The sequence below is a fragment of the Nitratiruptor sp. YY09-18 genome (assembly GCF_016593235.1).
Lineage (GTDB): Bacteria > Campylobacterota > Campylobacteria > Campylobacterales > Nitratiruptoraceae > Nitratiruptor.
Genome location: NZ_AP023065.1, coordinates 56,097 through 978,842 on the forward strand (window position 1 = coordinate 56,097; position 922,746 = coordinate 978,842).

Below are 922,746 nucleotides of genomic sequence, written 5' to 3' on the forward strand. Positions count from 1 at the left end.
ATAATGATACAACCCTCAAAGATGCAATAGTGACTATGAGTGAAGGAAAATTAGGGAATGTGCTCATAACCGATAGAGACGGTATGCTCAAAGGAGTGCTTAGTGATGGGGATTTGCGCCGAGCGCTCATGAGTGAGCATTTTGATCTTGGTGCAAAAGCGATAGATTTTGCAAGTAAAAATCCTAAGACTATAGAAGATGAAAATATGCTTGCAAGCGAAGCACTCAAAAAAATCGAAGAGCACAAAATACAGATGCTCGTCATCACAAAAAACGGCAAGGTTTGGGGAGTGCTCCATATTCACGATCTTGTAGAAGCAGGGATTAAATGAGACTCAATAAATATATATCGCATAATACTACTTATTCGCGTAGAGAAGCTGACAAACTTATCCAGGATGGACATGTCAAGGTAAACAGGCAAATTGTCAAAGAGCCCTTTTATGACGTAAAAGAGGGTGATAAGGTCTTTGTAAAGGGCAAGCTTATTAAACCTAAAGCTGGGTATACTGTGATAGTTTACAATAAGCCTAAGGGTGAACTTGTTACTAAAAAAGATGATAGGGGCCGAAAAACCATATATGACTCGTTGCCAGGAAAATTTCGCCACTTTATACCTGTAGGAAGACTCGATTTTGCTAGCGAGGGGTTGTTGCTCCTCACAGACTCTCCTAAAGTAGCCCAGGCTCTCATGGAGGGTGATATTCCTCGTGTATATAATGTAAAAATCCGTGGAAGCGTAACTCCACAGATGGAGCAAGCTATGCGCGAGGGGCTTGAACTTGAAGATGCGAGTGCGGGAGGACATGAAAAGAGTGAAATCAAAAATATGAGGTTTGCTCCCTTTTTTGCTTATCGTATAGATAAAAACTCACCTACCTATTCTAAGCTTAAAGTAGCATTGACTGAAGGAAAAAATAGAGAAATACGCAGATTTTTTGCTCATTATGGCAAAGATGTGGTAGACTTAAAAAGAGTTGAGTATGGTTGGATTAAACTCAATGCCTTGCCAACAGGTAAGACAAGATATCTTACTAAAGATGAGTATAAAAAACTCCATGAATATTTAAAGGAAGTCAATGATAAAAATAAAGATCAAAACACACCACAAAAGTGAAATGATTGAAATTACTGAGATTGTCCAAGAAGAGGTGATCAAAAGTGGTGTGAGCAATGGTACATGTGTAGTCTATTCGCCACATACGACTACAGGGATTTTACTCTTTGAAAATGTCGATCCGAGTTTGCAGCGTGATTTTTTAGGTCATATGAGTCGTTTGGTACCAAAGAGCGATCGCTATGCTCATGGTGAAAATGCAGATGCACACCTAAAATCTGCCCTTACTGGAAATAGTGTAACTATTCCTGTAGTTGATGCAAAACTCATGCTAGGCAAGTGGCAAGGGATATATTTTTGTGAATATGACGGTCCAAGAGAAGAGCGTGAATACTACATTAAAGTGATCAATGGTTGATTTTCGTCCACAAAATATTGAGGAGTTTGTAGGACAGTCGCACCTTGTAGCTCCCGGTGCCCTTTTTCGTAAGCTTCTTGAAAATTCCTCTCTCCCCAACTCCTTTTTCTATGGACCACCCGGAACAGGGAAAACAACGCTGGCTCGTATAGTTGCGAAAATATTAGAAAAAGAGTTTTATGAGCTCAATGCTACAAGTCTTAAAATCGATGATATGCGAAAAATTATAAAGCAGCACGCCTCTACCCTCTTTCGGCCCCTTATTTTTATCGATGAAGTACATAGACTCTCTAAAACTCAGCAAGAAGTACTACTGCCTATTATGGAAAATAACGAAGCACTTATTTTAGGAGCAAGCACAGAAAACCCTTTCTTTTCCCTTACAGCTGCTGTGCGTTCACGCTCGCTTCTTTTTGCTTTTAAACCTTTAAATGATGAAGAGATAAGAACTATAGCTAGGAGAGTATTAGACAAGCTTGAGCTTAAGATTGAAGAGGAAGCTTTAGAGTATCTTGTACGCATAAGTCAAGGTGATGCTCGCAATATTATAAAATTTTTGCAAACACTTTCCGTTGTTTCAAAAAATATCACTTTAAATCTTGTCAAAGAGTTGGCGCCAAGTAGCTATCACGATGGGGTTAGAAGTGCTGATACGCACTACGATTTGGCAAGTGCGTTGATAAAAAGTATGCGGGGAAGTGATGTAGATGCGACTCTTTACTATCTTGCTAGACTTATTGTAGCGGGTGAGCCACCAGAGTTTTTAGCAAGACGTATGGTAATCTTTGCAAGTGAAGATATTGGTAATGCCAATCCTCAAGCATTACTCCTTGCAACAGCTACTATAGAGGCAGTCAAAAATATCGGCTATCCAGAGGCTAGAATTATCCTTGCGCAATGCGCAGTCTATCTTGCAAGTTCCCCCAAATCAAATAGCTCCTACCTTGCAATAAACAAAGCTATCGCAGCAGTTGAAGCTGGAGAGATCCTCCCAGTGCCTGCTCATCTCAAGCCTCCACATTTTAAAGGCTATAAGTATCCTCACGATTTTGGAGGATATGTAGAGCAAGAGTATATGACTAAAAAAATGAAGTTGTATGAGAGCAAAGGTATAGGGTATGAGAAGAGACTGGATGAGTGGATAGCAAAGATTAGAGGCAAAGAGAGCTCTTAGAGCGCCTCTTCATCCTCTTCTGCTGTCCTAATACGCACCGCTTTCTCGATACTACTTATAAATATTTTTCCATCACCGATTTTACCGGTTCTGGCCGATTCGACTATTTTTTGCGTAACAAGAGCTACATCTTCATCTTTGACAACTATCTCGATCTTTACTTTTGGCAAAAAATCCACCACATACTCTGCCCCACGATAGAGCTCACTATGTCCTTGCTGGCGTCCATAACCTTTCACTTCAGTGACTGTCATACCGGTGATTCCTATTTCACTCAGAGCCTCTTTGACATCTTCGAGTTTGAACGGTTTGATCACTGCTTCAATTTTTTTCATATTCTACCCCCTTTATTTTTGGCAAGGTCCAACCTCATTTGAGGTTGAAGCCTCTCTCACCATGTATAGCTTCATCAAGACCCATGATTTCAGTCTCTTCATCTACTCTTGCTCCACCAGTAAGGAGTGATGAGACAAAATAGACAACTACTGTCACAATACCTGTAAAAAGCATTGTCACAGCTACAGACTCAAGCTGCACGAGCATCTGCCCCATTCTATCGCCATGATCTTTAAGTGGACTCCCGTCCCAAGCAAGGTTTTGGAGTGCAAAAAGACCTGTAGCCAGCGCACCCCAAAGACCAGAGAGGAAGTGCACGCCAAAAGCATCAAGACTATCATCATATTTGAATACTTTTTTGAGCCATGCTACACCCCAAAATCCAACGACGCTACCACCAATTCCTATAACTAAAGCCCCCATTACATCCACAAATCCAGCTGCTGGAGTTATCGCAACAAGTCCGGCCACTGCACCGGTTGCTGCTCCAAGGAGTGTAGGTTTTTTATACACAAACCACTCTATTATTAACCATGTCAAAGCTCCTATTGCAGCTGCAAAGTTTGTCATAAGAAGTGCGCTCCCTGCTACTCCATCAGCCGCAAATTCACTCCCTGCATTGAACCCGAACCATCCAAACCAAAGAAGTGCTGCACCAAGAGCTGTGAGAATGATTGATGAAGGGTGCATTGCTTCTTTTGGATACCCTTTTCTTTTACCAAGCATGAGTGCAAGCACAAGGCCAGCAAGACCACCATTCATATGTACAACAGTACCACCTGCAAAATCGAGTGTTCCATCATTGTACAAAAATCCACCACCCCATACCATGTGTGTAATTGGTACATAGACAAAAGTTACCCAAAGGATGCTAAAAATCACCCATGTAGAAAACTTCATTCTCTCAATTGCCGAGCCACTTGCAATTGCCACTGTAATTGCAGCAAATGTTCCCTGGAAGGCTATGAAGACAAATTCGGGATATGTACCACTAAGACTCTCGGCTGTTACACCTTTTAAGAAGATTTTGCCAAGATCTCCTATAATTGCACCATCACCGTTAAATGCGAGCGAATAGCCCCACAAAACCCACACAATTGAGCCAATAACATATGCAATAAAGACCATCATATAGGTATTGAGCACATTCTTTGCACGTGTCATACCACCATAGAAGAGCGCGAGACCCGCTGGTGTCATGAGCATAACAAAAGCGGTTGCAACGATCATCCATGCCGTATTCCCACTATCGAGTTTGTCTTCTGCCATCACCAGCGTTGGCAATAGAGCAAGAAGAGACATTTTCCATCTATTCATAGAGACTCCTTTTAGAATTGATCAAGAAAATTGTAGCTATAAAGAAGGAAAAATATTGTATAATTTTTATACAATTATATGGAGGTTCTATGCAATATTTTATAGCCAAATCGCCCCAAAGCATCAAAGCGCTCAATGTTTTAAGAGCAGCAGCAAATCTACCTGTCAATATTGCTATTATTGGTGAGCGAGGAACGGGTAAAGAGGCATTGGTAAATGAGATCTTCCCTAAAATTACTCACTACAGCATAGCCTCCCTCCCTGAGAATATAGAGGCTAAAGAGCTTTTCATCCGTGATTTTGAGAATGTTGAAAATATGCATCTTTTTATGCAAAAAATGCGAGGAAAACGCCTTGTTGTAGCATCAACTCTCCACAATGATGCAATTGATGAGTTTTTCCCAGTTCAAGTAACACTTCCACCTCTCAAAGAGCGTCCAGAAGACCTTGAAGAGCTCAAAAAAACCTATATGCAAAAGGTCAAAGAGGAGTTTAAATTAGAAAAATTTCCCGAAGATTTCATTCCAGATCTACAAAGCAATGCAATCTCTTTGAAAAAATCTATTTATGAAAAAGCACTTCTTGCATCTTTTGATGAGAAAAAAGTGATGGAGCTTTTAGAGGATTATCTGCAAACGAGAGTAGATGAAGGCTACAAGGAGCTTCTCTATATTTTTGAGGTGCCACTCCTGCGAGCAGCAAAAAAGCGATTTAAGAGTGCACTGGCGATGTCAAAAGCACTAGGACTCAATCGTGCGACTTTAACAAAAAAGTTGCAAAAATATTCCTCTAAGTTATAAATGGCAGCTCTATGCGCAATAGGTTATTCTCAAAAGTGATAATAAGCTGCTCATCTTCTAGATTGCGTAGATTCTTTACCTCTTCACTCTCTATTAAAATCTCCACTACTCTGTAGCGTTTCTGATTTATTTTGATACTCCTCCCTGTAGCGATATGCACTTTGACAGTGAGCTCTTTTGTATTTTTTAATGCTTTGAAGATTTTATTGAGAGTTTTGAGAAAATGGTTGATATCGAGTTTGAACTCAGGGATAGAGACATCATATTCTGCCGCAACTTTTGTCTGCTCAAGATTTGTATTGATTGCTATATCAATGAGAGTAAAAATGTTTGCAGATTGCAGCTCTTTGCTGTTTTTTTGGATTTTAGTGCTGCACATATTCTTGTAGAGCATGAGGCCTAGGGTTTCACTGTCGATGTAGCCAACCAAAATTGCACAAAACTTCGAGTGTCCAATCTGCAGCTCCAAAAAAGTATGCTTGAAACCTGCATGCATAGATGCATGATTGATAGCAAGCTCAAACAGCTCCTCCTTTGCAGCTATGGAGAGGAGGTACTCTCCCTCTTTATTATATTCGAGGATATTACCCTCTGGGCTAAAGAGTATGAAGGGATTGATGCTATTTTCAATAAACTCTTTATAAATATCCATGTTACACCTTTTGCCATCCATGCATCTTTTTTGCACTAAGTACCACGCTATTGCGATTATGTATAGGATTGATAGCTACATAGTTTATATCTTCTAAAAGTTTTGCATATCTTTCCATATCTGCTTCATCAAGAAAAAGGAGGAGATCTCCTGCATTTTTCATCATGCGATAGATTTTGCGTAAAAACTGTTCAGGATCATGTAATTTGGTAATATCATAGTTGACAAAAACTGTATCAAACTGCATGGAGCGAAGATTGTAACGCTCTTTATCTTCATCGAGACGCCGTACCTTTGCTGGTAGATCTTTGATCTTCTCATATAGATCATCACGCAGTGCCACAATCTCAAGGTAATGCCCCTGCTCCTGGCAAAATTCACATAGACTCTTTGAGCTTTCAAGCGAATCGCTAAATTGGTATACCCTCACCCCAGGTAGTTTTGGAATAATGACAAACAGCTCCTCCATCTACTCCTCCATCCATATAATTGAAGCAAATCTCCCTGTTCTTCCCTCTCTACGGTAAGAGTAGTAGCGCGTATCGCAACAGGTGCAGATTTGCTGATCGTGAATATATGATACACCTTTTTGGTGGAGTTGCTCATAAATCATAGCTTTAATATCGAGGAATCTGCCTCTTTTAATAAAACGTGCAGGGGTTTTTTGGAGTATCTCCTCCCCTACTTCGTAGCAGCAGCTATGGATCCCTGGGCTTATTACTGCTCTTATCTCTTTTGCTCCAAGATGCTGCATGCTCTCAATCGCATTGCTTACAATCTCTAGCTGCGCTCCTGCACGTCCTGCGTGGACTGCTCCAATAATATAGCTCTTTGGATCATACAGAAGCACGCCAAAGCAATCAGCACTCATAATAGCCAAGGCGATGTTTGGCTTTGTGGTGATAAAGCCATCACATTCAGGCGGATCGATATACTCATCAAGAACTATCACACTATTGCCATGCACCTGATTGGCAAATTGGGCATTGTTAATACCTGCTTTTTGAAATAGAATTTGACGGTTTTGCATTACATCTTCTGGCTTGTCGCCTGTATGGAAAGCTATATTGAGCTCATTGTAGGGAGGCTTACTTACCCCACCAAAGCGATCACTTATGAAGTACTTTATCTGCATACAAAAATACCTTTGCCTGTGGAAGATAGCGATTCTCAAAATTATAATATATTGGCTCGAGTACAAATGTTGTCCATCCATCTTGCTCTGATAAGTATTGACCATCTTTAATATCGATAAGTCCAGGAGTCTTTATACGCAGGTAGAGAGCTCTTGTAATGTGAGGAGCTACAATGACAAAGCCATTATAAAAAAATCGCCAGTAGACCCCATCTTTGTGCTGTATCGCACCTTGTGGATTTCCAAGATCCACACAGTAGATATGATCGTATTCAAGAGTATGATCAAACGGGACTTCAGTATAGCTATAAAAGCCTCCTAGTTTAGCAAGCACATAGTTGTAGTAGATGATATCACGAGGCTTTTTTGTCTTGAGGATGTCTCCATGCGGCTCCAAAATTGGAGCTGCATAGTTCATATAGATCATCTCTTGGAAGGGATACTTTGCTTTGAGTGCAGCAAACTTTTTAAAATATGCAAACACCTCATCAAGGGGAACAAAATTGGTAGTGGGGATGAAGGTGATTGCACCTTCGATATTTGCCATCGCTGTGCTCTTTTTTACTTGTGTCATATAGCTTTCACACATATCATAATGAACTGCTTCTAAAAGCTCTTCGTTGCGATATGCCTGGTTTGAAATAACAAGAGCTCCAGCATCTTTGAGAATTTTGAAAAATTTTTCGAGGCACTTTGCATAGGAGGTATATGGATGCTTTGAATGGAAGCTCTCTTTTAATGCTGCCAATTCTTTTTCGTACAAAAACTCCTCATTTGCCCAGTCAAAAAAGTATCCGGCAATATGGAGCCTCTTCTTTTGCTCAAGAAGATAGGAGATGCGTTTATGCGCAAGTTCTTCATTACACATATCATAAAAGTAGACTCCCTCTTTGTTTGGTTTTTCATTCAGGAGTGTTTGGGGATGCTTTTTGACCCAATCTATGAAATAGTTATTTTCATCTTTGTAAAATCCGGCACTCCATTCATAAGCTACAACCTTGTTAAAGCCAAAAAGATCGATTCTTTGAATATCTTCTATTCCTCCTAGCTCCACAATTGCAAACTTTTTTGCAAAACTAAGATCTTTATCCCAAACTCTTGCAGTAGCGTAGAGTGGAGTGGTAGTTGGAAGAGAATAGGATTGGAGCTTTTGTGGTTTGTAGTGTGTTTGGTCTGAGAGTTGAATAGTTGCTCCTTGAAGTAAAAGTGTTATGAAGAGAATGAGATACTTCATAGCTTCTTCGAATCGGCAATGATCGTCACAGGTCCATCATTGATAATACCTACCTCCATCATTGCGCCAAACGCTCCCTTTTGCACAGGCACATGGCGTGCAAGCTCTTCGCAAAAGAGAGCATAGAGCTCTTTGGCTCTTACTGGCTCCATTGCATTGCTAAAATCGGGACGGTTACCACGTCTGATATTGCCAGCGAGAGTAAATTGGCTCACTACTAAAATCTCTCCACCAACTTGTAAAATATTTTTGTCAAAGCGTCCTTTTTCATTGGGAAAAATTCGCAAATTGAGGATTTTTTTGACAAGTTTTTCTATATCTTCATCTGTATCATTGGCCATAACTCCTAATAAAATGTTGAGTCCTTTTTGGATATGAGCAATTTCCTTATTTTCTACTTTTACCCAAGACTCTGTGACTCTTTGAATAAGTGCAATCATAGCCCTCCTTTTGTGTTATTATATAGAAAAAGGAGGTGAGATGGTCTTTAGCGATAGATTTGAAGCTGGTGAGCTCTTGGCACAAAAACTGAGTAAATATGCCAATGATCCAGATACTATTGTCATCGCTTTGCCGCGCGGTGGTGTACCTGTAGCATATGTGATAGCTAAGCAGCTAGGACTGCCCCTCGATATCTTCTTTGTCAAAAAGATTCCATCTCCATACAATCCAGAAGCTGCCATTGGTGCAATCAGTGAGAACGGATTGGAATTTATCAACGAGCGAGTAGTTATGATGCTCAATGTCTCACGCCACTATATCGATGAGCAGGCGCAAAAGATCATGGAGGGAATTAAGCAAAAAAGAGCCCTCTATCAGCGACCTCGCAAAAGTATAGTAGGAAAGCGTGTCATATTGGTAGATGATGGTGTGGCAACTGGAGCGAGTATGTATTTGGCTGCAAAAGCTTTAAAAGAAGAGGGTGCAAAAGAGGTGATCATTGCAGTACCAGTTGCTCCTCCAGATAGTATAGCTATGCTCAAAGAGGTTGCAGATGAGGTGATAGTCCTCGATATTCCAGCAGATTTCATGGCAGTGGGGCAATACTATCGCGATTTTCATCAGCTTGATGACAAAGAGGTGGTGGAGCTTTTAGAGAATACCCCGTAACACAAGACTTAACAGTCCCAGATATTCATGGAGGGCATAGTAACTCGCATGGTAATTGTCCATGCGAGGAAGATAGTCCCAGATATCTGGATCTCTATCTAATTTATAGTCAGTTTTTGCAGTTTCTATCCCAAAGCCAAAGTAACGAAAGAGATAGTAGCTGCGTGGCATATGAAATGCTGAGGTTACCAAAATTATTTGGGGCTTTTTGATACCCCATTTTGTAAAAAGCTCCCTTGTAAAGCGGGCATTTTCGTATGTATCCTTGCTATTACCCTCAATCACGTAGCATCCTGGAGCCAAATGGTCGCACTCTTTGTAAGGGAGTGAAAAATTTGTAACTACCTCTTGGATAGTCTCTTTGGCGTAACTGTTTTCATACCCAGTATAGATAAAGGGGAGGTTGCGCCTTTTTGCTTCCATTATCCCCCACATGATTCTCTCTGTACCCATGGCAGTTGTAGGAAGATTTGGCGCTCCATTTGTTTTGCCAGCACCAAGAATTACTACTGCTTGAGGGTGTGGGGCCGAATTTTTAAAAGAGTAGTTTTGCAAGGGAGAAAGGAGGAGATTGGCTCCTAAGTGGCTAGCAAGAAGCCAGAGCACAAGAGCCGCTCCAAAAAGAAGCTTCTTGAAGCGCTTTACCAAAAGAGCTGCAATGGTAAATGTGAGTATAAATATGCCAGGAGGCAGGATAAAGGCATTGACAAGTTTAGAGATGAGGTAGATCAATGAAGCTCTACCTCTTTGTAGCCTGCAGCTAATTTACCAACTATATACCCGTTACTTCGCGCCAAAACCTTCTCAACATCCTCAGGAGCAACTACCAAAATCATACCAATCCCCATATTGAAGGTTTTAAACATCTCATCTTCATCTACATACTGAGCAATAAAGTCAAAAATTGGCAAGGTCTTAATAGAGCTTTTCTCAATGACTGCTTTGAGATTTTCTGGCAAGATACGCGGAAGGTTTTCTACTATTCCACCACCTGTTATGTGTGCAAGAGCTTTGATGGAGTCTTTGAGTGCTTTGTATGTTTTGACATAGATGCGAGTAGGGCGCAAAAGTACATCTTTGAGCTTCTGGCCTCCAAACTCATCTTCCAAACCCATACCAAGCTTTTCAAAGAAGAGCTTACGCACAAGACTATAACCATTGGAGTGGATGCCAGAAGAGGGGAGAGCGATAAGTATATCACCTTCTTTGAGAGCAGGTCTGTTTTCGAGTTCTCTACGCTCTGCAATACCTACTGCAAAGCCAGCAAGATCAAAATCCCCCTCTTTGTACATTCCAGGCATCTCTGCTGTCTCACCACCAATGAGTGCGCACTCAGCCTCTTTGCACCCTTGTGCAATACCTTTGATCACCTCTTTTGCTTCATTGACATCGAGCTTTGCGGTAGCATAGTAGTCAAGGAAGAAGAGAGGCTCAGCAAAACTGCAGATAAGGTCATTGACACACATTGCCACAAGGTCTATACCAACAGTATCAAACTTTTTGGCTTCAATTGCGAGCTTGAGCTTTGTGCCTACACCATCTGTTGCTCCAAAGAGTACAGGTTCGCTGTATCCTTTTGGAATAGCGAATCCCCCAGCAAAGCCGCCTATGTTTCCAAGGACATTTTCATTGAATGTCTCTTTGACAAAAGGCTTGATCTCTTCAACCAGCTTCGCTCCAGCGTCGATATCGACTCCACTATCTTTATAGCTGAGGCTCATTTTTTGTCCCATTCACATTTACCAAATATTTTGTCAAAGAACCAAAGGCTTGGGCAAAAGTTGGTAAAAGCGAAGATAAGTAGCATAATGATCATGAAAGTTTGCAAAATCACTGCTATTTTGAATTTAAGCGGGTCTCCATGGCATCCTGTTGCAAAAAGATACATGATAAAACCGAGCATTATCGCCATAAGTATACGCTGTGCTTTTGCTCCACACATAAATACCTCCTTCTTTTTGTTTGATTGTATCATATTTGTAAGATTTTCATTTACTTGGGATTTACTTGTTTTCTTTTAAATAATTTTGCTATTATCAGACAAATTTTATCCAAATTGGAGTGAAAATGTGGTTTGAAGAGATACATAACGGTTTTTTTAAACAGGGTATAAAGATTGAGAAGAAGCTGTTTGGAACCAAAAGTAAATATCAGCAGATCGAGGTATATGAGAGCAAGGAGTTTGGGCGCATTCTTGTCATAGATGGGCATGGGATGTTGTGTGAGAAGGATGAGTTTATCTACCATGAGATGATGGCACATGTACCTGCGTGTACCCACAAAGAGCCAAAAAAGGTTCTCGTCATTGGTGGTGGTGATGGTGGAGTTGCCAAGGAGCTCTTAAGACATTCACATATAGAAGTGGATATGGTGGAGATCGATGAGGAGGTTGTGAATGTAAGCAAAGAGTATTTTCCTCAAATTGGTGACTGGAACAATCCCCGACTCAATCTCATCATCGGCGATGGTATAGAATATGTCAAAAACGTAGAAGCTGGAATGTACGATATGGTGCTGGTAGATTCAACAGATCCAGAAGGTCCAGCCGAAGGGCTTTTCGATCGTAATTTCTATGCACATGTTTTTAAAATTCTCAAAGATGATGGTCTTGTTGTAGCGCAAGGGGAGAGTTGGTGGATCGATATGCCACTACACAAGCAGATCATGCAAGTCATTGGTGAGTTTTTCAAAATCGTTATGCCTTATCGCTTTGAGATGTATATGTATCCTGGATGTAATTGGAACTTTGTTTTAGGAAGTAAACTCTACCACCCGACAGCAGATATGATCGTGCAAAGAGCTGATATGCTTGATGGCCTACGCTACTACAATGCAGATATTCATAAAGCAAGCTTCATTTTGCCAAACTATGTCAAAAAAGAGCTAGGGGATCTGTATAAGTGGTAAAACCTTTTCGCTACGCAATTGCCCTCACTGGCGGTATTGCTACTGGCAAAAGCACTGTATGCAACATTCTCAAGCTCTATGGCTTTACTATCATAGATGCTGATCAGATTGCCCACGAAGTGCTCGATAGTGAAGCTGATGCTGTTGCAAGGCTCTTTGGCCAGCAGTATGTAAAAGATGGCAAAGTACAACGCAAAGAGCTTGGTAAACTTATATTTGGCGATAGTGCTAAGCGCAAGCAGCTTGAGCATCTATTACATCCAAAGATAAAGCAGCGTATTGAGGAGCTAGCCAAGAGACAAGATCGCTATAAGGTACCTTATATCATCGATATTCCGCTTCTTTATGAGACGCGTAACTACGATATCGACAAAGTTGTCGTGGTCTATGCTCCCAAAGAGCTCCAGATTGAGCGACTCTGCAAGAGGGAGCGCTTGAGCCTTGAAGAGGCCAAAAAGAGAGTGGCTTTGCAGATAGATATCGAAAAGAAGCGCCAGATGGCTGATTATGTGATCGACAACTCCGGTGATCTAAAACATCTGCAAAAAGAGATCGATAAGTTTGTAGAGCAGATAAAGGAAGAGTATGCAGTTAGCTAAATATAGTGCAAGCGGTAATGACTTTGTTATCTTTCATACATTTAAAAAGAAGGATCGTAGTGAACTTGCGCAAAAACTTTGCCATCGTCACAACGGCATAGGTGCAGATGGGCTCATTGTACTACTTCCTCATGCAGAGTATGATTTTGTATGGCAGTTTTACAATGCTGATGGAAGCGAAGCTGAAATGTGTGGCAATGGAAGCAGAGCTGCAGCCCACTATGCATATCATAACGGTTTAGCTGGCAAGCAGATGGAGTTTTTGACACTTGCTGGGGTGATCAGCGCTTCAGTGGATGGCGATGTAGTAGAAAGCCTACTCACTGTACCCAAAATTTTACAAAACGATATAGATGAAGCTGGCACAAACTGGTGGCTCATCGATACAGGCGTGCCCCATTTGGTCAATATCGTAGATGATATTGAGAGCTTTGATAAAGAGCTCGCACGTAAACTTCGCAACAAATACAATGCCAATGTTAATTATGCAAAAATCGATGACAATACTATCTATGTGCGCACATATGAGCGAGGCGTGGAGGATGAGACGCTAGCATGTGGTACAGGTATGGCAGCTTCATTCTTGCGTGCAATGGAGGAAAGAAGAGTAGGGGAGCGTGCAAAGCTTTTGCCAAAAAGTGGCGAAGAGCTTGCTATACGCTATAGCAACGGCAGACTCTACTTTAAAGGGAGAGTCAAAAAAGTATTTGAAACAGCTATCGAAGGGGTCTATTAAAGACCCGCTTCTTGAATTTTTTGTGCTTGGTAGTGAGCAATGAGTGGATCGATGATCTGATCAAGATCACCGCTTTGCATTATCTCTTCCAATTTGTAAAGAGTGAGACCTATGCGGTGATCTGTAATGCGGTTTTGCGGATAGTTGTATGTGCGGATTCTCTCGCTTCTATCACCACTTCCTACCTGCTCTTTTCTATCTTTTGCCAAAGCCTCTTGCTGCTCACGCATCATCTTTTCATAAATACGTGCTTTGAGGATTTTTAGAGCCTTCTCTTTGTTTTTGTGCTGGCTCTTCTCATCTTGCATAGCTACGACGATACCTGTAGGAATGTGGGTGATGCGCACAGCACTGTCAGTAGTATTGACCGATTGTCCACCGTGGCCACTTGAGCGGTAAACATCGATTTTGAGATCATTTGGATTAATATCTACATCCACATCATCTACTTCAGGCATAATAGCTACAGTTACTGCAGATGTATGAATACGTCCTTGGGACTCAGTCTCTGGAACTCTTTGGACGCGATGAGTGCCAGCTTCATATTTCAAGCGGCTGTAAACTCCCTGTCCTTTGATTTTAGCGATGATCTCTTTGTATCCACCTGTATCACTCTCACTTGAGCTCACTATCTCAACCTTCCACCCCTTTTTCTCTGCATAGCGCACATAGGTTCTAAAGAGATCTGCCGCAAAGAGTGCTGCCTCTTCGCCGCCTGTTCCCGCACGGATTTCGAGGTAGATGTCCTTCTCATCATTTGGATCTTTTGGAATGAGTAGGAGCTTGATCTCCTCTTCGAGTTCAATTCTTTTGGACTCTAACTCTTTGAGCTCCTCTTTGGCTAGCTCACCAAGCTCGGCATCTTCTATGAGAGATCTGTTCTCTTCGATAGCTTCAAGAACATCAAAATACTCTTTGGCTTTTTGAACAATCGGTTCAATTTCTGACTGCTCTTTGGACAGTTCAGTCATCTTCTTGATATCGTTGGTGATTTCAGGGGAGCTAAGAAGTGTGTTAATCTCTTCGTAGCGTTTTATAAAAGGTTGAAGTTTTTCCTTGAGCATAGTTGCCTTGCGCGGGGCTGCTTATGCAGCCTCGTTGAGAGAGTTGACAAGTTTGTGGAGTTTAGATACTTTGCGAGCGGCATTGTTTTTCTTGATAATTCCCTTACTTACATACTCATGGATACGCTTGTTTGCTACTTTCAGCGCTTCAAGAGCCTTCTCTTTATCGCCAGCCTCTACTGCTTCGCGTACAGCTTTGATCATATTTTTCATACGTGTACGATAGAATCTGTTTCTCTCAGTTCTCTTCTTTGTCTGGCGCACTCTTTTTAAAGCGGATTTATGATTTGCCATACTCTTTAATCCTTTTTTATCAAATTTAGGCTAAAATACTATCCAAACAATCTTTAAATTTTCTTTAAATTAATCATTTTTTAAGGAACTTGCATGAAGCTTTTTGGAACAGATGGAGTGAGAGGAAAAGCAGGACAGAAGATTACTGCGCTTCTGAGTATGCGTCTTGCTATGGCAGCTGGAATCTACTTTCGCAAAAACAGCAAAACCAACAAGATATTGGTAGGAAAAGATACACGACGCAGTGGCTATATGATAGAAAATGCACTTGTAAGTGGCCTCACCGCAGTGGGGTATAATGTGATCCAGGTAGGCCCTATGCCAACACCAGCAATCGCCTTCTTGACTGAAGATATGCGCTGTGATGCAGGGATCATGATAAGTGCTTCTCATAATCCTTACTACGATAATGGCATCAAGTTCTTTGACAATAACGGCAATAAGCTGCAAGAGAGTGATGAAGAGGAGATTGAGAAGATCTACTTTGATGATGAAGTAATCGAAGAGAATCAAAAAACTGAAAAACTTATAGGTGCTTCAAAAAGAATAGATGATGTGATCGGGCGCTATATAGTCCATCTCAAGAACTCTTTTCCAAAAGATCTCACCCTCAATAATCTTCGCATTGTCATTGACACAGCCAATGGAGCTGGGTACAAAGTCGCTCCCACAGTTTTTAGTGAGCTTGGTGCAGAGGTGATAGTGATCAATAATGAACCAAACGGGTTTAATATCAATAAAAATTGTGGAGCAATGCATCCAGAGCAGCTTGCCAAAGAGGTGGTGAAGTATCGTGCAGATGTAGGTTTTGCTCTTGATGGTGATGCTGATAGACTCGTAGTGGTAGATGAGAAGGGTGAGATTATAGATGGAGATAATCTTCTTGGAGCTCTTGCGCTCTATTTGCAAAAGCATGGCACTCTCAAAAACAGCAAAATTGTAGCAACTGTAATGAGCAATCAAGCTCTGGAAGATTTTCTTGCACAAAACGGTATAGAGCTTTTGCGCTGCAGTGTGGGTGATAAGTATGTGCTTGATGAGATGGCGCGCCATGGACTCAATTTTGGTGGTGAGGCAAGCGGTCATGTTGTCTTTGGGGATTATGCCAAGACAGGAGATGGTATCGCTACTGCACTGCAGGTAACTGCACTGATGCTTCGAGAAGGCAAAAGTGCTAGCGAAGTGCTTCGCCCATTTAAGCTCTATCCAAGTATGCTCAAAAATATCAACGTCAGTAAAAAGATTCCGCTGGAGGAGCTTGAAGGGTATGCAGAGCTTGTGAGTGAACTTAAAGAGGCTGGACTTCGTCCACTCATTCGCTACTCAGGGACTGAAAACAAACTGCGCATTTTGCTTGAGGGTCAAGATATGAAAAAGTTAGAAAAGATGATGACACAGACTGAGGAGTTTTTTAGAAAAAGTCTTGCTTGATGCGAAGGTTTGTTGTATTTTTTTTGATGGCAGCAGGAGTCTTTTTCATAGATCGTGCTATCAAAGAGCTCTTTTTGCAAGGGTTTGTATGGCAGAGTGAATGTATTACTCTTGCCTTTACGCTCAATAAGGGCGTCGCTTTTAGTATGTTTGCCTTTTTGCATGGGGCTTTGCGCTGGATTCTTCTTGCTCTCATTGGTGGACTCTTTATCTATCTGTATGTGCAAAAATTTCTCCAAAAGCACCCACTCCTCTTTGGGATACTCTTTGGAGCTGCCATTGGCAATCTTTACGATAGATTTATCTATGGAGGAGTGATTGATTATGTCTACTGGCACTGTGGGTTCGATTTTGCAGTCTTTAATTTTGCAGATGTGATGATCGATGTTGCGATTGCTGGTTTGGCATATTTACATTTTTTCAAAAACAGTGTAAAATAACGCTTGCGGTCGCGTAGCTCAGGGGTAGAGCACTACGTTGACATCGTAGTGGTCAGAGGTTCGAATCCTCTCGCGACCACCATTGATATATCGATGTTTTGGCTGCAATATATCGATATATCAATCATCAAAGGAGCTTTTTGGAGCCTATCGCGATAAAACAAGATGAGCAAATCATCGATTTGCAAACTGCTCAAGCTAAAAATATAGATATCGAGTCTGCTAAAAAAATCTACCCTGAAAACTCTCCCGAAGCACTTGAAGTTATACGTCACTCTACCGCACACCTCATGGCACAAGCAATTAAAGAGCTCTATCCTGATGCACAGTTCTTTGTAGGTCCTGTTGTAGAGAACGGTTTTTACTACGATTTTCGAACATCTGCCAAAATTAGCGAAGAGGACCTTCCAAAAATTGAGAAAAAGATGAAGGAGCTTGCGAAGAAGAAGCTCCCAATTGAACGTTATGAGGTCAGCAAAGAAGATGCGATGAAAAAATTTGCTGCAGATGATCTCAAGCAAGAGGTACTCAAAAATATTCCATCTGACATAGTCTCCATCTATCGCCAAGGTGATTGGGAAGATCTATGCCGTGGTCCTCATGTGCCTAATACTAGGTATCTGCAAAACTTCAAACTCTTGCGTGTAGCTGGTGCATATCTTGGCGGTGATGAGTCCAAAGAGATGCTTACGCGCATTTATGGGACGGCATTTGCAGACAAAAAGGCTCTCAAAGAGTATCTGACGATGCTAGAAGAGGCCAAAAAGCGTGATCACCGCAAACTTGGCGCTGAGCTTGAACTCTTTATGTTTAGTGATGAGGTGGGTGCGGGACTTCCCATCTGGCTACCAAAGGGTGCACGACTTCGCTCAAAGCTTGAGCAGCTTCTCTTTGTAGCTCACCGCAAGCGCGGCTATGAGCCTGTAAGAGGTCCAGAGATCTTAAAATCGGATCTATGGAAAAAGAGTGGTCACTACCAAAACTACAAAGAAAATATGTATTTCACTGAAATATGTGATGATGAGAGTAAGAAAGAGAGCTGCGTAGAGTATGGTATCAAGCCTATGAACTGTGTGGGTCATATCATGATCTACAAAGCCAAAAAGCGCAGCTACCGTGAGCTTCCGATTAAATATTTTGAATATGGAGTGGTACACAGACACGAAAAGAGCGGTGTACTCCATGGTTTGTTTCGTGTGAGAGAGTTTACGCAAGATGATGCCCATATCTTCTGTACTCCTGAGCAGATCAAGCCTATTGTGCTAGAGGTACTTGGATTTGTTGATGAGATTATGCGAAGTTTTGATTTTAGCTATGAGATGGAGATCTCTACAAAGCCCCAGAAGGCAATAGGTGATGATAGGATTTGGGATATAGCTACAAATGCCCTCAAAGAGGCTCTTGATGAGAGTAGCAAGGAGTATGGCATAGACGAGGGTGGTGGAGCTTTCTACGGACCAAAGATCGATATTAAGATCACTGATGCTATTGGGCGAAAGTGGCAGTGCGGCACAATCCAGGTAGATTTCAATCTTCCTGAGCGCTTTGAGCTTGAGTATACTACGAGTGAGAATGAAGCAGCGCGTCCTGTGATGATTCACAGAGCTATACTTGGCTCATTTGAGAGATTTATCGGGATACTCACCGAACACTATGCGGGAGAGTTTCCATTCTTCATAGCTCCTACACAAATAATCTTCGTGCCAATTGCCGATAATCATATAGCATATGCCAAAGAGCTTGCAAGTAGACTCATGGATATTGGCGTAGATAGTGAGATATATGCGAGCAAAGATAGTCTCAATAAACGCATCCGCAACGCTGAAAAGCAAAAGGTACCAATGGTTGTGATCATTGGTGACAAAGAGGTAGAAGAAAAAAGTGTAGCGGTGCGAGATAGACGAGAAAAAATTCAGTATAACCTCAGTGAAGAGGAGTTTTTAAACAAAATCAAGGAGAAATTAAGTGAGGTACGCTTTTGAGTAGGAAAAAAGAAGATAGAGTGCTCATGAATGAGGATATTAGAGCACGTGAGGTTCGCTGTATTGGAGATGACGGTACGCAGTATGGGATCGTAAGTCGCGATGAGGCGCTACGTCTTGCAGAAGAGAAGGGATTAGACCTTGTGCTGATAGCTCCTGATGCCAATCCACCTGTATGTAAAATCATGGATTATGGGAAATTCAAGTATCAGCAAGAGAAGAAGAAAAAAGAAGCCAAAAAGAAGCAGACAAAGATAGAGGTCAAAGAGATCAAGCTCTCAGTAAAAATTGCCCAAAATGATATTGATTATAAAGTAAAGCACGCAAGAGAATTTCTGGAAAAAGGCAAGCACGTGAAATTTCGCGTCTTCCTAAGAGGGCGCGAAATGGCTAATCCAGAGGCTGGCGTAGAAGTGCTCAACAAAATTATTCCTCTCATCGAAGATATTGGAGTTGTAGAGAAGAAGCCTCACCAAGAGGGACGCTATATCAATATGCTCATAGTTCCGAAAAAAGAGGAGAAGAAAAAGTAATCTCTTGCGGCTTTTTTGCCGCAGTGCTACCAAAAAATCTTTAAACTCCACTTAAACTACAATCTGCTATAATACACCCCTCAAAATTTGCAAAGGGAGTAGCCATGCCAAAGATGAAGACCCATAGAGGGGCTGCAAAGAGATTCAAAAAGACAAAAAACAAGATCAAAAGAGGAAGCGCTTTTAGAAGCCACATCCTTACTAAAAAGAGTCCTAAGACCAAAAGACATCTTCGTGCACCACACTATGTAGCGCAAGTTGATGTCAAAAGAGTAATTGAGTTAATTTCTACATACTAAGAGTTAACTCCACCCGTAAGGGTCAAGTCCGTGTGATGCGGCACCTCAATAAAAAACAAAGGTAAAGGGAGAAAAGATGAGAGTAAAAACTGGATTTGTAAGACGCAGACGCCACAAAAAAATCCTCAAGATGGCAAAAGGCTTCTACAGCGGTAGAAGAAAACACTTTAGAAAAGCAAAAGAGCAACTTGAGAGAAGTTTAGTATATGCATATCGCGACAGAAAACAGAAAAAGAGAGATTTTCGCAAACTCTGGATAACAAGAATCAATGCAGCTTGCAGACTCAACGATATTAGCTATTCACGCTTTATCCATGGACTCAAGCAAGCAGGAATCGAACTTGATAGAAAAATCTTGGCAGATATGGCTATGAATGATCCTGCAGCATTCGCAAAGGTAGTAGAGCAAGCAAAAGCTGCTCTATAATCTTAATTGCGCCTGCGGGCGCCCTCTTTAGAGCACCCACATCAAAAATAGAATCCCTACAATAATTCGATAGATACCAAACGGTATAAAAGTGTGCTTTTTGATAAAGTGCAAGAACCACTTAATCACAATGAGTGCAACTACAAAAGCTGTAATAAACCCAACCAGCAGAGCCAAAGTATTGGAAGCATCAAACTCTTTGTAGTGTTTGAGAAGATCATAGGCAGTAGCCGCTAGCATAGTTGGAACTGCAAGTAAGAAGCTAAACTCTGCAGCAGTTTTGCGCTTTAAGCCTAAAAGGAGGCCTCCGATTATGGTCGCACCACTACGAGAAGTTCCCGGTACCATTGCTAACGATTGAAAAAGACCTATCAAAAAGGCTTGCTTGTAACTGACTTGATCTACATCTTCGATATGGTGTTCCTTCTCTTTGTAAAAGAGCTCTACAAGAATAAAAATAATACCGCCAATGATAAGCATGTATGCTACAGTGCTTGGTGCAAAGAGGCTCTTGATGATTTTATAGAGGGTAAAGCCCAAGATCCCTGTGGGAATAAATCCTACAATAAGTCTCTTCCATAATTCTAAATCTTTAAAGATACGATCTTTAAAAGCAAATATGACTGCGAGGATTGAACCAAGCTGGATAACTACTTCGTAAGTTTTTTGGAAGCTATCTTGGGAGAGTCCCAGAAGTTTTGCAGTAAGTATCATATGTCCTGTAGAGGAGACTGGTAAAAATTCTGTTACTCCTTCCACTATCCCAAATATTATAGATTCTACCAGCGTCATAGCCAACCTTTTTTGCTAAGTGTAGCAAAGGTTGGCTAAAGGTTTATTGATTCTCTTTACACTTTTTGGCAAAAGAGTAGATACGATTTAAAAAGGCTTCCATACCTTGCAATCGTGTAGGACTGAGGATCTTGTCAAAGCCTAATTCATAGAGTTTTTGGGGATCAAAAGCCAAAATCTCATCAGGTGTGCGATCATTGAAGATTTTGAGCATCAAAGGGATCATCCCTTTTGCCATAGATGAGGTACCCTCAACTGTGAAATGGACTTTGCCATCTTTGCACTCTTCAATCATCCACGCATCACTTGCACATCCATGGATTTTTGTCTGATCATTTTTGAGTTCATCTGGTACTTTCATATCATTTTCATTACCAAGCTCGATGATATACTCTACTATTGCATTTGGATCGCCTAGAAGATCAAAATCTTCTTTGATCTGCTGGAGTGTCTCTTCCATACTGCTCATTCTCTTTCCTTTGCTATAATTTTTTACAATATAACTTAAATCAGATAAAATTACTCTTAATTAAATTATTGGCTATAATTGCAAGAAAGGAGCAACAATGCCACATCACAAACATCATGAAAAGCTTGAGCGTCTTAAAGAAGCTATCAAAAACCACCCAGATTTGAGTGAAGAGGAAAAGAGCAACGCTTTAGCGCATATCGAGGAGTGGTACATAGAAGACCAGGCTGACAAAGTTGTCTGGAGTGAGCTCAAAGAAAAACTCCTCGAGATTAGCGCTAAACTTGAACCAATCTTGGCTGAGCTAGGCTTTTTGTAAGAGCTGATGCAGATCTATCTCCTCAGCGGAGCGGGGCTGAGTGCTCCAAGTGGGATCGCTATCTACAGAGATGGTGGGCTGTGGAATGAGGTTGATATCAATGAGGTTGCTACGCATGATGCGTGGTTGCACGATCCAGAGCATGTCATAGCATTCTTTGATACAAAACGTCAAGAGCTTGCTAGATTTTCACCCAATGCAGCCCACTACTATTTTGCAAACTTGCCACACTGCGTACATCTGACGCAAAATGTTGATGATTTGAGTGAAAAGGCAGGTGATAAGCCAATCCATTTGCATGGCAAGCTTACAGAGGTACGCTGTGATGAGTGTAAGAGCGTGTGGGATATCGGGTATATTGTACAACCAAAGGTATGCCACTTTTGTGGCAGCAGGAGCGTACGACCAAATGTTATACTTTTTGGTGAAGTTGCGCCAAATTATAAGCATCTCTACACCACCAAAGCCGACGTTTTCATAGCTGTTGGCACAAGTGGGATGGTGATAGACATCGCAGATATTGCGCAAAATTATCCCACCTCCATATTGATTGATCCAGTGCGGCGCAAGCGCTGTACAATGTTTGGAGAGTTTGACGAGTATATCGATGAGTATTTTGACTATTTTTTGCAAAAAGATATCTGTGAAGCGATTGATGAACTAGATAATTTATTAAGGAAAATAGATGGATGCACTTAAACAGCAGCAAAATGAGATCAATGAGTTTTTTATCTATATGGAACTCAGTAAACTCCAAAAAGATCCCCACAACAAAAAGATCTTGCAAGAGATCGCGATGCAAGAAAAAGAGCACTATGAGTTTTGGAAAAAGATCACCGGCCAGGAACTCAAACCACAAAAACTTGTTGTTATGTGGTATATCTTTTTAGCAAGACTCTTTGGGCTCAGCTTTGCTTTGAAACTGATGGAGCGGGGAGAAGAGAGGGCACAGGAGTTTTACAAGCGCCTTATTATGAAATATCCTGAGGCTAAAAAGATTTTTGATGAAGAGAGAATTCATGAAGCAAAGCTTCTCTCACTCCTCAATGATGGGAAATTGCGCTATGCTGGAGCAATAGTGTTGGGGATGAATGATGCTTTAGTAGAGCTTACAGGAACTCTCACAGGTATTGCTTTGGCTTTCAATAACGCGCAGTATGTAGGAATTACAGGTGTGATTATGGGAGTTGCAGCCTCGCTCTCCATGGCGGGGAGTGCTTATTTGGAAGCAAGAGAAAACCAAGATAGTGGAATTGAGCCTACAAAGTATGCTCTTTATACAGGATTTGCGTATATTCTTACAACAATATTTCTAGTTACACCATTTTTCTTTGTTACGAGTGCTAAAACAGGACTTATTTTTATGTTTGTAGCTGCTGCCCTTGCCATTATAATTTACAATTTTTATATTGCAGTAGCAAAAGATGAGGATTTTGGCAAACGTGTCAAAGAGATGTTCGTCATTACATTCGGTGTAGCACTTATATCTTTTGCGATTGGCTACGTGGTCAACAAATACTTTGGCATTGAGATATGATTGAACATTTGGTATCTCTTCTTGTCCATTTTGCAGATATACTGGGTTATATCGGAATATACTTTTATATGCTTCTTGTTGGTACTTTCATCCCAGTACCAAGTGAAATAGTCCTCATTCCTGCAGGCTATCTTTCTTCTATTGGCAAAAAGAGTTTCTTTTTGCTGCTTCTTAGTGGAGCGCTAGGATCCCTCTCAGGGGCTCTCATCAACTACTTCTTGGCGAAATGGCTTGTGCAAAAATATCGCCACAAGGAACTGTTTCAAAAAGTGATCAGATTTTTCAACCATCATGGCAAAATTGCAGTCTTTCTCGCTCCTTTGACTCCAGGGCTTGGCCAGTATATCTCTATTCCGGCCGGAATATCTCATATGCCGCTTCGTTACTTCGTCCCGCTCACGTTCAGTGCAAATCTCATTTGGGTAGGTTTCATGCTTCTTATTGGTTACATTTTTGGCGAAGGTACAGCTGCAAAAAGTGCTGCTACACTAGGTTCTTTAGTACTTTTGGGGTTTGTGATCCTCTCTGCTACGATATATGTATATAGAGAAGTCAAAAAGAGTTCTTATGAAGAGATAACGGAGAGTTCATAAAAAAATTTTTTAGTTTTGTTAATTTAGTGGCCGAAGGCCAGGGAAAGAGTATTAAGAAGAAGTTTTTAGGAGATTTTCGAAAATCTTAGTAAGTTCCTCTGCACTTACCAGGCCTTCAGCCAAGATCTTGCCTTGCCACTCCAGCGTTGGATCTTTGGCGACACCTCTTTCAATCGATTTTATTGCATCTTTTTCATATCGTATTTGCAAGCGCAAAGGCAGGTGCTTTACAGCACAGACAAGCCTTTTGGCCAACTTCACCCGCTCCGTATCGCTTCCGTGGATCGTTACATCAAGCAAAGGCCACTCTTCGTGCTCTGCATGAAGCATTTCCCCTTCCTTAAGGGGATAGCAATATTCTAAACTCATTTCATTCCTTGTTTTTGATGTAGAGTGTCAATTTCATAGTTTCTGCCAAGAGGTCAATTCCCTCAACTATGTAGAGTTTATTTACAACATCTCTTGCTTTGATACAAAGAAAAAAGACGCTCTCTTTAAAACTTATATATTTAACAATATCATAGCCTTCTTCCGGTTCACTCTCTAAAAACTCCAATGCTTCTATCGCCCATCCATAATTTTGGCTTAATAGCTTATACATATTGTGCTGGATAGTCTCTATCGTCAATGCTTTATCATTTGTAATAGCTCTTGTATAAATAATATCGGTCATGGCCCGCATTGTAGCAAGAGAACTTGTTAAAGAAAGATATGCAGTGACATTGATGTTATTGAGTGGTTTGATGATAGCATTTTTCAGTGCCCCTAAATTCTTCTCATTTGGTTCATTGGAAAACTGCGTACAAAATCTTTTGATAGTTGCTAGATGAAAACCCGCCTCTTCCAAAACATCTTTATACTCTTTGAGCTCCTCCAAACTCTTTTCAAAAAGCTCTTTTGCTTCTTTGTCTACTTTCAACGCTTCAAAAGAGCTTTTGCATCGAATATATGCCATATGAAGGCTATTGACTGCAATAAAAAGATCATTTGCCCTGTAAGGAGACTCTGCCAGCGTTTTTTGCGAAAAATACTCCTCTTTCATGATCTCTTCTGATACTTTTAAATACTTGATAATGAGCTTGAGATAGGGCAAGATAGCAGGTTCTTTTTGAGAAAGCTCCAAGATGAGTTCACTGAGCAGATGATAGCCGTATGAAAGCAGAATCGGATCGAGTCTGATGTGATAGTGCGCAATGGCCACTTTTGCGATTTTGTTATACAGCTCCTCATCAAAAGGTTTAGAGAGTAACTGGGCAACAAACTTGATCTGTTTTCTTTTGAGTTCAGGGATTCTTTCAACCGGAATGAATTTCGTAAATTCCTCTTTTTGCAAGAGCTTTTCGTAAAACTTGTCCATTATCTCATTCACATAAGGCTCTATCTTTTGTAATGCCTCTTTTCGCTTCTTTAGATCGTCATCTTGCAGTTGGTATATCTCTTTAATAAGTTCAATTTTTGCATTCATCATAGCACCTCTTCTAATGTTTTATACATCTGAACAATTTTCTCATCGCTATTTCTTAAAAATTTAGCAAGAAGCAACGTAGCATTTTTCAAAACCTTTACACCAATTTCTGGATTTTTTTGACAAAAGGCAAAAAAATCCTTTTGAGAAACTTCCAAAATCACTGAATCTTTTTTAGCCTCTACAGTCGTCAAACTGTTACCTCCATCAACAAGGCAGGTCAGCGAAAAAAAGACACTGCTGTCACTGATTGTTGCAACCTCCATCTCTCCATCACTGGAGTGTTTTTTTACCAAAAGCAGACCACTTTCTAACAAAAACCCTTTTTTTAAATGGTCCCCTTCTTTTTTGATCGCCTGTCCTTTTGGAATCTCTTTTTTTGCAAAAATGGACAAAAAGCTTTGTTCCTCTTCTTCATTCAAACCTTCAAACAGCGGATTTTTCATGTTTTCTCTCCATTACGATTAGTGCTGCGAACTCAGGAATAACAAGATTATCGTCAGGATTGATAACCACTTCCATCTCGACCTGATTTTTTTTGATTTTTGTGAGAAGCTTTTTATATTTTTCCACATCCCCTCCAAACTGCAGCTTTTTTAAGACAATTTTTTTCAGTTCACTCTCTGTTATATAGTTTTTTACGATGCCTATGAGTATCTCCCCTTTTTGCAAGCTATCCTCAAAAGCCTCTTTATAAGAGACTCCCTCATAGGAGTGTTTCGTTTGGATATGGATATTTTGCGTTCTAAGCAGCTTTCTGATAACCTTGGACATTCCAGGTTCAGTCACTGATTTTGAGAGTAAAAAGCGGTTATACTCTTCGCTCATAATAATTTCGTTGCATTTGCTTTTTATGAGATAGTTTTCATACTTTGGATCGATGATTTCTGCTGTGATATAGACATGTGGATTTAAGGAACGAATCAAAATGACCGTTTCCAGCACCCTTGCATCGGCAAACTCATCATGCATATTGAGTATCATCACTTTATCGGCTCTTTCGATATGCGCCTCTTTCAAAACCGCTTCATCGTTGTATTCCCCTTGTGCCCATTTGAGATGATGCTCTTCAAGAAGATTTTTCAGTTCTGGTACAAGTTCAGGATAAACGATTACGATATTCTCCCCATAATGGGCTTTAAAACTTTGTAAAACCTCTATACGAGGCGTTTTAAAACCGCAGATCACAAGGTGCTTGTTCAGTGAATCTAACATCTCATATTCCTTTTTTGAAGAGATTGTCAGGGCTACAAGTTTGCTCGTCATTGTCGCTGTAAATGCAGCAACTGCAATGACACCACCTACAATAATGATAATCGCTACTATTTTTCCAGCTGCACTATGGGGCACCACATCACCATATCCCACGGTGGTAGCCGTAACAATAGACCACCATAAACCATCAAAAAAATTTTTATAGGTTTTAGGCTCAAGCAACTCCATCAAATAAGATGCAATAAATAAAAAGATGGTATAAAGAAGGATATAAAGCGTCGATAAATTAAGTTCTATTTTTAATCTTCTCAAAACCATCCTTTCCATAACTTCTAATACACTATAACAAAGAAGATCTTTTGAATAGATAATTTTTAAGGTGATACTACAAGCTCCTTTGTATCATTTCTACGGTATTCTGGCTGCAGTGTCACATGAGAAATATGATATTTTTCTTTTAAAACTTTTTCTATTTTTTCCATCTTTTTCATCACCTCTTTTAGTTTAAGATCACTGCTAAAATCCACATGTGCCTCAAAAAAGAGATCATGGTCATTGAGTCTCCAGATGTGAATATGATGGACATTTTCGATTCCAGCTATTTGTGAAACGTCTTCGGCAATCTTTTGCAAATCTATCTCTTTGGGGGCAAACTGCATTAAGATAAAGACAGACTCTTTGATAATATCAAAAGAGGCCCAAATGAGATAAAAAGCTATGAAAATAGAGATAACTGGATCGATCCAGTAGATGTGCCACCACTGCATGAGTAACCCGCCCACAACAACAGCCACTGAAGTAGCCACATCTGTTAAAAGATGCAAATAGGCTGCTTTTATGTTCATATTCTCATGCGCATCCTCTTTGACAAGAAAGACACTGAGAGAGTTGAGTATAACGCTCAAAAGTCCAAGCCAGATAACCCATACCGAATCAATAGGTAGGGGATGGAAAAATTTTTGCACTGCTTCAATAATCAAAAAGATCGCTATGCCCATAAGAAGAGAGGCATTAAAAAGAGCTGCTATGATTTCAGCCCGTTTATAGCCAAAAGTTTTTGAAGTATCACCAGGTCTTGCTGCCAGACGATTTGCTATCCATGCAACTACAAGGGAGAGCACATCGCTGAAGTTGTGCATCGCATCGCTTAAAAGTGCTAAAGAGCCAGATATAAATCCTCCAATGATTTGCGCTAATGTAATAATAACATTTAAAATAATTGTAATAAAAAGGTTTTTGCCACTTACTTCATGATGGTGATGATGCCCCATTGCTATCCTTTATTATGATGGCTTAATATGACACTTTTTTGCCCGAATTGCTTTAATCTCTTTGACCTTTTTCTCAAGATCGCTGAGCATCTCATATTGAGCTGAATCGGTATGCCCATGCTCCTCCATTCGTCTTTTTTTCTCTTCAATCGTCTCGAGCCACTCGTCTATGATCTCATCTGGAACGGTACAATCGAGGGCCTCATCCTTTTCATGCTCGACGATCCAGTCGGCGATCTTTTTCAATATATGCAACATGGCTTATCCTTAAAAAGTGATATGCAGCAGTTTTGCGATCATCTTGGCGGAGAGGATCAAAAGCAAAACGCCAATGAGCTTCTTGACCTGCCCCGCTGTCAGATTATAGTGCAAAATCCTATCTCCCAGATATCCCCCGATGATTGCGGCAACCGTCACATCGGCTAAAAGTAGCCAATCCATCTTGACAAAACTAAGATAGGTCGCAAACGCTCCAAGGGTGGAAAACGGAATCACGAAACTAATAGCATAGGCCGCCTTTTTCGCATCAAATCCCAATAAAATCAGTAGCGGCATAATCAGCGATCCTCCCCCAACACCGATCATCCCTGAAACGATTCCCACACTTCCACCAATGACATAGAGCACCCACGCCTTATCATAAACCACCTTTGTCTCTCGGTGGCTAAAGAGCAGTAAAAAGGCGCTTACAATCAAAAAGGCTACCAGCATCCACTCCACGATCTCTTTTGGAACATATTGGGACATCCACGCTCCAATGGGAGTGGCGATCATAATGGAGATCACCAAAGGCAGAGCGAATTTGATATCCAAAACCCCTCGAAAAAAGTTCATAATCGATGCTGTGATCGTTGAAGCTGAGTTGATAAAGAGTCCTATGGCTTTGGCGAGATTGAAAGGCATTCCCATCATCGTAAAGGTTGGAACCAGTGCAATAGCCGAGCCCACTCCACCCATCGCAAAGAGGGTGGAAAGAGCGAGCGTGAGTAGAAAGTAAAGCCCGTAATGGATAAGTTCTGGACTCATCATCTATCCATTGAGCAGTATGGTGGTTTTATAGAAAGGCTCGATGGGACCTTCAACGATATAGGGCAAAATTGCCAAGACATGATGGCGAAATCTTGGATCGATATGGGAGTTTTCATGATCGAACACACTCTCCCATGTCCCATGAAACAGATAGTGGTACTTTCCATCCGGAGCAAAAGCGCTTTGCAAGATCTCCGTCGTTACCGCTCTTCTGTAGTGTCTGTTTTGATAGGATCCTGGCATCCCGTAGGGGAATTTTGGATTGTAATCATAATCTCCTTTTGCCGGTCGGAAGGTCTCTTGAGCGACTTTGAGTAGTGCTGTGCTCTTTTTGTTGAAGATCTCTCTATCTTTTTTCAAAATCGCCACATGGTTGTTGACGGTGACAAGATCGCTTATAGGATCGTCTACTTGATGGCTCAAAAACTCTTCAATCTCTCTTGGTCGCAGATAGATTCTCTCTCTATCTCCAGCCGAGACGGTGACATAGACCCCTTCGGAGTAGTTTTCACTTAAGTCCCCAAACTCTCTCATCAGCCTCTCAAAGTCTTTGATAACGCCAGATCGCATCAAATCGTGATAATTTTTAAATCGCACGAACAAAGAGTAGTACAGTGGAAGACTATTTTCCTTGGCGGCGTCAAGATAGGCGGTGCGCAAAACCGCTTTGAGATTGGTGGGGTAGTTGTGTACCATTGTCGAATCGCCTACCATGTTTTTAAGCGAAAGAGACAAAAAGCCTCTTTTTTTGCGAAGTTTTTTGCCAAGTTCTTCCATGTGGGCTACCATCTTTTCACGCTCGGGTATCCAGATCTTAAACTCCGTATAGTAGGTTACCGCACCTTTTGGAGCCTTTTCACCCTTGCCCGGCTCGATGTTTCTGGAGCCAAGAGTACAAGCCGCTCCCATCCCGCTTGCATCCGCCATAGTAGAAGCGAGCGTCAATCCTCCCATAGCCAAAGCCGCATTTTTCATAAAGTCACGTCGTTTCATCATCTACCTCCTAATGTTTGGTGTTTATAGATCTCATACAAGAAATCGTGCATATCAAAATAGCCGATCATCGCCTCAAAAACCATCCGCCAGCAAAGCTCGGCACACAAAAAGAACCCCACAGCTATCAAAATTGTCATAAACTTGCCTCCTTTGGAAAGCGAGGCGTAGAGTGTGTGAAGTGTATCATTTAATGTTTTAGCAATTGAGATATTTTGGACAATCCAATCCCTTGCTATCCAAAGTACAAATGGCATAACAATTGCACCTATGTAGTAAAAAATGATCAATACATATTGAGTAATAAAATGATTAAAAGATAAAACATCATACATCTTGTATACTTTCTATTATCTCTTTTGCTTTGTCACCTCTTAAAAATTCGACCACTTTGAGTAGTCCGTCCGTAAGATATCGTGCGTTAAAGCCTTTGAGTGTAAGATATAGTCTTGCAATTTCGGCTCTGTCATAGTGTGGACACATAGTCACAATTGTTTTGCTACTATCTAGCTCATTGAGTCTGTCTGGCAGCTCATTGAGTGGAATATGCAATCCAAATCCTACATGCCATGCCTCATACTCCTCCCTAAATCTGATATCAACAACTTGTGCTTCGTCTTTTTGCAAAAGCTCAAACATCTCTTCAAGTCCAATTTTCATAGCCTTTCGTTCCTCATAATCAAAACTTTTCAAATATTCATCAAAATCCACTGCTTTCTCCTACTGATAAATTTTGTAACGAAGTCAAACAGACATATCTTGAGACACTGTTTGTTGGTATGATGCATTGCGTCCATAAACTCTTGCCACTCTCTCATCACTTAAAATACAGTATAAGCTTAGCCACAACACCGATTAAAAAGATCCATAGTATATTTATCCGCCAGTATCGTACTGCCAAAAAAGCTCCAACCGCCCATATATAGGTTGCAGGATTTATGAGAGCAACTTTGCCCAGGCTTAACAGAACAAAAACAAGCATGCCTGTAAACGCAGCCAATATCCCTTTTAAAGCATTGCGAATCAGAGCCAAGTTTTTGATCTTCCCATACACTTCACTCATAACAAGAGTATAAAAAAAGGAGGGATAAAACATTCCAACGGTAGCCAAAGCACTTCCCAAAACTCCACTGACTTTATAACCGATAAAAGTAGCGGTAATGAGGAAGGGTCCTGGTGTAATCTGACCAAAAGCTATTGCATCTGCAAACTCTTTCAATGTCAGCCAGTGATGCGAAACTACCGCTTCTTGCTGCAGCAGCGGCATTATGGTCATTCCGTTGCCAAAAGCTACTGCTCCCACTTTGAACATAGAAAAAAGCAGCTCCCCAGACTCGGTATGCCATATATATCCTGCTACAAAAAGCAGTACAAAAATGGAACCTGCAAGAAAAATAGCTACCATACGCCACTGCCATTTGCCAGGAAACACTACTTCATACTCTTTTATGTTTCCATTATTCTTTTGAGAAGTTTTTAAAGAAAAAAGTCCAAGCACTGCGGCAACTATGATAATCCAAAAGGCATTCATACCATACAGCATCAATATAAGCGCAATACCGGCTATCAGTGCAGTTTTGCCTCCATTAATATATCGGCTGGAAAAATCGATCGTTACTTGTAAAACAATCCCTACTACCATCGCCTCTATGGCAATTAAGATGGGATGAATCCATCCGATATGACCATATCGAAAATAGAGCCACGATAAGAGCAGCATCAATAGATAAGATGGCAAAATAAAAAGAAAAGTAGCCAAAACAGCGCCAAAAAATCCTTTAATTCGATAGGCTGAATAGGTAGCCAGATTGACAAAAATGGGTCCAGGATAGAGCTGCACCATAGCCAGCCCCTCATCTATCTCTTCTTGACTTAGCCATCCTTTTCTTGCGATAAGGTCTTTTAACTGCTGCAGCAACGCCATACTGTATGCAGTCAAACCTAAAAGAAAATATGTCCAACAAAGCTGCCAAAGGGTCGGAGTCTCTTTTTGGTTTACTGTTTTATCACTCATTTTCTATTCTTTCGACAATCATCCCTTGCAATAGGGCTCCTATGATTATGTATATATTCAACACTATTGTAAATGTTAATCCAAAATAGTGCACCATCAATGGAAGCAGCGGCAGTTTCACAGCTCTTGCATAAAAAAAGAGGGCTATTAAAGAATCCCTTAGCCCCTTTTTCTTTAAATCTTCTATCAGCGGATACCATGCATACATAGGACCGTGGCTTAAAATTCCGGCAAACAGTGCTATGATCCATGCTTTTATCCCGCCCTCACGGCTTAGATGTTTTGCCAATGTTTTCGGGTCGATAAAAAAGTTGATAAGGGCATTGATTAAAACGACAACGGCTAAAATAGGAGTGATTTTCATCAAAAGATAAAAAGACTCCTGCAAAGCCAAAGAAGCTTTTTGAGGGAAAAAGAGAAAAAGCAACATATAGCTTGCAGTGACGATGAGCAAAAACCATTTTCCCTTCATCCCAAAAGCTCCAGCGTCCAAACGGTAGCGATGGTAACCAAAAAAGTAAAAACAAAAGCCAAAATATTTCTAAGAATGGTAAATCGAATACCAAGCACACTTGCTTCCAGCGGCAGCTGCACGATTCCAAGAGTAACCCAAGCCAAAATAAACGCCGTCACTCCATACATCGACACACCGCTTTCTAAAAGTTCCCCACCTAATATATAACTTATAATTGCCTGCCCAACGGCAATAGCTCCGGCAAAAAGGCCTATGAAGGTATCATAAAACGGTTTTTCGGTAAACAAAGATGCAAGCAGATCGGGAGTGATGAAAACTTTGAAAATGCCGACAACTCCGATAATACCTATTAACATCGGTAATATCTTGAAAAAACTTTTCAAAGATTGAGAGAGTGCTCTTTTCATCTATATCTCTGTATGTATTTTACTCTCGTCCACTCCGTTTTTCATAAGCACTTTTTTAAACGTATCCAATGCTCCAAAAGGTCCAGCTATATAGTAATCCCTATCGGTATCAAAAATCTCTTCTAAAAAAGCCTCCAGTGCTCTTTTTTTGAAAAATTGTCCATGTTTTGGCAGTTTAAATGCAACATCATACTCTTTCGCCACCAAAATGGGTTTGAAATTTTTATATGTTTGGGCAAGCTCGTTAATCTCATCCAAATAGTAGAAATCTTTTGATCGGCTTACTCCCCAAAACAGTTTGATATCTCTATCTTGATCTTTTAAGAGTACCTCCCGTATCATTCCGATAAGTGGTGCAAGCCCTACACCAAGAGCCACGAAATAGAGTCTGTTTTGCGAATCACACACAAACTTTCCGTACGGCCCTTTTGCAATGAGGGATTCCTCTCTTTTCAAGTCATTATAGGCATATTCGCTAAATCTTCCTCCTGGAACCTTTTTGACATGAAACTCGACATATCCGTCAGAGAAAGGAACATTTGCAACAGAATAGCTCCTTCCAAGCCAATTCTTACCCGGAATTTCAAGCTCCATATAACGCCCGGCTCGTATATTTTGCACATTTCCAAGATCACATCTTAAAATTGTCACATCACCTCTGATCTCTTTATCAACAATTTTTGCTTGCTCTTTTGGCGCAGGTTTAGCATCTTTGTATTCCAAAATATCTTTTCGAGTAAATAGATCATCTTCAACTGCGTGATGCTCATCGACTCTTTTTTCAAGATCTAAAACGACATCAAATGGCGGAAAAGATATGGCATCTACCGGGCAAGTATTATGGCAAGTGGTACATCCTACAAGACAGTTCAACGGATCATAGACAATCGATTTTTCGTTTTCAAAATCATATCTATACACAAGCCTGTTGCATCCTGTCACACATGTTGCACACCCTATACATCTGTCATGATCGACAGTGGGATGCCAATCTATCTCTTCTCTTGGTATTCCATGCCATGGTTTTAAAAATCTTGGATCTGGCATCTTTGACTCCTTTGTTTGTTTTCATATCTTCTCTTTTCAAAAAAGATCCTCAAATTTGTAATTTAAAAACAAAATGATTCCAATACCGCCTACAATACTTACAAGAGCACTCAACAGATCGTTATTTGGAAAAAGATACTTATCCATAAGCATCCAACTTCCTCTCCAAAATGCCACTACACCAAAAGCTGCAGCTAATGCTGCTATACCTCTGGAGTGGAGATTAGTGTTTTTTCCTTTTTCATCATTTTGTTGACATATTCTTTTTTTCGATCGCATGCATAACCTTCTAAGCTATTATTTCAAAAGTTCTATAACCTCTTTTTTGGAAAGCACTCCGATATGTCGATAGACCTCTTTTTTCTTTTCATACAAAATCTGTGTTGGAATAAGCATAATTTGTAACTTTTTTGCTGCATCTTTATTTTGTTCGATATTTAAAAAAAATATTTGAAAATTTGGATGCTCTTGCTTAATGGTATAAAACAGCTTTCCCATTTTTTGACAACTCAAGCAGTGGTCTGATCCAACTTCAACCAAAACCCGTTTTCCGGAAGCGATCGCTTTTTGAATTTCACTAAAAGGCGTAGATGGAAGCATTTTTGCATCTGCAAAAAGAGACATGCTAAAAATAGCAGCAAATAGTAACTTTTTCATCTTTTTCCTTTCATATCTGTTCTATCGCTCTATAGAAAAAATAGCATCCAAACCCAATCAAAACAAGAGCAAAACTTTTATTCAAAAGAGTAGAGAGCTTTGCTACTGTTTTGTTTGAGACAACTCTTTGTGCAATGCCAACAGAGGCTCCTGCTATGAGCAGCAGTAGCGAGTGTCCAAGGGCGAAGCTCAAAACCAGCATATAGGCATAGATATAGTGAGCATTGGCTGCAGCTGTGATGATAGCCACAAGAGGAGCAGAGGCACAAGGCGTGCTCACAAGTCCAAAAACAATCCCTATCAAAAAGCCTCCAAAGAGGCGAAATCGAATAAGTTTGTCTATAACTTTTGATTTATCAATCTCACTAAAAATACCCCAAGCATAGAGTCCAATGAAGATACTGACAACTCCAGCAATCAGATATGCCCACATTGGAGCTATAGAGAAAAAGAGGCCAAATTTTGCCACTAAAAAGGCCAAAAAAGAGAAACTGACCACTACACCTAAAGCAAAAAGTGCTGAAAATGCATAAGTAAAAAATATCTTCTTTCTGCCTTGGAGATCTTTGTTGAGAGCAAGAACGCTTCCAACTAATAGAGGAACTGAGATAAGAGAGCAAGGAGCTGCGGCAGTGAGACTTCCTGCAACAAAGGCTCCTACAATTGCTACTAATGAGTGTGATGCCAAAAGGGCATCAAGCCATTGGGGCATTGCTACTCTTCTAGATTTTTCAGTGCCGCCTCAGCCACTCCTACCACACTGCTTGCGGCTGCATGGCGCACTATGCGAATGACTGAGAGAATCTCTTCTTTAGTTGCACCCATTTTCTTAGCGGCTTTTGTATTGAGCTCAACACACTCTTCGTTACCCAGTGCAAGAGCTGCTGCCAAAAAAACAAGCGTGCTTGTTTTTGGATCGAGCGCATTCTTTTCGCTTTGCATGCTCAGTTTGGAACTTATTGCTTGCTCAACTATTAAAGATGGATCCAATTTTGCTGCTGCTTCGATTGATGCAGGAATCTTTCCGAAGCGCTCTTTCATCATATTCATCACTTGTTCTGGTGTTGGTGTTTGCATATCTCCTCCTTATTCTTCGATATATTCTTCAACTTTTTCTATCGGATTGGTTTTTCTATTCCTTGGATCGGTCGCATAGGCATAGAGCGGAACATAAATGAGTGTGAGAAGTGTTCCTACCAAAAGCCCTCCAATCGCAACATCAGCCAAAGGACTGAGGCGTTCTAGACCCACCGCTTGCTCAAGTGCAATTGGGATCATCCCAGCAATTGTCCCAAAGGCTGTCATCATAACAGGGCGAAAACGTACTCTCACGCTCTCAAGTGCTGCTTCAAATGGTGATTTTCCTTCTTTTTCATACTCTTTATAAAAGTCGATAAGCAAAACGGCATTTTTGATGATAATCCCAAAGAGGAGCAAGAGTCCCACCATACTTGGCATACAGCTAGGTTTGTGAAATATAAGCATACCCCATGCGGCTCCTATCATTGAGAGTGGGAGAACCAAAATCATGATGATTGCCAAACGGACTGACTCATAGATAGCAGTAAGTGTCATGAGCAAAATTATGACACCTATTGCAATCGCTTTGATCATACGCTTGAAGCTATCATGAAGCTGTGCGATATCTCCCTCTTGGCTTACGATAAATCCTGTTGTATCTACCTTTTTCAGTGCATTATCTGCATCATCTGTGATATGTGTGACAGGGCGTTTTGCACGGTATCCGTTGATATCGATGCTATAGAGCAATTTATCTCGCTCGATTTTTGCAGGGGTGAGCTGATAGTGCATTTTTGCAATCTCACGTAATGGGATCTCACCAAATTTTGTGTGGATTGGCAAGAGTTTGAGAGATTGGATAGTCTCATTGAATTTACCTTTGAGGTAGAGACGCACAAACTGTGTATTCATCGATGCAAGGTTCGCTGCAAGGGAGACTACTTGTCCTTTGATAGGAAGCTGCATTGCTACTTGCAGTGGTGTAATACCGTAGCTTAGAGCCTTGTTCTTGTCGATATCGATGAAAATCTCTGTAAAGTCATTATCCCAGCTTTGACTAATAGATGTAAGCCCTTTGATGTTTTTGATTGTATGTATAATCTCTTGCGCTTTTGTTGGCAAGCTCTCATAATCGCCCGCTTTGAGACGGATATCAAGAGGTGCTTTGATCGTGGAGAGGGCAGTTGCTCCAAAATCGAATACATCGTTTTTCTTCACACCTGGAAGCTGGGCAATTTTGTCGCGTATCTCATCTTCAAGCTCCCAGATACTTTTTTTGCGGTGGAATCTATCTACTGCATTGATAGTGATTGTCGCTTCACTTGGCAAGTTTCCACTTCCTAGGCTTAGCACCGATGGCTCGCTCCCAAATGCTACAGAGCTGCTTACAACCCATGGCTGTTTGTGTAGCCAGACAAGGAATTTGTGCAGTTTCTTCTCTGCACTATCTACTGTCTCATTGGCACTAAAAGCTACTTGTGCTTTGATGATCCCCGTATCCATTGGCGGCATAACATCTTTTCCAATGAGCGGCATAACATTTTTGAGGCTGAGTACCAGCGTCAAAACCACCGCCATTGTAAGGAGCATACGGCGAAGTGGCCAAAATTTGCCATTGGAAAATTTAAGAACACTCAAGTATGGGCCAATAAGGCGACCTATTGTGTTTTGATAGAACTCCTCAAACCACTTTTCAATGCGAGTCTTTTCTGTTCCATTTTTATATAGCCAGATCGAAAGACGTGGTATAAAGGTGATAGAGAGAAAATAGCTCACTAAAAGTGCGATGATGAGTGTAGAGATGAGTGGCCTAAAGATATGCTCTGGAAAGTCTCCCACAAACATGAGTGGAAAGATAATAGCGATAGTCGCTACAGTCCCTGCAAAGACCGGTCCTAGCACCTCTTTGGTCCCGTTGATGATGGCTTGTTCCATCGATTCATTCATCTCAAGATGGCGCTCGATATTTTCAAGTACCACAACCGCATCATCCACTAGCATTCCAAGAGCGAGGATAATAGCAGTGTAGATGACGATATTGAGCTCCCCGCCACTTAGCCAAATGATTGCGATCGTACCAAAAAAGACAAGCGGGATAGAGATACCTGCTGCAACAATTGCACGGAAATTTCCCAAGAAAAGCAAAAGTACCAGAAGTGTATAGACTATTGCATCTCTGAGAGCTTCAAGCATGTTTTTGTTTGCAGTCTCAATGAGTGTGCGTTGGGTATCAGCAATTTCAAAATTGATATTTGGATAGAGTTTGGCAAGTTTTTTGATCTCAGCGCGCGCTGCATCACTCACATCAAGGACGCTTCCGCCAGGTGCGCGCTGAATAGAAAGTGCAATCGCATTTTTGCCGTTTCCTATATAGCCACTTGTGCGCTTTTTGTGGCTCCAAGAGATTGTTGCAATATCTTTGAGTTTCACATTTGGCAAAATATTGAGGTTTTTAAGCTCCTCCATATTATCTTTTTCGCCATAATATGTCACAGTGTAAAAGTCGTTCGCACTCTTTGTGAAGCCTATAGGAATATCTTTGTTGAGTGCAAAGAGAGCCTTTGCAAGTTGATCGAAGCTAATATTGTATTTTTTGGCTTTGAAGGGGTCTATTTCGATATTGATAGCGCTTTGATACCCCCCAAAGACCTCTACATTTCCTATATGTGGATTTGCCAAAAGGTAGGGCTTGATATGAGAGTCTGCGATTTTGCGAATCTCATCAAGAGAGATATTTTTATTTTTTGGGCTAAGAGCCACCACTTCTACAGGCAGTGTAAAATCCCCTACTGTATAGATAGAGGGATTTGCGTTTTGTGGGAGTTTTCCTTTTGCGATAGAGAGGGCATTTGCTACATCCACTGCAGCCGCTTCTAGCCCCTTTTCATATTCAAATTCGGCTTTGACAATGGAGAAGTTTGCTACATTCACACTACTTACATCTCGTACGAGACTAATACGACTGATCTCCTCTTCAATTGGCTTACTTACTGTATTTGCAGCAACCTCAGCTGTTGCTCCTGGCACTGAGGTAATAACTACAACTTGAGGTCTATTGGCATCGGGAAAAAGATTTTTAGGAAGGGCTTTTAGCCCAATAATCCCCATTACAAAAAAGCCAACAATTAAACTAAAGAGCAGATAGGGTCGTTTATAAAAATATTCAAACATACGCTATCCTTTTATCTCTTTAAGCTTAATGCCACTTAAGAGTTTGAGCAAAATATCTGGTTTTGCAACTACAAGCTCTTTGCCACTGAGATCTTCTGCTACAACCACGCCTTCTGCTCCAGATGCTTTCACATGTACTTCGAGCGGTTTTGCATACTCTCCATTTACTACAAGCACATATGTTTTGCCGTTACGATTGAGGACCGCATCAAATGGAAGCAAAAGAGCTTCGTTATCATATGTAATCACTTTCGTCTCGACTCGTTGACCTTCAATGAGTTTTGGATCATCTACATCAGCGCGATATTCGCTCAAAGAGTTGAAGCTGCCTTTGAGGGGTTTGAGTGCGTAACGTTTGCCATTATAGAGTAGACCATAAGCTGCTATATTGCTTGGAAGTCTTACAAGAAGATAGTTGTCTTGTGATCCATTGATGCTAAGAAGCGGACGTCCCGGCATAGCAATATCGCCGAGGTTTGCAAATTTTTTGGCTACTACTCCATCGATTGGTGAAGTGAGCACCGCATAGCTGAGCTCATTATTTACTTCAGCTAGATTTGCTTGGAATGAAGCGAGTTTGCCACGCAGACTTGCGAGATTTGCTTTTGCATTTGCGATCTGAGTCGCTTCTCTCTCTAGCTGCTCTTTGGAAGCTCCTTTGACAGCGTAGAGCTTTTTGGTGCGCTCATGAATTTTGCGCAAATTCACGAGAGCTTCCTTGGCTGCTGCAATCTGGAGTCTTGTAGCTTCTATTTGTGCTTTGAGACTATCGCGTTTGCTTTTGAGTACAGTTGTATCTATTTTGGCGACTACATCACCCTTTTTGACCTTTTGGCCAGCCTCTTTTATCTGTAAAATTCGTCCCGGAAATTTTGCAACAAGTGCGACATTCTTATCATTTTTAACAATTGCAAGATAGTCGCTGCTTAGCACTACATGGCTCTTTTGTGGTTTGAGTGTCTTGACAATGACAGCATACTCTTTTGCTATTGGAGTGCTTGCTTCTTGAGCCTTACGCTTTTTTACTAGCCTTACAGCACCTACAACGAGTAAAATCACAATAAGCAAGAATATTGCAATTTTTATCCATTTTTTCATTTGACTATCCTTTCAAGATCATTTCCATAGATTACAGCAAGTTGTGCGAGTGTTTGCCACTTCTGTGCTTTGAGTTGTGCGAGATTTGCCTGAGCAAAGAAGAGCCCCTCTTCATAGCGAAGATACTCCTCTTCACTGAGACGTCCCACTTTGTATGCAGTTTTTGCATATTTAACGAGTTCTTTTTGTGAAGCAACTTTTTTCTGGGATGCTTCTATCGCAATTTTAAGTGAAGAGAGTTGAGTGTGCAGACTCTTTGCCTGAGCTTCAAGCTCCTGGCGGGTCTGGAGGAAGCGGTTGTGCTCTTTGAAATATTTAGCTTTTGCAAGATCGATATCGGTAAATTGCGCTTTTGAGAGAGGGATGACGAGTTTGAGTGTAACATCACCATATCCCACATCTACATCTTCTCCATAGAGCACGTCTTTTTGGGCATAGTTTTTGCTCCATTTTCCCTCAAGCAAGAGTTTTGGGAAAAAGGACTCTTTGGCTATAGAGATATCTTTTTGGGCAGCTTTGAGATTTTTTGCAAGTGGCTTGATAGCAAAGAGTTCACCCTCTTTCAATGATCCAATCTGCTCAATTGGCTCAATATTTTTTACTTCAATACCAGTGAGTGCACTGATACGCTCTTTGGCAAGAGACTCTTTAATATTGAGATCTTGGAGACTTATTGCAAGATTTGCCAATGATGTATCGATCTTATCTAGAGCAATTGGTGCAGCACGACCACTATCTACTGCTATTTTGATATCTTGTCGCATCTTCAAAAGAGATCGTTTACGAGCAAAAAGGGCATTTTTGGTCTCATGTAGAGCCAAAAGATTTGCATAAGCTCCCACGATGATCGCTTCATTTTTATAAAAATTGAGCTTTTTTTTGAGCTTTGCTGCTTCATATATATATGCAAGTTTCTTTTTGAGGGTAAAGAGTGATTTGACAAAAAGCGGCATACTCCCGCTTATACCTACTCTTTGTATATTTTGTGCAAATGGGAGAGGCTGATGCTCACTTATACGCCTATTTGCCTCAGGTGGTGGTACTGGGCGCAAATTGGTATCATTGGTGTAGTGCTCATACGTACCAAAGAGCGCAAAGGATGGATAGAACTGATCAGTTACTTTTTGTTTGCTTAGTTTCGCAATTTTTTGCGCTGCAATATCGATTTGCGTAACGGGCTTGTTCTTGAGGGCATGCAAAAGTGTATGCAGTTGACTTGCTTGCAGCGATGCAACAAAAATAGCTGCTGTGAGTGCTACTCTTTTCATTGTTCTTTCCTTATGGCTTTGATAATCTTTTTGGCAAGAGTTTTTGAAAAATCCTTGATAGTAGGTTCAGGAAGTACCGGGAATCCTTCTACATTGGATGTGACTTTTTCACGAAGTCCTTGTGTTGTTTGGTGCATAATGAGAGGACTAACTATCATCATTTGTACTACCATAGGGTTTTGCACTTCTATCTCCTCTTTTTCGATACCTTCGTTAAGTATTGATGTCAAAATACTCAAAATTTCGGAGAGACTCTTGATAGCATTGTGGCTCATATGTTTGCCGTTATCTGCAAACTCATGGGCCAAAATGGCTGCAAAGCAGGGATACTCTTGTAAAAATTCGCCGAAGCTCTCTATAAATTGCTTGATTTTTTGCACGGGAGAGCTTGCGTTGATACTTGATTGAATATGCTCTTTGAGGCCATCGAGGCGAAAGAGCAAAACAGCCTCATACAGATCGTCTTTATCTTTAAAATGGTAATAGATTGCAGCTTTTGAGATGCCTACCTCTTTGGCTATAGCATCCAAAGATACACCATTGTAGCCAAACTTTGAGAAGTGGTTTGCTGCCACTTGTAGAAGCTTTTCTCTCTTACTCATGATGCTCCTTACCAACTGATAAGTAAATTATAGCATAAATTTACTCGTTTTGGATATAATAAATTATATTTTAATGAAGGAGGGGAATATGAAAAAGCTATCAATATTAGCACTTACTACATCGTTGCTTCTAGCGGTCCAAAGTGCTCCTAAACCACAAAATAATGATTTAGCAGAGGTAATAGCTACAGGACAAAAAGCGAGCCAACTCCTTCTTAAAACTCTTGGTGGCAATCTTAAAAAACACCTCAAAAAAGGTGGTCCTGCTGATGCATTGGAGTTTTGTGCGATGCGCGCAGCCGAACTAACTGCAAAAGTGGATAATGAGCTAGGCAAAAATGTAAGCATTAAGCGTGTAACGCTTAAATCGCGCAATCCTGCTAATGAGGCGCAAGGAGACGAGAGGGCAGTCTTGGAGGCTTTGGAGAAACTCAAACAAAACAGCGTCTTACTACCAAAAGAGCTTGTAGAAAAGACTAAAGATGGTTATAAATATTACAAGCCACTCGTTATCAATAAGCCGGTTTGCCTCAAATGCCATGGACAAAATATCGATCCAAAACTTCAAGCAAAAATCAAGAGTATCTACCCAACTGACAAAGCTATAGGCTACAAAATGGGAGATCTTCGCGGAGCAATCGTCGTAGAGATTAAAAAATAGTCTCTCACTTCCTGGGCTCTTGCCCAAAATCAATGCAAGAAAGCAAAAATTTTTCTATTCTTTTGAAAAACTCTCAAAGGATCATCTATGCAGTTTTCAGCAGCCAAACCATCTAAATTAGGATACTTTTTCTCTCAACCTCACCAACCCTTTTTCCTCTTAGGCATGATCGATGCAGTGATTTTCATGCTACTCTTTTTACTCTCCTATCGTGGAGTCATAGCAGTTGATGCAAAATTTTTGCATAGCTACTCGATGATTTTTTTGGTCTTTACAAATTTCTTCTATGGATTTTTATACACTACTTTTCCACGCTTTTCTGGGACTGCACCAATTGAGCAGCGATTTTATATAGTCGTTTTTTTCATGCAGGTTTTAGCAACTTTGAGCTTTTTGATTTCACTTCTTTTCCTTCCGGCCTTTTATGCTGCAGTACTCTTTGTAGCTATCGGGTTTGCTTTGACTCTGCGTAAATTTTATGGAATATATAGAGTTTGCCAGCTACCAAAGAGAGATCAATACTGGATTATTGTGGCTCTGGGAGTTGGAGCAATGAGCAATATTCTCTTTTTGCTGTCGCAAATACCCTGTAGATGCAATAGCACAGCTTTTTACACTACAGCTATTAACTTTGGAGTCTATCTCTATATGATTTTTCTTGCTTTTGTTGTAGCTTTGCGAATGGTGCCCTTTTTTAGTCATGTAATGCAATGGAAGAGAAATCCCTATCTTCATCTTGAGATTTTTGTGCTTTTTTTGCTCCACTCTTTTTTGCAGGGGCTTTTTCCAGCGGGAGTATTTATAGTAGATTTCATAGCTGGAGTTTTAATAGCATGGGAACTTAAAAAAATTGCTTTACCATTTCCAAATAGTGAACCATTGCTTTGGATTTTGCATATTGCTCTATTTTGGCTTGCTGGTGGACTGATTGTAGGAAGTATAGTGGAAGCTTTTGAGTATATATATGGTTTTTATAGTTTTGCATTGCCGCTGCATTTTTTGGTCCTTGGATTTTTGATGACAATTCTCATAGGATTTGGAACGAGAGTAACTTTAGGGCATAGTGGAAATCTGCTTCGGGTCGATAAAGGAACAGTTTGGATATTTTACTTTACTCAGATAGTGGTTTTGGGACGAATTCTTTTTAGTCTCTTTGCTTCTGGGGGCAAAATATATCCATTTTTTGATATCAGTGCAACGCTTTTTATTGCTCTTTTTGTCTGGTGGAGTGCCAAATATTTCAAGATTTTAGCTTTTGGAGAAAAACTAGGTAGAGTTGAGTAGAGGAGTTTTCATGGGAGCACGGGGCATTTTAGAACATTATACATATGAAGATTATAAACTATGGGAAGGCGATTGGGAACTCATTGGTGGAGTAGCCTATGCGATGGCACCATCTCCAGTGAAACGCTATCAGAATTTGAATGTAAAAATCGTTACACAATTGGAAGAAGCGTTTGAAAATTGTCCAGAATGCGAAGTATTGGTAGAAGAAGATTACAAGATTGCAGAAGATACAGTTGTGTGCCAAAATATTGCAGTGGTATGTGATGATGAGAATGAAAACTACATAGCAAAAGCTCCACTTATAGTCGTAGAGATAATCTCTCCTAAAACTGCACGACGTGATGAGGTAATAAAATTTTCTCTCTACGAAAAAGAGGGAGACTCTTCTCACGAAACTTATGAGTTTACCAAGAGCAAGTGCCCTGCAAAAATAGATTTTGCAAGGGTGTTTAAAAAATATAGAAAATAGCATGCAAACTCTCACTTTTCAAAACCAAAAAATAACTCCTTGTAAAATTGTTTGTGTCGGCAGAAACTATGTAGAGCATATCCATGAGCTTGGTAATGAGATCCCCGATGAGCCGGTCTACTTTATCAAGCCAAATTCATCAATTGGCTCACATCTCATTGCCCAGGAGGGACTGCACTATGAAGGAGAGATGAGCTTTTTAATCCAAAATAGAAAAATTGCTGGTGTTGGTTTTGGGCTTGATCTGACCCGCCGTGACATTCAAAGCAGGCTCAAGGCAAAGGGGCTTCCTTGGGAGAGGGCAAAAGCTTTCAAAGGCGCTGCACTTTTTAGTGAGTTTGTATATATTGATGATTGGAGTGATTTGGAACTTCGCCTTTATAAAAATGGAGAACTTGTACAGCAAGGTTCAGTAAAGCAGATGATTTACAAACCAGATTTTTTAGTAGAAGATATAGAGCGTATTTTTGGACTTGATGATGGAGATATCATAATGAGTGGTACACCAAAAGGGGTTGGAGAGGTGAGCGCAGGAGATAGATTCAAAGGTAAAATTTATCAAGATGGCAAGCAGCTTGTGAGTGTCGAATTTATAGCAAATGCTGCAGATAGAAATCTACTTCTTTGACATTTTTGGCAATATCAGTGCTATATTTGTGTGCAGTCTTGATAGAAGGTGAGAGTTCTTCGAGGGTTTTTGTGGTACTTTCTACAAGATTTTGTACTTGCTGAAAAATGATATTAAATTTAATATCCTCTAACTTTGAAGCCTCTATGAGGCCATTGATCTGGATATAGTGGAGCTCTTTTATGAGGCGTTGAATCTTGTTGACGATGTGGAGGGTCTCTTCTATATGCTCTTTGAGGATATTTGATTGTGTGGAGACCTCTTGGGTAGATGCTTTTAAAACTTTTACAAAGTCTTCAAGTTTGTCGATGCACTCTCCTTCACTGCAGCTTTGATAATCTATCGTCTCTTTGAGGTAGTAAAGAATGGCAAATATCTCGATATTGAGTGAGAGGAGGTGCAAAATCGTACTCTTGATATGGTGATAGAGCTTTTTGGTGATTTTGCGTAGTGTCAGCGTATATGTACCAATCTCCTCTGCATCTTTTTTTATCTGACTTGAAACAACTGCAAAAGATGCACCAATAGAGCCAAGCTTGTGACTTTCAACTGAGGAGTTGAGAGCAATGAGTGAGAGGCTATCGGTGATTTCAAATATCTTTTGGAATTTCTCTTCAAGTTCGCTCTCTAGATCAATAAAAAAGTAGAGACGGTTTTTGAGAGCACCATAAATATACTCCACAACTTTTGCCATGTCATAGATGTGATTGAGGCGGGGAATATTTGCAAGATGTTTCGGATCAATGGTGATCTGAAAATGTTTCTCTTTTGAGCGAAACTCTTCAAGCAAAGCTTCAATCATAAAATCTTCATAATTTACAAAGCCTTGCTCTTGGATCATTTGTGCTAGCACCTTTTTTGAGTCCTCAAGTCCTTCTTGCTCCTCGATTTTTTTGAGATTTTTGTAGAGTTTTTGTGCGATTGCAAAGAGTTTAGTAGTTGGTTTGATACGTACAGAGAGATAACCTCTCTTTTTGCCTTCATCAAAGATTGGAAATACTATAGCAAATACCCAGTAGTAGCTCCCATCTTTTGCCAGATTCTTCACGTAACCTGCAAAGGGCTTATTATGCTTTATAAAATCCCACAGATAGTAAAAGACAGCTTTAGGCATATCAGGATGGCGGATGATGTTGTGGGGTTTGCCTTTGAGTTCTTTATGGGAGTATTTAGCAATATCATAAAAGACTCTGTTTCCGTATATAATCTTGCTGGATAAATCTGTTTTGGAAAAGAAAACATCTTCTATGTTAAAGTGCGATTCGAGATCTATTGGATTTGGGCGCATCTTATTCCCTTGACTCTTTACATACAGTATCGAGCTTTTCCCAAAAAAATTGCATGATTTTGAGATAGTTTTTGAATCGAGAGCAGCTGATCTCTCCTCTCATGACTGCTTCTTGCACAGCACAGCCTGGCTCATTTGTATGGGTACAGTCAGAATATTTACACCTATAGCGCAAAAACTCTCGAAAGTAGCGGTGCACTTCTCGTTTATCCATAAAGTATGTGGCTTCTACTTTACTAAAACCGGGCGTATCGGCAATGAAAGAGTTTTTATCTGCAGGATAGAGTGTGACTGCAGTCGTAGTGTGGCGTCCCCGCCCAAGTTTTTCACTGACTTCTCCAATTTTGAGCTCGATACCCAAAAGCTTTGAGAGAAGTGTTGATTTTCCCGCACCACTGGGACCCGCTACTATCGTTATATTTCCTTGGATATAATGCTTGATCTTTTGGAGGTTTTCCTCTTGGAGAGCACTGAGTGTTACAACCTCATAGCCAATACTTTCATAAAGCTTTTTCCATCTATTTACCTCTTGCGGGTCTGCCAGGTCTACTTTATTGAAGATTATTACAGGTGTGATACCTATATATTCATAGACTGCCAAGAAATTATCTAAGAGGTAGCTATCAAAGTTGGGACTCTTCATAGCCATAACTACAAGGACACTATCTACATTGGCTACAGGAGGGCGCACCAAGAGGTTTTTGCGTGGAGCAATCTTTTCGATGACAAACTGCTCACCTACAATTTCTCCTTGTACATAGTCTCCGGCGTAGAGTTTGTGCTTTTTGATCTTTTTACGCAGGATAGAAGGGTAGGTAGCAAGAGAATCTAGGAGTGTAACCCTGCTCGCAGCAGCACTGCGATAGGTTACAAGACCTTTAACACTCATCTTTTAAGACTGCTCCGTGAGCAGCATTTGTCACAAGTGCTCTATATTGGCGCAGCCATCTTCCTTTGATATCTTTGACTTTTGGCTTGAAATTTTTGCGGCGCTCTTCAAGCTCTTCGTCGCTTAGCTTCACTTCCAGAGTATAAGTATCTACATTGATATAGATCTCATCGCCATCTTGCAAGAGTCCTATGACTCCACCTTCTGCTGCTTCTGGGCTCACGTGTCCAATACTTGCTCCTCTTGTAGCACCACTAAAGCGGCCATCGGTAATGAGAGCTACTTTGTCACCAAGATTCATACCGGCTATGAGGCTTGTGGGAGCGAGCATCTCCTGCATTCCAGGACCACCTTTTGGTCCTTCATAACGAATGACTACTACATGTCCAGGTTTTACTTTGCCTGCCAAAATACCGTCAATCGCCTCTTGTTGGCTATCGAAGCAGATAGCATGTCCTGTAAATTCTCGCATGTTTGGATCAATTCCGGCAGTTTTGACTACAGCACCTTCACGTGCAAGATTTCCAAAAAGAATCGCTAATCCCCCAACTTCACTATAAGGATTTTCTATTGGATGTATGACGGAAGTATCAATTACTTTGGCATCTTTGATACGATCGCCTATAGTACCACCCTCTATAACTGGATTATCGAGATAAAGGACTGTATCGCTGCGTTTGCTTGCTTCTTTCATAACTGCACTCACTCCGCCAGCTTTGTGAATATCTTCCATATGGACAGTTTGCAAACTTGGAGAGATTTTTGCGATATGTGCAACATGCTTGCTGATCTCGTTAAGTTTTGCTAGATCAAATTTTACACCTGCTTCATAAGCTATTGCCATCATATGGAGAATGGTATTGGTACTTCCACCCATTGCCATATCCACTACAAAGGCGTTATGGATAGCTTTTTCGTTGAGGATGTTGCGGATGCGATACTTATCGGTAAGTCGCTCGTCTTTGGCTATTTCGCAGATACGTCTCGCTGCTTGACGCAAAAGCTCCTCACGTTCTGGTGTGAGAGCAAGAATTGTACCGTTGCCTTTGAGAGCGATGCCCATAGCTTCCATAAGTGTATTCATGGAGTTTGCTGTAAACATACCTGAGCAGCTTCCTCCACTCGGACACGCTTCACACTCTATCTCATAGAGCTGCTCTTCACTCATCTCTCCTTGCGCTACTTGTCCAACTGCCTCAAATGCAGTTGCTAGATCTATTGGAGTACCATCTTTGAGATGTCCAGCTTTCATTGGTCCACCGCTGACAAATACAGTCGGGACATTGACTCTCAAGGCACCCATAATCATACCCGGAGTGATTTTGTCACAGTTGGGAATACAGATGAGTGCGTCAAGCTTGTGGGCATTCATGACAGTTTCTATAGAGTTTGCAATGATTTCACGGCTAGGCAGAGAGTAGAGCATCCCATCGTGCCCCATAGCTATCCCATCATCGACGCCGATTGTGTTAAATTCAAAAGGAACACATCCATTTTTGCGTATTTCATCTTTAATAATTTCGGCATATTTATTGAGAAAGAAGTGACCAGGAATAATTTCGATAAAAGAGTTTGCAACACCAATAAAGGGTTTGTCAAAATCTTCATCTTTGAGACCTACTGCACGAAGCAAGCTTCTGTGAGGAGCACGTTGGAACCCCTTTTTTATTTCATCGCTACGCATATTTTCTCCTGCATTGGTTTTTGTAATTATACCCTAGATATTTACAAAGCTTACTTTTTTGGTTATAATTTCATTCCAAGTTGCGCGGGAGTAGCTCAGAGGCTAGAGCACCTCCTTGCCAAGGAGGGGGTCGCGGGTTCGAATCCCGTCTCCCGCTCCATAAAAGAGAGATTTTTTCCCTACGATATTTTCGTAATGAAAATCAAAGCATAAATTTCTGTTAGCTAGGTTGATAATATAAAAACTTAGCCATTTCTAGCCCGGGTGGCGGAATTGGTAGACGCAAGGGACTTAAAATCCCTCGGAGGTTTTCTCCGTGCCGGTTCAAGTCCGGCCTCGGGCACCACTGCTCATTTATGGCGCCATAGCCAAGTGGCTAAGGCAGGAGCCTGCAAAGCTCTGATCCCCGGTTCGAATCCGGGTGGCGCCTCCACATGATAGCTACCTCTGGGGAGGTGGCGGAGCTGGTTGAACGCACCGGTCTTGAAAACCGGCGTAGGTGATGAGCCTACCGTGGGTTCGAATCCCACCCTCCCCGCCATATAATCAAAATATACCGATCAATCTGGAGAGATGGCCGAGTGGTTGAAGGCGCACGCCTGGAACGCGTGTAAGGGTTCACGCCCTTCGTGGGTTCGAATCCCACTCTCTCCGCCAGATTTTTATGGTATAATTGCTCCACCAAAGCGGAGCGTTGAGAGTAGATTGCTACTTTGAGCGCTCCGCTCAGACCCGTGCGACGGGCAGTTGCGGCAACGCTTCAGGGCGGGAACGCAGCAGAGCACCGCAGCTGTCCGGGCGCCGCGGGTATCTGGGCGGAGTCTATTTAGCTAAAAACTCTTCAATATTTTTGATAATCCCTTCAATAAGCTTCTTTCTAGCCTCTATACTTGTCCAAGCGATATGCGGTGTGATGAGAAGTCTCTCTTTGTTCTTTACTTGCAAAAGAGGAGAGTCTTGTGGAATGGGTTCTGTTGCGGTTACATCGAGACCAGCATAGATATTTTTGCTATCAATTGCATAAGCCAATGCATTTTCATCTATGATACCACCTCTTCCCAGATTGAGAAGTACTGCATTCTCTTGCAAAAGATCAAGCTCGTACTCTCCTATGAGATTTTTTGTCTTTGCATTGAGCGGGGCGTGAATGGAGATAATTTGAGAAGTGCGCACAAGCTCTTCAAGAGAGAGATGAGGATAGGGTGCGTGAAGATTCCGCCCACTTGTTGAGTAGTAGACCGCTTCTGCTCCAAAACTTGTTGCAACCTCTGCGACACGTCTACCTATAGTTCCAAGTCCAATAATTCCCCATCTTTTATCTTTGATCTCAAAAAATGGCCTGTCGATACAGGTAAAGAGCCCACTTTTACTCCATTTTCCACTTTTGACATACTCATCATAATAGCGTAGTTGCTCAATGAGGTAGAAAGCCATTGCAAAAGTATGCTGCACTACACTTTCAGTCGAATAGCCGGCTACGTTTTTGACTGCTATACCTTTTTTGGTGGCATAGTCGATATCGATATTGTTTATCCCCGTAGCTGCTACACAGATGAGTTTCAGATTTGGTGCTGCATCAATCGCATCTTTGTCGATAATGACTTTGTTTGTTATGATGATGTTTGCATCTTTTATTCTCTCAAATCGATCATTTGCTGCAGTGGTTTCATAGATTTTCAATTCACCAAAGCGTCCAAGTGCACTCAAATCCACATCACCCAGTGTTTTTGCATCAAGAACTACTATCTTCATTGCAGCTATACTCCCATGAGTGTGATATAGACTTTGCGGTTACCTGCAAAATCGCGATGCTCACATAGATAGATTCCCTGCCACGTGCCAAAAACAAATTGTCCATTATTGATAGGAATGACCAAAAAGTTACCGTAGAGGCTACTTTTGATATGGGCTGGCATATCTTCACTGCCTTCGAGTGTATGAGTATAGTATGGTTCATTTTCAGGTACCAAGCGATCGGTAAAGGCCAAAAAATCGTGGCGTACGCTAGGGTCTGCATTTTCATTGATTGTGAGACTTGCACTCGTATGCATCAAAAAAAGATGTGCAGTCCCCGCCTCAAATTCACGCAGTTCAGGAAGATGCTCTAATATCTCATGAGTAATGAGATGAAAACCTCTTGGTTTTGCTTTGAGCGTGACCAATTTTTGGACTATTTTCATGTGAAAAACCTTTTAAGTTTTGCAAAAAAGCCACACTGTTGCTGCTCTTGTTCATTGAGTTTTTCTGGGCTGCTTTCTATTGCTTCATTATAATCAAGATCACGTATTTTTTGCACAAGTTCTTTAGCCTTTTCAAGTGCCACTTTTGGCTCTCCCCCTACCAGTATCACTGCCATACGACGGCCTGGATGGGACTCAGGCTTGCCAAAGAGGCGCAAGAAACTATCTTTTCCAAAGAGTGTCGGATCGATCTCAAAGACCGGATTGAAACTTTCACTTTTTGCTTTATATGCTGCGCTTGCACCTCCTATGAGCTGTTTGAATCCAAGAGGAAGACCAAGGACTGCCCGGACATGCAAAGCAAATTCGCTCTGTGTCTGTGTGATGAGAGTCACTAAGCCTGTATCATGGGGTCTTGGAGAGACTTCGCTGAAATAGACTTCGTTTCCTTTGATAAAGAGTTCAACTCCAAATATCCCTCTGCCTCCAAGACCATCAGTAATGGTTTTGGCTATCTCTTGGGCCTTTTGTTTGACCTCTTTACTCATCTCCATAGGTTGCCAGCTAAAAATGTAGTCTCCATCTTGTTGAATATGTCCTATTGGTTCGCAAAAGACAGTTTCAGTTTCTGTACGTGCAGTAAGGAGTGTGATTTCGTAGTCGAAGTGAATGAACTCTTCTACAATCAATTCGCTTGCATCACCTCTTGCCTCTTTTGCAATCTCCCAAGACTTAGCAAGATCTGCTTCACTTTTTGCAATGCTTTGTCCATGCCCGGAAGAGCTCATGACTGGTTTGATTACACAGGGAAAACCGAGTTCTTTAGCGGCAGCTTCAAGCTCTTCGAGACTCTTGACAAATCGGTATGCACTGGTTTTAAGACCCAACTTTTCAGCTGCAAATTTACGGATATTTTTACGGTTCATTGTTTTGTTGACAGCTTCTGCGTTAGGGATGACTTTGAATCCTAGATTCTCCGCTGCAAAGAGAGCATCGATATTGATTGCTTCAATTTCTGGAAGGATGTATGTAGGTTTTTCACGAAGAATTACTTCTAAAACTTGTGCTTTATCTTTCATATCTATAACGTAGCTGCGATGTGCTACTTGATGTGCTGGTGCATTTGGATAGCGATCAACTGCCACCACTTCTATACCAAGGCGTTGTGCCTCGATAGCCACCTCTTTTCCTAACTCACCGCTTCCTAAAAGCAAGAACTTGATAGAGTTGTGTTTGAGGGGAGTTGTAAGTTGCATGGGACTCCTTTTTTTCATAAATTATAACCTTTTTTGTTTTGTGTTGGTAAAGGTAGAGGTATTGGGATGAAGTTTTTGTTCTTTTTATCACGCAAAATATCTTGTACCGATTTTTTAAGTGGAAAGGAGGTAATAATTTTCCCATCATCGCATGCAATTACCACCCAACTACCTTGTATATAGATAATTTTATCCTTTGTAGAAGGAGTTGTACTTTTGAGATAGTAGATAGTCTGGGGATGTGAGAGTGTTGTGATAGTTTTTGCGAAATAGTCGAAACGGTTTTTGATATCTTTGTGCTTGAGCCGTTTTTTGAGGTGTTTGAGATAGTCTTTAGGTGTTATCCAAAGACGTACGAAGCTGTTTTGATTGACTTTTTTGACCTTTTGTAAGATATCTTTATGCACACTGTTGAAGCGACGAAATATCTGTAGATAGTTTTTTAGTTGCATTTTTTGGCTTTGAGGAGTCTTACATATCTACCAAAATAGAAATGCTCTTCAAAATCTCCAAACCCAAAAGAGCTTAGCATCTTTTTTGTATCACGCTCGATAAAGTCTTGGGCTAGGGGACACTCTACTTTTTGGATAGGAAAACGGACATACCAAGGGGCTTTGTCTACTTCAAAGTTAGCATAATCAAGGATAGCAAAAGTGCCATGGGGCTTGAGAGCGTTGTAGGCATTTTGGATGATGATATCTCTTTTTTTTTGGATAAATCCATGGAGTACAAAAGAGGTGAAGACGATATCAAACTCCTCTTTGAATGGAAGAGGTGAGTCTATGCGAAGATTTTCTAGCTTGATATTGGGATAAGTTGCGCAGTTGCGCCTAAACTGCTCTTGCATCTCTTTGCCAATTTCAAGTCCTACTATCTCTCCCTCATCCCCTATATATCGGTGCATAAGCAGAGCATTTCTCCCCGTTCCAGCTCCAAAATCAAGCACTTTATAGCCCTTTTTGAGACGGAGATCTCTTATGGCTTTGCGAATGAAAAAAGGATAATAGCCAAGAGTAATAATATCCATAAGCCTATCATAAAACTTTGCCTCAAATCCTTTGACCTCTACTTTACTCATATCTTGTGTGAGATTCATAGCTTCTTCCTTGCTAGGAGACTCAAAAAAGCTCCTCCCTTTTTACACCCATCATATATCGCAAAACTTAAATGCTCAAGATCTGGTCCAAAAAGCGTTTCAGTGCACTTTTTTACAACAAATCCATGCTTTTTGAGAAGCTGCAATATCTCTTTTTTGCTAAAAAATGTTGCTTCTTTATAAAAGCGGCTCTTATCTTTGTTTTTTTCGTACATTTTCCCCAGCTTTGAATCGCGATCTACAAAAGCGATGAGCAGGTATCCATCATCAGTGAGGATGCGCTTAGCTTCTTGGAGAGTTTTGTCGATATCATCTACAAAGCAGATAGTTGTCACCATCAAAACAAAGTCAAAGTTCTTATCATCAAAGGGGAGATTTTCAGCCTCTGCTTCGATAACTTTAATACCTCTTTGCTTCGCGATTTGTGCCATATTGTGTGATGGTTCTACACCCAGTCTAATACCTAGTGGAGCTGCAAAGCGTCCTGTCCCTACGCCAATCTCGACTCCTTTTGTAAAGGGAGGGAGAATTCTTTTTATAGCTTGGAGTTCTGTTTGATAAATATTATCATGTTCATCAAACCATTTGTCATAATATGCAAAGTGCTCTTCAAAAAGCCTCTCTTTTGGCATAGCTACTCCTTTAACTTCTATTATTATACGCTTTTAAGCTTCAAAGGGCGATAATAGAGAAAAAGCTATAAGGAATTTTTATGAAAAAGCTTTTAGCTATAGCACTTGTGAGTCTAGTTGGATGGGCTAATAACTGTATTGAATGTCACAAGGGAATAGAAGATATTCGAGATCCTCATAGCGGTATGGCAAAGGCTATTGCCAAGAAGGCAAAAGAGGCTGGCTTTGGTGATAACAGCTGTATCGTCTGCCATGGGGGAAATCCTGAGGCAAGTACAAAGGAGGAAGCGCATAAGGGGACTATCGCTTACTTTCTCAAGCATGAAGGCCCCAAAGAGTTTTATCCCGATCCAGGAAGCGCATGGATCAATAAAAACACCTGTGGAATGTGTCACAAAGAGCAAGTAAGTACACAGATGAATAATCTCATGAATACTGAACAAGGAAAGATTCAGGGGGCTTTGTGGGGATTTGGATGGAATATACGAGAGCATAAATTTGCCAACTATAATCTTACAAATCTGCACAAAAGACTTGGCACGAAAACCTATCAAAACTATATGAAGCGCATAGCATCCAAAGAGCCGCAAGTCTATGTGAAAAAGACAATAGAGCTTCCACCAGCACCTACTGCTGATGAGGTAGCAAAGAATCCAAAACTCGCTGCCATTACATATCTGCGCCAAGAGTGTCTGCGCTGCCATACTGCGAGCAAAGGCCGCAGTCGCAGGGGTGATTTTCGTGGGATGGGGTGTAGCAGCTGCCATATACCATACTCCAATGATGGGTACTATGAAGGAGGAGACCCTACAATTCCCAAAAATGAGCCAGGACATATGCTTGTGCACCAGATCCAGGGCACAAGGGATGCAAAAGTGCATGTCCATGGGCTTACATATAGTGGAATTCCAGTTGAGACCTGTACTACCTGCCACAATCGTGGGAAGCGTATAGGTGTAAGCTACCAAGGGCTCATGGAGACAGCTTACAATCCAACCTTTGATAAACATGGCAAAGGACAGCCAAAGCTCCATACCAAACACTATCTACATATGAGTGAGGATGTACACTACAAAAAGGGAATGCTCTGCCAAGACTGCCACACCTCCATCGATGTCCATGGCGATGGCAAGATTGCGGGGAGTACTTTGGCACCAGTGGAGATAGAGTGTCAAGACTGCCACGGTACACCATCGAAGTATCCTTGGGAGCTTCCTTTGGGATACGGGGATGAGTTTGGCCAGAAGCTCTCTCATAAACCTCGCGGAGTCACAAAGACTCTCGCCGCATACCTCAAAAAAGGGACATACTATGAGCCAGAGGATGGATATCTGCTCAGTGCCAGGGGTAATCCAATCCCAAATGTTGTCAAAGTTGGCAATGAAGTGGTAGTCCATCTAGCAAGTGGCAAAGATCTCAAGCTTCAGCCACTCAAAAAGCTGGCCAAAGAGCATAAGCTCTCGCAAGCTGGTGAAGTGGCAATGGTGCAGATTGGCAAGCATTTGGATGAGATGGAGTGCTATGCCTGCCACGATACCTGGGCGCCGCAATGCTATGGATGCCATGTAAAAGTCGATTACAGTGGCAGTAAGAAAAATGTGGACTGGCTTGCAATCGCACATGCGCATGATATCCATGGAACAGATGCAGCTAAACGTAAAAACCTCAAAGATTATCTCATCGATGGTGAGGTGAGAGAGACGAGAAGCTATTTGCGATGGGAAGATCCAATATTGGTGCGCAATGGTGAAGGGCGCATTGCTCCTGCAATCCCTGGATGTCAAACGACAGTGACTGTCATAGGAAAAGATGGAAACGCATTAGTGCAAAACCACATCTACACAGGAAAGGATAACGGCAAAGATGTGCTTACTATTGATATGGCTCCAGTGCACTCGCATACAGTACAAAAAGAAGCAAGAAGCTGTGAGAGCTGCCATAATAATCCAAAATCCATGGGATTTGGGATAGATGAGGGCAAAGTCTTTGGAGATCCGAGCAAAACACTCATTGTCGATCTCATGACTGCAGATGGCAAAGTAATTCCCAAAAAGATTACTATCCAAAAGCCAGGTATTGAAAATCTTTCTTTTGACTGGAGCCGTATTATTGACGAAAATGCTTCGCAGCTTGTTACAGTTGGGCACCACTGGAGTCTTTCACGAGCTTTGCATCAAGATGAACTAAGCAAGCTTGATCGTCGAGGTGTGTGTATGAGCTGTCACCAGACAATTCCTGATAAAGATTTGGCAGTGAGTTTGATGGTGCATGTAGCACATGCGGCAGATATTGAGATAGATAACGAAATGCATAAAAATATCTTGCACAAAAATCTGCTGCTGAGTGCGTGGATGCAAATATTAGGAGGAGTATTAGTGCTTGGAGGGTTACTCTATTGGCTTATACGTAGAAAGAGGAGGTAAACTCCTCTAAACTCCAAACTTTTTCTCTCTTTTCCTTCATTCCACACATCTTGCACATTTTATCTCTATAATAGATGTAATGATAAAGATAAAAAAGGATCGTGACAATGAATCATCTATCTAGAAGAGATTTTTTGAAAGGTGTCGCTGCTTCAGGATTGGTGTTGTCGAGTATCAATGTACATGCAAAGAGTTATGGTGTCATTGAGAGAAAAGAGACTACTGAGCTAAGCGGTAATGTTTTTCATCTTACAATCAATAAAACTCTTGTCAATGTGACAGGCTCTCCTTCAATAGCGACTACAGTCAATGGAATGCTACAAGGTCCAACTTTGCGGTGGAGAGAGGGTGATATGGTGACAATACATGTGACAAACTACCTCGATGAGCCCTCTTCGATTCACTGGCACGGCATAATCCTTCCTTACCAGATGGATGGAGTTCCAGGGATTAGTTTTGATGGGATTGCACCGGGCGAGACCTTTACATATACTTTCAAAGTACAGCAAAGTGGGACATTTTGGTATCACTCCCACTCAGGATTCCAAGAGCAGACCGGGGTATATGGAGCCATAGTTATTGAGCCAAAAGAGAAAGAGCCTTTTACCTATGATAGGGAGTATGTTGTTTTGCTTTCAGACTATTCAGACGAAAAACCTGCCACAATCTATAGAAAACTCAAAATTGCATCAGATTACTACAACTTCAATCAAAGAACGGTGGGTGATTTTTTTGCAGAGGTGAAGGAGAAAGGATTTTGGGAAGCATGGCAAGCAAGAAAGATGTGGAATCAGATGCGCATGTCAGATAGAGATCTATCAGACGTTACGGGATATACCTACACTTTTTTGATGAATGGGCATAGTCCATCCAAGCCTTTTCAGGCATTGTATCGCGCTGGCGAGAGAGTGAGACTCCGCTTTATCAATGCTGCTGCAATGACATTTTTTGATGTGCGCATTCCTGGATTGAAAATGCGTGTAGTTGCGGCAGATGGAAACAATGTCCAGCCAGTTGAGGTAGATGAGATACGCCTGGGCGTTGCTGAGACATACGATGTGATTGTTGAGCCAAAAAATTCACAGGCGTATGCAATCTTTGCTCAGGCGATGGATAGAAGTGGTTATGCTTTGGGTAATCTCACAACAAATCCAAACATCTACGCAAAAGTACCAAAACTCGATCAACCCCAGCCATTAACTATGGCAGATATGGGAATGGGTATGCATATGGCAGATATGAAAAAGATGCCAATGAAGCACAATAAGTATGCTCTCAAAAAACCTGTTCCTATTACACAACTGCCAATGAGATGGGGTGTGGGGACAACAATGCGTGCAAAGAATCCCCAATATAGGCTCGATGATCCAGGAGTTGGACTGCGCAATAACGGTAGAAGAGTACTTACCTATGCGGATTTGCGCTCACTGCGCTCTACAAAAGATGACAAATATCCAGATAGAGAGATCATTTTGCATTTGACCGGAAATATGGAGCGCTACATGTGGTCTATAAACGGTATTCCATACCATGAGGCAGATCCTATTAGGTTTCGCTATGGAGAGAGAGTGCGTATCACCTACATCAATGATACGATGATGAATCATCCTATGCATCTGCACGGTTTGTGGAGTGATTTGGAAACAGGAGATGAGAATCATCTGGTAAGGAAACATACCATCATTTCACAGCCTGGATCAAAGATAAGCTTTCGTGTTACTGTAGATGCCAAAGGTGCATGGGCATATCACTGCCATCTTCTCTATCACATGAAGGATATGTTTAGAAAAGTAGTAGTCACATAAGGAGAAGAGATGAAAAATCTATTTTTACAATTGCTGCTTTTTGCTACACTCATGAGCTCTACATTTGCTGGTAGTGGAGGAGATATATTGCGAGCAACTTTTACAGCAGATAGTCTTGAGTACCAGGCAAATTTTGATGAGAGAGCAATATATTGGGATACTTACGGATATATCGGATATGATATCAATAAACTCTATTTTTACAGTGAAGGTGAAAAGCCTCATAGAGAAAGCGCCAATAGCGAAAACCAGCTTCTCTATTCTCGTGCAATCGCACCTTTTTGGGATGTGCAAATAGGAGTGGGTTTAGATAGAGCAAACGAAAAATATAAATCATGGGCTGTTATCGCCCTTGCAGGATTGGCACCTTACTTTTTTGAAACAAGAGCTGCACTTTTGGTTGGTGGGAATGGAAATATTGGACTTAGAATCGATCTTGAATATGAAGCGCTTTTGACACAAAAATTGATACTAACTCCAAAAGTGAGCAGTGAGGCATATACAAAAAATGAACCACGCATGGGGTATGGTGCAGGGCTTTCCAACCTCACTATAGGAGCAAGACTCAGATATGAGATCAAAAGAGAGTTTGCACCTTATGTAGGAATAGAGTGGAGTAAAAATTTTGGAAATACAAGAAAATATTCACCTTTCAATGAGCTCTATTTAGTAGGTGGAGTGAGGTTTTGGTTTTAGTCATTGAACACTTTACAAAGATGTTTTATAAAAAATAAGAGATAGATGTATAAAAAAATAAATTGACGAAAATAAGAATTAATTAAAATTTAAACTAGACTGCTATATTATTGATTATATACAGATCAAAGGAGATGCCATGAGGATCTTGAAAATAGCAGCGATGGCAACAGTGTGTTTAGTGATGTTTAGTGGATGTGCACAGATGCAGATGGGTTCACCAAAAGCCAAAACTACAGCTACCGGATCAGCAGCGGGGAGTACCTCTCAAGGAGCCAATAGGGGATTGGAACACTGTAGTAGACCTTTAGGAACCCTTGCGATTCATGAAGATACAAGTGCAAATTGGTATCAGGTACTCACAAATAATTGGCATTTAGGATCAACGGTGCCGGTACTCAAACTTCTTGCTCAGCAAAGCAACTGTTTTGTAGTAGTGGAGCGAGGACGTGGCATGAGTGATATCATGCGCGAAAGAGAGCTAGCAAAATCTGGCGAACTACGTAGGAGATCACATTTTGGAAAAGGGCAGATGGTTGCTGCCGATTATACACTCATACCTTCTATAACCTTCAGTGCAAAAAATACAAGCGGTATAGGTGGAGCTATCGGAGGACTGTTTGGCCGTGTAGCTGGAGCAATTGCAGGTGGCATCAAAACCAGTGATGCAAGCACAATTTTGACACTCGTTGACAACCGCAGTGGTGTGCAGATTGCTGCAGCTGAAGGGAGTGCGAGAAATATTGATTTCAATTTGATGGGTGGAATCTTTAGCGGTGTAGGTGCTGGTGTGGGAGGATATAGCAACACGCCAGAAGGGAAAGTAATAGTTGCAGCTTTTACAGATTCATTTAATAAACTTGTACGAGCTCTGCGAAACTATAAAGCTCAAAGAGTTGAAGGAGGCCTTGGAACTGGTGGAAAACTCAAAGTCCAAGGAAGCGAAAACACCGGTCTTGTACAGCGCTATGAAGGGGTGATTGTGAGCAGAAAATGGAATCCATCTACGAAAAGATATGATTATGTAATCATTACAAAAGATAGAAGCGAAAAATTTACCTTCAGCTCACGCAAAAAAATCCCCTACAAAGACGATCTCGTACGCTTCAATGTAATCGATGGTAAAGTCGATCCATCATCAATCCGCCTGATTGAACGCCGCTACTATCAAAAGTATTGGCAGTAAACTTTTCCGGCTCCTGCCGGGAATAGTATAAGCTGCAAAACTTCTCTCTTCCAATAGTGTTATAATTGCAAAAAGTAAAGGAACTACATTGGGACGTGCATTTGAATACCGCAAAGTAGCAAAACTAAAGCGATGGGGTGCTATGTCGAGAATCTTTCCAAAATTAGGACGTCTCATCACAATTGCAGCCAAAGAGGGTGGACCAGATCCAGAAATGAATCCAAAGCTGCGCACAGCAATCCTCAATGCCAAAGCACAGAATATGCCAAAAGACAATATAGAGGCAGCTATCAAGAGAGCAAGTGGTAAAGATGCAGCCGATATCAAAGAGATTATCTACGAAGCCAAAGGTCCCCATGGAACGCTTATGTACATCGAGACTGCTACAGATAATGGAACAAGAACAGTGGCAAATATCCGTGCGATACTGGTACGTAATGGTGGAGAACTGCTTAAAAGTGGATCTTTGGATTTTATGTTTGAGAGAAAGTCGGTTTTTAAGTTTGATAAAACTAATGATATAGATCTTGAAGAGCTTGAACTTGATCTTATAGATTATGGGCTTGAGGAGCTAGAAGAGGACAAATTACCCCAAGAAAATGGCAAAGATAGAGAAATTATTCGTGTGTATGGAGATTTCGCCTCTTTTGGAGAACTTGGCAAAGCTTTGGAAAAACGTGGAATCCAAATCACAAAAGCATCTTTGCAACGTATTCCCACATCACCCTTGGATCTAACGGAAGAGCAAATGGATGAAGTAAGTGAGCTTATTGAAAAGCTTGAAGAAGATGATGATGTGCAAGTAGTCTATACCAACTTGGCGTAAAATGACTCTCTTTATCGATGGGGATGCACTGCCTAATCTTCTCAAATCTATTCTCCTTCGTACTATCGAGCGATTGCAAATCCCCACAAAAATAGTTGCTAATAAAAAGATATATATCGGAGATTCACAATATATTCAAATGATCGTTGTTGGGCAGGGAGCTGACAAAGCGGATGATTTGATAGTAGAACTTTTGTCTCCTAGTGATCTTGTCATTACTGCTGATATACCTTTGGCTGATAGAGTTATTTCAGTCGGTGCTCATGCCATAGATCATAGAGGTATTCGCTACACTCCAGACAATATCAAACAACATTTAGTTATGCGTAATCTTATGGAGTCTATTCGAGAAAGTGGCGAGATGACAAAGGGTCCAAAACCATTTACCAAAAAAGATGCCCATGCGTTTGCCAATCAGTTGAGTGCGTTTTTACAAAAAGTCAAAAAGTAGAATAAAGTTGAGAAGTTTCGGCCAAGAGGCCGAAATATTTACAGACGAGATTCGTATCGTCTGAGCATATAGAGTCGTTTGAGCATTTTCTTGCGTGCCGCAATTTTCTCTTTTTTACGTCTTTCAGTTGGCTTTTCGTAATATCTACGAGCTCTTGCCTCTGTGACAATCAAGTTACGATCAACTTGCTTTTTGAAGAGGCGGTACGCTTCCTCAAACGACTGATCAGGTCTTACGAGGATGCCAGGCATACTGACATCACCCCCTTTCGGATTTAAATTGGCCGATATTATAGCACAATTCTAGAGCCATTTTACAAGATCAATATTGTTAAGATAGGAGATGTAGAGTTTTTTGATTCTCTCAAATATCTCTTCGCTTCTCTTTTGATCATAAATATGAGAGCTAAGATTTCTATCTTCTAGCATATCGAGAATGATCTCATCATCATCGATGATATGTGCTTTATAAGCTTCCTTGATACAGTTTCTGGGGGAAAAACACTCAATGCCTTGATATACAAGCACTGCTTTGATAGTTTTCCAGAGCATCTCTATGGTAAACTCAAAACGCTGCAATACTCCATCTTTATCCAGTTCATCTTGTGCTATCTCGATAGCTTCTTGGAGCCTCTCTCTAGCCATCTCAAAATTTTTGATCTTTACAAGTACATCACTCTTTTTCATAGAGAATTTTTCCCTCTTTTAAAATTTGTTGTTGCATACGATCATCAATTTCATGCATAAATAGTATATCCACACTCAGTAGTCCACTCAATTTCTCTATCTCCTCTTTGAGTTTTCTTTGTGAACGAAAATCTAAGGGCAAATCGATTGCAATATCAATATCGGAGTGTTTTGTGGCGTATCCCTTCGCACGAGAGCCAAAGAGTATGATTTTTTGGGGATGAAACTGTTTGAGATATGTGGTAATCTGCTCTATTTTTTCTTGTGGATTTATATGTTTTTTCATCTAATCACCTTTATACAATAAATTATAACACAGCAAAAAGGAAAAAAATTATTAATAAAAATTTAATATTATTATGCTAAAATTTTAAAAAATTAAAAAAGGAGGATCTATGAAAATAGCAAAGAGCATAGTATTAGCAACTGCATTGATAGGTGTCAGTGCTTTTGCAAAAGATGCGCTTATCGAAAAAGCAAAACAGGCTGGGTTGCAGCCAATTCCTCAAGAGGTGAGTAAACTTTTCAAGCTTATTGATAATCCAAAAAACCCTATCACAAAAGCAAAAGTTGAGCTTGGTAAGAAGCTCTATTTTGATCCAAGACTTTCACGCAGCGGTCTTATCAGTTGTAATACCTGTCATAACCTTGCAACTGGTGGAGATGATAATGTGCCAGTAGCCACAGGACATAAATGGAGACACAATCCGCATCATCTCAATTCTCCAACAGTATATAATGCTGTCTTTAATAAAAAACAGTTCTGGGATGGAAGAAGTCCAGATCTTGAAGATCAAGCTACTGGTCCAATTCAAGCAGATGTAGAGATGAATATGCCAAAAGATTTGGCTGTAAAGGTTGTCAAAAGCATTCCAGAATATAAAAAAGCATTTGAAAAAGTCTATCCTGGAGAAGAGATAACTATTAAAACCATTGGAAAAGCGATTGGAGCATTTGAGCGAACACTTGTGACACCGAGCCGATACGATGACTACCTTAATGGTAATGAAAAAGCTTTGAGCAAGGCTGAGAAAGAGGGTCTTAAAACATTTATCGAAGTGGGATGTGCAAGTTGTCACAATGGTGTTGGACTTGGTGGTAGTATGCAGCCATTCCCAGTAGTTGGCAAGTATAAATATGCAAATATAGGTGATTTCCATGGTGATAAAAACGGTATGGTGAAAGTTCCAACGCTTAGAAACATACTCGAGACTGCTCCATATTTCCATAATGGTGCGACATATGATATCAAAGAGGCGATTGAGATTATGGCTGAGACACAGCTTGGCAAAAAACTTACCAAAAAACAAGTCGAGTCAATCGCAACATTTTTCAACGCCCTTACAGGCAAAAAGCCATATATCCGCATACCAATACTTCCAAACAGTACACCTGCTACTCCAAAACCACAACTTGACTAATTCTTGGGGCTCTTGCCCCAAATATTGACCTTTTTGCTACAATTAAAGCAAAAAGGCTTCAGATGGAATATCGCTATATTGGCAGATCTGGTCTACGCGTCACTCCGATTTGTCTTGGTACTATGACTTTTGGCTCTACTACGCCAAAAAAGGAAGCTTTCAAAATTTTAGACAAAGCATACGATTTTGGTATCAACTTCTATGATACGGCTGAACTTTATCCTGTACCGCCAGATAGTAAATGGGCCGGTCAGACAGAAAAAATTGTAGGCGAGTGGCTTAAAACCAAGCCAAGGGACTCTGTCATATTGGCTACTAAGGTTGCCGGAGCTGCAAGTGGATGGTTCGTACCACCTATTCGCCATGGGCTAACTGCCATGGATCGTTTCCATATAAAAAAAGCTATTGAAGGATCTCTCAAAAGGCTAGATACCGACTATATAGATCTTTATCAGCAGCATTGGCCTGACACTGTTGTACCGATTGAAGAGACAATGCGTGCTTTTGATGAATTGGTTCAAGAGGGGAAGGTACGCTATATTGGCACTTCTAACGATACTGCTTATGGCCTTACAAAAGCAAATATGGTGGCCAAATATGAAGGGTTGGCTCGTTTTGAATCGATCCAAAACAACTTCAGTCTGCTAAATCCCAGGTTTTTCGATGAACTGGAAAATGTCTGTAGGCGTGAGCAGGTGAGCCTGCTTCCATATTCACCAATAGGCGGTGGGATTTTAAGTGGCAAATACAACCAGAAGTTTATACCAGAAGATGCGAGGTTTGCACTCTATCTCAAACATCCTATAAAGCGGGTGCGAGAGCATGCGAAGAAGTTCTTTAATGACAAGACATTGCAGTTTACTGCTGAGTATCTTGAAATTGCCAAAAAGTATGAGATCCACCCAGTTACGTTGGCGGTTGCTTATAGCAAACATTTTGATTTTGTAGCTTCTACTATTATTGGAGCAAGAAAGCTTGAACAGCTTGATGCGAGTCTGGCTGCAATGGATGTGAAGCTTTCTCGTGCTATACTAAAAGAGTTGACTGCATTGCAGCAAAAATATTGCTATCCGATGGGATAAGTTGTGAAAAAGCTACTTTTTTTTCTTATAGGTCTCTATCTTGGAGCTTCCGAGCTTGTTATCTATAATGATCTTGCTTTTGTCAAAGAGAAGTTAAAAGTTGATCGAGGCATCATAGCACCTCTTCCGCGTAGTATCATTGCTGACTCTCTCTATGTGCCGGGAGTGAAATATTATAGTTTCCACACTGGCGGTCTCGATCAAAAAGTCCTTTTGCGCTCACTTCTTGGAAAAAAGGTACGATTTGTTCACAGGAAGAAGGAGCTTGTCGGCACTTTGAAGAGTTACGATCCAATCATCATACAAGGCGAAAAGAGGGTATATTTCGACGTCTATTTTAATGATCTTATCTTTACAAATCTCTCCATTTCTCCATTTCCTTATATCCAAACAAACTTGCAAAATGGCAAAGCAGATATTGCATATCTCATGCGCCAGATCTCTTGGAGAGCTTCTTATGTAGCAAAGATTAACAAAAAGCTCGCTTTGCAAGGCTTCATGCATATTACCAATAATAGCGGTAAAGAGTTCAAAGATAGTGCTATTACACTTATAGCTGGCGATATTGCAAGAGCGAGGAGAGTCATGCCTTTGAAGATGACGAAGGCTTTGATGGATAGCAATGCTATAGCTCCCCAAAGTATCCAGGGATACTATCGCTACGATTTGCCAGGAAAATGGGATCTTAAAAAATCGCAATATATTGCGTTTATGCAAGAAAGACTTGATTATTCCAACCTCTATGAAGTAAGTTTTTACAATGTTTTATACACCAATACCACTCTCAAGCAAAAATGTAACCGCTATATCCTTTTTCGCAGTTCCAAACCTCTTCCAAGAGGAACTATTAGATTCTATACGCAAGATATCTTCTTGGGTGAAGGAGTATTAAAAAATATTGCGCCAAAAGAGCAGGTGAAAATGCTGCTAGGTAAAGATTTCGACCTTGTGGCCAAGCGCTACACTCTGCACCTGCAAAGAGACAAAAAGCGTATAGCAGCAAAGGTGCGCTATGAGGTGCGCAACCCAAAACCAAAAGCTGTGGATGTTGTGGTCAAAGAGCGTATTGCGGGTGATAATCTGCAAATTCATAGCGAGAAAAACTACTCCAAAGAGAATGGAAATATAGCCTTTCATCTTCACATACCTTCTCAAAGTTCGATAATTTGGGAAGCGGAATATATCCTTCTAAAATAGTGGCGAAAAAAATATAAAAAACATTGACAATTTTCGCCAAAAGTCGTATAATTTTTCCAATCCTTTGAAAGGTGTGGCATGAATTATATCTACATGCGCAGTAAAAGTGATCGCTACTCTCTTGCTACACAAGAGAAGAGCATCAAAGATTACATGGCGCTCAATGGATACGAAAATGGAGAGGTGGAGATTGAGGTCTCCCCTATGAGTAAACCTCTCGATGAGCGTGAGGAGTTTCGTCACTTCATGCACTCATTGAAAAAGGGTGATAGGGTCTTTGTTTATGACCTACGCGCTCTTTCACATCGCATAGGTGAATTGGTGCAGATATTCAACTGCATCTTCAACCACAATATTGAGCTGATTGTGACGAAATATGGCACAAAAATCGATGCAAATACGCCATCTTATGTCACAATATCACTGCTCTATGCACAAAGAGAGGAGAACAAACAGCAGCAAGTTCACACCGGACGACCAAAAGGGAGTATTTCACGCTCCAAATATGATATCTATCGTGACGAAATCATCAAGATGATCAAGGAGGGCAAAAGTGTAACACAGATTGCTAAGAGTTTAGGAGTGAGCCGCAGCTCTATTAGGGATTATATCGCTTCTCGAGAGCTTAAAAAAATAGCTCGGGGCGAGGGAGAGAAGGTAAGAATTTTGGAACTTCCTACACAAGAGTGTCAAATCAAAAAAAAGGATGAGAATAATGGCTACAGCAACAGTCAAACAGTCTAAAGTCAATAAAGCCAAAGAGTATCTTAAAAACTGGATACCATATCGTTACAAGAGATATGTATTCTTTACAATTGTTACTATCATAGCATTGGTGCTGCCATGGATCCGTATCAATGGTAACCACTTCTTTTTGCTCAACTTTGACCATATGCAAGTGCATCTCTTTTTCATACGCTTTGATATGCAAGAGCTCTACTTGATGCCGTTTTTGCTGTGGATTTTGTTTTTTGGAATCTTTTTTATCACCACGCTTGGTGGTCGGGTCTGGTGCGGATGGAGCTGTCCGCAGACTATCTTTAGGGTAATTTACCGCGACTTGATTGAAACAAAGCTTTTGCATCTTCGCAAACGCATCTCCAACAAGCAGATAGAACCAGATATGAGCAAGCCTGAAAATAAAGTAAAAAAGATTATTGCAATCTTGCTTTGGTCAGTGCTTGCATTTATAGCAGCAGCAGACTTTTTGTGGTATTTTGTGCCGCCTGAAGATTTCATCCGCTACATTCAAGACCCAGCTAACCACCCTATACTTATGGGATTTTGGGTTGGTACTGCACTCTTTTTGATTGCTGATGTAGTATTTATCAAAGAGAACTTCTGTATCTATATATGCCCCTATGCAAGGGTACAATCAGTGCTCTATGACGAAGATACTTTCCAAACAGTCTATGACTATAAACGGGGTGGACGCATCTATGATGAGCATGGAAATCTTATCGTCCATAACAAAAAAGAGCTCAAGTCACAAAAAGAGGAGGCGGAGTGTACACTGTGTGAGTCGTGTGTGAAGGTCTGTCCGACACATATCGATATCCGTAAAGGGATGCAGCTAGAGTGTATTAACTGTCTTGAGTGTGCAGATGCGTGTACGAAAGTAATGGGCGCTTTAGGTAAAGAGAGCTTGGTACGCTGGACAAGTTACCATGCACTAGAGACCGGAGAGAAGACACGCGTTTTCCGTTTTCGTATTGTTGCGTATATTGTGATGCTTACTATTGCATTCATAGCGCTCTTTTGGATGGGAAGCAAAAAAGAGCATATGCTCCTCAACATCAACCGTACAAGTCAGCTCTATAAAATTGAACCGGATGGAAGAGTCAAAAATACATATGTTTTCTTGTTCCAAAATACAGAGCGAGAAAAACATAAATACTATTTTGAAATTTTGAACAACAAAGATATCAAGATTGAGAGACCAAGAAAACCATTTACGGTCATTCCTGGCAAGAAGGTCAAAAAAGTAGTCGTACTCTATACAGACAAAATCTTGGCAAAAAATACGCAAAAAGATGTACCAATTCCAATCAAGATCAAAGCATATGCAGTAGATGATCCGAAGAAGATTGCTGTTTTCAGAGATACTATCTTTGTATTCCCACGATGGGATGTTTATCAAAAACATGTACAAAAAAATCAGTAAGGCTTCCAGCCTTGCTGCTTCATAGGAGGAGGGGAAATGGTAGCAATGCCGGTGAAGACTAATAAAGAGGATACAGCAATCTCACCACTTTTTGGTCATGCAAAATATTTTGCTTTTATTGACGAAAACGGCAACGTAACAATTGAGAAAAATCCTGCCAATGGGGGAGGGCAGGTTGTTGCATGGCTAGCGCAAAAGGGAGTAGACAGAGTCATCACGCAGCATATTGGACGCAAGCCATACCTGTTACTCGAAAAGGCAGGTATCGCTTGCTTCTATCCTGGAGATGGTCGTATAAGTATCAAAGAGGCTCTAGCAGCAAATCTTGAGCCTATCAACCAAGCAAATATAGATAAATTTGTACGGCATAAAGGACGCAAACATGGCTAAAGAGGGTTTCAACGAGTATGGTGAACCAACTCTTCGTGAAATTGATGATTACAAAGGCAAGGCTTCACCTGAAAAGCGAAGAGCCGTTATGTGGGTAATTATTACAGGACTTACACTTGGAGTCTTCTATGCGCTAGCCAAGAACTACTTCAAAGATGTAGGTGAAAAAGAGTATAAGATACCGCAAGAGCAAAAGATTCGCAATTTCTAAGGAGAAAAGATGAAGAAGGTAGTGGTTTTAGGCGGCGGTTTTGCAGGAGTAGAAGCTGCAATATTTTTGCGCAAAAACGGCTTCGAAGTAGATCTCATCACTCCTCGTCCATACATGTACATCTACCCTACATCCATTTGGGTGCCGGTCTATGAAGCTGAGTTTGCAGATGTCTGTTTGCCGTTAGAAGATCTTGAAAAGGTACATGGATTTAAGTGGATAGAGGATGAGGTAGTTGCAATCGATGCGAGCAAAAAAAGCGCAAAAGGCAAAAAGGGAGAGTATAGAGGCGAATATCTCGTCATTGCTATGGGTGCAGGGAAAGTGAAGCATGAGGGAAGCGAGAACTATCTCTCTATCTGTGGCGATCCAGAAGATGCCATCAAGATGCGTGATCGTATTGATGAGCTTGTGACAAAAAAGCGCGGCGGTAAGATTGCAATGGGTTTTGGCGGCAATCCAAAAGATAGCTCAGCCGTGCGAGGGGGACCGGCGTTTGAGATGATTTTCAATGTGCATAATTATCTCAAGAAAAAGGGTCTGCGTGATCGTTTTGAGCTCACATTCTTTGCCACAATGGCTGAGCCTGGGAAGAGACTTGGACCGCAGGCGCTCAAGATGATGGATCTCTTTTTCAATAAACTAGGTATCAAGAAACATTTTGGCAAAAAGATCAAGCGCTTTGAGCCAAATGGCATTGTCTTTGAAGATGATAGCTTTTTAGAGAGCGATTTTACGATGTTTATCCCTGCAAATGCAGGGCATCCTGTCTTTCAAAATGCAGACTTGCCACTGAGTGAAGCTGGATTTATCCTCATAGATGAGTATTGTGAAGTCAAAGATAAGCCAGGAGTCTATGCAATAGGTGATAGTGCCTATATTGAAGGTCCGCAGTGGAGGGCAAAGCAGGGGCATATTGCCGAAGTTATGGCTCGCAACACAGCCAACAACATAGCAATTGATGCTGGTGTAAAAGTAGGTAAAAAAGAGAGCTATATTCACCACCTCAATATTATCTGCGTGATGGATAGCGGTGATGGAGCGGCTTTTGTTTATCGCGATGACAAGCGTGGAGTAATGCTTCCTATGCCAATTGTAGGACACTGGCTCAAAAAGAGTTGGGGCTGGTACTGCCGCAATTCTAAGCTAGAAAAAATTCCTCGCCTACCAGGGCTTTAATCCCTGGTTTTAAAAGGGTCAAAAATGAGAATGAAAGCTATTATCGATTTTTATATCGATGGTTTTCGCAATATGAGCAAGCTTGGCAAAAAACTTTGGCTCATAATTGCTATCAAATTTTTTATCTTTTTCATGATTATCAAAATGCTCTTTTTCCCAGATATCTTGCACGAGAAGTTCCATAGTGATAAAGAGCGAGCGAACTATGTGATGAAAACCTTATTAGGAGGGGAGAAATGACAGTGGATACATCTTTGGTAGATTGGAGCAGAGCGCAGTTTGCACTCACTGCAATCTATCACTTTTTGTTTGTTCCTTTGACATTGGGGCTATCGTTTATTGTAGCGATTATGGAGACAATATATGTAACAACAGGTGACGAGAAGTGGAAAGAGGTGACTCTTTTTTGGATGAAGCTCTTTGGTATTAACTTTGCCATTGGGCTTGCAACGGGTATCATTATGGAGTTTGAATTTGGTACAAACTGGGCAAATTACAGCTGGTTTGTAGGTGATATTTTTGGAGCGCCTCTTGCAATTGAAGGGATCATGGCATTCTTCCTCGAATCTACCTTCTTTGCAGTGATGTTTTTTGGGTGGAACAGAGTAAGCAAGAAGTTTCATCTTCTTGCTACCTGGCTTGTGGCGATCGGATCAAATCTCTCAGCCCTTTGGATCTTGGTAGCAAACGGTTGGATGCAGCATCCAGTTGGTATGCAGTTTAACCCAGAGACTGCAAGAAGCGAGATGGTGAATTTTTGGGATGTGATATTCAATCCAAATGCTTTTAATAAATTCTTACACACAATCAGTGCAGGCTATATCACTGCAGCTATTTTTGTAGTGGCAATTAGTGCATGGTTCTTGCTTAAAAATGAGAAGATGCGAGATTTTGCCAGAAGATCGATTCTTGTAGCTGCGAGTTTTGGACTCATTACCTCTTCATACAATATCCTCACAGGTGACAACTCAGCCTTTACAGTTGTGCACAACCAGCCAGTAAAACTTGCTGCCATGGAAGGGCTCTATAACGGGAAACAAGGTGCTGATATAGTTGCTTTTGGTATTTTAAATCCTCGTAAAAGAGTAGGCGACAAAGAGGAGGATTTTATTTTTGCTATCTCTATTCCAAAAGCGCTCTCCATTTTGGGTTATCATAAACTCGATGCCTATATACCAGGGCTTAACGATTTGGTCTTTGGTAATGAAAACAGAGGCATTGAGTCAGCTGCGAGTAAAATAGCAAAAGGCAAAAAAGCTCTTGCTGCACTCAAAGCCTACAAAGAAGCCAAAAAGAGTGGCAATGAGCAAAAAGCAAAAGCTGCTTTGGCTGAATTTAGACAATATGAGAAGTATATGGGTTATGGATTTTTGGATAAGCCTGAAGAGATTGTACCAAATGTACCTATAGTCTTTTATAGTTTTCACTTGATGGTAGGGCTTGGTATATGGTTTTTTATTCTCATGGCTGTAATGCTTTACAAAACTATGACTGGCTCTTTGGCTCAAAGCAGAGCATGGCTCAAGCTTGCTTTTTATTCTCTTCCTCTTGGGTTTTTGGCAAATGAGCTGGGATGGATTGTGGCTGAAGTTGGTCGTCAGCCCTGGGCAGTGCAAGATCTCTTGCCAGTAAAAATGGCTACGACACATATTTCTACAATATCGGTCATGATTACATTTTGGATGTTTGCATTTATCTTCACGCTCTTGCTCATAGCAGAAGTGAGAATCATGGCTACACAGGTCAAACTCAAAGCTGGGGGAGGCAAAAATGTTTGAAAAACTTGATACATATACACTCCAAGAGTATTGGTGGCTCATCGTAGCACTCCTTGGCGGGCTTTTGCTCTTTCTTACATTTGTGCAAGGTGGTCAGTCAAAACTTGGCATGGCCAAAAATGAGGAGCAAAAAGATCTTCTCATCAACGCTTTGGGGCGCAAGTGGGAGCTCACTTTTACCACTCTTGTACTCTTTGGTGGAGCGCTCTTTGCAGCATTTCCGCTCTTTTATGCTGTAAGTTTTGGTGGTGCGTATGCTTTGTGGATGGCAATACTCTTTAGTTTTATTATTCAAGCAGTAGCCTTTGAATATCGCAAGAAGCCAAACAATTTCCTTGGCCAAAAAACATATGAGCTCTTCTTGCTTATCAATGGAACGATTGGAATCTTTTTGATCGGAGTTGCGATTGGGACACTCTTTAGCGGGGCAGCATTTAGGATTGACGATATGAAGCAGATGGAATGGCTAGGAAGTATGCGAGGCCTTGAAGCTTTGGCAAATCCTTTCAATCTCCTTTTTGGATTGATGCTTGTATTCCTTGCGCGTCTCAATGCAGATTTTTATTTCATCTATATTTTAGGTGACGCAGATCTTGTGCAAAAAGCGCGCAAATCTCTCAAAGTAGATTTTGCTATTTTTCTCGTGCTCTTTTTGGCAGTTGCTGGATGGATTTTGAACATGCAAGGTGTCGGGTATAATGCCAAAGGATTTTACTGGGTAGAGCATAAATATCTTAAAAACTTCCTTGCTATGCCTACTCTCTTGGCCCTTTTTATAGCCGGTGTTGTGATGGTGCTTGCAGCTGTGTATGGAGCACTATTTAAAAATGCTCGTCGCGTATTTTGGCTTAACTCTTTGGGAGTAGTGTTGGTGGGCCTCTCACTCTTGCTTATTTTAGGACTTAATCATACTGCCTTCTATCCAAGTACAGCAGATGTTGCAAGCTCTTTGACTATTGAGAATAGCTCAGGTAGCCGCATTACACTTATTACTATGAGTTATGTATCGCTCATGGTGCCATTTGTTATCGCATATATTGCGTATGTATGGCGACTCATGGATAGCAAGCCTTTGAGCGAAGATGAGGTCGAGCACGACCCGATGAGTTACTAAGGAGGGGAAGATGGATTATTCTGAAGCACTCTTTTGGTATGCAACATGGCCAGTAGTGATCTGGCTGGCATACAAGTTCGTCAGACTCAATCTCAAACATGCACCAAAAGATAAAGTGTAGCAAGCTCTTTTGAAGCTTGCTATAACATATCACTCTTCTACGATCTGCGTTAGATTCTCACTTCATAGTACGTATGTATTTGTGGTAAATCTTTCGAGAGAAAGCAGGAGTGAAAAGTTTGAAATACTTTCTCTCAAAGTTTTTTTATAAATGTTAGGAGTCCTGCAATGATATCCTCTGGCGAGGGAGGGCATCCTGGAATGTGATGGGTTACAGGCAAGATCTTGTGAACAGGTCCTTTGATAGCAAAACCTTGTGCAAATATCTCACCTGCTGCGCATCCGCCTAGGGTTACAACCCATTTAGGATCAGGCAGCTGTTCGTAAGCATCGAGGAGGTGATGATACATATTGAATGTCACAACACCACTCACAAGCAATACATCAGCATGCCGTGGAGAAGCGACAAAGTATATGCCAAGTCGTTCAAGATCGTAGTAAGGGTTTGATAGAGCATTACACTCTGCTTCACATGCGTTGCAGCTACCGCTATCAACCATGCGTATAGCCAAACTTCCTGCAAACTTTTTCGCAACTTCATTACGTAAATCTTTGCGTATTTGTGCAATCTCTTTATCAAATTTAAGATTTTGTGTTTTTATACCCTCACGAAAGCGTCTTTGCCAATAGCGTATCATAGATCACTCCCTGCGTAGCTAAGATCGCAGCTTTTGTTAATGAGAGGAAAATCGGCGATGATATTACCAGGCATCATGAGATGGAGTGCTTGCCAATTGACAAAGCTTGGATCACGTGCGAAGAAGCGATCGATCTTGCCATGCGCGATACGCATATAGAGCATAAGTTCACCCAGTGAACTCTCTGTAAAGCTACAATACTCTCCATCAGCAAAAGAGTCAATTTGCATAGCAGTGGGTGTAAAATCGAGAAGTGAGCGCATGATAGTGATACTATTGAGAGCTTCTTCAAGCCGTACCATAAAACGTGCTGCAACATCCCCTTTGGAGCATGTCACAACTTTCCAGCCATGAGCGGTATAAAACGGAGTGTCTCTGCGATCAAGTGCTATCCCACTTGCTCTTGCAACTATACCGACACAGGAATATTTATACGCTTTTTTGGTAAGCAGAATACCGGTATTGTCAAGCCTATCCCATAAAGAAGGAATCTCTATAATCCACTCTTTGAAAAAGCGCAAACGCTCTTCAATATCGTCTAAAAATGCTCTAAGTTCTGCTTTATCTATCTTTGTAGCTTTACCGCGCACGGCACCAAAACCAAAGCGAGATCCTGTGATTTGAGCAAGTATACGTCTTGTATCTTCTGCCATCATCGATGCATAAGCAAGAGCAGCGCCAAATCCTGCATCATTGGGGATGAAGCCAAGATCTGTGAAGTGATGCGCAAGGCGTTCTAGTTCCAAAAGAAGGGCATTGTATTTGCGGACGTTTTCATCTATTTCCTGGCCGCTTGCTTGTGCAAGGAGTTCAAAATATCCTATCTGGTATGCAATGCTCTCGTTGCCACTGATACGCTCTACTAACTCCCACCCATCATATGGCTCAAGATTTTCGAGCATCTTTTCGATACCACGGTACTTATAGAAATGACGCACTTCAAGGTGAAGTATAGCTTCACCTTCTTGGGAGAAGTGAAAGTGGCCCGGTTCGATGATTCCTGCATGTATAGGACCTACCCCTACTTCAAAAATCCCTTCGCCACCAATTGTTTCATATTTGTATGGCTTAAATGGTGCAAAATCAAGTGAATCAGATTGAAAATATTTACGCATTGGATGGATATTGGGGAAGCGTTCGTGATGCAAGAGGGGCCTTGAGTCAAAACTCCCTTCAAATTCGATGCCAAAATCGTCACGGATTTTACGCTCAAACCAGATAGCAGCTGGATATTTGGTTGTGAGTGTAGGTAGCATGGGATTCTCTTTGTCAAGTGAATGTTTTTGGATTTTATCATCATAGATATCGACTATTTCAAAATGGTCCTCTAACTCCTGGGCAAAACGTGCTATGAAGCGCATAGACTATCCTTGTATAATTGATTCTATTGCAGAAAAATTCGCTAGAAGTACCAAAAGTGCAGCGCTAAAGAGCACTAGAGCGCTCACTTCACTAGCATAAACCTCTTTAGACTCCTCTTTGCCTTCATATTTCATACTCTGATAGATTTCAACAAACTTATAAAAGATTAGTGCAAGCAAAAGGAGTACAAGTAAAATACCGCTAAACATCAAGAGGAGATGATGGCTAGCTTTGGCCATATCCACCATAGCACCGAATCCAAAAAGTTCACTAAAAAATATAGGACTTGGAGGCAATCCAACAATTGCTAACATCAAGAGTCCCACAATCAGCCAAAAGAGCTTGCCCTTAACTCCGCTATATCCGCGCAAAGCTCCTGCTATATGGTATTTGCCTTTGGATTCAAGCACACCGGTAGCGATAAAGAGAGCCGGTTTGATAAAAGCGTGTGCAGCAAAATGCAAGAGTGCTGCAAAGTATCCGCCACTTACCCAAAAAATAGCTATGAGGAGCATGTGTTCAATACCACTGAGACTAAAAAGACGCATAAAATCTTTGACGCGGTAGATGAGAAAGGCTACTATAAAAAGTGTCAAGAGTGCATAGATATATGTAAATCCAATGAGATGTGACTCATTGACTTGCTTCGCAAGAAGGGAAAAACGGAAAAATCCACTCATAATGGCACTTTCTAAAATACCGCTAAAGAGAGCTGCCACAGGATAGTGTGCCGCCCGCTCGATATTGGCTAGCCAAAGATTCATAGGGAAAAACCCCATCTTTATAAAACTCCCAATCGCTACAAATGCAAAACCGATCTCAAAGAGATATTTTGCTCCGATTTGTGAGATATGTTGCTGGAGAGTTAAAAATTCAATAGCTTTTTCACCAAGCATTGGTTTTGCAGCAGCATAGATGAGTATAATGCCAAAGAGTATGAGGGAGATGGCAATAGTGCCTACAATCATATAATTCCAGGCCTCTTTGTGTGCAAATGAGGTGTTGTTGGTCTTGATCATATAGACGGTGCTAAGTGTCGCAAATTCGAGCCCCACCCAAAAAATTCCAAGATTATTGGCTACGACACTGAGTATCATGCCGATCCAAAAAAGGCCAAAAAATCGATAGAATCGACGATATTGGCGCTCTGCGATTGTAACATGATGCTGCAGGCTCTCCAGGGCAAAAGTCACTCCAATACCTACAATAGCTGAGACGATGAGGATAAACTTGGCGAGATTATCGATGAGGAAAAGATTGCTATGGTAGTTTGGTGTAAAAAGGAGTAAGAGCGTAGGTAGGAGAATCAATGAGCTAATAACTGGGAGCAGTTTTTTGATATTGTTGGTTTTAAAAAAGCTCAAGATGAAGATGGCAAGTGGTGGAAGGAAGAGAAGCTCAAGCATTATTTGCCTCCCTTTGGAGCAAGAGATTGATAATGATAACAGCCATGAGGAGGTCGAAGAATATACCAAGCTCTATGAGCATTGGCATCCCTTCAGTTGCTGTCATAGCCAAGAGAAAAAGGCTATTTTCCATCATCAAAAATCCTACCACTTTTGCAAAGATGTTGCGATGTTCTACTATGAGCAAGAGCGAAAGGAGCAATGAAGCGATAGATATTGAGATGAAATTTTTTGCGCTTTGGTGCAAGAGCGGATCGATAAGATAGAAGGTAAAAACCAGGATTGCAGGGATGAGGATGATAGAGTATTGGATACGAATCGATGGAGTAATATTACGTTCTATAGCAAAGCGTTTTGCATAAATTTTTAGAATATAAGGAATGGCAAAAGCTTTGAGCAAGATTGTGATGGAGCCGGATATCATCATCTCCCTATCTCCTAAGTAGCTTGCTTCTGCAATAGCTGCCAAGCCCAAAAAGAGGGAGTTGAGTCCATACCAAAAGAGGAGGCGATAGAGTCTTGTCGTAAGCAGTGTGACAATGAGTGCTGAGAGAAACATACCGATGAAAAAATTTGTCATACTAGGCTCCTAAAATATAAAAACTTATCAATGATAAAAATGCAAAAACAATTGCGATACCAAGGAGATTTGGCACTTTGAACAGGCGCAGTTTTGCTGTATTGACCTCTATAAGTCCTACAACAAGACAAATGAGTGCAATCTTGGCAAAGTAGAGCAAAAAGGCTAAAGGCAAAGGTGCATCCATGCCAAAAGGGAGAAAAAAACTTGCAAAAAGGGATGCAAAAATCATGAATTTTATGGCACTTGCACTCTCTAAAAGTGCAAGATAAAATCCACTAATATCGAGGATCATCGCTTCATGCACCATAGTGAGTTCTAGATGAGTCTCTGGATTGTCCACAGGGATACGTCCATTTTCGGCAAGCAAGAGGATAAAAAAGGCGATTCCTGCAAAGGTGAAACTCGCGAGGTGTTGTGATGGAAAATGGGTCTGCAAAGTCATAGCGGCCTTAGATACACCAAGATTACCCGCCATGAGAGAAAGAGCAAAAATTACCAATATCATAGCCGGTTCTACCAAAGCAGATATAAAAGCTTCACGGCTACTTCCTATCCCACCAAAACTGCTGGCACTATCAAGACCTATAAGCATGAGGAAAAAGGTAGAGAGCGCTATGAGTCCCGTGATAGTAAAAGCATCTACAAATCCGACATAATAGCTCTTGATGCTTGGAGGTGGCAAGAAAAAGAGTACAACTACAAGAGGTGTGAGTACCATATAAGGAGCTATATGGGTAATTTGACTTGCCTCTTTACTTACTACCACCTCTTTGCGTAGCAGTTTTGTGAAGTTGCGATAACCTTGCAGGAGAGAAAGAGGCTTTTTGTATAAAAGCCACATTTTTATAGCTTTGATAAGTGTAAGAAAAAGCGGTGCTGTCAGTAGCATCAAAAGTATCCAAATAGCATAACTTATCATTTTCTCTCTCCAAGCACCAAGATCTTGAATGTAGCAATAACTATAACGGCTTCAAGAACAAAAGTAGCCCAGCTAAATTGATGTGCTACTACCCGATATCCAAAAAGTACCGTAAGTATGAGATTGAAAATAATGGCTGCATAGCGAATTTGTTCAAAATGTCCTAGGCGATAGACATAGTAGCTGATAATATTGACAAGTTTTTTGCTTCCATCATACAAGCTGGCTTCAAAGAGAGGTTTTATATGCACATCATATAAAGCTGTAGTAAATTTCGTACTGTGTCCAGCTATTGTAGTTTTATGCAGGTACTCTTGCGGACGATAGAGCCATGCGAAAAACCTGCGTATTGGTCCCGCAAAACCTGTAGCCGAATATTGTGTGCGAGAATTGGTATTGTATCCACACGCCCATGTATGGAATGTGCGATAGCGCACTCCAATAAAACGCGCACTCCAAGTAAGCAGAGCTGCTATGACAGTGAGTGCGCCAAGCAATATCACCGGTGAAACGACACCTCCATTATGCGTTACAGAGTGGATATTCCAAAAGTTTGGTGTGATGATGTGTGTAATATCTGGTAGTGCAAAAGGAGTGAGAGCACTATTAAAAAAGCGTAAAAATAGTGGTGCAAAGAGCATAAGCGAAGCAGTTACTCCTGCCATGGCAATCATACCGATACGCATGAGTCTGTTAACTTCGTGAGCATGCTTTGCATTTGTACTGCGATGCAACCCCAAAAAGGTGATCCCAAAAGCCTTGACAAAGCATGCGATAGCTAGACCACCTGTAAGAGCTAGAGCAAAGATACTAAAAGGAATAGAGATTTTGAGAGCAATATTTGTAATATTGCTTGATGAAAGTAGTGACTGAAATATCATCCACTCACTCAAAAAGCCATTTGTCGGTGGCAAAGCAGAGATAGAGACTGCAGCAAAGAGAAAGCTAAGAGCAGTGAGTGGCATGCTCTTTATTAAACCGCCATACTTCTCGATATTTTTTGTATGCGTTTGGTGAAGCACCGATCCAGCCGCCATAAAGAGCAGGGATTTGAAGCTCATATGGTTAAAGGTGTGAAAAAGTGCTGCAATGAAAGCAAATGTGGCTAGAAGCGGTAAATTGAGTGAAGCAAAGATCATACCCATGCCAATACCAATGAGAATAATACCTATATTTTCGATGGAGTGGTTGGCAAGCAAAGCTTTGATATCGTGTTCGGCAAGGGCATAGAGTACACCTACTAGACTTGAGAGTGCACCGAGGATGAGGATAAGGATGCCCCACTCAAGCTGCCAAGAACCGAGTACCACAAAAAGCATGCGCAAAAAACCGTAGAGGGCGATTTTGAGCATGACCCCACTCATCATTGCACTCACTGCACTTGGAGCTGCTGGATGGGCGTAAGGAAGCCATACATGCATAGGTACTACGCCTGCTTTGCTCAAAAAGCCTAAGATAAGCAAGAAAAAGAGAAGTGTGGGATAGGGAAAAGCAGCCGCTATTGCATGCATTTTTGTAAAAGGCATCTGTAGATTGCCATTGGAAGTGATGAGGAAAAAGAGCAATATAAAAACAAAACCAAAGTGCGTCATGAAAAAGTAAAATCTTGCAGCTTTGATGGTAGAAGCCTCTTTGGAATCAGTCAAGATGAGTTGCCAGCTTGCTAGACTCATAAGTTCCCAGAAAAAGAGAAAAACCAGTGGATTGCCAGCGATCACGACTCCTGCCATGGAAGCTATGAAAGTAAAATAGTGCAGAAGATAATGCACTTTGCGCACTATGTGATCCATATAGCCAAAAGAGTAGAAGAGATTTGGCACTACACCTAGTGCAAGAAAAAAGAGGAAGAGCAAAGAGAGTGTATCGAAACTAAACATAGAAGAAGCTCCCAAATGAGATATTATTAACAAATGTTATTAAAATAAGAGGAAATATTCTAAGTTATAAGAAATATTAATCGTTTTCGCAATTATATTTAATCTATCTTAAAAAGCAATAAATTTGGTGTTTTTGTAAAAAAGTTGAGAGCAACTAAAGTTGCAAATTATTTACCTATTTTGCACTATAATTAAATAAACCAAAAAAGGAGGCTCGCATGGCAAAACTCACAGAGTTTGAACAAAATGTAGCACAAAGAATTAAAGAACAAATCGACCTTAACAAAGAGAAACCGGAGCTTGGAAATGTGGATCTTGAAAAAGCTATCGAACTGCTCAAAGAGGCCGGAGCGATACTTCTTGATGTAAGACCACCAGCAAAAGTGAGTGGTGAAAATGCAGAAGAGGCAGATATTCCAGATAGTTACTATACACCATATCCAGAATTTACAAACTATCTCGATATTTTGCCAGATGATAAAACTACTCCAATTATTACAGCATGTCTCAAAGGTCTCTTCGCAAGCCGTGTAAAAGCCTATCTTGAAGTTCTTGGTTATGAAAATGTCTATGTCTTTACAGGCAATATCGAAGATTGGATCGCAGCACACAAGGCACACTCTGGTAAACTCTAAGATTTTCATAGGGCTTCTTGCCCTATTGTTTTTTATTGGATGTGGTCAAAAGATATATGAAAAAAAATACAGTGCCCCTTCCAAACATATAACATGTCTCAAACTCCAAACTAGCAATCCTTTGACAAAATATTACATAGAAAAACTTTATAATTTTTCTCAAAACTGTCCCTTTATCTTGCGTACCACTTCACACTTTGTTTCAAGCTGTTCTTCAGCAAAAGCCAAAGCATTGGGAAGTGATTTTGATGGGTTTTTACGTCTTGAGCTCTTTGAAAACGGTAGACTTCTTTATCGTAATCAGGCTGATTTCAAGGGATGCTTACGCCAAGATTTGGTAAAGAGGCTTTTTATGAGAATGCGAAAAGTTCAAAAATTTTAGTGTTTATATATCAATTACGAAAATGGAGTGGAAGTTGCTTTGAGATTTTTTTGTAATTGAGGGGTTGGTGTTCTGGTAGTTGCATCAAGTTTTTGGATGAGTCACGAAAATTTTGCAAAAAGTATGTCTTTTGGTAATCTAAGTTTTGGAGTGTTCGTATCATACTGTTGATATCTGTTTCATTGAGCAAAATACTGTGTACTGTAGTGCGAACTTCATAGTCTATTTGAAACTTTTGTACGATTTTTAATGTTTTACAAAAATTCTCATATCCATCGATTCCGGTTATTTGCTGATACTTTTCTTTTGGGGCTTTAAAATCGATAGCTACAAAATCCAAAAGTTTTTGTTCCAGCAGCTTTTGTACTATATTCGGTCGGCTTGCGTTTGTATCGAGCTTGTTTTTGTAGCCTAGCTCTTTGGTAAGACGGAGCATTGTTGTAAGGTAGGGATGTAGTGTCGGTTCGCCTCCACTAAAAACCACTCCTTCTAATACTCTTCTTCTTTTTTTCAAGAAGAGAAGAACCTCTTCAAAAGAGAGTCTATTTTTGCCAAGAACAATATCGGCATTGTGACAATAGGGACAGCGCATATTGCATCCAGCAAGCCATATAATGGCTGCTGGTGTATCGGGGTAATCAAGTAAGGTAAAAGAGGTAAAGTCATAAACTTTTATGCTACTTGGCATCGCTCTTCACGAAACTGTCTGCGCTCTTTGTGCTCCCCTTTTTTACCTATATTGAAGCTCTCAACGGGACGATGGTATCCCATAACTCTGGTATAGACCATGCATTTAGTGCGTTTATGGGCAATTTTTTGTAATATTTCTTCGCGTTTCATGCTTCCTCCTTGTGATAGGTTTGTATGTACTCTTGAATAAGCTCTTCGTCGCATTTTGGACAAAACTCGTGCTCTCCTTCCAAATAGCCGTGTTTTGGACAGACACTAAAGAGTGGTGTTACAGTAATATAGGGGAGTTTATAATTTTCAATAACAGCGCGTACCAGTTTTCTGGCAGCTTCTGCACTACTGAGTTTCTCGCTCATATAGAGATGCAAAACAGTACCGCCGGTATATTTGCATTGGAGTTCATCTTGTAAATCGAGTGCTTCAAAGGGGTCATCTGTATAGCCGACTGGAATTTGTGAAGAGTTGGTATAGTAGATATGTTCACCAAAGCCAGCTTGGATAATATCTGGAAAACGTTTTTTGTCTTCTTTGGCAAACCTGTATGTTGTCCCTTCAGCAGGTGTTGCTTCAAGATTGTAGAGATTACCGGTCTCTTCTTGATAGGAGCGCAGTTTTTCGCGCATGAATTCTAAAATCTCCAAAGCAAAATCGATGCCTCTTTGGTCGGTGATATCATACGCATCATTGGTAAAATTACGAATCATTTCATTCATTCCATTGACACCGATTGTAGAAAAGTGGTTATTGAAATTTGGTAAATAGCGTTTGGTATAGGGGTAGAGGCCTCTTTGAAACATTTCATCAACAAATTTGCGCTTTTTTTCCAGTGTAGATTTTGCTATATCCATGAGGCGCTCAAGCTCTTTGAAAAGTCCCTCTCTATCCCCTTTGAAGCGATAACCAAGACGAGCCATATTGATAGTAACCACACCGATACTTCCTGTCATTTCAGCACTACCAAATAGCCCATTGCCTCTTTTTAAAAGCTCTCTCAAATCAAGTTGCAGTCTACAACACATACTCCTTACCGCATTTGGTTTGTAACTATCGGGGTTTTCTTTTTTCTCGCCCGTTTCGGGGTCGATAATATATTGACTGCCGATGAAGTTTTGAAAATAGCTGCTACCAATCTTGGCTGTATTCTCAAACAAAATATCTGTATTTTCTCCATACCAGTCAAAATCTTCGGTAATATTGACTGTGGGTATAGGAAAGGTAAATGGCTGACCCGATTTATCCCCTTCTGTCATAACCTCGTAAAAGGCTCTATTGATGATATTCATCTCTTTTTGGAAATGTTTATAAGTCAATGAAGTGAGCTTCTCAACACCACGCTCTTTGGCTTTTTGAAGAAGTTTGGGGTCGTCCTGGACATCTTCAAAGAGATGGCGATCATTCTTGGTGGGAATTTGGTCTTGCAAATCTTTCGGGACGGTCCAGTCAATCGTAATATTGGTAAAAGGGCTTTGTCCCCATCTCGCTGGCACATTGAGATTGTATACAAAACTTCTAATCGCCTCTTTCACCTCTTCATAGCTCAAATCATCTTTGAATACATAAGGAGCCAGATAGGTATCAAACGAGCTAAAAGCCTGGGCTCCTGCCCACTCGCTTTGTAATATACCTAAAAAATTGGCCATTTGACCAAGGGCGGTGCGGAAGTGGTTGGGTGGTTTACTTTCCACTCTCCCCCGCACACCGTTAAAGCCTTCATTGAGCAAAACCCGCAAACTCCATCCTGCACAATATCCTGTTAGACAATCAAGATCATGAATATGGATATCACCATTGCGGTGTGCAGCACCCTCTTCTTTGCTATATACTTTATCAAGCCAAAAATTAGCAATAATTTTACCAGCAAGATTATTCACCAAGCCAGCATGCGAGTATCCGGTGTTGGCATTGGCATTGATACGCCAATCGCTCTTGTTGATATACTCCTCTACACTTTGTGTAGAGTTTACAAAAGTGGTATCATCATTTAATCCCAAAATATGCTCACGTTGCATTTTATGTAAAAATCGATAGGTTATAAACGATTTCATTACTTCAAAATATCCAGCCCGATAGAGTTCATACTCGATGATGTCTTGTATCTCTTCCACACCTTTGACAAAAGCGAAACTAATACGCATTAATACCGATTCAAAAACGCGTTTGTCATAAGGGACCAGAACACTATCAAAAGCGGCTTTGATTGCATCTTCAATTTTATAAGCCATAAATGGTTGCGTTGAACCATCTCGCTTGATGATAATTTTTGGAAGAGAGATTTCCATCGAGATGCTCCTTGAGGGTAGAAGTCCAAAAAATATTTTACCTATTTAAAGACAAAAAAAATTGATATGTATCAAATAGGAATCGTTATCTGATAGTTTTTGTGCCTCTAGCTTTATGAAAATGGCAGATTCCTCTATCGCAATCAGACTGATTTCAAGGAATATTTGTGCCAAATTTTATAGAGAAACTTTTTGTTACAATGCGAAGAATATAGTTTTTAAAGGTAGTGTGAAATTGAAAGTTGCTATAGTGCATGATTGGTTGGTTACAAATGCTGGTGCAGAGAAGGTTTTGCAAGCTCTTTTAGAGATATATCCACAAGCAGATGTTTTTTCTCTTGTGGATTTTTTAAACTATTTTGAGAGAGAGCAGGTTTTACAAGGGAAACATGCTCACACCTCTTTTATTCAAAAACTCCCTTTTGCACAAAAGTACTTTAGAAATTATCTTCCCTTTTTTCCAAAAGCCATTGAGAGTTTTGATCTGAACGGATATGATGTAATTATCAGTTCATCTTGGGCTTTTGCAAAAGGTATCAAAAGAGATAACAAGCAGTTACATATCTCATACTGCCATACTCCTATTCGCTATGCATGGGATCTGTATGAGGAGTATACAGCAGAGTTGCACGGACTCAAAAAGCTTCTCGTAGCACAAACTCTCAAAAATATTCGCACATGGGATGTAGCAACATTGGATAGAGTTGATTATTTTGTAGCAAATTCAAGATATGTGCAAGAGAGAATCCATAGAATTTACAAAAAGGATGCAGTTGTAATCTATCCTCCAGTAGATATAGAGAAGTTTACATGTGTTGAAAACAAAGAGGATTTTTACCTTACAGCATCTAGACTCGTGCCCTACAAAAAAATTGATCTCATTGTAGAAGCATTTGCGAAAATAGATAGAAAACTTGTTGTAGTAGGTGATGGTCCCCAGATGCAAAAAATCAAAGAGAAAGCTGGAAAAAATGTGGAGGTTTTGGGATATCAACCTGATGAGATTCTTCTCTCTCTCATGCAAAAAGCCAAGGCTTTTGTTTTTGCAGCAGTTGAGGATTTTGGAATTACTCCTGTTGAGGCCCAGGCCTGCGGGACACCGGTAATATGCTTGGGGGAGGGTGGTACCAAAGAGACAGTTATAGATATGCAAACGGGTGTGCATTTTCATACCCAAAGCAGTGAAGCTATTATTGAAGCTATTGAGAAGTTTGAGAAAAATATCGATATCTTTAAGCTGCATAAAATAAGAGAGAATGCATTAAAATTTTCCAAGAAAAGATTTCAAAAAGAGATTGAAGAGTTTATCATAGAAAAATTAGAGAAGATATAAAATTACTAATAAGCACCTTCTCTTTTGAAAATAACTTTAATTGTTTTAAAAAGTATCACAATATCGAGCCAAAGACTCCAGTTGCGTACATACCAGATATCTAAATCTATCCGCTCTTCAAATGGTATCTCACTTCTCCCGCTTACCTGCCAAAGTCCGGTAATACCAGGATATACAGCTGTAATATACTCCCTTTCATACTCTTGCATCTCTTGAACTTCACCTACCATATAGGGTCTTGGTCCTACAAGACTCATCTCTCCTTTGAGGACATTAAAAATTTGAGGAAGTTCATCAAGCGAGGTTTTCCTCAAAAATTTTCCAATAATCGTCACTCTTGGATCATTTTTGAGTTTTCTACGTTTAATCCATTCATCTTGAAGAGTTGGGTTTTTTTCAAGTATTTCATGCAGCCTCTCTTCCGCATCCTCATACATTGTCCGAAATTTGTAGCATGAAAAAACCTCTCCATCTTTACCAACCCTTTGTTGTACAAAAATGACAGGACCTTTGGAGGTAGTTTTGATAAGAAAAGCAATAATTGCCATGAAAGGAGCTAGAAGCGGAAAAATAGCAAGAGAGAAAGAATAGTCAAAAGCTCTTTTCATGAAAAAATTGGTTCGACTTGCAAGATTGTTTTTGATCTCCAACGCCAAGAGGTCCTCTTTGAAAAAGTACCTTGTCTCCAATCCTACAATGGGGATTTCTTTGATATCGGGTATGAAGAAGACATTTTCTACTTTATATAAAACTCTATTGACAATGTCAGAGATCTCTTCAGACTTTTTATTAGGTAGGGCTATGGCAACTACATCAATTTTAGTAGCTTGAATGATCTTCTCAAACTGTTTTAATGGTGCAAGGATTTGTATACCTTCGATTTCTTCTATTTGCGATTTGTCATCAACAAAGCCTACTATATCATACCCTAGGTTATCTTCTTGCAGTACAGCTTTGTAAAAATCTTTAGCACTTTTATTTGATCCAAGTATTAAAACACTCTCTTTGCCAAGATGTAATTTGTAGAGAATTTTTTTAAATAGTGGTCTTAAAATTGGTAAAATAAAACTACTTACCAAAAGCCATGATGCAATTATGAGACGTGAGTATTCATGCGATTTTTTCAAAAAGAAGAGCAAAAAGATGATGAATATTGCACTTATTAAAAGTGATTTCCAGATATATTTTACCTCATCCCAAAATGTAAATCTTTTTGTGTAGAGCCCTTCATATAAAAATATAAGTAAGGGAAAAATGAGTACCCAAGAGTAACTTTTCATATCAATATAGCTGTTTTCTATGTTTGGCAAAAAGGATGGAAAGAGATGAACTCTTGCAAAAATAGTTATATAAAGAAGTAATGCGAGAATAAAAAGATCGAATATAAACAGAGAGAGCGAAAAAGCAAACTTACTCTTTTTTATCATAAAAAATTGCTCCATGAATTATTTTTCATCTCAATTATATCGAAAGCCCCTTATTCTTTTTCAACCATATCTTAGCAAATTTTGTGTAGCATTGTATAAATAAAAACATAACGGTGGGCGATGCGGATTAGGACAAAACTCTCTATCGAACAAGATGGTGTGAAGCTTGGGGCTGGAAGAGTGAGACTTCTAAGGCTCATAGACGAGCACGGTTCCATCTCTGCAGCTGCAAGGGCTCTTGGTATGAGTTACAAAAAAGCGTGGGATAGTATTGAGCAGATGAATAGCTTTGCAGTGAAGCCTTTGGTGGTGCGCCAAAGTGGAGGAAGTGGTGGTGGTGGTACAAAGCTGACAGATTTTGCAAAGGAGCTTTTGCAGCTTTATGAAGAAACAGAGCAAAGACTGCAAAAGTTTATAAGTGGGACTAGTGAAACTTCATCCCTTAACCTCTCATCTCGCAACAAAATAAAAGTACATATCAAAAAAATAAAAGTTAAAGTTGAGGAAGTGGTAGTTCACGGTATGCTTGGCGAGCAAAAACTCAAAGCCATTATCACTCATCAAGCTTTGCAAGAGCTAAATCTCAAAGAAAAAGATGAAGTGTTGTTTATCTTCAAAGCTGGTGCAGTGAGTCCAAAAGGAGGTAACACTCTAGAGGGAAGGCTTGTAGAAAAGATGGGTGAGCAAGAGATCAAAGTAGAGGTCGAAGGAGAAGTGCTCCATATTCGAGGTAAATTTAAGCTCAAAGGGTTTATGATTCATTTTAGTATCGATCCAAGACAAATAATTATTGCAAAGGAAACAAAATGAGAGTAGCTTTTATTGTTTTACTCTTTACGCTTTTTTTGCAAGCGCAGACTTTGCGTATTGCTGCTGCGGCAAATTTGAGTTTTGTGATGCAAGATATCGTGAAGAGTTTTGAACAGAGTTATCCAGATATAGATGTACAGGTCATTACAGGTAGTAGCGGCAAGCTGACAGCGCAGATTAAGCGAGGAGCCCCTTTTGATATTTTTTGCTCAGCAGATATGCGCTATCCAGATGAGCTCTACAAAAGTGGCTTGACATATACGAGGCCTCTGGTTTATGCCAAAGGTGCTCTTGTGCTTGTGGGCAAAAATATTCATACGCTCAAAGACCTACAAAAGTGCCAAAAAATTGCAATTGCAAATCCAAAAACTGCACCCTATGGTCTTGCTGCAAAGGAGGCTTTGGAGCATATGGGAGTTTATGAGAAATTAAAGAGAAGATTTATCTATGGTGAGTCGATTGCCCAAACTACAGCATATACTATCAAAGTTGCAGATTGTGGTTTTATAGCAAAATCAGCTTTGCAAGCTAAACCTTTACAGCAATTACATGCTATTGATATTGATCCCAAGCTCTATACTCCTATCGAGCAAGGCATCGTTATATTGCGTAACAATAGCGCTGCGAGGGCGTTTTTTGCCTACATTTTTTCAAAAGATGCAGCAAAAATTTTCCAAAAATATGGGTACATAATAGATGATTGATTGGACGCCATTTATCCTCTCGTTCAAGCTAGCATCTACAACTGTAGTGATTTTACTCACTATAGGAATACCATTGGCATGGTATCTTGTGCGTTCACAAAATTTTATCAAGCCAATCCTTGAGACTGTTGTCTCGATGCCGCTTGTATTGCCGCCTACAGTGCTAGGATTCTACATTATCTGGATGTTTGCACCAGACTCTCTTGTGGGAAAGCTATTAAACTCTGTTGGTATCGAGCCACTCTTTAGCTTTACGGGATTGGTGTTTGGAAGTGTGCTCTATAGCCTCCCCTTTATGGTGCAGCCTTTGCAAAGTGGTTTTAGTACCATACCAAAGAGCGTGATAGAGGCGAGTTTTGTAGCTGGGAAATCGAGCTGGCAAACACTTTGGAAAGTTGTGCTTCCAAGCTCTAAGCAAGCGCTTTTGACTGCAATTGTCCTCACTTTTGCACATACGATAGGAGAGTTTGGTGTGGTGCTCATGGTAGGTGGTTCGATTCCTGGAAAGACAAAAGTAGCAAGTATTGCGATATATGAGTATGTGGAGATGCTCGACTACCACGCAGCCCATATATATAGCGTGATTATGGTAGCAATCAGTTTCGCAGTGCTCCTTGTGGTCTACAGTTACAATAAAAAGAGGATATTTTAATGTTGCGAGCTGGGGTGTACAAAGAGCTTGCAAGCTTCTCCCTTGAAGCCTCGTTGCACTTAGAAAGAGGAGAGTTTTTGGCCCTGCAGGGCAAAAGTGGAAGTGGAAAAACGACACTTTTGCGCATTATTGCTGGACTAGAGTCTGCAAAAGGGGCTATTGAGGTAGATGGAGAGCTCTGGCTTGATGGATCCAAGACCCTTCCACCTCAAAAACGATCCATTGGTTTTGTTTTTCAAGATTATGCACTCTTTCCTAATATGTGTGTAATCGAGAATCTATTGTATGTACACAATGACAAAGCTTTGGCATACCATCTCTTGGATCTATGTGATATGAAAGATTTGGCTATGCGCTATCCCCATGAGCTCAGTGGTGGGCAAAAGCAGCGTGTAGCACTTGCAAGAGCCTATATGCGCAAACCAAAAATTATGCTCCTTGATGAGCCTTTGGCAGCACTGGACCCTGTGATGCGCTCATTTTTGCAGACAAAAATCAAAGAGCTTCATGAGGAGTTTGAAGCGACGACGATCATGGTAAGCCATGATATTGGCGAGATATATCGCCTTGCAGATCGTATTGCCATCATGGAGGCAGGGAAGATCAAAGCGTTTAAAGAAAAGCGCGACTTTGTAGGACCTGGCAAACATCTAGCAGAAGTGGTGGGAGTAGGAGAAAAATTTATAGAAGTAGCGTTTATAGGAGGAATCTATCGCCTCCCAAAAATGAAAGAGTATCAAATAGGAGAGCTTGTGGAAGTAAATATAGAAGGATTGAGAGTTTGCACTACATCCTCATAAGAGAGCTTCGCAAAAGCATCCGTGGATTTGTCAAAAATGGCGAAGTAGTTATAAAGGCTCCCTATTTTGTGCCTCAAAGGGTCATAGATAATTTTTTTGCCAAGCATAGAGACTACTTTGCTGCAAAGCTCTATCCAACTTATATCTACTATCTTGGCAAAGCTTATAAGATTGCAAGCATAGAGGAGGGGTATAGGCTAGTGGATGAGCACTTTTTAAGTGATAGATATTTAGAAGATAATCTTGCACTGTTTTATAAAACGCAGGCCAAAGAGTATTTGCCAGGGCGCGTTGAAATGCTAGCATCAAAGTTTGGAGATAGGTATGCGAAGGTGCATATTACAGCAGCTAAAACAAGGTGGGGGAGTTGTTCGAGCAAAGGAAATATAAATCTTTCTTATCGTCTGATGATGCTTCCACCTGGGACGATTGATTATGTGATCATTCACGAACTATGCCATTTGCACCATTTCAACCACTCAAAAGCCTTCTGGAAGCTGGTGCAGCAGCGTTGCAAAGATTACAAGCAGCATGAAAATGAACTCAAAAAATTTGCAAAATTTTTATAAATTAATCTTAAATTAAGTATTTTTACATCATACTTGAGTAAATAATAAACATATTTAATGGAATTTTTATGCAAAACTTTTTGACACCACAACTTCGCGATAAACTCATTCTTACAACTCCTAAAGGTGCTCTGGGTAATGTTGCAGCATTTCTCCTTGTACTTGCTCTTGTATGGCCGAAGATTGATTCAAATTTAATTATTTGGAGTATCTTTTTTATTCTTGTGGTCACTGCGCGACTTTATCTCTATTTTTTATATAAAAACAGAAGAGTTGTACTTCAGCAAATTATTCGTTTCTATATTACGTTAGCAATTTTGACTGCTGTGGTATGGGCTGGTGTTTTATGGCTTGTATTTAACGATGCTGATACTATTCACAGACTTTTTTTGGGATTTATTTTTAGTGGATTGGCTGCAGGTGGAGTGGTTCTCTTTTCTGTGATAGTGCAACTTAGTATTGCATATGCTTCTATACTTCTTCTCTCCTATGCATTTTGGTCTTTTATGCATGGTGTCAAAATAGATTGGCTCATTGGGCTTGGTGCAATATTTTTGTGGCTCTATCTTGTAAAAATTTCAAAAGATCTGCATCAGATGTTTGCTGATGTCATAAGTCTTACGCATCAAAAGGAGAAATACGCCCTAGATCTTCAAAAATCTCTCAAACGTTTGAAGATGCTCTTTGATAATATTCCTGTGGGAATATTTTTTTATGATAAAGAGCTACGGATTTTGGATGCTAACGAAGAGGTCTTTACGATTTTAGGTCTTAATTATGAGAAATTTTTAGGATATGAGCTTACAAAACTCACAGATGAGCGCTTGATCAATGCATTGAAGGAGAGCATAGCGCAGGGAAGAGGTATTAAACTCGAAGGTGAATTTATCATAGAAAATCCTTACAAACGTATCTGTATGCGCCTTCATGTGACACCTGTTTATAATGAACGCGGTGAGATAGTGGGAGGTCTTGGTATTATACAAGATATTACTCATGAGTATGAGGCCAAAAAGAAACTCGAGCACTATGCACAGTTTTATCTTACAAATCCAAATCCTGTCCTGCAGCTTGATTGCAAGACCCATAAAATAGTAGTAGAAAATGATGCAGCCAAAGAGCTGCGCATATTAATGAGTGATTGGGAAGCTTTTCAAGATCAACTCTGTGAAACTTCTAAGCAAAAAGTAGAGAAGCAGATAGGTAAAAAGTATTACAGTTTTTTTGTCGTTGATGTCAATCGCCATCTGCGCAATGTGTATGCAGAGGATATCACTGCACAAAAATTAGCAGCCAAAGAGGCTGAATTTTATGCTTATTATGATGAGCTTACAAAACTCCCACGCAAAAAGATTTTTGTAGAGTTTGTTAAAAAGGCGATGAAGCACGCAAAGCGATACAAGCGTCTTAATGCTCTGCTTTTTTTGGATCTTGATGATTTTAAAAAAATCAACGATACATTTGGTCACAGCGTGGGTGACATGTTTTTGATCACAGTGGCTGGACGATTGCAAAAGATTTTGCGAGGAGAGGATGTGATTACGCGCTTTGGGGGAGATGAGTTTGCGATTTTGCTTACAAACTTACCAGGTAATACTACTCTAGCCAAAGAGAAAGTGGAACATGTCATAGAGAAGATTTTTGAAGAGTTCAATATACCTCTTTTTATCGATGGAGTGAAAATTTATCCTTCTATAAGTATAGGTGTAGCCCTTTTTGATTATGGTGATGTGGATGAGTTTATGAAAAATGCGGATATTGCTATGTATGCAGCCAAAAAATCAGGCAAAAATAGAGCTCTCTTTTTTGATGAGTATATGCACATAAACCTCTTGCAAAAAAACAGGATATTTAACGACTTAGAGCAAGTACAGCTCTCTAAAGATTTTTTGTTGTATCTGCAGCCAATTTATAATCTGCAAAAGAGGGATTTCGATAGTGCTGAAGCATTGATACGTTGGAATTTTAAACAAAAAAGCATCATGTCACCGGCTCTTTTTATCGATCTTTTAAAGGAGAGTAAGCAGCTTTATAGAGTCACATTGTGGATATTGCAAGAGGCTACGAAGCTAGCCAGCGAGTTTGACAATTTTGAGTATATTAGTGTCAACATAGGCCTTCAAGATCTCCTCCATCCAGATTTTCAAAAAGATATTGGATATTTGATTGAGCAGCAGAATATAGCTCCAGAGCGCTTAGTATTGGAGATTACTGAGAGTGAGGCTGTGGAGGATTTTGCAGCTATGCAGCAGCAAATTGAATACTTGAAATCTTTAGGATTTCGCATAGCAATAGATGATTTTGGTGCCGGATATCCATCGCTCTATTATCTCAAGCATTTTTCGGTAGATATGATAAAGATTGATAAAAGTTTTATAGACAATCTTGAAGAGAGTCAGAAAGATTTTGTACTCATCAGAGCTGTTTTGGAGCTAGCAAGGGTTCTTGATCTTGGGAGTGTTGTCGAAGGGGTTGAGAGAGAATCACAGATTAAAATTTTAGAAAATTTGGATGCTAAGAGAGTCCAGGGCTACTATTTTGCCGAACCTATGCCAAAAGATAAGCTAGTGCAGTTTTTACAAAAGACTACTTCCTCGCATAGTCACTAATCTGATCTAAAACCTTGTCCATTTGCAAAAGTAACCTTTTTTGCAGATGGTAGTAGCGTAGCAGTTCTATTGGTTTATGGTAGGAAATATATGTTTTGCCTTTGAGACGAAAGACGAGTATACGCATAGGCAGATCGAGTCCTGCACGCACATCAAGTTTCATGAGTTTTGCACCAACTTTTGGGTTACCAAAGATGATGAGGTATGCCGGATCTATCCTCACTTTTACACTTTTGGCCATTTTTGTATGATCTATGGCAGCAATGATCTTAAAGCCCTTTTTTTTGATGATGTATTTGAGTTTTTTGATGGTTGTATAGTAGCTATTTTTGCTCCTCTTTTGGACAATATGTGGTGATTGCAAGAGTGGATTGAGGCTTTTTGCGCTAAGTAAGAAGGAGATGAGCAGCAACAGAATAATCTTTTTCATGATAATCCTTTGTGAGCATTGTAGCTAATAAAGTTTAATAGGCTATCTTAAGCAAGAGTGAGATAAAATAAAACTTAAAAACGGGGTGAGTGATGACGAAATATATCTTCGTAACTGGTGGGGTGCTAAGCTCTCTTGGCAAGGGAATATCTAGTGCAAGTATTGGTGCACTGCTCAAAAACAGCGGTCTTGATGTCTCTATACTCAAAATAGATCCCTATATCAATGTAGACCCAGGCACCATGAGTCCGCTTGAGCACGGAGAGGTATTTGTGACTGCGGATGGTGCCGAAACTGATCTTGATCTTGGCCACTATGAACGCTTTTTGGATGTGAAGCTCTCCCGCCTCAATAACTTCACTACCGGACAGGTCTATCTCTCTGTGATTCAAAGAGAGCGCAAAGGTGACTATCTTGGTAAAACGATCCAGGTTGTTCCGCATATAGTTGAAGAGATCAAAAACCGCATCAAAAAGGCCGGAAAAGGCAAAGATGTTCTCATAGTGGAACTTGGAGGGACAGTAGGAGATATTGAAGGGCTACCGTTTTTGGAAGCTATCCGAGAGCTTACCCATGAACTTGGAGAGCACAAAGCCTACAATATCCATGTCACACTTGTGCCATATATCGCTGCAGCCGGAGAGCTCAAAACCAAACCTACACAACACAGTGTCCAAGAACTTCGCCGTATAGGGATAAGCCCCGATATGATCATCGCTCGCTGCGAAAGACCTCTACCAAAAGATGTAAAAAGCAAAATTGCAAGAAGCTGTGGGATCCCTGAAGAGAGTGTGATAGAGGCAAAAGATGCCGAGACTATCTATAAAGTACCACTCAATTTCTTGCGGCAAAACATCCTCAAACCAATCTCTAAACAGCTGCGCCTCGGTGAGCTTGAGCCCAAAATGGATGAGTGGGATATGATCGTCAAAAAGATTATAGCTCCAAAAGATGAGGTAACGATCGCATTTGTTGGGAAGTATCTGGGACTCAAAGAGTCCTATAAGTCTCTCACAGAAGCTCTTGTGCACTCTGGGGCGGCTCTTGATACCCGTGTCAATATCAAATGGGTTGATAGTGAACTTGTTGAGGCTGAGGGTATTGAAGAGTTCATGAAAGATGTCAATGGTGTGCTTGTCGCAGGTGGTTTTGGAGAGCGGGGTGTGCTTGGGAAAATTGAAGCGATACGCTATGCAAGAGAAAACAAAATCCCTTATCTTGGTATTTGTTTGGGGATGCAGCTAAGCATCATTGAGTATGCACGCAATGTCTTGGGTATTACAGATGCAAACTCTATGGAGTTTGACCCTGATACAAAGCATCCAGTAATCTACCTTATAGATGAGTTTATCGATACGTCTGGTCAAAAGCAGATACGTACTCATACCTCTCCTATGGGTGGTACTATGCGTCTTGGTGAGTATCCGTGCAAGATTAAAGAGGGTACAAAACTTTGGGAGGCGTATAATCATCAAGATGTGATTTATGAGCGTCACCGCCACCGTTACGAGGCAAATCCGGCATATAGGAAAATGCTTGAAGAAAATGGAATGATTGTAAGCGGGGAGAGTGAAGAGGGTCTTATTGAGGCTGTAGAGATACAAGAGCACCCTTGGTTCATCGGTGTACAGTTTCATCCAGAATTTACATCACATTTGCAAAAACCAAATCCACTCATTACAGCATTTATAAAAAGTTCGCTTGATTATAAATGAAAAGACTGACAAAAAATGATGTCTATATTATTCTTCAAAAAAGATTTGAAGAGGGATTTATCAAACTGAGGCAGATCCCCTCTCCCGATACTCTCAAAGACCTTCCTCGTGCAGCCAAGCGCATCAAGAGTGCAATTGAGAACAAAGAGCGCATCACAATTGTGGGTGATTATGATGTGGATGGTGTTGTCTCGACTGCACTGATGCTGGAGTTTTTTGAACTACTAGATTATCCTGTCAAACATATTATCCCTAATCGTTTCAAGCACGGATATGGACTAAGCAAGAGTGTGATCGATGAGGTGCGAGAGAGTGATCTCATTATCACAGTCGATAATGGTATCAGTGCGATTGAGGCAGCAAACTACTGTAAAGAGTTAGGAATTGATCTCATTATTACTGATCACCACACCCCAGGAACTGAGCTACCAGATGCTTATGCCATCATCAATCCCAAGCAAGAGTCGTGCGATTTTGCCTATACAGAGATTTGTGGAGCGCAGGTTGCATGGTTTTTGATAGGTGGGCTTAAACAGGCTATGAGGCTTGAAGTGGATATGAAGCGGTTTTTGGATCTTTTGGCTATAGCAATAGTAGCCGATGTTATGCCATTGCGCCATATCAATAGAGCTTTGGTACAGGCTGGTTTGCAGATGTTTGAGGTGAGTGAGCGGCCTGCAGTGAAGTTCTTGCGCAGCGTAATGAAGAAGCATCAGTTTAGCAGTGAAGATCTAGCATTTAGTATCGCTCCAGTGATAAATAGTGCTGGACGCATGGAGGATGCATCCATTGCTCTCGATTTTTTACGCGCAAAAGATTTCTTTAGTGCTAGTGTCTACCATGCAAGACTCATTGCGCTCAATTCCATGCGCAAAGCTGAAGAGAGAAGAGTGTTCAAAGAGTCGCAGCAGTTTGTGGATAATGAGCCTGTAATTGTAAGTACTGGTGAGGATTGGAATGAGGGAGTAGTGGGAATAGTGGCTGCAAGGCTTTGTGAGCGATATAAAAAGCCAGCAATTGTATTGACAAAATCAGGCGAATACTATAAAGGTAGCGGTCGGAGTCTGGCGCAAGTGGATCTTTATAAATTACTAGAGGGATCGAGTGAGTATCTTGAGCGTTTTGGTGGACATAAGAAGGCTGCAGGGCTTGCCTTGAAACCATCAAACCTTCATGCATTCAAAAAGAGTATCAATGCTCTTACTGCCAAGCTTCCCACAGAGGCTTTTGTAGAAGAGTCAGATGTATTGGGTGAGCTGCCCTTTGATCAGATTGACTGGGAGCTTATCGATATTCTCGAATCATTTGCACCCTATGGCGAGAGCAATCCTATGCCAAAGTTTGTGACAAAAGATGTGGAGGTTTTAGAGCACAGAAGTGTGGGAGAGGATGGCAAGCATCTCTTGATGACTCTACGCAGTGAAAATCGCACCTTCAAAGCTATTAAATTCAAGAATGAGTATGAGATCCAAAGCTCATATATCGATATCGTTTTCTACCCAGCTCGCAACATATTTAATAATAATCAATATATCCAACTCTTTGTCTCCACAATAGTTTAGATAAATAATTATTAACAATATTATAATTACTTCTTAAGCTAAAAAGTTCTATTATTAACATTAAATTATGTGAGGAGTGCTTATGGATAAAAAAGATATCAAAAATTTCAAAAACGTCCAAGAGGTCATCGAAGAGACTCTCAAAAGTGAAGGTCTCAGTCGTCGTGATGCCCTCAAAATCATGGGGCTCTCAACTGCTGGTGTAATGGTAGGAAGCGGCAGTGCGAGAGCCGAAGAGCCAAAGAACACTTCTAAAGCAAAAGCGCACATTGTTATCGTAGGTGGTGGTGCTGGTGGTATCATGGCAGCAGCAAGACTTCGCCGCGCTGCAAGCAATGCAAAGATAACTCTCATTGCACCAAACGAGATTCATCTCTATCAGCCAGGGCAAGTGTTCATGGCTGCTGGTCTCTATACAGCTGATGAGATCAAAAGACCAAATAAAGATTTTGTTCCTGATGGTGTTAATTGGGTCAAAGATAAAGTAGTAGAGTTTGATCCAGATAACAACCAGGTAGTTACTGCTAAAAATGGCAAAATCAAATATGATTTTTTGGTGGTAGGTGTAGGTATCTCGTATCAGTATGAGCAGATTGAAGGGCTCACTACAGATATGCTCGGTAAAAACGGTATAGCAAGTGTTTACTACAATAATCCTGAAACTGGAAGTGTCAAGGGTGGTGAGATTACATGGGAGTGGTTTAAGCAGATGCGTGCTGCTGCTGAGAAAGCTTCGCCCAACAATCCTCTCAATGTAATCTGTACACAGCCTGCAACTCCTATCAAGTGTGGTGGTGCTCCACAAAAAATTCTCTACCTCAGTGATGACTTCTTGCGCGGCAATGGCCCAATGGGTGGTGCGGATGTGCACAAAAATGCGAAGTTCTACTTCACAAAAGGAAAAGGGAGCAAACTTTTTGGTATCAAATCATACAATGATACCCTTGAAAAGCACGTGCAGCCAATGTATGGCAATATTGAAAACAAATGGAATCACAATCTCATCAAGATTGATCCAGTAAAAAAGGTAGCAACTTTTCATCATACATACCAAGTAAAAGGTGAGTGGGATCCAGATCTTGAGGATTATGACTATATAACAAAAGAAGAAAATGTAGAGATGCCATATGATTTTATTCATATTGTGCCTCCAATGACTGCAGCAAATGAGTTTAAAAACTCTCCTCTTGCATGGCAAAAAGGGAGCGGTAAAGGATGGTTGGCAGCTGATCGTTATACACTCCAGCACATTAAATATAAAAACGTCTTTGGTATCGGTGATGTTCTGGGTATTCCTCTTGGAAAGACAGGTGGGAGTGCAAGGCACCATGGTCCAATCATACAAGAAAACCTTGTAGCAGTTATGGAAGGCAAAGAGCCAAAGGCAAAATTTGATGGTTACACTGTATGTCCGCTCAAAACACAGTATGGCAAAATAATGCTTGCAGAATTCAACTATGATGGCCCAGCTCCTACATTTAGCTTCCTTGATCCTGCTGAGCCGCGATGGATCTGGTGGGCATTTGACCTCTATATGCTTAAGCCGATGTATTGGAATTTGATGCTTCGCGGTTTGATGTAGGAAGTATATGAAGCAAAGAGTTGTAAGAGAAGTAGGGATTTACCTTTTCTTGCTTCTCTTTTTGTGTTTTTGGATGCACTCCAAAGAGCTATTCTCACACCCTATAGAGCATTTTAAAGCTCTGCCTCACAGCCCTTTTGGGGTGCTGCATCCGCTACTCTTTACTTTTGTTGTCTACATTTTGATTGCAGTTGTGCGGGTTTTGATCGCATTTGCTAGAAAAATACAGCGTCGATAGATCGATCTCTTGCCGCTGCGGCTCTTCTTCAAGAGGCGGAAAACCCTCTAATATCTGATAGGGCTTGAAGTTTGTTTTGTATGCAAAAGATTTGCATCCATCTACCCAGTATCCAAGATATATCCACTCTAATCCTAAGTTTTTGGCAAGTTGAATCTGTACCAGCAGAGAATAGACGCCAAGAGAAAGCTTTTCATATTCTGGGTCATAAAAAAAATAGATAGAACTAATTCCATCATCCAAAATATCGATAAGATCCACTGCGATGAGTTTGTCATCTGCAAAGTAGAGCACCTCTTTGCCAAAGTTGTGCGCTCCTACTACAAACTCTTCATAGTAGGTCTGCACATCCATCTCATTGTAGTTCCATCCACTTTTGGTTTCTTTGAATTTATGAAACTTGTTATAGAGCTCTACATGCTCATAGGTAAGAGTTGGTTTTTGGATATAGATCTGGGTATTGCGGTTTTTCTTGATTGCTCGCTTTTGAGAGCGAGTCGGCTTGAAATTTTGTACATCTATGCGGATGTTTTTGCACTCACTACACCCTTTGCATATAGGATGAAAGTAGGAGTGTCCAAAGCGGCGCCACCCTCTTTTGATAAGTTCACTTGCTAGCGTTCTCGTAGCATTGGGGATGTAGCGATAGTACATCCTCGTCTTTTTCTTTGGCAAATATGCACACTCATAATCGAGTGTGCAAAAATCGATTGAATGAATAGCGTCGAATTTGTTCATCTAAATCGGTAGAACACGGATATTTTCGTAGCCTAATTTTTGTCTAAGAGTATGTTCGATTCCAAAGAGTGTGCCGGTCGTAGCACTCGCACATCCCACACACGCTCCCATGTAGCGTATATAGACATCGATGAAGTCACCATTCTCTTTCATATCAATTATCTCCATGTTCCCACCATCCATGACAAGGAACTGGCGTATACTTTCATCGATAACTTTTTCTATCGCTTTCCACTTTTCTTCAAAAGGTAGATCTTTAAAGTTTTGTTCTGTTTGTGTGTTTTCACTCATAGCTTCTCCTAAATGAGATATATTTTCTCTTATTTTAATTTGATTATAGCATATTGTTGCAAAAGTAGCATAAATGATGTTACAAGTTATGTATAATAAGCTAACTTAAAAGAAGGAGGGGAAAGATGAAGTTTGATCAACTCGGTTCTATTGATGATGTATATGTAGTCTGCGAGTGTATGGAGGTGACATTCAAAGAGATTATGGATGCTATTAAAGCTGGAAACTGTGATCTTGACTCGCTTATGGAAGCCACAGATGCTGGAACAGCTTGTGGAAAATGCAAAAGTCGTGAGGATGACCCGGCAGATGAAAGAGCGATCCATCTTGATGAAATCCTTGCCATGGCCAAAGCAGAAGGGATCTGTAAAGATTAAAAACGTCTCGTTTGCAGTGCATTGATGAGGCTAAAGAACTCTTCGCGGGTCTTGATGTTTTCTTTGAAGACTCCGCGAAGAGCAGAGCTTACAGTTGTTGAACAAATCTTCTCTACACCGCGCATCTCCATACACATGTGACGCGCTTGGACTACAACGCCTACACCTTTTGGCTTGACTGTCTCCATAATCGCATCAGCAATCTGCTCAGTCATCTGCTCTTGAATCTGGAGTCTCCTAGCATAGACATTTACCATGCGAGGGATTTTTGAAAGACCCACAACTTTACCATCAGGAATATAGGCTACATGAGCACGTCCAATTATAGGAAGCAGATGGTGCTCACAGAGTGAATAGAACTCAATATCACGTACCACAACCATCTCATCATTTGTTGAGCTAAAGAGTGCTTCGCCAAGCACCTCTTTGGGATCTTGATTGTAGCCTTGGGTTAAATGCATAAATGCTTTGTAGACACGCTGAGGAGTTTTTATGAGCCCTTCGCGGCTTGGATCTTCACCTATAATTTTGAGGATTTTTCTTATGGCCTCTTCAAACTCTTGCTCTCTTTGCATGAATGCTCCAAAAGTTTTTTTTAGATTTTATCACAATATTTTGATAAAATAAGACCTAAATTTTAAATAAAAAGGAATTTGATGGAAGTGCAAGCTACCAAAGTTGACAATGCAAATGCGAAACTCGATGTAAAAATCGCGCAAGCAGATCTTGAGAAAAAGAGCGAAAAGATAGCAAAAAACCTCGCTAAAACTATGGATCTACCAGGTTTTAGAAAAGGAAAGGTTCCAGTAGCTATCATTAAGCAGCGCTATGGAGATAAAATCACGCAAGATGCAGAATCTGAAGTATTAAAAGAAGCTCTTGATAAAGCAATCGAAGAGCTAGGAATTGAAAGAAGTGCAATATTGGGAGAGCCAAGATTTAGCAAATATGAGAAGAAAGAGGAGTATATCGAAGCGGAAATCGAGCTTGGATTGCAACCACAGATAGACCTTGAAGGATATGAAGAGCTTATCCCTACATATGAAGAGCCACAAGTGAGTGATGAAGAGGTAGAAAAGCGCCTCGAAGAGCTTGCTGAAGCTATGGCACAGTTTGTAGAAAATCCCCGCAGAAAAGTAGCAAAAGAGGGGGATCTTGTCACAATCGATTTCAAAGGGACTCTTGAAGATGGCACAGAGATTCCTGGAGGAAGCGCTGAAGGATTTGAGCTTCGCCTCGGAAGTGGTCAGTTTATCCCAGGTTTTGAAGAGCAGGTCATTGGTATGAAAAAGGGTGAGACAAAGACTATTGAGGTGACTTTTCCCGAAGACTATCCAAACAAAGATCTCGCTGGTAAACCTGCAAAATTTGAAGTAACGCTTCACAATATCAAAGAGAAAGAGCAAGTAGAAATTAATGATGAGCTTGCAAAGAAGATGCTTCAAAAAGAGGATGGAACGTTGGATGAGCTCAAAGAGGAGATCAAAAAGCAGCTCAAAAGCGAAAAACTCTCAAAACTCTATAATGAAGAGCTAAAACCGCAGCTTGTAGAAGCTCTTGTGGAGAAATTTGAGTTTGATTTGCCAAAAAATATCGTAGAGCAAGAGATCGATGTGCAGCTCAATCAAAAAGCACGCGAAATGAGTCCAGAAGAGATTAAAGAGTTGCAAGAAAACCCTGAAAAACTCCAAGAGCTTCGCAAAGAGATCGAACCAGAAGCTACAAAGAGTGTTAAAGCGACTTTTATTGTTGATGCACTTGCGAAAAAAGAGGGTGTAAATGTAAGCGACGAAGAGGTTGTGCAGACAATCTACTATGAAGCATTGCAAATGGGACGCAATCCGCAAGAGATTTTGGAAGCGTATCAGAAACAAGGACTCTTGCCAGCGATTAAGATGGCAATGATTGAGGATAAGCTCTTGACACATCTTCTCAACAAAAAAAATGAAAAAACAGAGGAAAATGCATGAGCTACTATATCCCTTATGTAATTGAGCGCACAGGGAGAGGTGAGAGAAGTTACGATATCTACTCAAGACTTCTCAAAGACCGCATCATTATGCTCAGTGGTGAGATTAATGATGCAGTAGCCTCTTCTATTGTGGCGCAGCTGCTTTTTTTGGAAGCAGAGGACCCTGATAAAGATATCTATCTGTATATCAACTCACCTGGCGGTGTGATTACGAGTGGGATGAGTATCTACGATACGATGAACTATATCAAGCCAGATGTCTCGACTATCTGTATCGGACAGGCTGCAAGCATGGGAGCATTTTTGCTCAGCTCCGGTGCAAAAGGAAAACGCTATGCACTCCCGCATGCGCGTATCATGATCCACCAACCTCTTGGTGGAGCGCAGGGACAAGCGACAGATATCGAGATTCAGGCAAAAGAGATTTTGCGCCTCAAAAAGATTCTCAATGATATCTTGGCACAAAACACTGGACAGAGTGTCAAAAAGATTGCAAAAGATACTGAGCGAGACTTCTTCATGAGTGCCGAAGAGGCAAAAGAGTATGGACTTATCGATCAAGTATTGGAGAAGAGTGCTCGATGATGCGAGAAGTGATTACATATCCTGATAAGAGGCTCTTTCTTCGCAGCAAAGAGGTGGAGAGCTTCGATGAAGAGCTCCACCAGCTTCTTGATGATATGTATGAGACGATGATAGCCAAAAACGGTATAGGGCTTGCTGCGATACAAGTAGCTGTGCCACTGCGCGCTTTGGTTATCAATCTTCCTGATGAAGAGGGAAAGCAGCACAAAGAGGATCTCCTTGAGCTCATCAATCCCATCATTGTTGAAAAAAAGGGAACGCAAGTCTATACCGAAGGATGCCTGAGTGTTCCAGAGTATTATGATGATGTTGAGCGTGCAGAGTGGGTGAAGGTGGAGTATCAAGATCGCCATGGCAATAAAAAAACACTAGAGACTGATGGTCTTTTGGCAGTAGCAGTGCAGCATGAGATAGATCATCTTGATGGACACCTCTTTATCGAGAAGCTCCCTTACCTCAAACGTAAAAAGTTTGAAAAAGAGTGGAAGAAGAAACGTAAAAAGAGTGGCGCCAAGGTATGAAACGGATTTTTTGCGCTACGCTTGATGGCGTAGACGCAAGAGAGGTACAGGTAGAGTCGAGTTTTATCAATGCTCTTCCAGGAATCAGCATCGTAGGACTTGCAAGTAACTCCATCCAAGAGGCAAAAGATAGAGTCAAAGCGGCTCTTGGTGCTAGTGGATTTCGCTTTCCCCCACAAAAGATAACAATCAATCTCTCTCCCAGTGACCTGCGTAAAAGTGGCAGTCATTTTGATCTTGCAATTGCTCTTGGGATAGCTTTGCAAAAAGAGGATGTGGATTTTAACAATATCTTTGTTTTTGGAGAGCTAGGACTCGATGGGAGAGTCAAAGAGAGTGCCAAACTTTTCCCGCTTCTTCTGTCTTTGTCAAAAAAGGGCATCAGTGCTGTTGTGCCAAAGGAGAGTCTACTGCGCCTTGCAAAAATCCCAGGAATTACACTCTATGGTGTAGCAACTCTTGCTGAAGCGATAGAGCTTTTCAAGGTAAAAAACTTCCAAGCCACACCTACACAAGAGCTTCCTTGGCCATCGGTTGAGATAAAAAATCAAAAATACTACTACACCAAAGAGTACCCAATAGATTTCGAAGATGTAATAGGCCAGCAAAGAGCCAAAAGAGCAGCTCTCATAGCAGCAGCTGGAATGCATAACCTTTTGATGGAAGGAAGTCCAGGATGCGGTAAGAGCATGATAGCAAAGAGGATGCGCTATATTTTGCCACCTATGAGTCTTGCAGAGATTTTGGAAGTTGCAAAGCTCAAATCTTTGAGTGATGAAGAGATAGATTTTTCACCTGTACGCCCACTACGTAGCCCCCATCATTCAGCTACAAAAGCGAGTATTTTTGGTGGGGGGAGTAGTGATGCAAAACCTGGTGAAGTGGCTCTTGCTCACAATGGGATGCTCTTTTTTGATGAGTTTCCACATTTTAGCAAGAGTGCACTAGAGGCTTTGCGCGAGCCGCTGCAAGATAGGCGCGTGCTCATCTCTCGCGTCAATACTAAGGTAGAGTATAAGACGAAGTTTTTATTTGTTGCAGCACAAAATCCTTGTCCATGTGGCAATCTGCTCAGCAGTGTGCATGAGTGTCGCTGTAGTGAGCTTGAAATCCGCCGCTACAAAAATCGCATCTCCTCTCCACTCCTTGATCGCATCGATATGTATGTGCAGATGAGTGAGCCGCACGAGGAGGGTGAGCGTATCAGTTCGTCCCAGATGCATGTGAGCGTTTTGCAAGCATTCCGCAAGCAAAAAGAGCGTGGACAAAAGGATTTTAATGGTAAACTCGATGAAGCTGGGATAGAGCAGTATTGCACAATGAGCGATGAAGCAAAGAGCATTTTTGATCAGGCTACTATGAAGCTAGGTCTCTCACATAGAAGTGCAGGAAATCTGCGCAAAGTTTCTCGCACCATAGCAGATATTGAAGGCTCCGATCTTATAGAAAAGAGGCATCTTTTGGAGGCGATGGGATTTAGACGACGATGAAAAATAGATATCTCATTACCATTACCACTGTCCATGGAACCAAACACTATAGTTTCAAGCAGATTGTTAAGTATATCATTGGAATTGTAGCTCTTTTTATAGTTTTAGTTCTACTTTTTGGGTATGGCTATATAACATACCTAAAAAGCAAAATAGGTGTAATCGAAAAAGAGAAGCAGGAGCTTCACCAGCAGGTGGCAAGTCTCACTGACCAACTCCAAAAACTCAATGTCAGCCTCGTGCAAAAGCAGGAGCGACTCAGTGATCTCAGTGACAAAATCGAAGATCTTGAGCAGATTTTAGGACTCAAAGGGGATGAGTATAAGCAGCAGTTGCAAAATCTCAAAATCAGCACACTAGACGCTTCTGCAATAGTTCATCTTATACCTTCAGGTAAGCCTGTTGTGCAAGAGTTTCGCATATCAGCAGGATTTGGTTGGCGTAAGCATCCAATTTTGCACAAAAAAGAGTTCCATCCGGGTATCGATCTTGCTGCAAAAGGGAAGGTGCCAATTTTTGCTACAGCCAACGGTATCATCATCGATGCAAAGCATGGGCGGTATGGCTATGGGAATGTGATCAAGATCGCTCATGTATATGGATTTTCCACACTCTATGGGCATCTACGCAAGATCTTGGTCAAGAAGGGCGACTTTGTCAAAAAAGGCCAAATTATAGGCTATATGGGAAGCACGGGTTTAAGCACAGGACAGCATCTCCACTACGAGGTAAGATTTGACAAAAAACCCCTCAATCCATTAAACTTTATACGATGGAGCAATAGCAACTTTTATACTATAACAGAAAAAGAGAGGCACGTACCATGGGAATCTTTAATAAAGGCACTCAAAGCAGTGGACTCGCAAAAGAGACTTCAGTCATCTCCAAAAGTACAAAAATCAAAGGAGAGCTCACCCTCGACTCAAACCTCCATATCGACGGAGAAATAGAGGGGATTATCAACTCTTCTAGTGTGGTATCAGTTGGTAAAAGTGGTGTGGTAGATGGTGAGATCTATGCCCAAAAGGTACTTGTCAGTGGTCTTGTCAAAGGCAAAATCGATGCAGAGCATATCGAGATCATGACTGGTGGGAGAGTTGTAGGCGAAATTATTGTAGATAATCTGCTGATTCAAAATATGGGAATCTTTAGCGGGGTATGTAAGCAAAAAGAGATGAAAATAGAACAGCCCGAAGAGGAGCCCAAAAATTAGGCTCCAAAGACTCCAACTGCCCATTTTGTTACAAAATAGCCTCCAACCATAAGCCAGATAGCCATGAGAAGGGCAAGAAGTACAGGTTTGATACCAGCTTGCTTGAACTTCTCTACGCTTGTCTCCATACCAAGAGCTGTCATTGCCATTGTGAGTAAGAAAGTATCAAGTTGATTAATACTTGCGATTATTGGCTGTAAGCCCTCAATATCGATCAGCATAGAGTTTATACCAGCAACGACAATGAACCATACAGCAAACCAGGGAATTGTTATTTTAAATTTTTGTTGTGAGCCGTTTGTAGCAGCTTGTGCTCCGCGAGAGACCAAAATACCCAAAATGATAAGAAGTGGCGCGATCATCATAACCCGCGTCATCTTCACTATCACTGCGTTGTTCATAGCTGTTTCATTTACAGCTCCACCAGCTGCAACGACTTGTGCTACTTCATGGACAGTTCCGCCTACATAGATTCCATATGTTTGTGGGTCCATATGTAAAATACCAGATTTATAGAGGGCTGGGTAGGTAAACATAGCGATTGTACCAAAGAGTACCACAGTTCCCACTGCAACTGCGCTTTTATACGGTTCAGCATTGAGAACCGGCTCAGTTGCCAAAACTGCTGCAGCACCACATACGCTACTTCCCGATGCAGTAAGCACTGCAGTATCGCGATCTAGCCCGAAGATCTTCACACCTGCCCACCATCCAAGGATAAAAGTGGTTGTAAGCATAATAGTTGAGACCGTGAGTCCTGCAAGTCCTACTTCTGCAATCTGTTGGAAAGTGATGCGAAAACCGTAGAGAATAATTGCAAAGCGCAGAAGCTGCTTTGAGCTAAAGACAATTCCTGGAACCCACTCTTTTGGTATGTGGCTCCGCAAGGTATTTGCATAAAACATACCTATGACAATACCGATGATGAGGGGACTGATTGCAAGAGCTTTGATAAAGCTTACTTGTGATATCTGAATTGCAGCGATGGTAAAGAGTGCTACGAACAAGATTCCATTGAGGGTGTATTTGATATTCTCTTTGCTAAATGCCAATGTGCTCTCCTTGAGAGAATTTTTGCTTATTATTATAAAACCATATTTTTAATAAGTAAAATAAATAAAATATTATATAATAATAAAAATAACTGAAAAGGTTGCAAATGCGTATCACACTACGCCAGTTAGAGCTTTTCATAGAAGTAGCAAAGATTGGACATCTTACCCAAGTAGCCAAAAACTTTGGACTCAGTCAGTCTGCTGTGAGTATGTCACTCAAGGAGCTCGAATCAATTTTGGGATGTAAACTTTTTGAGAGAGTACAAAAGAGGCTTGTGCTCAATGAAAAGGGACGGGCATTTTTCAATGAGGTAGAGCCTCTTGTTTTTAAACTTAAAGATATCGAATCAGAGTTTATGTCACAAGAAAACAGAGGAAAGCTCGTCATTGGCTGTAGTACTACAATTGCAGACTACATCATGCCAAATATCGTGTGCGAATATATGAACCAGTATCCAGAAGTGCAGATCCAGCTCAAAATCGGAAACACTGCTGAAATTTCACAAATGATTGAGCAGGGTCTTGCAGATATTGGTTATATAGAGGGTGATGCGGAGTGTAATAGTTGCATAACAACGCCTATTGGTAAAGATGAATTGGTTGTAGTCACTGGTGATAAGAGTTTAGCAAAGAAAAAAGAGCACTTTATCGATAATTTAATGGATATGAAGTGGATTTTGCGAGAAGAGGGGAGTGGTACGCGCAGTGAATTTGTCAAGCAGCTGGGACAATTTGGTAGTGATCTCAATATCTATCTCGAACTGCGCCATACTGAGGCAATAATAAGCGTACTCAAAGAGGTAGATCAAAGTATAAGTTGCGTGAGCAAGATAGCAGTCAAAAAGTATCTTGATGCAGGTGAGCTCTATGAGATGAAGATAAAAGGGTTTGAATTTAGCCGTGATTTTTCACAAATTTACTATAAAAACAAATACCAAAGTGAACTGTTTAAAAAATTTAGTCTCTATGCAAGAAGTAGATTTGCCCAGATTTTAGGAGATAAATATGCGTAATCTGTATGAGAGTGTTACACTTCTTGATCAGCGTTGCTACGAGCAGTATCTTTTGCCAGAAGATATTTTGATGGAGCATGCAGCCTATGCAATAACTCAGCAGATACATGTGCGTTTTAAGCCAGGAGCGAAGGTGCTCATCGTTGCAGGTCCTGGTAACAATGGCGGAGATGGAGTAGCCTGTGCGAGGCAGCTCCTCGGTGAATATGAGGTGCATCTTTTTATGCCTTTTGGTGCAAAAAGCAGTATGTGCAAACTACAGCTAGAGCGCTACTATGCATGTGGAGGGGAGCTAAGTGAGAGTATGAGTGAAGCGGATGTAGTAGTAGATGCTCTCTTTGGAAGTGGTCTCTCAAAACCGCTTAATGAAGAGAGCCAGCATACTATTCAAAAGCTCAACCAATTAGATAGCTTCAAAATTGCATGCGATATCCCAAGTGGCATAGATAGTAAGGGCAATCCTATGCCATTAGCTTTTGCAGCAGACCTTACCATCACAATGGGAGCTATGAAACTAGCGCTTTTTATGGATAATGCGAAAGATTTTGTAGGCGAAGTAATCGTTGCAGATCTGGGAGTGAGTAGGAGTCTTTATGAGAGCAAGAGCAGTTATAAACTCTTAGAGATAGATGATCTCAAACCTCCCTATCGCACTCGTTCCAATTCCAACAAAGGTACTTATGGTCATTTAGCACTTGTAGCTGGTGAGAAAGAGGGGGCTGCGATAATGGCAGCACTGGCAGCATTGCGCTATGGTGCTGGCCTTGTGACGCTGCTCACTTTTGAAAAGATTCAAGTGCCATACGAACTCATGCACTCATCCCATTTGCCGCCAAAAGCTACTGCATTAGCAGCTGGTATGGGGCTTGGGATGGAGTATAGCGATGAGGATTTAGAGGAGTTTATGGATAATGATCTTCCTTTGGTAGTTGATGCCGATCTTTTTTATAGTCCTAAAATCAAAGAGATAGTAAAGCGCAAAAGAGTTGTCTTCACTCCCCATCCCAAAGAGTTTAGTGCATTGCTTCACAATCTCAATCTAGCAGATTTGAGCGTTGAAGAGATTCAGCGTGATCGCATAACCGCAGCCAAGATTTTTGCACAAGCCTATCCTGAAGTGGTGCTTTTACTCAAAGGAGCAAATCCTATCATTGCCAAAGGTGAGCAGTTTTTTATCAATCCACTAGGCACCAATGCATTGGCAAAAGGTGGTAGCGGAGATATACTCACCGGTCTCATTGGCGCGCTTCTTGCTCAAGGATACGATCCACTCGAGGCTGCAATCCAGGGAAGCCTTGCTCATGCAGTTGCAAGTAGAAGGGTAGAGAGAGCAAATTATGCGCTCACTCCATCAGATCTTATCGATGTTATAGGGAATTTATGAAAAAAATTGTGATACTTTTTAGTGGTAACGGAAGTAATCTTGAAAATATTGCAAAGAAGCTCCATGGAAAAGTAGAAGTTGCTGCTGCGATTACCAACAATCCACAAGCCTATGGTATACAAAGAGCCAAGAGGCTAGGAATTCCTATCGAGATCATTGATCATCGAGAATTTCCTAGTCGTGAATCTTTCGATGAGGTATTAGTGCAAACTATCAAACAATATAACCCGGATCTGGTGGTCATGGCAGGATTTATGCGCATTTTAAGTCCGATCTTTACCAAAAATATCAAAAACGCTATTAACATTCACCCCTCTCTTTTGCCACTCTTTAAAGGAGCAAAGGCGATAGAAAAAAGCTATGCTTCAGATATGAAGGTGGCTGGAGTAACGGTGCACTGGGTGAATGATGAACTTGATGGTGGCAAAATTATCGATCAGGCATGTTTTCACAGAGAAGATGAGAGCTTAGAGGAGTTTGCAGCAAAGATCCATGAGCTAGAATACAATCTCTACCCTAGAGTAATAGCAAATCTGCTAGATATATCCCTCCAAAAAGCGTCACTGTCACAAGAAGTGTGAATTTTGTCACACTCCAGCCAAGCTCTTTGCCACCTAGCCAGTAGGCAATAGCGAGTTTGACGAGTGTATTTGTGTAGCTTGCAAGCACAATCCCTATGAGAGAAGCTTCGAGACTGAGACGTTGCTCTTTTGCCATTTCACTTAAAGAGAGTGTAATTGCATCTACATCGGTTATTCCAGAAATAACAGAGACCACATATACACCTATATTGCCGTAGCGTGTCTCCACAAATGCGATAGCTCCATAGATGATGCCAAAGAGCAGACCAAATTTGATAGCTTCAGAGAGTTGGAGTGGGTTTTTTTCCAAAGAAGGATTGTGAAACTCGATATTTGTTACGGGAGCTTTACGATAGAGCATATAGACATAGACTCCTCCAGCAATAGCAGTAGCCAAATAGGGAATGGCTATAACAGTTGCTAGTTTTGGGTGTATTATGAGTGTTTCGATGAAGACTCGCACAAACATAAATGTCCAAGAGATGCCTATCCCTGCAGTATAGATATCAAGAAGGGTTCTATTTCTTGGATAGATATCACTAAGAGTAATCGTGACCGCAGTGGAAGATATAAGTCCTCCTGCAGCTCCTGTAATAAGTACTCCATGTCTGTGTCCCAATGTTTTGATAGCCACATATCCTACAAAACTCAATCCTGCAATAATTACTGCCATAAACCATGTTTTATAGGGGTTAAAGAGGTGGTAGGGACCGATCATCTTATCAGGCAGCAGAGGCAGAATAACAAATGTCATTACAAGTAAAAGCACTACTGCGTTTATATCTGTAGCAGAGACTTTTTGTTCGATTTGGCGCAATTTGGGTTTGATTTCAAGGAGAACTATTATGATTACTGTCAAAAAGAGAGCATAATTTTCCAATCTATACCAGACCATAAGGCCCAATATAAAAGTGATGAGAGCAGCTATTTGTGTGGTAATTCCTACTTTTTTGAGAATTTGAACTTTATAGTAGTAAGTAAGAGCGATGAAAAGAGTTATAGCTGTAAATAGAGCGAAAATAAATCCATGTATCTTTGTTTCCAACCAGCCACCCAAAAAGCCAGCCATAGCAATGAGGGCAAAGGTTCTAGTACCCATGAACACCTGTTCATTTTTGAGAATATAGGTGAGAGATCTTTGCAAACCTATCATAATGCCAATAGCTAGTGCATAGAAGAGGAGTTTTAGCAGTTGATAATCCATCTACCTCCTTTTAAGTATCCACCATTCAAACCATTTATACAATTCTACAACAATATAGAGAGGAACTGCTATTTCAAAAATAAGCAGCCAAGCTTTGAGTTGCAGTGGTACTGTGTGGAGGGCATTTTGCAAAAATGGAACATAGACTGCTGCTACTTGTGCGCCAACTGTGAGAGTCCATGCTAGAAGTAACCAAGGATTGGAAAATAAGCCAATAACTGGCATAGGCGCATGAAGGCTTCGGTAGTTGAAGACATTCATCTTTTCTAAAATAATGATACCTGTAAAGGCGACTGTTTGCGCTAACGGAATAGCTTCATTTTGTGGTAATCCCAAAGAGAGATAGTGGTGGAAGAGCCAAAGTGTGCCAAAACCAATATAGGATCCTAGCAAAATAATCATTATAATACCACGCAGCTGCAAAAATGGTGCATTCACAGTCTGGGGTGGTCTTTTCATAATGCTGGCTTCTGCAGGTTCTACACCCAAAGCCACCGCAGTCATTCCGTCAGTCACAAGATTCATCCAAAGTATCTGTACAGGAAGCAAGATGAGAGGGCCTCCCAGTAAAATATTGACAAAAATGGCAATCACTTCACCGGTATTGGAAGAGAGCAGATATGTGACAAATTTTTTGATATTGTCATATTGGCGTCTTCCCTCTTTGACCGCTTTGATGATAGATGCAAAATTGTCATCGAGCAAAATAATATCTGCTACTCCTTTTGCCACATCTGTTCCTCTAAGCCCCATGGCTATGCCTACGTCTGCTTTTTTGAGTGCTGGAGCATCATTGACGCCATCTCCTGTCATTGCGACAATGAGTCCCTCTTTTTGCAAGATATCGACGATGCGAAGTTTGTCTTGTGGTGCTACGCGAGCAAAAATCACATCCTCTTTGATGGCTTTTTGTAAAGCATCATCATCCATTCCAGCTAATTCATTGCCGGTGATGGCTCTTGTTGCCTTAAGACCGATCTCTTTTGCAATAGCCAGAGCTGTCAAAGGGGCATCTCCGGTGATCATAATCACTTTGATGCCAGCTTCTTGTGCTGTTTTAATAGCTTCTGGAACTTCAGGACGAGGAGGATCGATAATGCCAACAATTCCAAGAAGCACAATATCTTTTTCTACATCATCTGGATCAAGCTTTATAGAGTCTGGAACAATTCTATATCCGAGCGCAAGGGTCCGGAGCCCACTTTTTGCGTATTGGATATAAGCCTCTTCAAACTGTTTTTTCATCTTTTCATCAAGCGGCTTGATGCCAGAGCCATCATCATAATATGCAGCTCATTGTAATAGTACTTCTGAGGCACCTTTGATTTAGGCAACTCTTTTGCCGTTCTCATCGACAATTACCGTCATGCGTTTTCGCTCACTATTAAATGAAAACTCACTGATGATTTTTTCATCTTTTGGTGCTAGCCAAGCTTTATATGCTGCAACAATCAATGAAACCTCTGTAGGATCTCCTATGGCATGCCATCCGTTTTGATCTTTTTTTAGCGATGCGTGGTTGCAAACAAGTCCAGTATGTAGCAGTTTCAAAAGAGTTTTATCATGTTTATAGTCTACTTTTTTGCCATTTTTCTCAAAATGTCCAGCCGGATCGTAGCCACTGCCAGTAATTTCGAGCTCTTCACTAAAAAGCCATATTTTTTTGACTGTCATCTGATTTTGGGTGAGGGTACCGGTTTTATCGGTACAGATCACATTTGCACTTCCAAGATTTTCTGCTGCCTGGAGTCTTCTTAGCAGTGCATGGCGTTTGACCATCGCTTTGACTCCAAGAGCCAGTGTAATGGTGACAACTGCAGGCAAACCCTCGGGCACTATGGCTACAGCCAAGGAGATGCCTGTCATGAACATCTCAAAAATATCTTTTCCAAAAAGATATCCAATTATGGCAACAAGAACGGAAATTGCTATGGAGATGATGCCAAGTTTTTTACCTAGAACTGCTAGTTTTCGTTGCAGTAGCGTGGGAGCTTGCTCTACTTCGCTTGTGAGTTTGGCGATTTTGCCAAATTCTGTAGCCATACCCGTTGCTACAACGATCCCTTTACCATATCCATTGGTTACATTTGTTCCCATATAAGCCATATCTTTTCGCACTGCTAAAGGGGCATCTTCGGGTTCAGGATCTATCCATTTATTGACAGGAACCGATTCTCCTGTCAAAGCCGATTCGTTGATTTTGAGATTGACCGATTCAGTAAGACGCAGATCAGCTGGGACTCTATCACCAATTTGGAGTACAACGATATCTCCTGGAACCAAAAATTTCGCTTCTATTGTAATCTTTTGCCCGTTTCTTATTACTTTGCAGTGTGGTGAGAGCATGCGCTGCAATGCTTCGATCACTTTTTCAGCTTTAAACTCTTGGATAAATCCCAAAATGCCATTGAGAATGACAATGGCCATAATAGTCCAACCATCGTCCACTTCACCTATAGCGAAACTGATCCCCGCAGCTACAAGCAGAATAAGAATGAGTATATCAGTAAATTGTCGAAAAAGTATCACGTACCAAGGAGTCTTTTTGGTAGCTGCTATCCTATTGAGTCCATATATCTGCAGCCGTTTTTGCGCCTCTTCATCATCGAGGCCTCCTTGGGGATCTGTATGCAACAGATTGATAATTTTTTCTACTTTTTTTGCATGCCAAGGAATATTGGCTTCTTTTACAGCAGGATACTCTTTTGGAGCTGCTAAAGCACTTGCATAAAACTCACTTTTCCATTTTGAAGCCAAGATAGAGAAAGTTAAAGGAACGATGATGGTAGAAAGACTTGATGCAGCGACCAGTGCTGTGAAAAGTTCGGTATCGATAAGTTGAGCATCCAAGAGAAGTTTGGCCACAATGATCTCTGTTGTTAGCCTTGCATTGAGCCCTATACCAATAGTAAAAGCCTCTTTGAAGTTGAGTTTTTTCATAGGTACCATAAGGAGTACTCCATTAAGTTTACCTACAAATGCTGCTAAAAAGAGTAAGATTGCAAGTTCTGGAGCTTTGATGAGGCCATTGAGATCGACACTCATACCGATCCAGAGGAAAAAAAGAATACCAAAAAAGCCGTAACTTACAGCTCTTACTGCTTTTGTAGTATTTTTGCCAATCTCTCCTGCTTTGTCAAAGACAGGGCGGATGATGATACCAGCTACAATTGCACCTATTACAAGACCAAGATCGGTATACTCAGCAAATCCCCAAAAAATGAAGAGCGTAAGAATCATCAAGACGATGAGGTTGACAACTGTTGTTTTTGTCCATTTCGCCAAAGGAATAAGGATAAATTTTCTAGCAAAAAAAGCAGCTGCAATAAAAATAGCAGCATTGATCAAAACATCTAGTATCTCTTTTTTCATTTGTAGCTATACCGGTCTTCATACCGATCCAGACTGAAACAAAAGCTACGAGAAACACCTCGATGACATCGTCAAGTACACCGGCTCCAACAATGTAGTTACCAACTTTTGTCCTAATGATATTAAATTCATCCAAAATTGGTACGATGACAGCTTCAGCCGTTGGCATATGTGTAAGCCCTATAACAAAGGCGATAAGCCAGCCATATCTCAAATAGAGCATAACAGCCACGCCCAGCAAAAAGGGAAAGAGGGTGTTGAGCACTGTAGCTAGGACAATATCGCTACTTTGGCTTTTCATCTCTTTGAGTTCGATGTAGTCCTATGAAAAAGAGCAAAAAGAGCACACCCAAGTCAGCTAAAGTAGTAAAAATGTTTCCGACAATTCCTGCTTGAAGTATCGAGCCTATGGAAGTATAGTGGATGCCCATACCTACGAAAAGAGCAGCTAAAATTCCAGGGATTTTTAATCTCTCAAAAAAGCCAGCCAAAAAGTAGGTGAACCCAAAAAGGAGTGCCAAAAGAAGGAGAAATTCACCTAGAAGTTGCTCATTTATACAACCATTTTAACTCTTTTTATTTAAAACTTCTCTTTTTGACATCGAAGAGAGATTGAAGTAAAATAAGACAAAATATATCCGAATAGGAGAAGCGATGGCGGACATTTTAAAAATAGGAAAATATGAGTTTACGAGCAGACTTATCGTTGGAAGTGGAAAGTATCCGGATTTTAAAACAACATACGATGCAACAATTGCAAGCGGTGCGCAGATGATTACTGTAGCAGTACGACGCGTCAACATCACCGATCCAAACAAAGAAAACCTCATGGACTACTTCAAAGATAGTGATGTGCAGCTCTTGCCAAATAGTGCTGGATGTACTACTGCTGAAGAGGCTATCACTCTTTTTAGAATGGTACGCGAAGCAACAGGTATCGATATTATCAAGCTCGAAATTATTGGTGATACCGAAAAGACACTCTATCCGGATGTGATTGAGACGATAAAGGCGTGTGAAGTATTGGCAAAAGATGGCTTTACCGTCATGGCATATACCAATGATGATCCAATCACTGCCAAAAAACTTGAAAATGCTGGAGCTGCAGCTGTTATGCCGCTTGCTGCACCAATTGGAAGCGGGCTAGGAATCCAAAACCGCTATAACGTCGTTTTTGTCAAAGAGGTGGTAAATGTACCGGTTATTGTCGATGCTGGAGTTGGATGTGCAAGTGACGCTGCGATTGCAATGGAGCTTGGCGCTGATGGGGTACTTACTAATACAGCGATTGCTCAGGCTAAAAACCCAATCCTTATGGCGGAAGCGATGAAACATGCTGTCCGAGCAGGACGTATGAGTTACTTGGCCGGTCGCATTCCAAAAAAACCGTACGCAACTGCTTCAAGTCCTACTGAGGGTATGATACAGTTTTAAGTGTATTGTTGTAAGCATCGATAAATTGAAGGGGATCGACAGTGATCCCCTTGATTTTGATGGTTAGATGCAGATGCGGTCCTGTGACACGTCCACTTTTGCCACTGAGACCTATGATTTGGCCTCTTTTGACAAACTCTCCTGGTTTTACGAGAAACTTGCTCAAATGATAGTAGCAGCTATAGATCCCTTTACCATGATCGAGTATGATTGAGCCTCCAGCGTAATAGCGCTTCTTGGCTAACACCACTTTTCCATCATTGATTGCCTTTATAGGAGTGCCCATAGCTGCGCGAAAATCTGTACCAGAGTGGTAGCTTTTGAGCTTGCCATTAAAGAGGCGCGCCACTCCGAAAGGATCAGTAATAGCTGCGTTTATAGGAAGAACAAAGGAGTTTTGTACGTAACTTTTTGGCGTTACTGTAGAGTAAATCCTCTTAGCTTCTGCAAATTCTTTGCGGATACGTTTTAATACACTTTGTGGTGGAGATACTTTACTTTTAGCTACATGAAGGCGCTCTTTTGGATAGTTTTTCGGTGTGATATTGAGGATAAATTTCTTACCGTCAATGGCTATTTTGCAACGAGATCGTTTGGTGTAATATGAAAGAGGAATAACGAGAAGATGATTCATTGTTGTATAGGTCTTACAATCAGTTGCATAATATTTATCATAATGGTGCACAAAAGTCTGCCCATTATGCAAAGTGATAGTCGATGCATAGAGCGTAAAAGCTGTAAATAAAAAGAGAATAAACCGCATAAAATATTGTAGCACATAAAAAAATTATTATATAATTGTATTTCACACTTCTTCAAAGGAAAACTATGGCTTTAGAGACACTAACAGCACAAAACTTCAACGACAAAGTTGCATCACACGATATTGTGATACTCGATTTTTGGGCACCTTGGTGCGGACCTTGTAAAGAGTTTGGTCCAATTTTTGAAAAAGTTGCACAAAAACATCCAGATATTCTCTTTGGAAAGATCAATACTGAAGAAGAGAGAGATTTGGCAGCATATTTCAATATCACCTCTATTCCAACTGTTGCAATTTTACGTGAGGGGATAGTGCTTTTCATGCAGCCAGGACTCTTGCCAGAAGAGGCTTTGGAAGACCTTATCCGTCAAGTTAAAGAGCTTGATATGGATAAAGTACGCGAAGAGATCGCTAAGCAAGAGCAAAATCCACAATAAAGAGGCTTTGCCTCTTTACTCGTAATATTATTTACAAGAATCTATGTAGATTGCTGTTGCTTGATTATTTTTACTGCTTCCTTCATAAATATATAAAACACCAATTCCTTGATCGATAACAATAGATCTTAATTTTTTATTAGAACAGATACTCTTTTTGAGAATATTCTCTATCTTTTTAAGTTTAATTTTATCATCATCGACATTTGCAATCATGTCAAACTTTTTTCCCTTATAAATAAACACAGCTGAATTGCCAACTACTCCCCTCAATGTACCATTATGTAAATTGAGTTTAGTGCTATCATTTGCTAAAGCAGTAGAAAAGGATGCTGCGAAAAATATGAGACTTGTAAGAAGGTTTTTCATATATTTCCTTTATAGTTTTATTGATTATATCTTTTTTGTTGAATTTATATTTTCAAAACTCCCATAAGATTGAGCATCATAAAAATAAGCGCAATTGGCGCTATATAGCGGATGCTAAACATCCAGATTGCATAGAGTTTACCAGAGAGCTCGCCACTTTTGTGCAAGTGAGCTTGCACTTGTGTCTTTGGAAGTACATATCCCACGAAAATAACTATCGCAAATCCACCAAGTGGCAGCAAAATAGAGTCTGTTGTAAATTCTAATATATCAAAAAGAGGCTTACCGCCCATGCTAAAGAGTTTTCCCCAGCTATTTGTAAATGAGAGCAGCGCTGCAATTCCAACAAGCCAGTAGATAAAGCTAATAACCACAACAGCCTTTGCACGGGTAAAATTGAATCTATCGATGAGATACTGTACTACAGGCTCTACCAAGCTAATCGCTGAAGTGATACCTGCAAATGCGAGAGCAAGGAAGAATAATAGAGCAAAAAAGACACCAAGAGATCCAAAATTATGCAAGATTGTAGGTAAAGATATAAATACTAATCCAGGACCTTGACCAGGCTGCGCCCCAAACTGGAACAGAAAGCTAAATATCACTAGACCTGCTACAAGGGCTATGAGCGTATCCATAAAAGTTACTATAAAAGCAGTCTTTGTAATACTAGTATCTTTTGGCAGTGATGCTGCATAGGTCATGATAGCTCCCATTCCAAGAGAGAGAGTGAAGAATGAGTGCCCCACAGCACGGATGAAAGCTTCAGAGTTGAGTTTTTCCCATTTTGGCTCGAACATAAAAGCAAATGCCTTACTAAAACCATCGAGACTAAAAGCGTATACAAGCAGTCCAAAAAGAATAAGCATAAGTGACGGCATCAAGATGAGGTTGATCTTTTCGATACCACCTTTGATACCCCTATAGACGATGAATCCTACGATAATGACACTCAATGTATGGAAAAAGATTTGAGCTAGAACCTGATCGCCAATGAGGGAATTAAAAGCATTTTTTGCTTCTTGTGTTGTAGCTGGTAGACCACCGAATATAGCAAAGAGATAGTAGAAAATCCAGCCAATTACTACTGAGTAAAAGGTCATAATAATGATGCCGTTAAATCCCATAAATCCTGCATACTTCCACCACTTTTTATCAGGAGGAGCAAGTCGTTCAAAGCTTGTGACAGTATCAGCTCTTCCAAGAGCACCTATAAGCATCTCTGCAATCATTACAGAAAAACCAATAAAAGCAATTGTAATGAGATATATGAGGACAAACGCTCCTCCTCCGTACTCTCCGGTCATATAGGGAAACTTCCAGATATTTCCTAAACCAACTGCACTCCCTGCAGCTGCGAGAATAAACCCTATTCGACTAAACCTTTGGACTTTCAAGATCGCTCCTGTGTTTTTGCGTTATTATAGCAACAATTCTTGACAAAAAAAATCTTTTTGAATATAATTTCAATCCATTTGGCGGGGCGTAGCGCAGTCTGGTTAGCGCACCTGGTTTGGGACCAGGGGGTCGGGGGTTCGAATCCCTCCGCCCCGACCATGTTCATGATCTCACGTATGGTGGGTGTAGCTCAGGTGGTTAGAGCACCAGATTGTGGCTCTGGGGGTCGCCGGTTCGAGTCCGGTCATCCACCCCATCACTATTCGAGCCCAACCAGTTAATAAGCATAAAATTTAGATGCTCTAATCTATGGGCCGAAATGTGCGCCCGTAGCTCAATTGGATAGAGCAACGGACTTCGGATCCGTAGGTTAGAGGTTCGACTCCTCTCGGGCGTGCCATCTAAACAACTTTTTATGCGCTCGTAGCTCAACCGGATAGAGCAACGGCCTTCTAAGCCGTAGGTTCCAGGTTCGAGTCCTGGCGGGCGTACCACTCAGCGGGAGTGGCGGAACTGGCAGACGCGCCAGACTTAGGATCTGGTGCCGCAAGGCGTGGAGGTTCGAGTCCTCTCTCCCGCACCATCAAGGTAAAACTTGCAAAAGCTTCCTCTAGATCAAATTATGATATTTATTGTATTTCTTCTCATTCTCTTTTTAATCATATTTTATCTCAGGCGCAAACCTCCACTCAAGTACAAAGCTGTGCAAAAGATTTTTACTCCCAGTGAGCAAAAGTTCTATCACCATCTGCAGCAAGCTGTGGGAGATGAGTTTTATATCTTTGCAAAAGTGCGTGCAGCTGATGTATTGCTTCCAGTAAATGCAAAAGATAGAAGTAGATGGCAAAGCGCTTTTAACAAAATTGCCTGTAAACATTTTGACTATGTACTCTGTGATGCGGAGCTTTCGATTGTGGGAGCTATTGAGCTCGATGATGCAAGTCACAGGAGAGCAGATAGAGTCCAAAGAGATGCATTTATCGAGTGGGCTTGCAAGAGCGCAGGCGTCCCACTCATTCGCATCAAAACTGCCAAGAAATATGATATCAAAGAGCTGCGTGCAACGATTCTTTGCCAATGTAAGGTATCAAAAGCTTAGCCATTTGGTGTGGATAGCCTCTTTTTTGGGCAATCTCTTGCGCAAGACTATCTATCGATTTTTCATCCAGTAACTCCCCTTCAATACGTATACCTTGAGCAGTAGAGGGGAGTGCTTGGAGTTTGATGAGTTTGCCTATAATCGCATCTGCCATTGTAAAGATAGAAGAGACTTTGACAATTTCACAGCGCACGTATCTATCACCTTCGAAGGATACTTCAGCTGTACGTAGGCTCAAATCACTTCCTGGGACTTGCTGTGCTCCAAAGAGTGGAGTAGTTGTGGGCTTAGCCTGTGCAAATGGTGGAATATAGCGGCCTACATACCAAATAGCCTTTTTCGTGCGTTTTAGCGCGAGTTTTGGATCGAAGCCTTTTTCGATAAATTCGATATATTTTTGTGAGAGTTTTGGCTGGCTTGATGGTGGCTCACTCTTTGCTACTCCGTCTTCAAAGAGAGTGATATCTTTACGCATACCGTGGAGTTGATAGTATCCAGCTGGATAGGGGGTAAATTGTGCCATGCCATTCTCAGTACCTCGAATACCATGGAAGATCATCTCCGGATAGGGATAATTACTATGATATTTTGCAATGTATGCAGCTTTGAATTCGACTAGACGCTCTCTAAAATACCCCAAAAAGTCATCAATTATTCCACTCTCAAAGCCTGCAGCATTGATAAGAAAATCAAACTGCTCCTCTTTTGTTTCATTATTATTTTTGGATATAACGATAAAGCCATCACCACTTTTCTTTACATTTACTACAGAAGTTTCATATCTTACGTCAGCTTCTTGTAAAAGAAGCTCGGCAATAGCACTGAGACGAAATATATTGATACCATACTCTTGCACTAAAATGATAGGGAATTTGAGTCTATCGATATCTACTTCATTGGCAAAAGGGATGAGCCACTCTTGTGGCGTCAATGGCGCTTTTTTGGGAGTTTTACCTCGCAAAGAGAGGATTTCATCTTTTGAAAAAGTCATAAAATACTCTTGCGGATCTCCTAGCACCCTGTTTGCAGGATCTTTATCGATAAGCTCTTTGTAGTAAATAGCTAATTTTTTGGTTCGTTGTATAAGCTCATATATATCGATAGGAATATGCTTTGGGACTGTGAGGAGTGTAGGGCGCTTCTCTATTGCTTGGGGATAGAAGCGCAAAAACTCAATTGATTCTTTCAAGAGCTGTTTGCGTTGGGCATCGTTAATATCGGGATAGAGATTCCCTCCTGCATGGAGATGGCAGGCCGGAGGTCCAGCTATGAGCGCAGATTTTTTTTCAAAGAGTGTTGGCTCTAGACCAAGTTTATGCAAGTTTATCGCAACACTTGCTCCAGCGACTCCACCACCAATGATCGCTATTTTCATAGAAACTCCATGAGAATTTGTAATGATGTGATTTTTGGCGTATCAAATTTATCGATATCTTGGTCATATCCATATGAAACAAGTACTACAGGCACATTTGCTTCTTTGGCTGCGAAATAGTCACTTGCTGAATCACCTACCATGAGAGCTTCGTTACTCTTGATGTCAAATCTTTCTAAAGCATGCAATAAGGGCATAGCAGATGGCTTTTTTTGGGGGAGACTATCTCCTCCAAGAACCAATGAGAAGTGATCAAGCCCAAAATGATTGAGGATCGGCTCAACAAATACAGATGGTTTGTTGGTAATAAGGGCTAGCTTGTAGTTTTTTCGCAGAGAATCTAACACCTCTTTTGCATGTGGGTAGAGGGAGGTTTTGTTAGTGAGATTTTGGCTGTAGTACTCCATGAAAATATCAAGAGCTTTGTGAAAAAAATTCTCATCTAAATCTATGATCTCTTTAGACCCACTGAGCCCTCGCTTGACAAGCATTGAAGCCCCACCTCCGATCCAGTTGCGAATCGTATCAAGCGAGTAAGTGGGGAGTCCGAGACTATCAAGCGTAAAATTGAGCGCATCTGCAAGATCAGGTGCACTATCTATAAGTGTTCCATCAAGATCAAAAAATATAGCTCTTTTCATTCCCATCCTTTTGGCGCAATTGTATGTATTTGTTCTGATTTTTAGCTAAAAAAACTATTTAGTATTTTGATAATAGATATGCACACCACTCTTTGAAGGTCCAAAGATCGCTTCAGATTCAAAGTGGTTGTTGATGCGGTAGCGGATGATAAGTGTAGAGATCTCATCGTTTTTATAAAGAATCGTGATCTTATCACTGATACGTTTGCCAATCTCAAACCCAACTCTACCATTTTGTGTTACAAGGGAGAGTTTATCAAGCTTTATACCAAAATTTTCCAAAAGATCTTTGACAAAGAAATTAGAAAGTAGCGATCCAAGTCTACTGCCTCCTAGGAGCTTGCTTATTGCACCTTGGCTTCCAGATCCAAAGGCTATCATAGAGAGGATCTGATTTTGCGGCAGATATGGATCACTATCAAACTGCACAATTGGATTTTCCACATCTCCCATGATATCGATGAAGATTGTATAACGATCTCTTCTTGTCTTGCCATGAATTTCGAGCAGCGGATTTGTAGGAGGGCCATAGAAGCTCACTGTTGAAGGCATAAAGGAGATATCTCCGCCACTAAGTTTATAGTTTCCACGAATTATTTGGACAACTCCAAGCAGCTGGAGAGGTTTTTGATACTCTTTGTAGATTGTTACATCAGGCTTGAAGAGCACATAGAGGTCTGGAATTTTGTAGATGATTGGATTTTTTGCTGTGATGTGAATATCGAGAGCAACTTTATCTTTAATAAAAGTATTTTGCTTTACCTCTTTATCGACAATGATGATATCTTTGTCTTCTACAGTATGAAATTTTTTAGGCTGATAGGTGATGTAGCCGTTTTTGAGTTTTAGATCCCCTTCAATATCTACAAGACCTTTTTGCATCAAAGCTCGTAGTGAAAGTTGAACTCTTGCTTTCCCCTCAGATGATGAATAGGTGTAGTCTGGGCTAGAAATTGCTAGCTTGGCATCGAGCCTGCTTGGATCTATCCATCCAGTAATTTTGATGCTATCTTCAAACCATAGCGGTGCTAAGCGGATCTTGTCATCTATGTAGATATACGAAGGTTTTGTAGCATAGAATCCGTGATGATTGTAGACAAAAGAGTAGTAGTCTATGATTACTTTTTGCATTGATCCATGCATATCTATTTGCAAAAATTCAAATGGATTGAGTTTTTTACTTTTGATACTTTGCACTTGGATATGGAGGGTAAAATGTTTAGCTTTTGTATCATAACTTCCATGAGCTACACACTCTGCATCAAGATTATTGAGTGAGATGGGATAGAGATTTTTCATTGCATCGATAAAGTGTTTGAGAGATTTGATGGATGCATCGAGCGTGAGAGTCTGTCGCTCTTTTTTGATAGTAATAGTTGCATTTGCTATCTTGATACTTCCGGTAAGATTTTTATAGAGATCTATCGAGCCAAGATTCGTGACTATGTGAGTCTTTTGGGATGTCGTTATGAAGCGAATAGGATTGAGAGCTGGGAGGTTGAAATCTTTGTATTTGCGAAGGAATTTGAGATCTCCTTCGACTTTATTCTTTTCTAATTTTGCAGCAAGTTTGAAATAGTTTGACTGAGTATGGAGAGCAACTCTATGTATATTTCCTTGTGCTTGCAGCATCAGCCATCCATCTTGTGGGAGAGTTTCATTGAGTTCATGCATAGCGATTTTGGAGGTTTGAAGAGTGAAATCTCTAAAATCTTTGAGCACCAGTTTTGCATCAAAGAGTGGTGAAGAGATATTTGACTCTACTCTATGAAGATCTCCTCTACCTGTCAAAGAGAGCTTTTGATATACTTTTTGCGTAAGAGGAATTGGCAAAGCAGGATTGGTGACATTGGCTTCAAAGGTGTAGGAGAGTTCTTTATTATAGAACACTTTTGCCACAACGTTAGCTTTTGTTTTTTGCCATAATAGCGGAGCTTTGATAGTTGCATGGAGTTTTTTGTAATCATAAAATCCTTCTATGATACCTCTTGATATTAACAGTTGTTCATATTTGATAGTACGTGGTTTGAGAGTAAAATTAATACCTTTTTGTGTAAGAGATAGAGAGAAGGGGATAGGTTGCAATTGCAAATGAGGGTTAAACTTTTTAAGTTGCAGTTTTCCTGCGAGCCTCAAACGATTGTTGCTATATTTTCCTTTTGCGACTACTTTGCCAAGCTTAGGACTTTGCGCAATGAGCTTATCTATAAAGCCACTCTCTTGTGTAATTTTTGAAGCTTGCAGTTTGAAGCGATACTCTTTAAATGTTGCATCTGCAATGAGTTTATTGATCTGCCATGAAAAGTCCAAACCTTTTTTGCTCTTTTTTTGTTTGGGTGGCTTAATTTTTGTAATGCTCTCTATATCAAGCCCTTCGATGATGGCTTTTTTGATGATGAGCTTTTTATGCAGCAGTGGCAAGATGCGGTAGTTGATCACTACTCTTTTGGCAACGGGGAGGTTTTGGTAGCGGATATTGTCTAGCTCTATTGTAAAAGGAGAGCGAAGATGCCACGAGAGGGTGACTCCTTGCTGCTGTAAAAATTCATCTAAAAGATGAGAAAAGGTATGCCAGCGGCTCTCGGCAAAAAAAAGTACAAGAGTTATGACGAGCAAAAATTCGACAATTCTGGCTAGCCACCTCAAAAGTTTGCTCCAATAGAGAGTAATAGTTGACTTTGAGAGAAGTTGTTAGGATCGATACCAAAATAAGCACTTATAGTACCTACTGGACTTGGATAGAGTATACCAACTCCTACACCATCTACATAGTTTGTAAGGTTATAGTTTTTGGCTAAATAAGTGCGATCCCAAAAAAGAGCCCCGTAGAGATTTTTGAATGGGAATCTATATTCTAGTGTAGTAGCTAGAAGCGATTTGCCACCGATCTGGCACCTACTATCAAGAGCATAAAGAGAGCGATAGGCATTAGCACGGTTGGTATCTGCTCCGCCTGCTATGAAAAATTTGCTTGGTGGTAGACCACTACTCGTGCTTATAAATCCAACATGCGCTTTGGCAAAAAGAATATTTTCTCCAATTGGATAAAAGAGGCCAAGCTCTGATTCGCTTTTGATGTAGCTTGCATCAGAGAGAGGATTTTTTGAAGCTTCAGCTTTGAGCAAGAGATAGTACCCGTGCCGTGGGAAGATTTTGGAGTCGCGCTTGTCGTAAAGCAACTCGATATAGGGATAGATAAGTCTGTAGTGGCCACTTTCTATACAGTTTTGGGTATCGCTGATTTTATAGCGGTATGCTGCGAAACCAACTTTGAAAGATCTCTTGTAGCTCTCAAACAAAAATGCATGATCTATGTAGTAGCTTCGGGAAGTAAAACTATCATATTTATCATAGTTATAGCCAACTTTATCTCTCATATCTGCATAGATATCTAAGATTTTAAAACTTGGTGTAAAGAGTTTGACTTCAGCTATGCGCTCAATCTTTGAGTAGCGAAGCGTAAGGCCAATTTGATGCGCATGGAAATTGAGGTTGCGATATGAAAGCGAAGCGATAGCTCCCTGGTCTGTCTCATACCCAAGACCTGCGCGGTATACATGGTGCTTGCGCCGCTCTTTGAGAAAGGTTTCTATAAAGACACGGTTGTTGAGCTTTTTTGAGTAATCAAATCGCACTGCATCAAAAAATTCAAGAGAGTAGAGCCTCTTGTAGCTCTCATCAATCTTGGTGAGGTTAAACTCTTCGTGCGGTTTTATGTAGAGGTGAGAGAAGATGACCTTTTTGGGAATTGTCTGCAATCCTTTGATTGTAATATCTCCAATATAGCATTTTTTCCCTTTATCAAGATAGATAGCGATATATGCTACATGGCTCTTTTGGTAGACATAGGCTTTGGGGTTGAAATCATAGCTGCAGTAACCTGCTCGAAGGAGTTTATCATGCACCTGCTTTTTTAAATCTATAAATTTTGTAGCCACAAAGCGCTCACCCTTTTTGAAAGGAATTTGTAATGGAAAATTGGAAGTGAGTGTAATATCAGCAATTTTTACAGGCTTGTTTTCTGTAATTTTAAAAATAGCCATATCTTTTTGCAAATAGACCTCAATTTTTGCATCGAGGAATCCTTGCTCTTGGTAAAAGAGCAGGAGCTCATCTTGGAGTGAGGGCAGGAGTTTCTCATCTACTTTGGGTTTGAATTTTTTATGCAAAACTTTTTGCCAAAGAGATGGCTCAAATCCTAGCTCTTCGTAGAGCCTCTCTTTACTAAAGCTCTTGTTTCCCAAAAAATCTATATAGTAGCTTGCTCCAAAAGCATAGAGACAAAAAAGAAGTAAAATCATTAATCGTCGCATTGTGCTATTATATACAAATGCAAGAAAAAATTGTGCAATTTTTGCAAAGCAACCATATTCTCGCTTTGGCTACATGTGACGATGAGGTTTATGCTGCAAGCTGTTTTTATGTATTTGACAAAGATGCGTTAGCTCTCATTTTTGCAAGCGACCCTCAAACACACCATATGCAACAAATTGCAAAAAATCAAAAAGTGGCAGGAGCTATACATCTTTGTGAAAATAAGGTTCACAAGATCCAAGGAGTGCAGTTTAAAGGTGTTGTTTGCAAAGCTTCCAAGGAGCAAGAGAGTCTCTATCTTGATACTTTTCCTCTATCTAGAGTGATGCAACCAACCCTTTGGGCTATTGAGCTTACATGGGTGAAGATGACAGATAATACTTTGGGATTTAAGACCAAAATCACTTGGTCTCGATGAGTTTGTCGATAATGAACTGCTCTATCTTATTTTTTGGGATATCTCTATCGATTGCCTCTTTGTAGTATTGGGCTACAATTTCATGGTATTTATCGTAGCTAAAGTGGCGCAGATACTTCTCCCAGGCCTGGCGGATTAGTTTTTTCGCAGCATGCTCTTTGATTCTATTTTCGAAGATTTTATATGTTCCAAAGAAAAGCAGAGTAAATATTATTGCAAGAATAATTGCAAAATGGCAATCGAGTTTTGCCAAAAATCCGTGGAAAATTAAGGTGAGCGGAATTATGAGAATATTCCAAAAGATAAAGTAGATGAGATAGAGCTTGAGCCTACAAAATTTCAAGCCAGGGATTGAAGCAATATCCAGATGGTCTACAACGACGCGGTTAGCTTCCATGAGTTCACGAAAGCGCAGAGGATATTTTGGCTTTTCAAAGACATAATCTGTGATCTTGTCTAGGAGTTTTTCATAAAAATTTTTTCCCATTCTTCCAAATCCTTGTAGGCTTGTGCTTTTCCTGCGTCATAGATCGTCTCGAGCTTTTTCCTCTCAAGTATACCAAAATTTTGGCACTCCAAAATTTCTATATATTTATCTGCTAGAGGGATGGAAGAGCGGATGTTGGAGTTGAGCAGCAAGAAGCCAGCACGTTTGAAATTGCCAAAAAAAGAAAATGGAAATTTGATATTTTGTGTTGGATTGACGTTTATTGCGATTGTAAAGAGTCTATGTTTTTTCAAAGGAGTGATTGGGAGATTATCACAAAACCCTCCATCAATATACTTTTGTCCATCTATTGTAATTGGAGCAAAGAGTGGCAATAGGGCGGATGAAGCAAGTACTGATCTGGCAAGATTACCACTGGTTTTGTAGGCAGGTTTGCAATTATCATAGGGAGTGAGTGTGATATAGAGAGTTTTTTGCAGCTCATCAAAGCTTCTAAGCCCTAAGTTTTCAAGCTCCTCTAGCACAGGCTCTAAAGTCCACAAAGTGCCTCGAAAAAAATTGAACTTGATTTTGTGGTAGGGGAACGAGAGGAGAGTATCCATAATTGCAGCTGGCTGGAGGCCTTTTGCCAAAAAGGCTGCTACGATTGCACCTGCACTACTTCCACTGAGAGATTCAATGTGAAGGGAAAATTTTGACTGCAGTACTTCTATGTATCCAAGCTGAGCGGCGCAACGTGCACCTCCTCCACTCAGAGCTACTGCGACTTTCATAGAGGTTTGACTACAGCCATGATGACTATGATTATCATCAAGAGAGTGGGGACTTCGTTATAAAATCTAAAAAATTTCCCACTTTTGGTGCACTGGTCGTTTGCAAACTGTTTGAGAAAATAGCGTAAGCTAAAATGGTAGATGATGAGCAAAAGGGCTGCAGTGAGTTTGATATGGAGCCATATGCCGCTTTGAAAGAGCGATGGATTGAGTGCAATCATCGCTCCACCACTCAAAATACTTGCCCAAAAAGCCGGTACTCCGATGAAGTAGTAGAGTTTATGCTCTTGGATTTTGACAATTTCTACAAACCCAGCATTGTTTTGGTGTTCAGCATGGTAGACGAAGAGTCTTGGAAGATAAAAAAGCATTGCCATCCAGCTGATAATACTTATAACATGAAAAGCTTTGATCCAAAGATAATACTCCATTGGTGTGCCTTTTTTGCAAAATTATAGCAAAGATTACTCCCAGGAAGCTGGATCGAGATTGTAGTATTCTTTTAGGATCTCATAGAGCTGGGGCTCCTCTTTTTGGAGCTTTTTTGGTTTTTCGAAAAAGTATTCAGTAGCTACTGCGAAAAACTCTGCTGCATTTGTGGCTGCATAAGGGTCGAGAAAGCTTTTGTGGTGGTGTTTGAGTTCATTGTGAAGTTTTTTATACTCTTTTGTCATAATCTGTGCCCATTTTTTATAAAGCTTCAGAGGGAGTGGAGGTGTACCATCTGCAACTCCATCTGCCATATCGAGCTGATGGGCAAACTCATGGAGTGCTACATTTTTGCCATTATGTGGATTGAGATCGCCTGCGAGCACATCCTTCCAGCTAAGAATCACTTCTCCACCTTGCCACGCCTCTCCCAAAAGTACTTGATCTTGTTCTGTGACTATCCATCCCTGCTCTATTTTCTCTTTTTTAAAAACTGCTTCAGGATAGATAAAAATCGATTTGACATGCTTATATTCGCATCTATCGTGTCCAATCGTAAGCAAGCATGCATTGGCTGCAATGATCACTCTCTTCTCTTCATCTATGTTTACACCTCTACCGATGAACTCTTTTTCTTTGATGAAAGTAAGGATGCAGGCTTTGAGCCTCCTTTGTAGCTGGGGAGGGATCTTTAGGTAGAAAGGAAACTCTTTGAGAAGAATCGCTTCATATCTTTTAGGGAAATAGCTAAGAGTTTTGAGTAGATGGTATCTTGCATCAGTTACTAGATAGAGATAGAGCTGATAGAGAACATATGCAAAAAGAATAAACCCAAAAAGGGACAAAAGTAGCAGATAATAGTCCATATGGAAGTGTACAATAAAGAAAAAAAGGAGTCAAAATGGCAGTCTATGGAAGAGTAGAAGGGCCAGAGGACATCCGCCGTATAAACTGCCTCATAAGAGATCAGATGATGGAAGTGCAAGAGGAGGGGCAGCTGAGTGAACTTAAAAAGAGAAGCGATTATCTTTGTACACTTACCTATTCGCCATTTTGGCAAAAAAAATTTGGTGACAAAATTGAAGAGTTAAGAAGTGTGGCTATAGAAGAGAATAGAGTAACCGTCAAAGAGGCAAATATTATCGCAAAATTTAAAGGATGGGACAAAGAGTATTCACCATGGCGTAGTGATATTGATATTGAAGAGCAACTAAAACTTCTGCCGGAAGAGATTGTCGAAGAGATTACACATGCGACTATGAGTCTTGAAATGGATACCAAAATATTAGAACAGCTTAGACGGGAATTCTGTGATATTAGAAAAGCCATGGTTTTGTGTGAGGATGAGGAGTGTCTCAAGAAACTCAAACGAGCTGTCGATATTCTCTCTGTATTACCTTATCTTGAAGAGTTTAAAAGCCATTTTGATGAGGGAGTTTTGGGTGCGATTGATGCCTTTATTACGCAGGAGAAAAATCGTTCAGTAGAGCTTGCTAATATTATTTGTGAAGTAAATGGTTGGTCAAGTTATTTTGAGTCTATAACAGATGAAGATTTTGGTCAAATGAGTGCCAAAGAGTATCTTGATAGTCTCCTTGAAGAGGAAGAAAAAGCACAAACTTATATACCTACCCAGAGCCGATACAAAGGTGGCGGTAAGATTCTTTGGCTTGTATATTACCATCCAAGAAGGAAAAGAGAGTATGCCAAAAGAGTCTATCTGCCAGCTGAATATCGTAACCTCAAACTTGAAGGTCCTGATTGGTTCAAAAACAGATTTGGCAATAAAGTGTGGGGTGTGAAGATAAGTTATGAGACAAGGATCAAAGAGACTACCATCAAAGTGCGTGGCAAAGAGATTCATCTGCCAGAGCGCTGGGTGAAAAAAGAGAAAGTTGTGACACTTCCAGAGATTGCACAAAATGTGAGGCTATTTGAAGAGCGACCAAAGAGTGCGATGAATATAGCATAAATCTATAAAAGGAGGCTCCTATGCATTTTGAAAAAGATATGCAAAAAACAAGGGAGTTTCTTAAAGAGTTTGCGCAATATGCACAGTTGGAAAATATACAACAAGCAGATAGAGTTGTGCGTGCTATTTTGAGAGTATTACGAAGGAGAATTGCTCCGCAGGAATTTCTTGATTTGCTGGCACAATTGCCATTGTGTATCAAAGCTGTTGGAGTAGAAGGTTGGAGACTTAGTGAGTTTCCGGACAAATCTATAAGAAAAGTTGATAGTTTTATAGATGCAGTTATGCGAGAAGACCCGGGTGCACAAAAGGATTTTGGAGATAATCCAAAGAGAGCCAAAGAGATTGTAAGAGCATTTTTCGCCTTTTTAAAGCAACATATAAGTGAAGGTGAAATCAAAGACGTCGCTGCAGAGCTTCCTGAAGATTTGCAAAAATTCGTTGAGGCAGCGTAAGCTGCCATTCGCTATAGCCTTTGGGGGCTCATTCCTTTTTGGGCGAATGATATACTATTGGCAATCGCATAATCAATGCAAGAACAGAAAATATCGATACCAAGTCAGCATTTCGCAAACCCTTCATGCGCCAGCGCTGCATTGTTCCAGCCAATGGCTTCTATGAATGGTAAAAACTGCCAAATTCAACTAAAAAGATTCCCTACTATTTCAAGCTAAAAGAATAATGAAAATGTATTGGGAAGACTAGAGAATTAAAATGATACAATTATATAAATTTATTAATATTTAATGGGAGATAACATGGAAGCTCTAAAAAAATTGCTCTCTTTTATAGTATATTTTATAATATTATTTTTAATAATGACTTTTCTGCTTATGCTTGCATATTCATCATTGTCAGAAAAATTCACAAATAATGGCTTTATGCAGTTTGTGTTTTTTGGTATTGAATTAATTTTAGTCTATGTTTCTTATAAACTGGCATATTTACGCATTTATGGGAGCAAACAATCTTATGAGAGCAAGAAAACCGCTAAAAAACACAAAGCAATAAAGATAGACGAAGGAGATATTGAAAAGTATCAGTGTGCAAAAGATGTTGTAAGCCAATTTTCTAAAGAGTGTAAAGAAGATAATGAAAATGAATTTATTGCAAAAATAGATAAATGTCTTGATGGGGCAAAGCAGCCAGATGGGGTTATAGAAAAAGTTCTCAATGATTATATTCAAGAAGCACTCAATGATGGTTTGCTAGATGAAAAGGAAGAATGTACTATTATGACTCTTTCACAAAACTATAATATTGATTTAGAAAATATTGAAGATCTTCAAAAGGCCAAAATCTTATACAGTATAATTGTAAAAAATGAAATACCTGATGTTGAAGTTAGAGGTAATATTCCTGTATTACTTGAAAATAATGAAACAATCCTTTATGCAGAAAATGGAGTGGCATTGATAAAAGAAGTAACCAAAACCAAATATGTCGGTGGGTCAGATGGGTTTAGTATCAGAATAGCAAAAGGATTATATTATAGAAAAAGTGCTTTTAAAGGTGAGCGCGTAAAGGTATCTTCTCAAGAGGTCGTTGATGCAGGGACTTTGATAATAAGTTCTAAAAATATCTTTTTTGTAGGGGAAAATCAAAAGATTAAAATTCCAATCAAAAGAATAATCACATCTGAGCCATTTGAAAATGGGCTAACTATCCAAAAAAGTGGGAGAGCTAAACCATTGACTTTCTATGGGCTTGATAGCTGGTTTGCACACAATTTGATTATCAATTTGGCAAAAATTGAATAAAAATTTATATAAACTATGAGATAGGTGTTTTGCAATAAATAGGGAATATGAAGGGGGATAGAATTAGTTACAAATAATTTTTGAATTTAAGCATAGGTTTTTTATTTAGTTTTTAAAAGCCTCATCAATGAAAAAGAAAAAAACTATAAAATAATAAATAATTGGTAGAAATTTCATAAAACTTTTAGCTGCAAAAAGCAAGGGTATATCTCTTTTGGTGAAATTGATTGACACGCTCAATCCTGATACATCGAATTTAACACAATTAGAAGCGTCAGCTTGGGATAAGATGAAGCAATTGGTACAAGCTAGGTATAGTGACAGTGAGCTTCTCGATCAATTTTTTGATAGTGTATTGGGAAATATAGGCACATATAATGACAAAATAGTTCAAGCACAAAATGCTACTACTATCGAGGAACTGATACAAATACTTGAGAGCATTTAGATGATATATTTCCTTCTCTTCACTATTGCCTATATCCTTCTTTTTGCTCTCACACCTATTGTATTTTTAGCAAATCTAGCGAGAAAACTACTGTAAAAAGATGGAGTCTTGCGCTATATCTTCACAGCTGCAGTAGGTTTTGACCAGGCAGGAGGATCAATCCTTTACGGCCAGGAGAATTTCACGATCTCTAGCTATACATACTACCTTTGTACAAAAAAGAGAAATCAAGTAGCTTGTCATTTTATGAGGCTGATAGATTTGATTTTTGGCCAAAATCACTGCAAAAGAGCATATCACTGGGAGATCGGAAAAAATAGCTCCGATCTCCTGCAGATCAAGGAGTTGTGAAAGTTATTTTGTCCCCATTTTTTATGGCTTTTACACTATCGATGAGGAGCCATCGTAAATTATAATTTTCATCTACACCTTTTTCAAGTTTATATATTGATTTCAAGCTTGATGGAATATATATCCATTCATAGCCCCCTTCACCATAATGGATGTAATGTCCATTGATGGAGAACTCTTTATTTTTGATTTGATTTATAACTTTATTTGGATCGCTTTTTGTAGTAATAATTGGAATAGCATTGATACCGCATGATTTTGGATCTTGACGACATTTTGAGAGTTTGTTTTCTATTATCTGGTCTACTACTTCTTTTGTATATACTATTTTTGGTGTTCCAGGGAGATTTGCTGTTCCATTTTCATAATCCTCTTCCGAGCCGTATTTGATTTGTGATTCACAATTTTGAGATATGCTAGATGAAGAGCTTGTACTTGATTCATCACATGGAAGCCCTGGTATACAAACACTACTACTGCTATCTGTATTACTTGCATAATTAGATGACGAAGAGTTGCTGCTTGAAAAATTATAATTATTCTTAGGGTAAAATGTTCCATAAAGTGGCTTAAGAGAATATTTTGCATTAACCATAACATAAGCTGCCTCATCAGGCGTTCCAAAATAATAATCACCAGATATATTAGTACCATTGAAATTTAAATAATACCAATCAGCATTTTCAGAATATTGTGAAAATTGAGCAGCGCAAAACAATTGATATTCATTAGTCATATATTTTGCACATGCCATTGGGTTTAAAATTCCTTCGGTTGTTTTTCGCATTCCTAAAATTTTTTTACTCTGATTATCATAACGAATAAAATATAGTGTGTCTGTATAGTTTTTATTTCCATACTGATAATATACAATAGCATACCCTCCAATATATTTTGATGCCTCATAGGGAGAAATATCGATATTATTACGAATATATGAATGAGCATGCACACTTTTTGAGTAAATATCAATTGCCTTTGTAGGATTAATAGTATCCGAGAACAATAAAGAGTAGAGTAGTCCTATAATTGCAATTAGTCTCATATTTATTCCTTAAAATTAAATTATATAAGATATTAATCTATCAAACTTTAAATCCATCTTAATTATAATTCATTTAAAAACTCCTCCCACCATTGCAGCAGATGCATTCTCTCTCCAAAAAATCACTGCGCATATAAGCTCTTGTGACACTGCTTCCTATTTGATGGTGCAGTTGCGCTTCAATGACTTCTGCACTCATGCCATGCTCTTTTTGATGCTCATAGCAAATGGTACTGAAGCTTGAGCGCCATCCATGAGCGTTGTAATTGGTGATGCCAAGCCTTTTGTGCGCCACATTGAGAGTGTTTTCTGACATCTTCTTCCCATATCACCTGATTGAGTATGGTTAGCCTCATGAAAGAGGCTCAAATAGATTATACTCATTCCCATACACAAATTGCACAAAGATTAACAGATGGTTTAGTAAATAAATCGAGAAATAAAATATCATAAGAAGCGCTATCTCATGGGGATTTTATAAAAAAGGGTGATGAATATGGAGAAGCTATTGGTGGAGCATACCGGGATCGAACCGGTGACCTCCACGCTGCCAGCGTGGCGCTCTCCCAGCTGAGCTAATGCCCCTTGGATGTGCTATTATAGCAAAAGGGACAAACTGTAAGCAAATGAACAAGTATTCATATTTGTTTGAGCGCGACATAGAGCCAGAGACAGAGTGTAGCAAATAGTGAGAGCATGACTGCCGCAGCTCCCATATCTTTAGCCTCTTTAGCAAGAGGATGGATATCAGGCATTGCAAGATCTACCACACGTTCAATTGCGCTATTGAGTAGCTCTACTATAAGAGGCAAAAAGAGTGAAAATTGTAAAATAGCTCTTTGAGATAGTGGTAGAGGGAGCATCCAAAAAGCAATACTTAAAATAATAAATAGAAACACTTCTATACGAAAACTCATCTCTTGCTTAAGTGCTGCAATGAGGCCGCTTAAGGCGTAGCGAGCATTTTTAAAAAGATGATATTTGGGTTGATTTCTCATTTGATAAGATACCTTTGTGCTTCAGCTTTGCTTGGGAATGGAGAAGCTGTGACTCTCTTATCTCCTATCACTACTTCATAGCTCTCTTCAGGCCTTGCTTTAGAGTATGTCAGTGCAATCTTAACAGCCAACTCTTTGTCTTTTTTTGATGCATTTTTGTGTAGGAGGCTTACTGGCCCTGGAAGAGGAAGAGTAAAGAGTATATATTTGGTTTGATGTATGTTTTTGATTTTTTCATTCTCCTCTTGATTGCGACTCACTACAAGCTTAGCACCATCTGGCAAGCGAAAGTGGCGTCCCCACTTGAGCACATCGATATCCTCTACATCAAAAGTATCATAAGTGATATGATCTTTTATCTTTTTGCTAAAGTGTTCATCAGTAAGCAAGCATCCTCCACTTGGACTCTCATAATTTTCTATTCCCCACTTTTTGGCTAGCTCCATCTGCACTTCGCGACTGCGCCCACTAATACCTAGGAGTTTCTTTCTATTTACCCACCCTTTTTGCTCTGGAATTGTTGGAGGGAGGAGTTTTGCACTGAGGGGTCTAAGGATAAAACCATCTGCACTAGAGAGATTCTCTACCTTTTTGAGTGCATCAAAGCGCTGACTCATTGGTCGCTGTCCAACCACTTCACCACTTATGATAAAATGTGCATCATATTTAGGCAGCAGCGCTTTTGCTATACGAATCATATTGGCATGGCAGTCGATACATGGATTAAAGTTTTTGCCATAGCCATACTTTGGATCAAACAAAATCTCTTGGATGAATTGGTCGCGTATATTGACTATCTCTAGTTTTGCTCCTATTTTTTTAGCAATATCTTGAAGATACTTTTGCTTCTCCTCTTCAGCTTTCCCTCCAAAACCTGTATCAAAATGCAGACCTATTACCTCTATACCTTGCTCTATAAGTAGTTTCATAGCCAAAAGACTATCCAGCCCTCCACTAAAGAGGGCTAATGCACGAATTTTACTCAATGATCATCTCTCCTCTTTTAAGTTTTATAATATTCTCTTTGTATTTGCGAATCAGATAGCTTTTTTGCTCAAATGGTATGTTTGAATGGGTTAACTGCTTGATCTTATTTTCATAGTATTTTATCAAAAAAACTAATAGTTCTTTATGGAGATTTTCCTCATCAAATGTAATAATTCCATCATCAAGCAAGATTTCACGAATTTTTGGATGTTCAAGGTTTTGCTCTAAAGCTAGGCGAAACTCCTCTTTATGGTAGATGATATGTTTGATATCTATAATATCAAGTACTGTATCGATGAGATACGGGTGTACAAGCATCGTTTTGATAATGCTAAGCTCCTTGGCATCACGAGTCTCGAGAGAAGCTGGTTGGGTAGTTTGCTGCTTTTTAGGCTGTAGCTGTACTTTTGAGGGCAAAATATTTAAAAGTGCAGCGAGATAGTCACGATACTCTTCAGCGACCAATGGAGGGAGAGTTTTGAGATACTCTATACCTTCAAAGAGTGCCTTTTGCTTCTCTTTTGGATTTTGCAAATCGTATGTTTTTGTAATAGTTTCCAAGACAAATTGTATAAATGGTTGTGGATGAGAAAAAAGCTCATGCAGTTCGCTCTGTTTTCCTTGTACCACCATGTCAGCAGGATCGAGTCCTTGCGGAAAGATCACAACTCCCCCGTCAATATCGTGGGAGCTAAGTAGCTTAGAGGCTTTGAGAGCAGCGTTGATCCCAGCTTTGTCCCCGTCATACGCGAGAATTACTCTAGGCTCACCCCGCGTAAGAAGCGGAAGGTGCCCGGCAGTAAGAGCAGTGCCAAGCGTTGCTACAGCTGTATCAAAGCCTCCTTGATGGAGCATTACCACATCCATATACCCTTCACATACGATTATCAGCTTCTTTTTAAATATCTGCTCTTTTGCTATATGGTAGCCGTAGAGGATTTTTGATTTGTGGAAGAGTTTGGTCTCAGGTGAGTTGAGGTATTTAGCAGGATGGTTGGTGATGGTGCGTCCACCAAAACCAACAAGAGCACCTTTTGGCGAAAATATAGGAAAAGTGATGCGCTCTATCATACGGGCATAGACTCTCTCCCCTTCTTGTGCCAATATACCAGCCTGCAAGGCATCTTGAAAAGGGATGAGGTGAGATTTGAGATATGCTAGCTGACTGGCTGAATCTGGCGCGTAGCCGAGGGAGAATTTTTCGATACTCACACTGCTGACCCCTCTCTCCTTGAGGTAGCCAAGAGCTTGTTGATTGTGCAAAAGATTTGATTTGTAAAACTTATTTATCTCTTCCAAAGCTTTAAAAAGCGGTGCAAGAGAGCTTTGGCCCTGGGTATGTACCAAAGAGAAGTTGTACATAGAGGCAAGTTTTTCAATGGCTTCAGGGTAGGAGAGCTTCTCATAATCCATCACAAACTTTATTGCATCGCCCCCGGCACCACATCCAAAGCAGTGGTATATCTGCTTAGCAGGGGAAACTACGAAACTAGGTGTATCTTCATTGTGAAAGGGGCACAAAGCCTTGTAGTTGGTGCCAGCCTTTTTGAGTTCTATATAATTGCCTATTACATCGACAATATCAACGATGTTTTTAAGTTGTTCGATTGAGGCTTTATCTATCATTGCGCTATTATAGTATAATTTCGCAAAAGGAGCTTCGTTGGACTTTTTGCTAGCATACAGAGATCCTCTTTTTGGCCTTTTAGTATTTTTTGGTCTCATCTTTATCATCTCCTTTTTTAGCTACTCTTGGTCGATTTTGAAATTCAAAAAGCAGTCATCTTCACTAGAAGAGTTTTTCAATCGCTATACCCACAAAGGAGCAATTAATGAGCTCTTTGATGAGTATGACCAAAGAAAACTTCTTATGCTTTTGGCAAACTCGTTGAAAAAAGAGGGTGATTTTGAAGGAGCAATTGCTATCTATTCCAAACTCAAAGAGCAAAGCAATATGCAAGAGAGGCTCTTCATCCTCCAAGAACTTGCTGATCTGTATAAAGAGGCTGGATTTTTGCAGCGGAGCAAAGAGATATATGAAGAGATTTTGCGCTATTCACCCAAAAACAAAGAGGTTCTTGAAAAGCTTATGATTTTGTATGAGAAGCTGGGCCTATATAACGATGCTTTGGAAGTCTCCAACATTTTAGACCTCATTGGAATCAAGAGTCCCCATGCTCTCTACCTCCAAGCTGTGATTGCAACACAAAATAGTGACATACCGGCTCTCATGCATCTTTATCACAAGGAGCCTAGACTTGTTAGAGTCATTTTCGAGTGGTTCTTTCGCTATGCTCCCAAGGATGCTTGGAAAAACTTGCGCCAAGATGATTATCTTGAGGTGATAGATATTTTATGGTTTTTGCCCAAAGAGCATAGCAAAACCGATTACCCCCTCCTTGAGCAGCTCTATAGCGCCAAAGGGTATATTAACAAAGCAAAGAATAGTGATATTTTTGAGTTAGATATTCTCCTGCACTATCCAAAAGCGCAGCTTGATTTTGAATATATGTGTCAAAGTTGCAAAAATATCTTTCCCTTTTCTTTTACGCGCTGTCCCAAATGCGGATCGGTCTATGCTCCAAAGGTTGAGTTAGTAATATCAAAAAGAGGTAGTGATGAAGAGAGTTTTGCTTTTTAGTGACGGATCGAGCCTGGGCAATCCTGGCCCTGGCGGATACTGCGCAATTTTGCGCTATAAAGATACCGAAAAGGTTATAAGTGGAGGTGAGCCCCACACTACCAATAACCGCATGGAACTTAGAGCCGTCATAGAAGGGCTCAAAGCTCTCAAAGAGCCTTGCGTAGTAGATATCTACAGTGATTCAAACTATGTAGTGCAAGCAATCAATCAGTGGCTAGCGGGCTGGATCAAGAAAGATTTCAAAAATGTCAAAAATCCTGATCTGTGGAAAGAATTTCTAGAGGTTGCAAAACCGCATAAAATTAGAGCCTTCTGGGTCAAAGGTCATGCAGGGCATGAAGAGAATGAAAGATGTGATAAAATAGCAAGACAAATGGCACAAAATCAAAAAGCATAATACTCCCCATCTGCTTCGAAGCAGCTGAGGAGTGTTTTGCAGATCTGGGAGCGATGAATGCAAAAACTGCAAGAGTTTGAGAAAAGCCTTAGATATACCTTCAAAAACAAAGAACTACTCAAAGAGGCACTTACCCACAAAAGTTACAAAAGTCCTGTCAATAATGAGAGATTGGAATTTTTAGGCGATGCCGTACTTGATCTCATTGTGGGGGAGTATCTTTATAAAAAACTTCCAAAAGCAAATGAGGGGGAACTTTCAAAGCTCCGTGCATCTCTCGTAAACGAAGAGGGGTTTGCAAAGCTAGCAAACAGGCTCAATATTGGTGATTATATCTTCATATCCCAAGCTGAGGAGAACAATCACGGCCGCAGCAAGCCAAGCCTCCTTTCTAATGCTTTTGAGGCGGTAATGGGAGCGATATATCTTGAAGTTGGGCTTGAAAAGGTCAGAGAGATAGTGCTGGATCTTTTAGAAAAAGAGTATCCAAAGATAGATCTTGGCACTCTCTTTAAAGATTTCAAAACTGCTTTGCAAGAGTTTACCCAAGCGCGCTTTGGTGTTACACCACAATATAAACTGCTTGGAGCCACAGGTCCAGATCACAAAAAAGAGTTTGAGGTAGCTGTGATGCTTCATGATGAGGAGATAGCTACTGCAAAAGGACGCAGTAAAAAATCTGCCCAGCAAGAAGCTGCAAAGATCGCTTTGCAAAAACTAAAGGCTGAAGATGAATAGTTTTGGAATAAAATTTCGCTTTACTACTTTTGGTGAGTCTCACGGCAAAGCGATAGGGTGTGTGGTAGATGGTGTTCCTGCAGGACTTAAAATCGATGAAGAGTTTATCCAAAGTGAGCTAGATCGCAGGCGTCCTGGCAAAAGTAAATTTGCAACTGCAAGAAAAGAGAGTGACAAAGTAGAGATCCTTAGCGGCGTCTTTGAAGGTAAAGCTACAGGGACTCCAATAAGTATGGTGATATTTAATAAAGATCAAAAAAGCCGCGACTACTCCAATATAAGAGATATTTTTCGCCCAGGGCATGCAGATTTTACATACTTTCATAAATATGGGATCAGAGACTATAGAGGTGGTGGACGCAGTAGCGCAAGAGAGACTGCTGCGCGTGTGGCTGCAGGAGCAGTAGCGAAGCTGCTATTAAGAGAATTTGGTATCGAAGTAGAGGCTGGCGTAGTTGAGGTAGCAGGCATTAAAGCCAAGCAGTTTGATTTTGCGTATGCAAGAGGGAGCGAGATATTTGCCCTTGATCCAGCAGTAGAAGAGCAGCAAAAAGAGGCGATATTGAAAGCAAAAGAGGCTCACGATAGTGTAGGTGGAGTTGTCTTAGTCACAGCTCGTGGAGTACCTACAGGACTAGGTGAGCCTATCTATTACAAACTCGATGCAGTACTTGCTGAAGCTCTCATGAGTATCAACGCAGCAAAAGCCGTTGAGATTGGTAATGGGTGTGAAGCTAGCCGCCTTATGGGCAGTCAAAACAATGATGAGATTATCGCTGAGGGTTTTGCGAGTAACAATTCTGGCGGTATTTTAGGCGGAATTAGCAACGGAGAAGAGATAGTAGCGCGCATCTACTTCAAACCAACCCCTTCAATTTTCCAAAAGCAGCGCTCCATTGATACAGCAGGTAATGAGGTAGAAGTAGAGCTCAAAGGACGCCACGATCCTTTTGTGGCTGCTCGTGGAAGTGTGGTAGCTGAAGCGATGATGGCTTTGGTGCTTGCAGATATGCTTTTGTTGGGTGCTACAAGCAAACTTGAAAATCTTCAAAAAATCTACAATGCATGATATTGTTACTTGGATAGTCAATCTTGTAGGAGATCTTGGCTACATTGGCATCTTTGTGATGATGTTTTTGGAGAGTTCCTTTTTTCCTTTTCCTAGTGAAGTTGCGATGGTACCGGCTGGTTATCTTGCGAGTAAGGGGGAGATGAGTCTTTTGGTCGCATGGCTTTCAGGCGTTGCTGGAAGTTTAGCAGGAGCACTTTTTAACTACTACCTTGGTCATAAGCTTGGACGCCCCTTTTTAGAAAAGTATGGAAAATATCTCTTTTTGAAAGAGAAGTCTTTGAAAAAAGTGGAAGATTTTTTTGCAAAATATGGGCATCCAAGCACTTTTTGGGGTAGACTCATTCCTGGAATTCGCCAATATATCTCACTGCCTGCTGGTATTGGTCGTATGAAACTTACCGCTTTTGCTTTTTATACATTTTTAGGTGCTGGATTGTGGTGTGGCATTTTGCTCGTTCTTGGCTATTTTATTGGTGAGAATGAAGAGCGTATTAGATCTGCAACGCATCTTATTATTGCAATTGTTATGCTTTTGGTGGTAGGAGTATTTTATTACTACTATCGCAAAAACAAAAAGAGCCAATAATAGGTGCAAAGGAGCTAAAATGAAAATAGCAGATGTGGCACAATATGCTACTGTAAAAGCTACGCACCAGACAAAAGAGCAGATTGCGGTGAGTCTTCTTAAAAAGAGTATGGAGCAGACAAAGCAGATGATGGAAGAGCTTGTAAAAAGAGTCTCCAGCCTCCAAAAAATGAGAAAGGCACACTTAGTCTCTATGCTTGATCATCCTCCTCGTATGGGAGGCTAAGCAGCTCGATATGTCCTATGGCATTGCCAGCAATGCCTTTAATGGAGCCGTAGAGAGAGATAGTACTATCGAGCACCTTTTGCAGCTGTTTCTCGCGCTGCTTCCAAAGTCGCTGCATCGCTCTTTTTTCCTTATCAAGATCCTCTTGCATCTGTGTAAAACCCTCTACAATCGCTTCGATTTGCATCTTAAACTCATTTGATGTGAGGTAGCGATAGAGCAAACTCATCTTGTCACTGCGATTTTGCATGGAACGTGTTGTAAGAGCTAGCTGGATGATATGCTGGCGCAAAATGAAGCTCAAAGCCTTAAACTCCTCAAAGCTACATATCCAAATCCCATCGATAAGCCCCATACGCTCCATATCTTTTGGCATTGCTTCAGTGACGATTACTCCAATATCGGCACCAATTTGGCGCATATCGGTTTTGAGTTTTTCGATCCAGCCCTTTTGAAACTCCTTGGTACGTTTGCTCTCATAGTAGATTTTGCCACAGTTTGCTAACTCTCGTGTATTGACAATTTGCAGGCAATCTGCCCCACGCTGCCCTTTTTTGATCTCTTCAATGGTATCGAATGGGAACTGGTTTTGGAGGTACTCTTCTATTGCTAGCTCTTGCACCTCACCTTGATGCTGTTGGGAGGTGAGTTCTGCTTTTCTCTGCGCCTCAGCAAGCTTGGCTTTGAGATCTTTAAGCTGCTTCTCTTTCTCTTTGAGTTTGAGCTCACTCTCTTGTGCTATCTGCTTTGCAAGACGCTCTTTCTCTTTGGCAAGCTCTTCATTGAGCTCTTTTTGTGCCTGAAGTCGTGCTTGCTGTATGGCTTCCTCTTTTTGGCGCTTGAGCTTTTCTATCTCTATTTTTGCTTCATTGAGCTCTTTGACCTGGTTGCTCTTTTCTTGGAGCTCTTTTTTGAGATTTTCTATGATACTTGCTTGCTCGTTTGCAATTTTTTCTTTGAGCTCTTGCTCAAGTTTTATACGTTCTTTTGCCAAAGCCTCTTGCGCTTTTTGTGCTACTTTTGCTTCTATTGCAGCCTCTTTGGCTTTGATCTCTTCTTGCTGGGCTTTGAGTTTGGCCAGCTCGGCTCTATAGGCTTGTCTGTGTTCTTCTATCTCTTTTTGTAGTTTTGCCTTGGCAGCTTTTTCTATCTCTTCATAGAGTGTTTGGTTGATATCTATTTCGTAGCCGCAGTTTGGACATTTAATAGTGTGCATTGGCTCTCCTCGAGGCATTTTAATACAATTATAGTAGATTTAGTGCAACAAATTGCATAAATTAAAAAAGTGTTGGTTGCAAGGCTTTGGGACGAAAGCTTTTACGATGAATAGGAGAGAGGCCATACTTTTTCATAGCTTCTATATGCTCTTTTGTACCATACCCTTTGTGTTTACAAAAGCCATACTCTGGATAGAGCCTATCCATTTCGCACATGATACGATCTCGCGTGACTTTTGCTAAGATTGAAGCTGCCATTACTTCTTTTACTGTTTGATCTGCTTTGATAACTGGCTCAACCTTTTCAACGCCGAATTTGGAGTTGCCATCAAAAATATATTTTTGTGCTTTAAGTGCATTGAGAATCTCTTTGAGTCCTTGGGTGATACAAGCTGAAATTCCTTTTTGATCAATTATTTCATTATTAATGATTACAATTTTGTATTGTGTGGCATTGATGATTTTTTCATAGAGCTTCTCTCTCATTTGTGCTGAGAGTTTTTTTGAATCATCAAGTTTATAAACTCTTTTGATAAAAACCACGCCAGCCATCACCAAAGGTCCTGCCAACGGCCCCCGCCCCGCTTCATCAATACCGCAGATAGTCATACATACCCTTATAGATTAAGATAAAATTAATAAATAAAGTTCTATTATTAAGTATATATATTCAAAAAGAAGTCATAATGTTGCGTTTATCTATTTTTCTTTTCCTTATTATATCTACTCTTTTTGCTTGCATTTTTCCTCCAGATAGAGTGGTTATTTGTTTCAATAAAGCAAGCATACAAATAGCACCAGGAATAAATCAATACAAAAAGGAACTTGAAAAGGATTTAAAAGGGGGAACAGTAACAATTGTGCGGAATGGTTCTGTTACTTGTATACATATCAAAAAAAGACCGCAGAGATACATTACTGAGATAGTAACAACTCTTGATCTATCTGCATGGTTTGAAAAGAAAGAGTGTATTCGATCTTGGGAAGCGTTTTATGAGTGTATGAATAAAAAACGGAATAGCAAAGATGAGAAGCTCTATCAAAAACTCGATCGCAACTTTGTAGCAAAGATTATCTGCCAAGAGGGACAAGAGTGTGATCTTAGTTTTTTGCGATGGGAGTTGCATTGGAATACACCAGGTTATATGCAACTAAAAACAGTCATAGGTCCAGGCGGGTTTGCATCTAAAGAAAAAGCCAGGAAAAGTCTTGCAAAGATTAATAATCTCTTAAAAAAAGTTCTCTATGGTGCACGATTTCCTCAAAATGCAGATGAAAATTATGATGGTTCTACCTATTATGAAAATCATAAAGTGGCGCAATACGATTTTAAAAAAACAGTAGCAAATCTATTACAAAAGATGCAGCACTATAAGATAATCTCAGGTATAGATCAAAACGACATAAAGCAGTTAATCTCTTTATCGATTCCAGGTGCAAATATTCTTTATCTGCCTAGAGGGTGTAAAAATCCTTATGGTGACATAAGCAAGGGAGAGTGGATAGATGTAAGATCTGCTCATGTAGTTTTTGGGAAGTGTCCTGCTGTAGAGATTCTGCGATGAAGGAGAAAATATGAAAAAGTTCTTTCTTAGTTGCATACTTGTAGTCACATCACTCTTTGCAGATGAGTGTGGGGATATAATAAAAAAATTAGTCTCTATCCAAAATAGTATTGTGCAATATAGCTACCAAAACCTCCAAGTTGGTGCATGGGCAAAATTTACGTATGGATTAGCTATATATGCAGGCAAAAGAGAAGTTGATGGGAAGAAACTCTATGGAGTGGAGCTACAGCCAAAGCCATCGTTGGCATTGCAGACTTGGTATAGCATCATACCTAAAAAATTAGCTCCAGGAGTTACTCTCCTTACTCTTGATCCAACAATATTGTATGTTTTAGATAGAGGAGGACATGTTATAAAACTCAATAAAAATATGATAGAGCTTTACTATACATTTGCGATGGGTGGGAGAGAGAATCTAAGCACCATTTTAACACCAGCAATACTCAATAATCCACCAAGATGTGATAATCGTATAACTATTAAAAAGATTCAATTTACAGTTCAAAACCGAAATATCCCAAGCTTTTTAATTGTTTCTCAAAACAGTGGTGGAAGATTGGTAGTAAGCGATAAAGTTCCGTTTGGTATCGTTGCATCTGGCGATGGAAGTGTAGAAGCTAGTCTCAAGCTTTTGGATTTTGGGTTTCATGGTAAAAAGCCTTTGATTGATGAGAAAAAACACCGCATGGCTCAAGAGTTTAGCATACATTTTGGTATGTAAAAGGATTGTGATGAGATTGTTACTACTGATGATTTTATTTTGCCCGCTCTTTGCAAAAGATCAGGTCTTTTATCTGGTAAGTTCAGTACAAGTGCCTAATGCTTACTACTTTACTCCTTTAGCTATACATAATGGTAAAGCTGCATTTGGTTATATAAGCAAGATTAAACCGACGCGTGATGAAGTAGAAAAGCAAAGAGAGCGTATACGCCAAATCATACAGGCAAATATAGAAAAAGAGTATGGGAGTATGCAAAGGTGGGAAGAGGAGAACAAAAAAATAGCTAAAGAGAGTGCTAAACAGCTCCAAAAAAATGCTCCAACATGGTTGCAACATCTCTTTCCGCCAAGTCTTGTAAAAGAGGCAGTACCTTTTTTGCTCAAAGGTGCTCTCTTTTTTGCAATGCATACAAAAACAGCAAGTGAGCCCTATGGTAATTTAGGAGAGTGCGGCGTAATTATATTTGATGGAAAACTTAAAAAGATTAAGATTGGTATAGATGAGCCAGTCATTGCTCTTGATTTTTCCCCAGATGGCAAGTATCTTGGAGTAATGAGTGATCTCAGTTACGAAGATAGCAAAGGCAGATATCACGCAGTAGCTCGTATTACACTCATTGATGCACATTCTTATAAGATTATACATCAGTGGATCTTTGCCAATGCGGTCGATCAGCTTGCCTTTGATGCTTTTGGAAGAGTTCTTTTTATCGTGCACAATCCTGCAAAATGGAATGAAAAGGCTTTACGCTTTATCGATATTGTCACAAAACGGCTGCTACCACAATATATTCCATTTTATTGCGGTTCTGGCTCAATGTGGTATGGAAGTGTAAAAAAGATTAAACCATGCTTTTGCCTTAGTCCAAAAAGAGACCTTTTGTTGCTGCGCAATGGAGATCAAGTGGTCTTTTATAATCTCAAAGATCTTAAAAAATATGGGGAGTTAAATAATGAGGCTTATAGCTCACTCTATGTAAAATTTGCCCATGTACATCCGTGGTTAGCAAAAAATAATGGGGAGATTATTGATTATCAGCAAGTAAAAGTAATGCAAAAATTTCACGACCCTCTCAAAGCCGGATTTGTAGATGCAGCATTTATGCCAGATGATAAAAGAGTAATTTTTACTAACCATTTTGGTAAATTCTATATTTTTGTTCTGCAATCAGGCAAATTAGTTGGACAGACGAAAAATATTATTCGTGATGGAGGGAAGCTCTTTGTATTAACTCATGATGGACGATGGATAGTAACAGAGCATATCACAAACAAATTTGCCACTTATGCTGGATATCTTCGCCGCAAAAAGACAGATCTCAAAATCATAGATCCTCAAACTCTTCGTACAGTGCAACGTATCGCATTCCCAAGTGATCAAACACTCATAACATATGCGCTCTTTGGTGATCGGCTCATTGCTAGTGACTTTGATACACTCTATATCTTTGAGAGGGTAAAGTAGCTAGTAGAGTGTTTCACTGCTCTCCTTGGCAATAGCCCAGGAGTAAAAAGGGGTTATCTCTATGGGAATATCTTTAATCTCATAGAGAAAATCTGTAGCAATTGTAACAACTTCTATTTTTTTTAATGGAATACTATTTTTAGCAAGAACTTGCTCGATGCGCTGCTGGATGCGGGTTTCGTTGCCAAATGGAATAGCAAGAATGAGGAGCTCTTGTTTGGGATTGTAAAAGCCAAGTGGTTCGAGATAGCAGATCTCTTGATCTGCAATTTCTAGATAGACCATATTCTCAAAGCTTTTAGGAAACTCTTTTTGGGTAAAAAGTCTCGATTTGATTGTAAAATCGTGAAAAAAGAGCTTGGATGCAGCGCGTTTTGCTCCAAATTTTGGCACAAGATAGATATACCTATCCCTTTGCCACTGTTCAAAAAGAGCATAGAACCTATCTTTAGAGATTTTAAAGCGCTCTTTGAGGCGCGTAAAGAGAAAATATGCTGAGATATTGTAGCCTTGATAAAACGCAATCTCTTTGAAGATGGCAAAATCCTCCTTGAATGTGAGCATGAGCATCTCTTGGTAGACTTTATCCTTTTTGAACTCTTCTATAAATGGTATAGCTGGATAGTTGCCGTTTTTGAGAAAGTTGTTGAAAGCTATTTTGATATCACTCCTCTTTTCAAAAAGCAGATACTCTTCAAAGTCAAGATTGGTCAGTCTATAGTGCTTTGCGTCTACAAGTTCTCGCTTTTGGTGCGAGACGACGACAAAGCTCTCAACTGCAGGGATATCGATAGAAAGGGGTGGGTTGTAGTAGACTACTATTTTGATTTTATTTTGAGAGATAAATGTTTGGATATCTTTTTGAATTGCCGTTATATCAGCTCTTGCATCATCAAAATCAATCAGCAGTACCTCTTTTGGTCTGTAGTATGTATGGAGGAACTCTTGTGTAAGTGAGTACTTCCCACAATATTTTGGACCAGTGATGAGGATCTTTTCTGCAGGCTCGATTGCACATTTTCGCGGCAAAAACTCATATTTTGCTATACTTTTGTCATAGAAAAACTCTAAAGCTTCCATTTTCCTTCCTAAAAGGAAATAAATTTCATTTATTATAACCAAAAAACTTGCAAATTGACTTCCTCTTCGTTTATAATAACGCTCCCAAATATGTTGCACTTGCAACAAGTTCTTTGTGAAAGGTTCAAATGGAGAAGATCAGACTCAAGCTTCGTGCTTATGATCATAGGGTGTTAGATAGAAGTGTCTCTGCAATCGTAGAGGCTGTGAAGAGAACGGGAGCGGAGATTAAAGGTCCGATTCCATTACCAACAAAAATCAGAAAATATACAGTTCTTAGATCACCACACGTTAATAAAGACTCTAGAGAACAGTTTGAAATCAGAATTCATTCTAGGCTAATCGATATCGTATCAGCAACACCTGATACAGTTGATTCACTAATGAAGCTTGACTTGGCACCAGAAGTGGATGTCGAAGTTAGGTCAATGGGCGAGTAAGGGGAAGTAGATGGAATTTATCGTAGAAAAAATCGGAATGAGTAGAACAATCGGTATCCCTAGTGTACCAGTAACACTACTCAAAGTGAAAGAAGCAAAAGTTTGTGAAATTGTCGGTGACAATAAAGCTATCGTGGCTTATGGATCAGGCAAGAAGAGAAATAAAGCGATCGAAGGCCAGCAAAAGAAATATGGCCTAACACCTGAATTTAATAGATTTGTAACCCTTAAAGTAGCAAACAGTGAGCCAGGTAACCTTGACCTCTCGCCACTTGGTGAAGCAAAAAGAGTGAAAATTAGCTTCAACTCAAAAGGTCGTGGATTTAGTGGTGTTGTAAAAAGATGGAACTTTGCTGGTGGTCCTGATAGCCATGGTTCAAGATTTCACAGAGCACCAGGTTCGGTAGGTATGTGTGAATGGCCAGGACGCATTATGCCTGGACAAAAAATGCCTGGACAGTATGGAAACAAAAAAGTAACCGTACAAAACGAAGTAGTAAGCTTTGATCCAGAAAATGGAATTTTGGTTGTAAAGGGTTCAGTACCTGGACCAAACGGAGCACTTGGTAAAGTAAGGATTGTCAAATGAGTAAAGCAATAGTTTTGAATAACAATTTCGAAAAAGAGCAAGAGGTAGCGGTTCCTGAGAGTTTCCAAGGGATTAACCCGCATAACCTCTATCTCTATGTAAAAGCATATCTTGCGAACTTGCGTGCAAACAACGCACATACTAAAAACAGAAGTGCTGTTAGCGGTGGTGGACGTAAGCCTTGGCAACAAAAGGGACGTGGTGGTGCACGTGCTGGATCAATTAGAAGTCCTTTGTTTGTTGGTGGTGGTGTAGCATTCGGTCCTACAAACCAAAAGAACTACACACAAAAAGTAAATAAAAAGCAAAAGAGAAAAGCTCTTGAATTTGCTTTGAATGAAAAAGCAGAAAATGGAGCGCTCTTTATCGTTGATGAGATCAAAGTTGAATCAGGCAAAACAAAAGATGCAGCAGCTATCGTCAAGAAGATAGGTGCAAGAGATGTTCTTTTTGTGAAAGATGCAATTGATGAGAAGACTTTCTTGGCATTTAGAAACTTGCCAAATGCATACTTAATCGAACCAAACGAACTCAATGCATATCTAGCGTCAGCATTCTACGCTGTTGTCATTGAAAAACCAGTTTGGGAAAAAATAGTAAAAGAGGGCTAAGATGGCAGATATTACAGATATCAAATCAATCGTTTATACTGAAAAGAGTTTGGGCCTTCAAGAAGAGGGATATATCGTTATCCAAACAAGTGACAAAGTGACAAAGAATCAACTCAAATCAATTCTCAAAGAGTATTTTGGAGTTACTCCAGTCAAAATCAACTCTCTTCGCATGAAGGGCAAAACGAAACGTTTCAGAGGAATAGAAGGGAAGCGTGATAACTATAAAAAGTTTTACGTGAAGTTGCCTGAAGGGGCAAAAATCGAAAGTCTAGCGGTGTAAGGATAGAAGATGGCAATAAAAAAATATAAACCGTATACGCCTAGTCGTAGATTTATGAGTGTTGTTGACAGTAGCGACATCACTGCAAAGCCTAGTGTGAGAAAACTCCTTGTCAAACTTCCTGCACGTGCTGGGAGAAACAACCAAGGACGTATCACTTCACGCCATAAAGAGGCTGGAGCGAAAAAACTCTATCGTATTATCGATTTCAAACGTAACAAATTTGGCGTACCTGGCCGTGTAGCAACTATCGAGTATGATCCATACAGAAACTGTAGAATCGCACTTGTTGTTTACAGAGACGGTGACAAAAGATACATTATTCAGCCAAGCGGCTTGAAAGTAGGTGATACAGTTGAAGCTGCTGAAGGTGGTCTTGATGTATTGCCAGGCAATGCTATGAAACTCAAAAACATCCCTGTGGGTACACTCGTGCATAATATCGAACTCAAGCCTGGCAAAGGTGGCCAGATGGCAAGAAGCGCTGGTGCATATGCACAGATCATGGGTAGAGAAGATAAGTATGTGATCTTGCGCCTGCCAAGCGGTGAGATGAGAAAAGTCCTTGGTGAGTGCATGGCAACTGTGGGTGTTGTTGGTAATGAAGAGTATATCAATATTGTTATTGGCAAAGCCGGTCGCAATCGCCATAGAGGTATAAGACCTCAAACAAGAGGTTCAGCAATGAACCCAGTTGATCACCCGCATGGTGGTGGTGAAGGTAAAACCGGTCCTAGCGGACACCCTGTAACACCTTGGGGTATGCCAACGAAAGGGTACAAAACACGTCGTAAAAAAGCTAGTGATAAACTCATAATCTCTAGAAGAAAGAAAAAGTAAGAGGGTAAAAAATGGCTAGAAGTATCAAAAAGGGTCCATTCGTAGATGACCATCTTATGAAGAAAGTGCTCAAAGCGAAAGAGACCGGAGATAAAAAACCTATCAAAACTTGGTCTAGAAGAAGCACAATTGTGCCAGAGATGATAGGTCTTACAATTAACGTACACAATGGAAGACAATTTGTTCCTGTATATATTACTGAAAACCATGTTGGCTTTAAACTTGGCGAATTTGCTCCAACAAGAACCTTTAAGGGACACAAAGGTTCTGTGCAGAAGAAAATTGGTAAATAAGGATAGGTGATGAGTAAGGCAGTATTGAGATTTATCAGACTCTCACCGACAAAAGCGAGACTCGTCGCGAGAGAGGTACAGGGTATGAATGCCGAAGAGGCATTGGCAGCTTTGGAGTTCACACCAAATAAAGCAGCAAAAGTAATCTCAAAAGTGATTGCAAGTGCTGTTGCAAATGGTGGATATGAACCAAATGAGGTAGTTGTTACTTCTTGCAGAGTAGATAGAGGACCATATCTTAAGAGATTTAGACCAAGAGCAAGAGGTCGTGCAAGCAGAATCATGAAGCCAACTTCTCATATTTATGTAGAAGTAGCGCAAAAGAAGGATAGCTAATGGGTCAAAAAGTCAATCCTATAGGTTTAAGACTTGGAATCAATAGAAACTGGGAATCACGCTGGTTTCCGGATCATAACAAGATGCCGGATAGAGTGGAAGAAGATCATAAAATCAGAAAATTTTTGAAAAAAGAGCTCTACTACGCAGGAATCAGCAATATTATTATTGAAAGAACTGCAAAGAAGCTCAGAGTTACTATTGTAGCTGCACGTCCGGGGGTTATCATCGGTAAAAAAGGTGCAGATATCGAAAAGCTCAAAGAGAAGTTGCAAAGACTTGTGGGCAAAGAGGTTTTCATCAATATCAAAGAAGAGAAGCGTCCACAAGCATCTGCGCAGCTTGCAGCTGAAAACGTTGCAACGCAGCTTGAGAGACGTGTGGCATTTCGCCGTGCGATGAAAAAAGTAATTCAAGCTGCCAAAAAGGCTGGTGTAAAAGGTATCAAAGTTCAGGTTGCTGGACGTCTTGGTGGTGCTGAAATGGCACGTACTGAGTGGTATCTAGAAGGACGTGTTCCTTTGCATACACTCAGAGCAAAAATCGATTATGGATTTGCTGAAGCCCATACTACATATGGAGTAATCGGCGTGAAGGTCTGGATCTTTAAAGGTGAGGTACTCCAAAAGGGTATCCAACCTGAAAGAACTGAAAGACCTAAAAGACGTGCTCCAAGAAGGAGAAGTTAATCATGTTGATGCCTAAGAAGACAAAATATAGAAAACAGCAAAAGGGACGCAACAGAGGTAAAGCTTATAGAGGCAATAGTCTTGCGTTCGGAAATATAGGAATCAAAGCACTTGAGCATGGTCGTATCGACTCTCGCCAGATTGAGGCAGCAAGGGTTGCAATGACTCGAAAAGTAAAAAGAACTGGAAAGATCTGGATCCGTGTGTTTCCAGATAAACCTCTTACCAAAAAGCCATTGGAGACAAGGATGGGTAAAGGTAAAGGTGCAGTGGAGAAATGGGTTATGAATATCAAACCTGGCCGCATCATTTATGAGATGGCAGGTGTTGAGGAGAGCTTGGCAAGAGAAGCTCTCGATCTTGCACGATACAAACTCCCTTTTAAAACAAAAATCGTGACACAAGAGAGTGAAAATGAACTATACTGAGTTGAAAGAGAAGAGCCTACAAGAGCTCGAAGGGTTGTTGAAGGATAAGAAGTTGGAGCTGTTTGAGCTTCGTATGAAGCTAAAAACAATGCAGCTTCAAGATACGAGTCAAATTAGAAAAACAAGAAAAGATATTGCGAGAATCAAAACCGCTATTGCGGAGAAAAGAAGGGCTGGATAATGGCTTACAAAAGAGTTATTCAAGGAACAGTCGTTAAAAAGAGCGGTGACAAAACTATTTCACTCCTCGTTGAGCGAAAAGTTATGCACCCAAAATATCATAAGATCGTTAAACGATTCAAAAAATATTTGGTGCATGACGAAAAAAATCAAGCCAACGTTGGAGACGTTGTCACTGCCGTAGAATGTAGACCAATTTCTAAAAGAAAATCTTTTAGACTCAAAGAGATTGTACAGGCAGGAGTTAAGTAATGATTCAAAGTTTTACAAGACTCAACGTCGCTGATAATAGCGGCGCAAAAGAGATTATGTGTATTAAGGTCCTTGGTGGATCGAAAAGACGTTACGCTTCCGTTGGCGATGTGATAGTTGCTTCAGTCAAAAAAGCAGCACCAAACGGAAAGGTGAAAAAAGGTCAAGTTGTCAAGGCAGTTGTAGTAAGAACCAAAAAAGAGGTTCAAAGAGAAAACGGCTCTTTGATACGATTTGATGACAATGCAGCTGTTATTCTTGATAACAAAAATGAACCTATTGGTACACGTATTTTCGGTCCTGTTAGCAGAGAAGTTCGCTATAAAAACTTCATGAAAATTGTTTCACTTGCACCGGAGGTGCTCTAATGGCTAAGAAATTTAAAATCAAAAAGGGCGATATTGTAGAGATCATCGCCGGAGATGACAAAGGTAAAACTGGAGAGGTTCTCCAGGTTCTTACAAAAAAAGATGCAGTAATCGTAGCAGGCTGTAAGCTTGCAAAGAAAGCTGTAAAACCGAGTGAACAAAATCCAGAGGGCGGATTTGTCAATAAAGAGATGCCTATTCACATCTCTAACGTTCGTAAAGTAGAAGGTGGCGCATCATGACATTAGAGCTAAAAGAGATCTATAACGAGAAAGTCAAACCAGCTCTTGCTGAAGAGCTTGATCTTAAAAACCCTATGCTCATTCCAAATCTTGAGAAAATTGTAGTGAGTGTAGGTGCTGGTGAAGCAAGCCGTGATAGTAAATTGATGCAAAATATTCAAGATACTATCAGCCTCATCACTGGGCAGCATGCTGTTGTTACGAAAGCTAAAAAGAGTGAGGCTGGGTTTAAGATCCGTGAAGGTATGCCTGTAGGAGTAAAAGTAACACTACGCCAAGATCGTATGTGGAACTTTTTGCAAAAGCTCATCTATATAGCACTGCCAAGAGTGAAAGACTTCCGCGGACTTCCAAAAAGTGGTTTTGATGGGAGAGGAAACTACAACTTTGGTCTTGATGAGCAGTTGATGTTCCCAGAAGTTGATTATGACAACATCATCAAAACTCACGGTATGAACATAACAATTGTAACAACAACTGATAGTGACAAAGAGGCGTATAAGCTTCTTGAACTACTCGGATTTCCATTCGCAAAAGGTGGTAGATAATGGCGAAGAAAAGTATGATCGCGAAAGCGAAGAGAAAGCCAAAATTCAAGGTTAGAGCATATACTCGTTGTAGAATCTGCGGCCGTCCAAGATCTGTATATAGAGATTTTGGAATCTGCAGAATCTGCTTGCGTAAAATGGCAAGTGAAGGCTTGCTTCCTGGTGTTAAAAAGTCAAGTTGGTAATTCACTAATAGGTAGCGTGCACAGCACGAACCCTATTAGATATTCATGAAGGAGAAAAGATAATGGTTAATGATATCATCGCTGATTCAATCACAAGAATTAGAAACGCATCTATGCGCGGACAAGAGGTTACACAACTTCTTTATTCGAAAATTGTAGAAGCTATTGTAAAGATTCTTCAAGATAAAGGCTATATAGAGAGCTATAAAGTAGTTGAAGATGGTAACAAGAAATTTATCAATGTAGTTTTGAAATATGAAGAAGCAGGAAAGAAAAAGAGACCTGTAATTAATGAAATTAAACGTATTTCTAAACCTGGTCGTCGTGTCTATAAAGGCAAAGATGAGATCAAGAGATTCAAAAACGGTTACGGAACTATTATAGTAAGTACTAGTAAAGGTGTGTTACCTAACGATGAAGCTTACCGTCAGGGAGTTGGCGGCGAAGTTTTGTGTAGTGTTTGGTAATACGATATCCATTCGAGAAATCGTAGAAATATCGTATAAAGGAATAAAATGAGTAGAATTGGAAAGCAACCAGTTGCAATACCAAGTGGTGTTGAAGTAAAGATGGAAGAGGGTAAACTCATTGTCAAAAAAGGCAACCTCACACAAGAGGTTGATTTTGGCAATAGAGTAAAAGTAAAAATAGATAATAATCAAATAATTTTTGAGCCTGCTGGAGAAGATAAGCAAAGCAGAGCATTTTGGGGAACATACAGAGCCCTTACCAATAACGCAATCAAAGGATTGGTAGAGGGGTTTGAAAAGAAACTTGAGATCAATGGAGTTGGTTATAGAGCACAAGTCAAAGGCAAAGAACTTGAACTGCAGCTCGGTTTTTCACATCCGATCAACTATCCAATTCCTGAAGGAATTCAGATAACTGTCGAGAAAAATATTATCACTGTCAAAGGCCATGACAAGCAAAAAGTTGGCCAAGTAGCAGCAGAGATTAGAAGCTTTAGACCGCCTGAGCCGTACAAGGGTAAAGGTGTGAAATATGTCGATGAAGTTATCATTAGAAAAGCTGGTAAGACAGCGAAGAAGTAAAGGGTAGGCTATGAGAGAGAGCGTTCAAAAAAGAAAGAATAAATTAAGAATAAAAAGAAAAAGAAGAGTTCGCGGTAAAATTACTGGTAGCGCAGAGCGTCCAAGAGTATCGATTTTCAAATCAAACAGACACTTTTACGCGCAAGCTATCGATGATACCAAAGGACATACTCTTGCATACAGTGATGGCGCGAAGCTTGGCGTAAAAGTCAATAAAGAGGATGTGAAAAAAGTAGCAGCCGATATGGCACAAAAGCTCAAAGCTGTAGGTGTTGAGACAATCGTTTTCGATAGAAACGGTTATCTTTACCATGGAGTAGTTGCATCATTTGCTGATGCACTCAGAGAAAACGGAATCAAGTTCTAGGGGTAGCAGATGGAAAAATGGAATAGAGAAGAATTCGAAGAAGTTGTTGTAAATATCAGCCGCGTGACAAAGGTTGTCAAAGGCGGGAGAAGATTTAGATTTAGTGCACTAGTGGTAGTAGGGGACAAAAATGGTCATGTTGGCTATGGTATTGGAAAAGCCAAAGAGGTTCCAGATGCGATTAGAAAAGCAATTGATAACGCTTTTAAAAACATTACAACTGTGAATCTTAAAGGTACTACAATTGCTCACGATATTGAGCACAAATACAATGCAAGCAAAATCTTGCTCAAACCAGCAAGCCCTGGTACTGGTGTGATTGCCGGTGGTGCTGCTCGTCCTGTGCTTGAACTTGCTGGTGTAAAAGATATTTTGACAAAGTCTCTAGGATCAAATAACCCTGCTACACTCGTTCGTGCTACAATTGAAGCATTAGAAAGAATTAAAGCATAAGGATAGAAAATGGCATTACACAATCTCCAACCAGCTCCTGGTAGTACTCACAAGACAAAAAGAGTTGGCCGTGGGCAAGGTAGCGGAATGGGTAAAACTGCTACTCGTGGTCAAAAAGGTCAAAAGAGTAGAACAGGATACTCACAAAAAAGAGGATTTGAAGGTGGTCAACAACCACTGCAAAGAAGACTGCCAAAAGTTGGATTCAACTCAAATGTAGTCAAGCCTGTAGCAATCAATGTTGATAAAGTCAAAAAGGTTGCTGAACTTGAAGAGATCACTATGGAGACAATCCGCAGTGTCTATAAACTTCCAAAGTATGTAACACGTGTAAAACTCATCGGTAGAGGTGTAAAAGAGATAATCGCAAAAATAAAAGACGAAAATATCTCTCATAGTGGACAACAATAATGAGTAAATCATTAGTCAACAAAATCCTCATAACGCTTGGATTTCTGTTTCTCTACAGAGTCCTTGCGTATGTCCCCGTGCCAGGTGTCAATATCGATGTAGTCAAAGACTTTTTTGATTCCCAAGCAGGCAATGCCCTTGGCATGTTCAATATGTTTAGTGGAAATGCCGTTAAAAGACTCTCAATCATCTCATTAGGTATTATGCCTTATATCACCGCTTCAATCATTATGGAACTCCTTGCTGCTACTTTCCCGGCTCTTGGGCAGCTCAAAAAAGAGCGTGATGGTATGACAAAGTATATGCAGATTATCCGCTATGCAACTATTGTCATTACACTCATACAAGCAGTTGGTGTCTCAATTGGCCTGCAGCACCTGACAGGAAAAGCTGGTGAGCCTGCTATTATGATAGATATGCCTTCATTCATCACTATAGCAGCTATAAGTATGCTTGCTGGGACTATGATCTTGATGTGGATTGGTGAGCAGATTACGCAAAGAGGTGTTGGTAACGGTATATCTCTTATCATTTTTGCTGGTATCGTATCTGGAATCCCATCTGCAATTGCTGGAACTATCAATCTTGTCAATACAGGCGAGTTGAACTTCTTGATACTTATTGCTATCGTTACCATTATATTGGTAACTGTAGGATTTATCATCTACGTAGAGCTAGCAGAAAGACGTATACCAGTCTCATATTCTCGTAAAGTTTTGATGCAAAATCAAAAAAAGAGAATAATGAACTATATCCCTATCAAGCTCAACCTCAGTGGAGTTATTCCGCCAATTTTTGCATCTGCGATTTTGATGTTTCCATCAACTATCTTGCAATCTAGCACAAACCCAATAGTACAAAAAATAGCAGATTTTCTCAATCCAAATGGATTTATCTTTAATGCACTCATGTTTGTGCTAGTAATTTTCTTTGCATATTTTTACGCTTCTATTGTCTTTAATGCAAAAGATATTGCAGATAACCTCAAGAGACAGGGAGGATTTATTCCGGGAGTGAGACCTGGTGAGCCAACAGCAGCCTATCTCAATGAAGTAGCAAGCAGACTAACTTTTTGGGGTGCGCTCTACCTCGCTATCATTGCAACGCTGCCGTGGGTACTTGTTAAGGCAATGGGTGTACCTTTCTATTTTGGTGGAACTGCGGTACTTATCGTTGTGCAAGTTGCGCTTGATACTATGAGAAAAATTGAAGCGCAAATATATATGAGCAAATATCAAACACTCAGTACGGTTGGACTTTAATGGCGATAGCTATTAGAAAACCAGCCGAGATTGAGAAATTGCGAAAAGCCAATATCATCGTAGCCAAAACCCTCAACTATCTTGCCAAAGAGTGTAAGCCCGGCGTCTCGCTCAAAGAGCTTGACGCTATGGGTGAAGAGTTTATTAGAAGTCATGGTGCAAAACCTTCGTTTAAAGGGCTCTATGGATTTCCTGCTTCAGTTTGTACCTCTGTCAATGAGGTAATCATTCATGGAATTCCAACAGATTATAAACTAAAAGAGGGTGATATCATTGGACTTGATATTGGTACAGAATATGATGGTTGGTATGGTGATGCCGCAATAACTGTGAGTGTTGGCAATATTAGCGACAAAGATAAAGAGCTTATCGCAGTAGCTAAAGATACGCTCTACTATGCAATAGATATTATCCGCGCTGGTATGCGATTCAAAGAGTTAAGCTATGAGATCGAAAAATATATCAAATCGCGTGGTTATCAGCCTCTCCATGGATTTTGCGGTCACGGTATTGGTCGCAAACCACACGAAGAGCCGGAGATTCCAAACTATCTGGAGCATGGGAGTCCAAAAAGCGGACCAAAAATCAAAGAGGGTATGGTATTTTGCCTTGAGCCAATGATATGTCAAAAGCTTGGTACACCCAAAATATTGGAAGATAAGTGGTCGGTTGTGAGTGAAGATGGCCTCAGAGGCAGTCACTATGAGCATACAGTTGCTATAATTGGTGGAAAAGCAGAGATTTTAAGCAAGGAGGATTGAGATGGCAAAAGATGATGTGATTGAGGTAGATGGTATAGTCAAAGAGGCATTGCCGAATGCAATGTTTCGTGTAGAGCTTGAGAATGGGCATGTGGTGCTTTGCCATATCGCTGGGAAGATGCGCATGCACTATATCAAGATACTTCCAGGTGACAAGGTCAAAGTTGAGCTTACTCCATACAGCCTTGATAAAGGGCGCATTACATTTAGATATAAATAAGCTTAAATTAAGAACACCTTAAGTATAATTACATCCCTTTTTGGGAAACTGTATGAAGAATCTTTGTAAGAGGTGGCACTTTTCTTACAAGGATTGGCTTGATTGGCTCATCAAGCCTAGCGTGCCGTAAAGTAAGTGCTTAATCTTTTATAGGAGACAATAATGAAAGTTCGACCTTCAGTAAAGAAGATGTGCGATAAGTGCAAAATTATCAAGAGAAAAGGCGTAGTGAGAGTTATCTGCGTCAATCCAAAACATAAACAGAGACAAGGATAAAAGATGGCTAGGATTGCTGGTGTAGATCTTCCAAAAAACAAGCGCATCGAGTATGCATTGCCGTATGTATATGGTATCGGTCTTACAACTTCTAGAAAAATTCTCGATGCTGTAGGAATCAGCTACGATAAGCGTGTCTATGAACTTACAGAAGAGGAAGTAGCAACTATCAATAAACATATCCGCGAAAATTATATGGTCGAAGGTGATTTACGTAGAAAAGTTGCTATGGATATCAAAGCATTGATGGATATCGGATGCTATAGAGGTCTCAGACATAGACGTGGTCTCCCTGTTCGCGGTCAAAAGACAAAAACAAATGCGCGAACACGTAAGGGTAAGAAAAAAACTGTAGGTTCAGCGAAGTAAAGGACGGTAGATGGCAAAGAGAAAAACAAGAAAAAAAGTAGTTAAGAAAAATATAGCACGCGGAGTTGTCTATATCAATGCAACTTTTAACAATACTGTCGTGACTGTAACTGATGAGATGGGCAATGTGATTGCTTGGAGTAGTGCTGGTAGCCTTGGCTTTAAAGGGAGCAAAAAATCTACTCCATTTGCAGCGCAGCAAGCTGTAGAAGATGCAATGACAAAAGCAAAAGAGCATGGCATTAAAGAGGTGGGTATTAAAGTACAAGGACCAGGAAGTGGTCGCGACACTGCAGTCAAGAGTATCGGTGCGATTGAGGGAATTCGTGTACTTTTCTTTAAAGATATTACTCCATTACCACACAATGGATGTAGACCTCCAAAACGCAGAAGAGTGTAATTTAAGTTTTTATTTTATACGGCACGCCACGCAATAGCCAAAATATATGCAAAAGTAGGAGAAAAGCAATGGCAAGATATAGAGGTCCAGTTGAAAAGATCGAAAGAAGATTAGGCGTAAGCCTAGCACTCAAAGGCGAAAGACGTCTTGCTGGGAAGAGTGCTCTTGATAAAAGACCATATCCTCCAGGGCAGCATGGTCAAAGAAGAAGTAAAATCAGTGAATATGGATTGCAGCTTCGTGAGAAGCAAAAAGCAAAGTTTATGTATGGTGTTGCTGAGAAGCAGTTTAGAAACCTCTTCAAAGAGGCGAACCGCATGGAAGGCAATACCGGGGAAAATCTCATTAGACTTCTTGAGCAAAGACTTGATAATGTTGTATATCGCATGGGATTTGCAACAACAAGAAGATTTGCACGCCAGCTAGTCAATCATGGCCATGTACTTGTTGATGGTAAACGTGTAGATATACCATCTTACCGCGTAAAACCTGGTCAAAAAATCGAAATTCGCGAAAAGAGCAAAAACAATCCACAGATCCAAAGAGCACTTGAGCTAACAAATCAAACTGGTATAGCTCCTTGGGTAGATGTGGATAAAGACAAAGTCTTTGGAATCTTTACGAGAATTCCAGAGAGAGACGAAATCGAGATTCCAGTAGAAGAGCGTCTCATCGTCGAGCTATACTCTAAATAATAGTGTAAGCTAAAATAAATTTATAAAGAGAGTTGGCTATGAGTAAAATCAAAGTAAAACCGTCGGTTCCAACAAATATAGAGATTGAATCCATCAAAAACAATCATGCACGCCTCAATGTTTTCCCTTACGAAAAAGGGTATGCGATCTCTGTCGCACACCCACTTCGTAGACTCCTCCTTAGTGCTACAGTAGGGTATGCACCAATTGCTGTGCAGATTGAGGGAGTAAAACATGAGTTTGATAGTGTGCGTGGTATGTTGCAAGATGTTGCTGAGTTTATTATCAATCTCAAAAATATCCGCTTCAAAATAAAAGATAGCGAAAAAGATCAAGTAACAGTTTCTTACTCTTTTGAGGGACCAAAAGAACTCACAGGTGCTGACCTTGTGAGTGATGAGATCGATGTAGTTACTCCAGAAAACTTCCTTGCAACACTCAATGAAGATGCGAAACTCAACTTCTCTCTTATTGTGCATAAAGGAATCGGTTACGTTCCGAGTGAAGAGATTCGGCAAGAGGTTCCAGAGGGCTATATTGCACTCGATGCATTTTTTACACCGGTAAAAAAGGCTCTCTACAATATCGAGAATGTTTTGGTTGATGATAACCCAAACTATGAAAAAATTGTCTTTGATATCGAAACAGATGGTCAGATTGCCCCAGTGGATGCATTGAAAATGGCTCTTGAGGTGTTACAAGGGCAGCTCGCAATTTTCAATGCGGAGATGACTGTTGTTGAGAGTGCACCAACTGCCAATGCACTCCTTGGTGACAATAGCCCACTGTTTCAAAAAATTGATGTACTCAATCTTGGAGCAAGAAGCTACAATAGCCTCGAAAAAGCAGGTATCGAGTATGTTGGTGAACTAGCCATTTTGGATCAAAATGAGCTTAAAAATATCAAAAATCTTGGGAAAAAATCTATTGATGAGATTGTTGCGAGAATTGAAGAGTTTGGTATAGATACCTCTTCACTTACTCCTGAAGACAAAGAGGCTATACGAGCCAAAATTAACAAGCTAAAAGGATAAGGAATGAGACATAGACACGGATATAGAAAGCTTGGTCGTACTAGTTCTCATAGAAAAGCACTGCACAAAAACCTTGCTATTGCTTTGATTATCAATGAGAAGATCGAGACCACTGAAGCAAAAGCAAAAAGTCTTCGCAGCTTCATAGAAAAACTGATCACAAAAGCCAGAAAAGGTGACTTTAACGCACACAGAGCAGTATTTGCATATTTGCAGGATAAAGAAGCAACAAAAAAACTTGTAAATGAGATAGCTCCGCGATATAAAGAGCGCAACGGTGGATATACAAGAATCACAAAAACTCGTGTAAGAAGAGGTGACGCAGCACCTCTAGCTTTCATCGAATTTGTTTAATTCTCAGGGGGCTCCCCCTGAAAATCCAATTAATTACTAAAATTTATCTCCTTTTAACCGAAAATAATCTATATTCCCTCACATCTCCCAAAAAAGGATTAGAATGGATTTCCCATTTACTGATGAGGATCTTTTGCCAGCTGTGCAAAACATAATCGATACAGAAATTAAACCTATGGTTGCACTTGATGGTGGTGATATAAAATTATTAGGCGTTCGCAACGGCAAAGTCTTTGTCCAGTTAGGAGGAGCATGTGTTGGATGTAGTGCATCAGGTAACACGCTCAAATATGGAGTGGAGCGACAGCTCAAGATGAAAATACATCCAGATATTGAAGTAATCAATATCCCACAAGGATATGAAGATAAGTGGGAAGATATTGCAATGCAGTATGAAGGAGAGAATAGCTAATGCATATTGATGCATTGATGGAAAAAGCAACGAAACAGTTTTTACAAAAAAATTACCAAGAGGCTCTCGATGTTTTCTTAACAATTTTGCGCCAAGAGCCGCTGCACAAGCCAGCACAACTTGGCGTCATGCTCTGCGATCTTTTAGAGGAGGATGAAGAGGAGGCAGTAGCCCTTTTTGATTTTTATCTTGTGCTCAAGCAAGAGGCCGAAGAGGATGCAGAAGAGCGTGTTATTGAGATGATTCACTCACTTGATAAGGCACAAGAGGATCTTGCATCAATGCTTGAGCAAGAGAGCGTTTCAGCAATTGAGGGAATTGCATACAAGGATTTTAAGCGAATCGTACAAGAGCGTGGAAGTTTTAAAAGAGCTTTTGAAGATATCATGTTTAGCACGAAGGTGATAATCACGCAAAAGAGCGACTTTTTTGACTTTTTGAATAACTTGTTAGAGTATGGTTTCAAAGATATTGCATATAGCTATTTAGAAGATGCATCGAAACTCTATCCTGCTGATAGACGTTTACAAGAGTTTATGCAAAAGCTTAAGCAATGATTTATAAATTTGAGAACTTTAGTGTGACAGATAACACACAAGAGATAGATAGAGCCGACCTCTTTTTAAAAACAGCGCAAAATAACCGCTATATCAAAGAGCAGCCCCAAAATATCCTCATTCCAAAAGAGTTGATAGCAAAGCTTGATTTAAGCGATATACAAATTATTGGTGTCACTGGCACAAACGGTAAGACAACTACAAGTGCAGCTATCTACTCTTTGCTCAATGATTTAGGATTGAAGAGTGCTTTGCAAGGTACGCGCGGCTTTTTCGTCGATGATGAACTCGTTGCTCCCAAAGGCCATACGACTCCATCAATTCTTGAGACTATTGTACATATGTATGAAGCAAAAAAGCGAGGTGCTAGCTATTTTGTCATGGAGGTAAGTTCCCATGCAATAGCGCAGCAACGCATCGAAAATTTAGCGTTTGCGCTCAAAGTTTTTACCAATATTTCGCAAGATCATCTTGACTATCATAAAAGCATGCAAAGTTACATCGCCACAAAAAGCTCTTTTTTTGCAGATGAGACTTTGAAACTCATAAACAAAGATGATAAAAATATCGAGTTTAATGTAAAAAATGCTCGCACATATGCACTTGAGACTACAGCTACCTATCAAATAGTTGCATACTCCCTTGAAGGCGGTATCAGTGCAGTATTGCAACATGGCAGCGAAATGGTAGATTTTTACTCTCCATTGCTCGGTCTTTTTAATCTCTACAACATCACTGCCGCAATTGGGGCGGTCCATATGCTCACAAATCTTCCTCTTGAAGATATTGTGCAGGAGGTGAAGCATTTTGGAGGGGTTCGCGGTCGCATGGAGATTGCAAGTACCAAGCCCTTAGTAATAGTAGATTTTGCACACACTCCTGATGGGATGCAAAAGGTATTTGAATCATTTCCTGGCAAAAAGATTGTAGCTCTCTTTGGTGCCGGCGGTGATAGGGATAGATCCAAAAGAGCTCTTATGGGCAATGTTGCAAGCAGGTTTTGCACCAAAATCTATCTCACAGCTGACAATCCTCGCAGTGAAGATGTAATGCAAATAATAGACGATATCAAAAAAGGTATCACTACAAATATTCCTATTATTATCAATCCCAATAGAGCAGAAGCGATTAAAGAGGCTTTAGATAACTTAGAAGAGGATGAGATACTTCTTATTCTTGGCAAAGGAGATGAGGAGTATATTGAGATAGATGGAGAGAAAATTCCATACAGTGATCGTGAAACTGTTGAAGCGTTAATGAGAAGTAATTGAAAATTATCAATTTAATCTAAATTTCGCATGATAAAATTCAGACAAATTTTGTATGATTTAAAAGGAGAGCAATATGGGTATTCCACAACCAACATTCTATATTTTCAAGTGTGAGCAGTCAGCTCCTCCAGGATTTCCAAAGCCAAGCTGTGTAAGCCAAAACAATCCAGAAAGTCAGCAGCTCTTTCAATATCTTGCGCAAAAACTTATGGAAAAAGGGATTATTGCTGCAGTACAGCCAGTGCGTACAGGGTGTCTCAATAGATGTCAGCTAGGTCCTGTTATGCTCGTAGAGCCAGGACACCACATGTATGTTGGACTAGATAAGCAAAAAATTGATAGAATTATAGAGGAGCATATAATTGGTGGCACACCAGTTGAAGAGTATCTGATTCCACAAGAGTACTGGGATGAGCCTATGAGTATCGCAGATGTTATTAAAATGGCAGGCGGAGCGTAAAGATGATGATCGAGATGCTCTATAGCAAGATTCATAGAGCTACTGTGACGGATGCCAACCTTAACTACGTTGGCTCCATCACTATTGATGAAGAGCTAATGGAAGCCGCAAAGCTTAGAGTTGGCCAAAAGGTAGATGTGCTCAATATTAACAATGGCGAGCGCTTCCAGACATACGTGATCAAAGGTGAGCGAGGAAAAAAAGAGATTTGCCTCAATGGTGCAGCAGCACGCAAAGCGCATCCAGGAGATAAGGTTATCATAGTAGCATATGCGCAATATAACCACGAAGAGCTTCAAAACTATGAGCCCACTATCGTTTTGGTTGATGATGAAAATAATATCGAAGAGATTCTCAATGATATGTAGGATATGCTATGTTTGATAAGTTTGATTTAGGTGAGCTTGGAAAAGTCTTTGAAGAGATTCAAGAAAAAGCAAAAAAACTCCAAGAAGAGAGCGAAAAGAAGACTTTTACTGCCAAAAGTGGCGGCGGCTTGGTGCAAGTAAGCGCAAATGGAAAAGGGGAAATTATCGATATAGAGATTGATGATTCGCTGCTTGAAGATAAAGAGTCTCTTCAAATACTTTTGATAAGTGCGATAAACGATGTTTTGAAAATGGTAGAAGAGGATAAGCAAAAGAGCGCAATGAATCTTATGAATCCCTCAATATTCGGAAGCAATTGATGGATCTTCTTGAGAGTTTTGAAGAGTATCTTCACCAAAACCCGATCCAGATAAAAACTTTTCATCCCTTTTACCAAGAGGCTCTCAACTACATGCTTCAAGGTGGTGGGAAGCGGTTTCGTCCTTTGCTGCTCTTGCACGTAGTACAAGCGTATGAGCCACTTCTTGTTCCTTCTGCTATGCCTGTAGCTTTAGCGTTAGAGATTTTCCATACCTATTCACTTATTCATGATGATCTCCCTGTGATGGATGATGCTGCGCTTCGTAGAGGCAAAGAGACGCTCCATAAAAAATATGATGAGCTCACAGCTGTACTTGTCGGCGATGCTCTCAATACACATGCTTTTTATCTCATTTCCTCTGCACCTTTGCATCCTCAAACAAAGAGCGAGCTTACAAAAATTCTTGCAATCAATGGCGGTGCGGATGGTATGGTGCATGGACAGATTCTAGATTGCTACTTTGAGGATAAAAGGCTAACTATCGAAGAGCTCAAGACGCTTCACTGCAACAAAACAGCAAAACTTATCGCTGCAAGTTTGCAAATGGGAGGAGTTATTGCAGATCTTGATCCAAAGAAAGCTAATGAGCTTTACGATTTTGGAATCGAGCTTGGAATACTCTTCCAGATTCAAGACGATATCATCGATGCAATCTGTTCTAGCGAAGAGGCTGGCAAGACCACGCAAAATGATACGCACAAAAACTCATTTATCAATCTCTTAGGTTTGGAAAAATCTCTCCAGGAGGCAGATAGATATGCAGTTGCGTTAGAGAAAAAACTTGCTTCATTTGATGAAAAATTGCAACAAAATCTTGCTACACTTCTCCAAAAATATCTCTATAGACACAAAAAGGAATGTTGATGGATACAAAAATGCTCAAAAAAATGGCTGATACAGTACGCTTTTTGGGACTTGATATGATTCAAAAGGCCAATAGCGGCCACCCAGGTGTAGTACTAGGGCTTGCAGATGTTGCAGTTGTGCTCTCACGGCACCTTCGCCACAATCCCAAAAATCCCAAATGGCTCAATCGCGATCGCCTAGTTTTTAGTGGAGGGCACGCTACAGGACTCATCTATTCACTGCTTTATCTTTGGGGATACGATCTAACGCTAGAGGATCTCAAAGAGTTTCGCCAGTTTGGAAGCAAAACGCCAGGTCACCCAGAGTATGGACACACCCCTGGAGTCGAAATTACCACTGGACCGCTGGGACAAGGTGTTGCCAATGCTGTTGGTATGGCAATGGCAAGCAAATATCTCGCAAGACTTCTCAACACTGAAACTACCAAAATAATAGATCATTATGTCTACTGCTTGTGTGGTGATGGAGATTTAGAAGAGGGGATCAGCTATGAAGCATGTGCACTAGCTGGAAGATTTGAGCTTGATAACTTAATAATGATCTATGATAGCAACCATATCACGATTGAAGGTGATACATCTTTGGCTTGGAATGAGGATGTCAAGAGAAGATTTGAAGCCCAAAACTGGGAAGTGACAGAAGTAGATGGTCACGACTATGAAGATATCGATGCGGCTATTCGCTGGGCTAAAAAGCGTAAAAAACCAGTGCTCATCATCGCACATACTACAATTGCCAAGGGAAGCTGCAAATATGAGGGTGATCCGCACTCACACGGTGCACCACTTGGTGAAGATGATATACGTTGCGCTAAAGAAAAAGCAGGATTTCCTCCAGATGAGAAGTTCTATGTACCAGAAGATGTACTTGCGCGATTTCGCTGTGCAGTAGAGAAGGGTGAACTTGCCGAGAGAGAGTGGAAAAAACTCCTCATCGAGTCTCCATATAAAGAGCAAAATGAGATTTTGGAAAAACTCCAAAATCCAGATTTCAATGCAATCGAGTGGCCAGAGTTTGAATCTGGAAGCATGATAGCTACTCGTGATAGTAATGGAAAGATTCTCAACGCAATTGCCAAAGCACTCCCTGGCTTTGTAGGGGGAAGTGCAGACCTTGCCCCATCAAACAAGACATATTTACAGGATATGGGGGATTTTCCGAACGGCAAAAACTTCCATTTTGGTGTGCGTGAGCACGCAATGGGAGCGATCACCAATGGTATGGCTGCTTATGGGCTGCTCATACCCTTTAATGCAACATTTTTCGTCTTTAGCGATTACCAAAAAGCGGCTGTACGTATAGCAGCTCTCTCAAAACTCAAAAACTACTTCATTTGGACACATGATAGTATCGGTGTTGGAGAAGATGGTCCAACACATCAGCCAATCGAGCAGCTTACAACCTTTAGAGCGTTACCACACTTTTATACTTTCAGACCAGCAGATGCTACTGAAAATATTGAGTGTTGGAAAGTGGCATTAAAACTTGATAAACCATGCGGATTTGTGCTCAGTCGCCAAAAGCTCAAAACTCTCAAGCCGAAGAGAGATTATGGTGACCCAAGTCGCGGGGGATACATTATCAAAAAAAGAGACAATGCGGTTATTACTCTTGCAGCATCTGGTAGTGAAGTGATGCTTGCACTCCAAGCTGGCTGTCATCTTGAAGAGCAAGGCATCAATGCAAATATAGTGAGTATGCCATGTATGGAGCTCTTTTTGGAACAAGACAAAGAGTATCAAAAAACTGTTTTTGATCCATCTACAAAAGTGCTAGCAATCGAAGCAGCGAGCGCAATTGAGTGGTATCGCTTTGCAGATGCAACTATAAGCATGGAAAATCGCTTCGGAGCAAGTGGACCTGGAGATGTTCTTTTCAAAGAGTTTGGCTTTACAATAAGCAATGTAGTGGAAAAAGCTAAAGAGATTTTGGGATAGACTCCTCTATCCCTTGACATTTAAAAAAAATATTTGTAAAATTTCACCCACATTCATTGATGCCGGTGTAGCTCAGTTGGCTAGAGCAGCTGATTTGTAATCAGCAGGTCGGGGGTTCGAGTCCCTTCACCGGCTCCATGTTTTTTCAGCGTTTGACCAGTAACAAGGTGGGATACCCAAGTGGCCAACGGGGGCAGACTGTAAATCTGCTGGCTTTCGCCTTCGGAGGTTCGAATCCTCCTCCCACCACCATGACGCGGGAGTAGCTCAGTTGGCTAGAGCATCAGCCTTCCAAGCTGAGGGTCGCGGGTTCGAGTCCCGTCTCCCGCTCCAAACTGGGAGCTGAACTAATGTAGCTTCTTGTTTCCTACATAGTTTATGCTTCCGAAAAATATTGTGCTAGTCAAAGACGTGAATATGCCCAGATAGCTCAGTGGTAGAGCACTTCCTTGGTAAGGAAGAGGTCGGCGGTTCAATCCCGCTTCTGGGCTCCATTCACTGATGCTATTTGTAACTATTTGGGTGTTTATTATTTTTTGATATAATACGCCCGTTATTTTAATACCATATGGAGGAAGATTATGGCAAAAGAAAAGTTCGTCAAAACTAAGCCGCACGTCAACATCGGTACTATCGGACACGTTGACCACGGTAAAACTACACTTACTGCTGCGATTACTGCAGTTCTAGCAGAAAAAGGTTACGCAGAAAAAAGAGATTATGATCAAATCGACAATGCACCAGAAGAGAGAGAAAGAGGTATCACTATCGCTACTTCTCACGTTGAGTATGAAACAGACAAGAGACACTATGCACACGTAGACTGTCCAGGTCACGCTGACTACGTTAAAAACATGATTACTGGTGCAGCGCAAATGGATGGTGCTATTCTTGTTGTTTCTGCAGCAGATGGTCCTATGCCACAAACTCGTGAGCACATCCTTCTTGCACGCCAAGTTGGTGTTCCTTACATCGTAGTATTCTTGAACAAAGAAGATATGGTTGATGATCCAGAGCTTCTTGAACTTGTTGAAATGGAAGTTCGTGAACTTCTTAACGAATATGATTTTCCAGGAGATGATGTTCCTGTAATTGCAGGTTCTGCTCTTAAAGCTTTGGAAGAAGCAAAAGCTGGACAACTCGGTGAATGGAGCGAAAAAATCCTCAAGCTTATGGATGCTGTTGATGAGTACATCCCAACTCCTGAGCGCGATATCGATAAGCCATTCTTGATGCCAATCGAAGACGTTTTCTCAATCTCTGGACGTGGTACGGTTGTTACTGGTAGAATTGAAAGAGGTGTCGTAAAAGTTGGTGATGAAATCGAGATCGTAGGCCTTCGCCCAACACAAAAAACAACAGTAACTGGCGTTGAGATGTTTAGAAAAGAGCTTGACCAAGGTGAAGCTGGTGACAATGTTGGTGTACTTCTAAGAGGTACTAAAAAAGAAGAGGTAGAAAGAGGTCAAGTTCTTGCGCAACCAGGAACAATTACACCACATACTAAATTTGAAGCTGAAATTTACGTACTTACAAAAGAGGAAGGTGGACGCCATACTCCATTCTTCAGCGGTTATAGACCACAATTCTACGTACGTACAACTGACGTAACTGGTACAATTACATTGCCAGAGGGCGTTGAAATGGTTATGCCTGGTGACAACGTAAAAATCAACGCTGAGCTTATCGCACCAATCGCACTTGAAGAGGGTACGAGATTTGCTATCCGTGAGGGTGGTAGAACTGTTGGTGCAGGTGTTGTAAGTAAAATCATCGAATAATTCATGGGGCTTTGCCCCATCACTATGTAAGGGTAAAAGATGAGAGATATCATTCACTTGGCATGCGAAAAGTGTGGAAGGAGAAACTACCACACGACAAAAAACAAAAAAACGCATCCTGAAAAGTTTGAAATAAAAAAATATTGCAAGTTTTGTAAACAACACACAGTGCATAAAGAGGCAAAACTTTAAGGTAAAAGCATCTGGCTTTTACCTTCATATAGGGCAGTAGCTCAGTTGGTAGAGCAACGGTCTCCAAAACCGTTGGCCGGGGGTTCGAGTCCCTCCTGCCCTGCCATATAAGGATAAACATGGAAAAACTTATTCAATATATTCATGATGCAAGAGTAGAGTTACAAAAAGTTATTTTTCCAACAAAAGAGCAAGTCAAAAATGCATATATTGCAGTTTTTGTTGTGGTAACAATAGTTGCCCTCTTTTTAGCACTTGTTGATGGAACTATGTCGTTTATTCTCTCACATATAATGTAATTAAGGAATTTTATGGCACATAAATGGTATGCAATTCAAGTCTATGCTGGAAGTGAAAAAGCTGTAAAAACTGCAATCGAAAACTTGGTAAAAGAGCAGCATCTCGAAGACAAAATCAAAGAAGTCGTTGTGCCAACTGAAGATGTGATTGAAGTGAAAAACGGCAAAAAAAAGATTACTGAAAGAAGTGTCTATCCTGGATATGTCTTTGCAAATATAGATCTCGATACTGATCTATGGCAAAAGATCCAAAGTCTTCCAAAGGTATCGCGATTTATAGGTGAATCAAAAAAACCGACACCAATTAGTGAAGATGATGTAAAGAAGATTTTGGAAAAAGCACAGAAAAAAGGTGCTCCAAAACCAAAAATATCTTATGAGCCTGGAGAGATGGTGCGCATCACTGAAGGCCCATTTGCAAACTTTACGGGTGTTGTAGAAGAGTATGACATGGAGCATGGAAAACTCAAACTCAATGTCTCTATCTTTGGTCGAAGCACACCAGTAGAGATTCTCTATACACAAGTAGAGAAAATAATCTAAGTTAATGAAAGGAAAGAAATGGCTAAAAAGATCGTAGACCAGTTCAAATTACAAATACCTGCAGGAAAAGCTAACCCATCGCCTCCTGTTGGTCCAGCTCTTGGTCAGCGTGGTGTAAATATTATGGAATTTTGTAAAGCTTTCAATGAAAAAACAAAAGATATGATGGGATTTAACATCCCTGTTGTTATCACTGTCTATAGTGACAGAAGCTTTACATTTATTACAAAGCAGCCACCAGCAACTGACCTTATCAAAAAAGCTGCTGGTATCCAAAAAGGTAGTGACAACCCACTTAAAAACAAAGTAGGGAAGATCACACAAGCACAGCTTGAAGAAATAGCTAAAACAAAAATGCCAGACCTCAACACTGAAGATATAGAAGCAGCAAAACGAATTATTGCTGGAAGCTGTAGAAGTATGGGTGTAGAGATTGTAGATTGATCCAACCACAGGATCTAAAAACGTGGTAGCAAAAAACTATATGCGGAGTGAATAATGGCAAAAAAACATTCAAAAAGATATCAAGAACTTTTAAACAAAATTGAAAAAGGTAAACTCTACTCAGTTCAAGAGGCAGTAGAGAAAGTAAAAGATTTAAAATCAGCAAAATTTGATGAAACAGTTGAACTTGCTTTGAGACTTGGAGTAGATCCAAGACATGCTGATCAGATGGTAAGAGGATCAGTTGTGTTGCCACACGGGACAGGTAAAACTGTGCGCGTTGCAGTTTTTGCAAAAGGTGCAAAAGCAGATGAAGCAAAAGAGTGTGGCGCAGATATCGTTGGAGCAGAAGATTTAGTAGAAGAGATTCAAAACGGAAACATCAACTTCGATATTGCTATTGCAACACCAGATATGATGGGTCTTGTTGGTAAAATTGGTAGAATTTTGGGACCAAAAGGCCTTATGCCAAACCCTAAAACTGGCACAGTAACTATGGATGTTTGTAAAGCTGTAAAAAATGCGAAAGCAGGACAGGTAAACTTCAGAGTTGATAAAAAAGGGAATATCCACGCAGGAATTGGCAAAGCAAGCTTCTCACCAGAAGCATTGAAAGAGAACCTTGAAGCATTTGTCGCACAGATTAATAAACTCAAACCTGCTGCTGCAAAAGGAAGATATATCCGCCATGCAGCATTGTCACTCACTATGAGTCCAGCAGTTGAGCTCAATACACAAGAGCTTATGGATATCAAAGCGTAAGCTTTATCTTAGACTGAAGATAGCGGGCACACAAGTAAGACCTGCTTGAAGTCTTCTGTCGGAAAGGAGGTAAAAAGATTTGACACGCAGCCAAAAGGAAGAGGTCGTTGCCTACCTCACAGAAGAGTTTAAAAATGCAGCTGCGATTGTAGACTGTGACTACAAAGGTATGACTGTCCCTCAGCTCGAAGCGTTGCGTAAGCAAGCTAGACATAAGGGACTCAAAGTACGTGTAGTCAAGAATACACTCGCAATGATCGCACTAAAAAATAACGGTATCGAAGATTTCGAACTCCGCGATACCAATGTACTAGTGTGGGGGAGTGACCTTGTTGATCTTGCAAAGACAGTTACTGACTTTGCAAAAGAGAACAAAGATACTTTCAAGATCAAACAGGGTTACTTTGAAGGTGAAGTTGCTGATGCTGCCAAAATTGAAGCATACAGTAAGCTCCCAAGCAAAGAAGAGCTTCTTGGAATGCTTCTATCTGTTTGGACAGCTCCGTTGCGCAATCTCCTCTATGTGTGGAATGCGCCTAAACAAAACTTTGTTACAGTTTTAGAAAATATCCGACAACAAAAAGAAAGCTAAAAAATAAAAGGAGAAACAATGGCTTGTACAAGAGAAGATGTAATCGAATATATCTCAAATCTTAGCGTATTGGAACTTAGTGAACTTGTAAAAGAATTCGAAGAGAAATTTGGTGTAAGTGCTCAACCAACTGTAGTTGCTGGTGCAGTTGCTGGTGGTGGCGCTGAAGGTGGTGCTGCAGCAGAAGAAAAAAGTGAATTTGATGTAGTACTTACTGATGCTGGTCCTAAGAAAATCAACACAATTAAAGTAATTAGACAAGTAACTGGTCTTGGACTCAAAGAGGCTAAAGAAGCTGCAGAAAACACACCAACTACAATCAAAGAAGGTGTGAGCAAAGAAGAAGCTGAAGAGCTCAAAAAACAATTCGAAGAAGCTGGCGCTAAAGTAGAAATAAAATAAACCTTTCCAAACCAATTAGAAGAGGATTTTATCCTCTTCTTAATCTAACATATATTACAATACACCCCCTCCTACAATACCATATGGTAAAAACTACAGAAAATGAGGTTAGCCTATGCTAAATAGTTTAAAATCCGGTAGCAGACTCAGGGTAGATTTTTCCAAAATTCCCCAAGATTTAGAAGTTCCAAACCTTCTACAACTCCAAAAAAGCAGTTATGAAAACTTCTTGATGGCAAATCAGGAAAACCGCGAAAATAGCGGAATAGAGAGAGTTTTTAGATCAATTTTTCCAATTCACGATCCTCAAAACCGCATCACGTTAGAGTATGCGGGTAGCGAAATTGTAAAACCAAAATATACAGTGCGTGAATGTATGGAGCGTGGCATTACATATAGCGTCGCTCTTAAAATGAAGATTCGTCTCGTTCTATGGGAAAGAGATGAGAAGAGTGGAGAGAAGATCGGCGTCAAGGATGTCAAAGAGCAGTTTATCTACGTGCGTGACATTCCATATATGACAGATCGTACTTCATTTATTATAAATGGTGTTGAAAGAGTCGTTGTCAATCAGCTTCATAGAAGTCCTGGTGTAATCTTCAAAGAGGAAGAGGCAACCACTTCAAGCGGTACGATGGTTGATACCGCACAGATCATTCCAGATCGCGGAGCATGGCTCTATTTTGAGTATGATCCCAAAGATATATTATATGTAAGAATTAATAAAAGAAGAAAAATACCGTCTACAATACTTTTTAGAGCTCTTGGATATAGCAAACAAGATATTTTGAAACTCTTTTATCCAATCACTACAATCATTGCAAAAGATGGAAAATTTTTAATCGAATTTGATCCGCAAGACTTCGTAGGGCGGGTAGAGTTTGATGTAAGAGATGAAAATGGCAATCTCATCATTGAAGCTGGTAAGCGTCTTACAAAGAAAAAAGCACAAAAACTTATCGAAGATGGCCTCAAATATATAGAGTTTCCTCTTGAAGTGTTGATTGATCGCTATCTTGCAGCTCCTATTGTTGATCAATCAAGTGGCGAGGTGCTTTTTGATACACTCACAAGTCTTGATGAGAACAAGCTCAAAAAGATTATCGAAGCTGGGATTGAAGAGTTCCAGATAGTTAATGACCTTGCAGCTGGTAGAGATAAGTCAATCATTAACTCATTTATTGCTGACCAAGAGAGTCTCAAGCTTTTACGCCAAACTGAAGGTATAGAGGATGAGAATGACCTCGCAGCAATTCGTATCTACAAAGTGATGCGCCCTGGAGAGCCTGTAACAAAAGAGAATGCAAAGGCTTTCGTACAAGATCTTTTCTTCAACCCTGAAAAATATGATATTACCCGCGTGGGTAGAATGAAGATGAACCACAAGCTTGGCCTTGATGTGCCAGAGTATGTGACAGTTTTGACCAATGAGGACATTATAAAGACTGTGCAGTATCTCATCAAAGTCAAAAATGGCCAGGGACGTATCGATGATAGAGATCACCTAGGAAATAGACGTATCCGTGCAATCGGTGAGCTTCTTGCAAATGAGCTCCATACTGGTCTTGTGAAGATGCAAAAGGCTATCCGCGATAAGATGGCAACAATCAGTGGGAATATCGATGAGTTAATGCCGCATGATCTGATCAACTCCAAAATGATCACAAATACGATTTTAGAGTTTTTTGCAACTGGGCAGCTTTCACAGTTTATGGATCAGACCAACCCACTTAGTGAAATTACTCACAAAAGACGCCTCTCAGCACTTGGCGAAGGGGGACTTGTCAAAGAGCGAGCCGGATTTGAGGTGCGTGATGTTCACCCAACCCACTATGGAAGAATCTGTCCTATTGAGACTCCAGAGGGACAAAACATCGGTCTTATCAACACCCTCTCAACATATGCAAAAGTAAATGAGCTAGGCTTTATAGAAGCAGCATACAAAGTGGTCAAAGACGGCGTGATTACCGATGAAGTAGTCTACCTTACTGCTGCGCAAGAAGAAGGCAAAATTATTGCTCCTGCAAATACTGAGATCATTGAGGGTAACAAGATCAAAGGCGATATTGTTGAAGCACGCAAAGATGGGGAGATAATTTTAGTTGAAAAGAATAAGATCGAACTTATCGACCTCACACCACGTATGGTTGTGGGTGTGGCTGCAAGTCTCATTCCATTTTTGGAGCATGATGACGCGAACCGTGCACTCATGGGTTCAAACATGCAGCGTCAAGCAGTTCCACTCCTTCGTACAGAAGCTCCAATGGTTGGAACAGGGATGGAAAAGGTTGTGGCGCGCGATGCGTGGGAATCAATTAGAGCAAAGCGCAGTGGTGTTGTAGAGAAGATCGATAGTGAAAATATCTACATTCTTGGTGAAGATGAGAATGGAGCATATATCGATCACTACAAGCTTCAAAAGAATCTGCGTACCAATCAAAACACCTGTTTTACGCAAAAGCCGATTGTGAAAAAAGGTGACTATGTAGAAGCTGGTCAGGTCATTACTGACGGACCAAATATGGATAATGCCGAACTTGCACTTGGTAAAAATATGCTCGTAGCTTTCATGCCATGGAATGGGTATAACTTCGAGGATGCGATTGTTGTGAGTGAGCGTATCATTCGCGATGATGAGTTTACATCAGTCCATATCTATGAAAAAGAAGTAGAGGCTCGTGAGCTTAAGCATGGTGTAGAAGAGATCACGCGCGATATTCCAAACGTTAAAGAAGAAGAGATCGCGCACCTCGATGAGAGTGGAATCGTAAAGATCGGTACATATGTCAAGCCTGGTATGATCTTGGTAGGAAAAGTGTCTCCAAAAGGTGAGGTACGACCAAGCCCAGAAGAACGACTTCTTCGCGCAATTTTTGGTGAAAAAGCTGGCCATGTGGTTAATAAATCTCTCTACTGTCCACAATCTATGGAGGGTGTGGTAGTAGATGTGAAAATCTTTACCAAAAAAGGGTATGAAAAAGATCCTCGCAGCATCCAGGCGTATGAAGAGGAGAAAGAGCGCCTTTCAAAAGAGCATCATGATAAGCTCTTGATGATCGATAGAGAAGAGATGCTCAAAATTGTCTCGCTCCTTGCGAATGAACCTTTGGAAAAAGATGCAAAAATTAAAGATAAAGAGTACAAAGCAGGTGAAAAGATTAGCAAAGAAGAGCTGAGCTCAATCAACAGATTTGCTCTCAATGCACTTGTTAAATCATACTCTGCAGAGGTGCAGAAAAAATATAATGCTATCAAAACACATTTTCAAAATGAAAAGCGTAAACTTACCGAGGAGCACGAAGAAAAACTTGCAATCTTGGAAAAAGAGGATATCCTCCCAAGCGGGACAGTTAAACTTGTCAAAGTCTATATTGCTACAAAACGTAAGCTCAAAGTGGGTGACAAGATGGCTGGACGTCACGGTAACAAGGGTATCGTCTCAGTCATTGTACCAGAGATCGATATGCCATACACAAAAGATGGCCGTATTGTAGATATTGTGCTCAACCCACTTGGAGTTCCTTCACGTATGAATATTGGACAGATTCTCGAAGTCCATCTGGGCCTCATTGGCAAAAAGCTTGGTGAGCAGATCCAAGAGATTTTTGAGCAAAAAAGAGCAGATTTTATCGATCAGCTTCGCAAAAAGATGATCGAGATCGCAGATGTTGCAAAACTCATGAATGCAAAAGAGGCGATCGAGAAGATGAGCGATGAAGAGCTCATCAAGTATGCAAGAGACTGGAGTAAGGGAGTCAAATTTGCTACACCAGTCTTTGAAGGTGTCAATGAAGAGGAGTTTAAAAAGCTCTATGAGATGGCAAAAATGGATATGGATGGAAAGATGGAGCTCTATGACGGCCGCACTGGCGAGAAGTTCAAAGAACGCGTCAATGTTGGGTACATGTATATGCTCAAACTCCATCACCTTGTGGATGAAAAAGTCCATGCCCGCTCAACAGGACCATACTCACTTGTTACACAGCAACCTGTGGGTGGTAAAGCACTCTTTGGTGGTCAAAGATTTGGTGAGATGGAAGTGTGGGCACTTGAAGCACACGGTGCAGCGCATACACTCAAAGAGATGCTCACAATCAAATCTGACGATGTTGAAGGCCGTGTAGCGGCATACAAAGCTATCACAAAATCTGAGCCGATTCCAGAACCTGGAATCCCTGAAACACTTTTCGTTCTTACAAAAGAGTTACAAGCACTAGGAATTGACGTAGAAATTTTAGATGAGGAAAAAGACGATGAAGAAACTGGTACCAATTGAAATCGGTGAAGAGAAAAGACCAAAAGATATCAAGGCTATCCAGTTCAAACTGGCGAGCCCTGAGAAAATTCTTAGCTGGTCTCATGGCGAAGTAAAAAAGCCTGAGACTATCAACTACCGCACGCTCAAACCTGAGCGCGATGGACTCTTTTGTGCAAAGATTTTTGGTCCTATTAAAGATTATGAGTGTCTTTGTGGTAAATACAAAAAGATGCGCTACAAAGGTGTAGTGTGTGAAAAATGTGGTGTTGAGGTAACTGTAAGTAAAGTACGCCGCAGCCGCATGGGGCATATTGAGCTTGTTACACCTGTAGCGCATATTTGGTATGTAAACTCTTTGCCAAGTCGTATCGGTACGCTTCTTGGTGTCAAAATGAAAGATTTGGAGCGTGTGCTCTACTATGAAGCATATATAGTCAAAGAACCAGGTGAGGCGTATTACGATTTTGAAAAGAAAAATCCAGTTAAAAAGTATGATGTTTTAAATGAGGAGCAATACCAGCAACTCATGCAGTATTTCGGTGATACGGGTTTTGATGCTCGTATGGGTGGCGAAGTAGTCAAAGAGCTTCTTGAAGAGTTTGATTTAGTTGGAACCTTTGAGCAGCTCAAGGAGGAGATGCGCCAGACCAATTCTGAAGCTAAACGCAAAACGATCGTCAAGCGTCTCAAAGTTATTGAGAGTTTTCTCAATAGCGGCAATAGACCTGAGTGGATGATGCTTACAGTCATTCCCGTTCTTCCACCAGATCTTCGCCCGCTTGTAGCACTTGATGGCGGAAAGTTTGCTGTGAGTGATGTCAATGATCTCTATCGCCGCGTAATTAACCGTAACCAGCGTCTCAAAAGACTGCTAGATCTGGATGCACCTGAGATTATTGTGCGCAACGAAAAGAGAATGCTCCAAGAAGCAGTGGACGCTCTTATAGATAATGGTCGCCGTGGCAATGCAGTTAAGGGAGCAAATAAGCGTCCTCTCAAATCCCTCAGTGAAATTATAAAAGGAAAGCAGGGACGCTTCCGCCAAAACCTCCTTGGTAAGCGTGTCGATTTCTCTGGACGTTCTGTAATCGTAGTAGGCCCTAATCTTCGTATGGATCAGTGCGGATTGCCAAAACTTATGGCTTTAGAATTATTTAAACCGCATCTCTTGGCAAAACTTGAGGAAAAGGGCTATGCTACTACACTCAAGCAAGCTAAGAAGATGATCGAAGATAGAGAAAATGTTGTATGGGAGTGTTTGCAAGAGATAGTTGATGAGTATCCAGTGCTTCTCAACCGTGCACCGACACTCCACAAACTCTCTATCCAGGCTTTCCACCCAGTACTCATCGATGGAAAAGCGATTCAGCTCCATCCACTTGTCTGTTCGGCATTCAACGCTGACTTTGACGGTGACCAGATGGCTGTGCATGTACCGCTTACTGAAGAGGCGATTGCAGAGTGTAAGGTATTGATGCTTAGCTCCATGAACATTTTGCTCCCTGCATCTGGCCGCGCTATTGCAGTGCCGACACAGGATATGGTCCTAGGTATCTACTATCTTTCAAAAGAGCGTGAGGGTGCAAAGGGTACAAATAAGCTCTTTGCAGATGTTGATGAGGTGATGATTGCATTAGAGTCTGGCTATCTTGATATCAATGCAAAAATACGTACAAAAATCGATGGACAGGTTGTCTATACAACTGCTGGCCGCATGATCATCAAATCGATCTTGCCAGATTTTGTGCCACTCAATATCTGGAACAGAGTGCTCAAGAAAAAAGATATAGCAAATCTTGTTGACTATGTCTTCAAAGAGGGTGGACCAAAAATTACAGCAGAGTTTTTGGATAATCTCAAAGAGCTTGGTTTCAAATACTCAACAATGGCGGGTATTAGTATCAGTGCATATGATATCAAAGTACCTGAGTCGAAACAAAAACTCATCGAAGAGGCAAAAAACAAAGTCAAAGAGATTCAAAAGCAGTTCCAAGCAGGTCTCTTGACCGAGCAAGAGCGCTACAACAAAATCATCGATATCTGGACTGATACTACAAATGCAGTTGCAAAAGAGATGATGGAGCTCATGAAAAATGACAAAGAGGGCTTCAACTCAGTATACATGATGGCTGACTCTGGAGCTCGCGGTAGCTCAGCACAGATTCGCCAGCTCGCTGGTATGCGTGGTCTTATGGCAAAACCAGATGGAACAATTATTGAGACGCCAATTATCTCTAACTTCAAAGAGGGTCTCAATGTTCTTGAGTACTTCATCTCTACCCACGGTGCAAGAAAGGGTCTTGCAGATACTGCACTCAAAACTGCAAACGCAGGGTATTTGACAAGAAAACTCGTTGATGTGGCGCAAAATGTCAAGGTCACAATTGAAGATTGTGGAACGCACGAAGGTGTAGAGATTACTGAAATTAGTGTAGGGAATGAACTCATTGAATCACTTGAAGATAGAATCTTGGGACGTGTCCTTGCACAAGATGTGATAGATCCAATTACAAAAGAGATTCTCTTTACCGAAGGTACACTTCTTGATGAAGAAAAAACGAAAAAAATCGTCGAAGTTGGTATCAAGTCTGTAGTTATACGTACACCAATAACATGTAAAGCAGAAAAAGGTGTCTGTGCAAAATGCTATGGTCTGAATATGGCGGAAGGTAAACTTGTCAAACCTGGTGAGGCAGTAGGAATCATCGCAGCCCAATCTATCGGTGAGCCAGGAACGCAGTTGACACTAAGAACTTTCCACGTTGGTGGTACAGCAAGTAGGGCAGCGGAAGAGCGACAAGTTGTTGCAACAAAAGAGGGCTTCATTCGCTACTACAACCTGAAAACATATGAGACAGAAAATGGCAAGATTATAGTTGCAAACAGACGTAATGCTGGAGTATTGTTGGTTGAGCCTAAAATCAAAGCTCTCTTTGATGGTGAGCTCGATATTAAAACAATCCACGATGAGGTTCTTATCACGTTGAGTGATGGCAAAGAGAAAGTACGCTACTCACTCAAGAAAAACGACTTTGCAAAACCAAACGAGCTTGCAGGTGTAAGTGGTAAGATTGAAGGTAAACTCTTCTTGCCGTATGAAAGCGGCACAAAAGTCAAAGCTGGTGAGAGTATTGTAGAGATTATCAAAGAGGGATGGAATATTCCAAACCGTATACCTTACGCAGCAGAGCTCAAGGTAAAAGATGGAGCTCCTGTTACACAAAAAATCATCAGTGGTGCTGAGGGTGAAGTGAAGTTTTACAAGCTCAAAGGTGATTATCTTGAGCGCTTTGAAAATGTCAAAAAAGATGAAAAAATCGACGAGAAAGGTCTCTTTGCTGTCATTGCAGATGACCAAGGAAGAGAGGCAGCACGCCACTATATTGCAAGAGGTTCAATCGTGCAGGTAGATGATAATCAAAAAGTATCAAAAGATACGATCATTGCGGTTCCTGCAAAATCTGATAAGACTATTATTGCTGAGTGGGATCCATATTCTATCCCAATCATTGCAGAAAAAGAGGGTGTTGTCACATTTGAAGATGTAATCCCTGGCATCACCGCAGTTGAGCAGGTTGATGAGTTTACAGGTGAGACAAGACTCACAATCAATGAGTATATTCCACCTGAATATAAACCTGCTATTGTGCTAGCACCAAAAGATGGGAGTGATGTGATCCGCTATGTGCTTGAGCCAAAAACTGCACTCTATGTACAAAACGGCCAAGAGGTGAAACTAGCCCAAATTTTGGCAAAAACACCAAAAGCTGCAGCAAAATCGAGAGACATCACCGGGGGTCTTCCGAGGGTAAGTGAACTCTTTGAAGCAAGACGACCAAAAGATCCAGCGGTTGTAGCTGAGATCGACGGAGTTGTAAGCTTTGGTAAACCAAGCCGTGGCAAACAGCGTATCATCATCACAGCTGATACTGGTCAGACTGTAGAGTATTTAATCGATAAAAATCGCCAGATCCTGGTTCATAATGGCGAGTTTGTCCATGCTGGTGAGCGACTCACAGATGGTACTATCAGTGGTCACGATATTCTCCGCACCCTTGGTGAAAAAGCGCTTATGTACTATATGGTAAGCGAGATTCAGCAAGTGTATCGCCGCCAGGGTGTTAATATTGCTGATAAGCATATCGAAATCATCGTTTCACAAATGCTTCGCCAGGTTAAAATCATTGAGAGTGGTGATACCAAGTTTATCCCAGGTGATTTGGTGAGCAAAAAAGAGTTTAGAAAAGAGAACGAGAGAATTCTCAAACTAGGCGGTCAACCTGCAATTGCCGAGCCAGTACTCGTAGGTATTACTCGTGCGGCAGTGAGCTCAGACTCTGTTATTAGTGCTGCTTCATTCCAAGACACTACTAAAGTCTTGACTGAAGCGAGCATCAGTGCAAAAATAGACTATCTCGAAGATCTCAAAGAGAACGTCATCATCGGTAGACTCATTCCAGTTGGAACAGGACTCTATAACAAAAAAGATATAGCGTTGCAAGTTGCAAGCGAGGAGTAATCCTCGCTTAGAAAAAGTTTAAATTAAGCAATATATAATGTTTGTTTGCATATAATTAGCCACTAATTTTGCGAGAAAGGAAGAGAAAGTGCCTACAATCAACCAGTTGGTAAGAAAAGAGAGAAAAAAGGTGATCAAAAAATCAAAATCACCTGCTCTTGTAAAGTGTCCACAAAGACGAGGCGTGTGCACGAGAGTCTATACGACTACGCCTAAAAAACCAAACTCTGCACTGAGAAAAGTTGCAAAAGTGCGACTTACTTCAGGATTCGAAGTGATCAGTTATATCCCTGGAGAGGGTCACAACCTCCAAGAGCACTCTATTGTATTGGTGCGCGGTGGTAGGGTAAAAGATTTACCAGGTGTGAAGTATCACATTGTTCGTGGTGCACTCGATACTGCGGGTGTAGCGAATAGAAAGAAATCTCGTTCTAAATACGGAACAAAAAAACCTAAATCTTAATAGATTACTTGTGAGAGATTAAATAGTTTTATTTAGTGTCTCACCCATAGCCACAGGCAAGGCTTATTTGTCTGAGTAAAATTTTTTGAAGGAGCTAGACGTGAGAAGAAGAAGAGCCCCAGTAAGGGAAGTGTTACCAGATCCGATTTATGGAAGCAAAGTTGTTACAAAGTTTATTAATAAATTGATGTGGGATGGCAAAAAGAGTACAGCGCAAAAGATTTTCTATAATGCGCTTAAGCTCATTGAAGAGAAAGACAAAGAAGCAAAAGGTATCGATGTATTCAATGAAGCGATCGAAAATGTGAAACCTTTGCTTGAAGTAAAAAGTAGACGTGTAGGTGGAGCTACTTACCAAGTTCCGGTTGAAGTTAGGCCTGTGAGACAACAATCACTTGCAATTCGCTGGATCGTAGATGCAGCACGTAATAGAAACGAGCGCACTATGGCTGAGCGTTTGGCAAATGAACTTCTTGATGCTGCAAACAAAAGAGGTGCAGCATATAAGAAAAAAGAAGATACTTATAAAATGGCAGAAGCTAACAAAGCATTTGCTCACTATAGATGGTAAAATCAAACAAATTTTTGGACTCCTCATATTGGCAAGAGCGTGGCTCTTGTCTTCTTCATTTTTCAAATTTCAGATGCAAAAGGATAGATAATGGCCAGAAAGACACCTATAGAAAAGGTTCGTAATATTGGTATTGCAGCGCACATCGATGCTGGTAAAACAACTACTACAGAGAGAATTTTGTACTACACAGGTATATCTCATAAAATTGGTGAGGTGCACGAGGGTGCTGCGACAATGGACTGGATGGAGCAAGAGAAAGAGAGAGGTATTACAATTACTTCTGCAGCAACCACATGCTTTTGGAAAGACCACCAAATCAACATCATCGACACTCCAGGGCACGTTGACTTTACAATCGAAGTTGAGCGTAGTATGCGTGTTCTTGATGGTGCTGTAGCAGTATTTTGTGCAGTTGGTGGTGTGCAGCCACAATCTGAGACTGTTTGGCGCCAGGCAAACAAATACCATGTTCCAAGAATTGTTTTTGTAAACAAAATGGACAGAATTGGTGCAGATTTTTTCAATGTTGAAAATCAGATTCGTGAAAGACTCAAAGCAAACCCAGTTCCTATTCAGATTCCAATCGGTGCAGAAGATAACTTCAGGGGTGTCGTAGATCTTGTCGAAATGAAAGGAATTGTCTGGGATGATGAGACAATGGGTGCAAAATATGAAGTGATTGATATCCCTGAAGAACTTCGCGAAAAAGCTGAGGAGTATAGAGAAAAACTTATCGAAGCTGTAGCAGAGACTGATGAAGAACTTTTAGAAAAGTATCTTGGCGGTGAAGAACTTACTACTGAAGAGATCAAAAAGGGTATCAAAAAAGGTACACTTGATATGTCAATCACTCCAATGCTTTGTGGTAGTGCATTCAAAAACAAAGGGGTGCAAACACTTCTTGATGCAGTCGTTGATTATCTTCCTGCTCCAACAGAAGTGAGCTGGATCAAAGGAATCGATCCTAAAACTGGTGAAGAGGTAAGTGTTGAGTCAACTGATGATGGTCCATTTGCAGCACTTGCATTCAAAATCATGACAGACCCATTTGTTGGACAGCTCTCATTTATCCGTGTATATAGAGGACAGATTACGAGTGGAAGCTATGTGCTCAACTCAACAAAAGAGAAGAAAGAGCGTGTAGGTCGACTTCTTAAGATGCATGCGAATAAGCGTGAGGAGATCAAAGAGCTGCCTGCTGGTGAGATTGGCGCAGTTGTTGGTCTCAAATACACACTTACTGGAGATACACTCTGCGATGAGAACCATCCAGTAATTCTAGAAAAAATGGAATTCCCAGAGCCAGTTATCTCTGTTGCAGTTGAGCCTAAAACAAAAGCTGACCAAGAGAAGATGGCTACTGCTTTGGCAAAACTTGCTGAAGAGGATCCAAGCTTTAGAGTCCATACTGATGAAGAGACAGGTCAGACAATTATCTCTGGTATGGGTGAGTTGCACCTTGAAATCATTGTTGATCGTATGAAACGCGAATTTAAAGTGGATGCAGAAGTTGGTCAGCCACAAGTTGCATATAGAGAAACTATCAAAACTCCTGTTGAGCAAGAGTACAAATATGCAAAACAGTCTGGTGGTCGTGGTCAGTACGGACATGTATTCATTAAACTTGAGCCACAAGAGCCTGGTAAAGGGTATGAGTTTGTTAACAATATCACTGGTGGTGTCATTCCAAAAGAGTATATCCCAGCAGTTGACAAAGGTATCCAAGAGGCTATGCAAAATGGTGTAGTTGCTGGATATCCTGTGGTAGATGTCAAAGCGACACTCTATGATGGTAGCTACCACGAAGTTGACTCTAGCGAAATGGCATTCAAAATAGCTGGTTCTATGGCATTCAAAGAGGCAGCGAAGAAGGCAAACCCTGTGCTTCTTGAGCCAATTATGAAAGTAGAAGTTGAAGTTCCTGAAGAGTATATGGGTGATGTTATCGGTGATATCAATCGTCGTCGTGGACAAGTAGCAAGTATGGAGGATCGTGCAGGAAACAAAATTGTCACTGCAATGGTACCACTTGCAGAGATGTTTGGATACTCAACAGATCTAAGATCTTTCACACAAGGTCGTGGTACTTACTCTATGGAATTTGATCACTACGAAGAGGTGCCGAAAAACGTTGCAGACGAAATCGTCAAAAAACGCAATGGCTAAGGTCATTAAGACCCACATTACTGACGAAAAAACTATCAAAGAGACTCTCCATAAGGAGGGTTTCTTTAACATCTTCACTTGGCATGATGAGCCAAATACGCATTATCCAGTCCATACCCATCCCAACTATGAAGTACGTTGGGTGATTGATGGTATATTAGAAATTACCCAAGATGGAAAAACTATAAAACTTGAGCCAGGTGATCGTTTAGAGAGTGAGCCTCATACTCCACATAGCGCTTACACACCCACAGGGGTTACTTACGTATGTGGGTCCCGGTAGCTCAGCAGGATAGAGCACAGGATTCCTAATCCTGAGGCCGTGGGTTCGAATCCCGCCCGGGACACCATCAAAAAGCCCATGAAATCGGGATTTTTGAGAAACTTGCAAAATTTAAGGAAGCGGTGGTGTCATCTTGGGTGTCGTCCTTTTAATAGTGGAGTAAGTGTACGAAATGCAAAAGATAATAAGCAAAACGATAATTTTAATTGTGTTGTCTTTGGTTATAGTGGATTTATATTTTATAAATTCATATAAGATCCGATGCCATGGTGTTTTAGGTTGTTGATACCAAAAGTTGACTATGTTTAACCCCTTCTATAACCATATAGCTAAAAAATATCGGAGCTCGCACTACCCGCACTCCTAATCCTCCAGAGAGAACCTAAGTGCTTTAGACTACCATTAGGAGTGATTCCACATGTACCCTGAATTTATTTCCTTTGGCTTTGATATGTTGTAAGAATCTCTTGCATATCATCAAGTGAGATATGTTGATCTTACGGCGCAGTATCAAAGAATAAAAAGAGCCAAGCCTATGATTGCGGCTACAATGGCAGGCAATGCGAGGATCACTCCCACTACTACTCCCTCAATAATTCCCTCTATTACTGCTCTTAATGTATTTATGACGCTCATACTTTCATTATAGCATGGTATTTTGGACATTCATTTATCACTATATTAATTCTTGAGTATTGTTACATTATAATATAATGATTTTATGAGAGATTTTTTTGATGGCTTCAAAATCGGATTATTTGCCCAAATAGCGGGAGTAATAGTTTATGGTATCGGTTTTGTCATTGGTGTTGTCATATCTTTAATTCTTCTTGCACTATAATGCCTTAGTTTGAAAATGTTAAAAGATCTGTCTAATCTTGTAAAAAGTGGCATTGCTAGATGTTTTTGCTCACCTGTATGGCTAAAGTTTTGGCGTGGTTCATGCTACTTTCAAGTATCCTATGACATAATTTTAGTATGTGGCAAGTAATTATCTTTCTCATGGTTATTGGCTTCATTATTTTTTTTGTTTGGAATAAGAAAGTAAGGATATATTCGCTTATTGCGTTTCTCTTCACTCTTTTTGGATTTGTAAGTGATGATTAATCCTTTGTCATTTTATGAAGATTTGTGCTGCAGCTTGTGCAAACCCTGTTTTTTCTCTAGTCATAGGAAAAATATAGTCTTTGACTTTTTCATACTCCTCTAAAGTCAAAACAGCAAACTTTGATTTTCCTCTGAAGTAACGATAGATTCTTGCCCTTTTTGAGCCCAGCCTCTATTACTTTAATGCCTTTTACCTTGAAATCATTTGTGCTTATCATCCTATATCCTTCACAATCGGACTATTTATACGGTTAATTTGTGTCGATATTAATTGATATCTTTTAAGCTTCAATGCTTGATGAAGCATGGCTTGCAGCAGAAGAGAAAATGTGCTTATAGGATTAAGAAAGGTAGATATTATCTCATTTTATAGGGAGTAAATTTAGTGATTTAGTGTTTAAGTTTTGCAACGGGTGTCCTCTTTTGGTCTAAAAAAGAGGAATCTCCATAAATACGCTGCTATCAACCAAAATCAATCTTAATTATATCTTAATTTTCCTCATCCGGAGGCCGTGGGTTCGAATCCCGCCCGGGACATATTCTCTATCCCTCTAGCGCAATGGTATCGAGATAGTTTGCATTTGCGAATATATTTGAAGCGCTTTCCCAATTGATGTAAGTATAAAAGTTTTCTAGATACTTTCCGCGTTCATTTTTATAATCAAGATAATATGCATGCTCCCAAACATCAATTGTTAGCAGAGGAGTTTTGTTATAGCGCAAGGGTGTATCTGCACCGGTCGTGTTTTCTATGTGCAAATTGCCCTTTTCATCCATAGTAAGCCATGTCCAACCGCAGCCAAAATTGTTCAAAGCTGCCTGGATAAACTGCTCTTTAAATAATTCCATCCCGCCAAAGGTATATATAATCTTTTCTTCAAACTCTTTGGAAGGAGAGCATGTTTGTGGTGAGAGGCAGTGCCAATAGAGGTTGTGATTGAATGTTTGTGCTGCATTATTGAAAATTGCACCATCAGCTTTTTGAATTATCTCTTTGAGCGGTAAATCTTCAAATTGTGTGCCTTGAATGAGAGCATTGAGCTTCTTAACATATCCAGCATGATGTTTATCATGATGGTAGTGGAGTGTCTCTTGTGAGAGAAAGGGCTCAAGTGCTGTGTAGGCAAAAGGAAGATCTGGTAATAGGTGTTGCATAGCATCTCCTTTTGGGCGAATATATTTCATTATAGCTAAAAAAGACTATCTTTTTTTTATAAAAACAGCTATAATGATTTTACCCAAAGAGATTTGGGCGCATTATTTTCAAAGGAACAATCGATGAAGCAAATCTATGTTGGGAATCTCCCATACAGATCAGGCGAAGAAGAAGTGCGTAACCTATTCGCACAATATGGTGAGGTAAACTCTGTAAAACTTATAACTGACAGAGAGACAGGACGTCCAAGAGGTTTTGGATTTGTTGAGATGGATGATAGTGAAGCCCTTGCTGCTATCGAAGCTCTTGATGGACAAGAGTTTGAAGGCAGAGTACTAAAAGTCAATGAAGCGAGACCTAGACAGCCTCGTCAACCAAGAGAATTTAACTAATATTCTCCCACGGCGGCTTGGCCGCCATCTTCAATAACATCCCCACAAAATTGCATCTGTCCCAAATCGCAGGCGAATGGCCTTCGTAGCTTCTAAGAGCGCGTGGAGTTTCATATCTTTTGCATATGTAAAGATATTATATATTTTTTTCTCTTCAAATCTTGCGCAGCTAATACCTATGCGTATTATTGATGCTGTAGGGTAGTGATCGCACTTGCGAAAGAGGGCTATAGCGATTTTTTTGAGCAGTGCCTCACTAAAAGGACGGTTTGTGGTGTAGTGGGCTTTGCTCTTGTGGCCAGTATCATACTTGATGCTAATAGCGTAGTAGGAGGGATTGAGGCGAAGTTTTGCAATGCTAAAGGCTAGATGGCGCGCTAAAATTGCGATGCGACGCTCTATCTCAGCACGGCTGCTTACCGGATCGATAGTGCGTGAAATGCCTATGGATTTGCGAGGACTCGTAGGAATAATTGGCTCATTATCGACGCCCCATATGCGATTATAGAGCATGATACCAGGCTTTTTCCACGAGTAAAAAATATCTTTGATATCTTTTGTCTCACCTAGTGTTTTGATACCGTAGTTGCGAAGTCTTCGCAAGTACCTTCTGCCAATTCCTGGAAACTCCTCTATGGGGATATTGTGGATGAACTCCTCTACATTTTCAACGATCTTGATCCCTTGCGGTTTTGCATAGGATGTGGCAAGTTTAGCTGTCCATTTGCTTCTTGCAGCACCGATAGAGATAGGAAGAGAAAATTTTTCTAATATTTTTGCTTGGAGATCTTGCAAGAAGTTTGGAAGCTCTTCGTATGACACCCACCCGTGCACATCAGCAAAAAATTCATCGATGCTATACTGCTCCACAAGAGGAATCTGCTCTTGCAAAAAGTGTTTGAGCTCATGGGAGAGCTGATGATAGTAAAGATGATTGGGAGGAACAACTTTGAGGTTTGGATAGAGCAAGAGAGCTTCTTTGATAGTCATACCTGTTTTGATGCCGTGTTTTCTTGCTTCATAGCTTGCTGTGATGATAATACCTCGAATTTTGCCATTTTCTACAAAATAGTCAAGAAAATTGCTCTGTGCATTATAAAAAATTGAAGGGACAAATGCTCCGCTACTCTCATCAAGGGTATCGAGTTTGTACTGGCTATGGGTATCAAAGATAAAAGGATCTCCCCTTCCACCAACTGCAGCTGGGATACCTCGTAGCTCTGGATGTTTGATGCGTTCAGCCGAGATAAAGAATGCATCAAGATCGAGATGAATTTTCATTTCATCCTCCTTTTGTGCTAAAATAATAACAATATGTTTTGTAAAATTATAAAAAATTAACAAATAGTTAAGGAATAGCATGCTGAGTTTTCACGAAGTGGTAGAGCGGATCAAAGATATCCTCTCCCAAGAGATTGGAGAGCGCAAAGTCTATGATAAGGATGTGGCAAAGGCGTTGGGACTTACACCAGAGAACTTCTCCATGCTCAAGCGCAGAAATAGACTTCCCCTTGAAGAGCTTCTTGATTTTTGTGCTAAGCGAGGTATTAGTATCAACTGGCTTTTGTATGATCAAGATCCCGCTTCTTTGTGTGATCAGACAGAAAAGTTTGCTTATGTGAAGTATTTCAAAGAGGTTAATGCAAGTGCTGGAGGGGGAGCAATAAACTATGCACTTGTAAGCCAGAAGCTCTTTTTGGATCCGCATATTGTAGAGCTTTTGGGAGGAAGAGGCAGTATCAAAGATATTGAGGCAATTAATGTACTTGGTGACTCTATGGAGCCACTCTTGCAAGATGGAAGCATCGCCTTTATCGATACTTCACAAAAAGAGCTTAAAAAAAGTGGAATATTTTTGGTTAGGACAAACGCGGGACTGTTCATTAAAAGATTGCGTCTTCGTGCCGATAAAAGAGTCGAGCTCATTTCGCAAAATCCAAGTTATCCTGTAGAGATATTAGAACCACAGGAAGTTGAAGTGGTTGGGCGTGTTGTAGGTACTATAGAAAAGATTTAGAGAGGATTGTATGCTGCGTTATTATATAAAATATTTTGTGCTCTATGCTTTTATTGTCTGGCTGAGTCTCTTTATCGAAGTCTATGTATTTATGGATCCCTTTTTTCTCCATCCAAAACTCTATATTATGCCCGTGGTAATGGTAGCTCTCTTAGCGATTTTCCCAGCATACCTTGAGTATAAACTCTACAATAAAAACCAAGAAAAAATCGATATTCCTTTACCTAAAAAGACAAACTTTCAACCCAAAAAAGATCGCAATGATGTACTTACCGGAGCCTTGCGTAAAGATGCTTTCAATGAGATATTTGGTATGAAGATACTAGAAGCTAAGCATCTACAGTCCCCTCTCTCGCTCATTATCTTTGATATCGATCACTTTAAACAGATCAATGATACCTATGGACACTTAGTAGGTGATACTGTGTTGCAAGAGTTATCACACATTATCAAAGACAATATCCGCTCTTCGGAGTATTTTGTGCGTTGGGGAGGAGAGGAATTTATACTTCTCATGCCAGGAACCTCACTGCAAAATGCTGCCATGGTGGCTGAGAAACTGCGTAGAGCAATTGAGGCCCACGATTTTGATAAAGTTGGCAAAGTGACCTGCAGTTTTGGTGTCACTGCCCTCAATGAAAAAGATACAATCAAAAGCTTTTTAGAGCGTGCCGATGCAGCTTTGTATGAAGCAAAAAATAGTGGACGCAATGTTGTAAGGGTGAGAAGATAGGACGCATAATAGTTTATGGTGATATTCATGGATGTTTTGAGGAGTTTTTGCAACTGCGCCAAAAGATTGGCATACAAAAGGGTGATATTGAGATAAGTGTCGGTGATTTTCTCAATAAAGGCCCTTACTCAATAAAGGTGCTTCAATTTTTGCGAAAAAACAGTATTTTAGCAGTGCGCGGTAATCATGAGGATAAGTTTATACGCTATCATTTTCACCAAATCCTCCATCCTAAGAAAAATCCTATGCGTCTTGACACTCTCGAAGAGCAGATATATGCGCAGCTAAGTGATGAAGATATTCGCTACTTACAAACTCTTCCGCTCTTTATACAAAAAAAGAAGTTAACAGTCGTTCATGCTGGTGTTTTGCCGCAAACAAAGCTAGAAAATTTGGATAAAAAGATGGCTGCGAAGATCATGCGTGTACGTTATGTAGATGATGAGGGGCATTTTGTGCCACTTGATAAAGTAGATATACAGCGCCATTTTTGGTGGAGTGATCTTTATGATGGGAGATATGGGTTTATTGTTTATGGACATCAGCCATTCTACGCGCCAAGACTCGATCGCTTTAGCATCGGTATCGACACCGGAGGAGTCTATGGCAACAAACTCACTGCAGCTATTTTTGGTGAGTGTATCGCTCAAATGGAAATAGTACAGGTGGCAAGCAAGGCTTACGCACAAAGAAGAAGGCCATGGATTGTAGCAGATTTGTAGCAGATGTGCATCTAGCAAAGCTGGCAAAATATTTGCGACTTTTGGGATTTGATACGCTCTACTTCCACTCCATCAGTGATAATGCACTCAAAAAAATTGCGCAAGAGCAAAACCGCATCATCCTTACAAAAGATAAAGAGCTCTCTCTCCATCCAAAAGCCTATCTTGTCAAATCACAAGATGTTGCTAAGCAGATCAAAGAGATTTTGCACTATTGCAACACAAGAGAGTGTCACCCATGGAGTAGATGTTTAGTAGATAATACGCCTCTTATAGCAGTGCAAAAGAGTAAAGTCGAGCATCTTCTTCCACCCAAGGTAAAGAAGAGTTTTGAGAATTTTTGGCAATGCCCAAAGTGTGGGAGAGTCTACTGGCATGGAAGCCACTATGAGCGGATGCAAAAATTTATCGATGAGGTGTGTGACAAAATTCAGGTACAATCTGGGCAAGAAGATTGATGATCTCTTTGGGATCTTTTGTTTGTAATAGTTTTTCGATCTGCTGCTGCAGTGTTGCAAAATTAGCTGGATTTGCCCTTGCTATATAGATCGATTCATAGCGTGTTGGCTCTTCGCTGCCTTTGAGCATAAGCTCTTCGTAGAGCTTCTCACCGGGCCTTAGACCAATAAATTTGATAGGAAGATCTTTATTGTAGATCTCAAGCATCTTTTTGGCTAGATCTACAATCTTGACTGGCTCGCCCATATCGAGGATGAAGATCTCTTTGCCTTTGGCGATTGTAGCTGCTTGTAAGACGAGCTGGCACGCTTCGCTTGTAAGCATGAAGTAGCGAGTGATTTTGGGATGGGTAACAGTAAGGGGAAGGTTTTTTTCTATCTGCTCTTTAAATTTTGGAATGACACTGCCGCTGCTTCCCAGCACATTACCAAAACGTACCGCACAAATTGTAGTGTTATGTGATGGGACACTCTGGGCATAGAGTTCGCAGACACGTTTGGTAGCCCCCATCACATTAGTTGGATTGACTGCTTTATCTGTTGAGATGAGGACAAAGTGAGGGACTTGGTTTGCTATTGCGGCATCGATGCAGTTTTTGGTGCCTAAGATATTGTTCTTGACAGTAGCGTGAGGATTGAGCTCTGCAAGAGGCACATGTTTGTAAGCTGCAGTATGGAGAATGATATGAGGTTTATGCTTTTTTATAATTCTATCAATCTCATGAAAATCTGTCACATCACAAAGATGGGGGATGAGTGAAGGATACTCTTCACTGATTTTATAGAGATTATATTCACTCATCTCGGCTGCAACCACTTCACTCGCACCATACTCAAAACACTGGCGTACTAGCTCGCTTCCAATACTTCCGCCAGCACCAGTGATGAGTACGCGCTTATCTTTTATAAATTTACCAATTGCTCTTGTATCAAGGTCTTGGGGATTGCGTGCAAGGAGATCTTCAATGGTGAGGTTGCGCAGAGGCTCTTTTGTAAGAGTTGCGATCTTTATCTCTTTGATACCGTGCTCTTTGGCCTCTTTCTCTATAACGCGCAGCTCTTGGGGGTCAAGTTCTTTGGCGATAATCAATGCATCTGCGTCTAATTTAGCCCAGAAATCTTGTAATGACAGAACCGGTACGGTACCAATATAGCTCCCCCTTCTATCCTCATCAATGATTGCAACTGGCTTGTACTCAAACTCACCACTACTAAATCCATCTATGAGATTTTTTGTATTTGGCGAAATGCCATAAATAGCGCATGTTTTGATACTTTTATGTGTAGTTGACTCTATCCAAAGCCTTTTGGCAATACGCATGGCTGATAGGAAGATAAATGAGAGAAAAAAATCGATGAAAATTGCGCTGCGCGGAAAGAGAAAGAGGGTATTGTGGAAAGGAAATAAAAAGAGAATTATAATTGTATAAGCTACCATATGGGCGAGAAAGAGCCTGCGGGCTTCGGCAAGACCATAGTAGCGCCAGGTGAAGTGGTACTGCTTGAAAAAGTAGAGTGTTGTGATTTTAATAAGAGTAATAATCGCATAAATTGCTCCAAAATCTCTCCAAGCAAATGGTGGGATAGAGAAGTTAAAGCGAAGGCTGTATGCGAGGAGGAGCGAAAAGAGTGAGAATAGTGCATCTGCTAGCATAAAGAAGATGATTCTTTTGGCCATTGTTGGCTTTAAAAAATTTCGCAAATCTTCTCGCATATCTTTGCTACCTGCTTTTTTGTAAGTTGTGTGCCGCTTGGAAGACAGAGCCCTTTTGAGAATAACTGTTCACTTATTCTATTTCCATAGAATGGGAAATCTTTGCAAAGGGGCTGCATATGCATCGGCTTCCATAGCGGGCGCGATTCTATCTCTTCATCTAAAAGATGTTCGTGGATACGGAGGGGTTCTGTTTCAAAAAGGGCAGTTGTAAGCCATCTATTGCCATAACTTCCAGGAATTTCTGGCATGAACGTGGCTCTATTATCTAAAAACTCTCGGTACCAAGAAAAGATTTCTCTCTTTTTAGCAATCCTCTCATCCAATATTTCCATCTGGGCTACACCGATTGCTGCAAGGATGTTGCTCAGGCGATAGTTGTATCCATAGGTTATATGTTCATACCACGGAAATCCTGGTTCTTTTGCTTGTGTAGCCAAAAACCTTGCCTTTTGCATGAGCTTCTCATCTGCCCCCACAAGCACTCCTCCGCCACTAGTAGTGAGGATCTTGTTGCCATTAAAGGAGTAGACACCAAAAATTCCAAAAGTTCCTGTATGTTTATTTTTGTAGGTAGCACCAAGTGATTCGGCTGCATCTTCGATAAGGTGAGCGCTATATTTTTGGCAAAGCTTTGCAATCTCTTCTATGTTTGCGCTTTGGCCATAGAGATGTGTAACGATCACAGCTTTTGGACGCTCTTGCTTGAGTGCTTTTTCTAGTGCTTCTGGATCCATTTGCCAGCTTGCATCACAATCTATGAGGATTGGTGTAGCTTTTTGATATAAAATCGGTGAGAGGGATGCTATGAAGGTAAAGTTGCTTACTGCTACTTTGTCACCTTCATCAATTCCAAGAGTGCGAAGGGCAAGATGTATTCCAGCAGTAGCATTGCAAAGAGCTAATGCATGGTGAGCTTTTGTGTACTTTTTAACCGCTTCTTCAAAACGATCTATAAATTCACCGACCGGAGCGATATAGTTGCTTGCAATAGCTTCTTGAATGTATGCGAGCTCTTTGCCGCTCATATGTGGTGGTGAGAGATAGATCTTCATCAAAGCCTTTTATCCACTAAATCTTTAGGCAGCATACCCTTAATATCAAACACCACGCTTGATTTCGGTATCTTTTGATAATCAAGCTTTCTAAACTGCTCATGGGCTACGGCTAAAACAATAGAGTCATACTCTGTAAAATCTGGCTCATTTGCTAAAAGCTCAAGACTGTATTCTCTTTTTACTTCCTCTTTGTCTGCCCAAGGATCATATACATCTACTGCTATGCCAAAGTCTTGCAGCTCTTTTATGACATCAATCACTCTACTATTTCTAATATCTGGGCAGTTCTCTTTAAAAGTTATTCCCAGTACTAATGCTTTGCTCCCTTTTACTGTGTGCCCTTTATGGATGAGAAGTTTTACAACCTTATTGGCTACAAAGATACCCATCTCATCATTGGTCCTTCTACCAGCCAAGATGATTTGTGGATGGTATCCCACCTCTTTTGCTTTGTAGGCCAAGTAGTAAGGATCTACTCCAATGCAGTGTCCTCCAACAAGTCCTGGGCGAAATGGGAGAAAATTCCATTTGGTTCCAGCTGCTTCAAGCACATCAAGTGTATCGATATTTAGTTTGTCAAAGATGAGAGCCAGTTCATTGACAAATGCTATATTGATATCTCTTTGTGCGTTTTCTATCACTTTTGCAGCTTCAGCTACTTTGATACTTGGTGCCAGATGTGTGCCAGCGGTGATGATACTTTTATAGAGCTCATCGATCTTTTTTGCAACTTCTGGTGTACTTCCGCTTGTTACTTTTTTAATTGTTGGAAGGCGATGCTCTTTATCTCCTGGATTGATTCTCTCTGGAGAGTAGCCACAGAAGAAATCTTCATTAAATTGTAATCCACTCTCACGCTCTAGCTCTGGTACACATACCTCTTCGGTACATCCTGGATAAACGGTAGATTCGTAGATAACAATATCACCTTTTTTCAATACTCTTCCAACAGTTCTACTAGCCATTATTAAAGGGGTAAGATCTGGATTTTTATGCTCATCAATTGGAGTTGGAACAGTAACGATATAGATATTTGCTTCTTTTATATCTTCAATAGATGAAGTAAAGGAGAGGTTCTTTGCTTTTTGTAGTTCATCTTCACTTACTTCCAAAGTTCTATCGATTCCGTTTTTTAACTCTTCAATACGTTTGGCATTGATATCAAATCCAATAGTTTTATACTTTTTACCAAACTCTACTGCCAATGGCAGGCCTACGTAGCCAAGGCCGATGATGGCAAGCTTCAAAAACTCTCCTTGGGAAAAACTGTATGAAAGATGCGGTCTAGATCAAAGGGGCGGATATTTTTATTAAATCCAGCAATGTAGGGCAAAAACTCTAAGAAGAAATAAGCAAGGTGGAGCATCGGTAAAAAAATGATAAGCATTGTTTTGAATGTGGAAGGCTTATGCCATTCGCGTATCCACTCAACTGCGCTCTTAACACCATAGAGAGCTAGCATCGCTTCAAAACTGATAATAAAACCTAAAACCAAATATGTTAGAATGAAACTATATATAAAGAGATAGAGAAAAAACTCAAGGTTGCTCATGTACTCTCTTTTTTCTTACCATTATAGCAAAAGGTTACTGATACTCTTTATGGTAGCAGGACTTTTATTGAGTGGCTGTGTCTCAAAGCAGATACAAAGAAGTGAACCTGTGAGTTTCGTATTCAAAACACCTGTACTCAAAATTGCAGCTAGTGGCTTTTTGCAAAAGGGGCGCATCATCAAACTCCAAGGATACGATGCAGGCCAGCCGATACTTGAACTCATTCTTGCTAAACGTGTCTGTATCAATAGCAAGTGTATGAGCTATGCAATGTTTAATAAGAGGGTGCTTTACCCTGCATATCCCCCCTTTATTATTCGCAATATTGTAACTGGCAAGCCAATATTCAATGGTCAAAACTTAGAAAAAAGAGGTGATGGGTTTGTGCAAGAGATAACCTCAAAGCAGTTTGCTATAATCTACCGCGTCAAAAAAGATGTAATATATTTTAAAGATAGGAAAAACCGTATTCTTATAAAGATAAAGGAGCTATATTGAGTAAATTTGTCGGGGCACATGTGAGTGCAAGCGGGGGTGTGGAGAATGCTCCAAAAAACGCGCAAAAAATTGGAGCAAAAGCATTTGCTCTCTTTACAAAAAATCAGCGCCAATGGAAGGCAAAACCACTCTCGCAAGAGAGTATTGAAAAGTTCAATGAGTATCTTTATGAAGCAGGTATTCAAAAAAAGCATATTTTGCCTCACGATAGCTATCTCATCAATCTTGGACATCCAGAGGATGAGAAGTGGAAAAAGAGTTTAGATGCATTTATCGATGAAGTGCAGCGTTGCGAGCAGCTAGGACTTGACAAACTCAATTTCCATCCTGGCAGCCATCTTAAAAAAATCAGCGAAGATGAGTGCTTGGATCGCATCAGCGAAGCTATGAATGAGGCGCTCAAACAAAGCAGCTCTGTTACGCTTGTTATCGAAAATACAGCAGGACAGGGGAGTAACCTTGGGTATAAATTTGAACATCTGCGCTATCTCATTGACAAATCGATCGATAAATCTCGCGTAGGAGTCTGTCTCGATACTGCACATATGTTTGCTGCAGGTTACGATATCAGGACAAAAGAGGCTTATGAAAAGAGTATGCAAGAGTTTGATGAGATTGTAGGGTTTGCATATCTCAAAGGGATGCATATCAATGATTCAAAGGCGAAGTTTGCAAGCCGCGTGGATCGCCACCACTCCCTTGGCAAGGGTGAAATTGGCCTGGAAGCCTTTCGCTATATAATGCAAGATGAGCGCATCAAAGATATCCCCTTGATTTTAGAAACGATTGATGATACTATCTGGGATAAAGAGATAGAACTTTTATATTCATTTATGGAGAGTTAATGGAGTTTTTGAAAGATTTTGTAAAAGTCAAAAATGTCAAAGAGGCCAAAATTTTTCCTCACCTCAAAACCACAGAAGAAGAAGCAAAGATTTTGCAGTATATGACCCAAAAATATGTCAATGGTATCGATGAAATCAATGTCTATGATATGCTTACCACTCTCTATGGTGAAGAGAATCTGGTTCATCTCGATAAACTTGATTTAATCAAAAAACTGCTTGATCTTGGATGGGTAGTGCAGGCTGGATTTGGAGCTCTTAAATCGAGTGAATTTACAAAACTAGAGCTCCTCCATAGCGATATTGCTCTAAGTGTGCCATTTTTACGCCTGCTAGAAGAGGGAAATGTAGAGCTAGCACTCCCTGAGATCGCTCCATATAAAGACCATTTGGAATATCTTGAAGACCAGTTTTTCCGTATCGAAATTTATCAAAAGATCGCGCAAGCAAGGCAAAATTATGGAGGAGACGCACCCACTATTAATAGATTGCAAAACAAACTCAAACTCCTTGAAAACCGTATCGAAGAGCGCCTAGTAGTGACTAAAAACCCGATCGAAATTGAAAAGCTCTTTGAAGAGTATGATTTAAGTGTAAAGGAGCGCATAATATTTTTAGCTCTTTTGAAAGAGGAGTATGCTGGTACCGAAGGGAATCTGCGGGAGATGAATACACTCATCGATCTCATTAGTTTTAATGAGTATGAGCGTATAGAAAATAGAACTCTTTTAGAAGAGCACAGCAAGCTTATTGCAAGTGGTCTTATCGATTACGATGAGATGCTCACTCCTTTTGGAGGTCTCTCTCGCAGCTTCTTCATTGTTGAAGATGTGATGCAACGCATTATCCATCCAGATAGAAAACGCAGCAAAAAACTCAAACTCCAAAATCTCATCAAAGATCAAGATATTTTTGAGCTCATCGAGCCAAAGACAACGCTTGAGGATGTAGTGCTCCACCCTCAAACACGCAAAACTCTCGATGCACTTTTGCGTCAGATGGATAGACGTGTGGCTGAGAGGCTTAAGAAGTGGGGTATAAAAGCCAAAAAAAGAGGAATTGATGCCCGTATAATCTTCTATGGACCTCCGGGCACGGGAAAGACTCTCACGGCCCTCTCGCTTGCGCGTTCACTTAAAAAGCCGGTGCTCAGCTTTGACTGTTCTAAGATTCTTTCTATGTATGTGGGAGAGAGTGAGAAGAATGTGCGCAAAGTCTTTGATACATATAAAGAGCTGAGCCAAAAGGCCAAAACAGAGCCTGTATTACTCCTCAATGAAGCAGACCAGTTTTTGAGTGCTAGGAGTCAAGCCCCTGGAAGTAGTGCAGATAAAATGCATAACCAGATGCAAAATATCTTTTTGGAGCAGATTGAGAACTTTGAAGGGGTGCTCATTGCTACTACGAATCTTCTTGAGACCATTGATAGTGCATTTTCACGCCGTTTTAACTATAAAATAGAGTTCAAAAAGCCCTCTTTCCAAGAGAGAATCAAACTTTGGGAGAAGATGCTTCCACAAAAAGCGGAGTACGAGAAGGGGTTTGATATCAAAACCCTTGCGCAGTATGAGCTTACCGGAGGACAGATAAATCTTGTTATCAAAAACACCGCCTACAAGGTAGCAGTCAAAGATGAACCACTCTTTACAATGCAAGATTTCATAGAAGAGATTGAAAAAGAGAAGATTTCAGCCTTTGGTGATGAGAAATCTCTAGGCTTTTTGCACTAGTCTTGTAACATTGTGAAACATAGATTCTTAACTTTTTATACTCCTTGAGAGTGGTAAAACTTATTTAAAATTCTTTTTGTTACACTAGCCAAAGATTATGCTGGGTAATTGCCCAAATGTAAAAGGAGCATTGATGATGACCCATATGAATGTGGCGCATCCCTATTTTGGTGCGTTTTTACTCTTCGTGATTACGGCGGTAGCTTTCATTGCTACGACCGCAGCAGCCCGCTTTGTCAGCCGCAATCTAGCAAAACTTGATACTGAAAAGCTCAAAGTTGCGATTTATGAGTGTGGTCCAGAGCCAGATAAACAGCCTAATCGCATCTCAGCGCAGTTTTATCTCATTGCGCTTCTCTTTATCCTCTTCGATGTTGAGATTATCTTTATGTTCCCTTGGGCAGTCGATTTCAAAATTTTGGGATGGTTCGGTTTTGCAGAGATGATTTTGTTTATCCTCCTCTTGGCAATCGGTTTTGTATATGCATGGAAGAAAGGAGCACTTGAATGGCACAGCATCAAATGAATTTAGGATCCAATGCAGGATTACCTGTAGCATTAACGACAGTAGACAAGCTCGTCAACTGGGGTCGTACAAACTCTTTGTGGGTTTTGACATATGGACTTGCATGTTGTGCGATTGAGATGATGGCAAGTGGTGCAAGTAGATACGATTTCGACCGTTTTGGTGTAATTTTTCGCGCGAGTCCTCGCCAATCTGATGTGATGATCGTTGCTGGAACCCTGACTAAAAAGCATGCTGAGTTTATTCGCAGACTTTATGACCAAATGGCAGAGCCTAAATGGGTCATCTCTATGGGAAGCTGTGCCAATACTGGTGGAATGTTTAATACATATGCGACAGTACAAGGTGTAGATAGGGTCATTCCGGTAGATATCTATCTTCCTGGATGTGCGCCAAGACCTGAGACGTTGCAGTATGCAGTTTTGCTTTTGCAAAAACAGTTGCGTAAAAGATCGATATTCCAAAAACAAAAACCAAAAAGGTTGGTGTGATGAGACCATACAGACCAAAAGATAATGTGCAGAAAAAATCTTACTACACTGACAGGTTCTGGGTTGCTCCAAAGGTGGCTGAAGAGCCTGTAGAAGATGAGGTGTTTAGAGCCGACCTTGAGAGTGTGAAAAAAGTAGTTGATGTCAAAAACGCATATATCCAAAGAGGGCAGCTTGTCATTATTGTGGATGCAAAAGATAACGTAAAAACGCTCAAACATCTCAAAGAGGAGTGTGGATACGATGTGCTCAGCGAAATGAGTGCGATTGACTATCTAGTACGAGATGGTGAGTTTGAGATCTTTTATCAGCTTTTGGCTTTGAGCAAGCGTCGTCGCATTCGTGTGAAGTGTCGCATCAAAGAGAATGAGGCAATTGAGAGTGTTGAGCCGCTTTTTCGTAGTGCTGACTGGAGCGAAAGAGAGATGTATGATATGTTTGGAATTAAAGTGAACAACCATCCAAACCTCAAGCGTATCCTCATGCCAGATGACTGGGTAGGTCATCCGCTTCGCAAAACCTATCCACTCCATGGTGATGAAGCTGCCCAATGGTATGAAGTTGATAAGATTTTTGGAAAAGAGTATCGCGATATAATCGGACCAGAGCAGCGCGATGCAGCATATATTAGCACGACTGATACATGTAACTTTGCGCGCATCCATCATGAAGTGCCACGATGCGCTGATCCAAACAGCGAGCCGATCGATATGGATGTCTACAATGACGATGCACCGCTCGTTGAGACGTTTGACCTGAAAAAATCAAAAATCGTAGATAGAACGAGATAGGGGCTACCATGCAGCAAAGACATAGATTAAAGCCATATTTTGAAAACCTCGTTTTTGAACGAGATGATAACAAGATGGTGGTCAACTTCGGGCCACAACACCCATCAGCTCACGGTCAGCTTCGACTTATTTTGGAGATGGACGGAGAGCAGATTACAAAAGCCTATCCAGATATCGGATATCTGCACCGTGGAATGGAGAAGATGGGTGAGAACATGATCTACAATGAGTTCTTGCCTACAACAGACCGTATGGATTATATTGCAGCGACATCCAATAACTATGCTTTTGCGCTTGCAGTCGAGCGGCTTTTGGGTATTGAAGATAAAGTGCCTCGCAGAGCGAAAGTGATCCGTATGATGTTGCTTGAGCTCAACCGTATTATCTCTCATCTCTTTTGGCTTGCAACACATGCACTCGATGTTGGTGCAATGAGTGTGTTTTTGTACTGCTTTAGAGAGCGTGAGTATGCAATGGATTTGATGGAAGAGTATTGTGGTGCACGCCTTACACACAGTGCTGTGCGCATCGGAGGTGTTCCTCTTGATCTACCAGAAGGGTGGCTTGAACATCTTAACTGGTTTTTAAATAAACTCCCAGAGCAGATCGAACTCTATGAAGGGCTCTTGACAGAAAACCGCATCTGGCGTATGCGTCTTGAAGAGGTTGGTGTTGTTCCACCAGAGATGGCTAAACAGTGGGCATGTAGCGGTATCATGCTCAGAGGGAGCGGCATTGAGTATGATATACGCAAAGAGGAGCCGTATGAACTCTATGATGAAGTAGATTTTGATATTCCAGTGAGCGATAGATGTGATAGCTATGGACGCTATCTTCTCTACATGGAAGAGATGCGCCAAAGTACTAGAATACTGCGCCAGCTCATTCCTATGTATAAAGAGACTGAGCCGTTTCTCATGGCACATGCTCCACAATATATTAGTGCATCAAAAGAGGATATCATGACGCAAAACTACTCTTTGATGCAGCATTTTGTCCTCGTAACTCAGGGTATGAGACCACCTGTTGGGGAAGTCTATGCACCGACTGAGTCACCAAAAGGGGAGCTTGGATTTTTTATTCGCAGTGAAGGTGAGCCGTACGCATATCGTATGAAAATTAGAGCACCAAGTTTTTGGCATACAGGAATTTTGCAAGATCTTCTACCAGGGCACTATTTGGCCGACGTAGTGACAATTATTGGTTCGACAAACATAGTTTTTGGTGAGATTGATAGATAAAAGAAGGATATGCGATGGTCAGATACGATTTAAGACATCTCCATGAAGATTTTTATGATCGAATGTTAGAGCTTTTGGATAAGAATGTCAAAAGTGGCGAAGTGGCAATATTCTTATTTGAAGTAGTTGTCAATGGCAAAAGCAATTTTGAAGCAGTACAAAAGAGTGCCGATGTGATTAAAGAGGCAGGATACGAACTGCTCAATTCGCTCAAATTCAATGAAGTCGATTGGACAATAGTTGTGAGAAAAAAATAAGAGGGTAGTCCTGTGAGTAAAGTATACTTTTCAAGCTGGAAAGATGAATTGATTGATAATCGCGGCAAACCCAAAGAGGAGTGGGCCGAGTCAAAATACAACTTTCCGGTCAATTACAATATCGATGTAGCATCGAAAGCTTTCGTCGGGTGGGCTGGTTTGGCTCTCTTTGACGAAGATGTAGATGTGGCAAAACTGGCTACCGAATATGCTAAACAGTATCAAGTCTACTCTGAAGCTTGTGGGCGATGTGCTCCAGGGAGATGGGGTGGACGCATTCTTTATGATCTTTTTGACAAGATTGCTCGCGGTGAAGGTGAAAAGAGCGATGTAGAGCATCTCAAAGAGGTCTCTCGTACTATGATGGAGACGAGCAAGTGTGAGATCGGGCGTACAGTTCCAAAGCCTCTTCTCGATATTTTGGAACATTTCGAAGATGAGATCAATGATCTCATTGAAAACAAAAAGCCTTCAAAGTATTATCACAATCCAGAAATTAGCTACATAGCAAAAGTAACAGCTCCATGTATGGATGCATGTCCTGCCCATGTAGATATCCCTGCATATATCGAAGGAGTACGTGATCTTCGCTATGATGATAGCCTTAAAGCTACGAGAAAAACTATGCCACTTGCCCATACATGTGGGCGTGTGTGTCCACACCCTTGTGAAGATGAGTGTCGCAGGGCAAATCTTGATGAGCCAATCTCCATAATGGAGCTCAAACGTATTGGAGCAGATTTTGAGGATGAACATGGAATGTTTTGGCTCCATCCTCAAAAACAAAAACCCCTCACAGGTAAAAAAGTTGCAGTCATCGGTGCTGGACCTGCAGGACTCGCTGGAGCTTACTACCTTGGTCTTGAAGGTGTAGCATGTGATGTATATGAAGAGCTTCCTGTTCTTGGTGGAGAAGTGGCTGTTGGGGTACCAGAGTATCGCATGCCTGTCAAAAAATACAATAAAGATATAGAAGCAGTAAATTCTCTTGAGGGAGTACGTTTCATTACAGGAAAGCGTGTCACAGCAGATGATATGCGCAAATTTGAAAAAGAGTACGATGCGATTTTGGTTGCGACAGGTACGCGTATCAGTAAGAAGGTACGTGCAAAAAATGAGCGCCCCGAGATCAAAGGCTACTGGCCAGCTATAAATTTCCTTGATTGTGTGAATCTCTATGTAAAATATGGCATTCCAGTCCCAGAAGAGATCAGAAAACAGCAACATCTTGATAAAGAGTATGTAGATCTTACTGGTAAAACCCTTGTATGTGTTGGTGGTGGTTTTACTTCTATGGACGTTGTGCGCTGTGCAGTACGTGCTAATGCAAAGAAGGTCATCATGCTCTATCGCCGCGATGAAGCTACAATTATTCGCAATACAACATATGAAGAGTATCATGAGGCAGTAGAAGAGGGAGTGGAGTTTATCTTCTACTCTGCAGTTGAAGAGATCATAACTGATGAGAATGATAACCTCAAGGCTCTCAAAGTCAATCGCTTTGAACTTGTTCCTGACCCAGACGGTGGAAGACCGCAGCTCAAAAAGATCGAAGGTGCAGACTTCATGATAGAATGCGACTACCTTGTGCCAGCAGTAAGTCAGAGTGCAGATCTTTCACATCTTCCAGAAGAGTGGGAGATAGAGCTCACAAGCTGGGGAACCATCAAAACTGATGGAAAAACCTATATGAGTTCGCGCGAAGGTGTCTTTGCTGCAGGTGATTGCGAGTATGGTCCTATGACAATTGTCAATGCAGTTGGTCAGGCTAAAAGAGCAGCAAGCGTTATTACTCGCTATGTCCATACTGGTGAAGTGACGCTCACAGATGAAGAGATCATGGAAGATCATCTTAGAGCCTTAAAAGTTTATGACAAAAATGAAAAAGTTAAGGGTTGGCTACCAGGACTTCCAAGACAGGTGAGCGAGAAGCTCACAGTTGAAGAGCGTAAGCATACCAATCTTGAAGTGAACCTTGGATTTACGCAAGAGCAGGCGATTGCAGAGGCGGAGCGCTGTATGCGTTGTTATTACATTGCAATGGTAGCGGTATAAAGGTAGGTAATGGTTAAAATCTATATAGATGGCAAAGAGATACATGCAGATAAAAATGAGACAATTTTACAAGTAGCACGTAGAGAAGGAATATATATCCCAACCATGTGTTATCTCTCAAAAGTCAAACCGATCGAATCGTGCCGTCTGTGCGTTGTGGAAGTAGAAGGGGTAGAAGGTTTTGTACTTAGCTGCCAGGCGCCAGTAGTACCTGGTATAAAAGTGACAACCAACTCCCAAGCCCTCTATGAGCATCGCCAAAATATTATGAAACTCTATGATGTAAACCACCCATTAGAGTGCGGTGTATGTGATAAGAGCGGTGAGTGTGATTTGCAAAACAAAACACTTGAATTCGATGTGGATTCGCAAGAGTTTACAGCAAAAGATCAGTATCGACCGATTGCAAACTGGAAGTATATCCAGTATGATCCGAGCCTCTGTATTTTGTGTGAAAAGTGTGTGCATGTTTGTAATGAAGTAATAGGCGATGATGCGATTGATATCTTCTTTGGTGGATACAAATCCCACATAATACCAAAAAACGCTCCCACGCTAGATTGTACATTCTGTGGTGAATGTATAGCAGTTTGTCCAGTAGGAGCGCTGATTAGTAGCGATTTCAAATACACTTCCAACGCTTGGGAACTTCGTCAAATTCCAGCTTCTTGCGCACACTGTAGTGCGGCATGCCATCTCTACTACAACGTCAAGCATAGCTCTATAGAAAACCCAGAACCAAAAATCTATAGAGTCAAAAATGAGTATGAATTTGAGACACTCTGTGGAGCTGGCAGATTTGGATTTGATTTTGAAAACCGCGAAGCAAAAAAAGATCAAGAGCAGTTTAACAGGGCGGTAGAGGCTTTCAAAAAGGCTGATGCTATTCGCTTTAGTTCATTTATTACTAATGAAGAGGCTTTGATTCTCCAAAAAATGAAGGAGAAGTTTGGCTATAAGCTTATTAATGAAGAGGCTAGAAACTACCAAAAATTTCTCGAAAATTTTGCCAAGACCAGTGGGAAAACTCTCTATGATGCAAATTTGGAAACAATCGAAAAGAGCGATTTTATAATTCTTCTTGGAAGTTTTGCTTCTTCAGATAATCCCGCAGTGCGCTATGCATTTACAGTAGCACATAAAAGACGCAAAGCTGAAATTATTAATATGCATCCAGTCGAGGATGATCTGCTCAAACCAATTGTGACAAAGTTTATTAAATATGAAGTAGGAAGCGAAGAGGCAGCTCTGGGTATGCTTCTTGAAGCATTGAGTGATGAGAAGGCAAAAGAGGAGATTGGCAAAGAGTGGTTTGATGAGCTTGATATTGGGTATTTGAGTGCTGAATCAAATATTGGCGAAGAAGAGATTGAAGATATCATGCAGCGTTTAGCACGCAAGAAAAGACTCAGAGAAGATCGCTGCACACTCATTCTCGGTGAGGATCTCTACGCACATCCAAGGGCGCAGAATATAGCAAAACTTGCTGGACTCATCGATAGATTTACAGATTTTGATGTGATGATTATTCCACCAAAAACAAATAGTTTGGGAGTAGCACTTATCTGCGATCTTGATGATGAGCCAGGAGAGTACACAATCGGCTATAACGCACCTGGAGACTTTGTACTGAGCGCATTGGGTGATGGGGATCTCGATATGCCAGCACTCAACCAACAAGAGGGAACATTTACAAATATAGATAAACGTGTTGTACCTACAAATGTTGCCTTACCATATAAAGGGTATGTACTCAATGATATAGCAAGAGCACTAGGAGTGAGTGATAAAGAGTATACCATCGAGTTTACCGAGGAGCTTCCACAAGAAAAAGGGTATAAGCCTCTAGCATTCGATGATCTACCAAATGAGTTTTTAAATGATGGGACAGAGCAAAGAGGCTACGTACTTGAGCCACAAAAAGTGAACTTGTCACGCAAAAATATAGAGCCAATAGCAGAGCTACCAGAGTTTAATGGCACAGTCGTCTATCGCTGTGAGCCTGTACTGCAGTTTAGCCCTTTTACCAACAAAGCACATCAGCTTGCATGGAGTTGTGATCTCATTGGTTCTGAGCAGTTTGCACTGGCTGCAAAACTAAAAGATGGAGAGGAGGTAGTAGTGCACTCTTCATATGGAAAAATCAAAAAAACTTTCAAAATCGATCCAAAACTCAAAGGAACTGTAGCATTAATGGGGGTGAGTGATCTTGGTATGGACTATTTTGCAATGCAAGGAACGTATCGCTATGAAAGAGTAAAAATCACAAAGAGAGATGAGCAATGAGTGAAAAAATCAAAATTACAATCGATGGCAAAGAGTGTGAAACGGTAGCTGGTGAATATGTGCTCAATGTAGCTCGTGCGAATGGCATTTTTATCCCAGCTATATGCTATTTGACAAATTGTTCACCTACACTAGCATGTAGGCTTTGTCTTGTAGAAGCTGATGGGAAGCAGGTATATGCTTGTAATGCCAAGGCAAAAGATGGTATGAGCATTGTGACAGTCACAGAAAATATTATCAAAGAGCGCCGCGCTATTATGGAAGTCTATGATGTGAATCATCCGCTCGAGTGTGGCGTGTGTGACCAAAGTGGTGAATGTGAATTGCAAAACTATACGTTAGAGATGGGTGTCGATGAGCAGCATTATGCTATACGTGATACGTACCGTCCTGTAAAAGAGTGGAATTTTATCCACTATGATTCATCTTTATGTATCGTTTGTGAGCGGTGTGTGACTGTCTGTAAGGATATGATTGGAGATGCAGCACTCAAAACAGTTCCAAGAGGTGGTGATCCGCTAGATAAATCTTGGAAAGAGCAGATGCCTAAAGATGCATATGCAATGTGGAATAAGCTGCAAAAATCGATTATCGGTGCAGTCGCTGGAGAGGAGCTTGATTGTACATGGTGTGGTGAGTGTATTAGCGTCTGTCCAGTTGGTGCGCTTGTGAGCGAAGACTACCACTACACCACAAATTCTTGGGAACTCCATAAAATCCCAGCTTCTTGTGCACACTGTAGTGCAACATGCCATCTCTACTATGAAATGAAGCATACATCTATCGAAAATCCAGAGCCTAAGATCTATCGCGTGACAAATGAATTTCACTATCAGCCTCTTTGTGGAGCTGGCAGATTTGGATTTGATTTTGAAAACCGCGAAGCAAAAAAAGATCAAGAGCAGTTTAATAGAGCGGTAGAAGCTTTCAAAAAGGCTGATACTATCCGCTTTAATTCATTCATTACCAATGAGGAAGCTCTCATTTTACAAAAACTCAAAGAAAAATATGGCTACAAGCTTATCAATGAGGATGCGAAGGTTTATAAGAAATTCCTCGATAATTACGCCCAATATAGCGGAGCGAGCCTACCAAGCGCAGATATTAAAGATGTGCATAAAAGTGAATTTGTCATCAGTGTAGGTACAGCACTCAAGAGTGATAACCCACGCGCGCGCTTTGCATTTAATAATGCTGTGAAGATGAATAAGGGTGGCGGAATCTACTTCCATCCAATCAAAGATCCTGTGATAGAGGCTCTTGGAAAAACTGTAGTACCGGTCTATCATAAACCCCTCCAGGAAGAGGCGGTGCTCTACTTTATCTTGCAAGAGTTTGGCTATGTAGAGAAGCTTCCTAAATATATGCAAGAGTATCTCAATAGTTTCGTAGTGACAAAAACAAAAGAGGTCGAAGAGACAATAAAAGAAAAAGTCAAAGAGACTGTCGAAGAGAAAGTTGTCGACGAAGAGACAGGTGAAGAAAAAGTTGTCACAAAAGAGGTAGAAAAACTCGTACCGAAAAAAGTAAAAAAAACAGTAGAGTATCAAACAAACAGACTCTATGAAGTGATTGGTGCTCCAGAAGATCTCAAAGAAAAACTTGCTAAAGTGCTCACAAAAGCACAGAAGAAATCTCTCATTCTCGGTGAGGATCTCTACGCACATCCAAGGGCGCAGAATATAGCAAAACTTGCTGGACTCATCGATAGATTTACAGATTTTGATGTGATGATTATTCCACCAAAAACAAATAGTTTGGGAGTAGCACTTATCTGCGATCTTGATGATGAGCCAGGAGAGTACACAATCGGCTATAACGCACCTGGAGACTTTGTACTGAGCGCATTGGGTGATGGGGATCTCGATATGCCAGCACTCAACCAACAAGAGGGAACATTTACAAATATAGATAAACGTGTTGTACCTACAAATGTTGCCTTACCATATAAAGGGTATGTACTCAATGATATAGCAAGAGCACTAGGAGTGAGTGATAAAGAGTATACCATCGAGTTTACCGAGGAGCTTCCACAAGAAAAAGGGTATAAGCCTCTAGCATTCGATGATCTACCAAATGAGTTTTTAAATGATGGGACAGAGCAAAGAGGCTACGTACTTGAGTCACAAAAAGTGAACTTGTCACGCAAAAATATAGAGCCAATAGCAGAGCTACCAGAGTTTAATGGCACAGTCGTCTATCGCTGTGAGCCTGTACTGCAGTTTAGCCCTTTTACCAACAAAGCACATCAGCTAACAGAACATGCAAAACTGTATGCAAGTGAAACATTTATGCAAGAAAATGGCTTGCAAGAGGGTGATAAAGTAAATATTAAAAGAGATGATATTAATATAACGCTAGAAGTAGCGCTTGATGATAAAATTGGTTCAGGTGCATATATAGGGACATTTGATAAGAGTATCGATGTTGAGCCTTTCCAAAAAGGCTATAGATTTAAAGAAGTAACAATCCAAAAGGTGTGATATGGATGCAGCATTTGTAATATCAACCATTATAAAGATCCTCATAGTTCTTGGACTCTTTTCAGCATTGGCTGGATTTGGGACATATGTAGAGCGTAAAGTCCTTGCATTCATGCAAAGACGTCTTGGACCTATGCATGTAGGGCCTTACGGACTTTTGCAGGTACTTGCTGATGGTATCAAACTCTTTACCAAAGAGGACTTTATACCACAAGGTGCTGTGCGTCCTATATTTATGATAGCACCTGTTATTACAGCTGCTACAGCCTTCATCGCTATGGCAGCTATCCCTATGTTTCCAGAATTTACAATTGGTGGTTATACAGTTAGACCGATCATTTCAGATATCAATGTTGGCCTGCTCTTTGTTCTTGGTGTGATGGCTACAGGACTTTATGGTCCGCTCCTTGCAGGTATGGCTTCAGGCAACAAATGGAGTTTGCTTGGTGCTGCAAGGACTGCTATCCAGTATCTAAGCTACGAAGTTGTAACAGGTCTTTCAGTTCTAGCTCCTGTAATGATTGTTGGATCACTCTCACTTATCGATTTTAATAACTACCAAAGCGGTGGGGTAGCAGAGTGGATTGTATGGAAGCAGCCAATTGCATTTATTCTTTTCATGATTGCTGGATTTGCAGAAACAAACAGAACACCATTTGACCTTTTGGAACACGAAGCTGAAGTGATTTCTGGCTACGCAACAGAGTATAGTGGTATGCGTTGGGGTATGTTTTTTATAGGTGAATATGCGAATATGTTTACTATTGGATTTTTGGCAAGTCTCATATTCTTAGGCGGATTTAACGATCTATGGTTTATCCCTGGAGCGGTCGCAATACTTCTCAAAGTGTTTTTCTTATTCTTTTTCTTCTTGTGGACTAGAGCATCTTGGCCACATGTAAGACCGGATCAGTTGATGTGGCTCTGTTGGAAAGTCTTGATGCCATTGGCAGTAATCAATGTGGTCATCACTGGTATAGTGATGATGTTTTAAGGGGGAAGAGATGAGTGGATTAGAGCAGTTTAAAGATAGAAACGTATCACAAAACTACTACAAAGTGAAAATAGAACCATATCCAAAAACTGGATGGGAAAAGTTCAAAAGAGTTCTCAAAAGAAGTGTGAAGCTTGAACTTTTTGTGGGACTGAAGATTACACTCATGGAGATGCTACGTTTCAATATTCACACAGTTCAATATCCAAAAGAGAAGCTTCCAATTGGACCAAGATACCGTGCTGTGCATAAGCTCTTGCGTTTGCTAGAGAGCGGAACAGAAAGATGCATCGGATGTGGTCTTTGCGAAAAGATCTGCATCTCGAACTGCATACGTATCGATACAAAGGTAGATGAGCATGGCCGTAAAATTCCAACAGAATATACGATCAACTTCGGTCGCTGCATCTTCTGTGGATATTGTGCAGAAGTGTGTCCTGAGCTTGCGATTGTCCATGGTCAAGATTATGAAAATGCGAGTGAACAGCGAGCACACTTTGCACTCAAAGAGGATATGCTTACACCTCTTGATAAACTCAAAGAGCAAAAAGAGTATCCAGGATTTGGTGCGCCAACGCCAGCAGCTGATAAACTAATCAAAAAAACGCCACTAGCGTATTAAAAGGTGATATGATGGTAGAGGCTATAGCGTTTTATCTCTTTGCGATACTTACTATTGCAATGTTTACTATTACGGTCATGAGCAAGAATGCGCTCTATGCAATGAGCTCACTCGCAGCAGGTATGATCTTTATCTCTGCGTTTTTCTTCTTACTCGATGCAGACTTTTTGGGCGTTGTACAGATTATTGTATACAGTGGTGCTGTTATGGCACTCTATGCTTTTGCAATGATGTTTATGGATACGACGAAGGATGTCAAAGAGAAAAATCCATCCAATAAGATTATCTTTTTCCTCAGCGGTATGGTGGCATTGTTGCTCGTTATTATCCTCTTGACACCTATGATTTCAGATAAAGTTCAAGCACTCTATCCAGTAAGTGATGAGATAGGAAACACAGAAGCTGTTGGTATTGTGCTCTTTACAAAATATCTCGTGCCTTTTGAGGTTGCTGCAATTATGCTTTTGGTAGCAATGATAGCTGGAATAATTCTTGCAAGTAAACGCATGGATGAGAGTATTACACTCAAACTTGACCAAGAGATTGAACAAGAAGAAAAGGGTAAAGCATGATCACGCTCACACACTATCTCGTTCTTGCTGCACTTATTTTTAGTATAGCTCTTGTGGGAATTCTTAGACGCAAAAACTTGCTTATGCTCTTTTTTGCGACAGAGATTGCACTCAACGCAGTCAATATTGCCCTCGCAGCATTTTCAAAATATAACGGTGATCTCACTGGTCAGCTCTTTGCCTTTTTTATCGTAGCTATAGCTGCAAGTGAAGTGGCAGTGGGACTTGGATTATTGATCGTTTGGTATAAACGTCGTGGCAATATCGATCTTGATACACTACAATCTATGAATGGGTAAGGGATAGGCATGGAAAAATATGTATTGACGACACTCTTCGCTCCCCTTGTTGGCTCACTCTTTGCAGCCATGTTTGGAATGCAGCCGAAGAGATTAATCACAGGGATTGTAACATCGCTGCTACTCTTTATCTCTTTTGTGAGTGCAGTAATTTTGCTCGTTCATATTGCAGGTACTGATGAGATTGTACGTGTTGAGCTTTTTGATTGGATAACTGTAGGATCGCTCAATATTCCTTTTGGTTTTGTGGCTGATTATGTTTCAGTCATTATGATGGTGACAGTGACACTTGTCTCTACCCTCGTGCACGTCTACTCCATCGGCTATATGGAACATGATGAAGGGTTCAATAGATTTTTTAGCTATTTGAGTGCTTTCGTCTTCTCAATGCTCGTTCTTGTCATGAGTGATAATTTTGCAGGACTCTTCATCGGATGGGAGGGTGTTGGTCTTTGTTCATGGTTGCTTATTGGATTTTGGTACTACAAAAAAGATGAGCCAAGAGAAATCAACCCATCCATCAGTCCATCATGGGCAGCAAATGAAGCGTTTATTATGAACCGTATTGCCGATCTTGGTATGTTACTGGGTCTCTTCCTCATCTACTGGAGTGTAGGATCTTTGCAGTATGATGTAGTCTTTTCTCATGTAAATCTCTTTAATATTAGTGTTATTACACTTATGGGAATCTTCCTTTTCATAGGTGCAATGGGAAAATCTGCCCAGTTTCCACTCCATACCTGGCTTGCAGATGCTATGGAGGGTCCAACTCCTGTGTCAGCACTTATCCACGCTGCTACAATGGTAACAGCTGGTGTATATTTGGTTATTAGAGCCTATCCTATCTATTCACAAATTCCTGATGTGGGATTATTTATAGCTTCTTTGGGTGCATTTGTTGCAGTATTTGCTGCATCTATGGCTCTTGTCAATACTGACCTTAAAAGAATTATCGCCTACTCAACACTTTCACAGCTCGGATATATGTTCGTTGCTGCTGGCCTTGGTGCGTACTGGGTAGGTCTCTTTCACCTTATGACGCATGCATTCTTTAAAGCGCTCCTCTTCTTGGGTGCAGGAAATGTTATGCATGCTATGCATGATGAGCTCAATATTTTCAAAATGGGTGGTCTTGGTAAAGTGATGAAGTGGACAGCAATAATGATGATCATTGCCTCACTTGCACTTGCAGGTATCTATCCATTCGCTGGATTTTTCTCAAAAGATAAGATTTTGGAAGTTGCATTTGATTCACATCATTATATCCTCTGGTTTATGCTATGGGTTGGTGCTGGTATGACAGCATTTTATAGCTTCCGCCTCATAATGCTCGTATTCTTTGGAGAAGAGCGCTATAAAAAGTATGGTTTCCATCCACACGAAGCTCACTGGTATATGCTGGCAGCCATGGCGCCACTTGCAATTTTGGCAATAGTTGCTGGTTTCTTTGAACATCCATTTGAGGAGTTTGTGACAAGATTGCTGCCTGAGTATCATTTCCATACACATGGCATTGCTATCGTTGCACTTATAGGACTTACCACACTTATAGCACTCAGTGGTATTGCATTGGCAGTATATAAATACTCCCATGGTGGGTTCAGTGAGAAATGGAAAGAGACATTTATCTATAAACTGCTTTACAATCAATACTATATTCCGATTATTTATGAAAAACTCTTCACAAAACCGTATGCAGAGCTCAGCCGCATTGCATGGAAAGAGCTTGATATGCGTATTGTCGATGCTACTGTCGATTTTGTTGCAGGTATTATTTACAAAACAGGTTTTGCTGGTAGAGTAGTACAAAGTGGTAACCTTTCCAAAATGCTACGTTGGATGGTTATAGGTCTATTGATCTTGTTAGTACTTGTAGTGCTTTATAGCCCGGTAAGGTAAGGAGAGAGTTTATGAATCACATTCTGTCACTATTAGTATTCTTCCCATTATTAGCGGGACTGTTGGGTTTTATTGTCAAAAGAGACAATATACGTGTCTACGGTATCACTGTAGCAGCTGTAGAGTTCGCACTCTCACTCTTTTTATGGATGATGTATGATAAGGGTGATGGTGCATTCCAATTTGTAGAGTTTATACCTCTTATCCCTAGCTATGGTATTAATTATCAGCTTGGAGTTGATGGTATATCGCTCTTTTTAGTAATTCTCTCTACATTTATTACCCTTATTGGATTTATCTCTCTTACTATTGAAAAGAATCTTAAAAATATGATCATCTCGTTGCTCTTTCTTGAGATGACAATGGTTGGGGTCTTTGTAGCTCTTGATGCAATAATCTTTTATATTTTTTGGGAACTCTCTCTTGTACCTATGCTCTATATTATTGGTTATTGGGGTAGCGAACTGCGTGTATATGCAGCGATTAAATTCTTCCTCTATACTTTCTTTGGTTCACTCATCATGCTTGTTGGTATGCTTTTCTTAGCATATCTTTATTACCTTGCAACTGGAACGATAAGCTTTTCTATTCCTGATTGGCATCGACTCATTCTTCCATACGATTATCAAATCTGGCTTTTTTTGGCATTCTTCCTTGGTATGGCTATCAAGGTGCCAATGTTCCCATTCCATACATGGTTACCGTATGCCCATGGTCAAGCACCTACAATCGGTTCAGTGATATTGGCTGCAGTGCTTTTGAAAATGGGTACTTATGGATTTGTGAGATTTTCTTTGCCCATCTTCCCAGATGCTTCAATTGCACTCATCGGCCCAATTGCCGTTCTGGCCATCATCATGGTCATCTATACAGCAATGGTAGCCTATGCGCAAGAAGATATGAAGCAAGTAATCGCATATAGCTCAATTTCACATATGGGTGTGATTATTCTGGGAACATTTGCTATGAACCTTGAAGGAATTGCAGGATCTATCTTTTTGATGATAAGCCACGGAATTGTCAGCGGGGCTCTATTTATGCTTGTAGGAAACATCTATGATAGACGTCATACGAAGCTATTGAGTGAGTTTGGCGGTTTGGCAAAGGTGATGCCAAAATATGCGACAATCTATGGAATCGTACTCATGGCTTCAGTAGGATTGCCGCTTACTATTGGATTCGTTGGTGAGTTTTTGAGCCTCATGGGGGTTTATAAAATTTCAGCTACTTATGCGTTTTTAGGTGGTATGGGTATTATTCTCGGTGCAGCATATATGTTAAGAGTCTATAAGTTGACCTTTTTTGGTCCAATTACAAAAGAGGAGAACAAAAAGCTTTTAGATCTTAATTGGAAAGAACTTACCTCTTTACTCTCTTTAGTCTTTGTAATTATTTGGCTTGGTGTTAATCCAAACCCGGTTCTTAAACCTATTAATAATAGTGTCCATGATATGCTGGTATTGATGGAGAAAAAGGCAATTACACCAGAAGCAAAAGAGATCCTTAGCAGCAATACAGTTGAATTGGAGGCAAAATAATGGAGCCTATTAAAGTAAGTCTCGAATCTCTCAATCTTGCTACCCTCTACCCAATGCTCATAGCAGTGGCAGGTGGTATAACTATATTACTTGTTGATCTTATCAAAGAGAATTTGCACAAATCACTCTATGTGATGCTATCGATTCTCTTCTTAGCTTTAGATCTTGGAGCAATTTTTGGTGTACAGATCAACACACGCGGATTTTTTGATGTAATGCTTGTTGATGGTATAGCAGTTGTTGCTCAAGTTATTGTTGTTGCAGCATCTATGCTCTTTATTCCGCTAGCTCTTACGTCAAAGAGATTTCATGAGTTCTCTTTGCCAGAATTTTTTGCTCTCTTTTTGTTTATGGTAGCAGGTTTCCAATTCATGGTCGCAAGTGACAACCTCATTTTGATTTTTGTTGGTTTGGAAACTGCAAGCCTTGCGCTCTATACACTCATTGCACTTCATAATAGAGAGAAATCATTTGAAGCAGCAATCAAATACTTTACAATGGGTGCACTCGCTGCAGGATTTTACGCATTTGGTGCAGCACTCTTCTATGGACTTACTGGTAGTGTAGAGATCTATAAAATTGCTGAAGTATTGGCAGCTAAAGGATTTGAACCAATCTGGGTAGTACTTGCTGCAACTGCATTCATGATAGCTGCACTAGGTTTTAAACTCTCCATGGTTCCATTTCATACATGGACGCCTGATGTGTACGAAGGCGCAAGTGCCGCACTCGCAGGATACATGTCTGTAGTTCCAAAAATAGCTGGTTTTGTTGTGGCAATGAGACTTTTTGAATTTCTCATTCATGCTGATATTACTTGGGTAAGAGATATACTCTATTTAGCTGTAGTCGTAACTATGACATTTGCAAACATCGTAGCATTGGTGCAAAAAGATGTAAAACGCATGCTCGCATACAGCTCCATCTCTCACGCTGGATTTGTAATGGCTGCTATTATGATAGGTACAACACAAGCAAATAGTGGTCTTTTCTTGTATTGGATTCTCTTCTTGTTTACAAACCTTGGGGCATTTACAATGCTTTGGATCTCTCGTCATAAAATCAACCCTTGGAGCACGAGATATGATCATCCATATGAGAAGTTCTCAGGTCTTGTACAGGTAATGCCTGTAGCAGCTACTATTATGGCTATTTTTATGCTCAGCCTCGCTGGTGTACCGCCATTTAGTCTCTTTTGGGGTAAACTCTATATAATGGGTGCTGCGATCAATGCAGGATATATTATCCTTGCAATAATTATGGCAATCAATAGTGCGATTAGCGCTTACTACTATCTCAAACTTATTGTCTATATGTTCTTGCGCGATCCAGAATCTGATCATCAAGTGATCTACTTTAAAAATGCATCTTTGTCATTACGTACTATTGTGGGACTCTCCGCGCTCCTTACGATCTTTTCAATATTTTTCGTTTCACCAATTTTAGAGTATATCACTACAGCAGTGAGAGTTAGCGGCTATTAATCTGCTAGCTCTTTTGCTACTTCTTCTTTAAGCTCACTAGGGAGCAGAGAGGTTTTTTGCTTAAATTGCGTTTTGTTAAATGTTATTTGCCTTTTTGCAAGCTGGGCAGTATGGATTGATATTTTTTCTATGAGCTCTTGGATTGATCGAATTTTGCCATCTAGATAATCGAGTGTCTCTTTGATCCCTATCGCTTTCATTGGATGTGGTTGTCTTGTATAGCGCTTCTCTAAATATGCAATCTCATTTATGAGTCCTGCTTCTACCATTTTCTTTGTGCGTTCAAATATTCGTTGGCGCAGCAAGTCTCTTTGTATTACTATCTCAAAAATAGGTATTGATGCGATGCGTTTTGGTGGATGAAGTTGGAAGTAGCGAGATGGCGGAGTATTTGTTGCAAAATAAATCTCAAGTGCTTTTTGCACTCTATAAGTATCTGTTGAGTTGAGTTTTTGTGCAGTAATCGGGTCAATATTTTGTAAAAATGTGTAGCCTTGCCTTTTTTTAATGAGATTTTGCACTTTATAAATAATTTCTTGTGATATATGTGGCATCGGTGAGATGCCATCGAGGAGGGATTTTAGATAGAAACTGCTACCTCCAACAAGTATTAAATTTTTCTTTTCTTTTAACGACTCCTCTTTTGCTTCTTTGTAAATATCAATAAATCTCGCAACACTAAAATGTTCATTGGGATAGAGTATATCTATCCCAAAATGTTTTACTCTCTTAAGTTCTTCTTTATTTGGTTTGGCTGAAACAATATCGATCTCTTTATAGATTGAGAGACTATCAATGGAGAGAATATTGGCATGAAAATTTTCAGCCAACTGAAGCGCTAATGCACTCTTGCCACTTGCGGTAGGACCTATGATTGCTATCTCTTTCATAGGCAAATTATACTCATTTTTGTATAATGTGAAAACTTCTTTGAAGGTGGGTAGATGGGAAATTTTAGCAAACTGTTGCGAGATTTTAATGAATTTGTAATGTTTAAGCATACAATTTTTAGCCTTCCCTTTATCTTCATTGCGATGATAGTAGCAGCTCATGGATGGTTTGGTTGGAGACTCTTCTTTTTAGGGCTGTTGGCTACAATATTTGCTCGCAATTTCGCTATGGCAGTCAATCGCTACCTCGATCGTGATATTGACGCTCTCAATCCCCGCACTGCTTCGAGACCTAGTGTAGATGGACGCATATCATTAAAGCAGCAAAAACTCTTCATCATCATTAATGCAATAGGCTTTATCGTGATAGCATATCTCATTAACGATTTGGCTTTTTGTCTCTCATTTCCTTTTTTAGTTGTCCTTGGTGGCTATAGCTACTTTAAGAGGTTTAGTGAGACTGCTCATCTTATCCTTGGTCTTGCTCTTGGTCTTGCACCGATTGCAGGTGTGGTGGCAGTACAAGGGCAGATTACTCTATGGAGTATATTTTTAGCTATTGGAGTGATGTTTTGGGTGGCTGGATTTGATCTGCTCTACTCACTTCAAGATATTGAATTTGATAAAAAGATGGGTCTTTACTCCATTCCTTCTCGCTTTGGAAGCGAATGTACACTCTTTCTCTCTACGCTCTTTCATGCACTTGCAGTACTTTTTTGGCTCTTTTTTGCTCTTACTGCAAAACTCGGGTTTTTTGGATACATTGCAGTAGTTGTGGCGGCTATAATGCTTTATTATGAGCATAGGATTGTGAGAAAAGATTTTAGCAAAATTGATAGAGCATTCTTCACTGTAAATGGCTATCTAGGAATAATCTTTCTTATTTTAATCATTCTTGATACTATAGCGCGTTAAAAGCTCCAATACCTCCTCATCGCTTACATCATACCATCTCTCATATGCATCTGCTACTGCAAAAAAGGGATGAGGGGTATAGAGTGTAACCACTTCATCAGCGAGTTGCTTTAGCACTGCAACAGCTTGAGGCGAAGCGGTAGGAACTGCTACGACTATCTTTTTTACTGGAAGTTTGTGCAGCATCTTTACTGCTGCAATCATTGTTGATCCCATTGCGACACCATCGTCAGTAAGTATGACTATTTTATTAGTCAAATCTTTGAGAGGCTTTCCAGATCGCAGTACTTTTATGCGGTGGGCGATTTCAGCTTCTTGGCGCTCTATTTCTCTATAGATATCATCTTGCGTCACGCCTTGTAATGCCTGCTCATTGATAAATATTGTTCCATCTTCACAAATAGCACCATATCCACTCTCAGTTGTCCAAGGGTATTGCAGTTTTCTACAAAAGAGCATATCAAAATCACTATGGAGATATTTTGCTACTTCCAATCCTACTTCTACGCCACCTCTTGGAATCGCCAATACAATGACATCGGGATTATTACGATACTTCTCCAAAGCTTTTGCTAGTTTTTGGCCTGCATCTGCACGGTCTTTGAACATTCTTGCTCCTAGTGTTGCATTTTCTATCAATTATGGTATAATTCCAATCAAATCTTGCGCCCGTAGCTCAGCTGGATAGAGCATCAGATTGCGGTTCTGAAGGCCCCAGGTTCGAATCCTGGCGGGCGCGCCACTTTTAACCTGCAACTACCAAACACCAAAACTCCATTGAGCAAAGCAAAGGATACTGAAGACTCCCAAGACTATTATAGCAATACTAAACAGGATTAGCTAAGGGCTGATGATTGTGTGTAAAATTTTGCTAGATCTCTATAGGAAAACGGAGGTATGAAGTGGTGGCCAGGGGCGGAATCGAACCGCCGACACAGGGATTTTCAGTCCCTTGCTCTACCGACTGAGCTACCTGGCCGCTGATGTTGAATGAAATTATACCTCAAAATTTTAAAAATTAGCTTAAAACATACTGTTTGAATAACTCTCCACGCTCTTTGTAGCTGCTGAATTGATCGAGGCTGGCGCATGCTGGCGAGAGGAGGGCAACACTCTCTTTTGTATGCACTTTTTTTATCTCATTGACAGCAATATCTAGAGATCCAGCATATGTGCATGCAATGCCATAGTACTGTGCAAGCTCTACAATCTCTTTTGCAGCCTTACCAATGGCATAGATATGGACATTGTGGAGATGCTCAAAAAGAGGTGAGAGATCTACCCCTTTGCTATCACCGCCAAGTATAAGGTGGATTTTTTTATCACGGTAGCGCTTGAGTGCCTGCATGGTAGCATCGATATTGGTAGCTTTACTATCATCCACCCAAAGTCTCCCCTCACTATCATAAAACTCTTCCAATTTATGTGCATCTTGTCTAAAACTGTTGATAGCTTCATAATCACAGATATCAAAAACAATCTTTTGTACACTCAAAGCTAAAAGTGCATCGAGTAAAAATGGTTCATCAAGGGCTATCTTTGTCCTATCAATCTCCATCTTTGCGGCCAAGTCTTTACTATTTTCATATCCAATAACAAGGGCTTTTGATGGAGTGGAAGCATACTTTTGTGGAACTATTGCCACATCACCCTCACGCATATTGCTCAAAGGCTTTAGTTTCGCCTGCTCATACGCCTCCATGGATCCATGCCAGCTCAGATGATCAGGAGTGATTGGAAGGAGGAGGTAGATATTTGGCTTTGCGATTTTGGTGTAGTGGAGCGTGAAAGAACTTGTCTCAAGTATCCAAAATTTTGCATTGCTATCAAGCTTTGCAAGAGGTGTGCCTACATTTCCACCCATTTGCGCCTTTTTTTGTTGTAAGAGGTGATAAGTCATCTTCGTTGTGGTAGTTTTGCCATTTGTTCCACTAATCCATATGCTTGCGGGCATAACATTTGCAAAGTAGTCATACTCGCTTATGAGATTGCGAGATTTTTGGATGAGTGGATGGGATGGTGGGATACCGGGACTTGGAATTTGCAAAGTCGATTTGCTAGGATCAAATTGATTGGCCGGATAGTGCCAAAATCCTTGCTCATCTAAATATGCAGTGGAAATATCTTCAAAGAAAGCTGCTTTGCTCATGATCTGTGCAAGAGCTTGTGTAGTTTTGCCGCTTCCAAATAGAGCTATCATCAGCGTATCTTTAAGGTTATAAGAGCAATGAGATTAGAAATGAGCGCTATAATCCAAAAGCGCACAATGATTTTACTCTCATTCCAGTTTTTCTGTTCAAAATGATGATGGATCGGTGCCATCAAAAAGACCCGCTTTCCTCGCAACTTGAAGCTTGATACCTGGATAATGACACTGAGAGCTTCCATGACAAAAACAAGTCCAATGAGGATAAGGAGTATTTCACTCTTTGTAATGACTGCCATGTAACCGATAAAAGCTCCAAGAGGTAGACTCCCGCTATCTCCCATGAATACTTGCGCTGGATGGCAGTTGTACCACAAAAACCCGATGAGGGCTCCTGCATATGCAGCCGCAATGACTACAACTTCACCAACCCCTATGATCTTAGGAAGTAGAAGGTAGTGGCTAAGCACTGCGTTACCTGTCATATACGTAATGATTCCAAGTGTTGCAAGAGCAAAGATGGATGGAACAGTTGCAAGTCCATCAAGACCATCAGTGAGATTGACAGCATTGGATGTTGCTACGATAACCAATGTCCAAAAAATCACCGCGCCAATATCCATATCAAAAAGAGGATATTTGTAAAATGGTATATAGAATGAACTAGGCAATTGAGCAATGTAGTATAAAATGAGTGATACTACAAGAGCTGCTAGAATTTGCAGAGCAAATTTACCTTTTGCAGAGAGACCGCTTGTATTAGACTTTTTGATTACTTTGCCAAAATCATCTATGAGTCCTATACCTAGATAGAGAATAATTACCACAAAAGCACCAAAAACATAAGGGTTGTGCAAATCTACAGTAAAAATAGAGGCTATAAGAGCGCATGTAGTAAAGACAAGACCTCCCATTGTAGGAGTTTGCGCCTTTTTTTGATGATGTTCTGGAGCAAGTGAGTAGATTGGCTGGTAGGAGTTTTTGGCGATTGCCCATTTGATGAATTTTGGCATAAGCCAAATTGTCAGAATAAAGGCTATAAAGAAGGCAAATCCTGCTCTGACAGTAATATATTGAAAAAGATTTATATGGAAAAATTGATAGAGCAGATAGAGCATTAAAACTTTCCTTAATATTTATATTATTTGAAGACAAATATTACTAAAATTTTGTTAAATAATGGATAAAGGAGAGTTATGCGATTTAGTGGAAAAAATGTGTTGGTAACGGGGGCAAGTAGAGGAATTGGTGCTGCAATTGCAAAAAGACTTGCTGCATATGGGCTCAAGGTATGGATCAACTACAGAAGCAATGCTGAGCTAGCAGATAAACTCAAAGCTGAAATCGAGCAAAATGGTGGCGAGGCAGCAGTTATTGGATTTGATGTGAGTAATGAGAAGGCTTTTGTTGAGGGAATCAAGACTATAGTAGATAGTGATGGAGAACTTAGCTACTTAGTTAACAATGCTGGGATTACCAAAGATAAGCTTGCAATGCGTATGAGTGTAGAGGATTTTGAAGAGGTACTTCGAGCAAACCTTACTAGCGCTTTTATAGGGTGTCGAGAAGCAATCAAAGTGATGGGTAAGAAGCGATTTGGAAGTGTAGTCAATATCGCTTCAATAGTGGGTGAGACAGGCAATGCCGGACAAGTCAATTATAGTGCGAGCAAAGGTGGTATGATCGCTATGACAAAATCTTTTGCACAAGAGGGAGCTGCGCGCAATATCCGCTTCAATGCCATAACTCCTGGATTTATAGCTACTGACATGACAGAGACACTCAAAGATGAGATAAAAGATGCATATATTGCCAAGATTCCACTCAAGCGCTTTGGTAATCCTGATGAGGTAGCCAAGACTGTAGCTTTTTTGCTCAGTGATGGTGCAGGATATATCACAGGCGAGACTATTAAAGTCAACGGCGGAATGTATATGTGAGCAATGACAAAAGTCGAAGACTTTTAGGATGGCAACTGCTTGCCATCCGTGTCATTGCGAAAGCTAGCGACTATATGCGAGTACGAAACAACTCTCTAATATGCAATTAAATCTTTTTTTGTTAAAATTGGCTGACCAAATTATATAAGGAGTCATGATGGCAGACATTTTCGAACAGGTAAAAGAGGTTGTAGTAGAGCAACTCAATGCTAACCCTGATGAGGTTAAACCAGAGTCAAGATTTGTAGAAGATCTTGGTGCAGATAGCCTCGATGTTGTCGAACTTGTAATGGCATTGGAAGAGAAATTCGGTATCGAGATTCCTGATGAGGATGCTGAAAAGATTCAAACAGTAGCAGACGCTGTAAAATATATCGAAGATCACAAGTCTTAAGAGCGGGCGTGATGCCTGGCTCGATATTTTTCAGAGTTGTTGCGGCAATTTTGAGGAATATCTAGCCGAAGGAGAAGTTTTGAGAAGAGTTGTAGTCACCGGTCTTGGCATGATAAATTCTTTAGGACACGATCGCAAAAGCGCTTTTGACGCAATTGTTGCAGGAGAAACAGGCGTCGATACAATTACCCTCTTTGATCCCTCAAACCAATCAGTCAAAATTGCAGCTGAGGTAAAAAATTTTGATCCTACCACTGTCATGGATCCAAAAGATGTGAAAAAAGCTGATAGATTTATCCAGCTTGGTATCAAAGCTGCCCGTGAAGCGATTGAAGATGCTGGGATCGATGAGAGTGTTGAGCGTGAGCGTTTTGGTGTTAGCTCGGCTTCAGGGATCGGTGGACTTACAACAATCGAAAAAAATGCAGTTATTTGCAATACAAGAGGCCCAAGACGTATCAGCCCATTCTTTATTCCTTCGGCATTAGCGAATATGTTGGGCGGATTTGTCTCAATTGAACACAAGCTCAAAGGTCCAAACCTCTCAAGTGTTACTGCATGTGCCGCTGGAACTCATGCTATTACTGAAGCTGCAAAAACTATTATGCTTGGTGGTGCAGACCGTATGCTTGTTGTCGGGGCAGAGGCTGCAATCTGTCCTATTGGTATAGGTGGGTTTGCAGCTATGAAAGCACTCTCAACATACAATGATGACCCAAAACATGCTTCACGTCCATTTGATGCAAAGAGAAACGGTTTTGTAATGGGTGAAGGAAGTGGTGCACTTGTGCTTGAAGAGTATGAGGCTGCAAAAGCTAGAGGTGCAAAAATTTACGGCGAACTTATAGGCTTTGGTGAGAGTGGTGATGCAAACCATATCACAACACCAGCCCCAGAAGGCGAGGGTGCATATAGAGCCATGAGAGCAGCCTTGCAGATGGCAAATATTGATCGAGTCGATTATATCAATGCTCATGGAACAAGTACAAAATATAACGACTGGTATGAGACAATGGCTATCAAAAAGGCTTTTGGCGGCAAAGAAAACTGCCCGCCGGTGAGCTCTACAAAAGGGCAGACGGCCCATTGTCTCGGTGCTGCAGGTTCGATTGAAGCAGTAATTACACTTATGGCAATGGAGCAAGGAGTTATCCCTCCTACAATCAACTATGAAGAGCCAGATCCAGATTGTGATCTAGACTATGTACCAAATGAGGCGCGCAAGGCCAAGATCGATGTGGCTATGAGCAACTCTTTTGGATTTGGCGGAACAAACGGCGTAGTAATCTTCAAGAAGGTATAAGTTGGCTACATATCTTGATTTTGAGAAAAAACTCCAAGAGATTGAGAAGCAACTCGATGCAGCTAAAGCCAGAGGTGATAATGCTGCAATCGAAATATTGCAAAAGGACCTCGAAAAAGAGGTAGCCAAAACATATAAAAATCTTAGCGAGTACCAAAAACTCCAACTTGCTCGCCACCCAGACCGTCCTTACGCACTTGATTATGTTCGCCTTATTATGGATGATTACTATGAGATTCATGGGGATAGATGTTTTCGTGATGATCCTGCAATTCTTTGCTTTCTTGGATACATCGATGGTAAGCGCACTATGCTCATAGGTGAGCAAAAAGGGAGAGGCACCAAAAACAAACTCAAAAGAAATTTCGGTATGCCCCATCCTGAAGGATATCGCAAAGCTTTAAGAGCTGCAAAGCTGGCTGAGAAGTTTGGTATTCCTGTATTGATGCTCATCGACACTCCAGGTGCCTATCCTGGGATCGGTGCAGAAGAGCGGGGGCAGAGTGAGGCGATAGCAAGAAATCTCTTTGAATTTAGCAGGCTCAATATTCCAACTATCTCGATAGTCATTGGAGAAGGTGGAAGTGGTGGCGCACTAGCTATTGGTGTGGCTGATAAACTTGCAATGATGCGTTACTCAGTCTTTAGTGTTATCTCTCCAGAAGGGTGTGCAGCAATTCTTTGGAATGATCCCAGCAAAGTAGAGCAGGCAACAAAGGCTCTCAAAATCACAGCCGAAGATCTTGAAAAACTTGGACTCATCGATGATATTATTGATGAACCTATTATGGGAGCTCACAGAGACAAAGAGGGTGCTGCGCAGGTTCTCAAAGAGTACTACCTCAAAACTCTTGCCGAGCTAGAAGCTATGGATCCAAGCGAGAGGCTAGAGAAGCGTTATGAAAAATTGATGAGTATGGGGAGATTCAAAGAGTAAGACCTCTTTGGAGGTCTTAGAGGTTGTGCTCTTTTTTGTACTGCATAACTATCGCGTATGCTTCATCTTTGAGCCGAAGTTTTTCAAGTTTGAGTTTTTCAAGCTCTTCTTGCTCCATGTGTTCACGACCCTCTTCTACTTCATGCACGATTCTTTTTAGTTCATCATGCTTCTCAATGATTTTATCGAAATGAGGATTTTCCTGTCTAATTTTTTTGATCAATTCCTGTGGAAACTCTTCTAGCATTACTAGCTCCTTTTTTCTTTTGATTGTAACATTTAGGTTCTGTATTCTGCATTAATTTTGACATACTCATAGCCCAAATCGCATCCATAAGCAGTAAAACTGCCATCTCCTATGCCAAGGTCACAAGTAATTTTGAACTCATCTTTTTGCATAACTGCATGCGCTTTTGCCTCTTGCTCTTTATCGAAAAGAATCGTGCCTCTATCATAGACTAAAATATCTTCAAAGGATATTTGTAAGAGCTTCTCATCGCACATTACGCCACTTGCACCGATTGTGGAAGCAATGCGTCCCCAGTTTGGATCTTCTCCAAAGAGAGCAGTTTTAACTAGTAGCGAATTTGTCAAAGCCTTTGCTGCCTTTTTAGCCTCTTCTTTGCTTTTTGCACCCTTAACTTCAAAAGCTACAAGCTTTGATGCACCTTCGCCATCTTTGACTATTTGGAGAGCAAGGTGGTGCATAATTGTGCGCAGTGCAAAATCAAAAGCCTCTTTATCGTATACGCTGCTAAGTCCATTTGCAAGCAAAAAGACTGAGTCGTTTGTAGATGTATCTCCATCCACACTAATTGCATTGAAAGAGTAATCAAGGTTTTTATATAAAAGCTCATGCATCTCACTCTGCGGCACATTTGCATCAGTGACGATGAAGCAAAGCATCGTTGCTAGCTGCGGGTTTATCATACCTGCACCCTTTGCTGCAGCTGCTATATGAAAACTCTTGCTATTTTCAAGCTTTACTTCATAGCCGATATATTTTGGGAATGAGTCAGTTGTCATGATCGCTTTGGCAAAATTTTCGCTATTTTTAGAGCTCAAGTCAAACTTGCTCAAAGCAGCGATGATTTTTTCTTTTGGGAGTCTCACTCCTATGACACCAGTTGAGCTCATGAGAGGGTTTTGCGCACAAGTAGGGAGGTGTGAAAGAATCTCTTCGATATCTTCAACCCCAGCCTCTCCAGTGAGAGCATTTGCATTTTTGGAATTTGCGAGGATAAAGTTGGTTTGTGTGATATTGTGTTTTTGAAAATGTTTGATAGGGGCTGCTTGGAATCGGTTGGATGTAAAGACAGCTGCAATATCACATGGAGCAGTTGAGTAGATAAACCCTATATCAAGACCATCAGGTTTGAGTCCAGCATAAACACCATCGCAAAATATACCCTCTACATGAGCGAAGGGGTTTTTGAGAGGTATGAGTTGGAATTGCATTTTTTCTCCCTATGTGGAGAAGAGAGGATCGAGCTTATGAAAGCTCGAAATTTTTCTTCTTAAGGATACGAAGGCCTTTTGCAGATACTTTGATCTTCTTGCGTGTACCATCTGGAAGTGTTACGCGCACAGTTCGCATATTTGGAAGAAATCTTCTTTTTGTTTTGTTGTTTGCGTGGCTGACATTGTGTCCACTCATAGGCTTTTTACCGGTAATCTGACACTTCTTGGACATTGTGACACCTTTTATCAAATTTGATTGCAATTATAGCGATTTATACTGAAGAATAACTTAATTTAAAGTTTGTTTTAGCTTTTGCTTTTGCTATAATTATACCAATTTTATCTAAAGGGTATCTATGCTCGTAGCACCAAGTATTCTTAGCGCAGATTTTGGTATTTTGGCTAAAGAGGTTGTAAGTATATGCGAGGCTGGTGCAGATTTGGTGCATGTAGATGTGATGGATGGTCACTTTGTACCAAATATGACAATAGGTCCCGTTGTTGCTAAAGCTGTTGCCCAGAGTGCTACAAAGCCGCTGGATGTTCATCTCATGGTTACAAATAATACCTTTTTCGTCGATCTCTTTGCACCTCTTAAGCCCAAGTATATCTCTTTTCATTATGAGAGCGAAAACCACCACCACCGCTTAGCACAAAAGATTAGAGACTATGGTATCTCTCCTTCAATCGTGATCAATCCAGCAACTCCTGTAAATGTTTTGGAAGAGATCGTAAAATATGTGGATATGGTGCTTTTGATGAGTGTCAATCCTGGATTTGGTGGTCAAAAATTTATACCAATCTATGACAAAATCAAACAGACTAAAGAGCTTATAGAAAAGTACAACCCCTCTTGTCTCATAGAAGTTGATGGAGGAGTGAGCGATCAAAATATCGAGCAGCTTAAAGATGCTGGTGTGGATATAGTGGTTGCAGGAAGCTACGTCTTTGGCCATAAAGATTATGCAGCAGCTATCAAGAGTCTAAAGGTCTAGTTTGCGCGTCAAAATCTGTGGAATTACAAATATCGAAGATGCTTTAGTGGCCATAGAAGCTGGCGCTGATGCTTTGGGTTTTGTCTTTTATGAAAAGTCTCCTCGCTTCATTACTCCACAAAAGGCCAAGGAGATAGTCTCACAACTTCCACCTTTTGTAGAACGTGTAGGGCTTTTTGTCAATGAGGAGCCGTCACAAATTGATGAGATATGCATAAAGTGCAATATGAGTCTAGCGCAGATTCATTTTGATGTAGATGAGGAGTTTTTAGCACGCCTTCACACAAAAGCACTTCCAGTAGTGCGTGCACAAGAGCCACAAGATATTTTAAAATTTACAAATAGATATCGTTTAGTAGATGCCTATGTACCTGAATTCGGCGGAGCAGGAAAGAGGGTGGCATTGGAGTGGTTTGCGGGAGTTGATTGCTCCAAAATCATTCTTGCTGGAGGTTTGACGCCAGAAAATGTAGCTGATGTGAAACCTTATGGATTTTATGGGGTAGATGTAAGTAGCGGTGTCGAAGTGCAAAAAGGCAAGAAAGACCCTGTAAAAGTGCGGCAATTTATTCAGAAGGCAAAATTTGAATAAATTAGAAAAACTTGCCCAAAAACTTATCAGGCGCTCCTATCCAAAAGAGCAGTTTCTAGGAATTTTGCAAAATCTCTTTGGAATGTTTGAAGATCCAGAGATAATCTATCAAACTCTTATCGCACGAGGATTTCCTCTTGCTGAAAAAAATGGCAAAGTCTATCTCAAAACCGCAAAGACTCCATACAAAAATCAAGAGTTCACTGTTGTGGACATTGAGACGAGTGGCAGTAAGCCAGAGTATGCTCAAGTTATAGAGATAGGCGCCATAAAATTCAGAGGTGACAAGGTTATTGATCGCTTTGAGAGTTTTATCTATGCTGATGAGATACCAGAATATATCTCTAAGCTTACAGGCATTATACAAACAGATCTTGAAAATGCTCCTTTGCAAAAAGAGGTGCTCAAGCAGTTCAAGGAGTTTTTAGGCGATAGTGTCTTTGTGGCTCATAATGTGCATTTTGATTATAACTTCATATCAAGCAAGCTTGAGCAGCTAGGATTTGGAAAACTTGCAAACAGGAGACTCTGCTCGATCGATCTAGCAAAAAAGACTATAGAGAGTGAGCGCTATGGACTTGAGTATCTCAATGAGAGCCTTGGAATTAATACAGCAGTGAGTCACAGAGCCTATGCAGATGCACTGACAGCTTGGAAAGTGATGCAAAAGGCACTCCAGCATATTCCAAATGATATAAGAACTACTGAAGATCTTATCCATTTTAGTAAAAAGGCAAAATCCAAAAGACTACCTTCGCAGCAAAATGTCAATAAGCTTTGCTCCAAGAAGGTCACCCCAGTTGTTGACAGCTGTTCTGAACATATCGAGGAATCTGTCAACAGTGATAATAAGAGCAATTGATTCTACAGGTAGTCCAACGCTATCTAACACCATCGTCATCATAATAAGTCCAGCTCCTGGGATCCCAGCAGCTCCGATAGAAGCAAATGTAACAGTGATAAATATAGTAATCTGCTGTGCCAATGAGAGATCAACACCGCTGATATTTGCAATAAATAAAACTGCAATCGATTCATAGAGTGCTGTCCCATCCATATTGATTGTAGCTCCAAGAGGGAGGACAAATCCGGCCACCTTTTTGCTTACACCCCCTTTTTCTTCGGCTACTTCAAGACTTACAGGGAGAGTAGCAGAGCTAGAAGCGGTGGAAAATGCGATGAGAGGAGCCTCCTTAATCTGCAAAAAGTAGCGATAGGGATTGAATCTACCAACAAAATATCCGATTGCTGGCAGTGTGATAAGAGCATGGAGGAGGAGTGCGAGGAGGACTGTGAGCACATAGCTATAGAGCTCGAATATTGGCTCAAGCCCATTTTTGGCAACTGTGGCAGCTATGAGAAAAAAGACACCAATAGGAGTGAGGCTAATGACCCATTTAGCAAGAATCATCATAGTATCGTTGATGCTATCAAAGAGCATATAGAGACTCTGGCGCTTTGATGGATCAATGAAGAGGGCGGCCACGGCAAAAAGGATTGTAAAAAATATGATTGGCAAAATTGCTCCGCGGCTGAGTACTTCAAAAATATTTGCTGGGATGAATGAGAGGAGAAAATCTTCTATTGAGAGATCTTTTTTCTCTATCGAGATATTTTGAGGGAGCTGGAGGAGATGTTCACCTGCACCAGGATTGAGGATGTGAAAAATTACAATTCCTAAAATCACAGCCAATGCAGTGGTAGTAAGGTAGTATAAAAATGCCTTAATTCCGATAGATTTGAGCTCCTCTTTGCCACTGAGAGAAGCAATTGCTACAAATATAGAAGCAAACACCAAAGGAATGATGAGCATCTTGAGGAGTTTGAGGTAAATATCACCAATAACTTTGAGATCGAGCGATGGTGTAGGAAAAAAGTAGCCAAATGCAATACCTGCAAAAATGGCTAAGAGAGTGAGATTTTCTATGCTAAGAAGCTTCTTAATAGCCATGAACCTCCATAGAGTAAGAGAATTACTGCTACATAGAGTGCACTTGTTCCAAAAACATTAGCACCCTGGCAAGATGTACAATTTTTGTATTTTGTAGTCTCATATTTTGCATATAATGCAAAAACTATAATCCATACAATCTCAATAACAAAGAGCAGCGTATTATATGTGAGCACAAACTTTGCAAAATTTGCAAAAATGGCCAAAATTAAGAAAATAGAATGTCCAACCAAAAAGAGTCGAAGTGCTGTTAAGATTTTATCTTTAATAAAGTAGGTAGGACAGGTATCTCCGTAGCTGCCATACTCTTTGAAAAATTTCTTTTGCTCTTTTTTTGAGAGCTTATCAAATAGGTAACCACCAAATACCATATCGATTTTTCGCTGTAAAAGTACTGCTTCATCATCTTTAGCAATGTAAAATTTTTGCTTTCCCTGGGTATCTTCATACATTATTTTTATAACAGGGTAGCGGTTGACGGTTACTTCAATATTTGGTAAACTCTCATCACTCTCCGTTGAAGCAAAATATTTCCCCTCTTTGCCATAAATGGTAGGGTTTATCATGACTTCATAATCATTGTCTTTTTTTAGTACGATGATTCGTAATGGCACTCCAATTTGAATAGCTGCAAGGGCTTTTAAATTGTTTTCTTCTATTGTTTTTTTCATCTCTTCAATAATTTCTTGTAGTTTTGGATCTTTAAAGTCTCTTACAAGTCCAGAAATTTGCAAAAGAGTATGATCAGGGTATGTAAGAATTTTAGCCATTATGATCCTTTGGTTGGAAGGGGCAGAGCCCCTTATGTTTAGTGGTGAGATTTAGAAACGACTGCCAACATTTTGAGGTTGATGATGATAAATCGGATAAACTGCCAGATTTTGCATGTTCTTAGGAATCGTTGAAAAGGCCCTGGAATCATAGTTCCGTATGTTTTATCATCATATGGTGTAATGTTCTTTTGTATATCTTTGTAATCTGCCATTGTTTCTCCTTTTTCTTATTCAGGGATGAGTGTCCATCCTGGTTTGAGTTGTGCTTTCCACATAAACATGTAGTGCAAGATATGCTTGATCCAGTGACCTGCAAGACCGATCTCACCAAAAGTGTATTCTGGATCTCGTCCGGTTCCTGGGAATCTGTCATAATCTGGTACAACTGGATAAACAGTCAATGCTACTGCTGAACCATTCCAGATACTTTTACCAGTTGAAGCCACACACGCTGCACCCATTTCTGCCATAGATGCGTGGTGACCTTTTTCTTTAACCTCCTCAAGGCTATATTTTCCTTCGATCACATCACACACTGTTCGTGCGACAGTTTTACCGATGATTCCTGAAGGCATACCGGTTCTTGGAGGTGCCGGAGTTATTGGTGTACCGTTGACAGATTTTGCAGGTTTAGAAATTGGGTGAGGAGGTGCAAATGCGATACCCACTGCAAACATATTTGCGTAATCTGGGTTTTGATAATATTTTGGCCAGTCGCTTGCTTTCCATTCTTCAAAAGGTTTTGGAGTATAGTCTGCATCAACTTTCATAAAGCCATTTGGCATAAAGACTTTATCAGTAATGTCATTGCCAGCTTTGTCGTATGCTTTAAGACCTACCCCGCTAAATGGAGGGATGAGCATTGCAAAATCAAATGTCTCTTCGCCTTCTGTTCCATCAAGAAGTTCGTACTGGAGTTTTCCTTTTTGTACCTCTTTGACGTGTGCTCCTGTGATCCAGTCAACACCTCGTTCCGCAAAGAGTGATTCAGCGAGTACTTTAGAGCTTACAATATGTCCACCCCATTTGATATGAAGACCTGCAACTCCGAAGTCGCCAAGGAACTGCTCATTTGAGATCCATTTGATTTCCGCTTTATCTCGAACACCTGCTTCTCTGAGTTCATGCTCGATGTTGAAGATATACTCAAACGCAGCACCTTGGCATGTACACATACCATGTCCGGTTCCAATGAGGAATTTAACTTTCTCCCCTTTTTTCATACGCTCAATTGCATTTTGAAAATGGGTATTTGCTTCTGCAGCGTGGAGGTAAGTACATACCGAAAGCGAGTTGCCTTCATCTGGTCCTAGTCCCGGAGTTGCAGCGAAGTTGAGTTTCGGACCGGTTGCATTGATGAGGTAGTCATACTCTACCTCTTCAGTCTCTCCTTTTTTGTTTGGATCAGTATATTCAACAGTCACAAATGGTCTGTCACTCCCCTCTTTGCCTTCTGGGTGGATAGAGACCGCTTTTGCCTGTTTGAAATCGATTCCAGCTTTTTTGTATACAGGAGCCAATTCAAACACTACATCTTCTGGGCTCATTTCGCCAACGCCTACCCAGATGTTAGATGGGATCCAGTTCCATTTACTGTTTGGAGATACTACTACTACTTCATGTTTATCGCCAAGCCAATGCTTTGCAAAAGTAGCAGCAGTATGTCCAGATACACCTGCACCAAGTACAACAATTCTTGCCATATTTGCCCCTTTAAAAATTTTGTAACCGATATATTATATTCCGATTGAGTTTAAAAAATTATTATAAAAAAAATAATCTATCCAAATCACATAAGGATAAATTAACGTTATTATAATTATTAGTCTACCTTATACTATTAATATATTCGTTTTTAAAAGCTACATATCTTGTAGCACTTGCGTAGAGTTCTTCTACCTCTTGGTCTGTAAGTTGGCGTACAACTTTTGCAGGTGAGCCGAGAATGAGAGATCGAGGAGGGAAGTTTTTGCCACCAGTAACAAGAGCTCCAGCACCTACAATAGACTCTTTGCCAATTACCGCACCATCAAGAATGGTGGCATTCATACCAATGAGACAGGCATCTTCTATAGTACACCCATGGAGCATTACTCTATGGCCAATTGTCACATCATTTCCTATGATTGTAGGATATCCATCACTCATATCAGGTTTTTTGTAGTGTGTTACATGTATCATCGTAAGATCTTGGATGTTGGTACGATCACCTATTTTGATAGAGTGGACATCACCACGGATAACGCAACCAAACCATATAGAGACATCCTCACCACAGGTCACATTACCTATAACGGTAGCGCCAGGTGCTACCCATGAATCTTTTCCAAATTTTGGAAACCATTTTTTATAATGCAATAGCATCAGCTCTCCTTGAGTAATCTACGGGCTAACCGTTTTGCTTTGTTTGTTGTATTTTTGTGGTGGGAGTTATACAAAAGCTTCACATACTCTTCCATAATTAGTTGTGAATTGATTTTTGGTCTGTTTGGTTCTGGTTTTACTTTTTGATATTCTCCATTTGGCAGAAGTTCTCTGGCCTTGACATTGTCTTTGAGTTGAATTTGGAGTATTTCGTAGAGTTTATCGGCTATCTCCTCATCATATATTGGTGACATAAGCTCTATGCGTCGTTCGAGATTTCTTGGCATCCAGTCTGCACTAGAGATGAAGATATTTGGAGAAGAGTGCTTGAAGTAAAAGATTCGTGCATGTTCAAGATATTTGCCAACAATCGATATGACGTGGATATTTTCACTTACCCCTTTTATACCTGGACGCAAGCAGCAAATACCTCTCACAATCAGTTCGATCTTTACTTCTGCCATACTAGCTTTATACAAGGCTACTATCACATCAGGGTCTACAAGTGAGTTCATCTTAGCAATTATGTGTCCCTGTGATCCCTTTTTGCGCTCTTCATCAATCAATTGTAAGAGTTTTGATTTTATTTGGAATGGCGACATATAGAGGGTGTTAAGTTTAGTTTTTTTACTAAATCCTGTGAGGAAATGGAAAAATCTTGTAGCATCTTCTGTAAACTCTTTTTGAGATGTAAAATAAGATACATCTGTATAGATGCGTGCTGTCGTAGGGTTGTAATTTCCCGTAGCGAGATGGACAAATTGTTTGAGTCTGTCGCCATCCTTTTTGATCACTTGCGCAATCTTTGCATGGACTTTAAATCCAGGGATTCCAAATATTACATGGGCCCCTGCTTTTTCGAGCTCCTTTGCCCAAATGAGGTTATTCTCTTCATCAAAGCGAGCCTTGAGTTCAACCATTGCAGTAACCTGTTTACCACTCTCAGCTGCATTGATGAGAGCACGTACAATGGGGGAGTTCTTACCAACACGGTAGAGTGTCATACGAATCGCAAGCACTTCTGGATCTTTGCTAGCCTCTTTGATGAATCTCACTACCGGATCAAAACTCTCATATGGATGATAGAGCATCACATTTTCATGCTCTATAACTGACATAATGGAATCTGCAGTATCAAGTGGCGGTAAGATTTTTGGAGTAAAAGGCTCAAAGAGTAGATGAGCAAAGTTTTTGTTGTTCACAATCTCCCATAAAGCACCAAGATTGATAGGGATTTTGTAACTGTATATATCTTCTGGGTCTACATTGAGGTGTTCAATGAGGAAATTTATGAGATCTTCATCTGCACCCTCGCCAATTTCAAGACGTACAATTTCACCTTTGCGTCTTAGTTTCAGTCCCTCTTCTAAAAGTTCCATAAAATCATCTGCTTCTTCCTCTTCGATTTCTATATCAGCATTACGTGTGACACGAAAAGGTGTACTTGCGACGATTTTATAGCCGGGGAAGAGGGCGGTAAGATGTGCCTGAACAATTGTTTCAATCGGAATATATGTATTTTCGATCTGTACAAATCGCGGAAGTACACGAGGGATTCTCACTAAACCAAACTTTACTTCATGCGGATCGGCACTATCAATAAGTTTTAGAGCAAGTGCAAAGCTGAGGTTGTTAAGGTGTGGAAAAGGATGTGTAGCATCCACTGCAATAGGAACTATAACAGGGTAGAGATTATTATAAAAGTAGTCGTTGATCTGTTTTTTGGTATTGCTATCAAGTTCATCATAAGAGGTAATTTTGAGTCCCTCTTTTTCAAGGGCAGCAACAATTTCAAAATATGTCTCATGGAGAGTGACTTTTTCTTTGTGAAGATACTCACGTATGGCTTTGAGTTGCTGTAGAGGTGTCATTTTGTCAGGACCGGTTACACGAATGCGGTATTTGAAGAGTTTTTTGAGCCCTGCAACGCGAATCATATAAAATTCATCAAGATTTGTTCCATAAATTGCAATGAATTTGAGGCGTTCAAGCAAAGGATTGGTTTTATCTTGTGCTTCTTCTAAAACGCGTGTATTGAATTTGAGCCAAGAGAGCTCTCTGTTGATATAGAGTTTTGGGTCTTTGAGATTCATAAGCCACCTTTGAGAGTAGTAAGAAAAATTTTAACAAATATTGACTAAAATCAATCAAAAGGTGTGACATGCATATCAAAAAGTTTATTCAAAATTATCAGGAATTCAAAAAGATACACTTCAAAAAATATGAAAAGCTTTTTGAGGAGTTAGCTGCAAAAGGGCAAAGCCCAAAAACCCTCTTTATTGGATGTAGTGATTCACGTGTCGTTCCAGATCTCATTACAGGTGCAAAGCCTGGAGATCTTTTCGTTTTTCGTAATATTGGCAATTTTGTTCCGCCTTTCAAGCCAGATAATGACTTCCATGCTACAGCAAGTGCTATTGAGTATGCAGTAAGTGTTTTAAACGTAAGTGATATTATTATATGTGGGCATAGCCATTGTGGCGCTTGTGAAAGTCTCTATAAAGATATCCCTCAAACAGTAGAGCTAATACATATAAAAAAGTGGCTTGAAATTGGTGAGCCTGCTAAACGTATTGCTATAGATACGGTAGGGATAGATGATAAAGAGCTCTTATTGCGAACGACAGAGAAGGCATCGATCCTTGTGCAACTCCAAAATCTCCTAACATACCCGGCAGTGAAGAAGAGAGTAGAAGCTCATGAGCTTTTTTTGCATGGATGGTATTATAAGATTGAATCAAGTGAGATAGAGTATTTTGATGAAGAGGTGGGAGATTTCAAGCCTATAGAGCCTTGATCTTTTCGATCTCGTCTCTAAGCCGCGCAGCCTCTTCAAACTCAAGCTTTTGTGCCGCTTCATGCATAGCTTTGCGTAGCTCCTTGATGATTTTCTCTTTCTCTTTTGGAGGGAGTTTATCGGTTTTTCTCTTCCGCTCATAGAGTTTGTCAAGATCTTCGCTCTTGAGGTTTTCATCAAGGCGTCGCTTGACAGTTTTTGGAATAATACCATGAACTTCATTGTACTCTTTTTGCTTTTGGCGTCTCTTGATTGTAGTTTTGATAGCACGATACATGGAGCCGGTGATCTGATCTTTGATTTTTTCAAGCTCTTCAAGCGAGTCGACTTTTTGATGCTGTTTGATTTTGTCTGCAAACATTATCACGCGACCGTGAGCATTTCTAGCAGCTCTTCCCATAGTCTGTATGAGACTTGTTTCACTGCGCAAAAAACCCTCTTTGTCAGCATCCATAATGGCTACGAGACTTACTTCTGGCAGATCCAGCCCTTCTCGCAAGAGGTTGATACCTATAAGTACGTCAAAATCTCCTCTACGTAAACCGCGGATAATCTGATTGCGTTCAATCGCGTCTATTTCTGAGTGCATATATTTGACCTTGATACCAAGGTCAGCATAAAATTTGGTCAAATCTTCTGCCATTTTTTTTGTAAGTGTTGTTACAAGTACCCTGTTGCCTTGAGCTACCTCTTTCTTGATTTCATCATGGAGGATTTCTACTTGATTGGAGCTTGGTGCAACTTCTACGAGTGGATCAAGAAGTCCGGTAGGACGGATGATTTGGTGTGCTACAGTAGCGCTGAGTTGAAGCTCGAGTTCTCCTGGAGTGGCAGAGACAAAGAGGTAGTGGGGAGCTTTGTTGATAAATTCATCAAATTTTAAAGGTCTGTTATCCAGTGCACTTGGGAGTCTAAAACCATATTCTACCAATACTTCTTTACGGCTTCTATCTCCGGCATACATTCCACGAAACTGCGGGAGACTAACATGTGACTCATCAACTATGACAAGATAGGGCTTACCCATTGCTTCAAAGTAGTCTAAAAGTGAGTAGGGAGTCTCTCCCGGTTTTTTGCCTGTGAGGTGACGTGAGTAGTTTTCTATTCCCTTGCAAGTCCCTGTAGTCTCTAGCATCTCTAGGTCAAACTCCGTGCGCTGTTTCAGACGTTGATACTCTAAGAGTTTCTCCTCTTTTTTGAAAAACTTTAGTCTCTCTTCGAGCTCTTTTTCTATCGATTTAATAGCTTCTGCAAGACGATTTTGTCCTACAATAAATTGACTTGCAGAGTAGAGAGTAAATGAATCAATGTCATCAATACGCTCATTTGTGAGTGGATCAAATGTATAAATTGACTCTATCTCATCACCAAAGAATTCAACCCGTACAGCTTTATCTTCAAAGTATGCTGGATAGATGTCCACCACATCACCGCGGACACGGAAATCTCCTCTATCAAAAAATTTATCATTACGCTTATATCCCATCTCCAAAAGGCGAAAGAGGAGTTCTCTTTGGCCAATCTCGTTGCCTACTTCAAATCTGAATACCATCTTGCGATATTCATGCGGGTTACCAAGACCGTAGTTTGCACTCACTGAGGCTACAACTATGACATCATCGTACTCAAGCAAGCTTGCTGTGGCACTGAGACGTAGGCGCTCTAACTCATCATTGATGGAGCTATCTTTTTCAATAAAGAGATCTTGACGCGGGAGATAAGCTTCTGGCTGATAATAGTCATAATAGCTGATGAAATACTCCACATGGTTTTTTGGAAAAAAGTGCTTAAATTCGCTATAGAGTTGAGCTGCAAGAGTCTTGTTGTGTGTCATAATGAGTGTAGGCATCTGCAGGTTTTCAATAATTTTTGCCATTGTATATGTTTTGCCACTCCCGGTAACTCCAAGGAGTGTTTGGTAGCGATTGCCATCTTTGATAGAGAGAGTAAGTTTTTCTATTGCCTGGGGTTGATCTCCTGCAGGCTGCATATCTGTTACCATTTGAAACTTTGCCAATTTAAAACCTCTTTTATAAAATTTTGCTAAAATTATACTAAATTTAAATTAAACTTAAAAGAGGTGTAATGGAGCACATTGATTTGATGGAGAAACTGAGTGAAAAGATAGAAGAGCTTCTATTAAAATATGAAACACTCAAAAATGAGAATGAAACTTTGCGCAAAGATTATGTAACATGCAAAGCTCAAAGTGAAGAGAAAGACAAAGAGATCGAACGCTTGCGTGAAGAGTTGGCGCAAAAAAATCGTGAAATTGATGAAATTATCAAAAAAATAGAGACACTGGTAGGATAGTGTGAAACGTGTAACTATCAAGATAGAGGGCAAAGAGTATGATATCAATCTCAAAAATGACTTTGCCCAAGCTTTGGAGACGGAGCTAGAAAAGGAGCTCCCTCCTTATGAGAATAATTCGATTAAAGAACTCCTCCAAGCTTACCTCAAAAAGTGCTACGACTGCTATGTGTTAGAGCAAAAACTGCAAAAACTTCTCAAAAAATTTCCAAATTAACTAAAAAATAATTTTGGTTGTACGATAATGTGAATTGCAGGATGACCTGCGAGAAAATTTCATTCAAAGGAGACGTCATGAGACGTGGTGGTTTTACTATGATCGAGTTGATCTTCGTGATCGTAATCTTGGGTATTTTGGCAGCAGTTGCATTGCCAAAGTTCATCGGTGTGACAAGCCAGGCAAAAGCTGGTAAAGCACAAGCATTTGTTGGAACAATGAACAGAACAGTCTTTCCAACACTATGGAGTAAAGCAATGGCTACTGGTACAGATGGTGATATCACTCAGCTCAAGAATGCATCTGGTTCTGCAATGACATTGGCTGATCTTAAAGATTACATAGATTTACCAGACAAGCTTCAAGATACTTCAGGTACACCATTGAAAAATAGTTCAACTGCATTGTCAAATGCATGTGGTAATGGTAGTGGTGGTAGTTTACCTCAATTTGGTCAATATGACATTGGTAACGCGCAAGTTCCTATTTACTGCTTTGAAGGGAATGCTACAAATGCACCATTCTTGACATTTGATGCAAGTAATGTAGCAGAACCAAATACAACTATTCCTTCTAACTATCTCATGTAATCATGTTATGAAGGCTTCTTTGGCCTTCATAACTATAATATAAAAAAAATGAAAAAAGCTTTTTCACTTCTAGAAATTATTTTTGTCTTACTTATATTAGGAATATTGGCTGCTATATCTATACCAGTCTATTTTCAGATGCAAGCACAATCTGCACAAACAGTAGCAAAAGCTTTTGCAGCAACTCTCACACGCACAACCGGCCATACGCTATGGGCAAAATCTATCTTTGCAGGTGGTGAGGGAAGTCTTAAAAGTGATAATGACAATAATCCATCGACCTTTTATGGAAATAATTTAAATCTCTACATTACAATACCGCAATATTTCGATAAAAGTTCGGTAAATTTTGACAATTGTGCTAAAGTAGGTGAAGTTGCACAGCCTTTTATAGCAAAAAATGTGGAAAAAGGCGGTGAATATAATATTTTCTGTCGTGATGGTAACAAAACAGATGCGCCTAAATTTGTCTCTTCAAAACAAAGCAGCTATAATTTCTAGTATGAAACGAGCATTTACATTAATAGAACTACTCTTTGTAATCTTAGCAATTGGTATTTTGGCCTCAATTGCAATTCCAAAATTTACTGGTGCTCTCAATGAAGCGAAGCTTGCCGAAGTCAAATCTACCGTCACTGCTGTTCGCAGTGGATTGCAGGTGTATAAAAACAAGCATATTCTTCTTGGTCAATCTCCTTATCCAAATGATCTGAGCGGAAGTAGTGGGCTTTTTGAAAAAGTGCTACCACATCCTGTTGCTCAAGATACGCAAAAGGGATGGGAAAAGGTCTCAAATACTTTATATAAATACCATTTAGATGGCAATATTATAGCTTTTACATATAACCCAACCAACGGAAGCTTTGATTGTGACCAAAACCAATCAACTATTTCAGGAATTTGCAACAACTTTTGATGTACTATGAAGTAGCTATTCGCAACCGTCCTCTCACACTTACTTACACATCAACCAAATCCTTATCTCCTGGGCAAATATGTCTCGTGCCTCTTGCTAAGCGAAGAGTGGAAGCGGTGGTTTTATATGAAGTGGATAAACCAGAGTTTGATTGTTATGAGATAGAAGAGATATCAGAGCACTACTTCTCGCCTATGCAGTTCGATTTTGCCAAATTTATTTCACAATACTACGTAGCACACATCTCTGAAGCACTCTCGCTTTTTGTACCGTTTAAAAAAAATGTATCGCTTGCAAATAATAGCGAACTAAACCTTCCACCATGCAAGCTCTCACCCAAGCAGCTAGAAGCCCTTGCATTTATCCAAAAACATCCTGTATCTTTGCTTTTTGGACAAACGGGAAGTGGAAAGACAGAGATCTATATAGAGTATTTTAAAAAAATCATCCAAGAGGGAAAAGAGGCGATATTTTTGATGCCAGAGATCGCTCTGACTCCTCAGATGCAAAAGAGACTTGAAGAGGTTTTTGGCAAGAGTGTGGTTGTTTGGCATAGCAAACTCACAAAAAAGAAACGCCAAGAAAATTTAGAGAAGATCTATAGAAAAGAAGCCAAAATCATAGCGGGCCCTCGCAGCGCACTCTTTTTACCACTGCAAAATCTTGGCCTCATAGTTGTGGATGAAGAGCATGATGAGAGCTACAAAGCCCAAAGTCGTCCGCATATCAATGCAAAAGATATTGCAGTCTATATGGGAAAAAAGCTTAAAATCCCTGTGGTTTTAGGAAGCGCGACCCCAAGTGTTACGAGCTATTATCGTTATCCCTCTTTTGAGTTATCAAGATTTAAGGAAGCAAAAAAGGAGTTTATTTTTGATAATGGAAGAGGGATTAGTGAGACGATTCTTCAAAATCTCAAAACTGTTTTAGAGAACAACAAGCAAGCACTCATTTTTCTTCCGACTAGAGCACATTTTAAATATCTTGTATGCCAAGAGTGTGGAGAAGCTGTAAAGTGCCCCTACTGTGATGTAGGGATGAGCTTGCACTTTGATAAGAATGCGCTAGTGTGCCACTACTGTGAGTTTAGTGAGCCAATATTGCAGCAGTGTCCGAAGTGCAGAAGCGAAAACCTCAGTGCAAAGAGACTGGGGACAGCTGAAGTAGTAAATGAACTCAAACTTCTGCTCCCTGATGCCAAGATTGCACAATTTGATCGTGATACGATTACCACCCAGCGAAAACTCGAATCTACCCTCAAAGCTTTTGCCAAAAAAGAGATAGATATTCTCGTTGGAACGCAAATGCTCTCAAAAGGGCATGACTATCCCGATGTAGCTCTAAGTGTCATCATGGATATAGACTATGTGCTTGCACAAGCTGATTACAAAGCAAGAGAGAGAGCGATAGCACTATTGCTTCAAATTGCAGGACGTGCCGGGCGTCAAAGTGATGCAAGAGTCATAGTGCAGACTAAAAATCGTGATTTTTTTGCTAGCTATTTAGACTATAAGAAATTTTTGGTTGATGAGATAAAACTTCGTAAAGATCGCTATCCACCTTTTGTAAGACTTGCACAGCTCAATTTCGCTCACAAATCGAAAAAAAAAGCAGCTGAAGCAATGCAGGAGGTGCTTGTGCGTTTGCAAAAGTTTGAAGAAGTTGAGATAGTAGGATCTGGACCTAATATAATAGAGAAAATTGCCAATAAATACCGCTACCACATACTGCTGCGTAGCAAATCTACTAAAAAACTCCTTGAAGCAATCTACGCTAGCCGCAATGAGCTATGTGATGTGGATATGGATCCGGTACAGATTGGTTAGGTATAATAAAGAAAAAATTTGAGGGAATGATGGAGCGCTATCCAACAAAGAAGATCTATGTAGGTGATGTGGCTATTGGAGGGGATGCGCCAATCTCAGTGCAATCGATGACATATAGCCGCACTGCAAATATTGAAGCTACAGTTGAACAGATCAATAGGCTCCATTTTGCAGGTGCTGATATTGTGAGAGTTGCAGTGCCAGAGATGGAAGATGCTCTCGCTCTGGCTGAGATTAAAGAGAGAACTTCTTTGCCACTCGTTGCAGATATCCACTTCAACTACAAGCTTGCACTCGTAGCTGCTGAAGTAGTAGACTGTATACGTATCAATCCAGGAAATATTGGCAGCAAAGAGCGTATCAAAGAGGTGGTAAAAGCTTGTAAAGAGCGGGGAATCTCTATCCGCATAGGTGTCAATGCAGGAAGTTTAGAAAAAGATATAGAAGCAAAATATGGTGCAACAGCCGAAGCGATGGTGCAAAGTGCGCTTTATCATATCAAGCTTTTAGAGGACCTCGATTTTACAGATATCAAAGTAAGTATGAAAGCAAGTGATGTGGGACGTACTGTAGAGGCTTATCGTAAACTTCGTCCCCTTGTACCGTATCCATTTCATTTGGGTGTTACAGAAGCTGGAACAATTTTTCATGCAACTATTAAAAGTGCAATAGGTATCGGCTCACTACTTCTTGATGGTATAGGCGATACCATCCGCGTCTCTATCACAGGAGAGCTTGAAAAAGAGATAGAGGTAGGACGAGCTATTATAAAAGATGCCGGAAGGGCAAAAGAGGGGCTTAATATCATAAGCTGCCCTACATGTGGCAGGATTGAAGCAGATCTTGTCAAGGCTGTTGCAGAGGTTGAAGAGAAAACGAAGCATATTAAAAAACCTCTCAATGTCTCAGTTATGGGATGTGTTGTTAATGCTATTGGTGAAGCCAAGCATGCTGATGTTGCTATTGCATATGGCAAAGGGAGCGGGTTGGTTATGGTAAAAGGTGAAGTAGTAGCAAAGCTACCAGAAGAGCAACTTGTAGAGAAATTTTTACAAGAAGTAGAAAAATTAGCAAGAGAGTAAGATGGAGAGTTTATACAATCTGGATATAGAACGAGCAGTTTTAAGTTCGATTCTCTTTGATCCTTCAATTTATGAAGATGTAGCAGCAGTACTCGAGCCAGAGGATTTTTATCATCCCTTTCACCAAAAAGTCTTTGCGGTAATGCAAGAGCTTGAGCGTGAAGATCAGCCTATAGATGAAGTATTTGTCAAAGAGAAGTTAGAACATAAAAATGCTTTCGATGAGGCAGCTTTTTTAGAGATTCTTGCGGCTAATCCTCTTTCAAATACTGCTGCTTATGTCAAAGAGATAAAAGAGAAGGCTCTTAAGCGAGAACTCCTTCATCTTGCAACAGAGATAAAGAAAGTAACTGTAGAGCAAGATCTGCCAGTTGTGGATGTTATCGATGAGGTGCAGTCAAAACTCTATGCAATCACTACAGAGACCAGCTCCCAAGATTTTAAGACCAGCTCACAGGTGATGAAAGATACCCTCCAGCATCTACTCAAGATGAAAGAGAAGGGCAACTCTATCCTCATTGGCCTCGACACTGGTTTTCATGAGCTCAATCTCAAGACTGCAGGATTTAGCCCGGGAGACCTCATCATCATAGCTGCAAGACCATCAATGGGAAAAACAGCCTTTAGTCTCAATATCGCTCAATCGGTGCTTGATCAAAACAAAGGTGTCGTCTTTTTCTCTTTAGAGATGCCTGCAGAGCAGTTGATGCTCAGAATGCTCAGCGCAAAATCTGCCATACCTTTGCAAAGATTGAGGGTGGGAAATCTCAACGATATTGAGTGGGCAGAAATTAGCAGGCTAAGTGACTATTATGAAAAGAAAAAGCTCTTCATCGATGATGAGGGGAATCTCAATGTTCATCAGCTTCGTGCCAAATTACGGAAGCTTAAATCCCAACATCCCGAGATTGAACTTGCAATTGTCGACTACTTGCAGCTTATGAGTGGAAGTGGTACAAGAGATAGACATCTAGAAATTAGTGAAATTAGTCGTAGTTTGAAACTTTTAGCCAGAGAGTTACAAATTCCTATCATAGCTCTTTCACAGCTCAACCGCTCTCTTGAGAGCCGCCCAGACAAACGACCAATGCTCAGTGACCTGCGTGAATCTGGAGCGATTGAGCAAGATGCCGATGTAATTTTGTTTGTCTATCGTGATGATGTCTATAAGCTCAAAGAAGCGAAACAGAAAATCAAAGAGGCACAGGCAAAAGGTGAGAAGATCGATATGCAGCTTGAAGAGAAAAAGGTAGAAGAAGCTGAGATAATCATAGGAAAACAGCGTAACGGTCCAACAGGGGTGGTCAAGCTCTGGTTCCACAAAGATTATGTGAAGTTTGCCGAAGAAGCTGCTGAGACAGTGAGAGAGTTTGAGATGAGAGAGACAAATATCGAGATCCCACCTATTTAATGGATCCAAAGCCTCTCTTTCTTAGTTTCAAAGAGCGACTCATAGCTCTTTTGCTACTAATTTCTGTAGCTTTAGCTTCCCTCTATTTTACTTTCCAAAACTATCAACACTTTTTACATACACGCTACATTAAAGCTCTCGTCATCAACCAATACCCAAAGGGTAAGAAGCAGATTTTCAAGCTCAAAGCCAAAGATGGAGCCATTTTTTATAGTTCTACCCATGAGAATTTAAAAGATCTGCGCGATAGATGGATTCTCTTTCGCAAATTTAGTAAAAAGATTACCTTTTTAGATTACCTGCGAGGTTTCTACTATCCTGGCTACATTCTCAAGGTCTTGCCAAAAGATACTAAGTATAGTTTCAAAGAGAAGATTTTTGCTCAACACGAACGCGCTGCGCTCCAAGAGATGTTTGGAGCCCTTTTCTTGGCTACGAGTATGAACAAAGAGACGCGCCAAAAAATTGCTCGCTTTGGGATTTCACACCTCTTTGCAATTAGCGGTTTTCATCTAGGTCTTTTGGCCTTATTGATTTTTGTAGTTTTGGGATCTATTCTTAAGCCTCTTTGGCAAAGAGTTGTGCCATATTGGCAGATGCATACATTTTTGATGAGTGTTGTTTTGGTTTTGGCTGGGGCTTATATGAGTTTTTTGGGATTTTTGCCCTCTGTTGTGCGCTCTTTTGTGATGCTGCTCTTTGGATACTTTATCATACACCGTTACTTGCGGCTTTTGAGTTTTGAGACACTTTTGTGGGCAGTACTACTTATACTTGCTCTCTTTCCCCATTTTCTCTTCTCGATCGGTTTTTGGCTCTCTGTAGCAGGAGTTTTCTACATCTACCTCTTTTTGCACCACTTTTCACATATAAATAGATTAGCTATTGTTATTTTGCTCAATTTGTATCTTTTTACAGCAATTTTGCCTCTATCTGCAGCAATTTTTGGGCAGTGGAGTGTTGTAATGCTTTTAGCACCTCTCTTGACGTTTCTTTTTACTCTCTTTTATCCTCTTGCTTTGTTCTTACATATCATTGGATTGGGTCACTCTCTAGATTTTGTAGGATATCTTTTTACTCTCAAGAGTGAAGTGATGCATATTGCACTGCCTCTTTGGCAGCTTGCAATCTATCTACTGTTGAGTATTTTTGCAGTTTTGCACAGATTTATTTTCTTTGGTGCTTTGCTCTTTGGATTGATAGTAGTTGTGCAGCATGTAGCATAAACGAAGTCCATACAAAAATATAATCCACGAAATATAAATCCATAAAAAGAAAAACAAAATAGCACTAAAAGAGCCATAAATCGTAGTGTAAGTTTTTGAATAGAACACATAGTATATAAAAAGAGCTTTGCCAATATTCCAAATAAGAGAAGAGATAAAAGAGGAGATGAGAGCAGCTTTGATATTGACATATTCGCTAGAGCTGATTTTATACATGATAAAAAAGAGAAACCAGATAATGAGATAGGGAAAAAGAGCCAAAAAGTTAATACCACTTGTGTAACTGCTGCTATTAAGCAGAGTTTGGATTTTAGCTGAGAGATAAAATGAGAGAGCTAAAGCCAATGGAGCCAATGTTACGAGCGTCCAATAGATTGTGATTGACTCCCAGAATCCTCGCGGTTTAGTTTTGAAGATTTTGTTAATGATATATTCGTAGTTTTGGAAAAACATAAGTGAAGCAAAAAGTACAAATGCAAAACCGATGAGTCCCAGTTTGTTGCTATTTTGCAAAAAAGTATCTATGTAGTTTGAGAATGTCTCGTGCTGCGTTGGCATGAGATTTGAAAAGATAAACTCTTTGATTTTGAGATAGTGTTTTTGAAAAGATGGCAGCTTTATAAAGAGAGAAAATGAGACGAGCAGAAGAGGAATGATCGAAAATATTGTATGAAAGCTCAAAGAAGAAGCATACATTGATATATCTGGGTCATAAAACTCTTTTATTCTCTGCCAAATAGTGTACATATTTTTCCATTAACTCCATATTAACAGCTGCTATATATAATAGCACAAAAGGAGGAAGTATGCTGATAAATGAGTTACACATTGATCAAAACAATATCGCTTTTGTCCCATCACTTGGCATTACATTTGAGCTTAATGAGACTGGCAAAGAGATTATTGATTTATTGAAAGAGATCAAGACAAAAGATGAAATTGTGCATGAACTTGCACAAAAATATGAAAAGGATTGGAGAGAGGTCTATATCGATGTGGAGGATTTTCTCCTCAAGCTCAAACTTTTTGGATTGTATCAATGAAAATAGCAATTAGTGGACTCAATAACACAGACAATCCTGCTCCAGGGATGGGAGTTGCCAAAGGCTTACAAAAAGAAAATAATCTCATTGGTCTAGCTTATGATCCAAATGAGCCAGGGATTTACCAGGATATTTTTGAACATGTCTACCTCATGCCCTATCCATCTTTTGGTATAGAGACATTTTTGGAACGTATAGAGTATATCAAGCAAAAAAGCGGCATAGAGGTCTATATTCCTAATCTTGATGCAGAGTTGCCACTATGCATAAAACATCAACAAAAGTTTGAAGATTTAGGTATTGCTACGCTTTTACCAACCATCAAGCAGTTTGATCTACGCCAAAAATCTTCCTTGGCAGATTTGGCAAAAGAGCTCAATGTCAAATATCCAGATACTTTCATTATCAATAGTATTGATGATCTTGTTGCGGTTACAAAAGAGTTGGGCTTTCCTTGTATGATCAAGGGCAACTACTACAAAGCTTATAAAGTTCACAACCTAGATGAAGCTATTGAAAAATTTTACACAATATCGAATGAATGGGGATTTCCGCTACTGTTGCAGCAAATTGTAGCAGGTGAAGAGATAAATTTTGTAGGAGTAAGCAGCAGCGAGCTTTATGGAGGATTTGCCATAAAAAAACTCCAAATGACAGATCTTGGAAAAGTCTGGAGTGCGGTAACAATCAAAAATAAAAAATTGATAGATTTGGCTTACAACTTTGTGGAGTATAGTGGATGGAGAGGAGCTTTTGAGTTAGAAGTTTTGGCAGGAGGAGATGAGATCTATCTCATCGAAATCAATCCGCGTTTTCCAGCCTGGGTCGGGTTTGGTGTAGACATTGGACTCAACCTTCCAAAGCTTTATATAGATATTATGTTAGGAAAAAAACCGCAAAAACTGCTGGATTATCCTGAAGGAAAACTGTACATGCGCTATGTGAGTGAGGCGGTAAGTGATTTTTCCACACTTGCATCACTAATTAAAAACAAGGAGCTTTGATGTACCAAAAACCAACGATTAATCGAATAGATTTTAGTGCAACAAAACATGGAAATTATGGTAATCCATACAGATCTCAAAAAATAAAAAGTGAAATTGATGGATTTAATGTCAATGAACTTGTAGCAAATTTTGGCTCTCCTCTTTTTGTTTTTAGCAAAAAAGAGATAGAGAAAAAGTATGATGCATTCAAAGACGCATTTGTTTCCCGCTATCCAGAAGTAGAGTTTTATTGGAGTTACAAAACGAACTATCTTGGAGCTATCTGTAAAACATTTCACGATCTTGGAAGTAAGGCAGAAGTTGTCAGTGCTTTTGAATATGATAAAGCTAGAAGCTTAGGGGTAGAGGGAAGAGATATTATTTTTAATGGTCCATATAAACCAAAAGAAGCTCTCAAAAAGGCAGTGCTTGAAGGAGCAAAAATCCACATAGATCACTGGCATGAGATCAATGATTTAGAAGATATTGCCACAGAGCTTGGCAAAGAGATTCCAGTAGCAATTCGCTGCAATATGGATACAGGTATCTATCCTGCATGGAGTCGCTTTGGATTTAATATCGATAACGGCGAAGCATATGATGCAATTGAGAGAATCTATAAAGGTCAAAAACTTATTCTTACTGGTTTGCATACACATATTGGAACTTTTATGCTTGCAGCTAATGCATACCAAGTAGCTGTAACAAAACTTATGCAACTTAGAAAAAGGGTACAAGAGGATTTTGGATACAGTATAGAATATATCGATATTGGTGGAGGATTTGCTAGTAAAAACCGCCTCAAAGGTATATATCAGCCACCTGAAGTTGTTGTTCCGACACCTGATGAATATGCTGAAGCAATTGTTGATGCGATTTATGAAAATGCTGATGATAGATTGCCAAAACTCTATCTTGAAACGGGACGTGCTCTTATAGATGAGGCTGGATATCTTCTTACATCTGTTTTTGCTTCAAAAAGACTTCCAGATGGAAAAGTCTCTTATATTTTAGATGCTGGAGTTAATCTCCTCTATACATCATTTTGGTACAATTTTGACATTTTTCTTGACAAAAAACATGAAGGTTTGAATGAACCAAGCCAACTTAATGGTCCACTTTGTATGAATATTGACGTTATCGCAGATAATATTATGTTGCCTCCTCTCCAAAGAGGTGATGTGCTTACTATCTGGCCTGTGGGGGCTTATACCATTACGCAATCGATGCAATTTATTCAATACAGACCGCGTGTTATTATGATAGACAAAGAACCAATTTTGATACGTGAAAGTGATGATTTAGCATATGTCAGTGAAAAAGAAATTAGCGATATTTTTTAAACCTTATAGCGCAATACTTTTCCTCAATGATCCAAAAGCTGGTATGCTTTTGGCTCTTTTGAGTTTTTTGCTTCCGAGTGTAGGGGCATTGGGGCTTGTAGCACTAGTTGCCACTATACTTTTTGCTGAGTTTGTTAATATGCGCGAAGAATATTTGCGCTATGGTTTTTATCTTTATAATTCCCTTTTGGTTGGTTTTGGTATTGGCTTTTTTTACCAAATATCAATTTTGAGCATTATTCTGACTATATTGCTCGCTATTTTTACATTTTTGCTTTCATTTAGTCTCAATCGTATATTTATAAAATATGGAATCCCTATCCTCTCGCTTCCCTTTAGTTTAGTAAGTATTCTATTTTTCCTCGCAAGTCTCAAATATACAACCCTCTTAACAAATCTTTTAGACAGGCAGCCACTATTTGATATTGCTTTACCTTTTGAATATTTTTTTAAAACGGTAGGGGAGATCTTTTTCCTTCCATATAATATTGTGGGTTTTGTTGTCTCCCTTCTTATCCTTTGGTTTTCTCGTATACTCTTTTTCTTGATGTTTGCTGGATTTGGAGTTGGAGTGGCTGTCCACTCACTTTTTGTCCAAACATCTGAGGCGCTTTGGTCTTTATATAATTTCAATTTTTTATTGATAGCAATGGCTTTAGGCGGTATCTTCTTAATACCACATATAAAAAACTATGTTTTAGCTCTTATAGCTGTGGCTTTGAGTGTCTTTATCAGCGATGCAATGCAGGTCTTTTTTAATCTTTTTAATATCCCTGTCTATACTATTCCATTCAATATTATTGTCATTCTCTTTGTTTTCTTGCTCTATACGATGGGATATCGACTGTTTGCATATATTATTAAAAGAACACCAGAAGAGACTTTGGAATACTATTTGGCTAACACATTGCGTTTTGGTGCAAATAGTCGAAAGATATCTTTGCCATTTTTGGGAGAGTGGAGTGTCTACCAAGCTTTTGATGGTGAGTGGACCCATAGAGGAGACTGGAAATATGCCTATGATTTTATAAAAATTCAAGATGGCAAAAGTTATGCAGGAAGTGGTGTCTCTTTACAAGAGTATTATGCATATGGTCAAGATGTTGTAGCTCCTGTCAACGGGTATATTGTCGATATACGAGATGATTTACCAGATAATCCTATAGGTGTAGTTGATCGTATACATAATTGGGGAAATTTCATTATAATCAAAAGCGATGAGGGATTTTTTGTGGAGATCTCTCATCTCATGCAACACTCGATCAAAGTGCGTATAGGTGAATATGTTAAATCTGGTCAAATGATAGCAAAGTGTGGCAACTCGGGATACTCTCCAGAGCCCCACATACACATACAAGTCCAAGAATATCAATTTCTTGGAGCACGGACGCTCCCTTTTGTATTTGATCAATATATACAAAAGAGTAAGCTTATATTTCATGGTTTACCTCGCGAAAAAGAGCTTATAGAAAACGTTTCAAAAGATAGAGCACTTTTTGATAAACTCAGTTTTGTACTTGATGAAAAATATACTTATGAAGTGATGGGAGAAGGAGATAAAAAAGAGAGCTACTCTTTTACAGTCAAAATGAATGATTTGGGAGAATTTTATTTTTATGACGGAGAGAATAGAGCCTATTTTGCGATGAATGAAAAAATGTTTTATTTTTATGATTATAAAGGAAAAGAGAGCTATCTTAAACACCTTTATCTCATTGCTCCTCGAATACCTTTTATTGCCAAAAGGGTAGAATTTATCGACTTTATTCCTCTATCATTATATGCGAAGGGATTTAAAAAAATATGTTTGGAATTTGTCGTTTCGTTTTGTCATAGATTGGGACGCTTTGCACAGGTATACTACAAAGATCGTCTAGAGCAAAAAAGTGATTATGGAATGGTAAAATTCTCATTCTATAATAAAGGTTTTGAGGAGATCTCTTATGGCCAAACAGTTTTGAGGAGAAAGATCGATGAGAATAGTTCTATTTAGTTTATTATGTGTAGTAATTCTTACTGCTGCAAATTTTGAAAAATCTTTGCAAGAGTCTTATCGGTATGAGGCATTACAAGATTATAAAAAAGCTATTGAGGTTTTGATTCCAAATTACAAAAGGAGCTCAAGAGACTACTTTCTCAATCTTCGTTTGGGTTGGCTTACATATAAACTCAAACAATATGCTAATGCAAAAGAGTACTACTCCAAAGCAGCGATGATCAAGCCGCAATCATTTGAGCCAAAACTTGGTCTAATGAGAGTATTGTTAGCCCAAGGGGACAACGAAGGCGTCATTGAATATGGAAATGCAATATTGAAAGAAGATACATATAACTACTATGCAAATCTCTATATTGCCTATGCGATGTTAGGGAAAAATGATCTACTTACTGTTCAAAAAATTGCTCGAAAGATACTACGACACTATCCAACAGATCAAAACTTTTTGTTGATTTTGGCCAAGACATATCAAACGAGTAATCCTCAACAAGCAAAGACTCTTTATAGAATAATATTGCGATACTACCCCACGAATATTGCTGCAAGAGAATATCTCTATGAAACTGCTCCTTCTAGCACAAAGTAATTTAGCACAACTCGATATCAAATATGATCATGTTGTAGATATTGAGGGATTGGAACAAAAAAGTTTCATACAAAAATATGATCTCTTATTGGCCGATTTTGCCTTTTTTGGCACGATTTCTCAGTATAAAAATCTATTTTCTTATATTATACTCCTCACAAATATGTGTGATGAGCAATCGTATGCAAGAGCTTTGCAAATTGCTGATGATTGTATACTTTGGCAAGAGAGCAAAAAAATAGAAGCAAGAATATCTTACTATCAAAAAAAATTATATAACCTTCAAAATGCGATCTTTTCATATAGAGACTTGCGATTTGATGTAAAAAGGGGCGAACTGTTTAAAGGAAGAGATCATATAGCTCTAAGCAATGCACAAAAAGAGCTTCTGCTTTTGCTTTTGAAAAATATGGGAAGTTATGTACAAAAGCATACTATATTGCAAGAGTGTGACTCTATCAATAGTGAAAATTCCATAAAAGTCTTAATTGCAAAGCTAAGGGGTCTTGGTTTTACAATTGAGAGTCAACCATCTCAAGGCTATAAAATTGTAAAGGAGAAGAGGTGAAAAAGTTATCAATAGTATCATTTATGGCAGCTTCTTTGCTAGCAGGTGATATTGTTCTTCCATATGGAGGATATATTGCATACACTGGGAATACAAAAAGAGATAGTGCGTATTTAGCAGGGGTGTTTTTGAGTCATAGCACAAAAAAATATGCGTTAGATGTGGATTTAGAGTATATGAGAATTTCATATGATGGAGGTATACCTACATATAAGCAAAAGAGTGCAGCACTTCTTTATCACTATTATCAAGGAGAACATATAGTATATGAAATTGGAATGAATAATATTTTCACTGACCAAGGTAACAATGATGATTATCAAAAAGTTTTCACAGCTGGCATACTTTACTATGATTATTTGCATTACAATTATGGTGTAAACCTCCATTATAGCAGCTATGATGGTTTTCATGTTTGGCAAGTATCTCCAAAAGTCGGTATAAATTTTGGTGATTATAAATCTCAAATTGGCTCTTTCTACGCCCAAGTACAATATAACTACATAAATATCAGTGAAGATTGGGCAGCTCTAAAAGATAACTACTCCAATGCAGATATTAAGCTTACCAATTTTAATGGGAGTTTTACAACAACAGCCCAAGCGAGTTTTGGTAAAAATGCCTACAAAGTAGCAAAAGAGGGATTTGTTGTATTTAATTTAGGTGAAGAGTATCATACTAGTTATGGGTTATCTGTTGCAAAAGCATTAAGTAAAAACAGTTCTCTAAAAATCCAAGGCACACGAGCGAGATTTTATGAGCAAAACAAAAAGGCCCATAGCAATATATTTGTAGTGAGCTATACAAGAGCTTTTTAAGCTCTTTTTATAGCCCCATTTTTCCAGGATTGAGTATATTATTGGGATCGAAGGCCTTTTTGATAGCACGGAAGAGACCCAGCTCAGCTTCACTAAATGCCATTTTCATGAATGGAGCCTTGCTCAGACCTATACCATGTTCGCCACTGAGTGTTCCACCTATTTCTATTGTCATTTTAAAAATTTCTTCAATCGCTTTATACCCTATCTCTACCTGCTTTGGATCACTCCCGTCAACCATCACATTAGTATGAACATTGCCATCACCTGTATGTCCAAAACAGGGAATTTTGACATCGTATTTTTTGCTAATTTTTTCTACCTCTTCAAGGTAACGCGGCAACTCACTTCTTGGAACTGTAACATCCTCGTTAATTTTTTTTGAACCATAAATAGTAATAGATTGGCTTGCGTTGCGTCTAGCAAACCAAATATCAGCTGCCTCTTGTTCATCTTTTGCTATGCGAAATGCAGTTGCGCCGTTCTCTTTGAAAAATTTTTCTAAAAGCCCTATTTGATAATCGATCTCCTCTTCCACATTACCGTCAATATCACTGATCAAAATTGCACCGGCATCTACTGGCAGGCCTTTGTGAAATTTTTCTTCTACCGCACGGATTGTGAGGTTGTCCAAAAACTCCATAGCTACAGGATTTGCACCCCCAGCTAGTGATTTATAGACTGCATTCATGGCATCAGTGACTGTTGGAAATACTCCCATGACAGTTTTAGTAAGTTTTGGTTTGGAGAGAAGCTTGAGGGTAATTTCAGTAATAACTGCAAGTGTTCCCTCACTTGCTATCAAAATACCAGCAATATTGTAACCTGCCACATCTTTGATAGTCTTTTTCCCAGCTCTAATAATATCTCCATTTGGCAACACTGCACGCAATGCCATTACATAATCTTTGGTGATACCATATTTGGCTGCTCGCATACCACCGGCATTTTCTGCTACATTCCCTCCAATAGTAGAGTAGTCTTGACTAGCTGGGTCCGGTGGATAAAACAGACCGTGTTTTTCTGCTTCACGCTGCAGCTCTTTGTTAATTACCCCAGGTTGCACAACTGCTACCATATTTTTGGTATCAATCTCTAAGATTTTATTCATATGTTTTTCAACTGCCAAAACTATGCCACCACTTACAGGAAGGGCACCTCCAGTAAAACCGCTGCCAGCTCCTCTAGGAACAACTGGGATTTTGTGTTCGTTACAGTAGCGCAGAACCTGGCTTACATCATCTTCATTACGTGGGAAGACTACTGCATCTGGCATAAAATGCTCTCTTGTGGCATCATAGGAGTAGGCAAGCTGATGGGCTCTATCAGCTTTGACATTCTCTTTACCGAGGATTTTTTGCAATGCTTTGATATGTTCTTGCATCATCGCTCCAACTTTTTGTAGTAATCAAAATAGTTTTGGATTTCGCTGCCACCAAAAAAATCAAACAAAGATGTTTGGATTTTTTTCAGTCTATTGTAAAAAGGAAGTTTTACATTTTTCCCCTCTGCTCTCATTGGGAGGGTTCCTATTTTTTTGAAACTGTAACAGTCGACTATATCGGTTTGGTTCTTTTGGACAATATAGAGTTTTGCAAGAGCGAACTTATTGCAAAAGTTTTTGAAATCATTATAGTCAGGTGCTGGATCTTTTGCTTTTGAGAGTTCGGTAGCAAAGAGATCTGGATGGATAATCTTTTCATCCACTTGGTTTGCAACTTCTTGATAGCTTTTGAGATTTGGGGCTATAATAGTTGCTCTGTCGTAGAGATATCCAAGAATTACTCTATCTCCTGTTTGGGGCTTTGTCAGAGGCGTAGGGAGTGCTTCTTGCGCCAGAGCATCAAAGACTTCAAATTTGATAGTATCAGGAGCCACTAAAATAGCACGAGCTACGATGGATGAATGCATGGAATCATAATCATGAATTACAATACCACTAGTTCCTAGAGGTAGGTTAACTCTTTGTATAGTTGCTTTAGATTTATACGCATTTGTGATAGTTGTAGAAGTGGCAGCAAATGCTGTAAAAACTATCAAAAGAAGAGTTACAAGCTTTTTCAATAGAGCTCCTTCGAAATTTTTTTTAATGATACCAAAGTTTCGATAAATTAGCTCCATAAAATGCTAGAAAAGTAGCAATGATTTAAGTAATTTTTAGGTAAAATTTATCCCTTTTAAAAACAAAAATTCATCAAGGTAGTAAGGGCAATGCGAAAGATACTTTTACTTTCTCTTTTTGTAGTGCTTCTCTTTGCTGGCAAAATCCGCTATGAACACTGGAAGCAGGGGCAGACTCTTTTAGGATTTTTAGATGCTCATGGGATCAACGCAAAGCTGTATTACAATCTAGATGGAGAAGACAAAGAGCTTGCCAGCGAAATCCGTGCCGGTGTCAAGTTTATTGCTGATTATAATGGGACGCAACTCTTACAAGCGCTCATTCCTATCAATGAAGAACTGCAGATCCATATCTTTCGTAAAAATGGAGGGTACGCCCTAGATCTCATACCTATACACTACCAAAAAATTCATGATAAGTTTGGGTTAGCAATTCATTCTAGTCCCTATAATGCAATAGTGCATAACACAAAAAATTTGCGCTTAGCACATGAGTTTGTAGCAGCATTTAAACATACTGTTGATTTTACGAGGCTGCACAAAGGCGACAAAATTGCTGCAATATATGATCAAAAAGTGCGCTTAGGCGACTTTTTTGGGATGCCAACACTCTATGCAGCAATGGTGCAACGTGACAAGAGGCGCTATTTTGTATTCAATTTTGAAGAGAGATTTTATGACGAGAAGGGACAAGAACTTGAGAGATTCCTTCTTGTGCGGCCAATTCCTGGAGCGCGAATAACTTCTAGATTTACTCTCAAGCGATGGCATCCAGTCTTGCATCGCTATAGAGCGCATTTAGGGGTCGATTTTGGAGCAAGACGAGGGACTCCCATACGTGCATCAGGAAATGGGCGTGTGGTGTTTTGTGGGCGTAAAGGGGGATATGGAAACTGTATCATCATCGATCATGGGCAAGGCTATAAAACTCTCTATGCACACATGTCGCGATTTCGCCATGGAATGCGAAGAGGCAAACATGTCAAACAGGGACAAATTATAGGCTATGTAGGTAGCACAGGTCTTAGTACTGGGCCGCATCTGCATTTTGGTCTATATAAAAACAATCGTGCAATCAATCCTTTGCGCGTAGTGAGGATTGCCAAGAGCCGTTTGAGTGGAAAGAAGCTGAGAAAATTTAAAAAAATCGTAGCAAAGTATAAAAAAGAGCTCATTGAGTGCGCCAAGAGAGAATGCAAACCTATCGTAATAGAAAAAGTTGAGCAAAGCAGCTGCCAATTGCAAGGAGGGGAAAATGCAAAAGGATGAGGTCTTAAAAATACGCCATGTATTAGAGAGTGAAATAAAGAGTGGGGATATATCGCTTCATCCAACAGAGATCGCAACGTATTTGAAATATCTCTATAACAATGACAAGTTTGAGTTTTACGAGACACTCAAAAAGCTGCCAGAAGATGTTTTGGGTGAAGTGCTTTTGGAACTCCCAGAAAACATCAAAGATGATGCTATTGAGCATCTCTCAGCCCAAAAGCTTGCAAAGGCGATAGAAGAGCTCGATAGTGATGATGCAGTGGATCTTGTCAAGGATATCGAGGATGTTGATGAAGAGCTTGAGCAAGAGGTCCTTGATAACCTTGACAAAGAGTACAAAGAGGAGATCGAAGAGCTTAGTAGTTATGATGAGGCGCATGCTGGTGCATACATGCAAACAGAGGTCTTCAAAGCTTATGAAGATGAGACTATCAAAGATGCACTAGAGCGCTTACGTCAACTCAAATCTCAAGGCGAGCTCTCAAATGTCCATCAGGTCTATGTTGTAGATAGCGATGAAAAACTCAAAGCCATTATTCCTCTTGATGATTTGATTCTATACGATTTTGATACGAAACTCGCTGATATTATCAAAGATAAAAAGTATGAGCCAATTGCAGTGAGAGTTGATGAACCAATATCTGATCTTATTAAAAAATTTGAAGACTATGATCTTTCTGTAGTAGCTGTCGTCGATGATCAAGGAAGACTTCTTGGTCGTATTACATCAGATGATGTTATCGACCTCGTAGAAGACCAGGCAACTGAACAGATCTATAACTTGGCTGGTGTTGAAGATGAGGTTGAAGAAGAGGGCGATATCAAAGAGGTTACAAAAAAGCGTGCATGGTGGTTGCTTATAAACCTTGGTACCGCGATTTTAGCCTCTTTTGTTATTGGTCTTTTTGATGAGACGATTCAAAAGTACGTAGCTCTCGCAGTGCTCATGCCAATAGTTGCATCTATGGGTGGCAATGCAGGTACACAGACACTTACTGTTGTGGTACGTAAACTTGCTCTTGGAGAGATCGATTGGCAAAATGCAAAAAAAGCTCTCTTTCAAGAGACTTTCATATCATTGGCGAATGGCCTCATCTTTGCAGTGATAATGGGTGCGATAGCTTGGATATGGTTTGATGATAAGATGTTGGGAGTTGTCATTGCACTTGCTATGATTATTAACTTATTGGCAGCGGGATTTTTTGGGGCTATAATTCCACTCTTTTTGAAAAAAATCGGTCAAGACCCGGCAGTAGGAAGTAGTGTGCTTTTGACCACAGTAACTGATGTGGTAGGCTTTTTTGCATTTTTGGGTCTTGCAAAACTCATGTTGGTGCATTAAGATGATCAAAACAATACAGCCTTTAAAACATCCACATTTTATCAAACCTGTTGAGATCATCTACGAGCAAAACGGGAAAGAGAAACGCTGGGAAGCAGTGCAGGCACACGATAGCGTAGCTGTGCTGCTTTTTCATCCACAAAAAGATGCTTTTGTGCTTGTCAAGCAGTTTCGCCCAGCTCTCGCTATGCAGCACGGTTTTGCGTTTAGTTATGAGTTGTGTGCTGGTATTGTGGATAAAGATAAAAGCTTGGAGCAAATAGCTATCGAAGAGGTAGAAGAAGAGACTGGCTACAGGGTAGAAAAAATTGAAAAGATTACTTCATTTTTTACTTCCGTTGGCTTTGCTGGATCGAAGCAGACTCTTTTTTATGCCGAAGTATCAAAACAGGTAGCTCCAGGTGGTGGTATAGATGATGAGGTGATCGAGGTAGTACATCTCCCAGTTGCAAAAGCAAAAGAGTTTATGTATGATGAGAGTAAGCCCAAGACTCCCGGGCTTTTGTTTGCTCTATGTTGGTGGTTTGAGCAAAACTCTCAATAAGTTTTAGATGTATTGAGACGATTTACCATCAATTTCGAAAAATTATCCACATAATCCCAAAATGCTTGCTTGAGCTCTTGTGGAATATCTAACTCTTCTAACGTCTCCATCATGGTCCCAAGCCACTCAATCCGTGCTCTCTCGTCGATAGAAAACTTTTCGTGAAACTCAATCATATATTCGTTTAGATCTTGGCTTCCTATGTCATAGAGTTTCGGTCCTCCGCAAATAGCTATGAAAAAGAGTGTGTTTTTCTCCTTGACTTTTGCAAATTCTTCTTCATCCTGTGGGAAAAAATGGGCAATTTCACTCTCATAAATCTTATCATAGAAACTATACATAAATTCTCTCATACCATCTACTCCACCTACAGCTTCAAAAAATTCAATAGGTGGGTTTGTAAATGTTATTTTCTCATTCTTCTTTATTGGACTTATTTTCAATTCTACTCCTTTGACAAAATCTTTGCATGAGACATCCATAGGCATCGATCCTGCGATCACGTAAAAATGGCCAGATGTCTCTTACTTCTTTTGTGCGTTTCATATCTATTTCACAGGTTATTACTTGTTCACTTTTACTATCAGCTTGTATGAGAATCTCTCCTTGTGGTCCACATGCAAAGCTATTGCCCCAAAACCTAATGCCTTTGAGACATTCACTATCGTCTTTTTCAAATCCTACCCTATTGACACTGATAAGTGGCAAGCCATTTGCAATGGCATGGGAGCGTTGGATTGTGATCCATGCATCCAGTTGACGAGATTTTTCATCTTCACTATCTTCATCAAACCATCCGATTGCTGTAGGATAGACGAGAATTTCTGCACCTTTGAGCGCCATAATGCGTGCGGCTTCAGGAAACCACTGATCCCAGCACACAAGCACACCAAGTCTTCCTATCGATGTATCGACTGGTTCAAAACCAAGATCACCTGGAGTAAAATAGAATTTCTCATAAAATCCTGGGTCATCTGGAATATGCATCTTCCGATACATCCCTGCTATTTTACCTTTGTCAAAAACAACTGCCGTATTATGATAAAGTCCCGGTGCCCTCTGTTCAAAGAGACTCGCAACAAGCACAATGTCTTTTGTCTTACTGAGTTTTTGCCAAAAGGCGACATCTTCTTCAAAAGTAGCAGCAAGCTTGAAATATGAAGTATCTTCACTTTGGCAAAAATAGGGTCCTTGATGAAGCTCTTGAAGTACGACCAGATCAATCCCTTTGGCTTTATCGATTAGTTCGAGAGTTTTTGTTATTGTGGCCTCTTTGGAACCATGATATTTTTGTTGTATCAAAGCTACTTTCATTTTCTATCCTTTATAATGCTCAATCCAAAAAAGAGTGCAGCTACAAGAATGATCGAGGCAGTGGCTGAAATATCAAAAGTATTGGCGATAAAAAGACCAACAATTTGAACGATGAGACCTAATATGCCACTTACTATTATCATGGAAGCGAAATTTTTGGTGAATTTTTGTGCGATAAATGGCGGGATACTAAGAAGGGCTATAACAAGTATGAGTCCTATTGAACGTATACTCATAACAACTGTAAAAGCGATGAGAATGAGTGTAAGAGTATGCAAAAATCCAACAGGCAAACCTCTTGTCTTTGCAAACTCCTTATCATAAGCGATAGCAAGAATATGATGATAGAACATCAGTATATAAATGATAAGAATCACATCTACAAAAAACATATAGTATAAGTCGCTTTGAGGTACAAGCAAAATATCACCAAAAAGGTAAGCCAAAAGGTCTGGATGGTAGCCGGGAGTCAGGTCATTAAAAATAATACCTATACTCATACCTACCGCCCACAAAATACTTATATAGACATCCACATGGCGATGGGACTTATATGTGAGATAGGCAAAAATGAGAGCAAGGATGAGGGCAAAAATCGTAGCACCAAAAAGTATGGAGATTCCAAAGTAGAGTGCCATCCCTACGCCCCCATAACTTCCATGGGCGATACTAGCTGCAAGGTAGTTGTAGCGGTTAATAAGCATCACAGAGCCAATAATGGCAATAGCGATACTTAAAAGCAGGGAAGCAGTAATGGAGTTGGAAAAGAGATGGATAAACTTAAACATTGCATCCCTTTTGTAGCTCTTCAAAGAGATCCATTTCACAAAAATGCTCATCTGCAGAATGAATATGGATATTAGGTTTGTCGTGAATAAAGAGTTTTCTATTTATATAGAAAACTCTGTCTACACCTTTGAGAATGATATTGATATCGTGACTTACAACAAGACGTGTGATAGAGAGCTCTTGCAATATGTGATAGATCTGCCTTTGTGCTTGTAGGTCTACTGATGCAGTTGGCTCATCGAGGATAAGAATTTTTGGATCAGTGACAAGAGCCCGGGCAAGGAGCACTCTTTGTCGTTGTCCTCCTGAGAGATCGCTGATCTTTCTTTCTAAAATCTCTTCTATTGCAAGTTTTGCTGCAATCTCTTCAAGTTTTTTATAGTCTTTTTGATTGAAGCGAAATTTTTTGGGATTGAGCCTTCCTTGGAGTATTATATCTTTTGCCTGCAAGGGCATATCGAGATTGAAATTGACATTTTGAGGAAGATATCCTATGAATTTTTGTGCTTCTTGCGGAGATTTTCCATAGATAGTGATGCTCCCTTTAGTAGGTTGGAGTAGTCCTGCTAAAAGACGCAAGAATGTAGTCTTGCCTCCACCATTGGGACCAATGATTGCAATATACTCTTTGTCAAAGATCTGTGCAGTGATATCTTCAAGCACATACTCTTTATCGTAGCGAAACCAGAGATTGCGAATATCAATCGCCAAAGATCGCACGGGCAACCTTCACAATATTTTCATCCCACTCATATGCCAAAGGGTCAATGACGACTACTTTTGCACCGATGCGCTGAGCTAGAAACTTAGCACTCTTGCGTGGAAATTGTGGCTCTATAAAGATTGTTTTGATACCCTCTTTTTTTGCTATTTTTATAATTTTTAGAAGGTCTTGGGATTTTGGCTCTTTGCCTTCATGTTCGATTGCTATTTGTCGAAGATGGTAGACTTTTGCAAAATAGCCAAAAGATGGGTGGTACACAAGGAAGCTATGGATTGAAGAGTGCAGGCGCATCTGGAAGATCTTTTGGTCTATCGTGCCAATTTTTGCTATCAATTTTTGCATATTAGATATATAAATATCAGCATTTTTAGGGTCTCGAAAGCTAAGCTCCTCAGCGATTTTGCGCACTATCTGCACAGCATAATTTGGAGCAAGCCAGATATGTGGATCTGGGTGGGTGGCTCCATCGTGAGTAAGAGGGAAGCGTTTTGTATACTCTCCGCAGTCGATGATTTTGAGTTTGGGATTTGCACTTTGGATGCGATCAAGCCACATCCTCTCAAACGGCACTCCGATAGTGAAATAGACTGAAGCTTTTTTAATCGCTTTCAAATCTGAGGGTTTGAGCGAATAGGTGGCAGGTGAAGCACCTTTAGGGACAAGCGCTTTGACTTCGACTTTGTCATTGGCAATCTGTTCGACGAAATATTTTTGTGGCAGGATCGCGACAAGTATCAGCTCTTTGGCAAAAAGAGGTAGTGTAAAAAGTAGCAAAAAGAGTAAACGCATCACTATCCTTTAAAAAGATTCATACAGCTACAGTGAATCGAGCCATGCTGGCGAATGAGTACTGAGGCATCAAGCCCAATGATATCACGAGTTGGAAAAAGTTTTTTAAATATTTTTAGAGCCTCTTCATCATTTGGATCTTTGTATGTTGGCATTATTACCGCACCGTTTATTATAACAAAGTTGGCGTAGCTTGCTGGGAGTCGCTCTCCATCAAAAATTTTTGGAGATATAAAAGGCAATGGCACTAAGTCATATCCAAAGCTTTGCAGCTCTTTCTCCATTTTTTTAAGTGCATTATAATGCATATCCTCTCTATCATCACATGTTATATAAGTGATTGTGTGGGGGTTGACAAAACGTGCTAACATATCGATATGACTATCAGTATCATCTCCTTCCAAAAAGCCGTGATTTAGCCACAAAACCTTTTTGAGTCCAAAGAAGGTTTTGAGTTGCTTTTCAATTTCATCTTTTGATAGATAGGGATTTCTATTAGCTTCCAAAAGGCATTTTGAGGTAGTAAGTAAAACTCCATCTCCATTGCTATCGATACTGCCCCCTTCTAATACAAAACCAATCTTTTTTGTATAAAAAAGCTTTCTATTAACAAGGTTGTCATAGTTTGCTGGAAATTTCAGACCCCAGCCATTGAATGTAAAATCAAGAAGTTTTGGTGTGTTGTTGTTAAAAACAGTAATGGGTCCGTAGTCTCGTACCCATGTATCGTTTGTTTGGGCTTTGAGGATTTTTATATTATGTTTAGTTGGGGGAAAGGTGAGATTTTCCTGTGTGATTAAATAGACATCTTGATAGTGAGCTACAATGGAGATAAACTCTTTGTAAAACTCTCTTACTTCATCCAAATATGGCAGCCAATCGCTCTTTTTGTGAGGATATGCAAGCAAAAGCGCCTTTTGCTCTTCCCACTCTGCAGGGAGTCTCATTTGAATAGACACATATTTAACTTATGAAAAATTGTTGTTATTTATTTTTTTCTTCCAGTTCTTTTTTTAATGAATCGTCTGCATACTGTAAAGCATCTTTACTATCTTTCACAGCAGCCAGAACTACATCTTTATCTTTTTTCAATGAATCATCCGCAAATTGTAAAGCATAGCCATTGCTTTTTACAGCAGCCAACATAAAATCTTTATCTTTTTTCAATGACTCATCTGCATATTTCAGAGAGGCGCCAAAGTTTTTCACAGCAGCCAGAACTACATCTTTATCTTTTTTCAGTGAATTATCTGCATATTGCAAAGCATTGCCATTGCTTTTCACAATAGCCAGGACTACATCTTTATCTTTTTTCAATGAATTATCCGCATATTGCAAAGCTTCGCCATTACATTCCACAGCAGCCAGGACTACATCTTTATCCTTTTTCAGTGAATCATCTGCATATTGCAATACATAGCCATTATGTTTCACAGCAATCAGAACTACGACTTTATCCTTTTTCAGTGAGTCATCCGCATATTCCAATGCAGAGCCAGCATTTATATGAGAATTAAGTGCAATTAAGACTACATCTTTATCTTTTTTCAGTGAATTATCTGCATATTGCAAAGCATCGCCATTATTTTTCACAGCAGCCAGGACTACATCTTTATCTTTTTTCAGTGAATTATCTGCATATTGCAAAGCATCGCCATTATTTTTCACAGCAGCCAGGACTATATCTTTATCTTTTTTCAGTGAATTATCTGCATATTGCAAAGCATCGCCATTATTTTTCACAGCAGCCAGGACTACATCTTTATCTTTTTTCAGTGAATTATCTGCATATTGCAAAGCATCGCCATTATTTTTCACAGCAGCCAGGACTACATCTTTATCTTTTTTCAGTGAATTATCCGCATATATCAAAGAAAATGCATCACTTTTCACGGCGTTAAGCATAAAATTTTTATCTTTTTTCAATGAATTATCTGCATATTCTAAAAAAATAGAATTATGTTTCACAGCAGCCAGGACTACATCTTTATCTTTTTTCAGTGAGTCATCCGCATATTTCAAAGCATCGCCATAGTTTTTCACAGCAGCCAGGACTACATCTTTATCTTTTTTTAGTGAATCATCTGCATATTGCAAAGCATAGCTATAATTTTTTACAATATTTAAAAAAATATTTTTGTTGGTTTGTAGATCTTTACATATTTTTATTTTATAATCAACAAAACCATTTTGATTTTGTTTCTTTTTTTCTAGTGCTTCTATAAAGCTTTCCTTATCACAAACATCTATGTTTTTATCGAATTTTATTGAAAGTATTCCTACAATTATAATTATTACTGCTAATAAGCCTATGAAGGTTTTAAAAATGATTTTTAAAAATTTCAAAATTAAATTCATTTCATACTCCTTGATATTTATAGTAATCTCATAATTTGTTATAATTTGAAACTAAATTATACAGGATATTCTATGCAATATCAAATATAATAAGTATGTCATGTTAAATAATGTTTATTATAAAATGAAAATTGCTAAAAAAATTGATTTTTTAAAATTAATATATTTTCTGCTTCTTTTCACTTCAATTGATGCTTATTCACAAAAGGAATATTCCATATTCACAGCATCGTCTAATGGCGATTATTATTCACTTGTCATCAAGGCAAATAAAAAGTGTAATTTACATTTAAAGCCAGTTGAAACAAGAGGTAGTTTGGATAATATTAAAAAATTAATACATTCTAAGTATCCTACTTATGCAATTGTACAAGGAGATGTATTAGATTTTGTTAAAAAAATATCAAATTCTGATATTAAAAATAAAATAAAATATGTAAAAAAATTACAAAATTATACAGAAGCAATTTATGTAATTAGAAATAAAACTGATAAATCATATCATAAATTAACAAAATTAAATAACAATATTAAAAAAATAAAGAATATAAAACCAATTTCTATAGGTCGTTTTGGTTCTGGTAGCAGTATAACAGGGTATAATTTACTTACGCCATTAGAATTAAACCCCAATATAGTTTATATGGAAAAAGATGAAGCTTTGAATTCATTATTAAATAAAAAAATATTAATGATTGTATATGTAGCAAAATATAATAAAAAAAATAACAAAATCGCAAAATGGGTAAGTAATATAATTGCACAATTTCCCCAATATCTTGAATTAATGGAGATTGATCCTTTGTCATATGGAAAAAACTTTTATCAACAGACAGTCTCTTATAAAAATACAAAATTAATACTTATACCTACATATTTTATATCTACAGATTCTGACTCTAAAAAAAATATGGAAATATATCAATGTTTAAATTATTAATTTTGTTATTAATAACAATATCTGTTTATGCTGATGAATATAAAAAGGTTTTAGTTATAACCAATTACAACCCTTTTAGAGCAGACACAGAAGCATTTAAAAAAGGACTTGATGATGTAAAAAAAGAAATTGAACGTAAATATCCAAAAATAAAAGTAGTTTATACAAATATTTTTATAGATAGAAAAAATAAAAAATTAATAGAAAAAGATATTAATAAACTTGAAAAAATATTAAATGATAAATTTCTTTTTATTGTTGCTCCTGGTATATCGAAAGCTTTTGGAACAGTTGCACCTTGCTTACCTAAAGACACACCGATTATAACTGCATCTTCTGCTATTGATGAATTACAAAAATTTAAAGGTAATATTTTTTCAACTAGCGACCTTCCAAGGTATTCTAAAGCCAAAGATATTTATAAATTAAAAAAAATAATTAAATATAAAAGAATTATTAATGTTTATGATAAACAACCAGGAAGCTATCCTATTTATATTTTGAAAGCCTTTGCTAAAGATAATCCCGATATAAAAATAATAAATATAAATCTTACCAGTATTAACAAAGGGTTTTTGGACAAATATGGTAATGATGCATTATTTTATATATCTGCAAACGGAACAAAATCTTGTAAGATTATTTTTGATAGATTAAATTTTATTATAAAGAATTTAGAATTTTTATATAACAAAAAATATAATATTAGCTACTATTTGTCCTATTTTTCTACTATTTATTCTTATAAAAATGATAAAAAAGTTTTTTCTAGTTCATCAATTACAAGTAATAAAAAAAATATATTTGAATATGAATATTTAAGACCATTAAAATATAAAAATGAAAAGCTTATAAAAAGATATGATCAAGCATTTAGATGGTATTATCCAAAAATACTATTAGGATTAAGAGGGTTAGAAAACTTTGATTTAGATATTAACGTTTTACATAGAATTATAATTGACAATCTTAAGAAGACAAATATTTATAATCCATTTGTAGATAAAAGAACTAGATATATTTATGCTTTTGAAAAAAAAGATTACAATGGAAGAGAAATATATTTTAATGCCATAAGAAAATATAATATTTTAAAAAACTATCTTTATATATTGAGTTCTGGGCAAAAATTATTAAATCCAATCCAAATTTTTAATGATTTTAAGTATCATACCATCTATGTCACTCCTCAAATTAAAAAACTAAAAATTCTAACTTTAGATGCTACAAAAGCAAAAGTTGATTTAGTAATTAGAGCAGCAAGTATCAATAAAAATTTTGAATTTGGCAAAAGTATATTAATGAAATCGGCAAAAAAAGATGATTTCGATATTAAACTTTTAAGTTCTAGTAAAATAACATTTTTAAATACGCCATTATATTATAAAGTTTATAATATACATTTAATGATCAATATCAATAGTGATTTATTTAAATTTCCATATGATAAACAGATAATTAATATTCCTTTCTATCCGAATAATTTTTCTAAAGATCACTATGTAATTCAAATGATAAATGATAAAAACCAATATGACGCAACAATCTCAGATAACTGGTTTATAGATAAACATTTTCCAACTTATTCAAGACAAATATATAAAGTTGAAAATGGATTAGATAAAAAGCTAAAAGTTTTACTTACGGATATAAATTATTTTACACTTCAAATTAAACGTAAAGATCCTTTGCAAATTATATTGAAATATTTTTTACCAGCAATAATATTACTTTTTATGGCTATATTTATAGGATACTTCATCTTTAAAAAATATAGTCAAAATCATATTGCCATAATAAGTGATGTTCTTTTGGGAATAATTTCTATCTATTTCATATATAGTTTATTGATACAAATTGAAACTTTAATAATTATGGATTTAGTTTTTTATGTAATTATATTTATGGTAATATTATTAATAATTTCAATTTTTATACTAGAAAAATTAGGATATATCAATAAATAATAAAGAAAATCATGTGTAAAAAAATTTTCTATATTTTAATTTCAATGATTATTATTTGCATAGCTGGTTTTTTCTCATTTAGTGATGAAATATTAACAGAATATGCGAAATTTTTTACCGTCAATAACGCAACTAAAAAAGCAGATTTGATTTTTATACTTGGTGGAAATCCAAAAACTAGACCAGCAAAAGCTGTTGAGCTCGTTAAACAAGGCTTTTCTAATAAGGTTGTTATGACTCATATCAAAGATAAAGCTTTAAAATATCAAAACTTTTTTATTAAAGAAGAAAAACTGACAGAAGCAATATTAAAAAGTGAATCTATTCCATTTAAAATAATACCTTGCATAAAAAAAGATGGAGCCACAAGTACTTTTGATGAAGCATATTCATTAGCTGAGTATGTAAAAAATAACAATTTAAAACATGTTATTATTGTTACTGATGCCTTCCATACAAAAAGAGCCTTGTATGCATTCAAAAAAATTTTTAGGCTTGAAAAACTCAATACCAAAGTTGAAGTAGCAGCCGCTTATAATGGTGTTTATAGGGAAAACAATTGGTGGAAAACTGAAAAAGGTTTAAGATCTTACATCATAGAACCTATAAAGTTTTTATTTTATATATTTAATTCCAAAAACTTAAACACTATAAATAATTAATTAAATTTATAATTTAGTTATTAATAAAATTAATATAAAATGGAATTGTATCACTAATGCATGAACTTATTAGTCATGTAGAAATATTAAACATCTCCTAGGTCATAGAATAAATGTTAATGTTAAAAAAGGTTGAAATATAGTATTTTTTTGCTAAAAAGATCTCCTCAAGTCGCTAAATTACTTAGTAAATATAAAATTAGGTATATTAGAATTATCTCATTAAAAATGAGCAAACAAGAATTAGAGTAATTATTGTTAGGATAAATATGAAGAGGCATATTACAAAGATTAAAATCATTGATATATATTGAGAAATCGCCAGAATATATATAATAAGTATTTATATAATTAAATTTTATATTTTTGGGACTAGTAAACCTTTTAATATATAAATGGCACAAGTGATATAAACAATAACTCTAAATATTTTTGAGATTTTATCTACTATTTTCAAACCTAAATATATTTAATATACCTCGCTGTTTTAGAGATATAAACTTATCAGCCTTTAAGGTATTTATACCAGGTCCTTTTATTGGAAAAATATCTATATTGTTATAAGCTTTTGAGCGAACATAATGTGTTACATACGGTATACCATCTTTTTCAATATAAGATACTACACCAATATGCCCAAAAATTTTTCCATTTGGTAAATTTTTAGCATCCTTGATTCCGCTAGGCCAAATTACTATATCCCCAATTTTTAAGTTTTTAATATCAAAGCTATTTAAAGAATTATTTTTCGATACATAAATTAAATGGAAATTTTTATCATATAGTAATTTTTTATAAAGTGAAAATGTATTAAAACGTTTTAAATAAGAGTTGAAACCTAAATAATACATAATTCCATGAATAAATCCTGTACAGTCAAATCCCTTTTTAAAATTTTTGATGTCGCCACCCCAATTGTATGGCAACCTGTAATTTTTTTCTAATTTATTCATCTCATAAGCAACTGTACCAATATTAATAATATCTTTATTATTTGTTAGATTTGAAATTGCTTCTTTTATATATAAATTTTTTTTTGCAATTGAAGTGTGGTTTATTAAAGATATTCTTCTTTGCGAAGAAAAAATTTTTCGAGTATTTTTATAATCTAAATTGTCATCTTCTAAAAAGATTATTATTGCAAATGGAAATATCACTATGATTAAAAAAAATAGTTTGTAATTCATAGTTATGGTCGAATTATTGAACTCACCACCCAAGCACATGCGATAATAAGGGATGCAAGAACTATGGCAACCGAAATATTATTTTCTTTTATTTCTTTCCACTCACTTACTTCACCAGTAAATTTATCAAACATCCATAACGTAATAATTATACCCAAGCCAATACTAATTGAACCAACAATAGCCCATCCAAATGTAACAACATAATCGAGCAAAATTTGTTTTATCAAGATCAATCCTTTTCTTATATATCAAAAAGGTCTCTTCTGATTTTATCAAAAAGCTCATACTCTTTATTTTGTATGCCATCACTAATAATTATTTCATTAATATACATCATCAACCTTGTTTTTTGCATAGGTAATTTTGCCAAAAATTCTTTAATGATTAATATATCGTCACTAATATCATCTTGTCGAAGTGCTTGTTCAAATAGATCATTTATTCTACTTTGATTTAATTGAAATTCTCTTTCAAAAAAATTAAAAAATTTCTTTTTTTCTCGTTCAGATACAGTACCATCCATATTAATCATCTTACCCAAAATATTTGCATAAGCTTTAGAAAGTCTAGTTGTATCTATCATATTTTCCATTGTAGTCCTTTCTTTAATTTTTTTATCATTGAATCATGAGAACATCCAATTGGGCAAACGCTTATAATCCTTTGCAGTTTCTAATTGTGTAAGCAAAACCTTCACCATAATAAGGTGAAAATAAAATATATGAAGGGTGAAGTGCTTTTACATTGACCTTACCGTTTTTGTATTTACATAAACCCTTTTGTAAGCTTTTCAAAACTTTTTTATTGTCACTTGTATTTTTAGGTTTTAGTTCTTCAAAACGTTTAATATTTACCTGGTACAAAAACACAGCCTTGGGATGACTTGTAAAAATGCCGAACAACCTATTTATGTCTTTATTTTGACCGATAGTGCTGTTTTTTACATTTTTTATAGTTGTCTCAGTTGCTTCAAATTTCGTTTTACAACCAAACGGAAAAGGCAAAACGGCAATTTTGTCTATATCTCTTCCTTTTTTCAGATTATAGTGATAAAATATATAAATGGGCTTTGATGCATTGAAGCTTTTTCGCTTTTTTGGCGATGAACAGTTTTCTTCAAGAATTTTCTCGTAATTTGTCTTTAGTTTATTTTTATCTGTTGGCACTCTGAAGGACATAAGTACATATACCTTTTTTCCGTTTGCCGTTGTCATCATAATGCTTCCTGCTCTTACTTGTTTTACTTTCTCTACTGTATTTTCTTGAGTATTTGCCAAAAGAATAGTACTTGATAATGCAATGGCGAATCCCGATGAAATTATTTTTTTTATCATAATGCACTCCTTTATTTTTACAGGAATCTATACCATAATCGACAGTTAGTTTAAGTTCTAGAGAATAATGCATATTTATTATAACTAATAAAAGCTGGCTTCACTATATCAATAACGATAAATTTCTTGCCGAAGAATTCTCATTACAGTTTCATCCAATTTTTTTATTTTAGGATTGGTATCTTTCATAATCCATACTATCATTTTTACCTTTGATTAACCATCAGCAGATATAAAAGTACCAAGTAGTGTAAAAGTTGTTGCAATTTTGATAGACAGAAGCTTTTTTATTCATGTTGTTTCCTCTTTAATGCATTTATCCCAACACATCACCCAAAGGTTGCATAAGTTCATTCACATATGGCACTCAGCAAAGGAGAGTAAGAAGTGTAGATTAGAGATAAGTGGTATGGAATTAAAAGAGTAAAAAGATTAGAGCAAAATTACTACAATAGCCTTATGATACATAATGAGACAAAAAGAAGAAAAAAGATATTGAAGTTTTTTGGGAAATATGGATTAGATGCTTGTATCGGTGCATTTGGAGTAAGCAGAAGAACACTCTTTCGATGGAAAAAAAGCATACAATGATGCAAATAGCGGTATTAAAGCCTTAAATCCAAAATCACATAGACCAAAAAGAGTAAGAGAATCAAAAGTACCAAGAGAGATTGTTAATGAGATAAAACGATGAAGAGAAGAGTATCCCTATATCGGCAAAGCAAAACTCTACCATCTACTGAAACCCTTTTGTGAAGAAAAAGGTTTTAAAACTCCATCAGAGTCCACTATAGGAAGAATTATCGCAAAAGCTCCAGATAAAATGAGACTCTTTCCTTACAGAGTAGACTCCAAAGGAAGAGTCAAACCTAAAAAAGAGAGTGGTAAAAATCCTAAACCAAAAAACCTTAAATCCAAACCCTTTGAACTTTGGGCAGTCAATACTATCCAAATAGTCTCCAATGGTATAAAACGCTATATCCTTACTATGATTAACCCACTCACACGTATTGCATTTACAGTAGCAATACCTTCTAAAAGGCAAAACATACAGCATACGCCCTTGAAACTCTCATCGATGGAATAATCTCCATCAAACATAAACGTAAACTTGAAATTCTCTTAGATAATGGAAGTGAATTAAAAAAAAGAGTTTGATGCTTTGCTTGAACAAAAAGGTTTTATCCACTAATGGACATACTCAAGAAGCCCTAAAATGAATGCTCATAATGAGAGATTTAATAGAACATCCAAGAACAATTCATCGATTACTATGAAGAGCTGCTTTTTTACAGACTTACAAGAATTCAATAAAAAATTAGCAAAATGGCTCATCGATTACAATACTTTAATCCCCCACTATTCACTTAATCTCAAATCTCCAGTACAATACTTCTTGAAAATCATAATGAGTGCTATATATATTGGACTTATACAAGAGATCCCAATATTGTCATTACTATGTTAAAATCTAGATAGCTTTGAGTGGCGCTAATAAATTTTTGATACAAGGCAATGGCTATGGCGTTGTCACTGCCTTGAAACTATCAGGTCTCAATTTTAAAGGAACAGATATAGTTGTGTTGTTAGCTTGTGAAACTGGAGTAGTCGATACAAAATCATCCGAAAATGTCAGTAGGCTTGCGAAAGCTTTTATTCAAGCAGGTGCCGAAGATGTCGTTATGAGTTTAAGGAAAGTGAGTGACAGTGCTACACAAGATTTAATGAGTGCTTTTTATAAGGAGCTTCACAAAAGACAATATTACTCCAAAACCTCAAAAGATGCCAAACTTAAAATGATCTCTCAAAACAAAAACTACTCCTACTGGACTCCTTTCAAAGTCTTAGGTAACTAGAATGAATGAAAAATATTCTGTATGTTGTATAAATAAGCTATTGTTGGGATTATTAATCTATGGATTTTTCATTATTGCTTTTTATTTATACAAGGAGTATAGAAATCCTATTGTTTCGCTTTCTATTACTGATTCGCCAGAATCGATTGTTAAATTTGATATGAGTAATAAATCGTTATTTCAAAAACTGCAAGATGTGATAGAGGAAGATTTGAAAAAGATAGAACTTAAAAATAAAAATTATCAAATGGTTATTGAAAAAAATAGGAACAATTTACATTTTATAAGCGATAGTGATTTATATTTTGTAAGTAATGATAGAAAAATACTTTTTAGTAATTTTAATGGCTTCAAAGAAAGGACTTTAATAAATACTATCTATATTAGTAAGAAATGGCTTGTGGATGTAGCTATCGATAATAGATATTTTACAAAACAGATACTTTTATTCAAATTGAAAAAATATGATTTATGGTATGGAACACTCTTTCATAGAGACTATTTATTAAATATTGAAGCGGATGATTTTAAATTGGAAGGAGATAAGTTTTTTATTCATTCAAAAGATAAATGGATTAAAATAGACCTTAATGCAAAAGAGGTGATAGATTGATATTAAAGCTATTTTTAATAATTCTCGTTAGCTTAAATATATTTGCAGATTTTTTGATTTACGATAAAGCACACTCCTCTTATATAACAGATATGATCTATCACAACGGCCAGATTATTACAGTATCAAGAGATGGAACACTTAGAATTTGGGATAAAGACTCTTTTGATGAAACTATTTACTATGCCAATAAAGAGTTAGGATATGGGAATTTTTATGCAGTTGCAGCAACTGATAATTATGTTTTGGCTTCAGGGAGTTTGTATCAGCCTATTCCTATTTATATTTTTAAAAGTAATATTTTTACACTTGAACATATAAAAACCATTCCTCAACATTCAGACACCATCAATGCAATAGATATAAGTAAAGATAATACAAAATTTATAACAGCTACAGTTGATTCTTTATATATTTACTCTTTAAAAGATTTTACATTAGTTAAACGTATACCAATTTATAAAATATTGCCTGATAATGATATTTACGATGTAAAATTTTTAGACAACAGCCGCATTGTATTTGTAACAAGAAATTTAATAGGGGGGAAAGTTGTCATCTTTGATATAGATAAAGGAAAAATCATTGCTCAAAAAGAGCTCGGATATCATTTGTGGAGTATAGATGTAATAGGTGATAAAATTTTTACTGCAGGATATAATAAAGATTGGAATTTAGAAGAGTTTGATTTTAAACTAAACAAAATAACCAAATTTAACACACATGATGATGGCATTTTTAAACTTAATCACAACGGTAATTATCTCCTTGCTAGTGGTAATAGAGCTGTTTATCTTTACCATATTGTAAGTGGATATCTTTTGAACCTTGTAAAGAAAATAGAAGTTAAAGATAGATCGATGGCAAATACATTTTTAGATAAGAGTATCGATGGCAAGGTAAAATTTGCTTATGCAGATGGAAATGTTTTAAAGATAAATAATAAACCGTATCTATATGTCGAATCAAATATATTTAAACCTTATTATATTGGCATTGAAAAAGATGGTATTGATATAGGCTATTTTTTACAATTTAATATAAAAAAGTTTACGATTGAACAATCGATCAATAAAGTAAAGCATAACTCTTACCAAAATAAAGATTTTCTTTTTAAAATTGATACATCTTATAATAGTCGTGATACAATTGTTATATATAAAAACAGTAAAGTTTACTCCAAAATTATCAGAAATTTTCTTCAAGGTTACTACCATATAGATGCAAAATGGTATAAAGATTATATAGCAAGCATTGGTGAATATGGTCGCTTTTATATCTATAAAAAATCGGGAGAGATTGCGGTTGAGCTTCTTGGAAGTTCCACAAAGTTAGTTGATTTTGATATAAAAGATGATTTGGCAGTAGCAGTTGATATAACTGGAGTTATCTATTTCTGGGATTTATCTGGAATAGATATTCAAAATTGTAACAAAAAAGAGATTTTATATTTTACAAAAATGGTAATAGATAAAAATAGAAATTTTGCTATTTTTGATGATAAACATTTTTACGCTACTTCTAATAAACTTCTCTTGACTGGAACTCTAAAAGATGGTTTGTATCACAATATTAAACCAGTAAATTTAAAAAAGAGTGATTTACAATATTTTAAAAAGCTTTTTCATAAGAAAAATAATTATGAGATTTTTCATGTTAAAGAAGAATATCCTTTAAATATTAAAGATGAACTCTTTTCCGTGTTTATATTAAAAGATAAAAAACATCTTTTAATATCTGATGATTCAAATTTGATAAAAATATTTGATGTAGAAAATGAAAAAGTTACAGATTTTATAAAAATACCAAAATATGAAAGAATTTATAGTTTTTACCAAGAAGATAAAGATTCCCCAATTTTTTTGGGAACAGACCATAGTAGAATATTAAAAATAGATAATAAAGAGTTTAAAGTTCTTCAAATAGATCTTTTACCTGACAAAATGAAAGTTAAACATATCAATATTGTTGGAGATCTCATTTTTGCAACATTAGAGCGTATATATCCTCAAAAATATTTTATACAAATTTATGACAAAGTTAATTTTTCAAAAATAACAAAGTTTCCAATAGAGTTTGATCAAAAAATCTATTCTAAGATCGAGATGTATCATAGCAAACTCTATTTTAGCTCACTTGAAAATATTTATGAAGTGGATCTAAAAAATAAAAGAGTTAAAAAATTTGCAAAAGGTTATTTAGTTGGAAGATATAAAAACTATCTATTAAGTAATACTTTTGGAGAAATAGTCAGAATTAATTTAGAAAACAGTAAACAAAAGCATTTAAAAATAGATGGAGATATTAAGCTTTTTAAAGATAAAATTTATGTAAAAAGTGACGATAAGGTTCAAATATTTGATATAAAAACTCTAAAACTTTTAGCTACTATTCCTCTTAAATATGATGATTACTATTTTACTGCTTTAGATAATTTGATAGTAACTTATAAAAACGAAAGAATTGATATCTATCAAAATAAAAAGCTAAAACAGATACCCGTTGGAAAAGCTGGTGTTGAAAATATTGTCAAATATAAAAACCGCTTTTTAGTTGTCAAAACTTCTGAAATTGACATTTATAATAAAAACCTAAAACTTCTCTATTCATTTGAAAAGAGTAAATTTAACGATTTTATAGATTTTTATAATAATAAAATTTTGATGCTTGAGGGAAAAAATATTGTTTTTAGAGATTTGAAAGGCAAAATAGTAAAAAAAATAACGTTAAATAATAGCATTTTTAATACTTTATCCACAAGTCTAATACAAAACAATCTCTTATATCTTGCAACGTTTAATAATCTTTATATTGTAGATTTAAAAAAAGAGAAGGTTTTGCAAAGTTTTAATAAGAAAATAAAACTTATATTTTTAACAAAAAAGCTTCATCATATATACCTCATTTCAAGAGATAATGTTTTGTATAAATTGGAAAAATTACAAAACAATTATAAACTAAAAAAAGTTCTGAATAACATAAAAGTTTCATTAGTCAATACATATAAAAATTACACTATTTGGATAAATAGTAATATAATTAAAATAGTTAAAAATTCAAAGGTTGTATACAAAGAAAAATTTAATGATGATATTATAAAAGTTATTGCAAATGATGCTTATATAGTAGCAACATCAAAAGATAAACTCTATATTTTTAAAAATGACAAATTACAAAAAATTGTAAAAATAGTTCCTTCGATAAATTCTATAAAGAGTATATCGTTTTATGATAAAAACTCTGTTTTAGTTGCTATGGAAACGGGTAATATTGAAATAATAAAAATGAAACAATTTTAATAGTAAAGAATAAATTGTGTATTATGAAAGCTTTAACAACATAATATGATGCTATCAAACATAAAAAAAATAGATTCAGATTCAATATTATTAAGCTTAATTGTTCTATCTACTCTTTTTTGGTTATTTGGTATATTCATAGGTCTTGATGAGAATTTGTTGTCAAAATTTCTTTTATCATCAATATCTTTTTCAGTTATATTATTAAATATTGAAGTTATTCAATATAAGCATAAATTAAATAGTGATATTGATGAAAAATTCCTCATCCAAGGCAGTATAAAAATATTTAAAAACTATTTTATATATTTAAATAAAAAAATTGGATATAACGAGATTGTTGATATTCAAATAAAAGATATAAAATATTATCGAAGTAAATTTAAAAATTTTGAAATATTACTAAAACTTAAAAATGGAGAACGAGTATTTGATAATGGTAGATACTTAAGTGGAAATATAACTAATGAAAAAAGATTAAAGTGGGAATTTTTAATATTTTATCTTAAAAACAAAAATCATAGATGTAACAAAATTTCAAATTTTAAAAAAAATATCGTAAAGTATTTATTAATAATCCATATAATAATTTATTTTGCCTTTTTGATTAATAGTGTATTGTTTCCAGTATTGTTAATTGAGATTGCCATAAACATACTTATTAGTTATTACATACTAGAAAGTTTTCACAAAATAAAAAGATGTTTTTATTTACAAAAAATGTTAAATTTATTGAATAAAAAATAAAAATTGAAAACTTAATATAAATTTTCTCATTATCTCTTATTATTTTATTCGTTGATACCATATATTTGCTGATATTATATTAATTTATTTGAAACTATATAAAATTTGTAAGAATATAGCGATTCCCCGCCTAACTGCATAGGTGATAATACGTTCATACAAGGCAGAAAAGAGTTAGTGATGGATAAGCAGTATAGTTTATTAAATAATGTAAATGTTTTCGTCTGTATATTTGCTACAATTCCCTCATGGGTTATATAAAACTATCAAAAAGTGCATTTTTTCATAATTTAGGGCTTATCATCAAAAGAGCGGGCTGTAAAGATAAAGTAGCTATCGTTTTAAAAGACAATGCCTATGGCCATGGGCTTTTGGAGATTGCTAAATTAGCAAATGAATATGGCATTAAAAGAGCAGTAGTGAGGAATACCGCTGAAGCTAAAGAAATAGAAAATCTTTTTGATTACATTCTCATTTTAGCTGATGCTCCACAGCAAAAAGTGAAGTTCCACTATACAATCAATAGCTTAGAAGATCTCAAAAAATTTCCCACTGGCTCCAATATTGAGCTTAAAGTTGATACAGGAATGCATAGAAATGGCATTGTGCCAGATGAATTGGAAGAGGCTTTTACACTTATCAAAAAAAGAGGTCTTAATCTCAAAGGTATTTTTACTCACTTTCGCAGTGCAGATGAGTTAAGTAGCGAGCTTTTTTGGCAAGAAAGAATCTTTGATGAAGTAAAAAGGAGAAGTTTAGAGCTTGTTAAAAGGTATGGACTACTTCAGCCTCTTTTTCACTCTTGCAACTCAGCAGCGCTTTTTCGCAAGCAAAAGTTAGATGATGATTTTGCAAGAGTTGGCATCGCAGCCTATGGGTATTTAGAGAGTGATGAGATTTTTGATCTGCCTCCTTTGCAGTCAGTTCTCTCCCTTTGGGCAAAGAAGCTCTCCACAAGATCATTACAAAAAGGGCAGCGAGTAGGATATGGAGGCGTGTTTGAGGCTGATCGGGATATGGTAGTCTCTGCCTATGATATTGGCTATGGAGATGGGATTTTCCGTGCGCAAAAAAGCATAGTTAATGGAAAGATACTTGGTCGCGTGAGCATGGATAGTATCATTGTAGAGGGCGAGCAGGATGAGATCTGTATTTTTGATGATGCGAAAAAGGTAGCTAAAGAGATAGGTACAATTAGCTATGAAGTGCTTGTAAAACTCAGTCAGAGTCTACCTCGTATAGTTTGTGAGTAGTACTCCATCGATCCCTGCTTCAATTACCTTTTCAATGAGTCTCTCATCGATTTTGGCTATCACTTTCGCATCGAAAAGATAATTTTCAGCTACTTTTTGTACCTCTTTTGCCAAAGAGAGGTTACAGAGTAAGAATTTTGCTTCCAGAGCATTTGCATAGACTGCCTCAGTGATGGAAGATATCCATGCTGCACAAGTGATGTTGTTTTCTTGGCAGTAGCGCAAAAGCTCAAAGTCAAAATCAAATGCCACAATCGCACTGGCTGGTGTTTGTGCGATTTCTTCTTTGCTTTTTACAAACATAATTGATGGATTTGGAATATGTGGATGGCCAAAAATTATCATGTTTTGACTCCTGCACATTTTTTTGAGCAGTAGTATTTGCCATTTTTGATAATTGCTTCTTTGCTACTTACAAATGTACCACATTGATCACATTCGACCATAATGTCTGTCTCTTTATCTTCCAGAGGTTTTTTCTTAATAAAGAAATAGTATATCCCGCCAATGACTACAGCAAGGAGGAGTATTTTAAAAAGCATCTTTTCCCTTTATAAATACGTAGTTGCGTTTGCCATGTTGTATCATTTTAAAATTTTCAATACCTTCAAGTTCATTTGGTGCTTCTTGCCCTTTATAAAAGACTATAATTGTATCATCTTTGATAAATGGATGAGCGAGAGCCAAGAGATCTTTTGTTTTGGTAACTGCTCGAGAGGTGATGAGGTCGGCTTTGAAAGGCTCAATCTTTTCTACTCTCTTATCTGCTACTGTGACATTTTCAAGATCTAAAAGTGTCTTGATATAGTGCAAGAAGCTTGCGCGTTTTTTACGAGGTTCAGCCAGAGTCCAATGGGTCTGGGGCATGGCGATGGCAAGAATGAGACCCGGAAAGCCAGCACCAGTACCAATATCCAGTGCCTTTTCTACATTTTGAGGGATATGTGGCAAAATGGCTACAGAATCTTCAATATTTTTTTGAATTTCTTGCTCACTCTTTGCTCCGGTGAGATTATGAATTTTGTTCCATTCAAGCAGTTTTTGTGTAAAGGTGCGAAGTTTCTCTTCCAAATGATTCCTTTAGAGAAGATGTCCCATTTTCTCTTTTTTTATTTTGAGATAGTTTTCATTGTGAGGATTTGGTTCCACTTTAATAGGGATACGCTCCACAATTGCTACATCTTTGATACTCTCTATTTTTTTGGGGTTGTTGGTGAGAAGTTTAATTTTTTTGATACCGTAAAAATCGAGAATAAATTCAACTATTTCGTAAGTGCGCTCATCTGCACTAAATCCTAGCTGATGATTTGCTTCAATTGTATCATAGCCTTTATCTTGTAGAGCATAGGCGTTAACTTTGTTAAGCAGTCCTATATTACGGCCTTCTTGACGCAGATATATTACCATGCCGCCGTGGTTTGCGATATAATTGAGAGCAAACTCTAGCTGTTCTCCACAATCGCACTTCTTACTGCCTAGAGTGTCTCCTGTGAGGCATTCAGAATGTACGCGGACAGCTGGAATTTTTGGAAGCTCTTTTGACATAATGACAAGATGCTCTTTGCAGCCCTCGGCAAAACATTGAATGAGAAAATCCCCATATTTTGTAGGTAGATTGGCTACTTCACTAACCTTTATCTCCATTTTTCTCTTTCTTTTGGTAAAATGTAAATAGATTATATCAAACAATTATATATAAAGGATTATGATGTTCAAACGCTTTCGTAGACTCAGACTCAATCCCGTCCTTCGAAATCTTGTCCAAGAAACTAGACTTGATATCCATGATTTTATTTATCCGTTATTTGTCAGAAGTGGTGAAGGGATCAAGAACGAAGTAGCTTCAATGCCAGGTGTCTATCAGATGAGTATTGATAATATTCTCAAAGAGTGTGAAGAGCTTAAAGCTTTGGGTCTCAAAGCAATTATTCTTTTTGGGATTCCAGATACCAAAGATAGTGTTGGGAGTGAAGCTCTCTGTGAGCATGGGATTATAGCCAGAGCTGTGCGAGCTATCAAGCAAGCTCATCCTGACATGTTTGTCGTTACCGATCTTTGCTTTTGTGAGTATACCGACCATGGTCATTGTGGAGTACTCGATCCAAAACTCCAAACAGTTGATAATGATGCAACACTGACTCTCCTTGCAGAGCAAGCAATTATTCACGCAAAAGCGGGAGCCGATATGATCGCTCCAAGTGGTATGATGGATGGTATGATTAGTGCGATTCGTGCTGGACTTGATGAGGCTGGATTTAGTCATATTCCTATTATGAGCTATTCGACAAAATTTGCAAGTGCTTACTATGGACCATTCCGTGATGTGGCTGAATCTGCTCCAAGTTTTGGAGATAGACGTAGTTACCAGATGAATCCGGCGAATAGACGAGAGGCAATTTTGGAGAGTATCGAGGATGAGACTGAAGGTGCAGATATCCTCATGGTCAAGCCTGCGCTGGCCTATCTTGATATTGTACGTGATATTCGCGAGGCAAGCATGCTTCCCCTCGCAGTTTATAATGTTAGCGGTGAATACTCTATGCTCAAAATGGCTGCAAAAGCTGGTGTGATTGATTATGAGCGTGTGATGATGGAAACTCTCATCGGATTTAAGCGAGCAGGTGCGGATATAATTATCACTTATCATGCCAAAGAGGCTGCAAAGCTGCTATAATAAGCTTTTAATTCGCAAAAAGGAACTATAAATTGAGGCACTTTTTGACACTCAAAGATTATACAAAAGATGAAATTTTAGAGATTATTGATCTAGCTATTCAAATCAAAGAAGAGACTAAACGCAAAGAGTTTGTGCCGTATCTTGAGCACCAGACTCTAGCAATGATATTTGAAAAGAGCTCCACAAGGACACGAGTAAGCTTTGAAGTTGGAATCTACCAGTTGGGTGGTATAGGACTTTTTTTGAGTAAAAATGATATCCAGCTGGGACGTGGAGAGCCTATGAAAGATACAGCACGTGTGGTGAGCCGCATGTGTGATATGGTGATGATTCGCACCTTTGAACAAGCTAAACTTGAAGAGTTTGCACGCTATAGCAAAGTACCTGTTATTAATGGACTTACTAATGAGTATCATCCTGTGCAACTTATGGCTGATTATCTAACGATGATAGAGTTTGGCAAAGCCGACAATCCGATAGTTGCCTATATAGGTGATGGTAACAATATGGCACATTCATGGCTCATGCTTGCTAGCAAACTAGGATTTACACTGCGAATTGCAACGCCAAAAGGATATGAACCAAATGAGCATATTTTTGTAGAAGCTTTGAAATTTGCTAAGGAGAGTGGAGCGACAATAGAGCTGACTCACGATCCCAAAGAAGCTGTCAAAGATGCTGATGTTGTGACGACTGATACATGGATAAGTATGGGACAAGAGGAAGAAAAAGAGAAGCGAATTCAAGATTTTAAGGGATTTGAAGTTACAAAAGAGCTAATGAAGTTAGCAAAGGATGATGCAATCTTTTTGCATTGTCTGCCTGCATACCGTGGTTATGAGGTAAGTGAAGATGTTTTTGAAGAGCATGCAGAAGAGATATTTACAGAAGCTGAAAACAGACTCCATGCACAAAAAGGTATTATGGTTTGGCTCGATAGAAAAAGGAGTAGCTAAGTGGAACCTATCAAAATAACTGGACAGAACTTGCTTTCTCACATTAACAAAATGGCTACAGAACTTGGCATTGAAAATCCAGCTAATGTGACTGTAGTACGTTTAGGAGATACTGAAGACCCTAATAAAAAGACTTTGGAGCTTGTACAAGGCAGTTGGGAAAACAGTGCTCCATGGTTTGTGATAGGTAAAGATGACAAAGTCTATGTACTCTCAAGTCTCGAATCAATTTTGCAACTGATAAAATCGCTCAATGATACTCGTTATGAGAATTTTAATCTCAAACTTGAAAAAGCGATACTAGAAAATCTTCCGGTTGATTTTAATGATGTTTGGGTAGTGGCAATGAATGAGATTCAAAAACGTTTAGCTGAGAGCAAAAACAAAAATCTTCTCGATATTGATATTAAAAAGCTTGTTAAAGATATCAAAAAAAATCACCCAAATCTTTTTATGCGACTCAAAGATTTCCAATTCCCACCTATGCAGGGGGAGTAGATGATAGATTTTGAAAAATTTGTAAAATATTCTCGACCAGGCCCTCGTTATACGAGTTATCCAACAGCGGTAGAATTTAATGAGGATTTTACATATGGTGAATATATAGAGAAACTGCAAAATCAAGATAGCTCCAAACCTCTCTCACTCTATTTTCACCTTCCGTTTTGCCGCAGTGCGTGCTACTTTTGTGGATGTAACGTAGTCTTTACATCAAAAGAGGATAAAAAAGAGCGCTACATAAACTATCTCAAACGTGAGCTTGACATTCTTTCAAGCTATCTCGATACTTCTCGCAGTGTAATTCAGCTCCACTTTGGTGGAGGTACTCCTACATTTTTCTCACCTGAACAGCTTGATGTTATTATAAAAGAGATTAAGAAGGTTTTCCCAAACTGGAGCAATGAAGCAGAGGTAAGCTGTGAGATAGATCCAAGATTTTTGAGCGAAGAACATATGCAGGTGTTAGCCAAGGGAGGTTTTAACAGGGTAAGTTTTGGTGTGCAAGATTTCAATGAACAGGTACAAAAAGCCGTCCATCGAATTCAAAGTTTTGAAATCACCAAAAATGCCGTAGATCTTGCACGAAAATATAGAATGCAAAGTGTCAATATCGATCTTATCTATGGCTTGCCTTATCAGACGTTGCAAAGTTTTCAAGAGACTCTTGACCTTACACTCAAACTCGATCCTGATCGTCTTGCAGTCTTCAACTATGCCCATGTACCATGGCTTAAAAAGACAATGCGCAAAATTGATGAGACTACTCTCCCAACACCTGATGTAAAATTGGCCATTTTAAAATATACTATTGACTTTTTTACAACACATGGCTATAAAATGATAGGGATGGATCATTTTGCAAAACCTGAAGATGAGCTTTTTCGTGCCATTGAGAAAGGAGAACTTCACCGAAATTTCCAAGGATATACTACCAAAGGTGGTGCAGACTTAATAGGTATAGGACTCACGAGTATTGGTGAGGGAGAAGATTACTATGCCCAAAACTATAAAGAGATGCACCTTTATGAAGAGGCAATAGATTGCGGAAAGCTCCCCTTTCACAGAGGTGTGAAACTTTCATTTGATGATAGAGTACGAAAAGCTGTCATTATGGAGCTTATGGCTAACTTCAAGCTCGATATTCCAAGGATAGAAAAGGAGTTTGGCATCAACTTCAAAGAGTACTTTGCAGATGCTTTGCAAGCACTTAAAGAGTTTGAAGAGCAGGACCTTGTAAAGCTGAGTGATCATGCAATTGAGGTAAGTCCTACGGGAACTCTTCTCATTCGCAATATCGTCATGCCTTTTGATGCGTATATGAAAAAGCATGGTGAAGGTAAAAAGGTATTTAGCAAAACGGTATGAAACTTCTTGTCTTTACTACCCAAAGAGAGCTGCGCCAATTTGCAGCCTCCCATCCCCAAAAACTCCTCCCCAAACTCCTTACAATTGGTGATTTTTTAGATAGAGCAATTCTTAGCGACTATGCATTTGTGGATGAGGAGCTGCGCAACTACTATTTTTATCAAGCCTGCAAAAGTGTTGATTTGGCAAAACTCGGAATTGATGAGAACTTTGAAAAGTTTTTGCAAGCGAGCGAAACACTCTACAGTTTTTTAAAAGAGATGTTTTTGGAGCGAGTCGATTTTGCAACGCTCATGATGAGTGATACCTATGCAGAGTATAGCGAGCATATTGCAATTCTTCAAGAGATTCGTCAAAACTACAAAAAGCTACTTCATGCTAAAGGATTTACTGATATTATCGTATTGGATGAGTATCAAATTAATCATAAATATTTTGACCAGTTTGAGGATATTACTATTAAACTTGCAGGATATTTGACCAAATTTGATAGGGAGATTATTGAACAGATAAAGGTGCCTTTAGCAATAGATTTTTGGGCGAGTAGATTCAATCTTCCTCTTGCAAGGAAAATGTTTGGTATAGAAGAGCCTGGGCACTACATCATTAAAAATGGCAAGGTTGAAAAAGTCCAGGATGATAACCCTATATTACAAACTCTTGCATACAAATCCTTTCCCAAACGTATAGAACAGTGTAACTATATTTTTGCCAAGATTGAAGAGTTTGTCCAAAATGGAATCGATCCACAAAACATAGTAGTGATTGTACCTCAAGCTGATTTCAAGGAGTATCTAGAGAGTTTTGATAGACTTAATAATCTTAATTTCAGTATGGGAGAGAGTTTTATCTATTCGCCTTTATATCGCAAATTGGAGGCTCTTTATAAATATCTCTATCTCCAAGAAGAGGAGTTTGCAAAAAAACTTCGCCAAGAAGAGGTAGAGGAGTTTCGCAATATTACAAATTGGCATGATCTCAAAGAGTTTATATTTGCCCATGCAAATGACAAGGAAAAGCGCCTTATTGAAGAAGATCTCTTTCGTTTTGAGAGGATGCTTGATCATATTGATCTCTCTTTTGAAGCGATTTTGCATCTGCTGCTAAGAAGACTACAAAATTTACGTTTTGATGATATTCGTGGCGGTAAAGTAACAGTAATGGAGGTGCTGGAAAGTAGGGGAACACAATTTGATGGGGTGATCATTGCTGATTTTAATGAAGGGGTAGTGCCAAAACTTTCGCAAGAGGATACCTTTTTGAATAGTACCACAAGAAGGCATGCAAAATTACCAACGACCGCAGAGAAAAAGTCGCTTCAAAAGCATTACTACTATACACTTCTTGCTACAGCTAAAAGAGCAGTAGTGAGTTTTGTAAAAAATGAAGAGAGCGATGCAAGCCGCTTTTTGTGGGAGTTGCCATTTGAAAAAAGGGAAGAGAAGCTAAGTTACAGCAGTGTGCTTTATAGATTTTCTAAAGCTCCGCATGTTTATGAAAAAATAGAGACATTTCCAAAGCCAGTAAAGCTTTCACCAACAATGCTTGAGATTTTACTTAAATGCCCTCTGCGTTATTATCTGAGCTATCATCAAGGAATTCGGGATAACGAGAAAGGTTATCAAGGTATAGCAATCCATAGAGCTATTGAGGAAGCTATCAAGAGAACTCCCAGATCTGAAGAGGAGTATTTTACTTTTATTTGGGAAGCATTATTAAAAGGTACTTCACGCCAGGAGCGCTATAATCTCAGTGTAGATTGGTATCAAAGGCTCAAAAAATTTGCTACTGCAGATTTTCGCAATTTACGCGGGAAAATCCGTACTGAAGTAAAAGCAAGTCGCGAGCTGGATGGTATTGTACTTGAAGCGCGTGTAGACCGCTTGATAGAACATAATGGCAAGATATTTATATACGATTATAAAACAAATAATACTAGGAACTATCTTAATCACTACCTCAAAGACACTGCAAAACTTCAAGCTGAATTTTATAGCTATATTTGGCAGAGTGATGAGGTCTATTTTTGGGATCTGCGCAATACAAAACTGCAAAAAGTGGATACTAAAGAAAGTCGAAGTCTCTTGAAAGAGGCTTTGGAAAGAGTAGAGTGTATTACAAGAAAGAGTGATGATATAGCATATTGTCGTTATTGTCAATTTAAATTCGGCTGTAGAGGTGAAGTGTGAGAGAGATGTTAGCACTCAAAGCAAGTGCAGGTACAGGTAAAACCTATGCATTGGCTTTGCGTTATCTTGCCAAACTCTTCATGGAAGCAACACCTTATGATGTACTCGCTATTACCTTTACCAACAAAGCAGCCAATGAGATGCGAGAGCGTATAGGAGAGTTTTTGCAAAAACTTGAAAGAGACAAAGAATTAGCACAAAACCTCTCACATATCACAGGACTTACTCTTGATGAGATTAATCAGCGCAAAGAGAAAGTTTTTGCAAAATTTTTACGTGATGATTTACTTATTATGACAATAGATTCTTTTGTACAAAGAATTTTACGGAAGTTTTCTTATTATGGTGGAGTTGCAAGCGATTTTGAAATCGGTGAATGTGAAATTTTTGAGCAATTTTTAGAAGAGTTGAATGAGAGAGAATATCACGAATTTATCTCATTTGCATTATGGTATGGTGCAAAAGTGGAGGAGTTTTTTACTACTCTTTATGAAAAAGATAAAGAACTTCCTCCGCCTCCAGATCCTTTGCAAGATAATACGCAAAAAATCATCGATCTTTATAATAAAATAGTAGCCCATGTGCAGATATATGGCAGTGATGCAAAGAAAAAAGAGTATCATGAAACTGATGATATAGATAAAATTCTCTATACATCAAATGGGATTAGAGCATATCTCAAAAAAGAAAATTGTAAAATACCAGGTGTAAAAAGATGTGAAGTGATAGAGCAGGAATTCCAAGAACTCAAACGGGAAATAACATACTATTTTGCATATCGTGAATCGGTATTTCTCTCACTGTTATACAAGTTTTATTCTCGCTACAAAGAACTTAAACTCGCTTTCATTACAAAGCAAAATCTTCTTTCTTTTACAGATATCAAGCATATCACATATGATCTTTTACAGCACTCAATTGCTAAAGATTTTCTCTATTTTCGTCTCGATAGTAAACTGGCTCACATAATGATCGATGAGTTTCAGGATACTTCGGTGGAAGATTGGAAAATATTTGAACCTTTAGTTGATGAGATAGCAGCTGGAAGTGGAAGCAGAGATTTTCGCAGTTTCTTCTATGTAGGAGATATTAAGCAGTCGATTTATGGCTTTCGTGGAGGAAAGCCTGAACTCTTTGATTATGTAGCAAACCGTTATAACATGCAAATTGAGGAGCTTGATATCAATTATCGCTCCAGAGAAAACATTGTGGCATATGTAAATGAGGAGTTTGATTTAGAGCAAAAAAGTGTAAAAGAGGGAGGATATGTAGAAGTAGTAGAAAGTGATGAAACTCTGCTAGCTCTAGAAGAGAAACTGCATATGCTGCTTGAAGCTGGTGTAGCAAGTAAAGATATCGCAATTCTTGTACCTCGCAATGATGATGTATTAAAAGTTGCAGAATTTTTGGAAGAGAAGTTTAGTCTCAAAGCCTCTACGAGCATTTCAAAGCTTGTGATCCATCAGCCCTTTGCAAGAGCAGTAATAGAAGCTATTAAATATCTCAAAGATAATACCAATACATTGGCACTTTTTCACTTTTGCTCAATTACAGGCGAAGAGAATATTGAAGATTTTGAACTTGAAAAACCTGTACAGTTGATCCGCAAAATCTGTGACAGATATGAGCTGTGGGATGAGTCTACACTCACACTCATGCAAGAAGCGGTAGCATATAAAGATATCGAGGAGTTTTTGCTTTATATCGAAGAGCTTCCTACTCAAATGCCAAGTAGTATGCAACATATTGAAGTGCTTACAATTCATAAATCAAAAGGTCTCGCTTTCAAGCATACTATAGTCCTTGATGTTTTAGGACTAGATAAGCCAAAATATCCAAAAGTAATTTTTGACTATGATGATATTACTTTGCAAAAACTAATATTGCGCCAAAAGGGTAGAGAAGAATTTGATGTACGATATAAAGAAATTTTACAAAAGGCTGAACAAAAAGAGCAAAAAGAGTTGCACAATGTAGCTTATGTAGCTCTTACAAGAGCGATCGATTCCCTTATAGTTATCAAAAAGCCAAAAAGCAGGAGATTTGGTTTTTTGCACACTACCAAAAGAGGAGTAATTTCTCCCCAGAATGACTCCTCTTCTTATGAAGAGTTGCAAGATTTCTCTTTGCCTCTTCGCTACTATGGTAAACAGGAGTTTATAGAAGAGCAGGAGTATAAACCTAATGAGTATGCTGCAATTTACAAAGGTGAGGCTATCCATAAAGGTTTTGAAATTGGAGTTGACTATGTCAAATCTCGTTATAAAGTCTTTGTGGATGTTGATGATATCGACCAGATTATACAAAGTGTACAAGATGATATTGAAAAGCACTTTAAAGGAGAGTTTTACAAAGAGATTCCCTTTGTGCACAAACAGCGCCTCGGTATAATTGACTTGCTTATTCGTACCGACAGTGGTTATGTGGTGATTGACTACAAGAGTGTACGGCCTGCAGATGAGAGTGGATATATAAGGCAGGTAAGTTTTTATAAAGAGGCAATAAAGATGATTACAGGACAGCCATGCCAGGGGTATCTTTATTATATAGATCAAAAACTAATGAAAAAGGTCTAAAGTGTTTGAATATACCAAAGTAAGCGATGCATGTATCAAATGTGGTAAATGTATCCCTACATGTACAATTCATCAAATAAATCCAGATGAAACAACAAGTCCTAGAGGGTTTATAGAGCTTTTGGGAGATTATCAAAAGGGTGAACTCGATCTCGATAAAACAGCAAAAGATATTTTTGAGAGCTGTTTTTTGTGTACCAATTGTGTAGATGTATGTCCTAACTCTCTCCCTACTGATATGATAATTGAAGAAGTACGTGCAGATATTGCTCAAAAATATGGAATCGCTTGGTATAAGAGGGCATTTTTTTGGTTACTGCGTCATCGCAAGATGATGGATATTTTTAGTAAACTTGGTTTTGTCTTTAAAAGCTGTGCTCTATCTCCTGATCCAAAAGGGCGGGGGCTACTAGCTAAATTTAATCTTCCGATGCTCAAAAAAGGGCGATTGCTCCCATCTATGAAGAGTGTGAGCTTTCTCAATAAATATCCAGAGCATCTCAATGAAGGAAAACAGAAAAAGGTCGCTATATTTATCGGATGTTTGGCAAACTACAACTACACCGAAATTGGTGATAGCCTCGTAGATATTCTCAAAGCTCTCGAATATGAAATCTATATTCCTAAAAAGCAGCTATGTTGTGGGGCTCCAGCCTATTTCACAGGAGATTTTGATACTGTTGCATATCTTACAAAAAGAAACATAGAGTATTTTGAGAGTTTTATCGATGAGGTTGAGGCGATTATAGTACCAGAGGCTACATGTAGTGCGATGATCAAGCATGATTGGGAGGTCTTTTTCCGCAATCGAGGTGAAGAAGAGTGGGCAAAAAGAGCTGCTAAGTTAAATGAGAAGATTTTCATAGCTACACAATGGCTCTACGAAAAGACACCGCTTTTGAAAATTTTGCAAGAGCAAGGTAAGAAGTTGCCAACAAGTGTGACATACCATGATCCATGCCACGCGCGTAAAGTGCAAGGGGTTTGGAGAGAGCCAAGAGCGCTCCTGGCGCAAAATTTTACAATCAAAGAGATGGAAGATCCCAACCGCTGCTGTGGGTTTGGAGGAGTGACTATACAGACTGAAAAGTATCATCTCGCTGAAGCTGCAGGTAAGCCAAAGGCCGCCATGATTGAGCAAAGTGGTGCAGAGGTGGTGGCAGCAGAGTGTAGCGCCTGTAGGGTGCAGATTAGCAATGCTTTGGTGCAAGCAAAGAGCAATGTGGTGTTTAAAAACCCGTTGGAACTAATAGCCGATGCATTAAAAGACGATTAATCATTTAGTTTATATAATTAAAACAAAAAAGGTAGACTATGAGAAAAATTATCATAATGGCAGGATTGGCTTCTGGACTCCTCTTTGCAGGAGTGACTGGTGCAGGACACCATGCAGAGCATAAGCACTGGAGCTATAAAGGCAGTGAAGGGCCTATACATTGGGGTGAGATAGATCCAAAGTTTCGTATGTGTAAACTTGGTGTCAATCAGTCTCCTATTAATATGAACAGATTTATCGACGCAAAACTTCCAGATTTACAAATCACCTATGCTGGTATTAGCAAAGAGGTGGTCAATAATGGTCATACTATTAAAGTAACAGCAAGTGGTAAAAATGAAGTAGTGGTAGATGGCATACCATTTGAGCTCATGCAATACCACTTCCACACTCCTAGCGAGAATACTCTCAATGGCAAACACTTCCCAATGGAAGGGCACTTTGTTCACAAAAGTAAAGATGGAGAGTATCTTGTTATTGCTTTGATGTTTAAAGAGGGAAAGAAAAATAGTGCCCTCGAAAAGGTTTTGACATATTTGGACCCAAAAGTAGGAAACAAGAAAAATCTCAAAGAGATGTTTAATCCCGGAGACTTTTTTCCAAAAAAACTAGACTACTACCGCTATGATGGATCTTTTACTACTCCTCCATGTACTGAAGGTGTTCGTTGGATAGTGCTCAAAAATCCTGTTGAGGCTTCCAAAGAGCAGATTGCAAAGATGCATGCAATGATGGGTAATAATAATCGCCCAACACAACCTCTCCATGCAAGGGTAATTTTAAAATAAAAATACTCTTTGCATCTAAATAATTGTCCCAGCCTTTCGATAATAGATAAAAACAAAAGAGGCTGGGCAATGGCAAAAATATCATCTTTGCAAAAGATACAATATGCAAACATTCTCTCCATTGTATTGTTTTCAATTTCGTTAGGCTATGAAGTATATAAAAATGGTTTCAACGGTATTTTTGTCATCAATATATTCAACTTTATTTGTGCTATTGTGATCTTCTTGAGTGTAATGGATATTCGGAAATCTCTCAATGCAATCTCCTATGTCTTGCAAAAAGCAAAAGGTGGAGTTTTTAAATATGATGTGAAGATAAATGATACAGGAACTCTCAAGGAGATGTTTGACAACCTCATGGGGTTTATGGAGCAGGTAGAGGGATTTTTGACTGATGTCAATATCGTGCTCAAAAGCCTCGAAGAGAAGAACTTCACAAAACTCAACGAAAAAAAATACAAAGGAATTTTTAAAAATATTGCTGAATCAATCAATGCCTCTGTCGATAATATGATGGTCAAAGAGAAGTTTGTAGAAAGAGAAAAGCTTAACTCAAAAGTGGGACAACTTGGAGGAGGTGTTGCAGGTGGTCTTGCTATTATTAAGCGAGATCTTATGGAGTCGATCAACAAAGTCAAAGATATTGTAGACAATAGCAACAAAATCTCATCAAATTCCAAAGAAGTCTCCCAAACTCTCGATGAGATCGTAAGTAAACTCAATAGTCTCATAGACATTGTCAAAGAGTCACATCTTGTGATAGAAAAGCTCAACAGAAAGACTGAAAATGTTAACAACATCATCAAACTTATCGATGATATAGCAGACCAGACGAATCTTTTGGCACTCAATGCTGCCATAGAGGCTGCGAGAGCGGGTGAGATGGGTAAAGGTTTTACAGTGGTGGCTGAAGAGGTAAGAAAACTAGCAGAAAAGACACAGCAATCTACTGATGATGTAAGAGAGGTTCTCAAAGAGCTCCAGGTGGAGAGCGAAAACAGCATAAATAACTCTACAAAAATGGAGCAGATTGCTAATGAATCAGCAGTGGTATTGAGTAAGTTCCGTGCATCTATTGATGCATTTACAGACAATGCGCAAAAGACTACCACTCTAGCAAATCTTATCCAAAATATAATCATCATTACCAAATTCAAACTCGACCATATTATCTATAAAAATCGTGTAGTGTATAGAAACTTCTTCAGTGGTAAAATAGAGACGCAGTATACAGATGAGAAGCATTGTGATTTTGGCAAATGGTACTATGGAGAGGGTAAGAAACTCTATGGCATGCTTGAAGCGTATAACCAAATAGAAAAGCCGCACAAGATGATCCATGACTATTCTAAACGTATTATAGAGCTTGTGCAAAGACCAGATTTCCAACAATTCATAATGACCCATCAAGATGATATCTATAAAGAGTTTCAACGCCTCGAAGCCACATCCGAAAATCTTTTCAATCTTCTTGATCAACTCCTCGAAGCATATGAGAAAAGCCTCACGAGTACTCCACAAGTCGCCAAAAAAGCTGCCTAAACTCTTTTCGCTATAATTCCTTGAATTTAATTCAAGGTTGGCGATGGAGTATTGGCAGCATATCTATGAACATTTTAATCCTGTAGCATTCAATCTTTTTGGTATACCCGTCCACTGGTACGGGATTATGTATCTTCTTGCACTCATTACTGCACTACTCTTTGCTGAGTGGCTCGTACGCCATGACAAGCTGCCATTTACAAAAAAAGAGCTCGATACCTATTTCATCTACGCAGAGATTGGAGTAATACTTGGAGCAAGATTAGGTTATATTCTTTTTTATGATCCACACACATCATATTATATTACACATCCATGGCAAATATTTAACCCTTTCCTCAATGGTCATTTTGTAGGAATACGTGGATTTAGCTATCACGGTGCAGTTATTGGCTTTTTGCTTGCTACATATCTCTATGCCAAGAGGTACCACAAAAACTTCTGGCTGCTCCTTGATATCGTGGCTGTTTCTGTACCTCTTGGATATATTTTTGGGCGTATTGGAAATTTTCTCAATCAAGAGCTTGTCGGAAGAGCTACCGATGTGCCATGGGGTATTTATGTGGGAGGAGTTTTGCGCCATCCTTCACAACTCTATGAAGCATTTTTGGAGGGTTTAGTAATTTTTGCTATCCTTTTTTGGTATCGTAAGAGAAAGAGGTTTGATGGGGAGCTTATAATCCTCTATGGATTTTTATATGGACTTTTTCGCTTTCTAGCTGAATTTTTCAGAGCTCCAGATATTCAACTGGGATTTATCTGCTGCGGTTGGATGACGATGGGGCAGCTACTTTCACTTGTAATGATGGGAGCAAGCACAATCTTATGGATATATCTATCAAAAAGGAGGGTGTATGAGTGATACGCATATGATAGGGCTCTATGCAACATTTGTATTTATGATAATATTGGCTGTATTTCCCTATTTTGTGATCAAGTATGTCAAAAAGAGAGGACGTGATCGCATAACAAAGGAGTAGCTACTCCTTGAATTGTGCCAGTTTTGGATAGAGGTTGAGGAGACTAATTGTCAGAGCTACTACAGCAGGGCCTATGATCATACCCCAAAAGCCGTAGCTAGAGAGTCCTGCGACAATTGAGAAAAATATGAGGAGTTCATTGATCTTCACATGGGACTCCTCAATCATCACATCATCGATATATTTGATAATAATTGGTTTGATAAAAGTATCTGCAATAATAGAGATGACAATAATAGAGTAGAGTGCGATGACTATCGCTCCTGATGTATCATCATGAAAGTAGCGATCGATTGAGAGAGGCAGCCACATAATAATTCCACCAATGACAGGAATAAGTGAAGCAAACCCGTAGAGTATACCAAATACAAGTCCATTATAGCCATAAATTTGCGCAATGATACCAAACAAAAATCCTTCAAAGATTGCAGTAGCAATAATAGAGTTAAACACTACACCTAGCACACCTGCAAGATTTTCAAAGATTGTTTTGCTATCTTCTTTTTTGAGAGGAATTATTTTTTGGAAGTAAAGAAGCAGATCTTTGCCATAAAAGTTGGCAAAGAAGTAGAAAATAAGGATCAATACTGTATCTTTGAGAAAGATTGCACTCTTTTTTCCTAAAAATGTAGCAGTTTGTACAATTGAGTTGATGATGGAGTTTGCGTCTATTTTAGCAGTGAAGCTCTGCATATCCACCCCACCAAAAAATGTTTTATGCTCAGCCAAAAATTCTGCAAGCCACTGCTTGAGGTGCTCAAAAGACTCCACCATCAAAGAGAAATCTATCTTTGTCACAAACGTTGCAGCGTTTGTGATGATATAGATAATAGGTGCAAAGAAGATAATGGCCAAGAGGAGGGTGCTAAGGAGGGAGGGAATGAAACGAGAACTGAATTTATGGGCAAAAAAGAGGTGGATTTTAAATGTTGCAAGAGCCAAAAGGATCGCTATAGTAATAGGAGAAATGTAGGGATAGAAGACTTGATAGAGAAAATATCCTACAACTAAGAGCAAAAGGCCTAAAAAGTGTATCGGTTTCATAATGCTCCTACAGTAGACTCTTCTGGATTTTTGGTGTGAGTTTTAAAAGTTCATATGTCTTTGGCGTGGCTACCCTTCCTCTGGCTGTGCGCTCAATATAGCCATTTGCAAGCAAAAAGGGCTCTATTACATCTTCAATAGTCCCCTCATCTTCACTTAAGGCTGCTGCAATGGTTCCGAGTCCTAGTGGACGCCCTTTTGCTTCGGCTAAGAGTCGTAGCAGTTTTAAGTCCAGCTCATCAAACCCCTGCTCATCTACTCCGAGGGCTTCAAGAGCTTCAAGGGCTTTTGCATGAGAGATCGTATCTTCATTTGCCACATCGCTAAAATCTCTCACTCTTTTCAAAAGACGCAAAGCAATACGTGGTGTTCCACGACTTCTCCTAGCAATCTCCAAGGCTGCACTCTTTTCGATTCCCTTACCAAGTTTTGCTGCAGCATTGGTAATAATGGCACCAAGTTCATTTGGTGTATAAAATTCAAGCCTAAAATGCATGCCAAATCTATCACGCAGAGGACTCGAGAGCATTCCGGCTCTGGTAGTTGCACCTATGAGAGTGAAGCGTGGCAGATCTATCTGGATAGTTTGTGCAGCTGGTCCACTTCCTATGATAATATCGAGTCGGAAATCTTCCATAGCAGGATAGAGAATCTCCTCGATTGCAGGGGAGAGACGGTGGATCTCATCAATAAAGAGGATATCTCCCTCTTCGAGATTTGTCAAAATAGCCGCTAAATCTCCACTCTTTTCTATCATAGGAGCAGCAGTGACTTTGATGCTGGCTTGCATCTGGTGAGCGATGATATTTGCTAATGTTGTTTTACCAAGTCCCGGAGGTCCAAAGAAGAGGATATGATCGAGGCTCTCACCTCTTTTCTTAGCAGCTTCTATGAAGGTTTTGAGAAGTTTTTTGACCTTCTCTTGGCCAATATACTCATCCCAGCTACTTGGACGCAATGAGCTTTCGAAACAGCTCTCTTCACTAAATTTTTCAACTTCTACAATGCGTTCCATCAGTAGCTATAATCCTTTGTCGGAAATTTTCCTTCTTTTACCTCTTTGGCGTATTGACTCACTGCCTTTTTGACAAGTGTTGCTCCATCAAGATACTTTTTGACAAATTTTGGCTTGAAATCTTCGAAAAAACCCAACATATCACTCCACACAAGCACCTGTCCATCCACATCCACGCCAGCTCCTATGCCTATGACAGGAATATCGACACTTTTTGCCACCTCTTTGGCTATATGAGCCTCTGTACCTTCCAAGACTATTGCGAATACTCCAGCCTTTTCCAAAGCCTTTGCATCTTGGAGGAGTTTCTTGGCATCTCTGACGACTTTGTAGCCTCCCTCGCTTCTAACAGATTGTGGCTGCAAGCCGATATGACCCATTACTGCTATACCATTTTCTACAAGATGTTCTATGATAGAGGCTTTCTCAGTACCACCTTCAAGCTTAATAGCATCTGCTGTAGTCTCTTTGTAGACACGTATTGCGTTTTTAAGAGCACTCTTTTTATTTGTATAGCTGCCATAAGGCATATCAAAGACTATAAAACTCTCAGGTGCACCTGCGCAGACAGCTTGTGTATGATAGATCATCTGCTCCATAGTAGCACTGAGAGTATCGGGGCTGCCAGCAAAAATCATATTGAGACTATCACCTACCAAAATCATATCTACATAGGGTGCAAAGAGTTTGGCAAAGAGAGCATCATAGGCAGTGACCATCACGAGTTTCTCTTTATTTTTTGCTGCCTTGATGGTGGTGATAGTGTGCTTTTTGGCCATTTCTCCCCCTTTAGAAACTAAATTCATTTTATCAAAAAAAGTGTATAATTACAATCAAAAAGGCAAAGGATAGTAGTGAAAAAACTCGTTGGCTACATTACTAGTGCATACCCAGACAAAGAGTTTACAATCGATCTCATTTTGGCTATGAAAGAGAAGGGATTAGATAGTGTTGAATTGGGAATTCCTTTTAGCGATCCGGTAGCAGATGGTCCCGTGATTGAGGAAGCGAATGTAAAAGCACTACAAAATGGGTTTAAGTTTGCTGATGTATTAGATATTACTAAGGCTGTAGCCAACGAAATTGATACGCTATGGATGGGCTACTTCAATCCTTTTTATCATAGAGGTGTAGAAAGAAGTATCAAAGAGGCCAAAGAGCTTGGTGTGAGTGGATTTATCATTCCAGATTTACCTTACGAAGAAGCGCTCGCTTATAGGCCACTCTTTGATGAGCATGAGTTAGCTCTCATCGATTTTGTTGCACCTACTGATACAAAAGAGCGAGTCGATCTTATCTGTGAAAATGCAAAGAAGTTTATCTATCTTGTAGCCTATGCCGGAATTACAGGTGCACAAAAAAGAGAAGATCTTAGCCAAATTATCGTTTGGATTCGCCAGAGTACAGATACGCCGGTGTATCTAGGATTTGGTGTCAATGAGAAGACAGCCAAAGAGAAGGCCAAAGATGTAGATGGAGTTATAGTGGGAAGTGCATTTGTGAAAATTTTGCTGGATGATGGCTTGACAAATAGCCAAAAAATTGCTAAAATTGCCGAGCTTTCAGGAAAGATTAAGGAATTAATCAACTCCTAGCTGGTTGCCCCAAAATATGGGGGTGACATGGCTTCGACGGGAGCAGTCGGTCATAGGCTGCGTGCCGGCTTGAGGAACGCCGTAAAAACTCCTCAAAAAAATAGACGCAAACAATACAGATTACAGACCGGCTTACGCAGTAGCAGCGTAAGTTAAGAACTTACGGTCCCTCGCACCTATCCCTGCCCTCTGGGATAGGATTTTGCGGGGTCATCCTCTAGAGGGCTAGGATATCTGGTTGCCTAGCCAGATATCGACACCTTGAGGCTGGACTACTGTAGGTTTCGGGCGCTGAGCCTACAGTAGTCGAGATCAATCAGCGCTACTACGCACGTAGAGGCCTATGGTCGGTTGTTTCCGGACTCGGGTTCGATTCCCGACACCTCCACCAAAAATTAATCTTCAATACGCTACAATATCTGACAAAAATCAATCTTTCTATAATAACTTTACTACTACTACTGGAGAATCTATTTGGAAAAAAAAGTGGTCTTGGCCTTAGGCGATTGCAATATGCGAGGGGCAAATAGTTTCAAAGGTCAAACTTATATTGATTTGATAGCCCAGGAATTGCAAGCCGAAGCGATTAATTGTGGAATCACCATGAGTACTACTAGAGAAGGATTGATCCTTTTTAATAAGTATAAATCTATTAAACCAGATTTTGTCATCATAGCTTATGGTCTTGTAGATAGCTGGAAGACATTTAAGTATGCACCATATGTTCTTTATTATCCGGATAATATATTGAGAAAAATCGCGAGAAAATTTGTGAAAAAATATAAAAAGATTGCGCGCAAACTTGGACTCAATGAAATTTTAGGGCAAAAGTATGTCGTCCCTCCCAAAGAATATAAAAAGAATTTACAAAAAATTATAGAACAAGCAAAAGAGGTGATTCTCATCGAAACTCCGCCTCATCTTTCGCAGCTATTTAGAAACAGAGATATACAGCTTTATAACACAATATTAGATGAGCTATCGCAAGAAAATGATAACTGTAAAGTGGTCAAAATCTATGATGATTTTGAAAAAAATAAGGCGTTCTATCTTGACAATACCCATTTCAACCAAGATGGGTATAACTATATAGCAAAAAAAATTTTGGAAGTTTTATGAAGTTTGGAATCTATCGCTTTAGCGCATTGGGGGATATTGCTGCTTCTATTCCGGTATTCAAAGCTTTCGAACAAAAACCTACAATACTCACTTCACCAATGGGATATGAACTCTTAAAAGATGAGTTTGAGGATATTATTATTCTCAAAAGTAAAAATATCATAGATGTTTTGCAGTTTATCTATAGGCTTAAAAAGGAGCATTTAGGGCTTTTTATAGATCTACAAAACAACGATAGAAGCCGTTTTATTCGCTCATTTTTCAAAAACATCGACAATAAAGGTGTAGATTTTGATCAAAGTGTTACTTATATCTTTTACGATATTGCAAAAAAGAGTAGATTGGTTGGTGAACTTGATGTAAATTTTACAAAAAAAGAGCGAAGCTATATTGTGCTCAATGTAGGCTCAAGTCCCAAATGGATATCAAAGCGCTTGCCTTTTCACAAGTGGCATGAATTTAGTGAAATTTTGTATGAAAGATTTGGTCTGGAATTTGTTCTCACAGGTGATAAAAACGAGCAAGAGTATGTAGAAGAACTTTCTCGGCACATTGTAGGCAAAAAAGAGGTAGTAGCTGGAAAGACCAATCTCCAAGAGCTAAAAAATATTCTTAAAAATGCCTATCTTACTGTCTCAACGGATTCGGCCCCAATGCATATCTCAGCAGTCTATAAAACTCCAACCATTGGTCTTTTTGGTGCGACAAATTGGATACGCTCAGCTCCTTTTGGTCCTTGGAGTGTAGCACTTTATGACAAAAAGCAATTTAGCAAGCCTCCCAAAGTCAACAGAGTTGCAGTGGGAGACTACTATGAAAATATAGATATCAGTGACGGTCTCAAGCAGTTAGAGCAGTTTTTATAAATCTATCTGCTTCCATACGAGGCTCAGCCTTGTTTTGATTTCGCTTTTGCGTGGTTTAATGATGATCTCTTGGATAGGAAAGTTTTCAAATGTATATCTATTTTCTAGTTTCTCTAGCTCCTCTTCAAGCTCTTCTTGAATTGTTTCGATTTCGTGCTCTAACTCTTCAATGCGCTCTTTTGCGCTCTCAATATCATCATACTCGTTATAGGCTCTTTTGGCTTTAGAAATTGTAGAGCCAGCTTTTGCAATGGTGGAGCTCTTTATCTTTTTGCGGCCAAAGAGTGAGTCAAGGAGTGTCATACCAATAGATATGATTGTATCGGTAGTCTTGCTTTTTGCTTCCTCTTTCTCTTTTTCGAGTTTTTCATAAGCGCGTCTGAGTTTAATTTGCAGCTGCTTGAGCTTTTTTTCATAGCGTTTTTGAATCTTTTCTCGCTCTTGCTCCTTTTTATCCCGCAAAAGTGCCAAAGCGCGTGCTTTAAAATCTTCAAGCGACTCTTCAGGAGTTGATTCAATACGTAGTTTTGCAATTTTATAGAGAGTAAGATGCTTATTTATATAGAGCATATTGCGTAGATCTTTTGCTAGCGTTACCCACCCTTTTTTACTTAGCAGCTGGGATGGTAACGCAGCAAATACGGAATTTTCTGGTGGCTTTGTAGCTAAACTTCGCTCATCACACTCTTCCATTGCTTCAAGATCCATATCTTGCGCTGCAAATTCATAGCAAACTTCTTGGAGAGTATCTATACCACGTGTTTGGTTGTAGTAGTGGAGTGTAGCTTTTGCCTGAATAAATGGAGCAAAGCGAAAAGTTTGTGTGCTTGGATTGTAGATTTCAAAATATTCATCAATTCCAGCTGGAACGAGAGGCTTTTGTGCTAGAGAGCTTTTTGGCTTTAGAGTGTTCTGAGCAGTTTGTGCAGAATTTTTTTCCTCTTTTTTGGCTGCCATGAGTCTTGCGATTTCCTCTTTGTTTAGAGGCCCTTTGAGATAGCTAAGTACCCATCTAGTTTTGAAAATTTCTAGATTTTCTTTGTGGATGCTGCGCAGCAAAAAGGTGCGTTTAGGAAGATTTGAGAGTATTTGGGTTATTCTCTTTTTATCAAGAGCATCTGGACTGTTTTTGAGCAGTCCATCGATAACTCTTTCGATATCTTGCTTTGTTTGCAATCTGCCCAAAAACCATGTGCCGATATTTGCAAGCCCTTTGTAGTCTATGTCCACTGGGTTTTGGGTAGAGAGCACTGCACCTATTCCAAATGCGCGAGCCTGCTTGAGGAGTAAAAGCATAGGCTCTTTTGACGGAGGATTTGCATTTGGCGGAAAGTAGCCAAATATCTCATCCATGTAAAGTAACGCTCGCAGAGCCGATGTTCCACTCTGTGTTCGCATCCACGAAATGAGTTTGTTGAGGAGATATGTGACAAAAAACATCCTCTCATTGTCACTGAGGTGTGCGATATACATGATACTCATTCGTGGCTTGCCATTTTGGGTGTAGAGGAGTTTTGCAATATCGAGAGGTTCTCCTTTGATCCAGTTGCTAAAGGATGGATGAGAGATGAGGTTGTTGAGTTTGAGCGCTAGTTTGGTACGCCCATTTGCTGGGTAGAATCCCTCAAGTGGCAAAATTCCTATCTTTTTAAATGGTGGGTTGATGATATTTGCAATGAGCTGCTCAAGAGTGAGACTCTCTCCCTTTTTCCAATAAAAATCCAAAATATTTGAGAGGAGTATAAATTCATTTGTTGCCTCTTCTTGCGATTGACCCAACAGAGCGAGTAGGGAGTTTGCACTTGCTGCAAGCATATAGCTATAGCTATCAGTATCTTCAATAATCTCTTTGCTTGGAGCATCAAAACTTGCTAACAGTGAAATCTGCACACCAGCACTGCTTCCTGGTGTATAGATAGTGAAATCTGCTGATTCTTTGAGCTTTTTGATACGAGATCTATCTTGGTAGAAACTCTCTATCCCCTCTTGCCACATTGCAGCGATTTTATCTGCATATTCTTCGACACTCAGTCCCTTTTTTTGTGCTTCAAGAGGATCTATCCAGGGTACGAACTCTTGAGGAGATAGATTTTCAAATGCTAGAAGCAGATCGCCCATATCACCTTTTGGATCTATGATAAGAGCAGGGATTTTATCGATTGCCGCTTCTTCCAGGATACCGATCCCAAGTCCGGTCTTGCCGCTACCGGTCATCCCGATAATTGCGGCATGAGTAGTAAGGTGTTTGTTTTTGATAAGCTCTAAAAGACCGGTCTCTTCACCTTTTTGATCTACCTGCTTACCAAGATAGAAGAGACCTAATTTCTCATAGATCTGTGTCATTAAGAGTAAAGATTCTCTTTTTTAAACTTTTTAACCAAGAGATAGTAAAAGATTGCTCTATATTTATTGCGGTTGGATGAGCCCATTTTTTCGCACACCTCTTTGAGAGCTTTATCGAGCTCATCATCACTTGCATCGATCCCAAGCTTTTTGATGATAAAGTTTTTCTTGACTCTCTCTAGCTCATCGGGGCTTGAGCATGATACAGTCTCTGCATCTTTTTTGTAGATTGATGGGCCAAGACTCTTTGTGATCTTTTCTAGCAGCGTTTCATCAAACTTTGGTTCAATCTCTTTGATCTTCTCTTTGTAAAGAGCAATTTTTTCTTGCAATTTGTTCATAATAAACTCCTTAACTTTATGATGTACTTTCATTATACTTTTATAAATCTAATGCTTGGCTTAAATTTATGCTACTATTTTACGATGAATAGTGAACTTAAAAATATTATAATCTGCCACCATTGCCAAACACCCAATAAGAAGAAACATTTGCAAGAGAACGAAGCAGCCTATTGTGCAACATGTGAGAGCTTTTTATATAGCAATGATCCACTGCTTTTGCAAAAACTCTTTGCATTTTCACTAAGTGCTTTGATATTTTTTACAATAGCAAATATCTATCCGATTGTTGCGATAAATATAAGCGGTTTACAGGGGGAATTGACTCTGCTAGAAGCTATATTGCGCCTTTTTGATGAGGAGTTTGTATTTGTCTCATTCTTTTCGCTGCTAGTGCTCTTTATCTTTCCACTGCTATTGATGGTTCTTCTATTTTGCTATGCTTTTTTGATGCTATTTTTTCCTCTGTGTACTCTTAGCAAAAATATTCTCATTGCTATCTCAGTTGTGAGGCGATGGAGTATGCTCGATATCTTTTTTATAGCTATTTTGGTTGCACTGATCAAAATATATGAATACTCTTCTATTTACTTTGGTCCTGCATTTTGGTCACTGGCAATTTTTATAATTATTGAAATATATTTGGTGCGTATGCAACCTATAGATATGCTATGGAGTATCTGGGAGGAAAGATGTGAAGTATCTTAGATGTCTCTATTGTGATGCTACAAACCCAAAAAATCATGAAGTGTGCTGGCGATGTGCGCTTCCTTTGGATTATGATCGCAAAAAGAGTATTCACAAAAGTCTTGCTTTTTTGTTTGCTGCCATAATTTTCTACATTCCTGCAAACCTCTATCCTGTATTGCAAACTGCGAAGTTTTCCGAGTCTCATGGAAGTACAATTCTTGAGGGTGTCTTATCAATGTGGCAAAGTGGTGACTATCCTGTTGCCATCATTATTTTCATAGCATCCATTTTTATTCCAATGCTCAAATTTATCATCCTTTTTTACCTTATTATAAGTATAATGCGTTGCAGCGCCAAAAGAGTAAGAGAAAAGATCAAGCTCTACTTCCTCATTGAGCTTACAGGACCCTGGTCACTCATAGATGTGTTTGTAGTCTTAATTTTGGTAGCTTTGATACACTTTAAAAATATAGCTATAATTCCTGGAATTGGAGTGACATCTTTTGCCCTCATGGTAGTATTGACACTTTTGAGCGCAAATGCCCTAGATCCAAGAGCTTTAGGAGAAAATTGTGAAGAATGATGAGATTGTTGAAGTAAAAATCAAAAAGAGAGAAATCCATTTTCTTATTTGGCTTGTCCCAATTGTAGCTTTTATTATTGGTGGTTGGATGGTGTACAAATACTATACAAAACTTGGACCACTTATCACTATAACCTTTAAAAATAGTGGAGGACTAGAGCCAAAGCAGTCGTATGTAAAGTTTCGGGATGTCAAAGTTGGTATAGTCGAAAAGATAGAGATTCTCAAGCAAAAAGATGGCGTAGTAGTCTATGTGAGAATGAACAGGGATGTAGAGCCATTTCTCAATGAATATACAAAATTTTGGATAGTCAAGCCTGAAATTACGGCAGGGAAAGTAAGAGGTCTCGATGCTCTTATGAGCGGAAGTTACATCCAAATGGAGAGTAAGCTTGGAGGCAATAGTCGCTATACATTTAAGGGTCTTGAGTCTCCGCCACTTGAGTTCGATGCAAGCCAGGGAAGCACATTTGTATTGGAGAGCAGCTCTTCATATACATTGAGTGTAGGTCTGCCTATCTACTACAAAGATCTCGAAGCTGGATCGGTAAAAAAGGTGGAACTCGCTAAAAATGGTGAAGAGGTATTGATATATGTTTTCATCCGCCATCCATTTGATAGATACATTAATGATACGACGCAGTTTTGGAATCTCAAAAGCTTTGACGTGCAGATTGATCAAAGTGGCCTCAAAGTTAAAACTCCTTCCATCTCACAGCTTCTCTTGGGAGGTATCGCATTTGGTACCACAGATCTCCATCGAAAGAGATCAAAAAATCTTACGCACTTTTGGCTCTACAGCTCCAAAGATGAAGCAGCGCGTGCAAGGCTTGGAGCTAAGAGAGCCAAATTTATTCCAATGTTGATACATTTTGGAGAGGGGAGCGGGTATCTGCATAAAGGTGATGAGATACTCTTTAAAGGGTATAAAGTAGGTTACATTAAAGATATCAGATCAAAAATTTTTGACAAAGATATTACAGCTACAATTATAGGAATGCTTGATATCAATGCCTTTAGCGATCAAAACCGCAGTGGTCAAGAGGGGTTACGAGAAGCTTTTTCAAAAGGGATTGTTGCGACTTTACAAAAAAACAATCTCCTTACAAATAGCTATCACATAGAGCTGAGCTTTGATGGGAAGAGTCGTAAGATGAAAAAAATTGATGGTCTCTTGGTGCTCCCATCAAAGAGGAGTGTGGAGGATAGATTCTTTGAGCAGATTCAAAAAATCCTCGATAAGATCCAAAAACTCCCTCTTAAAGAGAGTTTAGAGTCATTTAGCAATATGATGAAACAAAACAGCAAGCCGTTGCAAAAACTCCTTGTAGATACCGACGCGAGCATCAAAGAGTTGCATAAGATTTTGGAGCAAAATGCTACAAAGAGCTTACCTCAAGAATTTGCACAAACTATGCAAGAGCTGCAAAAAACTCTCAAAGAGTATAAGAAGTTAGCACAAAGCTATGCAAAGGATTCGATGTTCCAGGCAAAACTCGAACAGACACTCAAGGATATTGATACAGCATCCCAATCACTCAATAAGCTTTTGATAAAGATCTATAAAAAACCAAATGCTGTGGTATTTGGAGATTAGATGCGAGGATTAATTTTTCTGCTACTCATCTTTTTTGCAGGGTGTAGTTCAAAGCAGGTCTATATCCCTGCTGCCCCGCAACCGCAACAACAAAGTATAAAAAGGTGCACTATAGGAGTGATGCAGCTAGATCTACCCTGGTATATGCTCGAGGGTAAAATCTATGATAAGAATGAAAAAAAGTATATAGATATTGGATTGAGCGAAGATATAGCTGATTGGTTGATGCAAAGAGGTGTATACTATTTGCAAAACTCTTTTCCAAATGCTACAGTAGGCCGCTATCCATGGGATTTTGACAAAAAGCCGCAATTGTTGGTCCATATTGTCATTGATGAGCTTTTTGTAAAAAATAATACTATGATAGTAGAGGGAAAAGTTTTTATTAACGAGCAGGCAAAAATATTGCGATTTGAGGAGTCCCTGAATACCAATTTGTACAAATCAATAGACAAAATTTTTGCTAAGCTTCTAGCTTTTGTAGTTACAGAGGTAGATAGATCTTGTCAAGAAGCTCTTGATACTCACTTTTGACATCGCTATCAGAGGTGATTCCGCCTCCGCTTTTGTAGATAAGACCTTGTGGTGTCTTTTCAATGAAGCGAATCATAACTCCACTATCTAAATTCTTTCCATCAAAGTAACCGAAAATACCTGTATAAAAGTCTCTTTCGTACTTTTCAGCTCTTTTAATGATTTGGCAGGTGCTCTTTTTGGGAGTTCCTGTGATGCTTCCAGCTGGCAGCAAAGCATTAAAAATCTCTCCGAGTTTCGCTGTCCAATCCTTTGGGAGTTTTCCAGCTATTTCGCTCGATACTTGCAGCAGCTCTTTCTCTCCTGCAAGAATCTTATCAACATAGCGAAATCTCTTGACTCTTACCCCTCTTGCTACCTGGTTGAGGTCGTTGCGCAGCAGATCTACCACCATCGTGTGTTCAGCCATCTCTTTGATATCTTGCAGGATTTTATTTTTGGCATCTGGAATAGATGCATCGATTGTTCCCTTCATAGGGTAGGTGCTGATAGTATCATCTTCTATTTTTATAAATCTTTCAGGTGAAAAGCATATAAACTCATCTTGGAAATAGAGCTTGAATTTGGCTTTGGTAGCAAAAAATATCTCTTGGAGCGAATGTGAAGTTTTGATGGGGGTAGGGAATGTAAGATTGAGCAGATATGTGTTGCCTTTGCGGATCTGCTCTTGCACATATGTAAAAGCTTTGGCATAGTGGGCAAAATCTATCGGCTCTTTTTGAATGATTGTAGGATAGATCTTTGGTGGGAGGGTGTAATTTTTAAAACTTGGGACTTTGAAATAGATATTATGAAGCTCTTCTATAGGTTTAGCAAAAACCTTGCACTTATCATAGCTTATAACAAAGAGAAAAGGGATTCCTCTTTTTGCGTAGTATGAGAGTCTATCCATTGATGAGAAGATCAAGAACCGCCATACGTACTGCTACCCCATTCTTAACCTGCTCTAAAACCTTACAGCGAGGATCAGCAAGCACTTCATCGCTTATATCGATATTGCGATGGACTGGTCCTGGATGGAGTATCATGATATTGCGATTTGCTATGAGATCTTTTGTGATGCAATATTCACTTCCATAATCTTTCAAAGAGGCATAGATGGGATATTTGTGGCGCTCAGTCTGGGTGCGAAGACTCATTATTACATCCACTTCATCGATCACATCTTGCAAAGAGTAAGTACTTCGCAGTGAGGTTTTTGGCAAAAAGTGGGGTGGAGCGACGAGGATGACCTCCATACCAAAGCGCTGCAAGAGCTCAATATTGGAGTTTGCTACGCGAGAGTTTTTGATATCTCCTACGATTGCTATTTTTTTGCCTTCAACGTCTGGAATATACTGTTTGATTGTAAAAAGATCTAAGAGTGCTTGAGTAGGATGCGCGTGTGCACCATCGCCTCCATTGATGAGCGATGCACAGACGTAGCGGGCCAAGATGTTTGGTACGCCTGCACTTTTGTGACGCACAACTATCGCATGTGGTCCCATAGCATCAAGATTGGCTGCAGTATCAAAGAGGGTTTCCCCTTTTTTGGTTGAGCTTTTGGAGACATCGAGGCTAACAACTTCAGCACCGAGTCTTTTAGCGGCCACTTCAAAACTGCTGCGTGTTCTTGTGGAGTTTTCAAAAAATATAGTTATAATGAGCTTGTTTGCTAGGAGTTTTTCTGGTTCATTTTGCAAAAATCTCTTCGCACGTGTAAAAATCTCTTCGATTTGCTGCTTTGTTAAATCTTTGGTTGAGATAAGATGTTTTGCCATTTCACAATTGCCTCACAAAAATTTCATATATTATACAAAAATATGAGGAGGCGAAGATGAAAAAGTTGATAGTTCTGAGTATGATTGCAGCTTTGGCAATGGCAGAAACTATAACTTTTAAAAAGTATATCCCTGTATATAAGAGTGTTGAAGTACATAAAGAGGTGATTCGCAAAAGACCATACGAAGAGTGCTGGAATGAAGAGGTTCCTGTAGATGAAGGGGTAGATGAGGGGACAGTAGGCGCAGTGATTGGCGGAGCTGCAGGAGGAATCTTGGGACATCAAATTGGAAAAGGCAGCGGTAAAACAGCAGCAACTATTGGTGGGGCTGTTATAGGTACTTTGGTGGGCAAAAATCTCGCACAAAGCAGAGCAAAACCAGGATATCGTGTCGTGAGACGCTGTCGCACAAAATACTCTCGCGAAAGAGATGTAGTTATTGAGTATAAAAACTACGCAAAAGTAGAAGGGCGTACTATCATTAAATATAGCGACAGACCACTTAGCTCAATCCCTGTGAAGATAATTATCAAATACTGATGTAAGCTCAAGAGGCACTTGACCAAAGTGCTTCTTATAAAATGGATAGGTAATTGTAAAAAATTCTTCTTTATCTTTGAAAAGATTGACATACCAATAATGTGTGATCGATCTATTTCGCAGAGCCTCAAGACTCAAAAGTGTTTGGTTTATGCAGCCAAGCTGCGAGGGGGTGACGAGGAGAGCTTGAGCTTTGCTCTCTTTGATAAGATCAATCATATAGTAATCCTCTTCAATTGGTACCATCAAACCTCCAGCACCTTCGATGAAAAGGATATCGCAACTCTTTTCAAGCTCTTCTATCTTTTCTGAAATTAATCCAATATCGATTTTTTCCTCTCCCTTGGCTACATAGGGAGCTGCTGGAAGCTTGAAACTATAAAAGACAATATCATTAACTTCTATATCTTTATAAAATTGATTGAAGCGCTGACAAGTCTGCAGCAGCTCTTTTCCATCAAGAGGTATAGTTGCTACACCTGTCTCAATTGGTTTGCACACTCCTGGTCGTAACCCTTGCTTGGCCGCGAGCTCTATAAGCTTTTTGGTTGTATAGGTTTTGCCTACATTTGTATCTGTTGCAGTGATAAAGAGTCTCATGAGAATAATTGTAGTCTATTTAAGGTTAAATTTGCAAAATATGAAAATTTTGGCTCCTATATTGGCCATAATATGGTAAGTAGTGCAAGTTTGACAAAACCTTAAAAGTTTGTTAATATGAATTTGCTCTCCCAAGCTCCTTGATATTTCCTATAAAAGTGTATAATTATTAATGAATATACAAAGAGGGAATAGATGGAGATAAAAACAGAGTCACAAGAGATAACAGAGCTCAAAGAGCCTAAAAAATATAAAGTTTTTTTACTGAATGACGACTACACTACAATGGATTTTGTAGTGGATGTGTTGTGTGAGATTTTTCACAAAACCTATGAAGAGGCAGTAAATATTATGTTAAAAATTCATAAAGAGGGCAAAGGCTTATGCGGTGTATACACATATGAGATCGCTGAGACAAAGGTAGATCAGGTTCATCGTCTTGCCAGAGCCCATGAGTTTCCGCTCAAAGCGACAATGGAGGAAGAATAATGATTAGTAACCAACTCAACTCAATTTTTAAAGAAGCGGTGCGTTACGCTAAAAGCCACCGTCATGAATATTTAACCTTAGAGCATGTCTTTTTGGCAGTACTCAACTCGCCAGAGGGTGAAGCGATACTCAAAGAGGCAGGAGCTGATGTGCTCACACTCAAAAAAAAGCTTATCGCTCATCTAGAAAATACGCTCAAACCGCTTCCAACAAATGTAGTGCGTGAGCCTTTTGAGACCGTGGCACTTTCACGCGTCATTGAGAATATGATCCGCCATATCCAGAGTGCCGATAAAAAAGAGGCGACTGTAGGTGATCTCTTGGCGGCAATTTTTGATGAAGAGCACTCATACAGTGTCTATCTACTCAAAGAGCAAGGAATTAGTAAGCTTGATATTTTGGAAGTGATATCCCATCGTCCTGAACCAAAAGAGGAGCAGCGAACGAGTAAAAAGAGCGAAGATGAGAGTTATCTTGCTAAATTTACAGTAGATCTCTTGGCTGAGGCAAAAGAGGGGCGCATTGATCCAGTAATTGGACGCGATAAAGAGATAGAGCGCGTTATGCAGATTCTTTGTCGTCGCAAGAAAAACAACCCATTGCTTGTGGGTGAACCAGGTGTTGGAAAAACTGCGATAGCAGAAGGATTAGCGCTTAAAATTGCAAACCAAGACGTACCAGAAATCCTTAAAAATGCAACACTCTATTCATTGGATATGGGTGCACTCTTGGCTGGCACAAAGTATAGAGGTGATTTTGAAAAGCGTCTCAAAGGAGTCATTGAAGAGCTCAAATCGATTCCAGAAGCAATTTTGTTCATCGATGAGATTCACACAATTGTAGGTGCAGGAGCGACGCAGGGTGGAAGCATGGATGCTTCAAATATGCTCAAGCCTGCTCTTGCTAGTGGTGCAATTAAGTGTATAGGAGCTACGACATATAGCGAGTTTCGTAACTTTTTAGAAAAAGATAGAGCTCTTAGCAGACGTTTTGCAAAAGTTGACGTAAAAGAGCCAGATTTAGAGACTACATTTAAGATCCTTAGAGGGCTCAAAGACAAATATGAAAAGCACCACGATGTGAAGTATCACTTGAGTGCTTTGCGCAGTGCTGTGGAGCTTAGTGACAAATATATCAATGATAGACAGCTTCCAGATAAGGCGATTGATCTCATAGATGAGGTGGGTGCTAGTTTTCACTTGCGCAAAAAGCGTCGTAGAGTTGTCACAGTCAATGATATCGAAGATACAATTGCAAAGATGGTAGGTCTTCCACCGCAGCGTGTGACACACGATGATGTGGCAATTCTCAAAAACCTTGATGAGCGCCTCAAATCTCGCGTTCTTGGACAAGCAGAAGCGTGCGAGGCACTTGCTACTGCTATTAAGCGCAGTCGTGCTGGACTCAATCCGCCAAATAAACCGATCGGATCGTTCTTGTTTGTAGGTCCTACTGGTGTAGGTAAAACTGAATTAGCCAGGGAGCTTGCACGCACGATGGGAGTACATTTTGAGCGCTTTGATATGAGTGAATATATGGAGAAACACGCCATATCGCGTCTTATTGGAGCACCTCCTGGATATGTAGGCTATGAAGAGGGAGGTTTACTCACTGAGACAATCCGTAAGCATCCATATACGGTGCTTTTGTTGGATGAGATAGAGAAAGCCCATCCAGACCTTATCAATATTTTGTTGCAAGTGATGGATAACGCAACGTTAACAGACAATAATGGAAATGTAGCAGATTTTAAACATGTCATTATCATAATGACATCAAATGTTGGTGCTACTGAAGCCAATATTATGGGCTTTAAGAAGGAGTCAGTGAGCAAATTTGATGAGGCGCTCAAGCAGTATTTCACGCCAGAGTTTCGCAACCGCCTCGATGCGATTATACGCTTTAGACCATTAAGTCTTGAGATCGTTGAGGGAATTGTGGATAAATTCATTGAAGAGCTCAATATGCAGCTCGATAACAAAGGCATTACACTTGTTCTCACCAAAAGAGCCAAAGAGTATCTTGCAAAAAAAGGCTACAGTGAAGAGCTTGGTGCAAGACCGCTTGCACGGGTCATTGCCGAAGAGATCAAGACGCCACTTACTGATCATATCCTCTTTGGCAAACTCCGTAATGGAGGTAAAGTAGAGGTAGACTATAAAAATGAGTATCTGGTGTTCGATTTCAAATGATCGTAGTGCCACAGCTAAGTAGATTTAGTTACGTATTTCCAGATCCTCGCCGCGCATCCCCTGAAGGTATTGTAGCTTTTGGCGGGGATCTGAGTCCCCATCGCATCCTCACAGCCTATCGCAACGGTATTTTCCCTTGGTACAACGAAGGTGATCCAATTCTTTGGTGGTCTCCAGATCCAAGATGTATACTCTATCCAGACAATATCAAAATATCTCGCTCACTCAAAAAGAGTCTCAAAAAATATGAAGTTCGCGTCGATACTAATTTTGAAGCAGTTATAAAAAACTGCAAAGATATTCGCGATGAGACGTGGATACTGCCTGAAATCATTGAGGCCTTTTGTGAGCTCCATGAGATGGGATTTGCTCACTCCATTGAGACATACTATGAAGGGAAGCTTGTGGGTGGGCTCTATGGTCTGAGTCTTGGTGGAGTATTTTTTGGTGAGAGTATGTTTAGTAAACGCAGTGATGCGAGTAAAGTTGCTCTTGTAAGGCTATGTGATATAGCAAAAAGATTCGATTTTGATTTTATTGATTGTCAGATTCCAAGTGCACATCTAAGGCGCATGGGAGCTGAAGAGATTGCACGAGAGCAGTTTTTGAATGAACTAGAGAATGCTTTGCAAAAAAGTGGAAAATATGGAAAATGGGAGGATATATGTTTTTAGAAGATATCGAGTTTTCATTGTGGGTTGATTTTATAGAAAGAGAGTTCATTCACACAACACTCAAAAATCTCATTGAGCAAAATATTGTCAATGGCGCTACGAGTAATCCGGCAATTTTTAAAAATGCAATCTTGAATTCACCAGCATACAAGGAGCAGCTAGCAAAACTAAGTGGTGATGCAAAAGCAAAGTATGAAGCATTAGCAATAGAAGATATCAAGATGGCTGCTGATGTACTTAAGCCACTATATGATAAAGGAGATGATGGCTTTGTTAGTATAGAGGTTGATCCAAGACTTGCATACGATGCTTTTGGGACTGTAGAAGAGGCAAAAAGACTTTTAGCAAAAATTGGTAGAGACAATGTGATGATAAAAGTACCTGTGACTCCAGCGGGATGTGAAGCTATTGAGGAGCTTATAAGAGATGGTGTCAATGTCAATGCGACGCTCATTTTTTCGCCAAAGCAAGCAGATGAGTGTCTTGATGCGATGGAGAGAGGCTTCAAAAGTGGTTCACAAAGCCATGCAGTTTTGAGCATTTTTGTAAGCCGCTTTGATAGAAAGCTTGATCCCTATTTAGCGCAAAAGGGACTTCCAGTTGGCCGTGTAGGGATAATGAATGCGGCAAAAATCTACAATATGATCAAAAAACGCAACCTCCCGCATACCAAAGCGCTCTTTGCAAGCACAGGAGTCAAAGGTGGCAACTATCCGTCTCATTACTATATTTCTGAACTTGTAGCTCCAAGAGCGATAAACACAGCTCCAGTTGAGACGATTGAAGCTTTTGTCAAAGAGGGAGACAAAAGGGCTAGGCTGCCTATATCAAATGAAGAGATTGAGAAGTTTTTTATACAGCTCAAAGCTAACGGAATCGATATGAAAAAAGTCTATGATGAACTTTTGCACGAGGGGCTTGATGCGTTCGTGCAAGCTTTTGAAGAGATTTTGAAGGAGCTCTCATGAATCAAAGCTTTAACCCAAGTTCCCACGATTTTCGGATGACCAAAAAGCTTAATCGCTATTTGCAAGAGCTTGTAGATTTGGGTGGAAGCGATTTACATATCAAGGCCAATTCTCCAATATATGCACGTATTAATGGCGATATTGTACCTCTCTCTACAGATACTATTTCTAAAGAGGATGCGCTTCTTTTGGCTAAAGAGCTTTTGCGCAGCCGTTTTAATGAGCTTGCAGAACAAAAAGATGTAGATCTCATCTACTCCTATGATACTAAAAATCGCTTCCGTAGCAACATATTTTTCCAGATAGACGGTGTTTCGGCTGTTTTTCGTGTCATTCCAACTGAGATTAAAACAATAGATGAGCTTGGGTTACCAGAGGCTGTGAAAAAGATAGCAGATCTGCATAGAGGCCTTGTGCTCGTTACTGGTATCACTGGGAGCGGTAAATCAACAACAATGGCAGCAATTTTAGATGAGATCAACCGTAAGCGCAATGCGCACATTATTACTATCGAAGATCCGGTGGAGTTTGTTCATCAAAACAAAAACTCTATCGTCAATCAGCGAAGTCTTGGTCAGGACACTCCCTCATATGCAAGGGCTCTACGGGCAGCTTTGCGTGAAGACCCTGATATTATAGTCATTGGTGAGATGCGTGACCTTGAGACTATCGAAATGGCGCTTCATGCTGCTGAGACTGGACACTTGGTGTTCTCTACACTCCACACACTCGATGCCAAAGAGACTATTAATAGGATAATATCAGTCTTTCCTAGCCAGGAGCAAAACCGTATCCGCATAGTCTTAGCTTCTGTGCTTGAGAGTATCCTTTCACAAAGACTTGTCAAAACAAAAGATGGTGGAAGGGCTGCGGCTTTGGAGATTCTATTTAAAACAGAGCGTATTGCTTCTCTCATTATAGATAAAAGTGATAGTGAAATTAGTGAAGCTATTGAAGGTGGCAAGATCTACGGTATGCAAACCTTTGACCAATCACTTCTCGATCTTTATGATAAAGGAATTATAGATGAAGAAGAGGCATTGGCAAATGCAACATCCAAAGGTGACTTGAAGCTCAAGCTCAAACAGGTGGAAGCTACGAAAAAGAGTGCAGATCTTGTGGGAGAGGATGGCATAATTGATCTTAAGCTTTAAGTGAAAATAAAATTAATTTCGCTATAATAAGCTCCCATTTTTAAAAAAAGGAAGAGAAATGTTAGAAGGCATTGTAAGAGAGAGTACCGGCAAAAAAGCTACAAAAGCTTTGCGACGGGATGGTTATCTTATTGCCAACATTTATGGAAAAGAGTTTCCAAACATAAATGCGGCATTCAAGAAGGGCGATTTCATCAGAGCCGTTCGCCACAAGGAAAAACTCGCTTTTCCAGTGAAAGTAGGTGATAAAGAGTTAGAAGTTGTTGTGCAGGAGTACCAAAAAGATCCTGTAACATACGATCTATTGCATGTAGACTTGATGGTGGCACAACCTGGTGTAGTAACTTACTACATGGTACCTATCAAAACTATTGGAACACCAATTGGTCTCAAAAACAAAGGTGTTTTGATCACTTCAAAAAGAAGAATCAAAGTTAAAGGCGCAATAGAGAATATCCCTGATAGCATTACGCTTGATGTAAGCAATCTCGATGTAGGTGATGCAATTCTCATCAGAGATATCGAACTTCCAGAGGGTGTTGAGCATATGACACCAGAACATGTTGCAGTTGTGGGTGTTGTAAAAGCGAAATAATGTTTCTCATTGTAGGATTGGGTAATCCTGGCAAAAAATATGAGAAAAATAGGCACAATGTAGGATTCATGGTGGTCGATATCCTTATCGACCGCCTCTCTCCTCAGTCCATCTCCAAGCAGACTTTCAAAGGTGAACTTTTTAAAGCTGGAGAAATACTCCTTCTCAAACCAGCTACATATATGAATCTTAGCGGCGAGAGTGTCCAAGCGGTCAAAAACTTCTATAAAATTGATCTAGATCATACTATTGTTATCCATGATGATCTTGATCTCGGTCTTGGTGCAATCCGCATCAAAAAAGGTGGCGGTCACGGTGGTCACAATGGCCTCAAATCAATCGATGCAGCCATAGGAAAAGAGTATATACGTATCCGGTTTGGAATAGGGCGCCCTGAAAGAAAAGAAGAAGTTATTCATTATGTATTGAGTGATTTTTCATCACAAGAATTATCTTGCATTCAAGAACCACTCCAAAAAGCAGCCGATGCAGCTATAGAACTTACACGTAAACCTCTTGAAGTTGTAAGAAGTCAATACTCCCAAAAACCTCCAAGCTGTGACTAAAGAGTTTTTTGCTACAATCTGAAAAATTTTAAAGAGGCGCGATGGCAAAACGCTACTTAGCCAAACTCTATAGCAAATACTTTTTAATTATTCTCAGTGCTTTGGTTTTATTTTTTGTAGGTTTAGACTTTTTACAAGCATTCAAAAAGCTTCCAGATTCAGCAAACCTCCAACTTCTCTACATTTTCTATAGATTTTTGCACGGTATTGATATCCTCTATCCCATATCACTTGTCTTTGCCATGATAGGGCTCAAAGTCATGCTTATTCGCTCCAATGAACTTGTGGCACTCTATGCACTAGGGTACAGTAAGCGTGCGATTTTGGCACCAATGTTTTTGACCTCATTAGTGCTTACTTTCATCTACTTTTTCTTACATCTCACATCTTTTACTTATGCCAATGAGTATGCAGATAATATTCGCAAATACAACTCACTCCAAAGTGCAACCAAAGAGCTCTATTTTAAATACAATAGTAGCTATGTCTATTTTGATAAGCTCTTGCCTTTGGCGCAAGAGGCTTTTGATATTCGTATATTCGAAACCAAAGGGAGGAATCTTCAAAAGATCGTCACTGCCAAAAGAGCAAAATTTACCCAAGATCACTGGCATCTGTTCGGAGCAAAAATTGTGCAAAATTTTGGAGACCACATAGAGGTGCGAAGAAGTGATCTTAATACACTCTATGGCTACAAACCAAAAATCCTCGATAGCGTATATGAAGGCAAAAGCAACATATCCCTTCTTGATGCAATCTATGCGCTTGAACTCTTCTATAAGCAAAAAATCGATACCCAAAAACTCAAAGCTGTGGTCTACTACAATCTCTTTTATCCATTTTTTGCACCACTTCTTATGATCATCATCTTCTATTTTGTTCCTATTACTGCTCGTATAGCTTCACTCAATCTCTTCAGTTTTGGTGCTATTGTATTTACGCTTTTTAGTTGGGGGGTTCTCTATACCCTAGCGAAGATGGCTTTCAATGGTGCACTTAAGCCTGAGGCGGCAATATTGATACCTATTGGAATCCTCTTTATTGTGTCTTTTTATTTTTATAAGAAATTCTAAAAACTTTTGCTAATATTGGGCAAATTTTTCAAGGATGCAGAGTGGATTATAAAGCATTAGTACAAAAATATGATACACCTTTGTATGTGTATAATTTTGACATAGTTGCACAAAATTTTATGCAGATTAAAAATGCTTTCAAGGCGAGAAAATCTCTTATAGCATATGCAGTCAAAGCAAATTCTAATATGAGTCTTTTAAAGCATCTCGCAAATCTTGGAAGTGGAGCAGACTGTGTAAGTATTGGTGAGGTTAAGCGTGCACTTTTGGCTGGTATTCCTCCTTATAAAATCATTTTTAGTGGTGTAGGGAAGCGTGATGATGAGATAGCCGAGGCTTTGGAAAAAGATATTCTTTTTATCAACGTAGAGAGTGAAGCTGAGCTTGGACGCATAGAAGATATAGCAAAATCAATGGGTAAAGTAGCCCGTATAAGTATACGCGTCAATCCCAATATCGATCCAAAGACTCACCCCTATATCTCTACAGGTTTAAGTGAGAATAAGTTTGGTGTAGAAATTGATGTGGCTAAGAAACTCTATCTCCAGGCTAAAAATTCTCCATATCTTCAGCCAGTTGGTATCCATTTTCACATAGGAAGCCAATTGACTGAACTTGAACCTATCAAAGAGGCAAGTGAAAAAGTGGCTGATCTTGTGAGAGCTTTGCAAAAGATAGACATAGATATCAAGTTTTTTGATGTTGGTGGGGGTTTAGGGATTCGCTATCAAGATGAAAAGACGATCGAGCCATACGATTATGCGCAAGCGATTCTTTCGACTTTAAGTGGTACAAATATGACGATTGTATGTGAACCGGGAAGATTTATCGTAGGCAATGCTGGAGTCTTTTTGACAAAAGTACTTTACGAAAAACGGACAAAATCGAAGCGCTTTATAATTGTAGATGGAGCGATGAATGATCTCTTGCGCCCAAGTCTTTACAACGCTTACCATGAAGTGGTGGTAGTTGGCAAAGAGAATGAGAGGGGGAGTAAAGCTGATGTTGTGGGACCGGTATGTGAGAGTGGGGATTTCTTAGCCAAAGAGAGGGAACTTCCTCCAACTGAACACGGTGATATTGTTTTGGTCAAAAGTGCTGGAGCATATGGATTTGTTATGAGCAGCAACTACAATACAAGACCACGGCCAGCTGAAGTCGCTCTTGAAGGTGGCAAAGATAGACTCATACGTGAACGTGAAACATTTGAATATATTATAGAAAAAGAGATAAGGTTCATGGTGTGAAATTTTTTATTGATGTGCAGGGTACTCTCATTGATGATACACACAGACTGCCACTTCCGGGAGCAATTGAGTTTGTTGATGCTCTCAATAAAAAAGCCATTCCTTATGTTATTATTACAAATAATACAAAGCAGTTAGATTTTTTAGAATATCTACGTACTCTAGGATTTGAAATCGATGATCAAAACTATATCGATCCTTTGCAGATTCTCCCTGAGGCTATGCCATACAAAAGAGTTGCCGCATATGGGCTAGATCAATTTTTGCAAACCCTGCAAAAGCTTGGATTTATACTCGAATATAAAGATCCTGAGGCAGTACTTTTAAGTGTGAAGAGAGACTATACTTTTGAAGAGTTTGCTGATATTGATGAATTTTTACTTTTAGGTAAGCCACTCTTTGGTATGCATCAGACTTCCCTCTATGCCAAAGGCGATAGGCGCTATCCAGGAGTTGGAGCATTGGCAGCTATGTTTTCTTTTGCTACAGGAGTACAGCCACAATTTATTGGGAAGCCAAGTGAATATTTTTTCAAAAAGGCTTTGGAAAAGATTGGTGCGAAAAATTTCAAAGAGATTACAATTATCAGTGATGATGTGCAGGGCGACCTCATGGGAGCCGCAAAACTTGGAATGAGGAGTGTTTTTGTTTTAAGTGGCAAATATAAAAGGGCTGAAGAGATACTACCAAAACTTGGATTTACTCCAGACCTTGTGTGTCGCGATATTGCTGAAGCTGGTAAAAAATTAGGAGTGCTGTAATGGAAGATAAATTGCAAGAGTTGCGTAAGCAGATAGATGCTATCGATGATCAACTGCTTGAACTCCTCAACAAGCGGATGGAAGTTGTCAAGGCTGTCGGTGAGCTTAAAAACAGATCAAAAGCACCGATATACCGACCAGAGCGTGAGATTGAAATTCTCAATCGTCTCAAAAAACAAAATAGAGGTCCTCTCAACGATAAAGCGATAGAGGCTATATTTTTGGAGATTTTTGCAGTCTCACGTAATTTGGAAAGACCAGAGCGCGTAGCATACCTTGGACCAGAGGGGAGTTTTACACACCAAGCTGCTGAATCGCGCTTTGGGGCGATGAGCGAGTATCTTCCAGCGCACTCTATAGCAGCAGTTTTTAAGTCAATTGAAGCAGAGAGAGCAAAGTATGGAGTGGTGCCTATCGAAAACTCCATTGATGGGGTTGTAGGAGAGACACTCGATCTTCTTGGCAAAAGTGAGCTTAAAATCGTAGCAGAAGTTTATATGCCGATCCACCACTCTTTTGCATCGCTTGAAGAGGATATTAAAAATATCAAAAAGATCTATTCCAAAGATATTGCATTTGGACAGTGTAGAAAATTTTTGCAAGAGCACTTTTTGGAAGATGTAGAGCTCATACCTGTTGAATCAACTGCAAAGGCTGCAATGCTTGCAAGTAAAGAGCCAAAAAGTGCGGCAATCTGCTCCAATATTGCGGCAAAACTTTACAATATTCCGGTTCTTTTTGAAAATATCGAAGATGTGCATACCAATATGACACGCTTTATAGTGCTGAGCAATTTCAAAAACCAGCCAAGCGGATTTGACAAAACTTCAATCCTTGCCAAGTTAGAGGATAAACCTGGAGCACTTGTAAGATTTTTGCAAGATTTTGACAAAGCCAATATAAACCTTACCAAGATTGAATCAAGGCCAGCTGAAGATAAAGATTTTAATTACTGGTTCTATATAGATTTTGATGGGCATGTAGATGATGCAAATGTCCAGGAAGTTTTCAAAAAGCATCCAAAAGAGATCAAATGGCTTGGAAGTTACGCCAAAGGAGATAATCAGTGAAATTCAATCCAACACTTTCGCGCCTCAAAACCTATGAAGCTGGCAAACCTATCGAGCTTGTTGTGAGAGAATTTGGTATAGAAGAGAAGGATATTATTAAGCTCGCATCTAATGAAAACCCCTATGGAGCAAGTCCAAAAGTAATAGAGGGTGTGCATGAGAATGCTCACAAAGTCTCCATCTATCCTGATGATAGTATGTATGAGCTCAAATCTGCTCTTTCTCAAAAATTTAATATATTTCCTGAAAACCTCATCATAGGAGCAGGAAGCGACCAGGTACTAGAGTTTTGTGCTAGAGCTGTGCTTGGTGAAGGTGATAATGTATTGATGAGTAAAATCACTTTTGCAATGTATGAGATCTATGCATTGCAGCAGGGTGCAAATATTGTGCGCAGCTCTTGCTATCGTCACGATCTGGATGAGTTTTATGATCTATACAAAAAGTACAACCCAGCTATCATCCATATCTGTACACCAAACAATCCAACAGGTGATGCACTTGATCGCGATTATCTCTATCAATTTTTAGAAGATGTAACAGATCCTCTTATCATTGTAGATTGTGCTTACATGGAGTATGCAGCCTATAAAGATCCAAAAAAGTCGATCGATCCAAAAGATCTGATTGGAAAATTCCCAAATGTGATCTATCTTGGTACATTTTCAAAAGCCTACGGCCTAGGGGGTATGCGCATAGGATATGGAATAGCGCAACCTCGTATTATCCAAGAGCTCTACAAACTGCGTCCACCATTTAATGTGACTACTCTCTCTTTAGTAGCTGCACAAGCGGCTCTTGAGGATGAGAAGTTTGTGCAAGAGACAATTCGCAAAAATTTTGAGCAGATGGAAAGATACGTGCAGTTTGCTTTGCGCGAAGGGCTTGAATTCATCGATAGCTATACCAATTTCATCACATATCTTTTTCCTTCACATCTCTCATCCAGGTATATTGCTGAATCTTTGCTGAAAAAAGGTGTTATTGTCAGAGATTTAACAAGTTACGGCATGAATGCCATTAGAATAACGATAGGAACAAAAGAGCAAAACGATAGAGTATTTACGCTCTTTAAAGAGGTACTAGATGGATATAAAAAATAAGAGTATCGATGAGTTAGAGGATATTGCTCAAAGTATTCGCCATAGAATATTAGAAGTTGTAAGCAAAAATGGCGGACACCTCAGCTCTACTTTGGGTGCAGTAGAACTTATTATAGCGATGCACTACGTCTTTGATGCTTCAAAAGATCCATTTATTTTTGATGTGAGTCATCAAGCCTATGCCCATAAGCTTTTGACTGATCGTTGGGACAAGTTTGATACTTTGCGGCAGTTTGGTGGTATCAGTGGTTATACGAAACCGAGTGAGAGTCCTTATGATTACTGGGTAGCAGGGCACAGCTCTACCTCTATCTCTTTAGCTGTTGGTGCAGCCAAAGCGATTGCTCTTAAAAGGGAAAATCGTATTCCTGTTGTACTCATCGGTGATGGTGCCATGAGTGCTGGAATGGTATATGAAGCGCTCAATGAGTTAGGTGATAGAAAATACCCTGTCGTCATTATTTTAAATGACAATGAGATGAGTATTGCCAAGCCGATCGGGGCGATTAGCAAGTATCTAAGCAAAAAAATGGCAAGCCCTTTTTATCAAAACATGAAAAAACGTACTGAGCAGCTTCTGCAGCATCTACCAGAATCTGCTACCTATATTGCCAAACGATTTGAAGAGTCCCTCAAGCTTATTACTCCTGGTGTGCTTTTTGAGGAATTGGGTCTAGACTATATAGGACCGGTTGATGGACATGATCTCAAAATTCTTATCGAAACCCTCACTATCGCCAAAGAGCTAGGTAAACCTGTTATTATTCATGCCCAAACTCTCAAAGGCAAGGGGTATAAAATTGCCGAAGGTTACTATGAGCACTGGCATGGTGTAGGACCATTTGATATAGCAACAGGTGAACCACTCAAAAAGAGTTCCAAACCCAATGCTACTTCAGTCTTTAGCAAAAAACTCTTAGAATTAGCGCGCCAAGATGAAAAAATTGTAGGTGTAACTGCTGCTATGCCAAGTGGAACAGGTCTAAAACCTCTTATCGAAGAGTTTCCCGATCGCTTTTGGGATGTTGGAATTGCTGAGCAGCATGCTGTAACATCTATGGGACCTTTGGCAAAAGAGGGTTTTAAACCATTTGTAGCAATCTACTCAACCTTTTTACAAAGAGGCTACGACCAGGTTATTCATGATATTGCGCTTATGGATGTAGGAGTTGCTTTTGCTATTGATAGGGCAGGAATCGTTGGAGAGGATGGAGAGACGCACCAGGGAGCATTTGATATAAGTTATTTGCGTCCAATTCCAAACCTTCACCTCTTTGCCCCTCGTGATGGAGCTACATTGCAAGAGGCAGTTGCATTTGCAGCCAATTTTAGAAGACCTTGCGCTTTTCGCTATCCTCGAGGAGCTTTTATTCTTGATGATGAGGTATTTGCAGCTACTCCATTTGAATTAGGCAAAGCAGAACTTTTAAAGGAAGGAAAAAGTGAAATTCTGCTTGTTGGATATGGTAATGGAGTGGGTCGTGCTTACAAAACACTCCAAGAGCTTTCAGTTGATGTAGGTCTTTTAGATTTACGTTTTGTCAAACCTCTTGATGAAGAGCTTTTGCGAGAGCTAAGCACTCGTTATAAAAAATGGTTTGTCTTTAGTGACGGTGCAAAACTTGGTGGTGTAGCAAGCGCAATTGCTGAGCTTGGTATGGATATTGAGATTGTAAGTTTTGAATTTGAGGATAGATTCATACCTCATGGAAAAATAGCAGATGTTGAGGAAGCTTTGGGTCTAACTCCCAAGCAGTTAGCACAAAAGATAGAGAGTTTACTTGCAAAGAGTTAAAAGGCGCAAGTGCGCCTTTTTGTTAGAGTTCGTCTGCGTGTTTTGCAAGATATTCAGCAACACCTTCAGGGGTTGGCTTCATAGCCTCTTTACCTTTTTCCCACTCTGCAGGACATACTTCGCCATGCTCGTTAGCAAATTCCATGGCATCTACCATACGAATCATCTCATCGATGTTACGTCCAAGTGGAAGGTCATTGATAACACAGTGGCGAATAGTTCCATCTTTGTCTATTAAGAAACTTCCTCTAAGAGCTACGCCTGCTTCTTCTAGAAGCACATCATAGTCTCTTGCAATCTTTTTAGTAAGATCAGCTACAAGCGGATAGCGGATATTGCCGATTCCCCCTTTTTCTACTGGAGTATTTTTCCAAGCAAGGTGAGTGTAATGACTGTCTACCGAGCATCCTATTACATTGATACCTCTTTTTTGAAACTCTTCAAGTCTATGATCAAATGCTATGATTTCACTTGGACATACAAATGTGAAATCGAGAGGATAGAAGAAAAGAACTGCTCCTTTTTCTCCGATATTTTCATAGAGATTGAAGTTTTCATTGATTGTATTGTCTGGCATTACCGCCGGTGTAGTAAAATCTGGCGCTTTTTTAGTGACTAACATTGTCTCTCCTTTTGGATAATTATTTTCTATTGCAAAACATTTGTATGATAACAGCTTTTTACTAAAATAGCATTTAAAGAGGAGAGTTGAACTCATTTTGTTCAATTTAGTTAAGTGGAAAGTTTCCCTATTTCGCTATAATTGAGAAAAAAATTAAAGGAAAACTATATGGCAAGAGACTATCTCTTTACATCTGAGTCTGTAACTGAAGGGCATCCAGACAAAATGGCAGACCAGATCAGTGATGCTATATTAGATTATATTATTGATAAAGATCCAAATGCACGAGTAGCGTGTGAGACGTTGCTGAGCAACGGTTTTGCGGTCATTGCTGGTGAGCTCAAAACCACAGCCTATGCACCAATGCAAGATATAGTTAGAGAAGTGATTCGCGAAATTGGCTATACAGATGCACTCTATGGATTCGACTATCGTAGTGCTGGAGTGCTTAATGCTGTTGGAGAGCAGTCACCTGATATCAATCAAGGTGTCGATAAAGCAAGTGGTGAGATTGGTGCAGGTGACCAGGGGCTTATGTTTGGGTACGCTTGCAGGGAGACTGATGTTTTGATGCCGCTTCCTATTACGATGGCGCATCGACTCACCCAAGAGCTTGCTCATGCGAGAAAAGAAGGAGTATTGCCATTTTTGCGACCTGATGGTAAAGCACAAGTGACTGTGAGATATGTAGATGGTAAACCAAAAGAGATTAAAACGATTGTCATTTCTACGCAACACGATCCAGATGTGAGCTACAATCGTCTCAAAGATGCTGTCATAGAGGAGGTTGTGTATAAAGTAATTCCAAAAGAGCTTATTGCAGATGATATTGTCTATCATATTAACCCAACAGGACGCTTTGTCATCGGTGGTCCGCAAGGGGATGCGGGACTTACAGGACGTAAAATCATAGTTGATACCTATGGCGGTAGCTGTCCACATGGAGGAGGAGCATTTAGTGGCAAAGATCCAACTAAAGTGGATAGAAGTGGTGCATATGCTGCGCGCTATGTGGCCAAAAACCTCGTTGCAAGCGGAGTATGTGATAGAGTTACTATCCAGATAGCCTATGCTATTGGTGTAGTTGAGCCTGTATCAATTATGGTGGATACCCATGGAACTGGCAAAGTAGAAGATGAAAAAATCGAGCAGTGTGTACGAGCAATTTTTGATCTTACGCCAAAAGGGATTATCGAGTCACTCGATCTCTTGCGACCTATTTATAGACAGACTGCGGCATATGGCCATTTTGGGCGAGAACTCCCAGATTTTACGTGGGAGAAGACCGATAAAGCTGAAGAAATTGCAGACTACCTAAATGTAAGCAGACTTTAAAAAAAATTTGTTATAGTTTGATTGACAAACCAAAAAAGGAGTAGAAATGGCAGTAAAAATTACAGACATCTGTATTAACTGTGGAGCATGTATCGATGAGTGTCCGGTTGAAGCAATCGTAGATGATGATGATAATCCAACTGGAGAAGAGATTTACTACGTTTATCCAGATAAATGTGTAGAGTGTGTTGGTTATCATGACACTCCAGCATGTGCAGAAGCGTGCCCTACTGAGGGATGTATTGTTTGGGATGTGTGCCTCGAAGGTGCAACTTGCCGTGACGATGTTCCTCAAGAAGCTCGCGAAAACCACGCTCCAGTTATCGAATAATCTCCTTCGGGGCTTTTGCCCTGATTAACCCTTCATTTTAAACTTTACTTATGTTTTCTTTGCTATAATCTGCGTCTAAATTTATTATTGGGAGATACGATGGAGAGAACCCTTTCTATCATCAAGCCAGATGCAGTTGCAAAAAATGTTATCGGCAAAATCATCGATAGATTCGAAACTAATGGTCTGCGTATAGCTGCAATGAAAAAGATCAAACTCACACGAGAAGATGCAGCAAAATTTTATGAAGTGCATAAAGAAAGACCATTCTTCAATGATTTGGTAGAATATATGACAAGCGGTCCTGTAGTTGTTATGGTACTAGAGGGTGAAAACGCTGTGTCAAAAAATAGAGAACTGATGGGTGCAACTGATCCAAAAGAGGCTGCTCCTGGAACAATTAGAGCAGATTTTGCTGAGAGTATCGAAGCAAATGCAGTGCATGGAAGTGATAGTCTCGAAAATGCTCAAAAAGAGATCGCATTTTTCTTTGCACAAAGGGAAATTCTCTAATTGAAAATAGCATTCAAAAAGATTGGATTGCACAAAAAAGATGTGTTAATCCAAAAAGATGACCTTACCCTACATGGTTCAGTAGTGAGGGGGAAAGACTCTCTGGTCGATCTTGAGGGAACCTTACGAGGGAGTGTTGAAGTAGAATGTGCTAGGTGCGGGAAGAGCTTTTCAGTACCCATAGATGAACCACTTATATTGAAACTCAGTGATGGAGTATATAAAGGCTTTGATAACGAAGCAGATATCATTGAGTTTTATAATGGCAGTGTAGATATGCAAGAGCTAATCGATTCAGAGTATGAGTCGATACGGCTCGATTATCACATTTGTAATGAATGTAAACAGAAAGAAGGAGAATAATTATGGCAGTACCTAAGAGACGTGTAAGTAAAACAAGAGCAGCTAAAAGACGAACACACTACAAAATCAAACTTGCTCGCCCAGTAAAAGATAAAGATGGCACTTGGAAAATGCCGCACCATGTGAACCCAACTACAGGTGAATATAAAAGCTAAGCGATGTATAAGATCGCAATAGATGCTATGGGAGGGGACTTTGGTCCCTATCCAATTATCGAAGGAACTATTCTCGCACTTAAAGAGTACAATAATTTTGAAGCTATTCTTGTAGGTGATCCCCAAAAAATAAAACCTCTCATAAAAGATAAAAAGATCTATTCACGTGTCCATATTGTTGAAGCCACCGATGTCATTGGAATGGAAGAGCAAGCTACAGAAGCACTTAAGCGCAAAGAGAGTTCTATTTATAAAGCAGTCGATTTGGTGCGTAAAAAAGAGGCTGATGCAGTAGTCTCAGCTGGTCACAGTGGTGCAACTATGAGTTTAGCGACGCTACGTATTGGTAGACTCAAAAATGTATCACGTCCCGCAATTGCAACTCTCATGCCAACATACAAAAGGAAGAAGACACTTGTTTTAGATGTAGGTGCAAATGTAGATTGTAAGCCAGAGCACCTTTTCGAATTTGGAGTTATGGGAGAAGCGTATGCCAGCTCTATCATGCATATCGATAATCCAAGAGTAGGACTCCTCTCTAATGGAGAAGAGGAGACAAAAGGTAACGAGCTTACAAAGGCAACATTTAAGCTATTGCAAAAACTTCCCACATTCATTGGAAATGTTGAGGGCAATAATATCTTTGACGGTTCGGTAGATGTCGTAGTGACTGATGGCTTTACTGGCAATATTTTGCTTAAAACCAGTGAAGGTGTGGCTGGAGCTATTAGTAAACTGATGAAGCAAAATATAAAAAAGAGTCCTCTGAGTATGGCGGGGGCTTTGATGATGAAAAAAGTATTTCGATCTTTAAAAAAAGAGATAGATTATAGTGAATATGGTGGTGCACCTCTGATTGGGATCAAAGGATGTGCTATCATTAGTCATGGCAAAAGTACACCAAAAGCTATAAAAAATGCTATCAATCAAGCAATAAACTATGTCTCTTCAGATATAAATGATACAATTGAAAAACGATTAGAAGAGGTAATAATCAAAGGATAAGAATTGTACGCAGCTTTTCGATCTGTTGGAGCCTATGTTCCGCAAAAAGTCCTTACCAATCAAGATCTAGAGAAAATGGTTGATACAAGTGATGAGTGGATCACCAAACGAACAGGTATAAAAACACGCCATATCGCTGCGCATGATGAATCTACAAGTGATTTGGGATTCAAAGCAGCACTTGTAGCTATTGAGCGATCAGGGATTGCAAAAGAACAGATCGATATGATCGTGTGTGCGACAATTTCACCAGATTACCTCTGTATGCCTTCAACCGCTTGCATGATTGCCAAAAGACTTGATATTGCCAATATACCAGCTTTTGATATAAGTGCAGCTTGTAGCGGTTTTATTTATGCATTGGCTACTGCCAAATCTTTTATAGAATCTGGCATGGCTAAAAATATATTGATTATTGGTGCAGAAAAGCTGAGTGCTATTGTCGATTGGCAAGATCGCACTACATGTATCCTCTTTGGTGATGGTGCTGGGGCAGCTGTTATTAGTGCAACTGAGAATAGAGAAGAGGCAATCACTGATGTCCATATTGCTGCAGATGGAAAATACTATGACTATCTCATTACTCCTGGTTGCGGTACCAATAAACCCTGTTCACAGATTGCTCTTGAAGAGCGAGCATGCTTTATCAAGATGAAGGGGAATGAGACCTTTAAAGTAGCAGTAAAAACTCTTACAAATGATGTGCGAGATATTTTAGAAAAAAATAGTATTGATGCTAGTAGTATCACACACTTCATTCCTCACCAAGCCAACTATCGTATTCTCACTGCTGTAGCTTCTGCTCTTGGACTTTCATCTGAGCAGGTTGTCATGACTGTTGCAAAATATGGTAACACATCCTCAGCTTCCATTCCAATGGCAATGAATGATATCTATGAAGAGGGGAAACTCAAAAGAGGCGATATGATGCTTCTTGATGCCTTTGGTGGCGGCTTTACTTGGGGAAGTGCCCTTGTTCCATTTGCTGGCAATTAATCTCCTCCCTTGACAACGCATCCAAACTTTGGCATAATCACGATCCTCATTTGGGAGAGAGGCTGTTTGGGCTTTGCGATCTTTTTAGGGAATGAGAGTTAAAAAGAGATCTACTAAAAGACCTCTTGACAAGTAAAGAGAAATGAGATAGAATTCTCGCCTTTAAAAAAAGAAGAGGGCAAGAGGAGCTCTTGACAAAGAGTGATGAATTTGGCATAATTTCAGTCCTCGAAAAAAGAGTTCAAATCACTTATCTTGAGTGAAGATGAGTGAGAGAGTTCTTTATAAGAAATTGATCTTTGACAACTAGACAGAGTCGAGCTCCTTTGAGTAAAAGTGAAATAGGATTTGACTCCTTAATACAGTAAAAAGTATTTATGGAGAGTTTGATCCTGGCTCAGAGTGAACGCTGGCGGCGTGCCTAACACATGCAAGTCGAGCGAGAACGGCTCAATGATCCCTTCGGGGTGAATTGAGTGTCAGCTAAGCGGCGCACGGGTGAGTAACACGTAGCTAACCTGCCCCATAGCGGGGGATAACAGCCCGAAAGGGCTGCTAATACCCTATACACCTTCTGCACATAAGTGCAGTTGTGGAAAGCGATTGAGCGCTATGGGATGGGGCTGCGGCCTATCAGCTAGTTGGTGGGGTAACGGCCTACCAAGGCAATGACGGGTAGCTGGTCTGAGAGGATGATCAGCCACACTGGAACTGAGACACGGTCCAGACTCCTACGGGAGGCAGCAGTGGGGAATATTGCGCAATGGGGGAAACCCTGACGCAGCAACGCCGCGTGGAGGATGACGCCCTTCGGGGTGTAAACTCCTTTTGCAGGGGAAGAAGATGACGGTACCCTGCGAATAAGCACCGGCTAACTCCGTGCCAGCAGCCGCGGTAATACGGAGGGTGCAAGCGTTACTCGGAATCACTGGGCGTAAAGGGCGCGTAGGCGGCTTAGTAAGTTGGATGTGAAAGCCCACAGCTCAACTGTGGAACTGCGTCCAAAACTGCTAGGCTAGAGTCCGGGAGAGGCAGATGGAATTGGTGGTGTAGGGGTAAAATCCGTAGAGATCACCAGGAATACCTATTGCGAAGGCGATCTGCTGGAACGGTACTGACGCTGAGGCGCGAAAGCGTGGGGAGCAAACAGGATTAGATACCCTGGTAGTCCACGCCCTAAACGATGGATGCTAGTCGTTGGGGTGCTAGTCACCCCAGTGATGCAGCTAACGCAATAAGCATCCCGCCTGGGGAGTACGGCCGCAAGGCTAAAACTCAAAGGAATAGACGGGGACCCGCACAAGCGGTGGAGCATGTGGTTTAATTCGAAGATACGCGAAGAACCTTACCTGGGCTTGACATCCCCGGAACCCTCCAGAGATGGAGGGGTGCCCCCTTATGGGGGAGCCGGGTGACAGGTGCTGCACGGCTGTCGTCAGCTCGTGTCGTGAGATGTTGGGTTAAGTCCCGCAACGAGCGCAACCCTCGTCCTTAGTTGCCAGCACTTCGGGTGGGCACTCTAAGGAGACTGCCCGGGTAACCGGGAGGAAGGTGAGGATGACGTCAAGTCATCATGGCCCTTATGCCCAGGGCGACACACGTGCTACAATGGCGCGTACAGAGAGAGGCGATACCGCGAGGTGGAGCAAATCTCTAAAGCGCGTCCCAGTTCGGATTGCAGTCTGCAACTCGACTGCATGAAGTCGGAATCGCTAGTAATCGCGGATCAGCCATGCCGCGGTGAATACGTTCCCGGGTCTTGTACTCACCGCCCGTCACACCATGGGAGTTGAGCTCACCCGAAGCCGGGGGACCGACCCGTTAAGGGAGGACCCCCGTCGACGGTGGGCTCAGCGACTGGGGTGAAGTCGTAACAAGGTAACCGTAGGAGAACCTGCGGTTGGATCACCTCCTTTCTAGAGTGATGATCCAAAGATTAGGTTCTTTGGATAAAAGGGGTTTAGGGAGTATCACGACTCTCTAAGCCTGGGGAGCTCGCTCTGTCTAGTTGTGAGAGATCAAAGAGGTTCTTTGAAAAGATAAAGTGGAGTTAAGAAGAGCTAAGAGGAGCCCTTATCAGGGGCGAGCTTTAAATGGGCCTGTAGCTCAGGTGGTTAGAGCGCACCCCTGATAAGGGTGAGGTCAGAGGTTCAAGTCCTCTCAGGCCCACCATATTGAGAGAGTCTTGCACAAACTCTTTCGCTCACGTACTACAAGGTACGCTACGCAAAAGAGTTTGCACAATTCACTACTCAACCAGGAAATGGGGTCTTAGCTCAGCTGGGAGAGCGCCTGCCTTGCACGCAGGAGGTCACCGGTTCGATCCCGGTAGACTCCACCAGGATAAAAGCACGTAGTTGGGAGTGTAAGAGAGATTACATTGCCGACTGCGTGCCTTGCACGGGAGGAGCGTAAAGCAAACGACAACTGCTTGTCGTTTGTAGCTCCGCACGGCGATGCGTATATGCGCGAGCGAAGCGAGTGCATAGTATACGCCAGTGGGAGGTCACCGGAAGGGTCCTCGGTAGACTCCACCAGGACGAAGTTTAAAATAAGCTCTAAAGGGATTTAGGGTTTATTTTAGACTTTAGGTCTAAGGGATATTTGACAACTCATTGTTCATAGATAAAGCACAAGTAAGGCTGTCTTACTCAAGAGTAGTTGAGTAAGGCGGCGGTGCGTCTTAGAGTAGGTGTAAGCTACAAAGGGCGTACGGTGGATGCCTAGGGTGATGGAGGCGATGAAGGACGTGCTAGGCTGCGAAAAGCCTCGGGGAGCTGCCAAGAAGCGTTGATCCGGGGATTTCCGAATGGGGCAACCCGGCTGGCAGAGATGCCAGTCACCGGCGTAAGCCGGGGCGAACCCGGGGAAGTGAAACATCTCAGTACCCGGAGGAGAAGAAATCAACCGAGATTCCCCTAGTAGCGGCGAGCGAACGGGGAGTAGCCCGCCTCTGTGTAGCCTATACTATAGCCGAAGTGTCTGGAAAGGCACACCATAGAGGGTGATAGTCCTGTAGGCGAAATGGTATAGGTGGGACTAGGCAGAGGCCTAGCGAGTAGGTCGGGACACGTGTTATCCTGACTGAAGATGGGGGGACCACCCTCCAAGGCTAAATACTACCATCACACCGATAGTGCACAAGTACCGTGAGGGAAAGGTGAAAAGAACCCCAGTGAGGGGAGTGAAATAGAACCTGAAACCGTATGCCTACAATCATTCGGAGCCCTATGTTCTTCGGAACAGGGTGACGGACTGCCTTTTGCATAATGAGCCTGCGAGTTGTGGTCAGTGGCGAGGTTAAGCGCACGCGAAGCCGTAGCGAAAGCGAGTCTGAAGAGGGCGAATAAGTCACTGGCTGCAGACCCGAAGCCGGGTGATCTATCCATGGCCAGGCTGAAGTGGGGGTAAGACCCCATGGAGGGCCGAACCAGTGGAGGTTGAAAACTCCTTGGATGAGCTGTGGATAGGGGTGAAAGGCCAAACAAACTCGGTGATAGCTGGTTCTCTGCGAAATATATTTAGGTATAGCCTCAGGAAGTAGCACGAGGGGGTAGAGCACTGATAGGGCTAGGGCCCCACACAGGGGTACCAAACCCTGTCAAACTCCGAATACCTCGTGTGGTATCCTGGGAGTCAGGCGTAGGGTGATAAAATCCTATGTCGAGAGGGGAACAACCCAGACTGCCGACTAAGGTCCCCAAGTTGTGACTAAGTGGAAAACGATGTGGGGCTGCATAGACAACCAGGAGGTTGGCTTAGAAGCAGCCATCCTTTAAAGAAAGCGTAACAGCTCACTGGTCTAGCGGCCCTGCGCGGAAAATATAACGGGGCTAAGTCACACACCGAAGTCGCAGGTGCATACTGGAGTATGCGCGGTAGCAGAGCGTTCCAGTCGGCGTTGAAGCTGTACCGGTAAGGAGCAGTGGAGCGGCTGGAAGTGAGCATGCAGGCATGAGTAGCGATAAAAGTGGTGAGAATCCACTTCGCCGAAAACCCAAGGTTTCCTACGCGATGCTCGTCAACGTAGGGTTAGTCGGGTCCTAAGCCGAGTCCGAGAGGGGTAGGCGATGGGAAATCGGTTAATATTCCGATACCTACTTACTACAAGGCGATGGAGGGACGCTTAGGGCTAGCCGGGGTCCGTGATGGAATACGGGCTCGAAGGGTGTAGGCTGCTGGGTAGGCAAATCCGCCCAGCGCGAGGCCGAGACCCGACAGGCCCCCAAAGCCCTTCGGGGCGGCGGGGGAACCGGTGATGCCGTCGAGCCGAGAAAAGCTTCTAAGCCGTTTGAGTAGTAAGTAGCCCGTACCGTAAACCGACACAGGTGGGTGAGATGAGTATTCTAAGGCGCGCGGAAGAACCCTGGTCAAGGAACTCTGCAAACTGGCACCGTATCTTCGGTATAAGGTGTGCCCGTAGTAGGTGAAGGCCCTCGCGGCCGGAGCCGAGGCGGGTCGCAGCGAAGCGCTCCATCCGACTGTTTACCAAAAACACAGCACTATGCTAACTCGTAAGAGGATGTATATGGTGTGACGCCTGCCCGGTGCCGGAAGGTTAAGGGGATCGCTTAGCCCGTAAGGGCGAAGGCGTGAACCGAAGCCCCGGTAAACGGCGGCCGTAACTATAACGGTCCTAAGGTAGCGAAATTCCTTGTCGGTTAAATACCGACCTGCATGAATGGCGTAACGAGATGGGGGCTGTCTCGACCAGGGATCCGGTGAAATTGTAGTGGAGGTGAAAATTCCTCCTACCCGCGGAAAGACGGAAAGACCCCGTGGACCTTTACTACAGCTTGGTACTGCCATCGGGATGAGGATGTGCAGGATAGGTGGGAGGCTGCGAAGCCCGGGCGCCAGCTCGGGTGGAGCCGTCCTTGAGATACCACCCTTCCTCATTCTGATGGCTAACTCGCTGGTGTTAACCACCAGGAGGACAATGCCTGGCGGGTAGTTTGACTGGGGCGGTCGCCTCCTAAAGAGTAACGGAGGCTTACAAAGGTTGGCTCAAAGCGGTTGGAAATCGCTTGGAGAGTATAAAGGCATAAGCCAGCCTGACTGTGAGAGAGACAACTCGAGCAGAGACGAAAGTCGGTCTTAGTGATCCGGTGGTTCTGAGTGGAAGGGCCATCGCTCAAAGGATAAAAGGTACCCCGGGGATAACAGGCTGATCTCCCCCAAGAGCTCACATCGACGGGGAGGTTTGGCACCTCGATGTCGGCTCATCGCATCCTGGGGCTGGAGCAGGTCCCAAGGGTATGGCTGTTCGCCATTTAAAGCGGTACGCGAGCTGGGTTCAGAACGTCGTGAGACAGTTCGGTCCCTATCTTCCGTGGGCGTAGGAAGGCTGAGGAGAGCTGACCCTAGTACGAGAGGACCGGGTTGGACGTGCCACTGGTGTACCGGTTGTCCCGCCAGGGGCATCGCCGGGTAGCTATGCACGGAACGGATAACCGCTGAAGGCATCTAAGCGGGAAGCCGACTCCAAGATGAGCCTTCCCTGAAGGACGGTGGAAGACTACCACCTTGATAGGCTGGGTGTGTAAGCGCAGCAATGCGTTTAGCTGACCAGTACTAATAGTCCGATTGGCTTACAAGATTAATTAATCAAAAAAAAGACGCACCGCCGCCTTACTGAGCTACTCGCTTTATCTATGAGCAGTGAGTTGGAGATCTTTTGCACTACTCTTGCAAAGACAAGAGAAGTAAGTCTTTAAAAAAAGATTTACTTCTCTTGTCCTGGTGCCTATAGAGCGGAGGAAACGCCTAGCTCCATTTCGAACCTAGAAGCTAAGCTCCGCATCGCTGATGATACTGCACCCCTCGGGTGTGGAAAAGTAGGTCGGCGCCAGGCCAAGGGTTATACTTCTATGAACTCTTCTTCATTAATCTCAAAAAATTACTATTGTGGCATTTTTCTGATTAAAGTCTGTTCACCTCTAAGAGATTGTGGAATCATAAAATTTACCAAAGCAACAATTATTCCTGTAGAGATTATTACATTGTAATCATACGTAATTTCTAATACTGCAATGACTGCTGTAAGAGGCAACTCCATAATAGTTCCCATGAATACCGATGCTCCAATTGCTGCATAGTAGAATGGCTCAATAAAAAATCCTAAAGAGACCATCACTTCACCAAATCCATAGCCTATAAGTGCTCCAATGCTCATGAGTGTAATAAAGAGTACTCCTATGGCATTTGCATATATAGATATTGTAGTTGCAATAATTCTGTGTAAAATAGTTACTATTAACAGAGTTATCGAGATATGCACTTTGTCATTAATAAGATAGTTGACAAGCTCGTGGCCTGAAAAGGTAGCATATGGAGCTATGAAAAATAGTGTACCAATTGTCCCACTACCTATGAGAGCAAAAATGATGTTCCTATGTTTTTCAAATCTATTTGTGATAAATATATTGATAGTGTAGAATTTTGTATTTGAGTATAAAGTAGAGATAGACAAAAAATAGAATTACAAAAATAAAGAGAATGTCTCTAAATATATATTTGATATAGAGGTTTTTCCCGCGAGTATTCAAAAATTGTGGGCTCTTAAAAGTTGATTGCAATAGCAAAAGCAAGTACACTTGCTACTATCATATAGCCTATATAGTTTTTGACAAAAATATATGCAATATTTTCAAGTGCAGAAGCAATCCCTGTGAGTGGTTAGACAAAAATTGCTGCTATACCGCTACTTGCACCGACACTTAGCATAATTCGGATAAGTTTTTTAGGAAGTTGGAAGAGAGAGTGAAGTTTTTGCCCTATTATAGCATCTATAATCGCAGATGGTCCTTCGTCGCCTATTGCAAATCCACTTAGCTATAGATAATGATGAAGCTAAGACTTTTAAAAAGATGCTTTTTATACTCATTGTAAATCTGTTCTGTTCGACTGCTGTTGCAATCTCTTCCACACCATACTCTTTGTTAGATGGATCCTTAGATATAAGGTTATTGACAAAGAGAATTGTAAGTGTTGGCACTAGATAGAGATACCATATTGGCAGATGAGGAATGGGTTTCATATGGATTGCCAAAATAGAAAAGAAATGCAAGTATTTGACTAAGTAGTCCATAAAGAGTAATCAGTATACCACTAATAAGGCCGGTAAGTATGGAAGCGGTAAGAAATTTTATAAGCATCGCAAGTTTCTCCTAAGTTTTTCTTTTTTGTTCAAACAATTGTTATACTATAACAAAAATATTTTAAAGGTTTGGGATGCGCTAACTAATAGAAAAAATCAATAATGAAGTTATGTAGGTTGGTGTCAGGTAAGAGATTTTCCTCATTTAAAACCTCCTAAATAATTAATCGAAACAATCGAACAACAAATGATATATAATTGCATATAATCTTAATTGGAGTTTTTATGCTACAAATTAAGTCTTATACACCCAGAAAGTCTTTTTCACCTCTTTATGCAAAGAAGAGTATTACAGAAGATGAGCTATCGCAATTTGATCAAATATTGGAACGTTATATAGATAGTCTTCACACACAATTACAGATGAAACAGACAGAGCCTGTGATGGTTTCTACTGTATTGCAACCATTTTTTGAATCGTTAGGTTATAAAGCACAAAGTTATTCTCAAAAAGGACATAGTGGCATTGATCTTGCATTGATGAAAGAGGATAAACCAGCAGTTATTATCGAAGCCAAAAAGCCTCATTCTATGAATATGATTTCACAAACTAATTCAAACAAAAAAGCTTTGCACGAAGCTATTCTCTACTATATGCGAGAGCGTGATCAAGGAAATTTTACTCTTTTTCACATTATTATAACCGATTTTTTCTCATGGTTCATTTTTGATGCTAAAGAGTTTGACAAATATTTTTGGCAAAACAAGGCGATACGAAAAATATATGATAATGTAAAAAGTCCAATAATGCTTGTTGATAAAACAGAAGAGTTTTATACTTTGCTACAAAAAGAGTTAAATAATCAAGATATTATTTTGGAAGCTACTTATGTAGATTTGAAGAAACCTCTCAATAAAAATCAAAAAGTAGCTCTTTGTAAGCTTTTTTCTCAAGAGAAACTTCTAAAAGAGTTTAATCCTAATGATGCTAATAGACTCGATAGAGGATTTTATAATGAGTTGCTTTACTTATTAGGACTAGAAGAACAAAATATAGGCGGCAAGAAGATTATAGCCCGTGCCAAAAAGCCACACATGGCATCTTTATATGAAAATACTGCCAGAAACCTTGAATTTGCTGGATATAATCCAGATTTTGAGACAGTATTGCAACTCATGATAATTTGGATGAACCGCGTTTTGTTTTTGAAACTTCTTGAAGCGCAACTGCTTAAGTGGAATAATGGAAATAAGCGATACAAGTTTCTCAATATTCAAACTATCAAAGATTTTGATGTTTTAAAAATCTTCTTTTTTGATATTCTTGCTAGAGCACAGGACCAAAGAGTTCACAAAGAGTATGATCATATTCCATATCTCAATTCATCACTTTTCGAAATATCATCAGTCGAGAAGCAATTTATTGATATTTCCAATCTTGAAGATAATTGTGAACTGCCTTATTACTCTAAAACAGTTTTGCGTGATGAGAGTGGAAAAAGGCGTAAGGGAAAGTGCAATTTTCTTCAGTATCTTTTCGAGTTTCTCGATGCATACGACTTTTCTAGTGAAGGCAAGGAAGAGGTTACGCATAATAATAAAACGCTCATCAATGCTGCGGTTTTGGGGCTTATTTTTGAAAAACTTAACGGATATAAAGAGGGAAGCTACTATACACCAAGCTTTGTGACAATGTATATGGCACGAGAGGCGATCGAGAGAGCTATTGTAGAAAAATTTAATCAGCTCAAAGGTTGGAAATGTAAAACACTTGCAGATATCGATGAAAAAGTTGAAGACAAAAAAGAGGCAAATCGGATAATTGATTCTCTTACTATATGTGACCCGGCTGTTGGAAGTGGTCACTTTTTGGTTTCTGCTTTGAATACGATTTTAGCTATCAAGAGTGAATTGCGTCTTTTGTATGATACCGAGGGTAAGCGCATCAAAGACTATACTCTAGAAGTAGAGAATGATGAGTTGATAATTAGAGATGATGAGGGGGAGATATTTGAGTATCGACGAAATTCTCAAGAGGGATTTCGCATACAGCGAGCAATATTTGAAGAGAAAAAGAGAATTATCGAAAACTCTCTTTTTGGTGTAGATATCAATCCTAATGCAGTACATATTGCAAGACTTCGCCTTTGGATCGAGCTACTAAAGCATAGTTACTATGATGAAAATGGGCATCTTGTCACAATGCCAAATATCGATATTAATATAAAAGTTGGTAATTCTTTGGTAAGCAGGTATGGCCTCCATGAAGAGATAACAATTCCTAATATCCGTCATAAAGTAGAAGAATACAAAAAGCTTGTTCGCCAATACAAAGAAGGTGCTTTTGATATCACAAAAGAGCAGATGCAGCAAGTCATTGAAGAGATCAAAGCGATGTTTGGTTTAATACTACAAAAGCAGCATAAAGTGATGCAAAACTATAAAAATCTTCTCTATGAGTATGTCAAGGAGTTTGGGTTAGAGGGCTTGAGTCGCGATATGCAGCTTGATGCTTTGGAGTTTAACTATGGGCAGCATGCGCGGCTTTTTGATGATGAAATGGATGAAAAAAAGCTTCAAGATCGCGAGAAGATGTGCAGGAAAATCGAGGAAGCCTATAAAAAGATTGAAGAGATCCGATTTGGCAGAATTTATGAAAATGCATTTGAGTGGCGTTTTGAGTTTCCAGAAATATTGGATGATGAGGGAAATTTTGTAGGATTTGATGTGATACTTGGGAATCCACCATATATTTTAGAAGATGAGAATAAAAAAGCCTTTGATGGTTTGCATTTTACAGAGTGCTATCAAGGCAAAACAGATATTTGGCATCTTTTTACATGTCGTGCTATTGATATAACAAAAGATAATGGCTATATCAGTTTTATTGCAAAAAACCAGTGGCTTGAGAGTAGTGCAGCATCGAAAATGCGTAGAAAAATATATGATAAAACCGAAATAGTATCTCTCATAGATTTTGGTCCCAATATGATTTTTGATGAAGCTAGTCAGCAAACAATGATCTTTTTACTCCAAAAACATACTGTACCAAAACACTCTATTCACTTTATAAAATTTACAAAAAAATTGCCTTTAGAAAAACTTTCCGCCTTACTATTAGCAGGCTTGCAAAAGAGTGAGGAAGAGGGTGTAATAGAAGGAGAAAAAGAGATACCAAGCTCTATGAGTGAGCGGGAGAATTTGAAATTTTCTTCACAAAAGGTTGAAGAGATTCTTAAAAAAATAGAAGCGCGTACAAATTTTCGTTTTAATCCTAAAAAGGAGATAATTCAAGGAATCATAGGAGGGCCTGATGAGGCATTTATCGTAGATGCAAATATGTTGGATAGATTTACTGATGATGAGAAAAAATATTTGCGCAATTTTCATACAAATACACAAAAGTATTATGCACCACCGAGTAAAAAATATATTATTTATCTTAGTGCCAAAAATTTTCAAGGGACAATCGATAACTATCCTAACATAAAAACTTTTTTTGAAAAGAACAAAGAACTATTAAGGGAAAAGAAGCAAAAATACAAAACCCCTCACAAACCATATTTTTTCTTGCATAGAGAGAGGGATGAATCATTTTTTATGAAAGGTCCTAAAATTGTATGGGAGAAGAGAACGAAAGGAAGATCGTTTACTTACACTGAAGAACCTTTTTATGGCTCAGCCAATCTCTTTTTTATAAAATCAAACCGAGTTGATCTTAAATTTCTCACTGCTTTGCTCAATTCTAAACTTTTCTATTTTTATATGCATGAGAGGCTGAAGCATAATGGAGATCTCCTTCAGATAGATAAAAACCAATTTATGAAGATACCTCTTTATGTGCCAAAAAACATGAGTGAATTTGATGAAATTGTAGATGCTATTATCCAAAAGAAAAAAGCGGGAGAGGATACAAAAGAGCTTGAAGATAAAATCGATGCAATGATTTATGATCTTTATAATCTTACGCAAGAGGAAAAAGAGCTTATAGAAAAAAGTGTAGCACAGTGATAGCAATTAATCTCTGTCGCTAACTTTTTTATACTACAATTGCAAAAAATTTCTGGGGACGGGTATGCGAACTATTATAGAAAACATCAAAAACGAAGTAAAGAAGGTTGTAGTTGGGCAAGAGGGGATGATCGATGGGCTGCTTATAGGCCTCATGTGTGATGGGCATATCCTGCTTGAGGGTGTGCCAGGACTTGCAAAGACAACTACCGTCAATGCCCTTGCAAAGACACTTGGACTCCAATTTAAGCGGGTGCAGTTTACTCCAGATCTTTTGCCAAGTGATATTATAGGAACTGAGATTTATGATCCAGCAAAGAACGAGTTCAAGATAAAAAGAGGTCCGGTATTTACAAATCTCTTGCTAGCTGATGAGATAAACAGAGCTCCAGCAAAGGTACAGTCAGCACTGCTGGAAGTAATGCAAGAGCGTCAAGTAACAATTGGGGATGAGACATTTATGATAGATAGACCATTTTTGGTTATGGCTACGCAAAACCCTGTAGAGCAAGAGGGTGCTTATAATCTGCCTGAAGCGCAGCTCGATCGCTTTATGATGAAGCTTGTAGTTGGATATAACACTAAAGAAGAAGAGCTTGAAATTGCAAGACGTGTTGCCAATAATGCATTTGGTAAAATTGAGATGGTAGCTACAAAAGAGGATCTTGAAAAACTCAAGAATGAGGTAGTGCAAGTACATATTGATCCAGAGGTAGAAGAGTATATCATTGATTTAGTTTTTGCTACAAGAGAGCCGCAAAACTATGGGCTTGGTGAGCTCAAAAAATATATCGATTTTGGTGCGAGTCCAAGAGCAAGTATCGATATGTTTAAAGCGAGCAAAGCCTTAGCCTATATGCGGGGTAAGGAGTATGTCACACCCCTAGAGATTGCCTATGTTGTCAAAGATGTTTTGCGTCATAGAATAATTCTCAGTTATGAAGCAGAAGCAGAGGATATCAAGGCAGATTTCATCATAGATAAGATCTTAGAGGCAGTGCCTATTCCATGACAGAAAAGCGTATCAAAAAGCTTCTTATCAAAACTAAAAGGCAGGTCTTTAGTGAGATTCCTGGCAACAACCCTTCTCTTTTTAAAGGTGAAGGGTTCGATTTTGTAGAGCTCAGGGAGTATCAGCCAGGAGATGATGTCAAGAAGATCGATTGGCTCATTACTGCAAAGCTGCAAAAGCCATTTGTGAAACTCTACCGCGAAGAGCGTGAGCTCAATGTGGTAGTAGCAGTGATGCTCAACGGGAGTATGTTTTTTGGTACAAAGCGTTTCAAGCAAGAGGTTGCTGCCGAGGTGGCATCACTGCTTGGGTTTGCGGCAATTAAAAATCAGGATAATTTTAGCTATCTGCTCTTTGCAGACAAAGAGTATGGTTCAATCAGGCCTACTAAAAATATGCAAGCAGTCTGGCAGATGGCTAAGCAGATAGTAAGATTTCAGCCTCTTGGAAAAGTTGCCAATTTTGCAGCTTTGAGTGCGAGACTTTTCAAGATTCGTCGCAAATCTATCATCTTTATTATTAGTGATTTTTTGGAGCCTTTTGATCTCAAAGTGCTGGCAAAAAAACATGAGGTTGTGGCAATTGTCGTGCGTGATCGTTTTGAAGAAAAACCAGAGTCTATCGGCTTTATGCACCTCATTGATCCTGAGACAAAAAAGAGTATGATGGTTGATTTTGAAGGGTTGACCATCAAAAACTATGTCAAAGAGATTAAAAAACTCGATCACAAGATGTATACACACTTCAAAAAGAGTGGTATTCGCTTTACAAAAATCTATACAGACGAAGAGCCATTTATAAAACTTTTGAAACTTTTTGGACAGCGGTAATGGAAAAGTTGCGTGATATCAAAGGGCTTGTGGAGATACCTGATTACAGTTTTTTTCTCTATATTTTTTTCATTGTGGTGGTCACAACTCTTGCAGCTGTTTTGGTCTATCTTGTTATCAAAGCTATAGGATCGAGAAAAAAGAGTAAGCGTGAAGAGGTTTTGCAAAAGCTGCGCAGTCTCAACCTTGATAACCCTAAAGAGGTTGCCTATGCGATCACGCGTTATGGGAGATACATCGTCAATGATAGTGCAAGGGCAAAAATGTATGAAGAGCTCGTGCGACGTCTTACTCCATATAAATACAAAAAAGAGGTGCCAAAACTTGATAGCGAGACGAAGAAGATGATCAATCTCTTTTTGCGAGTGCATGATGAGTGATTTTGCATTTGAGAGACCATTGATTCTGTGGCTTTTGGTCGTAGCTGTATATTGTCTTGTAAAATGCAGGGCAAGAGAGAGCGCACTCATTTTCCCACATCTTTCTATTGTCAAAAAGGCTGCAAACAAGAAGAGTTTTTTGCCGGAATTTCTTAAGGCTGTTGCTATTTTTGGGACTATTCTTGCACTTGCAGGACCTGTAGCTATAGATAGAACCCATGAGTATCACAAGAAGGGGTATGCTATCGTTTTGGCTCTTGATGCGAGCGGCTCGATGAAAGAGCAAGGATTCGATCCCAAAAATCCATTTTTAAGCAAATTTGATGTAGTCAAAGATCTTGTCAAAGAGTTTATTCAACAGAGGAAAAACGATAATATCGGGCTTGTTGTTTTTGGCTCGGTAGCTACTATTGCTTCACCGCTCACCTATAATAAAGAGGTGTTAGCAAAACTTATAGACTATCTTGATATCGGTATAGCTGGACAAAAGACAGCTATCAACGATGCAGTGGTGCAAAGTATAAATATGCTTGCAAAAGCCAAAGCAAAATCGAAGATTTTGATCCTTCTCACTGATGGGATTGATACAGCAAGTCATATTCCGCCAGATGTGATTACAAGAATGGCAAAGAAATATCATGTGAAGATCTACACTATTGGAATCGGGAGAAAAAGAGATATCGATGAGCCCTATTTAAAGTGGATCGCACAGCAAAGTGGAGGAAGATACTTCTTTGCAAAAGATGCTAGGGTTTTGAAAAAGGTGTATGAATATATCAATAGACTTGAAAAGAGCGAGATACGTGGCAAAGAGTTTGTTAAAAAAGATGAGCTCTATCCTTACGTGCTCTTTGTAGCAATTTTGGCACTTCTTGGTTATATCTATATTTATGGCAAAAGAGGTTTTTGATGCATTTTGTCAATTTTGAATTTTTTCCATTGATGCTGTTGCCTTCACTCATACTACTCTATTTGGTACTGACAAATAAAAGCCTCATAGAGCGGGTTTTCAATGATGAAATATTGGCAAAACTGCGTATCGATCAGGGACTATCGAAGAAAGTACGCCTCTCACTCCTCTTTAGTGCGCTGTTTATGATGATTGTTGCTATGGCAAGGCCGGTATACCAAAAAGGAGTAGTAGAGGTAGAGAGTCTTCAGGGTAATCTTGTAGTCGCCTTGGATATCTCTCGCTCAATGCGGGCAAAGGATATCTATCCAGATCGCATACACTTTGCAAAAAAAAAGATAGAGGATCTGCTGGGGCGATTAGAAAACATTGCTGTTGGAGTTGAGACTTTTGGGAATGGTGCTTATATCCTTACGCCTCCAACAGCTGATAAAGAGGCGCTGCTTTATCTACTTGATAAATTAAATATCGATAATCTCATAGCGCAGGGGACTGACTTTTTGGCTGCACTTTCAAGTGCAAATATGTTACTAAAAGATTATAAAGAAAAGAATGTACTTTTAGTAACTGATGGAGGGGATAAGAGCGAATTTAGCAAAGAGATTGCATATGCAAAAGCGCATCATCTGCGCGTATACGTACTAGGGGTTGGTACTGCAAAGGGTGCGCCGATTCCAGATGGTGCAGGAGGTTATGTACAGTATGCTGGCAAAATAGTAATAACCAAGCGAAATGATGCTATAGCAGCTCTTGCACATGCTACAGGTGGGAAGTATGTAGTTGCTCGCCTAGATAACAAAGATATCGATGAGCTGCTACAGCTTTTAAAAGAGGTGCAAAAGACAAAAAAGAGCCAGAAAATAGTTGATCAAGTGGAGTTTTATCCTTACTTTGTTGCCTTGGCACTGCTTTTTTTGGCTCTGAGTTTTTTCGATATTCCTGGCAAAGGTGTGGTCTTTGTATTGCCTCTTGTGTTGAATGTGCATCTGCATGCGGGTTTGAGTGACTTTAAGGTGATCAAAGAGGCAAAAGATGCCTATAAGCGTGGTAATTACAAAGAGGCTGCAAGGCTATTAGGGCAGATTGCCAAAGAAAAAGGCTCACCCCAGAGCTATTATGACTATGCAAATGCTCTTTACAAAAACAAAGAATACAAAAGAGCGATAGAGAATTATAACAGGGTGCAAACAGAAAACAAGGAGCTAGAATTCAAAAAACTCTACAATCTTGGCAATAGCTACTTTATGCTCCAAAATTATCAAAAAGCGATCGAGATGTACCAAAAGGCTCTTGCAATCAAGGATGATGAGGATGCAAGATATAATCTCGAATTAGCAAAAAAAATGCTCAAAAAGAAGCAGCAACAAAGTAATAAGCAAAAGCAAAATCAACAAAAACAGCAAAAGCAGCAACACAATCAAAATAATCAGCAAAAAAATCAACAGCAAAAGCAAAAGGAAGAGGAACAAAAGCAGCAAAAGCAAGAAACGCAACAACTAAAAAGTGGCCAAAAGAATCAACCAATTACAAACAGAGAAGAGAAAAAGTGGCTTAGACAACTTAAACGTGAGCAAAACAGTGCTCTACTTTATAAAATCCCTGACAATCTCATAAAAAAAGAGGAAAAGAATGAGAATCCTTGGTAGTTTGATACTTTTAAGTCTTTGGCTTTTCGCAGGGCTCAAAGTCTACTTGCAGCAAAACCCTATTTATCTTGGAGAGCCTGCAAAGCTTGTGATTGAGGCGACAGGAGATGAGATAGAGCTTCCACAACTTGACAAAATCGGTCCCTATCCAGTCACTGCAACTGCAAAGTCGGAGAGTGTGGTTAATATAGATGGAAATTTGAGTGTGAAAAAGAGTGAGATTCTCACATTCTATCCCAATAAGAACATGACAATACCTCCAATTACTGTAAAAATTGACGGCGAGGAGGTACAATCTGAGCCCATCGAGCTTATTGTTAAAAAAGGTTCAAGTGATCAAAATGTAGTCTTTACATTGCAAGTAGACAAAAAAAATGTATATGTAGGCGAGCCCCTCATCGCTGATCTTATGCTTAAAATCAAGCGCAATATCAATATCGTCGACTACTCTTTTGTGATGCCAAAATTGGAAAATTTCTGGGTTAAACAGCTTAAAAGTTCACATAACTATCTTGAAGAGCATGGAGCATATCTCATCAAACATCTCAAGCTCCTCCTCATTCCACAAAAGAGCGGTGATCTCGTAATTTCTCCAGCCATTTTCAAATATGCTGTACCAAACCATACAGTGGATACCTTTGGTTTTTCGATTACAGCACCTGTGTGGAAGAGTGTCTTTTCAAATGAGGTGAGACTCCACGTAAAACCTCTTCCACAAGATGTAGATCTTGTGGGTGATTTTACGATGAAAGTTACAGTTGACAAAAATAGAGTCAAAGCCAATGAGCCAGTCAATCTCAAGATTGTTATTGATGGGGAAGGAAACATCGAGAATTTTGATGGAGTAGATCTTGATATTCCTGGTGTCACCGTCTATAAAAATAAGCCAATTGTTAAAGAAAAATATACAAATGGCCATCTGCAAGCGCACTTTGAGCAGACATTCTCCCTCATTGCAAACCACAGCTTCATAATTGATGCAATCAATATTCCCTACTTTAGTCTCAAAGAGAAAAAAATCAAAATGCTTCAAAGCAAGCCAATAAAAATCGAAGTAGAGGGTGGTACAATTGAGCATACGAAGCCATCAGAGCCTCCATCACTAGAAAGCTCTCACAATATAAAGAAAAATGTGCAACAGGGGTGGAGATTTGATTGGATAAGTTTTGCAATTGGTTTGGGAGCAGGAGTATTATTAATAGTTCTTGGCTTCTTTGCAAGAGTGCTCTTATCCAAAAGAGGTCCTAAAAAGCTCTTTGGAGATAGAAAAGAATTGCTTAAAAAACTCTTACCATATGTGAGCAAAGATAAACGTGCGGCAGCTATGGCGCAGGCTCTATGGGAAGAGATAGAGAGTGGCAAAAAAAGCAGTATCAAACGCAAGGATGTAGAGAAGCTCCTAGAGGATCTCGTGTAATTTGCGGGCTTTTTCCATCCACTTTTTGAGTTCCTCCCATCGCTCCTCTTCTATAAGCGTTGAAGCGTGGCGAAGCTCCTTTTTGAAATCCTCAATAGAGGTGAGGAGATTCTCTTTGTTCTGCTTGAAAATATCGCTCCACATTGCTGGACTACTCTTTGCAAGCCTACTCATATCTCGAAATCCGCCAGCTGCAAGAATGAGAATAGATTTGGGATCTTCTTGTCCTAGCACTGCATTGGCAAGGGCGTAGCTAATCGCATGGGGGAGGTGGCTGATGTATGCTGCGTGTCTATCATGCTCCTTGGCATCCATATAGACAATATGCATACCAATAGTTACAAAGATCTTCTCAGCTCGTTTCTTGTGTAGCTCGTCATTCTCCTCGGTATTACACAACACTACAATTTTGTCTTGGTAGAGTCCTTCGATGGCAGCTTGTGGCCCAGAATATTCTGTACCCGTCATAGGATGGGCTGCGATAAAGTTTTTGCGAATCTGGCTAGGGCAGCTTTTGACGATCTTTTCTTTGGTGCTTCCAAGATCGATGACTGTTGTTTTGTGTGCAATATCCTTGAGCTCTTGGAGGGTTTTGATGATACCTTCGACGGGGATTGCAAGAAAGATCACATCGCTCTTTTTGAGCTCATCAAAATCTACAAGTTTATCGACAAGTCCAAGTTCGATAGCTTTTGCAGCATGGATCTCATTGCGATCATATCCTACAATAATATCACCTAGATTATGTCTTTTAAGATCAAGCGCAAGTGAGCCTCCCATCAAGCCTAGTCCAACAATCCCTATTTGCATCGCATCCCTTTTTTCCTTTGATTATAGCAATCAAGGCTTTTAAAGAATATTAATTTATTTAGTGGTAAACTATTGCAAATTATTATTGCATAAGGCTTGGTTAATGAAAAAGAGATATCTCCTTCTTGCTGCTTTGACGCTTGGACTTCACGCACAAACAATTCAAAAGATTCGTTTTGAAGGACTCATGCACCTCTCTCCTACAATTGCCAAGGAGATGCTGGGTATTCACGAGGGGCAAGAGCTTGATATGCAAAAAATTGATGACGCTCTAAAAAAGTTTTATCAACAAGGCTACTTTAAAGATATCTGGGTAGAAGAGCATAATGGAGAGTTAGTCTTTCACTTTGTGGAAAAGCCTCTTATATCACAGATTGAGGTGGTGGGATATTTAGAGAATAAACAAGAGGAGCTTAGTGATATTCTTGGTATCAAAAAGGGTGATCTCTTTGATGAAGCAGCTATCCAAAAAGCAAAAGCACGCATTATTGCCTATGCTACAAAAGAGGGATATTTCGATACAGTTGTAGAGGTTGATGAGGAGAAACTCAGCAATGGGAGCGTGAAGCTTACATTTTTGGTCAATAAAGGTGAGAAGGTTATCATTGATGATTTGACCCTTTGCGGGACAAAAGCATTTGACAAAGATGATATTGAAGACGTGATCGCAAACAGAGAGCGCAATCCCTATCTAGGCTGGATGTGGGGCTTTAATGATGGCAAACTCAAGCTCGATCAACTCCCCTACGATGCTGCACGTATCAAAAACCTCTACATGACTAAAGGGTATCTTGATGCAGAAGTGACAGATCCATTTTTGCGCGTAGATTTTGATATCTACAAAGCAAAACTCCTCTATCACGTAAAAGAGGGAGAGCAGTATAAAGTAGCAAAAGTTGATGTAGAGCTTCTTAAGCCTGTGGCGCAAAAACAAAATCTCCTTGAGGATATGCGACTTGAGCCAGGCGAGATATTCAATATTGAAAAGATGCGCAAAGACATGGAGAAGCTTCGCATCAAGTTCCAGGATATGGGATATGCGTATGTGCGTATTGTCCCAGATTTCAAAAAAGATCCAAAAACCCACACTGTATCGATTCGCTATATTGTCAACCCTGGTCAAAAAGTCTATATCCATGATGTGATAATCTCTGGCAATCAAAGAACGCTTGATCGTGTTATTCGCCGTGAAATTTACCTAGCCCCTGGAGATGTATATAGCTATACAGACCTCAAAGAGTCCAAAAATGCGCTAAGACGTACAGGTTTTTTCTCTGATGTAAAAATTGAAGAGCGAAGAGTTTCTCAAGATCAGATTGACCTTTTGGTCAATGTCAAAGAGATGCCAACAGGAAGCATCATGGTGGGTGGGGGCTACAGCTCCTATGAGGGATTTTTGATCAATGCTGCAATTACTGATAAAAATATTTTTGGTAGCGGAATAGATGGGAATTTCCAGGTAGACTTATCGGGTAAATCCCTTCGCTTCAATGTGGGAGTAACAAACCCGCACCTCTTTGATAGTGACTATAGCTTGGGTGTGAATCTCTATAGCACCAAATTTGAATATTACGATTATACGGAAGAGCGCAAAGGTGGATCTGTAACGCTTGGCAAAAAACTCACACGCCATTTCTATGTTTCTGGTACATATGCATATGAACGCAACGAGCTTACAGATGTGACAGGAAATTATGATAACTTCTACTTTCCAGAGGGAACGTATACAAAAAGCTCCTTTATTCCTGCTGTAAGGTTTGATAATACTGATGATTACTATGTTCCTCGCCATGGGCTTGCAGCTTCAGCCTCCTTGGAATATGCAGGAATTGGTGGTGATGAGAAGTTTGTCAAAACTTACCTTAAAGGCGCATACTACTATGGTTTTGAAGATCTTATCGATTATGATCTGATTTTGCGCATCAAAGCTAGAGTAGGGTATGTCTATGATAAGGGATATCTGCCTGTTTTTGAAAAATTCTATCTGGGGGGTATGTCAACATTGCGGGGCTACCAAACAGCCTCACTCTCACCAAAAGACTCTCAAGACCGTCTCGTTGGTGGAAAGAAGATGTTCTCCTCTTCATTAGAAGCAAGCATTCCTTTTATAAAAAATTCTAATATGCGTCTGACATTTTTCCTTGATTACGGTGGAATAGGAGAGGATAAATTCACAGAAATCACACGTATGGGCACAGGTATAGCACTAGAGTGGATATCACCAATGGGGCCATTGCAACTCGTCTTTGCAAGGCCTATCAATGATGAAAAAGGCGATAGGACTTCTAGCTTTGAGTTTAGTGTAGGGCAGCGATTCTAATCAAAAAGAATCGCAAATGCAGCAGGTTTTTGGAGATTTTTGATCTCCTCTTTGGCAAGATAAAGAGGCTCAGTGGTATGAATGTGGAGCTTTTTATCTGCAAAGCTCACTGCAATATTAGGACATGTGAGATCTTTGTTAAGGGTCTCAGCGAGAGAGAGGATAAAGCTTAACCAATTGAGGATGTTTTCGTGAGGCAGTAACTCTCTAAACGTTTTCACAAATCCCTCATTGGGAAGCTTTCTTTTATGAAAGCGCACAAGGGCTGCGATTGTGACGATCTCTTTGTGCGTAAGATTGTATTGTAGGTCATTGAGAACAATGTAGCTGCTGTGTTTATGGTGCTCATAAAACTCGACTTTGATCCCGATATTGAGAAGTTTTGCAGCTATTAAGAGTACCTTTTCATACTCTTTTCTCTCATCAAAGATTGAATATAATGCTTCATAGAGCTTTTTGCTGAGGCGATAGTGGCACTTTTGCGTCTTTTCATCGATGCAAAACCTATCAAGAAGTGACTTGACGCTTGGCTCAAAATTGTGAGGAAAGAGGTAGTTACTGTTGCGCAACAGATCTTTCAAAAAGACTCCCTCGCGTACCCCAGCACCACTTGTTATGACATCTTTAGCACCTACTGTTTTGAGAACTTCTCGAAAGATGAGAGTGCCCTCTTTGATTGTATCGTAGCGGTCTTTCTTGATATGAAACTTTTTGAGCTTTAAGACTGGTGCGCTAATGAGCTTATCGATAAATTTCTTCTCATCACTTATACTGAACGCAAAGCCATGCACTTTGTCAAGAGGATATTTGTTCTTTGCCATGATAGCTTTGGAGAGGGCGCGAATAGTTCCACCAATCCCTACGGCAGTCTTGGATGTAAAATGTGGAGGAATTTTTGCAAGTTCATTGTGGATGAAAGCTAGTGCCTGTTTAATTGGTGCATCGTTATCAAAAAAGAGCTCTTTGAGTCTTACTGTCCCCAAATCCAAAGATACAGTATCTATTACTCTTCGTTTTTGGATGAGGGCTAGTTCAGTTGAACCTCCGCCTATATCGATAGTCACGCCATCTTCTATAGGCAAGAGATTGGATGCGGCAATTGCGCCAAGGAGTGCTTCAGTTTTGCCATCAATCACTTTGATATTAAGGCCAAGCTCTTTTTTGATACGGTGCAAGAATTCATGTTTATTAGGAGCATCTCTTACAGCTGAGGTAGCTACGCAGAGGATTTTTCTTGTATTATAGTGGTGGGCAATATGTAAAAACTCTCGTAAGGCATTGAAGGCGCGCTCCATTGCATGACTTTGGAGATTGCCTCCATTTTCATATGCCCCTTCGCTTATGCGCACGCGACTTTTAGTCTCATTGAGCAGGTAGAAACCATATCGACTGGTTCTTTCTAAAATTATCATTCTTGCTGAGTTAGAACCGATGTCGATTATGGCTGTGCGTTTTGCCATTAATCTTCTTCGTTGGCTATTTGTTCATATTTGAATTTAAGCTCTGCAATTGTCTCTACATTGTCAGGATCTGGCACTATGCAGTCAACTGGACATACTGCGATACAAGCAGGCTCATCGTAAAATCCGATACATTCAGTGCATCTATCTGGATCGATGATATAGATAGGATCCCCCTCTTCAATTGCTTGTGTTGGACACTCTTCTCTACAAGCGTCACAAGCGATACAATCTTCAGTTATCATCAAAGACATCGAATCCCCCTCAAATTTGTTTTAGCAAGATTTATATCTCAATAAAGCTTAAAAAAACTTTAACTAGCAAAGAGGGCAGACAAGTTGATTAGGGATAAACAGAGTCGCAATAGCACCCTTTTTATCTTTGCGATTTTTTATTGAAATCGTCACTCCCATTGCATCTGCTGCACTTTTGGCTAAGAATAGTCCAAGTCCTACGCCTCCTTGTTTTCCTTCACGTTTAAATGGAGCAAAGAGGTCGCTCTTTTCATTGATACCTGGACCCTCATCCAAAACCTCTATCTTGATCCCGTTGGTTATGGGGTAGCTGCGCAGTAAGATTTTGCCTTGTGGTGGGGTAAATTTGATAGCATTTTGCACAAAGTTTTGGATGATATGATTAAGAAGTGTGGGCTGGATAACAGTAATGTAGTGAGATGGATGAAAATCGGTAATGATATCTTTGTTTTCATGTCTCGCAAGAAGCTTATAGTTTTTACTCTTTTCTTTGAGATACTCAATGAGGTCAATCTTCACGGGTGGCTCAAACTGATCTCCCTCTTGGCGACCAATTTTGAGAATATTTTCTATCATCTTGTTCATCTCATTAATCGTTTTGATATTGAGCTTGATCGTTTCTATGTATTCCTCAGGAGAGCGCTTTTTAATAAGTGTTACTTCATTTTTGAGTTTCATAACCGCGAGGGGAGTTTTGAGCTCATGTGCAATACCGATGAAAAGCTCTTTTTGGTATTTGACAAATGTCTGGATACGGTTTATGAGCATATTGAGCGATTTTCCAAGAGGCTGGAACTCTTCAGGAAGATCTTTAACTTTAATGGGTTTAAGCATATTCTCATTCATGGATGAGAGCTTTTTGGTGATTTTGCTTATATATTTCGTAATATATGAGGAGATAAAAACTGCATAGATAATGATAAATCCAAAAGCGATAATGTTTGTGATAATGATGGTTTTATAGAGTTTGCTCAAAATTTTATAGATAGGAGTGATATCCTTTTTGACCTCAAGATAGGTCTGCTCTTTGAAATCGTAGGGATAAAAGAGAACAAGGTAGTGGTGCTTATCTTTTGCATACTCTGTAAACGTAGCCTCTTGAATGAAGAGGGGTTTTTTGATAACTTGCACACTTATATTGAGGGTTTTTTGCAAATAAAAGCTATCGATCCTTTCACCAACATGGTGATTGGTAGCGGTGGTTGCTATGAATGCAGCTTGTTTTAGGAGCTGATTTTGTATCTCTTCATAGAGTGATTGTTTGATAAGTCCATAGAGGAGTGTAGAAAAGAGTACGATCAAGATAGCCGAAGCTATCGTGAGTCGTACAAGGAGTTTAGATTTTAGGCTTTGGAAGAGTAGCAAAATCTATAGCCTTTACGGCGTACTGTCTCAATAGTTTGGATACCGAGAGGCTTATCGAGTTTTTGTCTGATTTGGTTGATTGCAACTTCGATAACGTTTGGAGTCACAAGCTCAGGCTCTTCCCAAATGGCATCAAGAAGTTGCTCTTTTGAAACGATTTGATCTTTGTGGCGTGCTAGATGTGTGAGTACTTCAAAAGGTTTACCTTTGAGTTCTATCTCTTTGCCTTTGTATGTGATTTTTTCCTCTTCTGGATTGATAACAAGATCATCAATTTCGATCACACTGCTTGTACCTACTCTAAAGCGTGCGCCAATACGTGCTATGAGAACATCAAAATCGAAAGGTTTTTTAATATAGTCATCTGCTCCTGCATTGAGTGCTTTAATCTCACTCTCTTTATCATCACGAGCACTAAGAACAATTATGACAGTTTTTGGACTACGATCTTTTGCTTGCGGGATGAGTTCGAGGCCACTGTTGTCAGGAAGCATCCAGTCAAGTAAAATAAGATCGTAATTTCTAATTCCCAGATAGTATTGCGCGTCGTTGAAATTTTCAGCTATATCGCTTTGGTAACCGTGTTCTTTGAGTCCTTCAGCAAGCGTACTGCTAAGAGTGACTTCATCTTCGACTATGAGAACTCTCATATGACTGCCCTTTATTTAAATTTAAGAATCGCCAAAATTATAGCACAATTTTAGCTTCATTTAAACAAATTTTTAGATTTTTTTAAACAAATATTTATGAAAAGTTAAGGTTACATGTGATGGAAGGGCGTACATTAGGGAGTATTTGCGGTTTTACAAATGTGAGCGAAAGGGATAATATTTGTGGAAATTTTTTATGTAAAAGTGTGGCAGTTGAAGTAAGAGCTTCCTCAACAAGCTCAAATTTTTGCATTTTTATATGATCTTGGACAATTTTTGCAACATTTGCATAGTCGATGAAACTATTTTGATTGTATTCATACTCTATTTCAATATCGATGACCACCTTTTGAGGTACTTCTCTCTCGTGAGGCAAAATTCCAATAATTGCGTAAAAAGTGAGCTCTTGAAGCCTTAGAGTACATCTCATAGAGCTACGCTCTTCTCCTCTCCACGGATGAGGCGGTAGATATTTGGTAGATGTTTATAAAAAATTATAAAAGCCAGTAGCAACAGTGGAGCGTGAGACTTGACATAGGGGAGTTCAGGATGGATGATAAAGCTAGCGATAATTACTGCCATAAGCCCACTCAAAGATGCTAACGAGGAGATCTTGGTAGTTTTTCCAACTATAAACCACACAACAAAGCCTATCAATGTTTCAATAGGTAGCAGTACCAAAAGCACTCCCATACCGGTAGCTACCCCTTTGCCTCCTTCAAAGCGCAAGAAAATACTATAGCAGTGTCCCAAAACTGTCATAATACCTACCATCCACCATACAGCTGGCGGAAATCCAGCAAATTTGGCGATGAGCACGAGTATCGCACCTTTGAGCGCATCAAATACAACTGTCACGATTGCAAGTCTTTTGGCGAGTTTCGGATCTTTTTCTTTCACTACACGTAAAACATTTGTAGCACCTATACTTTTTGAGCCGTACTCTTTGATATTGACTTTAGCAAAAATCTTTGCAAGGATATAGCCGAAGGGGATACCACCAACAAGATAGGCAAAAATATAAAAGAGTACGTTTGGGTTTGTGAAAAAATCCATTATCATCCTTGAAAAAGTTGTGCTATATTTTAGCTAAAATAACATAATCATTGGCTGAGAAGGAGAGATGTTGAATATAGAGCAGTTACAGCAAAAAATTAAAGAGCTCAAAGAGCAACTCAATGTCACTATAGTTGCACACTATTACCAAAAAGATGAGGTATTTGATATAGCAGATCTCACTGGAGATAGCTTAGAGCTTGCCAAAAAAGCCAAAGAGAGTGAGAGTGAATGGATACTCTTTTGTGGTGTAGGGTTTATGGGACAGAGTGTGAAAGTACTTGCACCCCATAAGCGTGTGGCTATGCCTAAAATTGCATGCTGCGCTATGGCACGCATGATTGATAGTAGTTACTTTGATGCTTCAGTCAAAGCTATGGAAGATGCTGGGATCCCAAGAGAGGATATTTTGCCTATAACATATATAAATAGCGGCGCTGATGTCAAAGCTAAGGTTGGCAAAATGGGTGGAGCAGTCTGTACAAGTAGCAGTGCGGTTAAAATTATCGAAAAGGCGATGCAAAGTGGCAAAAAAATACTCTTTGTGCCAGATAGATGCCTGGGGCAAAATGTAGCACGTATGATGGGGCTCAAAAGTGTAGTGATTGGAATAGATGAACCTAAGAAAATCAAAGAGGCTGATATTATCTGCTACAACGGTTTTTGTTCAGTTCATCAGCTCTTTACTCTCAAAGATGTGGAGTTTTTCCGTAAGCGCTATCCAGGTATCAAGATTGCTGTACATCCAGAGTGTGATCCAAGTGTTTGTGAAGCAGCCGATTTTGTAGGATCAACGAGCCAAATCATAAAATACGTACAATCACTTGATCCAGAGCAAAAAGTAGCTGTAGGTACGGAATACAATCTTGTGCATAGGCTTCGCGATAAAAATACATATGTCCTCTCTTCTACAAAGCCAGAGTGCCCAACAATGAATGAGACAACATTGGAAGATGTGTACAATACTCTACAAGAAATACAAAAGGGAAATCCTATCAATGAAATCCATGTAGATAGGGATACAGTCAAGTGGGCAAAAATCGCTCTTGATAGAATGTTTGAATATGTGGAGGCGAAATAGTGGATGCACTCGCTTTTGCCAAAGAGGTATTGGCAGAAGATTTAGGGAGAGGAGATCTCTTTGCTCTTGTTGCCAAGCCGATGCAAGCCGCTGCAAAAATAGTAGCCAAATCCCATGGAGTATTGGCTGGAGTTGTCTATGCTGATGCAATTGCCGCAGTGCAAAAGCTTGATATTGTGTGGCAAAAGAGTGATGGAGAGGAGTTTAGTGTAGGTGAAGAGATTGCTCGCATCTATGGTGATGCAGTTGCAATGCTGCAGGCTGAAAGAGCCCTGCTCAATACTATCTTGCACGCCTCTTCTATTGCGACAAACGCAAGAGAGTTTGTCAAAGCCGCAGGTGATCGCATCAAGGTTTTGGATACGAGAAAGACGCGTCCACTCTTGCGTGTATTTGAGAAGTATGCAGCACGCGTTGGAGGAGTGGTCAATCATAGAATGGGGCTAGATGACTGTTTGATGCTCAAAGACACCCACCTAGCGACAATTGAAGATCTCAAAGCTTTCATCCAAGAAGCGCGTAAAAAGATTCCATTTACTGCAAAGATCGAAATTGAGTGCGAAACTTTAGAGATGGCGCAAAAAGCCATGGAAGCCGGGGCCGATATTGTGATGTGTGACAATATGGATATGCAGACTATTCAAGAAGTAGTGAAGCTACGCAATGAGAAGTTTTCGCATGTACTTTTGGAAGCGAGTGGGAATATTACAAATGAGACAATTGCCAAATATGCTGCAATTGGTGTCGATGCAGTGAGTAGTGGAAGCATTGTCCACCAAGCTACATGGCCGGATCTTTCGATGAAGATGGAAATTGCATGAAGCAGGCTTGGGAAGTAATAAAGCAAGCAAAAAAGATAGCTCTCCTAACCCATCTTAACCCAGATGCTGATACTCTTGGCAGTGCACTTGGATTTTGGCATTATCTCAAAAAAGATAAAAAGTGTGATGTTTTCAATCTCTCACAACTTCCCTATAACCTTGACTTTCTTCCTGGAATCAAAAAAGTAAAGTGTTATGAACCAAAGGGATATGATCTTTGGATCAGTTTTGATTGTGGGAGTTTTGATAGATTGGGTCTTTCATCAAAAGATGCACTGCTTATCAATATCGATCATCACAAAAGCAATACTATGTATGGAGATTTTAATATTATAGACCCTCATGCAGCTGCCACTTCTCAGGTTGCATACAACTTTTTGCGCTCACAGGGTGCATCAATAGATAACAACACAGCACTTTGCTTCTATACAGCACTTGTAGATGATACAGGATTTTTCAAATATGACAGTGTAGATGCTGAGGTTTTTGCATTTGCCAAAGAGTTGGTCGAGGCAGGAGCTAGTCCTGAGTATGTGGCAAATATGCTGACTATGCGTGAGCCTCTTGCGAAATTAAGACTTATACCTTTAGTGCTTAATACCCTTGAACTCGTTCTTAATGCACAGGTGGCAATTATCTATCTAACCCAGCAGATGCTAGCACAAACTGGAGCAACCAAAGAGATGGCAGACGATGCGCTTACTATGGCAAGGAGCCTGGCCACTGTTGAGGTTGCAATGCTTTTGCGCGAAGAAGAGGATGGGCGTATTAAAGTGTCGCTACGATCCAAAAACTATGTGGATGTGAGCCTCATAGCTGCTGCTTTTGGAGGAGGTGGACACAAGAGAGCTGCCGGATTTACTTCTCATTTACATGAGTTTGATACAGTAAAAGCCATGCTTTTAGAAAAGATCAAAGGAGAGTTGCTTGCGAAGAAAGAGTAAAAAGGGGATATATCTTTTTGTAATAATTTTATTAGCTATTGGTGCAGGAGTATACGCTCTTTATACATCACAAAGTTTTGAAAGAGAGAGCCCCAAGATTGCTGCACCTGGGAAAATCTACTGGAATTTGAAAAAACCTCTTACAATTACTATCACAGATAATAGCGGTATCAAAGAGTATCAAGCAGTTTTACACAGTGGCAGCCAGAGTGTGACTCTTGAGAAGCAGATGCTCAGCAATCCACAAAAAAAGGTGATGCTGCAGCTCAAGCCTCCTTCAACATTTGAGCCGCAAAGTAGGAGTGCTTCAATCGAGATAAGTGCAGTAGATAAGAGCTTATGGAAATTTAGTGGAAATAGAGCAAAGAAAACTATCCAAATAGTCATCGATACCAAAAAACCAAATCTCTCACTCGTAGACAACTCCTACTCTATTACTAAAGGCGGAAGTGCTTTAGTAGTTTTTTATTGCAAAGATCCAAATCTCGATCAAGTCTATATCGCAACAAATTTTGGCAAAAAGTTTTATGCAGAGCCTTTCTATAAAGATGGATACTACATAGCTCTCATTGCCTGGCCAGTTATGCAAGAGAGTTTTCGAGCCGATATCATCGCTTTTGACAAAGCTGGCAACAAAGCTCGCTCACATGTGCCTCTCTATCTCAAAAATCGCAGATATAAAACGAGCAAGATTAATCTTAAAAAGAGTTTTTTGGAAGGAAAAGTAGAAGACTTAGCAGTAGACTTTCCAAAAACACGGAATATGTCGCCGATAGAGAAGTTTAAATATGTCAATGAAACAGTGCGCCAGATGAATGAAAAACTGATCCATACTCTCACAGCAGCGGTTCCAAAAGAGAGAATCAATGGCTTTACTCTTAGGCCATTTTATCCACTCAAAAATGCCGCTCCTGTTGCAAGCTTCGGGACTCATCGCTACTATTACTATAATGGTAAATTAGTAAGCGAATCCTATCATCTAGGACTTGACCTTGCAAGTGTACGTCGCGCTCCTATTAAAGCAAGCAACAGAGGCGATGTGGTGTTTGCAGACTATAACGGAATTTATGGAAATATGCCTATAATATCACATGGTCTAGGTCTTTATACTCTCTATGGACATTGTTCGACTGTTTTAGTCAAAAAAGGCGAAAGTGTAGCAAGAGGTGAGACTATCGCAAAAACAGGCAATACAGGTCTAGCCCTTGGTGACCACCTCCATTTTGGTATTTTGGTACAAGGAGTTGAGGTACGCCCTGAAGAGTGGATGGATGCTCGCTGGATCAAAGCCAATATCACAGATGTGATCAAAGAGGCAAAAAAGATTATAGACCAAGAGTAAAATGTGCTACAATTAAGCAAAGGAATGTGATGAAGCAACGAACTATAAAAAAGCCTGTAGAGATTGTAGGTATCGGCTTGCATAAGGGTGTGCCAGTACGTATGCGTCTTGAACCTGCACAAGAAAACAGTGGCATTACCTTCTATAGAAAAGATAAAAAGAGATATATTAAGCTCTCCCCTGCAAATGTTGTAGATACCAAAATGGCTACCGTTATTGGCAACAAAGATGCTCTCATCTCCACAATTGAGCACCTTATGAGCGCGGTGTATAGCTATGGAATTGATAATTTGTTGATTATTTTAGATAATGATGAAGTGCCTATCATGGATGGCAGTGCAATAAGTTACTGCATGCTTTTGGATGAAGCTGGCATTGCTGAGCAGAAAGCCTTGAAAAAAGTGATGAAGATCACAGCTCCTGTAGAGATTCGGGAGGGAAACAAATATGTCAAGTTAGAGCCTAGCGAAAGCTTTACTCTGGACTTTACCATAGACTTTTCACATCCAGTAATTGGCAAGGAGCATATGGTTTTTGATTTTAGTACTAAAGAGTACATTAAAGAGATTGCCAAAGCAAGAACCTTTGGATTTTTGCACGAGGTACAGTATTTGCGCAGTATTGGTTTAGCTCTTGGTGGAAGTTTGGAAAATGCGATAGTTTTAGATGACAAAAAGGTGCTCAACAGTGAAGGACTGCGCTATAGCGATGAGTTCGTCCGTCATAAAATTTTAGATGCTATCGGGGATCTTTCACTTCTTGGTATGCCTCTCATGGGGCGCTATGAAGCATTCGCAGGAAGCCACAAACTCAACCACCAGCTCACTCTGGCACTTCTTGAGAGTAAAAGCTATAAAATAATTGAAGCCAAAGAGAATACTCCACAAGGAATAGCTATTGGTGCAGCCTACGCCACTGCCTGAAGTTGATGTAGCGGTAGTGGCACTTTCCTCACCTTTGCAGGTAGGAGTTTACCACAATGACAAGCTTGTAGAGGTCATCGAATCAGACCAAAAGAGTAGTGAAGCTCTTGCTCCAATTTTTAAAAAAATCATGCAAAATTACAAAATAAAGCGTATCTTTTTTCCTCGAGGTCCAGGTAGCTTCATGGCTATCAAACTTGTCTACATCTTTTTAAAGACTCTCCAGATTACGACAGGAGTCGAACTTTATGGGTGTAATGCTTTCGCATTTAATAACAACAGACCTATCAAAGCCGTAGGAAATCTCTATTTTGTCAAAGAAAATGGTAAAATTGTCACCAAAAAAATGGATAAAGCACAAGAGGGTAGTTTTGAGCTTCCAAAAAATTTATCAGATTTAGAGTGCTCTAAGCATGAAATTGAACCCCTCTATGTTTTACCAGCTTTAAAGGTGTGATTTGGAGATTAGGGTTCCAGCTACAAGTGCAAATATGGGTCCAGGTTTTGATACACTTGGTGTCGCCTTGGCCCTCTATAACAAAGTCCATATTAAACGAAGCAAATTTTTTAGTATCTCAATTAAAGGTGAAGGAGCTAATAATGCTAGGCTCAAAGGTAATAACCTCTTCGTCTCTATTTTTAATGAAAACTATAGAAAGCTTGTAGATATTAAAAAGCGTGAGAAGTTTCGCTTCACATTCTACAATGAAATACCTCTTTCACGAGGACTTGGAAGCAGCTCGGCGGTAATTGTCAGTGCAATTGCAGCTGCATATGCAATGGCTGGTGTAGTGATAAGCAAAGAGAAGCTTCTCAATCTAGCCCTCACATATGAGCACCATCCAGATAATATTACACCGGCAGTCTTTGGTGGTTTCAATGTTGCAGTTATAGAAAATAAGAAGGTAATTTCACTCAAAAAAGAGATTCCAGCGACTCTTAAAGCAGTTGTTGTTATACCAAACAAGCCAATATCAACTTCTCACTCACGCACAAAGCTCCCAAGAAAGCTCTCCATACCAGATGCAGTCTTTAATATTTCACATAGTTCACTCCTCACTGCAGCAATATTTAGTGAGCAGTGGGATGTGCTGCGCGTAGCAGCAAAAGATCGCATCCACCAAGATATGCGAATGCGTGCCATGCCTGAGCTCTTTGAAGTACAAAAGACTGCTTTACAAAATGGTGCATTGATGAGTACACTCTCTGGGAGCGGGTCAACTTTTTTCAATATGACATATGCAGAGGATGCCAATCGTCTTGCTAAAATCTTGCAAGTAAAATTTCCAAAATTTAGTATAAAAATTTTGGATTTTGACAATAATGGTATAGATATTCAAGATTAATCTATTTTCTTGCTTTTTTTGCTATAATTAGACCCAATGTCAAAGCCAGTGAGAATGTGTATACATTGTAAGAATAGATTTTATCAAAACGAGCTCTACAGGCTGCAGTGCAAAGAGAAGCGAATCTATGCATTTAGCGGTTTTGGTAGAAGCTTTTATCTGTGTAAATCGTGCATAGATGATACAAAACTTCCAAAAAGCCTCGCTCGCATCTGTAAAGTAGATCCCACTACGGCTTTGAAAATGTTAAAGGAGATAGTTGAGAATGGATAAAGTGCGCATCCATGAAATAGCAAGTGAGCTAGGGCTCAAAAGTAAAGATGTTTTAGAAAAGGCCAAAGAGTTAGGGCTCAAAGTCAAAGCTCCTTCTAGTGGTGTTAGTTTTGAAGAGGCTGAGAAATTGGCTGAGTATATTATGAGTGGAGCTTCAGTACAAGCGCAAGAACAGCCAGCAAAAAATGAGGTCAAAAAGACTCAACCAGAAGAGCAGCCAGAAGAAAAGATGGAAGAGAAGCCTCAAGAAGTAGCCAAAGAAGCACCACAAGAACACAAAAGTGAGCAAAAGGAAAAAGAAGCAAAAGAGATAAAAGAGTCTTTGGCCCCAGCTTCATTGAAGAAGCGTCGCGGTCTTGTGATAGTCAAGAAGAAAAAGCCAAAACCAGAGCCAACTCAAGAGCCTCAAGCTCCAAAAGAACAATCGCAAGAGAGCCAGCAAGAGGGCGGTTTGGAGCTTAAGAGAAAAGTGAAGAAAAACAAAAAAGCTCCTGCTCCAGCTAAGAAGCAAGAGGGTAAAAAGATCGAGATTTTAGAAGATAGAAACCTCAGTGATGTGAGCTTGGAGATAGAAGAGGATGTAGTAGTTTTACCAGATTTTAGTGAAGAGTTGCAAAAGGTTGAAGAGGAAGAGAAAAAGCCGCAACCGCAAAAGCAGCAAAAACAGGTAAAAGTAGCAAGAAAGAGCTTCAATATTGAGCAAACTGGTATAAGTAGAAGCAAGAAGAAGAAAAAGCGTAAAAAAGAGAGCAAAGCGAGTGAAGAGGTAAAAGTTGTTGAGATTCCTGAAGAGGTAAGAGTCTATGAATTTGCTGAAAAAGCTGGCAAAAGCGTAGCAGAAGTAATCAAGGTGCTCTTTAACCTTGGCATGATGGCTACAAAAAATGACTTTTTGGATAAAGAGACAATCGAAATCCTAGCTGAAGAGTTTGGCCTTGAAGTAAAAGTCAAAGATGTACTTGAAGAGCTTGATTATGTAAGTGCGTATGATGCAGTAGAGGATGACTACCTCGAAGAGCGCCCACCTGTTATTACCATCATGGGGCATGTTGACCACGGAAAAACATCACTCCTTGATCATATACGCAACTCTCGCGTAGCAGAAAAAGAGGCTGGCGGTATTACGCAGCACATCGGTGCGTATATGGTAGATAATAATGGTAAAAAGATCACATTCATCGATACTCCTGGTCACGAAGCTTTTACAGAAATGCGTGCACGTGGTGCACAAGTTACTGATATAGCGATTGTTGTTGTGGCTGCAGATGATGGAGTCAAACCACAAACTGTCGAAGCAGTCAACCACGCAAAAACAGCAGATGTACCTATCATCGTTGCAGTCAATAAAATAGACAAACCTGATGCGAATCCAGATCTTGTCAAATCACAAATGGCAGAGCTTGGCATCACGCCAAGCGAGTGGGGTGGTGAGTATGAGTTTGTTAATGTGAGTGCCAAGACGGGAGAGGGGGTTGATGATCTTCTTGATACCATATTGCTTCAGGCTGAACTTATGGAGCTCAAAGCAAATCCAAAACGTGAAGCTAAAGCAGTCGTTATAGAGAGCTCGCTTGAAAAAGGGCGTGGACCTGTAGCGACAGTGATTGTGCGCAATGGTACACTCAAAGTGGGTGATCATGTGGTCTGCGGTGTTGCGTATGGACGTGTTAGAGCAATTATCGATGATCTTGGTAAGATGATTAAAGAGCGCAAACCGAGTGAGCCTGGTGTAGTTGTAGGACTTGATAAAGTTCCACCAGCCGGCGAAATCATGATCGCTGTGCAAGATGCAGAGACAGCGAGAAAATATGCTGAGAGGCGAGCAGAATATGAGCGACAAAAAGAGCTCAGCAAATCGACGAAAGTTACGTTGGAAGAGCTCAGCCAGCTTGTCAAAGAGGGGCAACTCAAAAAACTCCCAGTCATTATCAAAGCCGATACACAAGGAAGCCTTGAAGCAATCAAGGGAAGCCTTGAAAAACTCAAAAATGAAGAGGTCAAGGTCGATATCATCCATGCTGGAGTTGGAGCAATCAGTGAGAGTGATGTCACACTTGCAGATGCGAGTGATAACGCCGTGATTTTGGGCTTTAACGTGCGTCCAACTGGAAGCGTAAAAGAAAAAGCAAAGCAGCTGGGTGTCAATATCAAGACCTACTCCATCATCTATGACTTGATTGATGATGTCAAAGCGCTCCTTAGCGGAATGCTTAGTCCTATCATCAAAGAAGAGACAATCGGTCAAGCAGAAGTGCGTGAGACCTTCAATGTACCAAAAATTGGTACAGTTGCTGGATGTATTGTTACTGATGGTGTGATCGAGCGCAATGCAAAAGCTCGCGTTATTCGTGATGGAGTAGTGATCTATGATAGTACTATTAGCTCACTCAAGCGTTTCAAAGAGGATGTGAGAGAGGTGAGCAAAGGGTATGAGTGTGGTCTCATGATAGAAAACTTCAACGATATCAAAGTGGGAGATGTAATAGAGGCTTACAAAGAGATTGAAGAGGCAGCTACGCTGTAAGGATGCTCTATGAAACCAAGTGAGATCAAAAGAAAACGCCAGGCTTCGCTTCTTAGAGAACTTATCAGTGAGGCTCTTGGGCAGCTTGATGATGAGAGACTGCATGGTATCACGATAACTGATGTGGATGTGAAACGGGGTGGATATGATGCAGACGTATTTATAGATAAGAGTTTCTATACTCCCCAAGAGCAGCAAGAGATCCTCAAAGCACTCAAACGTGCAGCTCCTCTTTTGCAAACATTTTGCCTGGAAGCGAGTGGTTGGTATAAGTGCCCAAAATTTCATTTCAAATTTGATGAGCTTCTAGATCAACAGAAAAAAATAGAAGAGCTTTTTAATAAGATAAAGGATGAGAAGTGAGTCTAGAACAAGATATCAAAAAAATAGTAGAGTCGTGTGGAGCCAAACTCTATGATATCGAGACAGTAAGTGAGCATGGCAAGACGATCTATCGCGTCACAATAACTGATAGAGATGGTGTAGATCTTGATAAGTGCGCTAAAGTTTCTAATCTCATCTCTCCTTTGCTCGATGTCAATCCGCCAGTAAGTGGTGATTATAACCTTGAAGTGAGCTCTCCAGGAATTGAGAGAAAGCTCAAAAAGCTTGCACATTTTGAAAACTCCATAGGTGAGAAGGTACGCATCACAACGATCGAAGGTGATGTTATTGATGGAGTTCTTGAAAAAGTTGAAGGAAATACAATTTTTATCAAGACAGCAGATGGCCTTGTGAGCGTAGATTTTGATGATATCCAAAGTGCTAAGACATATTTTGAATGGTAGCATTTGATTCACTTGTTATGGAGCTTTGTCTCCATGAGGCTTGGAAATATCAAGGACTTACATATCCAAATCCTGCAGTCGGTGCTGCAGTAGTCAAAAATGGAAAGATTTTAAGCATTGCAGCCCACCAAAAAGCTGGAAGTCCCCATGCTGAAGTATTAGCTGCAAGAGATGCATACTATGCCCTCACCCAAGATGAAAATATCTTCTCAATCGAAGGCTCTTTGCATCTGCATAACTATTTGCAAAAGCATGCAGGCTCACTCTTTTGCGATGCAGAACTCTATGTGACACTTGAGCCCTGCTATCACTATGGTAAAACTCCACCTTGCACATTTTTGATAAAAGATCTAGGCTTTAAAAGAGTAGTCATCTCAGTCATGGATCCCAATCCTAAAGCAACAGGTGGTGCTGCATATTTAAAAAGTAAAGGTGTAGAGGTAGTTGTAGGTATCAAAGAAAAAGAGGGGAGAGATCTTCTAGAGCCATTTATCTTATGGAGCAAGAAGCGCTTTATCTTTTTCAAACTTGCACAGACTTTCAATGGAAATATCACTGATGGCCTCATTTCCAATATCAAAGCGCGTGAATATGTGCATGCTTTGCGTGATAAAATCGATCTGCTTGTTATTGGTGGCAACACTGTGCGCATAGATAAGCCAATACTTGATAGTAGACTCGTAGGAGGAAAAGCCCCAGATATATTAATCTATTCAAAAAAGCAAAAATTTAATAAAAAGATTCCTCTCTTTGACGTACCAGAGCGCAAAGTCTATATAGAATCGGACTTAGAGAGAGTGAATGATTATAAATTTATTATGATTGAGGGCGGGGAGGGTATGCTCAAAGCCACAAGGAGACTTGCTGATTGGTATCTTTTTTTTGTTGCTCCAAGGCTCAGCGATCTTTCTAGTTATAAAATCAACAAAAAACTCACCTTCCTCCATCAGCGCACTATCGATGGAGACTTGATGATCTGGAGTAGGAATGGATAAGCAAAAGAAAATTGTACATATGTTTGATGATATAGCCAAAAGCTATGACGTCGCAAATAGGGTGCTTAGCTTTGGAAGCGATATTGCCTGGCGTAAAAGAGCGTGTGATCTTGCTTTTGGCTTCTATGACAAAGATGAAGTGACTCAAATTACAGATGTTGCCTGTGGCACCGGAGATATGCTCGGGTTTTGGGAGAAGATTGCTCAAAAAAGAGGCATAAAAGTCAATACCTATCTTGGCATCGATCCATCACAAGGAATGCTAGAAGTTGCCAAAGAGAAGTTTCCCCACTTTTCCTATCTGCAAGCTTTTGCACAAAATCTTCCCCTAGAAGATGAGGTGAGCGATTTTGTCAGTATCACTTATGGTATTCGCAATGTCGTAGAACGCCAAAAGGCACTTGATGAGTTTGCCCGCATACTCAAACCTGGCGGCATATTAGTTATCTTAGAGTTTACAAAAAGAGAAAAACAGACTTTCATGGATAACGTGGTAGAGTTTTATATGAAAAAGGTGCTTCCTGCTGTTGGAGGATTTGTCTCTGGAAATAGGGCTGCTTATGAGTATCTGCCAAACTCAATCGATAACTTTTTAACTACAGAGCAGCTTATTCGAGAACTCCAAGAGGCTGGTTTTGCTATGGAGTATACAAAAGCTTTCTCTTTTGGAATATCTACACTCTTTATTGCCAAAAAACGCTCATGAACATCATCACAGTCTCAGCGCTCAATGAGCAGATCAAAAATCTTTTGGAGTCCCATTTCCAGATCGTTTATGTAGAAGGGGAGGTAAGTCGTCCTACATATCATACGAGTGGCCATCTCTACTTTAGTCTCAAAGACAAAGAGAGCGTTATTCGGTGTGTCATGTTTCGCAGCTCCCTAGCAAAGGTACCGTTTCGCGTAGAAGATGGACAAAAGCTCATTGTTGCTGGCAAGATTGGAGTCTATAAGCCAAGAGGCGAGTATCAGCTCTATGCACTTGAGCTCCATCCTGCAGGAGAGGGAGCTTTGCAGCTTGCATTTGAGCAGCTCAAAAAAAAGCTCGCGGCAAAGGGGTATTTTGAAAATAAAAAGCCGATTCCTCCATTTATCCGCTCAGTAGCGCTTGTCACATCCCAAACGGGAGCAGCACTGCAAGATATGCTGCGCATCATTAATAAACGCTGGCCACTTTTGGAAGTTAAGATTGTTGATACTTTGGTGCAGGGCAAAGATGCAGCCCCAAGTATCGCCCAGGCTATCAAGGTAGCAGATAGTCTGGGAGTCGATGTGATTGTAGTTGGGAGAGGTGGAGGGAGTTTGGAGGATCTTTGGTGTTTCAATGAAGAGATTGTTGCCGATGCAATCTATGCAGCCAAAACACCGATAGTCTCTGCAGTTGGGCATGAGATTGATTATGTTATCAGCGATTTTGTAGCAGATCTTCGCGCTCCAACTCCAAGTGCTGCTATGGAGATGATACTCCCAGATCGCCAGGAGATGCTTTTGGCAATTGACAATCTTTTAGAGAGTCTTGAGCATCGCATGCAAGTAATTCTCAGCGCAAAAGAGCAAGAACTAGTACACCTTGCGCGTTCATTCGAGCAGCTCTCACCGCAAAAGAGACTCCAATTTTTGCAAAACGATATTGAAGCTTTACAAAAGAATCTCACTCAAGCGCTTTTTGTACATTTGCAGCAAAAGGAGTCTTTACTACCGCAGCTGCGATTATCTTTTGAGAGGGCAATTGATGCACAACTCCACGCATATACCAGTACCCTTGCAACGTTAGGACAAAAGTTGGAGATGGCTATGAAGGCAAAAGAGCTGCCTCCAAAGAGTGCGCAAATTGTTAAAAATGGCAAGCCTGTAACTTTGGAAGAGGTAGCAAGTGGTGATGAAGTGGAGCTGCAGGATCTTCACTACAAAGCGCTAGCAAAAATTTTGCAAAAAGATGTGCTCTAAACTCTTTGTCTATGGAACTCTCAAGAGAGGTCTGTGCAATCACCACTATCTACAAGGCGCCAAATTTTTTGGTGAGGCTACAACAACCAAAGCTTATCCTCTCATTGCTCCTCGTATCTGGTATCCTTACTTGATAGATGCTCCAGGATATGGCAAAAAAGTCAAAGGTGAGCTCTATAAGATAACACCAAGAATTTTGCAGCAGATCGATCTTTTGGAAGAGTATCCCTATTACTACAACCGTAAAATCATAGATATTGTTGATACACAAGGCAGGCTCCATAGAGCCTGGTGCTATTTTTATAATGAAGATATTGTTTTTACACAGTGGGAGTATTTAGAGGAGTTTCGGGGCTAAAAGCATTGAAAGCTTCGAGCTTGTCTCATTCGCAAGCTTTTCTATAATTTGATCGATTTTATCTTTTTTGTACCAGCGAGGATTTTTGACTTTTGCGAGTTTTGCTGTGAGTTTTTTGGCTTCTTCAATTGTGCCAACCTCATCCACAAGTCCCACCTTTTTAGCTTGTCTAGCAGTAAAGATATGCGCTTGCGCCCAATCATCACTTCTATTGAGGTCAAGACCTCTTGCCTTTGCTACGTCAGAAGTAAACATATTGTAGGTATCAAAGATTATCTTTTCGATCTCTTGCTTTTCGTACTCTTTCCACTCTCTAAATGGAGTTCCCACCTCTTTATATTTTCCGGCTTTGACTACTTGGGGCTTGATACCGATTTTATCAAGCAGTCCTTTAATTTGCGGCGATTCAAAAATCACACCAATTGAGCCAATGATAGCTCCTGGGTTTGCTACGATTTTTTTGCTCCAAATACTTGCATAGTAGCTGCCACTTGCCATAGTTCCAGCTGCATAGGCAACGACTGGCTTTTTTTGAGCTAAGCGCTTGATTGCTTCACTGATCTCAATCGAAGGTGCTACAGCGCCACCAGGAGAGTCTACAACGAAAAGAACCCCTTTGATAGAGGGCTTTTGTGCTAGTTTTATCTCATCAAGTACTGGCTTGCTATCTATTATTGTTCCGTACAGTGTTATGCGCATGAGATTTGGTTTTTGGAGGCTCTCTTTTTGCGAGGCTCCAATAATGGCTAGGATAATAAGCAAAAGAATAATCGCTTTGAAATATTTTTGTAAAAAATCAAGCGTTGCGGTTAGAGGCAAAAAGAGAGTGCGAAAAAACTCTGTAATGCCTCCCCTTTTGTTTTGCTGATCATTTTCCATAGAGCTCTCCTTTTATGTAAACTTTTTGAGGCAATTGTGTATGGAGTATTATATGCAAAAAGAGTTCATCCTCTCTTACTAAATCTTTTGGGACAGACACCAGCTGCATTGTTGCTGGAGCCCCTTTAGCAATCACTCCTCCTCTAAAGCCCAAAACTTCATGAGAGAAAGCTGTTGCTTTGGTGATAAGCTCTTTTGCAAACTCTTTTGCGTGATAGTGCGCATGGACAAAAAGAGCTGCGCGCATCTCTTCAAACATATTGAGAGAGTAGTTAGAGCTGAGTCCATCAGTTGCAAGAGTATAGGGCAAAGGCTTGATCTTTTCTAGATCAAGCACACCATTGCCAAGCAGGCGATTGGATATTGGACAGTGTATAATTGTCGTATCACTATTGTGTAAAAGCTCAATCTCTTTTTCGTTAGCCCAGACCATATGGACAAAGAGATTTTTTGTCTCTTGGAATAGTTGCAAAAATCTCTCACTCTCATTGACTGGACGTGATTGATTGAGAAGCTTGGCAAAAAACTCTTTAAATGGACCATTTGCATTATCTATCCACTCTCTCTCAGCTTTGCTTTCCATATAGTGGACACTTACTATGCTCTCATGCTTTTTGGCAATCTCAAGAGCTTTTTTTGCCAAGATATAGTGCACAGAATAGGGTGAATGGATAGCCACTCCTGCCTTGAAACTTTCACTCTCTAGTTTTTTGCTTTGGAAAAATCTATCAAGAAAAGATGCATACATCACATCTGCAGCTGCAGGATTGGAGCCTATTATTTCGTTAAAGTAGTAGATATTGAGTTTTGATGCTGCACATATCTCCATCTCCTCACCATAGCTACTAATCTGCCCAATAGTGGTAGTGCCTGAGGTAATGAGTGCATTGATGGCATTTTGGAGACACTGCTTATCACAGCGCGGAAGGAGCTCTTCGCGATGCTCAATGACACTGTAGAGCCATGGCAAAAACTCTCCATAACTCAGAGTCGCTTGGTTGGCACTAAACTCAAGATGGACATGGGGGTTGGCAAATGTTGGCAAAAGTGCTTGCTCTTTTGCTTCGATCACCTTGGCATTAGGATAGCTTTTGGTAAGATTTGCAAGCGTATCAATTGCTACTATCTTCTCTTCAAAGGCTACTGCCGTGTGTGAAAGTACCTCATGGGGTGTTACAACAAAGCGTGGATTGATGATTTGCAATCAATTCTCCTTTAGCAAAAAGTTGCTATAATCATACCTTAAATAAAACCACAGTAAGGAATTGTCAATGAAAATAATGGTCATTCAAGGTCCAAATCTCAATATGCTAGGTGTTCGTGAACAGCAAATCTATGGTCCTATGAAGCTAGAAGATATCCATAAGCAGATGAAAGCATTTGCAGATGCAAATGGCCTTGAAATTGAATTTTTCCAAAGTAATCTTGAGGGTGAACTTGTGGATAAGATCCAGGAGTGTCTTGGTGATGCTGATGGTATTATTATCAATGCTGGAGCATATACACACACTTCAATTGCAATTAGAGATGCTATTGCTGCAGTGCAGCTTCCAACTATTGAGGTGCACATCTCAAATGTGTATAGACGTGAAGAGTTTCGCCAAAAGAGCATGATTGCGCCAGTATGTGCAGGTGTGATTACAGGTTTTGGCCCATTTAGCTATCACTTGGCGATGGTTGCGATGAATCAGATTTTCCAAGAGATTCAAGCTCTCAAACAAGCGCAACAGCAGCAACAGCAACAGCAATAAAATGAACTATATTCTCCAAGACGAAAATGCAGTCTACTATGAAGTAGGATTTAGCTGCGATAACGAGCTACTTCTCGTTTTGGGGAGTGAGAAGTTTTTTATAACAGATGCCAGGTATACCACAGAAGCAAAAGAGGCTATTACAAATGCGCAAGTAGTTGAGGCGCGTGACCTCTTCGCTGCTGCGCGAAAGATTTTGCGCAAAACAAAAATCAAAAAGATCTTTTATGACCCAAATGACTTAAGCGCTGCGCAGCTGCAGGTATTGCAGAAACTCTCAATCACCTTCACTCCCAAAAAAGCTTTCTCTTGGCAAAAGCGCATCATTAAAACTGAAGAGGAGATTGCAAAGATCAAAGAGTCGGTGCGACGCAATGCCGAGGCTTTCAATCGTTTTGCAAAGTTTTTGGAAAGTGCAGAGGGTTTAAGCGAGAAGAGAATCCACTTTGAAGCTGAAGCGATCTTGCGTAACTTTGGTGAGTATATGCTCAGTTTTGATCCAATATTTGCGATCAATGAAAATGCTGCCAAACCGCACGCAATGCCGACTGAAAAAAGACTGCAGCGTGGAGATTTGGTGCTCTTTGATGCTGGGATCAAGTATGAGCGTTACTGCTCTGATAGAACCCGCACAAGCTACTATGGCCAAAGCATCAATTTTGACAAAGAGCAAAAGTTTCCAGATAGTAAAATCCAAAAAGCTTATGATATTGTCAAGAAGGCACAAGAAGCAGCGATCAAAGCTGCACGTAGCGGTATGAAGGCAAAAGAGCTTGATAAGATTGCTAGAGATATTATTGATAAATCTGCATTTAGTGGGTACTTTGTCCACTCTTTGGGGCATGGTGTAGGTCTTGATATTCATGAGATGCCATTTATCAATAGCAAAAATGACCAGATTCTCGAAGATGGCATGGTCTTTACTATTGAGCCTGGTATCTATATCCCAGGTGAGTTTGGAATTCGCATCGAGGATATGGTAGTATTGCGCAACTCAAAGGCCGAGGTGCTATGATTTGCGTTTAGGAAATCTATACTTTTTCGATGAGTTTCCAAGAGTTTTTCTATCGCACAAACAGCGTAACTTTGCAATCTGGGGGATTGGGGGAAATATCGGAAATGTTCCAAGAAGATTCAAAAAACTTTTGCAAATTCTCAAAAACAATCCAAGAATATCTCTCAAAGCAACATCCCCAATCTTAAAAAATCCCCCTTTTGGATTTTTAGATCAGCCAGATTTTTACAATGGTGTTATCGCATTTGAGACGAATATGTCACCACGAGAGCTTTTACGCTATGGACTCTATCTAGAAAAACGTATGAAAAGAGAGCGAACATTTAAAAACGCTCCACGCACTCTTGATATAGATATAATCTTTTTTAATGATTTAAAAATTGAGGAGAAGGATTTAGTAATACCGCACCCTTTTTGGAGTGAGAGAGAATCTGTAGTGAAACCAATGAGATATATTTTGGAGGTTTGATGAGGTTTATTACGATAACCAGTGGTAAAGGTGGTGTTGGCAAGAGTACAATTGCAGCCAATATTGCATATCTCCTCTCCATTTATGGATATAAAACAGCAATTTTTGATGCAGATATTGGGCTTGCCAATCAAGATATTATTTTGGGTGTCAAGCCAGAATTTACCATATTGGACGTAATGAAAGGAAAAGTCTCTTTTGAAAGGTGTGTGATACAGATCAATAACAATCTCTACCTCATTCCTGGTGAGAGTGGTGAAGAGATTTTGGAGTTTGACAATCAGGAATTACTTGATAAGTTTTATAAAGGGATAGAAAAATTTGCAGATCTTGACTTTCTCATTATTGATACCGGAGCAGGTATTGGTGAGAGTGTACAAAGCTTCATAAGAGCCTCTACAGATACTATAATTGTGACAGTTCCAGACCCTTCAGCTATAATGGATGCTTATTCTATGATAAAATATAGCGCAAAGATAAAAGATCATCTTTATATGATTATCAATAGAGCCAAAAATAAAAAAGAGGCTCTTGAGATTTTTCAAAAGATTCAAAGTGTTGCCGAGCGTCATATTCCTCAAAAGTTCAATCTAGAACTTTTGGGATTTGTGCAAAAGAGTGATGTTGTCGAAGAGTGCAGCAAAGCACGCCAGCTTGTTGCAAAGGAGCAACCTTCATCGATTGTAGCAATGGAGCTGAGTGACATTGTAAAAAAACTTACAAATTCACTCACAAAAGATGGAGAACATATCAAAGAGACCCCAAATATAGCGGTATTTTTCAAAAGGCTGCTACAAAAAATATGAGGAGAAGGAGTGAAAAAAAGAGTACTACTTGCGATGAGTGGAGGAGTGGATAGCTCCTTTACCGCCACACTACTGCAAAAAGAGGGCTACGAAGTTGTTGGTGTCTACTTCATGTTTCATCCCCGTGCTGAATACCATAAAAAAAATATCGAAAATATCAAAAAGGTTGCCAAGCTCTTAGATATCGAATACCACATAGAAGATAGAACCGAAGAGTTTAGCGAACGAGTCTATAAACCATTTGTAGAAGGGTACATTGCCGGGCTCACACCCAATCCGTGTGCACTTTGCAACAGAGTGATGAAGTTTACTGAACTTGTGGAGATGGCAGATAGGCTTGACATTGAGAGGGTAGCTACTGGCCACTATGCCAAGACTGATGGCAAATTTATCTATGAAGCAACTGATAAGAGCAAAGATCAAAGCTACTTCCTCTTTAATCTCAAAAGAGAGTTTTTGCCCCGTATCATCTTTCCTCTTGGAAACTGGTATAAAGAGGATGTAAAAAAAGAGGCGCTGAAAATTCCTTTGCTTCAATCAATTGCAGAGCAAAAAGAGAGTAGCGAGATATGTTTTGTAGAGCAAAGCTATATCGATGTGCTCAAAGAACACACTGAGGTGGATATGCCAGGGAAGGTACTCAATACAAAAGGGAAAGTGGTAGGAGAGCACAAAGGCTATATGCACTATACTATCGGCAAGCGCAAAGGTTTTCGGGTTCATGGAGCAACTGAGCCTCACTATGTACTTGATGTGATACCTGAGAAAAATATCATTGTTGTGGGTAATAAAGAGCAGTTAGCAAAGCAGCGAGTGGTGCTAAGTGGTCTCAACATGTTCATCGATGACAAAGAGTTTGATGCCTTTATCAAAGTACGCTATCGCACACATAAAGTTCCTTGCAAAGTCAAACGTGATGGAAATGTAGCAGTTGCCGAGCTCCAAGAACCTGTCTATGGGCTTGCGAAGGGACAGGCTGGAGTCTTTTATGATGAAGAGAAGGTGCTAGGTGGAGGCTGGATAGTTTAGCTATAATTACGACAAAAATTTATAGGAGTGATAATGCGTGGTTATAAGGTGTTTTCTGGAACTGCTCATCCAGAATTTGCAGCGCAAATGGTGCAGTATCTTGGTGTGCCTCTTTCACAAGCGACTGTGAGTCGCTTCAGTGATGGTGAGATCAATGTGCAGATTCAAGAGTCTGTGCGTGGTCGCGATGTGTTTATTGTGCAACCAACAGGTGCTCCAGCAAACGATAACTTGATGGAATTGCTCATTATGACTGATGCACTGCGTAGATCAAGTGCTGCTTCAATCACAGCAGTCGTTCCATACTTTGGCTATGCAAGACAGGATAGAAAAGCCGCTCCAAGAGTACCGATCACTGCAAAACTTGTAGCCAATATGATGGAAAAAGCTGGCATTACGCGTGTTATTACTATGGATTTGCATGCTGGACAGATTCAGGGTTTTTTCGATATTCCTGTAGATAACCTCTATGGATCAATCATTTTTAAAGAGTATGTCAAGAGCAAAAATCTCCCAAATCCCGTCGTAGCTAGCCCAGATATTGGGGGTGTAGCAAGAGCGAGATATTTTGCTCAAAAGCTTGGATATGATATGGTGATAGTGGATAAACGAAGAGAAAAAGCGAATGAATCAGAAGTGATGAATATCATTGGTGATGTTGATGGGAAAGATGTGATCATTGTAGATGATATGATAGATACTGCTGGAACTATCGTCAAAGCTGCAAAAGCCCTCAAAGAAAAGGGTGCAAATTCAGTTATGGCCTGCTGTACGCATCCAGTGCTCAGTGGTCCAGCATATGAGAGAATAGAAGAGGGTGAGCTTGATGAGCTTGTGGTGACAAATACGCTGCCACTTAAAAAAGAGAGCAGTAAAATCAAAGTCCTCTCTGTTGCAAATCTCTTTGGCGAAGTTATTAGAAGAGTTTACTATAACGAGAGTGTCAATAGCCTCTTTCACTAATTAAAGGTACCTATGGAAAATATTAGAAATTTCTCGATTATTGCTCATATCGACCATGGCAAAAGTACGCTTGCTGATAGGCTCATCCAAACCTGCGGTGCTATAGATGAGCGTAAAATGAGTGAGCAGGTCATGGACACTATGGATATAGAAAAAGAGCGCGGTATCACGATCAAGGCACAAAGTGTTCGCCTGCGTTACAAAGCAAAAGATGGTAAAGAGTACATCCTCAATCTCATTGATACTCCAGGCCATGTGGACTTTAGCTATGAGGTGAGCAGATCCTTGGCTTCGAGTGAAGGAGCATTGCTTGTAGTTGATGCCAGTCAGGGAGTAGAAGCGCAAACGATTGCAAATGTCTATATCGCACTTGAAAACAACCTTGAGCTCATCCCCGTAATAAACAAAATCGATCTTCCTGCAGCAGATCCAGAGCGGGTCAAAGAGGATATCGAAAACACGATTGGACTAGATTGCAGTGATGCAATTGAGGTGAGTGCAAAGACAGGAATAGGAATAGAAGAGCTATTAGAGGCGATAGTAGAGCGCATACCAGCTCCACAAGGTAACCCAGATGCACCTACAAAAGCTCTCATATATGATAGCTGGTTTGATAGCTATCTTGGAGCATTGGCACTTGTAAGAGTCTTTGATGGTGAGATTAAAAAAGGGCAAGAAGTGTTCGTTATGGGCACTGGCAAGAAACATGAGGTGCTAGATCTCATGTATCCCCACCCAATCAAACCGCAAAAGACCGATGCAATTAAAACAGGCGAGATTGGTATCGTCGTCATGGGGCTCAAAAACATTGGCGATGTACAAGTGGGTGATACGATTACTGATGCAGCCAATCCAACAGCTGAGCCAATTGAAGGTTTTGAAGAAGCGAAACCTTTCGTTTTTGCTGGACTCTATCCTATTGATACCGACAAATTTGAAGATCTACGTGAAGCACTTGAAAAACTCAAGCTCAACGATGCAGCTATAACCTATGAGCCAGAGACATCTGCAGCTCTTGGTTTTGGATTTCGTGTGGGTTTTTTGGGACTTTTACATATGGAGGTTGTAAAAGAGAGACTTGAGAGGGAATTTGGGCTTGATCTTATAGCTACTGCTCCAACGGTTACATATAAAGTCAAAAAGACTGATGGAACAGAGCTGCAGATTCAAAACCCTAGTGAACTGCCACCTCCGCAAGAGATTGACACTATTTATGAGCCATATGTCAAAGCTACAATAATAACACCGACAGAGTTTTTGGGAAATGTTCTTAATCTATTAAGTGAAAAGCGCGGAATCCAGCTGAAAATGGACTACATCACACAAGATAGAGTGATGCTAGAGTATGAAATCCCTATGAATGAGATCGTGATGGATTTTTATGATAAGCTCAAAACAGTAACTAAAGGGTATGCAAGTTTTGATTATGAGCCGAGCGGTTATAAAGAGGGTGATCTTGTCAAGCTTGATATCCGCGTAGCGGGAGAGGTGGTGGATGCACTCTCTATCATTGTGCCTCGCGACAAAGCGCAATATAAAGGAAGAGAATTAGTCAAAAAGATGAAAGAGCTCGTTCCAAAGCAGCTCTTTGAAGTGGCTATTCAAGCAAGTATCGGCAATAAAATCATAGCTCGTGAGACAGTAAGTGCGATGCGCAAAAATGTTACTGCTAAGTGTTATGGTGGCGATATTACACGAAAGAGAAAGCTTTTGGAAAAGCAAAAAGCTGGTAAAAAACGCATGAAAGCGATAGGAAAAGTACAGCTTCCTCAAGAAGCATTTTTGAGTGTTTTGAAGATCGACTGATGCGATGCTTGGTATGTGGGGCATTCTCTTTGCCTCACATTTGTAAAAAATGCCAAAAAACTCTCCTTGCACCCAATCTTCATAAACGCCAAATATTTAAAGGTTTTTATGTTTATAGCTTTTATAGTTTTGAAGAGATTGAGGATCTTTTGCATCTTAAATACCACCATGTTGGCAAATATATCTACAAAATCTTGGCGCAAAATAGTTTACAAAAATTCTCTCAGGAGTTTTGCTATCCTGCTGCTTTGGTACCAGTTGATGCGAAAATTACACAATATGGATACTCCCATACTGCAATTTTAGCAAAAGCTTTAGGATCAAAGTATCTCAAGCCCCACTTTAATGCTCTCTATGCTTCAAATAGTGTCAGCTATGCTGGTAAGAGTTTAGAGTATCGTCTTGCTCATCCTCGTCAGTTCAGGTATAAAGGAGGGCTGGGAGAAGTAATAGTAGTCGATGATGTTATTACAACAGGTACAACACTCAAAGAGGCAAAGAGTGCTATTGAGGCTACTGGTGACAAGGTGCTCTTTGCAATCACTCTCGCAGATGCTGCGAGGAGTGATAGTTAATCTTTTTGAATGCCGGTGATATAGTAGGTCTCTTTTCCTTCTACTTTTTGAAGGTTGACGTTGTATTTATGTGCCCATTTGAAAAGTTCATCAAGAGCTGCTTGTAAGATATTTGGATCATCTGTTTCTATTTTGATTTTAAAGTATGGTTTAGAATTAGAGAGTGCCACAAACCCTTCAAAGTTTTTGAGATGATCATGAAGAGCGAGAATGTGGCGTTTGATCTGTTCATAGCCGCTTGTAGACTTGGCTATGTTTTCTAGTTGAATAAGATTTGCGCTATTGGCATGATAGCCAAGCTGTGTGAGAAGACCTTCGTTAGATATATGCATCAAAACTCCTTCTATCTTTTTTCTTATGATAGAGAAGTCTTGATTAAATTTTGATTATTTTTTGCTCTTTTTATGCTTTTTGCTTTTGCTACGCTTCACAAGAGGATAGCGTTTTTCACATACCTTGATATCTTTGCTGTTTTTTGATTTTTTGATGCAGCTGATGCGTTTTTGGATAGTTTCAAGTTTGACTTGAAGTTTTGCAATTTTTGCTTTTTTCACTTTTTCAAATGATTGCGGTTTCTTGCTAGAAGCAGCAAAAATCGAAGTAGCCAATACACACGAAAGTACAATCGCAACAAATTTTTTCATAATTATCCTTTATATTGTTTGGAAAAAATTATAGCAGCAGAGTGTTGCAAAAGTGTTGTAAAACGCATTCAAGCTAGGAGATTTCATTTAAACCGAGAGGATTTATGAAAAAGTGGCTCCGGATGCAGGATTTGCAAAAAACTTTTCTAAAACACCGTAGATAAGGGCTTCCAGTTCTTTGGCTCCGAATTTTTGTATCATAATTTCCTCTTTTTGTAGCATAGTTTTGATTATTAATCTTATTTATACAAAATCCAAATCTTCTATACTATTAACAACTTTATATATAAGCTTACTATTGTCATCTGTTTGATGATCGGAAAGATAAGAAAAATGTTTTCTCGCATACTCTATTTTTGCTTTTTCTTTGCCTTTAAGCTCCATTGATTTTAAACTCCCTTTGGTTTCAGCTATGAAATAGATAGTCTTTTCTTTTTTAAAAAGAATGGCAAAATCTGGATTGTAGTATCCTGCTGGTGTCGGGATTTTAAATTTACCTGGCAGTTTTGCATAAACGATAATATCACCAGTTTCTAAATTTTTGGCAAACTCTTTTTCTATTTTAGAATCAAATTTTAAATAATCATAGATATGCTTTTTAACTTTTATAATATCTTCATCAATTTTTCCTTTGAAATTATTTATTGTAAAAATCTCACTCTCAAATTCACCACTTACATCGTAATTGATAGCACTGATGAAGATGGTGGCTTTTTCTTCTTCGATAATGTCGCGCACTTTGATGATGAAATCTTCTGGATTGATTTTAAATAGATCAAATTTACTAGGATTGATACCTTGCAAAATTTTCGCAATTGTTTCTCTTTTGAGATAAGTAGAGCGGCTAAGTTCTCCTAAAAGGTCATATCTGATATTGTTGAGAGCAATATCACTTTGCAAAACTACTCTTTTTTTAGCTTCAAACATATTTTCATCAAGCCGTATTTTTTCTTTTTGCTCACTTTCAACTATCTCAATTTTTACTCTTTTAACTTCTAACTCTTTGTTAATTCGCTCAATCACTTTTTCTATCAACTCATTGCTATCAAAATCGATTCTATAGGTTGTTTTGAATTTAATTTTGTTCCAAAACTCTTCAAACTTTGCAAAATTTTCATTTGGTGTAAGTTTTTCTAACTTCACATTTTTTGCTTTTTCATCTTCAATTGCGTTTCTCAGCACACTTGAAGCATCTATTTTTTGGACAAATTTTATAATATCATCTTCATACTCTTGCAAATCTTTAGGAAGTATAAGCTTATCCTTTTCGATATCCTCCCTTACTTTATCACTTAAGTGAAAATTCTCATCAATATATCCATTCATTGCAAAAGTAACAACCAATCTGTTTGCTAAAACTTCGTCAATTTCTCTATTCTTTAATTTCAAGCCTTTAAGGTTTTCAACAGTAAATGTAAGTGGTCTATCAATATCTTCAAAAAATTCATTTTGTAATGCTTTAGCAAAGCTTTCATAACTCTCGTTTGCTATGACAGTTAAATTATTGATATCAAAAAACTCATCTCCTAGAACTTGCTTATCCATTCTATAGCCGTTTCTATCCACACAAATTCTAAGACCCCGCCCAATCTCTTGTCTTTTAGAGATTGTCGATCTTGAGTAGCGTAGAGTGCAGATTTGGAAAATATTTGGATTGTCCCACCCTTCTTTAAGTGCTGAATGTGAAAAGATAAATCTCACAGGCGTATCAAACGAAAGAAGCCTTTCTTTGTTTTTCATAATCAGCTCATACGCATCTTCGTCATTTTCTTTAGCGTCCTTGAGCCTACCTTTTTTATCAATGCTAAAGTAACCCTCATGGATATCATCAGTGCTAAAGCTATCTAAATGTGCAAAATAATCTTGATTGAAGAGATCTTTCATCTCATTCTTTAACTTTTCATACTCCTCTTCAAAAATCTTTGCATACTCTCCTTTTGCTTGGGGTGCATCATAATCACGATACTTTTTTACTTCATCAATAAAAAAGAGGCTTAATACTTTGATACCTCTTTTAAAAAGGATTTGCTCTTTTTCAAAATGGCTTTTGATAGTTTCACGTATTTGGATGCGTTTTAGCAGCTCTTCATTTACTTCACCTTGAGCAACACCTGGTTTTAAAACAGTGCCGTTTATAAGTTTTACTTCATTGGTTAGACCATTTATCTCTTTAATGACAAATCCATTTTTATATTCAGTGAGGTTATTTGAGAGTTCATAGAGATTGTCTCCCTCTTTGAGTGTTTTAAATACTCTTTTAACACCATTTTGTTGCTTTACTTCAAACTCTATTCTTGCTTTTGGATAGTGCTTGTCGCTTAAAATTATCTCATCAAGATAGAGATATCCTGTAGTTGCTGTAGTGTTTTTAACCTCTATTCCTTTGACACTTATCTTTTTTACCAGTTTTTTTTCAAATGCATCGATAGCATCAAGTTTATAGACTTGATTGAAAATGTTTTTGTGTGTAGCGGAATAACGCAATATAAAAAGTGGATCAAACTCTTTGATTTTCTCTTCAGATGTTTTTCCAAACTTTTGTGGCTCATCGATAATAACAATAGGGCGTGTTGATCTAATCACATCAATTGGCCTGTTTGAATTCATCAAATCAAGCTCTTCATAGATTTTTCTTGCCTCTTTTGCTCTTGTAGCAAATGCTTGATAGTTCATTATCATCACCCAAATATCATTGCTTTCGGCAAAACTCTTGATATTAGTGAGATTGCTTGGTCTTTTAGTATCATAGATAAAAAATCGAAGTTTTTTATTATAGATCTCTTTAAAATGATCCTGCGTTATTTCCAAACTCTTATGCACTCCTTCACGAATCGCGACACTTGGCACCATAATGATAAATTTTGAAAATCCATAACGCTTATTGAGTTCAAATATTGTCCTGGTGTAGACATAGGTTTTCCCTGTCCCTGTCTCCATTTCAACAGTGAAGTTGAGTCCTTGAAATCTTTTAGAAGGTTTGAGAGAATTTCTTTTCTGAACAATTTTTAGATTATGTAAAATCTCTTCGTCCCTTACTAAAAGTTTTGGGTTTGCAAATGTATTATAGATAATCTCTTTTTCAATAAGTCCATCTTTTTTTATCTCTTTATAAAAAATATATTTTATCAGCTCTTTTTTTGGTTGACCATCAAAAAGATCGCAGACGCTATTTACTGCATCGACTTGATATTGTTGCTCTTTGAAGTGGAATTTCATTTAAATCCTTATAGGTAAAATCTTTTTTATACACATAAATGATATATATGGGTAATTTTTGCAATTTTTTACCCATATTTTTACACCTTTATTTATCTGTTTTTTAAAATATAATAACTACCTTTCGTTTTTCCTATCTTTTCCAAAATCTCTTTTTTAACCATATTGCTTAAAATCTCTCTTGCTCTTGCTGATTTTATTTTTAATAAATCCTGTGTTTTTTGCACATCTATTTTTTTGTTATCTATTAAATAATTGTAGATAATCTCTTCTTGATTTGTTAAATTCGCTGGTTTTTCGCTGGTTTTTCGCTGATTATTCGCTGGTTTTTTGCTGGTTTTTCGATAAAAAACTACATTTACAAAGCTTGGTTCTTCTTTTATTTCAAATTTTACGCCTTTTTCTTTGCAAACTTTTGTAATCTTTTCTATGCCGCTTCCCCAGCTTTCTATATATTTTAATTCTTTAAACAAATTTGCTAAACTTTTATTTCTCAATTCACTTCTGCCACTTATTACATCTTCTAAACTCAGTCCATTTGGAAAAGTTCCAGGTGAGACAATTTCGACTATATCATCATATATTGCGACCTTTATATCACTATTTCTTGTATAATCTCTATGAATAATAGCGTTTAAAAGTGCTTCTCTTAAAGCAATAAGTGGTATTTCAAGCTCTTCTTTTAGCTGTAATCCTTCTACTTTGGCATGTAAATTGAGATGGTTTTGCAAAAATTTTATAGTATTTTCAAGATTTAAAAAGAGATTGTCTGTAAACTCTTTTTTATCTATGAAAATCTCTTTTGTAGTTCCTTTAAATCTTGCACATTTAATTGAGCTATTATCAAATTTTCCAAGAGTGATGAGAAGGGAATTTGTTGGTAAATCTTGACTACCCAATGTTTTTATTAATTTAAGATTTTTTAATTTCTCATAATTGCAACTTTTACCAATCTTTTTAAATTCATCATAAATAACTTTTAAATCTAAACTATCTAAACTGTACTCTAAATTCTCCTCTTCATCAAAACTTCTGTTTTGTCGCTGACGTGTAAGCTCTGCTATAATATTTTCATCAGCCAATCTATTAGTCGATCCAACTCTAACAAAAGTGCCTTTTAGTTTTCCTCTATTTTTTAGATAGTATGGCAGCATTGAGCCACGAAAAACCTCTATAACTAAAACAACTTTTCCATTGATATTTTGGGTATAAATTTCTGGTAAAATAAGTGGATAGCATAAATCGCTAATGATTGAAGCTATTTTTTCTTCATACTCAAATACTTTATCTTCATCAATTCCTACTATCTTTTTATCATCACTAACACCAATTATTAGCTTCCCACCGGCAGTATTGCTAAAAGCTACTACGGTTTTTGCTATTGCTTCATTTGAAGGCAGTTTCTCTTTAAACTCAAGACGTTTATTTTCGCCTTTTAATATTTCTTCGATTAACATTGATTGCCTTTAAATAATGGTTTCTAGCTTAAAATAATTTATCAACATTATACATCTATAGAAACTGGCATGTATTCTTAATGTTATTATTAAGAATATAAATAGATACTTTAATGGTATAATTTTTACTAATTTTAATTTTATTATATTTTCAATTTATTGGAAAATTTTTATTGTTTTTTTGAATGGTATTTTAATTATTATTTGCCTTTTTAGTAATTTGTTTTATTTTTTAATAAACTTAACTTCTAGCCACATACTTTTTGTTAAATCTTTTCCATTGCCTACTATTAAAAAAACAACAAAATTAGTTTGTATTATTATATTTTGTAAAGTTTTTTTATATGATATTTTATCTATCCATGAAGGTTTTGGATATTTTTCTGGATGTGTATGCCAATCTCCTATATAATAATATCTATAATTAGTTTTTTCCCTGATTTTTTCTAATTCTTCTTGCATTTCTTTTTTGTCAATATTAATTCCTCTAAAACTTCTCTTGGCCTTTTTAGAGACAACAATATCCTTTATAATAACTTTGTTTTGTTTAGGATAGATTTCTCCTACAAGGATACCACCTGATTCAGGTTCTCCATTTTTTTGTTGATATTTTTTTAGTTTTTTTATACAATAATTATCAAATTCTACTTTTAAATTTTTGCTCATTTTGATCATAATATTTCTTTTAATTTGTATTTTTGTATTGTGTAGGGTGAAATATTTTTATACTCAGTTTTTAAATAATCATTATATAAATTTGTATTATTAAAAATTGTAATTACTGTTTCTTCTATTTCTCCAAGAGATTTTATATAATCAGTAATTAATAATGATGTATGTAATACTACATTTTCTGCATCTATAAAAGCATAAGGAGAATATAAACTATTACATCCTATATCTAATAAAGTTAATAATTTTTTTTTAGAATTTTCAATAACAGAAATTTTTTTAAAAAAAATAGATAATTCATTAATATCTGTTTCCTTAATTAATACTGCATGACCAGCTACAGGACCTTCAAACCATGTTAAAACAACTGGGGGAATATAAATTTTTGAATTTTTACTATGTTTTAATTGAAAAAGTAATTGTTCAAAAATTTCTCCTTCACTTCCTACTGCTGAAACTATTAAATTCGTTTGAGTTAATCTATCTAAACATTCTATAGCATTACTCGGAAATATTTCTATTTCCATATCTGGAAATTGTTCTAATAAAAAATCTTTTAATGCTTTTACTTTTGGCTCATTAATATATCTCATACCACAAATATGTCGTGCTATATTTGATTCTGTTAAAATGTCATAATCAATTAACAATAATTTTTTTACACCACTTTTTGCTAATTTAAATGCCAAAGATCCTCCAAGAGAACCACATCCAATAATTGCAACTTCTATTGAAGTTTCAGCAATTTTTTGAGTTATAAAATTTCCACCACGTGAAAATATTCTATTTCTATCTATTCTTCGAATTCCTATTGGGATTATTTCGGGATCAATCAAATATTGTTTATACGGTTTTTGAAATTGGAATGCTCCATAGTGTAAATGGTCGTCTATTTTAAATGAAAAGATTACTTTTAATTCTGAGTGTTCAATATATTTTTCTAAAAAATATTTATATCCTAAGGTATTTATAATATCTAGAATTGCACTCTTAGTTTTAGGAAAAGGATAAGTAAACTTATCAAAAAAAGGAAGAAAAATAATTTTCTTTTGGTTTAATATTTTTAGTTTCATGTTTTTTAAAGCTTTTTTTGTTTTTTCTATGTCAGTTGTCGCAATTTCTTTTAATTTTTGAACTTCTAATAAATTAATTATTTTTGGTTCATTTAAAATTCTTTGTGCATCTAAATAAATAAACTTTTCACCCCAATAAGAATCAAACTCATTTAAAAAATCTTTTTTGTCAAAGGTATTATTTTCATAATTTTGAATTATTTTATAAATTTTTTCTAAAGCTATTTTAATAAGTAGCATGCCATCAAATAATGCTGTTTTTTCATTATTTTCTATATAGCATATATTTAATCCAAATTTTTTATTTTTCTCAATATGGGGATATTTTAAATACCACTCTTCTTGGTCAATATAAAATTTGGGATACTCTAAAGGGAATTTTTCAGGTAAAATAATCCGTAAAAAAATTGTTTTATATTTAAACTTAAGCTTTTTCCAAAAAAAATTTTTTATTTTATTAAATTTAAAATTGTTTTTTTGTAAAAACTCTTTAGCTTTTTCTTTTTCTTGCAATAACCAATTTTCTATATATTGCATTAAGCTTGTCTTTCTGATGTGTATGTAATATCAGTTGTGCCTGTGATTCTTGCTGCTTCCTCTTCTTTATTGTTTTCTTCACATTCTTCCTTTTTCAATATGGGAAATCTATCTCCAAATATTTTTTGCCATTTTTTAGATTTTTCTACACAATCTATCTCTTCATAAGCGTTTTTAGCATTTTCAAACATTTTTTCAAATTCTTCTGCAAATTTTTTTCTTCTTGTTTCACTATAATGTTCAATAATATTTTTGTTATCATTTATGGGATGAGGTATTTTATGTTCATATCTCCATAAATTTGATTTTATACCTTTAATAGTATTATAAAAAGATTCTTCATCACTATCAGATGAAACATAATTGTAAGAAGTCATTACAGTTAATTGAAAACCTCCATAAAGTTTTATTTGATTATTTTCATCTTCTCTAAAATCTTTCCATCCTTTCATATACCTTACTATTCTTCTAAATTGTTCCCCTTTTTTACTAACTTCTTTTAAAAACCAATCCTTAATCTCTTTAGGATCACTTTCAATCCAACCTTTACCTTTCACAGCTAAATAATAAATATTTTCTTTTTGTGTATATATTGGTAAATCAATATGTTTTTTCTCATCTGCATAATGAACTCTTACGCATAAATTTTTATCAGTAGGTTTTTTGCTTGTATGCCCGTCTACCGCCTCAACTATCCATTTATGAACTGTTTCAGGTGTTTCCCACTCTTCAATTGATTTTGATGTGTCAATATTTTGTAAATAAACTCCATCATCTAAATCGTATTCTGCACTCAAAGGATTAATAGTTGTATTCATGGAAAATGAACCTTGCATAAAAAATTTTGGTTGTCTTCGTCCTTTCTCTTCGAAATCTTTTTTTATCCTATCTCTTAATGCATCTCTACTACCTTTTTCTCTACTATCTCCAATTAATTCTTTCTTTTTTGCTGATGATAATTTTATTTTGTTATGATATTCTTTAAATTGTTTATCAAAATCCATCTTTAACCTCCTAATAATGTTTTTATTTTTTCTAATTGCTGTTTATTTATATCTGCAATATTTTTCAAACTTTTCAATTTTGATACATCATCTAATTCAATTGATAATTTCATTAAAGGATTAATTCTTATATAATTATCTCCCAATAAAAATTGGATTTGAAAATGTGCTAACTTTGACTGAGTTTCCATTAACAATTCAATTAATGGAGAACTATGAGGAACAATAATATTTTTTCTTTCTAACATCCAATCAAGTTTTCCAGCATTTTTTAATTTTTCTATATCATAAGGCATACAAGGCTGTTCTCCAGTACCAATTGAAATTAAAACAACATTTTCTAAATTTTTACTATTAATTATTTGCATAGCATCCACTAATCCAACTAAAGATGGATTATTTGCAACTATTCCTCCATCAGTCAAATTCGTTGAATGCTTAGTATTAACTAGAGGAAAATATGTTGGTGCTGCAGAAGTTGCTAAAGCAATATCAACTAACTTATCATCAAGCCTTGGATTATTTCTATCAAAATATCCACTTTTATGAAATCGTGGTGAAGCATTTTCAATATCTACACTAGTTATACACAAATCAGTTATTACATCCCTTAAGGTTTTATCTTCTAATACTTTTTCCAATTCTTTTTTTAAAATATCACTAGAATATTTTGGAGACAAAATACCTTTACTTACAGGTTTAAATACTTTAGGAATTAAATTTTCATACAAATTTACAACATATTCCGCAGACTTACCTATTGCCAAAGCACAAGCAATAATACCTCCAGTAGATGTTCCTACAATCAAATCAAATCTTTGTCCTATATTTATATTTTCATTATTTATCTCATTTAATAGTTTTTCTATATTTGCTAAAATTTTTGCACTTAAATAACCTCTTATTCCACCACCATCTAAACTTAAAATTCTAAATTTTTCCATCTCACACTACCCAAATATCAGTTTCTGGGCTTTGTTCTTTGAAAATTTGCTCAAAGTTGATTTTATCGCTGTCGCTTTTGAAACTGCTGTCTTTTAGTACTACTTTTAGTGGCTGATAACTTACCAACTCTTTTGCTAAGTTTTCATCAATATTTTCATCAAAGCAGGCAATGAGGGAGTTGGATTCTATAAAATAAACTTTTTTGCCTAAAATCTCTTTTTGCTCAATCTCTAAAGTAAGTTCAAGTCTAAGATTTAAAATAACTTCAAAAAGTAGATCAAGCTCAGTTCTATCTAGTTTAATATTCTCAATATCTTCAAAAATATTTTCTTGAGAAATTTCGCTTATATCTTTGTTTTCCTTGAAGTTTGAAGTATCTACTTTGAAGTAGCGAAAGCCAAAATCTGGTATATTAGTGTATTGGTTATTGGTATATTGGTTTTTTATTTTGTTGGTTGCTCTTATTATTCTTTCTCTTCCAATTTCAGCAATAGTTCTGAAACCAGCTTTATAAGCTTCGCTTTTTTCATCGATAAGTTCAGGGATTTGTATCATAATAAATTGTCTATTTCCGCCATCTTCTGCATTTAGTTCCATCACCGCGTGGGCTGTTGTAGCTGAGCCACTAAAGAAGTCGAGGACAATGTCGTTTTGAGAAGCTGATAATTCGAGAATTTTTTTTATAAAGTACAATGATTTAGGATGATCCATTACACTTTTTTCAAATAATTCTCGAATTAATCGTGTTCCTTCTTCTGTTCTTATTTCTGTATTATCCCAAATCGATTTAACTTTTGAGGTAGTTTTCCTGTATTTTTCATAAATATTCCATCCTCCATCTTTTTTTTGTTTAGCAACAATTTCACTTGAAAAAGGATTATTATGATTTATATTTTTTTCCACTTTTTCTTTTCCCCATCTCCATACACTTACTTGATTCTTTTTTAGAATTTAAAGGATAAATTTCTATATAATAATCATCAGATTTATTAAGTGATATTGGACTACATCCATAATTGTCTATTATATTTGGATTGATATAAATAGGATAAAATAAATTAGGACGATTTAATTTAGTAAATTTAGGATTCCTATTTCTTAATTCTCTTAAATTATATTTTCCTTTCAAATCTTCATATTTAAAATCAATATTTTTCGAGATTTCATTTAAAGAGGCTTTTTCACTTTTTCTATAAACTAAAACATATTCATGCATAATGGCAATTTGTTTATAATCTCTACCTCCAGGATTAACAATAGGAATAATTTCTCCTATAAAATTCCCCTCCCCAAACACCTCATCACACAAGTGCCTAAGATTATGTACCTCATTATCATCTATTGAGATAAAAATAACTCCATCCTCTCTTAATAGATCTCTTGCTATAAGTAATCTTTCATACATCATACTCAGCCAATCGCTATGAAATCGTCCATTGCTGTCTGTATTTTTAAAAAGTTTTATTCCTTCTTCATCTACCGCTTCTATTTCTTCTTCATATTCATCTTTGCTTTGTTTAAAATTATCTTTGTAGATAAAATCTTTTCCGGTGTTATAGGGAGGATCGATATAGATCATTTTGATTTTATTTAAATAGCTTTCTTGTATAATTTTTAATGCTTCAAAATTATCCCCTTCAATATAAATATTTTTTGTTTTCTCAAAATCAACCGATTTTTCTATAACTGGGCGCAAAGTTTTATTTATAGACGTGTTGGCTTTTACAATCGATTCTTTTTTACCAACCCAGTTGAGCCCATATCGCTCTTTGCATCCATCAATGAGATAATCACTTATCTCCTGATTTAATAGCTCAAAATTTACTTTGCCTTCTTTAATAACATTTGGAAAAATCTGCGCTAATTTTTGTATATTTTCCTGTACTAAATCTTTCGTAGATAGATGGAGTTTTTGCATTGTAAATCCTCTTTATATGAATATCACCTCTATTTTTTCCAAAACGATTGTCGAATGTTTATGGGTATTGTTTAGCTTTTGAATATTTTTTAACATAATAAAACAATATTAGCCTTTTTTTCTTGATTTTGTAATTAATATTATGACCTTAATTTTGTTATTTTTCTAGTCAATACTTTTGAAAAACCGAAGATTTTTTAGAATTTTTGGAATTTCTTGTTATTACATTTTATAAAATCGAACAGATTTATAAAATTATTTAATATTATAATATATAAATTACCGATTTTTTTAAAATTTCTTGTTATTACATCTCTGACAAACTATTTTACACGGTGAACATTGAACTACTGCAACTTCCTAAATAGCAATCTATTATAAATCAATAATTTTGGACGAAAAATCACAAATATTTTTTCTTTCCTTTTAGGAACCCTTCTTTTTAAAAAAATTAGGAGGAAATATGGGGTTCCTGGATTTTGATTTGGTACCTATGACAAAGAAATTTGCGAAAACGCAATCAGCAAAGGAGATATTAAAAATGTATGAAGAGTGTTATGACGAGAGCTATGAAAAAGAAGATAATCAGCACAAATTTCGTAAGGGAAAAAGTATTCAGAATATGGATACAGGAGAAGTCTTTGATTTTATATATGATTTTGAAAAAGAACAAAAAAAGTATTATCAAAGCATACAGCAAAAAATATTTGCATTGGAACAATTAGCACAAGATTATGGACTTGTGCCAATTTTTATAACATTTACTCTGCCATCTCGTTTTCATCCAGTTATAAGTAGAAAGTATAAAGGTATACGAAAATTAGCAAAACCGAATGAGAACTTTGCATTTCAATCTATTGAGGATGCAATAAGAGAGGGGTATGCCTTTTTGCAAAAAGAAATATTTAGAAATTTTTATAAAAGAATTAAAAATTATGATAGCAATATACTGTATATAAAAGCTATTGAACCACATAAAACATTGATTCCTCATATGCATTTACTTCTTTTTGTCACACCTATAAATATAGAAAATATTGAAAAAGTATTTAGAAAAATAATTCAAGAATTTAATTTACATCAGACTAAACTTGATTCTCATGAATTTGTGAAGGATATAAAGAAAGCCACAAAATATATTATGAAATATTTGCAAAAAAATCAACAAGGAAATATTAGTTATGAAAATAATCTTTTTTTTCGGGTACTTGATGGCTGGGAAAGAAAATTTAGGATACGTTTAATAACATCAACTAATTTACCACTTAGTATCGGTGCATATAGAAGGATTTACCAATTTTTAGATGAGGAAGTGATTGAGACTATCCGAAAAATTTGCATTGATAGAAACATAAGTATTTTTTATGAGTTTTATACGAATTTATATATAAGAAAAGTAGTAAAGGTAAGAGATTCTCCTCCTAAAATAAGAGAATATTTTGCAAAAGATGCAAAATATCGGCTGTACATTGAACAAATAAAGTTAAAAGATGAAGAGAGAAAAAAACGAGATACAGATTAATTGATTTTCGTTTTTTTATTGGTGGGGACCTTGTGGTCTCTTTGAAAAAATACAAATTAATATACTAAAGGAGGAACAAGATGAAATTTTATGTGCAAGGAAAAATCTTTTCTGTGAGAAAAAGAGTGAGTGATGAAAAAGAGGTGGTATATGCGCAGTTTCTTCAAAAAAATGAAAATGGTGCAAGTATTACGGATGTAAAAATTGTTGAAGATCCACAAGGTTTGATAAAAGAGGAACAGAGCGTACGTATACCCATAAAGATTAGTACATACAACAATAAGGTTTTTTACACCCAAAATGGTCAGATAGAGGCAGTTAAATAAAAGGAGGAAATCATGTTTTATACACTTAAACAACTTTTTTGGAGCTTGCTTTTAGCAAGCTCCATTGTTATAGGAATTTTCGTTTTTATAGATGGAAGCGAATTTTACAAAAATGTAAATATGTATATGATGATATTCTTGTTAGATATAGCAATTTTTATAAGATTTGTGCGAAACTGGAAGTATATATCAATGCCATATGCTCAAAATTTATATGGAAGATTTTTGCATAATACATTTTTAGGATTGAGAGATAGAAGAACTGTTTTTTTGGATCTTTTTCTATTTAAAAAAAGCGTGAAAACTAGTTCAAATTTACTAGAGGTAGTCTATAAAAAAATAGGTATGCAAAGATTTGCTCTCTACTACTACAATTTTATAGCTATTAATAAAGAGCAATATGAGAAAAATGCTGAAAAAATAATTCATTATCTTGGTTATCATCAATTTACTATTAGTGTAGAGCCAATATTTAGAAAAATGGTAAGATTGGTTTTTTATAGGCTTCCTCACTTCTATAGATATTTTGATGTAATAAATTTTATACAAAATCCATATGGAATTTTTTTAGGTCTAGGAAAAGATGGTTTAATATACCGAGATTTTGCTAAATTGGATCACCATTTAATAGTTGGGGAAACCGGAGCAGGGAAGAGTAATTTTATGCATGTATTGCTATTTTCTATCTTAAACAGAAAATGCTTTAAAAGTGTTGACAGGATCTATCTTATCGACTTAAAAGGGGGAATAGAATTAAAACGTTACGAAAATATTAATAAAATGAAATTTGTTTACGATATAAAAAAATTAGATGAACTCTTAAATGATATTGTAGATCAGATGAATATAATATTAAAAAGTTTAAGAGAAAAAAACATACGTAAGGCTCAAAAATATACATTTATCTTTTTTGACGAGATTGGAGCTATAAGCTCTTATCCAGATAAAAAGTTACGTGAATCAATATTTCGCAAACTGGCATTAATTGCCATGCAGGGACGGGCTGCCGGGATTTTAATCTTTGCATTTGCACAAAAAATTGATAATACTATTTTACCTTCTATCATAGTAAACAATTTACAATCTCGAGTTCTCTTTAAAACATCAAGTGATCATAATATCAATCTTATAGATTTAAAAGAGAATCTTAGAGAGAAATTTACAATGGAAATACAAGATTTTCAAAAGGGGCGATGTATTTATAAAGATGGAGATACATCAGAAAAAATAATGGTTCAAACACCATATATTGATGATGTAACTTTAAATACTTTAATAAATTTATACGAAAAAAATTATCCAAAGTTGTGCGCGCTAGAATCTACGTAGCAGATGATGGGCGCGCACCCTTGACATATTTTATATAAAGTGTCAGAAATAATCTATACTGTCTATAATTTCTTTTTTAGTATCAAGTCCATAACCCTTAGCATAAATATCTATAGTTACATGTTCGTTATGATTTTTTGCATGACCAAGGATTTCTTGAATTATGTGTAATTTATCGGGGTGTAATGATGTAGCTTTTTGTGCGAATGTACCTCGTATCGTATGCACATTTTTAGATTCTGCTATTGCTTGAGGTATTGCTTTATATAGTCTATTTATTATTCTTTTTTTAAATGCATTTTCAGATATATTGAATTTTGGATAGGATCTATGAATATTTAATTCTAAAAGTTTTTTATGAAGAGGTATTTTACGCATTCCTGAAAGTGTTTTTGAGTTTTTAATATGAAAATAGTAGATATTTTTTTCCTTATCATATTCAATATCTTTTTGTGTCAAGTTATAAACTTCCGAAATACGCATTCCAGTATAGGCTAAAATATAAAATATTTTTTGATATTCAGTTTTATCAAATTTATATGTAAGTAAAGCTTGAATTTCTTTGTCACTATAATTTTGTATTAATTCTTTTCTTTTCTTTTTTTGTTCACTTTCATCAAGCATTTCTAAATTTTTTGCTCGATTTTCACTTATGAACCTTCTTGATTTTGCAAAATCAAGAAAGTTTTTCAAATAAGCAATATGTTTATTTATTGTTCTATTGCTTAATTTTTTTTCAATAAGAAAATTTTGAAAAGCTTCAAAATTTTCTAAATCTAAATTTTCAATATCCGTATCTTTGAAAAATTCTATTAAATATTTGAATGTTGTTATATATGCCTCAATACTTTTTTCACTCACTTTTTTAAATCTCTTTTTATGTTTAATAAAATCAATTTCCAATTTTTGGAAATTTAATATTGATACCTGGTTCATAGCTTTTATTGTTTGTTTTGCTCTTTGATATTTGGTCAAATGCTGTTTGATTTTTCGTAGTTTTTCTATTTCGTAAAATTTTCTAATGCAATTCTCAGTTCTTCTTCAGTTTCGTACTCGAAATATAATTTTATATCGTCATACTCAAGCTTAAACATTTCTTCCTCGTTTAAAAGGTCTAAAATTTTTTTTCTTGCTAAAGCAATCCTAAATTCTTTTGTTCTTAATGATATTCGAAACAGTTTATATTTTATCCTTCTTCTATAATAATAAATTTTACCGACTTTGTATAGTCTTTTGGTAGATTTTTGAAAAAATGTATCATAGTTTTGTGATTTTGTATCATAGTTCTGCAGAAGATTGTATTGCATTGAAGTAAGAGTACCGTTAGGAGTGTTATTATCTAAAATTGTGGCTCCGGATGCAGGATTCGAACCTGCGACCAACCGGTTAACAGCCGGTTGCTCTACCACTGAGCTAATCCGGAATATCGAAGTTTAGAAGCTTCGCGTTTGATTTGTGAGTAGAATTATAAGCAAAAAATTTTGAGATGTCAAGAGTTTTGCGTGTGTGCAAAAAAGATTTTTACAAAGCAGATTTTCTCAACCATTTTGCATAAATGATAAAAAGAGCAGCATTGGATAAATGATGACATTGAGATAGCTCATCCATGTCTCAATCTTTATATCAAGAGGCATCGGGAGAACCTCTTGCAAGCGATTTTCTTGCAGTTTTTGCACAATGATGAGTTTGAATGAGATATCTATAAATTTAAAAAAGAGAATAGTTAAAAACCAGAAGTTGTGAAGGCCATATTTCATGCCAAGATAGAGGGTGTAGATGAAACTTGGATGAGAAAAAAAGAAATAAAATATGCCTTGTTTGTATTTAGCATAGATGTTTTGGATCACACCCCCAAGAGTTGAAGACTTTTGCCATGAAGATTCATAGATTTCAAACAATGCTAATACAAAAACATATATAATAATCTCTTGCATATTTATCCTTGAGAGGTTTGGCGTGATTATACTCAATACTGGTGGAACATTTAATAAAATTTATGACAAAATCAAAGGTGAGCTTATAGTTCCTCCATCAAACCAAGCAATTGAAGAGATTCTCCAAAAGTGTGCTCTCAAGATCCCTATCAAAGGTCTTATTTACAAAGATAGTTTAGAATTTACCCAAAATGATAGAGAAGAATTGGCACAGACTGTTAAAGAGCTTCCTCAAAAAAGCGTAATAGTTGTGCATGGGACTGATACAATGGATAAAAGCGCTGCATTTATAGCTAAACAAGACATTGATAAATGCATTGTTTTAACAGGTGCAATGGTGCCTTATGCAATTGATCAGAGTGAAGCGAGTGCAAATTTGATGCTAGCAATTGCAAAAGCAAAATTAGCTTGGGAGAGTGGAGTATTTATAGCGATGCATGGGAATGTGGCAGAGTTTGATACGATATATAAAGACCGACAAAGGGGAGTCTTTTGTCTAAAGTAAGATGTGATCATTGCCATTTGGAGTTTGATGAAGATGTAATGATCAAAGATGGTGATAAATATTTTTGCTGCAAAGGGTGCCAAGGGGTCTATCATCTCTTGCGCTCTGAAGGGCTTGAAAGCTTCTACGATAAACTTGGTGATACAAAACTCCAGCCTGCACAGCAGCCAAAAGAGGATCTTGAAAAATTTGATCTTGAAGGGTTTGTCAATCGCTATGTCAAAAAGCGCGATGATGGTCTTTATGAAATCAATTTAATCATAGAGGGGATCCACTGTGCCGCATGTGTCTGGCTCAATGAGAAGGTGCTCCATAAGCTTCCAGGTATTATAGAAGCGAGTATCAACTATACAAACAATAAAGCCAAAATCATCTGGGATCCTGAAGTCATTAAACTTTCTAAAATCATAGAGACTATTCGTTCTATCGGCTACAACGCCTATCCATACGATCCATCTTTGCAAGAAGAACGGGCTCTTAAGCAGCGTAGGGACTACTATGCAAGGATATTGCTCGCAGTCTTTGCTACCATGAATATTATGTGGATTGCAATTGCGCAGTATGTGGGGTTTTTTACCGGTATGCGCAGTGATATCAAAAACATTCTCAATATAGCAGAATTTGCACTAGCAACTCCTACACTTTTTTATAGTGGATGGGTTTTTTTCAAAGGGGCGTATTACGGTATAAAAAATCGTTTCATCAATATGGATTTCCTCGTTGCTACTGGTGCGTTGCTTACTTACCTCTATTCAATTTATGCCATGGTAACCCATACGGGTGAGGTCTATTTTGATTCGGTGACGATGATTATCACTTTTGTACTTGTAGGTAAATATCTTGAAGTTTTGAGTAAGAAGCAGGCTGTCGATACTGTTGATGCACTTCTTGGATCTTTGCCTACTGAAGTGACTGTCATCAAAGATGGCTCCAAAGCATTGGTAAGCGTAGAGAATGTGATTGTCGGAGATATCATCGAGCTCAAACCTGGTGAGAAAGTGGTCATCGATGGTGTGATTGTGAATGGGGAAGCAAGCTTTGATGAGAGTAGTTTAACTGGAGAGAGTGTGCCTGTTTTCAAAAAGGAGGGGGATGAGGTATTAAGTGGCTCTATCTGTCTTGATGGTGTTGTGCGCTATGAAGCAACGAAGGAGTTTAGTACTTCACTCATATCAAATATTGCTACACTTTTAGAAGATGCGGTGACGAAAAAGCCACGCGTCGAGCAGCTTGCCAATCAGATAAGCGGCTACTTTAGCCTCACTATCCTCTCTATTGCCATGTTTACATTTTTTGGCTGGTATTTTCATACAGGATTTGAGCATGCTCTTATTGTGGCAGTGAGTGTCATCGTTATAGCGTGTCCTTGTGCCCTTGGACTAGCAACTCCTATGGCAACACTAGTAGGGCTTGGAGAGGCTTTGAAAAGAGGCATTTTGTTTAAAGAGGCAAGATTTTTAGAAACTATTGCCAAAAGCGATACAGTTGTGCTAGATAAGACAGGAACTATCACAAAAGGAAAGCCTGAGGTAGTAGCAGAGGAGAAGTTTAAAGAGTTTGATGAAAATATCGTCTACACTCTTTGCGAACACTCCAACCATCCTATTAGCCGAGGAGTATTAGAATATCTCGCTAAAAAGAGCAAACACAAAATCTTGCAATCACAGAAGATAGAGGAGATTAAAGCACGAGGTATCAAAGCTATCATTGATGGAAAAGAGGTGCTAGGGGGCAACGCACAATTTTTGCACGAAAATGGTATAACTATGAGTTATGAGGGAGAAAACTCTCTCTTTGCAGTTGCGATTGACAAGGAGCTTGTAGTGCTCTATGAATTAGCCGATGAGCTAAGAGAAAATGCAGCATATGCTATCGGCAAGATAAAAGAGCTGGGATTAGAAGTATGGATGCTTACAGGCGACAATGAAAGAAGTGCAGCAAAAGTGGCAAAGATGGCAGGGATAGATAAATATCGTGCCAAACTCTTGCCACAAGAAAAAAGTGCTTTTATCGATAAGCTCCACCATGCAGGTAAAGTTGTTATAATGGCAGGAGATGGTATCAATGATGCGATTGCTCTAGCTTGTAGTGATATCGCCATCGCTATGGGAAGTGGTGCTGATATTGCTCTGAGTGTGAGCGATGTGGTGCTCCTTGATGAAAAACCTATGAAGATTTACGAAGCGATCGTGATAGGACGCAGAGTGTTCCGTGCAGTCAAAGAGAATCTTGCTCTCTCACTTCTTTATAATGTCATAGCAGTACCGTTAGCGGTAATGGGATATGTCAATCCACTCTTTGCAGCTCTTGCTATGTCACTCAGCTCATTAACGGTTGTTGGAAACAGTTTTAGAATAAAGGGGATCCGATGGACGCGTGGGTAATAGCGATGATGATTTTTATTTCTACCTTGCTTGGGGCTTTTGGGCTCTTTGCTCTTATATGGGGTCTAAAAACCGGTCAGTTTGATGATACGACCAAATTTTTGGATGGTGCTCGCTTTGATGGTGAAGAGGAGCTCAAAGATGCTGTCATGATGGAAGAGAAGAAAAAAGAGTTAGAAAGACGCAGAAAAGATAGACGAATAATGCCTCATTAGAGGTCTTTTTTGTTCTGTTTATCGAGAAGATACCAAAGTACTCCTATAAGGATCGGAAGAGCTACCCATACCGCTACTTGAGGTAAAATTGGGTTTTTAAGAAGTTCGCTCATTGTTGTTTCGGGCCAAAGCCCGAAATATTACTTGAGTTTAGCAATATAATCAGCCAAAGCTTCGATGTCAGCATCGCTAAGATTTGCCACTTGACCTTTCATCAAAGCACCCATACCGTGTACGTTTCTCGTACCAGCTTTGTAGCCTTTGAGAGCTTCAACAGTCTTTTCTTTTGGCCAGCCTTTGATAACTTCAGATTTGCCAAGAGCTTTTTTCTCACCATTTGCACCATGACATCCAGCACATTTTTTATAAAGGGCTGCACCGTCAGCCGCCATAAGAGTAGTTGCAACTGCTGCTGCAAGAGTAAGTACTGCCAATTTTTTCATTATTGACTCCTTTTTGATAAAATTCACAAAATTATAAGTTAATTTTTCTTTATTAAAAATAAAAGGATGCTATTGCATAAAGCAGTTTTTCTCGATCGAGACGGTGTCATCAATGTAGATAAGGGTTATGTAGGTAATATTGAAAATTTTGAGTTTATCGATGGAGTTTTGGAGAGTTTGCGAAGACTCCAGCAAAGAGGTTTCAAGCTCATCATCATAACAAACCAATCAGGAATTGGAAGAGGCTATTATACGCTCAAAGATTTTCAAAAACTTACAAAATTTATGCTTCAAAATTTACGCGATGAAGGGATTACAATAGATGGAGTCTATTTTTGCCCCCACCATCCAGATGAGAAATGTAGCTGTCGCAAACCAGCTCCAGGTATGATAATGCAAGCAGCCAAAGAGCATGAGATCGATTTATCTTCTTCTTGGCTCATTGGTGATAAAATGAGTGATATAGAAGCAGCAAAAAATGCTGGTATACCAAATACGATATTATTGCAAAATAAAAGACTTATAGATGTAGTGCAGGAGATCGTGTGATAGATTTTAATAATAAGACAATTCTCATAACAGGTGGTGCAGGGTTTATTGGAAGTAATCTGGCTTTCTATTTTCAAGAGCATTTTCCTAAAGCCAAAGTAGTTGTATTTGATAAATTTAGGGATGAGAGTCGTTTTAGTAATGGGAATCTTACTAGTTTTGGACACTTTAAGAATCTTGTGGGATTTCGTGGTGAGATCATTAGCGGCGATATTACAAATCCACAAGATTTACAAAGACTGAGAGATTTTAAATTTGATTATATTTTCCATGAAGCAGCTATCAGTGATACTACGGTACAAAATCAAAAGCTCATGCTTCAAACAAATCTCAATGCTTTCAAGGATCTTCTCGATCTTGCCCTCGCCCACAAGGCAGCAATGATCTATGCAAGTAGTGGTGCAGTCTATGGAAAACTTCCAGCCCCCCACCGTGTAGGTACAGAGGCTCCAGCAAATATCTATGGATTTAGCAAATTAGCGATGGATCATTTGGCATATGATTATATGAAGAGAGTAGATATTCCCATAGTTGGTCTTCGTTACTTCAATGTTTATGGCCCAAGAGAGTATTACAAGGAAAAGACTGCATCGATGGTGTTGCAGTTTGGTTTGCAGCTTCTCAGCGGACAAAAGCCGCGACTTTTTGAAGGGAGTGATAAGATCAAACGCGATTTTATCTACATAGATGATGTAATCCAAGCGAATATAAAAGCTTGCAATCCAAAAAGAAGCGGTGTATACAATGTAGGCACAGGAATTGCTCGCAGTTTCAAAGATATTGTCGATATTTTGAGTCAAGAGCTAGAAATAGATGCAGAGTATGAATATATCCCAAATCCATTTAAAAAACAGTATCAGTTCTTTACACTTGCAGATATTGAACCCACAAGGGAGTATCTAGGCTATGAACCACAATTTAGCCTCGAAAAAGGCATAGAAGCAGATATTCCTTATATCAAGAAGATCTTTGAAGAGGAGATCGCTTGCTAAAAAGACTCCGCCAAGCAAATCCCAAAATTTTAGTCATTGGCGATCTCATGGTTGATCACTACCTCTTTGGAAGGTGTGAAAGAATCAGTCCAGAAGCTCCTGTGCAGGTAGTTGATGTGAAGGAGGAGAAGGATCTTTTAGGCGGTGCTGGAAATGTGGTCAACAACCTCTTGGCTCTTGGAGCAGAAGTGAGTGTAGCAGGGGTAGTAGGTGATGATGAAGCGGGAGAGTGGATAGCTAAGAGATTACAGAGCAAGGGAGTAGAGCATCTTTTACTACAAGAGGAGCGCCCAACTACCAAAAAGAGTAGAGTCTTAGCCGGTAACCAGCAGATACTGCGCATAGACCAAGAAGAGACAAAGCCAATTTCAAAGGATGCTCAGGAGAAAATTGTAGAGTTTGTAAAAGCTAGCAATGCAGACATAATTTTGCTCAGTGACTATGGCAAGGGAGTTTTGACCCCTTGGCTTATAGGTGAGCTTGTAAAGATAGGAAAGCCACTCTTTGCTGATCCAAAAGGAAAAGACTACTCCAAATACAAAGGTGTCACACTCCTCACTCCTAACAAAAAAGAGGCATCACTTGCTAGTGGTATCGACATTGAAGATGAAAAAACTCTCATGGAAGCTGGCAAGCGTATCAAAGAGATGGCTAATCTTCAAAGTCTCATCATCACTCTTTCTGAAGAGGGTATGGCAATTTTTGATAGAGGATTTAAAAAGATCCCAACATATGCCAAAGAGGTTTATGATGTGACGGGGGCTGGTGATACGGTGCTTGCGACTTTAGGCTATGGTGTGGCTGCTGGACTTGGTCTAGAAGAGGCAGCACATTTTGCCAATTTGGCAGCTGGAGTAGTTGTGGGCAAAGTGGGAGCCGCAACTGCTACACTTGAAGAGATTGAACGGTATGAGAAGAGTCTTAGAAGTGCAGACAGCGAAGAGTTTATTAAAAGCTTCGATGAGATTGCTTCGATCGCCAAAAGAGCAAAAGAGCAGGGCAAAAGAATAGTCTTTACAAATGGGTGCTTCGATATTCTCCATATAGGACATGTGAAATATTTGCAAAGAGCCAAAGAGCTCGGGGATATACTCATTGTAGGAGTTAATGCAGATGAGAGTGTTAAAAGACTTAAAGGTGCTGATAGACCTATCAATCCAGAGTTTGATCGTGCTTATATTCTTGCTACTTTGCAACCTGTCGATTATGTTGTGATCTTTCATGAAGATACACCCTACAATCTTATCAAGCTCATTGAGCCAGATATTTTAGTCAAAGGTGGTGACTATCACGGTAAAGAGGTAGTGGGGAGTGATATTGCCAAAGAGACTGTATTGATGGAGTTTGTAGATGGCAAGAGTACCACAAAAATCATAGAGAGGATCAAAGATGCTGCAAAAAATTGAAAAAGAGCTTCTTGAACACCAAAAGGCATTTGAGAGAGTATGGGAGGAGTTGCGATTTCATATATATACTGCAAGTGTGATCTGCATTGAAGCACTTAAAAACCAAAAAAAGATCATGCTTTGTGGCAATGGCGGGAGTGCAGCTGATGCACAGCACATTGCAGCCGAGCTTGTAGGAAGATTTAAAAATGAGCGAAGAGCATTGCCTGCAATTGCCCTCACTACCGATACTTCAGCGCTTACTGCCATTGCAAACGATTACGATTTTAGTGAAGTATTTAGCCGTCAAGTTGAAGCTTTGGCATATGCTGGTGATGTGCTTATAGCAATTTCAACTAGTGGCGAGAGCGAAAATGTGATCAAAGCAGTAGAAGCTGCGAAAATAAAGGGGTGTAAAATTATAGGACTCTTGGGCAAAGATGGAGGCATGCTCAAGGATATGTGTGATGCAGTGATGGTAGTACCAGTGTATGATACGGCTAGAATTCAGGAGATGCATATTCTCATAGGACATATTCTGTGTAGTTTGATTGATGAAAGTTTTTGATGCGAGAGAAGTTTGAGTATTGGCTAGCAAAATCGTTAATAGGCCTATCAAAAGTTCTGCCCAAAAAAGCGCTCTATGCTCTTTTCATTGGGCTTGCTGATATTCTCTATCTTGTCGACAAAAATCGCAGACAACTCACACAAGATAATCTCTTAAAAGCTGGGTATTCTAAAAATCTTGCACGCAAAAGTTATCATGAGATTGCAAAAACGCTGGCGGAAATTTTGCTCCTCTACACTGGCAGATTTGATTTTTCAACTATTGAAGGAGAGTTTACTCCAAAAATTGACAAACCAAAGATATTCATCACTGCGCACTTTGGGAATTGGGAGGCTTTGGCACACTATCTTGCACGCAATGGCTATCCGATGGTAGTAGTGGGCAGAGAAGGGAACAACAAACTTATAGAAAAAAACATCACCACCCATTTTCGCACAAAATATGGCAACAGACTTGTCTACAAAATTGGAGCTATGCGTAAACTCATCGTAGCTTTGAAAAACAGAGAAAATATTGGCCTCTTGATCGACCAAAAGGCTGGTAGAGATGGGATAGAGACAACATTTTTCAATCGAGTTTGTAAAACTGTGCCAACAGTTGCAATGCTAGCAAAAAAGTTCGATGTAGAGATAGTGCCGATATTTTTAGTGCGCACTTCCAAAGGATTTAAAATTATCCAAAAAGATTTTGCATGTAAAGAGTGTGATACGAAAGAGTTTACCCAAAAGCTTAATGATATTTTTGAAGAAGTAGTACGTATGTACCCAGAACAGTGGTTTTGGATGCACAATAGGTGGAGAGTGTGAAAATTCTCATTCTCAGTGATGGTAAAAAAGGACATGAAAACCAAGCAATTGCCTATGCAAAGCTCAAAAATGCTACTTATGTAATTAAGCAGATACGATTCAAAAGTAGATTTGCTAAAGCACTCTCATATCTGTTGGATTGGTTAAGAATCTATACTGATAAGCTTTTTGATGGTTTTGCGATAGAGTGTGATTTTGATGAGGTGGTAGGGGCCGGAAGCGGGGTATATTATGCTTTGAAAGTGGCAGCAAAAAAGTGTAAAAAAGATGCAATAGCACTCATGCAGCCAAAAGGATATCGAAAAAACTTTACCAAAATCTACGCTCCTTGGCACGATGGAGGAGATGTTCCTATAAACTTTTCTTTTAGTCAGTCTCAGGAGGTTTTTGCATGTAAAAAACCATGTGTAGCTTTGGTGGTAGGTGGACCAAATAGAATATTTTCGATGGATACCGATACAATCAAAAATATTGTCAACTTTATACAAAAGAGATTCCCGCATCATACAAAGGCATTGACCACATCGCCACGAACACCGCAAGAGATTGAAGAGTATCTGTCGCAAATTGATTTTGATTATAAGCTTATCTATTCGCAAAATCTGCTCAATCCTATAGGTGATTTTCTGGCTTGTTGTGAATATGTTTTTATCACAATCGATTCTACTTCTATGATTAGTGAAGCGGTGAGCAGTGGAAAAGCTTGTATAGAGGTGGTGCCATTGCCAGCTAAAAAAGCAAATAAATATGCGAAAATGGTAAAAATACTAGCACTAGAGGGATATGTACACATCTTTGATGGAAAGTTGGGAAAAGCTTGTAAAAAGATTGATCTGAGGAAATATCTATGAGGATTGTGCAGCTTCTACCAGAGCTCAATCAAGGTGGAGTTGAAAGAGGTGTGGTTGAATTGAGTCGTGAGCTTGTCAGGCGAGGGCACGAAAGTATTGTGATAAGCGCAGGTGGAAAACTGGTCAAACAGATTGAGGCTGATGGAGGAAGACATATACAGTTTGATGTAGCTAGCAAAAATATCTTCACCGTACCTTCTCGCATTGCAAAACTAAGAAAGATTTTTGCAAAAATCCAGCCAGATATCATTCATGTACGAAGTCGTGTTCCAGCATGGCTTAGTTTTTTTGCCAAAAATGCTCCATTTGTCACTACTGTGCATGGATTTAATAGCATCAATTTCTATAGCAAAATCATGACAAGAGGTGACCGCGTCATTTGCGTTAGCAATCCAGTCAAAGAGTATGTTGTAGAGCACTACAAAGTAGATGAGCAAAAGATTCGAGTCATTCATAGGGGTATCGATCTGGAACTTTTTAATCCTGCAAGTCTTGATAGAGAATTCATGGAAAAATTTAGCGCTAAATTTGATCTCGCTGGAAAATTTGTCATAACAACTGTTGGACGTATTACACAACTTAAAGATTATGAGACATTCATCGAAGCAGTAACAATTTTGCGTAAAAAAAGAAAAGATTTAAAAGCTCTCATTGTAGGAGGCGTGCATAAAGATAAGCAAGACTACTTTGCTTCTTTGCAGCAGTTGGTTGCACAAAAGGGCTTGGAAAAAATGATAGAGTTTTGCGGGTCGCAGAGTAAAATAGCAGAAATTTATGCGCTCAGTGATGTAGTAGTGAGTAGTTCCAAAAAACCTGAGAGTTTTGGTAGAAGCATTGCTGAAGCGATGGCTATGAATACTCCTGTGGTAGCACCTGCACATGGAGGTGCACTCGATATTTGCAAAGATGGCTATGGTGCGCTTTTTCTTCCAAGTGATGCACAAGACTTGGCACAAAAAATTGAGCAGGTAGAGCCAAAAGAGGGTATGCGCGACTATATCGCTCGCAATTTTTCTCTGCATCAGATGGTAGAGAAGACATTGGAAGTCTATAAGGAGCTTTGTTGAAGATTTTGCAGTTTATTGCAAGTTCTAAGTATGTAGGGGCTGAGAGGAGTTTTGTGGAGCTATGTAATGAGCTTGCAAAGCAAGAAGAGATAGTAGCTTTAGTGGTGAGAGGGTGCGAGTACAAAGAGAGGTTTTTTCCAAAAGTCGAAGTAATTGAACTGCATTCCAATCCCTCCAGATACAATCCATTTCTCTATCTAGAGATTGCAAAAATTATCAAAAAATTGCAGCCAGATATTGTCCATGCTCATTCTGCAAAAGCAACGCAGATTCTCTATCGATTGTGGAGATTTATGAAGTTTGCATTTGTAGCGACAAAAAGGAATACGAGAAAAGATAAGATCTTTCATAAAGTTCCATATCCTGTGACTGTCTCTAAGCAGGCCGCAAAGATTGTAGATAATCCCAATACTACAGTTATTTATGATGGCATAATACCTCATGAAGTTGCATGCAACAAAGAAGATATTTTTACTATACTCGCTATTGGAGCACTGCGACCAGTAAAGTGCTTTGACGATCTTATTGAGAGTGTAAGAGATCTTGATTTTCCATTCAAGCTTTGGATTGTTGGAGAGGGAGAAGAGAGAGAAAAATTAGAAAATCTCATCCAAAAATATGATCTTCAAGGAAAAGTAGAGCTTTTGGGATATAGAGAAGATACACCATGTTTGCAAAAACGTGCACATCTGCAAATCATTAACTCTGAGCGAGAGGGATTTGCAAGAGTATTGAAAGAGGGGCTATTTTATAGTGATGTAGTTATATCAACACCAGTGAGTGGATCGGTGGAGATATTGAGCAAAAAACTACTCTTTGCACATGGAGAAGCTGCTCAAAAGATTCAAGATATATATAACAATTATGAAGAGTATAAAAAAGAGTTTGCAAAAATTAAAGAGATGTATGCAAAAGATTTTTTGCTGCAAAAGAGTGCACAAAAATATCTCAATCTCTATAAGAGAGTACTGAGCAAGAAAGGCTAGTGCACATTTGCAAAAGGTGAAGGTTTAGAGCGGTATGAGAAGTAGATTTTTATAGATTTATAGAGATTAAAACTCATAATGAGAAGTTGCGTTGCAAAAAGTATAGCTGCACCATGCAGATCAATAAAGAGAAAGAGTAAAAAGTTTATATGCAAAAAGAGCTGCACAAATGCAGCTCTTTCATCTACCATCTCCTTCATTGTTGGCATATCAAAAAAACCGCGGCTACTGATATGAAACCAGCTCAGAAACGGAATAATTTTATAAAGCATGGCAAAGATTATTGAGCTAGCAAATCCAAAAAGATAGAATATTACCCCTTTTTCACTATCAAAAAGAGTGATCAATGGCAAAAGGAGAAGTGATACAAACCCGATATACCAATACGCGATACTTGGCTCTTGGATAGCGCGTTTGCGGTTTTTGATATTTTTGATCATCAGAAGTGCATAGAAAGCATAAGGAAGAGTAGTAATGAAAAGCATAGGTATGAAGAGTTTTGGTAAAAAGAGTACTACGATAGTAGTTAACAGTAATAAAAAAGCAGTTGCATAAACCAAAAAATAGCGTATTTTTTCATTGAGTTCATCTGTAACATAAAACATTGGTATGACCTGAAAACTCACTCCAATAATCAAAAGACCGATCCATCCAAACAGAGCAAAGAGAGCATGTATTTGTGGCAAAACTGCATCAAATCCATTATTGCTAGTAAGCTTTGCAAGCATTGTGATACCAAAGACAATCACTATGATAAAACTCAGAAGACTTAGTTGCATTGCTCTAACTGTTGGAGTAATGCGAGGTGATTGAAGGAGTTTCAAAAGTGTTGTACTACTAAAAAGACCGAGTGAAAAAGCTAGCGCTACAAGAGCGAATAAAAAAAGATTATATCCGTTGAATGAGAGAGAAAAAAACAGTACTCCCATCATAAAAGGAAGAAGAGTAATGAGTGCAAACTGTAGAGGTTTTTTAAAATAGACCCCAACTACGACAGGAAGCATCTGTTGCAACGCACCCATCATGATACTTGCAAAAAATCCAAGAGTAAAAAGATGGAGTGTTGCGATCGGGGAGGTATGAAAAAAGAGTGAAACCACTGCGATAAACCCGAACAAAACTCCTACTGTAAAAAACGCCAAAGGTCCCTCAAAGGGAGGAGCCTGATCAAGAGAGAGTCCTTTAAACACCTACTATCTCCATAACCCTCTTTTCATCTTGTGGATAGAAGTAGTAGATGTGATAGATATCACCCTCTTTTTTTACATGATAGGCTATGCCCATCGGTTTGAGACGATTAAAAAGATTGATCGGTTCTATGCGATGGATTTGATGGATAAAACTCTCTCCCTCAAGCATACTTTGTAGTTCACTCAAAACCATCTGCATAGGGGCAGGTGGTTCGAAATCGCGTGTATCTACGACGATCTCTCTCATCCTTGCACCTTTTGCATCTCCTCTAAAGTCTTCTCTTTATCAATTGGTAGCTGTTCAGCCATATTGTAAAGGATCTGCTCCTCTTTCATATTGTGCTGCTGTGTCATTATCATGAATGTCTCGCCAAATCCAAGTGCTTTATCACGATTCTTTGCCTCAATCGCTTCTCCAAGTTGATCTATGATGGAGCGAATTTGTGCATGCTCCATCTTCATGACATGAATAGGTCCTTCACCTCCGCCCATAAACTCTTCCATTTTTGGGAAAAGCACTTTCTCTTCCATTGCAAAATGTTTGAGCATCGCTTTTTTGAAAGGGACAAAGAGCTCGAGAGCTTTTTCAAAATCACCTTTGCTCAAGGCCTCTTCAAGAGGAGCATAAAGCGTATCGCAATCTCTATGGTCTTGTGTCATGAAATCTTTTATCATTTTTTATCCTTTAGTTGTATGAGTGCTACTCCATTTTTTTGAAAAAGTATAGCAAAATTGTCTAAATTTTTGAGTTGACTGCGTTTTGTAAAGACTATATCGCCAGGTTGCGGTTTTGTTTTTGGTGTGATTTGATGAAGATAGAAGCTAAAAGATGGAGTATTGATGCCATACATTTTGATAATTTTAAGTTTGTGTTTTTTGGCATAGAGTGCAGCCTCTTTGATTGGTGCTTCTGCTGCATCTGCATAGACTTTTGCGATAAATAGATTAAGAGAAATGAGTGTAATTATGCTAGCGATTATGATACCTTTTTCTTTTGTCATTTTAATAAGCCAAAAAAACAGAAGAAGAGCTAGTGCAAAGTAGACTTTATATATCCAGCCAAAATGGAGTCCTTGGACTATGAAGTATTCATAGCTTTGCGGCTTTATTGAGGCTAGTATCATGCCTTGGAAAAAAGGGAGTATAAAAAAGAGAAGATGAAAAAGAAAATATGGCAGATGGAGTAAAATTTTTGAGCGAATCGTGTGAAAATAGAGAGCCATGAGAATAAAGAGCGGAGTATAACCATAGACTACATAGTGTGGCAGTTTTGTGTGAGAGAATGAAAAAAATATAAATACAAAACAAAACCACAAGGCTAGATAGCGCTTGAGAGGTGTATCAAACCATTCTTTGATAAAAGTGAGGGTTTTGAGAAAGATTGATGTAAATGGAATGAGTCCAATGAGCAAAACAATTATGTAATAGTAGATAGGACCAGAGTGCCCCTCCATTCCTTTGCTTGCGAAGCGGCTGATGTTGTGCTTGAGCAAAAAGCCTTGGATAAACTTCTCTCCCTGATCAATGTACTCAACTACATACCAAGGCATTGCAATAAGTAAAAAAATAGCAATGCCTACCGGATTAAAAACTGATATGAACCAAAAACGCAAATTTTTGATGAGGAAGAGAAAAGTTACGACTAATGGTATGAGAATAGCTACCGGACCTTTTGTGAGCGTCCCTAGTCCAATAGCTGCGAAGGTAATATAGAGATATTTTTTCTTTTTCCTTTGGTAGTAGGTGTAAAAACTGAGCATCGAAAGGGCTATAAACATATTTAACAACGCATCTGCTATTGCAGCTTTTGCTATGATTGATATTTGTAATGATCCAGCCATAAAGAGTGTTGCTAAAAAAGCTATTTTTTCATCAAAATTTTTCTTGGTAAAGATATACATAAGCCATGCCCAAAGAGTCGCTGCTACAGCACTTGGTAGGCGCATAGCAAATTCATTGAGACCAAAAAGAGAAGCGCTCATGGCTTGGAGCCAGTAGATGAGGATCGGTTTATCAAAGCGAAGTTCACCGTTGAGATATGTGGTGATGAAATTATGAGAACTTAGCATCTCGCGCGTTGCTTCACTAAAAGCTCCCTCATCGAGATTGAAGAGTGGATAATAGCCAAGTGTTGCATAAAAACTCAAAAAGATAATAGCTATTAAAATAGCTCTATGCTGCTGTGCCATAGAGTCTCCTATACAGAACAATCGTGCTTAATACTCCAATAATAGCTCCAACAATAACATCACTAAGATAATGTTTGTCCAAAGCAATACGACTAAGACCTACCAAAAATGCCATAAAGAAAAAAAAGTAGCGATACTTTGGAAAGAGTAGTGCAAATGCAGTTGCGACTGCAAAGGCTGTTGTGGTATGTCCAGAAGGCATAGACCAAAAAGAGGCTTTGAATTTGAAAAACTCTGGTGTAGTAAGATTATGAGCAAGATAGAGTTTGGGACGAGGACGTCCTATAATTATCTTTATAATATCCGTGATTATCCCAGAGATTGCAACGCTTAAAAATATAAATAATGCTCCTTTTGCCAAGAGAGGTTTGCTTTTTTTATAAAGAATAAAGAGCAAAAGTGAGATGATGAGGTAGGGGGCAGAGTCGCCAAAGGCGGTAATAGCTTTGAAAATTTTGTGGTGATATGTATGAAAAAAGTCTGCTATCGTATAGTCAAAAAAGAATATACTCAGTATCGCAACAACAAGAGCAATAAGAGAGAGTCTATACTCCATAAAACTCTCTATACCATTTGATAAATTGTTCTATGCCATACTCTATGGGAGTAGATGGTTTGTAGCCAATATCTCGCTCAAGAGCTGTAGTATCTGCCCATGTAGCCGGTACGTCTCCTGGTTGGAGTGGAAGCATATTTTTCTTTGCCTCTTTTCCAAGTGTTTTTTCGATTGCTTTGATAAAATCCATGAGTTCAACCGGTGAGCCATTGCCAATATTGTAGACACGATAGGGAGCTTTTGAGCTTGCAGGATTTGGTCTGCGACCACTCCAGCAGTGATCTGCAGCAGGCGGAGTATCAATAACTCTTACTACTCCTTCTACAATATCATTTACATATGTAAAGTCTCTCTTCATCTTGCCATAGTTAAATACATCGATAGGCCTATCTTCTATAATCGCTTTGGTAAAGAGAAAGAGTGCCATATCGGGCCTTCCCCACGGTCCATAGACTGTAAAGAAGCGCAGGCCTGTGGTAGGGATATTGTAGAGGTGGCTATAGGTATGTGCCATGAGTTCATTGCTCTTTTTACTTGCAGCATAGAGACTGATAGGATGATCGACATTGTCTTCAACACTAAACGGCATGCGTTCATTAAGACCATAGACGCTTGAGCTTGAAGCATAGGCGAGATGTTCTACATCATTGTGGCGACAAGCTTCAAGAATATTGAGAAAACCGACGATATTGCTCTGTATATAGGCATCAGGATTGGTAAGAGAGTAGCGTACACCGGCTTGTGCAGCAAGGTTGCAGACATGTGAAGGTTTGTGCTCTTTGAATATTGCTTCTATGGCAGATTTGTCTTCCAAATCGACTCGATAAAAGATATGATTGGGATATTTTTTGCTTGTATAGCGCTTGGTAAAAGCAAAATCCTCTTCCTCAAAGCCAAGCTCTTTGAGACGTCCATATTTAATACGGGTGTCATAATAGTCATTGATATTGTCTATACCAATAACCTCATCACCGCGCTCTAAAAGCCTTTTTGCTAAGTGAAATCCGATAAATCCTGCAGTCCCTGTTACTAATACTTTTTTCATTTATTACCTTTCCATGCCTCATATTTACTTTTGTAGCGCAAAAATCCTTTATTTCCTGCAATATCTACACCGTTGACATAATACTCGCCGTTTTCGTTGGGGTTGATTATCTTGTATCCCATAACTTTTGCTACCATTTTACCAAATGTGTAGTGATTGATGATGTGAGAGAGATTGAGCTCTTTTGTCACTGAGACTGGGCAGGCTTTATTGTAATAGACAAGAAGAGGAACGATTGTATCTTCAAAACCCAGATATACGTGCCCATATTTTCCTCCTTCATCCTTCTCTCCCGTCATCTCTCCATGATCAGATGTGGCAAAAACCACTGTGCACTCTTTGAGGTTATCAGCTTTTTTGAAAATCTCATTATAAATATAGTCTGTATAGAGAATAGAGTCGAGATAAGAGTTGAGGATATATTCATGATACGGTTTTCCTCTGAAAGAATATTTATAAAATTGGGGCGGCGTATATTTCTCATAGGGACTATGGGAGTTTCTTTGGTGGAGCACTATAAAGTTGCTCTTATTAAAATCTACTTGATCAAGATACTCTACTAAAAGTTGATCATAACCTTTGTATACTTTTTTGTGATCAGTAAAATCGCCTAAAAGTCCTCCAATGATAAAGAGAGTTTGTGTAGTAATGTAATGTGTAATATACCCTTTTTGATGTGCAAGACGAATAAGGTTTGTGCTGTTGGTTATAAGAGGATCTGTATTTTGTGGCTCACGTTTGAGCGTGAAAAAAGTTGGGACAGATACATCTGTAGTCACCCCTGCACTTACTCCCCATGTATAGAGGAGCCTTCCACTTTTTGCCCACTCTTCTAAGTGGGGTGTGGTCTCTTTGGGATAGCCAAAAAGGCTCATCTTCTTTGCAGTTAGACTCTCGCCCATTATGAATATGATGTTTTTTGGAATGGTGACATTGTGTTCGACAATCTTATAAGGTTTGAAGTGGTGTTTCTTGTGATGGGCAAAAAGCTCTTTGCCAAGATACCACGAAAGAGCTACATAGGTGTTTTTGAATGAGAAGGATGTGGATTTTGGTAAGTAGACGTATGCTCGGGTTCTTTTATGTGCAGATATTGGTCCCATGAGTAGCAAAAGAGATAAAATGGCCCAACCATATGGAATACGCACAGTTTGAGTCTTTTTAAGGAAAAAGTAGAGGATAACTAGCTGTACTATAAAAACTATTAAAGGAATATAAGTATAACCTATAACATCACTGAGAGTATCAAGAATCTCTGCAACTTGGTCTATAAGTCCAACTTCATAAGGCATAATGTATGAGTGAAAGTAACTAAAATGAAAGAGTTGGGCAAAACTAAGAGTTGTTATAAAAATAGCAAAAGCGTAGCGGAGCCAAAATTTTTCTATGCCAAGAATCAAGAAAGAGATGAGAAGTAAAGCTGCAAGCTCTTTTATTACAGAGAGATGCCAATAAAAGTAGTTGTGATTGATAACCATAAAAATAAAATCTGGAAGCAAAAAAATAAAACTCAGTAGCATAGAGTTGAAGAGATGGAAGCCGAGTTTTTTTAACATTGAACTAATCCTTGATAGAGTATAATCTTTCTTAAAAGGAGATGTATGATCTGTATTTTTGATTGTGAAACTATACCAGATGTTACTTTAATACGCAAAACCTTCGATATGGAAGGTGATGACCTGCAGATTAGTCAGCAAGCTCTAGAGAAACATAATGCTCTTCATGGCACCTCTTTTCTACCCCATCCCTATCATCAAGTAGTAGCAATTAGTGCAGTTTTCGCAGACGATTATGGCAAATTTATAAAAGTTGGCACATTTCCAGGTGGGAGTGAAAAGGAGATTATTGAAGGATTTCTTGCCTACCTTGACAGCAAAAATCCCAAACTTGTCTCTTTTAACGGACGCAATTTCGATATACCTATGCTTTTGCTACGAGCTATGAAGTATAATCTTTCCTGTCCAGCATATTTCGAGCAAGATAATCAAATGCTTAATAAAACAAAATGGGAAAACTATCGCTCGCGCTATTCTGAGCAGTTTCATCTCGATCTTTTAGATGTTTTGAGTAACTATGGAGCTGCAAGAGGTCTCAAGCTCGATACACTCTGTCAAATGATGGGAATACCTGGCAAATTTGATGTAAGTGGTGATCAAGTAATGTCTTTATACCATGCGGGAGAAATTGAAAAGATCAATGAGTATTGCGAAAGCGATGTGCTCAATACCTATCTGCTCTATCTTAAATATGAGCTTCTCAAAGGTAATTTGACTCTCGATGACTACTACAATATATTATTGCATATATTACAAAATCTTCCGCAAGAGCGCGGTTACTATGAGACATTTAAACAATTTCTTGTAAAGGAAACAGATGGTCGTAACAGAGATTGAACAGTTTGCCGAGATACGGACGCGTGCGAGAGCATATCTGTGTTTTTTGCTCCAGCGTTATATTCCCAACTATGTACCAGATCCGAATTTGGACAATATTGTCAATGCTTTGAAGATCTTAAAAAAAGAGCTTCCTCAAGCAGAAGCATTTTATGTATTGGACAAGACCGGTACCCAGATTATCGATGCAATTTCTAATAATCCAGAATATAGAAAAGGTAAGGGTATCAATCGTAGTATGCGTGCTTACTATTACCGTGCTGTAAGGGAGAAACGTTGTGTGTTAACTGATCCTTATCCATCACTTCTTTCGCATGAGCTCACTGTAACAGCTTCTTATCCTGTTTATAATGAAAAGAAACAACTCGTTTTTATAATTTGTGTAGATGTTTCTCTTCGATCAATTCTGAAAATGTTTCACCCAAGCTCCATAGATTCAATATTTGGTCATTTTACAAAATACACCTATGCGCTTTTTACTTTTGCTTTACTCTTAGTAGCTATTTTACTTTTTGTCAAAGGGCTCATGAGTGTGATGGTTAAAGGATTTGAACTTTACAATTTAGATATAAAAGAGATCTTTGAGTCAACAATTTTGATTACTCTTTCACTTGCGATTTTTGATCTTGTAAAGACACTTTTTGAAGAGGAAGTATTAGGCTATCATAAAAAAAGAGAGGCTCATGATATTCATAAAACGATGATTAGATTTTTGGGTTCAATCGTTATAGCACTCTCAATTGAAGCATTGATGCTCGTTTTCAAGTTTGCTATAATCGGTCCCGAAAAAATTGTATATGCAGTCTATTTGGTTGGAGCTGTAACGCTACTGCTTTTTGGACTCTCATTCTATCTCAAGTCGATAGGGCAAAGAGAAGAGGAAGAATGAAAATAGCTATAATTGATTATAATATGGGGAATCTACGCAGTGTGCGCAATGCTTGTGAAAAGATCGGCGCAGATGCCACAATAGAGCGTGATGCTGCAAAAATCAAACAGTATGACAAGCTCATACTTCCAGGTGTTGGAGCATTTGGTGATGCGATGGAGCACTTGCGAAGCAGTGGATTATTGGAGGCAATCAAAGAGTTTGCCAACAGTGGTAAGCCGGTGCTTGGAATATGCCTCGGGATGCAGCTTCTTTTTCAAAAGAGCTACGAGTTTGGTGAGCATGAGGGGATAGGGCTTATTGAAGGAGAGGTAGTACCATTTGATACGTCACGTTTCCCGTACAGACTCAAAGTCCCTCATATGGGATGGAATGAGCTTTTTGTCCAAAAAGAGACGCCTCTTTTTCAGAGTCTCCCAAAAGCCTTCTATCTCTATTTTGTCCATAGCTATCATGTAGTATGCAATGATGAGTATGCCATAGGAAAGACGCTTTATGGATATGAGTTTGTGAGTGCTGTGCAAAAAGAGAACATCTTTGGTCTTCAACCACATCCAGAGAAGAGTCACAATAGTGGCCTAAAAATTTTACAAAATTTCATGGAGTTGTAGATGGATATTATTCCAGCGATTGATCTTAAAGATGGCAAAGCTGTAAGACTTACAAAAGGACTCATGGAGAGCGCGAAGATCTACAGTGATGAGCCATGGCAATTAGCGAAGCGTTTTGAAGAGCTTGGTGCCAAATGGCTCCATGTGGTAGATCTCAATGGCGCTTTTGCAGGTGAGCCGAAAAATCTCGAGCAGATTGAAAAGATTCGCAAAAACACAAATCTCTTCATTGAACTTGGAGGAGGGATCAGAGATGAAGAGACAATAAAGCGCTATATGGATCTTGGTATAAATAGACTTATTTTGGGATCTATTGCAGTCAAAGATCCAGACTTTGTCAAGGAGATGGCTGCAAAATATCCCATTGCTGTCGGGATCGATGCAATTGATGGATATGTTGCGGTAGAGGGGTGGGCACAGACAAGCAGTATGAAAGCGACAGACTTGGCAAAAGAGTTTGCAAAAAGTGGCGTAGAGGCAATCATATGCACTGATGTTGGCAAAGATGGGACTTTGAGTGGTGTGAATGTGAACTTTACCCTCTCAATTGCAAAAGCGAGCGGAGTACCTACAATAGCAAGTGGAGGGCTCAAAGATATAGAAGATATCAAAGCTCTCCTTAAAGCCAAGCATATAGCTGGAGTCATTGTGGGCAAAGCCTTCTATGAGGGTACGCTTGGTCTGTCAGAGGCTTTTGAAATAGCAAGGATGCTTTGATGCAAGAGTTCTACTACGAAGTGCACATAACTCCATCGAGCCACAAAGAGGAGATAGAGAGCTTTTTGATGGATTATTTCTATAACGGTATCGAGGAGCAAGGTGATACGCTCATTTTGCGCAGCGAAGAGCCTCTTGATAGTGTTATAGCAAAATTGCAAGAGTATGTCGATGCATTACAAGAGATATTTGATGAAAAAATCGATGTAAAAATTGAGCAAGAGAGAAAGCGTAATGAAGATTGGATCGAAAAGTACAAACGATCGATTTTGCCTGTAGAAGTAGAGGATTTTTATATCTATCCTAGTTGGTTTGAAGCCAAAGAGGGAAAAATCAATATCCAAATAGACCCGGCTCTCGCATTTGGAAGCGGGCATCATGAGACTACCAGGGGATGCCTCAAAGCGATCAAAAAATATTGCAAACCCGGCATGGAAGTTTTAGATGTTGGAACAGGTAGTGGGATTTTGGCAATTGCAGCTAACAAATTAGGAGCAACTGTAGAGATATGTGATACAGATGAACTAGCTATTGCAGAGGCACGCAAAAACTTTTCCTTAAATAAAGCTAAATTCCAAGATGCATGGGTTGGGTCAGCCTCTTTGGCTCAAAAAAAGTATGATATAGTAATAGCCAACATTGTAGCTGATGTTTTGCGCTTTATTGCAAATGATCTTAAAAATACTTGTAAAGAGGGAGGAGTTTTTATACTCTCTGGAATTATTAACAAATTTCGCTACGATGTCATACGCAGATTCAATCTCCCAATTATTGAAGAGATAGCAGATGGAGATTGGATAACATTAATTTTAGAAAATAGGGGAGAGAATGGCAGATAAGAATAAAAAGCCTCAAAACGATAACTTTTTCAATCGCAACCCACTTTTGACATTTGCGATTTTTTCAGTTGTTTTGATTTTGCTTTTTAAAACATTGCTAGAGCCTGCAAACAATATGGGGCAAGGGGCAAAACAGCATATGCTTGGTGCTCCTATTCAAAAGACAAAAGAGGTGAGTTATAGTGAACTCAAAAAGCTTATTGAACAAGGTAAAGTCAAGTATGTTGCAATTGGACAAAAGGTTATCAAAGCAATAGCTAATGAGGGTGGTTACAAAGTTATCTACTTTGCCAATCGCGTACCTGGAGACAATACACTCATCCCGCTTTTGGAAAAATATCATGTAGATTACGGTGGTTTCCATGAAAACACTTGGCTCAGTGAGATGCTTTTTGGTTGGATCATCCCTATTCTCATATTTTTTGCGATCTGGATGTTTTTGGCAAGTCGTATGCAAAAGAGCATGGGTAGTGGCATTCTTGGCATGGGGAGTGCCAAAAAACTCATCAACTCTGAGCGTCCAAAGGTAAAATTTAGCGATGTGGCAGGTGTGGAAGAGGCAAAAGAGGAAGTTAAAGAGATCGTAGACTTTCTCAAACATCCACAGCGCTATATTCGCTTGGGAGCTAAAATTCCAAAGGGTGTGCTCCTTGTAGGGCCTCCAGGAACAGGGAAGACACTTTTGGCAAAAGCTGTTGCAGGTGAAGCGGATGTACCATTTTTCGCGGTGAGTGGAAGTAGTTTCATCGAGATGTTTGTGGGTGTGGGCGCTGCACGTGTGCGCGATCTTTTTGAACAAGCAAAAAAAGAGGCTCCAAGTATTATCTTTATCGATGAGATCGATGCAATCGGAAAGAGTCGTGCTGCAAGTGGTCCAATCGGTGGCAATGATGAACGAGAGCAGACCCTCAATCAGCTTCTAGCAGAGATGGATGGATTTGATAGTTCTGAATCTCCTGTCATAGTACTTGCTGCAACCAACCGTCCGGAGGTTTTAGACCCAGCACTCTTGCGACCAGGACGATTTGATAGAACTGTTGTTGTGGATAAACCAGATTTTGAAGGTCGTCTTGCAATTCTCAAAGTCCATGTGAAGCATATCAAACTAGCACCAAATGTAGACCTACGTGAAATTGCAAAACTTACCGCTGGACTTGCTGGTGCAGATTTAGCAAATATTGTCAACGAAGCAGCACTTTTGGCTGGACGTAAGAATAAAGAGCAGGTAGAACAAGAGGATCTTCTCGAAGCAGTAGAGAGAGCAATTGCAGGACTAGAGAAGAAGAGTCGCCGCATCAGTCCAGAAGAGAAAAGAATAGTAGCATACCATGAAAGTGGGCACGCTCTCATAGCTGAGACCACTCCGGGAGCGAAAAAAGTAACGAAGGTCTCCATTATTCCTCGTGGACTTGCGGCTCTTGGTTATACACTTAATGCTCCAGAAGAGAATAAGTATCTTATGAAAAAGAGTGAGCTTGTGGCTGAGATAGATACACTCTTGGGAGGCCGTGCAGCTGAAGAGGTATTTATCGGTGAGATTACCACTGGTGCAGCAAATGACCTCGAGCGCGCTACTGATATCGTCAAAGCGATGATTAGTATGTATGGAATGAGTGATGTAGCAGGTCTCATGGTATTGGAGAAGCAAAGGAATGTCTTTCTTGGCGGAGGCATGCAGCCAGTGAAAGAGTATAGTGAGAAACTTGCTGAAGAGATCGATGAGTTTATCAAAAAGTTTTTAGAGAGTCGCTACGAAATTGTCAAAAATCGCCTCAAAGAGTATGCTCCTGCAATTGAGCAGATGGTAAAGGTCCTCTTTGAAAAAGAGGTAATTGAGGGTAAAGAGGTAAGAGAAATTATCAAAAAGTTTGAAGAAGAAACAGGCAAAAAATCGCTTCTTGTCGAAGAAAATGGCGATGATATTCATAAAGCTATGGAAGAGGCAAAGAAGAAGAGTGAAGAGGAAGAAAAAGGGGAGTAGTGGAGAAGCCATCTTTTGATATTCGCTATGTTTTTCCAAACTTTTTTACTGCTTTGAGTGCCTTTCTTGGCGTAATAAGTATTATCGCTTCAATCAAAGGCGAATTTGAAAAGGCAGCATGGCTCATCTTCATCTCTCTTATCCTTGATGGACTTGATGGAAGGGTTGCACGACTTACAAATGCTACGAGTAAGTTTGGTGTAGAGTTTGACTCACTCGCTGATATCGTAGCGTTTGGTGTGGCTCCTGCGATTTTGCTCTACCAAACTATAGGTCACAATTATGGAAAATTTGGCTCTATTGTTGCAGCACTCTTTGTAGTTTTTGGAGCTATTCGTTTAGCGCGCTTCAATGTAATGGCTCCATCGAGTGAGCCTAGCATATTTGTGGGAATCCCTATTCCGACTGCAGCGGTTTTTGTCTCAAGCTGGATACTTCTTTATGATAAATATCAGTTGCGTGGATATGGTATGTTGATTTTGCTTGCTAGTCTAACTGTTGCATTTTTGATGGTAAGCAATATCCGCTACCCAAGTTTTAAAAAAATAGATATTAAAAGACATCAAGTATTCAAAATTCTCATTCTCATGGTAGCGATCGTTGCGATACTCTATCTCTTTCCTATCGAATCTCTTACGCTTCTTATTACACTCTATATCCTCTCAGGCATTGTACGTGCTCTATACTATATTTACAAATTTCGCTATAATAGAGGAAAAAAATTATCCAAGGAAAATAATGAGTGAAATTGGAGTAATGAAAGCGATCAAATATCTTCCAAAAATCGAGATAAAAAACCTCCTCCTGCACTAATTGCAAACTCTTCCAAAAACTCGTTACAATTTCACAAACTAAAGGATAGAAGATGGCAGATATTGTAAAGATATTTGATACAACTTTGCGTGATGGCGAGCAAAGTCCTGGTGCTTCGATGAATACAGAAGAAAAAATACAGATAGCAAAACAGCTTGAAAAGCTTGGTGTCGATATCATAGAAGCTGGTTTTGCAGCGGCAAGTCCAGGAGACTTCGAAGCGATTAGAAAGATTAGTGAAGCGGTACAAAAGAGCACTATCTGCTCACTTGCACGAGCTCTTGAAAAAGATATCAAGGCAGCAGGTGAAGCGGTTGCTCCTGCACAGCATAAACGTATCCATACATTCATAGCTACAAGTCCTATTCATATGAAGTATAAGCTCCGCATGGAACCAAATGAAGTATTAAAAAGAGCCGTTGCAGCGGTAGAGTATGCGAGAACATTTGTAGATGATGTAGAGTTTAGTTGTGAGGATGCAGGGCGCAGTGAGATGAGCTTTTTGAAAGAGATTATTGATGCAGTCATAAAAGCTGGAGCTAAAACTATCAATATTCCAGATACTGTAGGATATCGCTTTCCTCATGAGATGGGTGAGATGATCAAAGAGCTCAAAGAGTTTATAGGTGAGAGAGCAGTAATATCAGTCCACTGCCACAATGATCTTGGCCTTGCTGTTGCAAATTCACTCTATAGTGTACTCAATGGTGCTAGACAAGTAGAGTGTACTATCAATGGTCTTGGTGAGCGAGCAGGAAATGCAGCATTGGAAGAGATCGTGATGGCAATCAAGGTGCGCAAAGATATCTTTGGCGATATCGATACGAATATCAATACCAAAGAGATCTATCCTACAAGTCGTCTTGTAGCGGCAATTACAGGGATTGAACCACAGCCAAACAAAGCGATCGTTGGTAAAAATGCTTTTGCACATGAGAGCGGTATCCACCAAGATGGAGTACTCAAGCATCAAGAGACTTATGAGATTATGAGAGCTGAGGATATAGGTCTTGATCGCAATGCTATTGTGCTTGGCAAACACTCAGGCCGCCACGCTTTTAAAAAGCGCATTCAAGAGCTTGGATTTACCTTGAGTGAAGAGGAGATCAATAAAGCTTTTGAGCGCTTCAAGGTGCTTGCAGATAAGAAGAAAGAGATTACAGATGATGATATTCGCGTGCTTATTACCAATGAGATAGCAAGCGCTCCTGAGGTCTATAAACTTAAGAAACTACAAATTAATGACTGTAGCGAGGGTGTACCAAGTGCGGCAGTGACGATCGAGCATGAAGGCAAAGAGATTACCGATGCTGGTATTGGCGATGGGACAATCGATGCAATCTTTAAGACAATCGATCGCATCAGTGGCTTCAAAGGTACACTCAATGATTATCAAGTAACTGCAGTAAGCAAAGGCAAAGATGCTCTTGCCAAAGTTGTGGTTAAAGTGGTCTTTGAGGAGAATAAACCTGCAGTGATTGGACATGGTTTGAGTATCGATACGATGATAGCAAGCGCAAAAGCCTATGTGAGTGCACTCAATAGTTATCTCTCGATGAGAGAGTTTTTGCATGATAAAAGAGGGGAGGAGATCTAATCTTCCTCTCTTTGGCTAATAATCCAGTGGAAATAGAGATCCATTATAAAAAATGGTGTGAAAATACTGATAATTGGTATGAAATTAAGAAGGGCGGCTACAAGGGAGGCTGAGATGAAGTATATTTTGTGCTCTTTGAGTCTATGGAAATCTTCTTTGCTACAAAGCATAGAGCATACACCTACAAAGGCTGATTCTTTATAGAGCCATGCCCACAAAAACCATACGGCCAAAAAGTTTGCAATCGGAATGAAGAGAACAGGTAAAATAAGGAATGAAGCGACAAAAAACCACAAAACTCCCTGGTAGAGCTTGCTATATGTAAAAACTGCTGAAATGTGAGAAGAGCGTTTTAGTTCCATATCCCCTAAATGTTTCTCCATTAATGCCTTAATGAAAGGCTCTCTGAAAGTAAAAATAACTAAATATTCACTAATCAAAAAAAGATTGTAAAAGATATAAAAAGCCAAAAGCCATGCAATACCTTTTGCCACAGTATCAAAAGGCAAAAGTGTTAAGAGGTGTGCTATCTCTTTGCTCAACCACGGCCAGTTATAGAGGATAACTCCTGACCAAAAGATTGAGAGTATAAAAATAATAAAAAAGTTTATAGCCTCAAAACTGCTCTCCTTTTTGCCTCCCAGTAAAAATCCGCTAAAGAGTCCTACAAAAAGTGCATAGCTAATGAGTACTGCACTAAACCATATAAAAAATGAGATAATAAAAGCTCCATTTGCTCTCACAATAGAAAAGGGTATCCAGCTAATTATCCAGCTAGTGAACTCTACCATAGGTTCCCATAGTAGATAGCCTATACCGAGCCAGATGAGAAAGAGGGGGACTCCAGTGAGAAGTGCAAGTTTGATGATGTCGAGACTGAGCATGTCTCGGACAGATTTTATGATGAATTTATTAATATGCAAGGCAGACTCCTATAAGTAAGATTCTAGAGCTTTTGGTATTTCTATATTTCCATCTTTTGTCTGGTAGTTTTCCATAATCGCAATAAGTGTGCGACCAACTGCGAGGCCTGAGCCATTGAGGGTATGAACAAGCTGATTTTTTTTACCATCTTTATAGCGAATTTTTGCACGTCTGGCTTGAAAATCGCGTGTGTTGGAGATGGAGCTTATCTCTCTATATTTGCCTTGCCCTGGAAGCCATACTTCAAGGTCAATAGTTTTTGCCGCACTAAATCCAAGATCTCCCGTACAAAGCATCACATGGCGATGGGGTAGACCAAGTTTTGTGAGCAGCTCACTGGCACACGCTACCATCTCTTCAAGCATTGCATCGCTTTGATCTGGCCTCGTGATTGCTACAAGTTCTACTTTGTCAAACTGATGCTGGCGTATCATACCTCGTACATCACGTCCACCACTTCCTGCTTCTTTACGAAAGCATGGTGTATAGGCAGTGAGTTTGATAGGCTTGGAGAGATCTTTTATAATTTCATCACGATAAAGATTTGTCAGTGGTACTTCAGCAGTAGGAATCATATAGAGATCTTCATCGCATATCTTAAAGAGATCATCTTCAAATTTTGGCAACTGCCCAGTTCCTAGGAGTGTAGCACTATTTGCCATAAACGGCACACACACCTCTTCAAAACCATAGCTTGCATTGTGATCAAGCATGAAATTAATAAGAGCTCTCTCGAGTTTTGCAGCTTCATTTTTAAGAACACTGAAGCGGCTTTTAGCGAGTTTAACACCTCTTTCAAAATCGATCCACCCGAGCTTTTCTCCAAGTTCCCAGTGTTCTTTTGGTTCAAAATCAAACTCTTTTGGTTCTAAAACTGTTTTAATAACAACATTATCATCTTCACTCTCACCAACTGGTACATCAGGGTCTGGAGGATTGGGAATTTGTAAAGCTAGGTTTGCGAGTTTTTCATCGATTTGGCGGACTATATCTTGCAGTGCAGCTATTTTTGCTTTATTCTCTTCTAGTTCACTTTTGAGCTCATTAATATCTTTGCCTTCTCTTTTATACTCTCCAAAAAGTTTTGAGAGGCTATTTTGTTTGGCTTGGAGATCTTCGAGGGAGCGTTTATGTTTTTTATACTCTTCAAAAAGGATGCGCAGCTCCTCTAAAATCTTCTCATCCACTCCCTTGGTCTGGAGTCTCTTTGTTATTACATCAAAATTTTTTTCCAGTGCACGTAGATCTATCAAAAGTGCCTCCGTTTTTTCTTGATTATATTCTTATTTTGATAAAAATGCCTTGAAAATACGTAGATGCAGTGGATGGTAAGGAAGATACTCTGGATGCCACTGCAGTCCTAAAATGAGGCGATGAGTATGTTCGATTCCTTGGATTATGCTATTTTTGTCATATGCATTGATACGCAGCTCCTTACCAAGATCTTTGATAGCTTGATGGTGTAGGGCGTTTGCTTTGATATAGTGTGTTTGCAAAATTGTATGGAGTAGAGTATGGGGCTTTATTGTAATTGGATTGACAAGGAATGGCGAGTTGGGATGAGACTCTATGAAGTCGTGAATATGAGGATAGAGTGTACCACCAAAGTAGATATTGATCATTTGCATACCACGGCATATACCTAAAACTGGCATATTTTTTGCTATTGCGGTATCAAGGAGCGAGAGTTCAAGTTCATCGCGCCCTTTATTGCACTGTTCATCTTTTGCTCCATAACTGCTTGGGCAGATATCTTCTCCACCTGCAAGCAAAAGAGCATCGAAATGGCTAGGAGGGGATTTTTTCTCATGAACAAAGAGCGGTTTTGCTCCAAGCAAGCGTAAAATTGAGCCGATAAAAAACCATGATATACGATTTTTGCCAGCTGAACCAGTAACTACAACTCTTCTTTGAGCCATTGTTCAACCCGCTCTATCCACAGCTCTTTTATAAACCAAAATGGTGTCTCTTGAAAATCGAAATACTCTTGTACAAGATCGTGAAGCTTCTCTTTGTTGGTTGCCACTTTTTCAACCATTGTCCAGTGGTTAAACTCAAAAGCTATATTCCAATTATCCTCATCGATACGTGAATTTGGCAATCTATAGTGGAAGGCTGGGCGAGGAGAGAGCTTTTGGGGAGGGAGATGCTTTTGCAAACTTTGATCGATAAAGAGTAGTAGCGGTAAAAGATCAAGAGCGCGATTGCGCGTAGGATTGTAGAAGATATAGTCGTGTGCAAACTCTTCAAAATTAGCGTATTGAGTTTTGAGAAGATGCTCAATGTATTCCTTGCTAAACGGTTCAATAAACCATGTGAACTTGCGAGTAAGATCAACTTTGATATGATCGATGATATAGTCTTGCAAGAGTACAAAAGCGCGCAATATGTCTGCTATTTCGCTATATTCAAAGCTATATGTTTCGATGTTTATATGCATTCCAAAGGCATAGAGTATCGAAGCACTAGTGCCAAGAGCTCCAGCGTTCTTGAGTCCTAGGCGAAAATTTTCGATCTCTTGGAGGTGTGTAAAAGGGATCGGGGGAGTTACTATCTCATAGGGAACTACGAGTTCAGAAAGCGAGTAGACAAGATCTTTGAAAATCTCTTGGTCTTTGAAAATATACTCTTTTGCATCTCTTCGCAAATAGACTGAGTCTAGATAGATGCTAAATTTTCCATATTTTGTATTTTCTACTACAGTCTCGTACTCATCTATCTCTTTGGCATCACCGCCAAAGTGCTGCACAACGATCGAGGCAGCTTGCAGAGGTCGCAAGCCTGTATATTCTATTTCAAAGCCGGCCTTGCGAATTTTGCCTTCAGCGTTGTGAAGCTTTGGCGAGAGTTCAAACATTACGCCTCTTTTGGACAGCTCATCTCTACCGCTATACGAATAATGCTATCATCCTCTTCATACGCGTAAAAGCGGTGCTTTTTGCACCAAGTAGCGTTTGCATGGTTTGCAAGACGTAGTGCAGCAATTTCAGCTTCCTCTTTTGTAGCGTACTCTTTATCAAGCCACTCAGGATGGAGTTTGCTATCTTTTTTTGCACATCCGCACAGTTTGTCCATCTCTATTTTATACATCAGACACCTCCATACAATTTTTTGAATAGCATTATAGCTATAAATGTTGAAGAGATTGTGAGTATCACATTCAAGGCGATATTTAAAAAAGCCTTTAAGTAAAGCCCTTGCTCAATAAGCAGATAACTCTCTAAACTAAAAGTGCTAAATGTTGTCAAAGCCCCTAAAAACCCAGTAATGAGCATTGCTTTTGCCAATGGGTGGATGCTCTGCTCAAAATATACATAGAGCAGTCCTATCAAAAAACTTCCCAAAACATTGACCGTAAGCGTGCCAACAGGAAAGAAGAGGCCACTCAGTTTTTGTACAAAGGATGCAATTAAAAAACGACTAATAGCCCCAAAAAATCCCCCCACTCCAATTACTATGAGAAGTTGCAGATTCATTGGCCAAATCCTGGATGCTTGTATAGCAGTACTTCAATATCTTCAAGTGTTACAAGAGCCTCACTGAGCATCGGGTCAATTTGGTTGAGAAATCCTCTGATTTTCGCCTCTTGATCTATAATTTCGATAATGAGTGGAAGTTTTTGGCTCAGACTCCAGACACTAAAAGTATGCAGTTCGCTATGAGCGCCCATACCAGCAACAGCTTTGTAGACAGTCCCACCAGCAAGTCCATACTCTTTGGCAGCCTTTAAGATCTCTTGCCACAGCGCTTTACCATCATAGCGATCATCATTATCTATATAGATTTTGAGTTTTTTGCGACTTCCTAGATAGCGTTTCATGTGTGATCCTTGCATTGGAGTTCAAAGATGGCCTTGTTGACTCTCTCCATTTTTTTGCCGGCTATCTCTTTGGCTTTTTCTTCGCCTTTTTGCAAAATAATAGCAATGTCTTCATCACTCACACTTTGGCGTCTTTCGCGCATAGGCTCAAGTACCTTTTCTATCGATGCAGCACACCACTTTTTGCACTCCACGCATCCAATAGCTGCGCTGCGGCATCCCTCTTCGACCTTTTTGATTATCTCTTCATCACTGAAAGCTTTATGATAATCATAGATAAGACACACTTCTGGATTGCCAGGATCAGAGCGTTTGACGCGCTGTGGATCAGTTTTGGCAGTGCGGATCTTTTGCCACACCTCCTCAGATGTATCGCTTAAGTAGATCGCATTGTTGTAGCTCTTGCTCATTTTACGTCCATCAAGACCTAAAAGCCTTGGCACTGGGCTAAGCAGCTCTTTTGGCTCAGTGAAGACTTCGCATAAGAAGAGATGGTGGAAGCGGCGTACAATCTCTCTGGCAATTTCAAGGTGCGGTCTTTGATCTTCACCGATTGGTACGGCCTCGGCATCATAGAGGATAATATCAGCGGTTTGCAAAACCGGATAGGTCAAAAAACCTGCTGTATGGATATCTTTATTTTTGATCTGCGCTAACTGATCTTTGTAGGTTGGATTGCGCTCAAGCCATCCAAGGGGTGTGATCATATTTAAAAGCACATAGAGCTCTGCGTGTTCTTTGATAGCACTTTGGATAAAGAGAGTAGCCTTTGTTGGGTCGATTCCGGCAGCTATCCAGTCTCTCACAAGCTCGATACTAAGATGTTTGAGATTGAGTTTGTCTTCGTAGCTTGTGGAGAGTGCATGCCAGTCTGCAACAAAGAAGAAGCACTCATGCTCATTTTGCAGTTTTACCCAATTTTGTAAAACACCCAAGTAGTGACCTAGATGCAGTTTTCCCGTTGGCCGCATTCCGCTTACGATTCGCAAAATTTCTCCTTTAGTAACTTTCTTCTTGGATATCCTCTTCCCTCTCGCCTCGTTTGCGTGGAGAGAGGATGATGGGTGTACCTTCAAGATCAAAATTTTCTCGCAAAGTATTGGCCAAATAGCGCTTATAACTAAAGTGTAGACCCTCTGGCCTATTCATAATAAGCGCAATTTTTGGAGGCTTCGTATCATACTGCGTTGCATATAAAATTTTGACAGGTTTTCCTTTGTATGAAGGGATCTGATGGCGAATTTGTGCCTCTTTGATGACTTTGTTGAGTTGTGCGGTAGGGATCCAAGTAGTGTAGTTTTTGTATACTTTGATGATAAGATCATAGAGCTTATCGACCCGTTTTCTTGTCTTTGCACTCAAAGTAATAATTGGTGCATAGCTTAAAAACTTGAAGCGATCTCTTACCTCTTTGACAGCCTCTTTATAATCTTTATTGGCTATATCCCATTTATTCAAAACTATGATGCAAGCAAGTTTATACTTATCAATATACCCAGCGATTCTCTCATCCTGTTCTGTGATACCTTCGCTCGCATCAAGTACAAGAAGCGCCACATCCGCACGCTCTAGCATCTTTTGTGTACGATTGAGCGCATATTTTTCGATTCCTACAATTTTACTGCGGCGTCTAATTCCTGCAGTATCGATGAAGGTGATGACTTTGCCATCATAGAGGGTGCTCTCATCAACTGTATCGATGGTAGTTCCTGCCACATCACTCACAATTGAGCGCTCCTCTTTGAGCAGGGCATTGAGCAGTGAACTTTTGCCAACATTGACGCGTCCAAGTATTGCTACGCGTATTTCGTTATCTTCCTCTTCTTGTGGTTTCTTCTCCCCCTCATTGATAGCAAGCAACTCATCAAAATCCGGCTCTTCATCAATTTCTAGAGCTATTTTTTCATCTTTTGGAAGTCTCTTTTCTATCCAACTCAGCAAAGCTCTTGTTTTGCGGTTGTGGCTTACGGAGATGGGGAAAATCTCTTGGGTACCAAACTCATAGAAGTTCCAAGCATTCTCCTCCTCCTTGTCATTATCTATTTTATTGACAACAAGGGTGATATCTTTGCCAAGTTTTTGCAAAGAGCGAAAGATCTTTTTATCCTCTTCATCGGGAAGTTTCTTTCCATCTACCATATAGAGGATAATATCTGCATCCTTTGCAGCCTCGAGGCTTTTGTTTTTGACCTGCTCAAAGAGCTCATCTCTATCCTCTAATCCTCCGGTATCAATGAGCTCTGCCTCTTTCTCGCCAATTTGGACGATACGCCTTTTTATATCACGAGTAGTGCCTGCTTGTTCACTGACAATTGCATCTCTTTGCTTGAGCAGGCGATTAAACAGTGAACTTTTTCCAACGTTTGGTTTTCCAATTATTGCTATTTTTTTCATTTTTCGGCTATTTTCTCTATATAGATTGATTCACTTGGAAATGCAAAATCTGAACCGTTGCGATGGACAATTTCGATGATTTTGAGATTGACATCTTCACGAATTTCAAGATATTTTGCCCACTCGGCGGTATTTGTAAAGCAGTAGATAAAAATACTTAAACTACTATCTTCAAACTCATCAAAATTGACCAGCAGTGTTGCCTTTTTGGCTATTCCAGGATGGGATTGTAGCATATTTCTCATCTCTGTGAGAATATTTTGCATCTGCTCTTGCGTCGTACCATAGATGAGGCCTATGCGCATCTTGATACGGCGAACATTGCGACGAGAGAAGTTTTCGATAGGGTTGTTTGCAATTATCTGGTTTGGAACTGTCACAAGAGACTTTTCAAAGGTGCGCACCTTTGTGGTGCGTAGGCCAATCTCTTCTACAGTTCCCTCTACATCGCCCACTTTTATCCAGTCATCAAGTTTGAGTGCACGATCGGCTAAGATACTGAGTCCTCCAAAGAGGTTTGCTGCAGTATCTTTGGCTGCAAGAGCAAATGCCAAACCACCAAGTCCTAGTGAAGCGACGAATGCACTCACATTGATATCCCACTCTTGCAAGATTGACACAAGACCTATAGCAAAGATGAAGATTTTGAGAGTTTTAATAAAAAATGAGCCAATTTCACGGTAAAGTTCACGTCCAAACTTTTTCGCAAAATTGTAAATTGTCTCATCTAAAATATTGACTGCATTGTAAAAAAGCCAGAAGATATCAAAAATTACGAGACTTTTGAGAATTTTGTCAAAGATATCGTTATGGATTCCTGCTATGAGGAGTGCAAAATAGAGACCAAGTATAATAAACGAAAATTTCAAAGGTCCTTCAAGAATATCTACCAAGCGATCATCAAAATTTGATTTGGTCATCTGTGTGAATTTACGGAGAGAATGGACAATAAAAAAGGCAAAAATACGCCGAAAAACCAAAAAGATAAGAAAAATCCCCAAAGCTTCGGCAAATTTATAAAGAGGAATTCCAATGACGCTGTTGTTGTTTAAAAATGCAATGAGTGCATTTTTGGTTTCGATAAGTTTAGCCTGCCAGTTGCCAATTTTTTTGTTGATCGCGTAGTAGAGTGTTGCCTCATATGCTTTGGCGAGATTTTGTCTAAATTTATGCAAAAACTCTACAATATCTTTGGCTTTATTAATGCTTTCTTGCGATCTTTTTTGGAGTGCAGCAAAAAAATCGTAGAGCTTGATAGATAAAATTTTATCAACATATCTCTCGGCTCTATTTTGGTAGTAAGCAATAGATTTCTCGATTTGTCTTATTTTGCTCTCTTGCCCCAAAATGACATAGCGCTCCTTTTCTATCTGGAGTTTTTTGATCTTGCGCTCTACATTTTGCAGCTGTGAGAGGGTTTTGCTTATAGATTCAGCGGATTTAGTAAACGAGATTTTGTTAAGCTTTATCAAAAGAGTATCAAGCCATTTGGTATAGTTTTTTTGAATCTGCTCTACAAACTTTTGATCAAACTCCTTCAAGCGATAGTAAAAAGCGTATTCAAGCGTTGCAGTGATACTATCTTCATCTTGATTCTCTTGAATGTCACTGAGTTGCTCGTTGAGATCTTCTATCTCTTGCTGCTTTTCATAACTTTGTGCCAGGAAGTTGTTGATTTTTTTAAAGGTCTGTATCAAATCTTGCGCATTTTTTATCTGCAATTCATCATTGGTGATAGTTGGAGGCTGCTGTTTTGCAATAGAGACAATTTTTTGGATAAGTGATTTTTGCAAAGAGTAGTTGGGGGATGAACTATTGAGTTCATTTGCGAAATTTTGTAAAAGGGTAAGGTTGCTCTCTTTAACAAGAGTCATGTTAATATCAGCTAAAAGCATAGAGGTAAGAAGGAGAAAAAGAGCAAAGATTTGCATTTATGGCCTTTAGCTATTTTTGCTACAATTTTATCAAAAAAGAGAAAGAATGTTACGAACTATTTTTATATTATCACTTTTTATCGGATTTACATTTGCCCAGACCATTAAAGCCAAATATGCTGTTACTTTTGGGCTTTTTGGCAAAGTAGCTACTGCTGATGCGCTGTTAGTCAAAAAAGATGGAAACTACTCTATTATTATTGATGTGCAGTCTCACGGCCTAGCCAAAATGCTTAGCCACAACAGACGAGAGCACTATGAGAGCAGAGGGCAGATAAAAAATGGCCTCTTTGTGCCCCATGAGTTTGTAAAAGTAAAGCAAACGACCAAACGAAGAGATGAGAAACGCTACATTTTTGACCATATGCACAAAAATATCATGGCAATTGAAGATAAAAATAAGTATGGACACTTTCATTCACACACAAAGCATCTACTCAATTACTATGCAAAAGATGATCTTTTGACTCTCTATTTTAATCTCAAAAAATACCTCAAGCCAAATAGATACCGCTATAAATTCTATGCAGTCGGTGGAAATGAAAAGAATGGTGAGGTTGACATAGAAGTTTTGAAAAATCCGGGACGTATTAAAAAGATTCTCAAGGTTGATGGCCTCTATCTTCGTGTCCTTCTAAACCAGAAAATCTTTGCAAGTAAAAAAGGTGAGCTCTATGTGGTAGAAGGAGAAGATGGTATTGCTACAAAGGGGCTTTTGAAAGATGTAATAATGTTTGGAGATATCATTGGTTCACTCGTTAGCAAATCGATTGAGCCTTGATAAGGGTGTAGCCTATATGCTTCTCGCATCCTTGCTTTTTGCGGGGATGGGAGTCTTTGCAAAGCTTTTGAGTGCCTCTATGCCAAGCTTGGAGGTTGTTTTTTTTCGCAATATTTTTGGGGTCTTTTTGGTTGGAGCTTCATTGCTGCACAAACCTTTACAAGGTGATGGAGGTAAGCCGCTTCTGCTCTTTTTTCGAGGGTTTGTAGGATTTTTGGCTCTTTTGATGTTTTTCTATGATATAGCACATATTCCTCTAGGCGAAGCGATGACATACTCCAAAACTTCACCTATCTGGACAGCTATTTTTGCAGCGGTTTTTTTGCACGAGGTTTTGAGTAAGAGGCAGTGGTCAGCTATCATTTTGGGCTTTATAGGAATTGTTTTGATAACTGATCCCTTTGGGACTCCTTTTGATAAATATGATATTTTGGGAATTTTGAGCGGTATGGGAGCAGCTTTAGCATATACGAGTGTGCGTGAACTCAAGCGCTACTACGATACGCGTGCAATTGTACTTTCATTCATGGGTGTAGGGACTTTAGGCCCCCTTCTTTTGATGCTTTTAGCTCCTTATGTGAAAATTGAAGAGCTTGATTTTATGTTTGCCAAATTTGTAATGCCTCATGGCTTTATGTGGGCACAAATCGTTGCTATGGGACTCTTAGCAACATTAGCACAGATTTATATGACCAAAGCCTATGGCGTGACAAAAGCTGGCATTGTAGGGGCAGTAAGTTATAGCAATATTGCCTTTTCCTTACTCTTTGGACTTCTCTTTTTAGGTGATCCTTTTCCAGATATCATCAAATTTTTGGGTATAATCTTGATAGTTATTAGCGGAATAATGGTTGCAAAAAGGTAAAAGATGCAGATGATTTTAATAGCAGGACCGTGTGTCATCGAGAGTCAAGAGCAGTTGGAGATAATCGCAACTGATCTAATAAAATATCACAAATCGCCCCAAATTGATTTCTATTTTAAAGCAAGTTTTGACAAGGCAAATAGAACTAGCCTCGAGAGTTATAGAGGACCAGGCCTACAAGAGGGTCTGCAAATGCTAGCAAAAATCAAAGAGGATTTTGGGTATAAAATTTTGACTGATGTGCATGAGAGCTATCAGGTGCCTGCAGTGGCAGAAGTAGCTGATGTGATTCAAATCCCTGCATTTTTATGCCGCCAGACCGATCTATTGGTCGCTGCAGCCAAGACAGAGAGAATTGTTAATATCAAAAAGGGCCAATTTATGGCTCCAGCAGATATGCGTTACAGTGTGCTCAAAGTCCTCAAAACCAGAGGATATGTGGATGTGGATTATACTACTAGTAAAGAGGCTGGTGTTTGGCTCACTGAGCGTGGCACAACTTTTGGTTACAACAATTTAGTAGTTGATATGCGTAGCCTTGTGATCATGCGAGAGTTTGCTCCGGTAATCTTCGATGCAACACATGCTGTGCAGATGCCAGGAGGTGCAGGAGGCAAGAGTAGTGGCAACAAAGAGTTTGTCGCTCCACTTGCGCGTGCGGCTGCAGCTGTTGGAGTGGATGGGTTTTTCTTTGAGACTCACTATGATCCAACATGTGCTCTCAGTGATGGTCCAAATATGGTAACGCCGCAGGAGTTGGAAGAGATTGTGGATGATATTTTTAAAATTCGAGATGTATTACAAGGAGAGTAGATGAATATTATTGAGGGAAAGCTAAGACTTGATGGAAGCGAGAAGGTAGCAATAATTGCAAGCAGATTCAATCACATAATTACCGATCGTTTGGTAGAGGGTGCAAAAGATGCCTTTTTACGTCATGGAGGAAAAGAGGAGAATCTCGACCTCATTCTCGTCCCTGGTGCTTTTGAGCTCCCTTTTGCTCTTGATAAGGTATTGGCTGCAGGTGATTATGCGGGTGTTTGCTGTCTTGGTGCTATTATTCGCGGCTCAACTCCCCATTTTGACTATGTGGCGGCTGAAGCTACAAAAGGTATAGCAAACACAACACTCAAATACCAAAAACCGGTAACTTTTGGGGTGCTTACAACTGATACTATCGAGCAAGCGATTGAGAGAGCAGGCAGCAAAGCTGGTAATAAAGGCTTTGAATCGATGACAGGTCTTATAGAGCTTATTGATCTCTACAAAGGTCTTTGATGGCTACAAGACACCAGGCACGTGAAGCGGTCATAGGGCTTTTGTATGCATATGATCTAGGCAATCCAGAGATCAAGAATTTTGCCGAAGATATTTTAGAAGAAAAAAAGATTCGCAATAAGCAGCGAGAGTTTGCCCTTTCGCTCTTTAAAGGCACAGTGGAAAATCTTGAAAAAATTGATGAGATGATCAAAAAGCACCTAGAGTCTTGGGATTTAGATCGCCTCGGTCACATCGAAAAAGCGATATTACGACTAGGTGTGTATGAGCTGCTTTTCAGTGATCTTGATAGTGCGATAGTGATTAATGAAGCAGTGGAGTTAGCCAAAAAACTTGGCACAGAGCAGAGTCCAAAATTTATCAATGGGGTTTTGGATGCAATAGCCAAAGAGGTTAAAAATGGAAGCGCAAAAACTTGAACACTATAGTTATCGAGACTATAAAGAGATAGAAAAAAATACAAAAGAGCGAGTAGAGCTTATTTTTGGTCGCATCTATATGATGGCAGGAGCCAGCGCAAAGCATCAAGATGTTGTTTTGAATATCGCTATAACTTTGCGCAGTGAAAGCAAATGTAAACCGCGCGTTGCTCCTTATGACTTGAAACTTGTATGCAATTTTGATCCAAATATCGAGCCCATTAATATTGTGCAACCCGATGTGATGCTCTTTTGTGATGAGAATGAGCTTCCATGTGCAATTTTTGAAGTATTGAGTCCTTCAACGGCATCAAAGGATAAGACTGATAAATTGGCCTTGTATGAGTGTGCAGGTATAAAAGAGTATTTCATCGTTGAGCCTGAATATAAGATAGTTGAAAGATTTGTGTTAGAAGATAAGAAATACCGTTTTTCAGGAAACTTTACGCAAAATATGAAAATGCCAATAGATTGTATAGGCAAAGAGGTAGAAGTCAATGCTTTTTTTGAAGGAGTTGAATGAGGCTAGGTAAAAAAGATGCTTTGGATCTCATCCGCAATGCCAGCTTGCAAGAGCTAGGAGAGATGGCGCTTGCAAAAAAACGCGAGCTCCATCCAGACAAAATCACAACATTTATCGTCGATCGCAATATCAACTACACAAATATTTGCTGGGTAGATTGTGACTTTTGTGCTTTCTATCGCAAACCAAAAGATGATGATGCATATATCTTAAGCTACGAAGAGATCGATCAAAAGATAGAGGAACTTTTGGCAATTGGTGGTACGCAGATACTCTTCCAAGGTGGCGTGCATCCAAAGCTCAAAATCGATTACTACGAAGACCTAGTAGAGCATATCCACAAAAAATATCCCGAGATTACTATCCATGGATTTAGTGCTGTAGAGATTAGCTACATCGCCAAAGTGAGTCGTCTAAGCTACAAAGAGGTGTTGGAGCGCCTCAAAGCCAAGGGGCTCAGCTCTATTCCTGGAGCTGGTGCTGAGATTCTTAGCGATAGAGTGCGTGATATTATCAGTCCCAAGAAGCTTAGCTCTCAAGAGTGGCTCGATATCCACAGAGCCGCCCATGAAGTGGGGATGAAAACAACTGCAACGATGATGTATGGAACAGTAGAGACTGACGAAGAGATAGTAGATCACTGGGAGAAGATTCGCTCCTTACAAGATGAGACAGGCGGATTTCGAGCATTTATTATGTGGAGTTTTCAGCCATACAATACAGCATTGCAAAAGAAAGGGATCGTCACGCACAAAACAAGCTCCAATCGCTACCTGCGCCTCTTAGCTGTTAGTAGGCTCTTTTTGGATAACTTTAAAAATATCCAGAGCTCTTGGGTGACGCAAGGAAGCTATATAGGACAACTTGCATTACTCTATGGAGCAAATGATTTGGGCTCAACTATGATGGAAGAGAATGTAGTCAAAGCTGCTGGAGCGCAAAATAGGATGAACCAAGAGGAGATGGTCCGTCTTATCAAAGATGTGGGAGAGATCCCAGCTAAGCGCAACACTGCATATGAGATATTGGAGATCTATTCATGAGAGCACTGCTCATTTGCATTATATTTTTACAAGGGGTATTGATGAGTGCGGTTTTGAAGCACGTAGAAGTTAATGGAGTAGAGATTCCAGTCATTTATGAACAAGATGATGCACTTCCAATAGTTGCTATGCAAATAGTTTTTCAAAAGAGCGGAAGCATCGAAGATGGCAAATTGCCAGGGCTAGCTAAGATGAGTGCAAAGATGCTCATGCAAGGCACGAAGAAACTAGGTAATGTGGGCTTTGCAAATGCACTTGAGCAAAGAGCTATTCGCTACAGTGCTCACGTGGGGACTGAGACTATGGTGATGGAGCTTAGTGCTTTGCAAGAGGAGTTTGGCACAGGTGTAGATCTTGTGCGTGATCTCTTCCTTGATCCCAATCTCACACCATCTGCGCTTGATCAGGTCAAAACCACGACTTTGGGATATCTCTCTCGCAAGCACAACGACTATGACTACATTGCAAGTGTGAATCTCAAAAAGATCCTCTTTGCCGATACGCCTTTGCAAAATCCAAGTGATGGGACCCCTGAATCTATTCAAAAGATCTCGCTTGATGATATCAAAGCATATTTTACCAAGCATCTTGTCTTAAAGCGTGCGATTATCGTCATTGGTGGTAAAGTTGATTGGGAGACAGCAAAAGACTATATCGAGAAAGTTCTCTCACCTTTGAAAAAAGGAGAGCTGGAACCACTTCCATACTACAACGCAAGTGATAAGCAAAAAGAACTTATAACACACGAAAAAGAGACAAAACAGGCATATATCTACTTTGGGTCACCATACTATGAGAAGCTCGATAGTCCAGATCTCTACATCTCGCGTGTAGCTATGTTTATATTGGGAACTGGTGGGTTTGGCAGCCGCTTGATGGAAGAGATCCGTGTGAAGAGAGGTCTAGCCTACTCGGCCTATTCTCTTGGGAGAATCAATAAGAGCCATAGTTATTTTACAGGGTATTTGCAGACAAAGATTGAGTCACAAGAGGAGGCCAAAAAGCTTGTCAAAGAAGTGATAGCTGAGTATGTCAAAAATGGTGCTACGAAAAAAGAGCTAGAGAGTGCGAAGAAGTTTATCCTCGGAAGTGAACCGCTGCGCAATGAGACATTGCCGCAAAGACTCTCACGAGCTTTCAATGAATTCTATGCAGGCAAACCTCTTGGCTCATCAAAAGAAGATCTCAAAAAAATCGAATCTCTCACACTTGATCAACTCAACAACTACATCAAAAAACATCCTGAAATTACAAAACTAAGCTTCTCTATCGTTACACAATGAACGAAAAACTCTTTCGAGTGGGAATACGATCTCCCCTCGATCTTGCATTGCTTGCTCCACACAAATACTACGATTTTCGCATCAAAAGATCAATCGAGCCGCAAATGGTACTGGATGTCCAGATCAAAGAGATTCAAACTCTTGCAAAGCTGCAAAAGCGTATAGCATATGCTCACAATATCGGACGCGAAGTGGAGCTACTCTTTTTCCATACGAAAAAATTTCATGAGTACGCTTTTGGAGTTGGGGAGCGTCTTTTTATCTATGGCAAACTGCAGTTTCAGTATGGAAAGATCCAGATCGTACAACCGCAAAAAGTCGCAAACTACAAAATAGACCAAATCTTTCCCTCATATAAAATCCCGATTCGTGGAGATATCTTTGCAAGCCTCAAAAAGGAGTATCTCACAGCCAAAGCTCTTGCCCATGAGGGATTGCCACAAGATATAGTGGAGAGTTTGCTTAAAATCCACTATCCAGATGAGGAGTTTTACAAAGAGTATCAAAAAGAGGGAGGGATCTTTGGAAGATATTTTGAAGCTTTGAAATTTGCTGAAGCCTATCGCTATATACGAGCTTTGCGTCACAAGCGTATAAATAGGCCTGCACAGTGTGTGATCGATGCAAAGTATCAAGATTTTGTCGCTTCACTCCCTTTTACTCTCACAAATGATCAGCAAAAGGTTATCGATGAAATTCGCAGAGATTTAGGTAAAGATGTGGCAGCAAGGAGAGTTGTAGTAGGTGATGTTGGCAGTGGCAAATCTGTTGTCATGTTTGCTACTGCATATATGGCAAAGCGCTCTATCCTCATGGCACCTACAAGTGTCCTAGCACGTCAGCTCTATGAAGAAGCCAAAAGACTCATGCCAAAAAATTTCAAGATAGCTTTGGTGAGTGCGCAAGAGAATGTAGAAAATCTAGAAGAGTATGATTTCATTATTGGTACACACGCGCTGCTCTATCGCAAATTGCCAAAAGTTTGTGTGGTGATGGTAGATGAGCAGCATAGATTTGGAACCAACCAGCGTCAAAAGCTCAAAAAGCTTGTAGAAAGTGGCGATCAAAGCCCTCACTATTTTCAGTTTAGTGCTACACCAATTCCGCGCACACAGGCTATGATGGAGAGTGCGCTTGTGGATTATAGCTTCATTCAAGAGGTACCATTCAAAAAAGATATTACTACTAAGGTTGTAGGCAAAGAGGATTTTCGCTTGCTTCTAGCTCATATCAAAAGGGAAATCTCCCAAGACCATCAAGTCCTTATCGTCTATCCATTAGTTGAAGAGAGTGCAACCTATGGGTATAAATCACTTGAAGAGGCCAAGAATTTTTGGATGCGATATTTTGATGGAGTCTATGTGACACATGGTAAGGACAAAGCAAAAGAGGAGGCATTGGCTGCGTTTGCGAAAAATGGTAATATCTTGCTTGCAACAACTGTCATAGAAGTGGGCATAAGTTTGCCAAAACTCTCAACTATTGTGATAGTAGGAGCCGAAAATCTCGGCCTTGCTACACTCCACCAGCTACGAGGAAGAGTCTCACGCACAGGGCTCAAAGGCTACTGCTTTTTATATACAAACAACAAAGAAAATGAGAGGCTCCAAAAATTTAGCAAAATTACAAGTGGTTTTGCAATAGCAGAGCTCGATTTAGCATTTCGCAAAAGTGGCGATATTGTCAGTGGCAAAGAGCAGAGTGGCAAAACTTTTAAGTATCTGAGTTTAGCTGAAGATAAAAAGATCATTGAGAGGGTCAAAGCCCTCCTTGATCAATAAAGGCCAAATTTTCCATCTGTTCTTTTGTAAAGAACACGTGTTTTGCCGCTTTTATCTTCAAAAACGATGAAGTATTTATTGGAGTTTTTGAGGATTTCTACCGCCTCTTCTACGCTAATAGGTTTATCTACATCAAAAGGAGTAGGTACCACTTCTTCAGAGTAATTAAGAGCCTCTTGGATCTCCTCTTCAAGCAAAGGTGCTGCCATGATCTCTTCAAGAGAAATATTTTTATGATTTTTTATCTTGTCAGCGTAGCGGCGAAGGACTTTTTTGGCGCGTGCAAGAGCAAGATCGATCGCAGCATAGACATCTTTATCTTTTTGCGTTATGACAACATTACCTTTTTTGGCTACATGGATATCAAATTCAAAAGTAAAGCCTTTTTTGCCATTACGCTCATCTGCTGAAACTGTTGCGTTGATACCAGTGATATCAAGGCCTAGTTTCATAAGAGAATGCGCTGCATCTTGAATATACTCTTTGATCGGTTCAGTAAGATCAAAATTCTTGCCATAAATATGCAAGTAATCCATGGTCATCCTTTATATAGTTTTTTGTAATTGTAGCAAGAGTTGGCTTAAACTAGAGTTTTTGGATGGTGCGACGAAAATAGGAGATGGGTGTAGAGTCTTGGATGATATTTGGTTTGAGAGAGACGCGGGTATCAATGATTGCTGTGCCGTTGCTCTCATTTGTTACTATGTTGTTGGCAAAAATATTGCAGTTCGCTGGTAATCCATTACCGATATAATAGATTGTTATATTGATATCATATGTGTTTTGGAAGCTGATATTGATATTGTTCAGGCAACTTGTAGCAAAGTTATGGCCTTGAGCTGCAAGGATGGCATACTCTGTAGCACTTTTGGCTAAAGCCTCTTCTTGCTCTATGAAATAGGTATCAGTTGTGTTTTTTGTTGCAGATGTCAAAGAGCTTATTGTCAAAGCTAAAATAACACCTACCAACATTATAAAAATAATTGCAGTTAGCATTGATATAGCTCTTCTCAAAATACCACCTTCTTTCCGCATATTTCAGCTGAAAAACTATCTGATATCTTCTTTTTGGTACATAGTTGCAGTTCTATTGATTTGTCGACTTTTCTAAAGCGAAAACTAGAGATATGAGGAACAAGTAATGCATGATCACCATTGAGATAGTTTTCACCCTTCCATGGACGGTAGTTGTAGTAAAGAGTCAAGTTGTAATCATTGCTGCTATTTTGCACAGGAACTAACGCGTATGCGCTATAGGCAAGATAGTAGTGCTCTGCTATTGTCTTGGCATTTGTATTTTCAAACTGTAACGTAGTGTTGTTTAATCTATGCACTGGATGAACTGCTGGATATGGAGAAGTATAAAAGGCTGATATAGGATCATCAATGTAGACCCCCTTGAAAATTACAGCCGCTCCATTATTGCTATTATCAATATTGACGGGACGATTACCAGAAAATGCAAGTATGATATTTTTGGCAAAGTCGAGTCTGCTACCTGGTGTGACAAGTTTACTCTTATCACTTGCTTGGATGTCGCAAAAGCCGCTATATCCTGGAATAGAGTATCCCCCAGCGACATCACCGCGCAAAGCTTCGTGTGCATATCCAATCCATTCCAAAACGTCATAATTTGGAGGAAGAGTTTCTAGTGTTATAGTATTTGATGGGTTTGAAGATTGTCTAGCTATTGCAGAGTCTAAGACGCGGTAGCTTAATCTTCTTGCAATTTGTTCAAGCGCTAATTGGATCCTTTGTGATGTGTCTTTTGCAGCATCAGAAATTATCTTGTTTTCATAAACCTTTACTAGGATATCTGATCCAATAAGTGCTAATATGCCCATAACGACTATGACAAAAACTAGCTCAATTAATGTAAAAGCTCTTCTCATCTCACATCTCTAGTTAAAATTTTGGGATAGCCAATATTGCATGTAAATGCTCTCATTGCCAAAAACTGCTTATTGTTGGCATCTGTGGTATTAAGATCGATCATTTTGATATTTGTAGATGCAGTAGTGGGAGTTGGATTGATAGATATTGTCAAAGATGTGCCACTATAGCTTGCAGTATCACTTACATAGTAGATTTTTTGAAAGATTTTCATATCGATTTTATAGCCACTACTGCTTTTAGAAAATGAATCTATGTTGCCATTAAAATCATCTATATCATCTTTTTTGGCCTCACCACTCTCAAGCCCCATTGTATTTGAAGCATATGTAGTATTGGGGAAAAATATTCGCCTATCTGTTACATTAAAATTACCTTTGCGCACAACTGCTCCGGGATTCATTCGATTTAGTTCACTATCACCATTAGTTACATCGAGAATATGTGGGATATCATCTGATGATTTGAGTGAATTATCATCCCATTGATACGTCTCAATTGTTCCTAATGTACGATAGGATTGGAATATTCCTTCGCTTTTTAGAATCTCTTGCAGATTTGATGAAGTCTGCTCCATAATTCCTGGAATTGCAAGCATAACGATACTTATGATAACTATCGCAAAAATAAGCTCTATCATCCCAAAAGCGTTTCTCACCAGTTAATCCTATAGCGGTTAATTTTACTCTGATTGCTTTCATTTCCTTGGATGATGGCTTTTCCAGTCCCTTTCCAGTTACCTGGATTGATAAATTTGAAATGTAGTGGCACTGTTGCAGCATTTGGATCATATTTGTTATAGACTAGCCAAGAGCTGACATTGACATCAGTTGTTACTATAAATGGAAAGCTTGCTCTATAATAGCGAGCTTGGAGTGTATGGCTTCCGTTATTAAGACTATTATTGATAATAGCAATATTTCCTACTCTGCTATGAAAGATGTCTCCACCCTTATATTTCATTTTTTGAATTGTACCTAGATTTTGATTAGTATGGAGATTGTTGATGATCCAATTAGGATCTTGTGGATCTTGTGACATGCCTGCAAAGAGTGGGAAATTTGCTGCTAAGGATGTACCAGTTGCTGTTGCTTGCAAAGGATTGTATATCTCATAATATGTAGTGATATTACCATCATTTCCTTGGATGATATTTTCTTCTATATCTCCCGTGCGAAGGCGAGCATATACAAAGGTGACATTCTTATCATTAACTCTATTGAAATCAAATCCATGAACAACTGTAGTATTCTCTTCAGTAGAGATATTAAAATCGTTTTTCGCTACTACAAAAGGAATATCTGCAATGTTGACTTTTCTTTTAATATTAAATTGCAAAGGAATTGTTGCTACACTTCCGGTAGTGAAATTGGATTCATTGATATCTATTATGATATTTGGACTTTGCAAGACTCCAGTTGAAGTACCGCGTATAGTATAGTAATTTTGGTCTTCAAAAAACTGTATCCTATTTGAAAGGTTAGACCATCCAAGATTTTTATTGTTGTTGAGCGTTATGGTTGTGTTAATATCTTTTGCATAGCAAGATTTTACGTAGTTTTGTGCTGGTGTATTATCATCTAAAAGTGCTGTAATAGATATATTCATAGTAGCATGCATTCTAGGATCATCAGAGAGATATGTAAATTTGTCATTTGTATCTGCATTTTTCACTGTGATCGTATGAGAATACTCTTTTGGATGAAATTCCAATGTTTTTGATGCATGAGCCATACATCCTATGCGACCAAGGCTATCTGGAGTATTTGTCCAACTGTATGGGATACAGTCATAGACTATATTTCCACTATGATCACGCTTCGCTTGATCGACTCGCGTCCAGTCATTGTCTGTGATATTGAGTTCAATTTTACCTACATCATTAAAAGTATAGTTATTATCTATCGCTATAGAACCACTAAAAACAACAGGAGATACCTGCAAATTATCAGTTTTTTTGGTTGCTGGATTTGTACAGCCTGGTCGATCAAGGAGAGTAGAGGTGATATTTGTATCGCTATTGGATGCAGTAAAAGTCGTGTTATAGTCAGCAATAAGATTATCATGGATATCTGAGGCGTTGATATCGAGACGATAACTTCTTTTTCCAATCAAGAGGCTCTCATTAACGTCAAGTGTATAAGTCGCAGGACGAATAGCAAAGCTATCGATTGAACACGAATATATTACTTTATCAGAAGGAGCATTTGCCACAAGGCATTCGATACAACCATATCCGTTATTGGAATTTGTATTAGCACTACATGGATTACCAGCAGCATTGCTAAAACATATATCGATGCTTTGTCCAAAAATTTTTCTCAATTTTCCTTCTGGATCGTCAGCTATACATTGTGGTATACCTTTAAGGGTATTGCTCATTGCATCTGGATTATTACAATGTACACTCGCATCTGCCATAAGATCGACCCAGTGGAAAAATCTAGCACGAAATCGCGCACTGCGAATAGCTTTTGAAGCGTTAATATCTAAGCTCTGCTGTTTATGGTTGTTAAAATCTACTATGTAATGTGGTTTTTTTAGGATATTAACATAAGGATGCGTACGGCAGCTGTTTCCTATACCAGCATTGACTGCATCAAGAATAGCTACCTTTTGTGAATTTTTAAGCTGAACATATTGTGATGTATTATTGAGAGCATTTTGGAGTGATAGGGCTTTAATTGAAAAAGCTCTATTTGGGATTTGGGTGTAGAGTGCATTTTGCGAGCTATTGGCATCAAAAATGATACTATTTGCATTGAAGTTTTTATTAGCAAACGTTATTGTATCGGTATCTGGATTGTAAGCAATGATAGTGTTGTTAAACTCTCTACATTTTGGCAATATGGTATCTATAGTAAAGTTTTCGCCTGCAATTTCAAACCTATATTTAGTATTGTATAGCATGCTAATCTCTGCATTTTTTAGCACCGTAAATTTGTAATCTATTTCTGCTTGATGATTTGGGTTGATTGTGTAAGGTTCAAAAATTGGTGGTTCACCCTCACCAAGCGGTCCAATAGTTAAATTTGATTCTACAATCGTATTATTCTCTTCTCGAGCATCAAAGATAACAGACACACCATTGTGAGAACTATTATCATCGATATGTACTATTTGATTAAAATCTACATCTTTTACACTAGTAGAGTTTGGAATATATTCAGTGAGATTAACATCAAAAATTTTTATGATTCTTACAGATTGTGCATCGTGATTATCATCATTGCGAAGAGTGATCTTTGATGTGATAGGGTCACCTACCCTCACAATTGAGGATTCGTTAATCTCTTCATTGTTTTTGTCATAGAAAGTTTCAAGAAAACAGATTTTTGGTATATACATTTGCACGGAAAATGCTACCATACTTGGAAAGTATGCATCAGCGTTTGTTCCTAATGTTATAGTAGATTCATGTTCATTCACTCCAATAACTCGTGGATGTGATGTGTTATTATCTTTTCCAACTTCAATCGAGTGTATATCTATACCATTATTATTATTGAGTCTAGGATAGCGGTCTATACTCTCACTTATAGAAGAGTTGAAAAAGTTGTCTTCTTCATTAAGGTGATTCCCATTAGATGTTTGTTCGAAAAGCTCTTGATTATTGAGCTTGAAGTAGTCACCCGTTAGTCCCTTGTCACCCTCACCAGCAAAAACAAAGAGATTTGCATTGATAGGTTCATATTCTGGTGTATAAAAGCCTGATACATTAATGGTGACTGTGTTCCAATTATAGACACGAGTATAGCCACGATATACTGAGAGGTTTTTCAATGTTTCTGAATCATCTTTGTAAATGACGACAATTGTCCAAGCGCCGTAGTTACCAAGTCCATCGTAAAAATCATATGTTCTACCCTCTCTACATGGTATATTACCAACTATGTAGTTACCTGTTCCACCATTTTTAATAATATCTGTTATGTCTGTAAAAGCTGCATAAGTGTAACCAATGCGAGTACCATACCAATTCCACCAATCTAAATAATTTACATAGTTTGCGTAGATTGTATGTTCTATTCCATTGGGATCTCGCAAAATGATAGGCTGGGATAATTCATTAACAAAACTTTGTTCTGGATAGCCTCTACCATAATTATGCATATATCCTTGCCAATAGATGGCAGCCCATAATATCTGAGCGTTATTTGAAAGACGTAAAGTTGCTTGTGATGAATTAAAAGTATTCGAGTCATTGTCTATATCTATATAAGACATATACATTTCGGCATTTGTTCGTCTTCCGCTTGTGTCTACACACTGATTACGACGATTTTTTGTACAAAGGACAGTATTACCAAAAATTTTTATATTACCTTTGACGAGTTTTGTTTCATCAGGATTTATTTTTTCAAAATCATGAATATTATGTTCAAAAGTGATAGCAAAACTTATAGATAATATTGTCAAAAATAAAAAAACTATCCTCACTTCTTCGTCCTTTCATATGCTTTCATTACCGCTTCCATAAAAGTATTTCTTGCTCCATTTTCTTCAAGGGCTTTGATACCGGCAGCTGTAGTGCCTGCTGGACTCATGACTCTATCTTTGATAATGGCAGGATGCTCATCTGTAAGATGCGAAAAGCTAAAAAAGAGCCCTTTGACAAACTCTTGTGCAATATCTCTCTTCATCCCTGCAGCTACTGCTCCATCAGTCATAGCTTCAGCCACAAGAGCTAAAAATGCTGGTCCACTTCCGGCAACTGCTGTGGCGATATCGAGATCCTTTTCGCTCTCTACCCAGATGACTCTTCCTATCGCTTGTAAAAGGTTTACAGCTTCCTCTTTCATAGCTATATCACCTGTAACTGCAGTGGTAGAAGCACCTTTGAATGCAGCGATATTTGGCATAGCTCTTATGTAGTGCTCTGCATTGATAGTATGGAGTTTCTCTATCGATACTCCAGCCAAGATAGAGATGAGTAGCTCTGCCTGCCCCTTTAAACATTTGCTCACTTCATCTAGTGCATGGGGCTTTATGGCCAAAATCACTCTTTTATTTTCTATATCGAACCCATCAATATGAGCAGTTTTGACTGGATAGAGATAGCGTATCTCTTCAAGTTTTTTCTCATCTCTTCCAACAACTTCTATCTTTATATCTTTCTCAATGAGTCTTGTGATAATTGCTTTTGCCATCTCTCCATATCCTATTATCGTCACCATTGTAACCCTTTTTAGTTCATTTTACATATTGTAACAAAGGGGTTGTAAAATTTGCTATAATTGTCCCAAATTTGCATAAAGAGAGAAGATGAGAAAGATTTTGGCATTTTTGGTAGCAGCACTAATTTTTGTAGGGTGTTCTAATAAGAGTGCTCCAGAATATAACAAGAGCGATATCTACTGGTATCAAAAGATGATCTATTATGTCAGCAATGAAAATCTTGACAAAGCAGATGAGTATTTTACATCTTTGCAAAGCGAACACTTTGCCTCACCACTGCTCAAAGAGGCTACGCTTATCATGGCACAAGCCCATATGGACAATGAAGAGTATCTCATGGCAAAATACTATCTCGATCTTTTTATCAAGCGCTATGCAGATGAGCAAGATATCGAATTCGCAAAATATCTCAAGATCAAAGCCTCATTTTTGGGGTTTAAGAGTATCAACCGTGACCAAAAACTGCTCCAAGATACTATAAAAGAGTCACGAGAATTTAAGCAGACATATCCAAATAGTGAATTTGTACCTCTTGTAGATACAATTTTGACAAAGCTTTATTTGGCACAATATGTGCTTTATGAAAATATTGCCGATCTTTACGAAAAGAGAGGCAAAATCAAAGCTGCCAAAATCTATCGCAGTAAGATCAAAAACTTTTGGATGAAAAAAGATGAAATTTATGTACCAAAAAACTGGTACGACTATTTGATAAATTGGTAGGGGGAGTCTATGCAACTAAGTGATTACAGTTCGTTTCCAACAACGCTTCCAATAATTGTCGAAGATGATATGTTTTTGTATCCATTTATGATCTCTCCTATATTTATAAGTGATGAAGCAAATATAGCAGCCGCCCAAAAGGCTCTACAAGATAACAGTTTGATACTTGTTACCCCTAGCAAAGAGGGACATGAGGGAGAGAGGAGCTTCGATGCTATCTATCCTGCAGGAGTTATTGGCTCAATTATGAGAAAAGTTAATCTCCCTGATGGGAGAGTCAAACTCCTCTTCCAGGGACTCGCACGTGGCAAAATAATCGAAAAGGTATCTACTGCACCTCTCATGGCTGTAGTGGATGTGATAGAGTCAAAACCGTACAATGAGATTAAAGTTTCGGCTCTTTTAGGAGTGCTTCGTGAAAAGATCAGACAACTTGCAAGTGTCAATAGCTCCTTCCCGCAAGATCTCGTGCGTACTATTGAGGAGAATCATGAGCCAAACCGCATAGCTGATCTAGTCAGTTCAGTCCTCAAACTCAAAAAAGAGCGTGCTTTTGAGATGTTTATTGAAGAGGATGTTGAAAAGCGTTTGATGCTCCTCATCGATGCTATTACTGAAGAGATCGAGCAGAGCAAACTCCAGCATGAGATTAAGAGCAAAGTGAGCAATAAGCTTGAGCAGGCCAACCGTGAGTACTTCCTCAAAGAGCAGCTCAAGCAGATCCAAAAAGAGCTAGGAGTCGATACCCAAAAAGAGGAAGAGGTCGAAGAGTATCGCAAAAAACTTGAAAAGATCAAACCATATCTTACTGAGGAGGCGTATAAAGAGATCAAGAAGCAGATAGATCGCTATGCGCGTATGCATCCAGACAGCGCTGAAGCGGTGGTGATCCAGACCTATCTTGACTGGGTTTTGGAGATTCCATTTGGGAAATACTCCAAAAAGAAGCTCGATATTGAAGATGTTAAAAATGAACTCGATAAAGATCACTATGGACTAGAAAAGCCAAAAGAGCGAATTGTTGAATATTTTGCAGTCAAGGAGCTTATGGAGCTCCGTGGCATCAAAAAAGAGAAGGGGAGTGGGGCGATTCTTTGCTTTGCAGGACCTCCGGGTATTGGTAAGACCTCTTTGGCAAACTCTATTGCAAAAGCACTCAAGCGGCCGCTTGTACGTATAGCTTTGGGTGGTTTAGAGGATGTGAATGAGTTGCGTGGACACAGGAGAACCTACATCGGTGCTATGCCAGGACGTATCGTCCAAGGACTCATCGATGCCAAAGAGATGGATCCCGTGATGGTACTTGATGAGATAGACAAAGTAGGGCGCAATATGCGCGGTGATCCAACTTCAGCTCTCCTTGAGATCTTGGATCCAGAGCAAAATACCCATTTTCGCGACTACTATCTCAACTTCAGCATAGATCTTAGTAATGTGATATTTATCGCAACTGCTAACGATATAGGCTATATCCCAGCACCACTGCGCGATAGGATGGAGTTTATATTCCTCAGCTCCTATACTCCAAACGAAAAACTTGAGATTGCAAAGCGCTATCTTATTCCACAAGAGCTCAAAAAACATGGGCTCAAAAAGAGTGAGCTTACTATCAGTAAGAGTGCTCTTGAAGCAATTATAGAAAAATATACCCGTGAGGCTGGTGTGAGAAATCTTCGCCGCCGTATAGCAGACATTGTACGCAAGGCAGCTAAAGAGATCCTTGAAAATCCTGAAATTAAAAAGGTCTCAGTCACTCTCAAAAACCTTGATAAGTACCTAGAAAAGCCAGTCTTTGAGATTGAGACAATTGAGAAAGAGCCACAGGTTGGTGTGGTCAATGGTCTTGCTTGGACAGCCGTTGGAGGCGATGTGCTCAAAATTGAATCAATCAAAATCAAGGGAAAAGGTAGCTTGCAGCTCACAGGGCGTCTTGGAGAAGTGATGAAAGAGTCTGCAAGCATCGCCTTTAGCGTTGTCAAAGTTCTCATCGATCAAGGTAAAATCCCAATTTCTCAAGAGGTGATTCCAAAAACAATAAAAGAGAAAGAGGAGAAGAAAAAGGTTGATCCGAGTGAAGTCTATCGTCGCTATGACATTCACTTGCACATTCCTGAAGGTGCCACACCAAAAGATGGTCCAAGTGCAGGGATCACTATGGCTACAGCGATCGCTTCAATTTTGAGTGAGAGAAGAGTGCGCAATGATGTAGCGATGACAGGAGAGCTGACTCTCAGTGGCAAAGTCTTGCCAATAGGTGGTCTCAAAGAAAAACTCATCGCTGCATACAAAGCAAAGATAAAAAAAGTGCTAATTCCTAAGAAAAACTATGATCGCGATCTTGATGATATCCCACAAGAGGTCGTGGAGAATATGGAGATAATTCCAGTGACAAGAATTGAAGAGGTTTTAAAAGAGGCTATTCTCTAAAGAGCCTCTGCATATTTTTTGATCTTATCCATAAGATCGTCTTTTTTGATAGGCTTGTTGATAAAGTCATTAGCTCCAGCTTCTAGTGCAGCTCTCTTTTGTGTATCATCAGTGCTGAGAACAATGACGGGTATCTGGGAAAAGCGAGGATCTTTTCTCATATGCTTGAGTACTTCGATACCATTGAGTTTCGGCATAATGATATCTAGCAATACAAAGTCGATGTCTCTGTTTTTGTTGAGTACCTCGAGTGCTTCTTGCCCATCATTTGCTGCAAGGGTCTCATAAATTGCCGGATTTTTCGCAAGCATATGCTCTAGGAGTTTTCTATTTATCAGATCATCATCGACATAGAGGACTTTTAACTGCTTCATACTGACTCTTTTGTAAATAATTTTTCGATCTCACTTTTAAAAAAGTCTTTTTTGATGATATTGCGTATGATATCATCATAAAAATCCTTCTCTATTGATGGGATCTGTTTAAGATCAAAGCTTGGCTCAACCAAGAGGACAAATTTTGTATCTGGCGCTTCTTTACGCACTTTTTGAATAATGTGGAAATTGTACTCATCACTTTCTTTATCGATAAATGCAATTTTATAGCGGCGCTCTCTAAGTCTATGGACAAAGTCGTCAAGATCGAGAGCCATATCTACGCTATATCCAAGGGATTTGAGAACATTTGCAAAGAGTTTTGCTTCTAGTGGACTTTTTTTAAGAAGCAAAATATCGTAGTCATAATCTTTTTCTAGCAAAGAGGTCTGTTCTTGATTATTAGTTGTAACTTCCTCTTCTGTTTCCTCTTGGGCTACATATTTTTTATCTGGTAAGAAGGCTTTGAGAATCGTTTCAATATCTTTGCGGTTGATCGGTTTTGTGATATATTCATCAAATCCCTTGCTCATGAAACGCTCTCTATCGCCTTTGAGAGCGTGAGCAGTAAGAGCTATGATAGGAGTTGGGATAAGGCGCATCTCTTTTTCATACAGATGTATCTCTTGCATAGCTTCAATTCCATCTTTGACAGGCATCTGAATATCCATGAAAATTATGTCATAGTGGTTTTGTTTAAATTTCTCCAGTGCTTCTATACCATTATCTGCCAGATCAACTTCAAGCCCAAAATCTTCGAGAGTCTTTTTGATCAGTTTTTGGTTGATGATATTGTCTTCTGCTACGAGTGCTTTAGCACGGAATTTTATTTTTCCCCGACTTGCAAGAATCTTGGTTTTTTGTGTAAGCTCTTGTGTATGTTCTACATAAAATTCAAGAAGCTGTCTGAGTTTAGTGAAGTTTACAGGCTCGGTGAGAGTTTTTATCACTTTTGTATTGAACTCTTCAAGACGTTTTTTGTATGTTACCTTAGCTATAAGTGCCGTTGGAATTTTATTGAGGATAAATTTATTGATTCCTTTTTCTTTGACAAAGTCGAAATCTAGCAGAGCAAAGTTGCTCTTTTTTGCAATATCTATGGTTTGTTGTAGATCTTGTGAAGTCTCAAAAATTGATCCAAAGTACTCAAGATACTCTTGGATAAATTTTGTTTGCGTTTTTGGATGATGTGGATCATCGTAGTAGGCGATTTTGATAGTGTTGAATCTATCTTGGAGTGACTCTTCATTGACGATTGGAATCTCTTCGAGCTCAAGTGTGAAGTAGAATCTACTCCCTTTTCCCTCTTCGCTCTCAAGTTTGAGCTCACTTCCCATGAGTTTGAGAAATTCACTAGAGATTGTAAGTCCAAGACCCGTGCCACCATATTTTCTAGTTACTGATATATCAGCTTGGCTAAATGCTTCAAAAATCTTCTCTTTCTTCTCTTGTGGTATACCTATTCCTGTATCTCGCACTTCAAATTGAACGATAGCATTTGCGTCATTTTTACCAATTTTGCGTATCTCAACAACTATTTCTCCACCTTTGTTGGTAAACTTGATTGCATTACTTATAAGATTGATAAGCACCTCTTTGATCTTTGTAGGATCTCCTTTGAGGGGTTTATCAAGATGAGGATCAACAAAGAGGGCTAGATCGATATTCTTCTCTGCAGCACGAGTTGCATAGACTTCGATAGCGTTTTCAAACTCCTCAATCGGTTCAAATACGACGCTTTCAAGCTCAATTTTATTGTTTTCAATTTTTGCCAGATCGAGGATATTGTTGATGATTTCAAGGAGGTTTTCTGAACTCTTTTCGATAATTGTGACATACTCTTTTTGCTCAGGTGATAGATTAGAGTTTTTCAATAGTTCAGTAAATCCCATAATGCCATTGAGAGGTGTGCGAATCTCATGGCTCATATTTGCCAAAAACATGCTTTTAGCTTTGTTTGCCTCTTCGGCAGCCTCCCTTGCGGTCTCTGTACGTCTGAGGGCTAAATGAAGAAGTTCATACGCTTTTTCGATACCCGCTACAGTGTCGAGGTTGACACCTTTAGCAAGTTCTGGGTTTTCTTGAAGTATATCTTCACTTAGTGCCACTTTTTGCAATAAGTTTTCCAGTTTTTCTGTACTCTTGTCATAGTCTCTTAGAACAAAGTAAATATATGCAAAGAGTAAAATTGACAGAAGCCAGAAAGCAAGAGAGATGAGAAGTGCGATAAGATAAAAATGAAGATAGTTGTTTGCCACAGCTTCTATGCCTTGAATATCAGTGATGAGGAGTTTATCAAGATGATTCAATTTTTGTTCGTTTGCTTGTAGCCATTCATTGACATTGAACTGTTTATTTTGCAAAAAGCTGAGTCTAATGCTACGGATTTTGTCCATAAGAGGTTTGAGGTTGGGGTTGTCATTTGTATCTAAAAACGCATCGGCTTTACGTATGAGGGCGAGTTCTACAGTCTGCCTATTTTCATCGTAGAGTTGTTTAATGTTATTGTATGCCAAAAAACCTGTCTCTTGTGCAGAGTAGAGGTGGCTATAGATATCATGCTTGAGCTTTCCGTATACAAATTTATAATCCTCTTCGCCACTCATTCTGAGTGCAAGAAGAGTCTTTTTAGCTAAAGGTTCAAGTACAGCATCAAAATAGAGTGCAAAATAGATGCGATCAAAGCTCTCTTGGTGTGCTAGCGTCTTTTGCCGCACAAGCTGCAAGAGTGCTAGCTCATTGGAGAGATTGAGGCTGCTTTGATATTGCTTGATTTTTGTGAGGATCTGATCGCTTTTTTTATACTCCTTTTGCAAACCGCTTTTCATATTATCTTGGGGATTAGCTAGATAAAGAGCACTCTTGATTGCCTCTTGTTCAACTGGATGGAGGCTTCTTGCTACCTCTTTTGCAATTTTTGTATTTGTAAGGATCTGTTTATTGGCTAGATATTTTTGTGCAAAAACAAAAAGTAGTACCGATGAAGCTAAAAAGACTATGAGTGTAGGTAAAAATGATACAAGTTTAATTCTTTGTTTAATTCCTAAATGCATTAAAACTCCTATTTGATTTGCCGAATACTTGCTTCAAGAGATTCTATTGCTTCTTCAAGCTGTTTGGATAAAAACTTATCCATAGGATAGTTTGAGATGATATTGTTAAGAAGCAATACAAGATTGCTAAGCCTCAAGCTCTCTGCAATACTTTTAAGCTGTTTTGCTTTTTTTAAGAATTTCTCTTTGCGCATCTTAATACTGTTGAGTGTTTTGAGTTCTATTACAAGATCTTCAACAATATCTACAAAATCATCTTTTTCAATTTGAATGAGCTGGAGCGAGTCTTCAAGATCTTGCGGTGTAACAATGAATGGATTTGGCTCTTTTTTGAGCTGCTCTAAATCGTTGATACATTTTTTTACAAGCTCAGGATTTTGATTGATGCTCACTTGATCAAGATATTTCGCACACTCTTGGAGGTAGAGATTGCGTGCGAATGAAGCGAGCTTATGGAGCTCATTGTAGTTATTGTATGCAAGATTGAGTTTTATTTCATTGATAAGCTCTTTGAGATACTCTTGATACTCGTCCATCGAGAGACCAAGCTCTTTGGCAGCAACTTTGGGAAGTTCTTGGATGTTCTGTTCTTCTGCTGTGGCTGTACTCTCTTGAGAAGGTTGTGCAGCAGGAGCCTTTTGTGTAGAGGTTAATTGCAGCTCATCTGGAGCTTCAACTCCAAATATTTTGGCCAAACCTAACATATAGGCATAGTATTCTTTTGTGATGTCTAAAAGTTCATCGAGGGAGCTCTCTTTTGTAGCCTTTGCCAATATCTCAAATGCTGGCTTGAGGCGTAGATTGGCTGCTACACCTTTGAGGGTATGGATGATGTTGTAGAGTCTTTGCCTATCTTTTTTTGCTACAGCATCTTGAATTTCATCAAATTGCTCGAGAGCGTGATTGATATACTCTTTGATGAAGTCTTCTACAATATCTTCACCAAGATTGAGCTCTTGAGCAATGAAATCGATAGCAGGTTTCTCTACCTCTTTGGCTGTAATGGTGATTGTGGTAGCTAAAGTTTGAGAAGCTGTGGCTTGGCTTGCTTTTGGTTGCTCTGTGGTTTGAGTTTGTTCTTGGCTGATATGATCAATAGTGCATTCATCATATGCATTGAGTTCAAAGGTAACGAGATAGTAGTTAAATGGTTGTGAAATATTATTAAGTTGGTTAACTTTGACAAAAATCTCTAAGACTCTTCCATCCTTTACCTGGATGAGCGCTCTGTGGTTGACGGTATTGTTTGTGAGAATATAGTCGATCCAGTGAAAACTGCGAAATTCGTGGATATAGCCAGGTTTGCGCAAAAAGAGTTGTGCAACATCATAAACCTCTTTTTTGAACTCCTCAAGGCTAGTAAAGCCTAGCATCTCTAATGTTTGGTCACTTATAGCAATGAGTTTTTTGTGGGCATCATATAAAATCAAGGCCAAACCTTTTGCAAATTTGTTATATTATGGCATAAATTCTTATAAAATTATTTTAATTGATTGCTTTTTTTATTTTTTTTGCATCTTTTTCGTTCAAAACTGCAGCAATTTCTTCAATTGATGCATTTTTAATATTTTCAAAAGTTCCAAAATAGTTGAGCAGTTTTTGCACTTTAGCCTCTGCTATTCCTTTGATTTTAAAAAGTTCTAGGGTTTTGAGATGTTTAGCTCTTTGTTTGCGATGGTATTCTATTGCAAATCTGTGTGCTTCATCTCGCAGCTTTTGTATAAATTGCAAGCGTTTATCACTTGGTAGCAGCTCGATTTTACCACTTTCTCCATAGAGGATGTCTTTGGCTTTTCCTTTGGCGCGATGAGCTTTTGCGTCGATTTTCTCTTTTGCAATTGCAATGACATCGAGTGTGACGCCAAAACTTTGAGCAATATCTTGTGCAAGAGCTCTAAGAGTCTCTCCACCATCGATGATCCAAAGATCGGGAGGAGGATTTTTGGCAAAACTTTGAGCACGTCTAGTGAGCATCTCCTTCATTTGATGATACTCATCTTTGTTTGTGAGATTGTAGTGGCGATAGCTCTTTTTATCAAATTTTCCATCTTCGTAGACTACCATCGCACCCACAGGCTCTCTTCCTTGAAGATGGGAGTTGTCAAATATCTCTATACGGTAAGGTCTGTTGTGCAAAGAGAAGAGCTTTTGAATCTCCTCTTCGATAGATGGTTCGTTTCTTTGCTTATGAAGTATCTCTTTGGCATTGAGCAGTGCCAACTCAATAAGACGCCTCTTTTCACCTCTTTGTGGATGAAGGATAGCCACCTTTTTGCCAAATTTGTCGCTTAAATACTTTTGAAGCTGCTCTTGTTCACTAAAGGGGTGTGCTATGAGAATCGTTTTGGAAGTAAGAGGTGTTTCGTGAGTGTAAAACTCGAGCAATACCCTCTTATAAGCTTCATCGATATCAAATCCCCTCTGTGGATCGAAACGAATAATATTTGAGCTACTTGCTATCACTTTGCCCTCACGCATAAACATACGTACAATTGCGGCTTTATCTTGTGAAGTAGCAATTGCATAGATGTCGAGATTTTCCATTTTGGCTAGATCTATACCACTTGAAATTTCTATATTTTTGATGCGCTCAATCCGATCACGCACCTGTGCAGCCTCTTCAAATCGCAGCTGTCCAGAGAGGCTAACCATCCTCTCTTGCAGCTTTTGTAAAAGCAGTTTTTTATTGTGAATATGTTCAATTGCTTCTTTGAGAATTTTTGTATACTCCTCTTGGCTCACACGCCCTTCACATGGGGCAAGGCACTTTTGCAATTGATAAAAGAGGCATGCTTTTTTACCTTTAATGCAGCTATCTTTTTGCACAAGAGGAAATATTTCATAAATAGAGTCTAGTATATCTTTCGCAGCACTTGGAAAGGGGCCAAAGTATTTGATTTTTTTACCTGGAAGGACTTTTCGCGTAATTTTTGGGCGAGGGAACTCTTGCGCAAGATCAATATATATATAGGGATAGGTTTTGTCATCACGCAAGAGAATATTATATTTTGGTTTAAGTTGTTTTATAAGAGAGTTTTCTAAGATGAGAGCATCATTCTCGCTCTCTACGACAATATACTCCATTGAGGCAGTCTCGCTAATCATTTTGAAAATGCGTGGTGAGAGATTAGGTGCTGGAGTAAATGGCTGCATCCGGAAATAGCTCTTGACCCGCTTTTTGAGGCTTTTTGCTTTTCCAACATACAAAAGTCTTCCATGCTGATCGAAGTATTGATAGACGCCAGGAGAATCAGGAAGATTTTTGACTTTACTTACTAGATCCATTTTTCTTGATTGCATCCTTGATCTTTTGAAATATTTCTTGAAGCTCTTTATTTGTCGTTGCTATCTCAAAATCACCTTGTGCTTTTTCGGTGTATCTACATATCTTTTTTATCTTTTTTTCCTCTCTTGGCAAAAATTTATAGTATGCGCGCAGATCTTTTACGCAAAGATCCGAGCAGTAAGGATCATGAGAGCGCAAGATTTTTAATATGTCATTTATATCTTTTTTACTATAATTGAACTCCATTTTAAATGCCGGATGATCAAAAACGAAATAGAGAATATTGCCTTTAGTATATGCATAGAGTATATGCTCTTTGAAACTTGATGGTAGCAGTGAGATGAGTTTATTGAGACACTTTTGTGTAAAAAATCTCTTTTTTTGAGGAAATAGATGGGTAAAAATATGCGATGGATTTTTCATATAGTGATTATACCATTTTTGCTTTTGGTACTGAGCGGATGCGGGCATAAAGCTGATCCATATTATCAAAAAAAAGAGGTAAGTAGGTGAAAATTTATGACTATATAATTGTGGGAGCGGGTGTTGCAGGGCTCTATGGAGCGCTCAATATCCCCAAAGACAAATCTGTCCTTATACTTGCAAAAGATCCTCTTTGGGAGTGCAATACATTCTATGCCCAAGGTGGGATTGCAACAGCTACAGATGAAGAAGATATACCTTCTCATATGCAAGATACTCTGGCTGCTGGTGCAGGACTGTGTGATGAAAAAGCTGTAGAGATTCTCTCACGCAACTCCATAAGTGTCATAGAAGATCTCATTACTCGCGGTTTTGCATTTGACAAAGATAAAAATGGCAATCTCTTGTTTACCAAAGAGGCAGCACATTCAAAGCCTAGAATTTTGCATGCTGGAGGAGATGCTACCGGAAGAGAGCTTCATAGATTTTTACTGCAGCAAACTAGGGCACAAGTTCTTGAGGGTGTCATTGTCGTAGATCTTTTGATTGAAGATGATTATATTCATGGTGTCACAGTACGCCAGGGTAAGAAACAGTTCAATCTCTATGCAAAAAATGTGATTTTGGCTAGTGGGGGTATAGGCTCACTCTATGCATATCATACCAACTCCAAAAAAATAAGCGCAGATCTTCAAGGGCTTGCAAAACTCAAAGGACTCAAACTCCAAGATATGGAGTTTACGCAGTTTCATCCAACAGTCTTTATCTACAATACTCGCGCGAGGAAGCTGCTTTTGACTGAGGCTCTTAGAGGTGAGGGTGCAACAATTGTAGATGAGAATGGCAAGAGATTTTTATATGATTATGATGAGAGGGGAGAGCTTGCCCCCCGCGATATTGTGAGTCGCGCGATCTATAAGTATAAGCAGCTAGGACACGAAGTTTATCTCGATTTTAGTGTCTTTGATGAAGATTTTTTCAAAAAACGTTTTCCAACAATCTATCGCAATTTTCGCAATCTTGGCTTCAATGTACCCCAAGAGCGAGTCCCAATCTCTCCAGCTTTTCACTTTATCATGGGTGGTATCAAAACTGATACGTGGGGCAAAGTTGAAGGGATGCAAAACCTCTATGCTGTCGGTGAGGTTGCATGCACAGGAGTCCATGGTGCAAATAGGCTTGCTAGCAATTCACTCTTAGAGGGGCTTGTCTTTTCTAGACGAGCAGTAGAGGACTCATTGATGCAAGAGAGCTCTTTTACTCCCAAAGAGTTCAAAGCCAAAGAGTTTGCTCTCATAAAGAGCAATGATAGTGAATACAAAGGGCTTTTGCGCCAAACAATGTGGGAGAAGGTAGGAATCGTCCGCCATCCAAAAGAGCTAGAAAATGCCCTAGAAATTGTAATTGACATGCAAAAGAAAGATATCGGATATCTATTGCAATTAAGAATTGCAACTGCTAAGACGATAATAGAAGCAGCGATTGCACGCAAAGAGAGTGTGGGCGCACACTATATAGAAAAGTAAGGAGAGTGTATGCATGGGCTAGATTTGACTCATACATGGGTGGGGTATCTTAACCTCATAATATTTATCGTAGGCTACTATTTCATAGCGGCTGAAGAGAAGTTTCATATGAACAAAGCCAAGCCGGCTCTGCTTATTGGTACTTTGATGTTTATGCTGCTTGGTATCTATTTTACTATGAACCATCTCGATCCAAATCCTCTTCACCATGAGATGGAGCGTCTTATCCTTGAGATTGCTGAGATATTCTTCTTTCTTTTTGTCGCTATGACTTTCATTGAGACACTCATTGAGAGAAAAGTCTTTGATGTTTTAAAATATAAGCTTACTTCCAAAGGCTATAGTTACAAAAAGCTTTTTTGGATTACAGGTACTCTTGCATTTTGGATCTCTCCGGTTGCTGACAACCTCACTACTGCTTTGATACTCTCAACTGTTCTTTATACAATTGACAAGACAAAAACACAATTTTTGGTTCCAGGGGCTATCAATATTGTCGTAGCAGCAAATGCTGGGGGTGCTTGGAGCCCATTTGGTGATATTACGACACTTATGGCGTGGACAGCTGGCAAAGGTGAATTTGTCGATTTTCTCTATCTCTTTGTTCCAAGTTTTGCGGGTTGGTTCCTCACTGCTTGGCTTTTGTCGTTTTTCGTGCCAAAAGGTGAGCCACACTTTGATGCTAACCTACCAAAGGCTGAGCTCAAACCTGGAGCAAAAGTTGTTATCTGGCTTGGAGCCTTTACAATCTTCATAGCGGTCATGGGCCATCAATTTTTCCATTTTCCAGCGATGTGGGGTATGATGTTTGGTCTAGCTTTACTAAAGATGTATTCGTATCTACACAAAAGAAAAAATCAGCATGATCATTTTGATGTCTATGTGAATATGAAAAATGTGGAGAATGACACTTTGCTATTCTTCTTTGGTATTTTGAGTGCAGTGGGTGCGCTCCACTTCATGGGATATCTTGAGTATATTGTCAAACTCTATGATCATATTGGTCCAACAGCTGGAAATATCGGTGTAGGATTTATTTCTGCAATTGTAGACAATGTACCTGTTATGAGTGCAATCTTAAAAGCAAATCCTCCAATGGGTATCGATCAGTGGCTTTTGGTGACTATGACTGCAGGTATTGGAGGGAGTCTTATTAGTTTTGGGAGTGCAGCAGGTGTGGGTGTCATGGGAAGAATGAGAGGAGTCTATACTTTTGGTGCCCATATGAAATATGCTTGGACAGTATTGGCTGGTTATATTCTCTCTGTAATATTATGGTATATTCAATTTGAAATATTGGGACTCTATTAAAAGGATGTAGATGAAGCAAGTTCCTATCGTGATTTTAGATTTTGGTTCGCAATACACCCAACTTATTGCTAGGAGATTACGCGAAGTCGGTGTCTATTGTGAGATTTATCCCTACTTTGAAGATATTGAAAAGATCAAAGAGAAGTCTCCACAAGGAATAATCTTTAGCGGTGGGCCTGCAAGCGTCTATGAACCAGACGCTCCAAGAGTAGACAAGACTATTTATGAACTTGGCCTTCCTATACTTGGTATCTGCTATGGTATGCAGCTCATTACTGTCGATTTTGGTGGAGAGGTTGTGAGAGCTTTGGAGCATGAGTATGGCAAAGCAAAGCTCTATTTTGATCCAGTGCATGGGCATGTCTCACCACTCTTTGCAGGTACAAAAGATGGTCAAATTGTCTGGATGAGTCACGGTGATAAGGTAGAAGAGCTACCAGATGGTTTTGTTCGCATAGCCCATACCGACAATTCACCCTATGCAGCTATTGCAAATGAAAAGAAAAATATCTATGCTTTACAGTTTCATCCGGAGGTATCGCATTCTGAAGAGGGGCAAAAGATTTTAGAAAATTTTGCCCGTCGTATCTGTAAGATAGAGTCAAAATGGGATATGGGGCATTTTGCCAAAGAACAAATCGAAAAGATTCGCAAGCAAGTTGGTAATGATAAAGTCCTGTGCGCTCTTAGTGGAGGTGTGGATAGTTCTGTAGTAACAGCACTTTTGTATGAAGCAATAGGTGATCAGCTCATCCCTGTTTTTGTTGATAATGGATTATTACGAGAGGGAGAGCGAGAGAAGGTAGAGCATGTATTTAAAAATATGCTCAAAGTTCCGCTTGTAGTTATTGATGGAGAGGAGAGATTCTTAGATGCACTCAAAGGTGTAACCGATCCAGAGGAAAAGCGTAAAATCATTGGTCATACATTTATCGAACTCTTTGAAGAAGAGGCTAAAAAGCATAAAGATGTGAAATATCTCGCTCAAGGGACGCTCTATCCAGATGTGATCGAATCAGTTTCTGTAAAAGGGCCAAGTGAGACAATAAAATCGCACCACAATGTGGGAGGATTGCCAGAGTGGATGCAGTTTGAGCTTATTGAGCCACTCCGTGAGCTTTTCAAAGATGAGGTAAGAAAGCTTGGACTTGAACTTGGCCTTCCTCGTGAGATGGTCTATCGCCACCCATTCCCAGGACCTGGTCTTGCTATTAGAATATTGGGTGAGGTGACACCAGAGGCTTTAGAGCTTGTGCGCAAAGCTGATACAATCCTTCTTGAAGAGATTAAAGCCCATGGATTGTATGAAAAACTTTGGCAAAGCTTTGCGGTACTACTCAATGTTAAAAGTGTTGGCGTTATGGGTGATAAGCGAACTTATGAAAATACCGTGGCATTGCGTATTGTAGAGAGTAGCGATGGTATGACTGCTACGTTTGCCCATATTTCACATGATTTGCTTGAGCTTATTAGTAACCGTATCATCAATGAAGTTGATGGTATCAACCGCGTAGTCTATGATATTACATCCAAACCACCAGGAACAATTGAATGGGAATAAGAGGTGGATAATATCTATATCTTATCCCAAAGCAATGTAGAGGGAGCCAAAAGGCTTCCTTTGATCCGGCAAAAATTTTTTTCTCCTTCAATTTCCCTCGATAAATATGATTACCTCATTTTTACTTCCAAAAATAGCGTCAAAGCATTAGAGCAAATCGATCCATCATGGAAAAAGATTCCAGCTTTTGCTATTGGCAAAGCGACAGCCAAAATGATAGAAAATTTTGGTGGAAAAGTTATCAATAGCGATTATGCCTTCTATGGACAAGATTTTGCTATGCAAATAGAGCAATACACGAAAGAGGGGAGAAGGCTACTTTTCCCAAGAGCCAAAGTGGTAGTAACTCCACTTGGTGAGATTTTACGCAAACGCGGAATGGAGGTGGATGAGGTAATTGTCTATGAAACACTCTGTAGTGAATGCAAAGAGCTTGAACCTCCTCCAAAGGATGCACATATCATCTTCTCTTCCCCCTCTACTATCCAATGTTTTTTTCGCTGTTTTAGCTGGGATCCAAGCTACAAAGCGTATGCAATAGGTAAAAAAAGCGCCCAAGTTCTTCCTAAAGATGTTCCCTATACCCTCTTTGAGGGGAAGAGTTTGCAAGAAATCATCGATTGCATAAGAAAGAATAAGGTTTAGTTTTGTTATAATTTCTTTAAGCCTGAGCGGTGCGCTACCCGCAGAATGGGGGTCCGACAATCGAACTATTGAAGGAGGTCGGTAGTCCTCGGTGTGTGTCGGTGACTTCGCTTGAGCCTGCGAAGGCGAGAAGCCGCCGCCTAATCTGAGGCTCGCTCCTTCCACTTGGTCTTTAGGGACCATGGCATTGCGCGAACGCCCGCTCGGGCTTTTTTAGTTGAATATAGAGCTTTTTGCTTGCAAAGCCAAAAGTTATGTATTCAAAGGATGTAGATGAAAGTTTTGGTAGTTGGTAGTGGTGGACGCGAGTATGCTATAGGTTTAGCGCTAGCAAAAGATGAAAATGTAGAAAAACTCTATTTTGCTCCTGGTAATGGTGCGACACTTGAACTTGGCGAGAATGTAGCAATAAATGACTATGATGAACTAGCACAATTTGCTAAAGAGGAAGGAATTGATCTGACTATCGTAGGCCCAGAGCAGCCTCTTGTTGAAGGAATTGTAGATATTTTTAAAGACTATGGTCTTACAATTTTTGGACCCTCGCAAAAAGCAGCTCTTTTAGAGGGCTCAAAGATCTATATGAAAAATTTCTTGAAAAAGTATAATATCCCAACTGCGCGTTATATTGAAACATCTATAATGGATGAAGCAGCTGCATTTATCGATGAGCTTGAACCACCAATCGTTGTCAAAGCTGATGGTCTGTGCGCTGGTAAGGGTGTAATTATCGCACAGAGTAAGGATGAGGCCAAAGAGGCTGCTGCACAGATGCTCAGTGGTGAGGCTTTCGGACCAGCTGGACAAAGAGTTGTCGTTGAAGAGTATCTTGATGGATATGAGCTGAGTGTCTTTGCTATTAGTGATGGCAAAAACTACAAGATCTTACCTGCTGCGCAAGATCATAAACGTCTATTAGATGGTGATAAGGGACCAAATACCGGCGGAATGGGTGCGTATGCTCCAACTCCTTTGATAGATGATATTTTGGCCAAAAAAATTGAAGAGCGCATTATTGCACCTACAATTGCAGGAATGGCACAAGATGGCGTTCCATTTGAGGGTGTGCTTTTTGCTGGACTCATGATAGTTGACGGGGAGCCATATGTGCTTGAATTTAATGTACGCTTTGGTGATCCAGAGTGTGAAGTGTTGATGCCACTACTCAAAACTCCAGCAAGCGAACTTTTCTATAAAGCGGCTACAAAAGATCTCGCATCTTTATCTATCGAGTTTTATGATAAGTATGCTGTGGGTGTAGTGATTGCTAGTGAAAATTATCCCTATGGCAAGAGCAAACCGAGTGAGATTATTGTAGATGAGATTGTTCATAAAAATTTGGCTGAGCATGCACATATCTGCTATGCTGGCGTGAGTCTTATGGAGGGTAAACTCTATGCTACTGGCGGACGTGTTCTCGTGTGTGTGGGAATCGGAGATAGTATCAAAGAGGCGCGAGATTATGCATATATGCTCACTGGACAAGTCCATTTTGCTGGGAAAAAGTTTAGATCTGATATTGCATACCAGGCTTTGAGAGTTGAAAAATAGGCTCCTTCTTTTTTTCTTTCTTACTCTCTCTTTGTGGGCAAGTGGCGATCTTGTCCACATCTATACCTATCGTGCAACTGCACAAAATGAGAAAATTGATGTAGAGAATCGTGTAGTAGTTGAATATAAAGACTACTTTATCCAAGCTGATAGAGCAGTGTATCTGAAAAATAAGCAGATAGTTAAGCTCTATGGCAATATTCTCCTCATTCAAAGTGATAAAAGTATACACCTATCAAATTATGCCCTTTTAGATCTTCTCAATGATACAGTTCTAGCTACTCCCTATTTTAGCAGTGAATATGCAAGTAGTGTCTGGATGGCAGGATCTGCATTTGAGAGTGATAAAAATGTTACAAAAGTTAAACACTCTTTTATCTCTAGCTGTGATACGCGCTGTAGCGATTGGAAAATAGGATTTAACAGAGGTTACTACTATAAAAACAGAAAGTGGGTCAATCTCTATGGAGTCCGTTTATATCTCAATGATATTCCTATCATCTATCTTCCCTATATTGGTTTTTCGACACAAAAGAAGCGCCAAACAGGGCTACTTCGTCCAAGTTTTGGAATCTCAAAAAATGAAGGATTTACCTATATTCAACCAATCTACTTTGCACCGCAAAACTGGTGGGATTTGGAGTTTGATCCACAAATTCGTACCAAAAGGGGTAAAGGTCTATATACTACATTGCGTTTTGTAGACGCATTTGATGCATATGGTATTGTTCGCACTGGTGGATTTTATGAAGATAGCGACTATTTTGCAGGGCAAAAACTCAAAAATAGCAAGCATTACGGTACAGAGATTTTCTACAAGCGTGAATATATTTTTAATAATGCAAAAACCCATGATTATGATAGCCTCTACGCGCATTTGCAGTTTTATAATGATATCGACTATTTTAATCTACAAAAAAACGATGATACTCTCACAAGTTATGATAGCTTAACGGTGTCACGTCTCAATTATGTAAATTTTACCGATTTGTACTCATATCGTATCTATTTTAAGTATTTCAAAGACAATCTCAAGCTCGACAATGATGATACTTTGCAGCAACTTCCATCAATAAATATTCATAGATTTGAAACTCCTGTCTTTAATAAATATTTTACTTATATGTTTGATTTTAATATGAATAACTACTACCGAAAAAAGGGGCTCAAAGCAGTTGAGTATCAGTTTTCACTTCCTTTTTCGTTTCGGTATAAATTATTTGATGACTATTTGGGTGTAAGTATTAGTGAGAAGCTCTTTGGCAATTATGCTTTTTATAGTGGAAAAGATCTGCAAACTGGCTCAAGAAATGAAAATAGTTACATTTTTCGCAATACTCACAACATTGCACTCTTCTCAGATTTAGTAAAAGAGTATGATGATTTTATACACTATTTACAACTCCAAGCATCTCTTAATATTCCAAGTTATGAAAAAACAGGTGGCAATGAGGCAGACTTTATCAATATCGAAGAACAATCAAAAAATTTAGAACTTTCACTAAGACAATTCTTTTTTGATGGGAATGGAAAGCAGCGACTCTATCATATTTTGACCCAGCCAATATACTATGATGAGTCAGATAAAGTGAAAGATTTGGAAAATGAGTTTGGGATCAATCTCTTTCCTAATATTGACTTTAATACAGATATCTTTTTTTCCTATAAATACCATACAGTCTCCTCAGTAGTGAGTACACTTTCATATGATGGTGAACGCTATACTCTCTATTTATCCCACTACTATAAAGATTGCAAAGACAATAATGCAGATTCAAACTATGTCCATGCGAATATTACGAGACGTTTATCAAAAAAATATAAACTCTTTGCTACAATAGATTATGATTTACAAAGAAGTTTCTATAATCGGTGGAGTTTTGGATTTTATATTAATAAAAAATGTTGGGATTTGAAGATTGGATTTAAGAAAGAGCATATACCTATACTTACATCTTCAGGAATCAATGCCTATCTTAGTGATACGCTCTTTTTTAGATTCAATCTCTATCCTCTGGGAGGAATTTCAAAATCTTTTACACAAACAACACTACAAGGAACACTATAGATGAAAACTGAAGCAAAAGTAGGACTCTTTGTTGCACTAGGACTTATCCTACTCTTTTTGTTGAGCACCCAGGTCAATAAATTTTCTCAGTTTGGCAAAAAAGGGTATGTTATTTATGCACTCCTAGATGATGCTAATGGACTCGAGAAAAATGCAAAAGTTAAAATTAAAGGTGTTGATGTAGGATATGTGAAAGATCTAGGACTTCAAGGCAAAAAGGTCAAAGCAAAACTCTTTATATACAAAGGTGTCAAAATTCCAAAAGACTCAATTGTTACCCTGCAGCAAGAATCACTTCTTGGAACTAAATTTCTCTCCATTGAGCCAGGAAGTTCCCAAGAGTATGTTGTTGCAGGAGGAGTGCTGACGCGCCAAGAGGAGTTTGCTTCTTTTGCACAAACAAGTACTACCATCAATGCTGCAGCCAAAGAGTTTCAAAGCTTTATAAAAGATTTGCGCAAAGCAATTGCAGGAGAGAGTGGAGAAGATCTCAAAATCTCTATCGAAAATCTTCGCACCATCACACAAGATCTCAAACAGGTGATTGAACAGAACGAAAAGAATATCAATGCTAGTATCGAGAGCATCAAGCAGATGGGAATAGAGTTGCAAAATGCAGGGAAGAAATTTGGTCGTATGAGCGATAAGTTTGCCTATACTGCCGACATTATCAATAAAAAACTTCCACAAATTTTGCAACGGGTTGATCTACTAAGCCAAGATCTCCATGCTAGTGGGAAAAATCTCAACGAAAAACTTCCAACAATTTTAGATAAGTTTACCCGTATAGAAGATGATTTGGAAGATATTATCCAAGAGAATAAAAAACCTCTCAAAAAGACCTTTGTTGCAGCCAGTGAGTTTTTTGATAATGGTGGGAAATCGTTCAAAAAACTTGATAAATATCTCACTTCTATTGGACAGAGCAAAATAGATGTGCACTTTAAGTCTTTGTATATGAGTGATGATGCCTATAGCAAAAATAGTTTTGGCATCAACTATATTCCTTCACCAAATAAATATTATATGCTTGACGTTGTCTCTATGGATGACTATAGCAGGCGTGATAAAAATGGCAATTTCGTACCGCCATCAAAGCATGAAGATAGCACATATTATGTCTCAGCCCAGTACGCAAGACGCTATGGGGATCTCCGATTTCGTGTAGGACTTATTGAGAGTACGGGTGGAGTAGGTGTAGACTACTATCTGTTGCATGATCGTGGAAAACTCTCTATGGATCTTTACGATTTCAATGCTGTTAATGATGTACGCGGTGACAATCCACATCTCACATTCTTATATCGCCAGCGATTCCTCAAGCATCTTGATACATATGTGGGTGTAGATAATGTTCTTAATAGTAACGCGAGAAACTATATGTTTGGTTTGGGAATGGATTTTGTAGATCAAGATATGAAATATCTCCTTGGAACTGTGAGCGGAGCAGGATCGTTTGTGAAATGAAAAAGGATCCTGTGGCAATCATACATGAGGCTTTGGATGTGTTAGGTCTGCCGCCTATGGTCTCGTGGCATGAGATAAACGAGCGTTATAGAACGCTAGCGAAAAAACACCATCCAGACAGTGGTGGAGATACCCAGGAGATGGCTAAAATCAACTGGGCTTACAATATACTCAAAGAGTATGTGCAAAACTATCGCTTCAGTTTTAGTGAAGAGGAGATATTGCGACAATTCCCACATGCAGAATATCTAAAAAAATTTAGATTTTGAAAGGAAGTCAATGAAGTGTAGATTTGAATTTGATATGGACAATCTCAAGGAGATATATGAGATTGGAGAGGTTGCTCGCCAGGCTAATGGAGCTGTGCTGCTTCGCAGTGGCAAAACTGTGATGCTCGCAACTGTTGTCATGGAAAAGGAGCCGGTAGAAGAGGATTTTATGCCTCTGACAGTGCAATATATCGAAAAGAGTTATGCTGCAGGAAAGATTCCGGGAGGATTTGTAAAGCGTGAGCAAAAGCCAGGTGACTTTGAGACTCTTACTGCTAGAATAGTGGATAGAGCTTTGCGCCCACTCTTTCCAAAAGGATTTTTGTATCCGACAGTCATAACTGTTATGGTGCTGAGTGCAGATGAGCAGAGTGATTTGCAAGTTTTGGCTCTTAAAGCTGCAAGTGCAGCGCTTTATATTTCAGATATTCCAATAAGAACAGCTGTAAGTGGCCTGCGTGTAGCAAAAATTGATGGCGAGATTGTCTTTAACCCAACTCTTGATGAACTCAAAGAGAGCACCCTCGATCTCTATCTTGCTGGAACAAAAGAGGATCTTTTGATGATAGAGATGGCTGCGATTGGAACATATAAACCAGAAGTCATTCCAACGACAGTGGATCCTTTTATCGATCCAACGCTTGCTGAAGAGGTCGTGATGATCAAAGAGGCCAATGCGATGCCTGAGGAGGAGCTTGCAAACATTATCAAAGAGGGCAAGAAGCTCTTGCAACAAGAGTGTGCGGAGTATGAGAACTATTTCATCGAATCAGCAAAACCTATGCTCAAGCTCGAACTTGCTCCTGAGACTATCAATGAGGATATTTGGGTCTATATCGATGAGATTTACAAAGATGAGATAAAAGCTGCTGTGACAGCAATGGCAAAGAGTGAGCGCAATGAACTGCTCAAAGAGATTGCTAAAAAAATTGCACAAGATGATGTAGCTATGGAGCAGGGTTGGGACTATGAGACTATCTATAAAGTAGTTGAGAAGTATAAGCGCATGATTGTACGTAAAATGATCCTCGAAGAGGGCAAAAGAGCAGATGGACGTGGGCTCAAGGATGTTCGTCCAATCACAATCAAAACCAACATTTTGCCATCTGCGCACGGATCGTGCCTCTTTACTAGAGGTGAGACTCAAGCTCTTGTTGTCTGTACAATAGGAGAAAAGAGTGATGCACAGATGTTTGAAAAGCTCACAAGCAAAGGGCCAGAGTATGAACACTTCATGGTGCACTACAATTTTCCTCCATTTAGTGTGGGAGAAGCAAAACCTATAACAGCACCAGGCAGAAGAGAACTGGGGCATGGAAATTTGGCTAGAAGAGCGTTAGAGCCTGTAGTGGACGTGCCAGAAGATAAGACCTATCGCCTGGTCTCAGAGATTCTTGAGTCTAATGGTTCATCATCAATGGCAACAGTATGTGGCGGTGCTTTGGCATTACGTGCTGCAAATATCGATCTTGTAGATCTTGTTGCAGGTGTTGCTATGGGATTGGTTGTCGAAGAGGATAAGTATGCAATTTTGACTGATATTATGGGCCTTGAGGATCATGATGGGGATATGGACTTTAAGGTAGCTGGTACTCACGATGGTGTGACAGCTATGCAGATGGACATTAAGCTTGGTGGCGTAAAGGAGGAGATCCTCAAAGAGGCTCTGGCGCAAGCCAAAGAAGCAAGACTCCATATCCTTTCAATAATGGAGGAGGCTGAAAAAGAGATAGTCATCAATGAAGAGAACCTCCCTTCAAGCGAAACAATCTTTGTGCATCCAAGCAAGATAGTCGATATCATTGGTCAGGCTGGAAAAACTATCAAAGAGATAATTGAGAAATTTGAAGTTACTGTAGATATCGATAGAGAAAAAGGAAAAGTAAGAGTCACTGGTAAAAACAAACCAAAAGTTAAAGCTGCATGTGAGCATATTCAAAGTATCGCTAGCAAGCCAGCGCCTGAACCAGTAAAGTTTGAACCAGGCCAGATTCTCAAGGGGCGCATCAAACGTATCACAAACTTTGGAGCATTTGTGGAGCTTCCTGGTGGTGTAGATGGTCTTTTGCATATCTCAAAGCTCTCTAGCGGAAGGGTAGAGAAAGTTGAAGATGTTGTTCAAGAAGGAGATGAGGTAGAGGTAGAGATTCTTAGTCAAAAAGGACACAAAATCGAACTTGCACTCAAGCAAGTTATCAAAAATGCATAAACTATTACTTTTTATTATGAGTATGTACGCGTTTGCTAGTGAAGGGATTTTGATCCCTTTCTATCACTATCCATCTTTCAATGATGCTAAAATCGATAGACTTATTAAGCTCAAAAGAGAGTACCCCAAAGTTCCAGTATATGTCATTATTAATCCAAATAATGGACATTTTCGCAAAATCGAGTATAACTTCGCCTATGCGATCAAACGGCTTCACGATGCAAATTTTAGTGTAATTGGCTATGTCCATACCAGCTATTGTAAGCGGCCATTCAAAGAGGTAGCTGCTGATATCAAGTCTTGGAGCAAGATCTATAAACCTTGGGGTGTAAAGGGAGTATTTGTTGATGAGGTAAATGGTAGCAAAGAGTGTTTCGATTACTATAAAAAAATTGCAAAAGAGATAAAAAAAGTTTTTGACTTAGTTATCTTCAATCCTGGTACAAAAAGTGATGAGAGTATTGCTAAACTTGCTGATATTACAGTCGTTTATGAGTCGAACCAGAGTATAAATCTTTGTAAATCCACAGAGCAAAAGAGTGCTGTGCTTCTCCATGGGATCAAAGATTTTTCAAAATCGATGCAAAAGATAAAAGATATTGAGTACATATACATTACTCCCCACACTTTTCCAAACCCATGGGGAGAGATTTCGGACTATTTAGAAAATACACTACAAATTCTTGAAAAAGAGCAGCACTGTTTCAAATAAATTTAAATATATTTTGAGTAGAATTGCTTTGCAAAGTGATAAGTAGGGACACGCAATCCGAACGGACTTTGCAAATTAATTAGGAGGTATTTATGAAAAAGCTTCTTCTTATGTTGGTTGCATTTGCAGGCTTTGCATTTGCAGGTGATGGAGAGAGTATGATTCAAGCATACAGCGTACTCGCAGCTGGTGTTGGTCTAGGTATTGCAGCAGCTGGTGGTGGTATCGGTATGGGACACACTGCAGCAGCTACAATTGCTGGTACTGCAAGAAACCCTGGACTTGGCGGAAAACTTATGACAACAATGTTCATCGCTCTTGCGATGATTGAAGCGCAAGTTATCTATACACTTGTTATTGCTCTTATAGCACTCTACGCAAACCCATTCTTGGGCTAATCTTCACCCTCAAGGCCTTGCCTTTGAGGGGAAAATTTGTTATACTTTCATCAACTTCAACGCGGCAGTGGCGGAACTGGTAGACGCGCAAGGTTGAGGGCCTTGTGGGAGTTAATCCCGTGGAGGTTCGAGTCCTCTCTGCCGCACCATTAAATATAAAGAGTTTTTATGCTGCGAATTGCTACGAGTCTTCTTCTGCTCTTGACACTCGCACAAGCTAGCCTATGCATAAAACACTCTTCTCAATTACAGATTCACGACGATGAAGCAAAGATTTTCAAAGCTTCCTATCCCCATGCACGTATAGTAAAAATCAATGGTTACTACAAATTTTTCTCTGGGCCTTACAAAAGTGCAAAGCAAGCAAGAGTGTATTTGCAAAAAACTCAGCAATACTATCCTGATGCATTTATATTTCACTGCAAAGGTACCTCATCTTATAAAAAACAAATACCCCAAATTATGCACAATACGAAAATACAGCATAGTATTGATGAGAGCATAGATGTCCCAGATTTCATTGAGCATATCATTCAAAAGTACGAAAAAAAGAGTAAAGAAACATATACACTCACTTTTGAAGAGTTCCTTGATAGATTTTTCAAGAACGATTTTAGTGCGAAAAATGCATTTTATGCTTCAAAACTTGCTCAGGTGCTAGCTCTTATAGATCAAGATAGATACAATTGGAATATCTATGCAAATGTAGCACTGCGCTATACAAAATTTATCGATTATGATCTAGAAACAAACAAAGAAGCTATTGTAGATCTTGGTATCAATATCGATAAGAGAGTGTTTGATGGTGGGATTTTAAGTAAAGATCTCATTATAGATCTTCAGAAGCGTCTTGCAAAAGTCCAGTATCTCAGTGATAAAGATAAACTCTCTCTCTTAGCACTCAATATCTATACCCAAGCACTCGTTAATCAAAAACTCAAAAAGCTCTATGAAGAGTACTACTATAAGCAAAAAGGTATCTTTGAATTTATTGATGAGAGGTACAAAGCAGGAGCATCTTCGCAAGTAGACCAGATCGATGCACGCAATGATCTTCTCTCAATTAAAAAAACCATCCTCAAACAGCTCTATGACTATCTTTACAGCGACTATCTTTTGCGCAATGCAATAGGATTGCAAACCAAAAAGCCTCTTGAGCTGTCTGAGTTTGGATTTGCTGTGGAAGAGAAAGATATCGATAAAATCTATCACAATGCATTCAAAAATAGCACTGCTCTCCAAAAAGAGAGACTCCAAAGCAAGATAAAACAAGCAATCTATACGACGAAAAAAAACTCTTTTTTGCCCATAATCGATTTCAATGCAGCGCTATTCTATGAATATAAAAAGGATTACTCTTTCAATCCAACAAAAAATGCAAATGGCCTCAATTACTTCGTAGGGCTCAATATCAAGATACCGCTTTATGATAGTACAAACCGCTCTATTTATGTACAAAAAGCAAAGATAGAAGCAGCTATGCAAAAAAATATAACTTTACAAAAAGTTAAAGATATCGCCCAGCAGATACATAAAAGCTACAATGAATTGCAAAGAGAGTATCAAGAGCTTAAAATCATTAATGAACAGCTAGCATTGATGGAGCAAAAGATGCAGCTTGTCAAAAAGCGCTATACAGTTGGGCTCTCATCCTATCGTCAATACTCCGATGCTTTGCGCAATTATTTGACTCTTTTGCAGCAAAAAGAGATCCTCTCTATCTCCATTTTACAAAATCAAGCCCTCTTGCAGATTTTACAAGGTAAGCACATTTTTTATGGAGAGAATTAAAGTTGTTTGGACGGGTGAGGGTACGTATCCTTATGCTACAGGGGGTGTAAGTACCTGGGCTGATATCTTAATAAGAGAATTGCGCAATATTGACTTTGTGCTTTTGCCTATTATGATGCATCCTTATATGCAGACAAAGTTTTCTCTTCCTCCCAATGTCGTGGATATTATTAATGTCCCTCTCTGGGGGACTGAGGAGCCTGTTGAATACATCAAAAATATTGAATTTTCCCGCATCTATCAAGCAAAAGTGCGTACCCAATTGCAAAAAGATATTGATAAAATAGAGCCTCATTTCAAAAAAATATTAGCACATATTTATAGGGATGAAGAGGATCTAGAGGGCTTAGGGCAAGCCCTTTTGGCTTTGCATGAGTATTTTAGTCAATATGACTATTATGAAATATTTCGTAGTGTAGAGTTATGGAATATCTATAAAGAGTATGTGATAAACCACTATGAAAAAAGTGATAAAGAGCCTCCCACACTCTTTGATCTCATAGAGGGGTTGCGCTACCTCTTTCGATTTTTTATTACACTCTTGCCAGAACTGCCACAAGCAGATATCTATCACTCCTCTGCAGCTGCATTTTGCGGCATACCATGTATCATCGCAAAGCAAAAATATGGAAGCAGCTTTTTGCTCACTGAACACGGGATCTATATCAGAGAGCAGTATCTCTTTGCTTCTCGCAGACACCTTCCGATTCGCACCAAAGAATTTCTTCTTGGCCTCATCACCACTATCTCAAAACTCAACTACTACTATGCCGACGTTGTCTCACCTGTATGCAATTACAACAAGCGATGGGAACTCAAGTGGGGAGTAGAGAAGCAAAAGATCCATACTATATACAATGGCATCGATCCACTGCGATTTAAAAAGCTTGATATCCCTAAAGAGGATCGCCCAACTGTCGTGATGGTAGCCCGTATCGAGTCGCTCAAAGATATTGAGACATATATTCGTACTGCAAAACTCGTATCACGAAAATTTCCAGATGTGATTTTTAAACTCTATGGTCCTAAAGTAGATGAAGAGTATTATCAAAAGTGTGTCAATCTTGTAAAAGAGTTGGGTGTAGAGAAAAATTTTGCATTTATGGGGCCCACAAGTGATCCAGCCAGAGCCTACAATGAAGCAGATGTTGTGATGCTAACAAGTATATCTGAAGCTTTTCCATTTGTTGTTATTGAGGCAATGGCATGTGAAAAGGTAGTAGTCTCGAGTGATGTAGGTGGAACAAAAGAGGTGCTCGAAGGATATGGATTTATAGTAAAACCAAAAGATTACAAAGGATTTGCACAGTATGTGCAGTATCTATTGGAGCATCCGCAAGTTGCGCAGAGAATGGGAAAAGAGGCAAGACATGTAATCTTAGAAGGTTTTACGACCGATGATATGGTAAATAATTATTGGAATATGTACAAAAGACTATACAAAGAGAGATGATGAACAAACTCCAAAAGCTCTATCTTGCAATTACAAAGGATAGGGGAGAGCCGCTAGATTTTTGGGAGATTGCAGCACTTTTGGAGGTCTATGGAATTCGAGATATCGATGCAAAAAAGGAGTATGGGTTTGAAGATGTTTTTGCTTTAGCCAAAGAGCTTTATCGCTTTAAAAATATCAAAGAGTATCCTAAAGCTCATCTCATAGAAGCAGAACAACTTCCACCATTGAAAAAGCGCATCTTCAAAAACTACATCAAAGGTTTGGCTTTCGCTTTTCCAATATTTGTGCAGATAATTGCAACAATACTTTTTGGTTTTGCTCTTTGGTCCAATACGAAGATAGACATATCTGAAGCGACTTTCATAGCCCTTGGTATCTTTGTTGCGATGATAGTTACAGGGGGGCCTGCACAAGTAATTGGACGTAAAGGTCTTTACTATCTTAAGATGCATGAGAATATCCTTGCAGCCAAAATAATATACCGCTTTTTTGGATTAAGTCTTTTAGCACTTCTCTTTTTGGGTGTTCTTTTTTGGGTATTCAATCTCATATTCGGTATCTTTGATGCACATCTATTCTATATTTTTGAGGCCTCTTTTTTACTTTTAGGTATTCTCTTTTTAGCAATAGCAGTTTTTTATGTATTTGAAGATTATGAGAGTGTTGTCTACTTTATCTTGGTAGGAGTGGTTTTTGTAGCTATCTTTCACTATCTTTTTGGGATTTCTTTTCCCGATGCACAGTTTTATGCTCTAGCACTTTTAGATGTTGTCATTATCTATTTTGGATATAAAAAGGTGCAAAAAATCCAGCAAGAGGTGGAGGCCGAGGGAGAACTTCTCCCAAAGCCATCGATGCTTTTGTATACCCTTATGCCTTTTTTTGTGTATGGATTATTCTATTTTATCTTTTTGATTACTGATAGAGTGATCGAGTGGAGTATCAATGGGCTGCATAGCGGATACTTTTTGTGGTTTGATGTAATATATGAGATTGGTATAGATGTATCGATGTTAGTTTTTATCATCCTCATGGGCATATTGGAGGTTGTTGTTTATGAGTTTTTGTATAGAATAAATGAGAAAGTTTTTTACTATAAACTTCATGCATACAAGGAGTTCAACCAAGATTTTATCGATTTTTATAAAAAAATAAACAAAATATTCATTATAGTCGCTCTTTTGTCGATAATAGCTATATATATTTTTGCATATATATTATCTTTGTTTGTAGATGAACAGAGATTTCCTTTTACTATGCATTCACAGTTTGTCTATTTTGTAGGAGCGATTGCTTACGCCTTTTTGACACATGGGCTGATGAATGCATTGATTTTATTCTCTTTTTCAAGGCAAAATGTTGTAGTAAAAGCGATAGTATATGCAACTATAGTAGATTTTGTGATAGGGACTCTGCTAGCCAATATGTTTGTGAAATATTGGGCAGTATTTGGTTTGGTAGCTGGAAGTATTGTTTTTTGGTATATAACTTATAGCTTTATAAAAAAGATGTTTAACAATCTTGATTACTATTACTATTCGGCATATTAGGAGAATGTATGAAGCACTATCTGATTATTTTACTTTCTATTATAGTACTTTTGAGTGGTTGTGCTTCAAAAGCAACGATCGAAAAAGAGTTGCAAAAGAGTGAAAAAGTAGTTATTTGCAATACTATTTTACCTTTACAGACGCATGAAAATAGACCAAGCGAACTGCTTCATCGCTTTCCATTTGTCTCTTTGAAAAAAAATTATGATATACGCGGGAAGTTTGATAGAAAATTTTATGAAAGTATCAATTTTGTCTACAATGCCAAAAATATAAAAGATGTAGATTTTTGGCAATTAAGAAATGAACCAAAACTGGTTGATTTTATCTATGTTCTCCCACTTTGGATCAAGGATTATCGCAAACTCACCTCTGATGTAATGAGCAATATTGCCTACTCATACAATATAAGTGCACAAGAGCAAAAGATTTTGCGTAGCTGGGTTGAAAAAGGCGGGGTTTTATGGGTTGAGTTTGGAATATTTTCAACAAAATATGACATTTTTACCAAAAGTGGTGAAATCAATACGAAAAAGATCAACTACTTAATCAAAAATGGTTTTAGAGGACTAAAATTTTGGGGATCACCACTCAAAAATTATCTTTTTCAATCAAAAAGTATCGATTTTCTCAACTATGTCAGCTCTTCCCAAAGTTTCGTAGTGAACCAAAAAAGATCCCTCATCAAAGGCATTGCACGCTTACGCCTCAACCTCGATAACTATCTAGAAAACTTCATGATACTTGATGGAAAGCCACTCCTTGTAGATCAAAAAGGCAAACCGTTAGTAACTATGAAGCGATATGGAAAAGGAGCAGTGGTTACACTCCTTCCTTTTGAGTACCAAGATGCATATTATGATGGAGAATTGCTTCGCTGGAAATTATTATACTATTTTCTCAATAGATAAGAGTGAGAAGTGAAGCGTCCAGATTTTATCGATTTTGAAATACTCAACCAAATAATCTCTCTCAATCTTACATACGCAATAATCCTCCTTGTAGTTGCATATCTCTTTTTTCTCTATCTTCCAAGACGTATTTTCCCTCAAACTAATGCAGGAGCTGGAATTGAGAATATAATCTCAAATATTTTATATATGCTTGTTTTTATCGAACTTGCCGTTCCTTTGATGGTTTTTTTGCAAATATTTAATGTTTTTACATTTATTGGTGTAATTATTGCACTCAAACTCTTTTTTGTGCGATTCTATGAAAAAAGAAATCTTAAAGAGTATCTAACTTCCTTGCGTATTCGTATTGTCATAGTACTCCTAGAGTTTTTTGATAACTATAAAGAGATTATCAAAAATTTTAAGCGAAAAAAAGAGGAGGAGTTTTTTCTCTATCTCAAAAATATCAACTATTACCAGCTTTTTAAAAAGCTTCTTATTGTTTTCATTTTTGTGCATTTAGTCTATATTTTGGGCTTTCGCTGCTTTATATCTCTTGCTAATCCTTTGTCAGATACGAGTCAGTTTTTTGAGTGGGTCGCGAATCTTGATAAAAATATACTCTATGCAGATAACAAGACTGCCGGAGCAGATTTTTACGGAATTTCGGTTCTTATTTTTATTTTATATAAAATCACTCATATCGATACTATTGTGCTCTTTAATATCTATCCAATTCTTTTGATTCTATTTTTACTCTTTGGGGTTTACTTTGTTATTAAGCGCTTTAGTGTTTCCAGTCTCATTGCTCTTTTAGTTTTGCTCATTTTTGGATCACTTTTTATAGGTTCTCCTCTCAATGATTATATAGCAACGCCGATTACAACTACGAATAATCCTGATATTATCAATTTTTTTGGTTTTAAAATCTACAATGTTCCTGCTAGTTTTTATGAACATTTTGATCTCAATCTTGAGAGAGTCTCTAGAACTCCAATTATTCGCTATTTTAGTGGTATGGCTTATGAGCACTCTTCGGCTATGTTTTTGCTCAATCTTTTCTATCTCATTAAGGCTATCGATACAGGGCGAACACGCTTTTTGGTCAACTACACGCTTACTCTTATGCTGGTCTTTATATTCCATGGGGGTGGTGCTATTGCTTTGATAGTTCCAAGTATCTTTATTGCAATCAATGCCATACTGCATCTCAAACTTACCTGGAATCTGCTCAAAAGGGGTTTGATAGCTATTGTAATAGCAGCAATTTTTGGAAATGGATGGGTACTGTCAGTTTTTAAGTATGGCATACCACAAGACTTTGGCGCTGCAGCTCCCTTTCTCGATAGACTCTTTGGTACAAAGCAGGCTGTAAACGAACTGGTAGCATCTGGCATAGAAGATGTTACAATATCTACGCTCACCCCATTGCATCTTTCTATTCTATTGATAACTCTTTTCTTTTTTGTTTTAGCACTTGTTTGGCGTAAGAGATTCTATTTTAGTAGCTTCCTACTCATACCTCTTGGTTTTTTTGTAGTCTTTTATGCTGAGAACTTAGGATTGCCAAAACTTGTACACCCTTCACGGGGAGCAGAGTATCTCTTCTTGTCATTAACGATAGTTACTGCTTGTTTTATCAAACTATTTTTGTGGCTACCTTTGAAGCTAATGCTAAGGCGTATTTATAAAATTGTATTTTTGATTATTGTCTATTGTACACTTTTGATTTCAATATTTATAGTTCCACACTACAAAGATCTTGATGAGATCAAACAGTTTATCAATGGCGTGCAGTACTCATCTGTTCCATTGTTTTTATACAAAATAGTAAAGAGCAATAAACCTTTTACATGGACAGTAGTTTCATATGTGCAGGAGTACTCAAAGGTTTTAGGGAAAGGATATATGATAAATGTAAATGAGTTTATTACCAAGTATGATCCCAATGCAAAATATCTTCCAATTCCAACGAAAAAGGTATATATATTTGTGGAAGATATTCCCCACAAATATACAGGCAAAGATGAGTGGTTTTATAGATGGAGAAAAGATATTGAAGAGAATCTAAAAAACTGGATTGCAATCTATAACTCTACACATAAAAATGTTACTATTTTTGCAAAAAGCAAACTTGTGACAGTCTATGAAATAGATAATAGTGCTTACATAAAATATCTGGAGAGAAAGAATGATCAATGATCTCTTTATAAAAAGTCACCTAGATGAGATAATATTTTTTATAGCTATAAATTTTTGGTACATCTTTTTACTTTTAGCAATTGTTTTTTTTATTATTGCAGTAAAACTTTTCAAGGACAAATCCACGCTTAAACTTACCATTACAAAACTTGACGCCTTCTTTGATCAAATCGCCGAAGCAAAAACTATGAGTGAATTTTTTACAACACTCAAGCCTTTTGCATTGTATAGTGGTGTAAAAGAGGCAGCTTTTTATCAACGGCGTGGAGATATCTTTATACTTCAAAGCAGCCTCTTTGAAAATGATGAGTTACAGATCAAGCAGCGCGTATATAAAAGAGAAATCCAAATAAAAGAGAAGATTGGAAACTACTACTATCACTATATACTTACCACATCTCAAGACTATCTCATGGTGCTTGTAAGCAAAAAAGAGTTGGATGAAGAGTTCTTTTTTGGGTTTTGGAAGATGCTTGGAGCATACTATGAAAAGATTGCAAAATTAGAAAATATCAATCATCTGCAACTAGTGAGTGAAAGCTCCAATAAAGTTTTGAAAAATATATTTAATATGCAGTATGGTACAGAAACTTTTATGAAATTTGTTATCTCACTCATTGGAAAAACTATAGATGCTGATGGTCTTATACTTGTAAATCGCGATAACCTTGTCAAAAAAATATTCAAAAAGCCTCAGGAAAAAAGCGTGAAGAAGGAGTTTTTTATCAGAAATACGCCATACACTCTTGAAGTGTACACCAAGACACCACTCGCACCTCAAGAGATTGAACAGATTGGCTCATTTTTGGATATGGCTGGGATCTACTTTGAAAATATGAGTTCCAATAGCAAAATAGTCAATAATTACATTCATTTTCTACGTATGTCTAACCAGGCTTTGGAGATGCAAAGCAGATATTTTAAAAACCACTCCAAAAAAGTGCAACTTGTAAGCCTAGAGGTTGGAAAGGCTCTCTTTTTGGACGAAAAAAGTCTTGAGGAGATTTCCTTGGGAGCTGAGCTCCATGATATTGGAATGATTGGAAAGATTGAGCATTTTCTCGATCAAGATAAACTCAATACAAAAGAGCTAGATCTCATACGTTTTCATCCAATCATCGGTAGCATCATTGTAGAACCTGTTGAGAGTATTTACCATATCGCAAATATCATTAAGTATCATCACGAGCGATTTGATGGGACAGGATATCCTTATGGTCTCAAAGGAAGCGAGATTCCGATATTGGCACAAATTGTTGCTCTGGCCGAATATTATATAGGGATTACGAGCCCAAGAGCCTATCGCAGAGCTCTCACCCATAAAGAGGCAGTAGAAAAGATTGCGCAGCTCAAAAATAAGCTTGTAGATGAACACATTATCAATACATTCTTAGAGATTGAAGAGAGTATCGATAGAAAGCTTCAGGTACTTGGATCAAAAGTTTTGTGATTTTACCTCATAAAGACTCTTATTTGGATTATCAATAAAGTTCTTTTTGATAAATTCTTGCTCCTCTTTTGTTAGATGGACAGTGACCAAAGCTTTTGTTCCTGGCTGGAGGAGGTAGTTTTTGTTTGGTATTTCGATCTCTACCGTCATACGTTTAAAATCTGGATCGATAACCATAGAAACGCGAGAGATTGTCGCTTCGGTATGGTAAGGTGGAGTAGTGATGAAGTCGATTTTGACCTTTTTGCCTTTTTTAACAAAAGGCAGAAGCCCAGGAGCTACCCCAGCTTTGACTACAACTTTATCGATATTGATGAGAGTACCAAGTTTAGAGCCCTTGACAACATAATCTCCTGGTTGAACTGTAAGAGTGTCAATAAAGCCAGATGTATCACTATATATTTTGCTCATTGCTAATGTGTGCTGAAGTTTATGTAATTGATTGACAACAAGAGAGATTCTTTCATCTAAAGAGTGAAGTTTTTCCCTTCTTAACTCTTGTTGTGCATAGCGGTTATGGAGTGATGATGCATAGATAGCTTTCGCATTATCGATCTCTTTAGCGTCTGTATATCCTCTCGCTCTTAGTTTTGCTAAACGCTCAAGATTGAGTCTATTTATATTGACAAGAGCGAGATTGACGTTGGAGGCTCTGCTATTTTTGACAAAGCGACGAAACTCTTTGAGGTATTCTAGCTCTTTTTGTGTCTTTTCAATATCAAATTGTGTGATAACTGTATCAAAAGCGATAAGAGGCTGATTTTTTTTGACTTTGTCACCTGGGTGAACGAATAGTTTTTTAATTTTGCCATCCATTGTTGCAACGATTTTTTCTTGCACTGAAGGGTACACTTCACCTTCAAGTCGCAGTGTGACACCCTTTTTGCTCTCTTTTATCTCTTTCTCTTCCGCACTCTTTGCGCATCCGCTCAAACTAATAAGAAGCAAGAGGGCTAAAATAGAGTAAAAAATCCGCATCATCTATCCTTGTATATTTCCAATAACATCTTGAATCGCTGCAGACTATTTGCACTATGGGCAAAAGTCAATATATATGCCATATCAAACTTCACATCCTTGATATATTTGAAAAAAAGATTATCAAGTAGTTCATAAGGATGTGTATATATTATCGGTTTATACCCTTTATTGATTAACTTTTGCATTGCATAGCGGATAAACCAGAAAGGGAGTATACGCATATAAAAGCCCCCACTAAAAGGGAGAATATATTTTGGTATAGGTATCTCAGTAATTTTACCATGCTCTGTATATATCGCGAAAGGCTCTTTCTTGTCTATTGTATTGCCATACATATATGTTTTGAAAGGAAAATAGGAGGAGGAGTAGTAAAATCCCATTGCTCTCAGAGTGCTATAATACTTCTTCTCAAATGGCAGCGTCCAACTAGGACTGCGATATCCTCTCACTTCTTTTCCAATTAAATCTTCAAGGATTTTTTTTGCTTGGATTGTTTGTGATTTCCACTCTTTAAAAGGGATTTTATAGATAAGTTCATGATACATCCCATGAGAAGCTATCTCATGACCTGCTTCATGGAGTTTTCGCACCAAATGAGGATATTTTTTGGCAAAAGAGCCTAGCACAAAAGCGGTAGAGTGTATATCATATTTGCTACAAAGCCCTATCCAGCGATCTATGAGATATGCATAATCAATATGCAGCTTCTTTTTGGGCTGTATACCAAAATTTGCATCTTCAAGCTCTTCCACATCAATTGTGAGCCATAATGGATATTTAGTATAGTTTTGCGCTAGATACATCATAAAAACTCTTTTGTCATAAACAGATAGAGACTATACAAAGTTGCTGGCAAAATATAGAGACATTGTAGCACAATCGAAGCACTTAGAGCACTCTCTTTAGGTATACCATACCATCCAAGCACTAGAACAAAAGCTGCTTGAAAAGTGCCGATACCTCCAGGTGTGAGAGGAATAGCAGATACTGCAAATGCAAGTGTAGAGGCTATGAAAATTTGTGATAGGGTAAGGTCAAAATCGGTAGCCGTGATGAAAAATATAAAATTATTGAGATAGTATCCAGCCCAGACCGCAACGGAGAGAATAAAAAGAGTAAAGAGCTTTTTTCTATCTAGAAACGTTTGGAGTGATTTATAAATCTGATAGAGAATAAGGCGCAATTTCCTAGCAGGGATAAATTGGAGCAGTATAAAAAAGTATCGAGGCCTTAAAAGAATAGAGAAAAAAAGTAGAATAATGAGCGCAATAACTCCTACAGCAATAGAGGCTTTTGGGTCTGGATAGATAAAAATGGTGCTAAAAAGGATCAAAAATCCCAAAATTATTACATCAAAAACTCTCTCAATCAAAAACATGGCAGTAGCATTTTTGATTTTGGCATTCTCTTTTTTATGTAAATAGTAGATTTTGCTTAGATCCCCAAGCTTTGCAGGTGCAAAGATGTTGAGAAAAAAGGCAAGCATATTGGCTTCGAGACTTGTGAGAAAAGTGTAGCGAAAAAGCCCCAGGTAATACCAGCGATAGGAGATAATAATATCACTCAAAAAAACTGCACAAAATGTAAGAATAATACCAGCAAGATTGAGGTGTTTGAGGCTTTGTATAAAGAGGTTCCAATCAATATCATAAAAGAGCCAAAGAAGCAGTAGACTTATTATGGCAATTTTTATAATATATTTCATAGATCTACAAGATACTTCGTTAGTTTTGGACCGACAAAATCAGTGATAGGTTTTGGAATCTTTTTCCATATAGTAGCAGCTAATTGATAGCTTTGATAGACGTTTTTTTGCTCGCTTGAGAGGATGTCGATCTTTACAGGGTTCGCACCAAAACGGGTTTTGAAAAAGAATGTACCACTGTTGTAGCCAGATCTTCCAAAATCTACAATCTCAATATCATGGTTTTCTAGCATATTCATAATTACTTTGTGGTGAAAATAGTATCCGTTGTGGCGTTTTTTGAAGTTATTGAGTATGCCGCCTAGTTGAAGTGTTAAGATCTTATTGTCTACAAAAACCATATAGCCACCAAGAATCTCATCATCTTCAAAAAATGTATAAAAGTGGAGGCGCTCATCCAGATACTTTTTGAGGTTATAGAGAAACTCTTTAGGAAAAATAGGAGTGCCGTGATCTTTGTAAATTGTAGCAATAATATCATAGAAAAGGTCTATATTATTGTCGATTTTGACTTTAATACCCCCATTTTTCCTATCTTTATTGATACTACGTTTAGCAAGTTTACGATAGCTTTTAATAAGCTCCTCTTCATCTTTTGTAGTAATGGGCATACGTAGTGTTACAGTATCAAAATCTTTGAAGTCTTGGTAGTAAGGATTGAGCAATCGGATTTGATAATTTTGCTCTTTTGCTAGTTCCAAAAGATCTTCCGCCTCATCACTGGTGCGATCAGTATAGTTTATCATAGGTAAATATGTCAAATACTTGCTCCCAGTAATAGTGGGTTGGATCAAAAAGTCCATATATTCTTCAAGCCTATACGTATCTTTAATTGCCTTTTTCCAAAGATCTATCAGCTCTTTTGAATAGGCTCTATTCATTATCACACTCTCTTGCTTTCATGATGGCGATATCGCGTACTATTTTTGTAATTGCTCTCTCATTTATCTTTGTCTTGGCATAGAGAATAGCTACTAGTAGTGAGAGGATAGCGATAGAGAGATAGATAACAAGATCAACCCCACGTCCAATGCCAAAAAATGCTGCTATTTTATCTGCCTCTTTTGGAAAGATAATCATTATCACTAAAGCAAAATAGAAAAATCCTAGAGTTATGCGCTGATATGTGCGAAATCTACTAGAAAATGAGAGAAAGAGGAGTACTATTGTGAGTACTGCAATAAGAAAGAGTTTGATAAAAATCATTTAATTGCCTTTCCGAGAATGAACTCTATGACGATGTTGATACTGTTCATCATAGATTGACCTTTGCTAAGAGAATATTCACTATATTTGATGGTACAGGGCATCTCTTTATAGCGCATATGGAGTCGTTTGATAAGATCGATAATCTCTGAAGCATGACTCATGCGGTTTTGGGTAATAACAAAATTTGGAAACTTTGCTACATTGATTGCCCGAAAACCGTTATGCACATCAGTGAGATTGATTCCAGTAAGAAACCTCTCTACCTGCGCGGCAACCTTTAAGAAGTACTTTTTATGCCTTGGAATATTTTCTGCTTTTCCCAAAAACCGCGAGCAAAGCACAATATCAGCTTCATTTTTGCGTAGAACTTCTATAAATTTTTCAATATCATCTGCACAGTGCTGCCCATCACTGTCAAATGTCACAACATATTTGCATCCTAGCTTCTTGGCATAATCGATGCCTGTTTGCAAAGCTGCACCTTGTCCCAGATTGACAATGTGGCGAAGAAGATAAACGCCAGGTATGCAAGCTTCTTGGTAGCTATTATCGCTAGAGCCATCATCGACGACAATGATCACATCATTTGGTCTTTTGGCTTTGAGATTTTGTAGTGTCTCTTTGATTACCTTCTCTTCGTTGTAAAGGGGTATTACTATTGCTACATCTCTTTTCATCTACTATCCATTCTATTGCTTTTGCACATATTGCAAGTCCAAAGCTTCCAGTAACTCCTACAAAGCTCCCTTTGTCTTGGGATTTTGGCTGCTCTGGTGAAAAAATTGCCAAAAAATCTTTATCAAATCCGTTTCGTTTAAGTTCATAGCGTATCTTTTTTGCAAAAGGGTCACCATAAGTTTTCCATATAGAGGTTGATTGGATGTGAGTTGGATCAACTCTTCGTGCGCTTCCCATAGATGCTATGAGTTTATGAGCGCACTTTTTGGCTACTGCCACTTTTGCTTGTACATCATCGATACAGTCTAAAACTACATCATACTCTTCAAAGTCAAAATTTTCTACCCATTCATTATCGATTCTAGTATGAATTTTTTTTATACCTGGATAGAGCTTAGCTAAAATATCTACCTTGATTTCACCAATATTTTCACTTCCAATTTGCCTGTTTTGATTGCTCTCTTCATAGCGATCAAAGTCAACTATTGTGATATCTTTGACACCACTGCGATAGAGACAGTCAAGCGCAAAGCTTCCAACTCCTCCAACTCCCAATATTAAGACTTTTGCATTTTGCAGCTTTGCAAAACTATCTCCAAAGAGCTTTTTGCACCGATCATATCTCATACCACTTCCTTAGATGTTCTATCTCATCATAGGCAGTAAGATCTGCTTGGATAGGAGTGATCGAGACGTAGCCGTTGGCAATCGCTTCAAAATCGCAGTCTCTCTTTTGGCTTGGTTTCCACTCGAGTGGATGGAGTCCTAGCCACCAATACTCTAATCCCCTGGGATTTCTATGGAGATGCGCTTGATTGGCATATATGCGGTATCCTGCTTTTGTAATTTTATATCCCTTTATCTCTTTGACTGCTGGGATGTTGATATTGAGGAGTCTGCGTTCATGGAGTGGAAAGCCTTTTTCTAAAATCTTTTTAGCTATATCGTAAGCTACTTTTTGCGCATTTTCATACCCTATATCCATCTCTGTCTCTTCACAGTTTGCATTGCATACCTGACTAATCGCAAATGATGGAATCCCATAGAGTGCAGCCTCCATGGCACCAGCAACTGTTCCTGAGTATGTTATATCTTCACCAAGGTTTGCCCCACGGTTGATTCCACTCACCACAAGATCTGGTCTGACATCTTCTGGATAGAGGGCATTGAGAGCGAGATAGACGCAATCGGTTGGCGTGCCATCTTCGAGTTTGTAAAAATTGTCATCTAGTTGTATAAATCGTAAGGGCTGGGTGAGTGTGAGGCTGTGCCCACAGGCACTCTTTTCACTTGCTGGAACGACTACGAGCACCTCACCGAGTTCTTGGAGCGCATCTTTAAGGGCATGAAGACCAGGAGATTCAAATCCATCATCATTTGTTATGAGTATACGTTTCATCCTAACCTCTCAATTATTTTTATATAGAGTGGTAAAAGTGGTATAAAGAGTGCGGTCGTTATAAATATAAGTGCTGTAACTATGAGCTCTTTACACCTATAGAGTGCTGCAAGATTGACATTTGCCACAGCTAACGGCATCATGATCTCCATAAATATTACCTTTTTTGCTAGCGCTTCGATCTCAATAAATTGCAACACAAAAAACGCTAGCAACGGAAGTGTAACAAATTTCATAAATGTCACTGCCAAGATAAGTTTTGGCTCAACGATTTTAAGACTCACCTTTGCTAGATAGAAGCCAAAAATGAGAAGCTGGAGCACAATGGCAGTATAAGAGCCCATTTCTAAAAAGAGATTGAAAAATTTAGATGGGTGAAAATGTATGAGATTGAGCACAATTGCTAAAAGTGCAAACCATAAAATCGGAAGTTTTACAGTATTGAGGATAGATTTTTTCACATCAAAACTTCCCCGTGAATAGAAATATGCCCCAAAACTATAGACGATAAAGACATTAGCGAGATTGACTATAGTAGTGTAAGGCAGACTTGCAGGACCAAAGAGTGCTAGACCGAGTGGAACTCCGAGATTGCCGGTATTTCCTATTACTGATGAGACAATAAAAATAGAGCGATCTTTTGCATCCTCAAAGAGGAGCCTAGCTAGAAAAATATTGAGAAGAATTATGAAAAATGAGAATCCAAAAAATATAAGAGGTGCCAAGGCTAGATCAAGATCGAGAGGCTTTTGCAAAAGCCCCCAAAATGTAAGAAATGGCTGGAAAATATAGACTGAGAGGAGCACCAAAGTCTTCTCATCACTTTTGTCTTGAAATATCTTTTTTGCAATGAAGCCTATGAGAATAAAGAGATAGACAAAAAAGACGGCTTGAAAGCTATCCATTTATCTCCTTGGCTGCATTTTTCGCACTGCCATGCCCAAGATACTTGCGCAACTCAAAAGACTTTTGCAAGAAGGCCTCTGGTTCAGCATTTTTGTAAGCTTGCAAGAGATTACGCTCATTCACTTCCTCTTGCAAAAACTCTGGATGCACATCTTCTAGCATTATATTTGCTAGTCCCACTTTATCTATCTTTGCAAAACTCTTAGCAATTGCATAGTCTAGCGGTTTAGCGATATAGCACAGCGCCAAAGGTGTGCCAATAAGCGCAGCTTCAAGGGTGGCTGTCCCACTGCATATAAAGCCGAATTCAGCTTCATAGAGCGCTTGATGAGGATTGTGGGAGAGTGTAAAACCACTAATATCACCATAGATTGAAAGATCCATGTTTTTTGGAGCAACCAAGATGGCTTCTTTATCGATTCTTTTACGTACCTTGCGAAAAATTGGCATGAGTGAGATGATCTCTTGCTTTCTGCTCCCAGGCATGAAGACAATTTTGTCAGTTTTTGTAGGAGAGGTTTTAAACTGTTTAATCTCATCAAGAAGGGGGTGTCCTACATATTTGATATTGTAATGAGGTGAGTAGTACTCCTTTTCAAAAGGCAAAATTGAGAGCGCTTTATCTACATAGCGTTCAATCTTTTTGATACGTCCTCTTCTCCACGCCCATGCTTGGGGTAAAATATAATAAATAATTTCTTTATTGGGATAGCGTTCTTTTATCGCTTTTGCGAGAGGCAGATTAAATCCGCTTGCATCTATGAGAAGGACTCTGTCTGCTTGAGTGGCAAGATCAACCATCCGCTTTTTGAGATCGATAAAAAATGGTATCTTTTTGAGAACATCCACAAAACCCATCACAGCAAAGTTTTGCATGTCAACCAAAGGGGTTCCTAAATTTGTATCAAATATTCCTATTGGCTCATACGCTATATGAGGCAAGAGATAGCTAAGATGAAGGTTTGCGGATTTTTCAAATGCGCTGATGAGTATCTTTTTCATGCTCTTCCTAAAAGTTGGTATAATTATAGCAAAAAAGGATCGGGGTCAATGGAAAAAAGAGAACCGATGACTGTGCATGGCTTTAACAAAATCCAAAAAGAGTTTGAGGATCTCAAAGCTGAGCGACCAAGAGTTGTAGAGGAGATCGAAAGGGCAAAAGAGCATGGAGATTTGCGAGAAAATGCAGAGTACCATGCAGCTAAAGAGCGTCTTGCCTTTATTGATGCCCGCCTTGCTGAGCTCTCTGATCTTTTGGCTCGCGCTCAAGTAATCGATCCAAGTACTCTTCCTCATGACAAAGTTGGCTTTGGCTCTACTGTAAAACTTTTGGATCTAGAAGAGGATGAGGAGATAGAATATACAATTGTTGGTTCGACTGAGAGTAATCCAGAGCATGGACTTATCTCCTATAATACTCCACTGGCTCGTCAACTGCTAGGCAAAGAGGAGGGTGATGAGATAACTGTCAAGCTTCCAAAAGGTGAGATCGATTTTGAGGTATTAGAGGTCTACTACAAACCAATAGTTTTTAAGGATGAGAATTGAAATATAGATGTGCCATAGTAGGAGCTACCGGATATACCGGCTTAGAGCTTATTAAACTTCTGCTTAGTCACGACTATTTTACTCTCACAGCTCTCTATGGCAGTGAAGAGCTTCCAAGTATAGGTGAAATATATAGAGGATTAGAGGGTGTTGTAGATCTACCAGTACATAAGGCAGATCCAAAGCAGATAGCTAAAAGCTGCGATTTTGCATTTTTGGCTCTTCCGCACAAAAGTGCTATGCAAATAGCAAAGCCGCTTTTGGAAGAGGACGTCAAAGTGGTAGACCTCTCAGCAGACTACCGTTTGCAAAGAGAGAACTATGAAGCTTTCTACACTTCGCATACCGATCCAGAGCATCTTCAGAGCGCAGTTTATGGCCTCCCTGAAATCAATAGAGAAAAGATCCAAAAAGCTTCTCTTATAGCAAATCCTGGCTGCTATCCAACCGCAACGCTCTTAGCACTTATACCGTTTTTGCCTTATATTGATAATGACTATCCTCTCATGATCGATGCAAAGAGTGGTGTCAGTGGAGCTGGCAAAAAGTGTACGCACAACACTCACTATGTAACTATCAACGAGAATATTTTTGCTTACAACCCCATTAAGCACCGCCATAGTATCGAAATAAAAGAGAAACTGGCGAGTATCGGAGATGCTCTTTATGATATAAACTTCGTGCCACATCTGCTTCCTCTCACAAGAGGAATGCTTGTCAGTATCTATGCAATACTCCAAGAAAGCATCGATCCCATTGAAGTTTTGCGTGATTTTTATGCAGATGAGGAGTTTGTAAGAATCAAAGAGAGCCCTGTGGATATTAAATCAGTTGCTGGTACTCACTTTTGTGATATTTTTGCTACTACTCATGATAAGACGCTCTTTATTAGCAGTGCAATAGACAACCTCTTGCGAGGAGCCAGTTCCCAAGCCTTAGCCAATGCCAACTTGATGATGGGGATAGATGAGGGACATGCCCTCCCAAAAATTGCCTATATCCCTTAAAAAGGGTGCACTCTTTATCGCTGATGCGCATTACCATCAGGGGTTGAGAGAAGAGCTTGTAGCCTTTTTATCTCAAATCAAATCTCCACAAATTTTCTTAATGGGAGATATCAGTGATCTTCTGGTGGGCTCTATCCCTTCTACCTATAAACACAATAAAAAACTTATAGATACGATAAACTCTTTAGCACAAAAGTGTGAAATTATCTACCTTGAAGGCAATCACGACTTCAATCTCCAAAGAGTCTTTCCACACATTCAAGTAATCCCTAGAGCACAACAGCCACTCTATGTCAAAGATGGAGGCTATTTAGTAGCCTTGGCCCACGGGGATATTTTTGTTGGCAAAGGGTATGAGTTTTATCGCCGCGCAATAGAAAATCCACTTGTTTTGCGGGTTTTAAACCTTTTTAATAGCAATGACTGGATAGTGCACAAAATTCAAACATATAACGCTTCAAAAAATCTATGTAAATCGATAGAAGGATTTGAAGAGTTTGCCTGTAAGCGTGCAAGACTCTATCAAGCCGACATTGTTATAGAAGGGCATTTTCATCAAGCGTGCGAGTGTCAGTGTGAAGATACACGCTACATAAATCTTCCTTCATTTGGGTGTGATAAGCACTATATGCGCTATGAAGGGGATGCTACTTTTTCCAAAGTTGCACACCAAGGGTAAGCATAAAGCGATAATCTTTTTGATAGCCTTTGGTATTGCGCCACATGATACCTGGCGAGAGGGCAGTAAAGAGATGGTGGTGCATAAAATATAGATACCAATCAACTCCGGTGTAATAGTAGTTGATCTCCATGTTTTGTGATGAAGAGTCGTTGGCATAGATATCTGCATGATAGATGATATTGCTTGATTGGTGTGATTGGTAGAGTTTGAGTGATGTCACAAATTGATTTTTATAATCACTCTTTTCTTGGTAGCGGTAGTTGTTCTCAAATGCAAAAGTGGTGGAACTACTGAGGGGATAGGTGAAATTACAAAAAATAGATGTATCGTGTTGACGCTTGATATAGTAGCGATAATCAAACCCGTAGTAGATATGCAGGTTCTCAAAATGAGCCCTCCCATCATATCTCAGCCCTGCAAAGGGATCGATGCTATTGAGCTTCATACCTACACGATAGGAGAGTTTATTGCGCACATTGTAAGTCAAGCCTAAGAGATATGATTCGTTTTTTGTTACATCATTAATATTTTCAGCATTTTGGTTATCTATCGCCTCTTTTTGTCTGAAGTCCTCGAAAAAGAGTTTGAGCTTTTTTGAGGTGCGAGGAAGAGTAAAATTGGATTTGAGATTGAGTCTATAAAGAGGTTTGTGACGCTCTTCATAGGCTGATGTTAAAGATGCTTGTATATAAAATGATGGCCTCACTTTTGATGATACTCCAGAAAGCCAAATATCGAGTGCATCAAGATAGGTATAGATATAGTTGTCTGCTACAGAGAAAAAGTTCTCAATAGAGTTTGCAAAGAGAGTAGTAATAACAAAAAGACTAACTATAAAGAAGCGCATGTGCAACCTCGAATCTGTTTGCAGTCATGAGGTGAATTTTTGGATGGATGTTTAGAATCTCTTCAAAGAGCTCTTTGCTGAGATTAAAACCTACATCATACTCTTTTTCTTCTCCATCTTTGTGGGCTTTGTAGAGTTCATCAATCCAGAAACGAGGGACATTGATACCTGGTACATGTGAGGCGAGAAACTGTGCAGTTTTGAGTTTTGTTATTGGAAAGAGTCCAAGGATAAGTTGTGCATTTTGACGCTCCCCTTCAAACTCGTTGCGCACCTCATCAAACATCGCAAGCAGATTTTTGACATTTTCTATATCAAAGACTGGCTGGGTGATTACTCCAAGAGCGCCATGTTCGATCTTTTTTCTCAATCTTTTTTGCAATGTTTTTGGATTTTTTGCATAGGCATTGCTCACTGCAAACGGGTAAATTTTTTTTGGTTTGATACTAAACTCTCTTCCAGCATAATCGATTCCAGCATTAAAGCACTTTATAATATCAAGCAAGAGTGTGCTATCTCCTTCAAAACACCCTTTCGTATTTGGTTGGTCACTGATTTTTGCTGGGTCGCCTGTTAGGGCAAGTATTGCACGCACATCAAAATCATTCGCACCCAAAAGGTCTGATTGCAGAGCAAGCTTATTGCGATCGCGCATACTCATTGTAGCAATGACAGGTTTTTTAAATTTCTCTTGCAGCCTCATAGCAGCCATAATAGCGTTGTATTTGAGCTTTGCAAGGGGATTGTCGGTAGTTGTAAATGCATCTACTTTTTTATAAAGATTGCGTTGGTCTATTTTTTCAATAATATTGTTGATTGTTGGAAGGTGTCCAGGAGTAGTCTCTAGGGAGATATATCTGCCATTACGCAATTTATGTAAGAGTTCTTCAAACATACAAAGCCTCTTTTTGTTTTATTTTAATCAATAGTAGGTTAAACTATTGTAAAAAGGAGATGCATGAAACTGGCGGTTTTTGACTTCGATTCTACATTGATGGATGGTGAAACGATCGATTTTTTGGCTGGAGCCCTTGGGCTCAAAGATAAAGTTGCGCAAATTACAGAGATGGCAATGCAAGGAGAACTCGATTTTTTTGAAAGCCTCATAACTAGAGTCAAACTCCTCGAAGGCTTAGAAGTTGCAAAAGTTGATGAAATCTGCCACAACCTTCCCTATATGCCAGGAGCAAAAGAGACAATAAGTGAACTGAAAAAGAGAGGATACCGTGTCGTTGTATTTAGCGGCGGATTTCGCAATGCTACGAGCTATGCAAGAGATGTTTTAGGATTTGATGCTGATTTTAGCAATATTCTCCACGCAAAAGAGGGAAGACTCACAGGATTGGTAGGTGGAGATATGATGTTTGATTTTAGCAAAGGTGATATGTTGCAAAGACTCCAACATATTTTGCAAATTACTCCTGTAGATACAGTTGTAGTAGGTGACGGAGCCAATGATAGAAGCATGTTTGCCCATGCAAAGACAAAGATAGCGTTTTGCGCAAAAGATATTCTTAAAAAAGAGGCAAATGTTATAATTGATACAAAGGATCTGCGTGAAATACTTCGTGTGGTTGATTAGTTTTTTTCTTTTTATTTCACTCAATGCAAAGGAGACACATATGCAAGTTATATCATCAGCTTTTGAAAATGGGGGAGTAATTCCTTCACGCTATACCTGTGATGGAGAAAATATCTCTATTCCCCTTGAATTTATAGATGTTCCGGCAAATACGAAATCTTTGGCTGTTATTATGGATGATCCAGATGCACCTATGGGAGTATTTGTGCATTGGGTTATGTATGACATACCAGCTTCAATTAAGGAGCTTCCAGCTGGAATACCGCAAGCACCGGTTTTAGAGTATGGTATCAAGCAAGGCATCAATGATTTTGGTACTATTGGCTATGGAGGACCCTGTCCACCAAATGGTGCACACCGCTACTATATCAAAGTCTATGCCCTTGATACTCTCCCAGACCTCAAGCCAGGACTTACAAAAATGCAGCTTCTTCAGGCAATAGAGCCCTACATAATTGATGAAGGGGTTTTGATGGGAATATATGAGCGATAAACTCTATATAGGAACTAGCGGATTTTATTATGAGCATTGGAGGGGGATTTTTTATCCTCTAGATTTGCCAAAAAATAAACTCCTCTCCTTTTATGTGCAGCACTTCAATACCCTTGAACTCAATGCTACCTTCTACCATCTGCCAAAAACAAAAAGTGTCCAGCACTGGAATGAGCAAGCACCACAAGGTTTTTTGTACAGCATAAAAGCCTATCGTGCCATTACGCATTACAAAAAGTTGCACGAGTGCAAGGATGAACTCTACCGCTTCTTGCATCTTGTAAAGCCATTAAAGCCACATCTTGGTATGATTCTCTTTCAACTACCACCATCATTACACTATGATTTAGAGCTTTTAAGTGCATTTTTGCACCTTTTGCCACAAGGCTATCACTATGCGATGGAATTTCGCCACAGCTCTTGGTACACTGATGAGGTGTTTAAACTCCTGCGCCACTACAATGTAGCGCTCTGCCTTCACGACTTTGGACGCAAATCTATGCCACTTATAGCTACGAGTAGTGATGTCTATATTCGTTTACATGGTCCAAATGGTCATTATGGAGGATCATATAACGATGAAGCTTTGCAGCAATGGGCAAAACTCATAAGAGACTTTTTAGATCACAATAAGAGGATATTTTGCTATTTCAATAACGACTATGAAGGAAACGCAATCAATGATGCCAAAAGGCTCTTAGCTCTTTTGGCCACAGAGTAAAAAGATGTGGTAATCTTGCGCTTTTTTGATGGTATAGGCTCTCTTTTTGCAGATGATTTCAAGTCCATGTTTTTGGAAGATTTTTGCAAGCTCATATACATCGAATCCAAAGTGATAGACCCCTTCATTGCCGTGATCATGGAAACTCCCATCTTCACTCTCAAGATCAGCTATACAAACCTTTCCATTGGGTCTCAGTTTTGAGACAAGCTTTGCGACTATTGCATCGGTATCTTGTATATGGTGCAAAGCCATAGAGGAGATGATGAGGTCGGCTTGTGGCAAGGAAGCAAAATCATCTGTAGCGTAAGCTTTTTCTAAAGAGGGGCTCTTATTATTAAACTCTTCTCGCATCTTTTGGGAGATATCATACCCTATGAGTGTAGAAGTATCGTCAAGGAAGTGGTATCCAAGCAGTCCCGTACCACAGCCAAAATCTATAACTGTCTCATATTTGCTAGAAATACACTCTTTTATAGCATCCGCTACAGCTTTAGCAAGATTTTTGCGTCTTGCGCTTTTATCCCAATCATTTGCACGTTTGTCGAAACTACTCACCCTTAAGACCTAGACAGTTTATTGCGATACCACGGATTTTTCGTGCTTGGTAGTCGAGTTTGAACCATCTATCAAACACCTCAATTGCTGGAATATCTTGCGCTTTTGAAAAATCGAGTGCTCCGTTGGAGTCTTTAGGAATAAACTGCTCTAGAAATTCATACATATCCATGCGCATCTGCTCATACTTTTTGAACTCTTGCATTGCGGCTTCTTTGTCCATAGCTCCTCCTTATATTGAGTAAAAAAGTATAGTATCTTATCTTTTTTCAAATGAAAAAAATATATAAAAGTTACTATAAGGTAATTTTTCATAAAATTAGGCAAACGTTATCAATGGAGTAGCCCTATGCTGATGGAAGCAGTAAAATATATGATTCTTGGGATGGGTGTTGTCTTTGTCTTTTTGTATGTGATGGTGATTGTGCTCGATTGGCAACACAAAATCTTGCTCAAATACTTTCCACAAACATTCGAGGACGAATCTTCTACACCCCAGACAAAAACTTCAAGACGCGAAAAACTCAAAAAAGTAGCCGCGATAACTGCAGCTATCCACCATATGAAAAAATCCTAAAAAGAGGTGACAATGGCACAGAAAAAGAAATATATTGATGTAATGGATACCACTTTTAGAGACGGATTTCAGTCGGTCTTTGGTGGGCGTGTACTCATGCAAGACTTTCTACCGGCTCTTGATGCAGCCAAAGAGGTTGGGATCACGCACTTTGAATTTGGTGGAGGTGCACGCTTTCAAAGCCTCTTTTTCTACCTCAGAGAAAATGCGTTCGATATGATGGATGCCTTTAGAGAAAAAGTAGGACCAGAAGCGAACTTGCAAATCCTTGCTCGCGGTATCAATACGGTGATGCTTGATACTGGAAGCCGTGAAATGATAGATCTTTTTGCAAAACTCTTTGCAAAACATGGCACAACAACAGTGCGTAACTTCGATGCTCTCAATGATGTTGACAACCTTGAATACTCTGCACAGTGTATTAAAAAGCACGGAATGAAGCATGAAATAGTTATCACAATTATGGATCTTCCTCCAGGATGCACTGGGGTGCATACTCCAGAGTTTTATGAAAAGACACTGCGCGAAATCTTAGATAGAGGGATTGAGTTTGATAGCCTCGCTTTCAAAGATGCAAGTGGTACAAGCAGTCCTGATAAGGTATTTAAGACTATCAAAATGGCACGCAAACTCCTTGGTAAAGATGTGCATTTACGTCTTCATACCCATGAGACCGCAGGCGTGAGTGTAGCGTGCTATTTAGCAGCACTCGAAGCTGGTGTAGATGGTATTGATCTTGCAGCGTCTCCTGTGAGTGGGGGAACGAGCCAACCAGATATCATCACAATGCTTCACGCAGTCAAAGGTAAACCATACGATCTTGGTGGATTAGATATGGAAAAAGTTTTAGATTATGAAGAGACACTCAAAGAGTGCCTTGCAGACTACTTCATTCCACCTGAAGCAACACAAGTAAGCCCACTCATTCCATTCTCACCAATGCCAGGTGGAGCACTTACTGCAAATACCCAGATGATGCGTGATAATAAGATCTTGCACAAATACCCTGAAGTTATTAAAGCGATGCGCGAAGTAGTTGAGAAAGGTGGATTTGGTACAAGTGTAACGCCGGTAAGTCAGTTTTATTGGCAGCAAGCATTTAATAATGTCATGTTTGGGCCATGGAAGAAGATTGCTCCAGGATATGGCAAGATGGTTCTTGGATACTTTGGAAAAACGCCAGTTGTACCTGATCCAGAAGTGGTTGCACTTGCAAGTGAACAGCTTGGATTGGAACCTACTTCAGAAAACCCACTCGACATAGCAGATCGTGATGAGACTAAGTCTATTGCATACTGGAAGAAGCGACTTGAAGAAGAAAATATCGATACAACAGAAGAGAATATCTTCATAGCAGCAGCATGTGGAGATAAAGGTATTGCATTCTTAAAAGGCGAAAGCCCATTGATGGTAAGAAAAAAGAGCGAAATGGAGGAAGAGAAAGTGAGCAAAACTAATGGAATCTATACAGTAATTGTAGATGGAGAGAAGTTTGTTGTTGAGATTGCAGAAGGCAATGTAGAGGTCAAGCCGCAAGCTGAAGCAGAGGCTAAAAAAGAGCCTGAAATTGTTGAAGAGCAAGAGAGTAGAGGTGAAGCAGCAGGTGGCATGACTGAGATTAAATCTGCAGTTCCTGGAACAGTATGGAAAATCCTTGTCAATCCAGGTGATCAGGTAAAAGCTGGTGATAAGATCATGATATTAGAGTCGATGAAGATGGAGATAGATATTCCTGCACCAAAAGATGGAGTTATTGCGCACATCGCTGTCAAAGTCAATGATACGGTCGAAGAGGGCCAAGTATTAGCGACAATGGAGTAGGGATATGAAGAGAAAACTAATTACATTCCTGCTTGCACTCAGTGTCTTTGTGATCCCCATCACAGCACTCGCAACAATGGATCATATGGCAAAAGAGGCCAAACCTGCAGCCAAACAAGAGCAGCAGGTAGAGAGTAAAGGTTTTGGATCACTGCTCTATAACTTCTACAAGCAAACAGGTATCTATGCTTTTTTAAATCCTCAAGATAGTGTGAAAAACGCTAAAGGTGATCCAGTCAATAAGTTCCAGCAAAGCGCTGGACGCATAATTATGATTGGTATCTCTTTCTTACTTTTTTATCTAGCGATTGCCAAAGGATTTGAACCCCTTTTGCTCATTCCTATCGGTTTTGGCGGGTTGCTTGCCAATATTCCTTTGGCAAATATCATCGGCGATGGTGGATTTATCGGTGAGCTCTACAAAGCTGGTATTGCCAATGAGCTCTTTCCGATTCTCATCTTCATGGGTGTTGGCGCTATGACAGACTTTGGACCGCTGCTTGCCAATCCAAAGACTGCACTTTTGGGTGCTGCAGCGCAGTTTGGTATCTTTGGAACACTCGTTGGTGCAGTGGCGTTGAGCCAGATGGGAATTTTTGATTTTAGTCTGCAAGATTCTGCAGCAATTTCGATCATTGGCGGTGCTGATGGTCCAACAACGATCTTTATCGCTAGTAAACTAGCGCCTGACCTTTTGGGTGCAATGGCTGTGGCAGCATATAGCTACATGGCTCTAGTTCCAGTTATCCAACCTCCTATTATGAGGGCTTTGACTACGGAAGAGGAGCGAAAAATTCGTATGACTACAAGACGTAAAGTAAGCAAACTTGAAAAGATCCTCTTCCCACTCACAGTTCTTGTACTTACTATCTTGATTTTACCAGAGTCTTCTCCACTTATTGGAGCGCTTACTTTTGGAAACTTTGTGCGTGAATCTGGTGTGGTTGAGAGACTCTCTAAAACGTTACAAAATGAGCTTATCAATATCGTCACTATCTTCCTCGGCCTCTCAGTTGGTAGTAAGCTTGCAGCTGAATACTTCCTCGTACCAGAATCACTCGGTATTTTGCTTCTAGGACTTGTAGCGTTCTCACTTGGAACTGCAGCGGGTGTTATTATGGGTAAAATCATGAACAAACTCTCCAAAGAGCCTATCAATCCTCTCATAGGAGCTGCAGGTGTGAGTGCGGTACCTATGGCAGCGCGTGTGGCAAACAGGGTAGGAATGGAAGCAGATCCTACAAACGTATTACTCATGCATGCAATGGGCCCCAATGTGGCAGGAGTTATCGGTTCAGCTGTTGCAGCTGGGGTATTGCTCTCAATCTTCTAAGAGGCTTTTGCCTCTGTGTTTCTCTTTTGCAAAGCTTTTTTTTCGTTTGAGCTTTCGCAAAAGATTTGCCTCTTTAAGTACATCTTCTTGGATTTGGCTAGCCTCTTTTTCACTTAAGTGCAAATTCGCATTGCGCTCAACAAATTTTTCTAACTCTTTGAGGTATTCACTTTGCAAGTAGGTAGTCTCAATATCCTCTAAGGGTGCAAAGATTTTAGCTATATGGGCATCTATCTGCTCTTTTGTTCGCTCCGTTTGGAAAAAATCGACTATTCTATTGACGAAGCGTTCCAATTCACGAATATATTTAGATCGTATATAGCGATCTTTTTTCACACTCTTCCTTTGGTTATAATACTTTATAGATTTTATCATAAGGACGACTATGCAGCAAACTCCACCTATCGATCCGCAGCTTCTAGAGCTCATGATCAACCCTCCAAATTATGGTGAAATGCAAGATTATGATGCTAAAGGTTATGGGAAAAACCAGCAAACAGGTGAGATGGTTGTGATATACCTCAAAATTGATCCTGTAAGCAAAATCATAAAAGACATTAAATGGCAGACAAACGGATGTGGTACCACAGTAGTGAGTGGAGGGCTCTTTAGCAAGGAGTATAAAAACAAAACACTCCAGCATGGAATAGACTTTACCAATGAGGTCTTTGAAAAGATCAAAGATAATCCCCCACCAGATGCAGCGTGTGGCGAAGTGGTGGCGCGTGCTTTTATGGCGGCTGTAAAAGATTATGAAGCAAGACAAAAGGGGATAGAAAAAGATCACTATGAGTATGTGACCCTCAGTTGTCCAACTCCAGAGGAGCAATCATGAGAGAACTTTTTCGCAAAAAACATCAATTGTGGTTACAGATGCTCTATGGAGCATTTGCTTTGCAAGAGGGAAAAGAGTATGCGATACTTCTTGATTTTGCACGCATAGAATTTCGCCATCTCAAATGGCTTGCAAAATTGATGATCAAAGAGGGATTGGATTTTGATTGGGATAGAGAGCATATCGATATCGTGCATAAATTTGATAGAGGAGTTTATGAGACTTTAGTAGAAGTGATTGATAAGGTAGAAAGAGAGTATGGAGTGGCGCCTCTCTTTGATCGTATGAAAAGAGACGAAGCGTATATGCGCTACAAACTGGAGCAGTTTGCAAAGCAAGATCCCAAAGAACTCACAGCATTTGACAAAAGACTCTTCTATGAAGGGCTTGAGGGAGAGAGCCTTCAGGCATTAGTGGAGTTTTTGTTTGAAGAGTCGTATAAAGAGTATGAGCTTATTGTGACATACTTCTATGCAGCTATGCACACTAGCAGCAAAGAGCTCTATTCTATTTTTGAAGATTTGATATATGAATCGTGTTTTCATCTCAAATCATTTGCACTTCTGCAAGCAAAGCTTGGGATTTTGGCACTGCCAAGAGTTGTAATGAGAGAGGTCTATAAGTTTGAAGATCTAGAAAACTTCTTGCGCAATGGAATAGATGAAGAGATTGCAGCAAAAGAGCAGTGCAAGGCTCTGAGCCAAGCAGTATCAGATGAAGAGCTGCAAAAATTTTTTGATTTTATCAACTATCAAGAGGATTACCATATAGAGCTTATGCGCGAGGCTCTTGCTCATCTACAAAACTCTTGATGCATTTTTTTAGCATGTAAATAGTTTGTGGATGGGAGAGAATATCAGCATGCGTAGAAGAAGGAATCTCTTGACGTAGTTTAAGGTTTTTTATAAATGGCAAGAGCTTATTGAGTGTAGCTGGCGGAGTCATATCATCCTTGGCAGCTTGGATGATACAGACAGGTATATCTGTATTTTTGATATATACATAGGTTCTAAAAGGGTGCTTGATCAAAAATCCGATAGGACAGTAAGGGTATTTCAGCCTTGCTAAATGCTCTAAAGAGTAGTAGGGGGTGATAAGAATAATTCCTGCTACTTGAAAGCGTGAAGCCAAAAATGCTGCCACTCCAGTGCCTAAGCTGCGACCTATGAGAATGTTGGTTTTAGACCTAAATTTCTCGTAAACCTTCGTAGCTGCTTCGAAAATCGCATCTTGTGAAGGAGAACCCTTGGAGTTGCCATATCCAGGATAGTTCATTGCTACAAAGTTGTAGGGTGTGTCTATAAAATTATTGAGAAATTCTAATGCATTATTTGCATTGCCGCCAAAATAGAAAATTGTAACAGCACTTTTATTATCTATAATACCAACCTCTATTCCATCGATAAAAGTCTGTTTAATTTTTGGATGGAGATTTACCTCTTTTGGAGCAAGGTCTGTGCGAAAAATAAGCTTCTCTTGATTGAAATAAAGGTATGCGCAAAAAGATGCATATCCGATAATTGCAGTTGCAATTAGGAGAGTCGGTGTTTGTAGTCGCAATAATCAAATCTCCTTATTACTTCATACTCACCACTTTTGCGTAAAATTGCTAAATCAGGTAATCTTATACCATTAAAAGTTGTGTTTTTAACAAATGTATAGTGGATCATATCTTCAAAGATAAGCTTTTGATCAATTTCAAGCGGTTTATCGAAGCTGTAATCTCCTATCACATCACCTGCTAGACATGAGTTCCCACCCAAGCGATATGTATAGGGCTTTTTACCAGGATGACCAGCTCCTCTTACTTCCGGACGATAGGGCATTGCAAGTACATCTGGCATATGTGTTTCAGCTGAAGTATCAAGGATTGCAATAGGCATGCCGTTGTCTATGATATCGACTACGCTTGCGACAAGCACTCCTGTTTGCCAGCCTACCGCTTCGCCAGGTTCGAGGTAGACCTCAACACTGTAGCGCTCTTTAAAATCTTTGATGAGTTTAATGAGGAGCTCTTTGTCATACCCCTCTTTTGTTATATGGTGCCCTCCACCAAAATTTATCCATTTGCATTGTGGGATAAACTCTCCAAACTTCTCTTCAAATGCTTGCAGCACTCTTTGCAAAGAGGTAGCGCTCTCTTCGCAAAGTGCATGAAAATGCAGCCCCTCAATTGCATCATCCCAGTAAAAGTTATTGCGTGTGACACCAAGTCTACTCATAGGAGCACAAGGGTTATAGAGTTCCACGGGAGCAGCACTGTACTCAGGATTGACCCGCACGCCAAGAGATATGGAAGGGTTGACTTTCTTTACACGTGATTTGAATTTTTGCAATTGATTGAGAGAATTAAAGACCAGATGGTTGCTCATTTTTGCAATGAGATCGATTTCGTCCTCTTTGAAGGCGGGTGAATAGGTATGCACCTCTTTGCCAAGCTCTTCAAAAGCTAAATGGCACTCCCATAGTCCACTAGCAGTTGCACCATGGAGATACTTTTTTACAAGATCAAAAGTACTCCACATTGCAAAGCCTTTGAGTGCCAAAATAATTTTTGCACCACTTTTTTGTTGTACATCATCAAGGATTTGGAGATTGCGTTCCAAAAGAGCCTCTTCACACACATAAGCGGGCGTTTTGATGCGATCGATGACCTTTTCGATCCTACTTTCCAAAGACATCCTTCAATGCTTTAGTTGTGCGAGCAAGTGGAGAGGTGCGGATTGCATGCTCTTTTTGCGCTATCATTTTAAATATTCCATCAAGAGTACGGTTGGTCACGTAGCTGCTCAGATCTTTTTCTTCTACATTTGCAGGTGTATTCATACCAAGAGCTTGCATCGCTCCTTTGGTGTAGCTATTGTTTGTAAGGTTTGGTGCATATTTGTTATACGCTTCCATCATGAGACGATAATATTTTGTTACCTGCTCATTTTCGAGATGCTTTTTGATAATTGGTGCGATTTTTTCTTGAAGCTGCTTACCAGCATGCTGCTTGAAATATTGTGTAATTGCATCATCTTTGTTGCTAAGAATCAACCTTTTTGTATCCTCGGGTGAGATGCTTCTAGCAGTATTGAGTAAAATTGAGGCAGTCTCAGGTACAGCCTCCTCTGCAGCTCTATTCATGGAGAGCTCAAAATTATCCACATATTTTCCCATTCCTACACTGCGCAGTGTCTTTGCCACAGTCTGGACATTTTGCGGTAAGGGAATTTTGACAAGAGGATTTTTGTAAAAGCCATCCTTTTTGCCAAGGGTACCGATGGCATTTTTGATGCCAAGCTCGAGGGCATCATGGAGAGCGCTTTGTTCCTCATTTGAAGAAGTTACACTCTTTGTAGAGTTTTGATGCATATACTGCTTTGCTCCCTCTTGCAAACTATCTAAAAAGCCTGCCTGCAAAATGAGAGCACAAGCTATGAAAAGTATCATCTTTTTCATTTTATCTCCTTTGTTTGATTGGGATCCATCTCCAATACATGCCAAGGAAGTCCCTGCTTGTTGAGCTCTTCCATGAATGGATCAGGGTCAAACTGCTCCATATTCCATACTCCCGGTTTATACCATTTACGCTCTAGCATCATCTTTGCTCCAATCATTGCTGGAACTCCTGTAGTATAGCTTACGCATTGACTGTAAACTTCTTTGTAGGCTTCTTGGTGGTCACAGATATTATATATGTAAATTTTACGCCGTTTGCCATCTTTTATACCTTCACAGACTACACCGATATTTGTTTTTCCTTTGGTTCTAGCTCCAAGACTTGCAGGATCGGGCAAGAGCGCTTTGAGTACATGGAGTGGTACCACTTTGCATCCATCTACCTCAATCGGGTCGATACGCGTCATACCTACATTGTCAAGGACTTTGAGGTGAGTGAGGTAACTTTCGCTAAATGTCATCCAAAAGCGAATGCGCTTAAGCCCTTTGATATGCTTGACAAGTGATTCTTCTTCTTCATGGTAGAGAAGATAGCTATCTTTGGGACCGATTTCTGGGTAGTCCCATACCATTTTGATCTCCATAGGTTCAGTCTCAATCCATTTGCCGTCTTCCCAGTATCTTCCTTTGGAGTTGACTTCGCGGATATTGATTTCAGGGTTGAAATTGGTAGCAAATGGGTAACCATGATCTCCAGCATTACAGTCAAGTATGTCGATATACTCGATAGTGTCGAAATAGTGTTTTTGCGCATATGCTACAAATACATTTGTCACACCAGGATCAAATCCACTTCCAAGTAAACCCATAATGCCGCGTTCTTTAAATGGTTCATCCAATGCCCACTGCGGTCCATATTCAAATTTTGCAGTATCTGGATGCTCGTAATTGGCAGTATCAAGATAGTCCACCTTTGTCTCCATACAAGCTTCCATTATGGAGAGGTCTTGATACGGCAATGCAACATTAATGACAATATCTGGTTTGACAAGTTGTATAAGATCAATGAGTTCATTAACATTATCTGCATCGACTCTTGCTACATCAATATCTCGGTTCCACTTGTCTTTGATCTCTTGACGAATCTCTTCGCATTTGCTCAGCGTCCTACTAGCAAGTGCAATATGTTGGAACGTATCAGGATTGAGAGCACATTTGTGAGCAACGACACGGCCAACACCTCCTGCACCTATAATAAGCACTTTTCCCATATTGCTCTTCCTTTTTTATTTGATTATAGCAATATTACGCATAAATATCGATGAGGTGTTTTTTGCGTTTTTTCTTTTTGTATGAAGAGATGTTCTGTTTTTTTCTTTTTTTGCGCTTTTCTTGCCATAAGCGGTATGAGGGGTGCTCATTAGCACGGTACGATTTGACTACATTTTCTACAAAGAAGTCAGCCATAGTTTGCTCCTGTTTCTCCATTATAGCAAAAGCAATAAAAGTAGCAAAATATTTGAGCCTGATTGGATAAAATCTTGAGAAAAAAGGAGGAAGATATGATAAATGTAGTATGTCCAAATTGTTTGAGTGTCAATAGACTGCCTAAAAAAGAGCACTACAACAAAGCAAAGTGTGGAAAGTGCGGATCTGATCTCCTTGATACTCATCCTGTCGATCTCAATCCACAAAATTTTGAAGTAATGCTTACAAAAAATGATATTCCGGTTATTGTAGATTTTTGGGCTCCATGGTGTGGACCGTGTCTTATGATGGCTCCAAATTTTGAAGCAGCTGCAAGAGAGTTTCCGCTCAAAGCGCGATTTGCAAAACTCAATACCGAAGAGTATCCACAACTTGCTGCACCATACGGCATCAGAGGGATTCCTACTATGATAGCTTTCAAACATGGACAAGAGCTTGATAGGGTATCAGGAGCACTCAGTGCACCGCAGATTGCGCAGTGGGTAAGCAGATTTGTGTGAGGGCATATGCCCTCAAAAATTGTTAAATTGTAAGTTATTAAAAAGGTTGAATTATTTCAACTTAGAGATGTAATCAGCCAAAGCTTCGATGTCAGCATCGCTAAGATTTGCCACTTGACCTTTCATCAAAGCGCCCATACCGTGTACGTTTCTCGTACCAGCTTTGTAGCCTTTGAGAGCTTCAACGATTTTATCTTTTGGCCAACCTTTGATAACTTCAGATTTGCCAAGAGCTTTTTTCTCACCATTTGCACCATGACATCCAGCACATTTTTTATAAAGGGCTGCACCGTCAGCCGCCATAAGAGTAGTTGCAACTGCTGCTGCAAGAGTAAGTACTGCCAATTTTTTCATTGTATCCTCCTTATTTAGAATTTATTATTAACAGCTTGGAACTTCACCGCTGTCGCTAGCATATTTGTATGCAAAGTCATAAACATGGTTGAGTTGAGAAGCGTTGAGATACCCTTTTTTATATTTAGGGCAGAGTTTTTGAATCTCATCTTCGAACTTACCTTCCTCTTTGAGCTCTTCCCACTCATCCTGTGTATGCTTTGCAGCAAATTTTGCACCATTGAATCCACACACTTTTTTGAGTTTCTTTTGGTAGATTCTTTGACCCTTGCTTGCATCTGCAAATGCTGCAGTGCTTATGAAACTTGCACCAAGAATTGCTGCGAAGATTAGACTCGCGATTCTTTTCATTTTGCCTCCTTTTATTTAGTCAATTCAATTGTAAAGCATAATTGTGAAGTTATTGTGAATTATTTTATCTTTCCAAATATTTTGTATCTATCCCAGTAAATATCTAAAGCTTTGCGCAGAGTCTTTTCTCTGAATCTATGCCTATAGAGCCTCTTTTCAATTATATGTGCTTTGTCAGGATGGAGAAGGTTTTGCACCATTGCGTTTTTGACTGCTCGCTCGCTGCTATAGTAGAGGAGATAATCAAAAAATATTGGCTTGAGAGGTGCTCTCTTTCTCATATGGCATGGTATGCAAGACCTATCGAAGATATTTGCTCCCATAACCAACTCTACAAAAACAAAGGCAAGAAGGAGTTTTTTTACCATGTTACAGTCACTTTCGTATATTTTTGCTCTTTTGAATCGATTTTAATCTTAAGTCCAAACTCTTTGGCAATGCTGAGCACTATGTGCATACCTATACCAAATCCTCCTTCGCTGTTTGTGAGGCGTTTGTAGCGCTCAAAAATCTCCTCTTTTTTCTCTTCAGGTATTCCGATGCCACTATCTTCTATGCTAAAACCGTTGCGAAATGTTGTGATTTTGATAGTACCGCCTACCTTATTGTATTTGATTGCGTTGGAGAGAAGGTTGTCTATGAGGCGAGTGATTTTTTGCTTGTCAGCTTCTAAGAATGTAGGCGATTGGGAAAAACTTATCTTGATCTTTTTGGCTTCAGCCATTGTGGCAAAGTAGGTAAGCCTTTGGGAGATGAGACTATTGATATCGATCTTTTCTATTTTTGAAGGGATTTTATCCTGGAGCAAAAGATAGGTGAGATCTTTATATATAGTTGAAATTGTGCGTGCTGCTATATCTATTCGCTGGAGTTTTTTGGCTACTTTTTGATCGATTTTGTTCTTATCGATAGTTTCGATATTGGCCAAAATGGTACTCACAGGCGTGTTGAGTTCGTGGGTTGTATCTTTGATGAAGTTGTTGAGCAACAAAAATGAGTCTTTCATAGGACGCAAAAACTGCTTGACAAGGAAATATCCTAGTACTGCCATAAAGAGCAAAAAGAGGGTGCCATAGAGTGCAATGTTGCGATAAAGAGTTGTTAACCATTTTTCATCATCTGGCACTTCAATCACAACATATTTAGCTCCAAGGTAGTAAAGGCCAGGCTCTTTTATAAAGTAGATATATTTTCCTTTTTTATAAAGATAATCATTGAAATCGACTGCATCATTATGCAGGAGCGAAAATATTTTTTTGTAATCTGCATCAAAGATTGCAGAGTGAAATGTGGAGTAGCGAGGATAGAAGTTATCTTCAAGCAATGATTCATGCATTGCTTTGATACGGCGAATGACATCTTTGGAGTTTTCTTGCAGGCGCGGCAACTTAGAGTAGAGCATCACATCTTTTTCAAATTTATAGTACATTACCGATGCAAGAGCAAATATAATGAGGGTCAAAAATATATAGAGTCCCAAAAACTTTATGAGACTATGTTTCTCACTTGATAAATTTATATCCATAGCGCTTTATGCTCTCAATTCTCTCTTTTCCAAGATATTTGCGCAGATTCTTTATGTAGGTGCGCAAAGCCATATCGCTGGGTGTCTCATTATAGTCCCAAAGCGTTTCATAGATTTGTTCATGGCTTATCTGCTCATTGGGGTGTTTGAGAAACAGTTTGAGAAGGCGTATCTCTTTTTGGTTGAGGTTGACTGGCTTGCCGTCGACATAGAGCGTGCCACTTTTGATATCAAAGTAGCTCTTTTCATTTATTGCGATTTTGCTCTCTTTTGCTTCGTAAGTACGCTTGAGCAGTGTTTCCATGCGGAGTTTGAGCTCTTTGAGTGCAAAGGGTTTGCGGATATAGTCATCTGCACCACTAGCGAATCCTTTTTCAAGATTTTCTACACTATCAAGGGAAGTGATGAAGATTGCTGGCGCATCACTTCTTTGGCGAATCTGCCTAAGAAGGGTAAATCCATCTGTTCCCGGCACCATTACATCCAAAAGCAAAATATCAAAATTCTCTTCATATATCTTATCCAATGCCTCATCGGAGTTATAAACTGCTGTGACTTGGAATCCTTCATCTTCTAGATACTCTGCTATTGTCTCACTCAGGCTCATATCATCTTCTAAAAGTAAAACATTCGTGTTTTGCAAACTTACTCCTTTAGCTATATAATATTATAAAAAATCGGAGTAAATATGAAATGTACGGTGTGCCGGCGTGGAGAGCTTTTTTATCTCTTTGGTTGGGGTTTGATGGTAACAGCATTTAACAGCTTTACAGTTGGATGTGTGGAGCTGAGCACAACTGGTGCATATAGCCTGCTCATTGCGGGTGTTGTAGTGATGATCTATGGAGCATATATTAAATCAAAAGCGAAAGAAGGGTAGTTATGGCCATTACAAATGCAGAGATAGCAAAAATCTTCAATGAATATGCTGATATGCTAGAAATTAAAGGGGAAAATCCTTTTAAAGTACGAGCATATAGAAATGCTGCTAGAACGGTAGAAAATATCGGTAAACCTCTTGAAGAGCTTGTCAAAGAGGGGTATGATCTCACAAAACTTCCAGGTATTGGTGCAGATCTGAGTAGCTACATAAAAGAGATCGTCACTACTGGGAAATTTTCAAAACTAGAGCAGATCAAAGAGGAGATTCCTCCAACTCTTGTGGAGATGCTCTCTATCGAGGGATTGGGTCCAAAAAGAATTAAAACGCTCTATGAGAAACTTCATATTCAGACTATGGATGATCTAAAAAGAGCTGCTGAGAGTGGTGAAATAGAAAAGCTTCCCGGTTTTGGTCCTACTCTTGTGGAGAAGATTTTAAAAGGGGTCGTATTAGCCAAGAAAGCTGGCCACCGCTTCAAATGGAGTGAAGCTAAGGAGTATGTGGATGATCTCTTGGCATATCTTTCACAAATTGAGCTGACACACTTAGAGGTTGCAGGAAGTTTTAGGAGAAAGAAAGAGACGGTAGGGGATCTTGATATTTTGGCTACTGCCAAAGATTTTAGCGAAGTGATTCGCCACTTTATAAAATATCCAAAAATCAAAGAGGTGGTTTCTGCAGGCTCTACCAGATCGACTGTTATTTTGAATAATGACTTGCAAGTGGATCTGCGGAGTGTAGAGGATGAGAGCTATGGAAGTGCCTTGCACTACTTCACAGGCTCCAAGCAGCACAATATTGAGATCAGAAAACTAGCAATTGAGCTTGGACTCAAAGTCAATGAGTATGGAGTTTTTAGAGGTGAAGAGCGTATAGCCGGAAAAACTGAAGAGGAGGTCTATAAGGCTGTAGGGTTATGTTATATTGAGCCAGAACTGAGAGAAAATCGCGGGGAGATAGTAGCGTGTAAAGCTGGCAAACTTCCAAAACTCATAGAACTCAAAGATATCAGAGGCGATCTGCACATGCATACGGTATACAGTGATGGAAAACACACTATTGAGGATATGGCAAAAGCTGCAAAAGAGATGGGGTATGAATACATCGCTATCACTGATCACTCAAAGCGTTTGACGGTAGCAAAGGGGCTTGATGAGAAGAGAGTTTTGCAAGAGTTTGAAGAGATAGATAAGGTCAATGAAAAAATAGCAGGCCTAACCATATTAAAAGGTATGGAAGTAGATATACTAGAGGATGGCTCACTTGATATGAGTGATGATGTACTCAAAGAGATGGATGTAGTTTTAGTTGCAGTGCACTATAAATTTAATCTCTCTAAAGAGAAACAGACTGCCCGTATACTCAAAGCTTTTGAAAATCCACATGTCAATATATTAGCACATCCTACCGCAAGGATGATAAATATGCGCGATCCGATAGATATCGATATGGAGAAGATTTTGCAAAGTGCAAAAGAGAGCAATATCCATATGGAGATAAATGCACAGCCTGATAGGTTGGATCTTAATGATATACACGCCAAGATGGCAAAAGAGATAGGTGTGAAGATGGCTATCAATACCGATTCGCACAATATCTATTCTTTATACTATATGCAATATGGTGTGAACCAAGCACGTCGCGGATGGTGCGAAAAAGAGGACATTATCAATACACGCTCACTCAAAGAGCTCAAAAAACTTCTTAAAAGGTAAAAAATGTATACATATCCTTTTAGACCTGCGACTCCTTATGTGGCAGTTGATGGAATCATTAAGATATTTGATAATGAAAAATTTTTGGGTATTGTTTTGATTGAGCGTAAGAATCCGCCTCTTGGTGTGGCGCTTCCTGGCGGATTTGTAGAGATTGGAGAGAGTGTGCAGGATGCACTGCTGCGAGAAATGAGGGAAGAGACAAGTTTAGATGTAGAGATTATTCGCATCTTCAATGTCTACAGTGATCCCAAGAGGGATCCACGCTTTCACACTGTATCAGTTACTTTTGAGTGCAAAGCCTCACAAATGCCAAAAGCAAATGATGATGCAAAAAAGGCTGCTATTTATAAACTTGAAGAGATACCATGGAAAAGACTTGTTTTTGACCATGCGAAAATTTTGAGGGATTTTTTAGAAGACAGGTCGTGTATCTAAATAATTTCATCTTTGAGATTGGTTTGAATATACTTTGCTATAACAAAATGGGTGTGACTATCAATATTGGTAAATTGTAAGCCATACTGTCCTGGTCCATCATATGTGATGTGCGCTTTGACTATAGCTTCAGCCTCTATACCTTCATAAGTGAGTTTGAATTTTACTTCTAGTTGATCACCCTGCTTAAAAGCATCTTCATCTACACAAATTTTCACACCGCCTTCTGAAATATTGCATATTTTACATTTGTAGTAGGGGTAATCTCTGAGACGTCCTACCTTTTTGACCAGTCCATCGATATCGACTTCGATACGTGGGTATTTTCTTTTTGCCAAAACTTCAATATTTTGGGAATGAGGAATTTGTAAGAATTTATTCTCAAAATACTTCAAAACATCTTCAACGACTGTATTGAATTTGTAGGCTATGAGATGGCGTATCTCAAAAATGACAAATCCTTGCATACCATTTTTGAATCTATCCATATTGGCATGGAGATCGATCTGCCACAACCCGTAATCATCATAATTTTTTATTAATGTTATAGGATTGTAAGAAAACCTGTCAAAATAGAATTTTGCCTTTTGCTGTTCACGTATCTCTTTTGTGGAATAGATCCGTTGGGTAATGCCTGAGGTAAATCCCAATTTATCTTCAATAGAGGAGATCATAGCGCTATCAAATTTTGGAGCTATTTCACGATATTTTTGTACTACCTGGTTGAAAAAATCTTTATTGACAAGGACTCTACTTGGATCGAGATCGCACTGTTGTGCATAGTCGTAAAGGAATGTTATTTCTTGAGCAGTAAGATCATGAATTTTTGCATTCTTGTAAAAATCTTCTATCGTCATACTAGATCTATCTTTTTTATTTATATTCATCTTCATGTAAAAAGTATAGCAAAGAAGCGTTGCAGAAGTGTTGCAAAGGAGGATAAGTGGCGGAGCCGACGGGACTCGAACCCGCGACCTCCGGCGTGACAGGCCGGCATTCTAACCAGCTGAACTACGGCTCCAATGGTGGTCGCTAGTGGACTCGAACCACTGACCACTTGCTTGTAAGGCAAGCGCTCTACCAACTGAGCTAAGCGACCATCATATGGCGACCCCTAGGGGATTTGAACCCCTGTGACCACCGTGAAAGGGTGGCATCCTTGGCCACTAGATGAAGGGGTCGCAAGTGGTGACCCGTGTTGGATTCGAACCAACGGCCCACTCCTTAAAAGGGAGTTGCTCTACCAACTGAGCTAACGGGTCAAACCTTCGCGATTATGGGCTTTTGCCTATCGCGTTTGCGAATGTGAGTGAAATTATAAGAAAAAAATTTTGAGATGTCAAGAGTTTTAGAAAAGTTCCTCTTTTGCAATTTCAAAGAGGAGTCTGACTCCATACATTGCTGCTTGATACTGGATATAGTTGCGATCACCCTTAAAGTGCATAGTGCGAATAAGTTCGCTCTCTTTACCTCTACATCCTACAACTACCGTTCCTACGGGTTTTGTGGGAGTTGCACCACCTGGTCCTGCTATACCGCTAATGGCTATTGCATAGTCTGCACTAGCTACTTTGAGAGCTCCTCGTAGCATCTCTTCTACTGTCTCTTCGCTCACAGCCCCAAAGGCTTCGAGTGTCTCTTTTTTCACACCTAGCCATGCATGTTTGATCTCATTTGCATATGTAACAAGTGAACCGTTGAATATGTTTGATGAGCCAGGAATTTTGGTCAAGAGGCTTGCTAACAATCCTCCTGTACAGCTCTCAGCAAATGTAATCGTTTTGTGTGCAATAGTAAATCGCTCTATGAGATACTCAAATACATTGTGGGCTACGATCATACTCTGGGGTAGCATGAGTTTGAGATTTTGGACAAAGATTGCAAGATCTCCATACTTTTTGTTATAGACAAATACTTTGTGAAGTTCCGGAGTCTCTTGTGTCAAAACATAGCCAATATCATAGCTCTTGGCTAGTGGATCAATCTTCTCCATTATCTGTGCTCTATCCAAACCAAAAATAAATAAATTGGTAGATTCGTTTTGTAGTCCTAGCAATATTTTTGGTAGCTTTTCACCAATTTTAACACGTAAAAGATTTATCGCAGAGGGGTTTGCTTCAATCAAAAATGAGTTCGATTCTGCAGCGGTCGCTTTTGTAGGAACTAAAAAGTTCTCTTTTGCAACGAGTGTATCATCATAGAGAGTAGCGATAATTTTACTTACAGTAGGATAGCTCTCATAGGTTGTGACAATCAAAAGATTTCTATACTCTTTTGCAAAATCTGCTATATGGACAAAAAGATTTTTATCCCGCTCTTTATAAAAAACAATCGCACTTATTGTATCCACATTTTTAAGCAGTTGGCGCTTGACATAGGAGACAAACTCGTCATTGATCTGAAACTCTTTCCCTATGAAGAGGAGGGCTGTTTGCATAGAGAACCTTTGTGATTTTTTTGATTATAGCAAATATTCAGTACCTTTTAATTACTTTTTTTATAAAATATATCTTAAAAAATCAAAAAGAGGGTTGTATGGACTATAAAGAGACGCTCCTTTTGCCCAAAACCACTTTTCCTATGCGAGGAAATCTGCCGCAAAATGAACCAAAAAGATATGCAAGATGGTTTGAGAATAAAGTTTACGAGAAGATGAAAAAGAAAAGAGAAGGAAGACCTCTCTTTACTCTCCACGATGGTCCTCCTTATGCTAATGGACATATTCATATTGGCCATGCACTCAATAAAATTCTCAAAGACATTATTGTCAAATTTAACTACTTTGAAGGGAATGCTGTTCGTTTTACTCCTGGATGGGATTGTCATGGATTGCCAATTGAGCAGCAAGTAGAAAAGAAAATCGGTACAAAGAAAAAAGAGGAACTTCCAAAGACAAAAATCAGAGAGCTGTGTCGTGAACATGCCAGCAAATTTGTCAATATTCAAAGAGAAGAGTTTAAAAATCTTGGTGTAATAGCAGATTGGGAAAATCCTTATTTGACAATGGATTATGCCTTTGAAGCTGATATCTACCGTGCTCTTTGCGAAATAGCAAAAGAGGGCCTTTTGGTTGAGCGCAGCAAGCCTGTATATTGGAGCTGGGCAGCAAAGACTGCATTGGCTGAAGCAGAAGTGGAGTATGAAGATAAGGTAAGTCCGTCGATATATGTAGCTTTTAAGCTTGATAAAGATGCTGCAGAAAAGATCGGAAAAGATGCTAGTATTATCATATGGACTACAACCCCTTGGACTCTTCCAGCAAACACAGGAATTGCCCTCAATCCAGATATTTCGTATGTACTTACAAGTGATGGCTATATAGTTGCAGAAGATCTGTATGAAGAACTTCAAGAAAAAGAGATAGTCAAAGGGGAGGTAGAGAGGAAAGTTGCAGCAAAAGAGCTTGAAAATCTTCATGCAATCAATCCTCTTAATGGTCGTCGTAGCCGCATAGTTCTTGGAGAGCATGTTACAACAGAAAGTGGGACAGGGGCGGTCCATACTGCACCAGGACATGGTGAGGATGACTATCGTGTAGGACTTGCTTACAATCTTGAAGTACTTATGCCAGTAGATGATGAAGGGCGCTATGATGAGACGATAGTGCGAGAAAAACTCTTGCCCGAAGAGTTTGTGGGGATGAATGTATTTGAAGCAAACGAGAAGATTTTAGAGCTTCTGGGAGAGAGTCTTTTAAAAGCAGAGAATATCAAACACTCCTATCCACACTGTTGGAGAACACATAAGCCTATTATTTTTCGTGCTACAAAGCAGTGGTTCATTGCTGTGGATAAAGCGCCAAAAGAGCTACAAAAGACACTCCGCCAGATAGCTTTGGAAGAGGTGGAAAAGACTGCCTTTTATCCAGAGTGGGGACGAAACCGTTTGCGTGCGATGATAGAGAATCGACCAGACTGGTGTATATCCCGCCAGCGTGACTGGGGTGTGCCAATTGCATTTTTTAGAGACAAAACTACAGGTGAAGTCATTTTAGATGAGAAGGTACTCAATTATATAGCGATGATTTTTGAGCGTTTTGGAAGCGATGCTTGGTATAGTATGGAGATAAAAGATCTGCTCTATCCAGGAAGTGGTTATGATCCGCAGAATCTAGAAAAAGTCATGGATATTCTTGATGTTTGGTTTGATAGTGGATCAACCTGGTATGCAGTGCTCAAATCTCGCCGCTATGATGCAGGAGAGTATCCGGCTGATCTCTATTTAGAAGGAAGTGATCAACACAGGGGTTGGTTTCAAAGCTCACTCTTAGTAAGCAGTGCTATAGAGAAAAAAGCACCATTCAAAGCTATTCTCACTCATGGGTTTACAGTCGATGAAAAGGGTGAGAAGATGAGCAAATCCAAAGGCAATGTAGTTGCTCCTCAAGATGTTGCGAAAAAATTTGGAGTTGAGATTTTACGCCTTTGGGTAGCTATGAGTGACTATCAAAGTGATCTTAAGATCAGTGAAAATATCCTCAAGCAGATTGCGGAGCAATATAGGAAACTGCGTAATACTTTTCGTTTTATGCTAGCTAATATCAATGATCTTGATACTATTAATGAAGAGTTTGGTGTACTTGATCGCTGGATTTTGACCAAAGCAAAAAGAGTATTTGAGCAGGTAGAGGAACATTTCAAAAACTACGAATTTGCAAAAGGCTTTAATATTCTCAATAATTTTATAGTGAATGAATTTAGTGGCATCTACCTCGATGTATGTAAAGATCGCCTTTACTGTGATGCGCTCAATGATCCTCATAGACGTGCGAGCCAAAGTGCTATGGCTCTCATTGCCAAATCGATGCTTGGTCTTATTGCCCCTGTACTTACCTATACGGCTGATGAGATAGTAGAACATGCACCACAAATTTTAAAAGGCACAAAAGTGTCAATTTTTGATTTTGAGATAGAGAGACTTCCAGAAATTACAGCTGCATTTGATGAAGTGTATATGTTGGAAGCTAGAAGAAAATTCAATGAAATTATTGATAATCTCAAAAAAGAGAAGCTTATCAAATCATCTTTGGAAGTAGTTATTGATACTCATGCAAAAAAAGTGCTAGCTCTTCCAAAGACTGAGCGTGAAGATTGGTTTATAGTTAGCGGCGTTGATAGTGAAATAGGTGGAGAGGAGCTTGGTAGATTCGAAGTTGATGGAGATAAATTTGTGATCAAAATAGCTACGCTGCATAAGTGTCCTCGCTGTTGGAAATATCAAGCAATTGAGCCTGAGGCTCTTTGTGAGCGTTGCCAAAAGGTAGTAGATGGACTTGAGTAAGCCGGTACCACCAAGTGCTATTGTATGGGCTATTATATTTTTTCTATTATTAGTATTTATTGGGATTTTATTTGTAAGGAGAATGCGTTGATAACACTTAAGAAGGCTTTGGAATTACCAAAAGAAGAACTTGCTGAACTCAAAAAGGATTTAGCTGCAAAGGCTGCAGAGCACAAAGAGCTCAATGCCTATATAGCACTCGATGAGAGCGGTGAGGGTGTACCTATTGCAATCAAAGATAATATTCAAGTTGATGGATGGGAAGTGACATGCGCGAGTAAAATCTTGCAAGGCTACTATGCGCCCTATGATGCAACAGTGATAAAAAAGCTCAAAAGTGCTGGATTTGCTCCATTTGGACGCACAAACATGGATGAGTTTGCGATGGGGAGCACCACAGAGACAAGCTGCTACGGCAAAACACTCAATCCAAAAGATCCTAGCAGAGTGCCAGGCGGAAGTAGTGGCGGAAGCGCTGCAGCAGTAGCTGCAGGTATTGCTATCGCAGCTTTGGGGAGCGATACAGGTGGCAGTATCCGCCAGCCAGCAGCTTTTTGTGGAATTGTTGGCATGAAGCCAACATATGGGAGAGTGTCACGCTTTGGTCTTGCAGCATATGGAAGTAGTCTCGACCAGATTGGCCCGATGACGAAAAATGTGGAAGATGCAGTGATCCTCTATAATGCAATCGCAGGATATGATCCAAAGGATAGTACAAGTGCACAGGTTGCATTTACGCCGGTTGAGCCAAATCCAGAGAGAAAACTAAGAATCGGAGTTGTACCAAACTTCATCAAAGATGCTAGTGCAGCTATCCAAAAGGCGTATGACAAAGCGATTGAAGCTCTTAAAAATGCGGGGCATGAGATCGTAGAAGTGACGCTCATGGATGCAAAGTATGATATTGCAAGCTACTATATCACAGCAATGGCAGAAGCGAGTACGAACCTCAGTCGCTATGATGGTGTCAGATATGGCAGAAGAGCCCAAGCAGACAATCTCAAGGAGATGTATAGAAAGACGCGCAGCGAAGGGTTTGGCGAAGAGGTAAAGAGACGCATTCTGCTGGGAACATTTGTGCTCTCTAGTGGATATTACGATGCATACTATATCAAAGCACAACGTGCTCGCCACTTAATCAAGGATGAGTATAGCAAGGTTTTTGAGGAGGTTGACCTCATTCTCTCACCTGTTGCGCCAAACGTTGCCTATAAATTTGGCGAATTGGCAAGTCCGATGGAGATGTATCTGAGTGATGCATATACAATTGGAGTGAACCTGGCTGGTCTTCCTGCAATCAGTTTGCCTGTAGATGAGTATGAGGGATTGCCTATTGGATTGCAGCTTATTGGTAAAGCGTTTGATGAGCAGACGCTTTTTGATGGTGCTATGAGTTTGGAAAGAGCAACAAGGAGCTAAAATGAGAATACGTAAACGTGCATTGACTTTTGAGGATGTTTTGCTTGTCCCTAAGCATTCAACTGTACTTCCTAAAGAGGTGGATATCTCTACGATGCTAACAAAAAGGGTACCGCTTAATATCCCACTGGTTTCAGCTGCTATGGATACTGTAACTGAGCATAGAGCTGCTATTGCCATGGCAAGACTTGGAGGTATCGGGATCATTCACAAAAATATGGATATTCCAAGCCAAGTCCAAGAGGTCAAGAGAGTCAAAAAGAGTGAGAGTGGTATTATCATCGATCCAATTTATGTCCATCCAGATGCGACTATTGCAGAGGCTGAGCGACTTATGAGCGAATATAAGATTAGTGGTGTTCCTGTGGTAGATGAAAATATGCACCTTTTGGGAATCTTGACAAATAGGGATCTACGATTTGAGAAGGACTTTAGCAAAAAAGTAGCAGATGTAATGACAAAAATGCCTCTGATAACTGCGCAACCTGGCATTACTCTTGAAGAGGCTGCAGAGAAGATGAACGAGCATAAAATCGAAAAGCTTCCAATCATTGATGAAGAGGGAAAACTTAAAGGTCTCGTGACAATTAAAGATATTAAGAAAAAGATCGAATATCCAAATGCGAATAAAGATGAATTTGGGAGACTAAGAGTTGGCGCTGCAATTGGTGTCAATCAGTTTGATCGTGCACGCGCATTGGTAGAAGCTGGAGTAGATGTGCTTGTGCTTGATAGTGCACACGGGCATTCACAAGGCATCATCGATACACTCAAAGCGATTAAAGATGAGCTTGATATCGATGTAGTTGCTGGAAATGTGGCAACTGCTGAAGCAACAGAGGATCTCATCAAAGCTGGTGCAGATGCAGTGAAGGTGGGAATTGGACCAGGAAGTATCTGTACTACACGCATTGTAGCTGGTGTTGGTGTACCACAAATTAGTGCGATTGATGAGTGTGCAACGGTAGCCAAAGAGTATGGTGTACCAATCATAGCTGATGGAGGGATAAAATACTCTGGTGATGTAGCAAAAGCTTTGGCAGTGGGCGCAAGCAGTGTGATGATTGGAAGTTTGCTTGCTGGAACCGAAGAGAGTCCAGGTGAAGTGATAATGTATCAAGGACGCCAATACAAAACATATCGCGGTATGGGCAGTATTGGGGCTATGACAAAAGGGAGTACAGACCGCTACTTCCAAGAAGGAACTGCTGCTGATAAACTCGTGCCAGAAGGAATTGAAGGTATGGTGCCATATCGGGGTAAAATTGCAAATGTTATCCATCAGCTTATTGGAGGATTACGTAGTTCTATGGGATATCTTGGTGCTAAAGATATCAAAGCTTTTCAAGAGAGAGCTGAATTTGTTGAGATCACAAGTGCTGGGTTGAAAGAATCTCATGTTCATGATGTAACTATCACAAAAGAAGCTCCTAACTACCACGTATAAGAGGCTCTGCCTCTTGTCTTTTCTTATTACTTTTTGTAATATATTCCTACAACTTTGCAAAGGTTTTTTATGAATCCATTTGAGCGCTATCAGACATTTATCGTCCAGCAATCATCCAAAGAGGGTCCAATCTCTCCTCCAATTGTTGGCTCTGCATCCTTTGCCTATGGTGATCCACAAACTGCTGAGGATATCTTCGCTGGAAAGGTTGCAAAACCACTCTATGCAAGAATGGGCAATCCAACAGTAGCAAGGCTAGAGAGCGCAATAGCAGCAATCGATGAAGCTGATGGTGCAGTAGCTACAGCAAGTGGAATGGGTGCGATTGCTGCGGTATTGAGTGCATTTTTGCAAAGTGGGGATGAGGTGGTATGCGTTGGCTCACTGTTTGGTGGTACATATGCGCTTTTGACGCAGACATTGCAAAGATTTGGTATTAAGAGCCGCTTTTATAAGAAGGCTGATGATGTAGAGATTACAAAAAATACAAAGATGCTCTTTTGTGAAAGTGTGGGTAATCCTACCACAACCATTGTCGATTTTGCCAAGATGCAAGAGATTGCGAAAAATTATGGAGTTTTATTTGTAGTGGATAATACTCTAACGCCACTTCTTTTCAATCCATTCGATTGGGGCGCTGATATAGTAGTCTATTCGACTACGAAAATTCTCAGTGGACATTCACAATCCCTTGGAGGAGCGGTTGTTTTTAAAGAGCCTCGAGAAGCGCTATTTGATAAATTTTCTTTTTTAAAGCAGTTTTATGACAAACTTGGTGCAAAAGCTATCATGGGAGTTATCAAAAAAAGGGTAATGCGCGATTTTGGTATGAGTATGAGTGCTTATAATGCATATCTTACCCTTCTAGGTCTTGAAACTCTAGCTCTACGCATCCAAAGAGTAATACACAATGCCCAGTATGTGGCACAAGAGTTGGAAAAATCTATCAAAGTCCTCTATAACCAAAACAGTAACTTTTTTCCTTATGGCATTGGACAAATGATGAGCATCGATTTAGAAAATAAAAATAGGGCATTTGCTTTCTTGCAAAAAAGTAAATTTCTCTATATTACTGCAAATATTGGAGACGCAAGAACGTTGGGATTGCATATGCAAAGCACAATATACTCTGATTTTAGCACAGAGGTACAAGAGTACTTTGGCATAACCCCAGGGCTAGTGAGACTCTCTATTGGTCTAGAGAATCCGCAAGCAATTGTGCAAGACTTTTTGCAAAGCCTCAACTCTTGACAAAGAGAGAAAAATCTTTTATAATTTCACCGCAATTCAACGAACAACTCATGAAAGATTGGGGTGTCGCCAAGCGGTAAGGCAGCGGGTTTTGGTCCCGCCATTCGGGGGTTCGAATCCTCCCACCCCAGCCATGATCTTCGCATATCGCGGGGTAGAGCAGTCTGGTAGCTCGTCGGGCTCATAACCCGAAGGTCGGAGGTTCAAATCCTCCCCCCGCAACCAAATTAATTCTTCCTTAACGAAAAATCCACTATCATAACAGCAAAAATCAAAGGTTTTTTTATGATTAAAAAGTGTCTGTTTCCTGCTGCTGGGTATGGTACCCGTTTTTTGCCAGCTACAAAGGCGATTCCAAAAGAGATGCTTCCCGTCGTCAACAAACCTCTCATCCAGTATGGAGTCGAAGAGGCGATAGAAGCTGGTATGGATACTATGGCTATCATTACAGGGCGCGGTAAAAGAGCAATTGAGGATCATTTTGATATCAGTTATGAATTGGAGCATCAGATCAAAGGAACTTCTAAAGAGCATCTTCTCAAAAATATTCGTTCTCTTGTAGAAAACTATACATTTACCTACACTCGCCAAAAGCAGATGTTAGGCCTAGGACATGCAGTACTAACAGGTGAGACTCTTATAGGAAATGAACCTTTTGGTGTAGTACTTGCTGATGATTTGTGTGAGGGTGAAGACAAAGGTGTATTGGCACAAATGGTAGAAGTTTTTGCAAAGTTTCGTACATCTATCGTTGCAGTTATGGAGGTTGATCCAAAGGATATAAGTAAATATGGTGTTGTAAAAGCTAAAGAGATAGAAAATGGAATATATATGGTTGAAGATATGGTAGAAAAACCATCCAGTGAAGAGGCTCCTAGTAATTTAGCAATAATTGGCCGGTATATACTTACTCCCGATATATTTTCTATTCTACGTACAACTAAACCTGGATCCGGTGGAGAGATACAACTTACTGATGCACTTAAAGTGCAGGCACAGCAAAATATGGTCATAGCCTATAAATTTAAAGGAAGACGTTTTGATTGCGGAAGTGTGGCAGGTTTTGTAGAGGCTACCAATTATTTTTTTCAAAAGTTTGCGCAAGAATAATCTGCTATAATTATAAAAAAAACTTATCAGGATGAAAGATGAAAAAAGAGACCTTGGCTTTGCATGCTGGCTACACAAAAGATGAGCAAAAGACGATGGCGGTACCCATCTATATGTCCACAGCATATGCATTTGATAGTGCTGAACATGCTGCAAACCTCTTTGCTCTCAAAGAGCTAGGAAATATTTACACCCGCATTGGGAACCCTACAACAGATGTATTTGAGAAGCGTTTTGCCGCATTGGAAGGTGGAGAGGCAGCACTTGCAACTGCTAGTGGTATGGCTGCGATTACCTATAGTGTACTCAATCTATGCGAAGCAGGTGACAATATCGTCGCAGCCAATCAGCTCTATGGAGGTACAGTTACGCTCTTTACCCATACCCTTAAGCGTCTCGGTATCGAAGCACGCATGTTTGATGTGCATAAGCCTGAGCAGCTTGAAGATCTCCTAGATGAAAAGACAAAGCTCATCTTCTTTGAATCTATCACCAATCCAAGCATCGATGTGCCAGATTTTGAAGCAATTGTTGCTATAGCAAATAAATATGGAATCATCACGATAGTAGACAATACTGTTGCAACACCAATGCTATGTAGCCCTCTTGAACTTGGCGTCGATGTGGTGGTGCACAGTACAAGTAAATATACAACAGGTCAAGGTCTAGCGTTGGGTGGCATTATCGTAGAGGGTAGAAGTGCGAAAGAGAAGCTTCTTGATAAGAGTCGCTATCCTCACTTTAACGAACCAGATGCAAGCTATCATGGGCTTATATACAACGAGACACCATTTCCGCCATTTATCTTGCGCGCACGTTTGAGCCTCTTGCGTGATATGGGAGCAGCTCCAAGTCCATTTAATAGTTGGCTTTTTATCCAAGGATTGGAGCATTTGAGTTTGCGTATAAAGCAGCATAGCCAAAGTGCCCTAGCAATTGCCAAATGGCTCGCATCACATCCAAAAGTAAAAAAAGTCAACTATCCACTTCTTGAGGGGGATAAAAACTATAAAAATGCAAAAAAATATCTCAAAGGTGGAGCAAGTGGGCTTTTGAGTTTTGAGGTTGATAGCTTTGAAGAGGCAAAAAAGATTGCAGATAGCGTCAAAATTTTTAGCCGCGTTGTAAATATCGGTGATAGTAAATCAATCATCACACATCCAGCATCAACAACCCATCAGCAGTTGAGTGCCGAAGAGCTAGAGCTTGCAGGTGTGAGCGAAGGGCTTATACGCCTAAGCATTGGTTTAGAAGCCGTTGAAGATCTCATCGCTGATCTTGAGCAGGCGATGAGCTAAGAGATTAAAAATTTAGCACTGTTTATATATTTCATAAGAGCCATTTGAGTATAATAAAGCGAAAATGTCACAAGAGGTTACTCATTGAAAATTAGGACAAAACGAGCAAAATTTACCAATCCTCTCTATCTTGAAAGCGGACGTATACTCGAACCTTATGAAATAGCTTATGAAACTTATGGCGAACTCAATGAAGACAAAAGCAATGTCATTGTGGTATGCCATGCTTTGAGTGGTTCACACCATGCGGCTGGGCGCTATGAGGGGGACAGAAAGTCTGGATGGTGGGATGCGCTCATAGGTGATGGCAAGGCGATCGATACACGCGAATGGTTTGTCATCTGTACCAATACGATCGGAAGCTGCTTTGGCTCTACTGGCCCTATGAGCAAAATGTATCCAAGTGATGAGCCTTATAGATTCAAATTTCCCGTCATCACGATCAAAGATATGGTCAAAGCCCAGCGTATCCTCTTTGCAAAGCTTGGTATTGACAGAGTCCATGCAGTTATTGGCGGAAGTATGGGTGGTATGCAGGCGCTCCGCTTTGGTGTAGACTTTCCAGGTTTTGCCAAACATATCATCTCTTTGGCAGCAACCCATGCAACAAGGCCTTGGGTGATCGCATTCAATGAGATTGCAAAAGAGGCAATTATAAAAGATCCTGATTTTAAAAATGGAAACTACGATCCACAAGAGATTAAAGAAAAAGGCTTAACAGGTCTTGCTATCGGGAGAATGGCCGGACATATTAGTTTTTTGAGCCACTACTCTATGGATAGAAAATTTGGAAGAGATTATGTGCCAAACGAGGGAATCTACGAGCTATTTGGAAGATTTCAAGTAGAGCGCTATTTAGAATACAATGGCTACAATTTTAGTAAATGGTTCGATCCCTTGAGCTATCTCTACATTACAAAGGCGATAAATCTCTTTGATCTTTCAAACGGCTACGATTCACTCCAAGAGGCGCTTGAGCGCATAAAATCAAAACTCTTTTTGATAGGATTTGAAAAGGATCTGCTCTTTTTGCCTGAAGAGATGAGAGAGATTGATGAAGCGATGGAGAGTATCGGCAAAGGGGAGCTAAGCGAATACTATGAAGTACCAAGTGACTATGGTCATGACGCTTTTTTAGTAGAAGTGGATAAATTTAGTGACTATATCAATGCGATTGTGGAAGGAAAGAGATGAATGATTTTGAGAGTAAGATAAAAAAAGCGAAAGAGATTTTAGATGAACTTATGAAACAGGATATTCCATTAGCAAAGAGTGTGGAACTTTATAAGGAGGGGATGAAGCAACTCAAAGAGGCACAAAAGATGCTCGAAGAGGCAAAAGCGCAGATTGAGAAGATAGGAAAAGAGCAATGAATGTAGCACTATTGCAGACCGCTTCACTGGCTCTTGGTCTCAATAGACTCGACTACTATCTTAAACTCTCCCAAAGCAAAGGTGTACGTCTCTTTGTATTGCCTGAGTATGCTCTCAACCACTTTTTTTTAGAGCTAGTTAATATGCCACGAGGAATGGTAAAGCAGCAAAGCAGTGCACAGCTTGAAGCACTGCGAGAGCTCTCTAGCAAATACGACACTATTATCGTTGCTCCAATTGTACGCATTATAAAAGATAAAATCTATAAAAGCATCGCGATTGTCAAAAAAGAGCGAGTGCAATACTATAATCAACAAATTCTTATCAACTATCCTCACTGGAATGAAGAGCGGTTTTTTGATAATGAGATCGCTCCTTTGCAACCTGCACCAGTGTTGCGCATTGATAGATACAAGATAGGGGTATTGGCTGGATTTGAGATACATTTTGATTTCTTTTGGCAAGAGTTTTTAAAAAAAGATGTTGATGCTGTGTTAGTACCTACTGCTGCGACTTTTGCTTCACATGAGCGTTGGAGAGCGGTGCTTAGCTCACGTGCTTTTTGTAACAATGCATATGTTTTGCGTATCAACCGCATTGGTGAGCATACAGATAAAGATGGTAATATTTGGAAATTTTATGGAGATAGTTTTGTTGTAGATCCAAATGGCAATGTGACTATTGAGCTTGGCAGTACAGAGGAGCTCATCATCACTGCAATTGACAAGGATATAGTCAAAGAGGCAAAGAAGAGCTGGAAATTTCGACAAGCATTGAAGCGTAGGGGTATGCTATGAAAGAGTATTTTGCAAGGCAGATAAAGCTGTGGGGAGAGGATACACAAGAGAAGCTCCAGGAAAAATCAGTAGCGATTATTGGATGTGGTGGGCTTGGAAGCTCACTCGCTTTGGCTCTGGGATCGAGTGGAATAGGGAAGATATATTTAGTCGATTTTGATGAGGTGAGTGTGCACAATATCCATAGACAGGTGACATTTGGTCTCAAAGATGAAGGCAAAGCTAAAGCCCAAGTAAATAGATGCGTTATTGAGAGTAGATGCCCTTATGTAGAAGTAGAGGCCTTTTGTGAAGATTTCGATGCCTTTAGCAAAAGAGATATCAAAGTCGATCTCATATTAGATGCAACAGATAATCTTCCTACTCGTGCAAAAATCGATGCATATGCTAAGAAAACCAAAACGCCTTGGATCTATGCAAGCGTTGAGGAGTTTCGTGGACAGGTCTGCTTTATGGATAAAGCAAGTTTCAAAGCCTTCAAAGTAACTGACCGCCAACCCGGAGGCATTGCTGCACCCATTGTGATGCTTGTTGCGAGTTTCGAAGCAAATCTAGCTCTGCGCTATCTAGCAGACTTGCCTATCAAAAAGGATCAGCTCTATTTTCTCTATTTTGACAGTGAGGGAGAGTTTTGTTTAGATAAGTTTGGGATGCCAAAGGATAGCGATGCAGTTTGAGAAGTACCCTTTTGAAAAACTTGCTGCACTTTTAGATGGCTTGAGCCCAAATAGTGAATATATGCCTTTGAGTCTTACAATCGGAGAGCCACAATTTGCAACGCCAAAATTTATCCAAGATGAGCTATGTAAACGAAGTGAGCTATTAAACAAATACCCTAAAACTGCTGGTGAAGAGATATTGCATGATGCTATTAAAGCTTTTGTATCAAGGCGCTTTGGAATCGAGCTAGATGATAGTGAACTTGTTCTTAGTTTTGGAACAAGAGAAGTGTTGTTTAATTTTCCGCAGTTTTTGCTTTTTGATAAAAAATCGCCAACAATGGCTTTTACCAACCCTTTTTATCAGATCTATGAGGGTGCAGCAATTGCTAGTAGAGCCAAGATAAAATATCTTCATCTCTCTGAAGAGAATGGTTTCAAACCTATAGTCGATGAGAGTTTAAAAGACGCAGATCTTGTGATTATCAACTCACCAAATAACCCAACAGCTGCAGTGATGGATATGCGTGAACTCCAAGAGTGGGTGAAGGCTGCTTTGGAGTATGATTTTGTCCTTATCAATGATGAGTGCTATAGTGAGATCTATGTAGACACTCCGCCACCTTCACTTCTAGAGGCAAGCAAAGTTGTAGGAAATGAGAAGTTTAAAAATATTTTGGTTGTCAACTCTCTTTCAAAACGGAGCAGTGCTCCAGGGCTTCGGAGTGGTTTTATCGCCGGAGATAGAAAGATCTTAGAGGAGTATAGACGCTATCGCACATATGTAGGGTGCGCTTCGCCTCTGCCTTTGCAGTATGCCGCCGCTGCTGCATGGAGAGATGAGGAGCATGTGCGAGAGAATCGTGATAGATACCGCAAAAATTTTAAAATAGCCAGAGAAATATTGGGTGTAGATATTCCAAAAGCCACCTTCTATCTTTGGCTCGAGGTCGGAGATGATTTAGCTTTTACAAAGATGCTGTATACCAGATACAATATCAAAGTATTGCCAGGTAGTTTTCTGGGGCGCCAAGGAGTTGGGAGCGGATATGTACGTATAGCCCTTGTCTATGATGAAAATAAAACCAAAGAAGCACTAATGCGCATAAAAAGAGCACAAGAGGAGAGATGATGGATCTAGAAAAACTCAAAAATGATAAAGAGTTTTTGGATAATTTACAAAAAGAAAAAAGCGAAGCACTCAAATATAAAAATATTGTCAAAATGTATGATGTGCTTGATACTATGCTAGCTCTCGATCTTGAGGATGAAGAGATTGATACACTCTATCAAAATATCTTAGAAGTTGCATTTGATCGTCTCGCACAGATGCTAGCAGATGCGCAGAAGTTTGATTTTGCAAAAGATGAGGATCTCTACATCGCACGTGCAATTTATGAGCATGCGATAGAGCGATGGGATCAACGAGATTTTAAAGGAGCAAGTGAGCTATTTTTGATTTTGAGTGTTTTGGTTCCTGAAGATTTCCAAGAGGCTATGCTCTTACCTATGGCAGCAACAGCACAAAAAATGGAGCTAGATGATTTTATCCAAAAGTTTGTTAAAAAAGAGGAGATGAGTGAAGAGAGTATCTTTTTGGACAAATTTACCGATAATGCGAAAGAGTTTATGCAAAAAAGTAAAGATCTTATAGATCAAGAACTCAAAAAAGTAAAAAAGTTGGCGTAATGAGAGTACATTTTATAGGTATTGGAGGCATAGGCCTGAGTGGATTAGCGCGATTTATGAAACATGAGGGGTATGAGGTAAGTGGGTCTGATATCAAGTGGACACCACTACTACGAAAACTCCAAGAAGAGGAAATAGAGGTATTTGTACCCCAGCAAGCAAGCAATATCAGTAGCGATATAGACCTCGTGATTTACAGTGCAGCAATCAAACCGCACAACCCAGAACTCCAAGCTGCAAAAAAGGCTGGAATCAAGACTCTTAGCAGAAGAGAGGCACTCCCTCTCATCTTAGGAGGCAAAAAGGTTTATGCAGTTGCTGGAGCGCATGGCAAGAGTACAACAAGTGCAATACTTGCTTCAATTTTAAAAGATGCAAATGCTATCATCGGAGCAGAGAGCAAAGATTTTGGATCGAATGTGCACTTTAGCAATAGCCAGACTGTAGTTTTTGAGGCTGATGAGAGTGATGCGAGTTTTCTCAACTCCAATCCCTACTGCGCAATTGTTACCAATGCTGAGCCAGAACATATGGAGTTTTACAATCACAATCTTGATCTTTTTTATGATACCTATGCAAAATTTTTAGAACAAGCAAAAGTACGCATAATCAATGCTGAAGATCCTTTTCTTGGCTCATTGAATATGGAGATGATTGCGTTAAACCCAAGTGAAGATATCAAAAATTTAGAATATTTCCTCAAAGATGATGAGCCATATATCCGCTTTGAGTTGAGAGATTTTGGTGAGTTTGAAGTGTGGGGATTTGGACGCCATATCGCCTTGGATGCTAGTTTGGCTATCCTTGCAGCTATGCGAGAACTTGGTCTAGATGAGATACGCCGAAATCTCAAAAACTATCGCGGGATCAAGAAACGTTTTGATATTGTAGAAAAACGAGATGATCTTATTATTATAGATGACTATGCGCATCATCCTACAGAGATTGAAGCCACACTCGCTTCACTCAAAGAGTTTGCACGTCTCAAAGGTATTGAAGATATCACAATAGTGTGGCAGCCTCACAAATACTCACGCGTTCTTGATAACCTCGAAGGGTTTGTACGTTGCTTCTTGCCAAATGCAAATCTTGTCATTCTCCCTGTATGGGCTGCGGGTGAAGAGCCAGTAGATATCGACTTTGCCAAACATTTTGCTCACCATAAGCCACTCTTTGCAGACCGCTTGCAAAAAGACAACGGCGAGGTGGTTTTGCTCAAGAACAACCAAAAACTCCATGCAATCAAAAAGGGTCTTGTGATCGGCTTTGGTGCAGGGGATATCACCTATCAGCTACGAGGTATAAGCTAGGTATGGCGTTTTTCTATTTTTTACTCTTTTTGCTCGTAGTATTTGCGATTATTGGAGCTGTAGTCTACTTCTTTACCTCATTTACTTCGCGTATCAAATATTTTATTCTTGCTGGTCTCTTTCTTGGCTGGCTTGCTATTTTTCTCTATACCTATTGGCAAGATCAAAAACGAATTTACCGTGATAAGATCTATTATGAATTTATCCATGGCAAAGAATTGATGTGTAAAAACCCTTTTGGAAAAGAGGTGAGAGTAAAGAAGCAAAATTTTAATTTTGTGAGCGGAACTCTCGTCTTTATGGGGAAAGAGGGTACACCATATGAGGGTCTTGTAGTAAGTATTGATAGATGTAAAGGAGAGTAGTGGAAGAAAAACTCGATCTTGTTGATTTTTTAAATGCTTTTCGCTCCTTTTTTGCTAGACCTAAACCTTTGGCTATTGAAGGGGATATCAATCTACACTACGCATATATTCAAGAGCTAAGAAACTATAACTTCAATACTCCTCCCCAAGTAGATGCACTGGATACTGCACTGCAGCATCTGCGCAAACAGGGTGTATTAAGCATAGAAGAGATTTTTAGTTTTATAAAGATTATTCGCTACTTTCTTTATCTTCACTCAATAGAATTTGAAGGAAAAGTGGGAGAGTGGATCAGCAGCATTGAAATACCAGATGAGATTCGCCAGATTGAAGGTTATTTTGATGAAGAGGGAAAAATCCGCAGCCAAGTAGATGAGAGGCTTTTAGCCCTTGAGAATGCACTGAGTCATACAAAAGAGCAGATTCGCCAAAAGCTCCAAGGCCTCCTCAATACCAAAAAACTCCAAAGCTATCTTGTGGATCGCCAGATTCACTACATCAACGGTGAAGAGGCACTGCTAGTTAGAGGAGGATTTAATCATGTGCTCAAAGCTACAGTTGTTGGACGCAGTAGCGCCGGGTTTTTTTATGTAGTGCCACGAGATCTTAGTAACTTAAAAGATAAAGAGGCTGATCTTCTCAGCCAAATCGAAGAGATTCACTATGAGATACAAAAGCGTATCAGCTCTATTTTTACAAAATGGCTCAAATTTTTAGAGTTTATCAATAGGCAGTTTGATAGATTCGATCACTACCAAGCCCGCATCAACTTTGCAAAGGCAAAAGATCTTGCTCTCATTTTGCCTAAAAATGATCATAAAATAGTTCTCAAAAACTTTGCCCATCCAGCTATTGAAAATCCAAAGCCTGTAAGTATCGATTTTAGTAAAAAGATCTTAATCATTACAGGTGTCAATGCAGGTGGGAAAACAATGCTTCTCAAATCCATCCTCTCAGCTGCATTTTTGGCAAAATATCTCATACCTATGCAGTGTGATCCAAAAAGTCATATAGGAAGATTCAAAGAGATAATTCCCATTATTGAAGATCCACAAAATGTCAAAAATGATATCTCTACATTTGCTGGAAGGATGCTTGCTTTTAGCAGGCTTTTTCAAAAAAATGATGCACTTGTTGGAGTCGATGAGATAGAGCTGGGAACTGATAGTGACGAGGCTGCCACACTTTTCAAGGTGATTTTGGAAGAGCTTATGAAAAAAGATATCAAAATAGCTATCACTACCCACCATAAGCGTCTTGCTTCCCTTATGGCAGCGCATGAAGATGTGGAACTTTTGGCTGCAATGTATGATGAAGAGAAGGGTGTGCCAACATATGAGTTTTTGCAAGGGATTATTGGCAAAAGCTATGCATTTGAGACGGCAAAACGCTATGGAATACCTCAAAGAATAGTAGCTAGAGCAGTAGAAGAGTATGGAGAAGATCAAGCAAAACTCAGTGAGCTTATAGAGCGAGGAAGTGAGCTAGAGCGTGAACTTAGGCGCAAAAATGCAGAGCTGCAAAAAGAGCTAGATCTGTTGCAAAAAAATCGCATTTTGCTTGATGAGGAGCGCAGTGCATTCTATGAGAGGCTCCAAGCTGAAAAGGCAAAACTCCAAGCACTCTATAAAGAGGCTATCGATGAGGCAAAAGCTGCCATCAAAGCAAAAGAGACCAAAGAGGCACATCGTCACCTCACACAAGCTGCGCGCAAAGTAAAAAATGCGAAGATACAAAAGCCTGAGCCAAAAGAACTCAAAGTTGGCGATGAGGTTAAATATAAAAAGACAAAAGGTGTGATCTTAGGAATACGTGGCAAAGAGGCAACAATTGAGGCTGAGGGGATGAAACTGCGCGTACCTCTAGCCGATTTGAAACCGACAAAAATAGTGAAGAAAAAAGAGAAATCAAAAGTGAAAGTTTCTCCTCCCTCCAAACTCTCCGTCAAACTTGATCTGCATGGGCTTCGAGTAGAAGAGGCATTAGAGAAGACCGATAAATTTTTGAGCGATGCTCTCATGGCTGGATTTGATGAAGTGCTGATTTTTCATGGAGTAGGGACCGGAAAACTTGCTCGTGCAGTGAGAGAGCTTTTAAAAGAGCACCCAAGAGTCAAAAGTTTTCATGATGCTCCTGCAAATATGGGAGGTATGGGCGCTACGGTTGTGGAGCTATGAGAGAGATCATAGGTAAACTCAATAGTCTTCTAACTCCAAGAGATAAACAGGTTCTCTTTTTTTTATTGCTATTCTCAGTCTTTGTCTCTTTGATTGAGACAATTGGTGTAGGTATCATTATGCCTTTTATCTCGGCTGCTAGTGATTTTACGCAAATAGAGCATAATCATTATCTCCATGCAATCTATAACTTTTTTGGTTTTTCCAATCCTTTAGAGTTTGTTGTGGCTTTTGGAGTTTTCTTAGTATTTTTTTATATAGCAAGAAGTCTCATAAACTTACTCTACTTCTACTTGTTGGCTAGATTTTCTGAAGGACGCTACCATCTATTAGCATATAGGCTTTTTGAAAACTATATGGGACTAAAGTACCAAGATTTTATTGAAAAAAATAGTGCCCATATGACAAAAGTTATTGTCAATGAAGCAACACACCTTGTAAAGCTTATCTCTGGTCTGCTTTTTATGATGAGTGAAATATTCGTAGTCATTTTTATCTACGCAATGCTTTTGTGGGTGAATTGGAAAATGACTCTTCTTTTGACACTCTTTTTGGGAATAAATCTACTCCTACTCAAAAAGATGATCTCACCTAAAATCAAAAAAGCAGGAGAAAAAAGAGCTGCTTTTCAGCAGCGTTTCTATGAGGTTATGGCTTCAGCTTTTGGTAATTTTAAAATAATTAAACTCAAAGGCATTGATAAAGATGTAGTAGAGCAGTTTAAAGAGGCTAGTTACGGTTTTGCACGATCAAATATCCTCAATGCTACACTTGCTCAATTCCCTCGGCTCTTTTTGGAGATGGTGGGATTTACGCTCATTGCTCTTATTGTTATCTACCTCGTGCTCAAATACCAAACAGATATCAAAGCAGTTTTGCCAATTCTTATGATGTTTGTTTTGGGGCTTTATCGTCTTATGCCAAGTGTCAATAGGATCTTTAGTGCATACAATGAGATCCTCTTTTATCTCCAATCACTCAAAATCATTCACAATGAGCTCATTTATGAGCCAGAAGAGCTTGGTGATGAAGAGATAGCGTTTCAAAAGGAGATAAAATTAGAAGATATTTGGTTTGGGTATAAAGAAGATAAGCCCATTTTAAAAGGAATCGATCTCACAATCAGAAAAGGTGAAAAGCTTGGAATTGTCGGAGAGAGTGGGAGTGGCAAATCAACACTTGTTGATATAATAATAGGTCTCTATAGACCTCAAAGAGGGAAAATATCTGTCGATGGAGTGGAGGTCAATGAGAAAAATCTCAAGAGTTGGCGCAAAAAAATTGGCTATATTCCACAACAAATCTACCTCTTTGATGGGACAATTGCACAAAATGTAGCATTTGGCGAAGAGATTGATGAGGAGAGGGTAGAGCGGGCATTGAAAAAAGCAAGACTCTTAGATTTTTTAGAAAGACACCATGATGGTATTTATACAAAAGTTGGAGAAAATGGTATCAAGCTCAGTGGTGGGCAAAAACAAAGAGTAGCCATTGCAAGAGCACTGTATAATGATCCGGAAGTTTTGGTCTTGGATGAAGCTACAAGTGCTTTGGACAGTGAGACAGAAGCCAAGATCATGGAGGAGATTTATAAAATTGGAAGTGATAAAACTATGATAATAGTAGCGCATCGTATAAGTACTCTTACTAGTTGTAATAGAATAATTGAAATCAATGATGGTAAAGTTAATATTGAATAATGCATAAAGAATAAAGTAAAGAAGAATGGATAAAGCTGGTGAACAATATTGGGAAAAGATTTGGGATCAAAAAAGCGATATTCACAAAATAGATACGAACTATTATACATACTCTTTACTTCATCAATTATTCAAATATTATTTGGAATATAATAGTCAAAAGAGCATATGTGAAATTGGTTGTGCTATGTCTCCATATTTACTCTGTTTTCATGATAAATTTGGATATAAGATCAATGGATTTGATTACGAAAAAAGTTCTATCATAAAAACTAAACAAATTTACAATGAAATGGGCTATGAAGCAAATATCTTTTATCAAGATTTATTTGGTAATTATGAGGGAGAAAAATTTGATATATTGACATCTTTTGGTGTTTTTGAACATTTTGAAAATTTAGAAAATAGTATTGCTCATACCAAAAAGTATATAAAAGATAATGGAATAATAATTACTGTGATACCAAATATGAATGGAATTGTTGGTTTTTTGCAAAAGAGATTTAATAAAAGAGTCTATGATATACATATACCGTATACTAAAGACGATCTTCTTAAAGCTCATGAAAAGAATGGGTATTCAACTCTTTTTTGTGATTATTTTGGATTGTATCAATTTGGTGTAGTTAATATTGATGGAATCAAAAACGAAGATATTGTGAGAAAGATTTTTGCCATACCAGGAAAACTATTTTATTATTTTTATAAATTTTCCAAGTTACGATTAGATTCTGTATATAACTCTCCTTATGTTATTTATATTGGCAAAAAAATATGAAAATAGCTTTTATTATCTCATCACTTGGTAGCGGAGGAGCCGAGAGAGTTGCAACTCTCATTGCTAATGAATTAGCTAAGAGACATGAAGTTTATATAGTAACATTTTCAAAAGATGAGCCTTTTTATTCGTTAGAGAAAAATATAAAACTTGTACAATTAGATCTTTTAAAAAAATCAAAGAATAGTCTTGAAACTATCAAAAATACATTTAACAGAATTTTTGTTTTGACTAAAACTCTTCATACAATCGATGCAGATGTAAATATTAGTTTTATGACACACACAAATATTTTATCTACAATCGCATCAAAGATTCAGAAGCAAAAAATCATTATCTGTGAAAGAATTGCTTATGGTTTTTACCAATCAAAAATGTTATATTTTTTAAGAAGAGTCGTATATCCTATGGCAGATTTATTGATAACACAGACAAAAGAGGACAGAAAAAATTACAAATTTTTAAAAAATGTAAAGGTTATTTATAATCCTATAAATATTCCTCAAATTCAAAATAATAAAGAAAAAATAGTATTAGCTGTAGGGAGACTAGAGAAGCAAAAGGGTTTTGATAGTTTGATAAAAGCTTTTGCAAAAATAAAGAGTGATTGGAAACTGGTAATTGCTGGAGAAGGTAGTGAGAGAAAAAATTTGGAAAATTTGATAAGAAAACTCTCTTTAGAGAAAAAGGTCTTTTTGATAGGAAAGCAAAAAGATATATTTGATTGGTACGCAAAAGCTTCGCTATTTGTTTTATCCTCTAAAAAAGAGGGATTTCCAAATGTGTTATTAGAAGCTATGGGAAGCGGATGTGCCTCTATAAGCTTTGATTGTCCCTATGGTCCAAGAGAAATTATAGAGAATGGGAAAAATGGAATTTTAGTAGAAGATCAAAATATTGATGCATTAGTAGAAACGATGCAAAAACTGATTGATGATAAAAATTTGAGAGAAAAATTGTCCAAAGAAGCAGTAAACGTGCGAGAAAAATATAATATCAAAAGAATCGCTAGCGAGTGGGAAGAAGTGATAGAGGAAGTTATAGGTGCGTAAGGTTAAACTTATTCTTGCAATTCGCTCTCTTGACATTGGTGGGGCAGAGAGACAGTTTATTGAACTTGTCAAACATATAGATAAATCAAAATTTGATATCCTAGTTTGCACAATGTATGGAGGAGTGCAAGAAAATGAGGTAAAAGCTATTCCTAACATAAAGTATATCAATTTAGAAAAAAAAGGAAGATACGATTTTTTCAAATTTTATTGGAAATACAAAAGTGTGTTGGAGGAGTTTGATCCTCATGTGATTTATTCATTTTTAGGTGAGATGAATCTCTTTTCTTACTGGTGCAAGCCTAAAACACCAAAACTTATTTGGGGCTTTCGGGCTGCCAATATGGATCTGTCAAAATATGGAAAACTATCCCAATTTCTCTTTTGGCTTCAAAAAAAATATTCCAAAAAAGTAGATAAAATCATTGCTAATTCCCATGCAAGTATAGAGTTTCATAAAAAGCAAGGTTTTGCAATGGATAGAGCTGTTGTAGTGTATAACGGGATAGATATACAAAAATTTAAAAAAGATGCAATGAAAAGGGAAGAGTTTAGGCAAAAGTATAATATGAGGGAAGCCCAGAAAGCTATCGGAATGGTTGCAAGGATTGATCATATGAAAGGATATCCTATATTTACAAAAGCTGCCATGAAGATTTTACAAAAATATAAAAACGTTAAGTTCTTTGTAATAGGTGATGGTGATAGTACAATAAAGCAAGCATGTGAAAATATCCTTGGCGAATTTAATGAGAGCAGATTCATATGGCTTGGAAAACAAAGAGATGTAGAGAATTTCTACAGCGGTTTTGATATTTATGTCTCTTCTTCTTTTGGGGAAGGGTTTAGCAATACTATTGCTGAAGCAATGGCTTGCGAAGTACCCTGTGTGGTCACTGATGTTGGTGATAGCAAAATCATAGTAGGAGAGTGCGGGGAGGTGGCACAGCCTCGAAATGTAGAAGATTTGGTAGAAAAAATTGAAATGATGTTTGATAGAGATTTGCAAGAACTTGGAAAATGCAGTAGGAAGAGAATAGTGGAGAATTTCTCACTTGAAAAGATGGTACAAAAAACAGAAGATGAGATACGCAAATGTGTGGAATCGTAGGCTATAATTTTAACAATGCTGCACTCCTGGATGAGATGCTCCAAACTATCCATTACAGAGGCCCTGATGATAAGGGAGTCTATGCAAATGATAGTATCTCTTTGGGACATGTGAGGCTCTCCATTCTTGATCTTTCCTCTCACGGCCATCAACCTATGGAGTTTGAAAATCTTGTGTTGATTTATAATGGAGAGATTTACAACTTTAAAGAGATTAGAAAAGAGCTTGAAAAATATGGCTATAGCTTTATTTCAAACAGTGACAGTGAAGTTTTGCTCAAAGCTTTTCATAAATGGGGTAAAGAGTGTGTGGAAAAACTAAGAGGTATGTTCGCCTTTGCTCTTTATGATAAAGCACACCAAAAAATCACCCTTTGTCGCGACAGAGTTGGTGTAAAACCGCTCTATTACTATTTTGATGGCAAGGATTTTGTTTTTGCAAGTGAACTGAGGGCCTTGAGAAAATATAAAAAATTTCCAATAGATAAAGTTGCTCTTGCTCAATTCTTTGCATACGGATATATCACTCACGATAGATCTATTTTTGAAGGGGTCAAAAAACTCCTTCCTGCCCATTTTTTGGAGTTTGATCTAAAGAATAAAAAGTTGACTTTGCAAAACTATTGGAAATATGAGGACTATTTTAAAATCGCAGCAAAGAGTGAAGAAGAGATAATTGATGAGTTAGAAGAGGTTTTGACTGAAGGTATCAAGTATCGTATGGTAAGTGATGTGGATGTCGGAGTCTTTTTGAGTGGGGGTGTGGATAGTAGTTTGGTGAGTGCAATTTTGCAAAAACATTACGGCAATATCCACACTTTTACTATTGGATTCAAAGAGCAAAAATATAATGAAGCCCTCTATGCCAAAAAGGTGGCTAATCATATCCAATCAAATCATACTGAATATATTCTTGGTATCAATGAAGCAAAAGAGATATTATTAGAAAAATTTCACGAAATTTATGATGAACCTTTTGGAGATAGTAGTGGAATACCTACATTTTTAGTCTCAAGAATAGCAAAAGAGAATGGTGTCAAGGTAGTCTTAAGTGCTGATGGAGGAGACGAACTCTTTTGTGGATATGAAAGATATTGGTGGAGCTATCATCTTGGTAAAAAACTGCAAAAAATTCCTGCTCACAAGATTTTTGCAAAAGCTCTGCACGCCTGCAAACCCTGTTTGAGCAAAATTCCTATAAAAAATATAGAGCATAAACTCGAATTTTTGCAAGAGCTCTTTCAAGCTGATAGCTGGGCACAAATTTATGATGCAATTTTAAAAAATTATAGAGAAGATATGAGGTGCTTGGGATTGGTACCGCCTTCAAATATTTCAAAAGATGCCTTTGCATTTGGTGAGCAAATTCACCCAATGCAGGGGATGATGCTATGGGATTTTTATAACTATTTGCCAAATGATATTTTGGTCAAAGTGGATAGAGCTACTATGATAAACTCAATAGAAGGAAGAGAGCCACTACTGGATAATAAAATAATCGAATATAGTGCTACTATTTCATTTGATTTGAAATATAGAAATGGCCAGAGCAAATATATACTTAAAAAGGTTTTGGAGCGCTATTTACCAAAAGAGCTGATATATCGCAAAAAGATGGGATTTGGTATACCCATGTTTGAGTGGTTTCGCAGCGATCTTGCAGCTTTGTTTGAGCGCTATTTCTATGAAGATGAGATTATTGATATGGAGTATCCAAGAGCACTTCTACAAAGTTTCAAAGAGGGAAGGTATGTCAATGTCAATAAACTCTGGTTTGTATTAGTTTATAAGATGTGGAAGGAAAGGTACTATTGAAAGTAGCGATTTTGCTCTACTCTCTTGGAAGTGGAGGTGCTGAGAGACAGGCTTCGCTCCTTGCAAACAGATTAGCAAATGATGGGTATGAAGTAGAGCTCTTTTTGGTGTACGATAAGATTTTTTATGATCTTGATTCTGCTATTAAGCTTCATATACTCGATAATGCACCACTCTTTTTGTCTCCATATAAAAAATTTGCAAAATTATTACCATTAGCAAAAAAGTATGCCAAACTATGTAATGCTGATATTTCCATATCTTTTATGAATCGCCCAAACTACATCAATATACTCTCCCGATTTTTTGGCAATAGAGCCAAAATCATAGTGAGCGAGCGAGGAACTCCTTCGACTTATTATCAAGGTTTGCAAGGATTTGTGAGCAGGTGGCTTATCCGTTTTCTCTACCCACGTGCAGATATGGTGATTGCAAATGCCGATGCCAATCGCAAAGACCTTGAAAAGAACTTTTATATAAAAAAGATACAGACTATTTATAATATGTTTGATCTTGCACAGATCGAAAAACTTTGTCAAAATGCAAAGAGGTATGAGAAATTTACATTTATTACAGTTGGAAGAATCGATGAATATAAAAATCAGATACTCCAAATTGAAGCTTTAGCACATAGTGGTTTGGATGCACAATTAGTGATAATTGGTGATGGTCCTTTGCGATCAAAACTTACCGCAAGGGCTAAAGAGTTAGGAATTGGAGAGAAAGTCCACTTTTTGGGTGTGCAAAAGAATGTGTTTTCTTATCTTAAAAATGCAGACTGTTTTTTACTGACATCAAGAAGCGAAGGCTTCCCCAATGTTTTGGTTGAAGCCATGGCATGTGGTTTGCCAGTCATTGCAACTGATTGTAAGAGTGGTCCAGCCGAAATTTTAGAAGAAGGGAAATTGGGTATACTTATTCCAAATAATGATAAAGATGCCTTAATAAAAAGTATGCAAAAAATTTATCAAGATAAAAATTTGCGCAAACAGCTTAGCAAAAGGGCAAAAATGCGTGCCAAAGATTTTGCAATCGATAAAATTTTTGATAGTTGGAAGGAAGTAATTGATGAGTATACAAAAGGATAAGTTTTATCTCATAGTTGCAATGATTGTAGCGACGCTTTTTAGTATATGGTTTCGTCAAATCTATCTCGATGTAATGCCCCAATTTATGGATATTACCTATCATGGAAAATTCTATATTCTCAATAACAATGATGGATACTACTGGGCTGAGGGTGCAAGGGATATCCTCGCAGGCCACCACGAGCCAAACGACCTTTCTCCCGTTAATTATGCTGCTTCAAAACTGACAGCCATAATCGCTCAAATTACAGGAGCAAATTTTGATAATCTTATCTTTTTTCTTCCAGGAATTCTAGGGAGCCTTCTTACTATTCCTCTCATCCTTATAGGGTATGAGCTTGGCAATACTTTTATGGGATTTTTGGCTGCACTCCTTGCTCCCATAACATGGAGCTACTATCATAGGACAATGTATGGATACTATGATACAGATATGCTTGTCATCGTTTTGCCACTTATGGGAATATGGGGGATTGTGCGGGCATTACGTACTAAAGACTTTAGAGATTTTTGGATAGCTCCTCTCTTTTTTACTCTTGGTATCTGGTGGCATGCAGGACTTTTAAATATTGCAATAGCTACATTTGTTTTGACGGTTCTTTATATTGCAATATTTGATCACACAAAAAGAAATTTTATCTATCTCCTGCTATTACTCATTCCTCTCTTTGATATTCCATCTCTTTATAAAATAATTTTTATATTTGCAGCGAATCTTGGATTTTGGCGCTATGAAAACATAGTAAAAAATCATATTATCTATGCTGTACTCATTGGTGTGCTTCTGTATCTTTTATTGGGTGGTTTTAGTTGGATGAAACAGCTGTTACACAATGTCTATTTTGTACGTAGCAGTGTAACAACTGAGGAGCATCTGCATTTTTATGGTGTGATAAATACTGTAAGAGAGGCGAGTCATATTGGCTGGGATACTGTGATTCATCGTATTAGTGGGAGCTACATTGGATTTGTTTTGGGATTGGTAGGTTATATTTTATTGCTTATTCGCAATCCAAAACTTCTCGTCTCACTTGCAATGGTTGGATTGGGACTCTATGCGCATTGGGGGGGATTGCGTTTTACAATCTTTGCTGTGCCATTTTTTGCATTGGGAGATGCTTACGTTATAGTCCTTGTTGCGCAGTTTCTTGCAAAATTTATAAAAAATCGTACTCTTTCTCGAAGTGTATATTTTGGTATAGGTCTTCTTGCCATTGCAGCACTTATCTACCCCAACTATATCCATGCAAAACGCTATCTCACACCTCCAGTATTTTCAGCCCACGAAATAGATATTCTCAAAAAGTTTAAAAAAATAGCTCAAAGAGAGGATTATGTGCTTACATGGTGGGATTATGGATATCCAATCAGATACTATGCAGATGTCAAAACGCTTGTAGATGGTGGCAAACATAGTGGGGATGTGAATTTTCCTGTTAGTTTTGCTCTTACTACCCCAAATCAGCAGGCAAGCTACAACATGTCTGTGCTTGATGTCTATTTTACCGAAGAGTTTTACAAAAACAATATACAAAATAAAACATACATAGAAGCAATGATGGAATACTACAAGATTAAAAATCCAAAAGATTTCTTGGAATTTATCCAAAATCCAATTCCACTTCCTCAAGTAAAAGAGAATATCTTTTACTATCTGCCTCTGCGTATGCTTGATATCTTTCCAACTGTTGCGAAATTTAGCAAGATTGATCTAGCAACTGGTAGAGAGGGTGAGATATTTTTCTATCAATCACGCCGCTTTTTTGAAAATGGTAATTTTTTAGTACTTGGTAATGGCTTGAAGATAGATTTGAAAAAAGGTATGCTTCTTTTAGGTGCTAAAAAACTTCCACTTGCACGATTTGCTACAGTAGTATTTGATAAAGAGGGTAATGCAAATCCAAAGATCCAGACTCTCTATCCCACAGGATATCTCAATGTGCTCTATCTGCCGCAGATGCAAAAAATAGTTATATTGGATAATAGTCTCTTTGAGAGTACATATATACAGATGTTTTTCTTTGATAATTATGAAAGCAATCTGTTTGAACCTGTTATAATCGATCCAATGGTAAAAATTTACAAGCTTAAAAAATGAGAATCGGTTTTGTATCGCACATTGATTGGAACCTCTATCTTTTTCGCCTTCCCATCATGCAAAGACTCAAAAATGAGGGATGGGAGGTCTATGCAATAGCACCAAAGGGTGACTACTTGCCTCTCTTTACAAAAGAAGGGATAAAGACGGTGCACTATGAGATAGAGAGGGGAAGTCTCAATCCTTTTAAAGAGCTCAAAGTAATATATAATCTCTATAAAGCTATAAAACCTCTCCAACTAGACATTTTGCATACATTTACTGTCAAACCAAACATTTATGGCACATTTGCCGGCTACTTTGCAAAAGTTCCTCATATTTTGAATCTTGTAGAGGGATTGGGATCATTTTATATAGAAGATAGTATGCGCGTGAAATTAGTGAGATTCATGATAGAGAGGCTCTACAAAGCAGCATTTTCTTTGAGTGTAGGTGCGGTATTTGTCAATAATGATGATCCAAAATATCTCATACAAAAAAAGATTATTTCACAAGAAAAAGCGCATATCATAAAGAGTGTCGGGATCGATACCAATTTTTTCGATCCGCTAAATATCGATGCAAGCAAGTTAAAAAAAGAGCTCTCACCATCTGGTAAACCTATTATTATGATGGTTGGCAGAGCTATATGGCACAAAGGGGTTAAAGAGTTTTATGAAGCGGCAAAGAGACTTCACAATGAAGCGGTTTTTGTCTATGTAGGGGGGACATATCCTGATAACCCTTCATCTGTTTCTGAAGATTTTCTCAAACAAGATTTTGTTCATTACGCAGGACACCAAGATGATATTCATAGATGGATAGCAGCTTGCGATATTTTTGTATTGCCTAGTTATCGTGAGGGCTTACCTCGCACACTTTTAGAAGCAGCCTCTTTGGCAAAGCCACTCATTGCTACTGATACTGTTGGGTGTCGTGATGTGGTCAAAGATGGATATAACGGTTTTTTGGTGCCAATAAAAGATATAGAGAGTTTGACTAATAAAATAAAGTTACTTATAGAAGATGAAAATCTGCGTCAAAAATTTGGTAAAAACGGGAGAAAAATGGTCGAAGAGGAGTTTGCTCTTGAAAAAGTAGTAGATGCATATGTAGCACTCTATAAAAGGGCTCTTAATGTATAGGAAATTTTTTAAGCCTCTTTTGGATCGTATACTCGCTTCTATTCTTCTAATTCTTTTTGCACCTGTTATGATCATCGTGGCTCTATTGATATATTTTTGGGATGGAAGACCGATTCTCTTTATCCAAGAGCGTCCCGGTTATAGAGGAAAAATTTTTAAAATATACAAATTTCGCACAATGACAAATGAGAAAGATGCCCAGGGCAATCTCTTGCCTGATGAGAAGCGCCTCAAAGGTATTGGCAAAATAATCCGCACACTCAGTCTTGATGAACTGCCACAACTCTTGAACATCCTCAAAGGAGATATGAGTTTCGTTGGCCCTCGACCACTTCTCAAAGAGTATCTGCCACTCTATAACAAAGAGCAGATGCGCAGACACGATGTCAAACCAGGAGTCACAGGCTGGGCGCAGGTCAATGGACGCAATCTTTTGGATTGGCAGACAAGATTTGTCTATGATGTTTGGTACGTAGACCACTGCTCTTTTTTACTTGATCTTAAAATTTTGTGGCTAACATTTATAAAAGTTTTGAAAAGAGAGGGGATAAGTTCACAAAAGAGTGCTACGATGGAGAAATTTAGAGGTAACCCTTGATTTTTGCGGGATTGCCATAAGCAATAACTTTTGGTGGAACATCTTTGAGCACAACTGATCCAGCTCCTATGATACTCTCTTTGCCAATTTTTATCTGGGGTATCACACAGCTTCCAATTCCTATGAAGCTACGATTATCTACCTCTACACCACCTGCGAGTGCACAGTTTGGAGCGATATGGCAAAATTTGCCTATTTTGCAGTCATGCTCGATAATTGATCCAGTGTTAATGATAGTCCCTTCTCCAATCTTAGCATCTGCATTGATCACTACGCCAGCCATCACTACGCACCCTGGAGCAATTTTAGCTGAGTTTGATACCATAGCTTGCGGATGTATGAGAGTGATCTGTTCGCTTACTCTTTGAGCAAGGGCGGCTCTTGTCGCATTATCTCCAATGCCCCAAGCTATTGGGTAGTTATACCTTTTTTGATAAGTTGCAAAATCGATATATTCATTCTTTCCGTCATCAATGAAAATATACGTATATCCTAAAAGTGAAGCGATATCGGCTACTACTTTTCCATGCCCGCTTGCGCCATATATACCTATCTTTTTCATAAGATTATTTTAGCTAAAATAATCAAAAATCCTAAAGGAATTTTAATGCAAAAGATATTGATCACGGGTGGGGCTGGGTATATTGGCTCTCATGTAACAAAAGAACTGCTCAAACGTGGTGGCTACGAAATTACAATAGTTGATAATCTCTCCACAGGCTTTGCCGAGACGATTGAGAGGCTCAAAGAGTTTTATGGAGATGTAGATTTTATCAAACTCGATCTCTCAGACTGGGATGCGGTAAGGAAACTTTTGGAGCAAAAGAAGTTTGATGCAATCATCCATTTTGCAGCTGCTCTTGTAGTGCCAGAGTCAGTTGAAAATCCTCTTAAATACTACCTCAATAACACTGCCAATACTGCAAATCTCATAAAAGCTGCTGTAAAGAGTGGAGTTGGAAAATTTATATTCTCCTCTACTGCTGCAGTCTATGGCGAGCCAGACTCAATCCCTGATACTGGGATCACTGAAGAGGATGAGACTTCACCAATCAATCCTTATGGCCACAGTAAACTTATGAGCGAGCAGGTTTTGGCAGATAGTGCCAAAGCATATGGTGGTTTCAAATATGTTGCACTTCGCTATTTCAATGTGGCAGGAGCTGATGTGGGTGGAAAGATTGGGCAATCTACCAAAAATGCTACACACCTCATCAAAGTTGCTGCAGAGACAGCTCTTGGTAAACGAGAGAAGATGTATATTTTCGGCGATGATTATCCTACACCAGATGGCACATGTATCCGCGACTATATCCATGTAGACGATCTTGCTCTTGCGCATCTTGAAGCATTAGATTTTCTGGATAATCATGAGAGCGATGTTTTTAATGTAGGGTATGGCAGAGGTTATAGTGTCAAAGAGGTGATAGATACTATGAAGAGAGTGAGTGGGAATGATTTTAGAGTAGAGATTATAGGTCGCAGAGCTGGCGATCCTGCTATGCTCATAGCAAATTCACAAAAGCTCCAAAAGGCTACGAACTGGCAGCCAAAATTTAATGATTTGGAGCTTATTTGCAAAACTGCGCTGGAGTGGGAAAAGAGTCTTAGCTAGACTTAAGTCTAAAAAAGAGATGTGCTAAAACTGATACAAAATATACTTGCAAGAGCATACCTGCAAACGGTATGAGTGTAATGAGGTAGAGTATGAGCGTAGTGCCCATGATTTTGGGTCTATGCTTTTTGAGCACTTGCATGAGTTCATTTTTGCTATATATTTCGCCTCCAACATCGAGGACATAGAGTGAGTGGAAAAAGTAGTAAAAGGGAATATTGACTGCAACTGCATTGAGCAGAGGTATAAAATAAACGAAGAGTGTGAGGATAAAAACTCCTATCGCTTTGAAAAAAACTGTCACTAAGAGCCACAAGTACTCCAAGATACTGAGCCCCTTGCCAAGTTCAAGATGTGCATAATGGCGTTTATGAATCTCACGCACAATTGTAGGGATGAAAAATCCCATCACCATCGTTGCAACTGCAGTAGAGATGAGAACTGCAAGGAGTGTACCAAGAATCGCAAAGAGTGCTCCAAATATATAGTGAAAAATTGTGCTCGATGCTATGGCTGCAAGCCAGTGATGCTCTTGGGCAAATTGCGCTATCTGTGGGTCATTGATGGCATCTGGATTTAGTGCCAAAGATGATAGAAGCTCAAAGAGCTGTGAAAAAGAGCCGTAAAAGAGTATTCCCAGTAGAACGAGAGAGATAAAAAATGGCAAAAATGTGATTGTGAGAAATTTTTTAGTCAAAAAATCTTCTAAAGCTATAACAAATATCGACTTTTGCATCGTTTTCCTTTTTATATTAAACTTTCAAGAAAAAAGAGGTTGTCTTGGCTTGCTTCATTTTACCAAAACTCTATGAAGGTATCGAACTCCAAAAAGCCCTCAAGCGATACAAAATCAAACTAAGCGATATCAAAAAGAGATACTACGCCAATGGCAAAACACTACTGTGTCTCAAAAAGCGTGTCAAGACCAGATTAGATAAGTCACTCTTTCCTTCGCATCAAGAGGAGCAAGAGATTATCTATGTAGATGAGTTTGTATCCCGCCAGACATATCTAATCGATCAGGAGCGTCGTGCTGAGATTGAGACGACTATCGGTGAGATCAAAAGTATGAGTGGAGTTGAACGCGAGATTTATGGCAGAGCTATTTTGGGGCTTCGAGGGCAAAAGATGCCAAGCCGCCTCAACCTCTATTTTGTAAAATTTGGCCGTAGCAAAATTATAGATACAGAGATTAGTTCCGGAGATATTGTTTTGATTTCACGAGGTGAACCACTCAAAAGTGATACAACCGGAACTGTGAGTGAGATACGCAAAAATTTTATCACCGTTGCCTTTGAACAGCGTCCTCCAAAATGGGTCTATAGAGGTGATATACGTATAGATCTCTATATTAATGATGTAACTTTTAAACGTATGGAAGAAAATTTGCAAAATCTTCGTCATGCGACAGGTCAAAAACGTGTATTGCGCAATATTGCTTTGGGAATATTTGAACCGAAAATACCGAATGAACACGCTATTGAGCCAATTACGAGACTAAATAATTCGCAAAAGACTGCAGTAGCAAAATCACTTGGAAGTGAAGTCTTTTTGATACACGGTCCTCCTGGAACCGGCAAAACATCTACTCTCATAGAGCTTATCTTGCAAGAGGTAAAAAGAGGTAATAAAGTTCTTGCTACTGCAGATTCCAACACTGCAGTAGATAATATGCTCCAGCGATTAGCCAAGCATGATCTCTCGCTGGTGCGCATCGGTCACCCTGCTAGGATTCTCTATGAACTTGAAGAGTTTAGTATCCATGCAAAATATGAAAAATCACTCGAAGCTGAGGCTATTAAAAAAGGGTGGGAGGAGATTGGCTTTTTGGTCAAAGAGCGCGATAAGTTTTCAAAGCCTACGCAAGCAAGGACTAGGGGTATGAGTCATGAGAGGATTTTGACTTTAGCTGCTCATGGGAAGAGTCAAAGAGGAGTGAGTGCAGCGACTATGCAGTCTATGGCAAAATGGATCAAACTTGATAGAAAGATCGATACTCTTGTGAAGAATCTTCGTTTTGAAGAGGAGCAGATATATAAAAAGATCATCCATGAAGCAGATGTAGTGCTTTCTACCAACGGTATGATTATGAGTGAGATTTTAAAAGATGAGGATTTTGATGTAGCTGTGATAGATGAGGGAAGCCAACAAATTATAGCTTCTACGCTCATTCCTATCATGCACGCTCATCGGTTTATCATCGCAGGTGATCACAAGCAGCTTCCAGCCACTGTCGTGAGTGACAATGATGAACTTAAAAAATCACTCTTTGAAGAGCTTATTACAAAATTTACGCAAAACTCTAGTATGCTGCAGGTGCAGTATCGTATGCATGAAAAGATAATGGGATTTTCCAATGAGAAATTTTATGATGGGAAGCTCATAGCAGATGAGAAAGTGAAAAATCATACTATCAAAGATTTGGGACTAAAGCCATCAGCGAAATTTCCAGATATTTTAGATGAAGAGCCGTTGGTGTTTGTAGATACCAAGGGGAGTGAGACAAGTGAGGTACTCCCTGATCGAAGTACGAGCTATGAAAACCCCTATGAAGCAGCTATTGTCAAAGAATTAGTTCTTGAGCTATTGGCGAGGGATGCTAAACCAGAAGATATTGGAGTAATAAGCCCTTATGTAGCACAAGTCAAAAGAATCAAAAAAGAGCTTGATTTAGAAGATAAAATTGTAGAGATTAAGAGCGTAGATGGATTTCAGGGAAGAGAAAAGGAGATTGTTATTATCAGCTTTGTGCGCTCCAACCCAAATGGAAATATCGGTTTTTTAAAAGATCTTCGAAGGCTTAATGTGGCGATTACAAGAGCCAAGAGAAAACTCATATGCATTGGGGATTCGCAAACACTACAACATGATCAAACATATAGAGATTTTTTAGACTATATAGCTAAAAATGGCAAAATAAGGAGCTATAATGATTGAACTTAAAAGTATTGCAGAGGTAGAAGCAGCTCTCCAGCAAAATGAAGGTATGCTCTTATATGTAAGTGCACCAAACTGTAATGTTTGCGTGACTCTACGCCCAAAAATTGAGGAGCTTTTCCAATCAGCTTTTCCTAAAATCAAGCTCTTTAAAACTGATATTGCAAAAGTCCCAGAGCTTGCTGGTAGATTCAATATCCTCAGTGCTCCGGCGATTTTGCTCTTTTTTGATGGTAAAGAGTTTTTGCGTGAAGGGCGCAATGTAAGTCTTGAGCTTTTAGCGCAAAGAGTCCAAAAGGTGTATGATCTTTACTATTCATAGCCACGCTCTTTGCGCTTTTTGGCAATCTCTTCTCTTCGTTTCAAAGCTTCATTGGATGGAGATTTTGGATCACTAAATAGTGCCTTACCATAAAGTGTACATCCCTTATCGCCGGGATTACAAGGTTTTTTGAGCAGATCACAAAATTCGCCAATTTGGTGTGAACATGTCCAACCTCCCATCTATTCTCCTTGTTTACTTGTGTTATAATTTATTCCAAAATGGAAAAGAAGGGATTACAATGAAAAATATTTTTCTTTTTTCGATTATAGCACTTTTATTCGTTGGGTGTACGCAAGAGACACAAAATAAACTTGGACGTGCGATTGTGAATTGGACTGGAACAAATGGGGTACTAGAAATTTATAGTGGAGGAAAAGTGGTTAAGAGAATCATGGGAATCGATAAAATTTCTACTGCTTATGGGACAGATGATAACAGGCCAAGACCTTATCGCTATGGCTATGGGTATCTTGATGCAAATCTCGATGGTGTATTGCAAAAAGAGGAGAAGCGTAAAAAGATCTATTTTGAATTCAGTGATTATGCTACGCAGTATCTTTTTTACGAGCATCCATAATGATTCTTTATATTCATGGATTTAAAAGCTGTGGATGGGGGAACAAGTCTCGCACTTTACAAGAGTTTTTTAAAGATGTAATAGCCCCAGATCTGCCGCCGCGTCCCATTGAAGCTATGAAGCTTTTACAGCACATAATTGAGAAAAATCCAGTCGATATGCTTGTAGGATCATCCTTGGGTGGATACTATGCGACGTATTTAGCGCAAAAATTTACTATTAAATCTGTGCTTATTAACCCCTCTACAAGACCCTATCACACTCTCAAACCATACATTGGAATACAGAAACGCTTTTGTGATGGGGAGAAGTTCGCATGGAAAGAGGAGTATATCAAAGAGCTTATGCAGCATGATACGAATAACTTGCGTAAAAATCTCTTCTTGGTTCTTTTGCAAACTGGTGATGAGGTGTTAGATTACAAAGTTGCTTTGGAAAAGTATGCAAATCAGCGGCGCATTGTGGAATATGGAGGCAATCACCGCTTTGAAAATATAGATGACTATCTTTTTATGATCAAACATTTCAGGGAGGGACATGGAGGTCGTTGAACTTTTTAAAAAACTTCTCTCATTCCCTAGCATCACTCCAGATGATGCAGGGAGTTTAGATTTTATTCGTGAGTATCTGCCAGATTTTCACGCATTGTGGTTTAATAAAAATGGTGTAAAGAACCTCTTGATGTATAAAAAGTTTGGAGAGGGTGAGCATCTCTGTTTTGCTGGGCATGTGGATGTAGTACCTCCTGGTGAAGGGTGGGAGACGGATCCCTTTGAGCCAGTTGAAAAGGATGGCTATATCTATGCACGGGGTGCTCAGGACATGAAGAGTGGTATAGCAGCATTTGTCCAAGCAGTCAAAGAGGCTGAAAATTTCAACGGAACGCTTTCTATTTTGCTTACAAGCGATGAAGAGGGTGATGCAAAATGGGGGACAAAGTATGCGCTAGCTGAGATGGAGCGCATGAAGCTCATACCAGACTATGCGGTTGTGGGTGAGCCCACATGTGAAGCGGTTTTCGGTGATGCTATAAAGATAGGAAGACGCGGTTCAATCAATGGTATCATAGAAAAAATTGGCAAACAAGGACACGCTGCATATCCAGAAAAAGCTATCAATCCTATACATAAAGTAGCTCAAGTGCTGCCACATATGGCTGGAGTAGACTTAGATAGTGGGGATGAATATTTTGCACCGAGTAAATTTGTTATAACTGATATAAGAGCTGGTATGGAAGTGACAAATGTCACACCTGGAAAATTGAAGATGATGTTCAATGTGCGTAACAATACAAAAACCACTATGCGCGATATCGAACGCTTTGTCCATAAGTATTTTGATGGGATGAACTATACGCTCACGCTCAATGAGTCAGCTAAGCCTTTCATCACTGATCCCAATGCAAAGATTGTAAAAGTCATCGATAGAGCAATTCAAAAAGTGACAGGTATCACTCCTCGCCACTCCACTGCTGGTGGAACAAGTGATGCGAGATTTTTGGCAGCATATGGAGTAAAAACTATTGAGTTTGGTGTCAAAAACGATACTATTCATGCTCCAAATGAGCGAATACACAAAGATGAAGTGATAGGACTATATAAAGTCTTTCAAGAGGTGATAGAGAGCTTCTAATCAAGCCAATAGGCTTGATTAGTGTGTAGGAATTGTAACTTGCTGCTGCACTTCTTGTGCGCTTCCTTTAATCTGATTGATAACCTCTTGTGCTTTTTGTTCTATACTTGAGTTATTTTGTTCATTGGAACCGTTCTCTTCGGTATTTGTTGCTGGAGACTTTGCTGCTGGAGCTTGTGGTGTTTGTTCTGTTGTTGCTGGAGCTTGTGGTGCTTGCTCCTCTGGTACTGAAGTAGCAGCTGGAGCTTTTGATTCTTGTTTTGCAGGAGCTGCTTCTTGAGATTTTTTTAACTCATCTTGACACTTTTGTAGATCTTGCTTACAGCTATAAATCTCATCTTCAAGATCCATGATCTTATCATCCATATCACTGACAGCCTTTACGTTAGCTCCATATGTATAGACAAGTTCTCCACCATCTTTTCCTTGCTTGAGGACAAATCCTACAAATAGTGCAAGCATTACCACAAAGAATATTTTCGCAGCCATCTTATTGATGGCACTGATGATGAGTTTGAGAATAAAGACAAGGCCAATTCCATAGACAAGATAGATACCTAAGAGTTTATGCTCTTTAAGTTCAGCCTGTCCTTGTTCACTGAGCAGCGAAAAAGCTTCTTTTCCATCAGTTTTCCCTGTCAAAAAGGCTGCAAAATAGATAAAGAGTGCAAGAAGCAGCAGTAAAGATGAGATGACACCAATGCATCGTCTTTTAAGAAAGATATTGCTAATCTCTAATAAGAGTGCAATCACAGGCAAAGCTATCGCAAAATGTACGATTGGCGGGTGGAGGTGTATTGGAAGAGCAAAAGGAAGCTTGATTGCGTCTAGGAGTTGAACGAGTGCATCCATGAGTAATCCTTTTTATTGAAGTTTTTTTTGATTGTATCATAAAAAATTATGAGAGTTGCTTATAAATTGTATCTTTATCGTGCAAGATATAGTGATGGAGCTCTTTGCAAAAGTTACTATAGCAGACAATATTTTGCTCTTCGATATTTTTGCTTGCTTCAAATTGCATGCGCAGATAGTCGCAATCTCTTCTTCTTAAAAAGAGAACTCCAGCATAGAAAAATCCAAAAGAACGAAGCTCATCCACAACAGCATCGATATTGGTACATTTATGAAGATTGATATCTGCATAGATCATATCAGGATGGAGGGCAATTGCATCTTCAAAGGCACGTTGTAGTGTCTTTTTGAACTCTTTTGCTACAGTGTCTATGACAATTGTAGCTATTTTGAAAGTATCATTTGGCTCTATTGTGATGCGATTTTTTGCACTTTGCTGGGGATCTGTAGTGGTAAATGCAATATTTTGCAGCGCATATGTTTTTTGAATGATATCTCTATACCTATTTGGAATTGAAAGTGCTGGTTGATACTTTTTAAAAATCTTATACTCCACTGCTACAGCGCCTCTATTTTGGCTAAAGGGGTATTTGTGGTCTTTGAGTTTTACCATATGGTGTACCTCCCCTAGCAAAAGTGCACTTGTTTTAAAGCCATAGCGAGCATTTGCACGCTGGGAGTAGGGATGGAAAGTGATTGCTTCGCCAAAGAGTGCATCGAGTCCAATTTCCTGAGCTTTTTGCAATAGCAGAGCAAACATCTCTTTCATAATCCCCATACCCTTAAAGGCTGGATCAACCACTGCGATGCCAATCTCGGCGATATTGGAGTTTGGCACTCTCACAAGTGCAAAATGTCCTACAACTTTTTGGTCTACTTGTGCAACTACTGAGAGAATTTGGCCATCTCTTTCCTTTTGTAAAATCTTTTCTGGATAGTAGAAGGTATCTTTAAAATATGTATAACCATAGTTTTTATATATAAGCTTTGGAATCCAGACTTCATCTCCTTCTTTGAATGTTCTTACTTGCAAGCGCTCTCGCAAGATCTCTTTTGCATCTTTGTCAAAATCATCACCTATATCGCTATAAAACCCACTCTCATTTTTAAGACGTAGTTGAACCGGAAGGAGTTTGAGAATGGAGAATTTCTTGCCTTTGAGTCCAAGATTGTGAAATTTCAAACCATCTACAAGTTGGTAGACCCTATTGAGCCCCTTTTGCTTCTCTTTAAGATTGAGAGGGACACTCTGAACGATTTTTGGATCGATCGGAATCCCAAAGTCATGCACATCTATCTTCATGCCATTTTCAAAAATCTCAAAAGTAATTTTGATCTCTCCGTCTTCACCTTCATATGCATGGACGACCGCATTTTCAAAGAGCTCATAGAACGCGTCTGCTAGCTCTAGCCTCTCTTTGACTGGAAAATCTACAAGTGTACAGAGCTCTTCATAGAAACTGCGCACAGGCTTCCAAAATGATAGATCATTGTAAAGCTTAATAGTGAATCTATTTTTCATTGTTCATGACCTCTAATGCAACGGCACTGAGCACCTTCATACCAATTGGCAATGCATCTTCATCTATGTCAAACTTTGGATTGTGCTGGGATACGCATGTGTGCTTTTGTGGATTGCACACGCCAAGACGAAAAAAAGCTCCAGGGACTATTTGGAGATAGCGGCTAAAATCTTCACCACCCATTACTGGATCTTTGAGATCTATGACATTCTCTTTGCCCAAGATCTTTTGTGCCTCTTGAACTAAGATATCCACCATTTTATCATCATTGATAAGTTCAGGCTGTCCAAACTCATAATCAAACTTATATTTTGCTCCCATGGAGTGAGTGATCCCTTTGATGCTATCTTCCATCATTGCCGGAATCTTTTTACGGATCTGCTCATTGACTGTGCGCACAGTTCCAGTAAGTTTGACATGATCACAGATAATATTTGGTGCTGTTCCTCCCTCAATAGTTCCTAGGCTAATAACTGCTGGATGGAGAGGGTCTATGCGGCGAGAGATGATATGATTAAGCGAGTTGACACACATTGCTGCAGTGAGAATTGCATCAACTCCTTCATGCGGTCTTGCACCATGAGCACTTTTGCCAAAAACCTCGACTGTGAAAATATCGGCACTCGCCATCATCACTCCATATTTGTATCCGATCTGACCAGTCATGAGATAGGGATAGACATGAAGTCCAAAGATAGCTTTGACATTTTCCAAGGCTCCATCGCGGATAAGCTCCTCACTTCCACCCTCGTTGATCTCTTCAGCTGGCTGAAAAATGAAGCGGATATTGCCTGGAAGTTTTTCTTTTGCCCCTGCAAAAGCGATAGCTGCACCCACAGCAATTGCAGTATGGGCATCATGCCCGCAAGCATGCATTACACCTTTGACCTGTGAAGCATAGGGTTTACCGGTTTTCTCTTCGATAGGCAGTGCATCCATATCTGCTCTTATCGCCACAAAAGGCTTCTTCTCATCTACTACAAGATCAGCTACCAGACCATTATGATCCTCAAACTCTTTGATTTCATACCCTTCGATTTCCAAAATCCCTTTGACGAGGTATTTTGTGCGCACCTCTTGTCCCGAAAGTTCAGGGTGCTGGTGAATATCGCGTCTAACTTTTATCACTTTATCTTTGAGAGAATCGATAGTTTTAAAGAGTTCTTGCTTTAAGCTCTCTTTATCCATTTTAAAGCCTTTTTTTTCTATGATAATCCTAAAAAACTAAAAAGGAAATAAAATGCAAATTGTCCATACCAGCAATGCTCCAGCTGCAATTGGTCCATATTCGCAAGCTGTAAAAATAGATAATCTTCTCTTTACTTCAGGTCAGATTGCTCTGAGGCCTGATGGAGATGATTCACTATTACGTGAGGATGTGGAGACACAGGCGCATCAAGTACTCAAAAACCTTCGTAGTATTTTACAAGCTGCTGGTGCAGATTTGGAAAATGTAGTGAAAACTACTATATTTCTTGCCAATATGGATGACTTTGCAAAAGTAAATGCAATCTATGAGAGCTACTTTGGATCTCATAAACCAGCACGCAGCACAGTAGCAGTGAAGACGCTTCCAAAAGGTGCGTTGGTAGAAATTGATGCTATTGCTAAAGTTTAAAGTTCTCTTAAAGCTAATTTTGGTAATATTGCGAACCAAAAAAGTTTAGGCAAGGACAGAGCATGTATGCGATTATAAAAAATGGTGGCAGACAATATAAAGTGCAAGAGGGCGATATCATCTACTTTGATAAGATGGGTTTAGATCCTAAATCAAAAGTTGAATTTAAAGAAGTGCTTGCTATCAACGATGGTGAACTTAAAGTAGGTACACCATTTGTAGAGGGTGCTGTAGTAGAAGGCGAAGTGATCAATGAAGGTCGCGGCAAAAAAGTAATCATTTTCAAAAAGAGACGTAGAAAAGACTCGAAAGTAAAAAGAGGCTTTAGAAGAGACTTTACTCGCGTCAAAATTACTGCTATTAACGCATAAGAAGGAGAAGAAATGGCTCACAAGAAAGGTCAGGGGAGTACACAGAACAACCGTGATAGTGCGGGACGTAGATTAGGTGTCAAAAAATTTGGTGGTGAGTTTGTAAGAGCTGGAAATATTATCATTCGCCAAAGAGGAACAAAAGTTCATCCAGGCAACAACGTAGGTATTGGTAAAGATCATACTATCTTTGCTCTTATCGATGGCTATGTAAAATTTGAAAGATACGACAAAACTCGCCAAAAAGTCTCTGTATATCCTGCCGAATAACTTTTGGGCTTTTGCCCAAGAGTAGAAGCATCCTCTCTTCCCTCAATAACTAGTAAGGAATCACAATGTTTATCGACAGTGTAGAACTCACTGTACACTCAGGCAAAGGCGGCCAAGGGGCTGTTAGTTTTCGCCGTGAAAAGTTTGTACCAAAAGGTGGTCCTGATGGTGGTGATGGAGGAGACGGAGGCAATGTCTATTTTCTTGTAGACAAAAATACCCACACGCTCGCTCACTATAAGGGCAAAAAGGTTCTCAAAGCACAAAATGGACGTCCTGGAGAGGGACGAAAGAAACATGGGAAAAAGGGTGAAGATCTCATTCTCATAGTTCCTCCAGGTACTCAAGTGTTTGATGCCAAGACAAATGAGCTTCTTTTGGATCTTGTAGAAGATGGGCAGAAGGTTCTTTTCTTAGAAGGTGGCAAAGGTGGTAAGGGCAACTGGCATTTCAAATCAGCTTCAAACCAGCGCCCAACTTATGCACAGCCAGGGCTTCCAGGAAAAACTCGCCAGATAAGACTCGAGCTCAAACTCATAGCTGATGTAGGACTTGTAGGCTTTCCAAATGTGGGCAAATCTACCCTCATCTCTACTATCTCCAATGCAAAACCAGAAGTTGCAAACTATGAGTTTACAACGCTTACACCAAAGCTAGGAGTGGTGCGAGTAAGTGAATTTGAAAGCTTTGTCATGGCTGATATTCCTGGGATCATCGGAGGTGCAAGTGAGGGCAAAGGTCTTGGACTACAGTTTCTTAAGCATATCGAGCGCACAAAGTCGCTCCTGTATATGATCGATATTACAAGCTATCGCGATCCAGTAACGCAGTTTAAGACACTGCAAAAGGAGCTTGCTAATTTTAGTGAAGAGCTAGCCAAAAGAGACTACGCCATTGCACTAACAAAGATCGATTCATTAGAACTTGATGAAGCAAATGCAAGAATTGATGCATTTTTAGAAGCAATAAAACTCTCACCAACTTCGAATAATAGATACGGACTTGATGAGCGCTACCACTTCTATTTGCAAGAGCTTGAAGAGTATGAACCAAAAAATCCTTACTTTGTCTTTGGTATCAGTGCAGTTGCCAAAATAAACATAGAACCGCTAAAATATGCTCTCTATGACCTAGTCAAAAAGGCACGCAGTGAATAGAATCGTTGTAAAAGTTGGCAGTGCAGTCTTAACAGAAAATAACCGTCTTGCAAAAGAGCGCATGAGCAATTTGGTTGAGTTTTTGAGTGAATTGCAAAAAGATCATCAAGTCATCCTTGTCAGTAGCGGTGCAGTAGCAGCAGGCTATACAAAAATCAAGCTCGATAAATCCTACCTGCCCAACAAACAGGCTCTCGCAGCAATAGGGCAGCCACTTCTTATGCGCAGCTACCAAAAGAAGTTTGAAAAGTATGGTATCAATGTGGCACAGGTGTTACTCAGTGCTGATGATTTTGATAGCAGAAAGCGCACGGCCCATGCGAAAAATGCTATTGAAGTGCTTTTGGAAAATAGAGTTATTCCAATTATCAACGAAAACGATGTGACGGCAACTGAAGAGCTTGTTTTTGGAGACAATGATCAACTCTCAGCACATGTAGCCTACTATTTTGATGCTGATATGCTTGCGATTTTGAGCGATATTGCGGGTCTTTATGACAAAGATCCAAAAAAACATAGTGATGCGAAGCTTTTAAAAGTTGTCAATGAGATTCCACAGGAGCTTCTTGAGACTGAATGCAATCCAAACTACAATTTTGCTACAGGTGGAATAGTGACTAAACTCAAAGCTGCGCAGTTTCTATTGGAGCGCGGAAAGCTAGTCTTTTTGGCAAGCGGTTTTGATCTTAAGGATGCAAGGGAGTTTTTGCTGCATAACAATCACACAGGTGGAACGCTCTTCTTGCCATGCGTCAATACCTAAACTCTCCTCATCTTTCATTTAAGTTCAAACAAAACAGCGCTGACTTTTTTGTTGAAGAGATACCTCTCATTGCATCTAGCCAAAAAGGGAGATTTCTTTTAGTCAAAGTAAAAAAAGAAAATCTCTCTTCTTGGCAGCTCTTTGATATTTTTGCAAACTACTGCAACTGCAAAGTGGGGTATGCAGGTCTTAAAGACAAAAATGCAACAACTATCCAGTATTTAACTCTTGATGAGAAGTGCTATAAGCAACTAAGAAGATTCAAACATTTAAAAATCGAGATACTCTCTATCGAAAAAACCAAAAAACCTCTGAAAATGGGTGATTTAGCAGGCAATAGATTTCGGATACATATCTATAATGTAAATGAGTATACAAGATTGCAAGAGGCCCTTTCTCTTTTGGAACAATATGGCGTTCCTAACTACTTTGGTTACCAGCGCTTTGGGAAAGAGAGCTTGCAACAAGCCAAAGATTTCATAGAGGGTGAATACTTTACAAAGAATAAAAGATTGCAAAAACTTCTCGCTTCAATTTATCAAAGCGATCTTTTTAATAGATGGCTCATTTATAGAGTAAAGTTGAGTAGTGATACTTTTTTGCAACTGCCAGGAGATGTCTATGTAAAGGATGGGCGCTACATTACTTCCAAAGAGATTGTAAATGATAGATCATGGATAGTGACAGGTCTCTTGCCTGGCAAAGGTGCATTTCGAGCTAGAGGCAAGGCACGAGAGATAGAAAAACATTACGATGAGCCACTTCCATTTCGTGGTGATAGACGCCCAGCACTCTTTTTCCCCAAAGATGTAGAAGTTACAAAGCGTGGCAAGAGAGTTACCTTGCACTTTACTTTACCAAAAGGAAGCTATGCTACTATTTTGCTAGAAAACTTAGCTGGCAAAGAATTGACAGCTGAAGGGATATAGTATGCGTATTGTCTTCATGGGAACTCCCGATTATGCTACAAAAATTTTGGAAGGACTGCTTGATTCTTTTGAAGTAGTTGCACTTGTGACTCAACCAGATAAGCCCGTTGGACGCAAGCAGATCCTCACACCTCCCCATACGAAAAAGTTTGTGCTCGATCGTGGACTCTCTCTTAAGATTATGCAGCCACCAACCCTCAAAGATGAAAAAATCATCGAAGAGCTTCGCAGTCTTTCACCTGATTTTATTGTCGTGGCAGCCTATGGGATGCTATTGCCAAGAGAGGTTTTAGAAATTGCACCATGTATCAATTTGCATGCTTCTCTTTTGCCAAAATATAGAGGAGCAAGCCCAATTCAAAGTGCTCTACTCCATGGCGATACTACCACTGGTGTTACAGCTATGCTCATGGATGAGGGACTCGATACCGGAGCGATACTAGGCTACAGTGTATGTGATATAACCATTGAAGATACTGCAATAACACTCTTTGAAAAACTCTCTCTTCTAGCAAAAGAGCTCACACCTGTGATTTTGCGAAACTTCTCTTCTATCTTGCCAATTGCCCAAGAGGATGTGGATGCAAGCTACTGCAAAAAGATAAAAAAGAGTGATGGTCTTGTTAAATTTGTTAATGCGCTGGAGGTCTATAACCGCTACCGTGCATTTATAGTATGGCCAGGAGTTTATCTGGAGAGTGGTTTGAAGCTCAAAGAGATACATCTTGTAGAGACTACCCAAAAACATAATGCAGGAGAGATTTTAGAGATTGAAGATGAAGCAGTTATTGTAGGATGTTTGCAAGGCTCACTCAAAATTGAGCGGGTGCAACCACCATCAAAAAAAGAGATGAGCGCAATTGATTATATTCGAGGAAAAAGGCTGAAAGTTGGAGATTATCTACTTTGATGCAATAGACTCAACGCAAAAGCAGCTCATCAAAGATATAAAGTGTGGCAAAGCAAAGCCACCTATTGCATATTTTACAAATAATCAAACAGGAGGAGTAGGCTCGCGCAATAATCAGTGGATAGGTTTGCAGGGAAACTTCTTCCTCTCCTTTGCGATCCAAGATCTTCCAAAAGATCTTCCAAACACCTCAATTGCAATCTATTTGAGCTATATTTTAAAGATAGTTTTAAAAAATCATGGATCAAATGTGTGGATCAAATGGCCAAACGATTTTTATATTGAAAGCAAAAAAATTGGTGGATGTGTGACGAATAAAGTAGAAAATTTCTACATCTGCGGAATTGGACTTAATACAAAAATTGCACCTGCGAATTTTGGGAAGTTAGATATTGAAATTGATGATAAAAAGGTACTTGCTGAATATTTTGGTCTGCTAGAGAAAAAAATTTCATGGAAGGAAATTTTTAGCAAATATCAGTTAGAATTCTACAAAAGCAAAAAATTTTTTACCCATGTCGGGGAGAAAAAAATCTCTTTATCTCATGCACGCCTCGCCGAAGATGGCGCTCTTGTTATAAATAATGAAAGGATTTATAGTCTACGATGAAAGAGATAATCGCGATAGCCAATCAAAAAGGTGGAGTTGGGAAGACCACTACAGCAGTAAACCTAGCAGCATCACTGGCAAAAGAGGGAAAGAATGTTTTACTCATCGATGCTGATCCCCAGGCAAATGCCACGACGAGCCTGGGATATAGTAGAACTGATTATGAATTTAATATCTACCATGTAATGATTGGCTCTAAAAAACTCTCTCAAATCATTTTAAAAACAGATATCGATAAACTCTTTCTGGCTCCATCAAATATTGGACTTGTGGGAATTGAAAAAGAGTACTATACAAATGATAAAAAGCGTGAACTCCTCCTCAAAGAGGCTATTAGCGAGGTTGAAGGAGAGTTTGACTATGTTATTATTGATTCTCCACCAGCTTTGGGGCCAATGACTATCAATGCTCTTAGTGCAGCCCACTCAGTAATCATTCCTATTCAGTGCGAGTTTTTTGCGCTCGAGGGTCTTGCACAGCTGCTTAATACCATCAGACTCATTCGCAAAACTATCAATCCTAATCTCAAAATCAAAGGTTTCTTACCTACAATGTTTAGCCGCCAAAATAATCTTTCAAAACAGGTACTTGCTGATCTTACCCACCATTTTAACGATAAGCTCTTCATCGACAAAGAGAGTTCAGCCTATATCGTGGTACCACGCAATGTAAAGCTTGCTGAGAGTCCAAGTTTTGGAAAGCCAGTGATTGAGTATGACAAGAACTCTACCGGAGCAATTGCCTATAAGACGCTAGCCAAAACTATCCTAGGATCACAGAATGGCTAAAAAGAGCCTTGGTCGTGGTCTTGGCGCAATTTTGGGTGAAGTTGCACAAGCTTATGAGAATGAAGTACCAAATGAAGAGGTAGTAGAGCTCGATATCGATGCTATTAGACGCAACCCTTATCAGCCGCGTAGACACTTTGACAAAGATGCATTAGAAGAGCTTGCTGATTCGATCAAAACCCATGGACTTTTACAGCCTATCATCGTCATTGAGGATATCGATGGGTATATGCTCATAGCTGGTGAGCGAAGACTACGAGCCAGTAAGCTTGCAGGACTTAAAAAGATTAAAGCAATAGTTGCTTCCATTGATAAAGGTCGCTACAGAGAATTTGCCCTCATAGAAAATATCCAAAGAGAAAATCTCCATCCTCTCGATTTAGCTTATAGCTACAAAGAGCTTATCGAAGAGTATGGAATTACGCACGAGGAGCTTGCAGATATAGTCAAGAAGAGTCGCGTACACATTACAAATACACTGCGTTTGCTACAACTTAGCGACTATGCAAAGAGAGCTTTGCAAGAGGGTAAGATAACTGCTGGACATGCAAAAGTGCTTGTGGGAGTTGATGAAGAGGAGCAAAAGCTTCTTGTCGATTCAATTGCTGGCCAAAAACTGAGTGTTCGTGATGCAGAAAAACTTGTAAGTACTAAGAAAAAAGGTGTTACAAAAAGTGATAGAGCGCAACAGCCAGATCTCAAGCTTCAAGAGCTAAAAAAACTCCTCCAATCCTTTGGTTTTGATGTAAAAAGCTCCAAAAATAAGGTAACAATACATTTTGCATCCCAAGAGGATATCGATAAATTGAAGCAATTGTTATCATAACTTGCTGTTTTAGTTTAAAGTTCTTTATAGTTTCTTATGATAAAATCTCTTCAAAATTAATAAGGGAGAAGCATGCTTGATATCAGCTTAGGTTTACTGGTATTGACCGCTGTGGTCTTTTTTGTGCTCCTCATTCTTCTCAATAGCTGGGTGTATAAGCCACTTCTAGCTTTTATGCAGCAGCGAGATGAGAGCATTAAAAGAGATCTAGAAAATGCAGTCTCAAATGAAGATGAGTCGCAAAAACTGCTTCAAGAGGCGCAAGCTATTATTGCTGAAGCGCGCACAAAAGCAGCAAAAGAGAAGCAAGAGAAACTTGATGCTCTCAAAAAAGAGATCGGTGAACAGGTTGCTAGCAAAAGAGCTGAACTAGAAAAGAGATATGAAGAGTTCCTCGCTGAGATTGCACAAGAAGAAGAGCAGATCAAAAATGCACTGATCTCGCAAATGCCGCTCCTCAAAGAGGCACTCAAAGCAAAATTTAATCAACTGTAAAGGAGAGGGTGTGAGTATAAGACTGGTAATTATGCTGCTGCTAAGCGGTTCACTGCTCTTTGCATCTAGTGGACATGCTGAGGGTGGTACTGACATCGTTCCCCGTACGATCAACTTCCTCATTTTTGTAGCGATTTTATACTATCTTGCTGCAGAGCCAATCAAAAACTTCTTCAAAAATCGTAGTGCAACAATTGCTGCACAGCTTGAAGAGGTACAGGTAAAACTCAAGCAGGCTAAAGAGGATAAGCAAAAGGCTGAGGCAGAACTTGCAAAAGCGAAAGAGCTTGCGCAAGAGATCACTGAAACTGTCAAAAAAGAGATCGAACTTCTCACAGCTGAACTTAAAAAACAGGGCGAGCAAGAGGTTGCAACGTTAGAGAAGAGTTTCGAAGAGAATATCGAACTAGAAAAGCGTAAACGTGTCCGCACTATTGTCAAAGAGGTACTAGAAGAGATGCTTGATGATAAGACTCTCGAAATTGACAAAGAGAAGTTTGTGAATTTGATAGTAAAGAAGGTGGCGTAATATGGAAGAGTTGATTGCAAAAAGATATATCAAAGCACTGGTTGAAGTATCGAGCCTAGAAGAGCTCAAGGCTTATGAAGAGTTCTTCACAACTCTTGCAAACCTCTTTAAAGAGAGAAAAATCAAAGAGACACTCACTTCACCAGAAGTAAAGAGTGATGTAAAGCTATCATTTTTGCTTGATGCAGTAAAAGGCAACAAGAAGCTCGAAAATTTTATCAAAATACTTGCACAAAAGAATAGATTCTCTATCATACCATCTCTTGCAAAAGAGTTGCAAGATACTATTGCAAAGCTAGAGAAAAAGTACATTGCAAAACTCTACTCCTCATATGAGCTCTCACAAGAAGAGCTACAAAAGCTTGCACAAGCTTTGGCAAAAAGAGTTGGTGCAGATGTAGAGATTGAAAAGGTAGATGATGCATATGATGGTTTAAAGGTGGAAGTTGAGACAGCAGGTGTCGAAATCGACTTTTCAAAATCAAAAATCAAAAAACAACTTATAGAAAATATTCTTCAAGCAATATAGAAAGGAGTAAATGTGGCACAAAAACTACAAGCAGATGAAATCAGCTCAATCATAAAACAGAGAATTGAGGATTTCGAACTAAAAATCGATGTAGATGAGATCGGTAAAGTTATCTCTTTTGCCGATGGTGTTGCAAAAGTATATGGCCTCAACAATGTAATGGCGGGCGAAATGCTTGAATTTGAAAATGGCGACAAGGGTATGGCTCTCAACCTCGAAGAGACTGATGTTGGTGTCGTTGTTCTAGGACGCGGTGAAGGAATCAGAGAGGGAAGTAGTGTCAAAAGACTTGGAAAACTTCTCAAAGTTCCTGTAGGTGAAGGACTTGTTGGTCGCGTTGTAAACGCAATCGGTGAGCCAATCGATGGAAAAGGTCCTATCGATGCTACAGAGTATCGCTATGTTGAGGAAAAAGCTCCTGGCATTATGGCGAGAAAATCTGTCCATGAGCCACTCCAAACAGGTATCAAAGCAATCGATGCACTTGTGCCAATTGGTAGAGGACAGCGTGAGCTTATCATTGGTGACAGACAGACAGGGAAAACTACTGTTGCAATAGACACAATTATCAATCAAAAAGGTCAAGATGTTATCTGTATCTATGTAGCAATTGGCCAGAAGCAATCAACTGTCGCACAAGTTGTAAAAAAACTTGAAGAGACAGGTGCTATGGACTATACTATTGTAGTCAATGCAGGTGCAAGTGAGCCAGCTGCACTCCAATTCTTGGCAGCATATACAGGCTGTACGATGGGTGAATACTTCAGAGACAATGCAAAGCATGCACTTATTGTTTATGATGATTTGAGCAAGCATGCTGTGGCATATCGTGAAATGTCATTGATTCTTCGTAGACCTCCTGGACGTGAAGCATATCCTGGGGATGTTTTCTATATACACTCAAGACTTCTTGAACGCGCAGCAAAACTCAATGACAAACTTGGTGCAGGAAGTTTAACTGCACTTCCTATCATTGAGACACAAGCAGGTGACGTTTCAGCGTACATTCCAACAAACGTTATCTCTATTACTGATGGACAGATCTTCCTCGAGTCAGACCTCTTCAATGCTGGTATCAGACCTGCAATTAATGTTGGTATCTCTGTATCACGCGTTGGTGGTGCAGCGCAGATCAAGGCGATGAAGCAAGTTGCAGGTACACTCAGACTCGATCTTGCACAATATCGCGAGCTTGAAGCATTCGCTCAATTTGCAAGTGATTTGGATGAAGCAAGCCGCAAGCAGCTTGAGCGTGGTCAAAGAATGGTTGAAATTCTCAAGCAGCCTCCATACTCACCACTTCCTGTTGAGAGACAGGTGACTATTATCTATGCTGGTGCAAATGGCTTCTTGGATGATATACCTGTAAATGCGATCAACAAATTTGAATATGAACTCTATAGTTTCATAGAGGCTAAGTATCCACAAATTTTTGAACTTATTAAAGAGAGAAAAGCTCTTGATGATGAGATTAAAGAACTTCTCAATAAGGCGATAGAAGAGTTCAAGGCAACATTTAGTGCCGAATAAGGATAGTTAGATGGCAAACTTAAAAGATATAAAAAGAAAGATAGGTAGCGTCAAGAATACGCAAAAGACCACTCGTGCAATGAAGCTGGTCTCTACCGCGAAACTTCGACGTGCTGAAGAGGTCGCCAAAAGAGCAAAATTTTATGAAGATGCCATCAACAATACTTTGGCTGAGATTGCAACTGCAATACGTGCATATAAAGTAGGTGGCATCAAAGGGCGCTTTTTTGAAGAGCCTGCAGTTGAAGGTTTGGTTGATATTATTTTTATCACTGCAGACAAAGGCTTGTGTGGTGGATTTAACTATCACACAATCAAAACTGTAAAAGCGCTGTATGAAGAATATATACAAAAAGGTGCGAAGGTTCGTTTGCGCGCTATCGGAAAAAAGGGTATAGAGTACTTCAAATTCCAAGGGTATGATCTTGAAGATGAGATCGTAGGCCTTAGTTCTGCACCAAGCTATGAAAAGGGTGCAGAGGTGATCAAAAAGAGTGTAGATGACTTTCTCAATGGAAAAGTTGATCGTGTAATTCTCGTTCATAATGGTTATAAAAATATGATTACTCAGGAGATGAAAAAGATCAACCTCTTACCAATTGATGTAAGCAAGTTTGAACAAAAAGAGGTGAAGTCTATGATTGAACTCGAACCAGATGAGGGTGAGAAGGTACTTGAATCTCTTATCAATAAATATATCGAGTTCAATATCTACTATGCACTTATTGATTCACTAGCAGCAGAGCATAGTGCACGTATGCAGGCTATGGATGCAGCGACCAAGAATGCAAAAGAGATGGTTGATTCTCTTACTATTTCTTATAACAAAGCAAGACAAGAATCTATCACCACTGAGCTTACCGAGATTATCAGTGGTATGGAAGCAATGAAATAAAAAAAGGAGAAGGGTAATGTCTAATAAAAAGGGAACTATCGTTCAAGTTATGGGTCCCGTCGTAGACGTGGATTTTGAAGACTATCTACCTGCTATCAATGAAGCTCTTGAGCTGACATTAGATGTAGAAGGTACAAAAAAGAGACTTGTTTTAGAAGTTGCTGCGCACCTTGGTGACAATCGTGTCCGCACAATTGCTATGGACATGACTGATGGCCTCGTTCGTGGCCAAGAGGTAGAGGCAACCGGAAGTCCAATCAAAGTACCAGTGGGAGAAGAGGTTCTTGGAAGAATCTTTAATGTTATCGGTGAGACAATCGATGAGGGAGAACCGCTAGAAGCAAAAACTTACTGGTCAATCCACAGAAGTGCACCTCCTTTTGAAGAGCAAAGTACAAAAGAGGAGATATTTGAAACCGGTATCAAAGTTGTTGATTTGCTTGCTCCATATAAAAAGGGTGGTAAAACAGGTCTCTTTGGTGGTGCTGGTGTTGGTAAGACAGTTATTATCATGGAGCTTATCCACAACGTTGCTTTCAAACACTCTGGTTATTCTGTTTTTGCAGGTGTTGGTGAGAGAACAAGAGAGGGGAATGACCTATACTACGAGATGAAAGAGTCAAACGTTTTGGATAAAGTTGCTCTGTGCTATGGTCAGATGAACGAGCCTCCTGGAGCAAGAAATAGAATTGCACTTACTGGTCTTACAATGGCGGAATATTTCCGTGATGAGATGGGACTTGATGTTTTAATGTTTATCGATAACATTTTCCGCTATGCACAAGCAGGTGCTGAGATGTCGGCACTTCTTGGACGTATTCCATCAGCTGTTGGTTATCAGCCAACACTTGCTAGTGAGATGGGTAGACTTCAAGAGCGTATTACATCTACGAAGAAGGGTTCAATTACATCTATCCAAGCAGTCTATGTTCCGGCAGACGACTTGACCGACCCTGCTCCTGCATCAGTTTTTGCTCACCTTGACGCAACAACAGTTCTTAACCGTAGAATTGCAGAGAAAGGTATCTATCCAGCAGTAGACCCACTCGATTCTACATCTAGAATGCTCGATCCAAATATTGTTGGTGAAGAGCACTATCAAGTAGCTCGCGGAGTCCAAGAGGTACTGCAAAGATATAAAGATTTGCAAGATATCATTGCGATTCTTGGTATGGATGAGCTCTCAGAAGAGGATAAACTTACAGTTGAGCGTGCAAGAAAGATCGAGAGATTCCTCTCTCAACCATTCTTCGTTGCTGAAGTTTTCACAGGAAGTCCTGGACGCTATGTAACTCTTCAAGAGACTATTGAAGGATTCAAGGGACTCCTTGAAGGTAAATATGATGACCTACCAGAAGCAGCATTCTATATGGTAGGTAATATGGACGAGGCGCTAGAAAAAGCAGAAAAGCTTAAAGAAAAAGCAAAATAAATCGAAGCAATGCTTCAAAAGGGTAGTAAATGGATACACTCAGACTAGAAATAGTTACGCCTGAAGGATTGATATTCGATCAAGATGTCAAGAGCGTAACATTTCCTGGTGAAGAGGGTGAGTTTGGTGTTTTGCCAGGTCATGCCTCTTTGCTGTCTCTGCTAAAACCTGGTGTGATAGAGATCGAACTTCCTGACGGGAAGAAAGAGTCGATTGTTATCAACTGGGGACACGTAAAAGTTGATGAAAATAAAGCGGTAGCTTTGGTTGAGGGTGCTATCCCATTGGCTGGAGCAACTGAGAGCGAAATTGCGAAGAAAATCGAAGAAGCCAAAGAGCTTATCAAAGAATCAAGTGATTCAAATGCACTCCTTGGCGTAGTAGAGGCAAAAATCGAAAAAGCTGCAAAACTTATATAGATGAAACAGTTCGATCTTTTAGTCGATTATCTACAAAACAGTAACTATATAACGATAGCCGTTCTTGGCGTGCTATCGTTGTATTTCATAATAGTTAATTGGATATTTCTCTATCGCTATATTATTTTATCACTTCAAAAACGCAATGAAGCTCACTCTTTGCACACTATCCAAATGGGTAATAAAAAGCCAGCACTCAACTCATTTTTGCATAGATGCCTCCAAAATAGAATCAATGAGCAGACGGGGGAGTATTGTATCTTTAAGATTACCAATGAGAGTACAAAAGGGCTTACATTCCTCTCTATTGCAGCATCAACTTCTCCTTTCATAGGTCTTTTAGGAACTGTTGTTTCTATCTTGGAGACATTTTATATCATGGGAAGTACCAAAGCAAGTCTCGCTTCAATTTCAGCTTCTATTGGTGAGGCTCTTATAGCAACTGCTGCTGGGATATTTGTAGCTATTTTTTCATATACGTATCACCTCATTCTAAAACGCAAAGCATTTGAACTTGTATCATTTGTAAAGATGCAGCTAGACCTTTTACTTGGACGATGATGTTTGATTGGGATGAAAAACCTGAACTCAATATCACGCCTCTTGTTGATGTTATGCTGGTTCTCTTGGCCATTCTCATGGTGGCTACGCCAGCAATCGTTTATCAAGAAGATATTAATCTCCCTCAAGGCTCTCGCACTAAAGCCTATAAAAAAATCAAAAATATTAATCTTAAAATTACAAAAGATAAGATTATCTATATTGGAAAAAACCGCTACGATTTTAAAAATTTTGCAGACAGTTTCTTACTCTATGCACGAAGTATTGATAGGAGAACCCCTGTTTATATAAGTGCAGACAAGGCGCTTAGTTATGGTGAGGTGATGTATGTGCTCAAAGTCATAAAAGAGGCTGGATTTTCAAAGGTATCACTCATTACCAATGGATAGGCTACTCTTAAAACTTCTCTCATTTTTACTCTCGCTGCTACTCTACTTATTATTATTAATTTTAGGTTTAACGCTTTTTTTTCAAGTATCAAAGCCGCAAAGAATCGAAATAAAGGGAAAAGCTATTGATGTGGTAGTACTTGAAGAGCCCAAAAAGGTGCAAAAAATTATTCCAGTAAAACTGCCAAAAAAGAGCGGTTCAAAGAGTGCTACCGGATCACAAAGCCCTAAAATCAAAGCTCCTGATATCAAATCGTTGTTTGCTTCACTCAAGATAGATCAAAAAACAAAAGCCAAAGAGCCAAAAAAGAGCGCTCAAAAACCGAGTCGCTTCAAAGGAAAAGGTGGCAAGAAAGCGCAAGAGCTTCTCAAAAAACTCGATACTGAACAGTTACCAACACTTTCACACCATTCTGTGAAGGCTGTAAAGGGAAAAAAAGATCCCTATTTACAAAAAGTCTATAAAATACTCTATGGACTGTGGCTACCATCAAAAGAGAGCGCTGGGAGTAGAGCCAAAGTTTTGGTCATAATAGATAAATATGGGAATTTTGACTACAAAATATTGCAAAGTTCCCAAAACGAGATATTTAATAGCGAGCTTAAAGAGTATCTTGAGAGGCTCAAGCAGCGAGAATTCCCGATTCCAAAAGAAAAAAGAGAGATAGTTGTGTTTTTTGAAGCAAAAGAGTAACTTTTTTATGTTAAAATCACCCAAAATGGTTTAAAGGGAATAGATGAGAAAAATTTTATTATTAGCTTTATTTACACTCTATGCATTTTCCCTCGATTTGACACTAGAAATTGTAAAAGATGTGGGAGAGAGACCCGCAATTGTCATAGAGGACTCATCTACTGATATAAATTCGCGCATTGATGCAAAGTTTTTTAAACTTTTAGTAGGTGATCTAGAAGTAACAGCTCACTTTAATGTGGACAATCAAAAACACCTTGCTGATTTTGCTGCTCCAATTGCTTATAAAACATATCAAAACAAAAACTATCTTCTACGCTATAAACTCTATAATGACGATTTTGGCAAACTTCGTGCTGATATTCGCTATATGGATCTTAAAAATGGTAAAGAGATACTTACTAAAAGCTACAGTATAACTGACCGAGAACGCTATCCCTTTTTGGCTCATGCAATCATAGTAGATATCAATAACGCTGCTGGTTTTCCAGATGTGAGCTTTCTCAAGAGATTTGTCATATTTAGCAAATATACCAAACCAAAGCATGCTGATATAGTTATAAGTGATTACACTCTTACATATCAAAAAACAGTAGTGCGAGGAGGGCTCAACCTCTTTCCTAAATGGGCGAATGCTAAGCAAGATAGCTTCTATTATACGGCATTCGAGAATGAGCCAACACTTTATAGAGTCAATATCTATAAAGGTACACGCCAAAAAATCATCTCTTCACCAGGCATGTTAGTATGCTCAGATGTAAGTGATGATGGATCAAAACTTCTTCTCACAATGGCACCAAAGATGCAGCCAGATATCTATGAATATAATCTTGTAACCAAACAACTACACCGTGTGACTCGCTATCCAGGTATTGATGTCAACGGCAACTATATAGAAAATGAGCACAAAGTGGTTTTCGTTTCAGATAGACTTGGATACCCTACAATTTTTTCTAAACGCATAGGTGCGAGAGCTGTAGAGAGAGTTGTCTATCATGGTCGCAATAACAGTGCTTGCTCCGCATTTGGTGACTATGTAGTCTACTCAAGTCGTGAGACAGACAATGCTTTTGGACGTAACACTTTCAATCTCTATCTCGCATCTACAAAAAGTGACTATATTCGTAGACTCACAGCAAATGGAGTCAATATCTTCCCCCGATTTGGTATTGATGGTGAAACAATCATGTATATAAAGGAGTTTGGAAGACAAAGCGGTCTAGGTATCATACGCTTGCGTTACAACAAGGCATATATCTATCCGTTACAAGTTGGAAAAATTCAATCACTTGATTGGTAAAATTAACCACATAGAAAGGATGTACAATGAAAAAGTATATTATCTCAGCTGCACTAGCAGCTCTCATATTCACAGGCTGTTCTCAAAAGAGTGTAGAGGTAGAAAATCCTCAGCCACAACAGAGTGAGCAAACAACTCAGGTCAATGAGGGTGCTGGTATTCAGCCAGTTAATCAAGAGCAAAGCAGCGAAGAACTCAAACTACAAAAAATGAAAGAGATTGAAGCAAAAGCACAAAAGATCTATTTCGATTTTGATAAATACAATATTCGACCAGATCAACAACCTCGAGTAGAGTATGATGCAAACCTCTTCAATCAAGATGATGCAAAAGAGTTCAAGATAAAAGTAGAGGGTAACTGTGACGAGTGGGGAACAGATGAGTATAATTACGCTCTTGGCCTTAAACGTGCAAAGAGTGTCAAAGAGGCACTTGCAGCAAGAGGTGTAGCAGCAGATCGTATGACTATCATTAGCTATGGAGAGAGCAATCCAGTCTGCACAGAGCATACAAAAGAGTGTTGGGCGAAAAATAGACGCGTTGAGTTTGAACTCATTCCATAAGGATACTCTTTGAAAAAACTTATCTTTTTTTTTGCTGCAGCTGCACTCTTTGCAGCTGAGCCCTCAGTGTTTGAAGCGGGAGATCTTAATAGCCAAAACCCCTACGGCTTGACTCCTACAGAAAAAGCGATCTATAAAAACAAAAAAGATATCCAGTTACTCCAGCAGCAGCTCTATTCACTCCAAAGTAGTGTCAACTCTTTGCAAGAAAGAGTTGCTGGAATAGAAAGTTTAGTTGAGGGGATTGATGAGAATCTCAATAAGATCCGCAAGAGTGGATCGGTTGAGCAGCAAAACTCTTCAGCCTTTTTGGAAGAGCTCCAAAGCGAACTCAACGCTACTATAGACTATCAAAAAAAAGAGTTTGCAAAACTCAAATCAATTCTCCGTAAACTCACAAAAATGGTTGATCATATAGATGCTACATATGTGAGTAAGAGTGAACTCAACAAAGAGCTAGCCAAAATCTATAAGATCATCGGAAAAGGTGCTCCACATTCTGCAAGTTCTAGCAAAAGCAGCAAAAAAACATCACTCAAACTCTCTGGCAAAGAGGCGTATGTCAAAGCACGCCAGGCATACAAAAAGCATCAGTACAAAAAAGCAAAAGAGCTCTTTGAGCTAGCTGCAGCGGCCAAATATAAGCCGGCTACAAGTAATTTCTATACAGGTGAAAGCTGCTACTATACAAAAGATTATGCTTGTGCTGTGCAAAAGTATAAAAAGAGTGCATCGCTCTATGCGAACTCTTCCTATATGCCAACACTCCTTTTGCATACAGCTATTTCACTTGAAAAACTTGGTAAAAAAGATGAGGCACAAAAGTTTTATAAAAATCTTGTGCGCCTCTATCCTAAGAGCAAAGCAGCAACTTTAGCTAAGAAATATATGAAATAAAATTAAAAAAAAGCACAGCTTATTGTGCTACAATCGAAATGCAAATTTCAATAAAAGGTATGAACAGATGGCGATTGAAGATAACAAAGTAGTAGGTATTGAATATACTGTAAAAGATGCGCAAAGTGGCGAAGTACTTGATAGCAATGTTGGGCAAAAACCACTCAAATTTATTACTGGTAAAAACCAGATTATTCCAGGTCTTGAAAAGAAGATCAAAGAGATGAATCCTGGTGAAAGTGCAGATGTACTTGTAAAAGCTGACGAAGCCTATGGTCAAAAAGATGAGAGTGCAGTGCAAACTCTTCCAAGAGAGCAGTTCCAAGGAATCGATCTGCAAGAGGGAATGACTCTCTATGGACAGGGAGAGAATGGAGAAACTGTACAAGTAACTGTAAAATCTTTTGATGATAACAACGTTACAATTGACTTTAACCATCCTCTAGCAGGAAAAGATCTTCTTTTTAGTATCAATATTAAAGAGGTTAGAGAAGCTACACCAGAAGAGGTAATGACTGGACAAGTGCAAGAAGAAGAGCACTGCGGTAGTGGCAGCTGCGGCTGTAGTCACTAATCTAAGCCCTTTGGGGCTTACCTCCTTTTAATATCTTCTTTGTTACAATAGCTCCTAAAAAACAGGAGTTATTATGCCTCATATAACTTTTCTTTTTCCTGGTCAAGGAAGTCAAAAAATCGGGATGGGAAGAGATTTTTATGAAAACTCTTCACTAGCAAAAGAGCTTTTTGAAGCTGCAAGTGATCGTCTCAAAATCGATTTTACTAAACTTCTCTTTGAAGAAAATGAACGTATTAATGAAACTGCATATACACAACCAGCTATTATGCTTGTAAGTCTTACAGCATTAAAACTATTACAATCGCAAATAAATATAACGCCTCAATTTGCACTTGGGCACTCCCTCGGTGAATTTGGAGCGGTTGCAAGTGTGGGAGCACTAGATAGTATTGATGCTATAGAGCTTGTGCACTATCGTGGAAAATTTATGAGCGAAGCAGCAAAAGATGCAGATGGTGGTATGATGGTAGTGATGGGATTGAGTGATGAAGAGGTGGAGCAGATTTGTGCAAAAGCAAGAGATGAGGGCAAAAAGGTTTGGCCAGCAAACTATAATAGTGATGGACAGATTGTTGTTGCTGGATTAAAAGCAGATCTTATCAGTCTCGAGGGAGTTTTTAAAGAAGCTGGTGCTAAAAGAGCGTTGCTGCTTAATATGAGTGTAGCTAGCCACTGTCCTCTTATGGAGCCTGCTCGCAAGCCGCTACAAGAATATCTGCAGCAATTTTTACAAGATAGTTTTGCTGCTCCTGTAATATCTAATGTAACAGCAGCGCCATATAATACAAAAAATGGTGCAATTGAACTTCTATCAAGGCAACTAGTAGAGCCTGTACGCTATAAGCAATCGATTCAAAATATTGAAAATGATACTGATATTTTTATTGAATTTGGAGAGGGAAGTGTCTTAAAAGGTCTTAATAGGCGTATTACGAAAAAACCTACAATGAGTGTAAATAGTATGAAGAGTCTTGAAGAAGCGCTTGAAGCTATTAAAAAGTAGTAAATACGCAATTTGCCCCCTTTCAAAATAATTTATGAATGTAATAAACTAAACTAAATTATTTATAAAAAATTTCTATAAAGAAAAATAGGTAAGATATTTGTAAAACAAATATAAAGGGGGCACAAATGCGAAAAATTTTAGGAGTTGCTTTAGTTTCTGTTGTAGCTTTTGCTCAAATGCAGCCAAAAGAGGCTTTTGATTATATGAAAAAGGTATTACCTGGAATTTGGACACTCTCTCCTGCATCAAAACAGATAGGTACAACAGGAGCTCATAATCACCCTGCAGTCAAAAGAATGCTTGGAACTGATAAGACTGGTGTAGAGTATGTAGTAATAGGAAGAGGATCTGCAATTAAAGAGGAGCTTTTGCCCAATACTGTGCGTTGGATGGTAACGATGTATCATTGTGATGATTTTCATCAGTGCAAAGAGTTGCGTGCGACGCACTACTGCGCAAAACAAAATCAACCAAGTTTTATATTCAATACAAAAGAGAGCACAAAGCAAAAGCTTGTATTTGATTGTGATGAGGAGCGTAGTGAGGTGTGTGATAGCGATGAGTCACATGTACATAGAATTATTTTAGAGCTATCAAATAATAATAAACATCTCAAATCATCCTATATTGTGTACAAAGATGGAGAACAAGCGCAAAAGCACTCTATTTACCATTTTGATAAAAAGAAATAACTTTGCTACAATCTCCTAAAAATTTGGAGGAGATTGCATGAGAATTGGTATCATGGGAGCTATGGTGGAGGAGATCGAGCCAATTTTAACTAAGCTCGATCCTACTTTAGCTCCAGAGAGTGAACTCTCACAAATAATTGCTAAGATGCAACATATTAAACTCCACACAATTGCTGGAAACCGTTACTTTGAAGCAAAATATAAAGGGCATGAGATTTTCATAGCCTACAGTAAAATTGGTAAAGTCTTTGCTTCTCTTACCGCTTCTGTTCTCATTGAGCATTTTAAAGTCCAAAGGCTTCTTTTTAGTGGTGTAGCGGGTGCAATAAATGAGGATCTCCATATTGGTGACTTGATAGCTGCAAAGAGGCTATGCCAGCACGATCTCGATATTACTGCTTTTGGTCATCCTTATGGATATGTACCTGAGGGAAAAGTCTATATTGAGAGTGATGTAACACTACGCCATTTGGCACAAGAGGTGGCAAAAGAGCGAGGAATAGAGCTCAAAGAGGGAACAATTGCTACAGGAGATCAATTTATTGCTGATCCAAAGAAGAAAGAGTGGATCCGAGAAACTTTCCAAGCAGATGCAATCGAGATGGAAGGTGCTGCTGTTGCAGTGGTATGTGATGCGTATGATATTCCATTTTTTATTTTGCGCTCTATTAGTGATGCAGCTGATATGGATGCAAGTTTTGATTTTGATGCCTTTTTGAAAAGTTCTTCCAAAATTAGCGCAGATTTTATTATTGCACTTTTAGATAAGATCGTAGCATGAAGCGAGCAGAGCTTTCCAAAAAACTTATCAAGCAAGTAGCTCGGACGAATGTAGAGTTTGAACTCTTACAAGAGGGTGATAATGTCTTAGTAGGACTAAGCGGTGGAAAAGACTCCCTCACGCTTATCCATGCCCTCAAGCATATTCAGCGTGTAGCTCCTTACGATTTTCGTTTTAAAGCTGTGACAATTAGCTATGGGATGGGGGAGAATTATGAGTTTTTACAGCGTCACTGTGAAGAGTATGGAATTGAGTATGAAGTATATGAGACAAATATTTTTGATATCGCGCAAGAAAAAATTCGGCAAAACTCCTCATATTGCAGCTTCTTTTCTCGTATGCGACGAGGGGCGCTCTATACCTATGCACTTGAGCATGGCTTTAATAAAGTAGCTCTTGGTCACCATTTAGATGATGCGATTGAGAGCTTTTTTATGAATATGTTCTATAACGGCACGATGCGTTCTATGCCTCCTATTTACAAAACAAAAAAAGGGCTCTATGTTATTCGTCCACTTATTGAGATAAGAGAGTCTCAAACAGCTGGTTTTGTCAAACGCAATGGCTTTTTGGCTATTGGAGATGAAGCGTGTCCAGCTATGCGTTTTGATATTAAAGAGCCATATGTGAGAGAGAATATGAAGGAGTTTGTCAAAGACTTAGAATCGCGTTTCAAAGATGTAGTCAAATACATTCGCGCCTCCTTTCGCCATATCCATGATGACACTTTCTTTGACAAGAGTCGCTTAAAGGTTTAGCCCTTTTGCCGATAATTTTACAATGTTTACTATAAAGCCAATTGAGAATACACAACAATATATCACTATCTCCCCTACACCTCCTACTGCTCTCAAACCTGATCAAACTATAAGAGCTAAAGTGCTCTCACAAAATCAGGATGGAAGCTATACACTTTTGCTAGGAGGCGCAAAAGTTACTGTACAAAGCAGGCTCAAGCTCTCACTCAATCAAACCCTCCTCTTGCAAGTAAGTGAGTTGAGCAAAAATAGAGTGCAACTCAAAATTGTTGCTACCTATCCAAAATATAGCGATCTAAGTTTTTTGCAAAAGCTCGATCCTATGAGTATTGCAACACTTATCAATTTTGATGAGAAGCTCAAGCAGCAGATAAAGAAGCTGCGTTTTGATAGTACATACTATGAAAATATATCGTCGCATTTGCAGCAAATTAACACAATTTTAGACAAAGTCAAAAGAATTGATCCAAATCTACATAAAAAAATTGCACAGATTATCTATATTCCTCCCCATATCCAGAATACAAGAGAAAAGATTACCGATCTGCTCAATTTTCAAAAACTTCTGCGTGATCTCAAAGATTTAGTGGATACGCAAGATAGACCTAGTGCGAAACTTGTGCAAGAACTCCTTGCAATGTATCAAAACTACTATCTTTTGGGGATGCTTTCCAATGCATATATTCTCACTCTTCCTCTAGCTTGGGAGAATTTGGAGGAGAGTACTCTTACAATCAAGCGCGTGGCAAATGCATGGATTTGCAAAGTGCTGCTCTACTTTAGTGACATCAAGCATATTAGCACTACTTTTATCTTGCAAAAACGCTATCTCAAAATCTACATGGCGATAGAGGATGGGAGATTTAAAGAGCACGTAGCTGCAAATTTGGATTATCTCAAAAGTGCATATGCCGGACAAAATATCTACCTAAGAGTCGAACTCTATGAGTATATGGGTGAAAATATTGAGAACTTTTTAAAAGCTAGCCAAATGGCAAAGAGAGAAGCATGAAAAAAGCTGTCGCAATCAAGAAATTTGTAGAAGATATAAGAGTTGTTGGCAAAGGTGAGGGATATATTGCATTGAAAATTATTGAGACTGCAAAAGAGGAAGGTATTCCTATCTATGAAGATAAAAAACTTGCCGATGAACTTTATGAAGTTGAGCTCTATGATGATGTACCTGAAGTGCTTGTAGATCATGTTGTCAAAGTCCTCGATTTTCTATACAATATGAAAAAAAATTAAGGAGCCACGAGATGGCAGATATAAGTATCAAAGGTGCTGCAAAAGTTATCAAACTCTACAATGTTTCACGATTGGAGATGGAAGGTGTTGAGATCGATGAGTTCGATTTAGAATCTGCTGAAGATGTCAAAGAGCTCTTTGAGCTTGTTAATGAGTTTGTTGAAAGTGGAGAAGCTGATGCAATTGAGCCACCTTTAGAGCTTCAAGGAGTTGATCCTGAAGAGTGTAGCATCAAAGTGGGGGATAAAACACTCTATCCCGATGAGATCACTCTCAAAAATGCAAATATTATAGATCTTTTACAAGAGATCCAAGATGCCAATGAGGGCGAAGTCTACTATATTCGTAGTTTTGAAGGTGATGGAGTTTGGGATCTTGAGAGTGAAGAGGAGATCATAGATGCACAAGCTTTGAGCATCGATTATGTTGACTGCTCAATTCTCTTTGATCAATATGATCTTTTACGTGAGGGTTATCTCGATATCATTTGCGATACGATTCTTCCTACAAATATTACTTATAAAGGTACAAAAGTAGAAGTAGAGGAGTTTATCTTCCATCCAACGCAAATTTATGGACAGCTTTATGTTGTCAAAAAAGATCCTATCGAAGATATTAATGTGTTGCAAAAGGTTGATTTTGGCGGAAGAGTGCTCGCTGGCACCGACTTTATTGTAGATGATTTTGAAGAGAACTAGAGGGCTATATCCCCTCTAGGAGAATACTCCACAAAACTTCGATCTCCTTATCACTTAGAAATTGCGTATCAAAATGCTCAAAGAGATAGTGAATTCTCTCTTTATTAAAAGGTTCTTGTGCGATACAGCTTGGATGAGCTGGTAAAAAAGATCTCGCAAGAGCTGGATTATTAACTTTTTTTTCACATACAAAGCAGACAAAATCTTTGTGCAGTCGTCCCTCATGTGCCAAAAGTTTACAATACTCCTCTATGATTGCTCTTTTTGGTTCTTGGCGTTCAAGTTTTTTACATATGCGATCACAAAGAGTAAAATAGAAACTATCGACACTCTCAAGTTCTCTTAGATGTTGGTACAAAAGACGAATAAACTGTTGCCATACCATATGCTTGTAGATATTTTTGAGCCATGGAAAACCAAGATGGGTGATATGGCGCAGTTTTGGTAAATAGCCTATTTGATACTCTATCTCAAAATCGATTTTATAACCTAGATTTATGGTGCTGTGCCTTGCTCCATAGAAGCGATAGAGAGTGTAGTGGTGTGAAGATGTGAGCACATTGACGATGAGGTCTTCATTTTTTACTTTTGTTACATTTATTATGAAACCCTGCATAAGAGGCTCTTTGTAAGTAGTTTTTAACAAAAAAGTCGATAAAATACTTTACTTATACTAAAAGAAGTATTAAAATTGGTTTAAATAGCCTCAAAGAAAGGGTGGATATATGGATCTATTGACAAGCTACAAAGACAACTGTGGGTTTGGACTCCTCGCGAGTATAGAAAACAAGCCCTCTCACCAGAATGTAGAAGATGCTATTACTTCACTTGAACGCATGATGCACAGAGGTGCAATTGCTGCAGATGGGAAAAGTGGTGATGGTAGTGGACTTTTGTTTTCTATGCCTCACAAATTTTTCAAAAAGGTTGCTGAGCAAGATGGGTTTGTGCTTCCAGACCTCTATGCAGTTGCGATGGTTTTTTATAAAGATGAGAAAAATCTTGAAGTGATCAAAGAGTACTGTATCAAAAACGATCTCAAAGTCCTCCATATCCGTCCTGTTCCTATCAATACAGAAGCTTTGGGAGAGCTAGCGAAGCAGACGCTGCCAAATATTGTGCAGATTTTTGTAACACCCAACTCTCTCATAGCCACAAAGAGATTTGATGCTCTTTTATATCTGACAAGACGTGAAATTGAGAAGGCATTGGAGAGTGATGAGGATTTTTACATCCCATCATTTTCTAGTAAAACCATAGCCTACAAAGGCTTGGTGATGCCAACATATATTAAAATGTTCTATCCGGATCTCCAAGATGAGGATTTTGAGGCAAGTTTTGCACTCTTTCACCAGCGCTTCTCTACAAATACATTGCCAAAGTGGAAACTAGCTCAACCATTTCGTATGATTGCCCACAACGGTGAGATCAACTCTGTCACTGCCAACCGCTATAATGTCTATGCAAAATGTGAATCGATCAAGAGTGAAGTATTTAGCGATGAAGAGCTTGAGCGCATCCTTCCACCCCTTGAGCCTGAGGCGAGTGATAGTAAGAGTCTTGATAACTTCTTTGAATTTTTGATTGTTAATGGTGTAGAGTTTTTCAAAGCAGCCCGTGCTCTTATCCCTGCACCATGGCAAAATGCTCCACATATGGATGCAGAGCTTCGCGCATATTACGAGTATACAAGTACATGTTTTGAAGCGTGGGATGGACCAGCTGCGGTAAGTTTGACTGATGGGAGATATATCGGCTGCGTGCTTGATAGAAACGGATTGCGCCCTGCTAAATATATCATCACAAAAGATAAGCGACTCATAATTGCTAGTGAGTATGGGATTCTTGGAGTGCCAGAAGAGAATATCGTAGAGCGTGGTCGCTTGCAAAGTGGTGAGATGATCGCACTCGATCTCAAATATGGAATCATTCTTAAAAATGAAGATATCAATGATTACCTCAAAAACTCCAACCCATATAGCGAGTGGCTCAATGAGCATATGGTCTATCTCCAAGAGCATATTGATGCACCATTTAGCAATCTCAACGAGTATCAGATAGATGATATTGTTCATAAGCAGCGTTACTACAACTACACCCATGAGCTCATCGAGCAAGTGATAGAGCCAATGATCAAAGAGGGTAAAGAGGCAGTAGGAAGTATGGGTGATGATACTCCTATGGCTGCTTTTAGTGACAAACAGCGTAATTTCACTGACTTTTTCAAGCAAAAATTTGCCCAAGTTACCAACCCCCCAATAGATCCAATCCGCGAAAAGATTGTCATGAGTCTCAATACCGGTTTTGGTGAAATTCACAATATCTTAGATGAGGATCCAAGCCACGCTATCAGACTCAAAGCTGTCTCTCCGATATTGATTAAAGAGAAGATGGATGTACTCCTCTCTTATGGAGATCCCAAACATCCTCGCTACCAAGAGTGTTACAAAAATAGAATTTTCTCTACATCTTTTGAAAAAGACCTCAAGGGTTCGCTAGAAAAGCTCACTGACGAGATTGTAAGGAGTGTCAAAGAGGATGGTGTGCGCATTATCGTTCTGGATGACAGAGAACTCAGCCCTCACAAAAAGACTATACCTATGGCGATGGTTATAGGGCGCCTGAATAAGAAGCTCCTTGATGCAAAAGTGCGCCACCTTGTTTCAATAGTTGCAGCAACTGCTGAAGTACAAGATTCTCATTCTGCTGCTGTTATGATCGCATATGGAGCGAGTGCGGTCTATCCATATCTGCTTTTTGCTACCGTGTATGAGAGACTCAAAAAACAAAATCTCACACAGTTTGAGCTCAAAAACAGATTTAAAAATGTCTTTAATGCTCTCAATGGTGGATTCTTGAAGATTATGTCCAAAATGGGCATCTCTACAATCGCCTCATACAGAAACTCAGCACTTTTTGATGTATTGGGCCTGAGTGAAGAGATTGTTAATGAGTGCTTCCATGGAAGTGTAGGACTTTTACCAGGTCTTACATATGAAGATATCGAGCAAAGACTTGAACGCTACCACAAAGATGCTTTCGAGATCGATATAGAGCGCCATATTTTCCCTCTCAAAGTTGGTGGTTATTATAAATATATCGATGGAAGCGAGTATCACGACTTTAACCCAAATGTTGTGAATAAAATTCATGAAGTCTCCATCACTGGGAATCCAAACGATTATGAACAGCTCAAAAAGATGATCCATGATAGAGGGTATCGCTTCATTAGAGATTTTCTTGAATTTCACAGTGATCGCAAACCTGTCAGTATCGATCAAGTAGAGCCTGTTGAAAATATCTTTAAGCGCTTTGATAGTGCGGCTATGAGTCTTGGTTCAATTAGCCCTGAAGCTCATGAGTGTATCGCTGAAGCAATGAATACAATCGGTGCGAAGAGCAACTCTGGTGAGGGTGGCGAAGATGAAAAACGCTTTGGTACTATTAAAAATTCAAAAATCAAACAAGTAGCAAGCGGACGTTTTGGTGTAACTCCTGCATATCTAAGAAGTGCTGAAGAGATTCAGATCAAGATCGCTCAAGGTGCAAAACCAGGTGAAGGTGGACAGCTTCCAGGTCACAAAGTGACTGCACTTATTGCAAAACTGCGCCATACTATGCCGGGAGTTACTCTCATCTCTCCTCCGCCACACCACGATATCTACTCTATTGAAGATCTTGCACAGCTTATCTTTGACCTTAAACAAGTCAACCCTGATGCAAGGGTCGCTGTAAAGCTTGTTTCCACTGCAGGTGTTGGAACCATTGCTACAGGTGTGGCAAAAGCCTATGCTGATAAGATTATCATCAGCGGTGGTGATGGGGGAACAGGTGCTGCGCCTCTTACATCTATCAAATTTGCTGGTAACCCTTGGGAACTTGGACTTACTGAAGCACATAATGCACTCAAAGCAAACCACCTCAGAGAGTTTGTAGAGTTGCAAACTGACGGTGGTCTCAAAACAGGTCTCGATGTAGTCAAAGCTGCAATTATGGGCGCAGAGAGCTATGCATTTGGTACAGGGGTGCTCACAATTATTGGATGTAAGATTCTAAGAGTCTGCCACCTCAACAGATGTACAGTAGGAATTGCAACACAAAATGAGTTTTTGCGCGAGCATTATGTGGGAACAGTCGATAGACTTATCAACTATTTCACACTAGTAGCTGAGGATGTGCGTAAGATCTTGGCTGAGCTAGGATATACAAGACTTGAAGATATTATAGGTCGCGTAGATCTGTTGAGAGTAGTAGAGAATGAACTGGCAAAGAAGTTTGACTTTAGTTCAGTGCTGCGCAGACTTGATGGCGTCGATACTTGCCAAATTCCATCAAATGAGCCTTTTGATAACAATGAATTTGAAAAAGAGGTACTCAAAGAGGTGTTTCCAGCTATCGAAAATCCTCAGCAAAATGTGATTGTAAATAAGAAGATTAGCAATATCAATAGAAGCTTTGGTGCTCGCATCAGTGGTGAGATCGCTAAATATTACGGCGATGCTGGGCTCAAAGATGGTGCAATTACGATCAATCTTGCAGGAGTTGCAGGGCAGAGTCTTGGAGCATTCCTCATCAATGGCGTAACGATCAATCTTGTAGGTGCAGCAAATGACTATGTGGGCAAAGGTATGAATGGTGGTAAGATTGTCATTACTTCAAAATTGCAGCATGAGCGATTTAGCTTAGCAGGTAATACATGTCTCTATGGTGCTACAGGTGGTACACTCTTTGTAGCTGGAGAAGTGGGAGAACGCTTTGCAGTGCGAAATTCTGGCGCTTTGGCAGTTGTAGAAGGTACCGGAGATCATGCTTGTGAATATATGACTGGCGGTATTGTGGTAATTCTAGGCAAAACAGGTATCAACTTTGGAGCGGGTATGACTGGTGGTTTGTCATTTGTATATGATGAGGATCACACATTCATCGAAAAGATTAACCAAGAGCTCATAGAGGCTAGACGCATTGATATCGATGATTTTGATGAAGCACGCCACTACCTTAAACGACTCTTGCGAACTTTCTACGATGAAACAGGCAGCCAAAAAGCTAAAGATATTTTAGATAACTTTAGAATGGAAATAAGGAATTTCTGGATGGTACGCCCTAAAGAACTGCGTAAAGTTCCTTTGAACTTAGAGGAAGGGGAATAAGATGCAAAACTTTATATTCAATGAACGAATAGAGCCTAAAAAGCGTGCAGTCAATGAGCGAATAAAAGATTTTCGTGAAATTTATGAGATTTACAATCCCAATGAGGCCTCTGTACAGGCAGACAGGTGTGTGCAGTGTGGTGATCCGTATTGTCACAACTCATGTCCGCTGCACAACTTCATCCCTCACTGGCTCAAAACTGTTGCAGAAAAGGATCTTGAATTAGCTTTTAAAATCAGTAACGAGTCTTCCCCTTTTCCTGAAATTATGGGGAGAGTGTGTCCACAAGATAGACTTTGTGAAGGAGCATGTACCCTCAATGAAGGGTATGGTGCTATTACTATTGGTGCGATAGAGACATTTATTAGTGAAGAGGGATTCAAAAAAGGGCTTCGTCCAGAATTTTGCTCTAAAAAGACAGGAAAAAAGGTAGCTATTATTGGAAGTGGACCGGCAGGACTAAGTTGTGCGACATATCTTTTGCGCGAGGGAATTGAACCGCATGTCTATGAGAGAGCTGATAGAGCAGGTGGTCTTTTGACATATGGTATCCCAAACTTTAAACTAGATAAGAAGGTTATCCAGCGCCGTATAGACTGGCTCATGGAGGCTGGTATGAAACTCAATCTAGGTATTGAAGTTGGCAAAAATATAGAGTTTGAAGAGCTATTGGAAAATTTTGATGCAATATTTATCGGCATTGGAGCAACAAAACCACGACGAGCTGGCATTCCTGGAGAAAATGCAAAAGGTGCGTTTATGGCGATGGATTTCTTGACAAATGTGCAACGTAAAGTCTTTGGCGATAGCTATGATAAAGATAAAGAGGTAAAAGATAAGCGTGTAATCGTCATCGGTGGTGGTGATACTGCGATGGACTGTGTGCGTACAAGTATTCGTGAAGGAGCTGCGAAGGCAATCTGTGCATACAGACGTGATGCAGCAAGCATGCCAGGAAGCCGTAAAGAGGTAAAAAATGCACAAGAAGAGGGTGCAGAGTTTATCTACAACGTAGCTCCTACGCAAATTCTCACTGATGATGAGGGAAGAGTAAGAGGTGTAGAGTTTGTCAAAACAATCTCTACAACGACAAAAGATGGCAGCAGAAAGCTTGAGATTGTCAAAAACAGTGAATTTACACTTGATGCAGATGTGGTAATTTTTGCTCTTGGATTTGAAAATACTCCGTTAGAGTTCCTTGCAAAGCATGGAATTGAGACAAATGAGTGGGGAGCAATCAAAATAGATAGCAACTATGAGACTACAAAACCTGGTGTCTTTGCAGGGGGAGATTGTTATAGAGGAGCACACTTGGTAGTTACAGCTGCATATGATGGACGTGAGGCTGCAAAAGCAATCCGCCGAAAACTCTTGGGATAAGATGCAAGAGCTATTTTACGACATAAAAGAGTGTGCACAGCAGATCTACAAAACAATCAAATTTGATATGCATGATAGCTTCTATGAGTATATGGGACAAGGAGTGGGAGGAGATCTCTCCTCCAAAATTGACCTCTTTGCTGAGCAGATATTTATAGATAGACTCCAAAAATATGGCAAGATTATCTCTGAAGAGGCTGGTGAAGTGGGAGAGGGCAAAGATCTTCTCATCATTGATCCTATTGATGGGAGTGACAATCTCCTCTCCTCATTTCCCTATTACGGATCTTCTGTTGCTATGCAAAGAGATGGCAAAACGCTCTTTTCTTTCATAGTCAACTATGCTAATGGGGATTTTTATGTCAAATGGGAGGATTTTTTCAAAAAAGGCTCCCTCTTGCACGATAACCTCAAAGATATCCGTACCAATTACTTTGCAAAAATTGGTCTTTTTGAGAAGGCCTATGCCAATCCTAAAATAGTAAAAAAACTTAAACAAAATAGCTATAAATTTCGCAGTCCTGGTGCAGTTGCCCTCTCTTTGGCATATGCGCACTATGTGAAATTTGTAATTTTTATTGGTAAAATAAGAGCATATGATGTTGAAGCTGGTCTTCATCAGTGTGAAGATCTCTTTATATATAACGATGATACGACAATAATAGTGGCAAAAGAGCGAGAGGTTTTTGCGAAACTATTAGAAATTGTCGGTAAAGGATAAAGTGTGGGACTCAGTGATCTATTTAAAATCAGACGTTCGCAACCAAGTACAGCAGAGCAGCCGAGCCACTGGGTGAAATGTCCTAAGTGTAACGCTTTGATGTATTATAAAGAGGTGCAAAATAGATACAATGTCTGCCCAAAATGTGGCTACCATTTTCGTATTGGAGCACAGGAACGTATCAATATCTTATGCGATAAGGGAACATTTGTAGAGTATGATGCCAATTTAGAACCAGTTGATCCATTGAAGTTTGTGGATAAAAAGAGCTATAAAAAGCGTGTAGAGGAAGGGAAGAAAAAGACAGGAAGAGCCAGCTCCGCAATCAGTGGAGAGTGTCAAATAGATGGAGTCCCAACCCAAATTGTTGTCTTTGATTTTGCATTTATGGGTGGAAGTTTGGGCTCAGTAGAAGGTGAGAAGATTGTCAGAGCTGTACAAAGAGCAATCGACAAACGTCAACCCCTCGTGATTGTGAGCGCAAGTGGGGGTGCGAGAATGCAAGAGAGTACTTTTAGCCTCATGCAGATGAGCAAAACTTGTGCAGCACTTGCAAAGCTCGCTGATCATAAGCTTCCATATATTTCTGTCCTAACTGATCCTACGATGGGTGGAGTGAGTGCCTCTTTTGCGATGATTGGTGATATTATTATGGCCGAACCCGGTGCACTGATAGGATTTGCAGGCCAGCGTGTCATCAAGCAAACCATTGGCGCAGATCTGCCTGAAGGGTTTCAAAGAAGTGAGTTTTTGCTCGAACATGGACTCATTGATATGATAGTAGAGCGTCCAAGCATGAAGCAGACAATTGCGGATCTTTTAAGATTGCTGCATGCTCAAAGGTGATAAAATCTATGCGCTATGCGATTATGATATGTTGCAGCGCTACTCTTTGAGTCTCGAAGAGTTTGTAGTCATTGCCAAAAAATTTGATGCACAAGTTTTGCAGTATCGTGACAAAAATGGCTCTTTTGAGCGTAAACAGCAAAATCTCCAAAAGCTTCGCTCTTTATGGCCCAAAACTCTCATAATCAATGATGAGATAGGGCTAGTGCAGTTTTGCGATGGACTCCATATTGGTCAAGAGGATCTTGCAGTATTGATGAAGAGTTTTGGAATAGAGAGCAAAGCATTAGGAGTTGTGACTCTGCGCAAAATGATCGGTAAAAAGATCATAGGTCTCTCTACACACAATTCCCAGGAGGTTGTCGAAGCAAATAGTTTGGAAATTGACTATATTGGACTTGGTGCTTATAGGATCTCTCAGACCAAGGATGTTGCCGCTGCTTTGGGTGAGCGCCTTACATCCATTGCAGCACTCTCACGACACCCGGTAGCAGCGATTGGAGGAGTGAGACTCTTTGATCATATTCCACATGCGACATATAAAGCTATAGGTAGTGATCTTGTGATAAAAGCATTGACATATGCATAAGATATTTGTCTACTCTATTGGCAAAAAAGATGAGCCACATATGCAAAAACTCTATGAAGAGCTTATCAAAAATGCGAAAAAATATGCTACTATAAAGGTAGTTAATATTTATAATAAAAAGATCAATCAAGCGCAAAGTGCAGAGAGTGCGCAAAAGGTCTATACCAAAGCTTTAGAGCCATATATTTTGAATGATGGGCTCAATATTGCTCTGCATCCAGATGCAAAAGAGCCTGATAGTTATGCATTTAGTAAAATACTCCAAGAGAGTGCGAAGATCGCTTTCTTTATAGGTGGTGCCTATGGATTTGAGGAGAGATTTTTAAAAATGTGTGATAAGAGTTTGAGTCTTAGTAGACTCACAATGAGCCATAAAATAGCAAAGGCTGTGCTTTTGGAGCAGATTTTTCGAGGGCTATCCCTCATTCATAATCATCCATACCATAAATAGGAGCTAAGATGCGACTCAATAAATATATTTTCTTTAGTATCCTCTTGATGCTTATAATTGGAGGATTTGTCTATTCGCAAATTGATGCTAAGTATACTTTTAATCTTTTTGGAATTCCTATTACATTACCGGTAGCAGTTTGGATAGTTGTACCAATGTTTATTATGTTTTTGGCATCTTTTTTCCATATGGCATATTACTCTTTCATAAATTTTATGGTGTTAAAACGCTACAAGAAAGATTATGATATTTTAGTCAAATCTTTTGCAAATGCGCTATTGCGTGAACCAAAAATCAATAAATATAAATCGACTGAAGCTAAAAACCTTGGAAACATCACAGATCACTCACATATTATTCCTCAAGATTTTCGTATTGAGACAAAAGATGAGAGACTCAAGAGAGCTCTTGATTATGTCAAAGATATAACAAATGGAATCTATGTTGATATTTCAAACTATACCCTCTCCCCATCAAATCCTCTCACGGTGCAAAATATCAAAAATCGTCTCAAAGAGGAGCCAACTTATAGCGGAGTAGTGCTTAAAAACTGTGATGAATATCCCAAGGAGCTGTGTAAAGAAGCGCTGCAAGTATATATGGGATTTAGTGAAGTGAGCAAGATTAAAGAGTATGCAAAGATCTTTGATTTTTCGCTTCTCTTGTATATGCTTGAAGCAAAAAAAGATGAAGCGATTTCACATACTGATATCATTTACATCTTACAGCAAGCATCTATGCAGCTTACAATCAAAGAGTATCTGGTCTTAGCACAAAAAACAAAGGATGTGCTCGCACCTGATGAACGACTCAAGCTTTTTGAGATACTCAAAAATGAAGATGAGAAGAGCGAAGCAGCGTATGTCTATACACTTTTGGATCTTGAGATGATAGATAAAGCGCTCGAGTTTTTAGATACTGTGCCTGAAGGGGAGCTAGAGAACTTCAAAGCCTATCTCGAACTCAAAGAGTGTGGCAAAAACTATCCTCTGGAGCTCTTTATTTGCATCTAGACTTTTCAAAACCTCTCTATATTCTCGCTCCTCTTGCAGGCTATACTGATCTGCCATTTCGCAGTGTTGTTAAAAAGTTTGGTGCAGACCTGACCATAAGTGAAATGATCAGCTCCAATGCACTGGTGTATGAGAGCAAAAAGACGATGAAGATGCTTCAAAAAGCGCCTCTGGAAGATCCCTATTTTGTGCAGATTGCTGGAGCTGATAGTAATGTAGTCATGAAGGCAGTCGAAAAACTCAATCAAATTGAAGGCATAGATGGAATCGATCTCAATTGTGGCTGTCCTGTACCAAAAGTGGTGAAGCAAGGAGCCGGCAGTGCACTCCTTAAAGACCTTGACCGCTTCCAAAAAATTATAGAGACAATCAAAGAGCACTCAAACAAGCACTATATGTCAGTGAAGGTGCGTTTGGGATTTGAAAAGATCGATATTGTCAATATTGCAAAAGCAGCACAGAATGCGGGAGCGGATTTTATTACAATCCATGGCAGAACAAGGAGTGGTGGTTTCAAGGCCCCAGTCAACTATGATGCAATCGCTGAGGCGAAAGCTGCTGTAACAATTCCTGTCATTGCCAATGGAGATATCACGGATTATCAAAAGACACAATTTGTTCTAGAAACTACGCAATGTGATGGAGTAATGATAGGACGTGGTGCGATTGGAAGGCCCTGGATATTCTATCAGCTCAAAAACGCCCAGGAGAATATTCCAGAAGATATTAAAGCAAAAATTATTTTAGAGCACTTTGAACAGATGGTCAATTTCTATGGGGAGTATGGTGTGGTACTCTTTCGTAAACATCTTCATACATACTCCAAAGGCTATCCTGGAGCATCAGAGTTTCGTCAAATTATCAATGATATAAAAAGTGCACAGAAGATGCGAGAGCTAATTAGTGAGTTTTTCTTCAAAAAAGCAGCTTAGAGATTACCGCTTGCTTTGCGTTTATACTCTTCTATTGTTGTGAATATCTCCTCTTGTGGTTTTGGTTCAACTGCTTTTGCAAGATCTTGATTATCGATAGCCTTCTCAAAATCTTCATAACTTTGCAAAGCCCCCTCTTCATACTTGCCTAGTAGCACGTTTGTAGAGCCAATGAGTACGAGGTAGTCTATACCTTTGAAAGAAATGAGGGCTATTTTGTTCTTTTCATCAAGAGGCTTTTCAAAAACAATACGAAAATCACTCTCATCATGGGGTACAATGATGCGTTTGCTTTTTCTAGGGCCTGAGAGTTTGCTAAGAAGTTTGGCTAAAATGAGAAGCACGATAATAGTTCCAAGAGCTATACCAATCCATTTAAGCCAAGTAATCCAATCGATTGATCGAGAGGTCTGAGCCGATTTGGCCAAGCTTTTGAGCAAAGAGATCTTGAGGCTAAATCCATCTTTGCTTTTTGCTGCATAGAGTTTGGGAGAAGCCGTTGTATAAATAATAATTGACGTACCTTTTGCTGCAGGTTTAATAGCTACTTGGTAGGCAATTGAGGAGCTTAGCTTCTTTTCCCAAGGAGCGAGGATTTTGACGTCTTGCAAAAAAAGAATAATCTTACCTTTTTCCCTCTTTTGGACAATTTTTCCAGAAAATGGAACATCAAAATTGATAAAAAGATCTATACGCTGAGGTGACTCTTTGACATTGAGGTTCAAAATCATAGTAGCAAGAAGCGGAATAGCTAGAAATAGCAACCAGATCTTTTTCAATAGTGCTCCTTTGCAAGTTTAGATATTATAGTTTTATTTAGATAAATAGATTATAAAATTGTAGTATAATCGCAAGCAAAAAAGGCTCTTGATGGATCTTGTTGCTGTAGGAGTTTTGGTAGGATTCCTCTCAGGCTTTTTTGGAATTGGCGGCGGAACGATTCTTGTGCCAATACTCATGTATCTTGGTTTTGATATCAAAGAGGCTGTGGGGATTTCAGTGACACAGATGGTTTTTAGTTCTCTTTTTGGCTCATACCTCAATTTTAAAAAAAATATTTTTAAAATCCATGAGGGTTTAGCTATCGGTATTGGTGGCTTTTTGGGAGCTTTGGGCAGTGGATACTTTCTTAGTGTTGTTCCAAGCAGAGTGTTAGAGTGGATGTTTTTGGGCTTTGTAGCTTTTGCCATGTATCGCTTTTTTAAAGCCCCACATGCTCAAGGAGCTGCACAAGAAGTCCCAGTATATGTAATGTTTCTCGTAGGAATGGTTATAGGACTTTTTGCTATAAGTATTGGTGTTGGAGGAAGTATTTTGGTTACTCCGATCTTGGTGGGATTTTTCCATCTTGATATCAAAAAAGCCGCATCCATGGGGCTCTTTTTTGTCATATTCTCATCGATTAGTGGATTTATTAGTCTCTCACTCTTTGGACATATCGACTATTTGCATGGATTCTTGGTGGGAGCAAGTTCGCTCATTGGTGTATATTTTGGTATAAAGTTAGCACACAAAATTGAGAGAAAGAAGTTCAAGAAAGCTCTTATTGCCATATATACACTTATTTTAGTATTGGTGATAAGAAAAATATTTTTCTGAGGAGATAGATGAATAAGATAAAAATTTTTGGAGCAAAACAGCACAATCTCAAAAATATCAATCTCGAAATTCCAAAAAACAAGCTTGTTGTCTTTACGGGACTATCTGGGAGCGGGAAGAGTACGCTGGCTTTTGATACACTCTATGCTGAAGGGCAGCGTCGCTACATCGAATCGCTCTCAAGTTATGCAAGGCAGTTTCTTGATAAGCTTGATAAACCAGATGTAGATAAAATCGAGGGGCTTACTCCAGCAATTGCTATAGAGCAAAAGACTACGAGTAAAAACCCGCGTAGTACTGTAGGTACAGTAACTGAGATTTATGATTACTTGCGGCTTTTGTATGCTCGTATCGGCACACAGCACTGTCATCTGTGTGGCAAGCCTATTTCACATATGACTCCTACGGATATTATCAATCAAGTTTTAGCACTTCCTGAGGGGAGTAAACTAGTTATATTAGCTCCCCTTATAAAAGAGAAGAAAGGAAGTTTTACTGATCTTTTGGATTCCTTGCGCCAAAAAGGTTATGTGCGGGCAATGATAGATGGTGTCATGGTTCGCTTGGATGAGGAGATAGAACTATCAAAAACGAAAAAACATACCATTAAAGTGGTAATCGATAGGGTTGTTATCAAAGACGAAAACAGCTCACGTATTGCAGATGATATAGAAAAGGCATTGAAGCTAAGCTATGGTGAAGTGGAAATAAACGTACTCAATGCCAAAGATGTTGGAGCAAAGGAGCACTACCACTACAGCGAACATCTTGCATGTTTTGATTGTAAGGTAAGTTTTGAACCATTGGAGCCTCTAAGCTTTTCGTTCAACTCTCCCAAAGGGGCATGTAGCGAGTGCGATGGTCTAGGTATTCGCTATGCAATAGATTTTGATAAGATCATCGATCAGCACAAAACTATTACCAAAGGCGCTATCAAGTTTTTGTATGGTTATAATAAAAGCTACTACTTTAACTTTCTCAAAGCCTTTTGTGAGAATGAAGGAATACCGCTCGATAAGCCCTATGAGGAATTAGCCGAATATGAGAAAAAAGCGATTCTTTACGGCACTCCAAATCCTGTAAGCTTTACGTGGAAGCGTCACCGCCTTACACGCACTTGGCCTGGTGTGGTGCGCATAGCATACGATATGTTCAAAGAGGAAAAAGAGCTCAGTGAATATATGAGTGAAAAGGTGTGCGATAAGTGTGGGGGTCATAGGCTCAAACCTCAAAGTCTCGCAGTAAAAGTTGCAGGCAAAGGATTGGCTGATATTTTGGATATGCCAATTGATGAGGCCTATTGTTTTTTTGCAGATGAAGAGAATTTTGGCTATTTGAGTGAGCAGCAGCAAAGAATTGCGGCACCAATTCTCAAAGAGATCAAGGAGCGCCTCTTTTTCCTTGTAGATGTAGGTTTGGGCTATCTCACTCTTGGTCGCGATGCTAGGACTATTAGCGGAGGTGAATCACAGCGCATCCGCATAGCCAGCCAGATAGGAAGTGGTCTTACGGGTGTAATGTATGTGCTCGATGAGCCAAGTATCGGTCTGCATGAGCGAGATACTCTCAAGCTTATTCGTACCCTTAAAAATCTTCAAAAGAAGGGCAATAGCGTCATTGTCGTTGAACATGACAAAGAGACAATAGAAGCAGCAGACTTTATAGTAGATATCGGACCAGGAGCTGGAAAAAATGGTGGTGAAGTGGTCTTTGCTGGAGATGTAAAGAGCCTCAAAAAGAGTGATACACTCACTGCTAAGTATCTTAGTGGCAAAAAGAGGGTAGAGTATAGATTTGATAGAGAACAAAAAAAGTGGCTCCATATTCGCAATGTTACTATCAACAACATCAAAAATCTCGATGTGAGCTTTCCACTCCAAAATTTCGTAGCGGTTACTGGTGTGAGTGGAAGTGGTAAGAGCTCACTTGTACTGCAAACTCTCTTACCAGTTGCCAAGGAGGCTCTCAATAAGGCTAAGAAGGTCAGAAAAGTAGCCGGAGTGGAGATTGAGGGACTAGAGCATCTTGATAAAGTGATCTACCTTGATCAAAGTCCTATTGGACGTACACCTCGCAGCAATCCTGCAACATATACAGGAGTTATGGATGAGATACGTGCTCTCTTTGCCAAAACAAAAGAGGCACAGCTCCGAGGCTATGGGCCAGGGCGTTTTAGCTTCAATGTTCCAGGTGGTAGATGTGAGAAGTGTAAGGGGGAAGGTGAGCTCAAAATCGAGATGCACTTCTTGCCAGATATTATGATCAAGTGTGATGCATGCCATGGAAGGCGCTATAATGAGCAGACTCTAGAGGTAGCGTACAAAGGTAAAAATATAGCAGATGTTTTAGAGATGAGTGTGGATGAGGCATTAGAGTTTTTCAAAAATATTCCAAAGATCTACAAAAAGCTCAAAACTTTACAAGATGTGGGACTTGGCTATATAACTCTAGGCCAAAATGCAGTGACACTCAGTGGTGGAGAGGCGCAGCGTATCAAGCTGGCCAAGGAACTTAGCAGGCGCGATACTGGAAAAACCCTCTACATTCTTGATGAGCCTACAACTGGTCTGCATTTTGCAGATGTGGATAGGCTTGTTGGCGTGTTGCACTCTTTGGTCTCACTTGGCAATAGCGTTATTGTGATTGAGCACAATCTCGATGTGATTAAAAATGCCGATTACATCATCGATATGGGACCAGAAGGTGGAACAAAAGGTGGCAAGGTAATAGCTACCGGAACGCCGCTTGAAGTAGCAAAGAGTTACAAAGAGAGCGGTAGTTACACAGGAGAGTTTTTGGCTAAAGAGCTCAAAATTGATTGAAACATTTTTTAGCTTCAATCTCACTCACTGCTCTTCCAAAACAGAGCTTTTGTTTTTCTAGAATTTTTATATCTCTTTGGAGTTTACTCGCATAAAAAGCTTTGGGAAAACTCATCGCAAAGGTTTTGGCAAGGGTATCGCTACGCTGATCGAGAGGGAACTTGTCTATGCAAAAGTTCGCTTCATTGTTCTCTAAGCATGCTAAGCGGCTTTTGTATGTCTGTATAATTGCATCAATCGCTACAATCTGAGACGTTTTCATATCAGCAAAAGCTAATGAAACGATAGCTAAAAGCAAAAATTTTTTCATAGATCTCCTTTGGCGTAATTATACAAAAGGATAGCAATGATTAAAAGTATCAAAGATAAGATGCTAGCATCCGCAATAAAGACAACGCTTAATAATTTTATAAAAGAGTTTGGCAAAATAGAGCATATGAAGCTTGATACGCAAACAAAGAGTATCGAAGCAACACTATTTTTGATAGGTGAGAGAGAACCGCTCGAAGTTACTATCTCAAACTACACTTTGGTACAAAAAGATGATGGATACTATTTGCAACTGCAAAGAATTAAAACTTCAAAAGAGTGGATTACAAAGGCTGCAGCCACATATCTCACCAAGAGGGCTCTTTTGAAAATTCCAGATAAGTTTGTCGCAATAATCAAAAAGGTATTGTGATATAATCTCGATAAAAAGGTTGTGGATGAAGACACTTACAGTCATCGATACCTTCGGTTTTTTCTTTCGCAGTTTCTACGCTCTTCCACCACTCAAAAGCAAAAAGGGCTTTCCTACAGGACTTTTAACAGGATTTATCAACTTTATCAACTCTTTGGTAAGTGAAGAGAAGAGTGATTACATAGTCTTTGCTCTTGATAGTGAAGGGCCAAGTTTTCGCGCACAAATCGATCCAAACTACAAAGCGCAGCGCCCAGAGCCTCCTGCAGAGCTCAAAGAGCAGCTTCCTGTTGCAATCTCTTGGATAGAGAAGATGGGATTTGCAACGCTCTCAAAAGAGGGGTTTGAAGCTGATGATATTATCGCTTCTTTGGTTCAATGTGCAAAAGAACAAAATATCAAAGTCAAAATAGTATCTCACGATAAAGACCTCTACCAGCTCATTGATGATGGCAAGGTGGTGCTCTTTGATCCGATTAAAAAAGAGGAGATCGATGAGGAGAAGGCTACCAAAAAGTTTGGCATTCCTCCAAAACTTATCCGTGATTACCTTGCACTTGTAGGAGATAGTGCAGATAATATTCCTGGAGTGCGAGGTATTGGGCCCAAAACTGCAGTAAAACTCCTCCAAGAGTACGGATCATTAGAAAATATCTATGCCAATCTAGATAAGATTACACCACCAAGAGTTAAAAAGCTCTTGCAAGAGGGTAGAGAGAGAGCATTTTTGAGTAAAAAGCTCGTAGAATTACGCTTCGATGCACTTGATAGATGTGAGCTTGAGCGCTACCACATTCCTTCAATCAATCCTATCATCAAAATAGCAGATGAGCTTATTGAGTATGATATTACTGCAATTTTGCGCAAAATCAAGGCTGCTCCTGTAATTGAAGAAAAAAAGAGTAGATTGGAGTTTGAAGCGATCTGTCTTGATACAAAAGAGAAACTTTTGCACGTAATAGAAAAGATCCCTGATGGAGCACTCATAGCTTTCGATACAGAGACAGATAGTCTCGATACAAAAGAGGCAAATCTTGTTGGCTTTAGTTTTGCTTATGAAGATACGAAAGCCTACTACGTGCCCATCGGACACAAATATCTTGGTGTTGGTGATCAGGTAGCTTTAGAAGATGGACTTGATGCGATTAAGAGACTATTTTCTTATCCAATTGTAGGACACAATCTCAAGTTTGACCTCTCCCTCCTCTATCGCTATGGTATAGAGAAAAAAAGAGAGATTGCTGATACTATGATTTTGGCATGGCTACTTGATCCTGAAAGCAGTGTGGGGCTTGATAGTGTTGCCAAAAGAATTCTGGGTTTCGATCTTATAGCATACAAAGAGACAGTCAAAAAGGGTGAGGACTTTTCAGGTGTGGCGATAGAGAGTGCATGCAAATATGCAGCGGAAGATGCGATAGTGACGCTGCAACTTTACTATAAACTTCTCGATGCATTACAAGCAAAAGGGGCTAAACATCTTATCGATGAAGCAAGGAAAGTGGAGTTTCCTTTCATCAATACACTCATAGATATGGAAAGAATTGGTATCAAAATAGATATACCTTTCTTCGAAAAGCTCAGAATGAAAACGCAGCAAAGGCTTGATGAGCTTACCGAAAAGATCTACCAAGAGGCTGGGACTACATTTAATATCAACTCCACAAAGCAGTTGGCACATATACTCTTTGAAGTGCTCAAACTCCCACCACTCAAAAAGACCAAAAGTGGCTATAGCACAGATGAGAAGACTTTGCAAAGCCTTAGAGGGAAGCATCCTATAGTAGAGCTCATTTTAGAGTATCGTGAGCTTTTCAAACTCAAAAGCACCTATATCGATCCACTTTTGAGCTATGCAAAAAAGGATCCAAATCATCGCATATATACGCAGTTTGTCCAGACAGGGACAGCAACGGGGCGATTGGCGAGTAAAAACCCCAATCTCCAAAATATTCCTATTAAAACTGAAGTGGGGCGTCAAATTCGCCAAGGATTCATTGCCCAAGAGGGGAAATTGCTAGTTGGAATTGACTATTCCCAAATAGAGCTGCGCCTCTTAGCACATTTTAGCAAAGACCCTTCACTCATTGAAGCCTTTGAGAAAAACCAGGATATCCACCTCCAAACAGCAATCAAACTCTTTGGAGAAGAGAGAGCGAAGCAGATGCGAAATATCGCTAAGAGTATCAACTTTGGCCTCATTTATGGGATGGGGAGCAGGAAGCTGGCTGAGACATTGGGAATTAGTACAAAAGAGGCTAAAGAGATCATCGAGAGTTACTTTCAATCTTTTCCAACGGTCAAGAGCTATTTAGAAAGTATTCAGGAGTTTGCAAAAAGCCATGGCTATGTGGAGACGCTTCTAGGGCGTCGTCGCTATTTTGACTTTGCTTCTGCAACAGGTGCAAGACTTGCAGCTTTTATGCGTGAATCGATCAATACAGTTTTTCAAGGAAGTGCAGCAGATCTCATCAAACTCTCTATGAACAGAATTGAAGAGGAGATAGAGAGTAAAAATCTGCCAGCGCATATGCTTTTACAGATTCACGATGAACTCATATTTGAGATAGATGTGGAGCATGCCCAGACTCTCGCTCAGCAATTTAAAAAGATTATGGAGAGTATTTATCCCCTCAATGTTCCGCTGCAGTGCTCTGTGGGAGTAGCGAAACGGTGGGGAGAATTAAAGTAATATAAAAGTTAGGTGCTATGTACGATATTATGAGAGTTTTTAGCCCTTTTTGCTTACAATTGATAACTACTTCTATAAAGGTTTCATAGATGCTTAAGAAGATTCAAAAAGCTTTTTTCTCCATTAAATCTGCAGTCATTATGATGATGCTCTTTGCTATGAGCATAGGAACTGCTACATTCATTGAAAATGACTACGGCTCATCTACTGCATGGGCACTTGTGTATACTGCAAAATGGTTTGAGATTTTGCTAGTGCTCCTTGCTCTTAATCTTTTATACAATATTTTCAAATTCAGGCTCTTTCGCAAAGAGAAATTCTTCACAGGACTCTTCCACCTCGCTTTTATCATTATCCTCATTGGTGCGGCGGTAACCCGCTATTTTGGCTATGAAGGAACTATGCATATTCGAGAAGGAAGCTCGAGCAATACAATCTTGAGTGCACGTACCTATTTGCAAATAACAGCAAAAAAGGGAAGAAGATATTTAGAGTATGTAGAACCAATATATCTCTCTAAGATAGGTTCAAACAGCTTCAAACGCGCTATCGATTTTGATGGACATAAAATCACAGTGGAATTGGAAAAATATCTACCCAATGCAACATTTAAGCTTGTTGAAGACAAAAATGGCAAACCGGTAGTGGATTTGGTTCTGAGTGCTGGAAGCGGAAGAGTGGAGAAGGTTTTGCGCCAGGGCGAATTTATAGATCTGGGTGATGTAGTTATCAGTTTTGATGCTGCAATTGCACCTCACAAACCACATATCAAAATCACCAAAGAAGGAAATAAGCTCTTTTTACAAGCACCATTTGTGGTGCAGACGATGCATATGGCTGATCGTAAAAAACAAAGCTACTTTGCCAACGCAAAAGTACCGCTTGAACCTGGAAAACTCTACTCCATAGCTGGACTCAATCTTGTGCTCAAAGATTACAAACCTCATGCGAAAGTAGAGATCCTCTCAAAAGATCGCTATGCCAAAAACTATCCAGGCAAAGATGCAGTGGTTTTGCGTATCAGTGATGGAAAAGAGACAAAAGAGGTTACACTTTTTGGCAAAAACGGGGTCGAAGGAGAACCAGTAACTGTGAAGCTAGGAGATCTGCAACTTACCCTTGCGTATGGAGCAAGACGTATTATACTGCCATTTGCTATAAAGTTACGAGACTTTCAGCTTGAGCGTTATCCTGGATCGATGAGTCCAAGCTCATATGCGAGTGAAGTGACAGTTATAGATAAAGATAAAAGTTTTGATTATAGGATATATATGAACCATGTGCTTGATTACAAAGGATATAGATTTTTCCAAAGCTCATATGATATGGACGAGAAGGGTACAATTCTCTCAGTCAATCACGATCCAGGTACACTCATCACATATATCGGCTATTTTCTCTTGGCACTTGGCATGATCTTGCACTTCTTCTCACCACAAAGTAGATTCCAAAAGCTTGCTAGAATGACTAAAAAGGTGCAAGAGCAGCGTATGAGTATGCTAGCAAAGAATCTCCTTGTACTCTTGCTTTTTGGTTTTACTACACTCCATCTTTATGCAGCCGACCCTCTTGATACTGCTAAAAAGATTGCCAAAACGCACGCAGACAAGTTTGGCGGCAAACTCTTAGTTCAAGATACAAGCGGACGTATAGAGCCTATGGATACACTCTCGCGTATGGTTATGGCAAAACTAACCAAAAAAGAAGAACTCTACGGGCTTGATGCCAATCAGTTCTATCTTGGAATGACTGTTAAGCCAGAAATTTTTCAAAAGATCAAAATGATCTATGTACACCATCCAGCCATCAAGAAGATCATAGGTCTTAGATCAGATGAGAAGTATGCAAGCTTTGAGCAGTTTTTTGATCCAAAAAGGGGAGGAGCATATAAGCTCGAACTCTATGTACAAAAAGCTGTAGCCAAAAAACCTGGTGCACGCAACCAATTTGACAAAGATATTATCAAAGTAGACGAGCGGGTCAATGTGGCGTATATGGTCTATACCGGTACACTCTTTCGTATCATCCCAAATCCACAGGATAAAAATGGCAAATGGCTCTCCCCAATCGATGCTATAAAGATGCTACCACAAAAAGAGGCACAGATGGTACAAGTGGTGCTTGCCAACTATTTCACTGCGGTTGATGAGGGGATAGCGAGTGGTAACTGGAAAAAAGCTGATAAAGCACTTGATGTCGTAGCAGATTTGCAACACTACTATGGATCTGGAATTCTTCCACCACAAAAAAAGATCGAAGCGGAGCTGCTGTACAATAAGCTTGATATCTTTAATCGCCTCGTACCTTACTACATGATCATAGGCTTTGTGCTGCTACTTATTATAATTTTCCATCTTATAAATCCAAAATTTGAGGTGCAAAAAATTGTAAAAATTGGTGTATTTCTCATCTTCTTGGGATTTGTGGCGCAAACATTTGGAATGGCTCTTCGCTGGTACATTGCTGGGCATGCTCCTTGGAGTAACGGGTATGAGTCTATGGTCTATATTTCCTGGGCAACAATTTTTGCAGGATTTTTCTTTGCCAAAAAGAGCCCGATAGCCTTTGCGGCAACATCTTTGTTAGGTGGACTTATTCTTTTTGTAGCGCATCTTAACTGGATGGATCCACAAATTACAAATCTCGTCCCAGTTTTAAAAAGCTACTGGCTTATGATTCATGTTTCAGTCATTACTGCTAGTTACGGATTTTTGGGACTCTCTGCCCTTTTGGCTTTTATCGTGCTCATTCTCTACATCTTCACAACTCCAAAAAATAAAGATTTTATGATTTTGACATTTAAAGAGCTTACCTATATCAATGAGATGAGCCTTATTATAGGGCTTGTGCTCGTGACTATTGGAAACTTTTTGGGTGGTGTGTGGGCAAATGAGAGCTGGGGGAGATACTGGGGTTGGGATCCCAAAGAGACATGGGCGGCTGTGACTATTTTGGTATATGCTTCAATAGAACATATACGCCTTATTCCACGGATGAATAGACTCTTTTTATATAATGTTTTAGCACTTCTTGGCTATTCGAGTGTTATTATGACATATTTTGGTGTTAACTTTTATCTCAGTGGTCTCCACTCCTATGCACAAGGAGATCCTGTGCCAATTCCGCAGTGGGTATATTGGGCAGTTGCAATAGTTTTTACAATTATTGGTGCAGCCTATTACAAAAAACAAAAGCTCGGCTTGGATTTAAAGATTTAAAATACAACTCCTCCCTGGAGAGGGAGGATAAAAATTATTTGCCAAACCAGCTTTTTACTTTTTCAAAAATTGAAGAGAAGTTCTTCTCTTGCGGTCTGCTCTCTACGCCAAAACTCTCTTGGAGTTTATGGAGCAATTCTTGCTGTTCTTGTGTGAGTTTTTGAGGGAAGATGAGTTTAACTTGTGCGATGAGGTTGCCATATTTTCCTGTATGAACATTTTTAAAACCTTCATTTTTAAAGACAAATTGCTCTTTGTCCTTAGTGCCTACATGGAGTTTGAGCTCTCTTTCGCCTCTTGGAGTCGGGATAGTTATAGCCTCTCCTAAGGCAGCCTGAGTAAAAAAGACAGGAACTTCCATATAGATATCGTCTTTATATCTAACAAAATGCTCATCCTCTTTGACATGCACATAGATATAAAGATCTCCACGCAGTCCCGATGGAGATTCATTTCCCTTCCCTTGGACGCGGATGCGGTTTTCATTGTCTATCCCTTCAGGGATATTAATAGTAATCTTTTCATGCTGGAGTGCATACCCTTGTCCACTACACTCTTGGCAACGCTCAGTTGCACTCTCCCCAGATCCGTGACATCGAGGACATGTTTGTGAGAATGTCATAAATCCTTGGCGATAGTATATTTGACCTCTTCCGTGGCATTCTGGGCAGGATTGGAGAATTCCATTTTTGGCTCCTGTGCCTTTACATGCAGGGCAGGGGGTTTTATACTCATACTCAATCTCTTTTTGTGTACCAAAGAGTGCCTCTTGGAAATCTATCTCTATCTCAATGGATATATCAAGTGGATACTTCTCATCACTTCTTGGTCTTCTACCAAATCCTCTGCCAAACGCCTGGCCAAAAACAGATTCAAAAAAGTCCATAATGTCTTCATAGCTGCTCTGCTCAAATCCACTAAATCCCTGATTTTCTAGACCACTTTTGCCATAGCGGTCATATAAAGCCCTCTTTTCTTCATCACTAAGCACTTGGTATGCTTCATTGATGAGTTTAAATTTCTCTTCAGCCTCTTTATCGCCTGGGTTTCTGTCTGGGTGGTATTTGAGAGCCAATTTTCTATATGCTTTTTTTATCTCTTCAAAAGATGCATTACGATCTACTTCCAAAATCTCGTAGTAATCAATATCCACCACAGTGGGTTCCTTTTAAGTTAATTTTAAGTTGAGTGATTATAGCAAAAAATTGTTTTAATTTGCTATAATTGGCGCAAAAAACGGGGTAGGGTGTGAAGCGTCATCTCAAGAAATTTTATAAGCTCGTAGAGGCCCTCGAGCTCTTACCTACAATAGGAAAGAAGAGTGCTACAAGGCTTGCTTTTTATATGGTATTAGAAAAGCCTATGGATGCACTCAAAATCGCGCATGCTATTGAGGAAGCGGTAAGTGATGTGCATAAATGCAGTCAGTGTGGGGGGCTCAGTGAAGATGAGATCTGCTATATCTGTAGCGATACTATGCGAGACAACACTACACTTTGCCTTGTAGAAAACCCTAAAGATATCTATGTAATCGAAGAGAGTGGCGAGTATAACGGCTACTACTTTGTCTTTGATAAGCTCAACCAGCAAAATATTGATAAGCTCAGAGAGGTTATCAACGCGCGGAAAACACAAGAGATAATTTTTGCATTTACCCCATCAATCCAAAGTGATGCACTTATACTCTATATCGAAGATCAATTAGGGGAGTATGATTTGCAGTTTACAAAGATTGCACAAGGAGTCCCTACTGGAGTCAATCTGGAAAATGTAGATACACTCTCTTTGTCAAAAGCTATAGCTGAGAGAGTAAATATATAAATTAATGAGATGTTACTACATCTTTTTGGTATAATGCGTCAATTTCAAAAAAGGGTATAAAAATGAGTTGGAGTCCAAGTAGTTGGAGAGACTTTCCAATCAAACAGCAACCAGAATATAAAAATTTAGATGAACTAAAAGCCGTTGAAGAACAGCTTAAAACTTTTCCTCCTCTTATTTTTGCAGGAGAAGCAAGAGAACTCAAAAGCCAGCTTGCGAAAGTTGCAAAAGGTGAAGCAATCCTCTTGCAAGGTGGAGATTGTGCAGAGAGCTTTGCTAATTTCAATGCTACAAATATTCGTGATCTTTTTAAAGTCTTGTTGCAGATGAATATGATTTTGATGTATGCAACAGGAAAGCCGGTAGTAAAGATTGGCCGCATTGCGGGACAATATGCAAAACCACGCAGTAGCGACTATGAAGAGATCAATGGCGTGAAGCTTCCGAGTTACAGAGGTGATATTGTTAACGATATTGCATTTACTCCTGAAGCGCGCGAGGCAAAACCTACAAAACTTCTCGAAGCATACTATAAAAGTGCTGCTACACTCAATCTCATTCGTGCCTATGCACGTGGTGGCTTTGCGGATTTGCGTGCGATTCACAAATGGAACCTGGAGTTTTTGCAAGGAAATGATCTTGAGAACAAGTTTGAAGAGCTTGCAGATAAGATCACCCAAGCTCTTAAATTTATGGAGGCTTGCGGTATCAATCCGGACAATACACCACAGCTGAAGCAGACTACCCTTTATACATCACATGAGGCACTCTTGCTTCCTTATGAAGAGGCACTGACACGTAAAGATAGCTTCACAGGCGAATGGTATGATTGTAGTGCCCACTTTTTGTGGATAGGTGATAGAACAAGGGATATTGATGGAGCACATGTTGAGTTTTTCAGAGGTATCAAAAATCCAATCGGTGTGAAAGTCGGACCGACTATGCGGCCAGATGAGCTGATAACTCTCATCGAAAAGCTCAATCCTGAAAATGAGCTAGGAAGACTTACTCTCATTGTGCGCATGGGTGCACAAAAGATTGGAGATATCTTCCCGCCACTCTTGCGTGCAGTCAAAAATGCAGGCAAAGAGGTGGTCTGGAGTATCGACCCAATGCATGGAAATACTTACAAAACTTCACAAGGGCTCAAAACGCGTGATTTTGAGAAGGTGTTGAGCGAGGTGAAGCAGTTTATCCAGATCCATAAAGCAGAGGGGACGATACCTGGTGGAATGCACTTGGAGATGACAGGTGGTGATGTGACTGAGTGTACAGGAAGTATCAGCTCAGGTATTACTGAAGAGCTTCTCAATAGTCGCTACCATACCCAGTGTGATCCGCGCCTCAATGCAAATCAGGCACTTGAGCTTGCATTTATGGTAGCCGATACTTTTAAAGATTTGCAAAAATGAAAAAACTGATACTTTTGGCAGTAGCTGCTATTTTTAGTTTTGCATTTGAAAACGTAGATGCTGCTGCATTTGCAAAACTTTTGCAGCAAAAAGATGTGGTAGTTTTGGATGTGCGCACGCCGCAAGAGTTTAAGGAGGAGCACATAAAGGGAGCAAATCTTATCCCTATACAGGTATTTCGCTACCTCTTTTTGGGTGGTAGGGGAATAAGAGATAAGAGTGTTCTTGTATACTGCCATAGCGGTAATCGCAGTGTGAAAGCGAGCAAATGGCTAGAATATTGGGGAGTTAAAAAAGTTTATAATTTGCGTGGTGGTATTTTAGAGTGGAAAGCCGCTAAGCTCCCACTTGTTAGAGAGTAAGCGCCTCTTTGGCAACTCTTGTAATCTCTTCTTTATTAAATGAAAAATCTGTAAAAATCTCAAATGCTAAAATCCCTTGGTAGAGGAGCATCTGGGTTCCATCTTTGTACGTAAGACCTAACTCTCTTGCCAAAGCCAAGAATGGTGTGAGCTTATTATAGATCACATCGACAGCGTATTTTGCCTCTTGCATGAGTGGTTTGAGAATCTTTTGTGGAGCTGGCAGAGCCTCATCTTTGAGCCCTGCGGAAGTTGTGTTGATAATAAGATCATATTTTTCTTGCTCAAACTCATCCCATGTATAGCATATAAATCCACGCTCTTTGAAAAATTGTAGACGTCCTGCGCTGCGATTGAGAATATGGGGATTGTAACCCTTTTCTTTGAGGTAGAGAGCGATCGCTTTGGCAGTCCCACCAGCTCCTAGTATGAGAATATTTTCAAATGCATACTCTTTGATACTTTCATAAAATCCTGGTGCATCTGTATTGTATGCATAGATTTTGCCATTCTTTTCATACCAGGTATTGACTGCTTCTACCTCTTTGGCTATACCATATACTTCATCAGCTAGCTTATAGGCCCACTCTTTGTGCGGGACTGTAATATTGATACCTTTGAGTGAGAGATCAAAGAAGCGCTCTTTGAGTTTTGCGCCATCTTCTACGACTATTTTGGTATAGCACCCATCAAATCCAAGCTTTTGGAAGAGGTAGTTGTGCATTTTAGGTGAGATCGAGTGAGCGACGGGATTGCCAAAGATTGCGTAGAGCTTCATTGAGCTAGCTCCTCAAGGGCACGTTTAAGTGCTCCAAGCTTGTTGTTGACTTCAAGATACTCAAGTTCTGGTTTGCTATCAGCGACAATGCCAGCTCCTGCCTGGAAAACTACTTCGTTCTCTTTAAGAAGTGCTGTGCGGATTGTAATTGCACTATCCATATCGCCATTGAAACCAAAATATCCTACGCTTCCACTATAATAGCCTCTTTTGAGTCCTTCAAACTCTGCAATAAGCTCCATAGCTCTAATTTTTGGGGCTCCTGTCATAGTTCCGGCAGTAAAGGTAGCCATGAAAAGATCAAACATGTCATACTTCTTATCCAAAACACCTACTACATCACTTACCATATGCATCACATGGCTATAGCGCTCTACGCGCATAATCTCTGGAACCTTCACAGATCCAGCCTTTGCCACACGACCCACATCGTTGCGCCCAAGATCTATGAGCATAACATGTTCGGCTACTTCTTTTGGGTCATTGAGCATTTCGAGTTCGAGTTCTTTGTCTTTGAGTGGAGTAGCTCCCCGTTTTCTTGTCCCTGCAATTGGGCGCAAAAGTATCTCTCCATCAGTAAGGCGCACCATCACTTCGGGGCTGCTTCCAGCTATTGCAAAATCATCGAACTCCAATAAAAAGAGATAGGGTGAGGGGTTGAGACTACGGAGCTTGCGGTAGAAGCTAAATCTATCAACGATAGCTTTTTGGGTGAGTCTATTGGATATGACAATCTGAAACACATCGCCACTGCGAATCATCTCTTTTGATTTTTTTACCATTTCAAAAAACTTCTCTTTTGAGTGGGCAAATTGTGGCTCACCCAAAAGTCTGGCTTTTTTGAGCGGATGGTATGTGTAGCTATCTTTGATGCTCTCTTCAACCTTTGCAAAAATATCATTAGCTACATGTTCTCTAGGTGTAATGAGTGAGAGGGTGGAGTTTTTATGTGAATAGGCGACGATAAGTTTTGGGCGTATCATATAAAAGTCTGGTGTGTGGAGAGTATCTTCAAGATTTAGCATAAAGGGTTTGAGAACCGGTTCAAACTCTTTAACCATATCATAGCCGATATAGCCTATAAATCCATCGACAAAGCCAACACCTAGCTCTTTGGATTTTTGTTTATAGGCTGCAAAGTCGATTTTTTTATAATACTTTTTCATAAAGAGCAAAGGATTGCTTGCTATCTCTTGTATGTTGCCTTGGATGTCTTTATAAAAACTCTTGCCATCCTGGCTCCAGATAGCCTCCTCTTCACCACAGACTATATAGCTAAAATTGCCATCGGTTGTATTGACAACGCTTTCAAAGAGGAAGCTCTTCTCACCCTCAAAGAGATCTTTTATCTTTTCATACAGAGCAATGGGTGTGAACTCATCAAGCATAAACTGCTTGGCAGCAATCATCGAGTAACCTTTGCGATGAATGCTCCTCTAGCTATATTTTTGCGCACTTTTGGCAAATATCTAGCAGCTTCGCTTCTGCTTGAAAAAGGACCTACATAGACTCTTTTGACCTTTTTGCCTTTGATAGTAAACTCCTTGATGATGTAAGTAAAACCAATTCTTTTGATTTTTGCCAAAAAGGCTTTATCTGGATCATACATCATAAATGCACCCACTTGAATATAGTAGTTGCCACTTTTATGCACTGGTTTTGGCTGCGGCTTAGGCGTTGCCGGTTTTGCTACTCGCTTAGCAGCACCTTTCTTTGCTTCTTTTGGTTTAGCAATTTTTTGTTCTGGTTGAGGTTTTGGTGCTGCAGGTTTTGTTTGATGAGTAGCACTCTGTTGGTTAACTTTGGTTGGTTTATTTTTAGATTTTTCTGTCTCCATTATCTCATTGAGAACTCTGTCTACTTCCTCTTGGTTAGATTGACTCTCTTCATTTGTAACTTTGCTGCTTTCATTCGTGATTGGAACCTCTTCAAAGTTCTCCTCTTGTTCACTATTTTCCTCGATTGCTTGTGTTGCTACAAGTTTCTCTTGTGGAGCACTGGATGATTCGGTCACCATCTTTACGATACTGATAACCACTATAAAAATTGAAATAACAAGAGCGCCTATAATTGCATAACGCTTGATTTTATCTTTTTTATCGTAATTTTCTAATACAATATCGTCAAGCTCATTGTGATGGAGCTCTTCTAAATCTTCAAAAGTCTCCTGGAGGTTCTCTTTATCCATATTGATGCCTTTGTATATTTTTTATATTATAGGTAAATTTGCTAAATTGTTTATGAAGAGGGGCAATAGCCCCAATAGGTGGTTAGTAAGTTGGCTGCGTATAGATAACAAATTTGCGAGCAAGTGCCACCATCTCCTCTTTGATTTTTTCTTGGAGATTGACATCTTGGATATTGTCTAATATATCTGCGATTTTATTCGCTATGAGTTCAAACTCTGCCTCTTTCATACCACGAGCGGTGAGCGCTGGACTTCCGATGCGAATTCCGCTTGTCACAAAAGGACTGCGAGTTTCCCCTGGAACTGTGTTTTTGTTGACTGTGATACCGGCACGTCCTAGAGCCTCGTCTGCATCTTTACCGCTAAAGTCTCTATCAAGAAAACTTACAAGTACGAGGTGGTTATCTGTACCACCACTGACCACATTGTAGCCTCTGTTCATAAGCACAGTTGCAAGAGTTTGGGCGTTTTTCTTCACCTGTTTTGCATACTCTTTCCAGTCTGGCTTGAGATTTTCTCCAAAACCAACTGCTTTTGCAGCTATTACATGCACAAGAGGTCCGCCCTGAAGACCCGGAAATATTGCACTATTGATTTTTTTGGCAATATCAGGATCATTGGTCATGATCATTCCACCGCGAGGTCCGCGGAGTGTTTTGTGTGTTGTAGTTGTGACAACGTCACAGTATGGAAATGGACTCGGATGTTCACCAGCGGCAACAAGACCTGCAATATGTGCGATGTCTGCCATTAATATCGCACCAACTTCATCTGCGATCTCTCTAAACTTCTTAAAATCGATAACTCTAGGATATGCACTCGCACCACACACAATGAGCTTTGGTCGCACAATTTTGGCAATATCTAGAACTCTATCATAATCGATCCAGCCCTCATCATTGACACCATAAAAAAAACTTTGATAGATTTTGCCACTAGCATTGACTTTTGCACCATGAGTGAGATGGCCACCGTGACTCAAATCCATTCCCAAAATCTTGTCATAGGGCTTGAGGAGTGCAAGATAGACCCCTTGGTTTGCCTGACTACCAGAGTGTGGCTGCACATTTACATATTCGCAACCAAAGAGTTTCTTGGCTCGCTCAATCGCTAGCTCCTCTACCGCATCCGCATATTCACATCCGCCATAGTAGCGTTTGCCAGGATACCCTTCGGCATATTTGTTTGTAAATATACTCCCCATCGCTTCCATGACGGCAGGGCTTGTGAAGTTTTCGCTTGCAATCATCTCAAGATGGTCAGTTTGGCGTTTGAGCTCTTTTTCAAGTATCTCATAAACTGCTGGATCGGCATTTTTTAAAAAATCCATCAACTCTCTCCTTTTTCTTGATTATTTCTATTCTCTTTTGGCAAAGGGCGCATAGCTGGGAAAAGAATCACATCGCGAATAGTGTGTTGATTTGTCAACAGCATCACAAGGCGGTCTATTCCTATCCCTTCTCCAGCAGTAGGGGGCATTCCATAGCCAAGTGCACGTACAAAATCCTCATCCATATGCATAGCCTCATCATCCACATCTTTTGCAGCAACTTGTGCTTTGAAGCGTTCATATTGATCGAGTGGATCATTGAGCTCATTGAAGCCGTTTGCTATCTCTTTGCCAGCAATGAAAAGCTCAAATCTTTCTGCAATATTTGGGTCGGTGTCACTACGTCTTGCAAGAGGACTGATGTCAATTGGAAAATGGGTGATGAATGTTGGATTGATAAGTTTTTCTTCTACAAAATTATCGAAAAGCTCTGCTTGCAATGCACCAAGACTCATTTTGTCTGCAAATTCTAGCTCGATGCCGTTTTCTTTGAGAAAAGTAATGATTTTGGCTCTATCTTCTACAACATCTTCTGGCACATTGCCGATCTCTATGATCGCATCTTTGTATTTTATCTTGTCAAATGGCGTAGAAAAGTCGATAGTATGTTCACCATACGGGAGCTTTTTTGGAAGTCCCAACTTATCAAAAAGGTAATCAAAGAGATCTTCAGTGAGTTTCATGAGATCTTCATATGTATGGTAAGCCCAGTAGAACTCTATCATAGTAAACTCTGGATTGTGCGTAGCATCCATACCTTCATTACGAAAATTGCGGTTGATCTCAAAGACAGCTTCAAAACCGCCTACAACAAGGCGTTTGAGATAGAGTTCTGGAGCAATACGCAAATATCTATCTACACCCAGCGCATTGTGGTGGGTAATAAATGGTCTCGCATTTGCACCACCTGGAATTGGATGCATCATAGGAGTTTCTACTTCCAAAAAGCCATGATCTTCAAAAAATTGGCGTATGAGACTTACGATACGGCTACGCATAACAAAGACTTTTTTCACATCTGGATTCATGATCAGATCGAGATATCTTTGGCGATAGCGTAGCTCTTTGTCTTGGAGACCATGATACTTTTCTGGCAGAGGAACGATAGCTTTTGTAACGAGATTGAGCTCTTTGACATGGAGAGTGAGTTCCCCTGTACGTGTTACAAAAGGATAGCCTATTGCTTCGATGATATCGCCAACTTCGATAAGCTTTTTGACCTTTTTAAACCAATCTTTCCCAAGTTCATCTTGATTGAAGTATATTTGTACTAGGCCGCTCTCATCCTCTATCTTTGCAAATGCGGCTTTACCCATATGGCGCAAAAACTTGATGCGGCCAGTGAGTTTAACGCAAACGCTCTCATCTTTTTTCTCTTCTCTCTCTTTTATATATGCAAATTTTTCTAAAAATTCGCTATTTTTTATCTCTTTACAAAAGCCATGCCCATAAGGATTGATACCCTCTTTGCGAAGTTCCTCGGCTTTTTGAATACGTTGCTGTTCATACTGGTTGTCAAATATCAACTACTGCTCCTTGCTAAGATTTGTTTCTATTGCTTCTTTGATCTTTTTTTCAACGATTTTTGATGTCTCATTTTTTATGTCAGTTTGTAACTCTTTGGTTGTCTGTGCTGTTTGCTCTTTAACAGGAGTTCCTATAAATTCTTGCGGTTTGAGTTTGATGATATAGCCGCCGGTTTTGACAAGAACTGGATAAAGTACAGAATTTTTAGTGTATTTTGCTATAAATCCTTTAAAAGCTTCGATACTTGAGACTGCATAGATTAATACTGCAATGATCAAAAAGATCTTCGCCCAGCCAAAGAGAAGTCCTAGGAGTTTATTGAGCATGCCCATGCCACTTGCATGGGTGAGTTTGGTGACTAGTGAGCCAAGAAGCACCATTGCAAGCCAGATTGTAAAGAGCCCTGTAATAAATCCTACAAATGTAAGAGCTGCTTCATTTTTGATAACAAAAATATTATCACTTATAAATTTGCCTATAACATCAGCGTAGCGGGAACCGTAGTAGATACCGCCTATTATTCCAGCAAGACCAAAAAACTCTTTGACAAATCCATCCAAGAGCCCTTTGAGTCCCAAAAAAAGGATTATTACTCCAACTACAATATCAAAAAAACTAATGCCATCCATTGGAATTCCTTAAAGATTTTTAATGAAATTGATCACCTCTTCGGGGCGATTAGAGTATTTGAGTGCTGTATCTTTATCTATAACGCGATCAAGAAGAAGCTTTTGCAATACCTTTGTCTGGGTCTGCATACCTGTATGTTGCTGTCCAAGCTGCATTTGTGAGTAGATCTGGTGCACTTTGTTTTCACGTATAAGGTTTGCAATAGCAGCGTTGTTGATGAGGATCTCATGGACAGCAATTCTTCCTCCACCAATTTTTGGTAGAAGTGCTTGAGAGATAACTGCTACGAGACTTGTGGAGAGCTGTGCACGGATTTGTGGCTGCTCATCTCCACTAAAAACATCGATGATTCTGTTGATTGTTCCTGGAGCTGAATTTGTATGGAGCGTACCAAAGACGAGGTGACCGGTTTCAGCAGCTGTGAGTGCTGCTTTGATCGTCTCTTGGTCACGCATCTCACCGATGAGGATTACATCTGGATCTTCACGGAGCGCATACTTTAAAGCTGCTGCATAGCTTTTGGTATCAAGACCAAGCTCTCTGTGAGAAAAGAGTGATTTTTTGTTAGGATGGATAAACTCCACAGGATCTTCTACTGTGATAATGTGCTTACGCTCTGTTTCATTGATCTCATTGAGCATCGCAGCAAGGGTTGTTGATTTACCGCTACCTGTAGGCCCAGTGACGAGGATAAGACCTTTTTCTCTTTTGATAATCTCTTTGAATATTTGTGGAGCACCCAGTGTATCGATGGAAGGAATTTCGGTAGGAATTATCCTAAAGGCTGCAGCCATCTCATCAAGAACTTTGTAGTAGTTGGCACGAAATCGTCCCACATTTGGGATAGAAAATGAAAAGTCAAGCTCAAAATTTTCCTCAAATTGTTTTTTTTGTTTTTCAGTAATGAGTGCGTAACAAAGATCTTGTATCTCTTTGCCAGTAAGTTGTGGAAGATTGAGAGGAACTAGTCTTCCATCAATTCTTACTTGTGGCTCACTGCGAGGTACAAGGTGGAGATCTGAGGCGTTATGTGCAGTAACTGTTTTAAACAAAGAGTTAATATCTACTTGCATTATAAACCTTATTCAATAATTTTTGGAACTACGAAAAATTGATCTATTGCTTTTGGTGCGTGTGAGAGAATCTTTTGTGCAATTGTTGGATCATTGTGTGGTTCATCTGCACGTAGTGGGGCTTGTGCATCGATGACATTGAATGTTGGAGGAATATTATCTAGATCTAGTTCATCCAAAACATCTACAAATGCTAAAAACTGGTTGAGATCATCTAAAACTTTTTCTCTGTGAGACTCATCAATCTGGAGCATACTTAAATTTTCTAGTCGTTGTAGCAGCTGCTCATCAATTTTTTGCATGCACACCCTTTAATTTTTTCAACATTTTACCATAAAATAAAGATTTGTTTGATAAGATTAAACCAACTTAATTGCCAAAAGGTGGAGATTTGAGTACGAAAGAGAATATTGAGTATATAAAACAGGAACTAAGCAGCGATGAGAAGCTTTTAGAGTCACTTCTGAAGGCCGAGCGCTTTTTGAAAAAGTATAAAAAACCACTACTTGCTGTAGTGATCATAGCAATAGTCGGTATTGTAGGTTATAGCGGTTATGAGTGGAAAAAAGAGTATGATTTGAGTGAAGCAAACAAAATATATGAGCATCTCTTAGCAAATCCAAACGATTTGCAATCTTTAGTCAAACTAAAAGAGAAGTCTCCAAAACTTTGGGCACTCTATCTCTATAGTCAAGCTGCAAAACAAAAGGATATAAAGGCTCTCCAGGCTCTTAGCAAGATAGATGACCCAATCATCAGCGATCTAGCGAGTTATCACCTTGCTGCTGCAAAAGCTAAGAGAGAAGATATCCATAACTATACGCTCTCTCACGAGATTCTCAAAGATTTCGCACTCCTTGATGAAGCGTATCTACTCTTTAAAGAGGGTAAAATCTCCCAAGCAAAACAGCGCCTTGCGCAAGTGCAGGATGAGAAAGTGAAGGGATTGTATGTGAAACTATTCAACCACTACGGGATAAAGGTAAATAAATGAAAAAAGTAGTAATTTTATTACTTACTGCACTTCTTTTTTTAGGATGTAGCAACAAACGCTATTTTGAGCCGCAAGAGGTAGCTGGGTATGTAGATTTTGACGGGACGCTTCCTGCAAAAATCGTGGATGTATTACGCGATGGAGCAACGCTAGACAATGGGCAGTTTATCTCAAGAGATGGTCTTGAAGATTATAAATTTCCACAAAATTTCATCTTCTTGCATAAATCTGGTGGATACTATATCGCAACAAGCAAGTGTGGCGAACTCCAAGTTGTAGATACTAAGAGTAAAAAACTTGTATTTGATAAGAAGTTTGATATGAAGACACCTGTTGCAGCATCTATCAAAGGCAACTACCTCGCGCTTGTTATGAGTGATAATACACTCATGCTCTATGACTTGTCATCTCAAAAAGTGGTGTATAGTTCTAAGCAAAAACCTGCAATTGCGGTAGATACAAAAGTCGCAAATCCCTTCTTTCTTGATTCTTTAGTGATTTTCCCTACGCTTGATGGAAAGCTTGTGGTAGTTGATCCGCGAAGCGCAAAAGAGGTGCGCAATATCGTAGTAGGAAGTGCAGAGCATTTCAATAATATTATTTTTTTAAATGTCATTGACGAAAAACTCATCGCAGCTACTCCAAACAGAATCGTCTCAATAAATCCGTCATTTATGAATTCACTTGATGTGGATTTAAGTGATGTGCTTTATGTCAAAGAGAGAGTCTACCTCCTAACAAAAGATGGACGCATTATCCTCACTGACCCAGAACTCAATCCTCTCAAACAGCGTAAGTTCCCATTTGCCCACTTTACTGGTGCTATTTATGGAGAGTATATCTATGTCATCGAAAAGGGTGGATATCTCTTAGCATTGGATAAGGATCTCAGAGCTAGCAACATCTTCTCTTTTGCTTCCACATTTGGAATCGGACAAGAAATAGATGAATATATTTTTACTTCCAAAGACAAAGTCTTCTACGCAGACAAATTCTTTAAACTCAACAAACTATGAGCCAGTGCAAAGAGTTTGGAAAAGAGTATGAGGCAGTTGATCCCAAGAATCTTGGGATCAAAAAACGCATAACTCTCTGTCACAAAGATGGTCAATGGATTGTTGTGCTCAAGCGCAAGAGCAGGGTATTGCAAAAGGATGCAAAAGAGCTGGTAGAGGCAATGAAAGGTAAAAGAGTGACAATCTATATCGATGCACCTCTCTGTTCAAAAGCAAAAAAGCTATTTGAAGATGCTGGTTGGAGAGTCAATGCTCTTATGTGATATTGGAAATAGTGGTGCGAAATTTTTTGATGGAGTGCGAGTCTGGAAAGAGAGTCTCCTAGGACTTGAAAAATATAGAAATAGACAGGTGTGCTATGTAAATGTAAACCTCAGGGCACACGCAATTATCAAAAATTTTGCCAAATGGGTCGATATTGCTCCACATGCAGAACTCGAAAGTGATTATGAGGGACTAGGGGTAGATAGGAAAGTTTTGTGCTCCTATTTTACTGATGGTGTGATAGTCGATGCTGGCAGTGCAATAACAGTCGATATAATGGAGCAGGGAAAGCATTTAGGTGGCTATATATATCCTGGAATCAAAGCTATGCACAAAGCCTATACATCTATTTCTAAGGCTCTAGATAAAGAGCCAGAGTTTCTGCCACCCAAAAAGATTGCGCGTAATACCGCACAAGCAATAGGATATGGTGTTTTGGCTCCATTGCTATGTGATATAAAAAGTTGGAACAAAAGAGTCTATATCACAGGAGGAAGCGGCAAGATACTCCGGCACTTTCTTCGCAACGCTACCTATGACAGACTCTATCTCTTTAAAGCCATGAAAAGTATTGTACAAAGGAAAAAACTATGTTAACGATCGCTTTACCAAAAGGGCGTATTGGGGACGATTCACTCGAAATATTTGCTAAGATTTTCGGCCAAGATTTTCGCTTTGCTGAGCGAAAACTGATACTCGAAAAAAATGGGTTTCGCTTCTTGCGTGTGCGTAGCCAAGATGTACCGGTCTATGTCTATCACCAAGCAGCTGATCTGGGAGTAGTGGGGCTTGATGTACTAGAAGAGAAGGGTCTTGATCTTGTGAGGCTCCTTGATCTTGGATTTGGAAAGTGTAGTGTGAGTATTGGGATCAAGGCTGATGAGGAGCTAGATTTCAGTAAGCCAAGCTACAAAGTTGCTACCAAAATGGAGAATATCACCCGAAAATTCTTTAGCAAAAAGGCAATCCCGGTAGAGATCATTAAACTCTATGGTTCTATTGAGCTTGCACCACTCGTAGGACTTGCTGATATGATAGTCGATATTGTGGAGACTGGAGAGACAATGAGGCAAAATGGTCTCAAGCCAGCCCTTGATATCATGCAAAGTTCAGCTTATCTCATCGCAAACAAAAACAGCTTCTATGCAAAAAAGCATGATATTTTGACACTTCACAACAAAATTGCTGAGGTGGTCAGTGGATCTTGATCTCTATGCAAAAGTAGAAGAGCTTTTAGGGTTTTTCCAAGAGCGTCAAAAACTCTATGATATCTATATCCAAAAACTTCTCTCTTTGGGTGTGAAGAGGGTTTTGGATGTTGGATGTGGCAGTGGTGTTTTTATGCAAGAGGCTCTCAAAACAGGCATCGAGATCGAAGGAGTTGACCTCTCATCTGAAATGGTCAAAAAGGCACAAAACTTAGGCCTCAAAGCCCAATGCATCGATGTATGTGAGGTAGATAAAAGATATGAAGCTGTAACTGCAGTCTTTGATGTAGTTAATTATTTAACTTCCAAAGAGTTGAAACGTTTTTTTAGATGTATACAAGATGTTTTAGAGCCTGGGGGCTATTTTGTCTGTGATATCAATACTCTTTTTGGATTTGAAGAGGTAGCGCAAGGGTGCATGCTTGTAGATAAAGAGAGTGCATGCGTGGGTGTTGATGCAGAGTTTGATGGTACAGTACTAACTACAAGTATAATATATTTTTATGCTAAAGATGGGTATTATCATAAAAAGAGTGGAGTGATTCAGCAGTATTATCACGATATAGAGCTGCTTAAAAATTTGGGACTTAAACTCATCGATATCGACTTTGTAACGATGTATGGTGAAGAAGTCGATAAAGCACTACTGACATTTCAAAAGGAATAGCATGGGTCTCTTTGGATTTGGCAAGAAAAAAAATCAACCACAAGAGAAGAAGAGTGCCTCTGTAAAAAAGGTAATCCTCAACAAAAGAGCAGATGAGCGCTACAAAGTTACAGGTATGCAGACAAATCTTGGCGAGGTTGTAGATATCACAAAGCGTTCCATTGCAATAGCGATAAAAGAGAAGAAGTTGCAAGAAGGCGATAGCATTGAGATAACTATTGAAGGCATTCCATACACTGCACAAGTAAGTGTTGTCTATAAAAATAGAGTAGCATTTAGGCTCGAGGAAGAGATCCCACTAGAAGTGATTCAAAAATATGTTCCTCATACTGAAGTTAAAACAACACAATCAGTTAAAGAGTTTGATCCATCTTCTATGTTGCAAGATGAAGAGGTAGAGATAAATCGGGCAATTATTAATCTCATGCTTGAAATTGAAGATCCCAATACAACAATCGAAAAACTTGAGAAAAATATAGAGAAAGTTCCAAAACTCTATGCAACCATTCTCAAAAGAGCCAACTCAATAGAAAAAGCGCGCGCAGCAAGAGTCAAAACGATAAAAGAGGCCATTGCTAGGCTGGGGTTTGATGAGATAAAAACTATCATTTATGAATTTGTTAACTACGATCTCAACATTACAAATGTGAATCTGCCATATTTTAAAAATTTTGATATTTACAATATTTTGATCAATGCACTCTTCAAAAAGATAGCTCCTTTGGCTTCCTTTAATGATGTAAAGAGTGAAGGGCAGTCTCTTATTGGAATGAGTTATATGGGTTCGAGTTTGCTCAGCAAGCAAAATGCAAAACTACAAGAGTATTATAGGGGTGTGGATGAGCTCTACCATTTTTGTATGCGGGAATTTGAGAGAGCTGAGGTAGGGCAAGATCTCCTTGAGATCAATCGCATCTATTTTCTAGAGGTACTCAAAGTCTTTACATATCTCTATGATGGTTTTGTGCTTGCTTATTTTGATAAAGTTCCTCACTATACAAATCGCCAGAAGCTCATGCTTAGTGAGAGAAAACTCAAATTCTCCTATGTGGCCTATCTTGTGCTTTTGGCAATGGAGTATATTGTGGATAAGAATAAATATAGTGGCTATATTCTTCTCAATAGACTCAAACGCTACGGTCTTTCGCTCCAAGAGGCAAAAACATTTTTGAATAACATCATTACTGAAGTAAATAGTTATCTTGAAAAGATGGATGCAGAGAAAAAGATCGAGTTTGTTAAATTTCCAACTGTCTCATATTCGCTAGAAAACTACCTTGGAACTGGTATCTATTTTGATTATGTGCGTGCTCGGCTAGAGAGTGTCAATAAAGAGCACAACAGAGTGGCTCTGCGCTATGATGATGAGGTGTATGCACATCTTGTCTTAGAAAAGATTTTAAACTTTGATGATTACCGCTTTCATAAGGTACCATTTGTTGTGATAGATGTGCAAAATCTCGAAGATGAAGATCTGCCTCTCGATCAATTTTCTAGCTTTGATATGGTTATATTTAAAAATATCGATAGGCTCCCTCAAAGACTTTTTCAAGATTTCGCCAAAATTTATAAAGATTTTGAGGGAGATGTTATCGTGACATATAGTATGCATAGCTTTATCGACTATACAAATCCCGATCTTTTTACACTAATTCACAGTGATATTGTCTACTTGCCACAAGAGAGTCTCTCAGTCATATATGCAATGAAACTTCTCCAAAATACTCTGCAGCAGTGTAAAGATTTTTCAGGGAAAGAGTGTAATATCGAAGAGTTTAAAGGGAAAAAGTTTAATAGTAGAGAAATTATTGCAGAATGTGTCAAAAGATTCTAGGCAAAGCCTAGAATCTTATTTGTAGATTGGCTCCAACTCGTCCCAAGGATTTGGAACAACTCTTTTTCTATCTACGATATATGGAACAAGCGCAGCGTGTCTTGCTCTTTTGATCGCCTCTTCTACCATCTCTTGGTGCTTTTTACAATTACCTGTGAGGCGTCTTGGCATTATTTTATATCTTTCACTAAGAGTGTGCTTGATAAGATCGATATCTTTATAATCGATATATTCAACCTTTTGTTCACAATATTTACAAGTTCTCTTTTTGAATCTTCTCTTTTCAGCCATCTGTTTCCTTTCTAGAATGGAATATCATCGTCGTCGATGTCAATTTCAGGGATATTTTGTGTAGGTTGTGGAGTCTGTGTTTGTTGTGGTTGTGGGGTACTCTGTTGCGGTGCGGCTCCAAAACCTTCACCTCTTTCGTCTCTTCCACCAAGCATCTGCAGATTGTCCACTGCAATAGAGTGTTTCGAGCGTTTATTACCGCTTTGATCAGTCCACTGTTCAAATACAAGACGCCCCTCAATGAGAACACGTCTACCTTTATGGAGGTATTGGTTGGCGATCTCTGCTGCTCTACCAAATATTGTAATATCGATGAAGCAGGTCTCCTCTTTTTGTTCACCCGTTTGGGTTTTGAATCTTCTGTTTGTAGCAATTGCACTTTTGGCAATTGCAGTACCAGAAGGAGTATAGCGCAACTCAATGTCACGCGTAAGATTACCAACCATTATAACTCTATTATACATGATTAAGCTTCTTGTGTGGTTTCTTCTTTAGTCTCTTGAGATTTGCCTGAGAGCTTTTTTGCTCTTTCGACCATCTTTTCCCAAGCGCGGATATCTTTGTTTGTTTCATATTTGATTGTAAGGAATCTGATTACATCTTCTGTAATTCTGTAGATTCTCTCAAGCTCTCTGACTGTGTGTGAAGGAGCTTTGAAATAGATAATGTAGTAGTGTCCTCGCTCAAACTTTTCGATAGGGTAAGCAAGTTTTCTCACACCCACATCTTCAGTTGCTACAATTTCGCCGCCATTATTCTCGATGACGCCTTTGATAAATTCTAGCTTTACTTTCTTCTCTTCATCAGTAAGAGTTGGCTTGAGCACAAACAGTGTCTCGTAATGTCGCATTTCTTCTCCTTATGGCTATATATCCGAGTTCGACTCGGCAAGGCTTCGACAAAAAAGCACTTCGATTCTATCAAAAATATTCTTGAAGTTTTATTAAACATGAAAGCAACAATCCTTGCTTGTCTATTGCACTCTGCGTCTTGAGCCGCAGCTCGCAGTCTTGGAGGTGGAGAAATATTTGAGGGTATTTTTTGATACGCATTGCAAGAGCTATGCGCTCCTCTTCTATTCTTTTAGGAAGTTTATAGCCCAAAACTGCACTGCTATCAAAACTTCCATGGAGTCGAATATAAGCATAGATCATAAAGAGTTGCTGCAAGAAGTTTTCTAAACCTAAAAGAATGCGCATCTCGTTTTGTTCCTCTTCCAAAATCTTTTCTAGATATGTATGAATAGGTTCTTTTTTAATAATCGCCATATAGAGCTTTTCAAGCTGCAAGGGGTTTATTGCATAGACGAGACTATCCACATCTTTTGGTTCAATTTTTCGATCTAGCAAAGAGAGCTTTTCAAGCTCTTTGAGAGCGTATGAAAGATTGTTATCAAGGAGAGTGAGCATGTGCTCAATCGTAAAGGAGTCTATAGGGATATTTTTTTGTTGTGCGAAGCTGAGGAGTTCAGCCTTGGCTTCATGGAGCTGAGGTTTGAAAAAGCGTACATGTACACCGCCATGCTTTGCATCAAAGAGATTCGCAATTTTTTTGCCATCACTACCGTAGAGTTCATAGATAAGATAGCTATTTGGAGTCTTTTGACAAATCTCAAGAAGAGAGGTGAGCTCCTTTTTTGGAAGAGCTTTATCGTGTTTGATGTGCAGCAGATTAATATCCCCAAAGAGAGATGCTTGAGAGAGATAGTTTTTGGCGCTCTCATAATCATACTCTTCAAAGTAGAGCTTCATACTGTTTTCATTGCCAATCTTTTGTGCAGTATCTTGCCCATACTTTTGGATATAGTATGGCTCTTCGCCCCAAAAGAGATAGGCTTTATGGCTTTTATTATGTTTATCAAACTGCGCTTTGTACATCTATCTTTTCTATAACTTTCCCGTATATTTTAGTAGTTGCGATATTTACATCTATAATCTCTACGATAAGCTTGTCAAAAAGCTCCACTTCGTCACGCGGCAAGAAGATCCTTGCCCCCACAATCTCATCTTCAATTTGCGCAATAGGGGTTGATTCTGGATCAGTTACAATTGCTTGAACACGTTTGCCTATATTCTTGGCTGCCCAACGAGCAAACTTGCGATCCATGAAATCCCACTCAACCTTTGCAGCTTCGCGCTCGAGTTCACTGATTTTGACTGTAAGTGATTCGATATTGCGCAAAATATAATCGAGCTGCTTTTTGTTCTCTTTGATGATGGCTTTGAGAAGCCTATGGAGAGTCAAATCGCTATAGCGCCTGATAGGACTCGTAAAGTGTGTATACTTCTCAAACCCGAGTCCAAAATGGCCAATATTATCAGCTGTATAGCCAGCCTGTTTTTGGGTACGAATGAGAAGCCTATCAACGTGCTCTTTGATACCAAGCTTCTCGGCCTCTTCTTGGATATATAAAAAGAGTTCATGGGTAGTGTTGTACTCTTTTGTAAATATTCCAATATTTGCGAGCTCATTGAGAAGCTCTTCAATCTTTTCTTGTGCTGGCTCTTCATGGGTGCGAAAGATGCCATAATCAAACATCTTCGCTGTAGCTTTGTTTGCTAAGAGCATACAATCTTCTATAAGCGCGTGGCTTGGGGTCTCACGCTCTATCTCAGTCTTTACTAGCTCTCCGTTTTCATCGAGAAGGAGACGAATTTCTGGATTGGAAAACTCAAAGCCTCTTTGGAGTCGCTCTTTGCGTAGTCTCTTCGTTGCTTCATACAGTGGCATCATCCACTCAAGTAGCTCTTTGTCAACTTCATCAAGATTTTCAAACTTGCCCTCTATAAACTCATCGACTCTATCGTAGCTATATTTCCTGCGGCTGCGAATAATAGCTTCAATGAGCTCCTCTTTGACTGGCTGGAGATTCTCATCGAGCGTGATTTTGCTCACAAAGGCGAGTCTATCCACATTCTCTTTGAGAGAGCATATCCCTTCGCTCAGCTTTCTTGGAAGCATAGGGATGGATTTGTGGGGCAAATATATACTAAATCCCCTCTCTTTTGCCTCTTTATCTATTGGTCCCATAGGTGGTACATATTCACTCACATCTGCGATTGCTACATAGAGGGTATTGGTTTTTTTATCGTAATAGATCGCATCATCGTGGTCTTTTGCAGTGACGGGGTCGATTGTACAAAATGGCAGATGCGTAAGATCTATGCGCTCAGGGTAAAGCTCTGGCAGAATCTCATCCGGATAGGAGCTCGCTTCAAGCTCTGCCTCTTTGCTAAACTCCTCTTTTTTATTGTAAAGTGCTAGCGATATCTTCTCATCGACCTTTGGATCATCGAGGACTCCGAGGACTTCAACGATAATTTGTGCTTCATTATCGACTTTGACTACAGTGCCTTCTGGGAGTTTTGCTATCGATTTTTTGCTCGCCTTGACTGCAATTGGCATCTCATTTTTCACATTGAAAAAGATGCCATCTTTAAGATATGCAACACTGTAGCGAAAAGCTTTTTCCAAAATATAGACCACTTTAGCTTTTGGGCGTCCTCCACCACCAAAAATTCGCTTGGCTACGACAATATCACCTTTTGTAGCGCCATTGAGATGTTCTGGCTCTATGAGCAAATCTTTGGCCTTCACTCCAAAAACTTCCAAAAATCCCGTGCCATTGCGGGCGATATCTATCTTTCCTATTCTATATTTGGAACTCAGTTTTACTATCTTTCCATCGATTTTGAGAATTTTATGGCGTATAAGATCGTCAACGAGTGGTAGATGCTCTCGTGGAATATCTTTTTTTTCAATACCTCTTATGAGTTTGAGTAAAAACTCTTTCATTGCAATTTTTTCCTTAAATTTTTTTAAGAATTATATCATATGTGAAATTTATGCAAAACTAATATATTTTTAAGTAAAATTAGCCAAAATTTTCAAAAAGGATGCAAATATGGCATTACCCATTTATTATGATAAAGATTGTGATCTTAATCTCATTAAAAGTAAAAGAGTTGCGATTATCGGTTTTGGAAGCCAGGGGCACGCACACGCTGAAAATCTTCGCGATAGTGGAGTTGAAGTCAAGATCGGTCTCTATCCGGGAGGAAGAAGCTGGAAAAAGGCTGAAGCGAAAGGATTTGATGTCCTAGAAGTAGCAGATGCGGCTGCGTGGGCAGATGTTGTGATGATCCTCATCCCAGATGAGATCCAAAGTGAAGTATACTACCGCGATATCGAGCCAAACCTCAATGCCGGAGATACTATTGCTTTTGGACACGGTTTTAATATCCACTATGGTCGCATCAAGCCGCGTGCTGATATTAATGTCATGATGGTTGCTCCTAAAGCTCCAGGACATACGGTTAGAAGCGAATTTGTTAATGGCGGTGGAATTCCTGATCTCATCGCAGTAGATCAAGACCCAAGCGGCAATACTCTTGAACTTGCTAAAAGCTATGCTGCAGCAATTGGTGGTGGTAGAACAGGTATCATCCACACAACATTCAAAGATGAAACCGAGACCGACCTCTTTGGTGAGCAAGCAGTTCTTTGTGGTGGTGTGAGTGCACTTATCCAAGCTGGTTTTGAGACGCTCACTGAAGCTGGATACCCAGAAGAGATGGCATACTTTGAGTGTTTGCATGAGCTCAAACTCATCGTAGACCTTATCTATGAGGGTGGACTTGCAAATATGCGCTACTCAATCAGTAATACTGCAGAGTATGGTGACTATGTAAGTGGCCCAAGAGTTATCGGTGAAGAGAGCCGCAAAGCGATGAAAGAGATCCTCAAAGAGATCCAAAACGGTAAATTTGCAAAAGATTTTATCCTTGAGGGTATGAGTGGATATCCAAGAATGAACGCAGAGCGAAAGCTCACTGAAGCGCATCCAATCGAGCAAGTAGGAAAACGCCTCCGTGCAATGATGCCTTGGATCACTGCAAACAAAATCGTCGACCAAGAGAAAAACTAAGGGTTCTTTGCCCTTAGTGCCTGTAAGTAATGGCAAAGAAAAAAACTACAAAAAAGCAAGAGAACAAGTACCTCATACTCGGTGGACTTATCACAGGTCTTCTTATAATAATTGCTCTTTTAGGATTCTACCTTTTTGAACTTGGATACGAGCAGGGAAAAAAAGAGAAAATTCACCATACTCCAAAGCATGCTACTACTTCTCAAAAGATTACAAAACCACAAATAAAACCTAGTGAAATTATCGATCTCAAAGAGGCTTCCAAAGAGGCAAAGGAGACTCAAGAGAGTAAAACTCCAGCCAAAGAGGAGAAAGTTGTACTAACACCTTCTAAAATCACAAAGTCTATTCCTAAGAAATTCGCTAAACATAAAAGTGCGCGACTTATTATCATAATTGATGATGTGGCTTATGGCTACCAAGTAAAAGCGCTCAAGAAAATTGGCATTCCTCTTAACCTCTCATTTTTCCCGCCAAATGTGAGGCATCCAAATACTCCAAAGTATGCTCGAAGTTGCAAGCACTATATGATTCATCTGCCGATGGAGGCTTTGCACTATCCACATCCAGAGCCAAATACACTCCTTGTCACTTCTAGTAGTAAGGATATGGAGAGAATTATAGCTTCCATTCGCAAGAACTTTCCACGAGCAAAATATATTAACAATCACACAGGAAGCAAATTTACCGCCGATTACAACGCACTCAAACGCCTTTTGCCAATTCTTGATAAATACCACTTTAAGCTCCTTGACAGTCGTACGACTCCTGAAACTAAAATCCCTCAACTTATGGCTGAGCTGCATAGACCCTATATTGCACGCAACATTTTTCTTGATAACAAACAGGATGTGAGATACATCAAAGAGCAGCTCAAAAAAGCGGTCACCTATGCACAAAAGCATGGACTCGCCATTGCGATAGGGCACCCTCATTCAGCAACAATCAAAGCGATAAGGGAGTCTAAAGGGTTATTAAAAAAAGTTGATCTATTATATATTGATCAGCTTTAAGGATAACGAATGAAAAAGCTCCTCAGTGCAGTTGTATTGGGTTTGGCTCTTTTTGGTCTAGGAACACTTGCCTTCTCTCTCACGCAGGCAAAACTTTTGGGAATTGTTGGGGCTTTAGTCTATCTATGGAGTAGTGAAGCACTTCCTTTGGGCGTTGTTTCATTGCTGCCTCTCATTCTCTTTCCAAGCTTTGGAGTGCTCTCACTGAAAGCGACTGCACCAAACTATGCAAAAAGCATTATCTTTTTGTTTATTGGTGGTTTTTTGCTCGCAATTGCAATGCAAAAAACAAAGCTCCATGAGTATATTGCAGCAAGACTCATGGCAATTTTTCCAAAAAGTGCCCGCGGTATTATTTATGCTCTCGCGATTACTGCAGCAACGCTGAGTGCTTTTTTGTCAAATACCACTGTAACTATTATGCTCATGCCTATAGCGCTCTTTTTGAGTGAAGATATCAGACTCAAAGTTAGATATCTCATAGCGACTGCTTATGGAGCAAGCATAGGAGGGATTTTTACTCCCATTGGCACACCTCCAAACCTCATCCTCTTAGGTTTTTTGGAAGATATACATATCAATCCTCCACCATTTTTGGAGTGGATGTTTCTCACTGCGCCTGTAGTTGTATTGATGATTTTGATAGTGCCATGGATACTTTCACTCTCAGTCAAAGATCTGCAAATAACATGTAAAGAGAGTATACCAGCTCTCAATCGTGAGCAGAAAAAACTAGGGATTATTTTACTCGTGCTTATGCTGCTTCTTTTGGCAAATGCAATTGTAAAGCCATTTTTCCCGTCACTTGTATTAAATGAAAAGATTTTGCTTCTTGGTTTTGGGTTGCTGCTCTTTATTCCTGGTATTGATCTATTGGAGTGGGAAGATACAAGGGATTTACCCTATGAGATTGTATTCTTGTTTGGTGCTGGTTTTGCCATAGCAGCAGCTTTTATCAAAACAGGCCTTGCTTCAAGCCTTGCACATTACTTGAGCAGTTTTGCACATCTCCCACTCTTTGCACTTCTTTTCGTTATTGCTCTATTTGTCTCATTTTCGACTGAAGTAACTAGCAATACAGCCCTTACATCCATTTCGTTGCCGGTTTTTTATGAATTTGCAAATAAGAATGGATTACCAGTAGAGATTATCCTTTTTACTGCTACAATTGCAGCAAGCTATGCATTTATGCTGCCAATTGCTACTCCGCCCAATGCAATTATCATGAGTAGCCGTGTTATAAAAATCAAAGAGATGGCAAAGATAGGGTTTATTGTCAATCTCATAGGTGTTGCGGTTGTCAGTAGTACTGCGATACTTTTGTGGAGATACTTCATTGGTTGATATAGGTGGCAAAAAGTATCACTATAGAGGTAATCTGGCACTTCTTAAGCGGCCAAAAATAGCGATTGTTGGCTCAAGACGACCAAACAATTACACCAAGACTATGACTCTCAAACTTGCAGCAACTCTAGCAAGAAGCGGAAAGGTAATAGTTAGTGGCGGTGCGATGGGTACGGATGCATTTGCTCACAGAGGTGCAGGGGCTCAAAATACAATAGCAGTACTTGGCAGCGGTATCGATATACTCTATCCAGCAACGAACAGAGAACTTTTACAAGTAATCGGACAAGAAGGTCTGCTTTTAAGTGAATTTGCAAAAGATTTTCGCCCTACAAAGTGGAGCTTTGTTGTGCGCAACAAAAGTGTGGTAGCTTTAGGTGAGTATCTCATCATTACCCAAGCAGATCGCAGTAGCGGGAGTATGCGAAGTGCCGAGATCGCACTTGAGATGGGCAAGAAGATCTATGTACTTCCACACAGAATAGGAGAGAGTGAGGGGACGAATGATCTGGTGCGTCAAGGACTTGCGGAAGTGATCTGGGATATCGATGAGTTTTGTGGGGGAGGTGAAGATGATCCTTTCATCAAGTATCTTCAAAGCTCTCCAAGCTATGAAGAGGCAGTGAGTAAGTGGGGTGAGAAGGTGTATGAAGCTGAGATTGAAGGATTGATCGAGATTGAAAACAATACAATCATCTATAAAGGAGGTCTATGAATCGTATACCTCTTGCAAAATATGCAAAGATGAAGAAGATGAGCAGGGCTGAGGTGATTCACAAAATTGTCAAGGGAGAATTAGAGGCTGAGGAGAGAGTGGAAAATGGTAAAAAAATTCGCTATGTTTTGGTGAAGGGAAGTGAAGACGAGAGTTTTAGGCAAGAGAGCAATCCCTCACCAATTCCAGTAAACGTACAAGTCCACATCCAAAAGTTTGTAGATATAGAAAAAATGAAGTTTTGCTATGAAGGAATGCATGAATTTTATCTTGCATTTGAAGATCAGCTTTTGATTTTTAATAAAGAGAGCGCAGTGGTTACTGTTGTGCCTAAGTGTCAGGAGAAGTAATGAGAAAACAGCTTTTAGTAGGAGTTTTAGCAGGGATCTTGATCATTTTGCTATGGAGGATGGTTCCTGTAGTAGAAGTTATGATCGCTGCTAAGCCAAAACCTATCACTCCTCGCGGTGATTTGATGCGTCTTGAAAAGAGCAATATAGAGATTTTTGAAAAAGCAAAACCGAGTGTTGTTTATATCTCAACGCTGCAAAGAGTGGTAGATTTTTGGAGTATGAATGTATGGGATATTCCAAGAGGAACAGGAAGTGGTTTTGTATGGGACAATTTTGGCCATATTGTCACCAATTATCATGTGATAGAGGGAGCTAGTGAAGCAGTTGTGACACTGAGCAACGGTCTTGGATACAAAGCTACACTTGTGGGAGCGGATCCTTCGCACGATTTGGCTGTATTAAAGATCAAGCCGATTCCTGGAGTCATGAAGCCGGTGGTTATCGGAGATAGCGATAATTTAAGAGTAGGGCAGATAGTCTATGCCATAGGCAATCCTTTTGGGCTTGATTGGACGATGACAATGGGTATCATTTCAGCCCTCAATCGTGTTATAAATGAAGAGAGCGGGGCAAAGATCAAAGGTGCTATCCAGACCGATGCAGCTATAAACCCTGGTAATTCTGGCGGACCACTGCTAGATAGTGCAGGGCGAGTTATCGGTGTCAATACTGCAATTTACAGTCCAAATGGTGCCAATGCTGGAATAGGTTTTGCAATCCCTATAAATTTAGTGAATAAAGTAGTAAGCTCTCTCATCGCCTATGGACGCTATATCCCACCAAGATTAGGAATCGAGAGCGATGATAGAATCAATGTTATTTTGCACAGACGTTTTGGTATTGATGGTGTCGCAGTACTGCAAGTAGAGCCGCAAAGTCCAGCTGCAATTGCAGGCCTCAAGCCAACTATTATCTATCCAGATGGGAGAATTGTTTTTGGTGATATTATAGTAGCAGTAGATGGGAAAAAAGTAAGGAGTTTTAAAGAGCTCCAAGAGCTCATACAAGAGCACAATCATGGAGATAAGGTTACTCTCACTCTCTTACGCAATGATCAAACAAAAGATATTACAGTTGAATTAGATTAAAAGGAGGTGGCAAAAGCCATCCCCTTTTACATCATTGATTTAAACTGCTCTACTGCCTCTTTGGCCCTGTCGATTTTCGTTTTGTTGTTGATTGTAAATTCCAAAGTCACATCGTTCCATGTTTTGCCCTGATGCTTTTTGTAGCAGGCATTTGCAATACTTCTTAGGACACTATTTCCTTGAAAATCAAGAATATCTATAACGCCTTTAGCCTTTATTACACCATCTTTTTTAGTGTAGTAAAAAGGTATCTTTTTGGTTACTCCGTTGAGTGTAATGACAACGTCGAGGGTCTTTTCATCTACTTTGAGAACTTTTGCAATGATATCGCCCCTTAGCTTTGCAAAGAAGTACTGATCAAGGGTTTTGTCCCTGTCGGGGTTATTTGTATCGACGCTGTGTTTATTGATTTTGACTTCTGCTCCATCCAGGCAATCTTTGCCTTTGATAAATGCGATTTTGCCAAATGTACCTTTAACACCAAGCTTCAGAGGTGTCTTATAAGCGGTCCATGTGAGGTTTTCTAGCGAACACTCTCCAGCTAAAAGCAGTGCAGCTGCAGCTATTGTGAGTAATAGTTTTCTCATTGTTTACTCCCATCTATATTTTGTAAGTGGTGTATCGGGCTCATTTGCCCACTCTTTCATGCTCGCATCATAAAGTCTGGCTTTTTGAAAGCCAAGGAGGCGGTGCAATACATACCAGTTCATACTGGTTTCGAGTCCTCCCGTACAATAGGTTATCACATCTTTCTTTGGATCAAGCCCTAGTCCATCAATTAACATAGCTTTTAAAGTATTTGTATCTTTGATCTTTTCATTTTCAAAGCTAAATACCCAAAAGTAGCTGGTCGCTTTTGGAATGTGACCAGTACGTTGAAGCACCTTTTGCTTCGCTGCTCCAAAGTAAAAAATTGGATTTCTCGCATCTAGCATCCGTGTTTTTCCAATGTGGGCTAATACAGTCGTTTTATCAACAATAAATTCAGGATGGAAGGTAGCTTTGTAGTTTGATAGTTTTGCTGCAGAGGGTTTATTGGTAAGATCTCCAATTTTGCAATACGCATCCAATCCTCCATCAAGGATAGAGCTATTTGCAAAGCCCATGACCTCCATCGCAAAGGCGATATAGCTGGTTTTCAAAAAGTCTTTTCCCCATCTATGACTATAGAGCACTACTTTGGAATTTGGTGTGATGCCAAGTCTTCGCATCACTTTTTCAATCTCTTTTGGTGAGCGTAACAGTGCATAGTGCTCGATCTTTTGGCGCCATAGCTCGATAGGAGCATTGATAGCTCCTGAAATGTGCTCTTTTTTATAGAGTTTGGGTTTTGAGACATCGATGAGGATGAGATTTTTGTCGTTTAAATGCTCCTTGAGCCACTTGGCCGAAACGAACGGCTCGGCAGCAAAGAGGGCGAGGGCAAAACAGAGTAGTAGTAACTTTTTCATTGGATATTTCCTTTGATTTGATCGATAAATTCTTGGATATCTTCATACAGACTTTGCAGATCCTCTTCATGCTCCACTTCATCTGCCAAGATTTGGCTGACGATATCGTAGGTGACAATATCTTTGCCTTGTGTTATCTCTGCTAAGCGGCTATAGACTTCAATCGCACACTGTTCTCCTTTGATAGCCTGCTCGAGGACTTGTAAGACATCGGGATTGGTAGGGGCTTCATAATCACAGTTTGCATAAGAAAACCAATCTTTAGGATGCAAGAGAGGCTCACCGCCTAGCTGTAAAATCCGATCGGCCACCATTGTGGCGTGTCTGAGCTCATCGGCTGCGTGTTGATTGAGCTCCGCTACGACACCATCTTTCATGATCCCTTTGACCACTTTAGCTTCTATGAAATATTGGTAGTAAGCCAACCACTCATCTGCATAGGCTTTGTTCAAAAGTGCTATCACCTCATCAGCTTCTATTCCTTTTAATATACTTATTCCTTTTCTAGCCATAATAACTCCTTTTGGAAAATATTTATCAAATAAAATATTATATCTGTAAAGACTTTAGGCAAGCTTAATGCTTGCAAGTCAAAAATCTCATTATTTGACAAGATTGGTGACCACATGGGTAAAGCCGACGATTGTACCAAGGGATAGGCCAAGAGATCTGATATCTTTTATTGGCTCCACGATCTATCAATAACTGGTATGCATCTTTGCGCCCAAAGAGAGCCGCAAAGAAAAGAGGTGTCTTTCCCCCTCCTTGATCGGCATCGATATGGGCACCATATCCAAGCAATAGCTCGATCATGTTACAGTAGCCTTTGAAAGCGGCTCCCCCAAGAGGCGTTTGGCCCCTGTCGTTACGCTTATCTACATCGGCTCCAAACTCCAACAGCATCTTCGCCGTCTCCAAATGGTCGTTGTAGACTGCGAGCATCAAGAGCGTATTGCCTTTGTAATCTTGCAGATTGAGTGGCAATCTATACTCCAGCATCTTTTGTAGCTGCTCTTTTTCTCCGCTTCTTGCATACTCTATCGCTAAAGCCAAAAGCTCTTCATACCGTTTTTGCTCACTCATCTTAGAGCCTTTTGCATGTCGGCTTTGTAGGCAGTATCTATTTTTTCAAAAAGAGCGAGCTGGCGATCGATAATCTCTTGTGGTACACCCTCCATCGCCGCAGCGATATTGGAAAAGAGCTGTGCTTTTTGCTCATCATTCATCAAATGAAAAAGCGTACGTGGCTGGGAGTAGTAGTCATCATCGAGCTTCCTATGGTCATAGCGATATCCATCCCCATCCACTCCAAAAGGCGGCTCGAGTAGGCTTCTATCTTCTACCGGTCCGCCAAATGAGTTTGGCTCGTAGTATGCATCACTCCCAACCTGTTCGTCAAATCGCATCGCTCCATTGGCATGGTAGTGGGCAACTTCTATGATAGGTCTGTTGACAGGTAGGGCCTCATACCATGTGCCCACTCTATATCTATGGGCGTCGGCATAGCTAAAGATACGGGCTTGCAGCATCCTATCAGGTGACCAGCTGATACCTGGAACTACATTGGATGGACTAAAGGCATGCCTGTTCCACCTCGGCGAAATAGTGTTTTGGATTCTCATTGAGCTCCAAAATCCCTACATCGATGAGGGGAAATTCGCTGTGAGGCCATACCTTTGTTACATCGAAAGCCTTGAAGCCATACTTTTTGGCTTGCTCTTGCGTCATCACCTGGATCTTTAGCTCCCATTTTGGAAAATCCTCTTTCTCTATCGATTCATAGAGATCTCTTTGATGGGACTCTCTATCTTTTGCGATGATTTTTCCAGCCTCTTCGTTCGTGAAGGTCTTGATACCCTGGAGCGTTTTGAAATGAAACTTCACCCAAAAGCGCTCGTTTTTGTCGTTGATGAGACTATAGGTGTGGGAGCCATATCCGTTCATATGGCGATAACTGGCCGGTATGCCACGATCGGAAAAGAGGATAGTCACTTGATGGAGGCTCTCTGGATGCAAAGACCAAAAGTCCCACATCGCCGTGTTTAAGCGAAGATTGGTTCTTGGATGTCGCTTTTGGGTATGGATAAAATCTGGAAATTTGTATGGGTCTCGAATGAAAAAGACCGGCGTATTGTTTCCAACGAGATCGAAATTTCCCTCGGTTGTGTAGAATTTAATCGAAAATCCTCTCACATCTCTCTTGGCATCCGCTGCACCTCTCTCACCTGCGACTGTGGAAAATCGCAAGAAGAGTTTCGTTTTTGTTCCCGGAGCAAAAAGTTTGGCTTTCGTATATTTAGTGATATTGTTGGTGATGGTGAGAGTGCCGTAAGCACCGCTTCCTTTAGCGTGGACTACGCGCTCTGGGATACGCTCTCTATTTTGGTGGGCGAGCTTTTCGAGTAACTGATAGTCTTGCATCAAAACCGGTCCCGTCGGACCAGCTGTCAGGGAGTTTTGGTTGTCCGCTATGGGAGCACCGGCAGAGGTGGTAAGTCTTTTTTTCATTTCCATTTCCTTAATATGTTTTAATGGATAAAAATTATCTATAAACAAATTATTCCTTAAACAAACTTATAAAAAAGTTAAATCAAAAGAAAATAATTATCAATAGAAATTAAATATTCTTAATTAAAACTTATAATGTAAATTATTTTCAAAATGTTTTGACAATTTTGTGGTTATAGTGTATAAATGCAGTAGATAAAAGGGGGAAGAGTTGCAAAATAAATATATAGAATTTACAAATATACTCAAAAACAAAGAGCTCAAATCGACTCCACAACGTGTTGCAATGCTGGGGATCTTAGAGCAAAAGGGGCATGCTGATATTGAGACTATTTATGACGAGATCAAAAAAGATTTCGTCTCTATCTCTTTAGCTACTGTCTATAAAAATGTCAATACACTGCTCGATGCTGGTATCATTCAAGAGATCAAGATTCCACAGAGAAAAAGTAGATACGAAATAGCTAAGCATAAACATAGTCACTTTGTGTGTGAGAAGTGTGGGGAAGTGTATGATATCGATGAGCCAAAGAGGCTCGATGTAGAACTACCTGAAGGATTTGAGCCTAAAGAGTCATCTGTGATGATTATGGGTGTGTGTAAAAAGTGTCATTAGTCTTTAAAGACTCCAACAATCGGTGCATGATCGCTCGGTTTTGGTGAACGTCTGCGTCTTGTCCACATATCCACATAGATATCTTCACATCTTTTTTTCATAGGGTCGCTTGCTAGGATATAGTCGATGCGCATCCCTTCATCTCTCCATACAGCTGCAGTCATATAATCCCACCATGTAAAACCATGCTCTTCAGGATGGCATTCACGAAAAAGATCGTGCAAGCCTACTTGCAAAAACTCCTCAAATACCTCTCTTTCATCATCCATGAAATCAATAGTTCCATGCAAAAGATCTGGTGCCCATACATCTATATCTTCGCGAGCAACATTGAGATCGCCTACAAGCACGAGATTGTCTCGAGCAAGATTGTAGTGATCTTGGAGATATTGGCGAAGATATTTGAAAAACTGCAGTTTATATGTGTGTTTCTCTCCATCAAGATCTCCATGAGGAGCGTAGATATTGATTACGTCAACACCTTGTATTTTTGCTCGCAAGAAGCGTTTTTGCTCATCCCAAAATGGATCTCCAAAACCCTTTTGCACCTCTTCAAAGCCCAACTTCGAACAAATTGCCACGCCGTTATAGGCCTTTTGACCAAAGACAACACATTCATAACCTATATTTTCAAAATCTTTAAAAGGAAATCGCTCCTCTTCACACTTTATCTCTTGCATACAAAGAACATCTATGGGGTTTTTCTCTGTGAGCCAGCGGATGATGAGATCTTTGCGTGCGTTGATCGAATTAACGTTGAATGTTGCTATCTTCATGTTCTAGTTCCTCTAAAATCTCTTTGTTGATCTTTTTGATATCTACTTCAAAACTCTCATCTTTCTCTTTTGGTTTGCGAAACTCGAGATAGGTTCCTACAAGACCTACCAAAAGAATAAATGCAAAAATCAATATTTTGCTCAGATCTCCAGCTTTGAGTTCCATCAGTGAAGCTTCCTCAACATTTTTGGATAAATTATACCAGCTAATGCAAAATGCTCTTCACCATCCAGCTCAATAACACTAGCTTTTTTGACACGTAGTTGCAGATTGTCACAGCCTACAAGGTGCGAAATAGCCAAGGAGAAATCTGGCTCATGACCAATGAGAGCTATATTTGAATATCCCCTAAACTTCTCTATTAAAAACTCAATATCCATAATAGTAGCACCGGGATTGAGGCGGGATGTTTCAAAGTATTTAATATTGGGATAGTTCTCTTCTAAAATTTTTGCAGTTTGAATAGCTCTTATTGCTTTGGAGCTGATGATGATATCGATATCGTAAATTTTAGGCAGTTTGGCAAATAAATCTTTGGCTTTTTGGATGCCCTCATTGCTGAGTGGTCGTAAAAGATCATCATCTTGCCACTCTTGTCGGCTGAGGGCTTTGGCATGTCTGATAAAAAGCACACGCATCTTCTATCCTTTCCTCATTCTCTTCATTATTATCGATACTTATAATATTTTATAAAGCTAGAGAATGAGCATTGCATCACCATAGCTGTAGAATCGATACTGCTCTTGTATAGCTATTTCATAGAGTTCTCGTGTCTTTTCCAACCCTATGAATGAGGCTACAAGCATGATGAGTGTTGATTTTGGCAGATGAAAATTTGTAAGAAGATGATTTACTCGTATTGGCGGGTTGCCTGGGTGCAAAAAGAGGTCACACTCTCCGTGGCACTTTTTGGTTCTTGCGTAGTACTCGACAGTTCGTGTGACTGTTGTGCCAATGGCTAGGATCTTTTCGTTGCTATCAAGAAGCTTGCATGTAGCAGCTGGAATCTCATAGTATTCACTATGTATAGGATGTTGTGTAATCTCTTCAGCCTCAACCGGTTTAAAAGTCCCAGCTCCTACATGAAGGGTAATATTGTAAAAGGGATGCGATTGTTTGAGGGTTGCAAGGAGTTCGGGTGTAAAATGGAGCGATGCAGTAGGCGCTGCGACTGCTCCAGGTTTTTGGGCAAAAATTGGCTGATATGTCAATTCATCCTTTTTTGTATCCTCTCTATTGATATAGGGAGGAAGAGGAACATGACCGATGGCATCAAGAATAGGGAGAAGTTCATGGATATCGAGTATTTTATCGTTTTGGATAAATGCGACTATGCGTGAGCCATCAGGCAAAAGTTCGATGACTTTTGCTTGTAAAGAGCCAAAATCTAGCAGCGTTCCTTCGCGCACTTTACCACGTATAAAAACATTGAATTTTTTATCTGCTAGTGGTCTGTTGATGAGTAGCTCGATTTTGCCACCACTCTCTTTGCGGCCAAAAATACGCGCTTTGATCACTTTTGTATCGTTGAAGATTATAGAGCATTTAGGAAGATAGGATGGTAGATCTTTGAATATCGCATGCTTTATAGCTTCGGTTTTACGATCATAGACCAAAAGCCTAGCGCTATCAGGTGGGTTTGCTGGATATTTGGCTATGAGAGAGGAGGGAAGATGGTAGTCGTAGCTCTCACTCTTGAGTGGATTGAGGCTCTTCTTCATCTTCTTCATCTTCGCTTTTTGATGGGTTGACAAATTTGGCAATTAAAATAGAGACTCCATAAAGAATCACAAGAGGTCCTGCCATGAGGAGTTGGCTAAGAACATCAGGCGGAGTAAGCAAAGCCGCTATGAAGAAAATGATAATGATTGCATACTTGAAGAAATTTTTGAGAGTCTCATCTGTGACAAGCCCTAATTTTGCTAGGAAAAAGGTGATGACAGGTAGCTCAAATGCTATCCCAAATCCTATCATGAGTTTGGTAAAAAAACCTACATACTCTCCAATACTAGGAAGCGCTGTGAAGAGTTGGGATCCGAAGTTTATGAGGTAGCTAAATCCAAATGGAAAAACCACATAGTAGGCAAAGAGGGCTCCCATGACAAACATACCAGTTGCTGCGATTACAAATGGCAAGACGAGTTTCTTCTCATGTTCATAGAGCCCTGGTGCAATAAAGAGCCATAGCTGCCAAAAAATTACAGGTAGATCGAGAATGAGTGCTGCAAAAAATGAGACTTTGAGTGCGGTGAAGAAGGCTTCACCCACTTTTGTAAAGATCACGTTACTTCCTGGTGGTAACGCCTCTTTGAGAGGCATAATCATCCAGTCAAGAATATGCTCCCAAAATCCAAAACATATAACAAACATAACAAAAATGGAAGCGACGATTATGAGCAGGCGTTTGCGCAGCTCTGCTAAGTGTGGCTTGAGTTCTTCAAACATCTACTTTGTCCTTATCTTCATCAAGATCGATCTTTTTCTTCTTAAATTTCACCACTTCTCTTTTTGGCTCATCAAGAGCACTTTTGATCTCTTCTACTTCTGCGAGTGGATCTTCTTCGAGTTCGGCTGTAATGGTGCCCATCTCTTCTGCAACAGATTTGAACTTCTCTTTATATTCGAGAGCTTCCTCTTTGAGTTCAGCGATTTTGACCTCTTGCTCTAACTGCGTCTTTGCATCGTTGATTGCACGCTTAAAGCTTTTGAAAAATTTGGCAATGTCAATGAGAAACTGTGGAAGCTTTTCAGGTCCTAAGAAAATAATCGCAATCACTGCTATCATCAATATTTCTGTAAATCCCATGCCAAACATAAAAGACCCTTATGAGAAATTTGAAAAATTGTACATCAAAAGATATTATAGTTTGATAAAGTAATACATTTCACACAGTCTCAAAGAAAGAAAATATGTAGGAATTTTTACATTGTATTGAACCATTTCCAGATAGTTACTCCAACTAAAGTAACAGTAGCTACAAAAGCAAAGAGAGCAAAAAAATTGCTCCAACGACTAGAAGTATAGTCTCCCATAATGCATTTATCATTTGCTAAAAATAACGTGATAGCTATGAGAATGGGTATGAGCATACCATCAAGAACTTGGGAGTAGTAGAGTGCATCAACAGCTGATAAATTTGGAATCAAATCTATGATGTCTCCAATAACTAGAGCCCAACAAAGACAAAATAGAATCCCTTCGCATCGCTGATTTTATTGTCCATTCCCTCTCTCCAGCCAAATGTATCGGCAACTGCATAGGCAGTAGATCCAGCAAGAACAGGAACTGCTAAAAAACCTGAGACAATAACACCAATAGCAAAAAGTGCAAAAGCATACTCTCCAGCAGCAGGTTTGAGGGCAATTGCAAGCGTACTAATATCTTGTATCGCATCGCCTTGTCCATAGAGCATAGCAGCACCAGTAATAATCATACAATAGGCTAGGAGATTGGACCATACCATACCTACTAGCGTATCAAAGTTTACTTCATCAGCCTGGACGACGCTCTTTTTCTCCTCTTTCTCTTCGGATGCTTGCCAAAAGAGAAGATAGGGTGAAATTGTGGTGCCCAAAAGACCAAGAGCGGCTAAAATCCAATCTTTTGAGAGTTGTATATGAGGAATAAAAGTGTTTTTAAGCACCTCTACAATAGAGGGTTTTGCCATAATCGCTGCAATGACATAGATTCCAAGAATCACGGTGAGTGTCACCAAAACATGCTTGATCATTTCATAGCGTCCAAATGTGATGAGATAGGCAATGAGGGCAGTAATTGGTATGAGAAAGTAGATTGTTGGATATCCGCTTACTATATGGAGGATTGCTGCAACTGCATTGAGATCTGCTCCAATGGTCAAAATATTTGCTACTGCCAAAACCATGATCATGAATATCGTCAACTTTTTGGAATAAAAAGCTGTGGTGATCTCTGGCAGGCTTTTACCTGTAACTATTGCGATTCGTGCTACCATGTTTTGGATTGAGACCATCATAGGGGTACTCAGAAGCAAAAGCCAAAGCTGACTAAATCCTGTAAAAGCACCTACCATCGTATACGTAACAATTCCGGCAGGATCATCTCCCGCTCCACCTGTGATGATACCTGGGCCGAGCTCTTTGATGCGCTGGCGATTCTTTTCTATATCTTTTTTTATACGCTCTTTGAGAGGAATTTTTGTTGTTGTTTGTATCTGTGGCATATGTCTGTTAGGCTTCTTCATTCTCTAGTGCAAATATTTCGCCATCGAGCTCGTTTTTCAATGTCTCATACGTTAGATAATCAATAGAACCGTTGCGAAAGAGTTCTAGGAGTGTTTGTTTTTGTTCGGTAAGGAGATGGAGCTTGATACGTACAAGCTCGCTTTTGAGAAGTGCCTCTTTTGCAGGTGTCATAGACTGTAGCTTTTGTGTAAGCTCTTCAAGCTCTTTTTGGAAAGTCTCTTGAAGAATCTGCGCATTTTGTTCACTGATAATTTTGTGCTTGCGAAGATATGCAATTTTTTCGAGACTATTTTGCAAAAGTGTGATGCGCGTTCTGATCTTTTCATACTCTAAAATTTGTGCTATAGGAGAGACGAGACCCAGCAGGCGAAGGAGTGGAGCCATAGTAAGCCCCTGGATAAAAATTGATAGTAGTACAACACCAAAAACTAGTGTGACGATGAGGTCTTTGTATGCAAAGCTATCAGGAAGCGAGAGAGCCAGTACCATAGAAAGGGCGCCTCTCAATCCTCCCCAACTCAACACAGGTGTCCAACGTAATGGAAATCTCATCTTTGTTGGATAAAAGATTGCCCATGTGGCAAAAACTACAATAAATCGTGCTACAAGAGTAGCAACATAAGCGAGCAGCACAAAGGGCCAAAGACCCCATAGCATCTTGAGATCGATCGCCATCCCCATCAAAAGAAAAATCAATGAGTTCATAGCAAATGCGATATATTCCCAAAAATTCTCCGTACTTAGACGAATGGCGGGGAAGAGTGTATTGGCAAAGCCTCTTTGCCCAATGACCAGTCCGGTAGCCACAGTACTCATAACCCCTGATGTATCGAGATTTTTGGCAATAAGAAAAGAGCCGTATGCTGCTACAGTGGTAAGGGTGATGACGACCATGGCATCATCGAGATTTTTTATAATCTCTGCCATCAAAAAGCCAATGATTGTCCCGATGATAAGACCAAGACCGACAACACGGAAAAATTCAAAAGCTGCGTCTTGGGGAGTGGAGAGTTGTCCATGGACATAAATCCACACAATCATGAAAAGAACAATCGCCGTACCATCATTGAGGAGGCTCTCACTCTCGGTGATGATGCGCAGACGATTTGGGACGCCCAATTGCTTAAAAAGTGCTACGACTGCGACGGGATCGGTGGCCGCGACGGCAGCTCCAAAGAGGATACCAATCGCCCAGCTGAGTCCATGAAGATCGGGAACGGACTCACTGATTGGAATCATCACCGCTGCAGTAGTCAGTGTAGAGAGAATGACTCCCGGCACCACCAGAGTGGTGATAATCCCGAAATCTCGTTTCAAATCCTCAAATTTTAGATGAATGGCCGCTTCAAAAATAAGAGGTGGCAAGAAAATATCGTAGAGGAGATCTTGTGTGAGATGTGGTGCATTGAGCAGATGGAGTGAGCCGATGATAATGCCAACTGCCATGAGGGCAATTGTATATGGCAGGTGAATGTGTCTTGCTACAACTGCAACAATTGAGGCGATGATAAAGAGTATTAAAACTACACTCTCATAATTCACTGCTTTCCTTTTGACTCTCATCCTCTGTGAAGATTGTATAGATCCAATAGATAAAAAGAAGAATGAGAATGAGTGCAAGAAGCCTCTTTTGTAACAAGATAACAATTTGGATAGCTGTATCACCGAGATAGTAACCAATAGAGGTAAACGTAACAGCCCATAAAAAGACACCTACGATCTCATAGAGAAAAAATTTGGCATAGCTGTAGCCTGTCATTCCTAGTGTAAGCATGACAGGAATATGCGTTCCATAGATAAAACGCTCAAAAATGATTATGAGTGAGCCATATTTTCTAACAAGGCGATTTGCTATCTTCTTTTTTTGCGGATGGGTATTGAGCCATTTTTGAGCTCTATTTTTGAAAAATCTCCCCACAGAAAATGTAAATGTATCACCAAGAAGTGCGCCGATGGAGGCTATGAGAATGATGTTTTCATAAGTAAAGACTTTGCCTTTGTGTGCAAGCCATCCAGCTAACATGAGGCCGATTTCGCCTTCTAAAACACTCCAGATAAAAAGAGCTACATATCCATACCCCAAGAGAAGATGCACAGGATATGTGAAGAGTTTCAAAATCATATTTTCCTCTTATGCACAAATTTATTTGATTATATATTTTTTTATATAAAGATAAATTTAGTTAGTGAGAAAGAGAGCTAATTCATCAGCGAGGAAGAAGTTGGTATTATAGACTCTCTTGCCCTTTTGGACAAGTTTTCCCTCATCGATTAAAATCGTTACTTTTTGTGGATTAAGAAGATCTTTATCTACACCGACAATACTACGTAGTCCCAAAAAAATCTGTTCAAAGCATAAATCTTCGTGATTTAAGTGTTCAAGCTCTTTATGTATTGGGTCTTTTGTATAGTGTATGAGATCAGTATGAGGATAGTAGCGAGTAGTACTCACAAATCCTACTGCACCACAGCCAATGCCAAGATACTCTTCCAATCTCCAGTATCCCAGATTGTGTTTTGATCGATATGCACCAAAGTTGCTCACCTCATACTGCTCAAATGGGATGAGCTCTTTGAGGAGGTAACCAAGGTTTTCATCATTTTTTTGCACGTGCGGGGTGGATGCAAATGGAGTATTCTCTTCGATTGTGAGTGCATATGCGCTAATATGATCGATTGGCAGCTCTAAAGCTTGCTCGATATCGCTCCTGAGTAGCTCCTTGGAATCTATGGCAGTATCGTAGATAATATCAAGATTAATATGCTTAAAGCCAGCTTTTGCAGCATTTTCGATAGCCTCAATAGCATCTTTTTTAGAGTGAGCACGACCGAGAAATTTTAGCTTTGCTTCATCAAAACTTTGTACCCCAAAACTTATACGGTTGACCCCTAGCTCTCTCATACCCTCTAGCCAGCTCTTTGAAGCGCTGTTAGGATTGGCTTCTACAGTTATTTCACAATTTTTATCTAGCAAAGGCTCAAGAGTTTGAAAGAGAGGGATAAAAAGCTCAGGCTTGATAGTTGAGGGAGTACCACCACCAATAAAAACAGTTTCGATTTTTTGGACGTCAAATTCATGCAGATCTTTTTGGAGTTGGAGCAAAAGAGCTTGCATATATCTACTTTTGAGATGATAGTTTTGGGTAAAAGAGTTAAATGCACAGTAGTGGCACTTACTATCACAAAAAGGAATATGAATGTATATGAGCAATTTTTATCCTTTTTTAAATAGTAAGTGAGTATTATATCAATTAAAAAAAAGTGTGACCTAAAGTGAAACATAATTTCGTTTTAGGTCTGGCTTTTTGGAAAAGAGGGTATATGGCAAAAAAGAGATATAGGCCAAATGTAGCAGCGATAGTATTGTCAAGTGACTACCCGAAAAATGTCCGATTTTTAATAGCCGCACGGACTGATGTTGAAGATTCGTGGCAATTTCCTCAAGGAGGTATAGATAAAGGCGAGACACCAAAAGAAGCCCTTTTGCGTGAGCTCAAAGAGGAGATAGGCACAGATGAGGTGGAGATCATTGCTGAATATCCTGAATGGGTAAGTTACGATTTTCCTAAAACAATTGCAAAAAAAATGTATCCATTTGATGGACAGACACAAAAATATTTTCTGGTTCGGCTCAAACCTGGCGCAAAAATCAATCTCGATACAAAAGATCCTGAGTTTAGCGCTTATAAGTTTGTCTCTTATCCAGAGCTTTTTAATTATGTGACATTTTTTAAAAGACCGGTTTATAAAAAAGTCTTGGAATACTTCAAAAAAGAGGGGTATGTTTAATGCTTATTGTCCAAAAATATGGTGGAACGAGTGTAGGAAATCTTGAGCGCATTGAAAATGTTGCTAAGAGAGTAGCAAAAACAAAAGAGGCAGGCAATGATGTTGTCGTAGTTGTCTCAGCAATGAGTGGAGAGACGAATAAACTCATAGAGTTTGCTAAATACTTTAGCCCGACTCCAAGCAGACGTGATATGGACCTGCTACTTAGTAGTGGTGAGCGTATTACTGCAGCATTGCTCTCTATTGCACTCAATGAGATGGGGCTTCCAACTGTTGCCATGACCGGTCGCCAAGCTGGTATCGTAACGGACAAATCCCACACAGTTGCACGCATCGAAAAGATCAATCCAGAACCTATGCAAAAAGCACTCAAAGAGGGAAAAATTGTAGTAGTTGCTGGTTTTCAAGGAATTACTGAAGATGGGGAAGTAACAACTTTGGGTCGTGGTGGAAGTGACCTCACAGCTGTAGCGATTGCTGGGGCACTGGGAGCAGGTAAGTGTGAAATATACTCTGATGTTGATGGAGTCTACACGACAGATCCAAGGATAGAGCCAAAAGCGAAGAAGCTTGATAAAATAAGCTATGATGAGATGCTAGAGCTTGCGAGTCTTGGAGCAAAAGTTTTGCAAAATAGAAGCGTAGAACTTGCTAAAAAGTTAGGAGTAGTGATCGAAGCACGCAGCAGTTTCAACGACAATCCTGGAACAATTATCACAAAGGAAGAGGATATCATGGAAAAACCACTTGTAAGCGGTATAGCTCTTGATAAAAATCAAGCAAGGGTGAGTCTCAGAGGAGTCAAAGATAGACCAGGTATCGCAGCAGAGATCTTCAAAGCTTTGGCAAAAGAGAATATCAATGTCGATATGATTGTACAGACAATCGGTGAAGATGGAAAAACAAATCTCGACTTTACTGTGCCGCAAAATGAGCTCGAGCTTGTGAAAAAAGTGATGGAAAAGTTTAAAGATGAGTATGAAAAGGTTGAGTACGATCCTAATGTGGCAAAAGTGAGTATCGTTGGAGTCGGTATGAAGTCTCACAGTGGTGTAGCTAGCAAAGCTTTTGAAACAATGGCAAATGAGAATATCAATATCGAGATGATAAGCACAAGCGAGATAAAAATCTCTATGATTATCGATGAAAAATATGGAGAGCTAGCTGTTCGTGCTTTGCACGCAGCCTATGAATTAGACAAATGAGCCAGTCAATAGATCAGTGGACACTTAAGACAATACGCTATGATAAGAGCATGATGAATTGGCTAGAGGAGCGCCGCTATGAGTGGATTCCTCTCGCAGCAGATGCAATTGCGCGTATCATCGATGGTTTTAGTGTCTTGGTGCTCACTGATGATGAGCATGAGTGGTTTTGTCGCTATGTAGTCACTTCACTCAACAAACCAAATAAAAACCGTCCCTTTATCCCTGTTTACGATCTCAAAAGAGCATTTCCAGCAACGCAGTTTGTCAATACCAACCAAGATGTGGAATTTTTGTTCGATATGCTCTCTATATCTTTTGAGGAACGCTTCTTTATCTGGTATATTGGAAGATCCACTTCACGATACGTTAAAATTGCCAAACGGAGCGATGATAGCTTTTTGTGGATTATGGATGAGGATATGCAAAACAATTTTACTCTCAAATCATATGATGATCTTTTAGATGTAAAGCTCATACAGCTCTTTCGCCTCTTTGATAAAAGTATCGATGCAGCAATTTTTGGAGAGATCGATCTTGCCATATGATAGAACCGCATAATCAGATTATCATTACCCAAGATTTTGATACTCTGCGTCAAAATTTGCAAGAGAGTATCGAAAAAGAGAATCTCGATATCATTGAAACAGATGAACTCAAAATTGAACATGCCAAAGAGATCATATCCAAAGCCTATAAAGCTACAAAAACTAATCATTACATTGTTGTTTTTGCAAACAAATTCAATATCTATGCACAAAATGCACTGCTAAAAATCTTAGAAGAGCCGCCAGATAATATCTCTATAGTGCTCTGTGCCAAAAACAGATCTCTCTTTTTGCCTACAATCCTCTCACGCTTGCCACAAAAAATATTTGACCAAAAGATTGATAAGGAAGATTTGGAGTTCGAGAGGTTTGACCTTGAGAGACTCTATGAGCTTGTACACAACGCTAAGTTTTTATCTAAAGCAGATGCCAAGGCTTTAATTAAAGCTATGTTACACTTTGCAATAAAGCAAAATTATGCACTGAATGAAAGAGAACTAGATTATTTTGCACATGCGATTAAGTTGATCGATCTTAATTCTAATGTAGCAAATGTTTTGCTTACAGCTGGTTTAATCCTATTAACGCACAAAAAGAGAGGAAAATGAGAGTAGAAAAGCTTGGCTCACTCACTGATGCCGCAGCACTTATGCAGCGACTCAATGTTGATAAGCCAGGTATCAAAATCATGGCAAAAAAATCTGAAATTATGCTCTTTTTAATCAAAGATCTCCATGTAGGAGCTGCAAATATTCTCAAGCAGGATGCTTTAAGTGTGGGAGCCGATTTTGCAGTACCAAATGGCACGATTACATGTCAGTTCAAGAGGGTTGATGGACTACTCATTGGCTCGAAAAAACATATAGAGATTTTGGCAAGAAAAGAGTTAGCTCAGCCCTATGGTTTGAAAGAGCTTGCAAAGGAGCTGCGCAAATATCTTGGCTCAAAAAGCTTTCCTCTGCAGATCATGGGTATTATAAATGCCAATGAAGATAGCTTCTATCCCCAAAGTCGCTTCATGGGCGAAAGAGCGATTGCAGCAATTGAGCAGATGATTGCAGATGGAGCAGATATTATCGATATAGGTGGCATGAGTACAAGACCTGGAAGTGAGGAGATTAGCGAAGATGAAGAGTTTGCTCGAGTCAAGCCAATTATTGATGCAATTACAAAAAAAGATTGGAGTGTGAAGCTAAGCATTGATACCTATAGGCCAAAAGTTGCTCGCTACGCTTTAGAGAATGGCTTTAGTATAGTCAATGATATTACAGGTTTAGAAAGTGATGAAATGGCAAAAGTTGTAGCGAAGTTTAATGCGCAAGTGGTTATAATGCATAAAAAAGGCACACCAAAAACGATGCAGCAAAATCCATACTATGAGGATGTGCTCTTTGAAGTGGAGTGGTTTTTTGCTCAGCGTATTCAAAAAGCACAAGCTTTTGGCATAAAAGATATTATTCTTGATCCTGGAATCGGTTTTGGGAAGCGGCTTGAGGATAATATAGCACTTATAAAAAATCTCTCCCACTTTCAAAAGTTTGGATTGCCGCTATTGATTGGTGCAAGCCGCAAATCGATGATAGATAAAATCGAGTCAACACCAATCCAAGAGCGACTTCCTGGGACTTTGGCCCTCCATGCAGCAGCTGTGCAAGAGGGAGCAACAATTGTGCGCTGTCACGATGTCAAAGAGCACAGGCAATTCTTCACAATCCAGCAAGCATTGGAAAGAGCAGTATGAAAAGTGTAAAAGTAAATAGGAGTGCAGCAAATAAACTCAAAAATCTCTTTCCGTGGGTTTATAAGAGTGATGTAGATGATCTTGCTAAATATGAGCCAGGAGAGATTGTCAAGGTGGTGGATGAGAAGGAGAGATTTTTAGCTCTCGGCTACATCAATCCACGCAGTACAATTGCGGTGAGAGTTTTGAGTTTTAAAGATCATGAACAGATAGAGAGAATTTTAAAGAGCAATATACTGCGTGCTCTAGCTAGCAGACAAGAGCTAGATGCAACCTCTTGCAGGCTCATCTACTCTGAAGCAGATATGCTCCCAGGTCTTATCGTTGATAAGTATGAAGAGTATTTGAGCGTCCAGATACTCAGTGCTGGGATGGAGAGACTTAAAAATGTGGTACTCGATTTTTTGATAAACATCCTCGAGCCAAAGGGTGTCTACATACGTGGTGAAGAGGTGCTCAAAAAGGAGGGATTGGAACCTTATAGCCAAGTGATTGGGCAGATTCCTGAGCGAATAGTTATGCAAGAGAATGGGATAAAGTTTGAAGTAGATATCCAAAACTCCCAAAAGACAGGATTTTATCTCGATCAGCGAAAGAATCGCCTCGAAGTTACAAAGTATGTAAAGCAAAAGGATAGAGTGTTAGATTGCTTTTGCAATACGGGGGGATTTGGTCTCTATGCAAGAGTACTCAAAAGAGCAAAAGTTACAGCTGTAGATATAAGTGCAGAGGCGATTGAGCAAGCGAAGCGAAACTATGCTCTCAACGAAGTGGATGGAGAGTTTGTCGTAGCAAATGTATTTGATTATTTAAGAGATCTGCGCAAGAAAAAGGAGCAATATGATCTTATCATCCTTGATCCTCCATCTTTTGCCAAATCGAGATCTAAAAAGTCTTCAGCCATCAAAGGATTCAAGGATATCACAGTCAACGCTATGAAAATAGTAAAAAATAACGGATTTATAGCGCTCTTTTCCTGCTCACACCATATCCAAATGGATGATTTGGAAAAAGTTGTTATTGAGAGCGCAAGAGACAATCGCAAACTTGTCCATGTTTATGAACATCTCTATCAAGATATAGATCATCCCTATCTCATATCACATCCATTTTCACTCTATCTCAAAGGGTTGCTCTTTCGCGTGAGTGATCTTTGAAAGGATTTGCAATGATTAAAGACTATAAAGAGTATAAAGAGGCGGTAGAAAAACTTAAACGCTGGGCATATGCATACTATGTGCTTGATAATCCAGAAGTTCCAGATGAAGTTTATGATAAACTCTACAAAGAAGTAGAGGAGTATGAAAAAGCTCACCCAGATCAGATCGATCCAACTTCACCTACGCAAAGAATTGGTGCTCCTCCAGCAAAAGAGTTCAAAAAGATTCGCCATTTAACCAAAATGTGGTCAATGGAGGATGTATTTAGTGAAGCTGAGATGAAAGAGTGGCTCAACCGTGTCTATAAAACTGTTGGTCGTACAGATTTACAATTTTATATTGAGCCAAAGTTTGATGGAGCGAGCCTCAATCTCATCTATGAAAATGGTCTGCTCAAAAGCGCAGCAACGCGCGGTGATGGAGAAGTTGGTGAAGATGTGACTAACAATGCTAAAACTATTCCCTCTATCCCCCTTGGAATCGATTATAAGGGCCTTATTGAGATTAGAGGTGAAGTAGTGATTCGCAAAGATGACTTCGAAAAGCTCAACCAAGAGCGTATGGAAAAGGGGCAGTCTACATTTGCAAACCCAAGAAACGCTGCTGCTGGGAGCTTACGCCAGCTCGATCCAAAAATAACAGCCAGGCGCAAGCTCTACTTCTATCCATGGGGAGTAGGGTATAACACCTTAGAGTATAAATATCTCCATGAGATGATGGAGTTTGTCTACTCTTTGGGATTTATGAAGCCGTTCAAACGTGCCATTTGTGAAAAAGAGGAGGAGATCCAGCAGCTTTATGAGGAGTTTACAAAAGAGCGGGACAAACTCCCTGTCATGCTTGATGGTATGGTAGTCAAAGTAGATGAGATAGCTTTGCACGAAGTGCTTGGCTATACAGTCAAATATCCTCGATGGATGGTTGCCTATAAATTTCCAGCAATTGAGAAGATGACAAGAATTATCGATATTGTGCCACAAGTGGGGCGTACAGGTATTATTACTCCTGTTGCTATTTTGGAGCCAGTAGAGATTGGCGGAGTAATCGTAGAGCGAGCAACATTGCACAACTATGCTGAGATTGAGCGCAAAGATATTCGCATTGGCGATATGGTTATCGTCATTCGTAGTGGTGATGTCATTCCAGAAGTGACAAAGGTCTTGACCCAATATCGCACAGGGAAAGAGAAGAAGGTAGAGAGACCAAAAGTCTGTCCTGTGTGTGGGCAACCTGTACTTGATGAAGGACTTCTCATCAAGTGTCAAAACCTCAGCTGTCCAGCGCGTGTGGTTAACTCTATTATCTACTTTGCTTCAAAGCAGTGCCTCGATATTCCAGGCCTTGGCGAAGCGACTGTGAAACTGCTCTATGAAAAGGGACTTGTCAAAGATGTGAGAGATCTCTTTAAACTTACCAAAGAGGATCTCATGAAGCTTCCTGGCTTTGCCGAGAAGAAAGCAGAAAATCTCATCAAAGCGATACAGAGTGTCAAGGGAACGGAGTGCTGGCGATTTGTTAATGCACTAGGGATTGAGCATATCGGTGAAGTAGCCAGCAAAAAGATTTGTGAGGCTTTTGGAAATAACTGGTATAAAGTCGATCCTGAGGAGTTTTATAAACTTGAAGGTTTTGGGCCAGAGATGGTCAGATCTATCAAAGAGTTTGTAGAAGTCAATAAAGACAAGATCGAAGAGCTCATACAAATTATTCAGCCAATTGAGCCAAAACAGGATGAAGAGCTCCTTGAAAACTCTCCGTTTGCAGGTAAAACTGTCGTCCTCACAGGTGAGATGCGACTGCCTCGTGAAAAGATCAAAGAGCTACTTGAGCATGCTGGTGCACATGTGACAAATTCAGTCTCGAAAAAAACCGATTTTGTTTTTTATGGTGAACATCCTGGTAGCAAGTATGAGAAGGCGCAAAAATTAGGTGTGCCGCTACTGCCAGAAGAGAAGATGTGGGAGATGCTCAAAGAGGCTGGTATTGAGGCTTGATAGATATTTAGTAGAAAAAGGCTTTGCTCCTACAAGATCGAAAGCTGCTGCACTTATAAGAGAGGGTAGAGTAAAAGTCGAGGGAAAGGTAGTAACAAAGCCTTCACTAGATATCAAAGATGAGGCGGTACAGGTTGAAAATGATCCATATGTGAGTAGGGCTGCTTGGAAGTTAAGAGGATTTTTAGCATCTCATCCCCTGCATATCAAAGGAAAAAGAATCTTAGATGTGGGGGCCTCTACTGGAGGCTTTACACAAGTTTTACTTGAAAATGGAGCCAAAGAGGTTGTGGCTTTAGATGTGGGCAAAGATCAGCTGCATAGCCACATAAAATCTCATCCAAACGTTATAGATATGAGTCAGACTGATATCCGCTTCTTTGCAGATGATCCCTTTGATATTGTAACTTGTGATGTGAGTTTTATTAGTTTGCGAAAAATTCTCAATGATCTTCATAGATGTGCCAGAAAAGATCTTGTGCTTCTCTTTAAGCCGCAGTTTGAAGTGGGAAAAGATGCAAAGCGCAATAGTAGAGGTGTGGTAGTTGATGAGAAAGCAATCAAAGAGGCTATGAGTGCATTTGAAGAGGACGCAGCAAATCTTGGCTGGAAGTTAGTAGCAAAAGAGCCAGCAAAACTCAAAGGAAAAGAGGGCAATCGTGAATGGGTCTACTGGTACCAAAAAGATTAAATTCATAGCGATAGGCGCTTTTGATGGTATGCACAGAGCCCATCAAGAACTTTTTAAAAGAGCTGAAGCAATAGTGGTTATAGAAAAAGGAAATGCACAGCTAACTCCTGGCAAAGTTCGCTGTGAGTTTACCAAGCTGCCATGCTACTTTTTTCATCTCAAAGATATTAAACAACTTGATGCTAGGGGTTTTTTGCACCTTTTACAAGAGAAATTTCCCAATCTCCAAAAGATAGTAATAGGTTACGATTTTGCCTTCGGGAAAGATCGCAAATACTCAATAAAAGATCTCCAAGAACTCTTTGATGGTGAAGTAGAGGTAGTTCCTGAGATCAAGATCGATGGTATTTCAGTCCATTCAAGAGTCATCAAAGAGTTCATCAAAGAGGGGAAAATCGAAGAAGCCAACAAGCTTCTTGGAAGGCCATATATGATAGAAGGCAAGGTAGTAAAGGGACAAGGAATTGGCAAAGAGAAGCTTGTGCCTACTATCAATCTGCAGGTACACAACTTCCTCCTTCCAAAAGAAGGGGTATACGCTACGAAGACACAAATTGATGGTAAGATATATAAAAGTGTCACATTTATTGGACATAGAATTACAACTGATGGGAGTTTTGCAGTGGAGACGCATATCCTAGAGTCATTTGAAGGAGAACCTAAGAGTGCAAGGATCTATTTCTATGCATTTTTGCGTCCCAACAAGGCATTTGACTCTTTGGATGCACTCAAGCGCCAAATTATGCAGGATATTCAAAAGGCGAAAGTAGTTTTGGAGCAGGTATGAAAAGAGTGTTACTATTTATCCTTTTGAGTATTTTTGTCTATGGGCATACAAATGCTCTCATCGACGAGGAGTCTCCCTATTTGCGTCAGCATGCTCACAATCCTGTGGATTGGCTGCCCTGGGGAGAGGAGGCTTTTGAAAAAGCAAAAAAAGAGCACAAGCCCCTCTTTGTCTCAATCGGATATAGCACATGCCACTGGTGCCATGTGATGGAGAAGGAGTCATTTGAGAATGAGGAGATTGCAAAGCTTCTCAACCTCTACTATGTTCCTGTCAAAGTAGATAAAGAGGAGCGCCCAGATCTAGATAAATACTATCAGCTTGTATTTAGTGTAATGCACCATAGAAGTGGTGGATGGCCACTCACTATTATTATGAGTGAAGATGGCATACCCTTCTTTTCTGGTACATATATCCCACCTGAAGATGGGTATGGAGTCAAAGGTCTCAAGACGATCTTGCCTTACTATGCAAAAGTATATAAAAAAAATCGAGAAAAGTTAGAGAATAGGGGCAGAGCAGTTCTTAGGCTAGTAGAGTCCTATCTCTATGCACAATCACCAAAAGTGTCTTTGGATAAGAGTTTGGCAAAGAGTGCACTGGTTGAGCTAGAGAAGAGTTTTGATAGGATTTATGGTGGCTTTGGTAAGAGAGTGAAGTTTCCAGAGAGCGCTAAACTTGAGCTCTTACTAGATATCTATGAGATTACAAAGAACAAAAAAGCACTTACTATGGTCACAAAGACACTTGATAATATGGCCGATAGGGGGCTGTATGATCAGATAGAGGGGGCATTTTTTCGCTATACCACAGATAGAGCTTGGGAGATTCCACACTTTGAGAAGATGCTCTATACAAACGCTGAGCTCATCAGAGTCTATACAAGAGCCTATACCCTGACAAAAAATCCTCGCTACAAAGAGGTGGTTGAGCAAACTATCAAAGAGATAGATAGACGCTTTGGAATAGTAGGGCTTTATAAAAGTGCAAGCGATGCAGATACGCTTGGAGAGGAAGGAAGATACTTCCTCTTTGATTATAATGAAGCGTTGCGCTATCTTACAACACATGGGATTGATCCAAAAAAGGCGAAAGAGGCTTTGAAAAACCTAGCAATCACTCCTTATGGCAATTTTGATGGTGAGCTCTCTCATGCGCAGAAAGAGGGGAAAGTAGATGAGAAGATAGTGCGGCTTTTAGCAAAACTTCGCACAAAATATCCCTATCCATTTATTGACGAGAAGATCATAACTGCTTGGAATGCGATGTATATCGATGCAAAGATGCGTAGTTTCATCTTTGATAGAAGATATTTAGATGAGGCTGTGCAATCACTTGAAAAACTACTCAAAGCAAGCCTGAGAAATGGCAAACTCTACCATCAGCAACTGCCGAACAAAGCTCCTACCAAAGAGGCAATGCTAGAAGATTATGCCTTTTTGATCAAAGCATTGAGCAGCGCTTATCAACTAACGTTTCAAAAACGCTATCTCGATCTAGCCAACAGGCTCTTTGTGCAAGCAAAGCAGAAATTTTATAAAAACGGCACCTGGTATTATAGCGCTATTGTGCCGGCAGATTTGAATGATAGCTACTACTCAAGCGCATTAGGGACGCTCTATCACGCTATGCTAGATCTAGCGATGCTACAAGAGGACTTCCAGCTCTATAACTTTGCAAAAGCTTCTATTGAGGCAAAAGGAGCTCTTATTAAACAGATGCCAGCATCCTATCCAACTGCTACAAGAGCTATGCTAAGAGTCATCGTAGGAGATGTGCTACTCAAAAGTGCCAATATCGATAAATACCTTGAAAAAATAGCCTCTATTCCCTACCCCTATCTTTTGGATAAAAAAGAGCCTATCAAAGATTTTATGGCATGCAAGATCGATAGCTGCTTTGCAAGCAGCGAGAGTTTTGATGAGATAGAAGAAAAAATAGTAAAACTGCTCGAAGAACAGCAAGCAAAACAAACATGGGGAAGTAAAAATGCGCGATAAGATTTTTGAAAAACCCGTAAAGAAGAAATTTGAGTTTGATGAAGAGGTAGCTGCAGTATTTGATGATATGATAACACGCTCAGTCCCTTTTTATGAGCAAAATATCCATCTCATCTCTAAACTCATAATAATGAATACAAAAAAAGGAGATCTCGTATACGATCTTGGCTCTTCAACTGGCTCATTGCTCATAAATATAGCCAAAAAATCTCCACATGCTCTCGAGTTAATCGGTATCGACAATGCAGAGGCTATGGTAGGGCGAGCGCGTAAAAAAGCAAAAGCCTTTGGGGTAGATATCTCTTTTGAATATGGAGATATTTTGGAGTATCCCTATAAAAAAGCCCAAGTTGTCGTAGCAAATTATACTTTGCAGTTTATTCGACCAATAAAGCGGGAAAAGTTTGTAAGAAAAATCTATGAAACTTTAGAAAAGGGTGGGATATTTATTTTTAGTGAAAAGATAATAAGTGAAGATAAAAGGCTCGATAAGCAGCTTATTGAAATCTACCACGATTTTAAGCGAGAGCATGGCTATAGCGATTATGAAATAGCGCAAAAGAGAGAGGCTTTAGAAAACGTTTTGGTTCCCTTTACACTCCAAGAGAATTTAGAGATGGTAAAAAACTGCGGATTTACACATACTGAACCGATTTTTCGATGGGCAAATTTTGCTACATTTATAGCAAAGAAGTAGTTAGCAAAAGAGTTTTGGGCGAGTCTTTTTGAGGTGTTCTATAACTTTTATCACCTCTTCATAGCCCATTTCACCTTCCATATCATCACCAAATATCTCATCGAGAGCATCGAGATATGCTTCAACTGCTACAGGCATATTCTCATCACACACACCTGCATAGTGCAAAGCAGCGCCTAGCATATCTGCTAGCTGCATGGCAAGCTCTTCTATCTCAAATTCTGCCTCTTCGAGGCGCTCTGTATCGCTTTTCACTCTTTTTCCTTTAGTAGCTCTTCTATAAATGATTTTAACTGCTCATATCTGAAAAATTCTTTAAACTCTTTTATTTTACCGCCGCTAGCATTTGGATGTCCACCACCGCCAGCAATGAGAGAAGCCATTTGCGATACATCCATTTTGTTGTCAGCCCTGAGACTAAAGGTACCACGTGGATTGACATTCATGAAAAAGTGATAGTCCGGGAACTCTTTTAAGAACGCATTTCCTACAATAGAGCTATTTTGCACACCAAAAGTCAATATCCCTTTATTTCCCTGGAAATAGATTGTCATCTCCTCTTTGTGTGTGCGGAGGAGGTCTAGAAGGTGTTTGGTGATGAGATTATCGAGAGTATCATTGTGTTCATGGATAAAAAAGCTCTTTTTGATTTTGCATACATCATCATCGAGTGCGATATGTCCGTTATCAATTTTGAGATAGGGCATTGCAGCTTTGAGCATATGGAATTTGTATGCAAGATTGTCGCTGTTGAATGTGTAGCGGTTGATCTCTTTAGCTTCATCAATGAGACGCATGAGGACTTTGCCAAATTCAAAACCTTCTACATCTTGCAGCCATATATCTACAGCATTGACCGCGCTAATGAGAGGCTCTAGATGCTCAACTTTTTCATTTTTAAAGTGATCATACACAATCTTTGAAGCGCTGCGTAAGACATCGAGGTGATACCATGGATAGATCTGGGCAGTCTCAAGACCACTTGCATGGTGATCTAAAAGTAAGAGTTTGATACTTTTTTCTTCGTTGAGCCTTTTTATGCGCTTATCCACATATGCTGCTTCTTGCGGTGAGAGATTGAGGTCACTTATCAAAAAGAGATGCTCTTTTGCAGTCGAATCTTCTATTTTTTCTATAATCTCATCTATGCGTACTTCTACCTCTTCGCCGTAGTTTGCATTGATAAAGTAGCCATCAGGATAGAGGTGAGAGGTAATAAATTGGCATGTATAGCCATCAAGGTCGGTATGGGAGAGGTGATAAAACTTCATCATCACTCCAAGATATCTTCGAGGGTGAGTTCATCGAGGTAGTTGTCTACTTTTGTTTGAAGCCTATTTAGAAATGGCCACAGAGTACAAAAATCCCCCTTGTTACTAGGACAGCATGCTTGGTCAGTGGAGCAGTCGAAGACTGCAATATTTTTGCCCTCAGCTGCTTGTGTGATCTCTTTGATGGAGAGCTCACGGGGTGGGCGAGCAAGCATAAAACCACCAGTAGCACCTTTGTAGGATTTGAGAATGTTTTGCTTTGCAAGAGATTGTAATATTTTTGCCAAAAAACTGCGGGATATATTTAATCTTTTTGAGAGATAATCGGTTCCTAATGGTTTCTCTTCTTTTGCAATGAGCACAAGAGCCAATAGTGCATATTCTGTAGCACGGGTAAAAAGCATATTAAAACCTTTTATATTTGACTGACTAAATTATACAAAATTTGTCTTAATTAAAATCTTATCTATTAAATTAATAGATGCTCTAAATATCCTTGCAATATCGAATTTTTTCGCTATAATGTCATTTCACAAAATTTTAGACCAATCAGGAGGCTGCTATGGCTTTGGATTCGGCGAAAAAACAAGAGATTATCTCTAAATTCGCAGAGCATGAAGGTGACACTGGAAGTCCAGCTGTTCAGATCGCACTTTTGAGTGAAAGAATCAGTTATTTGACTGAACACCTCAAAGAACATAAAAAAGACCACTCATCAAGACTAGGTCTTCTCAAACTCGTAGGACAGAGAAAAAGACTACTTAATTATCTCAAAAGAAAAGACTACGATAAATATGTAAATCTTATCAAAGAGCTTGGCATTCGGGGATAAATCCTCGGATGTTTCATACCAATTTCTCCACTTCTTTTATCTTCCCATAATTTCCTTGATTTTTCTAGAGTCTATTTTAAGTAATCAATTATGCCTAAATGTACTTTTCTATCCTTATCATAAAACATTTATTTCAATAAACTTGACAACAATATACTCAATTTATTATAATTCATATAGCAAATAAAACACTAGAGTGCTAAAAATGGAAAAGAAATTTGTCATATTGGAGCAGTTGATACGAGAATATATCGACAATCCAGAGCCAATCAGTTCAAAACTGTTGCAAGAAAAGCTCTATCTAGGGCTCTCTAGTGCTACAATTCGTTACTATTTTAAACAATTAACAGAGAATGGCTATTTGCAAAAAGAGCATATTAGTAGTGGACGCATTCCAACAAAGAGATCTTTGAAACAGTTTTGGAGAAAAAATCTCAAAGAAAACGAGATAGTTATCAAACAAATAGATTTGCTCGAAGAAGCTTCAAAGAGTCAATCTATATTTTGTGAGTATAGTCTTTATAAAAATCTCATCCTTACTCACATAGAAAATCTCAATAATAAATTTCTCATTCTTGGATTTGATACAAAAGAGTTAATAGTTCCTTACAATGCAAAAGTTGCAGCGCTTTTACAAAACTTTGTAGGTGTGCAAGCATTTGATATAGCACGCATGCTATACGACTATGATATGGTCAATCTGGCCAATAGGATAAAAGAGTTTTTGAAAGATGAGTTTAAGATCTGCAATATTGATGAGATTGTAGATATGGCAAATGATGATAAAAGGTGGGCAAACTCCTACCTTATATATGTATTGAGCGGGAAAAATCTCATACAAGAGCCAATTGGGCTTAGGTTTTATGATAATTTTCTCAGCTACAAATTCTATGTATCTATTAATAATGAAAAAAAGGGTGAAGTGTTGCTCGTGGGTAAACTTCACCGCAACTATCTAAAATTCATGCAAAACCTAAAAGGAGTAGACAATGGCGAAAAGAGAGCATCATAAAAATAGCGAAGAGCAAAAAGAGCAAAAAGCACAAAATAGTCAAGAAAATTGTGCCGAGTTTGAAGAGAGAGTAAAAGAGCTAGAATCTAAGCTCAAAGAGTGCGAAGAGAACTATCTTCGTGTCCATGCAGATTTTGAAAATACCAAAAAAAGACTTGAGAAAGAAAAGATCCAAGCTATCGAGTATTCACTCGAAAAGTTTGCGCAAGATCTATTGCCAGCACTTGATAGCCTCGATATGGCTCTTGTGGCAGTAAGCAATGATAATCTCAATGCAGAAGAGGCTGTTCAAGAGCTCAAAAAAGGGATTGAACTGACAATCGATCAATTTATCAAAGCTTTCAATAAACATGGTATAGAGGTAATTGAGATTGAAGAGGGTGGAGAGTTCAATCCGCATCTGCATGAAGCGATTTTACAAGTAGATGATGCCGAGAAAAAAGCTGGTGAAATTGTACAAGTCCTTCAAAAAGGATATAAATATAAAGAGCGCATCTTAAGACCTGCCAAAGTGAGTGTTGCTAAAGGGGATGAAGAGTAAATGCTACAAAAGTAGCAGAAAAATTTAGTCGAGCAGGCTATACTTACACAAAAACAACAAAGGAGCGAAAATGAGTAAAGTCTTAGGAATAGATTTAGGTACAACTAACTCATGTATGGCAATTTATGAAGGAAAAGAAGCAAAAGTTATCCCAAATAAAGAGGGTAAAAACACAACTCCTTCAGTAGTTGCATTTACTGATAAAGGGGAAGTACTTGTAGGTGATCCTGCAAAACGCCAGATGATTACCAACCCTAAACGTACAATCTATTCAGTAAAACGTATTATGGGTATGATGTGCAATGAACCACAAGCACAAGAAGCAAAAAAACGCCTTCCCTATAATATCGTAGATAGAAACGGTGCTTGTGCAGTGGATGTAGATGGAAAAGTCTATACACCACAAGAGATAAGTGCAAAAATCTTGATGAAACTCAAAGAAGATGCGGAGGCTTACCTTGGTCAAGAGATAACTGAAGCAGTTATTACTGTTCCTGCATACTTCAACGATGCTCAAAGAAAAGCAACAAAAGAGGCAGGTACCATTGCAGGTTTGAATGTATTAAGAATCATCAACGAACCAACAGCAGCAGCACTTGCGTATGGACTTGACAAAAAAGAAGCAGAAAAGATTGTGGTTTATGACCTTGGTGGTGGTACATTTGACGTAACAATTCTTGAAACTGGTGATAACGTTGTAGAAGTTCTTGCAACTGGTGGTGATGCATTCCTTGGTGGGGATGACTTTGACAACCGCATCATCGACTGGCTCGTAGAAGAGTTCAAGAAAGAGACAGGTATTGATCTCAAACAAGATATCATGGCGCTTCAAAGACTTAAAGAAGCGGCTGAAAACGCGAAAAAAGAGCTCAGCTCAGCAATGGAGACTGAGATCAACTTGCCATTTATTACAGCAGATCAGACTGGACCAAAACACCTTGTGAAAAAACTCACAAGAGCAAAATTTGAAAGTTTAATCGAAGATCTTGTAGACAAAACTATCCAAATTGCAGCAAATGTACTCAAAGATTCAGGTCTTAGCAAAGATCAAGTCAATGAAGTAGTTCTTGTTGGTGGTTCTACAAGAATTCCAATGGTACAGAGAAAAGTACAAGAGTTCTTTGGAAAAGAGCCAAACAAATCTGTCAACCCTGATGAGGTTGTCGCTATTGGTGCTGCTATCCAAGGTGCAGTTCTCAAAGGTGAAGTAAAAGATGTATTACTTCTTGATGTTACACCACTTAGCCTTGGAATTGAGACTCTTGGTGGAGTAATGACTAAGATTATCGAAAAAGGTACAACAATACCAGTGAAAAAATCACAAATCTTCAGCACAGCTGAAGATAACCAGCCTGCAGTGACTATCCATGTATTGCAGGGTGAACGTGAAATGGCAAAAGATAACAAATCTCTTGGGCAATTTACTCTTGAAGGTATTCCACCAGCCCCAAGAGGTGTACCACAAATTGAAGTAACATTTGATATTGATGCCAATGGTATCTTGACAGTAAGTGCTAAGGATAAAGCGACTGGCAAAGAGCAAAAAATTACTGTAACAGGTACAAGTGGTCTCAGTGAAGAAGAGATTCAAAGAATGATTCAAGAAGCTGAGGCTCACAAAGAAGAGGATAGAAAACGTAGAGAACTTGTAGAGACACGTAACCAAGCTGATGCGCTTGCATATCAAACTGAAAAGAGCCTCAAAGAGGTAGGTGATGCAATCAGTGCAGATGAGCGTGCTCAAATTGAAGCTGCTCTCAATGACCTCAAAGCGGTTCTTAAAGATGAAAATGCTACGAAAGAGCAAATTGAAGCAAAAGTTCAAGCACTCACACAAGTGAGCCATAAACTTGCTGAGGCTATGTATAAAAAAGAGCAAGGTCAAGCAGGTGGTGCAGCAGAACAAGGTAGCACTGAACAGAAAAAAAGCGGCGGAGATGACGAAGTCATCGATGCAGAAGTAGAGTAATCCAAGGCTTGGCCTTGGCTCTTGCTCACCCCTTTGAACCAATCATAGATAAAAACTCTAAAGTACTCATATTAGGTACATTTCCAAGCATTAAGTCTTGTGAAAACTCCTTCTACTATGGTCATCCACAAAATCAGTTCTGGAAAATTCTTGCATCTTTGTTTCATGAAGAAATTCCACACACAATAGAAGAGAAAAGAGAGTTCTTGCAAAGATACAACATTGCTTTGTGGGATATGGTAAAAAGATGCAAGAGGGAAAATTCTCTTGATACTTCGCTTAAAAACATAGAAGTCAATGATATAGCTGCTCTGTTGCAAAAGTATCCAAATATTGAAGCTCTCTTTTTTACTGGCAAAAAAGCACAAGAGCTCTATGAAAAAAATTTTAGCGATCTTACAATTCCTACCTTTTATCTCCCATCTCCATCGCCTGCTTATCGCAAGATGAGTTTGGATGAAAAGATGGCGAAATGGTCAATTTTAAAAAAATTTTTACGATAATAATGATAGAATCAAAGAAATTCTCTTTAAAGGTAAAATATGTTTAAAAGTTTTGCAGCAGCTCTTTCGATATTTTTTAGCTCAATTTTTTCTGTAACTACCCCTCAGACTCCTACGCAAAATATGAATAATCCAAGTATCGTCAAAGAGAACACTACTATAACAACTTCAACAAATTACTTTTACTATATTGATCCCACACATATAAAATGTAAAGTGGATATTGGGGATAACAGATCAATTGATACAAGTAATGCTAAAAGAAATTTCTATATTACTCATATCCAGCTTACTGGCTCAACTTGTCAAATAGAGGATCTATCTATACAAGATAATACTCTTATTAATGATCAAGAGAATTTGGAGTTTACTGCAACTTTAGCCGGCCAATGCATGGATAATCAAATAAACTTTAGCGCAAAAAAGATTATCGAAAATGTAGTTATAGCAAATGGTAAAATGTATAAAGGAAAAAAAGAGCAAAAAATTGGACCTCTTACGCTACTCAATAAATATCCATCATCATATGGTACTACCGGAAATGGAGCTACTCAAAACAGCGCTATAAATTTGAATAGTAAATATAAAATAGCTCTTTTTACTCAAGATGATAATTTTCTTCTCAAAGCTAATGATGAAAAAGCAATTATTTATCAAATTGTCGATAGGAATGGTAATGAAATTGAAGAAGGAAACCTGCAGTCACTATTTATTAAATCATATAACGGTTTGGCTATTAAAATAGTTGATAATAATGGTACACTTCATAATGAGTATACTATCGATTCTCCAACTGTTGATGGAGAATTTGTACTCAAGAGTTTTGATCGTGCTGGTGAGATACCTCTAAAAATAAAAGCTACAATAAAAGTAGGAGAGGTAATTGGGGAGGTAAGCAGGGAGTTTTTTGTAACTGTTGCACAACTTCCTACTATCTCATATGATCTCATGCTCTCATTCGACCATGATAATCTCATAATCGATAAGGCAGAGTATCTCAATTATGCAATCTTGTCACCTTCAACGAATAACTATATTCCTGCAGATCAAATAAAATCAATACAGGTGGAATCAACTACGTCCAATGCAGTTTGTGTAGATGAAAATGGCAATGAGGTACAAAACTATACAATTCCACTGTCACAGATCAAAAATCATGGCTTTTTCTATGTTGCCGGTAAGAAAAGAGGACTTGCTTCTTTCAAAGTGACAGTTGATTTGCAAAATGGAAAGAGATTAACAAAATTTATATCTACGCATGTTGATTATACCTATGATAATAAAATAGCTCTTGAATATGCAGGAACAGAATATAACAAAACCTCAGGATTTTTCATTGATACCTATACTATAAAATTGAAAGACACTTATTATAATGGGAAAATATTACACGTATCTGCGATAAATCCAAAGATAGATTATGAATATTACTATAATCACTTTTTTTCCACTGAATTTGATCATGAAAATCCATATGTATATTATGATGGAATAGATGATGGAGCACAAACAGGTAGATTAGAAGGGAATGAGACATTAGGATATACATATTTTACAAGTACACGATATGAGCTCAATAAATCAATTCCAAATGATGACAAACTTCTTATACTACCAAACTTGCAAAGAAACAGTACAAATTATCTAGGAAGCTGGGAAATAGTGGATGCGACTGATGATAATAAGCTCTATTTGCAGCAATATTTTGATGTGCATGAGGAAGGACTCAGTTTTGTTATAGGAAATGAGCAGAGATTAAATCCAATTCAAGATACATTTGCAGCGATATTTCTTGACCATAGAAACGGAGAGTATGTCATTGACAATAATCAAGTACAGATAAAACTCTACTATCCTAATTTCTTTGCTGGGAAAGATATCTTTATAGGTGCGTATGTGGGAGATGGGGTAAAAAGAGAAGGGAATTCTTTTAAAAGAACGTTGACAGGAACTGCTTTGGCTCAGCCAGAGTTAATGAAATGCAATACTTCTCCATGCTCACAAATCGTACAGTTAAATTTTAAGGATAGCAATCAACATTTAGAATTATCAAGATTTGGAGTCCGATGCAAAATGGATCAAGCTCGATATTATTATTTTACTCCTGTTTCTGTACCATGTGCATCAGATATTACTTTTGGACAAGTGCACACACAAAAAACAAATGGTAATGGTGATGTAAAATTATGTATTTATCCAGAGCCAGCATATAAAGAGGTACAAGAAGGAAATCAAACTTATCGTGTACAAGACGGTTTTGAAGAGGTTCAGCCAGAATGTACTTTCACCGTTTCTGAAGAGTTTCCTTACTAAAAAGAGCTAACGCTATAACCAAGTAGAAAAAATGCCCCGATGGAGAAAATCGGGGTAAAAATAAGCCACAAGTTTTTCGTCTTTCCAAAAAGATAGAGATAGAAACTTCCCCAAGCCACGAGTACTAATACTATATGGACTACAAAAAGGGGGAGATAGACGCGCATATACTTCGTAAATCCAGTAAAAACCAAAAGGATAAGTAAAAGAGATATATCTTTTACAAATTTTACTTTGTCCCCTTCGTAATCTCTATAGAGCTTATAAATTGTTAGTAAAAAGAGAAAAGCGAGAAGAAAGGCTAATTTACTCATTTACATACTCACTAAAGAGTTTTTTGAACTTTTCTACTTTTGGTGCAATAACTACTTGACAATATCCTTGGTTTGGATGTGTATCAAAGTAGTTTTGGTGATACTCTTCAGCTTTATAGAACTCTCCCCGCTCAATTGTAGTGACAATCTTATTATCAAAGAGTGTATTGAGCTCATCTATTACCTTTTTTGCTATCTCTTCTTGCTTTTCATTTTGAGGAAAGATGACGCTGCGATACTGGGTTCCAACATCAGCTCCTTGTCTATTGAGCTGTGTAGGGTCGTGTATAGCAAAGAAGATCTTGAGAAGCTCTTCATAGCTAATAATATCAGGATCATAAGTGATCTTTACAACTTCTGCGCACTGTGTTGTGCCAGTACAGACCTGCTCATAGGTAGGGTTTTTGCGTCTACAACCCGCATATCCGCTCTCTACCTTTACAACACCTTTTACTCGCTTAAAGACCGCTTCCAAACACCAAAAACATCCTCCACCTAGAATCGCTACTTCATGCATCGAGTTCCCTTTTGACAGCATCACAATCATTTGTCTCTAAAAAGCAGGCGTTGCGATTGCAAAGAGTATATTTGTCATGTTCAACTTCTTTGAGAAGTACAAATGGATACCTGACAGAATCGATATCTTTACACTTACTCAAGAGCTCTTCATTAGCCTTGAGAACTCTATCTTCATAGACAAAGCGGAGTACATCTTCTATAAATTTTGCAGCCCAGGTAGCATAGCGATAAATCTTGTCGCTATAAAACTCAATTGTCTCAAAAGCAAGTCTGATGTAGCGCTCATCTACAAGCATTCCAAGAGTTAGCATCGCATCAGTGATGACTGCTGCGCTACTTGGATAGGAGGTATCTTTGTGTTCAGCTTCAGTCCAGATCTCTCCTTTGCTAAAATACCATCGACCCTCATCATAAAACTCCACAATTGCATCATTTACCAAAAGATTAGATAGAGCGAGATACTCTTCATTGAGAGTAGTTTTGTATGCTTCAAGCAAAGCTACAGTAAGATAAGCATAATCTTCCAAAAATGCTTTGATAGTAGGTTCTTTGTCGATAAGGGCACTATGGTAGAGGTGCTGATCTTTATACATTTTTTCCAAAAGCTTTTGCATCGACTCTTCTGCTAGCTCAAAATATTTGTTATCAATGCGAGCGGCGATGTAGAGAGATTTGATGATCATCGCATTCCAGCTTGTAATGATCTTTTTGTCAATAAAAGGATAGCAGCGATCTTTACGCAGCTCTTTGAGGCTTTTGATGGCTCTTTTGCTCTGCTCACACAAAAGTCCTTCTTGTGTGCGGACTATGTTTTTTCCTTCAAAGTTTCCTGCACGTGTGATACCGAGTTTATCGAGAACTGCTCTTATCTCTTTATCACTAAATCCATCCTCTTTGAGTTTTTTGACTACTTCGGCGTATTCGTATACAAAGTATTTGCCCTCTTCACCCTCTGTATCTGCATCACTTGCACTATAAAAGAGCCCTTTTTCATACATATATTCATATAAAAAGTCAGCTATTTCAAATGCTATATCTTTGTAAAACTCATCTTTGGTAGTATGGTAGGCTTTGAGATAACTCTCAAGCAGCAGTGCATTATCATATGCCATCTTCTCAAAATGAGGTACAAGCCACATCTCATCAGTGCTATAGCGGCAAAATCCACCATCTATCAGGTCTCGTAGTCCCCCTTTCGCCATATTTTTGAGTGAATATGTGGCCATATGGAGGGCATCTTCATTGCCGGTGAGGCGATATATATCTAGGAGTGTATTGATGGTGGAAGTATGAGGGAATTTTGGCTTGGAGCCAAATCCTCCATAGACCGGATCAAAGAACTTCTTCGTTGCATCTACAAAGATCTCTGCAATTTTTTTATCAAACTTTATTGCTTTTGTAGGATTTTGGGGCTTGAGATAAGCCATGAGTTCCTCTCCCTGTTTTTCTAGGCTTTGTGGGTCTTCTTGGTAGATTTTGACCATATTTTTGACTAGTTCCAAAAACCCAGGCATCCCATAGCGTGGTTCAGGTGGAATGTATGTAGCAGCAAAAAATGGTTTTTTGTTTGGTGTCATAAATATGCTTAATGGCCATCCCCCTGGACGTTGATTAAGTATTTGATGTATCTCTTGATAAAACTTATCTATATCTGGTCGCTCTTCCCTATCAACCTTAATAGAGGCAAAGTGCTCATTGAGAAATTTTGCTATCTCTTCTTTTTCAAAAACCTCTCTCTCCATTACATGGCACCAGTGACAGCTACTATATCCGATAGAGAGGAAAATGAGCTTGTTTTGATTTTTTGCTTTTTTAAATGCTTCATCACCCCACGGATACCACTCAACTGGATTGTTGGCATGTTGTTGCAAGTAGGGCGATTGCTCATTTTTTAATCTATTTGCCATAGAAAAACCTTTTTTATAAATTTTACCAATGATAAACAGTTTTTCGTTAAAATAAAGCACAATGATAAAATTAAAAGGGGATCTTGTGATGAGAATAGTTGTATTCGTAGCACTTTTACTGCATACACTTTTTGGTTTTGGATTCGTGACTGAACCATCACAGATAGTCCCTGTTGAAAAAGCGTATAAACCGCAAGTCTCTTTAAATAATAATAGGCTTGATGTGAATATTTCAATTGATAAAAGCGCATATCTTTACAAAAAATATATCAAACTCAAAATAAACAATCAAGAGGTAAAGCTCCACCTTCCACCTGCATTTAAAGAGCATGGTGAAGAGGTGTATGAGAAGCAGCTTAATTTCAGCGTGCCTCTAAAAATGAGTGGAAAAATCGATGTGGATTTAGAGTATCAAGGGTGTAATAAGGCTGGAGTATGTTATCCACCACAACAAAAGCACTTTACTTTTACCATCGAAGAGCCCCAAGCTGCATCTGCTAAAAAATCTCAAACTCCCAAACTCTCTGAAGCTGATAGCATTGCTTCTACATTGCAAAAAGGCTCTCTTGGCGTGATATTGGCTACATTTTTTGGATTTGGTGTTTTACTAGCTCTTACTCCTTGTGTCTTTCCTATGATTCCTATCCTCTCCTCTTTAATAGTTGGTGCGAAGAATATGAATACCAAAAAGGCATTTCTCTACTCAGTTGTCTATGTATTGGCAATGAGTATCGCATATACAGGAGCTGGAGTATTAGCTGGTATTTTTGGAGCAAATTTACAAAGTGCACTGCAAAATCCTCTCATTATCATCCTCTTTGCTCTCATTTTTGTAGTATTGGCGCTAAGTATGTTTGGTTTTTATGAGATAGGTCTGCCTGCATCGTGGCAGACAAAAATTGCCCAAAAGAGTGACGAAGCAGGAAGTAAAGGTGGATTGATCGGTGTGGCTATAATGGGATTTTTATCAGCACTCATAGTGGGACCATGCGTTGCGCCACCACTTGCTGGAGCACTGATCTATATTGGCCAGACAGGAGATGCCATCTTGGGTGGATTGGCTCTTTTTGCTATGAGTTTGGGTATGGGTCTGCCATTATTGCTTGTGGGTGTTGGAGCAGGTAAATTCATGCCAAAACCTGGTGGCTGGATGGAAGCAGTGAGCAAGGTCTTTGGTGTGATAATGCTAGGACTTGCAATTTGGATGTTAGAGCGTATCTTGCCGCCCGCAGTGACTATGTTTTTGTGGGGAGTGCTCTTTATTGGGAGTGCGGTATATCTGCGCGCTCTTGAGCAGATACCAGAGGAAGCTCACTGGTTTGTCTATTTTAAAAAGAGTGTAGGAATAGTGCTTCTTATCTATGGAGTATTTGTACTCTATGGCTCCCTCAAAGGTGCTACTAATGTTTTGAAGCCTTTTGGATTTATTGAGCAATCAGTGACTAATCAAATACAAAAGAGCATTTTTGAGCCAATATCAAGCTTGGATGAACTCAAAAAAATACTTGCAACTGCTAAAAAACCGGTTATGGTAGATGTGACAGCCAAATGGTGCGCAAGCTGCAAAGAGCTTGAGGAGAATACTTTCAGTGATCCAAGGGTGCGCCAAAAACTTGGAGAATTTCGGGCTTTGCGGCTAGATATGACGAAGAACACCCCGCAGGCCAAAGAATTTTTGCGCCATTTTGGTCTCTTTGGCCCGCCTGCAATCATCTTTTTTGATAGAAGTGGAAAAGAGATAAAAAATCTTCGTATAATAGGATATAAGGATCCAAATGAGTTTTTGGAGATCTTGAATAAAGCACAAAGGATGCAGTAATGAGATATATTCTTGCTTTAATACTTTTAGCTTTTATGCTTTTAGCAGCAGATTTTGACTGGATTGCTTATGATAAAGCTTTCTTAAAAGCAAAAAAACTCAATAAACCTATAATGGTAATGATTAGTCAAAAAAACTGTCCTACATGTGAATATATGGATGATGTTGCTTTTGAAAATGAGGAGCTAGTTGATTTTGTAGAGTATAACTTCATTCCTGTCAAAATCGATCTTGATGAAGCTAAAAAGCTAGGACTTAAAGCGTATGGAACTCCGACATTTTACTTTTTGCGTCCCAATGGCAAACCATTTGAACCACCTTTAGTAGGAGGAGCCGCTGCAAAAGTCTTTTTAGATAAACTCAAAGAGATAAAGGCTGATTATGGTCATTAAGAATGCAAAGGTTGTAAATTTTGATAGTGAATTTCTCGCAGATGTTAAAATCGAAAATGGAACAATCACGCATATCGGACACGGTTTAGAAGATGATGAGGTTTTGGATATTGAAGGGAGATACCTTCTGCCAGGGCTTATTGACTTAAATGTTCGCACTTTAGATGACAAGATCAATAGTGATAGCTTCACCAAACTAGCACAAAACGCCAAAAGTGGTGGTGTGGCTCATATTGCTCTCATTGCAGATTTGCAACATCCTATTAATGACGAGATAACGCTGGAATTTGTCAAATCTCAAAAAGTAGATATAGATATCTATCCACTGGTGATGGCGCTCAAAGATGAGAAGAGTCTTAGTGAATTGGCAATTTTGCTCAAAAAAGGGGCTTTGTCTATCTATACTCCCTCAGATATCAATGAGTATCTTTTGGCTAGAGTCTTTGAGTATGCCAAAAAGAGTAGTGTTGTTATACATATAGAGCCAAAAAACGGTGTCTTTCGTGATGTTGGTGTGATGAATGAGTCTGAGGTCTCTTTTCGTTTGGGGCTTGGGGGAATAAGTGAGCTTGAAGAGGTGAGTGAGATAGCTAAGATTTTGGAGTTTGCAAACTATTATAAAGTCCCGGTGCTTTTTAAGAGTATATCGACTCCGAGAGGATTGGAGCTCATAGCAAAGAGTAGGTATGCATACGCAGAGGTCTCTGTCCATCATCTTCTCTTTACCGACGAGGCGTGTGAAGGGTATAACACCTTTGCAAAGCTCTCACCACCACTGCGCAGCAAAGAGCAAAGAGCAGCACTCTTGCGAGCCTTGCAAACTGGCAAAATCGATCTGCTCACATCACTCCACTCTCCCAAATCCATAGTCAACAAAGATGTGAGCTTTGATGAAGCGAGTTTTGGAATCGATGCCCTAGGCTACTATCTTCCACTTCTTTATGATAGACTGGTAGCTTCAGAAGTGATCTCTTTTTCTAAGCTTATTGAACTTACAGCTACAAATCCTGGCTGTTTCCTTGGCAAAAGAATAGGAAAAATCGAAGAGGGATATAGAGCGGACCTGGTGGTTTTTGATCCAAAGAGTTCTACACATGTAAGTGTGCCATCTTTGTATACAAACCAGATGCTGCAAGGAGGTGTTGAGAAATTGATGAAAGATGGAGAGCTGGTATATGGGTAGTTTTCTCAAAAAATTTTTAGGCTTTTTCTTTTTGCTTTTTAGTGCAGGATTTGTATGCTGGTATCCACTCATATATCTTATAAAGAATTAATATGCCACTAGCCAAACGATATGAGGGAAAAATCGTCAAACATACCAAAACCATAGGTATTCTCCTCTACCTCTTTATCATTCCACCTCTCATAGCCACTATCGCTGCAGTTATCGTGCTTGATATCAAGAGCTTTATGCTCAATCTTCTCTCATTTTTGCTCTTCTTTGCAGCCTTGTATCTGAGCAAGAAAGGGTTTGCACAAGAGTTTGCATACAAGCAAGCTGCATTTGCACAAGCTCCAAAGATTCCCTATAAACTACTAGGGGCGCTCACGTTAGCAGTTGCAGTCTTTTATACCTCATTTGCAATATCCCATCGATCGTTTTTGCATGCGCTCTTTTTAGCACTCATCGCATTTGCTGGTTATGTGCTTTGGTATGGTCTTGATCCAAAAGAGGACAAAATACCAGATACGAAAGATGTAGGTTACAAAGTGGCCTTGCAAACAATCAATGAAGCAAAAGAGCGCTTAAATGCAATCGAAGGGCAGGCTGCAAAGATAAAAAATGAGGATTTAAGAAAGAGAGTCTATGCAACTATAGAAAAAGCAAGAAAAATCATAGATGAAGTTGAGAAAAAGCCCTATTTTGTACGAGAATTGCGTAAATTTCTCGTCGTCTATATCGATGGAGTCTATGAGGTGACAGAGTCTTACATCAAAGTGCAAGAGTCTTTGACACAAGAGAAAAAACAAGAGCTCTTTTGGCTTCTTGAAGATGTGCAAAAGCGCTTTGATAAAGAGCTCAAAAAAATTGAAAACAGGGGTGCTACAGAGCTTGATATCAAGATGGATACACTCAATTTACAAATTAATGAATAAAGGATAAAAGATGCAAAAAGAGATCAAAGAAAAAATTGAACATGAAATTAGCAAGCAAGACTCTTCAATCTTACCACCTTTAGAAGAGAGTGAACAAAAGATAATCGAAGAGCTTAAAAAGAGTCTTGATTTTACCAATCGTAATGCAGTGATTACATTTGGTGTAGAGGCACAAGAGAAGCTTGATGAGATCTCAAGCTCTATGATTGAAGGAGTTAAAAACAAAGATCTAGAAGAGGCTGGTGAGACTCTCAATAAGATGGTGCTGACTCTCCGAGGATTTAATGTAGAAAACCTCAAAGATGAAGAGCTTCCATGGTGGAAAAAACTCCTTGGCTTTACCTCTCCAATTGTCGAGACGCTCCAGCAATATGAAGAGGTGAAGGATCAGATTGAGCTTATTGCAAATGATCTAGAAAAGCACAAAGCCAAACTCATGCAAGATATGGTAGCCCTTGAGAAGCTCTATGAGGCTAATCTTGACTATTTTAGAAAGCTTGAGCTCTACATCAAAGCTGGAGAAGAGAAGATCAAAGAGCTCGATGAAAAGATCATTCCAGAGTTTGAAAAAAAGGCTCATGAGGGAGAGCTTATCGATGCACAAAACCTTCGCGAAATAAAAGAGTTTCGCGATGAGCTTGAAAGACGCGTGCATGATCTCAAACTCTCTCGCCAAGTCGCAATGCAAGCACTTCCAAGTATTAGACTCATTCAAGAAAATGACAAGGCACTTATCAATAAGATCACTTCAACTCTTGTGAATACCATTCCTCTTTGGCGCAATCAGCTTGCACAAGTTGTCACAGTCTATCGCAGTAGAGGAGCCGCAAAATCTCTCAAAGCTTCTGCAGATCTTACCAACGAACTCCTAGAAAAAAATGCCGAAGCATTGAAAATGGCAAACAAAGAGGTCAAAGAGCAGGTAGAGCGAGGAGTCTTTGATATCGAAAGCATCAAAAAAGCAAATCAAACTCTCATTGACACGCTCCATGAATCGATGCAGATTGCTGATGAGGGAAAAAAACAGCGTGAGCTTGCTGAAAAAGAGCTCCATAAGCTTGAGAGTGAACTCAAAAATGCGCTTATTGAGATGAAGAGGAAAAAAGAGGCGAGCAATGGGACTCTTTGATTGGCTTCGTGGGCAGTTTATAGACGTTATAGAGTGGCTTGATGATAGTAGCGATACTATAGTCTATCGCTTTCCAAGGCATGAGAATGAGATAAAATATGGAGCAAAGCTTATTGTCAGGCCTGGACAAAAGGCAGTCTTTGTCAATGAGGGGCAAATTGCAGATGTGCTAGGACCTGGAACGTGGCAGCTTGAGACCAAAAACTTACCGATACTCACTGATTTGCAGCATTGGGATCATGGGTTTACCTCTCCTTTTAAGGCTGAAGTATACTTTGTAAATACCAAGCGCTTTGGTGATCTGAAGTTTGGTACCAAAACACCAATTATTGTCAATGATCCACAGCTTGGTCCTGTGCGTCTCAAAGCCTATGGTACCTATGAGATTCGCATCAAGGATCCTGCAAAGATTTTACGAGAACTCTCAAGTACAGATGGAAACTTCACAACTGAAGAGATTGAAAAGTTTTTGGCTAATCTCATCCTTGCAAAACTTCCAATAGTTCTAGCAAAAAGTGGAATCTCTATCTTTGATTTGGCCAAGCATTATGATAGGCTTGGAGAGAAAATAAAAGAGGAGCTGCAGCCATATTTTGATGATTATGGGGTATTGTTAGAGAAGATACTGCTCCAAAGTATATCCCTACCAAAAGAGCTCCAAAAAGCTATTGATGCAAAGGGTGCACAAAATGTCCTCGGTGATATGCAAGAGTTTATCAAATATAAAAGTGCGCAAGGAATCGAGAAGGGTGGAAGTGCATCAGATATAGTAGGACTTGGAGCAGGGCTTTATGCAGCTAAAGAGATGTTTGAAGAAAAGACTACTCCTCCGCCACTACCGCAAGAGCACTACTACATAGCAATGGAGAATAAGCCTATGGGACCTGTGAGTAAAGATCAACTCCAAAAGATGATAGTGCAGGGTGAGCTAAAGCCAGATACACTGCTGTGGCAAGAGGGTATGGAGCAGTGGCAAAGAGCAGATGAAGTAGTAAAAGAGCTATTCAAAAAGATCCCTCCACCAATAGATGAAAGTTGAAGTAAAAAAGCTTGAGTGCCCCTCTTGCGGGGCGGATCTGCGCTATGAGTGCGATAAATTAGCCTGCGCATATTGTGGCTATGAAGAGCAGTTATCTTTGCAACCCACTATGCCACACTATATTCCAGTCTATCAAATAGAGCCAGAGAATGAAGCAAAAGAGTATCAATGCGTCAGTTGTGGAGCTAGCTTTGCTACCGATAGTGTTGCTACACTGTGCCCCTACTGCAAAAGTGCACTCATTGGAGAGTTTACTAATACGCTCCGGCCCTTTGGCTTCATTCCTTTTGTAGTGTGCGCAAAAGAGGCAAAGAGAAGAATCAAAAAACATATTCACTCTTTGTGGTTCGCTCCAGATGATTTTATAAAAGATTATCGCAAACATAGAGATATTACACCCTTTTATTATCCCTTGTGGCTCTTTAATATGGATGTAACTGCACAATATGAAGGCAGACGTGGAGAGTATTACTATATTACCCAAACGCGCTATGTCAATGGAAAGCCGGTGCAGGTACAAGAGCGTAGAACCAGATGGTATCCAGCAAGCGGAGTTGTCAATTTACAATTTCATAATATACCAGTAGGTGGATACAAAAATATGAGTAGTTTGTTAAGACAACTGCGATATGATCTGAGATCATGCAATAGTGTAGACAAACAGTATCTTAGTGGTATAGAGACAAAAGAGTTTGATATTGGGTCTCAAGAAGCGAAGATTTTAGCTCAAATATCACTCCATGGCGCCATACGCAGGGCTATTAAGCAAGATATCGGAGGCGATACCCAGCAGATCATCTCCTATTTACCACACTTTTATAACGAAGAGATGAGCTATATTTTAGTTCCATTATACCACTTTAGCGTCAAATTCAAAGGCAAAGAGTACATCTACTTTGTCAACGGAGAGAGTGGGGAAGTGGTAGGGGAGAGGCCCTATAGTTGGATCAAAATATTTTTCTTTATATTGTTTCTCCTAGCTCTTTTGGGTGGTGGAATCTATCTTTTGGACAGATTTGGTTACTTCTCTTAGCGGCTTATGAACAAAGAGGATGCCGATGGCACTAGAGAGAAGGGTAATGAGAAAAAAGAGAAAACTCATAGCGATTCCAACTGAAGGCTCTTTGCCAATAATTTTGAGGCCATAGAGGAAGGTAAACTCCCTCGCCCCCACCCCACCAATAGTCAGAGGCAATACTGCTACAATGCTAGAAATTAAAAAGAGTGTTAGATAGTCTACCATTTCACTCTGGACATGGAGCGCTTTGAGAATTGCATAAGCACTCGCAACTTGCAAGAGCTGCACAAGTAATCCTAAAAGAGTAGTAGCAACGATATATGTCATAAATTTTGCAAAGAGCTTTTTATGAAGAATGAGAAAAACGGGATAGGCTAAGAGTGCTGTTGCAATTGCTAAGAGGTTAAGTAGTTCAGAAAACTTTGCAAAACTGCTTTCAAGCCAAAGGAGTGCAGCTAAAAATAGAAGTGCTACAAGACCACTGAGACGATCGAGGAGTGTAGCAGCTACGAGATTTTTATATCCACATTTATGTCTATTTTGCAAAAGGTAGATCTTATATCCATCTCCTCCTATACCTCCTGGCAAGAAGAGATTATAAAACATTCCTACATAGTAGAGGCGAAGAGCCTCAAGTTCGCTTAAAACTACGCCAATATCTTTGAAGTAGTAGTTAAGGCGCACTGAGCTTACAATCTTAGAGAGATTGAAGAGTATAAAGGCGCCAATGAGCCAGAGAGGATCGCTTCTTTGGACGATCTGAAGCAGTTTTTTTGTATCGATTTGCAAAAGAACAAAGAGCAATAGCGCAAGAGAGAGCGCTATTTTTATAAAGATTTTGAGTTTTTTCACTTATGCCCTTGGTAGATCTCTTTGACAACGTAGGGCTTTTTGTTTTGGGATTCATAGTATGTACGCATCATGATCTCAGCCAAAAATCCAGTGGTAATGAGCTGAATACCTACAAGGGTGAGCATAACCCCAAGAATGAGCAGAGGTCTTCCTCCAATATCTTGGCCAAAGAGTTTGAGAATAAAGAGATAGAGATCTATGAGTGCTCCAATTCCAAAAGAGATAAATCCTAGTGTCCCAAAAAGGTGCATCGGCTTTGTACCATATTTTTGGAAAAAGAGCATGAGAAGCAGGTCACTTATGACTTTGAAAGTTCTACCTATGCCATATTTACTCTGCCCATGAATGCGTGGATGGTGGCGTACATTCATCTCTGTCATCTTCGCACCATAGAGTTTGGCAAGCACCGGTATGAAGCGGTGAAGTTCTCCATAGAGCCCTAGGTTTTTTGCTACATCTTTTTTGAAAAGTTTTAAGGTACAACCATAATCTTGCAAATAGACACCTGTACTTTTGCGGATGATCCAATTAGCAATTTTGCTAGGGATCTTGCGCAAAACCAATCCATCTTGGCGATTTGCTCTCACACCTGCTACTACATCCCATCCCTCTTTTTGCATCTTTTCTAGCATCAAAGGAATATCTCGTGGATCGTTTTGTAAATCTCCATCAATTGTAGCTATCACATCTCCTGAGGCAGCGTCTATGCCTGCTGCCATTGCAAGACTTTGGCCAAAGTTGCGGCTAAAGACTATGAGTTTAGTGCGCTCATCTGCAAGTTCTTTGATTTTTTGCACTGTATTGTCTGTTGAGCCATCATCTACAAATATAAGCTCATAATCAAGCCTAGCAAGAGCTTCACGCAAAGCTTTAAAAAGTGGTTCAATATTATCCTCTTCATTCATTACTGGTATGACTACCGATAATTTCATTCCTGTTCCTTTCAAACATCAATCTATATAGAATTATTGCAACAAGGTAGACAACAACACTGCTACATACTACATCGCTGAGGAAATGGCCTCCTTGTATAATTCTAACATAACCAACTATCCCTCCCCATAAAAGCGCTAGGAGTGCCACAATATATCTTTTCTTACCTCTTAATAGTGGTACGAGGGCCAAAAAGTAAAAAGCAGCTGCAGCGTGTCCGCTGCTAAATGAGCAGTTATGCTGGCACTGGTTGGTAATTTGCAAAGCGGGAGTAAACTTTTTTGTGCCTCCAAATTGGACAATCTGTGATGGACGGGCGCGGCCAAAATGCTCTTTGAAAACAACACTTACAATAAGACCAGGACCCAAAGCTAGCACTAGAAGAAGGTAGGCTATAACCTTTTTGCTTACTATCTCTTTTTTTGTAATAAAAGAATAAAAAAATAGCAAAATAAGTGTTAAAACAAAAAGGATCAATACGATTTGTGTCGCTTTGTAGATAAATTTTGCAAACCACCAATCATGAAGATAAAAACCGTTATGGTAGAAGTAGCTACTCACTTTGAGATCAATTGATGGAAAGAGATAAAAGAGCAGACAGAGTGCAACTGCTAAGAGAGTAGCTCTCATCTATACCCTTTAAAATCTCGTGCTTCGAAGATATAGTAGGTGCGTGAATAATCTTTATAAAGTTGGATTTTGATAGTTGTTATTTTTTTAAAAGATGCAAAATAGCGTGCTGCTTGGAGATTGTTTGATTTTGTTATATAGATGTAGTTTTGGTGCAGTTTTGGTGGGTTGAAGAGATGGTACTGGCTTGCTTTGACATGTTTTGGATTGAGCATTGCAGCGTCAAATGGATGAGGCTTGAGGTAGTAAATCATCTCTGCCATAGTTGTGCGATCATCGAAGAGCAGCTTGTAGCCGGGATAGTTTTTGAGAATTGGTTCTAATTTCTTAGCAAGAACACTGTATCCTAAAACTCTTTTATATGGATCGTTATGGCTTGTAAGCTCGATGTGAAAAACTTTTGCAACTGTATGGTAGTGATAAAAAAGAAGTGTCAAAAGGATATTGAGAATTATTGAAGCTATGAGGAGACGTTTACTGCGGATCATGAGTGCTACTACGAGAATAGTTGCAGCTATATAGGTAGGAGCAGCCCAGTTGGCAAGAGCTTTTGAGAGAAACGCTTGCAGTGAAATTACAGCAAGAAACGGCAAAGAAAATGCAAAAAGCAGCCTATACTTTAACTCTTTTATATAGCGCAATGCGTAGAGAAATGCAGCAAAAAAGATAGGTCCAAAGACCAAAAATTGAGAAGCGAGAAACTCTATGAGTTTATTAGGGTGAAAATGGCTCTTGTGTTCGATACCGCTGAGGTTGCGAGTATGGATAAATGTGATAAATTCATGGTGTGCGTTCCACCATAGATTTGGTAAGTAGATGAGAGTTGCTAGGATCATTGTGATGTAGAGTTTAGGGTTTTTAAGATGATAGGAGAAGCGCTTATCCCATACAAGATACAAAAAGACGCTCACAATAAAGATTATCATAGTGTATTTACTTAGCAGCCCACATCCAGCGCTCACTGCAGCAATCAACCAATAGAGCCAGCTATCAGTCCGTATAGCTTTGATAAAAGCATACAGCGTCAAGGCCCAGAAAAAGAGAAAAACCACATCAGTAGAGATTATCATAGAGCTCATAGAAACAGCAGGGAGAGTGATATACGCTACTCCACTCCAAAATCCTATACGCTCATCAAAAAGCTCTTTGGCGATAAAAAAGATAAGTATTGCAGTGAGCGGATGGAAAATGAGTGCTGGAAGCTTGATACAAAAAGCTGTGTCGCCGCATAGATGGGTAAAGAGTGCTATGACCCATGCGATCATAGGAGGCTTTGAATAATAGCCAAATGCAAGTTCTTTGCTCCATCCCCAGTAGTATGCTTCATCTACATAGAGGTCTATCTGTGCGTTAAGTAGCACAAAAATTCTATAAAGTTGTATTATAATTATGAAAAGAAGCAGTGAAGAGAAGTTTTCACGCATCGACAGACCTTGCGAGTTTTTGCAATTCTACTCAAAAAGGGTTAAAAAGGGGATTAAATGGTACGAGAAGCAGCAGTTGCGGGGATGTTTTATCCATCTGAGTGTGGGCAAATTGAGACAATGATAGCACAATTTAATTCTATATTAAATAAGGCTCTCAAAGATTCTGATGCATTACAAATTATGCCAAGAGCAATCATCTCGCCACATGCAGGATATGTCTATAGCGGTTTTACAGCAAATATAGCACACAGAGTCCTCGGTAATGCCAAGCCAGAACGCATTGTGGTTATTGGGCCTAGCCACAGAATCTACTTGCAAGGTATGAGCGGAAGTTTTTATGATAGATTCCAAACGCCTTGCGGGGATTTGGAGATTGACAAAGTATATCTTGAGCATTTAGCTTCACGCTTTGATATCGCTTTCGTTCCACAAGCCCATCAAGAGCACTCCACAGAGACTCAGATGCCTTTTATCAAACACTATAATCCTCAAGCAGAAGTCGTAGAGATCGTCTATGGAGACCAAGACCCTGTATATCTAGCAAAAATGTGTGAAGCAATCCTTGCAGATCCGAGCAATGCGATAGTTATTAGCACAGATCTGAGCCATTACTATCCACTCAAGACTGCAGAGCAGCTTGATATGCATTGTCTTAAAGGTGTGCATGATCTGGATATACAAGAACTTCACAATGGATGTGAAGCGTGTGGAAAAATTGGAGTAGAAGCTATTGTAATAGCTGCAAAGGAACTTGGACTTAAACCTCGTATTCTTGATTATCGTACAAGTGCAGATGCAAGTGGAGATGAATCACAAGTAGTAGGATATATGAGTGCAGCATTTATCTAGTAGATAATGCGACATAGATAGAGTCCATTTGGTGGAGCAAGCGTAGTGCTAGATCGCTCCTTTGCCTCGATTTGAGCTTGTAACTGGGAGAGTGTCATTCTCTTTTGTCCCATCTTTAAAAGTGCATCGACAATGAGGCGAATCTGCCCTCGCAAAAATCCATCTCCTTCAAAGTAGAGCACATCAAAATCTCTGTATTCGTAGCGTTTGGCTTTGAAAAGAGTACGCACACTGCTCTTCGTATCGCTTCCTGTTTTCATAAAGTAGACAAAATCGTGGCGGCCAATAAAAAGCTTTAAAGCTTCATCTACGAGATTTTTGTCGTAATTGGCGTGAAATGCATATGCAGCCATAAAAGGTGAGAGAGGTTTACGTGAGATGAGATAGCGATAAGCCCTACGTTTTGCGCTATAGCGTGCGTGAAAATTCTCGCTAACTCTCTCTATATTCCTGAGCCTCACATAGGGAGCCAAATTTTTATCAAAAGCAGTAGCAAACTTTTGCAGATCTTGCCAATATGGAGGTAGATCAAAGTGGATGACCTGCGCTGTAGCGTGAACTCCACTATCGGTGCGGCCACTTCCTACCACCTTACTCTCAACTCCTAGATTATGCAAAGCTTTAGTAATTGTATACATCACTGTGTTTTTGGTATGATTTTGGATCTGAAATCCATTGAATCTACTTCCATCATATGCAAGAACTGCCTTGATACGCATCAGTACCTCTTCGCAATGACTTTATTAAAAAGCAAAAAGGAGCCAAGAAGCCAGAGTGGAAAGAAGATGAGAGCTAGGATAGTAAACTTTTTGGCGAGCACAAAACTCAAGCTAAAGTATAAAAGCAGAGCAAAAAGAGCATAAAAAAAGCTCCCTTTTACTTCAAATCTTGGATTGTAAATACCCAAAATCGCAGCTATGTAAATTGCAGCTAGAGGAAAGAGAGAGATGAGCAAAAAGAGTGTCAAATCAAAGGCTCTTTGATGATTTTTTGCAGCAATAGCCCAGTAAGAAAATGGATCAGCATAGATGAGATATCTCTTTTTGGAGTTATCATAGATAGTCATTGTATCAAAAGTGATCTGTTTGAGTTTGTTATTATCTAGAGTATATGTATTACCATCAAAAAGCTCAAGTGCGAAACTATCACTCGAATGAACAATTTTTGCCGATTTTGCAACAATAAAGTGTTCCTCTTTGTCTGTTTTGTGATAGAGCGAAACATCTTTGTAGCTATTTTTCTTTTTTGCTCCGACATAGATGTACCAGTCGCCAAATTTATGACCGAGCTCACTCGGTTTGAGATTGAGCTGTGCACGTGCTTCTTTGAGGTAGATAAATCCCTTATACATCTGCTTTGCCTGCGGAATAATGAGCAGTGAAATAGTTGCAAGGAGCACTGATGTCCAAAAAGCGACTTTAAGTAGTGTATTCGTGATTGTATGGGGTGAGATTGCGACTGAAAAGAGTGCAATACTCTCATACTCAAACGAGAGCTTTTTGAGCATCGCAACAGCTGCAGCAAAAAAGACAACGGGAATACTAAAAAAAAGAATTTGGGGCAAGATATAGATATAGAGCCGTACAAGATCGAAAATATCGAGTTTGATAATAGATGTATAAGAGACGATCTTGATAAAAAATATCAAAGAGGCTATACCAAAAAGGGGTGTGAAAAAGGACCAGAAAGAGTCGGTAAAGTGGTTGTAGAGATATTTAGAGAGTAAGCGCATCGAGGTAGGCTCCTAGAGAGTCAGCAAAAATATAGGTAAGAAAAGTTCCAAGAGTCAAAAATGGAATAAATGGAAGGGCGTAGTCTTTATAGCGATAGCGATAGTAGAGTGAAACTGGCAAGGCAATCAGAGCAGCAAGAAAGAGTGCTACAAAAATGAGCTTGATCCCAAGAAGAGCACCCATTGTAAAACCTACAATAATATCACCTTCTCCCATAGCCTCAATCATCAAAAATTTTGGATAGTAGACTCCAATCCAAGGTCGCTCTTTTTTGAATTTTTCTAAGAGCACCATCTCTTTTTTTGTCACATAGTAACTAACAAAAAAGCGCAACATACTCATCGCACCAGCTACCAAGAGTGCATTTTTGAGATTGGTAAGAGTATCAGGTGAACTAAAGATAGCTAGAAGTGCTGCTAAGAGATTGATGCTATCAGGAACTGCTTTGAAGCGTAGATCGATGATACTCAGAGCTAAAAGGAGTGAAAAAGTGATCGCTATATCTGCAGCATAGAGCGAAGCTCCCTCTTTGAAAAAGACGATAGCAAAAATAAATGCTGTTGCTAGCTCTATGAAAGGATACTGAATAGATATAGAACTTTTACAATATGTGCATTTGCCTCCAAGGAGAATCCAAGAGAGTACTGGGATATTGTGCCACCACTTGAGCCTGTTTTTGCATTTTGGACAGTGACTTGCTGGAAAAGCTATACTCATTCCCTGAGGTATGCGTAAAATGACAACATTCAAAAATGAGCCAAAAATAAGTCCAAAGAGAGTTGCAAATATTACAGTGAAAAAATTTTCATATTCCACCGAAACGCCTTTGACGTCTTTTGAACTGGTCGATAAGATTTTCTAGTTCCTTAGCGGTAAAATCTGGCCAATAGGTATCAGTAAAAAAGAGTTCTGCATAAGCAATGCGCCAAAGCAAAAAGTTAGAGATGCGTTTCTCTCCGCCTGTACGAATAAGCATATCTACATCACCAAGTTTTGCATCAAAAAACTCCTCAAAATTCTCTTCACTTACTTCTTTGCCACTTGCACAAGCTTTTTTGCATGCACGAATTATCTCATCTCGCCCACCATAGTTGAGTGCCAAAACTTGTGTAAGTTTGGTGTTGTTTTTTGTTTGCTCTTTTGTGTAAGTGATGCGCTCTTGCAGTTTGGGAGAAAATTTACTTATATCACCTATGACTTCGAAGCGGACATTTTCCCTTTGGTATGTTGGAAGCTCTTTTTGCAGCCAGTTATCTAAGAGCTTCATCAAAAACTCCACTTCCATTTTTGGGCGTTTCCAATTTTCTGTACTAAAAGCATAGAGAGTGAGTATCTCTATTTCTGGATGGTTAGCGCAGTATGTGGTGATTTCTCGCACTACCTCTGCGCCTTTCTCGTGCCCTTTTATACGTTTTAAACCTTTTTGCTGCGCCCAGCGTCCGTTTCCATCCATGATGATTGCTATATGGCGCGCTCTATTCATCGAGATCCTTTACGATTTCAGCAATATCAAGGCCAAGTTCAAGTTTGTCTTTGAGAGGACTTTTGATTATTTTCTCTTTAGTAATATAGACTATCTGATTTTTATCACTACCAAATTTTGTAACACCTTTGACAAGATTGAGACAGACCGCATCGATGTTTTTAGCTTGAAGCATTTTTTGAGCACTCTCTAAAGCACTCTCTTCATCCATTTCTGCTTTAAAGCCAATTGTTTTGATTCCTTCTTTGTCAATTGAAGAGAGAATATCGATATTCTTTACTAATTCTAAACACCATTCTTCTCCAATCTGCTCTTTTTTGAGTTTGCCCCTTTGAGGATATTTCGGTTTATAGTCGCTCACTGCTGCAGCCATGAAAAGGTAGGGGGTTTTTTGAATGAGTTCGGGCTGGGTGAGATCATTGATGAGATCTGGCTTTTTGACGATGCCTCGCTTTGCTACTTTTAGACGCTCTTGCAAAAACTCATACATCTCTTCGGCGCTTTCAACTTCATAAAGCTCTACACCTTGAGGAAGATTTTGACAAGGCTTCGTAGTGATAAGCTCTACTTGAGCTCCTTTGAGATACAGAGCAGTTGCGAGAGCACATGCTTGCTTACCACTTGAAAAGTTGGAGATAAAACGTACATCATCGATGCGCTCAATCGTACCACCACCTGTGATAATTGCGTAGCGATCTTGCCAGAAACTATCTGTTAGGAGTTCTTTTGCAGTTGCAAAGAAAATATCTTCAACAGGAGCCAATGCGCCAAGTCCCATTGTACCGCAGGCAAGCTCTTTGGTTACGGGCTCTACGATTTTATATCCGTTGAGGCGCAAGAGCTTAAAGCTAGCTTCAGTAAAGCGGTTTTTATACATATTGGTATTCATAGCGGGAGCCAAAATTTTTGTTTTATCAAATGCAAGTGCAGTTTGTGTCAGGAGATTGTCTGCAATACCGTTAGAGAGTTTATTGATAGTATTTGCAGTAGCTGGAGCTATGACGAAAATATCATAATCTTGTGTTACATGGATATGGTTATTGCGGTTTGTCCAATCTTCGCTCTCTTCACACAGTACTTTCTGGCTTCCAGCCGCTTCAAATGTAAGAGGAGAGATGAATTTTTTAGCACTTGGAGTCATCACTACCTTCACTTCTGCTCCGGCTTTAACAAAGAGGCGCAAAAGCTCAACAGCTTTATATATCGATATAGAGCCTGTGACTCCAAGGAGGATCTTTTTATTACTGAGCATCTTTTTTCCCAAAAAATTTGTAGTAGAAATCTTTAACGATTTTTAGTGGTGTACGGCTGATGGCGAGGCTTCCTCTTGGCACATCTTTTGTCACAGTAGTACCAGCAGCAATAATGACATCATCCTCTATCACTACAGGAGCAACAAGCTGCGTGTCACTGCCTACAAAAACATTCTTGCCAATTTTGGTTTTATATTTTGCTTTACCATCATAGTTGCACGTAATTGTTCCAGCTCCTATATTGGTGCCTTCATCTATCTCGCTGTCACCAAGATAGCTCAAGTGCCCAGCTTTGACACCTTTGAGGTGGCTTTTTTTGACTTCGACAAAGTTGCCAATATGGGTATCTTTAATAACGCTTCCAGGGCGAATACGCGCTAGAGGTCCAATTGTACTATATGAGATTTGGCTCTCTTCAATAACTGAGTGTGCTTTGATGTGTGACTCTTTGATATGAGTTTTTCCACGTAACACGCAGCCGTTTTCCACTTCACACTCACCTTCAAATGCTACATCAATCTCTACAAAAGTTGTTTGTGGCAAGCGAAAAATGACTCCCTCTTGCATCCAGCGCTTTTTGATGCGATCTTGCATAATCTCTTCGGCATGAGCCAAGTCTACTTTGGAGTTAACTCCTTTGAAATTCTCTTCACTCACAAAGAGAGGCTCAATTGTAAGGCCATCAGCTCTTGCCAGAGCTATGATATCTGTGAGGTAGTACTCTTTTTGTGCATTATCATTGGAGAGTTTTGGGAGGTATTTTTCTAAGATTTCTTTTTTAAAAAGATAGACACCTGCATTAACAGTGCATATAACAAGCTCCTCTTCGTTTGCATCCTTTTGCTCAATGATCTCTTGGACGCTTCCATCGCAGATTTTAACTCTTCCATAACCGCTTGGATCTTCAAGCTCAATTACGCTCATGACAATATCAGCACTGCTTCGAGTGAATTTTTCCAATTCACTTGCTTGTACAAGAGGCATATCACCATTGAGCACGAGGACTTTGTCACCATTAAAACTTATACCTCGCAATGCCCCGCCAGTTCCTGGATAGTTTGCATGATCTTGCAAAACAAAATGGAGATTTTCGAACTCTTTTTCTAGATACTCTTGAATAATATCTGCTTTGTGATATAAAACAACAGTGATATCATTACTTATCTTTTTGGCTTCTTTGATAATATGCCATATCATTGGGCGGCCACTAATTTTATGTAAAACTTTAGGAAGATTACTCTTCATTCTCGTACCTTGCCCAGCGGCCAGGATAACGATACTAAGTGACATAAAAACCCTTTAAGATATAATTTTGCTAATATTATCGCAAAAAGGCTAATAAATCGATGAAATGTGAATATTTTGGAAAGTGTGGAAGCTGTAAAATCTATCCAGATTATGAAGAGCAGTTACTACTCAAAAGAGAGCAGTTTATCAAGCTTTTTGGCATAGAGCCAAGAGTTTTTGCTTCGCCTCCTGAGCATTTTCGCGCACGTGCTGAATTTCGCATTGTTGATGGTAGCTATGCAATGCATAGAGTAGATAGTGATGGACTTATAGAAATTAAAGAGTGCCCGATAGTGTTAAAACCGATCTTTACACTCATGCCACAACTACTTATATCTCTTAAGCAAAATCATAGCCTTATGCATAAACTCTATCGTGTCGATTTTTTGAGTGGATTAAGCGGTGAAATATTAGTAACACTTGTCTATCATAGACCAATTGATGAGGATTGGGAAGAAGAAGCAAAAAAAATAGCACAAAAGTTTCAAATAAATATTGTAGGACGAAGCAGGGGAGTTAAACGTATTATTGGCAAAGAGTATATAACTGAAGAGTTGCGCATTAATAACAAAAAATATCTCTATCACCATTATGAAGGAAGTTTCACACAACCTAATCCTTATATGAATCAACAGATGATTGCATGGGTTTTAGAAATGGCTGGAAATAAAAAAAGAGATCTCTTAGAGCTCTATTGTGGGGCAGGTAATTTTACAATACCACTTGCTAGCAAGTTTCGCAAAATTTTGGCTACAGAAGTGAGTAAAACGAGTATCAAGGCAGCAAAAGAGAACTGCGCGCTCAACAGTGTAGAAAATATTGCGTTTGTCAGGCTCTCAAGCGAAGAGGTGAGTCAAGCGCTAAGAGCAGAGCGTACTTTTCGTAGACTGGCTCATTTAGACCTTGCAAGTTACGATTTTCAAACAGTCTTTGTAGATCCTCCTCGCTGCGGACTTGATGATGCTACAAGGGCTCTTATAAGAGATTTTGAGGAGATTGTATATATTTCATGTAATCCACAAACACTCTATAGAGATTTAGAAGAGTTACAAAAGAGCCATGAAATAAGAGAACTAGCTCTTTTTGATCAGTTTCCCTACACACCCCATATGGAGTGTGGGGTAAAACTCGTTAGACGTTAAAGCGAAAATGCATTACATCGCCATCTTGGACGATGTAATCTTTTCCTTCAAGGCGCATTTTTCCAGCCTCTTTAGCTCCCTGCTCGCCGCCATATTTGATAAAATCTTCATAGCTGATAACTTCTGCGCGGATGAAACCCTTTTCAAAATCGCCATGAATTACTCCTGCAGCCTGAGGAGCAGTCCAACCCTTTTTAATTGTCCAGCTTCGTACCTCTTTGACGCCAGCAGTAAAGTAGCTTATGAGTCCCAAGCGATTAAAAGCTGTGCGAATAATCTTATCAAGACCGCTTTCTTGCACTCCCATCTCATTTAAAAGCTCTTTAGCCTCTTCATCACTTAAGCCTACAAGCTCCTCTTCAAGTTTTGCACAAAGTTTGATAACATCTGCACCAGTTTTAACTGCATACTCTTTTACTTGCTTTACATACTCATTATCTTCAACCATTCCCTCTTCATCCACATTCGCACCAAATATGACTGGCTTTGCACTGAGGAATCGTAGCTCTTTATTGAGTGTTTCAAATGCTTCGTTTTTATTTGCAAATGTACGCACTGGCTGCAACTCTTCAAGATGTTTTTGCAGCTCTTTTGCTATCTCTAAGAGTGGCACAATTTTTTTATCTGCTTTTGCTTGCTTTTGGAGTCTTTCAATCTTCTTTTCAAGTTGCTGGAGATCTGCAAAAATGAGCTCAGTTTCAATTATTTCAATATCTCTAATTGGATTGACATCCCCTTCTACGTGAGTAATGTTACCATCTTCAAAGCAGCGTACCATATGGAGGATCATATCGGTTTCACGGATATTACTTAAAAACTGATTCCCAAGTCCTTCTCCTTTGCTAGCACCTTTGACAAGTCCTGCAATATCTACAAAATCGATTGTAGAGTGTTGTATGCGCTGGGGATTGACAATTTTTGCTAACTCCTCTAACCTTTGGTCTGGTACAGGTACTACAGCTTTATTTGGCTCAATTGTGCAAAAAGGATAGTTTTGTGCTTCTGCATTCTGCGCTTTTGTCAAAGCATTAAAAGTAGTCGATTTTCCAACATTTGGCAGACCTACAAGTCCGACACTAAGTCCCATTCTTTTCCTTCAAAAATTTTTTGCGATTATAGCATACTCTTGGAATTATTGAGCGGTAGAAGTTTTGTGGTACTAGCTAAATAGAGCGAAACAATTGAAAATTTTAGCAAAGAAAAAGCGCACTTAACCCGTGGGGCAGCGAAGCTGTTTGTATTTAGCTTTTTTTGTAGCGTTAAAAAATTTACACTCTTGTTGAGTCTAATTAGTTAGTATCAGTTTTGCTAGCTCTCAAAAGAGAGCTAGCAAAATGTTATGGGTGTTTTTTATTATAAACAAACTCTTTTTGTAGCCATTTGATAACCATGCGCACACCAGCTCCACTTGCTCCATGAGGATTGTATCCCCACTCTTTTTCTACAAAAGCTGGACCTGCAATATCAAGATGGAGCCACTTGTCTCTTTTATCTTCTTCGATGAATTCACGTAAGAAAAGTGCTGCTGTAATAGCTCCACCATAGCGAGAAGAACTTATATTGCAAATGTCAGCGATATTTGATTTGAGGAGTTTTGGCAAATAGCGATTAAATGGAAGCTCTCCTGCTAGCTCACCACTCGCATCTGCTGCTTTGAGCATACTCTTTTTGAGCTCATTGTTCTCACCCATAACTCCTGTTGTATATTCACCAAGTGCCACTACACATGCACCTGTAAGAGTGGCTATGTCGATGATGTAATCTGGATCAGTTTTTTCCTGTGCATAACATAGGCAATCTGCTAAAACCAATCGTCCCTCTGCATCTGTATTGCGCACCTCAATGGTTTTGCCATTTTTTGCTGTGAGCACATCATCAGGTTTATAAGCATTACCGCCGATCATATTTTCTGCAAGCCCCAAAATTGCATGGATTTCTACTGGAATCCCAAGCTTTTTAGCAGCTAAAACTATTCCAAGAGCTGCGCTTGCTCCACTCTTATCAGATTTCATTGTTACCATATAATCGCTTGGTTTGAGACTCAGACCTCCGCTATCATATGTAAGACCTTTCCCTACGAGTGCTACTTTTGCTTTTGCATTTTTTGGTTTGTACGTAATGTGGACGAGGCGAGGTGAGTGGACACTTGCACGTGCAACTGCCAAAAAAGCTCCCATCTTCTCTTCTTCTAAATCTTTTTCATCTAAAACTTCAATTTCGAGATCTTCTTTTTTTGCTAAATCTTTTGCGAGTTTTGCAAAGGTTTTTGGATAGATCTCGTTTGGTGGAGTATTGACAATATCGCGTACGATATTTGTAGTTTCAGCCACAATTGTAGCCTCTTTTATGCTCTTTTTTGCATTTTCAAGAGTAAATGGTTTATCAGCATACTCTTCATTTGCCAAGATTATCTCTTTGAGACCTTTATCTTCTTTTTTGCTTTTATATCTATCAAAGCTGTAATCACCCAAAATTGCCCCCTCTACAAAAGCTTTGATATTTGTAATAGGACAGTTTTGGATATAGACTCCAGCTTTAGCACTTTTAAACTCTTTGCCTTTGAGTGTTTTGACAGCTTTGCTTACGGCTATGCGAATCTCATCGTGATCGAGCTTTGTACCAACATAGATACGACCCTTTTCTGGCAAAAATGCCACCTCTTCTACTTCACCTTTAAAGCCTATTTTTTCTAAAGCTTCCTTATCTTTGACCCATTTATGATCAAGATTTTTATCAATAACAAAGATTATCTCAATATCAGCCTTAATATCATGTAATTTCTTATCTTGTATCTCTACTTTCATTTTCTCCCCCTTATAAGTTTTTTTTCTGTGACAACATGCAAGTAGTAGTAGATACCTCCTGCTATAATTATAGCGAGTGGTAATGCATAGTACCAGTGATGTTTAGCCCAGTGTACAATTGCCAAAATCTCTTCACCAAAGATATAGGCTGGAATGATTGTCATAGCAGCCCAAACCATTGCACTGATGAAATTAATAAGAGCAAACTTTTTGGCGCTATAGCGTGTAAGACCAATTGCCATAGGAATGATTGTACGCATACCGTAGAGGTAGCGTTGGATAAAGATGACAGGCCACCCATACTTTTTGAGAAGCAAGTGTGCAAGTGCAAATTTTCTGCGCTGTTTTTTCATGAGACTATGGATATAGTGTTTGTTAAATCTACCAATATAAAAGTAGATCTGATCACCCACAAACCCGCCAAGGCCTGCCACAAAAATAGAGATCCACAGATTCATGTCACCCGTATGGCTGAGTACTCCTGCCATGACAAGACCTGTCTCACCCTCCATAATACTCCAAACAAAAAGGATGATATATCCATACTCTTTGAGTAGATAAATAAACTTCTCTTCTAGATTGGCTCCTGGTGCATGGTAGAGTTGATAGCCAAGATAGGCTACAAAAAGAAAAACTCCTGCTAAAAGAAGTTGTATGAGCCAGTCTTTGTTTTTATTGAAAAAGTTACGCATTTCTACCTCAATCGAAATGGAGCAAAGATTTGGCCTGTACCATATCTTTGTCGCCCCGACCACTGAGATTGACAATGATAAGTTTGTTCTTGATATCTTGCATTTTTTTCAGATATGCTACTGCATGGGAGCTCTCAAATGCAGGAATAATTCCCTCTTTTTGACTCAGCCATACAAATGCATCAAGTGCTTCTTGGTCTGTGATTGCATCATAGCGTACAACTCCCTCATCTTTTAAAAAGCTATGCTCTGGACCAATTCCAGGATAGTCAAGTCCGGCACTGATTGAGTGAGCCTCTTGGATCTGTCCCTCTTCATCTTGTAAAACATAACTCATCTGTCCATGGAGTACCCCAGGACTTCCTTTAGCAAGACTTGCCCCATGCTTATTGGTATCAAGCCCCAGTCCACCGGCTTCGATGCCGATACATTGTACCTCCTCATCTTCCAAAAAGGCGTTAAATATTCCCATAGCGTTGCTTCCACCACCGATACATGCGATTACATAATCTGGAAGACGCTTTTCACTCGCAAGAATCTGTGCTTTTGCTTCATAACCAATAATTCCTTGAAAATCCCTTACCATCATGGGGTAGGGGTGTGGTCCTGCAACTGTACCGATGACATAGAAGGTATCTCTTGCATGGGTAACCCAATGGCGAATCGCTTCATTCATGGCATCTTTGAGTGTACGAGAGCCGTTTTTGACTGCATACACTTTTGCTCCTAAGAGTTTCATACGAAAGACATTGAGCTCTTGGCGTTTGACATCCTTTTCACCCATAAATATTTCACATTCCAGACCAAAAAGAGCAGCCATGGTTGCAGTAGCAACTCCATGCTGACCTGCTCCTGTCTCAGCAATCACCTTCTTTTTACCCAGACGCTTTGCAAGTAAACCTTGCAAAATGGTATTGTTAATTTTATGGGCACCTGTGTGATTGAGATCTTCTCTTTTAAGATAAATAGTCGCTCCAAGCTCTTTGGAGATATTTTGTGCATAATATAGAGGGCTTGGACGACCGACGTAATTTTCTAAATAGTAACGGGCCTCTTTCCAAAAATCTTCATCATGGCGAATTTTTTGGTACTCTTTGTCTAATTCAAGAAGTATAGGCATTAATGTTTCAGGCACAAAGCGTCCACCATGGATGCCAAAATGTCCAAATTGATCTGGGTCATATTTGCTTGGCTTTGGTATATACATTATTCTATCTCCAATATACTGTAAAAGTTTGTATGTTGTTTAAGTTTTTCATCTCCATGTAGAAATTTCAAATTAATTATAAAGCAAGCTTCCACAAGATTTGCACCAACTTTTTTGATGAGTTTTGCAGCGGCTTGTGCTGTGCCTCCTGTAGCTATAAGGTCATCTATGAGGAGTACGCGAGCATCTTTTTTGTCTCTAAAAGCATCGATATGTATCTCTATCTCATCCACTCCATATTCAAGCGCATACTTTTCACTCACAGTAGTATAGGGCAATTTGCCCTTTTTCCGCACTGGAACAAAGCCGACTTCGAGGCGTGTAGCAAGTGCTGCTCCAAAGATAAAACCACGACTCTCAATTCCAGCGATGAAGTCAAGGTTGTACTCTTTATAACGCTTTTGCAGGTGCTCCATGAGCATGGTGAAAGCTTTTGCATTATTAAGGAGAGTCGTTATATCTTTGAAAACGATTCCAGGTTTTGGAAAGTCGGGTACATCACGGATGGTAGAAAGGAGGTAGTCTCTATCTATCATTTCTTTCCTCCAAAGAGTATTATTTTTATACCAATTAATATCACCATTAGCAGTGCAAAAAAGAGATAGCCAACTACTTCTATACTCATTACTCTTCCAATGCCATTATCTTTTTGACTCTCTTTTCGTGACGTCCACCTTCAAATTCTGTCGTACACCATGCTTCTACAATCGACTCTACAACTCCTGGTCCTACAACTCTTTCGCCAAAACAAAGTACGTTTGCATCATTGTGTGCTCGTGCCATCTGGGCGGTGTAGTAGTCATGCACTTCTGCAGCGCGTATACCTTTGATCTTGTTTGCAGCAATACTCATGCCAATACCAGTACCACAAATAAGTACCCCTTGGCTATTTGGATCAGCAGCTACTGCACGTGCTACTTTTGCTGCATAGTCAGGATAATCTACGCGATCGCTACTATATGTACCGAGATCTTCTACGCTAAATCCTCTCTTTTCAAAGAGCTCTTTGACAAAGCCTTTGATTGCAAAGCCAGCATGGTCGCTGCCAATATAAACCTTTTTCATGGCTATATCCTTTCTAGTTGGTTAATGAGTTGTATAAAATCGATTCCTGTCATCATTGAGAGCAAAATCAAAATATAGTATACCGGCAAAAAGAATATGCTACTTGCAGGTGTTGCCAAAATGAGTATGAGAATAACCATTCCATAGGGGAAGAGATACTCATAGAGGCGTACAATGGGAGTGAAGCGCAGCATACGAGCCAGATACATCACAGCATTTGCACCATCAAGTGGAGGTATCGGCCAGAGATTAAATACTCCAAGAACTACATTGATAAGGACACTTTGGGCTAGAAAGAGGAAGAAAAACATTCCTACAAGTGAATCAGGTGTCCCAAGGAATGTGAGAATCAAAGCGCTAACAATTGCTAGGATAAAGTTATAGGTAACGCCAGCTAAACTCACTGCTATTGCACCAAGTTCACCGCCATTGCGCAAAACTACTGCCATATTCACAGGCACCGGCTTTGCCCATCCAAATATAAATCCAGCGTTGAGGAGATAGAGGGCTGCCGGGACGATAATAGTCCCAACTGGATCGATATGTTTTATGGGATTGATGGAGAGGCGGCCAGCGAGTTTGGCGGTCTGGTCGCCAAGCTTGTAGGCTACGAAACCATGCATTATCTCATGGCCTACCACAGAGACTATAAGTGAGAGTACCATGGCGATGATATTGAGAATTTTAACGGTCTCCACGTCTTGCTTCTTTCATCTCTTCTTCTATTTGGTGGACAGTTTTTCCTACGCGATCCCATCTTGGTATATAGTTTTCATCCCAGCTCCAGTAGATGAACCATGGCTTGCCAACGACGAGTTTATAGGGTACCGGACCCCAAAAACGGCTATCATTAGAGTGGTCGCGATTATCTCCCATCATAAAGTATTGTCCCTTAGGTACTTTGATAGGAGGGAAGTTGAAAATTTGCTGCGGAAAGCGTCCATCATTGATAATTTTAGGGTCATGATGAATACCAGGATGATCTTTCATGTAGGGGTTTTTGACCCATAAATACCCTTCAATCTCTATAATACTATCCTTCGGATAGTGTTTTCGTACATATTCATTCCCTTCATGAGGGTGGAGATAGAGGTCCTTGTTGTGCACAAAAAGCATATCTCCATCCACTGCTACACAGCGCTTGACATAGTGGATTTTGGGATTTACGGGATAGCGAAATATAACAATATCTCCTCTTTTTGGGCCTTCTCCTCGTATGAGGTGGCCATCGCCATCTGGATCTGGAAGGACCGGAATTTCAAGCCATGGAATATGGGGGGTTGGGACTCCGTACGCAAATTTTTTCACAAAGAGATGATCACCTATGAGAAGTGTGTTTTTCATACTACCACTTGGGATAACAAAAGCTTGTGCTACAAAAAATATCACAAGCAAAACAATGACAATCGTTCCGGTCCAGGTATTGGACCAGTGGTAAAATTTGATCAGCCTATCTTTCAATCAGTAATCCTTTTTTTGGCAGCTTTGAGAGTGTTTTGCAAGAGCATCGCAATAGTCATAGGTCCCACGCCACCAGGAACGGGAGTAATATAGGAAGCCTTTTTACTTACCTCTTCAAAATCCACATCACCCACAAGTCTTCCATCATCAAGGCGGTTAATGCCGATATCGATGATAATGACTCCATCTTTGACCATATCAGCAGTTATGAGAGAGGGTTTACCTACTCCTACAACCACCATATCTGCTCTTTTGGTATGTGATTGTAGATCTTTTGTGTAAATATGGCAAATATCTACTGTGGCATTTGCATTGAGTAAAAGTGCAGCCATTGGTTTGCCGACAATGTTACTCGCACCTACAACACACACATCAAGACCTTGAGGATTAATGCTATACTCTTTGAGCAGCTCCATCACTCCAAGTGGCGTGCACGGAGCAAATGTCTCAAGCCCTTGCATGAGACGGCCAAAATTGTATGGGTGAAAACCATCCACATCTTTAGCTGGATCGATAAGCTCGAGTATGCGAGTAGTATCGATATGTGGCGGCAATGGAAGCTGTACCAAAATCCCGTCTATATTGGGATTTTTATTCATCATCTTAATAGTATCTTCGATTTTTTCTTGGGATATATCATCAGGCATTTCATGCACTATGGAGTAAAATCCCACCTCTTTGCAAGCTTTTGCTTTCATTTTCACATATGTGTGGCTCGCTGGATCATCACCTACGAGGATAACTGCAAGTCCAGGTGTAATTCCGTGATGCTGTTTAAGATCCTCAACTTCTGCTTTGATTTGCTCTTTTATCTTTTGAGAGAGTTTTTTACCGTCAAGTATCTTCATTTCGCCTCTTTTAGGTAGCTTCTAAAATATTTTTGCTATGATATCAAAAACAAATTTTGATTTGGTTTAAGGTGCTTGATGTTACGGATATTTTTCCTACTATTTCCTCTTTTTTTGCTTGCTGATTCATTCATAACAAAAGATGAGTATGCAAAAATGCTCTATCAAAATCCCAGAGGAATTGGCTGTCACAAGTGTCACGGCATTGAAGGGAGAGGCATGGTAATTGGAAAGTTTAAAAAAGATAGCAATACGACAGTAGTACTGCGAGCCCCTGATATTACGAAACTCTCATATAAAAAATTCCAAGAAGCGCTCACCGCTTCAAAACACAAGCTCATGCCGCATTATTTTTTGACAAAGTATGAGATAAAGATACTCTATTACTATCTCAAAAAAAGAGCAAAGTGATGCTATTTGACGAAAAATTTATCGAAATAGTGCAAGAGGCAATTGATCAAGATAATGAGAACTTTTTCATAAAAGCTCTCTCCCACGCCTCTCCAAGACAAAGAAAAGAGAATTTTTGTGCTCCTATGATGGTCTCAGCGCTCAATGCAAAGCATCTCAATCACCTCGATGAGTTTCCCAGTGATGCGGCAATCATCAACCTCGAAGATGGAGTCGCCCCACAAAAAAAGCGTATAGCCCTTCTTGCTGCATGCTACTTTTTGCAGCATTTACCTCAAAATGCTCCCTATACGATTGTGCGAATTAATCCACTGGATGAGGGTGGAGAAGAGGAGATAGCACTTCTCAATCGTTTTTTCCCCCACGCTATACGCGTACCAAAAGTAAGATCAAAAGAGGATTTGCAAAGAGCAAGAGAGCTTATAGATGATGCAATAAGCTTGCATGCTTCAATTGAGACGAAAGAGGCTTTTGTAAATCTTCAAACATTAGCCACAAGCAAGGCAGAATGCTTCTATCTAGGAATTTTGGATCTGCTTGCAGATATGGGCATACCGCAAAATGTGCTCAAGCTCAGTAACCCCACAATTGATCATATTCTATCAATCTTTTTGCTTCAATCCCTTGCCAATGGCATAAAACCGGTCTCATTTGTGTATCAAGACTATAAAAATATTGAAGAGTTTACCCAGTGGTGTGAGTATGAGTATGCCATGGGGTATCGTGCCAAGGGAGTGTTGGGACCAAAGCAGGCTGAAGTGGCTCTAAGAATCTTTAAAACTGTGGATATCCAGAGGGCACGCTATATCAAGAAACGCTTTGAAGCTATGCAAAAGCAGGGAATCACGGGTTTTATGGATGAGAAGTATGGATTTATCGATGAGCCAATCTATAAAGATGCTCTCAATATCCTCAAGTCTAAGGGAGAGCTATGATTAGATTTTTTGAAGTTTTGGATGAAGGGTTTTTAGAAGAGATATTTCGTTTTCGCTATGAAGTAGTGGTAGATGAGCTCGGTTTTTTTGATCCCAATGAGTATGAAGGCAAAAAGGAGCGTGATGAGTGGGATGACTACTCGACACATTTTGTAGCTTTGGATGAAGAGTGCAATATCGTAGCTACCACACGTATTATCCATCACTGTCCCTTTGCGTATCCTACTGAACGCTATATGCAAATAGATCCATCAATTCAAAAGCTTCTAGAGCTCAAGCGAGATAAATTGAGTGAAATCTCGAGGCTCTTCATAGCTAAAAATTACCGTAATATGCACGATACTAAAATCATTATAAATGGGTTTATCAAACAGCATACATACTTTACTATGAAAAGATTTGATTTGGAATATGCATACAGTGCAATAGAGAGACGCTTTAAAAGATTGCTGCGTATGTATAGAGTCCACTTTGATGCAATTGGTCCAGAGCAAAAGGGGTATGGATCTCCAAGAATTCCTTGTTTGCTGAGCAGAGAGCGCCTTGGACGCGACAACCCAAATATTATTCAATATTACGAAAAGAAGAAACTATGGTTAGGCGTTTAGTAGTAAGTTTATTAGCTACATGTACTCTCTTTGGAGCTGATCATACACAGAGTCTTTTTGACGAGTTGCAAACATTTTCAAATCTTGCTAAAGAGACCAAAGAGACCGAGTTTTATCAACCACACATCATCTCAGTCTACAAAGGAAAGGATCTTGAGAAGGTTGGAGCCCAAAATCTCATGCAGGCTCTGTGGCTTGTGCCAGGGCTTGATATCTATGGGGATAATCTTGATATAAAAACTGCAATTTTTAGAGGGTCTAATCCCTTTGCGTATGGGCAATCAAAGCTCTTCATAGATGGTGTATTAGTCAATGATGTAATGTTTGATAGCTACAGCACATTTTTGGATATGCCAATAGAGCTTATTAAACGTATAGAGGTGATCAGGGGTCCTGGCAGCAAAGCAGAAGGCTACAATGCATATGCTGGTTCAATCTATGTAATAACTTATGCAGAAGATGATGATGGTGGTAAGGTTTTTGCCAAGAGGGGCTCCTTTCGTTATCGTTCCATCGGCTTTTATAAAAAGTGGAAGATTGATGATTTTCATCTCTATACTGAAGGGTATTGGCAAAAAGATCATAAAGCCCTCAAGGCTGGTCCAGACTCTTTGGCTACAGGAGTATGGGGAGCGGATAATATTGCTTTAGCTAAAAGTGGCAAAGTTCCACTATGGCTCGATAACTACTCATTTGCACTTTATGGAGATTATAAAGAGATCCATTTCAAACTACGTACTAACCGTCATAAAAAAGGTGCAGCGTATGGACTAAGCTTTATGCTTCCCCAAAGGGACGATTTTATCTATACTCCTTCACTCATTGGTGAAATCAACTACAAAAAATCTCTTGGAAAATATAATCTCGCTTTGCAAATAGGTCGCAAGTATGATAGTTTCAAAAATGATCTCGATGTAGCACCTCCAGGCTTTACATATCATGTAGGTGGACAAGAAGTTGTCTTTGCTGATGGTTTTCATGGTCTTTATGAAGCAAAACAGCGTACAGACTATGCAAAAGTAGAATATGCTTATATTCCATCTTCTCGTATGACCCTCAAAAGTGGTTTACTTCTCACAAAAGAGAAGACCTACAAAGTCAAAACTATCACGAACAGCCTCGATGGATCTGGTGCAGTAGTCGACTACTCTGTAATCCGGCCATTTCTCAATCCTCATGCTAAGAGAGTGAGACAAATATACTATCTTAGTGCTGATTTTATGATAGATTCTCAGTGGAGTCTCTATACAGGAATAAACTATGAAAAGATCATTGGCAAATACGATGTAGTCAATCCAAGGCTCTGTGTGGTCTATTGGATTGATGATGAAAATATTCTCAAATTCTTAGCAAGCAGATCCAATCGTGATCCATCCTGGCAAGAGATGTTTACCATCAACAATACTACTCGCGTGGGCAATCCTAACCTTGATCCAGAGCGTGTGACAGCATTTGAGATCAACTATATTAAAAAGCTAAGTACTGACGACTTCTTTCAAGGAACAATCTTCTATCTTAAAAATAGTGATGTCATTTCAAATATTAATCCACAAAGAGAGTTTCACAATAGCTGTAAGAACAGTATCTATGGATTAGAGCTTGAACTGCGTAAGAATATAACCAACTCTTTGCAGCTCTATGCAAACTACTCATATGTATATGGAAAAGATGATCATTCGCATCCAATAGATAACGTAGCAAACCATATGGCAAAGATTTATCTGCTCAAAAATATAGATGTGCATCTGGATATGAGTATTATGAGTAGATACATTGGAGCAAAGAGGAGAGTATATTACGACAATCGTCCAAAACTTAATGATTATATTGATACAGATATTGCTATGCGCTACAAATATGATCAAAACTTAGAATTCTCATTTGTAGTGAAAAATATTTTTGATAACGATATGCGCTTCCCATCCAAACCATATACATATGAAAAAGATTATCCTATCACTGATGGGCGCACATTCATGATAGTGTTGAGGGGTACGTTTTGATACGGCTGATTTTGGTTTTGATAGTTATTTTTTTGGAACTTAGAGCATATGAATACAATGACTTCTTGCTTCATACCCAAATTTCAATCTATCCCAAACTCCTCGCCTTTGATAAAAATCTCGGAAAAAATATCAAAGATGAAAAGATCGATTTTTACATCATTTATGCTTCCATAGACGAGCTTGTTGCACAAAAATTACAATCTGCTATTAGTCAAAAATTTGATGCTATTCATGGGTATCCCCTCCAGGTGCATCTGCTAAAAGTTAATGAGGCTTTAGCCGATAAGAGATTGTATGAGTATGTAGATGCAATCTATCTCTTGAAAATTGATGAAGCCAAGGCCAAGGAGTTGGCTATGAAAATAGCTAAACACAATGTTTACTCGTTTGTTTACGATAAAAAGGATCTTCTCTATGGATATCTCTTTGCGATTGCCATCGAGCGGAGTGTAACAATATATATAAATAAAAAAGTTTTACAGCAAAACGATTTTGATTTTATTACAGCTCTTTTTGAAAACTCCAAAATAGTTGCACCATGAAAAAAATAAGCTCTTCTCTTTCTAAGCGTATACTCTTCTATCTCTCCATTCTCTCTATAGCTCTCATTATATCTATCTTCTATGCTTTTGAAGAGGCGGGGAAAAACGCTTTTAAGAAAATGGAAGAAGAAAAAGCCCAGGTCATTATCGATACTATCTTACCTAGTGTAGCTATGAATCTCTATCTTGGCTTTGATAATAAAGTCAAAGATATCATTACAAATATCCTCAAAACCAACAAGAATATCCTTGGAATTACGATCATCAATCATGGCAAAGTGGTCTCAAGCAGTATCAAGCGAAAAATTGGATCGCAAAACTATTTCATTTTTACACGAGAAATAAAAGAGCCAAATGCAGAGAATTCTCTTGGACGTATGCATGTAATTTACTCCTATGAGCATTTTAACACCCTTATGGATAAATACTCCAAGCTCTTGTGGCAGTTTCTCATAGGTATTATATTGGTGATGGTGCTTTTTGGTATCTATATTGATAGACTTCTCAATCCTCTCAGACGTATTACAAATGAGTTGCTTCACTATTCTCCCAAAAAGCTCTTTAAGTTCAATCTCAAAGATAGAGATGATGAGATTGGCGCAATTGCCTCAGCTCTTGAAACTATGCAAGAGCGTATCGTCGAGTATGCTAGAAACCAAGAGAATGTCAATGCACTCTTGGAGCAAAAAGTCAAAGAAAAGACCCAGGAGCTTAAAAATAGGCTCTATATCGATAGCCTTACTGGCCTTCCCAATAGATTTAAGCTCAGTGATGATATCGAAAAATTTGATGAGATCGGCCTTGTAGTACTCAATATCGATAATTTTAAGGAGATCAACGACTTTTTTGGTCATGAAATCGGTGACAAGATCCTCAAAGATTTTGCTCAAAAAATTCACAAACTCTTTAAAAGCGGCAACCCAAAATTTTATAGACTCTCAGGAGATGAGTTTGCACTTCTCTTTAGCGGAAAGATGAGCAAGAGTGATATAGAGCATTTTTTAAATATTTTTGCCGAAAAACTAGAGCAGATGATTTTTTTCCATGGAGATAAAGAGCTAGCACTCCATGTAACTATGGGAGCAGCACTTCAAAAAGAGGGAGCGCTCGAAAAAGCAGATATTGCACTGAAAAAAGCAAGGCAAAAGCGTAAACTCTATGAGATCTACTATGATGAAGATAAAGAGGTAGAGCAGCAGTACAAAAACAACATCGAGTGGATCAAGAAACTCAAAAAATCGATTGAACTTGAGCGTGTTGTGCCATTTTTTCAGCCAATTGTCCATGTCGATACAAAAAGGCCTAAAGGGTATGAGTGTCTCATGCGCATCATTGATGATGATGGATCTATGGTCTCACCAGTGCACTTTTTGGATATTGCCAAAAAGAGCCGCTACTACTATAAGCTTACTGAAATTATGATCGAAAAGAGTTGTGAGTATTTTGAAAATTCAAGATGCAGTTTCTCTATCAATCTCTCTATCCTAGATATTCTCAATACCGATATTGTTCAAATTCTCAAAAACGCCTTGAAAAAATATAGTGTCAAAGATCGTCTCATTTTAGAGATAGTAGAATCTGAAGGAATTGAGAACTATGATGTAATCCACGTGTTTCTCCATGAGATGAAAGAGCTTGGATGCCAGGTGGCAATTGATGATTTTGGCACAGGCTACTCTAATTTTGAGCATATTCTCAAGCTTCCCATAGATTACATCAAAATCGATGGCTCATTGATTAAAAATATCACTACTAACAAAGATGCAGAGCTTATTGTCTCGACTATTGTAGACTTTGCCAAGAAGAAACATATCAAAACAGTATCAGAATTTGTAAGTAGCGAAGAGATTTACAATAAAGTCAAAGAGTTAGGTGTCGATTTTGCACAAGGCTACTACTTTTCACCTCCGAAGCAGTTCGTGCCAAAAGAGTGTATCAGTATATGATAGAGTAGCGCACTTTTATGCGAATGAGGGTAGTTTGTGATGGAAGAGGGTAGTCTTTGTAGGCAGTTTTGATAGTTTCTAGGGAGTTTTCATCAAGCACTTCAAATCCGCTCGATTGTATAATATGTAAATCTGTAATATCCCCATTTGGATGGAGATAAAACTCTACTATATTTGTGCCCTCTTGCTTTGTTTTTGCTGCAATGTAGGGGTAGCCTCTAAGATAGAGATACTTTTGTGTAATGAGACCGATTTTATCGAGATTGTCTTTAATGAATTCGCGCTGGGTCTTTGTAAAGGTCTCAAACTTATCTTTATAAAGACGAGAGATATTTTTGGGAATAGCTATCTTCTTTTGAGGGTGCGATTTTTTTGCAAAAATTTGACTTAGACTTGGTAAGGCTTCGTGTGAAGATTTTGAAGCTCTTTTTTTGGCCACTCTCTTTTTTTTAATGCTTCTCTTTTTTAAAATCCGCACTCTCTTTTTGGCTCTTTTATTTACGCCTCTTTTTGCTATCTTGACAACCTTTTGCGGTTGTGCAATTTGCTGTTTTTTTGTAGCCTTTTTCTCTTTAATTAACGATTTTTTCATAGCTGGAGGCTGGGGTTTGAGCAGGCGTACTGAGCCTAGTGAGAGTGGATGGCGTTCTGGAAGTTTTCTATATTCTTGTTTTGGATGTAAATCGAGTGAAATTGCCAAAAAGAGGAGAATATAGAGAACGAGAGTAATAAAAAATGAGATGACTAATCTATGCATAAAGTGATTATAATGAATAATGGTGTAAAATCAAAATAAAAAAGGCAAAAAATGCTAGAGAAATCGCAGCAAGCTTATCAAGAGGCAATACAATATATCCCGGGCGGTGTAGATTCTCCTGTCAGAGCTTTCAAGAGCGTAGGAGGTGTGCCGCCATTTATCGAAAGAGGTAAGGGAGCATTGCTCTATGATATTGATGGAAATGAGTATATAGATTATGTGCAAAGTTGGGGCCCACTCATCTTTGGGCATGCGGATGAAGAGACTCTCCAGGCAGTTTGTGATCAAGCCCAAAAAGGCTTAAGTTTTGGCGCACCAACACTCCTAGAGACTGCACTGGCCAAAGAGATAGTTGAGCTTTTTGATAGCGTAGATAAGATTCGCTTTGTCAATAGTGGTACAGAAGCGGTAATGAGTGCAATAAGACTTGCTCGGGGATTTACTGGTAGAGATGATATTATAAAATTTGAAGGCTGTTACCACGGTCATAGTGACTCTCTTTTGGTAAGTGCTGGAAGCGGTGCAGCTACCTTTGGAACTCCTTCTAGTCCAGGCGTCCCCGCAGATTTTACCAAGCATACACTTCTGGCTCGCTACAACGATATAGAAAGTGTTAAGAAATGTTTTGCAGCAAGTGATGAAATTGCTTGTGTGATCATTGAGCCAATTGCAGGAAATATGGGGCTTGTACCAGCCAAAGAAGAGTTTTTACAAGAGCTCAGAGCACTTTGTGATGAGCATGGCACGCTCCTTATTTTTGATGAAGTTATGAGTGGATTCCGTGCCCATCTCAAAGGTGCACAAGGATTGGTTGATATAAAACCAGATTTGGTGACATTTGGAAAAGTTATTGGTGGAGGAATGCCAGTAGGTGCATTTGGCGGACGAGCTGAGATTATGAGTCATTTGAGTCCGGAAGGTCCGGTATATCAGGCAGGAACACTCAGTGGTAATCCTGTAGCCATGGCCGCTGGTCTTAGTGCGATACGAAGACTCAAAAAAGATCCATCTATCTATAATATTTTAGAAACAAGAGCAAAAGGATTGGTTGGAGGATTCAAAAAAATTGCGTCTGATCATGGTATTCCACTGCAAGTTGAAGTAAGAGGGAGTATGTTTGGATTCTTCTTTAATGATAAGCCAGTTGAGAATTTTGATGATGCAAAAAGAAGCGATCTAGAGTTCTTTGCAAAATTCCACCAAGAGATGATCAAGAGAGGAGTATACTTTGCTTGCAGTCAGTTTGAGACTGGATTTATTTGTACTCCACTTGACGAGAAGCTCATAGATATGACATTAGAAAAAATCGATGAAGCGATGAAAAAGCTAGCATGAGTGAGCCAAAGTATAAAAAGATTATAGAGGGGGCAGAAGTTCTCTCTCTTGGAATTTCTGTTGTAGTAGCTATCCTCATAGGTGTGGGATTGGGGATATGGATGAAGAGCATTTTTGGTTATGGGTGGCTTCTTTGGCTTGGGGTATTTTGGGGAATAGCTGCAGCAATCCTCAATATCTACAAAGCCTATCAAAAGCAAAAACGAGACCTTGATGAGCTAGCCAAAGATCCTCGCTACAAAAACTACTATGACAAGAGTGAAGAGGATGAATTAGAAGAGTATGAAAAATGAAAAATTTCTTTTTCGTAGCTTTTTTTCTTGATATTTTGCTTATCATCTATGCATTTTTCTCTTCCCCCTATTTCCTCCTCAACTCCCAGCTTGGTTTCATTGCTGCTCTTTTAGTAATAATGGGATCATTTTATGGATATAAACGATTTATCCAAGCACGACAAAATTCTCAAAAAACTGATATTATAGACACAATCGAAGATAGATTTGATCTTTACAGTGAAGAAACACATGAAGAAAGAAGCGCAAAAGAGCTCTTTGAAGAGGAGAGAGCAAAAAGTAAAGCAAAAGGAGCTGGGCTCAAACACTTCCTCTCAACTGCTCCAGGATTTTTCTCTCCCTATCGCCTCTTTGGCTATCTCTTCTTGGTAGTAGCCGTATTGGTGCTGATTCGTAAAAATCTCTTTGAGCCGTGGAGTTTTTTAGCTGGACTTTCAGTAGTGCCTGTGAGTGTTATACTATTTGCGCTCTTTGCGAGCAGGAGCTCGCAAGATCAATCTTCGATATAGTTTTTTATTTTACGACCAACTTTTGGATGCTTGAGCTTCTTGATAGCGCTGCTCTCTATTTGACGTACACGCTCACGTGTGACGTTAAGCTCCTTGCCAATCTCTTCTAATGTTCTGTCACTCTCATCTGGTAAGAGTCCGAAGCGCATACGCACAACTGCTTTTTCTCTCTCATTGAGGTTTTCCAAAATCTCATCAATTTTGCTCTTCATATCCTCTTTCATGATCACTTCGAGTGGATTTGGAGCATTTTTATCTTCGATAAAGTCTCCAAACTTACCATCCTCTTCGCTTCCAATTGGTGCTTCGAGGCTTACCGGCTCTTTTGTAATTTTGATTACGTTTTTTACTTTATCAACCGGAAGTCCCACCTCTTTTGCAATGGTCTCTACATCTGGCTCTTTCCCTGTCTCTTGGAGGTGTTTACGCACAATCTTGTTGATACGATTAATCGTCTCAATCATATGGATAGGAATACGTATGGTGCGTGCTTGATCAGCAATAGCACGGCTGATTGCCTGGCGTATCCACCATGTGGCATAGGTGGAGAATTTGTATCCCTTTTTGTACTCAAACTTATCAACAGCCTTCATGAGGCCGATATTTCCCTCTTGGATGAGATCAAGAAATGGTAAACCTCTATTGGTATAGCGTTTTGCAATTGAGACTACTAAACGTAGGTTGCTTTTTGCCATACGTGTCTTTGCTTCTTCGCTGATTTTTTTACCTCGTTTAATCTGCTCTAAGATTTCTGCTAACTTTTCGGGCTCAAGATTAAAACCCTTCTTGCTTGCCTCTTTAGCTTGAAAAAGCTTCTTTATATCCATATATGTGCTTACCATAGTTGCCTCAGGTACACGGGCAGCTATCTCTTCTTTGCTTAGTTCAGTGATTTCTTCAAGGAGTTTTCTATGATTTTCTCGTAGTTGCTCATTAAAAAGTGGTAGACGGTACTCAAGTTTTTTGAGCTCTTTTTCAAATCCCTCATCACTCTTGAGTGCTGTCTCCATAGATTTGACAAGCTCATTGATAAGTTTGCTTGTAGGTCCAAGTTCGAGGAGCTTTTCTTTCATCTGTTTTTTCTTAAACGCCACTACAAGCTCATGATGAAATTTCTCTTCTTCACTTGCATCTTCAGGGAGTTCTTTATCTCTAACTTTAAGCCACTCTTTTTTTGCTTTTTCCAAAGCTTTAAACAATTCGATAATGCGCTTTTCTCTTTTAGAGTATTTTGCTTTCTTGCGCTCCTCTTTATCGAGGCTCTCTTCTTCATCTCCCTCTTCTTCAAAGCTTTTAAAGAGCTCTTTTACTCTTCTCTCACGATTAATAAGGGGCTCTTTATAGTCAAGAATGAAGTCTATAAGATAGGGAACAGAGCAGATTGCATCAAGAATGATATTCTCACCCAGCTCTATTTTTTTGGAAAGTTCTATCTCTTCCTCTTTTGTAAGAAGAGGAATTTGCCCCATCTCTCTTAAGTACATTCTCACAGGGCTATCGCTTCTGCTCCACTCAAGTAGCTCTTTATCTTTTGTGAGGTCGAACTCCTCAGCAAGCTCCTCTTCAGTGAGCTTCTTGCGCTCTTCTTCTTTTTTTGCTTTCTCTTCGATGTTGAGCTGTTTTGCCGCCTCTCCGCTGGTAATGATATCTACGTTATACTTTTTTTGCAGAGCCAAAATTTTTTTTGCTTGAGCGAGTGTTGGTTGTCTCTCAAACAGATCTACAATCTGCTCATAAGTTACAAATCCATTTTTATGTTCGGCGAAAAACTCTTCAAGTTTTTTGTTGAGATCTTTTGTAGCCATTCGCAGTAGCTCCTTGGTGCAGAATTAGGGGGTCTTATTAAATTGGAGGATATTATACCATAATTCTTTGTATGATACTTTTTACTAACTGCTGCTTTTTTGCTATAATCACCAAAAATTATGCAGGAGCATGTATGAACGTAATTACGGGTAAAGTATGGAAATTTGGTGATAATATCGATACCGATCTTATCATTGCTGCCCGCTATCTCAATACTTCAGATCCTCATGAATTAGCAAAGCATGTGATGGAAGATGCTGACCCTGAGTTTGTCAAAAAACTTCAGCCAGGTGATATTATAGTTGCGGGAGAGAATTTTGGATGTGGAAGTAGCCGTGAACACGCACCTATAGCACTTAAAGCAGCTGGCGTTGCAGCAGTAGTGGCAAAGAGCTTTGCAAGGATCTTTTATCGTAATGCTTTTAATATGGGATTACCAATATTTGAGCTTCCAGAAGCTGACAAGATAAATGAAGGTGATCTTATTTCAATAGATATGGAGAGCGGAGTAATTAAAGATCTTAACAAGCACAATGAGTATAAATTCACACCGATTCCTCCATTTATGCAAGAGCTTCTTGCATGTGGTGGTCTTATAAATTATGCAAAAGCAAAAATCTTGGAGGAGAATGCATGAGGAGATATACAGTAGCCCTCATCAAAGGTGATGGTATAGGACCTGAAATTATTGATGAGGCTGTAAAAGTCCTCGATGCAGTAAGTGTCAAAGAGGGCTTTGAGATAACATATAAAGAGGCTTTGCTTGGAGGAGCTTCTATTGAAGTGACAGGTGAACCAATAACTGAAGAGACAATAGAGATAGCTAAGAGTGCAGATGCAGTGCTTTTTGGTGCTATTGGAGGGCCACAATGGGATGACCTTCCACGAGATAAGCGACCAGAGACTGGTCTTTTGAAGCTTCGTAAAGCTCTTGAAGTCTTTGCAAATTTACGTCCAACAACTGTCTATGATGAACTCATCAATGCTTCTACCCTCAAGCCAGAAGTGATTAAGGGAACTGACCTTATGGTAGTGCGCGAGCTCATTGGGGGTATCTATTTTGGACAACCACGTGGCTATGAGGGAGATAAAGCCTACAATACCATGGTGTATACCAAAGAGGAAGTGAGACGTATTGCAAAAGTTGCATTTAAAATTGCTATGAAGCGCGACAAAAAAATTACTTCTGTTGATAAAGCAAATGTTCTTGAAGTGAGCCAACTGTGGCGTGATACGGTCAATGAAGTAGCTAAAGAGTATCCTGAAGTCACACTCGATCATCTCTATGTAGACAATGCAGCAATGCAGCTTGTACGTGATCCAAAGCAGTTTGATGTGATTCTTACAGGCAACATATTTGGAGATATTCTCAGCGATGAAGCAAGTATGCTTAGTGGCTCAATAGGACTGCTGCCTAGTGCAAGCATCGGACTCAAGCATGGCTTGTATGAGCCAATCCACGGAAGTGCCCCAGACATTGCAGGACAAGGCATCGCCAATCCGATCGCTACCATCGCAAGTGCAGCTATGATGCTTAAATATCAGTTTGGCGAAGAGAGTGCTGCGAAAAGAATAGAAGATGCTATCAAGCGTGTTCTCAAAGAGGGCTATAGAACCAAAGATATAGCTTCTTTTGATGCCAAAGAGGTTGTAACCACAAGTGAAATGGGTAGTTTGATCGCCCAGTATGCAAGCGAAATTTAAACATGGGGGATACTACCCCCAGCTCTTTTCACTTCTCCCTCCAAAACTTCACAAAGACCTCCAAATTTTGCGCAAATTTTTTGCTTCCTATACCAAGCGGGTCTATATCGTCGGGGGCAGTGTGCGAGATATGCTGCGCCACTTCATCCATGGTGACAGAGTTACAATAGTAGACCTTGATATTGAAGTGTATGATATTGCTCCAAAAGAGTTTGATACTCTCATGCAGCGCCTTGATGCCAAAGGGGTAGGCAAGAGCTTTTTTGTCTACAAATATAAAGAGAATATCGATATTTCACTGCCTCGAGTTGAGAGCAAAATTGGACGAGGGCACAAAGCTTTTGCGGTTGATCTTGCAAAAGATGAGCAAGAAGCAAGTATGCGCCGCGATTTTACTATGAATGCTTTGATGCTTAACATATATGATGGCAAGCTTTTAGATTTTTGGAAAGGGGTAGATGCAATTGCAAAAAAGCGAATAGTTATAGTGAATCCTATTAAATTTCAAGAAGATAGCCTACGTGTCTTAAGAGGGATGCAGTTTGCTGCGCGCTTTGGGTATAAGATTGAACAAAAAAGCTGCGAGATTATGCAAAAGATGGATCTCGATGATTTGAGTAGCGAGAGGATATTTTGGGAGTTTGAGAAGATGTTTCAAGCCTTTTATCTCCATTTTGGGCTCTACTATCTCATAGCATTGAGAGTTGATCGCAAAATATTTGGCAAAGAGTTTGCACCCATTTTTTTCAAAACTGCAAAAGAGTTACAAAAAAATCGCTCCAATTTTGAAGCAGATCTTTATAAATTCTACTTTCTCTATATTCTGGCAAAAAATGCTCATATGCGCTTCACCTCACTTCTTGATACTCTTAAAACCCCCAACGAGTACTACAAAGCCTTTCGCAAGCAAAAGAGTCTTCCAAAAAATCGCAGCGATAGATTCCTAGCAGCTATGGCTTTACGTATGCCGCTTAAAGAGTATCTTGGAAACTATGCGAAAGATGTTAAAATTAGGGCACAAAAATTTGGATTTTGGGATGCAAAGTTTGAACCCGTAAAAGCCTCCGAGCTCATAGCACTTGGTTTTAGTGGCAAAGAGCTGGGAGAGGAGCTAAGGCGCAGGTCATTAAAAATTATTAAAGAGAGGTTTGCTAAGTGAAAACATACAGAGTCCTCATAGATTGTCATGATGAAAAGGGTCTTGTATATAAAATATCAAAACTTTTTTATGAAAACGATCTCAATATCGAAAAAAACGATGAGTTTGTTGATTCGCAAAAGAATCGCTTCTTCATGCGCAGTGTTGTCAAAGGCTCGATAGAGCAGGCAAAACTTTATGAGCAGCTTCAAGCAATCTTACCAGCCGATGCACATATCAGGGTAGTAATTCCAAGAAAGAAAAAAATAGTCCTCATGGCTACAAAAGAGAGTCATGTCCTAGGAGACATCCTCATACGCCACTATGATGGAGAACTAGCTGCAGATATTGTAGCAGTAATTTCAAATTATGATATTTTGCGACCTCTTGTAGAAAAGTTTGGAATAGATTACTTTCATGTCCCACACGCTGATCTTGAGCGCGAAGCTCATGAAGAGAAGATACTGGCATTATTAGAGATGTTTGAACATATTGATTATATAGTCCTAGCCAAGTATATGCGTATTTTGACACCAAATTTTGTTGGAAAATACGAAAACAGGATTATAAATATACATCATTCCTTTTTACCGGCATTTATTGGTGCGAATCCCTATAAGCAGGCATATGAGAGAGGCGTAAAAATTATAGGTGCTACAGCCCACTTTGTTAACAATAATCTTGACGAGGGTCCAATTATTGCTCAAGATGTTATCCATGTAGACCATACTTATACGTGGCAGGCTATGCGAGCTGCAGGGAGAGATGTGGAGAAGGTGGTATTAGCAAGGGCTTTGAAGCTAGCAATTGAAGATAGAATTTTTGTTCACGAAAATAAAACAATTGTGTTTTGATGTTTAATATTGTTTTAGTCAATCCGCAAATACCACCAAATACTGGTAATATTGGCCGTATCTGTGTCAATACTGGTGCGACACTGCACCTCATCAAGCCTCTTGGTTTTAGCATAGATGATAAGGCGATAAAGAGAGCAGGTCTTGATTATTGGCATAAACTAAATCTTAAAGTGTGGGAGAGTTTGGATGAGTTTTTGGCTGTGACTCCACATGAGTGTTACCATCTTGCAACTACAAAAGTGGAAAAGCCCTATTTTCAAGCTCAGTTTAAGCCAGGAGACTATCTGCTCTTTGGCAGCGAAACGCAAGGATTGCCACTTTGGCTTATAGACCGTTTCAAAAGTCAAGCTGTTACAATTCCGATGACAAAGGAAGGAAGAAGTCTCAATCTGGCTGTGAGTGTTGGAATAATTTTATATGAAGGGATAAGACAAAATTTTGGAGATTTTGGATGAAAGAGATTGTAGATTTTATTATGACTATACTCTTTGTACTTTTTATGATTTGGCTCATAGTTGGATACCATCGACAAAAAGGTCATCATGAACGTGGCGAAGAGTAATTTAATCAACTTTGAAGTAAAATCAAAATAAAAAAGGAAAGCAATGACAGAACCCCTTTTGGTTGAAATTGGTGTAGAAGAGCTTCCTGCAATACCTTTTCTCAAAGAGCTTCCAAATATAGAAAAAAAATGGGAGAAAATTTTAGAAGAGAGTACCCTTTTATGTGAGTTTAGTTTTGAATATACCCCTAGACGCCTTGTACTATGGCATCCAGAATTCCCGCTCAAGCAGCCCGATAGTTTTGAAGAACTCTATGGTGCACCTATAGATATCGCCTTTAAAGATGGTAAACCAACTCCTGCAGCTTTAGGGTTTGCCAAAAAGTGTGGTGTGAGTCTTGAAGAGATAAGCAGAGCAAAAAGAGGCAATAAAGAGGTGCTCTATTACAAGCGTGAAATAAAAGGTAAAAGAAGCCATGAGCTTTTACCAAAAATGATTGTGGCATGGCTTAAAAGTCTCAATTTTGGTAAGGCAATGCGTTGGGGTAATCTACATGAAGAGTTTATACGACCAATCCGTTGGGCAATTATTAATCTAGGACCAGAGTTTATAAAAAGCGAATTTTATGGTATAGAAAGTGCAGATTTTACCTATGTTCATCGTGCAGTTTCTATGGACCCAATGAAAATCAATGGAGCAAAGGAGTATTTTGATCTCCTCAAAACCAATGGGGTAATTCTCTATGCGGATGCACGATATGAGAAAATAGAAAATGAATTTGCCAATATTGAAAAAGAGGGTGTGCGGATTGATAAAGACCCTGACCTTTTGGCAGAAGTTGTAGCAATTACAGAATTTCCTACTGCTTTGAAAGGATCATTTGAAGAGCGGTTTTTAGCACTTCCTCCTGAAGTAATAATAACAAGTATGAAAGAGCATCAACGCTACTTTCCAGTTTTTAGAAATAAATCTTTGCAAAATAGTTTTGTTGTTGTAACCAATGCTTATACAGATGATTTTTCTCAAATTATCAAAGGAAATGAGCGGGTTCTTCGCGCGAGACTTGCAGATGCACTCTTTTTTTGGGAAAAAGATTTGCAAAAAGGGCTCGATTATGAGGGGCTTAAAGATGTAATCTTTATGGATGGTCTTGGTTCGCTCTTTGATAAAGAGCTGCGTGAACTCAAGATTGCTACGAAACTTATGCAAGATTATAAAGAGAGACTCATAAAAGATACCCACAAAAATGAAGGCGAACTCAAAGCCCTCATAGAGCGTGCGGTTATGCTCTCAAAAGCTGATCTTTTGACAGAGATGGTTTATGAGTTTACAGAATTGCAAGGTATCATGGGATACTACTATGCCCTCATGCAAGGTGAAGATACTCTTGTAGCACTTGCTATTAAAGAGCAGTATTTGCCAAATGGCGAAGAGAGCGAACTACCAAGTAATATTTTTACTTCTCTTATTGCTATAGCTACAAAACTCGATACTCTCCTGGCTCTATTTAGTATAGGAAAAATTCCAACAGGTTCTCGCGATCCATTTGGCCTCAGACGTGCTGCAAATGGGATCATTCGCATAGTTATAGACAAGGAGCTCCAATTTAATATCGCTGAACTTGGTCGTTTCATGGACGAATATCAAGAGTTTGATATAAAAAGGCTTGAAGAGTTTTTCATTGAGCGTCTCTATCAGTTTTTTGATGTCAACCCTTCAATAATCAAAGCGGTTGTTGAGAGTGGAGAGAGAGATATTATTTTGATGAAGAAAAAGATTGAGGCACTTGCAGCAATTGTAGAGAGTAGTGATTTTAAAAATATTTTTACCACATTTAAGCGTGTAGCGAACATTACAAAAGATGTAGATACTTCGCAAGAACTTTTTGTCGATGAGAGCCTTTTTGAAAAAGATGAAGAGTATAAACTTTGGCAGAAATTTAATGAAGTAAAAAAAATGCCATTTAGTAACTACGAAGAGCGTCTCGATCAGCTTTTTGGCTTAAAACATACCATAGATATGTTTTTTGACAATGTTTTAGTCAATGCAGAAGAGGAGAAGGTGCGTCAAAACAGGAAAAATCTCATAGCCTCAATCTACCAAGAGTTCAAAAAAATTGCAGATATTAAAGAGATCTCAGTGTGATATATGATTTTATAGTTATCGGAGGTGGGAGTGCAGGAGTACATACCGCCCACTTCCTACAACAAGGTGGAGCAAAAGTAGCTCTAGTTGAGCGATCAGCCATTGGTGCTGGGGGAAGTGGCGCTGCTGGAGCTTTTATTTCACCGCGTGTGGGCAAAGGAAGTTATTTACAATATATAACTAATGCAGCTTTTTTATACGCTATCTCTTTTTATAAACATTCTCCATACTTTTACCAATCAGGACTACTACGCTTGCCAAAAGAGGGACAAGATTTTCGCGGTCTTGGCAAATATCTTGATATAGATTTTGAAGAAAAGCTAGGAGGGTTTTTCTTCCCACAAGCTGGTATCCTCAAAGCAAAAGAGCATCTGGCATTTTTGGCAAATAGCCTTGAAGTTGTAATAGATGATGCAAAAATAGAGAGAAACAGTGACTATTTCAAAATTGGCAAGCTCAAAACAAAGAAGATCATCCTAGCAACCGGCGCAGATGATGATCTTATAGATGAGCCTTATATAAAAATAGGTAAGCTTGGTGGAGTACGTTTTGATGTAAAAACAGCTCTTGTTTTGCCATACTGTATCCACAAAAGAGTCTCTATGTCAGTCAATATTGATGGTATTGTAAGTATCGGTGCTACCCACAATCGTGAGGGGAGAGCCCCACAGCCACCATCGATGCTCTTTGAAGAAGCACGCAAAATGGTGGGAGAGTTTGGATTTGAAATAGAGCAGATGTATTGCGGTGTACGTAGTAGTGTGAGCGATCATTTGCCAATTCTTGGCGAACTCATTGATAGCGGTAAATCGCCGCGTATTACAAATTTTAAGAAATTAAATTGTGACGATTTGCCACGCAAAGGCATCTACATTATCAACGGTTTTGGGGGAAGAGGATTTGTCTTTGGTCCATATATGGCCAATATGTTAGCAGACCATCTATTAAAGAAAAAAGAGATTCCTCCAATGCTTCATATTGATCGCTATTATATGCGCTATTTAAAAAAGGGGAGAGTATGAAAGGTATTGTACTACTCAATATGGGTGGACCAAACAATCTTGAAGAGGTTGAACTCTTCTTACGCAATATGTTTAATGACCCAAATATTTTGACAATCAGAAATACTCTTTTAAGAAAATTTGTTGCATACCTTATAACGCAAAGCAGAAAAAAGGAAGCTAGAAGTAATTACAAAAAACTTGGTGGAGCAAGTCCACTCAACTTCTATACCGATAAGCTCATTACAAAACTTTCCAACACTCTTCCTGATGTATATATAACAAAAGCAATGCGTTATACGCCACCATTTGCAAAAGATGCTATCAAAGAGCTTGTTGCACATAATATAGCAGAGGTTTATCTTATCCCCCTCTATCCACATTATTCTACTACTACAACGAAATCAAGCCTGGAAGATTTTTATAATACTGCTAAAGGGCTCGGATACCATGCAAGATTTCATGATATTGCAAATTTTTATGATAACAGACTTTATAATCAAGCGATCATTGAGCAAATTGATGAGGCGTTAGATGGGGAGAAAAGCGATGAATATGAGCTTATTTTTAGTGCACACTCACTGCCTCAAAGTATTATCAAAAAGGGTGATCCTTATTTGTATGAAGTGACTGAACATACCAAAATTCTTAAAAATATGCTAGGGCATCGATTTGCGGGCTACCATCTTGCGTTTCAATCAAAACTTGGACCAGTGAAGTGGCTAGAGCCAAGCCTTGAAGAAAAACTCAATGAGCTTAAAGGCAAGAAGGTACTTATTTTTCCTATCTCTTTCATTCTGGATAATAGTGAAACTGAGTTTGAATTGCATATTGAATATAAAGAAATAGCAAAATCGCTTGGTATCAAAGAGTATAGAGTAGCAAGATGTGTCAATGACAGTGATACCTTTGTTAAAGCTCTTGTAGATATCTACCAAAGGATGTAGGATGGTGGGATATATATACGATCCGATATTTACTGAGCATGGCAGTCAGGAGCATATTGAGCGTCCAGCAAGGGTCGAGGTAATCGATGCAGTGGCGCGCACTTTTCCTCTCCAGCATTATCTTGTGAGAAAAGCTACCAAAGAGGAGCTCAAAAAGATTCACGAGGCTCACTATGTTGATTGGGTAGAGAGAGCATATGAGGAGGGGTATCGTTTCATTCTCAACGAAGATACACTTCTTACACCAAAAAGCTTTGAGGTTGCAAGCTATGCAGCAGGTTCTGCTATACCAATCGTTGATGCTTTTGCAAAGGGTGAGATAAAAAGAGCTTTTCTCAATCTGCGTCCTCCAGGCCATCATGCAGAACGAAAAACCGGCCAGGGATTTTGTATCTTCAATAATATAGCATTGATGGCACGATATGCACAAAGCAAAGGCTTTGGAAAAGTGATGATAATAGACTTTGATGTACATCATGGAAATGGCACGCAAGATATCTTTTATAGTGATGATACAGTGTGTTATTTTAGCACGCATGAGCGCAATAATTACCCCTATTTTACCGGAAGCGAAGAGGAAAGAGGAGAGGGAAGAGGCGAGGGTTTTAATATCAATAAGCCTTATGGGGATTACTGCAAAGATGAAGAGCTTTTGCAGCTCTATGAGGATTTACCTTCATGGTTTGATTTTGATATAGTGCTTATAAGTGCTGGATATGATTTGATGAAAGATGAAACAATATCAAGTGCACAGATTACTTTTGAAGGTTTGCGTGCATTAGTGCAAAAGATTTTACAATTTGCTGGTAATAAACCTGTAGCATTTTTGCTTGAAGGTGGCTACAATCTTGACTCATTAGCTACAAGCGTAACTATTACACTAGAAGAACTTACAAAGGATGAGCTATGAGAAGTTTAATGCTTTTGGGTTTTGCAGTTTGGGCTTATGCTAATATCTTTGCAGGGAGTGCTACAAAGCATTCTATGGATATCAAAGGTGACTATGCCAAAACGCATCAGTGTATTCGCTGCCATCTTGATATATATGATGAGTACAAAACATCTCCTCATTACAACTCTACCATTTATCGTGATCCAGTCCATAAAAAGATTTTTGAGTTACACGCAAAAGCGAGTAAAGCCGAAGAGTATGTGTGTGCCAAATGCCATACTCCGACTCTTAAAGATAAAAAAATTGCTTCTATGGATCCAAAAAAATTTGGCTATGAGCAGGCAATTTCTTGTGCCTATTGTCATAGAATCAAATCTATTGAAAAGCATGCCAAAGCAAATAAAAATGTGATTTTGCCTAAAAAAGGGGTCTATTATGGAACGCGCCATCCAGAAATGAGGAGCGAGTACCATAAAATAATCAATACTAACCCCATCCACAAAAATGGCCAAACTTGCATGGGCTGTCATTCTCATAAACAAAATGAGCTTGGGTTTGTGGTATGTCAAACTGAGAGTAACAATTCGCTCAAGCAAAACTGCATCACCTGCCATATGCCACAAGTTGAAGGGAGTCTCAGCGATAGAGTAGAGACGCCAACACACGCCTTTCATGGATTTGCAGGAGTGAGTGTAAAGCCAGAGCTTTTAGCAAAATATCTTCATATAGATGTAATTAAAAAAGATCCTCTTCAAATTCGCCTCATCAACGACGCACCACACGCATTTTTGCTCCATCCTCTGCGTGTAGCAAAGCTCATTGTAAAACATAAGCGAGGAGGTAAACTTATAAAAGAGCAAGAAGTTACATTTGTACGAATTATTGGAAAAGATGGCAAACCAACTCCTCCCTGGATAGCTACGCAGGTGGTAAAAGATACGATGCTCAAAGCTGGTGAGAAAAGAGTAGTGAGTTTTGATATGCATCCACAAAAAGGAGACACTATAGAAGTGATTTTTGGTTTTTATAAGGTAAATCCAAACATGGCAAAAAAGTTTGGATTGCCAACAAAATTTATAGTCTTTAAGAAAAAAGAGTTACATGTATAGTTGGCAAAAGATCTATAAAAGTGTTGTAGCACATAAAAAGCTTTTTATTACAGCACAGATTCTAGCACTTTTAGCGGTACTTGCTAGTGTGCCTTCGCCACTTTTAATGCCACTCCTAGTCGATGAGGTATTGCTTCACAAACCTGGCAAGTTGCTTGCCTTTATCGATATGACTCTTGGAAGCGGGTCAGCTCTTTATTATACTCTCGTAGTACTTGTCATGACGCTTTTATTACGTGGTACTTTTGTCTTTTTGCAGATTTTGCAAAGCAAAATCTTTCATACACTTTCTAAAAATATCACATTTACTATCCGCAAGCATGTACTAGAGCATCTAAAAAATGTGCAAATGAGTGAATTTGAGCTTCTAGGAAGTGGCAAAGTCGCCTCAAGACTTGTGACGGATATAGAGACAATTGATGCGTTTTTGAGTAGTAGTATTAGCAAGCTTTTTATTTCAATTTTGACTCTTATTGGTATAAGCATCGTGCTTCTGGTTATTCATTGGCAGTTGGCTCTTTTCATTCTCCTCCTCAATCCATTGGTAGTAGTCTTTTCATCCAAACTTGCACGTAACGTCGCAAAACTCAAAAAAGAAGAAAATAGAGCTATAGAGATTTTTCAAAATGCGCTAGTAGAGACACTAGAACTTTTTGAGCAAATTCGTGTGACAAATCAAGAAGAAAACTTTTTCAAAAAGCTATTTATTCTTATCAATGACCTCAAAGAGCGTTCAATTGCCTTCAGTTTCAAGAGTGATGCTGGCACGAGGCTAAGCTTTTTGCTCTTCGTGGCTGGATTTGAGATGTTTAGAGCAGCTGGAATCATAGCAGTAGCATATAGCGACCTTTCCATCGGACTTATGCTGGCAGTCTTTGGCTATCTATGGTTTATGATGACTCCGATCCAAGATATTATATCGATCCAGTATGCCAAACGCAATGCAGATGTAGCCTTACAGCGTATCAATGATCTTCTTACTCTCAATCCTGAGCCAAAATTTCCTCACAAACTCAATCCATTTGCGCAAGAGAGTGTGACAATCAGACTCGAAGATGTTCACTTCAGCTATGATGGCAAAAATGAGGTAATACGAGGAATCGATCTAGAAATTCCAGCTAGAAAAATTAGTGCGCTTGTTGGAGCAAGCGGTAGTGGCAAGACAACACTGAGCCGCTTGCTTGTAGGGCTCTATATTCCTACAAAAGGAGATATTCTTTACAACGGAGTCTCATATAAAAATATTGGCCTTGATACCATTCGACAAAATGTAGCACTTGTACTGCAAACTCCTGTACTCTTTAATGATACGATTCTTTTCAATCTCACACTTGGACATAAATATCCTCAAGAAAAGATTCAAAAAGCTCTCGAGATGGCGCAGATTGCATCACTGATAGCATCACTACCGCACGGTTTGGATACGGTAGTTGGCAAAGGAGGTGTACGTCTAAGTGGCGGTGAAAGACAACGCATAGCAATTGCTAGGATGATTTTGCAAGATCCAAAAGTAGTCATTCTTGATGAGTCTACATCAGCAATCGATATGGAGACAGAGCATCTACTCTTTTGCAAACTCCAAGATTTTTTTGCATCAAAGACAGTGATACTCATAGCCCATAGGCCTAGTACTATAGAAAAGGCTGACCATCTTTTTATTTTAGAACACGGAAAAATAAAAAAAGAGATGAATTTTGAAGATTATCGTAAAAATTTTTGTATACTATAAAAAACAAAGAAGGAGTCCAAAATGGATTTGCCAAAAAATGTAGAAGAGCTCAAAGAGTATGTAGCTGAGAATTTTGCTAAGTTGAGCGCAAAAGCCCAGCTTGAAATTCTTAAGACATTACATAAATTTATACATAATGAAGAGATAGTCAAAAAGGAGCTAGAACTAGAGCAAAAAGTGCTTGATGAAGAGAAAGCTACACAAATTTGTGCTATCGACGATGAAGAGGCCGCATTGCAAGAAGAGATCTTAGAAGAGATTAGAAAACACAATCATGTAGATGTGCATGCTTTCAAGGATGCAAGCAAAGACCCTCGCGATGAAGATGCGAAATATGTAGATAAGACAATGGATAAAATTCCGAATGATCCAAACGACCCTTTGGCAGATTATCTTGATGAGCTTGAAGATCAGGAAAAATCAGAAAGCTGAAAGTGGCGACCCCAGGGGGACTCGAACCCCCGTCACCGCCGTGAAAGGGCGGTGTCCTAACCGCTAGACGATGGGGCCATCGTTGTAGCAAATTTTCATGAAATTATATAGAAATTTTCTTAAAAAAGGATAAATAAATGAGATATATTTTGGGGCTACTATTACTTATCTCAATGACTCTCTTTGCCCAGACAAATACTCCTGCTCCTTTTCCTTCGTTTGAAACTAATGAATCAAATACCACCCAAGTAGAGAATAACGTATCTTTAATAGATGAGCAAAAAAACACTCCACTTGTAGAAGAGGAGAAAAAATATAACTGGTTTGCAGGTGATGAAGTTTCACCAAAGATCTATGATTTTATAGATACTATAGAACATGATGCATCACTCATATGCCAGGAGCGTCTACGAACAGATAAACTGCGCAAACTTATTGATAGATACAACGCCTCGCACGACCCGATGCTCAAAGAGGAGCTAGAGTATGAAGGGAATAAATTAGCCGTTCAGTATAACAAAATCAAATCACAGGGCTGCTTTGATCCATCGAAATTTCTCAAAGATAACTACATAAGACCATCAAAAAAAGGTATCGAAGATATTGACAATCCTGTACTCCTTCACCTTTATAGTGCTTTAGCAAAGTATAAAGAGATTGAGCAAAATGGGGGCTGGGAAAAGATAGAGGTCAAAGATATTCCATTTTTGCGCTATGGGAAGCGCTATGATGTGATTCCACAGATTAAAAAGCGTCTCAAAGCAGAAGGTTTCTATCCATATGATGATAATGGTACAAAATTTGATGATAGATTTTTGCTGGCGGTTAAGAAATTTCAAGCACATAACGGTATCAAGGTAGATGGTGTTGTAGGTCCAGCAACGATCGATAAAATGAATATTCCTGTAGAAAACAAGATTGATAAAATCCTCATCAACATTGAGCGAGCGCGCTGGTTTTTGCGTAATGATGACTATTTTGTTTTTGTAGATATTCCTGGATTTTTTATGCATGTCTATGATCATGGCAAGAAGATTTTTGAATCCAAAGTAATAGTTGGAAGACGCAAGCGCCCCACGCCACAGATGCGCAATGTCATAAGCTATGCAGTGCTCAATCCCTACTGGAGAGCGCCAAAAACTATCATCAAAGAGGATATTTTACCTCGACTTCAGAGTGGAGATTTTCAACATCTCATAGATGAAGGCATTGTTGCAGCAACAGATTATAATGGGAAAAATGTAGTCGATTTTAACGATATCAACTGGAGTCAATACAGTGAAAATAATCTTCCGGTCATCTTTTTGCAAAAGCCAGGTCCTCGTAATTTCTTAGGATATGTGAAGTTTATGTTTCCTAACAGATTTGATGTCTATTTACATGACACCAACTCCAAAAGACTCTTCCGCTACGATTTTAGAGCCCTTAGTTCTGGCTGTGTGAGAGTACAAAAACCTATAGAGCTTTTCCACCTTTTGCGCAATCATACTTCATCTAAAGAGGTGACATATCGCGATATTCTCGATAAACTCTGGGATGGCAAAACTAAAAGAGTCAGATTCAAACCGATAATACCTGTATATCTGCTCTATTTGACAGTTTACGAAGATAACAATGGCGATGTATACTTTTTTAAAGATATTTACAATCTTGATAAAGCGATGCTTGTAAAACTTCGTTTACACAAAAATGGTAGAATTGCATCTAACTAACCCTGAGGAGTAAAGATGGATAGAAGGGACTTTCTCAAAACGAGTGCACTATTTGGGGCGGCGATAATCATTCCTTCTCGGTCACATGCTAGGAACTATGAGAAACGATTGCATCTCTATCATATCCATACAGGTGAAAAGCTCTCTTCTACCTATTGGGTAGATGGTGAATATCTATACGATGAAATTGAGCAGCTTGAATATTTCTTGCGCGATTACAAGACTGATGAAATCCACAAGATTGACATAAAACTTATAGATTACCTCCATGATGTGTATAAGCTAGTGGGTGGAAAGAAAGAGATCTATGTGATATCTGGCTATCGCTCACCATATACAAACTATCTTCTTAGAAGACATAGCCGTGGTGTAGCAAAAAAGAGCTTCCATATGTTAGGTAAAGCGATAGATATCCGCATACCTCATGTACATCTTTCTACAGTGCGCTATGCTGCTCTTTCATTAAAACGTGGTGGGGTAGGCTACTATCCTCGCTCGAACTTCGTTCATATCGATACAGGAGATCCAAGGTACTGGAGATATCCTCGCTCATGATGGATGTAATTCTTTATATCCATCTTCTCGCTGCTACTGTATGGATTGGAGGAAGCGTCTTCCTTTTTGCTCTTGGCATATTTTTGCGCGATAAAGATGCCCAGAAGAGAGTCTATTTTTATGTAGGGCCGATTTATGGCTATGTTGAGAGCGTATGGCTGACAATATTGATCATTACTGGATTATGGATGTTTTTTCATATGGGATTGCAAAATGTTTTTGAGAGTGATGTTGAGAGGCTCCCTTTTCTTCTTAAATACAAACTTATTCTCGTTGCACTCATAACTATTGCAACAATAGTTCATATGTATATAGCTTTTAAAACAAATGGCAAAGAGCGTACGAAGCTACAGCTTCTCCTCTCACGCGCTAGTAGCATGGCAATATTCTTGCTCAATCTTATAATTCTATGGTTTGCAATGCAAATTCGCACACTGCTTTAGAAAGGTTGATATGAAACTTTCTGTTATAGGTACAGGCTATGTGGGGCTTGTAACAGGTGCGTGTATGGCACAGATGGGTAACAATGTCATCTGTGTCGATATCGATGAAAAAAAAATAGAAAAACTCAAAAAAGGTATCATCCCCATATACGAGCCGGGTCTCGAAGAAATAGTCAAAGAGAACTTCAAAATAGGCACCCTCCATTTCACTACTGATATCAAGGAGGCATTGCAAAAAAGCGATATTGTATTTATCGCAGTAGGTACCCCGCAGGGTGAAGATGGCAGTGCAGATTTGCAGTATGTTTTGGCTGTTGCCAAAGATATCGGCCGCTATATGACCCATCCAGTGATTGTCGTAGACAAATCTACTGTCCCAGTGGGCACAGCTGACAAGGTGCGTCAAACTATCCAAAATGAACTCAAAAGACGTCTAGAGAATGGCGAAATAACCGATGGTGAATATCAAGATCTCATGCAGTTTGATGTAGTGAGCAATCCAGAGTTTTTGAAAGAGGGTGATGCAGTCAATGACTTTTTAAAACCTGATAGAGTTGTAATAGGCGCAGACAATGAAAAGAGCATGCAAGTACTCAAAGAGCTCTATGCTCCATTTACGAGAAATCATGAGCGCTTTATTGCTATGGATATCCGCAGTGCTGAGCTGACAAAATATGCAGCAAATGCGATGCTGGCTACAAAGATAAGCTTCATGAACGAGATGGCAAAAATTGCTGAGGCAGTGGGAGCTGATATCAATAAGGTTCGCGTAGGGATAGGAAGCGATAGTCGTATAGGGTATAGCTTCATCTATCCAGGTGTAGGCTATGGCGGCAGCTGCTTTCCCAAAGACGTAAAAGCTTTGGAAAAGATTGCCCTTGATGCTGGAGTAGAACCTAAAATCATCAAAGCAGTCGAAGCTGTCAATAAAGAGCAAAGAGAATATTTTCTGAGTAAAGTCATCAAACGATTTGGTGAAAATCTGCATGGTAGGACTTTTGCTATATGGGGTTTGAGTTTCAAACCAGAGACTGACGATATGCGTGAAGCTCCATCAATTACCATAATCCAAGAGCTTATAAAGCGTGGTGCCAATATCCAAGCCTATGATCCCAAAGCTATGGAAGAGGCCAAAAACTTCTGGCTCAAAGATATTGAAAATATCGAATATTGTGATAATAAATATGATGCACTCAATGGTGCAGATGCTTTGATTTTGGTGACCGAATGGAAAGAGTTTCGTAGCCCTGACTTTGTAGAAATGCAAAAACGCCTCAAAAATCCTATCATTTTCGATGGACGCAATCAATACAGCAAAGAGAAGCTCAAAGAGTATGGATTTGAGTATCACCAGGTAGGGGTACGTGAAGAAAAGAGATGATCTCTTTAAAAACTATTCCCTCTCTTTATAAGCTTTATATAGTATTTTGAGTCCTAGTAATGCAGTCATACTTTCAGCAGCAACTGTTGCTAGTACTGCACCTTTTAGCTGCATTGTAGGTATGAGAAGGTAGTTGAGAGATATATTGAGAAGAAAAGAGCAAAAAACTATCCAAAACCACTCTTTGTTTTTTTCAAATAGAGCCAATGGAGAGGTAGCGATATAGCTCAAACCTAGAGCTGCAATACTCAAGGCAAAATAGTTCATAAGCTCTACCGTTGGGATAAAACTTGTCCCATAGAGTTTGATGATGAGAAACTCTTTTTTTATATAAAATATTGCAGCTATAAAAAGGGCTGTCGAGACAATCAGCACAGCAAATTTTGTAAAATATATTTTCTCTTTTGCGACTTTTGGTGCAAAGACTGTCCATATGATACTAAAAATCACCGGGACAAATGCGTAAAGCTTGTATCCTGCTTCATAGTAACCATTATAAGTAACTCCCAGCATATGGGCTATCATGATTTTATCAGTATTGGTATAGATCTGATTGAGAAAAAGAGCACCTCCGAGATAGAGAGAGACTTTGAGAATCTTATGCCAGTGGTGAGGCTCTATAGAGGAAAAATCAATCCTTTTAAAAATAGCTCTCCCATAAATAAGCATGCTTACAAGATATGCACCTAAGTATGCGACTGCTAGCATAATGATACTCTTTTGCCACCATAGCAAAAGAATAGCCAACAAAAAATAGCTTATTGCTTGAGTAATTTTGATAGTTGCGATAGTTTTGAAATCCTCTGCAACTTGGTAGTACCATACAGGTGTTATAGACGAGAGCAGATCTGCAACTAAAAGTGTTGTAATAAGCAGCAAGACTTTTATTTCTATGAGGTTGTATAAACTCCACAGCAGTCCCAAAGCTACAAATGTAAGCAACATTTTAATAGTTATTGTATTTATATAGAGTTTCTCTCTTTTGGCAATATCTTTAGTGGCTTCTACCATGGCATACACATCGAGCCCAAGATTTGTAGCAATGATCAAAAAGGCATTGATTGCGAGTGCATAAGACCAGTAGCCAAGCTCTGTAGCACCAAGTACTCTTGATACATAAATAATAATGAAAAAGCTAAGTGCTCTTGAGAGAGCTTCAGCCAAAAAGAGAGAAGAGAGAGCTCTTTTCATATGCTTTTTTCTATGAGTTTTGCTAGATTTTGCGCTGCATTTTTCCAGCTAAAATTCTTAGCCTGTTTTAGCCCTCTTGATGCGAGCTCTTGACGCAAAGCTGCATCTTCATCTATACGTAGCAAAGCTTTGCTTATTTGCATCACGTCATAAGGATCGATCAAAAGTCCAGCATCGCCTACTACTTCCGGTATAGAGGAGGTGTTCGAAGCTATGACAGGTGTTGCGCACGCCATTGCTTCTAACGGAGGTAAACCAAACCCTTCATAAAAGGATGGAAATACAAAAGCTTTCGCTCCACCATAGAGAGCTATGAGATCTTTTTCGCTAACATATCCCAGTCTTTTGACATGGCCGCTTCCTAGAGCTTTTTGCAGTAATTCATCAAAATGCTCACTTCTCCATCCTACTCCACCTGCTAAGACTAGAGGTGTGGGATTTTTTGTTTTTTGTAGATAATTCAAATAAGCCGCAAGAAGATTTTTGAGATTCTTGCGCGGTTCTAAAGTTCCAACGAAGAGGAAGTAGTTTTGATAGTGCAAATCATATTTTTGTGTGATGGGCGTAAATGCTGCTTGCGCAGTGGGGCAAAACTTGGGATCTACTCCATTGTAGATGACTTCAATATTTTTTTCATCACAAAGCCCAAGATCTATAAGTTCACGTTTCGTAAACTCTGATATGGTGACAATTTTGGTGCTTTTTTCTATGCTTTTTGGTAGATATTTTTCAAAATACTCCACCCGCTCTTTAGGGTGATACTCCTGGTATCGGATATGAGAGAGATCATGAATGAAAGTGATTGTTGGAACATCAAAAAAGCTAGGAAAAGAGATATAGTTAGGTTGGATGAAAACATCTGGCTTTTCTTTGAGTAGTGTATAGTTGAAAATGGCTGTTTTCGCACTGTGGGTAAGAATATAGGGACGCGGCAGATATTTTTTAGCTAGACCCACTGCCTTTTCATAATTACCCAGTGGTCGTTGACGAAGATTTTTACTATAAAACCATGCATAATAGTAGAGAGTACTTGGATAAATCTTTTGCAACTCTTTGGCGTATTGGTATGTGACATAGCCAATACCGCTGAGATCTTTGAGTAACGGTGTCGTATCTATTAGGATTTTAGGATTTTTCATAGGATATTTCTTTATATCTCATTTGTAAAATTGTATCATAGAGGCCTGATTCTTTGCTTCTGTTATCCTGAAGCCTTAGCCGAAGGATCTATCCAATATGCTACAATTAAAAAAAACCACTAAAGCTGAAAAATGAGCAAAATAGATATAGAAAAACTCAAAAGCGAGATCGTTGAACGGCTCAAACCACTTGATCCGGATAAGATTATCCTCTTTGGCTCCTATGCTTATGGTGAACCAAACGAAGAGAGCGATATCGATCTGTTTATCATTAAAGATACATTAGAAAAAGAGAAGCTAAGAGATGAAATGTTACAAGCTCAAATACTATTGTGGGATATCGTAGAAAAATATAGGATTGGATTTGATGTACTTGTCGATAGTAAAAGTAGGATTAAACATAGAGTGGAAAATATAAAAGATTAATTTTACAAGAAAATTATAGATGAGGGTAAAGTCATTTATGCCAAATAAACCATATGCAAAAGAGTGGCTCATTTTTGCTTATAAAAATTTTCTAACTGCCAAAAAACTTTATGAGCTAAATCATTTTACTGATATTATTGGAGTAGAACTGCAGCAAAGTTTAGAGAAGATATTGAAAGCATTGATTGCTTATGATAATAAAACAATTCCAAGAACACATAAGCTTATAGAACTTGCAGTAGCGATAGATAAAATTGCATTTACCAAAGAAAAAAAATTTTACTTGAAATTGCTACAAGTTGCTATAAAGTAGATAGATATCCGAACCCAAACTATTTTTTGCCTCGAAGAGAAGAAATTGAAGAAGTAATGCGATTACAGAGGATCTTTTGCAAAGGATTTGCCAAATTTTAGATATTGATGTAAGTGAATTGATAAAATAACAATTTCTTGCTTCTTGTAATCATGTCATCCTGAGGCCTTAGCCGAAGTATCTAACATATCTACCATTTAACATAGATATTTCACTTTACTCAAAATGACGTCACTATCCTCACAAATAACCAAAATTTAATATTTTTTTCGATACAATTAAACAAAAAAATTAAGAGCCAAAATATATGATAAATATAATCCTCAGTGGTGGAAGCGGTACGAGACTCTGGCCTTTGAGTCGTAAACTCATGCCAAAGCAGTTTTTACAGCTTTTCGATAATAAATCGCTTTTCCAAAAGACACTCCAAAGAAATGCACTTTTGAGTGATAAAATTCTTATCATCTCCAACGAGGAGCAGTATTTTTTGGCTAATGATCAAGTCGATGAAATAGGCATAGATCCAGATGGGTATATCCTCGAGCCATTTGGCAGAAATACCGCAGCGGCTATCGCTTTTGGTGCGATGAGTGTGGATGAGGATGAGCTACTTTTTATCACTCCAAGCGATCATTTAATCGAAGATGAAGAAAAATATCACGAAGCGGTCCAAAGAGCAAAAGATTTGGCCCAAAATGGTGGGCTTGTGACATTTGGTATCAAGCCCACCGAACCACATAGTGGCTATGGATATATAGAAGCTAATGGCGAGGATGTGGTAAAGTTTCACGAAAAGCCAGACAAGCAAAAAGCCAAAGAGTATCTTTCCAAAGGTAACTACTATTGGAATAGTGGGATGTTTTTATTCAAAGCGGGCATTTATCTCGAAGAGCTGCAAAAGTATGCACCAGAACTTTATGAAAGTGCAAAGATGGCCTATGAAAACAGTAAAGTTGATGGGAAAATTCGCCGCATAACTCCAGAGTTTATGGAAAAGATTCCAGATATCAGCATAGACTATGCCGTGATGGAAAAAAGCGATAAGATCAAAATGGTACCAAGTAATTTTCAATGGAGTGATGTGGGAAGTTTTGATAGCCTTACTGATCATATCGATAATAAAACTGATAATATTGAGATAGAGAGTAAAAATACCTTTTATTATAGTGACAATGACAAAAAACTCATAGCTACCATTGGCATAGAAGATCTCATTATCATCGATACCAATGACGCTCTGCTCATCGCCAAAAAAGGAGAGACACAAAAAGTCAAAGAGCTTATAGGTAAATTGCAAACTTCTCATCCAGAGCTTCTCAACGCCCATACCAAAGTCCATCGCCCATGGGGAACATATGAAGTACTCGTAGAAGACAGTGGCTACAAGATCAAGCGCATAGAGGTAAAACCTGGCAAGAGACTCTCACTCCAAAAGCACTTTCACCGTAATGAGCACTGGATAGTGGTAAGCGGTACAGCAGAGGTACAAGTAGGGGATGAACGCTATCTCGTGCGAGCGAACGAATCGACCTATATCAAAATGGGAGAGATCCATCGCCTCTCAAATCCTGGTAAAATCCCAGTTATACTTATCGAAGCACAAGTAGGGGAATATACAGGAGAAGATGATATCGTGAGAATTGAAGATGATTATGTAAGGAAATATTAAATGGAAAATCAGATATTAGCCATCATCGGCCTTGGCTACGTAGGCCTGCCATTAGCAGTAGAGTTTGGTAAAAAGTATAAAACTATTGGATTTGATATCAATGCCAAACGTATTGAAGAGTTAAAAAACGGAATCGATAGAACTTTGGAAGTAAGTGAAGATGAACTACAAAAAGCAAAGAACCTCTCCTTTACTTCATCTATTGAAGATATAAAAGAAGCAAATATCTATATCGTTACTGTTCCAACTCCAATTGATGAGCATAAAAATCCAGATCTTACCCCTTTAATAATGGCTAGTAGAACTGTTGGAAGAGTATTGAAAAAAGGTGATATTGTTATCTACGAATCTACCGTTTATCCAGGATGTACCGAAGAGGTATGTGTACCAGAGCTAGAGCGTGAGAGTGGATTACAATTTAATGAAGATTTCTTCTGTGGCTACTCTCCTGAACGCATCAATCCAGGAGATAAAGAGCATCGCCTTCCAACAATTAAAAAAGTAACAAGCGGAAGTACACCAGAAGTTGCAAAAAAGATCGATGAGCTCTATAAAAGCATCATCACTGCTGGAACACATCTAGCCCCAAGTATCAAAGTAGCTGAAGCTGCAAAAGTGATAGAAAACGCTCAAAGAGATATCAATATAGCATTTGTCAATGAACTGGCTCTCATCTTTGATAAATTAAATATCGATACACTGGATGTGCTTGAAGCAGCTGGAACCAAATGGAATTTTCTCCCATTTCGTCCAGGACTTGTTGGAGGACACTGCATTGGAGTAGATCCTTATTACTTGGCCTACAAAGCAAAAGAGGTGGGATACCATCCACAAATCATCTTGGCTGGTAGAAGGACCAATGATGAGATGGGTATCTTTGTAGCCAATAAGGTTGTAAAACTCCTCATCCATAAAGGGCATAGAGTAAAAGGGAGCAAAGCATTAGTACTGGGAATAACTTTTAAAGAGAACTGCCCAGATATTAGAAATAGTAGAGTGATTGATGTCATAAAAGAGCTGCAAGACTTTGGCATAGCAGTAGATGTATATGATCCTTGGGCAGACAAAGAGGAAGTAAAAAGAGAATACAGTCTTGAGCTTTTAGCAAATGAGCCAGACTTTACGGAGTATGACTCTATTGTTTTAGCCGTAGCCCATGAGCAGTTTAGAAAGCTTGATTATCAAAAGATACCGAAATCAAGCGTGGTGTTTGATATTAAGGGTATGCTGCCAAAAAACATAGTAGAAGGGAGATTATAGTGAAAAATTTTGCCTTAATAGGAGCTGCTGGATACATAGCTCCAAGACATATGAAAGCGATAAAAGAGACAGATAACAATCTTTTAGCGGCAATGGATCGATGTGATAGTGTAGGGATTATAGATAGTTATTTTCCGGATGCGGATTTTTTTACTGAATTTGAGCGATTTGATAGGCACGTGGATAAATTGAGGCGAAAAGGTGAAAATATAGATTATGTAAGTATCTGTTCACCTAACTATTTGCATGACGCGCATATCAGATGGGCTTTGCGAAGCGGAGCCGATGCGATATGTGAAAAACCGCTTGTACTCAATCCTTGGAATATCGATGGATTGGAAGAGATAGAAAAAGAGACTGGAAAAAAAGTGTATAACATCTTACAGCTTCGTTTGCATCCTTCCATCATCGCTTTGAAAGAGAAAGTACAAAAGGAGCTTCAAGAAGACCCTAATAAAATCTATGATATAGATTTGACATACTTAACGAGTCGTGGCCATTGGTACTTTGTGAGCTGGAAAGGGGATGAGAATAAAAGTGGTGGTATTGCTACGAATATAGGGATTCATTTTTACGATATGCTCTCTTGGATCTTTGGCGAGATTGAGGAGAATATCGTCCATATCAAAACACCATACGCCAATGCTGGGTTTATGAAACTCAAAAATGCAAACGTTCGATGGTTTTTGAGTGTAAAATATGATTATATTCCAGAAGAGATCAAACAAAAGGGACAAAGAACCTACAGAAGCATCACTGTAAATGGCGAAGAGATCGAATTTAGCGGAGGATTTACCGATCTTCATACTAAAAGCTATGAGGAGATCCTCAAAGGTAACGGTTTTGGACTCAAAGAGGCCAGAAATTCTATCGAAATAGTCTCAACCATTCGCCATCTCGAGCCCATAGGTCTTAGAGGCGAGTATCATCCTTTTTGTAAAAAGGTGATAGATGAGTAAGTTTTTCGTTCATGAGAGTGCTTATATCGATGAGCCGGTACAGATAGGAGAGGGGACGAAAATTTGGCACTTTTGTCATATACTTTCCAATACGATCATAGGGGAAAATTGCTCTTTTGGCCAAAACTGTGTGGTGGGTCCTAATGTAAAGATAGGAAATAATGTAAAGGTGCAAAATAATATCTCCATCTATGAGGGTGTGGAGATAGAAGATGATGTATTTTTGGGACCATCGATGGTCTTTACCAATGTCATCAATCCAAGAGCCTTTATCAATCGCAAAAAGGAATTTAAAAAGACTTTGCTTAAAAAAGGATGTTCAATTGGTGCAAATGCTACAATAGTTTGTGGAGTAACTATTGGAGAGTATGCACTGATTGGAGCCGGGGCGGTAGTGAATAAAGATGCAAAGCCTTACACGTTAATGGTAGGAGTACCCGCAAGAGAGATTGGATGGGTTGATAAAGCGGGAAATAGGATGGTATTTGATGAAGAAGGAGTTGCAATCGATAGTTATGATGGGACGAAGTATAAACTCGAAGATGGCGAAGTAAAGGTTTTAGGATGAAAATAGATTTTGCAAACCTAACCTATCAATACCGGCTCTATAAAGATGAGATAGATGAAGCGATACTAAAAGTCTTGAATCATGGCAAATATATCATGGGACCGGAAGTCGGAGAGCTTGAAGAGAAGTTATGCGAGTTTACCAACTCAAAAAATGCAATAACCTGCTCCTCTGGTACCGACGCCCTTTTACTTGCAATGATGGCTCTTGGTATCAAACCAGGTGATGAAGTTATTACTACTCCATTTACTTTTATTGCAACAGCAGAGACAATCGCTTTGCTTGGAGCAAAACCGGTGTTTGTGGATATTGAAGAGAAGAGTTATAATATTGATTCTACAAAGATAGAAGAGAAGATAACCCCTAAAACAAAAGCGATTGTTTCAGTGAGCCTTTATGGTCAGCCAAGTGATTTGGACGAGATAAATGAAGTGGTAAAAAGATATAATCTTTTTCATATCATTGATGGGGCGCAAAGTTTTGGAGCCACATATAAAGGAAAAGCCGAGGCTCACTATTGTGATATTTATACCACCTCTTTTTTCCCAGCCAAACCACTTGGCTGTTATGGAGATGGGGGAGCGGTTTTGACAAACAGTGATGAATTGGCCAAGAAAACAAAAATGCTTCGAGTCCATGGACAAAACAAGAGATATCATCACAAATATATAGGACTTGGGGCAAGACTCGATACCATGCAAGCTGCCGTTTTATTGGTAAAGCTAAAGCACTATAAAAAAGATTTGGCATTAAGACAAGAAGTTGCAAAAAAGTATAGTGAGCAATTAAAAAATGTTAAAAATATAATTTTACCTTTTGTAAAAAACAACAGAACAAGTGCCTGGGCGCAATATAGTATCAGGGTCCCCAATAGGGACGAACTTCAACAAAAATTAAAAGAATCAAACATTCCAACGGCAGTGCACTATCCGATGCCACTTCATATGCAAGAGTGTTTTCAATATCTTGGATATAAAAAGGGAGATTTTCCAGTAGCTGAAAAAGTAAGTGAAGAGATTATGAGTTTGCCGATGAATCCATATTTGAGGGGTGAAGAGATTCATTATATAGTGGATAAGGTTTGCTAGGTTGTTAAATAAATTAAGGGTTAAAAGTGATTTTTCAAGATATGTAATGATTTTAGCTGGTGGGACGGCAATCGCTCAAGCTATACCTATTCTTATTTCTCCCATTCTTACAAGGCTGTACACTCCAGAAGATTTTGGGGCACTTGCTATATTCGTCTCGATTACATCCATTATTGGTGTCATAGTTAATGGCAGATATGAGTTAGCTATCATGCTTCCTGAAAGAGATGAAGATGCCATAAATGTCGCTGCAGTTGCTTTTCTGTTTAATATATTTATAAGTATTATTTTTTTTCTTTTTATATTGTTTTTTGGAGACTGGCTATTAGAGGTTTTAAATGCATATAACTTGGACAAATTATTATACTTTTCACCTTTAGCTGTATTTCTTTTAGGAGTCTTTAAAATTTTAAATTATACAAATAATAGATTTAAGCGTTATAAAGATATTTCTAAAGCAAATATTTATAAATCATTAATGGGAGCTATAGTTCAAGTATTAATGGGTATTTTTAAAGCAGGAGCTGAAGGGCTGATAACAGGGTATGTTGTATCACTAATAACATCTAATACGAAATTATTTATTAATATCAAATACCTTTTAAAACACATAAAAATTGAGAAAATTAGAAAAATGAGTATAAAATTTATAAATTTTCCAAAATATTCTTTGTTAGCTGGATTGTTAAATACAATAGGTTATCAAATAGTTAATATATTAATTGGAATATTTTACGGACAAACCACTCTTGGATATTATTATCTTGCAATAAGAGTGATGGGATTGCCTACATCCTTTATAGGTAACGCTATATCTCAAGTCTTTTACAAGCAAGCAGTGGATGAAAAGAACAACAAAGCTAGTATTAACAATTCCTTTGATAGTACTTTAAAAAAACTAATAATAATATCAGTTCCAATTTTCACAATAATATTTTTTGTAATTAAACCGGCATTTAGAATAGTTTTTGGTGAGAATTGGGAAACAGCAGGACTATATGCAATGATATTAACTCCAATGTTTGCTGTTAACTTTATAGTAAAAACATTTACATTAATACCATTTATTTTTAATAAGAATGTTATTGATTTAATATTCCAGTTTGGAGTTTTAATTATTAGTATTTCAGTCTTTCTATTTGGTGCAAAAGATATTTCAAGTTTATTAATTGTTTATTCCTTATTAATGACATCTTATTATTTCATTTATTTGTTTTTCCTTAAAATTAAAGTAGGAAAATAATATGAGATATAGTAATATTCCAACTTTCGTTCCATGGCAAATTATTAAATATTTTTTTTATAATCTAACTATATTTACTATATTAGCAATTATTTATGTAAAAATAATAATTCCTTTGTTTTCATATGAAGGTTTTTATCTTAATTTTTCAATAGAAAAAGTGTTGATATCTTTATTGTTTTTGTTAATGGTTTCGTTGCCAATTAAAAAAAAAGAAATGGTCTCAACATCATTAATCAACGCTCTAATCGTTTTTTCATATATACCTATGTTAATCCTATTTTCTTTTGAAAATCTAAGTTTAGAATTTATGCTGTATGTAACTATTTCAGTGTATGCTATCATTCTCTTTACTCAATATTTTCCAATATTTGTTAAATTTAAAATATTTCCTTTTAGACTGAAATTTTTTATGCTTATATTAGTGCCTTTATTTTTAAGTATTTTGATATATATGTTTTACAAAAATTTCGCATATTTTAATTTAGATATAAGTAAGGTGTATGAATATAGGGCTGTAATATCTGAAAACACACCTACTTTAATAGCTTATATATATAATATATTATTCAAAGGAATAATCCCCATCTTATTTTTATTCTATTTATTTCATACTTCCAAAACATCCATAAAGATTATTATAACAATTATTTTAATTATTTTGTATATCATTATTTTTGGAATAACATCTCACAAATTTTATTTATTCATAATTCCTTTTATGGTGAGTATTTATTTAGTTTCGTCAATTTTTAAAAAAACAAATTTAGTATTTGCTAATATAATGATATTTTTATTAATTTCTATTTTTATTTTATCTTTATTTAAAAATAATTTATTTCTATGGATTACTTCGTTATTTATTAGACGTCTTTTATTTGTTCCAGCAGACTTAAATTTTGCATATTTTGAATTTTTTAACGATCATACATTTGTTTATTTCTCGGATAGTAAGTTCCTTCCATTTTATTACATAATTGGTTATCCCTATGATTTAAACGTACCTCATCTTGTTGGAAGAGAGATTTTTGGAAATCCAGCTATGGGTGCTAATACAGGTTGGATAGGTAGCGGTTATGCGCATATGGGGTTTATAGGAATGCTTTTTTACGCTTTTATTATTTCTATTATTTTAAAATACCTTGATTTTCTATCGAAATATTTAGATAAAAAATTTTTAGTTTTTTCTTTTATACCTTATATTATAACTTTATTTTTATCTTCTGATTTAAAAACTACATTGCTAAATCATGGATTATTTTTTTACCTTATTTTATTATCCTTTTTAGCAAATTATAAAAAAAGGAGATACTCATTTTATGAAAAATAAAGTATGTCATATTACCACAGTCCATCAACCATTCGATATAAGAATATTTCATAAAGAATGTTTATCACTTACAAAAGCAGGTTATGATGTTAACTTAATTGCTCAGCATGATAGAGATGAAACTATAAATGGAGTAAAAATAGTATCATTACCAAAAATTTTTAATAGAAAAGAAAGAATTTTCAAGTTAAGAAAATTAGCATTCCAAAAAGCAGTTGAAATAGATGCCGATATATACCATTTTCATGATCCAGAGCTATTGCCGGTTGGATTAAAACTTAAAAAACTGGGAAGAATGGTAATATATGATGTTCACGAAGATGTTCCAAGACAGATACTTTCAAAACCCTATCTTAATAAATTTATCAAGCCTATCATATCTAAAAGTTTTGAAATTTATGAGAACCGTGCAGCTAAAAAATTTGATGCTATAATAACTGCGACACCTCATATTAGAAATAGATTTTTAAAAATAAATTCAAATACAGTTGATATAAATAACTACCCAAAATTAAATGAATTATATGAACCCGTTGAATGGATTAACAGGAAGAATGAAATTTGCTATATAGGTGGAATAACAAAAATTAGAGGTATTATTGAGTTAATAAAAGCTCTTGAGTATACAGATACTATTTTACATCTTGCAGGGAATTTTGAAAGTAAAGAGTTAGAAAAAGAAGTAAAATCCTTACCAGGGTGGAAAAAAGTTAAATATTATGGTTTTGTTGGAAGAGAAAAAGTAAATGAAATTCTAAAACTTGTAAAAATTGGGATAGTAACTTTACATCCTATTACAAATTATATATATTCGCAGCCTATTAAAATGTTTGAATATATGTCAGCAGGTATTCCTGTAATAGCTTCCAATTTTTCACTTTGGAAAGAAATAGTTGAAAAGGGCAATTGCGGTATATGTGTTGATCCTTTGAGTCCAAAGGAAATAGCAAATGCTATAAATAATGTTTTAGGTAATGATAAAATAGCTAAAAATATGGGAGAAAATGGAAGAAAACTTGTTGAAAACAAGTATAATTGGAAAAGCGAAGAAAAAAAATTATTTGAATTATATATTAAAATTATAGAAAAAAATGATATTTAAAAAGTTTTTATTAAGTTTTTTACTATATCTTTTGATTATAATTTCGTTTTGTTCTGCAAAACCCTCTGAAGTTGTTAATCAACAAGAAAAAGAATATAATATTAATATAAATGCTTTAAAAGATTTCATATTAAAAAGCACTAAGAGATTAAATTCTAATGAATTAGATAATTTATATCATTACCAAAATTTTTTTAATTTCGGATTTTATCTCATAAAAGATAGAATAAACTTTTTAAAAGAAATAGATGTTTTATTGGAAAAAAACTCAATTATAATAATCTTTTTCAAAGTTATTATTATTCTAAAAATAGACTATCAATACTTCAATTTTCTTATTTGCTTGCAAGAATTGAAAAATACAAATTCTTGAAAGGTTCAGAATCAAATAAAAATAGATTAAATTTTTTAAACAAAGTAGTAATCAATTCATGGCTTAATATTCCAGCATGGCATTGGGTAAAAATGTTCCCAAATATGAAATTACGAACCTTAGCGAAATTAAATAAAGATCCATCTATTGCTGGTAAAAGTTATTACTACGCTATAATAGATGAAGATATATTTCTTTTTGGAATAACGGCTAACCTTGTACAAATTAATGCTTGTAAAAATAAAGAGTTATGTCAGGAAATATTAGAAATAGGATATAAAATATTTAAGAAAAAGATACATAATGAATCTGAATTTTCTTATGCTAAGGGAGAATGGTATGAGCATCCAGATTATTTATATGCAGGATATGAAAAGAAAGAATTTCCTAAATACCCGTGTCCTAATCCGGACATGGAGCTTGATATTTCTCATTTCCATAGAATGCCTTGGATATTTTCTGACATGTATAATGTTTTTAAATATTTAAAAGAAATTAATAAAGCAAATTATTTTGATAAATCCTTAAGAGAATTTTATAATAAATTCAATAAAAAATTAGTGGTATATAACCAAAATGGGTTACCTTTACTTAAAAATTTTATAGATGGTTCGAATGGATGGTATAGAGTGAGATATCATAAGAACTATCCAAATTTTGGTTATGGACCATTTGAATTAAGTCTCGTTGCTGTTTTAGGTTCTTATTATTATAAAAATTTTGATAAAAAATTTATATGTTCTATGAATAGATTGTTATCAACTAACAATAACTTGAAAAAATATTATGATGAAAAATATCCTACTTCTTTTACTAAAACATTAAAGAAATTTGGAATTTTTGAAAAAAGATTTAAATATTATGAATTATTAAATAGATTAATTTTATATCAAAGAGCTTTACAATGTAATTGATTTATTCTAAACTACTTTAGAATTTGGCTTAAGAATAGTTTAGTACAAAAAAAAGCTAAAATAGTTCGATATGAAGGGTAAAAATAGATACATCAAAAAAGTTCATATAACAGAGAGAAAATTTAAGGAGATTTTACGATGTTTCTGTTTGGATTTGACAGCTAAACAAACATCTAAAGTCACAAAAGTTAATTGTAATACAATCAATAGATATTTCAATAAAACAAGAGAGCGAATTATGAAGCTTTGCCAAACAGATTCTCCATTCAAAGAAGAAATAGGAGTTGATAAGAGCTATTTTGGGGCAAAAAGAGACATTATAAGCTACTATTCGAGGAAAATTTCAATTGATATTATAATTTATTCAGATAAGTGGAGAGGATATGATGAACTTGTTGATATTGGCTATGATAAAGATTTTAGAGTCAAATATGGAAATAACGAATTTGCAAAAAGTAAGAACCATATCAATGGAATAGAATCTTTTTGGAATTATGCTAAAATGTGGCTGTATAAATTTAGAGGTCTTTCAAAGAATAAATTTAATTTACACTTAAAAGAGTATAAGTTTAGGTTCAATACTCGTCATAATGAGTTTCAACACTTATAAAATAATTTGAAAACAAACCTCTAAATTAGTCTCGACCCAATAATAAAATAAAATCACTAAATATATACTAAATATATATCTATATAAAGACTATAATGCCAAATAAACTTAAAAAGGTGTTAACAAAGCTATGAAAAAAAATATTTGGATAATTAATGAATATGCAGGTTCACCATATCATGGAATGGAATTTAGGCATTATTATTTAGGTAAAGAACTTATTAAACTTGGATACGATGTAACAATAATAACTGCCTCTTTTTCTCATCTTTTTAAAAATCTTCCCAAAGTAGAAAATAGATTCAAATTGGAAAATATTGATGGTATAAATTACTTATGGATAAAAGTTCCTCAATATTCAAAATCTTGGGATAAAAAAAGAGTTTTGAAATGGCTAAAATTTGCATATTATTTATTTAAATTACCATTCGATAAATTATCTAAACCAGACTATATTATTCTTTCGCCTATGAATACTTTACCTGTTATTCCTTCTTATAGATTAGCAAAGAAATTTTCTGCTAAATTTATTTTTGAAGTGAAGGATATATGGCCTCTTTCGATAATTGAACTTGGAAACTATTCTTTCAATAATCCATTTATTAAACTTCTAAAGTATTGTGAAAATTTTGCTATAAAAAAATCAGACTTATTAATTTCTGTCTTACCAAACTATAGAGAATACCTCAAGGATAATGGATTCGATAAAGATTTTGTTTATATTCCCAATGGTATTTACTTAGAAGATAAGAAAACAATAGAACCTCTGTCTAATGATATAAGAAATCAAATTCCAAAAGATAAATTTATAGTTGCCTATACTGGAACTATTGGAATTGCAAATGCTTTAGAGTATCTAATTGAAGCAGGAAAGCTATTAAAGGATAAAGATATATTAATTCTGATAGTCGGAGAAGGAGGAGAAAAAGAAAAATTAAAAAAATTAGTTAAAGGGTATGAAAATATAAAACTTTTACCACCTATTCCTAAAGGACAGGTTCAAAATTTATTAAATTTAGTAGATATTTGCTATATAGGTTGGAGGAATAAAAAAATATATAAATATGGAATTTCACCTAATAAGATTTTTGATTATATGTATGCTGGGAAACCAATAATTCATTCGATTAACACAAAGAACGATATTGTATCTATAGCAAAATGTGGAATATCAGTTGAAGCAGAAAATCCTAAAGCTATTGCAGATGCTATTTTAAAGTTATATAAAATGTCACCTGATGAAAGGAAAAAAATTGGTGAAAATGGGAAAAAGTATGTTATTGAAAATCATAGTTACGAAAATATTGCTAAAAAATATATAAAATATTTAAAAGAGCTATAACTTAACTAATTAAGGTATATCAATATGTACTTGATAGAAATATTTTATAAAAAAGTATTAAAAAATCTCCACCATATTATGCAAAATATTCTTTATTAACGATAATTTGGAAGCCTATGAGAAAATTTATCAATGTAGTGATTATTCCAAACGTCCCTTTTTCAAAATTAAGGGTGATTTTATATAAGGCTATAGGCTATAAAATAGGAAAAAAAGTTTTTATAGGAATGAAATGCTATTTAGATGATATGGATCCTTCTAAAATTATTATTGAAGATAATGTAACAATATCTTATGGAGTTTACTTTGCTTGTCATGGAATAAATCAAAAACATACCCACATTCTGATTAAAAAAGGAGCTTACATAGGGATGAGAGCAACTATTATTTCGGGTAAAAATGGAATAGTCATAGGTGAGAATTCTATAATTGGTGCAGGTAGTCTGGTGAATAAAAGTGTAGAAGATAATGTGTTAGTTGCTGGAGTTCCAATAAAAAAATTAAAAAGAGTGAAAAAATATGAATAAAATTACAAAATATATAATTAAAAATGTTGCTCAACTAGGTAGAACTGTAAATTTCATACCTCTACATGCACCGATTTTTGAAGGGAATGAAATAGAGTATGTAACAGATTGCATAAAGTCAAATTTTGTTTCAAGTGTAGGAGAATATGTAAATAAGTTTGAAAAAGCTATTTGTAAATATACTGGAGCTAAATATGCAATATTAACAGTAAATGGAACTGCCGCTTTACATGTTTCTCTTTTATTAGCAGGTGTGGGAGAAAATGATGAAGTTTTAATGCCTGCTCTTACATTTATAGCAACTGCAAATGCCGTTAGTTATATCAAAGCAATTCCTCATTTTATTGATGTAGAAGAAAAAAGTTTAGGAATAGATGCTGATAAATTAGATGAATATTTACATACTATTACTTTGATAGAAAATGGAGTTTGTATAAACAAGAATACAAAAAGAAAAATTAAAGCAATTGTTCCAATGCATACATTTGGACATCCGGTAGATATGGATAAATTAAAAAAGGTTGCAGAAAAATATAATTTAGAAATAGTAGAGGATGCTGCAGAAAGTTTAGGTAGTTTTTATAAAGGGGTTCATACTGGTAATATTGGTAAATTAGCAGCAATTAGTTTTAATGGAAATAAAATAATTACAACAGGTGGTGGTGGATGTATTCTGACTAATGATGAGGAATTGGCAAAAAAAGCAAAACATATTACTACAACTGCTAAAGTTCCTCATCCTTGGGAATATGAACACGATATGATAGGGTACAATTATAGAATGCCGGCACTAAATGCCGCACTTGGATTAGCACAAATTGAAAAACTATCTGAATTTATTGAAAAGAAAAGAAGATTGGCAAAAAAATATAAAGAAATTTTTGATGATTTTAAAGAATTTACATTTTTTACAGAACCTGATTATGCAAAAAGTAATTATTGGCTAAATGCAATTGTTTTAAATAAAGGATACGAACATTTAAGGGATGAGATACTTAAAGAAACAAATGAGAATGGAATTATGACAAGACCTGTTTGGAAATTGATACATCACTTAAAAATGTTTAAAAATTGTCCGAGAATGGATCTTAGTGTTAGTGAAAGTTTGGAAAAAAGAGTTATCAATATTCCAAGTTCAGCATATTTAGGAGAATAAATGAATATTTTAAAATTAATAGGTAGAAGTAGTGAGCTTTTTGAAGATGATATCAAAAAATATGGAAAAGAATTGGATAGGAATGTAATAAATTCTAAATTTTTAGTTGTTGGTGGTGCAGGGAGCATTGGAAGTGCTGTCGTAAAAGAGATTTTTAAAAGAAATCCTAAAAAATTGCATGTTGTAGATATTAGTGAAAACAATTTAGTTGAATTAGTAAGAGATATCAGAAGTTCACTTGGATATATTGATGGAGAATTTGCCACTTTTGCTTTAGATATAGGTAGTGAAATTTATGATAAATTTATAAAAGATGATGGGGATTATGATTATGTTTTAAATTTGAGCGCATTGAAGCATGTAAGAAGTGAGAAAGATCCTTATACATTAATGAGAATGATTGATGTAAATATATTTAATACAGATAAAACTATATCGCAGAGTATTGAAAAGGGAAGTAAAAAATATTTTTGTGTTTCAACTGATAAAGCGGCAAATCCAGTTAATATGATGGGGGCAAGCAAAAGAATAATGGAAATGTTTTTAATGAGAAGAAGTTTAGAAATTCCTATTTCTACTGCAAGATTTGCTAATGTCGCTTTTAGCGATGGAAGTTTGCTTTATGGATTTAACAGAAGAATTGAGAAAAGACAACCTATTTCTGCACCAAAAGATATTAGAAGATATTTTGTAACGCCTAAAGAAAGTGGGGAATTATGTTTAATGAGTACAATTTTTGGAGAAAATAGAGATATATTTTTTCCAAAATTGAGTGATAAATTACATTTAATTACTTTTGCTGATATTGCTGTTAAATATTTAAATGAATTAGGATATGAAGCTTATGAATGTGAAAGTGAAGAGGAAGCAAGAGAATTAGTAAAAACTTTACCAGAAAAAGGAAAATGGCCTGTATATTTTTTTAATTCTGATACAACTGGAGAGAAAGATTTTGAAGAGTTTTATACAGGAGAAGAAGAAATTGATTGGGATAAATTTGAAAATATAGGAGTAATTAAAAATGAACCTATTTTTGATGGAGAAAAGTTAGATTATTTTACTTGGAAAATAGAAAGATTCAAAGAAAAAGGATGGAACAAAAAAGAATTAGTTGATCTATTTAATTTTATGATTCCAAATTTTAATCATAAAGAGACTGGTAAATATCTGGACCAAAGGATGTAAGGATGCAAGATAAATTTATAAGATTTTTTGATATATTTTTTTCTTCTTTAGCACTTCTTGTATTATCTCCTCTTTTAGTACCTGTTATGATTATTTTAAAATTAACTGGGGAAGGAGAAGTATTTTATCTTCAAGAGAGAATAGGTAAAGATGGAAAACCTTTCAAACTTATTAAATTTGCTACTATGCTCAAAAATTCTCCAAATATAGGAACTGGTACAGTGACAGTAAAAGATGATCCAAGAGTATTGCCTTTTGGAAAATTTTTGCGAAAAACAAAAATTAATGAACTCCCCCAACTCATCAATATTCTTAAGGGTGAGATGAGTATTATTGGGCCTCGTCCACAAACCCCACGATGTTTTGCTGCATTTCCGCTAAAATCACAAGAAATCATCAAAAAAGTCAAACCTGGACTATCGGGAATTGGATCTATTGTATTTCGTGATGAAGAGAGTATACTTGATGATCCTAAAATTGATAGATTGAAATTTTATGATGAAGTTATAGCACCATACAAAGGTAAACTTGAAGAGTGGTATGTAAAACATCAAAATTTATATACATACTTCATGCTTATTTTCTTAACTATTTGGGTTGTATTGTTTCCAAATAGTAAAATATATAAATTAATTTTCAAAGATTTACCACAGCCACCAAATGATTTAAAAAAATGGCTATAAATTTCAAATGAGCTTTCTTTTGAGTTTGTCATATCTCCATACATACCAACTACAAAAAATTAAAAATACTATAATTTGCGCAAAATCACTCCAATAAAATATTGTCGCTATTAGCATAAAAATTGAAACTCTTTTGAGAATGTAGAGAGAAGTTTGTGGATTGTTTTTAGTTATATTTCTAAAAATAAGTTGATGGAGGTGATTATTGTCATGAAGGGTTGCTTCTCTTTTTTCTAAAAATTTTCTGCGATAAATGCTAAAGATTACTTCAAATACTGGATAGATGAGAACGCCAAGTGGATACCATTGTGAGACTTGATCTGGGTGCTGATGATGAAGCATGAGTGCAATAGTAGCGAGAGAAAAACCTAAAAAATATGCTCCACCATCTCCCAAAAAGATTTTGCCTTTTGGGAAGTTGAGGGCGAGAAATCCTATGAGAGCAGCGATATTGATGATGATGAGCTCAAGTAGTGCCATATCATCCACTTTGAAAGCCACATATCCTAGTGATAAAAACGCAAGAAGAGAGAATCCTCCAGCCAAACCATTGAATCCATCGATGATGTTGATAGCGTTGATTACACCGGTGATAGCTATGATGCTAAGTACTGCTCCAAGCCAATATGGGATCTGGATACCAAAACCGATACTATCTATTACAGCATCAAGCAAAAATACAGCTAAACTTGCTGATATGACTTGAAAGACAAGTCTCACCTTTGGAGAGATGGAGCTAAAATCATCCATGAGCCCGGCAAAAAATGCCGGAAAGCTTGCCAGCAAAAATTTCCAGCCTATAGGGTTGAATATAACCAGCAAGTTTGTCAGATAAATACCGATACCACCAGCCCTTGGGGTAGGGGCTTCGTGAAAAAGCTGAGGCTTGTTGGTAAGCTCATCTACAAGAAGTCCTTGACTTAAGCTTTGTCTAATGACATGCCTATGCATGAGAAAAGATATGAGCACTCCCAGAGCACTGAGCCAAATGGCTGTGGAAATGATAAGAGATGAGTGCTGTTGAAAAGCAGGGAAAACTTGCGTAAATTTTGCTATGACAAAATCTTTGATAAAGGAGATATTTGCGATATGAAAAGGAAGGAGTAAAAGCATCAATAGAATAGTATAACGCAAGATTTGTGCAAATCTTATCCGAATAGCTGGAGTGTAGTTGTAGTTGTGTGTGAGTTCTGCTGCCATGAAGACCAGGAGCCAGAAGATGATGGCTACCGGTTGAGTATATGTAATGACCTGGACATTGCCATAGATAAAAGCTGCTAATAGTGAAGCAAAGATTATAAGTCCTATGATAGAGACTTCAAGTTGCGGCTGGGTAAGCTCCTTTTTTATGAGTTTATAAAAAAGCGAGAAGAATAGGGCTATGAGAAATATAAGCCCAAATATCCCTTTGCCCACTAATGTTTCAAGATAGATATTATGGGCTGTACCGAACTGTCCAAGTGATAGAGTATTTGTCTTATCATCATGCCATTTGGCATCTTTTTGGTAATAGTAGACTTTGTACTGCCAGCCAAAGCTATCTCCTCCAGCTCCAAAGAGAGGATTTTCACCATAGAGCTTGAATGCTGGTGGCCAGTGCTTGAGCCTATCATTTGCTTGCGTGATACGCTTGGCTTTGCCTGTGGCTTCGATGACACTTTTGGCAAAGTTTTGCTGATTGATATGTTTGATCCCATAGACGATGAGCACAGAGAGAGAGACTGTAAGAGGGATGGTGATAAAGACTTTGAGCCAATATTTGCGCAAAAATGTTTTAAGCTCTATGAAAGGATCTTTCGTCTTTGCAAAGATGTAGTAGACCATCACCCAGATGATAAAGAGAATAGGTGGATAGGTGATCCACGCCCCTCTCTCCATAGCGAGGATGAGCCCAACTTCTCCAATGATGAGCAAAAGGACAAGTACCGCAATCGCATACCAGGTTTTACGAACATAGAGCAGTATGATTGCCAGTAGTGGCATCATGAGCGAGAGATACTGAGCTGTCCATGTGGAGTTTGGAAAAAATGAAACAAATCTTGTAGCAGTATCATCTGGCCTAAAATGAGAAAGGCTGAAAATTCCAAAAAAGTCCAGATATCCAAAAATGATGACCAAAAACCATCCAGCTACAAGTGAGAGCAGGATATTTTTAAAGATCTCAAGCTGGTTGGAAGGTTTGGTGATGCCGTAGATATAGAGACCGATGAGCATTGCTTGAAATAAAAAGATCTGTGAAGAGATGGAGTAAAAGAGTGTCGTTTCACCTACTGGCAAGAGCTGTTTGATGACATAGAGGGGATCTTCAGTGATACTATGCTTGATGGCTCCAAGGATTGGAAGTCCTATGAGGCTAAGCAACGATACGACTGCAAAAAGAGCCACAAAAAGGGTAATCGCATTTGGCTCTATAATTTTAGCCCAAAATCTTTTGCAAAGTCTTTCGTTTTTATAGAGATTGCTGTAGAGCCCTATAATGATAGTGGCTGCCAAGAAATAGAGAAAATGCGCCTGCGTATCGGGAGGCCTCGAACCAAATATGGGCATAACCATGAGTAAAAAGTAAAGAACTTGCAAAGGATAGAGATATGCCAAAAATCCTATATAAGAAGCTATTATGACCCACCAAAAGGGGAGGTTGAAAAGACCACTGAGAATAATCCAACCTTGCGTAAAAAGGACGAAATAGAAAAAATATTTGATAAATTTTTGCATAGAAGCTCTTTAGATTTTTATGAAATTATAGCCAAAAGTGGATTTCTAAAGGCTTATGGATTTTGTTTTTCGGAATTTTGGTAGTAGATCCTTCGGCTGACGCCTCAGGATGACTGTGGTTCGTTATCTTGAGCGAAGCGAAAGATCTATGATATAATAAGTATATACAAAGTATATAAGGATAGAAAATGACAGTCAAAATCAATAAATGGGGCAATAGCTATGGTATTAGACTTTCCAAACAGATATTGAAGAGTCTCGATCTTCAAGAAAATAGCGAAGTCGATATTGAAATTAGAGAGGGGAAAATAATTCTTATTCCCAAGAAATCTTTACAATCGCTCTTATCACAAATAACTCCACAAAATATTCATCGTGAAATAGATTTTGGTGATATGCAAGGAAAAGAGCTGCTATGAGTTATATTCCTGAGCGTGGTGATATCGTTTGGGTCGAGCTCAATCCTCAAAAGGGACATGAACAAGCAGGGCATAGGCCTGCATTGATTCTCTCACCATATGAATACAATAAGAAAGTTGGTCTATGTATCGCCTCTCCTATTACATCCAAAAGTAAAGGGTATCCTTTTGAGGTAGCTATAGCTGGAAAGATTCAAGGAGTTGTGCTCTCTGATCAAGTAAGGACTCTTGATTATCGTGCAAGGAATGTCGCTTTTGTAGAAAAGGTCGATGAGGAAGTATTAGAAAAAGTACTTGAAAAATTGAAGTTGTTATTGTTTGATATGGGATAAGGAAGTAGATCTTTCGCTTTTGGCTCAGGGTAATGAAAGTTTGTCATCTTGAGCGAAGCGAAAGATCTATGATTGATCGGTAGATAAAGTAGATCCTTCGGCTAAGCCTCAGGATGACTGCTTTTTTTACTTAAAATCCATAATAGTTTGATAAAATAAAAAGAGACAAGAGTAAGGAATATACGATGCGGCTCAGCGAAAAAGAGATAAAGGTTTTAAAAGAAAAGCTTCATTCTATCTCTCCTGATGCGAAGATTTACCTCTTTGGAAGTAGGACAGATGATAGCAAAAGAGGAGGGGATATAGATCTTTTGATAGTAGGAGAGAATATCACAAGAAAAGATTTAAGAGCTTTGCGGGTGGAGTTTTATAAACATTTTGGAGAGCAAAAAATCGATATTGTTCTTGATAATAAAAGAAGTAAAAATGCTTTTATCGAAATAATACGTAAGCAAGCAGTCGAGTTATGATGTATGAAAAGCTTTTAGAAGACAAAAGACTTCTTGAAAAACAGCTCTTTTGGATACGCTATTCTGTCAATGAATGCAAAAGTATTGGGATTAAAAATTGTTACACTCCAGAAGAATTTGGCAAATTTGAAACTTTGTGTGCCAGGTATAGTAGAGGAATCGATTTTCTTATCAGAAAGATATTTCGCTCCATAGAGATTTATGAATTTGAAAATCCAGGAACGCTCATCGATATTGTAAACAATGCTCATAAACGGGGGCTTTTTGAAGATATAGAAGAGCTAAGAATAATGAAAGATTTGCGTAATGATATAGTGCATGAGTATATTGAAGAAAATTTTATCGAGATATTCGATGAAGTTTTGATGTATAGTGAAAAATTGATCGAGATTATGGAAAATACATTGCGATATCTGCAAGAGTTAGAAAATAGATAATTATAGATCCTTCGGCTGACGCCTCAGGATGACTGTGGTTCGTCATCTTGAGCGAAGCGAAAGATCTATGATAAATATCTAAAAGAAACTTCCAAATATCTCTCATTACAACGAGTAATTATAGTATAATAATGCTCATCATAACGAAAGAATAAGAAATGGAAAAAGAAAAAATCATAGAAATTCTCAATGAATGGAATTATTGGAATAGACCATTGCCTTTTACCTATTCAAGAGAAAAGTATGAGAGTGAAATAGATAAGAAATATAAAACGGGAGAGATTATTTTTTTAAAAGGTGTGAGAAGAAGTGGTAAATCTACAATTTTGATAAATCACATAAAAAATCTTTTGAATGAAGGTGTCGCAAAAGAAAATATACTTTTCGTAAATCTTGAAGATCCTAGATTCGCTCCCTATTTAAATCTAGAACTGTTAGAAGAGATAAAAAATGCATATATTTACTATTTAAATCCACGAAGCAAACCTCATATTTTTTTGGATGAAATCCAAAATATCGATGAATTTGAAAAGTGGTTATTAAAAGAGTATGAACTAAAAAGCAGTTTTTTATATGCAACCGGCTCAAATTCAAAACTATTGAGCAAGGAAATAGGCTCTTCTCTAAGTGGCAGATATTTAGATATTTTGGTCTATCCTTTGAGTTTCAAAGAGTTTCTCTCTTTTAAAGGTAAAAGAGTTTCAAATGAATTTGAATATATCACTAATAAACTTGAAATAGAGAGACTTTTTGAAGAGTTTATGAATTATGGTGGATTCCCAAAAATAGTTTTGACAGAAGATAGCGAAACCAAAAAAGCGGAGCTTAAAAGCTATTTTGACTCTATTTTGTTGAGAGATATCGTTGCAAGATATAAGCTGGACAACTTTTTGAAATTGGAACAGTTAGCTATATTATTGCTCTCAAATATCTCAAATCTCGTATCGAACAATAAGTTAAAAAATATTTTACAAGTATCTTATGAAACGATAGAGAAATATTTTGAATATTTACAAAATGCTTTTTTGATTTTTACTGTCAAAAAGTTTGACTGGTCTTTGAAAAAGCAGATGGCCAACGCCAAAAAAGTCTATTCCATAGATATAGGGCTATCGAAAAGAGTCTCATTTGAAGTCGGTAAAAAAAAGGGAGATCTGCTCGAAAATATCGTATTTTTAGAATTAAAAAGAAGATATGAGGAGATTTTTTATTATAAGACAAAAGAAAATTATGAAGTAGATTTTCTTATTAAAGAAAATGAACTTTTGACTCATCTTATCCAAGTAAGCGTAACGTTGAATGACGAAAAAACTCTCAAAAGAGAGATAAGATCCTTGATAAAAGCAAAACAAGAGCTGCGTTGTGATGCAAAACTGATGATTTTGACCATGGATGAAAGTAGAAAAATGAATATTGAAAGCGAAGAAGTTGAGATTGTAAATATTATTCAATGGCTTTTGTTTTCGTAATCTATGCCGTCTGATATGCGATATAAGATAGAGATCCTTCGGCTGATGCCTCAGGATGACGAAGGGTGTCATCCTGAACGCATGTGAAGGATCTCGTCATCTTGAGCTTGTATCTTTATTTGACTTCAGCGATTGAGGATTTTATTGAGAAAATACTCTCTTATCATCGCTAAATTCATTCATTTTCTTTTTTTGGTTCACTTTTTAAAAATTCAAGAAAAAAGACCAAAAATACTCCAAGAATCAGACCGGTAATAAGAGCGACAACCAAAATGAGCTTTTTCTTGGGTTTTGTAGGTTTATCAAATGTTTGAATATCCCCTACAAATCTACTTGGTGAGATATAGGCTTCAGTAAGTTTATAGCGTAAAGACTCGATATTATCTTGCAGTTTTGGAATCTCTATTTTGAGAATTTTCTCTTTTTGTCTTTGGAGATTTGGGATCGTTTCTTTGAGAATTTTCTCTTTTTGTCTTTGGAGATTTGGGATCGTTTCTTTGAGAATTTTCTCTTTTTGCAATGCAAGATCATTGATTTGGAGTTGTCTTGAGTAGATCATATTTTGATAGTTGGATATCTGGACAAGAGTAAGAGCTATGAAAGCTTTGTCCTGAGCATTTTGTATGCTATCTTGGAGGTTTTGAATGTTTTTTTCAAATTTCTCTATCTGTTTTTTAGCTATTTCGATCTTTTTTTCAATGTTTGGGACCATCTCTTTTTGGTAAAGAGCAATTTTGTCATCTAATTGGGCTAGGTTTTGTTTTTTTATGAGTATGATTTGGTCATCTATCTTTTTGATATCGACAAGTTTGAGCTTATCGATATCTCTTTGGGTTTTGTCTATTTGGGCTTGGATATCTTTTTTGAAGTGTTCGATTTTGAGTTTTTCATCTTTACGGACATAGTTAAGCACTTCTTTAATCTTGTTGACTGCTTTTTCATTAGAAACCCCATAAGCAGTAATATCTATGAGTTTGTCTACCTTTTTTACAGGATTGACACTATCGACGAACGCTTCTTTGTCAATTTTCTTTTGCAAAGGTGAGCCTACATAAAAGACTGTTTTGATTTTTTGTGCGACAATATTTGCCTTTTCGATAGGTTTATCTCCAATATAGCCTATTTGCATGAGAGTTTTTGCCTGATAGAGCGGTGTTTTGATAAATATATAAGCTAAAGCTATAAGGAAGACTATTATAGTTACTTTATAGATGGTTTTTCTATTTTTTTTGATTGTTTCCCATAACTGCCAAAGATCTATCTCATCCTCTTCAGTTGGACAATTTTGTACAATGAGCTGGACAGGTTGTTTCTCTTCCATATAAATTCCCTTAATTTTTTTGTAGTAATGATATCTTAATGAAAATTAGAGAGAGATTAGATAAAAAAGATTGACGAAATAGGTGGAAAAGCAAAATGAAAAAGAAGCTTACGAAGTTGAGAATTTTTTGTAGTAAAATTGGTGTCTTGGCAAGACTGGGTCTAGCGATCAACCGGTTTATCCTCAGAATGCTCGGTGGGCTCGGCAGGACTCGAACCTGCGACCAACCGGTTATGAGCCGGTTGCTCTAACCAACTGAGCTACGAGCCCACCGAACATTCTTGCGGAGTTGTCGTCTAAGGACTCGGACGATCCGTTTGCTCTAATCAACTAAGCTATAAGCTCATGAAACGGCAATACAAACAAGCCATATAGGCTTAATTATGGCTGGAATTATACAAAAATCTATAGCGAAATGCAAGAAGATGCTCTAAAATCCCAAAAAGTATCATAAAATTGATGAAGCTGCTACCGCCATAGCTAAAGAGCGGCAGAGGTACTCCTACAACAGGTGCAAGGCCTATGGTCATTGCAATATTGACACTCATATATGTAAATAGCATCAATGCAATAGATGCTGCGACAACTTGTGTGAAGAGGTCACGCTTGAACTTGAGGGATATAGAAAAGATATGCAAAATCAAAAGTGCATAGAGCAGCACCAGACCAACTGCTCCAAAAAATCCAAACCTTTCTACAAAATATGCAAAAATAAAGTCACTCGTAGCAATTGGAAGGAAGCGAAGCTTCGTCTGGGTTGCTTCCTCTTTTGGCTTACCACTTAGACCTCCAGAGCCTATAGCGATGATGGATTGCTGTACATGGTAGCTAGGCTTTTTACTCAAAAAATCTTCAATGCGCTTCTTTTGATAATCATGGAGGAGATATTTATACGATATTGGGATCATAAGCACTGCAGCCAATACAAGTGTAGCCCAAATTTTCCAGTTGACTCCCACTAAAAAGAGCACGCCAAAGCCTATAATGAGCAAAACTGTCGCAGTTCCAAGGTCGGGTTCTTTTGCTATGAGAATAAATGGCAAGAGGATATAGAAGCTAATTTTGAAAAAATCTTTCCAACCATAGCCATTTTTTGGAGGAGGATTGTTGTGAATCACATATGCTAGCATGAGAATAAAGGCTGGCTTGAAAATCTCAGAGGGCTGGATTGTAAAATGTGTGAAGGGAATCGCTAGCCACCGTTTAGCTCCAAGTTTGCTCACTCCAAAAAGATCTACGCTAATGAGCAACAAGATATTAAACCAATAGATAAGAGGAATGAGCCATTTATACTCACGTATTGGCATCAAAAATACAAAAACAAAAGCTCCAAAGCCGATGAGGTAGTAAATGAGCTGCTTTTTTGCAAGGATTGGATGGACATCTGCTATGAGATAATTAGAGATTACCAATAGTGGTAATATAAGCACCAAAAGGACAAAATCAAAATGTGTTAATATTCGTCTATCGATCCAGAACATAGTCTCTTTTTGGAAAATTATATCTTTTGAAGGATTAATATTGACTAAGGAGTTTGTGGCACAAAGCAAACAGCGCCTTGATAAGTACCTGAGTGAGGCTCTTGGTGAGAGTCGCAGTCAGATAGAGCAGCTCATCAAAAAGGGATATGTGAGTGTAAATGGGTTGGTTGTTACAAAGCCAGGATTTACTCTCAAACCTTCTATGCATATCCACATCACTCTCCCTAGGCCACAAGAGACGCAGAATAAAGAAGTAGATTTTGAAGTTGCCAAAATTTATGAAGATAATGATATCCTCGTTATCAACAAACCTGCAGGCGTGGTTGTCCATCCAGCCCCGAGCGTCAAAGAGCCTACACTTGTTGATTGGCTCAAAAAGGAGGGAATTCGTCTCTCAACGATTAGTGGAGAAGAGCGTCATGGCATAGTGCATAGAATCGATAAAGAGACAAGCGGTCTGCTTGTTATCGCAAAAAATAATGAAGCACATCTAAAGCTCAGTGAGCAGCTACAAGATAAGAGTATGGGGCGCTACTATCTAGCAATCATTGAGCCACCACTCAAAAACAATATAATTGTAGATCGACCTCTGGGGCGCAATCCAAAAAATCGCCTCAAAATGTCGATAATAGAGGGTGGAAGAGAAGCAAAGAGCGCATTTGCCAAAATTTTTGAGTCTAAAAATAGCAAATATGAACTCATAGCCGCCAAACTCTTTACCGGGCGCACGCATCAGATACGCGCCCATTTGGCATCGTTGCATCGCCATATTTTGGGTGATCGTTTATACGGCTTTAAGAGCAAAAAAGATACAATACCAAGAGTATTTTTGCATGCGTACATTCTCTATCTACGCCATCCTAGAAGTGGCAAATATTTGGAATTTGTTGCTCCATTGGCGCAAGATATGATGCAGTTTTTACAAAATAATTTTGATCAGGAGAAATTAGATGAAAAAATTCATCCTCACAATGTCGTCTCTCTTTTTGATTTTTCTAGCGGGGTGTGGGTTACAGCCGACTCCACATAACAAACCAAAAATAGATATGTCTCTGCCACAGGTACAAAAGGTGCGTACTCTTAGTGATATTACATCTATAGCTCTTGAATGGACTCCTCTTTATACTGAGCGAGTAAAAGGGTATTATATCTATCGTGGCAAAGAGGGCAAGAAGCTTACTCGCATCGCAAAAGTTGATGATAGATACAGCTCTCACTATCTAGATAAAAAACTTACTCCAAATACTAGCTACGTCTACATGGTCTCAGCATTTGGCAAAGATGGGAGAGAATCAAAACCAAGTGAAGTAGCCAAAGCCAAGACACTTCCACTCCCAGAGGCTGTGCCATTTGTGGATGCGATAGATCACCTCCCAAGAGAAGTGAAACTCATCTGGAGACCACATCCGTACCCAAAAATATCACAGTATATTATCTATCGTTCTGAACCTGGTGAGAAGGATTGGAAAGAGATAGCCAAAGTCAATGGTCGTCTCAATGCTGAATATATCGATAAGAATCTCAAAGACAAACATGTCTATCTCTATAAAATAGTTGCAAGAACATGTGATGGCCTTGATACGCCGCCAAGCAAAATAGTGCAAGCATCTACAAAACCTCGACCTAGTATTGTAAGAGGCTTGCAAGCGAGCAAAAACCTACCTAAAAAGATCATCGTCAAGTGGCAACCAAATCCAGAGCCTGATATCACAATGTATAAAATATATAAGAGTGTCTTTGAGATTGGTCCATATATCGTAGTTGCTAAGACTAAAAATACCCAATATGTAGATCTCATCAACCAAGATGGAGTAAAACGCTACTATAAAGTCACAGCGGTGGACAAAGATGGACTTGAGAGTTTCAAGCAAGATGTACCTGCAGTTGGTACTACGCTTGCTAAACCACTTCCACCAGTGATTTTGAGCAAAAATATCAACGGTAATACAATTTCATTTAGTTGGGAGTCACCTGATCATAGAGCAGTCAAATATGAAATTGTTAAAAAGGTCTATGAAGGTATCTTCGATGTGAAAAAGTATAAATTTACAAATATTACAAACACAACATTCTCTGATACTCTTGTCCCAGGAATCGAGTATGAGTATAAAATCTATGCAATCGATGCAAATGGGATCAAATCAAAAGCGAGCGAACCTATAAAAATAAAGCTACCAAAAGAGTAAAATGCCTCATATTGTTGCAAAGAGTTTGAGAGAGCCTGAATTTCCCATAAAACATGGCGATTTTACCTTCCAATGGATAGCTAAGCCCCTTTTGGGAGCTAAGAGCTCCCTTGTGGGAGTGAGTTACAAAGATAAAAAGTTCTTGCTAGAAATCAAGCAAAAAGATGATAAATATATTATCAAAGTAGATAAAACGACCCGTCCATCACCTACAAATCTCATAAAAGAGGCTCTTTTGCACTTTTGCGCAATGGCATCGTGTGAAAAGATTGCTGACAATCTCTCCAATTTGGGTGCAACGCATGCCAAAAGAGGCGAGCATGCTCTCAAAAATATCGACTACTTCTTGCACAGTTTCCCCGACAAAGAGGTCTGGATAGAGATAGGATTTGGCAGCGGGAGGCATCTGCTCTATCAAGCCAAAACAAATCCTGATATCATTTTCATAGGTATTGAAATTCACAAACCCTCTATCGAACAGGTACTCAAACAAATAGCCCTGCAACATCTATCAAATATTTATGTAGTGGACTATGATGCGAGGCTTTTTCTCGAACTCACCCCATCAAATAGCGTAGGTAAAATCTTTATCCATTTTCCCGTACCGTGGGACAAAAAGCCACATAGAAGAGTGATAAGCGAGGCATTTATCCAAGAAGCAAGCCGCGTGCTCAAACCTAGTGGAGTTTTGGAGCTTAGAACCGATAGCGATAACTATTTTCGCTATGCACTTGATCTTTTTTTGGCGCAGTTTGCAGTAGATTTGGAGGTGACAAAAAATATCGAGCCACCGATTGTGAGTAAATATGAGGCTAGATGGAGAAGACTTGGCAAAGATATCTACGATATTCGTATGAAATCGTTACAGGAGAGTCCTCCAATTACACTAAATTTCTCATTTGATTTTAAAGATTTATCATTTGATGGTAATATAATAGACAAAATTACGACTAAAGCTTTGGTTTTTGAAGACTATTTTGTCCATTTTGAAAAAGTTTACAAAATTGATGATGAGAAATTTCTCATAAAACTCTCATTCGGAAGCTTTGATCGGCCAGAGCATAAATATATATACTATACTAAAGAGGCCATAGAGTATTTTCCAAAGCCTCCGGTAATCTCACGCGCGAATAAAAATGCGCATAATAAAATTAAAGAGTTGTTTCATGGCTAAAAATGTAATAGTTGCAAAAGACCTCTATCTTGAATACAAAAAAGATACTCCAATTATCAAAGACTCATCCTTTTCTATAAAAAGCGGAAGTTTTGTCTTTATTACTGGTCCTAGTGGGAGTGGGAAGTCAACACTGCTCAAATCTTTCTATGGGGAGCTAAGACCAAAATCGGGTATTTTACAGATTGGTGGTGTTTCTCTCAGCGATATTAAACCATCAAAGCTTGCATTTTTGCGTAAATATCTTGGGATCATCTTCCAAGATTATAAACTCATCAAAGAGTGGACGGTCAAAAAAAACGTCATGCTTCCCCTCCTCATAGCAGGATATTCCAAAAGTGTTTGCGAAGCACAGAGTCAAAGACTACTCAAACACGTAAGACTCAATGGCAAAGAGGATTACTATCCGCTAGAACTTAGTGGTGGAGAGCAGCAGCGTGTTGCGATGGCTAGAGCACTCGCTCACAACCCCGTTATCATCTTGGCTGATGAGCCGACAGGAAATCTCGATGAGTACTCATCACGTGTGATTTGGAATCTCTTAGAGGGCGCCAACGAGCAGCTTGGCACCACTGTGGTGGTTGTTACACACTCAATCCCTACAAATCTCAAGGTACCATTTAAACATTTTTACATAGAAGATGGGAAAGTTTATGAAATCTCTTAAAAATCATATATCTTTAATTATTCCGCTCTTTGCGATTCTCTTTGCAGTGGAATTCTATTTCATTGTGGATAAAGCCATAAAATCGTATGAGAAAAACCTCAATAGAGACTACTCAATCGTTGTAGTAGCTAAAAAGCCTCTCACCCTCGCTGAGCTCAAAGCGTATGAACCTTCCATCAAAGATATTAAACCGATTGATCCCTCGCTTGTGATCAATAGACTCAAGCAAAGCGGTGTCAATGTAGATACGAAAGAGCTAAAAAACTTCTTGCCATTTTTTTACAAAGTCTATCTTACATCTTTTCCAGACCCTGACCAGATCAATAGTATCAAACAAAAACTTCTCAAATTCGAAGGAATAAGCCGCGTAGAAGTGTTTTTAAAAATACATGAAAAAATCTATCACTTTCTCATTTTCCTTCGAGGAGTATCGACTATTTTCTTGATGATCATATTCATAACAAGTATTATGCTCGTCTTCAAGCAGATTGAGTTGTGGCATCTTGAGCATAAAGAGCGTATGTATATCATGGCTCTCTTTGGTGCGCCACTCTGGATGAGGACTGCTGTACTTGTCAAACTCTCAATTATTGATACAATTATTAGTGCATTGCTAGTCTATGTGATCTATCTCTATTTCCTCTCAACCGGATATATTCAAAAGCTTTTGGGACTAGAGAGTATCGATATCAGTGCGAATGATATCTTCATGGATCTTGTATGGCTCTTTGGACTTGGTGTTTTGATCTCTTTTATCAATATCTTAGTAGTTTCTCTAAGGCAGCCAAAAATATGATGCGCTTTTTCTTCTTGGCTCTTTTTTTAGGCAGTTCTTTACTTGCTTCATCGATTGATACGAAGATCAAAGTTTCCAAAAAAGAGCTGCAAAGGACAAATAAAAGGCTCCAGGGAGTCAATCTGCAGCTTGCAAAATTGGCAGGAGATATAGAACGAACAAAAAAAGAGCTAGTACGTATCCAAACCAAACTCAAAACTCTTCAAACCCTTATCTCTGAAGCGCAAGCACAGTACAAAGTTCAGATCAAAGAGTATGAAGATCTTAAATCTGGAGTTGTCAATCTCACTAAAAAGCAGCAAAAACTCAAAGAAGAGCTTTTGCTCATGATTTCTCGCTCCTTCTCTAAGTCTTTACTCTTAGGTTCAATTAAAAATACTACGCAAGAGGATATCATCAAAGAGGAGATCCTCAAAGCTATCCAAAAAAGTGAAGATGAAAAGCTCAAAAAAGTATCACATGAGTACTTCTCTACAAAAGAACTTTTAGAGCAAAAGAAACAAAAACTCAAAAGCTTAGAGCAACAGATTGCTACATATATCAAAAACAAAAAGCAGCTGCAACTTTTGCGTAAAAAAAATCAAGCAGCTCTAACCAAACTCAAAAAGCTTCAAAGCCACTACGATAAAGAGAAAGAGCAGTTACTCAGGCAGCGTGAGACTCTTGCAAAAACACTCAAACAGCTCCAGATTCTCAAAGAGACAGCTCGCTCAAGCAGGGCCAGTGCGAAGATGAAAGTCAAAAACTATGGGCAAAAGAGCTATGGAAAACTCAAAACTGTACGCTATCGTGGGCCAAAGACAATCCCACCGCTTGAGAAGTTTGTGATTATTAAAAAGTATGGAATGTATCGCGATCCTATTTACAATATCGAGATACCAAATGAAAATATTGAGCTCAAACCTCTTGTGCCCAATGCAAAAGTGCGCAATGTGCTCAATGGAAAGGTTATACTAGCCAAATGGACCCCACACCTGCGCAATGTCGTCGTAGTCAAACACTCTAACAATCTCTATACCATTTATGCATATATCGACAAACTCTCACCCTATATCAAAAAAGGTAGACGTATTAAAAAGGGGTATGTGATAGGACGCGTCAATACCAAGCTCATCTTTGAAGTGACGAAAAATAGTGCACATATCAATCCTCTCGATCTTATTCGAGTAAGATAAGAAGATTCTTAACTAATTTTAGATAAAATTGGCAAACTTAAAAAAGAGGTGGTCATGGCGAAGCGAGTATTGATAAAATTTTCTGGAGAAGCTTTGGCCAATGAAGATGGTCACGGCATAGATAGTTCAGTCCTCAAATTTATAGCTTCTGAAATAAAACCTTTGGTTGATAGCGGTGTAGAGGTAGGTCTTGTTGTTGGTGGCGGCAATATTATCCGTGGAGTCAATGCAGCAAAAGAGGGAATTATCAAGCGCAGCAGTGGTGACTATATGGGGATGCTTGCAACTGTGATCAATGCTGTAGCACTCCAAGAAGCGTTAGAGTATTTTGGTCTCAAAGCAAGAGTGCAAAGTGCTATCAATATGGAAGAGATCTGTGAGCCATTTATCGTCAGACGTGCAATTCGCCACCTTGAAAAGGGGCGTATAGTGATTTTTGCTGCAGGGACGGGGAATCCTTTCTTCACCACCGATACTGCTGCCACTTTGCGTGCTGTTGAGATAGGATCTGAGATGATCATCAAAGCTACAAAAGTAGATGGCGTCTATGACAAAGATCCTCACAAATATCCAGATGCGAAGAAGATCCCTCGCCTCACATATGATGAAGCACTGCAAGACAATATCAAAGTGATGGATGATACATCTATTGCACTTGCAAAAGATAACAATCTACCAATCATTGTATGCAATATGTTTGAAGAGGGCAATCTCTATGACATCATAGTCAATGAAAATTATGAAAAATGCTCAATTGTAACAGATAAGGAGAATATATGAGACTTGAAAAAATTACTGCGCAAGCTTTGGAAAATGTAGGGTATGATAGATATTTGCTCTCAATTGCTGTAGCAAAACGTGCCAATGAACTAGCTGTTGGCAAACCGCCACTCATCGATATCGATGTAAAGAAGTATAAATATACCGACATAGCACTCATGGAGATAGCAGAAGGGAAAATTGCTATCGAGGTCAACAAAAAATCTTGATGAATGAAAGATTTTATCGATAAGATTCGAGAGGTTCACTCTCTTAAAGAGGCTATTCGCCTCCTTCACTCCTATGCTCCACAATCACCAAAAATCGATGAGGCCTTAGAGTTTGCCATCCGTGCCCATGAGGGACAAAAGCGTAAAAGTGGTGAGCCTTACGTTGTCCATCCGATACTTGTAGCTACAATTACAGCCTATATCACAAATGATGAGACGATGATTATTGCAGCACTGCTACACGATGTTGTAGAGGATACTCCCTATACTCTAGAAGATATTGAATCACGCTTTGGCGATGAAGTGGCTCATCTTGTCGAGGGTCTTACAAAAATTGTAGAGATTCGTAGCGAAGAGCTCATTCCATCAAACTCAAATGAAAAGCTTATTACTTCAGCACTCTCTTTTCGCAAAATGCTCATTGCTTCGATTAAAGATGTGAGAGTTTTGATCGTCAAGCTTTGTGATAGGCTTCACAATATGCTCACACTCGATGCATTGCCTCCAGAGAAGCAAAAGCGCATTGCTGAAGAGACCCTTGTAGTTTATGCTCCCATAGCACACAGACTTGGTATCGCTTCCATCAAAAACTATCTTGAAGATCTAAGCTTTTACTATCTTTTTCCAAAAGAGTACAAAAAAATAGATGATTTCATGCGCTCACACAAGGTAGAATTGCAGATGAAGCTCCATGAGTTTATGGAGACGATTCGCAAAAAGATGGTGCAAAATGGCTTTCGTCCTGATGAGTTTACGATCCTCTCACGCATCAAGCACTACTACTCCATATATCTCAAGATGCAGCGCAAAGGGATATCGATCGAAGAGGTGCTGGATCTATTAGCAATCCGAGTGCTTGTACAAGAGAAGCTGCAGTGCTACAAAGTATTAGGCATTTTGCATACTAACTTCAAGCCGCTTATCATGCGCTTTAAAGACTATATTGCTGTTCCCAAAGAGAATGGCTACCAGACTATCCACACTACTGTTTTTGACAATGCTTCTATCTTTGAGGCGCAAATTCGTACCTTCGAGATGCACCGCACTGCTGAATATGGTGTAGCAGCCCACTGGAAATACAAAATGGGTGATGTAGGTGTCAATCTCAAGTGGCTTGAAAATTTGGAGTTTCAAAACGAAAATATAGAAGAGTTTTATGAACTGGTCAAAAATGACCTCTATAGTGAAGATATTACGGTCTTTTCTCCAAAAGGTGATGTCTATAATCTTCCACGTGGCGCAGTGGCACTCGATTTTGCATATGCTGTGCATACAGATATTGGAAATCGTGCAAAATTTGCTTTTATTAATAAACAGAAGCAAACACTCCTCACTGAACTCAAAAACGGCGATATCGTGCGCATCGAGCTAGCAAGTGAGCCGATCCTTCGTTGTAGCTGGATCGATGCGGTCAAAACATCTAAGGCCAAAGAGCAGATGCGCCAACTTTGCCGCCAAAAATTTAAAGAGATTAGTGCAAAATCTGCAATCAACATTCTCCAAAGCGAACTTGGTGTACCAAGAGAGCTTATAGAAGAGTGGTTGAAGAGCCACGATCTTGAGCGTCATCTTCACCGCATAGCAACTGAAGAGAATTTTTTCAAAGAAACAGTCAACAGATTTTTGCGCGATTACCGTAAAAGGAAAGGGCTTCTCTTCTTACTCTCTCCAAAGCTATGCAAACAGCACGAAAGAGAGATAGAAAATTTTGTGTTTATTACATGCCAGAACATCACAGCAGTAGAGTTTGACTACTGCTGCCATCCAAAAAGAGGTGATGAAATTGTGGCATTTAGAGAGGGAAATAGGGCGATAGTCCATCATAAGATGTGTCATAGAGCCCAAAAGATGATAGAAGAGGGCAAGCCTATGCTCTTTGTCAAATGGAAGCAATCTTTTGCACCGCGCTACCATCTCATCGCACTTCTGCCAGATCGCAAAGGCGCACTTGCAGATTTTCTCTTCTATCTTTCTAAACTTGATATTAATATAATATCGATTGAACTTGGTAAAAATATAGAGCAGACCAATATGTGTGAGATGGAGTTTGAGTCTAGCCACGAAAATATAGATGATTTAAGGAAGAAAATAGCTTCAAAAGTTAAAATAATAGAATTTATAAAGAGTGATGATGCATACAAATAAGGGGAGTAGATGATAAATGAAGCATTAGCTGAAATCAAAAGAGGTACAGCTGAAATCATAGATGAACAGAAGATCACAGAGCTTTTAAAGAGCTATTTTGATGAGGGAAAAAACTACTACGTCAAAGCCGGTTTTGATCCAACTGCACCAGATCTGCATCTAGGTCATACAGTACTTTTGCAAAAACTTGCAACATTTCAAAAATATGGCGCAATTGTGCAGTTTATCATAGGTGATTTTACTGCAATGATTGGTGATCCTACAGGAAAGAGCGAAACAAGGAAGAAATTAGATCGCCAGACTGTTCTCAAAAATGCTCAAAGCTACAAAGAGCAGGTCTTTAAAGTATTAGATCCTGCAAAAACAGAGGTGGTTTTCAACTCCAAATGGCTTGATGCATTAGGTGCTAGTGGATTGGTTGAACTTACAACTCTCTTTAGCGTTGCAAGAATGCTTGAGCGAGATGATTTTGAGAAGCGCTTCAAAGCCCAAAAACCAATCGCTATAAGTGAGTTTATCTATCCCCTTTTACAAGGATATGACAGTGTGTATCTTAGAAGCGATATCGAAATAGGAGGGACTGATCAAAAATTCAATCTCTTGATGGGAAGACATCTACAGCGAAGCTATGGCATTGGCAAAGAGCAAGCAGTTATGATGATGCCAATCCTCGAAGGACTAGATGGTGTGCAAAAGATGAGCAAATCGCTTGGCAACTACATAGCTTTGGCAGAGGATCCAAATACGATGTTTGCTAAAATAATGAGTATTTCAGATGAGTTGATGTGGCGCTACTATGAGCTCCTTAGCAGCAAGAGTCTGGCTGAAATAGAAGAGCTCAAAGAGGGAGTAGCCAGTGGCAAGGTACATCCAAAATTTGCAAAAGAGCTTTTGGCGTTAGAGATAGTGGAGCGCTATCACAATAGTGAGGCTGCACAAAGAGCAAAAGAGGAGTTTGATCGCATTCACAAGAAAAACGATATCCCAAGCGATATCAAAGAGATCACTTTAAAAGGGCCGATCTGGATAGCAAAGGCCTTGGTCGAAGCTGGTCTTGAGCCATCAACCTCACAAGCAAGACGCGATATTCAAGCAGGAGCTGTGAGGATCGATAAAGAGAAAGTAAGTGATAAAGATTTGCAACTAGAAGCTGGAGAGTATATCGCGCAGGTTGGTAAGAGAAAATTTGCAAAATTAAAGGTGCAGTAATGAGTCTTCCATCTCTAAAAATTGGAAAATACACAATCAAATATCCCATTGTTCAAGGTGGTATGGGTGTTGGGATAAGCTGGGATAGGCTTGCAGGAAATGTGAGCAAAGAGGGTGGACTTGGAGTTATTAGTGCGGTAGGAACCGGTTACTATCAAAATATGGCATATGTTGAAAAAACTGTAGCAGGAAGACCTCTTGAGACTGCCAACTTCTACTCCAAGAAAGCTCTTTTCAAAATTTTTGAAAATGCTCGCAAAATCTGCGGTGATGCGCCACTAGCAGCAAATGTATTGTATGCGATAAATGACTATGGAAGAGTTGTTAGGGATGCCTGTGAAGCAGGAGCCAATATCATCATCACTGGAGCTGGTCTTCCAACAAACATGCCTGAATTTACCAAAGATTTCCCTGATGTTGCACTCGTACCGATAGTCTCTAGTGCAAAAGCCCTCAAGATAATTTGCAAAAGATGGCAGACACGCTACGACAGACTTCCTGATGCGGTGGTTGTAGAGGGTCCATTGAGTGGCGGCCATCAAGGATTTACCTATGAGCAGTGCTTTATGGAGGAGTTCCAGCTAGAAAATATTGTCCCACAAGTAATAGAAGAGGCAAAAAAATGGGGAGATATTCCGGTTATTGCAGCTGGTGGAATATGGGACCATGAGGATATTGTGAAATATCTTAAAATGGGTGCAGCTGGTGTGCAGATGGGAACACGCTTTATCGGTACACATGAGTGTGATGCTAGCGATACATTCAAAAAAATCTTACTCAATGCCAAAAAAGAAGACATTATATTACTCAAATCTCCTGTAGGCTATCCTGCAAGAGGAGTGAGAACAAAGCTCATCGAAAAGGTTGAAAAGCGCGAAGGTCCAGCAATAAAGTGTATCAGTAACTGCGTTGCTCCATGCCATAGAGGTGTTGAAGCAAAAGCGGTAGGATATTGTATAGCTGATAGGCTTAGTGATGCTTACAAAGGAGATGAAGAGCTTGGACTCTACTTCAGCGGTGCAAATGGCTACAAGCTTGATAAACTCCTCTCAGTCAAAGAGCTCATGCAACTGCTCGTTGAAGGAGAGTCATCATAAGAGCTCTTTTTCTTCTTTTATTTTTCTTTTTTTCTCTATCTGCTTCTGAGCCTTTGCAAGAAGCACAATACTACTGCTCGCAAAAGAGTAAAAACGCTATATACAAAGGGCTCAATAGCTACAAATCTGTCTATATTAAATCTTTGGTCGATGAAGATGAAAATTTACGGATCAAGGCGCTCCAAGGCCTCATACAGTGCTCTCAAAAGCTAGGTCTTGGTATTAATGCGTATAAAAAGGAGCTCTATGATCTGCTAAACAGGCACAAAAAAGCAAGCAAAAAAAGCAGCAGACTCAAAAATATAAAGGTGACAAAGGGATCTTCACTACCATCACCCAACAGACTCAAAAAGGTAATTTTAGGCAAAGGGTATATAGAGTATTTCTTTGATAAGCCGCTTGATAAAAAATACAGTAAGAAAATTTCTCAAAATAAAAGCAGCTACAAAATTATCTATATAATTGAAGGAAAGGTTGCTACAAAATATCGTAACTATCGCCTCAAAACTGTCAAAAGCATGAGAATTGTACAAAAAGATAAGAACTATTTGCAGATTATATTTGAAGATCCAGAAAAGTTTTCTACCGATTCTTCAGTTGAAGGAGCAAAGCTCAAAATTTTTCTGTGGAAAAAGACACGTCCAAAAGCTCTTGCGAAGAGCTCTCCAAAACTCAGTATCATCCCACCTTCTATCATCTATAGTAAAAAGATCATAGTTATCGATGCTGGGCATGGTGGCAAAGATAGTGGGGCAGTGGGGTATAAGGGAAAAAGAGAGAAAGATATCGTCTTGCAAATTGCCAAAAGAGTCTACAAGAAGCTCAAAGCAAAAGGGTTCAAAGTCTACCTCACTAGGCGCGGAGACTACTTTGTGACACTGCGCAACCGTACAAAGTTTGCTAACAGGGTCAAAGCAAATCTCTTCATCTCCATACACGCAAATGCTGCACCTACTAAGAGTAAATATCTCATGATGAAGGGGATTGAGACATTTTTCCTCTCTCCTGCTAGAAGTGAGAGAGCAAAACGTATAGCTGCACTTGAAAATAGAGTCGATATGAAAAATCTTAGCTACTACAGCAAAAATGTTTTCCTCAATTTCATCAACAAAGAGACCACAATACTATCGAATAAACTTGCAATCGATATACAAAGGAATGTACTCTATACGCTGCGCAAAAAGTATCATGTGGTAGATGGAGGAGTAAGGCCAGGGCCATTTTGGGTGCTTGTGGGCGCACAGATGCCTGCAATCCTCATAGAAGTTGGCTATATCACCAATCCTACTGAAGCTATGCGTATCTCCAATCCCTACTACCAAAATCTTTTAGCTGAAGGAGTAGTCAAGGGAGTGGAGAGCTACTTTCAGCATAAACTCGAAAAGTAGCTAGAAAAGATAATCAACCCCAAAACTAACAGAAAACTGCTTGTTGCTAGCTGCAAGTGGGCCATAGTGCGCGACCTTTTTTGGTGCATAGACAAGTGCTGTATTAAATCTCCAGTTGCTTTGATAGTGGTAGCTTAGACCTAAACTCAAATGCGATTGTGAGATGGCTGGAAAGCCAATGAGATTGAAAAAGGCTTGTGTAGGATTTGAAAATTTTGCAGGTTTTATCACTTTGCTAGCATAGCTTGCACCTGCAATGATGAGAAGCTTTTCATAAGCTACATCAACACTCATGCTATAAACATTTTGATCTTGCCACGCAAACTCTTTATAGCCACTCGCTCTAGACCACAGGATCTTGCCAAAGGCAATTTCTGTATGCCAATTGCTTTTTTTCAATCCTACTGCAAGAGAGTATTGAGCAGGTTGCGTAAGTTTAAAATGATCTTTTTTTCTATCATTATCAAAATCGTAAACACTCTTATAGCGCATTGCCACTTTGGATGTGTAGATTGCAGCAATATTAATATTTTTATTGATAGCGTAATCTGCACCAATATGGTAGCCAACTCCTACATCGTGACAAAAGTTGGCGGGAAGTGGTGAGAAAGCTGTAGCAATCTTGAGTCTTCCATAAGCTCCATCAAGCCCAGCTCCAAGAGTGAGATTGTCAAACTGCTTCGCATAGACTAGTGAGAGTTTGGCATATGCGAGATTTGTCTTTACATTTGCAAGATTTGAAGAAGGTGGTGTATCACTATAGTCTACTCCCATACCACTGACACTAAAAAGTCCAATACCCCAGCTACTTGTCTCATCTATATTTTGTATGAGACCAAGATAGGGAATTGTCTCAAAATCCTCACTGCTTTTGTACCAAGCCGTTTGGTTTTTTCCATGAACATCTGGCATAAAGAGTGTGATACCAAAAGAAGCTTCGTTGGATTGAGATCTAACGATTTGTGATGGATTGAGAAAGAGTGATTCTACTCCGTAGCTTTTGGTAAATGCTGCGCCAGCAGCTGCGCGTGATTTGACTCCAGCACCTATGAGATTATCACCCTGTGTGGCAAAGAGCGAAGCAAGAGTAAGTGCAAGTATAGAAATTTTTTTCATAACAACCCCTTCAGGCTATTTTACTGAAGGAGGCTGTGTGGTGTCAAGGGATTATAGATAAAATTTACTTATAATTTTTGATAGCCTCTTCGAGGATTTTTTGAGCCTCTTCTTTACCTTTGTACTCTTTGACTTTCACCCATTTATTTGGTTCAAGAATTTTATATGTTTCAAAGAAGTTTTTGATTTTATCAAGTGTGTGTTTTGGAAGATCTTCGATTGATTGAATATTATCATATGTGGGATCAACTTTGCTCACAGGAACTGCCAAGAGCTTCTCATCCATACCACTCTCATCTTCCATGACTAGCACTCCAATGAGGCGGCACTTAATTACACTTCCTGGAATGAGAGGATACTCATTGAGTACCATTATATCTGCTGGATCTCCATCTGCAGCGAGTGTATTTGGTACAAATCCATAATTTGCCGGATAGTACATTGCACTATACATGACACGATCTACAAAAATTGCACCACTCTCTTTGTCTACTTCATATTTGATATTTGATCCATAAGGGATTTCGATGAGGGCATGTACCTTATCTGGGTTTTCACCATGTCCGATTTTTGTTAGATCCATATATACTCCTTTTTTGATTGTAATTATACACTTTTACCAAGTCCAAATACATTGGAGAGCGTATTGATATAGTTAAAATAGCCAGTTATCGCTACAGCTTCGAGGATCTCTTTGTCACTCCAGCCATACGCTTTGATGGCATCTATGTCATCTTTGGTCATTTTGTAGTTATCTTTTTTGCTAGCTCTGATGCAAAAATCGAGAAGCGTTTTTGTCTTCTCATCTGCTTCGATTGCATCAACTCCTTGGAGAATCTGCTCGATCTGTTGCTCATGGAGACCTAGCATCTTCGCTATATTTTTGTGCACATCAACACACATCTTACAGCTATTCTCCTTCGAGATCAAAAGAGCAATAGCCTCTTTGATGAAGTAGGGCAGATGCGTCTGCTTGAGTAGATAGTTTTGCACCATCATATCGGTTGCATTGTAGATATTTTCATCTAATGCTAAAAGCTTAAAAATCTCACCCAAGGTTCCTGTCTTTTCTAAAATAGGGCGTGCTTTTTCCTGGATACGTGGTGACATCTGTTCAAATTCTGGTAGATCAATATAAGCCATATTTGCTCCTTAGACTATCTCATATTCAAGAGTATAGCGAATGTCTGGAAAATTGTCATCAAGAAATTTATGCAGGTTTTGGATCTTGTTATTTGCATCATTTTGGCTACTTGCAAAGAAAACGAGCTCCAAGAGCCCCTCTTTTGCATATTCGCCACTGAGGTCTGCGACCGCTACATTTTTGTTTTTGAGCTTCTCTTTGATAGATTGGAGAATTTTTCTACGGCCTTTGAGCGAAGTGATATAGGGAAGATCAAGAGTGATGAGAGCATGGATTATCAGCATTGCTCTCCCCAACTATAGCGAAAGCCTCTCTTTTCGATCTCTTTTGTTATATACTCCATCCATTTATCTACTTCCTGCTCATTCCCAGCCAATGAGAGCACATCATAGTATTTGCCATCTTTCATAGCAGGTAAGGATGAAAACTCTAATGTATTTGGAATCTTTTGCATAAGATCCATAAGATCATTTTCACTTGCTTCTACACAAAGTGTTTTGCGCACTCTTCTTTCCAAAGACTCTGGATAGAACATTTCAAGAGCTTGTAATACCATAGGATGGGCCATTTGTGGAAAGCCAGGGACGAAAAAGAAGCGATCTTGGAGGTAAAATCCTGGTACATTATTGATAGGATTATCAAGAAGCTTTGCTCCTTTTGGAAGCATAGCCATATTGATACGGTGTGGATATGCTGCTTCTGCGAACTGTTCAACAATACGCCTCTTTGCTTCTTCATGGAGTACTAGTTTACCATCGCCAAAGACTTGCGCAGCCACTTTACGTGTATAGTCATCTGGAGTGGCTCCAATGCCACCAAAACTAAACATCACACTGTGAGGATCATCTTTTATGAGGGTGAAAGTACGAACCATGAGCTCTGGATCATCTTCGATGATAAAAGAACCCTTGAGGCGAAAGCCTCGCTTAAGCAACTCGTCGCGCAAGAAAGCAAAGTGCTTATCTTCGCGACGACCACCGAGAATCTCTGAGCCTATAATGACAGCATAGAAGTTAGGAAGCATTTGCTTTTTGCAATATATACTCTTCTAGTTCAGCAACGATCTCTTCGATAGTGCGCTCTCCGTCAATCTTTTTCAAAAGCCCTTTTTGCTCATAAAACTTTTCAATTTCTGGAAGTGGTTCGAGATAGACTTTCATACGGTTGTTAAATACCTCTACATTGTCATCTGCACCGCGTGCTCTCCCAAGCACTCTCTCTCGTGCAGTCTCTTCACTCACAACAATCTCGATAACGCTTTCAAGTTTGATATCTTGAGAGTTTTGCAGCATCTCATCGAGAGCCTTCATCTGCTCTACGCTGCGAGGAAAACCATCGATGATGATGATATCTTTGTCGCTATTTAAAATCGCATTCTTGATTGTATCCATGACGATCTCAAGTGGTACAAGTTTGCCATTGTCGATATAGCTTGCAATTGTGGCACCAAGTGGTGATCCACTTGCAACTTCGGCTCTTAAAAGTTCTCCAGTAGAGTAGTGGACAATCTTATCGCTATTACGTTTTGCTACAAGTTCCGCATCAGTAGTTTTCCCACTCCCTGGAGCTCCGATTATCAAAAACAGTTTTTTCATCTATTCTCCTTTACTTCTTTCACTTCGATTTTTTTTGTCTGACCTCTACAAAGCCCAATTCTAGCACCATTAACTTCTACTTGAATCGGACCAAAGAAGCCTTTTTGGAGTACTTTGACGATATCACCTCGTCTAAGCCCCATAGCCTCTAGTTTACATTTGTATTCATCGCATTCGCCCTCAATTGCAATTATCTTATACTCTTTGCCAGGTTGCGCCTCAGAGAGTTTCATGTTTTTTAGGCTCTCTTATCCTAATATGGAGTTCTTTGAGCTGTTCTAGATCTACCGGACTTGGTGCATTTGTAAGCAGACACTGCGCCTTTTGCGTTTTTGGAAATGCTATAACATCACGAATGTTGTCACGTTTTGTAAGAAGCATCACAAGTCTGTCAAACCCTATAGCAAAACCACCATGAGGTGGAGCTCCATACTGGAGTGCATCAAGCAAAAATCCAAACTTCTCGCGAGCCTCTTCATCACTGATGCCGAGGATTTCAAAGATCTTTTTCTGGATTTGTGGTTTATGGATCCTGATACTTCCTCCACCAAGCTCTACACCATTGAGTACTATATCATACGCTTGGCTTGTCATCGCTTCGATATCTTCAGTATCTATATTTTTTGGCATGGTAAATGGGTGGTGGAGTGCTTTGATTTTTACTTCTCCCTCTTCAATCTCAAACATTGGAAAATCAACTACCCAGACAAATTCAAACTTTTCAGGATCTATAAGACCTAGTTTTTTAGCTACTTTGTTGCGTAGTCTTCCCATATAGTCTAAAACTGTTTTCTTAGCCCCGGCACCAAAGAATATGAGATCGCCAGCTTTGACACCACATCTCTCAATAAGTGCGTTTTTTTCTTCATCACTCAAAAACTTCACGATAGGTCCTTGGAGCTCTCCATCCTCTTTGACTTTGACCCATGCAAGACCTTTGGCTCCAAACTTTGCCACATAGTCAGTAAGCTCGTCGATATCTTTGCGCGAGAGTGCATCTGCTCCATCTGGGACAGGAAGGGCTTTGATGCGGTTGAGTTTTTTAAACTGCGCGATATCACGGAATACTTTGAGCTCAGTATTGTCAAATATATCGATCACATCTACGAGCTTGAGGTCGAAGCGAAGATCTGGCTTATCGCTGCCATAGTTCTCCATCGCCTCTTTGTATGGCATACGGCGAAATGGAGTCTGTACTTCTATGCCACTTGCGCTAAATATCGCTTTGATGAGACCCTCAGCAATTGCTATCACCTCATCTTCAGTACAAAAGCTCATCTCTACATCTATTTGGGTAAACTCTGGCTGTCTGTCAGCGCGCAAGTCCTCATCTCTAAAACACTTTGCTATCTGGAAATAGCGATCAAAGCCAGCTACCATCAAGAGCTGCTTAAAAAGCTGCGGAGATTGTGGGAGTGCATAAAACTCTCCTGGATAGAGGCGGCTTGGCACAAGGTAGTCTCTTGCACCTTCAGGGGTAGATTTTGTAAGTATTGGAGTCTCAACTTCCAAAAATCCATGTGCATCTAGATAGTTGCGCGCTGCAATTGCTACTTTGCTTCTAAGCTGAAAAGTCTCAAATGCATCTTTTGTGCGAAGGTCAAGGTAGCGATATTTAAGGCGTATCTCTTCGTTGACGCTCGTATCACCTATCAAAAATGGAAGAGGAGCTGATTCATTTTCGATTGTCAGCTCATCGACAACTACTTCGATTTTGCCTGTTTTGAGTTTCGGGTTTTCTAATCCCTCCCCACGAAGGCGCACTTTTCCTTTTGCAACAAGAACATACTCATCTCTCACACGCGTTGCTATCTCGTGGGCCTCTTTTGAGTCAGCCGGATCACATACTAGCTGCACAACGCCGCTTTTGTCACGTAGATCGATAAATATAACGCCACCATGGTCGCGATAGCTGTTTGCCCATCCACAAAGAACAACCTCTTTGCCTACATCTTTTTCACTTAAATTGGCACAGTAATCTGTTCGCAAACCCTTGTCCTTTTATTTTTTGGCAAATTATACAAAAACAAAACTTTAGAGATTTTGATAAAATATTAAAAAAGGCAAAGGATGGCATTGGATATCAAGTGTGCTGGAATAGTAATAAAACCTGGCGGCTCAAAACTCAAAGATGTTTACAAAAAGGTTAAAAAAGCATTCGAAAAAGAGGGCATCAAGACTCTCATAGACCGCTCCAGTGCAGAGATTATCGGTGAAAAAGAGGGTGAGAGTTTTGATGAGATGTGCAAAAAGTGCGATATATTAGTCTCTCTTGGAGGTGATGGAACACTAATTAGTGTCACACGCCGCAGTTATGAGTACCATAAGCCAGTGCTCGGAATCAATCTTGGGACTTTGGGATTTTTGACAGATATACAGCCAGATAGTATCGAGGAGTTTGTCAAAAAGCTCAAAAAAGGGGAATATCGTATCGACACGCGTATGATGATAGAGGTATCGATCTTGGGGAAAAAAGAGAAGATTGTCTCCTTTAATGATGTGGTAATTACACGTCCAGCCGTATCTAAAATGATACATATCGATACTTTTATAGAAGATAGTCTCCTCAATAGCTACTATGGTGATGGACTCATTATCTCAACACCAACAGGATCGACTGCGTATAACCTCTCTGCTGGAGGGCCTGTTGTCTATCCATTTAGCGATGATTTTATACTCACACCTATCTGCCCCCACTCACTGACACAAAGGCCTCTTGTTTTACCCGCAGATTTTGATATCAAAGTCACTACAAAGAGTAAATCTGCCCTCATTATCATAGATGGACAGGATATGTATGAGTTTACGCCAAATGATATTGTCACAGTCAAAAAGGCTGCAGTAGGCGCAAAACTCATACATCGCAAAGAGCGCAACTATTTTGATGTTTTACGCGAAAAACTCAATTGGGGTAAGTAGTTGATAGAGCGGTTTTTCCTCAAAGAGCACTTCAATTTTGATAAGGTTGAGCTTGAATTTGAAAGAGGTCTTGTGGTCTTTACAGGACCAAGTGGGGCTGGGAAGTCTCTCCTTCTTAGCTCTATATTGGCTCTTTTTGGCTACAAAAATGTAGAAGCCAAAGTGAGCGAAGCTCTCATCAATATAGATATCCCTTTGGAAGAGTATGGACTCGAACCTGATGAGGATATAGTAATAAGAGCTCTCAAAAAGGAGAAGGTGCGCTACTTTATCAATGATCAGAGTATTTCAAAAAAGAGTATCCAAAAGATCTTCTCTTCCTATGTCCATTACCTTAGCCAAAAAGATACATCCTTTTTTGCAAGTGAAAATATCCTTGCAATGCTTGATGAAACAATAGATGCTGAGGAGTTTCATACTCTCAAGTCCTCTTATACGAGAGTCTACCAAGAGTTTGGACAAAAACAAAGAGAACTCCAAGCGTTACGGCAAAAGCAGAACAATATCGAGGAGCAAAAAGAGTTTTTGCGCTTTGAAATTGAAAAGATAAGCAGTATCGATCCAAAACCAGGGGAGTATGAGGAGCTATTGCAGATAAAAAAGGATCTCTCAAAAAAAGAGAAGATTGCACAGCTTCTCCAGCAAGCAGAGCAGATATTTGAGCATGAAGGAAGTGTAGATGAACTATTGGGATTATTAGAAAAAGATAGCGGGTTTTTTACTGCAGCGATGGATGAGTTGCGCGATATTATTTATAGCGAGAGCGCAAGATTGCAAGAGCTTGAGGATATCGATATTGAGCAGACGCTCAATCGCATAGAGCAGCTGTCTGGACTTATCCGTAAATACGGCTCTATTGAGGAAGCGCTACTTAAGTTGCAAGAGAAAAAAGATGAATTGGCTACAATAGAAAATATAGAGTATGAACTTTTGCATTTAGAAAAAGAGATAGAGCAGTTGCAAGAGAAAACTTTGCAATTAGCTAGAGAACTAAGCTCATGGCGCCAATGTGAGGCGCAAAAGGTTTTGCAAAAGATTAATGCTTATGCAAAATCACTCAAACTCCCACAAGTGCAGCTAGAGTTTGAAAGAGGTGCGCTAGGGAGTAGCGGCTTTGACAGAGCAGTCGTGCGTTTAGCTGGAGTAGAGTTCGATAAGATCAGCTCTGGAGAATATAATAGACTTCGCCTTGGATTTATGGCTGCAATGCAAAGCCATAAAGGATATAGGGGTGTCTTAATTCTTGATGAGATAGATGCCAATATAAGCGGTGAAGAGTCTATGGCAGTCGCTCGCATTCTCAAAGAGCTTGCCAAAGAGTTTCAGATATTTGCTATCAGTCACCAAGCACAGCTTGCAAGTGTGGCTGATCAGCACTTTTTGGTGCGCAAAGCTCCTGAGGCGAGTGTCATCCCGCTTGAGGGAGAAAAGCGTATCAAAGAGATAGCGCGTATTATAAGTGGCGAAAAGATTACAAACGAAGCGATAGAGTTTGCCAAAAAGATGCTAAAGGAGTCTGGTTGATTATAGATACACATACGCATCTTGATCATGCACAGTTTTATGATGATGTGGATGCAGTAATAGCAAAAGCCAAAGAAGCAGGAGTAGGATATTTTGTTATTCCCGGAGCCGATCCCAAAGATCTTGAGCGGGCAGTGGAGCTCAGCAAAAAGCATGATGGGGTCTACTTTGGTGTAGGAGTGCATCCATACGATATAGATAGCTACGATAGATCTTATCTTGAAAGATTTATCGAACATCCCAAATGCGTTGCAGTAGGTGAATGTGGACTTGACTACTATAGGCTTCCAGATGATGAGAATGAAAAGAGTGAAGTAAAGAAGAGACAAAAAGAGGTCTTTGTAGATCAGATTGAGCTTGCCAAAAAGTATGATAAACCTCTCATTGTGCATATTCGCGAGGCGAGTCAAGATGCCTATGAGATATTAGAAAAACATGCTAGCAAGAGGGGAGGAGTACTCCACTGTTACAATGCCAGTCCACTGCTTTTAAACTTACAGGATAGATTTTATTATGGCATTGGAGGGGTGCTCACATTTAAAAATGCAAAAAAACTTAAAGAGATAGTGCCACAGATTCCATTGAATAGAATAGTACTTGAAACTGATGCTCCATATCTTACTCCAGAGCCATATCGTGGGAAGCGCAATGAACCTGCTTATACGATCTATGTGGCAAAAAAGCTGGCACAGATTTTAGATATTGACGAAGAAACCATAGAGAATCAAACTACTCAAAATGCTAAAGAACTTTTTAGCTTTGTTTAAGGTAGAATAAGATCAAATTAAGAGAAGGAGTTGAATGAGACCGTTTTTACTCATAACGATTGTTCTGAGTACTATGCTATTTGCAGCATTTAATACCAAAAACCATTATGCTATTCAAAAACATATTGCCAAAAGTCTAGATATTCCACAAAAATTTTTTCACACAAAAAAGTATTACAATTACAAAAAGAAGTTTTCTGTTTATAAAAGACTCCATGTTTTTGACCCAAAAGCTGTAGAGACATATTTTATACCAAGCCTTGTGAAGATCATCAACGCATACAATGTGCCTGATGTCTTTTTGTATATGGCGATGGCAGAATCTCGTTTTGCAATTCATGCTAAGTCAAATAAAAGAGCAGTTGGTATCTGGCAGTTTATGGAACCAACTGCAAAAAAGTATGGCCTGCGTGTCGATAGATATGTGGATGAGAGGAAAGATCCATTTAAAGCCACCCGCGCAGCAATCCGCTACCTCAAAGATCTCCATAAGCAGTTTGGAAAGTGGTATCTTGCAGCACTCGCATACAATGCAGGTGATGGAGCTGTAAGACGCGCTATTAGAAAAGCTGGAACTACAGATCTCTTGACTCTCATTGATGAGAAGAAGAAGTATTTGCCAAAAGAGAGTCGTGAATATATCTATCGCATTGTGATGTATGCAATGATGGCAAATGATAAAGAGTATAGGCTCAATCAAGATCTTGCCTATATAATGACCAGAGGTGAAGACTATGACATTATGCCTGTAAAGGTGAGCGGAGGAGAGCCTCTGCGCCGTATCGCACAAGCAATAAAGCTGCGACCTACATATCTACGCAGCCTCAATCCTCATATAAAACGAGGTATTACTCCGCCAGATACAAATAGATATAGTATCTATATCCCAATTGTGAAGTATAAAGAGTTCCAAAAGTACTATAAACCGCAACACATCTACAATGGTATAGTAGCCTATAGAGTACAAAAAGGTGATACGCTCTATACAATAGCTAGAAAATATGGTGTGAGTCTTCAGACTCTCAAAAGCTATAACCATCTCTCCAGCTCTCTTTTGCACCCAGGACAAAGACTTTATATTCCACTCAAGAAACTAACGAAGATGAAGAGAAGGGTATATAGAGTGCAAAAAGGTGATACGCTCAGTATGATTGCGAAAAAATTTGGCGTTGATCCTAAAAAACTTAAAGCTTGGAACGATAAAAAGAGTAGTAATTTAAAAATTGGAGAGAAGCTTGTGGTCATGCAATAAAATAGCACTCTATCTCGTAATCGCATCTCTTTTTTGGGGCTGTTCAAGCAGACAGGAAGCCCCTTTCACCCCGCCTTCAGGCACTCCAAACTATGGAGAGGCAAAAAGTTCACCATCAATTCATCGCGCTACTATGCGCCCATACACAGTCAATGGAGTAGTCTACCATCCAACTGTTGTTGCAGTTGGTTCAAAGCAGCGTGGCATTGCTAGCTGGTATGGTCCAAATTTTCATGGTAAGAAAACGAGCAACGGTGAGATTTATGATATGTACAAACATACTGCTGCGCATAAGACACTACCGATGAATACAATGGTAAAAGTGACAAATCTTCGCAATGGCAAGTCAACAATTGTACGTATCAATGATAGGGGACCGTTTGTAGCTAATCGTATCATAGATCTTAGCTATAGTGCAGCAAAAGAACTAGGTGTAGTTGGAGCAGGTACCGCGCCTGTTGAATTGGAAGTTCTCGGATTTGATAAACATATAAAACAGAAGGAAACAGTTGCAACAACTCCATCGACACAGTCTGTGGTTCTTAGCGATTTTGCAGTGCAGATAGGGTCATTTAGACGCTACCAGGGAGCGCAGATTACAAAAAGGCGCAATGCTGTTGTAGATAATCGATACAGAGCCGTAATAAAGAAATTTATTGTTGATGGAGAGCCCCTTTATAGAGTCTGGCTTACAGGTTTTAGAAGTGAAGATGAAGCAAGAGACTTTATCGTTCAGGGACGCTATCCTGGTGCATTTATTGTAAGGAACTAATATGGTGCAGTTAGAGAGAAAGACCAAAGAGACAGAGATTTATGTAGCTCTCGATATCCATGGCAATGGAAATTACAAGATCGATACAGGTATAGGATTTTTTGATCATATGCTTGAAGCTCTCACAAAACATGCGCGATTTGATGCAGAGATCGTGTGCAAGGGTGATCTGCATGTAGATTTTCACCACAGTGTTGAGGATGTGGGAATTGTACTCGGTGAAGCATTTGCAAAAGAGGTTTATCCTGTTAAGAATATGGAGCGTTTTGGAGAGAGTGTAGTAGTGATGGATGAGGCTGCTGTAAGTTGTGCACTCGATCTATCTAATCGTCCCTACTTAGTGTATGAAATAGGGCTTGATGGAAAAATTGGGGAGTTTGATTGTGAGCTTTTTGAAGAGTTTTTCAAAGCCTTTGTCTTCAATGCAAGAGTTACTTGTCACATCAATAGACTTCGTGGACACAACCGACACCACATTGCCGAAGCCTCTTTCAAAGCGCTTGCAGTCGCACTGCGTCGTGCAATTGCCTACAACGATAGAGCCGGTTTACCAAGTACTAAAGGTGTTTTGTGATTGAGCTGCTTGTCCTTGATGTGGATGGATGCATGAGTGATGGTTCTATTATCTACACTGACCAAGGGCATGAGCTTAAAGCCTTCAATGTCAAGGACGGCTTTGCTATAGTGCAATGGCACAGACTTGGGAAAAGAAGTGCAATTATTACAGGGAGAAAATCTCCCATAGTTGCACAAAGAGCAAAAGAGCTTGGTATTGATTATCTACGACAGAATGTTAAGAGAAAAGATGAAGCCCTTCAAGAGATACTAAATGAACTTAGCTTAACTTGGAAAAATGTCGCTGCTATAGGGGACGATCTCAATGATTATCGACTCTTACAAAAAGTTGGTCTCTCTTTTGCGCCACTTGATGCAATCGATATAATAAAGCAAAATGTTGATGTAATCCTCACCAAAAGTGGTGGGAGAGGTGCTGTGAGAGAGATGATTGAGATAATATTGCAAAGAGAAGATCTGCTTGATAAGTATCTCGATTTTTGGATGAAGTAAATTGAAGATTGTTACCATTCTCGGATTGCTCCTTCTCTTCATTGCTTTATGGTTTGCTTTTTTTCACCCTTTTAATGTAACATTTTCCAAAAAAGATCTTCCCGAAATCGAGTTTCATGGATTTAAATACCAAGAGATTACTCCTCAAGGGATTCAAAATCTCCTCCAAGGCCAAGATGCTACAAAAGAAGAGAAGAGATTGGAAATAGAGCGTTTTACGTTTATAGATAAGAATGAGTCATTGAAGGCTGATAAGGGAATCTATACAAACGATCTCATAGATCTATTTAAAAATATCCGCTACAGTAAAGATACATATACGATCTCGACGCAAAGAGCACAATACGATCTTAATAACCAGATCATTAAAGTACTCGATCCATTTATACTTACATCACCAAAAATGGAAGTACATGGAGCCAAAATGACAATATGGCGAAAATTGGGTAAAATAGAGGCACAAAAAATCAAAGCAAAAATAGAGAGTAGTTTATGAGAATTGTAGTAGCGATTTTGTTGCTTTTGTCATTTATCTTTGCTGAACAGATTGAAATAACTTCACAAAAATTTGAAGGTGATCAAAAGAGACTTCTCTCAATCTTTACCGGCAATGTTTTTATGAAAAAAGGTAAAGATATCATCAAAGCGCAAAAAGTTACTATTTATTTTGATAAAAAGAGAAAACCTCAAAAAATCATAGCTATTGGAAAAGTAAATTTCACACTCTATGATAAAAATGGAAAATACTATAAAGGAAACTGCGATAAAGCGATATACTATCCAAAGAAAAAAGAGTATCACCTCTTTGGAAATGTTGCAGTAATGCAGTTGCCAGACAATAAAAAGCTCTATTCGCAAAAACTTGTCCTCAATCTCCTCACAAGCCATGTGGTGGTAGAGGGTAAAGGGAAAAAACCTGTGAAAATGATTTTTGAGATAAAAGAATGATAGTACCAATAAAAGCAGACTTTGTTACTTCTGCTCCCTCAATCAAGCAAGCCCCTCCTGCGAGCCTTAGTGAAGTGGCTTTTGTTGGGAGAAGTAATGTAGGAAAAAGCTCTTTGCTTAATGCTCTAACAAATAGGAAAAATCTTGCAAAAAGCTCAGCAACTCCGGGTAAAACAAAACTGATAAATTTTTTCGATGTGGAGTACAAAGTAGGAGAGAATCGCTACCCCCTGCGTTTTGTAGATTTGCCAGGGTATGGGTATGCAAAAGCAAGTAAGAGTTTAAAAAATGAGTGGCAAAGACACCTCACTGATTTTATTAAAAAGCGAGATTCTATAAGAGTCTTTATCCACCTCATAGATGCACGCCATCCTGATCTTGCAATCGATAAAGAGACAGAAGAGTTTTTGCACTCCATAGCAAAAGGTGACCAAAAAATATTGCATGTCTATACAAAAGCAGATAAACTCAAGCAAAAAGATATAGCAAAAATCAAAAAAATCGATCCTGAGGCTCTTTTGGTATCGAGCGTGACAAAAAGAGGAATAGAGGATCTCAAACAACAGATTTTGGAGCATGTATTTGGCGATATCCTATCACAAACCAAAACTCACTGATATTCCAGCTATGCAGGCACTTGTGAAAGAGGCAGTGCAAGAGGGGATTATACTTCCTCGCAGTGATGATGAGATAGCTACAAATATTCGCTCATATATAGTTGCAAAAGATGGTAGAAAAATAGTAGGATATGTGGCTTTGCATATACACTCAATGCGACTAGGTGAAATTCGCAGCCTTATAGTAGATGAAGAATATAGAGGAAGAAGAATAGGCCAAGAACTGGTTAAAAGAGCAGTGCAAGAGGGAAAAGATCTGGCACTCCAAGAGGTTCTCTCACTCACATATAACAAACCATTTTTTGAGAAGTTAGGATTTTATGAAATTGAAAAAGAGAAGATTCCAGAACAAAAAATTTGGCAAGATTGTATAAAATGCAAGCACTTTCCAGTATGCAACGAAGTGGCAATGATGAAAAAAATCTCCTAGCAATATTTCTTACTATTGCAGCTATCTTATTCTATGAGCCACTTACAACTATATATCCTTTTTTGCCACCACTTTTTGGATTGGCAGTGTGGAAAGTATACTCATCCAAAAACATTTTCATAAAAGTATTATGGATTTTTTATCTCTATCTCTATGAAGTAGATCACAATATTGTTGGATTTGCACTATTAATAACTCTCTTTCTTAGCTACTCTGTATCACATAAGATAGCTCAGCTTTTCTATTGCAAAACATGCCTTAAAGTGGTGCTTGTGTTGCTTTTTTATGCTATTTTTGTTTTGTTATTAAATTTTTTATCCTATATTTTCAATAGCAATTATAATTTTAATTGGATCGATATTTTGTACTATCTTATCATCGATATTATCATAGTGGCCTATGCGGTATAAAATAGCTCTTACATTCTTTGCACTGGTATGGATTGTCCTTCTTAGTCGTGTTTACTACCTCGCTATCAAATCTAATAGCTACTATGAGACACTTGCAAAGCAAAATATGATAAAAAAAGAGTGGATTATACCTGTGAGGGGAGAGATATTTGATCGCAATAAAATCCCCCTCGCAGTCAACAAAATCGGCTTCAAAATCACACTCCAGCCTCATATGCACTCATCCGAACTTAATCAAACAATACTTACTCTTCAAGAATTTTTTCACGATCTTAATGCTACAAAAATAGTTAGACGTTATAATAGAGACAACTCTCCTTATAATCACGATTTTATTGAAGTCGTACCGTTTATTGATTATTATGAGCTCTTACCATATTTTACAAAGCTGCAGCTCAATCCTCATATAGCAATAGAGCCAACTTTCAAGCGTTACTATCCACAAGGCAAGATTGCCTCTCATATCTTAGGCTATGTTGGCAAGACCAACCGCAAAGAGGCAAAGAGTGATAAAGTAGCAAAAATTACAGGTATAATAGGCAAAAACGGATTGGAAAAGTTTTATAACAGCTATCTTGAAGGGCAGCTTGGATATAAGCTTGTGAAGGTGAGTGCCTTTAACGAAGAGCTAGAGACTCTCAAAAGAGTCGATCCAGTCCAAAATAATCACCTCTATACCACAATAGATCTGCGACTTCAAAAGTATATCCAGTCGCTCTTTGAAGGAAAAATGGGTGTAGCGATTGTGATGAAAACAGATGGTGAAATTTTAGCAGCAGTAAGTTATCCAGAGTATGATCTGAATATGTTTGTATCAGGGATTTCGCGAAAAGATTGGCAAAGACTCATAACAGATCTTTCGCATCCGTTTACCAATAAACTCATTCATGGCCTCTATCCTCCAGGATCAACTATAAAAATGGGAGTGGGACTCTCTTTTATAGATTCAAGAAAAATATCAGCATATACTCCTTTTTATTGCAAAGGGTATATTGAGCTTGGTAAGAGGAAATTTCGCTGCTGGAAGACATGGGGACATGGAGAGGTGCGCCTTGTAAAAGCAATTAGAGAGAGTTGTGATGTATATTTTTATGAGGGGAGTTTACGGGTAGGGATCAATAAAATTGCCCATGATTTACGAAAAATGGGGCTTGGTGTAAGGAGTGGTGTTGATTTGCCAAATGAATTTATAGGTGTTATACCAGATAAAGCGTGGAAGATGCGCCACTACAAGATGCCTTGGTATAAAGGTGAAACAGTTGTGAGTGCTATTGGACAAGGATATGATCTTGTCACTCCTATGCAGATAGCTCGTTACACTGCTCTCATAGCCAGTGGTAAGCTTCCAACTCCCCATTTTGCTAAAAGTTTTAAAGATAAACCCTATAAAAAGAAAATTCAAGATATTCTCTCACCTCTTCAAAAGCGCAATCTCAACTTCATCCAGCGAGGTATGTATGAAGTTTGTAACCATGAAAAGGGAACTGCTTATAAATATCTCAACACCCCAATAATCATAGCTGGAAAGACGGGAACTGCACAGATTGTAGGAATTCCACAAGATGAAAAAGAGAGAATGAAAGAGGAGGATATGGCTTACTATACTCGCTCCCATGCATGGCTTACCACATATGCTCCCTATCACAATCCAAAATATGTAGTCACCATATTAGTGGAGCATGGTGGCCATGGAGGCTCGGCTGCTGGGCCGATAGTATCGAAGATCTATTGGAAAATGATGGAACTTGGCTATTTTAAGGCAAATGATTTAAAGCAAAAATAGCAAAAGTTGCTAAGAGTACAATACCAGCAGATTTGTTATAGAGCTTGTTGGCGCTAATGAAGATAAGCATCAAAGATGCAAAGAGGGCTGTGAGAATATCAAAACCATAAGTTTGCAGATCGACTTTGAGAGGATTGACAATTGCAGCTGATCCTAGCACTACGCTAAAATTTGCAACATTTGATCCAATGATATTGCCTATACTCATATCTGCTTTTTTATTGATTGCGGCGACAATACTGACAACAAGTTCTGGAAGACTTGTACCAAAAGCTACCAAAAAGAGCCCTATGATCCATTCACTTACCCCAAGGCTCCTCGCTATATTGCTAGCACTCTGCACAGTGTAGTCAGCTCCATAGACAACCATTAAAAATCCAACAATCAAAAAGAGTATTGTTACAGGCCACTTAAATGCTTCACGCGCAAGCTCCTCTTCTACTTCTCCAGCTACAAGGGTTGGCTCTTGGGATAAAAAGAGCAGATAAGCACCCATTATGAGCAAAAAGACCACTCCTTCTCCTACAGATATGGTTCCATCATAGGCTACAAGCAAAAAGATCAAAACGGGAAAAAGCGACCATGCACTATCTTTTCCAAAGATATCGCGTCTAGGGTGTATATGCTTTGCTATGAGAAAGACAAGACCTAGCACTACAGTGATATTGATGGTAACACTGCCTATTACATTGGAGACTGCTAAATCGCTTTTGCCATGCCAGCTTGCTGCAATACTCGCAGCCATTTCGGGAAGACTTGTGCCCAAAGCAATGAGTGTCGCACCAATGACAAATTCACTGATTCCAAAGTGCAGAGCAATCTTTTCAGACTCTTTGATAATAAAGTCTGCTCCTTTGATCAAAGCTGCCATGGCAAGAAGAAAGATTATATAATCACTCATCATCTGTCCTTACGATAAGGCTTGTGGGTAAATTGAACTTTTCAATAATCTCTTGCTCCTTTTGGCGCATCTGGCCTTGGTCTATTTCGTGATCGAATCCAAGGAGATGTAAAAGCCCATGCAAAAAGAGAAGTGCAATCTCTTCTTGGAGGGTATGGCCATATCTTTTAGCAACTGACTCTGCGACATCAGCACAAATTACGATACTTCCGAGCATTGATCCGGGAGTCTGTGCAAGTGGAAAACTCAAAACATCAGTAGGAGCATTTTTATTGCGATAAGTAGCGTTGAGCTGTTGGATTGTATTTTTATCGACTATGAGAAGTTCTATATCTTTATCTGTTAAAGAGTTTGCGATTTTTTCGATAATGTTACTATCAATAGCAGTTTTTGTTCTATTATCAATCTCAATCATTGCAGCCCATTTTTTTGCTGTATTTTACCAAAAAAGGATAGATGGATGTTTAAAACTATCAAAGCAAAAATGATTCTCCTTGTGATTATTTTTATCACTTATGCAGGAATAATGGGGGTCAGAGATATAGCAAGAGATTATAAAGAGTTCCAAAACGCCCAAAATATCAAGTATGATGTACTCTTGAGCATAAAAATTTCAAATCTTGTGCATGAGCTGCAAAAAGAGAGAGGTAGAAGTGCAGGTTATCTTGGCAGTAGAGGTAAAAAGTTTGCTTATGAGATAAAATTGCAATATCAACTCACAGATAACCGCTTGCGAGAGCTCAAAGAGTATGTAGCCAAAAATCAAAATAGCAAAGGAAGTTTGCAGCAAAAAATTTTAAATATTCTCCAATCACTCCAAAAACTTGACAAAATCAGAAAAGATGTCCTAGCACTCCGTATTGAGACCAAAAAAGCAATTGGATTTTATACACGCATAAATGGAGAGTTTTTACAAACAATTGGACTCATAGCAAAACAGTGTGACAATGCTCTCATAGCTAAAGAGCTGTTGGCATATGACTATTTTCTCCAAGCAAAAGAGCGTGCAGGGATCGAGAGAGCTGTTCTTTCGGCTACCTTTGCAAAAGATGGTTTTATGCAAGGATTCTTTGTAAAATATATAAAGCTTATGACTGAGCAAAAAGCCTTTATCGATGCATTTGCAACTGCAGCACCTCAAAAGCTTCTCCAAATATATAAGAGCAATTACAAAGGAAAAGCTATCGAAGAGGTTGCACGTATGGAAAGGGTTGCCATAGATCTTCATAAAAGTGGCGGATTTGGCATAGACCCTGCATACTGGTTTGATACTATTACAAAGAAGATAAATCTTTTAAAGGATATTGAGGATAAAATCGCTCATATCATTATCGAAGACAATCAGCATATTATTCAAGAGAACAAGCAAGATCTCCTTGTGACACTTTTCATTACTGCTCTAGGTCTTCTTCTCGTTCTAGTTATAAGCTATCTCATAATTGAGCGCTCAATCAATACCTATATCCAAACCATTAATACAAACCTTGAAGAGATTACCAAAACCAAAGATTTTTCAAGAGAGATACCTCTGAATTCGCAAGATGAGTTGAGCAAAATTGTCAAAAATATCAATACGCTCATAACTTTTGCAAAAGAGATCATTGCACATGCAAAAGAGGGAGTAGAGAAAGATTCAAAAGTTGCCCAAGAGCTCTCACAAGCTGCCATAGAGATAGGGAACAATATGGAGCAAGAAGCCTATTTCGTTTCTCAAAGTGCCAATAACGCACAAAAGGTCAAAGAGCCACTCCTTAACTCTGTAGCTAAACTAGATCATGCACAAACAGATATGCAGCAAGCAAACAATCTTTTGCAAATTTCAAAAAAAAGTATTTTAGAGCTTGTAAGAGAAGTTAAACGCAGTGCAAACAAAGAGGAGCATGTTGCAAAAGAGCTTAGCAGATTGGTCGAGCTTACTGATGAGACATCCAATGTATTGATACTCATTGAGGAGATAGCCAACCAGACAAATCTTTTAGCACTCAATGCTGCTATTGAAGCAGCCCGTGCTGGAGAGCATGGCAAAGGTTTTGCGGTTGTGGCTGATGAAGTAAGAGGGCTTGCTGAAAAATCGAGAAACCATGTTGAAAAGATCAGTGGTACGATCACACAGCTACTCATGCAGATAGAAAGTATTAGTACAGAAATTGCAAACAATGCAAAAAACATTATAAATCTTTCAAACAGAGTCAACAACATTGAAGCTGATGTTGACTCTGTATCGAGTGTCATGGATGAGACTGTCAAAAGTTCTTTAAGCGCATCACAGCAGATCAAAAATATTCTTAAAAATATTGAAGATATAATTGTTGATATGGATAAAATCAATGAAATCTCTTCACTCAATGCAAGAAATGTGGAAGAGATCGCAACCTCTACAGAGTATCTATACAAACAGATCGATATTTTACGTAGCAAACTGCAAGCATATAAGACATGAGACTTGTATTTATAGGAGCCTCGGCTGGAAGTATTTGTAGTCTTGAAAAGATTATAAAAGCTCTAACAAAACTTGAAGGAGCTGTGATTATGGCAGTACATCTCCATGAGAGTTATATTGATGGATTTGTTGAGATACTACAACAAAATGCATCAATTCCTGTACAAAAGGTAACACCACAAACTATCATCCAAAAGAATCACATATATATCTGCAACAGTAAAAATAGCACAGTCTACAAAAGCATCGATGGAAATGAGGTACTTTGCAATGAATCTTACCAAGAGTCAATCTACACTCCTGATATCGATCGACTCTTTCTTTCCATTGCTAGCAATAAAAAAGATCTGCACGATGTGATGGCGATTTTACTCTCAGGCATCGGTGATAATGGTATTGTTGGCCTCAAATCTCTCAAAAAAGGCGGCGCTACAACAATTGTAGCAGCAAAGGAGAGTGCAGCAGTCTATGGTATGCCCAAAAGAGCTGTAGAGGAAAAGGCTTGCGAGCAGGTTCTCAATCTCCATCAAATAATTGTAACGATAGAGAAGTTTTTGGATCATGCATAACTGCCTCAAAAGAATTGAGAGACTCTTTTACGAAAAGACCGGTATCACATTCAAAAATAAAGAGTCACTTTTATATATGAAGATTGCGCAACTTATGCAAAAAAGTTCTATTTACTCTTGTGAAGAGTTTTGGAGGCATTTACTCAATAATGAAGCACTCTTTGGCTCCTTGATTGAGGAGTTGACCATATCACAAAGTTATTTTTTCCGTGAAAGGGTACAGTTTGATATGCTTATAGATCTCATACACAATGACTATATAGCAGCTCCTTCAATTCTCTCGCTCCCCTGTGCACGTGGCGAAGAGCCTTATAGCATTGCAATAACGCTCCTGCAAAATGGCATAAAAAGTTTTTTCATTGATGCAATAGATATCAGTATGCAAGCAATTGCTATTGCCAAAGATGGTAAATATGAAAAGAGAGAGTGCAAAAATATAGATGAAAATACAATAAAGAAATTTTTTGATAATAATGATAACTACTATATCATCAAAGATCTTGTCAAAGAGAGAATCAATTTTTATGTTATGAATCTCTTTGATAAAAATCTCTTGCATTTTGGTAAGTACGATTTTATATTTTGTCGCAATCTCTTTATTTATCTTGATGATCAAAAGAAGCAAGAAGCTCTGCAAATCTTCCATACGCTTCTTAAAGAGGGCGGATATCTCTTTTTGAGTTTTTCAGACTACTTTAAAACACATCCAGGTTTTGTTAAAATTGCAATCGATAATAAGATCTATTACAAAAAGTCAGTTATATGAAAAAAGCAGTCTGTATTCTTAGTGGTGGAATGGATAGCAGTGTTGCAAGCTTTATAGCAAAAAAAGAGGGTTATGAAATTGTAGCACTCCACTTTAATTATTCTCAACGTACCCAAAATCGTGAACTCCAAGCTTTTCGCGATATTGCTCGAGTATTAGAGGCTAAAACATATGAGATAGATCTTCCTTTTTTCAAGCAGATTGGTGCTTCAGCTTTGGTGGATGAAAACCTTGAAGTTCCTACTGAAGGTATTAAACCAGGGGTTCCAATCACATATGTACCTTTTCGCAATGGCATATTTTTGAGTATTGCAGCTGCCATAGCAGAAAAGGAGCAGGCTGAAGCGATCTATATCGGTGTTGTAGAAGAGGATAGTAGTGGCTATCCAGATTGCACAGAGTCTTTTATCCAAGCGATGCAAAAAGCTATCAATCTTGGCACAAAAGATGAGACCCGCATACGTATCAAAACACCACTTATCCATCTCAAAAAAGAGGATATCGTGTCACTTGGAGCAGAGCTTGGTGTGCCTTTGGAACTTACTTGGAGCTGTTATAAAAATGAAGAGAAGGCATGTGGAGTGTGCGATAGCTGCAGATTACGTCTCAAAGGTTTTGCAAAAGCTGGACTGGAGGATAAGATCCCCTATGAGACTAAAGAAGTCTCATAGCTTGACTTCCTATATCCTCTTTATCGCTAGAAAAGTGTAAAGTAAGAAGCTTCTCACTCTTTTGTTTTAGCTCTTTATTGAGATGATCAAAAAACTCTTTTTTGATTTTTTTATGATCAGCACTACTTACCACTGCAATATTTATATTTCCTTTGCTACTTGGTAATTCATAAAACTCTATATCTTTGAAGCGGTTTTTAAGTAATTTCATCACAGGGAGGAGATACTGTTTGTAGTTTTGCAAAAACTTCTCTTTTTTTGCTAGCCTAGGATCAATAAACGCTGCAAGACGCACAGAGGAGAGGGAGCGATAGACTATTTCGAAGATAAATGTCGCAGCTAATACTATAAAACTAGATTTGAGATTTTGCGGATGGTGCTCATAGTTATACCCAACCAAGACAACAATTGAAATAACACAAAAGATAAAAGCTATAAAACTGATCCATCGATTTGAAGATGTCTCTTTGTAGAGCTTAAAATTGACATAATTGACGCTAGCAAAAATTATGAGAAATCCTAGACTTCCAGCTATGGAGATATTTTCTAAATTGAAAAATATTGCAAAGAAGGCTGAGAGGATGGCTAGTATCAACAGTCCTTCTGTTCCATGTTTCCACACTCTTTTGGTAAAATCTTGCGGAAGGCCCCCCGTTTTTGCTACTAGATAACTCACGCGAGCTCCACCATAGAGAGTAGCATTGATGGCACTTGAAGTTGAGAGCAGGGCTGCGATCCCAATTAAAATAAATCCAAAATCTCCCAAGAAGGGCTTTGCAGCAATCGCGAGAGCATAATCGCTATACTTTTGCACCTGCTCATATGTGAGATTTGCGACAGCCACTGCTGCTACAAGGACATAGATGATAATTGTAGTGATCACAGCAGCATAGTAGGCTCGTGGTAAATTCTTGGCTGGGTCTTTAATATCGGCTGCAGTATTGGCAATGAGTTCAAACCCCTCATATGCTAGAAAAATAATAAGTCCACCTGTCATAATTTTGATGACACTCTCATAGTACTTGGGTGAGAGCTTGTGAAAATCCCCTGTAAAAAAACCAAGTGCTACAAAAAGGAGCAAAATAGCGACTTTCAAAAAGACCATAATATCTTCACTCTTACCACTTACATAGGCTCCAAGAAAGTTGATGAGTGTAAAAATAGCTATCACTGCTACAATAAAAAGCTTTTTATACAGTTCAATCTCTTGGCCAAAGAAGAGTGCACTGGCATAACTCCCAAATGCGTAGGAATAAAGAGCTAACATGATGATATAACTGGCAAGAAGGAGGGTATTGAGATATCCGCTCACAAGATTGTTGCCAAATCCTTGGACCAAGAACTCAACAGTTCCCCCTTCACTTGGATAGCGGACAGAGAGTTTTGCGTAGGAGTAGGCAGTCAGAAGAGCAATGAGACCGGCAAATAAGAATGCGATAGGCGCAGCACCACGGGCAAGAAGGATTGTAAGGCCAAGGACTGCAAAAATACCTCCACCAATCATTCCTCCTACGCCGATAGCATAAGCTTCCCAAAAACCGATTTTTTTATCCATCTCGCATCTCGAGGTAGTTTTTAAGACCAAGGCTAGTCCATGCACGATTGTGTATCCAGTATGGCTCAATTTGCTGCCATACGCGCTTGAAATCAGCCGATTTTTTGCTCTGCTCAGCAATTACTTGCATCAAAGCCTTTTTCGCTGCTATTACAATCTCTTGCGGCCACTGCTCTAAATGAACACCTAGACTTTTGAGCTTTTGGAGGGCTCTTGCATTTTTATCTTGAAAGTTATATACCATTGTAGCGTTGAGCTCATTTGCAGCAGTTGCAATAAGTCCTTGTAAATCGTGAGGCAGTGAATCCCAAAACTTCTTATTGAAAGTGAGCTCTAATACACTTCCTGGCTCATGAAAACCGCTGTAGTAGTACTTGGCAACTTTATAAAATCCCATTTTGATATCAAGGGCCGGTCCCACCCACTCAGTCGCATCAATTGTGCCTCTATCGAGAGCCGTATAGATCTCACCAGCAGGTAACAGCACAGGATTGACACCAAGTTTTGCCATCACTTCGCCACCAAGACCAGGAATACGCATCTTAAGACCCTGAAGATCCTTAAGTGAGGTGATTTTTTTACGAAACCAACCACCCATCTGTACATCAGTATTGCCACCCAGAAGCGGATAGAGATTGTATTTGGCATAGAGCTCTCGCCATAGATCCAATCCACCTCCAAATAGCATCCATGCATTCATCTCATTGGAAGTAAAACCAAAGGGAAATCCACCAAAGAGACTAAAAGCTGCGTTTTTGCCTTTCCAGTAGTAGGGGCCTGAGTGGAAGGCTTCAATCTGTCCAGCACTACATGCATCAAAAACGCCAAGAGCAGGTACTAAGAGATTTTTTCCAAAAACTTTGATAACCACTTCACCATCGCTTGCCTCTTTGACCCTCTTGGCAAACTCTTCAACACCTTCTCCCATGATCGGAAATCCAGCTGGCCAACTTGTAGCAAGGCGTATAGTAATTTTGCGTTTTTTGGAGATATTGAAATTTTTGACCTCTTCTCTTTTACATCCAGCAAGCATCGCAGCTCCTGCCAAGGCAGAAGTCGCAATAAATCTTCTTCTTTGCATATCTACTCCTAATACAGAGCTGCAATAACAGCGAAACAGGTAAAAAACATGAGGTGTGAAACTCCCTCAATATAATTTGTCTCTCCATTATCCGTCGTTTTCCAAGCCAAAATGACTGTAAGCAAGAGTGCACCGATCTGTAAAGCGTTAAAATCGAGTGTAAAGGGGATGTGGTTGAAGTATGCAAGTCCCATAAGCACAGGCACTGTCACAAGGATCGATACAGTACTTGCTCCCATTGCAATATTGACAACGCGTTGGATCTGATCGTTTTTGGCAGCTTTGATGGCAGTAATGAGCTCAGGCGAGACGCTAATAATAGCGATGATGAGACCTGCAAGGCCTGCATTGATACCAAAAGCTTCGAAAACATGCTGCGAATCGTGTGCGAAAATCTCAGCCATTACACCTACTAAAAAAATCAATCCGAATACCACCAAAAGATTTGCCCAGTTTGGGAATTTTTCAAATATATAATCATCCTCATGCTCTTCATCCTCTTGGAGCTGCTTTTTCTTTTTGAGGCGTAGAATTCTGCTTCTTGCAGTTGACTTGAAAAAGTGAGAGTGGGTTTTAGTCTGAAAAACGTAGATAATGAGATAGTAGGTAAAAAGCATGATCGAGATAATGATACTAGCTCGCAGCAGTTTATCGCTTCCATCTGGTGTATAGATCAAAAGACTTGGTACAAGTAGGGCGATAGAGGAGACAAAGAGAATAGTAGTATATGTACTGGATGTATCCTCATTGTGCTCTTGCTCAGCAAATGTAAGCCCACCTATAAAGACAGCAAGTCCCAAAAGTACGTTCATATCCACAATAACTGCAGAGATAATACCACTTTTTACTGTATCTAAAGTATTAGCAGATACCTCTGTACCACCTGCTGTAAGGATCATATAGAGCAATATGATCTCCACTGCAACTGCACTAAAGGTAAGCACAAAACTTCCATATGGTTCACCGAGTCGCTCAGCTAAAATCTCAGCAACTTCACTGACTGTAACAGAAAAAGCCACTATCGAAATAGCAGCGAAGAGAGTGGTAAGGTAAATATGGTGTGTAGCATGTGCATAGTAAGCTAAGAGTGCACAAAGAAATCCTAAACCTATATCCCAATAGTCATCAAAATAGTCGCGTAACGAAGATGAATCACTTTGCAATGAGTTCTCCTTAAAAAAGTCTTTTTTGTTCTTGTGTTTTGGCTAATTTTTCTATATCAAAATGCTCGCACAGAGCGTAATTAAACGTTGCATTATACAAAATTTCTCTCAACCTTTTCAAATTGTACTGTGCAAATCCATCTTGGATACAGCTATGGGTAAAGAAAAGCTTGTGTGCCCAAGGAGCATGTTTTTGAAGATATTGATGCTCACGCTCTAAAAGAGTACAATCACTCTCCAAAATTACTACTCTCTCGCTCTTTCCAAATTCACACACTCTAAAGTTGTTATCTAAAAAGTAGGGTCTAAAGTGTGGCCACTCTTCGACTTTTTGGAAAGAGTAGTGAAGTAGATAGTTGTGTGCTATATCTAAGAGTCTGTGAAGTTTATCGATAAAAAGAGGTGATATTCTCATGCGTTGATAGTAGACATCATCGTATACAAAGCTAGTCTCAAAGAGGTAGTGCTGAACAATATTGAGAGGTTTACTTGGAATTTGTACGCTATCGAGTGCCAAAGATTTTAGGAGATGCTCAGGAGCCAATATGAGAGAAAGAGGTTGGGAGTAGAGAGCCTCGAGCATAGATGATCTATCTCGATAGATATGCACTCGGTTTGATTGAAAAAGGAGCGCCGCAAGTTCCAAAGTAGGTAAATCAATAGCGATCACATCGATGTTTTTAGAAATTATAAAAAAGCGAATAAGCTGATCGAGAGTTTTATGAATATCGCGTACTTTTATCCAAGCAATTTCGCTATCACTGATCTGTGTCCATCCTGTAAAAACGACTCCATATGCTCCAGCTCTTATGGCATCTACAATCTGTGTTTTATCTAGAGCGATAAAGAGATCGCCACGTTTGATATGACCAATATTTGTAGTAATAGAAGCAAAAGAGGAGATCTTTGGCGAGCTTACTAGCTCACCATCTATTAAGCTCAAGACGCTTGAGAGATTCATCTCACAGGGGTACCATTAACCTTTTTGGCTTCTGGAGTGACAAGTGAGAGACCGTCTTCATCCTTGGCTGCAAGGATCATACCCTCACTCACATATCCCATCAGTTTTGCAGGCTTGAGATTTGCTACGACGCACACCTGTTTGCCGATGAGATCTTCTGGAGCGTAGAACTCTTTGATTCCAGCAACGATTTGACGAGGCTTCTCTTCACCAAGATCGACTTGCAAAAGGAGCAGTTTTTTACTCTTTTTTACCTCTTGGGCTTCGATGATTGTGCCTACTTTGATAGAGGTTTTAAAAAAATCATCAATGCTTATGAGGTCCTCTTTTTTCTCTTCTTTTTTCTCCTGCTTCTTCTCAACCATCAAAGGCTCTTCAATTTTTGGAAAAAGAGGAGGAATTTTTTGGATAGTAAATGCTTCAAGCAACTCTTTTTGCTCAATGAGTCTTTGCATAGCATTTCTATCGATAGTAAATCCTAATGCTTGGGCAATGGTTTGTGTCGTTTTTGGCATCACAGGATGGAGCATTACCGCTACTTTTGCCAAGATATTGGCTACAAGTGCAACAAGTGCCATTGCTTCATCCTCTTTTCCCTCTTTCATTTTCGTCCATGGAGTATATGTATCGATAGCTTTATTGGCTATTGTGAGGATTTTCCAAAGCTCTTCGAGGTATCTGTTCCACTTCATATCTTCTACTAGTCCATCCAAACTATCAAGGATCTGTTGCATAGCATCTAGCTCATTTTGGTGATATTTTGCTACATCTTTGCTATCGATCTCAAAATCGAAATACTTTCCACTCATTCCGATAATGCGGTTGAGGAGATTTCCAAGATCATTTCCAAGGTCATTATTGATACGATCTATGAGCGCTTTTTGGCTAAAGTCTCCATCTTGGCCAAAAGGGACTTCGCGAAGAAGAAAATAGCGAAAATTTTCTAGACCATATGCATCTGCCACAGCCTTTGGATCGACTACATTGCCTTTTGATTTACTCATCTTTTCACCATTTCTTGTCCACCAGCCGTGAGTTGCAATATGTTTCGGGGTATCAAGCTCTAGACTCATCAAAAATGCTGGCCAATAGACTGCATGAAAACGCAAAATATCTTTACCAACAAGGTGATAGTCAGCTGGCCAGTAGTGCATGAGTGACTCATCTGTGCCGTAACCTAGAGCAGTAATATAGTTAAGAAGTGCATCAAGCCATACATACATCACATGTTTTGGATCATTGATTGATGGTGGAAGAGGTATACCCCAGCTAAAGCTTGTGCGCGTAATAGAGAGATCTTGCAATCCGCTCTCAACAAAGCGGATTACCTCATTTTTTTTCGATTTTGGAAGAACAAACTTCTCTTCATTGCGATAGAGTTCCAAAAGTCTCTCTTGATATTTTGAGAGTTTGAAAAAGTAGCTCTCCTCTTTGACTATAGAGGTCTCTTTCCCGCAATCTGGACAAAATTCGTTATCGATGAGTTGCGATTCAGGGAAGAATGATTCGCAACTGATACAGTAGTGTCCCTCATAGGTTCCTTTATAAATGTCGCCCTTGTTGTACATGATTTCAAAGGCTTTTTGTACGCCTTTGATATGCTCTGGATCAGTAGTGCGGATAAACTTATCATAACTTATCTCAAACTCATCCCACAAAGAGCGAAATTTTGCACTTATCTCATCAGCATACTCTTTGGGTGATTTACCGCGCTTTTTAGCAGCTTCTTCTATCTTTTGACCATGCTCATCAGTCCCCGTAAGGAAAAATGTATCATATCCTTTGAGGCGAAAATATCTTGCAGCACTATCAGCTATAATGGTTGTATATGCATGACCAATATGAGGTACATCATTGACGTAGTAAATTGGTGTAGTTATATAGCGTTTCATTATCTTCTCCTTAGAATTCAAATCCTCCACCTTTGCCTCTATTCATACTCTTGTAGACCGCATCTACATACTCATTGCGTAATCTACATCCAATAATCAGCTCACATTGCAAGCATGAAGAGATCTTTTTGTTTTCTTGGCACTCTTTGAGCTCTTTTGTCTTTTGGATCAGTGCTTCTTCATACTTATCAAGCTGTTTTTGATTTGGCATAGTACTCTCTTACCTTTTTTATTTCGTAGTGTGATCCAAAGAAGCATGGTGTTGTCTCATGCAGCTCAGAGCATGAAAGATCCAAAAGACGCTCTCCTGCATCATTAATCGCTCGGCCACCTGCTTTTTCATAGATATTTGCAAAGGGAAAAACTTCAAAGAGTTTGCGAAGCTTTCCTCGCGGCTTATCCTTCGTACCTGGATAGCTAAAAAGCCCTCCACCTTTGACCAAAATCTGATGCAGATCTGGCACCATCCCCCCTGAATAGCGCAAGCGATAACCTTCGGCAAAGAGTGATTCTACAAGAGCTTTATGATGGGGGTACCAATACTTTTGCGTAGCCCCTGGGGCATTGAGTTTCCCTTTTTGCAAAAGTTGGAGCTCTTGTAAAAATTCAAATTTTCCATTGCGCAAAATAAATCGCTCTGCCTTAATTGTTGCTACTACAAGCTCTACGCGAGGTCCATATACTACATACGCAGAGGCCACGAGATTTTTCCCACTCCAGCCATTTTCGTAGATACCAAATATAGATCCGACACTTAAGTTTACATCTACGAGGCTGCTTCCATCCAGCGGGTCATACGCTACAAGGTATTTACCATTTTCATGGATGAGAGTCTCTTCACTCTTCTCTTCACTAGCAATTGCTTTGACTGAAGAAGCAGTGCTTAGCTCTTCTTCAATGATTTTGTCACTGAGTACATCGAGTTTGAGCTGCTCTTCGCCTGAGCTATTTACGCTTCCTTCATATCCAAACTCTTCATCTACGATTGCTTTGCTAATTTTAATGGCACTTCTTTTAATAGCTTCAATAATCTCTGTCATCTCATACCTTTTGCGCGTTTTTGTCTATCCATGCTATTATCATGTGAGGGTCATTGAGATCAAGTATTTCGATGTTTTGGGGAATAGTAGATTTATCGATACTCTCATCAATAGCAACTGCTTGGATATAGGGCAAGTAGCTCTCATCAAAGGAGTTGCGAAAGACTCCTATGCGAGGGAGGGGGAGATATTTGAGCCCCTCTACAAGCAGGTAGTCAAAATCTTTCACCATTGCAATGATATCATCGATCTCTCTTTTTCTATGGGAGAAGTAGGTGGTTCTAGTGGGTGAAGTGACCACGACTTCTGCACCTGTTTGGAAGAATTTGTAGCTATCTTTCCCCTCTATATCAAATTGTGCTTTGTCTTTTGGATCATTCTTGACAATGGCTACTTGAAAATTTGGTACCAAGATTTTGGCAATCTTTTCGATGATAGTCGTTTTGCCACTGTTTGATGGTCCTGTAAAAGCTACAGCCTTGCGCAATGTATCCCTTTTTTTAGATGTATTTTATCCAATAAAAAGTTAAGCCAAGATATAATTATCTAAAAAGAGGTTACAAAATGAAAAGAGTTATTGCAGCCATTGCGTGTATAGGAGTGCTTGGAGGTTGTAGCGTCAAACACCCAACACTTCTCTCTCCTGACAAACCATACGCTGAAGCGTTACGCTATACGCAAAAGGGTGAGATAGATATCTCTTTAGAAAATAAAGCTCTCATCATTGCTACCTATCTCAATCCTATCGAAAAATCAAAAGGGCAAGAGAAGTTTTTTGTGCGTGTCTATATCGATAACGATTTTGAGGATGAGAAAAAAGCTGGACTCTTTCATCCAGGATATGAGCTACGACTCAACGGACAAAAGCCTCTAAAGATTAAACAGATTGATACTGATAGCGAGCTAGCAAAACAGATGCCTGCTATCGAGCCATGGTATAGGCTCTATGTAGTAACATTCAAACACACAGAGTCCCCAAGACTCGATCTGTCGTTCAAAAACCCTGCATATGGTGGTGTTGATCTAATTTTTCCAAACTATCTGTTAGATTAAACTCATATCCAAATATCTTGCTATAAACCCAGAAATTCTCCATCACCTTCTTCCCATAATGGCGGTTTTGGGAAGAGGGGTTAAGCTCCATTACTAAAAGTGGTTCATACATTTGTAATTGAGGTAGAATGTTGCGTGCAGTAAATCCAATTCCAGCATTGTAAGCATAAGCGATGAGAAGTGGGTGGTGCAAATGGGCTTCTAGATAGTTAAGATGGTCATTTGCAAAAGTTATAGCTATCTTTTCATCAAACATATCCATAAGGCGGAAATTTTTAATACCAAGTCTTTTTGCAGTATGCTTCGCTAAAAAGGGCATAAACTGCAATGGTCCTAGGGCAAAAGATGAAGATATCGATCCGGGAATAAAGAGGCTCTCTTGCCGCGCAAGGGAGTAGAGGAGTATTTTTCTTGTAACGTTTTGCTCTTTGAAATACTCTTCATATGGTGTGACAAAATATTCATCTTTGAAGCGCGATTTCTTAGTCTGTATTATTGCATAGACTCCAGCACATTCTCTATTTTTGCTCCGCTTTGCTAAAAAGTCAAGATCTTTCCCATTTTTGATCTTTGTATAGACTTGCAAGGCTACAAATGGGTCTTTGATAGCAAGAGAACATTTTCCATGTAGTTGGATATATTTGTAGAGATTGGAGGGGAGCGAGAGCTTTTCATGGGCGAGAATATTATAGATATCCAACTGCTTTTGATTCACTATCATATGCAGATAGTTTTTGTTGTGTGTGAGTTTGTAGAGCCAGTAGGCCGCTTTGTCTTTGTCTCTTCTACTTTTATAGTTTTCTAGAGCCTCATCAAAAAATCCCTTAGCTCTTTGCGTGAAGTTGTATTTATATGCATAGAGCCCTAGCAAGAAGTTTTGCTCAGCAGTGAGATCTTTTGGCAAAAGCTGCAAAAGATCAAGACCAATGTTGTTGAGATCTTCAGTTACTACCTTGCGTATGAAATTTGTAAAACTCCAATATTTTTTCAAATTTTCAAGCTGTTTGTGTGAGAGTTCATAATTAAAATATTTCTGGCGATTTTTTGTACCTACTTTGTTAAAAAAGTAGAGAAACTCTTTGGGGTTATCTTGCAAAGCAATAAATGGGCTTTTGGTTGCTAGGGGAGCAAGCTTTTTGCTCAGAGGATAACGAGATATTTTTTTTAAAACATTTTGTCGCATTGTGCGATCGAGGGAGAGAAATCCTGCTGGAGTGAGACGAATGACGAGGCAGTTGGCATCTTCACCTAAAGCTTTGCCAAATGGTATCTTCGAGCACTCTGCAATACGTATGATCTTTGGATTTTGTATCTTGAGTGCATAGCGATAGAATATTTTACGATTGACATTTTTTACTAGCTCCAAAGCCTCTTGCGCTTGAATAGGTGTGATATTTTGATCAAGGTATTGCCAAATAAAGAAGTCTCTTTCTATACTGCGGGGTTTTGATTTGAGATATGAAAGCGAAAGAGGCTGCCCAAAGAGCAGCCAGGGGAGCAAAAGCCCCAAAAAATATCTCATGCTCCTAGCCTGTAGGCCAAATGCATGAGAATGCGCACTAAAAACATATCAAGAAATTGCAATGCTATGATAATAATAAGGGGTGCTAGATCGATACCACCAATAACTGTAGGAATATAGCGGCGCACAAATGTATAGACGGGCTCAGTGAGACGATAGAGTGTCTGTACTATCGGATTGTATGGATCAGGTCGCACCCAACTAATAAGTGCTGCAATGATTACTACCCAGATATAGATATTGATAATCATATGAAGAATCTGTGCTAAAGCTTGCAAAAATGTAGCTATGACGAACATGAGACAACCTCTTTGATAGAATTTTTCATTGCATTATATATATCTTGCATCTCTGGGCCACTTGGGGCACCTGTAAGAAGCAGTCGTAAAGGCTTGAAGAACTTCTTTCCTTTGAGGCCACTGCGCTCCATAAGGATCTTTTTGAATGCATCAAAATCCTCAGGAATATCAATATCTAAGATGATATTTTTTAATATAAAAGCCTCTTCTTCAAACTCTCCAAAATCTCTGTCACATTGTAAAACTCTATCAATTTTTTCTTTAAGCTCTTTGAGAGTGCTTGCCTCTTCTAAGTAGAGTTTTGCTAAATCTGCATACTTCTCATCAACATTTAGTAACTTTGCAAGCTCTTCTTTCGGTAGAGCCTTGAGATGCGCTCTATTGATGAAGCGCAGTTTCTCTATATCAAATTTGGCAGGAGATTTGGATATATCTGCTAAATCGAACCACTCAATTGCTTCATCAAGCGTAAAGACCTCTTTTGGGGTTTTATTGCCTAAAAGTATGAGATAGTTTGCAATGGCCTGGGGTAAAAACCCCTCATCCAAAAGCCACTTCACACTAGAGGCTTTTTCTCGCTTGCTCATTTTCTTGCCAGCTTCATTGAGAATGATAGGTAGATGCGCATACGCTATCTCCTTATCATATCCAAGAAGTTTACGCACATGGATCTGCTTAGGAGTATTGGAGAGGTGATCTTCACCGCGAATGACAAGAGTAATATCATAGAGCATATCATCAATAGCGCATGCGAAGTTATAGGTTGCTCTTCCATCTGCTCGCAAAATCACAAAGCTATCTACTTCAAATGGATCAAAGCACAAATCTCCTTTGATTTTGTCTTCAAAGCAGAGCCTCTCATCTGGCTTTTTGATTCTCACAACAAAAGGCTCACCTCTTTGGCTCGCCTCTTGTAAAGTAATATTTTCACATTTGCCACTATAGCGGTAAGGGCGTTTTTCTTCTTTGGCCTTTTGTCGCTCCTGCTCAAGCTCCTCAGCAGTGCAAAAACATGCAAAAGCCTTCCCTTCGTCGAGGAGTTTGTAGGCAAAGTTTTGATGGAATGAGAGGTTTTTGCTCTGATAGACTACATCATCATATGTAATACCAAAACGATCTAAGATCGCTAAAATCTCTTTGTCTTTTCCCTCAATATTTCTCTCTCTATCTGTGTCTTCTATGCGAATAATGAATCGCTCATTTCTTTGTTTTGCTACAATAAAGTTCAAAATAGCTACCCGTAGGTTGCCAATATGCATATCGCCTGTGGGACTTGGTGCAAATCGTAGCATTGCTTTCCTTTTTTTATTTGTGCTATTGTAGTAAAAATTTGTATAAAGGCAAAATGTTGAAAAAGAGAGTCTTGAGTAACATCATCTCGCGAAGTTTTGGGAAGTTTGCATCACACAGATTCCACCCTATGCTGCAAAAGTTTATCAACCATTCATATGTACGCCTTTTAGGTCTAGATATGAGTGAGTTTAAAAAAGCGAGTGACTACAAAAGCCTCAATGAGCTCTTTACAAGATCACTTCTTAATCAGCGCAACATCGAAGTGGGAATCGTCTCTCCTACCGACTCACTTATTACTGCATGTGGTAAAATCCAAAAAGACAAAGCTTTGCAGATTAAAGGGATGGAGTATAGCATCAAGGATCTGCTCCAAGAGTGTGATGCAAGCACTATTTTTGATGGAGAATATGTCAATCTCTATCTCTCCCCAAGAGATTATCATCGCTATCATATGCCCTATACTCTCAAAATCGAACGAGTCATCCATATACCTGGCAAACTCTATCCTGTCAATCTTCGTTTCTTGCGCAAAAAGCTCAATCTCTTTATTGAAAATGAGAGAGTAATTTTGGAGTGTAGTACCAAAGACGGAAATAGAGTCTATATCGTCCTTGTTGGAGCTCTCAATGTTGGCAAGATGACACTAGTGTTTGAGAGCAGAATTGAAACAAACCGCTCGCGAGAAATTGCAATATATGAGTATAGTGATTTGTGGCTGCAAAAGGGTGAACTTCTAGGATTTTTCAAAATGGGCTCAACAGTCTTGCTCTTTTTTCAAAAAGATTTTTGTAAACTAACAGTAGAGTCAGATAAATATGTAAAATATGGACAACAGATAGGAGAAGTAATAGATGCAAGAGAATGAGATTCCTCAAGAGGATATATTGATTGTAGAAGCTGAGATTGTTCCTGATGGATTAGGCGGTTGGATGATTCGCTGTCTCAATACAGAGACCAATGAAGAGCGGTATTGTAAAACAATTGAGGAGTATAGCGCTTTTTTGAATGAAGCCGTCTATACTACGCAAAAGGATCATTTCAAAGCGGTATGGCTAGAATCGCCCAAGGCAACTCCAAAGATGATTGGTGAAGTAAGAGCAAAACTGATGGAGTATTACAATCAGATAGAGGGGCAGAGCTAACTACTCGCCTCCGTAAGGAAGCTTAGCTCTCTTCCACTCCAAAAATCCGCCATCTACGTTGTAGACTTCACGCATACCGTTTTTGGCTAGGAGATTTGCTGCATATTTACTTCTGCCACCTATGCGGCAGATGACAAGAATCGGTTTGTTTCCAAGTTTGTGGCGAATCTTTTTGACATCTTCTAAGAAGTTTTTATTTTCAATTGGCGTAATTTCATATACTTTGTGGGCATCAAGTGCTCTATTTTGCTCTTTTTTAGCAAAATTGATACGCAGTTTTATATCTTTTGGCTTATATGCATAAGAAAAAATTGGAACAGAAATGGCTTCAAGAGGATGTCCAGCATAGATATACTCGCCAGCTGTACGCACATCAATAACAATGGCACCTTTTTTTGCATATTATATGCTTCATTCACATCAACATCATCTTCATAGTAGGTCTGCTTTTGTGCAAAAATTGTCACAAGTATCAAAAGAAGGGCAAGCAACTTTTTCAATGTTACTTCTTGATGAATTTTTGAAAGGGTAGCTAAGTGATACTTAATTGTAGCTACATAATTGTAAATTGTTATAAATAAGTTACTCATTTCTAATGATGATAATGATTATCAAGATTAATATTATTCTAAGAATAAATCGCTTATACTTTCAGCATAAAAATTTTTGAAAGGTAAAAAAAGATGAAAAAGAGTCTCATAGTTGCTGGATTGCTACTTACAATAGATACATTTTCATACGCACAGAGTTTGCGGTATAAACTTACGCAATTAGATCTTATAGATCATGCAAACTTTGAAACACGTCTTGGATACATTGCGCATAATTATTCTCAAGATCCTGATACCAAAGCTTTTGGCACTGCAGGCCATTTTCATTTGACTACAGTACAATGGAATGGATTGCAAGCAGATTTGGGTATATATGGTGCTACGAAATTAGGTAAAAATGAAGATCCAGACTTTTTTGGTAATAAGAGCAGTTTTGTATTTTTTAGTGAAGCAACTTTAGGCTATCGCTATCAAGATTTTTCAATTGAAGGTGGTCGATTTATTTTCGATTCTCCACATGCTGATAGTGATGATATACGTATGGTTCCAAACTTCTTCCAAGGTGTTAAAGCAGCATATTCCCAAAATGATACTACTTTGCAAGTTGGTTACCTTACAAAAATGGCTGGCTGGGAGAGTGGAGGTCGTATAGACAAATTCAAAAAATTTCATAGAGTCGCTCAGAGCGATAAGAGTATAGATGGAGTCTTTTTTGCTGGTTTTGACTTTGACTCACTCTCTTTGTGGCTCTATCATATAGATAACAGTGCAAATGTGATGTATATAGAAAAATATTTCTCTGTTGTTGGACTTGATTTAAGGTTGCAAGGAGATTTTGCAAAAGATTGTGAAGAGGCAGCTTTAGGCGAAATCGATGCAAAAACTTTGGGAATCTTGGTAGAAAAGAGTTATGAAAATCTCAACTTTTCATTTGCTTACAATAAAAACTATGGCAATAGTGGCGCTATGATGAGTTTTGGTGGTGGACCATTTTTTACCTCTATGGAGGATCTCACGATCGATGCACTAAATGGCAGTGACCAAGAAGCATACACTTATGGTATAAGTTATGGAAAAGATAATTTTAGTCTTGGTATTATGCAAGGAAGATTTTATGGAGAAAATTTCCATAGTGATGAGATAGATCTCTATGCTGCTTACAGCTATAAAGATATATCATTTGAAGCGGTCTATGCTTCTATTGATGATCACTATAATCAAGACTACTCAATTGTTCGATTTTTTGCAAAATATGAGTTTTAGGAGGATGTATGAAACTTACAGAGATGAAAATAGGTGATGAGGGAGTGATTGAGCGCATCAGTGCACCTGAGCCAATTAAGGGGAGACTTTTGGCTATGGGAATAGCTAAAAACAATAAGATCAAGCTTCTAGATCACACGCTCAAAAAGCAGACCTGGGAAGTGGATGTAGAGGGTACGAGAGTAGCTTTGAGAGATGAAGAAGCAAGAGGAATAGAGGTGAAAGTATGAAAAAGATCAAAGCTGTAATGGTCGGGCAGCCAAATGTTGGGAAATCATCCATTATCAATGCAATAAGTGGTGCAAGGCTGCATGTTGGGAACTTTGCAGGTGTTACGGTAGAGAAAAAAGAGGTAGATTTTACCTATCAAGATTATGCTATCAATATCGTGGATTTACCAGGGATCTACTCTCTCAATGCCTATACTCCAGAAGAGCATGTTGCAAAGCGCTACCTTATCAATGAAGAGTATGATCTCATTGTCAATGTTGTTGATGCAAATGTTTTGCAAAGAAACCTCATCTTAACACTGCAACTACTTGATATGAATCCCAAGATGGTGCTAGCAATCAACATGATAGATGAGGTTGAAGAGAAGGGGGGATCTATTGATGCAGTAAAGCTGAGTGAACTCATAGGTCGTCCTGTTGTCTTGGTAAGCGCAAAAGAGAAAAGAGGTATCGATGATTTGGTGAAAATGATTATCGATGAATACAATACTCCTCACGAAAAGCGCAAAATCTACTATAATGAGCGTATCGAAGAGGAGATCGAAAAACTCTCAAAAATCTTGCTCAAATCTTCTCACTTCAACGATCCAGACCTTGCGAGATTTTATGTCATACGTCTTTTTGAAAATGATGAGGATATATACAAAATTATCCATGATCTTCCAATATTTTTGGAATTTCATGAAGCAATGGGCGAAAGCATGCGACGTCTGCAGCTTGAATTTGATGAAGAGAGTGTGGCTGATATCTTAGCAAATGAGCGCAACTCTATAGCCAAATCGCTTGTGATGCAGGTTGTAAAATCCCCAAGAAAAGAGTCTTTGACTGATAAGATAGACAAAATTCTTATCCACCCCATTTTTGGACTTCCCATTTTTCTCTTTTTCATGTGGTTGCTCTTTCAGCTCACATTTGAGATAGGTTCACTTCCTGTAGACTATCTTGATGCAACTTTTAGCAATTTTGCTCTGTGGGTAAAAGGTATCTTGCCACCTGGTGATATAAATGCAGTAATAACTGATGGAATTATTCCAGCTGTTGGATCAGTCATTATGTTTTTGCCAAATATCTTAATCCTCTTTTTGGGGATTAATCTCTTGGAACAGACCGGCTATATGGCGCGTGCTGCATTTTTGCTCGATGGGTTTTTGAAAAAGTTTGGACTGCAAGGTAAAGCGTTTATTCCACTTGTGAGTGGCTTTGGATGTACCGTGCCAGCTTATATGGCTGCACGCACACTCAAAAACCCAAAAGATCGCATTATCACGATGCTTGTGCTTGGATTTATGAGCTGTAGTGCAAGACTTCCCGTCTATGTGTTGTTGATCTCGGCATTTTTCCCAACGCACAATGCTGGAAATATTCTCTTTATCATCTATATTTCAGGCGCAATTTTGGGTCTTATTGTCGCAAAGATTTTGCGTATGGTACTTTTCAAAGGTGAGCCAGAGCCATTTGTCATGGAGATGCCGCCTTACAGATTCCCTTCACTCAAAGCCTTGGGGATGGAGCTATGGATCAAAGCAAAACTCTTTTTGAAAAAGGCTGGTACGTTCATCGCAGGAACTGCTATGATTATATGGTTTTTAAGCAGCTATCCTGTGCACAATAAGCTTGTGCAAAGCTATGAACAGAAGATAGAATTGGCAAAAAGTGATGAGCAAAAGATCCAACTCCAAAATGAGTTAGCTGCTAAAAATCTCGAATATAGTTATCTTGGACAATTCGGCAAAGCAATCGAACCAATATTCGCACCACTCGGATTTGATTGGCGGATGAGTGTAGCGACAATTAGTGGACTGGCAGCCAAAGAGGTGGTGGTATCTACTCTTGCTACTTTGTATGCAGTGGGTGAGGCGGATGAGAAGAGTTCGACGCTTATCCAGCGCCTCAGAGAAAATGTGGATTTCAAAGCAGCGATTGCTCTCATTGTCATTATCATGATCTATAGTCCATGTGTAGCAGCAATGAGTACTTTTTGGGCAGAAGTACCACAATGGGCATGGAGAACATTTTACCTCATATATCCAAATGTTTTGGCCTGGATTGCAGCCTTTAGTGTCTATAATATTCTTGCTTTTATGGGATACTAAATTAGGTTATAATTGAGCAAAAACTCAAAGGATTTTTATGAAAAAGATTCTCTTTGCTTTAGTTTTTGCTCTCTTTTTTGCAGCTTGTAGTAAAAACCCCTATACACACCGCCAACAGCTCATTCTCATCTCTCCGCAACAAGAGGTGAGAATGGGACTCCAAGCTGAACAGCAGATTTTGCGAAAATCTCGTATCTCCCGTAACCCCTCCTATAACGCAATGGTACGAAGAGTGGGAAAACGAATAGCTCAAGTGGCCGAAGTAGAGTTTCACCCAAACTATAGATGGGAGTTTCATGTCATAGAGTCACCACAAATCAATGCTTTTTGTCTTCCTGGTGGCAAGATTTTTGTCTATACAGGCCTTTTAAAACTTGTAGAAAATGATGATCAACTTGCAGCAGTTATAGGACATGAAGTAGCCCATGCGATCTTGCGACACGGAAGCGAGAGAGTCTCTATAGCAATGGTAAGCAATCTTGGTAAGCAACTCATTGCACAAGGTTTGCAGATCTCTGGGAGAAGATGGGGTCCTCTCTATGATTTGGCCTATGGTGTCACAACGCAGTATGGCATACTCTTTCCCTATAGCAGAAAGTTTGAGTATGAAGCAGATCAGTTGGGTCTTTATCTCATGTACAAAGCTTGCTACAAGCCAGAGGAAGCTATACGCTTTTGGTATAAGATGATGCAAGCTTCAAGGAAGAAAATCCCAGAGTTTCTCTCTACTCACCCATCAGATGAGCATAGGATTGCAATGCTGCAGCGTTATATCAAAAGACTGCGTAAAATACAGCGCAATTGTCCTTAAGAGAATTTTTGCTACAATTTCGCTAAAAAAAGGCGTAAGTGATGGAGTGTGAATTTCCAAAAATCAATGAAGATTTAGATACTATTAAAGAGATTTTCCAAGAGACAAAAACTATCGCAATCGTAGGCCTCTCTCCAAACCCTGCTAAAGATAGCAACCGTGTTGCAGCATATTTGCAAAGTGTCGGCTATAAGATAGTACCAATCTATCCAAAAGAGGATGAGATTTTGGGCGAGAAGGTCTATAGAAGTTTAGAAGAGGTACCTTTCCAAATAGATATGATCGATATCTTTCGTAAACCAGCCGCAGTTGGACCAATTGTAGAAGCTGCAATCAAAAGAGGAGACGTGAAAGTTGTATGGATGCAAAAGGGTATCGTCAATAATGAAGCGGCACAGAGGGCAAAAGAAGCAGGTATGAGAGTGGTGCAAAACCGCTGCACCATGGTAGATCACAAAATGATTTTTGGATAATATATGATACCTCTAGAAAAGATCAAAGAGGCGCAAGAAAGGGTTGCTCGTGTTGCCCATACTACACCTTTTGCATATGCGCCACTTCTGAGTAAAAAAATAGGTACTAATATATTTTTAAAAAAAGAGAATCTCCAAACTACTGGTGCTTTTAAGATTAGAGGGGCTTTCAATAAAATTGCAACACTTAATGAAAATGAACGTCAAAAGGGTGTTGTTGCTGCAAGTGCTGGCAACCATGCGCAAGGCGTGGCTTTTTCTTCTCACTATTTCAAAATCCCTGCAACTATTGTGATGCCGGAGAGCACTCCGCTGACCAAGATTAATGGTGTAAAATCATACGGCGCTGAAGTAATTTTGCATGGAAAAAACTATGATGAAGCGTATGAGTATGCTATCGAGTATGCAAAAGAGCACGACAAGACATTTGTCCACCCTTTTGCTGATGAAGAGGTGATGGCCGGGCAAGGCACAATTGCTCTTGAGATTGTAGAGCAGGCCAAAGATATAGATATTATACTCGTACCCATTGGCGGAGGAGGGCTTATTGCTGGCATTGCTAGTGCAATCAAGCAGATAGATCCATCTATCCAGGTTATCGGAGTTACTGCTGCAGGTGCACCTGCAATGAAACGCTCCTATGAAGCTGGTAGACCAATAGATACGATAGATGTACGTACAATTGCAGATGGTATAGCAGTCCGTGACACTTCACCTATGACACTTGATATTATTCTAAAGACAGTAGATGATATTGTCGAAGTGGATGATGAAGAGATAGCAGATGCGATACTCTTCTTACTTGAAAATCAAAAACTTGTGGTGGAGGGGGCAGGTGCAGTAGGTGTTGCAGCATTACTCTATGAAAAAATAGAAAATATAGTAGGCAAAAATGTTGCTGTTGTTCTTAGCGGTGGAAATATCGATGTAACGATGCTCAGCGTCATTATCGAAAAAGGTCTTATTAAATCATATCGCAAGATGAAACTCATCGTTACACTTGTAGATAAGCCCGGATCACTTTTGAAACTTACTGAAATATTCGCGCAAGTTGGTGCAAATATTGTGCAGATCGGGTATGACAGAACTTCAGCTTCCCTTGCATTTGGAGATGCAAATGTCTCTATCGCACTTGAGACAAAAGGCAAAGAACACCAAGAGGAGATACGCTATCTTATGCGCAAACATGGCTATCGTTTCCATGAGGAGAAGTGATGGCAATAGGTATTGATATCGGTTCCAACTCTTTGCGCGTTGTCAAGATTGATTGCAAGGAAATGAAAAAGATCGCAGAATTTGAGAGAGTTGTGCGCACAGCCCAAGATATCGAAATAACTAGTCTTATCTCGCAAGCTGCACTTGAACGCATTGTAGAAGCTTTGCAAGAAGCAAAAGAGATAATCGGCTTTGATGAACCCTATAAAGCAGTAGCTACTGCAGCATTTCGCAAAGCCAAAAATGCAAGAGAAGCTATAGCTTTTATCTATAAAAAAACAGGGATAGAAGTAGAGGTAATAGATCCTGAACAAGAGAGTCTCTATAGCGTTGCAGGTGTTATTTTTGGCCTTAGAAGCAAGGGGCTTCCTGATAAGAAGTTTTTGATGGTAGATATTGGAGGAGGCTCAACAGAGCTTGTTCTCAAGCACCGCAACGATATTATATTTCGCTCATTCAATTTTGGAATTCTTACAGTTATTCAAAATTTCAAAACCAAAGAAGAGATAATCTTTGGTATAAGACGGTATATGAGCGATATCAAGGAGTTTTTACAAGACGCCTTTGAACTTTTTGGAAAACCAAAAATCTTTGTTGGCACTGGTGGTACTCCTGCAACAGTCGCGGCCTTGAAACTTGGACTCAATTATGAAAATTATGATGCAAGCAAGGTCAGTGGGACTACAATTACTCTTGATGATATAGAAAATGCATATAAAAAACTTATACTTATGCCTCTCCAGCAGAGAGCAAAATTAGTAGGAATTGGCCGTGAAGATGCAATTATTGCAGGACTTGTGATTTTAGAAGAGATTATGAAAAAAGCAGCTTTTAAAGAGATGGTTGTCAGTGATGAAGGAGTGCGGGAAGGTGTCGCTCTAGAGCTTTGCAAGCAGTAGATTTTTCGGTACAATTGAGCAATTTAGTCGAGGTAGGAGAAGATATGGCAAAAATGACCGGCGCTAGAATGGTTGTTGAAGCGATGAGAGAAGAGGGCGTTGAGGTAGTTTTCGGCTACCCTGGCGGCGCCATAATGAATGTATATGATGAAATTTATAAACATAGATATTTTCAGCATATTCTCACACGCCATGAACAAGCAGCGGTCCATGCAGCTGATGGCTATGCCAGAGCAACAGGCAAAGTGGGAGTAGCATTTGTAACGAGTGGACCGGGATTTACCAATGCAGTAACAGGACTTGCTACTGCATATATGGACTCTATTCCACTAGTTGTTGTCAGTGGACAGGTACCACTCTCTATGATAGGAACTGATGCATTTCAAGAGATAGATGCGGTGGGAATTAGCCGTCCATGTACAAAACACAACTTCTTAGTCAAAAGTGCAGATGAGCTTCCGCAAATTTTAGCAGAAGCTTTCTATATTGCACGAACCGGAAGACCAGGTCCGGTGCATGTAGATATCCCAAAAGATGTAACTGCACAATTAGGGGAATTTAGCTATCCAAAAGATGTAAAGATTGAGACTTATAAGCCTACTATCAAAGGGAACGCAAGACAGATAAAAAAAGCAGTCGAAGCTATTGCTGAGGCTAAAAAGCCAGTCTTTTATCTTGGTGGTGGTATTATAAATTCAAATAGTGCAGATTTAGTGCGAGAGCTTGTAGCTGCTACGCAGATTCCAGCAGTTGAGACTCTCATGGCAAGAGGCACACTTCGCTATGATGATCCTATGCTTCTTGGCATGGTAGGGATGCATGGGACATATGCAGCAAATATGGCTATGAGTGAGGCAGATCTCCTCATAGCTCTTGGGCCACGCTTTGATGATAGGGTTACAGGAAAGTTATCTGAGTTTGCAAAATACGCAAAGATTATCCATGTGGATATCGATCCAAGTAGTATCGGAAAGCTTGTCCATGTAGACTATCCTATAGTTGGTGATCTCAAAGCTATTTTGCAAGAGTTGGTGCCAAAAGCAAAAGAGAAGGTAAATCCTCAAAGATATGAATCGTGGCGAGAGATTTTGCAACGCTATCAAGAACTCCATCCACTTACCTATGAAGATAGCGATAAAGTAATTAAGCCTGAGTGGGTTATACAGCGTGTAGGTGAAAAGCTCAAAGGAAAAGCAAGAATCTCCACCGATGTTGGACAGCACCAGATGTGGGCGGCGCAGTACTATCCATTTACAAGACCGCGTGAATTTATAACAAGTGGCGGACTTGGAACGATGGGTTTTGGTTTTCCAGCAGCAATGGGCGTAAAGCGTGGAGTACCTGATGAAATTAGTATCAATATTAGTGGTGATGGCTCGATTTTGATGAATATTCAAGAGCTCATGACTGCTGTAGAGTATCGGTTTCCTGTTATAAATATCATTTTAAATAACAACTATCTCGGTATGGTTCGTCAGTGGCAGACATTTTTCTATGATAAGCGCTATGCTGAAACTGATCTTTCTATGCAACCAGATTTTGTAAAACTGGCTGAGAGTTTTGGTGGAGTCGGCTACAGAGCTAAAACCAAAGAGGAGTTTGACGAAGCCCTTGATGATGCTATTAGTAAAGGTGTAGTTGCACTCATTGATGTTGTTGTAGATAGATATGAGAATGTTTTGCCAATGGTTCCAGCTGGTGGAAGCCTCTATAATATGCTTTTAGAGTATAAGGACTGAAGATGATAGAACAAAGAAGAGTAATATCAGTCATAGTATTGAATGAGCATGGTGTGCTCTCACGTATCACAGGCCTCTTTGCAGCACGTGGCTACAATATCGAAAGTCTCACAGTTGCTCCAATTCCTGGGAGTAAATACTCAAGACTTACAATTGTCACAAGTGGGAGTCCGCGTGTTATTGAGCAAATAATCAAGCAGCTTCACAAGCTCATTCCGGTCTATAAAGTTATAGAGCATTCTGAAATTGTAGAAAAAGAGATGGTGCTCGCAAAAATTCCTCTTGAAGAGAGTCTTGCTGATGTGGAAGCACTCTGCCGCGCTTACAATGGGAATATAGTCAACATTGGCCAAGAGAGCGTTATCATAATGGCAGCAGATGAACCACTACGCATAGAGCACTTTATCAAAGCAATAGAACGATTCAACCCCAAAGAGATAGTACGCGGCGGTGTCGTAGCAGTAGAGAGATAGTATGCTTTTGAGTAAACTAGCAAAAGAGTTTAATCTTGAACTCATAGGTGACGATAAAGAGATTGAAGGGCTAGAAGCCCTTCATAAAGCAACTCCAAAGCATCTCTCATTTTTAGAAAATAGTAAATACCTCAAAGCTCTTCCTTCCACCAAAGCAGCTGCTGTGATAATGAAGAGAGAGTATCTAGATTATCTCCCTCAAGGTGTTAGTGCTCTCATAAGCAATGAGCCATACCTTACTCTTGCTTATATTTCCAAGGTTTTCGCAAAAGAGCCTCTCCAAAAAGAAGGTAAAAAACCAAAAATTGGAAAAAACACCACTATCGCCCAAAATGTTTATATCGGCTATGATACGCACATTGGTGACAATGTTACAATTATGCCTGGCTGCTTCATTGGCGATAATGTGACTATAGGTAACAATACCCTCATCTATCCAAATGTGACAATATACCGTGACTGCAAAATCGGCAAAAACTGCATTATACATGCTGGCACTGTTATTGGAAGCGATGGCTATGGCTTTGCACATACTAAAGATGGCCGTCATATTAAAATATATCAAAATGGTAATGTTGTTATTGAAGATGATGTTGAGATTGGTGCAAACTGTACAGTAGACAGGGGAGTTTTTGGGTCAACTGTCATCAAAAAAGGAACAAAACTTGATAATCTCATCCAGATAGGCCACAACAGCGAAATAGGTGAAAATGTCCTTATGGCAAGTCAAGTAGGGATTTCTGGCTCGAGCAAACTTGGCAGAAATGTTGTCATGGGTGGGCAGAGTGCCACAGCAGGACATTTGAGTATCGGTAATTTTGCAGTAATTGCAGCAAGAGGGGGAGTGACTAAATCGATCGAGGGCGGCAAAACATATGCTGGATTTCCACTCCGCCTCCATAAAGATTGGCTCAAACTCCAAGGGATACTCTCACGGCTTCTCAAAAAGAGTACATAGCCCTAGCTACTTAAGTTGCATAAAATATAATCCAGTTATACTAATATTATATAAACACTTCAATGAAGGAGCTAGTCATGGCAAAAACACATAGTGAGATAAAAATCTTTCATCTTTATGGCACAAAAGATGGAATTGTAAGTGTTGCTCATATCACTGAGCCGTATGGGGAGGGAAGTGAACCAGTAGTGAGCATCGGTATTTCACTCAAAGGAAATGCCCTTAATCCTGAGTGGAAAGTCCATATCCCATATGAAAATATCGATGATCTCATCGAGGCGTTGGAACTAGCAAAAAAAGAGTTTGGCAAAGATTATATACCAGGCGAGAATGCAAAACCACTCGATATGGATGAGACAATAGGTGGCGACTAAGAGATATGGCAGCTCTTGCTGCCACACTCTTGTGTGATAGCATGGTGGCCTCTCAATTTTTTCCAATCAATCTTTATATCTTGGCTTAATGTTTTATACTCCTCTTTGCTAATCTTCTCGAATGGCATTTGTGGATAAACTTCTGTATCTTTTGGTAGAAGTGTTGTTGATTTTAGCATAGGTAGATACTCTTTGAGCATACGCGCTAGTAGCGTAGCATCATATTTTTGTGGATCGAACATGATTGTATTTGAGACCATATTATCTGCCCACTCTCGCTGTAGCATGGCCAATATATTCATCTGCTCCCATACACTTACATCATCGATCTCTTTTGGATTATTGTAGTGCATAGCAAAGGAGAAGACAAAAGTGCTCGGATCGTAGATATCTGGTTCGCTTGGCACACCAGAGTCTATGAGAAGCTGGGCAAGGGGTGAATCTTTGGCAATGCGTATGCGCCGCAATGCGTAGCGATAGAGAGGATAGTGCATCCCCGGACTGGTTCCAGCCAGCAGACTTATAGTCCCAGAAGGTTTGACAGCTGTAACTTTGAGTGAAATAGGAATGCCACCAGCTACAGCTAAATCTTTGTTAATTTGGCGCACCTTTTTATAACCAGAGCGTAGCCACTTTATAATAGTTTCTATACCATGCATCTCAATCGCATCTGCTACGCCAGAGACACTTACTCCTGTGCGTCTATTGCGAGCCACAACTGCGTTAGTCTCAGGCCTGTGTGTGGGCAATAGATTGACTGTAGAAGCATAAAAAGTTGCATATTCTATCATTTGCAAAAATTCATTATAATCTTTACAGCGAGGTAAGAATATTTCACTTAGGTTACACAATTCATACGATTCTAAAGCTATCTCACCACAAGGGTTACTCAGCCACGCTCTATCAGTAATCTCTTCGCCAAATCTTCCATATTTTTGCATATTCTCTAGATGCAAAAACCCGGGCTCTCCAGATTTAGCCACAAGTGGTGTAATAGCATCAATAGAGTGAAAATCATCAATGTTCTTAAGTAATACTGAATTGTTTGAGACCCAACCATAAGACTGCCTCTCGGGAAAGCGTGAAAAGTCTTTGAGATGCAAAAAGGTCTCATCATCAGGATCTCCTATAGCAATTTGAGCTGAGCGCCTAATGTTACCCGATACTACACACACTCCTATATGATTAAAAATATCGACTATGCATCTGGTTCTATCGATTTTTCCATCTATAAAATCTTCTAAAGTCTTTTCAAGATCTTTATGCAATTTTTTCAAAGGCTCTGGTCCAGAGGCTATTCCGCCAAAGGTTTGCAGAGGTGTTCCTGCTGGGCGTATTTGAGAGTAGTCAAACTGATAGTATGGACCATTTTCAATATAGCTTTGCAAGAGCAATCTCACAGATTTGACCCAACCCTCTTTGCTATCTTCTATTGTATAAATTTTTGGCTCTTTTTTATTCGGTTTTTTTGCACTCCCTCTCCAAGCTGTATTGAATCCTACTCCAGCTCCAACCATAAGCATATCCATTGCCCAATCAGCTGCTTGTACAAGATCGGTAGTATCAACTGCTGCGCAATTGTAAAGAGCTGCACTCCCTCTTTCATACATATACTCTGTACCCATTATCCAAAGTCCGCGTCCTGGAGGAAGCCATTTGAGCTGGTGCATAGCAAGAGCGAAATTTTTGGCAAACTCCTGCCAATACTCCTCATCCCAAGAAAGATGCATATTTTTGTAGTGGTTTTTGCGAATACTCATGATACCTTCTGTAACGCGTATGACCACATCACTCCAACTCTCATTAAATCCATCATCTTTGATGCGGCTATAACTGCGATAAAAGACAACTTGGCTAAAGAGTCCAAAACCAAAAGAAGAGGGGAGGCTTTTTATGAATTCTTTAGTTTTCGCTGATAAAATAAACCTATGTTTTACAAACATAAATCTCCTTTTAAAGATTATATTCAAAATAGGAACAAAAATGAATAAAAAGTGGCTAAGCTATATTTTATTAGCTTATTGTATCTCTTTTCTTTTTCGCCTTTTTTTGGCATTTTTGGCAAAGCATCATCCAGAGTTTCTTTATAATGGCCATATAATAGCTCTATGGACAGCAGATGCAGGTCTGTATGCAAGTTATGCAAAGAAACTTCTTGCAGGATCCCATCTCCCACTCACTAGCGATACATTTATGGGATATGTGCTCTATTGGATTGCAAAATATCTCCATTTGCCTCTTGATATTGTTATTTTTTATATTCCAGCTTTTTTTGCTTCTTTGATAGTAGTTCCACTCTTTTTACTTTTTGCATTTTTTAAATTGGAAAAACTTGGCTTTTGGAGCGCAGTGATTTCATCAATTGCCATGAACTACTATTTTCGTACCCATTTGGGATATACAGATACAGATATTTTAAACTTTTTCTTCTTCTTTATGATTCTTGCCTCCTTTGTAGGTGTTGTTCAAACAAAAAACAGCTTTTGGTCAATTCCAGGTGCATTGAGTATACTACTCTTTCTTTTTTGGTATCACTCTGCAAAGCCACTCATATTTGCTCTGCTTGGCTTTTATGCCTTCTATCTTCTCATTTTTAGTCGCAAAGATAAGAGTGCTTATATCGCTTTTTTTATATACATTGCAGCTATCATTCCGCTTCCAGTATGGTTGAGGGTAGCGCTCATCTTTATTTTACCACCACTTTTTTCTTATCTATTTACAAAAAAAGAGATCTCCTATAAACCTTTTTTCATTCTTTTTTTGTTAGCAGCACTTGGTGCAGGTTATATGGCAATTAAATATAAAGTCTATAAAAGAGGATTAGATTATCTGCAAAAAAAAGAGGAGTATGTTCTAAAAGAGAAGAGCGGGAGAAAGGTTGAGCTTGAAGCCACTCTCAAAACTATAGCAGAATCGAGCAAAATCACTCCACAGCAACTTTTTACTTACAGTAGCGGATCATCTGTTATATTTGGTATTGGTTCGTTAGGTTTATTGCTATTAATTTTGCGCTATAGACCTCTGCTTTTCTTATTGCTCCCTTACCTATTGGCAATTGTGTCACTAAAAGCAGGAGTGCGCTTTACTACATTTGGTGTTCCTGTAATAGTCATGGGATATCTCTATCTCTTCTATTTTCTGTGGCAAAGATGGAAAGAAAAAAGATTTTCTAAATTAATCTACTATGCTCCAGCAACATTTCTCTTTATCTACTATCTCACTATTATGAATCAGTACAACCATATGCTATCGCCATTTTTCAAAAGAGGAGAGCTCCACGCTATTGATCAGCATCTCAATAACAATGAGAGAGGTTATATACTTACATGGTGGGATTATGGATGGCCTTTATGGTACTATACAAATAAAAGAACCCTCATTGATAATGGGAAACACCATTATGACAATTTTATTGTGGCAAAAACGCTCTTTAGCAGTGATCAAAATTTCATTGCTAATATGAATCGCTACTTTATTGAACAGTATGATAAAATTTATCCTTGGGCAATACTTCCATACACTATTCATAGAATTCCTCTAGAAGAGCTTCTAGAAAAATTACAAAATAATCAAATGACACTACCACCAAAAAAGAACGAGATCTATTACTATTTTGATGATAGAATCCTCACAAAACTCCCAGTAATAAAAGAGTTTTCACATCTTAAAGGTGAAAGCACAGATGGCTTTGTTTGGGTGACAAATTTTCGTGTTTATTACCCTTCTAAAAAGGTTATCATAGGAGACAATCTCAAAATTGATCTTGAAAATGGCTATATCTATGTTCCAGGTGGAAAAGACAGATTTGGGACACTCTATATAAGCGATGGTGAGAAAATCACAAACACATTCCAATATAGAGATGATGATTTTTCTATCATTGTATATAAAAATCGATATATTATTGGAACCTATAAATATATCAACTCTTTCTTTTTCCGTGCATTTTTCTTCAACGATTTAGATAAATCACTCTTTAAGACACTCAATTTTGATAAAAATGCAAAAATATTTCAATTGATTGGAAGGTGAAAAATGAAAGAGATATTATTTGGCACTCTTTTTATCATAGCTGCAGTTTTAGCTCTTTTGATGGAGAATTTTTCTACAATTATGTGGATTGCGGGAGCTCTCTTCTTGGCAATTTTATTTAGTTTGGAATTTAGGCCATCAAAATCAAAGATACAAAAAGAGCAAGAAGAGGTTGAAGAATTAGTGAATGATAGTGAGGAAGAGAAGTTTGAGGAGAGCGGGCAAAGCGAAAAAAAAATTGAAAAAAAAGTCGAAGAGAACGTACAAAGTGGCTGGACTACAGGGCTCTTTACCTAAGTCCTGTAGTTTTGAGCAAAGCGGCTGATTCGCTTGATTCCCTCTTTGATAGTATTAAGATCCGTTGCAAAGCTGAAGCGAAAATATCCCTCGCTTCCAAATCCAATGCCTGGCACTACTGCTACGCCTTCCTCTTCTAAAAGTTTTTGGGCAAATATGAGACTATCTTTTTCTAGCTCGCTGTGATTGACAAAGAGATAGAATGCTCCTTGGGGTTTGAGCACAGAAAGACTATCTATTGCATTGAGGAGTTCTACTGCGGTATCTCTTCTCTCTTCAAAAGCCTGACGCATTCTTTCTATATCCTCTTCGATAGTTCCATCAAGTCCAGGAATTGCTGCTTTTTGTGTAATTGAGCAGATATTCGAGGTGCTTTGGCTTTGCAGCTTTTTCATCGCTTTGACAAGCTCTTTATCAAATGCTGCCAAATATCCGAATCTCCAGCCAGTCATCGCTGCAGACTTGCTCAGACCATTTATTGTGATTGTACGCTTGAACATATCTTCACTGATACTTGCAGCACTCGTAAAGGATATACCATCATAGACAAGTTTTTCATACATCTCATCACTTGCAACAAGTACATTTGTACCTTCTAAAACAGCAGCCAAAGCTTCTAGCTCCTCTTTGCTATATACTGCTCCAGTAGGATTTGATGGAGTTGTTAGGATGAGGAGTTTTGTCTTTGGTGTGATAGCATTTTGAAGCTGTTCGGCAGTGATTTTGAAACCGGTACTCTCATCTGTCTCTACTATAACAGGCTTTCCGCCAGAATATTTTACTAATTCTGGATAGGTTACCCAAAATGGGGAAGGAATGATAACCTCATCACCTTCATCTATAAGTACTTGCATAAGATTAAAAAGGCTCTGTTTGGCACCATTGCTGACAATGATTTGATCAGGGGTGTATGTAATATCGTTGTCTCTTTGGAGTTTATCTGCTATTGCAGCTTTGAGTTCTGGTATCCCATCGACTGCTGTATATTTGGTAAAACCTTCATTGATTGCTTTTATTGCTGCATCTTTAATAGCTCGTGGAGTATCAAAATCTGGCTCACCTGCAGAAAAACTCAAAACATCTTTTCCACTCTCTTTGAGTTCTCTCGCTTTTGAAGTGATCGCCATTGTGAGAGATTCAGAAAGTCTATTGATGCGTTGTGAGAACATTTCAATCCTTTAATTTCATTGATTTGAGGAATTCTTGGTATATTTTATCCAATTCCTCCTCTTTTTTGAGCAAATCTTTGTCACCAGACATATAGGCATGTTCCAAAATTGCAAAGCGTTTAAGGAGATATTCAAAAAGCTCCTTGTCAATATCCGGAAGTTTGTTGTGAGCCAGTCTACTCTTATCTAACCCTTTTCTCACAACTCTTGCAGGAATTCCTACAGCTGTACACTCATCTGGAACATCTTTGACTACTACAGAATTTGCACCGATTTTTGCATTTTTACCTATAGTTATATTGCCAAGTACCTTTGCTCCTGCACCTATAACTGCGCCACTTTTGATAGTTGGGTGTCTTTTGCCATGCTGCAAGCTCACACCACCAAGAGTAACTTGCTGATAGATTGTTACATCATCCTCAACAATCGCAGTTTCGCCTATGACTACTCCTATACCATGATCGATAAAGACACGTCTACCAATTGTAGCTGCAGGATGGATATCGATACCTGTAAAAATCTGATTGATTCCCATAATCACGCGTGCAAAAAGCTTAAAACCTCTTTTGTAAAGTCTATGAGCTATGCGGTACCAAAAGATACTCCATACACCTGGATAATTTGTGAGAAGCTCAAATTTAGAGTGAATTGCTGGATCTCGCTCCCAGACAATAGAAAAGTCCTCTTTAATAATCTCCCAAAATGATAACTGCTTCATATTTTTCTCTCTTTTGGAGAAATTTTAAGGTAGTTGTTTTCATGCAGGAGTATACTGAGTTGATCCAAAATTTTTTCTTTTTCTTTACATTCGCTTTGTGCAATCAACTGCTTGAGCCTACTTTGCATTTCATTAATGTCATAATCAAGATCATAGAGAATATCGAGAATACTTTGCGATTCAACAATATTTTCAAGCTCAAAACCCTTCTCATCTATCTTTACAGTCACTTCTGTAGGGTGTGTGAAAAGATTGTGTTTCATACCAAGAATCTCTTGATATGCCCCTACAAGGAAAAAGGCTAGAAAATACTCCTCTTTTGATAAATCAACATCGTGCAAAAAGAGGGGATAGTCCACATTAAAATCTATCTCTCCATCACTATCGCATGTAATATCCCAAAGAGATGCACTGCGTGTAGGCTTTTGATCGAGTTTATTGAGAGGCATAACAGGAAAACGCTGTTTGAGTCCCCAAAAATCTGGAAGGCTTTGAAAAAGGGAGAAGTTGAGCAAATAGCGTTCTTGTACTCTATCTTGGATACGTTTAAGCTCATAGCGATCTTTATCTTGGGTGAGTTCTATAGCCTTTTTAATGATAAGGTGGACGAGGATTTCGGTATTGCTTCGATCTTGCAAGTCAATATAGCCTAGATCAAAGAGGGTGAGGAGCGATTCCATATGATCGAGGCTGTCGTGAAAATACTCTATAGCATTGGATGGATTGATCGATTTATACAGATCATAGAGCTCTTCAATGAGAGGAGGGTTGTTCTCTTTGAGCTTGAGTCCTTGTTCAGTATATTCTTGGCTAAAGAGCTCTAGAACTGGTGCTATAAGCACTGCATGGCTCGCAGCTATGTATCTTCCAGATTCAGTAAAGATATGCGGCTCTTGCACTCCTTTTTGCATTGCAATCTCTTTGAGTAAAAAAACCACATCATTTGTAAACTCAGTGATTGTGTAGTTGCGGTTATGGATATTTTCATGCTGCGAATACTCTACCGCAAGCCCACCTCCAAGATTGATATTATTGAGATTCTTAGCTCCCATCTTTTTAAGCTCTGCGTATATATTACCAGCTTCACGCAATGCCTTTTTGACTGGATTGATTTCTCCAATCTGGCTACCAATATGAAAATGGATCATAGTAAAATGATCAAGAAGATCGTTTTTTTTGAGTAGCTCTACAGCCTCAAGCAGTTCTGTAGAAGTGAGGCCAAATTTTGAATTGATCCCACCACTTTTTGCCCAGATACCGATCCCTGAACTGTGAAGACGAATGCGCAGGCCAATATTGGGAATTGGATCTTTATAGATTTTTGCTGCCTCAATGATATTCTCAAGTTCATTGAGCCCCTCGATTGTTAGCGTGGTATCATAGCCCATCTTTGCAGCAATAAATCCTAAAGTTATCATATTTTTATCTTTAAAACCGTTGACAGTAATAGGGGCATTTTTGTTGTTATACGCCATTGCGATAATGAGTTCAGCTTTGCTACCAGCCTCAAGACCATAGTTATATTTTTCGCCAATATTTACAAGATGCGAGACAAAGTTGGGAAATTGATTAACTTTGAGTGGGAAAACTGCGTGAAATTTTCCTTTGTATTGAAAGCTTTCAATAGCTCTATTGAACTCTTTATAGAGCGTATCGATCTGCTTGTGGATAAGATGTGGAAAGCGCAAAAGAATAGGTCCGCGTACACCTGTATCACGTATTTGCTGCGTTATTTCATACAGTGACGGCCTACTTTTATAATTAACCTTTACATACCCATTTTCGATACAAAAGTCATTATTGGACCAAAGTTTTATTCCATAATCTTGCATGGACTCTCCACAATCTTTGCAAGAGGAATGATCTGCTCTGCTCTGTTTTCTAGATCTTTGACCCATATTGCATTTTGAGACAGTTCATCTTCACCAATGATTGCTGCATAGCGAGCTTTCATTTTATCAGCAGCTTTGAGATGTGCTTTAAGGCTCTTTGGTTTATACTCCAAGAGGGCTTTGCATCTTTTTCGAAACTGCATTGTAGCATCAAAAGCTTGGGGCAGTGCATCTTCTACCATCACACCAACATAGTAGCCATCTCTTTGATCTTCGTCATATTCAATGAGATCAAGAATTCTCTCTATACCTATAGCAAAACCTACAGCAGGAGTCGGCTTGCCTCCAAGAAACTCTACGAGATTATCGTAACGACCGCCACCAGCCACTGCATTTTGTGCACCAAGTGCATCACTGACAAACTCAAATGCAGTTTTCGTATAGTAATCTAGACCTCTCACAAGATTTGAATCAATTTCAAATTCAACATTTTCTCGCATTAATATCTCTTGCAACGTCGCAAAGTCTTGCTGACAATTATCGCATAGGTTTAAAAGAAGCTTCGGAGCATCATTGTAAATCTCTTGACACTTCTCATTTTTACAATCTAGTACACGGATGGGATTGAGTTTGCGCCTTCTTTTGCAATCATCACAAATATCATCGTGGTTTTGTAAAAAAGATACAAGATTTTCTCTGTATGATGGAAGGCAAGCTGGGCATCCAAGAGAGTTGATTTTGAGCTTATAGGGGATATTGAAATGGTCTAATATCTCTTTTGCCAAAAGAATAATAGTGGCATCTTCATAGACACTCGCTTCACCAAAACTCTCTATGCCAAATTGATGGAACTCTCGCAATCTCCCTTTTTGTGGACGCTCATAGCGAAACATCGGTCCATAATAGAAAAATCTATGTACACCACCTTGACGATCAAGTTTGTGCTCTATGAAGCTACGCACAATTCCGGCAGTTCCTTCTGGGCGCAGGCACACATCATTGCCGCCTTTATCGATGAATTGATACATCTCTTTACCCACGATATCGCTACTTTCGCCAACACTTCTTTTAAATAGTGCTGTCTCTTCCAAAAGGGGAGTCTCAATATAATCGAAGCCAAAATGTTGTGCAATCTTGCTTGCTGTTTGAATAAATTTAATATATTTTTTGCTTTGCGGAGGCAAGAGATCTTTCATTCCCCTAAGTGCTTTAATTGCCATTGCTATCCTTTATAAAAGAGACAATTGTTTTGGTTATTATATCCATCTCATCGCTTGCATTAATGAGCAGATATGGAATTTTACTAGAAATTACCAATTTTTTCATAATTTTTTGCACTTGAAGCAGGTAGGCTACTCCTCTTTGCTCTATATTATCTTTTGTAAATCTATCGATGCGTCTGAGAAGTTCCTCTTCACTAATTTCAAATAAAATTATTTTATCTGGATATTCCCCTTGCATGGCAATGTGATTGAGTTCAAAGAGTTTTTTTTCATCCAATATATTTTTACTTAGTGCATATGCCATGCCAGATATATAGCCTCTGTCACTGAGTATTAATTTGTTCCGATTTGGAATGATAACTTTTGCAAAATGTTCAGCACGATCAGCCAAAAACAAAAAAAGTTCAGCCAAAGAGGAGGGAGGATTTTCATGGAGAATGAGCGAGCGGATTTGCTGGCCAAGTTTCGTGCCTCCAGGCTCTTTTGTTACTATAACTTCATCAAAAAAGGTGCTTACTCTCTCAATTTGCGTACTTTTCCCAACTCTATCAATTCCCTCGAAAAGAATGTACATTAAATACTCTCTAATAGAGGAATAATCTCTTGCGGAACAAGATGGGAAACATCACCTTTAAATTTCAAAATGGCGCGTACAACTGAAGAGCTGATAAAAGCATTTTGCAAACTTGGCATGAGATAGAGTGTCTCTATCTCCTTATCAAGGGACTGATTTGCATACCCAATCTGCAACTCATATTCAAAATCACTCACAGCACGAAGTCCCCGAATGATTATCTTGGCATTCTCTTGCTTGCAAAAATTCACAAGAAGGGTATCAAAACTTTTAATCTGCACATTGGGAATATTTTTTGTAGCAATTTGCGCCATTTTCACACGAGTCTGAATATCAAACATCGGTTTTTTTTCTTGTGAGAGGGCAACTGCTACAATAACTTCATCAAAAATTCTTGCAGCACGTTTTATAATATCAAAATGCCCATTGGTAATTGGATCAAAAGTCCCAGGATATATAACTTTTTTCAACATTTCCATCTCTTAAATAGATCGTGGTCGATTCCTAGGAGATCAAACCACTTTCCGATAATAAAATTTTCCATCTCATCGATATCGCGTGGTTCGCTATAGTAACCAACTATTGGAGGCGCTATTATAACATTTAGCGTAGAGAGTTTATGCATATTTTCCAGTGCAATCGGACTTAGAGGTATCTCACGAGGTGCTAAGAGGAGCTTTTTTTGCTCTTTGATAATTACGCTGGCAGCTCTGGTTGTAAGGTTATCAGCAATTCCTACTGCAATTTTTGCTAACGTATTCATAGAACATGGTACTACCATCAATGCATCGAGCCCAAAGCTTCCACTAGCAGGCCCTTGCCAAATCTCTTCATTATAAAAAATTTTACCCTCATCTTCAAAAATTGCAACTGTTTTGGCGTTTTGATTGATTATGAGATATTTTTCAATATCGGAAGGGAGAAGTTTGTAAGTTTTAAGTCCTAGGTGTATTCCACTTGCTCCGGAGATCGCGACAGCTATTTTCAAAAGTAGGCCTTATAGACATATGGAGCGGGAGACGGGATTCGAACCCGCGACCCCCACCTTGGCAAGGTGGTGCTCTAGCCCCTGAGCTACTCCCGCAAGAATGGTACCGGGGGAGGGACTCGAACCCTCACGGGCAAATGCCCACGAGATTTTGAGTCTCGCGTGTCTACCAGTTTCACCACCCCGGCTAAATTTGGATGAAATCTTACCAAAGAAAACTTAAAAAACGTTGAATCACAGGGGCTTTGTGCCCCTATAATTACTTAGCTTTAGCTACTTCTTCTTTAAGTTTTTTACCTACCTTAAATTTTACAACTCTTTGTGCAGGAACTTTTACAACTTTGTTTGTTCCAGGCACTTTTGCTTCTCTAGCAGCTCTCATAGAAGTAGTAAAAGTACCAAATCCTATAAATGCTACATCATCACCTTTTTTCAAAGCTTCAGTGATGACCTCTAATGCTGCATCAATGACTGCTTGTGTATCTTTCTTAGAAAGACCAGCTTTTTGTGCAACTGCTTGAATAAATTCACTCTTCTTCATGCCCCATCCTTTAATAAAATTTGATTACGCATTAATTCTACAAATTTTTTTTAAAAATTTCAAGAAAAAAGGGAAAAATTTTGCCTATAAAGCTACTTTTTACCGAATTCTTCTCTTTTAAGGAATAATTTTTTGTATAATTGAGCTAAAAAAAGGAAGCTCTTTGCGTACTCTCATATACTTCATAGTAGCTACCATTTTTCTCTATATGGGTGTATCAACAATATTTATGGATTTTCACTTTGTAGGGAAATTGGGCACATCTTTTGGTAAATTTAATAGAGAAACTTTTGGTGCTCTTGCTTTCATCTATCCCTTTTTATTTCTCTATCCACTTTTTATTACTTATAAAAAAAAGCTAAATGCAAAAGAGATGCTCTCTTTTAGTGTGATGCTATTGCTCACATTTTTTACTCTATTACTCATACAAGCACTTCTACTACCAAAAGGGTATGATGGAAAGATTGGTGCTGTAGTTATTGCATTTTTTACACCATTTATTGGAACTATTGGTGTATGGTTTCTTGTAATGCTTCTTGTTGGACTTCTCTATTTCCTTTTTCAACAAGAGATAAAACTTTTGATTCATAAAAAATACACAAAGGAGCGACTCATTATAGATGAAAAAGTTTCGATAAAAAAGGAGAAAATAGAGCCTTTAGAAAATGATCAAAAAGAGCAAGAGAAGAGAGTAGTTCATGAAATACAAAATCAATTGCGAGAGAAAAAGCCATCGATTAAACTTGTCAAAAATCCTTTTGCTTCACAAGAGTCTCAAGAAAATACAGAAATAAAGAAGGTTAAGAAGCAAGTAAAATTAGTAAATGAAAAGGAAAAACTGCAAAAAGCAAGCGGCCTAACGAGCTCATCTGCAACTTCAGTAAAACCAGCCACCAAAGAGATGCAAGAAGCACAAGAGTCATTCAATAAGCGACCTACGCAGGTAAAAATAGTTAGTGAACTAGAAGAAAATAGGAAATTTTTAGAAAGTATTGAGAAAGGGAGTTTTGAAAAACCGCAAGATTTTCTCTTGCCAAAAATTGAGTTTTTACAGCCCCCACCAAAAAAACGTAGCGAAATAAATGAAACTGTTATCGACAAAAAAGTACAAGAGCTCATTGAAAAACTCAAGCAGTTTAAAATTGAGGGGGATGTAGTTAGAACATATTCTGGGCCACTCGTTACAACTTTTGAGTTCAAACCTGCTCCCCATATCAAAGTCTCCAAAATACTCAATCTTGCTGATGATCTTGCTATGGCTTTGCGTGCCCAAACTATTCGGATTCAAGCTCCAATACCTGGTAAAGATGTTGTGGGAATTGAGATTCCAAATGATGAGTTTGAGACGATCTATCTGCGTGAAATTATTGAGAGCGATATTTTTAAAAAGGCGGCTTCTCCCCTCACACTTGCACTTGGTAAAGATATCGTAGGCAAACCTTTTGTGACAGATCTCAAAAAACTCCCACATCTCCTCATTGCAGGAACCACAGGAAGCGGGAAGAGTGTAGGGATAAATGCTATGCTTGTAAGCCTATTGTATCGCAACTCCCCAGACCGCCTCAAACTTATGATGATAGACCCGAAAATGCTTGAGTTTAGTATCTATAATGATATTCCACATCTCCTTACACCTGTCATTACTAATTCAAAACAAGCAATAGTGGCTCTGTCAAATATGGTAGCTGAAATGGAGCGACGCTACAGACTCATGAGCCAATACAAAACTAAAAATATAGAAGGATTTAATAAAAAAGCGAAGAAGGAGGGACTAGAAGAGCTCCCATATATTGTCGTCATTATAGATGAGTTAGCAGATCTTATGATGACGAGTGGAAAAGATGTCGAGTACTCTATTGCTCGTCTTGCACAGATGGCACGTGCAGCAGGTATTCATCTCATAGTGGCAACACAGCGTCCAAGTGTAGATGTGGTAACAGGGCTAATTAAAGCAAATCTACCTTCACGCATCAGTTTTCGTGTGGGACAAAAGATCGATAGTAAAGTTATTCTTGATAGCATTGGCGCAGAATCTTTGTTAGGTCGCGGTGATATGCTCTTTACACCTCCTGGATCGACTGGACTCATAAGACTCCATGCACCATGGATCAGTGAAGAGGAGATCGAAAAAATCGTCGAATTCCTCAAAGCCCAAAGAGAACCACAATATGATGAGAAGTTTTTGGCTGAATCTTTGGAATCTGGCAGCAGCAACGGGGGAAGAGCAGACAATGATGAACTCGATGAACTCTATGAGGAGGCCAAAAAGATAGTTTTGAGTGAGAGAAAGACATCTATAAGCTATTTGCAAAGACGATTGCAAATAGGCTATAACAGAGCTGCAAGGATTGTAGAACAGCTGGAAAATATGGGAGTCCTCTCTGCTCCTAACGCAAAGGGAAACAGAGAGATTCTCCTATGAATGTTACGTAACTATACAATCACTAAAATTGAGTGTTTCTAATAGTAACATAAGCAAAAAGTATTGCTATTATTGAGTTAGAATATCAAAAACAAATCGAAAAGGATGTGTATGAAAGATTTCGTCAAGAAGTTAGAAGAGAAGCTGTCTCATCTAGAAAAAGTGCTAGCAAAAGAGAAGAGTAAAATCGCAGAAGTCGAACAAGCACTCAAAGCAAAAAAAGAGGAGATTGCAAAAATCGAAGAAGAGATTATTGTAGTCTCCAAAGAAATAAAAGAGCACGAACACAGAATCCATGAGATTCTTGGAAAGCTCAAAAGAATCCAAAAAGCAACACTACAAGCACAAAATGAGCGTGAAATAGAGATGCTTGAGCGCGATAGAGCAATGCTTATACGCGAACTCCATGAACACGATGAGAAGCTAGCAAAACTCAAGGAGAAATACGAAGAGCTTACAAACAAAGAGATGAAACTTCTTGATGAAGAGATGCAATTAGAAGAGGAGCATAGCAAGCTCTTGCATGAAAAAGAGATGCTTGCAAAAAGAGTCGAGCACATTCTTAATCAAATGCAAAAACAGATCGATCAATTTCGTAAAACAATCAATCTTAAGTAAGGAGAGATTATGGGATTTATAGAAGAGTATAAAAAAGCAGCAGCTGAACGTGAAGCTATGGGTATTCCTCCAAAGCCACTTACAGCTGAACAGGTCAACGAAGTTATAAAACTTCTCAAACAAGTTCCTATTGTAGAAGAAGAGTTTTTGATGGATCTTCTTCTTAATCGCGTTCCACCTGGTGTAGATGATGCTGCGTATGTCAAAGCAGCTTTTTTAAGAGATATCGTACAAGGCCATGCGAAAACTGCAGCGATCAGCCCAAAACATGCAGTAGAGATCCTTGGTACGATGCTTGGAGGATACAACGTAGGACCACTAGTAGAAGCATTGGACCATGAAGATCCCGAAGTAGCACAGGCTGCTGCAAATGCACTCAAAAAAACACTGCTTGTATACGATGCATTCAATGATGTGGTAGAAAAATCAAAAACAAACAAATATGCAAAAGAGGTGCTAGAGTCTTGGGCAAACGCTGAATGGTTCTTCTCTCGTCCAGAACTTCCAGAATCGATCAAAGCTGTCGTATTTAAAGTTCCTGGCGAGACAAATACAGATGACCTCTCGCCTGCAAGTGAAGCATGGAGTCGCAGTGATATTCCTTTGCATGCTCTTTCAATGCTCAAAGCTAAAATGCCAGATGCACAAGAGACTATCAAAAAACTCAAAGAAAAGGGACTTCCTGTTGCATTCGTAGGTGATGTTGTAGGAACAGGATCGAGTCGTAAATCTGGTATCAACTCTGTGCAATGGTGGATCGGCGAAGATATCCCACACGTTCCAAACAAAAGAACTGGTGGTATCATTATAGGTGGTATAATTGCACCTATTTTTTTCAACACTGCTGAAGACTCAGGTGCACTTCCAATTGAAGCTCCAGTAGATAAACTCGAAACTGGTGATGAGATTGAGATTCGTCCATATGAAGGAAAAATCCTCAAAAACGGTGAAGTGGTCAGCGAATTCAAGCTCAAACCAAATACGCTTCCTGATGAGTATCGCGCAGGTGGGCGAATTCCGATGATTATAGGTCGGGGTTTGACTCGAAAGGCACGAGCAGCTCTTGGAATGCCAGAAGAAAATTTCTTCACAAGACCTGAACAGCCAGAAGGAAAAGAGGGTATTGGCTACACTCTTGCTCAAAAAATGGTCGGTAAAGCATGTGGAATGGAGGGTGTGCGTCCAGGTATGTATGTAGAGCCTGAAACCCTTACTGTTGGTAGCCAAGATACTACTGGCGCGATGACAAGAGATGAGATCAAGGAGCTTGCAGCACTGAGCTTTGGTGCAGATTTTGTATTACAAAGCTTCTGCCATACTGCTGCATATCCAAAACCAGCTGATATTGAGTTGCAACATACTCTCCCTGAGTTTATCACAAGCCGTGGTGGTGTGAGCCTCAAGCCAGGTGACGGTGTTATCCACTCTTGGCTTAACCGTATGGTACTTCCTGATACTGTAGGTACTGGTGGTGACTCACACACAAGATTCCCGATTGGTATTAGTTTCCCAGCAGGTTCTGGCCTTGTTGCATTCGCAGCAGTTACAGGAACTATGCCTCTGAATATGCCTGAGTCTGTGCTTGTACGTTTTAGCGGTGAATTGCAGCCAGGAATCACACTCCGTGATCTTGTCAATGCTATTCCATACTTTGCAATCAAACAAGGTCTTTTGACAGTTGAGAAAAAGGGTAAGAAAAACATCTTTGCTGGGCGTATCTTAGAGATCCAAGGTTTGCCTTTTCTCAAAGCTGAACAAGCTTTCGAGCTGAGTGATGCGAGTGCTGAGAGAAGTGCAGCTGCATGTACTGTAGAGCTTGATGAAGAGCCAGTTATCGAATATATCCAATCCAATATTAAACTCATCGAAAAGATGATCGATGCAGGATATCAAGATGCTCGCACTCTAGAGCGCCGTAAGAAAAAGATGGAAGAGTGGCTCAAAAACCCAACACTCATGAAAGCTGACAAAAATGCTGAGTATGCAGCAGTGATCGAAATTGATCTCAATGAGATCACTGAACCAATCGTTGCTTGTCCAAACGATCCAGATGATGTTGCGACACTAAGTGAAGTACTTGCTGACCCCAATAGACCACACAAAATCGATGAAGTGTTTGTTGGGAGTTGTATGACAAACATTGGTCATTATAGAGCTCTAGGTGAAGTGCTCAAAGGTGAGGGACAGGTGCCTGTGAGACTCTGGATAGCACCTCCTACAAAAATGGATGAAGAGGAGCTTATCGAAGAGGGTTATTACTCAATTTTTGCAGCTGCAGGTGCTAGAACAGAGCTTCCTGGATGTAGCTTATGTATGGGTAACCAAGCGCGTGTTCGCGATGGTGCGACAGTTTTCTCTACTTCTACGAGAAACTTTGACAACCGCATGGGTAAAGATGCAAAAGTCTACCTTGGAAGTGCTGAGTTAGCTGCTGTGACAGCAATACTAGGAAGAATTCCTACCAAAGAGGAGTATCTTGAGATTGTACCGAAAAAACTAGCGGGCAAAGAGGATAAAGTCTACACGTACCTCAATTTCGATCAGATCGATGAGAAACTCCTCGATGAGATGATCCATAAATATATCTAATGAGTTGCGCCTCTTGGCGCACTCACTCCTCTATCACATCCCAGTCGCTTTTGATCTCTATCGTAAAATTGCTATCATCTAATGGAATATTTTGTTGCGGATGAGTAAAAAGTATACTGTTTTTGTTTTCTAATTTGTCTGTATAAGTCACTTTTGAAATTTTCCCATTTTTAAGATCGATAAAAATATCATGACCATCATAAAATGCTTTATATTGTTTTCCCTTTACTAATACTGCACTATCCAAAATTGTAAAAAAATTATCCTTTTTTTGCACTCTTTTGACAACTACTTGCTCAAGATCAGGCTCAATAATATAGACTTTTTGATTATTAATGTATATCTCTTTGTAGTTTGGCTTTTTATAGATCCATTTGATACGGAGAGGCTCTTTTGTAAACCACACTTCACCCTCATAGCGAAGAGTTCTGTTTTGGTCATTGATGACAGTTTGAATAAATGGACTGTGAAATGATGCAATATTGATTTTTGCATAGAGATTTGCTATAACTATTGCAAAAAATATGGCAATAAATCTCATAATAACTCCTTCATCTGTTACCGAGATTGTGTTAAAATGCTAACACGAATACAAAAGGATTCACTGTATGATTAAAACTGTAGCACAAAAAGTTTTCGGAACAAAAAATGACCGTGAGCTCAAACGCTATCAAAAACGTGTCAAAAGAATAAATGCATTAGAATCAAAATATGAGAAACTCAGCGACGAAGAACTCCAAAAAGCTTTCAATGATCTGCGCGAACAGATAAAAAGTGGTAAAGCCACTATGGATGAAGTCCTCGAAGACTCCTTTGCAATTACAAGAGAAGCGAGCAAACGCGTACTTGGTATGCGACATTTTGACGTGCAGCTCATAGGTGGTATGGTACTGCACGAAGGGCGCATTGCAGAGATGAAGACAGGTGAGGGTAAAACCCTCGTAGCAACGTTGGCAGTAGCTCTCAATGCAATGACAGGCGAAGGTGTCCATGTAGTTACAGTCAATGATTATCTTGCTAAACGTGATGCTACGGAGATGGGTAAACTTTATGAATTTTTGGGGTATTCCACAGGTTGTCTTACAAGCGATTTGCAAGATGATTTTGAGAGAAAAAAGCAGTATGAGTGCGATATCACTTATGGGACAAACAATGAGTTTGGTTTTGATTATCTACGTGATAACATGAAATACTCCATCGAAGAGATGGTACAGCGTGGGCATAACTATGCAATCGTCGATGAAGTGGACTCCATCTTGATAGATGAAGCAAGAACTCCGCTTATTATTTCAGGTCCCACAAATAGAAAACTTGATAATTATGTAAAAGCTGACCAAATAGCTAAGCAGCTGCAAAAAGATGTCGATTTTACTGTCGATGAAAAAGATCGCGTTATTCTTCTTACGCAAGAGGGAATTGCAAAAGCAGAAAAACTCTTTGGGGTAGATAATCTCTATAGCCTCGAAAATGCGATTTTGGCACACCATCTTGACCAAGCCCTCAAAGCTAACTACCTCTTCCAAAGAGATGTAGATTATGTAGTCAAAGATGGTGAAGTTGTCATTGTAGATGAATTTACAGGACGGCTTAGTGAGGGGCGACGTTTTAGTGAAGGACTGCACCAGGCATTAGAAGCCAAAGAGGGTGTTCAGATACAAGAGGAGAGCCAAACTCTTGCAGAAATTACATTCCAAAACTACTTTCGGCTTTATAAAAAGCTTGCAGGTATGACAGGAACTGCACAGACTGAAGCGACTGAATTTGCTGAAATTTATGGTCTAGAAGTAATCTCCATTCCAACAAACAGACCAATCATTCGTAAAGACCTTGATGATCTCATCTTCAAAACAGAGCGTGAAAAGTTTGAAGCGGTAGTCAAGAAGATAAAAGAACTCCATAAAAAAGGGCAGCCTGTTTTGGTGGGTACTACGTCGATTGAAAAAAATGAGCTCTTGCACAAAATGCTCAAAAAAGAGAAGATCCCCCATGCAGTTCTCAATGCAAAGCACCATGAACAAGAAGCACAAATCATCGCACAAGCTGGTAAAAAAGGTGCTGTGACAGTTGCAACTAACATGGCTGGACGTGGAGTTGATATTAAAATAGATGATGAAGTAAGAGAGCTTGGAGGCCTCTATATTCTTGGGACTGAACGTCATGAGAGCAGACGGATTGATAATCAGCTAAGAGGTCGTGCAGGGCGTCAGGGAGATCCTGGTGTTAGCCAGTTTTATTTAAGTCTCGAAGACAATCTGTTGCGGATTTTTGGCGGTGATCGCATCAAGAGTATTATGAATCGCCTCGGAATCGAAGAGGGCGAGCATATCGAATCCAAGATGGTCACCCGTGCAGTAGAAAAGGCACAGAAAAAGGTAGAAAACCTCCATTTTGAATCACGTAAACATATCTTAGAGTATGATGACGTGGCAAATGAGCAGAGAAAAACTATCTACAACTTCAGACGCCAACTCCTCGATCCAAATTTCAATATAGATGAAAAAATAAAACAAAATAGAGAAGAGGTAGTCGAAGCAGTACTCCACGATGCACAAATTTTTGCAGAGATGCCAAAAGAGGATTTTGATGTTGAGAAACTTGCAAAAGTTCTCACTGAAGAGTTCCATACTCCGTTTAGTATAGATGAGCTCAAAGATAAAGAGTATGATGAGCTAAAAAGGTATATTATTGAAAAACTCGAAAAGAGTTACGAAGAGAAGATGAGTGCATTGGTACCAGAGCAAAAAAGAGAGATAGAAAGAATTTTGTATCTGCAAGTTCTTGATAATGCTTGGAGAGAGCATCTTTATCAGATGGATATACTCAAAACTGGTATAGGCCTTCGCGGCTACAATCAAAAAGATCCTTTGGTAGAGTATAAAAAAGAGTCATACAATCTCTTCTTAGAACTTATTGATCGTATAAAAAAAGAGGCTATAAAAACACTCCATCTTGTGCAGCTAAGAGATGAAGAGCAAGAGGAGGAGATCAGAAGACTAGAAGCTGAACTTGCCAAAATGGATGAGGAGATCAAACAGAGTGCGCAACTTTCTCATCCATCAGCAACAGAGGGTGAGAAAGTCAAACCACAAAAAAAACCAGCGCGCAATGAGCCATGTCCTTGTGGAAGTGGCAAAAAGTATAAACACTGCTGTGGCAAAAGTGGTCCAAAAAAAGGAGTCTTGGCTAATAGTGCCACTGCATGATGGATAGAAAATTTGTCAACTATATAGTTCGCCGCTACTTACGATTTGACAAAGAGCAGCCCTTTATTTTTCTTTCTGCTCTTTTAGCATTTTTAGGTATTTGCATAGGAGTTATGGTACTTATCATCGCTATGGCAATTATGAATGGCTTTGACAAAGAGTTTGAAAAGAAACTCTTTACAATGAATTATCCTCTCACCATCTATCCTCGCTACGCTCTCACACTCGATGCTTCTTTGCTTGATAAACTCGAACGCAAATTTCCTCAGCTAAAATTTAGTCCGTATATATCTAGCAATGTTATCTATAGAAAGGGTGAAAAGCTTGAAGGTGGTGTCGTATTTGGCGTTGATTTTACAAGAGAGCTACAGATCAATGAGGTACTACGCAAAAGCGTTGAAAAACCGGTCAAAAAATTTGAGATAGTTGTGGGCAAAGGGCTCTTTGATGAGTTCTACCTCGTTCCTGGTGAGAAGATTTTTTTGATTTTTACAAAAACCGAGCCGCTAGGACTGCAAATCTCACCGCTTTTTAAGAGATTTAAAGTAGCAGGCTCTTTCCGATCAGGCCTTATAGCATACGACAAAGCATACTCATACACGACACTAGCATCACTGCAAAAAGTACTCCAGCTTCCACCCCACAAACTTAGCGGTATACATGTCTATGCGAAAGATCCCCAAAAAGAGATACAAAATATTCAAAAAGAGCTCCCCAACAATGTAGCTATTATTGGATGGTGGCAACAAAATGGCAACTTCTTTGCAGCACTTGCTATGGAAAAGAGATCACTTTTTATAGTGCTTATGCTCATTATCCTCATTGCTTCACTTAATATTGTAAGCTCACTCCTTATGACTGTAATGAATCGTCGTAAAGAGATAGCGCTTCTTATGAGTCTTGGAGCCACAGCTAAAGAGATAGAGCAAATCTTTTTTCGGCTTGGAGCTATTATAGGAGGAGTGGGGATAATTTTTGGGGTGATTCTAGGATTTTTAGGCATTTTTATTCTTAAAAATTTCGATATTATCAATCTTCCTGCGGATGTCTACGGCACAACAAAACTTCCTGTAGATTTAAGCAGTGTCGATTTTGCATCGATTGTATTAGGTGCGATTGTTATTATCATATTCTCTTCCCTTTACCCAGCAAAAAAAGCTACGAAAACACAGATTATTAAAGTTTTACGGAACGAATAGTTATTTGAAAATCTCTAGTGGCAAGGTCAATGTCCTCTTCATGATATTAAATGGAGCTTTGACAGTATCTTTGACAAGATTGGTTGTTACTTTTGGGTTGTTCAATGGCCCACTTAGTTCCACTTTTGTAGAGATTGTTCCCTCTTTTCCAAGAAGAATGTATCCAGCAAGTGGAATTTTGTTGACTACGTTGCTAATTCCTTGCAAAGCTTGCAGATCTAAGAAGAGTTTGAGATTATTTTGAGCAAAATTAATTACACCATATCCTTGCATGATGATAGATTTTCCTTCAACTCTCAGTGATTTAATTGAGAGAATTGAGCGAGGCATGTTATAAAGAAATTTTACCTTTGCATTTTGCACATACATACCTTTTGTGGAGTAGCCTGGATCCGAAAAAGTAAGAAGCGCTGGAACAGTATTGAGAAAAGCAAAGAGGTTGTTGAGAGCTTTGAGATCTTTGATGTAAGAGTTTTGGAGAATAAGCTCTCCGTCTATAGCATTTTTTGGCCCTTTTGCTTCTATATTTGCTACTCCTTGTGTGAGATAATTTTTACCAAGAAGAGAATTGATGAAAAATCCGCTGAGATTTTTTGCCTTGAAAGAGACGTTGTCACGACGCTCTTTATAAGAGACGAAATTTTTCATATAAGTAGATTGAAAATGGAGAAAATCTCTATTTTTTATAAGCTCCGCTTTTTGTGAAAGGAGTGTATGTGATGTGTGAAAAAAGTTGCAGTTTTCAAAAGTTACTTTTAATGGCATTTTAATTTCTGATTTTTCACTTCTATTTATATCGGTAATATTCAGATCTATATTCTTAAGTTGTGCTTCTATCCTCTTTGCAATCATGATATGTGCAAAGTCATTGACATCTATTTGTAGCTGTTTGTTTTCGAGTACGCCTTTTAGAAAAAAACTATCAATATATTTGCTATGATGCACAATAATAGTATTTGGTGCGAAGAGTTTTCCACTAAAAGATATGTTTTTGTCCAAAATGATCCTCATTTGGCCATATTGGATATTAAACTTCTTTAAAGGCATGGAATATGAGCGCAGAAGTGCAAGATCATTAATGACAACGATTTTGCTCTTTTTATTGAACTTTATAAGCGTATCTAATTTTTTGAGATAGAGTTGAGATTTACTTAGATCAAGAGTTACAATTTCATCGAGATCTTGTATATCCAAAAGAGAAAAGTTCTTCTCTTTTATATTAATAGAGCTTTTCTTAGCAAAAAACTTCCCTTTTTTCTTTTTAAAATCTATATAACCTTTGAGATTGGTCCTGATAATTGGTTCTATTACACTGTGAGCTTTGTCTATGAAAAAGATGTTATCTTGTAATTTCATATGCGCATCTTTGAGTACAATATCAATCCCATGCAGATTGATAATGGATAAGGAGGTATCAAAAACCCCATTTATATGTAATTTGAAATAGTGGAAATCTAACTTGAGCTCTACCTTTGCATCGATCTCTCCTTTTTTTTGATAAAGGGGCAAGTCAATTTTGTAAACATTGAGAAGTTTTTGGATCTTTGCATCGACAGGTGTCTTTGCTTTTATTGATATATCTATATAGCTACCTCGTTTTCCAAGAGCATAAATCCTCACTTTTGTTCCATCTAATTTTTTATCAAGATAGCGAGGTTGTACGAAGCTAAAGTAGAGATTGTCATTTTTTAGCTCCATTATGATCTGTTTTGCTCTGGCTGGTGGTAATTTTTGGTGAAACCTAATAGCTGCATTGGTGGCAATCGCAACTGCCTGAAATTTATTGAGATCTAACTTTTTATTAAGATCGATACTCCCAGAAAAACTCTTGAGTCTATACTTTTTGGCAATAATTTTATATGCACTCCACTCTTTAATACGCCTATCAAGAGCTGTTTTTTCCAAGATTTTTCGTAAAGTATCATTTGAAAATGGTTTCGAGGAACCTTGAAGGTATATCTTGTTTTGAAAATATTTTATATACAAACTCCCTTTTGCTTGTGAGATTTTGTAAATAGTACTAATTTTCATAAATCCGTTTTTCTCTATATATCCGACACCTTTAAGTAAAAAGTCATATTTTTTAATGAGCAATTTATTGATATACAATAGCGTTATGGTTGGCTTTTGTTTCAATGATAGATCCATCGCAATATCATCACTGAATAAATAGAAGTGGTTATAGGAGTAGTGAAATTTGTAGTTGCTATTTCCAACTATAAGTGATTTTATTACAAGTTTTTGAAAATAGTGCTGGATATAGAATGGGAATTGAAGAGAGCGTGTAAGTGAAAAAGGCTTTTTGTCTGATTGGGAAAGTATAAGCTTATCTACTGATACAATCAATTTTTTATCAAGTTTAAGATACAATCTCTCAATCTTAGTATTACCAAACGTAATGTTTTGTAAGTAAATGCCTTGTGTAAGAGCCCAGTAACCAAAAGCAAGAAGGATCACAATGGCCAAAAAGGCACTCAAAAAGATAATTTTAATTTTTGAAGCAATTTTAATTATCATAACACTACTATGTATCTATCTTTCCCAAACTATCAAAATTGAGGATCAAACACTCTATATCCCTCGAGGCTCTATTGCAAAGATTATAACACACCTTCAGACTCGCAAAGGATTGCCTCTTACAAAAATTGATAGATACATACTATCCTTTATTGGTAAACCGCAACACGGATGGATAACTGTTCAAAAAAAACGATTGACACACTATGATTTTCTTGTTGCACTCACAAGATCAAAAGCAGCTCTAGAATCTATCAAACTGATACCTGGTGAAACAACTTACAATATACTCCATTCATTAGCTAAAAAAAAGAAAATCTCTTATAAAGTGTTACTTTTTGAATATAAAAAGTGGGCGCCGTATCCTGAAGGTGTCTTTTTCGCGAATACATATTTTGTGCCAGTTGGTATGGATGGTAGAAAATTGATACACTATTTAGTGCAAAAAGGTTTATTGCAACATAAATATATAGCAAAAAAATATCTTGGAAGTTACAACCAAAAAATCTGGTTCGAAAGAGTTGTGACAATTGCTTCAATTATTCAAAAAGAGGCCGCAAATAAAGAGGAGATGGCAATTATAGCTTCAGTGATATACAATCGACTACGCCGCAAAATGCCTCTACAGATGGATGGTACACTCAATTATGGAAAATTTTCGCATGTTCGTGTAACTCCTCAAAGGATAAGGAAGGATTTAAGCAGATTTAATACATATAAATATTCTGGATTACCGCCATTTCCCGTCTGTATAGTTTCACTCGATGCGATAAAAGCAGCAATCAAACCGGCCAAAACTGACTACCTCTATTTTGTCAAAAGCAAGGATGGCCTGCATATATTTAGCAAAACTTATAAAAAACATTTGATGCACATAAAAGATGTGCAAAAATGAAACAAATACCTGCATTAACACTCTTTTCACCATAGTTTGAGAAAAGATAAAACTATAAATTGTTACTATTTTTAATATAAAAACTACTATAGGAGTGAAAATGAGAAAAGCAAAAGTTGTATGGACTAAAATTGATGAAGCACCAGCTCTGGCCACATATTCATTACTTCCAATTGTGAAGGCCTTCACAAAAGATGCAGGTATCGATATTGAACTGCGAGATATTTCACTAGCAGGAAGAGTGATTGCTGAATTTAGCGATAGACTTCCTGAAGATAAAAAGCAAGCAGATGAACTTGCATACCTTGGTGAGCTCGTGCTCAAACCAGAAGCAAATATTATTAAACTTCCAAATATTTCAGCTTCTATTCCTCAGCTTGTCGCAACTATTAAAGAGTTACAAGCTCAAGGATACGATATTCCTGATTTTCCTGAAGAGCCAAAAACTGCTGAAGAAGTAGAATTGAGAAAAAGATTTTCAAAACTATTAGGTTCTGCAGTCAACCCTGTGCTTCGACAAGGAAACTCTGATAGACGCCTTAGCAAGGCTGTAAAAGAGTATGCAAAAAAATTCCCGCATAAAATGAGAGATGTCAGTCCTGATAGTAAGAGTTATGTTGCACATATGGAGAAAAATGACTTCTATCAAAATGAGCAATCTTTCATTAGTGATAAAGATCAAACTGTCAAGCTTGTTTTTGAAGGAAAAGATGGCAAAACTGAAGTTTTGAAAGAGGTAGATGTAAAAAAAGGCGAAGTCTTCAGTGCATCTTCACTCAACAGAAGAACATTGAGAGACTTCTATGAAGCAGTAATCAATGATGCAAAAGAGAAAGATATTCTCTTCTCTCTCCATGTAAAAGCGACAATGATGAAAATCTCAGACCCTGTGCTCTTTGGCGATGCTATTCGAGTATACTTCAAAGAGCTTTTTGATGAGTTTGGAAAAGAGCTTGAAGAGATCGGTTTTGATCCAAACAATGGGCTAGTTGATCTTGAAAATAAACTTTCTAAACTTCCTGAAGGTGTACAAAAAGATATCAAGGATAAAATTCAAGAGATTTTACAAAAAAATGCTCGTATGTACATGGTAGATAGCGATGCAGGTATTACAAACCTCCATGCACCTAACGATGTAATCATCGATGCTTCTATTCCTGCAGTTATCAAAAATGGTCTGCAAGGATGGGGACCAGATGGCAATACAGCTGATACTGTAATCACTGTTCCTGATAGAACTTATGCAAGAATGTATAAAGAGATTGTGTCTGATATTGTCAAAAATGGTCAGTTTGATCCAGCAAAAGTTGGAACTGTGCAAAATGTTGGTTTGATGGCGAAAAAAGCAGAAGAGTATGGAAGTCACGATAAAACATTCTTCCCGCCAGAAGATGGATATATCAAAACAATCGATGAAGATGGTAATACTTTGATGTGTCATGAAGTAGAAGAGGGAGATATCTGGAGAGCATACAGCGCAAAAGATGAAGCTGTTGTCGACTGGGCAAAACTAGCCGTGAGACGCGCAAAAGAGAGCGGATATCCAATCGTTTTCTGGCTTGATAGCAACAGAGCACACGATGCAAATATTATCAAAAAAGTTGTCGATGTTCTAAGAGATGAAGATCTCAGTGGTGTTGAGTATCACATCATGGCTCCAGAAAAAGCGATGCGCTATACTCTTAGAAGATTTAGAGCAGGTGAGGGTACAATCAGCGTAACTGGTAACGTTTTAAGAGACTACCTTACTGACCTTTTCCCAATTATCGAAGTTGGAACAAGCGCAAGAACACTCTCTATCGTTCCACTTCTTGCAGGTGGTGGTGTATTTGAAACAGGAGCTGGCGGTAGTGCTCCAAAACACGTTGAGCAGTTCTTGAAAGAGGGGCATCTTAGATGGGATAGTCTCGGTGAATTCATGGCACTAGTTGAATCACTCAAACTTGCAGTAAAACAAGGTGCGAGTGAAAAAACTACAATTATTGCTGATGCATTAGATAGGGCCGTTGGAAAATATCTCAACAACGATAAAACTCCAAAAAGAAAGGTTGGTGAGCTTGATAACAGAGGAAGCCACTACTATCTTGCTACTTACTGGGCCGAGGAACTTGCAAACTCTGGAGATAGTGAACTTGAAGCTAAATTTGCTCCTGTTGCGAAAAAACTCCAAGAAAATGAAGAACAAATTCTTGCAGAAATAAGAGCCGTTGAAGGAAAACCGACTGATATTGGCGGCTACTACCATCCAGATGACGCGAAAGCAGAAGCTGCTATGCGCCCAAGCAAAGTCTTCAACGAAATTATTGATAATATATAAAAATTCCAGAGGCTTTTGCCTCTGCTATAAGGAGAGCCAATGGCACAAAGTTCAAAAGTATCAATTGTAGGTGCAGGTGGTAATGTCGGAAGTATCGTTGCATATTCTATCGCGATGCAAGGACTTGCCCACGAAGTAATACTTGTTGATAGAGACAAAGATAGAGCCGAAGGCAAAGCTCTTGATATGAATCAAGCTGCAGCTGCAGTACGTACTCACTCTATCGTCAAAGCAGCAAAAGACTATACCGATATAGAGGGAAGTAAAGTTGTAGTTATTACTGCAGGATTTCCTAGAAAACCAGGTATGAGTCGAGACGACCTCCTCTTTGCTAATGCAGATATAGTAAGTGAGATTACAGAAAATATTGTCAAACACGCTCCAGATTCTATTATCATAGTTGTAACTAACCCTCTCGATACTATGACATATGTAGCATTGAAAAAGAGTGGATTTCCTAAACATAGAGTTATTGGAATGGCTGGGATACTTGATGGTGCAAGAATGACACATTTTATTTATGAAAAGCTTGGATTTGGTGCTGGACAGATTCGTGCCACTGTTATTGGTGGACATGGTGATTATATGGTTCCACTTCCAAGATATTCTACTGTCGCAGGCATTCCAATAACTGATCTTTTGACTCCTATGGAGCTTGAAGAAGTTGTTGAAGCAACAAAAAAAGGTGGTGCTCAAATAGTCCAACTTATGGGAACTAGTGCATATTTTGCACCTGGTAAAGCAACAGCAATTATGGTAGAAGCTATCTTAAAAGATTCTAAAAAAATCTATCCATGTTCTACACTTTTAGAGGGTGAATATGGTGTCCATGGTATTCCAAACGGTGTGCCTGTGACTCTTGGAGCAAATGGCGTAGAAGAGATTATTGAATTGCAGCTTACTCCACGTGAAAGAAAAGAATTCCAACGAAGCGTTGATTCAGTCAAAGAGTTGATCGATATTCTTGAAGACCAAAACTATTTTGGAGATAAATAATGCGAACTGTTGCATATGATGATATTGTCAAGGTAATTAGAGACACAATTATCTACTCTACAACCCATTTAAGCGAAGATATGCATAAGGCTTTGCGAGAAGCTCTTGAAAAAGAGGAGAGCCTTGTAAGCAAGGCTGTTTTAGAACAACTTCTCGAAAATGCTGAGATTGCTGCAAGTGAAAACAAACCTCTTTGCCAAGATACGGGCCTTGCAATATTTTTCGTAAAAATGGGCGAAGATGTAAAAGTTGAAGGCGGAAGCCTTAAAGATGCAATTTATGAAGGCACCAAAAGAGGGTATGAAGAGGGGTACCTCAGAGCGTCCACATGTGACTGCTTCACTCGTGCAAATCTTAAAGATACTATCGGTTATAATCTCCCGCCGGTTATCTACTTTGATATTGTACCGGGTGAAACAATTGAGATAGAGTTTGCCGCTAAAGGTGGCGGAAGTGAAAATGGTAGCCGTGCAAGAGTCCTTGCTCCTGCACAAGGAAAAGAGGGTATCAAAGAGTTTGTAAAACAGGTCGTGAGTGATGCTGGACCAAATGTGTGTCCTCCAATCGTTGTAGGTGTAGGGATTGGTGGAAGTTTTGACTATGCAGCTGTGATGAGCAAGCACGCACTTTTCCGTGATGTAGGCACTCCGAATCCAGACCCAGAACTTGATGCTTTTGAAAAAGAGATTTTGGAAGAGCTTAATAAGCTCGGTATCGGTGCAATGGGTATGGGTGGCACACAGACAGCACTTGCGGTTCATATTGAAACATATCAACCTGGAAGAATGTGTCATATTGCATCACTCCCAGTTGCAGTCAATATTCAGTGTCACAGCTCACGACATGCACACATTACCATCTAAGGATCAAAAATGGCTGAATATAAACTTCAAACCCCTTTGAGTGATGCAGATGTAGAAAAGCTCAAAGCTGGAGATATTGTCTATCTTACAGGAACAATTTATACTGCACGAGATGCAGCGCATAAAAGACTTGTAGATCTCATTTTTGAAGGGAAAGAGCTCCCTTTTGATCTACATGGTGCAGTTATCTACTATGTAGGTCCAACACCTCCAAAGCCGGGAGAGGTTATAGGAAGTGCAGGACCAACAACAAGCTACAGAATGGACAGCTATGCACCAATTCTCATTGAGCATGGCCTCAAAGGAATGATTGGAAAAGGTAAGAGAAACGATGCGGTCAAAGAAGCTTGCAAAAAATATAAAGCTGTCTATTTTGGTGCAGTTGGAGGTGCTGGAGCACTTTTGGCAAAAAGAATAAAAGATGCTGAAGTGATTGCATATCCAGAACTCGGCCCTGAAGCAGTCCGAAGAATAGTAGTAGAAGATTTTCCAGTGGTTGTTGTAAATGACACCTATGGTAACGACCTTTATGAAGAGGGTCGAAAACAGTGGGCAAAAGTATAAGAAAGGAGAAGGAATGAACATACATGAATATCAAGCTAAAGAGATCTTTCGAGCGTATGGCGTACCTGTTCCAAGAGGTGAGGTTGCCTTTACAGGTCCTGAAGCGAGAGAAGTTGCACAAAGACTTGGAGGAGACCTTTGGGTTGTAAAAGCACAGATCCATGCAGGCGGCCGTGGGAAAGCTGGCGGTGTGAAGCTTGCTAGAAGTCTTGATGAAGTAGAAAAAATTGCCGAAGAGATGCTTGGCATGACTCTTGTGACACACCAAACAGGCCCTGAAGGCAAAAAAGTAGAAAAAGTATATGTAGAAGAGGGTGCGGATATCCAAAAAGAGTACTATCTTGGAATGGTACTTGATAGAAGCAGTGAAATGCCTGTTATGATGGCTTCTACTGAAGGCGGGATGGAGATTGAGGAGGTTGCTGCAAAGACTCCAGAAAAGATCATCAAAGTAGCGATCGATCCAACTATTGGATTTCAGGGTTTTCATGGAAGAAAGCTTGCATTTGGGCTAGGGTTAGCAAAAGAGGAGATTCGCCCATTTATTCAGTTTGCTGAAGCACTCTATAAAGTATATATGGATAAAGATGCTAATTTAATAGAAATCAATCCTCTTATCAAAACAGGTGACGGAAAATTCTTAGCTCTTGATGCGAAGATGGGATTTGATGACAATGCTCTATACAAACATCCTGATATTCATGAGATGCGAGATTTGAGCGAAGAAGATCCTGTTGAAGTTGAAGCAGCAAAATATGGCCTTAGCTATGTGAACTTAGACGGGAATGTTGGTTGTATGGTAAATGGAGCTGGACTTGCGATGGCTACTATGGATATCATCAAGCATGAGGGTGGAGAGCCTGCAAACTTCCTCGATGTTGGAGGTGGCGCAAATCCTGATACGGTGGCAAAAGGGTTTGAACTTATTTTAAGCGATGAAAACGTTAAAAGCATATTTGTCAATATTTTTGGCGGAATCGTTCGCTGTGATCGAATCGCAAACGGTATCTTGCAAGCTACACAGCAAGTAGAGGTGAATGTCCCTGTTGTTGTGAGACTCGATGGGACAAATGCCGATGAAGCTGCCAAAATTTTAAAAAATGCTAACATCAAAAATATCATTCCTGCTACCGATTTGGCTGATGGTGCAAGAAAAGCTGTTGCAGCTGCGAAAGGAGAGCTATAATGAGTATTTTGGTCAATAAAGATACAAAAGTCATCGTTCAAGGTTTTACTGGAAAAGAGGGGACATTTCATAGTGAGCAGTGTATTGAGTATGGCACACAAATTGTAGGTGGTGTTACTCCTGGCAAAGGGGGACAAACACATCTTGATAGACCTGTATTTAATACTGTCAAAGAAGCAGTGGATGCGACTGGTGCAACTGTGAGCATGATCTTTGTCCCTCCAGCTTTTACAGCTGATGCAGTTATGGAAGCAGCAGAAGCTGGAATCGAACTAGCAGTTATCATCACTGAAGGCGCACCAGTGAAGGACATGATGTATGCAAAAATGTATGCAACCAAAAAAGGTATGAAAACAATCGGACCAAACTGTCCAGGAATTATTACTGCCGAAGAGTGCAAAATAGGAATCATGCCTGGATTTATTTTCAAAAAAGGTCCTGTAGGGCTTATCAGTAAATCTGGAACACTCACATATGAAGCGAGTAACCAGGTAGTAAAAGAGGGTCTTGGTATCACAACAGCTGTTGGTATCGGAGGCGACCCTATAATTGGTCTTAGCTACAAGCAGCTTCTTCCTATGTTTGAGGCTGATCCAGAGACTGAAGCTATAGTTATGATAGGTGAGATAGGTGGTACTCTTGAGATCGAAGCTGCCGAGTATATTAAAGAAAATATCACTAAGCCTGTTGTAGCTTTTATCGCTGGACAGACTGCACCAAAAGGTAAACGAATGGGCCATGCTGGTGCGATTATCAGTGGAGGACAAGGAACTGCACAAGAGAAGATGGATGCCCTCGCTGCAGCTGGCGTACATGTAGTCAAATCACCAGCTGATATCGGTAAGACTGTCGCAAAAGCATTAGGAAAATAGATGAAAAAGAGCTTCCAAGTGCAAAACATTCGCTGTGAAGGGTGCGCAAATAGTATCAAAAAAGCGCTCTCTGCACATTTTGGTTTTGTAGAGGTTGATCTTTCAAAAATGCCTAGAATTGTAACAGTTGAATTGAAGTCAGAGGATGATAAGAAGAAATTAAAAAATATATTACTTAGCCTTGGTTATCCTATGATTGATGAAGATTTATCAAAAAGCCAAGAGCTAGGAGCAAAAGCGAAAAGTTTTGTGAGCTGCGCAATTGGCAAATTTACTTTAGACAAAGGAGATTGATATGGGTCTACTAAAAGCCCCTGAAAATACGCCGGTTTGGGTCGAAGAGAATAACTGTAAAGCGTGCGACTTATGTGTTGCATATTGTCCCGCAGGCGTTTTGGTAATGGTTCCAGAACCAAAAACAATCCTTGGTGCAATGGTAAAAGTTGCTTATCCAGATAGCTGTATCGGGTGTAATGACTGTGAACTTGAATGTCCAGACTTTGCAATCATGGTAGCAGATAGAAAAGAGTATAAATTTGCGAAACTCACTGAAGAGGCAAAAGAGCGAGCAGAAGCTATCAAGAAAAATCACTATATGGCTCGCGAAGAAGATATCAAAGCACTTTGTGCGTAAGGAGAGAGAATGGCAAGAGAAGTAATATCAAGTGGTAACGAATTAGCAGCACAGGCTGCAATCGATGCAGGGTGTAAATTTTTCGGAGGATATCCAATTACTCCGTCTAGTGAAGTAGCACATGCTATGAGTGTTTTACTTCCAAGAGTTGGTGGTAAATTTATCCAGATGGAAGATGAGATCGGTGGGATTGCAGTTGCACTTGGTGCTAGCATGAGTGGCGTAAAATCTATGACGAACACTTCTGGTCCTGGTATCAGCCTCAAGGCAGAGCAAATTGGTCTTGGGTTTATGACAGAGACTCCCCTTGTAATTACTAACGTCATGCGCGGTGGTCCGTCAACCGGTCTTCCTACACGTGTACAACAAGGTGATATCAATCAAGCAAAATCTCCTACTCATGGTGATTATAAATCTATCACATTTTGTCCAGGAAGCTTGGAAGAGTGTTATACTGAAGTGGTACGCGCTTTCAATGTTGCAGAAGAGCTTATGACACCTGTATTTGTTCTTTTGGATGAGACTCTTGGACATATGCACGGGAAAGCAGTACTACCTGACCTAGAAGAGGTGCAAGCTTCAATCGTTGATCGTGCAAAACCAGATCCATCTATTCCAAAGAAGGAGTTTAAGCCTTTTGATGTTCCTCAGGATAAGCCTGCAGTCATTCCTCCAATGTTCCAAGGATATAGATTCCATTTAACAGGACTCCATCACGGACCTACAGGGTTCCCAACTGAGGATGCCGAAATTTGTCAAAACTTAATTGAGAGACTACATAGGAAAATAGATGTAAGAAGAAAAGATCTACTTGATAGCTATGAAGAGTATATGCTCGATGACGCTGAGTGGCTCATCGTTGCATATGGAAGTGTAAGTAGAAGTGCACGAGAAGCAATTAATCGTCTTAGAGAGCAAGGTGTAAAAATAGGTATGTTTAGACCAATCACACTTTGGCCAAGCCCTGAAGATAAAATGAGAGAGATCGGTGAGAGATTCCCTGCAGAAAAAATTCTCATGCCTGAACTTAACATGGGACAATATATAGACGAAGTAGAGAGAGTTATGAAGAAACGACCCGTAGCACTCAATAAAGCAAATGGTAGACCAATCAGCCCAGCTGAAATCATAGAAAAACTCAAAGAGATGGGTATATAAGGGGGAGAATATGGCTTTTAATTATAATGAATACCTAAGAACAGATAAGATGCCAACACTTTGGTGTTGGGGATGTGGTGATGGGATTATCCTAAAAGCAGTTATCAGAGCAATCGATAAGCTCGGCTGGAATATGGATGATGTATGTGTAGTATCAGGTATCGGATGTAGTGGACGTTTTAGTTCATATCTCAACTGTAATACTGTGCATACAACGCACGGTAGAACTGTGGCATATGCTACTGGTATCAAATTGGCTAATCCAGATAAACATGTAATTGTTGTAGCGGGTGATGGTGATGGACTCGCAATCGGAGGTAACCATACAATTCACGGATGTAGACGAAACATTGATCTCAACTTCATCCTCATCAACAACTTTATCTATGGCCTTACAAACTCACAAGTTAGTCCAACTACACCAAAAGGAATGTGGGCAGTTACTACGCAATATGGCAACATCGACCCAACTTTTGATGCATGCGAATTAGCTAAGGGCGCAGGTGCAACATTTATCGCAAGAGAAACTGTAACAGACCCGAAAAAACTTGAAAAGATGTTCATTAAAGGTTTCCAGCATAGAGGATTTAGCTTCTTTGACGTATTTAGTAACTGTCACGTTAACCTTGGGCGTAAAAACAAGATGGGTGAAGCTATTGAAAACCAAGAGTGGATTGATAGTATTACAATGCCAAAAAGTAAGTATGATAAACTCCCTGAAGAGGAAAAAATCAACTACTTCCCAACCGGAATCCTCCACCATGTAGAGGATCAGATGGAGTACTGTGATGCATATGATCTTGTAATCGAAGCAGCACAGAATAAGAAAAAAGTAGATATTCCTATTCAGGTTAAACCATTCTAATTTGGGGCATTGCCCCTCTGAATTGCTACACTCATAGTAGTTATTCACTAGAATACAAAAACAAACTCAAAGGAAGTTGACTATGAGACATCAATTACGATTTACTGGAGTAGGCGGTCAAGGTGTTTTACTCGCAGGTGAAATTTTGGCTGCTGCAAAGATTAAAGCTGGCGGCTATGGTGTAAAAGCTGCAACATATACTTCGCAAGTGCGCGGTGGTCCTACAAAAGTTGATATTATTTTGGATGATGAAGAGATCTTGTATCCATATGCAAACGAGGGCGAAATAGAATATATGCTCTCTACTGCACAAATTAGCTATGATCAGTTCAAAAGTGGTGTAAAAGATAGTGGGATTATCGTATTCGAACCAAACCTTGTTACACCAACTCAAGAAGACCTCGATAGATGGGAGATGTATGCAATTCCTATCATTTCTATCGCAAAAGAAGAGGTTGGAAACGTTGTTACGCAGTCTGTCGTAGCACTTGGTGTAACAATTGAGATGACAAAAGTTTTACCGGAAGATCTTGTATATGAAACAATGATTGCAAAAGTTCCACCAAAATTTGTAGAACTGAATAAAACTGCATACAACCTTGGTGTAAAATATGCAAGAGAGGCAAAAGAGAAAGGCCCTATCAAAACTGTTGCAGAAGCTGAAGCCCTCAAAGCAAAAGATATCTGTCACGCTTAATCGTTAGCCATTTGGCTAACGGTTAAATTTTCTGTTTTTCTAATTTTACTAATTTATCTCCCACTCTCAAGAAACAAAAGCTATCTGGAAGCTCCTTTCCGAAGAATTTATAATTTTGGCAAAGCAAAATTGCTTTACCACTATATAAAAGTTTTTTGTATTCTTTCCAATCTTTTTTTGCAAATATAAATCTTTTTCCACTCTTTTTATCAATCACTATATTTTGTGAAAACTCAATATTTTGGGAACTATATTTTTCATGATCAAAAGTTGCAATAACACCACCATACAGGAAGATTGAATATACCATAGCAAGAGCTAGGTTCCTATATCGTGTAATTATAAAAAACCCCATAGCAAGTAAAGAGAAAAATATGACCCACCCGATATTTATTTTGAATGTGAAAAATATCTGCAGAGCCAAAAAGATAATAGTATATAGAGCTATCATAATTTTTTTCACGCTTATTCTCCTTTTTTAATTTACTTCCACTTTATTATATCTACTTTACATTAAGCATATATTAAGGTATAATAACACTGGCGCAGCGGATAGCTACTTGGGCAACCAAGAGGAAAGTCCGAGCTGCAGTGAGGCAGGGTTCCACCTAACGGGTGGCCGGTGAAAGCCGAGGGAAAGTGCAACAGAAAGAAAACCGCCGATGGTCTTTATGACACAGGTAAGGGTGAAAGGGTGAGGTAAGGGCTCACCGCTTCTGTGGTAACACAGAAGGCAGTGTAAACCCAACCCGCAGCAAGTCGCACCTGGTTGAAGCCTCACATTATGAGTGCGACGCTTGAGCTTTATGGTGACATAGAGCCTAGATAAATTGCTATCCAAGACAGAACTCGGCTTACAGCTGCGCCTCTATAAATTCTTATATTTTTTAGCAAGCTCCTCTTTGAGTTTCTCGTAATTAATATCTGGATTTGCAGCCAAAATCTCTTGCATAACTACATTATCCTCTTTTCCATTCCACATTTTTTTGTATGTTCCCTCTTTGTAGCCATGTTCTTGGCGGAAATGATTGAGTGCATTTTTGCCAATATAGAGGCTATAAAGTTCAGCAAATGAGAGATTCACACTATCACACGCTTTAAAAAAAGTCTCCAAAAGAGATTCTTGCAGTGCTTCACTATCATTTCTCACTAAAGCTAGTGCCAGGAGCTCTTCAAAAATATCAAGATACTCATCCACCTTTTTATTATCCCACTCTTTGATCTTTATATCACTTGCACTCTCTTTGAAGTTATTGATAAGCTTTGCAGCCTGGGATAAATCATTGTATTGCAAGAGATAGCTCATAATAAAATGCCAAATATCAACAAGCTCTATTTTGATATTTGCAAAATCGGGCTGGGCATCAATACTTTTCCAATGTTTCCATGGAAATGAATCAATAAGCTCTGCACTCTCCATATAGATACAGCGTTTCCAATTTATTACTTTTCCATTTTTTGTTATGCCTTTACGCCACTGTAGGCCATTTGTATCATTATTGAGTTCATTTTGCAGTTGTAACATCTCATAAATTTTTTCCATTGTTTCTCCTTAATAATCTATTGCTACACGGTAATTTGGATCATCCTCTTCCCAAGTACAGTATGGACCAGCCTCAGTAAGAAGTTGCTTACATTCAGGACTTAAATGACGAAGTACAATACTTTTGCCAGCTTCTTTATACTTTTTTGTAATTTTATCAATTGCTTCAACACCGCTTTGATCCATCACGCGAGCATTTTTAAAATCTATTACAACTTCAAAAGGGTCATTTTGAGGATCAAACTTTTCTAAAAATGAGTATACGGAGCCAAAAAAGAGTGGTCCTTCCAGTTCATAGATTTTTCGCTCACCTTCCATGTGAGTTCTTGCATAGATCTTAGCATGCTTCCATGCAAAGACAAGTGCAGAGATAACAACTCCAGCTATAACTGCAATTGCCAAATCTGCAAAAATTGTAATAATTGTCACACTTATCATAACAAAAAGATCCTCTTTGGGCATCCTTTTGAAATGTCCTAAACTGCTCCAGCTAAAAGTAGCAATTGCAACAACAAACATAATACCAACAAGCGCTGCTAGAGGTATAAGAGCGATATACTTATTCAATACCACAACAAAGAGAATAAGCAATATAGCAGCAGTCAAAGCCGAGAGCCTTCCTTTGCCGCCACTGGTGAAGTTGATCATCGATTGTCCAATCATTGCACATCCTGGCATTGCCCCAAAAAGACCACAAGTCATATTGCCTACACCTTGTGCTATACACTCTTGATTGCCACTTCCTCGCTCACCACTCATCTCATCAAGCACTGAGAGCGTCAAGAGTGACTCAATCAAACCTACCAAAGCAATAATGATGGAGTAGGGGAGAATAATTTTGAGTGTTTCAAAATTTAGAGGTGCAGCTGGTAAATGAAAAGTTGGAAATGAACCGCTAATATCTGCAAGATCTTTAATTTGCTTTGTATCAATATTAAATGTAAGTACAAGAGCAGTTATTGCAATAAGTGCGCCAAGACTTGCAGGAAGTGCTTTGGTAAAACGTGGCAAAATGTAGATAATTGCCATAGTAAGTAGCACTAAAAAGATAGTCATGAGGTTACTATCTTTAATGAGTGGGATTTGGCTTGTAGCAATCACGATAGCAAGACCATTGACAAAGCCGTAAATTGCAGGCTGTGGAACAAGCCGTATAAATTTTCCAAGACGAAAAAGGCCTATAAGGATCTGAATGATTCCAGCAAGAACCGCTGCCCAAAACATATACTCGATGCCATGTTTTAAAACAAGATCTACCAAGACTACTGCCACTGCTCCCGTAGCACCACTAATCATTCCAGGCTTGCCACCAATAAGTGCAGTGATAAGCCCTAAAATAAATGCAGTATAGAGTCCTATTTGTGGACTGAGACCCGCTATGAGAGCAAAAGCAATAGCTTCAGGTATGAGAGCTACCGCTACGACAGTTCCGCTTAATATGTCATTTTTTGGATTTGTTGTGAAATTGTACCGTTTTTGTAAAGACAAATATGAACCTTTGAAAAATTTTTTGAAGCAGAAGAGATTAGGAGAGGCGTCCTAACTCTTCCTCTATTTTTGCAAGTTTTTCTTGAGCTTCTTGGAGAGCTTTTTGGTTTTGCTCAACTACTTGGGCTGGTGCATTTTTGACGAAATTTTCATTGCTAAGCATTTTAGAGAGTTTTTCAATCTCTTTTTGCACTTTCTCTTTCTGTTTAGTCAGACGCTTTATTATTGGTGAAAGATCAATACCTTCAAGAGGAATAAAAACTTCTACCTCATCACCAATATCTGCTACTGCATTTGCTATTGCTTCTTGTGTGAAAAGAACTTCTTCAACTTTTGCAAGCTTTTGGATATATTTTTTAGCCTCATCGCCCATTTGGCCTTTGATATAGGCTTTTGGAATAGTTTTGCTTGCCATATCGATAAGCGCTTTTGCGCGGCGAATTGTCACAATCGCATCGATAATCTTTGCAAACTCAGCTTCTATTGCTTCATCACGCTCCCCAGCTACAGGGTACTCCATAATCATAATCGATTCATTTGATTCAAGATCTGTTCCACTGAGCATCTGGTAGAGGGATTCAGTAATAAAAGGCATAAATGGATGGAGAAGCTTCATAGACTCTTTGAAAATCGCACCAAGTTCAGGAATACTGCTCTTATCAGCTTTGCTGAGCTCAATTCCCCAGTCACAAAATTCGCCCCACAAAAATCGATAGAGCGTAGTAGCCGCATCATTGAAGCGGTAGCTATCGAGATTTTCTCTTACCTCTTTGACAGCATTATTGAATCTGCTTAAAATATAGCGTCCTAGCTCGGTTTTTATTTCAATATCTCGCAAATCATCAAACTTCTCTTGATTCATCTGCAAAAATCTAGCTGCATTGTAGAGTTTGTTGGTGAAGTTGCGATAGAGCTCGAGGCGATCTTTGCTCAGACGTATATCGCGTCCTTGCACAGCAAGGATTGCAAGAGTAAAGCGCATCGCATCGGCACTGTATTCTTTGATTGTATCGATTGGATCGATAACATTTCCTTTGGATTTGCTCATCTTTTGACCGTGTTCATCACGCACAAGTGCATGGAGATAGACATCTTTAAAAGGAAGTTTATGCAAGAAGTGCTCGCCCATCATCATCATACGAGCAACCCAGAAAAAGAGAATATCAAATCCTGTAATTAAGAGATCATTTGGATAAAACTCCTCAAGATCTGTCTCATTCCATTTTATACCTTTTCCCCAATCACCATTACCCCATCCTAGGGTAGAGAAAGGCCAAAGAGCAGAACTAAACCAAGTATCTAGCACATCTGGATCTTGATAGATATTAGTCGATCCACATTTTGGGCATTTTTCTTCTTGCTCTTTTTTACTTGCCCATTCATGACCGCAATCTTTGCAGTACCATACAGGGATTCTATGCCCCCACCAAAGTTGACGACTTATACACCAGTCTCTAAGCTCTCGCATCCAGGCATTGAAGTTGTTGAGCCACTGAGGAGGATAAAATTTTGTCTCTCCTTCATTTGCTTTTCGCACCGCATCTTTGGCAATTTCAGCTTTCACAAACCACTGAGGAGAAATATAAGGCTCCACTACATTACCGCAGCGATAGCAGTGACCTACCTGATGGCGATGTGGCTCAATTTTTTCGATAAATCCCTCTTCTTGAAGTTTTTGTACTATCTTTTCTCTTGCTTCGAGACGCTCAAGCCCTGCAAACTCGCCTGCATGTTCGTTGAGAATACCTTTTTCATCAAAGATGGTGATGAATTCTAGATTGTGGCGTTTACCTACCTCATAGTCGTTTGGATCGTGTGCTGGTGTAACTTTTACTACTCCTGTTCCAAACTCCATATCTACATGCTCATCTGCAATGATTGGGATTTCACGATTAATAAGAGGCAAACGTACATGCTTGCCAATTAAATGTTTGTAGCGCTCATCATTGGGATTTACCATCACTGCTGTATCACCAAAGAATGTCTCAGGTCTTGTAGTAGCTACCACTACATACCCCTCCTCTTCAACTAGAGGATAGCGAATATGATAGAGTGCTCCCTCTTTCTCTTCATACTCCACCTCAATATCGCTCAAAGCACCATCGTGTGTACACCAGTTGACAAGGTAGTTGCCTTTAACGATGAGCCCTTCGTCATAGAGCCTTACAAAAGCCTCACGCACAGCATTTTTGAGTCCCTCATCCATAGTAAAGCGCTCTCTACTCCATGCTGGACTCACCCCTAGAAGTCTAAGTTGTGTGACAATAGCATTGCCAGACTCCTCTTTCCACTTCCACACATATTCCAAAAACTTCTCTCTACCAATCTCCTCTTTTTTTATTCTCTTTGCTAAAAGTTGCTTCTCTACGACATTTTGGGTAGCGATTCCTGCATGATCTGTTCCTGGCTGCCATAATGTTTTGTATCCGTCCATGCGCTTATAGCGTACCATAATATCTTGGAGCGTAAATGTGAGAGCATGACCGATATGGAGTCTTCCAGTAACATTAGGAGGTGGCATCATAATACAAAAATTTTTGCCTTTTTGAATCTTTTTATTTCCATCTATCTCAAAATATCCACGTTCTTCCCAAATTTGATAGAATTTCTTCTCTATTTGAGATGGATTATACTTTTTGTCACCACTCATTTAAGTAACCTTTAAGCTTAAAATTTTGCCTTATTTTATCCAAAAATTACTTAAGGAAACGTATGCTCAATGTCGAACAGATGGCAGCAGTAAATGCTCCTTTGGGGTACAATCTCGTCATTGCAAGTGCTGGGACAGGGAAAACCTCTACTATTGTAGCAAGGATTGAGAGACTTCTTGATCAAGGTATTGCCCCTGAAGATATACTACTCCTCACCTTTACCAACAAAGCTGCTGCTGAGATGGTTGTAAGGGTAGAGCGAAAATTTGGCAAGATTGCTAGAAAAATCGAAGCTGGAACTTTTCATGCAGTCAGCTACCGCTGGCTTAAAGAGCTCGATCCAAAAGTGGTGCTCAAGCAGCCTAAAGAGCTCAAAATACTTTTCAAGAGTATTTACGAAAAGCGCAATTTCTCTTTGATAAATGACACAAAACCTTATGCAGCAAGCTCACTCTTTGACTACTACTCCTTTTATCAAAATAGTGAGTTTTCACTCACATTTGGTAAGTGGATAGCAAAAAGAAACAGTGAACAAGAGGTGTTTGCTGAAGCTTATAACGATATAGTCTTAGAGTATGAAGAGCTAAAGAGATCATACGGGTTTTTGAGCTTCAATGATCTTTTGCTCCAAGTAATTGACAACAAAGATAAGATAAAAAATTTTCAAGAGATTTTGGTCGATGAGTATCAAGATACAAACAACTTGCAAGGAAAATTTATCGATGCTCTAAAATTTCAATCACTTTTTTGTGTAGGAGACTATGATCAAAGCATCTACGCATTTAATGGTGCAAATATTGATATCATTGCAACTTTTAAAGAGCGCTATCCACAAGCACGCATCTTTACTCTTAGTAAAAACTACCGTTCAACTGAGCAAATATTAGAGCTTGCAAATCGTGTCATCAGCTACAACGAGCGGATCTATCCCAAGAAGCTTGAAGTTGTCAATACAAAACAGTCGGTACCACCAAAACTTTTGGTATTTGATGATCTGTATATGCAATATGAAGGTATAGCAAAACGTATCAAAACTTCACTCACTCCCCGCGATGAGATTGCTGTAATTTTTCGCAATAATGCAAGTGCTGATGGAATTGAAGCGGCTCTAAGAGAGCAGGGAATTAGCTGCAAAAGAAAAGGAAGCAGAAGTCTTTTTGAACTCAAAGAGATAAAAGCTCTCTTTGATCTTCTCTCCATTCTTATCAATCCCAAAGATCTCCTCGCTTTTATACACATTTTTGAATATGCTAAAGGAGTAGGGGCAAATATAGCCAAAGAGCTCTTTGAGGGTTTGGCAATCTGTGGTGAAGGGGATATCAAAAGAGGCCTTTTAAATCCAATTAATATCAAAAATCCATTTCAGACAAAGTCAAGAAATTATCAACTAGGACTTTTTGATGATTGCGTGCAGCTTGGAAGTAAGACTCGCTTTAGTGATATCTCCATCATAGAGCATCCGATTTTTACACACCCAAAACTTTCACAAGAAGGTGCAGAGTATCTACAAAATCTTCATGACCTATTTCAGCATAATGTCAAAAAGCCTCATAGTTTTCTAAAACTTATTAAAAACTCCTTCATATTTATTAATATTATTGATGTATTAGCAAAACAAAGAGCAAAACTTAAAGATGGCTCGATAGATCCAAAACTTTACGATGAAGCTATAGAAAAGATTCAGCGTCGTATTGCATTAATCGAACATATAAGTAAAACCTATGAAGATGTATATAGATTTTACAATGCAATGGTTCTTGGCGGCAATGAAATAGCCCAAGGCGAAGGAGTAAATCTTTTGACTATACATGCAAGTAAAGGCTTGGAATTCCATGAAGTATATGTTGTCGATCTTATGGAAGGAAGATTTCCCAATCTCAAACTTGCTAGTAAAGGTGGCTCAATAGAAGAGGAACGACGACTCTTTTATGTAGCAGTTACAAGAGCAAAAGAGGTTTTATATCTTAGCTATGCACGCTATGATAGAGTCAAAAAGCAAGAGTTTCTTCCCTCTCGCTTTTTAAAAGAAGCCGGATTGGTGCAGCAGTGATTAGTGCTGTCCTACAACTTTTGCCATATCCCACATTGGTAAGAATATACCAAGAGCCAAGAGTAAGACCATAGCTGCAATAATTGCGAGCATAATAGGCTCGATATAACTTGAGAGATTATCGAGAATATAATTAAACTTCATACCATAATACTCAGTAATTTTTGCTAGCATAGCATCAAGTTGTCCGCTTGCTTCTCCAGCTGTTATCATCTGAATGATCATATTTTCAAAAAGACCGGTCTCTTTGAATGCATCAGCAATGGAAGAACCTTTTTCAACCATATTTTTCACAATTTCTAGCTTCTGTTTAATATAGCTATTGTCTACCATCTGCACAGAATTATCTAATGCATCAACGACAGGGATACCGGCTTTGACCAGTTCAGAAAAAATGAGCATGAATCTATTAAGTTGCGAGTAGTAGATGATCTTTTTAAGGAGATAAATCTTTAAGAAAAACTTATCCATTGTGTATTTAAAATCTTCGTTGGTCTTATAGACAAAGGAGATAGTAAATATTCCCACAACAAGACCCAAAAGAATATAGGGACCGTAGGTATTAAAAGCGTGTTCAAGCCAGAGGAGTATTTTTGTTGGTAGTGGTAATTCTGCATGAAATTTTTCAAATATCGATTTAAATTTTGGAACAACATAGGTGATGAGAATTGTAAATGCAATTGCCATTGCAGTAAGGGTAATAAGAGGATAGCGGATGGCTTTTTTGAATTTGCGAACATTCTCATCAATCTGTTCTAAAATATTTGCAAGAGTAAAAAGGGCAGAGGCCATGTCACCAGTCTGCTCACCCAATCTCACCATAGTCAAAGTCAAATTACCCAACTGATCTTTGTAGCGCTCCATCGCTTGAGAGAGACTTATACCAGCATTGATATTTTCACCAATGTCTAAAAGAATTTGCTTGAGCTTGTCACTAGCAGTAGAGTTTGCAATCTCTACAATTGCATCATGGATAGGAATTCCAGCATTTGTCATAACAGCAAGCTGCCTAATGGTAGCAATGAGATGCTGTCGTTTGATTTTACCTTTTTTAAATGAGAGAAGCTCACTTTTTAAAGCTTTGAGCTTCTCTTCTACTGGCATTGTAGTCTCTTCGACACGCAAAACGATACCATTTTGCTTGAGTTTAGCCTTCTCAATAGCCTCTTTTTTATCATTAGACTGAATTATAACTTGGTGTTTTTTCCCTTTTGCTAAGACCAAAACATTGTAGTAGCGCATATTACAACCTTGTTACCCGTAAAACTTCTTCAATTGTAGTAGAACCTTCTATTGCTTTATTGATACCATCAACAAGCATAGATTTAAACCCTTTTTGCAAAGCTGCTTCTTGGATCTTCTCTTTGCTCTCCTCTTTGGCAATCATCCTTGCAATATCTTCATCTACTTTGAAGACTTCACTGATCATTTCTCGTCCACTATATCCACTAAAATCGCAATGTTTGCACCCTTTGCCTTTAAAAAACTTATAGTTTTGTGGGAGATACTCCTTGATCTCATTATAGATCGAAGGTTCTAGCTCTGTCTCTATTTTGCAATAGGGACAGATTTTTCGCACAAGTCTTTGTGCTTCGATAGCAATTATTGCACCACTTACCAAGTAGGGCTCAATTCCCATATCAATCATCCTATTAATTGCACTAATAGCATCATTTGTATGGAGAGTTGAGAGCACAAGGTGTCCAGTAAGTGCTGCTTGAACTGCAATGCGCAAAGTCTCTTGATCCCTGATCTCACCAATCATAACGATATCAGGGTCTTGCCGTAAAATAGAGCGCAAGGCTGAAGCAAATGTGAAGCCAATTTTTGGATTTACTTGGCACTGTTGTACAAGGTTGATCTGATATTCCACAGGGTCTTCCACAGTAATGATCTTCTTTTCCACGCTACGCAACATGTTCAAAGCACCATAGAGGGTAGTTGACTTACCACTACCTGTAGGACCTGTAACCAAAATAATTCCATATGGCGTTTTGAGAGATTTTGTAAATATCTCATAGTTATATTTACTCATCCCTGCATCTTCTAATGGAATCATCGCCTTAGTCTTATCAAGTATCCTCATTACAATCGATTCGCCATAGACTATTGGAAGAGTAGAGATCCTAAAGTCATACTCTTTTCCCAAAACTGTGTGAGAAAAGCGGCCATCTTGCGGCTTTCTCCTCTCAGCAATATCGAGATTTGACATGAGTTTGAGGCGAGAAGAGAGGGGAGGGTATATATCTTTATCAAAGAGAAATTTTTCAGTGAGAAGTCCATCGATTCTTGCACGAACTATACAGTTATTCGCTGTTGGTTCAATATGTATATCACTAGCTCGTGAGAGAATACAAGTTTTGAGTATTGCATCTATGAGTTTTAAGATTGCGCTTGACTCTTCTAATCCATCAGTAGCGCCTGCACCTTCTTGAAGATCTTTTCTAATCTCTTGAATATACTCTTTGATATTTTCACTCAGTTCCAACTTATTGAGATAGTTATCGATATGCTGCTTTTGTGCTAATACAAATTTGACTGGTTTTTTTGGGAAAAGTCGCTGCGCTGCTTCTTGTGCTTCTATATCAATTGGATCACCTACAGCAATAAGGATTTGAATATCGCTCTCTTTGAGAGGCAGTATATGGTACCTTTTGAGTTGTATAAGGGGAACTTTGGAGGCGAGTCGCAAGTCGATATCATACGAATCAAGGTCAGCATATTCCATCCGTACAAGTTTTGCATACTCTTTAAGAATTTTTTCAAAATAATCTTTTGGTACACTCTCTTCAATATCATCCAAAGAGATTTTACCTTCTCGTAATTTTTGCAGAATGAACTCCATTAATTCTTTAGAAGAGAGATATCCCTTATTGACAAGTGCTGCGAGAAAGTTTTTTGACGATGTGAGATTTTTTTGCAGCTCTAGCGTATCTTTGCCCTCACTTTGAAGCTTTTGCAGCAAAAGTTCAATGAGTCTATTTTGCAACTTCTCTACCTTATTTTATGGATTTTGCGAGTTTTCTCATGGATCTCATCAATAGTAAGATGGCATTTTTGATCCGCATGTAATATGTATGTAATATTTTTATCCTTAAATATATATCTGTTATCGTCATATTTGTATTTTTTTTGATAGTAGAGATTAAAGATTGTAGAAAGATAGTAATCAGTCGTAGGAACATGTAAATTCTCAAAAGTTACCCCATCACAAATGGAGGAAGCTAAGAGGTTTTTTTGCATAAGTATCAAAGAGAAATATGCACGATTTTTTCGTGCATATTTTGAGTTTTTTAAAATGAGTATTGGCACGGCAAGATGATCTATGTAATCACTCTTAAGACATGCAAATGCATACATACTTACAAGATTTTCATCTTTTTTGATTTTGTTAAAAAGTTTATACCCATTTGTACAAACATATTTATAATTCTTGTTCTTGTAATTTTTCACAAGATCTTGGATAGTTAAAGCAAACAACTGTGACACCAATAATGTAAAAATCAAAAAAGTTCTCATTGAAAAGTTCCTTGTACCATCTGTTTTAGCAATGCATATGCTCTTTTTGAGTGAGATTTTTTGTAGTAGATTTTTAATGCATTTACTGCACTCTCTTTTTTTCCAAGTTTATAGCTACTTTTTGCAAATAAAATCCAGCTCTCTTCGCTATTTTTATCTAAATTATTTGCAATGAGACTCCATTTTGCAGCATTTTTGTACTCTTTTTGCTCATAGTATCTTTTGGCAATAAGAAGAGCCAAACCGATATCATTACTTTTATTGAACTCTTTTACAAGACTCACTAGCGATTTTGGTTGCGAGGTATGGAGTGAAATTGAACCTCTTTTTACTAGAGGATAGTTCGAAGCGTCTTGAGGCCTCTTGTTATTTTGAACTTCTGTTATCCTTTTTCTCTTTTCATATCTTTTTGCTTTATATAGACTATAAGAGAGTCTCTTTTCAAATTCAAATGATGGTTTTAAAAGAGGCGTCTCTTGACTCTTATTAAATTCTTGATTTTTTTTCTCTTTTTTTGCAACAAAAGGTTTTTGTACATCTTTGTTTTCGATTGTTTTTTGCTGCAGTGGCTTCAATGGAAATAGAAATTTTATGACAACAAAAGCTACAAGAGCAAATACAACGATAATGAAAAATTGGTAAAGCCTTCTTTTATTATTGAATTTTTTCCATTTCAACTCAAGCTGTTCATACTCATGCATCTACATATCCTAAATAGATAGCGCTCATCTCAATATATTTTTTGTCTATTTTTGACAAATCTAAGTTTTTATTTTCATAAAAATAACTCAAAATATCAAAGAGAGTATAGAGAAATTTATCAGATTGGCGCAGATTCCCTTGTGTATATTTATACACTAAAGAAGTATCTTTTAGTGTCATCAATTTTGCTACATCTATTAAGTTATTTCTAAAGAGTTTTTTTTGAATATATTGATGGAAAGTCACTTTTGATGGTGGTTGCATATGTATTGATTTATAAATTCTCGTTGCAAAGTGCTTTTTTGCTAGAAGGTGTTCTCCTGCGCTATCATGCATTGCAAGGATAAATTGGATCTTTTTTGTATCAGCTAATATTCTTATGGCTTCAAGCATTTTCTCGTCATAAATTTGTGCTTCATCCAAAATTACTATATTTATTTGTGACGATTTATTTTCGAGATTATATATGAGATGGTTACTATTTGCAAAAAGATCTTGATTGAACTTTTGGTACATAAGTTTTTCATTTGCAAAAGGTCTTTCATAAAAGTAAATATTTTTTTTATTTACCTCTTCCATAAACTTTTTTAAAAGCATAGTTTTGCCTACACCAGGTTCACCATGGATAAGAATAAATTTAAAGTCTTTATTTATTACTCCAAAAAGTTCCTGGAGATAAAGAGCATGGGTTTCGATCTGGACAAACTCTTTAGCAGAGTTTGCCTCTTTGAAGCAATCCTTAGCTTGTAGAAAGAGGTTGCTATTTTTTTTCATATGTTAATTTTTCAAATCCCAGATCTTTAAGACCAAGATTTTCTTCTGCGTCATGAAGAATTTTTGTACGAAGAATAAAAACAAGCTCGAAACGTTGATTATCTTTTGTATTGCTTTTAAATAGGTTTCCAAATATGGGAACATCTTTTAGAACAGGGACACCATTGATGCGAAAATTTTTCGTATTTGAGATAAGGCCACCTAGAATAAGAGTTGATCCATTTTTAACTTTCACAACTGAAGAGATCTTTTTCTCTTTCGTATCAGGTGCGATTTGCCTAAAACCTTCTGGCCCTATATTGCTAAGTTCATCTGGATTGCGAAGTTCAGAGATAGATGGATTAATACGCAAAATCACATCACCATTTTCCGTAATCTCCGGAGTGATATTGAGCAAAATACCAACAAATATAGATGAAGGAGTATAAGATTTTTCACCAAGTCCATTACTGTTTGCAGAGATTGTAATAGATGTAGGAATATTGAAATTATATGTATCACCAATAGAGATGATAGCTGGCTGGTTGTTGAGAGTCAAAATTTTAGGATTTGAGAGAGTTACGACTTTTCCCTCTTTTTTTAAAAAGTCCAAAATTCCTGTCATGTTGAGGGCGGTATTAATCAATGTAGAGGCACTCGAGGTTACCTGAATATTCCCAAAATTATCACCAACACCAACGCGTTCAAGCCCTGCATTGCCATTGACACTTAAGTTAAATTTACTCCAATCAATTCCTGTTGTAATGTTGTCATTGAGAAAAACTGCTAATATTGAAACATCAATCATAACCTCTTGATGGAGCCTGCGCTCTATCTTTTTGATATAGTTTTCTACTCGCTCCATCTGCTTTGGAGTAGCTGTGATTGTGACAAGACCAGCTTGCTTATTGACTATTGGCATAGGAGCTTTATACTCATCACCTGGACGATTGACTATAGCGTAGAGCTCTTTTTGCACAGTTTCCCAAAAATCAAAACTATCCTCTGCACTAATTGTATTTATATCACCATTGCTTCCTGATCCTTGTGTCTGTCCATCAGTACTTTGCACACCTGTATCAACAGAAGCATCGATTACTGCCTTTCCTATGCGCTTTGAATTTATATAATCAAGGTGAAAAGTCTTCGTCTGAAGATAGGAAATTTTTAAAATATTGTTTTCAATAGAGTAGTCAAGATTGCTATTTTTAAGAGTGAGATCTAAAAGTTTATAGAAAGAAACATTTTTAAGATTGAGTCGGCCAAGTCTTGTAAAACGATATTTTCTCTTTGTAAGCTTATCACCTAAAATAACTGTAAGACCACACTCTTCGCTCAAATTACTCACTATCTCTGCTACACTAACTCCTGGTGCAGTTTGCAATGTAAAAAGTCTTGTCTCACAATTATTAGCAAAGAGTCCAACACTCATTACAACAGATAATAGTAATTTTTTCATACATATCTCCATTAATTTATTCTAAATAGTTTTATTTTTTTAGATTTTCTATGTAAAAATAGCGTTAGTGACCTATTTTTATTTTTAAGCACCACAAATCCTTTGATTGAATCAATAAATGCCAATCTATATCTACCAACTTTTGCACCTACACGATACCACCTTCCATTGATTTTTGCACGATTATCAAAAATGGAAGATAATCTATAAACAATACGCTGTTTTTTACGAGCTTTTTTGATTTTTTGAATCTTTATGACTTTTTTGAGTTTTTTCTCGTCGATAAAGGGATTTTTGAGTATTGCAATCTGTGTAGGACTCAAACCAACCCTTTGGACTTTTACTTTTTCTATAAGAGCATCTATATCTGAGTATTTACTGTTTGCACAAGCAAAAAAACCCATCAATAAAATGATTAAAAATTTATTCCCCATACGGATACCTTCAAAATTGTTTTAATTGGTTCTCCACCATCCATATCGATCTCATATACATCGACAACAAGATCACTCTGTTCTATAGAATTAATATAAGAGATAAGATTTTTATAATCACCGTTACACCCAATTTCTACTTCTAGCACATGTCCGAAGTTTTTCGTAACATCGAGGAAATTATTGAGAATATAATCTATTTGTACGCCGTTTTTTGCTGCTTTTTGGGTGAGAGAATTGAGAAACTCAGCCCACTTTTTTTCATTGTAAAGAAGATATGAAAGCTCCTTGATTTTTTGGTTTAAATAATCTTTTTTATCAATAATTTCAGTCAGTCTCCCTTTGAGCTTTCCAATTTGGAGAGAAAACTGTTTTATATAAAACAGCTCATCACCATTGACTGTTATTCCTCTCAAATAGGCTTTGTCCATATTTATTTTTGCTTCTATACTATTTTTTTGCGCAAGAGCTGTCTTCATCATCTTCTCTGTCATTGGAAAAAGATATTGATAAGATAGCAGCACTATACCTATAAAAATCGTTGCATAGATGAGATATTTTTCCGAAGATTTGCGCTGGGAGAAAAACTCATCAATCTTACGTAAAAGCTTCATCTTACTTCAACCTTTAACTTACTTGTATATACACTACTATTTTCATCTGTCTTATTAATCTCTTTGGTAGTAATCTTGTATCTATCAGACTTGTTATCAGAGATATATTTGATAAAGCGTGTTATCTGTTTATCATCTACCGCAGTGACATTAAGATCAAATATTGATTGGTTATTATCGATGTTGAGTGTCTTTATCTTAAATTTAACAATATCTTGTGTTAGATCAGCTAGAGTTTGGGCTTTCATGATATAGTTGACCTTCTTATCATAGATCTGTTGCAAAAGCACCATACGGTTTTCTAGCTCTTTTTCTTTATTTGCAACTCTGTCCTTTAGTTCTTGCATCTGTTTTTTAAGGGAATCGATTTTTGTTTGAAGCATCACTTTTTTTGCATGAATTTGCTGATACTCTTTTTGCAAAACTGCAGTATCAAATCTATACTTGTAACTCATAACTATATTATAGAGAGGGTATATGCCTGCCAATAAAATACTAACAGCCAAAATGACCAAAACTTCACCACTTGGACGCTTCAATAGTGGTGGAAGTCGTTTAAATATTGTAAGGTTTGGATATGCAATCTCTTTTTCATTGAAATCGATTGCAGCAAGAATCATGAGACAGTGAATATCTTCTACAAAAGGCTCATTTGTCTCTATACCATAATCGAATAAAAATCCTGTCGCTTCTTGTGCCAGATATGTCTGCGCATACTCTTCTATTCCTTTAATATATCCCACAGAGGAAGAGATAAAAATTCTATCAATATTTTCTATATCGTTGGCTCTTTTCGCATAGATAAGAACATCATTAATATGCATAAAGATTTCACTAAATACTTGCATATAAAATTGCAACTCATCAAGATCAGAAATCTTCAGTCCCTCTTGTGCAAGTGTTTGCATCACATCTTCGACACTTACATTACTCATTTTCAGTTCGCTCAGACGCTCAGCAATATCTTCAAAAGAGTACTTCAAAGACTTTGCATAGACAAGGTTTCCATCTTTATAAAGAACCAAAAAAGCATCATTTTTTTGGAAGTATACAAAGAGATCTACATTATCTCTTTCTAAAATCTCATTTTCATATAAAGTTTTTAAAAGTATTGGAGCAGGAGCAATAAAATCGATGTAATCAATTTTATTTACTACTGCATCAAATACTTCATGTAAAATTGATGGTTCAGTAATAAAGAGCTGGAATTTACGCTCTTTGGCATCTGGGGTTGTGTAGATCTCTTGAAACTCGATTTTGTACTCGATTGCGGGATCTAAATCTAGCTCTTCATAAGCTTTTATCTCAATTACATCTTTGAGATCTTCATCAGGAATATTTTTGCTTATATTTACAGTTGAGATGATAAGATCTTTTGTCTGCAAAAAGGAGACATGAAAGTTATCTTTTCTCTTTTTAAGAGAAGGAAGCTTTTTGAGGCTATTTTTGTCATAAAGATAGAAAGTGCTATTGTAAGGATTTATAGATAAATAAGTTACTTTAGACTCTTTTCTCATGTTAAATCCGTTTTTTAAGAATTATAACAACCAAAACTTAAATGAGTATGAAAATTTGCTAATTAGAAGATATAACCTATCTGTTCAAGCTCTTTTTTATTCTTTGTCCACCCTTTTTTCACTACAACAAAGAGTTCAAGATATATTTTCTTGCCACTAAACTGCTCTAATAGTCTTCTCGCATCCCTTCCTATGCGTTTGATAGTCTCGCCATTTTTGCCTATTATAATCCCTTTTTGTGATGGTTTTTCAACTATAATCATTGCATAGACTTTATCTAAATTCTCAGACTCTTCAATTTTTTCAATAATTACATCACTCTCATAGGGTATCTCATCACTCACATTCTCAAAAATAGCCTCACGAATGAGCTCTTTGTATATATCACGAATATTTTCTGTTGTGAGCAATTCTGGATCGTAGTAGTATGGATGCTCGGGAAGATATTTTGTGATGGTATCAAGCAGATCCTCTTTACCGATATTTTTCTTTACTGAAACAGGGATGAGATCTAAAAACTTCTCTTGATATTTTTGATATTCACCTATTTTTGCCAAGAGTTTCGCATTATCAACAAGATCAATTTTAGTCAGTACTACAAGATGGGGTCTTCCTTGAGAGAGTTCTAAAAACTTTTCATAGTATTTAATATCATCAGTTACCGGGGCCAAAAAGAGAATAAGATCACAATCTCCGATCGCTTTGAGAGCTTCTTCGAGCATAAATCTATTTAAAAGTCTCTCTTTTTCATGCAGTCCTGGTGTATCTATGAAGATAATCTGTGTATTTTTATGCATAACTATTGCATAGAGACGCTTGCGTGTTGCTTGCACTTTGTGACTCACCATCGCAATCTTTTCACCAAGAAGCCAGTTAAGCAGGGTACTTTTTCCTGCATTTGGCCGTCCAATTAGCGCTACGAATCCCGCTTTTGTCTCCATGCTTGTTCCTTATAAAATATATTTAGCTAAATCTTCGTTCTCCACAATTTCACCAAGCTTACTATCCACATACGCTTTGTCTATGACTATCTTTTCACCTCTGTGTTCATCTGCTTCAAAGCTTATATCTTCTAGGATTGTCTCAATCACTGTATGGAGACGTCTTGCACCAATATCTTCAAGCTTTTGATTTGCACTATGGGCATACTTAGCAATTGCACGCAAAGCCTCATCCTCAAACTCTAACTCTACCTCCTCAACACTCAAGAGAGCTTGATACTGCTTAATGAGGGAGTTTTTGGTCATTTTCAATATCTTATAGAGTGCCTCTTCATCAAGTGAATCGAGTTCTACGCGCAATGGAAATCGTCCCTGAAGTTCTGGGATAAGATCACTTGGTTTACTCAGGTGAAAGGCACCTGCAGCAATGAAGAGGATATGATCGGTTTTAACTGGACCCCATTTTGTACTCACAGTGCTTCCCTCTACAATTGGCAAAAGATCTCTTTGTACTCCCTCTTTAGAAGGATCCTGGTGTCCTTGAGAGCTGCTGGAGACTGCGACTTTATCTATCTCATCTATAAAGATAATACCTTCCTCTTGCGCTTTTTGCAAAGCTTCTTGTTTGATCTGCTCCATATCCAAAAGCTTCTCACTCGCTTCATTTTTAAGCAATTCTCTCGCCTCTTTGACAGTTACCTCTTTTTTGATCTGCTCTTTATTTACCCCCAAAGTAAAAATCTTTGCGATAGACTCTTGCGCACGAGCAAGCTCTGGCGGGAGATTTGTATCTTCTAATGAGAGTGAGCTTTTGGGAATCTCTATCTCAATCTTTAAATTATCCAATTCACCTGCTAAGAGCTTTGCTTTCATCTTTTCAAAACTCTTTTGATATTCTGCTTTTTTCCCTTCACTTGCCATTTTAGGTAGAGGAGGGAGGAGTTTTTCCAAAATTTTCTTTGTTATATACTCTTCAATCGCTTGACTATTTTTCTCTTTGTGTATCTCTTTGACGAGCACAATAGCATTTGCTACAAGGTCACGCACCATTGACTCTACATCGCGCCCAACAAAACCCACTTCAGTATATTTACTCGCTTCAACTTTGACAAATGGAAGATCGAGGCTTTTTGCAAGTCTTCGTGCAATTTCAGTTTTACCAACACCTGTACTCCCAATCATCAAGATATTTTTGGGTGTAATTTCGTCTTGTAGCTCTTTTGGGAGTTTCATACGGCGATAGCGGTTACGCAATGCAATAGCTATTACTTTTTTCGCATCTTTTTGCCCAATGATATATTCATCGAGATATTTCACTATCTCTTTTGGTGTAAGATCCATCAATCCTCCAAAGTTAAAATTTTGATATTTGTATTGGTATATATACAGAGCTCTCCTGCGATTTTTAAAGACTCTTCCACAAGCGTTTTCGCATCAAGATTGGCATGCTTATCAAGAGCACGTGCAGCAGAAAGGGCAAAGTTCCCACCACTTCCGATAGCAGCTATTTTTCCATCCTCAGGCTCTACCACATCTCCTGTTCCACTAAGAATAAATATATTTTTGGTATTGAGTACTATCATCATCGCTTCAAGGCGGCGCAAATAGCGATCTTTCCGCCACTCTTTACTAAACTCGATAACACTTTTTACAAGATCACCCTTTTTGTTTTCTAAAATCTTTTCGAACATATCAAAGAGATTAAATGCATCTGCTGTGCTTCCTGCAAACCCAGCCAAAATCTTGCCGTTATAGAGAGTGCGGATTTTTGTAGCATTGCCTTTGAGGACAGTATTGCCAAAAGTGACTTGGCCATCACCCCCAATAACAGCTACTCCATCTCCCTTATAGCCAAGTATCGTCGTAGCTTCAAACATCATTCTGCCTCTACAATAAGCTTCAACGTAGCATGCAGTCCGTGTCCGAGTTTGATATCCACATCATACTCTCCAGTCTGCTTGATAGGGGGATGAATATCGACATGCTTTTTATCTATATCGATCCCCTTTTCATGGAGAGCTTCAGCCACCTCTTTGTTAGTAATCGCACCAAACAGTGATCCATTTGCCCCCGCTTTGTGGCGTATTGTCAGAGTTGTATTTTCGATTTTCTCTTTGATAGCTTTGAGTTTTTCGATCTCTTTTGCTTCCTCTTGGGCTTTTTTTTCTTGCTCTTTTTCCCACGCTTCAATTACATCAGGAGTTGCAAGTTTTGCAAAACCGCGAGCGATCAAAAAGTTTTTGCCATAACCATCTTTTACCTCTTTAACTTCTCCAGCTTTTCCTAAATTTGGTACATCTTTTATAAGTAGTACTTTCATATTTTTCTCCTTTTTATTTATTATTATACCCAATGGAGGGCAACGAACAGGAAGTGTATATTTTATGAAGCAATAAGGGAGTAATGCATGCAAAGAGCATGGAATGCTCTTTGAACTATTTGTGTTTTCTTACATGTCCTTCAATAATAAATCGCAAAGCGTTAAGTTTGATAAAACCTTCTGCATCTTTTTGATTATAGACACTATCCTCTTCGAATGTACTAAACTCTGGTGCGAAGAGTGAGTTTGGAGATTTGCGACCTACTACAAAGATGTTTCCTTTGAGAAGCTTGAGGCGAACAGTTCCGTTTACATTCTCTTGCGTCTTATCGATTGCAGCTTGCATCATTTCGCGCTCTGGACTAAACCAAAAACCATTATAAATAAGTTCGGCATATTTTGGCATTAGCTTATCTTTTTCATGCGCTTCTTCGCGATCAAGTGTAATACTCTCAATAGCTCTATGGGCTTTTAGTAAAATTGTCCCGCCTGGTGTTTCATAGCATCCTCTGCTTTTCATTCCCACGAATCGGTTTTCTACAATGTCGATTCTGCCGATCCCATGCTTTTTCCCGTATTCGTTCAGTGCTTCTAAAAGTTTTGCCGGACTCAAAGGTTCGCCATTGATTGCAACTGGGTCGCCTTTTTCAAAATCGATGGTGATATATTCTGGTTCATTTGGAGCATTTTCGATGGAATTTGTCCATCGCCACATATCCTCTTCAGGTTCTGCCCACGGATCTTCCAAAATCCCGCCTTCGTATGAGATATGAAGCAGATTTGCATCCATAGAGTAGGGGCTTTTTTTACCATGTTTTTCTATAGGTATTCCGTGATTTTCAGCAAATTTGAGCAGCTTTTCACGAGAATTGAGATCCCATTCCCGCCAAGGAGCGATAACAGTAATATCGGGATTGAGAGCAAGATAAGCGATCTCAAATCTAACTTGATCGTTTCCTTTGCCAGTGGCCCCATGCGCAACTGCGTCTGCACCTACTTGCTTAGCAATCTCTATCTGCCTTTTGGCAATAAGAGGCCTAGCAATTGAAGTACCTAAAAGATACTCACCTTCATAGATTGTATTTGCCCTAAACATAGGAAAGACATAATCACGTACAAACTCCTCTTTGAGGTCTTCGATAAAGATATTTTCGGGCTTGATTCCAAGCTGTAGTGCTTTTTGGCGAGCAGGCTCTACCTCTTCACCTTGACCAATATCAGCTGTAAATGTCACAACTTCGCAGTTATATGTCTCTTGAAGCCACTTGAGGATTACAGAGGTATCAAGACCGCCACTGTAAGCGAGAACTACCTTGTTTACCTTCTTTGCCATTTATATCCTTTAAGAAAATTTTTTATAATTCTAGCCAAAATTTGTTTATGTTAAAATTTGGCAAAAGGAGTGCCATGAAAAAAGAGCTAAGCACCCGTATCATAGCTGGAAAATACAAAGGAAAAAAAATCAAACTCCCTAGCAAAGAGGTGACCCGTAGCTCCAAAAACATGCTGCGAGAATCGCTTTTTAATATTTTACAGTTTGATATAATCGATAAAAACTTTGTAGAAGTATTTGGTGGTAGTGGAAGCGTTGGACTTGAGGCTCTCAGTCGTGATGCAAAAAATGTCTACTTTATAGAAAAAAACAAAGACTCCTACGAGGTTCTTAAAAGTAACATAAAAAGTCTTGATGAAAAGCCTTGCATTGTCCGCTTTGGCGATGCTTTTGAGGCGATTTGGGATGTGATTGAAGAATTGAAGGCAAAAAAAGAGAAAGCCTATTTCTATTTTGATCCTCCATTTTCGATTAGAGAAGGGTATGAGGATATATATGAAAAGGTAACTGATCTCATTAAAAAAATCCCAAAGGAGGTAGTTGAGTCAATCATAATAGAGCATATGAGCAATTACGATTTTCCTCAAACTATTGGCAGTTATGAGCTTTACAAAAAGCGCAAATTTGGAAAGAGCACTCTGAGTTTTTATAGATGAAAAAGCCTGTTATTAGTATAGTAATACTATTTTTTATATTTATGCTCACATTTTTTGGTGGGTATTTCTACAAAGTCTCTGCTTATGATCCAAATGTCCATCAAATACTCCTCCCACCAAGCATAGAGCACCCTTTCGGTACTGATAGACTTGGGCGTGACCTCCTCGCTAGAATCATTGAGGGTGGAAAAAATTCGCTTATTATTGGAGTAGGGAGTGCGATTATCTCCTCCTTTATCGCACTCATTGCAGGGGTAAGTGCAGGATATTTTCGAGGATGGGTAGATAGAGGATTTGTAGTAGTGGTTGATCTTTTTTTGACCTTTCCTACCTTTTTCCTCCTCTTGGCTCTTGTAAGCTATATCCAGGCTTCTGCACTGGTACTCATCATAGTTATCTCCATCACTGGATGGATGGGCAACGCAAGAATGATGAGGAGTGAGAGCTATGCTATTGCAAAAAAGCCATTTGTCAAGATTTTAAAAATCGCTCATGCACATTCATATAAAATAATATTAAAATATTTCCTCCCGCTTTTAGCACCTCTTTTTTTCATAGGGTTTACTTTTGGAGTAGGTGGAGCAATTTTGGCTGAATCTGGGTTAAGTTTTTTAGGTCTTGGGGTGCTTCCTCCACAGATGAGCTGGGGATCGATTTTGAGTGAAGGAAAAGAGGTGATTGATATTGCATGGTGGGTAAGTTTCTTCCCAGGCCTCATGATTTTTCTCGTTACCTTTAGCCTTATAAATATCAGTGACTATTTACAAAATGTCACAAACAAAAAAGAGAAGATGCTATGAAATTTTTAGAACGATTCAATATCTCAAAAAAACTGCGTCAAAAAATAAAAGAGGCAATTGAGAAGAGAGTGGAGCTGCGTGTACAAGCAAGACTAGCTCAGCACCATCTCAAAAAAGATGATTTTACTCCTGAGGAACTTGCTATTATATATGAAGATGAGCGCCTCAAACTCTATGATGATCTCAAATCCAAAGGACTCATAGCACTTTTGGCAGCATTAGGAATTAGTCTTTTTTAGGATGAAGTATGTTTAAACAGATCAAATCAGCAATTATCTGGACATATATCTATCGATTTCGTTCTCTTTTGATCAGATTGATTATATCTTTGTTACTCATAGGTTTTATTGAATTTATATATCGTGATATCATAGAGTATCTTCAGCTATCAAAAAAGCTGGAATATCTTTTTTATGTAATAGTAATCAAATGGACTTTGATTATATTAATTATAGTCTATTTTTTATATAAACTAAAAAACTTTGTAAAAAATATATCAAAAAAAAACGATAATAAAGAAATAAAAAAATTACAATTTATACACAAAAAAATGTCAAAAAAAGAGATACGTACTATGGCACAAAAAATCATTGAACAAAAAGTAAGAAAATGAAAAAGAAAATCATAGCAGGAGTCTTATGCTTACTCTGTGTATATGCTGATCAAACAAATCTTGATATGCTTTTGGGAAGTCTTCAACAAGCTGAGGATCTTTCCAAAAAAACTATACAAGAGAGTGCGGGATATGTCATAACTTATACTAGAGAAGATCTAGATAGAATGCATATCAAATCTCTTAAAGAGATTTTAGAGAGACTTCCATTTATAAGATACAACGAAGATGCCAATGGTTTGACAGATCTATTTTATGAACCTTTCCAGCCTACTAAATATGGTCAGATTAAACTTTATATTGATGATAAAGAGACCTCGGATGCAATCTTTGGTAACAGTCTGCAAGCTTTTTCTGAAATGGATATCTCCTTTATAGACCATATTGAAATATATTTAGGTGCTGTCTCTTTTACACTCGGAACAGAACCTTCTATAACTATTATCAAACTTTATACGAAAGATCCAGCTAGAGAAAATAGTGCAATGATAGATATCGGTGGAGGCTCTCGCGGAAAAAAAGATTTCATATATTTAAATGGAAGAGATTTAGGAGATATGAAATATCTTTTTTATGTTAATCATCGCGATAATCGAAGGAAAAAAATCAAATTCCATAGTACAGAACTTTCTCGTGATAAGAAATTTAATTCAATGTATTTTCTTTTGTATAAAGATAAATTGCGCTATGAACTTTTTGTCTCTCGCATTGATATCAAACCTTTTACAGCTGGTGCAATTAATCTAGAACCAAAATTGGCCCATATATCAACAAGAAATTTCTTTACAGGATTACGCTATGATGATCCAGAAAATGGATGGCATAATTATCTCTATTTTACATATAGCAACAACTGGGCATACGAGAGGGGAAATGGTATTTTGGGTGTTCTACCCCAAAATAGGTTTCTCTACCTAAAACCATACAAGTCCCATGATTTTAAAGCTACGAGTACTGTAACAGAAGTTGATATCAAAAAAAAGTTCCAAATAACAAAAAATTGGAGTCTCTTAACTGGTATTACAGGTAAAGCAAAACATTTTGAATTTTTAAAAAATAGATTCGATAATATTGACTTTTCCCATCTACCTTATAATCAAGAAAACCTTGTAGCAGGCTATATAGAAAGTTCTTATCTCTTAAATAATAACAATGTGGTTATTTTAGATTTAAAAAAAGATAAATATTTCGAAAACGGTCCGGTTGATGATTATGATCAAATATTTTTTAGAACCGGTTATATTTATAATTCTCCTACAATTGTTACTAAATTTTTTCTAGGAAAAACAGATTTAAAACCTTCACCAAAACAGCTTCTTGAATCATTAAATAGTAACAAGCTAAAAAAACAAACATATACTGCATTTGCTTGGGAACTACAAAAAAAAGATAAAAAGCAAAAATTTTCTATACTTTATACTTGGATGCAAATTGAAAATCTTATTATTCGAGATATTGATACCTTTAAACTTATCAATGATACTAATAATTTAATATATAATACTCTAGACATTCGTTATTGTTACAAATTTGATTTAGACAATAAAATGGAAATAGAAGGATTTATTGTTAAACCAAATCGACAGACTAATCCATCATCAAGAAATCTTTATGGTGCTCATATTATGTCGTATAACAAATGGAAAAATTTTAATTTTTTTAACTCTTTAGTATATAGGAGATGGACAAAAGATCAAGGGTCTGGGTTTGATTACAGCTTTACTGTCAATTACCGACTAAGCGATAAACTGTCGTTTTATTTCAAAGGACTAAATATATTTGGTTCTGCGATAAAAACTAACTATTATGGATACGATATGGTCAAATCACAAATTATCAAACTTTCTGATGTAGATGTAATAGACAGAGAGTTTTTGGTAGGAATGGAGTATCAATTTTGAAAAAGATAACTCTATTTTTCATTTCTGTTATTTTCGTTGTAGCAGCAAGCAATGCAGATCTTATCAAAGCGAGTCTTTTTTCCTTAATAGTAGAACTTTTGAATCGAGACAACCCTTATGTACAGATCTATATCAATTCAAAAGAGTATCAAAATATTCCAAAATATATCAAAAAATTTAAATTTACTAATAATTGTGTAAATGCTGATATTATTTTTGTCGATTCATTGTCACTATTACAAAAAGAGTGTATCTACGATCATAAAATTTTCGTGACAAGTTATTACGATTTTGTTCACAACAAGGATAAAGTCATAGGTGCATTTTTTTGGCAAAAAGGTAGACCAACTATTATTTTCAACAAAAAAATGCTCGAATATTTTGGTGTAAAATTGCCACCAAAGTATAATAAATATATTGATTAAACATGCGATTTATAGGGATAAAAAAATATATTTACTTTCTCTTTTTGATCCTTATAATGTTTTTGCTAACTGTCTTTATTTATATTAAATTTGATAATGTGATAAAAATCACATCTAGTGAATTCAAAACTCTAAAAATTCATGAAACAAAACACAATGCACTTTCTATATCACACCTTCTTCGCACCTATATCGATCCAACAAAAAACATTTTACAAATTTTAAAAAATAATGAGAGTCTGCAAAAAAAACTCAATAATATTCTCGCCAGTTTTATCAATGATGAGAATAGATACGTCTATATTATATATCAAGATAATTATCATAATTATCGATATCTTGCTGATGGTTCACTTAATCCTGAAGATAGAGGTTTTTTTGGACAGAAATTTTTTCCTCTCCAAGAAGAAAAATGGCATCGAGCATTCAAATCCAATAAACCTACCATTTTTACCCAAAATAAAATTAACAACCTATGGATAACAATGCTATATCCTTTAAATATTTTCAAAGGAGTTAAAAGTTTTTTAGTAATCGATCTTTCTACAAGCGCATATAAAAATATAAAGAACGTACTTTATCAATTGAGAAATTTCCTCAAATATCTTCTTTATTTCTTTATTGGAATCTTTATATTATTAATTTTACTTTATGCTTTTTTATACACAGAGTATCGCCGAACGTTTGTTGATGCTTTAACTGGGGTATATAATCGAAACTATCTCAAACACATAGAAAAAATTATAGATCTCTCACAGTACACCTTGGCAATGATTGATCTGGATAATTTCAAGGCTATTAACGATAATTATGGTCATACAATAGGTGATGAAGCAATAAAAAAAGTAGCCAAAAATATAGCAGCAAATATTCGTCAAGACGATATTTTGATTAGATATGGTGGAGATGAGTTTTTGTTGTTTGCTAAAAAGGGAAGAGATATGAAAAATTTCTACAACAGAATCTATGATATCATCAATAATACCATCATCACTATTCCAGATGCTACACAGTTAAAGACAGGATGTTCTATGGGGGTTAATCTCTTGCCAGATAGGGATAATACTATCATAGAGGCTATAAAAAAAGCTGATATTAAGCTTTATCACGCAAAAAAATTAGGAAAAAATAGAGTAGAATACAGAGATCAAGCAGATAAAAATAAAAAAATTTTGGAATTTGACAAGATTAATCATTTAATCCATCAAAGGAATGTGATACTATACTTTCAACCAATCATTAATATGAAAACAAAAAAAATAGAAAAATATGAAGCTCTTGCAAGACTTTATGATGGAAAGCATATATATTATCCTAATCAATTTCTTGGTACAATTTTTCAAACCAATACATATCGTGAATTTTCAAAAATCATAATCCAGCAAGCATTTGAAATTATTAAAAATTATCAAATATCTATTAGTGTCAATTTTAATAAATCTGATTTTATCGATGACGCATACTATGATTCAATTAAAGAGATTATTGAAGAAAATCAAAAATATAGAGAGTTGTTTATATTAGAACTCTTAGAAAACGAGGAGCTTAAAGTTGATGATGAGAAGATATTAAAAAGAATAAAATATTTTCAAAATTTGGGATGTAAAATTGCTTTAGATGATTTTGGAAGTGGATATTCAAATTTTAACTATCTATTGATACTAGAACCTGACATAGTAAAAATAGATGGCTCTCTTATATCTCAGATACAACAAAGTCCAAATGCCAAAAAAATAGTCCAAAGTATCATATATTTCACTAAATATATGGGAATTGAAACAATCGCTGAATTTATTGAAAATGAAGATATATTCAATATAGTAAAAAATTTAGGGATAGATTATGGACAAGGCTATTTTATAGGAAAACCCTGTCAAAAACTACAAAGAGAGCCTTTTAAGATCTTCGAGTGTATCGACACCAATGCTGCGTGATTTGACTTTTGCCATCGCTATTTTATACCCATGATAGAGAACTCGTAGCTGCTCTAACTTCTCTATATTTTCAAGTGGTGCTTCTTTTAAAGAACAAAAACGCTCAAGCATTTTTCGCGTATATCCATAAATACCTATATGTTGATAGTATATTTTTAACTCCTCTCTTGGATAAGGGATTTTACTGCGTGAAAAGTAGAGCGCAAAATTTGTGCTATCAAGAACTACCTTGACTCTGTTAGGATCATCAGCCTTTTGTGCATCAATCTCTTTATAAACGCTATGCAGCATAATCTCATCACTATCTCTATGTTTTTGCACAAGATCTTTAACACTCTCGATTACTTCTGGCTCGATAAAAGGCTCATCAGCTTGCACATTTATAATGATATGATCTGGTTCAAGGCCCAAAATAGTAGCTGCTTCATTGACACGGTCAGTCCCACTTGCATGGTGCTCCCTTGTCAACACAGCTCTAAACCCATACTCATTGGCCACTTCAACTACCTCTTTGCTATCTGTTGCTATAACCACTTCATCAACTTTGCTTGCCTGCCTTGCTGTACATATCACCATTGGAACACCATTTATAGGGTAGAGGACTTTGCGCGGAAATCTTGTAGATGCAATACGAGCTGGAATGATTATCATCAAAGGCCTTTTTGGATAAAATTATAGCAAATAAAGGGGGAGAGATGATTATATATCAGCCTCAAGAAGGATATTGCTACAACAGCGATACGATTTTTTTATATAATTTTATCTTACAATTTAGACTTTTTGGAGATGTTCTTGATGTAGGGACAGGCTCAGGTATATTGGCTTTGCTTATTAAGCGCGATTTTCACGCAAATGTCTATGCTATTGAAAAACAAGAAAAGTTCGTAGAGTATGCAAAAATCAATACCAAAGCAAACAAATTACCTATCCATCTCTATCTTGGGGATTTTTTGCATATGAATTTTTCGCATAAATTTGACTTTATAATCTCCAATCCTCCCTTTTATCACAAAGATGTGATCCGCAGTAAAAACAAAATGATCGATACAGCAAGATACTCTGGTCATATGCCGCTAGAAAAGTTTTTGCAAAAAGCAAATACAATATTAAAACCAAAAGGCTCTCTCATATTTTGCTATGATGCGAAGCAGATTCAAGATATAATTACGAAGTTAACTTACTATAAGTTTAACCTAGAAGTGATGCAGCTTGTCCATCCTCATAAAGACAAAGATGCAACACTTGTGATGATAAAAGCAAAGAAAAGCTCAAAGAGTTTAACAAAAATTTTGGCTCCACTCATAGTCTTTGAAAATGGGGAGTACAGGCCAAGCACACATGCAATATTTAAAAGAGTAGGGGTGCACAGTATAAAATGCAAAGTCTGATAAAAAAAGAGGGGTTTACTTTCGCATTTGACCAAAATGCATGCGCTAGTTGTAATGGTGCATGTTGCAGAGGCGAGAGCGGCTATATCTGGGTGAGTAAAGAGGAAATAGAGAAGATTGCAGATTTTCTTGAAATTTCATCAGATGAATTTATCACAAATTATCTCAAAAAAGAAGGGTATCGCTACTCGATCAAAGAGATAAAAGTGCAGCAAGAGTATATATGTATTTTCTTTGATGAAAAAAGTGGCTGCACTATCTATCCCGTTCGCCCAAAACAGTGTAGAGATTTTCCTTTTTGGGACCGTTATAAAAATGGAAAAAATTTAAAAGAGGTTTGTAAAGAATGTATAGGTATTGTTTTATAGTTTTTTTACTCATTTTTCTTGGAGGATGTGCGCACAAGCAGCTACAGACTCCTCCAACAAAAACGCAATATATCATAGACGCAATATTAGTCAAAGCTGCACTTTTAGAGTCACAAGGGTTTTATGAATTAGCTGCAAAAGAGTATGCTAAAGCATACAGTTATACGCAGGATGAAAAACTGCTTTATAAAGAGCTTGAAAATCTTTTATATGCAAAAAAGTACAACGAAGCGCTGCCAATTGTAAAACTGGCAATCGAAAAAGATCCAAAAAACTATAGACTCTATGAGATCTTGGCATCTTTATACTACCAGCAAAATGACTTCCAAAAAGCAATAGAAACGATTAAGAAGGCAATAATGCTCCATCGTAGTGCAAAAAATTTGGAGTTTTTGGCAAATATCTATATGCAACAAAAAAGATACGATTTGGCACTTAAGTACTATAAGAGTGCTTATACACAAGAGCCAAAAGCCTCTACAATCAACTCTATAGCATATATTATGTATTTCTATCTTGATAAAAAACGTGATGCTATTGCATATTTAGAAACACATATCAGACTCTATGGATGTCAAAAATCGGTCTGCACAACCCTCGCATCGCTTTATGGTCTGCGTAACGATATCCCTGGACTTATCTCCATATATGAAAGACTCTATAATAAATACAAAGATCAGCTCTATGCAAAAAAGGTAATGGAGTTTTATATCTATCAGCACGATTACCAAAATGCAATAGTCTGGGCAAAAAGAGCAAAAGAACTGCCAACACTGCTCAATCTCTATCGTATTACAAAAAACTATAAAGCTGCATATAATTTGGCAATGAAACTCTTTAAAGAGTCTAAAGACCACTCATATCTTGCGCAAGCTGCTATGTTTGAGTATGAGATGGCCAAAAAGAAGACTCCAAAACTTCTCAAAGATGTTGTAGCAAAATTTGAAAAGGCTATACAGCATACAAAAGACCCAGTCTATCTTAACTACTATGGCTATCTGCTTATTGAGCATGATTTGGATATAAAAAAAGGCATCAAACTTGTCAAAGAAGCCCTGAAGCAAGAGCCTGATTCTGGATACTATCTTGACTCTTTGGCATGGGGATACTATAAAATTGGCAAATGCTATGAAGCTTTGAATATTATAAAAAGAGTATATTTTGATATGGGTTTAAAAGATCCTGAGGTAGAATTGCACCTAAAGAAGATCCAAGAGTGCGCTAAAAAGGAGAGAGATTGATACTTGATGAGATAATTAAAAAAACAAAAGAGGATGTAGAAAAGCGAAAAAAAGAGTTTCCGCTAGAGTGGTTAGGAAGGAGCCTCGCTTACAATCCTTTTGTACCACGACCTGTAGAAGAAGCTTTGCGCAGCACCCCCGAAGATCCTTACAAAATCATAGCCGAAGTGAAAAAGGCGAGTCCTAGTAAAGGAGTCATCAAAGAAGACTTCGATCCTCTTGCAATTGCCAAAGCATATCAAGAGGGTGGGGCGAATGCAGTCTCAGTCCTCACTGAACCACACTACTTCCAAGGCAATATCGAATATCTCACGCAAATACGCCGCTACGTTCCTATGCCGCTTCTTCGTAAAGATTTCATTATAGATAAGTATCAGCTCGTAGAAGCTCTCGTCTATGGAGCAGATTTTGTGCTTCTCATTGCAAAAGCACTCAGTCGCAAAGAGCTCAAAGAACTCTTGGAGTATACCTGGCATTTGGGAATGGAGGCTCTAGTAGAGATCCATGACAAAAAAGATCTCATCAAAGCTGTTTTTTGTGGTGCAAATATCATCGGTATCAATCATAGAAATCTAGAGACTTTTGAAGTCGATACTACGCTGAGTGAAAGATTGGTCCCCCTCATTCCAAAAGGCAAAATTATTGTAGCTGAGAGTGGAATACACTCACATGAGCAAGTCAAACATCTTTACGATATAGGAGTAGATGCATTTTTGATAGGGGAGCATTTCATGCGTCAAGATGATATTGCAACTGCAGTGAAAAAGATCAAAGGGAGGGCTTAAGAGCCCAGAAGCTTCTTGACTACTTGATTGATACGCTTCCCATCAGCAACACCAGCAAGCTGTTTGGTAGCCACTCCCATCACTTTGCCAATATCTTTCATTGAAGTTGCACCAACTTCAGTTATGATGTTTTTAAGTTTTTCTTCTAACTCTTCGTCACCAAGTTGCTTTGGAAGGTAGCTTTTTAAGATTTGTGCCTCTTTCATCTCCTTTTCATAGAGGTCTTCACGGCCACCCTCTTTATACTGACTCGCTGCCTCTTCACGCTGCTTTACGCTCTTTTGAATGATTTTGATAATGTCTGCATCACTCAACTCTTTTCTTGTATCTACTTCAACCTGTTTAATAGCACTCATCAAAAAGCGAATAGTGTCGCGCTTGAAAGTATCTTTTGCTTTCATTGCCTCTTTGAGATCATTTTGCAGTTGCTCTTTGAGACTCATATCTTCTCCTTTTTTTCCGCAATTATATCTAAAAGATCCAAATTAATCTTCAAAAAAGTTTCGTATGTTAAAATTGCGCAAAATTTAATAGGGGATTAGATATGGATTTAAAGTATTTTGAAAAACTACTACTAGAGAGAAAAGAACAAATTCTCAAAAACATATCCTCTGCTGATAGCGAAATAGAAAATCTCAAAGATAGCGAAATCAATGATGAAATCGATTTTGCCAACATCTGCACAGATAATATGATTGAATTTGCTATCAAATCACAACAGATTCAAGAACTTAAAGAGATAGAAGAAGCTCTACAAAAGATTAAAAATGGTGACTATGGGATCTGTGAGATGTGCGGAGAGCCAATTAAGCCACTTCGCCTCAAAATTAAGCCCTATGCAAAGTACTGTATAATTTGTCGAGAGGTTATCGAAAAAGATAAGAATGTCGAAATATAAAGATATAGATCTCTCAAATATAATCAATATCTATCCATCTATCTATATCGATCACGAGGGGGAGAGGACGACAATATCGCTCGAGTGGTATGAAGAGAATAAAGAGAGTGTCTCCTTTGTCTCTTTTGCCCTCATACTTCTTTTTCAAGATGGAAGTAAAAAAGAGCTCTTCTTTGATACGCACCAAGAACTTCTCCAAGCAATGCATGATATTGCCAATATTCTTAAAAAATAGCACCTTTGTCCGATAATCAGTAGAAATTAAATCAATAGGACTACCATGGATTTAGGGACTCTGATCGGTTTAGGTGGTGCATGGTTACTCATAATTATCTCTATCATTATTGGTGGAAGCCCTGGTGCTTTTATCAATGCTCCTTCACTTCTCATCGTCGTTGGTGGTGGTTTTGCGGCTTCTTTGGCTGCTTTTCCTCTCAAAGATTTCTTACGCGGTGTCAAAGCCATCGGAAAAGTATTCAAACCTAAACTCCCTGATCCTATCGAACTAATCGAATTTCTCGTCTCAATCACTAAAAAAGCTAGAAAAGAGGGAATTTTAGCCCTTGAAGGCGATATCGATAAGTTTTATGAAAAAGATAAGATTCTTGGCAACATGATGCGTATGCTCATCGATGGACAAAGTGTAGAAGAGATAGAATCAAACTTTGAAAATGCAATTGCACAAGAAGATCAGCAGCTCGATACTGAGATCAAAGTGTGGGATTCACTAGGCGAACTCTTTCCAGCTCTAGGGATGATAGGTACTCTTATCGGACTTATCCAGATGCTCCAAAACCTCTCAGACCCTGCTGCTCTTGGTCCTGGTATGGCAGTAGCTATGATTACGACACTCTATGGTGCAATACTTGCAAACATTTTATGTATTCCCGTCTCCAAAAAGCTCAAATACTACAAAGACCTTCTACTACTTTATAAAGAATCGTATATTATTACAGTCAAGAGCATAGAAAAAGGTGTCAATCCAAACTCTTTGCAGCAACAACTCTCAGCGCTCTTTGGAGTGGAAGTAGCAGGATAGGATCATGGCACGAAAAAAGAAGCAAGAGTGTGCCAGCATCCCTGGCTGGCTAGTCAGCTTTGGGGATTTGATGTCTTTGCTTTTAACTTTTTTCATACTCCTTTACTCTATGAGTACCGTTTCAGTAGAAAAATTTTATCAATCGATTAGAGGTCTCACCGAAGCTTTTGGTGGTCGCAAAATGTTACAAGAATCTAGAACGTTAGTCAAGAACAAAGTAGAACTCAACTTCGATAAGATGTATCCCCGTATAAAAAAGAAAAAGAGACTCCTTGCAACCCTCAATGAACTCAATCAAATGCTCAATAGATCAGGTATTGAAGCGGAAGTGATTGATCATGGAACCAAGGTAATTTTGCGTATGGCAAGCGATAAAATCTTCCAACCAGGAAGTGCAATGCCAACAAAAGAGGCAATGGCATACTTCCTCACACTCTGTGAACGACTCAAAGAGAGCGGATTTCACTTAAATATAATCGGCTATACAGACAACACACCAATCCATTCGTCACAATTTAAGAACAACTGGGAGCTTTCTATATATAGGGCTCTCAATGTCTTAAGACTCTTCGTAAAGTGCGGATACGACAAACGTCTCATAAGTGCAGCTGGAAGAGGGGAGTATGATCCAATCGCTCCCAATGATACACCGCAAAATAGGGCAAAAAACAGGCGTGTCGAGATCGTAATCGATGTAGCAGGAATAGGGTAGAAGATGGCTAGAAAGAAAGAGCAAGAGTGTCCTAGTATTCCTGGGTGGCTAGTTAGTTTTGGTGACTTGATGTCGCTACTGTTGACATTTTTTATTTTGCTTTACGCTATGAGTACTGTTGATGTCACAAAAGCATTGAAATTTCTCTCATATTTTCAAGGCGAACCAAACTTTAAACAACTCAAAATCAATGTCGTTCCACCAATTGTGCCGTTTTCGACTGATGTAGTTACAAAGATTAAAAAACGCATCAAAAAGATTCTCCCTTCTCATGCCTTTCAGATGAGCGTAACAAGCAAATATGCACTTGTAAGACTCTTTAATGATATAATGTTTGAGGATGATGGCTACACTCTCACACCAAAAGCCAAAGAGGCACTCAATCAGATTGCACAAGTTTTAAAAAACATACAAAATAAGCAAAAATTTCATATTAAGGTAGTAGGGCATGCTTTTATAGAAGATCCTGAGAACCTTCCACCAGATGTGCAAGATGCTTGGGATCTTTCTATTAAAAGAGCAGAAGCTGTAGCTATGTATCTCATGCAAAAAGGGGTAGACCCTGCAAAATTTTATCTAACCGGATATGGGGATACAAAACCTCTCTATACTTGGAACAATCCAATGCTCAAACGTAGAAATAATAGAGTAGAAATTTATATAGAAGTAGAGAAAAAGGTAGCGCCTTAATAAGCACCACCGTTTTTAAACTCTTCTATCTCCATCTCCACCATTTTATCAATAAGAATCTTGAAAATATCAGCTACAAGGTTTGGTGAAATCCCAAGAGTTGCTGCAAGATGGCGCACATGTGAAAGAACATCGTTGATACGTTCTTCACTCTTTATATCTTCGATGCTCTCTTTAAACTTAGCAGCCTGTTTAACATACTTGCTTCGTTTTGCAATGAGTCTGACTATCTCCTCATCAATCTTATCAATCTCTTTTCTTACTTCATCTAGACTTTGACACTCTTTGACATCCATAATTTCTCCTTAATCTATTTTATCCATAATGCTTGCTGCTTTGTAGAGACGCTCTTTATCAAAGTGGGTATAGATCCTTGATGTATCAAGGCTTGCGTGTCCCAAAGCCTCTTGTACCAAGACCAAATCTTTGCTTTTATTATACAGCAAAGTTGCAAAAGTATGGCGCAGCATATGAGCACCATTTTTCTCTTTGCGAATACCGCAACTAAGTAAAATCTTCTCTACAATCCTACTGATATAGGCCTGGGTGAGGGGAGTACCCTTTTTGTTACAAAAGAGCAAACCCTCTTCACACTGTCTCATAGCAAGCCACTCTTGCAAATCGTGGTCGATTTTTTCTTTTTTTATCATTACAACTCGTGCTTTATTCCCTTTGCCTGTAATTTTTATCAAGTAGACATCCTCTTGGGGCAAAAGATCTTTGAGTTTGAGATGTGTAGCTTCTGAGACACGAATACCTGTATAGATGATGAGTTTAATGAGAGCTCTGTTGCGCGCGGCAACATCTGTGCGGAAAGGGTAGCTATCGATTGCATCCAAAAATCTCTTTATCTCTTCTTCGCTCAAATACGCAGGGAGCTTTTGTCCAGCTTTTCCCCTGAGTCCTCCCCAGTTTTTGAGCTCAATCCCATAGATATGCTTATCATCGTTATTTTTATCAATATAGGCAAAGAAGTTGATCATTGCTATACGATAGTTTTTTTTCGTTGCATCACTGAGGCCACTTGTGGATGAACTCAAAAAGTCTACTATAAGCTCCTCATCGATCTCTTTCATACTCGCAAGACCTAGATTATCTAAAAATCTGTAGAGCTTTTCAAGAGGTTTATAATATGTATTGACCCCAATAAGTCCTATATTTCTTGCACTGCGAACCAATTTACTAAGTTCATCAATATTTTTGGTTCCTATAGTTAAAGATTTTAAAATGGCAGCTAGTTGCTCTTCATCTTTTACCTGACGGTTAGAAAGAGAAGTAAGCTTAAATCGTATATAGCGCTCAATCCAAAAGCGCATTGTATCTTCAAAAGTAGATTGAAAATCGAGAGGATATTTCATTGTTTTTCCTCAAAGTATTTTTTTAGAAGTATAGCAAACCGTACCTGAAAGTTAGTTTGAAAATTATAGTTTTCAATACTTTTATTGATATTATCCAATATTTGCTTGTCAATGAGATCAAATGTAGATAAAAAGCCTCTGTTTCATTTAAGTGAACTTTTGTTAACATAGAATGAACAAATGTTAATGATTATATTATCAAGCGTTCACGTAGTATGAACATCTGTTAATATTTATGCTAGGAGATACCATGACAGCGGATGTTGAAAAAATATCAAAGCCAAACACTACTAAAGATAAGATATTAACAGCTGCTATTGAACTTATGGCTGAAGGTGGGTATAGTGGTGCATCAATGCGCAAAATTGCGCGTAAAGTCGGCATACGTGAAAGTGCAATTTATAACCATTTTAAAAACAAAGATGAGATCTTTCAAACCATCATGCAGCAGCTCTTTTCCAACCCTTTTGAAGATTTTTTCCAAAAAAAACCGATTGAAGAGTATGCTCCAAAAGGAAAGAGGTATCTCTATGAATATGCAGCAACAATCAAGCTATTAACATTTGATCCAAAGAATGAGAAACTCTTTCGCATTATCCTAGCAGAACTCTTACACAATAAAGATGTAAGAAAACTCTTTTTGAAGTATTTTTATGATGAGAATATCAAGCAGCTCTCAAAAGCCTTCTTTATTATGATGCAAAATGGCCTTATTCGCTCAGCAGATCCTATGCTTATGGCACAAGAGTTTTTTGCACCATTTTTATACTGGAGAATCGATATTACCCTCTTACGCATCGATGAAGAATCAACGCAGCATCTCTCTACGATTTTTGAAAAACATGTAGATTTTTTTTGGGAAAATGTAGCTTTATAGTTACTTCATATCAAGTCGCATGAGAATCATATCTTCTCCATCGACAATATCTAAATCTACATCTCCACAATGTTTGCATTCATAAAATATCTCATTTTTTTCAAACCGGCTCTTTTTTTTGCATATACGGCATTTTGCAATAATTGGCTGAATGATCATCTCAAGCTCTGCATCGCTGCAAAGTGTACCCTCTTTGAATGTATCAAATGCAATCTTTAAAAGATGTGCTTCTACGCCACTCATGACACCAATTTTCACAACGACTCTTTCTACTTTCGTGGCGTTATGTTTTTTCGCATTCTCTTCAATTAGATCCAGCATGCTTTGCACTATGGAATACTCATGCATTTACTCTCCTATGTTTTGCAATTCTTAGAGGCGTTTGTGTAGGGCATATTTTATAGACAAAATTGTGGCGCAGTTTGTGAAAATCACTTTTTGGATCCCAAAACTGAGGATACATTTTCTCAAGTTCATTTTCTACGCACTCTTGAATATACTCTTTATCCTGCTCTAGCCGGTCTCTCTTTTGATCAAGTAGTTCATAAAATCGCTCTTCATCTTGTGCCAGTTGCAATGCATATGATTCAACCTCTTGAAAATTTTTGAAAACTTCATCAATAAGACCAATACTTTTGGCTTCTTGTGCATTGAGAGGCAAGGCTTCATCCAAAAGCTTCTGTGCTATCTCTTTCCCAACTCTTCGTGGTAGTGTATAAGTATGATATTCACTGCCGCTAAGTCCTATCGTTCTGTAGTGCGGGTTTAGTACGATGCTGCTTTTAGCAAAAACAAAGTCTCCTGCAATCCCCAAAAATACGCCCCCTGCTCCTGCATTTGCCCTAAATGCAGTGATTGTTAAAATATCATCGCTAAAAAGAATCGTCTTAATGAGATTATTCATAGCGTTGATATTGCTCCAACCATCCTCACCTTGTTTTTTGCTATCTTCCAAAATCGTCAAGTGAATCCCATTGCTAAAAAACTGCTCGCCACCCATTAAAACAAGAACATCCACTTCATCCCTTAATGTTTCTATCGCATATTTCAGACGAATACACTGCTCACTACTCATAGCGCCATTATAGAAATCAAATGCCAAAAAGCCTACATTTTGTTTTTTATAAAAGGTAATCTCTTTAAATGTCGGCAAATCTGGATCCACATACAAAGAAATGCGCTCTTCTTTGATCCCTTTAAGACGATCTTTTAGGACATAGGTTGAGGGGAGTTTGATTTGTCGAATACCATTTTTAATCTCTGTCATTTTCTGGATCCAAACGGCACCATCGATCGTTTTAACCAACACTGCACCATCTCGTTTTGCCAAAATCTCTTTCGGTTTTGCTTCTTTTTTCTCAAGCCCAGTCTGCTCTTTTACTGCTCCAAAAAGATAAACTTCACAATCGAAAAATCGATCTTTGATACCTGGATAGTTATCGGATGCATTGAGTTTTTGTATGATCGTTTCGCTAGAGTCTTTGTTCCATTCAATTGCTCTTATGCTTTGTGTCACTTTTGGATGCAAAGGTTTTTTCGGATTTGTTAAAGGTTTTTTATTAGATTTTAGTTTCTCAATCAGCTCATCAACTAGCTCGATAGCCAAATCGCTCACTACTGTTCGATACAGATACCCTTTCGTTGCATGTTCGGGCAAAGAGAAGTTTCTGTGTCCCCATACGGCTCCTGCATCAAACTCCTCATCAGCTTCCAAAATAGATACGCCCCATTCTTTCATATTATTTAATATGGCATTATCGAGTGCATAGGCACCTCTATCTCCGAAGGGACCAGGATGGATAATAAAGGTTGGGTATTTGGTAAAAACTTCTTTTGGGATCTTTTTTGTAAGATAGGTGGCTAAAATGAGATCTGGAGCAAAAAGATCTGCACCTTCAATCATCGTCTCTTCATTGATAGCATACTCGACACTCACGTCAATCCCAAGCTCTTTAAGGTGACAAAATATTTTCTGCGTCAAGCTGTTAAATGTGTTACATAATAGAAGCACTTTTAGCATATTCTAGGAAGTATCTCCCCTGTTGGCATATCCAAAAAGCGTTTTGTTCCCCACTCACTTTGTAAAGTTACACGACCAGGATAGGAATCACTCACCTCTCCGACGATCGCAGCATGAGGATTATGTTTTTGTAAAATCTCTTGAGCCCTCTTTGCATCATTTTGATCAACCACTACCATAAAAGTCCCCTCATTTGCCAAGACAAATGGTTCAAATCCAAGTATCTCACATATCCCTTGTACCCCTTCATCAACCATAAATCTGCCCTCTTCTATCTCCATCGTTGTATTGGTTGCCATTGCCCACTCGTTTAAAACAGCGGCAACTCCTCCTCGTGTTGCATCACGCATAGCTTTAATCTCAATGTCTGCTTCAATAAGTTCTTCTACAATTGGCCACAACGATTTACAGTCACTTTCAATACTGTTCGCAAGCTCAATTCCTTCACGACCTGCAAAAATGGCAGCTCCATGTCTTGCAATGTCACCGCTTACTAAAAGTTTGTCTCCTATTGTAATATTTTCTTGTGAAGAGTTGATAATTCTCTCTCCAATGGCAGAGACATTTATATAGACTCCATCGCAACTGCCTTTTGGAACCACCTTTGTATCACCTGTGACAATTGCAGCACCGTTGATGGAAAGCTCTTTTTTCATACTTCGTACAATTTTTTCAAGATCGCGCAGCAAAAATCCCTCCTCTATAATAAAAGAAAGGCTTAGAAATTTTGGTTTTGCTCCCATCATAGCCAAATCGTTACAAGATCCAGCAATGGCTAATTTTCCGATATCTCCACCAGGGAAAAAGATCGGAGAAATGGTAAAGGAATCTGTTGTAAAAGCAGGATTTGTCAAAGATGGTAAAGCAGTGGCATCTTCAGCCTTTTGGAGATGTTCATTTTGCAAATGGCGTTGGATCGTTTTTTGGATCAGCTCCATATTCTCTATCCCGCCATTGCCCATAGCAAGGGTAACAACCTTTTTCATTGTACCTCCTGCAAAAGATTGCCATACTTGTAGTATGCCGCGCAAGCACCTTCACTGCTTACCATGCAGCTACCCAATGGCTTTTGTGGTGTACAGGCAGTTCCAAAGACCTGACACTCAGTCGGTTTTGCCATGCCACGCAAAATATCGCCACAGATACAGAGTTTGTGATCCTCAATCTCCTCTTTGGGAAGTTCATAAAGCTTTTCAGCATCCAAATGTTCATACTCATCTTTTAATCTCCATGCACTTTTTGGGATATTTCCAAGTCCCCGCCATTTGAAAAGTTCTCTTTTTTCAAAATATTTTTCAATCAATTTTTGGGCATTAATATTTCCATTACGGTTCACACTTCTTTTATACTGAATCTCAACTTCACATCGATTCTCTAAAAATTGATAAATAATCATCAAAACACCTTCCATTACATCCACTGGCTCAAACCCAGCAACAACCACAGGACGTTTATATTTCGTTGGAAACTCTTCATAGATTTTGCTACCAGTAATGACGCTTACATGGCTTGGTCCCAAAAACGCGTCGATTTGGTTGTTGTAGCTGTCGATATGCTCATCACGGCTATCAATCAGCTCTCTCATCACTTCTGGTACCGTAACGTGATTGATGTGATAGAGAATATTACTTATCTTTTGTTTCATGGCATTCTCGATGAGTGCCACCGTCATCGGTGTGGTAGTCTCAAAACCGATAGCAAAAAAGATCACTTTTTTCGTAGGATTCTCTTTAGCAATTTTCATCACATCCAATGGACTATATACAACTCGTACATCAGCCCCTTTGCTTCTTGCATCTTGCAAGCTCCCCCTGCTTCCTGGCACTTTAATCATATCTCCAAGAGTACATAAAATTACATCCTCTTGCATAGCCAAAATATAGGCATGATCGATCCGCTCCTTTGGCATGATACAGACCGGACATCCTGGTCCATGGATGAAGCGAATATTTTTAGGCAAAAGCTGCAAAAGACCATACTTCATAATCGTGTGTGTATGTCCTCCACATACTTCCATGATATTGATAGGATGATCAAGTTTTTGTGCTTCTTGATTGATTGCTTTTGATAAAGCTTTGATGGTTTTGGGATCACGGAATTTTTCATAAAAATCTTTAAGTTCCACTGCCATCTCCTGGACAGTTGTCACTCTCATTGATAAGCTGTTTCTTTTCAGCCTCTTCCATCTTCTCAATAATCTCTTGATACAAAGCTATGGACTCTTTTGCATACTCCTCATCGATGATATTCATAGCATAACCGATATGGATAAGTACGAAATCACCCACTTTGACTTCATCGGCGATAAAATCGATTCCCACTTCTCTTTGCACACCCAATGTATCAACAATCGCCGTACACTTTTCTTGATCGATGCTTACAACTTTGCTTGGAATGGATAGACACATCAGCGCATCTCCTTTTTAAACATAATCCACTGAGCCACTCTTTTGATAGACTCTTCATCTTTTGTAGAGACTTCTAAAATATCAACATTTGGTTTGAGTCTCCTTGCTGTCTCTTTGGCTTTCTGCACGTCAAAATCAAAGTATGGCAAAAGATCTGTTTTTGTAATGAGTACAAGATCTGCTTGTCGAAACATCACCGGATACTTTTCTATCTTGTCATCTCCTTCGGGAACACTGACTAAAACGATATTGAGATGTGCCCCTACATCATAGCTTGCAGGACAAACCAAATTGCCAACATTTTCGATAAAGCAGACATCAATATCACTTAAATCTATATGATGTAATCCATCATGCACCATGAAAGCATCCAGATGACATGCACTTCCCGTAGTGATTTGGTAAGCCTGAATTCCTTTTGCTCTGATGCGATCTGCATCCCTGTTTGTTTCCAAATCTCCTTCAATCACTGCAAATTTAAATCTATCTATTTCAGCCAACTTCTCTAGAAGAGAAGTCTTGCCGCTTCCTGGACTGCTCATGAGATTGATTGCCAAAACATCGGCTCTATCAAAATGAGCCCTGTTGTGTGCAGCTTCATGATCATTTTTATCCAAGATTTTTGTAATTACTTCAATCGTTTTTGTGTCATTTAGCTGGGGATTTGCATGAAGCTCATGTTTGTGATCATGATGGTGATGGTGTTCAGTTATACTACATCCGCAATCTTTGCACATTTTGACTCCTTAGATAAACATATTTGTTCCAACTATCAACGAGATTACTCCCGCTGTAGCAAACGCTACCCGTATATTTTTTTGTGTTTTAAGTAGATTCTCATTGATTAAAGATATAAAATACCCAAACATTAAAAAGACCAGCATTACGCCAATCGTAAAACTAGCAACCATCATCAAGTTTACTTCATGATGAGCGATAGCACTGAGCGTAATCAGCATACCTCGCACACCACCTATACCCATGAGAGTACCAACTGTCAAAGCAGATGTTACTTGCTTTTTTTCACCATGCTCATGCTTTTTGCCATACCATATATGAATATGCTTTTTTCCATTATGTTCGTGCCATCCAACATTGATACGACCGCTCAATGCCATAAAAAGCAAAAAAAGTCCAATTGCAATAATTACGCTTGAGCTGGCGTAATCACCCCATGCAAGAAGAGTTTCGCTGATATCGATATGCTGTAAAATTTTTGCAAAGATAAAAAGAGATACTCCATGTCCTAAGGCAAAAGCGAGTGTGATTAGCATCGTTTTCTTTTTGCTTTTACCAATACTAAAATCGGTAATGGCTGTAAGATGATCTGGACCGAAAGCGTGTAATATCCCATACCAAAAGATTAATAGAAGAGGCAAAGAATCCATCACTTCATCCTTTGTGAGTGAATGATTATTCACTATTATAGACTAGTTTGGTAAAATAAAAATAAAAATGGTAATATCTTCTATAAAAATGGGACCACATGCGATGTATCTATTGTAATGCACCCACTTATCTTCTCGGTAACGGCAATAGAAAATGCAAAAGATGTAAAAGAAAGTTCAGTCCAGAAAAAATTGCGAGAAAAGAAAAAATTGTTAAATGTTTTTGCGAAAATCTCTCTGTCAATGAATGTATGAGACGAAGCGGCTATAACTATGTTACCATTAAAAATTATTATGAAATGTTTAGAAAAAAAATTGCAACTTTTATGGAAGAGGAGTACTTGAACCGTCAAGAGACAATAGCATATGAAGAGTATATCTACTTGGAACGCTCAAAGGATCCAAAAAAAAATATTTTTGATGGATACAATTTTTTAACATTTGACTATGGAGGAAAAATCTATAATCTTTTGATGCCCGATCTTTCAAGATTTAAACCCTATTTTAGTGAAGACGGACTCAATGAAGTTTATTACAAAGAGTTTAAAAATTTTTTACGGGTCTCGAAGCTACAAAAAAATAGTCAAAACGGGCTTATTTACGATTTTTGGAGCTATTTGGAAGATTTATTACCAAAATATAGAGGGATTAAAAGGGAAAACTTTTTCTATTACCTCAAAGAGGCTGAGTTTAAGTTCAATTTTGATTGCAAAAAATTAAAGGAAATAGTATGAAAAAAGTGGTTGTCATAGGCGGTGGATATGGAGGGATAAAGGCTTTGGAGGAGTTTGCAAGAAATGATCAAAATATTGAAGTAACACTTATTGATCAACATACCTATCACTATCTTCAAACGGAGAGTTACGATCTCGTTGCTTCGAAAATCCCAATTCAAGAGAGTTTTATCTATTTGCCAACACTGATTGCTAGTTTTGGCGAAAATTTTCATTTTATCCATGATGAAGCGATTGTTATCAAGGAAAATCAAGTTGTATGCAAAGAGGGAACCTATCCTTTTGATTATTGCGTTATTGCAACTGGTAGCGTGACAAAATTTTTACAAGGATTTGAGAAAAAAGGAAAACACTCTTTGGGTGTCAAAAGTCTGCGTGCGGCTCTTCATATAAAACAGTATTTTGAAGAGGAGCTCTTTGCAAGACTTGAACCAAAAAGAGCGCAAAGAAGTTTTCGAGTCATTGTCATTGGTGGGGGTTTGAGTGGAGTAGAGATAGCAGCCGAAATGCGATGCTATTTCAACCAATATGTAAAAGAAAATGCCCTAAGTTGTGGAAATATCGAAATCCAACTTCTATCAAAACATATTTTAAAAGGACTTGATCAGAAAACACGCGATAAGGCTGTAAAAAGGTTGCGTCAATTAGATGTTTCTTTAGTGCCTCAATATGTCAATGAAATTACAGAACAAAAGGCGATACTCAGTAGTGGAGAAACGATAGATTTTGATTTTGCCATATTTGCCGGGGGAATTGAGCCCTCACCTTTTATTCGAAATCTTGAATATACAAAAGATGCGAGAGGATTTTTGGTCGTTGATGAGTATTTGCGAGTAGAAAAAAATATCTTTGCTGTAGGTGATGTAGCAGTTTTAAAAGATAAAGAAGGAAATATTATTCCTCCCACAGCACAAAGTGCTGAGCAAAGTGGAGTAATTGCCGCTAAAAATATCCTTCAGGCCATTTCCAACCAACCTTTGCAAAGAGCAGATATCAGACTGCGGGGACTAGCCATTGCTCTAGGTGGTACATATGCCATAATCGTAACTCCTTTTGGTTTTCAAATCAGGGGGATTCTGGGTTGGATTGGCAAAAAAGCGATAGAAAAATGGTATAAATGGCCTCTCAAATTTAAAGCAAAGCAAGGATTCCAAAAATTAACGGCATGTAAGGAGAAAATAAAAAAACTGCGCTGAATCGCAGAAAATCGGATTGATAACTTTTAAAAAATTAAGAGGTTTTAATTTTGAAAGATTGCAGCTCAAAGAGATTATCAGCAAAAAAAGTGGAGAGGTATGTTGGAGATAAAGGAGCATTGATAGTTCATTAATAGTTTTCGAGTGCATACCAGAGTTGTCCCAGACTGATTCCACCATCATTTATAGGGGTATGTGTTGGAAAGAAGTATGGGATGCTGTTTTGTTGCAGTTTATTGATAGTAATTTCTAGTAAAGTTTTGTTTTGAAAGACGCCTCCGCTCAAAACAACCGGGAGTTTCTCTCTTTTTGCGATTTCGACAATAATAGCAGTGAGAGTATTTAAAAATTTCGTAGGAATATCCGCTTTTTTATCCTTGATGAGGGATAGAAAATCTATTGTAATGATTCCATCGTGAATATAAAACTCATATTGATCCTCTCTGGCTTGATATGCTTTTTCTACTAAAAGACCGGTATAGCCCTCATACTCTTGTTTTTTACAAAGGCCTGCAAGAAAAGCAACCGCATCAAAGAGTCTTCCAACGGAGCTCGTTTCAAAGCAGTTGATATTTTTATCATAGGTAAGATTAAAGAGCCTATCTTCTACTTCAAAACCATACTTCTTTAAAAGACTCCAAGCAATAAGCCTGATATCTTTAATAGCTTTTTCTCCTCCTGCAATTTTAAAATACTCAAAATGGTATTTTCTTTCATCACCTACAAACACCTCCCCACCCCACACTTTTGTATCATCACCATATCCTGTTCCATCCCAACTAAATCCCAAAAAGAGCTCTTGTGACAGAGGATAGTTTGTAAGCTCCATCTCTGCCTTCGCAGCATAGGTATGAGCCAAATGGTGTTGCACTACAATAGTTTTAATATTCAAAGATTTTGCATATTGCGTTGTCTCATATCCCGGATGTTTGTCGCATACGACAACTTCCGGTGAAAAGTCATATATTTTTTGAAAATCTTCAATCACTTTGACAAAATACTCATAACTTTGGATGTTTTTGATGTCACCGATGTGAGGACTAAGAATAACATTGTTTGCAAAACTGAAAGCAATGGTATTTTTTTGGCGTGCACCAACAGCTAAGATAGAAGGAAGTTCTTTATCAACAAAAAAGCTTTTCGGAGCATATCCACGAGAGAGTCTGTAAAAAAGAGTCTTTTTATCTACGCTCACTACCACACTATCATCACAACTGCGAATGATTTCTCGATTGTAATATAAAACTTTTTGCGTAAATTTTTTAATATTCTCTTCATCTTTAACAATTGGCTCATCCGAGATATTGGCGCTTGTAACTACCAAAGGAGAATCTATTAAAGAAAAAAGAAGATAATAAATTGGCGAATAGGGTAAAAAAACGCCAAGTCTATCGATATCAGGCGCTACATCTGCAAAATACTCTTTTGCTTTGATGATGACAATAGGACGCTCTTTGGATAGAATGAGTCTTTTTTCATTTTCATCAATATCACAAATCTCTTTTATTTTATCTATGGAAGGAAACATAAGAGCAAAGGGCTTTTTGGGTCTTTTTTTGATTTGTCTGAGTTTGTGAGCTGATTTTGGAAGGCAGACAAGATGGTATCCCCCTACTCCTTTTATTGCAACAATTTCACCATTTTGAATATCGTTTGCAGCTTTTTGTATCGCTTCATATCCTTGAAAAGAGCTATAAAAAAGTTTTGGTCCACAACTGTCACAACCAATCGGCTGTGCATGAAAAAAGCGGCTGTTTGGATCGTTATACTCTTTTTGGCACTCCTGACACATAGGAAATTTTGCCATGGAGGTGTTTTTACGATCATAAGGAAGATCTTTGATGATGGTAAATCTTGGACCGCAGTTTGTGCAGTTGATAAGAGGATAATACAATCGCCTGCTATTTGGGTTAAAAAGATCTTCTAAGCACGCATCACAAATAGAGATATCTGGAGATAGAAATGTTTCTTTTTGCCCCTCTTGGCTTTTGATAATTGTAAAACTTTGAAAATTTTGTTTTGGAGTATTTTGGATTTGCAGTGAAAAGATTTTGGCCAAAGGCGGAAGTTTTGATTGAAGATGCTCTAAAAAAAGCTCCTTATTCTTACCCTCTATAACAATCTCTACACCATCACTGCAGTTTCTGATAAATCCCTTGAGTCCAAGTTCATTGGCCAGTTTATAGACAAAGGGACGAAAACCCACTCCTTGGACGATCCCTTTGACAAATATTCTCATTGCACTCCCAAAAGAGCACTCTCGTTATCAATCGGATACTCGATATTTACCTTGGTCATAGGGGCATTTCTAGTAAACCTGCTAAAAAATGCACTGTTTGCAATATAGGCTCCACATAGAACAATATGGCTGGCTTTTGTTTCTCTATAGATTGAGACAGCTTGATTGCCTAAAAAATCCCCCAAAGATTCAAAAATGGAGTAGGCTATGAGCTTAGCATCAGCATCAGCCAAAACGAAACTCATGATAGATGCATAAAAACTTGAGTAATCAAAACTACTCTCCCCTACCCTGCAGTCAATACTTACTCCGCCTTTGCCACCAAATGAGAGGCTAAGTTTATTAAATGAGTCAAAATCACTATCAAATCCTATGAGTTTTGCAGCCTTTAAGATAAAATTACCCTCTTTCAAAAAAGCTTCATAGCGTTTAGGAAATCTCTTTTGAAACTGCTCAACTACTTTTCGCTTAGGCTCAAAATGAATATTACCAAAATCAAAAACCTCTTTCGTTACTTGCTTTTTATAAAAAAACTTGACTTGATCTGAAAAATAGACACCGATTGTAGGCTCATCAATTGCATGCTCTTTCAAAACACTTTCAAAAGCTGCTCTAGCAATATCTTGTAAGCGAATATGAGAATGCTCGATAGGCTCATCTTGAAAAACTACTATTGCTTCAGTTGCAATCTGCTCAAAATGCTCTACTTTGTCAATAACTCCTTCATAGAGTAAAAAATTGTTATACAAAACTGTTTTTTTGTTCTCACAATATTTTGGAAAAAGTGAATCGCTACCGGGACGAAAAAGAGCAAAATGTTTATTGATAAAATATTTTGGTGCTTCGTAAAATGTTACTGGAAGATCAAAATCAATAAAAAGATCCGCATCCTCTTTCTCATCAAAATAGCAATAGTCCGCATTCAGTGATGCCATAAGAAGGATTGTAAAACCGTCCCATACGCCCACGGCCTCTACTATTTCGCCACTGATTGAAGTTAAATAGAGATGAGGTCTTTCAATACTGAAAAGGGCTCTTTTTTCCATTGGTAAAACCAAAAACTCTTCATTTAGACGGTTGATAAGCACATAACTTTGGTTGTCTTTTTCCAAATAGAATCGCTTATATCCCCTCAATGTTTTTATGCGAACTCTCTTCCCATCTTTGAGTGCATTTGCGGCAATATCAAAAATTTGTTTAAACTCCTCTTTTTCATTGGCAAATAAAACTTTTAAGCCTTTTTTATCTGTCAGTTTGATAGGGATATTGCACTCTATGCAGGTAATGAGCGGATAGTTTTTGCGAAAAGGATTAGTTTTAAGCTCTTCTTGGCACTCTTTGCAGGGCTTGAAAAAATTTAACAGCGTATTTGGCCTTTTAAATGGATAGTGGATAAGGAGGCTGCTTTGATAGCCACAAGAGTTGCAGCTGGTAAATGGATAGTAAAATCTTCTTGAAGAGGGTTCTAACATCTCTTTGATGCAGTTTGGACAAAGAGCAATAGAGGATGGAAGATATGTAAGTGAGTCCTTTGCTGAAGGATTTTCTTCACAAATCTGGACATTTTTAAAAAAGATGGAGTTATAAAGATGCTGGTCCAAAGCTTTGGTAAACTCTTCAACATTTTCCTCAAATATTACATAAATAAAGGGAAATTTTATATTCAATTTTATAGAAGTATTTGTAAGCTCTGCAACTGCTTGAATACGCTTTAAAAAATATGTTGTATGGGAATGATACTCAAACCGTAATGTCATTGCACTCTTTCATTGATGGGTTTGCATACTCAAAGATAATCGAGTCAACTGTTTTATTGGCTCTTCTTTGGTAGTGAATGCTGTTTTTTTCCAGCTCTTGCAAAAGAGTTTGTATGTAGCTGTCAAAGGATTCTCGCATGGTATCAGTTAAACCAATACCTACGCTTTCGATGTCTTTTGGCACAATACCTATGATGTTTACTTGGGCGATGGATTCAAGCATGCTACATATCTCAAGCATCTCTACAACTTCCACCTCATGCGCTGTTTTTCGATACTCACCTAGCCCCAGTAAAACCTCACTTGGAAGGTTATATATGGAGCCCGGTGTGTCCTCGATGGAAACAGTATCCATTATTACTACTTTATCATACTCTTGATAGTAGCGCATTAGTTTAAACCCCAGTGTCCCACCATCGACGATTTCGACATCCTCATCAAAAACAAAATTTTCCTCGAGATATTTTGAAGCATATACTCCGATACCCTCATCCATAAACAAAATATTGCCTATTCCTATAATTGCTGTCTTCAATTCAACCTCTTTTGAATTTGTATCCGCCAAATACTATGGCGATATCTCCCTCTCTCCAAAAGATCGTTCTCCATACCACATAGTAGATATGAAACATGATCCAAACCAAAATAAAATACATTGTCATATGATGTACATATCTTACATCCATTTTTGTTCCGCCACATATAGGTACCGTCCAGTCAGTTACTAGATGCAAGAGTGTTGGCCACCAAGAACCGATACTACTCATACCTGACTCAAGTCCATGGACATAGAGCTGAAGACCAGTCAAAAGCATCCAAACAAGCAATATATGAAAGATTGTAAAATAGACAACATGGAAACTGTCTTCATGGCTACTATCAAACCTCTTAATGCGATTGAGAGTAATGAGATTGATAAAAACTTCCCAGAACTCTTTTATATTTTTTCTTGTTGGGATAAGTTTTTTAATAGGCTTTTCAAATCTACTAAAAAAATAGAGATATGCAATCACAATTGAACTCACATCAAATATGATAGCTGCATAGAAATGAATTACTCTATTCCATGCCATCACAAACTTCTGTACTGCTGGTTCACTAATGAGTGTCTGATAGTATGGATGGCCTATGTAGAGGCCAGTTATTACTGCCGCTACCATACACAGAGCCACTACCCAGTGATTGAGACGCATAAAGAGCGTCATTCTTTTAACTCTTTGAAATTTTTGCTGTTTCATGCTAGCCCCCTTAGATTGAGCAAGAGGTGTTTACTTTAAACTCACCTAAACTCTTTCCTTTTGTATCCACAATATGCACCGCACACGCAATACAAGGGTCAAAACTATGAATAGTACGCAATATTTCTAATGGCTCTTCAGGTTTTGCCACTTTTGTACCAATTAAGCTTGCTTCATATGCGCCCATTCTATTTTTATAATCTCTTGGTGCCGCATTCCATGTAGATGGTACAACTGCTTGATAGTTTTCAACTTTTCCATCTTTGATTTTTACCCAGTGACCAAGAGCACCGCGTGGAGCCTCTTCAAGACCATACCCTTGAGCATCTTTGCTTACTTGATCGAAATCAAACTCTGTCCAGGTTGAGAGATCTCCAGCTGCAGTGTTTGTCGCTAATTCATCTACCCAATCAAAGAGCATATCAGCCATAAGTTCTGTCTCAATTGCCCTTGCAGCAGTTCTTCCGACAGTAGAGAAGAGAACCTTTGCAGGAAGATTAGCATTTTTCAAAAATCTATTGACATATTCACTGATTCTTTTATCACCTTTTGTATATCCTACAATCATACGTGCAAGTGGACCAACTTCTACTCTTGTATCGTTATATATTGGTGATTTGATCCAGGAGTATTTACCCTTGGTATCAAGATAAGCAATTCCTTTTTCTTTTTTGCCAAATCCCGTATAGTTTGGAATGGTCTGCCCGTCAAATGGGTGGAGTGGTTTATCACCATCGTACCATGAGTGCGTTACATCTTCAGCCACTTTTTCTTGATCAAACTCTTGATATTTTCCATCGATTACAAGTCCACTTGGAAAAAGGAGTTCTGATTTGTAAAAGCCATTGTCTTGAAGTCGAAAACCGCCATAAGCCATGTAATTTTTCAGACCTGCGCCTGTACCGTCAAGCGCTTCATCACCATACATAGTACCTGCCATATAGATATCTGGAAGATAGGCACCTTTGATAAAGCGACTAAATCCGGTAAGAAGTTCTTTGTAAAGAGCAATACGAGCGGGGTTTTTGATATCTTGTACACATGTAACACCACCTACTACAATACTTTGAGGATGCGGATTTTTCCCGCCAAAAATAGCCATCATTTTTGCTGCGTCTCTTTGCAGATCAAGAGCTTGGAGATAGTGTGTAACCGCCAATAGGTTTTGTTCTGGGGTTAGTTTATAGTGAGGATTGCCCCAGTATCCTTTGGCAAAGAGTCCAAGACGTCCCTGTTTGACAAATTTTTTGAGACGATCTTGCACCTCTTTAAATTTTGCACTATCTGCAACATATGGAGTGGTTCCAGCAGCATTTGCCCATTTTTTTGCTTCATCTACTGTCTTTGTTGGGTCAGCTTCCAAAGCTTTTGTGATATCAACCCAGTCAAGGGCATGAAGATGATAAAAATGCACCACATGGTCATGTAAATAAAGTGCCCCTTGGATGAGGTTTCTTACAAGTCTGGCGTTTTTAGGAATTGTGACACCAAAAGCGTGCTCAACTGCCTCGATACTTCTTTGGTAGTGTGTCCCTGTACAAACACCACATATACGCATAGCTAGCAAACCGCAATCTCTAGGATCACGCCCTTTTAGTATCTCTTCTATTCCTCGAAACATCGTCGAAGAGCTGTAAGCATCTACTATCGTATTATTCTCATCGATAATCGCTTCAATACGCAAGTGCCCCTCTATTCTAGTAATAGGATCAACAACTATATGTTTTGTGCTCATTCTTTATCTCCTTCACTTTTCTTACCTGCGATTGCACTAGCAGCAGCATGAATAGCAATACCCACACCAGCAGCAGTCAAAAGACCAAGTCCAAACTGGTCTACACTCTTTTCTACCCCGCCATTTGGAGCCATTTTGATATTTGCATCTGCCATTGGCCTTTCATATGCATACTTATCCCAAAATCCTGGCTCACTGCACCCTATACATCCATGGCCTGAACCGATTGGCCAGTTTACTGATTCGTTGTAGCGAACAATTGAACAGTTGTTGAATGTCATAGGTCCTTTACATCCCATTTTATAGAGGCAGAAGTTATTTTTCGCACCCTCGTCACCCCACTCCTCTACGAACTCTCCTGCATCAAAGTGCGCCCTTCTTTCACAGTTGTCGTGGATTCTATATCCAAAGGCAAATTTTGGTCGAAGCAGTGAATCAAGCTCTGGAATTTGACCAGTAAGTACATAATGGAGAATTACTCCCACCATATTTGCCGGATTTGCAGGACAAGCTGGTATATTAATAATTGGCTTATCATTAACTACATCCATCACTCCAACTGCTCCGGTAGGATTCGGCGCAGCTGCTGGGACACCACCAAACGTAGCACATGTTCCTACGGCAACAATTGCAGCTGCATCGTTGGCTACTCTTTTGAGATGCTCTTCAAAAGTTTCACCACTTGCCCCTATAGTACACCACTCCCTACCGGGACCTACAGGAATAGCACCTTCAACAAAAAGGAGATATTTTCCTTTGAAATGTTCCATCGCATCATCAAGCTGCGCTTCCGCTTGATGTCCAGCTGCAGCCATGAGAGTCTCTTGAAACTCGAGTGAAATAATCTCCAAAATGATCTCATCAACTTTTGGCCCATCACTTCTAATAAATGCTTCTGAATTCCCCGCACAATCTTGTAACTCTATCCAGATAACTGGAATCCTATTCATAAGTTCTGCTGCTTCTGCGACCAGTGGTGCAAAAGAACTAGGAAGCATGAGCATAGCAGTAGTTGCACTGACCCATTTTAAAAAGTCTCTTCTAGAGACGCCCTCATCCTCTAAAATCTCTTTAATGGAGATTTTACGAAGCGGCTCAATCTTCTTAAGCTGTTCTAGCCTAGCCTTACACTGATCATAGAGTTTTGCATAGTATGCCTCACCTCTGTTTGTATCAACTTTGGCACTCTTGGCTGTAAAGAGTGATCGAAGGTGCTCTCTATTCATAACTTCTCCTTGTGATTGAATACTCATTCACTAAATTGTATCGCACCCTACTTATAATAATTTTAAATAATAGCTTCATTCACTCTTTTCTTCTATATTTTTGGGACTAAATTAATGAGTAGTGCATACACTGCAAATATCGAAGCTGCGAAATATGAGGTTAGCTATTTTTCTATCTTGAAGTCCAATAATAGCTTTTTGAATACTTGAAGGGTTGTCAGAACTACCATTTGAGAGATTCCATTGCGTGGGAGTTATGATTGAGTAATTTTCGATTTTTCCTTCAGCTATTATAGCTTTATGCACAAGAGATCCTCTCGCTGCTTCTATACTTATAGCACCTTCTCCATCTTTTTTCTCAATTTCAACTACACTTAACTGGTTAAGATCAATAGAGTTGAGATGGTGCTCTATCTTCTTTATGAGTATGTTTATCTCATAGATTCTTGCAATAATCCTTGTAAATATACTATCTTTATATTTTCTATAAAAATAGCGTATGAAAAAATCCGGATTTTGCAAGAGTCTTGCCAAAGGTCCTGTTTCATAAAATCTATTATTATAAGTAACATTTTTTGCATAACTGTCACTTTGCCCTATCTCTTTAATATAACGCAACTTAGTCTTTCTCTTTTTTTTATTGAGTATTTTTACATTTTCTACATAACTATCTTGAGAAAGTGTTATAAAACGATTGAGACCGATCCCAACTGACAAAAGATCTTTTGCATGGAGAGTCTCATAGAGTTTTTTCAAATCTTTTTCAAGCTTTTTAGGATCTTCAAAAGAGCCAAAAAGTTTGAAAATATTTGATTGTATTTGTGCTCTAATCTGTTTGGCCTTTACAATATCTAGCGCAGTTGGATCACATGTAACCCCACCAGGAATTGCATATGCAGAGTGTGGCCATTGACCGCTAAAAAGAGCTAAAAGCTTATTTACCAAAGCAATCGTCTGATGCATTGTAGTAAAATCATAAGGGATTTGCAGCTCTTGAAAGATTACAAGATAGCACCACTTCAGATGGTTTTGAATTATTTCACAAAATCTTGTTATCTCGCGTATCAATTGGGCTTTTTGCGTAATTTCAATCCTATAAATTGACTCCAAAAGGGATGCAGTAGCTTGCAAATGTGCATGCCCACAGATTCCACAAACTCTTGGATTTATAACTAATGCATCCCATGCATCTTTGCCTACTAGTATATTCTCAACTCCTCTAAAATGTGGGAAAAGCACTCGTACATCAACTATTTCATCTCCGTCTGTTTTAAACTCTAAATAGGCTTCACCTTCTATTTTTTCCAATAAATCAATCTTCATCTATCAATCTTTTATTGAGTCTAGGAATAAAAAAGCTTTTCGCAACACCTGTGATAGTAAGATAGGCTCTTTTGGGAACACCCAAAGGCATTTTTGCCGGTATACCCATATAGGTTTTGGTTTTAAAGAGATCTTTTTGTGGAAAAGTTGGCTCAGTACATCCAAAACATGGAGTACCAGACCTTGTTTTAGAGTTGATTTCATTCCACAAAATTGTATTGCAGCTTCCATGAGTATATGGCCCTTGGCAGCCCTGCTCGTAAAAGAGACACCCCTCTTTTAGTCCAAAACCTTTCGCATCGACCTTCCATTCAAAATACTCATTGCGAGTACATCCACTATGAACAGTTACTGCAAAGAGCTCTTTTGGCCTATGCAAATCATCTAAATGCATCGTATCACTCTCTAATCCAAAAGCTATCCACTCTGGATTTGCAGGACATCCTGGAATATTAATAGTTTTGTGGGAAAACTGATCATACAGTTTGCTCTTTTTCTCTTTATCGAACAAAACACCTGTAATCTCTTGGTCATACTCTTTGAATATTCCTCCATAGACTGCACAGCTACCTACTACTACAACTCTCTTAGCCCTCTGTGCCAAAACCATAAAAAGATCAAACAGATCGGTATCTGCTTTTGGCCACCCTCTTCTCAAGCCCCCTTCAACCACCAAAATATCAGGATTTGCATCAGGTAACTGCTCGAGAGTCAAAAGTGAGGGAAGTAGAGGATGGTAGAGGATCTCAAAAGTTTGTAAAAATGAGGAGAGTGTTGGAAGATTGAGAAAAGAGTGACTATTTCCATTACACGTAACTCCTTGAAGCCAAACTAATCTATTCTTCATTTTTAAGTGCTCTATATATATTCTCACTAATATCTTGGACATAAAACTCTATATCATTAGGAAGCATTCCCTCCCCCATCAAAAAAACCATACCACCCAAATACCCCATAAAGAGTCCAAAAGCACTGAAAAAATCTTGATCACGCAGTTCACCACTCCTTACTCCCTCTTCAAAGAAAATCATAATCTCTGTTACAAAGGGACTAACACAAATCATACCCTCGCAACCATGTTTAAAAACTTCCCTATTCGCAAGGTATACACGCAAAAAATACTCTATCATTTCTGGCTTCTCTTTTGCAGTTTTAAAGTAAAAAGAAACAATTTTTTTAATTTTCTCTCTTGCTGAAAGTGGCATCATATTTATATGACGTATCTCCTCTCCTAAAACTTTTGATATATAGAGTATAAGCTCTTTTGCAAGGGCATCTTTAGAAGTAAAGTAGTTATAGAGATTTCCAACACTCATATCAAGAGCTTTAGCGATATCAGCTATTGTTACCTCAAAAAAACCCTCTTTACTAAAGAGTTTCAAAGCTTCATTCATAATCTGTTTCTTCTTTTCCTCTTTATTAATTTTTGCCAAACTATCGCTCCTTTCTCCCTACCAAAATAGCTTTTGCATTTTTATCGAGATTATAATAGACAATTTCAAGTTTATTATATAACTCTAATAGTTCATTTTTCTTTGCAGTATATGTAGGATTCATTGAAGACTTATATGTAAACACTTTCGATATGAAGATACCTCTAGGTCTTAATGCTAAAAATATATTCTCAAAAATTGAGCGCTCAAAAAAATTGATATTGAGTATAAGGTCATAACGATTCTTGCCAAAATCAAAACTTGCAATATCTTGGCAAAAGGGAGTGATGCCAGGATACTCTTTAAGAGGTGCAAGTGCCACATCAGATATATCCACAGCATCAACTGTAAAGCCTCTAGAAGCTAGAAAAATTGCATTTCCTCCTCTTCCGCATGCAATATCCAATGCCCTACCCTTGGGCACTAAATCGTAAAATCTTACTACATCTGGATCTGCAAGAGGTTCGTGCTTCATTTGTGCATACTTTGTATTCCACTTATTTTTGATTGAGGGCATCTACCAAATCCCTATAATTTTCAACGTGAAAAAAACTCTTTTCCAGTCTCCATCGTAATACAAACTCGACAATTTTTTTTATAAGTGATGGATCAAGATTTTCAGCTCTACCAAAATAGCGAAGACTGCTATTTTTGCCATTTTTGATTGCAATAATTTGAGCATAGCGATTTGGTTGAGGTTGTGCGAGCTGTTCTTTTTGCAATGAAATCCCCATGAGATTCATAGCCTGAAAACCAAAGAGATCTTCCCATGCTACCTTTTGATCAATTTCAAGCTCTTTGAATAGCTCTTGAAGTTTAGCAATATTCTCTTTTCTCAGTTTCTCTAAGCTTACAAACTCTTGTAAAAGTGATTCGAGTCTTCTTAGTTTTTCGCTCATTATCATTCCAAAATATTAATTAATATCAATACTCATTGTAGTATAATTTTGCTAAAAAAGGATTGAGATGGATTTTTTGCGTATTGTTGGTGGCAAGAGACTGCATGGAGATGTTGCAATCTCTGGTGCAAAAAATGCAGCATTGCCGCTAATAGCATCCTCCATTCTCTCCAAAAGAGTACTTACAATAGATAATCTTCCCCATGTAAAAGATATCAAGACACTCCTCAAACTACTCCAACATCTTGGCGCAAACTATAAACTTATAGATAATAAAGCGCATATAGATACATCAATGATAAACTCTACAACTGCTACATACGATATAGTGCGTACAATGCGTGCTTCAATTCTCGTACTTGGCCCACTCCTCGCTCGTTTTGGGCATTGTGAAGTGAGCCTGCCTGGTGGGTGCGCAATCGGCGAAAGACCTATTGATCTGCACCTCAAGGCTCTCCAACAAATGGGTGCACAGATTAATATTGAAAGTGGCTATGTAGTTGCCAAAGCTCCACAAGGGTTGAGGGGTGCTACTATAATATTTGACAAAATCACTGTTACTGGAACAGAAAATATTCTTATGGCTGCTGCCTTGGCTAAAGGTACCACTACTATAATCAATGCAGCAAAAGAGCCTGAAGTTGTGCAACTTTGTGAAGTTTTGCAAGATAGTGGTGTTGAGATCGAAGGAATCGGCACTGATGAGATCAAAATCACAGGAACTGAGAGAGAACTGCTCAACATGAAAGATTTTAGTGTCATTCCTGATCGTATAGAAGCTGGTACATATCTTTGTGCCGGTGCTATTACTAATTCAAAAATTAAGATCAAAAATGTCATTCCTCAACACCTTGAAGCTATTTTGGTTAAATTGCAGCAGATGGGATTTGAGATTGATATAGATAATAGCTCAATCACTATCCACCCAGCTTCAAAAATCTCACCTATTGAGATAGTTACATCAGAATATCCAGGATTTCCAACAGATATGCAAGCCCAATTCATGGCTCTAGCTCTTATGGCAGAAGGTGCTTCGATCATTGAAGAGAGGCTCTTTGAGAATAGATTTATGCATGCGAGTGAACTGAGGCGATTTGGAGCAAAAATTCAGCTCAAAGGAAATATCGCAACTGTCTTTGGGCCCACTAAGCTCAATGGGGCTGATGTTATGGCTACAGATTTGAGAGCAAGTAGTGCACTCGTACTAGCTGCTCTAGCAGCCGATGGCACTAGCAATGTGCATAGAATCTATCATCTAGATAGAGGTTATGAGAATCTCGAAGAGAAGCTTCAAGCTCTTGGAGCCTCTGTTGAGAGGCTCCAAGAGTAACTACTCTTTATCTTCAAAAATTATAATTTCAGTATTAAAATCTTTCTTCACCACCGCTCTACTTTTTGGGACAGTCTGTCCCTCTTCATACTCTTTAATGATCTCTTTGAGGTGCTCCAACTCCTTCTCCATCTCTTCCATCTGCTCTTTAAGACGCAAAATGATATCTACACCAGCAAGGTTCACACCAAGCTCTCTTGTAAGGCGCAAAATCATTTTGATCCTGTCTATATCTTTTTGTGAATAGAGGCGTGTCTTTCCTTGTGTACGAGATGGAGAGATGAGCCCTTCTCTCTCATATTGACGCAAAGTTTGTGGATGAATATTTAATACTTTCGCTACAACACTTATCAAATAGACCGGTTCATCATAAGCATGCATCATTCACCTCCAGGAAGTTTTTCTTCCATCATTTTTGCAAGCTCTGGATCAAGCTCTTCTACTTTTGGCAGTATAATGTTTGCCTCTAAGTATAGATCGCCTTTTTGTTTGGTTTTTCTATCAATAGCACCCATTCCTTTGACGCGAAACTTCTGTCCGCATTTTGTATTTTTAGGAACTTTGAGTGTTACCTCTTTTTCTAGTGTTTTGACTTTTACTTTTCCACCAAACATTGCGATCTTAAGTGGTATATCGATCTTTTTATAAAGATCATTACCTACTCTTGTATACTCTGGATCTGGAGCTACTTCTACTTTGAGAAGTAGGTCTCCTCGCATATTCTTATAGGCTTTCCCTTTACCTCTTATGCGAAGAGTATCTCCATTTTTTACACCAGCTGGGATACGCACATCGAAAGTTTCACCATTTATAGTAAGTGAATGGGTACCTCCAAGTATTGCTGTACGAAATGGTATAGTAATCTTTGCATGGAGATCGAGATCAGGATGAGCAAATTCTTCAAATCCGCCAAATCCTCCAGATCTAAACCCTCCAGAGCTAAATCCAGAACTACTAAAGCCGCCAAATCCTCCACCACCAAAGATAGAGCGCAATATCTCATCTAAATCGACGCCACCTTGAAAGTTTTGTTGTGCAAAATCGTGGAAATTTTGGCCACCAAACATACTATCGCCATATTGATCATACTGCTTACGCTTCTCCGGATCACTCAAAATCTCATAAGCAGCATTTATCTCTTTAAATTTTTCTTCACATTCTGGCTCTTTACATATATCTGGATGGTATTTACGAGCTAGTTTTCTATATGCTTTTTTAATCTCATCAGCACTCGCACTGGGACTTACACCCAAAGTCTCATATAGGCTCTTACTCAATTGAACCCTCCCTACTTTTTTAGTCCGATTATACCAAATACTTTAGTCTATGTCAATCAACTTCCATTATATTTACATAATCAATTTATTTAAATTTACTCATACATTGTAAGATACATGCTAAGGCATCAAGACGATTATGAGGAGGGATCTGGGCGAAATAGCGCATCAATATATCGATCTCTGATTGCGAAAGAGGAATTTGCGATGGGGTAGCTACTTGTTGATTAGTAGGATGAGAAGGTTGAGGTATCTCGTGGAGCCAAGAGGGATTAATATCAAATAGTTCAATAAGTTTTTGCTCAATTTGAGGATTAAAACGCTTCTGCTTTCCCCTTTCAACATCACTGACCATCTGCTTATGTACCCCAAGCTTTCTCGCTAACTCACTTTGAGAAAGACCAAATTTTTGACGCAACTCCCTAATCTTTTGCCCATAAGAAAATGACATTTCTTATCCTTTCATCATGATAAGAAATTATACTATAAGATATTTACAATTGTCAAACTGTAAGAATTTTACAATATTCTTACTTTTCTTACATTTTCAAGGCAAGAAATAGGGAACTTGTTAAATCTTATTGACTATACGCGGTCAATGTCAGATATAGTAAGATATATAATCTTACTATATCTTATTTTCTTGCGTACGGAATTCTTTTCTTGTTTAGTTTCTTATAACTATAAAAATTTCATTTTTGCTATACTAAAAACAAAAAGGAGCTATATGACGCCCAAAGAGCGTTACAAAAAACTCAAAGAGCATCTCTTGGAAGAAAACCCTATTTTAGTAGAGGTTATCGATGAATATAAAACGCTTGATACTATTGCTAGAGAAATCGGTCTCCTTACACAAAATCAAACCTACACTGCTTCCATCTCTTGGTGGCCACTTATTGCAATTCTTGGAACCTTTAGTGCTGGAAAGTCAAGTTTTATTAATGAGTTTTTGGGCAAGAGAGTTCAAGAGACCGGCAATCAAGCTGTAGATGATAAATTTACTGTCATTTGTTACACAAAAAAAGATGATCTCGTTACTCTTCCTGGAGTCGCACTCGATGCAGATCCAAGGTTTCCTTTTTACAATATTTCAAAAGAGATAGAAAAACTTGATCCAAACGAAAAAAATATCAATCGCTATTTGCAACTCAAAGCTGTCAATAGCGAAAATATCAAAGGCAAAATCCTTATCGACTCTCCTGGATTTGATGCTGATTTGCAAAGAGATGCAACACTTCGTATAACAAGACATATCATCGATCTTAGCGACTTGATACTTATATTTTTCGATGCAAGGCATCCTGAACCTGGTGCAATGCGAGATACCCTTAACCATTTAGTGGAAGTTGCCAAAAACCATGCAGACTCTGACAAAGTACTCTACATTCTCAACCAAATCGATACATGCTCCAAAGAAGATAACCTCGAAGAGATTATAGGAGCTTGGCAAAGAGCACTGAGCCAAAAGGGAATAGTAAGTGGTAAATTTTATGCAATCTACAATGAAACAGCAGCTTCTATAGAAAATCCTGCTCTTCAAGAGCGATTGAAAAAGAAAAAGGATCAAGATCTTGCTCAAATCAAAGAGAAAATGGATAAAGTCCTCATAGATAGAGCCTATAGAATAGTAAAAAATGTGGAATTTAGAGCTAAAGAGATCCTCCAGCTTACTCCAAAACTCAGACAACTTCTCGTATCATTACGCAACAAAGTATTAGTAGCGGATCTAGTCTTTTTACTCATGATAGTATCTATCTTCACTTGGATCAGCATACAAATACAAAATACAAATGTGTGGATGGGACTAATAATTACAGGAGTTATACTCTTTATTGCATTGCACTTTAAAGCCAAAAGTTTTATAGCACAAAAAATGGCAAAGAAGATTGAACCAAACGACTTGCGCCGAGCTTTTCTCAAACAATCACGCTGGTTTCGCTCTCTCTTTACAGCTCAACCATTGAAAAAGAGAAAAAAGGAGCAGCTTGAAGAGCTGATCAACAACTCACAGCGATTCATCCAAAAACTCAACGATCAATTTATCTCTATGAAAAAAAATCATGAAAATCAAGAAAATAGTTCTTTTTGAAGTGCGAGAAACTCCTCTTCACAAGGAGATTGAAGATTTTGTATCTTCACCTCCTCTCCTTTCATACGCAGTAATAGATAGTATGCTATAACTTGAGGCTCGTAACTCATGAGCTCATTTTCACAAAATCTCTCAAAACTCTCATATCCACTCTCTTCATAAAAATCTAAAAGAGTTTGCAAAAGATCATTAAGTTTACGGAGTGGCACTGCCCAAAAAATAAGTCTTGCGGTACTAGTTCCTTGTGTATGCAATGCACCCAAAAAGAGTCGTACTCCCCGCTCCACTTTTCCAAATTGATTTGTTCTAATACCTACAAATCCTATATCTGCTGCACTGTGGCGTGCGCACCCTTTGAGACAGCCGCTATAGCCTACTATAATGTTATGTTTATTGAGTCTTTCAATTGGAAGAGTTGCTGCGCCCTCTTTCGTATCAAACAAAGAGTAGATACAGTATTTGCTTCCTGCACAAGCAAGCACACTATGGCTACGACCAGGAAGGAAATTTTGCATTTTAGGAAGTCCGATGATGTAGATATTTTGATCAATACCTAGGCGGATTGTCGCATTATACTCTCTTGTAGCTGCAAAAATATCTTCTAGCTCCTCTTTTGTTACTTCTCCAAACTTTGTAAAGTAACGGAAAGCCCATGATCCATCTTGAAGTTCAAACCACTCTTTCGTGGGTGGATGGAAATCTACTACAAGCTCTCCACCTCCTTCAATCTTTTTAGGATAATACTCCTGTACGAACTGTGTGAATGTATCAATTCCAACCATATCTATGAGATGAAAAAGCCTTGCACGAGATCTGTTTGCACGCAGGCCATACTTTTTGTAAGCGTGTAAGAGTGCATGATAAAGAGGAACTACCTCTTTATATTGGACAAAGATACCACAATCTATAGCAAATTCGTTATTCTTTCCACCAACTAAAAGCTTAAAACCATAGTTTCTACCCTTTTTTGCCAGCGCAAAATAACAATCACTATTCCAAAAAGAGGTTATAAGCGTTTTATTGGCTGCAATAGCAGTGTTGAATTTCCTAGGCAACGTTCCACACCACTGCCTTTTTTCCAAAAATATCTGCTTCATTTCCTCTATAAGAGGTGCCACAGCAAATACTGAATTCTTAGCAACATCATAGAGGGGATCACTCACAAGTGCACGTATATTGTCAGTCAATGTTTGGCAACTAGTAAGACCACTTTGTTTAAAAAGTAGATGCATTGCTCTTGCTTCTTCAAACTCCAAATTATGGAGTTCCAGCTGCCCTCTTGCAGTTATCAAAAGTTTCGTATTTTCAGTGATATTATTTAGTATTAATTCAAAATTGTTCCAAGTGAGATCTTTATGATCAAAACGCAACCGAAGCATAAATTTTTGTGGATTTTGCTTAGTAGTATATATACCAAAATTTTTGAGATAGAAAATATCTCGCTCCTCTATTTCGGTACCACTAAGCTGCAAAAATTTTGTTCGATAATACTCCCAAGGGGAGAGCTGAAGTTTGAGTTTTTCAATTTTATTGAGTTTCACTCTTTTACTCACTTTCGATGATCTCTTTTAACTCAAATGCATTTTCTATAGCCGCCCCACTAGCAGTATTATCAAATATTACTACTATCTCTTCAGCCTGCAGTTGCATAATTGTAGTTGCGAGATTTTGCAAAAACTCTCGCGTATATTTGCTATAGTAAATTTTTGGTGATCCATGGAGACGAAAGTATGCAAACTTTTTATCTCCTCCAGGTTCGCTATTGAGCTTAAATCTAGGTGGATCAGCTGCGACTCTGGCTATCTGCAGTTTTTCAAGTAATCTCTCACCTTCTTGCCAGCTCTCATGCCTTGCCTCAAGTGCAATATGTCCGCCATACAGAGTACGCAACTTTTCCAAAAAATTTCTCGCTACCCTCTCATCAAATGTGAGTGAAGGGGGCAGTTGCACCAAAAGCGCAAAAAACTTCGGTCCAAGTTCTTGCAATGTGTTGATAAAATTTTCTAACCCTTCTATAGTTTGGAGTTTATGAAAATGTGTAAAGCTTCTATGCAGTTTTGCGCTAAATTTGAAATTAGGAGGTGTTTGCTCGCTCCACTTTTGTAAAGTTGATACCCGAGGGAGTTTATAGAAAGTCTGATTTATTTCAGTAATAGTTAATCTTGTTGCATAACGCTCTAGATGTGTTCCCTCACTTGGAAAGAGATGGGCATACACCTTTGGTATGCTCCATCCAGCAGTGCCTATGTAGATCATTAGTGTAAAAAGTGCCTTACACCTGTAAAGTAAAGAGCAATGCCATGTTCATTGGCTGCCTCAATCACCTCATCGTCCCTAATGCTTCCACCAGGTTCTACTATCGCTTTGATTCCAGCTTTTGCTGCTTCATCCACGCTGTCTCTAAATGGAAAGAATGCTTCACTCGCCATCGCAGCGCCTCTCACATCAATGCCAAGCTCGGCTGCTTTTTTCAGTGCGCATTTTGCCGCATCCACTCTGCTTGTCATCCCCATGCCAATCGCCACCAACGCTCCATCTTTGACATAGGCTACACAGTTTGATTTGGTAAGAGCTGCGATTTTATATGCCATCAGAAGATCTTTTTTATCTTCTACCCCTACTACGCTCACCTGTTTTGCCTCTAACACCTCTTCATCTTTGACAAAGTCGGCTGTCTGATAGACAAATCCTCCCTCGATGTGTTTGAAGTCATACATATCACCGCTGATTTCCAGTTCAGCCTGTCCAAGATCAAAAAGCTTGATGCGTTTTTTGTTTGCAAAGACCTCTTTGGCTTCTTCTGTAATCTTTCCAGCGATCAAAACTTCTACAAAAATTTTATTGATCTCTTCAGCAAGCTCTTTTGTCACCACACCATTGACTGCTACTACCCCACCAAATGCACTCACAGGATCTGCTGCTAGCGCTTTTTGCCAAGAAGTGATGAGATCTCCTTTAAGAGCTGCTCCGCAAGGATTACCATGTTTGACGATAACAACACTTCCTTTTCCAAGACTTACAGCGATCTTGGTTGCTGCGTTAATGTCTGTAAGGTTATTGAAGCTAGGCTCGCCTTTGAGGATATTAAGCTCATTGTAAAAATCTTCAAACTCATATAAAGCACCCTTTTGGTGCGGGTTTTCTCCATAACGGGTATTAAAAACCTTTTTCCCTACGATAAACTGCTTATTCCCAAATCCTTCATGAAATCGCTCATTCATATAGTTTGCGATGGTAGCATCATAGTGGGCAGTATGCTCAAAGGCTTTTATCATAAGTTCTCTTCTAAATTCCAGTGTATTTTTGTCTTCTCTCAAAGCCTGCAAAACTTTATCATAATCGTTTGGATCAGTGACAACTATTACACTCTCAAAATTTTTGGCTGCACTCCTTACCATAGTAGGTCCGCCAATATCGATATTTTCTATAATCTCTTCAAAATCATCTGTTCTCTCAATTGTCTCTTTGAAGGGATAGAGATTAACGCAAACCAGATCGATTGGCTCAATACCAAGTTTTTTAGCTTCTTCGACATGGTCCGGCTTATTTCTTCTATATAAAATCCCTCCATGTACATAGGGATTGAGAGTTTTCACCCTTCCCTCGAAACATTCAGGAAAGTTTGTTATTTCGCTGATTTCTGTCACTTCAATCCCTGCATCTTTGAGTACTCTCCAAGTTCCTCCGGTACTCACAATCTCAAAACCAAGATCGATTAATCCTTTTGCAAAATCAACTATGCCGGTTTTATCACTCACACTTAGCAATGCTCGCATTTATACGCCTTTTTTATTTGAATTATATCTATTTCTATCTTAAATAGCTTATGATGGGTGTTTTTAATCAAAATGTAATTAATAATTGTTATAATGCATCTAATAAGTGATGTTAAGGATAGACTTATGAGCGACCCATCCCAATCTATACAGATACCTCATCTTCCAAAAGAGCTTGCAGGTCTTCAAGAAATCGCTCTCAATCTTTGGTGGAGCTGGAACGCAAGAGCGAGGCGACTCTTCCGTACAATTGATCCCTATTTATGGAAAGAGAGTATCCACAATCCTATAAAGCTCCTCCGCGCTCTTTCTCAAAAAGATTATGAAAGACTTCTCAAAAATGAAGATTTTATAAAAGAATACCACTATGTTTATGCTCTTTTCAAACAATATATGCAAAATAAACAACCCCAAACAAAAGAGACTATTGCCTACTTTTGTGCTGAATATGGGCTCCATCGCTCTTTGCCTATCTACTCTGGCGGGCTCGGTTTTTTGGCTGGTGATATTTTAAAAGAAGCGAGTGATATGAATCTGCCGATGGTAGGTATTGGTTTTATGTATCCTGGGGGATATGTCCATCAAGTTATAGGAAGTGATGGGTGGCAAAGAGGAGAAAATGAGTTAATAAAAAAAGAGGAAGCACCAATAGAAAAAGTTGTCGATGAGAATGGTAAGCAACTCATCATTCAAGTACCTTATATAGCGCCTGCAGTCTATGTAGCTGTTTGGAAAGTAAATGTTGGAAGGGTGAGTCTGTACCTATTAGATACAGATATTGAGCAAAACGATCCCTGGGATCGAATGATCAGCTATCGACTCTACACCTCCGATATGCATCAGCGACTACGGCAGCAGATAGTTTTGGGAGTCGGGGGGCATGCAGTTTTAGAGAGTTTGGGTATCGATTTTTCTATTTTGCATCTCAATGAAGGGCATCCTGCATTTGCTCTGTTTGAGAGACTGCGTTTTTTTAAGGAAAACCATAATCTCAGTTTCCAAGAGGCCGTGCAAAAGGTTAAGCAGAGCTCTATTTTCACAACGCATACTCCTCTTATGGCTGCTACTGATGTGTATCAGTTTGATATGGTAGGGAGCTACTTTTCAACATTTGTACAAAAACTCGGTATCGATCTCCATGATCTGCTCTTCTTTGGTATAGATCCTGCCAATCCTGCAAATGGATTTAACATGACAGTTTTGGCACTTAAACTTTGTAAATATAAAAATGGAGTAAGTAAAAAACATCAAAAAGTCGCATTACAAATTTGGCAAAAGATTTTGGAAGCAGAAAATTCTCAAATCGAAGCAATTACCAATGGAGTGCATCTAAGTACCTGGCTTGATGGAGATTTGGAAAAAGAACTCGATAGAACGCTTGGAAGTGAGTGGTGCGAATTTCAAGATGATCCAGATATCTGGTATAAAATAGATGATATAAACGAAGCTTTTTTATGGCAACTCCACATGCAAAACAAGTATGATATGCTCAATTTCATCAAGGAGAAGTGTCGTAAAAAGTGGGCAGAAGGTACCACTGATCCTATGGTACTGTTGGCTGAAGGTGTAATGCTTGATCCCGAAGTGCTCACTATTGGGTTTGCCAGGAGAATGACAGAGTATAAACGCCCTGACCTCATTCTTTATGATCTTAATAGACTTGAGCAAATTGTCAATAATTCATCAAGACCTCTTCAAATTATCTTTGCAGGCAAGGCGCATCCAGCAGATATACCAGGGAAAAAGATCATTCAAAAGATTTTTAATGTAGCAAAAGATCCGAGATTTCAAGGAAGAATCGCCTTTGTAGAGGACTATGGCGAAGAGCTTGCTAAATATATGATAAAAGGGTGCGATGTATGGCTCAACAATCCAAAACTTCCTCTTGAAGCGTGTGGCACAAGTGGGATGAAAGCCTCTATCAATGGAGTACTCCACTGCTCTACCCTAGATGGCTGGTGGCCAGAAGGGTATAATGGGAAAAATGGCTGGGCATTTGGAGTAGATCCAAGCGATGATGCAAAGGATGCATCTGCGCTCTATGATCTTTTAGAAAATGAAATAATTCCACTCTACTATAACCAGGATGAAAATGGTATACCCCATGGATGGACAAAAATGATGAAAGAAGCAATCAAAAGTGTTTCGCCACATTTTAGTGCTAGAAGAATGATGAAAGAGTATAAAAGCAAATTCTATGACAAAATAGGAGAGATATGAAACTGATTCCTGGAAAAATCGCACCAAAAGAGATCCTCATCGATACAGCAAGGCTCATAAGCGACTATTTCTATTTTAAAAGAGACTTACACCCCATAAAATTTGGCACAAGCGGTCACAGAGGGAGTGCATTCAAAAGAAGCTTTAACGAGTCTCATATTCTTGCTATCTCTCAAGCCATCTCTGATTTTAAGAAGAAAAATGGAACAAAAGAACTGATTGTTGGCATCGATACACATGCTCTCTCAACGCCAGCAAAGATGAGTGCTTTGCGTGTATTTGCTGCAAATGGCATTGAAGTGATCCATACAGACAAGTTCACGCCAACTCCCCTTGTCTCATTTATGATTTTAGAGAAAAATAGAAATGGGACTCTTTGTGATGGCATCGTTTTGACGCCTTCCCACAATCCACCAGAAGATGGAGGGTATAAATATAATCCACCCAATGGAGGGCCTGCAGATACAGACGTGACAGCTGTTATCGAAAAAGAGGCAAACGCGATATTGCAAAATAGCTCCTATAAAGTACTCGATTATGAAGAAGCTATCAAAAAAGAGCACATAAAATTGGAAGATTTCATTACACCTTATGTAGAGTCTTTGAGTGAGATAGTCGATATGGAAGCGATCCAAAAAAGTGGTTTGAGGCTCTGTGCAGATGCATTGGGTGGATCAACTATGCAAGTCTATGAAAAAATCAAAGATTATTATAATCTTACTATGGATCTAAGACACAATTATATCGACTATCGCTTCTCTTTTATGAGTCTCGATCATGATGGCAAAATCCGTATGGACTGCTCCAGCCCCTATGCAATGGCTTCTTTGCTAGAAATCAAAGATAGATATGACTTAGCATTTGCAAATGACACGGACGGTGATAGACATGGGATCGTTACACCAATTGGGGGCTTAATGAATCCCAACCACTTCTTAAGTGTTGCTATCTGGTATCTCTTTGCACACAGAAAATGGCCCAAAAACTTAAAAATTGGCAAAACTTTTGTCACCAGCTCCATGATTGATCGCGTAGCAAAAGATCTTGGTGTAAAAGTATACGAGACGCCTGTTGGGTTTAAGTGGTTCGCTGAAGGTCTTTATGAAAGATGGCTGGGATTTGCTGGAGAAGAGAGTGCTGGAGCGAGTTTTTTAAGAAAGGATGGAACTGTCTGGACAACAGACAAAGATGGTATCATCATGGCTCTTTTGGCAGCTGAGATCAAAGCAAAAAGCAAAGATCCCGCCCTCCTCTATCAAGAACTTGAAGAAAAGTTTGGCAAAAGCTACTACGAGCGTATCGATATTCCTGCAGATGAGGAGATACGAACAAAAATCAAATCGATCAATCCACAAAAACTGGGTCTCAAAATCTTAGCGGGGGAACCTGTCATAGATATTTTTACCCAAGTTAATGGCATGAGTGTTGGTGGTGTAAAAATTGTGACACAGAATGGATGGATCGCACTCAGACCATCTGGAACTGAAGATATATATAAAATATATGCAGAGAGCTTTTTATCTCAAGAGCATCTCAAACTCCTCCAACAAGAAGCACAAAACATAGTAAGGAAATTGATATGAATAATTACCATCTCCAATATCCCCTCGTAATCGATAGTGATATAAAAAACCTCATGGCAAACGCATTTGGTGCATTGGTGCATGAAAAAGAGCAAGGAGTTACAGGCTACTACAACCTCCCTGAAGAGTCACAGCTCATCGTTGAAGAGATCAAAAAACGAGAACTTGATCAAAAATTTGACAGAGTAGTAATCATAGGTATCGGCGGCTCCTCTTTGGGAACAAAGGCAGTAGATCATTTTTTACGATATAAAAAAAACCATAAACCGCTCTATTTTTTAGAAAATCCCGATCCTGTAGCTTTGCGTCAATCATTTGAGCAGATTCCTAAAGAAAACACCCTCTTTATCGTAGTATCAAAATCCGGTACAACTATTGAAACAATCTCTATCTTTAAAGCGGCTCTTGCTCACTACAAAATCGATCTTGCCAAAGAGAATGAGCAAATCATGGTAATTACTGATATCGATTCTCCTCTTCATCTCTTTGCTCAGGAGTTTGGAATCGAAAGTTTTGCCATTCCTAGAAACGTAGGTGGAAGATTTTCGGTCATGAGTGCTGTTGGCATCGTCCCTTTGAGTATTGCTGGGTATGATACTCTAGACTTTTTGGAAAGCGCAAAAGGGATGTTTGAGTGCTTCTTCATGCTCCATGAAGAGCATATATTGCAAAAAGCAGCATTTATCTACAAAAATTGGCAACAATATAGAATGAATGTGCTCTTTTCTTATGCAGATGAGCTGGAAAATTTCAATAAGTGGTATGTACAGCTATGGGGTGAATCTCTTGGAAAAAAAGATCAAAATGGCAATCCTGTTGGTCCTACTCCCATTGCACATATTGGTTCAGTTGATCAGCACTCCTTTTTGCAACTTGTAATGGAAGGTCCAAAGGATAAAACCCTCACCTTCATCTGTGTTGATGACTTTGAAGAAGATCTTGCTATTCCAAATATCTCGCTTCCTCACCTTGCAAAGACAGATTTTGTCAATGGTGTTCCATTCAATCGCTTGCTCAATGAGGAGTGCAAGGCTACAATGGAGAGTGTCAAGGCACAAGGAGTTCCTACCGATAAAATCGTATTGCCTCTCATTAGCGAAGCAAGTATAGGAGAACTTATGGCCTATTATGAGCTTTTGACCTCCTTGGTTGGTGCAATGTTTGGTATCAATACATACAATCAGCCCGGTGTTGAACTAGGCAAACAGATCTTAAAAACAAGGTTTATGCAAAAATGAGACTCCATCACTATCAAATCGATCCACAATACAAAACAAGTGTCGCTTACTTTTCCATGGAGTTTGCTATCGATCAAGCGCTCAAAACCTATAGTGGGGGTCTAGGGTTTTTGGCAGGTTCGCATATGCGAAGTGCTGCAGAACTCCGCCAAAACATTGTTGGCGTTGGGATGCTTTGGAGCTATGGGTATTATGATCAAAGTAGATATGAAGATAATACTTTAAAAGTTGAATTTCGCAGAAAGTTTTACTACTTTTTGCAAGAGACAGGAATCGTAGTAGATGTAATGATCAATAGTAAACCTGTAAAAGTCAAAGCATATCTACTACCAGGTGATGTATTTGGAACTGCTCCTTTGATACTGCTAACTACTGATATTTTTGAAAATGATTACCTCAGTCAAACAATATCGCATAAACTCTATGATATCAATGAAGAGACAAGAATTGCTCAAGAGATTGTATTGGGAATTGGTGGTATGAAAGTTTTGGAAGCTCTTGGACTTCATATTGAAGTATATCATATGAATGAAGGACACTCACTGCCTCTAGCTTTTACTCTTTACCAAAAATATAAGAGTATCGACGAAGTTAAAAAGCGTCTAGTTTTCACCACTCATACTCCAGAGATGGCGGGAAATGAAGAGCACAATATTGATTTACTAGCAAGAATGGGATTTTTTGACAGCATGAGTGCTACAGAGGTGCAAAATCTACTTGCTATGCATGATACAAATTTCTCTTTAACTGTAGGAGCTTTGAAACTCTCCAAACGATCTAATGCTGTGTCTAAAATTCATGAAAAAGTCTCTAATCAGATGTGGTCCCATGTGGAAGGAAAAAGTGAGATTATTAGTATCACTAATGCGCAGGATATGAACTACTGGGCAGACAAGCAGCTGCTAAGCTGGATGCAAGAGCATGAAGATTACCAATTTGTAGGACGCAAAAAGCATCTTAAGCATAAACTCTTTGAAGAGGTAGCAGACCAAACAGGCAAACTCTTTGATCCTGACGTTTGTACCCTTGTATGGGCGAGACGTTTTGCTGAGTACAAACGTCCAAAACTACTTGTTCACGATATTGAACGATTTCGAAAGCTTGTGCAAAATAGCGATTACCCTATCCAAATTATCTGGGCAGGCAAACCCTATCCATTCGATACCAATGCAATTGAAGCTTTCAATGAACTTGTACTTTTAAGCAAAGAATTTAAAAATGTAGCTGTTCTCATAGGCTACGAGCTACGACTCTCCAAACTTTTAAAACAGGGAAGTGATCTGTGGCTCAATACTCCAAGATGGGGAAGAGAGGCAAGTGGTACAAGTGGTATGAGTGCTGGGGTCAATGCAAGCATCAATTTCTCTATCGATGATGGATGGATAGCAGAGTTTGCACAAGATGGACATAATGCTTTTGTCATTCCACACGCTGATCCGCATCTGCCAATTGAGCAGATAGATAGACAAGATTATGAAACGATGATGGATAAACTCCAATCCACCATACTACCAATGTATTACAAAGATCAAAAGAGGTGGATAGAGATTGCCCAAAATGGCATGCGGGATATTTTGCATAAATTCGATAGTACCAGAATGGCAGATGAGTATTATAAGAATATGTATACCTAACGAAGGAGCTGCAATGATCAAAAAAAATCCAAAAAGCATCACTTTTATCTTACAAACTGATGCAAAAAAGGTAAATATAAAAGGGAGCTGGAACGGCTGGGAAGCTGAGCCTATGATACAAAAAAATGGAGTGTTTACAAAGACAAAACGCCTCAAACCCGGGACCTATGAATTCGGATATGAGGTTGATGGTCGGTGGCTCACTGATGAGACTCTTCCTACAACACCATCTCCATATGGGAGCTTGAATTCAGTTTTGAAGGTTGAGCCATGAACAAGGTCAAAGCAGTTATCATGGCTGGAGGATTTGGTACACGCATTCAACCACTCACCCACTCTATTCCAAAACCGATGCTCCCTGTAGTCAATGTTCCTATGATGGAGAATGTTTTAAAGCAACTAGTAAAAGTTGGTATCGATGAGGTAGTGATACTCCTCTATTATAAACCCCAAATTATTAAAAATCACTTCAAAGATGGAAGTGATTGGGGTGTTAAAATCCACTATGTCTTGCCAGATGCGGACTATGGCACTGCAGGCGCAGTAGGAATGGCGAGGAAATTTCTCGATACTACTTTCATGATTGTAAGTGGAGATTTGGTCACCGATTTTGATTTTCAAAAAATCTTACACTACCATGAGCAAAAAAACTCAAAACTCACTATTACTTTGACATCAGTAGATAATCCCTTACAATTTGGGGTAGTTATCGTCAATGAAGAGGGAAAAATTGAGAAGTTTTTGGAAAAGCCAAGCTGGGGAGAAGTCTTTAGTGATACTATCAATACCGGCATCTATGTAATAGAACCTGAAATCTTAGATTTCATCCCCAAAGGAGAGCCTTTTGACTTTGCCAAAGACCTCTTTCCACTTCTTATGCAAGAAGGGATTGATCTATTGGGATACACTGCCCATGGATACTGGAGAGATGTCGGTAATCCTGAAAGCTACAGGGAGGTACATCGAGATGTTTTTTTAGAAAAGGTACGGTTCGCTATTCCGGGTAAAGTAATTGAGTATCCAGAGGGAACTCTCTATCTCCAAGGTAAGAGCAAAATAGATAAAAGTATCGAGATTATCGACACTGTAGTGATTGGTGATAATGTAAAAATTGGAAAAAACAGCAGACTCCACAATGTAACAATTGGAGATAATGTAACAATTGGCGAGGAGTGTAAACTGAGAAACTCCATCCTATGGCATGATATCACTATAGGGAAAAAATGTGTCTTTGATAATGCAGTCATTTGTAATGATAACATCATTGAAGATATGGTTACAGCAAAAGCAGGCGTAATTCTCGCTGAAGGGTGCCATGTTGGCAAATTTGCAACCTTTGATCAAGATGTCACTGTATGGCCAAACAAAGAGATTGAGCCAGCAGCTATTGTTACGAACAATGTTGTCTGGGGAACAAAATATAAAAATGTAATTTTCCAAGAAGGTGTCATTCGAGGTAAAGCCAATATCGAAATTGGATGTGAAATGTCGTGTATGATTGCTGAAGCATTTGCATCTATGCTACCAGAAGGAAGCACTATTGCTATTGGTCGAGATTTTGAGGACTCTTCAAGAATGCTTAAGCGCGCCTTTGATGGAGGTGTTCTTGCAACAGGAGTAAATATCGAGGATCTGCAGGTGATTCCAGCTTCTGTACTTAGATATTACATACAAAAAAATGATAAGATCAATGCAGGTGCATATTTTCGCAAGAGCATTCAAGACCCTACAAGTGTAGAGATACTTCTCTATACCAGCGAAGGACATAGACTCAACACTGAAACAGCAAAAAAGGTGGAGAAAAACTACTTCAAACAAAACTTCCGTAAAGTTGATTATAAGGATATGGGAAGCCTCAATGATGAAATATCTTTGCACAAAAATGCCTGTGCAAACTATTTGCAAAAGATTAAAGATCTCATAGATCACAAAATCATTCGAGGAAATAATTTCAAAGTTGCAATAGATTTAATGTATGGTATTACAAAGGAGATATTCCCTCAGATTCTCTCAGAGCTCCAAATAGAAAATATTTTACTTAATGCCTATTATGATAGGCTGAAATTAGAAAATATTACCCATTACATAAAAGAATCACAACATGAAGTTGCAAAGATAGTAACTGCACTTGAGTTTCAACTAGGAGTACTCATATATCCACATGGACAACGGTTAACGCTTATTAGCGATGATGGGGAGATTTTAGACAGGGTTGATGCGCTCATTGCAGTTTTGAGGCTCTTAGATATCGACGCAGCAACAAATCAAAAAAAATATAGAGTATTCTTGCCATCGTGGGCACCAGATATGATGGATAGTGATTTTAAAAATCTAGAAATTGATAGAGGGAAATATCTCAACTTCAAACGTGAAGATTTCAAGCAGTATGATCTCATAGCCACAGTTGATGGAAACTTTGCTTTTACTGAATTTGCATATCATAGAGATGCAATCTATGCAACTCTTAAGATTATGGAACTTTTAAGTAGACACAATATTTTACTCTCGCAGATAGAAAAAGAGGTAAAACACTTCTTCTACAAACGGTGTAAAATCCCTTGCCCTCAACATAAAAAAGGCAAAATGATGAGAAAATTTATCGAATATGCTCAAAATAAGCCTCACTCAACCCTTGATGGAATAAAAATTTGGGAGAATGAGACAGATTGGATTTTGATGATTCCTGATCAATACACTGAAGATCTCAATCTCTTCATTCAAGCTAGCGACGAAGAGCAAGGCAAAATACTCCACGACAGATATGCAAATCTCATACAAGAGTGGTTGAACGAGTGAAAATAGCACTTCTATGGCATATGCACCAACCAGACTATAGAGACGAAAAGGGGGAGTTTATTCTTCCTTGGGTCTTTTTGCATGCAATCAAAGACTACTATGATATGCCTTACATTGCTTCACAATATAACCTCAAAGTAAGTTTTAATCTCACTCCAATTCTTATAGAGCAGTTACAAGAGTACATAAACAGAGGGCCTAGCTGCGATAGGATGCTCCAACTGCTCCTCAAAAAAACAGCAGATCTTAGTGAAAATGAAAGAGAAGCTGTACAAAAACTATGCCATACACTCCATCCTCAAACAATGGCAGATGGTCTGCATAAGCGATTTTTTTCTATATATGAAAAAGAGAAATTAAACGATGAAGAGCTAAACGATCTGGAGGTCTTTTTTCTTTTGAGCTGGTGTGGCAATTATTTAAAAAGCAGCAACAGTTATATACAATCACTATTATCAAAAAGTTCATTTTCTCAAAATGAGAAAGAGCAGCTTATACAAACTCTCTTTGCTTTTTTGCCATCGATTTTACCGCTGTACAGATTGCTGCAAGATGGAGGGAAGATCTCTATCGCCACCACCCCCTACTCCCACCCTATCTTACCACTCCTTCTTGATATCAATGTTGCAAAAGAGGCAAACCCAGCTATAACATTGCCAAAACACCCTCTCTCTTTGCAAGATGACGCAATTTTGCATATTCAAAAAGCAAAAGAGATCTATAAAGCAGTTTTTGGCAAAAACCCCAAAGGCTTTTGGCCAGCTGAAGGTGCAGTAGATGAAAAAAGCATAGCGCTCTATAAGCAAGAAGGGATTGAGTGGATAGCAACTGATGAAGTGATTTTACAAAAGAGTGGTGGCAGTGATAAATACTCTCCATACTCTTTTAACGGGGTCAAAATCTTCTTCCGAGACCATGAGCTCAGTGACCTCATAGGATTTGTCTACAAAAACCTCCCCGCCGAAGAGGCAGTCAAAGATTTTGCGCAAAGACTCCCCAAAAAGGGAACACTCTTCGTCATTTTAGATGGAGAAAATGCCTGGGAACACTATCCCAAAAACGGCTGGGATTTTCTCAATACTTTTTACAAAATGCTTGAAAAGCAAAACAGTGTCACCTTCGATGAGGCTGCATCTTTGACATCTAAAAAATTAGATAGACTCTCACCTGGTTCCTGGATCTATGGCAACTTTGATACGTGGATCGGAGATGAAGAGAAAAACCGAGCTTGGGAGCTTCTCTTTCAAACCAAATGTGATACACTCCACCATACGCAAGATCCATTTATACAGCAGCACTTTTTGCTTGCAGAAGCCTCTGACTGGTTTTGGTGGTATGGATATGGGCATTACACAGAGTTCGCACAAGAGTTTGATGCAATATATAGAAATCATCTTATAGCAATCTACAAACATCTTGGTATTGTTCCTCCAACTGATATTACGACACCTATCGTAGGATCACATACGATGCAAGCCTTTCTCAATGAGCCAAAGGGATATATTTACCCAGTTATAGATGGCAAAGTCACATCATTTTTTGAGTGGCTAGAGAGCGGATATCTGGATGAGAGGGTTTCATCTACTATGCAAAGTAGCTTTACAATTCAAAAGCTCTTTTGGGGTGAGAATGAGAAATCCCTCTTTTTTAGGATAGATGCCAAAGATGTTAAAGCTCTTGATTTTCGTATCTTTTTTGATGAAGATGAAGTGGCTCTAAAAAGAGAAGCAAAAGAGACAATAGTAGAGATCGAGATAGATAAAAGTAGCTGCAAGAAAAAATATTTTGAAGTACGCATAGAAATTTTTAAAGATCAAAAACTGCTACAGATTATTCCATCAACGACGAGACTATTTATAAGGATCGATAATGATTATTCCAAAAACTGGTTTGTATAAGGTGCTTGCATGAGTCAGCTCTATTTTGGTCTGCATATGCATCAACCTGTAGATAATCTATCTGAAGCTGTAGAGAATGCTGTGAAGAGATGCTACAGACCTCTATTCCAAACATTAAAAAAATATCCAAAGTTTCGCTTCGCCCTACACTGCAGTGGATGGCTTTTTGAACAGCTGCGCACAAAATACAGTGATGTATTTGAAGAGATTTGCTATCTCAACGAGCAAGGAAGCATTGAGTTTTTTACAGGTGGATTTTATGAACCGGTGCTTGCAAGTATTCCAAGAGAGGATCGTATAGCACAAATCCAAAAACTCAGTAACTATATCCAAAAATATTTTGGCAAAAAGCCAAATGGATTGTGGCTCACTGAACGCGTATGGGAGAGCTCGGTTGCATTGGATTTCCAAGAGTGTGGGATTGAGTATGTGGCAGTAGATGATTATCACTTTCTTGCCAGTGGATTTGATCATGAAGAGCTTGATGGATTTTTTTTGAGTGAAGAGAGCGGGAAAAGTTTTGCCCTTTTTCCTATAGCAAAAAAACTACGCTATGCAATTCCATTTTATCCGGTAGATGATGCGTTGCAAGTGATAAGCTCTTATAAAAATGCAATTATTTTCGATGATGCAGAGAAGTTTGGCCTGTGGCCAAAAACCTATGAGTGGGTCTATGAAAAAGGTTGGCTGGAGTCTTTCATCGAGAAAGTTTTGGAAAGCGCAATTGAGATGAAACATTTTGCACAAGCGCAAAATCCAAAAGGGCTCGCATATCTGGCCAATGTCTCCTACTATGAGATGGGAGAGTGGAGCCTCAGAGCAAAGGATACGCTCGAACTTGAAAAACTCAAAAATAGAGTTGGCAAAGAGTATTTTGAAAATATTGGTATCAAGTTCATTCGCGGAGGTATATGGAGAAATTTCTTTGTAAAATATGAAGAGTCAAACAGACTCCATAAACGTATGCTTGATCTTGCAAAAAAACAAAAGAGTGAAGCCCTCTATAAACTCCAGACAAATGACGTCTATTGGCATGGGATTTTTGGAGGGCTCTATTTGCCAAACCTCAGAGACAATGCCTACCGCTTTGTAGCTCAATGTGAGCAAAATATAGAGGATAGAATAGAAATAGCAGATAAAGATCTTGATGGATACAAAGAGGCTGAAATTAAAAAAGATAATCTTGTCTGGAGACTCTATGAAAAGCAAGGGGGACAGATTATCGAGATTTTGGATCTTGATTCTTGCTTCAATTTCCAAAACACCCTTACAAGACGCTTTGAAGCCTATCACGAAAAGATATTCAATCCTCCAAAAGAGCAAAATAGAGTTGCAACAATCCATGAAATTGCTCCACAAGTGAGCGAAGAGGTAAAAAATAACCTCTTTTTTGACTGGTATACCAAAAACTCATGTATCGATCATTTTAGTGACAAAACGTTTGATATCCAAAGCTTCTTGCAAGATAGTTTCAAAGAGTATGGTGATTTTGCAAATCAACCATTTAAGCTGCTAGAGCTGCTAACATTTGAGCGCCAGGGAGGTCTCTATATCGATCAAAAGTATCCAGCAACGATGAAAAAGAGCTACACTATTGATAAAAATTCTCTCAACCTTTCTATAGATTTTGAATCTAGCTACGCAAATGAGCTTGTATATATCAATGAGTGGAATCTCCATTTTTCCCACTATGAGAGTCTGCTCATCAATGCAAAATATTGCTGCGATAAAATGGATTTTTTTACAAAAGAGCTCGAAATTATCGATCCATATACAAAAAAAGCGCTCCTCTTTTCATGGAATGAAGAAGCACAAATCTTCGTGGTGCCTCTAGCAACAGTCTCACAAAATGAAAAGGGATTTGAACTCACGCAACAAGGCATTAGTATCGCTTTTATATTTTCTTTTACAAAATCTTTTCATCAGGATCTCAAACTATGTCTGAAATAAGATATGATCTTTTGCATAATGAATATATAATCATCGCACCAGAACGCCTCCATAGACCTATCCCAGAACAATGTGTACAGAACTTTTCGGTACAAAAATGCCCCTTTTGTCCTGGCAACGAAGAGTTAACTCCTCAAGAGATCTTTTCAATCAAAAACAACGGCACATGGCAAACGAGAGTGATTCCAAATCTTTATAAAGCAGTGCAAATTGAAACCCCTTTCATCTCCCATAGGGAAGGACTCAATGAGATGTGGGGTGGATATGGTGCACACGAAATAGTTATCGATACACCTAAACATCTGGCAAATTTTCAAAATATGCGTCAAGAAGAGATCTTTTGGTGGCTCTACACACTACAGCAGCGCTATCTTGATCTACGCAACGACAAAAGGCTTATTTCGTTGCAGATATTTAAAAACCATGGACTAAGAGCCGGAGCTACCCAGCCTCATCCCCATACGCAAATTATTGCTCTTCCTCTTATGACAAAAGAGCAGCTTTTTCTCTTTCAGCATTGCCAGCACTACTACCACGATCATGGCAGATCGATGCATGAGGACATTGTACATTTTGAGTCAAATTCACAAAGAAACCTCTTTGAGAGTGAACACTTCTTTAGCTACGTACCCTATGCTTCATCCTTTGCTTTTGAAACAGCAATCATTGCAAAAGATGTGGGATTTGACAAATGCACACAAATGCAGCTCCAAGAATTGGCAAAGCACTTGCAAAAACTCTTTCAAGCGCTAGCGAACGAGCTTGGAGATTTTCCGTATAATCTTCTTTTTTATCTGCCTCCTCTCAATGAAAACTTTGAAAATAGCTCCTTTTTTCATGAAATAGATGCTATTTTTCGCTTCTACATCCGCATAACACCAAGAATCTATACAATAGCTGGATTTGAGTTAGCAACAGGCTCAATGATCAATCCTGTAGTTCCAGAGACAGTAGCTAAGCTTTTGAGGAGATGGTATGAAACTAGCTCTTGATATTGGTGGCACATATGTAAGATGGGAAATAGTTGATAAAAAAAAGGGCAAAGAGCAACTGCGTAATATCGATTTGCAAAGCTTTATTGAGGATTTGATCAAAAAAAGCAGAATTACAGCAGTTGGTATCTCCTATGCGGGACAGGTTTGTAACAATGAAATCCTCTCTGCACCCAATATTCATGCCACGATTGAGCCAGAAAAATTTGGAATCCCTTACATTATTGAAAATGACCTCAAATGTGCCGTTTTGGCTGAAGCAAAATTTTTCAATACATCCTCTATCACAGCCCTCTACTCTGGCACAGGTCTTGGAAGTGCTAGCGTTGATCAAGGCAATCTTATTCGAGGCTATAAAAACCTAGCGGGCGAAATCGGTCATATTCCGTATAAAAAGGCTCCTTTTCGCTGTGGCTGCGGAAAAGATAACTGCATCGAGCTCTATGCCTCCGGCAGTGGCTTGCAAAAGTGGGCAGACTATCTTAAAATTGAAGCAACGCTAAAAAATGAAAAGCTCTACAAACTCTACACCGAAGCGCTTTTATATGCAGCAGCTACCACTCTTACACTTTTCAATCCTTCTATTTTGGTATTGGGTGGCGGTGTCATCAAACACAATCTGGGTATAATAGAAGTTATACAAGAAAATATAACTCATTACGCCCCACTCTTTGCTTTGCGAGAGGCTCAGATCAAACTTACACAACTTGAAGATGCCTCATTAGAAGGAGTAAAAATTCTACTTGAAAGGCTGCCATGAAACGAAACATACTCTTTTGTGCTTCAGAAATGACACCATTTGCCAAAACTGGCGGACTTGCCGATGTGGCTGCGGCTTTGCCAAAACATCTCAAAAAATTGGGACACAATGTTAAAGTTGTTATTCCCAGATACTACACGATCAATAAAGCAGATTTAGAGTTTGTTATAGGCAATATCGGTGTAGATATGGGACCTCTTGGGACGTTATGGTGCGGTGCATATAAAACTATCTGGGAAGGAGTAGAAGTCTATTTTATCGATTATGAGATATTTTTTGGCAGAGCCAATCTCTATACTGACTATAACGGCTACTCCTATCCAGACAATGATGCACGTTTTATTTTCTTTTCCAAAGCGGCACTGGAACTTGCAAGAGCTTTGGATTTCAGGCCCGATATCATCCATGCTAACGATTGGCACACGGCAGCCCAGCCAATCCTTCTCAATACTATTTTGCGCAACGATCCATTCTTTCAAAAAACCGCTTCCGTTTTTACGATACACAATCTCCAACATCAAGGCGTTTTTGCTAAAAGTGCTTTTGAATATCTGGGAATTGGCTGGGAACATTTCAATATGTATGAGATGGAGGCTATGGGCGCACTCAATCTCATGAAGGGTGCAGTGTATCATGCAGACAAGATTACAACTGTAAGTCCAAAATATGCACAAGAGATGCAGACACCAGAGTTTGGATTTGGTTTGCAAGAGCATATCAAAGCCCATGCATACAAGCTCTTTGGGATTTTAAATGGCGTCGATTATGATGAGTGGAATCCAAAAACGGATCCCTTTATAGCCAAAAACTACGATATCGACGATCTTAGCGGCAAAAGAGTGTGTAAGCAGGATCTGCAAAAAACATTTAGACTTGCTCAAAGAGAGGATCTTCCACTCATCGGTTTTGTAGGACGATTTGCACAGCAAAAAGGAATAGAGCTGATAGCTGCAGCCATGCATGAATTGGTACATCTGCCTTTGCAGATGGTCTTTTTAGGCAGCGGAGAAAAATGGGCGGAGGGTTTTTTCCAAGATATTGCAAGCCGATATGAAAATGTTGGCTGCTATGTGGGATACTCCAATGAGCTTGCTCACAAGATTGAAGCAGGAAGCGATCTTTTTTTGATGCCAAGTCTTTTTGAACCATGCGGACTCAATCAGATCTACTCTCTACGCTATGGAACTCTTCCGATTGTGAGGGCGGTAGGAGGGCTTGATGATACGATCCAAAACTATGAGCCCCATTCAAAAACGGGAGATGGCTTTAAATTTTATGATGCTACCAAAGATGCACTGATTGGAACGGTCCGCTGGGCTGTAGATACCTGGCTTCACGATAAAGGAGGCATAAATAAAATGATCTATACTGCTATGAGCAAACGGTTTGATTGGCAAAGAAGCGCAAAAGAGTATGAGAGAGTCTATGAACTGGCACTGGAGACAAAACAATGATTTGCTATGATATAACGCGCTTTAGCGATTTTGATATCTACCTCTTCAAAGAAGGCACTCACACAAAACTCTATAAAAAATTTGGCTCTCATATTATGGAATATGAAGAAGAGGCTGGAGTCTATTTTGCCGTATGGGCACCGAATGCAAAGTATGTGAGTGTCGTCGGAGATTTCAACGGATACGATGCAACCACTCATCCACTTAAAAAAAGAGAAGATGGAAGTGGCATATGGGAAGGCTTTACAACTGATGCAAAGATTGGTCAAACCTACAAATACCATATTATCACTCCCTATAACACCACTTTGCTCAAAGCAGACCCCTACGCATTTTATGCAGAAAAGCCTCCAAAGTCGGCTTCAAGGATCTGGTCTTTAAAGGGATATGGTTGGAAAGATAGCCAATGGATGCAAAAAAGAGCCAAAACAAACATCCACGAATCACCAATGAACATCTATGAAGTGCATTTGGGCTCTTGGAGAAGAAAAGATGATGGAAGTTATCTAAGCTACACGGAAGCTGCAAAAGAATTAGCCCAGTACCTAGTCAAGTTGGGATATACCCACGTAGAGTTACTGCCCATTACCGAATATCCTTTCAAGGGGTCTTGGGGCTATCAGGTAAGTGGTTACTTTGCTCCAACCGCAAGGTATGGCACACCGCAAGAGTTTATGGAGTTTGTGGATATTATGCATTCTCATGGTATTGGTATCATACTGGATTGGGTACCTTCGCATTTTGTCACGGATGGTCATGGACTGATAGCTTTTGACGGCACTGCACTGTATGAATACGAAGATCCCAAAAAAGGCTACCATCCAGAGTGGAAGAGTGCTGTGTTTGATTATGGCAAAAACGAGGTGCGAGCCTTTTTAATCTCATCTGCCCATTTTTGGCTAGAAAAGTATCATATCGATGGGATTCGCGTAGACGCAGTTGCAAGTATGCTCTATCTTGATTATGGAAGAAAAGAGGGGGAGTGGGAACCAAATATCTATGGGGGCAATGAAAATTTAGAAGCGATCTCGTTTTTAAAACAGCTCAACGAGAGCTGCTATGGCACATTTGAAGGCATTACAATGATTGCAGAAGAATCCACCGCATTTCCAGGAGTTACGAAACCGGTCTATGCAGGAGGACTAGGATTTGGATACAAATGGAATATGGGCTGGATGCATGATACTTTGAAATACTTCAAAACCGATCCCCTCTTTCGCAAATATCACCATAATCAGATTACTTTTTCTATGTGGTATGCCTATGATGAAAATTTCATTTTGCCCCTCAGCCATGATGAAGTAGTCCATATGAAAGGCTCACTCATCAACAAAATGCCAGGAGATCTCAATCAGAAGCTGGCAAACTTAAAAGCCCTTTTTGGATATATGATGGCACATCCCGGAAAGAAACTCCTCTTTATGGGGGGAGAATTTGGTCAATACAAAGAGTGGGATTTTGATGGAGAACTTCAGTGGGAGCTTTTGCAAGATCCCAAACACAAAGCTTTGCAAAGGATGTTGCAAGATCTAAACACCCTTTATAAAACCACCCCGGCACTTTATCAATGGGATGAAAAAAGAGAAGGATTTATGTGGCTCAATGAAAAGGATTGGCAAAGAAGCGTCTTAAGTTTTGCAAGAGTGGCAAAAGATGAGAGTATCGTTGTTGTGTGCAATTTTGCCGATACCCAGTATGAAGATTATATATTGCCTGTTCCAAAAAAAGGGAGATATAAAGAGATTTTCAATTCACAACATCCCAAATATTTAGGATGGGATATGTTTGCTGATAGAGATATACAAAGCGAGCCAAAAGAGTGCTGTGGATTTGAAAACTCCATCACAATCACGCTTCCGGCTTTGAGTATTCTTTATTTTGAATTAACTTTGTAGTTATATAATTTATTCAGAAACCCACAAAAGGAGTTACATATGGGCAAAATGGCACAAAAACTCGAAGATATCAAAAGACTCATCGGCAAATTGCAGCAGCAACAACCTGAAAATATCAAAAACTTCCTTAACTTCATGACGAGTGTAGAGAAAGAGGGAGCACTCTCTACAAAACAAAAAGAGCTTGTCAATGTAGGTCTTGCAGTTGCAGCCCAGTGTGAATGGTGCATAGCACTCCATGTCAAGGGTGCTCTGGATAGCGGTGCTAGCAAAGAGGAGATATTAGAATCTGCCATGCAAGCAGTTTTGATGCATGGGGGACCAGCTCTTATGTATATGACACCTGTTGAGGAGGCACTCGATGAATTCGCTCAGTAGTACAAAAGTAGAGAAGTTCTACTACCTCATGAGACTTGGCCGTGAGTTTGAACTTGCGGCCAAGGAGGAGTATATGAAAGGGAACATTGCAGGGTTTTTGCATCTTGATATCGGGCAAGAAGCCTGCAGTGTTGGAAGTATGCAAGCTTTTGACAAGGGTGATGTCTTTACTCATTACCGTGAGCATGTCCTAGCAATTGCTAGAGGTATGGAACCAAAACTCATCATGGCAGAGCTCTTTGGAAAAGTCACAGGAGTGAGCAGAGGAAAAGGTGGCAGTATGCACCTCTTTGATCCTAGCCTCAATTTTTATGGCGGAGATGCAATTGTAGCTGGGCACCTGCCGCTAGCTACCGGATGTGCATACGCAAGGAAAATCCAGGGAGAAAAGGCTGGAGTCTTTACAATTTTTGGTGATGGAGCAACAAATGCGGGAGCATTTTTTGAGAGCATAAATATTGCAGCAGCTTGGAAACTACCTCTTATTTTCTTTGTAGAGAACAACTACTACGCAATTGGTACACGCATTGGCTGGGTGAGTCCTTTTGAAGAGCTCTACAACAAAGCCAAGAACTTCATGCCAGCAAAACGAATCGATGGTATGAATGTATGTGAAGTTTACAAGGCTGTGATGGAAGCAAAAGAGCATATCGAAAATAGTCTTGGCCCCTACTTCATTGAAGCTGAAACTTATCGCTATGAAGGACACTCTATGAGTGACAATGGTAAGTATCGCAGCGAGGAGGAGATGGATATCTTCAAATCCCGCGATCCGATAGAAAATCTCAAAAAAGAGGCTCTGCGCCTAGGGATTGTCTCACAAGAGTACTTTGATAGTGCAGATCAAAAAGCGCAAGAGGTAGTCCAAGAGGCTGTAGAGTTTGCAGCTGCTTCACCTGAGCCAAATCTCAAAGAGCTTTATGAAGATGTTTATTGCAAGGAGTGTACAAATGTTATACCGTGAAGCTCTCAATAGAGCAATAGATGAGATGATGGAGGCAGATGAGAGTGTTGTGATACTTGGAGAAGATGTAGGAAGATATGGAGGGAGTTACCGTGTCAGTGAGGGACTCTTTGCCAAATATGGAGCCAAAAGGGTTATCGACACTCCTATTGCAGAGCTAAGTATCGTAGGCAATGCTATAGGGATGGCAATTGCAGGTCTTCGCCCTATAGCAGAAATCATGACAGTCAATTTTTCACTTTTAGCAATGGATCAGATCGTCAACCATGCAGCAAAATTTCGCTATATGAGTGGTGGGAAAATGACAATACCTCTTACCATCCGTATGCCAGGTGGCGTATCGAGGCAACTTGCAGCGCAGCATAGCGAAAGTTATGAGACACTCTACTCTGCAATTCCTGGTCTCATAGTTTTGGCCGCTAGCAATGCCACCTATGCCTACTATGGACTCAAAGCAGCAATAGCTATGAACGATCCTGTGATCTTTTTGGAGCATGAGCTACTCTATCCACAAGAGATGGAATTCAAAGAGCAAAAAGCGTTCGATCCTTTCAAGGCTGAGGTAGTCAAAGAGGGAAAAGATTTGACAATTTTGACGTATCTCAAAATGCGCTACGATGTGCTTGAAGCAGTTCCTACAATAGAAAAAGAGCTTGGAATTTCAATAGAAGTGATAGACCTCAACTCCCTCAGGCCTCTTGATATGCAAACGATAGCAGCGTCAGTGCAAAAGACAAAAAGAGTGGTAATGGTTGAAGAGGATCACAAAACAGGAGGGTATGGAGCTGAAGTGATTGCAAGAATCACTGAAGAACTCTTCTACACTCTTGATGCACCACCTCTACGCATTGCAGGTGAAGATGTGCCTATTGCCTACAATAGAAAACTTGAACTCGCCTCCATCCCAACTCCAGAAAAAATAGTCTCAAGAATAATTGCGTGGGGAGCAAAACATGGAATATAAAATCACAATGCCAGTCCTTTCTGATACTATGGAGAAAGGAAAACTCATCAAGTGGCATGTTAATGAGGGTCAGCAGGTCAAAAAAGGTGATGTGATCGCTGAGGTTGAGAGTGACAAAGCTATCATGGAGGTACAAACGTTCAAAGACGGAGTAGTCAAAAAACTTCTTGTCAAAGAGGGGGATGAAGTTCCAGTCAAAAGCCCTATTGCTATCATTGAGACAGCTACTGCACAAGCGCATGCACAACAGACTCCATCACAACCAAAAGAGGAGTCACATCCTCAAAGCTCAACCTCTTCGCAAACTCTGCCTCCGGAGCTTGCAGCAATACTGCCAACAAAAACTAAGGAACTAAAAACCCAAGAGCAAAAAGAGACTAAAGCATCTGCAGTTGTAAAAGCTGTAAAAGGAGCAGCCTCCCCTGCTGCAAGAGTAGAGGCGCAGAAATTGGGCATAGACATCGAAAAACTGCAAGCTGAACAAAAGCTTCCAAAACCAGCACATCTTAAAGATATCAAATTAGAAGCTCTCAAACGCTACTTTACTCCCAAAGCTTTGGAGCTGCTCCAAGAGTATGCGCTTGATCCTTCTGTTTTTGCACATGATCACAAAATTGATGCAGATGAGGTGCAAGCGTATATAAAGAGTCACAATATCCCAAAAACCATTCCGCTCTCCACGAACCGTCTAGCAGTTAAGAGCAATGTTGAAACTGCAGCCAAAAAGCCGATCTACCATGTGTATGAGACTTTTACTCTCAATCCTCCAGAAGATGTGAAAATAACTGCCTATCTTCTCAAAGTTATAGGTGATACGATGCAAAACCACCCTCTCACACGTGCTGTGCTAGAAGACGAGAGCTACAAAATCTACCCAGCTTCCAATATCAGCGTAGCAGTTGCAAAAGGGGATGCGCTCTATATGGTTGTGTGCAAAAATATCGAATCAAAAAACCTCAAAGAGATAGATACGTGGGTCAAAGAGATAAAACAAAGAGATTATTCTCCAGATGATTTGCAAGGCTCCACTTTTGGTCTAAGTAATCTTGGAATGTTTGGTATCAGAGCCTTCGATGCGATGATTAACAAAAAAGACTCTGGAATAGCTGCTTTTGGAAAAGTAGATAAAAACAGAGTCGAAGCAGTATTTACTTTCGATCATAGAATCCTCAATGGTGTAGATGCAGCAAAATTTGTAAGTGAACTCAAAAACAACTTCGCAAAGGGTATCGATGTATGATATTATCTTCATAGGTGGCGGACTCAACTATGCTGGTGCAGTTGTCGCAGCAAAGAGGGGACTCAAAGTTGCTCTCGTAGAGCAAGATATGGAACATATTGGAGGAACATGTCTCAATAATGGGTGTATCCCTTCAAAGCACTTCCTCCATCTAGCCGAAACAGAAGCCAAACTCAAAAACAAAGCTTTTGTAAGACATAAAGATAAGCTCAAGTTGGAAGTAGCAGTAAAAGAGAAAGATGAAGTCGTTCACAAAGCTCACCGCTCAATAGAAGCGCAGTGCATGAGTGCTGGCGTTGAACTTATTGAGGGTAAGGGCTATATCCTTGATGACAAAAAAGTAAAAGTAAACGAAAAAGTTTTAGAAGCACACTATGTCATCCTTGGAACAGGCTCATCCCCTTTTATTCCACAAGGTATCGAATACAATGGATCGAGTATCATAACAAGCGATGAGGTACTCAATCTCAAAGATTTCCCACAAAATATCGCAATATATGGAAGTGGTGCTATAGGACTTGAGATGGCGAGCTTTTTTGCTGCATGTGGGATAGAGACTTCTCTTATCTTTCGCCATGAACATATCTCAAACAAAATTCACCCTACTCTCTTGAGTTCTCTTGAAAAAGCACTGCAAAATCTTGGGGTAAAATTTTTAAAAAACACAACCATCCTCGAGGCTACTGAGCACAATAAAAGAGCAAAAATTACAACAAATGAAGGTGTTTTAGAGTTTGACAAGCTCCTTGTAGCAACGGGGAGAAAACCAAGCACAGATGTAGTCAAAACTGATACAATCAAAGTATCAAGAGCGATTGAGACAGATGAGTATTTTGAAACTTCCATGCAAGGGGTCTATGCTATAGGCGACTGCAACGGCAAACTCCAGCTTGCTCACGCTGCTAGGGCAATGGTACTCAATGTAGTTGATACAATATTGGGCAAAAAAGCAAAACTCAATCTCGATAACATTCCAAAATTTATCTATACCCTCCCTTTGCAATATGCCGCAGTAGGACTAACAAAAGTAAATCTTGATAAATCAAGATTGAATTACAAAGAAGCATATTTCCCTCTCTCCGCCCTTGCTCTTTCACACCTTACAGGTGCTGAGCAAGGTGGAATTGTACTCTATACAGATCCAGAGAATTTCATAATAGGTGCTGAACTCCTCGCTCCACATGCTGAGGAACTTATAGGCATCATAACGACTGCTCTTGCAGGCGAAATGGATAAAGATACTCTTATAGATGCTGTATTTGCTCATCCAACATTTAGTGAAAGTATTGATAGAGTTTTGAGGAGAGTTCAATGAAAGATACCAAGTATTATGAAAAACTCCCCTGGGTACAAGTCGCTGCAGAACTCGAAACAGATGTCCAAAAAGGATTGAGCGAAGAAGAGGCGAAAAAGAGGCTCCAAAAGTATGGACTCAACGAGATTCCCGAAAAAGAGGAGCCTCTGTGGCACCGAATCTTTCGTAGATTTTGGGGACCAATTCCATGGATGATAGAGATTGCTGCAATCTTAGCTGCAGCAGTCAAACACTGGGAAGAGTTTTATATCATTCTCATTATGCTTTTTGTCAATGCCTTTTTGGATTTTTATCAAGAATCAAAAGCCTTAAGCGCCATCAAAGTATTGAAAAAGAAACTCGCAAAACAGGCTACAGTCTTACGAGATGGCAAGTGGCAAGAGGTTGATGCCAAAGAGATAGTCCCAGGAGATGTGATAAAGGTTAAAATCGGAGATATAATTCCAGCTGATATGAAGATAGTAGATGCTGGAGAGTACTCACTGGTCGATCAATCTGCACTAACCGGAGAATCTTTACCAGTGCACAAAAAAAGCAACGATATTGCCTTTTCCAATACTATCGTCAAACAGGGAGAAATGGTAGGTATAGTAGTCAATACAGGTCTTAATACCTACTTTGGTAAAACCGTGGGTCTTGTTGCAAAGGCTGAAAGGGAACAAAGAAGCCACTTCCAACAGATGGTTATCCGCGTAGGCAATTTTCTCATTGCTATAACTATTGTCATGATCGCAATTATTATCTATTTTGGACTCACTAGACATGAGAATCCGTATGAACTCCTTGTCTTTTCTCTTGTATTGACAATATCAGCTATTCCTGTAGCACTCCCAACCGTGCTCACAGTTACAATGGCTATAGGTGCTTTGAATTTGGCTAGAAAACAGGCAATTGTAAGCCGTTTGGCAGCAATAGAAGAGCTTGCTGGAATGGATGTTCTGTGTTCCGATAAGACAGGGACACTGACAAAAAATCAGATGACAATAACTGATCCTTTCATAGCAGACGATCATAACGCTAGTGAGCTCTTTTTGTATGCAGTACTTGCAAGTAGACGCGAAAACAATGACCCTATTGAAAAACCTATTTTTGAGTATGCTGATGAGCATGGAATAACAAAACTCGTCCAAAAATATAAAGTGAGCAAATTTGTCCCCTTCGATCCTGTGAGAAAACGCACAGAAGCCGTTGCACAAGATGATCAAGGTAACTGCATCGTAGCTGTAAAAGGTGCTCCACAGGTCGTTGTTGCTCTTTGTGACTCACACGAAATCGATGAAGACAAAATAAATCTCAAAATAGAAGAGTTTGCAGAAAACGGTTTTCGTACCCTTGGAGTAGCATATAGAAAATGTGATGAAGAGAAATTTCATTTTGTTGGACTTATACCTCTGTATGATCCTCCAAGAGAAGACTCCAAAGAGGCCGTACAAGAGGCTAAAGCCAAAGGTGTAGAAGTTAAAATGGTAACTGGCGATAATATCGCTGTTGCAAGATACATCGCCAAAATTTTGGGAATTGGTGAGAACATCCTCGATATTCAAGAGCTTCGTGGTCAGAGCACAAGAGAGTATGAGATTTTGGCAGAAGTGATTTCCCAGGCTCTATTAAAAGTTACCAATCCGGATATCAGTAAGGATAAATTAGAGCTTCTTACAAAACAGATTGTCAAAGAAGTGCGAAAAGAGCTCCATGAAAAAGAGCTCCTTCGAGGCACTGTAAAAAAACATGAGAGTGAAATCATTGCACTCATCGAACAAGCAAATGGTTTCGCCCAGGTTTTCCCAGAGGATAAATATTTTATCGTTGATGAGCTGCAAAAAGCTGATCATATAGTAGGTATGACAGGAGATGGTGTCAATGATGCTCCAGCTCTTCGCAAAGCAGATACCGGTATTGCAGTAAGTGGAGCGACCGATGCAGCAAGAGCAGCAGCAGATATAATCTTGATGGCGCCGGGTCTGCGTGTGATTATTGACGCGATTAAAGAAGCACGCATTACATTTGAAAGAATGAAGAGCTATACTATTTTTAGGATTGCTGAGACAATTCGTATCATTATTTTTATGACACTAGCCATTGTGGTCTTTAACTTTTATCCATTGACAGCAATCATGATAATCGTTTTAGCACTACTCAATGATATTCCGATCCTTGCAATCGCCTATGATAATACAAAAGTAAGAAAGATGCCTGTTCGCTGGGATATGCATGAGATGTTGGTGCTTTCGAGTTGGCTGGGAATTGCCGGAGTAATAAGCTCCTTTTTGATCTTTTATATCGTCATGGTATATCTCAAAACCCATCCAGAATCAGCACAATTTCTCCCCGATGTACCTATCTGGGTGGATATGCACGATACAAAATCGTGGCTCTCCTTCGTCCAGTCAATCTTCTTTGCAAAAATGGTTATAGCTGGTCATGGAACGATCTATAATACCCGTATAGACGACTGGTTTTTCAAAAAACCGTGGCCATCTTGGACACTATTTGGAGCAACTTTTTCTACACGTATAATAGGTACTCTCATTGCAGTCTATGGATTTGGTCTCATGATGCCTATTGGCTGGGACTGGGCAATCTTTATGTGGGCGTATGCACTCACTTGGTTTGCATTTAATGATGTTGTAAAAGTTGCAGTAATCAAATACTATAGAAAAATTAAGGGGATTGAGGTTATATGAGTTTTATACCTCAAGAGCTTACACACTTACTCTACATTACAGCCCTCTCCTTTTTGGTAGGGCTCGAGCTCAAAACCTATCGCTTAGATAGAGGCATACAAAAAGAGATTCATTTTGGTTCAACGAGAACTTTTACCTTCATAGGACTACTTGGATTTCTTTTTTACAAAATAGACTTTCATCTCTACTTGGCTGGATTTCTCACACTCTTTGGTATTTACATAATCTATTACTACTACAAGCTCCAAGAAAAACGCGCTTCTATAATCTCATTTTTACTCATAGCTCTTGTCTATAGTTTTGGACCAGAAATGGAGAGATTTAATATATGGCTCCCTACTCTTGTCTTTGTGCTTATTGTCTTTATTCTCAATGCTAACAGATCTTTAGAATTTCTCTTTGAAAAAGTCAATATGCAAGAGTTTGAAACCCTTGGTAAATTTTTGCTACTCAGTGCAGTAATACTTCCCATTTTGCCACACAATCCACTACCACTACTCCATATTTCAGCATTTGAGATATGGTTTGTAGTGGTAGTTATCTCATCCCTTTCTTATGGTAGTTATCTTGCGCAAAAATACTTCTTTAGATCAAAAGGCTATATCATTACTGCAATTTTTGGAGGCTTATACTCTTCTACTGCTACAACCGTTGTGCTCTCCAAAAAGAGTCAAAGCATTCCACAGAGTGCACTTCCTCTTATCAATGCATCTCTTGTGATTGCAACTGCAATGATGTATATACGACTACTAGTCATTGCTGCAATTTTTAATTTAGAAGTAGCTACTAAAATAGCTCTTCCATTTTTGCTCTTTACAGCATTTGGTATAGCAATCTCACTCTTTTTATATAAAAGAAGTGATCTCTCTTTAGAAGCACCAGTCGGTGATAGAAATCCTTTGGAACTTGGAGTAGCATTTATTTTCGCAATACTGTTTGTATTGATGATACTTTTGACACAATATGTAACTACACATTATGGAGATGTTGGTCTTAAAGTCCTCTCATTTATTATCGGATTTACTGATATTGATCCATTTATTCTCTCACTTCTTACTGGAAAATATGGAGTGGGTGTAGACTCTATTGCAGTTGCAATTATTATTGCAGCAGGAAGCAATAATTTACTCAAAGCTTTTTATGCTATCATTTTTGGCAAAGGCAAACCAAAAATTGGGGCATTTTGGTTACTGTTTCTAGGACTTGTAACAATTGTTTATCCATTTATTTTACAAAGGAGTTTTTAAATGCGATGGTATTATGAAGACATTGATTATGAATCCATAAACAAAGAAGCAATTAAAGAGCTCGATTTTCTCTTCTATCTTATCGCAAGTGCGTCTTTTATTGAAATCACAAGCGATGTGTATGAAAAAAATCTCGTGCAATTTTACAGTGACAATCCTCAACTTGTCTCTTGGCTAGAAAAGGTATGGGAACCAGAAGAGATTCAGCATGGAAAGGCTTTGAAAAAGTTTGTCAATACAGTCTGGCCGGAATTTGATTGGGAAAAATCTTACGAAAAGTTTAAAGAATACTATCTTCCTCACTGTACTCTCGATGAATTCCAGCCAACAAAAGCTAGGGAGATGCTTGCACGTATGGTGGTTGAAACCGGAACAAGCACATTTTATAAAGCCATAGAAAACTATTCAAAGGATATTCACACACCTATTCTTGGCGAAATTGCACATAATATCTCCAAAGATGAAGTCTATCACTATGATAATTTTGAAGAAGGATTTCGTCACTACAACAAAGAGGAAAAACTTGGTAGAGACGACATCATTAAAGTCATATACGATAGGCTAAAAGAGGTGGATGGAGAGGATGGAAGGTTAGCCTTTAGAGCTATATGGGAAATAAAAGAGAATAAGCCTTACGAAGATAGATACTACGAAGAGCATAAACAGAGAGTGGGGAAATTTGCCAAAAAATACTACCCTTACAATATGGCAATTAAGATGCTGCTGCGTCCTCTCGATCTCAATAAAACGGTAGAAAAAGTAACTGTTCCGATGGTCAGAGGCGCACTCAAAATTCTAGGTATTTAGGATACATGATGAAAAAGCACAAAACTCTCCCTTGGCAACATCCTAAACCTCTCTATGAAGATCCAAAAGCTAAAGAGCTTCTCCAAAAGATCCTCAACTCCCCTACATACAAACTTGCTATAGAGGATGAAGCGTTTCTCCTCTCTGATCAAACCAGAGGAGTGAGACTGCAGCTTGATTATCTCAAACCTGAACTGATCATGCAAAAGTATGGCATCAAACGTACTATTGTTGTTTTTGGGAGTGCGAGAATCAAAGAGCCTGCAACTGCAATGAAAGAGCTAGAAAAAATCAAAAACCTTCTCAAAAAAAAGCCAGATTCTAAGACACTTCTGCGAGAACTACGCACAGCTGAAAAGATGGTAGAAAAGAGTATCTACTATGAAGAGGCTAGAAAGTTTGGCCAGCTTGTAGGAAAAGCCGGCAAGGGTCCGCAGGACAATACCCTCACTCTCATGACTGGTGGTGGACCTGGTATCATGGAAGCAGCTAACAGAGGTGCATATGATGTAGGAGCAAAAAGTATTGGTCTTAATATCCAACTACCTCACGAGCAGTTTCCAAATCCCTATATCGATCCGGATCTATGCTTTCAGTTTCACTACTTTGCCATTCGTAAACTCCACTTTTTACACCGTGCAATTGCGCTTGTAGTCTTTCCTGGCGGGTTTGGAACACTTGATGAACTCTTTGAGACTCTTACACTCATTCAAACCGGTAAAAACAGACCAATCCCTGTGGTTTTGGTAGGCAAAGAGTACTGGCAGCGACTCATAAATTTCAAATTTTTGGTAGAAGAGGGAACGATTGATTCTGAAGATCTGCATATATTTACATTCAAAGAGACTGCCCAAGAAGCTTGGGAATATATTTTACATTGGTACGAAAAAGTAGGTATCGATATCTTTAATCACAATAAAAAGGATTAGCAATGCTAAGTCATCTCATTCCAGCTGATGTTTCACCACAAACAAAAGGCAAATTCCTCGAAATCCTTCACACAACAACCAATGGTACTGGAAGACTTATGCTCTTTGCAGGTGACCAAAAAGTTGAACATCTCAATAATGATTTCTATGGCCCAGGTATTCCTGCAGAAGATAACGACCCCGAACACCTTTTCAAAATCGCTTCCCGTGCTAAAGTTGGCGTTTTTGCCACACAGTTTGGACTCATTAGCCGCTATGCGCCAGATTATAAAGATATTCCCTATCTTATCAAGCTCAACTCCAAAACCAATATCATCCCCTATGAGGCCAAAGACCCCTACTCCCAACAGTGGATAGAAGTAGCAGATGTGTTGGAGTTTGCACGCTATAGCGATATCAATCTCAAAGGCTTTGGCTACACAGTCTATCTTGGAAGTGAACATGAACATAGTATGCTACGTGAAGCTGCAAATATCATTCATCAAGCGCACAAAGCTGGTCTTTTGACAGTTCTTTGGATCTATCCTAAAGGCAAATTTATCAAAGATGAGCACGACCCCCATCTCATTGCAGGTGCAGCGGGTGTGGCAGCCTGTCTAGGGGCAGATTTTGTCAAAGTCAAAGTACCCTATAAAAATGGAGAGCCAGATGCAAATCTTTTGCGTGAAGCAACCCAAGCAGCTGGAAATTGTGGGGTGCTGTGTGAAGGTGGCAAAAAAATCGATGAGAAGCTCTTTTTGCAAGAACTCTACGAGCAGATCCACATAGGTGGCACCAGGGGCAATGGA

General features: G+C 39.0%; 960 protein-coding genes, 34 tRNA genes, 3 rRNA genes, 3 other RNA genes and 2 pseudogenes (2 of these 1002 running past the window's edge). 627 read left to right on the plus strand and 375 right to left on the minus strand.

The window, feature by feature from the left end; all coding sequences use genetic code 11:
* The 4 genes in view from JG734_RS00325 to JG734_RS00340 are tightly spaced (each overlapping or abutting the next) and all read left to right on the plus strand, a layout consistent with a single transcriptional unit that may run on beyond the window.
* On the plus strand, window positions 1–332 hold the end of the coding sequence (locus JG734_RS00325; RefSeq protein ID WP_201333068.1) for an SIS domain-containing protein. It extends 628 nt beyond the left edge of the window; only the last 332 of its 960 coding nucleotides appear in the window; its start codon lies beyond the left edge, outside the window; the stop codon is at window positions 330–332.
* Window positions 329–1,117: a pseudouridine synthase gene (locus JG734_RS00330; protein ID WP_201333069.1), complete on the plus strand. Its 789-nt coding sequence runs from the start codon at window positions 329–331 to the stop codon at window positions 1,115–1,117. Before JG734_RS00325 ends, JG734_RS00330 begins: the two co-directional genes overlap by 4 nt.
* Complete coding sequence (locus JG734_RS00335) at window positions 1,080–1,475, plus strand: secondary thiamine-phosphate synthase enzyme YjbQ (RefSeq protein ID WP_201333070.1); 396 nt, start codon at window positions 1,080–1,082, stop codon at window positions 1,473–1,475. The genes JG734_RS00330 and JG734_RS00335 overlap by 38 nt, the downstream gene beginning before the upstream one ends.
* The gene (locus tag JG734_RS00340) at window positions 1,468–2,649 is read left to right on the plus strand and encodes a replication-associated recombination protein A (protein ID WP_201333071.1); all 1,182 of its coding nucleotides are present in this window, start codon (window positions 1,468–1,470) and stop codon (window positions 2,647–2,649) included. The genes JG734_RS00335 and JG734_RS00340 overlap by 8 nt, the downstream gene beginning before the upstream one ends.
* Here the strand turns inward: JG734_RS00340 and JG734_RS00345 are convergent.
* A complete protein-coding gene (locus JG734_RS00345; RefSeq protein WP_201333072.1) occupies window positions 2,646–2,984 on the minus strand; it encodes a P-II family nitrogen regulator in 339 nt (112 codons plus the stop codon). The genes JG734_RS00340 and JG734_RS00345 overlap by 4 nt on opposite strands.
* Before the next feature lie 34 nt (window positions 2,985–3,018).
* Window positions 3,019–4,302, minus strand: a complete 1,284-nt coding sequence (locus JG734_RS00350) for an ammonium transporter (protein ID WP_201333073.1) — start codon at window positions 4,300–4,302, stop codon at window positions 3,019–3,021.
* Window positions 4,303–4,391: 89 nt separating this feature from the next.
* On the opposite strand from JG734_RS00350, the gene JG734_RS00355 reads away from it, so the two are divergent.
* On the plus strand, window positions 4,392–5,102 hold the full coding sequence (locus tag JG734_RS00355; RefSeq protein ID WP_201333074.1) for a sigma 54-interacting transcriptional regulator: 711 nt from the start codon (window positions 4,392–4,394) through the stop codon (window positions 5,100–5,102).
* Here the strand turns inward: JG734_RS00355 and JG734_RS00360 are convergent.
* The 5 genes from JG734_RS00360 to dtd are packed head-to-tail and all read right to left on the minus strand — an operon-like array spanning window position 5,092 to window position 8,563.
* Complete coding sequence (locus JG734_RS00360; RefSeq protein WP_201333075.1) at window positions 5,092–5,754, minus strand: hypothetical protein; 663 nt, start codon at window positions 5,752–5,754, stop codon at window positions 5,092–5,094. The two genes, JG734_RS00355 and JG734_RS00360, sit on opposite strands and share 11 nt — an antisense overlap.
* Before the next feature lies 1 nt (window position 5,755).
* The gene (locus JG734_RS00365; protein ID WP_201333076.1) at window positions 5,756–6,223 is read right to left on the minus strand and encodes a methyltransferase domain-containing protein; all 468 of its coding nucleotides are present in this window, start codon (window positions 6,221–6,223) and stop codon (window positions 5,756–5,758) included.
* Window positions 6,224–6,889, minus strand: coding sequence for a peptidoglycan editing factor PgeF (pgeF, locus tag JG734_RS00370; RefSeq protein WP_201333077.1), 666 nt, complete (start codon window positions 6,887–6,889; stop codon window positions 6,224–6,226). It lies immediately after the preceding gene.
* Complete coding sequence (locus JG734_RS00375; RefSeq protein WP_201333078.1) at window positions 6,864–8,123, minus strand: hypothetical protein; 1,260 nt, start codon at window positions 8,121–8,123, stop codon at window positions 6,864–6,866. The genes pgeF and JG734_RS00375 overlap by 26 nt, the downstream gene beginning before the upstream one ends.
* A complete protein-coding gene (gene dtd / locus JG734_RS00380) occupies window positions 8,120–8,563 on the minus strand; it encodes a D-aminoacyl-tRNA deacylase (RefSeq protein ID WP_201333079.1) in 444 nt (147 codons plus the stop codon). Before dtd ends, JG734_RS00375 begins: the two co-directional genes overlap by 4 nt.
* Window positions 8,564–8,603: 40 nt before the next feature.
* On the opposite strand from dtd, the gene JG734_RS00385 reads away from it, so the two are divergent.
* Entirely contained in the window at window positions 8,604–9,233 is a 630-nt protein-coding gene (locus tag JG734_RS00385; protein WP_201333080.1) for a phosphoribosyltransferase, read from the plus strand.
* Here JG734_RS00385 and JG734_RS00390 read toward each other — a convergent pair.
* From JG734_RS00390 to JG734_RS00400, 3 genes are read right to left on the minus strand one after another with little or no spacing between them, the layout of a single operon-like run.
* On the minus strand, window positions 9,216–9,965 hold the full coding sequence (locus tag JG734_RS00390) for a YdcF family protein (protein WP_201333081.1): 750 nt from the start codon (window positions 9,963–9,965) through the stop codon (window positions 9,216–9,218). The two genes, JG734_RS00385 and JG734_RS00390, sit on opposite strands and share 18 nt — an antisense overlap.
* Window positions 9,962–10,954, minus strand: coding sequence for a phosphoribosylformylglycinamidine cyclo-ligase (gene purM, locus JG734_RS00395; RefSeq protein WP_201333082.1), 993 nt, complete (start codon window positions 10,952–10,954; stop codon window positions 9,962–9,964). Before purM ends, JG734_RS00390 begins: the two co-directional genes overlap by 4 nt.
* Entirely contained in the window at window positions 10,951–11,175 is a 225-nt protein-coding gene (locus tag JG734_RS00400; RefSeq protein ID WP_201333083.1) for a phosphoribosylaminoimidazole synthetase, read from the minus strand. The genes purM and JG734_RS00400 overlap by 4 nt, the downstream gene beginning before the upstream one ends.
* A gap of 125 nt (window positions 11,176–11,300) precedes the next feature.
* On the opposite strand from JG734_RS00400, the gene speE reads away from it, so the two are divergent.
* The 3 genes from speE to dapF are packed head-to-tail and all read left to right on the plus strand — an operon-like array spanning window position 11,301 to window position 13,475.
* Window positions 11,301–12,140 (plus strand): polyamine aminopropyltransferase, encoded by an 840-nt coding sequence (gene speE, locus JG734_RS00405; RefSeq protein ID WP_201333084.1) that lies wholly within the window; start codon window positions 11,301–11,303, stop codon window positions 12,138–12,140.
* Window positions 12,134–12,739 carry a dephospho-CoA kinase gene (gene coaE, locus JG734_RS00410; RefSeq protein ID WP_201333085.1) on the plus strand — a complete coding sequence of 202 codons (606 nt, stop codon included), beginning with the start codon at window positions 12,134–12,136 and terminating at the stop codon, window positions 12,737–12,739. Before speE ends, coaE begins: the two co-directional genes overlap by 7 nt.
* Window positions 12,726–13,475 carry a diaminopimelate epimerase gene (gene dapF / locus JG734_RS00415; protein ID WP_201333086.1) on the plus strand — a complete coding sequence of 250 codons (750 nt, stop codon included), beginning with the start codon at window positions 12,726–12,728 and terminating at the stop codon, window positions 13,473–13,475. The genes coaE and dapF overlap by 14 nt, the downstream gene beginning before the upstream one ends.
* Here the strand turns inward: dapF and prfA are convergent.
* Together prfA and rpsT are read right to left on the minus strand one after the other, a co-directional pair.
* A complete protein-coding gene (gene prfA, locus JG734_RS00420) occupies window positions 13,472–14,539 on the minus strand; it encodes a peptide chain release factor 1 (RefSeq protein WP_201333087.1) in 1,068 nt (355 codons plus the stop codon). The genes dapF and prfA overlap by 4 nt on opposite strands.
* A 21-nt stretch (window positions 14,540–14,560) precedes the next feature.
* Window positions 14,561–14,833: a 30S ribosomal protein S20 gene (gene rpsT, locus JG734_RS00425; protein ID WP_201333088.1), complete on the minus strand. Its 273-nt coding sequence runs from the start codon at window positions 14,831–14,833 to the stop codon at window positions 14,561–14,563.
* 93 nt (window positions 14,834–14,926) lie between these two features.
* On the opposite strand from rpsT, the gene glmM reads away from it, so the two are divergent.
* The 7 genes from glmM (at window position 14,927) to rplT (ending at window position 19,945) form a co-directional block, all read left to right on the plus strand.
* Window positions 14,927–16,264 (plus strand): phosphoglucosamine mutase, encoded by a 1,338-nt coding sequence (gene glmM / locus JG734_RS00430; protein ID WP_201333089.1) that lies wholly within the window; start codon window positions 14,927–14,929, stop codon window positions 16,262–16,264.
* Window positions 16,264–16,704: a signal peptidase II gene (lspA, locus tag JG734_RS00435; protein WP_201333090.1), complete on the plus strand. Its 441-nt coding sequence runs from the start codon at window positions 16,264–16,266 to the stop codon at window positions 16,702–16,704. The genes glmM and lspA overlap by 1 nt, the downstream gene beginning before the upstream one ends.
* 7 nt (window positions 16,705–16,711) lie before the next feature.
* Window positions 16,712–16,786 (plus strand) — tRNA-Val (locus JG734_RS00440).
* A gap of 58 nt (window positions 16,787–16,844) precedes the next feature.
* Window positions 16,845–18,686 carry a threonine--tRNA ligase gene (gene thrS / locus JG734_RS00445; RefSeq protein WP_201333091.1) on the plus strand — a complete coding sequence of 614 codons (1,842 nt, stop codon included), beginning with the start codon at window positions 16,845–16,847 and terminating at the stop codon, window positions 18,684–18,686.
* Window positions 18,683–19,219, plus strand: a complete 537-nt coding sequence (gene infC / locus JG734_RS00450; protein WP_236586963.1) for a translation initiation factor IF-3 — start codon at window positions 18,683–18,685, stop codon at window positions 19,217–19,219. The genes thrS and infC overlap by 4 nt, the downstream gene beginning before the upstream one ends.
* A 104-nt stretch (window positions 19,220–19,323) precedes the next feature.
* On the plus strand, window positions 19,324–19,518 hold the full coding sequence (rpmI, locus tag JG734_RS00455) for a 50S ribosomal protein L35 (protein WP_201333092.1): 195 nt from the start codon (window positions 19,324–19,326) through the stop codon (window positions 19,516–19,518).
* A 76-nt stretch (window positions 19,519–19,594) separates the two neighbouring features.
* Window positions 19,595–19,945, plus strand: coding sequence for a 50S ribosomal protein L20 (rplT, locus tag JG734_RS00460; protein ID WP_201333093.1), 351 nt, complete (start codon window positions 19,595–19,597; stop codon window positions 19,943–19,945).
* Window positions 19,946–19,972: 27 nt separating this feature from the next.
* On the opposite strand, the gene JG734_RS00465 is transcribed toward rplT, so the two are convergent.
* A complete protein-coding gene (locus JG734_RS00465) occupies window positions 19,973–20,737 on the minus strand; it encodes an undecaprenyl-diphosphate phosphatase (RefSeq protein ID WP_201333094.1) in 765 nt (254 codons plus the stop codon).
* Window positions 20,738–20,780: 43 nt separating this feature from the next.
* Entirely contained in the window at window positions 20,781–21,206 is a 426-nt protein-coding gene (locus JG734_RS00470; RefSeq protein WP_201333095.1) for a SufE family protein, read from the minus strand.
* A 97-nt stretch (window positions 21,207–21,303) separates the two neighbouring features.
* On the opposite strand from JG734_RS00470, the gene JG734_RS00475 reads away from it, so the two are divergent.
* The 4 genes from JG734_RS00475 to JG734_RS00490 are packed head-to-tail and all read left to right on the plus strand — an operon-like array spanning window position 21,304 to window position 23,655.
* Window positions 21,304–21,525 (plus strand): hypothetical protein, encoded by a 222-nt coding sequence (locus JG734_RS00475; protein WP_201333096.1) that lies wholly within the window; start codon window positions 21,304–21,306, stop codon window positions 21,523–21,525.
* Between the two features lie 6 nt (window positions 21,526–21,531).
* Window positions 21,532–22,224 (plus strand): Sir2 family NAD-dependent protein deacetylase, encoded by a 693-nt coding sequence (locus JG734_RS00480; RefSeq protein WP_201333097.1) that lies wholly within the window; start codon window positions 21,532–21,534, stop codon window positions 22,222–22,224.
* On the plus strand, window positions 22,211–23,062 hold the full coding sequence (locus tag JG734_RS00485; protein WP_201333098.1) for a VIT1/CCC1 transporter family protein: 852 nt from the start codon (window positions 22,211–22,213) through the stop codon (window positions 23,060–23,062). Before JG734_RS00480 ends, JG734_RS00485 begins: the two co-directional genes overlap by 14 nt.
* Complete coding sequence (locus JG734_RS00490) at window positions 23,059–23,655, plus strand: DedA family protein (RefSeq protein WP_201333099.1); 597 nt, start codon at window positions 23,059–23,061, stop codon at window positions 23,653–23,655. Before JG734_RS00485 ends, JG734_RS00490 begins: the two co-directional genes overlap by 4 nt.
* 51 nt (window positions 23,656–23,706) lie before the next feature.
* Here JG734_RS00490 and JG734_RS00495 read toward each other — a convergent pair whose 3' ends face one another.
* From JG734_RS00495 to JG734_RS00600, 22 genes are all read right to left on the minus strand, one after another.
* Window positions 23,707–23,985, minus strand: a complete 279-nt coding sequence (locus JG734_RS00495; RefSeq protein WP_236586964.1) for a hypothetical protein — start codon at window positions 23,983–23,985, stop codon at window positions 23,707–23,709.
* A gap of 40 nt (window positions 23,986–24,025) precedes the next feature.
* Complete coding sequence (locus tag JG734_RS00500; RefSeq protein WP_201333101.1) at window positions 24,026–25,120, minus strand: protoglobin domain-containing protein; 1,095 nt, start codon at window positions 25,118–25,120, stop codon at window positions 24,026–24,028.
* The gene (locus JG734_RS00505; protein ID WP_201333102.1) at window positions 25,120–25,566 is read right to left on the minus strand and encodes a Crp/Fnr family transcriptional regulator; all 447 of its coding nucleotides are present in this window, start codon (window positions 25,564–25,566) and stop codon (window positions 25,120–25,122) included. Before JG734_RS00505 ends, JG734_RS00500 begins: the two co-directional genes overlap by 1 nt.
* Window positions 25,547–26,647, minus strand: a complete 1,101-nt coding sequence (locus tag JG734_RS00510; protein WP_201333103.1) for a potassium channel family protein — start codon at window positions 26,645–26,647, stop codon at window positions 25,547–25,549. Before JG734_RS00510 ends, JG734_RS00505 begins: the two co-directional genes overlap by 20 nt.
* A gap of 62 nt (window positions 26,648–26,709) precedes the next feature.
* A complete protein-coding gene (locus JG734_RS00515) occupies window positions 26,710–27,606 on the minus strand; it encodes a cation diffusion facilitator family transporter (protein WP_201333104.1) in 897 nt (298 codons plus the stop codon).
* 12 nt (window positions 27,607–27,618) lie between these two features.
* Complete coding sequence (locus tag JG734_RS00520; RefSeq protein ID WP_201333105.1) at window positions 27,619–27,864, minus strand: hypothetical protein; 246 nt, start codon at window positions 27,862–27,864, stop codon at window positions 27,619–27,621.
* Between the two features lie 9 nt (window positions 27,865–27,873).
* Window positions 27,874–28,632: a sulfite exporter TauE/SafE family protein gene (locus tag JG734_RS00525; RefSeq protein WP_201333106.1), complete on the minus strand. Its 759-nt coding sequence runs from the start codon at window positions 28,630–28,632 to the stop codon at window positions 27,874–27,876.
* 3 nt (window positions 28,633–28,635) lie between these two features.
* Window positions 28,636–29,631, minus strand: coding sequence for a hypothetical protein (locus tag JG734_RS00530; protein WP_201333107.1), 996 nt, complete (start codon window positions 29,629–29,631; stop codon window positions 28,636–28,638).
* Window positions 29,628–29,963, minus strand: a complete 336-nt coding sequence (locus JG734_RS00535) for a DUF4282 domain-containing protein (protein ID WP_201333108.1) — start codon at window positions 29,961–29,963, stop codon at window positions 29,628–29,630. Before JG734_RS00535 ends, JG734_RS00530 begins: the two co-directional genes overlap by 4 nt.
* The gene (locus JG734_RS00540; protein WP_201333109.1) at window positions 29,956–30,339 is read right to left on the minus strand and encodes a rhodanese-like domain-containing protein; all 384 of its coding nucleotides are present in this window, start codon (window positions 30,337–30,339) and stop codon (window positions 29,956–29,958) included. Before JG734_RS00540 ends, JG734_RS00535 begins: the two co-directional genes overlap by 8 nt.
* A 106-nt stretch (window positions 30,340–30,445) precedes the next feature.
* Entirely contained in the window at window positions 30,446–31,642 is a 1,197-nt protein-coding gene (gene chrA, locus JG734_RS00545) for a chromate efflux transporter (protein ID WP_201333110.1), read from the minus strand.
* Window positions 31,635–32,114 carry a permease gene (locus JG734_RS00550; protein WP_201333111.1) on the minus strand — a complete coding sequence of 160 codons (480 nt, stop codon included), beginning with the start codon at window positions 32,112–32,114 and terminating at the stop codon, window positions 31,635–31,637. Before JG734_RS00550 ends, chrA begins: the two co-directional genes overlap by 8 nt.
* Window positions 32,111–32,524 carry a permease gene (locus JG734_RS00555; protein ID WP_201333112.1) on the minus strand — a complete coding sequence of 138 codons (414 nt, stop codon included), beginning with the start codon at window positions 32,522–32,524 and terminating at the stop codon, window positions 32,111–32,113. Before JG734_RS00555 ends, JG734_RS00550 begins: the two co-directional genes overlap by 4 nt.
* Window positions 32,525–33,571: an FAD-binding oxidoreductase gene (locus JG734_RS00560; protein ID WP_201333113.1), complete on the minus strand. Its 1,047-nt coding sequence runs from the start codon at window positions 33,569–33,571 to the stop codon at window positions 32,525–32,527.
* A gap of 36 nt (window positions 33,572–33,607) precedes the next feature.
* The gene (locus JG734_RS00565; protein WP_201333114.1) at window positions 33,608–33,850 is read right to left on the minus strand and encodes a hypothetical protein; all 243 of its coding nucleotides are present in this window, start codon (window positions 33,848–33,850) and stop codon (window positions 33,608–33,610) included.
* 18 nt (window positions 33,851–33,868) lie between these two features.
* Window positions 33,869–34,228, minus strand: coding sequence for a thioredoxin family protein (locus tag JG734_RS00570; RefSeq protein ID WP_201333115.1), 360 nt, complete (start codon window positions 34,226–34,228; stop codon window positions 33,869–33,871).
* 10 nt (window positions 34,229–34,238) lie between these two features.
* Window positions 34,239–34,940: a cytochrome c biogenesis CcdA family protein gene (locus JG734_RS00575; protein WP_201333116.1), complete on the minus strand. Its 702-nt coding sequence runs from the start codon at window positions 34,938–34,940 to the stop codon at window positions 34,239–34,241.
* 2 nt (window positions 34,941–34,942) lie between these two features.
* Entirely contained in the window at window positions 34,943–35,305 is a 363-nt protein-coding gene (locus tag JG734_RS00580; protein ID WP_201333117.1) for a carboxymuconolactone decarboxylase family protein, read from the minus strand.
* Between the two features lie 9 nt (window positions 35,306–35,314).
* A complete protein-coding gene (locus tag JG734_RS00585) occupies window positions 35,315–38,419 on the minus strand; it encodes an efflux RND transporter permease subunit (RefSeq protein WP_201333118.1) in 3,105 nt (1,034 codons plus the stop codon).
* A gap of 3 nt (window positions 38,420–38,422) precedes the next feature.
* Window positions 38,423–39,517, minus strand: coding sequence for an efflux RND transporter periplasmic adaptor subunit (locus JG734_RS00590; RefSeq protein WP_201333119.1), 1,095 nt, complete (start codon window positions 39,515–39,517; stop codon window positions 38,423–38,425).
* A complete protein-coding gene (locus JG734_RS00595) occupies window positions 39,514–40,785 on the minus strand; it encodes a TolC family protein (RefSeq protein ID WP_201333120.1) in 1,272 nt (423 codons plus the stop codon). The genes JG734_RS00590 and JG734_RS00595 overlap by 4 nt, the downstream gene beginning before the upstream one ends.
* The gene (locus JG734_RS00600) at window positions 40,782–41,387 is read right to left on the minus strand and encodes a TetR/AcrR family transcriptional regulator (protein WP_201333121.1); all 606 of its coding nucleotides are present in this window, start codon (window positions 41,385–41,387) and stop codon (window positions 40,782–40,784) included. Before JG734_RS00600 ends, JG734_RS00595 begins: the two co-directional genes overlap by 4 nt.
* A gap of 88 nt (window positions 41,388–41,475) precedes the next feature.
* On the opposite strand from JG734_RS00600, the gene JG734_RS00605 reads away from it, so the two are divergent.
* The 4 genes from JG734_RS00605 (at window position 41,476) to JG734_RS00620 (ending at window position 44,432) form a co-directional block, all read left to right on the plus strand.
* Window positions 41,476–42,048: a DUF3365 domain-containing protein gene (locus JG734_RS00605; RefSeq protein ID WP_201333122.1), complete on the plus strand. Its 573-nt coding sequence runs from the start codon at window positions 41,476–41,478 to the stop codon at window positions 42,046–42,048.
* Window positions 42,049–42,135: 87 nt separating this feature from the next.
* Window positions 42,136–43,332 carry an NnrS family protein gene (locus JG734_RS00610; protein ID WP_201333123.1) on the plus strand — a complete coding sequence of 399 codons (1,197 nt, stop codon included), beginning with the start codon at window positions 42,136–42,138 and terminating at the stop codon, window positions 43,330–43,332.
* 10 nt (window positions 43,333–43,342) lie between these two features.
* The gene (locus JG734_RS00615) at window positions 43,343–43,804 is read left to right on the plus strand and encodes a Uma2 family endonuclease (RefSeq protein ID WP_201333124.1); all 462 of its coding nucleotides are present in this window, start codon (window positions 43,343–43,345) and stop codon (window positions 43,802–43,804) included.
* A 1-nt stretch (window position 43,805) separates the two neighbouring features.
* Window positions 43,806–44,432, plus strand: coding sequence for a fumarylacetoacetate hydrolase family protein (locus JG734_RS00620; RefSeq protein ID WP_201333125.1), 627 nt, complete (start codon window positions 43,806–43,808; stop codon window positions 44,430–44,432).
* Here JG734_RS00620 and JG734_RS00625 read toward each other — a convergent pair.
* From JG734_RS00625 to ilvD, 3 genes are read right to left on the minus strand one after another with little or no spacing between them, the layout of a single operon-like run.
* The gene (locus JG734_RS00625; RefSeq protein WP_201333126.1) at window positions 44,395–45,720 is read right to left on the minus strand and encodes a PAS domain-containing methyl-accepting chemotaxis protein; all 1,326 of its coding nucleotides are present in this window, start codon (window positions 45,718–45,720) and stop codon (window positions 44,395–44,397) included. The two genes, JG734_RS00620 and JG734_RS00625, sit on opposite strands and share 38 nt — an antisense overlap.
* Window position 45,721: 1 nt before the next feature.
* Window positions 45,722–46,609 (minus strand): ribosome small subunit-dependent GTPase A, encoded by an 888-nt coding sequence (rsgA, locus tag JG734_RS00630; RefSeq protein WP_201333127.1) that lies wholly within the window; start codon window positions 46,607–46,609, stop codon window positions 45,722–45,724.
* On the minus strand, window positions 46,599–48,293 hold the full coding sequence (ilvD, locus tag JG734_RS00635) for a dihydroxy-acid dehydratase (protein ID WP_201333128.1): 1,695 nt from the start codon (window positions 48,291–48,293) through the stop codon (window positions 46,599–46,601). Before ilvD ends, rsgA begins: the two co-directional genes overlap by 11 nt.
* Before the next feature lie 84 nt (window positions 48,294–48,377).
* Here ilvD and JG734_RS00640 point away from each other — a divergent pair.
* The 6 genes from JG734_RS00640 (at window position 48,378) to ffs (ending at window position 49,114) form a co-directional block, all read left to right on the plus strand.
* Window positions 48,378–48,453, plus strand: a tRNA-Gly gene (locus tag JG734_RS00640).
* 98 nt (window positions 48,454–48,551) lie between these two features.
* Window positions 48,552–48,639 (plus strand) — tRNA-Leu (locus JG734_RS00645).
* 12 nt (window positions 48,640–48,651) lie between these two features.
* A tRNA-Cys gene (locus JG734_RS00650) sits at window positions 48,652–48,726 on the plus strand.
* 16 nt (window positions 48,727–48,742) lie between these two features.
* Window positions 48,743–48,834: transfer RNA gene (locus tag JG734_RS00655), tRNA-Ser, on the plus strand.
* 26 nt (window positions 48,835–48,860) lie between these two features.
* A tRNA-Ser gene (locus JG734_RS00660) sits at window positions 48,861–48,950 on the plus strand.
* Between the two features lie 66 nt (window positions 48,951–49,016).
* Window positions 49,017–49,114: signal recognition particle sRNA small type (gene ffs, locus JG734_RS00665), an RNA gene on the plus strand.
* A 1-nt stretch (window position 49,115) separates the two neighbouring features.
* Here ffs and JG734_RS00670 read toward each other — a convergent pair.
* From JG734_RS00670 to JG734_RS00695, 6 genes are read right to left on the minus strand one after another with little or no spacing between them, the layout of a single operon-like run.
* Window positions 49,116–50,045 carry a D-2-hydroxyacid dehydrogenase gene (locus JG734_RS00670; protein ID WP_201333129.1) on the minus strand — a complete coding sequence of 310 codons (930 nt, stop codon included), beginning with the start codon at window positions 50,043–50,045 and terminating at the stop codon, window positions 49,116–49,118.
* A 5-nt stretch (window positions 50,046–50,050) separates the two neighbouring features.
* Window positions 50,051–50,473: a secondary thiamine-phosphate synthase enzyme YjbQ gene (locus JG734_RS00675; protein ID WP_201333130.1), complete on the minus strand. Its 423-nt coding sequence runs from the start codon at window positions 50,471–50,473 to the stop codon at window positions 50,051–50,053.
* Window positions 50,470–51,729: a formate-dependent phosphoribosylglycinamide formyltransferase gene (gene purT, locus JG734_RS00680; protein ID WP_201333131.1), complete on the minus strand. Its 1,260-nt coding sequence runs from the start codon at window positions 51,727–51,729 to the stop codon at window positions 50,470–50,472. The genes JG734_RS00675 and purT overlap by 4 nt, the downstream gene beginning before the upstream one ends.
* A gap of 14 nt (window positions 51,730–51,743) precedes the next feature.
* Window positions 51,744–52,181 carry a hypothetical protein gene (locus tag JG734_RS00685; protein ID WP_201333132.1) on the minus strand — a complete coding sequence of 146 codons (438 nt, stop codon included), beginning with the start codon at window positions 52,179–52,181 and terminating at the stop codon, window positions 51,744–51,746.
* Window positions 52,172–52,825, minus strand: coding sequence for a class I SAM-dependent methyltransferase (locus JG734_RS00690; RefSeq protein WP_201333133.1), 654 nt, complete (start codon window positions 52,823–52,825; stop codon window positions 52,172–52,174). The genes JG734_RS00685 and JG734_RS00690 overlap by 10 nt, the downstream gene beginning before the upstream one ends.
* Window positions 52,822–53,457 carry a class I SAM-dependent methyltransferase gene (locus JG734_RS00695; RefSeq protein WP_201333134.1) on the minus strand — a complete coding sequence of 212 codons (636 nt, stop codon included), beginning with the start codon at window positions 53,455–53,457 and terminating at the stop codon, window positions 52,822–52,824. Before JG734_RS00695 ends, JG734_RS00690 begins: the two co-directional genes overlap by 4 nt.
* 80 nt (window positions 53,458–53,537) lie before the next feature.
* Here JG734_RS00695 and JG734_RS00700 point away from each other — a divergent pair, with 80 nt between their 5' ends.
* From JG734_RS00700 to JG734_RS00725, 6 genes are all read left to right on the plus strand, one after another.
* Window positions 53,538–55,880 (plus strand): cytochrome C, encoded by a 2,343-nt coding sequence (locus JG734_RS00700; RefSeq protein WP_201333135.1) that lies wholly within the window; start codon window positions 53,538–53,540, stop codon window positions 55,878–55,880.
* A 107-nt stretch (window positions 55,881–55,987) separates the two neighbouring features.
* A complete protein-coding gene (locus tag JG734_RS00705) occupies window positions 55,988–57,685 on the plus strand; it encodes a copper resistance system multicopper oxidase (protein WP_201333136.1) in 1,698 nt (565 codons plus the stop codon).
* A gap of 9 nt (window positions 57,686–57,694) precedes the next feature.
* Window positions 57,695–58,381: a copper resistance protein B gene (locus JG734_RS00710; protein WP_201333137.1), complete on the plus strand. Its 687-nt coding sequence runs from the start codon at window positions 57,695–57,697 to the stop codon at window positions 58,379–58,381.
* Between the two features lie 139 nt (window positions 58,382–58,520).
* Window positions 58,521–59,567 (plus strand): CsgG/HfaB family protein, encoded by a 1,047-nt coding sequence (locus JG734_RS00715; RefSeq protein WP_201333138.1) that lies wholly within the window; start codon window positions 58,521–58,523, stop codon window positions 59,565–59,567.
* A gap of 88 nt (window positions 59,568–59,655) precedes the next feature.
* Window positions 59,656–60,393 carry a YebC/PmpR family DNA-binding transcriptional regulator gene (locus tag JG734_RS00720; RefSeq protein WP_201333139.1) on the plus strand — a complete coding sequence of 246 codons (738 nt, stop codon included), beginning with the start codon at window positions 59,656–59,658 and terminating at the stop codon, window positions 60,391–60,393.
* Window position 60,394: 1 nt separating this feature from the next.
* Window positions 60,395–60,844, plus strand: a complete 450-nt coding sequence (locus JG734_RS00725; protein ID WP_201333140.1) for a YaiI/YqxD family protein — start codon at window positions 60,395–60,397, stop codon at window positions 60,842–60,844.
* A 38-nt stretch (window positions 60,845–60,882) separates the two neighbouring features.
* Here JG734_RS00725 and rpsU read toward each other — a convergent pair whose 3' ends face one another.
* The 3 genes from rpsU to JG734_RS00740 are packed head-to-tail and all read right to left on the minus strand — an operon-like array spanning window position 60,883 to window position 61,816.
* The gene (gene rpsU / locus JG734_RS00730) at window positions 60,883–61,095 is read right to left on the minus strand and encodes a 30S ribosomal protein S21 (protein WP_201333141.1); all 213 of its coding nucleotides are present in this window, start codon (window positions 61,093–61,095) and stop codon (window positions 60,883–60,885) included.
* Window positions 61,096–61,146: 51 nt separating this feature from the next.
* On the minus strand, window positions 61,147–61,530 hold the full coding sequence (locus JG734_RS00735; protein WP_201333142.1) for an HI0074 family nucleotidyltransferase substrate-binding subunit: 384 nt from the start codon (window positions 61,528–61,530) through the stop codon (window positions 61,147–61,149).
* Window positions 61,517–61,816, minus strand: coding sequence for a nucleotidyltransferase family protein (locus JG734_RS00740; protein ID WP_201333143.1), 300 nt, complete (start codon window positions 61,814–61,816; stop codon window positions 61,517–61,519). Before JG734_RS00740 ends, JG734_RS00735 begins: the two co-directional genes overlap by 14 nt.
* Before the next feature lie 109 nt (window positions 61,817–61,925).
* Here JG734_RS00740 and JG734_RS00745 point away from each other — a divergent pair, with 109 nt between their 5' ends.
* From JG734_RS00745 to cydB, 11 genes are all read left to right on the plus strand, one after another.
* Complete coding sequence (locus JG734_RS00745) at window positions 61,926–62,951, plus strand: cytochrome-c peroxidase (RefSeq protein ID WP_201333144.1); 1,026 nt, start codon at window positions 61,926–61,928, stop codon at window positions 62,949–62,951.
* A gap of 62 nt (window positions 62,952–63,013) precedes the next feature.
* Window positions 63,014–64,033 carry an aldo/keto reductase gene (locus JG734_RS00750; RefSeq protein WP_201333145.1) on the plus strand — a complete coding sequence of 340 codons (1,020 nt, stop codon included), beginning with the start codon at window positions 63,014–63,016 and terminating at the stop codon, window positions 64,031–64,033.
* 3 nt (window positions 64,034–64,036) lie between these two features.
* Complete coding sequence (locus JG734_RS00755) at window positions 64,037–65,230, plus strand: DUF4139 domain-containing protein (protein WP_201333146.1); 1,194 nt, start codon at window positions 64,037–64,039, stop codon at window positions 65,228–65,230.
* Between the two features lie 78 nt (window positions 65,231–65,308).
* Window positions 65,309–65,974 (plus strand): recombinase family protein, encoded by a 666-nt coding sequence (locus JG734_RS00760; RefSeq protein WP_201333147.1) that lies wholly within the window; start codon window positions 65,309–65,311, stop codon window positions 65,972–65,974.
* Window positions 65,946–67,394, plus strand: coding sequence for a cytochrome c oxidase accessory protein CcoG (gene ccoG / locus JG734_RS00765; protein ID WP_201333148.1), 1,449 nt, complete (start codon window positions 65,946–65,948; stop codon window positions 67,392–67,394). Before JG734_RS00760 ends, ccoG begins: the two co-directional genes overlap by 29 nt.
* A gap of 36 nt (window positions 67,395–67,430) precedes the next feature.
* Window positions 67,431–67,784 (plus strand): NifB/NifX family molybdenum-iron cluster-binding protein, encoded by a 354-nt coding sequence (locus JG734_RS00770; protein ID WP_201333149.1) that lies wholly within the window; start codon window positions 67,431–67,433, stop codon window positions 67,782–67,784.
* The gene (locus JG734_RS00775; protein ID WP_201333150.1) at window positions 67,777–67,995 is read left to right on the plus strand and encodes a hypothetical protein; all 219 of its coding nucleotides are present in this window, start codon (window positions 67,777–67,779) and stop codon (window positions 67,993–67,995) included. Before JG734_RS00770 ends, JG734_RS00775 begins: the two co-directional genes overlap by 8 nt.
* 9 nt (window positions 67,996–68,004) lie before the next feature.
* Window positions 68,005–69,174, plus strand: coding sequence for an NAD(P)/FAD-dependent oxidoreductase (locus tag JG734_RS00780; protein WP_201333151.1), 1,170 nt, complete (start codon window positions 68,005–68,007; stop codon window positions 69,172–69,174).
* Window positions 69,175–69,198: 24 nt separating this feature from the next.
* Window positions 69,199–69,414 (plus strand): DUF4492 domain-containing protein, encoded by a 216-nt coding sequence (locus JG734_RS00785; RefSeq protein WP_201333152.1) that lies wholly within the window; start codon window positions 69,199–69,201, stop codon window positions 69,412–69,414.
* Window positions 69,411–70,952 carry a cytochrome ubiquinol oxidase subunit I gene (locus tag JG734_RS00790; protein WP_201333153.1) on the plus strand — a complete coding sequence of 514 codons (1,542 nt, stop codon included), beginning with the start codon at window positions 69,411–69,413 and terminating at the stop codon, window positions 70,950–70,952. Before JG734_RS00785 ends, JG734_RS00790 begins: the two co-directional genes overlap by 4 nt.
* Window positions 70,945–72,066 carry a cytochrome d ubiquinol oxidase subunit II gene (gene cydB, locus JG734_RS00795; protein WP_201333154.1) on the plus strand — a complete coding sequence of 374 codons (1,122 nt, stop codon included), beginning with the start codon at window positions 70,945–70,947 and terminating at the stop codon, window positions 72,064–72,066. Before JG734_RS00790 ends, cydB begins: the two co-directional genes overlap by 8 nt.
* Before the next feature lie 254 nt (window positions 72,067–72,320).
* On the opposite strand, the gene JG734_RS00800 is transcribed toward cydB, so the two are convergent.
* Genes JG734_RS00800 through JG734_RS00825 form a run of 6 tightly spaced genes read right to left on the minus strand, consistent with a single transcriptional unit; the run spans window position 72,321 to window position 78,971 of the window.
* Window positions 72,321–72,824, minus strand: a complete 504-nt coding sequence (locus JG734_RS00800; protein WP_201333155.1) for an NADH-quinone oxidoreductase subunit B family protein — start codon at window positions 72,822–72,824, stop codon at window positions 72,321–72,323.
* Entirely contained in the window at window positions 72,821–74,185 is a 1,365-nt protein-coding gene (locus JG734_RS00805) for an NADH-quinone oxidoreductase subunit C (RefSeq protein WP_201333156.1), read from the minus strand. The genes JG734_RS00800 and JG734_RS00805 overlap by 4 nt, the downstream gene beginning before the upstream one ends.
* A 3-nt stretch (window positions 74,186–74,188) precedes the next feature.
* Window positions 74,189–75,592 carry a proton-conducting transporter membrane subunit gene (locus JG734_RS00810; protein ID WP_201333157.1) on the minus strand — a complete coding sequence of 468 codons (1,404 nt, stop codon included), beginning with the start codon at window positions 75,590–75,592 and terminating at the stop codon, window positions 74,189–74,191.
* Complete coding sequence (locus JG734_RS00815) at window positions 75,585–76,172, minus strand: hydrogenase (protein WP_201333158.1); 588 nt, start codon at window positions 76,170–76,172, stop codon at window positions 75,585–75,587. Before JG734_RS00815 ends, JG734_RS00810 begins: the two co-directional genes overlap by 8 nt.
* A gap of 1 nt (window position 76,173) precedes the next feature.
* Window positions 76,174–77,094: a respiratory chain complex I subunit 1 family protein gene (locus JG734_RS00820; protein ID WP_201333159.1), complete on the minus strand. Its 921-nt coding sequence runs from the start codon at window positions 77,092–77,094 to the stop codon at window positions 76,174–76,176.
* Complete coding sequence (locus JG734_RS00825; RefSeq protein WP_201333160.1) at window positions 77,091–78,971, minus strand: proton-conducting transporter membrane subunit; 1,881 nt, start codon at window positions 78,969–78,971, stop codon at window positions 77,091–77,093. Before JG734_RS00825 ends, JG734_RS00820 begins: the two co-directional genes overlap by 4 nt.
* A gap of 218 nt (window positions 78,972–79,189) precedes the next feature.
* Here JG734_RS00825 and JG734_RS00830 point away from each other — a divergent pair, with 218 nt between their 5' ends.
* Complete coding sequence (locus JG734_RS00830) at window positions 79,190–79,606, plus strand: rhodanese-like domain-containing protein (RefSeq protein WP_201333161.1); 417 nt, start codon at window positions 79,190–79,192, stop codon at window positions 79,604–79,606.
* 25 nt (window positions 79,607–79,631) lie between these two features.
* Window positions 79,632–79,988 (plus strand): hypothetical protein, encoded by a 357-nt coding sequence (locus tag JG734_RS00835; protein WP_201333162.1) that lies wholly within the window; start codon window positions 79,632–79,634, stop codon window positions 79,986–79,988.
* Window positions 79,989–79,998: 10 nt separating this feature from the next.
* Here JG734_RS00835 and JG734_RS00840 read toward each other — a convergent pair whose 3' ends face one another.
* From JG734_RS00840 to JG734_RS00850, 3 genes are read right to left on the minus strand one after another with little or no spacing between them, the layout of a single operon-like run.
* Window positions 79,999–80,676 carry an anaerobic ribonucleoside-triphosphate reductase activating protein gene (locus JG734_RS00840; protein WP_201333163.1) on the minus strand — a complete coding sequence of 226 codons (678 nt, stop codon included), beginning with the start codon at window positions 80,674–80,676 and terminating at the stop codon, window positions 79,999–80,001.
* Entirely contained in the window at window positions 80,661–80,828 is a 168-nt protein-coding gene (nrdD, locus tag JG734_RS00845) for an anaerobic ribonucleoside-triphosphate reductase (protein WP_201333164.1), read from the minus strand. Before nrdD ends, JG734_RS00840 begins: the two co-directional genes overlap by 16 nt.
* Window positions 80,825–82,957 (minus strand): ribonucleoside triphosphate reductase, encoded by a 2,133-nt coding sequence (locus JG734_RS00850; RefSeq protein WP_201333165.1) that lies wholly within the window; start codon window positions 82,955–82,957, stop codon window positions 80,825–80,827. The genes nrdD and JG734_RS00850 overlap by 4 nt, the downstream gene beginning before the upstream one ends.
* A 235-nt stretch (window positions 82,958–83,192) precedes the next feature.
* On the opposite strand from JG734_RS00850, the gene JG734_RS00855 reads away from it, so the two are divergent.
* Window positions 83,193–84,290 (plus strand): glycosyltransferase family 4 protein, encoded by a 1,098-nt coding sequence (locus tag JG734_RS00855; RefSeq protein WP_370583618.1) that lies wholly within the window; start codon window positions 83,193–83,195, stop codon window positions 84,288–84,290.
* Between the two features lie 5 nt (window positions 84,291–84,295).
* Here the strand turns inward: JG734_RS00855 and JG734_RS00860 are convergent, their stop codons facing one another.
* The gene (locus JG734_RS00860) at window positions 84,296–85,717 is read right to left on the minus strand and encodes a sugar transferase (protein ID WP_201333167.1); all 1,422 of its coding nucleotides are present in this window, start codon (window positions 85,715–85,717) and stop codon (window positions 84,296–84,298) included.
* 120 nt (window positions 85,718–85,837) lie between these two features.
* Here JG734_RS00860 and JG734_RS00865 point away from each other — a divergent pair, with 120 nt between their 5' ends.
* The 6 genes from JG734_RS00865 (at window position 85,838) to JG734_RS00890 (ending at window position 91,861) form a co-directional block, all read left to right on the plus strand.
* A complete protein-coding gene (locus tag JG734_RS00865) occupies window positions 85,838–86,527 on the plus strand; it encodes a LysR family transcriptional regulator (protein WP_201333168.1) in 690 nt (229 codons plus the stop codon).
* A complete protein-coding gene (modA, locus tag JG734_RS00870) occupies window positions 86,524–87,231 on the plus strand; it encodes a molybdate ABC transporter substrate-binding protein (RefSeq protein WP_201333169.1) in 708 nt (235 codons plus the stop codon). The genes JG734_RS00865 and modA overlap by 4 nt, the downstream gene beginning before the upstream one ends.
* The gene (gene modB / locus JG734_RS00875) at window positions 87,224–87,883 is read left to right on the plus strand and encodes a molybdate ABC transporter permease subunit (protein WP_201333170.1); all 660 of its coding nucleotides are present in this window, start codon (window positions 87,224–87,226) and stop codon (window positions 87,881–87,883) included. Before modA ends, modB begins: the two co-directional genes overlap by 8 nt.
* On the plus strand, window positions 87,883–88,683 hold the full coding sequence (locus tag JG734_RS00880; protein WP_201333171.1) for an ABC transporter ATP-binding protein: 801 nt from the start codon (window positions 87,883–87,885) through the stop codon (window positions 88,681–88,683). The genes modB and JG734_RS00880 overlap by 1 nt, the downstream gene beginning before the upstream one ends.
* Window positions 88,665–89,252, plus strand: a complete 588-nt coding sequence (locus JG734_RS00885) for a M48 family metallopeptidase (RefSeq protein WP_201333172.1) — start codon at window positions 88,665–88,667, stop codon at window positions 89,250–89,252. Before JG734_RS00880 ends, JG734_RS00885 begins: the two co-directional genes overlap by 19 nt.
* Window positions 89,253–89,320: 68 nt before the next feature.
* Window positions 89,321–91,861: an EAL domain-containing protein gene (locus JG734_RS00890; protein ID WP_201333173.1), complete on the plus strand. Its 2,541-nt coding sequence runs from the start codon at window positions 89,321–89,323 to the stop codon at window positions 91,859–91,861.
* Here the strand turns inward: JG734_RS00890 and JG734_RS00895 are convergent.
* Complete coding sequence (locus tag JG734_RS00895; RefSeq protein ID WP_201333174.1) at window positions 91,839–92,291, minus strand: DUF302 domain-containing protein; 453 nt, start codon at window positions 92,289–92,291, stop codon at window positions 91,839–91,841. The two genes, JG734_RS00890 and JG734_RS00895, sit on opposite strands and share 23 nt — an antisense overlap.
* A 92-nt stretch (window positions 92,292–92,383) precedes the next feature.
* On the opposite strand from JG734_RS00895, the gene JG734_RS00900 reads away from it, so the two are divergent.
* The 3 genes from JG734_RS00900 (at window position 92,384) to JG734_RS00910 (ending at window position 97,150) form a co-directional block, all read left to right on the plus strand.
* Window positions 92,384–94,006, plus strand: coding sequence for a CTP synthase (locus tag JG734_RS00900; RefSeq protein WP_201333175.1), 1,623 nt, complete (start codon window positions 92,384–92,386; stop codon window positions 94,004–94,006).
* Window positions 94,003–95,568 (plus strand): single-stranded-DNA-specific exonuclease RecJ, encoded by a 1,566-nt coding sequence (gene recJ / locus JG734_RS00905; RefSeq protein ID WP_201333176.1) that lies wholly within the window; start codon window positions 94,003–94,005, stop codon window positions 95,566–95,568. The genes JG734_RS00900 and recJ overlap by 4 nt, the downstream gene beginning before the upstream one ends.
* A gap of 82 nt (window positions 95,569–95,650) precedes the next feature.
* The gene (locus tag JG734_RS00910; protein ID WP_201333177.1) at window positions 95,651–97,150 is read left to right on the plus strand and encodes an NAD(P)/FAD-dependent oxidoreductase; all 1,500 of its coding nucleotides are present in this window, start codon (window positions 95,651–95,653) and stop codon (window positions 97,148–97,150) included.
* Window positions 97,151–97,304: 154 nt separating this feature from the next.
* Here JG734_RS00910 and JG734_RS00915 read toward each other — a convergent pair whose 3' ends face one another.
* Together JG734_RS00915 and JG734_RS00920 are read right to left on the minus strand one after the other, a co-directional pair.
* The gene (locus JG734_RS00915) at window positions 97,305–98,126 is read right to left on the minus strand and encodes an arginyltransferase (RefSeq protein ID WP_201333178.1); all 822 of its coding nucleotides are present in this window, start codon (window positions 98,124–98,126) and stop codon (window positions 97,305–97,307) included.
* Window positions 98,127–98,363 (minus strand): annotated as a pseudogene (locus JG734_RS00920) (NifU family protein); the annotation flags it as partial.
* Between the two features lie 179 nt (window positions 98,364–98,542).
* Here JG734_RS00920 and JG734_RS00925 point away from each other — a divergent pair.
* Window positions 98,543–98,794, plus strand: coding sequence for a (2Fe-2S)-binding protein (locus tag JG734_RS00925; protein ID WP_201333180.1), 252 nt, complete (start codon window positions 98,543–98,545; stop codon window positions 98,792–98,794).
* On the opposite strand, the gene folE is transcribed toward JG734_RS00925, so the two are convergent.
* Window positions 98,791–99,369, minus strand: a complete 579-nt coding sequence (gene folE, locus JG734_RS00930; protein ID WP_201333181.1) for a GTP cyclohydrolase I FolE — start codon at window positions 99,367–99,369, stop codon at window positions 98,791–98,793. The two genes, JG734_RS00925 and folE, sit on opposite strands and share 4 nt — an antisense overlap.
* Window positions 99,370–99,450: 81 nt before the next feature.
* On the opposite strand from folE, the gene tig reads away from it, so the two are divergent.
* Genes tig through JG734_RS09410 form a run of 6 tightly spaced genes read left to right on the plus strand, consistent with a single transcriptional unit; the run spans window position 99,451 to window position 104,575 of the window.
* Window positions 99,451–100,764, plus strand: coding sequence for a trigger factor (gene tig / locus JG734_RS00935; protein ID WP_201333182.1), 1,314 nt, complete (start codon window positions 99,451–99,453; stop codon window positions 100,762–100,764).
* Complete coding sequence (gene clpP, locus JG734_RS00940; protein ID WP_201333183.1) at window positions 100,761–101,351, plus strand: ATP-dependent Clp endopeptidase proteolytic subunit ClpP; 591 nt, start codon at window positions 100,761–100,763, stop codon at window positions 101,349–101,351. Before tig ends, clpP begins: the two co-directional genes overlap by 4 nt.
* Window positions 101,348–101,872, plus strand: coding sequence for a peptide deformylase (def, locus tag JG734_RS00945; protein ID WP_201333184.1), 525 nt, complete (start codon window positions 101,348–101,350; stop codon window positions 101,870–101,872). The genes clpP and def overlap by 4 nt, the downstream gene beginning before the upstream one ends.
* The gene (locus tag JG734_RS00950) at window positions 101,869–103,362 is read left to right on the plus strand and encodes a YifB family Mg chelatase-like AAA ATPase (protein WP_201333185.1); all 1,494 of its coding nucleotides are present in this window, start codon (window positions 101,869–101,871) and stop codon (window positions 103,360–103,362) included. Before def ends, JG734_RS00950 begins: the two co-directional genes overlap by 4 nt.
* Entirely contained in the window at window positions 103,359–104,312 is a 954-nt protein-coding gene (locus JG734_RS00955) for a peptidoglycan DD-metalloendopeptidase family protein (RefSeq protein WP_201333186.1), read from the plus strand. Before JG734_RS00950 ends, JG734_RS00955 begins: the two co-directional genes overlap by 4 nt.
* Window positions 104,297–104,575, plus strand: a complete 279-nt coding sequence (locus JG734_RS09410; protein ID WP_255531406.1) for a polymer-forming cytoskeletal protein — start codon at window positions 104,297–104,299, stop codon at window positions 104,573–104,575. The genes JG734_RS00955 and JG734_RS09410 overlap by 16 nt, the downstream gene beginning before the upstream one ends.
* On the opposite strand, the gene JG734_RS00965 is transcribed toward JG734_RS09410, so the two are convergent.
* Window positions 104,572–105,627 carry a YeiH family protein gene (locus JG734_RS00965; protein ID WP_201333187.1) on the minus strand — a complete coding sequence of 352 codons (1,056 nt, stop codon included), beginning with the start codon at window positions 105,625–105,627 and terminating at the stop codon, window positions 104,572–104,574. The two genes, JG734_RS09410 and JG734_RS00965, sit on opposite strands and share 4 nt — an antisense overlap.
* 107 nt (window positions 105,628–105,734) lie before the next feature.
* Between JG734_RS00965 and JG734_RS00970 the strand changes: the two genes are divergently transcribed.
* The 3 genes from JG734_RS00970 to purN are packed head-to-tail and all read left to right on the plus strand — an operon-like array spanning window position 105,735 to window position 108,608.
* Window positions 105,735–106,643 (plus strand): LysR family transcriptional regulator, encoded by a 909-nt coding sequence (locus JG734_RS00970; RefSeq protein ID WP_201333188.1) that lies wholly within the window; start codon window positions 105,735–105,737, stop codon window positions 106,641–106,643.
* Window positions 106,636–108,027 carry an NAD(P)H-hydrate dehydratase gene (locus JG734_RS00975; RefSeq protein ID WP_201333189.1) on the plus strand — a complete coding sequence of 464 codons (1,392 nt, stop codon included), beginning with the start codon at window positions 106,636–106,638 and terminating at the stop codon, window positions 108,025–108,027. The genes JG734_RS00970 and JG734_RS00975 overlap by 8 nt, the downstream gene beginning before the upstream one ends.
* Window positions 108,024–108,608 carry a phosphoribosylglycinamide formyltransferase gene (purN, locus tag JG734_RS00980; protein ID WP_201333190.1) on the plus strand — a complete coding sequence of 195 codons (585 nt, stop codon included), beginning with the start codon at window positions 108,024–108,026 and terminating at the stop codon, window positions 108,606–108,608. Before JG734_RS00975 ends, purN begins: the two co-directional genes overlap by 4 nt.
* Here the strand turns inward: purN and JG734_RS00985 are convergent.
* The 4 genes from JG734_RS00985 to JG734_RS09465 all read right to left on the minus strand — a co-directional run bounded on the left by JG734_RS00985 (window position 108,544) and on the right by JG734_RS09465 (window position 113,485).
* On the minus strand, window positions 108,544–109,812 hold the full coding sequence (locus JG734_RS00985) for an MgtC/SapB family protein (protein WP_201333191.1): 1,269 nt from the start codon (window positions 109,810–109,812) through the stop codon (window positions 108,544–108,546). The genes purN and JG734_RS00985 overlap by 65 nt on opposite strands.
* The gene (locus JG734_RS00990; RefSeq protein ID WP_201333192.1) at window positions 109,813–111,057 is read right to left on the minus strand and encodes an HAD-IC family P-type ATPase; all 1,245 of its coding nucleotides are present in this window, start codon (window positions 111,055–111,057) and stop codon (window positions 109,813–109,815) included.
* A gap of 81 nt (window positions 111,058–111,138) precedes the next feature.
* Window positions 111,139–113,184: an HAD-IC family P-type ATPase gene (locus tag JG734_RS09460; protein WP_201333193.1), complete on the minus strand. Its 2,046-nt coding sequence runs from the start codon at window positions 113,182–113,184 to the stop codon at window positions 111,139–111,141.
* Window positions 113,117–113,485 carry a cation:proton antiporter gene (locus JG734_RS09465; RefSeq protein WP_201333194.1) on the minus strand — a complete coding sequence of 123 codons (369 nt, stop codon included), beginning with the start codon at window positions 113,483–113,485 and terminating at the stop codon, window positions 113,117–113,119. Before JG734_RS09465 ends, JG734_RS09460 begins: the two co-directional genes overlap by 68 nt.
* Window positions 113,486–113,838: 353 nt before the next feature.
* Here JG734_RS09465 and JG734_RS01005 point away from each other — a divergent pair, with 353 nt between their 5' ends.
* A complete protein-coding gene (locus tag JG734_RS01005) occupies window positions 113,839–114,618 on the plus strand; it encodes a thiazole synthase (protein ID WP_201333195.1) in 780 nt (259 codons plus the stop codon).
* Here the strand turns inward: JG734_RS01005 and JG734_RS01010 are convergent.
* On the minus strand, window positions 114,593–115,381 hold the full coding sequence (locus JG734_RS01010) for a M23 family metallopeptidase (RefSeq protein WP_201333196.1): 789 nt from the start codon (window positions 115,379–115,381) through the stop codon (window positions 114,593–114,595). The genes JG734_RS01005 and JG734_RS01010 overlap by 26 nt on opposite strands.
* A 65-nt stretch (window positions 115,382–115,446) precedes the next feature.
* Between JG734_RS01010 and trxA the strand changes: the two genes are divergently transcribed.
* Window positions 115,447–115,818 (plus strand): thioredoxin, encoded by a 372-nt coding sequence (gene trxA, locus JG734_RS01015; protein WP_201333197.1) that lies wholly within the window; start codon window positions 115,447–115,449, stop codon window positions 115,816–115,818.
* Between the two features lie 27 nt (window positions 115,819–115,845).
* On the opposite strand, the gene JG734_RS01020 is transcribed toward trxA, so the two are convergent.
* Window positions 115,846–116,187: a hypothetical protein gene (locus JG734_RS01020; RefSeq protein ID WP_201333198.1), complete on the minus strand. Its 342-nt coding sequence runs from the start codon at window positions 116,185–116,187 to the stop codon at window positions 115,846–115,848.
* Window positions 116,188–116,231: 44 nt separating this feature from the next.
* The gene (locus JG734_RS01025) at window positions 116,232–117,584 is read right to left on the minus strand and encodes a sodium-dependent transporter (protein ID WP_201333199.1); all 1,353 of its coding nucleotides are present in this window, start codon (window positions 117,582–117,584) and stop codon (window positions 116,232–116,234) included.
* An 82-nt stretch (window positions 117,585–117,666) separates the two neighbouring features.
* Between JG734_RS01025 and JG734_RS01030 the strand changes: the two genes are divergently transcribed.
* The 6 genes from JG734_RS01030 to JG734_RS01055 all read left to right on the plus strand — a co-directional run bounded on the left by JG734_RS01030 (window position 117,667) and on the right by JG734_RS01055 (window position 118,684).
* Window positions 117,667–117,744, plus strand: a tRNA-Pro gene (locus JG734_RS01030).
* A 20-nt stretch (window positions 117,745–117,764) separates the two neighbouring features.
* Window positions 117,765–117,841: transfer RNA gene (locus tag JG734_RS01035), tRNA-His, on the plus strand.
* Window positions 117,842–117,908: 67 nt separating this feature from the next.
* Window positions 117,909–117,985, plus strand: a tRNA-Arg gene (locus JG734_RS01040).
* A gap of 17 nt (window positions 117,986–118,002) precedes the next feature.
* A tRNA-Arg gene (locus JG734_RS01045) sits at window positions 118,003–118,079 on the plus strand.
* A gap of 4 nt (window positions 118,080–118,083) precedes the next feature.
* Window positions 118,084–118,168: transfer RNA gene (locus tag JG734_RS01050), tRNA-Leu, on the plus strand.
* Between the two features lie 12 nt (window positions 118,169–118,180).
* A complete protein-coding gene (locus tag JG734_RS01055) occupies window positions 118,181–118,684 on the plus strand; it encodes a DUF2726 domain-containing protein (RefSeq protein WP_201333200.1) in 504 nt (167 codons plus the stop codon).
* Here the strand turns inward: JG734_RS01055 and JG734_RS01060 are convergent.
* The 4 genes from JG734_RS01060 to JG734_RS01075 are packed head-to-tail and all read right to left on the minus strand — an operon-like array spanning window position 118,632 to window position 125,013.
* Window positions 118,632–120,059 carry an FAD-dependent oxidoreductase gene (locus JG734_RS01060; RefSeq protein WP_201333201.1) on the minus strand — a complete coding sequence of 476 codons (1,428 nt, stop codon included), beginning with the start codon at window positions 120,057–120,059 and terminating at the stop codon, window positions 118,632–118,634. The two genes, JG734_RS01055 and JG734_RS01060, sit on opposite strands and share 53 nt — an antisense overlap.
* On the minus strand, window positions 120,056–120,700 hold the full coding sequence (locus JG734_RS01065; protein WP_201333202.1) for a phosphoglycolate phosphatase: 645 nt from the start codon (window positions 120,698–120,700) through the stop codon (window positions 120,056–120,058). Before JG734_RS01065 ends, JG734_RS01060 begins: the two co-directional genes overlap by 4 nt.
* Before the next feature lie 54 nt (window positions 120,701–120,754).
* Complete coding sequence (locus JG734_RS01070; RefSeq protein WP_201333203.1) at window positions 120,755–123,346, minus strand: translocation/assembly module TamB domain-containing protein; 2,592 nt, start codon at window positions 123,344–123,346, stop codon at window positions 120,755–120,757.
* A complete protein-coding gene (locus JG734_RS01075) occupies window positions 123,343–125,013 on the minus strand; it encodes an autotransporter assembly complex family protein (protein ID WP_201333204.1) in 1,671 nt (556 codons plus the stop codon). The genes JG734_RS01070 and JG734_RS01075 overlap by 4 nt, the downstream gene beginning before the upstream one ends.
* Before the next feature lie 17 nt (window positions 125,014–125,030).
* Here JG734_RS01075 and JG734_RS01080 point away from each other — a divergent pair, with 17 nt between their 5' ends.
* Window positions 125,031–125,432, plus strand: coding sequence for a pyridoxamine 5'-phosphate oxidase family protein (locus JG734_RS01080; RefSeq protein WP_255531390.1), 402 nt, complete (start codon window positions 125,031–125,033; stop codon window positions 125,430–125,432).
* Here JG734_RS01080 and JG734_RS01085 read toward each other — a convergent pair.
* From JG734_RS01085 to JG734_RS01100, 4 genes are read right to left on the minus strand one after another with little or no spacing between them, the layout of a single operon-like run.
* On the minus strand, window positions 125,416–125,919 hold the full coding sequence (locus JG734_RS01085) for a hypothetical protein (protein WP_201333206.1): 504 nt from the start codon (window positions 125,917–125,919) through the stop codon (window positions 125,416–125,418). The genes JG734_RS01080 and JG734_RS01085 overlap by 17 nt on opposite strands.
* A complete protein-coding gene (locus tag JG734_RS01090) occupies window positions 125,889–126,653 on the minus strand; it encodes a patatin-like phospholipase family protein (RefSeq protein WP_201333207.1) in 765 nt (254 codons plus the stop codon). Before JG734_RS01090 ends, JG734_RS01085 begins: the two co-directional genes overlap by 31 nt.
* The gene (hemJ, locus tag JG734_RS01095) at window positions 126,650–127,084 is read right to left on the minus strand and encodes a protoporphyrinogen oxidase HemJ (protein WP_201333208.1); all 435 of its coding nucleotides are present in this window, start codon (window positions 127,082–127,084) and stop codon (window positions 126,650–126,652) included. The genes JG734_RS01090 and hemJ overlap by 4 nt, the downstream gene beginning before the upstream one ends.
* Window positions 127,085–127,117: 33 nt before the next feature.
* Complete coding sequence (locus tag JG734_RS01100; protein ID WP_201333209.1) at window positions 127,118–127,948, minus strand: zinc-dependent peptidase; 831 nt, start codon at window positions 127,946–127,948, stop codon at window positions 127,118–127,120.
* 35 nt (window positions 127,949–127,983) lie between these two features.
* On the opposite strand from JG734_RS01100, the gene JG734_RS01105 reads away from it, so the two are divergent.
* From JG734_RS01105 to JG734_RS01130, 6 genes are all read left to right on the plus strand, one after another.
* Entirely contained in the window at window positions 127,984–129,054 is a 1,071-nt protein-coding gene (locus tag JG734_RS01105) for a hypothetical protein (RefSeq protein ID WP_201333210.1), read from the plus strand.
* Window positions 129,055–129,074: 20 nt separating this feature from the next.
* The gene (locus JG734_RS01110) at window positions 129,075–129,509 is read left to right on the plus strand and encodes a DUF2267 domain-containing protein (protein WP_201333211.1); all 435 of its coding nucleotides are present in this window, start codon (window positions 129,075–129,077) and stop codon (window positions 129,507–129,509) included.
* A gap of 92 nt (window positions 129,510–129,601) precedes the next feature.
* Window positions 129,602–129,682, plus strand: coding sequence for an SOS response-associated peptidase family protein (locus JG734_RS09525; RefSeq protein ID WP_370583625.1), 81 nt, complete (start codon window positions 129,602–129,604; stop codon window positions 129,680–129,682).
* 130 nt (window positions 129,683–129,812) lie between these two features.
* Window positions 129,813–130,814: a hypothetical protein gene (locus JG734_RS01120; RefSeq protein WP_201333212.1), complete on the plus strand. Its 1,002-nt coding sequence runs from the start codon at window positions 129,813–129,815 to the stop codon at window positions 130,812–130,814.
* A gap of 289 nt (window positions 130,815–131,103) precedes the next feature.
* Window positions 131,104–131,262 carry a hypothetical protein gene (locus JG734_RS01125; protein ID WP_201333213.1) on the plus strand — a complete coding sequence of 53 codons (159 nt, stop codon included), beginning with the start codon at window positions 131,104–131,106 and terminating at the stop codon, window positions 131,260–131,262.
* 108 nt (window positions 131,263–131,370) lie between these two features.
* Complete coding sequence (locus JG734_RS01130) at window positions 131,371–131,613, plus strand: hypothetical protein (protein ID WP_201333214.1); 243 nt, start codon at window positions 131,371–131,373, stop codon at window positions 131,611–131,613.
* On the opposite strand, the gene JG734_RS01135 is transcribed toward JG734_RS01130, so the two are convergent.
* The 6 genes from JG734_RS01135 to dnaG all read right to left on the minus strand — a co-directional run bounded on the left by JG734_RS01135 (window position 131,600) and on the right by dnaG (window position 136,269).
* On the minus strand, window positions 131,600–132,658 hold the full coding sequence (locus JG734_RS01135) for a hypothetical protein (RefSeq protein ID WP_201333215.1): 1,059 nt from the start codon (window positions 132,656–132,658) through the stop codon (window positions 131,600–131,602). The two genes, JG734_RS01130 and JG734_RS01135, sit on opposite strands and share 14 nt — an antisense overlap.
* A 73-nt stretch (window positions 132,659–132,731) precedes the next feature.
* Window positions 132,732–132,974 (minus strand): hypothetical protein, encoded by a 243-nt coding sequence (locus JG734_RS01140; RefSeq protein WP_201333216.1) that lies wholly within the window; start codon window positions 132,972–132,974, stop codon window positions 132,732–132,734.
* A 193-nt stretch (window positions 132,975–133,167) separates the two neighbouring features.
* Window positions 133,168–133,243 (minus strand) — tRNA-Ala (locus tag JG734_RS01145).
* A 53-nt stretch (window positions 133,244–133,296) separates the two neighbouring features.
* Complete coding sequence (locus JG734_RS01150; protein WP_201333217.1) at window positions 133,297–133,656, minus strand: diacylglycerol kinase; 360 nt, start codon at window positions 133,654–133,656, stop codon at window positions 133,297–133,299.
* Window positions 133,653–134,642, minus strand: a complete 990-nt coding sequence (locus JG734_RS01155; RefSeq protein WP_201333218.1) for a 7-cyano-7-deazaguanine synthase — start codon at window positions 134,640–134,642, stop codon at window positions 133,653–133,655. The genes JG734_RS01150 and JG734_RS01155 overlap by 4 nt, the downstream gene beginning before the upstream one ends.
* A complete protein-coding gene (gene dnaG / locus JG734_RS01160) occupies window positions 134,635–136,269 on the minus strand; it encodes a DNA primase (protein WP_201333219.1) in 1,635 nt (544 codons plus the stop codon). Before dnaG ends, JG734_RS01155 begins: the two co-directional genes overlap by 8 nt.
* Window positions 136,270–136,306: 37 nt before the next feature.
* Between dnaG and JG734_RS01165 the strand changes: the two genes are divergently transcribed.
* From JG734_RS01165 to JG734_RS01190, 6 genes are read left to right on the plus strand one after another with little or no spacing between them, the layout of a single operon-like run.
* The gene (locus JG734_RS01165) at window positions 136,307–137,284 is read left to right on the plus strand and encodes a hypothetical protein (protein WP_201333220.1); all 978 of its coding nucleotides are present in this window, start codon (window positions 136,307–136,309) and stop codon (window positions 137,282–137,284) included.
* Window positions 137,262–137,684 carry a ribonuclease HI gene (gene rnhA, locus JG734_RS01170; protein WP_201333221.1) on the plus strand — a complete coding sequence of 141 codons (423 nt, stop codon included), beginning with the start codon at window positions 137,262–137,264 and terminating at the stop codon, window positions 137,682–137,684. The genes JG734_RS01165 and rnhA overlap by 23 nt, the downstream gene beginning before the upstream one ends.
* A 57-nt stretch (window positions 137,685–137,741) precedes the next feature.
* Window positions 137,742–138,422: a ribonuclease III gene (rnc, locus tag JG734_RS01175; RefSeq protein WP_201333222.1), complete on the plus strand. Its 681-nt coding sequence runs from the start codon at window positions 137,742–137,744 to the stop codon at window positions 138,420–138,422.
* On the plus strand, window positions 138,415–139,491 hold the full coding sequence (gene aroC / locus JG734_RS01180; RefSeq protein ID WP_201333223.1) for a chorismate synthase: 1,077 nt from the start codon (window positions 138,415–138,417) through the stop codon (window positions 139,489–139,491). The genes rnc and aroC overlap by 8 nt, the downstream gene beginning before the upstream one ends.
* Window positions 139,484–140,080 carry a DedA family protein gene (locus JG734_RS01185; RefSeq protein ID WP_201333224.1) on the plus strand — a complete coding sequence of 199 codons (597 nt, stop codon included), beginning with the start codon at window positions 139,484–139,486 and terminating at the stop codon, window positions 140,078–140,080. The genes aroC and JG734_RS01185 overlap by 8 nt, the downstream gene beginning before the upstream one ends.
* Before the next feature lie 19 nt (window positions 140,081–140,099).
* Window positions 140,100–140,306 carry a hypothetical protein gene (locus JG734_RS01190; protein ID WP_201333225.1) on the plus strand — a complete coding sequence of 69 codons (207 nt, stop codon included), beginning with the start codon at window positions 140,100–140,102 and terminating at the stop codon, window positions 140,304–140,306.
* Here JG734_RS01190 and JG734_RS01195 read toward each other — a convergent pair.
* Window positions 140,272–141,522: a DUF2130 domain-containing protein gene (locus JG734_RS01195; RefSeq protein ID WP_201333226.1), complete on the minus strand. Its 1,251-nt coding sequence runs from the start codon at window positions 141,520–141,522 to the stop codon at window positions 140,272–140,274. The two genes, JG734_RS01190 and JG734_RS01195, sit on opposite strands and share 35 nt — an antisense overlap.
* A 61-nt stretch (window positions 141,523–141,583) precedes the next feature.
* On the minus strand, window positions 141,584–142,132 hold the full coding sequence (locus tag JG734_RS01200; RefSeq protein WP_201333227.1) for a ribonuclease HII: 549 nt from the start codon (window positions 142,130–142,132) through the stop codon (window positions 141,584–141,586).
* A gap of 77 nt (window positions 142,133–142,209) precedes the next feature.
* Between JG734_RS01200 and JG734_RS01205 the strand changes: the two genes are divergently transcribed.
* From JG734_RS01205 to JG734_RS01215, 3 genes are read left to right on the plus strand one after another with little or no spacing between them, the layout of a single operon-like run.
* Window positions 142,210–143,088 carry a hypothetical protein gene (locus JG734_RS01205; RefSeq protein WP_201333228.1) on the plus strand — a complete coding sequence of 293 codons (879 nt, stop codon included), beginning with the start codon at window positions 142,210–142,212 and terminating at the stop codon, window positions 143,086–143,088.
* 10 nt (window positions 143,089–143,098) lie between these two features.
* On the plus strand, window positions 143,099–143,812 hold the full coding sequence (locus JG734_RS01210; protein ID WP_201333229.1) for a hypothetical protein: 714 nt from the start codon (window positions 143,099–143,101) through the stop codon (window positions 143,810–143,812).
* 10 nt (window positions 143,813–143,822) lie between these two features.
* Window positions 143,823–145,277, plus strand: coding sequence for a YncE family protein (locus JG734_RS01215; protein WP_201333230.1), 1,455 nt, complete (start codon window positions 143,823–143,825; stop codon window positions 145,275–145,277).
* On the opposite strand, the gene JG734_RS01220 is transcribed toward JG734_RS01215, so the two are convergent.
* Entirely contained in the window at window positions 145,278–146,357 is a 1,080-nt protein-coding gene (locus JG734_RS01220; protein WP_201333231.1) for an ATP-binding protein, read from the minus strand. It abuts the gene before it with no gap.
* Window positions 146,358–146,485: 128 nt separating this feature from the next.
* Here JG734_RS01220 and rpsJ point away from each other — a divergent pair, with 128 nt between their 5' ends.
* The 57 genes from rpsJ (at window position 146,486) to JG734_RS01505 (ending at window position 183,834) form a co-directional block, all read left to right on the plus strand.
* The gene (gene rpsJ, locus JG734_RS01225; protein ID WP_201333232.1) at window positions 146,486–146,797 is read left to right on the plus strand and encodes a 30S ribosomal protein S10; all 312 of its coding nucleotides are present in this window, start codon (window positions 146,486–146,488) and stop codon (window positions 146,795–146,797) included.
* 10 nt (window positions 146,798–146,807) lie between these two features.
* Window positions 146,808–147,386 (plus strand): 50S ribosomal protein L3, encoded by a 579-nt coding sequence (rplC, locus tag JG734_RS01230; RefSeq protein ID WP_201333233.1) that lies wholly within the window; start codon window positions 146,808–146,810, stop codon window positions 147,384–147,386.
* A complete protein-coding gene (rplD, locus tag JG734_RS01235; RefSeq protein WP_201333234.1) occupies window positions 147,383–147,997 on the plus strand; it encodes a 50S ribosomal protein L4 in 615 nt (204 codons plus the stop codon). The genes rplC and rplD overlap by 4 nt, the downstream gene beginning before the upstream one ends.
* A gap of 1 nt (window position 147,998) precedes the next feature.
* Window positions 147,999–148,280: a 50S ribosomal protein L23 gene (locus tag JG734_RS01240; RefSeq protein WP_201333235.1), complete on the plus strand. Its 282-nt coding sequence runs from the start codon at window positions 147,999–148,001 to the stop codon at window positions 148,278–148,280.
* 9 nt (window positions 148,281–148,289) lie between these two features.
* Window positions 148,290–149,120, plus strand: coding sequence for a 50S ribosomal protein L2 (rplB, locus tag JG734_RS01245; RefSeq protein WP_201333236.1), 831 nt, complete (start codon window positions 148,290–148,292; stop codon window positions 149,118–149,120).
* An 11-nt stretch (window positions 149,121–149,131) separates the two neighbouring features.
* Window positions 149,132–149,413 (plus strand): 30S ribosomal protein S19, encoded by a 282-nt coding sequence (gene rpsS, locus JG734_RS01250; RefSeq protein ID WP_201333237.1) that lies wholly within the window; start codon window positions 149,132–149,134, stop codon window positions 149,411–149,413.
* 9 nt (window positions 149,414–149,422) lie between these two features.
* On the plus strand, window positions 149,423–149,749 hold the full coding sequence (gene rplV / locus JG734_RS01255; RefSeq protein WP_201333238.1) for a 50S ribosomal protein L22: 327 nt from the start codon (window positions 149,423–149,425) through the stop codon (window positions 149,747–149,749).
* Window positions 149,749–150,438, plus strand: coding sequence for a 30S ribosomal protein S3 (gene rpsC, locus JG734_RS01260; RefSeq protein WP_201333239.1), 690 nt, complete (start codon window positions 149,749–149,751; stop codon window positions 150,436–150,438). The genes rplV and rpsC overlap by 1 nt, the downstream gene beginning before the upstream one ends.
* Window positions 150,439–150,440: 2 nt before the next feature.
* The gene (gene rplP, locus JG734_RS01265) at window positions 150,441–150,866 is read left to right on the plus strand and encodes a 50S ribosomal protein L16 (RefSeq protein WP_201333240.1); all 426 of its coding nucleotides are present in this window, start codon (window positions 150,441–150,443) and stop codon (window positions 150,864–150,866) included.
* Entirely contained in the window at window positions 150,853–151,047 is a 195-nt protein-coding gene (rpmC, locus tag JG734_RS01270) for a 50S ribosomal protein L29 (protein ID WP_201333241.1), read from the plus strand. The genes rplP and rpmC overlap by 14 nt, the downstream gene beginning before the upstream one ends.
* Window positions 151,047–151,298, plus strand: a complete 252-nt coding sequence (gene rpsQ, locus JG734_RS01275) for a 30S ribosomal protein S17 (protein WP_201333242.1) — start codon at window positions 151,047–151,049, stop codon at window positions 151,296–151,298. Before rpmC ends, rpsQ begins: the two co-directional genes overlap by 1 nt.
* A complete protein-coding gene (gene rplN, locus JG734_RS01280) occupies window positions 151,298–151,666 on the plus strand; it encodes a 50S ribosomal protein L14 (RefSeq protein WP_201333243.1) in 369 nt (122 codons plus the stop codon). The genes rpsQ and rplN overlap by 1 nt, the downstream gene beginning before the upstream one ends.
* Window positions 151,666–151,908 (plus strand): 50S ribosomal protein L24, encoded by a 243-nt coding sequence (rplX, locus tag JG734_RS01285; protein ID WP_201333244.1) that lies wholly within the window; start codon window positions 151,666–151,668, stop codon window positions 151,906–151,908. Before rplN ends, rplX begins: the two co-directional genes overlap by 1 nt.
* Window positions 151,905–152,456, plus strand: coding sequence for a 50S ribosomal protein L5 (gene rplE, locus JG734_RS01290; RefSeq protein ID WP_201333245.1), 552 nt, complete (start codon window positions 151,905–151,907; stop codon window positions 152,454–152,456). Before rplX ends, rplE begins: the two co-directional genes overlap by 4 nt.
* Window positions 152,456–152,641 (plus strand): type Z 30S ribosomal protein S14, encoded by a 186-nt coding sequence (locus JG734_RS01295; protein ID WP_201333246.1) that lies wholly within the window; start codon window positions 152,456–152,458, stop codon window positions 152,639–152,641. Before rplE ends, JG734_RS01295 begins: the two co-directional genes overlap by 1 nt.
* A gap of 62 nt (window positions 152,642–152,703) precedes the next feature.
* Window positions 152,704–153,108 (plus strand): 30S ribosomal protein S8, encoded by a 405-nt coding sequence (gene rpsH, locus JG734_RS01300; RefSeq protein WP_201333247.1) that lies wholly within the window; start codon window positions 152,704–152,706, stop codon window positions 153,106–153,108.
* Window positions 153,109–153,156: 48 nt separating this feature from the next.
* The gene (gene rplF / locus JG734_RS01305) at window positions 153,157–153,693 is read left to right on the plus strand and encodes a 50S ribosomal protein L6 (RefSeq protein ID WP_201333248.1); all 537 of its coding nucleotides are present in this window, start codon (window positions 153,157–153,159) and stop codon (window positions 153,691–153,693) included.
* A 10-nt stretch (window positions 153,694–153,703) separates the two neighbouring features.
* A complete protein-coding gene (gene rplR, locus JG734_RS01310; protein ID WP_201333249.1) occupies window positions 153,704–154,060 on the plus strand; it encodes a 50S ribosomal protein L18 in 357 nt (118 codons plus the stop codon).
* A 9-nt stretch (window positions 154,061–154,069) separates the two neighbouring features.
* Window positions 154,070–154,513, plus strand: coding sequence for a 30S ribosomal protein S5 (gene rpsE, locus JG734_RS01315; protein WP_201333250.1), 444 nt, complete (start codon window positions 154,070–154,072; stop codon window positions 154,511–154,513).
* Window positions 154,514–154,522: 9 nt separating this feature from the next.
* A complete protein-coding gene (gene rplO, locus JG734_RS01320) occupies window positions 154,523–154,924 on the plus strand; it encodes a 50S ribosomal protein L15 (RefSeq protein WP_201333251.1) in 402 nt (133 codons plus the stop codon).
* Window positions 154,924–156,186 (plus strand): preprotein translocase subunit SecY, encoded by a 1,263-nt coding sequence (gene secY, locus JG734_RS01325; RefSeq protein ID WP_201333252.1) that lies wholly within the window; start codon window positions 154,924–154,926, stop codon window positions 156,184–156,186. The genes rplO and secY overlap by 1 nt, the downstream gene beginning before the upstream one ends.
* Window positions 156,186–156,947 carry a type I methionyl aminopeptidase gene (gene map / locus JG734_RS01330; RefSeq protein WP_201333253.1) on the plus strand — a complete coding sequence of 254 codons (762 nt, stop codon included), beginning with the start codon at window positions 156,186–156,188 and terminating at the stop codon, window positions 156,945–156,947. Before secY ends, map begins: the two co-directional genes overlap by 1 nt.
* Window position 156,948: 1 nt before the next feature.
* Window positions 156,949–157,167 carry a translation initiation factor IF-1 gene (gene infA / locus JG734_RS01335; RefSeq protein WP_012081621.1) on the plus strand — a complete coding sequence of 73 codons (219 nt, stop codon included), beginning with the start codon at window positions 156,949–156,951 and terminating at the stop codon, window positions 157,165–157,167.
* Between the two features lie 162 nt (window positions 157,168–157,329).
* Entirely contained in the window at window positions 157,330–157,443 is a 114-nt protein-coding gene (gene rpmJ, locus JG734_RS01340; RefSeq protein ID WP_084275181.1) for a 50S ribosomal protein L36, read from the plus strand.
* 3 nt (window positions 157,444–157,446) lie between these two features.
* A complete protein-coding gene (gene rpsM, locus JG734_RS01345; protein WP_201333254.1) occupies window positions 157,447–157,812 on the plus strand; it encodes a 30S ribosomal protein S13 in 366 nt (121 codons plus the stop codon).
* Window positions 157,813–157,822: 10 nt separating this feature from the next.
* Window positions 157,823–158,212, plus strand: a complete 390-nt coding sequence (gene rpsK, locus JG734_RS01350) for a 30S ribosomal protein S11 (protein WP_201333255.1) — start codon at window positions 157,823–157,825, stop codon at window positions 158,210–158,212.
* Between the two features lie 68 nt (window positions 158,213–158,280).
* Window positions 158,281–158,907, plus strand: coding sequence for a 30S ribosomal protein S4 (gene rpsD, locus JG734_RS01355; protein ID WP_201333256.1), 627 nt, complete (start codon window positions 158,281–158,283; stop codon window positions 158,905–158,907).
* 38 nt (window positions 158,908–158,945) lie between these two features.
* Window positions 158,946–159,941 (plus strand): DNA-directed RNA polymerase subunit alpha, encoded by a 996-nt coding sequence (locus JG734_RS01360; RefSeq protein WP_201333257.1) that lies wholly within the window; start codon window positions 158,946–158,948, stop codon window positions 159,939–159,941.
* 3 nt (window positions 159,942–159,944) lie between these two features.
* Entirely contained in the window at window positions 159,945–160,295 is a 351-nt protein-coding gene (rplQ, locus tag JG734_RS01365) for a 50S ribosomal protein L17 (RefSeq protein WP_201333258.1), read from the plus strand.
* A gap of 103 nt (window positions 160,296–160,398) precedes the next feature.
* Window positions 160,399–160,707, plus strand: a complete 309-nt coding sequence (locus JG734_RS01370; protein ID WP_201333259.1) for a NifU family protein — start codon at window positions 160,399–160,401, stop codon at window positions 160,705–160,707.
* Window positions 160,707–161,264 (plus strand): hypothetical protein, encoded by a 558-nt coding sequence (locus JG734_RS01375; protein ID WP_201333260.1) that lies wholly within the window; start codon window positions 160,707–160,709, stop codon window positions 161,262–161,264. The genes JG734_RS01370 and JG734_RS01375 overlap by 1 nt, the downstream gene beginning before the upstream one ends.
* Window positions 161,261–162,535: a UDP-N-acetylmuramoyl-L-alanyl-D-glutamate--2,6-diaminopimelate ligase gene (locus tag JG734_RS01380; RefSeq protein ID WP_201333261.1), complete on the plus strand. Its 1,275-nt coding sequence runs from the start codon at window positions 161,261–161,263 to the stop codon at window positions 162,533–162,535. The genes JG734_RS01375 and JG734_RS01380 overlap by 4 nt, the downstream gene beginning before the upstream one ends.
* A gap of 73 nt (window positions 162,536–162,608) precedes the next feature.
* Window positions 162,609–162,995, plus strand: a complete 387-nt coding sequence (locus tag JG734_RS01385) for a ferredoxin (RefSeq protein WP_201333262.1) — start codon at window positions 162,609–162,611, stop codon at window positions 162,993–162,995.
* A gap of 2 nt (window positions 162,996–162,997) precedes the next feature.
* Window positions 162,998–163,363 (plus strand): aspartate 1-decarboxylase, encoded by a 366-nt coding sequence (panD, locus tag JG734_RS01390; RefSeq protein ID WP_201333263.1) that lies wholly within the window; start codon window positions 162,998–163,000, stop codon window positions 163,361–163,363.
* 8 nt (window positions 163,364–163,371) lie between these two features.
* Window positions 163,372–163,683, plus strand: coding sequence for a YbaB/EbfC family nucleoid-associated protein (locus JG734_RS01395; RefSeq protein ID WP_201333264.1), 312 nt, complete (start codon window positions 163,372–163,374; stop codon window positions 163,681–163,683).
* Entirely contained in the window at window positions 163,683–164,549 is an 867-nt protein-coding gene (locus JG734_RS01400; protein WP_201333265.1) for a polyprenyl synthetase family protein, read from the plus strand. The genes JG734_RS01395 and JG734_RS01400 overlap by 1 nt, the downstream gene beginning before the upstream one ends.
* Window positions 164,549–166,489 (plus strand): transketolase, encoded by a 1,941-nt coding sequence (gene tkt, locus JG734_RS01405; RefSeq protein ID WP_201333266.1) that lies wholly within the window; start codon window positions 164,549–164,551, stop codon window positions 166,487–166,489. Before JG734_RS01400 ends, tkt begins: the two co-directional genes overlap by 1 nt.
* A gap of 61 nt (window positions 166,490–166,550) precedes the next feature.
* Window positions 166,551–166,627, plus strand: a tRNA-Thr gene (locus JG734_RS01410).
* A 28-nt stretch (window positions 166,628–166,655) separates the two neighbouring features.
* Window positions 166,656–166,741 (plus strand) — tRNA-Tyr (locus tag JG734_RS01415).
* Window positions 166,742–166,745: 4 nt separating this feature from the next.
* Window positions 166,746–166,822, plus strand: a tRNA-Gly gene (locus tag JG734_RS01420).
* A gap of 86 nt (window positions 166,823–166,908) precedes the next feature.
* Window positions 166,909–166,983, plus strand: a tRNA-Thr gene (locus JG734_RS01425).
* 87 nt (window positions 166,984–167,070) lie between these two features.
* Window positions 167,071–168,270 carry an elongation factor Tu gene (gene tuf, locus JG734_RS01430; RefSeq protein ID WP_201333267.1) on the plus strand — a complete coding sequence of 400 codons (1,200 nt, stop codon included), beginning with the start codon at window positions 167,071–167,073 and terminating at the stop codon, window positions 168,268–168,270.
* Window positions 168,271–168,309: 39 nt separating this feature from the next.
* On the plus strand, window positions 168,310–168,462 hold the full coding sequence (gene rpmG, locus JG734_RS01435) for a 50S ribosomal protein L33 (protein ID WP_201333268.1): 153 nt from the start codon (window positions 168,310–168,312) through the stop codon (window positions 168,460–168,462).
* A gap of 30 nt (window positions 168,463–168,492) precedes the next feature.
* A tRNA-Trp gene (locus JG734_RS01440) sits at window positions 168,493–168,568 on the plus strand.
* A gap of 13 nt (window positions 168,569–168,581) precedes the next feature.
* Window positions 168,582–168,761 (plus strand): preprotein translocase subunit SecE, encoded by a 180-nt coding sequence (secE, locus tag JG734_RS01445; protein ID WP_201333269.1) that lies wholly within the window; start codon window positions 168,582–168,584, stop codon window positions 168,759–168,761.
* Between the two features lie 12 nt (window positions 168,762–168,773).
* On the plus strand, window positions 168,774–169,304 hold the full coding sequence (gene nusG / locus JG734_RS01450) for a transcription termination/antitermination protein NusG (RefSeq protein ID WP_201333270.1): 531 nt from the start codon (window positions 168,774–168,776) through the stop codon (window positions 169,302–169,304).
* Between the two features lie 18 nt (window positions 169,305–169,322).
* Window positions 169,323–169,748, plus strand: coding sequence for a 50S ribosomal protein L11 (rplK, locus tag JG734_RS01455; protein WP_201333271.1), 426 nt, complete (start codon window positions 169,323–169,325; stop codon window positions 169,746–169,748).
* A gap of 54 nt (window positions 169,749–169,802) precedes the next feature.
* Window positions 169,803–170,510 (plus strand): 50S ribosomal protein L1, encoded by a 708-nt coding sequence (gene rplA, locus JG734_RS01460; RefSeq protein WP_201333272.1) that lies wholly within the window; start codon window positions 169,803–169,805, stop codon window positions 170,508–170,510.
* Between the two features lie 79 nt (window positions 170,511–170,589).
* Window positions 170,590–171,102, plus strand: coding sequence for a 50S ribosomal protein L10 (gene rplJ / locus JG734_RS01465; RefSeq protein WP_201333273.1), 513 nt, complete (start codon window positions 170,590–170,592; stop codon window positions 171,100–171,102).
* An 18-nt stretch (window positions 171,103–171,120) separates the two neighbouring features.
* The gene (rplL, locus tag JG734_RS01470; RefSeq protein WP_201333274.1) at window positions 171,121–171,504 is read left to right on the plus strand and encodes a 50S ribosomal protein L7/L12; all 384 of its coding nucleotides are present in this window, start codon (window positions 171,121–171,123) and stop codon (window positions 171,502–171,504) included.
* Between the two features lie 115 nt (window positions 171,505–171,619).
* Window positions 171,620–175,780, plus strand: a complete 4,161-nt coding sequence (rpoB, locus tag JG734_RS01475) for a DNA-directed RNA polymerase subunit beta (protein ID WP_201333275.1) — start codon at window positions 171,620–171,622, stop codon at window positions 175,778–175,780.
* On the plus strand, window positions 175,758–180,281 hold the full coding sequence (rpoC, locus tag JG734_RS01480) for a DNA-directed RNA polymerase subunit beta' (protein WP_201333276.1): 4,524 nt from the start codon (window positions 175,758–175,760) through the stop codon (window positions 180,279–180,281). The genes rpoB and rpoC overlap by 23 nt, the downstream gene beginning before the upstream one ends.
* 88 nt (window positions 180,282–180,369) lie before the next feature.
* A complete protein-coding gene (gene rpsL, locus JG734_RS01485; RefSeq protein ID WP_201333277.1) occupies window positions 180,370–180,744 on the plus strand; it encodes a 30S ribosomal protein S12 in 375 nt (124 codons plus the stop codon).
* Window positions 180,745–180,844: 100 nt separating this feature from the next.
* Entirely contained in the window at window positions 180,845–181,315 is a 471-nt protein-coding gene (rpsG, locus tag JG734_RS01490) for a 30S ribosomal protein S7 (RefSeq protein ID WP_201333278.1), read from the plus strand.
* A 90-nt stretch (window positions 181,316–181,405) separates the two neighbouring features.
* The gene (gene fusA / locus JG734_RS01495) at window positions 181,406–183,484 is read left to right on the plus strand and encodes an elongation factor G (RefSeq protein WP_201333279.1); all 2,079 of its coding nucleotides are present in this window, start codon (window positions 181,406–181,408) and stop codon (window positions 183,482–183,484) included.
* A complete protein-coding gene (locus JG734_RS01500) occupies window positions 183,477–183,767 on the plus strand; it encodes a cupin domain-containing protein (protein WP_201333280.1) in 291 nt (96 codons plus the stop codon). Before fusA ends, JG734_RS01500 begins: the two co-directional genes overlap by 8 nt.
* A tRNA-Arg gene (locus JG734_RS01505) sits at window positions 183,758–183,834 on the plus strand. Before JG734_RS01500 ends, JG734_RS01505 begins: the two co-directional genes overlap by 10 nt.
* A 443-nt stretch (window positions 183,835–184,277) precedes the next feature.
* Here the strand turns inward: JG734_RS01505 and JG734_RS09470 are convergent.
* Together JG734_RS09470 and JG734_RS01510 are read right to left on the minus strand one after the other, a co-directional pair.
* The gene (locus tag JG734_RS09470) at window positions 184,278–184,403 is read right to left on the minus strand and encodes a hypothetical protein (RefSeq protein WP_255531392.1); all 126 of its coding nucleotides are present in this window, start codon (window positions 184,401–184,403) and stop codon (window positions 184,278–184,280) included.
* A gap of 1,014 nt (window positions 184,404–185,417) precedes the next feature.
* The gene (locus tag JG734_RS01510) at window positions 185,418–186,029 is read right to left on the minus strand and encodes a superoxide dismutase (RefSeq protein ID WP_201333281.1); all 612 of its coding nucleotides are present in this window, start codon (window positions 186,027–186,029) and stop codon (window positions 185,418–185,420) included.
* A 123-nt stretch (window positions 186,030–186,152) separates the two neighbouring features.
* Here JG734_RS01510 and JG734_RS01515 point away from each other — a divergent pair, with 123 nt between their 5' ends.
* Window positions 186,153–186,422: an RNA-binding protein gene (locus tag JG734_RS01515; RefSeq protein WP_201333282.1), complete on the plus strand. Its 270-nt coding sequence runs from the start codon at window positions 186,153–186,155 to the stop codon at window positions 186,420–186,422.
* A 30-nt stretch (window positions 186,423–186,452) separates the two neighbouring features.
* Here JG734_RS01515 and JG734_RS01520 read toward each other — a convergent pair whose 3' ends face one another.
* Window positions 186,453–187,703, minus strand: coding sequence for a DNA polymerase IV (locus JG734_RS01520; protein WP_201333283.1), 1,251 nt, complete (start codon window positions 187,701–187,703; stop codon window positions 186,453–186,455).
* A gap of 79 nt (window positions 187,704–187,782) precedes the next feature.
* On the opposite strand from JG734_RS01520, the gene JG734_RS01525 reads away from it, so the two are divergent.
* From JG734_RS01525 to JG734_RS01540, 4 genes are read left to right on the plus strand one after another with little or no spacing between them, the layout of a single operon-like run.
* Entirely contained in the window at window positions 187,783–188,439 is a 657-nt protein-coding gene (locus JG734_RS01525) for a LexA family transcriptional regulator (RefSeq protein ID WP_201333284.1), read from the plus strand.
* Window positions 188,440–188,449: 10 nt separating this feature from the next.
* On the plus strand, window positions 188,450–189,172 hold the full coding sequence (locus JG734_RS01530; RefSeq protein ID WP_201333285.1) for a GGDEF domain-containing protein: 723 nt from the start codon (window positions 188,450–188,452) through the stop codon (window positions 189,170–189,172).
* 8 nt (window positions 189,173–189,180) lie between these two features.
* Window positions 189,181–189,894, plus strand: coding sequence for a metallophosphoesterase (locus JG734_RS01535; RefSeq protein ID WP_255531408.1), 714 nt, complete (start codon window positions 189,181–189,183; stop codon window positions 189,892–189,894).
* Window positions 189,873–190,352 carry a Mut7-C RNAse domain-containing protein gene (locus tag JG734_RS01540; RefSeq protein WP_201333286.1) on the plus strand — a complete coding sequence of 160 codons (480 nt, stop codon included), beginning with the start codon at window positions 189,873–189,875 and terminating at the stop codon, window positions 190,350–190,352. Before JG734_RS01535 ends, JG734_RS01540 begins: the two co-directional genes overlap by 22 nt.
* On the opposite strand, the gene JG734_RS01545 is transcribed toward JG734_RS01540, so the two are convergent.
* Genes JG734_RS01545 through JG734_RS01560 form a run of 4 tightly spaced genes read right to left on the minus strand, consistent with a single transcriptional unit; the run spans window position 190,300 to window position 194,676 of the window.
* Window positions 190,300–192,030, minus strand: a complete 1,731-nt coding sequence (locus JG734_RS01545; RefSeq protein ID WP_236586998.1) for a nucleoside-diphosphate sugar epimerase/dehydratase — start codon at window positions 192,028–192,030, stop codon at window positions 190,300–190,302. The two genes, JG734_RS01540 and JG734_RS01545, sit on opposite strands and share 53 nt — an antisense overlap.
* An 8-nt stretch (window positions 192,031–192,038) precedes the next feature.
* Complete coding sequence (locus tag JG734_RS01550; RefSeq protein WP_201333288.1) at window positions 192,039–193,121, minus strand: aminotransferase class V-fold PLP-dependent enzyme; 1,083 nt, start codon at window positions 193,119–193,121, stop codon at window positions 192,039–192,041.
* A complete protein-coding gene (tviB, locus tag JG734_RS01555) occupies window positions 193,121–194,371 on the minus strand; it encodes a Vi polysaccharide biosynthesis UDP-N-acetylglucosamine C-6 dehydrogenase TviB (protein WP_201333289.1) in 1,251 nt (416 codons plus the stop codon). Before tviB (JG734_RS01555) ends, JG734_RS01550 begins: the two co-directional genes overlap by 1 nt.
* The gene (locus JG734_RS01560; RefSeq protein ID WP_201333290.1) at window positions 194,368–194,676 is read right to left on the minus strand and encodes a hypothetical protein; all 309 of its coding nucleotides are present in this window, start codon (window positions 194,674–194,676) and stop codon (window positions 194,368–194,370) included. The genes tviB (JG734_RS01555) and JG734_RS01560 overlap by 4 nt, the downstream gene beginning before the upstream one ends.
* On the opposite strand from JG734_RS01560, the gene JG734_RS01565 reads away from it, so the two are divergent.
* From JG734_RS01565 to nuoN, 18 genes are all read left to right on the plus strand, one after another.
* Entirely contained in the window at window positions 194,675–195,175 is a 501-nt protein-coding gene (locus tag JG734_RS01565; RefSeq protein ID WP_201333291.1) for a hypothetical protein, read from the plus strand. The genes JG734_RS01560 and JG734_RS01565 overlap by 2 nt on opposite strands.
* The gene (nfo, locus tag JG734_RS01570; protein ID WP_201333292.1) at window positions 195,172–196,020 is read left to right on the plus strand and encodes a deoxyribonuclease IV; all 849 of its coding nucleotides are present in this window, start codon (window positions 195,172–195,174) and stop codon (window positions 196,018–196,020) included. Before JG734_RS01565 ends, nfo begins: the two co-directional genes overlap by 4 nt.
* Window positions 196,020–197,750, plus strand: coding sequence for an ATP-binding protein (locus JG734_RS01575; RefSeq protein ID WP_201333293.1), 1,731 nt, complete (start codon window positions 196,020–196,022; stop codon window positions 197,748–197,750). Before nfo ends, JG734_RS01575 begins: the two co-directional genes overlap by 1 nt.
* A gap of 136 nt (window positions 197,751–197,886) precedes the next feature.
* Window positions 197,887–198,276 (plus strand): NAD(P)H-quinone oxidoreductase subunit 3, encoded by a 390-nt coding sequence (locus tag JG734_RS01580; RefSeq protein WP_370583626.1) that lies wholly within the window; start codon window positions 197,887–197,889, stop codon window positions 198,274–198,276.
* The gene (locus JG734_RS01585) at window positions 198,258–198,767 is read left to right on the plus strand and encodes an NADH-quinone oxidoreductase subunit B family protein (RefSeq protein WP_370583619.1); all 510 of its coding nucleotides are present in this window, start codon (window positions 198,258–198,260) and stop codon (window positions 198,765–198,767) included. Before JG734_RS01580 ends, JG734_RS01585 begins: the two co-directional genes overlap by 19 nt.
* Window positions 198,767–199,558, plus strand: coding sequence for an NADH-quinone oxidoreductase subunit C (locus JG734_RS01590; protein WP_201333295.1), 792 nt, complete (start codon window positions 198,767–198,769; stop codon window positions 199,556–199,558). The genes JG734_RS01585 and JG734_RS01590 overlap by 1 nt, the downstream gene beginning before the upstream one ends.
* A gap of 8 nt (window positions 199,559–199,566) precedes the next feature.
* The gene (gene nuoD / locus JG734_RS01595; RefSeq protein WP_201333296.1) at window positions 199,567–200,799 is read left to right on the plus strand and encodes an NADH dehydrogenase (quinone) subunit D; all 1,233 of its coding nucleotides are present in this window, start codon (window positions 199,567–199,569) and stop codon (window positions 200,797–200,799) included.
* Between the two features lie 14 nt (window positions 200,800–200,813).
* Complete coding sequence (locus tag JG734_RS01600; protein ID WP_201333297.1) at window positions 200,814–201,056, plus strand: NADH-ubiquinone oxidoreductase subunit E family protein; 243 nt, start codon at window positions 200,814–200,816, stop codon at window positions 201,054–201,056.
* A gap of 12 nt (window positions 201,057–201,068) precedes the next feature.
* Window positions 201,069–203,111, plus strand: coding sequence for an FAD-dependent oxidoreductase (locus JG734_RS01605; protein ID WP_201333298.1), 2,043 nt, complete (start codon window positions 201,069–201,071; stop codon window positions 203,109–203,111).
* Window positions 203,112–203,120: 9 nt separating this feature from the next.
* Complete coding sequence (locus tag JG734_RS01610) at window positions 203,121–205,397, plus strand: 2Fe-2S iron-sulfur cluster-binding protein (protein WP_201333299.1); 2,277 nt, start codon at window positions 203,121–203,123, stop codon at window positions 205,395–205,397.
* On the plus strand, window positions 205,394–207,880 hold the full coding sequence (locus tag JG734_RS01615; RefSeq protein WP_201333300.1) for an NADH-quinone oxidoreductase subunit G: 2,487 nt from the start codon (window positions 205,394–205,396) through the stop codon (window positions 207,878–207,880). The genes JG734_RS01610 and JG734_RS01615 overlap by 4 nt, the downstream gene beginning before the upstream one ends.
* Before the next feature lies 1 nt (window position 207,881).
* Complete coding sequence (nuoH, locus tag JG734_RS01620; RefSeq protein WP_201333301.1) at window positions 207,882–208,874, plus strand: NADH-quinone oxidoreductase subunit NuoH; 993 nt, start codon at window positions 207,882–207,884, stop codon at window positions 208,872–208,874.
* Window positions 208,875–208,884: 10 nt separating this feature from the next.
* On the plus strand, window positions 208,885–209,496 hold the full coding sequence (nuoI, locus tag JG734_RS01625) for an NADH-quinone oxidoreductase subunit NuoI (RefSeq protein ID WP_201333302.1): 612 nt from the start codon (window positions 208,885–208,887) through the stop codon (window positions 209,494–209,496).
* A gap of 11 nt (window positions 209,497–209,507) precedes the next feature.
* On the plus strand, window positions 209,508–210,068 hold the full coding sequence (locus JG734_RS01630; RefSeq protein WP_201333303.1) for an NADH-quinone oxidoreductase subunit J: 561 nt from the start codon (window positions 209,508–209,510) through the stop codon (window positions 210,066–210,068).
* The gene (gene nuoK, locus JG734_RS01635) at window positions 210,065–210,367 is read left to right on the plus strand and encodes an NADH-quinone oxidoreductase subunit NuoK (RefSeq protein ID WP_201333304.1); all 303 of its coding nucleotides are present in this window, start codon (window positions 210,065–210,067) and stop codon (window positions 210,365–210,367) included. The genes JG734_RS01630 and nuoK overlap by 4 nt, the downstream gene beginning before the upstream one ends.
* 9 nt (window positions 210,368–210,376) lie before the next feature.
* Window positions 210,377–212,266 carry an NADH-quinone oxidoreductase subunit L gene (nuoL, locus tag JG734_RS01640; RefSeq protein WP_236586999.1) on the plus strand — a complete coding sequence of 630 codons (1,890 nt, stop codon included), beginning with the start codon at window positions 210,377–210,379 and terminating at the stop codon, window positions 212,264–212,266.
* Between the two features lie 11 nt (window positions 212,267–212,277).
* The gene (locus JG734_RS01645) at window positions 212,278–213,804 is read left to right on the plus strand and encodes an NADH-quinone oxidoreductase subunit M (protein WP_201333305.1); all 1,527 of its coding nucleotides are present in this window, start codon (window positions 212,278–212,280) and stop codon (window positions 213,802–213,804) included.
* Entirely contained in the window at window positions 213,801–215,288 is a 1,488-nt protein-coding gene (gene nuoN / locus JG734_RS01650; protein WP_370583627.1) for an NADH-quinone oxidoreductase subunit NuoN, read from the plus strand. Before JG734_RS01645 ends, nuoN begins: the two co-directional genes overlap by 4 nt.
* On the opposite strand, the gene miaA is transcribed toward nuoN, so the two are convergent.
* Window positions 215,285–216,178: a tRNA (adenosine(37)-N6)-dimethylallyltransferase MiaA gene (gene miaA, locus JG734_RS01655; protein WP_201333307.1), complete on the minus strand. Its 894-nt coding sequence runs from the start codon at window positions 216,176–216,178 to the stop codon at window positions 215,285–215,287. The genes nuoN and miaA overlap by 4 nt on opposite strands.
* Before the next feature lie 54 nt (window positions 216,179–216,232).
* On the opposite strand from miaA, the gene mqnP reads away from it, so the two are divergent.
* Window positions 216,233–217,093 (plus strand): menaquinone biosynthesis prenyltransferase MqnP, encoded by an 861-nt coding sequence (gene mqnP / locus JG734_RS01660; protein ID WP_201333308.1) that lies wholly within the window; start codon window positions 216,233–216,235, stop codon window positions 217,091–217,093.
* Here the strand turns inward: mqnP and JG734_RS01665 are convergent.
* Complete coding sequence (locus JG734_RS01665; RefSeq protein WP_201333309.1) at window positions 217,064–217,702, minus strand: phosphoribosyltransferase; 639 nt, start codon at window positions 217,700–217,702, stop codon at window positions 217,064–217,066. The genes mqnP and JG734_RS01665 overlap by 30 nt on opposite strands.
* 56 nt (window positions 217,703–217,758) lie before the next feature.
* Here JG734_RS01665 and JG734_RS01670 point away from each other — a divergent pair.
* Window positions 217,759–217,835 (plus strand) — tRNA-Arg (locus JG734_RS01670).
* Window positions 217,836–217,996: 161 nt separating this feature from the next.
* On the opposite strand, the gene JG734_RS01675 is transcribed toward JG734_RS01670, so the two are convergent.
* From JG734_RS01675 to mraY, 3 genes are all read right to left on the minus strand, one after another.
* Window positions 217,997–218,072: transfer RNA gene (locus JG734_RS01675), tRNA-Phe, on the minus strand.
* Window positions 218,073–218,111: 39 nt separating this feature from the next.
* The gene (gene murD / locus JG734_RS01680; protein ID WP_370583628.1) at window positions 218,112–219,296 is read right to left on the minus strand and encodes a UDP-N-acetylmuramoyl-L-alanine--D-glutamate ligase; all 1,185 of its coding nucleotides are present in this window, start codon (window positions 219,294–219,296) and stop codon (window positions 218,112–218,114) included.
* A complete protein-coding gene (gene mraY / locus JG734_RS01685) occupies window positions 219,293–220,357 on the minus strand; it encodes a phospho-N-acetylmuramoyl-pentapeptide-transferase (protein WP_201333311.1) in 1,065 nt (354 codons plus the stop codon). The genes murD and mraY overlap by 4 nt, the downstream gene beginning before the upstream one ends.
* Window positions 220,358–220,435: 78 nt before the next feature.
* Between mraY and fabG the strand changes: the two genes are divergently transcribed.
* The 4 genes from fabG to accA all read left to right on the plus strand — a co-directional run bounded on the left by fabG (window position 220,436) and on the right by accA (window position 223,813).
* Window positions 220,436–221,179: a 3-oxoacyl-ACP reductase FabG gene (gene fabG / locus JG734_RS01690; RefSeq protein ID WP_201333312.1), complete on the plus strand. Its 744-nt coding sequence runs from the start codon at window positions 220,436–220,438 to the stop codon at window positions 221,177–221,179.
* Window positions 221,180–221,336: 157 nt separating this feature from the next.
* A complete protein-coding gene (gene acpP, locus JG734_RS01695) occupies window positions 221,337–221,573 on the plus strand; it encodes an acyl carrier protein (protein WP_201333313.1) in 237 nt (78 codons plus the stop codon).
* Between the two features lie 79 nt (window positions 221,574–221,652).
* Window positions 221,653–222,876: a beta-ketoacyl-ACP synthase II gene (locus JG734_RS01700; RefSeq protein ID WP_201333314.1), complete on the plus strand. Its 1,224-nt coding sequence runs from the start codon at window positions 221,653–221,655 to the stop codon at window positions 222,874–222,876.
* 1 nt (window position 222,877) lies between these two features.
* Complete coding sequence (gene accA, locus JG734_RS01705; protein ID WP_201333315.1) at window positions 222,878–223,813, plus strand: acetyl-CoA carboxylase carboxyl transferase subunit alpha; 936 nt, start codon at window positions 222,878–222,880, stop codon at window positions 223,811–223,813.
* A gap of 16 nt (window positions 223,814–223,829) precedes the next feature.
* Here the strand turns inward: accA and JG734_RS01710 are convergent, their stop codons facing one another.
* The 3 genes from JG734_RS01710 to rpmB are packed head-to-tail and all read right to left on the minus strand — an operon-like array spanning window position 223,830 to window position 225,506.
* Window positions 223,830–224,060 (minus strand): DUF465 domain-containing protein, encoded by a 231-nt coding sequence (locus JG734_RS01710; RefSeq protein ID WP_201333316.1) that lies wholly within the window; start codon window positions 224,058–224,060, stop codon window positions 223,830–223,832.
* Window positions 224,061–224,092: 32 nt separating this feature from the next.
* On the minus strand, window positions 224,093–225,271 hold the full coding sequence (gene argJ / locus JG734_RS01715) for a bifunctional glutamate N-acetyltransferase/amino-acid acetyltransferase ArgJ (protein ID WP_201333317.1): 1,179 nt from the start codon (window positions 225,269–225,271) through the stop codon (window positions 224,093–224,095).
* Between the two features lie 34 nt (window positions 225,272–225,305).
* On the minus strand, window positions 225,306–225,506 hold the full coding sequence (gene rpmB / locus JG734_RS01720; protein WP_201333318.1) for a 50S ribosomal protein L28: 201 nt from the start codon (window positions 225,504–225,506) through the stop codon (window positions 225,306–225,308).
* Window positions 225,507–225,630: 124 nt separating this feature from the next.
* Here rpmB and rpe point away from each other — a divergent pair, with 124 nt between their 5' ends.
* From rpe to JG734_RS01735, 3 genes are read left to right on the plus strand one after another with little or no spacing between them, the layout of a single operon-like run.
* Entirely contained in the window at window positions 225,631–226,269 is a 639-nt protein-coding gene (rpe, locus tag JG734_RS01725; RefSeq protein ID WP_201333319.1) for a ribulose-phosphate 3-epimerase, read from the plus strand.
* 1 nt (window position 226,270) lies between these two features.
* On the plus strand, window positions 226,271–226,861 hold the full coding sequence (locus JG734_RS01730; protein ID WP_201333320.1) for a phosphoribosylanthranilate isomerase: 591 nt from the start codon (window positions 226,271–226,273) through the stop codon (window positions 226,859–226,861).
* Entirely contained in the window at window positions 226,854–227,723 is an 870-nt protein-coding gene (locus JG734_RS01735) for a 3'-5' exonuclease (RefSeq protein WP_201333321.1), read from the plus strand. Before JG734_RS01730 ends, JG734_RS01735 begins: the two co-directional genes overlap by 8 nt.
* Here the strand turns inward: JG734_RS01735 and JG734_RS01740 are convergent.
* The 6 genes from JG734_RS01740 to JG734_RS01765 form a co-directional block, all read right to left on the minus strand.
* Window positions 227,610–228,812 (minus strand): dicarboxylate/amino acid:cation symporter, encoded by a 1,203-nt coding sequence (locus JG734_RS01740; protein WP_201333322.1) that lies wholly within the window; start codon window positions 228,810–228,812, stop codon window positions 227,610–227,612. The two genes, JG734_RS01735 and JG734_RS01740, sit on opposite strands and share 114 nt — an antisense overlap.
* Complete coding sequence (locus tag JG734_RS01745) at window positions 228,785–229,582, minus strand: peptide deformylase (protein WP_201333323.1); 798 nt, start codon at window positions 229,580–229,582, stop codon at window positions 228,785–228,787. Before JG734_RS01745 ends, JG734_RS01740 begins: the two co-directional genes overlap by 28 nt.
* A 38-nt stretch (window positions 229,583–229,620) precedes the next feature.
* Window positions 229,621–229,797 carry a hypothetical protein gene (locus tag JG734_RS01750; RefSeq protein WP_201333324.1) on the minus strand — a complete coding sequence of 59 codons (177 nt, stop codon included), beginning with the start codon at window positions 229,795–229,797 and terminating at the stop codon, window positions 229,621–229,623.
* 15 nt (window positions 229,798–229,812) lie between these two features.
* Window positions 229,813–231,288, minus strand: a complete 1,476-nt coding sequence (locus JG734_RS01755; protein ID WP_201333325.1) for an NAD(P)/FAD-dependent oxidoreductase — start codon at window positions 231,286–231,288, stop codon at window positions 229,813–229,815.
* Between the two features lie 124 nt (window positions 231,289–231,412).
* Window positions 231,413–231,949 carry a gamma carbonic anhydrase family protein gene (locus JG734_RS01760; RefSeq protein WP_201333326.1) on the minus strand — a complete coding sequence of 179 codons (537 nt, stop codon included), beginning with the start codon at window positions 231,947–231,949 and terminating at the stop codon, window positions 231,413–231,415.
* A complete protein-coding gene (locus JG734_RS01765; RefSeq protein ID WP_201333327.1) occupies window positions 231,949–234,042 on the minus strand; it encodes an RNA degradosome polyphosphate kinase in 2,094 nt (697 codons plus the stop codon). Before JG734_RS01765 ends, JG734_RS01760 begins: the two co-directional genes overlap by 1 nt.
* Before the next feature lie 68 nt (window positions 234,043–234,110).
* Here JG734_RS01765 and JG734_RS01770 point away from each other — a divergent pair, with 68 nt between their 5' ends.
* Window positions 234,111–234,746, plus strand: coding sequence for a carbonic anhydrase (locus JG734_RS01770; RefSeq protein ID WP_201333328.1), 636 nt, complete (start codon window positions 234,111–234,113; stop codon window positions 234,744–234,746).
* On the opposite strand, the gene uvrB is transcribed toward JG734_RS01770, so the two are convergent.
* Complete coding sequence (gene uvrB / locus JG734_RS01775; RefSeq protein ID WP_305080217.1) at window positions 234,733–236,763, minus strand: excinuclease ABC subunit UvrB; 2,031 nt, start codon at window positions 236,761–236,763, stop codon at window positions 234,733–234,735. The two genes, JG734_RS01770 and uvrB, sit on opposite strands and share 14 nt — an antisense overlap.
* Window positions 236,764–236,831: 68 nt before the next feature.
* Between uvrB and zapB the strand changes: the two genes are divergently transcribed.
* From zapB to JG734_RS01820, 9 genes are all read left to right on the plus strand, one after another.
* A complete protein-coding gene (zapB, locus tag JG734_RS01780) occupies window positions 236,832–237,059 on the plus strand; it encodes a cell division protein ZapB (RefSeq protein WP_201333329.1) in 228 nt (75 codons plus the stop codon).
* Window position 237,060: 1 nt separating this feature from the next.
* Window positions 237,061–237,276: a hypothetical protein gene (locus JG734_RS01785; RefSeq protein WP_201333330.1), complete on the plus strand. Its 216-nt coding sequence runs from the start codon at window positions 237,061–237,063 to the stop codon at window positions 237,274–237,276.
* A 77-nt stretch (window positions 237,277–237,353) separates the two neighbouring features.
* Window positions 237,354–237,866, plus strand: a complete 513-nt coding sequence (locus JG734_RS09510) for a type II secretion system protein (protein WP_305080218.1) — start codon at window positions 237,354–237,356, stop codon at window positions 237,864–237,866.
* A 48-nt stretch (window positions 237,867–237,914) separates the two neighbouring features.
* Window positions 237,915–238,367 carry a type II secretion system protein gene (locus tag JG734_RS01795; RefSeq protein ID WP_201333331.1) on the plus strand — a complete coding sequence of 151 codons (453 nt, stop codon included), beginning with the start codon at window positions 237,915–237,917 and terminating at the stop codon, window positions 238,365–238,367.
* A gap of 1 nt (window position 238,368) precedes the next feature.
* Window positions 238,369–238,782, plus strand: a complete 414-nt coding sequence (locus tag JG734_RS01800; protein ID WP_201333332.1) for a type II secretion system protein — start codon at window positions 238,369–238,371, stop codon at window positions 238,780–238,782.
* On the plus strand, window positions 238,767–240,608 hold the full coding sequence (locus JG734_RS01805; RefSeq protein ID WP_236587000.1) for a primosomal protein N': 1,842 nt from the start codon (window positions 238,767–238,769) through the stop codon (window positions 240,606–240,608). The genes JG734_RS01800 and JG734_RS01805 overlap by 16 nt, the downstream gene beginning before the upstream one ends.
* A gap of 26 nt (window positions 240,609–240,634) precedes the next feature.
* The gene (gene ispG / locus JG734_RS01810; protein WP_201333333.1) at window positions 240,635–241,690 is read left to right on the plus strand and encodes a flavodoxin-dependent (E)-4-hydroxy-3-methylbut-2-enyl-diphosphate synthase; all 1,056 of its coding nucleotides are present in this window, start codon (window positions 240,635–240,637) and stop codon (window positions 241,688–241,690) included.
* Window position 241,691: 1 nt separating this feature from the next.
* Window positions 241,692–243,101 carry a replicative DNA helicase gene (locus JG734_RS01815; RefSeq protein ID WP_201333334.1) on the plus strand — a complete coding sequence of 470 codons (1,410 nt, stop codon included), beginning with the start codon at window positions 241,692–241,694 and terminating at the stop codon, window positions 243,099–243,101.
* Window positions 243,101–244,327 (plus strand): ComEC/Rec2 family competence protein, encoded by a 1,227-nt coding sequence (locus JG734_RS01820; protein ID WP_201333335.1) that lies wholly within the window; start codon window positions 243,101–243,103, stop codon window positions 244,325–244,327. Before JG734_RS01815 ends, JG734_RS01820 begins: the two co-directional genes overlap by 1 nt.
* Here JG734_RS01820 and JG734_RS01825 read toward each other — a convergent pair.
* Window positions 244,235–245,074 (minus strand): YihY/virulence factor BrkB family protein, encoded by an 840-nt coding sequence (locus tag JG734_RS01825; RefSeq protein ID WP_201333336.1) that lies wholly within the window; start codon window positions 245,072–245,074, stop codon window positions 244,235–244,237. The genes JG734_RS01820 and JG734_RS01825 overlap by 93 nt on opposite strands.
* Window positions 245,075–245,133: 59 nt before the next feature.
* On the opposite strand from JG734_RS01825, the gene JG734_RS01830 reads away from it, so the two are divergent.
* The 7 genes from JG734_RS01830 to JG734_RS01860 are packed head-to-tail and all read left to right on the plus strand — an operon-like array spanning window position 245,134 to window position 251,670.
* A complete protein-coding gene (locus JG734_RS01830) occupies window positions 245,134–245,370 on the plus strand; it encodes a PqqD family protein (protein ID WP_201333337.1) in 237 nt (78 codons plus the stop codon).
* Complete coding sequence (locus tag JG734_RS01835) at window positions 245,367–246,374, plus strand: ATP-grasp domain-containing protein (protein WP_201333338.1); 1,008 nt, start codon at window positions 245,367–245,369, stop codon at window positions 246,372–246,374. The genes JG734_RS01830 and JG734_RS01835 overlap by 4 nt, the downstream gene beginning before the upstream one ends.
* Window positions 246,374–247,699, plus strand: a complete 1,326-nt coding sequence (locus tag JG734_RS01840) for an alanine racemase (protein ID WP_201333339.1) — start codon at window positions 246,374–246,376, stop codon at window positions 247,697–247,699. Before JG734_RS01835 ends, JG734_RS01840 begins: the two co-directional genes overlap by 1 nt.
* Window positions 247,665–249,692 carry an urea transporter gene (locus JG734_RS01845; RefSeq protein WP_201333340.1) on the plus strand — a complete coding sequence of 676 codons (2,028 nt, stop codon included), beginning with the start codon at window positions 247,665–247,667 and terminating at the stop codon, window positions 249,690–249,692. Before JG734_RS01840 ends, JG734_RS01845 begins: the two co-directional genes overlap by 35 nt.
* On the plus strand, window positions 249,673–250,284 hold the full coding sequence (locus tag JG734_RS01850; RefSeq protein WP_201333341.1) for a lipopolysaccharide assembly protein LapB: 612 nt from the start codon (window positions 249,673–249,675) through the stop codon (window positions 250,282–250,284). Before JG734_RS01845 ends, JG734_RS01850 begins: the two co-directional genes overlap by 20 nt.
* Window positions 250,256–250,852 (plus strand): response regulator transcription factor, encoded by a 597-nt coding sequence (locus tag JG734_RS01855; RefSeq protein WP_201333342.1) that lies wholly within the window; start codon window positions 250,256–250,258, stop codon window positions 250,850–250,852. The genes JG734_RS01850 and JG734_RS01855 overlap by 29 nt, the downstream gene beginning before the upstream one ends.
* Window positions 250,849–251,670 (plus strand): hypothetical protein, encoded by an 822-nt coding sequence (locus JG734_RS01860; protein WP_201333343.1) that lies wholly within the window; start codon window positions 250,849–250,851, stop codon window positions 251,668–251,670. Before JG734_RS01855 ends, JG734_RS01860 begins: the two co-directional genes overlap by 4 nt.
* Window positions 251,671–251,677: 7 nt before the next feature.
* On the opposite strand, the gene glcD is transcribed toward JG734_RS01860, so the two are convergent.
* Both glcD and JG734_RS01870 read right to left on the minus strand, forming a co-directional pair.
* The gene (gene glcD, locus JG734_RS01865) at window positions 251,678–253,057 is read right to left on the minus strand and encodes a glycolate oxidase subunit GlcD (RefSeq protein ID WP_201333344.1); all 1,380 of its coding nucleotides are present in this window, start codon (window positions 253,055–253,057) and stop codon (window positions 251,678–251,680) included.
* Window positions 253,054–253,734 carry a plasminogen-binding N-terminal domain-containing protein gene (locus JG734_RS01870; protein ID WP_201333345.1) on the minus strand — a complete coding sequence of 227 codons (681 nt, stop codon included), beginning with the start codon at window positions 253,732–253,734 and terminating at the stop codon, window positions 253,054–253,056. The genes glcD and JG734_RS01870 overlap by 4 nt, the downstream gene beginning before the upstream one ends.
* A gap of 147 nt (window positions 253,735–253,881) precedes the next feature.
* On the opposite strand from JG734_RS01870, the gene JG734_RS01875 reads away from it, so the two are divergent.
* The 3 genes from JG734_RS01875 to JG734_RS01885 are packed head-to-tail and all read left to right on the plus strand — an operon-like array spanning window position 253,882 to window position 256,949.
* Window positions 253,882–255,060, plus strand: coding sequence for a peptidoglycan DD-metalloendopeptidase family protein (locus JG734_RS01875; protein WP_201333346.1), 1,179 nt, complete (start codon window positions 253,882–253,884; stop codon window positions 255,058–255,060).
* On the plus strand, window positions 255,047–256,405 hold the full coding sequence (mgtE, locus tag JG734_RS01880; protein ID WP_201333347.1) for a magnesium transporter: 1,359 nt from the start codon (window positions 255,047–255,049) through the stop codon (window positions 256,403–256,405). The genes JG734_RS01875 and mgtE overlap by 14 nt, the downstream gene beginning before the upstream one ends.
* A 1-nt stretch (window position 256,406) precedes the next feature.
* A complete protein-coding gene (locus JG734_RS01885) occupies window positions 256,407–256,949 on the plus strand; it encodes an NUDIX hydrolase (RefSeq protein ID WP_201333348.1) in 543 nt (180 codons plus the stop codon).
* On the opposite strand, the gene JG734_RS01890 is transcribed toward JG734_RS01885, so the two are convergent.
* The 7 genes from JG734_RS01890 to JG734_RS01920 are packed head-to-tail and all read right to left on the minus strand — an operon-like array spanning window position 256,943 to window position 262,923.
* A complete protein-coding gene (locus JG734_RS01890) occupies window positions 256,943–257,392 on the minus strand; it encodes a globin (protein ID WP_236587003.1) in 450 nt (149 codons plus the stop codon). The two genes, JG734_RS01885 and JG734_RS01890, sit on opposite strands and share 7 nt — an antisense overlap.
* Window positions 257,364–258,263, minus strand: coding sequence for a carbon-nitrogen hydrolase (locus tag JG734_RS01895; protein ID WP_201333350.1), 900 nt, complete (start codon window positions 258,261–258,263; stop codon window positions 257,364–257,366). The genes JG734_RS01890 and JG734_RS01895 overlap by 29 nt, the downstream gene beginning before the upstream one ends.
* A complete protein-coding gene (locus JG734_RS01900; protein ID WP_201333351.1) occupies window positions 258,260–259,051 on the minus strand; it encodes a metal ABC transporter permease in 792 nt (263 codons plus the stop codon). Before JG734_RS01900 ends, JG734_RS01895 begins: the two co-directional genes overlap by 4 nt.
* Window positions 259,044–259,772, minus strand: a complete 729-nt coding sequence (locus tag JG734_RS01905) for a metal ABC transporter ATP-binding protein (protein ID WP_236587004.1) — start codon at window positions 259,770–259,772, stop codon at window positions 259,044–259,046. Before JG734_RS01905 ends, JG734_RS01900 begins: the two co-directional genes overlap by 8 nt.
* A complete protein-coding gene (locus JG734_RS01910) occupies window positions 259,753–260,565 on the minus strand; it encodes a metal ABC transporter solute-binding protein, Zn/Mn family (RefSeq protein WP_201333352.1) in 813 nt (270 codons plus the stop codon). The genes JG734_RS01905 and JG734_RS01910 overlap by 20 nt, the downstream gene beginning before the upstream one ends.
* 2 nt (window positions 260,566–260,567) lie before the next feature.
* A complete protein-coding gene (locus JG734_RS01915; protein ID WP_201333353.1) occupies window positions 260,568–261,512 on the minus strand; it encodes an agmatine deiminase family protein in 945 nt (314 codons plus the stop codon).
* Between the two features lie 37 nt (window positions 261,513–261,549).
* The gene (locus tag JG734_RS01920; RefSeq protein WP_201333354.1) at window positions 261,550–262,923 is read right to left on the minus strand and encodes a DUF4116 domain-containing protein; all 1,374 of its coding nucleotides are present in this window, start codon (window positions 262,921–262,923) and stop codon (window positions 261,550–261,552) included.
* A gap of 124 nt (window positions 262,924–263,047) precedes the next feature.
* Between JG734_RS01920 and JG734_RS01925 the strand changes: the two genes are divergently transcribed.
* The 3 genes from JG734_RS01925 to JG734_RS01935 are packed head-to-tail and all read left to right on the plus strand — an operon-like array spanning window position 263,048 to window position 266,492.
* Window positions 263,048–263,863 carry a hypothetical protein gene (locus tag JG734_RS01925; RefSeq protein ID WP_201333355.1) on the plus strand — a complete coding sequence of 272 codons (816 nt, stop codon included), beginning with the start codon at window positions 263,048–263,050 and terminating at the stop codon, window positions 263,861–263,863.
* Complete coding sequence (locus JG734_RS01930) at window positions 263,848–265,830, plus strand: hypothetical protein (RefSeq protein ID WP_201333356.1); 1,983 nt, start codon at window positions 263,848–263,850, stop codon at window positions 265,828–265,830. Before JG734_RS01925 ends, JG734_RS01930 begins: the two co-directional genes overlap by 16 nt.
* A gap of 11 nt (window positions 265,831–265,841) precedes the next feature.
* On the plus strand, window positions 265,842–266,492 hold the full coding sequence (locus JG734_RS01935; RefSeq protein ID WP_201333357.1) for a YdcF family protein: 651 nt from the start codon (window positions 265,842–265,844) through the stop codon (window positions 266,490–266,492).
* Between the two features lie 440 nt (window positions 266,493–266,932).
* Here the strand turns inward: JG734_RS01935 and JG734_RS01940 are convergent, their stop codons facing one another.
* From JG734_RS01940 to JG734_RS01955, 4 genes are all read right to left on the minus strand, one after another.
* Window positions 266,933–267,679, minus strand: a complete 747-nt coding sequence (locus tag JG734_RS01940; RefSeq protein ID WP_201333358.1) for a hypothetical protein — start codon at window positions 267,677–267,679, stop codon at window positions 266,933–266,935.
* Between the two features lie 2 nt (window positions 267,680–267,681).
* Window positions 267,682–267,909 (minus strand): DUF350 domain-containing protein, encoded by a 228-nt coding sequence (locus tag JG734_RS01945; RefSeq protein WP_201333359.1) that lies wholly within the window; start codon window positions 267,907–267,909, stop codon window positions 267,682–267,684.
* Window positions 267,910–267,923: 14 nt separating this feature from the next.
* Window positions 267,924–268,274 (minus strand): TerB family tellurite resistance protein, encoded by a 351-nt coding sequence (locus JG734_RS01950; protein ID WP_201333360.1) that lies wholly within the window; start codon window positions 268,272–268,274, stop codon window positions 267,924–267,926.
* 61 nt (window positions 268,275–268,335) lie between these two features.
* Entirely contained in the window at window positions 268,336–269,016 is a 681-nt protein-coding gene (locus JG734_RS01955) for a hypothetical protein (protein ID WP_201333361.1), read from the minus strand.
* An 823-nt stretch (window positions 269,017–269,839) separates the two neighbouring features.
* Between JG734_RS01955 and JG734_RS01960 the strand changes: the two genes are divergently transcribed.
* From JG734_RS01960 to JG734_RS01990, 7 genes are all read left to right on the plus strand, one after another.
* Window positions 269,840–270,103, plus strand: a complete 264-nt coding sequence (locus tag JG734_RS01960) for a hypothetical protein (RefSeq protein WP_201333362.1) — start codon at window positions 269,840–269,842, stop codon at window positions 270,101–270,103.
* A gap of 129 nt (window positions 270,104–270,232) precedes the next feature.
* Window positions 270,233–270,484: an integrase core domain-containing protein gene (locus JG734_RS01965; protein ID WP_201333363.1), complete on the plus strand. Its 252-nt coding sequence runs from the start codon at window positions 270,233–270,235 to the stop codon at window positions 270,482–270,484.
* 13 nt (window positions 270,485–270,497) lie between these two features.
* Window positions 270,498–270,872: a CHAT domain-containing protein gene (locus JG734_RS01970; RefSeq protein ID WP_201333364.1), complete on the plus strand. Its 375-nt coding sequence runs from the start codon at window positions 270,498–270,500 to the stop codon at window positions 270,870–270,872.
* Window position 270,873: 1 nt separating this feature from the next.
* Entirely contained in the window at window positions 270,874–271,485 is a 612-nt protein-coding gene (locus tag JG734_RS01975; RefSeq protein WP_201333365.1) for a hypothetical protein, read from the plus strand.
* Complete coding sequence (locus tag JG734_RS01980) at window positions 271,482–274,784, plus strand: hypothetical protein (RefSeq protein WP_201333366.1); 3,303 nt, start codon at window positions 271,482–271,484, stop codon at window positions 274,782–274,784. Before JG734_RS01975 ends, JG734_RS01980 begins: the two co-directional genes overlap by 4 nt.
* Before the next feature lie 159 nt (window positions 274,785–274,943).
* Window positions 274,944–275,531, plus strand: coding sequence for a hypothetical protein (locus tag JG734_RS01985; RefSeq protein WP_201333367.1), 588 nt, complete (start codon window positions 274,944–274,946; stop codon window positions 275,529–275,531).
* Window positions 275,532–275,779: 248 nt separating this feature from the next.
* A complete protein-coding gene (locus JG734_RS01990; RefSeq protein WP_201333368.1) occupies window positions 275,780–276,784 on the plus strand; it encodes an alanine racemase in 1,005 nt (334 codons plus the stop codon).
* On the opposite strand, the gene JG734_RS01995 is transcribed toward JG734_RS01990, so the two are convergent.
* The 4 genes from JG734_RS01995 to ribA are packed head-to-tail and all read right to left on the minus strand — an operon-like array spanning window position 276,761 to window position 278,428.
* Window positions 276,761–277,129 (minus strand): hypothetical protein, encoded by a 369-nt coding sequence (locus tag JG734_RS01995; RefSeq protein WP_201333369.1) that lies wholly within the window; start codon window positions 277,127–277,129, stop codon window positions 276,761–276,763. The genes JG734_RS01990 and JG734_RS01995 overlap by 24 nt on opposite strands.
* Entirely contained in the window at window positions 277,126–277,326 is a 201-nt protein-coding gene (locus JG734_RS02000) for a PP0621 family protein (RefSeq protein ID WP_201333370.1), read from the minus strand. The genes JG734_RS01995 and JG734_RS02000 overlap by 4 nt, the downstream gene beginning before the upstream one ends.
* Entirely contained in the window at window positions 277,316–277,855 is a 540-nt protein-coding gene (gene rsmG, locus JG734_RS02005) for a 16S rRNA (guanine(527)-N(7))-methyltransferase RsmG (protein WP_201333371.1), read from the minus strand. The genes JG734_RS02000 and rsmG overlap by 11 nt, the downstream gene beginning before the upstream one ends.
* Window positions 277,856–277,864: 9 nt before the next feature.
* On the minus strand, window positions 277,865–278,428 hold the full coding sequence (gene ribA / locus JG734_RS02010) for a GTP cyclohydrolase II (RefSeq protein ID WP_201333372.1): 564 nt from the start codon (window positions 278,426–278,428) through the stop codon (window positions 277,865–277,867).
* 64 nt (window positions 278,429–278,492) lie between these two features.
* Here ribA and hemB point away from each other — a divergent pair, with 64 nt between their 5' ends.
* The 11 genes from hemB to JG734_RS09475 all read left to right on the plus strand — a co-directional run bounded on the left by hemB (window position 278,493) and on the right by JG734_RS09475 (window position 291,634).
* Window positions 278,493–279,458, plus strand: coding sequence for a porphobilinogen synthase (gene hemB / locus JG734_RS02015; RefSeq protein ID WP_201333373.1), 966 nt, complete (start codon window positions 278,493–278,495; stop codon window positions 279,456–279,458).
* 32 nt (window positions 279,459–279,490) lie between these two features.
* Window positions 279,491–280,417, plus strand: coding sequence for an ornithine carbamoyltransferase (argF, locus tag JG734_RS02020; RefSeq protein WP_201333374.1), 927 nt, complete (start codon window positions 279,491–279,493; stop codon window positions 280,415–280,417).
* A complete protein-coding gene (locus tag JG734_RS02025; protein WP_201333375.1) occupies window positions 280,418–280,915 on the plus strand; it encodes a DUF2603 domain-containing protein in 498 nt (165 codons plus the stop codon).
* Complete coding sequence (gene hemN / locus JG734_RS02030) at window positions 280,916–282,283, plus strand: oxygen-independent coproporphyrinogen III oxidase (RefSeq protein ID WP_201333376.1); 1,368 nt, start codon at window positions 280,916–280,918, stop codon at window positions 282,281–282,283.
* Window positions 282,280–284,472 (plus strand): PD-(D/E)XK nuclease family protein, encoded by a 2,193-nt coding sequence (locus tag JG734_RS02035; RefSeq protein ID WP_201333377.1) that lies wholly within the window; start codon window positions 282,280–282,282, stop codon window positions 284,470–284,472. The genes hemN and JG734_RS02035 overlap by 4 nt, the downstream gene beginning before the upstream one ends.
* A gap of 5 nt (window positions 284,473–284,477) precedes the next feature.
* Window positions 284,478–287,048 carry a RecB-like helicase gene (locus tag JG734_RS02040; RefSeq protein ID WP_236587031.1) on the plus strand — a complete coding sequence of 857 codons (2,571 nt, stop codon included), beginning with the start codon at window positions 284,478–284,480 and terminating at the stop codon, window positions 287,046–287,048.
* Between the two features lies 1 nt (window position 287,049).
* Window positions 287,050–288,324: a (Fe-S)-binding protein gene (locus tag JG734_RS02045; protein ID WP_201333379.1), complete on the plus strand. Its 1,275-nt coding sequence runs from the start codon at window positions 287,050–287,052 to the stop codon at window positions 288,322–288,324.
* Between the two features lie 38 nt (window positions 288,325–288,362).
* Window positions 288,363–289,112, plus strand: a complete 750-nt coding sequence (locus tag JG734_RS02050) for a carbonic anhydrase (protein WP_201333380.1) — start codon at window positions 288,363–288,365, stop codon at window positions 289,110–289,112.
* Window positions 289,113–289,181: 69 nt separating this feature from the next.
* The gene (locus tag JG734_RS02055; protein ID WP_201333381.1) at window positions 289,182–290,654 is read left to right on the plus strand and encodes a methyl-accepting chemotaxis protein; all 1,473 of its coding nucleotides are present in this window, start codon (window positions 289,182–289,184) and stop codon (window positions 290,652–290,654) included.
* Between the two features lie 43 nt (window positions 290,655–290,697).
* On the plus strand, window positions 290,698–291,516 hold the full coding sequence (lgt, locus tag JG734_RS02060) for a prolipoprotein diacylglyceryl transferase (RefSeq protein WP_201333382.1): 819 nt from the start codon (window positions 290,698–290,700) through the stop codon (window positions 291,514–291,516).
* Complete coding sequence (locus JG734_RS09475) at window positions 291,509–291,634, plus strand: hypothetical protein (protein WP_255531395.1); 126 nt, start codon at window positions 291,509–291,511, stop codon at window positions 291,632–291,634. The genes lgt and JG734_RS09475 overlap by 8 nt, the downstream gene beginning before the upstream one ends.
* Here JG734_RS09475 and JG734_RS02065 read toward each other — a convergent pair whose 3' ends face one another.
* From JG734_RS02065 to panB, 3 genes are read right to left on the minus strand one after another with little or no spacing between them, the layout of a single operon-like run.
* Entirely contained in the window at window positions 291,635–292,678 is a 1,044-nt protein-coding gene (locus JG734_RS02065) for an AI-2E family transporter (protein ID WP_201333383.1), read from the minus strand.
* A 7-nt stretch (window positions 292,679–292,685) separates the two neighbouring features.
* Window positions 292,686–293,693 carry a Holliday junction branch migration DNA helicase RuvB gene (gene ruvB / locus JG734_RS02070; RefSeq protein ID WP_201333384.1) on the minus strand — a complete coding sequence of 336 codons (1,008 nt, stop codon included), beginning with the start codon at window positions 293,691–293,693 and terminating at the stop codon, window positions 292,686–292,688.
* Window positions 293,693–294,472, minus strand: coding sequence for a 3-methyl-2-oxobutanoate hydroxymethyltransferase (panB, locus tag JG734_RS02075; RefSeq protein WP_201333385.1), 780 nt, complete (start codon window positions 294,470–294,472; stop codon window positions 293,693–293,695). Before panB ends, ruvB begins: the two co-directional genes overlap by 1 nt.
* 75 nt (window positions 294,473–294,547) lie before the next feature.
* Between panB and trpA the strand changes: the two genes are divergently transcribed.
* The 4 genes from trpA (at window position 294,548) to JG734_RS02095 (ending at window position 297,273) form a co-directional block, all read left to right on the plus strand.
* Window positions 294,548–295,288 carry a tryptophan synthase subunit alpha gene (trpA, locus tag JG734_RS02080; RefSeq protein ID WP_201333386.1) on the plus strand — a complete coding sequence of 247 codons (741 nt, stop codon included), beginning with the start codon at window positions 294,548–294,550 and terminating at the stop codon, window positions 295,286–295,288.
* An 18-nt stretch (window positions 295,289–295,306) separates the two neighbouring features.
* Window positions 295,307–295,679, plus strand: a transfer-messenger RNA (tmRNA) gene (gene ssrA, locus JG734_RS02085).
* 95 nt (window positions 295,680–295,774) lie between these two features.
* A complete protein-coding gene (locus JG734_RS02090; RefSeq protein WP_255531409.1) occupies window positions 295,775–296,407 on the plus strand; it encodes an SGNH/GDSL hydrolase family protein in 633 nt (210 codons plus the stop codon).
* Window positions 296,404–297,273: a glycosyltransferase family 9 protein gene (locus JG734_RS02095; RefSeq protein ID WP_201333388.1), complete on the plus strand. Its 870-nt coding sequence runs from the start codon at window positions 296,404–296,406 to the stop codon at window positions 297,271–297,273. Before JG734_RS02090 ends, JG734_RS02095 begins: the two co-directional genes overlap by 4 nt.
* Here JG734_RS02095 and JG734_RS02100 read toward each other — a convergent pair.
* Together JG734_RS02100 and JG734_RS02105 are read right to left on the minus strand one after the other, a co-directional pair.
* Complete coding sequence (locus JG734_RS02100) at window positions 297,268–299,616, minus strand: ATP-binding protein (protein ID WP_201333389.1); 2,349 nt, start codon at window positions 299,614–299,616, stop codon at window positions 297,268–297,270. The genes JG734_RS02095 and JG734_RS02100 overlap by 6 nt on opposite strands.
* Entirely contained in the window at window positions 299,616–299,957 is a 342-nt protein-coding gene (locus JG734_RS02105) for a DUF2853 family protein (protein WP_201333390.1), read from the minus strand. Before JG734_RS02105 ends, JG734_RS02100 begins: the two co-directional genes overlap by 1 nt.
* A 150-nt stretch (window positions 299,958–300,107) precedes the next feature.
* On the opposite strand from JG734_RS02105, the gene JG734_RS02110 reads away from it, so the two are divergent.
* From JG734_RS02110 to JG734_RS02125, 4 genes are read left to right on the plus strand one after another with little or no spacing between them, the layout of a single operon-like run.
* Window positions 300,108–300,665, plus strand: coding sequence for a paraquat-inducible protein A (locus JG734_RS02110; protein WP_201333391.1), 558 nt, complete (start codon window positions 300,108–300,110; stop codon window positions 300,663–300,665).
* On the plus strand, window positions 300,652–301,230 hold the full coding sequence (locus tag JG734_RS02115) for a paraquat-inducible protein A (protein WP_201333392.1): 579 nt from the start codon (window positions 300,652–300,654) through the stop codon (window positions 301,228–301,230). The genes JG734_RS02110 and JG734_RS02115 overlap by 14 nt, the downstream gene beginning before the upstream one ends.
* On the plus strand, window positions 301,220–302,827 hold the full coding sequence (locus JG734_RS02120) for an intermembrane transport protein PqiB (RefSeq protein WP_201333393.1): 1,608 nt from the start codon (window positions 301,220–301,222) through the stop codon (window positions 302,825–302,827). The genes JG734_RS02115 and JG734_RS02120 overlap by 11 nt, the downstream gene beginning before the upstream one ends.
* Window positions 302,828–303,361: a hypothetical protein gene (locus JG734_RS02125; RefSeq protein ID WP_201333394.1), complete on the plus strand. Its 534-nt coding sequence runs from the start codon at window positions 302,828–302,830 to the stop codon at window positions 303,359–303,361.
* On the opposite strand, the gene JG734_RS02130 is transcribed toward JG734_RS02125, so the two are convergent.
* Window positions 303,312–304,253 (minus strand): aminodeoxychorismate synthase component I, encoded by a 942-nt coding sequence (locus JG734_RS02130; RefSeq protein WP_201333899.1) that lies wholly within the window; start codon window positions 304,251–304,253, stop codon window positions 303,312–303,314. The genes JG734_RS02125 and JG734_RS02130 overlap by 50 nt on opposite strands.
* Complete coding sequence (locus JG734_RS02135) at window positions 304,246–305,121, minus strand: aspartate carbamoyltransferase catalytic subunit (protein ID WP_201333395.1); 876 nt, start codon at window positions 305,119–305,121, stop codon at window positions 304,246–304,248. Before JG734_RS02135 ends, JG734_RS02130 begins: the two co-directional genes overlap by 8 nt.
* 56 nt (window positions 305,122–305,177) lie before the next feature.
* Between JG734_RS02135 and JG734_RS02140 the strand changes: the two genes are divergently transcribed.
* Entirely contained in the window at window positions 305,178–305,663 is a 486-nt protein-coding gene (locus JG734_RS02140; RefSeq protein WP_201333396.1) for a glycine zipper 2TM domain-containing protein, read from the plus strand.
* On the opposite strand, the gene bioD is transcribed toward JG734_RS02140, so the two are convergent.
* Window positions 305,631–306,263 carry a dethiobiotin synthase gene (gene bioD, locus JG734_RS02145; protein WP_201333397.1) on the minus strand — a complete coding sequence of 211 codons (633 nt, stop codon included), beginning with the start codon at window positions 306,261–306,263 and terminating at the stop codon, window positions 305,631–305,633. The genes JG734_RS02140 and bioD overlap by 33 nt on opposite strands.
* A 195-nt stretch (window positions 306,264–306,458) precedes the next feature.
* On the opposite strand from bioD, the gene clpS reads away from it, so the two are divergent.
* From clpS to dxs, 13 genes are read left to right on the plus strand one after another with little or no spacing between them, the layout of a single operon-like run.
* Window positions 306,459–306,752, plus strand: a complete 294-nt coding sequence (clpS, locus tag JG734_RS02150; RefSeq protein ID WP_201333398.1) for an ATP-dependent Clp protease adapter ClpS — start codon at window positions 306,459–306,461, stop codon at window positions 306,750–306,752.
* On the plus strand, window positions 306,752–308,944 hold the full coding sequence (gene clpA / locus JG734_RS02155) for an ATP-dependent Clp protease ATP-binding subunit ClpA (RefSeq protein WP_201333399.1): 2,193 nt from the start codon (window positions 306,752–306,754) through the stop codon (window positions 308,942–308,944). The genes clpS and clpA overlap by 1 nt, the downstream gene beginning before the upstream one ends.
* The gene (gene aat, locus JG734_RS02160) at window positions 308,941–309,618 is read left to right on the plus strand and encodes a leucyl/phenylalanyl-tRNA--protein transferase (RefSeq protein ID WP_201333400.1); all 678 of its coding nucleotides are present in this window, start codon (window positions 308,941–308,943) and stop codon (window positions 309,616–309,618) included. Before clpA ends, aat begins: the two co-directional genes overlap by 4 nt.
* The gene (locus JG734_RS02165; protein WP_201333401.1) at window positions 309,609–310,586 is read left to right on the plus strand and encodes a transaldolase; all 978 of its coding nucleotides are present in this window, start codon (window positions 309,609–309,611) and stop codon (window positions 310,584–310,586) included. The genes aat and JG734_RS02165 overlap by 10 nt, the downstream gene beginning before the upstream one ends.
* On the plus strand, window positions 310,583–311,740 hold the full coding sequence (locus JG734_RS02170; protein ID WP_236587006.1) for a type IV pilus twitching motility protein PilT: 1,158 nt from the start codon (window positions 310,583–310,585) through the stop codon (window positions 311,738–311,740). The genes JG734_RS02165 and JG734_RS02170 overlap by 4 nt, the downstream gene beginning before the upstream one ends.
* A gap of 58 nt (window positions 311,741–311,798) precedes the next feature.
* A complete protein-coding gene (locus tag JG734_RS02175; protein ID WP_201333402.1) occupies window positions 311,799–312,335 on the plus strand; it encodes a 50S ribosomal protein L25/general stress protein Ctc in 537 nt (178 codons plus the stop codon).
* Window positions 312,335–312,901: an aminoacyl-tRNA hydrolase gene (gene pth, locus JG734_RS02180; protein ID WP_201333403.1), complete on the plus strand. Its 567-nt coding sequence runs from the start codon at window positions 312,335–312,337 to the stop codon at window positions 312,899–312,901. Before JG734_RS02175 ends, pth begins: the two co-directional genes overlap by 1 nt.
* A gap of 41 nt (window positions 312,902–312,942) precedes the next feature.
* The gene (locus JG734_RS02185) at window positions 312,943–313,974 is read left to right on the plus strand and encodes an LptF/LptG family permease (RefSeq protein ID WP_201333404.1); all 1,032 of its coding nucleotides are present in this window, start codon (window positions 312,943–312,945) and stop codon (window positions 313,972–313,974) included.
* Between the two features lie 41 nt (window positions 313,975–314,015).
* Window positions 314,016–315,221, plus strand: coding sequence for a diaminopimelate decarboxylase (lysA, locus tag JG734_RS02190; protein WP_201333405.1), 1,206 nt, complete (start codon window positions 314,016–314,018; stop codon window positions 315,219–315,221).
* Entirely contained in the window at window positions 315,218–315,982 is a 765-nt protein-coding gene (locus JG734_RS02195) for an HAD-IIA family hydrolase (protein ID WP_201333406.1), read from the plus strand. The genes lysA and JG734_RS02195 overlap by 4 nt, the downstream gene beginning before the upstream one ends.
* On the plus strand, window positions 315,982–317,052 hold the full coding sequence (gene pheA / locus JG734_RS02200; RefSeq protein ID WP_201333407.1) for a prephenate dehydratase: 1,071 nt from the start codon (window positions 315,982–315,984) through the stop codon (window positions 317,050–317,052). The genes JG734_RS02195 and pheA overlap by 1 nt, the downstream gene beginning before the upstream one ends.
* Window positions 317,049–318,155, plus strand: coding sequence for a histidinol-phosphate transaminase (gene hisC, locus JG734_RS02205; protein ID WP_201333408.1), 1,107 nt, complete (start codon window positions 317,049–317,051; stop codon window positions 318,153–318,155). Before pheA ends, hisC begins: the two co-directional genes overlap by 4 nt.
* Window positions 318,139–319,950 (plus strand): 1-deoxy-D-xylulose-5-phosphate synthase, encoded by a 1,812-nt coding sequence (gene dxs, locus JG734_RS02210; protein ID WP_201333409.1) that lies wholly within the window; start codon window positions 318,139–318,141, stop codon window positions 319,948–319,950. The genes hisC and dxs overlap by 17 nt, the downstream gene beginning before the upstream one ends.
* A 22-nt stretch (window positions 319,951–319,972) precedes the next feature.
* Here the strand turns inward: dxs and JG734_RS02215 are convergent, their stop codons facing one another.
* Window positions 319,973–320,572 carry a peroxiredoxin gene (locus JG734_RS02215; protein ID WP_201333410.1) on the minus strand — a complete coding sequence of 200 codons (600 nt, stop codon included), beginning with the start codon at window positions 320,570–320,572 and terminating at the stop codon, window positions 319,973–319,975.
* 168 nt (window positions 320,573–320,740) lie between these two features.
* Here JG734_RS02215 and metK point away from each other — a divergent pair, with 168 nt between their 5' ends.
* The 12 genes from metK to rrf all read left to right on the plus strand — a co-directional run bounded on the left by metK (window position 320,741) and on the right by rrf (window position 331,124).
* Window positions 320,741–321,907, plus strand: a complete 1,167-nt coding sequence (gene metK / locus JG734_RS02220; protein WP_201333411.1) for a methionine adenosyltransferase — start codon at window positions 320,741–320,743, stop codon at window positions 321,905–321,907.
* 46 nt (window positions 321,908–321,953) lie between these two features.
* Window positions 321,954–322,238 carry a 4Fe-4S dicluster domain-containing protein gene (locus tag JG734_RS02225; RefSeq protein ID WP_201333412.1) on the plus strand — a complete coding sequence of 95 codons (285 nt, stop codon included), beginning with the start codon at window positions 321,954–321,956 and terminating at the stop codon, window positions 322,236–322,238.
* Between the two features lie 99 nt (window positions 322,239–322,337).
* Window positions 322,338–322,751, plus strand: a complete 414-nt coding sequence (gene ndk / locus JG734_RS02230) for a nucleoside-diphosphate kinase (protein ID WP_201333413.1) — start codon at window positions 322,338–322,340, stop codon at window positions 322,749–322,751.
* Window positions 322,752–323,114 (plus strand): DUF177 domain-containing protein, encoded by a 363-nt coding sequence (locus JG734_RS02235; RefSeq protein ID WP_201333414.1) that lies wholly within the window; start codon window positions 322,752–322,754, stop codon window positions 323,112–323,114.
* 2 nt (window positions 323,115–323,116) lie between these two features.
* Window positions 323,117–323,269, plus strand: a complete 153-nt coding sequence (gene rpmF, locus JG734_RS02240; protein ID WP_201333415.1) for a 50S ribosomal protein L32 — start codon at window positions 323,117–323,119, stop codon at window positions 323,267–323,269.
* A gap of 3 nt (window positions 323,270–323,272) precedes the next feature.
* Window positions 323,273–324,274, plus strand: coding sequence for a phosphate acyltransferase PlsX (gene plsX, locus JG734_RS02245; RefSeq protein WP_201333416.1), 1,002 nt, complete (start codon window positions 323,273–323,275; stop codon window positions 324,272–324,274).
* A 3-nt stretch (window positions 324,275–324,277) separates the two neighbouring features.
* Window positions 324,278–325,270, plus strand: coding sequence for a beta-ketoacyl-ACP synthase III (locus tag JG734_RS02250; protein WP_201333417.1), 993 nt, complete (start codon window positions 324,278–324,280; stop codon window positions 325,268–325,270).
* Between the two features lie 374 nt (window positions 325,271–325,644).
* Window positions 325,645–327,186 (plus strand): 16S ribosomal RNA (locus JG734_RS02255).
* A 179-nt stretch (window positions 327,187–327,365) separates the two neighbouring features.
* Window positions 327,366–327,442 (plus strand) — tRNA-Ile (locus tag JG734_RS02260).
* A 93-nt stretch (window positions 327,443–327,535) separates the two neighbouring features.
* A tRNA-Ala gene (locus JG734_RS02265) sits at window positions 327,536–327,611 on the plus strand.
* A gap of 351 nt (window positions 327,612–327,962) precedes the next feature.
* A 23S ribosomal RNA gene (locus tag JG734_RS02270) occupies window positions 327,963–330,869 on the plus strand.
* Between the two features lie 139 nt (window positions 330,870–331,008).
* Window positions 331,009–331,124 (plus strand): 5S ribosomal RNA (gene rrf / locus JG734_RS02275).
* Together the 16S, 23S and 5S rRNA genes with 2 tRNA genes alongside form the textbook arrangement of a ribosomal RNA operon.
* Window positions 331,125–331,172: 48 nt before the next feature.
* Here rrf and JG734_RS02280 read toward each other — a convergent pair.
* The 3 genes from JG734_RS02280 to JG734_RS09430 form a co-directional block, all read right to left on the minus strand.
* Entirely contained in the window at window positions 331,173–331,742 is a 570-nt protein-coding gene (locus JG734_RS02280) for a chloride channel protein (RefSeq protein ID WP_201333418.1), read from the minus strand.
* A gap of 206 nt (window positions 331,743–331,948) precedes the next feature.
* Window positions 331,949–332,065 (minus strand): hypothetical protein, encoded by a 117-nt coding sequence (locus JG734_RS09530; protein WP_370583629.1) that lies wholly within the window; start codon window positions 332,063–332,065, stop codon window positions 331,949–331,951.
* Window positions 332,013–332,309 carry a hypothetical protein gene (locus tag JG734_RS09430; protein ID WP_236587007.1) on the minus strand — a complete coding sequence of 99 codons (297 nt, stop codon included), beginning with the start codon at window positions 332,307–332,309 and terminating at the stop codon, window positions 332,013–332,015. The genes JG734_RS09530 and JG734_RS09430 overlap by 53 nt, the downstream gene beginning before the upstream one ends.
* Before the next feature lie 345 nt (window positions 332,310–332,654).
* Between JG734_RS09430 and JG734_RS02290 the strand changes: the two genes are divergently transcribed.
* The 7 genes from JG734_RS02290 to JG734_RS02320 all read left to right on the plus strand — a co-directional run bounded on the left by JG734_RS02290 (window position 332,655) and on the right by JG734_RS02320 (window position 342,575).
* Window positions 332,655–336,380 (plus strand): N-6 DNA methylase, encoded by a 3,726-nt coding sequence (locus JG734_RS02290; RefSeq protein WP_201333419.1) that lies wholly within the window; start codon window positions 332,655–332,657, stop codon window positions 336,378–336,380.
* Between the two features lie 64 nt (window positions 336,381–336,444).
* Window positions 336,445–337,392, plus strand: coding sequence for a MoxR family ATPase (locus tag JG734_RS02295; RefSeq protein WP_201333420.1), 948 nt, complete (start codon window positions 336,445–336,447; stop codon window positions 337,390–337,392).
* On the plus strand, window positions 337,389–338,222 hold the full coding sequence (locus tag JG734_RS02300) for a DUF58 domain-containing protein (protein WP_201333421.1): 834 nt from the start codon (window positions 337,389–337,391) through the stop codon (window positions 338,220–338,222). The genes JG734_RS02295 and JG734_RS02300 overlap by 4 nt, the downstream gene beginning before the upstream one ends.
* On the plus strand, window positions 338,222–338,602 hold the full coding sequence (locus JG734_RS02305; protein WP_201333422.1) for a hypothetical protein: 381 nt from the start codon (window positions 338,222–338,224) through the stop codon (window positions 338,600–338,602). The genes JG734_RS02300 and JG734_RS02305 overlap by 1 nt, the downstream gene beginning before the upstream one ends.
* A complete protein-coding gene (locus JG734_RS02310; protein WP_201333423.1) occupies window positions 338,592–339,512 on the plus strand; it encodes a VWA domain-containing protein in 921 nt (306 codons plus the stop codon). The genes JG734_RS02305 and JG734_RS02310 overlap by 11 nt, the downstream gene beginning before the upstream one ends.
* A complete protein-coding gene (locus tag JG734_RS02315; protein WP_201333424.1) occupies window positions 339,512–341,158 on the plus strand; it encodes a VWA domain-containing protein in 1,647 nt (548 codons plus the stop codon). Before JG734_RS02310 ends, JG734_RS02315 begins: the two co-directional genes overlap by 1 nt.
* Window positions 341,142–342,575, plus strand: a complete 1,434-nt coding sequence (locus tag JG734_RS02320) for a BatD family protein (protein WP_201333425.1) — start codon at window positions 341,142–341,144, stop codon at window positions 342,573–342,575. Before JG734_RS02315 ends, JG734_RS02320 begins: the two co-directional genes overlap by 17 nt.
* Here the strand turns inward: JG734_RS02320 and JG734_RS02325 are convergent.
* Window positions 342,558–343,385 (minus strand): prephenate dehydrogenase, encoded by an 828-nt coding sequence (locus JG734_RS02325; RefSeq protein ID WP_201333426.1) that lies wholly within the window; start codon window positions 343,383–343,385, stop codon window positions 342,558–342,560. The genes JG734_RS02320 and JG734_RS02325 overlap by 18 nt on opposite strands.
* Before the next feature lie 103 nt (window positions 343,386–343,488).
* Here JG734_RS02325 and bamA point away from each other — a divergent pair, with 103 nt between their 5' ends.
* Complete coding sequence (gene bamA / locus JG734_RS02330) at window positions 343,489–345,705, plus strand: outer membrane protein assembly factor BamA (protein ID WP_201333427.1); 2,217 nt, start codon at window positions 343,489–343,491, stop codon at window positions 345,703–345,705.
* On the opposite strand, the gene JG734_RS02335 is transcribed toward bamA, so the two are convergent.
* The 6 genes from JG734_RS02335 to plsY form a co-directional block, all read right to left on the minus strand.
* On the minus strand, window positions 345,702–347,165 hold the full coding sequence (locus JG734_RS02335) for a Ppx/GppA phosphatase family protein (RefSeq protein WP_201333428.1): 1,464 nt from the start codon (window positions 347,163–347,165) through the stop codon (window positions 345,702–345,704). The two genes, bamA and JG734_RS02335, sit on opposite strands and share 4 nt — an antisense overlap.
* Window positions 347,165–347,419: a YfhL family 4Fe-4S dicluster ferredoxin gene (locus JG734_RS02340; RefSeq protein WP_201333429.1), complete on the minus strand. Its 255-nt coding sequence runs from the start codon at window positions 347,417–347,419 to the stop codon at window positions 347,165–347,167. The genes JG734_RS02335 and JG734_RS02340 overlap by 1 nt, the downstream gene beginning before the upstream one ends.
* A 63-nt stretch (window positions 347,420–347,482) precedes the next feature.
* Complete coding sequence (locus JG734_RS02345; protein ID WP_201333430.1) at window positions 347,483–348,784, minus strand: HAMP domain-containing sensor histidine kinase; 1,302 nt, start codon at window positions 348,782–348,784, stop codon at window positions 347,483–347,485.
* Window positions 348,763–349,434: a homeostatic response regulator transcription factor HsrA gene (hsrA, locus tag JG734_RS02350; RefSeq protein ID WP_201333431.1), complete on the minus strand. Its 672-nt coding sequence runs from the start codon at window positions 349,432–349,434 to the stop codon at window positions 348,763–348,765. The genes JG734_RS02345 and hsrA overlap by 22 nt, the downstream gene beginning before the upstream one ends.
* Before the next feature lie 94 nt (window positions 349,435–349,528).
* Window positions 349,529–349,864, minus strand: coding sequence for a dihydroneopterin aldolase (locus tag JG734_RS02355; protein WP_201333432.1), 336 nt, complete (start codon window positions 349,862–349,864; stop codon window positions 349,529–349,531).
* Window positions 349,861–350,490 (minus strand): glycerol-3-phosphate 1-O-acyltransferase PlsY, encoded by a 630-nt coding sequence (plsY, locus tag JG734_RS02360; protein WP_201333433.1) that lies wholly within the window; start codon window positions 350,488–350,490, stop codon window positions 349,861–349,863. The genes JG734_RS02355 and plsY overlap by 4 nt, the downstream gene beginning before the upstream one ends.
* Before the next feature lie 70 nt (window positions 350,491–350,560).
* Here plsY and nadA point away from each other — a divergent pair, with 70 nt between their 5' ends.
* From nadA to JG734_RS02435, 15 genes are read left to right on the plus strand one after another with little or no spacing between them, the layout of a single operon-like run.
* Window positions 350,561–351,571 carry a quinolinate synthase NadA gene (gene nadA / locus JG734_RS02365; protein WP_236587008.1) on the plus strand — a complete coding sequence of 337 codons (1,011 nt, stop codon included), beginning with the start codon at window positions 350,561–350,563 and terminating at the stop codon, window positions 351,569–351,571.
* Complete coding sequence (gene nadC / locus JG734_RS02370) at window positions 351,571–352,392, plus strand: carboxylating nicotinate-nucleotide diphosphorylase (protein WP_236587009.1); 822 nt, start codon at window positions 351,571–351,573, stop codon at window positions 352,390–352,392. The genes nadA and nadC overlap by 1 nt, the downstream gene beginning before the upstream one ends.
* Window positions 352,389–353,336 (plus strand): bifunctional oligoribonuclease/PAP phosphatase NrnA, encoded by a 948-nt coding sequence (locus JG734_RS02375; protein WP_201333435.1) that lies wholly within the window; start codon window positions 352,389–352,391, stop codon window positions 353,334–353,336. Before nadC ends, JG734_RS02375 begins: the two co-directional genes overlap by 4 nt.
* Window positions 353,320–354,678 carry a M23 family metallopeptidase gene (locus JG734_RS02380; protein ID WP_201333436.1) on the plus strand — a complete coding sequence of 453 codons (1,359 nt, stop codon included), beginning with the start codon at window positions 353,320–353,322 and terminating at the stop codon, window positions 354,676–354,678. Before JG734_RS02375 ends, JG734_RS02380 begins: the two co-directional genes overlap by 17 nt.
* A 29-nt stretch (window positions 354,679–354,707) precedes the next feature.
* On the plus strand, window positions 354,708–355,601 hold the full coding sequence (gene lpxC / locus JG734_RS02385) for a UDP-3-O-acyl-N-acetylglucosamine deacetylase (RefSeq protein WP_201333437.1): 894 nt from the start codon (window positions 354,708–354,710) through the stop codon (window positions 355,599–355,601).
* On the plus strand, window positions 355,579–356,058 hold the full coding sequence (locus JG734_RS02390) for a hypothetical protein (protein WP_236587010.1): 480 nt from the start codon (window positions 355,579–355,581) through the stop codon (window positions 356,056–356,058). Before lpxC ends, JG734_RS02390 begins: the two co-directional genes overlap by 23 nt.
* A 1-nt stretch (window position 356,059) precedes the next feature.
* Window positions 356,060–356,947 carry a homoserine kinase gene (gene thrB, locus JG734_RS02395; RefSeq protein ID WP_201333439.1) on the plus strand — a complete coding sequence of 296 codons (888 nt, stop codon included), beginning with the start codon at window positions 356,060–356,062 and terminating at the stop codon, window positions 356,945–356,947.
* A 54-nt stretch (window positions 356,948–357,001) separates the two neighbouring features.
* Complete coding sequence (locus tag JG734_RS02400; protein ID WP_236587011.1) at window positions 357,002–357,220, plus strand: DUF448 domain-containing protein; 219 nt, start codon at window positions 357,002–357,004, stop codon at window positions 357,218–357,220.
* The gene (gene infB / locus JG734_RS02405; RefSeq protein WP_201333903.1) at window positions 357,213–359,744 is read left to right on the plus strand and encodes a translation initiation factor IF-2; all 2,532 of its coding nucleotides are present in this window, start codon (window positions 357,213–357,215) and stop codon (window positions 359,742–359,744) included. The genes JG734_RS02400 and infB overlap by 8 nt, the downstream gene beginning before the upstream one ends.
* Window positions 359,745–359,753: 9 nt before the next feature.
* On the plus strand, window positions 359,754–360,107 hold the full coding sequence (gene rbfA / locus JG734_RS02410; RefSeq protein ID WP_201333441.1) for a 30S ribosome-binding factor RbfA: 354 nt from the start codon (window positions 359,754–359,756) through the stop codon (window positions 360,105–360,107).
* Window positions 360,104–360,532, plus strand: a complete 429-nt coding sequence (gene rimP, locus JG734_RS02415) for a ribosome maturation factor RimP (RefSeq protein WP_201333442.1) — start codon at window positions 360,104–360,106, stop codon at window positions 360,530–360,532. The genes rbfA and rimP overlap by 4 nt, the downstream gene beginning before the upstream one ends.
* A complete protein-coding gene (ribD, locus tag JG734_RS02420) occupies window positions 360,526–361,527 on the plus strand; it encodes a bifunctional diaminohydroxyphosphoribosylaminopyrimidine deaminase/5-amino-6-(5-phosphoribosylamino)uracil reductase RibD (RefSeq protein ID WP_201333443.1) in 1,002 nt (333 codons plus the stop codon). Before rimP ends, ribD begins: the two co-directional genes overlap by 7 nt.
* The gene (gene ubiE / locus JG734_RS02425; RefSeq protein WP_201333444.1) at window positions 361,520–362,233 is read left to right on the plus strand and encodes a bifunctional demethylmenaquinone methyltransferase/2-methoxy-6-polyprenyl-1,4-benzoquinol methylase UbiE; all 714 of its coding nucleotides are present in this window, start codon (window positions 361,520–361,522) and stop codon (window positions 362,231–362,233) included. The genes ribD and ubiE overlap by 8 nt, the downstream gene beginning before the upstream one ends.
* On the plus strand, window positions 362,230–363,474 hold the full coding sequence (gene xseA / locus JG734_RS02430; RefSeq protein WP_201333445.1) for an exodeoxyribonuclease VII large subunit: 1,245 nt from the start codon (window positions 362,230–362,232) through the stop codon (window positions 363,472–363,474). The genes ubiE and xseA overlap by 4 nt, the downstream gene beginning before the upstream one ends.
* Window positions 363,464–363,832, plus strand: a complete 369-nt coding sequence (locus tag JG734_RS02435) for a gamma-glutamylcyclotransferase (protein WP_201333446.1) — start codon at window positions 363,464–363,466, stop codon at window positions 363,830–363,832. The genes xseA and JG734_RS02435 overlap by 11 nt, the downstream gene beginning before the upstream one ends.
* Here the strand turns inward: JG734_RS02435 and sppA are convergent.
* Both sppA and JG734_RS02445 read right to left on the minus strand, forming a co-directional pair.
* Window positions 363,812–364,711 carry a signal peptide peptidase SppA gene (gene sppA / locus JG734_RS02440; protein WP_201333447.1) on the minus strand — a complete coding sequence of 300 codons (900 nt, stop codon included), beginning with the start codon at window positions 364,709–364,711 and terminating at the stop codon, window positions 363,812–363,814. The two genes, JG734_RS02435 and sppA, sit on opposite strands and share 21 nt — an antisense overlap.
* Window positions 364,701–365,915 (minus strand): metal-dependent hydrolase, encoded by a 1,215-nt coding sequence (locus JG734_RS02445; protein ID WP_201333448.1) that lies wholly within the window; start codon window positions 365,913–365,915, stop codon window positions 364,701–364,703. The genes sppA and JG734_RS02445 overlap by 11 nt, the downstream gene beginning before the upstream one ends.
* 67 nt (window positions 365,916–365,982) lie before the next feature.
* Between JG734_RS02445 and aroQ the strand changes: the two genes are divergently transcribed.
* From aroQ to JG734_RS02485, 8 genes are read left to right on the plus strand one after another with little or no spacing between them, the layout of a single operon-like run.
* A complete protein-coding gene (gene aroQ, locus JG734_RS02450; protein ID WP_201333449.1) occupies window positions 365,983–366,462 on the plus strand; it encodes a type II 3-dehydroquinate dehydratase in 480 nt (159 codons plus the stop codon).
* 1 nt (window position 366,463) lies between these two features.
* Window positions 366,464–367,477 (plus strand): aminopeptidase P family protein, encoded by a 1,014-nt coding sequence (locus JG734_RS02455; RefSeq protein ID WP_201333450.1) that lies wholly within the window; start codon window positions 366,464–366,466, stop codon window positions 367,475–367,477.
* A gap of 1 nt (window position 367,478) precedes the next feature.
* Window positions 367,479–367,946, plus strand: a complete 468-nt coding sequence (gene folK / locus JG734_RS02460) for a 2-amino-4-hydroxy-6-hydroxymethyldihydropteridine diphosphokinase (RefSeq protein WP_201333451.1) — start codon at window positions 367,479–367,481, stop codon at window positions 367,944–367,946.
* On the plus strand, window positions 367,946–368,752 hold the full coding sequence (locus JG734_RS02465; RefSeq protein WP_201333452.1) for a P-loop NTPase: 807 nt from the start codon (window positions 367,946–367,948) through the stop codon (window positions 368,750–368,752). The genes folK and JG734_RS02465 overlap by 1 nt, the downstream gene beginning before the upstream one ends.
* Before the next feature lie 9 nt (window positions 368,753–368,761).
* Complete coding sequence (mnmA, locus tag JG734_RS02470) at window positions 368,762–369,781, plus strand: tRNA 2-thiouridine(34) synthase MnmA (protein WP_201333453.1); 1,020 nt, start codon at window positions 368,762–368,764, stop codon at window positions 369,779–369,781.
* Window positions 369,782–369,814: 33 nt separating this feature from the next.
* Window positions 369,815–370,744, plus strand: coding sequence for a ribose-phosphate pyrophosphokinase (locus JG734_RS02475; protein WP_201333454.1), 930 nt, complete (start codon window positions 369,815–369,817; stop codon window positions 370,742–370,744).
* Between the two features lie 12 nt (window positions 370,745–370,756).
* On the plus strand, window positions 370,757–372,550 hold the full coding sequence (gene lepA, locus JG734_RS02480) for a translation elongation factor 4 (protein ID WP_201333455.1): 1,794 nt from the start codon (window positions 370,757–370,759) through the stop codon (window positions 372,548–372,550).
* Entirely contained in the window at window positions 372,550–373,125 is a 576-nt protein-coding gene (locus JG734_RS02485; RefSeq protein WP_201333456.1) for a ComF family protein, read from the plus strand. The genes lepA and JG734_RS02485 overlap by 1 nt, the downstream gene beginning before the upstream one ends.
* On the opposite strand, the gene JG734_RS02490 is transcribed toward JG734_RS02485, so the two are convergent.
* The 10 genes from JG734_RS02490 to JG734_RS02535 all read right to left on the minus strand — a co-directional run bounded on the left by JG734_RS02490 (window position 373,122) and on the right by JG734_RS02535 (window position 384,591).
* Entirely contained in the window at window positions 373,122–373,457 is a 336-nt protein-coding gene (locus JG734_RS02490; RefSeq protein WP_201333457.1) for a hypothetical protein, read from the minus strand. The two genes, JG734_RS02485 and JG734_RS02490, sit on opposite strands and share 4 nt — an antisense overlap.
* 54 nt (window positions 373,458–373,511) lie before the next feature.
* Window positions 373,512–373,769, minus strand: a complete 258-nt coding sequence (locus JG734_RS02495; protein ID WP_201333458.1) for a hypothetical protein — start codon at window positions 373,767–373,769, stop codon at window positions 373,512–373,514.
* Between the two features lie 243 nt (window positions 373,770–374,012).
* Window positions 374,013–376,985 carry a DEAD/DEAH box helicase family protein gene (locus tag JG734_RS02500; protein WP_201333459.1) on the minus strand — a complete coding sequence of 991 codons (2,973 nt, stop codon included), beginning with the start codon at window positions 376,983–376,985 and terminating at the stop codon, window positions 374,013–374,015.
* 92 nt (window positions 376,986–377,077) lie between these two features.
* A complete protein-coding gene (locus tag JG734_RS02505; protein ID WP_201333460.1) occupies window positions 377,078–378,442 on the minus strand; it encodes an RNA-binding domain-containing protein in 1,365 nt (454 codons plus the stop codon).
* A gap of 225 nt (window positions 378,443–378,667) precedes the next feature.
* Window positions 378,668–379,117 carry a Mov34/MPN/PAD-1 family protein gene (locus JG734_RS02510; protein WP_201333461.1) on the minus strand — a complete coding sequence of 150 codons (450 nt, stop codon included), beginning with the start codon at window positions 379,115–379,117 and terminating at the stop codon, window positions 378,668–378,670.
* A complete protein-coding gene (locus tag JG734_RS02515; protein WP_201333462.1) occupies window positions 379,114–380,724 on the minus strand; it encodes a ThiF family adenylyltransferase in 1,611 nt (536 codons plus the stop codon). Before JG734_RS02515 ends, JG734_RS02510 begins: the two co-directional genes overlap by 4 nt.
* On the minus strand, window positions 380,724–381,728 hold the full coding sequence (locus tag JG734_RS02520; RefSeq protein WP_201333463.1) for a cyclic GMP-AMP synthase DncV-like nucleotidyltransferase: 1,005 nt from the start codon (window positions 381,726–381,728) through the stop codon (window positions 380,724–380,726). The genes JG734_RS02515 and JG734_RS02520 overlap by 1 nt, the downstream gene beginning before the upstream one ends.
* A gap of 2 nt (window positions 381,729–381,730) precedes the next feature.
* Window positions 381,731–382,672: a CBASS cGAMP-activated phospholipase gene (locus JG734_RS02525; RefSeq protein ID WP_201333464.1), complete on the minus strand. Its 942-nt coding sequence runs from the start codon at window positions 382,670–382,672 to the stop codon at window positions 381,731–381,733.
* Between the two features lies 1 nt (window position 382,673).
* Window positions 382,674–383,576, minus strand: a complete 903-nt coding sequence (locus tag JG734_RS02530) for a DNA methyltransferase (RefSeq protein WP_201333465.1) — start codon at window positions 383,574–383,576, stop codon at window positions 382,674–382,676.
* Window positions 383,554–384,591, minus strand: a complete 1,038-nt coding sequence (locus JG734_RS02535) for a site-specific DNA-methyltransferase (RefSeq protein WP_201333466.1) — start codon at window positions 384,589–384,591, stop codon at window positions 383,554–383,556. Before JG734_RS02535 ends, JG734_RS02530 begins: the two co-directional genes overlap by 23 nt.
* Window positions 384,592–385,054: 463 nt before the next feature.
* Here JG734_RS02535 and JG734_RS02540 point away from each other — a divergent pair, with 463 nt between their 5' ends.
* From JG734_RS02540 to JG734_RS02550, 3 genes are all read left to right on the plus strand, one after another.
* Entirely contained in the window at window positions 385,055–386,113 is a 1,059-nt protein-coding gene (locus JG734_RS02540; protein ID WP_201333467.1) for a replication endonuclease, read from the plus strand.
* A gap of 80 nt (window positions 386,114–386,193) precedes the next feature.
* A complete protein-coding gene (locus JG734_RS02545) occupies window positions 386,194–386,439 on the plus strand; it encodes a hypothetical protein (protein ID WP_201333468.1) in 246 nt (81 codons plus the stop codon).
* 12 nt (window positions 386,440–386,451) lie between these two features.
* Window positions 386,452–387,768: an FtsK/SpoIIIE domain-containing protein gene (locus tag JG734_RS02550; protein WP_201333469.1), complete on the plus strand. Its 1,317-nt coding sequence runs from the start codon at window positions 386,452–386,454 to the stop codon at window positions 387,766–387,768.
* 42 nt (window positions 387,769–387,810) lie between these two features.
* Here JG734_RS02550 and JG734_RS02555 read toward each other — a convergent pair whose 3' ends face one another.
* The 3 genes from JG734_RS02555 to JG734_RS02565 all read right to left on the minus strand — a co-directional run bounded on the left by JG734_RS02555 (window position 387,811) and on the right by JG734_RS02565 (window position 389,702).
* A complete protein-coding gene (locus tag JG734_RS02555; protein WP_201333470.1) occupies window positions 387,811–388,743 on the minus strand; it encodes a site-specific integrase in 933 nt (310 codons plus the stop codon).
* Window positions 388,744–389,116: 373 nt separating this feature from the next.
* Window positions 389,117–389,191: transfer RNA gene (locus JG734_RS02560), tRNA-Asn, on the minus strand.
* 115 nt (window positions 389,192–389,306) lie between these two features.
* Complete coding sequence (locus JG734_RS02565) at window positions 389,307–389,702, minus strand: hypothetical protein (RefSeq protein WP_201333471.1); 396 nt, start codon at window positions 389,700–389,702, stop codon at window positions 389,307–389,309.
* A gap of 22 nt (window positions 389,703–389,724) precedes the next feature.
* Between JG734_RS02565 and JG734_RS02570 the strand changes: the two genes are divergently transcribed.
* From JG734_RS02570 to ccoS, 3 genes are read left to right on the plus strand one after another with little or no spacing between them, the layout of a single operon-like run.
* Window positions 389,725–390,207 carry an asparaginase domain-containing protein gene (locus JG734_RS02570; RefSeq protein ID WP_201333472.1) on the plus strand — a complete coding sequence of 161 codons (483 nt, stop codon included), beginning with the start codon at window positions 389,725–389,727 and terminating at the stop codon, window positions 390,205–390,207.
* Window positions 390,195–392,591, plus strand: coding sequence for a heavy metal translocating P-type ATPase (locus JG734_RS02575; RefSeq protein ID WP_201333473.1), 2,397 nt, complete (start codon window positions 390,195–390,197; stop codon window positions 392,589–392,591). Before JG734_RS02570 ends, JG734_RS02575 begins: the two co-directional genes overlap by 13 nt.
* Window positions 392,576–392,806, plus strand: a complete 231-nt coding sequence (ccoS, locus tag JG734_RS02580) for a cbb3-type cytochrome oxidase assembly protein CcoS (RefSeq protein WP_201333474.1) — start codon at window positions 392,576–392,578, stop codon at window positions 392,804–392,806. The genes JG734_RS02575 and ccoS overlap by 16 nt, the downstream gene beginning before the upstream one ends.
* A 140-nt stretch (window positions 392,807–392,946) precedes the next feature.
* Here the strand turns inward: ccoS and JG734_RS02585 are convergent, their stop codons facing one another.
* Window positions 392,947–393,249: a c-type cytochrome gene (locus JG734_RS02585; RefSeq protein ID WP_201333475.1), complete on the minus strand. Its 303-nt coding sequence runs from the start codon at window positions 393,247–393,249 to the stop codon at window positions 392,947–392,949.
* A gap of 72 nt (window positions 393,250–393,321) precedes the next feature.
* On the opposite strand from JG734_RS02585, the gene gmhB reads away from it, so the two are divergent.
* Genes gmhB through JG734_RS02625 form a run of 8 tightly spaced genes read left to right on the plus strand, consistent with a single transcriptional unit; the run spans window position 393,322 to window position 400,453 of the window.
* Window positions 393,322–393,798, plus strand: coding sequence for a D-glycero-beta-D-manno-heptose 1,7-bisphosphate 7-phosphatase (gmhB, locus tag JG734_RS02590; protein WP_236587012.1), 477 nt, complete (start codon window positions 393,322–393,324; stop codon window positions 393,796–393,798).
* Window positions 393,798–394,790 (plus strand): ADP-glyceromanno-heptose 6-epimerase, encoded by a 993-nt coding sequence (gene rfaD / locus JG734_RS02595; RefSeq protein ID WP_370583630.1) that lies wholly within the window; start codon window positions 393,798–393,800, stop codon window positions 394,788–394,790. Before gmhB ends, rfaD begins: the two co-directional genes overlap by 1 nt.
* The gene (gene rfaE1 / locus JG734_RS02600) at window positions 394,784–396,196 is read left to right on the plus strand and encodes a D-glycero-beta-D-manno-heptose-7-phosphate kinase (protein ID WP_236587013.1); all 1,413 of its coding nucleotides are present in this window, start codon (window positions 394,784–394,786) and stop codon (window positions 396,194–396,196) included. Before rfaD ends, rfaE1 begins: the two co-directional genes overlap by 7 nt.
* On the plus strand, window positions 396,180–396,743 hold the full coding sequence (gene gmhA / locus JG734_RS02605; protein ID WP_201333478.1) for a D-sedoheptulose 7-phosphate isomerase: 564 nt from the start codon (window positions 396,180–396,182) through the stop codon (window positions 396,741–396,743). The genes rfaE1 and gmhA overlap by 17 nt, the downstream gene beginning before the upstream one ends.
* On the plus strand, window positions 396,743–397,549 hold the full coding sequence (locus JG734_RS02610) for a lysophospholipid acyltransferase family protein (protein WP_201333479.1): 807 nt from the start codon (window positions 396,743–396,745) through the stop codon (window positions 397,547–397,549). Before gmhA ends, JG734_RS02610 begins: the two co-directional genes overlap by 1 nt.
* Entirely contained in the window at window positions 397,546–398,400 is an 855-nt protein-coding gene (locus tag JG734_RS02615) for an ELM1/GtrOC1 family putative glycosyltransferase (protein ID WP_201333480.1), read from the plus strand. The genes JG734_RS02610 and JG734_RS02615 overlap by 4 nt, the downstream gene beginning before the upstream one ends.
* A complete protein-coding gene (locus JG734_RS02620; RefSeq protein WP_201333481.1) occupies window positions 398,397–399,467 on the plus strand; it encodes a glycosyltransferase family 4 protein in 1,071 nt (356 codons plus the stop codon). The genes JG734_RS02615 and JG734_RS02620 overlap by 4 nt, the downstream gene beginning before the upstream one ends.
* Window positions 399,464–400,453 carry a glycosyltransferase gene (locus tag JG734_RS02625; RefSeq protein WP_201333482.1) on the plus strand — a complete coding sequence of 330 codons (990 nt, stop codon included), beginning with the start codon at window positions 399,464–399,466 and terminating at the stop codon, window positions 400,451–400,453. The genes JG734_RS02620 and JG734_RS02625 overlap by 4 nt, the downstream gene beginning before the upstream one ends.
* Here JG734_RS02625 and JG734_RS02630 read toward each other — a convergent pair.
* From JG734_RS02630 to JG734_RS02660, 7 genes are read right to left on the minus strand one after another with little or no spacing between them, the layout of a single operon-like run.
* Entirely contained in the window at window positions 400,450–401,643 is a 1,194-nt protein-coding gene (locus JG734_RS02630; RefSeq protein ID WP_201333483.1) for a hypothetical protein, read from the minus strand. The genes JG734_RS02625 and JG734_RS02630 overlap by 4 nt on opposite strands.
* The gene (locus tag JG734_RS02635) at window positions 401,636–401,890 is read right to left on the minus strand and encodes a DUF2249 domain-containing protein (RefSeq protein ID WP_201333484.1); all 255 of its coding nucleotides are present in this window, start codon (window positions 401,888–401,890) and stop codon (window positions 401,636–401,638) included. The genes JG734_RS02630 and JG734_RS02635 overlap by 8 nt, the downstream gene beginning before the upstream one ends.
* On the minus strand, window positions 401,887–402,318 hold the full coding sequence (locus tag JG734_RS02640) for a hemerythrin domain-containing protein (protein ID WP_201333485.1): 432 nt from the start codon (window positions 402,316–402,318) through the stop codon (window positions 401,887–401,889). Before JG734_RS02640 ends, JG734_RS02635 begins: the two co-directional genes overlap by 4 nt.
* Complete coding sequence (locus JG734_RS02645) at window positions 402,315–403,832, minus strand: glycosyltransferase family 39 protein (protein WP_201333486.1); 1,518 nt, start codon at window positions 403,830–403,832, stop codon at window positions 402,315–402,317. Before JG734_RS02645 ends, JG734_RS02640 begins: the two co-directional genes overlap by 4 nt.
* Window positions 403,816–404,388: a phosphatase PAP2 family protein gene (locus JG734_RS02650; RefSeq protein WP_201333487.1), complete on the minus strand. Its 573-nt coding sequence runs from the start codon at window positions 404,386–404,388 to the stop codon at window positions 403,816–403,818. Before JG734_RS02650 ends, JG734_RS02645 begins: the two co-directional genes overlap by 17 nt.
* Window positions 404,378–405,433 (minus strand): NAD-dependent epimerase, encoded by a 1,056-nt coding sequence (locus tag JG734_RS02655; RefSeq protein ID WP_201333488.1) that lies wholly within the window; start codon window positions 405,431–405,433, stop codon window positions 404,378–404,380. Before JG734_RS02655 ends, JG734_RS02650 begins: the two co-directional genes overlap by 11 nt.
* Entirely contained in the window at window positions 405,430–406,989 is a 1,560-nt protein-coding gene (locus JG734_RS02660; protein ID WP_201333489.1) for a phosphoethanolamine transferase, read from the minus strand. Before JG734_RS02660 ends, JG734_RS02655 begins: the two co-directional genes overlap by 4 nt.
* A 45-nt stretch (window positions 406,990–407,034) precedes the next feature.
* Between JG734_RS02660 and JG734_RS02665 the strand changes: the two genes are divergently transcribed.
* From JG734_RS02665 to JG734_RS02700, 8 genes are all read left to right on the plus strand, one after another.
* Window positions 407,035–407,826, plus strand: coding sequence for a 3'-5' exonuclease (locus tag JG734_RS02665; protein WP_201333490.1), 792 nt, complete (start codon window positions 407,035–407,037; stop codon window positions 407,824–407,826).
* On the plus strand, window positions 407,807–408,715 hold the full coding sequence (locus JG734_RS02670) for a PDC sensor domain-containing protein (RefSeq protein WP_201333491.1): 909 nt from the start codon (window positions 407,807–407,809) through the stop codon (window positions 408,713–408,715). Before JG734_RS02665 ends, JG734_RS02670 begins: the two co-directional genes overlap by 20 nt.
* A complete protein-coding gene (hisH, locus tag JG734_RS02675) occupies window positions 408,712–409,326 on the plus strand; it encodes an imidazole glycerol phosphate synthase subunit HisH (protein WP_201333492.1) in 615 nt (204 codons plus the stop codon). The genes JG734_RS02670 and hisH overlap by 4 nt, the downstream gene beginning before the upstream one ends.
* A complete protein-coding gene (gene hisA, locus JG734_RS02680) occupies window positions 409,327–410,043 on the plus strand; it encodes a 1-(5-phosphoribosyl)-5-[(5-phosphoribosylamino)methylideneamino]imidazole-4-carboxamide isomerase (RefSeq protein ID WP_201333493.1) in 717 nt (238 codons plus the stop codon).
* Window positions 410,043–410,882, plus strand: a complete 840-nt coding sequence (locus JG734_RS02685) for a 50S ribosomal protein L11 methyltransferase (RefSeq protein WP_201333494.1) — start codon at window positions 410,043–410,045, stop codon at window positions 410,880–410,882. Before hisA ends, JG734_RS02685 begins: the two co-directional genes overlap by 1 nt.
* The gene (gene ftsH / locus JG734_RS02690) at window positions 410,860–412,863 is read left to right on the plus strand and encodes an ATP-dependent zinc metalloprotease FtsH (RefSeq protein WP_370583631.1); all 2,004 of its coding nucleotides are present in this window, start codon (window positions 410,860–410,862) and stop codon (window positions 412,861–412,863) included. The genes JG734_RS02685 and ftsH overlap by 23 nt, the downstream gene beginning before the upstream one ends.
* A complete protein-coding gene (gene pssA / locus JG734_RS02695; RefSeq protein ID WP_201333496.1) occupies window positions 412,863–413,609 on the plus strand; it encodes a CDP-diacylglycerol--serine O-phosphatidyltransferase in 747 nt (248 codons plus the stop codon). Before ftsH ends, pssA begins: the two co-directional genes overlap by 1 nt.
* 119 nt (window positions 413,610–413,728) lie before the next feature.
* Window positions 413,729–415,273 carry a 2-isopropylmalate synthase gene (locus tag JG734_RS02700; RefSeq protein WP_201333497.1) on the plus strand — a complete coding sequence of 515 codons (1,545 nt, stop codon included), beginning with the start codon at window positions 413,729–413,731 and terminating at the stop codon, window positions 415,271–415,273.
* Here the strand turns inward: JG734_RS02700 and JG734_RS02705 are convergent.
* From JG734_RS02705 to JG734_RS02750, 10 genes are read right to left on the minus strand one after another with little or no spacing between them, the layout of a single operon-like run.
* The gene (locus JG734_RS02705) at window positions 415,270–416,196 is read right to left on the minus strand and encodes an EI24 domain-containing protein (RefSeq protein ID WP_201333498.1); all 927 of its coding nucleotides are present in this window, start codon (window positions 416,194–416,196) and stop codon (window positions 415,270–415,272) included. The genes JG734_RS02700 and JG734_RS02705 overlap by 4 nt on opposite strands.
* 9 nt (window positions 416,197–416,205) lie before the next feature.
* On the minus strand, window positions 416,206–417,450 hold the full coding sequence (gene serS, locus JG734_RS02710) for a serine--tRNA ligase (RefSeq protein ID WP_201333499.1): 1,245 nt from the start codon (window positions 417,448–417,450) through the stop codon (window positions 416,206–416,208).
* A gap of 30 nt (window positions 417,451–417,480) precedes the next feature.
* A complete protein-coding gene (locus tag JG734_RS02715) occupies window positions 417,481–418,116 on the minus strand; it encodes a gamma-glutamyl-gamma-aminobutyrate hydrolase family protein (protein ID WP_201333500.1) in 636 nt (211 codons plus the stop codon).
* Window positions 418,095–419,054 (minus strand): amidoligase family protein, encoded by a 960-nt coding sequence (locus tag JG734_RS02720; RefSeq protein WP_201333501.1) that lies wholly within the window; start codon window positions 419,052–419,054, stop codon window positions 418,095–418,097. Before JG734_RS02720 ends, JG734_RS02715 begins: the two co-directional genes overlap by 22 nt.
* Window positions 419,054–419,287, minus strand: coding sequence for a hypothetical protein (locus tag JG734_RS02725; protein WP_201333502.1), 234 nt, complete (start codon window positions 419,285–419,287; stop codon window positions 419,054–419,056). Before JG734_RS02725 ends, JG734_RS02720 begins: the two co-directional genes overlap by 1 nt.
* The gene (gene crcB, locus JG734_RS02730) at window positions 419,287–419,673 is read right to left on the minus strand and encodes a fluoride efflux transporter CrcB (RefSeq protein ID WP_201333503.1); all 387 of its coding nucleotides are present in this window, start codon (window positions 419,671–419,673) and stop codon (window positions 419,287–419,289) included. The genes JG734_RS02725 and crcB overlap by 1 nt, the downstream gene beginning before the upstream one ends.
* Complete coding sequence (locus JG734_RS02735; protein WP_201333504.1) at window positions 419,670–420,017, minus strand: DUF190 domain-containing protein; 348 nt, start codon at window positions 420,015–420,017, stop codon at window positions 419,670–419,672. Before JG734_RS02735 ends, crcB begins: the two co-directional genes overlap by 4 nt.
* Window positions 420,014–421,006, minus strand: coding sequence for a tryptophan--tRNA ligase (gene trpS / locus JG734_RS02740; RefSeq protein WP_201333505.1), 993 nt, complete (start codon window positions 421,004–421,006; stop codon window positions 420,014–420,016). Before trpS ends, JG734_RS02735 begins: the two co-directional genes overlap by 4 nt.
* A 10-nt stretch (window positions 421,007–421,016) precedes the next feature.
* Window positions 421,017–422,411 (minus strand): ribosome biogenesis GTPase Der, encoded by a 1,395-nt coding sequence (gene der / locus JG734_RS02745; RefSeq protein WP_201333506.1) that lies wholly within the window; start codon window positions 422,409–422,411, stop codon window positions 421,017–421,019.
* A complete protein-coding gene (locus tag JG734_RS02750) occupies window positions 422,408–424,342 on the minus strand; it encodes a mechanosensitive ion channel family protein (RefSeq protein ID WP_236587014.1) in 1,935 nt (644 codons plus the stop codon). Before JG734_RS02750 ends, der begins: the two co-directional genes overlap by 4 nt.
* 49 nt (window positions 424,343–424,391) lie before the next feature.
* Here JG734_RS02750 and JG734_RS02755 point away from each other — a divergent pair, with 49 nt between their 5' ends.
* Genes JG734_RS02755 through recG form a run of 9 tightly spaced genes read left to right on the plus strand, consistent with a single transcriptional unit; the run spans window position 424,392 to window position 432,318 of the window.
* The gene (locus tag JG734_RS02755) at window positions 424,392–425,126 is read left to right on the plus strand and encodes a DUF3108 domain-containing protein (RefSeq protein ID WP_201333507.1); all 735 of its coding nucleotides are present in this window, start codon (window positions 424,392–424,394) and stop codon (window positions 425,124–425,126) included.
* Complete coding sequence (locus JG734_RS02760) at window positions 425,116–425,991, plus strand: DMT family transporter (RefSeq protein ID WP_236587015.1); 876 nt, start codon at window positions 425,116–425,118, stop codon at window positions 425,989–425,991. The genes JG734_RS02755 and JG734_RS02760 overlap by 11 nt, the downstream gene beginning before the upstream one ends.
* Window positions 425,992–426,000: 9 nt before the next feature.
* The gene (kdsA, locus tag JG734_RS02765; protein ID WP_201333907.1) at window positions 426,001–426,804 is read left to right on the plus strand and encodes a 3-deoxy-8-phosphooctulonate synthase; all 804 of its coding nucleotides are present in this window, start codon (window positions 426,001–426,003) and stop codon (window positions 426,802–426,804) included.
* The gene (gene ribH, locus JG734_RS02770) at window positions 426,805–427,269 is read left to right on the plus strand and encodes a 6,7-dimethyl-8-ribityllumazine synthase (RefSeq protein WP_201333508.1); all 465 of its coding nucleotides are present in this window, start codon (window positions 426,805–426,807) and stop codon (window positions 427,267–427,269) included.
* Complete coding sequence (gene nusB / locus JG734_RS02775; protein WP_201333509.1) at window positions 427,269–427,688, plus strand: transcription antitermination factor NusB; 420 nt, start codon at window positions 427,269–427,271, stop codon at window positions 427,686–427,688. Before ribH ends, nusB begins: the two co-directional genes overlap by 1 nt.
* Window positions 427,669–428,211, plus strand: a complete 543-nt coding sequence (locus tag JG734_RS02780) for a Uma2 family endonuclease (RefSeq protein WP_201333510.1) — start codon at window positions 427,669–427,671, stop codon at window positions 428,209–428,211. The genes nusB and JG734_RS02780 overlap by 20 nt, the downstream gene beginning before the upstream one ends.
* A complete protein-coding gene (locus JG734_RS02785) occupies window positions 428,208–429,254 on the plus strand; it encodes a dehypoxanthine futalosine cyclase (RefSeq protein WP_201333511.1) in 1,047 nt (348 codons plus the stop codon). The genes JG734_RS02780 and JG734_RS02785 overlap by 4 nt, the downstream gene beginning before the upstream one ends.
* Before the next feature lie 41 nt (window positions 429,255–429,295).
* The gene (locus JG734_RS02790) at window positions 429,296–430,537 is read left to right on the plus strand and encodes a pitrilysin family protein (RefSeq protein WP_201333512.1); all 1,242 of its coding nucleotides are present in this window, start codon (window positions 429,296–429,298) and stop codon (window positions 430,535–430,537) included.
* Window positions 430,534–432,318, plus strand: a complete 1,785-nt coding sequence (gene recG / locus JG734_RS02795; protein WP_201333513.1) for an ATP-dependent DNA helicase RecG — start codon at window positions 430,534–430,536, stop codon at window positions 432,316–432,318. Before JG734_RS02790 ends, recG begins: the two co-directional genes overlap by 4 nt.
* On the opposite strand, the gene hpf is transcribed toward recG, so the two are convergent.
* The 6 genes from hpf to JG734_RS02825 are packed head-to-tail and all read right to left on the minus strand — an operon-like array spanning window position 432,312 to window position 439,388.
* Entirely contained in the window at window positions 432,312–432,854 is a 543-nt protein-coding gene (hpf, locus tag JG734_RS02800) for a ribosome hibernation-promoting factor, HPF/YfiA family (protein ID WP_201333514.1), read from the minus strand. The genes recG and hpf overlap by 7 nt on opposite strands.
* A gap of 49 nt (window positions 432,855–432,903) precedes the next feature.
* Entirely contained in the window at window positions 432,904–433,332 is a 429-nt protein-coding gene (locus JG734_RS02805; protein WP_201333515.1) for a hypothetical protein, read from the minus strand.
* Window positions 433,329–434,210 carry a type II secretion system protein gene (locus tag JG734_RS02810; RefSeq protein WP_201333516.1) on the minus strand — a complete coding sequence of 294 codons (882 nt, stop codon included), beginning with the start codon at window positions 434,208–434,210 and terminating at the stop codon, window positions 433,329–433,331. The genes JG734_RS02805 and JG734_RS02810 overlap by 4 nt, the downstream gene beginning before the upstream one ends.
* Complete coding sequence (locus JG734_RS02815; RefSeq protein ID WP_201333517.1) at window positions 434,207–434,869, minus strand: type II secretion system protein; 663 nt, start codon at window positions 434,867–434,869, stop codon at window positions 434,207–434,209. Before JG734_RS02815 ends, JG734_RS02810 begins: the two co-directional genes overlap by 4 nt.
* Window positions 434,866–438,651, minus strand: coding sequence for a hypothetical protein (locus tag JG734_RS02820; protein ID WP_201333518.1), 3,786 nt, complete (start codon window positions 438,649–438,651; stop codon window positions 434,866–434,868). Before JG734_RS02820 ends, JG734_RS02815 begins: the two co-directional genes overlap by 4 nt.
* A complete protein-coding gene (locus JG734_RS02825) occupies window positions 438,648–439,388 on the minus strand; it encodes a pyrroline-5-carboxylate reductase (RefSeq protein WP_201333519.1) in 741 nt (246 codons plus the stop codon). The genes JG734_RS02820 and JG734_RS02825 overlap by 4 nt, the downstream gene beginning before the upstream one ends.
* An 88-nt stretch (window positions 439,389–439,476) precedes the next feature.
* Here JG734_RS02825 and JG734_RS02830 point away from each other — a divergent pair, with 88 nt between their 5' ends.
* Both JG734_RS02830 and lon read left to right on the plus strand, forming a co-directional pair.
* The gene (locus tag JG734_RS02830; protein WP_201333520.1) at window positions 439,477–440,112 is read left to right on the plus strand and encodes an outer membrane protein assembly factor BamD; all 636 of its coding nucleotides are present in this window, start codon (window positions 439,477–439,479) and stop codon (window positions 440,110–440,112) included.
* A 9-nt stretch (window positions 440,113–440,121) separates the two neighbouring features.
* Window positions 440,122–442,539, plus strand: a complete 2,418-nt coding sequence (gene lon / locus JG734_RS02835) for an endopeptidase La (protein ID WP_201333521.1) — start codon at window positions 440,122–440,124, stop codon at window positions 442,537–442,539.
* On the opposite strand, the gene JG734_RS02840 is transcribed toward lon, so the two are convergent.
* The 5 genes from JG734_RS02840 to JG734_RS02860 are packed head-to-tail and all read right to left on the minus strand — an operon-like array spanning window position 442,536 to window position 449,675.
* Window positions 442,536–442,913, minus strand: coding sequence for a PleD family two-component system response regulator (locus JG734_RS02840; RefSeq protein ID WP_201333522.1), 378 nt, complete (start codon window positions 442,911–442,913; stop codon window positions 442,536–442,538). The genes lon and JG734_RS02840 overlap by 4 nt on opposite strands.
* Window positions 442,910–445,966 carry an ATP-binding protein gene (locus tag JG734_RS02845; RefSeq protein ID WP_201333523.1) on the minus strand — a complete coding sequence of 1,019 codons (3,057 nt, stop codon included), beginning with the start codon at window positions 445,964–445,966 and terminating at the stop codon, window positions 442,910–442,912. The genes JG734_RS02840 and JG734_RS02845 overlap by 4 nt, the downstream gene beginning before the upstream one ends.
* Before the next feature lie 8 nt (window positions 445,967–445,974).
* Window positions 445,975–447,396 (minus strand): Hpt domain-containing protein, encoded by a 1,422-nt coding sequence (locus JG734_RS02850; RefSeq protein ID WP_201333524.1) that lies wholly within the window; start codon window positions 447,394–447,396, stop codon window positions 445,975–445,977.
* A gap of 55 nt (window positions 447,397–447,451) precedes the next feature.
* The gene (gene uvrC / locus JG734_RS02855; RefSeq protein ID WP_201333525.1) at window positions 447,452–449,251 is read right to left on the minus strand and encodes an excinuclease ABC subunit UvrC; all 1,800 of its coding nucleotides are present in this window, start codon (window positions 449,249–449,251) and stop codon (window positions 447,452–447,454) included.
* Window positions 449,235–449,675, minus strand: a complete 441-nt coding sequence (locus JG734_RS02860; RefSeq protein ID WP_201333526.1) for a hypothetical protein — start codon at window positions 449,673–449,675, stop codon at window positions 449,235–449,237. Before JG734_RS02860 ends, uvrC begins: the two co-directional genes overlap by 17 nt.
* A gap of 86 nt (window positions 449,676–449,761) precedes the next feature.
* Between JG734_RS02860 and nadB the strand changes: the two genes are divergently transcribed.
* The 18 genes from nadB to JG734_RS02950 all read left to right on the plus strand — a co-directional run bounded on the left by nadB (window position 449,762) and on the right by JG734_RS02950 (window position 472,734).
* Window positions 449,762–451,201, plus strand: a complete 1,440-nt coding sequence (gene nadB / locus JG734_RS02865; protein WP_201333527.1) for an L-aspartate oxidase — start codon at window positions 449,762–449,764, stop codon at window positions 451,199–451,201.
* Window positions 451,202–451,210: 9 nt separating this feature from the next.
* The gene (nhaD, locus tag JG734_RS02870; protein WP_201333528.1) at window positions 451,211–452,512 is read left to right on the plus strand and encodes a sodium:proton antiporter NhaD; all 1,302 of its coding nucleotides are present in this window, start codon (window positions 451,211–451,213) and stop codon (window positions 452,510–452,512) included.
* Window positions 452,513–452,522: 10 nt separating this feature from the next.
* Window positions 452,523–454,073: a glutamine-hydrolyzing GMP synthase gene (gene guaA, locus JG734_RS02875; protein WP_201333529.1), complete on the plus strand. Its 1,551-nt coding sequence runs from the start codon at window positions 452,523–452,525 to the stop codon at window positions 454,071–454,073.
* Window positions 454,074–454,076: 3 nt separating this feature from the next.
* Window positions 454,077–454,718, plus strand: coding sequence for a uroporphyrinogen-III synthase (locus tag JG734_RS02880; protein WP_201333530.1), 642 nt, complete (start codon window positions 454,077–454,079; stop codon window positions 454,716–454,718).
* Window positions 454,719–454,991: 273 nt separating this feature from the next.
* Entirely contained in the window at window positions 454,992–456,269 is a 1,278-nt protein-coding gene (purD, locus tag JG734_RS02885; protein WP_201333531.1) for a phosphoribosylamine--glycine ligase, read from the plus strand.
* Window positions 456,259–458,337 (plus strand): LPS-assembly protein LptD, encoded by a 2,079-nt coding sequence (locus JG734_RS02890; RefSeq protein WP_201333532.1) that lies wholly within the window; start codon window positions 456,259–456,261, stop codon window positions 458,335–458,337. Before purD ends, JG734_RS02890 begins: the two co-directional genes overlap by 11 nt.
* Complete coding sequence (locus tag JG734_RS02895) at window positions 458,338–459,804, plus strand: MlaD family protein (RefSeq protein ID WP_201333533.1); 1,467 nt, start codon at window positions 458,338–458,340, stop codon at window positions 459,802–459,804. It abuts the gene before it with no gap.
* Window positions 459,805–459,815: 11 nt separating this feature from the next.
* Window positions 459,816–460,073, plus strand: a complete 258-nt coding sequence (locus JG734_RS02900) for a J domain-containing protein (RefSeq protein ID WP_236587017.1) — start codon at window positions 459,816–459,818, stop codon at window positions 460,071–460,073.
* Window positions 460,074–460,083: 10 nt separating this feature from the next.
* Complete coding sequence (locus JG734_RS02905; protein WP_201333535.1) at window positions 460,084–462,282, plus strand: polyribonucleotide nucleotidyltransferase; 2,199 nt, start codon at window positions 460,084–460,086, stop codon at window positions 462,280–462,282.
* Window positions 462,275–462,994, plus strand: coding sequence for a spherulation-specific family 4 protein (locus tag JG734_RS02910; RefSeq protein WP_201333536.1), 720 nt, complete (start codon window positions 462,275–462,277; stop codon window positions 462,992–462,994). The genes JG734_RS02905 and JG734_RS02910 overlap by 8 nt, the downstream gene beginning before the upstream one ends.
* A 92-nt stretch (window positions 462,995–463,086) precedes the next feature.
* On the plus strand, window positions 463,087–463,392 hold the full coding sequence (locus JG734_RS02915) for a F0F1 ATP synthase subunit C (protein WP_201333537.1): 306 nt from the start codon (window positions 463,087–463,089) through the stop codon (window positions 463,390–463,392).
* Between the two features lie 61 nt (window positions 463,393–463,453).
* Window positions 463,454–463,541: transfer RNA gene (locus JG734_RS02920), tRNA-Leu, on the plus strand.
* A gap of 19 nt (window positions 463,542–463,560) precedes the next feature.
* Window positions 463,561–465,183, plus strand: coding sequence for a TolC family protein (locus tag JG734_RS02925; RefSeq protein ID WP_201333538.1), 1,623 nt, complete (start codon window positions 463,561–463,563; stop codon window positions 465,181–465,183).
* On the plus strand, window positions 465,170–466,636 hold the full coding sequence (pelF, locus tag JG734_RS02930) for a GT4 family glycosyltransferase PelF (protein WP_201333539.1): 1,467 nt from the start codon (window positions 465,170–465,172) through the stop codon (window positions 466,634–466,636). Before JG734_RS02925 ends, pelF begins: the two co-directional genes overlap by 14 nt.
* A complete protein-coding gene (locus JG734_RS02935; protein ID WP_201333540.1) occupies window positions 466,636–468,189 on the plus strand; it encodes a hypothetical protein in 1,554 nt (517 codons plus the stop codon). The genes pelF and JG734_RS02935 overlap by 1 nt, the downstream gene beginning before the upstream one ends.
* An 8-nt stretch (window positions 468,190–468,197) precedes the next feature.
* Complete coding sequence (locus tag JG734_RS02940; RefSeq protein ID WP_201333541.1) at window positions 468,198–469,100, plus strand: hypothetical protein; 903 nt, start codon at window positions 468,198–468,200, stop codon at window positions 469,098–469,100.
* Window positions 469,101–469,109: 9 nt separating this feature from the next.
* Window positions 469,110–471,284 (plus strand): hypothetical protein, encoded by a 2,175-nt coding sequence (locus JG734_RS02945; RefSeq protein WP_201333542.1) that lies wholly within the window; start codon window positions 469,110–469,112, stop codon window positions 471,282–471,284.
* Entirely contained in the window at window positions 471,274–472,734 is a 1,461-nt protein-coding gene (locus JG734_RS02950) for an HD-GYP domain-containing protein (protein WP_201333543.1), read from the plus strand. Before JG734_RS02945 ends, JG734_RS02950 begins: the two co-directional genes overlap by 11 nt.
* Here the strand turns inward: JG734_RS02950 and JG734_RS02955 are convergent.
* From JG734_RS02955 to lpxB, 10 genes are read right to left on the minus strand one after another with little or no spacing between them, the layout of a single operon-like run.
* Window positions 472,720–473,712, minus strand: a complete 993-nt coding sequence (locus JG734_RS02955; protein WP_201333544.1) for an efflux RND transporter periplasmic adaptor subunit — start codon at window positions 473,710–473,712, stop codon at window positions 472,720–472,722. The genes JG734_RS02950 and JG734_RS02955 overlap by 15 nt on opposite strands.
* Window positions 473,712–474,521, minus strand: a complete 810-nt coding sequence (locus tag JG734_RS02960) for a polysaccharide deacetylase family protein (protein WP_201333545.1) — start codon at window positions 474,519–474,521, stop codon at window positions 473,712–473,714. Before JG734_RS02960 ends, JG734_RS02955 begins: the two co-directional genes overlap by 1 nt.
* Complete coding sequence (locus JG734_RS02965) at window positions 474,518–475,420, minus strand: lysylphosphatidylglycerol synthase transmembrane domain-containing protein (protein ID WP_201333546.1); 903 nt, start codon at window positions 475,418–475,420, stop codon at window positions 474,518–474,520. Before JG734_RS02965 ends, JG734_RS02960 begins: the two co-directional genes overlap by 4 nt.
* The gene (locus JG734_RS02970; RefSeq protein WP_201333547.1) at window positions 475,417–476,301 is read right to left on the minus strand and encodes a GNAT family N-acetyltransferase; all 885 of its coding nucleotides are present in this window, start codon (window positions 476,299–476,301) and stop codon (window positions 475,417–475,419) included. Before JG734_RS02970 ends, JG734_RS02965 begins: the two co-directional genes overlap by 4 nt.
* Window positions 476,294–476,626, minus strand: a complete 333-nt coding sequence (locus JG734_RS02975; RefSeq protein WP_201333548.1) for a DUF2304 domain-containing protein — start codon at window positions 476,624–476,626, stop codon at window positions 476,294–476,296. The genes JG734_RS02970 and JG734_RS02975 overlap by 8 nt, the downstream gene beginning before the upstream one ends.
* Entirely contained in the window at window positions 476,623–477,306 is a 684-nt protein-coding gene (locus tag JG734_RS02980; protein ID WP_201333549.1) for a glycosyltransferase family 2 protein, read from the minus strand. Before JG734_RS02980 ends, JG734_RS02975 begins: the two co-directional genes overlap by 4 nt.
* A complete protein-coding gene (locus JG734_RS02985; RefSeq protein WP_201333550.1) occupies window positions 477,212–477,934 on the minus strand; it encodes a tRNA threonylcarbamoyladenosine dehydratase in 723 nt (240 codons plus the stop codon). Before JG734_RS02985 ends, JG734_RS02980 begins: the two co-directional genes overlap by 95 nt.
* Complete coding sequence (gene surE, locus JG734_RS02990) at window positions 477,924–478,706, minus strand: 5'/3'-nucleotidase SurE (protein WP_201333551.1); 783 nt, start codon at window positions 478,704–478,706, stop codon at window positions 477,924–477,926. Before surE ends, JG734_RS02985 begins: the two co-directional genes overlap by 11 nt.
* Window positions 478,703–479,611 carry an AEC family transporter gene (locus JG734_RS02995; RefSeq protein WP_201333552.1) on the minus strand — a complete coding sequence of 303 codons (909 nt, stop codon included), beginning with the start codon at window positions 479,609–479,611 and terminating at the stop codon, window positions 478,703–478,705. Before JG734_RS02995 ends, surE begins: the two co-directional genes overlap by 4 nt.
* A complete protein-coding gene (lpxB, locus tag JG734_RS03000) occupies window positions 479,604–480,614 on the minus strand; it encodes a lipid-A-disaccharide synthase (RefSeq protein WP_201333553.1) in 1,011 nt (336 codons plus the stop codon). The genes JG734_RS02995 and lpxB overlap by 8 nt, the downstream gene beginning before the upstream one ends.
* Before the next feature lie 48 nt (window positions 480,615–480,662).
* Here lpxB and greA point away from each other — a divergent pair, with 48 nt between their 5' ends.
* Genes greA through JG734_RS03015 form a run of 3 tightly spaced genes read left to right on the plus strand, consistent with a single transcriptional unit; the run spans window position 480,663 to window position 482,846 of the window.
* Window positions 480,663–481,160, plus strand: coding sequence for a transcription elongation factor GreA (gene greA / locus JG734_RS03005; RefSeq protein ID WP_201333554.1), 498 nt, complete (start codon window positions 480,663–480,665; stop codon window positions 481,158–481,160).
* Window positions 481,157–482,167: an N-acetyl-gamma-glutamyl-phosphate reductase gene (argC, locus tag JG734_RS03010; RefSeq protein WP_201333555.1), complete on the plus strand. Its 1,011-nt coding sequence runs from the start codon at window positions 481,157–481,159 to the stop codon at window positions 482,165–482,167. The genes greA and argC overlap by 4 nt, the downstream gene beginning before the upstream one ends.
* Complete coding sequence (locus JG734_RS03015) at window positions 482,127–482,846, plus strand: UDP-2,3-diacylglucosamine diphosphatase (protein WP_201333556.1); 720 nt, start codon at window positions 482,127–482,129, stop codon at window positions 482,844–482,846. The genes argC and JG734_RS03015 overlap by 41 nt, the downstream gene beginning before the upstream one ends.
* On the opposite strand, the gene JG734_RS03020 is transcribed toward JG734_RS03015, so the two are convergent.
* Window positions 482,815–483,696, minus strand: a complete 882-nt coding sequence (locus JG734_RS03020) for a hypothetical protein (protein WP_201333557.1) — start codon at window positions 483,694–483,696, stop codon at window positions 482,815–482,817. The genes JG734_RS03015 and JG734_RS03020 overlap by 32 nt on opposite strands.
* Entirely contained in the window at window positions 483,677–484,591 is a 915-nt protein-coding gene (locus JG734_RS03025) for a methylenetetrahydrofolate reductase (protein WP_201333558.1), read from the minus strand. Before JG734_RS03025 ends, JG734_RS03020 begins: the two co-directional genes overlap by 20 nt.
* 63 nt (window positions 484,592–484,654) lie before the next feature.
* Between JG734_RS03025 and serB the strand changes: the two genes are divergently transcribed.
* Genes serB through JG734_RS03040 form a run of 3 tightly spaced genes read left to right on the plus strand, consistent with a single transcriptional unit; the run spans window position 484,655 to window position 486,492 of the window.
* Window positions 484,655–485,278 carry a phosphoserine phosphatase SerB gene (gene serB, locus JG734_RS03030; RefSeq protein WP_201333559.1) on the plus strand — a complete coding sequence of 208 codons (624 nt, stop codon included), beginning with the start codon at window positions 484,655–484,657 and terminating at the stop codon, window positions 485,276–485,278.
* Between the two features lie 40 nt (window positions 485,279–485,318).
* Window positions 485,319–485,771, plus strand: coding sequence for a YbhB/YbcL family Raf kinase inhibitor-like protein (locus tag JG734_RS03035; RefSeq protein ID WP_201333560.1), 453 nt, complete (start codon window positions 485,319–485,321; stop codon window positions 485,769–485,771).
* A complete protein-coding gene (locus JG734_RS03040) occupies window positions 485,761–486,492 on the plus strand; it encodes a DUF72 domain-containing protein (RefSeq protein WP_201333561.1) in 732 nt (243 codons plus the stop codon). Before JG734_RS03035 ends, JG734_RS03040 begins: the two co-directional genes overlap by 11 nt.
* Here the strand turns inward: JG734_RS03040 and JG734_RS03045 are convergent.
* A complete protein-coding gene (locus JG734_RS03045; RefSeq protein ID WP_201333562.1) occupies window positions 486,469–487,050 on the minus strand; it encodes a class I SAM-dependent methyltransferase in 582 nt (193 codons plus the stop codon). The genes JG734_RS03040 and JG734_RS03045 overlap by 24 nt on opposite strands.
* Window positions 487,043–487,273, minus strand: coding sequence for a hypothetical protein (locus tag JG734_RS03050; protein WP_201333563.1), 231 nt, complete (start codon window positions 487,271–487,273; stop codon window positions 487,043–487,045). Before JG734_RS03050 ends, JG734_RS03045 begins: the two co-directional genes overlap by 8 nt.
* Window positions 487,274–487,399: 126 nt before the next feature.
* On the opposite strand from JG734_RS03050, the gene JG734_RS03055 reads away from it, so the two are divergent.
* From JG734_RS03055 to JG734_RS03065, 3 genes are read left to right on the plus strand one after another with little or no spacing between them, the layout of a single operon-like run.
* Window positions 487,400–487,627 carry an OadG family protein gene (locus JG734_RS03055; RefSeq protein ID WP_201333564.1) on the plus strand — a complete coding sequence of 76 codons (228 nt, stop codon included), beginning with the start codon at window positions 487,400–487,402 and terminating at the stop codon, window positions 487,625–487,627.
* Window positions 487,628–487,639: 12 nt separating this feature from the next.
* Entirely contained in the window at window positions 487,640–489,448 is a 1,809-nt protein-coding gene (locus tag JG734_RS03060) for a biotin/lipoyl-containing protein (RefSeq protein ID WP_201333565.1), read from the plus strand.
* A 4-nt stretch (window positions 489,449–489,452) separates the two neighbouring features.
* Window positions 489,453–490,781, plus strand: a complete 1,329-nt coding sequence (locus tag JG734_RS03065) for a sodium ion-translocating decarboxylase subunit beta (protein WP_201333566.1) — start codon at window positions 489,453–489,455, stop codon at window positions 490,779–490,781.
* Here the strand turns inward: JG734_RS03065 and JG734_RS03070 are convergent.
* A complete protein-coding gene (locus JG734_RS03070) occupies window positions 490,770–491,117 on the minus strand; it encodes a hypothetical protein (protein WP_201333567.1) in 348 nt (115 codons plus the stop codon). The genes JG734_RS03065 and JG734_RS03070 overlap by 12 nt on opposite strands.
* A 49-nt stretch (window positions 491,118–491,166) precedes the next feature.
* Between JG734_RS03070 and JG734_RS03075 the strand changes: the two genes are divergently transcribed.
* Together JG734_RS03075 and JG734_RS03080 are read left to right on the plus strand one after the other, a co-directional pair.
* A complete protein-coding gene (locus JG734_RS03075; protein ID WP_201333568.1) occupies window positions 491,167–491,616 on the plus strand; it encodes an iron-sulfur cluster assembly scaffold protein in 450 nt (149 codons plus the stop codon).
* Window positions 491,613–492,428 carry a hypothetical protein gene (locus tag JG734_RS03080; protein ID WP_201333569.1) on the plus strand — a complete coding sequence of 272 codons (816 nt, stop codon included), beginning with the start codon at window positions 491,613–491,615 and terminating at the stop codon, window positions 492,426–492,428. The genes JG734_RS03075 and JG734_RS03080 overlap by 4 nt, the downstream gene beginning before the upstream one ends.
* On the opposite strand, the gene JG734_RS03085 is transcribed toward JG734_RS03080, so the two are convergent.
* From JG734_RS03085 to JG734_RS03105, 5 genes are read right to left on the minus strand one after another with little or no spacing between them, the layout of a single operon-like run.
* Window positions 492,391–493,176, minus strand: coding sequence for an alpha/beta hydrolase (locus JG734_RS03085; protein ID WP_201333570.1), 786 nt, complete (start codon window positions 493,174–493,176; stop codon window positions 492,391–492,393). The two genes, JG734_RS03080 and JG734_RS03085, sit on opposite strands and share 38 nt — an antisense overlap.
* The gene (gene nspC / locus JG734_RS03090) at window positions 493,149–494,291 is read right to left on the minus strand and encodes a carboxynorspermidine decarboxylase (RefSeq protein WP_370583621.1); all 1,143 of its coding nucleotides are present in this window, start codon (window positions 494,289–494,291) and stop codon (window positions 493,149–493,151) included. Before nspC ends, JG734_RS03085 begins: the two co-directional genes overlap by 28 nt.
* Entirely contained in the window at window positions 494,281–495,060 is a 780-nt protein-coding gene (locus tag JG734_RS03095) for a DUF4197 domain-containing protein (protein ID WP_201333572.1), read from the minus strand. Before JG734_RS03095 ends, nspC begins: the two co-directional genes overlap by 11 nt.
* Entirely contained in the window at window positions 495,057–496,271 is a 1,215-nt protein-coding gene (locus tag JG734_RS03100) for a saccharopine dehydrogenase family protein (protein ID WP_201333573.1), read from the minus strand. The genes JG734_RS03095 and JG734_RS03100 overlap by 4 nt, the downstream gene beginning before the upstream one ends.
* A gap of 34 nt (window positions 496,272–496,305) precedes the next feature.
* A complete protein-coding gene (locus tag JG734_RS03105; RefSeq protein WP_201333574.1) occupies window positions 496,306–496,467 on the minus strand; it encodes a hypothetical protein in 162 nt (53 codons plus the stop codon).
* A gap of 95 nt (window positions 496,468–496,562) precedes the next feature.
* On the opposite strand from JG734_RS03105, the gene trxC reads away from it, so the two are divergent.
* Window positions 496,563–496,988, plus strand: a complete 426-nt coding sequence (gene trxC, locus JG734_RS03110) for a thioredoxin TrxC (RefSeq protein WP_201333575.1) — start codon at window positions 496,563–496,565, stop codon at window positions 496,986–496,988.
* Between the two features lie 51 nt (window positions 496,989–497,039).
* On the opposite strand, the gene JG734_RS03115 is transcribed toward trxC, so the two are convergent.
* The 5 genes from JG734_RS03115 to JG734_RS03135 are packed head-to-tail and all read right to left on the minus strand — an operon-like array spanning window position 497,040 to window position 499,861.
* Entirely contained in the window at window positions 497,040–497,342 is a 303-nt protein-coding gene (locus JG734_RS03115) for a c-type cytochrome (protein WP_201333576.1), read from the minus strand.
* A 27-nt stretch (window positions 497,343–497,369) separates the two neighbouring features.
* On the minus strand, window positions 497,370–497,693 hold the full coding sequence (locus JG734_RS03120) for a cytochrome C (protein WP_201332985.1): 324 nt from the start codon (window positions 497,691–497,693) through the stop codon (window positions 497,370–497,372).
* Window positions 497,694–497,752: 59 nt separating this feature from the next.
* On the minus strand, window positions 497,753–498,061 hold the full coding sequence (locus JG734_RS03125; protein ID WP_201333577.1) for a hypothetical protein: 309 nt from the start codon (window positions 498,059–498,061) through the stop codon (window positions 497,753–497,755).
* Window positions 498,055–499,218 carry a HAMP domain-containing sensor histidine kinase gene (locus JG734_RS03130; protein ID WP_201333578.1) on the minus strand — a complete coding sequence of 388 codons (1,164 nt, stop codon included), beginning with the start codon at window positions 499,216–499,218 and terminating at the stop codon, window positions 498,055–498,057. Before JG734_RS03130 ends, JG734_RS03125 begins: the two co-directional genes overlap by 7 nt.
* The gene (locus JG734_RS03135; RefSeq protein ID WP_201333579.1) at window positions 499,196–499,861 is read right to left on the minus strand and encodes a response regulator transcription factor; all 666 of its coding nucleotides are present in this window, start codon (window positions 499,859–499,861) and stop codon (window positions 499,196–499,198) included. The genes JG734_RS03130 and JG734_RS03135 overlap by 23 nt, the downstream gene beginning before the upstream one ends.
* A gap of 102 nt (window positions 499,862–499,963) precedes the next feature.
* Here JG734_RS03135 and JG734_RS09480 point away from each other — a divergent pair, with 102 nt between their 5' ends.
* From JG734_RS09480 to JG734_RS03145, 3 genes are read left to right on the plus strand one after another with little or no spacing between them, the layout of a single operon-like run.
* Window positions 499,964–500,098 (plus strand): hypothetical protein, encoded by a 135-nt coding sequence (locus JG734_RS09480; RefSeq protein WP_255531404.1) that lies wholly within the window; start codon window positions 499,964–499,966, stop codon window positions 500,096–500,098.
* 2 nt (window positions 500,099–500,100) lie between these two features.
* A complete protein-coding gene (gene polX, locus JG734_RS03140) occupies window positions 500,101–501,816 on the plus strand; it encodes a DNA polymerase/3'-5' exonuclease PolX (RefSeq protein WP_201333580.1) in 1,716 nt (571 codons plus the stop codon).
* Between the two features lie 3 nt (window positions 501,817–501,819).
* The gene (locus JG734_RS03145) at window positions 501,820–502,254 is read left to right on the plus strand and encodes an NUDIX hydrolase (RefSeq protein ID WP_201333581.1); all 435 of its coding nucleotides are present in this window, start codon (window positions 501,820–501,822) and stop codon (window positions 502,252–502,254) included.
* Here JG734_RS03145 and JG734_RS03150 read toward each other — a convergent pair.
* The 6 genes from JG734_RS03150 to JG734_RS03175 form a co-directional block, all read right to left on the minus strand.
* On the minus strand, window positions 502,251–503,111 hold the full coding sequence (locus JG734_RS03150; protein ID WP_201333582.1) for a PilZ domain-containing protein: 861 nt from the start codon (window positions 503,109–503,111) through the stop codon (window positions 502,251–502,253). The two genes, JG734_RS03145 and JG734_RS03150, sit on opposite strands and share 4 nt — an antisense overlap.
* An 87-nt stretch (window positions 503,112–503,198) precedes the next feature.
* Window positions 503,199–503,275: transfer RNA gene (locus tag JG734_RS03155), tRNA-Asp, on the minus strand.
* A gap of 2 nt (window positions 503,276–503,277) precedes the next feature.
* Window positions 503,278–503,353: transfer RNA gene (locus tag JG734_RS03160), tRNA-Val, on the minus strand.
* Between the two features lie 6 nt (window positions 503,354–503,359).
* Window positions 503,360–503,435, minus strand: a tRNA-Glu gene (locus JG734_RS03165).
* Between the two features lie 5 nt (window positions 503,436–503,440).
* Window positions 503,441–503,516, minus strand: a tRNA-Lys gene (locus JG734_RS03170).
* A gap of 86 nt (window positions 503,517–503,602) precedes the next feature.
* Window positions 503,603–504,691, minus strand: coding sequence for a CinA family protein (locus tag JG734_RS03175; RefSeq protein WP_201333583.1), 1,089 nt, complete (start codon window positions 504,689–504,691; stop codon window positions 503,603–503,605).
* Window positions 504,692–504,789: 98 nt separating this feature from the next.
* Here JG734_RS03175 and ileS point away from each other — a divergent pair, with 98 nt between their 5' ends.
* From ileS to JG734_RS03305, 26 genes are all read left to right on the plus strand, one after another.
* Window positions 504,790–507,534 carry an isoleucine--tRNA ligase gene (ileS, locus tag JG734_RS03180; RefSeq protein WP_201333584.1) on the plus strand — a complete coding sequence of 915 codons (2,745 nt, stop codon included), beginning with the start codon at window positions 504,790–504,792 and terminating at the stop codon, window positions 507,532–507,534.
* A gap of 87 nt (window positions 507,535–507,621) precedes the next feature.
* Window positions 507,622–508,953: an Asp-tRNA(Asn)/Glu-tRNA(Gln) amidotransferase subunit GatA gene (gene gatA, locus JG734_RS03185; RefSeq protein ID WP_236587018.1), complete on the plus strand. Its 1,332-nt coding sequence runs from the start codon at window positions 507,622–507,624 to the stop codon at window positions 508,951–508,953.
* 1 nt (window position 508,954) lies between these two features.
* Window positions 508,955–510,400 carry an IMP dehydrogenase gene (gene guaB / locus JG734_RS03190; RefSeq protein WP_201333586.1) on the plus strand — a complete coding sequence of 482 codons (1,446 nt, stop codon included), beginning with the start codon at window positions 508,955–508,957 and terminating at the stop codon, window positions 510,398–510,400.
* Window positions 510,401–510,469: 69 nt separating this feature from the next.
* Window positions 510,470–511,651 carry a PLP-dependent aspartate aminotransferase family protein gene (locus tag JG734_RS03195; RefSeq protein ID WP_201333587.1) on the plus strand — a complete coding sequence of 394 codons (1,182 nt, stop codon included), beginning with the start codon at window positions 510,470–510,472 and terminating at the stop codon, window positions 511,649–511,651.
* 59 nt (window positions 511,652–511,710) lie between these two features.
* Window positions 511,711–511,785, plus strand: a tRNA-Gln gene (locus JG734_RS03200).
* A gap of 14 nt (window positions 511,786–511,799) precedes the next feature.
* Window positions 511,800–511,876 (plus strand) — tRNA-Met (locus JG734_RS03205).
* Between the two features lie 60 nt (window positions 511,877–511,936).
* Complete coding sequence (gene galU, locus JG734_RS03210) at window positions 511,937–512,761, plus strand: UTP--glucose-1-phosphate uridylyltransferase GalU (protein ID WP_201333588.1); 825 nt, start codon at window positions 511,937–511,939, stop codon at window positions 512,759–512,761.
* Between the two features lie 38 nt (window positions 512,762–512,799).
* Complete coding sequence (locus tag JG734_RS03215; protein WP_201333589.1) at window positions 512,800–514,059, plus strand: O-acetylhomoserine aminocarboxypropyltransferase/cysteine synthase family protein; 1,260 nt, start codon at window positions 512,800–512,802, stop codon at window positions 514,057–514,059.
* 84 nt (window positions 514,060–514,143) lie between these two features.
* On the plus strand, window positions 514,144–515,253 hold the full coding sequence (locus JG734_RS03220; protein ID WP_201333590.1) for a homoserine O-acetyltransferase: 1,110 nt from the start codon (window positions 514,144–514,146) through the stop codon (window positions 515,251–515,253).
* Complete coding sequence (xseB, locus tag JG734_RS03225; protein ID WP_201333591.1) at window positions 515,250–515,432, plus strand: exodeoxyribonuclease VII small subunit; 183 nt, start codon at window positions 515,250–515,252, stop codon at window positions 515,430–515,432. Before JG734_RS03220 ends, xseB begins: the two co-directional genes overlap by 4 nt.
* Window positions 515,429–516,229 carry a carbon-nitrogen hydrolase family protein gene (locus JG734_RS03230; protein WP_201333592.1) on the plus strand — a complete coding sequence of 267 codons (801 nt, stop codon included), beginning with the start codon at window positions 515,429–515,431 and terminating at the stop codon, window positions 516,227–516,229. The genes xseB and JG734_RS03230 overlap by 4 nt, the downstream gene beginning before the upstream one ends.
* Window positions 516,226–516,906, plus strand: a complete 681-nt coding sequence (locus JG734_RS03235; RefSeq protein ID WP_201333593.1) for a ThiF family adenylyltransferase — start codon at window positions 516,226–516,228, stop codon at window positions 516,904–516,906. The genes JG734_RS03230 and JG734_RS03235 overlap by 4 nt, the downstream gene beginning before the upstream one ends.
* Complete coding sequence (locus tag JG734_RS03240; protein WP_201333594.1) at window positions 516,896–518,020, plus strand: succinyldiaminopimelate transaminase; 1,125 nt, start codon at window positions 516,896–516,898, stop codon at window positions 518,018–518,020. Before JG734_RS03235 ends, JG734_RS03240 begins: the two co-directional genes overlap by 11 nt.
* On the plus strand, window positions 518,020–518,577 hold the full coding sequence (locus tag JG734_RS03245; RefSeq protein WP_201333595.1) for a hypothetical protein: 558 nt from the start codon (window positions 518,020–518,022) through the stop codon (window positions 518,575–518,577). Before JG734_RS03240 ends, JG734_RS03245 begins: the two co-directional genes overlap by 1 nt.
* A complete protein-coding gene (gene murC / locus JG734_RS03250) occupies window positions 518,577–519,887 on the plus strand; it encodes a UDP-N-acetylmuramate--L-alanine ligase (RefSeq protein WP_201333596.1) in 1,311 nt (436 codons plus the stop codon). Before JG734_RS03245 ends, murC begins: the two co-directional genes overlap by 1 nt.
* A gap of 2 nt (window positions 519,888–519,889) precedes the next feature.
* Window positions 519,890–520,252, plus strand: coding sequence for a hypothetical protein (locus JG734_RS03255; RefSeq protein ID WP_201333597.1), 363 nt, complete (start codon window positions 519,890–519,892; stop codon window positions 520,250–520,252).
* Window positions 520,252–522,429 (plus strand): endonuclease MutS2, encoded by a 2,178-nt coding sequence (locus JG734_RS03260; protein WP_201333598.1) that lies wholly within the window; start codon window positions 520,252–520,254, stop codon window positions 522,427–522,429. Before JG734_RS03255 ends, JG734_RS03260 begins: the two co-directional genes overlap by 1 nt.
* On the plus strand, window positions 522,426–524,129 hold the full coding sequence (locus tag JG734_RS03265) for an ABC transporter ATP-binding protein (RefSeq protein WP_201333599.1): 1,704 nt from the start codon (window positions 522,426–522,428) through the stop codon (window positions 524,127–524,129). Before JG734_RS03260 ends, JG734_RS03265 begins: the two co-directional genes overlap by 4 nt.
* A gap of 25 nt (window positions 524,130–524,154) precedes the next feature.
* Window positions 524,155–524,907, plus strand: coding sequence for a bifunctional 2-polyprenyl-6-hydroxyphenol methylase/3-demethylubiquinol 3-O-methyltransferase UbiG (locus JG734_RS03270; protein WP_201333600.1), 753 nt, complete (start codon window positions 524,155–524,157; stop codon window positions 524,905–524,907).
* On the plus strand, window positions 524,904–525,959 hold the full coding sequence (locus JG734_RS03275) for a glycosyltransferase family 4 protein (protein ID WP_201333601.1): 1,056 nt from the start codon (window positions 524,904–524,906) through the stop codon (window positions 525,957–525,959). The genes JG734_RS03270 and JG734_RS03275 overlap by 4 nt, the downstream gene beginning before the upstream one ends.
* Window positions 525,952–527,070 (plus strand): glycosyltransferase, encoded by a 1,119-nt coding sequence (locus tag JG734_RS03280; RefSeq protein ID WP_201333602.1) that lies wholly within the window; start codon window positions 525,952–525,954, stop codon window positions 527,068–527,070. Before JG734_RS03275 ends, JG734_RS03280 begins: the two co-directional genes overlap by 8 nt.
* On the plus strand, window positions 527,055–528,884 hold the full coding sequence (gene asnB, locus JG734_RS03285; protein ID WP_201333603.1) for an asparagine synthase (glutamine-hydrolyzing): 1,830 nt from the start codon (window positions 527,055–527,057) through the stop codon (window positions 528,882–528,884). The genes JG734_RS03280 and asnB overlap by 16 nt, the downstream gene beginning before the upstream one ends.
* Complete coding sequence (locus tag JG734_RS03290; protein WP_201333604.1) at window positions 528,881–529,972, plus strand: glycosyltransferase family 4 protein; 1,092 nt, start codon at window positions 528,881–528,883, stop codon at window positions 529,970–529,972. The genes asnB and JG734_RS03290 overlap by 4 nt, the downstream gene beginning before the upstream one ends.
* Window positions 529,953–532,070, plus strand: coding sequence for an STT3 domain-containing protein (locus tag JG734_RS03295; RefSeq protein WP_201333605.1), 2,118 nt, complete (start codon window positions 529,953–529,955; stop codon window positions 532,068–532,070). Before JG734_RS03290 ends, JG734_RS03295 begins: the two co-directional genes overlap by 20 nt.
* Window positions 532,067–533,194 (plus strand): glycosyltransferase family 4 protein, encoded by a 1,128-nt coding sequence (locus JG734_RS03300; protein WP_201333606.1) that lies wholly within the window; start codon window positions 532,067–532,069, stop codon window positions 533,192–533,194. Before JG734_RS03295 ends, JG734_RS03300 begins: the two co-directional genes overlap by 4 nt.
* Window positions 533,187–533,792 carry a sugar transferase gene (locus JG734_RS03305; protein WP_201333607.1) on the plus strand — a complete coding sequence of 202 codons (606 nt, stop codon included), beginning with the start codon at window positions 533,187–533,189 and terminating at the stop codon, window positions 533,790–533,792. The genes JG734_RS03300 and JG734_RS03305 overlap by 8 nt, the downstream gene beginning before the upstream one ends.
* Here the strand turns inward: JG734_RS03305 and JG734_RS03310 are convergent.
* Window positions 533,776–534,354: an acetyltransferase gene (locus tag JG734_RS03310; RefSeq protein WP_201333608.1), complete on the minus strand. Its 579-nt coding sequence runs from the start codon at window positions 534,352–534,354 to the stop codon at window positions 533,776–533,778. The genes JG734_RS03305 and JG734_RS03310 overlap by 17 nt on opposite strands.
* Window positions 534,355–534,399: 45 nt before the next feature.
* Here JG734_RS03310 and galE point away from each other — a divergent pair, with 45 nt between their 5' ends.
* Complete coding sequence (gene galE, locus JG734_RS03315) at window positions 534,400–535,407, plus strand: UDP-glucose 4-epimerase GalE (RefSeq protein WP_201333609.1); 1,008 nt, start codon at window positions 534,400–534,402, stop codon at window positions 535,405–535,407.
* Here galE and JG734_RS03320 read toward each other — a convergent pair.
* Complete coding sequence (locus JG734_RS03320) at window positions 535,400–536,143, minus strand: EI24 domain-containing protein (RefSeq protein WP_201333610.1); 744 nt, start codon at window positions 536,141–536,143, stop codon at window positions 535,400–535,402. The genes galE and JG734_RS03320 overlap by 8 nt on opposite strands.
* A 44-nt stretch (window positions 536,144–536,187) precedes the next feature.
* Between JG734_RS03320 and JG734_RS03325 the strand changes: the two genes are divergently transcribed.
* Both JG734_RS03325 and JG734_RS03330 read left to right on the plus strand, forming a co-directional pair.
* Window positions 536,188–538,344 carry an IGHMBP2 family helicase gene (locus tag JG734_RS03325; protein WP_201333611.1) on the plus strand — a complete coding sequence of 719 codons (2,157 nt, stop codon included), beginning with the start codon at window positions 536,188–536,190 and terminating at the stop codon, window positions 538,342–538,344.
* Window positions 538,337–538,666 carry a co-chaperone YbbN gene (locus tag JG734_RS03330; protein WP_201333612.1) on the plus strand — a complete coding sequence of 110 codons (330 nt, stop codon included), beginning with the start codon at window positions 538,337–538,339 and terminating at the stop codon, window positions 538,664–538,666. Before JG734_RS03325 ends, JG734_RS03330 begins: the two co-directional genes overlap by 8 nt.
* Here JG734_RS03330 and JG734_RS03335 read toward each other — a convergent pair.
* The gene (locus tag JG734_RS03335) at window positions 538,657–538,848 is read right to left on the minus strand and encodes a hypothetical protein (protein WP_201333613.1); all 192 of its coding nucleotides are present in this window, start codon (window positions 538,846–538,848) and stop codon (window positions 538,657–538,659) included. The genes JG734_RS03330 and JG734_RS03335 overlap by 10 nt on opposite strands.
* 59 nt (window positions 538,849–538,907) lie before the next feature.
* Between JG734_RS03335 and JG734_RS03340 the strand changes: the two genes are divergently transcribed.
* The 3 genes from JG734_RS03340 to dapE are packed head-to-tail and all read left to right on the plus strand — an operon-like array spanning window position 538,908 to window position 540,878.
* Window positions 538,908–539,246 carry a hypothetical protein gene (locus tag JG734_RS03340; protein WP_201333614.1) on the plus strand — a complete coding sequence of 113 codons (339 nt, stop codon included), beginning with the start codon at window positions 538,908–538,910 and terminating at the stop codon, window positions 539,244–539,246.
* On the plus strand, window positions 539,246–539,797 hold the full coding sequence (locus JG734_RS03345) for a YqiA/YcfP family alpha/beta fold hydrolase (protein WP_201333615.1): 552 nt from the start codon (window positions 539,246–539,248) through the stop codon (window positions 539,795–539,797). The genes JG734_RS03340 and JG734_RS03345 overlap by 1 nt, the downstream gene beginning before the upstream one ends.
* Complete coding sequence (dapE, locus tag JG734_RS03350; protein WP_201333616.1) at window positions 539,784–540,878, plus strand: succinyl-diaminopimelate desuccinylase; 1,095 nt, start codon at window positions 539,784–539,786, stop codon at window positions 540,876–540,878. The genes JG734_RS03345 and dapE overlap by 14 nt, the downstream gene beginning before the upstream one ends.
* 18 nt (window positions 540,879–540,896) lie before the next feature.
* Here dapE and JG734_RS03355 read toward each other — a convergent pair whose 3' ends face one another.
* The 3 genes from JG734_RS03355 to JG734_RS03365 are packed head-to-tail and all read right to left on the minus strand — an operon-like array spanning window position 540,897 to window position 544,441.
* Complete coding sequence (locus JG734_RS03355) at window positions 540,897–541,730, minus strand: DUF2231 domain-containing protein (RefSeq protein WP_201333617.1); 834 nt, start codon at window positions 541,728–541,730, stop codon at window positions 540,897–540,899.
* Between the two features lie 46 nt (window positions 541,731–541,776).
* Window positions 541,777–543,252: a GNAT family N-acetyltransferase gene (locus JG734_RS03360; RefSeq protein ID WP_201333618.1), complete on the minus strand. Its 1,476-nt coding sequence runs from the start codon at window positions 543,250–543,252 to the stop codon at window positions 541,777–541,779.
* The gene (locus JG734_RS03365; protein ID WP_201333619.1) at window positions 543,242–544,441 is read right to left on the minus strand and encodes a M20 family metallopeptidase; all 1,200 of its coding nucleotides are present in this window, start codon (window positions 544,439–544,441) and stop codon (window positions 543,242–543,244) included. Before JG734_RS03365 ends, JG734_RS03360 begins: the two co-directional genes overlap by 11 nt.
* A gap of 52 nt (window positions 544,442–544,493) precedes the next feature.
* Between JG734_RS03365 and JG734_RS03370 the strand changes: the two genes are divergently transcribed.
* The 31 genes from JG734_RS03370 to JG734_RS03520 all read left to right on the plus strand — a co-directional run bounded on the left by JG734_RS03370 (window position 544,494) and on the right by JG734_RS03520 (window position 567,488).
* On the plus strand, window positions 544,494–544,871 hold the full coding sequence (locus JG734_RS03370) for a RidA family protein (protein ID WP_201333620.1): 378 nt from the start codon (window positions 544,494–544,496) through the stop codon (window positions 544,869–544,871).
* Between the two features lie 62 nt (window positions 544,872–544,933).
* A complete protein-coding gene (gene rplU / locus JG734_RS03375) occupies window positions 544,934–545,242 on the plus strand; it encodes a 50S ribosomal protein L21 (RefSeq protein WP_201333621.1) in 309 nt (102 codons plus the stop codon).
* A 12-nt stretch (window positions 545,243–545,254) separates the two neighbouring features.
* Window positions 545,255–545,512: a 50S ribosomal protein L27 gene (gene rpmA / locus JG734_RS03380; RefSeq protein WP_201333622.1), complete on the plus strand. Its 258-nt coding sequence runs from the start codon at window positions 545,255–545,257 to the stop codon at window positions 545,510–545,512.
* 65 nt (window positions 545,513–545,577) lie between these two features.
* Window positions 545,578–546,669, plus strand: a complete 1,092-nt coding sequence (gene obgE, locus JG734_RS03385) for a GTPase ObgE (protein WP_201333623.1) — start codon at window positions 545,578–545,580, stop codon at window positions 546,667–546,669.
* Window positions 546,662–547,432, plus strand: a complete 771-nt coding sequence (gene proB, locus JG734_RS03390) for a glutamate 5-kinase (RefSeq protein ID WP_201333624.1) — start codon at window positions 546,662–546,664, stop codon at window positions 547,430–547,432. The genes obgE and proB overlap by 8 nt, the downstream gene beginning before the upstream one ends.
* Entirely contained in the window at window positions 547,417–548,361 is a 945-nt protein-coding gene (locus JG734_RS03395) for a tRNA pseudouridine(13) synthase TruD (RefSeq protein ID WP_201333625.1), read from the plus strand. The genes proB and JG734_RS03395 overlap by 16 nt, the downstream gene beginning before the upstream one ends.
* Before the next feature lies 1 nt (window position 548,362).
* Window positions 548,363–549,271, plus strand: coding sequence for a methionyl-tRNA formyltransferase (gene fmt / locus JG734_RS03400; protein ID WP_201333626.1), 909 nt, complete (start codon window positions 548,363–548,365; stop codon window positions 549,269–549,271).
* The gene (locus JG734_RS03405; RefSeq protein ID WP_201333627.1) at window positions 549,252–549,881 is read left to right on the plus strand and encodes a biotin--[acetyl-CoA-carboxylase] ligase; all 630 of its coding nucleotides are present in this window, start codon (window positions 549,252–549,254) and stop codon (window positions 549,879–549,881) included. Before fmt ends, JG734_RS03405 begins: the two co-directional genes overlap by 20 nt.
* Window positions 549,878–550,669: a ParA family protein gene (locus JG734_RS03410; RefSeq protein ID WP_201333628.1), complete on the plus strand. Its 792-nt coding sequence runs from the start codon at window positions 549,878–549,880 to the stop codon at window positions 550,667–550,669. Before JG734_RS03405 ends, JG734_RS03410 begins: the two co-directional genes overlap by 4 nt.
* On the plus strand, window positions 550,662–551,495 hold the full coding sequence (locus JG734_RS03415) for a ParB/RepB/Spo0J family partition protein (protein WP_201333629.1): 834 nt from the start codon (window positions 550,662–550,664) through the stop codon (window positions 551,493–551,495). The genes JG734_RS03410 and JG734_RS03415 overlap by 8 nt, the downstream gene beginning before the upstream one ends.
* 72 nt (window positions 551,496–551,567) lie before the next feature.
* Window positions 551,568–551,990, plus strand: a complete 423-nt coding sequence (locus JG734_RS03420) for a hypothetical protein (protein WP_201333630.1) — start codon at window positions 551,568–551,570, stop codon at window positions 551,988–551,990.
* 10 nt (window positions 551,991–552,000) lie between these two features.
* Window positions 552,001–552,519: a F0F1 ATP synthase subunit B gene (locus JG734_RS03425; RefSeq protein WP_201333631.1), complete on the plus strand. Its 519-nt coding sequence runs from the start codon at window positions 552,001–552,003 to the stop codon at window positions 552,517–552,519.
* 1 nt (window position 552,520) lies between these two features.
* On the plus strand, window positions 552,521–553,048 hold the full coding sequence (locus JG734_RS03430; RefSeq protein WP_201333632.1) for a F0F1 ATP synthase subunit delta: 528 nt from the start codon (window positions 552,521–552,523) through the stop codon (window positions 553,046–553,048).
* A gap of 12 nt (window positions 553,049–553,060) precedes the next feature.
* Window positions 553,061–554,578 (plus strand): F0F1 ATP synthase subunit alpha, encoded by a 1,518-nt coding sequence (gene atpA, locus JG734_RS03435; RefSeq protein WP_201333633.1) that lies wholly within the window; start codon window positions 553,061–553,063, stop codon window positions 554,576–554,578.
* Window positions 554,579–554,588: 10 nt separating this feature from the next.
* Window positions 554,589–555,473 carry an ATP synthase F1 subunit gamma gene (atpG, locus tag JG734_RS03440; RefSeq protein ID WP_201333634.1) on the plus strand — a complete coding sequence of 295 codons (885 nt, stop codon included), beginning with the start codon at window positions 554,589–554,591 and terminating at the stop codon, window positions 555,471–555,473.
* A gap of 16 nt (window positions 555,474–555,489) precedes the next feature.
* A complete protein-coding gene (gene atpD / locus JG734_RS03445; protein WP_201333635.1) occupies window positions 555,490–556,905 on the plus strand; it encodes a F0F1 ATP synthase subunit beta in 1,416 nt (471 codons plus the stop codon).
* A gap of 29 nt (window positions 556,906–556,934) precedes the next feature.
* Entirely contained in the window at window positions 556,935–557,324 is a 390-nt protein-coding gene (gene atpC, locus JG734_RS03450; protein WP_201333636.1) for an ATP synthase F1 subunit epsilon, read from the plus strand.
* Window positions 557,325–557,885 carry a MotA/TolQ/ExbB proton channel family protein gene (locus tag JG734_RS03455; protein ID WP_201333637.1) on the plus strand — a complete coding sequence of 187 codons (561 nt, stop codon included), beginning with the start codon at window positions 557,325–557,327 and terminating at the stop codon, window positions 557,883–557,885. It begins immediately after the preceding gene.
* Window positions 557,885–558,274, plus strand: coding sequence for a biopolymer transporter ExbD (locus JG734_RS03460; protein WP_201333638.1), 390 nt, complete (start codon window positions 557,885–557,887; stop codon window positions 558,272–558,274). Before JG734_RS03455 ends, JG734_RS03460 begins: the two co-directional genes overlap by 1 nt.
* Window positions 558,267–558,968 (plus strand): TonB C-terminal domain-containing protein, encoded by a 702-nt coding sequence (locus JG734_RS03465; protein ID WP_201333639.1) that lies wholly within the window; start codon window positions 558,267–558,269, stop codon window positions 558,966–558,968. The genes JG734_RS03460 and JG734_RS03465 overlap by 8 nt, the downstream gene beginning before the upstream one ends.
* A 43-nt stretch (window positions 558,969–559,011) precedes the next feature.
* A complete protein-coding gene (gene tolB, locus JG734_RS03470; RefSeq protein WP_201333640.1) occupies window positions 559,012–560,268 on the plus strand; it encodes a Tol-Pal system protein TolB in 1,257 nt (418 codons plus the stop codon).
* A 26-nt stretch (window positions 560,269–560,294) separates the two neighbouring features.
* Window positions 560,295–560,831 carry a peptidoglycan-associated lipoprotein Pal gene (gene pal, locus JG734_RS03475; RefSeq protein ID WP_201333641.1) on the plus strand — a complete coding sequence of 179 codons (537 nt, stop codon included), beginning with the start codon at window positions 560,295–560,297 and terminating at the stop codon, window positions 560,829–560,831.
* 9 nt (window positions 560,832–560,840) lie between these two features.
* Window positions 560,841–561,728, plus strand: a complete 888-nt coding sequence (locus JG734_RS03480) for a tol-pal system YbgF family protein (RefSeq protein WP_201333642.1) — start codon at window positions 560,841–560,843, stop codon at window positions 561,726–561,728.
* Between the two features lie 67 nt (window positions 561,729–561,795).
* The gene (locus JG734_RS03485; protein WP_201333643.1) at window positions 561,796–562,302 is read left to right on the plus strand and encodes a peptidylprolyl isomerase; all 507 of its coding nucleotides are present in this window, start codon (window positions 561,796–561,798) and stop codon (window positions 562,300–562,302) included.
* 73 nt (window positions 562,303–562,375) lie between these two features.
* Complete coding sequence (gene fabD, locus JG734_RS03490; RefSeq protein WP_201333644.1) at window positions 562,376–563,308, plus strand: ACP S-malonyltransferase; 933 nt, start codon at window positions 562,376–562,378, stop codon at window positions 563,306–563,308.
* Window positions 563,309–563,436: 128 nt separating this feature from the next.
* Window positions 563,437–564,003 (plus strand): hypothetical protein, encoded by a 567-nt coding sequence (locus JG734_RS03495; RefSeq protein ID WP_201333645.1) that lies wholly within the window; start codon window positions 563,437–563,439, stop codon window positions 564,001–564,003.
* A gap of 37 nt (window positions 564,004–564,040) precedes the next feature.
* Entirely contained in the window at window positions 564,041–564,784 is a 744-nt protein-coding gene (locus JG734_RS03500; protein WP_201333646.1) for a 5'-methylthioadenosine/adenosylhomocysteine nucleosidase, read from the plus strand.
* Window positions 564,781–565,542 (plus strand): ATP-binding protein, encoded by a 762-nt coding sequence (locus JG734_RS03505; protein WP_201333647.1) that lies wholly within the window; start codon window positions 564,781–564,783, stop codon window positions 565,540–565,542. Before JG734_RS03500 ends, JG734_RS03505 begins: the two co-directional genes overlap by 4 nt.
* 22 nt (window positions 565,543–565,564) lie before the next feature.
* A complete protein-coding gene (locus JG734_RS03510; RefSeq protein ID WP_201333648.1) occupies window positions 565,565–566,554 on the plus strand; it encodes a hypothetical protein in 990 nt (329 codons plus the stop codon).
* Entirely contained in the window at window positions 566,551–566,790 is a 240-nt protein-coding gene (locus JG734_RS03515; RefSeq protein ID WP_201333649.1) for an EscU/YscU/HrcU family type III secretion system export apparatus switch protein, read from the plus strand. Before JG734_RS03510 ends, JG734_RS03515 begins: the two co-directional genes overlap by 4 nt.
* 11 nt (window positions 566,791–566,801) lie before the next feature.
* Window positions 566,802–567,488, plus strand: a complete 687-nt coding sequence (locus JG734_RS03520; RefSeq protein WP_201333650.1) for a hypothetical protein — start codon at window positions 566,802–566,804, stop codon at window positions 567,486–567,488.
* A 4-nt stretch (window positions 567,489–567,492) separates the two neighbouring features.
* Here JG734_RS03520 and recO read toward each other — a convergent pair whose 3' ends face one another.
* Entirely contained in the window at window positions 567,493–568,104 is a 612-nt protein-coding gene (gene recO, locus JG734_RS03525) for a recombination protein RecO (RefSeq protein ID WP_201333651.1), read from the minus strand.
* Between the two features lie 109 nt (window positions 568,105–568,213).
* Between recO and gltB the strand changes: the two genes are divergently transcribed.
* From gltB to dusB, 8 genes are read left to right on the plus strand one after another with little or no spacing between them, the layout of a single operon-like run.
* Entirely contained in the window at window positions 568,214–572,638 is a 4,425-nt protein-coding gene (gene gltB, locus JG734_RS03530) for a glutamate synthase large subunit (protein ID WP_201333652.1), read from the plus strand.
* A 1-nt stretch (window position 572,639) separates the two neighbouring features.
* Window positions 572,640–574,019 (plus strand): glutamate synthase subunit beta, encoded by a 1,380-nt coding sequence (locus JG734_RS03535; protein ID WP_201333653.1) that lies wholly within the window; start codon window positions 572,640–572,642, stop codon window positions 574,017–574,019.
* Between the two features lies 1 nt (window position 574,020).
* Window positions 574,021–574,740: an inositol monophosphatase family protein gene (locus JG734_RS03540; RefSeq protein WP_201333654.1), complete on the plus strand. Its 720-nt coding sequence runs from the start codon at window positions 574,021–574,023 to the stop codon at window positions 574,738–574,740.
* Window positions 574,741–574,743: 3 nt separating this feature from the next.
* Complete coding sequence (gene accD, locus JG734_RS03545) at window positions 574,744–575,586, plus strand: acetyl-CoA carboxylase, carboxyltransferase subunit beta (protein WP_201333655.1); 843 nt, start codon at window positions 574,744–574,746, stop codon at window positions 575,584–575,586.
* Window positions 575,573–576,175 carry a thiamine phosphate synthase gene (locus JG734_RS03550; protein WP_201333656.1) on the plus strand — a complete coding sequence of 201 codons (603 nt, stop codon included), beginning with the start codon at window positions 575,573–575,575 and terminating at the stop codon, window positions 576,173–576,175. Before accD ends, JG734_RS03550 begins: the two co-directional genes overlap by 14 nt.
* Window positions 576,168–576,626, plus strand: coding sequence for a 23S rRNA (pseudouridine(1915)-N(3))-methyltransferase RlmH (locus JG734_RS03555; RefSeq protein ID WP_201333657.1), 459 nt, complete (start codon window positions 576,168–576,170; stop codon window positions 576,624–576,626). The genes JG734_RS03550 and JG734_RS03555 overlap by 8 nt, the downstream gene beginning before the upstream one ends.
* A gap of 8 nt (window positions 576,627–576,634) precedes the next feature.
* Window positions 576,635–577,639 (plus strand): hypothetical protein, encoded by a 1,005-nt coding sequence (locus tag JG734_RS03560; RefSeq protein WP_201333658.1) that lies wholly within the window; start codon window positions 576,635–576,637, stop codon window positions 577,637–577,639.
* Window positions 577,630–578,571: a tRNA dihydrouridine synthase DusB gene (dusB, locus tag JG734_RS03565; protein WP_201333659.1), complete on the plus strand. Its 942-nt coding sequence runs from the start codon at window positions 577,630–577,632 to the stop codon at window positions 578,569–578,571. The genes JG734_RS03560 and dusB overlap by 10 nt, the downstream gene beginning before the upstream one ends.
* On the opposite strand, the gene JG734_RS03570 is transcribed toward dusB, so the two are convergent.
* Window positions 578,568–579,350, minus strand: a complete 783-nt coding sequence (locus JG734_RS03570) for a hypothetical protein (protein ID WP_201333660.1) — start codon at window positions 579,348–579,350, stop codon at window positions 578,568–578,570. The two genes, dusB and JG734_RS03570, sit on opposite strands and share 4 nt — an antisense overlap.
* Window positions 579,351–579,441: 91 nt before the next feature.
* Between JG734_RS03570 and JG734_RS03575 the strand changes: the two genes are divergently transcribed.
* Both JG734_RS03575 and uvrA read left to right on the plus strand, forming a co-directional pair.
* Entirely contained in the window at window positions 579,442–580,170 is a 729-nt protein-coding gene (locus tag JG734_RS03575) for a sulfite exporter TauE/SafE family protein (protein ID WP_201333661.1), read from the plus strand.
* A gap of 8 nt (window positions 580,171–580,178) precedes the next feature.
* Entirely contained in the window at window positions 580,179–582,992 is a 2,814-nt protein-coding gene (gene uvrA / locus JG734_RS03580; protein ID WP_201333662.1) for an excinuclease ABC subunit UvrA, read from the plus strand.
* On the opposite strand, the gene JG734_RS03585 is transcribed toward uvrA, so the two are convergent.
* Window positions 582,979–583,302 (minus strand): hypothetical protein, encoded by a 324-nt coding sequence (locus JG734_RS03585; RefSeq protein WP_201333663.1) that lies wholly within the window; start codon window positions 583,300–583,302, stop codon window positions 582,979–582,981. The genes uvrA and JG734_RS03585 overlap by 14 nt on opposite strands.
* 36 nt (window positions 583,303–583,338) lie before the next feature.
* Here JG734_RS03585 and JG734_RS03590 point away from each other — a divergent pair, with 36 nt between their 5' ends.
* The 3 genes from JG734_RS03590 (at window position 583,339) to ccsA (ending at window position 589,584) form a co-directional block, all read left to right on the plus strand.
* On the plus strand, window positions 583,339–583,674 hold the full coding sequence (locus tag JG734_RS03590; RefSeq protein ID WP_201333664.1) for a hypothetical protein: 336 nt from the start codon (window positions 583,339–583,341) through the stop codon (window positions 583,672–583,674).
* A 25-nt stretch (window positions 583,675–583,699) separates the two neighbouring features.
* On the plus strand, window positions 583,700–586,366 hold the full coding sequence (polA, locus tag JG734_RS03595; RefSeq protein WP_201333665.1) for a DNA polymerase I: 2,667 nt from the start codon (window positions 583,700–583,702) through the stop codon (window positions 586,364–586,366).
* An 89-nt stretch (window positions 586,367–586,455) separates the two neighbouring features.
* Window positions 586,456–589,584 carry a cytochrome c biogenesis protein gene (gene ccsA, locus JG734_RS03600; RefSeq protein ID WP_201333666.1) on the plus strand — a complete coding sequence of 1,043 codons (3,129 nt, stop codon included), beginning with the start codon at window positions 586,456–586,458 and terminating at the stop codon, window positions 589,582–589,584.
* A 34-nt stretch (window positions 589,585–589,618) separates the two neighbouring features.
* Here the strand turns inward: ccsA and dnaJ are convergent, their stop codons facing one another.
* On the minus strand, window positions 589,619–590,740 hold the full coding sequence (dnaJ, locus tag JG734_RS03605; RefSeq protein WP_201333667.1) for a molecular chaperone DnaJ: 1,122 nt from the start codon (window positions 590,738–590,740) through the stop codon (window positions 589,619–589,621).
* A gap of 92 nt (window positions 590,741–590,832) precedes the next feature.
* Here dnaJ and recR point away from each other — a divergent pair, with 92 nt between their 5' ends.
* The 3 genes from recR (at window position 590,833) to JG734_RS03620 (ending at window position 593,179) form a co-directional block, all read left to right on the plus strand.
* Complete coding sequence (recR, locus tag JG734_RS03610) at window positions 590,833–591,405, plus strand: recombination mediator RecR (protein ID WP_201333668.1); 573 nt, start codon at window positions 590,833–590,835, stop codon at window positions 591,403–591,405.
* Between the two features lie 62 nt (window positions 591,406–591,467).
* Window positions 591,468–592,817 carry a class II 3-deoxy-7-phosphoheptulonate synthase gene (locus JG734_RS03615; protein ID WP_201333669.1) on the plus strand — a complete coding sequence of 450 codons (1,350 nt, stop codon included), beginning with the start codon at window positions 591,468–591,470 and terminating at the stop codon, window positions 592,815–592,817.
* A complete protein-coding gene (locus JG734_RS03620; RefSeq protein ID WP_201333670.1) occupies window positions 592,814–593,179 on the plus strand; it encodes a rhodanese-like domain-containing protein in 366 nt (121 codons plus the stop codon). Before JG734_RS03615 ends, JG734_RS03620 begins: the two co-directional genes overlap by 4 nt.
* Here the strand turns inward: JG734_RS03620 and JG734_RS03625 are convergent.
* The 8 genes from JG734_RS03625 to gatC form a co-directional block, all read right to left on the minus strand.
* Entirely contained in the window at window positions 593,169–593,957 is a 789-nt protein-coding gene (locus JG734_RS03625) for a shikimate dehydrogenase (protein ID WP_201333671.1), read from the minus strand. The two genes, JG734_RS03620 and JG734_RS03625, sit on opposite strands and share 11 nt — an antisense overlap.
* On the minus strand, window positions 593,954–595,366 hold the full coding sequence (locus JG734_RS03630; protein WP_201333672.1) for an anthranilate synthase component I family protein: 1,413 nt from the start codon (window positions 595,364–595,366) through the stop codon (window positions 593,954–593,956). The genes JG734_RS03625 and JG734_RS03630 overlap by 4 nt, the downstream gene beginning before the upstream one ends.
* Window positions 595,363–596,145, minus strand: a complete 783-nt coding sequence (locus JG734_RS03635; RefSeq protein WP_201333673.1) for an SPOR domain-containing protein — start codon at window positions 596,143–596,145, stop codon at window positions 595,363–595,365. The genes JG734_RS03630 and JG734_RS03635 overlap by 4 nt, the downstream gene beginning before the upstream one ends.
* A gap of 82 nt (window positions 596,146–596,227) precedes the next feature.
* Complete coding sequence (locus tag JG734_RS03640; protein WP_201333674.1) at window positions 596,228–597,475, minus strand: serine hydroxymethyltransferase; 1,248 nt, start codon at window positions 597,473–597,475, stop codon at window positions 596,228–596,230.
* Window positions 597,475–599,001: a lysine--tRNA ligase gene (lysS, locus tag JG734_RS03645; RefSeq protein WP_201333675.1), complete on the minus strand. Its 1,527-nt coding sequence runs from the start codon at window positions 598,999–599,001 to the stop codon at window positions 597,475–597,477. The genes JG734_RS03640 and lysS overlap by 1 nt, the downstream gene beginning before the upstream one ends.
* A complete protein-coding gene (locus JG734_RS03650; RefSeq protein ID WP_201333676.1) occupies window positions 599,002–599,631 on the minus strand; it encodes a CvpA family protein in 630 nt (209 codons plus the stop codon).
* 9 nt (window positions 599,632–599,640) lie between these two features.
* Window positions 599,641–600,705: a type IV pilus twitching motility protein PilT gene (locus tag JG734_RS03655; RefSeq protein WP_201333677.1), complete on the minus strand. Its 1,065-nt coding sequence runs from the start codon at window positions 600,703–600,705 to the stop codon at window positions 599,641–599,643.
* 8 nt (window positions 600,706–600,713) lie between these two features.
* A complete protein-coding gene (gene gatC / locus JG734_RS03660) occupies window positions 600,714–601,007 on the minus strand; it encodes an Asp-tRNA(Asn)/Glu-tRNA(Gln) amidotransferase subunit GatC (RefSeq protein ID WP_201333678.1) in 294 nt (97 codons plus the stop codon).
* Window positions 601,008–601,096: 89 nt separating this feature from the next.
* On the opposite strand from gatC, the gene JG734_RS03665 reads away from it, so the two are divergent.
* Genes JG734_RS03665 through JG734_RS03695 form a run of 7 tightly spaced genes read left to right on the plus strand, consistent with a single transcriptional unit; the run spans window position 601,097 to window position 606,688 of the window.
* The gene (locus JG734_RS03665) at window positions 601,097–601,699 is read left to right on the plus strand and encodes a tetratricopeptide repeat protein (RefSeq protein WP_201333679.1); all 603 of its coding nucleotides are present in this window, start codon (window positions 601,097–601,099) and stop codon (window positions 601,697–601,699) included.
* Window positions 601,696–602,715 (plus strand): PQQ-binding-like beta-propeller repeat protein, encoded by a 1,020-nt coding sequence (locus tag JG734_RS03670; protein WP_201333680.1) that lies wholly within the window; start codon window positions 601,696–601,698, stop codon window positions 602,713–602,715. The genes JG734_RS03665 and JG734_RS03670 overlap by 4 nt, the downstream gene beginning before the upstream one ends.
* The gene (locus JG734_RS03675) at window positions 602,712–602,978 is read left to right on the plus strand and encodes a hypothetical protein (RefSeq protein ID WP_201333681.1); all 267 of its coding nucleotides are present in this window, start codon (window positions 602,712–602,714) and stop codon (window positions 602,976–602,978) included. The genes JG734_RS03670 and JG734_RS03675 overlap by 4 nt, the downstream gene beginning before the upstream one ends.
* A complete protein-coding gene (locus JG734_RS03680; RefSeq protein ID WP_201333682.1) occupies window positions 602,965–603,576 on the plus strand; it encodes a type III pantothenate kinase in 612 nt (203 codons plus the stop codon). The genes JG734_RS03675 and JG734_RS03680 overlap by 14 nt, the downstream gene beginning before the upstream one ends.
* Window positions 603,570–604,187 (plus strand): ATP phosphoribosyltransferase, encoded by a 618-nt coding sequence (gene hisG / locus JG734_RS03685; RefSeq protein WP_201333683.1) that lies wholly within the window; start codon window positions 603,570–603,572, stop codon window positions 604,185–604,187. Before JG734_RS03680 ends, hisG begins: the two co-directional genes overlap by 7 nt.
* Window positions 604,177–604,854 (plus strand): class I SAM-dependent methyltransferase, encoded by a 678-nt coding sequence (locus tag JG734_RS03690; RefSeq protein ID WP_201333684.1) that lies wholly within the window; start codon window positions 604,177–604,179, stop codon window positions 604,852–604,854. The genes hisG and JG734_RS03690 overlap by 11 nt, the downstream gene beginning before the upstream one ends.
* A gap of 1 nt (window position 604,855) precedes the next feature.
* Window positions 604,856–606,688, plus strand: a complete 1,833-nt coding sequence (locus JG734_RS03695; protein WP_201333685.1) for an HDOD domain-containing protein — start codon at window positions 604,856–604,858, stop codon at window positions 606,686–606,688.
* Window positions 606,689–606,703: 15 nt separating this feature from the next.
* On the opposite strand, the gene rpsR is transcribed toward JG734_RS03695, so the two are convergent.
* The 5 genes from rpsR to JG734_RS03720 form a co-directional block, all read right to left on the minus strand.
* Window positions 606,704–606,979 (minus strand): 30S ribosomal protein S18, encoded by a 276-nt coding sequence (rpsR, locus tag JG734_RS03700; protein ID WP_201333686.1) that lies wholly within the window; start codon window positions 606,977–606,979, stop codon window positions 606,704–606,706.
* A gap of 11 nt (window positions 606,980–606,990) precedes the next feature.
* The gene (gene ssb / locus JG734_RS03705; protein WP_201333687.1) at window positions 606,991–607,443 is read right to left on the minus strand and encodes a single-stranded DNA-binding protein; all 453 of its coding nucleotides are present in this window, start codon (window positions 607,441–607,443) and stop codon (window positions 606,991–606,993) included.
* Window positions 607,444–607,445: 2 nt separating this feature from the next.
* The gene (rpsF, locus tag JG734_RS03710; protein WP_201333688.1) at window positions 607,446–607,829 is read right to left on the minus strand and encodes a 30S ribosomal protein S6; all 384 of its coding nucleotides are present in this window, start codon (window positions 607,827–607,829) and stop codon (window positions 607,446–607,448) included.
* 70 nt (window positions 607,830–607,899) lie between these two features.
* Window positions 607,900–608,856 carry a DNA polymerase III subunit delta gene (holA, locus tag JG734_RS03715; protein ID WP_201333689.1) on the minus strand — a complete coding sequence of 319 codons (957 nt, stop codon included), beginning with the start codon at window positions 608,854–608,856 and terminating at the stop codon, window positions 607,900–607,902.
* Window positions 608,837–610,774 (minus strand): ribonuclease R family protein, encoded by a 1,938-nt coding sequence (locus JG734_RS03720; protein ID WP_201333690.1) that lies wholly within the window; start codon window positions 610,772–610,774, stop codon window positions 608,837–608,839. The genes holA and JG734_RS03720 overlap by 20 nt, the downstream gene beginning before the upstream one ends.
* Before the next feature lie 109 nt (window positions 610,775–610,883).
* Between JG734_RS03720 and ilvC the strand changes: the two genes are divergently transcribed.
* The 6 genes from ilvC to JG734_RS03750 are packed head-to-tail and all read left to right on the plus strand — an operon-like array spanning window position 610,884 to window position 616,419.
* Window positions 610,884–611,906, plus strand: a complete 1,023-nt coding sequence (ilvC, locus tag JG734_RS03725) for a ketol-acid reductoisomerase (RefSeq protein ID WP_201333691.1) — start codon at window positions 610,884–610,886, stop codon at window positions 611,904–611,906.
* 29 nt (window positions 611,907–611,935) lie between these two features.
* Complete coding sequence (locus JG734_RS03730) at window positions 611,936–612,919, plus strand: divergent polysaccharide deacetylase family protein (protein WP_201333692.1); 984 nt, start codon at window positions 611,936–611,938, stop codon at window positions 612,917–612,919.
* Between the two features lie 9 nt (window positions 612,920–612,928).
* On the plus strand, window positions 612,929–614,263 hold the full coding sequence (locus JG734_RS03735) for a DASS family sodium-coupled anion symporter (RefSeq protein ID WP_201333693.1): 1,335 nt from the start codon (window positions 612,929–612,931) through the stop codon (window positions 614,261–614,263).
* On the plus strand, window positions 614,217–614,978 hold the full coding sequence (locus JG734_RS03740; protein ID WP_236587019.1) for a DNA-processing protein DprA: 762 nt from the start codon (window positions 614,217–614,219) through the stop codon (window positions 614,976–614,978). The genes JG734_RS03735 and JG734_RS03740 overlap by 47 nt, the downstream gene beginning before the upstream one ends.
* Window positions 614,975–615,328, plus strand: a complete 354-nt coding sequence (locus JG734_RS03745; protein ID WP_201333694.1) for a hypothetical protein — start codon at window positions 614,975–614,977, stop codon at window positions 615,326–615,328. Before JG734_RS03740 ends, JG734_RS03745 begins: the two co-directional genes overlap by 4 nt.
* Window positions 615,328–616,419, plus strand: coding sequence for a S1C family serine protease (locus JG734_RS03750; RefSeq protein WP_201333695.1), 1,092 nt, complete (start codon window positions 615,328–615,330; stop codon window positions 616,417–616,419). Before JG734_RS03745 ends, JG734_RS03750 begins: the two co-directional genes overlap by 1 nt.
* A 26-nt stretch (window positions 616,420–616,445) precedes the next feature.
* On the opposite strand, the gene JG734_RS03755 is transcribed toward JG734_RS03750, so the two are convergent.
* From JG734_RS03755 to JG734_RS09520, 5 genes and pseudogenes are all read right to left on the minus strand, one after another.
* On the minus strand, window positions 616,446–617,006 hold the full coding sequence (locus tag JG734_RS03755; RefSeq protein ID WP_201333696.1) for a YceI family protein: 561 nt from the start codon (window positions 617,004–617,006) through the stop codon (window positions 616,446–616,448).
* A gap of 3 nt (window positions 617,007–617,009) precedes the next feature.
* Complete coding sequence (locus tag JG734_RS03760; RefSeq protein WP_201333697.1) at window positions 617,010–617,870, minus strand: sulfurtransferase; 861 nt, start codon at window positions 617,868–617,870, stop codon at window positions 617,010–617,012.
* A complete protein-coding gene (locus tag JG734_RS03765) occupies window positions 617,867–618,382 on the minus strand; it encodes a ferritin-like domain-containing protein (RefSeq protein WP_201333698.1) in 516 nt (171 codons plus the stop codon). The genes JG734_RS03760 and JG734_RS03765 overlap by 4 nt, the downstream gene beginning before the upstream one ends.
* 64 nt (window positions 618,383–618,446) lie before the next feature.
* Complete coding sequence (locus tag JG734_RS03770) at window positions 618,447–618,953, minus strand: ankyrin repeat domain-containing protein (protein WP_201333699.1); 507 nt, start codon at window positions 618,951–618,953, stop codon at window positions 618,447–618,449.
* Window positions 618,950–620,378, minus strand: a pseudogene (locus JG734_RS09520) (catalase). Before JG734_RS09520 ends, JG734_RS03770 begins: the two are co-directional and overlap by 4 nt.
* Before the next feature lie 211 nt (window positions 620,379–620,589).
* On the opposite strand from JG734_RS09520, the gene JG734_RS03780 reads away from it, so the two are divergent.
* Complete coding sequence (locus JG734_RS03780) at window positions 620,590–620,994, plus strand: Fur family transcriptional regulator (RefSeq protein WP_201333700.1); 405 nt, start codon at window positions 620,590–620,592, stop codon at window positions 620,992–620,994.
* Here the strand turns inward: JG734_RS03780 and xth are convergent.
* From xth to hemW, 11 genes are all read right to left on the minus strand, one after another.
* The gene (gene xth, locus JG734_RS03785) at window positions 620,991–621,770 is read right to left on the minus strand and encodes an exodeoxyribonuclease III (protein WP_201333701.1); all 780 of its coding nucleotides are present in this window, start codon (window positions 621,768–621,770) and stop codon (window positions 620,991–620,993) included. The genes JG734_RS03780 and xth overlap by 4 nt on opposite strands.
* Window positions 621,745–621,936, minus strand: a complete 192-nt coding sequence (locus JG734_RS03790) for a hypothetical protein (RefSeq protein ID WP_201333702.1) — start codon at window positions 621,934–621,936, stop codon at window positions 621,745–621,747. Before JG734_RS03790 ends, xth begins: the two co-directional genes overlap by 26 nt.
* Complete coding sequence (locus tag JG734_RS03795) at window positions 621,936–622,409, minus strand: histidine phosphatase family protein (protein ID WP_201333703.1); 474 nt, start codon at window positions 622,407–622,409, stop codon at window positions 621,936–621,938. Before JG734_RS03795 ends, JG734_RS03790 begins: the two co-directional genes overlap by 1 nt.
* Window positions 622,410–622,466: 57 nt before the next feature.
* Entirely contained in the window at window positions 622,467–623,501 is a 1,035-nt protein-coding gene (gene queA, locus JG734_RS03800) for a tRNA preQ1(34) S-adenosylmethionine ribosyltransferase-isomerase QueA (RefSeq protein ID WP_236587020.1), read from the minus strand.
* Window positions 623,461–624,216: a twin-arginine translocase subunit TatC gene (tatC, locus tag JG734_RS03805; protein ID WP_201333704.1), complete on the minus strand. Its 756-nt coding sequence runs from the start codon at window positions 624,214–624,216 to the stop codon at window positions 623,461–623,463. Before tatC ends, queA begins: the two co-directional genes overlap by 41 nt.
* The gene (gene tatB / locus JG734_RS03810; protein WP_201333705.1) at window positions 624,209–624,586 is read right to left on the minus strand and encodes a Sec-independent protein translocase protein TatB; all 378 of its coding nucleotides are present in this window, start codon (window positions 624,584–624,586) and stop codon (window positions 624,209–624,211) included. Before tatB ends, tatC begins: the two co-directional genes overlap by 8 nt.
* Window positions 624,587–624,693: 107 nt before the next feature.
* The gene (locus JG734_RS03815) at window positions 624,694–624,918 is read right to left on the minus strand and encodes a hypothetical protein (protein WP_201333706.1); all 225 of its coding nucleotides are present in this window, start codon (window positions 624,916–624,918) and stop codon (window positions 624,694–624,696) included.
* A gap of 20 nt (window positions 624,919–624,938) precedes the next feature.
* Window positions 624,939–625,973, minus strand: coding sequence for an Nramp family divalent metal transporter (locus JG734_RS03820; RefSeq protein ID WP_201333707.1), 1,035 nt, complete (start codon window positions 625,971–625,973; stop codon window positions 624,939–624,941).
* 7 nt (window positions 625,974–625,980) lie between these two features.
* On the minus strand, window positions 625,981–627,537 hold the full coding sequence (locus tag JG734_RS03825; RefSeq protein ID WP_201333708.1) for a sodium:proton antiporter: 1,557 nt from the start codon (window positions 627,535–627,537) through the stop codon (window positions 625,981–625,983).
* Entirely contained in the window at window positions 627,527–628,117 is a 591-nt protein-coding gene (locus tag JG734_RS03830) for a DedA family protein (RefSeq protein WP_201333709.1), read from the minus strand. The genes JG734_RS03825 and JG734_RS03830 overlap by 11 nt, the downstream gene beginning before the upstream one ends.
* Window positions 628,118–628,174: 57 nt before the next feature.
* Window positions 628,175–629,206 (minus strand): radical SAM family heme chaperone HemW, encoded by a 1,032-nt coding sequence (gene hemW, locus JG734_RS03835; RefSeq protein WP_201333710.1) that lies wholly within the window; start codon window positions 629,204–629,206, stop codon window positions 628,175–628,177.
* A gap of 110 nt (window positions 629,207–629,316) precedes the next feature.
* Here hemW and JG734_RS03840 point away from each other — a divergent pair, with 110 nt between their 5' ends.
* The 11 genes from JG734_RS03840 to cmoA are packed head-to-tail and all read left to right on the plus strand — an operon-like array spanning window position 629,317 to window position 640,607.
* Entirely contained in the window at window positions 629,317–629,784 is a 468-nt protein-coding gene (locus tag JG734_RS03840; protein ID WP_201333711.1) for an RNA pyrophosphohydrolase, read from the plus strand.
* Window positions 629,784–630,989 (plus strand): aspartate kinase, encoded by a 1,206-nt coding sequence (locus JG734_RS03845; protein ID WP_201333712.1) that lies wholly within the window; start codon window positions 629,784–629,786, stop codon window positions 630,987–630,989. The genes JG734_RS03840 and JG734_RS03845 overlap by 1 nt, the downstream gene beginning before the upstream one ends.
* Entirely contained in the window at window positions 630,986–631,537 is a 552-nt protein-coding gene (locus JG734_RS03850) for a HobA family DNA replication regulator (RefSeq protein WP_201333713.1), read from the plus strand. The genes JG734_RS03845 and JG734_RS03850 overlap by 4 nt, the downstream gene beginning before the upstream one ends.
* Window positions 631,534–632,145 (plus strand): DNA polymerase III subunit delta', encoded by a 612-nt coding sequence (locus tag JG734_RS03855; RefSeq protein WP_201333714.1) that lies wholly within the window; start codon window positions 631,534–631,536, stop codon window positions 632,143–632,145. The genes JG734_RS03850 and JG734_RS03855 overlap by 4 nt, the downstream gene beginning before the upstream one ends.
* Complete coding sequence (gene folP, locus JG734_RS03860; RefSeq protein WP_201333715.1) at window positions 632,142–633,278, plus strand: dihydropteroate synthase; 1,137 nt, start codon at window positions 632,142–632,144, stop codon at window positions 633,276–633,278. The genes JG734_RS03855 and folP overlap by 4 nt, the downstream gene beginning before the upstream one ends.
* Window positions 633,275–634,435: a class I SAM-dependent rRNA methyltransferase gene (locus JG734_RS03865; protein WP_201333716.1), complete on the plus strand. Its 1,161-nt coding sequence runs from the start codon at window positions 633,275–633,277 to the stop codon at window positions 634,433–634,435. The genes folP and JG734_RS03865 overlap by 4 nt, the downstream gene beginning before the upstream one ends.
* A gap of 11 nt (window positions 634,436–634,446) precedes the next feature.
* Entirely contained in the window at window positions 634,447–636,432 is a 1,986-nt protein-coding gene (ligA, locus tag JG734_RS03870) for an NAD-dependent DNA ligase LigA (RefSeq protein ID WP_201333717.1), read from the plus strand.
* Window positions 636,422–637,123 (plus strand): TlyA family RNA methyltransferase, encoded by a 702-nt coding sequence (locus JG734_RS03875; RefSeq protein WP_201333718.1) that lies wholly within the window; start codon window positions 636,422–636,424, stop codon window positions 637,121–637,123. Before ligA ends, JG734_RS03875 begins: the two co-directional genes overlap by 11 nt.
* Window positions 637,092–637,910, plus strand: coding sequence for a bifunctional riboflavin kinase/FAD synthetase (locus JG734_RS03880; protein WP_236587022.1), 819 nt, complete (start codon window positions 637,092–637,094; stop codon window positions 637,908–637,910). The genes JG734_RS03875 and JG734_RS03880 overlap by 32 nt, the downstream gene beginning before the upstream one ends.
* Window positions 637,907–639,910: a thioredoxin domain-containing protein gene (locus JG734_RS03885; RefSeq protein ID WP_201333719.1), complete on the plus strand. Its 2,004-nt coding sequence runs from the start codon at window positions 637,907–637,909 to the stop codon at window positions 639,908–639,910. Before JG734_RS03880 ends, JG734_RS03885 begins: the two co-directional genes overlap by 4 nt.
* Complete coding sequence (gene cmoA, locus JG734_RS03890; RefSeq protein ID WP_201333720.1) at window positions 639,900–640,607, plus strand: carboxy-S-adenosyl-L-methionine synthase CmoA; 708 nt, start codon at window positions 639,900–639,902, stop codon at window positions 640,605–640,607. The genes JG734_RS03885 and cmoA overlap by 11 nt, the downstream gene beginning before the upstream one ends.
* On the opposite strand, the gene JG734_RS03895 is transcribed toward cmoA, so the two are convergent.
* Genes JG734_RS03895 through JG734_RS03905 form a run of 3 tightly spaced genes read right to left on the minus strand, consistent with a single transcriptional unit; the run spans window position 640,608 to window position 642,282 of the window.
* Window positions 640,608–640,862: a hypothetical protein gene (locus tag JG734_RS03895; protein ID WP_201333721.1), complete on the minus strand. Its 255-nt coding sequence runs from the start codon at window positions 640,860–640,862 to the stop codon at window positions 640,608–640,610.
* Window positions 640,859–641,878, minus strand: a complete 1,020-nt coding sequence (locus tag JG734_RS03900) for a DHH family phosphoesterase (RefSeq protein WP_201333722.1) — start codon at window positions 641,876–641,878, stop codon at window positions 640,859–640,861. The genes JG734_RS03895 and JG734_RS03900 overlap by 4 nt, the downstream gene beginning before the upstream one ends.
* A gap of 2 nt (window positions 641,879–641,880) precedes the next feature.
* Window positions 641,881–642,282, minus strand: a complete 402-nt coding sequence (locus tag JG734_RS03905; protein WP_201333723.1) for an Rrf2 family transcriptional regulator — start codon at window positions 642,280–642,282, stop codon at window positions 641,881–641,883.
* A gap of 158 nt (window positions 642,283–642,440) precedes the next feature.
* Between JG734_RS03905 and rpsO the strand changes: the two genes are divergently transcribed.
* The 6 genes from rpsO to JG734_RS03935 all read left to right on the plus strand — a co-directional run bounded on the left by rpsO (window position 642,441) and on the right by JG734_RS03935 (window position 649,048).
* Window positions 642,441–642,710, plus strand: coding sequence for a 30S ribosomal protein S15 (rpsO, locus tag JG734_RS03910; protein WP_201333724.1), 270 nt, complete (start codon window positions 642,441–642,443; stop codon window positions 642,708–642,710).
* Window positions 642,711–642,915: 205 nt separating this feature from the next.
* Window positions 642,916–643,722, plus strand: a complete 807-nt coding sequence (locus JG734_RS03915; protein ID WP_201333725.1) for a hypothetical protein — start codon at window positions 642,916–642,918, stop codon at window positions 643,720–643,722.
* Window positions 643,700–644,263 (plus strand): nucleotide exchange factor GrpE, encoded by a 564-nt coding sequence (gene grpE, locus JG734_RS03920; RefSeq protein ID WP_201333726.1) that lies wholly within the window; start codon window positions 643,700–643,702, stop codon window positions 644,261–644,263. Before JG734_RS03915 ends, grpE begins: the two co-directional genes overlap by 23 nt.
* 70 nt (window positions 644,264–644,333) lie before the next feature.
* Window positions 644,334–646,232: a molecular chaperone DnaK gene (gene dnaK, locus JG734_RS03925; protein WP_201333727.1), complete on the plus strand. Its 1,899-nt coding sequence runs from the start codon at window positions 644,334–644,336 to the stop codon at window positions 646,230–646,232.
* A gap of 14 nt (window positions 646,233–646,246) precedes the next feature.
* Window positions 646,247–646,735 (plus strand): DNA-deoxyinosine glycosylase, encoded by a 489-nt coding sequence (locus JG734_RS03930; protein ID WP_201333728.1) that lies wholly within the window; start codon window positions 646,247–646,249, stop codon window positions 646,733–646,735.
* Window positions 646,736–646,774: 39 nt separating this feature from the next.
* Window positions 646,775–649,048 (plus strand): hypothetical protein, encoded by a 2,274-nt coding sequence (locus JG734_RS03935; protein WP_201333729.1) that lies wholly within the window; start codon window positions 646,775–646,777, stop codon window positions 649,046–649,048.
* Here JG734_RS03935 and JG734_RS03940 read toward each other — a convergent pair.
* The 3 genes from JG734_RS03940 to JG734_RS03950 are packed head-to-tail and all read right to left on the minus strand — an operon-like array spanning window position 649,045 to window position 651,788.
* Window positions 649,045–649,362, minus strand: a complete 318-nt coding sequence (locus JG734_RS03940) for a hypothetical protein (protein WP_201333730.1) — start codon at window positions 649,360–649,362, stop codon at window positions 649,045–649,047. The two genes, JG734_RS03935 and JG734_RS03940, sit on opposite strands and share 4 nt — an antisense overlap.
* Window positions 649,355–649,879: a peptide-methionine (S)-S-oxide reductase MsrA gene (gene msrA, locus JG734_RS03945; protein ID WP_201333731.1), complete on the minus strand. Its 525-nt coding sequence runs from the start codon at window positions 649,877–649,879 to the stop codon at window positions 649,355–649,357. The genes JG734_RS03940 and msrA overlap by 8 nt, the downstream gene beginning before the upstream one ends.
* Window positions 649,872–651,788: a thioredoxin domain-containing protein gene (locus tag JG734_RS03950; protein ID WP_201333732.1), complete on the minus strand. Its 1,917-nt coding sequence runs from the start codon at window positions 651,786–651,788 to the stop codon at window positions 649,872–649,874. The genes msrA and JG734_RS03950 overlap by 8 nt, the downstream gene beginning before the upstream one ends.
* A gap of 88 nt (window positions 651,789–651,876) precedes the next feature.
* On the opposite strand from JG734_RS03950, the gene dsbD reads away from it, so the two are divergent.
* From dsbD to JG734_RS03985, 7 genes are all read left to right on the plus strand, one after another.
* Window positions 651,877–653,607, plus strand: a complete 1,731-nt coding sequence (gene dsbD, locus JG734_RS03955) for a protein-disulfide reductase DsbD (RefSeq protein WP_201333733.1) — start codon at window positions 651,877–651,879, stop codon at window positions 653,605–653,607.
* Window positions 653,607–653,999, plus strand: coding sequence for a DUF255 domain-containing protein (locus JG734_RS03960; RefSeq protein ID WP_201333734.1), 393 nt, complete (start codon window positions 653,607–653,609; stop codon window positions 653,997–653,999). Before dsbD ends, JG734_RS03960 begins: the two co-directional genes overlap by 1 nt.
* Window positions 653,989–655,182: an amidohydrolase family protein gene (locus JG734_RS03965; protein ID WP_201333735.1), complete on the plus strand. Its 1,194-nt coding sequence runs from the start codon at window positions 653,989–653,991 to the stop codon at window positions 655,180–655,182. Before JG734_RS03960 ends, JG734_RS03965 begins: the two co-directional genes overlap by 11 nt.
* Before the next feature lie 92 nt (window positions 655,183–655,274).
* Window positions 655,275–656,096: a 5-bromo-4-chloroindolyl phosphate hydrolysis family protein gene (locus tag JG734_RS03970; RefSeq protein WP_201333736.1), complete on the plus strand. Its 822-nt coding sequence runs from the start codon at window positions 655,275–655,277 to the stop codon at window positions 656,094–656,096.
* Window positions 656,097–656,106: 10 nt separating this feature from the next.
* A complete protein-coding gene (locus JG734_RS03975) occupies window positions 656,107–657,225 on the plus strand; it encodes a toxic anion resistance protein (RefSeq protein ID WP_201333737.1) in 1,119 nt (372 codons plus the stop codon).
* Entirely contained in the window at window positions 657,212–658,264 is a 1,053-nt protein-coding gene (locus JG734_RS03980) for an SPFH domain-containing protein (protein WP_201333738.1), read from the plus strand. The genes JG734_RS03975 and JG734_RS03980 overlap by 14 nt, the downstream gene beginning before the upstream one ends.
* The gene (locus tag JG734_RS03985) at window positions 658,254–659,297 is read left to right on the plus strand and encodes a hypothetical protein (protein WP_201333739.1); all 1,044 of its coding nucleotides are present in this window, start codon (window positions 658,254–658,256) and stop codon (window positions 659,295–659,297) included. Before JG734_RS03980 ends, JG734_RS03985 begins: the two co-directional genes overlap by 11 nt.
* Here the strand turns inward: JG734_RS03985 and JG734_RS03990 are convergent.
* From JG734_RS03990 to JG734_RS04005, 4 genes are read right to left on the minus strand one after another with little or no spacing between them, the layout of a single operon-like run.
* Window positions 659,241–660,134 (minus strand): lysylphosphatidylglycerol synthase transmembrane domain-containing protein, encoded by an 894-nt coding sequence (locus JG734_RS03990; protein ID WP_201333740.1) that lies wholly within the window; start codon window positions 660,132–660,134, stop codon window positions 659,241–659,243. The genes JG734_RS03985 and JG734_RS03990 overlap by 57 nt on opposite strands.
* On the minus strand, window positions 660,131–661,066 hold the full coding sequence (locus JG734_RS03995) for a glycosyltransferase family 2 protein (RefSeq protein WP_201333741.1): 936 nt from the start codon (window positions 661,064–661,066) through the stop codon (window positions 660,131–660,133). Before JG734_RS03995 ends, JG734_RS03990 begins: the two co-directional genes overlap by 4 nt.
* Entirely contained in the window at window positions 661,032–661,697 is a 666-nt protein-coding gene (locus JG734_RS04000; RefSeq protein WP_201333742.1) for a phosphatase PAP2 family protein, read from the minus strand. The genes JG734_RS03995 and JG734_RS04000 overlap by 35 nt, the downstream gene beginning before the upstream one ends.
* On the minus strand, window positions 661,694–663,121 hold the full coding sequence (locus JG734_RS04005) for a glycosyltransferase family 39 protein (protein ID WP_201333743.1): 1,428 nt from the start codon (window positions 663,119–663,121) through the stop codon (window positions 661,694–661,696). The genes JG734_RS04000 and JG734_RS04005 overlap by 4 nt, the downstream gene beginning before the upstream one ends.
* Before the next feature lie 57 nt (window positions 663,122–663,178).
* Here JG734_RS04005 and amrB point away from each other — a divergent pair, with 57 nt between their 5' ends.
* On the plus strand, window positions 663,179–663,973 hold the full coding sequence (gene amrB, locus JG734_RS04010; RefSeq protein ID WP_201333744.1) for an AmmeMemoRadiSam system protein B: 795 nt from the start codon (window positions 663,179–663,181) through the stop codon (window positions 663,971–663,973).
* On the opposite strand, the gene truA is transcribed toward amrB, so the two are convergent.
* From truA to glmU, 6 genes are read right to left on the minus strand one after another with little or no spacing between them, the layout of a single operon-like run.
* Window positions 663,970–664,692, minus strand: a complete 723-nt coding sequence (gene truA / locus JG734_RS04015; protein WP_201333745.1) for a tRNA pseudouridine(38-40) synthase TruA — start codon at window positions 664,690–664,692, stop codon at window positions 663,970–663,972. The two genes, amrB and truA, sit on opposite strands and share 4 nt — an antisense overlap.
* Window positions 664,692–665,705: an LptF/LptG family permease gene (locus JG734_RS04020; RefSeq protein WP_201333746.1), complete on the minus strand. Its 1,014-nt coding sequence runs from the start codon at window positions 665,703–665,705 to the stop codon at window positions 664,692–664,694. The genes truA and JG734_RS04020 overlap by 1 nt, the downstream gene beginning before the upstream one ends.
* Entirely contained in the window at window positions 665,689–666,522 is an 834-nt protein-coding gene (locus JG734_RS04025) for an A24 family peptidase (protein WP_236587023.1), read from the minus strand. Before JG734_RS04025 ends, JG734_RS04020 begins: the two co-directional genes overlap by 17 nt.
* The gene (locus tag JG734_RS04030; protein WP_201333747.1) at window positions 666,512–667,189 is read right to left on the minus strand and encodes a di-trans,poly-cis-decaprenylcistransferase; all 678 of its coding nucleotides are present in this window, start codon (window positions 667,187–667,189) and stop codon (window positions 666,512–666,514) included. The genes JG734_RS04025 and JG734_RS04030 overlap by 11 nt, the downstream gene beginning before the upstream one ends.
* The gene (gene coaBC / locus JG734_RS04035) at window positions 667,182–668,441 is read right to left on the minus strand and encodes a bifunctional phosphopantothenoylcysteine decarboxylase/phosphopantothenate--cysteine ligase CoaBC (protein WP_201333748.1); all 1,260 of its coding nucleotides are present in this window, start codon (window positions 668,439–668,441) and stop codon (window positions 667,182–667,184) included. Before coaBC ends, JG734_RS04030 begins: the two co-directional genes overlap by 8 nt.
* On the minus strand, window positions 668,431–669,732 hold the full coding sequence (gene glmU / locus JG734_RS04040; protein WP_201333749.1) for a bifunctional UDP-N-acetylglucosamine diphosphorylase/glucosamine-1-phosphate N-acetyltransferase GlmU: 1,302 nt from the start codon (window positions 669,730–669,732) through the stop codon (window positions 668,431–668,433). The genes coaBC and glmU overlap by 11 nt, the downstream gene beginning before the upstream one ends.
* 56 nt (window positions 669,733–669,788) lie before the next feature.
* Here glmU and trmA point away from each other — a divergent pair, with 56 nt between their 5' ends.
* A complete protein-coding gene (trmA, locus tag JG734_RS04045; RefSeq protein ID WP_201333750.1) occupies window positions 669,789–670,871 on the plus strand; it encodes a tRNA (uridine(54)-C5)-methyltransferase TrmA in 1,083 nt (360 codons plus the stop codon).
* On the opposite strand, the gene ychF is transcribed toward trmA, so the two are convergent.
* From ychF to folD, 9 genes are all read right to left on the minus strand, one after another.
* Window positions 670,861–671,958 carry a redox-regulated ATPase YchF gene (gene ychF, locus JG734_RS04050; protein ID WP_201333751.1) on the minus strand — a complete coding sequence of 366 codons (1,098 nt, stop codon included), beginning with the start codon at window positions 671,956–671,958 and terminating at the stop codon, window positions 670,861–670,863. The genes trmA and ychF overlap by 11 nt on opposite strands.
* Window positions 671,959–672,208: 250 nt before the next feature.
* Window positions 672,209–673,675 carry a leucyl aminopeptidase gene (locus JG734_RS04055; RefSeq protein WP_201333752.1) on the minus strand — a complete coding sequence of 489 codons (1,467 nt, stop codon included), beginning with the start codon at window positions 673,673–673,675 and terminating at the stop codon, window positions 672,209–672,211.
* Window positions 673,672–674,367 (minus strand): DedA family protein, encoded by a 696-nt coding sequence (locus JG734_RS04060; RefSeq protein WP_201333753.1) that lies wholly within the window; start codon window positions 674,365–674,367, stop codon window positions 673,672–673,674. Before JG734_RS04060 ends, JG734_RS04055 begins: the two co-directional genes overlap by 4 nt.
* A gap of 7 nt (window positions 674,368–674,374) precedes the next feature.
* Window positions 674,375–675,574: a tryptophan synthase subunit beta gene (trpB, locus tag JG734_RS04065; RefSeq protein ID WP_201333754.1), complete on the minus strand. Its 1,200-nt coding sequence runs from the start codon at window positions 675,572–675,574 to the stop codon at window positions 674,375–674,377.
* Window positions 675,574–676,110, minus strand: a complete 537-nt coding sequence (locus JG734_RS04070) for an adenine phosphoribosyltransferase (protein ID WP_201333755.1) — start codon at window positions 676,108–676,110, stop codon at window positions 675,574–675,576. Before JG734_RS04070 ends, trpB begins: the two co-directional genes overlap by 1 nt.
* 88 nt (window positions 676,111–676,198) lie before the next feature.
* Window positions 676,199–676,639 carry a ribose 5-phosphate isomerase B gene (rpiB, locus tag JG734_RS04075; protein ID WP_201333756.1) on the minus strand — a complete coding sequence of 147 codons (441 nt, stop codon included), beginning with the start codon at window positions 676,637–676,639 and terminating at the stop codon, window positions 676,199–676,201.
* 2 nt (window positions 676,640–676,641) lie between these two features.
* Entirely contained in the window at window positions 676,642–677,337 is a 696-nt protein-coding gene (locus tag JG734_RS04080; RefSeq protein WP_201333757.1) for a site-2 protease family protein, read from the minus strand.
* Window positions 677,324–678,100, minus strand: coding sequence for a signal peptidase I (lepB, locus tag JG734_RS04085; protein ID WP_201333758.1), 777 nt, complete (start codon window positions 678,098–678,100; stop codon window positions 677,324–677,326). Before lepB ends, JG734_RS04080 begins: the two co-directional genes overlap by 14 nt.
* Window positions 678,097–678,948, minus strand: coding sequence for a bifunctional methylenetetrahydrofolate dehydrogenase/methenyltetrahydrofolate cyclohydrolase FolD (gene folD / locus JG734_RS04090; RefSeq protein WP_201333759.1), 852 nt, complete (start codon window positions 678,946–678,948; stop codon window positions 678,097–678,099). Before folD ends, lepB begins: the two co-directional genes overlap by 4 nt.
* 78 nt (window positions 678,949–679,026) lie before the next feature.
* Here folD and JG734_RS04095 point away from each other — a divergent pair, with 78 nt between their 5' ends.
* The 6 genes from JG734_RS04095 to JG734_RS04120 are packed head-to-tail and all read left to right on the plus strand — an operon-like array spanning window position 679,027 to window position 685,396.
* Window positions 679,027–679,359, plus strand: a complete 333-nt coding sequence (locus JG734_RS04095; RefSeq protein ID WP_201333760.1) for a cytochrome c — start codon at window positions 679,027–679,029, stop codon at window positions 679,357–679,359.
* Window positions 679,359–680,294 carry a CoA ester lyase gene (locus JG734_RS04100; protein ID WP_201333911.1) on the plus strand — a complete coding sequence of 312 codons (936 nt, stop codon included), beginning with the start codon at window positions 679,359–679,361 and terminating at the stop codon, window positions 680,292–680,294. The genes JG734_RS04095 and JG734_RS04100 overlap by 1 nt, the downstream gene beginning before the upstream one ends.
* Entirely contained in the window at window positions 680,291–680,902 is a 612-nt protein-coding gene (locus tag JG734_RS04105) for a GNAT family N-acyltransferase (RefSeq protein ID WP_201333761.1), read from the plus strand. The genes JG734_RS04100 and JG734_RS04105 overlap by 4 nt, the downstream gene beginning before the upstream one ends.
* Window positions 680,887–682,905: a TonB-dependent siderophore receptor gene (locus JG734_RS04110; protein ID WP_201333762.1), complete on the plus strand. Its 2,019-nt coding sequence runs from the start codon at window positions 680,887–680,889 to the stop codon at window positions 682,903–682,905. Before JG734_RS04105 ends, JG734_RS04110 begins: the two co-directional genes overlap by 16 nt.
* Complete coding sequence (locus JG734_RS04115) at window positions 682,902–683,450, plus strand: hypothetical protein (RefSeq protein ID WP_201333763.1); 549 nt, start codon at window positions 682,902–682,904, stop codon at window positions 683,448–683,450. The genes JG734_RS04110 and JG734_RS04115 overlap by 4 nt, the downstream gene beginning before the upstream one ends.
* Complete coding sequence (locus JG734_RS04120; protein WP_201333764.1) at window positions 683,447–685,396, plus strand: bifunctional diguanylate cyclase/phosphodiesterase; 1,950 nt, start codon at window positions 683,447–683,449, stop codon at window positions 685,394–685,396. The genes JG734_RS04115 and JG734_RS04120 overlap by 4 nt, the downstream gene beginning before the upstream one ends.
* Here JG734_RS04120 and JG734_RS04125 read toward each other — a convergent pair.
* Entirely contained in the window at window positions 685,386–686,153 is a 768-nt protein-coding gene (locus tag JG734_RS04125) for an energy transducer TonB (protein ID WP_201333765.1), read from the minus strand. The genes JG734_RS04120 and JG734_RS04125 overlap by 11 nt on opposite strands.
* 51 nt (window positions 686,154–686,204) lie before the next feature.
* Between JG734_RS04125 and hemL the strand changes: the two genes are divergently transcribed.
* From hemL to JG734_RS04140, 3 genes are read left to right on the plus strand one after another with little or no spacing between them, the layout of a single operon-like run.
* Entirely contained in the window at window positions 686,205–687,488 is a 1,284-nt protein-coding gene (gene hemL / locus JG734_RS04130; RefSeq protein ID WP_201333766.1) for a glutamate-1-semialdehyde 2,1-aminomutase, read from the plus strand.
* On the plus strand, window positions 687,485–687,781 hold the full coding sequence (locus JG734_RS04135) for an AtpZ/AtpI family protein (protein ID WP_201333767.1): 297 nt from the start codon (window positions 687,485–687,487) through the stop codon (window positions 687,779–687,781). Before hemL ends, JG734_RS04135 begins: the two co-directional genes overlap by 4 nt.
* Window positions 687,778–688,290: a hypothetical protein gene (locus tag JG734_RS04140; RefSeq protein WP_201333768.1), complete on the plus strand. Its 513-nt coding sequence runs from the start codon at window positions 687,778–687,780 to the stop codon at window positions 688,288–688,290. The genes JG734_RS04135 and JG734_RS04140 overlap by 4 nt, the downstream gene beginning before the upstream one ends.
* Here JG734_RS04140 and rpoD read toward each other — a convergent pair.
* Entirely contained in the window at window positions 688,275–690,095 is a 1,821-nt protein-coding gene (rpoD, locus tag JG734_RS04145) for an RNA polymerase sigma factor RpoD (protein WP_201333769.1), read from the minus strand. The genes JG734_RS04140 and rpoD overlap by 16 nt on opposite strands.
* Window positions 690,096–690,229: 134 nt before the next feature.
* On the opposite strand from rpoD, the gene JG734_RS04150 reads away from it, so the two are divergent.
* From JG734_RS04150 to JG734_RS04205, 12 genes are all read left to right on the plus strand, one after another.
* Window positions 690,230–690,733 carry a 3-isopropylmalate dehydratase small subunit gene (locus tag JG734_RS04150; protein WP_201333770.1) on the plus strand — a complete coding sequence of 168 codons (504 nt, stop codon included), beginning with the start codon at window positions 690,230–690,232 and terminating at the stop codon, window positions 690,731–690,733.
* Entirely contained in the window at window positions 690,730–691,800 is a 1,071-nt protein-coding gene (gene leuB, locus JG734_RS04155; RefSeq protein ID WP_201333771.1) for a 3-isopropylmalate dehydrogenase, read from the plus strand. The genes JG734_RS04150 and leuB overlap by 4 nt, the downstream gene beginning before the upstream one ends.
* The gene (locus tag JG734_RS04160; protein WP_201333772.1) at window positions 691,784–692,959 is read left to right on the plus strand and encodes a CCA tRNA nucleotidyltransferase; all 1,176 of its coding nucleotides are present in this window, start codon (window positions 691,784–691,786) and stop codon (window positions 692,957–692,959) included. The genes leuB and JG734_RS04160 overlap by 17 nt, the downstream gene beginning before the upstream one ends.
* Window positions 692,956–693,792, plus strand: a complete 837-nt coding sequence (gene purU / locus JG734_RS04165; protein WP_201333773.1) for a formyltetrahydrofolate deformylase — start codon at window positions 692,956–692,958, stop codon at window positions 693,790–693,792. Before JG734_RS04160 ends, purU begins: the two co-directional genes overlap by 4 nt.
* On the plus strand, window positions 693,792–694,250 hold the full coding sequence (locus JG734_RS04170) for a tRNA (cytidine(34)-2'-O)-methyltransferase (RefSeq protein WP_201333774.1): 459 nt from the start codon (window positions 693,792–693,794) through the stop codon (window positions 694,248–694,250). The genes purU and JG734_RS04170 overlap by 1 nt, the downstream gene beginning before the upstream one ends.
* A gap of 150 nt (window positions 694,251–694,400) precedes the next feature.
* The gene (gene glyS / locus JG734_RS04175) at window positions 694,401–696,443 is read left to right on the plus strand and encodes a glycine--tRNA ligase subunit beta (RefSeq protein ID WP_201333775.1); all 2,043 of its coding nucleotides are present in this window, start codon (window positions 694,401–694,403) and stop codon (window positions 696,441–696,443) included.
* A complete protein-coding gene (locus JG734_RS04180) occupies window positions 696,440–697,465 on the plus strand; it encodes an FAD-binding oxidoreductase (protein ID WP_201333776.1) in 1,026 nt (341 codons plus the stop codon). Before glyS ends, JG734_RS04180 begins: the two co-directional genes overlap by 4 nt.
* On the plus strand, window positions 697,462–698,391 hold the full coding sequence (gene hemH / locus JG734_RS04185; RefSeq protein ID WP_201333777.1) for a ferrochelatase: 930 nt from the start codon (window positions 697,462–697,464) through the stop codon (window positions 698,389–698,391). The genes JG734_RS04180 and hemH overlap by 4 nt, the downstream gene beginning before the upstream one ends.
* 1 nt (window position 698,392) lies before the next feature.
* A complete protein-coding gene (locus tag JG734_RS04190) occupies window positions 698,393–699,301 on the plus strand; it encodes a histone deacetylase (RefSeq protein WP_201333778.1) in 909 nt (302 codons plus the stop codon).
* Window positions 699,298–700,392: a multiheme c-type cytochrome gene (locus tag JG734_RS04195; RefSeq protein ID WP_201333779.1), complete on the plus strand. Its 1,095-nt coding sequence runs from the start codon at window positions 699,298–699,300 to the stop codon at window positions 700,390–700,392. Before JG734_RS04190 ends, JG734_RS04195 begins: the two co-directional genes overlap by 4 nt.
* On the plus strand, window positions 700,385–702,121 hold the full coding sequence (locus JG734_RS04200) for an ABC transporter ATP-binding protein (protein ID WP_201333780.1): 1,737 nt from the start codon (window positions 700,385–700,387) through the stop codon (window positions 702,119–702,121). The genes JG734_RS04195 and JG734_RS04200 overlap by 8 nt, the downstream gene beginning before the upstream one ends.
* 21 nt (window positions 702,122–702,142) lie before the next feature.
* Window positions 702,143–702,553 (plus strand): hypothetical protein, encoded by a 411-nt coding sequence (locus JG734_RS04205; RefSeq protein ID WP_201333781.1) that lies wholly within the window; start codon window positions 702,143–702,145, stop codon window positions 702,551–702,553.
* Window positions 702,554–702,556: 3 nt separating this feature from the next.
* On the opposite strand, the gene JG734_RS04210 is transcribed toward JG734_RS04205, so the two are convergent.
* A tRNA-Glu gene (locus JG734_RS04210) sits at window positions 702,557–702,631 on the minus strand.
* Between the two features lie 59 nt (window positions 702,632–702,690).
* On the opposite strand from JG734_RS04210, the gene JG734_RS04215 reads away from it, so the two are divergent.
* Genes JG734_RS04215 through JG734_RS04230 form a run of 4 tightly spaced genes read left to right on the plus strand, consistent with a single transcriptional unit; the run spans window position 702,691 to window position 706,644 of the window.
* A complete protein-coding gene (locus JG734_RS04215; RefSeq protein WP_201333782.1) occupies window positions 702,691–704,265 on the plus strand; it encodes a murein L,D-transpeptidase in 1,575 nt (524 codons plus the stop codon).
* A gap of 15 nt (window positions 704,266–704,280) precedes the next feature.
* Window positions 704,281–704,820, plus strand: coding sequence for a DUF882 domain-containing protein (locus JG734_RS04220; protein ID WP_201333783.1), 540 nt, complete (start codon window positions 704,281–704,283; stop codon window positions 704,818–704,820).
* Window positions 704,817–705,263 carry a hypothetical protein gene (locus JG734_RS04225; RefSeq protein ID WP_201333784.1) on the plus strand — a complete coding sequence of 149 codons (447 nt, stop codon included), beginning with the start codon at window positions 704,817–704,819 and terminating at the stop codon, window positions 705,261–705,263. Before JG734_RS04220 ends, JG734_RS04225 begins: the two co-directional genes overlap by 4 nt.
* A 10-nt stretch (window positions 705,264–705,273) precedes the next feature.
* Window positions 705,274–706,644: a UDP-glucose/GDP-mannose dehydrogenase family protein gene (locus JG734_RS04230; protein WP_201333785.1), complete on the plus strand. Its 1,371-nt coding sequence runs from the start codon at window positions 705,274–705,276 to the stop codon at window positions 706,642–706,644.
* A gap of 12 nt (window positions 706,645–706,656) precedes the next feature.
* Here the strand turns inward: JG734_RS04230 and JG734_RS04235 are convergent, their stop codons facing one another.
* Window positions 706,657–707,835, minus strand: coding sequence for an oligosaccharide flippase family protein (locus JG734_RS04235; RefSeq protein ID WP_201333786.1), 1,179 nt, complete (start codon window positions 707,833–707,835; stop codon window positions 706,657–706,659).
* Window positions 707,832–708,974 (minus strand): glycosyltransferase family 1 protein, encoded by a 1,143-nt coding sequence (locus JG734_RS04240; protein WP_201333787.1) that lies wholly within the window; start codon window positions 708,972–708,974, stop codon window positions 707,832–707,834. The genes JG734_RS04235 and JG734_RS04240 overlap by 4 nt, the downstream gene beginning before the upstream one ends.
* Window positions 708,975–709,106: 132 nt before the next feature.
* On the opposite strand from JG734_RS04240, the gene JG734_RS04245 reads away from it, so the two are divergent.
* The 17 genes from JG734_RS04245 to JG734_RS04325 all read left to right on the plus strand — a co-directional run bounded on the left by JG734_RS04245 (window position 709,107) and on the right by JG734_RS04325 (window position 725,722).
* Complete coding sequence (locus JG734_RS04245; RefSeq protein WP_201333788.1) at window positions 709,107–709,400, plus strand: nucleotidyltransferase domain-containing protein; 294 nt, start codon at window positions 709,107–709,109, stop codon at window positions 709,398–709,400.
* A gap of 37 nt (window positions 709,401–709,437) precedes the next feature.
* Window positions 709,438–709,713: a HEPN domain-containing protein gene (locus JG734_RS04250; RefSeq protein ID WP_201333789.1), complete on the plus strand. Its 276-nt coding sequence runs from the start codon at window positions 709,438–709,440 to the stop codon at window positions 709,711–709,713.
* 307 nt (window positions 709,714–710,020) lie between these two features.
* Window positions 710,021–711,382 carry a mannose-1-phosphate guanylyltransferase/mannose-6-phosphate isomerase gene (locus JG734_RS04255; protein ID WP_201333790.1) on the plus strand — a complete coding sequence of 454 codons (1,362 nt, stop codon included), beginning with the start codon at window positions 710,021–710,023 and terminating at the stop codon, window positions 711,380–711,382.
* The gene (tviB, locus tag JG734_RS04260; protein WP_201333791.1) at window positions 711,383–712,642 is read left to right on the plus strand and encodes a Vi polysaccharide biosynthesis UDP-N-acetylglucosamine C-6 dehydrogenase TviB; all 1,260 of its coding nucleotides are present in this window, start codon (window positions 711,383–711,385) and stop codon (window positions 712,640–712,642) included.
* A complete protein-coding gene (locus JG734_RS04265; protein WP_201333792.1) occupies window positions 712,642–713,601 on the plus strand; it encodes a Gfo/Idh/MocA family oxidoreductase in 960 nt (319 codons plus the stop codon). The genes tviB (JG734_RS04260) and JG734_RS04265 overlap by 1 nt, the downstream gene beginning before the upstream one ends.
* On the plus strand, window positions 713,594–714,169 hold the full coding sequence (locus JG734_RS04270; RefSeq protein WP_201333793.1) for a DapH/DapD/GlmU-related protein: 576 nt from the start codon (window positions 713,594–713,596) through the stop codon (window positions 714,167–714,169). The genes JG734_RS04265 and JG734_RS04270 overlap by 8 nt, the downstream gene beginning before the upstream one ends.
* Window positions 714,166–715,257, plus strand: a complete 1,092-nt coding sequence (locus JG734_RS04275; RefSeq protein ID WP_201333794.1) for a DegT/DnrJ/EryC1/StrS aminotransferase family protein — start codon at window positions 714,166–714,168, stop codon at window positions 715,255–715,257. The genes JG734_RS04270 and JG734_RS04275 overlap by 4 nt, the downstream gene beginning before the upstream one ends.
* Window positions 715,258–715,303: 46 nt before the next feature.
* Window positions 715,304–716,500 (plus strand): oligosaccharide flippase family protein, encoded by a 1,197-nt coding sequence (locus tag JG734_RS04280; RefSeq protein WP_201333795.1) that lies wholly within the window; start codon window positions 715,304–715,306, stop codon window positions 716,498–716,500.
* A 1-nt stretch (window position 716,501) separates the two neighbouring features.
* Complete coding sequence (locus JG734_RS04285) at window positions 716,502–717,830, plus strand: O-antigen polymerase (RefSeq protein ID WP_201333796.1); 1,329 nt, start codon at window positions 716,502–716,504, stop codon at window positions 717,828–717,830.
* Window positions 717,820–718,932, plus strand: a complete 1,113-nt coding sequence (locus JG734_RS04290) for a glycosyltransferase family 4 protein (RefSeq protein WP_201333797.1) — start codon at window positions 717,820–717,822, stop codon at window positions 718,930–718,932. The genes JG734_RS04285 and JG734_RS04290 overlap by 11 nt, the downstream gene beginning before the upstream one ends.
* Window positions 718,933–719,271: 339 nt before the next feature.
* A complete protein-coding gene (locus JG734_RS04295; protein WP_201333798.1) occupies window positions 719,272–720,219 on the plus strand; it encodes a hypothetical protein in 948 nt (315 codons plus the stop codon).
* Between the two features lie 70 nt (window positions 720,220–720,289).
* On the plus strand, window positions 720,290–720,829 hold the full coding sequence (locus tag JG734_RS04300) for a transposase (RefSeq protein ID WP_201333799.1): 540 nt from the start codon (window positions 720,290–720,292) through the stop codon (window positions 720,827–720,829).
* A 130-nt stretch (window positions 720,830–720,959) separates the two neighbouring features.
* Window positions 720,960–722,171, plus strand: coding sequence for a glycosyltransferase family 4 protein (locus JG734_RS04305; protein WP_201333800.1), 1,212 nt, complete (start codon window positions 720,960–720,962; stop codon window positions 722,169–722,171).
* Between the two features lie 116 nt (window positions 722,172–722,287).
* Entirely contained in the window at window positions 722,288–722,698 is a 411-nt protein-coding gene (locus JG734_RS04310) for a DapH/DapD/GlmU-related protein (RefSeq protein WP_201333801.1), read from the plus strand.
* Window positions 722,691–723,854 (plus strand): LegC family aminotransferase, encoded by a 1,164-nt coding sequence (locus JG734_RS04315; RefSeq protein ID WP_201333802.1) that lies wholly within the window; start codon window positions 722,691–722,693, stop codon window positions 723,852–723,854. Before JG734_RS04310 ends, JG734_RS04315 begins: the two co-directional genes overlap by 8 nt.
* Window positions 723,855–725,039 (plus strand): UDP-N-acetylglucosamine 4,6-dehydratase, encoded by a 1,185-nt coding sequence (locus JG734_RS04320; RefSeq protein WP_201333803.1) that lies wholly within the window; start codon window positions 723,855–723,857, stop codon window positions 725,037–725,039.
* A 2-nt stretch (window positions 725,040–725,041) separates the two neighbouring features.
* Entirely contained in the window at window positions 725,042–725,722 is a 681-nt protein-coding gene (locus JG734_RS04325; RefSeq protein ID WP_201333804.1) for a sugar transferase, read from the plus strand.
* 3 nt (window positions 725,723–725,725) lie between these two features.
* On the opposite strand, the gene JG734_RS04330 is transcribed toward JG734_RS04325, so the two are convergent.
* The gene (locus JG734_RS04330; protein WP_201333805.1) at window positions 725,726–728,437 is read right to left on the minus strand and encodes an O-antigen ligase family protein; all 2,712 of its coding nucleotides are present in this window, start codon (window positions 728,435–728,437) and stop codon (window positions 725,726–725,728) included.
* Window positions 728,438–728,625: 188 nt separating this feature from the next.
* Between JG734_RS04330 and JG734_RS04335 the strand changes: the two genes are divergently transcribed.
* The 5 genes from JG734_RS04335 to JG734_RS04355 all read left to right on the plus strand — a co-directional run bounded on the left by JG734_RS04335 (window position 728,626) and on the right by JG734_RS04355 (window position 731,564).
* Window positions 728,626–728,856, plus strand: coding sequence for an AbrB/MazE/SpoVT family DNA-binding domain-containing protein (locus JG734_RS04335; RefSeq protein ID WP_201333806.1), 231 nt, complete (start codon window positions 728,626–728,628; stop codon window positions 728,854–728,856).
* Complete coding sequence (gene mazF, locus JG734_RS04340; protein WP_201333807.1) at window positions 728,853–729,188, plus strand: endoribonuclease MazF; 336 nt, start codon at window positions 728,853–728,855, stop codon at window positions 729,186–729,188. The genes JG734_RS04335 and mazF overlap by 4 nt, the downstream gene beginning before the upstream one ends.
* 185 nt (window positions 729,189–729,373) lie before the next feature.
* A complete protein-coding gene (locus tag JG734_RS04345) occupies window positions 729,374–729,658 on the plus strand; it encodes a nucleotidyltransferase domain-containing protein (RefSeq protein ID WP_201333808.1) in 285 nt (94 codons plus the stop codon).
* The gene (locus tag JG734_RS04350) at window positions 729,655–730,095 is read left to right on the plus strand and encodes a hypothetical protein (RefSeq protein ID WP_201333809.1); all 441 of its coding nucleotides are present in this window, start codon (window positions 729,655–729,657) and stop codon (window positions 730,093–730,095) included. Before JG734_RS04345 ends, JG734_RS04350 begins: the two co-directional genes overlap by 4 nt.
* A 158-nt stretch (window positions 730,096–730,253) precedes the next feature.
* Window positions 730,254–731,564 (plus strand): ATP-binding protein, encoded by a 1,311-nt coding sequence (locus tag JG734_RS04355; protein ID WP_201333810.1) that lies wholly within the window; start codon window positions 730,254–730,256, stop codon window positions 731,562–731,564.
* A 175-nt stretch (window positions 731,565–731,739) separates the two neighbouring features.
* Here JG734_RS04355 and JG734_RS04360 read toward each other — a convergent pair whose 3' ends face one another.
* The 3 genes from JG734_RS04360 to rodA all read right to left on the minus strand — a co-directional run bounded on the left by JG734_RS04360 (window position 731,740) and on the right by rodA (window position 734,366).
* Complete coding sequence (locus JG734_RS04360) at window positions 731,740–732,885, minus strand: Wzz/FepE/Etk N-terminal domain-containing protein (RefSeq protein WP_201333811.1); 1,146 nt, start codon at window positions 732,883–732,885, stop codon at window positions 731,740–731,742.
* A 196-nt stretch (window positions 732,886–733,081) separates the two neighbouring features.
* Window positions 733,082–733,155, minus strand: a tRNA-Ile gene (locus tag JG734_RS04365).
* Window positions 733,156–733,262: 107 nt separating this feature from the next.
* Window positions 733,263–734,366 carry a rod shape-determining protein RodA gene (gene rodA / locus JG734_RS04370; protein ID WP_201333912.1) on the minus strand — a complete coding sequence of 368 codons (1,104 nt, stop codon included), beginning with the start codon at window positions 734,364–734,366 and terminating at the stop codon, window positions 733,263–733,265.
* 40 nt (window positions 734,367–734,406) lie between these two features.
* Between rodA and JG734_RS04375 the strand changes: the two genes are divergently transcribed.
* Genes JG734_RS04375 through JG734_RS04430 form a run of 12 tightly spaced genes read left to right on the plus strand, consistent with a single transcriptional unit; the run spans window position 734,407 to window position 747,192 of the window.
* A complete protein-coding gene (locus JG734_RS04375; protein WP_236587026.1) occupies window positions 734,407–735,396 on the plus strand; it encodes an RluA family pseudouridine synthase in 990 nt (329 codons plus the stop codon).
* The gene (locus JG734_RS04380; RefSeq protein ID WP_201333812.1) at window positions 735,317–736,552 is read left to right on the plus strand and encodes a fibronectin type III domain-containing protein; all 1,236 of its coding nucleotides are present in this window, start codon (window positions 735,317–735,319) and stop codon (window positions 736,550–736,552) included. Before JG734_RS04375 ends, JG734_RS04380 begins: the two co-directional genes overlap by 80 nt.
* A 1-nt stretch (window position 736,553) precedes the next feature.
* Window positions 736,554–737,726, plus strand: a complete 1,173-nt coding sequence (gene trmB / locus JG734_RS04385; protein ID WP_201333813.1) for a tRNA (guanosine(46)-N7)-methyltransferase TrmB — start codon at window positions 736,554–736,556, stop codon at window positions 737,724–737,726.
* Window positions 737,719–738,393 (plus strand): cell division ATP-binding protein FtsE, encoded by a 675-nt coding sequence (locus JG734_RS04390; RefSeq protein ID WP_201333814.1) that lies wholly within the window; start codon window positions 737,719–737,721, stop codon window positions 738,391–738,393. The genes trmB and JG734_RS04390 overlap by 8 nt, the downstream gene beginning before the upstream one ends.
* Complete coding sequence (locus tag JG734_RS04395) at window positions 738,380–739,189, plus strand: hypothetical protein (protein ID WP_201333815.1); 810 nt, start codon at window positions 738,380–738,382, stop codon at window positions 739,187–739,189. The genes JG734_RS04390 and JG734_RS04395 overlap by 14 nt, the downstream gene beginning before the upstream one ends.
* Window positions 739,114–740,364 (plus strand): murein hydrolase activator EnvC, encoded by a 1,251-nt coding sequence (locus JG734_RS04400; protein ID WP_201333816.1) that lies wholly within the window; start codon window positions 739,114–739,116, stop codon window positions 740,362–740,364. The genes JG734_RS04395 and JG734_RS04400 overlap by 76 nt, the downstream gene beginning before the upstream one ends.
* Window positions 740,365–740,418: 54 nt before the next feature.
* Entirely contained in the window at window positions 740,419–741,144 is a 726-nt protein-coding gene (gene pyrH, locus JG734_RS04405) for a UMP kinase (protein WP_201333817.1), read from the plus strand.
* Window positions 741,141–741,353, plus strand: coding sequence for a DNA-directed RNA polymerase subunit omega (locus JG734_RS04410; protein ID WP_201333818.1), 213 nt, complete (start codon window positions 741,141–741,143; stop codon window positions 741,351–741,353). The genes pyrH and JG734_RS04410 overlap by 4 nt, the downstream gene beginning before the upstream one ends.
* Window positions 741,354–741,356: 3 nt before the next feature.
* Entirely contained in the window at window positions 741,357–743,498 is a 2,142-nt protein-coding gene (locus tag JG734_RS04415; protein WP_201333819.1) for a bifunctional (p)ppGpp synthetase/guanosine-3',5'-bis(diphosphate) 3'-pyrophosphohydrolase, read from the plus strand.
* Between the two features lie 9 nt (window positions 743,499–743,507).
* Window positions 743,508–744,707 carry a tyrosine--tRNA ligase gene (gene tyrS, locus JG734_RS04420; RefSeq protein WP_201333820.1) on the plus strand — a complete coding sequence of 400 codons (1,200 nt, stop codon included), beginning with the start codon at window positions 743,508–743,510 and terminating at the stop codon, window positions 744,705–744,707.
* Window positions 744,707–745,804 (plus strand): nitronate monooxygenase, encoded by a 1,098-nt coding sequence (locus JG734_RS04425; RefSeq protein ID WP_201333821.1) that lies wholly within the window; start codon window positions 744,707–744,709, stop codon window positions 745,802–745,804. Before tyrS ends, JG734_RS04425 begins: the two co-directional genes overlap by 1 nt.
* Before the next feature lie 53 nt (window positions 745,805–745,857).
* On the plus strand, window positions 745,858–747,192 hold the full coding sequence (locus JG734_RS04430; RefSeq protein ID WP_201333822.1) for an N-acetylmuramoyl-L-alanine amidase: 1,335 nt from the start codon (window positions 745,858–745,860) through the stop codon (window positions 747,190–747,192).
* On the opposite strand, the gene JG734_RS04435 is transcribed toward JG734_RS04430, so the two are convergent.
* The 8 genes from JG734_RS04435 to aspS all read right to left on the minus strand — a co-directional run bounded on the left by JG734_RS04435 (window position 747,193) and on the right by aspS (window position 753,036).
* Window positions 747,193–748,308, minus strand: a complete 1,116-nt coding sequence (locus JG734_RS04435; RefSeq protein WP_201333823.1) for an OmpP1/FadL family transporter — start codon at window positions 748,306–748,308, stop codon at window positions 747,193–747,195. It abuts the gene before it with no gap.
* Between the two features lie 64 nt (window positions 748,309–748,372).
* Window positions 748,373–748,891 carry an inorganic diphosphatase gene (ppa, locus tag JG734_RS04440; protein ID WP_201333824.1) on the minus strand — a complete coding sequence of 173 codons (519 nt, stop codon included), beginning with the start codon at window positions 748,889–748,891 and terminating at the stop codon, window positions 748,373–748,375.
* A 23-nt stretch (window positions 748,892–748,914) separates the two neighbouring features.
* Window positions 748,915–749,451: a carboxymuconolactone decarboxylase family protein gene (locus JG734_RS04445; RefSeq protein WP_201333825.1), complete on the minus strand. Its 537-nt coding sequence runs from the start codon at window positions 749,449–749,451 to the stop codon at window positions 748,915–748,917.
* 9 nt (window positions 749,452–749,460) lie between these two features.
* Complete coding sequence (locus JG734_RS04450; RefSeq protein ID WP_201333826.1) at window positions 749,461–749,736, minus strand: DUF503 family protein; 276 nt, start codon at window positions 749,734–749,736, stop codon at window positions 749,461–749,463.
* Window positions 749,730–750,476, minus strand: a complete 747-nt coding sequence (locus JG734_RS04455) for a molybdopterin-binding protein (RefSeq protein ID WP_201333827.1) — start codon at window positions 750,474–750,476, stop codon at window positions 749,730–749,732. The genes JG734_RS04450 and JG734_RS04455 overlap by 7 nt, the downstream gene beginning before the upstream one ends.
* Window positions 750,466–751,047 carry an adenylate kinase gene (locus JG734_RS04460; RefSeq protein ID WP_201333828.1) on the minus strand — a complete coding sequence of 194 codons (582 nt, stop codon included), beginning with the start codon at window positions 751,045–751,047 and terminating at the stop codon, window positions 750,466–750,468. Before JG734_RS04460 ends, JG734_RS04455 begins: the two co-directional genes overlap by 11 nt.
* Window positions 751,044–751,280, minus strand: a complete 237-nt coding sequence (locus JG734_RS04465; protein WP_201333829.1) for a FeoA family protein — start codon at window positions 751,278–751,280, stop codon at window positions 751,044–751,046. Before JG734_RS04465 ends, JG734_RS04460 begins: the two co-directional genes overlap by 4 nt.
* Window positions 751,267–753,036, minus strand: a complete 1,770-nt coding sequence (aspS, locus tag JG734_RS04470; RefSeq protein ID WP_201333830.1) for an aspartate--tRNA ligase — start codon at window positions 753,034–753,036, stop codon at window positions 751,267–751,269. The genes JG734_RS04465 and aspS overlap by 14 nt, the downstream gene beginning before the upstream one ends.
* Before the next feature lie 81 nt (window positions 753,037–753,117).
* On the opposite strand from aspS, the gene JG734_RS04475 reads away from it, so the two are divergent.
* From JG734_RS04475 to mrdA, 13 genes are read left to right on the plus strand one after another with little or no spacing between them, the layout of a single operon-like run.
* Window positions 753,118–753,966 (plus strand): NAD(+)/NADH kinase, encoded by an 849-nt coding sequence (locus JG734_RS04475; RefSeq protein ID WP_370583623.1) that lies wholly within the window; start codon window positions 753,118–753,120, stop codon window positions 753,964–753,966.
* Window positions 753,967–755,490, plus strand: coding sequence for an AAA family ATPase (locus JG734_RS04480; protein WP_201333832.1), 1,524 nt, complete (start codon window positions 753,967–753,969; stop codon window positions 755,488–755,490).
* A complete protein-coding gene (locus JG734_RS04485; protein WP_201333833.1) occupies window positions 755,487–756,257 on the plus strand; it encodes a TatD family hydrolase in 771 nt (256 codons plus the stop codon). Before JG734_RS04480 ends, JG734_RS04485 begins: the two co-directional genes overlap by 4 nt.
* 34 nt (window positions 756,258–756,291) lie before the next feature.
* Window positions 756,292–757,509: a lytic transglycosylase domain-containing protein gene (locus tag JG734_RS04490; RefSeq protein WP_201333834.1), complete on the plus strand. Its 1,218-nt coding sequence runs from the start codon at window positions 756,292–756,294 to the stop codon at window positions 757,507–757,509.
* Entirely contained in the window at window positions 757,481–758,281 is an 801-nt protein-coding gene (locus tag JG734_RS04495; protein WP_236587027.1) for a septal ring lytic transglycosylase RlpA family protein, read from the plus strand. Before JG734_RS04490 ends, JG734_RS04495 begins: the two co-directional genes overlap by 29 nt.
* 1 nt (window position 758,282) lies before the next feature.
* The gene (gene hisB / locus JG734_RS04500; protein ID WP_201333835.1) at window positions 758,283–758,855 is read left to right on the plus strand and encodes an imidazoleglycerol-phosphate dehydratase HisB; all 573 of its coding nucleotides are present in this window, start codon (window positions 758,283–758,285) and stop codon (window positions 758,853–758,855) included.
* Window positions 758,852–759,349 carry an HAD family hydrolase gene (locus JG734_RS04505; protein ID WP_201333836.1) on the plus strand — a complete coding sequence of 166 codons (498 nt, stop codon included), beginning with the start codon at window positions 758,852–758,854 and terminating at the stop codon, window positions 759,347–759,349. The genes hisB and JG734_RS04505 overlap by 4 nt, the downstream gene beginning before the upstream one ends.
* Window position 759,350: 1 nt before the next feature.
* Entirely contained in the window at window positions 759,351–759,845 is a 495-nt protein-coding gene (lptC, locus tag JG734_RS04510) for an LPS export ABC transporter periplasmic protein LptC (RefSeq protein ID WP_201333837.1), read from the plus strand.
* Window positions 759,842–760,297: a lipopolysaccharide transport periplasmic protein LptA gene (gene lptA / locus JG734_RS04515; protein ID WP_201333838.1), complete on the plus strand. Its 456-nt coding sequence runs from the start codon at window positions 759,842–759,844 to the stop codon at window positions 760,295–760,297. The genes lptC and lptA overlap by 4 nt, the downstream gene beginning before the upstream one ends.
* Window positions 760,294–760,914 carry a ribosome biogenesis GTP-binding protein YihA/YsxC gene (gene yihA / locus JG734_RS04520; protein ID WP_201333839.1) on the plus strand — a complete coding sequence of 207 codons (621 nt, stop codon included), beginning with the start codon at window positions 760,294–760,296 and terminating at the stop codon, window positions 760,912–760,914. The genes lptA and yihA overlap by 4 nt, the downstream gene beginning before the upstream one ends.
* Window positions 760,880–761,344 carry an N-acetyltransferase gene (locus JG734_RS04525; RefSeq protein WP_370583624.1) on the plus strand — a complete coding sequence of 155 codons (465 nt, stop codon included), beginning with the start codon at window positions 760,880–760,882 and terminating at the stop codon, window positions 761,342–761,344. The genes yihA and JG734_RS04525 overlap by 35 nt, the downstream gene beginning before the upstream one ends.
* Window positions 761,308–761,754, plus strand: a complete 447-nt coding sequence (locus tag JG734_RS04530) for a hypothetical protein (protein WP_201333841.1) — start codon at window positions 761,308–761,310, stop codon at window positions 761,752–761,754. The genes JG734_RS04525 and JG734_RS04530 overlap by 37 nt, the downstream gene beginning before the upstream one ends.
* Complete coding sequence (mrdA, locus tag JG734_RS04535; protein WP_201333842.1) at window positions 761,744–763,537, plus strand: penicillin-binding protein 2; 1,794 nt, start codon at window positions 761,744–761,746, stop codon at window positions 763,535–763,537. The genes JG734_RS04530 and mrdA overlap by 11 nt, the downstream gene beginning before the upstream one ends.
* On the opposite strand, the gene JG734_RS04540 is transcribed toward mrdA, so the two are convergent.
* Both JG734_RS04540 and ybeY read right to left on the minus strand, forming a co-directional pair.
* Complete coding sequence (locus JG734_RS04540) at window positions 763,509–764,438, minus strand: calcium/sodium antiporter (RefSeq protein ID WP_201333843.1); 930 nt, start codon at window positions 764,436–764,438, stop codon at window positions 763,509–763,511. The two genes, mrdA and JG734_RS04540, sit on opposite strands and share 29 nt — an antisense overlap.
* Entirely contained in the window at window positions 764,431–764,853 is a 423-nt protein-coding gene (ybeY, locus tag JG734_RS04545; protein ID WP_201333844.1) for an rRNA maturation RNase YbeY, read from the minus strand. Before ybeY ends, JG734_RS04540 begins: the two co-directional genes overlap by 8 nt.
* Before the next feature lie 45 nt (window positions 764,854–764,898).
* On the opposite strand from ybeY, the gene JG734_RS04550 reads away from it, so the two are divergent.
* The 4 genes from JG734_RS04550 to queC are packed head-to-tail and all read left to right on the plus strand — an operon-like array spanning window position 764,899 to window position 768,884.
* A complete protein-coding gene (locus JG734_RS04550; protein WP_201333845.1) occupies window positions 764,899–766,878 on the plus strand; it encodes a methyl-accepting chemotaxis protein in 1,980 nt (659 codons plus the stop codon).
* On the plus strand, window positions 766,875–767,447 hold the full coding sequence (locus JG734_RS04555) for a chemotaxis protein CheB (RefSeq protein WP_201333846.1): 573 nt from the start codon (window positions 766,875–766,877) through the stop codon (window positions 767,445–767,447). The genes JG734_RS04550 and JG734_RS04555 overlap by 4 nt, the downstream gene beginning before the upstream one ends.
* Window positions 767,440–768,213: a protein-glutamate O-methyltransferase CheR gene (locus JG734_RS04560; RefSeq protein ID WP_201333847.1), complete on the plus strand. Its 774-nt coding sequence runs from the start codon at window positions 767,440–767,442 to the stop codon at window positions 768,211–768,213. Before JG734_RS04555 ends, JG734_RS04560 begins: the two co-directional genes overlap by 8 nt.
* Window positions 768,210–768,884, plus strand: coding sequence for a 7-cyano-7-deazaguanine synthase QueC (gene queC / locus JG734_RS04565; RefSeq protein ID WP_201333848.1), 675 nt, complete (start codon window positions 768,210–768,212; stop codon window positions 768,882–768,884). Before JG734_RS04560 ends, queC begins: the two co-directional genes overlap by 4 nt.
* Here queC and JG734_RS04570 read toward each other — a convergent pair.
* The 8 genes from JG734_RS04570 to mobB are packed head-to-tail and all read right to left on the minus strand — an operon-like array spanning window position 768,868 to window position 777,063.
* The gene (locus JG734_RS04570) at window positions 768,868–770,439 is read right to left on the minus strand and encodes an APC family permease (protein ID WP_201333849.1); all 1,572 of its coding nucleotides are present in this window, start codon (window positions 770,437–770,439) and stop codon (window positions 768,868–768,870) included. The genes queC and JG734_RS04570 overlap by 17 nt on opposite strands.
* Window positions 770,432–771,520 (minus strand): TRAP transporter substrate-binding protein, encoded by a 1,089-nt coding sequence (locus tag JG734_RS04575; protein ID WP_201333850.1) that lies wholly within the window; start codon window positions 771,518–771,520, stop codon window positions 770,432–770,434. Before JG734_RS04575 ends, JG734_RS04570 begins: the two co-directional genes overlap by 8 nt.
* Window positions 771,521–771,528: 8 nt before the next feature.
* Window positions 771,529–772,683, minus strand: coding sequence for a calcium:proton antiporter (locus tag JG734_RS04580; protein WP_201333851.1), 1,155 nt, complete (start codon window positions 772,681–772,683; stop codon window positions 771,529–771,531).
* Window positions 772,684–772,693: 10 nt separating this feature from the next.
* The gene (locus tag JG734_RS04585; protein ID WP_201333852.1) at window positions 772,694–773,644 is read right to left on the minus strand and encodes a hypothetical protein; all 951 of its coding nucleotides are present in this window, start codon (window positions 773,642–773,644) and stop codon (window positions 772,694–772,696) included.
* A complete protein-coding gene (gene metG / locus JG734_RS04590) occupies window positions 773,641–775,536 on the minus strand; it encodes a methionine--tRNA ligase (protein ID WP_201333853.1) in 1,896 nt (631 codons plus the stop codon). The genes JG734_RS04585 and metG overlap by 4 nt, the downstream gene beginning before the upstream one ends.
* 10 nt (window positions 775,537–775,546) lie before the next feature.
* Window positions 775,547–775,747 (minus strand): hypothetical protein, encoded by a 201-nt coding sequence (locus JG734_RS04595; protein ID WP_201333854.1) that lies wholly within the window; start codon window positions 775,745–775,747, stop codon window positions 775,547–775,549.
* A complete protein-coding gene (locus tag JG734_RS04600) occupies window positions 775,725–776,576 on the minus strand; it encodes a class 1 fructose-bisphosphatase (protein ID WP_201333855.1) in 852 nt (283 codons plus the stop codon). The genes JG734_RS04595 and JG734_RS04600 overlap by 23 nt, the downstream gene beginning before the upstream one ends.
* A gap of 1 nt (window position 776,577) precedes the next feature.
* Window positions 776,578–777,063: a molybdopterin-guanine dinucleotide biosynthesis protein B gene (mobB, locus tag JG734_RS04605; RefSeq protein ID WP_201333856.1), complete on the minus strand. Its 486-nt coding sequence runs from the start codon at window positions 777,061–777,063 to the stop codon at window positions 776,578–776,580.
* 77 nt (window positions 777,064–777,140) lie between these two features.
* On the opposite strand from mobB, the gene JG734_RS04610 reads away from it, so the two are divergent.
* Entirely contained in the window at window positions 777,141–777,629 is a 489-nt protein-coding gene (locus JG734_RS04610) for a hypothetical protein (RefSeq protein WP_201333857.1), read from the plus strand.
* On the opposite strand, the gene JG734_RS04615 is transcribed toward JG734_RS04610, so the two are convergent.
* Genes JG734_RS04615 through gltX form a run of 3 tightly spaced genes read right to left on the minus strand, consistent with a single transcriptional unit; the run spans window position 777,571 to window position 780,742 of the window.
* Window positions 777,571–779,151 (minus strand): transglycosylase SLT domain-containing protein, encoded by a 1,581-nt coding sequence (locus JG734_RS04615; RefSeq protein WP_201333858.1) that lies wholly within the window; start codon window positions 779,149–779,151, stop codon window positions 777,571–777,573. The two genes, JG734_RS04610 and JG734_RS04615, sit on opposite strands and share 59 nt — an antisense overlap.
* The gene (locus JG734_RS04620; protein WP_201333859.1) at window positions 779,148–779,450 is read right to left on the minus strand and encodes a YggT family protein; all 303 of its coding nucleotides are present in this window, start codon (window positions 779,448–779,450) and stop codon (window positions 779,148–779,150) included. Before JG734_RS04620 ends, JG734_RS04615 begins: the two co-directional genes overlap by 4 nt.
* Window positions 779,438–780,742, minus strand: coding sequence for a glutamate--tRNA ligase (gene gltX / locus JG734_RS04625; protein WP_201333860.1), 1,305 nt, complete (start codon window positions 780,740–780,742; stop codon window positions 779,438–779,440). Before gltX ends, JG734_RS04620 begins: the two co-directional genes overlap by 13 nt.
* 56 nt (window positions 780,743–780,798) lie before the next feature.
* On the opposite strand from gltX, the gene JG734_RS04630 reads away from it, so the two are divergent.
* Window positions 780,799–781,608: a phosphatidylserine decarboxylase gene (locus tag JG734_RS04630; protein ID WP_201333861.1), complete on the plus strand. Its 810-nt coding sequence runs from the start codon at window positions 780,799–780,801 to the stop codon at window positions 781,606–781,608.
* Complete coding sequence (locus JG734_RS04635) at window positions 781,595–781,885, plus strand: hypothetical protein (protein WP_201333862.1); 291 nt, start codon at window positions 781,595–781,597, stop codon at window positions 781,883–781,885. Before JG734_RS04630 ends, JG734_RS04635 begins: the two co-directional genes overlap by 14 nt.
* Here JG734_RS04635 and JG734_RS04640 read toward each other — a convergent pair whose 3' ends face one another.
* Window positions 781,886–782,269 carry a rhodanese-like domain-containing protein gene (locus tag JG734_RS04640; protein WP_255531410.1) on the minus strand — a complete coding sequence of 128 codons (384 nt, stop codon included), beginning with the start codon at window positions 782,267–782,269 and terminating at the stop codon, window positions 781,886–781,888.
* A 299-nt stretch (window positions 782,270–782,568) separates the two neighbouring features.
* On the opposite strand from JG734_RS04640, the gene JG734_RS04645 reads away from it, so the two are divergent.
* The 11 genes from JG734_RS04645 to JG734_RS04695 all read left to right on the plus strand — a co-directional run bounded on the left by JG734_RS04645 (window position 782,569) and on the right by JG734_RS04695 (window position 792,964).
* The gene (locus tag JG734_RS04645; RefSeq protein WP_201333864.1) at window positions 782,569–783,699 is read left to right on the plus strand and encodes an OprD family outer membrane porin; all 1,131 of its coding nucleotides are present in this window, start codon (window positions 782,569–782,571) and stop codon (window positions 783,697–783,699) included.
* Between the two features lie 8 nt (window positions 783,700–783,707).
* Window positions 783,708–783,929, plus strand: a complete 222-nt coding sequence (locus JG734_RS04650) for a FeoA family protein (protein WP_201333865.1) — start codon at window positions 783,708–783,710, stop codon at window positions 783,927–783,929.
* Entirely contained in the window at window positions 783,926–786,022 is a 2,097-nt protein-coding gene (feoB, locus tag JG734_RS04655) for a ferrous iron transport protein B (RefSeq protein WP_201333866.1), read from the plus strand. The genes JG734_RS04650 and feoB overlap by 4 nt, the downstream gene beginning before the upstream one ends.
* Before the next feature lie 37 nt (window positions 786,023–786,059).
* Entirely contained in the window at window positions 786,060–786,833 is a 774-nt protein-coding gene (locus JG734_RS04660) for a M48 family metallopeptidase (protein WP_201333867.1), read from the plus strand.
* A gap of 41 nt (window positions 786,834–786,874) precedes the next feature.
* Window positions 786,875–787,306: a CoA-binding protein gene (locus tag JG734_RS04665; protein ID WP_201333868.1), complete on the plus strand. Its 432-nt coding sequence runs from the start codon at window positions 786,875–786,877 to the stop codon at window positions 787,304–787,306.
* 3 nt (window positions 787,307–787,309) lie between these two features.
* Window positions 787,310–788,521: a threonine ammonia-lyase gene (ilvA, locus tag JG734_RS04670; protein ID WP_201333869.1), complete on the plus strand. Its 1,212-nt coding sequence runs from the start codon at window positions 787,310–787,312 to the stop codon at window positions 788,519–788,521.
* Entirely contained in the window at window positions 788,521–789,420 is a 900-nt protein-coding gene (locus JG734_RS04675; protein ID WP_201333870.1) for a phosphatase, read from the plus strand. Before ilvA ends, JG734_RS04675 begins: the two co-directional genes overlap by 1 nt.
* A gap of 44 nt (window positions 789,421–789,464) precedes the next feature.
* A complete protein-coding gene (locus JG734_RS04680) occupies window positions 789,465–791,159 on the plus strand; it encodes an acetolactate synthase large subunit (protein WP_201333871.1) in 1,695 nt (564 codons plus the stop codon).
* 2 nt (window positions 791,160–791,161) lie between these two features.
* Window positions 791,162–791,632 (plus strand): acetolactate synthase small subunit, encoded by a 471-nt coding sequence (gene ilvN / locus JG734_RS04685; protein ID WP_201333872.1) that lies wholly within the window; start codon window positions 791,162–791,164, stop codon window positions 791,630–791,632.
* 1 nt (window position 791,633) lies between these two features.
* Window positions 791,634–792,590 (plus strand): UDP-3-O-(3-hydroxymyristoyl)glucosamine N-acyltransferase, encoded by a 957-nt coding sequence (gene lpxD, locus JG734_RS04690; protein ID WP_201333873.1) that lies wholly within the window; start codon window positions 791,634–791,636, stop codon window positions 792,588–792,590.
* Window positions 792,591–792,667: 77 nt separating this feature from the next.
* Window positions 792,668–792,964 (plus strand): hypothetical protein, encoded by a 297-nt coding sequence (locus tag JG734_RS04695; protein ID WP_201333874.1) that lies wholly within the window; start codon window positions 792,668–792,670, stop codon window positions 792,962–792,964.
* Here JG734_RS04695 and JG734_RS04700 read toward each other — a convergent pair.
* Window positions 792,961–794,907 carry a fused protease/ribonucleoside-triphosphate reductase gene (locus JG734_RS04700; RefSeq protein ID WP_201333875.1) on the minus strand — a complete coding sequence of 649 codons (1,947 nt, stop codon included), beginning with the start codon at window positions 794,905–794,907 and terminating at the stop codon, window positions 792,961–792,963. The two genes, JG734_RS04695 and JG734_RS04700, sit on opposite strands and share 4 nt — an antisense overlap.
* A 40-nt stretch (window positions 794,908–794,947) precedes the next feature.
* On the opposite strand from JG734_RS04700, the gene JG734_RS04705 reads away from it, so the two are divergent.
* Together JG734_RS04705 and JG734_RS04710 are read left to right on the plus strand one after the other, a co-directional pair.
* A complete protein-coding gene (locus tag JG734_RS04705) occupies window positions 794,948–796,996 on the plus strand; it encodes an STT3 domain-containing protein (RefSeq protein ID WP_201333876.1) in 2,049 nt (682 codons plus the stop codon).
* A gap of 3 nt (window positions 796,997–796,999) precedes the next feature.
* A complete protein-coding gene (locus JG734_RS04710; RefSeq protein WP_201333877.1) occupies window positions 797,000–797,293 on the plus strand; it encodes a hypothetical protein in 294 nt (97 codons plus the stop codon).
* On the opposite strand, the gene JG734_RS04715 is transcribed toward JG734_RS04710, so the two are convergent.
* The 10 genes from JG734_RS04715 to JG734_RS04760 form a co-directional block, all read right to left on the minus strand.
* On the minus strand, window positions 797,290–798,462 hold the full coding sequence (locus JG734_RS04715) for a pyridoxal phosphate-dependent aminotransferase (protein ID WP_201333878.1): 1,173 nt from the start codon (window positions 798,460–798,462) through the stop codon (window positions 797,290–797,292). The genes JG734_RS04710 and JG734_RS04715 overlap by 4 nt on opposite strands.
* A 1-nt stretch (window position 798,463) precedes the next feature.
* Window positions 798,464–799,180, minus strand: a complete 717-nt coding sequence (gene cysE, locus JG734_RS04720; RefSeq protein WP_201333879.1) for a serine O-acetyltransferase — start codon at window positions 799,178–799,180, stop codon at window positions 798,464–798,466.
* On the minus strand, window positions 799,177–801,012 hold the full coding sequence (gene speA / locus JG734_RS04725) for a biosynthetic arginine decarboxylase (RefSeq protein ID WP_236587028.1): 1,836 nt from the start codon (window positions 801,010–801,012) through the stop codon (window positions 799,177–799,179). The genes cysE and speA overlap by 4 nt, the downstream gene beginning before the upstream one ends.
* Window positions 800,994–802,232 (minus strand): histidine--tRNA ligase, encoded by a 1,239-nt coding sequence (hisS, locus tag JG734_RS04730; RefSeq protein ID WP_201333881.1) that lies wholly within the window; start codon window positions 802,230–802,232, stop codon window positions 800,994–800,996. Before hisS ends, speA begins: the two co-directional genes overlap by 19 nt.
* On the minus strand, window positions 802,222–802,809 hold the full coding sequence (gene tmk / locus JG734_RS04735) for a dTMP kinase (RefSeq protein ID WP_201333882.1): 588 nt from the start codon (window positions 802,807–802,809) through the stop codon (window positions 802,222–802,224). The genes hisS and tmk overlap by 11 nt, the downstream gene beginning before the upstream one ends.
* A complete protein-coding gene (gene coaD, locus JG734_RS04740) occupies window positions 802,809–803,282 on the minus strand; it encodes a pantetheine-phosphate adenylyltransferase (RefSeq protein ID WP_201333883.1) in 474 nt (157 codons plus the stop codon). The genes tmk and coaD overlap by 1 nt, the downstream gene beginning before the upstream one ends.
* On the minus strand, window positions 803,276–803,797 hold the full coding sequence (locus tag JG734_RS04745; protein WP_201333884.1) for a UbiX family flavin prenyltransferase: 522 nt from the start codon (window positions 803,795–803,797) through the stop codon (window positions 803,276–803,278). The genes coaD and JG734_RS04745 overlap by 7 nt, the downstream gene beginning before the upstream one ends.
* A 20-nt stretch (window positions 803,798–803,817) precedes the next feature.
* Window positions 803,818–803,893: transfer RNA gene (locus JG734_RS04750), tRNA-Gly, on the minus strand.
* A 5-nt stretch (window positions 803,894–803,898) separates the two neighbouring features.
* A tRNA-Leu gene (locus JG734_RS04755) sits at window positions 803,899–803,985 on the minus strand.
* A gap of 71 nt (window positions 803,986–804,056) precedes the next feature.
* Window positions 804,057–804,338, minus strand: a complete 282-nt coding sequence (locus JG734_RS04760) for an HU family DNA-binding protein (RefSeq protein ID WP_201333885.1) — start codon at window positions 804,336–804,338, stop codon at window positions 804,057–804,059.
* Window positions 804,339–804,546: 208 nt separating this feature from the next.
* Between JG734_RS04760 and JG734_RS04765 the strand changes: the two genes are divergently transcribed.
* The 3 genes from JG734_RS04765 to acnB all read left to right on the plus strand — a co-directional run bounded on the left by JG734_RS04765 (window position 804,547) and on the right by acnB (window position 809,967).
* Window positions 804,547–806,760, plus strand: a complete 2,214-nt coding sequence (locus JG734_RS04765; RefSeq protein WP_370583632.1) for a DNA translocase FtsK — start codon at window positions 804,547–804,549, stop codon at window positions 806,758–806,760.
* Between the two features lie 111 nt (window positions 806,761–806,871).
* A complete protein-coding gene (locus tag JG734_RS04770; RefSeq protein WP_201333886.1) occupies window positions 806,872–807,378 on the plus strand; it encodes a hypothetical protein in 507 nt (168 codons plus the stop codon).
* Between the two features lie 9 nt (window positions 807,379–807,387).
* A complete protein-coding gene (gene acnB / locus JG734_RS04775; protein ID WP_201333887.1) occupies window positions 807,388–809,967 on the plus strand; it encodes a bifunctional aconitate hydratase 2/2-methylisocitrate dehydratase in 2,580 nt (859 codons plus the stop codon).
* Between the two features lie 22 nt (window positions 809,968–809,989).
* Here acnB and lolA read toward each other — a convergent pair whose 3' ends face one another.
* Window positions 809,990–810,508 (minus strand): LolA-like outer membrane lipoprotein chaperone, encoded by a 519-nt coding sequence (gene lolA, locus JG734_RS04780; protein ID WP_201333888.1) that lies wholly within the window; start codon window positions 810,506–810,508, stop codon window positions 809,990–809,992.
* Window positions 810,509–810,575: 67 nt separating this feature from the next.
* Here lolA and secA point away from each other — a divergent pair, with 67 nt between their 5' ends.
* Complete coding sequence (gene secA / locus JG734_RS04785) at window positions 810,576–813,170, plus strand: preprotein translocase subunit SecA (protein ID WP_236586795.1); 2,595 nt, start codon at window positions 810,576–810,578, stop codon at window positions 813,168–813,170.
* Window positions 813,170–814,369 (plus strand): ABC transporter permease, encoded by a 1,200-nt coding sequence (locus JG734_RS04790; RefSeq protein ID WP_201333917.1) that lies wholly within the window; start codon window positions 813,170–813,172, stop codon window positions 814,367–814,369. The genes secA and JG734_RS04790 overlap by 1 nt, the downstream gene beginning before the upstream one ends.
* Here JG734_RS04790 and JG734_RS04795 read toward each other — a convergent pair whose 3' ends face one another.
* Window positions 814,370–816,886 carry an AsmA-like C-terminal domain-containing protein gene (locus JG734_RS04795; protein WP_201332167.1) on the minus strand — a complete coding sequence of 839 codons (2,517 nt, stop codon included), beginning with the start codon at window positions 816,884–816,886 and terminating at the stop codon, window positions 814,370–814,372.
* On the opposite strand from JG734_RS04795, the gene mltG reads away from it, so the two are divergent.
* The 12 genes from mltG (at window position 816,828) to JG734_RS04855 (ending at window position 827,933) form a co-directional block, all read left to right on the plus strand.
* Entirely contained in the window at window positions 816,828–817,781 is a 954-nt protein-coding gene (gene mltG, locus JG734_RS04800) for an endolytic transglycosylase MltG (protein WP_201332168.1), read from the plus strand. The genes JG734_RS04795 and mltG overlap by 59 nt on opposite strands.
* 100 nt (window positions 817,782–817,881) lie before the next feature.
* A complete protein-coding gene (locus JG734_RS04805) occupies window positions 817,882–820,098 on the plus strand; it encodes an NADP-dependent isocitrate dehydrogenase (protein WP_201332169.1) in 2,217 nt (738 codons plus the stop codon).
* 39 nt (window positions 820,099–820,137) lie between these two features.
* The gene (gene mdh, locus JG734_RS04810) at window positions 820,138–821,094 is read left to right on the plus strand and encodes a malate dehydrogenase (protein ID WP_201332170.1); all 957 of its coding nucleotides are present in this window, start codon (window positions 820,138–820,140) and stop codon (window positions 821,092–821,094) included.
* Window positions 821,094–821,957 carry a fumarate hydratase gene (locus JG734_RS04815; RefSeq protein WP_201332171.1) on the plus strand — a complete coding sequence of 288 codons (864 nt, stop codon included), beginning with the start codon at window positions 821,094–821,096 and terminating at the stop codon, window positions 821,955–821,957. Before mdh ends, JG734_RS04815 begins: the two co-directional genes overlap by 1 nt.
* A 9-nt stretch (window positions 821,958–821,966) precedes the next feature.
* A complete protein-coding gene (locus JG734_RS04820) occupies window positions 821,967–822,521 on the plus strand; it encodes a Fe-S-containing hydro-lyase (protein ID WP_084275830.1) in 555 nt (184 codons plus the stop codon).
* A 13-nt stretch (window positions 822,522–822,534) separates the two neighbouring features.
* A complete protein-coding gene (sucC, locus tag JG734_RS04825; RefSeq protein ID WP_201332172.1) occupies window positions 822,535–823,707 on the plus strand; it encodes an ADP-forming succinate--CoA ligase subunit beta in 1,173 nt (390 codons plus the stop codon).
* The gene (gene sucD / locus JG734_RS04830) at window positions 823,707–824,579 is read left to right on the plus strand and encodes a succinate--CoA ligase subunit alpha (protein WP_201332173.1); all 873 of its coding nucleotides are present in this window, start codon (window positions 823,707–823,709) and stop codon (window positions 824,577–824,579) included. Before sucC ends, sucD begins: the two co-directional genes overlap by 1 nt.
* Window positions 824,580–824,873 carry a heavy-metal-associated domain-containing protein gene (locus JG734_RS04835; protein WP_201332174.1) on the plus strand — a complete coding sequence of 98 codons (294 nt, stop codon included), beginning with the start codon at window positions 824,580–824,582 and terminating at the stop codon, window positions 824,871–824,873.
* Window position 824,874: 1 nt separating this feature from the next.
* Window positions 824,875–825,213: a 4Fe-4S dicluster domain-containing protein gene (locus JG734_RS04840; RefSeq protein WP_201332175.1), complete on the plus strand. Its 339-nt coding sequence runs from the start codon at window positions 824,875–824,877 to the stop codon at window positions 825,211–825,213.
* Between the two features lie 9 nt (window positions 825,214–825,222).
* Entirely contained in the window at window positions 825,223–826,371 is a 1,149-nt protein-coding gene (locus JG734_RS04845) for a 2-oxoglutarate synthase subunit alpha (RefSeq protein ID WP_201332176.1), read from the plus strand.
* Window positions 826,372–826,381: 10 nt separating this feature from the next.
* Window positions 826,382–827,236, plus strand: coding sequence for a 2-oxoglutarate ferredoxin oxidoreductase subunit beta (locus JG734_RS04850; RefSeq protein ID WP_201332177.1), 855 nt, complete (start codon window positions 826,382–826,384; stop codon window positions 827,234–827,236).
* A gap of 82 nt (window positions 827,237–827,318) precedes the next feature.
* Window positions 827,319–827,933, plus strand: coding sequence for a 2-oxoacid:acceptor oxidoreductase family protein (locus tag JG734_RS04855; protein ID WP_201332178.1), 615 nt, complete (start codon window positions 827,319–827,321; stop codon window positions 827,931–827,933).
* A 22-nt stretch (window positions 827,934–827,955) separates the two neighbouring features.
* Here the strand turns inward: JG734_RS04855 and JG734_RS04860 are convergent, their stop codons facing one another.
* Window positions 827,956–828,396, minus strand: a complete 441-nt coding sequence (locus tag JG734_RS04860) for a hypothetical protein (RefSeq protein ID WP_201332179.1) — start codon at window positions 828,394–828,396, stop codon at window positions 827,956–827,958.
* A 77-nt stretch (window positions 828,397–828,473) separates the two neighbouring features.
* Here JG734_RS04860 and rnpB point away from each other — a divergent pair.
* Window positions 828,474–828,806: RNase P RNA component class A (gene rnpB, locus JG734_RS04865), an RNA gene on the plus strand.
* Here the strand turns inward: rnpB and JG734_RS04870 are convergent.
* Genes JG734_RS04870 through JG734_RS04880 form a run of 3 tightly spaced genes read right to left on the minus strand, consistent with a single transcriptional unit; the run spans window position 828,802 to window position 833,614 of the window.
* Complete coding sequence (locus JG734_RS04870; RefSeq protein WP_201332180.1) at window positions 828,802–829,476, minus strand: dUTP diphosphatase; 675 nt, start codon at window positions 829,474–829,476, stop codon at window positions 828,802–828,804. The two genes, rnpB and JG734_RS04870, sit on opposite strands and share 5 nt — an antisense overlap.
* 9 nt (window positions 829,477–829,485) lie before the next feature.
* Entirely contained in the window at window positions 829,486–830,964 is a 1,479-nt protein-coding gene (locus tag JG734_RS04875) for a SulP family inorganic anion transporter (RefSeq protein ID WP_201332181.1), read from the minus strand.
* Between the two features lie 37 nt (window positions 830,965–831,001).
* Window positions 831,002–833,614, minus strand: a complete 2,613-nt coding sequence (locus tag JG734_RS04880) for a valine--tRNA ligase (RefSeq protein WP_201332182.1) — start codon at window positions 833,612–833,614, stop codon at window positions 831,002–831,004.
* 62 nt (window positions 833,615–833,676) lie between these two features.
* Here JG734_RS04880 and JG734_RS04885 point away from each other — a divergent pair, with 62 nt between their 5' ends.
* Window positions 833,677–835,665, plus strand: coding sequence for an ATP-dependent helicase (locus tag JG734_RS04885; RefSeq protein WP_201332183.1), 1,989 nt, complete (start codon window positions 833,677–833,679; stop codon window positions 835,663–835,665).
* Here JG734_RS04885 and JG734_RS04890 read toward each other — a convergent pair whose 3' ends face one another.
* From JG734_RS04890 to JG734_RS04955, 14 genes are all read right to left on the minus strand, one after another.
* Entirely contained in the window at window positions 835,666–836,907 is a 1,242-nt protein-coding gene (locus JG734_RS04890) for a type II secretion system F family protein (protein ID WP_201332184.1), read from the minus strand.
* Between the two features lies 1 nt (window position 836,908).
* The gene (locus JG734_RS04895) at window positions 836,909–838,654 is read right to left on the minus strand and encodes a GspE/PulE family protein (protein ID WP_236586797.1); all 1,746 of its coding nucleotides are present in this window, start codon (window positions 838,652–838,654) and stop codon (window positions 836,909–836,911) included.
* A gap of 5 nt (window positions 838,655–838,659) precedes the next feature.
* On the minus strand, window positions 838,660–839,184 hold the full coding sequence (locus tag JG734_RS04900) for a hypothetical protein (RefSeq protein ID WP_201332185.1): 525 nt from the start codon (window positions 839,182–839,184) through the stop codon (window positions 838,660–838,662).
* Entirely contained in the window at window positions 839,181–839,885 is a 705-nt protein-coding gene (locus tag JG734_RS04905; RefSeq protein WP_201332186.1) for a CDC27 family protein, read from the minus strand. Before JG734_RS04905 ends, JG734_RS04900 begins: the two co-directional genes overlap by 4 nt.
* On the minus strand, window positions 839,878–840,660 hold the full coding sequence (locus JG734_RS04910) for an AAA family ATPase (protein WP_201332187.1): 783 nt from the start codon (window positions 840,658–840,660) through the stop codon (window positions 839,878–839,880). Before JG734_RS04910 ends, JG734_RS04905 begins: the two co-directional genes overlap by 8 nt.
* On the minus strand, window positions 840,647–842,098 hold the full coding sequence (locus JG734_RS04915; protein ID WP_201332188.1) for a pilus (MSHA type) biogenesis protein MshL: 1,452 nt from the start codon (window positions 842,096–842,098) through the stop codon (window positions 840,647–840,649). Before JG734_RS04915 ends, JG734_RS04910 begins: the two co-directional genes overlap by 14 nt.
* An 11-nt stretch (window positions 842,099–842,109) precedes the next feature.
* Window positions 842,110–842,532: a hypothetical protein gene (locus JG734_RS04920; protein WP_201332189.1), complete on the minus strand. Its 423-nt coding sequence runs from the start codon at window positions 842,530–842,532 to the stop codon at window positions 842,110–842,112.
* Complete coding sequence (pilO, locus tag JG734_RS04925) at window positions 842,514–843,146, minus strand: type 4a pilus biogenesis protein PilO (RefSeq protein ID WP_201332190.1); 633 nt, start codon at window positions 843,144–843,146, stop codon at window positions 842,514–842,516. Before pilO ends, JG734_RS04920 begins: the two co-directional genes overlap by 19 nt.
* Complete coding sequence (locus JG734_RS04930; protein ID WP_201332191.1) at window positions 843,143–844,663, minus strand: hypothetical protein; 1,521 nt, start codon at window positions 844,661–844,663, stop codon at window positions 843,143–843,145. Before JG734_RS04930 ends, pilO begins: the two co-directional genes overlap by 4 nt.
* Before the next feature lie 62 nt (window positions 844,664–844,725).
* Window positions 844,726–845,604: a GTPase Era gene (gene era, locus JG734_RS04935; RefSeq protein WP_201332192.1), complete on the minus strand. Its 879-nt coding sequence runs from the start codon at window positions 845,602–845,604 to the stop codon at window positions 844,726–844,728.
* Window positions 845,605–845,613: 9 nt separating this feature from the next.
* Window positions 845,614–846,945, minus strand: a complete 1,332-nt coding sequence (hslU, locus tag JG734_RS04940; RefSeq protein WP_201332193.1) for an HslU--HslV peptidase ATPase subunit — start codon at window positions 846,943–846,945, stop codon at window positions 845,614–845,616.
* On the minus strand, window positions 846,945–847,481 hold the full coding sequence (gene hslV / locus JG734_RS04945; RefSeq protein WP_201332194.1) for an ATP-dependent protease subunit HslV: 537 nt from the start codon (window positions 847,479–847,481) through the stop codon (window positions 846,945–846,947). Before hslV ends, hslU begins: the two co-directional genes overlap by 1 nt.
* Window positions 847,481–847,924: a 50S ribosomal protein L9 gene (rplI, locus tag JG734_RS04950; RefSeq protein WP_201332195.1), complete on the minus strand. Its 444-nt coding sequence runs from the start codon at window positions 847,922–847,924 to the stop codon at window positions 847,481–847,483. Before rplI ends, hslV begins: the two co-directional genes overlap by 1 nt.
* 115 nt (window positions 847,925–848,039) lie before the next feature.
* Complete coding sequence (locus tag JG734_RS04955; RefSeq protein ID WP_201332196.1) at window positions 848,040–849,257, minus strand: argininosuccinate synthase; 1,218 nt, start codon at window positions 849,255–849,257, stop codon at window positions 848,040–848,042.
* A gap of 74 nt (window positions 849,258–849,331) precedes the next feature.
* Between JG734_RS04955 and rsmD the strand changes: the two genes are divergently transcribed.
* The 7 genes from rsmD to JG734_RS04990 all read left to right on the plus strand — a co-directional run bounded on the left by rsmD (window position 849,332) and on the right by JG734_RS04990 (window position 855,586).
* Window positions 849,332–849,913, plus strand: coding sequence for a 16S rRNA (guanine(966)-N(2))-methyltransferase RsmD (rsmD, locus tag JG734_RS04960; RefSeq protein WP_201332197.1), 582 nt, complete (start codon window positions 849,332–849,334; stop codon window positions 849,911–849,913).
* Window positions 849,910–850,713, plus strand: coding sequence for an ABC transporter permease (locus JG734_RS04965; protein ID WP_201332198.1), 804 nt, complete (start codon window positions 849,910–849,912; stop codon window positions 850,711–850,713). The genes rsmD and JG734_RS04965 overlap by 4 nt, the downstream gene beginning before the upstream one ends.
* Complete coding sequence (locus tag JG734_RS04970; protein WP_201332199.1) at window positions 850,710–850,952, plus strand: hypothetical protein; 243 nt, start codon at window positions 850,710–850,712, stop codon at window positions 850,950–850,952. Before JG734_RS04965 ends, JG734_RS04970 begins: the two co-directional genes overlap by 4 nt.
* 8 nt (window positions 850,953–850,960) lie before the next feature.
* Window positions 850,961–851,326: a hypothetical protein gene (locus JG734_RS04975; protein ID WP_201332200.1), complete on the plus strand. Its 366-nt coding sequence runs from the start codon at window positions 850,961–850,963 to the stop codon at window positions 851,324–851,326.
* Window positions 851,323–853,227 (plus strand): TonB-dependent receptor plug domain-containing protein, encoded by a 1,905-nt coding sequence (locus JG734_RS04980; RefSeq protein ID WP_201332201.1) that lies wholly within the window; start codon window positions 851,323–851,325, stop codon window positions 853,225–853,227. Before JG734_RS04975 ends, JG734_RS04980 begins: the two co-directional genes overlap by 4 nt.
* Window positions 853,224–853,652, plus strand: a complete 429-nt coding sequence (locus JG734_RS04985; protein WP_201332202.1) for a hypothetical protein — start codon at window positions 853,224–853,226, stop codon at window positions 853,650–853,652. Before JG734_RS04980 ends, JG734_RS04985 begins: the two co-directional genes overlap by 4 nt.
* Window positions 853,653–853,750: 98 nt before the next feature.
* Window positions 853,751–855,586: a bifunctional diguanylate cyclase/phosphodiesterase gene (locus JG734_RS04990; protein ID WP_201332203.1), complete on the plus strand. Its 1,836-nt coding sequence runs from the start codon at window positions 853,751–853,753 to the stop codon at window positions 855,584–855,586.
* Here the strand turns inward: JG734_RS04990 and kdsB are convergent.
* A complete protein-coding gene (gene kdsB / locus JG734_RS04995) occupies window positions 855,533–856,237 on the minus strand; it encodes a 3-deoxy-manno-octulosonate cytidylyltransferase (RefSeq protein WP_201332204.1) in 705 nt (234 codons plus the stop codon). The two genes, JG734_RS04990 and kdsB, sit on opposite strands and share 54 nt — an antisense overlap.
* A gap of 44 nt (window positions 856,238–856,281) precedes the next feature.
* Here kdsB and JG734_RS05000 point away from each other — a divergent pair, with 44 nt between their 5' ends.
* From JG734_RS05000 to trpC, 4 genes are read left to right on the plus strand one after another with little or no spacing between them, the layout of a single operon-like run.
* The gene (locus JG734_RS05000; RefSeq protein WP_201332205.1) at window positions 856,282–856,974 is read left to right on the plus strand and encodes a tRNA1(Val) (adenine(37)-N6)-methyltransferase; all 693 of its coding nucleotides are present in this window, start codon (window positions 856,282–856,284) and stop codon (window positions 856,972–856,974) included.
* Window positions 856,962–857,342 (plus strand): YkgJ family cysteine cluster protein, encoded by a 381-nt coding sequence (locus JG734_RS05005; RefSeq protein WP_201332206.1) that lies wholly within the window; start codon window positions 856,962–856,964, stop codon window positions 857,340–857,342. Before JG734_RS05000 ends, JG734_RS05005 begins: the two co-directional genes overlap by 13 nt.
* Complete coding sequence (locus JG734_RS05010; RefSeq protein WP_201332207.1) at window positions 857,321–858,583, plus strand: lipopolysaccharide assembly protein LapB; 1,263 nt, start codon at window positions 857,321–857,323, stop codon at window positions 858,581–858,583. The genes JG734_RS05005 and JG734_RS05010 overlap by 22 nt, the downstream gene beginning before the upstream one ends.
* Entirely contained in the window at window positions 858,580–859,368 is a 789-nt protein-coding gene (gene trpC / locus JG734_RS05015; RefSeq protein ID WP_201332208.1) for an indole-3-glycerol phosphate synthase TrpC, read from the plus strand. The genes JG734_RS05010 and trpC overlap by 4 nt, the downstream gene beginning before the upstream one ends.
* Here trpC and JG734_RS05020 read toward each other — a convergent pair.
* The gene (locus tag JG734_RS05020) at window positions 859,365–859,811 is read right to left on the minus strand and encodes a GatB/YqeY domain-containing protein (RefSeq protein WP_201332209.1); all 447 of its coding nucleotides are present in this window, start codon (window positions 859,809–859,811) and stop codon (window positions 859,365–859,367) included. The two genes, trpC and JG734_RS05020, sit on opposite strands and share 4 nt — an antisense overlap.
* A gap of 101 nt (window positions 859,812–859,912) precedes the next feature.
* Here JG734_RS05020 and dksA point away from each other — a divergent pair, with 101 nt between their 5' ends.
* From dksA to JG734_RS05045, 5 genes are read left to right on the plus strand one after another with little or no spacing between them, the layout of a single operon-like run.
* Window positions 859,913–860,266, plus strand: a complete 354-nt coding sequence (gene dksA / locus JG734_RS05025) for an RNA polymerase-binding protein DksA (RefSeq protein ID WP_201332210.1) — start codon at window positions 859,913–859,915, stop codon at window positions 860,264–860,266.
* The gene (locus JG734_RS05030) at window positions 860,253–860,501 is read left to right on the plus strand and encodes a hypothetical protein (protein ID WP_201332211.1); all 249 of its coding nucleotides are present in this window, start codon (window positions 860,253–860,255) and stop codon (window positions 860,499–860,501) included. The genes dksA and JG734_RS05030 overlap by 14 nt, the downstream gene beginning before the upstream one ends.
* 45 nt (window positions 860,502–860,546) lie before the next feature.
* On the plus strand, window positions 860,547–861,305 hold the full coding sequence (locus tag JG734_RS05035) for a motility protein A (RefSeq protein ID WP_201332212.1): 759 nt from the start codon (window positions 860,547–860,549) through the stop codon (window positions 861,303–861,305).
* A gap of 4 nt (window positions 861,306–861,309) precedes the next feature.
* The gene (locus tag JG734_RS05040) at window positions 861,310–862,017 is read left to right on the plus strand and encodes a flagellar motor protein MotB (protein WP_201332213.1); all 708 of its coding nucleotides are present in this window, start codon (window positions 861,310–861,312) and stop codon (window positions 862,015–862,017) included.
* A gap of 3 nt (window positions 862,018–862,020) precedes the next feature.
* Entirely contained in the window at window positions 862,021–862,707 is a 687-nt protein-coding gene (locus JG734_RS05045) for a flagellar motor protein MotB (protein ID WP_201332214.1), read from the plus strand.
* On the opposite strand, the gene JG734_RS05050 is transcribed toward JG734_RS05045, so the two are convergent.
* Together JG734_RS05050 and JG734_RS05055 are read right to left on the minus strand one after the other, a co-directional pair.
* Window positions 862,704–863,003, minus strand: coding sequence for a chorismate mutase (locus tag JG734_RS05050; protein ID WP_201332215.1), 300 nt, complete (start codon window positions 863,001–863,003; stop codon window positions 862,704–862,706). The genes JG734_RS05045 and JG734_RS05050 overlap by 4 nt on opposite strands.
* A gap of 9 nt (window positions 863,004–863,012) precedes the next feature.
* Window positions 863,013–864,065: a tyrosine-type recombinase/integrase gene (locus tag JG734_RS05055; RefSeq protein ID WP_201332216.1), complete on the minus strand. Its 1,053-nt coding sequence runs from the start codon at window positions 864,063–864,065 to the stop codon at window positions 863,013–863,015.
* A 250-nt stretch (window positions 864,066–864,315) separates the two neighbouring features.
* Between JG734_RS05055 and JG734_RS05060 the strand changes: the two genes are divergently transcribed.
* Entirely contained in the window at window positions 864,316–864,942 is a 627-nt protein-coding gene (locus tag JG734_RS05060) for a TetR/AcrR family transcriptional regulator (RefSeq protein ID WP_201332217.1), read from the plus strand.
* Here JG734_RS05060 and hypA read toward each other — a convergent pair whose 3' ends face one another.
* From hypA to JG734_RS05095, 7 genes are all read right to left on the minus strand, one after another.
* Window positions 864,943–865,290 (minus strand): hydrogenase maturation nickel metallochaperone HypA, encoded by a 348-nt coding sequence (hypA, locus tag JG734_RS05065; protein ID WP_201332218.1) that lies wholly within the window; start codon window positions 865,288–865,290, stop codon window positions 864,943–864,945.
* A complete protein-coding gene (locus JG734_RS05070) occupies window positions 865,283–866,878 on the minus strand; it encodes an enoyl-CoA hydratase-related protein (RefSeq protein ID WP_236586798.1) in 1,596 nt (531 codons plus the stop codon). The genes hypA and JG734_RS05070 overlap by 8 nt, the downstream gene beginning before the upstream one ends.
* Window positions 866,879–866,955: 77 nt before the next feature.
* A complete protein-coding gene (gene hypE, locus JG734_RS05075) occupies window positions 866,956–867,948 on the minus strand; it encodes a hydrogenase expression/formation protein HypE (protein ID WP_201332220.1) in 993 nt (330 codons plus the stop codon).
* The gene (gene hypD, locus JG734_RS05080) at window positions 867,945–869,093 is read right to left on the minus strand and encodes a hydrogenase formation protein HypD (protein WP_201332221.1); all 1,149 of its coding nucleotides are present in this window, start codon (window positions 869,091–869,093) and stop codon (window positions 867,945–867,947) included. Before hypD ends, hypE begins: the two co-directional genes overlap by 4 nt.
* Entirely contained in the window at window positions 869,077–869,370 is a 294-nt protein-coding gene (locus JG734_RS05085) for a HypC/HybG/HupF family hydrogenase formation chaperone (RefSeq protein ID WP_201332222.1), read from the minus strand. Before JG734_RS05085 ends, hypD begins: the two co-directional genes overlap by 17 nt.
* The gene (hypB, locus tag JG734_RS05090) at window positions 869,370–870,107 is read right to left on the minus strand and encodes a hydrogenase nickel incorporation protein HypB (protein ID WP_201332223.1); all 738 of its coding nucleotides are present in this window, start codon (window positions 870,105–870,107) and stop codon (window positions 869,370–869,372) included. Before hypB ends, JG734_RS05085 begins: the two co-directional genes overlap by 1 nt.
* A 9-nt stretch (window positions 870,108–870,116) precedes the next feature.
* Window positions 870,117–870,758, minus strand: a complete 642-nt coding sequence (locus JG734_RS05095) for a hypothetical protein (RefSeq protein WP_201332224.1) — start codon at window positions 870,756–870,758, stop codon at window positions 870,117–870,119.
* A gap of 98 nt (window positions 870,759–870,856) precedes the next feature.
* Between JG734_RS05095 and JG734_RS05100 the strand changes: the two genes are divergently transcribed.
* The gene (locus JG734_RS05100) at window positions 870,857–871,492 is read left to right on the plus strand and encodes a hypothetical protein (protein ID WP_201332225.1); all 636 of its coding nucleotides are present in this window, start codon (window positions 870,857–870,859) and stop codon (window positions 871,490–871,492) included.
* Window positions 871,489–872,688: an NAD(P)/FAD-dependent oxidoreductase gene (locus JG734_RS05105; protein ID WP_201332226.1), complete on the plus strand. Its 1,200-nt coding sequence runs from the start codon at window positions 871,489–871,491 to the stop codon at window positions 872,686–872,688. The genes JG734_RS05100 and JG734_RS05105 overlap by 4 nt, the downstream gene beginning before the upstream one ends.
* A gap of 130 nt (window positions 872,689–872,818) precedes the next feature.
* Here JG734_RS05105 and hypF read toward each other — a convergent pair whose 3' ends face one another.
* The 11 genes from hypF to JG734_RS05160 all read right to left on the minus strand — a co-directional run bounded on the left by hypF (window position 872,819) and on the right by JG734_RS05160 (window position 884,538).
* Window positions 872,819–874,927 (minus strand): carbamoyltransferase HypF, encoded by a 2,109-nt coding sequence (hypF, locus tag JG734_RS05110; protein WP_201332227.1) that lies wholly within the window; start codon window positions 874,925–874,927, stop codon window positions 872,819–872,821.
* Entirely contained in the window at window positions 874,924–876,684 is a 1,761-nt protein-coding gene (locus JG734_RS05115) for a hypothetical protein (protein ID WP_201332228.1), read from the minus strand. Before JG734_RS05115 ends, hypF begins: the two co-directional genes overlap by 4 nt.
* Window positions 876,668–877,219, minus strand: a complete 552-nt coding sequence (locus JG734_RS05120; protein WP_201332229.1) for a HyaD/HybD family hydrogenase maturation endopeptidase — start codon at window positions 877,217–877,219, stop codon at window positions 876,668–876,670. Before JG734_RS05120 ends, JG734_RS05115 begins: the two co-directional genes overlap by 17 nt.
* Before the next feature lies 1 nt (window position 877,220).
* A complete protein-coding gene (locus JG734_RS05125; protein ID WP_201332230.1) occupies window positions 877,221–877,922 on the minus strand; it encodes a cytochrome b/b6 domain-containing protein in 702 nt (233 codons plus the stop codon).
* 10 nt (window positions 877,923–877,932) lie between these two features.
* Complete coding sequence (locus JG734_RS05130) at window positions 877,933–879,657, minus strand: nickel-dependent hydrogenase large subunit (protein WP_201332231.1); 1,725 nt, start codon at window positions 879,655–879,657, stop codon at window positions 877,933–877,935.
* Entirely contained in the window at window positions 879,654–880,883 is a 1,230-nt protein-coding gene (locus tag JG734_RS05135) for a hydrogenase small subunit (protein ID WP_201332232.1), read from the minus strand. The genes JG734_RS05130 and JG734_RS05135 overlap by 4 nt, the downstream gene beginning before the upstream one ends.
* Before the next feature lie 111 nt (window positions 880,884–880,994).
* A complete protein-coding gene (locus JG734_RS05140; protein WP_201332233.1) occupies window positions 880,995–882,206 on the minus strand; it encodes a nickel-dependent hydrogenase large subunit in 1,212 nt (403 codons plus the stop codon).
* Window positions 882,196–883,053 carry a hydrogenase gene (locus tag JG734_RS05145; protein WP_236586799.1) on the minus strand — a complete coding sequence of 286 codons (858 nt, stop codon included), beginning with the start codon at window positions 883,051–883,053 and terminating at the stop codon, window positions 882,196–882,198. Before JG734_RS05145 ends, JG734_RS05140 begins: the two co-directional genes overlap by 11 nt.
* Window positions 883,043–883,639, minus strand: a complete 597-nt coding sequence (locus tag JG734_RS05150; RefSeq protein ID WP_201332235.1) for a TetR/AcrR family transcriptional regulator — start codon at window positions 883,637–883,639, stop codon at window positions 883,043–883,045. Before JG734_RS05150 ends, JG734_RS05145 begins: the two co-directional genes overlap by 11 nt.
* 1 nt (window position 883,640) lies before the next feature.
* Window positions 883,641–884,114 (minus strand): bifunctional 2-polyprenyl-6-hydroxyphenol methylase/3-demethylubiquinol 3-O-methyltransferase UbiG, encoded by a 474-nt coding sequence (locus JG734_RS05155; RefSeq protein WP_201332236.1) that lies wholly within the window; start codon window positions 884,112–884,114, stop codon window positions 883,641–883,643.
* Between the two features lie 22 nt (window positions 884,115–884,136).
* Window positions 884,137–884,538, minus strand: coding sequence for a hypothetical protein (locus JG734_RS05160; RefSeq protein ID WP_201332237.1), 402 nt, complete (start codon window positions 884,536–884,538; stop codon window positions 884,137–884,139).
* A gap of 67 nt (window positions 884,539–884,605) precedes the next feature.
* Here JG734_RS05160 and murA point away from each other — a divergent pair, with 67 nt between their 5' ends.
* Window positions 884,606–885,868, plus strand: a complete 1,263-nt coding sequence (murA, locus tag JG734_RS05165; protein ID WP_201332238.1) for a UDP-N-acetylglucosamine 1-carboxyvinyltransferase — start codon at window positions 884,606–884,608, stop codon at window positions 885,866–885,868.
* On the opposite strand, the gene JG734_RS05170 is transcribed toward murA, so the two are convergent.
* From JG734_RS05170 to JG734_RS05180, 3 genes are all read right to left on the minus strand, one after another.
* The gene (locus tag JG734_RS05170; protein WP_201332239.1) at window positions 885,869–886,249 is read right to left on the minus strand and encodes a heat shock protein transcriptional repressor HspR; all 381 of its coding nucleotides are present in this window, start codon (window positions 886,247–886,249) and stop codon (window positions 885,869–885,871) included. It abuts the gene before it with no gap.
* On the minus strand, window positions 886,249–887,145 hold the full coding sequence (locus tag JG734_RS05175) for a DnaJ C-terminal domain-containing protein (RefSeq protein ID WP_201332240.1): 897 nt from the start codon (window positions 887,143–887,145) through the stop codon (window positions 886,249–886,251). The genes JG734_RS05170 and JG734_RS05175 overlap by 1 nt, the downstream gene beginning before the upstream one ends.
* 85 nt (window positions 887,146–887,230) lie before the next feature.
* The gene (locus tag JG734_RS05180) at window positions 887,231–887,596 is read right to left on the minus strand and encodes a helix-turn-helix transcriptional regulator (protein WP_201332241.1); all 366 of its coding nucleotides are present in this window, start codon (window positions 887,594–887,596) and stop codon (window positions 887,231–887,233) included.
* Window positions 887,597–887,872: 276 nt separating this feature from the next.
* Here JG734_RS05180 and JG734_RS05185 point away from each other — a divergent pair, with 276 nt between their 5' ends.
* A complete protein-coding gene (locus tag JG734_RS05185) occupies window positions 887,873–889,234 on the plus strand; it encodes a dynamin family protein (protein WP_201332242.1) in 1,362 nt (453 codons plus the stop codon).
* Here the strand turns inward: JG734_RS05185 and JG734_RS05190 are convergent.
* Genes JG734_RS05190 through purH form a run of 3 tightly spaced genes read right to left on the minus strand, consistent with a single transcriptional unit; the run spans window position 889,213 to window position 893,010 of the window.
* A complete protein-coding gene (locus JG734_RS05190) occupies window positions 889,213–890,787 on the minus strand; it encodes a nitrite/sulfite reductase (RefSeq protein WP_201332243.1) in 1,575 nt (524 codons plus the stop codon). The two genes, JG734_RS05185 and JG734_RS05190, sit on opposite strands and share 22 nt — an antisense overlap.
* Entirely contained in the window at window positions 890,780–891,490 is a 711-nt protein-coding gene (locus JG734_RS05195) for a DUF72 domain-containing protein (protein WP_201332244.1), read from the minus strand. The genes JG734_RS05190 and JG734_RS05195 overlap by 8 nt, the downstream gene beginning before the upstream one ends.
* The gene (gene purH / locus JG734_RS05200; protein WP_201332245.1) at window positions 891,490–893,010 is read right to left on the minus strand and encodes a bifunctional phosphoribosylaminoimidazolecarboxamide formyltransferase/IMP cyclohydrolase; all 1,521 of its coding nucleotides are present in this window, start codon (window positions 893,008–893,010) and stop codon (window positions 891,490–891,492) included. Before purH ends, JG734_RS05195 begins: the two co-directional genes overlap by 1 nt.
* 126 nt (window positions 893,011–893,136) lie before the next feature.
* On the opposite strand from purH, the gene glgP (JG734_RS05205) reads away from it, so the two are divergent.
* The 22 genes in view from glgP (JG734_RS05205) to JG734_RS05310 are tightly spaced (at most 39 nt apart) and all read left to right on the plus strand, a layout consistent with a single transcriptional unit that may run on beyond the window.
* Complete coding sequence (gene glgP / locus JG734_RS05205; RefSeq protein WP_201332246.1) at window positions 893,137–895,230, plus strand: alpha-glucan family phosphorylase; 2,094 nt, start codon at window positions 893,137–893,139, stop codon at window positions 895,228–895,230.
* Window positions 895,227–896,813 carry an alpha-D-glucose phosphate-specific phosphoglucomutase gene (locus JG734_RS05210; RefSeq protein ID WP_201332247.1) on the plus strand — a complete coding sequence of 529 codons (1,587 nt, stop codon included), beginning with the start codon at window positions 895,227–895,229 and terminating at the stop codon, window positions 896,811–896,813. Before glgP (JG734_RS05205) ends, JG734_RS05210 begins: the two co-directional genes overlap by 4 nt.
* Window positions 896,810–898,051, plus strand: a complete 1,242-nt coding sequence (locus tag JG734_RS05215) for a glucose-6-phosphate isomerase (protein WP_201332248.1) — start codon at window positions 896,810–896,812, stop codon at window positions 898,049–898,051. The genes JG734_RS05210 and JG734_RS05215 overlap by 4 nt, the downstream gene beginning before the upstream one ends.
* Window positions 898,048–899,685 (plus strand): alpha-glucan family phosphorylase, encoded by a 1,638-nt coding sequence (gene glgP, locus JG734_RS05220; protein ID WP_201332249.1) that lies wholly within the window; start codon window positions 898,048–898,050, stop codon window positions 899,683–899,685. The genes JG734_RS05215 and glgP (JG734_RS05220) overlap by 4 nt, the downstream gene beginning before the upstream one ends.
* A 13-nt stretch (window positions 899,686–899,698) precedes the next feature.
* The gene (locus JG734_RS05225) at window positions 899,699–899,959 is read left to right on the plus strand and encodes a glycogen-binding domain-containing protein (RefSeq protein ID WP_201332250.1); all 261 of its coding nucleotides are present in this window, start codon (window positions 899,699–899,701) and stop codon (window positions 899,957–899,959) included.
* Window positions 899,956–902,481, plus strand: coding sequence for a sugar phosphate nucleotidyltransferase (locus JG734_RS05230; protein WP_201332251.1), 2,526 nt, complete (start codon window positions 899,956–899,958; stop codon window positions 902,479–902,481). The genes JG734_RS05225 and JG734_RS05230 overlap by 4 nt, the downstream gene beginning before the upstream one ends.
* On the plus strand, window positions 902,478–904,379 hold the full coding sequence (locus JG734_RS05235) for a glycoside hydrolase family 57 protein (protein WP_201332252.1): 1,902 nt from the start codon (window positions 902,478–902,480) through the stop codon (window positions 904,377–904,379). The genes JG734_RS05230 and JG734_RS05235 overlap by 4 nt, the downstream gene beginning before the upstream one ends.
* 9 nt (window positions 904,380–904,388) lie before the next feature.
* Window positions 904,389–906,329 carry an alpha-amylase/4-alpha-glucanotransferase domain-containing protein gene (locus JG734_RS05240; RefSeq protein WP_201332253.1) on the plus strand — a complete coding sequence of 647 codons (1,941 nt, stop codon included), beginning with the start codon at window positions 904,389–904,391 and terminating at the stop codon, window positions 906,327–906,329.
* A complete protein-coding gene (locus tag JG734_RS05245; protein ID WP_201332254.1) occupies window positions 906,317–907,321 on the plus strand; it encodes a galactose-1-phosphate uridylyltransferase in 1,005 nt (334 codons plus the stop codon). The genes JG734_RS05240 and JG734_RS05245 overlap by 13 nt, the downstream gene beginning before the upstream one ends.
* The gene (locus JG734_RS05250; protein WP_201332255.1) at window positions 907,305–908,081 is read left to right on the plus strand and encodes an ROK family protein; all 777 of its coding nucleotides are present in this window, start codon (window positions 907,305–907,307) and stop codon (window positions 908,079–908,081) included. The genes JG734_RS05245 and JG734_RS05250 overlap by 17 nt, the downstream gene beginning before the upstream one ends.
* On the plus strand, window positions 908,078–909,535 hold the full coding sequence (gene glgA / locus JG734_RS05255; RefSeq protein WP_201332256.1) for a glycogen synthase GlgA: 1,458 nt from the start codon (window positions 908,078–908,080) through the stop codon (window positions 909,533–909,535). Before JG734_RS05250 ends, glgA begins: the two co-directional genes overlap by 4 nt.
* The gene (glgB, locus tag JG734_RS05260) at window positions 909,532–911,430 is read left to right on the plus strand and encodes a 1,4-alpha-glucan branching protein GlgB (protein ID WP_201332257.1); all 1,899 of its coding nucleotides are present in this window, start codon (window positions 909,532–909,534) and stop codon (window positions 911,428–911,430) included. The genes glgA and glgB overlap by 4 nt, the downstream gene beginning before the upstream one ends.
* Window positions 911,431–911,469: 39 nt before the next feature.
* The gene (locus JG734_RS05265) at window positions 911,470–911,808 is read left to right on the plus strand and encodes a carboxymuconolactone decarboxylase family protein (protein WP_201332258.1); all 339 of its coding nucleotides are present in this window, start codon (window positions 911,470–911,472) and stop codon (window positions 911,806–911,808) included.
* Window positions 911,792–912,772 (plus strand): thiamine pyrophosphate-dependent dehydrogenase E1 component subunit alpha, encoded by a 981-nt coding sequence (locus JG734_RS05270; protein WP_201332259.1) that lies wholly within the window; start codon window positions 911,792–911,794, stop codon window positions 912,770–912,772. Before JG734_RS05265 ends, JG734_RS05270 begins: the two co-directional genes overlap by 17 nt.
* A complete protein-coding gene (locus JG734_RS05275) occupies window positions 912,759–913,736 on the plus strand; it encodes an alpha-ketoacid dehydrogenase subunit beta (RefSeq protein ID WP_201333919.1) in 978 nt (325 codons plus the stop codon). Before JG734_RS05270 ends, JG734_RS05275 begins: the two co-directional genes overlap by 14 nt.
* Window positions 913,726–914,976 carry a 2-oxo acid dehydrogenase subunit E2 gene (locus JG734_RS05280; RefSeq protein ID WP_201332260.1) on the plus strand — a complete coding sequence of 417 codons (1,251 nt, stop codon included), beginning with the start codon at window positions 913,726–913,728 and terminating at the stop codon, window positions 914,974–914,976. Before JG734_RS05275 ends, JG734_RS05280 begins: the two co-directional genes overlap by 11 nt.
* Entirely contained in the window at window positions 914,969–916,291 is a 1,323-nt protein-coding gene (locus JG734_RS05285; protein ID WP_201332261.1) for an NAD(P)/FAD-dependent oxidoreductase, read from the plus strand. The genes JG734_RS05280 and JG734_RS05285 overlap by 8 nt, the downstream gene beginning before the upstream one ends.
* Window positions 916,288–918,975, plus strand: a complete 2,688-nt coding sequence (locus tag JG734_RS05290; protein ID WP_201332262.1) for a plasma-membrane proton-efflux P-type ATPase — start codon at window positions 916,288–916,290, stop codon at window positions 918,973–918,975. The genes JG734_RS05285 and JG734_RS05290 overlap by 4 nt, the downstream gene beginning before the upstream one ends.
* Entirely contained in the window at window positions 918,972–920,222 is a 1,251-nt protein-coding gene (locus tag JG734_RS05295; protein WP_201332263.1) for a DUF4010 domain-containing protein, read from the plus strand. Before JG734_RS05290 ends, JG734_RS05295 begins: the two co-directional genes overlap by 4 nt.
* Window positions 920,223–921,029, plus strand: coding sequence for a ferritin-like domain-containing protein (locus JG734_RS05300; protein ID WP_201332264.1), 807 nt, complete (start codon window positions 920,223–920,225; stop codon window positions 921,027–921,029). It abuts the gene before it with no gap.
* A gap of 8 nt (window positions 921,030–921,037) precedes the next feature.
* Window positions 921,038–921,958: a TIGR00730 family Rossman fold protein gene (locus JG734_RS05305; protein WP_201332265.1), complete on the plus strand. Its 921-nt coding sequence runs from the start codon at window positions 921,038–921,040 to the stop codon at window positions 921,956–921,958.
* Window positions 921,959–921,960: 2 nt separating this feature from the next.
* Window positions 921,961–922,746 carry the 5' portion of an aldolase gene (locus JG734_RS05310; RefSeq protein WP_201332266.1) on the plus strand. The gene runs 120 nt beyond the window's last position, so the window shows 786 of its 906 coding nt (coding positions 1–786); its start codon is at window positions 921,961–921,963; the stop codon falls past the right edge of the window.

What these genes read in the sequence shown, in the direction of transcription:
- JG734_RS00330 (WP_201333069.1), top strand. Translation starts at nt 329, where the DNA reads ATGAGACTCAATAAATATATATCGCATAATACTACTTATTCGCGTAGA.
- JG734_RS00335 (WP_201333070.1), top strand. Translation starts at nt 1,080, where the DNA reads ATGATAAAAATAAAGATCAAAACACACCACAAAAGTGAAATGATTGAA.
- JG734_RS00340 (WP_201333071.1), top strand. Translation starts at nt 1,468, where the DNA reads ATGGTTGATTTTCGTCCACAAAATATTGAGGAGTTTGTAGGACAGTCG.
- JG734_RS00345 (WP_201333072.1), bottom strand. Translation starts at nt 2,984, where the DNA reads ATGAAAAAAATTGAAGCAGTGATCAAACCGTTCAAACTCGAAGATGTC.
- JG734_RS00350 (WP_201333073.1), bottom strand. Translation starts at nt 4,302, where the DNA reads ATGAATAGATGGAAAATGTCTCTTCTTGCTCTATTGCCAACGCTGGTG.
- JG734_RS00355 (WP_201333074.1), top strand. Translation starts at nt 4,392, where the DNA reads ATGCAATATTTTATAGCCAAATCGCCCCAAAGCATCAAAGCGCTCAAT.
- JG734_RS00360 (WP_201333075.1), bottom strand. Translation starts at nt 5,754, where the DNA reads ATGGATATTTATAAAGAGTTTATTGAAAATAGCATCAATCCCTTCATA.
- JG734_RS00365 (WP_201333076.1), bottom strand. Translation starts at nt 6,223, where the DNA reads ATGGAGGAGCTGTTTGTCATTATTCCAAAACTACCTGGGGTGAGGGTA.
- pgeF (WP_201333077.1), bottom strand. Translation starts at nt 6,889, where the DNA reads ATGCAGATAAAGTACTTCATAAGTGATCGCTTTGGTGGGGTAAGTAAG.
- JG734_RS00375 (WP_201333078.1), bottom strand. Translation starts at nt 8,123, where the DNA reads ATGAAGTATCTCATTCTCTTCATAACACTTTTACTTCAAGGAGCAACT.
- dtd (WP_201333079.1), bottom strand. Translation starts at nt 8,563, where the DNA reads ATGATTGCACTTATTCAAAGAGTCACAGAGTCTTGGGTAAAAGTAGAA.
- JG734_RS00385 (WP_201333080.1), top strand. Translation starts at nt 8,604, where the DNA reads ATGGTCTTTAGCGATAGATTTGAAGCTGGTGAGCTCTTGGCACAAAAA.
- purM (WP_201333082.1), bottom strand. Translation starts at nt 10,954, where the DNA reads ATGAGCCTCAGCTATAAAGATAGTGGAGTCGATATCGACGCTGGAGCG.
- JG734_RS00400 (WP_201333083.1), bottom strand. Translation starts at nt 11,175, where the DNA reads ATGTGTGGAGCAAAAGCACAGCGTATACTTATGGCGATAATGCTCGGT.
- speE (WP_201333084.1), top strand. Translation starts at nt 11,301, where the DNA reads ATGTGGTTTGAAGAGATACATAACGGTTTTTTTAAACAGGGTATAAAG.
- dapF (WP_201333086.1), top strand. Translation starts at nt 12,726, where the DNA reads ATGCAGTTAGCTAAATATAGTGCAAGCGGTAATGACTTTGTTATCTTT.
- prfA (WP_201333087.1), bottom strand. Translation starts at nt 14,539, where the DNA reads ATGCTCAAGGAAAAACTTCAACCTTTTATAAAACGCTACGAAGAGATT.
- rpsT (WP_201333088.1), bottom strand. Translation starts at nt 14,833, where the DNA reads ATGGCAAATCATAAATCCGCTTTAAAAAGAGTGCGCCAGACAAAGAAG.
- glmM (WP_201333089.1), top strand. Translation starts at nt 14,927, where the DNA reads ATGAAGCTTTTTGGAACAGATGGAGTGAGAGGAAAAGCAGGACAGAAG.
- lspA (WP_201333090.1), top strand. Translation starts at nt 16,264, where the DNA reads ATGCGAAGGTTTGTTGTATTTTTTTTGATGGCAGCAGGAGTCTTTTTC.
- rpmI (WP_201333092.1), top strand. Translation starts at nt 19,324, where the DNA reads ATGCCAAAGATGAAGACCCATAGAGGGGCTGCAAAGAGATTCAAAAAG.
- rplT (WP_201333093.1), top strand. Translation starts at nt 19,595, where the DNA reads ATGAGAGTAAAAACTGGATTTGTAAGACGCAGACGCCACAAAAAAATC.
- JG734_RS00465 (WP_201333094.1), bottom strand. Translation starts at nt 20,737, where the DNA reads ATGACGCTGGTAGAATCTATAATATTTGGGATAGTGGAAGGAGTAACA.
- JG734_RS00470 (WP_201333095.1), bottom strand. Translation starts at nt 21,206, where the DNA reads ATGAGCAGTATGGAAGAGACACTCCAGCAGATCAAAGAAGATTTTGAT.
- JG734_RS00475 (WP_201333096.1), top strand. Translation starts at nt 21,304, where the DNA reads ATGCCACATCACAAACATCATGAAAAGCTTGAGCGTCTTAAAGAAGCT.
- JG734_RS00480 (WP_201333097.1), top strand. Translation starts at nt 21,532, where the DNA reads ATGCAGATCTATCTCCTCAGCGGAGCGGGGCTGAGTGCTCCAAGTGGG.
- JG734_RS00485 (WP_201333098.1), top strand. Translation starts at nt 22,211, where the DNA reads ATGGATGCACTTAAACAGCAGCAAAATGAGATCAATGAGTTTTTTATC.
- JG734_RS00490 (WP_201333099.1), top strand. Translation starts at nt 23,059, where the DNA reads ATGATTGAACATTTGGTATCTCTTCTTGTCCATTTTGCAGATATACTG.
- JG734_RS00495 (WP_236586964.1), bottom strand. Translation starts at nt 23,985, where the DNA reads ATGCTTCATGCAGAGCACGAAGAGTGGCCTTTGCTTGATGTAACGATC.
- JG734_RS00500 (WP_201333101.1), bottom strand. Translation starts at nt 25,120, where the DNA reads ATGAATGCAAAAATTGAACTTATTAAAGAGATATACCAACTGCAAGAT.
- JG734_RS00505 (WP_201333102.1), bottom strand. Translation starts at nt 25,566, where the DNA reads ATGAAAAATCCGCTGTTTGAAGGTTTGAATGAAGAAGAGGAACAAAGC.
- JG734_RS00515 (WP_201333104.1), bottom strand. Translation starts at nt 27,606, where the DNA reads ATGGGGCATCATCACCATCATGAAGTAAGTGGCAAAAACCTTTTTATT.
- JG734_RS00520 (WP_201333105.1), bottom strand. Translation starts at nt 27,864, where the DNA reads ATGTTGCATATATTGAAAAAGATCGCCGACTGGATCGTCGAGCATGAA.
- JG734_RS00525 (WP_201333106.1), bottom strand. Translation starts at nt 28,632, where the DNA reads ATGAGTCCAGAACTTATCCATTACGGGCTTTACTTTCTACTCACGCTC.
- JG734_RS00530 (WP_201333107.1), bottom strand. Translation starts at nt 29,631, where the DNA reads ATGATGAAACGACGTGACTTTATGAAAAATGCGGCTTTGGCTATGGGA.
- JG734_RS00535 (WP_201333108.1), bottom strand. Translation starts at nt 29,963, where the DNA reads ATGTATGATGTTTTATCTTTTAATCATTTTATTACTCAATATGTATTG.
- chrA (WP_201333110.1), bottom strand. Translation starts at nt 31,642, where the DNA reads ATGAGTGATAAAACAGTAAACCAAAAAGAGACTCCGACCCTTTGGCAG.
- JG734_RS00550 (WP_201333111.1), bottom strand. Translation starts at nt 32,114, where the DNA reads ATGAAGGGAAAATGGTTTTTGCTCATCGTCACTGCAAGCTATATGTTG.
- JG734_RS00555 (WP_201333112.1), bottom strand. Translation starts at nt 32,524, where the DNA reads ATGAAAAGAGCACTCTCTCAATCTTTGAAAAGTTTTTTCAAGATATTA.
- JG734_RS00560 (WP_201333113.1), bottom strand. Translation starts at nt 33,571, where the DNA reads ATGCCAGATCCAAGATTTTTAAAACCATGGCATGGAATACCAAGAGAA.
- JG734_RS00565 (WP_201333114.1), bottom strand. Translation starts at nt 33,850, where the DNA reads ATGCGATCGAAAAAAAGAATATGTCAACAAAATGATGAAAAAGGAAAA.
- JG734_RS00570 (WP_201333115.1), bottom strand. Translation starts at nt 34,228, where the DNA reads ATGAAAAAGTTACTATTTGCTGCTATTTTTAGCATGTCTCTTTTTGCA.
- JG734_RS00575 (WP_201333116.1), bottom strand. Translation starts at nt 34,940, where the DNA reads ATGCCCCAATGGCTTGATGCCCTTTTGGCATCACACTCATTAGTAGCA.
- JG734_RS00580 (WP_201333117.1), bottom strand. Translation starts at nt 35,305, where the DNA reads ATGCAAACACCAACACCAGAACAAGTGATGAATATGATGAAAGAGCGC.
- JG734_RS00585 (WP_201333118.1), bottom strand. Translation starts at nt 38,419, where the DNA reads ATGTTTGAATATTTTTATAAACGACCCTATCTGCTCTTTAGTTTAATT.
- JG734_RS00590 (WP_201333119.1), bottom strand. Translation starts at nt 39,517, where the DNA reads ATGAAAAAATGGATAAAAATTGCAATATTCTTGCTTATTGTGATTTTA.
- JG734_RS00595 (WP_201333120.1), bottom strand. Translation starts at nt 40,785, where the DNA reads ATGAAAAGAGTAGCACTCACAGCAGCTATTTTTGTTGCATCGCTGCAA.
- JG734_RS00600 (WP_201333121.1), bottom strand. Translation starts at nt 41,387, where the DNA reads ATGAGTAAGAGAGAAAAGCTTCTACAAGTGGCAGCAAACCACTTCTCA.
- JG734_RS00605 (WP_201333122.1), top strand. Translation starts at nt 41,476, where the DNA reads ATGAAAAAGCTATCAATATTAGCACTTACTACATCGTTGCTTCTAGCG.
- JG734_RS00610 (WP_201333123.1), top strand. Translation starts at nt 42,136, where the DNA reads ATGCAGTTTTCAGCAGCCAAACCATCTAAATTAGGATACTTTTTCTCT.
- JG734_RS00615 (WP_201333124.1), top strand. Translation starts at nt 43,343, where the DNA reads ATGGGAGCACGGGGCATTTTAGAACATTATACATATGAAGATTATAAA.
- JG734_RS00620 (WP_201333125.1), top strand. Translation starts at nt 43,806, where the DNA reads ATGCAAACTCTCACTTTTCAAAACCAAAAAATAACTCCTTGTAAAATT.
- JG734_RS00625 (WP_201333126.1), bottom strand. Translation starts at nt 45,720, where the DNA reads ATGCGCCCAAATCCAATAGATCTCGAATCGCACTTTAACATAGAAGAT.
- rsgA (WP_201333127.1), bottom strand. Translation starts at nt 46,609, where the DNA reads ATGAGTGTTAAAGGTCTTGTAACCTATCGCAGTGCTGCTGCGAGCAGG.
- ilvD (WP_201333128.1), bottom strand. Translation starts at nt 48,293, where the DNA reads ATGCGTAGCGATGAAATAAAAAAGGGGTTCCAACGTGCTCCTCACAGA.
- JG734_RS00670 (WP_201333129.1), bottom strand. Translation starts at nt 50,045, where the DNA reads ATGAAGATAGTAGTTCTTGATGCAAAAACACTGGGTGATGTGGATTTG.
- JG734_RS00675 (WP_201333130.1), bottom strand. Translation starts at nt 50,473, where the DNA reads ATGAAAATAGTCCAAAAATTGGTCACGCTCAAAGCAAAACCAAGAGGT.
- purT (WP_201333131.1), bottom strand. Translation starts at nt 51,729, where the DNA reads ATGCAACTTACAACTCCCCTCAAACACAACTCTATCAAGTTCTTGCTT.
- JG734_RS00685 (WP_201333132.1), bottom strand. Translation starts at nt 52,181, where the DNA reads ATGCAACTAAAAAACTATCTACAGATATTTCGTCGCTTCAACAGTGTG.
- JG734_RS00690 (WP_201333133.1), bottom strand. Translation starts at nt 52,825, where the DNA reads ATGAATCTCACACAAGATATGAGTAAAGTAGAGGTCAAAGGATTTGAG.
- JG734_RS00695 (WP_201333134.1), bottom strand. Translation starts at nt 53,457, where the DNA reads ATGCCAAAAGAGAGGCTTTTTGAAGAGCACTTTGCATATTATGACAAA.
- JG734_RS00700 (WP_201333135.1), top strand. Translation starts at nt 53,538, where the DNA reads ATGAAAAAGCTTTTAGCTATAGCACTTGTGAGTCTAGTTGGATGGGCT.
- JG734_RS00705 (WP_201333136.1), top strand. Translation starts at nt 55,988, where the DNA reads ATGAATCATCTATCTAGAAGAGATTTTTTGAAAGGTGTCGCTGCTTCA.
- JG734_RS00710 (WP_201333137.1), top strand. Translation starts at nt 57,695, where the DNA reads ATGAAAAATCTATTTTTACAATTGCTGCTTTTTGCTACACTCATGAGC.
- JG734_RS00715 (WP_201333138.1), top strand. Translation starts at nt 58,521, where the DNA reads ATGAGGATCTTGAAAATAGCAGCGATGGCAACAGTGTGTTTAGTGATG.
- JG734_RS00725 (WP_201333140.1), top strand. Translation starts at nt 60,395, where the DNA reads ATGACTCTCTTTATCGATGGGGATGCACTGCCTAATCTTCTCAAATCT.
- rpsU (WP_201333141.1), bottom strand. Translation starts at nt 61,095, where the DNA reads ATGCCTGGCATCCTCGTAAGACCTGATCAGTCGTTTGAGGAAGCGTAC.
- JG734_RS00735 (WP_201333142.1), bottom strand. Translation starts at nt 61,530, where the DNA reads ATGAAAAAGAGTGATGTACTTGTAAAGATCAAAAATTTTGAGATGGCT.
- JG734_RS00740 (WP_201333143.1), bottom strand. Translation starts at nt 61,816, where the DNA reads ATGAAAAAACATATAAATCCACAAGAAAAAATAGAGCAGATTACCACA.
- JG734_RS00745 (WP_201333144.1), top strand. Translation starts at nt 61,926, where the DNA reads ATGAAAATAGCAAAGAGCATAGTATTAGCAACTGCATTGATAGGTGTC.
- JG734_RS00750 (WP_201333145.1), top strand. Translation starts at nt 63,014, where the DNA reads ATGGAATATCGCTATATTGGCAGATCTGGTCTACGCGTCACTCCGATT.
- JG734_RS00760 (WP_201333147.1), top strand. Translation starts at nt 65,309, where the DNA reads ATGAATTATATCTACATGCGCAGTAAAAGTGATCGCTACTCTCTTGCT.
- ccoG (WP_201333148.1), top strand. Translation starts at nt 65,946, where the DNA reads ATGGCTACAGCAACAGTCAAACAGTCTAAAGTCAATAAAGCCAAAGAG.
- JG734_RS00770 (WP_201333149.1), top strand. Translation starts at nt 67,431, where the DNA reads ATGGTAGCAATGCCGGTGAAGACTAATAAAGAGGATACAGCAATCTCA.
- JG734_RS00775 (WP_201333150.1), top strand. Translation starts at nt 67,777, where the DNA reads ATGGCTAAAGAGGGTTTCAACGAGTATGGTGAACCAACTCTTCGTGAA.
- JG734_RS00780 (WP_201333151.1), top strand. Translation starts at nt 68,005, where the DNA reads ATGAAGAAGGTAGTGGTTTTAGGCGGCGGTTTTGCAGGAGTAGAAGCT.
- JG734_RS00785 (WP_201333152.1), top strand. Translation starts at nt 69,199, where the DNA reads ATGAGAATGAAAGCTATTATCGATTTTTATATCGATGGTTTTCGCAAT.
- JG734_RS00790 (WP_201333153.1), top strand. Translation starts at nt 69,411, where the DNA reads ATGACAGTGGATACATCTTTGGTAGATTGGAGCAGAGCGCAGTTTGCA.
- cydB (WP_201333154.1), top strand. Translation starts at nt 70,945, where the DNA reads ATGTTTGAAAAACTTGATACATATACACTCCAAGAGTATTGGTGGCTC.
- JG734_RS00800 (WP_201333155.1), bottom strand. Translation starts at nt 72,824, where the DNA reads ATGATACGCTATTGGCAAAGACGCTTTCGTGAGGGTATAAAAACACAA.
- JG734_RS00805 (WP_201333156.1), bottom strand. Translation starts at nt 74,185, where the DNA reads ATGCGCTTCATAGCACGTTTTGCCCAGGAGTTAGAGGACCATTTTGAA.
- JG734_RS00810 (WP_201333157.1), bottom strand. Translation starts at nt 75,592, where the DNA reads ATGCTTGAGCTTCTCTTCCTTCCACCACTTGCCATCTTCATCTTGAGC.
- JG734_RS00815 (WP_201333158.1), bottom strand. Translation starts at nt 76,172, where the DNA reads ATGACAAATTTTTTCATCGGTATGTTTCTCTCAGCACTCATTGTCACA.
- JG734_RS00820 (WP_201333159.1), bottom strand. Translation starts at nt 77,094, where the DNA reads ATGATAAGTTATGCTATTTGGATACTTTTGATGCTACTGACAGCACCG.
- JG734_RS00825 (WP_201333160.1), bottom strand. Translation starts at nt 78,971, where the DNA reads ATGTTTAGTTTCGATACACTCTCTTTGCTCTTCCTCTTTTTTCTTGCA.
- JG734_RS00830 (WP_201333161.1), top strand. Translation starts at nt 79,190, where the DNA reads ATGGCAAAACTCACAGAGTTTGAACAAAATGTAGCACAAAGAATTAAA.
- JG734_RS00840 (WP_201333163.1), bottom strand. Translation starts at nt 80,676, where the DNA reads ATGCCAAGTAGCATAAAAGTTTATGACTTTACCTCTTTTACCTTACTT.
- nrdD (WP_201333164.1), bottom strand. Translation starts at nt 80,828, where the DNA reads ATGAAACGCGAAGAAATATTACAAAAAATTGCCCATAAACGCACTAAA.
- JG734_RS00850 (WP_201333165.1), bottom strand. Translation starts at nt 82,957, where the DNA reads ATGGAAATCTCTCTTCCAAAAATTATCATCAAGCGAGATGGTTCAACG.
- JG734_RS00860 (WP_201333167.1), bottom strand. Translation starts at nt 85,717, where the DNA reads ATGATAAAAAAGAGTAAGTTTGCTTTTTCGCTCTCTCTGTTTATATTC.
- JG734_RS00865 (WP_201333168.1), top strand. Translation starts at nt 85,838, where the DNA reads ATGCGGATTAGGACAAAACTCTCTATCGAACAAGATGGTGTGAAGCTT.
- modA (WP_201333169.1), top strand. Translation starts at nt 86,524, where the DNA reads ATGAGAGTAGCTTTTATTGTTTTACTCTTTACGCTTTTTTTGCAAGCG.
- modB (WP_201333170.1), top strand. Translation starts at nt 87,224, where the DNA reads ATGATTGATTGGACGCCATTTATCCTCTCGTTCAAGCTAGCATCTACA.
- JG734_RS00880 (WP_201333171.1), top strand. Translation starts at nt 87,883, where the DNA reads ATGTTGCGAGCTGGGGTGTACAAAGAGCTTGCAAGCTTCTCCCTTGAA.
- JG734_RS00890 (WP_201333173.1), top strand. Translation starts at nt 89,321, where the DNA reads ATGCAAAACTTTTTGACACCACAACTTCGCGATAAACTCATTCTTACA.
- JG734_RS00895 (WP_201333174.1), bottom strand. Translation starts at nt 92,291, where the DNA reads ATGAAAAAGATTATTCTGTTGCTGCTCATCTCCTTCTTACTTAGCGCA.
- JG734_RS00900 (WP_201333175.1), top strand. Translation starts at nt 92,384, where the DNA reads ATGACGAAATATATCTTCGTAACTGGTGGGGTGCTAAGCTCTCTTGGC.
- recJ (WP_201333176.1), top strand. Translation starts at nt 94,003, where the DNA reads ATGAAAAGACTGACAAAAAATGATGTCTATATTATTCTTCAAAAAAGA.
- JG734_RS00910 (WP_201333177.1), top strand. Translation starts at nt 95,651, where the DNA reads ATGGATAAAAAAGATATCAAAAATTTCAAAAACGTCCAAGAGGTCATC.
- JG734_RS00915 (WP_201333178.1), bottom strand. Translation starts at nt 98,126, where the DNA reads ATGAACAAATTCGACGCTATTCATTCAATCGATTTTTGCACACTCGAT.
- JG734_RS00925 (WP_201333180.1), top strand. Translation starts at nt 98,543, where the DNA reads ATGAAGTTTGATCAACTCGGTTCTATTGATGATGTATATGTAGTCTGC.
- folE (WP_201333181.1), bottom strand. Translation starts at nt 99,369, where the DNA reads ATGCAAAGAGAGCAAGAGTTTGAAGAGGCCATAAGAAAAATCCTCAAA.
- tig (WP_201333182.1), top strand. Translation starts at nt 99,451, where the DNA reads ATGGAAGTGCAAGCTACCAAAGTTGACAATGCAAATGCGAAACTCGAT.
- clpP (WP_201333183.1), top strand. Translation starts at nt 100,761, where the DNA reads ATGAGCTACTATATCCCTTATGTAATTGAGCGCACAGGGAGAGGTGAG.
- def (WP_201333184.1), top strand. Translation starts at nt 101,348, where the DNA reads ATGATGCGAGAAGTGATTACATATCCTGATAAGAGGCTCTTTCTTCGC.
- JG734_RS00950 (WP_201333185.1), top strand. Translation starts at nt 101,869, where the DNA reads ATGAAACGGATTTTTTGCGCTACGCTTGATGGCGTAGACGCAAGAGAG.
- JG734_RS00955 (WP_201333186.1), top strand. Translation starts at nt 103,359, where the DNA reads ATGAAAAATAGATATCTCATTACCATTACCACTGTCCATGGAACCAAA.
- JG734_RS00970 (WP_201333188.1), top strand. Translation starts at nt 105,735, where the DNA reads ATGCGTATCACACTACGCCAGTTAGAGCTTTTCATAGAAGTAGCAAAG.
- JG734_RS00975 (WP_201333189.1), top strand. Translation starts at nt 106,636, where the DNA reads ATGCGTAATCTGTATGAGAGTGTTACACTTCTTGATCAGCGTTGCTAC.
- purN (WP_201333190.1), top strand. Translation starts at nt 108,024, where the DNA reads ATGAAAAAAATTGTGATACTTTTTAGTGGTAACGGAAGTAATCTTGAA.
- JG734_RS00985 (WP_201333191.1), bottom strand. Translation starts at nt 109,812, where the DNA reads ATGGATTATCAACTGCTAAAACTCCTCTTCTATGCACTAGCTATTGGC.
- JG734_RS00990 (WP_201333192.1), bottom strand. Translation starts at nt 111,057, where the DNA reads ATGAAAAAACAGTTTGAAGAGGCTTATATCCAATACGCAAAAAGTGGG.
- JG734_RS09460 (WP_201333193.1), bottom strand. Translation starts at nt 113,184, where the DNA reads ATGAAAAAAGAGATACTAGATGTTTTGATCAATGCTGCTATTTTTATT.
- JG734_RS09465 (WP_201333194.1), bottom strand. Translation starts at nt 113,485, where the DNA reads ATGAAAAGCCAAAGTAGCGATATTGTCCTAGCTACAGTGCTCAACACC.
- JG734_RS01005 (WP_201333195.1), top strand. Translation starts at nt 113,839, where the DNA reads ATGGCGGACATTTTAAAAATAGGAAAATATGAGTTTACGAGCAGACTT.
- JG734_RS01010 (WP_201333196.1), bottom strand. Translation starts at nt 115,381, where the DNA reads ATGCGGTTTATTCTCTTTTTATTTACAGCTTTTACGCTCTATGCATCG.
- trxA (WP_201333197.1), top strand. Translation starts at nt 115,447, where the DNA reads ATGGCTTTAGAGACACTAACAGCACAAAACTTCAACGACAAAGTTGCA.
- JG734_RS01020 (WP_201333198.1), bottom strand. Translation starts at nt 116,187, where the DNA reads ATGAAAAACCTTCTTACAAGTCTCATATTTTTCGCAGCATCCTTTTCT.
- JG734_RS01060 (WP_201333201.1), bottom strand. Translation starts at nt 120,059, where the DNA reads ATGAAAATAGCGATCATTGGTGGTGGAGTCGCTGGAGCAAGTGTTGCG.
- JG734_RS01065 (WP_201333202.1), bottom strand. Translation starts at nt 120,700, where the DNA reads ATGAAAAGAGCTATATTTTTTGATCTTGATGGAACACTTATAGATAGT.
- JG734_RS01075 (WP_201333204.1), bottom strand. Translation starts at nt 125,013, where the DNA reads ATGCGACGATTAATGATTTTACTTCTTTTTTGTCTCTATGCTTTTGGA.
- JG734_RS01080 (WP_255531390.1), top strand. Translation starts at nt 125,031, where the DNA reads ATGCAAGAAAAAATTGTGCAATTTTTGCAAAGCAACCATATTCTCGCT.
- JG734_RS01085 (WP_201333206.1), bottom strand. Translation starts at nt 125,919, where the DNA reads ATGGGAAAAAATTTTTATGAAAAACTCCTAGACAAGATCACAGATTAT.
- JG734_RS01090 (WP_201333207.1), bottom strand. Translation starts at nt 126,653, where the DNA reads ATGAAAGTCGCAGTAGCTCTGAGTGGAGGAGGTGCACGTTGCGCCGCT.
- hemJ (WP_201333208.1), bottom strand. Translation starts at nt 127,084, where the DNA reads ATGGAGTATTATCTTTGGATCAAAGCTTTTCATGTTATAAGTATTATC.
- JG734_RS01100 (WP_201333209.1), bottom strand. Translation starts at nt 127,948, where the DNA reads ATGGACTATTATCTGCTACTTTTGTCCCTTTTTGGGTTTATTCTTTTT.
- JG734_RS01105 (WP_201333210.1), top strand. Translation starts at nt 127,984, where the DNA reads ATGGCAGTCTATGGAAGAGTAGAAGGGCCAGAGGACATCCGCCGTATA.
- JG734_RS01110 (WP_201333211.1), top strand. Translation starts at nt 129,075, where the DNA reads ATGCATTTTGAAAAAGATATGCAAAAAACAAGGGAGTTTCTTAAAGAG.
- JG734_RS01120 (WP_201333212.1), top strand. Translation starts at nt 129,813, where the DNA reads ATGGAAGCTCTAAAAAAATTGCTCTCTTTTATAGTATATTTTATAATA.
- JG734_RS01125 (WP_201333213.1), top strand. Translation starts at nt 131,104, where the DNA reads ATGAAGCAATTGGTACAAGCTAGGTATAGTGACAGTGAGCTTCTCGAT.
- JG734_RS01135 (WP_201333215.1), bottom strand. Translation starts at nt 132,658, where the DNA reads ATGAGACTAATTGCAATTATAGGACTACTCTACTCTTTATTGTTCTCG.
- JG734_RS01140 (WP_201333216.1), bottom strand. Translation starts at nt 132,974, where the DNA reads ATGTCAGAAAACACTCTCAATGTGGCGCACAAAAGGCTTGGCATCACC.
- JG734_RS01150 (WP_201333217.1), bottom strand. Translation starts at nt 133,656, where the DNA reads ATGAGAAATCAACCCAAATATCATCTTTTTAAAAATGCTCGCTACGCC.
- dnaG (WP_201333219.1), bottom strand. Translation starts at nt 136,269, where the DNA reads ATGATAGATAAAGCCTCAATCGAACAACTTAAAAACATCGTTGATATT.
- rnhA (WP_201333221.1), top strand. Translation starts at nt 137,262, where the DNA reads ATGAAGAGAGTTTTGCTTTTTAGTGACGGATCGAGCCTGGGCAATCCT.
- rnc (WP_201333222.1), top strand. Translation starts at nt 137,742, where the DNA reads ATGCAAAAACTGCAAGAGTTTGAGAAAAGCCTTAGATATACCTTCAAA.
- aroC (WP_201333223.1), top strand. Translation starts at nt 138,415, where the DNA reads ATGAATAGTTTTGGAATAAAATTTCGCTTTACTACTTTTGGTGAGTCT.
- JG734_RS01185 (WP_201333224.1), top strand. Translation starts at nt 139,484, where the DNA reads ATGCATGATATTGTTACTTGGATAGTCAATCTTGTAGGAGATCTTGGC.
- JG734_RS01190 (WP_201333225.1), top strand. Translation starts at nt 140,100, where the DNA reads ATGAAAATAGCAGATGTGGCACAATATGCTACTGTAAAAGCTACGCAC.
- JG734_RS01195 (WP_201333226.1), bottom strand. Translation starts at nt 141,522, where the DNA reads ATGCACACTATTAAATGTCCAAACTGCGGCTACGAAATAGATATCAAC.
- JG734_RS01200 (WP_201333227.1), bottom strand. Translation starts at nt 142,132, where the DNA reads ATGACTATCTGCGGTATTGATGAAGCGGGGCGGGGGCCGTTGGCAGGA.
- JG734_RS01205 (WP_201333228.1), top strand. Translation starts at nt 142,210, where the DNA reads ATGTTGCGTTTATCTATTTTTCTTTTCCTTATTATATCTACTCTTTTT.
- JG734_RS01210 (WP_201333229.1), top strand. Translation starts at nt 143,099, where the DNA reads ATGAAAAAGTTCTTTCTTAGTTGCATACTTGTAGTCACATCACTCTTT.
- JG734_RS01215 (WP_201333230.1), top strand. Translation starts at nt 143,823, where the DNA reads ATGAGATTGTTACTACTGATGATTTTATTTTGCCCGCTCTTTGCAAAA.
- JG734_RS01220 (WP_201333231.1), bottom strand. Translation starts at nt 146,357, where the DNA reads ATGGAAGCTTTAGAGTTTTTCTATGACAAAAGTATAGCAAAATATGAG.
- rpsJ (WP_201333232.1), top strand. Translation starts at nt 146,486, where the DNA reads ATGGAGAAGATCAGACTCAAGCTTCGTGCTTATGATCATAGGGTGTTA.
- rplC (WP_201333233.1), top strand. Translation starts at nt 146,808, where the DNA reads ATGGAATTTATCGTAGAAAAAATCGGAATGAGTAGAACAATCGGTATC.
- rplD (WP_201333234.1), top strand. Translation starts at nt 147,383, where the DNA reads ATGAGTAAAGCAATAGTTTTGAATAACAATTTCGAAAAAGAGCAAGAG.
- JG734_RS01240 (WP_201333235.1), top strand. Translation starts at nt 147,999, where the DNA reads ATGGCAGATATTACAGATATCAAATCAATCGTTTATACTGAAAAGAGT.
- rplB (WP_201333236.1), top strand. Translation starts at nt 148,290, where the DNA reads ATGGCAATAAAAAAATATAAACCGTATACGCCTAGTCGTAGATTTATG.
- rpsS (WP_201333237.1), top strand. Translation starts at nt 149,132, where the DNA reads ATGGCTAGAAGTATCAAAAAGGGTCCATTCGTAGATGACCATCTTATG.
- rplV (WP_201333238.1), top strand. Translation starts at nt 149,423, where the DNA reads ATGAGTAAGGCAGTATTGAGATTTATCAGACTCTCACCGACAAAAGCG.
- rpsC (WP_201333239.1), top strand. Translation starts at nt 149,749, where the DNA reads ATGGGTCAAAAAGTCAATCCTATAGGTTTAAGACTTGGAATCAATAGA.
- rplP (WP_201333240.1), top strand. Translation starts at nt 150,441, where the DNA reads ATGTTGATGCCTAAGAAGACAAAATATAGAAAACAGCAAAAGGGACGC.
- rpmC (WP_201333241.1), top strand. Translation starts at nt 150,853, where the DNA reads ATGAACTATACTGAGTTGAAAGAGAAGAGCCTACAAGAGCTCGAAGGG.
- rpsQ (WP_201333242.1), top strand. Translation starts at nt 151,047, where the DNA reads ATGGCTTACAAAAGAGTTATTCAAGGAACAGTCGTTAAAAAGAGCGGT.
- rplN (WP_201333243.1), top strand. Translation starts at nt 151,298, where the DNA reads ATGATTCAAAGTTTTACAAGACTCAACGTCGCTGATAATAGCGGCGCA.
- rplX (WP_201333244.1), top strand. Translation starts at nt 151,666, where the DNA reads ATGGCTAAGAAATTTAAAATCAAAAAGGGCGATATTGTAGAGATCATC.
- rplE (WP_201333245.1), top strand. Translation starts at nt 151,905, where the DNA reads ATGACATTAGAGCTAAAAGAGATCTATAACGAGAAAGTCAAACCAGCT.
- JG734_RS01295 (WP_201333246.1), top strand. Translation starts at nt 152,456, where the DNA reads ATGGCGAAGAAAAGTATGATCGCGAAAGCGAAGAGAAAGCCAAAATTC.
- rpsH (WP_201333247.1), top strand. Translation starts at nt 152,704, where the DNA reads ATGGTTAATGATATCATCGCTGATTCAATCACAAGAATTAGAAACGCA.
- rplF (WP_201333248.1), top strand. Translation starts at nt 153,157, where the DNA reads ATGAGTAGAATTGGAAAGCAACCAGTTGCAATACCAAGTGGTGTTGAA.
- rplR (WP_201333249.1), top strand. Translation starts at nt 153,704, where the DNA reads ATGAGAGAGAGCGTTCAAAAAAGAAAGAATAAATTAAGAATAAAAAGA.
- rpsE (WP_201333250.1), top strand. Translation starts at nt 154,070, where the DNA reads ATGGAAAAATGGAATAGAGAAGAATTCGAAGAAGTTGTTGTAAATATC.
- rplO (WP_201333251.1), top strand. Translation starts at nt 154,523, where the DNA reads ATGGCATTACACAATCTCCAACCAGCTCCTGGTAGTACTCACAAGACA.
- secY (WP_201333252.1), top strand. Translation starts at nt 154,924, where the DNA reads ATGAGTAAATCATTAGTCAACAAAATCCTCATAACGCTTGGATTTCTG.
- map (WP_201333253.1), top strand. Translation starts at nt 156,186, where the DNA reads ATGGCGATAGCTATTAGAAAACCAGCCGAGATTGAGAAATTGCGAAAA.
- infA (WP_012081621.1), top strand. Translation starts at nt 156,949, where the DNA reads ATGGCAAAAGATGATGTGATTGAGGTAGATGGTATAGTCAAAGAGGCA.
- rpmJ (WP_084275181.1), top strand. Translation starts at nt 157,330, where the DNA reads ATGAAAGTTCGACCTTCAGTAAAGAAGATGTGCGATAAGTGCAAAATT.
- rpsM (WP_201333254.1), top strand. Translation starts at nt 157,447, where the DNA reads ATGGCTAGGATTGCTGGTGTAGATCTTCCAAAAAACAAGCGCATCGAG.
- rpsK (WP_201333255.1), top strand. Translation starts at nt 157,823, where the DNA reads ATGGCAAAGAGAAAAACAAGAAAAAAAGTAGTTAAGAAAAATATAGCA.
- rpsD (WP_201333256.1), top strand. Translation starts at nt 158,281, where the DNA reads ATGGCAAGATATAGAGGTCCAGTTGAAAAGATCGAAAGAAGATTAGGC.
- JG734_RS01360 (WP_201333257.1), top strand. Translation starts at nt 158,946, where the DNA reads ATGAGTAAAATCAAAGTAAAACCGTCGGTTCCAACAAATATAGAGATT.
- rplQ (WP_201333258.1), top strand. Translation starts at nt 159,945, where the DNA reads ATGAGACATAGACACGGATATAGAAAGCTTGGTCGTACTAGTTCTCAT.
- JG734_RS01370 (WP_201333259.1), top strand. Translation starts at nt 160,399, where the DNA reads ATGGATTTCCCATTTACTGATGAGGATCTTTTGCCAGCTGTGCAAAAC.
- JG734_RS01375 (WP_201333260.1), top strand. Translation starts at nt 160,707, where the DNA reads ATGCATATTGATGCATTGATGGAAAAAGCAACGAAACAGTTTTTACAA.
- JG734_RS01380 (WP_201333261.1), top strand. Translation starts at nt 161,261, where the DNA reads ATGATTTATAAATTTGAGAACTTTAGTGTGACAGATAACACACAAGAG.
- JG734_RS01385 (WP_201333262.1), top strand. Translation starts at nt 162,609, where the DNA reads ATGGGTATTCCACAACCAACATTCTATATTTTCAAGTGTGAGCAGTCA.
- panD (WP_201333263.1), top strand. Translation starts at nt 162,998, where the DNA reads ATGATGATCGAGATGCTCTATAGCAAGATTCATAGAGCTACTGTGACG.
- JG734_RS01395 (WP_201333264.1), top strand. Translation starts at nt 163,372, where the DNA reads ATGTTTGATAAGTTTGATTTAGGTGAGCTTGGAAAAGTCTTTGAAGAG.
- JG734_RS01400 (WP_201333265.1), top strand. Translation starts at nt 163,683, where the DNA reads ATGGATCTTCTTGAGAGTTTTGAAGAGTATCTTCACCAAAACCCGATC.
- tkt (WP_201333266.1), top strand. Translation starts at nt 164,549, where the DNA reads ATGGATACAAAAATGCTCAAAAAAATGGCTGATACAGTACGCTTTTTG.
- tuf (WP_201333267.1), top strand. Translation starts at nt 167,071, where the DNA reads ATGGCAAAAGAAAAGTTCGTCAAAACTAAGCCGCACGTCAACATCGGT.
- rpmG (WP_201333268.1), top strand. Translation starts at nt 168,310, where the DNA reads ATGAGAGATATCATTCACTTGGCATGCGAAAAGTGTGGAAGGAGAAAC.
- secE (WP_201333269.1), top strand. Translation starts at nt 168,582, where the DNA reads ATGGAAAAACTTATTCAATATATTCATGATGCAAGAGTAGAGTTACAA.
- nusG (WP_201333270.1), top strand. Translation starts at nt 168,774, where the DNA reads ATGGCACATAAATGGTATGCAATTCAAGTCTATGCTGGAAGTGAAAAA.
- rplK (WP_201333271.1), top strand. Translation starts at nt 169,323, where the DNA reads ATGGCTAAAAAGATCGTAGACCAGTTCAAATTACAAATACCTGCAGGA.
- rplA (WP_201333272.1), top strand. Translation starts at nt 169,803, where the DNA reads ATGGCAAAAAAACATTCAAAAAGATATCAAGAACTTTTAAACAAAATT.
- rplL (WP_201333274.1), top strand. Translation starts at nt 171,121, where the DNA reads ATGGCTTGTACAAGAGAAGATGTAATCGAATATATCTCAAATCTTAGC.
- rpoB (WP_201333275.1), top strand. Translation starts at nt 171,620, where the DNA reads ATGCTAAATAGTTTAAAATCCGGTAGCAGACTCAGGGTAGATTTTTCC.
- rpoC (WP_201333276.1), top strand. Translation starts at nt 175,758, where the DNA reads ATGAAGAAACTGGTACCAATTGAAATCGGTGAAGAGAAAAGACCAAAA.
- fusA (WP_201333279.1), top strand. Translation starts at nt 181,406, where the DNA reads ATGGCCAGAAAGACACCTATAGAAAAGGTTCGTAATATTGGTATTGCA.
- JG734_RS01500 (WP_201333280.1), top strand. Translation starts at nt 183,477, where the DNA reads ATGGCTAAGGTCATTAAGACCCACATTACTGACGAAAAAACTATCAAA.
- JG734_RS09470 (WP_255531392.1), bottom strand. Translation starts at nt 184,403, where the DNA reads ATGAGCGTCATAAATACATTAAGAGCAGTAATAGAGGGAATTATTGAG.
- JG734_RS01510 (WP_201333281.1), bottom strand. Translation starts at nt 186,029, where the DNA reads ATGCAACACCTATTACCAGATCTTCCTTTTGCCTACACAGCACTTGAG.
- JG734_RS01515 (WP_201333282.1), top strand. Translation starts at nt 186,153, where the DNA reads ATGAAGCAAATCTATGTTGGGAATCTCCCATACAGATCAGGCGAAGAA.
- JG734_RS01520 (WP_201333283.1), bottom strand. Translation starts at nt 187,703, where the DNA reads ATGAAAATTCATCTCGATCTTGATGCATTCTTTATCTCGGCTGAACGC.
- JG734_RS01525 (WP_201333284.1), top strand. Translation starts at nt 187,783, where the DNA reads ATGCTGAGTTTTCACGAAGTGGTAGAGCGGATCAAAGATATCCTCTCC.
- JG734_RS01530 (WP_201333285.1), top strand. Translation starts at nt 188,450, where the DNA reads ATGCTGCGTTATTATATAAAATATTTTGTGCTCTATGCTTTTATTGTC.
- JG734_RS01540 (WP_201333286.1), top strand. Translation starts at nt 189,873, where the DNA reads ATGGATTGTAGCAGATTTGTAGCAGATGTGCATCTAGCAAAGCTGGCA.
- JG734_RS01545 (WP_236586998.1), bottom strand. Translation starts at nt 192,030, where the DNA reads ATGGCCAAAAGAATCATCTTCTTTATGCTAGCAGATGCACTATTCTCA.
- JG734_RS01550 (WP_201333288.1), bottom strand. Translation starts at nt 193,121, where the DNA reads ATGAAGATCTATCTCTCACCACCACATATGAGCGGCAAAGAGCTCGCA.
- JG734_RS01565 (WP_201333291.1), top strand. Translation starts at nt 194,675, where the DNA reads ATGTACTCTCTTTTTTCTTACCATTATAGCAAAAGGTTACTGATACTC.
- JG734_RS01560 (WP_201333290.1), bottom strand. Translation starts at nt 194,676, where the DNA reads ATGAGCAACCTTGAGTTTTTTCTCTATCTCTTTATATATAGTTTCATT.
- JG734_RS01575 (WP_201333293.1), top strand. Translation starts at nt 196,020, where the DNA reads ATGGAGTTTTTGAAAGATTTTGTAAAAGTCAAAAATGTCAAAGAGGCC.
- JG734_RS01580 (WP_370583626.1), top strand. Translation starts at nt 197,887, where the DNA reads ATGACCCATATGAATGTGGCGCATCCCTATTTTGGTGCGTTTTTACTC.
- JG734_RS01585 (WP_370583619.1), top strand. Translation starts at nt 198,258, where the DNA reads ATGGCACAGCATCAAATGAATTTAGGATCCAATGCAGGATTACCTGTA.
- JG734_RS01590 (WP_201333295.1), top strand. Translation starts at nt 198,767, where the DNA reads ATGAGACCATACAGACCAAAAGATAATGTGCAGAAAAAATCTTACTAC.
- nuoD (WP_201333296.1), top strand. Translation starts at nt 199,567, where the DNA reads ATGCAGCAAAGACATAGATTAAAGCCATATTTTGAAAACCTCGTTTTT.
- JG734_RS01600 (WP_201333297.1), top strand. Translation starts at nt 200,814, where the DNA reads ATGGTCAGATACGATTTAAGACATCTCCATGAAGATTTTTATGATCGA.
- JG734_RS01610 (WP_201333299.1), top strand. Translation starts at nt 203,121, where the DNA reads ATGGTTAAAATCTATATAGATGGCAAAGAGATACATGCAGATAAAAAT.
- JG734_RS01615 (WP_201333300.1), top strand. Translation starts at nt 205,394, where the DNA reads ATGAGTGAAAAAATCAAAATTACAATCGATGGCAAAGAGTGTGAAACG.
- nuoH (WP_201333301.1), top strand. Translation starts at nt 207,882, where the DNA reads ATGGATGCAGCATTTGTAATATCAACCATTATAAAGATCCTCATAGTT.
- nuoI (WP_201333302.1), top strand. Translation starts at nt 208,885, where the DNA reads ATGAGTGGATTAGAGCAGTTTAAAGATAGAAACGTATCACAAAACTAC.
- JG734_RS01630 (WP_201333303.1), top strand. Translation starts at nt 209,508, where the DNA reads ATGGTAGAGGCTATAGCGTTTTATCTCTTTGCGATACTTACTATTGCA.
- nuoK (WP_201333304.1), top strand. Translation starts at nt 210,065, where the DNA reads ATGATCACGCTCACACACTATCTCGTTCTTGCTGCACTTATTTTTAGT.
- nuoL (WP_236586999.1), top strand. Translation starts at nt 210,377, where the DNA reads ATGGAAAAATATGTATTGACGACACTCTTCGCTCCCCTTGTTGGCTCA.
- JG734_RS01645 (WP_201333305.1), top strand. Translation starts at nt 212,278, where the DNA reads ATGAATCACATTCTGTCACTATTAGTATTCTTCCCATTATTAGCGGGA.
- miaA (WP_201333307.1), bottom strand. Translation starts at nt 216,178, where the DNA reads ATGAAAGAGATAGCAATCATAGGTCCTACCGCAAGTGGCAAGAGTGCA.
- mqnP (WP_201333308.1), top strand. Translation starts at nt 216,233, where the DNA reads ATGGGAAATTTTAGCAAACTGTTGCGAGATTTTAATGAATTTGTAATG.
- JG734_RS01665 (WP_201333309.1), bottom strand. Translation starts at nt 217,702, where the DNA reads ATGTTCAAAGACCGTGCAGATGCAGGCCAAAAACTAGCAAAAGCTTTG.
- mraY (WP_201333311.1), bottom strand. Translation starts at nt 220,357, where the DNA reads ATGCTCTATCTGCTCTATCAATTTTTCCATATAAATCTTTTTCAATAT.
- fabG (WP_201333312.1), top strand. Translation starts at nt 220,436, where the DNA reads ATGCGATTTAGTGGAAAAAATGTGTTGGTAACGGGGGCAAGTAGAGGA.
- acpP (WP_201333313.1), top strand. Translation starts at nt 221,337, where the DNA reads ATGGCAGACATTTTCGAACAGGTAAAAGAGGTTGTAGTAGAGCAACTC.
- JG734_RS01710 (WP_201333316.1), bottom strand. Translation starts at nt 224,060, where the DNA reads ATGCTAGAAGAGTTTCCACAGGAATTGATCAAAAAAATTAGACAGGAA.
- argJ (WP_201333317.1), bottom strand. Translation starts at nt 225,271, where the DNA reads ATGCAATTCCAACTCATACCTCTCAAAAACCCCTTCGCTCATGTAGAG.
- rpmB (WP_201333318.1), bottom strand. Translation starts at nt 225,506, where the DNA reads ATGTCCAAGAAGTGTCAGATTACCGGTAAAAAGCCTATGAGTGGACAC.
- rpe (WP_201333319.1), top strand. Translation starts at nt 225,631, where the DNA reads ATGCTCGTAGCACCAAGTATTCTTAGCGCAGATTTTGGTATTTTGGCT.
- JG734_RS01740 (WP_201333322.1), bottom strand. Translation starts at nt 228,812, where the DNA reads ATGGCTATTAAGAAGCTTCTTAGCATAGAAAATCTCACTCTCTTAGCC.
- JG734_RS01745 (WP_201333323.1), bottom strand. Translation starts at nt 229,582, where the DNA reads ATGGCTAAAATTCTTACATACCCTGATCATACTCTTTTGCAAATTTCT.
- JG734_RS01750 (WP_201333324.1), bottom strand. Translation starts at nt 229,797, where the DNA reads ATGGCAGATTACAAAGATATACAAAAGAACATTACACCATATGATGAT.
- JG734_RS01755 (WP_201333325.1), bottom strand. Translation starts at nt 231,288, where the DNA reads ATGGCAAGAATTGTTGTACTTGGTGCAGGTGTATCTGGACATACTGCT.
- JG734_RS01760 (WP_201333326.1), bottom strand. Translation starts at nt 231,949, where the DNA reads ATGCTATTGCATTATAAAAAATGGTTTCCAAAATTTGGAAAAGATTCA.
- JG734_RS01765 (WP_201333327.1), bottom strand. Translation starts at nt 234,042, where the DNA reads ATGAATCTCAAAGACCCAAAACTCTATATCAACAGAGAGCTCTCTTGG.
- JG734_RS01770 (WP_201333328.1), top strand. Translation starts at nt 234,111, where the DNA reads ATGCATATCAAAAAGTTTATTCAAAATTATCAGGAATTCAAAAAGATA.
- zapB (WP_201333329.1), top strand. Translation starts at nt 236,832, where the DNA reads ATGGAGCACATTGATTTGATGGAGAAACTGAGTGAAAAGATAGAAGAG.
- JG734_RS09510 (WP_305080218.1), top strand. Translation starts at nt 237,354, where the DNA reads ATGAGACGTGGTGGTTTTACTATGATCGAGTTGATCTTCGTGATCGTA.
- JG734_RS01795 (WP_201333331.1), top strand. Translation starts at nt 237,915, where the DNA reads ATGAAAAAAGCTTTTTCACTTCTAGAAATTATTTTTGTCTTACTTATA.
- JG734_RS01800 (WP_201333332.1), top strand. Translation starts at nt 238,369, where the DNA reads ATGAAACGAGCATTTACATTAATAGAACTACTCTTTGTAATCTTAGCA.
- ispG (WP_201333333.1), top strand. Translation starts at nt 240,635, where the DNA reads ATGATGGAGCGCTATCCAACAAAGAAGATCTATGTAGGTGATGTGGCT.
- JG734_RS01815 (WP_201333334.1), top strand. Translation starts at nt 241,692, where the DNA reads ATGGAGAGTTTATACAATCTGGATATAGAACGAGCAGTTTTAAGTTCG.
- JG734_RS01820 (WP_201333335.1), top strand. Translation starts at nt 243,101, where the DNA reads ATGGATCCAAAGCCTCTCTTTCTTAGTTTCAAAGAGCGACTCATAGCT.
- JG734_RS01825 (WP_201333336.1), bottom strand. Translation starts at nt 245,074, where the DNA reads ATGTACACTATTTGGCAGAGAATAAAAGAGTTTTATGACCCAGATATA.
- JG734_RS01830 (WP_201333337.1), top strand. Translation starts at nt 245,134, where the DNA reads ATGCTGATAAATGAGTTACACATTGATCAAAACAATATCGCTTTTGTC.
- JG734_RS01835 (WP_201333338.1), top strand. Translation starts at nt 245,367, where the DNA reads ATGAAAATAGCAATTAGTGGACTCAATAACACAGACAATCCTGCTCCA.
- JG734_RS01840 (WP_201333339.1), top strand. Translation starts at nt 246,374, where the DNA reads ATGTACCAAAAACCAACGATTAATCGAATAGATTTTAGTGCAACAAAA.
- JG734_RS01845 (WP_201333340.1), top strand. Translation starts at nt 247,665, where the DNA reads ATGTCAGTGAAAAAGAAATTAGCGATATTTTTTAAACCTTATAGCGCA.
- JG734_RS01850 (WP_201333341.1), top strand. Translation starts at nt 249,673, where the DNA reads ATGAGAATAGTTCTATTTAGTTTATTATGTGTAGTAATTCTTACTGCT.
- JG734_RS01855 (WP_201333342.1), top strand. Translation starts at nt 250,256, where the DNA reads ATGAAACTGCTCCTTCTAGCACAAAGTAATTTAGCACAACTCGATATC.
- glcD (WP_201333344.1), bottom strand. Translation starts at nt 253,057, where the DNA reads ATGATGCAAGAACATATCAAAGCATTGCAAAAAATCCTCGGTAAAGAG.
- JG734_RS01875 (WP_201333346.1), top strand. Translation starts at nt 253,882, where the DNA reads ATGCGAAAGATACTTTTACTTTCTCTTTTTGTAGTGCTTCTCTTTGCT.
- mgtE (WP_201333347.1), top strand. Translation starts at nt 255,047, where the DNA reads ATGCAAAAGGATGAGGTCTTAAAAATACGCCATGTATTAGAGAGTGAA.
- JG734_RS01885 (WP_201333348.1), top strand. Translation starts at nt 256,407, where the DNA reads ATGATCAAAACAATACAGCCTTTAAAACATCCACATTTTATCAAACCT.
- JG734_RS01895 (WP_201333350.1), bottom strand. Translation starts at nt 258,263, where the DNA reads ATGAAAGTAGCTTTGATACAACAAAAATATCATGGTTCCAAAGAGGCC.
- JG734_RS01900 (WP_201333351.1), bottom strand. Translation starts at nt 259,051, where the DNA reads ATGTTTAAGTTTATCCATCTCTTTTCCAACTCCATTACTGCTTCCCTG.
- JG734_RS01910 (WP_201333352.1), bottom strand. Translation starts at nt 260,565, where the DNA reads ATGCGTTTACTCTTTTTGCTACTTTTTACACTACCTCTTTTTGCCAAA.
- JG734_RS01915 (WP_201333353.1), bottom strand. Translation starts at nt 261,512, where the DNA reads ATGAGACTCCCTGCAGAGTGGGAAGAGCAAAAGGCGCTTTTGCTTGCA.
- JG734_RS01920 (WP_201333354.1), bottom strand. Translation starts at nt 262,923, where the DNA reads ATGAATTTAATTTTGAAATTTTTAAAAATCATTTTTAAAACCTTCATA.
- JG734_RS01925 (WP_201333355.1), top strand. Translation starts at nt 263,048, where the DNA reads ATGAAAATTGCTAAAAAAATTGATTTTTTAAAATTAATATATTTTCTG.
- JG734_RS01930 (WP_201333356.1), top strand. Translation starts at nt 263,848, where the DNA reads ATGTTTAAATTATTAATTTTGTTATTAATAACAATATCTGTTTATGCT.
- JG734_RS01935 (WP_201333357.1), top strand. Translation starts at nt 265,842, where the DNA reads ATGTGTAAAAAAATTTTCTATATTTTAATTTCAATGATTATTATTTGC.
- JG734_RS01940 (WP_201333358.1), bottom strand. Translation starts at nt 267,679, where the DNA reads ATGAATTACAAACTATTTTTTTTAATCATAGTGATATTTCCATTTGCA.
- JG734_RS01950 (WP_201333360.1), bottom strand. Translation starts at nt 268,274, where the DNA reads ATGGAAAATATGATAGATACAACTAGACTTTCTAAAGCTTATGCAAAT.
- JG734_RS01955 (WP_201333361.1), bottom strand. Translation starts at nt 269,016, where the DNA reads ATGATAAAAAAAATAATTTCATCGGGATTCGCCATTGCATTATCAAGT.
- JG734_RS01960 (WP_201333362.1), top strand. Translation starts at nt 269,840, where the DNA reads ATGAGACTCTTTCCTTACAGAGTAGACTCCAAAGGAAGAGTCAAACCT.
- JG734_RS01965 (WP_201333363.1), top strand. Translation starts at nt 270,233, where the DNA reads ATGAATGCTCATAATGAGAGATTTAATAGAACATCCAAGAACAATTCA.
- JG734_RS01975 (WP_201333365.1), top strand. Translation starts at nt 270,874, where the DNA reads ATGAATGAAAAATATTCTGTATGTTGTATAAATAAGCTATTGTTGGGA.
- JG734_RS01990 (WP_201333368.1), top strand. Translation starts at nt 275,780, where the DNA reads ATGGGTTATATAAAACTATCAAAAAGTGCATTTTTTCATAATTTAGGG.
- JG734_RS01995 (WP_201333369.1), bottom strand. Translation starts at nt 277,129, where the DNA reads ATGATAATTTTTGGCCATCCACATATTCCAAATCCATCAATTATGTTT.
- JG734_RS02000 (WP_201333370.1), bottom strand. Translation starts at nt 277,326, where the DNA reads ATGCTTTTTAAAATACTCCTCCTTGCTGTAGTCATTGGCGGGATATAC.
- ribA (WP_201333372.1), bottom strand. Translation starts at nt 278,428, where the DNA reads ATGGAGATAAAGGTTAGTGAAGTAGCCAATCTACCTACAAAATATGGG.
- hemB (WP_201333373.1), top strand. Translation starts at nt 278,493, where the DNA reads ATGTTCAAACGCTTTCGTAGACTCAGACTCAATCCCGTCCTTCGAAAT.
- hemN (WP_201333376.1), top strand. Translation starts at nt 280,916, where the DNA reads ATGATAGATTTTGAAAAATTTGTAAAATATTCTCGACCAGGCCCTCGT.
- JG734_RS02035 (WP_201333377.1), top strand. Translation starts at nt 282,280, where the DNA reads ATGAAACTTCTTGTCTTTACTACCCAAAGAGAGCTGCGCCAATTTGCA.
- JG734_RS02040 (WP_236587031.1), top strand. Translation starts at nt 284,478, where the DNA reads ATGTTAGCACTCAAAGCAAGTGCAGGTACAGGTAAAACCTATGCATTG.
- JG734_RS02050 (WP_201333380.1), top strand. Translation starts at nt 288,363, where the DNA reads ATGAGAAAAATTATCATAATGGCAGGATTGGCTTCTGGACTCCTCTTT.
- JG734_RS02055 (WP_201333381.1), top strand. Translation starts at nt 289,182, where the DNA reads ATGGCAAAAATATCATCTTTGCAAAAGATACAATATGCAAACATTCTC.
- lgt (WP_201333382.1), top strand. Translation starts at nt 290,698, where the DNA reads ATGGAGTATTGGCAGCATATCTATGAACATTTTAATCCTGTAGCATTC.
- JG734_RS09475 (WP_255531395.1), top strand. Translation starts at nt 291,509, where the DNA reads ATGAGTGATACGCATATGATAGGGCTCTATGCAACATTTGTATTTATG.
- JG734_RS02065 (WP_201333383.1), bottom strand. Translation starts at nt 292,678, where the DNA reads ATGAAACCGATACACTTTTTAGGCCTTTTGCTCTTAGTTGTAGGATAT.
- ruvB (WP_201333384.1), bottom strand. Translation starts at nt 293,693, where the DNA reads ATGGAACGCATTGTAGAAGTTGAAAAATTTAGTGAAGAGAGCTGTTTC.
- panB (WP_201333385.1), bottom strand. Translation starts at nt 294,472, where the DNA reads ATGGCCAAAAAGCACACTATCACCACCATCAAGGCAGCAAAAAATAAA.
- JG734_RS02095 (WP_201333388.1), top strand. Translation starts at nt 296,404, where the DNA reads ATGAAGTTTGGAATCTATCGCTTTAGCGCATTGGGGGATATTGCTGCT.
- JG734_RS02100 (WP_201333389.1), bottom strand. Translation starts at nt 299,616, where the DNA reads ATGACACAGATCTATGAGAAATTAGGTCTCTTCTATCTTGGTAAGCAG.
- JG734_RS02105 (WP_201333390.1), bottom strand. Translation starts at nt 299,957, where the DNA reads ATGAACAAATTGCAAGAAAAAATTGCTCTTTACAAAGAGAAGATCAAA.
- JG734_RS02125 (WP_201333394.1), top strand. Translation starts at nt 302,828, where the DNA reads ATGCGAGGATTAATTTTTCTGCTACTCATCTTTTTTGCAGGGTGTAGT.
- JG734_RS02130 (WP_201333899.1), bottom strand. Translation starts at nt 304,253, where the DNA reads ATGGATAGACTCTCATACTACGCAAAAAGAGGAATCCCTTTTCTCTTT.
- JG734_RS02135 (WP_201333395.1), bottom strand. Translation starts at nt 305,121, where the DNA reads ATGGCAAAACATCTTATCTCAACCAAAGATTTAACAAAGCAGCAAATC.
- JG734_RS02140 (WP_201333396.1), top strand. Translation starts at nt 305,178, where the DNA reads ATGAAAAAGTTGATAGTTCTGAGTATGATTGCAGCTTTGGCAATGGCA.
- bioD (WP_201333397.1), bottom strand. Translation starts at nt 306,263, where the DNA reads ATGAGACTCTTTATCACTGCAACAGATACAAATGTAGGCAAAACCTAT.
- clpS (WP_201333398.1), top strand. Translation starts at nt 306,459, where the DNA reads ATGGAGATAAAAACAGAGTCACAAGAGATAACAGAGCTCAAAGAGCCT.
- clpA (WP_201333399.1), top strand. Translation starts at nt 306,752, where the DNA reads ATGATTAGTAACCAACTCAACTCAATTTTTAAAGAAGCGGTGCGTTAC.
- aat (WP_201333400.1), top strand. Translation starts at nt 308,941, where the DNA reads ATGATCGTAGTGCCACAGCTAAGTAGATTTAGTTACGTATTTCCAGAT.
- JG734_RS02165 (WP_201333401.1), top strand. Translation starts at nt 309,609, where the DNA reads ATGTTTTTAGAAGATATCGAGTTTTCATTGTGGGTTGATTTTATAGAA.
- JG734_RS02170 (WP_236587006.1), top strand. Translation starts at nt 310,583, where the DNA reads ATGAATCAAAGCTTTAACCCAAGTTCCCACGATTTTCGGATGACCAAA.
- JG734_RS02175 (WP_201333402.1), top strand. Translation starts at nt 311,799, where the DNA reads ATGTTAGAAGGCATTGTAAGAGAGAGTACCGGCAAAAAAGCTACAAAA.
- pth (WP_201333403.1), top strand. Translation starts at nt 312,335, where the DNA reads ATGTTTCTCATTGTAGGATTGGGTAATCCTGGCAAAAAATATGAGAAA.
- JG734_RS02185 (WP_201333404.1), top strand. Translation starts at nt 312,943, where the DNA reads ATGGCAAAACGCTACTTAGCCAAACTCTATAGCAAATACTTTTTAATT.
- pheA (WP_201333407.1), top strand. Translation starts at nt 315,982, where the DNA reads ATGGAAGATAAATTGCAAGAGTTGCGTAAGCAGATAGATGCTATCGAT.
- dxs (WP_201333409.1), top strand. Translation starts at nt 318,139, where the DNA reads ATGGATATAAAAAATAAGAGTATCGATGAGTTAGAGGATATTGCTCAA.
- JG734_RS02215 (WP_201333410.1), bottom strand. Translation starts at nt 320,572, where the DNA reads ATGTTAGTCACTAAAAAAGCGCCAGATTTTACTACACCGGCGGTAATG.
- metK (WP_201333411.1), top strand. Translation starts at nt 320,741, where the DNA reads ATGGCAAGAGACTATCTCTTTACATCTGAGTCTGTAACTGAAGGGCAT.
- JG734_RS02225 (WP_201333412.1), top strand. Translation starts at nt 321,954, where the DNA reads ATGGCAGTAAAAATTACAGACATCTGTATTAACTGTGGAGCATGTATC.
- ndk (WP_201333413.1), top strand. Translation starts at nt 322,338, where the DNA reads ATGGAGAGAACCCTTTCTATCATCAAGCCAGATGCAGTTGCAAAAAAT.
- rpmF (WP_201333415.1), top strand. Translation starts at nt 323,117, where the DNA reads ATGGCAGTACCTAAGAGACGTGTAAGTAAAACAAGAGCAGCTAAAAGA.
- plsX (WP_201333416.1), top strand. Translation starts at nt 323,273, where the DNA reads ATGTATAAGATCGCAATAGATGCTATGGGAGGGGACTTTGGTCCCTAT.
- JG734_RS09430 (WP_236587007.1), bottom strand. Translation starts at nt 332,309, where the DNA reads ATGAAACCCATTCCTCATCTGCCAATATGGTATCTCTATCTAGTGCCA.
- JG734_RS02290 (WP_201333419.1), top strand. Translation starts at nt 332,655, where the DNA reads ATGCTACAAATTAAGTCTTATACACCCAGAAAGTCTTTTTCACCTCTT.
- JG734_RS02295 (WP_201333420.1), top strand. Translation starts at nt 336,445, where the DNA reads ATGCGAACTATTATAGAAAACATCAAAAACGAAGTAAAGAAGGTTGTA.
- JG734_RS02300 (WP_201333421.1), top strand. Translation starts at nt 337,389, where the DNA reads ATGACAGAAAAGCGTATCAAAAAGCTTCTTATCAAAACTAAAAGGCAG.
- JG734_RS02305 (WP_201333422.1), top strand. Translation starts at nt 338,222, where the DNA reads ATGGAAAAGTTGCGTGATATCAAAGGGCTTGTGGAGATACCTGATTAC.
- JG734_RS02310 (WP_201333423.1), top strand. Translation starts at nt 338,592, where the DNA reads ATGATGAGTGATTTTGCATTTGAGAGACCATTGATTCTGTGGCTTTTG.
- JG734_RS02315 (WP_201333424.1), top strand. Translation starts at nt 339,512, where the DNA reads ATGCATTTTGTCAATTTTGAATTTTTTCCATTGATGCTGTTGCCTTCA.
- JG734_RS02320 (WP_201333425.1), top strand. Translation starts at nt 341,142, where the DNA reads ATGAGAATCCTTGGTAGTTTGATACTTTTAAGTCTTTGGCTTTTCGCA.
- JG734_RS02325 (WP_201333426.1), bottom strand. Translation starts at nt 343,385, where the DNA reads ATGCAAATAGGGATTGTTGGACTAGGCTTGATGGGAGGCTCACTTGCG.
- bamA (WP_201333427.1), top strand. Translation starts at nt 343,489, where the DNA reads ATGAAAAAGAGATATCTCCTTCTTGCTGCTTTGACGCTTGGACTTCAC.
- JG734_RS02335 (WP_201333428.1), bottom strand. Translation starts at nt 347,165, where the DNA reads ATGGCAAAACGCACAGCCATAATCGACATCGGTTCTAACTCAGCAAGA.
- JG734_RS02340 (WP_201333429.1), bottom strand. Translation starts at nt 347,419, where the DNA reads ATGTCTTTGATGATAACTGAAGATTGTATCGCTTGTGACGCTTGTAGA.
- hsrA (WP_201333431.1), bottom strand. Translation starts at nt 349,434, where the DNA reads ATGAGAGTTCTCATAGTCGAAGATGAAGTCACTCTTAGCAGTACGCTT.
- JG734_RS02355 (WP_201333432.1), bottom strand. Translation starts at nt 349,864, where the DNA reads ATGAGATGTACTCTAAGGCTTCAAGAGCTCACTTTTTACGCAATTATT.
- plsY (WP_201333433.1), bottom strand. Translation starts at nt 350,490, where the DNA reads ATGGATTTTTTCACAAACCCAAACGTACTCTTTTATATTTTTGCCTAT.
- JG734_RS02375 (WP_201333435.1), top strand. Translation starts at nt 352,389, where the DNA reads ATGAAGCAGGCTTGGGAAGTAATAAAGCAAGCAAAAAAGATAGCTCTC.
- lpxC (WP_201333437.1), top strand. Translation starts at nt 354,708, where the DNA reads ATGAAGCAACGAACTATAAAAAAGCCTGTAGAGATTGTAGGTATCGGC.
- JG734_RS02400 (WP_236587011.1), top strand. Translation starts at nt 357,002, where the DNA reads ATGTGTATACATTGTAAGAATAGATTTTATCAAAACGAGCTCTACAGG.
- infB (WP_201333903.1), top strand. Translation starts at nt 357,213, where the DNA reads ATGGATAAAGTGCGCATCCATGAAATAGCAAGTGAGCTAGGGCTCAAA.
- rbfA (WP_201333441.1), top strand. Translation starts at nt 359,754, where the DNA reads ATGAAACCAAGTGAGATCAAAAGAAAACGCCAGGCTTCGCTTCTTAGA.
- ribD (WP_201333443.1), top strand. Translation starts at nt 360,526, where the DNA reads ATGGTAGCATTTGATTCACTTGTTATGGAGCTTTGTCTCCATGAGGCT.
- ubiE (WP_201333444.1), top strand. Translation starts at nt 361,520, where the DNA reads ATGGATAAGCAAAAGAAAATTGTACATATGTTTGATGATATAGCCAAA.
- xseA (WP_201333445.1), top strand. Translation starts at nt 362,230, where the DNA reads ATGAACATCATCACAGTCTCAGCGCTCAATGAGCAGATCAAAAATCTT.
- JG734_RS02435 (WP_201333446.1), top strand. Translation starts at nt 363,464, where the DNA reads ATGTGCTCTAAACTCTTTGTCTATGGAACTCTCAAGAGAGGTCTGTGC.
- sppA (WP_201333447.1), bottom strand. Translation starts at nt 364,711, where the DNA reads ATGGAAAATGATCAGCAAAACAAAAGGGGAGGCATTACAGAGTTTTTT.
- aroQ (WP_201333449.1), top strand. Translation starts at nt 365,983, where the DNA reads ATGAAAATAATGGTCATTCAAGGTCCAAATCTCAATATGCTAGGTGTT.
- JG734_RS02455 (WP_201333450.1), top strand. Translation starts at nt 366,464, where the DNA reads ATGAACTATATTCTCCAAGACGAAAATGCAGTCTACTATGAAGTAGGA.
- JG734_RS02465 (WP_201333452.1), top strand. Translation starts at nt 367,946, where the DNA reads ATGAGGTTTATTACGATAACCAGTGGTAAAGGTGGTGTTGGCAAGAGT.
- JG734_RS02475 (WP_201333454.1), top strand. Translation starts at nt 369,815, where the DNA reads ATGCGTGGTTATAAGGTGTTTTCTGGAACTGCTCATCCAGAATTTGCA.
- lepA (WP_201333455.1), top strand. Translation starts at nt 370,757, where the DNA reads ATGGAAAATATTAGAAATTTCTCGATTATTGCTCATATCGACCATGGC.
- JG734_RS02485 (WP_201333456.1), top strand. Translation starts at nt 372,550, where the DNA reads ATGCGATGCTTGGTATGTGGGGCATTCTCTTTGCCTCACATTTGTAAA.
- JG734_RS02490 (WP_201333457.1), bottom strand. Translation starts at nt 373,457, where the DNA reads ATGCATATATCTAACGAAGGTCTTCTCACACAGCTTGGCTATCATGCC.
- JG734_RS02495 (WP_201333458.1), bottom strand. Translation starts at nt 373,769, where the DNA reads ATGAAAAAATTTGTTGCGATTGTACTTTCGTGTGTATTGGCTACTTCG.
- JG734_RS02500 (WP_201333459.1), bottom strand. Translation starts at nt 376,985, where the DNA reads ATGAAATTCCACTTCAAAGAGCAACAATATCAAGTCGATGCAGTAAAT.
- JG734_RS02505 (WP_201333460.1), bottom strand. Translation starts at nt 378,442, where the DNA reads ATGTTAATCGAAGAAATATTAAAAGGCGAAAATAAACGTCTTGAGTTT.
- JG734_RS02510 (WP_201333461.1), bottom strand. Translation starts at nt 379,117, where the DNA reads ATGATCAAAATGAGCAAAAATTTAAAAGTAGAATTTGATAATTATTGT.
- JG734_RS02515 (WP_201333462.1), bottom strand. Translation starts at nt 380,724, where the DNA reads ATGCAATATATAGAAAATTGGTTATTGCAAGAAAAAGAAAAAGCTAAA.
- JG734_RS02520 (WP_201333463.1), bottom strand. Translation starts at nt 381,728, where the DNA reads ATGGATTTTGATAAACAATTTAAAGAATATCATAACAAAATAAAATTA.
- JG734_RS02525 (WP_201333464.1), bottom strand. Translation starts at nt 382,672, where the DNA reads ATGGAAAAATTTAGAATTTTAAGTTTAGATGGTGGTGGAATAAGAGGT.
- JG734_RS02535 (WP_201333466.1), bottom strand. Translation starts at nt 384,591, where the DNA reads ATGCAAAAACTCCATCTATCTACGAAAGATTTAGTACAGGAAAATATA.
- JG734_RS02540 (WP_201333467.1), top strand. Translation starts at nt 385,055, where the DNA reads ATGGGGTTCCTGGATTTTGATTTGGTACCTATGACAAAGAAATTTGCG.
- JG734_RS02545 (WP_201333468.1), top strand. Translation starts at nt 386,194, where the DNA reads ATGAAATTTTATGTGCAAGGAAAAATCTTTTCTGTGAGAAAAAGAGTG.
- JG734_RS02550 (WP_201333469.1), top strand. Translation starts at nt 386,452, where the DNA reads ATGTTTTATACACTTAAACAACTTTTTTGGAGCTTGCTTTTAGCAAGC.
- JG734_RS02565 (WP_201333471.1), bottom strand. Translation starts at nt 389,702, where the DNA reads ATGCAAGAGATTATTATATATGTTTTTGTATTAGCATTGTTTGAAATC.
- ccoS (WP_201333474.1), top strand. Translation starts at nt 392,576, where the DNA reads ATGGACGCGTGGGTAATAGCGATGATGATTTTTATTTCTACCTTGCTT.
- JG734_RS02585 (WP_201333475.1), bottom strand. Translation starts at nt 393,249, where the DNA reads ATGAAAAAATTGGCAGTACTTACTCTTGCAGCAGCAGTTGCAACTACT.
- gmhA (WP_201333478.1), top strand. Translation starts at nt 396,180, where the DNA reads ATGCTGCAAAAAATTGAAAAAGAGCTTCTTGAACACCAAAAGGCATTT.
- JG734_RS02610 (WP_201333479.1), top strand. Translation starts at nt 396,743, where the DNA reads ATGCGAGAGAAGTTTGAGTATTGGCTAGCAAAATCGTTAATAGGCCTA.
- JG734_RS02620 (WP_201333481.1), top strand. Translation starts at nt 398,397, where the DNA reads ATGAGGATTGTGCAGCTTCTACCAGAGCTCAATCAAGGTGGAGTTGAA.
- JG734_RS02635 (WP_201333484.1), bottom strand. Translation starts at nt 401,890, where the DNA reads ATGAGAGAGATCGTCGTAGATACACGCGATTTCGAACCACCTGCCCCT.
- JG734_RS02640 (WP_201333485.1), bottom strand. Translation starts at nt 402,318, where the DNA reads ATGATAAAAGATTTCATGACACAAGACCATAGAGATTGCGATACGCTT.
- JG734_RS02645 (WP_201333486.1), bottom strand. Translation starts at nt 403,832, where the DNA reads ATGGCACAGCAGCATAGAGCTATTTTAATAGCTATTATCTTTTTGAGT.
- JG734_RS02650 (WP_201333487.1), bottom strand. Translation starts at nt 404,388, where the DNA reads ATGGAGTATAGACTCTCTCTTATTGCTCTTGTTGTTGCGATACTGAGT.
- JG734_RS02655 (WP_201333488.1), bottom strand. Translation starts at nt 405,433, where the DNA reads ATGAAAAAAGTATTAGTAACAGGGACTGCAGGATTTATCGGATTTCAC.
- JG734_RS02660 (WP_201333489.1), bottom strand. Translation starts at nt 406,989, where the DNA reads ATGTTAAAAAAACTCGGCTTCCATCTCTTCAACTCTATGCTACTGAGT.
- JG734_RS02665 (WP_201333490.1), top strand. Translation starts at nt 407,035, where the DNA reads ATGATCTGTATTTTTGATTGTGAAACTATACCAGATGTTACTTTAATA.
- JG734_RS02670 (WP_201333491.1), top strand. Translation starts at nt 407,807, where the DNA reads ATGGTCGTAACAGAGATTGAACAGTTTGCCGAGATACGGACGCGTGCG.
- hisH (WP_201333492.1), top strand. Translation starts at nt 408,712, where the DNA reads ATGAAAATAGCTATAATTGATTATAATATGGGGAATCTACGCAGTGTG.
- hisA (WP_201333493.1), top strand. Translation starts at nt 409,327, where the DNA reads ATGGATATTATTCCAGCGATTGATCTTAAAGATGGCAAAGCTGTAAGA.
- JG734_RS02685 (WP_201333494.1), top strand. Translation starts at nt 410,043, where the DNA reads ATGCAAGAGTTCTACTACGAAGTGCACATAACTCCATCGAGCCACAAA.
- JG734_RS02700 (WP_201333497.1), top strand. Translation starts at nt 413,729, where the DNA reads ATGGCAGATATTGTAAAGATATTTGATACAACTTTGCGTGATGGCGAG.
- JG734_RS02715 (WP_201333500.1), bottom strand. Translation starts at nt 418,116, where the DNA reads ATGGCTCAAAGAAGAGTTGTAGTTACTGGTTCAGCTGGCAAAAATCGT.
- JG734_RS02720 (WP_201333501.1), bottom strand. Translation starts at nt 419,054, where the DNA reads ATGTTTGAACTCTCGCCAAAGCTTCACAACGCTGAAGGCAAAATTCGC.
- JG734_RS02725 (WP_201333502.1), bottom strand. Translation starts at nt 419,287, where the DNA reads ATGTATAAAATAGAGATGGACAAACTGTGCGGATGTGCAAAAAAAGAT.
- crcB (WP_201333503.1), bottom strand. Translation starts at nt 419,673, where the DNA reads ATGAATCTGCAACTTCTCATAGTAATTGGAGTGGGGGGATTTTTTGGG.
- JG734_RS02735 (WP_201333504.1), bottom strand. Translation starts at nt 420,017, where the DNA reads ATGAAACGCTATCTAGGAAGTCGCAAAAAACTCAAAATCTATATAGAT.
- der (WP_201333506.1), bottom strand. Translation starts at nt 422,411, where the DNA reads ATGAAAAAAATAGCAATAATTGGAAAACCAAACGTTGGAAAAAGTTCA.
- JG734_RS02750 (WP_236587014.1), bottom strand. Translation starts at nt 424,342, where the DNA reads ATGCAAATCTTTGCTCTTTTTCTCCTTCTTACCTCTATGCTTTTAGCT.
- JG734_RS02755 (WP_201333507.1), top strand. Translation starts at nt 424,392, where the DNA reads ATGTTACGAACTATTTTTATATTATCACTTTTTATCGGATTTACATTT.
- kdsA (WP_201333907.1), top strand. Translation starts at nt 426,001, where the DNA reads ATGATTTTAATAGCAGGACCGTGTGTCATCGAGAGTCAAGAGCAGTTG.
- ribH (WP_201333508.1), top strand. Translation starts at nt 426,805, where the DNA reads ATGAATATTATTGAGGGAAAGCTAAGACTTGATGGAAGCGAGAAGGTA.
- nusB (WP_201333509.1), top strand. Translation starts at nt 427,269, where the DNA reads ATGGCTACAAGACACCAGGCACGTGAAGCGGTCATAGGGCTTTTGTAT.
- JG734_RS02780 (WP_201333510.1), top strand. Translation starts at nt 427,669, where the DNA reads ATGGAAGCGCAAAAACTTGAACACTATAGTTATCGAGACTATAAAGAG.
- JG734_RS02785 (WP_201333511.1), top strand. Translation starts at nt 428,208, where the DNA reads ATGAGGCTAGGTAAAAAAGATGCTTTGGATCTCATCCGCAATGCCAGC.
- JG734_RS02790 (WP_201333512.1), top strand. Translation starts at nt 429,296, where the DNA reads ATGAGTGCGGTTTTGAAGCACGTAGAAGTTAATGGAGTAGAGATTCCA.
- recG (WP_201333513.1), top strand. Translation starts at nt 430,534, where the DNA reads ATGAACGAAAAACTCTTTCGAGTGGGAATACGATCTCCCCTCGATCTT.
- hpf (WP_201333514.1), bottom strand. Translation starts at nt 432,854, where the DNA reads ATGGATTACTTGCATATTTATGGCAAGAATTTTGATCTTACTGAACCG.
- JG734_RS02810 (WP_201333516.1), bottom strand. Translation starts at nt 434,210, where the DNA reads ATGAGAAGAGCTTTTACATTAATTGAGCTAGTTTTTGTCATAGTCGTT.
- JG734_RS02825 (WP_201333519.1), bottom strand. Translation starts at nt 439,388, where the DNA reads ATGGTGACGATAATAGGATATGGAGAGATGGCAAAAGCAATTATCACA.
- JG734_RS02830 (WP_201333520.1), top strand. Translation starts at nt 439,477, where the DNA reads ATGAGAAAGATTTTGGCATTTTTGGTAGCAGCACTAATTTTTGTAGGG.
- lon (WP_201333521.1), top strand. Translation starts at nt 440,122, where the DNA reads ATGCAACTAAGTGATTACAGTTCGTTTCCAACAACGCTTCCAATAATT.
- JG734_RS02840 (WP_201333522.1), bottom strand. Translation starts at nt 442,913, where the DNA reads ATGAAGCAGTTAAAAGTCCTCTATGTCGATGATGATCTGATAAATAGA.
- JG734_RS02845 (WP_201333523.1), bottom strand. Translation starts at nt 445,966, where the DNA reads ATGCATTTAGGAATTAAACAAAGAATTAAACTTGTATCATTTTTACCT.
- uvrC (WP_201333525.1), bottom strand. Translation starts at nt 449,251, where the DNA reads ATGGATCTAGTAAGTAAAGTCAAAAATCTTCCTGATTCTCCTGGCGTC.
- JG734_RS02860 (WP_201333526.1), bottom strand. Translation starts at nt 449,675, where the DNA reads ATGAAAAATCCATCGCATATTTTTACCCATCTATTTCCTCAAAAAAAG.
- nhaD (WP_201333528.1), top strand. Translation starts at nt 451,211, where the DNA reads ATGCATGGGCTAGATTTGACTCATACATGGGTGGGGTATCTTAACCTC.
- guaA (WP_201333529.1), top strand. Translation starts at nt 452,523, where the DNA reads ATGAAGCAAGTTCCTATCGTGATTTTAGATTTTGGTTCGCAATACACC.
- purD (WP_201333531.1), top strand. Translation starts at nt 454,992, where the DNA reads ATGAAAGTTTTGGTAGTTGGTAGTGGTGGACGCGAGTATGCTATAGGT.
- JG734_RS02895 (WP_201333533.1), top strand. Translation starts at nt 458,338, where the DNA reads ATGAAAACTGAAGCAAAAGTAGGACTCTTTGTTGCACTAGGACTTATC.
- JG734_RS02905 (WP_201333535.1), top strand. Translation starts at nt 460,084, where the DNA reads ATGAAGTGTAGATTTGAATTTGATATGGACAATCTCAAGGAGATATAT.
- JG734_RS02910 (WP_201333536.1), top strand. Translation starts at nt 462,275, where the DNA reads ATGCATAAACTATTACTTTTTATTATGAGTATGTACGCGTTTGCTAGT.
- JG734_RS02915 (WP_201333537.1), top strand. Translation starts at nt 463,087, where the DNA reads ATGAAAAAGCTTCTTCTTATGTTGGTTGCATTTGCAGGCTTTGCATTT.
- JG734_RS02925 (WP_201333538.1), top strand. Translation starts at nt 463,561, where the DNA reads ATGCTGCGAATTGCTACGAGTCTTCTTCTGCTCTTGACACTCGCACAA.
- pelF (WP_201333539.1), top strand. Translation starts at nt 465,170, where the DNA reads ATGGAGAGAATTAAAGTTGTTTGGACGGGTGAGGGTACGTATCCTTAT.
- JG734_RS02935 (WP_201333540.1), top strand. Translation starts at nt 466,636, where the DNA reads ATGAACAAACTCCAAAAGCTCTATCTTGCAATTACAAAGGATAGGGGA.
- JG734_RS02940 (WP_201333541.1), top strand. Translation starts at nt 468,198, where the DNA reads ATGAAGCACTATCTGATTATTTTACTTTCTATTATAGTACTTTTGAGT.
- JG734_RS02950 (WP_201333543.1), top strand. Translation starts at nt 471,274, where the DNA reads ATGATCAATGATCTCTTTATAAAAAGTCACCTAGATGAGATAATATTT.
- JG734_RS02955 (WP_201333544.1), bottom strand. Translation starts at nt 473,712, where the DNA reads ATGCGGATTTTTTACTCTATTTTAGCCCTCTTGCTTCTTATTAGTTTG.
- JG734_RS02960 (WP_201333545.1), bottom strand. Translation starts at nt 474,521, where the DNA reads ATGATGTATCTAGCGCAAAACTATACTAAATATCCATTATGGCTCACA.
- JG734_RS02965 (WP_201333546.1), bottom strand. Translation starts at nt 475,420, where the DNA reads ATGAAATATATTATAAAAATTGCCATAATAAGTCTACTGCTTCTTTGG.
- JG734_RS02970 (WP_201333547.1), bottom strand. Translation starts at nt 476,301, where the DNA reads ATGAATAGAGCCTATTCAAAAGAGCTGATAGATCTTTGGAAAAAGGCA.
- JG734_RS02975 (WP_201333548.1), bottom strand. Translation starts at nt 476,626, where the DNA reads ATGATTTTTATCAAACTCTTTCTTATTGCAGTACTCACAATAGTACTC.
- JG734_RS02980 (WP_201333549.1), bottom strand. Translation starts at nt 477,306, where the DNA reads ATGAAAAGAGATGTAGCAATAGTAATACCCCTTTACAACGAAGAGAAG.
- JG734_RS02985 (WP_201333550.1), bottom strand. Translation starts at nt 477,934, where the DNA reads ATGAGATATGATCGGTGCAAAAAGCTCTTTGGAGATAGTTTTGCAAAG.
- surE (WP_201333551.1), bottom strand. Translation starts at nt 478,706, where the DNA reads ATGAAACGTATACTCATAACAAATGATGATGGATTTGAATCTCCTGGT.
- JG734_RS02995 (WP_201333552.1), bottom strand. Translation starts at nt 479,611, where the DNA reads ATGGATAGCTTTCAAGCCGTCTTTTTTGTCTATCTCTTTATTCTCATA.
- lpxB (WP_201333553.1), bottom strand. Translation starts at nt 480,614, where the DNA reads ATGAAAAAGATACTCATCAGCGCATTTGAAAAATCCGCAAACCTTCAT.
- greA (WP_201333554.1), top strand. Translation starts at nt 480,663, where the DNA reads ATGGAAAAAAGAGAACCGATGACTGTGCATGGCTTTAACAAAATCCAA.
- JG734_RS03015 (WP_201333556.1), top strand. Translation starts at nt 482,127, where the DNA reads ATGAGGGACATGCCCTCCCAAAAATTGCCTATATCCCTTAAAAAGGGT.
- JG734_RS03020 (WP_201333557.1), bottom strand. Translation starts at nt 483,696, where the DNA reads ATGCGCTTCTTTATAGTTAGTCTTTTTGTTATTACTACTCTCTTTGCA.
- JG734_RS03025 (WP_201333558.1), bottom strand. Translation starts at nt 484,591, where the DNA reads ATGTTTGAAGAACTCTTACATAAATTGCGTAATGGCAGATATATCTCC.
- serB (WP_201333559.1), top strand. Translation starts at nt 484,655, where the DNA reads ATGAAACTGGCGGTTTTTGACTTCGATTCTACATTGATGGATGGTGAA.
- JG734_RS03035 (WP_201333560.1), top strand. Translation starts at nt 485,319, where the DNA reads ATGCAAGTTATATCATCAGCTTTTGAAAATGGGGGAGTAATTCCTTCA.
- JG734_RS03040 (WP_201333561.1), top strand. Translation starts at nt 485,761, where the DNA reads ATGAGCGATAAACTCTATATAGGAACTAGCGGATTTTATTATGAGCAT.
- JG734_RS03050 (WP_201333563.1), bottom strand. Translation starts at nt 487,273, where the DNA reads ATGGACAAAGAAGCCGCAATGCAAGAGTTCAAAAAGTATGAGCAGATG.
- JG734_RS03055 (WP_201333564.1), top strand. Translation starts at nt 487,400, where the DNA reads ATGCTGATGGAAGCAGTAAAATATATGATTCTTGGGATGGGTGTTGTC.
- JG734_RS03060 (WP_201333565.1), top strand. Translation starts at nt 487,640, where the DNA reads ATGGCACAGAAAAAGAAATATATTGATGTAATGGATACCACTTTTAGA.
- JG734_RS03065 (WP_201333566.1), top strand. Translation starts at nt 489,453, where the DNA reads ATGAAGAGAAAACTAATTACATTCCTGCTTGCACTCAGTGTCTTTGTG.
- JG734_RS03075 (WP_201333568.1), top strand. Translation starts at nt 491,167, where the DNA reads ATGCAGCAAACTCCACCTATCGATCCGCAGCTTCTAGAGCTCATGATC.
- JG734_RS03080 (WP_201333569.1), top strand. Translation starts at nt 491,613, where the DNA reads ATGAGAGAACTTTTTCGCAAAAAACATCAATTGTGGTTACAGATGCTC.
- JG734_RS03095 (WP_201333572.1), bottom strand. Translation starts at nt 495,060, where the DNA reads ATGAAAAAGATGATACTTTTCATAGCTTGTGCTCTCATTTTGCAGGCA.
- JG734_RS03100 (WP_201333573.1), bottom strand. Translation starts at nt 496,271, where the DNA reads ATGGGAAAAGTGCTTATTATAGGTGCAGGAGGTGTTGGCCGTGTCGTT.
- JG734_RS03105 (WP_201333574.1), bottom strand. Translation starts at nt 496,467, where the DNA reads ATGGCTGACTTCTTTGTAGAAAATGTAGTCAAATCGTACCGTGCTAAT.
- trxC (WP_201333575.1), top strand. Translation starts at nt 496,563, where the DNA reads ATGATAAATGTAGTATGTCCAAATTGTTTGAGTGTCAATAGACTGCCT.
- JG734_RS03115 (WP_201333576.1), bottom strand. Translation starts at nt 497,342, where the DNA reads ATGAAAAAATTGGCAGTACTTACTCTTGCAGCAGCAGTTGCAACTACT.
- JG734_RS03120 (WP_201332985.1), bottom strand. Translation starts at nt 497,693, where the DNA reads ATGAAAAGAATCGCGAGTCTAATCTTCGCAGCAATTCTTGGTGCAAGT.
- JG734_RS03125 (WP_201333577.1), bottom strand. Translation starts at nt 498,061, where the DNA reads ATGGTAAAAAAACTCCTTCTTGCCTTTGTTTTTGTAGAGTTGGTTATG.
- JG734_RS03130 (WP_201333578.1), bottom strand. Translation starts at nt 499,218, where the DNA reads ATGGATATAAATTTATCAAGTGAGAAACATAGTCTCATAAAGTTTTTG.
- JG734_RS09480 (WP_255531404.1), top strand. Translation starts at nt 499,964, where the DNA reads ATGGTAACAGCATTTAACAGCTTTACAGTTGGATGTGTGGAGCTGAGC.
- polX (WP_201333580.1), top strand. Translation starts at nt 500,101, where the DNA reads ATGGCCATTACAAATGCAGAGATAGCAAAAATCTTCAATGAATATGCT.
- JG734_RS03145 (WP_201333581.1), top strand. Translation starts at nt 501,820, where the DNA reads ATGTATACATATCCTTTTAGACCTGCGACTCCTTATGTGGCAGTTGAT.
- JG734_RS03150 (WP_201333582.1), bottom strand. Translation starts at nt 503,111, where the DNA reads ATGACGATAGAAGATTTTTACAAGAATGCAAAAATTCATGATCTTACT.
- JG734_RS03175 (WP_201333583.1), bottom strand. Translation starts at nt 504,691, where the DNA reads ATGCAAACAGCCCTCCTCTTCATAGGGAAAGAGTTTCAGATCAATGAC.
- ileS (WP_201333584.1), top strand. Translation starts at nt 504,790, where the DNA reads ATGGACTATAAAGAGACGCTCCTTTTGCCCAAAACCACTTTTCCTATG.
- guaB (WP_201333586.1), top strand. Translation starts at nt 508,955, where the DNA reads ATGAGAATACGTAAACGTGCATTGACTTTTGAGGATGTTTTGCTTGTC.
- JG734_RS03195 (WP_201333587.1), top strand. Translation starts at nt 510,470, where the DNA reads ATGAATCCATTTGAGCGCTATCAGACATTTATCGTCCAGCAATCATCC.
- galU (WP_201333588.1), top strand. Translation starts at nt 511,937, where the DNA reads ATGATTAAAAAGTGTCTGTTTCCTGCTGCTGGGTATGGTACCCGTTTT.
- JG734_RS03215 (WP_201333589.1), top strand. Translation starts at nt 512,800, where the DNA reads ATGAAAAAAGAGACCTTGGCTTTGCATGCTGGCTACACAAAAGATGAG.
- xseB (WP_201333591.1), top strand. Translation starts at nt 515,250, where the DNA reads ATGAATGATTTTGAGAGTAAGATAAAAAAAGCGAAAGAGATTTTAGAT.
- JG734_RS03230 (WP_201333592.1), top strand. Translation starts at nt 515,429, where the DNA reads ATGAATGTAGCACTATTGCAGACCGCTTCACTGGCTCTTGGTCTCAAT.
- JG734_RS03235 (WP_201333593.1), top strand. Translation starts at nt 516,226, where the DNA reads ATGAAAGAGTATTTTGCAAGGCAGATAAAGCTGTGGGGAGAGGATACA.
- JG734_RS03240 (WP_201333594.1), top strand. Translation starts at nt 516,896, where the DNA reads ATGCAGTTTGAGAAGTACCCTTTTGAAAAACTTGCTGCACTTTTAGAT.
- JG734_RS03245 (WP_201333595.1), top strand. Translation starts at nt 518,020, where the DNA reads ATGGATCTAGAAAAACTCAAAAATGATAAAGAGTTTTTGGATAATTTA.
- murC (WP_201333596.1), top strand. Translation starts at nt 518,577, where the DNA reads ATGAGAGTACATTTTATAGGTATTGGAGGCATAGGCCTGAGTGGATTA.
- JG734_RS03255 (WP_201333597.1), top strand. Translation starts at nt 519,890, where the DNA reads ATGGCGTTTTTCTATTTTTTACTCTTTTTGCTCGTAGTATTTGCGATT.
- JG734_RS03265 (WP_201333599.1), top strand. Translation starts at nt 522,426, where the DNA reads ATGAGAGAGATCATAGGTAAACTCAATAGTCTTCTAACTCCAAGAGAT.
- JG734_RS03270 (WP_201333600.1), top strand. Translation starts at nt 524,155, where the DNA reads ATGGATAAAGCTGGTGAACAATATTGGGAAAAGATTTGGGATCAAAAA.
- JG734_RS03275 (WP_201333601.1), top strand. Translation starts at nt 524,904, where the DNA reads ATGAAAATAGCTTTTATTATCTCATCACTTGGTAGCGGAGGAGCCGAG.
- asnB (WP_201333603.1), top strand. Translation starts at nt 527,055, where the DNA reads ATGTGTGGAATCGTAGGCTATAATTTTAACAATGCTGCACTCCTGGAT.
- JG734_RS03295 (WP_201333605.1), top strand. Translation starts at nt 529,953, where the DNA reads ATGAGTATACAAAAGGATAAGTTTTATCTCATAGTTGCAATGATTGTA.
- JG734_RS03300 (WP_201333606.1), top strand. Translation starts at nt 532,067, where the DNA reads ATGAGAATCGGTTTTGTATCGCACATTGATTGGAACCTCTATCTTTTT.
- JG734_RS03305 (WP_201333607.1), top strand. Translation starts at nt 533,187, where the DNA reads ATGTATAGGAAATTTTTTAAGCCTCTTTTGGATCGTATACTCGCTTCT.
- JG734_RS03310 (WP_201333608.1), bottom strand. Translation starts at nt 534,354, where the DNA reads ATGAAAAAGATAGGTATATATGGCGCAAGCGGGCATGGAAAAGTAGTA.
- galE (WP_201333609.1), top strand. Translation starts at nt 534,400, where the DNA reads ATGCAAAAGATATTGATCACGGGTGGGGCTGGGTATATTGGCTCTCAT.
- JG734_RS03320 (WP_201333610.1), bottom strand. Translation starts at nt 536,143, where the DNA reads ATGCAAAAGTCGATATTTGTTATAGCTTTAGAAGATTTTTTGACTAAA.
- JG734_RS03330 (WP_201333612.1), top strand. Translation starts at nt 538,337, where the DNA reads ATGATTGAACTTAAAAGTATTGCAGAGGTAGAAGCAGCTCTCCAGCAA.
- JG734_RS03335 (WP_201333613.1), bottom strand. Translation starts at nt 538,848, where the DNA reads ATGGGAGGTTGGACATGTTCACACCAAATTGGCGAATTTTGTGATCTG.
- JG734_RS03340 (WP_201333614.1), top strand. Translation starts at nt 538,908, where the DNA reads ATGAAAAATATTTTTCTTTTTTCGATTATAGCACTTTTATTCGTTGGG.
- JG734_RS03345 (WP_201333615.1), top strand. Translation starts at nt 539,246, where the DNA reads ATGATTCTTTATATTCATGGATTTAAAAGCTGTGGATGGGGGAACAAG.
- dapE (WP_201333616.1), top strand. Translation starts at nt 539,784, where the DNA reads ATGGAGGTCGTTGAACTTTTTAAAAAACTTCTCTCATTCCCTAGCATC.
- JG734_RS03355 (WP_201333617.1), bottom strand. Translation starts at nt 541,730, where the DNA reads ATGGATGCACTCGTTCAACTCCTAGACGCAATCAAGCTTCCTTTTGCT.
- JG734_RS03360 (WP_201333618.1), bottom strand. Translation starts at nt 543,252, where the DNA reads ATGAAAAATAGATTCACTATTAAGCTTTACAATGATCTATCATTTTGG.
- JG734_RS03365 (WP_201333619.1), bottom strand. Translation starts at nt 544,441, where the DNA reads ATGGATAAAGAGAGCTTAAAGCAAGAACTCTTTAAAACTATCGATTCT.
- JG734_RS03370 (WP_201333620.1), top strand. Translation starts at nt 544,494, where the DNA reads ATGCAAATTGTCCATACCAGCAATGCTCCAGCTGCAATTGGTCCATAT.
- rplU (WP_201333621.1), top strand. Translation starts at nt 544,934, where the DNA reads ATGTATGCGATTATAAAAAATGGTGGCAGACAATATAAAGTGCAAGAG.
- rpmA (WP_201333622.1), top strand. Translation starts at nt 545,255, where the DNA reads ATGGCTCACAAGAAAGGTCAGGGGAGTACACAGAACAACCGTGATAGT.
- obgE (WP_201333623.1), top strand. Translation starts at nt 545,578, where the DNA reads ATGTTTATCGACAGTGTAGAACTCACTGTACACTCAGGCAAAGGCGGC.
- JG734_RS03395 (WP_201333625.1), top strand. Translation starts at nt 547,417, where the DNA reads ATGCGTCAATACCTAAACTCTCCTCATCTTTCATTTAAGTTCAAACAA.
- fmt (WP_201333626.1), top strand. Translation starts at nt 548,363, where the DNA reads ATGCGTATTGTCTTCATGGGAACTCCCGATTATGCTACAAAAATTTTG.
- JG734_RS03410 (WP_201333628.1), top strand. Translation starts at nt 549,878, where the DNA reads ATGAAAGAGATAATCGCGATAGCCAATCAAAAAGGTGGAGTTGGGAAG.
- JG734_RS03415 (WP_201333629.1), top strand. Translation starts at nt 550,662, where the DNA reads ATGGCTAAAAAGAGCCTTGGTCGTGGTCTTGGCGCAATTTTGGGTGAA.
- JG734_RS03420 (WP_201333630.1), top strand. Translation starts at nt 551,568, where the DNA reads ATGCTTGATATCAGCTTAGGTTTACTGGTATTGACCGCTGTGGTCTTT.
- JG734_RS03430 (WP_201333632.1), top strand. Translation starts at nt 552,521, where the DNA reads ATGGAAGAGTTGATTGCAAAAAGATATATCAAAGCACTGGTTGAAGTA.
- atpG (WP_201333634.1), top strand. Translation starts at nt 554,589, where the DNA reads ATGGCAAACTTAAAAGATATAAAAAGAAAGATAGGTAGCGTCAAGAAT.
- atpD (WP_201333635.1), top strand. Translation starts at nt 555,490, where the DNA reads ATGTCTAATAAAAAGGGAACTATCGTTCAAGTTATGGGTCCCGTCGTA.
- atpC (WP_201333636.1), top strand. Translation starts at nt 556,935, where the DNA reads ATGGATACACTCAGACTAGAAATAGTTACGCCTGAAGGATTGATATTC.
- JG734_RS03455 (WP_201333637.1), top strand. Translation starts at nt 557,325, where the DNA reads ATGAAACAGTTCGATCTTTTAGTCGATTATCTACAAAACAGTAACTAT.
- JG734_RS03460 (WP_201333638.1), top strand. Translation starts at nt 557,885, where the DNA reads ATGTTTGATTGGGATGAAAAACCTGAACTCAATATCACGCCTCTTGTT.
- JG734_RS03465 (WP_201333639.1), top strand. Translation starts at nt 558,267, where the DNA reads ATGGATAGGCTACTCTTAAAACTTCTCTCATTTTTACTCTCGCTGCTA.
- tolB (WP_201333640.1), top strand. Translation starts at nt 559,012, where the DNA reads ATGAGAAAAATTTTATTATTAGCTTTATTTACACTCTATGCATTTTCC.
- pal (WP_201333641.1), top strand. Translation starts at nt 560,295, where the DNA reads ATGAAAAAGTATATTATCTCAGCTGCACTAGCAGCTCTCATATTCACA.
- JG734_RS03485 (WP_201333643.1), top strand. Translation starts at nt 561,796, where the DNA reads ATGGCGATTGAAGATAACAAAGTAGTAGGTATTGAATATACTGTAAAA.
- fabD (WP_201333644.1), top strand. Translation starts at nt 562,376, where the DNA reads ATGCCTCATATAACTTTTCTTTTTCCTGGTCAAGGAAGTCAAAAAATC.
- JG734_RS03495 (WP_201333645.1), top strand. Translation starts at nt 563,437, where the DNA reads ATGCGAAAAATTTTAGGAGTTGCTTTAGTTTCTGTTGTAGCTTTTGCT.
- JG734_RS03500 (WP_201333646.1), top strand. Translation starts at nt 564,041, where the DNA reads ATGAGAATTGGTATCATGGGAGCTATGGTGGAGGAGATCGAGCCAATT.
- JG734_RS03505 (WP_201333647.1), top strand. Translation starts at nt 564,781, where the DNA reads ATGAAGCGAGCAGAGCTTTCCAAAAAACTTATCAAGCAAGTAGCTCGG.
- JG734_RS03510 (WP_201333648.1), top strand. Translation starts at nt 565,565, where the DNA reads ATGTTTACTATAAAGCCAATTGAGAATACACAACAATATATCACTATC.
- JG734_RS03515 (WP_201333649.1), top strand. Translation starts at nt 566,551, where the DNA reads ATGAAAAAAGCTGTCGCAATCAAGAAATTTGTAGAAGATATAAGAGTT.
- JG734_RS03520 (WP_201333650.1), top strand. Translation starts at nt 566,802, where the DNA reads ATGGCAGATATAAGTATCAAAGGTGCTGCAAAAGTTATCAAACTCTAC.
- recO (WP_201333651.1), bottom strand. Translation starts at nt 568,104, where the DNA reads ATGCAGGGTTTCATAATAAATGTAACAAAAGTAAAAAATGAAGACCTC.
- gltB (WP_201333652.1), top strand. Translation starts at nt 568,214, where the DNA reads ATGGATCTATTGACAAGCTACAAAGACAACTGTGGGTTTGGACTCCTC.
- JG734_RS03535 (WP_201333653.1), top strand. Translation starts at nt 572,640, where the DNA reads ATGCAAAACTTTATATTCAATGAACGAATAGAGCCTAAAAAGCGTGCA.
- JG734_RS03540 (WP_201333654.1), top strand. Translation starts at nt 574,021, where the DNA reads ATGCAAGAGCTATTTTACGACATAAAAGAGTGTGCACAGCAGATCTAC.
- JG734_RS03550 (WP_201333656.1), top strand. Translation starts at nt 575,573, where the DNA reads ATGCTCAAAGGTGATAAAATCTATGCGCTATGCGATTATGATATGTTG.
- JG734_RS03555 (WP_201333657.1), top strand. Translation starts at nt 576,168, where the DNA reads ATGCATAAGATATTTGTCTACTCTATTGGCAAAAAAGATGAGCCACAT.
- JG734_RS03560 (WP_201333658.1), top strand. Translation starts at nt 576,635, where the DNA reads ATGCGACTCAATAAATATATTTTCTTTAGTATCCTCTTGATGCTTATA.
- JG734_RS03575 (WP_201333661.1), top strand. Translation starts at nt 579,442, where the DNA reads ATGGATCTTGTTGCTGTAGGAGTTTTGGTAGGATTCCTCTCAGGCTTT.
- uvrA (WP_201333662.1), top strand. Translation starts at nt 580,179, where the DNA reads ATGAATAAGATAAAAATTTTTGGAGCAAAACAGCACAATCTCAAAAAT.
- JG734_RS03585 (WP_201333663.1), bottom strand. Translation starts at nt 583,302, where the DNA reads ATGAAAAAATTTTTGCTTTTAGCTATCGTTTCATTAGCTTTTGCTGAT.
- JG734_RS03590 (WP_201333664.1), top strand. Translation starts at nt 583,339, where the DNA reads ATGATTAAAAGTATCAAAGATAAGATGCTAGCATCCGCAATAAAGACA.
- polA (WP_201333665.1), top strand. Translation starts at nt 583,700, where the DNA reads ATGAAGACACTTACAGTCATCGATACCTTCGGTTTTTTCTTTCGCAGT.
- ccsA (WP_201333666.1), top strand. Translation starts at nt 586,456, where the DNA reads ATGCTTAAGAAGATTCAAAAAGCTTTTTTCTCCATTAAATCTGCAGTC.
- JG734_RS03615 (WP_201333669.1), top strand. Translation starts at nt 591,468, where the DNA reads ATGAGTTGGAGTCCAAGTAGTTGGAGAGACTTTCCAATCAAACAGCAA.
- JG734_RS03620 (WP_201333670.1), top strand. Translation starts at nt 592,814, where the DNA reads ATGAAAAAACTGATACTTTTGGCAGTAGCTGCTATTTTTAGTTTTGCA.
- JG734_RS03625 (WP_201333671.1), bottom strand. Translation starts at nt 593,957, where the DNA reads ATGAAGCTCTACGCAATCTTTGGCAATCCCGTCGCTCACTCGATCTCA.
- JG734_RS03630 (WP_201333672.1), bottom strand. Translation starts at nt 595,366, where the DNA reads ATGATTGCTGCCAAGCAGTTTATGCTTGATGAGTTCACACCCATTGCT.
- JG734_RS03635 (WP_201333673.1), bottom strand. Translation starts at nt 596,145, where the DNA reads ATGGATAAAGAGAACCTCCAGGAGACTTTTGAAGATTTAGAAGAGCTC.
- JG734_RS03640 (WP_201333674.1), bottom strand. Translation starts at nt 597,475, where the DNA reads ATGGATTTTTTAAAAAATGCCGATCCAGCAGTTTATGAGATACTTGAA.
- JG734_RS03650 (WP_201333676.1), bottom strand. Translation starts at nt 599,631, where the DNA reads ATGGATGGCATTAGTTTTTTTGATATTGTAGTTGGAGTAATAATCCTT.
- JG734_RS03655 (WP_201333677.1), bottom strand. Translation starts at nt 600,705, where the DNA reads ATGCAAGTAGATATTAACTCTTTGTTTAAAACAGTTACTGCACATAAC.
- gatC (WP_201333678.1), bottom strand. Translation starts at nt 601,007, where the DNA reads ATGCAAAAAATTGATGAGCAGCTGCTACAACGACTAGAAAATTTAAGT.
- JG734_RS03670 (WP_201333680.1), top strand. Translation starts at nt 601,696, where the DNA reads ATGAAAAAAGTAGTAATTTTATTACTTACTGCACTTCTTTTTTTAGGA.
- JG734_RS03675 (WP_201333681.1), top strand. Translation starts at nt 602,712, where the DNA reads ATGAGCCAGTGCAAAGAGTTTGGAAAAGAGTATGAGGCAGTTGATCCC.
- JG734_RS03680 (WP_201333682.1), top strand. Translation starts at nt 602,965, where the DNA reads ATGCTCTTATGTGATATTGGAAATAGTGGTGCGAAATTTTTTGATGGA.
- hisG (WP_201333683.1), top strand. Translation starts at nt 603,570, where the DNA reads ATGTTAACGATCGCTTTACCAAAAGGGCGTATTGGGGACGATTCACTC.
- JG734_RS03695 (WP_201333685.1), top strand. Translation starts at nt 604,856, where the DNA reads ATGGGTCTCTTTGGATTTGGCAAGAAAAAAAATCAACCACAAGAGAAG.
- rpsR (WP_201333686.1), bottom strand. Translation starts at nt 606,979, where the DNA reads ATGGCTGAAAAGAGAAGATTCAAAAAGAGAACTTGTAAATATTGTGAA.
- ssb (WP_201333687.1), bottom strand. Translation starts at nt 607,443, where the DNA reads ATGTATAATAGAGTTATAATGGTTGGTAATCTTACGCGTGACATTGAG.
- rpsF (WP_201333688.1), bottom strand. Translation starts at nt 607,829, where the DNA reads ATGCGACATTACGAGACACTGTTTGTGCTCAAGCCAACTCTTACTGAT.
- holA (WP_201333689.1), bottom strand. Translation starts at nt 608,856, where the DNA reads ATGTACAAAGCGCAGTTTGATAAACATAATAAAAGCCATAAAGCCTAT.
- JG734_RS03720 (WP_201333690.1), bottom strand. Translation starts at nt 610,774, where the DNA reads ATGAAAGAGTTTTTACTCAAACTCATAAGAGGTATTGAAAAAAAAGAT.
- ilvC (WP_201333691.1), top strand. Translation starts at nt 610,884, where the DNA reads ATGGCATTACCCATTTATTATGATAAAGATTGTGATCTTAATCTCATT.
- JG734_RS03730 (WP_201333692.1), top strand. Translation starts at nt 611,936, where the DNA reads ATGGCAAAGAAAAAAACTACAAAAAAGCAAGAGAACAAGTACCTCATA.
- JG734_RS03735 (WP_201333693.1), top strand. Translation starts at nt 612,929, where the DNA reads ATGAAAAAGCTCCTCAGTGCAGTTGTATTGGGTTTGGCTCTTTTTGGT.
- JG734_RS03745 (WP_201333694.1), top strand. Translation starts at nt 614,975, where the DNA reads ATGAATCGTATACCTCTTGCAAAATATGCAAAGATGAAGAAGATGAGC.
- JG734_RS03750 (WP_201333695.1), top strand. Translation starts at nt 615,328, where the DNA reads ATGAGAAAACAGCTTTTAGTAGGAGTTTTAGCAGGGATCTTGATCATT.
- JG734_RS03755 (WP_201333696.1), bottom strand. Translation starts at nt 617,006, where the DNA reads ATGAGAAAACTATTACTCACAATAGCTGCAGCTGCACTGCTTTTAGCT.
- JG734_RS03760 (WP_201333697.1), bottom strand. Translation starts at nt 617,870, where the DNA reads ATGAAAAAGTTACTACTACTCTGTTTTGCCCTCGCCCTCTTTGCTGCC.
- JG734_RS03765 (WP_201333698.1), bottom strand. Translation starts at nt 618,382, where the DNA reads ATGGCTAGAAAAGGAATAAGTATATTAAAAGGAATAGAAGCTGATGAG.
- JG734_RS03770 (WP_201333699.1), bottom strand. Translation starts at nt 618,953, where the DNA reads ATGAGTGAGCAAAAACGGTATGAAGAGCTTTTGGCTTTAGCGATAGAG.
- xth (WP_201333701.1), bottom strand. Translation starts at nt 621,770, where the DNA reads ATGAAGATAGCAACATTCAACGTTAATTCGATCAACGCACGCAAAGAT.
- JG734_RS03790 (WP_201333702.1), bottom strand. Translation starts at nt 621,936, where the DNA reads ATGGAACTCAAAGCTGGAGATCTGAGCAAAATATTGATTTTTGCATTT.
- JG734_RS03795 (WP_201333703.1), bottom strand. Translation starts at nt 622,409, where the DNA reads ATGCGTGTGCTTTTTATCAGACATGCCAAAGCCCTCAGCCGACAAGAG.
- queA (WP_236587020.1), bottom strand. Translation starts at nt 623,501, where the DNA reads ATGAAGAAGATGAAGAAGAGCCTCAATCCACTCAAGAGTGAGAGCTAC.
- tatC (WP_201333704.1), bottom strand. Translation starts at nt 624,216, where the DNA reads ATGTTTGAAGAACTCAAGCCACACTTAGCAGAGCTGCGCAAACGCCTG.
- tatB (WP_201333705.1), bottom strand. Translation starts at nt 624,586, where the DNA reads ATGTTTGGCATGGGATTTACAGAAATATTGATGATAGCAGTGATTGCG.
- JG734_RS03820 (WP_201333707.1), bottom strand. Translation starts at nt 625,973, where the DNA reads ATGCCACAGATACAAACAACAACAAAAATTCCTCTCAAAGAGCGTATA.
- JG734_RS03830 (WP_201333709.1), bottom strand. Translation starts at nt 628,117, where the DNA reads ATGATTTTGAAACTCTTCACATATCCTGTGCATCTTCTCTTGGGGTAT.
- JG734_RS03840 (WP_201333711.1), top strand. Translation starts at nt 629,317, where the DNA reads ATGGCAAAAAAGAGATATAGGCCAAATGTAGCAGCGATAGTATTGTCA.
- JG734_RS03845 (WP_201333712.1), top strand. Translation starts at nt 629,784, where the DNA reads ATGCTTATTGTCCAAAAATATGGTGGAACGAGTGTAGGAAATCTTGAG.
- JG734_RS03850 (WP_201333713.1), top strand. Translation starts at nt 630,986, where the DNA reads ATGAGCCAGTCAATAGATCAGTGGACACTTAAGACAATACGCTATGAT.
- JG734_RS03855 (WP_201333714.1), top strand. Translation starts at nt 631,534, where the DNA reads ATGATAGAACCGCATAATCAGATTATCATTACCCAAGATTTTGATACT.
- folP (WP_201333715.1), top strand. Translation starts at nt 632,142, where the DNA reads ATGAGAGTAGAAAAGCTTGGCTCACTCACTGATGCCGCAGCACTTATG.
- JG734_RS03865 (WP_201333716.1), top strand. Translation starts at nt 633,275, where the DNA reads ATGAAAAGTGTAAAAGTAAATAGGAGTGCAGCAAATAAACTCAAAAAT.
- ligA (WP_201333717.1), top strand. Translation starts at nt 634,447, where the DNA reads ATGATTAAAGACTATAAAGAGTATAAAGAGGCGGTAGAAAAACTTAAA.
- JG734_RS03885 (WP_201333719.1), top strand. Translation starts at nt 637,907, where the DNA reads ATGAAAAGAGTGTTACTATTTATCCTTTTGAGTATTTTTGTCTATGGG.
- cmoA (WP_201333720.1), top strand. Translation starts at nt 639,900, where the DNA reads ATGCGCGATAAGATTTTTGAAAAACCCGTAAAGAAGAAATTTGAGTTT.
- JG734_RS03900 (WP_201333722.1), bottom strand. Translation starts at nt 641,878, where the DNA reads ATGAAGTTTTATCACCTCTCCCATACCGACCTTGATGGCTATACATGC.
- JG734_RS03905 (WP_201333723.1), bottom strand. Translation starts at nt 642,282, where the DNA reads ATGCTTTTTACCCGTGCTACAGAATATGCACTATTGGCTCTTGTGCTC.
- rpsO (WP_201333724.1), top strand. Translation starts at nt 642,441, where the DNA reads ATGGCTTTGGATTCGGCGAAAAAACAAGAGATTATCTCTAAATTCGCA.
- JG734_RS03915 (WP_201333725.1), top strand. Translation starts at nt 642,916, where the DNA reads ATGGAAAAGAAATTTGTCATATTGGAGCAGTTGATACGAGAATATATC.
- grpE (WP_201333726.1), top strand. Translation starts at nt 643,700, where the DNA reads ATGGCGAAAAGAGAGCATCATAAAAATAGCGAAGAGCAAAAAGAGCAA.
- dnaK (WP_201333727.1), top strand. Translation starts at nt 644,334, where the DNA reads ATGAGTAAAGTCTTAGGAATAGATTTAGGTACAACTAACTCATGTATG.
- JG734_RS03935 (WP_201333729.1), top strand. Translation starts at nt 646,775, where the DNA reads ATGTTTAAAAGTTTTGCAGCAGCTCTTTCGATATTTTTTAGCTCAATT.
- JG734_RS03940 (WP_201333730.1), bottom strand. Translation starts at nt 649,362, where the DNA reads ATGAGTAAATTAGCCTTTCTTCTCGCTTTTCTCTTTTTACTAACAATT.
- msrA (WP_201333731.1), bottom strand. Translation starts at nt 649,879, where the DNA reads ATGCATGAAGTAGCGATTCTAGGTGGAGGATGTTTTTGGTGTTTGGAA.
- JG734_RS03950 (WP_201333732.1), bottom strand. Translation starts at nt 651,788, where the DNA reads ATGGCAAATAGATTAAAAAATGAGCAATCGCCCTACTTGCAACAACAT.
- dsbD (WP_201333733.1), top strand. Translation starts at nt 651,877, where the DNA reads ATGAGAATAGTTGTATTCGTAGCACTTTTACTGCATACACTTTTTGGT.
- JG734_RS03960 (WP_201333734.1), top strand. Translation starts at nt 653,607, where the DNA reads ATGAGATATATTCTTGCTTTAATACTTTTAGCTTTTATGCTTTTAGCA.
- JG734_RS03965 (WP_201333735.1), top strand. Translation starts at nt 653,989, where the DNA reads ATGGTCATTAAGAATGCAAAGGTTGTAAATTTTGATAGTGAATTTCTC.
- JG734_RS03970 (WP_201333736.1), top strand. Translation starts at nt 655,275, where the DNA reads ATGCCACTAGCCAAACGATATGAGGGAAAAATCGTCAAACATACCAAA.
- JG734_RS03975 (WP_201333737.1), top strand. Translation starts at nt 656,107, where the DNA reads ATGCAAAAAGAGATCAAAGAAAAAATTGAACATGAAATTAGCAAGCAA.
- JG734_RS03980 (WP_201333738.1), top strand. Translation starts at nt 657,212, where the DNA reads ATGGGACTCTTTGATTGGCTTCGTGGGCAGTTTATAGACGTTATAGAG.
- JG734_RS03985 (WP_201333739.1), top strand. Translation starts at nt 658,254, where the DNA reads ATGAAAGTTGAAGTAAAAAAGCTTGAGTGCCCCTCTTGCGGGGCGGAT.
- JG734_RS03995 (WP_201333741.1), bottom strand. Translation starts at nt 661,066, where the DNA reads ATGAAATTATCGGTAGTCATACCAGTAATGAATGAAGAGGATAATATT.
- JG734_RS04000 (WP_201333742.1), bottom strand. Translation starts at nt 661,697, where the DNA reads ATGAGAGCTACTCTCTTAGCAGTTGCACTCTGTCTGCTCTTTTATCTC.
- JG734_RS04005 (WP_201333743.1), bottom strand. Translation starts at nt 663,121, where the DNA reads ATGCGTGAAAACTTCTCTTCACTGCTTCTTTTCATAATTATAATACAA.
- amrB (WP_201333744.1), top strand. Translation starts at nt 663,179, where the DNA reads ATGGTACGAGAAGCAGCAGTTGCGGGGATGTTTTATCCATCTGAGTGT.
- truA (WP_201333745.1), bottom strand. Translation starts at nt 664,692, where the DNA reads ATGCGTATCAAGGCAGTTCTTGCATATGATGGAAGTAGATTCAATGGA.
- JG734_RS04020 (WP_201333746.1), bottom strand. Translation starts at nt 665,705, where the DNA reads ATGCGCTTACTCTCTAAATATCTCTACAACCACTTTACCGACTCTTTC.
- JG734_RS04030 (WP_201333747.1), bottom strand. Translation starts at nt 667,189, where the DNA reads ATGAATAGAGCGCGCCATATAGCAATCATCATGGATGGAAACGGACGC.
- coaBC (WP_201333748.1), bottom strand. Translation starts at nt 668,441, where the DNA reads ATGCTCAGTAATAAAAAGATCCTCCTTGGAGTCACAGGCTCTATATCG.
- glmU (WP_201333749.1), bottom strand. Translation starts at nt 669,732, where the DNA reads ATGTCACTTAGTATCGTTATCCTGGCCGCTGGGCAAGGTACGAGAATG.
- trmA (WP_201333750.1), top strand. Translation starts at nt 669,789, where the DNA reads ATGAAATGTGAATATTTTGGAAAGTGTGGAAGCTGTAAAATCTATCCA.
- ychF (WP_201333751.1), bottom strand. Translation starts at nt 671,958, where the DNA reads ATGGGACTTAGTGTCGGACTTGTAGGTCTGCCAAATGTTGGAAAATCG.
- JG734_RS04055 (WP_201333752.1), bottom strand. Translation starts at nt 673,675, where the DNA reads ATGAAAGTAGAGATACAAGATAAGAAATTACATGATATTAAGGCTGAT.
- JG734_RS04060 (WP_201333753.1), bottom strand. Translation starts at nt 674,367, where the DNA reads ATGCGTAACTTTTTCAATAAAAACAAAGACTGGCTCATACAACTTCTT.
- trpB (WP_201333754.1), bottom strand. Translation starts at nt 675,574, where the DNA reads ATGTATATACCAAAGCCAAGCAAATATGACCCAGATCAATTTGGACAT.
- JG734_RS04070 (WP_201333755.1), bottom strand. Translation starts at nt 676,110, where the DNA reads ATGATAGATAGAGACTACCTCCTTTCTACCATCCGTGATGTACCCGAC.
- rpiB (WP_201333756.1), bottom strand. Translation starts at nt 676,639, where the DNA reads ATGAAAAAGGTTTATATTGGCAGCGACCATGCTGGCTTTGCAATCAAA.
- folD (WP_201333759.1), bottom strand. Translation starts at nt 678,948, where the DNA reads ATGAAGATACTTGACGGTAAAAAACTCTCTCAAAAGATAAAAGAGCAA.
- JG734_RS04095 (WP_201333760.1), top strand. Translation starts at nt 679,027, where the DNA reads ATGTTACGGATATTTTTCCTACTATTTCCTCTTTTTTTGCTTGCTGAT.
- JG734_RS04100 (WP_201333911.1), top strand. Translation starts at nt 679,359, where the DNA reads ATGCTATTTGACGAAAAATTTATCGAAATAGTGCAAGAGGCAATTGAT.
- JG734_RS04105 (WP_201333761.1), top strand. Translation starts at nt 680,291, where the DNA reads ATGATTAGATTTTTTGAAGTTTTGGATGAAGGGTTTTTAGAAGAGATA.
- JG734_RS04110 (WP_201333762.1), top strand. Translation starts at nt 680,887, where the DNA reads ATGGTTAGGCGTTTAGTAGTAAGTTTATTAGCTACATGTACTCTCTTT.
- JG734_RS04120 (WP_201333764.1), top strand. Translation starts at nt 683,447, where the DNA reads ATGAAAAAAATAAGCTCTTCTCTTTCTAAGCGTATACTCTTCTATCTC.
- JG734_RS04125 (WP_201333765.1), bottom strand. Translation starts at nt 686,153, where the DNA reads ATGCATAGATTAGTCATCTCATTTTTTATTACTCTCGTTCTCTATATT.
- hemL (WP_201333766.1), top strand. Translation starts at nt 686,205, where the DNA reads ATGCTAGAGAAATCGCAGCAAGCTTATCAAGAGGCAATACAATATATC.
- JG734_RS04135 (WP_201333767.1), top strand. Translation starts at nt 687,485, where the DNA reads ATGAGTGAGCCAAAGTATAAAAAGATTATAGAGGGGGCAGAAGTTCTC.
- JG734_RS04140 (WP_201333768.1), top strand. Translation starts at nt 687,778, where the DNA reads ATGAAAAATTTCTTTTTCGTAGCTTTTTTTCTTGATATTTTGCTTATC.
- rpoD (WP_201333769.1), bottom strand. Translation starts at nt 690,095, where the DNA reads ATGGCTACAAAAGATCTCAACAAAAAACTTGAAGAGTTTTTCGCCGAA.
- JG734_RS04150 (WP_201333770.1), top strand. Translation starts at nt 690,230, where the DNA reads ATGAACGTAATTACGGGTAAAGTATGGAAATTTGGTGATAATATCGAT.
- leuB (WP_201333771.1), top strand. Translation starts at nt 690,730, where the DNA reads ATGAGGAGATATACAGTAGCCCTCATCAAAGGTGATGGTATAGGACCT.
- JG734_RS04160 (WP_201333772.1), top strand. Translation starts at nt 691,784, where the DNA reads ATGCAAGCGAAATTTAAACATGGGGGATACTACCCCCAGCTCTTTTCA.
- JG734_RS04170 (WP_201333774.1), top strand. Translation starts at nt 693,792, where the DNA reads ATGTTTAATATTGTTTTAGTCAATCCGCAAATACCACCAAATACTGGT.
- glyS (WP_201333775.1), top strand. Translation starts at nt 694,401, where the DNA reads ATGACAGAACCCCTTTTGGTTGAAATTGGTGTAGAAGAGCTTCCTGCA.
- hemH (WP_201333777.1), top strand. Translation starts at nt 697,462, where the DNA reads ATGAAAGGTATTGTACTACTCAATATGGGTGGACCAAACAATCTTGAA.
- JG734_RS04190 (WP_201333778.1), top strand. Translation starts at nt 698,393, where the DNA reads ATGGTGGGATATATATACGATCCGATATTTACTGAGCATGGCAGTCAG.
- JG734_RS04195 (WP_201333779.1), top strand. Translation starts at nt 699,298, where the DNA reads ATGAGAAGTTTAATGCTTTTGGGTTTTGCAGTTTGGGCTTATGCTAAT.
- JG734_RS04200 (WP_201333780.1), top strand. Translation starts at nt 700,385, where the DNA reads ATGTATAGTTGGCAAAAGATCTATAAAAGTGTTGTAGCACATAAAAAG.
- JG734_RS04205 (WP_201333781.1), top strand. Translation starts at nt 702,143, where the DNA reads ATGGATTTGCCAAAAAATGTAGAAGAGCTCAAAGAGTATGTAGCTGAG.
- JG734_RS04215 (WP_201333782.1), top strand. Translation starts at nt 702,691, where the DNA reads ATGAGATATATTTTGGGGCTACTATTACTTATCTCAATGACTCTCTTT.
- JG734_RS04220 (WP_201333783.1), top strand. Translation starts at nt 704,281, where the DNA reads ATGGATAGAAGGGACTTTCTCAAAACGAGTGCACTATTTGGGGCGGCG.
- JG734_RS04225 (WP_201333784.1), top strand. Translation starts at nt 704,817, where the DNA reads ATGATGGATGTAATTCTTTATATCCATCTTCTCGCTGCTACTGTATGG.
- JG734_RS04230 (WP_201333785.1), top strand. Translation starts at nt 705,274, where the DNA reads ATGAAACTTTCTGTTATAGGTACAGGCTATGTGGGGCTTGTAACAGGT.
- JG734_RS04235 (WP_201333786.1), bottom strand. Translation starts at nt 707,835, where the DNA reads ATGAAAAGAGCTCTCTCTTCTCTCTTTTTGGCTGAAGCTCTCTCAAGA.
- JG734_RS04240 (WP_201333787.1), bottom strand. Translation starts at nt 708,974, where the DNA reads ATGAAAAATCCTAAAATCCTAATAGATACGACACCGTTACTCAAAGAT.
- JG734_RS04245 (WP_201333788.1), top strand. Translation starts at nt 709,107, where the DNA reads ATGAGCAAAATAGATATAGAAAAACTCAAAAGCGAGATCGTTGAACGG.
- JG734_RS04250 (WP_201333789.1), top strand. Translation starts at nt 709,438, where the DNA reads ATGCCAAATAAACCATATGCAAAAGAGTGGCTCATTTTTGCTTATAAA.
- JG734_RS04255 (WP_201333790.1), top strand. Translation starts at nt 710,021, where the DNA reads ATGATAAATATAATCCTCAGTGGTGGAAGCGGTACGAGACTCTGGCCT.
- tviB (WP_201333791.1), top strand. Translation starts at nt 711,383, where the DNA reads ATGGAAAATCAGATATTAGCCATCATCGGCCTTGGCTACGTAGGCCTG.
- JG734_RS04270 (WP_201333793.1), top strand. Translation starts at nt 713,594, where the DNA reads ATGAGTAAGTTTTTCGTTCATGAGAGTGCTTATATCGATGAGCCGGTA.
- JG734_RS04275 (WP_201333794.1), top strand. Translation starts at nt 714,166, where the DNA reads ATGAAAATAGATTTTGCAAACCTAACCTATCAATACCGGCTCTATAAA.
- JG734_RS04280 (WP_201333795.1), top strand. Translation starts at nt 715,304, where the DNA reads ATGATTTTAGCTGGTGGGACGGCAATCGCTCAAGCTATACCTATTCTT.
- JG734_RS04285 (WP_201333796.1), top strand. Translation starts at nt 716,502, where the DNA reads ATGAGATATAGTAATATTCCAACTTTCGTTCCATGGCAAATTATTAAA.
- JG734_RS04290 (WP_201333797.1), top strand. Translation starts at nt 717,820, where the DNA reads ATGAAAAATAAAGTATGTCATATTACCACAGTCCATCAACCATTCGAT.
- JG734_RS04300 (WP_201333799.1), top strand. Translation starts at nt 720,290, where the DNA reads ATGAAGGGTAAAAATAGATACATCAAAAAAGTTCATATAACAGAGAGA.
- JG734_RS04305 (WP_201333800.1), top strand. Translation starts at nt 720,960, where the DNA reads ATGAAAAAAAATATTTGGATAATTAATGAATATGCAGGTTCACCATAT.
- JG734_RS04310 (WP_201333801.1), top strand. Translation starts at nt 722,288, where the DNA reads ATGAGAAAATTTATCAATGTAGTGATTATTCCAAACGTCCCTTTTTCA.
- JG734_RS04315 (WP_201333802.1), top strand. Translation starts at nt 722,691, where the DNA reads ATGAATAAAATTACAAAATATATAATTAAAAATGTTGCTCAACTAGGT.
- JG734_RS04320 (WP_201333803.1), top strand. Translation starts at nt 723,855, where the DNA reads ATGAATATTTTAAAATTAATAGGTAGAAGTAGTGAGCTTTTTGAAGAT.
- JG734_RS04325 (WP_201333804.1), top strand. Translation starts at nt 725,042, where the DNA reads ATGCAAGATAAATTTATAAGATTTTTTGATATATTTTTTTCTTCTTTA.
- JG734_RS04330 (WP_201333805.1), bottom strand. Translation starts at nt 728,437, where the DNA reads ATGCAAAAATTTATCAAATATTTTTTCTATTTCGTCCTTTTTACGCAA.
- JG734_RS04335 (WP_201333806.1), top strand. Translation starts at nt 728,626, where the DNA reads ATGACAGTCAAAATCAATAAATGGGGCAATAGCTATGGTATTAGACTT.
- mazF (WP_201333807.1), top strand. Translation starts at nt 728,853, where the DNA reads ATGAGTTATATTCCTGAGCGTGGTGATATCGTTTGGGTCGAGCTCAAT.
- JG734_RS04345 (WP_201333808.1), top strand. Translation starts at nt 729,374, where the DNA reads ATGCGGCTCAGCGAAAAAGAGATAAAGGTTTTAAAAGAAAAGCTTCAT.
- JG734_RS04350 (WP_201333809.1), top strand. Translation starts at nt 729,655, where the DNA reads ATGATGTATGAAAAGCTTTTAGAAGACAAAAGACTTCTTGAAAAACAG.
- JG734_RS04355 (WP_201333810.1), top strand. Translation starts at nt 730,254, where the DNA reads ATGGAAAAAGAAAAAATCATAGAAATTCTCAATGAATGGAATTATTGG.
- JG734_RS04360 (WP_201333811.1), bottom strand. Translation starts at nt 732,885, where the DNA reads ATGGAAGAGAAACAACCTGTCCAGCTCATTGTACAAAATTGTCCAACT.
- rodA (WP_201333912.1), bottom strand. Translation starts at nt 734,366, where the DNA reads ATGTTCTGGATCGATAGACGAATATTAACACATTTTGATTTTGTCCTT.
- JG734_RS04380 (WP_201333812.1), top strand. Translation starts at nt 735,317, where the DNA reads ATGAAAAAATTCATCCTCACAATGTCGTCTCTCTTTTTGATTTTTCTA.
- trmB (WP_201333813.1), top strand. Translation starts at nt 736,554, where the DNA reads ATGCCTCATATTGTTGCAAAGAGTTTGAGAGAGCCTGAATTTCCCATA.
- JG734_RS04390 (WP_201333814.1), top strand. Translation starts at nt 737,719, where the DNA reads ATGGCTAAAAATGTAATAGTTGCAAAAGACCTCTATCTTGAATACAAA.
- JG734_RS04395 (WP_201333815.1), top strand. Translation starts at nt 738,380, where the DNA reads ATGAAATCTCTTAAAAATCATATATCTTTAATTATTCCGCTCTTTGCG.
- JG734_RS04400 (WP_201333816.1), top strand. Translation starts at nt 739,114, where the DNA reads ATGGCTCTTTGGACTTGGTGTTTTGATCTCTTTTATCAATATCTTAGT.
- pyrH (WP_201333817.1), top strand. Translation starts at nt 740,419, where the DNA reads ATGGCGAAGCGAGTATTGATAAAATTTTCTGGAGAAGCTTTGGCCAAT.
- JG734_RS04410 (WP_201333818.1), top strand. Translation starts at nt 741,141, where the DNA reads ATGAGACTTGAAAAAATTACTGCGCAAGCTTTGGAAAATGTAGGGTAT.
- JG734_RS04415 (WP_201333819.1), top strand. Translation starts at nt 741,357, where the DNA reads ATGAAAGATTTTATCGATAAGATTCGAGAGGTTCACTCTCTTAAAGAG.
- tyrS (WP_201333820.1), top strand. Translation starts at nt 743,508, where the DNA reads ATGATAAATGAAGCATTAGCTGAAATCAAAAGAGGTACAGCTGAAATC.
- JG734_RS04425 (WP_201333821.1), top strand. Translation starts at nt 744,707, where the DNA reads ATGAGTCTTCCATCTCTAAAAATTGGAAAATACACAATCAAATATCCC.
- JG734_RS04435 (WP_201333823.1), bottom strand. Translation starts at nt 748,308, where the DNA reads ATGAAAAAAATTTCTATACTTGCACTTACTCTTGCTTCGCTCTTTGCC.
- ppa (WP_201333824.1), bottom strand. Translation starts at nt 748,891, where the DNA reads ATGGATCTAACAAAAATCGGACATGGTGAAAACCCAGATAAGGTACAT.
- JG734_RS04445 (WP_201333825.1), bottom strand. Translation starts at nt 749,451, where the DNA reads ATGGCTTATATTGATCTACCAGAATTTGAACAGATGTCACCACGTATC.
- JG734_RS04450 (WP_201333826.1), bottom strand. Translation starts at nt 749,736, where the DNA reads ATGCTGATAATCCATGCTCTCATCACTCTTGATCTTCCCTATATCACT.
- JG734_RS04455 (WP_201333827.1), bottom strand. Translation starts at nt 750,476, where the DNA reads ATGCTTCCTAACTTCTATGCTGTCATTATAGGCTCAGAGATTCTCGGT.
- JG734_RS04460 (WP_201333828.1), bottom strand. Translation starts at nt 751,047, where the DNA reads ATGAAAAAACTGTTTTTGATAATCGGAGCTCCAGGGAGTGGGAAAACT.
- JG734_RS04465 (WP_201333829.1), bottom strand. Translation starts at nt 751,280, where the DNA reads ATGAAACTCTCTGAGGCGCAACCTGGCAAAGAGTATAAGATAATTGCA.
- JG734_RS04475 (WP_370583623.1), top strand. Translation starts at nt 753,118, where the DNA reads ATGGCATTGGATATCAAGTGTGCTGGAATAGTAATAAAACCTGGCGGC.
- JG734_RS04490 (WP_201333834.1), top strand. Translation starts at nt 756,292, where the DNA reads ATGAGACCGTTTTTACTCATAACGATTGTTCTGAGTACTATGCTATTT.
- hisB (WP_201333835.1), top strand. Translation starts at nt 758,283, where the DNA reads ATGGTGCAGTTAGAGAGAAAGACCAAAGAGACAGAGATTTATGTAGCT.
- lptA (WP_201333838.1), top strand. Translation starts at nt 759,842, where the DNA reads ATGAGAATTGTAGTAGCGATTTTGTTGCTTTTGTCATTTATCTTTGCT.
- yihA (WP_201333839.1), top strand. Translation starts at nt 760,294, where the DNA reads ATGATAGTACCAATAAAAGCAGACTTTGTTACTTCTGCTCCCTCAATC.
- JG734_RS04530 (WP_201333841.1), top strand. Translation starts at nt 761,308, where the DNA reads ATGCAACGAAGTGGCAATGATGAAAAAAATCTCCTAGCAATATTTCTT.
- mrdA (WP_201333842.1), top strand. Translation starts at nt 761,744, where the DNA reads ATGCGGTATAAAATAGCTCTTACATTCTTTGCACTGGTATGGATTGTC.
- JG734_RS04540 (WP_201333843.1), bottom strand. Translation starts at nt 764,438, where the DNA reads ATGAGTGATTATATAATCTTTCTTCTTGCCATGGCAGCTTTGATCAAA.
- ybeY (WP_201333844.1), bottom strand. Translation starts at nt 764,853, where the DNA reads ATGATTGAGATTGATAATAGAACAAAAACTGCTATTGATAGTAACATT.
- JG734_RS04550 (WP_201333845.1), top strand. Translation starts at nt 764,899, where the DNA reads ATGTTTAAAACTATCAAAGCAAAAATGATTCTCCTTGTGATTATTTTT.
- JG734_RS04555 (WP_201333846.1), top strand. Translation starts at nt 766,875, where the DNA reads ATGAGACTTGTATTTATAGGAGCCTCGGCTGGAAGTATTTGTAGTCTT.
- JG734_RS04560 (WP_201333847.1), top strand. Translation starts at nt 767,440, where the DNA reads ATGCATAACTGCCTCAAAAGAATTGAGAGACTCTTTTACGAAAAGACC.
- queC (WP_201333848.1), top strand. Translation starts at nt 768,210, where the DNA reads ATGAAAAAAGCAGTCTGTATTCTTAGTGGTGGAATGGATAGCAGTGTT.
- JG734_RS04570 (WP_201333849.1), bottom strand. Translation starts at nt 770,439, where the DNA reads ATGGATAAAAAAATCGGTTTTTGGGAAGCTTATGCTATCGGCGTAGGA.
- JG734_RS04575 (WP_201333850.1), bottom strand. Translation starts at nt 771,520, where the DNA reads ATGCAAAGAAGAAGATTTATTGCGACTTCTGCCTTGGCAGGAGCTGCG.
- JG734_RS04585 (WP_201333852.1), bottom strand. Translation starts at nt 773,644, where the DNA reads ATGAATCTCTCAAGCGTCTTGAGCTTAATAGATGGTGAGCTAGTAAGC.
- metG (WP_201333853.1), bottom strand. Translation starts at nt 775,536, where the DNA reads ATGAAACGCTATATAACTACACCAATTTACTACGTCAATGATGTACCT.
- JG734_RS04595 (WP_201333854.1), bottom strand. Translation starts at nt 775,747, where the DNA reads ATGCCAAATCAAAAACAGCTTGATAAGTATGAAGAAGCACTGATCCAA.
- JG734_RS04600 (WP_201333855.1), bottom strand. Translation starts at nt 776,576, where the DNA reads ATGACAGAGATTATTGAAGCTATTAAAAGAAGTGCCATTAAAATTAGC.
- JG734_RS04610 (WP_201333857.1), top strand. Translation starts at nt 777,141, where the DNA reads ATGAAAAGAGTTATTGCAGCCATTGCGTGTATAGGAGTGCTTGGAGGT.
- JG734_RS04615 (WP_201333858.1), bottom strand. Translation starts at nt 779,151, where the DNA reads ATGAGATATTTTTTGGGGCTTTTGCTCCCCTGGCTGCTCTTTGGGCAG.
- JG734_RS04620 (WP_201333859.1), bottom strand. Translation starts at nt 779,450, where the DNA reads ATGTTCGTCATAGCTACATTTTTGCAAGCTTTAGCACAGATTCTTCAT.
- gltX (WP_201333860.1), bottom strand. Translation starts at nt 780,742, where the DNA reads ATGCTACGATTTGCACCAAGTCCCACAGGCGATATGCATATTGGCAAC.
- JG734_RS04635 (WP_201333862.1), top strand. Translation starts at nt 781,595, where the DNA reads ATGCAAGAGAATGAGATTCCTCAAGAGGATATATTGATTGTAGAAGCT.
- JG734_RS04645 (WP_201333864.1), top strand. Translation starts at nt 782,569, where the DNA reads ATGAAAAAGAGTCTCATAGTTGCTGGATTGCTACTTACAATAGATACA.
- JG734_RS04650 (WP_201333865.1), top strand. Translation starts at nt 783,708, where the DNA reads ATGAAACTTACAGAGATGAAAATAGGTGATGAGGGAGTGATTGAGCGC.
- feoB (WP_201333866.1), top strand. Translation starts at nt 783,926, where the DNA reads ATGAAAAAGATCAAAGCTGTAATGGTCGGGCAGCCAAATGTTGGGAAA.
- JG734_RS04660 (WP_201333867.1), top strand. Translation starts at nt 786,060, where the DNA reads ATGAAAAAGATTCTCTTTGCTTTAGTTTTTGCTCTCTTTTTTGCAGCT.
- JG734_RS04665 (WP_201333868.1), top strand. Translation starts at nt 786,875, where the DNA reads ATGGAGTGTGAATTTCCAAAAATCAATGAAGATTTAGATACTATTAAA.
- ilvA (WP_201333869.1), top strand. Translation starts at nt 787,310, where the DNA reads ATGATACCTCTAGAAAAGATCAAAGAGGCGCAAGAAAGGGTTGCTCGT.
- JG734_RS04675 (WP_201333870.1), top strand. Translation starts at nt 788,521, where the DNA reads ATGGCAATAGGTATTGATATCGGTTCCAACTCTTTGCGCGTTGTCAAG.
- JG734_RS04680 (WP_201333871.1), top strand. Translation starts at nt 789,465, where the DNA reads ATGGCAAAAATGACCGGCGCTAGAATGGTTGTTGAAGCGATGAGAGAA.
- ilvN (WP_201333872.1), top strand. Translation starts at nt 791,162, where the DNA reads ATGATAGAACAAAGAAGAGTAATATCAGTCATAGTATTGAATGAGCAT.
- lpxD (WP_201333873.1), top strand. Translation starts at nt 791,634, where the DNA reads ATGCTTTTGAGTAAACTAGCAAAAGAGTTTAATCTTGAACTCATAGGT.
- JG734_RS04695 (WP_201333874.1), top strand. Translation starts at nt 792,668, where the DNA reads ATGGCAAAAACACATAGTGAGATAAAAATCTTTCATCTTTATGGCACA.
- JG734_RS04700 (WP_201333875.1), bottom strand. Translation starts at nt 794,907, where the DNA reads ATGTTTGTAAAACATAGGTTTATTTTATCAGCGAAAACTAAAGAATTC.
- JG734_RS04705 (WP_201333876.1), top strand. Translation starts at nt 794,948, where the DNA reads ATGAATAAAAAGTGGCTAAGCTATATTTTATTAGCTTATTGTATCTCT.
- JG734_RS04710 (WP_201333877.1), top strand. Translation starts at nt 797,000, where the DNA reads ATGAAAGAGATATTATTTGGCACTCTTTTTATCATAGCTGCAGTTTTA.
- JG734_RS04715 (WP_201333878.1), bottom strand. Translation starts at nt 798,462, where the DNA reads ATGTTCTCACAACGCATCAATAGACTTTCTGAATCTCTCACAATGGCG.
- cysE (WP_201333879.1), bottom strand. Translation starts at nt 799,180, where the DNA reads ATGAAGCAGTTATCATTTTGGGAGATTATTAAAGAGGACTTTTCTATT.
- speA (WP_236587028.1), bottom strand. Translation starts at nt 801,012, where the DNA reads ATGCAAGATTATGGAATAAAACTTTGGTCCAATAATGACTTTTGTATC.
- hisS (WP_201333881.1), bottom strand. Translation starts at nt 802,232, where the DNA reads ATGGCAATTAAAGCACTTAGGGGAATGAAAGATCTCTTGCCTCCGCAA.
- tmk (WP_201333882.1), bottom strand. Translation starts at nt 802,809, where the DNA reads ATGTACATTCTTTTCGAGGGAATTGATAGAGTTGGGAAAAGTACGCAA.
- coaD (WP_201333883.1), bottom strand. Translation starts at nt 803,282, where the DNA reads ATGTTGAAAAAAGTTATATATCCTGGGACTTTTGATCCAATTACCAAT.
- JG734_RS04760 (WP_201333885.1), bottom strand. Translation starts at nt 804,338, where the DNA reads ATGAAGAAGAGTGAATTTATTCAAGCAGTTGCACAAAAAGCTGGTCTT.
- JG734_RS04765 (WP_370583632.1), top strand. Translation starts at nt 804,547, where the DNA reads ATGGGTGTATCAACAATATTTATGGATTTTCACTTTGTAGGGAAATTG.
- JG734_RS04770 (WP_201333886.1), top strand. Translation starts at nt 806,872, where the DNA reads ATGAAAGATTTCGTCAAGAAGTTAGAAGAGAAGCTGTCTCATCTAGAA.
- acnB (WP_201333887.1), top strand. Translation starts at nt 807,388, where the DNA reads ATGGGATTTATAGAAGAGTATAAAAAAGCAGCAGCTGAACGTGAAGCT.
- lolA (WP_201333888.1), bottom strand. Translation starts at nt 810,508, where the DNA reads ATGAGATTTATTGCCATATTTTTTGCAATAGTTATAGCAAATCTCTAT.
- secA (WP_236586795.1), top strand. Translation starts at nt 810,576, where the DNA reads ATGATTAAAACTGTAGCACAAAAAGTTTTCGGAACAAAAAATGACCGT.
- JG734_RS04790 (WP_201333917.1), top strand. Translation starts at nt 813,170, where the DNA reads ATGGATAGAAAATTTGTCAACTATATAGTTCGCCGCTACTTACGATTT.
- mltG (WP_201332168.1), top strand. Translation starts at nt 816,828, where the DNA reads ATGGCCAAAAAGGCACTCAAAAAGATAATTTTAATTTTTGAAGCAATT.
- JG734_RS04795 (WP_201332167.1), bottom strand. Translation starts at nt 816,886, where the DNA reads ATGATAATTAAAATTGCTTCAAAAATTAAAATTATCTTTTTGAGTGCC.
- JG734_RS04805 (WP_201332169.1), top strand. Translation starts at nt 817,882, where the DNA reads ATGAGAAAAGCAAAAGTTGTATGGACTAAAATTGATGAAGCACCAGCT.
- mdh (WP_201332170.1), top strand. Translation starts at nt 820,138, where the DNA reads ATGGCACAAAGTTCAAAAGTATCAATTGTAGGTGCAGGTGGTAATGTC.
- JG734_RS04815 (WP_201332171.1), top strand. Translation starts at nt 821,094, where the DNA reads ATGCGAACTGTTGCATATGATGATATTGTCAAGGTAATTAGAGACACA.
- JG734_RS04820 (WP_084275830.1), top strand. Translation starts at nt 821,967, where the DNA reads ATGGCTGAATATAAACTTCAAACCCCTTTGAGTGATGCAGATGTAGAA.
- sucC (WP_201332172.1), top strand. Translation starts at nt 822,535, where the DNA reads ATGAACATACATGAATATCAAGCTAAAGAGATCTTTCGAGCGTATGGC.
- sucD (WP_201332173.1), top strand. Translation starts at nt 823,707, where the DNA reads ATGAGTATTTTGGTCAATAAAGATACAAAAGTCATCGTTCAAGGTTTT.
- JG734_RS04835 (WP_201332174.1), top strand. Translation starts at nt 824,580, where the DNA reads ATGAAAAAGAGCTTCCAAGTGCAAAACATTCGCTGTGAAGGGTGCGCA.
- JG734_RS04840 (WP_201332175.1), top strand. Translation starts at nt 824,875, where the DNA reads ATGGGTCTACTAAAAGCCCCTGAAAATACGCCGGTTTGGGTCGAAGAG.
- JG734_RS04845 (WP_201332176.1), top strand. Translation starts at nt 825,223, where the DNA reads ATGGCAAGAGAAGTAATATCAAGTGGTAACGAATTAGCAGCACAGGCT.
- JG734_RS04850 (WP_201332177.1), top strand. Translation starts at nt 826,382, where the DNA reads ATGGCTTTTAATTATAATGAATACCTAAGAACAGATAAGATGCCAACA.
- JG734_RS04855 (WP_201332178.1), top strand. Translation starts at nt 827,319, where the DNA reads ATGAGACATCAATTACGATTTACTGGAGTAGGCGGTCAAGGTGTTTTA.
- JG734_RS04870 (WP_201332180.1), bottom strand. Translation starts at nt 829,476, where the DNA reads ATGGAAAAAATTTATGAGATGTTACAACTGCAAAATGAACTCAATAAT.
- JG734_RS04880 (WP_201332182.1), bottom strand. Translation starts at nt 833,614, where the DNA reads ATGAGTGGTGACAAAAAGTATAATCCATCTCAAATAGAGAAGAAATTC.
- JG734_RS04885 (WP_201332183.1), top strand. Translation starts at nt 833,677, where the DNA reads ATGCTCAATGTCGAACAGATGGCAGCAGTAAATGCTCCTTTGGGGTAC.
- JG734_RS04890 (WP_201332184.1), bottom strand. Translation starts at nt 836,907, where the DNA reads ATGCGCTACTACAATGTTTTGGTCTTAGCAAAAGGGAAAAAACACCAA.
- JG734_RS04900 (WP_201332185.1), bottom strand. Translation starts at nt 839,184, where the DNA reads ATGAGAACTTTTTTGATTTTTACATTATTGGTGTCACAGTTGTTTGCT.
- JG734_RS04905 (WP_201332186.1), bottom strand. Translation starts at nt 839,885, where the DNA reads ATGCATGAGTATGAACAGCTTGAGTTGAAATGGAAAAAATTCAATAAT.
- JG734_RS04910 (WP_201332187.1), bottom strand. Translation starts at nt 840,660, where the DNA reads ATGAAAAAAAATAGCAACCTCTTTCTACAAGCTAAGGATTGCTTCAAA.
- JG734_RS04915 (WP_201332188.1), bottom strand. Translation starts at nt 842,098, where the DNA reads ATGAAAAAATTACTATTATCTGTTGTAATGAGTGTTGGACTCTTTGCT.
- JG734_RS04920 (WP_201332189.1), bottom strand. Translation starts at nt 842,532, where the DNA reads ATGGGGAATAAATTTTTAATCATTTTATTGATGGGTTTTTTTGCTTGT.
- pilO (WP_201332190.1), bottom strand. Translation starts at nt 843,146, where the DNA reads ATGAAGCTTTTACGTAAGATTGATGAGTTTTTCTCCCAGCGCAAATCT.
- JG734_RS04930 (WP_201332191.1), bottom strand. Translation starts at nt 844,663, where the DNA reads ATGAGAAAAGAGTCTAAAGTAACTTATTTATCTATAAATCCTTACAAT.
- era (WP_201332192.1), bottom strand. Translation starts at nt 845,604, where the DNA reads ATGGAGACAAAAGCGGGATTCGTAGCGCTAATTGGACGGCCAAATGCA.
- hslU (WP_201332193.1), bottom strand. Translation starts at nt 846,945, where the DNA reads ATGGATCTTACACCAAAAGAGATAGTGAAATATCTCGATGAATATATC.
- hslV (WP_201332194.1), bottom strand. Translation starts at nt 847,481, where the DNA reads ATGTTTGAAGCTACGACGATACTTGGCTATAAGGGAGATGGAGTAGCT.
- rplI (WP_201332195.1), bottom strand. Translation starts at nt 847,924, where the DNA reads ATGAAAGTACTACTTATAAAAGATGTACCAAATTTAGGAAAAGCTGGA.
- JG734_RS04955 (WP_201332196.1), bottom strand. Translation starts at nt 849,257, where the DNA reads ATGGCAAAGAAGGTAAACAAGGTAGTTCTCGCTTACAGTGGCGGTCTT.
- rsmD (WP_201332197.1), top strand. Translation starts at nt 849,332, where the DNA reads ATGAAAAAAGAGCTAAGCACCCGTATCATAGCTGGAAAATACAAAGGA.
- JG734_RS04965 (WP_201332198.1), top strand. Translation starts at nt 849,910, where the DNA reads ATGAAAAAGCCTGTTATTAGTATAGTAATACTATTTTTTATATTTATG.
- JG734_RS04970 (WP_201332199.1), top strand. Translation starts at nt 850,710, where the DNA reads ATGAAATTTTTAGAACGATTCAATATCTCAAAAAAACTGCGTCAAAAA.
- JG734_RS04975 (WP_201332200.1), top strand. Translation starts at nt 850,961, where the DNA reads ATGTTTAAACAGATCAAATCAGCAATTATCTGGACATATATCTATCGA.
- JG734_RS04980 (WP_201332201.1), top strand. Translation starts at nt 851,323, where the DNA reads ATGAAAAAGAAAATCATAGCAGGAGTCTTATGCTTACTCTGTGTATAT.
- kdsB (WP_201332204.1), bottom strand. Translation starts at nt 856,237, where the DNA reads ATGATAATCATTCCAGCTCGTATTGCATCTACAAGATTTCCGCGCAAA.
- JG734_RS05000 (WP_201332205.1), top strand. Translation starts at nt 856,282, where the DNA reads ATGATTATATATCAGCCTCAAGAAGGATATTGCTACAACAGCGATACG.
- JG734_RS05005 (WP_201332206.1), top strand. Translation starts at nt 856,962, where the DNA reads ATGCAAAGTCTGATAAAAAAAGAGGGGTTTACTTTCGCATTTGACCAA.
- JG734_RS05010 (WP_201332207.1), top strand. Translation starts at nt 857,321, where the DNA reads ATGTATAGGTATTGTTTTATAGTTTTTTTACTCATTTTTCTTGGAGGA.
- JG734_RS05020 (WP_201332209.1), bottom strand. Translation starts at nt 859,811, where the DNA reads ATGAGTCTCAAAGAGCAACTGCAAAATGATCTCAAAGAGGCAATGAAA.
- dksA (WP_201332210.1), top strand. Translation starts at nt 859,913, where the DNA reads ATGGATTTAAAGTATTTTGAAAAACTACTACTAGAGAGAAAAGAACAA.
- JG734_RS05030 (WP_201332211.1), top strand. Translation starts at nt 860,253, where the DNA reads ATGTCGAAATATAAAGATATAGATCTCTCAAATATAATCAATATCTAT.
- JG734_RS05035 (WP_201332212.1), top strand. Translation starts at nt 860,547, where the DNA reads ATGGATTTAGGGACTCTGATCGGTTTAGGTGGTGCATGGTTACTCATA.
- JG734_RS05040 (WP_201332213.1), top strand. Translation starts at nt 861,310, where the DNA reads ATGGCACGAAAAAAGAAGCAAGAGTGTGCCAGCATCCCTGGCTGGCTA.
- JG734_RS05045 (WP_201332214.1), top strand. Translation starts at nt 862,021, where the DNA reads ATGGCTAGAAAGAAAGAGCAAGAGTGTCCTAGTATTCCTGGGTGGCTA.
- JG734_RS05050 (WP_201332215.1), bottom strand. Translation starts at nt 863,003, where the DNA reads ATGGATGTCAAAGAGTGTCAAAGTCTAGATGAAGTAAGAAAAGAGATT.
- JG734_RS05055 (WP_201332216.1), bottom strand. Translation starts at nt 864,065, where the DNA reads ATGAAATATCCTCTCGATTTTCAATCTACTTTTGAAGATACAATGCGC.
- JG734_RS05060 (WP_201332217.1), top strand. Translation starts at nt 864,316, where the DNA reads ATGACAGCGGATGTTGAAAAAATATCAAAGCCAAACACTACTAAAGAT.
- hypA (WP_201332218.1), bottom strand. Translation starts at nt 865,290, where the DNA reads ATGCATGAGTATTCCATAGTGCAAAGCATGCTGGATCTAATTGAAGAG.
- hypE (WP_201332220.1), bottom strand. Translation starts at nt 867,948, where the DNA reads ATGAAAAAGGTTGTTACCCTTGCTATGGGCAATGGCGGGATAGAGAAT.
- hypD (WP_201332221.1), bottom strand. Translation starts at nt 869,093, where the DNA reads ATGGCAGTGGAACTTAAAGATTTTTATGAAAAATTCCGTGATCCCAAA.
- JG734_RS05085 (WP_201332222.1), bottom strand. Translation starts at nt 869,370, where the DNA reads ATGTGTCTATCCATTCCAAGCAAAGTTGTAAGCATCGATCAAGAAAAG.
- hypB (WP_201332223.1), bottom strand. Translation starts at nt 870,107, where the DNA reads ATGTGCAAAGATTGCGGATGTAGTATAACTGAACACCATCACCATCAT.
- JG734_RS05095 (WP_201332224.1), bottom strand. Translation starts at nt 870,758, where the DNA reads ATGGATTCTTTGCCTCTTCTATTAATCTTTTGGTATGGGATATTACAC.
- JG734_RS05100 (WP_201332225.1), top strand. Translation starts at nt 870,857, where the DNA reads ATGCGATGTATCTATTGTAATGCACCCACTTATCTTCTCGGTAACGGC.
- JG734_RS05105 (WP_201332226.1), top strand. Translation starts at nt 871,489, where the DNA reads ATGAAAAAAGTGGTTGTCATAGGCGGTGGATATGGAGGGATAAAGGCT.
- hypF (WP_201332227.1), bottom strand. Translation starts at nt 874,927, where the DNA reads ATGAGAATATTTGTCAAAGGGATCGTCCAAGGAGTGGGTTTTCGTCCC.
- JG734_RS05115 (WP_201332228.1), bottom strand. Translation starts at nt 876,684, where the DNA reads ATGACATTACGGTTTGAGTATCATTCCCATACAACATATTTTTTAAAG.
- JG734_RS05125 (WP_201332230.1), bottom strand. Translation starts at nt 877,922, where the DNA reads ATGAAACAGCAAAAATTTCAAAGAGTTAAAAGAATGACGCTCTTTATG.
- JG734_RS05130 (WP_201332231.1), bottom strand. Translation starts at nt 879,657, where the DNA reads ATGAGCACAAAACATATAGTTGTTGATCCTATTACTAGAATAGAGGGG.
- JG734_RS05135 (WP_201332232.1), bottom strand. Translation starts at nt 880,883, where the DNA reads ATGAATAGAGAGCACCTTCGATCACTCTTTACAGCCAAGAGTGCCAAA.
- JG734_RS05140 (WP_201332233.1), bottom strand. Translation starts at nt 882,206, where the DNA reads ATGAAGATTGATTTATTGGAAAAAATAGAAGGTGAAGCCTATTTAGAG.
- JG734_RS05145 (WP_236586799.1), bottom strand. Translation starts at nt 883,053, where the DNA reads ATGAAGAATAGATTAGTTTGGCTTCAAGGAGTTACGTGTAATGGAAAT.
- JG734_RS05155 (WP_201332236.1), bottom strand. Translation starts at nt 884,114, where the DNA reads ATGAAGCACGAACCTCTTGCAGATCCAGATGTAGTAAGATTTTACGAT.
- JG734_RS05160 (WP_201332237.1), bottom strand. Translation starts at nt 884,538, where the DNA reads ATGAGCGAAAAACTAAGAAGACTCGAATCACTTTTACAAGAGTTTGTA.
- murA (WP_201332238.1), top strand. Translation starts at nt 884,606, where the DNA reads ATGGATTTTTTGCGTATTGTTGGTGGCAAGAGACTGCATGGAGATGTT.
- JG734_RS05170 (WP_201332239.1), bottom strand. Translation starts at nt 886,249, where the DNA reads ATGCATGCTTATGATGAACCGGTCTATTTGATAAGTGTTGTAGCGAAA.
- JG734_RS05180 (WP_201332241.1), bottom strand. Translation starts at nt 887,596, where the DNA reads ATGTCATTTTCTTATGGGCAAAAGATTAGGGAGTTGCGTCAAAAATTT.
- JG734_RS05185 (WP_201332242.1), top strand. Translation starts at nt 887,873, where the DNA reads ATGACGCCCAAAGAGCGTTACAAAAAACTCAAAGAGCATCTCTTGGAA.
- JG734_RS05195 (WP_201332244.1), bottom strand. Translation starts at nt 891,490, where the DNA reads ATGATCTACATAGGCACTGCTGGATGGAGCATACCAAAGGTGTATGCC.
- purH (WP_201332245.1), bottom strand. Translation starts at nt 893,010, where the DNA reads ATGCGAGCATTGCTAAGTGTGAGTGATAAAACCGGCATAGTTGATTTT.
- glgP (WP_201332246.1), top strand. Translation starts at nt 893,137, where the DNA reads ATGAGCGACCCATCCCAATCTATACAGATACCTCATCTTCCAAAAGAG.
- JG734_RS05210 (WP_201332247.1), top strand. Translation starts at nt 895,227, where the DNA reads ATGAAACTGATTCCTGGAAAAATCGCACCAAAAGAGATCCTCATCGAT.
- JG734_RS05215 (WP_201332248.1), top strand. Translation starts at nt 896,810, where the DNA reads ATGAATAATTACCATCTCCAATATCCCCTCGTAATCGATAGTGATATA.
- glgP (WP_201332249.1), top strand. Translation starts at nt 898,048, where the DNA reads ATGAGACTCCATCACTATCAAATCGATCCACAATACAAAACAAGTGTC.
- JG734_RS05225 (WP_201332250.1), top strand. Translation starts at nt 899,699, where the DNA reads ATGATCAAAAAAAATCCAAAAAGCATCACTTTTATCTTACAAACTGAT.
- JG734_RS05230 (WP_201332251.1), top strand. Translation starts at nt 899,956, where the DNA reads ATGAACAAGGTCAAAGCAGTTATCATGGCTGGAGGATTTGGTACACGC.
- JG734_RS05240 (WP_201332253.1), top strand. Translation starts at nt 904,389, where the DNA reads ATGAGTCAGCTCTATTTTGGTCTGCATATGCATCAACCTGTAGATAAT.
- JG734_RS05245 (WP_201332254.1), top strand. Translation starts at nt 906,317, where the DNA reads ATGTCTGAAATAAGATATGATCTTTTGCATAATGAATATATAATCATC.
- JG734_RS05250 (WP_201332255.1), top strand. Translation starts at nt 907,305, where the DNA reads ATGAAACTAGCTCTTGATATTGGTGGCACATATGTAAGATGGGAAATA.
- glgA (WP_201332256.1), top strand. Translation starts at nt 908,078, where the DNA reads ATGAAACGAAACATACTCTTTTGTGCTTCAGAAATGACACCATTTGCC.
- glgB (WP_201332257.1), top strand. Translation starts at nt 909,532, where the DNA reads ATGATTTGCTATGATATAACGCGCTTTAGCGATTTTGATATCTACCTC.
- JG734_RS05265 (WP_201332258.1), top strand. Translation starts at nt 911,470, where the DNA reads ATGGGCAAAATGGCACAAAAACTCGAAGATATCAAAAGACTCATCGGC.
- JG734_RS05270 (WP_201332259.1), top strand. Translation starts at nt 911,792, where the DNA reads ATGAATTCGCTCAGTAGTACAAAAGTAGAGAAGTTCTACTACCTCATG.
- JG734_RS05275 (WP_201333919.1), top strand. Translation starts at nt 912,759, where the DNA reads ATGTTATACCGTGAAGCTCTCAATAGAGCAATAGATGAGATGATGGAG.
- JG734_RS05280 (WP_201332260.1), top strand. Translation starts at nt 913,726, where the DNA reads ATGGAATATAAAATCACAATGCCAGTCCTTTCTGATACTATGGAGAAA.
- JG734_RS05285 (WP_201332261.1), top strand. Translation starts at nt 914,969, where the DNA reads ATGTATGATATTATCTTCATAGGTGGCGGACTCAACTATGCTGGTGCA.
- JG734_RS05290 (WP_201332262.1), top strand. Translation starts at nt 916,288, where the DNA reads ATGAAAGATACCAAGTATTATGAAAAACTCCCCTGGGTACAAGTCGCT.
- JG734_RS05295 (WP_201332263.1), top strand. Translation starts at nt 918,972, where the DNA reads ATGAGTTTTATACCTCAAGAGCTTACACACTTACTCTACATTACAGCC.
- JG734_RS05300 (WP_201332264.1), top strand. Translation starts at nt 920,223, where the DNA reads ATGCGATGGTATTATGAAGACATTGATTATGAATCCATAAACAAAGAA.
- JG734_RS05305 (WP_201332265.1), top strand. Translation starts at nt 921,038, where the DNA reads ATGAAAAAGCACAAAACTCTCCCTTGGCAACATCCTAAACCTCTCTAT.